The sequence below is a fragment of the Pseudomonas cremoris genome (genome assembly GCF_014230465.1).
On sequence record NZ_JAAXCY010000003.1, the window covers coordinates 1 to 682,335 of the forward strand.

At 59.5% G+C, this 682,335-nt stretch carries 644 protein-coding genes, 2 tRNA genes, 4 pseudogenes and 1 riboswitch; of the genes and pseudogenes, 354 read left to right on the forward strand and 296 right to left on the reverse strand.

The annotated features are described in order from the left end of the window. The coding region (locus tag HF257_RS06675; RefSeq protein WP_269835760.1) for a contractile injection system protein, VgrG/Pvc8 family at positions 1–496 on the reverse strand (496 nt) is incomplete at its 3' end. A 251-nt stretch (positions 497–747) separates the two neighbouring features. On the opposite strand from HF257_RS06675, the gene HF257_RS06680 reads away from it, so the two are divergent. From HF257_RS06680 to moaE, 5 genes are all read left to right on the forward strand, one after another. Further along, positions 748–1,872 carry a polysaccharide deacetylase family protein gene (locus HF257_RS06680; RefSeq protein WP_185707833.1) on the forward strand — a complete coding sequence of 375 codons (1,125 nt, stop codon included), beginning with the start codon at positions 748–750 and terminating at the stop codon, positions 1,870–1,872. A 347-nt stretch (positions 1,873–2,219) separates the two neighbouring features. Then, positions 2,220–3,614 carry a PhoH family protein gene (locus tag HF257_RS06685; RefSeq protein WP_185707832.1) on the forward strand — a complete coding sequence of 465 codons (1,395 nt, stop codon included), beginning with the start codon at positions 2,220–2,222 and terminating at the stop codon, positions 3,612–3,614. A gap of 179 nt (positions 3,615–3,793) precedes the next feature. Continuing rightward, positions 3,794–4,267 (forward strand): cyclic pyranopterin monophosphate synthase MoaC, encoded by a 474-nt coding sequence (gene moaC / locus HF257_RS06690; RefSeq protein WP_185707831.1) that lies wholly within the window; start codon positions 3,794–3,796, stop codon positions 4,265–4,267. Beyond that, on the forward strand, positions 4,264–4,506 hold the full coding sequence (gene moaD, locus HF257_RS06695) for a molybdopterin converting factor subunit 1 (RefSeq protein WP_185707830.1): 243 nt from the start codon (positions 4,264–4,266) through the stop codon (positions 4,504–4,506). The genes moaC and moaD overlap by 4 nt, the downstream gene beginning before the upstream one ends. A 2-nt stretch (positions 4,507–4,508) precedes the next feature. Beyond that, positions 4,509–4,961, forward strand: coding sequence for a molybdopterin synthase catalytic subunit MoaE (gene moaE / locus HF257_RS06700; RefSeq protein ID WP_185707828.1), 453 nt, complete (start codon positions 4,509–4,511; stop codon positions 4,959–4,961). Positions 4,962–5,088: 127 nt separating this feature from the next. On the opposite strand, the gene rhlB is transcribed toward moaE, so the two are convergent. Together rhlB and HF257_RS06710 are read right to left on the reverse strand one after the other, a co-directional pair. Continuing rightward, on the reverse strand, positions 5,089–6,537 hold the full coding sequence (rhlB, locus tag HF257_RS06705; RefSeq protein ID WP_185707826.1) for an ATP-dependent RNA helicase RhlB: 1,449 nt from the start codon (positions 6,535–6,537) through the stop codon (positions 5,089–5,091). A 102-nt stretch (positions 6,538–6,639) separates the two neighbouring features. Beyond that, the gene (locus HF257_RS06710; RefSeq protein WP_185707824.1) at positions 6,640–7,296 is read right to left on the reverse strand and encodes an alpha/beta hydrolase; all 657 of its coding nucleotides are present in this window, start codon (positions 7,294–7,296) and stop codon (positions 6,640–6,642) included. A 347-nt stretch (positions 7,297–7,643) separates the two neighbouring features. Here HF257_RS06710 and HF257_RS06715 point away from each other — a divergent pair, with 347 nt between their 5' ends. The 4 genes from HF257_RS06715 to HF257_RS06730 all read left to right on the forward strand — a co-directional run bounded on the left by HF257_RS06715 (position 7,644) and on the right by HF257_RS06730 (position 11,813). Next, positions 7,644–8,675 (forward strand): amino acid ABC transporter substrate-binding protein, encoded by a 1,032-nt coding sequence (locus HF257_RS06715; protein ID WP_185707822.1) that lies wholly within the window; start codon positions 7,644–7,646, stop codon positions 8,673–8,675. Between the two features lie 72 nt (positions 8,676–8,747). Then, positions 8,748–9,929, forward strand: a complete 1,182-nt coding sequence (locus HF257_RS06720; RefSeq protein WP_185707820.1) for an amino acid ABC transporter permease — start codon at positions 8,748–8,750, stop codon at positions 9,927–9,929. Positions 9,930–9,939: 10 nt separating this feature from the next. Beyond that, positions 9,940–11,037 (forward strand): amino acid ABC transporter permease, encoded by a 1,098-nt coding sequence (locus HF257_RS06725; protein WP_185707818.1) that lies wholly within the window; start codon positions 9,940–9,942, stop codon positions 11,035–11,037. Positions 11,038–11,048: 11 nt separating this feature from the next. Further along, positions 11,049–11,813, forward strand: coding sequence for an amino acid ABC transporter ATP-binding protein (locus HF257_RS06730; protein ID WP_003171943.1), 765 nt, complete (start codon positions 11,049–11,051; stop codon positions 11,811–11,813). 61 nt (positions 11,814–11,874) lie between these two features. Here the strand turns inward: HF257_RS06730 and HF257_RS06735 are convergent, their stop codons facing one another. Both HF257_RS06735 and HF257_RS06740 read right to left on the reverse strand, forming a co-directional pair. Beyond that, on the reverse strand, positions 11,875–12,363 hold the full coding sequence (locus HF257_RS06735) for a type II toxin-antitoxin system MqsA family antitoxin (protein ID WP_185707816.1): 489 nt from the start codon (positions 12,361–12,363) through the stop codon (positions 11,875–11,877). Further along, positions 12,360–12,671 carry a type II toxin-antitoxin system MqsR family toxin gene (locus HF257_RS06740; RefSeq protein ID WP_185707814.1) on the reverse strand — a complete coding sequence of 104 codons (312 nt, stop codon included), beginning with the start codon at positions 12,669–12,671 and terminating at the stop codon, positions 12,360–12,362. The genes HF257_RS06735 and HF257_RS06740 overlap by 4 nt, the downstream gene beginning before the upstream one ends. Positions 12,672–12,847: 176 nt before the next feature. Between HF257_RS06740 and HF257_RS06745 the strand changes: the two genes are divergently transcribed. Further along, positions 12,848–14,101: a CynX/NimT family MFS transporter gene (locus tag HF257_RS06745; RefSeq protein WP_185707812.1), complete on the forward strand. Its 1,254-nt coding sequence runs from the start codon at positions 12,848–12,850 to the stop codon at positions 14,099–14,101. Positions 14,102–14,104: 3 nt separating this feature from the next. On the opposite strand, the gene HF257_RS06750 is transcribed toward HF257_RS06745, so the two are convergent. The 10 genes from HF257_RS06750 to HF257_RS06795 all read right to left on the reverse strand — a co-directional run bounded on the left by HF257_RS06750 (position 14,105) and on the right by HF257_RS06795 (position 23,244). Then, the gene (locus HF257_RS06750) at positions 14,105–14,737 is read right to left on the reverse strand and encodes a DUF1120 domain-containing protein (RefSeq protein ID WP_185707810.1); all 633 of its coding nucleotides are present in this window, start codon (positions 14,735–14,737) and stop codon (positions 14,105–14,107) included. 79 nt (positions 14,738–14,816) lie between these two features. Next, positions 14,817–15,437, reverse strand: coding sequence for a DUF1120 domain-containing protein (locus HF257_RS06755; protein ID WP_185707808.1), 621 nt, complete (start codon positions 15,435–15,437; stop codon positions 14,817–14,819). Positions 15,438–15,482: 45 nt separating this feature from the next. Then, complete coding sequence (locus HF257_RS06760; protein WP_185707806.1) at positions 15,483–16,118, reverse strand: DUF1120 domain-containing protein; 636 nt, start codon at positions 16,116–16,118, stop codon at positions 15,483–15,485. A gap of 10 nt (positions 16,119–16,128) precedes the next feature. Continuing rightward, positions 16,129–17,256: a DUF1120 domain-containing protein gene (locus HF257_RS06765; protein WP_185707804.1), complete on the reverse strand. Its 1,128-nt coding sequence runs from the start codon at positions 17,254–17,256 to the stop codon at positions 16,129–16,131. Positions 17,257–17,267: 11 nt separating this feature from the next. Next, positions 17,268–19,703: a fimbria/pilus outer membrane usher protein gene (locus HF257_RS06770; protein ID WP_198913576.1), complete on the reverse strand. Its 2,436-nt coding sequence runs from the start codon at positions 19,701–19,703 to the stop codon at positions 17,268–17,270. A gap of 137 nt (positions 19,704–19,840) precedes the next feature. Next, entirely contained in the window at positions 19,841–20,551 is a 711-nt protein-coding gene (locus tag HF257_RS06775; protein ID WP_332872295.1) for a fimbria/pilus chaperone family protein, read from the reverse strand. A 38-nt stretch (positions 20,552–20,589) separates the two neighbouring features. Continuing rightward, the gene (locus HF257_RS06780; protein WP_185707798.1) at positions 20,590–21,216 is read right to left on the reverse strand and encodes a DUF1120 domain-containing protein; all 627 of its coding nucleotides are present in this window, start codon (positions 21,214–21,216) and stop codon (positions 20,590–20,592) included. An 81-nt stretch (positions 21,217–21,297) separates the two neighbouring features. Further along, the gene (locus HF257_RS06785; protein ID WP_185707796.1) at positions 21,298–21,918 is read right to left on the reverse strand and encodes a DUF1120 domain-containing protein; all 621 of its coding nucleotides are present in this window, start codon (positions 21,916–21,918) and stop codon (positions 21,298–21,300) included. Positions 21,919–21,959: 41 nt separating this feature from the next. Further along, positions 21,960–22,574, reverse strand: a complete 615-nt coding sequence (locus HF257_RS06790; RefSeq protein WP_185707794.1) for a DUF1120 domain-containing protein — start codon at positions 22,572–22,574, stop codon at positions 21,960–21,962. 40 nt (positions 22,575–22,614) lie between these two features. Beyond that, positions 22,615–23,244: a DUF1120 domain-containing protein gene (locus HF257_RS06795; protein ID WP_332872221.1), complete on the reverse strand. Its 630-nt coding sequence runs from the start codon at positions 23,242–23,244 to the stop codon at positions 22,615–22,617. 365 nt (positions 23,245–23,609) lie between these two features. On the opposite strand from HF257_RS06795, the gene HF257_RS06800 reads away from it, so the two are divergent. From HF257_RS06800 to dacB, 10 genes are all read left to right on the forward strand, one after another. Next, positions 23,610–24,422, forward strand: coding sequence for a response regulator (locus tag HF257_RS06800; protein ID WP_185707792.1), 813 nt, complete (start codon positions 23,610–23,612; stop codon positions 24,420–24,422). 181 nt (positions 24,423–24,603) lie between these two features. Continuing rightward, positions 24,604–25,239, forward strand: a complete 636-nt coding sequence (locus HF257_RS06805) for a response regulator transcription factor (protein WP_185707839.1) — start codon at positions 24,604–24,606, stop codon at positions 25,237–25,239. A gap of 192 nt (positions 25,240–25,431) precedes the next feature. Beyond that, positions 25,432–26,070 (forward strand): DUF1120 domain-containing protein, encoded by a 639-nt coding sequence (locus tag HF257_RS06810; protein WP_185707790.1) that lies wholly within the window; start codon positions 25,432–25,434, stop codon positions 26,068–26,070. Positions 26,071–26,128: 58 nt separating this feature from the next. Then, entirely contained in the window at positions 26,129–26,773 is a 645-nt protein-coding gene (locus HF257_RS06815; protein ID WP_185707788.1) for a DUF1120 domain-containing protein, read from the forward strand. A gap of 97 nt (positions 26,774–26,870) precedes the next feature. After that, the gene (locus HF257_RS06820) at positions 26,871–27,341 is read left to right on the forward strand and encodes a nuclear transport factor 2 family protein (protein ID WP_185707785.1); all 471 of its coding nucleotides are present in this window, start codon (positions 26,871–26,873) and stop codon (positions 27,339–27,341) included. Between the two features lie 37 nt (positions 27,342–27,378). Continuing rightward, positions 27,379–27,654, forward strand: coding sequence for a GIY-YIG nuclease family protein (locus tag HF257_RS06825; protein WP_016978233.1), 276 nt, complete (start codon positions 27,379–27,381; stop codon positions 27,652–27,654). A gap of 75 nt (positions 27,655–27,729) precedes the next feature. After that, the gene (locus tag HF257_RS06830; RefSeq protein WP_185707783.1) at positions 27,730–28,665 is read left to right on the forward strand and encodes a glutathione S-transferase family protein; all 936 of its coding nucleotides are present in this window, start codon (positions 27,730–27,732) and stop codon (positions 28,663–28,665) included. A 109-nt stretch (positions 28,666–28,774) separates the two neighbouring features. Continuing rightward, entirely contained in the window at positions 28,775–31,195 is a 2,421-nt protein-coding gene (locus HF257_RS06835; RefSeq protein ID WP_185707781.1) for a TonB-dependent siderophore receptor, read from the forward strand. Continuing rightward, entirely contained in the window at positions 31,195–32,226 is a 1,032-nt protein-coding gene (locus tag HF257_RS06840) for a YncE family protein (protein WP_185707779.1), read from the forward strand. Before HF257_RS06835 ends, HF257_RS06840 begins: the two co-directional genes overlap by 1 nt. Positions 32,227–32,280: 54 nt before the next feature. Continuing rightward, positions 32,281–33,732 (forward strand): D-alanyl-D-alanine carboxypeptidase/D-alanyl-D-alanine endopeptidase, encoded by a 1,452-nt coding sequence (gene dacB, locus HF257_RS06845; protein WP_185707777.1) that lies wholly within the window; start codon positions 32,281–32,283, stop codon positions 33,730–33,732. A gap of 1 nt (position 33,733) precedes the next feature. Here dacB and HF257_RS06850 read toward each other — a convergent pair whose 3' ends face one another. Further along, positions 33,734–34,513 carry an IclR family transcriptional regulator gene (locus tag HF257_RS06850; RefSeq protein ID WP_185707775.1) on the reverse strand — a complete coding sequence of 260 codons (780 nt, stop codon included), beginning with the start codon at positions 34,511–34,513 and terminating at the stop codon, positions 33,734–33,736. A 120-nt stretch (positions 34,514–34,633) separates the two neighbouring features. Between HF257_RS06850 and hmgA the strand changes: the two genes are divergently transcribed. The 4 genes from hmgA to HF257_RS06870 are packed head-to-tail and all read left to right on the forward strand — an operon-like array spanning position 34,634 to position 39,276. Then, positions 34,634–35,917 carry a homogentisate 1,2-dioxygenase gene (gene hmgA, locus HF257_RS06855; RefSeq protein ID WP_185707773.1) on the forward strand — a complete coding sequence of 428 codons (1,284 nt, stop codon included), beginning with the start codon at positions 34,634–34,636 and terminating at the stop codon, positions 35,915–35,917. A 3-nt stretch (positions 35,918–35,920) separates the two neighbouring features. Next, positions 35,921–37,207: a fumarylacetoacetase gene (fahA, locus tag HF257_RS06860; protein ID WP_185707771.1), complete on the forward strand. Its 1,287-nt coding sequence runs from the start codon at positions 35,921–35,923 to the stop codon at positions 37,205–37,207. Between the two features lie 15 nt (positions 37,208–37,222). Further along, positions 37,223–37,858 carry a maleylacetoacetate isomerase gene (gene maiA / locus HF257_RS06865; protein WP_185707769.1) on the forward strand — a complete coding sequence of 212 codons (636 nt, stop codon included), beginning with the start codon at positions 37,223–37,225 and terminating at the stop codon, positions 37,856–37,858. A gap of 56 nt (positions 37,859–37,914) precedes the next feature. Then, positions 37,915–39,276 carry an MFS transporter gene (locus HF257_RS06870; RefSeq protein WP_185707767.1) on the forward strand — a complete coding sequence of 454 codons (1,362 nt, stop codon included), beginning with the start codon at positions 37,915–37,917 and terminating at the stop codon, positions 39,274–39,276. A 144-nt stretch (positions 39,277–39,420) separates the two neighbouring features. On the opposite strand, the gene HF257_RS06875 is transcribed toward HF257_RS06870, so the two are convergent. Further along, complete coding sequence (locus tag HF257_RS06875) at positions 39,421–40,224, reverse strand: SirB1 family protein (RefSeq protein WP_185707765.1); 804 nt, start codon at positions 40,222–40,224, stop codon at positions 39,421–39,423. Positions 40,225–40,411: 187 nt separating this feature from the next. Here HF257_RS06875 and HF257_RS06880 point away from each other — a divergent pair, with 187 nt between their 5' ends. After that, complete coding sequence (locus HF257_RS06880; protein WP_185707763.1) at positions 40,412–41,431, forward strand: Glu/Leu/Phe/Val dehydrogenase family protein; 1,020 nt, start codon at positions 40,412–40,414, stop codon at positions 41,429–41,431. 55 nt (positions 41,432–41,486) lie between these two features. Here the strand turns inward: HF257_RS06880 and HF257_RS06885 are convergent, their stop codons facing one another. After that, a complete protein-coding gene (locus HF257_RS06885; protein ID WP_012722374.1) occupies positions 41,487–41,747 on the reverse strand; it encodes a YebG family protein in 261 nt (86 codons plus the stop codon). 248 nt (positions 41,748–41,995) lie between these two features. Between HF257_RS06885 and HF257_RS06890 the strand changes: the two genes are divergently transcribed. Beyond that, complete coding sequence (locus HF257_RS06890) at positions 41,996–42,484, forward strand: phosphate-starvation-inducible protein PsiE (RefSeq protein ID WP_176994956.1); 489 nt, start codon at positions 41,996–41,998, stop codon at positions 42,482–42,484. Here HF257_RS06890 and HF257_RS06895 read toward each other — a convergent pair. From HF257_RS06895 to HF257_RS06905, 3 genes are all read right to left on the reverse strand, one after another. Continuing rightward, complete coding sequence (locus tag HF257_RS06895; RefSeq protein WP_185707761.1) at positions 42,481–42,795, reverse strand: DUF3509 domain-containing protein; 315 nt, start codon at positions 42,793–42,795, stop codon at positions 42,481–42,483. The genes HF257_RS06890 and HF257_RS06895 overlap by 4 nt on opposite strands. 300 nt (positions 42,796–43,095) lie before the next feature. After that, the gene (locus tag HF257_RS06900) at positions 43,096–44,382 is read right to left on the reverse strand and encodes a serine/threonine transporter (RefSeq protein ID WP_185707759.1); all 1,287 of its coding nucleotides are present in this window, start codon (positions 44,380–44,382) and stop codon (positions 43,096–43,098) included. A gap of 60 nt (positions 44,383–44,442) precedes the next feature. Then, positions 44,443–45,819 carry an L-serine ammonia-lyase gene (locus HF257_RS06905; protein ID WP_185707757.1) on the reverse strand — a complete coding sequence of 459 codons (1,377 nt, stop codon included), beginning with the start codon at positions 45,817–45,819 and terminating at the stop codon, positions 44,443–44,445. 137 nt (positions 45,820–45,956) lie between these two features. Here HF257_RS06905 and HF257_RS06910 point away from each other — a divergent pair, with 137 nt between their 5' ends. Beyond that, on the forward strand, positions 45,957–46,904 hold the full coding sequence (locus HF257_RS06910; RefSeq protein ID WP_185707755.1) for a LysR substrate-binding domain-containing protein: 948 nt from the start codon (positions 45,957–45,959) through the stop codon (positions 46,902–46,904). 212 nt (positions 46,905–47,116) lie between these two features. Next, entirely contained in the window at positions 47,117–47,527 is a 411-nt protein-coding gene (locus tag HF257_RS06915) for an HPF/RaiA family ribosome-associated protein (RefSeq protein ID WP_185707753.1), read from the forward strand. Between the two features lie 54 nt (positions 47,528–47,581). On the opposite strand, the gene HF257_RS06920 is transcribed toward HF257_RS06915, so the two are convergent. Then, positions 47,582–49,096: an MFS transporter gene (locus HF257_RS06920; RefSeq protein ID WP_185707751.1), complete on the reverse strand. Its 1,515-nt coding sequence runs from the start codon at positions 49,094–49,096 to the stop codon at positions 47,582–47,584. Positions 49,097–49,201: 105 nt separating this feature from the next. On the opposite strand from HF257_RS06920, the gene HF257_RS06925 reads away from it, so the two are divergent. Continuing rightward, complete coding sequence (locus HF257_RS06925) at positions 49,202–50,074, forward strand: LysR family transcriptional regulator (RefSeq protein WP_185707749.1); 873 nt, start codon at positions 49,202–49,204, stop codon at positions 50,072–50,074. Here HF257_RS06925 and fecA read toward each other — a convergent pair. The 3 genes from fecA to HF257_RS06940 all read right to left on the reverse strand — a co-directional run bounded on the left by fecA (position 50,071) and on the right by HF257_RS06940 (position 53,925). Continuing rightward, entirely contained in the window at positions 50,071–52,407 is a 2,337-nt protein-coding gene (gene fecA / locus HF257_RS06930) for a TonB-dependent Fe(3+) dicitrate receptor FecA (RefSeq protein ID WP_185707747.1), read from the reverse strand. The genes HF257_RS06925 and fecA overlap by 4 nt on opposite strands. A 91-nt stretch (positions 52,408–52,498) precedes the next feature. Then, on the reverse strand, positions 52,499–53,440 hold the full coding sequence (locus tag HF257_RS06935; RefSeq protein WP_185707745.1) for a FecR domain-containing protein: 942 nt from the start codon (positions 53,438–53,440) through the stop codon (positions 52,499–52,501). Next, the gene (locus HF257_RS06940) at positions 53,437–53,925 is read right to left on the reverse strand and encodes a sigma-70 family RNA polymerase sigma factor (RefSeq protein WP_185712086.1); all 489 of its coding nucleotides are present in this window, start codon (positions 53,923–53,925) and stop codon (positions 53,437–53,439) included. Before HF257_RS06940 ends, HF257_RS06935 begins: the two co-directional genes overlap by 4 nt. Positions 53,926–54,108: 183 nt before the next feature. On the opposite strand from HF257_RS06940, the gene HF257_RS06945 reads away from it, so the two are divergent. From HF257_RS06945 to HF257_RS06965, 5 genes are read left to right on the forward strand one after another with little or no spacing between them, the layout of a single operon-like run. Next, positions 54,109–54,411: a DUF3649 domain-containing protein gene (locus HF257_RS06945; protein ID WP_122306279.1), complete on the forward strand. Its 303-nt coding sequence runs from the start codon at positions 54,109–54,111 to the stop codon at positions 54,409–54,411. Continuing rightward, positions 54,408–55,982: a PepSY-associated TM helix domain-containing protein gene (locus tag HF257_RS06950; RefSeq protein ID WP_185707739.1), complete on the forward strand. Its 1,575-nt coding sequence runs from the start codon at positions 54,408–54,410 to the stop codon at positions 55,980–55,982. The genes HF257_RS06945 and HF257_RS06950 overlap by 4 nt, the downstream gene beginning before the upstream one ends. After that, entirely contained in the window at positions 55,983–56,309 is a 327-nt protein-coding gene (locus HF257_RS06955) for a DUF3325 domain-containing protein (RefSeq protein ID WP_185707737.1), read from the forward strand. A gap of 9 nt (positions 56,310–56,318) precedes the next feature. After that, on the forward strand, positions 56,319–56,897 hold the full coding sequence (locus HF257_RS06960) for an RNA polymerase sigma factor (protein WP_185707735.1): 579 nt from the start codon (positions 56,319–56,321) through the stop codon (positions 56,895–56,897). Continuing rightward, positions 56,894–57,871 (forward strand): FecR family protein, encoded by a 978-nt coding sequence (locus HF257_RS06965; protein ID WP_185707733.1) that lies wholly within the window; start codon positions 56,894–56,896, stop codon positions 57,869–57,871. The genes HF257_RS06960 and HF257_RS06965 overlap by 4 nt, the downstream gene beginning before the upstream one ends. Here the strand turns inward: HF257_RS06965 and HF257_RS06970 are convergent, their stop codons facing one another. Both HF257_RS06970 and yejK read right to left on the reverse strand, forming a co-directional pair. Then, positions 57,872–58,222: a glutaredoxin family protein gene (locus HF257_RS06970; protein ID WP_185707731.1), complete on the reverse strand. Its 351-nt coding sequence runs from the start codon at positions 58,220–58,222 to the stop codon at positions 57,872–57,874. After that, positions 58,222–59,226, reverse strand: a complete 1,005-nt coding sequence (gene yejK, locus HF257_RS06975; RefSeq protein WP_003171997.1) for a nucleoid-associated protein YejK — start codon at positions 59,224–59,226, stop codon at positions 58,222–58,224. Before yejK ends, HF257_RS06970 begins: the two co-directional genes overlap by 1 nt. 396 nt (positions 59,227–59,622) lie before the next feature. On the opposite strand from yejK, the gene HF257_RS06980 reads away from it, so the two are divergent. Then, a complete protein-coding gene (locus HF257_RS06980; protein WP_003188840.1) occupies positions 59,623–59,904 on the forward strand; it encodes an HU family DNA-binding protein in 282 nt (93 codons plus the stop codon). Between the two features lie 80 nt (positions 59,905–59,984). Here HF257_RS06980 and rlmF read toward each other — a convergent pair whose 3' ends face one another. The 5 genes from rlmF to HF257_RS07005 form a co-directional block, all read right to left on the reverse strand. After that, entirely contained in the window at positions 59,985–61,004 is a 1,020-nt protein-coding gene (rlmF, locus tag HF257_RS06985) for a 23S rRNA (adenine(1618)-N(6))-methyltransferase RlmF (protein ID WP_185707729.1), read from the reverse strand. Positions 61,005–61,222: 218 nt separating this feature from the next. Next, a complete protein-coding gene (locus tag HF257_RS06990) occupies positions 61,223–64,069 on the reverse strand; it encodes a valine--tRNA ligase (protein ID WP_185707727.1) in 2,847 nt (948 codons plus the stop codon). Between the two features lie 214 nt (positions 64,070–64,283). After that, positions 64,284–64,664: a DNA polymerase III subunit chi gene (locus tag HF257_RS06995; protein WP_185707725.1), complete on the reverse strand. Its 381-nt coding sequence runs from the start codon at positions 64,662–64,664 to the stop codon at positions 64,284–64,286. Positions 64,665–64,671: 7 nt separating this feature from the next. Continuing rightward, entirely contained in the window at positions 64,672–65,100 is a 429-nt protein-coding gene (locus tag HF257_RS07000; protein WP_185707723.1) for a DNA polymerase III subunit chi, read from the reverse strand. Positions 65,101–65,151: 51 nt separating this feature from the next. After that, positions 65,152–66,642: a leucyl aminopeptidase gene (locus HF257_RS07005; RefSeq protein WP_185707721.1), complete on the reverse strand. Its 1,491-nt coding sequence runs from the start codon at positions 66,640–66,642 to the stop codon at positions 65,152–65,154. 284 nt (positions 66,643–66,926) lie between these two features. Here HF257_RS07005 and lptF point away from each other — a divergent pair, with 284 nt between their 5' ends. The 10 genes from lptF to tadA all read left to right on the forward strand — a co-directional run bounded on the left by lptF (position 66,927) and on the right by tadA (position 77,429). Then, positions 66,927–68,045 (forward strand): LPS export ABC transporter permease LptF, encoded by a 1,119-nt coding sequence (lptF, locus tag HF257_RS07010; RefSeq protein WP_185707719.1) that lies wholly within the window; start codon positions 66,927–66,929, stop codon positions 68,043–68,045. Further along, positions 68,038–69,117, forward strand: coding sequence for an LPS export ABC transporter permease LptG (gene lptG, locus HF257_RS07015; RefSeq protein WP_185707717.1), 1,080 nt, complete (start codon positions 68,038–68,040; stop codon positions 69,115–69,117). The genes lptF and lptG overlap by 8 nt, the downstream gene beginning before the upstream one ends. 151 nt (positions 69,118–69,268) lie before the next feature. After that, complete coding sequence (lepA, locus tag HF257_RS07020; RefSeq protein WP_003188853.1) at positions 69,269–71,068, forward strand: translation elongation factor 4; 1,800 nt, start codon at positions 69,269–69,271, stop codon at positions 71,066–71,068. 5 nt (positions 71,069–71,073) lie between these two features. Next, complete coding sequence (lepB, locus tag HF257_RS07025; protein WP_185707715.1) at positions 71,074–71,928, forward strand: signal peptidase I; 855 nt, start codon at positions 71,074–71,076, stop codon at positions 71,926–71,928. Positions 71,929–72,076: 148 nt separating this feature from the next. After that, complete coding sequence (gene rnc, locus HF257_RS07030) at positions 72,077–72,766, forward strand: ribonuclease III (protein WP_012722401.1); 690 nt, start codon at positions 72,077–72,079, stop codon at positions 72,764–72,766. Further along, positions 72,759–73,661, forward strand: coding sequence for a GTPase Era (gene era / locus HF257_RS07035; RefSeq protein ID WP_016978271.1), 903 nt, complete (start codon positions 72,759–72,761; stop codon positions 73,659–73,661). Before rnc ends, era begins: the two co-directional genes overlap by 8 nt. A 165-nt stretch (positions 73,662–73,826) precedes the next feature. Then, complete coding sequence (gene recO / locus HF257_RS07040) at positions 73,827–74,510, forward strand: DNA repair protein RecO (protein ID WP_185707713.1); 684 nt, start codon at positions 73,827–73,829, stop codon at positions 74,508–74,510. Positions 74,511–74,561: 51 nt separating this feature from the next. Continuing rightward, entirely contained in the window at positions 74,562–75,305 is a 744-nt protein-coding gene (pdxJ, locus tag HF257_RS07045; protein ID WP_185707711.1) for a pyridoxine 5'-phosphate synthase, read from the forward strand. Positions 75,306–75,555: 250 nt separating this feature from the next. After that, the gene (locus HF257_RS07050) at positions 75,556–76,932 is read left to right on the forward strand and encodes a multicopper oxidase family protein (RefSeq protein WP_185707709.1); all 1,377 of its coding nucleotides are present in this window, start codon (positions 75,556–75,558) and stop codon (positions 76,930–76,932) included. Next, complete coding sequence (tadA, locus tag HF257_RS07055) at positions 76,932–77,429, forward strand: tRNA adenosine(34) deaminase TadA (protein ID WP_185707707.1); 498 nt, start codon at positions 76,932–76,934, stop codon at positions 77,427–77,429. The genes HF257_RS07050 and tadA overlap by 1 nt, the downstream gene beginning before the upstream one ends. A gap of 141 nt (positions 77,430–77,570) precedes the next feature. Here the strand turns inward: tadA and cmoB are convergent, their stop codons facing one another. From cmoB to HF257_RS07085, 6 genes are all read right to left on the reverse strand, one after another. Beyond that, positions 77,571–78,527 (reverse strand): tRNA 5-methoxyuridine(34)/uridine 5-oxyacetic acid(34) synthase CmoB, encoded by a 957-nt coding sequence (gene cmoB / locus HF257_RS07060; protein ID WP_185707705.1) that lies wholly within the window; start codon positions 78,525–78,527, stop codon positions 77,571–77,573. Then, positions 78,524–79,267: a carboxy-S-adenosyl-L-methionine synthase CmoA gene (gene cmoA, locus HF257_RS07065; RefSeq protein ID WP_185707703.1), complete on the reverse strand. Its 744-nt coding sequence runs from the start codon at positions 79,265–79,267 to the stop codon at positions 78,524–78,526. The genes cmoB and cmoA overlap by 4 nt, the downstream gene beginning before the upstream one ends. Before the next feature lie 36 nt (positions 79,268–79,303). After that, the gene (locus tag HF257_RS07070) at positions 79,304–79,960 is read right to left on the reverse strand and encodes a lysoplasmalogenase (RefSeq protein ID WP_185707701.1); all 657 of its coding nucleotides are present in this window, start codon (positions 79,958–79,960) and stop codon (positions 79,304–79,306) included. Between the two features lies 1 nt (position 79,961). Next, the gene (locus tag HF257_RS07075) at positions 79,962–80,351 is read right to left on the reverse strand and encodes a protease inhibitor I42 family protein (protein WP_185707699.1); all 390 of its coding nucleotides are present in this window, start codon (positions 80,349–80,351) and stop codon (positions 79,962–79,964) included. Between the two features lie 202 nt (positions 80,352–80,553). Continuing rightward, the gene (gene lon / locus HF257_RS07080; protein WP_185707697.1) at positions 80,554–82,974 is read right to left on the reverse strand and encodes an endopeptidase La; all 2,421 of its coding nucleotides are present in this window, start codon (positions 82,972–82,974) and stop codon (positions 80,554–80,556) included. A 92-nt stretch (positions 82,975–83,066) separates the two neighbouring features. Further along, positions 83,067–84,056, reverse strand: a complete 990-nt coding sequence (locus HF257_RS07085; RefSeq protein ID WP_185707695.1) for a GntR family transcriptional regulator — start codon at positions 84,054–84,056, stop codon at positions 83,067–83,069. 337 nt (positions 84,057–84,393) lie between these two features. Between HF257_RS07085 and HF257_RS07090 the strand changes: the two genes are divergently transcribed. From HF257_RS07090 to HF257_RS07130, 9 genes are all read left to right on the forward strand, one after another. Next, positions 84,394–85,716 (forward strand): amidase, encoded by a 1,323-nt coding sequence (locus HF257_RS07090; RefSeq protein WP_185707693.1) that lies wholly within the window; start codon positions 84,394–84,396, stop codon positions 85,714–85,716. Positions 85,717–85,727: 11 nt separating this feature from the next. Then, complete coding sequence (locus HF257_RS07095; protein ID WP_065906905.1) at positions 85,728–86,606, forward strand: polysaccharide deacetylase family protein; 879 nt, start codon at positions 85,728–85,730, stop codon at positions 86,604–86,606. Positions 86,607–86,643: 37 nt separating this feature from the next. Next, on the forward strand, positions 86,644–87,984 hold the full coding sequence (locus tag HF257_RS07100) for an MFS transporter (RefSeq protein WP_185707691.1): 1,341 nt from the start codon (positions 86,644–86,646) through the stop codon (positions 87,982–87,984). A 10-nt stretch (positions 87,985–87,994) separates the two neighbouring features. Further along, positions 87,995–88,756 carry an SDR family NAD(P)-dependent oxidoreductase gene (locus HF257_RS07105; RefSeq protein ID WP_185707689.1) on the forward strand — a complete coding sequence of 254 codons (762 nt, stop codon included), beginning with the start codon at positions 87,995–87,997 and terminating at the stop codon, positions 88,754–88,756. A 139-nt stretch (positions 88,757–88,895) separates the two neighbouring features. Further along, on the forward strand, positions 88,896–89,645 hold the full coding sequence (locus tag HF257_RS07110; protein WP_185707687.1) for an SDR family NAD(P)-dependent oxidoreductase: 750 nt from the start codon (positions 88,896–88,898) through the stop codon (positions 89,643–89,645). Between the two features lie 13 nt (positions 89,646–89,658). Further along, positions 89,659–89,958 (forward strand): hypothetical protein, encoded by a 300-nt coding sequence (locus HF257_RS07115; RefSeq protein WP_185707685.1) that lies wholly within the window; start codon positions 89,659–89,661, stop codon positions 89,956–89,958. Next, positions 89,955–90,929: a CobW family GTP-binding protein gene (locus HF257_RS07120; protein ID WP_185712077.1), complete on the forward strand. Its 975-nt coding sequence runs from the start codon at positions 89,955–89,957 to the stop codon at positions 90,927–90,929. Before HF257_RS07115 ends, HF257_RS07120 begins: the two co-directional genes overlap by 4 nt. Beyond that, positions 90,926–92,098 carry an ABC transporter substrate-binding protein gene (locus HF257_RS07125; protein WP_185707681.1) on the forward strand — a complete coding sequence of 391 codons (1,173 nt, stop codon included), beginning with the start codon at positions 90,926–90,928 and terminating at the stop codon, positions 92,096–92,098. The genes HF257_RS07120 and HF257_RS07125 overlap by 4 nt, the downstream gene beginning before the upstream one ends. A gap of 197 nt (positions 92,099–92,295) precedes the next feature. Continuing rightward, complete coding sequence (locus HF257_RS07130; RefSeq protein ID WP_185707679.1) at positions 92,296–94,632, forward strand: putative bifunctional diguanylate cyclase/phosphodiesterase; 2,337 nt, start codon at positions 92,296–92,298, stop codon at positions 94,630–94,632. Between the two features lie 224 nt (positions 94,633–94,856). On the opposite strand, the gene HF257_RS07135 is transcribed toward HF257_RS07130, so the two are convergent. Both HF257_RS07135 and HF257_RS07140 read right to left on the reverse strand, forming a co-directional pair. After that, the gene (locus HF257_RS07135; RefSeq protein WP_185707676.1) at positions 94,857–97,274 is read right to left on the reverse strand and encodes a glucose/quinate/shikimate family membrane-bound PQQ-dependent dehydrogenase; all 2,418 of its coding nucleotides are present in this window, start codon (positions 97,272–97,274) and stop codon (positions 94,857–94,859) included. Positions 97,275–97,712: 438 nt separating this feature from the next. Beyond that, positions 97,713–99,731, reverse strand: a complete 2,019-nt coding sequence (locus HF257_RS07140) for a TonB-dependent receptor (protein ID WP_185707674.1) — start codon at positions 99,729–99,731, stop codon at positions 97,713–97,715. A 223-nt stretch (positions 99,732–99,954) separates the two neighbouring features. Between HF257_RS07140 and HF257_RS07145 the strand changes: the two genes are divergently transcribed. Beyond that, positions 99,955–100,188, forward strand: coding sequence for a VF530 family protein (locus tag HF257_RS07145; protein ID WP_017738479.1), 234 nt, complete (start codon positions 99,955–99,957; stop codon positions 100,186–100,188). Between the two features lie 4 nt (positions 100,189–100,192). After that, a complete protein-coding gene (locus HF257_RS07150) occupies positions 100,193–100,819 on the forward strand; it encodes a Pr6Pr family membrane protein (RefSeq protein ID WP_185707672.1) in 627 nt (208 codons plus the stop codon). Between the two features lie 124 nt (positions 100,820–100,943). Here HF257_RS07150 and HF257_RS07155 read toward each other — a convergent pair whose 3' ends face one another. The 5 genes from HF257_RS07155 to HF257_RS07175 form a co-directional block, all read right to left on the reverse strand. After that, the gene (locus tag HF257_RS07155; protein ID WP_185707670.1) at positions 100,944–101,711 is read right to left on the reverse strand and encodes a siderophore-interacting protein; all 768 of its coding nucleotides are present in this window, start codon (positions 101,709–101,711) and stop codon (positions 100,944–100,946) included. Continuing rightward, positions 101,708–102,229, reverse strand: coding sequence for a PadR family transcriptional regulator (locus HF257_RS07160; RefSeq protein WP_185707668.1), 522 nt, complete (start codon positions 102,227–102,229; stop codon positions 101,708–101,710). Before HF257_RS07160 ends, HF257_RS07155 begins: the two co-directional genes overlap by 4 nt. 108 nt (positions 102,230–102,337) lie before the next feature. After that, positions 102,338–107,188, reverse strand: coding sequence for an NEL-type E3 ubiquitin ligase domain-containing protein (locus tag HF257_RS07165; protein ID WP_185707666.1), 4,851 nt, complete (start codon positions 107,186–107,188; stop codon positions 102,338–102,340). A 63-nt stretch (positions 107,189–107,251) separates the two neighbouring features. Continuing rightward, the gene (locus tag HF257_RS07170) at positions 107,252–108,211 is read right to left on the reverse strand and encodes a tyrosinase family protein (RefSeq protein WP_185707664.1); all 960 of its coding nucleotides are present in this window, start codon (positions 108,209–108,211) and stop codon (positions 107,252–107,254) included. A gap of 83 nt (positions 108,212–108,294) precedes the next feature. After that, positions 108,295–111,402 carry a transglycosylase domain-containing protein gene (locus tag HF257_RS07175; protein ID WP_185707662.1) on the reverse strand — a complete coding sequence of 1,036 codons (3,108 nt, stop codon included), beginning with the start codon at positions 111,400–111,402 and terminating at the stop codon, positions 108,295–108,297. Between the two features lie 364 nt (positions 111,403–111,766). On the opposite strand from HF257_RS07175, the gene HF257_RS07180 reads away from it, so the two are divergent. Beyond that, a complete protein-coding gene (locus HF257_RS07180; protein ID WP_185707660.1) occupies positions 111,767–113,185 on the forward strand; it encodes an amino acid permease in 1,419 nt (472 codons plus the stop codon). 96 nt (positions 113,186–113,281) lie between these two features. On the opposite strand, the gene HF257_RS07185 is transcribed toward HF257_RS07180, so the two are convergent. From HF257_RS07185 to HF257_RS07200, 4 genes are all read right to left on the reverse strand, one after another. Continuing rightward, entirely contained in the window at positions 113,282–114,397 is a 1,116-nt protein-coding gene (locus HF257_RS07185) for an OpgC family protein (RefSeq protein ID WP_185707658.1), read from the reverse strand. Positions 114,398–114,529: 132 nt separating this feature from the next. Next, positions 114,530–114,826: a cupin domain-containing protein gene (locus tag HF257_RS07190; protein WP_185707656.1), complete on the reverse strand. Its 297-nt coding sequence runs from the start codon at positions 114,824–114,826 to the stop codon at positions 114,530–114,532. Positions 114,827–114,890: 64 nt separating this feature from the next. After that, a complete protein-coding gene (locus tag HF257_RS07195; protein ID WP_185707654.1) occupies positions 114,891–116,510 on the reverse strand; it encodes an FMN-binding glutamate synthase family protein in 1,620 nt (539 codons plus the stop codon). 29 nt (positions 116,511–116,539) lie between these two features. Next, positions 116,540–117,304, reverse strand: coding sequence for a helix-turn-helix transcriptional regulator (locus HF257_RS07200; RefSeq protein ID WP_185707652.1), 765 nt, complete (start codon positions 117,302–117,304; stop codon positions 116,540–116,542). Between the two features lie 92 nt (positions 117,305–117,396). Here HF257_RS07200 and HF257_RS07205 point away from each other — a divergent pair, with 92 nt between their 5' ends. The 5 genes from HF257_RS07205 (at position 117,397) to HF257_RS07225 (ending at position 122,139) form a co-directional block, all read left to right on the forward strand. Beyond that, positions 117,397–118,224: a carbon-nitrogen hydrolase family protein gene (locus HF257_RS07205; RefSeq protein ID WP_185707650.1), complete on the forward strand. Its 828-nt coding sequence runs from the start codon at positions 117,397–117,399 to the stop codon at positions 118,222–118,224. 228 nt (positions 118,225–118,452) lie between these two features. After that, positions 118,453–119,778 (forward strand): APC family permease, encoded by a 1,326-nt coding sequence (locus tag HF257_RS07210; RefSeq protein ID WP_185707648.1) that lies wholly within the window; start codon positions 118,453–118,455, stop codon positions 119,776–119,778. Positions 119,779–119,878: 100 nt separating this feature from the next. Then, complete coding sequence (locus HF257_RS07215) at positions 119,879–120,151, forward strand: type B 50S ribosomal protein L31 (protein ID WP_016970719.1); 273 nt, start codon at positions 119,879–119,881, stop codon at positions 120,149–120,151. 167 nt (positions 120,152–120,318) lie between these two features. Further along, a complete protein-coding gene (locus HF257_RS07220) occupies positions 120,319–121,659 on the forward strand; it encodes an HD domain-containing phosphohydrolase (protein WP_185707646.1) in 1,341 nt (446 codons plus the stop codon). Positions 121,660–121,731: 72 nt separating this feature from the next. After that, complete coding sequence (locus HF257_RS07225) at positions 121,732–122,139, forward strand: NUDIX hydrolase (protein WP_185707644.1); 408 nt, start codon at positions 121,732–121,734, stop codon at positions 122,137–122,139. Between the two features lie 137 nt (positions 122,140–122,276). Here HF257_RS07225 and metR read toward each other — a convergent pair whose 3' ends face one another. After that, positions 122,277–123,194, reverse strand: a complete 918-nt coding sequence (metR, locus tag HF257_RS07230; protein ID WP_185707642.1) for a transcriptional regulator MetR — start codon at positions 123,192–123,194, stop codon at positions 122,277–122,279. A 194-nt stretch (positions 123,195–123,388) separates the two neighbouring features. On the opposite strand from metR, the gene HF257_RS07235 reads away from it, so the two are divergent. From HF257_RS07235 to HF257_RS07255, 5 genes are all read left to right on the forward strand, one after another. After that, entirely contained in the window at positions 123,389–124,408 is a 1,020-nt protein-coding gene (locus HF257_RS07235; protein ID WP_185707640.1) for an alpha/beta fold hydrolase, read from the forward strand. Positions 124,409–124,463: 55 nt separating this feature from the next. Further along, positions 124,464–125,117, forward strand: a complete 654-nt coding sequence (locus HF257_RS07240) for a DsbA family oxidoreductase (protein WP_185707638.1) — start codon at positions 124,464–124,466, stop codon at positions 125,115–125,117. Positions 125,118–125,303: 186 nt separating this feature from the next. Next, on the forward strand, positions 125,304–126,224 hold the full coding sequence (locus HF257_RS07245) for an arginase family protein (protein ID WP_185707636.1): 921 nt from the start codon (positions 125,304–125,306) through the stop codon (positions 126,222–126,224). Further along, entirely contained in the window at positions 126,221–126,601 is a 381-nt protein-coding gene (locus HF257_RS07250) for a DMT family transporter (protein ID WP_185707634.1), read from the forward strand. Before HF257_RS07245 ends, HF257_RS07250 begins: the two co-directional genes overlap by 4 nt. Then, a complete protein-coding gene (locus tag HF257_RS07255) occupies positions 126,598–127,014 on the forward strand; it encodes a DMT family transporter (RefSeq protein ID WP_185707632.1) in 417 nt (138 codons plus the stop codon). Before HF257_RS07250 ends, HF257_RS07255 begins: the two co-directional genes overlap by 4 nt. A 95-nt stretch (positions 127,015–127,109) precedes the next feature. Here the strand turns inward: HF257_RS07255 and HF257_RS07260 are convergent, their stop codons facing one another. Then, positions 127,110–127,973: a fatty acid desaturase gene (locus HF257_RS07260; protein WP_185707630.1), complete on the reverse strand. Its 864-nt coding sequence runs from the start codon at positions 127,971–127,973 to the stop codon at positions 127,110–127,112. Between the two features lie 75 nt (positions 127,974–128,048). Continuing rightward, complete coding sequence (locus HF257_RS07265; protein ID WP_185707628.1) at positions 128,049–128,819, reverse strand: MipA/OmpV family protein; 771 nt, start codon at positions 128,817–128,819, stop codon at positions 128,049–128,051. A gap of 230 nt (positions 128,820–129,049) precedes the next feature. Here HF257_RS07265 and HF257_RS07270 point away from each other — a divergent pair, with 230 nt between their 5' ends. Genes HF257_RS07270 through HF257_RS07295 form a run of 6 tightly spaced genes read left to right on the forward strand, consistent with a single transcriptional unit; the run spans position 129,050 to position 136,307 of the window. Further along, complete coding sequence (locus tag HF257_RS07270; protein WP_185707625.1) at positions 129,050–129,751, forward strand: MtnX-like HAD-IB family phosphatase; 702 nt, start codon at positions 129,050–129,052, stop codon at positions 129,749–129,751. Continuing rightward, entirely contained in the window at positions 129,744–131,138 is a 1,395-nt protein-coding gene (locus tag HF257_RS07275) for an aspartate aminotransferase family protein (protein ID WP_185707623.1), read from the forward strand. Before HF257_RS07270 ends, HF257_RS07275 begins: the two co-directional genes overlap by 8 nt. Then, positions 131,135–132,001 (forward strand): alpha/beta hydrolase, encoded by an 867-nt coding sequence (locus tag HF257_RS07280; protein WP_185707621.1) that lies wholly within the window; start codon positions 131,135–131,137, stop codon positions 131,999–132,001. The genes HF257_RS07275 and HF257_RS07280 overlap by 4 nt, the downstream gene beginning before the upstream one ends. 16 nt (positions 132,002–132,017) lie before the next feature. Beyond that, the gene (locus HF257_RS07285; RefSeq protein WP_185707619.1) at positions 132,018–133,142 is read left to right on the forward strand and encodes a GNAT family N-acetyltransferase; all 1,125 of its coding nucleotides are present in this window, start codon (positions 132,018–132,020) and stop codon (positions 133,140–133,142) included. Beyond that, on the forward strand, positions 133,142–134,920 hold the full coding sequence (locus HF257_RS07290) for a sensor histidine kinase (RefSeq protein ID WP_185707617.1): 1,779 nt from the start codon (positions 133,142–133,144) through the stop codon (positions 134,918–134,920). Before HF257_RS07285 ends, HF257_RS07290 begins: the two co-directional genes overlap by 1 nt. Further along, positions 134,910–136,307: a sigma-54-dependent transcriptional regulator gene (locus HF257_RS07295; RefSeq protein ID WP_185707615.1), complete on the forward strand. Its 1,398-nt coding sequence runs from the start codon at positions 134,910–134,912 to the stop codon at positions 136,305–136,307. The genes HF257_RS07290 and HF257_RS07295 overlap by 11 nt, the downstream gene beginning before the upstream one ends. A gap of 122 nt (positions 136,308–136,429) precedes the next feature. Here the strand turns inward: HF257_RS07295 and HF257_RS07300 are convergent, their stop codons facing one another. The 8 genes from HF257_RS07300 to HF257_RS07335 all read right to left on the reverse strand — a co-directional run bounded on the left by HF257_RS07300 (position 136,430) and on the right by HF257_RS07335 (position 146,122). Then, positions 136,430–136,768: a GlpM family protein gene (locus HF257_RS07300; protein ID WP_185707613.1), complete on the reverse strand. Its 339-nt coding sequence runs from the start codon at positions 136,766–136,768 to the stop codon at positions 136,430–136,432. Then, entirely contained in the window at positions 136,768–138,105 is a 1,338-nt protein-coding gene (gene aauR / locus HF257_RS07305) for a two-component response regulator AauR (protein WP_185707611.1), read from the reverse strand. Before aauR ends, HF257_RS07300 begins: the two co-directional genes overlap by 1 nt. Beyond that, positions 138,102–140,003: a two-component sensor histidine kinase AauS gene (aauS, locus tag HF257_RS07310; protein ID WP_185707609.1), complete on the reverse strand. Its 1,902-nt coding sequence runs from the start codon at positions 140,001–140,003 to the stop codon at positions 138,102–138,104. Before aauS ends, aauR begins: the two co-directional genes overlap by 4 nt. A 207-nt stretch (positions 140,004–140,210) precedes the next feature. After that, positions 140,211–140,945: an amino acid ABC transporter ATP-binding protein gene (locus tag HF257_RS07315; protein WP_017137029.1), complete on the reverse strand. Its 735-nt coding sequence runs from the start codon at positions 140,943–140,945 to the stop codon at positions 140,211–140,213. Then, the gene (locus HF257_RS07320; RefSeq protein WP_017137030.1) at positions 140,942–141,613 is read right to left on the reverse strand and encodes an amino acid ABC transporter permease; all 672 of its coding nucleotides are present in this window, start codon (positions 141,611–141,613) and stop codon (positions 140,942–140,944) included. Before HF257_RS07320 ends, HF257_RS07315 begins: the two co-directional genes overlap by 4 nt. Continuing rightward, positions 141,613–142,359: an amino acid ABC transporter permease gene (locus HF257_RS07325; protein ID WP_065906793.1), complete on the reverse strand. Its 747-nt coding sequence runs from the start codon at positions 142,357–142,359 to the stop codon at positions 141,613–141,615. The genes HF257_RS07320 and HF257_RS07325 overlap by 1 nt, the downstream gene beginning before the upstream one ends. Positions 142,360–142,553: 194 nt before the next feature. Next, the gene (locus HF257_RS07330; RefSeq protein WP_090366491.1) at positions 142,554–143,480 is read right to left on the reverse strand and encodes a glutamate/aspartate ABC transporter substrate-binding protein; all 927 of its coding nucleotides are present in this window, start codon (positions 143,478–143,480) and stop codon (positions 142,554–142,556) included. Positions 143,481–143,803: 323 nt separating this feature from the next. Continuing rightward, complete coding sequence (locus HF257_RS07335; protein ID WP_185707607.1) at positions 143,804–146,122, reverse strand: TonB-dependent receptor; 2,319 nt, start codon at positions 146,120–146,122, stop codon at positions 143,804–143,806. 126 nt (positions 146,123–146,248) lie between these two features. On the opposite strand from HF257_RS07335, the gene HF257_RS07340 reads away from it, so the two are divergent. After that, positions 146,249–146,959, forward strand: a complete 711-nt coding sequence (locus HF257_RS07340) for a tetratricopeptide repeat protein (protein ID WP_185707605.1) — start codon at positions 146,249–146,251, stop codon at positions 146,957–146,959. Between the two features lie 47 nt (positions 146,960–147,006). Here HF257_RS07340 and glpD read toward each other — a convergent pair whose 3' ends face one another. The 4 genes from glpD to HF257_RS07360 all read right to left on the reverse strand — a co-directional run bounded on the left by glpD (position 147,007) and on the right by HF257_RS07360 (position 152,005). Further along, positions 147,007–148,545 carry a glycerol-3-phosphate dehydrogenase gene (gene glpD / locus HF257_RS07345; protein ID WP_185707838.1) on the reverse strand — a complete coding sequence of 513 codons (1,539 nt, stop codon included), beginning with the start codon at positions 148,543–148,545 and terminating at the stop codon, positions 147,007–147,009. A 182-nt stretch (positions 148,546–148,727) separates the two neighbouring features. Then, positions 148,728–149,483, reverse strand: a complete 756-nt coding sequence (locus HF257_RS07350) for a DeoR/GlpR family transcriptional regulator (RefSeq protein WP_176994865.1) — start codon at positions 149,481–149,483, stop codon at positions 148,728–148,730. Positions 149,484–149,566: 83 nt separating this feature from the next. Then, positions 149,567–151,072, reverse strand: a complete 1,506-nt coding sequence (gene glpK, locus HF257_RS07355) for a glycerol kinase GlpK (protein WP_185707602.1) — start codon at positions 151,070–151,072, stop codon at positions 149,567–149,569. A 78-nt stretch (positions 151,073–151,150) separates the two neighbouring features. Further along, positions 151,151–152,005 (reverse strand): MIP/aquaporin family protein, encoded by an 855-nt coding sequence (locus tag HF257_RS07360; RefSeq protein ID WP_185707600.1) that lies wholly within the window; start codon positions 152,003–152,005, stop codon positions 151,151–151,153. Between the two features lie 326 nt (positions 152,006–152,331). On the opposite strand from HF257_RS07360, the gene ybaK reads away from it, so the two are divergent. Then, entirely contained in the window at positions 152,332–152,802 is a 471-nt protein-coding gene (gene ybaK, locus HF257_RS07365; RefSeq protein WP_185707598.1) for a Cys-tRNA(Pro) deacylase, read from the forward strand. Positions 152,803–152,937: 135 nt separating this feature from the next. Here the strand turns inward: ybaK and HF257_RS07370 are convergent, their stop codons facing one another. Together HF257_RS07370 and argF are read right to left on the reverse strand one after the other, a co-directional pair. Continuing rightward, positions 152,938–154,047: an ABC transporter ATP-binding protein gene (locus tag HF257_RS07370; protein WP_185707596.1), complete on the reverse strand. Its 1,110-nt coding sequence runs from the start codon at positions 154,045–154,047 to the stop codon at positions 152,938–152,940. Further along, the gene (gene argF / locus HF257_RS07375) at positions 154,044–154,964 is read right to left on the reverse strand and encodes an ornithine carbamoyltransferase (protein WP_185707594.1); all 921 of its coding nucleotides are present in this window, start codon (positions 154,962–154,964) and stop codon (positions 154,044–154,046) included. The genes HF257_RS07370 and argF overlap by 4 nt, the downstream gene beginning before the upstream one ends. Positions 154,965–155,399: 435 nt before the next feature. Between argF and HF257_RS07380 the strand changes: the two genes are divergently transcribed. Together HF257_RS07380 and grxD are read left to right on the forward strand one after the other, a co-directional pair. Next, positions 155,400–157,508 carry a molybdopterin oxidoreductase family protein gene (locus tag HF257_RS07380; RefSeq protein ID WP_185707592.1) on the forward strand — a complete coding sequence of 703 codons (2,109 nt, stop codon included), beginning with the start codon at positions 155,400–155,402 and terminating at the stop codon, positions 157,506–157,508. A gap of 77 nt (positions 157,509–157,585) precedes the next feature. Next, on the forward strand, positions 157,586–157,924 hold the full coding sequence (grxD, locus tag HF257_RS07385; RefSeq protein ID WP_016970749.1) for a Grx4 family monothiol glutaredoxin: 339 nt from the start codon (positions 157,586–157,588) through the stop codon (positions 157,922–157,924). Between the two features lie 69 nt (positions 157,925–157,993). Here grxD and bfr read toward each other — a convergent pair whose 3' ends face one another. Continuing rightward, entirely contained in the window at positions 157,994–158,464 is a 471-nt protein-coding gene (bfr, locus tag HF257_RS07390) for a bacterioferritin (RefSeq protein ID WP_185707590.1), read from the reverse strand. A 201-nt stretch (positions 158,465–158,665) separates the two neighbouring features. Continuing rightward, entirely contained in the window at positions 158,666–158,884 is a 219-nt protein-coding gene (locus tag HF257_RS07395) for a bacterioferritin-associated ferredoxin (protein ID WP_003208706.1), read from the reverse strand. Between the two features lie 244 nt (positions 158,885–159,128). On the opposite strand from HF257_RS07395, the gene HF257_RS07400 reads away from it, so the two are divergent. Next, positions 159,129–159,731 (forward strand): peroxiredoxin, encoded by a 603-nt coding sequence (locus tag HF257_RS07400; protein WP_185707588.1) that lies wholly within the window; start codon positions 159,129–159,131, stop codon positions 159,729–159,731. 65 nt (positions 159,732–159,796) lie between these two features. On the opposite strand, the gene rnt is transcribed toward HF257_RS07400, so the two are convergent. After that, positions 159,797–160,468 (reverse strand): ribonuclease T, encoded by a 672-nt coding sequence (gene rnt, locus HF257_RS07405; RefSeq protein WP_010212742.1) that lies wholly within the window; start codon positions 160,466–160,468, stop codon positions 159,797–159,799. After that, positions 160,465–161,511, reverse strand: a complete 1,047-nt coding sequence (gene pyrC, locus HF257_RS07410; protein WP_032891786.1) for a dihydroorotase — start codon at positions 161,509–161,511, stop codon at positions 160,465–160,467. Before pyrC ends, rnt begins: the two co-directional genes overlap by 4 nt. 156 nt (positions 161,512–161,667) lie before the next feature. Here pyrC and HF257_RS07415 point away from each other — a divergent pair, with 156 nt between their 5' ends. From HF257_RS07415 to HF257_RS07425, 3 genes are all read left to right on the forward strand, one after another. Further along, positions 161,668–162,576: a flagellar protein MotY gene (locus HF257_RS07415; protein WP_185707586.1), complete on the forward strand. Its 909-nt coding sequence runs from the start codon at positions 161,668–161,670 to the stop codon at positions 162,574–162,576. 129 nt (positions 162,577–162,705) lie between these two features. Beyond that, on the forward strand, positions 162,706–163,923 hold the full coding sequence (locus HF257_RS07420) for an argininosuccinate synthase (RefSeq protein WP_010212738.1): 1,218 nt from the start codon (positions 162,706–162,708) through the stop codon (positions 163,921–163,923). A gap of 613 nt (positions 163,924–164,536) precedes the next feature. Next, complete coding sequence (locus tag HF257_RS07425; protein ID WP_094064811.1) at positions 164,537–165,169, forward strand: response regulator transcription factor; 633 nt, start codon at positions 164,537–164,539, stop codon at positions 165,167–165,169. Between the two features lie 84 nt (positions 165,170–165,253). Here HF257_RS07425 and HF257_RS07430 read toward each other — a convergent pair whose 3' ends face one another. The 4 genes from HF257_RS07430 to metG all read right to left on the reverse strand — a co-directional run bounded on the left by HF257_RS07430 (position 165,254) and on the right by metG (position 169,618). Further along, positions 165,254–165,436, reverse strand: a complete 183-nt coding sequence (locus HF257_RS07430) for a PA3496 family putative envelope integrity protein (protein WP_185707584.1) — start codon at positions 165,434–165,436, stop codon at positions 165,254–165,256. 107 nt (positions 165,437–165,543) lie between these two features. Continuing rightward, a complete protein-coding gene (nth, locus tag HF257_RS07435; RefSeq protein ID WP_185707582.1) occupies positions 165,544–166,182 on the reverse strand; it encodes an endonuclease III in 639 nt (212 codons plus the stop codon). 107 nt (positions 166,183–166,289) lie between these two features. Next, positions 166,290–167,453: an electron transport complex subunit RsxB gene (gene rsxB, locus HF257_RS07440; protein WP_185707579.1), complete on the reverse strand. Its 1,164-nt coding sequence runs from the start codon at positions 167,451–167,453 to the stop codon at positions 166,290–166,292. A gap of 113 nt (positions 167,454–167,566) precedes the next feature. Next, a complete protein-coding gene (metG, locus tag HF257_RS07445; RefSeq protein WP_185707576.1) occupies positions 167,567–169,618 on the reverse strand; it encodes a methionine--tRNA ligase in 2,052 nt (683 codons plus the stop codon). 162 nt (positions 169,619–169,780) lie between these two features. Here metG and apbC point away from each other — a divergent pair, with 162 nt between their 5' ends. After that, entirely contained in the window at positions 169,781–170,875 is a 1,095-nt protein-coding gene (gene apbC / locus HF257_RS07450; protein ID WP_185707574.1) for an iron-sulfur cluster carrier protein ApbC, read from the forward strand. 442 nt (positions 170,876–171,317) lie between these two features. Here apbC and fdxA read toward each other — a convergent pair whose 3' ends face one another. The 3 genes from fdxA to HF257_RS07465 all read right to left on the reverse strand — a co-directional run bounded on the left by fdxA (position 171,318) and on the right by HF257_RS07465 (position 175,755). Then, positions 171,318–171,641: a ferredoxin FdxA gene (gene fdxA, locus HF257_RS07455; RefSeq protein ID WP_185707572.1), complete on the reverse strand. Its 324-nt coding sequence runs from the start codon at positions 171,639–171,641 to the stop codon at positions 171,318–171,320. A 142-nt stretch (positions 171,642–171,783) separates the two neighbouring features. Continuing rightward, the gene (gene mutS, locus HF257_RS07460; RefSeq protein ID WP_185707570.1) at positions 171,784–174,375 is read right to left on the reverse strand and encodes a DNA mismatch repair protein MutS; all 2,592 of its coding nucleotides are present in this window, start codon (positions 174,373–174,375) and stop codon (positions 171,784–171,786) included. 213 nt (positions 174,376–174,588) lie between these two features. Continuing rightward, positions 174,589–175,755 carry an MFS transporter gene (locus HF257_RS07465; RefSeq protein WP_185707568.1) on the reverse strand — a complete coding sequence of 389 codons (1,167 nt, stop codon included), beginning with the start codon at positions 175,753–175,755 and terminating at the stop codon, positions 174,589–174,591. Between the two features lie 94 nt (positions 175,756–175,849). Between HF257_RS07465 and HF257_RS07470 the strand changes: the two genes are divergently transcribed. The 22 genes and pseudogenes from HF257_RS07470 (at position 175,850) to recX (ending at position 191,772) form a co-directional block, all read left to right on the forward strand. Next, a complete protein-coding gene (locus HF257_RS07470) occupies positions 175,850–176,743 on the forward strand; it encodes a LysR substrate-binding domain-containing protein (protein WP_185707566.1) in 894 nt (297 codons plus the stop codon). A 145-nt stretch (positions 176,744–176,888) separates the two neighbouring features. After that, a complete protein-coding gene (locus HF257_RS07475; protein ID WP_185707564.1) occupies positions 176,889–177,623 on the forward strand; it encodes a LexA family transcriptional regulator in 735 nt (244 codons plus the stop codon). A 594-nt stretch (positions 177,624–178,217) separates the two neighbouring features. Further along, positions 178,218–178,547 (forward strand): phage holin family protein, encoded by a 330-nt coding sequence (locus tag HF257_RS07480; protein WP_135287710.1) that lies wholly within the window; start codon positions 178,218–178,220, stop codon positions 178,545–178,547. A gap of 21 nt (positions 178,548–178,568) precedes the next feature. Next, positions 178,569–179,084, forward strand: a complete 516-nt coding sequence (locus HF257_RS07485; RefSeq protein ID WP_185707562.1) for a hypothetical protein — start codon at positions 178,569–178,571, stop codon at positions 179,082–179,084. A 3-nt stretch (positions 179,085–179,087) separates the two neighbouring features. After that, positions 179,088–179,699, forward strand: coding sequence for a phage baseplate assembly protein V (locus tag HF257_RS07490; protein ID WP_185707560.1), 612 nt, complete (start codon positions 179,088–179,090; stop codon positions 179,697–179,699). Between the two features lie 9 nt (positions 179,700–179,708). Further along, entirely contained in the window at positions 179,709–180,041 is a 333-nt protein-coding gene (locus HF257_RS07495; RefSeq protein WP_185707558.1) for a phage baseplate protein, read from the forward strand. Beyond that, positions 180,038–181,033, forward strand: a complete 996-nt coding sequence (locus HF257_RS07500; RefSeq protein WP_185707556.1) for a baseplate J/gp47 family protein — start codon at positions 180,038–180,040, stop codon at positions 181,031–181,033. Before HF257_RS07495 ends, HF257_RS07500 begins: the two co-directional genes overlap by 4 nt. After that, positions 181,030–181,659, forward strand: a complete 630-nt coding sequence (locus HF257_RS07505) for a phage tail protein I (RefSeq protein ID WP_185707554.1) — start codon at positions 181,030–181,032, stop codon at positions 181,657–181,659. The genes HF257_RS07500 and HF257_RS07505 overlap by 4 nt, the downstream gene beginning before the upstream one ends. Then, positions 181,660–183,117: a phage tail-collar fiber domain-containing protein gene (locus tag HF257_RS07510; protein ID WP_185707552.1), complete on the forward strand. Its 1,458-nt coding sequence runs from the start codon at positions 181,660–181,662 to the stop codon at positions 183,115–183,117. A 2-nt stretch (positions 183,118–183,119) separates the two neighbouring features. Beyond that, positions 183,120–183,548 (forward strand): phage tail assembly chaperone, encoded by a 429-nt coding sequence (locus HF257_RS07515; RefSeq protein ID WP_185707550.1) that lies wholly within the window; start codon positions 183,120–183,122, stop codon positions 183,546–183,548. Positions 183,549–183,607: 59 nt separating this feature from the next. Then, positions 183,608–183,799 carry a hypothetical protein gene (locus HF257_RS07520; protein ID WP_185707548.1) on the forward strand — a complete coding sequence of 64 codons (192 nt, stop codon included), beginning with the start codon at positions 183,608–183,610 and terminating at the stop codon, positions 183,797–183,799. Positions 183,800–183,801: 2 nt separating this feature from the next. Further along, positions 183,802–184,968: a phage tail sheath protein gene (locus tag HF257_RS07525; RefSeq protein WP_185707546.1), complete on the forward strand. Its 1,167-nt coding sequence runs from the start codon at positions 183,802–183,804 to the stop codon at positions 184,966–184,968. Next, positions 184,968–185,474, forward strand: coding sequence for a phage major tail tube protein (locus HF257_RS07530; protein ID WP_185707544.1), 507 nt, complete (start codon positions 184,968–184,970; stop codon positions 185,472–185,474). The genes HF257_RS07525 and HF257_RS07530 overlap by 1 nt, the downstream gene beginning before the upstream one ends. A gap of 55 nt (positions 185,475–185,529) precedes the next feature. Then, positions 185,530–186,102: a phage tail assembly protein gene (locus tag HF257_RS07535; protein ID WP_185707542.1), complete on the forward strand. Its 573-nt coding sequence runs from the start codon at positions 185,530–185,532 to the stop codon at positions 186,100–186,102. A 128-nt stretch (positions 186,103–186,230) separates the two neighbouring features. Next, positions 186,231–187,376 carry a glycine zipper domain-containing protein gene (locus HF257_RS07540; protein ID WP_185707540.1) on the forward strand — a complete coding sequence of 382 codons (1,146 nt, stop codon included), beginning with the start codon at positions 186,231–186,233 and terminating at the stop codon, positions 187,374–187,376. Next, positions 187,376–187,759 (forward strand): phage tail protein, encoded by a 384-nt coding sequence (locus HF257_RS07545; protein WP_185707538.1) that lies wholly within the window; start codon positions 187,376–187,378, stop codon positions 187,757–187,759. Before HF257_RS07540 ends, HF257_RS07545 begins: the two co-directional genes overlap by 1 nt. Then, the gene (locus tag HF257_RS07550) at positions 187,752–187,964 is read left to right on the forward strand and encodes a tail protein X (protein ID WP_185707536.1); all 213 of its coding nucleotides are present in this window, start codon (positions 187,752–187,754) and stop codon (positions 187,962–187,964) included. The genes HF257_RS07545 and HF257_RS07550 overlap by 8 nt, the downstream gene beginning before the upstream one ends. Positions 187,965–187,973: 9 nt before the next feature. After that, positions 187,974–188,984: a contractile injection system protein, VgrG/Pvc8 family gene (locus tag HF257_RS07555; RefSeq protein ID WP_185707534.1), complete on the forward strand. Its 1,011-nt coding sequence runs from the start codon at positions 187,974–187,976 to the stop codon at positions 188,982–188,984. A 54-nt stretch (positions 188,985–189,038) separates the two neighbouring features. Next, positions 189,039–189,571, forward strand: a pseudogene (locus HF257_RS07560) (glycoside hydrolase family 19 protein). Positions 189,572–189,653: 82 nt separating this feature from the next. Beyond that, positions 189,654–190,154 carry a CinA family protein gene (locus HF257_RS07565; RefSeq protein ID WP_185707532.1) on the forward strand — a complete coding sequence of 167 codons (501 nt, stop codon included), beginning with the start codon at positions 189,654–189,656 and terminating at the stop codon, positions 190,152–190,154. Between the two features lie 83 nt (positions 190,155–190,237). Beyond that, on the forward strand, positions 190,238–191,296 hold the full coding sequence (gene recA / locus HF257_RS07570; RefSeq protein WP_003189042.1) for a recombinase RecA: 1,059 nt from the start codon (positions 190,238–190,240) through the stop codon (positions 191,294–191,296). 8 nt (positions 191,297–191,304) lie between these two features. Beyond that, complete coding sequence (recX, locus tag HF257_RS07575) at positions 191,305–191,772, forward strand: recombination regulator RecX (protein WP_185707530.1); 468 nt, start codon at positions 191,305–191,307, stop codon at positions 191,770–191,772. A gap of 210 nt (positions 191,773–191,982) precedes the next feature. On the opposite strand, the gene HF257_RS07580 is transcribed toward recX, so the two are convergent. Continuing rightward, positions 191,983–193,095: a TIGR00730 family Rossman fold protein gene (locus tag HF257_RS07580; protein ID WP_185707528.1), complete on the reverse strand. Its 1,113-nt coding sequence runs from the start codon at positions 193,093–193,095 to the stop codon at positions 191,983–191,985. Positions 193,096–193,384: 289 nt separating this feature from the next. Next, positions 193,385–193,825: a PA3611 family quorum-sensing-regulated virulence factor gene (locus HF257_RS07585; RefSeq protein ID WP_185707526.1), complete on the reverse strand. Its 441-nt coding sequence runs from the start codon at positions 193,823–193,825 to the stop codon at positions 193,385–193,387. Between the two features lie 178 nt (positions 193,826–194,003). Here HF257_RS07585 and HF257_RS07590 point away from each other — a divergent pair, with 178 nt between their 5' ends. The 3 genes from HF257_RS07590 (at position 194,004) to HF257_RS07600 (ending at position 196,064) form a co-directional block, all read left to right on the forward strand. After that, on the forward strand, positions 194,004–194,723 hold the full coding sequence (locus tag HF257_RS07590) for a tRNA-uridine aminocarboxypropyltransferase (RefSeq protein ID WP_185707524.1): 720 nt from the start codon (positions 194,004–194,006) through the stop codon (positions 194,721–194,723). Between the two features lie 252 nt (positions 194,724–194,975). Next, complete coding sequence (gene erdR, locus HF257_RS07595; RefSeq protein WP_003189050.1) at positions 194,976–195,626, forward strand: response regulator transcription factor ErdR; 651 nt, start codon at positions 194,976–194,978, stop codon at positions 195,624–195,626. A 75-nt stretch (positions 195,627–195,701) separates the two neighbouring features. Next, positions 195,702–196,064 carry a diacylglycerol kinase gene (locus tag HF257_RS07600; protein ID WP_110624367.1) on the forward strand — a complete coding sequence of 121 codons (363 nt, stop codon included), beginning with the start codon at positions 195,702–195,704 and terminating at the stop codon, positions 196,062–196,064. Between the two features lie 3 nt (positions 196,065–196,067). Here the strand turns inward: HF257_RS07600 and HF257_RS07605 are convergent, their stop codons facing one another. Further along, positions 196,068–196,994, reverse strand: a complete 927-nt coding sequence (locus tag HF257_RS07605) for a LysR family transcriptional regulator (protein ID WP_010212678.1) — start codon at positions 196,992–196,994, stop codon at positions 196,068–196,070. A 125-nt stretch (positions 196,995–197,119) separates the two neighbouring features. Between HF257_RS07605 and fpr the strand changes: the two genes are divergently transcribed. After that, the gene (fpr, locus tag HF257_RS07610) at positions 197,120–197,899 is read left to right on the forward strand and encodes a ferredoxin-NADP reductase (RefSeq protein WP_124526086.1); all 780 of its coding nucleotides are present in this window, start codon (positions 197,120–197,122) and stop codon (positions 197,897–197,899) included. Between the two features lie 181 nt (positions 197,900–198,080). Here the strand turns inward: fpr and tsaA are convergent, their stop codons facing one another. The 5 genes from tsaA to rimO all read right to left on the reverse strand — a co-directional run bounded on the left by tsaA (position 198,081) and on the right by rimO (position 201,994). Further along, positions 198,081–198,776, reverse strand: a complete 696-nt coding sequence (gene tsaA / locus HF257_RS07615) for a tRNA (N6-threonylcarbamoyladenosine(37)-N6)-methyltransferase TrmO (protein WP_185707522.1) — start codon at positions 198,774–198,776, stop codon at positions 198,081–198,083. Between the two features lie 3 nt (positions 198,777–198,779). After that, entirely contained in the window at positions 198,780–199,241 is a 462-nt protein-coding gene (locus tag HF257_RS07620) for a YehS family protein (RefSeq protein ID WP_185707520.1), read from the reverse strand. A gap of 68 nt (positions 199,242–199,309) precedes the next feature. Beyond that, positions 199,310–200,020 carry an rRNA pseudouridine synthase gene (locus tag HF257_RS07625; protein WP_185707518.1) on the reverse strand — a complete coding sequence of 237 codons (711 nt, stop codon included), beginning with the start codon at positions 200,018–200,020 and terminating at the stop codon, positions 199,310–199,312. 71 nt (positions 200,021–200,091) lie between these two features. Further along, positions 200,092–200,565 (reverse strand): GNAT family N-acetyltransferase, encoded by a 474-nt coding sequence (locus HF257_RS07630; RefSeq protein ID WP_185707516.1) that lies wholly within the window; start codon positions 200,563–200,565, stop codon positions 200,092–200,094. Positions 200,566–200,668: 103 nt separating this feature from the next. Next, positions 200,669–201,994: a 30S ribosomal protein S12 methylthiotransferase RimO gene (rimO, locus tag HF257_RS07635; RefSeq protein WP_038449095.1), complete on the reverse strand. Its 1,326-nt coding sequence runs from the start codon at positions 201,992–201,994 to the stop codon at positions 200,669–200,671. A 134-nt stretch (positions 201,995–202,128) separates the two neighbouring features. Here rimO and HF257_RS07640 point away from each other — a divergent pair, with 134 nt between their 5' ends. Next, positions 202,129–203,196, forward strand: a complete 1,068-nt coding sequence (locus HF257_RS07640) for a hypothetical protein (RefSeq protein WP_185707514.1) — start codon at positions 202,129–202,131, stop codon at positions 203,194–203,196. Between the two features lie 26 nt (positions 203,197–203,222). Then, positions 203,223–203,537 (forward strand): annotated as a pseudogene (locus tag HF257_RS07645) (recombinase family protein); the annotation flags it as partial. A gap of 86 nt (positions 203,538–203,623) precedes the next feature. Here the strand turns inward: HF257_RS07645 and HF257_RS07650 are convergent. The 4 genes from HF257_RS07650 to HF257_RS07665 all read right to left on the reverse strand — a co-directional run bounded on the left by HF257_RS07650 (position 203,624) and on the right by HF257_RS07665 (position 207,500). Then, the gene (locus tag HF257_RS07650) at positions 203,624–204,676 is read right to left on the reverse strand and encodes a hypothetical protein (protein ID WP_185707512.1); all 1,053 of its coding nucleotides are present in this window, start codon (positions 204,674–204,676) and stop codon (positions 203,624–203,626) included. Positions 204,677–204,782: 106 nt separating this feature from the next. Next, positions 204,783–205,220 carry a hypothetical protein gene (locus HF257_RS07655; RefSeq protein ID WP_185707510.1) on the reverse strand — a complete coding sequence of 146 codons (438 nt, stop codon included), beginning with the start codon at positions 205,218–205,220 and terminating at the stop codon, positions 204,783–204,785. Further along, positions 205,213–206,112, reverse strand: a complete 900-nt coding sequence (locus HF257_RS07660; RefSeq protein WP_185707508.1) for an endonuclease/exonuclease/phosphatase family protein — start codon at positions 206,110–206,112, stop codon at positions 205,213–205,215. The genes HF257_RS07655 and HF257_RS07660 overlap by 8 nt, the downstream gene beginning before the upstream one ends. A 596-nt stretch (positions 206,113–206,708) precedes the next feature. Continuing rightward, a complete protein-coding gene (locus tag HF257_RS07665; protein WP_185707506.1) occupies positions 206,709–207,500 on the reverse strand; it encodes a DUF3800 domain-containing protein in 792 nt (263 codons plus the stop codon). Between the two features lie 587 nt (positions 207,501–208,087). Between HF257_RS07665 and HF257_RS07670 the strand changes: the two genes are divergently transcribed. The 3 genes from HF257_RS07670 to HF257_RS07680 all read left to right on the forward strand — a co-directional run bounded on the left by HF257_RS07670 (position 208,088) and on the right by HF257_RS07680 (position 211,679). Next, positions 208,088–209,989, forward strand: a complete 1,902-nt coding sequence (locus HF257_RS07670; RefSeq protein WP_185707504.1) for a potassium transporter Kup — start codon at positions 208,088–208,090, stop codon at positions 209,987–209,989. 126 nt (positions 209,990–210,115) lie between these two features. Further along, positions 210,116–211,222 carry an NADH:flavin oxidoreductase/NADH oxidase gene (locus HF257_RS07675; RefSeq protein ID WP_185707502.1) on the forward strand — a complete coding sequence of 369 codons (1,107 nt, stop codon included), beginning with the start codon at positions 210,116–210,118 and terminating at the stop codon, positions 211,220–211,222. Between the two features lie 271 nt (positions 211,223–211,493). Beyond that, positions 211,494–211,679: a hypothetical protein gene (locus HF257_RS07680; protein WP_185707500.1), complete on the forward strand. Its 186-nt coding sequence runs from the start codon at positions 211,494–211,496 to the stop codon at positions 211,677–211,679. Between the two features lie 49 nt (positions 211,680–211,728). On the opposite strand, the gene HF257_RS07685 is transcribed toward HF257_RS07680, so the two are convergent. From HF257_RS07685 to HF257_RS07725, 9 genes are all read right to left on the reverse strand, one after another. Next, positions 211,729–213,354 carry a glucan biosynthesis protein D gene (locus tag HF257_RS07685; protein WP_185707498.1) on the reverse strand — a complete coding sequence of 542 codons (1,626 nt, stop codon included), beginning with the start codon at positions 213,352–213,354 and terminating at the stop codon, positions 211,729–211,731. Positions 213,355–213,691: 337 nt separating this feature from the next. Next, positions 213,692–215,554, reverse strand: a complete 1,863-nt coding sequence (locus HF257_RS07690; RefSeq protein ID WP_185707496.1) for an NAD(P)/FAD-dependent oxidoreductase — start codon at positions 215,552–215,554, stop codon at positions 213,692–213,694. Between the two features lie 75 nt (positions 215,555–215,629). After that, positions 215,630–217,054, reverse strand: a complete 1,425-nt coding sequence (locus HF257_RS07695) for a gamma-aminobutyraldehyde dehydrogenase (RefSeq protein ID WP_185707494.1) — start codon at positions 217,052–217,054, stop codon at positions 215,630–215,632. 82 nt (positions 217,055–217,136) lie between these two features. Further along, positions 217,137–217,946, reverse strand: coding sequence for an ABC transporter permease (locus HF257_RS07700; protein ID WP_185707492.1), 810 nt, complete (start codon positions 217,944–217,946; stop codon positions 217,137–217,139). Further along, the gene (locus HF257_RS07705) at positions 217,936–218,865 is read right to left on the reverse strand and encodes an ABC transporter permease (protein WP_185707490.1); all 930 of its coding nucleotides are present in this window, start codon (positions 218,863–218,865) and stop codon (positions 217,936–217,938) included. Before HF257_RS07705 ends, HF257_RS07700 begins: the two co-directional genes overlap by 11 nt. A gap of 1 nt (position 218,866) precedes the next feature. Next, entirely contained in the window at positions 218,867–219,901 is a 1,035-nt protein-coding gene (locus HF257_RS07710) for an ABC transporter ATP-binding protein (protein ID WP_185707488.1), read from the reverse strand. Positions 219,902–220,107: 206 nt separating this feature from the next. Then, on the reverse strand, positions 220,108–221,259 hold the full coding sequence (ydcS, locus tag HF257_RS07715; protein ID WP_185707486.1) for a putative ABC transporter substrate-binding protein YdcS: 1,152 nt from the start codon (positions 221,257–221,259) through the stop codon (positions 220,108–220,110). Positions 221,260–221,331: 72 nt separating this feature from the next. After that, entirely contained in the window at positions 221,332–222,789 is a 1,458-nt protein-coding gene (locus HF257_RS07720; protein WP_185707484.1) for a gamma-aminobutyraldehyde dehydrogenase, read from the reverse strand. Positions 222,790–222,921: 132 nt separating this feature from the next. Then, positions 222,922–223,833 carry a LysR family transcriptional regulator gene (locus HF257_RS07725; protein ID WP_003209548.1) on the reverse strand — a complete coding sequence of 304 codons (912 nt, stop codon included), beginning with the start codon at positions 223,831–223,833 and terminating at the stop codon, positions 222,922–222,924. Between the two features lie 168 nt (positions 223,834–224,001). Between HF257_RS07725 and HF257_RS07730 the strand changes: the two genes are divergently transcribed. The 16 genes from HF257_RS07730 (at position 224,002) to HF257_RS07805 (ending at position 241,110) form a co-directional block, all read left to right on the forward strand. Beyond that, positions 224,002–224,712, forward strand: a complete 711-nt coding sequence (locus HF257_RS07730) for a tellurite resistance TerB family protein (RefSeq protein ID WP_185707482.1) — start codon at positions 224,002–224,004, stop codon at positions 224,710–224,712. 335 nt (positions 224,713–225,047) lie between these two features. Further along, positions 225,048–226,670, forward strand: a complete 1,623-nt coding sequence (locus HF257_RS07735) for a methyl-accepting chemotaxis protein (RefSeq protein ID WP_185707480.1) — start codon at positions 225,048–225,050, stop codon at positions 226,668–226,670. Next, the gene (locus HF257_RS07740; protein ID WP_185707478.1) at positions 226,670–227,182 is read left to right on the forward strand and encodes a chemotaxis protein CheW; all 513 of its coding nucleotides are present in this window, start codon (positions 226,670–226,672) and stop codon (positions 227,180–227,182) included. Before HF257_RS07735 ends, HF257_RS07740 begins: the two co-directional genes overlap by 1 nt. After that, complete coding sequence (locus HF257_RS07745) at positions 227,179–228,438, forward strand: CheR family methyltransferase (protein ID WP_185707476.1); 1,260 nt, start codon at positions 227,179–227,181, stop codon at positions 228,436–228,438. The genes HF257_RS07740 and HF257_RS07745 overlap by 4 nt, the downstream gene beginning before the upstream one ends. Continuing rightward, positions 228,435–229,136 (forward strand): chemotaxis protein CheW, encoded by a 702-nt coding sequence (locus tag HF257_RS07750; protein WP_185707474.1) that lies wholly within the window; start codon positions 228,435–228,437, stop codon positions 229,134–229,136. Before HF257_RS07745 ends, HF257_RS07750 begins: the two co-directional genes overlap by 4 nt. Next, entirely contained in the window at positions 229,133–231,424 is a 2,292-nt protein-coding gene (locus HF257_RS07755; RefSeq protein WP_185707472.1) for a hybrid sensor histidine kinase/response regulator, read from the forward strand. The genes HF257_RS07750 and HF257_RS07755 overlap by 4 nt, the downstream gene beginning before the upstream one ends. Then, positions 231,421–232,431 carry a chemotaxis response regulator protein-glutamate methylesterase gene (cheB, locus tag HF257_RS07760; protein WP_185707470.1) on the forward strand — a complete coding sequence of 337 codons (1,011 nt, stop codon included), beginning with the start codon at positions 231,421–231,423 and terminating at the stop codon, positions 232,429–232,431. Before HF257_RS07755 ends, cheB begins: the two co-directional genes overlap by 4 nt. Before the next feature lie 51 nt (positions 232,432–232,482). Then, positions 232,483–233,484, forward strand: coding sequence for a response regulator (locus HF257_RS07765; RefSeq protein ID WP_185707468.1), 1,002 nt, complete (start codon positions 232,483–232,485; stop codon positions 233,482–233,484). A 235-nt stretch (positions 233,485–233,719) separates the two neighbouring features. Then, positions 233,720–234,815 (forward strand): peptide chain release factor 2 gene (gene prfB, locus HF257_RS07770; protein ID WP_095943132.1). Its coding sequence is split into 2 segments (ribosomal slippage): positions 233,720–233,791 and positions 233,793–234,815, totalling 1,095 coding nucleotides; the frame shifts between segments, so codons are not numbered across the junction. 70 nt (positions 234,816–234,885) lie between these two features. Next, positions 234,886–236,388: a lysine--tRNA ligase gene (lysS, locus tag HF257_RS07775; protein ID WP_124526062.1), complete on the forward strand. Its 1,503-nt coding sequence runs from the start codon at positions 234,886–234,888 to the stop codon at positions 236,386–236,388. Positions 236,389–236,494: 106 nt separating this feature from the next. Next, on the forward strand, positions 236,495–237,211 hold the full coding sequence (locus HF257_RS07780) for a TetR/AcrR family transcriptional regulator (protein WP_185707466.1): 717 nt from the start codon (positions 236,495–236,497) through the stop codon (positions 237,209–237,211). A gap of 147 nt (positions 237,212–237,358) precedes the next feature. Then, positions 237,359–237,907, forward strand: coding sequence for a hypothetical protein (locus HF257_RS07785; protein ID WP_185707464.1), 549 nt, complete (start codon positions 237,359–237,361; stop codon positions 237,905–237,907). Positions 237,908–237,928: 21 nt separating this feature from the next. Then, positions 237,929–239,206 (forward strand): flavohemoglobin expression-modulating QEGLA motif protein, encoded by a 1,278-nt coding sequence (locus HF257_RS07790; RefSeq protein ID WP_185707462.1) that lies wholly within the window; start codon positions 237,929–237,931, stop codon positions 239,204–239,206. A gap of 156 nt (positions 239,207–239,362) precedes the next feature. Further along, the gene (locus HF257_RS07795) at positions 239,363–240,268 is read left to right on the forward strand and encodes an alpha/beta hydrolase (protein ID WP_185707459.1); all 906 of its coding nucleotides are present in this window, start codon (positions 239,363–239,365) and stop codon (positions 240,266–240,268) included. Beyond that, positions 240,265–240,591, forward strand: coding sequence for a hypothetical protein (locus HF257_RS07800; RefSeq protein ID WP_048720026.1), 327 nt, complete (start codon positions 240,265–240,267; stop codon positions 240,589–240,591). Before HF257_RS07795 ends, HF257_RS07800 begins: the two co-directional genes overlap by 4 nt. A gap of 183 nt (positions 240,592–240,774) precedes the next feature. Continuing rightward, on the forward strand, positions 240,775–241,110 hold the full coding sequence (locus HF257_RS07805) for a FlxA-like family protein (protein ID WP_185707457.1): 336 nt from the start codon (positions 240,775–240,777) through the stop codon (positions 241,108–241,110). Positions 241,111–241,168: 58 nt separating this feature from the next. On the opposite strand, the gene HF257_RS07810 is transcribed toward HF257_RS07805, so the two are convergent. From HF257_RS07810 to HF257_RS07820, 3 genes are all read right to left on the reverse strand, one after another. Continuing rightward, on the reverse strand, positions 241,169–241,954 hold the full coding sequence (locus tag HF257_RS07810) for an OmpA family protein (protein ID WP_185707455.1): 786 nt from the start codon (positions 241,952–241,954) through the stop codon (positions 241,169–241,171). Positions 241,955–242,009: 55 nt separating this feature from the next. Continuing rightward, positions 242,010–242,420 (reverse strand): DUF4398 domain-containing protein, encoded by a 411-nt coding sequence (locus HF257_RS07815; protein ID WP_185707453.1) that lies wholly within the window; start codon positions 242,418–242,420, stop codon positions 242,010–242,012. Positions 242,421–242,709: 289 nt separating this feature from the next. Continuing rightward, positions 242,710–243,054, reverse strand: coding sequence for a pilin assembly protein (locus tag HF257_RS07820; protein ID WP_185707451.1), 345 nt, complete (start codon positions 243,052–243,054; stop codon positions 242,710–242,712). A gap of 184 nt (positions 243,055–243,238) precedes the next feature. Between HF257_RS07820 and ppc the strand changes: the two genes are divergently transcribed. The 6 genes from ppc (at position 243,239) to HF257_RS07850 (ending at position 249,753) form a co-directional block, all read left to right on the forward strand. Continuing rightward, the gene (gene ppc / locus HF257_RS07825) at positions 243,239–245,866 is read left to right on the forward strand and encodes a phosphoenolpyruvate carboxylase (RefSeq protein ID WP_185707449.1); all 2,628 of its coding nucleotides are present in this window, start codon (positions 243,239–243,241) and stop codon (positions 245,864–245,866) included. A 296-nt stretch (positions 245,867–246,162) separates the two neighbouring features. Then, on the forward strand, positions 246,163–246,810 hold the full coding sequence (adk, locus tag HF257_RS07830) for an adenylate kinase (RefSeq protein WP_185707447.1): 648 nt from the start codon (positions 246,163–246,165) through the stop codon (positions 246,808–246,810). Between the two features lie 90 nt (positions 246,811–246,900). Next, positions 246,901–247,587: a tRNA (adenosine(37)-N6)-threonylcarbamoyltransferase complex dimerization subunit type 1 TsaB gene (tsaB, locus tag HF257_RS07835; protein ID WP_185712078.1), complete on the forward strand. Its 687-nt coding sequence runs from the start codon at positions 246,901–246,903 to the stop codon at positions 247,585–247,587. Between the two features lie 160 nt (positions 247,588–247,747). Further along, complete coding sequence (locus tag HF257_RS07840) at positions 247,748–248,038, forward strand: hypothetical protein (RefSeq protein WP_185707443.1); 291 nt, start codon at positions 247,748–247,750, stop codon at positions 248,036–248,038. After that, complete coding sequence (locus tag HF257_RS07845) at positions 248,038–248,898, forward strand: DUF72 domain-containing protein (protein ID WP_185707441.1); 861 nt, start codon at positions 248,038–248,040, stop codon at positions 248,896–248,898. The genes HF257_RS07840 and HF257_RS07845 overlap by 1 nt, the downstream gene beginning before the upstream one ends. Before the next feature lie 27 nt (positions 248,899–248,925). Next, positions 248,926–249,753 (forward strand): isocitrate lyase/PEP mutase family protein, encoded by an 828-nt coding sequence (locus tag HF257_RS07850; RefSeq protein ID WP_185707439.1) that lies wholly within the window; start codon positions 248,926–248,928, stop codon positions 249,751–249,753. 1 nt (position 249,754) lies between these two features. Here HF257_RS07850 and HF257_RS07855 read toward each other — a convergent pair whose 3' ends face one another. After that, entirely contained in the window at positions 249,755–250,369 is a 615-nt protein-coding gene (locus tag HF257_RS07855; RefSeq protein WP_185707437.1) for an energy transducer TonB, read from the reverse strand. A gap of 96 nt (positions 250,370–250,465) precedes the next feature. On the opposite strand from HF257_RS07855, the gene HF257_RS07860 reads away from it, so the two are divergent. Continuing rightward, a complete protein-coding gene (locus HF257_RS07860; protein WP_185707435.1) occupies positions 250,466–251,248 on the forward strand; it encodes a class I SAM-dependent methyltransferase in 783 nt (260 codons plus the stop codon). Positions 251,249–251,361: 113 nt separating this feature from the next. Here the strand turns inward: HF257_RS07860 and HF257_RS07865 are convergent, their stop codons facing one another. Beyond that, positions 251,362–251,997 (reverse strand): TetR/AcrR family transcriptional regulator, encoded by a 636-nt coding sequence (locus HF257_RS07865; RefSeq protein ID WP_185707433.1) that lies wholly within the window; start codon positions 251,995–251,997, stop codon positions 251,362–251,364. A 92-nt stretch (positions 251,998–252,089) separates the two neighbouring features. Here HF257_RS07865 and HF257_RS07870 point away from each other — a divergent pair, with 92 nt between their 5' ends. Genes HF257_RS07870 through HF257_RS07880 form a run of 3 tightly spaced genes read left to right on the forward strand, consistent with a single transcriptional unit; the run spans position 252,090 to position 256,861 of the window. Further along, complete coding sequence (locus HF257_RS07870; RefSeq protein ID WP_185707431.1) at positions 252,090–253,193, forward strand: efflux RND transporter periplasmic adaptor subunit; 1,104 nt, start codon at positions 252,090–252,092, stop codon at positions 253,191–253,193. A gap of 6 nt (positions 253,194–253,199) precedes the next feature. Continuing rightward, a complete protein-coding gene (locus HF257_RS07875; RefSeq protein WP_185707429.1) occupies positions 253,200–256,265 on the forward strand; it encodes an efflux RND transporter permease subunit in 3,066 nt (1,021 codons plus the stop codon). Positions 256,266–256,267: 2 nt separating this feature from the next. Next, positions 256,268–256,861 carry a LysE family translocator gene (locus HF257_RS07880; protein ID WP_185707427.1) on the forward strand — a complete coding sequence of 198 codons (594 nt, stop codon included), beginning with the start codon at positions 256,268–256,270 and terminating at the stop codon, positions 256,859–256,861. A gap of 445 nt (positions 256,862–257,306) precedes the next feature. Here HF257_RS07880 and HF257_RS07885 read toward each other — a convergent pair whose 3' ends face one another. The 3 genes from HF257_RS07885 to plsB are packed head-to-tail and all read right to left on the reverse strand — an operon-like array spanning position 257,307 to position 260,982. Continuing rightward, complete coding sequence (locus HF257_RS07885; RefSeq protein ID WP_185707425.1) at positions 257,307–257,996, reverse strand: DUF4197 domain-containing protein; 690 nt, start codon at positions 257,994–257,996, stop codon at positions 257,307–257,309. A gap of 22 nt (positions 257,997–258,018) precedes the next feature. Further along, entirely contained in the window at positions 258,019–258,420 is a 402-nt protein-coding gene (locus HF257_RS07890) for a YbaY family lipoprotein (protein WP_185707423.1), read from the reverse strand. Positions 258,421–258,471: 51 nt separating this feature from the next. Then, complete coding sequence (gene plsB / locus HF257_RS07895) at positions 258,472–260,982, reverse strand: glycerol-3-phosphate 1-O-acyltransferase PlsB (protein WP_185707422.1); 2,511 nt, start codon at positions 260,980–260,982, stop codon at positions 258,472–258,474. A 180-nt stretch (positions 260,983–261,162) separates the two neighbouring features. Between plsB and HF257_RS07900 the strand changes: the two genes are divergently transcribed. Further along, the gene (locus HF257_RS07900) at positions 261,163–261,372 is read left to right on the forward strand and encodes a cold-shock protein (protein WP_003219353.1); all 210 of its coding nucleotides are present in this window, start codon (positions 261,163–261,165) and stop codon (positions 261,370–261,372) included. A gap of 133 nt (positions 261,373–261,505) precedes the next feature. On the opposite strand, the gene HF257_RS07905 is transcribed toward HF257_RS07900, so the two are convergent. The 4 genes from HF257_RS07905 to HF257_RS07920 all read right to left on the reverse strand — a co-directional run bounded on the left by HF257_RS07905 (position 261,506) and on the right by HF257_RS07920 (position 266,595). Next, entirely contained in the window at positions 261,506–261,883 is a 378-nt protein-coding gene (locus tag HF257_RS07905; RefSeq protein ID WP_185707420.1) for a hypothetical protein, read from the reverse strand. Positions 261,884–261,932: 49 nt separating this feature from the next. Beyond that, on the reverse strand, positions 261,933–262,742 hold the full coding sequence (locus tag HF257_RS07910) for a putative RNA methyltransferase (protein WP_185707419.1): 810 nt from the start codon (positions 262,740–262,742) through the stop codon (positions 261,933–261,935). Then, a complete protein-coding gene (gene dapE / locus HF257_RS07915) occupies positions 262,742–263,893 on the reverse strand; it encodes a succinyl-diaminopimelate desuccinylase (RefSeq protein ID WP_185707418.1) in 1,152 nt (383 codons plus the stop codon). The genes HF257_RS07910 and dapE overlap by 1 nt, the downstream gene beginning before the upstream one ends. A gap of 110 nt (positions 263,894–264,003) precedes the next feature. Beyond that, positions 264,004–266,595, reverse strand: a complete 2,592-nt coding sequence (locus HF257_RS07920; protein ID WP_185707416.1) for a glycosyltransferase — start codon at positions 266,593–266,595, stop codon at positions 264,004–264,006. Positions 266,596–266,812: 217 nt separating this feature from the next. On the opposite strand from HF257_RS07920, the gene tcdA reads away from it, so the two are divergent. After that, positions 266,813–267,622: a tRNA cyclic N6-threonylcarbamoyladenosine(37) synthase TcdA gene (gene tcdA, locus HF257_RS07925; protein ID WP_065877359.1), complete on the forward strand. Its 810-nt coding sequence runs from the start codon at positions 266,813–266,815 to the stop codon at positions 267,620–267,622. Positions 267,623–267,738: 116 nt separating this feature from the next. Here the strand turns inward: tcdA and HF257_RS07930 are convergent, their stop codons facing one another. The 4 genes from HF257_RS07930 to HF257_RS07945 all read right to left on the reverse strand — a co-directional run bounded on the left by HF257_RS07930 (position 267,739) and on the right by HF257_RS07945 (position 270,794). After that, a complete protein-coding gene (locus HF257_RS07930) occupies positions 267,739–268,152 on the reverse strand; it encodes a SufE family protein (RefSeq protein WP_185707414.1) in 414 nt (137 codons plus the stop codon). Further along, positions 268,149–269,354: an aminotransferase class V-fold PLP-dependent enzyme gene (locus tag HF257_RS07935; RefSeq protein ID WP_185707412.1), complete on the reverse strand. Its 1,206-nt coding sequence runs from the start codon at positions 269,352–269,354 to the stop codon at positions 268,149–268,151. Before HF257_RS07935 ends, HF257_RS07930 begins: the two co-directional genes overlap by 4 nt. Positions 269,355–269,417: 63 nt before the next feature. Then, positions 269,418–270,452 carry a 2,3,4,5-tetrahydropyridine-2,6-dicarboxylate N-succinyltransferase gene (gene dapD / locus HF257_RS07940; RefSeq protein ID WP_185707410.1) on the reverse strand — a complete coding sequence of 345 codons (1,035 nt, stop codon included), beginning with the start codon at positions 270,450–270,452 and terminating at the stop codon, positions 269,418–269,420. 33 nt (positions 270,453–270,485) lie between these two features. Continuing rightward, positions 270,486–270,794 carry an arsenate reductase gene (locus HF257_RS07945; RefSeq protein WP_233081382.1) on the reverse strand — a complete coding sequence of 103 codons (309 nt, stop codon included), beginning with the start codon at positions 270,792–270,794 and terminating at the stop codon, positions 270,486–270,488. Between the two features lie 268 nt (positions 270,795–271,062). Between HF257_RS07945 and HF257_RS07950 the strand changes: the two genes are divergently transcribed. After that, the gene (locus tag HF257_RS07950) at positions 271,063–272,706 is read left to right on the forward strand and encodes a Na+/H+ antiporter (RefSeq protein WP_185707406.1); all 1,644 of its coding nucleotides are present in this window, start codon (positions 271,063–271,065) and stop codon (positions 272,704–272,706) included. 12 nt (positions 272,707–272,718) lie between these two features. Here HF257_RS07950 and dapC read toward each other — a convergent pair whose 3' ends face one another. The 3 genes from dapC to map all read right to left on the reverse strand — a co-directional run bounded on the left by dapC (position 272,719) and on the right by map (position 277,661). Next, positions 272,719–273,918, reverse strand: coding sequence for a succinyldiaminopimelate transaminase (gene dapC / locus HF257_RS07955; protein ID WP_185707404.1), 1,200 nt, complete (start codon positions 273,916–273,918; stop codon positions 272,719–272,721). Between the two features lie 177 nt (positions 273,919–274,095). Then, a complete protein-coding gene (locus tag HF257_RS07960) occupies positions 274,096–276,798 on the reverse strand; it encodes a [protein-PII] uridylyltransferase (RefSeq protein WP_185707402.1) in 2,703 nt (900 codons plus the stop codon). 74 nt (positions 276,799–276,872) lie between these two features. Then, positions 276,873–277,661: a type I methionyl aminopeptidase gene (gene map / locus HF257_RS07965; protein WP_185707400.1), complete on the reverse strand. Its 789-nt coding sequence runs from the start codon at positions 277,659–277,661 to the stop codon at positions 276,873–276,875. 387 nt (positions 277,662–278,048) lie between these two features. On the opposite strand from map, the gene rpsB reads away from it, so the two are divergent. The 23 genes from rpsB to ispD all read left to right on the forward strand — a co-directional run bounded on the left by rpsB (position 278,049) and on the right by ispD (position 304,242). Further along, positions 278,049–278,786, forward strand: coding sequence for a 30S ribosomal protein S2 (rpsB, locus tag HF257_RS07970; RefSeq protein WP_003189158.1), 738 nt, complete (start codon positions 278,049–278,051; stop codon positions 278,784–278,786). Positions 278,787–278,990: 204 nt separating this feature from the next. Next, positions 278,991–279,854: a translation elongation factor Ts gene (gene tsf, locus HF257_RS07975; protein WP_099583358.1), complete on the forward strand. Its 864-nt coding sequence runs from the start codon at positions 278,991–278,993 to the stop codon at positions 279,852–279,854. A gap of 211 nt (positions 279,855–280,065) precedes the next feature. Continuing rightward, positions 280,066–280,809, forward strand: coding sequence for a UMP kinase (gene pyrH / locus HF257_RS07980; protein WP_003172271.1), 744 nt, complete (start codon positions 280,066–280,068; stop codon positions 280,807–280,809). Continuing rightward, entirely contained in the window at positions 280,806–281,363 is a 558-nt protein-coding gene (gene frr / locus HF257_RS07985) for a ribosome recycling factor (RefSeq protein ID WP_012722596.1), read from the forward strand. Before pyrH ends, frr begins: the two co-directional genes overlap by 4 nt. 17 nt (positions 281,364–281,380) lie before the next feature. Further along, a complete protein-coding gene (uppS, locus tag HF257_RS07990) occupies positions 281,381–282,136 on the forward strand; it encodes a polyprenyl diphosphate synthase (RefSeq protein WP_185707398.1) in 756 nt (251 codons plus the stop codon). Beyond that, positions 282,137–282,946 (forward strand): phosphatidate cytidylyltransferase, encoded by an 810-nt coding sequence (locus HF257_RS07995; protein WP_185707396.1) that lies wholly within the window; start codon positions 282,137–282,139, stop codon positions 282,944–282,946. Continuing rightward, positions 282,943–284,133 carry a 1-deoxy-D-xylulose-5-phosphate reductoisomerase gene (ispC, locus tag HF257_RS08000; RefSeq protein ID WP_185707394.1) on the forward strand — a complete coding sequence of 397 codons (1,191 nt, stop codon included), beginning with the start codon at positions 282,943–282,945 and terminating at the stop codon, positions 284,131–284,133. Before HF257_RS07995 ends, ispC begins: the two co-directional genes overlap by 4 nt. 54 nt (positions 284,134–284,187) lie before the next feature. Next, positions 284,188–285,540, forward strand: a complete 1,353-nt coding sequence (gene rseP / locus HF257_RS08005; RefSeq protein ID WP_185707392.1) for a sigma E protease regulator RseP — start codon at positions 284,188–284,190, stop codon at positions 285,538–285,540. A gap of 74 nt (positions 285,541–285,614) precedes the next feature. Further along, positions 285,615–288,002 (forward strand): outer membrane protein assembly factor BamA, encoded by a 2,388-nt coding sequence (bamA, locus tag HF257_RS08010; protein WP_185707390.1) that lies wholly within the window; start codon positions 285,615–285,617, stop codon positions 288,000–288,002. A gap of 45 nt (positions 288,003–288,047) precedes the next feature. Next, complete coding sequence (locus HF257_RS08015) at positions 288,048–288,551, forward strand: OmpH family outer membrane protein (RefSeq protein WP_105696264.1); 504 nt, start codon at positions 288,048–288,050, stop codon at positions 288,549–288,551. A gap of 3 nt (positions 288,552–288,554) precedes the next feature. Beyond that, on the forward strand, positions 288,555–289,610 hold the full coding sequence (gene lpxD / locus HF257_RS08020) for a UDP-3-O-(3-hydroxymyristoyl)glucosamine N-acyltransferase (RefSeq protein ID WP_185707388.1): 1,056 nt from the start codon (positions 288,555–288,557) through the stop codon (positions 289,608–289,610). Positions 289,611–289,721: 111 nt separating this feature from the next. Beyond that, positions 289,722–290,162, forward strand: a complete 441-nt coding sequence (gene fabZ / locus HF257_RS08025) for a 3-hydroxyacyl-ACP dehydratase FabZ (protein ID WP_003172281.1) — start codon at positions 289,722–289,724, stop codon at positions 290,160–290,162. Then, entirely contained in the window at positions 290,159–290,935 is a 777-nt protein-coding gene (gene lpxA, locus HF257_RS08030) for an acyl-ACP--UDP-N-acetylglucosamine O-acyltransferase (RefSeq protein ID WP_185707386.1), read from the forward strand. Before fabZ ends, lpxA begins: the two co-directional genes overlap by 4 nt. 2 nt (positions 290,936–290,937) lie before the next feature. After that, entirely contained in the window at positions 290,938–292,077 is a 1,140-nt protein-coding gene (gene lpxB, locus HF257_RS08035; protein WP_185707384.1) for a lipid-A-disaccharide synthase, read from the forward strand. Then, positions 292,074–292,706, forward strand: coding sequence for a ribonuclease HII (gene rnhB, locus HF257_RS08040; RefSeq protein ID WP_185707382.1), 633 nt, complete (start codon positions 292,074–292,076; stop codon positions 292,704–292,706). The genes lpxB and rnhB overlap by 4 nt, the downstream gene beginning before the upstream one ends. A 73-nt stretch (positions 292,707–292,779) precedes the next feature. Continuing rightward, positions 292,780–296,301 (forward strand): DNA polymerase III subunit alpha, encoded by a 3,522-nt coding sequence (gene dnaE / locus HF257_RS08045; protein ID WP_185707380.1) that lies wholly within the window; start codon positions 292,780–292,782, stop codon positions 296,299–296,301. Positions 296,302–296,451: 150 nt separating this feature from the next. Further along, positions 296,452–297,399 (forward strand): acetyl-CoA carboxylase carboxyltransferase subunit alpha, encoded by a 948-nt coding sequence (locus tag HF257_RS08050; protein ID WP_003172288.1) that lies wholly within the window; start codon positions 296,452–296,454, stop codon positions 297,397–297,399. A 175-nt stretch (positions 297,400–297,574) separates the two neighbouring features. Beyond that, entirely contained in the window at positions 297,575–298,885 is a 1,311-nt protein-coding gene (gene tilS, locus HF257_RS08055; protein ID WP_185707378.1) for a tRNA lysidine(34) synthetase TilS, read from the forward strand. Positions 298,886–299,158: 273 nt separating this feature from the next. Then, on the forward strand, positions 299,159–300,790 hold the full coding sequence (locus tag HF257_RS08060; RefSeq protein WP_185707376.1) for a CTP synthase: 1,632 nt from the start codon (positions 299,159–299,161) through the stop codon (positions 300,788–300,790). Between the two features lie 5 nt (positions 300,791–300,795). Beyond that, complete coding sequence (gene kdsA, locus HF257_RS08065; RefSeq protein ID WP_010212442.1) at positions 300,796–301,641, forward strand: 3-deoxy-8-phosphooctulonate synthase; 846 nt, start codon at positions 300,796–300,798, stop codon at positions 301,639–301,641. A 157-nt stretch (positions 301,642–301,798) separates the two neighbouring features. Beyond that, positions 301,799–303,088 (forward strand): phosphopyruvate hydratase, encoded by a 1,290-nt coding sequence (gene eno, locus HF257_RS08070; protein WP_105696254.1) that lies wholly within the window; start codon positions 301,799–301,801, stop codon positions 303,086–303,088. 171 nt (positions 303,089–303,259) lie between these two features. Continuing rightward, positions 303,260–303,538, forward strand: a complete 279-nt coding sequence (gene ftsB / locus HF257_RS08075; protein WP_049709653.1) for a cell division protein FtsB — start codon at positions 303,260–303,262, stop codon at positions 303,536–303,538. After that, the gene (gene ispD / locus HF257_RS08080) at positions 303,535–304,242 is read left to right on the forward strand and encodes a 2-C-methyl-D-erythritol 4-phosphate cytidylyltransferase (protein ID WP_185707374.1); all 708 of its coding nucleotides are present in this window, start codon (positions 303,535–303,537) and stop codon (positions 304,240–304,242) included. Before ftsB ends, ispD begins: the two co-directional genes overlap by 4 nt. A gap of 129 nt (positions 304,243–304,371) precedes the next feature. Here the strand turns inward: ispD and HF257_RS08085 are convergent, their stop codons facing one another. Next, entirely contained in the window at positions 304,372–305,268 is an 897-nt protein-coding gene (locus HF257_RS08085; RefSeq protein WP_185707372.1) for a LysR substrate-binding domain-containing protein, read from the reverse strand. 109 nt (positions 305,269–305,377) lie between these two features. Between HF257_RS08085 and HF257_RS08090 the strand changes: the two genes are divergently transcribed. The 8 genes from HF257_RS08090 to rpoS all read left to right on the forward strand — a co-directional run bounded on the left by HF257_RS08090 (position 305,378) and on the right by rpoS (position 312,497). Further along, positions 305,378–306,490 (forward strand): S-(hydroxymethyl)glutathione dehydrogenase/class III alcohol dehydrogenase, encoded by a 1,113-nt coding sequence (locus tag HF257_RS08090; protein ID WP_110623477.1) that lies wholly within the window; start codon positions 305,378–305,380, stop codon positions 306,488–306,490. An 8-nt stretch (positions 306,491–306,498) separates the two neighbouring features. Then, positions 306,499–307,344 carry an S-formylglutathione hydrolase gene (gene fghA, locus HF257_RS08095; protein WP_185707370.1) on the forward strand — a complete coding sequence of 282 codons (846 nt, stop codon included), beginning with the start codon at positions 306,499–306,501 and terminating at the stop codon, positions 307,342–307,344. Between the two features lie 54 nt (positions 307,345–307,398). Beyond that, positions 307,399–307,872 carry a 2-C-methyl-D-erythritol 2,4-cyclodiphosphate synthase gene (gene ispF / locus HF257_RS08100; RefSeq protein ID WP_025855145.1) on the forward strand — a complete coding sequence of 158 codons (474 nt, stop codon included), beginning with the start codon at positions 307,399–307,401 and terminating at the stop codon, positions 307,870–307,872. Beyond that, a complete protein-coding gene (gene truD / locus HF257_RS08105) occupies positions 307,869–308,927 on the forward strand; it encodes a tRNA pseudouridine(13) synthase TruD (protein WP_185707368.1) in 1,059 nt (352 codons plus the stop codon). Before ispF ends, truD begins: the two co-directional genes overlap by 4 nt. Next, complete coding sequence (surE, locus tag HF257_RS08110) at positions 308,915–309,664, forward strand: 5'/3'-nucleotidase SurE (protein ID WP_185707366.1); 750 nt, start codon at positions 308,915–308,917, stop codon at positions 309,662–309,664. The genes truD and surE overlap by 13 nt, the downstream gene beginning before the upstream one ends. A 41-nt stretch (positions 309,665–309,705) precedes the next feature. Beyond that, complete coding sequence (locus HF257_RS08115) at positions 309,706–310,341, forward strand: protein-L-isoaspartate(D-aspartate) O-methyltransferase (protein WP_177325361.1); 636 nt, start codon at positions 309,706–309,708, stop codon at positions 310,339–310,341. 209 nt (positions 310,342–310,550) lie between these two features. Then, on the forward strand, positions 310,551–311,387 hold the full coding sequence (locus HF257_RS08120) for a peptidoglycan DD-metalloendopeptidase family protein (protein ID WP_185707364.1): 837 nt from the start codon (positions 310,551–310,553) through the stop codon (positions 311,385–311,387). A 105-nt stretch (positions 311,388–311,492) separates the two neighbouring features. After that, a complete protein-coding gene (gene rpoS / locus HF257_RS08125) occupies positions 311,493–312,497 on the forward strand; it encodes an RNA polymerase sigma factor RpoS (RefSeq protein ID WP_025855149.1) in 1,005 nt (334 codons plus the stop codon). A gap of 218 nt (positions 312,498–312,715) precedes the next feature. On the opposite strand, the gene HF257_RS08130 is transcribed toward rpoS, so the two are convergent. Further along, positions 312,716–312,925, reverse strand: coding sequence for a cold-shock protein (locus tag HF257_RS08130; protein WP_002554837.1), 210 nt, complete (start codon positions 312,923–312,925; stop codon positions 312,716–312,718). Between the two features lie 399 nt (positions 312,926–313,324). On the opposite strand from HF257_RS08130, the gene dcd reads away from it, so the two are divergent. After that, a complete protein-coding gene (dcd, locus tag HF257_RS08135; protein ID WP_010212421.1) occupies positions 313,325–313,891 on the forward strand; it encodes a dCTP deaminase in 567 nt (188 codons plus the stop codon). Between the two features lie 107 nt (positions 313,892–313,998). Next, entirely contained in the window at positions 313,999–314,196 is a 198-nt protein-coding gene (locus HF257_RS08140; protein WP_065886112.1) for a hypothetical protein, read from the forward strand. A gap of 3 nt (positions 314,197–314,199) precedes the next feature. Here the strand turns inward: HF257_RS08140 and pdeM are convergent, their stop codons facing one another. The 5 genes from pdeM to HF257_RS08165 all read right to left on the reverse strand — a co-directional run bounded on the left by pdeM (position 314,200) and on the right by HF257_RS08165 (position 320,101). Beyond that, on the reverse strand, positions 314,200–314,850 hold the full coding sequence (gene pdeM, locus HF257_RS08145) for a ligase-associated DNA damage response endonuclease PdeM (protein ID WP_185707362.1): 651 nt from the start codon (positions 314,848–314,850) through the stop codon (positions 314,200–314,202). Continuing rightward, entirely contained in the window at positions 314,850–317,330 is a 2,481-nt protein-coding gene (locus HF257_RS08150) for a ligase-associated DNA damage response DEXH box helicase (protein WP_185707360.1), read from the reverse strand. The genes pdeM and HF257_RS08150 overlap by 1 nt, the downstream gene beginning before the upstream one ends. A gap of 61 nt (positions 317,331–317,391) precedes the next feature. Continuing rightward, positions 317,392–318,687 carry an ArnT family glycosyltransferase gene (locus HF257_RS08155; RefSeq protein WP_233100286.1) on the reverse strand — a complete coding sequence of 432 codons (1,296 nt, stop codon included), beginning with the start codon at positions 318,685–318,687 and terminating at the stop codon, positions 317,392–317,394. A gap of 120 nt (positions 318,688–318,807) precedes the next feature. Continuing rightward, positions 318,808–319,743, reverse strand: coding sequence for a glycosyltransferase family 2 protein (locus tag HF257_RS08160; RefSeq protein WP_185707356.1), 936 nt, complete (start codon positions 319,741–319,743; stop codon positions 318,808–318,810). Then, positions 319,715–320,101 carry a GtrA family protein gene (locus HF257_RS08165; protein WP_185707354.1) on the reverse strand — a complete coding sequence of 129 codons (387 nt, stop codon included), beginning with the start codon at positions 320,099–320,101 and terminating at the stop codon, positions 319,715–319,717. Before HF257_RS08165 ends, HF257_RS08160 begins: the two co-directional genes overlap by 29 nt. Before the next feature lie 132 nt (positions 320,102–320,233). Here HF257_RS08165 and HF257_RS08170 point away from each other — a divergent pair, with 132 nt between their 5' ends. Continuing rightward, positions 320,234–320,911, forward strand: a complete 678-nt coding sequence (locus HF257_RS08170) for a response regulator transcription factor (RefSeq protein ID WP_185707352.1) — start codon at positions 320,234–320,236, stop codon at positions 320,909–320,911. Next, a complete protein-coding gene (locus HF257_RS08175; RefSeq protein WP_185707350.1) occupies positions 320,895–322,100 on the forward strand; it encodes a sensor histidine kinase in 1,206 nt (401 codons plus the stop codon). The genes HF257_RS08170 and HF257_RS08175 overlap by 17 nt, the downstream gene beginning before the upstream one ends. Here the strand turns inward: HF257_RS08175 and HF257_RS08180 are convergent. The 13 genes from HF257_RS08180 to HF257_RS08240 form a co-directional block, all read right to left on the reverse strand. Continuing rightward, positions 322,093–322,857 carry an ABC transporter ATP-binding protein gene (locus HF257_RS08180; protein WP_016976886.1) on the reverse strand — a complete coding sequence of 255 codons (765 nt, stop codon included), beginning with the start codon at positions 322,855–322,857 and terminating at the stop codon, positions 322,093–322,095. The two genes, HF257_RS08175 and HF257_RS08180, sit on opposite strands and share 8 nt — an antisense overlap. A 13-nt stretch (positions 322,858–322,870) precedes the next feature. Then, positions 322,871–323,989: a succinylglutamate desuccinylase/aspartoacylase family protein gene (locus HF257_RS08185; RefSeq protein WP_185707348.1), complete on the reverse strand. Its 1,119-nt coding sequence runs from the start codon at positions 323,987–323,989 to the stop codon at positions 322,871–322,873. 9 nt (positions 323,990–323,998) lie between these two features. Next, positions 323,999–324,709 carry an ABC transporter permease gene (locus tag HF257_RS08190; RefSeq protein ID WP_185707345.1) on the reverse strand — a complete coding sequence of 237 codons (711 nt, stop codon included), beginning with the start codon at positions 324,707–324,709 and terminating at the stop codon, positions 323,999–324,001. Further along, entirely contained in the window at positions 324,706–325,434 is a 729-nt protein-coding gene (locus tag HF257_RS08195) for an ABC transporter permease (RefSeq protein WP_185707343.1), read from the reverse strand. The genes HF257_RS08190 and HF257_RS08195 overlap by 4 nt, the downstream gene beginning before the upstream one ends. Positions 325,435–325,495: 61 nt before the next feature. Continuing rightward, positions 325,496–326,275: a transporter substrate-binding domain-containing protein gene (locus HF257_RS08200; protein ID WP_065903021.1), complete on the reverse strand. Its 780-nt coding sequence runs from the start codon at positions 326,273–326,275 to the stop codon at positions 325,496–325,498. A 310-nt stretch (positions 326,276–326,585) separates the two neighbouring features. Beyond that, a complete protein-coding gene (locus HF257_RS08205; protein ID WP_185707341.1) occupies positions 326,586–328,220 on the reverse strand; it encodes an ATP-dependent DNA ligase in 1,635 nt (544 codons plus the stop codon). Continuing rightward, positions 328,217–329,221, reverse strand: coding sequence for a ligase-associated DNA damage response exonuclease (locus HF257_RS08210; RefSeq protein ID WP_185707339.1), 1,005 nt, complete (start codon positions 329,219–329,221; stop codon positions 328,217–328,219). The genes HF257_RS08205 and HF257_RS08210 overlap by 4 nt, the downstream gene beginning before the upstream one ends. A 203-nt stretch (positions 329,222–329,424) precedes the next feature. Beyond that, positions 329,425–331,866 carry a penicillin acylase family protein gene (locus HF257_RS08215; protein ID WP_185707337.1) on the reverse strand — a complete coding sequence of 814 codons (2,442 nt, stop codon included), beginning with the start codon at positions 331,864–331,866 and terminating at the stop codon, positions 329,425–329,427. A 230-nt stretch (positions 331,867–332,096) separates the two neighbouring features. After that, positions 332,097–332,741, reverse strand: coding sequence for a glutathione S-transferase N-terminal domain-containing protein (locus HF257_RS08220; RefSeq protein WP_185707335.1), 645 nt, complete (start codon positions 332,739–332,741; stop codon positions 332,097–332,099). A 93-nt stretch (positions 332,742–332,834) separates the two neighbouring features. After that, positions 332,835–333,620 carry an ABC transporter ATP-binding protein gene (locus tag HF257_RS08225; RefSeq protein ID WP_185707333.1) on the reverse strand — a complete coding sequence of 262 codons (786 nt, stop codon included), beginning with the start codon at positions 333,618–333,620 and terminating at the stop codon, positions 332,835–332,837. Then, the gene (locus HF257_RS08230; protein ID WP_185707331.1) at positions 333,617–334,675 is read right to left on the reverse strand and encodes a FecCD family ABC transporter permease; all 1,059 of its coding nucleotides are present in this window, start codon (positions 334,673–334,675) and stop codon (positions 333,617–333,619) included. Before HF257_RS08230 ends, HF257_RS08225 begins: the two co-directional genes overlap by 4 nt. Positions 334,676–334,845: 170 nt before the next feature. Continuing rightward, on the reverse strand, positions 334,846–335,961 hold the full coding sequence (locus HF257_RS08235) for an ABC transporter substrate-binding protein (protein ID WP_185707329.1): 1,116 nt from the start codon (positions 335,959–335,961) through the stop codon (positions 334,846–334,848). A gap of 25 nt (positions 335,962–335,986) precedes the next feature. Further along, positions 335,987–338,368, reverse strand: a complete 2,382-nt coding sequence (locus tag HF257_RS08240) for a TonB-dependent receptor (protein WP_185707837.1) — start codon at positions 338,366–338,368, stop codon at positions 335,987–335,989. Positions 338,369–338,578: 210 nt separating this feature from the next. Between HF257_RS08240 and HF257_RS08245 the strand changes: the two genes are divergently transcribed. Both HF257_RS08245 and HF257_RS08250 read left to right on the forward strand, forming a co-directional pair. Next, the gene (locus HF257_RS08245) at positions 338,579–339,289 is read left to right on the forward strand and encodes a response regulator (protein WP_185707327.1); all 711 of its coding nucleotides are present in this window, start codon (positions 338,579–338,581) and stop codon (positions 339,287–339,289) included. Further along, entirely contained in the window at positions 339,286–340,671 is a 1,386-nt protein-coding gene (locus HF257_RS08250) for an ATP-binding protein (RefSeq protein WP_185707325.1), read from the forward strand. Before HF257_RS08245 ends, HF257_RS08250 begins: the two co-directional genes overlap by 4 nt. Before the next feature lie 77 nt (positions 340,672–340,748). On the opposite strand, the gene HF257_RS08255 is transcribed toward HF257_RS08250, so the two are convergent. From HF257_RS08255 to HF257_RS08270, 4 genes are read right to left on the reverse strand one after another with little or no spacing between them, the layout of a single operon-like run. Next, positions 340,749–340,949, reverse strand: a complete 201-nt coding sequence (locus tag HF257_RS08255; RefSeq protein ID WP_003189235.1) for an SEC-C metal-binding domain-containing protein — start codon at positions 340,947–340,949, stop codon at positions 340,749–340,751. Further along, positions 340,946–341,428 (reverse strand): LEA type 2 family protein, encoded by a 483-nt coding sequence (locus HF257_RS08260; protein ID WP_185707323.1) that lies wholly within the window; start codon positions 341,426–341,428, stop codon positions 340,946–340,948. Before HF257_RS08260 ends, HF257_RS08255 begins: the two co-directional genes overlap by 4 nt. A gap of 20 nt (positions 341,429–341,448) precedes the next feature. Then, positions 341,449–341,919 carry a YchJ family protein gene (locus HF257_RS08265; RefSeq protein WP_185707321.1) on the reverse strand — a complete coding sequence of 157 codons (471 nt, stop codon included), beginning with the start codon at positions 341,917–341,919 and terminating at the stop codon, positions 341,449–341,451. 5 nt (positions 341,920–341,924) lie between these two features. Then, a complete protein-coding gene (locus HF257_RS08270; RefSeq protein WP_185707319.1) occupies positions 341,925–342,422 on the reverse strand; it encodes a DUF6231 family protein in 498 nt (165 codons plus the stop codon). A gap of 190 nt (positions 342,423–342,612) precedes the next feature. Between HF257_RS08270 and HF257_RS08275 the strand changes: the two genes are divergently transcribed. Both HF257_RS08275 and HF257_RS08280 read left to right on the forward strand, forming a co-directional pair. Further along, a complete protein-coding gene (locus HF257_RS08275; RefSeq protein ID WP_185707317.1) occupies positions 342,613–343,308 on the forward strand; it encodes an OmpA family protein in 696 nt (231 codons plus the stop codon). A 182-nt stretch (positions 343,309–343,490) separates the two neighbouring features. Continuing rightward, positions 343,491–344,249, forward strand: a complete 759-nt coding sequence (locus HF257_RS08280; protein WP_185707315.1) for a collagen-like protein — start codon at positions 343,491–343,493, stop codon at positions 344,247–344,249. 119 nt (positions 344,250–344,368) lie between these two features. Here the strand turns inward: HF257_RS08280 and HF257_RS08285 are convergent, their stop codons facing one another. Then, positions 344,369–344,833 (reverse strand): CopD family protein, encoded by a 465-nt coding sequence (locus HF257_RS08285; protein WP_185707313.1) that lies wholly within the window; start codon positions 344,831–344,833, stop codon positions 344,369–344,371. 99 nt (positions 344,834–344,932) lie between these two features. Here HF257_RS08285 and dinG point away from each other — a divergent pair, with 99 nt between their 5' ends. The 6 genes from dinG (at position 344,933) to HF257_RS08315 (ending at position 353,389) form a co-directional block, all read left to right on the forward strand. Further along, on the forward strand, positions 344,933–347,077 hold the full coding sequence (gene dinG, locus HF257_RS08290) for an ATP-dependent DNA helicase DinG (protein WP_185707312.1): 2,145 nt from the start codon (positions 344,933–344,935) through the stop codon (positions 347,075–347,077). A gap of 98 nt (positions 347,078–347,175) precedes the next feature. Then, positions 347,176–349,473 (forward strand): beta-galactosidase, encoded by a 2,298-nt coding sequence (locus HF257_RS08295; RefSeq protein WP_185707310.1) that lies wholly within the window; start codon positions 347,176–347,178, stop codon positions 349,471–349,473. 82 nt (positions 349,474–349,555) lie between these two features. Continuing rightward, on the forward strand, positions 349,556–350,701 hold the full coding sequence (locus HF257_RS08300) for a serine hydrolase domain-containing protein (protein ID WP_185707308.1): 1,146 nt from the start codon (positions 349,556–349,558) through the stop codon (positions 350,699–350,701). A 142-nt stretch (positions 350,702–350,843) separates the two neighbouring features. Then, entirely contained in the window at positions 350,844–351,986 is a 1,143-nt protein-coding gene (locus HF257_RS08305) for an OmpA family protein (protein WP_185707306.1), read from the forward strand. Positions 351,987–352,013: 27 nt separating this feature from the next. Continuing rightward, positions 352,014–352,661 carry a pyridoxamine 5'-phosphate oxidase gene (gene pdxH / locus HF257_RS08310; RefSeq protein ID WP_185707304.1) on the forward strand — a complete coding sequence of 216 codons (648 nt, stop codon included), beginning with the start codon at positions 352,014–352,016 and terminating at the stop codon, positions 352,659–352,661. 263 nt (positions 352,662–352,924) lie between these two features. Next, positions 352,925–353,389 (forward strand): outer membrane lipoprotein, encoded by a 465-nt coding sequence (locus tag HF257_RS08315; protein ID WP_003189251.1) that lies wholly within the window; start codon positions 352,925–352,927, stop codon positions 353,387–353,389. A gap of 74 nt (positions 353,390–353,463) precedes the next feature. Here the strand turns inward: HF257_RS08315 and nhaA are convergent, their stop codons facing one another. Then, positions 353,464–354,639 carry a Na+/H+ antiporter NhaA gene (gene nhaA / locus HF257_RS08320; protein ID WP_185712079.1) on the reverse strand — a complete coding sequence of 392 codons (1,176 nt, stop codon included), beginning with the start codon at positions 354,637–354,639 and terminating at the stop codon, positions 353,464–353,466. A gap of 213 nt (positions 354,640–354,852) precedes the next feature. Between nhaA and HF257_RS08325 the strand changes: the two genes are divergently transcribed. After that, a complete protein-coding gene (locus HF257_RS08325; RefSeq protein ID WP_185707836.1) occupies positions 354,853–355,950 on the forward strand; it encodes a PLP-dependent cysteine synthase family protein in 1,098 nt (365 codons plus the stop codon). Between the two features lie 134 nt (positions 355,951–356,084). Here HF257_RS08325 and HF257_RS08330 read toward each other — a convergent pair whose 3' ends face one another. Both HF257_RS08330 and HF257_RS08335 read right to left on the reverse strand, forming a co-directional pair. Next, entirely contained in the window at positions 356,085–357,698 is a 1,614-nt protein-coding gene (locus HF257_RS08330; RefSeq protein WP_185707300.1) for an NAD(P)/FAD-dependent oxidoreductase, read from the reverse strand. Positions 357,699–357,804: 106 nt separating this feature from the next. Continuing rightward, on the reverse strand, positions 357,805–358,476 hold the full coding sequence (locus HF257_RS08335) for a COG3650 family protein (protein WP_185707298.1): 672 nt from the start codon (positions 358,474–358,476) through the stop codon (positions 357,805–357,807). Positions 358,477–358,657: 181 nt separating this feature from the next. Here HF257_RS08335 and HF257_RS08340 point away from each other — a divergent pair, with 181 nt between their 5' ends. Beyond that, positions 358,658–359,038, forward strand: coding sequence for a hypothetical protein (locus HF257_RS08340; RefSeq protein ID WP_185707296.1), 381 nt, complete (start codon positions 358,658–358,660; stop codon positions 359,036–359,038). Here the strand turns inward: HF257_RS08340 and HF257_RS08345 are convergent. Further along, positions 359,023–359,622: a short chain dehydrogenase gene (locus HF257_RS08345; RefSeq protein ID WP_185707294.1), complete on the reverse strand. Its 600-nt coding sequence runs from the start codon at positions 359,620–359,622 to the stop codon at positions 359,023–359,025. The genes HF257_RS08340 and HF257_RS08345 overlap by 16 nt on opposite strands. Positions 359,623–359,726: 104 nt before the next feature. Here HF257_RS08345 and HF257_RS08350 point away from each other — a divergent pair, with 104 nt between their 5' ends. After that, positions 359,727–360,635: a LysR family transcriptional regulator gene (locus HF257_RS08350; RefSeq protein WP_017735940.1), complete on the forward strand. Its 909-nt coding sequence runs from the start codon at positions 359,727–359,729 to the stop codon at positions 360,633–360,635. On the opposite strand, the gene HF257_RS08355 is transcribed toward HF257_RS08350, so the two are convergent. The 9 genes from HF257_RS08355 to HF257_RS08395 form a co-directional block, all read right to left on the reverse strand. Then, positions 360,632–361,117, reverse strand: a complete 486-nt coding sequence (locus HF257_RS08355; RefSeq protein WP_185707292.1) for a DoxX family protein — start codon at positions 361,115–361,117, stop codon at positions 360,632–360,634. The genes HF257_RS08350 and HF257_RS08355 overlap by 4 nt on opposite strands. After that, the gene (locus HF257_RS08360; RefSeq protein WP_185707290.1) at positions 361,114–361,890 is read right to left on the reverse strand and encodes an HvfC/BufC family peptide modification chaperone; all 777 of its coding nucleotides are present in this window, start codon (positions 361,888–361,890) and stop codon (positions 361,114–361,116) included. Before HF257_RS08360 ends, HF257_RS08355 begins: the two co-directional genes overlap by 4 nt. Then, positions 361,887–362,765 carry an MNIO family bufferin maturase gene (gene bufB / locus HF257_RS08365; protein ID WP_185707288.1) on the reverse strand — a complete coding sequence of 293 codons (879 nt, stop codon included), beginning with the start codon at positions 362,763–362,765 and terminating at the stop codon, positions 361,887–361,889. Before bufB ends, HF257_RS08360 begins: the two co-directional genes overlap by 4 nt. A gap of 23 nt (positions 362,766–362,788) precedes the next feature. Then, positions 362,789–363,085 (reverse strand): BufA1 family periplasmic bufferin-type metallophore, encoded by a 297-nt coding sequence (locus HF257_RS08370; RefSeq protein ID WP_185707286.1) that lies wholly within the window; start codon positions 363,083–363,085, stop codon positions 362,789–362,791. 260 nt (positions 363,086–363,345) lie between these two features. After that, positions 363,346–364,047 (reverse strand): ABC transporter ATP-binding protein, encoded by a 702-nt coding sequence (locus HF257_RS08375; protein WP_017844798.1) that lies wholly within the window; start codon positions 364,045–364,047, stop codon positions 363,346–363,348. A 1-nt stretch (position 364,048) separates the two neighbouring features. After that, positions 364,049–364,816, reverse strand: a complete 768-nt coding sequence (gene livG, locus HF257_RS08380; RefSeq protein WP_185707283.1) for a high-affinity branched-chain amino acid ABC transporter ATP-binding protein LivG — start codon at positions 364,814–364,816, stop codon at positions 364,049–364,051. Beyond that, on the reverse strand, positions 364,813–366,066 hold the full coding sequence (locus HF257_RS08385) for a high-affinity branched-chain amino acid ABC transporter permease LivM (RefSeq protein ID WP_185707281.1): 1,254 nt from the start codon (positions 366,064–366,066) through the stop codon (positions 364,813–364,815). Before HF257_RS08385 ends, livG begins: the two co-directional genes overlap by 4 nt. Beyond that, complete coding sequence (gene livH / locus HF257_RS08390; RefSeq protein WP_025855194.1) at positions 366,063–366,986, reverse strand: high-affinity branched-chain amino acid ABC transporter permease LivH; 924 nt, start codon at positions 366,984–366,986, stop codon at positions 366,063–366,065. The genes HF257_RS08385 and livH overlap by 4 nt, the downstream gene beginning before the upstream one ends. A gap of 229 nt (positions 366,987–367,215) precedes the next feature. After that, positions 367,216–368,343 carry a branched-chain amino acid ABC transporter substrate-binding protein gene (locus HF257_RS08395; protein ID WP_185707279.1) on the reverse strand — a complete coding sequence of 376 codons (1,128 nt, stop codon included), beginning with the start codon at positions 368,341–368,343 and terminating at the stop codon, positions 367,216–367,218. A 340-nt stretch (positions 368,344–368,683) separates the two neighbouring features. Here HF257_RS08395 and HF257_RS08400 point away from each other — a divergent pair, with 340 nt between their 5' ends. Next, on the forward strand, positions 368,684–368,992 hold the full coding sequence (locus HF257_RS08400) for a DUF2288 domain-containing protein (protein WP_185707277.1): 309 nt from the start codon (positions 368,684–368,686) through the stop codon (positions 368,990–368,992). A gap of 264 nt (positions 368,993–369,256) precedes the next feature. Continuing rightward, a complete protein-coding gene (locus tag HF257_RS08405; protein ID WP_185707275.1) occupies positions 369,257–370,348 on the forward strand; it encodes a hypothetical protein in 1,092 nt (363 codons plus the stop codon). 35 nt (positions 370,349–370,383) lie between these two features. Here HF257_RS08405 and HF257_RS08410 read toward each other — a convergent pair whose 3' ends face one another. The 3 genes from HF257_RS08410 to HF257_RS08420 form a co-directional block, all read right to left on the reverse strand. Next, positions 370,384–372,561 (reverse strand): hypothetical protein, encoded by a 2,178-nt coding sequence (locus HF257_RS08410; protein WP_185707273.1) that lies wholly within the window; start codon positions 372,559–372,561, stop codon positions 370,384–370,386. Positions 372,562–372,766: 205 nt separating this feature from the next. Then, the gene (locus HF257_RS08415; protein WP_185707271.1) at positions 372,767–375,031 is read right to left on the reverse strand and encodes a putative bifunctional diguanylate cyclase/phosphodiesterase; all 2,265 of its coding nucleotides are present in this window, start codon (positions 375,029–375,031) and stop codon (positions 372,767–372,769) included. Between the two features lie 141 nt (positions 375,032–375,172). Next, positions 375,173–375,538 (reverse strand): YkgJ family cysteine cluster protein, encoded by a 366-nt coding sequence (locus HF257_RS08420; RefSeq protein WP_185707268.1) that lies wholly within the window; start codon positions 375,536–375,538, stop codon positions 375,173–375,175. 252 nt (positions 375,539–375,790) lie between these two features. Here HF257_RS08420 and HF257_RS08425 point away from each other — a divergent pair, with 252 nt between their 5' ends. Beyond that, the gene (locus tag HF257_RS08425) at positions 375,791–377,137 is read left to right on the forward strand and encodes a spinster family MFS transporter (RefSeq protein WP_185707266.1); all 1,347 of its coding nucleotides are present in this window, start codon (positions 375,791–375,793) and stop codon (positions 377,135–377,137) included. A gap of 148 nt (positions 377,138–377,285) precedes the next feature. On the opposite strand, the gene rapA is transcribed toward HF257_RS08425, so the two are convergent. Beyond that, complete coding sequence (gene rapA, locus HF257_RS08430; protein ID WP_185707264.1) at positions 377,286–380,132, reverse strand: RNA polymerase-associated protein RapA; 2,847 nt, start codon at positions 380,130–380,132, stop codon at positions 377,286–377,288. A gap of 219 nt (positions 380,133–380,351) precedes the next feature. Between rapA and HF257_RS08435 the strand changes: the two genes are divergently transcribed. Beyond that, the gene (locus tag HF257_RS08435; protein ID WP_025855310.1) at positions 380,352–380,693 is read left to right on the forward strand and encodes a hypothetical protein; all 342 of its coding nucleotides are present in this window, start codon (positions 380,352–380,354) and stop codon (positions 380,691–380,693) included. On the opposite strand, the gene HF257_RS08440 is transcribed toward HF257_RS08435, so the two are convergent. The 3 genes from HF257_RS08440 to HF257_RS08450 form a co-directional block, all read right to left on the reverse strand. Then, the gene (locus HF257_RS08440; RefSeq protein ID WP_185707262.1) at positions 380,690–381,871 is read right to left on the reverse strand and encodes an aminotransferase class V-fold PLP-dependent enzyme; all 1,182 of its coding nucleotides are present in this window, start codon (positions 381,869–381,871) and stop codon (positions 380,690–380,692) included. The two genes, HF257_RS08435 and HF257_RS08440, sit on opposite strands and share 4 nt — an antisense overlap. Beyond that, positions 381,868–382,338 carry a RidA family protein gene (locus HF257_RS08445; protein WP_185707260.1) on the reverse strand — a complete coding sequence of 157 codons (471 nt, stop codon included), beginning with the start codon at positions 382,336–382,338 and terminating at the stop codon, positions 381,868–381,870. Before HF257_RS08445 ends, HF257_RS08440 begins: the two co-directional genes overlap by 4 nt. A gap of 89 nt (positions 382,339–382,427) precedes the next feature. Further along, positions 382,428–383,294, reverse strand: coding sequence for a LysR substrate-binding domain-containing protein (locus tag HF257_RS08450; protein ID WP_185707258.1), 867 nt, complete (start codon positions 383,292–383,294; stop codon positions 382,428–382,430). A gap of 131 nt (positions 383,295–383,425) precedes the next feature. On the opposite strand from HF257_RS08450, the gene HF257_RS08455 reads away from it, so the two are divergent. Together HF257_RS08455 and ccoM are read left to right on the forward strand one after the other, a co-directional pair. After that, positions 383,426–383,587 (forward strand): hypothetical protein, encoded by a 162-nt coding sequence (locus tag HF257_RS08455; protein ID WP_017844811.1) that lies wholly within the window; start codon positions 383,426–383,428, stop codon positions 383,585–383,587. Positions 383,588–383,730: 143 nt separating this feature from the next. After that, positions 383,731–383,847 (forward strand): cytochrome c oxidase subunit CcoM, encoded by a 117-nt coding sequence (gene ccoM, locus HF257_RS33465; protein ID WP_003172387.1) that lies wholly within the window; start codon positions 383,731–383,733, stop codon positions 383,845–383,847. Positions 383,848–383,998: 151 nt separating this feature from the next. Here the strand turns inward: ccoM and HF257_RS08460 are convergent, their stop codons facing one another. Then, positions 383,999–385,474: an inorganic phosphate transporter gene (locus HF257_RS08460; protein ID WP_185707256.1), complete on the reverse strand. Its 1,476-nt coding sequence runs from the start codon at positions 385,472–385,474 to the stop codon at positions 383,999–384,001. Positions 385,475–385,787: 313 nt separating this feature from the next. Continuing rightward, positions 385,788–385,988, reverse strand: a complete 201-nt coding sequence (locus HF257_RS08465) for a hypothetical protein (RefSeq protein ID WP_058425216.1) — start codon at positions 385,986–385,988, stop codon at positions 385,788–385,790. Positions 385,989–386,542: 554 nt separating this feature from the next. On the opposite strand from HF257_RS08465, the gene pcaR reads away from it, so the two are divergent. The 11 genes from pcaR to pcaC all read left to right on the forward strand — a co-directional run bounded on the left by pcaR (position 386,543) and on the right by pcaC (position 397,229). Continuing rightward, the gene (pcaR, locus tag HF257_RS08470) at positions 386,543–387,385 is read left to right on the forward strand and encodes a pca regulon transcriptional regulator PcaR (RefSeq protein WP_028619267.1); all 843 of its coding nucleotides are present in this window, start codon (positions 386,543–386,545) and stop codon (positions 387,383–387,385) included. Between the two features lie 145 nt (positions 387,386–387,530). Next, entirely contained in the window at positions 387,531–388,871 is a 1,341-nt protein-coding gene (locus HF257_RS08475) for an MFS transporter (protein ID WP_185707254.1), read from the forward strand. 149 nt (positions 388,872–389,020) lie between these two features. Further along, positions 389,021–389,878, forward strand: a complete 858-nt coding sequence (locus tag HF257_RS08480) for a CoA transferase subunit A (RefSeq protein ID WP_185707252.1) — start codon at positions 389,021–389,023, stop codon at positions 389,876–389,878. Then, the gene (locus HF257_RS08485; protein WP_185707835.1) at positions 389,875–390,657 is read left to right on the forward strand and encodes a CoA-transferase subunit beta; all 783 of its coding nucleotides are present in this window, start codon (positions 389,875–389,877) and stop codon (positions 390,655–390,657) included. The genes HF257_RS08480 and HF257_RS08485 overlap by 4 nt, the downstream gene beginning before the upstream one ends. After that, positions 390,654–391,859, forward strand: a complete 1,206-nt coding sequence (gene pcaF / locus HF257_RS08490; RefSeq protein ID WP_185707834.1) for a 3-oxoadipyl-CoA thiolase — start codon at positions 390,654–390,656, stop codon at positions 391,857–391,859. The genes HF257_RS08485 and pcaF overlap by 4 nt, the downstream gene beginning before the upstream one ends. Positions 391,860–391,876: 17 nt before the next feature. Beyond that, the gene (pcaH, locus tag HF257_RS08495; protein ID WP_185707250.1) at positions 391,877–392,581 is read left to right on the forward strand and encodes a protocatechuate 3,4-dioxygenase subunit beta; all 705 of its coding nucleotides are present in this window, start codon (positions 391,877–391,879) and stop codon (positions 392,579–392,581) included. 1 nt (position 392,582) lies between these two features. Continuing rightward, positions 392,583–393,149, forward strand: a complete 567-nt coding sequence (gene pcaG, locus HF257_RS08500) for a protocatechuate 3,4-dioxygenase subunit alpha (protein ID WP_185707247.1) — start codon at positions 392,583–392,585, stop codon at positions 393,147–393,149. A 207-nt stretch (positions 393,150–393,356) separates the two neighbouring features. Then, positions 393,357–394,652: an MFS family transporter gene (locus tag HF257_RS08505; RefSeq protein WP_012722673.1), complete on the forward strand. Its 1,296-nt coding sequence runs from the start codon at positions 393,357–393,359 to the stop codon at positions 394,650–394,652. Positions 394,653–394,662: 10 nt separating this feature from the next. Beyond that, positions 394,663–396,018, forward strand: coding sequence for a 3-carboxy-cis,cis-muconate cycloisomerase (locus tag HF257_RS08510; protein ID WP_185707245.1), 1,356 nt, complete (start codon positions 394,663–394,665; stop codon positions 396,016–396,018). Positions 396,019–396,028: 10 nt separating this feature from the next. Further along, positions 396,029–396,820, forward strand: coding sequence for a 3-oxoadipate enol-lactonase (pcaD, locus tag HF257_RS08515; protein WP_185707243.1), 792 nt, complete (start codon positions 396,029–396,031; stop codon positions 396,818–396,820). A 10-nt stretch (positions 396,821–396,830) separates the two neighbouring features. Beyond that, complete coding sequence (gene pcaC, locus HF257_RS08520; protein WP_185707241.1) at positions 396,831–397,229, forward strand: 4-carboxymuconolactone decarboxylase; 399 nt, start codon at positions 396,831–396,833, stop codon at positions 397,227–397,229. A 123-nt stretch (positions 397,230–397,352) separates the two neighbouring features. Here pcaC and HF257_RS08525 read toward each other — a convergent pair whose 3' ends face one another. Next, positions 397,353–398,252, reverse strand: a complete 900-nt coding sequence (locus tag HF257_RS08525; protein ID WP_185707239.1) for a polysaccharide deacetylase family protein — start codon at positions 398,250–398,252, stop codon at positions 397,353–397,355. Positions 398,253–398,337: 85 nt separating this feature from the next. Beyond that, the gene (locus tag HF257_RS08530) at positions 398,338–399,588 is read right to left on the reverse strand and encodes an OprD family porin (protein ID WP_185707237.1); all 1,251 of its coding nucleotides are present in this window, start codon (positions 399,586–399,588) and stop codon (positions 398,338–398,340) included. A 254-nt stretch (positions 399,589–399,842) separates the two neighbouring features. Here HF257_RS08530 and HF257_RS08535 point away from each other — a divergent pair, with 254 nt between their 5' ends. Beyond that, positions 399,843–400,340, forward strand: coding sequence for a hypothetical protein (locus HF257_RS08535; RefSeq protein WP_185707235.1), 498 nt, complete (start codon positions 399,843–399,845; stop codon positions 400,338–400,340). Between the two features lie 78 nt (positions 400,341–400,418). Here HF257_RS08535 and HF257_RS08540 read toward each other — a convergent pair whose 3' ends face one another. The 5 genes from HF257_RS08540 to HF257_RS08560 all read right to left on the reverse strand — a co-directional run bounded on the left by HF257_RS08540 (position 400,419) and on the right by HF257_RS08560 (position 409,794). Then, positions 400,419–402,038 carry a J domain-containing protein gene (locus HF257_RS08540; protein ID WP_185707233.1) on the reverse strand — a complete coding sequence of 540 codons (1,620 nt, stop codon included), beginning with the start codon at positions 402,036–402,038 and terminating at the stop codon, positions 400,419–400,421. An 11-nt stretch (positions 402,039–402,049) separates the two neighbouring features. Beyond that, entirely contained in the window at positions 402,050–403,747 is a 1,698-nt protein-coding gene (locus HF257_RS08545; RefSeq protein ID WP_185707231.1) for a molecular chaperone HscC, read from the reverse strand. 279 nt (positions 403,748–404,026) lie between these two features. Beyond that, the gene (gene adeC, locus HF257_RS08550) at positions 404,027–405,484 is read right to left on the reverse strand and encodes an AdeC/AdeK/OprM family multidrug efflux complex outer membrane factor (protein WP_185707229.1); all 1,458 of its coding nucleotides are present in this window, start codon (positions 405,482–405,484) and stop codon (positions 404,027–404,029) included. Continuing rightward, the gene (locus tag HF257_RS08555; protein ID WP_185707227.1) at positions 405,481–408,642 is read right to left on the reverse strand and encodes an efflux RND transporter permease subunit; all 3,162 of its coding nucleotides are present in this window, start codon (positions 408,640–408,642) and stop codon (positions 405,481–405,483) included. Before HF257_RS08555 ends, adeC begins: the two co-directional genes overlap by 4 nt. 3 nt (positions 408,643–408,645) lie before the next feature. Further along, positions 408,646–409,794, reverse strand: coding sequence for an efflux RND transporter periplasmic adaptor subunit (locus HF257_RS08560; RefSeq protein WP_185707225.1), 1,149 nt, complete (start codon positions 409,792–409,794; stop codon positions 408,646–408,648). Between the two features lie 286 nt (positions 409,795–410,080). Here HF257_RS08560 and HF257_RS08565 point away from each other — a divergent pair, with 286 nt between their 5' ends. Continuing rightward, a complete protein-coding gene (locus HF257_RS08565) occupies positions 410,081–410,713 on the forward strand; it encodes a TetR family transcriptional regulator (RefSeq protein WP_185707223.1) in 633 nt (210 codons plus the stop codon). Positions 410,714–410,947: 234 nt separating this feature from the next. On the opposite strand, the gene HF257_RS08570 is transcribed toward HF257_RS08565, so the two are convergent. The 3 genes from HF257_RS08570 to HF257_RS08580 are packed head-to-tail and all read right to left on the reverse strand — an operon-like array spanning position 410,948 to position 413,538. Beyond that, complete coding sequence (locus HF257_RS08570) at positions 410,948–412,003, reverse strand: alkene reductase (protein WP_185707221.1); 1,056 nt, start codon at positions 412,001–412,003, stop codon at positions 410,948–410,950. Positions 412,004–412,031: 28 nt separating this feature from the next. Beyond that, positions 412,032–413,198, reverse strand: coding sequence for an MFS transporter (locus HF257_RS08575; protein ID WP_185707218.1), 1,167 nt, complete (start codon positions 413,196–413,198; stop codon positions 412,032–412,034). 13 nt (positions 413,199–413,211) lie between these two features. After that, complete coding sequence (locus tag HF257_RS08580; protein ID WP_185707215.1) at positions 413,212–413,538, reverse strand: ArsR/SmtB family transcription factor; 327 nt, start codon at positions 413,536–413,538, stop codon at positions 413,212–413,214. Between the two features lie 154 nt (positions 413,539–413,692). On the opposite strand from HF257_RS08580, the gene HF257_RS08585 reads away from it, so the two are divergent. Further along, entirely contained in the window at positions 413,693–414,277 is a 585-nt protein-coding gene (locus tag HF257_RS08585; protein WP_185707213.1) for an acyl carrier protein phosphodiesterase, read from the forward strand. Between the two features lie 108 nt (positions 414,278–414,385). On the opposite strand, the gene HF257_RS08590 is transcribed toward HF257_RS08585, so the two are convergent. Together HF257_RS08590 and olsB are read right to left on the reverse strand one after the other, a co-directional pair. Further along, positions 414,386–415,177 carry a lysophospholipid acyltransferase family protein gene (locus tag HF257_RS08590; RefSeq protein ID WP_185707211.1) on the reverse strand — a complete coding sequence of 264 codons (792 nt, stop codon included), beginning with the start codon at positions 415,175–415,177 and terminating at the stop codon, positions 414,386–414,388. Continuing rightward, positions 415,177–415,932 carry an L-ornithine N(alpha)-acyltransferase gene (olsB, locus tag HF257_RS08595; RefSeq protein WP_017736899.1) on the reverse strand — a complete coding sequence of 252 codons (756 nt, stop codon included), beginning with the start codon at positions 415,930–415,932 and terminating at the stop codon, positions 415,177–415,179. Before olsB ends, HF257_RS08590 begins: the two co-directional genes overlap by 1 nt. 185 nt (positions 415,933–416,117) lie before the next feature. Between olsB and HF257_RS08600 the strand changes: the two genes are divergently transcribed. Both HF257_RS08600 and HF257_RS08605 read left to right on the forward strand, forming a co-directional pair. Continuing rightward, positions 416,118–417,191, forward strand: a complete 1,074-nt coding sequence (locus HF257_RS08600) for a serine hydrolase domain-containing protein (protein WP_185707209.1) — start codon at positions 416,118–416,120, stop codon at positions 417,189–417,191. Beyond that, entirely contained in the window at positions 417,188–417,502 is a 315-nt protein-coding gene (locus HF257_RS08605) for an amidase (RefSeq protein WP_185707208.1), read from the forward strand. Before HF257_RS08600 ends, HF257_RS08605 begins: the two co-directional genes overlap by 4 nt. A 98-nt stretch (positions 417,503–417,600) precedes the next feature. Here HF257_RS08605 and HF257_RS08610 read toward each other — a convergent pair whose 3' ends face one another. The 11 genes from HF257_RS08610 to HF257_RS08650 form a co-directional block, all read right to left on the reverse strand. After that, positions 417,601–417,990, reverse strand: a complete 390-nt coding sequence (locus tag HF257_RS08610; RefSeq protein WP_185707206.1) for a hypothetical protein — start codon at positions 417,988–417,990, stop codon at positions 417,601–417,603. A 215-nt stretch (positions 417,991–418,205) separates the two neighbouring features. Next, positions 418,206–418,595: a hypothetical protein gene (locus HF257_RS08615; RefSeq protein WP_185707204.1), complete on the reverse strand. Its 390-nt coding sequence runs from the start codon at positions 418,593–418,595 to the stop codon at positions 418,206–418,208. After that, positions 418,592–419,254, reverse strand: a complete 663-nt coding sequence (locus tag HF257_RS08620) for a hypothetical protein (RefSeq protein WP_408635662.1) — start codon at positions 419,252–419,254, stop codon at positions 418,592–418,594. The genes HF257_RS08615 and HF257_RS08620 overlap by 4 nt, the downstream gene beginning before the upstream one ends. Before the next feature lie 11 nt (positions 419,255–419,265). Then, positions 419,266–419,499, reverse strand: a complete 234-nt coding sequence (locus tag HF257_RS33555; protein WP_332872252.1) for a PAAR domain-containing protein — start codon at positions 419,497–419,499, stop codon at positions 419,266–419,268. Between the two features lie 138 nt (positions 419,500–419,637). Continuing rightward, positions 419,638–420,027, reverse strand: a complete 390-nt coding sequence (locus tag HF257_RS08625) for a hypothetical protein (RefSeq protein ID WP_185712080.1) — start codon at positions 420,025–420,027, stop codon at positions 419,638–419,640. Beyond that, complete coding sequence (locus HF257_RS08630) at positions 420,024–420,506, reverse strand: hypothetical protein (RefSeq protein ID WP_233081707.1); 483 nt, start codon at positions 420,504–420,506, stop codon at positions 420,024–420,026. Before HF257_RS08630 ends, HF257_RS08625 begins: the two co-directional genes overlap by 4 nt. 1 nt (position 420,507) lies before the next feature. Then, positions 420,508–420,897, reverse strand: a complete 390-nt coding sequence (locus tag HF257_RS08635) for a hypothetical protein (protein WP_185711017.1) — start codon at positions 420,895–420,897, stop codon at positions 420,508–420,510. Beyond that, a complete protein-coding gene (locus tag HF257_RS08640; protein ID WP_408635664.1) occupies positions 420,894–421,553 on the reverse strand; it encodes a hypothetical protein in 660 nt (219 codons plus the stop codon). The genes HF257_RS08635 and HF257_RS08640 overlap by 4 nt, the downstream gene beginning before the upstream one ends. A gap of 11 nt (positions 421,554–421,564) precedes the next feature. After that, on the reverse strand, positions 421,565–421,798 hold the full coding sequence (locus tag HF257_RS33560) for a PAAR domain-containing protein (RefSeq protein WP_332872252.1): 234 nt from the start codon (positions 421,796–421,798) through the stop codon (positions 421,565–421,567). 138 nt (positions 421,799–421,936) lie between these two features. Continuing rightward, a complete protein-coding gene (locus HF257_RS08645; protein ID WP_185712081.1) occupies positions 421,937–422,329 on the reverse strand; it encodes a hypothetical protein in 393 nt (130 codons plus the stop codon). Then, complete coding sequence (locus tag HF257_RS08650; RefSeq protein ID WP_233081534.1) at positions 422,326–423,861, reverse strand: PAAR domain-containing protein; 1,536 nt, start codon at positions 423,859–423,861, stop codon at positions 422,326–422,328. Before HF257_RS08650 ends, HF257_RS08645 begins: the two co-directional genes overlap by 4 nt. Before the next feature lie 191 nt (positions 423,862–424,052). Between HF257_RS08650 and HF257_RS08655 the strand changes: the two genes are divergently transcribed. The 6 genes and pseudogenes from HF257_RS08655 (at position 424,053) to HF257_RS08680 (ending at position 430,684) form a co-directional block, all read left to right on the forward strand. Further along, positions 424,053–425,228 (forward strand): M20 aminoacylase family protein, encoded by a 1,176-nt coding sequence (locus HF257_RS08655; protein ID WP_185709503.1) that lies wholly within the window; start codon positions 424,053–424,055, stop codon positions 425,226–425,228. 59 nt (positions 425,229–425,287) lie between these two features. Next, positions 425,288–426,599 (forward strand): annotated as a pseudogene (locus HF257_RS08660) (citrate-proton symporter). Continuing rightward, the gene (locus HF257_RS08665) at positions 426,596–428,038 is read left to right on the forward strand and encodes an amidase (protein WP_185709502.1); all 1,443 of its coding nucleotides are present in this window, start codon (positions 426,596–426,598) and stop codon (positions 428,036–428,038) included. Before HF257_RS08660 ends, HF257_RS08665 begins: the two are co-directional and overlap by 4 nt. A 64-nt stretch (positions 428,039–428,102) precedes the next feature. Continuing rightward, complete coding sequence (locus HF257_RS08670; RefSeq protein WP_185709501.1) at positions 428,103–428,864, forward strand: helix-turn-helix domain-containing protein; 762 nt, start codon at positions 428,103–428,105, stop codon at positions 428,862–428,864. Between the two features lie 81 nt (positions 428,865–428,945). After that, entirely contained in the window at positions 428,946–429,524 is a 579-nt protein-coding gene (locus tag HF257_RS08675) for a YceI family protein (RefSeq protein ID WP_185709500.1), read from the forward strand. 2 nt (positions 429,525–429,526) lie between these two features. Beyond that, positions 429,527–430,684 (forward strand): phospholipase D-like domain-containing protein, encoded by a 1,158-nt coding sequence (locus HF257_RS08680; RefSeq protein ID WP_185709499.1) that lies wholly within the window; start codon positions 429,527–429,529, stop codon positions 430,682–430,684. 130 nt (positions 430,685–430,814) lie between these two features. On the opposite strand, the gene bglX is transcribed toward HF257_RS08680, so the two are convergent. Beyond that, positions 430,815–433,106, reverse strand: a complete 2,292-nt coding sequence (gene bglX, locus HF257_RS08685) for a beta-glucosidase BglX (protein WP_185709498.1) — start codon at positions 433,104–433,106, stop codon at positions 430,815–430,817. Between the two features lie 225 nt (positions 433,107–433,331). Here bglX and HF257_RS08690 point away from each other — a divergent pair, with 225 nt between their 5' ends. The 4 genes from HF257_RS08690 to HF257_RS08705 all read left to right on the forward strand — a co-directional run bounded on the left by HF257_RS08690 (position 433,332) and on the right by HF257_RS08705 (position 436,743). After that, complete coding sequence (locus tag HF257_RS08690; protein ID WP_185709497.1) at positions 433,332–433,943, forward strand: LemA family protein; 612 nt, start codon at positions 433,332–433,334, stop codon at positions 433,941–433,943. Positions 433,944–433,961: 18 nt separating this feature from the next. Beyond that, a complete protein-coding gene (locus HF257_RS08695) occupies positions 433,962–434,687 on the forward strand; it encodes a TPM domain-containing protein (protein ID WP_185709496.1) in 726 nt (241 codons plus the stop codon). Between the two features lie 28 nt (positions 434,688–434,715). After that, the gene (locus HF257_RS08700) at positions 434,716–435,333 is read left to right on the forward strand and encodes a TPM domain-containing protein (protein ID WP_185709495.1); all 618 of its coding nucleotides are present in this window, start codon (positions 434,716–434,718) and stop codon (positions 435,331–435,333) included. 201 nt (positions 435,334–435,534) lie between these two features. Further along, positions 435,535–436,743, forward strand: coding sequence for a class I SAM-dependent methyltransferase (locus HF257_RS08705; RefSeq protein WP_185709494.1), 1,209 nt, complete (start codon positions 435,535–435,537; stop codon positions 436,741–436,743). Positions 436,744–436,846: 103 nt separating this feature from the next. Here the strand turns inward: HF257_RS08705 and HF257_RS08710 are convergent, their stop codons facing one another. The 3 genes from HF257_RS08710 to HF257_RS08720 all read right to left on the reverse strand — a co-directional run bounded on the left by HF257_RS08710 (position 436,847) and on the right by HF257_RS08720 (position 439,572). Continuing rightward, positions 436,847–437,746: a DMT family transporter gene (locus HF257_RS08710; protein WP_185709493.1), complete on the reverse strand. Its 900-nt coding sequence runs from the start codon at positions 437,744–437,746 to the stop codon at positions 436,847–436,849. Positions 437,747–437,889: 143 nt separating this feature from the next. Continuing rightward, positions 437,890–438,762 carry a dihydrodipicolinate synthase family protein gene (locus HF257_RS08715; RefSeq protein WP_185709492.1) on the reverse strand — a complete coding sequence of 291 codons (873 nt, stop codon included), beginning with the start codon at positions 438,760–438,762 and terminating at the stop codon, positions 437,890–437,892. Between the two features lie 27 nt (positions 438,763–438,789). Next, a complete protein-coding gene (locus tag HF257_RS08720) occupies positions 438,790–439,572 on the reverse strand; it encodes an aldolase (protein WP_135288111.1) in 783 nt (260 codons plus the stop codon). Positions 439,573–439,677: 105 nt separating this feature from the next. Between HF257_RS08720 and HF257_RS08725 the strand changes: the two genes are divergently transcribed. Next, positions 439,678–440,205 carry a helix-turn-helix domain-containing protein gene (locus tag HF257_RS08725; RefSeq protein WP_185709491.1) on the forward strand — a complete coding sequence of 176 codons (528 nt, stop codon included), beginning with the start codon at positions 439,678–439,680 and terminating at the stop codon, positions 440,203–440,205. 124 nt (positions 440,206–440,329) lie between these two features. Here HF257_RS08725 and HF257_RS08730 read toward each other — a convergent pair whose 3' ends face one another. Beyond that, complete coding sequence (locus HF257_RS08730) at positions 440,330–441,346, reverse strand: DUF4917 family protein (protein WP_185709490.1); 1,017 nt, start codon at positions 441,344–441,346, stop codon at positions 440,330–440,332. 125 nt (positions 441,347–441,471) lie between these two features. Here HF257_RS08730 and yiaY point away from each other — a divergent pair, with 125 nt between their 5' ends. Further along, positions 441,472–442,620 carry an L-threonine dehydrogenase gene (yiaY, locus tag HF257_RS08735; RefSeq protein WP_185709489.1) on the forward strand — a complete coding sequence of 383 codons (1,149 nt, stop codon included), beginning with the start codon at positions 441,472–441,474 and terminating at the stop codon, positions 442,618–442,620. Here yiaY and HF257_RS08740 read toward each other — a convergent pair. After that, positions 442,587–443,774, reverse strand: a complete 1,188-nt coding sequence (locus tag HF257_RS08740; RefSeq protein ID WP_185709488.1) for an MFS transporter — start codon at positions 443,772–443,774, stop codon at positions 442,587–442,589. The genes yiaY and HF257_RS08740 overlap by 34 nt on opposite strands. 104 nt (positions 443,775–443,878) lie before the next feature. Further along, positions 443,879–445,105, reverse strand: coding sequence for an aminotransferase class I/II-fold pyridoxal phosphate-dependent enzyme (locus tag HF257_RS08745; protein WP_185709487.1), 1,227 nt, complete (start codon positions 445,103–445,105; stop codon positions 443,879–443,881). A gap of 337 nt (positions 445,106–445,442) precedes the next feature. Here HF257_RS08745 and HF257_RS08750 point away from each other — a divergent pair, with 337 nt between their 5' ends. From HF257_RS08750 to HF257_RS08760, 3 genes and pseudogenes are all read left to right on the forward strand, one after another. Beyond that, positions 445,443–446,117, forward strand: a complete 675-nt coding sequence (locus tag HF257_RS08750) for an NAD(P)H-binding protein (protein ID WP_185709486.1) — start codon at positions 445,443–445,445, stop codon at positions 446,115–446,117. Continuing rightward, positions 446,117–446,233, forward strand: a pseudogene (locus HF257_RS08755) (LysR family transcriptional regulator); the annotation flags it as partial. The gene HF257_RS08750 and the pseudogene HF257_RS08755, both read left to right, overlap by 1 nt. A 35-nt stretch (positions 446,234–446,268) precedes the next feature. Further along, complete coding sequence (locus HF257_RS08760; RefSeq protein ID WP_185709485.1) at positions 446,269–447,210, forward strand: hydroxymethylglutaryl-CoA lyase; 942 nt, start codon at positions 446,269–446,271, stop codon at positions 447,208–447,210. 116 nt (positions 447,211–447,326) lie between these two features. Here the strand turns inward: HF257_RS08760 and HF257_RS08765 are convergent, their stop codons facing one another. Further along, positions 447,327–447,815, reverse strand: coding sequence for a DMT family transporter (locus HF257_RS08765; RefSeq protein WP_185709484.1), 489 nt, complete (start codon positions 447,813–447,815; stop codon positions 447,327–447,329). A 77-nt stretch (positions 447,816–447,892) separates the two neighbouring features. On the opposite strand from HF257_RS08765, the gene HF257_RS08770 reads away from it, so the two are divergent. Continuing rightward, entirely contained in the window at positions 447,893–448,798 is a 906-nt protein-coding gene (locus HF257_RS08770; protein WP_408635668.1) for a LysR family transcriptional regulator, read from the forward strand. A 139-nt stretch (positions 448,799–448,937) separates the two neighbouring features. Beyond that, positions 448,938–449,465, forward strand: coding sequence for a DUF4142 domain-containing protein (locus HF257_RS08775; RefSeq protein WP_185709482.1), 528 nt, complete (start codon positions 448,938–448,940; stop codon positions 449,463–449,465). 52 nt (positions 449,466–449,517) lie between these two features. Here the strand turns inward: HF257_RS08775 and HF257_RS08780 are convergent, their stop codons facing one another. From HF257_RS08780 to HF257_RS08800, 5 genes are all read right to left on the reverse strand, one after another. Beyond that, positions 449,518–449,943 carry a low affinity iron permease family protein gene (locus HF257_RS08780; protein WP_185709481.1) on the reverse strand — a complete coding sequence of 142 codons (426 nt, stop codon included), beginning with the start codon at positions 449,941–449,943 and terminating at the stop codon, positions 449,518–449,520. A 104-nt stretch (positions 449,944–450,047) separates the two neighbouring features. Next, complete coding sequence (locus HF257_RS08785) at positions 450,048–450,548, reverse strand: methylated-DNA--[protein]-cysteine S-methyltransferase (RefSeq protein WP_185709480.1); 501 nt, start codon at positions 450,546–450,548, stop codon at positions 450,048–450,050. 99 nt (positions 450,549–450,647) lie between these two features. Beyond that, entirely contained in the window at positions 450,648–451,058 is a 411-nt protein-coding gene (locus HF257_RS08790) for a type II toxin-antitoxin system HicB family antitoxin (protein WP_185709479.1), read from the reverse strand. Positions 451,059–451,080: 22 nt separating this feature from the next. Beyond that, positions 451,081–451,263 (reverse strand): type II toxin-antitoxin system HicA family toxin, encoded by a 183-nt coding sequence (locus HF257_RS08795; protein ID WP_003189411.1) that lies wholly within the window; start codon positions 451,261–451,263, stop codon positions 451,081–451,083. 168 nt (positions 451,264–451,431) lie between these two features. Continuing rightward, positions 451,432–452,325, reverse strand: a complete 894-nt coding sequence (locus tag HF257_RS08800) for a LysR family transcriptional regulator (RefSeq protein ID WP_185709478.1) — start codon at positions 452,323–452,325, stop codon at positions 451,432–451,434. Between the two features lie 95 nt (positions 452,326–452,420). On the opposite strand from HF257_RS08800, the gene HF257_RS08805 reads away from it, so the two are divergent. The 4 genes from HF257_RS08805 (at position 452,421) to HF257_RS08820 (ending at position 455,570) form a co-directional block, all read left to right on the forward strand. Beyond that, positions 452,421–453,584: an MFS transporter gene (locus tag HF257_RS08805; protein ID WP_185709477.1), complete on the forward strand. Its 1,164-nt coding sequence runs from the start codon at positions 452,421–452,423 to the stop codon at positions 453,582–453,584. After that, a complete protein-coding gene (locus tag HF257_RS08810) occupies positions 453,581–454,759 on the forward strand; it encodes an MFS transporter (protein WP_185709476.1) in 1,179 nt (392 codons plus the stop codon). The genes HF257_RS08805 and HF257_RS08810 overlap by 4 nt, the downstream gene beginning before the upstream one ends. A gap of 203 nt (positions 454,760–454,962) precedes the next feature. Further along, positions 454,963–455,277: a hypothetical protein gene (locus tag HF257_RS08815; RefSeq protein WP_185709475.1), complete on the forward strand. Its 315-nt coding sequence runs from the start codon at positions 454,963–454,965 to the stop codon at positions 455,275–455,277. Further along, complete coding sequence (locus HF257_RS08820; RefSeq protein WP_185709474.1) at positions 455,277–455,570, forward strand: helix-turn-helix domain-containing protein; 294 nt, start codon at positions 455,277–455,279, stop codon at positions 455,568–455,570. Before HF257_RS08815 ends, HF257_RS08820 begins: the two co-directional genes overlap by 1 nt. A gap of 385 nt (positions 455,571–455,955) precedes the next feature. On the opposite strand, the gene HF257_RS08825 is transcribed toward HF257_RS08820, so the two are convergent. The 12 genes from HF257_RS08825 to HF257_RS08880 form a co-directional block, all read right to left on the reverse strand. Next, positions 455,956–456,029 (reverse strand) — tRNA-Gly (locus HF257_RS08825). 192 nt (positions 456,030–456,221) lie between these two features. Then, a complete protein-coding gene (locus HF257_RS08830; protein ID WP_185709473.1) occupies positions 456,222–457,106 on the reverse strand; it encodes an alpha/beta fold hydrolase in 885 nt (294 codons plus the stop codon). Between the two features lie 306 nt (positions 457,107–457,412). Continuing rightward, positions 457,413–458,105, reverse strand: a complete 693-nt coding sequence (locus HF257_RS08835) for a pseudouridine synthase (RefSeq protein ID WP_185709472.1) — start codon at positions 458,103–458,105, stop codon at positions 457,413–457,415. After that, positions 458,095–458,307: a cysteine-rich CWC family protein gene (locus tag HF257_RS08840; RefSeq protein WP_185709471.1), complete on the reverse strand. Its 213-nt coding sequence runs from the start codon at positions 458,305–458,307 to the stop codon at positions 458,095–458,097. The genes HF257_RS08835 and HF257_RS08840 overlap by 11 nt, the downstream gene beginning before the upstream one ends. A gap of 63 nt (positions 458,308–458,370) precedes the next feature. After that, positions 458,371–460,143 (reverse strand): allophanate hydrolase, encoded by a 1,773-nt coding sequence (atzF, locus tag HF257_RS08845; protein ID WP_185709470.1) that lies wholly within the window; start codon positions 460,141–460,143, stop codon positions 458,371–458,373. A 28-nt stretch (positions 460,144–460,171) separates the two neighbouring features. Then, positions 460,172–463,732 carry an urea carboxylase gene (uca, locus tag HF257_RS08850; RefSeq protein WP_185709469.1) on the reverse strand — a complete coding sequence of 1,187 codons (3,561 nt, stop codon included), beginning with the start codon at positions 463,730–463,732 and terminating at the stop codon, positions 460,172–460,174. 260 nt (positions 463,733–463,992) lie between these two features. After that, positions 463,993–464,622, reverse strand: coding sequence for an urea amidolyase associated protein UAAP2 (locus HF257_RS08855; RefSeq protein WP_185709468.1), 630 nt, complete (start codon positions 464,620–464,622; stop codon positions 463,993–463,995). A 9-nt stretch (positions 464,623–464,631) separates the two neighbouring features. Further along, complete coding sequence (locus HF257_RS08860; RefSeq protein ID WP_185709467.1) at positions 464,632–465,357, reverse strand: urea amidolyase associated protein UAAP1; 726 nt, start codon at positions 465,355–465,357, stop codon at positions 464,632–464,634. Next, a complete protein-coding gene (locus HF257_RS08865; protein WP_185712082.1) occupies positions 465,354–466,118 on the reverse strand; it encodes an ABC transporter ATP-binding protein in 765 nt (254 codons plus the stop codon). The genes HF257_RS08860 and HF257_RS08865 overlap by 4 nt, the downstream gene beginning before the upstream one ends. Then, positions 466,115–466,930, reverse strand: coding sequence for an ABC transporter permease (locus HF257_RS08870; RefSeq protein ID WP_185709465.1), 816 nt, complete (start codon positions 466,928–466,930; stop codon positions 466,115–466,117). The genes HF257_RS08865 and HF257_RS08870 overlap by 4 nt, the downstream gene beginning before the upstream one ends. Before the next feature lie 12 nt (positions 466,931–466,942). Continuing rightward, positions 466,943–468,010: a putative urea ABC transporter substrate-binding protein gene (locus HF257_RS08875; protein ID WP_185709464.1), complete on the reverse strand. Its 1,068-nt coding sequence runs from the start codon at positions 468,008–468,010 to the stop codon at positions 466,943–466,945. 60 nt (positions 468,011–468,070) lie between these two features. Further along, positions 468,071–468,172, reverse strand: a riboswitch (guanidine-I (ykkC/yxkD leader). A gap of 168 nt (positions 468,173–468,340) precedes the next feature. Continuing rightward, on the reverse strand, positions 468,341–469,963 hold the full coding sequence (locus HF257_RS08880) for a methyl-accepting chemotaxis protein (protein ID WP_185709463.1): 1,623 nt from the start codon (positions 469,961–469,963) through the stop codon (positions 468,341–468,343). 314 nt (positions 469,964–470,277) lie between these two features. Here HF257_RS08880 and HF257_RS08885 point away from each other — a divergent pair, with 314 nt between their 5' ends. Continuing rightward, positions 470,278–470,616, forward strand: a complete 339-nt coding sequence (locus HF257_RS08885; RefSeq protein ID WP_185709462.1) for a hypothetical protein — start codon at positions 470,278–470,280, stop codon at positions 470,614–470,616. On the opposite strand, the gene HF257_RS08890 is transcribed toward HF257_RS08885, so the two are convergent. Then, the gene (locus HF257_RS08890) at positions 470,613–471,725 is read right to left on the reverse strand and encodes an enoyl-CoA hydratase/isomerase family protein (protein WP_185709461.1); all 1,113 of its coding nucleotides are present in this window, start codon (positions 471,723–471,725) and stop codon (positions 470,613–470,615) included. The two genes, HF257_RS08885 and HF257_RS08890, sit on opposite strands and share 4 nt — an antisense overlap. Positions 471,726–471,861: 136 nt before the next feature. Between HF257_RS08890 and ung the strand changes: the two genes are divergently transcribed. Continuing rightward, complete coding sequence (ung, locus tag HF257_RS08895; protein ID WP_185709460.1) at positions 471,862–472,554, forward strand: uracil-DNA glycosylase; 693 nt, start codon at positions 471,862–471,864, stop codon at positions 472,552–472,554. 126 nt (positions 472,555–472,680) lie between these two features. On the opposite strand, the gene HF257_RS08900 is transcribed toward ung, so the two are convergent. Genes HF257_RS08900 through HF257_RS08920 form a run of 5 tightly spaced genes read right to left on the reverse strand, consistent with a single transcriptional unit; the run spans position 472,681 to position 478,056 of the window. Beyond that, positions 472,681–473,718 carry an AbrB family transcriptional regulator gene (locus HF257_RS08900; RefSeq protein ID WP_185709459.1) on the reverse strand — a complete coding sequence of 346 codons (1,038 nt, stop codon included), beginning with the start codon at positions 473,716–473,718 and terminating at the stop codon, positions 472,681–472,683. Beyond that, positions 473,711–475,225, reverse strand: coding sequence for a tripartite tricarboxylate transporter permease (locus tag HF257_RS08905; RefSeq protein WP_135288140.1), 1,515 nt, complete (start codon positions 475,223–475,225; stop codon positions 473,711–473,713). The genes HF257_RS08900 and HF257_RS08905 overlap by 8 nt, the downstream gene beginning before the upstream one ends. A 1-nt stretch (position 475,226) precedes the next feature. Next, complete coding sequence (locus tag HF257_RS08910; RefSeq protein ID WP_185709458.1) at positions 475,227–475,685, reverse strand: tripartite tricarboxylate transporter TctB family protein; 459 nt, start codon at positions 475,683–475,685, stop codon at positions 475,227–475,229. A gap of 60 nt (positions 475,686–475,745) precedes the next feature. Further along, a complete protein-coding gene (locus HF257_RS08915) occupies positions 475,746–476,729 on the reverse strand; it encodes a Bug family tripartite tricarboxylate transporter substrate binding protein (RefSeq protein ID WP_185709457.1) in 984 nt (327 codons plus the stop codon). Between the two features lie 34 nt (positions 476,730–476,763). Continuing rightward, the gene (locus HF257_RS08920; RefSeq protein WP_185709456.1) at positions 476,764–478,056 is read right to left on the reverse strand and encodes an OprD family porin; all 1,293 of its coding nucleotides are present in this window, start codon (positions 478,054–478,056) and stop codon (positions 476,764–476,766) included. A 235-nt stretch (positions 478,057–478,291) separates the two neighbouring features. Here HF257_RS08920 and HF257_RS08925 point away from each other — a divergent pair, with 235 nt between their 5' ends. Together HF257_RS08925 and HF257_RS08930 are read left to right on the forward strand one after the other, a co-directional pair. Further along, entirely contained in the window at positions 478,292–478,963 is a 672-nt protein-coding gene (locus HF257_RS08925; protein WP_010212220.1) for a response regulator, read from the forward strand. After that, the gene (locus HF257_RS08930; protein WP_185709455.1) at positions 478,956–480,341 is read left to right on the forward strand and encodes a sensor histidine kinase; all 1,386 of its coding nucleotides are present in this window, start codon (positions 478,956–478,958) and stop codon (positions 480,339–480,341) included. Before HF257_RS08925 ends, HF257_RS08930 begins: the two co-directional genes overlap by 8 nt. Here the strand turns inward: HF257_RS08930 and HF257_RS08935 are convergent, their stop codons facing one another. Further along, complete coding sequence (locus HF257_RS08935; protein WP_185709454.1) at positions 480,342–481,163, reverse strand: HDOD domain-containing protein; 822 nt, start codon at positions 481,161–481,163, stop codon at positions 480,342–480,344. Positions 481,164–481,199: 36 nt separating this feature from the next. Continuing rightward, positions 481,200–482,141 carry a CAF17-like 4Fe-4S cluster assembly/insertion protein YgfZ gene (gene ygfZ, locus HF257_RS08940; RefSeq protein WP_185709453.1) on the reverse strand — a complete coding sequence of 314 codons (942 nt, stop codon included), beginning with the start codon at positions 482,139–482,141 and terminating at the stop codon, positions 481,200–481,202. 140 nt (positions 482,142–482,281) lie between these two features. On the opposite strand from ygfZ, the gene HF257_RS08945 reads away from it, so the two are divergent. Beyond that, complete coding sequence (locus tag HF257_RS08945; RefSeq protein WP_014717362.1) at positions 482,282–482,536, forward strand: FAD assembly factor SdhE; 255 nt, start codon at positions 482,282–482,284, stop codon at positions 482,534–482,536. After that, positions 482,520–482,966 (forward strand): protein YgfX, encoded by a 447-nt coding sequence (locus tag HF257_RS08950; RefSeq protein WP_185709452.1) that lies wholly within the window; start codon positions 482,520–482,522, stop codon positions 482,964–482,966. The genes HF257_RS08945 and HF257_RS08950 overlap by 17 nt, the downstream gene beginning before the upstream one ends. Here the strand turns inward: HF257_RS08950 and nadB are convergent. After that, positions 482,935–484,551, reverse strand: coding sequence for an L-aspartate oxidase (nadB, locus tag HF257_RS08955; RefSeq protein ID WP_185709451.1), 1,617 nt, complete (start codon positions 484,549–484,551; stop codon positions 482,935–482,937). The two genes, HF257_RS08950 and nadB, sit on opposite strands and share 32 nt — an antisense overlap. Positions 484,552–485,014: 463 nt before the next feature. Here nadB and rpoE point away from each other — a divergent pair, with 463 nt between their 5' ends. From rpoE to HF257_RS08975, 4 genes are all read left to right on the forward strand, one after another. After that, positions 485,015–485,596, forward strand: coding sequence for an RNA polymerase sigma factor RpoE (gene rpoE, locus HF257_RS08960; protein ID WP_003172477.1), 582 nt, complete (start codon positions 485,015–485,017; stop codon positions 485,594–485,596). Positions 485,597–485,628: 32 nt separating this feature from the next. Continuing rightward, entirely contained in the window at positions 485,629–486,216 is a 588-nt protein-coding gene (locus tag HF257_RS08965; RefSeq protein WP_065882095.1) for a sigma-E factor negative regulatory protein, read from the forward strand. Positions 486,217–486,231: 15 nt separating this feature from the next. After that, positions 486,232–487,194 carry a MucB/RseB C-terminal domain-containing protein gene (locus tag HF257_RS08970; protein WP_185709450.1) on the forward strand — a complete coding sequence of 321 codons (963 nt, stop codon included), beginning with the start codon at positions 486,232–486,234 and terminating at the stop codon, positions 487,192–487,194. 234 nt (positions 487,195–487,428) lie between these two features. Then, complete coding sequence (locus HF257_RS08975) at positions 487,429–488,865, forward strand: DegQ family serine endoprotease (RefSeq protein WP_185709449.1); 1,437 nt, start codon at positions 487,429–487,431, stop codon at positions 488,863–488,865. A 69-nt stretch (positions 488,866–488,934) separates the two neighbouring features. On the opposite strand, the gene HF257_RS08980 is transcribed toward HF257_RS08975, so the two are convergent. Beyond that, positions 488,935–490,368, reverse strand: coding sequence for a M48 family metalloprotease (locus tag HF257_RS08980; protein WP_185709448.1), 1,434 nt, complete (start codon positions 490,366–490,368; stop codon positions 488,935–488,937). Positions 490,369–490,463: 95 nt separating this feature from the next. On the opposite strand from HF257_RS08980, the gene HF257_RS08985 reads away from it, so the two are divergent. Beyond that, positions 490,464–490,703, forward strand: coding sequence for a sulfurtransferase TusA family protein (locus HF257_RS08985; RefSeq protein ID WP_010212198.1), 240 nt, complete (start codon positions 490,464–490,466; stop codon positions 490,701–490,703). Positions 490,704–490,734: 31 nt separating this feature from the next. Then, positions 490,735–491,805, forward strand: coding sequence for an AI-2E family transporter (locus HF257_RS08990; protein ID WP_185709447.1), 1,071 nt, complete (start codon positions 490,735–490,737; stop codon positions 491,803–491,805). Positions 491,806–491,841: 36 nt separating this feature from the next. Here HF257_RS08990 and HF257_RS08995 read toward each other — a convergent pair whose 3' ends face one another. Both HF257_RS08995 and HF257_RS09000 read right to left on the reverse strand, forming a co-directional pair. Beyond that, a complete protein-coding gene (locus HF257_RS08995) occupies positions 491,842–492,315 on the reverse strand; it encodes a peroxiredoxin (protein WP_185709446.1) in 474 nt (157 codons plus the stop codon). A 10-nt stretch (positions 492,316–492,325) separates the two neighbouring features. Then, a complete protein-coding gene (locus HF257_RS09000; protein WP_003172487.1) occupies positions 492,326–492,886 on the reverse strand; it encodes a glycine cleavage system protein R in 561 nt (186 codons plus the stop codon). Between the two features lie 272 nt (positions 492,887–493,158). Here HF257_RS09000 and dapA point away from each other — a divergent pair, with 272 nt between their 5' ends. From dapA to HF257_RS09025, 5 genes are all read left to right on the forward strand, one after another. Further along, a complete protein-coding gene (gene dapA, locus HF257_RS09005; protein WP_185709445.1) occupies positions 493,159–494,037 on the forward strand; it encodes a 4-hydroxy-tetrahydrodipicolinate synthase in 879 nt (292 codons plus the stop codon). Between the two features lie 17 nt (positions 494,038–494,054). Beyond that, positions 494,055–495,170: an outer membrane protein assembly factor BamC gene (gene bamC, locus HF257_RS09010; protein WP_185709444.1), complete on the forward strand. Its 1,116-nt coding sequence runs from the start codon at positions 494,055–494,057 to the stop codon at positions 495,168–495,170. A 4-nt stretch (positions 495,171–495,174) separates the two neighbouring features. Then, complete coding sequence (locus tag HF257_RS09015) at positions 495,175–495,933, forward strand: MBL fold metallo-hydrolase (RefSeq protein ID WP_185709443.1); 759 nt, start codon at positions 495,175–495,177, stop codon at positions 495,931–495,933. Between the two features lie 27 nt (positions 495,934–495,960). Then, complete coding sequence (gene purC / locus HF257_RS09020; protein WP_003172493.1) at positions 495,961–496,674, forward strand: phosphoribosylaminoimidazolesuccinocarboxamide synthase; 714 nt, start codon at positions 495,961–495,963, stop codon at positions 496,672–496,674. 84 nt (positions 496,675–496,758) lie between these two features. After that, positions 496,759–496,848: transfer RNA gene (locus tag HF257_RS09025), tRNA-Ser, on the forward strand. A gap of 67 nt (positions 496,849–496,915) precedes the next feature. Here the strand turns inward: HF257_RS09025 and HF257_RS09030 are convergent. The 6 genes from HF257_RS09030 to HF257_RS09055 form a co-directional block, all read right to left on the reverse strand. Next, positions 496,916–497,203 (reverse strand): type II toxin-antitoxin system RelE family toxin, encoded by a 288-nt coding sequence (locus HF257_RS09030; RefSeq protein WP_185709442.1) that lies wholly within the window; start codon positions 497,201–497,203, stop codon positions 496,916–496,918. Next, positions 497,193–497,432 (reverse strand): type II toxin-antitoxin system RelB/DinJ family antitoxin, encoded by a 240-nt coding sequence (locus HF257_RS09035; protein ID WP_185709441.1) that lies wholly within the window; start codon positions 497,430–497,432, stop codon positions 497,193–497,195. The genes HF257_RS09030 and HF257_RS09035 overlap by 11 nt, the downstream gene beginning before the upstream one ends. 418 nt (positions 497,433–497,850) lie before the next feature. Further along, complete coding sequence (locus HF257_RS09040; protein WP_185709440.1) at positions 497,851–499,077, reverse strand: MFS transporter; 1,227 nt, start codon at positions 499,075–499,077, stop codon at positions 497,851–497,853. Between the two features lie 208 nt (positions 499,078–499,285). Further along, the gene (locus tag HF257_RS09045; protein WP_185709439.1) at positions 499,286–500,311 is read right to left on the reverse strand and encodes an AraC family transcriptional regulator; all 1,026 of its coding nucleotides are present in this window, start codon (positions 500,309–500,311) and stop codon (positions 499,286–499,288) included. Positions 500,312–500,339: 28 nt separating this feature from the next. After that, entirely contained in the window at positions 500,340–501,161 is an 822-nt protein-coding gene (locus HF257_RS09050; RefSeq protein WP_185709438.1) for an SDR family NAD(P)-dependent oxidoreductase, read from the reverse strand. Positions 501,162–501,465: 304 nt separating this feature from the next. Further along, positions 501,466–502,404 carry a LysR family transcriptional regulator gene (locus tag HF257_RS09055; RefSeq protein ID WP_185709437.1) on the reverse strand — a complete coding sequence of 313 codons (939 nt, stop codon included), beginning with the start codon at positions 502,402–502,404 and terminating at the stop codon, positions 501,466–501,468. A gap of 158 nt (positions 502,405–502,562) precedes the next feature. Between HF257_RS09055 and HF257_RS09060 the strand changes: the two genes are divergently transcribed. From HF257_RS09060 to HF257_RS09070, 3 genes are read left to right on the forward strand one after another with little or no spacing between them, the layout of a single operon-like run. After that, a complete protein-coding gene (locus tag HF257_RS09060; protein WP_185709436.1) occupies positions 502,563–503,882 on the forward strand; it encodes an MFS transporter in 1,320 nt (439 codons plus the stop codon). A 13-nt stretch (positions 503,883–503,895) separates the two neighbouring features. Continuing rightward, entirely contained in the window at positions 503,896–505,125 is a 1,230-nt protein-coding gene (locus HF257_RS09065; RefSeq protein ID WP_185709435.1) for a Zn-dependent hydrolase, read from the forward strand. Positions 505,126–505,135: 10 nt separating this feature from the next. Then, positions 505,136–506,161, forward strand: coding sequence for a histone deacetylase family protein (locus tag HF257_RS09070; RefSeq protein ID WP_185709434.1), 1,026 nt, complete (start codon positions 505,136–505,138; stop codon positions 506,159–506,161). Positions 506,162–506,482: 321 nt separating this feature from the next. On the opposite strand, the gene HF257_RS09075 is transcribed toward HF257_RS09070, so the two are convergent. From HF257_RS09075 to HF257_RS09085, 3 genes are all read right to left on the reverse strand, one after another. Continuing rightward, positions 506,483–506,854, reverse strand: a complete 372-nt coding sequence (locus HF257_RS09075) for a helix-turn-helix domain-containing protein (protein WP_185709433.1) — start codon at positions 506,852–506,854, stop codon at positions 506,483–506,485. Between the two features lie 2 nt (positions 506,855–506,856). Further along, a complete protein-coding gene (locus HF257_RS09080; protein ID WP_185709432.1) occupies positions 506,857–507,159 on the reverse strand; it encodes a type II toxin-antitoxin system HigB family toxin in 303 nt (100 codons plus the stop codon). 345 nt (positions 507,160–507,504) lie between these two features. Then, entirely contained in the window at positions 507,505–508,344 is an 840-nt protein-coding gene (locus tag HF257_RS09085) for a hypothetical protein (protein WP_185709508.1), read from the reverse strand. 159 nt (positions 508,345–508,503) lie between these two features. On the opposite strand from HF257_RS09085, the gene HF257_RS09090 reads away from it, so the two are divergent. Further along, complete coding sequence (locus HF257_RS09090) at positions 508,504–509,406, forward strand: LysR family transcriptional regulator (RefSeq protein WP_185709431.1); 903 nt, start codon at positions 508,504–508,506, stop codon at positions 509,404–509,406. On the opposite strand, the gene HF257_RS09095 is transcribed toward HF257_RS09090, so the two are convergent. The 5 genes from HF257_RS09095 to HF257_RS09115 all read right to left on the reverse strand — a co-directional run bounded on the left by HF257_RS09095 (position 509,398) and on the right by HF257_RS09115 (position 513,104). Then, positions 509,398–510,156 carry a substrate-binding domain-containing protein gene (locus HF257_RS09095; protein WP_185709430.1) on the reverse strand — a complete coding sequence of 253 codons (759 nt, stop codon included), beginning with the start codon at positions 510,154–510,156 and terminating at the stop codon, positions 509,398–509,400. The genes HF257_RS09090 and HF257_RS09095 overlap by 9 nt on opposite strands. Next, positions 510,156–511,460, reverse strand: coding sequence for an MFS transporter (gene tcuC / locus HF257_RS09100; protein ID WP_185709429.1), 1,305 nt, complete (start codon positions 511,458–511,460; stop codon positions 510,156–510,158). The genes HF257_RS09095 and tcuC (HF257_RS09100) overlap by 1 nt, the downstream gene beginning before the upstream one ends. 481 nt (positions 511,461–511,941) lie before the next feature. Next, complete coding sequence (locus tag HF257_RS09105; RefSeq protein ID WP_185709428.1) at positions 511,942–512,334, reverse strand: VOC family protein; 393 nt, start codon at positions 512,332–512,334, stop codon at positions 511,942–511,944. Next, on the reverse strand, positions 512,331–512,891 hold the full coding sequence (locus HF257_RS09110; RefSeq protein WP_185709427.1) for a hypothetical protein: 561 nt from the start codon (positions 512,889–512,891) through the stop codon (positions 512,331–512,333). The genes HF257_RS09105 and HF257_RS09110 overlap by 4 nt, the downstream gene beginning before the upstream one ends. Before the next feature lie 36 nt (positions 512,892–512,927). Continuing rightward, positions 512,928–513,104, reverse strand: a complete 177-nt coding sequence (locus HF257_RS09115) for a hypothetical protein (protein ID WP_185709426.1) — start codon at positions 513,102–513,104, stop codon at positions 512,928–512,930. Between the two features lie 128 nt (positions 513,105–513,232). Between HF257_RS09115 and HF257_RS09120 the strand changes: the two genes are divergently transcribed. Next, positions 513,233–514,156 carry a LysR family transcriptional regulator gene (locus HF257_RS09120; protein WP_185709425.1) on the forward strand — a complete coding sequence of 308 codons (924 nt, stop codon included), beginning with the start codon at positions 513,233–513,235 and terminating at the stop codon, positions 514,154–514,156. Positions 514,157–514,235: 79 nt separating this feature from the next. Further along, positions 514,236–514,598 carry a 5-carboxymethyl-2-hydroxymuconate Delta-isomerase gene (locus tag HF257_RS09125; RefSeq protein WP_185709424.1) on the forward strand — a complete coding sequence of 121 codons (363 nt, stop codon included), beginning with the start codon at positions 514,236–514,238 and terminating at the stop codon, positions 514,596–514,598. 168 nt (positions 514,599–514,766) lie between these two features. On the opposite strand, the gene HF257_RS09130 is transcribed toward HF257_RS09125, so the two are convergent. From HF257_RS09130 to HF257_RS09145, 4 genes are all read right to left on the reverse strand, one after another. Then, on the reverse strand, positions 514,767–515,702 hold the full coding sequence (locus tag HF257_RS09130) for a LysR family transcriptional regulator (RefSeq protein WP_185709423.1): 936 nt from the start codon (positions 515,700–515,702) through the stop codon (positions 514,767–514,769). A gap of 137 nt (positions 515,703–515,839) precedes the next feature. Further along, a complete protein-coding gene (locus HF257_RS09135; RefSeq protein WP_185709422.1) occupies positions 515,840–517,027 on the reverse strand; it encodes a cyanate transporter in 1,188 nt (395 codons plus the stop codon). 152 nt (positions 517,028–517,179) lie between these two features. Further along, positions 517,180–518,622, reverse strand: a complete 1,443-nt coding sequence (locus HF257_RS09140; RefSeq protein WP_185709421.1) for an aldehyde dehydrogenase family protein — start codon at positions 518,620–518,622, stop codon at positions 517,180–517,182. Then, positions 518,619–520,244, reverse strand: a complete 1,626-nt coding sequence (locus HF257_RS09145; protein ID WP_185709420.1) for a 5-guanidino-2-oxopentanoate decarboxylase — start codon at positions 520,242–520,244, stop codon at positions 518,619–518,621. Before HF257_RS09145 ends, HF257_RS09140 begins: the two co-directional genes overlap by 4 nt. Positions 520,245–520,354: 110 nt before the next feature. Between HF257_RS09145 and HF257_RS09150 the strand changes: the two genes are divergently transcribed. Beyond that, the gene (locus HF257_RS09150) at positions 520,355–521,227 is read left to right on the forward strand and encodes a LysR substrate-binding domain-containing protein (RefSeq protein WP_185709419.1); all 873 of its coding nucleotides are present in this window, start codon (positions 520,355–520,357) and stop codon (positions 521,225–521,227) included. 121 nt (positions 521,228–521,348) lie between these two features. Here the strand turns inward: HF257_RS09150 and HF257_RS09155 are convergent, their stop codons facing one another. Then, complete coding sequence (locus HF257_RS09155) at positions 521,349–521,963, reverse strand: NAD(P)-dependent oxidoreductase (protein ID WP_185709418.1); 615 nt, start codon at positions 521,961–521,963, stop codon at positions 521,349–521,351. A gap of 33 nt (positions 521,964–521,996) precedes the next feature. Next, complete coding sequence (locus HF257_RS09160) at positions 521,997–522,863, reverse strand: MBL fold metallo-hydrolase (protein ID WP_185709417.1); 867 nt, start codon at positions 522,861–522,863, stop codon at positions 521,997–521,999. 105 nt (positions 522,864–522,968) lie between these two features. Here HF257_RS09160 and HF257_RS09165 point away from each other — a divergent pair, with 105 nt between their 5' ends. Further along, complete coding sequence (locus tag HF257_RS09165; RefSeq protein WP_185709416.1) at positions 522,969–523,874, forward strand: LysR family transcriptional regulator; 906 nt, start codon at positions 522,969–522,971, stop codon at positions 523,872–523,874. 100 nt (positions 523,875–523,974) lie between these two features. Further along, entirely contained in the window at positions 523,975–524,154 is a 180-nt protein-coding gene (locus HF257_RS09170) for a hypothetical protein (protein ID WP_185709415.1), read from the forward strand. On the opposite strand, the gene HF257_RS09175 is transcribed toward HF257_RS09170, so the two are convergent. Continuing rightward, positions 524,147–525,025, reverse strand: a complete 879-nt coding sequence (locus tag HF257_RS09175; RefSeq protein ID WP_185709414.1) for a helix-turn-helix domain-containing protein — start codon at positions 525,023–525,025, stop codon at positions 524,147–524,149. The genes HF257_RS09170 and HF257_RS09175 overlap by 8 nt on opposite strands. A gap of 188 nt (positions 525,026–525,213) precedes the next feature. On the opposite strand from HF257_RS09175, the gene pobA reads away from it, so the two are divergent. After that, the gene (gene pobA / locus HF257_RS09180) at positions 525,214–526,398 is read left to right on the forward strand and encodes a 4-hydroxybenzoate 3-monooxygenase (protein WP_185709507.1); all 1,185 of its coding nucleotides are present in this window, start codon (positions 525,214–525,216) and stop codon (positions 526,396–526,398) included. A 144-nt stretch (positions 526,399–526,542) separates the two neighbouring features. Continuing rightward, complete coding sequence (locus HF257_RS09185) at positions 526,543–527,997, forward strand: MDR family MFS transporter (protein WP_233081541.1); 1,455 nt, start codon at positions 526,543–526,545, stop codon at positions 527,995–527,997. A gap of 133 nt (positions 527,998–528,130) precedes the next feature. Here the strand turns inward: HF257_RS09185 and HF257_RS09190 are convergent, their stop codons facing one another. Further along, positions 528,131–528,970, reverse strand: a complete 840-nt coding sequence (locus HF257_RS09190) for a cache domain-containing protein (RefSeq protein WP_185709413.1) — start codon at positions 528,968–528,970, stop codon at positions 528,131–528,133. A gap of 50 nt (positions 528,971–529,020) precedes the next feature. Beyond that, a complete protein-coding gene (locus HF257_RS09195; protein ID WP_185709412.1) occupies positions 529,021–529,794 on the reverse strand; it encodes a transporter substrate-binding domain-containing protein in 774 nt (257 codons plus the stop codon). 346 nt (positions 529,795–530,140) lie between these two features. Here HF257_RS09195 and HF257_RS09200 point away from each other — a divergent pair, with 346 nt between their 5' ends. From HF257_RS09200 to HF257_RS09220, 5 genes are all read left to right on the forward strand, one after another. Next, a complete protein-coding gene (locus HF257_RS09200; RefSeq protein ID WP_185709411.1) occupies positions 530,141–531,511 on the forward strand; it encodes a glutamine synthetase family protein in 1,371 nt (456 codons plus the stop codon). Between the two features lie 102 nt (positions 531,512–531,613). Then, positions 531,614–532,213 carry a class I SAM-dependent methyltransferase gene (locus tag HF257_RS09205; RefSeq protein ID WP_185709410.1) on the forward strand — a complete coding sequence of 200 codons (600 nt, stop codon included), beginning with the start codon at positions 531,614–531,616 and terminating at the stop codon, positions 532,211–532,213. 122 nt (positions 532,214–532,335) lie between these two features. Continuing rightward, positions 532,336–533,469 carry a ribonuclease D gene (rnd, locus tag HF257_RS09210; RefSeq protein ID WP_185709409.1) on the forward strand — a complete coding sequence of 378 codons (1,134 nt, stop codon included), beginning with the start codon at positions 532,336–532,338 and terminating at the stop codon, positions 533,467–533,469. Next, a complete protein-coding gene (locus HF257_RS09215; protein ID WP_185709408.1) occupies positions 533,466–533,759 on the forward strand; it encodes a YcgL domain-containing protein in 294 nt (97 codons plus the stop codon). Before rnd ends, HF257_RS09215 begins: the two co-directional genes overlap by 4 nt. 107 nt (positions 533,760–533,866) lie before the next feature. Next, positions 533,867–534,799: a D-2-hydroxyacid dehydrogenase gene (locus HF257_RS09220; protein ID WP_185709407.1), complete on the forward strand. Its 933-nt coding sequence runs from the start codon at positions 533,867–533,869 to the stop codon at positions 534,797–534,799. A gap of 124 nt (positions 534,800–534,923) precedes the next feature. Here the strand turns inward: HF257_RS09220 and HF257_RS09225 are convergent, their stop codons facing one another. After that, the gene (locus HF257_RS09225) at positions 534,924–535,517 is read right to left on the reverse strand and encodes a nitroreductase family protein (protein WP_185709406.1); all 594 of its coding nucleotides are present in this window, start codon (positions 535,515–535,517) and stop codon (positions 534,924–534,926) included. 287 nt (positions 535,518–535,804) lie between these two features. Between HF257_RS09225 and HF257_RS09230 the strand changes: the two genes are divergently transcribed. Both HF257_RS09230 and HF257_RS09235 read left to right on the forward strand, forming a co-directional pair. Beyond that, entirely contained in the window at positions 535,805–536,254 is a 450-nt protein-coding gene (locus HF257_RS09230) for a YcgN family cysteine cluster protein (RefSeq protein WP_003172524.1), read from the forward strand. A 12-nt stretch (positions 536,255–536,266) separates the two neighbouring features. Further along, entirely contained in the window at positions 536,267–537,487 is a 1,221-nt protein-coding gene (locus HF257_RS09235; RefSeq protein WP_185709405.1) for a hypothetical protein, read from the forward strand. 143 nt (positions 537,488–537,630) lie between these two features. Here the strand turns inward: HF257_RS09235 and HF257_RS09240 are convergent, their stop codons facing one another. The 4 genes from HF257_RS09240 to HF257_RS09255 all read right to left on the reverse strand — a co-directional run bounded on the left by HF257_RS09240 (position 537,631) and on the right by HF257_RS09255 (position 539,810). Next, positions 537,631–537,972 (reverse strand): YgaP family membrane protein, encoded by a 342-nt coding sequence (locus HF257_RS09240; RefSeq protein ID WP_185709404.1) that lies wholly within the window; start codon positions 537,970–537,972, stop codon positions 537,631–537,633. A gap of 68 nt (positions 537,973–538,040) precedes the next feature. Then, positions 538,041–538,508 carry an RNA methyltransferase gene (locus HF257_RS09245; protein ID WP_003189607.1) on the reverse strand — a complete coding sequence of 156 codons (468 nt, stop codon included), beginning with the start codon at positions 538,506–538,508 and terminating at the stop codon, positions 538,041–538,043. Between the two features lie 179 nt (positions 538,509–538,687). Further along, positions 538,688–539,062: a YajD family HNH nuclease gene (locus tag HF257_RS09250; protein ID WP_017736286.1), complete on the reverse strand. Its 375-nt coding sequence runs from the start codon at positions 539,060–539,062 to the stop codon at positions 538,688–538,690. Positions 539,063–539,123: 61 nt separating this feature from the next. Beyond that, on the reverse strand, positions 539,124–539,810 hold the full coding sequence (locus HF257_RS09255) for a spermidine synthase (protein ID WP_177114262.1): 687 nt from the start codon (positions 539,808–539,810) through the stop codon (positions 539,124–539,126). 78 nt (positions 539,811–539,888) lie between these two features. On the opposite strand from HF257_RS09255, the gene HF257_RS09260 reads away from it, so the two are divergent. Then, positions 539,889–540,167: a hypothetical protein gene (locus HF257_RS09260; protein WP_185709403.1), complete on the forward strand. Its 279-nt coding sequence runs from the start codon at positions 539,889–539,891 to the stop codon at positions 540,165–540,167. On the opposite strand, the gene HF257_RS09265 is transcribed toward HF257_RS09260, so the two are convergent. Continuing rightward, positions 540,164–540,637, reverse strand: coding sequence for a cyclic nucleotide-binding domain-containing protein (locus tag HF257_RS09265; RefSeq protein WP_185709402.1), 474 nt, complete (start codon positions 540,635–540,637; stop codon positions 540,164–540,166). The two genes, HF257_RS09260 and HF257_RS09265, sit on opposite strands and share 4 nt — an antisense overlap. Positions 540,638–540,703: 66 nt before the next feature. Further along, positions 540,704–542,746 carry a S9 family peptidase gene (locus HF257_RS09270; protein WP_185709401.1) on the reverse strand — a complete coding sequence of 681 codons (2,043 nt, stop codon included), beginning with the start codon at positions 542,744–542,746 and terminating at the stop codon, positions 540,704–540,706. A 24-nt stretch (positions 542,747–542,770) separates the two neighbouring features. Between HF257_RS09270 and HF257_RS09275 the strand changes: the two genes are divergently transcribed. Genes HF257_RS09275 through HF257_RS09285 form a run of 3 tightly spaced genes read left to right on the forward strand, consistent with a single transcriptional unit; the run spans position 542,771 to position 544,653 of the window. After that, the gene (locus HF257_RS09275; protein ID WP_185709400.1) at positions 542,771–543,301 is read left to right on the forward strand and encodes an MFS transporter; all 531 of its coding nucleotides are present in this window, start codon (positions 542,771–542,773) and stop codon (positions 543,299–543,301) included. 21 nt (positions 543,302–543,322) lie between these two features. Next, positions 543,323–544,099 (forward strand): class II glutamine amidotransferase, encoded by a 777-nt coding sequence (locus tag HF257_RS09280; protein ID WP_185709399.1) that lies wholly within the window; start codon positions 543,323–543,325, stop codon positions 544,097–544,099. An 11-nt stretch (positions 544,100–544,110) separates the two neighbouring features. Continuing rightward, positions 544,111–544,653 (forward strand): DUF2937 family protein, encoded by a 543-nt coding sequence (locus tag HF257_RS09285; RefSeq protein WP_185709398.1) that lies wholly within the window; start codon positions 544,111–544,113, stop codon positions 544,651–544,653. 110 nt (positions 544,654–544,763) lie between these two features. Here the strand turns inward: HF257_RS09285 and HF257_RS09290 are convergent, their stop codons facing one another. Beyond that, on the reverse strand, positions 544,764–545,702 hold the full coding sequence (locus HF257_RS09290; RefSeq protein ID WP_185709397.1) for a LysR family transcriptional regulator: 939 nt from the start codon (positions 545,700–545,702) through the stop codon (positions 544,764–544,766). A 176-nt stretch (positions 545,703–545,878) separates the two neighbouring features. Between HF257_RS09290 and HF257_RS09295 the strand changes: the two genes are divergently transcribed. The 3 genes from HF257_RS09295 to HF257_RS09305 are packed head-to-tail and all read left to right on the forward strand — an operon-like array spanning position 545,879 to position 548,225. Further along, complete coding sequence (locus HF257_RS09295) at positions 545,879–546,619, forward strand: 5-oxoprolinase subunit PxpA (RefSeq protein WP_185709396.1); 741 nt, start codon at positions 545,879–545,881, stop codon at positions 546,617–546,619. Further along, entirely contained in the window at positions 546,616–547,320 is a 705-nt protein-coding gene (gene pxpB / locus HF257_RS09300) for a 5-oxoprolinase subunit PxpB (protein WP_185709395.1), read from the forward strand. Before HF257_RS09295 ends, pxpB begins: the two co-directional genes overlap by 4 nt. Then, positions 547,317–548,225, forward strand: a complete 909-nt coding sequence (locus HF257_RS09305; RefSeq protein ID WP_185709394.1) for a 5-oxoprolinase subunit C family protein — start codon at positions 547,317–547,319, stop codon at positions 548,223–548,225. Before pxpB ends, HF257_RS09305 begins: the two co-directional genes overlap by 4 nt. A gap of 115 nt (positions 548,226–548,340) precedes the next feature. Here HF257_RS09305 and HF257_RS09310 read toward each other — a convergent pair whose 3' ends face one another. From HF257_RS09310 to HF257_RS09320, 3 genes are all read right to left on the reverse strand, one after another. Then, a complete protein-coding gene (locus HF257_RS09310) occupies positions 548,341–549,519 on the reverse strand; it encodes a vWA domain-containing protein (protein WP_185709393.1) in 1,179 nt (392 codons plus the stop codon). Continuing rightward, positions 549,519–550,364: an AAA family ATPase gene (locus tag HF257_RS09315; protein ID WP_034112447.1), complete on the reverse strand. Its 846-nt coding sequence runs from the start codon at positions 550,362–550,364 to the stop codon at positions 549,519–549,521. The genes HF257_RS09310 and HF257_RS09315 overlap by 1 nt, the downstream gene beginning before the upstream one ends. A 217-nt stretch (positions 550,365–550,581) precedes the next feature. Beyond that, positions 550,582–551,658, reverse strand: a complete 1,077-nt coding sequence (locus tag HF257_RS09320; protein ID WP_185709392.1) for a DUF748 domain-containing protein — start codon at positions 551,656–551,658, stop codon at positions 550,582–550,584. A 126-nt stretch (positions 551,659–551,784) separates the two neighbouring features. Here HF257_RS09320 and cysK point away from each other — a divergent pair, with 126 nt between their 5' ends. Both cysK and HF257_RS09330 read left to right on the forward strand, forming a co-directional pair. Next, positions 551,785–552,759, forward strand: coding sequence for a cysteine synthase A (gene cysK / locus HF257_RS09325; protein WP_185709391.1), 975 nt, complete (start codon positions 551,785–551,787; stop codon positions 552,757–552,759). 109 nt (positions 552,760–552,868) lie between these two features. Further along, positions 552,869–553,807, forward strand: a complete 939-nt coding sequence (locus tag HF257_RS09330; protein ID WP_185709390.1) for an aspartyl/asparaginyl beta-hydroxylase domain-containing protein — start codon at positions 552,869–552,871, stop codon at positions 553,805–553,807. A gap of 128 nt (positions 553,808–553,935) precedes the next feature. Here the strand turns inward: HF257_RS09330 and acnA are convergent, their stop codons facing one another. Beyond that, the gene (gene acnA / locus HF257_RS09335) at positions 553,936–556,677 is read right to left on the reverse strand and encodes an aconitate hydratase AcnA (RefSeq protein ID WP_185709389.1); all 2,742 of its coding nucleotides are present in this window, start codon (positions 556,675–556,677) and stop codon (positions 553,936–553,938) included. 196 nt (positions 556,678–556,873) lie between these two features. On the opposite strand from acnA, the gene rlmM reads away from it, so the two are divergent. Together rlmM and tusA are read left to right on the forward strand one after the other, a co-directional pair. Next, positions 556,874–557,950, forward strand: a complete 1,077-nt coding sequence (rlmM, locus tag HF257_RS09340) for a 23S rRNA (cytidine(2498)-2'-O)-methyltransferase RlmM (RefSeq protein ID WP_185709388.1) — start codon at positions 556,874–556,876, stop codon at positions 557,948–557,950. 161 nt (positions 557,951–558,111) lie between these two features. Next, positions 558,112–558,363 (forward strand): sulfurtransferase TusA, encoded by a 252-nt coding sequence (gene tusA, locus HF257_RS09345; protein ID WP_185709387.1) that lies wholly within the window; start codon positions 558,112–558,114, stop codon positions 558,361–558,363. Here the strand turns inward: tusA and HF257_RS09350 are convergent. Then, complete coding sequence (locus HF257_RS09350; RefSeq protein ID WP_185709386.1) at positions 558,360–559,754, reverse strand: MATE family efflux transporter; 1,395 nt, start codon at positions 559,752–559,754, stop codon at positions 558,360–558,362. The genes tusA and HF257_RS09350 overlap by 4 nt on opposite strands. Before the next feature lie 133 nt (positions 559,755–559,887). Here HF257_RS09350 and pdxB point away from each other — a divergent pair, with 133 nt between their 5' ends. Further along, the gene (pdxB, locus tag HF257_RS09355) at positions 559,888–561,030 is read left to right on the forward strand and encodes a 4-phosphoerythronate dehydrogenase PdxB (protein WP_185709385.1); all 1,143 of its coding nucleotides are present in this window, start codon (positions 559,888–559,890) and stop codon (positions 561,028–561,030) included. Between the two features lie 53 nt (positions 561,031–561,083). Here the strand turns inward: pdxB and HF257_RS09360 are convergent, their stop codons facing one another. Further along, positions 561,084–561,263 (reverse strand): PA1571 family protein, encoded by a 180-nt coding sequence (locus tag HF257_RS09360; protein WP_185709384.1) that lies wholly within the window; start codon positions 561,261–561,263, stop codon positions 561,084–561,086. Between the two features lie 251 nt (positions 561,264–561,514). On the opposite strand from HF257_RS09360, the gene HF257_RS09365 reads away from it, so the two are divergent. Next, positions 561,515–563,299: an ABC transporter transmembrane domain-containing protein gene (locus tag HF257_RS09365; RefSeq protein ID WP_185709383.1), complete on the forward strand. Its 1,785-nt coding sequence runs from the start codon at positions 561,515–561,517 to the stop codon at positions 563,297–563,299. A gap of 63 nt (positions 563,300–563,362) precedes the next feature. Here the strand turns inward: HF257_RS09365 and HF257_RS09370 are convergent, their stop codons facing one another. Beyond that, positions 563,363–565,291: a transglycosylase SLT domain-containing protein gene (locus tag HF257_RS09370; RefSeq protein WP_185709382.1), complete on the reverse strand. Its 1,929-nt coding sequence runs from the start codon at positions 565,289–565,291 to the stop codon at positions 563,363–563,365. A gap of 213 nt (positions 565,292–565,504) precedes the next feature. Between HF257_RS09370 and HF257_RS09375 the strand changes: the two genes are divergently transcribed. Continuing rightward, positions 565,505–567,427, forward strand: coding sequence for an ATP-binding cassette domain-containing protein (locus HF257_RS09375; protein WP_185709381.1), 1,923 nt, complete (start codon positions 565,505–565,507; stop codon positions 567,425–567,427). A gap of 182 nt (positions 567,428–567,609) precedes the next feature. On the opposite strand, the gene HF257_RS09380 is transcribed toward HF257_RS09375, so the two are convergent. Beyond that, a complete protein-coding gene (locus HF257_RS09380; RefSeq protein ID WP_124528029.1) occupies positions 567,610–568,050 on the reverse strand; it encodes a universal stress protein in 441 nt (146 codons plus the stop codon). A 105-nt stretch (positions 568,051–568,155) separates the two neighbouring features. Here HF257_RS09380 and HF257_RS09385 point away from each other — a divergent pair, with 105 nt between their 5' ends. From HF257_RS09385 to HF257_RS09415, 7 genes are all read left to right on the forward strand, one after another. Continuing rightward, positions 568,156–568,593: a hypothetical protein gene (locus HF257_RS09385; RefSeq protein WP_185709380.1), complete on the forward strand. Its 438-nt coding sequence runs from the start codon at positions 568,156–568,158 to the stop codon at positions 568,591–568,593. Positions 568,594–569,091: 498 nt separating this feature from the next. Then, positions 569,092–571,239, forward strand: coding sequence for a fatty acid oxidation complex subunit alpha FadB (gene fadB, locus HF257_RS09390; RefSeq protein ID WP_185709379.1), 2,148 nt, complete (start codon positions 569,092–569,094; stop codon positions 571,237–571,239). Positions 571,240–571,268: 29 nt separating this feature from the next. Further along, complete coding sequence (gene fadA, locus HF257_RS09395; protein WP_185709378.1) at positions 571,269–572,444, forward strand: acetyl-CoA C-acyltransferase FadA; 1,176 nt, start codon at positions 571,269–571,271, stop codon at positions 572,442–572,444. A gap of 97 nt (positions 572,445–572,541) precedes the next feature. Next, positions 572,542–572,778, forward strand: coding sequence for a DUF1653 domain-containing protein (locus tag HF257_RS09400; RefSeq protein ID WP_027604241.1), 237 nt, complete (start codon positions 572,542–572,544; stop codon positions 572,776–572,778). A gap of 114 nt (positions 572,779–572,892) precedes the next feature. Further along, positions 572,893–575,514, forward strand: coding sequence for a type I DNA topoisomerase (gene topA, locus HF257_RS09405; RefSeq protein ID WP_185709377.1), 2,622 nt, complete (start codon positions 572,893–572,895; stop codon positions 575,512–575,514). 126 nt (positions 575,515–575,640) lie between these two features. Beyond that, positions 575,641–576,162 carry a DUF6586 family protein gene (locus tag HF257_RS09410; RefSeq protein ID WP_185709376.1) on the forward strand — a complete coding sequence of 174 codons (522 nt, stop codon included), beginning with the start codon at positions 575,641–575,643 and terminating at the stop codon, positions 576,160–576,162. A 131-nt stretch (positions 576,163–576,293) separates the two neighbouring features. Next, positions 576,294–576,527, forward strand: coding sequence for a hypothetical protein (locus HF257_RS09415; RefSeq protein ID WP_017254451.1), 234 nt, complete (start codon positions 576,294–576,296; stop codon positions 576,525–576,527). 161 nt (positions 576,528–576,688) lie between these two features. Here the strand turns inward: HF257_RS09415 and sulA are convergent, their stop codons facing one another. Together sulA and lexA are read right to left on the reverse strand one after the other, a co-directional pair. Next, positions 576,689–577,162: an SOS-induced cell division inhibitor SulA gene (sulA, locus tag HF257_RS09420; RefSeq protein WP_185709375.1), complete on the reverse strand. Its 474-nt coding sequence runs from the start codon at positions 577,160–577,162 to the stop codon at positions 576,689–576,691. Between the two features lie 10 nt (positions 577,163–577,172). Further along, on the reverse strand, positions 577,173–577,781 hold the full coding sequence (gene lexA, locus HF257_RS09425; RefSeq protein ID WP_003172575.1) for a transcriptional repressor LexA: 609 nt from the start codon (positions 577,779–577,781) through the stop codon (positions 577,173–577,175). A gap of 263 nt (positions 577,782–578,044) precedes the next feature. Between lexA and HF257_RS09430 the strand changes: the two genes are divergently transcribed. Both HF257_RS09430 and nagZ read left to right on the forward strand, forming a co-directional pair. After that, a complete protein-coding gene (locus HF257_RS09430) occupies positions 578,045–578,752 on the forward strand; it encodes a TetR/AcrR family transcriptional regulator (RefSeq protein WP_159959411.1) in 708 nt (235 codons plus the stop codon). A gap of 145 nt (positions 578,753–578,897) precedes the next feature. Then, a complete protein-coding gene (gene nagZ / locus HF257_RS09435; RefSeq protein WP_185709374.1) occupies positions 578,898–579,908 on the forward strand; it encodes a beta-N-acetylhexosaminidase in 1,011 nt (336 codons plus the stop codon). Between the two features lie 113 nt (positions 579,909–580,021). Here the strand turns inward: nagZ and HF257_RS09440 are convergent, their stop codons facing one another. The 3 genes from HF257_RS09440 to mfd are packed head-to-tail and all read right to left on the reverse strand — an operon-like array spanning position 580,022 to position 586,752. After that, on the reverse strand, positions 580,022–582,712 hold the full coding sequence (locus tag HF257_RS09440) for a DEAD/DEAH box helicase (protein WP_185709373.1): 2,691 nt from the start codon (positions 582,710–582,712) through the stop codon (positions 580,022–580,024). Between the two features lie 9 nt (positions 582,713–582,721). Next, entirely contained in the window at positions 582,722–583,291 is a 570-nt protein-coding gene (locus tag HF257_RS09445; protein WP_185709372.1) for a CsiV family protein, read from the reverse strand. A gap of 11 nt (positions 583,292–583,302) precedes the next feature. After that, the gene (mfd, locus tag HF257_RS09450; protein WP_185709371.1) at positions 583,303–586,752 is read right to left on the reverse strand and encodes a transcription-repair coupling factor; all 3,450 of its coding nucleotides are present in this window, start codon (positions 586,750–586,752) and stop codon (positions 583,303–583,305) included. A gap of 340 nt (positions 586,753–587,092) precedes the next feature. On the opposite strand from mfd, the gene HF257_RS09455 reads away from it, so the two are divergent. Beyond that, positions 587,093–588,556: a glyceraldehyde-3-phosphate dehydrogenase gene (locus HF257_RS09455; protein WP_185709370.1), complete on the forward strand. Its 1,464-nt coding sequence runs from the start codon at positions 587,093–587,095 to the stop codon at positions 588,554–588,556. 97 nt (positions 588,557–588,653) lie between these two features. On the opposite strand, the gene tcuC (HF257_RS09460) is transcribed toward HF257_RS09455, so the two are convergent. Further along, entirely contained in the window at positions 588,654–589,955 is a 1,302-nt protein-coding gene (gene tcuC, locus HF257_RS09460) for an MFS transporter (protein WP_185709369.1), read from the reverse strand. Positions 589,956–590,212: 257 nt separating this feature from the next. Next, the gene (locus tag HF257_RS09465; RefSeq protein WP_185709368.1) at positions 590,213–590,755 is read right to left on the reverse strand and encodes a chalcone isomerase family protein; all 543 of its coding nucleotides are present in this window, start codon (positions 590,753–590,755) and stop codon (positions 590,213–590,215) included. A 234-nt stretch (positions 590,756–590,989) separates the two neighbouring features. Here HF257_RS09465 and sthA point away from each other — a divergent pair, with 234 nt between their 5' ends. Then, positions 590,990–592,384: a Si-specific NAD(P)(+) transhydrogenase gene (gene sthA / locus HF257_RS09470; RefSeq protein WP_017526644.1), complete on the forward strand. Its 1,395-nt coding sequence runs from the start codon at positions 590,990–590,992 to the stop codon at positions 592,382–592,384. Between the two features lie 42 nt (positions 592,385–592,426). On the opposite strand, the gene HF257_RS09475 is transcribed toward sthA, so the two are convergent. Then, positions 592,427–593,149 carry a glycerophosphodiester phosphodiesterase gene (locus HF257_RS09475; RefSeq protein WP_017737347.1) on the reverse strand — a complete coding sequence of 241 codons (723 nt, stop codon included), beginning with the start codon at positions 593,147–593,149 and terminating at the stop codon, positions 592,427–592,429. A 44-nt stretch (positions 593,150–593,193) separates the two neighbouring features. Next, positions 593,194–593,778, reverse strand: coding sequence for a PilZ domain-containing protein (locus HF257_RS09480; protein WP_185709367.1), 585 nt, complete (start codon positions 593,776–593,778; stop codon positions 593,194–593,196). 94 nt (positions 593,779–593,872) lie between these two features. Between HF257_RS09480 and HF257_RS09485 the strand changes: the two genes are divergently transcribed. The 3 genes from HF257_RS09485 to HF257_RS09495 are packed head-to-tail and all read left to right on the forward strand — an operon-like array spanning position 593,873 to position 597,117. Then, positions 593,873–595,123, forward strand: a complete 1,251-nt coding sequence (locus tag HF257_RS09485) for a lipoprotein-releasing ABC transporter permease subunit (protein WP_185709366.1) — start codon at positions 593,873–593,875, stop codon at positions 595,121–595,123. A gap of 7 nt (positions 595,124–595,130) precedes the next feature. Beyond that, a complete protein-coding gene (lolD, locus tag HF257_RS09490) occupies positions 595,131–595,814 on the forward strand; it encodes a lipoprotein-releasing ABC transporter ATP-binding protein LolD (protein ID WP_185709365.1) in 684 nt (227 codons plus the stop codon). Positions 595,815–595,872: 58 nt separating this feature from the next. Then, positions 595,873–597,117: a lipoprotein-releasing ABC transporter permease subunit gene (locus HF257_RS09495; RefSeq protein ID WP_185709364.1), complete on the forward strand. Its 1,245-nt coding sequence runs from the start codon at positions 595,873–595,875 to the stop codon at positions 597,115–597,117. A gap of 116 nt (positions 597,118–597,233) precedes the next feature. Here the strand turns inward: HF257_RS09495 and HF257_RS09500 are convergent, their stop codons facing one another. After that, positions 597,234–598,580 carry a heavy metal sensor histidine kinase gene (locus HF257_RS09500; RefSeq protein ID WP_185709363.1) on the reverse strand — a complete coding sequence of 449 codons (1,347 nt, stop codon included), beginning with the start codon at positions 598,578–598,580 and terminating at the stop codon, positions 597,234–597,236. Further along, positions 598,577–599,257: a heavy metal response regulator transcription factor gene (locus HF257_RS09505; RefSeq protein ID WP_185709362.1), complete on the reverse strand. Its 681-nt coding sequence runs from the start codon at positions 599,255–599,257 to the stop codon at positions 598,577–598,579. Before HF257_RS09505 ends, HF257_RS09500 begins: the two co-directional genes overlap by 4 nt. A gap of 157 nt (positions 599,258–599,414) precedes the next feature. Between HF257_RS09505 and copI the strand changes: the two genes are divergently transcribed. Further along, complete coding sequence (copI, locus tag HF257_RS09510; RefSeq protein WP_185709361.1) at positions 599,415–599,927, forward strand: copper-resistant cuproprotein CopI; 513 nt, start codon at positions 599,415–599,417, stop codon at positions 599,925–599,927. Between the two features lie 69 nt (positions 599,928–599,996). Beyond that, positions 599,997–600,827 carry an NADPH-dependent 7-cyano-7-deazaguanine reductase QueF gene (gene queF / locus HF257_RS09515; RefSeq protein WP_185709360.1) on the forward strand — a complete coding sequence of 277 codons (831 nt, stop codon included), beginning with the start codon at positions 599,997–599,999 and terminating at the stop codon, positions 600,825–600,827. Between the two features lie 36 nt (positions 600,828–600,863). Here queF and HF257_RS09520 read toward each other — a convergent pair whose 3' ends face one another. Together HF257_RS09520 and HF257_RS09525 are read right to left on the reverse strand one after the other, a co-directional pair. Beyond that, positions 600,864–601,130 (reverse strand): DUF4404 family protein, encoded by a 267-nt coding sequence (locus tag HF257_RS09520; protein WP_185709359.1) that lies wholly within the window; start codon positions 601,128–601,130, stop codon positions 600,864–600,866. Positions 601,131–601,240: 110 nt separating this feature from the next. Then, positions 601,241–601,849 carry an HAD family phosphatase gene (locus HF257_RS09525; RefSeq protein WP_185709358.1) on the reverse strand — a complete coding sequence of 203 codons (609 nt, stop codon included), beginning with the start codon at positions 601,847–601,849 and terminating at the stop codon, positions 601,241–601,243. A gap of 195 nt (positions 601,850–602,044) precedes the next feature. On the opposite strand from HF257_RS09525, the gene HF257_RS09530 reads away from it, so the two are divergent. Further along, positions 602,045–602,734, forward strand: a complete 690-nt coding sequence (locus HF257_RS09530) for an MlaA family lipoprotein (protein WP_185709357.1) — start codon at positions 602,045–602,047, stop codon at positions 602,732–602,734. A gap of 60 nt (positions 602,735–602,794) precedes the next feature. Here HF257_RS09530 and HF257_RS09535 read toward each other — a convergent pair whose 3' ends face one another. After that, positions 602,795–603,091 carry a PilZ domain-containing protein gene (locus HF257_RS09535; protein ID WP_185709356.1) on the reverse strand — a complete coding sequence of 99 codons (297 nt, stop codon included), beginning with the start codon at positions 603,089–603,091 and terminating at the stop codon, positions 602,795–602,797. 276 nt (positions 603,092–603,367) lie between these two features. Here HF257_RS09535 and rssB point away from each other — a divergent pair, with 276 nt between their 5' ends. Together rssB and rssC are read left to right on the forward strand one after the other, a co-directional pair. Further along, a complete protein-coding gene (gene rssB / locus HF257_RS09540; RefSeq protein WP_017737359.1) occupies positions 603,368–604,549 on the forward strand; it encodes a two-component system response regulator RssB in 1,182 nt (393 codons plus the stop codon). Beyond that, positions 604,549–605,031, forward strand: coding sequence for an anti-sigma factor antagonist RssC (gene rssC, locus HF257_RS09545; protein ID WP_010566476.1), 483 nt, complete (start codon positions 604,549–604,551; stop codon positions 605,029–605,031). The genes rssB and rssC overlap by 1 nt, the downstream gene beginning before the upstream one ends. A gap of 133 nt (positions 605,032–605,164) precedes the next feature. Here rssC and tal read toward each other — a convergent pair whose 3' ends face one another. The 4 genes from tal to HF257_RS09565 form a co-directional block, all read right to left on the reverse strand. Next, entirely contained in the window at positions 605,165–606,091 is a 927-nt protein-coding gene (gene tal / locus HF257_RS09550; RefSeq protein ID WP_185709355.1) for a transaldolase, read from the reverse strand. Between the two features lie 210 nt (positions 606,092–606,301). Beyond that, positions 606,302–607,297, reverse strand: a complete 996-nt coding sequence (dusA, locus tag HF257_RS09555) for a tRNA dihydrouridine(20/20a) synthase DusA (RefSeq protein WP_185712083.1) — start codon at positions 607,295–607,297, stop codon at positions 606,302–606,304. Positions 607,298–607,399: 102 nt separating this feature from the next. Continuing rightward, positions 607,400–608,239, reverse strand: coding sequence for a lipopolysaccharide kinase InaA family protein (locus HF257_RS09560; protein ID WP_185708692.1), 840 nt, complete (start codon positions 608,237–608,239; stop codon positions 607,400–607,402). Between the two features lie 414 nt (positions 608,240–608,653). Then, positions 608,654–609,313 carry a Wzz/FepE/Etk N-terminal domain-containing protein gene (locus tag HF257_RS09565; protein WP_185712084.1) on the reverse strand — a complete coding sequence of 220 codons (660 nt, stop codon included), beginning with the start codon at positions 609,311–609,313 and terminating at the stop codon, positions 608,654–608,656. Positions 609,314–609,559: 246 nt separating this feature from the next. Here HF257_RS09565 and HF257_RS33290 point away from each other — a divergent pair, with 246 nt between their 5' ends. Next, a complete protein-coding gene (locus tag HF257_RS33290; RefSeq protein WP_233081476.1) occupies positions 609,560–609,769 on the forward strand; it encodes a hypothetical protein in 210 nt (69 codons plus the stop codon). A gap of 48 nt (positions 609,770–609,817) precedes the next feature. On the opposite strand, the gene HF257_RS09570 is transcribed toward HF257_RS33290, so the two are convergent. Beyond that, positions 609,818–611,005, reverse strand: coding sequence for an MFS transporter (locus HF257_RS09570; protein WP_185708693.1), 1,188 nt, complete (start codon positions 611,003–611,005; stop codon positions 609,818–609,820). Between the two features lie 482 nt (positions 611,006–611,487). On the opposite strand from HF257_RS09570, the gene mqo reads away from it, so the two are divergent. From mqo to HF257_RS09585, 3 genes are all read left to right on the forward strand, one after another. Beyond that, positions 611,488–613,134: a malate dehydrogenase (quinone) gene (gene mqo / locus HF257_RS09575; protein WP_185708694.1), complete on the forward strand. Its 1,647-nt coding sequence runs from the start codon at positions 611,488–611,490 to the stop codon at positions 613,132–613,134. A gap of 264 nt (positions 613,135–613,398) precedes the next feature. After that, positions 613,399–613,728: a YXWGXW repeat-containing protein gene (locus HF257_RS09580; protein WP_185708695.1), complete on the forward strand. Its 330-nt coding sequence runs from the start codon at positions 613,399–613,401 to the stop codon at positions 613,726–613,728. A gap of 116 nt (positions 613,729–613,844) precedes the next feature. Then, a complete protein-coding gene (locus tag HF257_RS09585) occupies positions 613,845–614,237 on the forward strand; it encodes a RidA family protein (RefSeq protein WP_185708696.1) in 393 nt (130 codons plus the stop codon). 1 nt (position 614,238) lies between these two features. Here the strand turns inward: HF257_RS09585 and ppnN are convergent, their stop codons facing one another. Both ppnN and HF257_RS09595 read right to left on the reverse strand, forming a co-directional pair. Further along, on the reverse strand, positions 614,239–615,612 hold the full coding sequence (gene ppnN, locus HF257_RS09590; protein WP_185708697.1) for a nucleotide 5'-monophosphate nucleosidase PpnN: 1,374 nt from the start codon (positions 615,610–615,612) through the stop codon (positions 614,239–614,241). A 151-nt stretch (positions 615,613–615,763) separates the two neighbouring features. Beyond that, a complete protein-coding gene (locus HF257_RS09595; protein WP_185708698.1) occupies positions 615,764–616,588 on the reverse strand; it encodes an aspartyl/asparaginyl beta-hydroxylase domain-containing protein in 825 nt (274 codons plus the stop codon). Positions 616,589–616,897: 309 nt separating this feature from the next. Between HF257_RS09595 and fabV the strand changes: the two genes are divergently transcribed. Both fabV and HF257_RS09605 read left to right on the forward strand, forming a co-directional pair. Further along, positions 616,898–618,091 carry an enoyl-ACP reductase FabV gene (gene fabV / locus HF257_RS09600; RefSeq protein ID WP_185708699.1) on the forward strand — a complete coding sequence of 398 codons (1,194 nt, stop codon included), beginning with the start codon at positions 616,898–616,900 and terminating at the stop codon, positions 618,089–618,091. A gap of 209 nt (positions 618,092–618,300) precedes the next feature. Beyond that, positions 618,301–618,924: an HAD family hydrolase gene (locus HF257_RS09605; protein ID WP_185708700.1), complete on the forward strand. Its 624-nt coding sequence runs from the start codon at positions 618,301–618,303 to the stop codon at positions 618,922–618,924. On the opposite strand, the gene HF257_RS09610 is transcribed toward HF257_RS09605, so the two are convergent. Further along, positions 618,921–619,826 carry a LysR family transcriptional regulator gene (locus HF257_RS09610; protein WP_185708701.1) on the reverse strand — a complete coding sequence of 302 codons (906 nt, stop codon included), beginning with the start codon at positions 619,824–619,826 and terminating at the stop codon, positions 618,921–618,923. The two genes, HF257_RS09605 and HF257_RS09610, sit on opposite strands and share 4 nt — an antisense overlap. Before the next feature lie 102 nt (positions 619,827–619,928). Here HF257_RS09610 and HF257_RS09615 point away from each other — a divergent pair, with 102 nt between their 5' ends. Further along, positions 619,929–621,098 (forward strand): aspartate aminotransferase family protein, encoded by a 1,170-nt coding sequence (locus HF257_RS09615; RefSeq protein ID WP_185708702.1) that lies wholly within the window; start codon positions 619,929–619,931, stop codon positions 621,096–621,098. A gap of 120 nt (positions 621,099–621,218) precedes the next feature. Here the strand turns inward: HF257_RS09615 and punR are convergent, their stop codons facing one another. Then, a complete protein-coding gene (gene punR, locus HF257_RS09620) occupies positions 621,219–622,133 on the reverse strand; it encodes a DNA-binding transcriptional activator PunR (RefSeq protein ID WP_185712085.1) in 915 nt (304 codons plus the stop codon). 122 nt (positions 622,134–622,255) lie between these two features. On the opposite strand from punR, the gene punC reads away from it, so the two are divergent. Further along, on the forward strand, positions 622,256–623,440 hold the full coding sequence (gene punC / locus HF257_RS09625; RefSeq protein WP_185708704.1) for a purine nucleoside transporter PunC: 1,185 nt from the start codon (positions 622,256–622,258) through the stop codon (positions 623,438–623,440). A 144-nt stretch (positions 623,441–623,584) separates the two neighbouring features. Here punC and HF257_RS09630 read toward each other — a convergent pair whose 3' ends face one another. Both HF257_RS09630 and HF257_RS09635 read right to left on the reverse strand, forming a co-directional pair. Continuing rightward, on the reverse strand, positions 623,585–624,418 hold the full coding sequence (locus tag HF257_RS09630; protein ID WP_185708705.1) for a nucleoside-binding protein: 834 nt from the start codon (positions 624,416–624,418) through the stop codon (positions 623,585–623,587). 143 nt (positions 624,419–624,561) lie between these two features. After that, entirely contained in the window at positions 624,562–625,509 is a 948-nt protein-coding gene (locus HF257_RS09635; RefSeq protein ID WP_185708706.1) for a LysR family transcriptional regulator, read from the reverse strand. A gap of 173 nt (positions 625,510–625,682) precedes the next feature. Between HF257_RS09635 and HF257_RS09640 the strand changes: the two genes are divergently transcribed. Then, positions 625,683–627,185, forward strand: coding sequence for a nucleobase:cation symporter-2 family protein (locus HF257_RS09640; RefSeq protein ID WP_185708707.1), 1,503 nt, complete (start codon positions 625,683–625,685; stop codon positions 627,183–627,185). 91 nt (positions 627,186–627,276) lie between these two features. On the opposite strand, the gene HF257_RS09645 is transcribed toward HF257_RS09640, so the two are convergent. Next, positions 627,277–628,209: a proline iminopeptidase-family hydrolase gene (locus HF257_RS09645; protein ID WP_185708708.1), complete on the reverse strand. Its 933-nt coding sequence runs from the start codon at positions 628,207–628,209 to the stop codon at positions 627,277–627,279. A 93-nt stretch (positions 628,210–628,302) separates the two neighbouring features. Next, positions 628,303–629,067 (reverse strand): LuxR family transcriptional regulator, encoded by a 765-nt coding sequence (locus HF257_RS09650; protein ID WP_185708709.1) that lies wholly within the window; start codon positions 629,065–629,067, stop codon positions 628,303–628,305. 182 nt (positions 629,068–629,249) lie between these two features. Between HF257_RS09650 and HF257_RS09655 the strand changes: the two genes are divergently transcribed. Genes HF257_RS09655 through HF257_RS09680 form a run of 6 tightly spaced genes read left to right on the forward strand, consistent with a single transcriptional unit; the run spans position 629,250 to position 635,407 of the window. Beyond that, positions 629,250–630,137: a proline iminopeptidase-family hydrolase gene (locus HF257_RS09655; protein ID WP_185708710.1), complete on the forward strand. Its 888-nt coding sequence runs from the start codon at positions 629,250–629,252 to the stop codon at positions 630,135–630,137. Between the two features lie 3 nt (positions 630,138–630,140). Next, a complete protein-coding gene (locus tag HF257_RS09660) occupies positions 630,141–631,088 on the forward strand; it encodes an ABC transporter permease (RefSeq protein ID WP_185708711.1) in 948 nt (315 codons plus the stop codon). Continuing rightward, a complete protein-coding gene (locus HF257_RS09665; protein WP_185708712.1) occupies positions 631,085–631,942 on the forward strand; it encodes an ABC transporter permease in 858 nt (285 codons plus the stop codon). The genes HF257_RS09660 and HF257_RS09665 overlap by 4 nt, the downstream gene beginning before the upstream one ends. Then, on the forward strand, positions 631,939–632,895 hold the full coding sequence (locus HF257_RS09670; RefSeq protein WP_185708713.1) for an ABC transporter ATP-binding protein: 957 nt from the start codon (positions 631,939–631,941) through the stop codon (positions 632,893–632,895). The genes HF257_RS09665 and HF257_RS09670 overlap by 4 nt, the downstream gene beginning before the upstream one ends. Then, positions 632,892–633,911: an ABC transporter ATP-binding protein gene (locus HF257_RS09675; protein ID WP_185708714.1), complete on the forward strand. Its 1,020-nt coding sequence runs from the start codon at positions 632,892–632,894 to the stop codon at positions 633,909–633,911. The genes HF257_RS09670 and HF257_RS09675 overlap by 4 nt, the downstream gene beginning before the upstream one ends. Continuing rightward, positions 633,893–635,407 carry an ABC transporter substrate-binding protein gene (locus HF257_RS09680; RefSeq protein WP_185708715.1) on the forward strand — a complete coding sequence of 505 codons (1,515 nt, stop codon included), beginning with the start codon at positions 633,893–633,895 and terminating at the stop codon, positions 635,405–635,407. Before HF257_RS09675 ends, HF257_RS09680 begins: the two co-directional genes overlap by 19 nt. 136 nt (positions 635,408–635,543) lie before the next feature. Here HF257_RS09680 and HF257_RS09685 read toward each other — a convergent pair whose 3' ends face one another. The 4 genes from HF257_RS09685 to HF257_RS09700 form a co-directional block, all read right to left on the reverse strand. Beyond that, positions 635,544–636,284 carry a YciK family oxidoreductase gene (locus HF257_RS09685; RefSeq protein WP_110623284.1) on the reverse strand — a complete coding sequence of 247 codons (741 nt, stop codon included), beginning with the start codon at positions 636,282–636,284 and terminating at the stop codon, positions 635,544–635,546. A gap of 172 nt (positions 636,285–636,456) precedes the next feature. Beyond that, complete coding sequence (mupP, locus tag HF257_RS09690; protein ID WP_185708716.1) at positions 636,457–637,128, reverse strand: N-acetylmuramic acid 6-phosphate phosphatase MupP; 672 nt, start codon at positions 637,126–637,128, stop codon at positions 636,457–636,459. Positions 637,129–637,132: 4 nt separating this feature from the next. After that, positions 637,133–637,831 carry a bifunctional 2-polyprenyl-6-hydroxyphenol methylase/3-demethylubiquinol 3-O-methyltransferase UbiG gene (ubiG, locus tag HF257_RS09695; protein ID WP_003189760.1) on the reverse strand — a complete coding sequence of 233 codons (699 nt, stop codon included), beginning with the start codon at positions 637,829–637,831 and terminating at the stop codon, positions 637,133–637,135. A 64-nt stretch (positions 637,832–637,895) separates the two neighbouring features. Next, positions 637,896–639,227 carry a TRZ/ATZ family hydrolase gene (locus HF257_RS09700; RefSeq protein ID WP_185708717.1) on the reverse strand — a complete coding sequence of 444 codons (1,332 nt, stop codon included), beginning with the start codon at positions 639,225–639,227 and terminating at the stop codon, positions 637,896–637,898. 108 nt (positions 639,228–639,335) lie between these two features. Here HF257_RS09700 and mtnA point away from each other — a divergent pair, with 108 nt between their 5' ends. From mtnA to HF257_RS09880, 36 genes are all read left to right on the forward strand, one after another. Next, entirely contained in the window at positions 639,336–640,406 is a 1,071-nt protein-coding gene (gene mtnA / locus HF257_RS09705; protein ID WP_185708718.1) for an S-methyl-5-thioribose-1-phosphate isomerase, read from the forward strand. Between the two features lie 424 nt (positions 640,407–640,830). Further along, positions 640,831–643,485, forward strand: a complete 2,655-nt coding sequence (gene gyrA, locus HF257_RS09710) for a DNA gyrase subunit A (RefSeq protein WP_185708719.1) — start codon at positions 640,831–640,833, stop codon at positions 643,483–643,485. Between the two features lie 112 nt (positions 643,486–643,597). Then, positions 643,598–644,683 carry a 3-phosphoserine/phosphohydroxythreonine transaminase gene (gene serC, locus HF257_RS09715; protein ID WP_185708720.1) on the forward strand — a complete coding sequence of 362 codons (1,086 nt, stop codon included), beginning with the start codon at positions 643,598–643,600 and terminating at the stop codon, positions 644,681–644,683. After that, the gene (gene pheA / locus HF257_RS09720; protein ID WP_034096534.1) at positions 644,683–645,777 is read left to right on the forward strand and encodes a prephenate dehydratase; all 1,095 of its coding nucleotides are present in this window, start codon (positions 644,683–644,685) and stop codon (positions 645,775–645,777) included. The genes serC and pheA overlap by 1 nt, the downstream gene beginning before the upstream one ends. A gap of 9 nt (positions 645,778–645,786) precedes the next feature. Further along, complete coding sequence (gene hisC / locus HF257_RS09725) at positions 645,787–646,899, forward strand: histidinol-phosphate transaminase (protein WP_185708721.1); 1,113 nt, start codon at positions 645,787–645,789, stop codon at positions 646,897–646,899. A gap of 28 nt (positions 646,900–646,927) precedes the next feature. Further along, a complete protein-coding gene (locus HF257_RS09730) occupies positions 646,928–649,138 on the forward strand; it encodes a bifunctional prephenate dehydrogenase/3-phosphoshikimate 1-carboxyvinyltransferase (protein WP_233081487.1) in 2,211 nt (736 codons plus the stop codon). Then, entirely contained in the window at positions 649,135–649,824 is a 690-nt protein-coding gene (gene cmk / locus HF257_RS09735) for a (d)CMP kinase (RefSeq protein WP_003172653.1), read from the forward strand. Before HF257_RS09730 ends, cmk begins: the two co-directional genes overlap by 4 nt. A 120-nt stretch (positions 649,825–649,944) precedes the next feature. Then, positions 649,945–651,639, forward strand: coding sequence for a 30S ribosomal protein S1 (gene rpsA / locus HF257_RS09740; protein ID WP_071483562.1), 1,695 nt, complete (start codon positions 649,945–649,947; stop codon positions 651,637–651,639). 161 nt (positions 651,640–651,800) lie between these two features. Further along, entirely contained in the window at positions 651,801–652,085 is a 285-nt protein-coding gene (locus HF257_RS09745) for a hypothetical protein (protein WP_185708723.1), read from the forward strand. 132 nt (positions 652,086–652,217) lie between these two features. Continuing rightward, a complete protein-coding gene (ihfB, locus tag HF257_RS09750) occupies positions 652,218–652,514 on the forward strand; it encodes an integration host factor subunit beta (protein WP_003218804.1) in 297 nt (98 codons plus the stop codon). A gap of 24 nt (positions 652,515–652,538) precedes the next feature. After that, positions 652,539–652,772, forward strand: coding sequence for a lipopolysaccharide assembly protein LapA domain-containing protein (locus tag HF257_RS09755; protein WP_185708724.1), 234 nt, complete (start codon positions 652,539–652,541; stop codon positions 652,770–652,772). 1,387 nt (positions 652,773–654,159) lie between these two features. After that, positions 654,160–655,473 carry a UDP-N-acetyl-D-glucosamine 6-dehydrogenase gene (gene wbpA, locus HF257_RS09760; protein WP_185708725.1) on the forward strand — a complete coding sequence of 438 codons (1,314 nt, stop codon included), beginning with the start codon at positions 654,160–654,162 and terminating at the stop codon, positions 655,471–655,473. 77 nt (positions 655,474–655,550) lie between these two features. Then, positions 655,551–656,501: a UDP-N-acetyl-2-amino-2-deoxy-D-glucuronate oxidase gene (gene wbpB, locus HF257_RS09765; RefSeq protein WP_185708726.1), complete on the forward strand. Its 951-nt coding sequence runs from the start codon at positions 655,551–655,553 to the stop codon at positions 656,499–656,501. A gap of 464 nt (positions 656,502–656,965) precedes the next feature. After that, on the forward strand, positions 656,966–657,556 hold the full coding sequence (gene wbpD / locus HF257_RS09770; RefSeq protein WP_185708727.1) for a UDP-2-acetamido-3-amino-2,3-dideoxy-D-glucuronate N-acetyltransferase: 591 nt from the start codon (positions 656,966–656,968) through the stop codon (positions 657,554–657,556). Continuing rightward, the gene (locus HF257_RS09775) at positions 657,549–658,640 is read left to right on the forward strand and encodes a DegT/DnrJ/EryC1/StrS family aminotransferase (protein WP_185708728.1); all 1,092 of its coding nucleotides are present in this window, start codon (positions 657,549–657,551) and stop codon (positions 658,638–658,640) included. The genes wbpD and HF257_RS09775 overlap by 8 nt, the downstream gene beginning before the upstream one ends. Then, positions 658,631–659,902, forward strand: coding sequence for an oligosaccharide flippase family protein (locus HF257_RS09780; protein ID WP_185708729.1), 1,272 nt, complete (start codon positions 658,631–658,633; stop codon positions 659,900–659,902). Before HF257_RS09775 ends, HF257_RS09780 begins: the two co-directional genes overlap by 10 nt. 13 nt (positions 659,903–659,915) lie before the next feature. After that, positions 659,916–660,479 (forward strand): GNAT family N-acetyltransferase, encoded by a 564-nt coding sequence (locus HF257_RS09785; protein ID WP_185708730.1) that lies wholly within the window; start codon positions 659,916–659,918, stop codon positions 660,477–660,479. Then, on the forward strand, positions 660,476–661,438 hold the full coding sequence (locus HF257_RS09790) for a GNAT family N-acetyltransferase (RefSeq protein WP_185708731.1): 963 nt from the start codon (positions 660,476–660,478) through the stop codon (positions 661,436–661,438). Before HF257_RS09785 ends, HF257_RS09790 begins: the two co-directional genes overlap by 4 nt. Further along, on the forward strand, positions 661,438–662,802 hold the full coding sequence (locus HF257_RS09795; RefSeq protein WP_185708732.1) for a polysaccharide deacetylase family protein: 1,365 nt from the start codon (positions 661,438–661,440) through the stop codon (positions 662,800–662,802). Before HF257_RS09790 ends, HF257_RS09795 begins: the two co-directional genes overlap by 1 nt. After that, complete coding sequence (locus HF257_RS09800) at positions 662,796–663,998, forward strand: O-antigen ligase family protein (RefSeq protein ID WP_185708733.1); 1,203 nt, start codon at positions 662,796–662,798, stop codon at positions 663,996–663,998. The genes HF257_RS09795 and HF257_RS09800 overlap by 7 nt, the downstream gene beginning before the upstream one ends. Then, the gene (locus tag HF257_RS09805; protein WP_185708734.1) at positions 663,995–664,606 is read left to right on the forward strand and encodes a CatB-related O-acetyltransferase; all 612 of its coding nucleotides are present in this window, start codon (positions 663,995–663,997) and stop codon (positions 664,604–664,606) included. Before HF257_RS09800 ends, HF257_RS09805 begins: the two co-directional genes overlap by 4 nt. Continuing rightward, positions 664,603–665,745 (forward strand): glycosyltransferase family 4 protein, encoded by a 1,143-nt coding sequence (locus tag HF257_RS09810; protein ID WP_185708735.1) that lies wholly within the window; start codon positions 664,603–664,605, stop codon positions 665,743–665,745. The genes HF257_RS09805 and HF257_RS09810 overlap by 4 nt, the downstream gene beginning before the upstream one ends. A 12-nt stretch (positions 665,746–665,757) precedes the next feature. Then, the gene (locus HF257_RS09815; RefSeq protein WP_185708736.1) at positions 665,758–666,894 is read left to right on the forward strand and encodes an N-acetyl sugar amidotransferase; all 1,137 of its coding nucleotides are present in this window, start codon (positions 665,758–665,760) and stop codon (positions 666,892–666,894) included. Next, positions 666,891–667,505 (forward strand): imidazole glycerol phosphate synthase subunit HisH, encoded by a 615-nt coding sequence (gene hisH, locus HF257_RS09820; protein ID WP_185708737.1) that lies wholly within the window; start codon positions 666,891–666,893, stop codon positions 667,503–667,505. Before HF257_RS09815 ends, hisH begins: the two co-directional genes overlap by 4 nt. Position 667,506: 1 nt before the next feature. Continuing rightward, positions 667,507–668,289, forward strand: a complete 783-nt coding sequence (locus HF257_RS09825; RefSeq protein ID WP_185708738.1) for an AglZ/HisF2 family acetamidino modification protein — start codon at positions 667,507–667,509, stop codon at positions 668,287–668,289. Positions 668,290–668,319: 30 nt separating this feature from the next. After that, positions 668,320–669,354, forward strand: coding sequence for a polysaccharide biosynthesis protein (locus HF257_RS09830; RefSeq protein WP_185708739.1), 1,035 nt, complete (start codon positions 668,320–668,322; stop codon positions 669,352–669,354). 2 nt (positions 669,355–669,356) lie between these two features. Next, positions 669,357–670,475 carry a UDP-2-acetamido-2,6-beta-L-arabino-hexul-4-ose reductase gene (wbjC, locus tag HF257_RS09835; RefSeq protein WP_185708740.1) on the forward strand — a complete coding sequence of 373 codons (1,119 nt, stop codon included), beginning with the start codon at positions 669,357–669,359 and terminating at the stop codon, positions 670,473–670,475. Positions 670,476–670,495: 20 nt separating this feature from the next. Continuing rightward, positions 670,496–671,626, forward strand: a complete 1,131-nt coding sequence (gene wecB / locus HF257_RS09840) for a non-hydrolyzing UDP-N-acetylglucosamine 2-epimerase (protein WP_185708741.1) — start codon at positions 670,496–670,498, stop codon at positions 671,624–671,626. 5 nt (positions 671,627–671,631) lie between these two features. Then, on the forward strand, positions 671,632–672,864 hold the full coding sequence (locus HF257_RS09845) for a glycosyltransferase family 4 protein (RefSeq protein WP_185708742.1): 1,233 nt from the start codon (positions 671,632–671,634) through the stop codon (positions 672,862–672,864). Between the two features lie 42 nt (positions 672,865–672,906). After that, complete coding sequence (locus tag HF257_RS09850; RefSeq protein ID WP_185708743.1) at positions 672,907–673,500, forward strand: sugar transferase; 594 nt, start codon at positions 672,907–672,909, stop codon at positions 673,498–673,500. Between the two features lie 72 nt (positions 673,501–673,572). After that, positions 673,573–674,217 (forward strand): acetyltransferase, encoded by a 645-nt coding sequence (locus tag HF257_RS09855; protein ID WP_185708744.1) that lies wholly within the window; start codon positions 673,573–673,575, stop codon positions 674,215–674,217. A 14-nt stretch (positions 674,218–674,231) separates the two neighbouring features. After that, positions 674,232–675,098 carry a 3-hydroxyacyl-CoA dehydrogenase family protein gene (locus tag HF257_RS09860; RefSeq protein ID WP_185708745.1) on the forward strand — a complete coding sequence of 289 codons (867 nt, stop codon included), beginning with the start codon at positions 674,232–674,234 and terminating at the stop codon, positions 675,096–675,098. A 19-nt stretch (positions 675,099–675,117) separates the two neighbouring features. Beyond that, on the forward strand, positions 675,118–676,296 hold the full coding sequence (locus HF257_RS09865; RefSeq protein ID WP_185708746.1) for a DegT/DnrJ/EryC1/StrS family aminotransferase: 1,179 nt from the start codon (positions 675,118–675,120) through the stop codon (positions 676,294–676,296). 113 nt (positions 676,297–676,409) lie between these two features. Beyond that, positions 676,410–677,081, forward strand: a complete 672-nt coding sequence (locus HF257_RS09870; RefSeq protein ID WP_185708747.1) for an aspartyl/asparaginyl beta-hydroxylase domain-containing protein — start codon at positions 676,410–676,412, stop codon at positions 677,079–677,081. Positions 677,082–677,283: 202 nt separating this feature from the next. After that, complete coding sequence (locus tag HF257_RS09875) at positions 677,284–679,278, forward strand: polysaccharide biosynthesis protein (protein WP_185708748.1); 1,995 nt, start codon at positions 677,284–677,286, stop codon at positions 679,276–679,278. Positions 679,279–679,388: 110 nt separating this feature from the next. Further along, the gene (locus tag HF257_RS09880) at positions 679,389–679,721 is read left to right on the forward strand and encodes a ComEA family DNA-binding protein (RefSeq protein ID WP_185708749.1); all 333 of its coding nucleotides are present in this window, start codon (positions 679,389–679,391) and stop codon (positions 679,719–679,721) included. A gap of 19 nt (positions 679,722–679,740) precedes the next feature. Here HF257_RS09880 and HF257_RS09885 read toward each other — a convergent pair whose 3' ends face one another. After that, complete coding sequence (locus tag HF257_RS09885; protein ID WP_185708750.1) at positions 679,741–680,325, reverse strand: TetR/AcrR family transcriptional regulator; 585 nt, start codon at positions 680,323–680,325, stop codon at positions 679,741–679,743. A 133-nt stretch (positions 680,326–680,458) separates the two neighbouring features. Here HF257_RS09885 and HF257_RS09890 point away from each other — a divergent pair, with 133 nt between their 5' ends. Both HF257_RS09890 and HF257_RS09895 read left to right on the forward strand, forming a co-directional pair. Further along, the gene (locus HF257_RS09890) at positions 680,459–681,103 is read left to right on the forward strand and encodes a GntR family transcriptional regulator (RefSeq protein WP_185708751.1); all 645 of its coding nucleotides are present in this window, start codon (positions 680,459–680,461) and stop codon (positions 681,101–681,103) included. Between the two features lie 15 nt (positions 681,104–681,118). Beyond that, on the forward strand, positions 681,119–681,967 hold the full coding sequence (locus tag HF257_RS09895; RefSeq protein WP_185708752.1) for an urea carboxylase-associated family protein: 849 nt from the start codon (positions 681,119–681,121) through the stop codon (positions 681,965–681,967). Positions 681,968–681,975: 8 nt separating this feature from the next. On the opposite strand, the gene HF257_RS09900 is transcribed toward HF257_RS09895, so the two are convergent. Next, positions 681,976–682,143, reverse strand: a complete 168-nt coding sequence (locus HF257_RS09900) for a DUF2897 family protein (protein ID WP_185708753.1) — start codon at positions 682,141–682,143, stop codon at positions 681,976–681,978. Positions 682,144–682,335 lie beyond the last annotated feature (192 nt).

The window sequence follows — 682,335 nt, forward strand, 5'->3', positions numbered from 1 at the left end:
GCAGGCCTTCTTCGGCGGCGAGGCGGGCGATGAAGTCGAGGTCGGTTTCGCCGGCCTGTACGCAGTATTCGCGGGGTTGGTGCTCGAAGCAGATCTCGCTGCGGATGTCGGTCAGCTTTTGCTCGGCGAGCATGCTGGTGATGATGTCGGGCACGGTTTGGCCCTGGAAGATGCGCCAGTTGGAGCGCAGGTCGAAACGTTTCAGGGTCGGTTCAACTATGGCGGTGTAGCGGGTGCGGCGAAAGCCGGTGTCACCTTGCTGGAACAGGCTGACCAGACCGTGGACGTAGCGTACCGGGGTGTCATCGCGCCAGATGGTGAACACTGCCGCCAGGTCGAGCATGCGGTAGAAGTCGATCGCCGGGTGATGGCTGACCAGTTCCAGTTCAAGTTTGAATGGCTGGGATAGGCCCTCTTCCAGGGTGAACGAAACCACTTCGAAGGGATCGCCCCGTAGCGGTTTGAAGGTGTAACGCAGGTCGCTTTGACGGGGCATGGGGCTTCCTCTTCTCTCGACGCGGCTAGCGCGGTCCATCCATGTGGGGGACGCGATCTTAGGAAGCGCTAAGCAAGCCCTTCAATAGCTTGGAGGGAATCCAGAGGTCTCTTACCCGTGTGGGTGCATTGGATGTCGGACGTTTCTGTGTTTTTCCAGAAGAAGGGCGCTCAAGTCGGACCTAGCCTATTTCCATGCTGGCCAATGTGATCGGCTATAGTGGCCGACGACTCTGGAGAGGAAGACCTTGCGTGCGAATAGCGCTTTTATTGTCGGCATTCCTGCTATGCCTGAATGCCCAGGCTGCGCCGGCGGATGTGGCCAGCCTGGACCGCGGTACATGGCCTGAAAAGCTCAGCAGCCCGGCGCTGTTCGATGTGGCCTCGCGTGCGGAGATCCTGATGTTTGCCCACAGCCTGTTGGCCAGCGAATCTCAGGATGAAACGGCGCTCAAGCAGCGCCTGGGCTTGAAGATCATCAACCAGGCGTCCATCGACGACCTGCGTCGCCAACTCTGGCAGCGCCTGTTGGAGAACTACACCTTCGCCCAGCAGAGCTGCGAGGAAGACGCGTCGTTCTGCTACCTGGTGGAAAACATGGACGACCTGCGCGAGCAAGCCGGCAAGTTTGAGGTCAGTGAAAACTCCTTCTATATAGGCTGGGCCGGCCCCAGTCACGCCTTCCACGAGCGCTATCTGGACGAACTGCTGCGCAAAGCCGCGCTGTTTCCGCAGATCAGCAGCGAAATTGCGCGTTTTGGCGACCATGAGCGCAATGGCGATGAATTCAACGACCGAATGTTCCTGCTGACCTTTGATGGCGGCCCGGCACCCGTCAGCGGCAATACCGACTGGCTTGCCGACTACCTGCGCAAGCAGAAGATGAACGCCACGTTCTTCATCCTCGGCAGCAGCCTGCAAAACCGAATTGAGCGCAGCTCAGCCAGCGATGTGCAGGCGCTGTACCAAGGCCAGTGCGTCGGCACTCAGGGCTGGCAATACCGTTCCCATAGCCATTGGGTGGAGTGGCAAAGCTCTATCACCCGTACGGCTTCGTTGGCGCAGAACCTGATGCCGGAAAACTACGTACCGCTATTCCGTCCGCCTTACGGGCAGCGTCGTGCAGACAGCCAAGGGTTTTTCCAGGGCCAAGGCCTGCAGGTGGCGTTGTGGGACATCGACTCGCAGGATGATCCGGGCAAACTCAAGGCTGATGAGTCGGCGCAGCGGGTACTGACGCTGATGATGCTGTGGCGCAAAGGGGTGATTGTGTTTCACGACACCCAGGACAAGGCGCGGGTTGCTTTGCCCATGTTGTTGCAGTCAACGGCGCAAAGTGGGTTGGGTTGGCAGGACTGCCGGGAAGCCTTTCGTTAAAAAGACGAAGTGCCCGGCCCTGTTGGGGCTGAGGACTTTTTTGGGGGGGGTTATGCGACAAATCGATGCAGGCGGACTTCCGACTTTAACGGGGTGGCTGGCACTCGGCTAGTGCTATTCGTCATCCTGAAAAATAAACTTCAAAAAAGCGTCAAAGTGCTTTTTCCTGTCACATGTTTTGCGGTATTACGAAGTCAGATCGCCGAAACCTGCAACACAGGTGGCGTCTTCCAAGACTCCTCATGTGGGCATGCACTTGACGTCCCTCAGGTGCATTCGGTGGTCGAATCGAGGCGCAGCACTGTCGTGGTATTGCGTCGACTGGCTCCCACAAAAGGTGACCGAGTATGGATGATCATGGACGCACCCCTTCTTCCGACCAGCCAATCCTTTATGTGCTTGATACCAACGTACTGATTCACGATCCAAACGCTCTGCTCAACTTCGAAGAACACCACGTCGCCATCCCGATGATCGTGCTGGAGGAGCTCGATAAGCTTAAAAGCGGGCACCACAGCGTTGCCGCCGAATGTCGCCAGGCCATCCGCCTGATCGACAAGACGCTGGGCGAAGCGTCGCCGGAAGATGTCGAACTCGGCGTGCCGATCCAGCGTGGTAAAAGCGGGCCCAAGGGCTTGCTGTCGATCCTGATGAGCAAACGCAGCGAGCCCAACAGCCTGCTGCCGGAAAACCTCAACGACAACAAAATCATCAACCAATTGATCGACCTGCACGCGCGCGACAAGGACCTGCGCCTGGTGCTGGTGACCAAAGACATCAACATGCGCCTCAAGGCCCGTGCGTGTGGGATCGCGGCCGAGGACTACAGCACCGACCAACTGGTCGACGACGTGTCGATGCTGTCCCGTGGTTATCACATGATTACCGGCTCGTTCTGGGACCGCGTCAGCAAGGTCGAAACCCGTCAGGACCATGGCCGTACCTGGCACCAGGTGCAGCTGATCGAAAACCTGCCGGCCGTGCATATCAATGAGTTTATCGTCGACGAACAGGGCTTCGTGGGCTGGATCAAAGAGATCCAGGTCGACAAGCTGCTGATTCTCGACCTGCATCAGGAACCCCTGTTGCACCAGGAAGCCTGGGGCCTGAAACCGCGTGACATCTACCAGAGCCTGGCGCTGTATGCGCTGCTTGATCCGGACATTCACTTGGTCAACCTGACGGGCGCAGCCGGTTCCGGTAAAACCATTCTCGCCCTGGCCGCCGCCATCGAGCAGACCATGGTGACCAAGCGCTATCGCCGCATCATCGCCACCCGCAGCGTGCAGGGCCTGGACCAGGAAATCGGTTTCCTGCCCGGCACCGAGGCGGAAAAAATGGAGCCGTGGCTGGGGGCGATCACCGACAACCTCGAAGCCTTGCACATGGATGACGAAAACACCCATGGCAGCGTCGACTACATCCTCAGCAAAGTGCCGTTGCAGTTCAAATCCCTCAACTACATCCGGGGTCGCAGCTTCCAGCAGAGCCTGATTTTGATCGATGAATGCCAGAACCTCACGCCGCACCAGATGAAAACCATCATCACCCGTGCCGGCGCCGGTTCCAAAGTGGTGTGCCTGGGCAACCTGGCACAGATCGACACCCCTTACCTATCCGCGACCAGCTCCGGGCTCACCTACCTGACGGAACGCTTCAAAGACTTCCCGAACGGCGTGCACATTGCGCTGCAAGGGGTTCCACGTTCGATTCTGGCTGAATACGCCGAATCCCATCTGTAAACGCGGTCGGTAGGGAGCTGGCTTTTTGTGGGAGCTGGCTTGCCTGCGATAGCATCACCGCGGTGTAGCTGATACACCGCGGTGCCTGCATCGCAGGCAAGCCAGCTCCCACACGAGCCAGCTCCCACATTTATTGTGTGTTGGGTTTACAATCGGTGCTCCTGATCAGGAGTAACCCCGTGCTGACTCATCTCGATTCCCAAGGTCGCGCCCACATGGTCGACGTCACCGACAAAGCCGTGACGTTCCGTGAAGCCGTGGCCGAAGCGCGCGTGCGCATGCTGCCCGAGACCCTGCAAATGATTGTCGACGGCGCCCATCCCAAGGGCGACGTATTTGCCGTGGCCCGCATTGCCGGGATCCAGGCTGCCAAGAAAACCAGTGACCTTATTCCCCTGTGCCACCCGCTGATGCTCACTGGCGTCAAGGTCGAGCTCAGCGCAGACGGTGTGGACGCCGTGCACATCCTGGCGCGCTGCAAGCTCTCCGGGCAGACCGGCGTGGAGATGGAAGCCCTCACCGCCGCCAGCGTCGCGGCCCTGACGATCTACGACATGTGCAAGGCGGTGGATCGCGGCATGACCATTGAAAGTATTCGCCTGCTGGAAAAGCTTGGCGGTAAAAGCGGGCATTTCAAGGCGGAGCAGGCATGAGCATCAACGTATTGTTTTTTGCGCGTTACAGCGAGGCGGTGGGCTGGGACTCTCTGGAGGTCGAAGGCGACTTCGCCACGGTTGACGACCTGCGCAAGACCTTGGCAGCCGACCCGGGGTTTGAAGTGCTCAACGAAACCAGTCTGATGTGCGCGCGCAACCAGGAGCTGTGCAACCTCGATGAACCGTTGCAAGCCGGTGATGAAGTCGCGTTCTTCCCACCCGTGACCGGGGGCTGAACATGGCCATTCGGGTGCAGGCCCAGGCGTTTGATCCGGGTGCCGAGGTCAACGCGATGCACGCGGCCAACGTAGGCGTGGGGGCGGTGGTCAGTTTTGTTGGCTACGTGCGCGACTTCAACGACGGCCTGGATGTGGCGGGGATGTTCCTGGAGCATTACCCCGGCATGACCGAAAAGGCCCTGGCTAAGATTGTCGTCGAAGCTGAACAACGCTGGCCGCTGCTTAAGCTGGAAGTGCTACATCGTATCGGTGCGCTGGAGCCGGGAGAGCCGATTGTGTTTGTCGGGGCCGCCAGTGCTCATCGCCAGGCCGCATTTGATGCCTGTGCGTTTGTGATGGATTACCTGAAGACGCGCGCGCCGTTCTGGAAGAAAGAGAACACCAGTGAGGGGCCGCGTTGGGTGGAAGGGCGTAGCAGCGACCACGCCGCCGCGGATCGCTGGAAGTCTTAGGCCAAGCACAAAACCAAATGTGGGAGCGGGCTTGCTCGCGAATGCGGTGTATCAGTGATGAATGTATCAACTGACACTCCGCATTCGCGAGCAAGCCCGCTCCCACAGTTTTAATCGCATTTCAGTTTTACGGGCGTTTGCGCTCTACAGGGCGCAACAGGTGCGTCGGTGGCGTTTCGCAGCTGATCTTGCGACCCAGCAGCGCCTCGATCGACGGTAACTGATACGAATCATCTTCCCCGGCAAAGCTGATCGACACACCCGCAGCCCCGGCACGCCCTGTACGACCAATGCGGTGTACATAGTCGTCCGGCACTTCCGGCAGGGTGAAGTTGATCACATGGCTGATGCCGTCAATGTGAATGCCACGGCCCGCAACGTCAGTGGCCACCAACACGCGAATCTTGCCTTCGCGGAAGCCTTCCAGCGTCTTGATGCGCTTGTGTTGCGGCACATCACCGGACAGTTGCGCAGCGTTCACGCCATCGCGCACTAGGCGCTCTTCGATGCGGCGCACTTCGTCCTTGCGGTTGGCGAACACCATCACGCGCTCCCAACCGTTGTCGTTGACCAGGTTGTAGAGCAGCTTGTACTTGTCGGCACCAGCCACGGCGTATATGTGCTGCTCGACGTTTTCGCTGGCGACGTTTTCCGCTTCGATCTCAACGATGGACGGGTCGGTGGTCCACTGCTTGGCGAGGTTCATCACGTCTTCAGTGAAGGTGGCGGAGAACAGCAGGGTCTGGCGTTCGGATTTCGGTGGGGTCTGGCGAATGATCTGGCGCACTTGCGGGATAAAGCCCATGTCGAGCATGCGGTCGGCTTCGTCCAGCACCATCACTTCGACCATGTCCAGGTGCACGTCGCCGCGCTGGTTGAAGTCCAGCAGGCGACCTGGTGTGGCCACCAGGATGTCGCAGTGACGGGCTTCGAGGTGCTTGAGTTGCTTGTCGAAATCCATGCCACCGACAAACGTCATGACGTTGAGGCCGGTGTACTTGGTCAGGTCGGCGGCGTCCTTGGCGATCTGCACCACCAGCTCACGGGTCGGGGCGATGATCAGCGCGCGCGGCTCGCCCATGTAGCGTTCTTTAGGCGGCGGCGTCTGCAGCAACTGGGTGATGATCGAGATCAGGAACGCAGCGGTCTTGCCAGTACCGGTCTGGGCGCGACCGATGGCGTCTTTGCCCGCCAGGGTGAAGCCCAGCACCTGCGCCTGGATCGGCGTGCAGTACGGGAAGCCCAGGTCCTGGATGGCGTGCATCAGTTCCGGAGCCAGTTTGAAGTCGTGGAAGCGGGTCTTGCCTTCCTGGGGCTCGACGACGAAGTCTTCGAGTTTCCATGGGATCACGGGCGGCTTTGGCGCGCGCTCACGGCGAGGCTTGGGAGCCGGTGCGGCGTCTTTTACCGGTTCAGGCGGTGTCACCGTAGGCGTTTTGGGCTGGGCGACAGGCGCAGTCCGGTCGGGCTGTTTACCGTCATTGCGGCTGCCGGCAGTCGGGGCAGGAGCAGCGGGAACAGGCGCGAGCGGCTCGGCCTCGCTTTTGCCGAACATCTTCTTGAGTGCTTCGAGCACGGTGATCTCATTAATTGGTTAAGGAATGTACGCCGGCCAGTGTAATGCAAGAATCGGGCGCGGCGTAGTGTGTCTGTCATACGGCTACATTAATGCAGGGTCTCAGCCCAGGCGTGCGGTCAACCAAGTGCCGATATCGCGGATCTCCTCGGGTAACACTTCGTGGCCCATTGGGTATTCCTGCCATGTCACGGTGACACCACGGGTCTTCAAGTGCTCGTAGGCGCTGCGGCCCATGGCGTTCTGCACCACATCGTCGTACTGGCCGTGCAGGCATAGGGCCGGAATGCGTTGCTGGCTGGCGGACAATTCCAGCTCGTCACCAAAGGTGGGCGCATACGTGGAGAGGGCGATCACGCCACCCAACGGACCTTCCCAATTCAGATACGCGGTGTGGAAAACCACGGCTCCACCTTGGGAGAAACCTGCGAGGAAAATTCGCGAAGCGTCTATTCCGGTTCTCTTCTGCGCTTCGATCAAATCCGTGACCATCTTCGCCGAAACTTCCAGCTCCTCCAGGCTGATCGAACGGGCCGGACTCATGGCCTTGATGTCGTACCAACTGGGCATCTCGTAGCCGCCGTTAATGGTCACCGGACGAGTCGGCGCCTGGGGCAAAACAAAGCGGGTGGTCAGCAAGCTTTCTTGCAGGGCTTCGGCCACCGGCAGGAAGTCGTAGCGATCGGCACCCAGGCCATGCAACCAGATTACGCAGGCGTCTGCGGGCTTGGCGGGCTGAAGAATCAAGGGGTCGGTCATGTCTGCTCCATAAATGTGCGGGCGCTCCGATTCAGTGCGACGGAACGGTGCGCGACGGGTTGATCTGTTAAGAGAATGTCGCAAGGTTGAATCTTTTCCTATTGACCATGGGCTGAAACGACTCAGCCATCACTCTGGTACGGGCCTTGCTATGTGTTGAACGATGTCAGAACTATCGCTTGGGACGGTAACACTATCAGTGACTGCCGCTTATGGGATAGCAGCTGGAATTACTGCGAAAGCCTCATGCTGCTTGACCCTAAAAAAAGCCAACACGGGTCGATATCGCCTCATAAGGGTGCGCTGAGGTTCGAGCTCCGACACAACAAGAGCAACTGGAGGTTTGAATGAAGGTATTGAAATCCACCCTGGCCATCGTGACTGCGGCGGCTGTACTGGGTGTCAGCGGTTTCGCCCAAGCCGGCGCCACCCTGGATGCCGTGCAGAAGAAAGGCTTTGTGCAATGTGGCGTGAGTGACGGCCTGCCGGGTTTCTCGGTACCGGATGCCAGCGGCAAGATCCTGGGGATCGACGCTGACGTGTGCCGCGCTGTAGCTGCTGCCGTTTTCGGCGACGCAACCAAGGTCAAATTCAGCCAGTTGAACGCCAAGGAGCGTTTCACCGCGCTTCAATCGGGCGAAGTCGACATCCTGTCCCGTAACACCACCATGACCAGCTCCCGCGACGCCGGCATGGGCCTGAAATTCCCAGGCTTCATTACCTACTATGACGGTATTGGCTTCCTGGTAAACAACAAGCTGGGCGTGAAAAGTGCCAAGGAACTGGACGGTGCAACCATCTGCATCCAGGCTGGTACCACTACCGAGCTGAACGTTTCCGACTACTTCCGCGCCAACAACCTCAAGTACACCCCGATCACCTTCGACACCTCCGACGAAAGCGCCAAGTCGCTGGAGTCCGGTCGTTGCGACGTGCTGACCTCCGACAAGTCCCAACTGTTCGCCCAGCGCAGCAAGCTGGCCTCGCCGAAGGACTACGTGGTTCTGCCGGAAACCATTTCCAAGGAGCCCCTGGGCCCGGTCGTGCGTAACGGCGACGACGAGTGGCTGGCCATCGTGCGCTGGGTGGGCTACGCCATGCTCAACGCTGAAGAAGCCGGTATCACGTCGAAGAACGTAGAAGCTGAAGCCAAGTCCACCAAGAACCCGGACGTCGCCCGTCTGCTGGGTGCTGATGGCGAATACGGCAAAGACCTGAAAGTGAAGAAAGACTGGGTCGTACAGATCGTCAAGCAAGTCGGTAACTACGGTGAAATGTTCGAGCGCAACCTGGGCAAGAGCACCCCGCTGGAAATCGACCGTGGCCTGAACGCGCTGTGGAACAACGGCGGCATTCAATACGCACCACCTGTGCGCTGATCGCTGATGGTTCTGTCACCCGGTGGGCCAACCGCCGGGTGATGTTCTGTTCCATTCTTTCCGGGGCACTTCATGCAAAATCAAATCGGCGCACCAAAGCAGAAGCTCAGCTTCAGCGATCCCAAAGTGCGTGCGTGGCTCTTCCAGATCATCACGATTGTGGCGGTGGTCTCGCTGGGCTGGTACCTCTTCGACAATACCCAGACCAACCTTCAACACCGGGGCATTACCTCGGGTTTCGACTTTCTTGAACGCAGTGCCGGCTTCGGCATCGCGCAGCATTTGATCGATTACACCGAGTCGGACAGCTATGCCCGCGTCTTTGTGATCGGCCTGCTCAACACCTTGCTGGTCACCGTGATTGGCGTGATCCTGGCGACCCTGCTGGGTTTCATCATCGGCGTGGCCCGTTTGTCGCCTAACTGGATGATCAACAAGCTGGCGACCGTGTACGTGGAAGTGTTCCGCAACATTCCGCCGCTGCTGCAAATCCTGTTCTGGTATTTCGCGGTGTTCCTGACCATGCCGGGGCCGCGCAACAGCCATAACTTCGGCGATACCTTCTTTGTCAGCAGCCGTGGCCTGAACATGCCGGCAGCGATTGCCGCTGATGGGTTCTGGCCGTTTGTGGTCAGCATTGTGGTGGCCATCGTGGCAATCGTGCTGATGGCGCGTTGGGCCAACAAACGCTTCGAAGCAACCGGTGTCCCGTTCCATAAATTCTGGACCGGCCTTGCGCTGTTCATTGTGATCCCGGCGTTGTGCGCCTTGATCTTCGGTGCACCGCTGCACTGGGAAATGCCGAAGCTGCAAGGCTTCAACTTTGTCGGCGGCTGGGTATTGATCCCTGAGCTGCTGGCGCTGACCCTGGCGCTTACCGTCTACACGGCAGCGTTTATTGCCGAGATCGTGCGTTCGGGCATCAAGTCCGTCAGTCACGGCCAGACCGAAGCCGCACGCTCCCTGGGCCTGCGCCCTGGGCCGACGCTGCGCAAGGTCATCATCCCGCAAGCCCTGCGGGTGATCATTCCGCCGCTGACCAGCCAATACCTGAACCTGGCGAAAAACTCGTCGCTGGCCGCTGGTATCGGTTACCCGGAAATGGTTTCGCTGTTTGCCGGCACGGTGCTTAACCAGACCGGCCAGGCCATCGAGGTTATTGCCATCACCATGAGCGTGTACCTGGCGATCAGCATCAGCATTTCCCTGCTGATGAACTGGTACAACAAGCGCATTGCGCTGATCGAGCGGTGAGGAAACACGCATGAGTACGCATACTTTCAAACCTGATATGCCGCCGCCGAGCAAAGTCTTCGGCCCGGTGGCATGGATGCGCGCCAACCTGTTTTCCAGTTGGCTCAACACCCTGCTGACGTTGTTCGCGTTTTACCTGGTGTACCTGGTGGTGCCGCCGATCCTGCATTGGGCGATCCTGGACGCCAACTGGGTTGGCACCACGCGCGCCGATTGCACCAAGGAAGGCGCCTGCTGGGTGTTTATCCAGCAGCGTTTCGGGCAGTTCATGTACGGCTACTACCCCGGCGACCTGCGCTGGCGCGTGGACCTGACCGTGTGGCTGGCCATTGTGGGCGTGGCGCCGTTGTTCATCTCGCGCTTCCAGCGCAAGGCGGTCTACGGCCTGGGCTTTCTGGTGCTGTACCCGATCATTGCCTACTTCTTGCTGCACGGAGGGATCTTCGGCCTGACCAACGTGGCAACCAGCCAATGGGGCGGCTTGATGCTGACCCTGGTGATCGCCACCGTCGGTATCGCCGGCGCCTTGCCGTTGGGCATTGTGTTGGCACTGGGGCGGCGCTCGAACATGCCGGCGATTCGGGTCATTTGCGTGACCTTCATCGAGTTCTGGCGTGGCGTGCCGTTGATCACCGTGCTGTTCATGTCCTCGGTGATGTTGCCGTTGTTCCTGCCCGAAGGCATGGGCATCGACAAATTGCTGCGCGCCTTGATCGGCGTGATCCTGTTCCAGTCGGCCTATGTGGCTGAGGTGGTGCGTGGTGGCTTACAGGCGATTCCCAAGGGCCAGTACGAAGCGGCTGCCGCGATGGGTTTGGGTTACTGGCGTAGCATGGGCCTGGTGATTCTGCCGCAAGCCTTGAAGCTGGTGATCCCCGGTATCGTCAACACGTTTATCGCGCTGTTCAAGGACACCAGCCTGGTGATCATCATCGGCCTGTTCGACCTGCTCAACAGCGTCAAGCAAGCCGCCGCCGACCCTAAATGGTTGGGCATGGCCACCGAAGGCTACGTGTTCGCGGCCCTGGTGTTCTGGATTTTCTGTTTTGGTATGTCGCGCTATTCCATTCATTTGGAACACAAGCTCGACACAGGCCACAAGCGTTAGGAGTTGATGTTATGAGCGAAGCGATCAAACAGCCTGTGAGCCCTGAAGGCATTATCCAGATGCAGGGCGTCAACAAGTGGTACGGCCAGTTCCACGTGTTGAAAGACATCAACCTCAACGTCAAGCAGGGCGAGCGTATCGTGCTGTGCGGCCCGTCGGGTTCAGGCAAGTCCACCACCATCCGTTGCCTCAACCGCCTGGAAGAACACCAGCAAGGCCGCATCGTGGTGGATGGCGTGGAACTGACCAACGACCTCAAGCAGATCGAAGCGATCCGCCGTGAAGTCGGCATGGTGTTCCAGCACTTCAACCTGTTCCCGCACCTGACCATCCTGCAGAACTGCACGCTGGCGCCGATGTGGGTACGCAAGATGCCTAAGCGCAAGGCCGAAGAAATCGCCATGCATTACCTGGAACGCGTGCGCATTCCGGAGCAGGCCCACAAGTTTCCGGGGCAGCTGTCTGGCGGCCAGCAGCAGCGTGTGGCGATTGCCCGTGCGTTGTGCATGAAGCCGAAAATCATGCTGTTCGACGAGCCGACCTCGGCACTCGACCCGGAAATGGTGAAAGAGGTGCTCGACACCATGATCGGCCTGGCCGAAGACGGCATGACCATGCTGTGCGTAACCCACGAAATGGGCTTTGCGCGCACCGTGGCCAACCGCGTGATCTTCATGGACAAGGGCGAGATCGTCGAACAGGCGGCGCCGAACGACTTCTTCGACAACCCGCAGAATGACCGGACCAAGTTGTTCTTGAGCCAGATTTTGCATTGATCGATGGGTAAATAAATGAACCCGGCCTGGTGCCGGGTTTATTTTTGCCCGCTGGTTTTTGTCAGGAGGCTTGTGCTGCTGGCGATAGCGCATCTTTCGCGATGAGCAGTCGGTTCAGGTCTTCCCCGACATTGAGGGCCTCTATCTCCGCCAGCAGGTGAGGGTGCTTATCGAGCAGGCGCATCAATGTGAGCAACGGCTCCGGCGGAAAGATTTCAGCCCGTTCGTAGCGAGAAAATGCGTTGTGCCCGCGGACGGTCAAAAGCCTCACCGCGTCTTTCTGTGTCAGGTGCAGCTTGCGGCGGATGCGCTTCATTTCAGCGGCGATGATTTTTCGCGCGTCGATCAACAGCAGATCGGAAGCCTTGCAATAGCGTTCTGCACTGTCGTCGTCGTGATCAAACTCAACTTCATGACAGACCTCGCATTCCCAACCTGCAATGTCCGGAATATCCCGGATCATTCCCCGCGTGTTGATCCTGAAGGTGCGACCTTCAAAATGTTGCATTGCGTCATGGGTTCCGCAGCTCATGCATTGCTGGGTTCTCATAGGGTTTTCTCCTTGAAGGAGATTACGGGAGGGCCACCGCCCGGGCGGTAAGTGACCTTGATGTAAATCTCCGTGCCGTAGATCTTGATCAGGTAGACGTCCTGCCATACCCAGTGGTCTGTGTAGGTCGTCATTGATTTGTACAACATCCGATGCTCAAGCGCGCAGACCACGTGTTGCATCTGGTCAGGGCTCAGCTCCATTGCTCGGGCATCTTGCCGTGCGGTGGCAGTGAATGCCCGGTAACCCAAGCGGACGACCTCTTTTTTTACCAAGGCCAAATCGTAATGAGGTGTGTACTTTTCCATAAGACACCTGAGTTCAATAATTACCCTCTAAGGGTGATTTTACCAATCGAAAATACAGCTCCTTTTTCTGCCTAAAAAACCTAGTGCGTTGCTCTTGTAGGCATGTCCGAATAGGCTGTGGGACTTTTCAACCAGTGATCAGGGCAAACGCCCATCCCTCTGCCGGCAGTTGATCAATGACCTCTGAAACCAAACTTGAAGAACTGCTGATCGACGCAGAAGCCGATGACGAGGTGGTGCAACACCGCCCGCCGCGGGTCAGCCGCCCGTGGTTGTTGATCATGGGACTGGTCCTGGTGGCGATGAACCTGCGTCCGGCGCTGTCGAGCCTGTCGCCGTTGCTCAACGAGGTGTCGGCCACTTTGGGACTGTCGGCGGCCAAGGCCGGTTTGCTGACCACCTTGCCGGTGTTGTGCCTGGGCCTGTTCGCGCCGTTGGCGCCGATCCTGGCGCGGCGCTTTGGCGCTGAGCGGGTGGTGCTGGGAATTTTGTTGACGCTGGCCGCGGGTATCATCCTGCGCAGCTCATTCGGTGAAGTCGGGTTGTTCGTCGGCAGCCTGATCGCGGGCGCGAGCATCGGCATCATCGGTGTGTTGCTGCCCGGCATCGTCAAGCGTGATTTCGCCAGGCAGGCCGGGACGATGACCGGCGTGTACACCATGGCGCTGTGCCTGGGCGCAGCGCTGGCGGCGGGCGCGACGGTGCCGCTGAGTCACTATTTCGGTGGCAGCTGGAACCTGGGCCTGGGCTTCTGGATTCTGCCCGCGCTGGTCGCTGCGTTGTTCTGGCTGCCCCAGGTCGGACAGAAACACGGCGCCCATCAGGTCGCCTATCGGGTCAAGGGCTTGCTGCGCGATCCGTTGGCCTGGCAAGTCACCCTGTACATGGGCCTGCAATCGTCCCTGGCCTACATCGTGTTCGGCTGGGTACCGTCGATCCTGATCAGCCGTGGGCTGAGTGCGACCGAAGCCGGTTTGCTGCTGTCCGGTTCGATCATCGTGCAATTGCTCAGCGCACTGACCGCGCCATGGCTGGCCACGCGCGGCAAGGACCAACGCCTGGCCATCGTAGTGGTGATGTTGCTCACCCTTGGCGGGCTCTTCGGCTGCCTGTTCGCGCCGCTTGAAGGCTTGTGGGGCTGGGCGATCCTGCTGGGATTGGGCCAGGGCGGTACGTTCAGCCTGGCGCTGACCCTGATCGTGCTGCGCTCGCGCGACTCCCACGTGGCCGCCAACCTGTCGGGCATGGCCCAGGGCATCGGTTACACGCTGGCCTCCATGGGCCCGTTGGCCGTAGGAGTGTTGCACGACTGGACCGGTGGCTGGGGTGCCACCGGCTGGGTGTTCGGCGTGATCGGCCTGGGCGCGATAGTCGCCGGCTGGGGGGCCGGGCGGGCCGCTTATGTTGCAGTCGTCAGCGAAAAGGTGTGAGGCCTAGAGGTAAAACACTTCTGCCGTCATCGCGCCGTCGATGGGCTGCTCTTCGGTCAGCGTCAAGGTCACAGCGGCGCCGATGTAGCCGCGGACCAACAGGTCACTGCTCAGTGTCTGGATAGGGACCGGCGCCACCGCACCACTGGCGTTGTTGCCGAACGCTGCCAGGTCAGAGGCGAACCACCACAGGTTGCCGTCCGTGGGGGCTTGCCAAGTGGCGCCGCCATCGCTGGACCCGATCGGCGTCAACGCCCGGCCGTCGGCGCTGGCGTTGTTCAAGATCGTGTAGTAACCACCGACCTTCTCCGTGCCGTTGATAATGCCCAGGCCGAAACTGCGTGCTTCGTAGGTGGTGCCTGGGCGATTGTCGATCCCTTTGAGCGCAAACAGGGTGGCGGCCTCGCAATTGACAGCCAGTTGCAGTTTCACGTAAGGCAGGGGAGTGATGGTGTTGAGGTTCAGGTCCCGTGCGGCGACTTTGCCATAGTCGACTTCGCCGCCATGACTCAGGGTCGGTGTGCATGCGCTGGGGACGATCAGGCCGTTGACGGCCAGGTTGACCGTCGATGCTGCCTCGGCGCCTGTGGCGCTTGCCAGCAATGCGCTGATCAAAAGGTTACGCGGGGTGCTCAAGGTATTGCTCCTGCTCGCAGTGATGATTCCCGTGAACGCAAGGCAGGCCACGAATGGACTGCCCTGCACTCAGCTTTCGTTACAGGTACCTGACGGTCAGTGTGACCGATCCGTCGATAGGGGCTTCGTTGGTCAAGGTCAGGTTTTTTGCGGGCGCGATGACTGGACTGATCTTCAGGGCAGCGGTGAGTCTTTGCAGCGGTAGCGGGGCCAATGTGGTCGCATCCGCGACTGAAAGCAGGCCGTCGTCCATAAACGAACTCTCCCGGCCCCAGGTTGCGCCATTGTCTTGTGAGCCGATCGCTCTGACATTCACGCCGTCGGCGATGGGGCCCGACATGTACAGCATGGCGTATCCCAGTTTTTCACTGCCATTGATCAGGCCCAGACCGAAATTGTAGTAATCGAGGCTGGACTCCGTGCCTTCACGGTTGTCCTGGGCGGCGATGGCAAGCAGCGTTGCCGCTTCGCAAGTCACGCTCATCTCCAGGGACATCCCAGTCAGATAGGTGGGCAGGTCTGGCCGCAGGTCCTTGGCGGCAATCTTGCCAAAATCCGCCACGCCACCATTGGACAGGGCCGGCGTGCAGGCACTGGGGGTAATCGACCCTCTGATACTCACGTCGACACTCGACGCGGCGACAGCATGGCCGGCGCTTGCCAGCAATGCGGTGAGCAGAAGGTTACGGGTGATGCTCATGGTGTTGCTCCTACTAGGGGTTACGGGGACTAGGGAAAACAAGGGTTACAGGTACACAACTTCCAACGTGGCCGACCCATCCATTGGTGTTTCCACACTGAGGTCCAGGTTCTGCCGGGCGTTGATCGTGGCTTCCAGCTTCAGGGTGCTGGTAAGCGTCTGGATGGCCGACGGGCCGGCGGTGCTGCCGACCACATCGGTAAAGCCGAGCAGGCTGCGCGAGCCCACATCGATAGGGTTGAGGTTCGCCATGCGCCACGCCAGGCCGCCGGTGGTGGATTCGGTGCCGTACACCACGGCCAGGTCGTCGACCACGGTTTGCCTGGGGTCGAAGCTCACCGAGTACACGCCGATCTTGTTGCCGCTGGTGTCCAGGCCCAGGCCGTAGAAAATCTCGCTGTTGACGTGGGCCGTGCCGTCACGGTTGTCGCGCATGCGCAGGGCGAAGCGGCCGGGGGCGTTGCAGGTGACGGTCAGCGTCAGGTACTTGTGCGGCAGGCGCGTGCCATTGGTGAGGTTGAGGTCGTTGCGCGAAATCTTGCCGAAGTCCACCAGCCCGCCGCTGGAGAGCAGCGGCGTGCAGGCCATGGGCGTGATCAGGCCAGTCACGGCCAGATCGACGGTGGACGCGGCGTGCGCGGTGCCCCACAGCAACGCCAAGACAAGCAGGATGGGTTTCATAAAAAAGCTCCTAGAGGTAGTTGAGTTCGAGGGTGGCGGCGCCGTCGAGGCGCACTTCGCTGCCCAGGTCCAGCGTGCCCAACGGGGCGATCACTGCTTCCAGGCTCGCCGTGGCGCTCAGTTGTTGAATCGCCTCGGGGCCGCTGGTGCTGCCGGCACTGGCGCTGAAACCGAGGAAGCGGCTGGCGCCAATCGCCAGTGGGTTGGCACTGGCGCTGCTCCACGGCAGGGCGCCGGTGGGGGAGTCGGTGCGATACAGGTGGGGGAAGCTGTCGGCGGTAGTGCGCTGCGGATCGAAGATCAGCCGATAACGCCCGATTTTTTGCTGTTGAGCGTCAAGGCCCAAGCCGTAGGTGGTTTCGTCAGCCGCACCGCTGGCAGATCCCTGGCGGTTGTCTTGCAGGCGTAGGGCGAATGCCGTGGGCGCGTCGCACGCCACGCTGACCACCAAGGGGCGAGCGGGCAGGGCGGTTTCCTTGTCGAGGCTCAGGTCCATCACCGACAACTTGCCGAACGCCACCGTGCCGCCGTTGGACAGGCTCGGCGTACAGGCCGCTGGGGCGAAGCGGGCTTGCAGGGCCAACTCCCGTGACCGGCCGGTGTGGATGGCGTCGAATTCGCCGCTGGTGTCCCAGGTGACCGCATCGCTGACCCGCAAGGCATCGTCCCGGGCCCAGGCGCTGACGTCCAGTTGCAGCGACAGACTGCGCCCGCTGACCGGCACGCCGGCGCGCATCGGCACAATGCCGTGCTCGGGGCGCCAGCCCAGCGTAGCGCCGGTGCTGACAGGCGGTTGGCCGCTGCCGGGCAACAGTCCCAACTCCACGGCCTGCCCATCAAGCAAGGCATCGCCGGCCTGCAGGCTGTAGCTGCCGCGTTGAGTGAACTGGAAGCGCTCGCCGCTCCCGGCCAAGCCGCGATAGAACAGGCTCAGGTCGGCCGGGTTGGGACAGTTCAGGCTCAGGCTCAAGCGTCGGTCGCCCAGCCGGTGTTCTGCTGCTGATCCTTGCGCGACGGCCCGGTTTATCAAGCCGAAATCCACGCGGGTTTCGCTCAGGTTCAACTGGCATTCATCCATGCCCCAGGCGTTCGCGCCCAGCAACAGGCTCACGGATAACAAGGCTGGTTTCAGGCCCATGCTGAGGTTCCTCATGGTTGGCACCGCGCCGGTGCGGTTTCGAAATACACCTCGGGATCGCCGCGTTCGGGCAACTGGTAATTCAGGCGGCAACGGGGTTGGCCGGGGACGCTGACCCACAGTTCGCGGCGCTCGAGCACGTCGGGCAAAAACACTTGGCTGCCTTCCTGCACCAGGGTCACGAACTCGCCGTCGGCGGTGCTGACCGCCGCGCCACGCGGCAACGGCTGGCCGTCTGCGGTGGTGACGTTGAGCAGCGCACGGCGGGTGAGGGCCACGCCAAACTCGACTTTGTCCACCGCGCCACGCCCGGCCGACAGCACCGCCAAACCGTTGCTGATGTCGGCATTGCGCGGCAGCGAGCGGGTTTGTACCTCCACCGGGCTGCGCCCGTAGGGGCTCAGTTGCGGCACCACGGCCTGGCCTTGCCAGTCGGTCCACACCGGGCCGCTGGGGGTGTTGACCTTGATGCCGGCCATGTCGCCCACCGACATCACGGCGAAGGTCTCGCGTACCTGATAGGGCGAGAACGTCAGGCCATCGCCGTGCAGCACCACGCCACCGCGCGCGCCGCCCTGGTAGCTGGAGCGCTCCTGATTGTTGCGGGTGTAGTTGAAGTCCAATTGGCTGTAGTACGGCAGCGCCGAGACGCCGACGGACGACTCCACCTCACGGTCGCGGCTGTCGCGTTCCACGCCGACCTGGTAGCTCAACTGGTCATTGAGTTGCTCGCTGACCCCGGCGCCGATGCGGTGATCGCCACCGGCATTGCGCGCCCAGGCACGGCCGCGACGGTTCTCGCCCAGGGGCACGCTGATGTTCAGGTACACACTGTCATCGCTTTGCTGGCGCCCGCCGACTTGCCATTCGGCACTCGCCGACACCGACACGCGCCCAAAGCTGGTGCCCCATGACGCCAAGGCGCGGCTGCTGCTGTCACCGGTAAACGAGGACGAGCGTGAGATCCCGGCACTGAACGCGCCGAGCATCGGGTGCGACCAGGACGCGGTGGCGCTTTGCTGGTCGCGATAACGGGCGCGGCGCTGCTCGCGGGTATCGGTGGTGTAGGTGGAGTCGTCCAAGTCGCGATAGCCCAGCGTGCGCCAGGAACCTGCGGTGGTGATCGCCCAGCGTTCACTCAGGCGTTGCGACCACGACAGGTCGGTTTGCACCCCGCGTTCGTTGCCAGTGCGCGTGGCCTGGGCGACTTGGCTGGAGACCTGGAACTGGCTGTCTTGCCACGGCAACCAGCCAACATTCGCGCCCACCGCGCGGTAATCTTCGGCCACCAGTGCGCCGCCGCCGACGCTGACCTGCGGGTGCAGCGCGCCACTCCAGCCACCGCTGACTACCCACGGCTCGGCGCCTTCACCGGCGCCGATCTTGCGCACCCGACCGGCTGCCACCGAGTAGCCCGGCGCCGGTAAACCCAGGCCGAGCATGGCCGCCGGCACAGTGAAGCGGCGCTCTTCGCCGCTGCTTTCCTTGACCGTGACTTCCACATCGGAGCGGCTGTTCAAGCGCCGCACATCGGTGAGGGAAAACGGCCCGGCGGGCACTACCGTGGAATGGATCAACGTGCCGTTCTGGCGGATCTCCACCTGCGCCGGGCTATTGGCGATGCCGGTGATGGTCGCGCCCTGGTTCTGGTCTTGCAGAGCGGTTTCGGTGAGCACCTGGGCGCCGGTGATCTGCGTACCGGCCAGCACGGGGTTGTACAGGTTGATCTGCCCAGCCTGGAACACCGCTTGTTGCTCGGCAAAGGTGCGCTGGGCGTAGGCGTCCAGGTGCGTGGTGCGTGCCACCTTGTCTTGCCAGGTGCGTACCTGGCGGCTGCGCACGATCCAGTCACCGGCGTTGAAGCCCACCTCGGTATTGGCCGAGCCGAAACGGCTGGTGTCGTCGCCGTACTCGTTGTACAGGCCGCTCAGGTCATAGTTGAGCAAGCCGGCAAAACCGCCGGTCTGGTAGCCGGACACGTCGCGCACGGCGGGGCGCAGCGCCTCGGTGGGCACTACAAGCGACAGGCTGAGGGTGGCCGGGTCTTGCTCGATCACGGTCTGCGGGTAGGCGTCGAGGAAGGCGTGGCACTCGTCCTCATCGGCCGGGGTGCGCAGGTCGCCCGCGTCCAGCAGCGGCTGGTTGAAACACAGCGCGCCTTGCCCGTCGAACACCACATCCACCCGGCCACGCCGTTGGCCGTTCACGTTGAGATTGAGGGCGTGGCGCCCGGCCGCGAAGCGTGGCGCTTCCAGCAGCAGGTTGGCCAGTTGCGGGTCGATGCCGCGCTGGGACAAGGTTTGCGGGTCGAATGAACCGGCCAGTTCGTCGGCCAGGGGGTCACTCGCTGGCAGCGCCGTGCTCACGGCCAGCGCCAGGCCCGCCAGCAGCCTGCGCGAGCAGGGCGATGAAAACCCAGGCACGGCATTGCCGTCGCGATCAGTCATAACTGTGCTCACAAGGGGTACTCGAATAAGTGGAGGCAGACCCGCGCCGATCCTTTGGCGAGGCAAGCTCCCGGTGGCCTTCAATGGGAGGCCACTTCGTTATCAGGGCGCCGGCATTGCTCCCGCCGACGCTGCGATCAAAGGGTGATCGGTGCTTCGTACGGGGCTACCGCGAACCCGTAGACCGTGGCCGGCTGCATCTGCACGGTGCTGGCCTGGGCCTGGCTGGCGGCGACGGTCAGCGTCTCGCCCGGCAGCACGTAAGTGCGCGGCAGTAACGCCGAGCCCTTGCCTGGCAGGAGCGTCAGCTCCTGGGCCAGTCGCACCACGTAAGGGGTTGGGTTGTTCACGCTCAGTTGCTGGTTCTTCAGGTTCCAGACCAAGCCAGTCCACGGCGTGCGATTCGGTGCCAGGCCTTTTGGATGCAGGATCACCGGCAGGTTCTGGCGCACCGTCACCCCCACCCGCGCATGCCCGGCCTGGCCAGCGGCGCGGCCTTGGGGCATGCCCTCGAAAATCACGCGCTTGAGGCGCTGGGTGGTCAGGGGCGTGGGCGATTGCAGGATGAAGCGGATCAGTTGGCTCTTGCCCGGCTCGACCCGCGTCAGCGGCGGCGTGACAAATAGCAACGACGCCGGGTCTTCGGGAATGTCTTCGAGGGTGACGTGCAGCAGGGCGAGCTTGGTATCGGTGTTGGTCACCGACACGGCGGCTTCGCCATCGGCTTCATGGACGATCACCACCGAGGTGTCCGGCACCATGCCGTCGGCGAGCACCAGGGTTGGCCCCCACAGTGTCAGGGCCAGTGCGGCGAGGTAAAGACTGGTGTAGCGAACCAGGTTGAACACCCGTGTTATCAAGGCAGCGCAAGGGAAGGGGAACATGACTACAGATACCTCAGGTCTAGCACGATGGAGCCGTCCAGCGGCACCTCTTGGTCGAGGGTCAGGTAGGCGGCGGCGTTGATCGACGTTTTGATTTCCAGCTTGGCGGTGAGCACGTTGTGGGGGTCCGGCACCAGGGTGCCGGGGTGCGCAAAGCCCATGTAGTTATTCGGGTAGGCGTTGGTTTCGGGAAACCAGGTCAGGCCCTTGTTGCTGGAGGCCAGCACGATGGCGCGCTGGCCGTCGCCCATTGCTTCGCGAATGGCCAGGGCCACCGAGCCCAGGCGCTCCGCCGGGGCGTGGATGTTGTTGCCCAGGCCGTAGTAGAAACCCGGCCCCACGGAGGAGTCGGCACGGTTATCCACACCCACCAGCACGAACAGCACCGGTTGGTTGCAGGTCACGTTCATGTCCAGCGTCCGGGCGGGCAGTTCGGTGAACTCGTATTGATTGAGTGAGCGGGCCGGGACCCGCCCGTGATCGACCGTGCCACTGGGGGACAGGGTTGGCGTGCAGGCGCTGGGCGTGATGCTGCCGGTCAACGTTACTTCGACCGAGGAGGCGCCCAGGGCGTTGGTAGCGGTCAGGCACAGACAGAGCGTTATCAAGCGGCGTGAGAACGTGTTCATGGGCTGGTGTTGGAACCGTGTTGTGGGGACATCCGTGAGAACAACGGTGGGCGCAGGGCAGGGCGCTGCGCCCGTTTTGCATTACAGGTATTTGACGGTCAGGGTGACGGAGCCATCGATGGGCACTTCCTCCGTCAGCGTCAGGCTGCTGGCCGGGGCGATGGTGGCCGTGAGGTTCAGGTCGGCGTTGAACACCTGCACGGGAATCGGCGCCAGGGTGGTGTTGTCTGCCACTGAAAGAAGGGTGCCGGTGGAGAAGTTGCTATTGCGTTCCCAAGTGTTGCCACCGTCCGACGATCTGATGACACGGCTCTCGACGCTGTCGGCCAGAGGCGCGGACAGCCAGGCTTCGAGGAAGCCGAGTTTTTCAGTGCCATTGATCAGGCCCAGGCCGAAGCGCACAGGGATGTCGTCGGCGCTCGAACCTGCACGGTTGTCCTGGGGCTCGATCGCCATCAAGGTCGCGGCGTCACAGGTGACGGTCAGGGTGACCTTGTGTTCCCCAAGGTTGGTGAAGTCGTCGGCCTTGAGATCCTTGGCGGAAATCTTGCCGATATCGACATTGCCACCACTGGGCAGGCTTGGCTCACAGGCACTCGGGGTGATCAGCCCACGCACGGTCAGGTCCACGCTGGAGGCGGCGAAAGCACTGCTGGCGCCGGTGAACAGCAGGGTGGCGAACAGGGCGTTGAGGGTCTTCATGGTGTTGCTCCTAACTAGGGGGGAATGGAATAAACAGCGACTTACCAGTACTTGAGTTGCAGCGTGGCCTGGCCATCAATGGGCACCTCATCGAGCAGCGTCAGGTCGGTGGCGGGCACGATGATGGCGAAGGTGCGCAAGCGGGCGTTCAGGGTTTTCAGGGCGATGGGCGTGTTGGGGCCGTCGAGGGCGGCGAACGACGTCAGCGCTTCATGCCCCAGGTAGATCGACTCGGACCAGTTGGCTCCGCCATTGCTCGACGTGATGACTTTGACGGGATTGTCATCGGCCACCGGGTCGAACAGCGAGAAGGCCACGCTGCCCAGTTTTTCTTTTTCCGGGGTCAGGCCCAGGCCGTGGTGTCTCGGGTTGATAGCGGAGGTGCCCGCGCGGTTGTCCACGGTGGTCAACGTAAAAAAGGTCTCACCCTCGCACAGCACTTCAAGGCGAATCTCTGCTGGAGCGAGCCGTGTGGGGGCTGCTGGTTGCAGATCCTTGGAGGTCATTTTGCCGTGGTCGATCACGCCGCCATCCGATAGCACGGGCGCGCAGGCGCTGGGGGTGATCGTGCCGAAAACATTCAGGTCGGCGCTGCTGGCGGCAAAGGCTGCGGGCGCAAAAGCCGCCAGCAGCAGGGCGAGGGTTGGTTTGTCCATGGGCACAGGTCCTTGTGGCGTCAGTGAGGGGTGGAGGGCATTACAGGTAGATCAGGTCCAGCGTGGCTGAGCCGTCCAGTGGAACTTCCTCTGTCAGGGTCAGGTTTGCGACGGGCGCGATTTCAGTGGAGATGCGCAGGTCGACGTTCACGCTGCGCAGCGCTTTGGGCGTGGGGGAGTCGCCAAAGGCGTTCCAAAAGGGATGACCCATGTAGCTGCCGGAAGAATTCACCAGCCAGGTCGTGCCGTTATCGAAGGAAAACAGAGGCTGCACTGGTTCGTCCGCTACCGGGTTGAACACGCCGATGCCATAGCCACCCAACTTCTCGTTACCGTTCACCAGGCCAAGGCCATATATGTGGGACAGGGCGGAAAAGTAGGAAGACCCCAGGCGGTTGTCCCGACCGTTGAGCGCAAACAACGTATCGGCTTCGCACTCGACCTTCAGTTTGAGGGTGACCGGTGCCAGTAGGGTCGTACCGGTGGCGGACAGGTCCTTGGCCGCGATCTTGCCGTAGTCCACCTGCCCGCCGTCACTCAGGCTGGGGGCGCAGGCGCTTGGCGTGATAATGCCCTTTACCGACAGATCCACGGAACTTGCTGCCAGTGCCATCGCGCCGTGGGCGATCAGCAGCGCGCCAGTAAAGGCGGCGAGAGAGTCTTTCAACACAGCGGGTATTCCTATGCAAAGTCTTGGGGACAGATTGGCGCGGGGAAGTTGCCCATGTTCTTTTGGTTAATGGAGGGCACGCGCCGCTTCAGGGAAAGCGGGGGGGAATTTATCGCCGGGAGGGGAGGACGGAAATGCAACTATTACGAATGACAGGGTGGCAATGACAAAAGGGGGTTGTTTAGTCAGAAAACAGCGTTTTTTAAAACCAGAGGTAGCGTTGTCGTAGTTGTTGTATCGCGACCGATCACGCGTTCGGATATTTTTCCCGCTCTTTACGGCCTAAATGCAATTCATTTGGATTCGGGCGGTTGTCTTAATGATGAAAAGTTCGGGTGAGCGGATCGCTCTCTATTGAGGGCACTATGCCTGGCTACTTTCCCCCCAAAGGTCCGCCCGCAGCATTGCCTGAGGCCGCCTGGTCACAGCTTCGGGTGCTTGTGGTGGACGACCATTACACCTATCGATTACTGCTCGGTTCACTCCTGGAAAAACTCGGCGTGGCCCACCGGTGTTGCCGTGATGGGCAGCAAGCGTTGCAGGCACTGGCTGCCGAGCGTTTCGACCTGGTCATCAGTGATTGCCGCATGCCGGTCATGGATGGCTACACCATGACCCGCGAACTGCGCCGTCGGGAGCGGGCTGAAAAGCGTACGCCGATCATCGTGCTTGGACTCACCGGCAGCCTTGGGCGCGAGGAGATTCGGCAATGCCTGGCGTGCGGGATGGACGGCTGGCTGGTCAAGCCGATCGGGTATGCGCAATTGCGCGAGGTGTTGCGTTGCTGGCTGTCTCAGCCGGAATCTGCGACCAATACCGACGAGGAACCCCGTTCAATTTCGGCGAGCCGCACTGTTTTCCCCAGCCGTGCCAGCCTGATCGAGGCCTTTGGTTCGTGGGACGTGGTCGAGCCTATGGTGTTCAGTCTGATCCAGGAGGCCTATGCCGACTTGGCCGTGCTGACCCATGCGCAGGCGGTGCGGGATGCCCGGATGGCCACCCAGTGTCTGCATCGATTGGTGGGGAGCGTGGCGTTCCTGGGGGAAACTGGGCTGGAGGCCGGGGCATTGCAATTGATCAGGCAGGTTCAATCAACCGGAGTAGCGATGAACCGTTCGGCGTTGGACGAGTTCCGTGGGGGGGTTGAGCGTTATCTGAATTATCTGGCACATCTCTGAAGGAATTTATCCATTAGTTATGTAGTACTTTTCTGTATGTAATTTCTCTTAATTATGTAGGAAGTGGTGTGTGGCTCTTTAAATGTGGGGTGTGCCGCAAAGTCGGTGAGTTATTTCCTGTTGTTGCAAGGGCATGATCGCGGTATTTTTGCGCTCTCAAATTGCCATCATGGAAAGACCGATGATTCGCATCATTATTGCTGACGATCACCCTATTGTTCGCGTGGGACAGAGAGTGGTGATTGAAGCCAGTGGAAAGTGCAAAGTAGTGGGTGAGGCTGATGGTCCGGATCAACTGCTTGAGTTAGTCCGGCAACTGCCCTGCGATGTGATCGTGACCGACTTCGCTATGCCCGGAAATCATCAAGCTGACGGGTATGGGTTATTGGGTTTGTTGAACCGCCAGTACCCTGATGTTCCCGTGATCCTGGTGACCATGTTTGCCAATATCGCGACCCTGCGCACAGCCTTCTCCCACGGCGCCAGGGGCGTTATCGCCAAGAGCGCTTCGGCCCGCGAGCTGCCCCTGGCGCTGAAGGCCGTGGTGCAGGGGCGTCAATTTGTCAGTGAGTGCCTGCGTGTGCAATTGGACCAGGTGTGTGGCTCGCAGCCGACCCAGCCCCCCACGTTGTCCGGCAAGGAACAGGAGGTGGTGCGCATGCTGGCAAGTGGCATGACCGTCAGCCAGATCGCGGCGCGGGTCAATCGCAGTATTTCAACTATCAGTAAACAAAAGAGCACGGCGATGAATCGGCTGTGTATTTCTACCGATGTGGACTTATTTGCCTATGCGCGAGATATCGGGATGGTGCCTTAGTTGGGGGTATTCGTAATATTTGCATTGGGCGATTGATGGCGGCTCTATAAAGTAAGTGCTTGCTCTGGCTTGGTGGAATGCTGGAGCGTTAATCCCTAGTCTAAAGATAGAGTCGTATTTATTGTGAAGGTCAGGTGCAGTGATGTACCGGGTGTTTAACAATAACAGCGCACTCCTGCGAGCACTTACATAATGAAGAAGTTATTGGCTTTGATGGCGGCTATTACAGCTGCCAGTGCAGGGCATGCCTTGGCTGCGTCCAGCGTGGAACTTCGCGCCAAGGGCAGCATTACACCGTCGGCGTGTATGCCGTTGTTGGCTAACGGAGGGACGGTGGATTACGGGAAAATCTCGGCCAGTGATCTGAAACCTTCAAGCAACACCCTGTTGCCTGTGGCCAGGCTGCAACTGTCGGTCAGTTGTGAGGCGCCGACATTGGTAGCCGTCAAGAGCCAGGACAACCGCGCAGGCACCTCGGCGGAGTACGACGCAGCCTTGCCCAATTTTGGCCTGGGCCTGGCGCCGGGCAATGTGAAAATTGGCTGGTACACCCTCAAGATGACCCATGCCACCGCTGACGAATTGCCCGCTTTGTTGATTGAGTCCATGGACGGCCAGACCTGGCTCGATGCGCCGGAAAATACCATCTGGCAGCCCAACTGGATGCGTACGGTCAATGGTGCAAGCGCCGTAGCCCCCGCGCCGCGGCCACTGATGAGCATGAAGATGGACGTTGTTGTTGCCTCGACGATCACTCACCGCAAGCTCTTGCCGGTCGGCGTGGAAATCCCCATCGACGGCAGCGCAACGCTGGATGTCATCTACCTCTAACGATGAAGGGCCGGACGCCGTGGGCGCCTGGCCATGATCTCTCCACGAGTATCCGTACATGAAGCAATTTCTGATGGTCAGCGCCCTGGCGCTTGCCGCTATGGGCCCCGCCATGGCCGCCTCCAGCGTGGATGTAAACGTCAAGGGTCGCATCACTCCCGCTGCGTGTACGCCCGCATTGTCCAATGCCGGCGTGGTAGACCACGGCAAGATATCGCGCAAAGACCTGGACCCCCACAACAAGCCGACGGCGCTGCCGGTTGCGACCCTGCAGCTGCGTGTCGATTGCAGCGCGCCGACCTTGATTGCCATCAAGAGCCACGACAATCGGGCGGGCAGTTCCGGCGAGGAGTCGATCGGCCAGCCCAACTTCGGCCTGGGGCTGGTCAATGGTGATACCAAGGTGGGCTGGTACTTGCTGAAAACGGCCAACGCGCTGGCTGACGGAGTGGGCCGGCCGATGATTGAGTCCAACGATGGTGCCGCCTGGTCGGATGCCACCCATCCGGGGCTGGTTTGGCAAGTCAACGGCATGCGCGCGCTGGGATCGATCGCGGGGGGTAACGTTGCGCCCCTGCCGTTGCAAGTCATGATCCTGGATATCCTGGTCGAGACCATGATCGTCAGGATGCAGTACCTGCCGCCTGTGGGCCAGGAGTTTGCGTTGGACGGTAGCGCCAGCCTGGACGTGGTCTACCTCTGATCACAGCTGACTCATTGATGCTGTAAATGGGCATGGCTTTGCGCCCATGGGCAGACTATCGTGCAAACCGGATAACAATAGCGCCCGGAGCCTGCCCATGAGTGATGCCCACACCGCCCTGATCAACCATTTCTACCAGGCCTTCCAGCGCCTGGACGCCGAGGCCATGGCCGCCTGCTACACCGATGACGTGGTGTTCAGCGACCCGGCCTTTGGTGAACTGCGCGGGCGCGATGCCGGCGATATGTGGCGCATGCTCACCACCCGCGCCAAGGACTTCTCCCTGACCTTCGACAACGTGCGCAGTGATGAGCGCAGCGGCGGCGCGCATTGGGTTGCCACCTACTTGTTCAGCGCTACTGGCAACACGGTGGTCAACGATATCCAGGCGCGCTTCGTGTTTCGCGACGGCAAGATCTGCGAGCACCACGACAGCTTCGACCTGTGGCGCTGGTCGCGTCAGGCCCTGGGCACCAAAGGCCTGTTGCTGGGCTGGACGCCGATCGTCAAAAACGCCGTGCGCGCCCAGGCACTGCGTGGTTTGAAGGCATTTCAGGCCAGTCGTTGATAAGCTTGGCGCTCCTGTGTTTTAGCCGAATCGACCCGTGACTGATCCTTCTGAACCCAAACCCTGGTTCGTCTACCTGGTACGCGCCGCCAACGGCTCGCTGTACTGCGGCATCAGCAATGACCCGGTGCGCCGCTTTGCCTCTCACCAGAGCGGCAAGGGCGCGCGGTTTTTCCTGTCCAGTCCGGCCGTGGCGCTGGTGTACACCGAGCAATGCGCGAGCAAGGGCGAGGCGCTGCGCCAGGAACGGCTGATCAAGAAATTGAAGAAAAGCGCCAAGGAATGCCTGGCGGCGAGTGGCTCATTGATTTGACTGATGGGTTCCCATCGCCCCCAAACGGGAGGTTGCAGGCTAAGCTAGCGGTTCACTTCTAGAGCGGAGTCCGGCATGTCTGAGTTGATCCTTCACCACTACCCGCAATCCCCTTTCGCGGAAAAGGCCCGCCTGTTACTGGGCTTCAAGGGTGTGTCCTGGCACTCGGTGCTGATCCCGCCGGTCATGCCCAAGCCGGATTTCACCCCGCTCACCGGCGGCTATCGCAAGACTCCGGTGCTGCAAGTGGGCGCGGATATCTACTGCGACACCGCCTTGATCGCCCGCCGCCTGGAGCAGGAAAAAGCCGCCCCGGCGTTGTTTCCCCAAGGCCTGGAGCTGGTCACCCAAGGCTTCGCCGCCTGGGCCGACTCGGTGGTGTTTTCCCATGCCGTGGCGCTGGTGTTCCAGCCCGAATCCCTGGCGGTGAAATTCGCCAAAGTGCCACCGGAGATGATCCAGGTGCTGGTGGCCGACCGCGGCAAACTGTTCAGCGGCGGCACGGCGACGCGTGTGCAATTGGACCAGGCCCTGCACCAATGGCCCGCGATTGTCAGCCGCATCGATCAGCAATTGAAGCACCAAGCCGGGGACTTCCTGTTCGGCGAGCCTTCGATTGCCGACTTCTCCCTGGCTCACCCGTTGTGGTTCCTCAAAGGCTCATCTGTGACCGCGCCGTTGGTGGACGCTTACCCGACTGTTGCCGCCTGGCTGGACCGCGTGCTGGGCTTCGGCCATGGCACCTCCACCCAGATGAGCGCCGAGCAGGCCCTGGAAACCTCGCGCAACGCCACGCCGGCCAATCTGCCGGATGAAGTGTTCGAGGACTTGAATGGCTTCACCCCAGGCCAGCAAGTGACCATCAGCGCCACCGACTACGGCACCGACCCGGTCGCCGGTGAACTGCTGTTTGCCGGGCGTGAAGAACTGATCCTGCGCCGTATCGACGACCGCGCCGGCACCGTGCACGTGCACTTCCCACGCATGGGGTTCCGTATCCAGGCGCAATAAACAAAATATTTTGCAAATTAAGGTGAGGTAAACCTGCGGCCCATCCGTGTAGTGCTTGAAACTGCGATCTATTCGCATTAACAGCGTTTTCTACACGGGTTCTCACAGCATGAAGTCGACGGCGGGCGGTTTGGTTAAACAGTGGCTGGGAGCCTCGGTATTGGCGGTGTCGGGGTTGGCATTGCTGCCCTTGAGCGTGGCTCAGGCACAGGAGCAGCAAAGCGCCCAGTTCAACTTTGCCCTGGCAGCCAAACCGCTGCCCCAGGCGTTGAGCGATTTCAGCCGCGTCACCGGGATCAGCGTGATCTACACCGATGAAGCGCCCTACGGCCTCAGTGCCCCGGCGGTCAGCGGCCAGATGAGCGCGACCCAGGCCTTGCAACGCCTGCTCGGCAACTCCGGCTTCACCTTCCGTCAGATCGATGCCCGCACCCTGGCGCTGGAACCGGTGCCCACCGAAGGCGCCGTCAACCTTGGCGCCACCACCATCAGCGGCGTTGGCCAGCAGGCCCAGGACAGCACCAGCTACCAGCCGCCACCCACCAGTTCGGTGATGCGCTCCAAGGCGCTGCTGCTGGAAACCCCGCAAACCGTCAACGTCGTCCCGGCCCAAGTGCTGCGAGACCAGACCCCGCGCAACCTGGATGACGCCCTCGGTAATATCAGCGGCATCACCCAGGCCAACACGTTGGCCAGCACCCAGGACGCGGTGATGCTGCGCGGCTTTGGCGACAACCGTAACGGTTCGATCATGCGTGACGGCATGCCCGTGGTGCAGGGCCGGGCGCTGAACGCCACCGCCGAGCGCGTCGAAGTGCTCAAGGGCCCGTCGTCGTTGCTGTACGGCATCCAGGACCCGGGCGGTGTGGTCAATATCGTCAGCAAAAAGCCCGAGCTGGTGCAGTCCACCGCCCTGACCGTGCGCGGCTCCACCTTTGGCGACGGCAAGAACGGCAGCGGCGGCAGCCTCGACACCACCGGCCCGATTGGCGACAGCGGCTTGGCTTACCGGCTGATCGTCGACCATGAAGATGAAGACTACTGGCGCAACTTTGGCACCCACCGCGAAACGCTGGTGGCGCCGTCACTGGCCTGGTACGGCGACAGCACCAAGTTGCTGTTCGCCTACGAGCATCGCGAGTTTCTCTCGCCGTTCGACCGTGGCACCGCCATCGACAAGTCCAACCACCCGCTGGACATTCCGTCCACTCGGCGCCTGGATGAGCCCTTCAACAATATGGAAGGCCGCTCCGACCTGTACCGCTTCGAAGCCGACCACGACCTGAACGACGACTGGAAAGCCCACTTCGGCTACAGCTGGAACCGCGAGACCTACGACGCCAGCCAAGTGCGCGTGAGCGCGGTGAATACCAACGGCACCCTGACCCGCAGGATGGACGGCACCAAAGGCGCGATCACCACCGACCGCTTCACCACGGCCAGTCTGGAAGGCAAGGTCAACGTGTTCGGCTTACAGAACGACCTGGTGTTCGGCGTGGATGACGAATACCGCAAGATCTACCGCGCCGAACTTATCCGCCAGAATTCGCGCAGCACGTTCAACTACAACAACCCGGTCTACGGCAACGAAGTCGCGGGTACCACCGTCAGCGCCGCCGACAGCGCTCAGACTGACCTGCTGCGCAGCGACTCGCTGTTCTTCCAGGATGCGATTCACCTCACCGACCAGTGGATTTTCGTCGCTGGTGCGCGCTACCAAATGTATGACCAGTACGCTGGCAAGGGCGTGCCATTCAAAGCCAACACCAACGGTAACGGCCAAGCCTGGGTGCCGCGTGCGGGCTTGGTGTATCGCTACACCGATGAATTGTCGTTCTACGGCAGCTACACGGAGTCATTCAAACCCAACTCCACCATTGCTGCACTGGCGGATGGCAGCACCTTGACCGGCGACCTGACGCCCGAGAAATCCAAATCCTGGGAACTGGGGGCCAAGCTCGACATTCCTGGGCGTATCACCGCCAGTGCTGCGTTGTTCAACATCGACAAGCGCAACGTGTTGGTGTCGTCGGAAGTGGCTGGCAGCACCATCTACAGCCTGGCTGGCCAGGTGCGTTCCCGCGGCCTGGAACTGGACGCCACTGGCCAGTTGACCGACCAGTGGAGCGTGATTGGCAGCTACGCCTACACCGATGCCCTGGACACCAAGGACAAGGACCCGACGCTTGAAGGCAACCGCCTGCAAAACGTCGCCAAGCACACCGGCTCGTTGTCGGTGGCCTACGACTTCGGCAGCATTTTCGGCGGCGACCAACTACGTGTGGGCACGGGTGCCCGCTACGTCGGTGAGCGCGCAGGCGATGCCGCCAACGATTTCAACTTGCCTGGCTACACCGTGGCCGATGCATTTGCCACCTATGACACCAAGATCGACGGGCAGAAGGTCAAGTTCCAGCTCAACGTGAAGAACATGTTCGACCGCACTTACTACACCTCGGCGGCCAGCCGCCTGTTTGTGTCGATTGGTGATGCTCGGCAATTCTCGGTATCCAGCACCTTGGAGTTCTGATGAAAAAGCTCGGTGCATTATTGGCCCTGTTGATCAGCGCTTCGGCACTGGCCGATGGGGCGTCGTACCACCGCGAACATCGGATGACGCTGCCCGGCTCCGGTCACAGTTGGGGCTTTGTCGGCCTCGACCCGACTCGGCCCTACCTGTTCGTGGCCCGTCGCGAAAACGGCCTGACAGTGTTTGATGTGCAGCACCAGCGAGCGGTCAAGACCGTGGCCCAGTCCGAGGGCGCCAACGGCGTGGTGTTTGTGCCCGGATTGGACCGGGTGTTCGTGCTCAATACCGACGGCAGCCTGGGCGTGGTGCAGTTATCCACACTCAAGCCGCTCAAACGTATTGCGGTGGCGCAAAGCAACCTCAACAGCGCTGTGTACGAGCCGTCCACCGGTAAGGTCATTATTGTCAGCGGGCGGCGGGCGGATCGTTCGACGTTGTTTGAGTTCGATCCCCAGCAGGAGCGCATCACCGGTGCCCATGAGTTGGCGGTGAAGAAAATCGACCCGTTGTTGCTCAAGGGCGATGGCAGTTTCTTCCTGCCGATGCGCGATGAAGGCAAGGTGGCGCGCTATGCCGCCAGCACCTTTGGCGTGCTTGATACCTGGCAATTCGCCGACTGCCCCAAGCCCAGCGCGCTGGCCCAGGATGTCGAGCGCCAGCGCTTGTTTGTCGCGTGCCGGGGCGACGATCCGGTGTTGATCGTGGCGGATCGCGAGACGGGTGAAGTGAAGGCCAAGTTGCCGATTGGGCGTGACGTCAACGCCGTGGCCTACGACGCGCAGCATCGTCGCTTGCTGATCCCCAGCGGCGTGGATGCCAACCTGATGGTGATCGACCAGCAGGATGCCGATCACTACGCCTTGGCCGCCACCGTCAGTACCTTGCCGATGGCCTACAACATGGCGTTCGACGCCCAGCGCCAACGGGTTTACCTTCCGGCGATGGACTATGTGTTGCCCGCCGCCGAGCCTAAGGCCGATCCACAATTTCAGGCCGATACGTTCTCCATCACCACCCTGGCACTTGATTGAGCGCAGTGAATTAACCAAGCTGCGCACTCTTTCAGATTCAGGAATGCCAGGGTTATGCGGTTGGGACGATGGATACACGCCGGTGCGATGGCGCTGGGTTTTGGGCTGTTGCTCAGTGGTTGCGCCTCACCGTCGAAGACGGCCACCGGGCAAAGCCTCGACCAGTTGCTGGCCGACCCGGCACTGCATGGCGCCACGGTTTCGCTGATGGTGCGTGATGCTCGCAGTGGCAACACGTTGTATCAGCACAACCCGCGCACGCGGTTGGTTCCCGCCTCCAATCTAAAACTGCTGACCACGGCAGCGGCGATGGATGTGCTGGGGCCGCACTACCAGTTTGCGACGCAACTGCTAACCAACGGCACGCAGCAAGGCGAGCGCCTGGTGGGCAACCTGTACCTGCGCGGCCTGGGCGACCCGACGCTGCAATTCGCCGATTACCAGGCCTTGGCCGCACAACTGGCCAGCAAAGGCGTTCGCCAAGTGCAGGGCGACCTGGTGTTCGACGACACGTGGTTCGACGCCGAGCGGTTGGGTGTCGACTGGTCCCACGATGATGAAAGCACCTACTACGGCGCGCAAATTTCAGCGCTGACCGTGTCACCCAATGCGGATTTTGATGCGGGCACTGTGCTGGTCACTGCCAAGGCGCCAGTGCGAGTCGGTCAGCCGGTCGGCGTCGAGATCTTCCCGCCCACCGATTACCTGCAACTGAGCAATCGCGCGGTCAGTGGGCCGGGCAACACCTATGGGATCAACCGCCGCCACGGCACCAACCTGTTGCAGCTCAGCGGTGCGGTCGCGCCGGGCAAGCAGAGCAAGCAATTGGTCAGTGTGTGGGAGCCGACGCAATTGGTGGCGAACCTGTTTGAGCAAGCGCTGGCGCAGCAGGGCATCACGGTGTTGGGGCGTCGGGTGATCGGTGGTGCAAGCCCGGCGGCAGCGAATGTGTTGGCTGAACACCGGTCGGCACCGTTGCAGGAGTTGATCACGCCGCTGCTCAAGCTGTCGAACAACAACATGTCCGAAGCTCTGTTGAAGGCCATGGGCCGCCAGAGTACCAACAGCGGCACGGCGGCGGCAGGCGTGGTGGCGGTGGCCGGGTTTCTCAAGCGTCAGGGCTTGGATACGGCAGCGCTGAACCAGGTCGATGGGTCCGGCTTGTCGCGGCTTAACCTGGTGTCGTCGCAAACCCTGACCGACCTGCTGTTGGCGGCCAACAAACAGCCGTGGTTCAACGCCTGGTACAACGCGTTGCCGATTGCGGGTAACAGCGACCGCATGACCGGTGGCAGTTTGCGCTACCGCTTGCGCGGCACCCCAGCGCAAAACAACCTGCACGCCAAGACCGGCTCTATGGGCGGCGTGTCATCGTTGAGCGGCTACGTCACCGACGCCCATGGGCAGCGGTTGGTGTTTGCAATGATCACCAACAATTACGTGGTCAGCGGCGCCCAGGTGAAGGCGCTGGAAAACCGCGTGGCAGTGGCTTTAGCCAACTGGTGATTCAGGGCTGATAGCCCATGCGCCAACTCACGGCCCGGGTCGCTGCCAGCAAGTGCTGCGCCGCCGGGCCGTCTTCATCGGCGTGGAACAACGAGGTGGGGCCGACCACGGTCATCACCGCCGCCACTTGCCCGACGGCGTTGAATACCGGCGCCGACAACGCATCCACACCCGGCATCAGCAAGCCATGCACAAAGTGCAGGCCACGGCTGCGGATCTGTTCGCACGTGGTGGCGTAGGCCTGATCGTCTGCCAGGGCGTGGGCGATGCCGGCCTGGATCTCGCGCTCCCGCAAATCCACCGTCTCCCGCGACGGTAAATAGGCGCTGAACACCAGCCCGGTGGACGAACTGAGCAGCGGCAGCACTGAGCCCAGTTGTGTCACCACCGTCACCGCGCGCACGGCGGGTTCGATGTGCACCACGGTTGCGCCCTGGTTGCCCCATACCGCCAGAAAGCAGGTTTCATTCAATTCATCGCGCAGCTCCGCCAGGGGCAGGGCGCCGACCTTCAGCACGTCCATGCTGCCCAGTGCGGCCAGGCCCACGCGCAAGGCTTCACGGCCGAGGCCGTAATGGTTGGTGGCGGTGTTCTGTTCGGCAAAACCCGAGGCGATCAATGCCTGCAAATAGCGGTGCACCTTGCTCGCGGGCATTTGCACGTGCTCGGCCAGGCGCGACAGCGAAGTGGCCGGCGACAGTTCGGCCAGGGCCTTGAGGATATCGGTGCCCACTTCGGCCGAGCGGACTTTCTGTTTACCGGTGTCGCGGGGCTTTTCCATGGAAGGGCGAGTATCCGAGAGATGAATGGGCGTCTTTATAGCTTGACGGTCGATAGTGATCAAATTACGTTATGCGTAACTGGATTACGATAAAAACAACTTCCGTACAGAGGACGATCCATGAACCTCGAATACCAATCGGGCTTCGGCAATGAATTCGCCAGCGAAGCTCTACCCGGCGCATTGCCGGTTGGCCAAAACTCCCCGCAAAAAGCGCCCTATGGGCTGTACACCGAACTGTTCTCCGGCACGGCCTTTACCATGGTGCGCAGCGAAGCCCGGCGTACCTGGCTGTACCGCATTCAGCCTTCGGCCAACCATCCGGCGTTCGTCAAGTTGGAACGGCAATTGGCCGGTGGGCCGCTGGGGGCGGTGACGCCAAATCGCTTGCGCTGGAACCCGTTGGATATTCCTGCTGAGCCGACGGACTTTATCGATGGCCTAGTGGGCATGGTTGCCAACTCCGGGTCGGAAAAACCCTCAGGCATCAGCATTTATAACTACCGTGCCAACCGCTCAATGGAGCGGGTGTTCTTCAACGCCGATGGCGAACTGTTGATCGTTCCCGAGCAAGGTCGCTTGCGCGTCGCCACCGAATTGGGCGTGCTGGACGTGGAGCCGCTGGAAATCGTCGTGCTGCCACGTGGCTTGAAATTTCGCATTGAACTGCTGGATGCCCAGGCCCGCGGCTATGTCGCAGAAAACCACGGCGCGCCGCTGCGCCTGCCAGACCTGGGGCCTATCGGCAGCAACGGCCTGGCCAACCCGCGGGATTTCCTCACGCCGGTGGCGCACTACGAAGACCTGAAACAGCCTACAACCCTGGTGCAGAAATTCCTCGGCGAACTCTGGGCCTGCGAGCTCGACCATTCGCCGCTCAACGTGGTCGCCTGGCACGGCAACAACGTGCCGTACAAATACGACCTGCGTCGTTTCAATACCATCGGCACGGTGAGTTTCGATCACCCAGACCCGTCGATCTTCACCGTTTTGACCTCGCCCACCAGCGTGCACGGCTTGGCCAACCTCGACTTCGTGATCTTCCCGCCGCGCTGGATGGTGGCCGAGAACACCTTCCGTCCGCCGTGGTTCCACCGCAACTTGATGAACGAATATATGGGCCTGATCCAGGGCGCCTACGACGCCAAGGCCGAAGGCTTCCTGCCCGGCGGCGCGTCGCTGCACAGCTGCATGAGCGCCCACGGCCCGGACGGCGAGACCTGCACCAAGGCGATCAACGTCGAGCTGGCGCCACACAAGATCGATAACACCATGGCCTTCATGTTCGAGACCAGCCAAGTGCTGCGCCCGACCCAGTTCGCTTTGGACTGCCCGCAACTGCAACTTTCTTACGACGCGTGCTGGGCCTCGCTGCCTGCCACCTTCAACCCGAACCGGAGATAACCCATGACTCAGCCAACCCACACCCGCAGCTGGGTGACCTCCGCCAACGGTCACACGGATTTCCCCCTGCAAAACCTGCCTTTGGGCGTGTTCAGCATCAACGGCTCGGCACCCCGCAGTGGCGTGGCGATCGGCGATTCAATCCTCGACCTGCATGCGGCAATCGACGCGTTCGAGGGGGAAGCCCGTCGTGCCGTGGAGGCCACTGCTGGCGGCCAACTGAACGCTTTTTTCGAGTTGGGCCGTGGCCCGCGCGTGGCCTTGCGTGAGCGCCTGCTGGAACTGTTGGTCGAGGGCAGCCCGCTGCAAACCCGTGAAGGTCAGGTGCTACATCGCGCCGCCGATTGCCAGATGCACGTCCCCGCGCGGATCAATGACTACACCGACTTCTACGTCGGCATCGAGCACGCGCAGAACGTTGGCAAGTTGTTCCGTCCGGACAACCCGCTGCTCCCCAACTACAAGTACGTGCCGATTGGTTATCACGGCCGTGCATCCACCATTCGCGCCTCTGGTGCCGATGTGCGTCGCCCTAAAGGCCAGACGCTGCCCGCTGGCCAGACCGAACCGACCTTCGGCCCCTGCGCCCGCCTGGACTACGAGCTGGAACTGGGCATCTGGATTGGCCAGGGCAATGCCATGGGCGACTCGATCGCGATTGGCGACGCCGCCGAACACATCGCCGGTTTCTGCCTGCTCAACGACTGGTCGGCGCGGGACATTCAGGCCTGGGAATACCAGCCGCTGGGGCCGTTCCTGTCGAAAAGCTTCATCACCACCATTTCGCCGTGGGTCGTCACCGCAGAAGCCCTGGAACCGTTCCGCAAGGCCCAACCGGCGCGTCCCGAAGGCGACCCACAACCGCTGCCGTATTTGCTGGATAAACGCGATCAGGCCGCTGGCGCCCTGGACATCGAACTGGAGGTGCTGCTGACCACCGCCGCCATGCGCGAGCAGAATGTGCCAGCCCATCGCCTGGCGCTGAGCAACAGCCTGCACATGTACTGGACCGTCGCACAGTTGGTGGCGCACCACAGCGTCAACGGTTGCCAGTTGCAGGCGGGCGACCTGTTTGGTTCGGGTACTTTGTCCGGGCCAGAAGTGGGGCAGTTTGGCAGCCTGTTGGAAATGACCGAAGGCGGCAAAAAGGTGATCGAGTTGCCGTCCGGCGAAGTGCGCAAGTTCCTCGAAGACGGTGACGAAATCATCCTGCGTGCTCGCTGCAACCGTGAAGGCTTTGCGTCCATCGGCTTCGGCGAATGCCGTGGCACCGTGGTTGCAGCGCGCTGAGAGAGGGCTTGGGTGATGGAACTCTATACCTACTACCGTTCCACTTCGTCATACCGGGTACGGATCGCCCTGGCGCTCAAGGGCCTGGATTTTACGGCGGTGCCGGTCAACCTGCTGGTGCCACCGGGCGGAGCCAATCGCCAACCCGACTACCTGGCGATCAACCCGCAAGGCCGTGTGCCGGCCTTGCGTACCGATGACGGTGAACTGTTGATCCAGTCACCGGCGATCATCGAGTACCTGGACGAACGTTATCCACAGGCACCGCTGCTGTCCAAAGACCTGGCCACCCGCGCGCATGAGCGTGCGGTGGCGTCGATCATCGGTTGTGACATTCACCCGCTGCACAACTCCAGCACCCAGAACCTGCTGCGCCAGTGGGGGCATGACGAGGCGCAGTTGCTGGAATGGATTGGGCATTGGATCAGCCAGGGGCTTGGGGCGGTGGAGCAGTTGATTGGTGATGCAGGCTTCTGCTTTGGCGAGCAGCCGGGCATGGCGGATGCGTTCCTGATTCCGCAGTTGTATGCGGCGGAGCGCTTCAAAGTCCCGTTGGCGGCGTACCCGCGCATTGGTCGGGTGGCCGCATTGGCAGCTCAACATCCAGCGTTCATCCAGGCCCATCCCGCCAATCAACCTGACACCCCTTAGCGCCCACAATGGATGTGCATTACACCTCCCAATAAAAACAAGACAGGTACCTTGCGATGCACAATCAGATTGCCAGCTTTCGCGCGGCACTCGACGCCCGTCCGGTGTCGCGCTACCAATGGTTGATCCTCCTGTTGCTGGCGCTCCTGCTGGTAACCGATGGCTACGACGCTCAGGTACTGGGTTATGTAGTACCGGCGCTGGCCCAGGATTGGGGCCTGGAAAAGTCTGCATTCGGCCCGGTGTTTAGCGCCAACCTGCTGGGCCTGACGTTGGGCTCGCTGCTGGTGACACCGCTGGCTGACCGGTTTGGCGTGCGCCGTATCCTGCTGGGCTGCGTGCTGATCTATGCCAGCCTCACCGTGCTGATGGTGTTTGCCAACTCGCTGACCACGTTGATGGCGGCGCGGTTTATCTGCGGTATCGGCATGGGCGGCGCGATGCCCAGCGCCATGGCGTTGATGTCGGAGTACTCGCCGCCGCGTCTGCGCACCTTCATGGTGACCCTGGCAGCGTGCGGCTTCTCGTTTGGCGGGGCGGCAGGCGGGTTTGTGGCTGCAGGGTTTATCGAAGGCTACGGCTGGCAGGCGGTATTCCTGGCCGGTGGTGTAACGCCATTGCTGTTGTTCCCTTTCCTGGTGTGGCTGCTGCCGGAGTCCTTGCCGCGTCTGCTGCGCGATGCGCCGCCGTATGTGCGCTTGCACAAAGTCACGTCGCGCATGCTGCCTGACTGGCAGGCACCCCTGGCGACTGATGCAGAAAACCGCCAGGAACAGGGCAGCAAACTGACGGTGGTGGAGCTGTTTCGCAACGGCTATGCACGCCCGACGCTGCTGATATGGGCGACGTTTTTTGTCAGTTTGATCCTGCTGTATTTCATGATCAGCTGGTTGCCGTCGCTGCTGCTGGAAAGTGGCCTGGCGCTGAAGCAGGCCAACCTGGTGACCTCGATGTTCCTGTTTGCCGGCACCTTGGGCGCCATCGGCATGGCCTGGTTTGCCGACCGTTTGAAAAGCAAGGTGCGGCTGCTGTCCATCGTGCTGGCGGCCGCAGCCGTATGCACCATCCTGCTCGGCCTGAACCACGATAACCCGCGCTATCTGGTGGCCTGCGTATTTGCCGCCGGGTTCTGCATCATCGGTGGGCAACTGACGCTCAACGCCTTTGCCAGCAACTTCTACCCCGCGCACGTGCGCGCCACCGGTACCGGATGGGCACTGGGCGTGGGGCGGTTTGGTTCAATCCTGGGGCCGTTGTTTGGCAGCCTGCTGTTGGCGATGCAGATTCCGGTGCAGCAGATATTTTTCTTTTGCGCGATTCCGGCGGTGATAGCGGCGTTGTTGATTATTCAGGTGCGTGCGCCTGGCGTTGTGACGGCGCGTACCTCCCTGCCTGGCGATATTCTCAAAGCCCCCTAGTTCAACTTGTAGTGAGCGGGCTTGCCCCGCGCCGGGGGGCGAAGCCGCCCCAAACCCATGCACCTCGGTCTATCTGAAACACCGCAGCGGCCTTATTGGGGCGGCTTCGCCCCCCAGCGCGGGACAAGCCCGCTCACTACAGTCCTAGTGCACCACCGAGTTGGGTGGCAGGTGCCCGAGTCGCTCGGTGAGGCGCAGGCGCTGGATCGGGTCTTCGCTGAGCAGCAGCGCGTGCTCCAGGTCGAAGCGCTCGGCATTCGGGCAATCCAGGCGTTGATACAGGCTGGCCCGCGCCAGGTAATCGGCGGCGCTGGCATTGCCCAACTCCAGCACACGTTCGGCGTCCACCAGGGCGTCCAGCGGCGCGTCGTTGGAAAGGTGCAACTGGCGCAGGTTGCGCGACAGCCGTTGCAGGATCGAGCGCGGGTCGGCGGTGTGCAGGTGATCGGACTGCAACTTGAGGTTGGGCCCATATTGGCGATGCAGCAGCTCGCGGCAATCGTTGGGGTACAGGCGCCGGCCGCCACACGGGTCCAGCAGGTGGTCTGCGCCGGGCACCCGCAGCAGGAAGTGCCCCGGAAAATTCACACCGACCATCGGGATATGCAGACGACGCGCCAGCTCAAGGGCAATCAAGCCCATCGCCAGCGGCTGTCCGCGTTTGCGTTGCAACACCTTATCCAGCAAGGCAGCGGCGGGGCGTAGGGGGGTAAAGTCGTCCTGGGCGAACCCCAGGTCATTCAGGCGGCGCAGTAACGGTTGCCCGAGCTCGTCCGGCGGCAGCATGGGCATGCCTATACCGACCTGCTGTTGCAGTAACGCCAGCTCCTGCAGGATCACCAACGGTTGCACGGCCGCGTCATGCTCGGCTGCAATCCACAGCGCTGCTTCAAACAGCGCAGGGGGGGAACGTTCCAGGCAGGCGAAAAAGGCTTTGCGGGGATTCATTGCATTCTCCGGCGGATGCCCCCGTTTTAGCCTTGCTGGGAATTTTCGTCCAGTGGCTTGAGAAATATCCCGCGCGCTTATGTCTCAGGGCCTGCAAAACCGGTCGGCTTATTCCAGCGTGGTCCGGCAGTTTTCTACCGCAAGCCTATACTTGGGCCACTACCAGAAGTGATTCGGGAGCCTGACGATGTTTGCTCTCATGCACAGCACCCGCCTTGAATCGCTGCACCTGAGCGTCGACCCGGTCACCGGGCTTAAAGCGGTCATTGCCATCCATAACAGCCGCTTGGGCCCCGCCCTTGGCGGCTGTCGCTACCTCTCCTATCCCGACGACCAAAGCGCCGTGGCGGATGCCGCGCGCCTGGCCCAGGGCATGAGCTATAAAGCGGCCCTGGCCGGCCTGCCGGTGGGCGGCGGTACGGCAGTGATCATCCGTCCCGTGCATGTAGAAAGCCGTGCGGCGCTGTTTGAAGCCTTTGGTCGCTGCATCGAAAAACTCGATGGCCGTTTCATCATTGCCATCGACAGCGGCACTTCGGTCGCCGACATGGATTGCATTGCCCAACAGACACGCTTTGTCACCAGTACCACGGCAGCCGGCGACCCTTCGTCTCACACAGCCATGGGCGTGTTCGCGGGGATTCGCACCACGGCCATGGCGCGACTGGGCAGCGACAACCTCGAAGGCTTGCGCGTGGCGGTCCAGGGCTTGGGCAACGTGGGTTACGCCCTGGCCGAACAACTGCACGCCGCCGGTGCCGAGTTGTTGGTGAGTGACATCGACCACGGCAAGGTGCAATTGGCCATGGAGCAACTGGGCGCCCACCCCATCGCCAACGATGCCTTGCTCAGCACGCCTTGCGACATCCTCGCGCCGTGCGGCCTGGGTGCGGTGTTCAACCGCCAAAGTGTCGGCCAACTGCGCTGCGCCGCCGTGGCCGGTTCAGCCAGCGCGCAACTGACCAACCTGGACATTGCCGATCAGTTGGAAGGGCGCGGCATTCTCTATGCGCCCGACTATGTGATCAATTCCGGCGGCCTGATCTACGTCGCGCTGAAGCACAACGGCGCGCAATTGCCGGATATCACCGCGCACCTGGCGAATATCGGCACACGCCTCACGGAAATCTTCGCCCACGCTCAAGCTGAGAAGCGCTCCCCTGCACGGGTGGCGGACGAACTGGCCGAGCGCCTGCTGTACAAATGACCCACGCATTAAAAAGGCCCTGAATCAATGATTCAGGGCCTGTTCAATTCGGGCTTTATTCCGCCGGAGCGTTCAGCAATTCGGACAGCGCGTCCGGTTGGCTCTTGAACGCCTTGGCAAAGACATCACGGTTCTTCGCCATGTAGATCCCGGCTTCTTCGACCTGCTGCTCGCTCAGGGACGGCACGGCTTTTTGCAACACTTCTGCCAGCAACTCAGCGAGTTCAAGCATTTTGTCATGACGGTCAGCTTCGGCTTTATCCATGAACAAACGCTCCAGATCTCGGCTGCTGCGGTATACCACTTCGACGGCCATTCACCACCTCACATGCCTTCACGATAGTTATCTTTTGCGACTACTGTATTTATATACAGCTAAAAGGGTAAGCCAAACCGTGGGGTTTGGGTAGCAGTTTTTTAATGTAGCCCGTAAATACAGGTTTGCAGTGCCTCATGTCACCCCGCCATCATCTTATACCGGTCGCTGGCCTTTTTTCTGCATGCAGAACAACGGTCACGTCTAACCCGCATTATCCGGTCGAGCCGACCTAAGGAAGCATCATCGTGAAAATCAACTGGGCCGAAAAGCTGCGCCAGAACGTCCATGAACTGGCCGAGTCCCTGGGCAACCTGTTTGTCGAGTCGTTCCACTACCTGGCGCTGTTCGCCATTGGTGCGGTGACCGCATGGGCGGCGGTGATGGAATTTTTGGGGATGCTGGAGAACGGGCACATCAAGATCGATGACATCTTGCTGCTGTTCATCTACCTGGAATTGGGCGCGATGGTCGGGATTTATTTCAAGACCAACCACATGCCCGTGCGCTTCCTGATCTACGTGGCGATCACCGCGCTGACGCGCCTGCTGATCTCCAACGTGTCCCACCACAACCCGCCTGACATCGGCATCATCTACCTGTGCGGTGGGATTCTGCTGTTGGCGTTCTCGATCCTGGTGGTGCGCTACGCCTCGTCGGCGTTTCCGTCGGTGAAGGTCGAAGGCCCGCGCCGCAAAGGCGAGGCGAGCCTGGAAACCGAGAAGGGTGAGCTTTAAAGCCCGACGCTGAAGGGCAGGGAACTGGTGGGCGGTCGTTGCAACAGTTTGTGATCGCCATCGGTCATCACCGCCAGGATCTCCATGGCGCTGTGGCCCTGCTCGATGGCAATGCCGAATTGAATGCTTTGTACCAGGCGTTTAAGCCGTTGCGGGTCGTTGCGTTGCTCGGCGCTGATCATGCGCTTGGCCACCACACCCGACTCAGTGGAAAGAGTGAGCATGATGCTGCCATCCAGCCGTTGGATACTCAGGTTGACACGGTAGTTTGGCGTGAAAGTGTCGGTGATGATCTGAAAAGGATTGTCCATGGTGCGTTACCGCCTGATAAGAACATGCAGTCATTGACGACCGGCATCGGGAATAGTTCGCGTCTCCTGACCACCGGCCACTTCGTCGCTGAGGTTTTCGCAAGGTCCGTTTTCCTCAATAGCTGTACAGCAAAGGGCGTGCCGTGCGGCGCTCTTCCTGCTTATGGAGCCCCAATGTGAGAGCGGGCTTGCTCGCGAAAGCGGTACATCAGCCAAGCATTCATTGACTGATACACCGCCTTCGCGAGCAAGCCCGCTCCCACATTTACTCAGTGCTGTGCTTTAGGTTTTTGCTTTGTTTCAGGGCAGTACCGAAAAAACGATCGCAGACAGCGCAATCAGCCCGATCACCACCACAAACACATTCGACACCTGACCCGAGTACTGGCGCAGCGATGGCACGCGGCGGATCGCGTACATCGGCATCAAAAACAGCAGGCACGCGATGATCGGCCCGCCCATGGTTTCGATCATGCCCAAGATGCTTGGGTTAAACGTGGCGACAGCCCAGCAGGTGAGCACCATGAACAGCGCAGTGCTGCGTTCCAGCCATTTGGCCGACATCGAACGGTTACGGCCACGCAGGGATTTGACGATCAAGCCCTGGAAGCCTTCGCTGGCGCCGATGTAATGGCCGAGGAAGGATTTGGTAATGGCCACGAGTGCGATCAATGGCGCGGCGTAGGCGATCACCGGGGTCTGGAAGTGATTGGCCAGGTACGACAGGATCGAAATGTTCTGGGCCTTGGCCGCTGCCAGGTCTGCCGGCGACAGTGCCAGTACACAGCTGAAGCAGAAGAACATCACCGTCAACACCATCATGCTGTGGGCGGTGGCGAGAATGCCGCTGCTCTTACGCTCGGCCTGCGCGCCGTACACGCGTTTCTGGTCGACGGCAAACGCGGAGATGATCGGCGAGTGGTTGAAGGAAAACACCATCACCGGGATCGCCAGCCACAGGGTCTTGAAGAACAGTGGCAGGGGCATGCCATCGCTGGCTGAGGCGAAGAACGCGCCGTTCCAGTTAGGAATGAGGCTGAACGCCAGCAACAGCAGGGCGGCGACGAATGGGTACACCAGCACGCTCATGGCCTTGACGATCACGCCCTGGCCGCAACGCACAATGGCCATCAGGCCGAGGATCAGCACCAGCGACAGGATCGCCCGGGGCGGCGGCGCGATGTGCAGTTGGTGTTCCATAAAACTGCTGAGGGTGTTGGTCAGCGCCACGCTGTACACCAGCAGGATGGGGAAGATTGCAAAGAAGTACAGCAGGGTGATCAGCTTGCCCGCGCCGACGCCGAAGTGTTCTTCGACCACTTCGGTGATGTCGCCGGATTTGCCCGACAACACAAAGCGCGTCAGCCCACGGTGGGCGAAGAAGGTCATCGGAAAGGCCAGCAGTGCCAATACGATCAACGGCCAGAAGCCGCCGACCCCGGCATTGATCGGCAGAAACAGCGTGCCCGCGCCGATGGCGGTGCCATAGAGGCCGAGCATCCAGGTGGTGTCGTGTTGGGTCCAGCCAGTTGTAACGGTGCTCTCTACAGCAGGATTTTCGGCAGCAGGTGTACGTACATCGGTCATCGTTATTGCCTCGTTATTATTTTTGCGCGGGCTCACGTTGGGACGGTCAGGGAATGCTCCTCAGCATTCCACCCAGCTCACGGCCAGGCCGCCCCGTGAAGTTTCTTTGTATTTGTCATGCATGTCGGCGCCGGTATCACGCATGGTGCGGATCACCCGGTCGAGGGAAATGAAGTGTTTGCCATCACCGCGCAGGGCCATTTGCGTGGCGTTGATCGCTTTGACGGCGGCGATGGCGTTGCGCTCGATGCACGGTACTTGCACCAGGCCACCAACGGGGTCGCAGGTGAGGCCGAGGTTGTGTTCCAGGCCGATTTCGGCGGCGTTTTCCAGTTGCTCAGGAGTGGCACCGAGTATGTCGGCCAGCCCCGCGGCGGCCATGGCGCAGGCTGAACCGACTTCGCCCTGGCAGCCGACTTCGGCGCCGGAGATCGAGGCGTTTTTCTTACAGAGGATGCCGACGGCGGCAGCGGCCAGGAAGAAATTGACCACGTCATCATCAGACGCGTCAGCATTGAACTTCATGTAGTAATGCAGCACCGCCGGGATGATCCCCGCGGCGCCATTGGTCGGCGCGGTGACCATGCGCCCGCCGGCGGCGTTCTCTTCGTTGACGGCGAGGGCGAACAGGTTCACCCATTCCATGGCCGACAAGGTCGACGTGATTACGTTTGGTTTGCCGATTTCCAACAAGCTGCGGTGCAATTTCGCGGCGCGGCGTGGCACATCCAACCCGCCGGGCAAGATGCCTTCATCGCGCAGGCCTTGCTCCACGCACTCGCGCATCACCGACCAGATATGCAAAAGGCCGCTGCGGATGTCTTCGTCACTGCGCCAGGCGCGTTCGTTGGCCATCATCAGCTCGGAAACCCGCAAACCGTGCTTGTTGCACAAAGCCAGCAGTTCGACTGCGCTGGAGAAGTCGTAGGGCAATTCCACATCGCTGGTCGGCGCAATGCCCGATTCAGCCTCAGCCGCTTCGATAATGAAACCGCCGCCCACTGAGTAATAGGTTTGTTCGCTCAACAGGCCGCTGTCGCCATAGGCGTGCAGGGACATCGCGTTGGGGTGATAGGGCAGGCTTTCGTCCAGCAGCAGGAGGTCGGTGTGCCAGTTGAAGGCAATGTCTTCGACGCCGGCGAGCAACAGCCGGCCGGATTCGCGCAGGTGCTGGATGCGGGTGTTGATCGTGGTGGGATCGACCTTGTCCGGCCACTCGCCCATCAAGCCCATCACGCAGGCGCGGTCGGTGGCGTGGCCAACGCCGGTGGCCGACAGCGAGCCGTACAGGCGCACTTCAACGCGGCGGGTGGCGCGCAGCAAATGTTGATCGATCAGTGCCTGGGCAAAGGTCGCTGCCGCCCGCATGGGGCCGACGGTGTGGGAGCTGGATGGGCCGATGCCCACTTTGAATAGATCGAAAACACTGATAGCCATGCTAAAGCCTTACAAGCAATGGAGTAGGAATCGCTGCCATGTTTTGTAGGACGAGCGCAATTGGCGCGATACTGAGCGTCTGGATCGGCACTGACCAACGAATTATCCTAAGACACCCTTTAGCAGGACTAAACCCTATGACCCGCCCCCTTCATGGCCAGACTTACGTTTGGCTGCACGTTTTTTCCTGCGCCGCGCGGCACTTGTCGTTCACCCGCTGCGCCGAAGAGCTGCACATCACGCCGGGGGCGGTGAGCCAACAAATCCGCCAGTTGGAGGAGCGCCTGGGTTTTCGTCTGTTTCACCGGCGCGCACGCGGTGTAGAGCTCAGTGCCGAGGGGCAGCGTTTGGCGGCGACGGTGGGGGAGGCCTACGGCAGTATCGATGCTGAATTGCAGCGGTTGGATGCGGGGATGATCAGCGGCACCCTGCGGTTGCGCTCGATTCCGTCGTTTCTCGGCAAGTGGCTGACCCCGCGCCTGCCACGTTTGCAGCAGCGCTTCCCGGACATTCAACTGCGCCTGGTCGCCGAAGACAGCAGCATCGCCCTGCACGAAGGTGACTTCGACCTGGCCATTGACCTGAACGACGGCAGCTACCCGGGCTTGTTATCCACAGCCCTGTTGGATGAGCAAATCTTCCCGGTGTGCGCGCCGAGCTTGCTGCGCGGGCGCCCGCCGTTGCATGGCCCAGCCGACCTGGTGCACTTCCCCTTGCTGCACGACATTACTGCTTGGCGTGGGAGTTATGAGTACGCGGAGTGGGAGTTTTACCTGAATGCTATCGGCTATCACGAAGCCGACGTGCGCCGTGGTCATACCTTCAACCGCAACCACCTGACCATCGAAGCCGCCATTGCCGGCATGGGCGTGGCCATCGCACGGCGTACCTTGCTTAACGATGAGCTGGAGCGCGGCACCTTGATCGTGCCATTCGGCCTCGCTGTGCCTAATCACAAACGCTATGTGCTGCTGTATGCGCCGGGCGCGCTGAGCCATCCGGGCGTGCGGGCAGTGCATGATTGGCTGGTGGAGGAAGCAGAGATTTTTCGCGGTTTGCACCCGTTGGGAGAGGGGCAATTGTGAGGTTCGCTGGGCGTAAGAAGATGTAACTAACTCCCCACCCTAACAGCGTTTTTGCTTGTAGTCAGGGTTAATTTGTAATGTGGGATTTATCTTTGCAAAGGGGTTGAAATGTTTCGCTGACTGCTCAATTGTGTAATCAAGAGGTCATGGTTTCACCGCATCGGTGTTGCAGTTGTGACCTCTCGCGAGCTAGCTGAAATAAGGGAAGAACTATGCAAATCCAAGTCAATAGCGATAACCATATTGAAAGCAGCATCCGACTGGAGGAGTGGGTACGTACTACCATTGAGAGCACGCTCGAACGTTACGAAGAAGACCTGACCCGAGTGGAGGTCTACCTGCGGGATGAGAACGGCGACAAGCCCGGTCCCCACGATTTAAGTTGCCGTCTGGAAGCCCGGCCAAAAGGCCATCAACCGCTTTCGGTGCTGCACAAAGCCGATACCCTGGAGCAGGCGATCGACGGTGCGGCCACCAAGCTGGACCATGCGTTGGATCATCTGTTTGGCAAACTGCAAGGCAAGCCACGCGCTGCCGCGAAAAACTTGCCGGCCAACAAAGTGAATGACGACGCGCTTGAAGAGGAATTCCTGGAAAACGAAAACGCTGCACTGAATAGCTGACAGTTTTTTCAACTCCCACTAGAAACGGGCCTGCATCTGCAGGCCCGTTTGCGTTTACCGGTTGCGCCGGAAGAAATGCCCGCTCAGCAGCGCCAGCCCGCAAGCCCCTAGACCTGCAAACAGCATGGCCCATCCAGCGCCGTGACGCAGCGCGCCCTGGGCATCGGCGAACGTCAGCCCTATCGAAGACGACAATTTGCCCGCCGCTATGTTTTGGCTGATTGCTGGCCAATCCATTGCTGTGCTTGCGGGCAACACAGCGGCCAGTTGATGGCTGATGCCCAGCAGCAGCACCAACCCCATCAACGCGATGTTGAGCGCCAGGGTGATCAATCGCGCACTCAAGTCGATGCCCGAAGCCATGCCCGCACGATCCGCCGAGACGGAACCGGTGGTGGTATTGGTGGTGGGTGAGTTGGTCAGGGCCAGGCCGACGCCGGCAATTACGCAACTGATCAGCACCAGTACGATACTCGGCTGGGCGGCGCTGTTGACGGCTGCCATGCTCAAGAACCCCGCCCCCATCAAGCCCAGCCCCAGAGGAATGATGCGCTCGGCGCCATAGCGCAAGGCCAGGCGCTCGGCCAGCGGCGGTACCAGCAAGGTCGGCAGGGTATAGGCGAGCAGGGCGCCGCCGGTGGTCATCGTGTCGTAGCCCAACCCGGCCTGGAAATACAGCGGCAGGTAGATCATGAACGGCCAGAAGCTGAAGTTCATGCCGATGGAACCCATCAACGCGCCGTTGAAGCGTTGGATGCGAAACACCGAGAAGTCGAACATCGGATGGCCGCTGCGTCGTTCAATGAAGATGAATAGCAGCAAACCTGCCACTGACAAAACCGCCCAGCCGAGCATGGCCGGTGTGCCAAAGCCGTACTCGCTGCCTTGGGTGATGAAGTACACCAGGGCGAACACCGAAAGCGTCAAGGTGAGCATGCCGGCGATGTCGAGGCGATGGCCAGCCGGATCGCGGGATTCCTGCACGCTGATGTGCAGCAGGCCCAGGGTGAGCAAGGTCAGCGGTACGTGTACGAGAAATACCCAGCGCCAGTCCGCCACCGCCAGGATCAATGCCCCGACCATCGGGCCGAACCCCAGGCCTATACCCGCAATCACACCCCACACCGCAAACGCCCGTGCCCGCGCTGCCGGCTCGCGGAACTGATGCGACAGAATCGCAAACTGACAGATCATCATCGCGCCGGCGCCGATGCCTTGTACGAAACGTGCCACGATCAGCGTCGAAGCGTCATTGGCCAGCCCGCACGCGAGTGAAGCCAGGCCAAACAGCCACAGGCACAACACCAGCATGCGCCGACGGCCAAAACGATCCGCCAAGGTGCCCGCCGCCATCAATACACTGGTGCAGGCCAGCGTGTAGGCATTCATGATCCATTGGGCGTCCTGGAAACCGGTGCCCAATTGCTCTTCGAGGGTGGGCAGGATGACCGGCACACTGGAGATTTCCAGGCCGAACATCAGGGCCACCAGGCACACGGCGGTGAGGGCGAGGCCGTTCCTGGCGGTGCTTGGGGTAGTGCTGGCCGATAACGTGGTGGCGGGTGGCATGGGATGCTCCTGAAAAGATGACGTTGGGCTATTTTCAGGGGAATTCAGTGACTTATTCGTGATAAGTTTTCCGCTGATAAGGGAATGCGAGGCGACAATAAAATCATGGCCACCCCACGCTTTGATGGCGTTGAACTGTTCCTCCAAGTGGTGGAAAGCGGCAATCTGACAGAGGCCGCCGAACGGCTGAACCTCACGCGCTCCGCTGTCGGTAAGGGCTTGGCACGGTTGGAGGCGCGGCTGGGTACGCGCCTGTTGCAGCGCTCGACCCGCCGTCAACATCTGACAGAAGACGGGCAGGCGTACTACGAGCATTGCCTGCGGGCGTTGGCGGAACTTGAGGCCGCCGAATCGGTGCTGGAAAGCGGTCGGCAGCAACCCCGTGGACGCTTGAGGGCCAGCGTGCCGCTGGCTTTCGGGCATCACTATGCAGCGCCCGCACTGTGGGGGCTGATGGATCGTTATCCAGAGTTGGAGATCGAGGTCTGTTTCTCTGATCGCATGATCGACCTGGTGCAGGAAGGCTTCGATATTGCCGTGCGCATCGGTGAGTTGCCCGACACCGACCGCCTCAATGCACGTCGCCTGGGTGAACAGGCCATGGGCTTGGCGGCGTCCCCAACGTACTTGCAACGTGTAGGCCCGATCGAGTCTGTCGATGATCTGACAGGCCATCGAGGTATTGCCTACCGGACCAACCACCCCCATCGCTCACGGGTGATATCGCCGCTGGTGCTCGACGACCTCCAGGCCGTGGCCGATGCCGCTATCGCCGGCGTTGGCCTGGCCTGGTTGCCCAGCTGGTTGATCGCCCATTACGTGCTGCGCGGCCAACTCGAAGCCGTCCTGCCAGGCTACCGCGAACAACCTGCGCCGATCCATGTGGTCTGGCCGACCGCACCGCATATGCCGGCCAAGACCCGTTGCGCCATCGATGCGCTGGTCGCGGCGACGCCCAGTTGCCTGGCGGGCAGTTAGAACGCGATGGAGGTCTGCACGTACACAGTGCGCGGCTCGCCGACGTACTTGCCCTTGTTGTTGTCGTCGAACGAACGGGTGAAGTACTGGGTGTTGAAGATGTTTTTCACACCGACCGCCACGTTCAGGTCCGACAGCTGCGGGCCGAAGTCGTACGCCGCACGGCTGCTGAACAACATGTAGCCAGGGATACGTCCGGTGCTGCCGTCAGCACTTTCCTTCTGGGTGTTGGCGTTGTCGGCGAACTGGCTGCTCTGGAAGCTGCTGTCCACGTTCAGTTTCCAGCGGCCTTCGGTGTAGCCCACGCCCATGGTGCCTTTGTGCTTGGACGAGAAGGGCACGCGGTTGCCTTTGTTCGGGCCGTCTTCGCGGATGGTGGCGTCGACGTAGGCGTAGCTGGCGTACACATCGAAACCGGCCAGCACCGGGCTCAAGCCGTCGAGGGCGTAGTTGACGCTGGTTTCGATGCCTTGGTGACGGGTCTCACCGCGGGCGATCACCGAGTCGTTGGTCTGGTTGCTTTCATACTGGTTGTCGAAGTTGATCAGGAACGCGCCGATTTCTGCGCGCAAGGCGCCGTCGTCATAACGGGTACCCAGTTCCCAAGTGCGGGCCTTTTCCGGTTTGACGGCGCCGCTGGTCACACGGTTGGGCATCTGGCTGTACTGCACGCTGCCAAATGAACCTTCGGTGTTGGCGTAGAGGTTCCAGCTGTCGGTCAGGTGATAGAGCACGTTCAACGCCGGCAGTGCGGTGTTGTAGTCGCCCTTGTATTTGACGTTGGTCAGGTTGTTGGTTTGCTGGGACTCGATCATCTCGTAGCGGATGCCCGGCGTGATGGTCCATTTGCCGATATCAATCCGGTCATCGACGAAGAAGGCATTGGCTTCGGTACCGCCACGGGTGTCACGGTCGTTGCGGCTGTCGGTGGTGGGGATTTGTTGGTTAGTGGCAATGGGTGTGCGGTAACGCAGTTCGTGGCCGGCCTCATTGATATAGCGGTAGCCCACGCCCACTTCATGGCTGGTAGGGCCCAGGTCGAAGCCTTGGGCGAAGCGGGTTTCGATACCACGTACCCAATACTCGCGTGGCGATAGCGAGAGGAAGGTGCCCTGGTCGAGGTAACCGCTGCGCAGTGTCTTGGTGAAGAAGCTGTTGACGGTGAATTCGCGACGGTCTTGCTCGTAGCGGTAACCGACGTTGAACATCGTGCGACGACCCCAGAATTTGTCGTAGGGGCGGGTGGACTGATACGGATCAGCCTTGTAGTCCTTGACGTTCAAGCCCCCAGGCATATCGGCCTGGCCTTCGTAGTACTGCGCCATGGCATTGAAGCTGTTGGCTTCGTCCAGTTGGTATTTACCCTTGAGGATCAGGTCGTCAATGCGCGTGTTGCTGTTTTCACGCCAGTCGCCGCCACGGGTGCCGGAATACAAGATCGCGCCGCCCAGTCCGTTGTCGGCAGTGCCGCCGGCCAGCAGGTTGCCGGTGGTCTTGAAACCATCGTGGCTGGAAGACGGGCTGGTTTCAGTCTGGAATCCGCCTTTGACGGTGGGCGCATCCGGGATCGCGCGGGTCACGAAGTTGACCACACCGCCCACGTTCTGCGGGCCGTAACGCACGGCGCCGCCACCGCGTACCACGTCCACGGCGTCCATGTTACCCATGCTGATGGGCGCGAACGAAAGCTGCGGCTGGCCATAGGGTGCGAAGGGCACAGGGATACCGTCCATCAACACCGTGGAGCGCGACGCCAAGCGCGGGTTGAGGCCACGAATACCGAAGTTCAGCGCCATGTCGTGGCTGCCGGTGCCGTTGTTTTCCGGGGCGTTGACGCCGGGAATGCGGTTCAGCACATCGCGAGCCTGGGTGGCGCCCTGGCGTTCGAATTCTTCGCGACGGATCACGTCGCGGGCGCCGGGGTGTTCAAATACGTTGGTTTGCGCAGCGTCACCGAGCCAGTCGCCGACCACGCTGGACGTGCCCAGCTCAATAGTGGCAGGCGCATTGGCCGGTTGCAGGCTGTAGGCATTGTCGCCTTCGGCGCGGGCTTGCAGGCCGGTGCCTTCCAGCAGTTTCTGCAGACCGTCAGCCGCGCTGAAGTTGCCCGACAGGCCACGGCTCTGCATACCTGCTGTGACTTCGGAACCGAACGAAATCAACACGCCCGCTTCGCGACCAAATTGGTTCAGTGCGGTTTCCAGCGAGGTCGGTGCGATGTGGTAAGGCTTGGCCTCGGCGGCCATCACAGCGGGCAGCGCGGTAAGACTCAAGCTGGCGCCAAGTAGGAGTTGGCGCAGGGTGCGGGCAAGAAGCGTCGGTTGCTGGGGCATGAAGAGCGGTCCTGAGAAGGAAGGATCAAGGTGGCTTTCCTTCTCTGTCACGCGAGGTGTGGAAAACGGCTCACACTTTTTGTAAATACATTCAGGCGCGGGCCTGGACGGTCACCCAGTAACGGGTAAAGCGCCGCACCTTGACCGGCAGGCTGACTTCCAGCAGGTCGAGAATGCGTTCGCTGTCATCCAGCGGGTAGCTTCCGGAGATCAGCAGGTTGGCCACCTGCGGATCGCAATTGAGCTGGCCACGGCGATAACGGCCCAGCTCGCCGAGGAAGTCTTCCAGTCGCATGTGCGCGGCCATCAGCATGCCATCGGCCCAGGCGCCGCTGTTGGCGTCGGTAGGGCGCGGCGTGTCCCAGCCTTTGCGGGTGAAATTGACCTGGTGCTCGGCCTGGACTGTCAGCGGCAGGCCGCTGTAGGTGTTGGGCATGACCTCGACCTGGCCGTCGAGCACTGCCAGTTGGGTGTGGTCGTTGAACTGGCGCACGTTCAGGCGCGCCGCTTGGCTGGTGAGCAGGCCCTGGCCCGTCAGGATGTTGAGCGGCGCGCTGCCTTTAATGGCAGTCAGCAGGATCTCGCCTTCGAGCAGGCGGATCAGCCGCTGTTGACCGTCGAAATGCACATCCACGGCGCTGCCGGTATTGAGCTGCAATTGGCTGCCATCGGCGAGTTGCACCTTGCGGCGCTGGCCGACGGGGCTGCGGTAATCGGCGGTCAGTGGCGGCAGGATATGTTGCTGGCGCAAGCTCCAGGCCGCCGCAGAGCCAGCACCGAGGATCAACAACAGCTTGAGCGCCTGGCGACGGCTGCTGGACGTCGGCGCGTTTAATGCCGCGTGAGCCAGTGGCGAAGGCATGCCGCGCAGGCGCTGGTTGACGCGCTGCATATGGTCCCACGCACGCTGATGCTCGCTGTGGGCATTCAGCCATTGCTGCCAGGCCGCTTGCTGGCGCGGGTTGAGGGCGCCTTGCTGCATTTCCATCAGCCAGTGCACGGCTTGTTCGGCGACTTGGGTCGAGATATTCATAAGGCGAAGTAGCAGCGCATGGCGGCTTTGGTCAGGTGACGTTTGACGGTGGCGATGGAAATGCCCAGTTCCGCGCCGATTTGCGCGTAGGTCAGGCCATCGAGTTGGGCCAGCAGGAACGCACGCTTGACCTGGATTGGCAGGCCGTCGAGCAGTTGGTCCAGCTCGACCAGCGTTTGCAAGATGATCGCGCGTTCTTCCTCGGACGGTGCGACGTGTTCGGGCATTTGCGCCAGGGCGTCGAGGTAGGCGCGCTCCAGGTCCTGGCGGCGGTAGAAATTGAACAGCACGCGCTTGGCGATAGTGGTGAGGAACGCGCGAGGCTCAACCAGCGTGGGTGTTTCGCGTGCGGTGAGCACACGCATGAAGGTGTCTTGCGCCAGGTCGGCCGCACTTTCCGGGCAGCCGAGTTTGCGTCGCAACCAGCCGGTAAGCCAGTGGTGATGGTCGTTGTACAGAACTTCGACGATGGTGGACGGCTGCAACGGAGTCACCCTTCGCTACGAGCATGCGAGCATCGGCACGCTTTAGAGAACAAGAATTGTTCGCATTGTAGGCGGCCCGATACAGTTCGGCAATCCGCCAGCACGGGTGTTTCATCCGTTCTGTTTTGCTTATGAGAATATTTATCATTAATATTGCGGCCTGATGAAACTGGCGCCTCCCGCATGAAAAGCAAAACCTCACTTCCCGCGCTCTACCGTCTAGCCGTCACCTCACGTGTGCTGGCGGCCGTGGTAGGCGGCTACCTGATGGCTTCATTGGCCGCCATCTGCCTGGCGTTGTGGATGCCCACTTCCCGCGCCGATGCGGTGATCACCGGGATGATGAGTTCGTTTGTGTTCTACCTGCTGGCGGTGCTCTGGTGTTTCGCCTGTCGCACCGCGTGGCGCGCCTGGTTTGGTGTGATGTTGCCAAGCGCAGCCTTTGCCACCCTGGCGGGCGTTGGGCTGTGGATGGCGCGCACATGAAAGAGGGCTTCCGTCAGGCCATGGCCTGGTTGCACACCTGGGCAGGATTGATCTTTGGCTGGCTGCTGTTTGCAATTTTTCTGACGGGGACCTTGTCGTATTTCAAGGATGAAATCAGTCATTGGATGCAGCCCGAAGTACAGGCTCACCCGCTGGACGATGCGCGCAGCCTCGGTGTTGCCCAATCCTATCTGCAGCAGCAGGCGCCTAATGCCGCGCGCTGGTTCATCACCTTGCCAGACAGCCGCGACCCCGGCCTGTCGGTGATGTGGCAAGACAAGATCGACCCGGGCAAACGTGGCAACTTCATCCAGAAAACCCTCGATCCAGTCACCGGCCAGGCCGTAGAGGCCCGTGAAAGCATGGGCGGCGAATTCTTCTACCGCTTCCACTTCCAGTTGCAGATGCCTCACCCGTGGGGCCGCTGGTTGTCGACGATTGCGGCCATGGTGATGTTTGTCGCACTGATCACCGGCATCATTACCCACAAGAAAATCTTCAAGGACTTCTTCACCTTCCGCCCCCGCAAGGGCCAGCGCTCCTGGCTCGACGGGCATAACGCCGTGGGCGTGCTGGTATTGCCGTTTCACTTGATGATCACCTACAGCAGCCTGGTGATTTTCATGAGCATGGTGATGCCGGCACCGATCCTGGCCTCTTATGGCAATGACACCCGGGCGTTCTTCAATGAGGTGTTCCCGAACACCAACAATGCGCCCGCGCTCGGTCAACCGGGGAAACTGTTGCCATTGCTGCCGATGTACGAGAAAGCGCGTGAACAATGGGCGGGTGGCCATGTTGGACGAGTGGCGGTGAACAATCCGAGTGACGTGAACGCGTCCGTCAATGTATTCCGTGCCGGCGCCGACAGCGTGGTGCACGACTTTGGCAGCACTGTTTCCTTCAATGGCACTACCGGCGAACTGTTGCGGGTGAGCGGGGAACCGTCCCTTCCGGCGGTGATCGGCGGCAGTTTCTATGGCCTGCACATGGGCCATTTCGCCGGCCCGGTGCTGCGCTGGCTGTACTTTATCTGCGGCCTGGCAGGCACGGCGATGATCGGCACCGGGTTGGTGATCTGGCTCGGCAAACGTCAACTCAAACACGCTAAAACCGGGGTGATGCCGTTCGAGTTGCGGCTGGTGGAAGTGCTGAACATCGCCAGCATGTCCGGGCTGATGATTGCCATTGCGGCGTTCTTCTGGGCCAATCGCCTGCTACCGGTGAGTTTCGCCGAACGTTCTACCTGGGAAGTGCAAACCTTCTTCATCGCCTGGGGCTTGAGCCTGCTACACGCGCTCCTGCGCCGTGGCCGCCAGGGTTGGGTCGAGCAATTGAGCTTCGGCGCGTTGCTGTTTATCGCGATCCCACTGCTCAACGCGTTGACCACGCCTTACCACCTGGGCACTTCACTGGCCCGTGGCGACTGGGCCATGGCCGGCTTCGACCTGACTTGCCTGGCCAGCGGCGTGTTCCTCGGCTGGGCTGCGTGGAAAATGCAGCACCGTACCGCTGCGCAACCCAAGGTTGAACGTGCACGCTCGTTGACGCTCAAGCAGGAGGCGCACTGAATGCTGCTCTCGCTGCTGATGTGCTACGCCGGGTTTACCGCGCTGTGCCTGTCCACCGACCGTCACCACGGCGAGTTGCTGCACAGCAAACCTTCTGCGCGTCGACGCCTGGGTTTGCGCGCGACGGGATGGCTGCTACTGATCGTGTCGAGCTGGCCGGCTGTGAGTGTGGCGGGCTGGGGCCAGGGCCTGGTGGAGTGGTGCGCAGTGTTGATGCTCAGTGCGTTGCTGTTGGTGTTGCTGTTGCCGTACCGGCCAAGGCTGGCCTTGATCCTGGCGGGCGTCGGCCTACTGGCCAGCCCTGTTGCGGCCTTTGCCACTCTCTGAGCCCATTCGATGATGATCAGCACCCCGCCTGAATCCCAAGACAGCCAGCACGTTGATGCGGCGGGCGGACGTGCGCATTTCCTGCAGGTGTTCTTGTCCCAGCGTTCGCAGATGGAGGCGCTGGTCAGCCGACGTGTCGGCTGCCGCGCCACGGCGGCGGACCTGGTGCAGGATTTGTTCCTGCGTTTCTGGCGCCGGCCGCTGGTACAGGTCGAGGAACTCAGCACCTATCTGCTGCGCTGCGCCGGCAATATCGCCATCGACCATCTGCGCAGCGAAGGCGCCCGTGTGCGCAGCAGCGAAGGCTGGTTGCCAGAGCAACAGGATAACCAGGGTTCCGAACCCCAGGCCGCGCTGGAAGCGGGCAATGATTTGCGCCATGTCGAAGCCGCGTTGCGCAGCTTGCCGGAGCGCACTCGGCAGATATTTCTGCTCAATCGCATTCACGGCCGTAAGTACGCGGAAATTGCCAAGGCCATGGGGTTGTCCCAAAGTGCCGTGGAAAAACATATGATGCGTGCCCTCGAAGCTTGCAAGGCCAGCCTTCGTGAGCCATCGCCTCCACGCACGCCAGGGAAAGCCTCGTGAACCTCACCCCCACGCCCGACCAGGAACAAGCCGCGCTGGCCTGGCTGAGCCTGCTGCACGATCAACCCAGCAGCGGCGACCAGGCGACGTTCAGCCAATGGCTGCGGGCCGACCCTGCGCACGTCGAGGCCTATTCACAGGCCCAGGTGTTGTGGGAGTTGAGCGAAGTGCCAGCGCGCCAACTGGCGAACGAAGACGCCTTGGCCTTGCAGCGTTACCTCAGCGCGATGAATACCTCGAAACGCTCGCGGGTGGTACGTTGGTCCGGCGCATTGGCCATGGCGGCGTGCCTGCTGGTGATGGTGTCCATGGGCGTCGGTTGGCAGCCGTCGCGTTGGGTTGATGACTTCGGTGCCGACTATGTGAGCGCACCTGGAGAAGTGAAAACCGTCACCTTGGCCGACCAATCCCAAGTGACACTGGATGCCGACAGCGCGATTGCCGTGGATTTCAGCCATGGCGAGCGGCATATCCAATTGCGTCGCGGCGCGGGTTTTTTCAGCGTGACCCACACCGGCCAATCGTTTGTGGTAGAGGCGGGCAGCGGTGAAGCGCGGGTGCTCGGCACACAATTCGAAGTGCGCCTGCAACCGGCGGGTGCCCAGGTGACCGTGTTATCAGGAAAGGTGGGTGTGACGCCTTCCAAGCAAGGCCAGCAGCAAATTCTGACGGCCGGCCAGCAAGTGGCCTATGCCGAGGGTGTTGCCGATGCGATGCACCCTGTGGACAGCGAATCCCGCCTGGCGTGGCGCGACGGCTGGCTCAACTACTACAAGGCACCGCTGGCCGATGTGATCCAGGATCTGGGCCGTTACTACCCTGGCCGCATCCTGTTGCTCAACGAAGACATGGGCGCCAAACGCGTCAGCGGCAGCTTCCCGAGCAAAGACCCGCAAGCGGTGCTGAACGCTTTGCAGGCGGTACTCGGTTTTGAACAGCACAACGTGCTCGGGCGGATGATCGTGGTGCGCTGATTACTTCAGCGCGGCCATGATCTTTTCGGGGCTGTATTCGCGGATCAGCGTGCCGTTTACGTCCACGAATGGAATGCCGCCGCCGCCCAGCGCCTCATACGCCTTGCGCGCCTGGGCGTCCTTCTCGATATCGAAGGCCTGGTAGGGAACGCCCTTTTGGTCCAGGAAGCGACGGATCTGCTTGCAGTAGCCGCACCATTCGGTGGAATAGAGCACCACCCGCGCCGAAGCCCGGACTTGCTCTGGCGCCACCTGCGACGGGTTGAACACGCGCTCGATCTTGCCCCAGTTCTGGATTACCACCACCACCAGCAATACCAGCAGGACTTTCTTTAAGACCCCGCCAAGCATCAGTTACGGCGCTTGAGCTGGTCGGTCAGTTGGGTCGGCAGGCCCTTGATGATCAGCGTGCCGGCGGCTTCGTCGTACTCAATCTTGTCGCCCAGCAAGTGCGCTTCAAAACTGATCGACAGGCCTTCGGCACGCCCGGTGAACCGGCGGAACTGGTTGAGGGTGCGCTTATCTGCCGGAATTTCCGGTGACAGGCCGTAGTCCTTGTTGCGGATGTGGTCGTAGAACGCTTTAGGCCGATCTTCATCGATCAAGCCCGACAGTTCTTCCAGGCCCATGGGCTCGCCGAGCTTGGCCTGGCTGCTGGCGTAATCCACCAGGGTCTTGGTTTTTTCGCGGGCGGACTCGTCTGGCAGGTCTTCGCTTTCAACGAAGTCACTGAAGGCCTTGAGCAGGGTGCGGGTTTCGCCTGGGCCGTCAACGCCCTCCTGGCAGCCGATAAAGTCGCGGAAGTACTCCGAGACCTTCTTGCCGTTCTTGCCCTTGATAAACGAGATGTACTGCTTGGACTGCTTGTTGTTCTGCCACTCGGAGACGTTGATGCGCGCCGCCAGGTGCAGTTGGCCGAGGTCCAGGTGACGTGAAGGGGTCACGTCCAGTTCATCGGTCACCGCCACGCCTTCGCTGTGGTGCAGCAGGGCGATGGCCAGGTAGTCGGTCATGCCTTGTTGGTAGTGGGCAAACAGCACGTGGCCGCCGGTGGAGAGGTTGGACTCCTCCATCAGCTTCTGCAGGTGCTCGACCGCTGTACGGCTGAAGGTGGTGAAATCCTGGCCACCGTCGAAATATTCCTTCAACCAGCCGCTGAACGGGTGCGCGCCGGACTCGGCATGGAAGAAACCCCAGGCCTTGCCTTGTTTGGCGTTATAGCTCTCGTTGAGGTCGGCAAGCATGTTCTCGATAGCGGCGGATTCGGACAGCTCCGAATCGCGAGCGTGAAGAACCGCAGGTGTGCCGTCGGGTTTTTTGTCGATCAGGTGGACGATGCAATGACGGATCGGCATAGGCTTCTCGGCTGGTTGATAGGGGAGCGGTTGCCTCCCCGAAAAGTCGACCAGTGTACCGCACCCGTTGGCCAAGGCACCCGTCGAAGGGCGTTTTGGACACTCTCCGACGGGGCATATGCCTTTTTTTCACGGTTTAGAGCGATAAAGCTGACCAAATGGCTAGGTAGAAGCGGATATTTCCCCGTCTCTGTGCTAGTTTTGCCCCGTCTTACGCCAAGTCTCGGCGTTAAGCGTGCATTCAGCATCTGTCAGGTCGAACCAATCCCCGTTTCAAGCATCTATAACCCCGATCTCCGTGGTTATAGCCGGGGGTGCCAGGCCATGACGGTCGGGCTCGACGGCTGACACTGCACTCTGCAATCCATATGAATTTGATAGGGAAGGAACACCACAATGGCTATTACTAAAGACCAACTGATCGCTGACCTGGCTGAAGCAGTAGACGCACCGAAAACTACCGTGCGCGCCCTGCTGGACCAACTGAGCCAAGTTGTTGCCGATCAGCTGGAAAACGGCGGCGAAATCACTCTGCCAGGCGTTGGCAAACTGAAAGTGACCGAGCGTCCTGCCCGTACTGGCCGTAACCCTTCGACTGGCGCTGCCATCGAAATCGCTGCCAAGAAAGTTATCAAGCTGGTTGTGGCCAAAGGCCTGACCGACGCTGTTAACAAGTAAGACGCAGCAAAAAAAACCGTGCTCCGGAGCGATCCGGGCACGGTTTTTTGTTGCCTGCGATTTGTAGGCGCGGGCTGGGTTTAGTCGCGAACCCAGCGCTGGCGCCAGATCTGCTGCTCGTTCTTGGTCTGGAACGTCCAGGCCACGAAGCGGCTTTGTTTCTGCCCTTGGGACATTTCCACTACTTGGCTTTCCAACACCCCGGCCTTTTTCAGTGCCGTCTCGATCGCGGGCAAATTCGACGCTTTCGACACCAGCGTGCTGAACCACAACACCTTGTGGGCAAAGTGCGCGCTCTCGGCGATCAATTGCGTCACGAAACGCGCTTCACCGCCTTCACACCACAACTCGGCCGATTGGCCACCGAAGTTCAGCACCGGCAATTTGCGCTTGGGATCAGCCTTGCCCAAGGCGCGCCATTTGCGCTCGCTGCCTTTGGTGGCTTCGTCCATGGACGCATGGAACGGCGGGTTGCACATGGTCAGGTCAAAGCGTTCACCCGGCTCCAGCAAGCCCAGCAGGATCTGCTTGGGGTTGGTTTGCTGACGCAGTTGGATGACCTTGCTCAGGTCATTGGACTGCACGATGGCCTTGGCTGCGGCGACCGCGATAGGGTCGACTTCCGAACCCAGGAAGTTCCAGCGGTACTCCATATAGCCAATCAGCGGGTAGACGCAGTTGGCGCCCATACCGATGTCCAACACCTTGACAATGGAGCCACGCGGAACCTTGCCGTCGTTGTTGCTTGCCAGCAGGTCGGCGAGGAAATGCACGTAGTCCGCACGCCCTGGCACCGGCGGGCACAGGTAGTCGGCCGGGATGTCCCAGTGCTGGATGCCATAGAAGGATTTGAGCAGCGCCCGGTTGAACACCCGCACCGCATCCGGGCTGGCGAAGTCGATGCTCTCTTTGCCATACGGGTTGATGATCACGAACTTCGCCAATTCTGGCGTGGTCTTGATCAGCGCCGGGAAGTCGTAACGGCCCGTGTGGCGGTTGCGCGGGTGCAGGGTGGCCTCTTTGCGCGGCACTACCGGTTTGGCTGTGGCGGCGGTTTTAGGCTTCTTGCGTGGAGGCTTGGGCGTGCTGGGGGCGGTCATGTCAATTCTGGGTTTGGCTCAAAGAGGGCGCTATTGTCACACATTCCCAAGGTGATCTCGGTTAAATGTGGGAGCGGGCTTGCTCGCGAAGGGGGTGCAGCAGAGACAGATTCAGTGCCTGACACACTGCATTCGCGAGCAAGCCCGCTCCCACATTGATTGGGTTTTCAAGCCCAAAAAAAGAGGCCCGAAGGCCTCTTTCTTACACAGGTTCCACCTTACAGGCTGGAAATCCGCGCATGTTGCTCCGCCAGTTTGCCCAAGGCTTGTTCAGCCTCAGCCAGCTTGGCGCGTTCCTTGTCGATCACTTCGGCTGGCGCCTTGTCGACGAACGCCGCGTTGGACAGCTTGCCGCCCACTCGCTGCACTTCGCCTTGCAGGCGTGCAATTTCCTTGTCGAGTCGGGCCAGTTCGGCACCCTTGTCGATCAGGCCAGCCATTGGCACCAGCACTTCCATCTCGCCGACCAGAGCGGTAGCGGACAGTGGCGCTTCAGCATCAGCCGCTAATACGGTGATGGATTCCAGCTTCGCCAGCTTTTTGAGTAGCGCATCGTTCTCAGCGAGACGACGCTGGTCTTCGGCACTGGCGTTCTTTACAAACACCGCCAATGGCTTGCCCGGACCGATGTTCATCTCGGCGCGGATGTTGCGCGTGCCGAGCATCAGGGTCTTGAGCCATTCGATATCGCTTTCGGCGGCCTCATCAATGCGCGCTTCGTTGGCCACTGGCCAAGGTTGCAGCATGATGGTCTTGCCTTCGATACCGGCCAGCGGCGCCAGGCGCTGCCAGATTTCTTCGGTGATGAACGGCATGAACGGATGCGCCAGGCGCAGGGCCACTTCCAGCACGCGTACCAGGGTGCGACGGGTGCCGCGCTGGCGTTCGATCGGCGCGTTTTCATCCCACAGCACGGGCTTGGACAGTTCCAGGTACCAGTCGCAGTATTGGTTCCAGATGAACTCGTACAGGGCCTGTGCGGCCAGGTCGAAACGGAACTGGTCGAGCTGGCGGGTCACTTCGGCTTCGGTGCGCTGCAGCTGCGAGATGATCCAGCGATCGGCCAGGGACAGCTCGACCTCTTCGCCGTTCTGGCCGCAGTCTTCGCCTTTATCCAGCACGTAGCGTGCGGCGTTCCAGATCTTGTTGCAGAAGTTGCGATAGCCTTCGACGCGGCCCATGTCGAACTTGATGTCGCGACCGGTGGACGCCAGCGAGCAAAAGGTGAAGCGCAGGGCGTCGGTGCCGTAGCTGGCGATGCCGTCGGCGAACTCGTCGCGGGTCTGCTTCTCGATCTTCTTCGCCAGTTTTGGCTGCATCAGGCCCGAGGTGCGTTTCTGCACCAGGGTTTCCAGGTCGATGCCGTCGATGATGTCCAGCGGGTCCAGGACGTTGCCCTTGGACTTGGACATCTTCTGGCCCTGGCCGTCACGTACCAGGCCGTGCACGTACACGGTCTTGAACGGTACCTGCGGGGTGCCGTCCTCGTTCTTCACCAGGTGCATGGTCAGCATGATCATCCGGGCAACCCAGAAGAAAATGATGTCGAAACCGGTGACCAGCACGTCGGTAGAGTGGAATTTCTTGAGGAATTCGGTCTGCTGCGGCCAGCCCAGTGTGGAGAAGGTCCACAGGCCCGAGCTGAACCAGGTGTCCAGTACGTCGTTGTCCTGTTGCAGCGCAACGTCGTCACCGAGGTTGTGCTTGGCGCGCACTTCGGCTTCGTCGCGGCCTACATAGACCTTGCCCGACTCGTCATACCAGGCTGGAATACGGTGGCCCCACCACAGCTGACGGCTGATGCACCAATCCTGGATGTCACGCATCCACGAGAAGTACATGTTCTCGTACTGTTTTGGCACGAACTGGATGCGGCCATCTTCCACGGCAGCGATGGCAGGTTCTGCCAGCGGCTTGGTGGAGACATACCACTGGTCGGTCAGCCAAGGCTCGATGATGGTGCCAGAGCGGTCGCCCTTCGGCACTTTCAGGCCGTGGTCGTCAACGCTCACCAGCAAACCGGCGGCGTCGAAGGCGGCAACGATCTGCTTGCGCGCTTCGAAACGGTCGAGGCCGGCGTATTCGGCCGGGATCTTGCCGTCGATGCTTTCGTTCAGCGTGCCGTCCAGGTTGAACACCTGGCAGGCGGGCAGCACGGCGGCGTTCTTGTCGAAGATGTTCAGCAGCGGCAGGTTGTGACGCTTGCCGACTTCGTAGTCGTTGAAATCGTGGGCCGGGGTGATTTTCACGCAGCCGGTGCCGAATTCAGGGTCGCAGTAGTCGTCAGCGATGATCGGGATGCGACGGCCAACCAGTGGCAATTCGACGAATTTGCCGATCAGTGCCTGGTAGCGTTCATCGCTCGGGTTAACGGCAACGGCGGCGTCGCCGAGCATGGTTTCCGGACGCGTGGTGGCGACGATCAGGTAGTCGTTGCCCTCGGCAGTCTTGGCGCCGTCAGCCAGCGGATACTTGAGGTTCCATAGGAAACCTTTTTCGTCGTGGTTTTCCACTTCGAGGTCGGAAATCGCCGTGTGCAACTTGGTGTCCCAGTTGACCAGACGCTTGCCGCGGTAGATCAGGCCGTCTTCATGCAGGCGCACGAAGGCTTCTTTCACGGCTTCTGACAGGCCGTCGTCCATGGTGAAGCGCTCGCGGCTCCAGTCAACGGACGAGCCCAGGCGACGGATCTGACGGCTGATGTTGCCGCCGGACTGGTCTTTCCATTCCCAGATTTTTTCCAGGAATTTCTCACGGCCCAGGTCGTGACGGCTCTGGCCGGTGGCTTCAAGTTGGCGTTCCACCAGCATCTGGGTGGCGATACCGGCGTGGTCGGTGCCCGGTTGCCACAGGGTGTTGCGGCCCTGCATGCGGCGGAAACGGATCAACGCATCCATGATTGCATTGTTGAAGCCATGGCCCATGTGCAGGCTGCCAGTGACGTTCGGTGGCGGAATCATGATGGTGTAGGAATCGCCCGCGCCTTGCGGGGCGAAATAATTCTCGGATTCCCAGGTGTTGTACCAGGAAGTTTCGATGGCGTGCGGCTGGTAGGTCTTATCCATGCGCGGCGGGACCCTAGTTGGCATTTATTCAGGAAAGCCGGCAAGTATAACGGGGGATAGGGGAGAGGGCGAGGTGAAGACTGGCTGGAACTGTACATAGATCAAAATGTGGGAGCGGGCTTGCTCGCGAATGCGGTGGATCAGTCAATCCATTTGCTGACTGACATACCGCTTTCGCGAGCAAGCCCGCTCCCACAGGGGATCTGTGTTTAATTCAGGATTGGTACTGGCTCAGCAACCGCTCCATCCGCGCATCCAGCCGACGCTTGATCTCGGTTTCGATATGCGGGGCAAAGTCATCGATCACGTCTTGCATGATCAATTGCGCGGCGGCGCGCAGTTCGTTGTCCAGGTGCAGCAGCAGGGCGTCGGGCGCCTTTTCAGCAGGGGCGGGTTCGACAGCGGGTGGGGGGGCAACGGGCTCCGGCGCAGCGGGCTTGGCATTGACCATGTCGAACAGCAGCGGAATCTGTACCTCGCCATCGACCGATTCGGTCAGCAGCGGCGGTTGCAAGTCATCATCACCCAGCAACTGGCGGATCGACTCAAGGTCATCCAACAGGTGGTCGTCTTTTTTAAGGTTGGGAGTGTCCATCATTTACTCAAAGTCGTTGTAGCCGGTGATCCTGCAAAGGATAGCCCTGTTCGCGATAGAAACGGAAACTCTCCCGCGCCGCCTGACGAATAGCCGGGTCTTCCACCACCACCTCTGCCACGCGGGCAAACGCCTTGGCGAACGGCGGCACTTTCAGGTCCAGGTTCACCAGCAGGTCATGGTGATCGCCGCAACTGTCTCCCAGTCCGAGTACTACCAGGCTTTCGGGTTCTGATTCGGCAGGGCCATGGGGCACGAAGCTTTCGCCCTTGAAGCGCCACAGGCGGGCGTCGAGTTCGTCGCGTTGGGCGCCATCGCTGCAATGCAGGTAGATACGGTGGCCCATGCGCCAGGCTTTTTCGGTGAGTTTGCAGGCAAAGTCCAGGCGCGCGAGCGGGTCGGCGCTGGGCAATATATAGAAGTCGACTTGGGTCATTGCGGTTCCTGAGACCGGAGCGGCGTAATGGCCGCTCCGGAATCTTCAGTTTCAGGCCTTGGCGCGGTCCAGCAGGTACTGGGTCAACAGGGGAACCGGACGGCCAGTGGCGCCTTTGTCCTTGCCGCCGCTGGTCCAGGCAGTACCGGCGATGTCCAGGTGAGCCCAATTGAAGTTCTTGGCAAAGCGCGACAGGAAGCAGGCCGCCGTGATGGTGCCGGCTTTCGGGCCGCCGATGTTGGCGATGTCAGCGAATGGGCTGTCCAACTGTTCCTGGTACTCATCGAACAGCGGCAGTTGCCAGGCGCGGTCGTCGGCAGCCTTGCCGGCGCTGAGCAGTTGCTCGATCAACTCGTCGTTGTTGCCCAGCAGGCCCGAGGTATGGGAGCCCAGCGCAACGATGCAGGCACCGGTCAGGGTGGCGATGTCGATCACCGCTTGTGGCTTGAAGCGCTCGGCGTAGGTCAGTGCATCGCACAGCACCAGGCGGCCTTCGGCGTCGGTGTTGAGGATTTCGACGGTCTGGCCGCTCATTGTAGTAACGATGTCGCCCGGACGCGCCGCACCGCCACTTGGCATGTTCTCGGCGCAGGCCAGGATGCACACCAGGTTGATCGGCAGCTTGAGTTCCAGCACGGCGCGCAGGGTACCGAATACGCTGGCGGCGCCGCCCATGTCGTACTTCATCTCGTCCATGCCCAAGCCTGGCTTGAGGCTGATGCCGCCAGTGTCGAAGGTGATGCCTTTACCCACCAGGGCGTAGGGCTTCTCGGACTTCTTGCCGCCGTTGTATTGCATCACGATCAAGCGTGGCGGCTGGTCGCTGCCTTGGCCCACGGCGTAGAACGAGCCCATGCCCAGTTCCTTGATCTTCTTCTCGTCCAGGACTTCAACCTTGAGACCCTTGAACTCCTTGCCCAGCGCCTTGGCCTGTTCGCCCAGGAAAGTGGGGTGGCAGATGTTCGGCGGCAGGTTGCCCAGGTCGCGGGTGAACGACATGCCATTGGCGATGGCCGTCGCGTGGGTCACGGCGCGCTCGACTTCAGCCTGGGCGGCCTTGATGGTCAGCAGGGTGATTTTTTTCAGGGCGCGGGGTTCGGCCTTGGTGCTCTTGAACTGGTCGAAGAGATAGCCGCCGTCCACCAGGCTTTCTGCCAGCAGGCGGGTCTTGCCGTAGCTGTCGCGGCCTTTTACGACGACTTCATCCAGCGCCAGGGTCGCATCGCTGCCGCCCAGGCCCTTGAGGGTGTTGAGGATGCCACTGATGATCTTGCGGAACGGACGGTCGCCCAGTTCGGCGTCCTTGCCCACGCCGACCAGCAATACGCGGTCGGCCTTGAGGTTGGGCAGGCTTTGCAGCAGCAGGCTCTGGCCGACTTTGCCGGCCAGGTCGCCGCGCTTGAGGACTGCGCTGATCGCGCCGCCGCTCAGTTCATCGAGTTGCTTGGCGGCAACGCCGAGCTTGCGGCCTTCGCCAATGGCGACCACGAGGGTGGCGGTTTTCAACGTTTCGGGGCTAACGCTTTTTACAACCAATTCCATTTTCGGGTCCCTTATAAAGGTCGGAGAGCCTTGCGTCTGTACGCAGGCTTTAATGCTTGGCAACTGTGTAAGTCGCCAGCGACAAAGGCCGCAGTTTGAACCTCGCCGACGGAGCCTGACAACCCTTGCCGGCAGCTTTGTGCATGTGTGCAGAGCTTGCTCCGTGACAGGCGCAGCCAATCACAGGATAATGCGCCATCTTTTTAGCCGGCCCCTTCAAAAGGGCTGACTCGGTATGCTTGCTTGTTTGGCCGCCTTAGCCTGACAACCCTGGAGTGTCTGGTTTGATCGTCTTCCGTTATCTGTCCCGCGAAGTCCTGTTGACCCTGAGTGCCGTGAGTGCGGTGCTGCTGGTCATCATCATGAGTGGTCGTTTCGTCAAATACCTGGCCCAGGCTGCCTCTGGCGCCCTGGACCCAGGCTCGTTGTTCCTGATCATGGGCTTTCGACTGCCGGGCTTTTTGCAGCTGATCCTGCCATTGGGCCTGTTTCTCGGGATCCTGCTGGCATACGGACGCCTGTACCTCGAAAGCGAAATGACCGTGCTCTCGGCCACCGGCATGAGCCAGCAACGCCTGTTGGGCATGACCATGATCCCGGCCGCCGGCGTCGCGCTGATCGTGGCCTGGCTGAGCCTGAGTCTGGCCCCTCAGGGCGCCATGCAGTTCCAGCTGGTATTGAACAAGCAGGACGCGATGACCGAGTTCGACACCCTCGAACCCGGCCGTTTCCAGGCACTCAATGACGGCTCACGCGTGACCTACACCGAGACGCTGACCGAAGACCGCGCCAACCTCGGCGGTGTGTTCATCTCCGAGAAACGCCTGGGGCAAGACAAGAAAGACCGTGGCATCTCCGTGCTGGTGGCCGATTCGGGTCGCCAGGAAGTGCGCCCGGACGGCAGCCGCTACCTGATCCTGGAAAACGGCTACCGCTATGACGGCAGCCCCGGCCAGGCGGATTACCGCGCCATCAAGTACGACACCTATGGCGTAATGCTGGCGCGCCCGGACGTGAGCGACGAGGTGACTGACCGCGACGCCATCCCGACGTCCGACCTGTTCGGTAGCAACGAATTGCGCTCCATTGCCGAGTTGCAATGGCGTATCTCCCTGCCGCTGCTGGTCTTTATCGTCACGCTGATGGCGGTGCCGCTGTCCCGTGTGAATCCGCGTCAGGGCCGCTTCCTCAAGCTGCTGCCGGCGATTCTGTTGTACATGGCCTACCTCACCATCCTGATTTCCGCCCGCGGCTCCCTGGAGAAAGGCAAGCTCTCGCCGACCCTGGGCCTGTGGTGGGTACACGGGATCTTCCTGGTGATCGGCCTGGGGCTGCTCTATTGGGAACCTATCCGCTTGAAAATGTTGAGCCGTCGTGGCCAGAAGGAGTTGGCTCGTGGCTAAACTCGATCGCTACATTGGTAGCAGCGTACTGATCGCCATCCTGGCGGTATTGGGCATCATCCTGGGTTTGGCGTCGCTCTTCGCCTTCATCGATGAAGTGGGCAACGTCACCGACACCTATACCGTGTGGGACGTGCTCAGCTATGTAGCGCTGACCGCACCGCGTCGCCTGTACGACATGATGCCCATGGCAGCGCTGATCGGTTGCCTGATCGGCCTGGGCAGCCTGGCCAGCAACAGCGAACTGACCATCATGCGCGCTGCCGGTGTTTCCATCGGCCGGATCGTCTGGGCGGTGATGAAACCGATGTTGCTGCTGATGCTGTGCAGCGTGCTGATCGGCGAATACGTGGCGCCGCCGGCCGAAACCACAGCCCAGGCCAATCGCGCCCTGGCCCAGGGTTCGGGTGATGCGCAGAGCTCCAAGCACGGCCTGTGGCACCGTCAGGGTGACGAGTTTATCCACATCAACGCCGTGCAACCGGGTGGCCTGTTGATTGGTGTGACTCGCTATACCTTCGACAAAGAGCGGCACATGCTGTCGTCCAGTTTCGCCAAACGTGCGCAGTACGGCAGCGATAAGTGGCAACTGACCGACGTTACTACCACTTATTTCCGCAATATCGGCCAAGGCACCAAGGCCAGCACTGAAGTGATCAACGTGCCGACCGAGCAATGGGATATCGCGCTGAAGCCTGAGTTGCTCAATACGGTGGTGATGATTCCTGAAAGCCTGCCGATCTCCGGGTTGTGGGGCTACATCCACTACCTGAAGGACCAGGGCCTGAATAATGGCCGCTACTGGCTGGCGTTTTGGGTCAAGGTGTTGCAGCCGGTGGTGACCGCCGCGCTGGTGTTGATGGCGATCTCGTTCATCTTCGGTCCGTTGCGCTCCGTAACCCTTGGCCAGCGCGTGTTTACGGGTGTGTTGGTAGGTTTCACCTTCCGTATCGCCCAGGACTTGCTGGGCCCGTCGAGCCTGGTATTCGGGTTCTCGCCGCTGTTTGCGGTGCTGGTGCCGACGGCAATCTGCGCCCTGGCCGGGTTCTGGCTGTTGCGCCGAGCCGGCTGATACCTCGCTTATGCTCAAAAAATGCCCCGGTCGAGAGACCGGGGCATTTTTGTTCTGGTCAGCAAAGATGACGTCTGGCCTGAGCATCAGGTACAATTCCCGGCTATTTTTCAGCGGGCAATCTGCCTGCAGCCTTTTTGAGTGTTGATCCGTGAGTGATTTGAGTCATATCCGCAATTTCTCCATCATCGCCCACATTGACCATGGCAAGTCGACGCTGGCCGATCGATTTATCCAGATGTGCGGCGGCCTTGCCGAGCGTGAAATGGAAGCCCAGGTACTGGATTCCATGGACCTCGAACGCGAGCGCGGGATCACCATCAAGGCCCACAGCGTGACGCTGTACTACAAAGCCAAAGACGGCATTACCTACCAGCTGAACTTCATTGACACCCCGGGCCACGTCGACTTCACCTACGAAGTCAGCCGTTCCCTGGCGGCCTGTGAAGGTGCCTTGCTGGTGGTTGACGCAGGCCAGGGCGTTGAAGCGCAATCGGTTGCCAACTGCTACACCGCGATCGAGCAGGGCCTGGAAGTCATGCCCGTGCTGAACAAGATCGACCTGCCGCAGGCTGAGCCTGAACGCGTCAAGGAAGAGATCGAGAAGATCATCGGCATCGACGCCACCGACGCCGTCACCTGCAGCGCCAAGACCGGCCTGGGTGTCGACGAAGTGCTCGAACGCCTGGTACACACCATTCCAGCGCCAACCGGCAACTACGAAGATCCGCTGCAAGCGTTGATCATCGACTCCTGGTTCGACAACTACCTGGGCGTTGTTTCCCTGGTACGCGTGCGCCACGGTCGTGTGAAGAAGGGCGACAAGATCCTGGTCAAATCCACCGGCAAGATCCACTTGGTGGACAGCGTCGGTGTATTCAACCCCAAGCACACTGCGACCGTTGATCTGAAAGCCGGTGAAGTAGGCTTCATCATCGCCGGTATCAAGGACATTCACGGTGCACCGGTAGGTGACACCCTGACCCTGAGCTCCACGCCGGACGTCGACGTGCTGCCAGGCTTCAAGCGTATCCAGCCGCAGGTCTACGCCGGGCTGTTCCCGGTCAGCTCCGATGACTTCGAAGACTTCCGTGAAGCCCTGCAAAAGCTGACACTCAACGACTCGTCGTTGCAGTACACCCCGGAAAGCTCCGACGCCCTGGGCTTTGGCTTCCGTTGTGGCTTCCTGGGCATGCTGCACATGGAAATCATCCAGGAGCGCCTTGAGCGCGAATACGACCTGGACCTGATCACCACCGCGCCAACGGTTATTTTCGAACTGTTGCTGAAAACCGGTGAAACGATTTACGTCGACAACCCGTCCAAGCTTCCGGACCTGTCGGCCATCGAAGACATGCGCGAGCCTATCGTGCGGGCCAATATCCTGGTTCCGCAGGAACATCTGGGCAACGTCATTACCCTGTGTATCGAAAAACGTGGCGTACAGCGCGACATGCTGTTCCTCGGTACCCAGGTACAAGTGACCTACGACATGCCGATGAACGAAGTGGTCCTGGACTTCTTCGACCGCCTCAAATCCACCAGCCGTGGCTATGCTTCGCTGGATTACCATTTCGATCGTTACCAATCGGCTAATCTGGTGAAGCTGGATGTGTTGATCAACGGCGACAAGGTAGATGCCCTGGCACTGATCGTGCACAAGGACAACGCGCACTACAAAGGTCGCCAGTTGACCGAGAAGATGAAAGAACTGATTCCGCGCCAGATGTTCGACGTCGCGATCCAGGCCGCCATTGGCGGGCAGATCATTGCACGGACCTCCGTCAAGGCTCTCAGAAAGAACGTACTGGCCAAATGCTACGGCGGTGACGTAAGTCGTAAGCGCAAGCTGCTCGAGAAGCAAAAGGCCGGTAAAAAACGCATGAAGCAAGTAGGCAACGTGGAAGTTCCACAAGAAGCCTTCCTTGCGGTGCTCAGGTTGGATAGTTAGGTCCTATGTCGCTAAATTTCCCGCTGTTGCTGGTCATCGCCGTTGCCGTTTGCGGTCTCTTGGCGTTGCTCGATCTGGTGTTCTTCGCCCCGCGTCGTCGGGCGGCTATCGCGTCCTATCAGGGCAGCGTCAGCCAGCCCGATGCCGTGGTCGTCGAGAAGCTGAACAAAGAGCCTCTGCTGGTTGAATACGGCAAGTCGTTCTTCCCGGTGTTGTTCATCGTGCTGGTGCTGCGTTCGTTCCTGGTGGAGCCGTTTCAGATCCCTTCGGGGTCGATGAAGCCTACCCTGGACGTGGGTGACTTCATCCTGGTGAACAAGTTTTCCTACGGGATCCGCCTGCCGGTGATCGACAAGAAGATCATCCAAGTCGGTGACCCGCAGCGCGGCGATGTCATGGTGTTCCGCTACCCAAGCGACCCGAACGTCAACTACATCAAGCGCGTGATCGGCCTGCCGGGTGACGTGATTCGCTACACCGGCGACAAGCGCCTGTTCATCAATGGCGAGTCGGTGGCCGAGACCTTGATCGGCTCCGAGCCGAATTCATTGGGCAGCGCCGAGCTGTACCAGGAAAAACTCGGTGCGGTAGAGCATGAAATCCGCAAGGAAATGACGCGCTACCGGGCACAGCCTGATGGTGAATGGAAGGTGCCTGCCGGGCACTATTTCATGATGGGCGACAACCGTGACAACTCCAATGACAGCCGCTACTGGAATGACCCCACCATTCCCAAGGACCTGCTGGGCATGGTTCCCGACGAGAACATCGTCGGCAAGGCCTTCGCGGTCTGGATGAGTTGGCCAGAATCCAAACTCAGCCACCTGCCGAACTTCTCGCGGGTCGGGCTGATCAAGTAATACAGGCGGCGCTGTGAACACAGCGCCGAATGCTTTTCTGGGGCTTGGACATTTTTTCGGCCTCATGCGGTACCAACCAGGATTTGAATTTGAACACTGCGTCAATCGTCGATGGCCGCCGGTGCCACCAACTAGATATGGATAAACCGTGACCGTTTCTCTAGCACGTCTCGAGCGTCAGCTCGGCTACACCTTCAAGGACCAGGAACTGATGGTTCTTGCCCTCACACACCGCAGCTTTGCAGGGCGCAATAACGAGCGCCTGGAATTCCTCGGTGATGCCATCCTCAATTTTGTCGCCGGTGAAGCGCTGTTCGAGCGTTTCCCTCAAGCCCGTGAAGGCCAGCTGTCGCGTCTGCGTGCGCGCCTGGTAAAGGGCGAGACCCTGGCGGTGCTGGCCCGTGGTTTCGGCCTGGGTGAATACCTGCGCCTGGGGTCCGGCGAGTTGAAGAGCGGTGGTTTCCGCCGTGAGTCGATCCTGGCCGACGCCCTCGAAGCGCTGATCGGTGCGATCTACCTCGATGCCGGCATGGAAGCGGCCAAAGAGCGGGTCACCGCCTGGCTGACCTCCGAAATCGAAAGCCTCACACTGGTCGACACCAACAAAGATCCAAAAACCCGCCTGCAAGAGTTCCTGCAGTCCCGCGGTTGCGAACTGCCACGTTACGAAGTGGTGGATATCCAGGGTGAGCCCCATTGCCGAGTGTTCTTCGTGGAATGTGAAATCACCTTACTGAACGAAAAAAGCCGAGGTCAGGGTGTGAGCCGTCGTATTGCCGAACAGGTAGCGGCCGCTGCAGCACTGATTGCCCTGGGCGTGGAGAATGGCCATGACTGATTCAACCGCAACACGCTGTGGCTATGTTGCCATCGTTGGCCGCCCGAACGTGGGTAAGTCGACGCTGCTGAACCACATCCTCGGCCAGAAGCTCGCGATCACCTCGCGCAAGCCGCAGACTACCCGTCACAACATGCTGGGCATCAAGACCGAAGGCAACGTGCAAGCGGTCTACGTCGACACCCCCGGCATGCACAAAGGTGGCGAGAAAGCCCTCAACCGCTACATGAACAAGACCGCTTCGGCGGCGTTGAAAGACGTCGACGTGGTGATTTTCGTGGTTGACCGCACCAAGTGGACCGACGAAGACCAGATGGTCCTTGAGCGTGTGCAATATGTCACTGGCCCTTTGATCGTGGCGCTGAACAAGACCGACCGCATCGAAGACAAAGCCGAGCTGATGCCGCACCTGAGCTGGCTGCAGGAACAACTGCCGAACGCCCAGATTATCCCGATCTCGGCCCAGCACGGCCACAATCTCGATGCTCTGGAGCGCGTGATCGCTGAGCACCTGCCGGAGAACGAGCACTTCTTCCCGGAAGACCAGATCACCGACCGCAGCAGCCGTTTCCTGGCCGCCGAACTGGTGCGCGAGAAAATCATGCGCCAGATGGGTGCCGAGCTGCCGTACCAGATCACCGTTGAAATCGAAGAGTTCAAGCAGCAGGGCAAGACCTTGCATATCCACGCGCTGATCCTCGTCGAACGTGACGGCCAGAAGAAAATCATCATTGGCGACAAGGGCGAGCGCATCAAGCGCATCGGCACCGAAGCGCGCAAGGACATGGAGTTGCTGTTTGATTCCAAGATCATGCTTAACCTGTGGGTGAAGGTTAAGGGTGGTTGGTCCGATGATGAGCGTGCGCTGCGCTCCCTGGGCTACGGCGACCTGTAACTGATCCTCGGAACACCGCAGGACTAAAAATGTGGGAGCGGGCTTGCTCGCGAATGCGGTGGATCAGGCATGCATGTGCCAACTGATCCGCCGCATTCGCGAGCAAGCCCGCTCCCACATTAGGTTTGTGTAGTTTTCAACAATGCATTCCAACAGTGAGCCCCCATGTCCCAACCCCTCAGCCAACCCGCCTACGTCCTGCACAGCCGCGCCTACCGCGAGACCAGCGCCCTAGTGGACTTCCTCACGCCCCAAGGCCGCCTGCGCGCAGTTTTGCGCAGCGCTCGGGGCAAGGCAGGCACGCAGGCGCGGCCTTTCGTGGCGTTGGACGTGGAGTTCCGAGGCAAAGGCGAGCTGAAAAACGTCGGCCGCCTGGAAAGCGTCGGTGCCTCGGCCTGGCTCAATGGCGAAGCCCTGTTCAGCGGCCTCTACCTCAACGAACTGTTGATTCGCCTGTTGCCTGCCGAAGACCCGCACCCGGCGGTCTTCGATCACTACGCTGCGACCCTGCTCGCCTTGGCCGAAGGGCGACCGCTGGAACCCTTGTTACGCGCCTTCGAATGGCGCCTGCTCGACGACCTGGGCTACGGGTTTGAACTGGCCAACGACCTGCACGGCGACCCCATCGCAGCCGACGGCCTGTATCGCCTGCAAGTGGACGCCGGTCTTGAGCGTGTGTACCTGCTGCAACCTGGTCTGTTTCAAGGCACCGAGCTACTGGCTATGAGCGAAGCCGACTGGAGCGCCCCCGGCGCGTTGTCTGCCGCCAAGCGCCTGATGCGCCAGGCGCTTGCCGTGCACTTGGGCGGAAGGCCACTGGTCAGTCGCGAGTTGTTTCGAAAGCCCTGACAACCCCGTGTATGCTGTGCGGCGTTTCTTTCCCTTTTCAGGAGCGCTTCCGTGACCACCAGCAATCGCATTCTTCTTGGCGTCAACATCGACCACGTCGCTACCCTGCGCCAGGCTCGGGGCACCCGTTACCCTGACCCGGTCAAGGCCGCGCTGGACGCCGAAGAAGCGGGCGCCGACGGCATTACCGTGCACCTGCGCGAAGACCGCCGCCACATCCAGGAGCGCGACGTGCTGGTGCTCAAGGACGTGCTGCAAACCCGCATGAACTTCGAAATGGGCGTCACCGAAGAGATGATGGCGTTCGCCGAGCGCATCCGCCCGGCGCACATCTGCCTGGTGCCGGAAACTCGCCAGGAACTCACCACCGAAGGTGGCCTCGACGTCGCCGGCCAGGAAGCACGGATCAAGGCTGCGGTGGATCGCCTGTCGCAGATCGGCAGTGAAGTCTCACTGTTCATCGACGCCGACGAGCGCCAGATCGAAGCCTCCCGCCGCGTCGGCGCGCCGGCGATCGAACTGCACACCGGCCGTTATGCCGACGCCACCACCCCCACCGAAGTGGTGGATGAACTGCAACGCATCATCGACGGTGTCGCCGTCGGCTTGCGTGAAGGCTTGATCGTCAACGCCGGCCATGGCCTGCACTACCACAACGTCGAAGCTGTGGCTGCGATCAAGGGCATCAACGAACTGAACATCGGCCACGCGCTGGTGGCTCATGCGCTGTTCGTCGGTTTTAAAGGCGCTGTGGCCGAGATGAAAGCCCTGATCCTGGCGGCCGCCAAGGCCTGACCTAACACCGTCTAAAAGCCACTGAAGATCAAAAAATGTGGGAGCGGGCTTGCTCGCGAAAGCGGTCTGTCAGCTGATTAATCTTTGGCTGACCCACCGCATTCGCGAGCAAGCCCGCTCCCACATTTGATCTTTGGTGTACCCAGAGTTCGGGCATGCGGCAATGCGAAGCCTTACTGTTTAGGCCATGCAGGTGTATCGTATCTGCCCTTTGCAGGCCTTGTGCCTGCGGCAGATACGCGAGGTTGTTGTGTCCCGATCCTTTTCCCGTCGACAAATCCTGGGTGGCCTTGCAGGCCTGGCCGTCGTAGGCGTCGGTGCCGGTGGCGCCTACCGCTACTGGCTGGGGAAAGTCGCCGAGGCCGAGGCAGGGCACGATTACGAGTTGATCGCTGCGCCGTTGGACGTGGAACTGGTGCCGGGGCACAAGACCCAGGCCTGGGCGTTCGGCCCTTCGGCGCCGGGTACCGAGTTGCGCGTGCGCCAGGGCGAATGGCTGCGGGTGCGTTTTATCAACCACCTGCCGGTCGCTACCACCATCCACTGGCATGGCATCCGCCTGCCACTTGAAATGGACGGCGTGCCCTACGTCTCACAGTTGCCGGTACTGCCCGGCGAATACTTCGACTACAAATTCCGCGTGCCCGACGCCGGCAGCTACTGGTATCACCCCCACGTGAACAGCAGCGAAGAACTCGGCCGTGGCCTGGTCGGCCCGCTGATTATTGAAGAGCGCGAACCCACCGGCTTCAAGCACGAACGCACCTTGAGCCTGAAAAGCTGGCACGTGGACGAGGAGGGAGAGTTCGTTGCGTTCAGTGTGCCGCGTGAAGCGGCGCGTGGCGGTACGGCGGGGCGCTTGTCGACTATCAATGGCGTGTCCCAAGCGGTGGTCGATTTGCCGGCGGGGCAGATTACTCGCGTGCGCCTGCTCAACCTCGACAACACCTTGACCTATCGCCTCAACATTCCCGACGCTGAAGCACAGATCTATGCACTGGACGGTAACCCGGTCGAACCGCGCCCGTTGGGCAAGGAATACTGGCTGGGCCCGGGCATGCGCATCTGCCTGGCGATCAAGGCGCCGCCCGCGGGGGAAGAGCTGTCGATTCGAAATGGACCGGTGCGCTTGGGTACGTTCCGCTCCGTGGCCAACACCGACGCGCCTACCGAGTGGCCACCCGCATTGCCCGCCAACCCGATTGCCGAACCGGACCTGGCCAATGCCGAGAAACTCAACTTCAATTTCGAGTGGGTCGGCACGGTATCCGTGGATGACGGCAAGCCACCGAGCCTGTGGCAAATCAACGGCAAGGCCTGGGACATCACCGACAAGACCTGTGCCGACCGCCCGATTGCCAAGCTGGAAAAGGGCAAGAGCTACATTTTCGAATTAAAGAACATGACCCAGTACCAACACCCCATTCACCTGCACGGCATGAGCTTCAAGGTAATCGCCTCGAACCGCCACAAGGTGATTCCGTACTTCACCGACACCTACCTGTTGGGCAAGAACGAGCGCGCACGCGTGGCGTTGGTGGCGGATAACCCAGGGGTGTGGATGTTCCATTGCCACGTGATCGACCACATGGAAACCGGCCTGATGGCCGCCATCGAGGTGGCGTGATGCGCCAGTTTCGGCCCACCGCGATCATCGACCGCAGCCGCGACCAGGACTTCATGCGCGAAGCCCTGGCCCTTGCCGCCCAAGGTGCTGCATTGGGTGAAGTGCCTGTGGGGGCAGTGCTGGTGCAGGACGGTGAAATCATCGGCCGTGGCTTCAACTGCCCCATCAGCGGCAACGACCCCAGCGCCCATGCCGAGATGGTCGCCATTCGCGCCGCTGCACAGGCCATCAGCAACTATCGGCTGGTGGGCAGCACGCTGTATGTGACGCTGGAGCCGTGCAGCATGTGCGCGGGCTTGATTGTGCATTCGCGGGTTGCGCGAGTGGTGTATGGGGCGCTGGAGCCAAAGGCGGGGATTGTGCAGAGCCAGGGGCAGTTTTTTACCCAGGGCTTTCTGAATCACAAGGTGCTGTTTGAAGGCGGTGTGCTGGCAGAAGAGTGCGGCACGGTGCTGAGCGAATTCTTCAAGGCTCGCCGTGCCAAGCCCCCGCTCTAAAGAACACAGGGGAGCAAATGTGGGAGCGGGCTTGCTCGCGAATACGGTGTGTCAGCCAAGTATAGGGTGACTGATCCACCGCATTCGCGAGCAAGCCCGCTCCCACATTTTGATCTTTGTTTCTTCAGGGAGAGCTCAGCGTTACTTCTTGGCGATAATCACCGCCCGCATCGGCGCCGGTAGGCCTTCGATGGTTTTGCTGTGGTCCTCTGGATCGAGGAAATCACTGAGGGACTGATACTTCATCCACTCCGTACCCCGTTGTTCTTCCACAGTCGTGACGCTCACGTCCACACACCGCACATCACTGAACCCCGCGCGCCGCAGCCACAGCATCAACGCCGGCACCGAGGGCAGGAACCACACGTTGCGCATCTGTGCATAGCGGTCTTCCGGTACTAGCACTTGCTGTTGATCACCTTCGACCACCAGGGTTTCGAGTACCAGCTCTCCGCCCTTCACCAAGGTGTCCTTCAGCGCCAGCAAATGCTCGATGGGCGAGCGACGGTGGTAGAACACACCCATGGAAAACACGGTGTCGAAGCCTTCCAGATTCGCCGGCAAGTCTTCGAACGGGAATGGCAGATGCCAGGCTTTCGGTTCCGACAGGTAACGCTGCACGGCCTGGAACTGGCAGAAAAACAACCAGTTCGGGTCCACGCCAATCACGCTGTCGGCGCCGGCGCCGAGCATGCGCCACATGTAGTATCCGTTGCCGCAACCGACGTCGAGGATGCGCTTGCCCTTCAAGTTCAGGTGCGGTGCTACCCGTGACCACTTCCAATCCGAGCGCCATTCGGTATCGACGTGCACGCCGAAGAGATGGAACGGGCCTTTGCGCCATGGGCTCAGGCCCATCAACGCGGTGTGCATTTGTGTGCGGGTGCTGTCGTCGCAATCGGTGTCAAGTGTCAGGCCATTCAGCAGGTCGACTTCGCTGGGCTGGATCTTCGGCAGCGCATCCAACGCACTCTGCCAGCGCTCCAGGTCGCCATGGCCTTTTTCCATCTTGCTATCGAGTTGCGCTTGCAGGCCCTGGGCCCACACGGCCAAGGGAGTGCCGACCAAATGGCGGGCGAGGGGGGACAGATCAATCATGGCAAGGCAATCAACGAGGCAAAGTTAAGACATTGGAACCACGGCACGACTTTCGAAAAACCCGCCGCCAGCAGGCGTTCGCTGTGTTCTTCGAGGCTGTCGGGTTTCATCACGTTTTCGATGGCGCTACGTTTCTGGGCAATTTCCAGTTCGCTGTAGCCGTTGGCGCGTTTGAACGCGATATGTAAATCGGTGAGCAACGCGTGCTCTTCGGCATCGTTGAAGCGCAGCTTTTCCGAGAGGATCAACGCACCGCCCGGCAACAACGATTGGCGGATGCGTGCGAGCAACGCCAGGCGCTCATCGGGTGCGATGAATTGCAGCGTGAAGTTCAGCGCCACCACCGAGGCCGGTTGGAACTGCAGCGCGAGGATATCGCCCTCGATCACGTCGACCGGCAGCAGCTCCTGGAACATCGAGTCCTGGCCATTGAGGTACTCACGGCAGCGCTCGACCATCGCCGTCGAGTTATCCACCGCGATCACCCGGCAGCCGTCGGTGCGCACATGGCGGCGCAAGGCTTGGGTCACGGCGCCGAGGGATGAGCCGAGGTCGTAGAGCACACTGTTGGGTTGGGCAAACTGCGCCGCGAGTACGCCGAGGTTTTCGACAATCGTCGGGTAGCCCGGCACCGAGCGCTTGATCATGTCGGGGAACACCCGCACCACGTCCTCGTTAAAGGCGAAGTCCGGCACCTGGTTCAGGGGCTGGGCGAATAGGCGATCGGGTTCTTTGCTCACGGTTGTTCCGGCAGTGATGTGGGAAAGGCCGGCATTTTAGCCAAGTTGGTCCTCGTGTGCGCGGGTTGTCTGATAGAAAGCAGACGCCGTGATACCCCATTGGCCCAGCCAGTAGGTGACGATCAATAAATAGGGCGCCGCATCGAACGCCAGCACGAATCGGTTGATGCCGATCAGCGTGTCAGAAAACACAAACGAGGCTGCGCCCGCCGCCGCCAACAACGCGGAGCGCTTTGGCACTTGGCTGCCCAACCGTGCCAACGCACGCCAAAGCATGGTGCTGATCACTAGCGCATACACCACCACCGGAATCAGCAGGTCGCCTAGGCCGTGGGAGATCAGGATGCTCAACAGAATCGCGCCCACGCCCAGCGCCAGCAACAACGGCAGGAGCGCCAAGCGGCGACAGTCGCTGAGATAGGCCTTGAGGTAGGCCAGGTGCGCAAACAAGAAGGCGCCGAGCCCAAAGATGAACAGGTCGCCTGGCCAGGCAAGCAACACATCGCCGACCAATGAAAAAATCAGCCCCAGGCTGATCCAGCGTCGATAGTCGGTGGGCGGCGCATCATGCAGCCAGCCCAACAACGCCAGCACCGGCAACGGCTTGACCAGCAGGCACAGCAATGTGGCATGGGTGGTCAGGCCGTAGATAAACGTGCCGGCGCCCATCAACGCAAGAATCAGCCATGGCATATCAATTCACCGTAATGGCGCAGTCGAAGGTTTCGGCAGGCTCGGCTTCTGGCTCCCAAGGTTGCTGGGAGGTGACCCGAAGTCGACCATTGCCTGCCGCGAAGGCCTGGAAGCGCCAGGTGGACTGGCCGCCGCCACCGATCACGCCGGATTCCGAGCTGCTGTAGACCTCAGGGCTCAGCGCGCGCAGCACGCCGCCGGCAGAATCCTGGATGGCCCAACGGTAGCCGGTGGTGGGGTTGCTGGGCAGGGTAAGGATCAGGTTTTGCCCGGTTTTAAGCACAAGCGGGCAGGCGCTCTGGTTTTCCACGGTGACGTTTTGCTTCGGCGCACTGGCGCACGCAGCCAGCAGGGCAAGGCTCAAGGGGAGAAGCAGGCGGGCAGCGGTCATGGGGGCTCCGTTCATTCGCGACGAACGGCGAGCATAACCGAAGATGAGACAAGGTGTGACAGAGCTGGATTTTGTGTTGATTGGGCTGACCCCTTCGCGAGCAAGCCCGCTCCCACACTTGACCGCATTCCAAAGGCTGTACTCGGTCAAATGTGGGAGCCGGCTTGCTCGCGAAAGGGCCAGCCCAGCCACTGCATGGCTATCAGAACAGCACTTTGGCCACATCCGCGAACCGCTTGGCAAAGTGCACGGTCATGCCTTCCTTGAGGTACTCCGGCAATTCCTCAAAGCTGCCACGGTTTGGCTCCGGCAGGATCAGCTCATGAATCTTCTGACGCCGCGCCGCGATCACCTTTTCACGCACCCCACCAATCGGCAGCACATGACCGGTCAACGTCAGCTCGCCGGTCATGGCCACGCCCTTTTTCGGTGGCTGGTTACGCGCCAGCGACAACAGCGCACTGGCCATCGTCACACCTGCACTTGGGCCGTCTTTTGGCGTGGCCCCTTCCGGCACGTGCAAGTGTACGAAGGCTTCGTCGAAGAACTTCGGATCACCGCCGAACGACTTCAGGTTCGAGCTGATGTAGCTGTAGGCGATTTCGGCGGATTCCTTCATCACTTCACCCAGCTGCCCGGTGAGCTTGAAGCCGCGATTGAGCGTATGGATGCGCGTCGCCTCGATCGGCAACGTCGCGCCGCCCATGCTGGTCCAGGCCAGGCCGGTGATCACGCCGGTGCCGGACAGCACTTGTTCATTGCGGAACACCGGCATCCCCAAGGAGCTTTCCAGGTCTTTGTTGCCAATCTTGATCACCGAGTCCGGCTCATCCAGCAACTTGACCACGGCCTTGCGCACCAGTTTGCCCAGTTGTTTCTCCAGCTGGCGTACGCCGGCTTCGCGCGCATAACCGTCGATCAATGCACGCAACGCGCCGTCGCTGATGGTCAGGCTGGTTTTTGCCACACCGGCTTTTTCCAGCTGTTTTGGCCACAGGTGACGCTTGGCGATCGCGACTTTTTCTTCGGTGATATAGCCCGACAGGCGAATCACTTCCATACGGTCCAGCAACGGGCCGGGGATCGAATCCAGGGTGTTGGCGGTGCACACGAACAGGACTTTGGACAGGTCCATGCGCAGGTCCAGGTAGTGATCGAGGAATTCGACGTTCTGTTCCGGGTCCAGGGTTTCCAGCAAGGCCGACGCTGGGTCGCCCTGGAAGCTTTGGCCCATCTTGTCGATCTCGTCGAGCATGATCACCGGGTTCATCACCTCCACATCCTTGAGCGCCTGCACCAGCTTGCCGGGCAAGGCGCCGATGTAGGTGCGGCGGTGGCCCTTGATCTCGGCCTCGTCACGCATGCCGCCGACGCTGAACCGATAGAATGGCCGTCCTAGGGATTCGGCAATGGATTTACCTACGCTGGTCTTGCCCACGCCCGGCGGGCCCACCAGCAAGACGATGGAGCCGGCGACCTCGCCTTTATAGGCGCCCACCGCCAGGAATTCGAGGATGCGGCTCTTGATGTCGTCCAGGCCCGCGTGGTGTTTATCCAGCACCTTGCGTGCGTGTTTCAGGTCGAGTTTGTCTTCACCATACACGCCCCATGGCACCGAGGTGGCCCAGTCCAGGTAATTGCGCGTGACCGCGTATTCCGGCGAGCCGGTTTCCAGGATCGACAGTTTGTTCAGTTCTTCATCGATACGCTTTTGCGCCTGGGCCGGCAGCACTTTGCCTTGCAGGCGTTGTTCGAACTGCTCGACGTCGGCGCTGCGGTCGTCCTTGGTCAGCCCCAGTTCCTGCTGGATGACCTTGAGCTGTTCCTTGAGGAAAAACTCGCGCTGATGCTCACCGATCTTGCGGTTCACTTCGGCGGAGATTTCTTTTTGCAGGCGCGCGACTTCAACTTCCTTGCGCAGCATCGGCAGCACTTTTTCCATGCGCTTGAGCATGGGCACGCAGTCCAGCACTTCCTGCAACTCGTTGCCTGTCGCCGAAGTCAACGCGGCGGCGAAGTCGGTAAGTGGCGACGGGTCATTGGGGCTGAAGCGGTTGAGGTAGTTTTTCAACTCTTCGCTGTACAGCGGGTTGAGCGGCAGCAGTTCCTTGATCGCATTGATCAGCGCCATGCCGTAGGCCTTGACCTCGTCGGTCGGCTCGGAAGGCTGGTGCGGGTATTCGACCTCCACCAGGTACGGTGGGCGGTGGTGCTTGAGCCAGGTCTTGATGCGTACGCGGGTCAGGCCCTGGGCCACAAATTGCAGCTTGCCGTTCTCGCGGCTGGCGTGGTGCACCTTCACCAAGGTGCCGTACAGCGGCAGGGCGGAGGTGTCGAAGTGGCGCGGGTCTTCGGGCGGCGTCTCCATGAAAAACAGCGCCAGGGAGTGGTGGTCGGATTTGCTCACCAGCTCAAGCGTCTCGGCCCATGGCTCTTCATTGACGATCACCGGCAACACTTGCGCCGGGAAGAACGGCCGATTGTGGATTGGGATGATGTAGACCTTGTCCGGCAGGTTCTGCCCAGGTAACGCCAGGCCGGTATTTGATGAAGTGGATTCGGCGTTTTCGGGGTCGGCGTAGTCGTTCAGGTCGTAATCAGGGAAGGCTTGCTGGTCGCTCATGGGGCACCTGCATAAGGAAGTATGCAGGTTAGATGGGGCGGGGCAGTGGTGGTTTCAATGGTCTGGGGTTGTTAGTAACAAATTGCATGAATTCAGCTGATTTTATGCAGATAGCTGGGAAGGGGTTGTTCTGGAAGCACCGACAACACCTTCAAACGCTGCAACATGCGCTGCCGGGCCCGTTGCAAATGCTCGCGCAAATTCAACGCCGCCGCATCAAACGCGCCATGCAGCAACAGCTCCAGAATCAACCGATGTTCGGCCAACATCGCCGGATCAGCACCGATCCCCAACAAACGATAGAAAATCCGGCTGATGATCATCGGGCTCTGGCCTTGGCGGATCAACGCGGCGATCTTGCGGTTCTGCAGGCCGGCCAGGCAGCGTTGGTGCAAGTCCTCCTCGATCTGCTCGATAGCCTCCAGGCTGCAATGAGGGCTGTCCTGGGCGTCGAGCACCCGTTGCAACATGGCCTCGAGCAGTTCGCGGTCAAGGTTCGGTGCGCTCTGGCGCAGGGCTTCGGGTTCCAGGCAGGCGCGCAACTCGTAGTCTTCGGTCACTTCCCGCGCAGTCAAAGGCCCGGCCAGCCATTGGGAATAGGGCTCTTTTTCCACCAAGCCGCGATCACGCAAACGCATCAGCGCTTCACGCACCACAGCACGGCTGACGCCATAGTGGTCGGCGGCAGCTTGTTCATCCAGGCGGTAATGGCCGAAAGCAATGCACGTGGACAGCGCTGCGCCGATCTCCTCGACGATGCGTTCGCCCAGTGGTCGCGTGTCCACCAACTCATCTTCACCATTCAAGCCAAGGTGGGCGTGGCTCAAGGGCAGGCGCAACGGTTCCATCGCCAGGCCTTCAGGGTTGATCAGGTAACCCCGGCCGTTGAAGCGGCAGATCAAGCCTTCGGCATGCAGCAGGTCCAGCGCCTTGCGCACCGGCACGCGGCTGGTGCCGAACAATTCGGCCAGGGGTGCTTCCAGCAACACCAAGCCATGGCGGGCGGTGCCGTTGACGATCGCGTCACGCAACACTTGGTGAATCATCGCGTAACGGGAGGCCGAGGCGGACACTGCTTTCATCACTTTCTCAGGGGCTTGTAGGACGGTGACCGGGGATTCTCTCATAAGTTGCGCCTGTCACCCTGCGCCACATCGATGGCACTTTTTTGGGGCTCTGAATGTAGGAATGTTACTTTTCTGCACCAAAATGTACTTATTAATAAAAGATACATTATTTCATTGAAGGCCCTTGTCGGCTTCTGGGCAAGATATTTTTCCCACGATCAAAACCATCTATCCCGTAGCTCTGGGTTAAAAACCCGTTGCATGCAGAAACGCCGCTATTGAGACTGGCACGAAACCTGCCTTTGTAAAATGTACATTTTATTAATATGTACGTTTTGTGAGGGTCATCCCGATGTCAGACGCCACTTCCATGGCCGAGGATTTCGCCAGCGGTCGCAGCGACCCGGTGCAAGCCCTCGAACAGGCGCTCGTCCACGCGAGCATGGCCCCCAGCGTGTTTATCTCCCTGACCGCCGAGCGCGCTCGCCGTGAGGCCGAGGCCGCTGCCGCCCGCTGGCGCGCTGGTCAACCCTTGAGCGTGTTCGATGGAGTGCCGCTGGCCTGGAAGGACCTGTTCGATGTGGCCGGCAGCGTCACCACAGCTGGCGCCGCCTATCGCCGCAATGCGCCCGCCGCGTTGCTGGATGCGCCCAGCGTCGGCCTGTTATGCCGTGCCGGGATGGTAAGCGTTGGCAAGACCAACCTCAGCGAACTGGCCTATTCCGGCCTGGGCCTGAACCCGCATTTCGGCACCCCGTTCAACCCTAGCAGCAGTGATCAGGCGCGCATTCCCGGCGGGTCCTCATCGGGGTCGGCGGTTGCCGTGGCCGCTGGCATCGTACCGATTGCCATGGGCACCGACACCGCCGGTTCAATCCGCATCCCTGCGGCGCTCAATGGTGTGGTGGGCTATCGCAGCAGCAGTCGACGCTACAGCCGCGACGGCGTATTTCCTTTGGCTCACACGCTCGACAGCCTCGGCCCGCTGACCCGCAGTGTGCGCGACGCCCTGGCCATCGACGACTTGCTCAATGGTCGTCGCCAAACCCACAGCGCCCGCAGCCTCAAGGGCCAGCGCTTCGTGCTGGCGCAACAAGAGGTCGAACCTGCCGTGCGCAATAACCTGCTGCGCGCAGTGGAGCAGCTAAAGGCCCAAGGCGCGCTGATCGAAGAGCGCGAGTGCCCGACCTTCGAAGCCACCCTGGCATTGATCAAGGACCATGGCTGGCTCGGCTCTTTCGAAGCCTTTGCCCTGCACGAAGCGCTGCTCGACAGCCCCGACGCTGAGCAACTCGACCCGCGTGTACGGCGTCGTCTCGAAGCGGCGCGTGCGCTGCCAGCGAGCCAACTGCTGCACTTGGTCGATGCCCGCCGCCGCCTGCAACAGCAGCTGGTCGATGACCTCGACGGTGCAATCCTGATCACCCCGACCGTCGCCCACGTTGCGCCCGCCTTGGCGCCGCTGGAAGCCGACGACGACCTCTTCGTCAAAACCAACCTCGCCACCCTGCGCCTGACCATGCCCGGCAGTTTGCTCGACATGCCCGGCGTGACCCTGCCCAGCGGCCGCGATGCCCAGGGCCTGCCCACCGGGTTGCTGCTCAGCGCCCCGACGGGGGAAGACGCTCGCTTGCTGCGCGCGGCGTTGTCCGTCGAATCCGTACTTAACGTTTAAGGAGACACACCATGGCTAAAGACATCCTTTGTGCATTTGGCGTCGACGTTGACGCCGTCGCCGGCTGGCTCGGTTCCTACGGCGGCGAAGACTCGCCGGACGACATCTCCCGCGGCCTGTTCGCCGGTGAGGTCGGCGCGCCGCGCCTGCTCAAATTGTTCGAGCGCTACGGCCTGCGAACCACCTGGTTTATCCCCGGCCATTCGATGGAAACCTTCCCCGAACAAATGAAGGCCGTGGCCGACGCTGGCCATGAAATCGGCGTGCACGGTTACAGCCACGAAAACCCGATCGCGATGACCGCCGAGCAGGAAGAGATCGTCCTCGATAAATCCATCGAGCTGATCACCCAAGTCACCGGCAAGCGACCGACCGGCTACGTTGCACCGTGGTGGGAATTCAGCAAGGTCACCAACGAACTGCTGCTGAAAAAAGGCATCAAGTACGACCACAGCCTGATGCACAACGACTTCCACCCCTACTACGTACGCAAGGGCGACACCTGGACCAAGATCGACTACAGCCAGCACCCCGACACCTGGATGAAACCCCTGGTGCGCGGCGAAGAAACCGACCTGGTGGAGATCCCGGCCAACTGGTACCTGGACGACCTGCCGCCGATGATGTTCATCAAGAAAGCCCCCAACAGCCACGGTTTCGTCAACCCGCGTCACCTCGAAGAAATGTGGCGCGACCAGTTCGACTGGGTCTACCGCGAACACGAACACGCGGTGTTCACCATGACCATCCACCCCGATGTTTCCGGCCGCCCGCAAGTGCTGTTGATGCTTGAGCGGTTGATCGAACACATCCAGAGCCACGCTGGTGTGCGCTTCGTCACCTTTGACGAAATCGCCGATGACTTCATCCGCCGGCAACCGCGTACCTGACCCCTGAAAACAGCCCCCCATCCCTGAGGCGCGACCCATGTCCATCTACAACAAGCTTGACCTGACTGGCTGGAAACCCCGGCAACTGACGTCCCAGGAAGTGCGCTTCGCCACCTGGATCGCGTTTTTCGCCTGGGTGTTTGCGGTGTATGACTTCATCCTGTTCGGCACGTTGTTGCCGGAGATCGGCCGGCACTTTGGCTGGGGTGAAGTGGAGCAAGCCGAGATCGCGACCTGGGTGGCGGTGGGCACCGCCGTGGTTGCCTTCGCCATTGGCCCTGTGGTCGATAAATTGGGGCGACGCAAAGGCATCATCTTCACCGTGGCCGGTTCCGCGCTGTGTTCGGCGCTGACGGCGATTGGCGGGGCGTGGGGCAAGTCGCCGCTGATTCTGATCCGTTCGTTGGGCGGCCTGGGGTATGCCGAGGAAACCGTTAACGCCACGTATTTGAGTGAGCTGTACGGTGCTTCGCAAGACCCGCGCCTGACCAAACGCCGTGGTTTCATCTACAGCCTGGTGCAGGGCGGCTGGCCGGTTGGCGCGTTGATCGCTGCGGGTTTGACCGCACTGTTGTTGCCGATCATCGGTTGGCAGGGCTGCTTCATTTTCGCCGCCATCCCGGCGATTGTGATCGCGATCATGGCGCGCAAGCTCAAGGAGAGCCCGCAGTTCCAGATCCACCAGCGCATCAGCGAGCTGCGTAAAAGCGGCGCGGTGAAAGAAGCGCAAAACGTCGCCGTGACCTACGGCGTGGACTACGACGAACACAGCAAGGCTGGCCTCAAGGCTGCGTTCCGTGGCCCAGCCCGTCGCGCCACCTTGGTGATCGGCGCTGCGTTGCTGCTCAATTGGGCGGCGATCCAGGTGTTCAGCGTGTTGGGCACATCGGTGATCGTCAGCGTGCACCACATCTCGTTCGAAAACTCGCTGATCATCCTCGTGCTGTCGAACCTGGTGGGTTACTGCGGTTACCTCAGCCACGGTTGGATGGGCGACAAGATCGGCCGTCGCAACGTGATTGGCCTGGGGTGGATGCTCGGCGGGTTGTCGTTCGCCGGCATGCTGTTTGGCCCGAGCAATATGGCGATGGTGGTCGGGTTGTACAGCCTGGGGCTGTTCTTCCTGATCGGCCCGTACTCGGCGGCATTGTTCTTTATCAGTGAAAGTTTCCCCACCAGCATCCGCGCCACCGGCGGCGCAATCATCCACGCGATGGGCCCGATTGGCGCCGTGGTTGCAGGCTTCGGCGCGACCCAAGTGTTGTCGGCCGGCAGTGACTGGCAGACCGCCGCGCTGTGGTTCGGTGCGGTGCCGTGCTTCTTGTCCGGCATGTTGATGTTTGCCGCTCGCCATGTGCGTCCGGAAACCGTTCAGTAAGGAGTCTTTGATGAGCCGTAAAGTTGCCTTGATTACCGGTGCCGCCAGTGGCATCGGCCAAGCCCTCGCCGTGGCCTATGCCCGCAATGGGGTGGCGGTGGTCGGCGGGTATTACCCGGCCGATCCTCATGACCCGCACACCACCGTGGCCCTGGTGGAAGACGCCGGCGGCGAGTGCCTGATGTTGCCGCTGGACGTGGGCAATACTGCTTCGGTAGACGCATTGGCCGATCAAGCCGTGCAGCACTTCGGCCGCCTGGATTACGCCGTGGCCAACGCCGGTTTACTGCGCCGTGCGCCGCTGCTGGAAATGACCGATGCGCTGTGGGACGAGATGCTCAATGTCGACCTGACGGGGGTGATGCGCACCTTCCGCGCGGCCACCCGGCATATGAGTGAAGGCGGCGCGCTGGTGGCGATATCTTCGATTGCCGGCGGCGTGTATGGCTGGCAGGAGCACAGCCATTACGCGGCGGCCAAGGCCGGTGTGCCGGGGTTGTGCCGGTCGTTGGCGGTGGAATTGGCGCCGTTGGGCATTCGTTGCAATGCGGTGATCCCGGGGTTGATCGAGACGCCGCAGTCGCTGGATGCGAAGAACTCGTTGGGGCCGGAAGGCTTGGCCAAGGCCGCGCGGGCGATCCCGCTGGGGCGGGTAGGGCGGGCGGATGAAGTGGCGTCGTTGGTGCAGTTCTTGACCAGTGAGGCGTCGAGTTATTTGACCGGGCAAAGCATCGTCATCGATGGCGGCCTGACCGTGCGCTGGCCGGATTAACGGGTGTACCCAATCCAAATGTGGGAGCGGGCTTGCTCGCGAAAGCGGTGGGTCAGATAAGTTTATTGTGACTGAAACACCGCATTCGCGAGCAAGCCCGCTCCCACATTGGACTTGTGTTTGATCCAGGAGAATTTACATGCCTCAACTTTCTAACCGCCGCGCTGTGATCACCGGTGCCGGCAGCGGCATCGGTGCCGCCATCGCCCGCGCCTACGCCGCTGAGGGCGCACGCCTGGTGCTGGCCGACCGCAACGCCGCCAGCCTCGCCGAAACCGCGATCACCTGCCGCAACCTCGGCGCCGAAGTTCACGAGTGCCTGGGCGATGTGGGCACTGTCGAAGGCGCCCAGGCCAGTGTGGATAAATGCGTCGAACAGTTCGGCGGCATCGACATTCTGGTCAACAACGCCGGCATGCTCACCCAGGCGCGCTGCATCGATCTCACCCTCGAGATGTGGAACGACATGCTGCGCGTCGACCTCACCAGCGTGTTCATCGCCAGCCAGCGCGCCCTGCCGCACATGCTCGCGCAGCGCTGGGGGCGGATCATTAACGTGGCCTCGCAACTTGGTATCAAGGGCGGCGCCGAACTCACCCATTACGCCGCCGCCAAGGCCGGGGTGATCGGGTTTACCAAGTCCCTGGCCCTGGAAGTTGCCAAGGACAACGTACTGGTCAACGCCATCGCCCCTGGCCCGATTGAAACACCCTTGGTGGGCGGCATCAGCGACGACTGGAAACGCGCCAAAGCCAAGGAGTTGCCCCTATGCCGATTCGGCTTGGCCGATGAAGTGGCACCCACCGCCGTGCTGTTGGCAAGCGAGCCGGGTGGCAACCTGTTCGTTGGCCAGACCCTGGGCCCCAACTCGGGCGATGTCATGCCATGAGTGAGGTGTAGCCATGTGCGGACTCTGCGGGCTGCTCGGCGAAGACCTGCACTGGAGCGACCCCCTGGGTGATGAGTTGCCCCGGCGCCGCGAACGCTTGCGCCGGATCGCGGCGATCAACCAGGTGCTGGCGGTGTTCCGGCTCAAGGTCGAGGACTTCCAAGGCGCCTCTTACCTGCTATTGGGCGCCACCGGCAAACAGGCACTGGCCAGCGGCCTGGATCAACTCTGGCAGGCCGCCGAAACCATGCTCGGCCGCCCGTTGGACCCGCTCGATCCGCAGTTGCTGGATCACTTGGAGTCAACCCCATGAGCATCGCCCTCAACGTCATCACCGGCTTCCTCGGCAGTGGGAAGACCACCTTGCTCAAGCGCCTATTGCAAGGTGAAAGCCTGGGCGACACGGCGTTGCTGATCAATGAGTTCGGCGACGTCGGCATCGACCACCTGCTGGTGGAAGAAGTCGCGCCGGACACCGTGCTGCTGCCCAGCGGGTGCGTATGTTGCTCGATCCGTGGCGAGCTCAAAGACACGCTGCTCGGTCTGCTGCAACGCCGCGAACGCGGTGAGATTCCTGCGTTCAAGCGCGTGATCCTGGAGACCACCGGCCTGGCCGACCCGGCGCCGATCCTTGCGACCCTGAACAACGACGTGCAACTGCGCGGGCGTTTTCATATCGGCCTGGTGATCACCTTGGTGGACGCCAGCCACGCGGCGCTGCAAGAACGCCTGCACCCGGAATGGCTGGCGCAGGTCGCGGCAGCAGACCGCCTGCTGCTGAGCAAGACCGACCTGGCAGGTGACTGCGCGCCATTGCGCGCGCACTTGCAGGCTCTCAACGCCGGTACGCCGATCCTCGATACCCATGACATCCACAGCGGCGATCAACTGCTGCTCGGTGAAGGGTTGCGCAGTGCCGAGCCGGCGGTTGAAGTCAGCCGCTGGCAGCTGCATCAACCCACTGCGACCACCCATGGCGCCGCGCAAGTCTGCTGCCTGACCTTTGACCAACCGTTGGACTGGGTGGGTTTCGGGGTGTGGTTGTCGATGCTGTTAAGATGCCATGGCGAACGAATCCTTCGTGTCAAAGGACTGCTCAACGTGAACGCCAGTAACGCTCCCATCGTCATTCATGGCGTGCAGCACTGCCTGCATGCCCCGGTCCATCTGCCTGCGTGGCCGGGCAGTGACCGCCAATCGCGGCTGGTGTTTATCCTGCGCGGGCTCGACCCGGCGCAATTGCGCCGCTCGTTTGAAGTGTTCTCGCGGCGGTTCGCCGCATGATCACTTTGCGTGTCCTTGGCACTTCCGTGACCTTGCTGGAATGCTTGCGCGTGCGGGCCGAGCAAGAACTGGGCATTCGCCTGGTGTACCAGGTGCACGACGTCGAACAGGCCCAGCGCATCGCGGTGATGCAACCTGACAGTTATGACCTGTACGACCAGTGGTTCCACAACGTCGACTTTGTGTGGCCGGCGCGGGCGATCCAGCCTATCGACACCCGGCGCATCGCGCTGTGGCACGAGATCAATGACCTGCCCAAGCGCGGGCGCTTGTCACCCAACGACTGTCTCGGCAGCGGCAGCGTGCCCAGCGAACGCCTGTTCGTGCAGCACGATGGCAGCCTGGGCAGCACGGTTACCGACCGCATCAGCATGCTGCCGCTGACCCACAACGCCGACAGCTTCGCCTACCGTCCCGAGCGTTTGCCCGAAGGTTTTTGCCACGGCAATGAAAGCTGGGGCTGGTTGCTGGACCCGGCCTGGAGTGCCCGCACCGCGTTGCAGAGTGACGCCGCCATCGGCGCCCTGGACGCTGCACTGGCCTTGCAGGGTGCGGGGCTGGCGCAGTTCAACGACATCGGCAACATGAGCATCGAAGAGATCGATGTGCTTGCCGACATCCTGGTGCGCAAACAGAAGGAAGGGCACTTCGCGGCGTTCTGGTCGGATGACGAAGAGGCCGCGCAATTGATGCTCAGCCCCAGCGTCGATATCCAGAGCCTGTGGTCGCCGGCCCTGATGCGCCTGCACCGCGCCGGCGTGAAATACCGCCTGGCAGTACCACGTGAAGGTTATCGTGCCTGGTTTGGTGGTTTGTCGCTGTCGCGCCATGCAAAGGGCCCGGTGCTTGATGCGGCGTATGCCTACCTCAACTGGTGGCTGTCCGGCTGGCCCGGCGCGGTGATGGCGCGCCAGGGCTATTACATCGGCAACCCGGCGCGCAGCCGCGATCACCTCAGCAGCGCCGAATGGGATTATTGGTACGCGGGCAAACCTGCGCGGGAAGAACTGCTGGGCAGCGATGGTTTGCCACTGATCGATATTGGCGAAGTGCGCGACGGTGGCTCCTACGAGCAGCGCATGGGCCATATCGCCGTGTGGAACTCGGTCATGGATGAGCACAACTACCTGGTGCGGCGATGGGGGGACTTTATGCGCGCTCGCGGCTGATCCTTGTCGCCAATAAAGTGACAGTGAAATCCCTGGTTTTATTGGGTGAACTTCTGCTTTCTCCCAGCTAATCTGCTAAAACCAAATATTCCATAAAAATGGATATTTTTTTGACGCCAGGTCTGCAGTTGCCAGGGAAGCCAATGAAAAAGGAACGTAGTGGCAGGGAGAGGCGCACGCTGCCAGAGGGCACTGCAATGAGGTGGCGCCACACGTTCCAAACCCGTATTGCCGGGGTGCTGGCGCTGTTGTTGCTGGTGGTGGTGGCCGCCACTTACTTCGCGGTCAAGGCCGCTACCTCCCGCGCCGTGGAAAACCAGGCGCAAGTCCAATTGAAAACCGGTAGCCAGGTGTTCGAACGCCTGCTGGATTTACGTGGGCGGCGCCTGCAATACGGTCTCGACTGGCTGACCGTGGATATCCCTTTCAAACAAGCCGTGGCCGAAGGCAGCACGGTGCCGATCCTGGCGGCCTTGCGTCGTCACGGCACCGGCATTCGTTCCAGCGAGGTGTTCGTGCTGGGCATGGACGGCAAGGTCATGGTCAGCACCTTGCCGGTGTTTACCCGAGGCCAGTCGTTCCCTTATGACGACGCCTTGCGCCGTGCGCGACGCACGGGTTTGCAGATGCTGATCGTGGCCATGGACGGGCAACCGTACCTGCTGGTGCAGGATGAAGTGCTCGACCCGTTGCCCATCGCCCGCGTCGTCATGGGCTTCCCCATGGACACACTGTTCGCCAATGAGCTGCGCTCGATGAGCAACCTGGACGTGTCGTTCCTCAGCGTGCAGAACGGCAAGCCGGGGCCGTTGTTCAGCACACACCCCGATGCTTATCAGGCCGCCATCATCCACCAGATGCGCGGTGCACAAGTGAACCCCGAAGCGCAGATAGGTCTGTTTTACGGCGAGCGAGTGCTCAGCCAAGTGCTGCCGTTGGACAACACCGGCGACGGCGATGAAGTACGGGTGTTACTGCAGAGCCCGCTGGACCATGCGCTGGAGTCTTTTGCGCCGCTGGATCGGCAATTCCTTGGGATTGCCGTGGCGGTGCTGCTGGTGTCGTTGGCCGGTGCGTTGTTTTTGGCGCGGCGCGTGTCGCGTCCACTGACCGCGTTGGTGCAGGCGGCCGAGCGCATCGGTGCCGGTGACTACCGCACGCCGGTGCGAGTGCGCAGCCACGACGAGTTTGGCCTGCTGGCCCGGGCGTTCAATGCCATGCAAAGCGGCATCGCCGTGCGTGAGCGGCAGTTGGCGCACAACGCGTTGCATGACCCGCTGACCGGCCTGCCGAACCGTGCGCTGGCCATGGAGCGGCTGGGCAGTGCGATCAGTGCGCGAAGACCGGTGGTGTTGCTGTACCTGGGCATCGAGAACTACCGGGTGATCAATGAAGGTTTTGGTCCTGAAGGCGTCGAGGAAATGCTGCGCGAGGCCAGCCGCTGTTTGTCCATGAGCCTGCTGGCCAGCGACACGGCCGCACGGATCGCCGGCAGTGAGTTCCTGTTGTTGCTGGAAAACACCGAGATCGACCGCGCCGTGGCGCGTGCCGACCGCCTCTACGCGTTGCTCACCGAGCCGCAGCGCATCGGCAACGATGAACTGCGCCATGAAGTGAGCATTGGCATCGCGGCTTACCCCGATGATGGCCAGCAGGTTGAAGAACTGATCAGCCGCGCCGCCATCGCCCGCCACGACGCGGCGAGCCTGCCAGGGCATTTGCAGATTTATCAGCAGGACCGTGACCTGGCCCACCAGCGCCAGATCACCTTGATTCGTGACCTGCGTCGGGCCGCCGTCGAGGGGGAGTTGTTCCTGTGCTACCAGCCCAAGCTGGACCTCAAGCACGGCCACGTGCGCCAAGCCGAAGCCCTGCTGCGCTGGCAGCATCCGACATTGGGCCAAGTGTCGCCCGCAGAATTCATCCCTCTGGCCGAGCGTACCGGTAGCATGGGCAGCCTGACTTTGTGGGTGATTGAAGAGGCGATCCGCCAAATCGGCGAGTGGTCGCTGCGCGGGTTGTTTATCCAGTTGTCGGTGAATATCTCGGTGGCCGACCTGGCCGATGATGACCTGGCGATTCGGGTCACGGCCTTGCTGATGCAATACAAAGTGGATGCCCAGCAATTGATTTTCGAGATCACCGAAAGCGCGATCATGCACAACCCCCAGCAGGCGCTCAGTGTGTTGGAGCAATTGCGCGGCTGCGGCATCAGCCTGTCGGTGGATGACTTCGGCACCGGTTATTCGTCGCTGGCGCAATTGCAGCGCCTGCCGGTGCAGGAGTTGAAGATCGACCAGTCCTTTGTACGCAACCTCGACAGCACCAGCGGTGACGGGGTGATCGTGCGCTCCACCATCGAGATGAGCCACAACCTGGGGCTCAAAGTGGTCGCGGAAGGCGTGGAGTTTGCCCCCAGCCTGAAACTGCTCAAGCAATGGAACTGCGACACGGCCCAGGGTTACCTGATCAGCCGGCCCTTGAATGCCATGGCGTTCGAAATGTGGATGCGCCGCGAGCGCGTGCCGCTGTAACGCCATGCGCAATTCACTGTGGGAGGTCTGTCAGGCTGAGGGGGACACCGCCGATCCCCTGTGGGAGCGGGCTTGCTCGCGAATGCGGTGGTTCAGTCAATATTTGCAGTGACTGACACGCCGTCTTCGCGAGCAAGCCCGCTCCCACATTTTGATCTTCGTCACACATGAAAAAGGCGGCGACCCTCAACAGGTCGCCGCCTTTTTATTACTGCCAGTGACGCTTAATCCGGCAGTTTGAACGCCATCACATAGTCACCCTGCTTGGTGCCCAGGGAACCGTGACCGCCGGCCATGACCAGCACGTACTGCTTGCCGTCTTTACCGGTGTAGGTCATCGGGGTGGTTTGCGCGCCTGCTGGCAGGCGGCCTTCCCACAGTTGCTTGCCGTTTTTCACGTCATAGGCACGCAGGTACTGGTCGAGGGTACCGCTGAGGAACGACACGCCACCGGCGGTGGTGAACGTACCGCCCAGGCTAGGCACGCCCATGGTCAGTGGGATTGGAACCGGCGAGCTATCACGCACGGTGCCGTTCTTGTGCATCCAGATGGTTTTGTGGGTGGTCAGGTCGACCGCCGCTACATAACCCCAGGCCGGTGCCTGGCACGGCAGGCCCATTGGCGACAGCAGTGCTTCGAGGATCACGCCGTAGGGCGCGCCTTTGTTCGGCTGTACACCTTCGGTTTCGCTGACACGTGGACCTTGTTTGGCAATGTCGGCAGCCGGGATCAGCTTGGATTTGAACGCCATGTAGCTCGGGTTCACGAAGGCGATCTGGCGTACCGGGTCGACGGAAATGCCGCCCCAGTCGAACACGCCGAAGTTACCTGGGTAAACGATCGAACCTTGCAGCGATGGCGGGGTGAACGGACCGTCGTAGCGCATCGACTTGAAGTCGATCCGGCAGATCAGTTGGTCGAACGGCGTCACGCCCCACATGTCGCGCTCTTTGAGGGGCGGCGGCATGAAGTTCAGGTCGGACTTGGGCTGAGTCGGGGAGGTGTGATCGCCAGCCACCGCACCTTGCGGTACTGGAATTTCATTGATCGGCACCACTGGCTGGCCGTTGGTACGGTCGAGCACGTAGATGCTGCCTTGCTTGGTCGACGCCATCACCGCTTGCTTCACGCCGTCAGCGGTCTTGATGTCGATCAGGGTTGGCTGGCCGCCTACGTCCATGTCCCACAGGTCGTGGTGAGTGAACTGGAAGGTCCATTTCACGTGGCCGCTGTCGATGTCCAGGGCAGTGAGGCCGGCGCTGTACTTCTCGGAGTCCGGGGTACGGTCGCCGCCGTACTGGTCGGGCATCTGGTTGCCCATTGGCAGGTACAGGGTGCCGAGTTTTTCATCCACGGCGAACATCGACCACATGTTTGGCGAGTTGCGAGTGTAGGTCTTGCCCTCGGCCAACGGGGTAGTGTCGTCCGGGTTGCCGCTGTCCCAGTTCCACACCAGTTTGCCGGTGTGCACGTCGAACGCACGGATCACGCCGCTAGGCTCATCGGTGGAGACGTTGTCGGTCACGTGGCCGCCGATCACGACCAGGTTCTTGGTCACGGCCGGTGGCGAAGTGGAGTAGTAACCGCCTGGGGCAAAGCTGCCGATGTTGGCACGCAGATCGACCTGGCCTTTGTCACCGAAGTCTTCGCACATCTTGCCGGTGTCGGCGTTGAGGGCGATCAGACGGGTATCGGCAGTCGGCACGAAGATGCGTTTCGGGCACACGGCACTGACGGGGGCCGCGCTTGCGGAACCGGTCGGGCTCTGCTCGGAGGCGTACACCGCATCATCGTGATACGACACGCCACGGCAGGTCATGTGCGCCCAACCCTTGAAGTTCGCGGCGCCTTGGCTGCTGATCTTCGGATCGAAACGCCAGATTTCCTTGCCGGTGTCCGGGTCCAAGGCAATCACTTGGCTGTGCGGGGTGCACACGTAAAGCATGCCGTTGACTTTCAGCGGGGTGTTTTCCGCGGTGGTCTCACCCGGATCGTTCGGGCCAGGGATGTCACCCGTGCGGTAGGTCCATGCTGGCACCAGTTTGTGCGCGTTTTCCGGGGTGATCTGCGCCAGCGGCGAGTAGCGATCACCGAAGGCCGAACGGCCATAGGAGTTCCAGTCGCCATCGGCCTGGGACGGCGCAGCACTGGCCATGCCCGGTACGGCGTCGCGGTCCAGTTGGCCGGTCTTGACCATTTCACCTGGGTTGGTGAATTGGCTGGCCAGCGCGGTAGCACCCGCCAATACCACGGCGATGCTCAGCGCGCCGGTGCCCAATGGCGCAGGTTGAGTGCGCAGCAACGGACGACGGAACCACGGCAGCAGCATGACGATGCCCAAGGCGAACAGCAGCGCCAGGCGCGGCACCAACTGCCACCAGTCCAGGCCGACTTCCCACAGTGCCCACACGGTGCTGGCGAACAACACCAGTGCGTACAGGCCCAGCGCGGCGCGATGGGTAGCCAACAGCAGCAGGCCGGTCAGGGCGATGCCAATACCGGCCAGCAGGTAGTACAACGACCCGCCGAGCATGCTCAGCTTGACGCCGCCGGCCAGTAAGGCCAGGCCCATGATCAGCAGCAAGACGCCTAGCAGCCTGGGCAGCAGGCGACTTGGGCTTGAGGCACCATCAGTGCTCATAGTGTGTTTCTCCGTTACGTTGGAATTATGTAACCCCATGCTTCACTGTAGATGACGATTCGGCACGGGCTTGGTTCAGCGTTATTTGGTTTTTCTGGGGATAAGTGTGGTTATCCACAGGCGGGCGATTTATTCCCAGGCGCAGGTCGGGGTGAGACAGCGCTGTCTTTGCAGGCAGGGAAATTCGGCAAGATGGGGTCGACCGGGGACGTGAAACGTTTCAGGTTGTTGCTGGGAAGGATAAAGGGAGTGGGCGCGCAGAGAAAGGGTAAATCGCAAGATGCATCATTTCAGATTTGGTAACAGTGACGAATCGTCGCTGCGAAACCAATGTGGGAGCGGGCTTGCTCGCGAATGCGGTGGATCAGCCACATCATCAGTGACTGGCACGACGCATTCGCGAGCAAGCCCGCTCCCACAGGGGACCTGCAGTGAGGTTTAGAAGGTGGTGCGCACACCAAACTGCACACTGCGCCCCGGTGCCGGCGCAATGTCGCGCAGGATCGAGCTGGCATAGCGCACGGTCTGGTTGGTCAGGTTTTCACCGTTCACAAACGCCAGCCATTGGCTGCCGCCGACGTTGAAGTGATAACCCGCGCTGGCACCCAGGGTGGTGTAGCCGTCGGTGCCGCTTTCGTTATCCGGCACGCGGCCTTGCCCGGCGGCATGCTCAACATCGATCCGCGCCTGCCAGCGGTCCAGTTCCCACAGCAAGCCACTGTTCACACGCAGCGGTGCGATGCGTGGCAAGGCTTCGCCCGTGTCGAGGTTGGTGGCGCGGGTGTAGTCACCCGACAGTTCAAGGGCGAACTTGCCGTAGGCGCTTTCGCCGAGCTTCCAGTGATCCTGGGCTTCGAAGCCGGCGAACCTTGCACGCACACCGGAATATTTGTACTCAGGGATGCCGCCGGCGTCTTCTTCACCCTCGTCGTTCAGCGTGCGACCGCTGCCCAGCAGGCCGATGTAGTTGGAGAAGTGGCTGTAGAACACGCCGAAGCTGCCCTTGTGAGTGCCGTTGTCAAAGCGCAGGGCCAGGTCGCTGGACACGGCTTTTTCTTTCTTCAGGTTGGCGTCGCCCAACTCGTAGGTGCCGGTGGCGACGTGGGCGCCGTTGGCGTACAGCTCGTAGAAGGTCGGCGCGCGCTCGGTGTAGCCCAGGGTGGCGGCCAGGGACCAGATGGGCGTGAGGGTGTACACGGCGCCGGACGAGAGGCTACCGGCAGTGAAATCATTGCTCTTGTCGGCACCGGCAAAACGCTCGTTGCCCTTGGCGTCGGGGTCGACGCTGGTGTGTTCCAGGCGCCCGCCGAGGCTGAGTTTCAGGCGTTCGGTGGCCTGCATTTCTTCGAGGATAAATAGCGCGCCAGCGTTGGTGTCGGTCTGCGGTACGAAAGCTTCTTCGCCGAGGGCGGAGAATTCGTTGCGGGTAACTTGCGCGCCGACCACGCCATTGAACGGCCCTATAGGCTGGTGACGGGCTTCTACGCGCGCTTCATAGCCTTTGTTCTTGAAGATCGTGCCAGTCTCGCCGCCTTCGATTTCGCGGTGTTCGTAGTCGGTGTAGCCCGCATCGACTTTTACCGAGGTGAACGGGCCCTGCAGGTTGCGCACTTCGGAGGCGAAGGCGTAGTGGTCCTGCTTCATGCGGATGCGCACGTCTTGCTCGGCGGGCGAGCCGTAGTTGGCGTCGTAGTTGCTGTAGGACAGGCCGGCATAACCGTCGTCCCAGGTGTAGGAACCGCCCACCGCGCCGCCGTCCTGGCGCCCGTCGCTGTTGCCCAGGCGACCATTCTTACCGGGCGCGTCGTCGCTCTCCGGCGCGTGGCGGCTGCGGGCCTGGCCTGGGATTTTCAGGTCGTTGAATTCCCGCGCATTGGCGTCCAGGTGCAAGGCAAACGTGCCGTTGCCGGCTTCCAGCTTGCCCGCGCTGCTGCGGGTGGTGTCGGCGCCGCCGTAGCGCAATTCACCGGCTCCGTGGATGCCTTCGATGGCCTCGGTGGGGATGCGGTTGTCGAAGGTATTGACCACGCCACCAATGGCACTGCCGCCGTACAGCAGTGCGGCCGGGCCGCGCACGATTTCAATGCGGTCGACGTTGACCGGGTCCAGCGGCACGGCGTGGTCGTAGGACAGCGACGAGGCATCCAGCGCGCCGACGCCATTGCGCAACAGGCGAATACGGTCGCCGTCCTGGCCACGGATAATCGGCCGGCTGGCGCCTGGGCCGAAGTACGAGGAGGACACGCCTGGCTGCTTGTTGAGGGTTTCACCCAGGCTGCCTTTTTGTTGCAGGGTCAACTCGTCGCCTTCCAGCACCGTGGTGGGCGAGGCGAGTTGTTCGCTGCCCAGCGGGTTGCCAGTGATGACTTGAGGTTGCAGTTCCAGGGCGTGGGCTTCGGAGCAGATCAGCAGGGCGGCGGCAAGCGGGGTCAAGCGCCACAGAGAAGAAAGGGACATCGGACATTCCTTGGCAAAACGGCAAAAAAGAGCAGGCTTAAGACGGTATCGAGCACGTTACTTTTCATAACAATCTGATAAGTATCGTTACAATATAACATCTCTTTTTTCGCTGAAAAGGGGAACTTTTCCCGAGGGTCTATATTCAATGCGGTGCTTCCACCTGTACGCCCCGTCGGCTAAGGTGCGCGGCTGTGTTTCCTCTTTTTGCAAAAGGCCTGGCATGACCGCGACAAGCAACGACCCACTTCACGGCGTGACCCTGCAACACGTCCTTACCACACTAGTGGAGCATTACGAATGGGACGGCCTGGCCGAGCGCATTGATATCCGCTGCTTCAAGAGCGACCCGAGCATCAAGTCGAGCCTCACGTTCCTGCGCAAAACTCCCTGGGCGCGGGAAAAAGTCGAAGGGTTGTACGTCAAGCTGATGCGCACCAAACGCCCGCTGGATTGAGTCTGTGAAGCGCTTTGTCGCGATGGCGGCGCTGGCCGGTTGGGTGGGGCTGGCGATTCAGCAATACCTGATTTTCTATTCGCGCTGGTCCACCGGCGCCAGCCTGCTGGGCGGCTTGATCAACTTCTTCAGCTTCTTCACCGTGCTGACCAACACTCTGGTCGTCGTGGTGTTGAGTTATGCCCTGGTCCAGCGTGATTCGGCCGCGAAGCGGTTTTTTCTAGCACCCGGAATCAGCAGCGGTATCGCCGTCAGCATCGTGGTGGTGAGCCTGGCTTACAACCTGCTGCTGCGGCATTTGTGGCAGCCCGAAGGCTTCCAATTTGTCGCCGACGAACTGCTGCACGACGTGATGCCGGCGCTGTTTTTTATCTTCTGGTGGCGGTGTGTGCCCAAGGGCAGCCTGCGGTTCAAACACATCGGCGCCTGGGTGATCTACCCGTTGGTGTACTTCGCCTATGTGCTGCTGCGGGGGCATTTGCTCGGGCAGTATCAGTACCCGTTCATTGATGTGGATGCGCTCGGTTATCCACAGGTGTTTGTGAATGCCGGGGGGATATTGGCGGGGTTCATCGTGATTGCATTGACGGTGCTGGGGCTGGATAACGTCCTGAAAACACGTCGAATCTGAGTGGACACAGGTCCAAATGTGGGAGCGGGCTTGCTCGCGAATACGGTGTATCAGTCACACGTGTACCGACTGACCCAACGCATTCGCGAGCAAGCCCGCTCCCACAGTGTGGACCGCGCTAGGCTTACTCTTCTTCGCTGCCTTCGGCACGCCAGTAACCCACGGCCTTGAGGAACTCCTCATTGACCTTGTGCGTATCCAGCAGTACCCGCCGAACCTGGCGTGACAGCTTGGTCTCAGTGGCAACAAAGCTGTACAGCGAGCCACTTGGCAGCGTCAGTTTCTGCACGGTCTCCAGCAGGTCGTCCTGGCCACGAATCACCCAGATCACTTCGACGTTCGCGGCACTGTTCAACGCCTGCTTTTCTGCCGCGTTGGCGATTTCAATCACGGCCAGTACGGTGCGCCCGGCCGGCAACTCTTCCAGGCGCCGTGCGATGGCGGGCAGGGCGGTTTCATCGCCGATCAGCAGGTAGCTGTCGAAGATGTCCGGCACGATCATCGAGCCGCGTGGCCCGCCGATATACAGGTGCTGGCCGACCTGCACCTGATCGGCCCAGGTGGACGCAGGGCCATCGCCATGCAGGACAAAATCGATGTCCAACTCGCCGATGCTCAGGTCGAAACGGCGTGGCGTGTAGTCGCGCATCGCCGGTTGCGGGCCGTCACCCTTGATGTTGAACGTCGGGCTTTCCAGCGCGGCCTGTTCGGCGGCGTTCTGCGGGAACAGCAGCTTGATGTGGTCGTCACTGCCCAGGCTGACAAACCCCGCCAGCTCAGGTCCACCCAAGGTGATGCGGCGCATGCGCGGGGTGATATCGACCACTCGCAGTACTTCAAGACGGCGGCGTTTGATTTCGTGGCTTACGCGGTGGATCACTTGGCTATTCATTGGTCTTTCCCGTCGGCAATGGCTTGAGCGGTGCGATTGAGCAGCGCCGCGACACGAACGATTTCTTCCGGGCTCCAGCGCCCGTGGTGCGAGTGCAAGGCGTGACGCAGGTTATGCACCGCCTCGTGGATTTCGGGCGGGCGGTCATGGCCGCGCAATGAGCGTTTGCTCACATCGATGCGCATGCGCACGCCGTCCAACGCCACCTGCTGCTCGCTTAAGAAGAGACGACCGGCGTCGGTAATTGTGTAGCGTTTTTTTCCGCCATCGGCGTCGCCCTGGATCAAATCGCTTTCTTCCAGAAAGGTCAGGGTGGGGTAGATCACGCCGGGGCTTGGGGTGTAGGCGCCGTCGAACAGGCTTTCGATCTGGCGGATCAGGTCGTAGCCGTGGCAGGGCTGCTCGGCGATCAGCGCCGGCAGCAGCAATTTCAAGTCGCCGGGTGCAAACACCCGGGGGCCGCGACCGCGGCCTGCGCGCGGGTCAAAGCCGTCGCGCTGATGAGGATGGTCTCGCATAGGTGGGAGCCTCTGTGTGTGTCTAGATATAACGTAAGATATATCTTATATGGTGCGCAACGCGCTCCGACAAACGGTCAGCTCCCACAACTAATTTGGATCCCCCCTTTAGAGAGTGCCGGCCTCATGCGCATCCAGCCGCTGCAGCGCTTTACGGGTCAGGTCTCGAGCCAGGTTCGATTCGCTGGGGATGTCCTCGCTGAAACCGCTGGCAAGAATGCGTTCGTAGGCCTGCGTCGTCATCGGCTGGCCACTGAGCACTTCGGCGTGAGGCACGCCCAGGGCATCGGCCAGGGCCAGCAGGTCGGATCGTAGGGTGATGCGTTCCGCAGCCGTCGCACCGGCCCATTGGTTTTGGGCAAACAGCAGGTCATCGAGTGGATCGCTCAGTGCATGGGCGCGGTCGAGGCTGGCCTGGAAACGCTGCGCATGGGTTTCGCGCAGGTACTGCTCCCAAAACGGTTGTTCCAACAGGGCTGTTACCAGCCCGTCGCCGACTTCCTGCCCCAACACATGATCGAACGCATTTTCCAGCTGTGTCAGGCCGACATCGGCCGTGGTCCGATAGCGCATGTGCGGCGACACCCAAGGCAGTTTCAGGCGGCCTTGCAAGGCGCTGTGATAGGCCATGTAAACCTCTACTTCATCCACCGTGCCAGGTACGCCGTCAACCAACTGCGTGCTGAAACGCAGGCCTTGTCCGCCGTCCGAGACCGGTGCGATGCGTTGGCGGATATCGGCCTGGGCGAACCGGTTGAGCCGGTCCAGGCGTGACTTGCCCCGGGCCAGCCCGACCAGTTCGCGCTCGCGCAGGAGGGCGGATGGTTCCCGGCTGATCTCTGCTAAACGCACCTCGACCCCCATCGCATTAAAGATGTGTGCTCCGGCATCGGCGCAGGTGACCGGGTTGCCAGCCATCAAAAACAGGCGCGAACGCAGTGCGTGGTCGCCGTGCATGGCCCGCAGCATGCGCCAGACTTTGTCGGTCAGTTGCGCGCGGCCGTCTTCGTAACGTGCTTCGTCGCGCGCGTCTTCAAACACGTCCGAATGCTCCAGGCTTTTCAGAACCTCGAAGAAACCTTGGGCGCCGTGCTCCTGTTCAAGGTCCAGCCACTGTTGTTTCAATTTTTCTTGACGCGCCAATGGTTGGTTGGCCAGCCAGAATTGGCTGTCGCCTTTGGGCGGATACGTACGGTAAGGGTCCAAACCGGCTGCCAGTCGGTAACTGATCAACCGCTGTTCGGCGCTCGCGCTCAAACGGTTGCGGTCAAGGCGGGCCCAGGCCACCACTTCGGCTTCGGGCGTCCAGGGCAAAAATTGCGGCACGCTGTTGATGGCGGTGTTTTGTACGTCCAGGTAAAAGCCCCAAGGCCTGGACTGTTCGAACAAACCGTCAGGCCATTCGCTGATGTTGGTGTTGTTCAACGACAAGGCTTCCAACTGCACCAGGCCACTCAGGTCTGGCGCGCGGGTCAAACCACGGTTATGGCTCAGGTTCAGTTGCCGCAGTTGGGACATTTCGGCGAGTTGACTCAAGCCGGCGGCGTCCCATGTGATGGGGTTGTTCTCCAGGCTCAAGCGCATCAGTGACGTCATGCCCCTCAGGGAAGGTGGCAATCGGGTCAGTTTGTTATTGCGCAGGCTGAGGCTGATCAGCCGCGGGAAGTTCGTGAGAAATGACGTATCGGTATCCAATAGTTGGGCGTCGATCAAATCCAGGTGCAGCACATGATCGAAGTTGGCGCTCAGCCGCAGGTTTTCCAGCAATCCGGGCAGCCATACGCTACGTATGCTCAGGCGAATGCCGGTTTCGTCTGCGTCGATGTTTTCTTCCCAGGCCCGCAGCAACGATTTGGCCAGGTACAGGCGCTGTTCGCCGATGTCTGTCGGTTCATCGTCCGGCGCGCGGGCGATCCATTGCGTGAGGTCGCGGTGTAACTCATCCTTCTCAAGCTCTCGGGCCTCGAAGCGCTGGCGTTGCAGCGGGTCGGCGAGGGTCTGCAGGTAGGTGTCGATCACGGTTTGCTCGGCATACGGGTAAAGCGTCTTGACCCTTTGTTCCAATGGGCTGGGAAACAAGTCACACAGCCAGGCCGCCGCGCGATGCATGGGTTTTTGCAGAAGTACCAGGGTGTCAGTGGGCGGCGCTTCCCCGACCGGCGAATCCGTCCACAGCGCGCGACGCTGTTGCGGCGTGCGCAATGTGTCGATTACCCAGCCTTTGAATGCTGCACCCTCACCCGGTGCGTAACCCAGGGTCTTGGTTTTGTGCGGGGGCAGTGCGTCAAGCACGGCGTCGAACAAATCGCTGACCTGCTTCCCCCGGGGCTGACCATTGTCGTAAACCTCATAGTGTCGGTCTTTTTTCAGAAGCAGCCGTTGGGCGCGAGCGTTTTGCGGCCCAGCACTGGCACGCACGTTGGCGATGGGCGAGTGCTGGCGGATTTCGATGCGGCAATCTTCTAGGCTGTCGCTGTACACGCGCAGAGTATCGAGGACCATCTGCTCGGTGCTTGGGCCGAGCAACTGAGGGTCATAAAAACCCTGAAGCGCCTCGGCAACCTGGGCTTGCCCGTGCAGTTCCCGGGCGAGGTTTTTCAGGCGCAGGGGCAGGTGCTGTTCGGTGTCGAGGGTGGTCAGCTCATCTGGCCACGCGTGGCTGAGTACGTTGTTCACTAGCGTTTTCGGCAGTCCGGGGCAGGCTTCACGCACCCGCAGGCCGCGCTCGGTGGTGAGGTCTTCACTGCTGCGGTACAGGTAAGCAAACAATGAACCCCTGCGTTGAGCAAACTGGTCGGCCAGGCGATTGCGCAGTGCACCGATTTGCGCCGTGCGGTCTTCTGGCAGCTCGCCCAACAGGCTTGTGAGCTGTGTGCTGTCCAGGGCGTCTACCAGGCGTTCGGGTAATTTGCCTAGGTTCAAATCGTCACGGCTGATGGCCACCGTGTGCGGCGCATCGATTTCGCCAAAGCGCAGGTGGTCGCCGCTGAGATCAGCGTTTTCATACACCAGGATCGCCCGCTCCTGTGGCCAGCCCGGCAGTTCGCGGGCGATGTAGGGGCTCCAATAGGTGTCCTGATCAACCGGTTCGCCGGCGCGCAGCCGTTCGGGCAGTTGCGCGGCCTGCTGATTCAGCCGCATGCGCTTGAGCGTTTCATCCAGTAGCGGCGCGGCTACCTGGTCGGCCTGTACAGCGCGCAGCACGTCATGATCAAGGCCACTGGTGGCAATGATCTGTTGCTGCTGGTCGTCGTTGAACGGCCCCAATTCGAGAAGGCTCCGTCGGTCACTCCAGGCTTGCGGGCTGGTGTTGCGGCGGATCGTGGGCGTGTAGGCGTCGGCGCGGGTGGCGTGCAGGATGCGATGCTGATCGCCGGCAGGTTCGAGCTTCAGGGCATACTGTGCGCCGTCAAGCGGCAAGATTTTTTGCCCTGCGTGCGTGTGTACGCCCAACTCGTCCGGCAGGGAGTCAGCCGGTAATTGCACGGCCTGCTGATACGGCGTCGGATCAGGGTTCCACAGTCGCGTCTTGCCGTTGACCTCGATCGCCTTGAGTTGGTTGACGAATGCCGACTGGGCCAGTTTGCCGCCAACACCGAACGTCGCCAATTGCACCACGTCACTCACTACGCCCACTAAATGCCCTGCAGCTTCCAGCGCTTGGCCCTCGGCCAGGTCAACTGCGCCTTCCACCACTTCATCCAGCAGTTGGTAGGCGGTGTAGGCCAGCATCATCTCCCCCAACAACGGCACGAACGGCGTGATGACCATCAGCGCCACGTTGAGTGCACCCTCAAGGGTATGACTGAACGAGTCCCACCAGGCCCAGCGCGCTTGGCTATCGGCATCTGCCGTAGACACTGCCAGTTCACGGCCGTCGTTGAGCATTTTATTCAGCGCTGCCTGGTACATCTGCGGCCACAACTCGCCGTCGATGCGGCTTGCGCTGTAGGGCGCGCGTTGTTGCAGGCCCTCGATGAAGACTCCCCGTTGTTGCTGGTCCACAAACCGACTGAAGAACTGCCGATAGGTAGGGTCCTGCAGCTTCTTTGCCAGTGCATCACGAAACGCCAGCGTGCTGGGGTAAGCCTGGATCGCACCGTGGGGATCATGGGGGATATACACCACCACCGGCATGATGTCCTTCGCCAGGTCAAGATCAGCGGCGATCAACAGGATGCCGGTCAACAGCGTGTCCATGATGCGCAATCGATAAAAATGCATCACACCGCGCTCACCCTTCACGCAACGTTGCAGCAGGTGGAAAACCTGCGGCTCGATGTCGCCGCGCAATTGGGCCAGGTGCGTAGCGCTGTTCAGTGCCGCCTGCTGGCTGGCGATGACCTCGGCTTGCAGGCTTTGCCGGTCGGCTTCCAGTGGTGGCAACAGGTATTGTTGCAGGTGACGTGCGTATTGAGCACCGAGGTCCAGTTCGCGGCATAGGGCGATGAATTGCTCGATGCTCATCCGGCTAAGGTGCGCCTCGATCTCAAAGTGCCCAAGGGCGTCCGGTTGACTGATGTAGCGAGAGCTGTCGCTGAAATGTTCATCGCTGGAGAAATTTCGCAGGGCAGCATTAAGCAACGACACGGTGCGGCTGGTACTGCCCTGGAGAAATGAACCCTTGGCACTGACCAGAAACAGATGGGTGGCGCGTACATCCAGCGTCAACGCGTAGCGCTGCTGCAGGGCGGCGGTCAGCAAGGGTTCGGCAAATGCGTACACGTCTTGCAGCGCCTTCAAGCGTTGATCGACCGTGTTTTGGGCGGCCCAGGCCCCGGCGTTGGCGACTTTGAGCGGGGCATGTAGCGCGGCGGGCGCGCGCGAAAGTTCGGGCAGTAGCCCCAATGGGGCTTGGCCCAGCGCCTGTGCCCGTGACCAGGCGGCGGTGTGCAGCCAGTCGGGCAGGTTGTTTTGGATCAATGAGTAATGCGGACCTTTATCCGGTGTGGCAGGCATGGCGGATGACCTTGAGTCGTGGACAAGGCCATCAGCCTAGGGAGGCAGGGCGGGCCCCAGGGGTTAGATAGTTACTTCGTCAGCGATAAGGTCTACGACAGGGCCAGGTGTGGGCTGGCAGACCGGTGGTTGAGGCAGGCAGGTCGGTGGCGGGCTGGTGAACACCCCATAGGTGTAATCCAGGGCTTCGGTGGTTATCACCTCGTTCACGGTCCAGGTCTTCTCCCAGGGTGCCGTGCTGCCGGTGGCGTGAAACACCAGTGTTGCCTCCTGATCCATGCCGGGGACGCCGTTTTGCGGCAAGTAAGGGGCACTGGTTGGGTGCTGGCGCTTCCAGCGTTCCCACAACAGGTCGAGGTAGCAGTGATGAAGGAAGAACACTGGGTCATTCGGTGAGGTGGGAAACGACATATTGCCTCCCACCCATCGATGCACAGGGTCATGCAGCATGCCTTCGCAAAAATTCACCCAACTGTCTGGGCCGCCGGCGTAGGGCGTTTTCGACAAGGCGGCGCTCACCTGGTCGTTATCTGGCAGATGGGCACCGGCTTCATTGCCAAATTCACGTCGCAGGCCGGGGTCACCGATGTCCAGGTCCCAGATATTTACGTCGAAGCGCCCGGCTTGTTGGGCGAACGGGCCGGTGACTACGCGATCATCTTGGGCGCGGTCGCCATTGCCGCCGAGAAAGCTCGAGGTGAAGGGATCGTTGGGGCCGTTCAGGGTCCAGTCCCAGAACGGCAAGGTGATGCTGGTGTCATTCGCGGTGATTTGCAGGGCGCGTTCGAACTGGCGCAGGAACACCCGATGCCAAGGGAAAAACAGTGGGCTGCGGTGCGGCATGGGCGCGAACTGGCCGGGGCCGCCCATGGCGTTTTTATGCACCTGCACAAAATCGTCATAGCGGTTTTGATGGCCGGGGCGCAGCACGCTGGGCGTGTCGTTTTTCAAGCGCAGCATGGCTTCGACCAAGGTGTTTTTCTGTTCGCGGGTCATGTTGCGGTGGTTGATTCGGATATCCATAACGGGTCTCTGATGCGGTTTGCGGAGAGACCAATTTAGAAGCCCGGGCAAGCCACCACTATCATCCAAGGCGGCGCTTATTGTCAGAGCGTCGCAGCACCGTCAGTAAGCGGTCCTGGCAGGCATTGAGTGCGGTCACCCGGTTGCAAGTAGGGCATCAGGATCGGCGCCATGCCCTTGAGCACCTGCACGGGCAACGCCGAGGTAAAGGTGAAGTGTTCGGCGGATTGACCGGGGACAAACGCGGTCAGCGTGCCGAAGTGATGCTCGCCCAGGTAGAACACGAAGGTCGCCGTACGGTTGATGGATTTTGAGCTGAGAATCCGGCCCCCTGCGCCAATCGCTTCGATACGGTTATCCCCGGTGCCGGTCTTGCCGCCCATGGCCAGCGGGGTGCCGTCGGCCAGTTTGAAACTGCCAGCCACGCGTTTGGCGGTGCCGGCATCCACTACCTGGGACAGCGCGCCGCGCAAGGCCTGGGCAACCTCGATCGGCATCACTCGCTTGCCCGGTGCAGGGTCGTTGACCACACGGGTTTCGTAAGGCGTGTCGGCGGCAAAATGCAGGGTGTCGATGCGCAACACGCGGGGCCGTACGCCGTCATTGAGGATGATGCCCATCAGTTCTGCCAGGGCCGCAGGGCGGTCACCGGAGCTGCCGATAGCGGTTGCCAGGGACGGCACCAGATGGTCGAACGGATACCCCACGGCCTGCCAGCGTTGATGAATATCGAGGAACGCCTCGATCTCCAGCATGGTGCGGATGCGGCTGTCGCGTGCGCTTTGATGGCGGCTCTTGAACAGCCAGCTGTAGACCTCCTGGCGTTCGAACTGGCTGGCCTTGACCACTTCAGTGAAGGTCGCCTCGGGATGGTTGAGCAAGTAGCCCAACAGCCACAAGTCCAGCGGGTGCACCTTGGCGATATAGCCTTGGTCAGGTAGGTCGTAGGTGCCGGGGCCGTAGTCTTTGTAGAGTTTTTGCAGGCGTTCGTCGGTGAGTTTTTCTGTGGTTTTGACACCGTTCAGGTGTGAACGCACAAACAAGTTGAAGCTCTCCTGACTGGCATTGGGCAGCAGATAGCGGTGCACCGCGGCCAGGCGAATCGGCGTGGGGCGCAGGCTGTCGAGGAAGGTTTCGAGGCGCGCCTGGGTGTCTTTCTTCTGGTACTTCTTCCAGAACTTGCGCAGGAAGGTCGTGCCTTCGCGGTCGGCGAAACCAGCGAGGTATTCCTGGCGGCGCGGGTCGTTGTCGTCCTTGAGCAACTCGGCGCTATTGTTCTCGCCTGAGTAGGTGACGTAGCGCACTACGTCGCGCATCAGGCGAATGAACGGCAGGTTGATCGACTCACGCAACGCATCGCGCAAGCTGGGACTGCGGCCGTTGTCCTGGCTACGGAAGTTATGGAAACGGTGCAGGCCGCCGCCGGTGAAAAAACTCTCGGCGGGGCTGGCCGAATATGTGCGGTCGAGGGCGGCGTCGAGCATTTTGGCTAGAGACTTGTCCGGTGCCTGGATCAGGTAGTCGAGGGCCCAGCGGCTCAAGCGGTCCTGGTCATCCACCGCGATTTTTTTCAGCGCAGCCGGAGCTTGCGCGGCGTATTTGTCGTGCAGCTCGGTGATGATTTGCAGGTAGGTGGTGAGCACCCGCAGCTTGGCGGTGGAGCCCAGTTCCAGCTTGCTGCCTTCGTTGATGTCGAAGGGCTGGTCGGTGTTGTCGGTTTGCACGCGCACCCGTGAACCGTCTGGCGTCAGCTCAAACAAGGTGAAGCTGTAGCGCACTTGCGCAGTGCTGGCCGGCGTGAGCAGGCGCTCACCGAGCAGGCCAAGTTGGCGGGCGTAGTCGGGGTCTGCCAAATGCTTGAGGTAGTCGCTGACCTGACCCTGCAGTTGCGCTTGCAGGGTAGTCGTCGCAGAGAGATCGAGGCGGTCGAGGTCGTACAGTGGTCGGTCGAGCAGGGCGGCCAGGCGGCTGCGTGCAACGCTGATGCCCTTGTTGGTCTCGATCGGCTGCACCGTGGGTTGTTGCACCCAGTCGCGGTAAGTGACCTTGCTTGCCAGTGCCACCTTCAACAGCGCAGGTGTGATCACCCTGTTCTGAGCCAGCAGGCGCAGGTGGGCGTCGGTGAGTTGCGCCAGCTCATCACGCCCTTTGGCCAGGTAATGCGACGGTCGGCGCTGGGCGATGATCAGCGACAGCACTTCCCTCAGGGCCAGGCCTTGCTCCGCGTTTACCGGGCCGCGCAACGCCTGGTTGACCGTGTTGAAATCGGCGCCGTACCACACCCGCAACCCCTCGGCCATGCCATGCACTTCGCCATGCCCCGGGACTGCCGACAGGGGCACGCTGTTGAGGTAATCGCGCAGGATATTTTTACGTGCAGGCAAAGTGTCGGGGCCATCGTGATAGGCGCGCACGGCAGCAGAAAACATCTGCCGCAGTTTTTCCCCGCCCGATACGGTCAGGCCATCCGGCGAGTGCCGATATTTTTCCAGTTGAGTGGCCAGGGTACTGCCGCCGGCGCTTTGGCCGGGCAAGTGCAGCAATTTGGCGACTTGCGACCACGCGGCCTTGGCAAAACGCGGCCAGTCTACGGCCGGGTTGGCTTGCGGTTGGGCGGGGTCAAGCAGGTCGCGGTTTTCGATAAACAGCAGGCTGTTGATCACCAGCGGCGGGATCGACGCGAAGCTGTCGTAGAGCTGTTGCGGGTAGTTGTATTGGTACAGCGGGACGGCGCGGCAATCGGTAATGGACAGCCCGGCCTGGATCTTTTCCGCGTAGGGTACAAACAGGCCTTTGGCGCTGTAGTCCATCAGTTGCGGTGAAAAGCGCGACTGATCCTGGATCACATAACCGCGCTTGAGCAGGCGCGGTAGGAACGTGCCGAGGTCGCTGTAGCCCAGGCGTCGGTCGAAGGGGCCGGCACCGGGATAGACCATGGCATCACTGGCACCGGGTTTTACCTGGTAGGTAAGGTCGCGGGCCAGGCGGCTGAGTTCCTGGGCCTGCAGGCGTGAGGTGCGCATCTCTTTGCTGGCGGCAAAACCCAGGGCAATCAATGCGATCAGTACGATCAGCCAGAACAACCGGAGCCAGTAGCGGGGCCGGGGTTTATTTTTGGGTAAAGGCGCTGGGTCCGAACTGCCTTGTACTTTCGCAGCCTTGCTCGATTCGGTTTGCCACAGTGCGCCCATAGTCGATTGATCCCTTCACGCAGATTGATCGGACTTGCTGGAAGCTTAGTCGTTGAGGGCTGCTTGTGAGGGAAATGTGTTTTGTTTGTCGGATGTTTCTTGGAATGTACTGCGACGTTTTGACGCTCGGTGTAGGTTATATGCTCCTGTAAAGTTGGATTATTGCGGGTTGTTTCACTAAATTGATCTGCTTTTATAGTGAAAGGCCCTGAGCCGGGCTTTTTATACTGCACGCCCCGTTGATCTTGCCTGGCAAGAAGGGCCCGTCCATGAGGCGGCCCCGGTTTCGGCAAGGGCGCAGGCTTACCCGCCTGCCCCTGGAGACTCTGCGGATAATCCAATAACAAAATGAGGTTGTACCCCTATGCCAGTCGGCAACCCACTGCCCCATGGCGAGACCGCTCAAGGCGGCCCGCTCAAACGCGAACTCGGTGAACGGCACATTCGCCTGATGGCCCTCGGCGCCTGTATCGGTGTCGGCCTGTTCCTCGGCTCGGCCAAGGCCATCGAAATGGCCGGCCCGGCGATCATGCTGTCGTACATCATCGGCGGCCTGGCAATCCTGGTGATCATGCGCGCCCTCGGCGAGATGGCGGTGCACAACCCCGTCGCCGGCTCGTTCAGCCGTTACGCCCAAGACTATCTCGGCCCGTTGGCGGGCTTCCTGACTGGCTGGAACTACTGGTTCCTGTGGCTGGTGACCTGCGTTGCGGAGATCACCGCCGTGGCGGTGTACATGGGCGTGTGGTTCCCCGACACGCCGCGCTGGATCTGGGCCCTGGCGGCGCTGATCAGCATGGGTACGATCAACCTGATCGCGGTAAAAGCCTTTGGTGAATTCGAATTCTGGTTCGCGCTGATCAAGATCGTCACGATCATTGCGATGGTCATCGGAGGTGTCGGCATCATTGCCTTCGGCTTTGGCAACGACGGCGTGGCGCTGGGTATTTCCAACCTGTGGACTCACGGCGGCTTCATGCCCAATGGCGTGCAAGGCGTGCTGATGTCCCTGCAAATGGTGATGTTCGCCTACCTGGGCGTCGAGATGATCGGCCTCACCGCCGGTGAAGCACGCAACCCGCAGAAGACCATCCCCAGTGCGATCGGCTCGGTGTTCTGGCGCATCCTGCTGTTTTACGTCGGCGCGTTGTTCGTGATTTTGTCGATCTACCCGTGGAATGAAATCGGCACCCAGGGCAGCCCGTTCGTGATGACCTTCGAGCGCTTGGGCATCAAGACCGCCGCAGGCATCATCAACTTCGTGGTGATCACCGCTGCGCTGTCGTCGTGCAACGGTGGCATCTTCAGCACCGGGCGCATGCTCTACAGCCTGGCGCAGAACGGCCAGGCACCGGCCACCTTCGGCACCACTTCAAGCAATGGTGTACCCCGCAAGGCGCTGTTGTTGTCGATCTTTGCCTTGCTGTTGGGCGTGCTGCTCAACTACCTGGTACCGGATCAGGTGTTCGTGTGGGTGACGTCCATCGCCACCTTCGGCGCGATCTGGACTTGGCTGATGATCCTGCTGGCCCAGCTCAAGTTCCGCAAAGGCTTGAGCCCAGCCGAGCAGGCGGCGCTCAAGTACCGCATGTGGCTGTACCCGGTCAGTTCCTACTTGGCGTTGGCGTTCCTGGTGCTGGTCGTAGGCTTGATGGCGTACTTCCCGGATACCCGTGTGGCGCTTTACGTAGGGCCTGCGTTCCTGGTGCTGCTGACGGTGCTGTTCTACGTCTTCAAGCTGCAACCGACCAACGCCGGGCATGTTGCCTCGCCATCGGCGTGATCCTTGGTTGGCCCGTTGCGCCAAGCTTTGAGGCGCGCGGGTCAACAAATTGAACGCACGAATACGCACGCCCGCGCGATGCGGGCGTTACCTAAGTCAATTCGCGCGGCGCTGGCTCAGCCGCTTGTTCAACTCCAGCCAGGCGCCCAGTGCGGCCATCAGCACCACGCCCACCCACGCGGTCAGCAGTTGCATTGCCAGTGCATCGCCGGCCATGGCATTGAGCATGTCGGCCAAGGGGGCGAGCAACACGCCCAAGCAGAAAACTTCCAGAGAAAACCGGCCCATTCGGCACACCTGTGCGGCGAGCGGATTTTGCGTCCAGCCTGCGCCCGGCAGCAGCTTGGCGGTGACGTAGGCCAGGGCCAGGAAGTGCAGCAGGCGCACGGGTGAAAGGTCTGTTTTGCTGATCGGGTAGATCAGCTCGCTGATCACGGCTGGCATGACGGCGTCGTGGAGCTCAGGCCAACGCCACGACAGGGTCAGAATGCCGGTGATCAGCACATATACCGCTGCCGCGATAAACATCGGCTGACGTGACAAGGGACGAGGCTCGACGGGCTTTTTGCGCTGACTATGAATCGCCGCAGCCCCGCCCAGTACAAACAGCAACTGCCAGGTAATCGGGTTGAAATACCACACGCCGTCCTCGATGGCCCGCAGGTTCCAACCCATCCAGGGCGCCAGCAAGTAAACGGTCAGCGACACAGCCACGACCACAAGGGGGCTGCGCATCATCAGCGGTAGTACCAGTGCCAGGCTGGCCAGCAACACGATGTACAGCGGCAAGGGGTCCATCAGGTTGGGTTTGAAGCGCAACAGCAACTCATCCAGCAACGCCTGTTGCGGGTGAGTGATGAAGTGGGTCATGCCCATTTCTTGCACCAGGTCACGCGTCTCGACGTGGCTGTTGGCGAAGAACACGATGCCCATCAGCATCGCCAGCAAAAAGATGTGGACCACGTACAGCACCCAGGTGCGTCGCAGGATTTTCAGGCAGGCCATCCAGTAGCCTTCGCGTTGCAGGACTTTGCCGTAGGCCATCACCGAGGCGAAGCCGGCGAGGAACACAAAGACTTCCGCAGCGTCACTGAAACCGATGTTACGCAGGGTGATCTGGCCGAGGGGATTGTGGGGGACGTGATCCCAGAAAATGAAGATCAACGCCAGGCCCCGAAAAAAATCGATGCGCGGGTCGCGTCCGTTCAGCATGGCAGCAGGCTCTTGTACGGATTGTTTATTAAAGACACGCGGGCGTGGGCAATGACGCACGCCACGCGTCGGGGGCGCGAAGGTTGGCGGTATTTGTAAGCAATTGCAAAGGTTGGGTATTACTGGATGTCTCTAGACATCAATGATTACCAAAGTTCCATGGCTGCCCGCGAGCACGCTATGGGCCGTACCGGCTTGCACGAGGTACATCTGGCCGGCATTCACTCGGATTTCCTGGTTGTCGATGCTCAGTTGCAAATGACCGCTGACCACAAACAGCCCTTCGTTGTAGTCATGGGTCTCTTCCTCATACGCCTGCTCATCCATGCGCAACACCTTGATCCGCGCCGGGCCGACCTGGCCCAAGCGTGTTGATTTCCAGCTGTCGGGCAATTGTTTGGCGATAGCAGCAAAGTCCAGCAACGGCATGTGAATCTCCTTGTTTCAACGATGCCGTCGGTGGTCCGGTTCAGCGGTCAGTGATGATTGACGATTATGCAGCCACGACGTCATTGGGCTCGAAGCTATCGGCCCGCGCCATCTGCCACATGCGCGAATAGAACTCGCCATTTACCTCACCGGTTAGCAATTCACCCGGCTTGAGGAACACATGAAGCTGTGAAAACAGTTTGATCTCGGTCGCCGACATTCGCCGCACCAAGTGCTTGGCAGACAGTTGCGAAGGGTGATCGAGGCCAGCAGCGGCGAGCATTTCTGCCAGCGCCTTGAGCGTGCTGCGATGAAAGTTGAACACACGCTGGGCCTTGTCCGGCACTACCAGCGCGCGTTGGCGCAGCGGGTCTTGAGTCGCAACGCCAGTCGGACATTTGTTGGTGTGACACGATTGGGACTGAATGCAGCCGATGGCAAACATGAAGCCCCGCGCCGAGTTGGCCCAGTCGGCACCGATGGCCAAGACGCTGGCGATATCGAACGCGCTGACGATCTTGCCGCTGGCGCCGAGCTTGATTTTGTCGCGCAGGTTCAGGCCCACCAGGGTGTTGTGCACGAACAACAGGCCTTCACGCAACGGCACACCGATGTGGTCGGTGAACTCCACGGGCGCCGCACCGGTGCCGCCTTCCTTGCCATCCACCACGATAAAATCCGGGAGGATGCCGGTTTCCAGCATGGCCTTGGCAATGCCCATGAACTCCCACGGATGGCCCAGGCAAAACTTGAAGCCTACCGGTTTGCCGCCGGACAGCTCGCGCAGTTGTTGGATGAACTGCATCATTTCGATAGGCGTGGAAAACGCGCTGTGGCGCGACGGCGAGATGCAGTCTTCGCCCATCATGATGCCGCGTGTCTCGGCGATTTCCTGGGTGACCTTGTGCTTGGGCAAGATCCCGCCATGGCCGGGCTTGGCGCCCTGGCTCATCTTGATTTCGATCATGCGCACTTGCGGGTCCTGGGCCTGCACGGCGAAGCGTTCCGGGTCGAAACGGCCGTCGCTGGTGCGGCAACCGAAGTAGCCGCTGCCCAGTTCCCAGGTCAGGTCGCCGCCGTTTTCTCGGTGATAGGGGCTGATGCTGCCTTCGCCGGTGTCATGGGCAAAGTTGCCGAGCTTGGCGCCTTGATTGAGCGCGCGGATTGCGTTGGCGCTCAGCGAGCCAAAACTCATTGCCGAGATATTGAACACCGATGCCGAATACGGTTGCTTGCACTGCGGCCCGCCGACCATCACGCGAAACCCGCTCGGGTCGCTCAAGGGGGCTGGGCGCATGGAGTGGCCGATAAATTCGAAGCCCGACTGGTACACATCGATCAGGGTGCCGAAGGGTTTGTCCGCGCTTTCATTCTTGGCGCGCGAATACACCAGCGAGCGCTGGGCCCGGGAAAAGGGCAGGGCGTCGCTGTCGGATTCGAGCAGGTACTGGCGGATTTCCGGGCGGATGGCTTCCACCAGGTAACGGATATTGCCCAGGATCGGGTAGTTGCGACGCACGGCGTGGGGGCTTTGCAGCAGGTCGAAAATGCCGATCAGGCTGAGGATGCCGGTGACCACGGTGATGGGCCACAGCCATTCATGTTCGATAAACGGGAGGCTGGCGAGGGTAAAAATGACGCACACGGCAAAGAAGGCGTAACGGCTTAATAACGACAGGCTCATACGGTTTTCCTTGGGTTCGGACTCATCGGCTAGGCGGTTTGCGCCTGAAGAAAGATCGAGAACAGCTCCGACTGGGATTTGATCCCTAGCTTGCTGTACATGTGTTTCTTATGGACTTTCACGGTTTCAACAGAGATTTCCAGCTTACGAGCGATTTCCTTGCTGGAGCAACCGCTGAGCATCAAACGGCCGACATCCAGTTCGCGGGCGGTAAGCTGCGCGCCCCATTCATCATTCTGGATAGGAGGTTGCGGCGCGCTGACCTGATTGAGTTCGTAGGGCAGGCGCTGGCGCAACAGGCTCAGCACCCACGGCTGGATCAACGACAGCAGGGCAATCTGGCTTTGGTCAAAGCGCTGTTTCGATCCCAGGGACAGGCACAGCGTGCGGCCATCTGGCAGGTGGCAATTGAACTGGATTTCATCGGCCACCACGTTCAAGCGGAAGTACCGTTGGTAATACTCGGTGAGTTCAAAGTGCTCCGGCGCGACGTCGGCCAGGCGGAACAAGCCGGTACGCGAATGCTCGCGGCTGGCGATGTAGAAGGGGTCGAGCAGGTACAGGCCGTTGAGGTAGTCCTGGAACAGATGGTCCGGCGTGCCGTCGGCGCCGGGGCATTCGGCGAACACCAGAGGCCGGTGCTCGCTGCTGAACAACAGCGCCACCCAACTGTCGGACGGCACGTATTGGTCCAGCAATCGCACCAGCTGGGTCCAGAAGTTGGCCTGGTCCAGGGCGTCTATCATTTGCCCCACCGAACGGTGCCAGGCGATGTCTTGCAGCGACATGGTCATTATCTACCCCTATCGGGTTACCCCCGCCGCGTAATTCCCTGGCCTGGTGTGGCTGCGCATACTGCGGCACAGATTGAGAACAAGGAATACCCATGAAGGTCGAATTTGCCCAGTTGGCGGGCCGTGATAACGGTACAGCTTACAACCTTGAGCGCGCTTTGGCGGCGATTGCTGCCTGTGCCGGCGATACGCAACTGATCGTCTTCCCGGAAACCCACCTGATGGGCTTCCCGTCGGCCGAGACCGTCGCCGACATCGCCGAACCGCTGGACGGCCCGACCGTGCAGGCCGTTATCCAGGCCGCCCGCGAGCGCAACATCGCCGTGGTGATCGGCATGGCCGAGAACGATAACGGCCAGTTCTACAACACTACCTTGCTGATTACCCCCGAGGGCATCGCCCTGCGTTATCGCAAGACCCACCTCTGGGCCTCTGATCGCGGTGTGTTTACCCCGGGTGACCGCTACGCCACCTGTGTGTGGAACGGCGTACGCATCGGCCTGTTGATCTGCTACGACATCGAGTTTCCGGAAACCGCCCGCGCCAATGCGCAATTGGGCGCCGAACTGTTGATCGTCACCAACGGCAACATGGACCCGTACGGTCCCACCCACCGCACCGCAATCATGGCCCGCGCCCAGGAAAATCAGGCGTTTGCGCTGATGGTCAACCGGGTAGGCGAGGGCGATGGCGGCCTGTTATTCGCCGGCGGCAGCGCGTTGGTGGACCCGATAGGCACCTTGCTGTTCGAGGCCGGGCGCGAGGAAGGGCAATTCACGGTCGAGCTGGACCTTGACCAACTGGCAGCGGCGCGCAAGGACTACCGCTACCTGGATGACCAGCGCTTGAAATTGCCGGGTGAGGTGATCGAGCGCGCAGACGGCACACGGGAGCTTCTGATCCCCAATTTCCCCGGCTGACGGGAACCCTGTAGTGAGCGAGCTTGCCTCGCGCTGGGGGGCGAAGCCGCCCCAACCAGGCCGCCGCAGTGTTTCAGTAAGACCGAGGTGCCTGGGTTTGGGGCGGCTTCGCCACCCAGCGCGAGGCAAGCTCGCTCACTACAACCCGTGCCGTACATAAGAAAAAAGACACCTGCAACACCCATTTCAGTTCTGCCATAAATCTAATAAATCAGCGGAGAATCGCTCATGGCTCGTTTGCAACGCACCCTGTCGTTAGGGTCGGTGGTGCTGTTTGGCATCGCCTATATGACGCCGATCATTGTGCTCGGCACCTTTGGCATCCTGGCGCAATCCACTGCGGGCATGGTCCCCGCCGCGTATCTGGCGGCGCTGGTAGCGATGTTCTTTACCGCCATGAGCTACGGGCGCATGGCCTCGGCTTTTCCGGTCGCCGGTTCCGCCTACAGCTATGTGCGCAAGGCAATCAGCCCGAAACTGGGGTTTATCGCGGGTTGGGCGGTGTTGCTCGACTACCTGTTCTTGCCCATGGCCATTTGGCTGATCGGTGCGGCGTACCTCAATTCGGCGTTCCCGGCAGTGCCGCAATGGATCTGGGTGCTGGCGTTTATCGGCATCACCAGCGCCATCAACATCGTCGGCCTCAAGTTGGCCAACGGCATCAATGCGTTGCTGATGCTGGTGCAGTTCCTGGTGCTGATCGCGTTCGTGGCGCTGTGCATCCATTACATCGGCGGCGACGCCAGCAAGCCGCTGTGGACCATCACCCCGTTCTTCAACGGCCAGATGCAGATGCCGTTGATCATGAGTGGGGCGGCCATTGCCTGCTATTCGTTCCTGGGCTTTGACGCGGTCAGCACCCTGACCGAAGAAACCCGCGACCCACGTCGCACCATTCCACGGGCCATCATGTTGATCACTTTGATCGGCGGCCTGATTTTTGTGGCGGTGTCCTACTTTGTGCAGATCGCTCATCCGTCGTTCGAATTCGCCAACGTCGATTCGGCGGCGTACGAAATTGCGCGCAATATCGGCGGCGACCTGTTTGTGTCGATCTTCCTGATCGGCCTGATCGTCGGTCAATTCGCCTCGGGGTTATCGGCCCAGGCCAGTGGTTCGCGGTTGTTGTTTGCCATGGGCCGTGACGGTGTGTTGCCCAAGTCGTTCTTCGGCACCTTGCATGCGCGCTTCGGCACGCCGGTCAACAGCATCCTGTTGTGTGCAGTGGTGGCGCTGCTGGCGTTGAAGCTGGACGTGACCACCTCCACCTCGTTCATCAACTTCGGTGCGTTCCTGGCGTTCAGCCTGGTGAACCTGTCGGTGATCTTCCACTACTGGATCGGCGCCAAACAGCGCGGCGTGCGTGAGTTGATCCTGTTTCTGGTGTTCCCGACCATCGGCCTGGTCGCGGATTTATGGCTGATGGTCAGCCTCGACCACTTGGCGATTTACCTGGGCCTGGTGTGGTTGGCGATTGGTTTGGTGTACCTGGGCGTACTGACCCGTGGCTTCTCGCAACAGCCACCGGAGATGGATTTCCAGGAAGCTGCATAGACTCTCTCGGTCTATTCTTATTGCAATCGGTTCTCGTTTGGGTGCATGATTTGTGTTATTGTATAACACTTGTTTTGCACCCACACGCCCCGGAGGCCTCATGAAAGCTGGAATCCATCCCGACTACCGCACCGTGCTGTTCCACGACACTGCCGCCGACGTGTTCTTCCTGATCGGCTCCACCGCCGACAGCGATCGCACCCACAAACACAGCGACGGCAACACCTACCCGTACATCCCATTGGACGTGTCCAGCGCCTCGCACCCGATCTACACCGGCCAACAACGCAAGACCCAGGCCGAAGGCCGGATTGCCGGGTTCAACAAGCGTTTTGCGTCGTTCGGCTCAAGCCCGAAAAAAGCCGACGCGTGAGGCGTACCGGTTTCACCTCGAAGGCCGCTCCTGTTTCTGGAGCGGCTTTTTTTTGCATTGATATCGGAAGGCCATCATTTTGCCAGAAACCGACTAAACTACTCAGTAATCGCCAAGGAGGCAGGCCCAGACTGTAAGGAGCGCATACCGACGATCCGAGGTGTCCCATGGGAGAGTCAGTTACTTTCACCGATACCGACCGCGCCGTGGTGCTGTTGATCGATGCCCACCCGGACGTACTCCGCAGCCTCACCCACCTGCTGCGGCTGGAGCCCTTCGACCTGTACAGCGCCACCTGCGCTGCCGAGGCCCTGGCGATCCTCGCCAGCCAACCCGTCGACCTGGTGATGAGCGCCGCACGCCTGCCAGGCATGGACGGTGCTTCGCTGTTGGCGCATGTCCACCAACACTATCCCCACACCGTGCGCATCCTGCTCACAGGTGAGACCGACCTGACGCTGATCATCAAGGCCATCAACGAAGGCGAGATCTACCGCTACCTCAGCAAACCCTGGAACGATGAAGAACTGCTGTCGGCGCTGCGCCAATCCCTGGCTCATCAGCATTCCGAGCGTGAGCGACTGCGCCTGGAACAGCTGATCTTGCAGCAGAACGAAGTACTCAAGCAGCTCAACGCCACGCTGGAAAAACGCGTGGCCGCGCGCACCAGCGAACTGCAGCAAACCGCCGACATGCTCGACCTGGCCTACGAAGAACTCAAACACAGCTACGCCACCGGCGCCGAAGTGTTCTCGCTGCTGGCCAACCTGCGCCTGCCGCGTGCCAAGCAGACCAACCGGCAGATCATCGAACTGGTGCGCACCTGGTGCATCGCCCATGGCGTGGACTCTGCCAGCAACCGCGACCTGACCATGGCCGCAGCGCTCTACAACATCGGCAAGTTGAGTTGGAGCGACAGCATGATGGCCTCGCCCTCGGACTTGCTGCACAGCAGCGACCGCGAACGCTATCGCGCCTACGCCACCCAAAGCGAGTCGCTGTTGATGGCCCTGGAACCGATGAAAGACGCCGCACGGCTGATCCGTCATCACCAGGAACGCTGGGATGGCAGCGGTTTCCCCGACCACCTCAAGGGCGAGGCGATTCCCGCAGGTTCACGCCTGCTCAAACTGGCGGTGGATTTCATCGAGCTGCAAAAAGGCCTGATCCTGGAGCGGCAGATGAACAGTGACGAAGCGCTGCTGTACATCCGTAAATACGCAGGGCGGCTGTATGACCCGAACATGGTCGAGGACTTTGTGCAGGTGTGCGCCACCTACCTCAATGACGTGACCCTGGGCGACCCCAACGTCAAGGTGCTCGGTACTCGGGAACTGGAGGAGGGCATGGTGCTGGCGCGCAGCCTGAACGCCGATAACGGCATGTTGCTGCTCAATGCCGGCAAGGTGTTGAACTTGCCGTTGGTGGATAAGTTGATTGCCTTCGAGACCATGGAAGGCGCGCGATACAGCGTGTTTATCAAAGATCACAGTGTGATCCCTGGCTAAGCCCACATTGGATTGCGGCGCAGCTACAGGTCATGTGATCCTTGCGCCCTTTGCCGCCAAGGAAGACCACTCATGCCCTCCACCATCCGTATCGCCGCCGCCCTCCTGATCGGCACTGACGGCCAGACCTTGCTGGTGCGCAAGCGCGGCACCCAGGCGTTCATGCAGCCTGGCGGCAAGATCGACGCCGGCGAGCAACCCGCCGAAGCACTGGCCCGTGAGCTGCACGAAGAACTCAACCTGCGCATCGACCCAAGCGCCGCCGTTTACCTGGGCAAGTTCTCTGCTCCGGCCGTCAATGAGCCGGGTTTCACCGTGGAAGCCGAGTTGTTCCAGGTGAACATCGACGTAAATGTCACCCCGGCGGCCGAGATTGAAGAGGTGCGTTGGATCGACCCGGCTGGCGACGGTGGCCTGCAGTTGGCGCCGTTGACGCGTGACTTGATCCTGCCGTTCTACCGCGAATCGCTCACGGCGTAATTCTCTGGTGAAAACCCTATCGAATGTGGGAGCGGGCTTGCTCGCGAATGCGGTGGGTCAGTCAATATCTCTGTGACTGATCCACTACATTCGCGAGCAAGCCCGCTCCCACATTTTGATCTTGATTGTTCCCAACTTCAGCGCACCGCGCTGACGCCATCCAGTGTGGAAAAGGATGTGTCCTTCGCCGTCAGCAGGAAGTCGCGCATGTACGGCGCATCCAGCATGTCCGCACGGATCCCCGCATACAGCGTCGCGAACAAACCTTTTTCACCCAGGCGCTTGCCCTTCACATACCCGCGCGAGCTGTATTCATGCAGCGCCCAGTGCGGCATGCCGCACACACCACGGCCGCTGGCCACCAGTTGCATCATCATCACCGTCAGTTCAGAGGTACGCACCTGGGCCGGCTCGATGTCGGCGGGTTCCAGGAAGCGCGTGAAGATGTCCAGGCGGTCGCGTTCCACGGGGTAGGTGATCAGGGTTTCGGTCAGCAGGTCTTCCGGCACGACGTACGCCTTATTTGCCAGCGCATGCTGGTTAGCCACGGCCAACATGGCCTCATAGGTAAACAGCGGCACATAGGTGATGCCCGGCAGTTCCAGCGGATCGGAGGTCACCACCAGGTCCAGGTCACCACGGGCCAGGGCCGGCAGCGGGGCGAAGGCGAAGCCCGAGGCCAGGTCCAGCTCGACTTCCGGCCAGGCATCACGGAACTGGTCGATGGTCGGCATCAACCACTGAAAGCAACTGTGGCATTCGATGGCCATGTGCAAACGCCCGGCGGTGCCACCGGCCAACCGTGCGATATCACGCTCGGCTCCGCGCAGCAAGGGCAGGGTGGCGTCAGCCAATTGCAGCAGGCGCAGGCCGGCGCTGGTGAAGCGCAGCGGTTTAGTCTTGCGCACGAACAGCGGCATGCCCAGACGCTCTTCCAGCTCTTTGAACTGGTGGGACAGTGCCGATTGCGTCAGGTGCAGGCGCTCGGCAGCTTCCACCAGGCTGTCGGCTTCGCGCAGGGCGTGCAGGGTCTTGAGGTGACGGATCTCGAGCACGGGCTCTCCATGAATATAATTTGTGATGAGTTGGAATGGCGTGAGTTTGTCTCATGTTGCCGGGTCTGTCGATACGCAGGTTGAGCATGACCGCCCGGCACTCTTCATCAAACTGTCACGCAACTGTGGCAGCGCGCTTGAACAAACTTCATCAGACTCGCGCTCTACTGGGGTTCTGCGTTTCGGTGTTTTTCATGCGCGTGTTTTTTCTATTGGCCGCTCTCTTGTTCGGCCTGCCGTCTTTTGCGGCTTCTCGATGTGATGTCAATGTCCCGACCCAAACGGTCGACTTGGAAAAGGTCAGCATCGCCTACCAGAGTATCGGCCGTGCGTCCGACCCGGCTTTGCTGCTGGTGATGGGCTTGGGCGGGCAGTTGATTCACTGGCCCGACGAGGTTGTCGTCGCGCTGTGCCAACAAGGTTTTCGGGTCATCCGCTATGACAACCGCGATGTTGGCCTGTCGACCTGGCGCCAGGCGCCCGCGAGCGCCAACCTGACCTTTGAAGTGCTGCGCTACAAGCTCGGCCTGCCCGTGGCAGCGCCGTATACCTTGAGCGATATGGCCGACGACGCGTTGGGTTTGATGGATGCCTTGCAGATCCAGCAATTCCACGTATTGGGCGCGAGCATGGGCGGCATGATCGCCCAGCACTTGGCCGCGATGGCGCCGCAGCGGGTGGAAAGCCTCACCTTGATCATGACCAGCTCCGGCGCCGAAGGCTTGCCTGCGCCGAGTGCGGCGTTGGTGCAACTGCTGTCGCGACGCAGCGCGCCTAATCGCGAAGTGGCCCTGGAGCAGCAGGCCGATTTGCTGGCCGCGCTGGGCAGCCCGAATGTGAAGGATGACCGCCAGGCGCTTCTGCATCAGGCTGCGTTGTCCTACGACCGGGCGTTCAACCCGGACGGCGTGAAGCGTCAGATCATGGCGATCCTCGCCGAGCCGAGCCGCGTGCCGTTGCTCAACCAGCTGCGCGTGCCGACGCTGGTGGTGCACGGCACCGCCGACCCGCTGTTGCCGGTGATGCACGGCGTGCACCTGGCGGCGCATATCCAGGGCAGCCAGTTGAAGCTGATTCCCGGCATGGCCCATCGTTTCCAGGAAGCGTTCAAGGCGCCGCTGCTGACGGCTGTGTTGCCCTACCTGCAAGCTCATCGCGAAGACGCAGCGCACTGGGCGCAGATTGACCTGGGTGAGCCTTCGAAGGTGCTGTGACATTGGTGTATCGTGAGCCTTTTACGGCATGTTTCTGCCTGCGAGGTTGCCCACCATGAGTACTCCCCTGAAAATCGATTTCGTCAGCGACGTGTCCTGCCCCTGGTGCATCATCGGCCTGCGCGGCCTGACCGAAGCCTTGGACCAGCTTGGTGCCGAGGTGCAGGCCGAGATCCATTTCCAGCCGTTTGAACTGAACCCGAACATGCCCGCCGAAGGGCAAAATATCGTCGAGCACATCACCGAAAAATACGGCTCCACCGCCGAGCAATCCCAGGCCAACCGCGAGCGTATCCGCGACATGGGCGCCGCACTGGGCTTTGCCTTTCGTACTGATGGCCAGAGCCGCATCTACAACACCTTTGATGCGCACCGTCTGTTGCATTGGGCTGGGCTGGAAGGCTTGCAGTACAACCTCAAGGAAGCGCTGTTCAAGGCGTATTTCACCGATGGTCAGGACCCGTCCGACCACGCCACCCTGGCGATCATCGCCGAGAGCGTCGGGCTGGACTTGAAACGCGCCGCCGAGATTCTTGCCAGCGACGAATACGCCGCCCAAGTGCGTGAGCAGGAGCAACTGTGGGTCTCCCGTGGTGTGAGCTCGGTGCCGACCATCGTGTTCAACGACCAGTACGCGGTGAGCGGTGGCCAGCCGGCCGAGGCGTTTGTGGGCGCGATTCGGCAGATCATCAACGAGTCCAAATCCTAAGGTTGGTCACAGTTCAAATGTGGGAGCGGGCTTGCTCGCGAAGGCGGTGTGTCAGTTGATGCATGTGTTGGCTGACACTGCGCCTTCGCGAGCAAGCCCGCTCCCACATTGGTTATTCGCTGTACTTAAGATAAACGCTGGCCCGGCCCTTGCATTGCCCCCTTAAAGCCTAAGGGGAACACTGCCTTGAATATTCTTGACCTCGACCACAGCCTAACAAGCCAGGCTCCGATTGCCCGGCGGTTGGCCAGCGGTCAGGCCACGCGCCTCGACCTGCTGGACCTGGGCCCGAAGCTGCGCCTGTGGTCCACCGAAAAAACCTGGAAGGCCTTCGCCGAGCGCCTGGCCAAGCGGCCCCGGCCCGTGGATGCGCGACCGGAAATCCTGTTTGTCGGCTCTGGTGACTACCACCACCTCACCCCGGCTTTTCTGGCCGACCTTAAAGAACCCATCAGCTTGATCCACTTCGACAATCACCCCGACTGGGTGCGCTTTGCGCCCAAGCGCCACTGCGGCTCGTGGGTCAACCGCGCGTTGAAGATGCCGGCGATCAAACGCATCGTCACGCTGGGCCCGTGCAGCGACGACCTGCATAACCCGCAACTGCGCGGCGGCAACCTGGGCGCCCTCAAGCGCGGGCACTTGCAGCTGTTTCCCTGGCAGCATCCGCCGTCGAAAGTCTGGGGCCGGGTGGGCGATGGCGCCGGTCACCAGCAGCAGGAAAACCACCTGCACTGGCGCAACCTCGCGGAGTTGGATTGGGCGCAGTTTCTGGAGCAGATGATCACCAGCCTGCCCACTGAGGCCATCTGGATCACCATCGACAAAGACGTATTGGCCAGCGAAGACGCCGCCACCAACTGGGACCAGGGCGGCATGCGCCTGACCCACTTGTTGCAAGCGCTGCGGGCGTTGGCTGCGCGTAAACGCATCATTGGCATCGACGTGTGCGGCGAATTCGCCACGCCTGCGTTCAGCAACGCGTTCAAGCGCTGGGAGGCCAAGTCTGACCAGCCGCCACCCGAGCGTTGGAGCGCTGAAGATATACAGCGCAATGCCGCCACCAATGAAGCCCTGATCGACCTGTTTGAGGAGTTGTTCCCGTGACCCTGACTGTGGTGTTGCTGGTGGCCTTTTCCATCGTGCTCGATGTGATCGGCCAGTTGTGTTTCAAGATCGGCCTGGACCGCCTGCCCGAGCTGGAAGGTGGTTTTCGCCTGAATGCGTTCTGGGGCCAGGTGTTCAATGCGCCGTTGCTGTGGGCCGGGATCGGCGCCTATGCCATCGAATTTTTCGTGTGGCTTGAAGCGTTGTCCCGTGCGCCGCTGAGCCTGCTGTTCCCGGCGGCCGCGCTGGCCTATTGCGGCGTGGTGCTGGCGGGCAAGGTGGTGCTCAAGGAAACCGTGAGCCGCCGCCGCTGGGCGGGCACATTGGTGATTACCGTGGGTGTGATGTTGGTGGCAATTGCCGGGAGTCAGGCATGAATTCGCAGGAAATGGTGGTGGAACGTCCAAGCGGATGGCTGCACGGTCGCCTTGGCACCGTGGTGCTGTGGGCGTTGCTGATCGGCTTTGAAAGCGCCGGCCAGTTGTTTACCAAGGTGGCCGGTGACCAACTGGGGCAGATGGATCTCACTTGGCAGTGGTTGGCCGATGTGGCACGCAACCCAGGCATCCTGGCGGCGATCGGCAGCTACATTGGCGCCTTCTTCGTGTGGATGCTGATTTTGCGACGCAGCAGCCTGTCCCTGGCGTTCCCGCTGAGTTCACTGGTGTTTGTGGTGGTGTTGCTGGGCTCGTGGCTGGGGCTGGGGGAACATATCAGCGTGCTGCACTGGGTGGGCGTGGCGGTGATTATCGGCGGCATTGCGCTGTTGGCCGAAGGCGAAGAAAACTGAGGCCACCGCTGTTTGTAGTGAGCGGGCTTGCCCCGCGCCGCGGTGTACCAGGCACATCACGCTTACCTGGCCCACCGCCGCGCGTACTATCAGGGTTATTTGCGGTGTGCGACCAAGAAGCCCAAGCCGTGCGACACCGGCAGCGTCTTGACCCCGGCTTCACGCTGTTGCTCGGCGATCTCGCGGTGAAACGCCTTCACTTTGGTCCAGTGCATCTTTGGCCGGTAGTGATGCTCGGCGTGATAGCCGTTGTTCATCCAGATCAGGTTGTACAGCACGCTGTAGGAACTCACGCCCCAGGCAATAGGCAGGTCCGGGTTGCCGCCGAAGTGTTCATAGTAACCATTGAGTGATGACAGGCACTGGCCCAGGTACCAGAACGGCAGCAGCCACAGCACTGCCTGCCAGTTGTAGAACGCCAGGGAGATATAGAACGCCACCGTCACCACGATCTCGACCTTGACCCAACGTGCATCCGCCGGGCGTTTTCGCTTCATTTCGTCGTAGAACGGCTTGGGATCGTCACGGAAAAAGCTCAGGAACGTGTAGGACCACGGGTTTTCCGGCTGGCCATTTTTGCCGCGCTGGTAGATCGACAGCGGGTCGATGGTTTGCCCATCCGGCCCCGGCAGGTCGGCGTTGCCACGGTGATGGCGGTTGTGGATGTCGCGGTACAGCGTCTGGGAAAAACCGATGGTTACCGACAGCAGCAGGTCGAAGGCACGGTTCACTGCGCGATGGGTGAAGTAGGCATTGTGGATCTGGTTGTGGGAGATGCTGTTGATGCTCCACGACAGGCTCACCGCGTACACCAACGCCAGCGGCGCCAGGGCCCACCAGCTCAGGCTATGGAAGGCGGTGACCAACCAGATGACAAAGGCGAAATGCGCCAGGCCCATGGCAATGGGGATCAGGTCCCACAGCGAGTGATGGAGCAGGCGGTAAGCGGGGCGAGCCATGAAGAACGTCCTGGAAAAATGGATTCAGGGGCGTTATTGCAAGGCTCAGACCAGTTTGTAAAAAAGTGTGTGGTTTTAGTCGAACTTGTAGCTGATCGCCGTCTGCACCTGGCCTTGGTTAACGTCGCCGGTCTCCTTGACGATGGTGCTGTTGGCCGCCGAGCCCACCAGGTGGACCCAACTGGCGCTGGTCAGCAGGGACCAATTGGAGGCCAGCGGGAATTCAAAGCTCTGGGTCAGCGTGAGGTTCTGGAAGCCCGCGCTGGCGTTGTAGGGGCGAATGCCAGAGGCCGCGGATTCGTCGGCATCGACGCCGAAATAGGTCTGGGTTTGGCGGGCGTCGGCGAAGTGCGCCATCAGGCCGCTGCTGCCGATAATCCCGCCACCCAGCGGGTAGCCCAGCTCGCCGCCGAGTTTGCCGACCACGCCACTTTGGTCGCGCCCGCCGCCGACGGTTTGGCCCATTTGGGCGTACACCCGCCAGAACTCGGCCGGTGCGTACTGCACAAAACCACCGACTTCGGCCATGTCCGAGACGTTGCGCAGGCCCTGCAGCGAGCCATTTGACGTACGCCCTTGCAGGTAGTTGACGTAGGGGCCAGCCGTGAAACCGTTGGTGTTCAGCGCGCTCCAGGTCAGGCCGTCATCGGTGCTCAGGCTGACGTTGCCCCAGTCCAGGTCCAGGTAGGGCACGGGACGTGTTTCGTAGCGGCTGCCGGTAGGGTCGTGGGGTTGATAGCTGAGGCCCGCGCCCACTTCACCGGTGATCGGATCGGCCAGGGCCGTGCTGGAAAAGCCCCACAGCCCCAGCAAACCGATGAATACAGCAGAACTGACCTTGAGCATGAAACGGTTTCCTTGTGTGGACATGCGCGCATGAACGCGCGAAGGGCCCCCCTCGCGCAAGCACTCATCTTGTTTGTAGCAAGCTACAAAAATTGTAGCTGGCGCGACACATATCATCATCGATATCTGCCAAACCCCCAGCCCCGCTGGGCGATAGCCAGTTGGCACACTCCCTGCTGTACACCCTTTGCAAGCGCACAGAGCGCGCTCCTCTTCCAAGGTAATCGCAGATGATCCACTGGCATATCGTGTGTGACTTCGACGGGACCATTACCCCCACCGATGTCATCGACAACGTCCTCCAACGCTTCGCCGGCCCCGAGTGGGAAACCATCGAACAGGAATGGCTGGATGGGCATATCGGTTCACGCGAATGCCTGAGCCGCCAATTGGCGCTGATCAAAGCCACCCCAACCGAACTGCTGACGTATTTCGACAGCGTCGAAATCGACCCGGACTTCCCGGACTTCGTCGACCACGTCATGGGCTTGGGCGCGACCATCGAAGTGGTCAGCGACGGCATCGAGCAAGGCATCGCGCGGATCCTGTCGCGCAACTACGTGACCTTGCTGCCGATCCTCGCCAACCGCCTGCGCCAAGTCGACCAGAACAGCTGGCGCATCGACTTCCCGTACTCCAGCGATGCCTGCCGTGCCGCCTCCGGCAACTGCAAGTGCAAATCCACGCCGCGCAACAAGCGCGTGCTGGTGATCGGCGACGGCAAGTCCGACATGTGCGTGGCCTCGACCGCCGACTTCGTCTTCGCCAAAGGCAGTCTCGCCGACTACTGCGTGACCCACAACATTCCCCATGCACGCTTCGACACGTTCGCCGAAGTGCCTGCATTGCTGGCCCAACTGCCTCAAGGCATTGCTGCCAACGCCACCACCTTTACTGCTGCTGACAATCAGGAACTCTTCCACCATGTCTGATATCCGTATCGCTACCGCCGAAGACCAGATTCTTCTGGATAAAGAAGCCAAGTATTGCTCCTACGGCGACACCGTTCACTACATCGAGCCACCGCGTATTTTCAGCCGTTGCGAAGGCTCCTACGTGTGGGACACCGAAGACCAGGCCTACCTCGACCTGCAAATGTGGTACTCGGCGGTCAACTTCGGTTACGCCAACCCGCGCCTGAACAATGCACTGAAACAACAGATCGACACCCTGCCGCAAATTGCCAGCCAGTACCTGCACAAAGGCAAGATCGAGCTGTCGGAAATGATCGCAGTCGACGCCAAGAAAAAGTTCGGCCTCGACGGTCGCGTGCACTTCAACGTCGGCGGTTCGCAGTCCATCGAAGACTCCCTGAAAGTCGTGCGTAACGCCACCAACGGCAAGAGCCTGATGTTCGCCTTCGAAGGCGGCTACCACGGCCGTACCCTCGGCGCATCGTCGATCACCTCCAGCTACCGCTACCGTCGTCGCTACGGCCACTTCGGCGAGCGCGCGCAGTTCATCCCGTTCCCGTACCACTTCCGCGGCCCTAAAGGCATGACCAAGGAAGAGTACGGCAGCCACTGCGTGCAGCAATTCGCGCGTCTGTTCGAGACCGAATACAACGGTGTGTGGGATCCGAAAGTCGGTTCCAGCGAATACGCCGCGTTTTACGTCGAGCCGATCCAGGGCACTGGCGGCTACGTGATCCCGCCGATGAACTTCTACCGCGAATTGAAGCAAGTGCTGGATCAACACGGCATCCTGATGGTGTCCGACGAAATCCAGATGGGCTTCTACCGTACCGGCAAACTGTGGTCGATCGAGCACTTCGACGTGCAACCGGACGTGATCGTCTTCGGCAAGGCGCTGACCAACGGCCTCAACCCACTGGGCGGCATCTGGGCCCGTGAAGAGTTGATCAACCCGAAGATCTTCCCACCAGGTTCGACCCACTCCACCTTCGCCTCCAACCCACTGGGGACGGCGGTAGGCCTGGAAATGTTCAAGATGACCAGCGAAGTCGACTACGGCGCGATGGTCATGGCCAAGGGCAAATACTTCCTGGAAGGCCTGCAAGACCTGCAAAAACGCTTCCCGATCATCGGCGACGTCGACGGCCTGGGCCTGGCCCTGCGCTGCGAAATCTGCGGCCCGGACGGCTTCACCCCAGACAAGGCGACCCTGGACTACATGGTCGAAGAAGGCATGAAAGGCGACATGATCGTGGATGGCCAGAAACTGGGCTTGATCCTCGACGTGGGCGGCTACTACAAAAACGTGATCACCCTGGCACCGTCCCTGGAAATCAGCTACCCGGAAATCGACCTGGGCTTGAAGCTGCTTGAGCAACTGCTGGTGCGGGCGACCAAACGGTGAACACAACTGAGATCGACCTCGGTGAAGGTGATGCCGGCTTCGTTCTCGGTGAAGGTCCGGTCGGGATCCTGCTGATCCACGGCCTGACCGGCACCCCGACGGAATTGCGCCAGGTCGCCAAAGGCCTGGCCAAGGCGGGCAACTGCACGGTGTACGTGCCGACCCTGGCCGGGCATTGCGGTGGCAACAGCGACCTGCAGGCTACCGGCTGGCTGGACTGGTACGAAGGGGTGCGCAAGACCTTCGTCCAGGTCAAGCAGCGGCATGAGCAGGTGTTTGTCGGTGGCTTGTCCATGGGCGCGGTGATGTCGATGTACGTGGCGTCCGAGCATCCTGGCCAAGTGGCCGGGTTGCTGATGTATTCCACCACTTTGAAGTACGACGGCTGGAGCATTCACAAGCTGGCGTTCCTGACGCCGTTGCTGATGAAGATTCCGTTCGGCGTGCATATCTGTCGCTTCGAAGAGAAGCCGCCGTATGGCATCAAGAACGAGCGCCTGCGGGCGATCGTCGAACGGCAGATGAAGGAAGGGCACAGCAGCGAGGCGGGCTTGCTGACGATGGAGGGCATCACGGTGCGCGAGTTGCACCGGATGAACGCAGTAGTCAAGAAGCGCATGCCCCAGGTCAAGGTGCCAGCGTTGGTGCTGCATTCCATCGAGGATGACATTACCAGCCGTTGGAACGCCGATTATGTGGAGCGCCACCTCGGTGGTCCGGTGACCAAGATCCTGTTGGACAACTGCTATCACATGATCACCGTCGACCTGCAATACCGCCGCGTGATCGAGTTGAGTGCCGAGTTCATCGAACAACATGCCCACGCCATCGAGGCACCCGAAGACTATCGACAGCGGGCGTAAGCCTTAAGGACCTGACGTGATAACCGCCCAAGCCTTCTCGACTATCCGGGCCATCCAGCGCAGTGCCTGGAACGACTGTTTCCCCGGTGCCCTGGAGGACTGGGACTATTACGTTGCCGTGGAAAACGCCGCTATCGATGACTTCCGGTGGCGTTACCTGGCTGTTTACGAAGATGGAACGCTGGTGGCGGTGGCTGCCGCGTTCATCACGCATTATCGCCTCGACACCACGGTGTCGGGCGCGGGCAAGCGTTTGACCGAACGCCTGGAGCGACTGTGGCCGGGTGTTTTGCAGTTGGGCCTGTATGCCATCGGCTCGCCGGTGGCCGAGCGCTGCGACGCAGGTTTTGCCAGCAGCGTGCCCGAGGCGCATCGCCCGCTGCTGCTCAAGCATGTGCTCGCGGCTGCACGCCAGGATGCCGACGAGTTCGGTATCGGCCTGGTGGCGGTCAAGGACGCGCCGACCAACGACCCGCACTGGGCAGAAAGCTGCCGTGCCGCGGGTTTCCAAAGCATGCCAAGCCTGCCTACTGGGCTGTTGCCGCTGCCTTATGGCTCGGTGGACGCCTACCTCGGTTCGTTGGGTAAATCCACCCGCAAAGACCTGCGCCGCAAACTGCGAGCGCCGGGGCCGCGGGTAGAGTGGCGGCGCAACATCGACGATGTGTTGCCCGAGATCATGCGCCTGTACGAAGCCACGCTGACCCGTGCCGACCTGCAATTCGAACGCCTGCCTGCCGGTTACTTCACCGGGGTGCTTGAACGCCTTGAAGAACGTGCGGTGTGTGTTCTTTACTGGGTCGACGAGCATCTGGTGGCGTTCAACCTGATCCTGGTGGACGAGCACCGGCTGGTGGACAAGTTTTTCGGGCATGACGTCGAGTTCACCCGTGAATACAACCTGTACTTCCGCAGTTGGCTGACCAATGTCGACTACTGTATTCAACACAATATTGCGTTGTACGAGTGCGGGCAGGCCGGGTATGCCAGTAAGCTGCGCCTGGGCTGCGAGTTCCAGGGCAACAGCCTGTTTTTCCGGCACCGTAACCGGCTGGTGAACGGCCTGCTCAAAGTAGTGAAAATGTTTATTCGACCGGACCGTTCCGACCCTGCCATGGCTGCTGCGATAAGCGAAACCTGATGATCACCAAGACCCGCCAGAAAGCCCGCCCCTTTGCCATTTCGCGCTGGAGCGTCCAGCGTAAGCTGGTGCTGGCGTTCTGGTTGGTCAGCGTAATTCCCACGATGATTGCGGCGGAGTTGGCGGCGACCACGCTGTCGCAGATTTTCGACAGCAACGTGCGCATCTGGCTGCAGGAGTCGACCAAGATCGTCAAGGACGAGATTGGCGACATCCTTCACGACAACGCGCGCATGGCCAAATTGTTCCTGCGCTACACCAGCCCGCCATCGTCCAGGCAGGCCGCCAAGCATGATCGACTGACCGCCGACATTGCCGACGCCACGGACATCGACGTGGTGGCGCTGATTCGCGTCAGCGACCACAAGGTGGTGTTCAGCACGGCTGCCGATGACATCGTCAAGCAGATCAACCTGACCAGCAACGCCGTGTTGCAGACCGTACAAGTAGCGGGCGTGAGCACGGGGCTGGTGGTCTCGACCTTCGAGACCAACCGTGACGGCGAGGACTACCTGTTGCTGGTGGCGACCTACCTGGACAGCAGCTTCCTCACCAGCGTGGCCGATGTGCACTCCCTCGACCTGCGCCTGTACCTGGCCAACCCTGATGGGTTCTCGGAGATTTTTTCGACCCAGCGCTTCGTCGACCACCCCTCGCGCATCCCCAAAAGTGTTGAAGCCGCGATGCGCAGCACCAAGCAACCGAGCGAGCAGTTCACCAGCAAGTACAGTGGCCTGTACTGGCCGATTTTCAATGATGCCGGCGAGCTGCAAGGCGTGATTTTCAGCGGGCTGCTGCGCCATACCAGCCTGGTGGGGCTGGTGAACCAGAGCAATCTGTTCGTGTTGATTTTCTTGCTCAGCTCAGCGCTGTCGCTGGCAGCCGGGGTGTTGGTATCGCGGCGGCTGACCAAGCCGCTGCGGGACTTGTCACAAGGCGTGGACGCGGTGATTTCCGGCAATTATGAGCACCGTGTGCTGGTCAGCGGCGGTGACGAGCTGGCGCAATTGAGCAGCACCTTCAACCACATGACCGAACGCCTGGGCGAACTGCATCACCTTGAAGCCCAGTTGCGCCGGCGTGACCGCTTGCATGCCCTGGGTGAAGTCGCCATGGGCCTGGCCCACGAGATCCGCAACCCGCTGGGCATCATCAAGACCGCCACGCAGCTGCTGCATCGGCGTGCCGACCTGGCGGAAACCGACAAGCGCCATCTGGAGTACGTGATCAGCGAGGTCAGCCGAATCAACGACCTGATTACCGAATTCCTCGACTTCGCCAAGCCCAACCCGCCCATCCGGGTGTTGCAAGCGGCGCGTCCGCTGGTGGATGAAATCCTTGGCTTCTGTGCGCCGGAACTCGCCAGCCACAACATTGATGCACAAGTCGATGACCAGGCGCCGGATGCGAAGATCTACGCGGACGCCAAGCAACTCAAGCAGGCCTGTCTCAACCTGATTCTCAACGCCATCGACGCAATGCCCGAAGGCGGGCGATTGACCCTGGGCATTCGCAGCGTGGGCGACAACACCTTGATCAGCATCGCCGACACCGGCCAGGGCATCCCGGCGGATATGATCGAGCGCATCTTCACGCCATTCGTCACCACCAAGGCGTCCGGCACCGGTTTGGGCCTGGCCAAAGTCTATTCGATCATGGAAAGTCACGACGGCAGCATTGAATGCGCCAGTGAGAAAGATGCCGGCGCCACCTTCAGCCTGTACATTCCGGCTCAGGGTGACGAAGACGGAGACGACGAGGAAGGTCATGACGCATAACGTATTGGTAGTCGATGACGAGCCCAAACTCTGTGACTTGCTGTCGTCAGCCCTGAGCCAGAGCGGTATCCAGGTGTTCACCGCCGGCAACGGCCTGCATGCGCTCAAGGTACTGGAACAGGAAGACATCGACTTGGTCATCAGTGACTGGCGCATGCCGGGCATGGACGGGCCGGCGTTGTTGGCCGAGATCAAGGTGCGCTACCCGCACTTGCCAGTGATCGTGATGACGGCGTACAGCACGGTGAAAAATGCGGTGCAGTCGATGCGCAACGGCGCTTACGACTACATCGCCAAACCGTTCGATATCGACGAGTTGGACATCACCGTGGCCAAGGCCCTGCAGTTTCGCGACATCATGCGCGACAACGCCCGCCTGCGCGCCGAACTGGACGAACATGCGCAATTCGACAGCCTGGTGGGTGACAGCCCGGCGTTTCGCAAAGTGCTGCAAGCAGTGGATTCGGTGCGCGACAGCAGCGCCACCATCCTGCTCACCGGCGAAAGCGGCACCGGCAAGGAAATGGTCGCGCGGGCTATCCACAAGCACGGCAGCCGTGCCGACAAGCCCTTTGTGGCGGTCAACTGCGCGGCCATCCCCGAAGGCTTGCTGGAAAGCGAAATGTTCGGCCATCGCAAAGGCGCGTTTACCGGAGCTGTGTCGGACCGGGTAGGGCGCTTCCAGCAGGCTGACAAGGGCACGCTGTTTCTCGATGAAGTGGGCGATATGCCGCTGGCGTTGCAGGCCAAGATCTTGCGCGCCTTGCAGGAACGGGTGATCGAGCCGGTGGGCGATCCGCGTGAGCGCAAGGTGGATGTGCGAGTGATCGCCGCCACCAACAAGAACCTGCTGGATGCGGTGGCCAACAAGGAGTTTCGCGAAGACCTGTATTACCGCCTCAACGTGTTCCCAATCCCGCTGCCGGCTTTGCGTGAGCGTGTGGAAGACATCGCGCCGTTGGCCCGGCACTTTGCCCAGACCTTGAGCGCTACCGCTGGCAAACGCATCACCGGCTTCAGCCCCGAAGCGTTGCAGGCCATGGCGGCGTATCACTGGCCGGGCAACATTCGTGAACTGCAAAACTGCGTGGAGCGGGCGACGATCGTCGCGGCCACGCCGGTGATCGAGGACATCGACCTGCCGGGGTATCTGTTTGCCTCCAAACCGAGCGAAGGTGGTGTGACAGCGATCCTCAGCGACGGCCCCGGCATTCCCCAGGATCTGGATGCGGCGTTGGCGGAGGTTGAGAAGGCTTATATCCTGGCCGCCTTGCAGGAGAGCAACGGCGTGCAGGCTGCGGCGGCGCAGAAGATCGGGATATCAGAAAGAAGCTTTTGGTATCGCCTGAAAAAGCTGGGCATCCAAGTCGACAAGATTGTCCGCTGACACCCAGGGGTTCAAATGTGGGAGCGGGCTTGCTCGCGAAAGCGGTGTGTCAGTCAAAGATGTTCCAACTGAACCACCGCTTTCGCGAGCAAGCCCGCTCCCACAATTTTGATAGCGTTGGGTCAGTAATGTACGCGAACCCACACGTTGACCAATATCGTCGCCGCGATCAACCACGCCACCGCCGCAACGGCCAGCGACGCCTCCAACCGCATCCGGTCCACCATCACGTACAGCGTCGCCAGGTACACAAAGTACGGAATGATCGACCACATCCCGAACAGGATAGTGGTCTTTAAATCCTCCACCGAGCGGCCCTTGCCGACGATGTAATGGGCGATCAGCGCAAAAGTCGGAAACAGCGGCACCAGACCTGCGATGTAATAGTTCTTGGTCTTGGCCAGCGCCGCTAGAACCAGCACCATTGCTGCGCCAAGGGCGGCCTTTAATAGCAGATCCATCAGTGGCTCAACCCGTATTTCTTGACCTTGTCGAACAGCGTGGTCTTGGCCAGCCCCAGTTCCTGGCTCGCCTGGGTCAAGTTGCCGCCGCTGCGTTGCAAGGCATCGCTGAGCAGGTTACGTTCGAAGGCTTCCACCGCTTCGGTAAAGGCCAAGCCACCGCTGCCGCTGCCGGCGCCGCTTTTCTTGAAGGCGGGCAGGCCGAGGGCAAAACGTTCGGCGACGTTGCGCAGTTCGCGTACGTTGCCCGGCCAGTCGTGGCTCATCAGGGTCGACAGGGTCTGGTTGTCCAGCTCCGGCACACTGCGGTCAAAACGTAGCGACGACTGCTGCAGGAAGTGTTCGAACAATTGCAGGATGTCTTCACGGCGCTCGCGCAGCGGAGGCAGTTCCAGGGTGACCACGTTGAGGCGGTAATACAGGTCGCTGCGAAATTGGCTGGCGCGGCTCAGTTCGTCGAGGTCGGACTTGGTGGCCGCGATCACCCGGCAATCCACCGCTACGCTCTGGTTGGAACCCAGACGTTCCAGGGTGCGTTCCTGCAACACGCGCAGCAGTTTTATCTGCAGGTTGATCGGCATGCTTTCCACTTCATCGAGGAACAGCGTGCCTTCGTGAGCGTGCTCGATCTTGCCGATGCGGCGTTTGCCGGCGCCGGTGAAGGCGTTGGCTTCGTGGCCGAATATCTCGCTTTCGAACAGGTTCTCCGGCAGGCCGCCGCAGTTCAGGGCAACGAACTGGTGATCGTGGCGGCGGCTGAAATCATGCAGGCAACGGGCGACCAGTTCCTTGCCGGTGCCGGTCTCGCCTTCGATCAAGACGTTGGCCGAGGTGTCGGCGACGTTGGCGATCAATTCGCGCAGGTTCTGCATGGCCGGCGAGCGGCCGATGATGCGGCCTTCCAGGGAGTCGCGCTCGGCCAACTGGCGACGCAGCGACCAGACTTCTCGTGCCAGCCCGCGTTGTTCCAGGGCGCGGCGAGCCACGTCCACCAGGCGTTCGGGGGAGAAGGGTTTCTCCATGAAATCGTAGGCGCCGTTGCGCATCGCGCCGACCGCCATGGAAATATCACCATGGCCGGTGATCAACACCACCGGCAGGCTTTTATCCAGGGCCTTGAGGCGGGTGAGCAACTCCAGGCCGTCGATGCCCGGCAGGCGGATATCGCTGATCACAATGCCCGCGAAGTTCTCGCCGATACGTTTCAGCGCCTCTTCGGCACTGCCCACGCCGACGCTGGGAATGTCCTCCAGGGTCAGGGCCTGCTGGCAGCCGAGCAGCACATGGGGATCGTCTTCGACAATCAGGACGGTGAGGTCTTTAGGGTCAGTATTCATGTGGACTCAGCTTTTTGAGTACCCACCAACGGCAGGCACAAGACAAAGGCAGTACCACCACCGGCCGGGTGCTCCACGGCGAGGTTGCCGCCGGTGGCCGCCGCGAGGCTGGCGGACAGGGTCAGGCCCAGGCCCAGGCCTTGCTCGCCGGGTTTGGTGGTAAAGAACGGTTCGAACAAATGCTTGCGCGCCTCGGGGTCGATGCCGTGGCCGTTGTCGCGCACCAGCAGGCGGTATTTACCTTCGCTGGTGCCGCCTTCCAGCCACAGTTGCGGGGCCGGCTGGGCTTGCATGGCGTCGAGGGCATTGCCGATCAGGTTGACAAGAATCTGTTCCAGGCGCGTCTGGTCGATCTGCAATTGCGCGGGGGAAAAGTCGCTGTGCAGGGTTAGCGGCAGGCTGTCCAGGCGTGCGCCGAGCACCTGGAACGCGGCATCCACCGCTTTTGTCAGGCTGGCCTCGCCTTGATCGTCACCGCGCCGGGCAAAGGAACGCAGGCTGGCGGTGATGCGGCCCATGCGGTCGATCAGTTCGTTGATGGTCTTGAGGTTGGCGCTGGCGGTGTCCAAGGCGCCGCGTTCGAGGAAACGCACGGTGTTGCCGGACAAGGTGCGCAGCGCGGCCAAGGGCTGGTTGAGTTCATGGGCGATGCTGGTGGACATCTGGCCGATGGCCGCCAGTTTGCCGGCCTGCACCAGTTCGTCCTGGGCGCGGCGCAGGGTTTCTTCGGCCTGGCGTCGTTCGCGGATCTGGCCCTTGAGCCGTTCGTTGCTGGCGCGCAAGTCGGCGGTGCGTTCGGCAATCCGACGCTCCAGCTGGCTGTTGGCTTCCTGCAAGGCTTCTCGCGCGGCGAGGCGGGTGGCGATGACCTTGCGCCGCTCGTTCCAGGCGATCAACAAGAACGCCACCAAACCAAAGGCGACGGCCACCAGGATGCCTTGGTTGATCGCGGCGCGGCGCAGGTCATTCAGGGGCGTGAGCAGGGTGAAGTTCCACGGCGTGTCGTTGAGCGGACGCGTCTGCGCCAGGTAGCTGACTTCGTGCTCGTCGTTGACCACTTCGCTGTTGGCCGGGAAGGTGAGTTTTTCGGTGCCTTCGTTGAGGCGTTCGCGGGCCAGGGGTTCCAGTTCGTTGAGCGTGGCCCAGTAATATTGCAGGCTGTGGGCCAGGCGCTCTTTAGTGTCATCGCTCAGCGGCCGCACGGCCTTGAGGCGGCGGGCCGGATCGCTGGACAGGATGATGATGCCGTTCTCGTCGCTCACAAAGGCTTCAAGGCGAGCGCGCTGCCAGCGTTCTTCCAGCGCTTCGAGGCGCACCTTGACCACGGCCACGCCGATGATTTTGCCGTGTTCTTCCAGGCCATGGGCCAGGTAATAACCGGGTTCACCGTTGGTGCTGCCGATACCGTAGAAGCGCCCGGGTTGGCCACGTACAGCATTCTGGAAATAGGCACGGAAGGACAGGTCTTCACCCTGGTAACTGTCGGCATCGCGCCAGTTACTGGTGGCCAGCACACGGCCGGTGGTGTCCATCACGTAGATGGCGCGGCTGCGACTGCGTCGGTTCAGGCCTTCGAGGTAATCGTTGACGGTCTTGCGGGTTTCCTGGCTCGGGTCGGCCAGCAGCTTGGAAACGCTGGACTCCAGCTCGAGAAGGCTGGGCAGGTAGGTGTATTTGCTCAGTTCGCTCTCGACGGTGCGGGCGTGCAGCTCCAACTGGCGTTCGCCGGTGTCGCTGAGGGTGCGGATGCCATAGTACTCACTGACCCAGAAGCCGATAAAACCCAAGCCGATCATCAGGGCGACGATCAACGGCGGCAGGAACAGCTGGCGAATCAGACGAGGCTTCACGGCAAGTGATGGCGGCGCGGCGCGATATTGATTGGGGTCGCATTTCATCACAGATGCCTTGGGTCAACCAGCAGTGCGAGCAGGCTTGTGTAGTGAGCGGGCTTGCCCCGCGCTGGGGGGCGAAGCCGCCCCAAAACCAGGCACCCTAGTTCTGTCTGGAGAAATACGGTGACTGGGTTAGGGCGGCTTTGCCACCCAGCGCGGGGCAAGCCCGCTCACTACACAAGCCCGCCCCACAGGATGGGTGGTGTTGCTTTAGTGCTGCAGGATTTTCTCAAGGAAGTGCTGCGCGCGTTCGGAGCGGGCGCTGATGTCGCCGAAGAACTCTTCTTTAGGGCAGTCTTCGATGATCTTGCCGGCGTCCATGAAGATTACGCGGTCGGCCACTTTGCGGGCAAAGCCCATTTCGTGGGTCACGCACATCATGGTCATGCCTTCGTGAGCCAGTTGCACCATCACGTCCAGCACTTCGTTGACCATTTCCGGGTCGAGGGCGGAGGTCGGTTCGTCGAACAGCATGACGATTGGGTCCATGGCCAGCGCGCGGGCGATAGCCACACGTTGTTGCTGGCCGCCAGACAACTGGCCCGGATGCTTGTGGGCATGCGCCGACAGGCCAACGCGGTCGAGCAGTTGCAGGCCTTTCTTGGTGGCCTCTTCCTTGCTGCGGCCGAGTACCTTGATCTGCGCGATGGTCAGGTTTTCGGTGATGGTCAGGTGTGGGAACAGTTCAAAGTGCTGGAACACCATGCCCACGCGCGAGCGCAGTTTCGGCAGGTTGGTCTTTGGGTCGGCGATGGAGGTGCCGTCGACCACGATGTCGCCCTTCTGGAACGGTTCCAGCGCGTTGACGCACTTGATCAGGGTGGATTTGCCCGAGCCCGAGGGCCCGCACACCACGATCACTTCGCCTTTTTTGACATCAGTGCTGCAATCGGTCAGCACCTGGAAGTCGCCATACCACTTGTTGATGTTCTTGATAGAGATCATACGGCAAACCTTTTTTGCAGACGCTTGACCAGCAGCGAGGCGGAAAAGCTGATGATGAAGTAGACGACACCGGCAAAGATCAGGAACTCATTGGAGCGGCCGATGATGTCGCCGTTGGAGCGGGCGGAGTTGAGGAAGTCCACCAGGCCCACGGTGTAGACCAGCGAGGTGTCCTGGAACAGGATGATCGACTGTTGCAGCAGCAACGGGGTCATCTTGCGGAACGCCTGGGGCAGGATGATCAGGCGCATGGTCTGGCCATAGGTCATGCCCATCGCTTGCGCTGCGCCCATCTGGCCCTTGGGGATCGACTGCACGCCGGCCCGCACGATTTCACAGAAGTACGCGGCTTCGAACATCATGAAGGCCACGACGCAGGAGGTGAACGCACCGATCGGGGTGTCTTCGCCAGTGATCCAGCGCAGCACGAATGGCACCGCCAGGTAGAACCAGGTGATCACCAGCAGCAGCGGGATCGAGCGGAAGTAGTTCACGTAGGCGCCGGCCAGGCGTGACAGCAGTTTGCTGGACGACAGGCGCATCAGCGCAAGCACGGTGCCCAGTGCGATGCCGCCGACCACGCCCATGACCATCAACTGCAAGGTCATGACCATGCCGTTCCACAGGCCTGGGATTGCGGGGATGATGCCGCTGAAATCGAAGTCCATTATTTACCCCCCACGGAGATCAGGCCGGGCACCGCGACTTTCTTCTCGACCAGGCGCATGAGCAGCATCAGGCTCATGTTCAGGGTGAAGTAGATCAGCGTGGCCAGGGTGAAGGCTTCAAACAGGTTGGCCGAGAACTCGGCGGTCTGCTTGGTTTGCGCCAGCAACTCCATCAGGCCGATCAAGGACGCCACGGAGGAGTTCTTGAAGACGTTGAGGAATTCCGAGGTAAGCGGCGGAATGATGATCCGGTAGGCCTGGGGCAGCAGCACGTTCCAGTAGATCTGCGGCAGCTTGAAGCCCATGGCGCGCGCGGCAGATTCCTGACCGCGTGGCAGCGCCTGGATACCCGTACGCACTTGCTCACACACACGAGCGGCGGTGAACAGGCCGAGGCACACCACGACGCTCAGGTAGGCCGACGTGGTCGGGTTGAGGTCTTGCTTGTACCAGTCCTGCAGGTTTTGCGGCAGCAGGTCGGGTATCAGGAAGTACCAGATGAACAGCTGCACCAGCAGCGGCACGTTACGAAACAGTTCCACGTAGCAGGTCGCGATGCCCGATACGATGCGGTTTGGCACGGTGCGCATGACCCCCAGAATGGAGCCCAGCAGCAAGGCGATAATCCATGCCACAACAGCGATGGCGATGGTCCAGCCCAAGCCAGCGATGTACCAGTCGAGATAAGTCTCGCTGCCAACGCCGGTGGACTTGAAGAACACGCCCCAGTCCCAGTTGTAATTCATTAGGGTCTCCCCTCGAGATCGATCAATGTACAAGCACCCGCTTGGGGAAAGTCCATTCCCGCCCGGCGGCGAACGCCAGGCACACAAGATCGGCTCGAAAACCGCCAGGTCGAGTGTTCCAAAATAAAACCAGCAGGTAGTAACAGACGCCTGAGGGAGGGTTGGCTCCCTCAGGAGATAAGCTTAGTCAGGTATCAGATTTTTACGTCAGGCGCTGGCTTGTCGCTTGGGTTGGCGATCAGCTCCTTCACCTTCTCGCTCATCGGGAAGTTCAGGTTCAGGCCTTTTGGTGGAATCGGGCTCTCAAACCACTTGCTGTAGATCTTGTTGATCTCGCCGGATTTGTACAGGCCAACGATGGCGTCATCGACAGCTTTCTTGAACGCAGGGTCGTCTTTACGAACCATGCATGCGTAGGCTTCGAAGGACTGCGGAGTACCGGTGATAACCCAGTCATCGGGCTTCTTGGCCTTGGCTTCTTCACCGGCCAGCAGGGCGTCGTCCATCATGAAGGCAACGGCACGGCCGCTTTCCAGCATCTGGAAGGATTCGCCGTGGTCTTTGGCGGAGATGACGTTCATGCCCATTTGCTTGTCGGCGTTCATCGCTTTGATGATGCGCTCGGACGTGGTGCCAGCGGTGGTCACGACGTTCTTGCCTTTGAGGTCGGCAAAGTCAGCGTAGGACGGCTTGCCATCCTTGTCTTTCTTGACCAGCAGACGGGTGCCGATCTCGAAGATGTTGACGGTGAAGTCGACTTGCTGGGCGCGCTCGGCGTTGTTGGTGGTGGAGCCGCACTCGAGGTCCGCGGTGCCGTTCTGGATCAACGGGATACGGGTTTGCGAGGTAACGAGGTTGTACTTGACCTTGAGATCGGGTTTGTTCAGGTCTTTTTTCAGGGCTTCAACAACAGCCAGCTGAACGTCGTGGGAGTAGCCCACAGGTTTGCCCGAACCATCCGCGATGTAGGAAAACGGAATGGAGCTGTCGCGGTGCGCGAGGGTGATGGTGCCGGAGTCGTTGATTTTCTTCAGTGTGCCGGTGAGTTCGGCGGCGAAAACTGGAGTGCTGATCAGAGCAGCAGCGATAGCTGCGCCCAGGATATGGGGAACGATGCGCATCAATACTTCCTCGACATTTGTTTTTTTTATGAAGCCGGCTAAACGGCTCTCTTGTACAGCGAATGCCCGTGACGGCTCCTGAGGCGTCTCAGGCAATCGTCAGGGAGTGTAGAGCATGAGTCGTGCCAGACCAGGAATAAAAGATTAACTACTTGATTTATATCGAGATTAACTTTGTGTGACGAGGAATTTGTAACCGAGGAGTACGGCAAACCGAATAGGGTGGGGGATAGTGTTCGGAAAACCGAATGGCCGTCGGCGCGATCATGGAACGTGAAAAAGCCCCGCGAGGGTTAGCTGCGGGGCTTTTTCCAACGAAGTGATCAGAACGTATAGTCGGCCGACACCACCGCCGCACGACCATCACCCGGAACGGCCCAACCGTTGTTGCGGATGCGCGTCAGGTATTCCTTGTCGAACAGGTTGTTGACGTTCAACTGCAGGTTCAACTGTTTGTTCACCTTGTAACCCAGCATCGCGCGCTGCACCGCGTAGCCGGGCGCAGTCGGTGCTCCGGCGGCGCTGACCAGATACTGCTTGGACTGCGCGGTGATGCCGTAGCCCACCTGGAAGTCGTATGGCAGGTCGTACACCGTCCAGAGGCTGGCCGCGTGTTTTGGCGTGAACGGCAGCGGTTCACCTTTCTGCGTATCGATACCGGTCGTCGCCAGGGTGTAGTCGCTGGCACTGCGCAGTACGCGGGTGTCGAGGTAGGTGTAGTTGGCGAAGACCTTCCAGCGATCGGTCAATGCACCGCTCAGGCCCAATGCCACGCCATCGGCCCGCGCTTTACCGTCCAGGGTTTGCGTGCCGCTCAGGTTGGTTGGGTCGTTATCGGCAACCTTGTAGTTGGTGCGGTCATTGCGGAAGATCGCGCCGGTGACTGACAGGGCGTTGTCGAGGAAGTCCCACTTGGTGCCGATTTCATAGCTGACGGCGGTTTCCGGAGCGACGTTGCAGTTGTTGGTGGCCACACTGGAGGTTTTGGCCGGGGTGTAGCAACCGCCGTTGACGCTCGCTTGGGACGGGGTCTTGCTGTTGCCGTAGGCGACATAGAAGCTGCCGTTCTCCGCAGGTTTGTAAACCAGTGCCAGGCGATAGGACGTCAGGTCATCCGCTTGGCCATAGCGGGTACCCGGTGTTTCCACGCCGGTGGCGGAGTAGGCATTGCTGACTGAGCTGCCCGCGTTGTGCTCGTAGCGCAAGCCACCGTTGATTTCCCATTGCGGGTTCAGCTTGAGCGTGTCGAAGGCGTAGGCGGCCCGGTTGTTCAACGCACCATCGACGTGGGCTGCACGGGTGAAGTTGACGGGGCCTGACCAATAGGAATTTGGGTCACTGAAACTGACCGGCGGCGGCACTATCGTGCTGCCATTGCTGTTGGTCAGCCATTTTCCGGTATCCGCTTCGTATTCCTCGCGGCTGATGGCGATGCCGGTCACCAGCGTATGGTCGATAAAGCCCGTGCTGAAGTGGCTGGTCACGTCCGTCTGGTTGGTGAACATCTTGTTCTGGGTGTTGCGCTCGTTGCCCAGCGAGCCGCCGCTCGGCTGGAAGAAGCCTGGCTTCAGGCCTGCGGCGCAAGGCGCACCGGTGATCTGGGTGCCGCTGGCCAGGCAGCCGGCTTGCGCGCCTTCGGGGCCGGAGGCGCGCAAGTCTTGGCGCACGCGTTCAACGCGGGTGAAGTTGCGCACGGACACGGCGTCGTTGAAGTCGTGCTCAAGCTTCAGGCTGAACGCGTCCGAGGTGATTTGCTGGTCATTGATGTTGTGGTAGCCGTAGTAGTCGCTCCAACCCACACCCGGCATGGGTTTGCCGTTGTAGATCGGGATGCCGTACTGCGGTGTGTTGTCATCTTTCTGATGTTCATAACTGACGGTGACCCGTGTCGGCGTGCCCAGGCCAAACGCGATGGAGGGTGCAATGCCCCAGCGCGAGTAATCTTCATAATCGCGCCCCGGCACATCATTACCATGGGCCATGAGGTTCAGGCGGAACGCCGTGGTGTCGTTGAGTTGCTGGTTGGAGTCCAGGGTGATGCGCTTGTAGCTGTCGGTACCGATACCGGCGCTGAGTGTGGTTTTGTCACGCAGTTCGGGGGTTTTGCTCACCAGGTTGATGGTGCCGCCGACTGCGCCCGAACCTGAATACACGGAGCTTGCTCCGCTGACGACCTCGACCTGCTCCAGGTTGAACGGGTCGGTGCGGCTGTATTGCGCGCTGTCGCGAACGCCGTCGACGTAGATGTCGCCGCTGGCGGAAAACCCGCGCAGGTTGATGCTGTCACCGTAGCCACTGCCGCCCTCGCCGGCACCGAAGGTGATGCCCGGCACGGTGCTGAGCACATCGCGCAGGGTCAGCAGGTTTTGATCATGAATGACTTCCTTGGGCACCACCGTGATCGTCTGCGGCGTGTCGCGCAGGGCTTCGGTGTACTTGGGGGAAGAAGGAGCCACAGGGTTGTAGGTGCTTTGGGCCTGACCTTCGATGCTGGTCGCGCCTAGCTGGATTACCCCTGTGCCGTCATCTGCCGCAGTCTCCGCTGCATAACTGAATCCTCCTTGCGCAGCCACTGCCAAACCCACCGCCGATGCGAGCAAATGCCGCGTTGAGAGGGGGGCAGAACTGATCCCGGTAGCCATTGAGTGATCTCTTGTTAATAGAATTGATATACGGTCGTAATTGATAACCGATCTCAAATGTAATAGTTTGTAATCAAATGTTTCATGAAACTTTCGTCAGGTTTGGTCATCGAGGCACACACGAAAATGCACAGTGAACCGTCGGACATCGGCGAGAACCCGCGTGCCTATACGCGGTGGGTGATGCACGCCGCGCAATTGGGCGACGTGGACGCCCAAGCGACCCTCGGGCAGTTGTTGCTGGACGGGCATGGCATCCAGAAAGACCAGGCGTTGGCGTTGAGCTGGTTCCGCATCGCTGCACAGCATCGCCATCCGATGGCGATCAACATGATCGGCCGTTGCCTGGAAAATGGCTGGGGCAGTGACATCGACTTGCCTCAAGCGGCCCTGCATTATCGGCAGGCGGCCGGGCTGGGCCTGGATTGGGGTTTGTATAACTACGGTCAATTGCTGACCCGTGGTCGTGGTGTCGAGAAAAACCTCTCAGCCGCCTTCACGCTGTTCGGTCAGGCCGCAGCCAAGGGCCACGCCAAGTCGATGAACCTGCTCGGGCGTTTTCATCACGAGGGCGTGGTGGTGCCCAAGGACGTGTCGCTGGCTCGACAGTGGTATCAGCGCGCGGCTGAGGCTGGGGATTTTCGTGGGCAATACAACCACGCTGCGGAGCTGGCACAACAGGGCGATGAAGCCCAGGCGTGCCTGTGGCTGGAGCGGGCACTGCTGACGGCGACACCGGGCTTTCTGCAGGCGGCTTATCCGGTGTTGCTGGGGTCGGCCTTCACGGGCATTCGAGACATGGGTTTGCGCTATCAGCAGCAGGCGCTCAACCCATGAAAAAGCCCCTGGACCTTTCGGTGCAGGGGCTTTGATGGGGCGTTGTATCAGGCGGCTTCGATCTTGCCGCGGTTGTGCTCGACCTTGGCCAGGTAGCGCTGCACGTTGTCCTGTTCTTCCGGGGTGGTGAACAGGCCCAACTTGGTACGACGCCACAGCACATCTTGGGGCTGGGTTGCCCATTCTTCAGTGCACAGATAATCGACCTCACGGGTGTACAACCCGCCACCCAAGTGGTCGCCGAGGTCGGTCAACGACTGCACGCCTTCCAGCAAGCGCCAGGTGCGGCTGCCGTAGGTGGTAGACCAACGGCGCGCGATTTCACTCGGCACCCAGTCAAATTTGTTGCGAATGGCGTCGGCCAGGGCTTCTGGCGTGGTCATGTTTTCGCCGCCAGGCAGGCTGGCCGTGGCGGTCCAGCTTGGGCGCATCTGAGTGAAGTACGGGGCCAATTGCGCCATCGCCGACTCGGCGAGCTTGCGATAGGTGGTCAGCTTGCCGCCGAACACCGACAGGATCGGCGCTTCGCCCGTGCCGCCGGACAGTGCCAGGGTGTAGTCGCGGGTGATGGCCGACGGGTTGTCCGACTCGTCGTTGCAGAGCGGGCGCACGCCGGAATAGGTGTGCACGATGTCGTCGCGGCTCAGCTGTTTCTTGAAGTGTGCGTTGACCACCTTGAGCATGTAGTCGGTCTCACCTTCGGTGATCGCAACTGCAGCCGGGTCGCCGGTGTATTCGCGGTCGGTGGTGCCGATGATGGTCAGGTGGTTCAGGTACGGAATGGTGAAGACGATGCGCTGATCTTCGTTCTGCAGGATGTGCGCGTGGGCGCCTTCGTACAGTTTTGGCACGATCAGGTGGCTGCCCTGGATCAGACGGATGCCGTAGGGCGAATCGAGCTTGAGGTCGTCCTTGATGAACTTGGCGACCCACGGGCCGGCGGCGTTCACCAGTGCGCGGGCACGGATCGAGAACAGGCTGCCGTCGGCACGTTCCATGTTCATTTCCCACAGGCCCTTGCTGCGATGGGCGCTGATGCAGCGAGTCTGGGTGTGGATGTGTGCGCCTTTTTCGCGGGCGGCCATGGCGTTCAGCACCACGAGGCGGGCGTCATCGACCCAGCAATCGGAGTATTCGAAGCCTTTGGTGATTTCGCTTTTCAGCGGGCTGTCGGCGCCGAACTTGAGGCTTTTCGAACCGGCGAGCTTTTCGCGCTTGCCCAGGTGGTCGTACAAGAACAAGCCTGCGCGAATCATCCAGGCCGGACGCAGGTGTGGGCGGTGCGGGAGTACGAAGCGCATCTGCTTGACGATGTGCGGCGCCTTGGCCAGCAACACCTCACGTTCGGCCAGGGCTTCGCGCACCAGGCGAAATTCGTAATGTTCGAGATAGCGCAGGCCGCCGTGGATCAGCTTGCTGCTGGCAGATGAGGTGTGGCTGGCCAGGTCGTCCTTTTCGCAAAGGAATACCGACAAACCGCGCCCGGCTGCGTCTGCTGCAATGCCGACGCCATTGATCCCGCCGCCGATTACGGCTACGTCATAGACTTCGGCAAGCGGTGGGGCAGGCAAGGTGGAAGGGTTCATCGGCTGGCCTCGCGACTGTTTTTCGTCTTGGAATTCGAACATTAATGTTCATTTGCGAAAATGGTAGCTGATAAATGCGGGCACAGCTACCCGACTTCGATTGAAAAAACTCATCGAAGGGCGGGGAAAGGAAAATTTGTGAACAATTTGATAGTTCCCACGCGGAGCGTGGGAACGAGCGTTCAAACGACTTCCAGTCGGACCTTGTGCTGATTCAAAAGCTGCACCAGCGCCGGCACCGGCTGCTGATCCGTTACCAGGCAATCCACCAGGCTGATTGGCCCCAGGCGAATCATGGCGTTGCGTCCGAATTTGCTGGAGTCCGCCGCCAGGATGACCTGGCGCGCATTGGCAATGATCGCCTGGGAGACGCGTACTTCCTGGTAATCAAAGTCCAAGAGGCTGCCATCTTCATCAATCCCGCTGATGCCCACCAAGGCAAAGTCCACTTTGAACTGGTTGATGAAGTCGACACTCGCCTGGCCCACGACACCGCCGTCACGCCGCACGTTACCGCCGGTCAACAGCACGTCGAAGTCGTCCTTGGCGCTGAGCATGGTGGCGACGTTGAGGTTGTTGGTGATGATTTTCAGGTGGCTATGGTTGAGCAGCGCACGGGCGATGGACTCGGTGGTGGTACCGATATTGATGAACAGCGAGGCATGGTCGGGGATTTGCGCGGCAATGGCTTCTCCGATGCGCTGTTTCTCGTCACGCATCTGGTCGGCACGCATGGCGTACGCGGTGTTTTCGACACTGGAGTCATAGGCCGCGCCGCCGTGGTAGCGGCGCAGCAGGTTGGCGTCCGCCAGCTGGTTGATATCGCGGCGGATGGTTTGCGGGGTGACGACGAAGAGCTGCGCCATTTCCTCGATACTGACGTAGCCGCGTTCGCGAACCAGTTCGAGGATTTGTTGTTGGCGGGGAGGCAGATTCATGAGGCGTCCTTTGGGCTGCCATACAAAAGTGGCCCATGATGACGCAGGAATCTGCTCCCTACCAGTTACAACCCGAGGTTGGCTTATTCAGCGCCTTCGTGCGGCTCCCAGTCTCGGGTGCGGCTGACCGCTTTTTGCCAGCCGGCGTAGAGCTTCTCTTTTTCGCTCTCTTCGAGTTGCGGTTCGAATTCGCGCTCGATCACGGCCTTGCCACGCAACTCGTCCAGGCTGCCCCAGAAGCCGCACGCCAGGCCCGCCAAGTAGGCGGCGCCCAATGCGGTGGTCTCGCGCATTTGCGGGCGCTCGACCTGGGTGCCGAGGATGTCGGCCTGGAATTGCATCAAGAAGTTGTTGGCCACCGCGCCGCCGTCCACGCGCAGGGCTTTGAGGCGTTCGCCGGAGTCCTGCTGCATGGCGTCGAGTACGTCACGGGTCTGGTAGGCAATCGACTCCAGGGCTGCGCGAATAATGTGATCCACGCGTACGCCACGGGTCAGGCCGAACAGTGCGCCACGGGCGTACGGGTCCCAGTACGGAGCGCCCAGGCCGGTAAACGCGGGTACCAGGTACACGCCGTTGCTGTCTTTGACTTTGCCAGCGAAGTATTCGGTGTCATGGGCATCGTTGATGATTTTCAGCTCATCACGCAGCCACTGCACGGTGGAGCCACCGTTGAACACGGCACCTTCCAGGGCGTAGGCCACTTCGCCACGCGGGCCGCAAGCGATGGTGGTGAGCATGCCGTGCTTGGATTTCACCGCTTTGTCACCGGTGTTCATCAGCAGGAAGCAGCCAGTGCCGTAGGTATTCTTGGCTTGGCCGGCTTCGACGCACATCTGGCCGAACAGTGCGGCCTGCTGGTCACCGGCGATACCACCGATGGCGATGCCGCTTTTGGTGCGGCCGTAGATTTCCGACGACGACTTAACTTCCGGCAACATCTCACGCGGGATGTCGAGAGTCTCCAGCATCTTCGCATCCCACTCCAGGGTGTGGATGTTGAAGAGCATGGTGCGCGAGGCATTGGTGTAGTCGGTGACGTGGGTCTTGCCGCCGGTAAATTTCCAGATCAGCCAGCTGTCGACGGTGCCGAACAGCAGTTCGCCATTGCGCGCACGTTCGCGGCTGCCTTCGACGTTGTCGAGGATCCATTTGAGCTTGGTGCCGGAGAAGTACGGGTCGGTGACCAGGCCCGTGGTGTCGCTGATGTATTGCTCGTGGCCGTCGCGCTTGAGTTGCTGGCAGATCTCAGTGCTGCGGCGGCATTGCCAGACGATAGCGTTGTAGATCGGGCGGCCGGTGACCTTGTCCCACACCACGGTAGTTTCACGTTGGTTGGTGATGCCAATGGCAGCAACCTGGTCATGGTGCAGGCCGGCCTGTGCCAGGGCTTCAACCATCACCGCACTTTGGGTGGCGAAGATTTCCATTGGGTCATGTTCTACCCAACCGGCTTGCGGGTAATGCTGGGCGAATTCACGCTGGGCGGTGCAGACCACGTTGGCGTCACGATCAAAGATGATCGCCCGGGAACTGGTGGTGCCTTGGTCGAGGGCGATGATGTAGTTCTTATTCTGAATATCGGTCATGTCGAATGCCTTGGAAAATAAGAAAATCGGTAATCAGCCTGGGCCGCGAAGAGGGCAGGTGCGTCCAGGCTGGCGCTATCAGGAAATACGGGTCTTGCCGTTGACAGCCGTGTCAGTTGTTTCAGCTATAGCAGGTGCGGCGCTCGGCAAGTGACGGGCAATCAGCCCGCGATAGGCCGCAGCACCGAGGCATGCACCGACAATCGGCGCGAAAATCGGTACAAGGAAGTAGGGAATATCGCGGCCGCCAGTGAAAGCCATTTCACCCCAGCCAGCGAAAAACGTCATCAGCTTGGGGCCGAAATCCCGCGCCGGGTTCATCGCAAAACCGGTCAATGGGCCCATGGCGCTGCCGATTACCGCGATCAGCAAGCCGATCAGCAGGGGCGCCAGCGGGCCACGTGGCAGGCCGTTGTTGTCATCGGTGAGGGCCATGATCACGCCCATCAGGATCGCGGTGATGACCACTTCTACCAGGAACGCCTGGGCGGTGCTCAGCAGCGCATGGGGGTAGGTGGAGAACACCGACGCCAATTCCAGGCTGGCTTGGGAGCCGCGAACCATATGGTGGGTTTGTTCGTAATCGAAAAACAGGTTGCTGTAGAGGGTGTACACCAGCGCTGCCGAGCAGAAGGCGCCGGCAACTTGGGCAAGGATATAGAAGGGCAGTTTGCGTTTTTCGAAGTCGGCGAAAATACACAGGGCGATACTCACCGCTGGGTTGAGGTGAGCTCCGGAAATGCCGGCACTCAGGTAGATCGCCATGCTGACGCCAACCCCCCAGATAATGCTGATTTCCCATAAACCAAAGCTGGCACCCGCCACCTTGAGCGCAGCGACACATCCGGTGCCGAAGAAGATCAGAAGCGCAGTCCCCAGGAATTCGGCCATGCATTGACTCGAAAGCGAGGGCTGTTGAAGAGCAGTAGTCATGGAAAACCTCAGTTGTTGTTCTTGTCTGGCGCACGCCCTCAACGGAGCGTTGCGCGATTTTCACCGTGGCAAGGATCCCCATCCCGGCCGCGGCTTCCTGCTCGATTGCTGTAGGTGCATTCCTACAGTATTCGGAAACGAAAAAATATAGACAAGAATGACGGCTGTCAAAGGTCGAAAGTGAACCATCGGTCACTTTCAAACTATTGATTGGGTGAATGACCGCGCTTGTAACATTGTGTGTGTGCGTCAAGGTGCGCGCGGTAGAGCGTTTTATGCGGGGTTGGCCTAGAATTGGCCATCTGTTTGCCACGCCTGGAGCCAGCATGACCCCTGCATTGGACCTGTTGAAAAAAGTTCGCGCCGAACATCGCATCCACAGTTATGAACATGATCCCAAGGCCGCATCCTATGGCCTGGAGGCCGCGGAGAAGTTGGCGCTGGACCCGGCGCAGGTGTTCAAGACCTTGCTGGCAAGCAGTGAAAAAGGTGAGCTGCTGGTGGCGGTGGTGCCGGTCGTCGGAAGTCTGGACCTCAAGGCCCTGGCGCACGCCGCAGGAGTGAAAAAAGTCGAAATGGCTGACCCGGCGGCGGCGCAACGCTCCACTGGCTATTTGCTAGGGGGCATCAGCCCGTTGGGGCAGAAAAAGCGTTTGCGTACATTTATCGACGAGACGGCGCAGCCGTTCGCGACGATTTTTGTGAGCGCGGGGAGACGGGGATTGGAAGTGGAGCTGCCGGCAGCGGTGCTGGCGGAATATACCCAAGCCAAATTTGCACCGATTGGCCGGGCCTGAATCTATTTTGATGTGTATGGAAATCTAAGTGTGGGAGCGGGCTTGCTCGCGAACACGGTGTGTCAGTCACAGATTTACTGGCTGATCCACTGCATTCGCGGGCAAGCCCGCTCCCACATTTTTGATCCGGTTTTTTCAGTGGGCTGGACTGTAGCGCCGCACGCCCGAATCGGACTGCGGAATCTGCGCTGCCACACTGCCCGAGGCCTGGAACAACACCAGATGCTCAGCTGCCACCCGAATCCCCACGTCTGCACCGACCTGATGGTCTGCATGGCTTGGGAAAATCGATTCCAGCTGCGCGCCCGTCGGCAATTGCAGGCGGTATAACGTCGACGCACCCAGGAACGTCTTGCCGACGATCCGCGCCTTCAGTGCGCTATCGGGCGCATAGACGATGTCATCCGGACGCAGCAGCACATCTACGGCTCCACCGGTCGGCCAGGTGTAGGCGCGATTGCCGCGCAGGTCACCCAATTCGGTACTGACGGACTCAGGCGAACTCAACTGACCTCGGATGAAATAACCCTGGCCGATAAAGCTCGCGACGTAAGGCGTTTGCGGTTCGTGGTACAGGTTGTAGGGCGTGTCCCATTGCTCCAGGCGGCCTTCCTTGAACACGCCGACCTGATCACTCACCGCGAACGCTTCTTCCTGGTCGTGGGTAACCAGGATTGCACTGGTACCGCGCGCCTTGAGAATGTCGCGCACCTCGTGGCTGAGCTTGCGCCGCAGTTCGCCATCAAGGTTGGAGAAGGGTTCGTCCAGCAACAGCAGTTGCGGCTCAGGCGCCAGTGCACGGGCGAGGGCGACGCGTTGTTGCTGGCCGCCGGAAAGCTCGTGCGGGAAGCGTTTGCCCAGGTTCTTCAGGTTGACCAGCTCCAGCAACTCGGCCACCACGCGGTCTTTTTGCGGGTGCTTGCGAATGCCGAAGGCGATGTTGTCGGCCACGCTCAGGTGGGGAAACAGCGCGTAGTCCTGGAACACCATGCCGATACGACGTTTCTCCGGCGCGAGGGTGAAACCGGCACTTGAGATCACTTCGCCTGCCAGGCTGATTTCGCCTTCGTGTACCGGCTCAAAACCGGCAATCGCGCGCAGGGTGGTGGTCTTGCCGCACCCAGAGGAGCCCAACAGGCACCCGATGTCGCCAGCGTTGAGGTGCAGATTGAGGTTCTGCACCACCCGTTGATCTTGATAGCCGCATGCCAGATTGCGCAGGTTCAGCAGTAATGGCTGGCTCATGCGTGGTGATACGACGGTGCAACGAGGAATTCGAGCAGCGCCTTTTGCGCGTGCAGGCGGTTCTCGGCCTGGTCCCAGGCGACCGAGCGCGGGTCGTCTAGCAGGTCGAGGCTGATTTCTTCGCCACGGTGCGCCGGCAGGCAGTGCATGAACAGCACGTCCGGTGCGGCCAGGTCGAGCAGGGCGCGGTTCACCTGATACGGGGCGAACAGGGCCAGGCGTTTGGCGGTTTCGTCTTCCTGGCCCATGGAGGTCCAGACGTCGGTGCTCACCAGGTGTGCACCCGTCACCGCGTCACGCGGGTCACGCACCAGGGTCACGCGGTCACCGGCTTGCTCGAGGAAGCGCGCATCCGGCTCGTAGCCTTCCGGGCAGGCAACGCGCAATTTGAAGTCGAACTGGATCGCCGCTTCTATATAGCTGTTGCACATGTTGTTGCCATCGCCGATCCAGGCCACGGTCTTGCCCTGGATCGAGCCACGGTGCTCAAGGAAGGTTTGCATGTCGGCCAGCAACTGGCACGGGTGCAGGTCATCGGACAGGCCGTTAATCACCGGCACACGGGAGTTGGCGGAAAATTCGGTCACGGTGCTGTGGGCAAACGTGCGGATCATCACCGCATCGAGCATGCTCGACATGACGATGGCGCTGTCGGCAATCGTCTCGCCACGGCCCAGTTGGGTGTCGCGCGACGACAGGAAGATGGCTTGGCCACCCAGTTGGATCATGCCGGCTTCGAACGACACACGGGTACGGGTCGACGACTTCTCGAAAATCATCCCGAGTACACGGTTTTTCAAAGGCTCGAACAATACGCCGCGGTTACGCAGGTCTTTAAGCTCAATGCCTCGACGGATCACGCTGACCAGCTCTTCGGGCGTGCAATCCATCAGGGAGAGAAAGTGCCTTGCGCTCATCATTAACTACCTTTTTGCAACAGACCGCAGATACTCAAAGCCTTGTTTATTGTGACAACGGGCGAGACCTGCGGCGAAAGCCGCACGGGGCGACGAAATAGGGGAAGGCGCGATCTTATAATTAAATGTCGCGTCTTACCAATAGGGCTACGGTTTTTAAGGGTGTTCAAGAAGGGCGCGAGAGCGCTTTTGAAGACGATTTCCAGACAGCAGCGGGCCATTTGTACACTGGCGTCACGACCTTTTGCAATCCGCTGAGGCGGGCCTGAGCCAGGTTGTGTCGGTTTCAACGACAGTGTGGGAGGTTTCTGAAACATTTGCTCATGCTTAGCCATGGTCCGGCCTGATGCCCTGCGATTCACGGGGCGAACGTTAGTGGTGCCTGCCCAGGTCGAGGCCCATAGTGAGCTCAAAGCCCTGATAAAGAGACTGGCCATGACCAAGACTCTCCACCACCGTGCCTGCCATCTGTGTGAAGCCATCTGCGGCCTGACCCTGGAAACCACACAAGCCGACGACGGCAGTTTGGCGATCACGTCAATCAAGGGGGATGCGTTAGATACCTTCAGCCGTGGGCATATCTGCCCCAAGGCTGTGGCGCTGCAGGATATCCAGAACGACCCGGACCGCCTGCACCAACCCATGTTGCGGGTGGGCAGCGAATGGCAGCCGATCCCGTGGGAAGACGCTTTCGCGTTAGTAGCCGAACGGCTGGCGGGCATTCAGACCCGTCATGGGCAGAACGCGGTGGCGGTGTATCAGGGCAACCCCAGCGTGCACAATTATGGGCTGATGACCCACAGCAACTACTTCCTGGGCCAACTCAAGACGCGCAATCGCTTCTCCGCTACCTCGGTGGACCAGTTGCCCCATCACCTCACCAGCCACTTGATGTACGGCCATGGCTTGCTGTTGCCAATTCCGGACATCGACCACACCGACTTCATGCTGATCCTGGGTGGCAATCCACTGGCGTCCAACGGCAGCATCATGACCGTGCCCGATGTGGAGAAGCGCCTAAAAGCTATCCAGGCGCGGGGCGGAAAAGTGGTGGTGGTCGACCCCCGGCGCAGCGAGACCGCGGCGATGGCTGACCAGCACCTGTTCGTGCGTCCCGGTGGTGATGCGGCGCTGCTGTTCGGGGTGCTCAATACGTTGTTTACCGAGCAGCTGACTCGCGACAGTCACCTGCCGGTTGAAGGCCTGGAGGACGTTCGGCGAGCCATTGCCGGGTTTACCGCCGACGCGATGAGCGCGCAGTGTGCCGTGCCCGCCGAGCAGATCCGCCAGTTGGCGCGGGACTTTGCGGCAGCCGACAAGGCCGTGTGTTACGGGCGCATGGGGGTGTCGACCCAGGCGTTTGGCACGTTGTGCCATTGGCTTGTGCAACTGATCAACCTGGTTACCGGCAACCTGGACCGTGTTGGCGGGGCACTGTGCACTACGCCGGCAGTCGACCTGGTTGCGTCCACTGGCGGCGGGCATTTCAATCGCTGGCAGAGTCGGGTTTCCGGGCGTCCGGAATACGGTGGCGAGCTGCCCGTGTCGGCGTTGGCGGAGGAAATGCTGACTGAGGGCGAAGGACAAATCCGCGCGTTGGTGACGGTGGCGGGCAATCCGGTGTTATCGACGCCTAACGGCCGGCAGTTGGAGCAGGCGCTGGATGGCTTGGAGTTCATGGTCAGCGTCGACCTGTATATCAACGAGACCACGCGGTATGCCGACCTGATCCTGCCGTCCACGTCTGCATTGGAGAACGACCACTACGACACCACCTTCAATATGTTCGCGGTGCGTAATGTCACGCGCTTCAATCGCGCGATCCTGCCCAAACCGGAAGGCGCGCTGCATGACTGGGAGATATTCGTCGGCCTGGCCCAGGCGTTTGCTGCGCAGACCGGCGCGGTGCTCAAACCGACCATGGCACCCGCGCAGATGATCGACTTTGGGTTGCGCGCCGGGTTTTACGGCGACGCGTCCGAGCATAAGCTGTCGGTAGCGATGTTGGCGGATCATCCCCATGGCGTGGACTTGGGGCCGCTCAAGGCCAACCTCGCCGGGCGCCTGAAAACCGCTGATGGCAAGGTGCAGGCTGCGCCTGCAGTGATCCTCGCCGACCTGGCGCGGTTTGCCGCACAACCGGTGCCTGCGGCTGACGAGCTGCTGCTGATAGGGCGTCGGCATGTGCGCAGCAATAATTCCTGGATGCATAACTATCATCGGCTGGTGAAGGGCAAGCCACGGCACCAATTGCTGATGCATCCCAATGACCTGGCGAGCCGGCAGTTGAGTGACGGCCAGCGTGTGCGGGTGAGTTCGCGCATCGGCATGATCGAGGTGGAAGTGGTGGCCAGCCTGGACATGATGCCCGGAGTGGTCAGCCTGCCCCATGGTTGGGGGCATGGGCGCCCAGGTGTACAGATGACGATTGCCAGCGGCCAGCCCGGGGCGAGCGCCAATGACTTGACCGACGAACGGCAGTTGGACGAGTTATCGGGCAACGCTGCGCTGAATGGCGTTCCCGTTCAGGTAGCAGCGGCCTGAGCACCACGCTGGAATTTTGCGTTACAATGCGCCACCGTGCCGACCTGTGAGTCGCAAAGTTCCAGCCGAGGTGTTCCATGGATATCATCGAAACGATCAAAGAGCAGATTGCCAACAACACCATTCTGCTTTACATGAAGGGCGCACCTAACGCTCCTCAGTGCGGTTTCTCCGCGAAGGCTTCCCAGGCCATCATGGCGTGCGGCGAGAAATTCGCTTACGTGGATATCCTGCAAAACCCTGAAATCCGCGCCAACCTGCCGAAGTACGCCAACTGGCCAACCTTCCCACAACTGTGGGTGGCCGGTGAACTGGTCGGCGGTAGCGACATCATCGTTGAGATGGCGGCTGATGGCTCGCTGCAAACGCTGATCAAAGAAGCAGCGGCAAACGCGGCAGCCAAGACTGACGCTTGATCCGTTTGCAATAAAAAGCCCCGCTTCTCGAAAGAGAGCGGGGGTTTTTTATGCCTGCGTGCGGGGGCGTTATTCGCCCATCTGCGATTGCAGGTAGTTTTCCAGGCTGACTTTGTCGATCAGACCCAATTGGGTTTCCAGCCAGTCGATGTGTTCCTCCTGGTCTTCCAGAATGTCTTCCAGCAGTTCACGGCTGCCGAAGTCACCCTTGGTCTCGGCGTGAGCAATGGCGGCCTTGAGGTCGCTGTGGCTTTTCTGCTCGAACTTCAGGTCGCTGCTGATCATTTCCTGGGTGTGCTCGCCGATGTTCAGCTTGCCCAGGTCCTGTACGTTTGGCAGGCCTTCCAGGAACAGGATGCGCTTGATCAGCGCGTCGGCGTCCTTCATGGCCTTGATGGATTCTTTGTATTCACGCTTGCCCAGCTTTTCCAGGCCCCAATCGTCGTACATGCGCGCATGCAGAAAGTACTGATTGATCGCGACCAGTTCATTGGCAAGGATTTTGTTGAGTTGCTGGATGACTGAGATGTCGCCTTTCATGACTGGGGTCCTGCCCTGTAATAGCTGTGTATAGGGCGGAGTTTGAGCGGCGAAAACCTTAGTGTCAAACCTAAGTTATTGAATAATAAATGAAAATTAATCGGAATAAGAATGTTTGTGTTCCGCGTCTTGACGCTAACTAATTGAATTGTGGGCATAAAAAAACCGGACACTAAGTCCGGTTCTTTAAAACACGCCACATTAAGCGTGTGTAAATTCTGCTGAATAGGGGATCGCGGCCTGGGCTGTTTGCAGCTGCGTCAGAGTTTCCCGTACCACTTGCTTGGCGAGGCAAGCACATTTACCGCACTGGCTGGCAACGCCGGTGGTTTCACGCACTTCCTTGTAGCTGCAGCAACCTTCATAGATTGCTTCGCGGATTTGTCCGTCGGTGACGCCAGTACAGAGGCACACATACATAAGGGAGAACCATCGCGGGTTTAAGGCTTAAGTGCGATGGATCTTAATGTTAACGAGAATGATTGTCAAAGTAGAATCGCAGGGTATTTGCTGGCACCGCGCCCTCACTGACGAACGGTTTTTTCAGTGTATGATGGTCGGTCTTCACGAAGCGTGACCGCGTCACAGGGCTGTCGCTTATACACGGCAGACTTGGAAGCGGTCCTTTTACTTCAATCGTCACCCCTACATCAGGAGATACCCAATGAGCGTACTCGTCGGCAAACAAGCCCCGGATTTCGACGTACCTGCCGTCCTCGGCAATGGCGAAATCGTAGACAGTTTCAAACTGTCTGAAGCCATCAAAGGCAAATACGGCCTGGTGTTCTTCTACCCGCTGGACTTCACCTTCGTCTGCCCTTCGGAGCTGATCGCCCTGGACCACCGCATGGACGATTTCAAGGCGCGTAACGTTGAAGTGGTTGCCGTTTCCATCGACTCCCATTTCACCCACAACGCCTGGCGCAACACTGCCATCAATGATGGCGGCATCGGCAAAGTCAAATACACCATGGCTGCCGACCTGAAACACGACATCGCCAAGGCCTACGACGTTGAGTCCGAAGGCGGCGTGGCGTTCCGTGGCGCATTCCTGATCGACGACAAAGGCGTTGTTCGCTCCCAGATCGTTAACGACCTGCCACTGGGCCGTAACATGGAAGAGCTGATCCGCCTGGTCGACGCCCTGCAATTCCACGAAGAGCACGGCGAAGTTTGCCCGGCCAACTGGAAAAAAGGCGACAAAGGCATGAACGCTTCGCCAGAAGGCGTTGCGGCTTACCTGACCGAGAACGCTGGCAAGCTGTAAGCCAGAATCGCGGTACAAAAAAACCGGCCTGAGAAGGCCGGTTTTTTTATGTGCGGGAAACGATCTCAGTCGTTGAAGTCTTCCCAGCCGCCCATGTCTTTCCAGCGGTTGACGATGCCGCAGAACAACTCGGCCGTCTTTTCGGTGTCGTAGCGAGCCGAGTGGGCCTCACGGCCATCAAAGTCTATCCCCGCCGCTTGGCAGGCCTTGGCCAGTACCGTCTGGCCATACGCCAGGCCTGCGAGGGTGGCGGTGTCGAAGCTGGAGAACGGGTGAAACGGGTTGCGTTTCATGTCCAGGCGCGCCACGGCGGCATTCAGGAAGCCCAGGTCGAAGCTGCTGTTGTGGCCCACCAGGATCGCGCGTTTGCAGCCATTGGCCTTCAACGCCTTGCGTACGCCACGGAAGATATCCGTCAGTGCCGCTTCTTCACTCACCGCCATACGCAATGGGTGATCAAGCTTGATCCCGGTGAACTCCAGCGCTGCCGCTTCGATGTTGGCACCTTCAAACGGTTCAACACGGAAGAAGTGGGTGTGCTCCGGGAACACAAAACCCTGTTCATCCATGCCGATGGTGGTTGCGGCGATTTCCAGCAGTGCGTCGGTGGCGCAATTAAAACCACCGGTTTCTACGTCGATGACAACCGGCAGATAGCCGCGAAACCGCTCGGCCATCGGATGGCGGGAACCGCCACCACTGTGCTCGTGTTCGTCGTCGTAATGGTCTTCACTCACTTGCTTTCCTCCAGCAGGCGCCAGCGCAGTGTTTCACCGGCGCGCAGCGGGATGACAGTCAGCTCGCCGAACGGCAGGCTGGCAGGGGCGGTCCAGTCTTCACGAACCAGGGTGATGCGGTCGGTATTCGCCGGCAGGCCGTAGAAACGCGGGCCGTTGAGGCTGGCGAAACCTTCGAGCTTGTCCAGGGCGTTACGTTGTTCGAACGCTTCGGCGTACAGCTCGATCGCCGCGTAGGCGGTGTAGCAACCGGCACAACCGCATGCCGCTTCCTTGGCATGCTGGGCGTGCGGCGCCGAGTCGGTACCGAGGAAGAACTTCGGATTGCCGCTGGTGGCAGCATCCAGCAGAGCCACCTGGTGGGTGTTGCGCTTGAGGATCGGCAGGCAATAGAAGTGCGGCCGAATCCCGCCCACCAGCATGTGGTTGCGGTTGTACAGCAGGTGATGAGCGGTGATGGTCGCACCGACATTGGCCGAAGCCTCGGTGACGAACTGCACGGCGTCGGCCGTGGTGATGTGTTCGAACACCACCTTGAGAGTCGGGAACAGCTCGACTACACGACGCATATGCTCGTCGATGAAGATCTTCTCGCGGTCGAACACGTCCACGTCGCCACGGGTGACTTCACCGTGGATCAGCAGTGGCATGCCGACTTCGGCCATGGCTTCAATGGCCGGCAGTATCTTGTCGATACTGGTCACGCCGGAATCGGAGTTGGTGGTCGCGCCTGCCGGGTACAGCTTGGCGGCGTGCACGTAACCGCTGGCCTTGGCTTCACGAATTTCTTCGGGCTGGGTGCGGTCGGTGAGGTAGAGCACCATCAACGGTTCGAAGCGGCTGCCGGCCGGCCGCGCAGCGAGGATACGCTGGCGATAGGCGTCGGCTTCAGCGGCGTTACGCACCGGTGGTACCAGGTTAGGCATGATGATGGCGCGGCCAAACGTGCGCGCAACATCGGCCACGGTTTGGGGCAACGCAGCACCATCGCGAAGATGAATATGCCAGTCGTCGGGACGCAGCAGGGTCAGGCGGTCGGACATTGGGGATTCCAGGCGGGTCAATCTGGTGGGAATGCTACCGGAAAAGACTCTTGCAGGCACTCGCTATCAAGTTTTGCAGGATGCATCCGATAGCCTTTTGTATGCCTTATCGATGTATGACGCTTTGAAGTGTTGTAGAAACCAGTGGAGCCTCCCGTGCGCCAGCAATATCTAGCCCTGCTCAGTGTGTTCGCCAGCCTGCCTGCGATGGCCCTCACGTTCCAGACGCGCCTGGAGAATATTGAGTGGAAGGTAGAAGGTGACCAGTTCGAGTGCCGCCTGACCCAGCCGATTACCGATTTCGGCTCGGGTGAGTTCGTGCGCAGGGCCGGCGAGCAGGCAACATTTCGTCTGAAAGCCTATAACGGCTCTCTGGGCGCCGGTTCCGCAACGCTGTTGGCTGCCGCTGCACCTTGGCAGCCAGGGCGAGGCGATATCAATCTCGGCGCCGTACGTGCTGGCAGTGGCGATGTGTTGTTCAACAGTTCCCAGGTGCAGGCTGGTCGCCTGTTCAATGGCCTGTTGGAAGGACGCAGCCCTACTGTGCGGCATTACGGACGAGAAGGCGGCTACTCGGAAATCCGCCTGTTGCCGGTCAAGTTCAACAAGGCCTACAACGACTATCAGCTGTGTACTACTAAGCTGCTGCCGATGAATTACGATCAGGTCAAACAGACCGAGGTCGGGTTTCCTGGTGGTGGCATCGAGCTGGATGCCGCGGCCAAGAAGAAGCTGTCGGTGATTCTGGCCTATATGAAAGCCGATCCCACGGTTAACCATATCGAGCTCAATGGCCACTCGGACAACAGTGGTAACCGCCTGACCAACCGCGACGTGTCACGTCGCCGCGCGCTCGCGGTGATGGATTACTTCAAGGGCAACGGCATTCAGGAATCGCAGATCACCCTGCGTTTCCACGGTGAAAGCTATCCACTGGCGCCTAACACCAATGCGGCCAATCGTGCGCGCAACCGGCGGGTCAATATTCAGCTGGAACGGGTGGCAACCCCTGAGAAACCGGCGCCCCAGGCCGCCGCATCGAACAACCCGGCCGCCACCTCGTAAGGTGCGACCATCGGTCGCCCGCTCGACATAATCTGTCGCTTTATCTTCATTTGCTGTCGCGCCCCTGTAATTTCACGGTTTTGGTCGGTAGAATCGACGGCTTTCCGTACAACCCCGTGGAGTGATGGCATGGCCGACGTAAACAAGGTCGTTCTCGCGTATTCCGGCGGCCTGGACACTTCGGTGATCCTCAAGTGGCTGCAGGATACTTATAACTGTGAAGTGGTGACCTTCACCGCTGACCTGGGTCAGGGCGAAGAGGTCGAACCTGCACGTGCCAAGGCGCAAGCCATGGGCGTGAAAGAGATCTACATTGACGACCTGCGCGAAGAGTTCGTCCGCGATTTCGTTTTCCCGATGTTTCGCGCCAACACTGTCTACGAAGGCGAGTACCTGCTGGGTACCTCCATCGCACGCCCGCTGATCGCCAAACGCCTGATTGAAATCGCCAACGAAACCGGCGCTGACGCCATTTCCCATGGCGCCACCGGCAAAGGCAACGACCAGGTGCGTTTCGAACTGGGCGCCTACGCCCTCAAGCCAGGTGTGAAAGTGATTGCCCCTTGGCGTGAATGGGACCTGCTGTCCCGTGAAAAGCTGATGGATTACGCTGAAAAGCACGCAATCCCGATCGAGCGTCACGGCAAGAAGAAGTCCCCTTACTCGATGGACGCCAACCTGCTGCATATCTCCTATGAAGGCGGCGTGCTGGAAGACACCTGGACCGAGCACGAAGAAGACATGTGGAAATGGACCGTCTCCCCGGAGAACGCTCCTGACAAGCCGCAGTACCTGGAACTGACCTACCGCAACGGCGACATCGTCGCGCTGGACGGTGTCGAGATGACCCCAGCCACTGTACTGGCGACCCTGAACCGTATCGGTGGCGAACACGGCATCGGCCGCCTCGACATCGTCGAAAACCGTTACGTGGGCATGAAGTCCCGTGGCTGCTACGAAACCCCAGGCGGCACCATCATGCTGCGCGCTCACCGCGCGATCGAATCGATCACCCTGGACCGCGAAGTGGCTCACCTCAAAGACGAGTTGATGCCCAAGTACGCCAGCCTGATCTACACCGGCTACTGGTGGAGCCCTGAGCGTCTGATGCTGCAACAGATGATCGACGCCTCCCAGGTCCACGTGAACGGCGTCGTGCGCCTGAAACTGTACAAGGGCAACGTGATCGTGACCGGTCGTAAATCCGACGAGTCACTGTTCGACGCCAATATCGCCACCTTCGAAGAAGATGGCGGCGCCTACAACCAGGCGGACGCGGCAGGCTTTATCAAGTTGAACGCATTGCGCATGCGCATTGCTGCAAACAAAGGTCGCTCGTTGTTCTGAGTGTTTTGCCTGTTGTGGAAAATGGCCCCTGTTAAGGGGCCATTTTTTTTGCCTGTGGATTTTAAGAGATACTCATGTTTATGTTTTTAAACGTACGTACAGATGTAGTTTGATTGTTTTAAACGTGCGGAATTATCGGTGGGGGTGTTTTGAGGCTGTGAATGAAAGTTTTACATCTGATTGGGAACTAGTCTTACAGAAATTTCACTCATTAAAGTGCGGCGACTCTGTAAGTTGCCGAAAATTCTGTAGGAAATAAGGGTGTAAGAAAATATGTTTAATGGAACCGAAACAGCAGAATTTTTTCGGCTTGCTTCCTTGCCCTTAATAGCTAGGCAAGGGGCATTTCCTGAAAGTCGTGTGCGGCACGTTTACCGCTGCCCCCAGATCTCTTGGAAATTTGGCTCTAAATATGTATGGCCCGGGAAAGGTCTGAAAGGCTCCATAAAACTGGATACATCTAAGTTTGCGTTTTTTTGTAGGGCATTTCCTTTATCGTTGTGGGTTGGGTCTCTGCCTGCTGTTGCTCAGGGTGTAATGCTATGCCAACTAGGAAACGACTAGGCTATTGTGCTTGCTCTAAATAATTCGAACAGCGAAATTGGACTTTCTCATGAATAAAGTGCTGATCGTGGATGATCATCCCGTCATTCGTCTTGCTGTGCGTATGCTAATGGAACGCCATGGTTATGAGGTCGTTGCCGAGACTGATAACGGTGTCGATGCCTTGCAACTTGCGCGGGAGCATATGCCGGACATTGTCATTCTGGATATTGGAATTCCTAAACTCGATGGCCTGGAAGTTATTTGCCGGCTGTCTTCCACCAAACAGCCGACGCCTTTCAAGGTGCTGGTGCTGACATCTCAGGCTCCTGGCCATTTTTCCATGCGCTGCATGCAGGCGGGGGCAGCGGGCTACGTGTGCAAGCAGCAGGACTTGACGGAGTTGTTGAGCGCCATCAAGGCGGTTCTGTCGGGCTACAGCTATTTCCCGAACCAGGCGCTCAATTCGGTGCGTTCCACAATGGGTAATGCCAGCGAGGCCGATATGGTCGAGCGTCTGTCGGGCCGGGAGATGATGGTGTTGCAGCAACTGGCCCGGGGCAAGACCAACAAGGAAATCGCAGATGGCATGTTTCTCAGCAACAAGACAGTCAGCACCTATAAAACGCGCCTGCTGCTCAAGCTCAACGCTCGCTCACTGGTGGACCTGATCGAGCTGGCTCAGCGTAACGGCCTGGTATAGCTGGGGAGTTGCAACGCGTTTTAGCCTGGGCCACCGGCGAAAAAAAGCCTCCGTCAGGGAGGCTTCCGGTCGTCGACTGCTCGCTCAGAGGTCGAAGTCGTAATCGGCCAGTTGTTTTTGCAAGCGTCGCTCTTCCAGAAGATTATCGATAGTGCGGCGTTTGCTCAGATTGGTCTTGGCCACCTCTGCCACAGGTGCTTCTGCTCCATCGTCATCCGACTCAACGAGCTCGTCTTCCACTTCCAGTTGTTCTTTGCCAGTGCTCATAAGGTTCACTCCGGGCTAAGACTGCCGTTGGCGCTCCTTATAACGATAATCCATGAAAGGGTAAAAAAGATTTTTTCAATCGGCTGATCGAGAAAACCAATGATCCTTCAATCGTCGGAAGTCTTTTCCTTGAATTCGCACAGGTCTTCGATGCGACAGCTCCCGCAACGCGGCTTGCGTGCCTGGCAAACGTAGCGTCCGTGAAGGATCAGCCAGTGATGGGAGTCGAGCAGATACGGCTTGGGTACAAATTTCATCAGCTGCTTTTCCACTTCCACCACGTTCTTCCCGCGGGCAATGCCGGTGCGATTGCTAACCCGAAAGATATGAGTGTCCACGGCCATCGTCAGTTGGCGGAACGCAGTATTGAGAACCACGTTGGCAGTCTTGCGTCCCACACCCGGCAGGGCCTCCAGTGCTTCGCGGGTTTGCGGTACTTCACTTCCATGCAGTTCCACCAGCAGGCGGCAGGTCTCGATAACGTTCTTGGCCTTGCTGTTATACAAACCGATGGTCTTGATGTATTCGGACAAGCCTTCCACGCCGAGGGCATAGATGGCTTCAGGTGTATTGGCTACCGGATACAGTTTGGCCGTGGCCTTGTTCACACCAACGTCCGTGGACTGGGCCGACAGAATCACCGCAATCAGCAACTCGAACGGCGAGGAGTAGGCCAGTTCAGTCTTGGGTTCGGGATTGTCTTCGTGAAGCCTGCGGAAAATTTCCAGGCGTTTTGCGGCGTTCATGGGGCTGATGATTCCTTGCAGGCGGTCAGCGGAAGGTCAGAGCGGGAGCAGGATAAACCCGGACGCTATCAATATGGTGTCGTCAGTGGCACGTTACAAGCTACTGGTTACCCACCACCATGGGCATCTACTTGGCGCTGTGCTTCTTCAAGCTTGTGTTGAGCTGCGTTAAGTTCATCCATGCTGGCTTCTGGCTGGCGTTGTAGCTTGCTGAGATCGGCACGGGCGTAGGCCAGGGCTGTTTTTAGTTGGCGCAGTTGGCTGTCGATGGGCCGCTTTTGTAGGCGCTGTAAATCCGGCAGAGGTTGTTCGGAGATCGCTTCGGCGGTGTGCAGGGCCTGATCAGCAGCGGCCAGCGCAGCGCTCAACGTTGCCAGTTGCTGTGGGTCCGCATTCTGCTCCTGGGCCTTTTTCAGTTCGGCGCGGCGCAAGGCCAGTTGGATTTTTGCGCGCTTGAGCTCAGGGTCTTTGGCTGGCGGTGCGGGTGGTGGGCTACTTGCTTGCAGTGCCGCGAGCGCTTGCTCTGCGACTTCGAATTGGTGTTGCAGGACGATCAGCTGCGATTGCTGTTCAAAGGTCGGCGGATGACCGAATGCCTTCAAGGACTTGAGCAACTGCGCACGGCTCATTGCAACGCCGATCTTGGCTTTCTTGATCGCCGCATCATTATCCGCTTGATGGGTATTTTCCGCAGGCGCGTCGACGGGCGCTGAGCGCTTGGCGCGGGCCAGGCGCTCAGCGAGCTTGAGTTCCTCTTCGCGGTGCAGGCGTGCGTTGCGTTGTTCAAATCGACGCCGAGCGCGATCACGCTTGAGGCCACGCTCATGACGCTCGTGATCAGTGCTGGCCAGGCCGCCCACGATGGGCAGCACGGTTGCCAGCGGGCGCATCTCGATGCAATCGACGGGGCAGGGCGCCACACACAGGTCACAGCCGGTGCATTCATCAATGATCACGGTATGCATCAGTTTGGCGGCACCGACAATCGCATCCACCGGGCACGCCTGGATACATTTGGTGCAGCCGATGCACTCAGCCTCACGGATATAGGCAATTTGCGCAGGGGCCTCGCCACGCGTGGTGTCCAGTTCCACCACGGGAACGCTTAGTAACTGCGCGAGCCCGGCAATGGTTTCCTGCCCACCGGGCGGGCACTTATTGATTGCCTCGCCTTGAGCAATGCCCTCGGCGTAAGGCTTGCAGCCCGGGTGCCCGCACTTGCCGCATTGGGTCTGCGGCAACAGTGCGTCGATACGTTGAATGAGGTTCATGCAGTGATCATTGGCATGCCGGTTAAACAAACAGAGCCTGATTATCCGACAAGCGAGAAGGGGGGACTAGCTGAAAAGCCCTGTCGCCGAAACGACAGGGCTGTTTTGCGGGCTTACTTGATGCGTTGACCCGGCTTCGCGCCGCTGTCAGGGCTCAACAGGTAGATCTCTTCGCCGCCAGGGCCGGCTGCCATCACCATGCCTTCGGAGATTCCGAACTTCATTTTCCGTGGCTTGAGGTTGGCGATCATCATGGTCAGGCGGCCATCGAGCTTGGACGGGTCCGGGTAGGCGCTCTTGATGCCCGAGAACACGTTGCGTTGCTCGTCACCGATGTCCAGTGTCAGGCGCAGCAGCTTGTCGGCACCTTCTACGGCTTCGGCCTTGATAATCAGCGCCACACGCAGGTCCACCGCAGCGAACGCGTCGAACTCGATTTCCGGCGACAGCGGGTCCTTGGCCAACTCACCGTTACCGGCAGGTGCCGATTCGCCCGTGTCGGTCTGGCTGGCGACCAGGTCTTCTTTCGAAGCATCGGTCATGGCCTGGACTTTCACCGGGTCAATACGGGTCATCAGCGGCTTGAACTCGTTCAGCTGATGGTTGCTGAGCAGGGTGGCGTGGTCATTCCAGGTCAGCGGCGCGACGTTAAGGAACGCTTCCGCGTCGGTGGCCAACAACGGCAGCACTGGCTTGAGGAAGATCACCAACTGACGGAACAGGTTGACGCCCGTGGCGCAGATCGCCTGGACTTGCGCCTGCTTGCCTTCCTGCTTGTTCAGCGACCACGGTGCCTTGTCGGCGATCCAGGCGTTGGCGCGGTCTGCCAGGCCCATGATTTCACGCATGGCGCGTGCAAAGTCGCGCGCCTCGTAGGCATCGGCGATGCTTGGCGCAGCGGCCAGGAACGCGTCGGTCAGTTCCGGCGCGGCATTTTCGGCCACCAGCAGGCCGGCGTTACCCTTGTGGATAAACCCGGCGCAACGGCTGGCGATGTTAACGACTTTACCCACCAGGTCCGAGTTGACCTTCTGTACGAAGTCTTCCAGGTTCAGGTCCAGGTCATCGACGCCACGGCCCAGCTTGGAGGCGTAGTAGTAGCGCAGGTATTCCGGCGACAGGTGGTCCAGGTAGGTGCGCGCCTTGATAAAGGTGCCACGGGACTTGGACATTTTCTGGCCGTTGACGGTCAAGTAGCCGTGCACTGCGATGCCGGTCGGCTTGCGGTAGCCCGAGCCTTCGAGCATCGCCGGCCAGAACAGGGCGTGGAAGTTGACGATGTCCTTGCCGATGAAGTGGTACAGCTCGGCGGTGGAATCCTTGTTCCAGAACGCATCGAAGTCCAGCTCCGGCGTGCGATCGCACAGGTTCTTGAAGCTGGCCATGTAGCCGATTGGCGCATCCAACCACACATAGAAATATTTGCCAGGTTCGCCCGGAATCTCGAAGCCGAAGTACGGCGCATCGCGGGAGATGTCCCACTGTTGCAGGCCGCTGTCGAGCCATTCGGCGAGCTTGTTGGCCACGGCGTCCTGCAGGGTGCCGCTGCGGGTCCAGGCTTGCAGCATCTGCTGGAAGTCCGGCAGCTTGAAGAAGAAGTGCTGGGAGTCCTTGAGCACCGGGGTAGCGCCGGAGATCGCCGACTTCGGATTCTTCAACTCAGTCGGCGCGTAGGTCGCACCGCATTTTTCGCAGTTGTCGCCGTACTGGTCTTCGGTGCCGCATTTCGGGCAGGTGCCCTTGATGAAGCGGTCGGCCAGGAACATTTTCTTTTCCGGGTCGAAATACTGGGTCACCGAACGCTGGTCGATGTGCCCAGCTTCCTTTAGACGCAGGTAGATCTGGCTCGACAACTCGCGGTTTTCCTCGGAGTGGGTCGAGTGGAAATTGTCGAAATCCACCAGGAACTCGGCAAAGTCGGCGCTGTGTTCAGCCTGCACGTTGGCGATCAGTTGTTCCGGGGTGATGCCTTCCTTTTCGGCGCGCAACATGATGGCCGAACCGTGGGCGTCGTCCGCGCAGACATAGATGCATTGATTGCCGCGATGCTTCTGGAAGCGCACCCACATATCGGTCTGGATGTACTCAAGCATATGGCCAAGATGGATGGAACCATTGGCATAGGGCAGGGCGCTGGTGACGAGGATCTTGCGTGGCTCGGACATGGGGCTCGGCTACTTGATGAAACGGAGGTCGGCCACTATAAAGCGCCGGGAAATATATTTCACCCCGTCGCGATGTTTCCGCTTCTTCAAAGCATGCCGCTGGGCGGCCGGAACGGTTAGGATAGCCGCCTGTTTCAGTCAGTCTTTTTTCGGGAGTAGCCCATGAGCGCCGTCAATCGCGCAGCGGTGGAAGCCGTTCTTCGCCAGTACACCGACCCCTATTTGAACCAGGACCCGGTCAGTGCCGGCTGTGTACGTACCATCGAGGTTCAGGGCGACCAGGTTTTGGTCCAGCTGGAGCTGGGCTATGCCGCTGGCCTGTTCAAGAGCGGTTGGGCGCAAATGCTGCAAATGGCCATTGAAGGTCTGGACGGCGTGCGCTCAGCCAAGGTCGACATTCAATGCGTGATTGCCCCGCACAAGGCCCAGGCGCAGATCCCTGGCCTGGCCAACGTCAAGAACGTGGTCGCCGTGGCGTCCGGCAAAGGCGGCGTGGGTAAATCCACCACTGCGGCCAACCTGGCCTTGGCGTTGGCGCGTGAAGGCGCGCGCGTCGGTATTCTCGACGCCGATATCTACGGCCCGAGCCAGGGCGTGATGTTCGGTATCGCCGAAGGCACCCGACCGAAGGTCAAGGACCAGAAATGGTTTGTGCCGATCGAGTCCCTGGGCGTGGAAGTCATGTCCATGGCTTTCCTGACCGACGACAACACACCGATGGTCTGGCGCGGGCCGATGGTCTCCGGTGCCTTGTTGCAACTGGTCACTCAGACGGCCTGGGGCGACCTGGACTACCTGGTGATCGACATGCCACCCGGCACCGGCGATATCCAATTGACCTTGGCGCAGAAAGTCCCGGTGGCCGGTTCGGTGATCGTCACAACGCCCCAGGACCTGGCGCTGCTCGACGCCAAGAAAGGCGTCGAGATGTTCCGCAAGGTCAATATTCCGGTACTGGGCGTCGTGGAAAACATGGCGGTGCACATCTGCTCCAACTGCGGCCACGCCGAGCATCTGTTCGGAGAAGGCGGCGGTGAGAAGCTCGCGACCCAATACGGTGTTGAACTGCTGGCCTCGCTGCCGCTGTCGATGCTGATCCGCGAGCAGGCTGACGGCGGCAAACCTACCGTGGTCGCCGAGCCGGACAGCCAGATCGCTATGATCTACCAGGAACTGGCCCGTCATGTGGGGGCGCGTATTGTCCTGCAGGAAGCCTCGGCGCCAGCCATGCCGACGATTACTGTCAGCGACGACTGAGTGAGAAAAGGTGCTTGTTACGCTTTTACGCAATTGCTGGTGTAAGCATTCGCTTACTTTTTCGTAAGTGAATGGTTTTTTCGGCTTACAAGAGCGGCTTGAAAGAATGAGAGTGTTTTCTATCTACTTGAAACATAACAAATATTTATCGTTGGTCTGATCCCTTAGGGTGTCAGTCCTAAAGTTGCATCCCGTTGAACTTCTTTTGGAACTCTCTAAGATCAGCCCTGTGTCCACGGATTGACACAGCCATCAAGGAACGATGGTTTGAAGGAACGTCGCAGGATGCGATTCATCAGGATGATGAAAAGGAATACAGGGACTAGGGAAAAAATGTGGGCGGGTCAAACCGCCCCTTTTTTTGCCCGCAGGAAAGTGAATACGCGTTCCCTGAACGTAAAAAAGGCCCCGAAGGGCCTTCTTTTGTTTGGCGGCGGCGCTGTTAGCGCTCCAGGTCTTTGATCTTGCCATTGACGCCATCCCACTCTGCTGCATCCGGCAGAGAGTCTTTCTTCTCAGTGATGTTCGGCCAGATTTCCGCCAGCTCGACGTTCAACTGAATAAATTCCTGCATCTCTGCCGGGACTTCGTCCTCGGAGAAAATGGCGACGGCCGGGCATTCTGGCTCACACAGGGCGCAGTCGATGCACTCATCCGGGTGGATTACCAAGAAGTTCGGGCCTTCGTAGAAGCAGTCCACCGGACATACTTCCACGCAGTCGGTGTACTTGCACTTGATGCAGTTGTCGGTGACGACGAAGGTCATTTCTAATTTTCTCCTCAGGCGGCGGCAGCGAAACCCTTTGTGGCAGGGCTCGCGAGGTTCAGGAGCGATAGTCTGCAGGCCAGGCTAAGAGCCTGCAGCATCCCAAACCGCGCGAGAGTCTACCAGCTTGCAAGCGTCAGCGTTATATCCGAACCTTCAGTGCATATAACATTTCTAGCGCTTTGCGCGGCGTCAAGTCGTCCAAGTCAAGCTTAGCCAACTCTTCCAGCACCGGATGGGGCAGGCTGGCAAACATATCGCTCTGGTGCGGTGCGGCGGGTTTGCTTGAGGCTTTGGCGGGACTTGCGACCACGGTTTCATGCGGCAATGCCGTGGTTTCCAGGCGGCTGAGGTGTTCGCGGGCGCGGGTAATCACCTCGCTCGGCACGCCCGCCAATTGCGCCACAGCCAAGCCGTAGCTCTGGCTGGCGGGGCCTGGCAACACGTGGTGCAGGAATACGATGCGCTCGTTGTGCTCTGTGGCATTCAGATGCACGTTGGCCACGAGTGGCTCGCTTTCCGGCAGTACGGTCAGTTCGAAGTAGTGAGTGGCGAACAGCGTGTAGGCACGCAAGTGCGCCAAACGCTCGGCCGCCGCCCATGCCAGGGACAGGCCGTCGAAGGTGCTGGTGCCGCGACCCACTTCGTCCATCAGGACAAGGCTGCGTTCGGTGGCGTTGTGCAGGATGTTGGCGGTTTCGCTCATTTCCACCATAAAGGTCGAACGGCCACCGGCGAGGTCATCGCTGGAACCGATCCGGGTGAAAATACGGTCCACCAGGGACAACTCGCAACTGGCCGCTGGCACAAAGCTGCCGATATGCGCCAGCAACACAATCAAGGCGGTCTGACGCATATAGGTGGATTTACCACCCATGTTCGGGCCAGTGATGACCAACATGCGTGTATCGTCATCCAGCGACAGGTCATTGGCGACGAACGGTGTGGTCAATACCTGCTCCACCACCGGGTGGCGCCCTTGCACGATGCGCATGCACGGCTCGCTCACAAAACGCGGGCAGTTCAGGTCCAGGTTCAGCGCTCGCTCGGCGAGGTTGCTCAGAACATCCAGCTCGGCCAAGGCGGCGGCAGTGTCCTGCAGCGGCGCCAGTTGGCTGATCAGGTCCTCAAGCAAGGCCTCGTAGAGCATCTTTTCCCGAGCTAGCGCGCGGCTTTTGGCCGACAATGCTTTGTCTTCGAACGCTTTGAGCTCCGGCGTGATAAAGCGCTCGGCACCCTTGAGGGTCTGGCGACGTTGATAGTCGATAGGGGCGGACTCGGCCTGCTTGCTTGGCAACTCGATAAAGTAGCCGTGCACGCGGTTGTAGCCGACTTTCAGGTTGGCCAGGCCCGTGCGGGCTTTTTCGCGAGCTTCCAGGTCGATCAGGAACTGGCCGGCGTTTTCGCTCAGGGCTTGCAGTTCGTCCAGTTCGCTGTCGTAACCGGTCTTCAACACGCCGCCGTCACGGATGATCGCCGGCGGGTTGTCGATGATGGCTTTTTCCAGCAGCGCTGCCAGTTCCGGGTAGGTGCTGGCGATCACGGCGAGTTGTTGCAGGTGCGGTGTATCCAACTCGGTCATCGCGGCTTGCAACTGCGGCAGCGCGCCGAGGGCATCGCGCAGGCGCGCCAGGTCACGAGGCCGCGCATTGCGCAGGCCGATCCGCGCCAAGATGCGTTCGATATCGCCGATTTCCTTCAACTGCGGCTGCAGTTTCTCGAAGCGATAACCGTCCAACAGGCAGGTAATAGAGGTCTGACGCGCTTGCAACACGCTCAAATCCCGCAGTGGACGGTTCAACCAGCGAGTCAGCAAGCGGCTGCCCATGGCGGTTTGGCAACGGTCGACCACCGATTGCAGGGTGTTGTCGCGCCCGCCGGCCAGGTTGGTGTCCAGTTCCAGGTTGCGACGGCTGGCACCGTCGAGCACCACGGTGTCGTCCAGGCGTTCATGACGCAGGCTGCGCAAGTGCGGCAGGGCGGTGCGCTGGGTTTCCTTGGCGTAGCTGAGCAGGCAACCGGCGGCGCCGATGGCCAGGGTCAGGGTTTCACAACCGAAGCCTTTAAGGTCCTGCACAGAGAATTGCTGGCACAGGCTTTTCAGCGCCGAATCTCTCTCAAAATCCCACGGCGCACGACGCTTGGTCCCACGGCGTTTTTCCGCCGGTAGATCCTTGGGCCAGTCATCTGGGATCAACAACTCCACCGGATTGATGCGCTCAAGCTCCGCCAGCAGGTTCTCCCAGCCCTTGATCTCCAACACACTGAAATTGCCGCTGGTGATATCCAGCACCGACAGCCCAAACAGGCGTTCATCCCCCAGCACCGCCGCGATCAGGTTGTCGCGACGCTCATCCAGCAGCGCCTCATCACTCACCGTCCCCGGCGTAATAATGCGCACCACCTGACGTTCCACCGGCCCCTTGCTGGTGGCCGGGTCGCCGATCTGCTCACAGATCACCACCGACTCGCCCAGCTTCACCAGCTTGACCAGGTAACCTTCCAGCGAGTGGTAAGGAATGCCACACATCGGAATCGACTGCCCCGCCGACTGCCCGCGCGCGGTCAGGGTGATGTCCAGCAACTTGGCGGCTTTCTTCGCATCTTCGTAGAAGATCTCGTAGAAGTCGCCCATGCGATAGAACATCAACTGATCAGGGTGCTGGTTTTTCAGGCGCCAGTACTGCTGCATCATCGGGGTGTGGGAGGACAGATCGGAAGTGTTTTTACTCATCAGATAGTTAGCAAATTTGTTGGAAGGAGTGGGGCAAAGGTGGGGCATTCGGCCCTGCGATTTTGCGATGGCGGCAAGGTTAACACGCGAAGTCGGCCCTTCGCAGGTCGCAAACGGGTAGGTAAAACGCAAAAGCGTTCGTGCCCCTTATCCCCATCACTCAAGCAAGAGCAACTGCCATCAAGTGGACTGGCAGCCCTGCTCCTATCGTGGTCACACCACCGCAGCTACAACAGTCTTGGAACGCCACACGAAAGCCAGCACCATCAACAGTCCCAGACCCGCCATTGCCGCTCCGGCCAAGGAAATCGCCGGATAACCCAGCCCGGCATTGATCACCGCGCCGCCCAGCGCTGCACCGATCGCGTTGCCGAAGTTGAACGCGCCGATGTTCATCGCCGAAGCCAAATTAGGTGCGTCCTTGGCGGCTTCCATGACGCGCATTTGCAGCGGTGGCACCAAGGCGAAACTGGCGATACCCCAAATCAGGATGGCGACGGCGGCCGGCAGCGGCCAACGCATCAGTACGGTAAACGCCAGCAAGACGAGAATCAGCACGCTCAGCGAAACGATCAGGGTGCGATCTATCGAGCGGTCGGCGGCCTTGCCACCCCACATGTTGCCCAGCGTCAGTCCCACACCAAACAGCACCAACATGGCAGTGATGTAGGCGGTGGACGCGTGGGTCTCGCTGCTGAGGATGGGCGCGATGTAGGTGAAGACGGTAAACATTGCACCCGAGCCGACTACAGTGAGGGCCAGCGCGCCCAGCACCGGGCCACGGCCGAGTACTCGGATTTCGGCCATTATTCCAGCGCTCGGCGGCGCTTTCAGGTCTGGCAGGGCGAACCACAATGCGGTCATGGCCACCACGCCGAGGCCGGTAATTCCCCAGAATGCGGTGCGCCAACCGAACATTTCGCCAAACCAGGCGGCCAACGGCACACCGCCGATGGTTGCCAAGGTCAACCCCATGAACATTGCGGCAACCGCCCCGGCACGTTTATCAGGGGCGACCACGCTGGCGGCGACGATGGAGCCAACGCCAAAGAATGCACCGTGGTTGAGTGAGGTCACCACCCTGGCGATCATGAGGCTGTAGTAATCGGTAGCCAGGGCTGACATCAAGTTACCGAGGGTGAAAATCGCCATGAGTCCGACCAGCAGATACCGCCGGGGTATCTTGCCGGTGGTCAGGCTCATCAGCGGCGCACCTAGCAGTACGCCCATGGCGTAAGCACTGACCAATAGGCCAGCAGCAGGAATGGAAACGCCGAGGTCCGCAGCGATGCCGGGCAACATGCCCATGGGGGCGAACTCGGTAACACCGATGCCAAAGGCACCCATGGCGAGTGCGATAAGTGGTGGGTTGATACGCATGAAAGGCTCCTTATCTATGCCGCTAATGCTACGATCCAGCGTTTTAACGCGGTAGATAGCATTTTTGGCAATCACCTATGCGTAAGAGGCACAAATGGACTTCAACGGCCGATCCGGTGACATGCTTGTTTTCGTCACTGTGGCGCAGGAAGGCAGCCTGTCAGCTGCGGCGCGAGCATTGGGACTCACGCCTTCGGCGGTCAGTCGGATCATCGCGCGAACCGAACAACGTCTTGGCACCCGGCTGCTGCTGCGCACCACCCGAACGATCAGCTTCACTGCCGAAGGCGAGGCTTTTCTGCGTGGCGCACGGCGTATCCTGGCCGACATGGCCGAGGTCGAAGACGCCATCGCCGACCAAGGCGTACCAAGGGGTCGATTGCGCGTCAGCGCCGCCCTTGGCCATGGGCGGCTGGCCATTGTTCCCCTAGTGGCTGCGTTTAGTGCCCGCTACCCCAACATCGTCGTTGACCTCACCCTTGGCGATGAAGTGGTCGACATTCTCGGTGGCCAAGCCGACGTGGCGATACGTTTTGGCCATCTGCCCGACAGCCCGTTGACCGCGCGCAGGATCGGCGCCACCGGCCAGGTCGTGGTGGCATCTCCCGAATACCTCAAGCGCCACGGCAGTCTCCAGGAACCTGAAGACCTCTTGCGGCACAACTGCCTACGCTTCAACTTCCGGCGTGCCGAGCCCAATTGGCCGTTCATCCGCGAGGGACGGGAATTTTCCCTCAAGGTCAGCGGCAACATCGAATGCAGCAGCGGTGAAGCGCTGGCGCAGCTCGCGCGAGTCGGCGCCGGCATTGCGCGTATCGGCAGGTTCAGCGTGAACGAGGACCTGCAGCGAGGGGACCTCATCCCGCTGCTGGAAGCTTGGAACCCGGGCGATGAGGAACCGATACACGCGCTGTTTGTAGGTGGCTCGACAATGCCGGCGCGGGTGCGGTTATTCGTGGACTTTTTGTTGGAGCATCACCGGATGTAGAAAGCCGCAAAATCGGCCGAAAGCTTCCGTCGCAGAGTTAATTGCATCCCGCTCTGCAGTTTGGCCGGCTAAACCTTTCCGATATTGCATAAAATATGCAAATTAGCATTTGCCAACCCTCAAAACCCCCGTCACTATCCGCGTTATGCAAAAACGCAACGTTTCTATCGTCTTAAGAGAGCTGCTGGACCGCGACCGGATCTCCCCCACGGAGCTTCACCGGCGTACCGGCGTGCCTCAATCCACACTGTCCAGGATTCTCAGCGGCAAGATCGTTGACCCGTCGGACAAGCATATTTCGCGCATCGCCGAATACTTTCGCGTCAGCACCGACCAACTGCGCGGGCGCGTGGCACTGAGTGTTTCGCGAGAGGATGCTCGCGACCCGATGCATTCGGAACTCAAGGACATAAGCCTGTGGGATGACGACACCCCCGTGAATGACGACGAGGTGTCGATCCCCTTTCTGCGCGAGGTTGAATTGGCTGCTGGATCAGGAAGATTCGTCATCGAGGAAAGCGAGAAGGCCAGCCTGCGATTCGGCAAGCGCAGCCTGCGGCATAACGGTGTGCAGTTTGACCAAGCCAAGTGTGTGACCGTACGTGGCAATAGTATGTTGCCGGTACTGCGTGATGGCGCGACGGTTGGGGTGAATGCCGGCAAGAGCGGCATTGGCGATATCGTCGATGGCGACTTGTACGCAATCAATCACAACGGCCAGTTGCGGGTGAAACAGCTCTATCGCTTGCCTTCCGGGATTCGCCTGCGCAGTTTCAATCGCGACGAGCACCCGGACGAAGACTACAGCTTCCAGGAAATCCAGGATGAGCAGATCAGCATCCTCGGCCATGTATTCTGGTGGGGCATGTACGCCCGTTAACCTCATGACGTAAGACAAAGCCCGCCGATGTGCGGGCTTTTTTTCGCCTGTCAAAAACCGCCAATCCCCCTGCCAGCAAGGCTGTGAATGCATCAGTGCATTTACTGGCTGAAAATAAATGCATTTGTGCATTGACTGTATATGCATACATGCATATTCTTCATCTCAAGCCAGCCAACAAGGCCTGGTGGAGGCGGCAAGGATGCTGCCAAGGAAGACAAGGACGGCACGTAACACCGGCAAGGACGCCATCAGAGCGATGGCAAGGACGCCAGGCAACACCGGCAAGGATGCCAACGCTCTTTAGTTTCACAGCAGTGCAAAACAGGCAGCGATGAACCGGCCTCAACGGTTCAGAGGGTTGGCAACTGACCCGGGTGTGCAGCGTAAAACACCAGAAGCAGTTATCCGGCAGACAGGGATCGTGGTCGGAAAAACATCGAGGAAAGGTCCGTACCGCGCCAGTAGCGCCGAAAGATCGAGGAAATCATTACTGAAAAGCCCGGACAACCGGGCTTTTTGGAATGCCTACCCACACACGGAAGTACCCAAGCCCCGGCACCTTGCCGGTATTGCTCAGCCAGGAGGCGTGACATGACAAACGAGCAGCAAGCGTTAGCGGAAATGCCTATCTGGCTGGTGATCGTACTGGCCTTGATCGGCGGGGTCAGTGGCGAAATGTGGCGCGCCGACAAGGAGGGCGCCCGCGGCTGGTCGCTGATACGGCGACTGGCCTTGCGGTCCGGGGCGTGCATGGTCTGCGGGGTCTCGGCATTGATGCTGTGCTACGCCGCGGGCATGTCGATCTGGACCGCAGGCGCCATTGGTTGCCTTACGGCCATGGCCGGCGCGGACGTCGCCATCGGCCTTTATGAACGTTGGGCGGCAAAGCGCATCGGCGTCAACCGCCCGGATCAGCAGTAACCGCTGCAAGGACGCAACAACATGACACCTATCGAAAAACCCTCCCAATTGCCCGTGGCGATTGGGGAGGCGCTGAAGAGCGCTTTCCCACAATTGCGTGTAGGCAATCATCAGGACTTCAACGGCGCCGACGATAAAGCCGGCGTACTGATCAGCGTGGAGCGCAACGGCCCCGGCGTGCGCTCCCTTGAAGGGCGCAAGGCGCATGCTTTGTCGGTTTCACTCAAGGCCACGGTCGCCGGCGGGTCGGCCGCGTTTGACGCCTGCGACCTGGCCAGCCAACTGATGGACCTGGCCCTGGACAACCGCTGGGGCCTGCCGCCGGATCAATGCGACCTGCCTACCAGCATTGTCGCTGCGCCATCCGCGCTGACCAGTGCAGAAACGGACTACGACACCTGGACCGTTTCCTTCATCCAAAACCTCTACCTCGGCCCGTCGCTACTCGAAGATCCCACAGGCAAACCGCTGTTTGCCCGCACCTGGGAAGTCGCCGACATCAACGATCCCGACCAATATCGCCCTCTGCAGGAGTAGTCCATGTTCGATGCATTGCTACGCATGCAATTGGGGCCGATTGTCGAACGCCTGGCCGAAATGGAGGCCCAGCTTGAAGACCTGTATCGGCGCGCAGAAAATTTCTGCCGGATTGGCGTGTGCCAGGAGGTCGACCCTGCCAGCAATACCTGCAAGGTCAGTCATGGCGATTTACTCAGCCCGGCCATTCGGTTTTTTAATCCCAGCGCCGGTACGCAAAGTGAAACCCGCATTCCGTCCGTCGGCGAACAATGCCTGCTGCTCAACTACGGCGGCGGGGAAGGGGGCGCCCAGTCTGTGGCCTTGTTCGGGCTCAACAGTAGCCTGTTTCCACCAGTCTCCAGCGAGCCTTCGTTGACCCGACGCCGATACAAGGACGGCACTCAGAGCGACTATGACGACGCCAGTCACCTGTTCAATTGGAGCAATGGGCCTACCAGCGTCACCGCTTCTCGTGAACAGATCAACGCCAGCGTCGGTGCTGCGACGTTGGTAATGACCCAGGACAGCATCACCCTGCAACTCGGCGCAACAGGTTTGCTATTGGATACCGCCGGCGTGCATTTGAGCGGCCCGTTGGTGGATCACCAAGGCCGCGTGATCAGCAGCGCATAAGGATTTGCCATGATCGGAATCGATAGGAACACCGGGGCAGCGGTCGATGACTGGCTGCAATTCGTACAGCGTGCCACCCGAGCGCTGACCACCCCCGTGGGGACTCGTCAAAAACGCCCGTTGTACGGCTCGCTGGTCCCGCAACTGCTCGGCCAGAACCTGGGCGACGACGTGTTGATCCTCGCCCAAAGCCACGCCGCCCAAGCGTTTTACAACACGCAAAACGGCATCACCGACTTCCAACCCCAAGTCATCGTCGCCACCCGTCAGGGTGCAGGCGTGTTGCTGCGTTTTGCCGGCACCTGGAAAAACCGCCAACAATCGTTCGAGGTCGTCACATGAGCATGCTGATCCCTGGCCAGAACCAACTGGCGGAACCGGCGATTATCGCGGTCGAGGAGTTCGAGCCGTTGCTGGCAGAGTTCAAGTCGTTTGTCGTGGATTACGTCGCCACGCGAGCACCGCAAAGCGCGGCAAAACTCAAGGTGAGTCTCGACAATGAAAGCGAGCTGCTGACCCTGGCCCTTGAGGCGTTTTGCGTACGCCTGCAAACCCACGAACGCAAGTACAACGCCCGCATCAAGCAGATGCTGGCGTGGTGGGCGAGCGGCAGCAACCTGGATGCGCGCCTGGCGGATATGGGCCTGGAGCGGCAGGTGCTCGACCCCGGCGATCCCGCTGCATTCCCACCTGTGCCGCCGGTTCTGGAAAGCGACGACGACGCTCGCCTACGTTATTACCTGGCACCCCACGCCCCGGCGGCGGGGTCGCGAATGCAGTATCGCCGCGAAGTGTTCACCCTGGGCGAGCGCCCGTCGGTCAAGGTGCAAAGCGCTACGCCGGGCGTAGTCACCGTCAGCTACACCTTTGATCCGGACGGCTACGCGGCCCAGGTCAAGGACGGTAATGGTCGACGCACTGCCCCCGGCGAGGTGATGGTTACCGTGCTTTCCAGGGACGGCGATGGCAGCGCCTCCGCCGATTTGCTTGACGGTGTGCGCCGACATTTCGCACGGCCCGATGTGCGACCGGAGACTGACCTAGTCACTGTCCAGGGCGCACAGATCCAGCGCTATAAAATCCGCGTGGTGGCCAAGATCAACGCCGGCCCGGATTCCGGCCTGACCCAAGTGGCGGCGCAGCAACTTTTGCAAACCTACGCAGACTCCTGCCATCGCCTGGAAGGGCGGGTCGACCCCAGCTGGATCGACTACGCCATCCACAGCGCCGGCGCCGCGCAACTGCAAATCCTTGAACCACTGGAACCGATCATCAGCTCGGCGTTCCAGGCGCCGTACTGCACGGGCGTCGAGGTGGAGGTGCGCACGCTATGAGTGAACCCAAGACGAGTCTGTTGCCCACCAACAGCTCACCGCTGGAGAAGGCCCTGGACTTGGGCTTCGGCCATTTACTGGAACGGGTCATGCCGCCGTTTCCCGAATTGATGGACCCGGACCGCACACCGGCGGCGTTCTTGCCCTACCTGGCGGCAGATCGCGCCGTCAGCGAATGGAGCACCACCGCCCCTGAGTCCGAGAAACGCCTGACCGTCAAACTTGCCTGGCCCACCGCCCGCCAGGCCGGCACCCGCCAAGCCCTGGAAAACGCCGCCAAGGGTTTGCAACTGAGCCCCGAAGTGCGCGCCTGGTACGAGCAAAAGCCACCCGGTGCGCCCTACAGCTTTGCTGTACGGGCCTGGACCGAATTGCCCTACAGCGAAACCATCGATGCCCGACTCGACCGCCGCCTGGCCGACGCCAAAAGCGAGCGCGACATCCTGTCGATCTCCGTAGGCCTGAGCGCCTCCGGCCGCCACAGCATCGGCGCCGCCACGCTATGCGGCGAACTCACCACGATCTACCCCAACGTGCTGGCCGGCGTCGAAGCCACGGGCGGCGCCTTTCTGGCGGCCGGGCTCTACAGCGTCGAAACCACCACCCTTTATCCACAGGAGCACTAAATGGCTGACTATTACACCCTGCTCACCAACGCGGGGATCGCCTACGAAACCGCCTGCAAGGCCGCCGGCGTACCGATCAAACTGGCGCAAATCTCCGTCGGTGACGGCAACGGCGCTGTGTACAACCCAGATGCCAACGCCAAGGCGCTCAAACGCGAAGTGTGGCGCGGACCGCTGAATGCGCTTTTTCAAGATGAAAAGAACGCCAATTGGCTGATGGCCGAAGTCACCATTCCATCGGATGTTGGTGGGTGGTATGTGCGAGAGGCCGGGCTGTGGACGGATACCGGGATCTTGTATGCCGTTGTGAAGTATCCGGAGTCGTATAAACCGGTATTGGCGACGTCGGGGTCGGGGAAAGAGTTTTATATCCGCTCGATTTTCGAGACGAGTAACGCGTCGATTGTCACGTTGTTGATTGATGACACGGTGGTGAAAGCGACCCGGGCTTGGGTGATGGATTATCTGAAGCAGGGGACGTATTCGAAGGCGGAGGTTGAGGCGATGATTGCCAAGGCTTCGGCGTTGCCGGTGGGTTCTATCACAGCCTTTCCCGTAAACAAGATACCACCTGGATTTTTGGAGATTGATGGCAGCGTTAAAAGCGCTACAGCTTATCCAGATTTAGCTACGTTTCTTGGTGGGGTTTTTAACAAGGGCGATGAAGGGGCTGGGAACTTTCGACTACCCGAGACTCGTGGCGAGTTTTTGCGTGGATGGGATCATGGACGAGGGGTGGATGTTGGCCGTGGCATCGGTGGTTACCAACTCGACCAGATGCAGGGGCATTTTCACGCTCCGCCAAAAGGTGCTACGGCTTACTCTGCTTTCGGTCCAGGAGGATCAGCTCTAGCGACAGGCAGCGGAATCATAAATCCCGGTACTACTGGTTCTCCAACCACTGACGGTTTAAATGGTGAACCCCGAATTGGTGCAGAAACACGCCCGCGCAATCTCGCGGTGATGTGGTGCATCAAAGCCTGGAATGCTCCAGTCAACCAGGGGAACATTGACATTGCTGCTCTGGGGCTGCTTGCGGTGCAGGCAAGCGAAGCGTCTCGGGGCACCGCAAAAGTCGCAACACAAGTTCAGGTAGATTCGGGGCTTGACGATGCAACGATTGTAACTCCCCTAAAAATGCGCTTCGGCTTCGCATTGAACTTCACCGCAGCCAGTGGCTACGTTCTGTTTCCTACCTGGCTTGGAGGTCTACTTTTTCAATACGGCCGCGCTTCCCTAGCGGCAGACCAGTTCACCACACTGACTTGGCCACTTGCCTGGCCTGATGCGTGCTATGCCATCTCAGGCGCGGTGCACTCGTCATATGCCCGTGTTGACGACGGTATCTCCGCCCAATATCGAAGCCTCACCAAAACCACGGTTATCTTGGATCGGCAAGACATCGGCGCGGTAGTCGCCAATAACCGGGATATGTTTGTCATTGGAATCGGAAAATAACCATGAGCATTTTTTATTGCGCGGAAACGGGTGGTTTTTATCTGCCCGGTATGCAGCCATCTGCTATGGCATGCCAGGAAATTACCAAAGCGCGTCATGCTGAACTTCGGGCCGAAAACGCTGCCGGGAAGATCCTCGCGGCGGATGAGCAAGGCTTTCCAGTTGCTATAGATCAACCTGGACTGAGTCGTGAGCAAATAGCGGCTAAGGAGCGTACATGGCGGGACCGGCAACTGCTGACCGCGAGTGGAGTCCGAGATAGGCATCGCGATCAACTGGAACTGGGCATTCCGAGCACGTTGGTCTCATCGCAATTCGCTGCGTTGTTGACCTATATACAGATACTGCGCGATTGGCCGCAGTCCACAGATTTTCCCTCTCAGGAAATGCGCCCGGAGCCGCCTGACTGGCTTTCAGAGCAAGCCGAATAAATTTCAACCGATCACCCAAACCGCTCCCCGCGGTTTTTTTTCGCCTGGAGATTTCCCCCATGCCCCACCGCCAAACCTACACCGTCCTAACCCCATTCCCGACTGGCAAAGGCCACTGGTCCGTCGTCGGTCAGGAACTGGAGTTGCTGGACGTCGAAGCATCCGCGCTGCGCACCGCCGGACGCCTGGAACTGTCCAGCGTCCTTAACACCGCCCCGGCCAAAAAGGCCGCTACTAAGAAGGCTGACTAACCATGGCTGAGGTTTTGAACTTCGAGCATAACGGCATCACCGTCTATGCGACTGAATCCCCCGAGGCCATGGGTGGCCTGGGCGATAACGTGATCGGGCTGGTCGGCACTGCACCGAATGCCCATGCGTCGATCCCTAAAAACGCGCCGTTTCGTATTAACAGCTTCACCACCCAGGCGCTGCTGGACCCTACCGGCGCTGAAACCGGGACGCTCTTCCACGCCGTCTACCAGATCCTCAAAGTGGTGAAGGTGCCGGTCTATGTGGTGATCGTGGACGAAGGCGCCACCCCGGCGGATACGCTCAACAACGTGATCGGTGGCGACGAGCCGATCACCGGTCGCAAACTCGGCCTGGCAGCACTGGCCAGCGTGCCGGAAGACCTGACCATCATCGGTGCCCCTGGCTTTACCGGCACCAAAGCTGTCGCCGGCGAGTTCGCCGCGTTCGGCAAGCGCATCAAGGCCCGTGTGGTGTTGGACGGTAAAGACGCCAGCGTCGCCGACCAAGTGACTTACAGCGGTGAACTGGGCGGTGCCGACCTGGGTTTCGACCGCTGCCTGCTGGTGCACAACATGCCGTCTGTGTATTCCAAGGCAGCCAAGAAGAACGTGTTCCTGTCGCCGTCGTCCCTGGCCATCGCCGCGCTGGCCAAGGTCAAGCAGTGGGAAAGCCCAGGTAACCAGGTGACGTTCGCCGAGGACGTTTCCCGCGTGGTCGAGTACAACATCCTCGATACGTCCACCGAAGGCGACCTGCTCAACCGCTTCGGCGTGAGCTACTACGCGCGCACCATCCTCGGCGGTTTCTCGTTGCTGGGTAACCGTTCCATCACCGGCAAGTTCATCAGCTACGTCGGCCTGGAAGATGCCATCAGCCGCAAGCTGGTCAAGGCTGGCCAGAAAGCCATGGCCAAAAACCTCACCAAGTCCTTCATGGACCAGGAGGTCAAGCGCATCAACGACTGGCTGCAAACCCTGGTGGCCGACGAAACCATTCCCGGCGGCAGCGTGTACCTGCACCCGGAGTTGAACAGTGTCGAGAAGTACAAAAACGGCACCTGGTACATCGTCATCGACTACGGCCGCTACGCGCCGAACGAACACATGATTTATCAACTCAATGCCCGCGATGAAATCATCGAGCAGTTCCTGGAGGACGTTCTCTAATGTTTACCAACCGAGTCAGACAGGCCATTGCGGCCACCCTGCAAGGCCTGCCGTTGTCCGCGACGGTGGAGGAGTTCACCCCGCCGAAGATCGAGTTCGAGATGGAAGCCATGTCCGGCGGGCGGTTCATTGCCGAGGAAATGGCCAAGAGTGGCAAGGTGCTGGGCGCCAAGCTGATCCTGCAAGGTGCCGGACCGCAGATCATGCTGGCCCTGGGGGTACGCCTGGGCGATGACATCCTGCTGAACGTGCGCGAGGCGGGCCAGGACCAGGACGGCAAGACCTACTTCACGTACCACACCGTCGGCGGCAAGCTCAAAATCCTGGAGGAAGCCAAGCTGAAAATGGGTGAGAAGGCCACCACTACGTTGGAGCTCGCTTGCCGGACTTACAGCCGTCTGGAAAACGGCGTCACGGTGATCGACATCGACGTGCGCACCCAGAAGTTTGTGCTCAATGGCGTCGACATCCTTGGCGATGCGCGTCGCGCTGTGCTGATGCCTTGACCACCCGGGGGCGGGCTTGCTCGCTCCCTCCCTTACTTGCAAAAGGAATTGCCCCATGGCCTGGATGCCACCGCTGCACCGCCTGCTCTCGCCGATCACCGCCGACACTGGCGCGACGATCGATCAGGTTCAACTCAAACCGCTGTACTACGCCGCGCAAAAAGCTGCGCTGGCCCGGGCCGGTGAAGACGAGGACGACCAGTTCTTCGAACTGGCGAAACTCGCCACCGGCCTGTCGGAAAAAGAACTCGACCAACTTATGCGCCCGGACTACGTCACCATCGCCCAGTACGTGCATGAAATGTCGACTCGTCCCACCTCGTTCTTCCTCAGCGAACAAGAAGAATCGACCCACGAGCAGCCCGTCCAATTGTTGCTGCCATTCGACGCCGCCGGCCGTACCCACACCGCTCTCCCTCTGGAAATGCCTGCCTTGCGCGCCACCAAGGTGATGAAAAAACTCGCCACCGCCAAAGAGCGCGCCGAATTCATCACTGCGCATTGCGCCGGCCTGATGATCCCGGACCTTGCCGGCCTGACTGTGCCCGACTGGACCGAGCTACAGGAGCGCATCGACGATTTTTTAAATCAACCGGCGGCCTTCTTTCGCAACGCGACATCGACGTAATCCTTGATGTGGTGCCGCTGGTTTACTCGGTAACGGAAGCGGAGATCCTGGAGTGGGACGCCGCAAAAGCATTGCGCCGCTACGACATCGCGATCACTCGCCTTGGCGTCAAACAGGAGTAGAGCGGGATGCAGGACAATCAATTTTCACTCAAGCTGACGGATGAGGATAAGCGTTGGCTGACTTATCCTGGCTTGGGCAACGGTGCAGGTGCGGATTTGGAGAGCACGCTTTCACCGTTAGTGCCGTCATCATTTCTGGATGCGATGCCAGAGCCTCCCTCGGAGCTAACCCTGGCGCTGGCGAACGCAAGCCTTGAAATTAGCAGTTTGACCCTTGAGCAGATGCGTTTGCGTGAAAGCGTGGAGACGCTGACAAGTACATTGTTCATCAACGGAAATTCCCTGGCGCCCAACGAGGTTGATATCGCCCCGAGCGCCTTGAAAAGTGAGCAAAAGGAAGAGAAGCAACCCACTGGTTTTTGGGCGGGTGTTGGTGATTCGGTCAAGGACAAGGTCGTGGATAAGCTGCTTGATCTTGCGGTCGATGCGGCCGGCAAGCAGATCAAAAAAGGAAGCAAAAAGATTGGAGGAGGGGGTGCATCTCTCGGCAGCTTCGTCGAAAGAATCATCAAGGCTTTGGGTGACTCACAAAGGGGCTTTCATTCGGGAGCACCCTCCCAGGGCTTTCAATCGTTTGCCAGTGTGAGCAACCCAGTATCGGCACATATTTTTCCAGGTGCCCCTAGCAGCGTCCCTAGCGGGGTGTTCGCTAAATTCGAATCCGCCACCGTTCGGCGGCTTGCGCCAATCAGAACCGCCGAAGCTGCCCTGGACGTCATCCAAGGCGTACGCAACGGCGACGCCAATGCCATCGGCGCCGGCCTCAGCACCAGCGGCGGTGCCTGGGCCGGCGCCTCCGCCGGTGCGGCCATTGGCACAATGATTTTGCCGGGCGTCGGCACCGCTGTCGGTGGTGTCATCGGCGGTTTGCTGGGCAGCGAGGTCGGTACCTGGCTCGGTGACAAATTCTTCGCTCCAAGTGATCGCCTGTCGTCGCCCGACGCGATGAGCAAGGAGCTCAACAGTGCTCGTACAGACAACGTGCAAGTGTCGATTGCCCCAAGCATCCAGATCACCGGCGTAAACCCTGCCGACGCACAACAGGTGGTCAACCAGGTGATCCAGGCCCTGCAATTTCAATGCATGCCGATGGTCACCGATTCCCTGGGTATCCGGCGTAACGCGGCACTGGCCGATCCAGGAGGTGATTGATGCGACAACAGATGGTGCTGGGTGATTTTATTTTTGGCCTGTCTCGGGGTTTTGCTTATTCCTCGTTGGCCCGTAACAGCGACGGCGGCTGGTTGGACCTGGCGATTATTGCCAGTAAGCCCCAATCGCGGCAGAACGGGCAGAAGCTGGAAAAACTGACCTTCGGCGGCACCGCCATGTACGCCGTGGGCATGCAGCGGCTCGATGAACTGCGTGCCCTGCAGAACCAGCGAGTGCCGTTGCCACTGGTCGATGGCATTGGCCGCAATTGGGGCCTGTGGCGGATCAATTCGGTGGCGGAAAAACAGAGCGGCGTCATCGATGACGGCACCGCCATGGTCATCGGCTGGACCCTGGAACTGGAGGAATTCACCAATGCGTAAAGTGCGAAGTATTGCCGGTGATTCGGTCAACCTGCTGCTCTACCGCGAGTTGGGCCGTTGCGATGATGCGGCGGAAGAAACCCTCTGGCGCTTGAACCCCGGGCTTGCCGAGTTTGGCCCGGTGCTGCCGGCTGGTGTGTGGGTGATCGTGCCGGAACTGGACGCGCGACCGAGTGCCGCGCTCCCCGTTTTGGCTTGGGATTAAGGAGGCTGTATGGCACAGGGATTTACGCCAATCGTGGAGTTTTACGGTGCCAACGCGGCACTGCTCAATCAACGCATCATGCATTGGAAACACACCGACGCCGCCGGCATCGAGTCGGACCGGTTGGAGCTGACGCTCAACATCGAGGGGCTAGAAGGCCTGCCGAGCATGAGCGGCAAGATCGGCTTGCGCGTTGGTTATAAAGAGTCGGGGCTGGTGGAGAAGGGGCAGTTCGTCATTACGCAGCGAACCCCCGTGCTGTTCCCCATGCGCTTGATGATCGTTGCCACGGCGGCGCCTTTCAGCATGGAGGACCCGAGTGGCTACCGCCAGCGCCGTTCTGCCAGTTATGGGCCGACGACCCTGGGTGCGCTGTTTCGGCAACTGGTCGGACGGCATGGTTTTTCACCGCGTGTGGCGGCGTCCCTGGAAGGCATTGCAATTGCTCATGTCGACCAGTCCAACGAAAGCGACATGGCCTTCATCACCCGTCTTGCCAAGCGCTATTGCGCGGTGACCAAGCCGTTTAACGAGTTGTATGTGTTGGCGGAAGCCGGGCAGGTCAAGTCGATTTCCCTTCAACAATTGCCGGAGGTGAAGTTGTCCGTGACCCAGGATAACCGTCCCGGCGACCAGGCCTTCATCACAGCGGTACTCAATGAGAAAACCCGCTCGAACTACCAAGGCAGTCGCGTCACCTGGTGGGACAGCGCCGCAGGCAAACAGCGCGTGGTTCAGGTCGGAATTGCACCGTTCAAGACCTTGCGCCAACGCTGCCAGAACGAAGACGAGGCACGTGCCGTGGCCGAAGGTGAGTTGCGCCGGGTCGGACGTGAGGGTCTGGAACTGGTGATCGATTGCCCCGGCAACCCGTTGCTGGCCGCCGAAGGATTATTGCGGCTGGATGAAACCTGGCCTTCTTATATGCAGGGACGGTGGTCAATCACCAAGGTGGTCAATGAGGGCGACCCGGAGAAAGGCTATCGCAGTGCAATCACGGCAGGTGGATTGTCGATATAGCGCGTTTTCAGGAGGGAGTTCAGGGTGGTAACACTGCCGCAATTGATTCAAATCATGCCTGGAGCCCGCTTGAGAGCGGGCATTTTTTGCCCGCGCTCAATGCGGCGTTTGCGCGATACGGGCTCAACAGCGCCCAGCGCATTGCAGCTTTTCTCGCACAAATCGCCCATGAGTCCGGTGAGTTGCGTTACGTGCGTGAACTGGGCAGTGATCAGTATCTGAATCGGTATGACACCGGTGCTTTGGCCGCACGCTTGGGCAATACCCCCGAGGCGGATGGAGATGGCCAGAAGTATCGGGGGAGGGGACTGATCCAGGTGACGGGGCGACGCAATTACCTGGCGTGCAGCCGGGCGTTGTTTGGCGATGAGCGGCTGCTGCAGCGACCAGAATTATTGGAGGTGCCGCAATGGGCGTGCGAGTCCGCCGCCTGGTTCTGGCAGAGCAACGGCCTCAACGAACTGGCCGACAAGGATCAGTTCACCACCATTACCCGGCGTATCAATGGCGGGCTCAATGGCTTGGAGGACCGTTTGCGGCTGTGGGCACGGGCGCGAGCGGTGTTATGCGTTCCACCTGCGCATTAGTCTCCTGATGCAATCTGTAACTTGCATGGTCGATGGGCTGCTGTAGGGTAGGCAAATTCCCCGCCTACTTCTGGAGACGACCGTGAAGGAAATCACTCAACTGGCTGCCGAACTGGGGCGCCGCCTGCAGGTGCTCAACGCCCACGTCACCACGGCCGAGTCATGCACCGGCGGCGGCATCGCGGAAGCTATCACGCGGATTCCGGGGAGTTCGGCCTGGTTTGAAGCGGGCTATGTCACCTATTCCAATCGACAGAAGACCCGGCAATTGAATGTGCCGGAAACCTTGTTTCCAAAAGTCGGCGCCGTCAGCCAGGAAGTGGTGGAGGCGATGGTCCGTGGCGCCCAGGAGAAAAGCCTGGCGCGGTTTGCCGTCGCGGTCAGCGGTGTGGCGGGCCCGGACGGCGGCTCGCCGGACAAACCGGTGGGCACCGTTTGGCTGGCCTTTGGTGTGGGCGAGGAGGTGACAGCCGAGCTGCAGCACTTCACGGGTAACCGCGATGAGGTCCGCCGACAAACGGTAAAGGCCGCGCTAGAGGGCTTGTTACGACGAGCTGCAGCAGAAATAGAAAATCAGGGGTAGGCGATTTCTGATCTTTGTGGAACAATACTGTCTACTTATACAGGTGTTGGCCGTCAGGCCTTATTGATTACGTGAGGACTTTAATGGACGACAACAAGAAGAAAGCCTTGGCTGCGGCCCTGGGTCAGATCGAACGTCAATTCGGCAAGGGTGCCGTAATGCGTATGGGCGATCACGACCGTCAGGCGATCCCGGCTATTTCCACTGGCTCTCTGGGTCTGGACATCGCGCTCGGCATTGGCGGCCTGCCAAAAGGCCGTATCGTTGAAATCTACGGTCCTGAATCTTCCGGTAAAACCACCCTGACCCTGTCGGTGATTGCCCAGGCGCAAAAAATGGGCGCCACCTGCGCGTTCGTCGACGCCGAGCACGCCCTGGACCCAGAATACGCCGGCAAGCTGGGCGTCAACGTTGACGACCTGCTCGTGTCCCAACCGGACACCGGCGAGCAAGCCCTGGAAATCACCGACATGCTGGTGCGCTCCAACGCCATCGACGTGATCGTGGTCGACTCCGTGGCAGCCCTGGTACCGAAGGCTGAAATCGAAGGCGAAATGGGCGACATGCACGTGGGCCTGCAGGCCCGTCTGATGTCCCAGGCGCTGCGTAAAATTACCGGTAACATCAAGAACGCCAACTGCCTTGTTATCTTCATCAACCAGATCCGTATGAAGATCGGCGTGATGTTCGGTAGCCCGGAAACCACCACCGGTGGTAACGCGCTGAAGTTCTACGCTTCGGTCCGTCTGGATATCCGTCGTACTGGCGCGGTGAAGGAAGGTGACGAGGTTGTCGGTAGCGAAACCCGCGTTAAAGTCGTGAAGAACAAAGTAGCCCCGCCTTTCCGTCAGGCCGAATTCCAGATTCTCTACGGCAAGGGTATCTACCTGAACGGCGAGATGATCGACTTGGGTGTACTGCACGGTTTCGTCGAAAAATCCGGTGCTTGGTACGCCTACAACGGCAGCAAGATCGGCCAGGGCAAGGCCAACTCGGCCAAGTTCCTTGCGGACAACCCGGATATCGCCGCAACGCTTGAGAAGCAAATTCGCGACAAGCTGCTGACCGCAGCACCAGACGTGAAAGCTGCTGCCAACCGTGAGCCGGTTGAAGAAGTCGAAGAAGCTGACACCGACATCTGATCTCAACGATGACAGTTGTACTGGATACACTCGTCGCCGTCCGGCGCACTGCAATGGACCTGCTCGCTCGCCGCGAGCATGGTCGAGTCGAGCTGACACGCAAACTGCGTCAGCGCGGCGCAGAACCCGAAATGATCGAAACTGCCCTCGACCGGTTGACGGAAGAAGGGCTGCTGTCGGAATCCCGTTACCTCGAAAGCTTTGTCTCCTACCGGGCACGTTCCGGCTACGGCCCCGCGCGGATTCGCGAAGAACTGAGCCAACGCGGCCTGCAACGCGCTGATATCGACCTCGCCCTGCGTGAGTGCGGGATCAGTTGGCAGTCGCAGTTGGAAGACACTTGGCGTCGCAAGTTCTCTGGCCATCTGCCTATCGATGCCAAAGAGCGTGCGAAACAGGGACGCTTCCTGAGTTATCGCGGATTCTCGATGGAGATGATCAGCCGCCTATTGAGCGGTCGCGACATGGACGACTGAATACCAGCCGCTGGGGGTTGTAGTGAGCGGGCTTGTCCCGCGCTGGGTGGCGAAGCCGCCCAAATTGGGCCGCTGCGGAGTAACAAGTATAACGCGGAGGCTGGTTTTGGGGCGGCACCGCTACCCAGCGCGGGACAAGCCCGCTCACTACAAAAAAGCCCCGCCTGCATCTCTGCAGGCGGGGCTTTTTTATTCGCAAAACTCAAAAAATCACGCCGTCTCCGGCGCCACCCGCTGCTGCGCCTTCCCCTGAGCCTGCGCCCAGTTCTCCGGCAAGTTGATGTAATCCACCAACTCCCGCAACCGGCCTTGATCTCGCCCGTTGAAGTTGAACACCAACCGCGTCAAATGGCTGAACTTCGGCTCATCATGCTCCTCACCGGTATAGGCCAATTGCTGGAACTCCCCGCTCAATCGCAGGCTGGCGAACTCGCTTTGCAGATGGGCCAACGCCCGATCGCTAAGCGCATGATGCATACGCACTACAAACTCACGTTTCAACCAGCGCGTGGAATGGAAGTTGGCATAGAACCGGTTGATCTCTTCCACTGCCTCTTCTGCGCTGTACACCAGCCTTACCAGCTTAAGGTCGGTGGGCAGGATGTAGCGGTTGGCTTCCAGTTGGCTGCGGATAAAGTCCAGGGCGCCTTGCCAAAATCCGCCGCCGGGTGCATCCAGCAACACCACGGGCACCAGAGGACTCTTGCCGGTCTGGATCAGGGTCAGCACTTCCAGCGCCTCATCCAGTGTGCCGAAGCCGCCTGGGCACAACACCAATGCATCGGCCTCTTTGACGAAGAACAGCTTGCGGGTGAAGAAGAAGTGGAACGACAGCAGGTTCTCGGTGCCATCGATGGTCGGGTTGGCATGTTGCTCGAACGGCAGGGTGATATTGAACCCCAGGCTATGCTCCAGGCCCGCGCCTTCGTGGGCGGCCGCCATGATCCCGCCGCCGCCGCCGGTGATCACCATCAGGTCGGATTGCGCAAGCAACGCGCCAACTTCTCGGGCCAAGGCATACAGCGGGCTTTCGACGGGTGTGCGCGCCGAGCCAAACACCGTGACTTTACGGCGTCCTTTGAATTGCTCCAGTACGCGGAAGGCGTTATCCAGTTCTCGGACAGCCTGCAACGTGATTTTGGCGTTCCAGCGGCTGCGGTCATCCTTGGCCATGCGCAGCACGGTGAGGATCATGTCGCGATACAGGGGGATATTCGGGCTGTTGGGAGCGATCAGCTGGAGTTGCGTTTCGACCTGCTGCGTGAGGTCGGCCCCGTATTCTTCAAAAAGCTGGAGCAGGCGGTCATTCGGTTCGTAAGGCATTCAACGTCTCCTTCTTACAGGGCCCGGGTGGCCGACGAGCCATTCGCCGGAGCTACAACACTGCATGTGTCGCTGCTTGCCGCAGGGGGGCAACCTTCTTTTGCCCTGAAATTGTTACAGAACAGCATGAAAAGCGCTGTGAATGAATGGTTGGGATGACTTGATCATGGGCCGGAAAACCCTTGGCTGGCAACCGCTTATTGGTCGCCTGATACGCAGTCTAGCCTGCTGGGAGGAGTTGATGCGGGGCGTGCGCGCCACCGGACGGTAGCGCGCGAAGGTTCAGTCTTTACTTTTTCTTTTTGGCTGCAGCCGGGGCGGGGCAATCAGCTTCAACAAACTTGACCGACGCTACGGGGCGGTTGGTCTTGTTCTCGGTGATTTCATAGCGCATCACTGCGCCCTTGGCCATTAATTCGCGGTAGCCCTTGTTCAAGCACACGCTTTGGCCCAGTTGGAAATACACCGCCTTGGGATTGGCGCGCATCTGCTCGGCGCGATCTGGCTGCACACTGAGGTGGTCGATCAGTTGCATGCCTTCGACGGTGTAGGCGACTTCCAGGGTTTTTTCGTCAATTTCCCGTGGCAGGTCCTTGTTGCTTTCAGCCGCGACGCTTTGCAGCTTGCGGTTCATTTGGGCCTCCAGCAGCGAGGCCGCCTGGGCGCCCACGGGCAATACCAGCGCAAGGGCGATGGATGGGGCGGCAAGACGCAGCATGGAACGCAGCATGAAACTCTCCTGATTCGGTTACTGGTGCATAGACCAGCCACTGCGCTGTGCGTTCAGTGGCGCGCAATTATAGGTGACCCCTTGCCACTACAGCCAGGCGTATCGCTGGTAAACTGCGGCCCTTAAACCCTCCACGAGTTTTCACCGTGTCGATTTACCCTTCCCAGCGGCGCACCCGATGAGCCACGCTGTCTCCCGCCTGCGCACCCAACGCCTGGCCCGTGCCGTCAGGCCGTTCCTTAACCGTGGTTCGCGTGCCGAACGTTGCCCCGGTTGCCGAGTGATCCCCGAGTATTGCCTGTGTGCCTGGCGACCCAAGGTCGAGGCCAAGTCCGCCATGTGCCTGTTGATGCACGATGTCGAGCCGATGAAACCGAGCAATACCGGCTGGCTGATCGCTGACGTGGTCGACGACACCACCGCATTCGCTTGGTCCCGCACCGAGGTTGACCCCGATTTGCTGACCTTGCTGGCCGACCCGCAATGGCAGCCCTATATCGTATTTCCCGGTGAGTTCGTCGCCCCCGAACGTGTGGTCAGCGAAGTGCAGGTGGTGGAGGGCAAGCGCCCGTTGTTTATCCTGCTTGATGGCACTTGGAGCGAAGCGCGCAAGATGTTCCGCAAAAGCCCGTATCTGGAACACTTGCCGGTACTGAGCCTGGCCCCGGAGCAACTGTCGCGCTACAAATTACGGCGCTCCAAGCGCGATGACCATTTCTGTACCGCCGAAGTCGCCGCCCTGTGCCTGGAACTGGCCGCCGACGAGACAGCCAGCGAAGTCCTGGATGCCTACCTCGACGTCTTCAGCACCCATTACCTGGCGGCCAAGTTCCAGTTGCCGCTGGACGTGGAGGACGTTGTGCATCGGCGTCTTGCGCCCTATATACCGGCGCTATAACCAGACGACGTTTGCATGATGGCACCGCATGCCCGTAACCCGCTAAAATGCCCACGGGCGTAGTGCTTGACCCTCCAGGCTACGCTGGGCATGCTGGGCGCCGATTGGGGCGTAACCGTAAATTTTCGACGTCGTTTCAACTGCTTTTGACGTCGGACTTGCCCTGTGGCAATGGCTGCCTGGCCATCGCCTTGTGTACTGGTGAACGCTGAACCCATCAGCGTTCCCATAAAAAACAGGATCATTTAATCAATGGCCACATACGAAATCCTGATAGCCGATGACCACCCGCTGTTTCGCAGCGCTCTGCATCAAGCAGTGACCCTGGGCCTCGGCCCGGACGTGCGCCTGGTCGAAGTCGCCAGCATTGCCGAGCTGGAAGCCCGCCTTACCGAAAAATCCGATTGGGACCTGGTGCTGCTCGACCTGAACATGCCCGGTGCCTATGGTTTCTCCGGGCTGGTCTTGTTGCGCGGGCAATACCCGCAAATTCCCGTCGTGATGGTCTCGGCTCAGGAAGAAGCTGACGTGGTGGTGCGTTCCAAAGAGTTTGGCGCCAGTGGGTTCATTCCCAAGTCCAGCGCCATGGAAGATATCCAGAAAGCCGTGCGTACCGTGCTCGACGGTGATGTCTCCTGGCCACCTCAGGCGTTTGAAGAAATCAACGTCTCCGACGAAGCCAAGGCCGCCCGTGATGGCCTGGCGAGCCTGACGCCCCAGCAGTTCCGCGTGCTGACCATGGTCTGCGAAGGGTTGCTGAATAAGCAGATTGCCTACGAGTTGAGCGTGTCGGAAGCGACCATCAAGGCTCATGTCACGGCGATTTTTCGCAAGCTGGGCGTCCGTACCCGCACTCAGGCTGCGCTGCTCTTGCAACAACTTGAGTCAATTTCGCAGCATTAAGATGTAACCGATTCACGCTTTTTTGACTTTGCGTGATCTAGCTTCCCCACTCCTTTAGTTCAGTTGCCTACGTCTATGTCGCCTTTCAAGGGTCAAACCGGTATCAAACGTATCTTCAATGCAGGGGGCTACTCCCTGGATGGCCTGCGTGCAGCTTTTACCGGCGAGGCGGCATTCCGTCAGTTGGTGTTGCTCAACGTCATCCTGATCCCGGTGAGCTTTTTCCTGCACGTCAGCCGGGTCGAGCGTGCGTTGCTGATCGCGGTCTGCCTGTTGGCCCTGATCGTCGAGTTGCTTAATTCGGCGGTGGAAGCGGCGATTGACCGGATTTCCCTGGACCGTCACCCGCTGTCCAAAAACGCCAAGGACATGGGCAGCGCCGCACAGTTCGTGGCATTGACCATGATTACCCTGGTGTGGGCCGTGATCCTGATCTAGCCCTCAGGCAATGCTCGGCAGCACGATCTCGTCGCTGCGCTGAACCCCGGCGGTGAAAGCGCGGCACAGTTCCAGGAACTCGCGCATTGCCGAGGTCTGGTACTTCTGTTTATGCCAGATGAAGTAGAACTGCCGGGCCAGGTCCAGGTCCGGGGTTTCCACTGGCACCAGGCTGCCACGGCGGAATGCATCGCGCAGTGCCAGCCGTGAAATGCAGCCAATCCCCAACCCTGACTCCACTGCCCGCTTAATCGCCTCGGTATGCTCCAGCTCCAGCCGGATATTCAGCGCGCTACGGTGATGGCGCATGGCTTGGTCGAATGTCAGGCGTGTGCCAGAGCCCTGTTCCCGCAGGATCCACGCCTCATGGGTCAACTCGTCCATGCTCGCCACACCACGCTTGGCCAGGTGATGTTGCGGGGCGCAAAACACCACCAGCTCATCTTCCACCCAGGTTTGCACCTCGATATCGGGGTGGCTGCAGTCGCCTTCGATTAGACCCAGGTCAATTTCGTAGTGCGCAACCTGGTGCACGATATGAGCAGTGTTCTGCACATGCAGCTTCACCTGGCTCTCGGGGTGCTGCTGCATAAAGCTGCCGATCAGCAGGGTGGCCAGGTAGTTGCCGATGGTCAGGGTGGCGCCGACCGCCAGGGAACCAAAGCCGGACTTGCCGTTGAGCAGGTCCTCGATCTCCTTGGCCTGGTCCAGCAGCGCCACCGCTTGAGGCAATAGCTGATGACCGAGGGCGTTGAGGCTTAGACGCTTGCCTGCGCGGTCGAATAATTGGCAGCTGGATTGACGCTCCAGCTCGGTGATCGAGGTGCTGGCGGCGGATTGAGATAGGGCCAGAAGGCCAGCAGCGCGCGAGACGCTTTCCTGCTGGGCGACGGCGACGAAGACTTGCAGTTGACGGAGAGTAAATCGCATATCGATATAACCGATAACCCTTATCTTAATAATCCAGTTAACAGATATTGTCGCCGCCATTAGAATGCTGTGCAATTGCGCATCTATCTTTGTGGCGCAGACCCATTTCCAGGAGTCCCCCGTACATGAGCAACATGAACCACGAGCGTGTCCTCAGTGTTCATCACTGGAACGACACTCTGTTCAGCTTCAAGTGCACCCGCGATCCGGGCCTGCGCTTCGAGAACGGTCAGTTCGTGATGATCGGCCTGCAACAGCCCAACGGCCGCCCGCTCATGCGCGCTTACTCCATTGCCAGCCCGAACTGGGAAGAGCATTTGGAGTTCTTCAGCATCAAGGTTCCAGATGGCCCGCTGACTTCCCAATTGCAGCACTTGAAGGAAGGCGACGAGATCATCATCAGCAAAAAACCGACAGGCACCCTGGTGCTTGACGATTTGAAGCCGGGCAAACACCTGTACCTGCTCAGCACCGGTACTGGCCTCGCACCCTTCATGAGTGTGATCCAGGACCCGGAAACCTACGAGCGCTTTGAAAAAGTGATCCTGTGCCACGGCGTGCGTTACGTCAACGAAGTCGCCTACCGCGAATTCATCACCGAGCACCTGCCGCAGAACGAGTTCTTCGGTGAAGCCCTGCGTGAAAAGTTGATCTACTACCCGACCGTGACCCGCGAGCCGTTCGAAAACGAAGGCCGCCTGACCGATCTGATGCGCAGCGGCAAGCTGTTCACCGACATCGGCCTGCCACCGATCAACCCAGAGGACGACCGCGCCATGCTGTGCGGCAGCCCAAGCATGTTGGATGAAACCAGCGAAGTGCTGAACAGCTTCGGCCTGAAGGTTTCGCCACGCATGCGTGAGCCGGGTGACTATTTGATCGAGCGTGCGTTCGTCGAGAAGTGACTTCTGGTCACTTGTAGGAGCGAGCTTGCTCGCGAAGGTCGTCAACGATAACGCTGGCGTCCTGGATTAACGCGGCGAGTTTGCGTTTTTCGCGAGCAAGCTCGCTCCTACAGAGAACGCGTTCGCAAAAAAAAGCCCGCGCTGCCTTCACAGGCAGCGCGGGCTTTTTCGTTTGTGCGAGTTACTGGGCTGGAAGCACTTCCAGCACACAAATCAGCCCCGCCTCGGGATAGTGCCACCGCACATCCACATCCCAAAACTGCGCGCCATACTCACGCTCAGGCCCAGGCGCTTGATACGCCGGCCGCGGGTCTTGCGCCAAGCACTGCTCAATCAACGCCACCAACGGCTCATCCAGCCGCTGGGCATGGCTTTGTGCCTGATGCAGCGCGGTCTTCAGCCACTGCACAGGAATCAACGTAGGGGCGCCACTGGCCATGTCATTGGTCGCGGTGTCGATGATGTCTGCGTACGGCACATATGGCTTGATATCCAGCACCGGCGTGCCATCGAGCAAATCGATCCCGGAAATCCACAGCTTGCCGGGCTCCATCTTGTCGAGCTTCACCACCGACTGGCCGATGCCGTTGGGCCGGTGGGTCGCACGGGTGGCAAACACGCCCATGGACGTGTTGCCGCCCAGGCGCGGCGGGCGCACCTTCAGGCGTGGCTTGTCTTCCAGGGCTTGGTGGAACAGAAACAGCAGCCACACATGGCTGACTTGCTCCAAGCCCTGCACTGCCTCGCCGCCGTCAAACGGCGCCACCAACTCCAGCACGCCACGGGCGGCGGGCGCCAATTGCGGCTGACGCGGGATGGCGAACTTCTCCTTGAAACAGGAACGTACGAAACCGACGGGCGAGACGTTGTAATGCATGGCTTAGGTGCGAACCCGCAAGGTCAGGCCCTTGAGGAAATTACGCAGCAACTGATCGCCACACGTGCGGTAGTTGGTGTGGCCGAACTTGCGGAACAGCGCGCTCAGCTCTGGCTTGGACACCGGGAACTCGGCGGCCTTGAGGATGGCATGCATGTCGTCTTCTTTCAGTTCGAAGGCTACGCGCAGCTTCTTGAGGATGATGTTGTTGGTCACTGGGGTTTCGATCGGCTGTGGCGGACGGCTTTCGTCCTTGCCGCGCTTGAAGATCACCAGGCCGTCGAGGAAGTGCGCCATGACGTCATCCGGGCAGAACACAAAGCCTTCTTCCTCATCTTTCTTGAGGTAGGTGAGCAGGTCTTCCTTGGTTACGTCCATGCCGCCGAGCTTGATGATCTCGACCATCTTGTTGTCGCTGATGTCGAGCATGTAGCGCACGCTGCGCAGTACGTCGTTGTGAATCATGGTGGGCAATCCTGGTATTCAACTGGGGACACCGCCGAATCAGGCGGTGTCGAAAAAAGGGGAGCGGCTTAGAACTTCTCTTTGCCGGACAGGTAACGCCATTGGCCGACCGGCACTTTGCCGATGGACACGCCGCCGATGCGGATGCGGCGAATGGCGATGACCTTGAGGCCAACCGCTTCGCAGAACAGTGCGATGACGCCCGGCTGCGGGTTTTTCAGCGCAAAACGCAGGCGGTTTTCGTTCTGCCAGCTGGCTTTGACCGCCGGCAGTTCCTTGCCTTTGTACGTCAGGCCGTGGTTGAGGCGGTTGAGGCCGTGGGCAACCATGTCGCCTTCGACTTCCACCACGTATTCCTGCTCGATCTTGGCGGCATCGGCGGTTAACTTGCGCAGGATCTTCCAGTCCTGGGTAAATACCAACAGGCCGCTGGCCTTGGCTTGCAGGTCGGCGCTGGCGGTCAGGCGCAGGAAGTGGCCCTTGAGCGGGCGCTTGCCGAAGCGGTGTTCTTCGGACAAGGTCTCGGCGCTGATGGTGGCCAGCGCGGTCTCGGCATCCACGCCGGCAGGGGCGTGCAGCAGGATGGTCACTGGCTCTGGCGCGGTGGCCTTGGCTTCTGGGTCGAGTTCGACCTTCTGGGTGGTGACCTTGAACTGCGGCTCGTCGATCACTTCACCGTCCACCGAGACCCAGCCGCCTTCGATAAACAGCTCAGCCTCCCGACGGGAGCAACCGACCAGTTCGATAAGGCGTTTGGAGAGGCGTATGGGGTCAGTCATGACAAGGGCCGTAACAAAAGGGGGCAGCTATTGTACCTGTGTGGGGCCGGTTAATCCCGGCTCCATTTCAATTAGCCCTGGCGAGCTTGTTGCTGCACTTGGCGCAAACGCATATGCAGCAACGGATACGGCTGCCCCAGGCCGTCATGCTCCGTACGTCCGACCACCTCGAACCCTTGCTTGAAGTAAAAGCCCAGCGCCTGGGGGTTCTGCTCGTTGACGTCCAGTTCATCGGCATTCATGTGCTCAATCGCGTATCGCAGCAATTGCCGGCCCAAGCCTTCGCCCCTGTGCTGTGGGTCGATAAACAGCATCTCCACCTTACCCGCCGCCACCCCGGCAAAACCGGTGATGCGCTGGCGCAGGTCCTTGGTGCAGATCAACATCACCGAATCCAGATAGCGTGTCAGCACCAGGTTCTTCAGCAACACGATGTAGCTGTCTGGCAGGAAGTCATGGGTCGCCCGTACCGAGTCTTCCCAGATTCGCGCCAAGTGCGTGTAGTCGCTGGTTTTAGGTGTGTGGATAACCGAATGCTGACGCATGCCCGCTGCCCCTTGCCTTGATGTGCGCTGATGGGCAAAACGATAGACCTAAAAAAGCCCCGCATCTTGTCCAGAGGCGGGGCTTTTTTAAATCTTTACAGATTTAGTCGCGCTTTTCGGCCCACAAGTCGTACTCGTCGGCATCCGTCACGGTGCACCAAACTTTGTCGCCCGGCTTCAAACCGCTGGCATCGTCGATAAACACGTTACCGTCGATCTCCGGCGCATCGAAGAAGCAACGGCCCACTGCGCCTTGCTCGTCGACTTCGTCGATCAGCACTTCGATTTCCTTGCCGATGCGCAGTTGCAAACGTGCCGAGCTGATCGCCTGTTGATGCGCCATGAAGCGCTCCCAACGGTCTTGCTTGACGTCGTCTGGCACTACGGCCAGGTCCAGCAGGTTGGCTGGTGCGCCTTCAACCGGCGAATACTGGAAGCAACCGACGCGATCCAACTGTGCTTCAGTCAACCAATCCAGCAGGTACTGGAAGTCTTCTTCGGTTTCGCCGGGGAAGCCGACGATGAAGGTGGAGCGGATGATCAGCTCTGGGCAGATCTCGCGCCAGTTCTTGATACGCGCCAGGGTCTTGTCTTCAAAGGCCGGGCGTTTCATCGCCTTGAGCACTTTGGGGCTGGCGTGCTGGAACGGGATGTCCAGGTACGGCAGGATCTTGCCGGCAGCCATCAACGGGATCAGTTCGTCCACGTGCGGGTACGGGTAAACGTAGTGCAGGCGCACCCACACACCCAGGCTGCTCAAGGCTTCGCAGAGTTCGGTCATGCGGGTTTTCACCGGCGCGCCGTTCCAGAAACCCGTGCGGTATTTCACGTCGACGCCGTAGGCGCTGGTGTCCTGAGAGATCACCAGCAGCTCTTTCACGCCGGATTTGACCAGGCGCTGCGCCTCGTCCAGTACATCACCGACCGGGCGGCTGACCAGCTTGCCGCGCATCGACGGGATGATGCAGAAGCTGCAGCTGTGGTTGCAGCCTTCGGAAATCTTCAGGTACGCGTAGTGACGCGGGGTCAGCTTGATGCCCTGTGGCGGCACCAGGTCGATCAGCGGGTTGTGGTCCTGACGCGGCGGCACCACTTCGTGCACGGCGTTGACTACCTGCTCGTACTGCTGTGGACCGGTCACGGCCAGCACGCTCGGGTGTACGTTGCGGATATTGCCTTCTTCCACACCCATGCAGCCGGTCACGATGACCTTGCCGTTTTCCTTGATGGCTTCGCCGATCACTTCCAGGGACTCCGCCTTGGCCGAGTCGATGAAGCCGCAGGTGTTGACCACCACCACGTCGGCGTCCTGGTAGGTGGACACAACGTCATAGCCTTCCATACGCAGCTGCGTGAGGATGCGCTCGGAGTCGACCAGAGCCTTCGGGCACCCTAGCGATATAAACCCTACACGTGGATTATTGCTCATATACTTCCAGCCTGCAGGGCACGCCCTGTTGAAATTTAAGGCGCGCGATTCTAGTCGGTGTTCAAAAAATGCGCAAAAGGAATAGTTGCATATAATAATCATTCGTATTATTGCGAATTAGGAGTATTTATCAAATGAGTAAAGTTGCTAGTAATGGAGGGGGGCAAAGTTCTGGAGGTAATGCTGACGGTGCTTCAGCATTTGATAGTCTACTTTTGAGTGAAACTGAGGAGCTTTCTAATAAGGCGGTCCCCGATTCACGTAATAGCAGAGCAGACTTTGTTCGCAAATCCCAACTTATAATTGCGTCTGCCGTAGCGGCTTGCTTGACTCTGTTTTTACTGCTCTTTCCCAGCGATATTGAGTCGGATGTTTTGAGGCGGCTGTTGTCGGGAATTGATTTTAAAGCGATTGTGGTTATATCAATTCTTGCTGTTGGCTTTGTTTTGTTTGTTGTTTCGCAGTTTCAAGAGTATCTGTTTAAATCGGAGGTAACCTCCACTTTCGTAGATATCGACGAAAGAGCGAGTTTAAGTAAGGTGGAGGCACAAATTTCAGAGCTGAGGTTTGAAATTTTGCAAGTTAAAGCTGGTCAGGATAGCGGAGCTGAGAATCAACGCGAAGATGCAGATAGTAAGGTGGAGCTGCATGAGTTTAGCGCTATTGAGTACTATATTCATCGGTCGATAAAATCCCTTGATAAGCATATTGAAACTTCGGAGAAGAAGGCCTCAAAATTGTTGGATACAGGGACAATGTACCTGCGTCGTGGTATATATTTTTACGTCTCATCAATTTTGGTATGGCAAGTGGTAGCTCATGTTTGGGGGGTTGATAAGCCTCTGATCTATGGCGTAGTTTCCTGCTCCTTAACTTTCCTTGTGGTTGAATTTTTGGCTGCATGGTTTCTGAAGCAGTATAGAAGTTTTATTGATTCGTCTATTCAGTTTATGAGAGTTAGATCCGTCTTCGATCGTTATCTTCTATCGTATTATGCTGTAAAAGAGTTTTCTGTTGGAGGGGTGGAAGGAAATGTTGAATCGAAAGCTCAAGTGCTAAAGGTTTTGGCGGAAGAAATTAAGTGGCCGGAAGCTATTAATTCTAAAGCGGGAGATGTGAATCACATGGTTCAAATGTTTGAATCGTTAGCTGGAATATTGGAAAAAGTGAAGAAAGCGCCCACAAAAAATGAACAGGCCTGATCCTAATGGATGCATCTAGGCAACGAATGATGGCAAAGGTATATAGCTACCTACGTTTCTCTGATCCTAGGCAGGCGATTGGCAGCAGCGCGGACCGTCAGCTTCAGTATGCTCAGCGTTGGGCAAGCGAGAAAGGACTGGTTTTGGATGAGTCATTGTCTTTAAGAGATGAGGGGTTATCCGCTTATCACCAACATCACGTCAAGCAAGGGGCGCTGGGTGTATTTCTTCAAGCAGTAGAAGATGGAAGGATAGCTGATGGTTCTGTTTTAGTCGTCGAGGGACTTGATCGACTAAGTCGGGCTGAACCGATTCAAGCGCAGGCACAATTGGCTCAGATCTGGTCCAATGTCCTCTCCGGCAAACGCTGCTTCATTCACCAGTAATGCCGCTCAAGCTCTCGCTTCAAGTAAAATACTTAAAGGTATTACCGGTTAGCGGAGTTTTGTTTTTCCATTAGTCTGGAAAAGTTGTAATTATCTATGTTTTTCCTTATGTCCTCAGCATGCAATCTTTCAATTACTGGAGGGATCGTTATATTGTGAAAGGCTCCCCCTTCAAATATGTATCTATAGGCTGGATCCTTTCGTGAGTCAAGTGGGGTGATGCCCGCGAAATCACATAGGTTGTGGAAAAAGCTATATATGTAGCGGAATGCTGCAATTAGCTCTGTTGTGGTAGTACCTACCGTGCGCAACATTTTTGGTTCTTCGTCAATGATCGCAGGAACTAATGTGCTTTTTTCCGCTAGGACTATATATATTTCTGTGAGTCCTAGTGTAAGTGCGAGTCGATAGATTTCGCTGCATAAGTTTGCAACATACAAACTGTAGGTCATCTCCGGATTGAAATCTGTAAGCACACCGTGAATTTTCCAGAGTGCATTTTCAATGTCGGATTCGACTGTCTTAAATTCCGCCTCGTTCGCCATTGGTGTGCCATCGGCAAGTTTGCCGGTGAAGAATCTCTTGTGTATCCGAGGGTGTAATTTGAATTTTGCAATAATGCAATCCAAAAACACCACTTCGCCGATTTGCGCGAAATAGCTAAACAATTCTTTTCGGTGTGAATAAAAAGAGTCAATGTTGTTTTTGTGTCTGGTGAGTGTTATTTGGTTTGCTGTTTGGGAGGTGGCATGTAAGCGAGATACTAAAATTGTTAACGGTAGTGATAGTGAAAATAAAGCAAGCGGGATTGCGCTTATTTTAACGAAGGTTTCGAGACCTTCTTGTGTGAGCGATATTTGGTAGTCTGCCCATATAATAATGCCCGCCCCCAGACCATAAAATAGAGGTACTAAAATACTTAGCCATAAGAGCCCTTGCCTCACTAGCCCTTGGTCAGGGTGCATTGTAAATGCAGATATCCATCTGGCCATTGTCCACCAGCGCCCTTTTCCGCGGGTAGCCGCTGTAACAATGCCGGCTAGTAATAAAGGCAGAAGAAGTAATGCAATATTTGAAGCATGGTGCATAGTCAATTGTAATGCTCATTCTGTAGCGCAAAGTGATTTTATTGCCTACCTAATAATCTCACCCATTAGCAGAGTGAGGCCCTATTTTTCGCTAATTGATTAAATTCAATCACTAAGCATCTGACTCAGTAGGCTTTTGCTCCATTACAGATTTCATTTTTTTTCCTGCTTCTGGTGTCGCAATCATCTTGGCAAGCGCGTTTTCCAGAGCTGTTTTATCTTCACAATATATTTCTGCGTCTGTGAGTATGATTTTGCACGGATAACCGTTTTCACTAAATGTCCATTGTGCCAATTCTTTAGGTTGAAAAGAGCTAAGCGGGTTGGAGGCGGCGATAGCCCAGTATGTTTTCCTATTCATAATGTCTGCAATAGCAAGTCCGGAAAGAGGTATCTGTTTTTGAATGATACTTATCTTAAGCCTGCCATTGGTTGCTTGCTGCAATTGCTCGCTCAGCTGTTCGATAACCGAATCTATCTCGTCTTTATTTGCAATGGCTCTTTCCGCCGCCGAAATTCCCTTGTTAAAAGAATCAATAAAGTTAACCATGGTTTATTACCTTTTCTATTTTTCCATATACGGGTAAATGATCAAATACAGATTCGGGGTTTTTGACCATATCTATGAGTTCAGGCATTTCATGCACTAAGTTATATCCGTGATCATACGTCCATTCACGTGAGGTTAGAAATGCCTGAGAATAAATTAGCTGATCGAATGTGTGCCATTTCGTGATTCTACCACCTTTGTAATAATAACTTCCCGCTCCTTGGTGGGTTTCTGACTGCTTGCACAGATGTCTCCAAAAAGGATTGTAAAGTAAGTGTTTCGTACGGCGAACCATGTCAATGTCGCGACTGGCCATGACTTGCTCGCTGAGAGACTGATCAAACGGATCATCATTATAGTCGCCGAGCATTATCACGAAAGGGTACTTATCAGACTCTTGTACAAGGTTGTCAAAAGAGTCTCGCAAACGCATGCCGAAAGTGTGCCTATCAGCATGATTCTGCTCGCACCAGAGACGACTGGGCCAGTGTGATATAAATAAGTGGAAAGCCGTGCCGTCTAGGAGAGACATTAAGTCGACGCGTTTAGCGATCTTTAGTGTTGAGTCACCTTTCTTTGAGATTATATCTTTAAAATTGGTTATTGAGAGTTTTAGGTCGTTGCATGCGTAACAAATATCGAATTTCGATCTGCCGGCTTTAGTGATTCCCGAATGAACGCTATATCCATATTGTTTGCAAATTTTAGAAATGTCGATGAGGTCTAGATCTGACATTTCTCCTAGAGCAATGAAGTCAGCACCAATTTCTGTAATTAAACTGACAATGACCTGAGATGCCATAAACCTTTCATCTACGGTCGACCTGCTGTTGCCTGAAGGGGCAAGGCTCGTATTCCACCACGCAAATACCAGATTTTTTTCCGAAAACACCAGCCGACGCTCCCGATTAGCTTGTGTAATATCTATGTGTGTAACTTAATCTATTGAACATTTAATTTAAAGATCTGAGCTTTTCTTAACCCGAATACGCAGGCATCAAGCGTGTTGAGACTGACACAGTGTGCCTAACTGGCGAATCAATTTCGATACCTGGTGGAAAATGCTTGAGTGAAAAAAAATGGACAAGAAAAGCACTTATCCCCCTCCCGCCGACGGGCTTCTCGTCGCAAAAAAGTGCAAAGGTGGAATGTAGTGCAATGGGGGGCTCAGCCCAGGCCAGCTGTGGGCTTTAGCGGGAGAATGGTCATTGCACTGACTGCAAAGTCTGGAAGAGGAATGCAATGCCTTTACATCTCGTGGCAGCACAGCAGGGCAGGGGGAAAGCTCTGCAGACCCCCTGCCCGCTTGGGTGAGCGGTTGGAAAACTTCCGAAGCGAGCGATTTTCAAAACCTGCAGCGCTCCTCGTAATGCTCACTAGGTCGCGATGGGTAGTTTCGATTCGAATGCTGGACGCCAAGTGGCGGCGCGTTTTGCGAGTCTTCCAGCGCTCGTTTAACTTTGCACATTCTTACCCTACCGTGCGGGGTCAACCGTTGTTGATTGCTATCTCTTCGACCGCCAGCACTGCCTCGGGTGTCACGATCGTCGTGGTCGCGATCTGTACCGCGACACCTACATTTTGGGACGCTCTACGGACATGAAGGCCATGTATGGTGCCGCCCACGCTGTCGAAGCTATTTTTGATGATGTCGAAGTATTGCGAATCGTCAGCTTGATAGTGTCGAAAAATCGCAAATGCAACCAGGTCGACCAACTGGATCATCCTTGACGCTTTGGAGTCCAGAAACAGTGGTACCTCAGCAAAGTTTCTGAGCTTACCGAATGAGTGCCCATCGTACTTGAATGTTCTCGCAAGGTTCTGGATGCTTTTTTCTGTGTGGGAGGTGTCAAAAATTGCGATCCCTCTCTCAGGTTTGCCCTGCGTATTGAATCGTTGGAGGTATTTGTCAAACCTCGATGCTACCTGTTCAAAACAAGATTTGATCGGATCGTCTGCCCCATGCGCTCCACGTTCTACTACCGAAGCGAACAGGCGATATTTGCCTTTAGAGTTGGCGATGATGCTGAGGCAGTCTTTGATAGCTTGAATCCGGTCGGCCATCGGAAAAGGCCGCCATTCGCTCTTGCCAGATCTCATCGGCGAACCGTGGAGCTCAATCGCGTAGGGGTCTTCAGGGAAGAACCTTGCGGCGATCTCGTTCATCTGGGTTTCAACCCAGTGTGTTTGACGTTCAAAGATGGACACGCCCGCGAGAATGAAAAAGCTCTGGCTCGGGTCGCTTGGCGTGCCTGATTCGTCAACATATAGAAGGTGCATCCAGTCATCCTCATCCAAAAAGAGCCAAAAAAAAAGTCGAGCATCTGCTCGACTTTTGTCTGATGACCTATGCATGTAGGCATAGGTTTTACGAATTAGGTAAGCCAGCGAAGGAGCTCCTTCACGCACCGCTAAGGCAGGGCTGCCGACTTGGGAGAAAAATAGTCATATTCTCGCCCTATGTCAACCAAAACGTTCCCTTTAACGGAACAACAATTTGTATATTTTGGCTAGCGTGCGGGCAACCCAGGGAAACAAAGCCAACCTTGGGGTTGGCTTTTGCGATGGTGGTGGACATGTCTAACCTCGGTATTGAATGACGCCGCCAGTCGGGCACGACAAGGCGGTAGACGGGCACTTGGTGTGCCTCTGATCAAAAAGTGCGCAATTCTAGCGACGGGCAACGCACTTGACCAGCTTTATGCAGGGAAATGCGACGAGTGCTGCGCTATGCTTCGCGCCGTTGCGCACGGGGAAATCCCCGGGGTCAATAAAACGTCTGTTACGAGAAGTAAAACAGCGCATGCTAGTGTCAGCTTAGACGCGCTGTTTATAAAAGACCTCAGGTCAAAGGGCAGGAGTGGTTGATGGGTCAGGCAAGTAGTCCGGCGGCAGGTGCCGAGCATTCCACCGCAAAGCCGATTGGCATGTTGGTGGCAGCGGTCGGGGTGGTTTACGGCGATATCGGGACCAGCCCGCTCTACACCCTTAAAGAGGTGTTCAACGGCGGTTATGGAGTGCAAGTCAACCATGACGGCGTCTTGGGGATTTTGGCGCTGATCTTCTGGTCGCTGATCTGGGTGGTCTCGATCAAGTACATGCTGTTTGTACTGCGCGCCGACAACCAAGGCGAAGGCGGCATCATGGCCCTTACTGCACTGGCGCGACGAGCGGCGGGGGAGCGCAAGAAGCTGCGTAGCTTCCTCGTGGTGTGTGGCCTATGCGGGGCGGCGCTGTTCTACGGTGACAGCATGATCACCCCGGCGATTTCCGTATTGTCCGCCGTTGAGGGGCTGGAGTTGGCCTTCGACGGACTGGAAAAGTGGGTCGTGCCTATCGCCCTGGTGGTGCTGGTGGCGTTGTTCCTGATCCAGAAGCACGGTACCGACCACATCGGCAAGCTATTCGGGCCGGTCATGGTGACGTGGTTCCTGGTGCTGGGTGGCCTCGGCGTGTATGGCATCACACTGCATCCTGAAGTGCTCAGCGCCATCAATCCGATGTGGGCCGTGCGTTTCTTCGAGGCTCATCCGGGCATTGGCGTGGCCATCCTCGGCGCGGTCGTACTGGCTCTGACTGGCGCCGAAGCGTTGTACGCCGACATGGGGCACTTCGGTCGCAAACCCATCGCACGCGCCTGGTTCATGCTGGTGCTCCCCGCGCTGGTGCTTAACTATTTTGGCCAGGGCGCGATGCTGCTCGGCGACCCGGAAGCCGCACGTAACCCCTTCTACCTGCTGGCGCCGAGCTGGGCGCTGATTCCGCTGGTGGTGTTGTCCACCCTGGCAACGGTTATCGCCTCCCAGGCAGTCATCTCCGGTGCGTTTTCCCTGACCCGTCAGGCGATCCAGTTGGGTTACATCCCGCGCATGCATATCCAGCACACCTCCAGCGCCGAGCAGGGCCAGATCTATATCGGCGCGGTGAACTGGTCGCTGATGGTCGGGGTAATTTTGCTGGTGCTGGGCTTCGAGTCCTCCAACGCGTTGGCGTCGGCCTACGGTGTGGCGGTGACCGGTACCATGTTGATGACGACTATCCTGGTGTCGGCGGTCATGCTGCTGCTGTGGAAATGGCCGCCGATACTGGCGGTGCCGGTCCTGGTCTGCTGCCTGTTGGTGGATGGCCTGTACTTTGCCGCCAACGTGCCGAAGATCATCCAGGGCGGTGCCTTCCCGGTACTGGCGGGGATTGTGCTGTTTGTGCTGATGACCACCTGGAAACGCGGCAAGCAATTGCTGGTGGACCGCCTCGACGAAGGCGGCCTGCCACTGCCGATCTTTATCAGCAGTATCCGCGTGCAACCGCCCCATCGCGTGCAGGGTACGGCGGTGTTTCTCACGGCGCGCCCGGACGCGGTGCCCCACGCGCTGTTGCACAACCTGCTGCATAACCAGGTGCTGCATGAGCAAGTGGTGTTGCTGACGGTGGTCTACGAGGATATTCCGCGTGTACCTGCCGCACGGCGTTTCGAGGTGGATTCCTACGGTGAAGGCTTCTTCCGTGTGATCCTGCACTTCGGTTTCACCGACGAGCCGGACGTGCCCGAAGCGCTGAAACTGTGTCACCTCGATGACCTGGATTTCAGCCCGATGCGCACCACCTACTTCCTCAGTCGCGAGACGGTGATTGCGTCGCGCATCAAGGGCATGGCGCGTTGGCGCGAAGGTTTGTTCGCGTTCATGTTGAAGAACGCAAACGGTAACCTGCGTTTCTTCAAACTCCCGGTAAACCGGGTGATCGAGCTGGGCACCCAGGTCGAAATGTAAGCGGTTGCTGCACGGGAGCCGGCAATCGGCTCCCGCTTTCTGATCTGAACCCTGTGCAATCCACCGTTGTCGACTAGGCTCTAAGCACTGTTGAACAGTGCCCACAGAACCCAGAAGAGGTGCGCCATGAGTCAGCTGCTCGAACCCTATACCCTGCGCCAATTGACCCTGCTCAATCGCATAGCGGTGTCGCCGATGTGCCAATACTCCGCTGAAGAAGGCCTGGCCAATGACTGGCACCTGGTGCACCTTGGCAGCCGTGCCGTGGGCGGTGCCGGGCTGATTTTTACCGAAGCCACCGCGGTGACCGCCGATGGCCGCATCACTGCCCAGGACCTGGGACTGTGGAACGACGCCCAGATCGAGCCGCTGCAACGCATCACTCGGTTTATCGCGGCCCAAGGTGCAGTGGCTGGGATTCAACTGGCCCACGCCGGGCGCAAGGCCAGCACTCATCGACCTTGGATCGGCAAGCACGGCAGCGTCAAGCCGGGCGATGGCGGTTGGGTGCCGGTGGGACCTTCGACGATTGCCTTCGACCCCAACCACACGCAGCCCAAGCAATTGGATGAAGGGCAGATCCAGCAAGTGATCGCCGACTTTGTCGCGGCTGCCAAGCGCGCATTGACCGCCGGTTTCGAGGTGGTCGAAATCCACGCCGCCCATGGGTACCTGCTGCATCAGTTCCTCTCGCCCATCAGCAACCAGCGTCAGGATCAGTACGGTGGTTCGTTTGAAAACCGCATCCGTCTGGTGCTGCAAGTGACCCAGGCCGTGCGTGCGGCCTGGCCGCAGGAGCTGCCGTTGTTTGTGCGGGTGTCGGCGACCGACTGGGTGGAAGATGGCTGGAACCCTGATGAAACTGTGGAGTTGGCGCGCCGCCTGAAGGAACTTGGCGTGGACTTGATCGACGTGTCCTCGGGTGGCACCGCCGCCAATGCCGAGATCCCCACCGGCCCTGGCTACCAGACCCGCTTCGCCGAACGTGTGCGTAAAGAGTCGGGCATTGCCACGGGCACCGTTGGCATGATCACCGAGCCGGCCCAGGCCGAGCACATCTTGCGTACCTGCCAGGCCGATATCATCTTCCTGGCCCGGGAACTGTTGCGTGATCCGTACTGGCCATTGCATGCCGATGATGACCTGGGCGGACGCAAGGCAATCTGGCCGGCGCAGTATCAGCGGGCGACTCATCGCGACCAGCCGATTCACGAGTCTGACCTGAGGGATTGAGCCTACAGAAGCTGCACCAGAACCCACCCTGATCCGGTGGGTTTTTTCTGGCCAGCGCAGTGAGATTACGCTGTAGGTATTTATAACCGATGAAATTATTTAAGTGATTACTCTAAAAAAAACGCACGCTTGGCGAGATCGTTTCTACGCTTAGGGTAAGTCTGATTTCTGGCCCAGGGAGTCAGTCTGTTTGTTCACGGAGGCATTGCGCTTCACGGGATGCAGGTGGTGGGCACCAGGAGTGTTTGATTGATATCAGGAGTAGCAGTCCATGGCCAAGTCCTTTGGTGTGGCGGGTGCAGTGGCGTCATTTATTACCCGCAGGTTGTCCTTGCGTGGCCGCAGGTTGAGTCTGGAAGAAGCTGAGTTGGTGGAGCAGTACCGTGCGCTGACCGAGAGTGACCAGGTGGCGATGCGGTATCTGATTGGGGCGATGAAGAGTGTGTCGCGGTTCTGAGCCACCCTTAAAAATGTGGGAGCAGATCTGCTCCCACATTTATTTGGCATCAGGTGTACTTGCGCTGCTCCGGTGCCGGCGGGAAGTACTGGTACAACCAGGTCTCACTCAGGGTGCGATCCTGGGTGCGGATAAACAGGCGCAGTTCTACTGGCTCCACGCTGTCGCTGGTCGGGTACCAGTCAAACAGGATGCGGTAACCCTTGATGTTGTCGAGCACCAGCACGCTGAAATCCTTCACCTGGCCGTGGGAGCAGGTCACCACCGGCTCGATCCCGGTGCCAGTCGGCAGGCGGTCCAGGCCACCGCCCTTGAAGTCCACGGCAAAACGACGGGCCCAAACTTCGGGGTAATGTTCGCCCGGTGCCCAGCCTTCGGTGAAGCCGCCCATGCCGGAACGGGTCGCATCGACCTGTGCCAACGGTGTGCTCACCGGCGGCAGGGCGCTCCAGTACAGCTTGTAGCCATAGTTGAGCGAGTCGCCGGCGGCCACAGGCGTCTTCGGGGTCCAGAAGGCCACGATGTTGTCCAGGGTTTCGCCGGTGGTAGGAATTTCCAGCAGGTCGATGGAGCCTTCGCCCCAGGCAGTGGTCGGTTCGACCCACAGGCTTGGGCGCTTGCTGTACCAGTCCACGGTGTCCTGGTAGCTGGCGAACTCATGGTCGGTCTGCACCAGGCCAAAACCTTTCGGGTCTTTGTCGGCAAACGCGTTGAACTGCAGCTTGGCCGGGTTGTTCAGCGGACGGCAGATCCACTCGCCGTTGCCGCGCCACATCGCCAGACGGTCCGAGTCGTGGATTTGCGGGTGGATGGTGTCGCACATGCGGCGTTCGTGGGTGCCGCAGCTGAACATGCTGGTCATTGGTGCGATGCCCAGTTGTTCGATGGCGGTACGCGCATTGATATGGGCGTCGATGGCCATCACCACCTGGTTGGCCTGGCAGTCGATATCGAAGCGATAGGCACCTGTGGCGCTCGGCGAGTCGAGCAAGGCGTACACCACGAACCGGGTGGCGTCCTTGTCCGGGGTTTCGAACCAGAACTGCGTGAAGTCGGGGAATTCCTCGCGTTTTTTCGCGTAGGTATCGATGGCCAGGCCACGGGCCGACAGGCCGTACTGGCCCGTGGAGTCCACCGCTCGGAAATAACTGGCGCCCAGAAACGACAGCACGTCATGGCGATCCAGTTCCGGCGCCTTGAACAGCTTGAAGCCGGAGAAACCCAGGTCACCGGTCAGCTGTTTGGTGTCTACCGTGGTTTTTTCATAGTTGAACAGCGAAGGGCGGAAATGCACCTCGCGCGCTTCACGGGTCTTGGGGTCGACACTGTGCATGCGCACGGGCGTCTTGAAACCCATGCCGACGTGGAAGAACTGCACGTCCAGTTGACCGTTCAGTTCTTTCCACAACGAATGGTTGCCGTCATAGCCGATAGCGTTGAAATTCTGTGGCGTCATGGTCGCCAGGGTCGGCGGCAGCACCTGTTTGGTGTCTTTATACGCGGTCCCGGCGAGTCTCTTGGCCTGGGTCTTCAACGTTTCAAAATCGAACGACACGGCCTTGCCATCGGCGGCGCGGTTGCCTGCCCAAGCCTGCGCAGCGAGCAGGCCGCTGGCCGATAAACCGGTGTAAGCCGCAATGGCCATGGACGCTTTGAGCAAATTCCTGCGGTGCATAGAGACAACCTGTCGTGAGCAAATCCTGCGCCGTTCCTGGCACGTACTGGATCAGAAATTACGGTTCGGACATGCCTTCGACCAAACGCTACGGACAATAAACAGACGCCGGATAGCTTAAGCGGTTCGATGACGTAGGAAAAATGATTGATAGCGGGGTGATGGCTTTGCATGTGAAACAAGGTGTTTCCGGCTATGCGTCTGGGCACGGCACTCAAACACCATGAGGATCTAATGTGGGAGCGGGCTTGCTCGCGAAAGCAATGCATCAAACACAGATGTGTCGACTGACACACCGTATTCGCGAGCAAGCCCGCTCCCACATTTAAACTGTATTTCAGGCAACTTCCCCCACGGCCCTGAACGCCTCATCAATCGCCGCGTGCGCATAGGCGCTCCACGCCGCATCCGAGTTGGCAATGCTCACATGCCCCAGTGGTTTTTTCGCCAGGGTCATCCACGCTTCGCTTTCATCGGCGTCATCGAACAGGCTGTTGGAGAAGCTCGCATAACCATGTGACCAGCGGTTGACAGTGATCGCCAGAATGTCGCGTTCATGATTGAACCCACCCGGGCCCAGCATGCGTTGCAACTGGTCACGCAATTGCGCTTCAAGCTGCTCAAAGGTCTGCCCGTACAGCTTGCCCCGTCCGGCGCGTGCCTGGTCGCGTGCGTTCATGCCACTGTTGGGGCTGGTGGGCACGTAGACCATGTGCAGGCCAATCGGCTGCGTCGGGTCGCGTGGGTGGTCGTAGCCGCCCATGCTGACCGGGTAATCCAGTTTGATCCGGCTGTACGGTTGGGTCGCCGCGTAAATCTCGTGTACCCCAAGTTTCTGGAACGACTGCCAATTACGAATGACCACCTTGGTGTACACCAACGGGTATTTCACGTTTTGGCTCAAGGCGTGGGCCTGTGGCGCGGGCAGGTCTTTGAGCAGGTAAGGAATCATCATGTTGTAGCAGGCCAGGATGCAGCGCTTGCCGCGCACCTGGGCGAGTTGTCCGCCACGGCTGTAGCCGACATGCACGCTATCGCCGACGTTACGCACACTCACCGCCGTACTGTTCAGTCTCACTCGCACCGATGCTTTGGGTTGATCGAGCTTGGCGTAATCAAAGGGCGCCAGCACGATATCGTCCATCGTATGCCCCGGCGCAACCCCAGGGATCAGGCTGCGCACCAGCAGGCGTGCCACCGACGCGTTGCCATCCGGGAAGTGGTAGATGTAGGGCTCTTCCATTTCCGCCGCGGCTTCTTCGCTGATCGGTGCCAGGTTCATCCCGGCAAAGCCTGGGAAACCCACGCTGTAGGCATCGGACGATGCAACGGCATCGATGCTCAACGCCATGAAATCATTGGTGCGACTCTGGAAGTACTTCACTGCACCTTCCGACAAGCCTACGTTCTTGAGCAGGAAATCGCGGTAACTGGTGACTGCCAGGTAGTCAGCCTTTTCTTCGGCTGATTTGCCCGGCAGGTAGTCCTTGGGCGCCGTGTGCAGTTCGATCAGTGCCTGGCGGTCTGCGGCCGGCAAGGGAAAATCATTGATGAAGTCTTGCAGGGAGCGCGCATTCAACTGGTCCGGCGCAATGTCATCGGCCACCATGGGGGTTGGATCGCCGGTTACCAGTTTGTCCTCGCCGAAGTTTTCCTTGTCGAAAAACACCCCGCGCGACAGCCCCAGGCCCGGGTAGAACTGGCGATCGAAGGCGGTTTCGAAGCGCTTGATATTGACCCCCAGTTTCTTCAGCAGCCCGTTCACTTCCTTGCTGTAGAGGTGGTTGGGCGACTGGAACGCTTCGCTGCCGCCGTAGCCGATGATCATGCGGCCACCGGCCTGGAATTCATTGCGCTTGGCGTGGCCACCGAAGTCGTCGTGGTTTTCCAGGATCAGGATCTTCGCCTTCGGGTGCTTCTCGCGGTAGAACCACGCCGCCGACAAACCGCTTAACCCGCCGCCAACCACCACCAGGTCATAGTCCTCGGTGATCGGCAGTTTCTCGGTGTCGAACACCTTCTTTTCCCAGCCCATCTGGTGCGCCACTTCAAACGAACCCACATGGCTGCCGCGCAGGCCGGTGAGGGCAGGAGGGTAGTAGCGGCCATCGGGAGCGGCTTGCAGGAGTTGCAGCGGCGTCATGCCGGCGGCAATGGTAATGGCGACGCCGTTGAGGAAGTCGCGGCGGGTGATGTCCATGGATACCTACGAAATTTTATTGTTATAAGGAGATCCCTTGTGGGAGCGGGCTTGCTCCCACAGGAGGAGTCAGCGTCAGTGCTTGAACATCACATGCCGAACAGTGGTGTAGTCCTCAAGCCCGTACATGGACATGTCCTTGCCATACCCCGACAGTTTCTGACCGCCGTGAGGCATTTCGCTGACCAACATGAAGTGGGTATTCACCCACGTGCAGCCGTACTGCAAGCGCGCAGCCAAACGATGGGCGCGGCCCACATCGGCCGTCCACACGGACGACGCCAGCCCGTAGTCCGAATCGTTGGCCCAACCCAGCACCTGCGCTTCATCGTTGAACTTGGTCACGGAAACCACCGGCCCGAACACTTCACGACGCACGATTTCATCGTCCTGCTGCGCGTCGGCCAACACCGTCGGCTCAAAGAAGAAGCCATTGCCTTCCACCGCCTTGCCGCCGGTTACCAGGCGAATATGCGGCTGCGCCACTGCACGCTCGACAAACCCGGCCACGCGGTCGCGATGTTGCGCCGTGATCAACGGGCCCAGCTCGGTGGCAGGGTCATCTTGCAAACCGTATTTGATGCTGGCGACGGCGGCGCCGAGTTTCTCGACGAATGCATCGTAGATATCGGCTTGGGCATAAATGCGGCAGGCGGCCGTGCAATCCTGCCCGGCGTTGTAGAAGCCAAAGGTGCGAATGCCTTCCACGGCAGCATCGATGTCCGCGTCATTGAAAATGATCACCGGCGCCTTGCCGCCCAGTTCCATGTGCATGCGTTTAACACTGTCGGCGGTGCTGGAGATGATATTCGCGCCGGTCGCGATGGAGCCGGTCAGCGACACCATGCGCACTTTCGGGTGGTTCACCAGCGGGCTGCCTACCGTAGGCCCACGACCAAACACCAGGTTGAGTACACCCGCCGGGAAAATCTCGGCGGCCAGTTCAACCATGCGCAACGCGGTCAGTGGGGTTTGTTCCGACGGCTTGAGCACCACGGTATTACCTGCGGCCAGCGCCGGGGCGATTTTCCAGGCGACCATCATCAGTGGGTAGTTCCACGGTGCGATAGAGGCAATCACGCCCACTGGGTCGCGGCGGATCATCGACGTATGGCCCGGCAGGTACTCGCCGCCAGCCGAGCCGCTCATGCAGCGACTGGCGCCGGCAAAGAAGCGGAACACGTCGGCAATCGCCGGGATCTCATCGTTCAGCGCGGCGCTGTAGGGTTTGCCGCAGTTGTCCGACTCCAGCTTGGCCAGTTCTTCGCCATGGGCCTCGATCACGTCCGCCAGTTTCAGCAGCAACAGGGAGCGATCCTTCGGTGCGGTTTGCGACCAGCTTTCAAAGGCCGCATCGGCGGCACGCACGGCGGCGTCGACCTGGGCTTCGCTGGCTTCGTTGATTTCCACCAGCACGCGGCCGAGGGCCGGGTTGAACACCGCTTGGGCCGGGCCTTCGCCTTCGACCAGTTGGCCGTTGATCAGTAATTTGGTTTGCATGGTTCAACTCTCCTCAAACAATTGTTAGTCCTCTGAAGGAACCGGATCCAAATGTGGGAACGGCGTTCCTCCAGTCGCAACGTTATTTACCGCCACTCCCCGCCACGCTTTCACCGCCACGCGTGAGGTAATAGGCACCCAGAATCGGGAACATCGTCACCAGCATCACCAGCATCGCCACCACGTTGGTCACCGGCACATCGCGCGGGCGGCTCAACTGGTTGAGCAGCCACAGCGGCAAGGTGCGCTCGTGGCCGGCGGTGAAGGTAGTGACGATGATTTCGTCGAACGACAGCGCAAAGGCGAGCATGCCGCCGGCCAGCAGCGCCGAGCCCAGGTTGGGCATGATGATGTAGCGGAAGGTCTGCCAGCCGTCGGCGCCCAGGTCCATTGAGGCTTCGATCAGGCTGTGGGAGGTACGGCGCAAGCGCGCGATCACGTTGTTGTAAACGATCACCACGCAGAAGGTCGCGTGGCCGACGATGATGGTGAACATCCCGGGCTCGATGCCCAGCGTCTTGAACGTTGCCAGCAACGCGATACCGGTGATGATCCCCGGCAGTGCAATCGGCAGGATCAGCATCAGCGACACGCCTTGCTTGCCGAAGAACTCACGGCGATACAGCGCGGCCGAGGCCAATGTGCCGAGCACAATGGCGATCAACGTGGCAATGGCCGCGATCTGCAGCGACAGCTTGATGGCTTCCAGCACATCCGGCCGGGCGAATGCCACGCTGAACCACTTCAAGGTGAACCCTTGGGGTGGAAAGCTGAACGCAGCTTCTTCGGTATTGAAGGCGTACAGGAAGATGATCAGGATCGGGAAGTGCAAGAACACCAACCCGCCCCAGGCTGCGATCTTCAGGCCCAACGAGGATTTTTCAGAGTGCATCGAAGGCCCCCAGGCGTTTGACGATGGACAGGTAAACCGCGATCAGCACGATCGGCACCAGGGTGAACGCCGCGGCCATGGGCATGTTGCCGATGGCGCCTTGCTGCGCGTAGACCATGCCGCCAACGAAGTAACCCGGCGGCCCGACAAGCTGCGGCACGATGAAATCGCCCAGGGTCAGTGAGAACGTGAAGATCGAACCGGCAGCAATCCCCGGCACCGACAGCGGCAGGATCACCTGCATGAACGTCTGGCGCGGCTTGGCTCCAAGGTCGGCCGAGGCTTGCAGCAACGACGGCGGCAGACGTTCCAGCGAGGCCTGGATCGGCAGGATCATGAACGGTAGCCAGATATAGACGAACACCATGAACCGCCCCAGGTGCGAAGTGCTCAAGGTGCTACCGCCCACGCCGGGAATGCCCAGCACGAACTGCAGCAACGGCTCCAGCCCCAGGTGCTGCACAAACCACTGCGCCACGCCGCCCTTGGCCAGCAGCAAGGTCCAGGCATAGGCCTTGACGATGTAGCTGGCCCACATCGGCATCATCACCGCGATGTAGAAAAACGCCTTGGTCTTGCCCGTGGTGTAGCGCGCCATGTAATAGGCGATGGGGAAGGCCACGATGGCGCTGGCGATGGACACCACGATCGCCATGCTCAAGGTGCGCACGATGATGTCGAAGTTCGACGGCTGGAACAGCGCCGCAAAGTTGGCCAGGGTCAGGTCCGGCGTGACCGCCATGGTGAAGTCGTCGAAGGTGTAGAAACCTTGCCAGAGCAGGGTCAGCAACGACCCCAGGTAGATCGCGCCGAACCAGATCAGTGGCGGTATCAACAACATCGCCAGGTACAGGTTGGGCTTGCGGTACAGCAGGTTGGAAAACCTGCGCATCGGCGGTTGGGAAAGGGCCAGGCTCATGTCACACCTCGCCTGCGGTTTCGGTCAGCGGTGTCATGGCTTCCCGCGCCCAACGGGCGGTTATCGACTGACCGACCTGATGACCGCTGCTGATATCCAGCCATTGGTTGTTGGCCTGGCTGATATTCAGCGCCTGGCCGTTTTCCAGTTTCAGCTCATAGCGGGTGGCGCTGCCCTGGTACTGGATGTCGTGCAGCAGGCCGCTGACTTCCACTTCACCGGCGCCCAATGGGCCTTCGGCAAAACGTACGTGTTCCGGACGGATCGAGAACGGCTGGGCACTGCCGCTGAGGCGTTGGGCCAACTCGCCGCGAATCACGTTGGAGGTACCGACGAACTCGGCCACGAAGGCGGTGGCCGGTTTCATATACAGGTTGCGTGGGGTGTCGACTTGCTCGATGCGGCCCTTGTTGAACACCGCCACACGGTCCGACATCGACAGCGCTTCAGTCTGGTCGTGGGTCACGAAAATAAAGGTGATGCCCAGTTGGCGTTGCAGCTTTTTCAGCTCGCTTTGCATCTGCTCGCGCAGCTTGAGGTCGAGGGCGCCCAGCGGTTCATCCAGCAGCAACACGCGCGGGCGGTTGACCAGCGCACGGGCCAGGGCTACCCGTTGGCGTTGGCCACCGGAGAGCTGCACTGGCTTGCGGTCGCCGTAGCCGCCGAGGGCGACCATACCCAAGGCTTCCTCTGCACGGTTCAGGCGCTCGGTCTTGGCGACGCCTTTGACCTTGAGGCCGTACGCCACGTTGTCGCGCACATTCATATGGGGGAACAGCGCGTAATCCTGGAACACGGTGTTCACATCGCGCTGGTACGGCGGCAAGCCTGCGGCTTCCTCGCCATGAATACGGATCGAGCCTGCGCTCGGCTGCTCGAACCCGGCGATCAGGCGCAGGCACGTGGTCTTGCCGGAGCCGGAGGGGCCGAGCATGGAAAAGAACTCGCCGTCCTGGATATCGATGGAAACCCGGTCAACGGCTTTCACTTCGCCGAACTGACGGGAAACGTGGGTGAATTGGACTGCAAGCGTCATGGTGCGGTGCTCCGAAAAGGCGCGGGTCGTCGCAGCGGCCCGGCCTGGACTTCTGAAAAATAAACGCGGTACTGAATCTGACTCGGTCCAACTGTGGGAGCGGGCTTGCTCGCGAATGCGGTGGATCAGTTACAGATGTGTTGACTGACACACCGCATTCGCGAGCAAGCCCGCTCCCACATTTTGTCCTGCGTTGTCAGGAAGGTTTAGCGCCCGCCCATGATCGCGATGTAATCCTGGGTCCAGCGGCTATACGGCACGAACTTGCCGCCCTCAGCCTGCGGGGTTTTCCAGAAGGCGATCTTGTCGAACTGGTCGAACCCATTGGTTTTGCAGCCTTCGGCGCCCAGCAGTTCGCTCTCTTTACAGGCGGCAGGCACTGCCGGCAGCGAGCCGAACCAGGCGGCAACATCGCCCTGGACTTTGGGTTGCAGCGACCAGTCCATCCACTTGTATGCGCAGTTGGGGTGCTTGGCTTCGCTGTGCAACATGGTGGTGTCGGCCCAGCCGGTGGCGCCTTCCTTTGGAATGGTCGAGGCAATTGGCTGCTTCTCGTTGACCAGTCCGTTGACCTGATACGGCCAGGCGCTGGAGGCCACCACGCCTTCGTTTTTGAAGTCGCTCATCTGTACCGTGGTGTCGTGCCAGTAGCGGTGGATCAGCGGTTGCTGGGCGCGCAACAACTCAAGCACGGCCTTGTACTGGGTTTCGGTCAGCTCATACGGGTTCTGGATGCCCAGTTCCGGCTTGGTCGACTTGAGGTACAGCGCCGCATCGGCGATGTAGATCGGGCCGTCATACGCTTGCACGCGACCTTTGTTCGGCTTGCCGTCCGGCAGGTTTTGCGCGTCAAACACCACGTTCCAGCTGGTGGGCGCAGTCTTGAATACGTTGGTGTTGTACATCAACACGTTCGGGCCCCATTGGTACGGGGTGCCGTAGGTTTGCTGGCCGACCACATACCACGGCGCGTCTTTGAGGCGCGGGTCGATGTTCTTCCAGTTCGGGATCAATGCCGTGTTGATCGGCTGCACACGCTTGCCGCCGATCAGGCGCAACGAGGCATCACCCGATGCGGTCACCAGGTCATAACCACCCTTGGCCATCAGGCTGACCATTTCGTCAGACGTGGCGGCGGTTTTCACATTGACCTTGCAGCCGGTTTCCTTCTCGAAACCGGTGACCCAGTCGTAGGCCTTGTCGCTTTCGCCACGTTCGATGTAGCCGGGCCAGGCGACGATATCCAACTGGCCTTCACCGGCACCGACCGCCTTGAGCGGTTCGGCGGCCTGGATGCTGGCGCTGGCCAGCAGCGCGGTGGTCAGGGCACTGAGCAGTGCGGTCTTGTGCGCGGACATAGGGGTTCCCTCTTCTTTAATTATGGTCGGGGCAGTGTGTGAAGCCGGTACCGCAAGAGCTTAGTTGTTGTTTTAGAGATGCTGGCCGTGGCGCGCCATGATGTGTCTCACCACGCTGTAGTCCTGTAGCGAATCGCTGGACAGATCTTTCCCGTACCCCGAGCGCTTCAAGCCGCCGTGGGGCATTTCACTCACGAGCATGAAATGGCTGTTGATCCAGGTGCAGCCGTATTGCAGGCGCGCGGCCACTTGCATGGCCTTGTCCAGGTTCTGGGTCCAGACCGATGAGGCCAGGCCATATTCCGAGTCGTTGGCCCAGTCCACCGCCTGCTCCAGTTCGTCGAAGCGGGTCACGGTGACCACCGGGCCGAACACTTCGCGCTGCACGATTTCATCGCTTTGCTTGCAGCCGGCGAGCAGCGTGGGTTGGTAATAGAAGCCTGCACCGGAATGCACGGCGGCGCCGGTGATGCGTTCGATATGCGGCTGGCCGAGGGCGCGTTCGACGAAACTGGCAACACGGTCGCGCTGGCGCGTACTGATCAGCGGGCCGAGTTCGTTGTCGGCATCGCGTTTTCCGGCAAAGCGCAAGCTGCTGACCGCCGCGCCCAACTCGGCGACCAATTTGTCGTGAATCCCTGCCTGGGCGTAGATACGGCACGCGGCGGTACAGTCTTGGCCGGCATTGTAGTAACCATAGGCACGCACGCCTTCGACCACGGCTTGCAGGTCGGCGTCGTTGCACACGATCACCGGGGCTTTGCCGCCCAGCTCCAGGTGCGTGCGTTTAAGTGTTTTGGATGCGGCTTGCAGAATTTTTTGCCCGGTGACGATATCGCCGGTCAGCGAAACCATGCGCACTTTTGCGTGGCTGACCAAATGGCTGCCGACGCCTTCGCCGCCGCCACACAGAATGTTGATCACTCCACGCGGCAGCAATTGGCTGAGGGCAGGAGCGAGGGCCAGGATCGACAGGGGCGTATGTTCCGAGGGTTTGAACACCAGGGTATTGCCGGCGGCGAGGGCCGGGGCGATTTTCCACGCGGCCATCATCAGAGGGTAGTTCCATGGCGCAATCGACGCCACGACACCGATAGGGTCACGGCGCACCATGCTGGTGTAGCCCGGCAGGTACTCACCGCTCAGTTGCCCGGTCTGGCAACGCACAGCACCGGCGAAGAATCGGAACACATCCACCGTGGCGCTCAAATCGTCCTGGCGCGCCAAGTGCAATGGCTTGCCGCAGTTCAGCGATTCCAGGCGAGCGAGGTAGTCGGCTTGTGTTTCGATGGCATCGGCGATGCCCAGCAGGATGTTCGAGCGTTGTTGCGGCGTGGTGCGCGACCACGTGGCAAAGGCACGATGGGCGGCGAGGATCGCGGTTTCGACCTGCTCGGTACTGGCCTCGGCGATTTGAGTCAGCACTTCACCCGTGGCAGGGTTGAGGATCGGCTCGACAAAACCCTGGCCCTGGACCAGTTCGCCGTCGATCAGCAACGCGGTGAGCAGCGGGGTGGGTGCGCCGGACATTTTTCGCGATCTCTTTTGTTGTATGGCCATGGGCGTTCTCTTACAGGGCGCCTGACCTTCTCTTATGGATGAAGTGAGAGTAGAGGTCGGGCGCGAGGTCAACAAATACTAAATACTGAATGCAGCATTCGATTAAATAGATGGCTTGCGCGGGTGGGGCTGTTCGCGAGCGACCGTCAGGAACGGGTCCACCAACGCCGGCCGCGCCGTGCCACGACGCCAGGCCAGGCCCACGTCGAGGGTTTGGCTGAGGTCGGCGATAGGGCGTGCCTCGATAATGTCGCCCTCAAGCGACCAGGGGCGGTAGGTCATGTCGGGCTGGATCGACACGCCAAGGCCCGCCGCCACCAGGCTTCGCACCGCCTCGGTGGAGGCAGTGCGCAAGGTCACCCGTGGTTGCAGGCCCGCGCCGGTCCACATGCGCTGGGCGTTGTGGCCCATTTCATCGACGTTCAGCTGGATCAGCGGCTCACGCGCCACGTCGGCAAGGTTGATGCTGTCGTGCTCCAGCAGCGGGTGTTGTGCCGGCAGCCACAGGCGGTGAGGGGAGTGGGTGAGCACTTCGGTCTGCAGGGCGTGCCGGTCTTCAAGGTTAGAGAGGATCAGCACGCCTACATCGATTTCACCGCTGACAAGCAAATGCTCGATGTATGGGCGCTCATCCTCCATCACGCGGATTTCCACGTTGGGGTAGGCGCGCTGGAAACGGGTGAGCAGGTCGGCGAGGTAGTAGCCGGCCACCAGGCTGGTCACGCCGATGATCAACTGTCCGGCCACTTGGTCGGTGCTCTGTTGCAGGCTTCGCTTGGCGTTATCGACGGTGGCGAGGATCAAGTGCGCCTGGCGCAGGAACTGGTGGCCCTGGTGAGTCAGGGTCATGCCCTTGGCGTGGCGATTGAACAGGTTTACGCCGATTTCCTGTTCCAGTTGCTGGATCGCCAGGGTCAGGGTGGACTGGGAAATAAACGCAGTCTGTGCGGCGGCGGAGATCGAGCCGGTCTCGGCCACGGCGATGAAATGCCGGATTTGACGCAGGGTCATCATGCTGGAATTACCAGTGGGGTGTTTTTATAGATTTGTTCGAGTGTATATCGGTTTTAACGAAGGGCGGCGGCGTTACATCTGGAAGCACTCTAGATCGGGGCTTTTTGGCACTTAGTTTTACGCTGGGGGCCTATTGGTCCTATGAACCCTAGTGTCTGGAGGCTACGAATGAATACCCGTGGATTGCTCGATCAATTGCTCAAGTCTGGCCAGGACATGCTGCAGAACAAGAGTGGCGGCCAACGTAAACAGGAGGACAAAGGCGCCCTGGGCGGATTGCTCGGCGGTAGCGGACTGGGCAGCCTGCTGGGCGGCGCGGGCGGCGGCGCCTTGGCAGCGGGTGCGATGGGCTTGCTGCTCGGTAACAAGAAAGCCCGAAAATTCGGCGGCAAGGCCCTGACCTACGGCGGTTTGGCAGCGTTGGGCGTCATTGCCTACAAGGCCTACGGCAATTGGCAGGCACAACAGGCGAATGCGCCAAAAGGTGAGCCGCAAACCATCGACCGTCTGCCGGCGGCACAGGTTGAGCAACACAGCCAAGCCATCCTCAAGGCGCTGGTCGCCGCCGCCAAGGCTGATGGCCACGTAGACGAGCGCGAGCGCACGCTGATCGAAGGCGAATTCACCAAGCTGGACAACGATCGTGAGCTGCAAAGCTGGCTGCACGCGGAACTGAACAAGCCCCTGGACCCGGCCGACGTGGCGCGGGCGGCGAGCACTCCGGAAATGGCGGCCGAAATGTACATCGCCAGTGTGATGCTGGTGGATGAGGAGAACTTCATGGAGAAAGCCTACCTCGACGAACTGGCGCGCCAGCTCAAGCTTGAACCTGGTTTAAAGGTCGAGTTGGAAAAACAGGTGCGCCTGAATACCCACTAAATGCATGCGCAATCTTGTAGTGAGTGGGCTTGCCCGCGCTGGGGGGCAAAGCCGCCCCAAAACCAGGCACCTCGGTTTTCCTGAAACACTGCAGCGTTTCGTCTAGGGCGGCTTCGCCCCCCAGCGCGGGACAAGCCCGCTCACTACAATTGAGCTGTGATCATGTCTCAATCGCGGTGTTTCAGCCCTTTTACAGGTGGCCGAATCACCGCCATCTGCCGCAACCCCCTTCCTACATTTGCATTCTGTGATCCCTACATCAAAACCCATTGATTAATGAGGGCTTCTGCTCAGCTATACTCCCCGGCATTTGATCGGCCCTTCGAGGAATTACTGTGAAGAACTGGACCTTGCGCCAACGGATCTTGGCAAGCTTTGCGGTCATTATCGCCATCATGCTGTTAATGGTTGTGGTCTCCTATTCACGGTTGCTGAAGATCGAAAACAGCGAGGAAGCCGTCCGCGACGATGCCGTGCCAGGTGTTTACCTCAGTTCGATGATCCGCAGCGCGTGGGTCGACAGCTACCTGCAAACCCTCGAAATGCTTGGCCTGCGCGACGACAAGGGCTTGAGCGATACCGACAAGGCCGACTTCAAATCCTATGAAGCGCGGATCCAGACGCAGATGGCCAGCTATCAGAAAACCATCAACGGTCGGGAAGATCAGGCCGAGTTCGATAAATTCGAAACCCTGCACCAGGCCTACAACAAGAGCCTGGCCGTTGTGCTTGATAGCCTGCAGCGCAATGACTTGGACGCCGCCCGCAAAGAGTTCAATACCAACCTGACGCCCGCCTGGACGGCTGGGCGCATGAAGCTCAATGACATCATCACCGAAAACAAGAGCGTTGCCGACCAAGCGACCAATGCCATTGATAACGCGGTGTCTGCCGCGAAAGTCAGCATGTTCGTGTCGTTAGTACTGGCCATTCTGGCCGCCGGCCTGTGCGGTTTGCTGTTGATGCGCGCGATCATGGCGCCGATGCAACGCATCGTCGACATCCTTGAAACCATGCGCGACGGCGACTTGAGCAAGCGCCTGAACCTGGAGCGCAAGGACGAATTCAACGCGGTGGAAACCGGCTTCAACGACATGATGACCGAGCTCACGGCCCTGGTGTCCCAGGCCCAGCGTTCGTCGGTGCAGGTCACCACCTCGGTCACCGAGATCGCCGCCACCTCCAAGCAACAACAGGCCACCGCCACCGAAACGGCGGCGACGACCACCGAAATCGGTGCCACTTCCCGCGAGATCGCCGCCACGTCCAAGGACCTGGTCCGCACCATGACCGAAGTGTCGACTGCTGCCGACCAGGCATCGGTGGCCGCCGGTTCCGGACAGCAAGGCCTGGCGCGCATGGAAGAAACCATGCACTCGGTCATGGGTGCCGCCGACCTGGTGAACGCCAAGCTGGCGATCCTCAATGAGAAAGCCGGCAACATCAACCAGGTGGTGGTGACCATCGTCAAGGTCGCCGACCAGACCAACCTGCTGTCGCTCAACGCGGCCATCGAGGCCGAGAAAGCCGGCGAATACGGGCGCGGTTTTGCTGTGGTCGCCACCGAAGTGCGCCGCTTGGCTGACCAGACTGCCGTGGCCACCTATGACATCGAGCAGATGGTGCGCGAGATTCAGTCGGCGGTGTCCGCTGGCGTGATGGGCATGGACAAGTTCTCCGAGGAAGTGCGCCGGGGCATGTCCGAAGTGCAGCAAGTGGGCGAGCAGCTGTCGCAGATCATCCACCAGGTACAGGCCCTGGCACCGCGCGTGTTGATGGTCAACGAAGGCATGCAGGCCCAGGCCACCGGTGCCGAGCAGATCAACCATGCACTGGTGCAACTGGGCGACGCCAGCAGCCAGACCGTCGAGTCACTGCGCCAGGCCAGCTTTGCCATTGATGAGCTGAGCCAGGTTGCGGTCGGTCTGCGCAGCGGCGTGTCGCGTTTCAAAGTCTGATGAGCGACCTCGCGGCTAAACGCGGCGCCGTCCCGGCAGCGAAAAAGGCGTTGTTCCTGGTGTTTTGCATCGGCAGCGAACGCTATGCCCTCAAGGCCACCGAAGTGGCTGAGGTGCTACCGCGCCTGCCGCTCAAGCCGATCGCCCATGCGCCGTTGTGGGTGGCCGGTATCTTTGCCCATCGCGGGGCGCTGGTGCCGGTCATCGACCTGAGCGCCCTGACCTTCGGTGTGCCGGCCCAGGCCCGTACCAGTACGCGGCTGGTGCTGGTCAATTACCAACCAGAGCCGTGGCACGAAGCACGTTGGCTGGGACTGATCCTTGAACAAGCCACCGATACCCTGCGTTGCGACCCGGCCGAGTTTCAGCCCTACGGCCTGGACAACCGCCAGGCGCCGTACCTGGGGCCGGTGCGTGAGGATGCCCAAGGCCTGATGCAATGGATCGGCGTGAACGACCTGCTGACCGATGACGTGCGTGCCGTGTTGTTTTCAGCCGAGTTGAGCGTATGAGCAACGATCCTCGTTTCTTCGCCTTCTTGAAGGAGCGCATCGGCCTGGACGTGGCCTCGGTGGGCGAGGCGATCATCGAACGCGCGGTGCGCCAACGCACCCAGGCGACGCACGCGCAGACAGCGGGCGAATACTGGCAGCACCTGCAAAGCTCCCAGGATGAGCAGCAAGCGCTGATCGAAGCGGTGATCGTCCCCGAGACCTGGTTTTTTCGATACCCCGAATCCTTTGCAACGCTGGCGCGCCTGGCCAAGGCACGCCTGGCCGAGATCAAGCAGATGCGTGCGCTGCGCATCCTCAGCCTGCCGTGTTCCACCGGCGAAGAACCCTATTCGATAGCGATGGCCTTGCTGGATGCTGGCCTGGCGCCGCATCAATTCAAGGTGTTGGGCCTGGATGTCAGCCCGCTGTCGGTGGAGCGCGCGCGGCGCGGGGTGTACGGCAAGAACTCGTTCCGGGGTGGCGATATCGGCTTTCGGGACCGGCACTTCACCGAATACGGCGACGGTTACCACATCGCTGACCGCGTGCGCGAGCAGGTGCGGCTGCAAGTCGGCAACCTGCTTGATCCGACGCTGCTGGCCAATGAGCCGAGCTACGACTTTGTGTTTTGCCGCAACCTGCTGATCTACTTCGACCAGCCGACCCAGAAGCAAGTGTTCGATGTGCTCAAGGGCCTGACCCACGTCGACGGCGTGCTGTTTATCGGCCCGGCCGAAGGCAGCCTGTTGGGGCGTCATGGCATGCGCTCGATTGGCGTACCGCAGTCCTTTGCGTTCAGCCGGCATGCCGAGCCGGTCAAGCCCGAGCCGGTGTTCGCGCCGATTCCCGCGCCCCCGCCACCTCGCACTGCGGCGACGCTGCCCGTGCGGCCGCGACCGTTCAGTACGGCTAACACTCAGGTGGTACCGATCAAGACGCCGCCATCCGATGCGAATACCTTGCTCAGCCGCATCGCCACACTCGCCAATGAGGGCAAAAGCGCTGAAGCGCGTGCTGCCTGTGAACAATATTTGAATAACCACCCGCCAGCCGCGCAGGTCTTCTACTGGCTGGGGCTGCTCAGCGATGTGTCCGGCAGCGCCCTGGAGGCCCAGGGTTTCTACCGCAAAGCCCTGTATCTGGAACCGCAGCACCCGCAGGCCTTGATGCACCTGGCCGCGTTGCTCGAATCCCAAGGTGACACGGCGGGGGCGCGCCGTTTGCAGGCCCGTGCCGCACGTAGCGAGCGAGCTGACAGTGAGTCCAAACGATGAGTAGCCCACACGTGCTCGACACCGCAGGCCTGGACCTGACCCTGGCCGACACCCAAGCCATCGACGACTGCTGGAACCGGATCGGTATCCACGGCGACAAATCCTGCCCGCTGTTGGCAGACCATATCCACTGCCGCAACTGCTCGGTGTATTCCGCCGCCGCCACGCGCCTGCTGGACCGCTATGCCTTGCAGCAGGACGACCACCGTCCGCAGGCCACCGTTGAAGTCGGTGAAGACGTGGTCACCCGTTCGTTGCTGATGTTCCGCCTCGGCGAAGAATGGCTGGGCATTGCCACCCGTTGCCTGGTGGAAGTGGCGCCGCTGCAACCGATCCACTCCCTGCCGCACCAACGTTCTCGCGCCTTGCTTGGCGTGGCCAATGTGCGCGGCGCGCTGGTGGCGTGCCTGTCGCTGGTGGAGCTGCTGGGCCTGGACGCTACCAACAATGGCGCCACGGGCGGGCGCATCATGCCGCGCATGCTGATCATTGCCGCCCAGGATGGCCCGGTGGTGGTGCCGGTGGATGAAGTCGACGGGATCCACGCCATCGATGAGCGTACCTTGAAGGCCGCATCGGCCTCCGGCACCCAGGCCAGCGCGCGCTACACCCAGGGTGTATTGCAGTGGAAAGGCCGCAGCCTGCGTTGGTTGGACGAGGCGCAATTGTTGTCCGCCGTGACCCGGAGCCTCACATGACCCCCGACCAGATGCGCGATGCCTCGCTGCTGGAACTGTTCAGCCTGGAAGCCGATGCGCAAACCCAGGTACTGAGCGCAGGCTTGCTGGCGCTGGAGCGCAACCCGACCCAAGCCGATCAGCTTGAAGCCTGCATGCGCGCCGCGCATTCCTTGAAGGGCGCGGCACGTATCGTAGGGGTGGACGCTGGGGTCAGCGTGTCCCATGTGATGGAAGATTGCCTGGTCAGCGCCCAGGAAAGCCGGCTGTACCTGCAACCTGAACATATTGATGCACTGCTGCAAGGCACCGACCTGCTGATGCGCATTGCCACCCCCGGCAATGACGTGGGGCCGGCAGATATCGAAGCCTATGTGGCGTTGATGGAACGCTTGCTCGATCCGTCTCAGGCACCGGTCGTTAACATGACACCGCCGCCTCCAGTGCCTGAGCCGGCACCTGCACCTGCACTCATCGTTGAAGAACTGCCGCCTGAGCCCGAGCCCGCGCCGCCCGTTGCCGCCGAGCCAGTGCGCCAAAACAAGCGCATGACCGAAGGTGGTGAGCGCGTGCTGCGGGTTACCGCCGAGCGCTTGAACAGCCTGTTGGACCTGTCCAGTAAATCCCTGGTGGAAACCCAGCGGCTCAAGCCCTACCTGGCCAGCCTGCAGCGCTTGAAACGCATGCAAAGCCAGAGCGTGCGTGCCCTGGACGCCCTGGACGGTCAGCTCAAGACCCTGGACTTGAACCTCGAAGCCCAGGAAGCCCTGGCCGATACCCGTCGCCTGCTCAGTGAAGCACAGGCTCTGTTGGCGGAAAAAACCGCCGAGCTGGACGAATTCGGCTGGCAAGCCGGGCAGCGCGCCCAAGTGCTCTACGACACGGCGCTAGCCTGCCGCATGCGCCCGTTTGCCGATGTGTTGGCCGGGCAGGTGCGCATGGTGCGTGACTTGGGTCGTAGCCTGGGTAAACAAGTGCGCCTGGAGATCGAGGGCGAAAAGACCCAGGTTGACCGCGACGTGCTGGAGAAGCTCGAAGCGCCGCTCACCCACTTACTGCGCAACGCCGTCGACCACGGCATTGAAATGCCCGAGCAACGCGTATTGGCGGGCAAGCCTGCCGAGGGCTTGATCCGCCTGCGCGCCTCCCATCAAGCCGGTTTGCTGGTGCTGGAGCTGAGTGACGATGGTAACGGCGTCGACCTCGAGCGCCTGCGCGGCACCATTGTCGATCGACACCTGTCGCCGCTGGAAACCGCGCTGCGGTTGAGTGAAGAAGAACTGCTGACGTTCTTGTTTTTGCCGGGTTTCAGCCTGCGGGACAAGGTCACCGAAGTGTCCGGGCGCGGCGTCGGCCTGGATGCAGTGCAACATATGGTGCGCCAACTGCGCGGTGCGGTGGTGCTGGAGCAAACGGCGGGGCAGGGCAGTCGCTTCCACTTGGAAGTGCCATTGACCCTGTCGGTAGTACGCAGCCTGGTGGTGGAGGTCGGCGAAGAGGCCTATGCGTTCCCACTGGCCCACATCGAACGCATGTGCGATTTGGCGCCGGACGATATCGTGCAACTGGAAGGCCGTCAGCATTTCTGGCACGAGGGCCGGCATGTCGGCCTGGTCGCCGCCAGCCAATTGTTGCAGCGCCCGCCGGGGCAGAGTAATGAAGAGACCTTGAAGGTCGTGGTGATCCGCGAGCGCGATGCGGTGTATGGGATTGCCGTGGAGCGCTTTATCGGCGAACGCACCCTGGTCGTCTTGCCGCTGGATGATCGGCTGGGCAAGGTCCAGGACATATCCGCCGGTGCCTTGCTCGATGATGGCTCGGTAGTATTGATCGTTGATGTGGAAGACATGCTGCGTTCGGTGGACAAGCTGCTCAACACCGGCCGCCTGGAACGCATCGCCCGGCGTAGCCAGCAGGCCACCGAAGCACCGCGTAAACGGGTGCTGGTGGTGGATGACTCGCTCACCGTGCGTGAGCTGCAACGCAAATTGTTACTTAATCGTGGTTATGAAGTGGCGGTCGCGGTCGATGGCATGGACGGCTGGAACGCATTGCGTTCCGAGGACTTCGACCTGTTGATCACAGACATTGATATGCCCCGCATGGACGGTATTGAATTGGTCACACTTTTGCGTCGAGACAGTCGCCTGCAATCGCTGCCGGTGATGGTGGTGTCCTACAAGGATCGTGAAGAGGACCGACGCCGTGGACTGGACGCCGGCGCCGACTATTATTTAGCCAAAGCCAGTTTCCACGACGATGCCCTGCTGGACGCCGTGGTGGAGCTGATTGGAGGCGCGCGGGCATGAGGATTGCGATCGTCAATGATATGCCTTTGGCGGTAGAGGCCTTGCGCCGCGCCTTGAGTTTCGAGCCTGCGCATCAAGTGGTCTGGGTGGCCAGCAATGGTCTGGAAGCGGTGCAGCGGTGTGCTGAACTGACCCCGGACCTGATCCTGATGGACTTGATCATGCCGGTGATGGATGGGGTGGAGGCCACTCGCCAGATCATGGCCGAGACGCCGTGTGCCATCGTCATTGTGACCGTCGATCGCCAGGCCAACGTCAGCCGTGTGTTCGAAGCCATGGGCCATGGTGCCCTGGATGTGGTCGACACCCCGCCCCTGGGCGTGGGCAACCCCAAGGACGCGGCGGCGCCGTTGTTGCGCAAGATCCTCAATATTGGCTGGCTGATCGGCCAGCGTGGCAGCCGCGTACGCGCCGAAACCGCGCTTCCGCGCATCACCGGCAAGCGCGAGAGCCTGGTGGCCATTGGCTCTTCGGCGGGTGGTCCGGCCGCGCTGGAAATCCTGCTCAAGGGCTTGCCCCGAGACTTTCCCGCCGCCATTGTGCTGGTGCAGCATGTGGACCAGGTGTTCGCCGCTGGCATGGCCGAGTGGCTGAGCAGCGCCTCGGGCCTGCCGGTGCGCCTGGCCCGCGAAGGCGAACCGCCGCGAAGTGGCGTGGTGCTATTGGCCGGCACCAATCACCACATTCGGTTATTGAAAAATGGCACGCTCGCCTATACCGCAGAGCCAGTGAACGAGATTTACCGGCCCTCGATCGATGTGTTTTTTGAAAGCGTGGCCAGCCACTGGAATGGCGACGCCGTTGGCGTACTGCTGACCGGCATGGGCCGCGACGGGGCCCAGGGCCTTAAATTGCTACGTGAACAAGGTTATTTGACCATCGCCCAGGATCAGCAGAGCTCGGCGGTATATGGCATGCCCAAAGCGGCGGCGGCGATTGACGCTGCTGTTGAAATTCGCCCACTGGATAGAATTGCGCCCCGATTGCTGGAGGTCTTTGCAAAATGATGTTTACCCTCCGCGGTGCTGGCTTGCAGGTAGTAATTCAGGTGACTGCACATGAATGATTTACAGATCGACGACATCAAGACCGACGAAAACGCCGCCATGGTGTTGCTGGTCGACGACCAGGCCATGATTGGCGAAGCCGTGCGACGCGGCCTGGCCCATGAAGAAAATATCGACTTCCATTTTTGCGCCGACCCGCACCAGGCGATCGCCCAGGCCATCCGCATCAAGCCCACGGTGATCCTGCAGGACTTGGTAATGCCCGGCCTTGACGGCCTGACCCTGGTGCGCGAATACCGCAACCACCCGGCCACGCAGAACATCCCGATCATCGTGCTTTCCACCAAGGAAGACCCGCTGATCAAGAGCGCGGCGTTCTCGGCCGGGGCCAACGACTACCTGGTCAAGTTGCCGGACAACATCGAGTTGGTGGCGCGTATCCGCTACCACTCGCGCTCCTACATGACCCTGTTGCAGCGCGATGCCGCCTACCGTGCGCTGCGTGTGAGCCAGCAACAGCTGCTGGACACCAACCTGGTGCTGCAACGGCTGATGAACTCCGATGGCCTTACTGGGCTGTCCAATCGCCGCCACTTCGACGAATACCTGGAACTGGAATGGCGCCGCGCCATGCGTGACCAAACCCAGCTGTCGTTGCTGATGATCGACGTGGACTTCTTCAAGACCTACAACGACAGCTTCGGCCACGTCGAGGGCGACGAAGCCCTGCGCAAAGTCGCCGCCAGCATTCGCGAAGCCAGCAGCCGCCCTTCGGACCTGCCGGCGCGCTACGGCGGTGAAGAGTTTGCGTTGGTGCTGCCCAATACGTCGCCAGGGGGGGCACGCCTGGTGGCCGAGAAGCTGCGCATGGCCGTCGCGGGCCTTAAAATCCCGCACATCGCCCCGGCCGAAGGCGCCAGCCTGACCATCAGCATCGGGTTGTCGACCATGACGCCGCAGCAGGGTACGGATTGTCGGCAACTGATATTGGCGGCGGATAAGGGGTTGTATACGGCCAAGCATAATGGGCGCAATCAGGTGGGTATCGAGTAACCACACGTTAACGCAGAGCAAAATGTGGGAGCGGGCTTGCTCGCGAAGGCGATGTGTCAGATACATATGAATTGACTGACTCACCGCTTTCGCGAGCAAGCCCGCTCCCACATTGTTCTTTACTGATCATTCGATAGTGTACAAACCCGCCTTTTCGCCAAGCGGGCTGCCGTTCCCCCCCGTTTGCCGTTATACTCGCCGGCTTTCAAAAGTTCGCCAACGAGTGCTGCCCGCCATGGAAATCAACCCGATCCTTAACACCATCAAGGACCTGTCCGAGCGCTCCGAAACTATTCGGGGGTATCTTTGACTACGATCAAAAGCATGAGCGTCTGACCGAAGTCAATCGCGAGCTTGAAGATCCTGCGGTCTGGAACAAACCTGAATACGCCCAGGAACTGGGCCGCGAGCGCGCTGCGCTGGCGCAGATCGTCGATACCCTCGACGAACTGAACACCGGTCTGGCCGATTGCCGCGACCTGCTGGACATGGCCGTCGAAGAGAACGACGAAGGCGCAGTGGGCGATGTCGTCGCCGAGCTGGCCCGTCTCGAGGAAAACCTCGCCAAACTCGAATTCCGTCGCATGTTCAGCCACGAGATGGACCCGAACAACGCCTACCTGGACATCCAGGCTGGTTCCGGCGGCACCGAAGCCCAGGACTGGGCCAACATTCTGCTGCGCATGTACCTGCGCTGGGCGGATAAACGCGGTTTCGACGCGACCATCATGGAGCTGTCGGCCGGTGAAGTCGCTGGTATCAAGGGTGCAACCGTGCACATCAAGGGTGAATACGCGTTTGGTTGGCTGCGTACCGAGATCGGTGTGCACCGTCTGGTGCGTAAAAGCCCGTTCGACTCCGGCAACCGTCGCCACACCTCGTTTTCTGCTGTGTTCGTCTCGCCCGAGATCGACGACAAGGTGGAAATCGAGATCAACCCGGCCGACCTGCGTATCGACACCTACCGCTCCTCCGGTGCCGGTGGTCAGCACGTAAACACCACCGACTCGGCCGTACGTATCACCCACGTACCAACCAACACCGTGGTCAGCTGCCAGAACGAACGTTCCCAGCACGCCAACAAAGACACCGCCATGAAAATGCTGCGGGCCAAGTTGTACGAGCAGGAAATGCAGAAGCGCAACGCCGCTTCCCAGGCGCTGGAAGACACCAAGTCGGATATCGGCTGGGGTCACCAGATCCGTTCTTATGTGCTGGATGCGTCGCGGATCAAGGATCTGCGCACTAACATCGAACGCAGCGACTGCGACAAGGTGCTCGACGGCGATATCGACGAATACCTGGAAGCCAGCCTGAAATCGGGCCTGTAAACCGCCTGCCCGACCCCAAGTCCCCCGCCAATGGCGGGGGCAACAGACCTGTGATGGAAGATTTAAAGACATGAGCGACCAACAACTCGACCCGCAAGCCCTGCAACAGGAAGAAAACTCCCTGATCGCCCTGCGCAAGGAAAAGCTTGCTGCCGAGCGCGCCAAGGGCAATGCCTTCCCCAACGACTTCCGTCGCGAAAACTACTGCGATGCCTTGCAGAAGCAATACGCGGACAAGACCAAGGAAGAACTGGCAGAGGCTGCGATCCCGGTCAAGGTGGCAGGTCGCATCATGCTCAACCGTGGCTCGTTCATGGTGATCCAGGACATGACTGGTCGCATCCAGGTCTACGTCAACCGCAAGACCTTGTCGGAAGAAACCCTGGCCGCGGTAAAAACCTGGGACATGGGCGACATCATTGCCGCCGAAGGTACGCTGGCCCGTTCCGGCAAGGGCGACCTGTACGTTGAAATGACCAACGTACGCCTGCTGACCAAATCCCTGCGCCCGCTGCCGGATAAGCACCACGGCCTGACCGACACCGAGCAGCGCTACCGCCAGCGCTACGTTGACCTGATCGTCAACGAAGACGTGCGCCACACCTTCCGTGTGCGCTCGCAAGTCATCGCCCACATCCGTAGCTTCCTGATGCAGCGTGACTTCCTCGAAGTCGAAACCCCAATGTTGCAGACCATCCCGGGTGGTGCTGCAGCCAAGCCGTTCGAAACCCACCACAACGCGCTGGACATGGAAATGTTCCTGCGTATCGCGCCGGAGTTGTACCTCAAGCGCCTGGTAGTGGGTGGTTTCGAAAAAGTGTTCGAGATCAACCGCAACTTCCGTAACGAAGGCGTTTCGACGCGTCACAACCCAGAATTCACCATGTTGGAGTTCTACCAGGCCTACGCCGACTATGAAGACAACATGGACCTGACCGAAGAACTGTTCCGCGAGCTGGCGCAGCTGGTCCTGGGCAGCACTGACGTGCCGTACGGCGACAAAGTGTTCCACTTCGGCGAGCCGTTCGTGCGTCTGTCGGTGTTCGATTCGATCCTCAAGTACAACCCTGAGTTGACTGCGGACGACCTGACCGACATCGACAAGGCCCGCGCCATCGCCAAGAAAGCCGGCGCCAAGGTGCTGGGCTTCGAAGGCCTGGGCAAATTGCAGGTGATGATTTTCGAAGAGCTGGTGGAGCACAAGCTGGAACAGCCGCACTTCATTACCCAGTACCCGTTCGAAGTGTCTCCGCTGGCCCGTCGCAACGATGACAACCCGAACGTCACCGACCGTTTCGAGCTGTTCATCGGCGGCCGCGAAATCGCCAACGCCTACTCCGAGTTGAACGATGCGGAAGACCAGGCCGAGCGCTTCATGGCCCAGGTGGCCGACAAGGATGCGGGCGACGACGAAGCCATGCACTACGACGCCGACTTCGTCCGTGCCCTGGAATACGGCATGCCGCCAACCGCCGGTGAAGGTATTGGTATCGACCGTCTGGTGATGCTGCTGACCAACTCACCGTCGATTCGCGACGTGATCTTGTTCCCGCACATGCGGCCACAAGCGTAAATCCAGCGAAATCCGAAGCCGCCTTTTATAAGGCGGCTTTTTTATGCGGCGTCTTTAAGCGTCAAGCAAACAGCGCCAGGTTTTGATCTATTCAAGGATGTATGTCGTGAACCGCGTAATCGCTCAGGAAGGCGCCGCCGGCATTGCCGCTGCCGTGGCTGAAAGCGTCCAGTACCAGGGCCGTAAGGCCAGTCGTCGGGGCAGCGAGCAGCGCAGGCAAGACATTCTCGATGCGGCCATGCGCATCGTGGTACGCGAAGGGGTTCGCGCCGTGCGCCACCGGGCGGTGGCCGCCGAAGCCGGGGTGCCGTTGTCGGCCACCACCTACTACTTCAAGGACATCGATGACCTGCTGACCGATACCTTCGCCCAGTACGTCGAACGCAGCGCTGCGTTCATGGGCAAGTTGTGGGTGCGCAACGAAGGCCTGCTGCGCGAGATGGTTGCCTATGGGGATGGCAGCCCGCAGTCACGTTCCCAACTGGCCGATGACATTGCCCGGCTGACCGCCGATTACGTCTTGCGCCAACTGACCAACCGCCGCGAACACCTGATGGCTGAACAGGCCTTCCGCCAGGAAGCCCTGTTGAACCCGCGCCTGGCAGCGCTGGTGCGCTCGCACCAACAGATCCTGTTGCAGGGCACCGGGCAGTTTTTCCAGGTATTGGGCTCTCGCGAGCCGCAACAGGATGCCAAAGTGTTGACGGCGATAATCGGTCGGATGGAATATCAGGGCCTGCTGGGCGGCGCAGAGCCTCTGACCGGTGAAGAGATGCTTGAGATTCTCAAGCGTTACATGCATTTGGTGTTGGCCTCGGTGTAGACGAAGACGGGATTTGCTTTGTGTGGGAGCGGGCTTGCTCGCGAATGTGCAGTGTCAGTCGACACATGTTTGGCTGAACCGCCGCTTTCGCGAGCAAGCCCGCTCCCACATAAAGCGGCTCACCCTATACCATTTGTGGAGTACTTGATGAAAACCTGGCGTGTTCTGGCAATCGTCTTGTCGTTCCTGCTACTGAGCGGTTGCCTGGTAACCTTCAAGGACCCGCTGCCCGCTCATGACGCCGCGCCGCAGGCTTTGCTGGGCCAGTGGTCGAGTAAAAACGCTTGGGGCGAGCCGCTCAACCTGCACATCAGCGCCGCGGGTAATCACCGCTACAAAGCCGTGAGCTACCCTACAGCCAAGCCCGGTCAGCGTGATGAGTACCTGTTTAGCGTGTCGCGCCATGGCAGTCGTTGGTACCTGTCGGCGCCACTGCCGGCCAAACTGGGCGGGCATTACATCCTGGCGGGCTTCGAATTCGACGAAAAACATGAATTGGTGGTCTACACCCTGGACCTGGATCAGATTCACCAGGCCATCGGCCAAAAGGTGTTGAGCGGCAGCAACGTGGAGACCGTCGAAGGCGCGGGTGTGGTGGTCGACAGCCCCATGGACCAGGTATTGGCCTACCTGGATGACCCGGCCAATGCCGATGTGTTCGTTGAAGCCGTGCGCTACCAGCGCACGGGCAAATAACGTTTAAAGAGGAAGCTCCAGGTGGACGATTACCAGCAGACGATACGCACCTTGTCTGATCGCATTGTGCTGGCGCAAACACCGATTCGCGTCCTCGACGCCGTGAAGTGGGATGAGAACATTCGCCAGGGATTCCTCAAGGCCAAGGGCAAGGCAATGCCCGCCGTGAGCCGCGACTATTACCTCAGCCGGCCACTGTCGTTCGACTCCAGCGCAGTGAAGCTGGAGTTCCAGAACATTGAGCGCGACATCACCCGTCGTCTTGGCCAGTTCAGCCCGGTGGGGCAGATCATGCGCCGCATGTGCCGGGAATACCGCATGGTGGTGCGCATGCTCGAAGCACGCGGCACCGAGGACTTCGGCCTGATTTCCCAAGAGCTGTACGGCGCCGCCTCGGACGCGTTCCACGCGGGCGACCCGACCCTGGCTGACCTGGGCCTGATGCTTTCCGACTACCTGAATAACATCGACGGCCGTGGCGACTTGAAAGACGAGGCCAAGACCCTCACTGCCAAGGACGCCGTCGCCCTGCTGCAAACCCGCTTGAACAAGGTGTTTGGCGAAGCCGAAGAAACCATCCGCGTGTTCGAGTCCGACGGTATCGTCGCCGACGCGGCGGCGGGGGCCGACTACATCAAGATCCGCGCCGACGCGATGTTCAACGACCGCGATGTACGTGCCCTGGAAGTGCATGAAGGCCTGGTGCACGTCGGCACCACGCTCAACGGCCAGAACCAGCCGATCTGCACCTTCCTCTCCAAGGGCCCGCCGTCGTCCACCGTGACCCAGGAAGGTTTGGCGATCCTGATGGAGATCATCACGTTCGCCTCCTACCCGAGTCGCCTGCGTAAATTGACCAACCGCACCCGCGCCATCCACATGGTGGAAGAGGGCGCGGACTTCCTGCAGGTGTTCGAGTTCTTCCGCGAGCAAGGTTTTGAAATGGCCGAAAGCTACGGCAACGCCAGCCGCGTATTCCGTGGCTCGGTGCCGACTGGCCTGCCGTTTACCAAGGACCTGTCCTACCTCAAGGGCTTTATCATGGTCTACAACTACATCCAGCTGGCCGTGCGCAAAGGCAAGCTGGAACAAGTGCCGCTGCTGTTCTGCGGCAAGACCACCCTGGAGGACATGCGCACCCTGCGCCAACTGGTGGACGAGGGCCTGGTGGTGCCGCCCAAGTACCTGCCGGAGCAGTTTCGCGACATGAACGCGCTGGCGGCGTGGATGTGTTTCTCCAACTTCCTCAACCACTTGAGCCTGGATCGGATCGAGGCGGATTACTCGAATATCCTCTGACGAAACCGGATCAAAATGTGGGAGCGGGCTTGCTCGCGAATGGTGCCTTTCAGTTAATGCATCAGGTGAATGACACCACGCATTCGCGAGCAAGCCCGCTCCCACATTTGAATCTCTGTGAGTCTAAAAACTCGAACAATAGCGAGGCTTCAACGGATGAGAATCCTCGGCATTCTGTGCCTGCTACTCACTTTGAACGGTTGCAGCTCCCTGCTGTTTTACCCAGAACCTGGCCTGCCGTTCACGCCGCAAAAGGCCCACCTGGCCTACCGTGACGTCACCCTCACTACCGCCGATGGCGTGAAGCTTCACGCCTGGTGGCTGCCGGCCAAGCCCGGCGTGCCGCTCAAAGGCACCGTGCTGCACCTGCATGGCAATGGCGGCAACCTGGCCTGGCACTTGGGCGGCAGTTGGTGGTTGCCGGAGCAAGGCTATCAAGTGCTGCTGCTGGACTATCGCGGTTATGGCCTGTCCGAAGGCAAGCCGTCTTTGCCGGCGGTGTATCAGGATATCGATGCGGCGTTCAACTGGATCGACAAGGCCCCCGAAACCCAGCACCAACCCTTGATCGTCCTTGGCCAAAGCCTCGGCGGCGCACTGGCAGTGCATTACCTGGCGGCGCACCCGGAGCGCCAAGCCCAGCTCAAGGCCTTGGTGCTGGACGGCGTGCCCGCCAGTTATCGTGACGTAGGACAATTCGCCCTGAGCACCTCTTGGTTAACATGGCCGCTCCAGGTGCCCCTGTCGTGGCTGGTGCCGGACGCCGACAGTGCGATCCACGCCATGCCTCAATTAACTGGCGTACCGAAACTGCTGTTCCACAGCCTGGATGACCCGATTGTGCCTGTGGCCAACGCCATCCGCCTGTACCAGGCCGCACCGCCGCCGCGCGTTTTGCAGTTGACCCGTGGTGGGCATGTACAGACGTTTGCCGATAAAACCTGGCAAACCGTGATGCTGCGCTACCTGGACGACCCGCAGCACTTCAATGGCCTGCGCCGCCTGGGCGAAATTCCGAACTACCCCCTTCCTAAAGTTGATTCATCAGAGAGCCCGCAATGAGCGAAGAACGCAACATGATCCCGCTGATCCTCACCGGCATCGGCACCATCATCGGCACCGTCGGCTGCCTGTGGTTCTACGGCTACCTTCACTTTGCCAAGCCTGAAGATGCGTTGCTGCTCAGTGACTTCACCATGCTCAAGACGGTGCCAGGGGAGGATTACAAGATCTCCCTGACCCCGGCCGCGCAAGTGGCGCAGTGTGTCGACGGTGTGTTGGTCATGTTCGATACCGAGCAGAAAGGCCTCAGTGGTGTATTGGTCAACAACAAGAAACAGGCAGTGCGGTGCATGGGGCAGGAAACACCGCAGCTTGAGCAGTAGCGATTTGGCGTACGAAAACATGCTTTGTCCTTGCCGTAATGCGCTGATCCTTTGTCGAATTCTGGTTCAAGTCATGTCAGGGGAGCGTCGCACCGGAACCATCTCGGGTTGAACGCCACAGATTTTGGACTGATCAGCAGCGCTGATCGGACCACGGTGTTTTCCAATTTGGAGTCAACAAGCATGAATATGAGCATTAACCCCCAATTTTCCCAGGGAAGTATCGGCGGCGCCGGTGAGTCTGGTGGCAACCAGAAAGAGATTGAGGCCCTTAAGAAGCAGATCAAAGGCCTGGAAGACCAGATCGCCGCCAAAGGGCAACAAGCTTCGGGCGGCGCTCAAGGTGGCGGTGGCGAAGAAGATCCATTGCAACAACTGCTGAAGATGCTGCAAGAGCAATTGCAGAAGTTAATGGGTGGCCAGGGGGCCGGCGGTGGAGGTGACTCCGCCGGTGGGCAGGGCGGTGGCGGCCAGGTCCAGGCGATCGTGGAGCAATCCAAGATGTCTGTCGGTTTCTGATAAGCGCCGCATAAAAAACCCCGCCATATGGCGGGGTTTCTTTTAGAACAACAGTTGATCAGTTAGCCACGGAAGAGCGTGGTTTGACCGGCTGATTATCGTTGGAAATGGTCACTTCAACACGACGGTTCATGGCACGGCCCGATACGCTGCCATTGTCCGCAACCGGGTATTCCTTGCCGTAACCCTGGGTCACGATGCGCGAAATATCCACACCCTGTTGAGCCAACGCGCGCTGCACGGATGCCGCACGGCGCTCGGACAGGCTCTGGTTGTACGCGTCGGAACCGGTGCTGTCGGTGTAGCCTTCGACGATCACTTTACGATCTGGGTTGTCGCGCAGGAACTGCGCCAGCTTGGTGATGTTCACCAGGCCGCTGGATTTCAGGTCGGACTTGTTGGTGGCAAACAGCACGTCACCAAAGGTCACCAGCGTACCGCGATCAGTCTGCTTGGCATTCAGGCTGTCTTGCAGTTGTTTGATTTGCGCATCGCGTGCTTCGAGCAGAGCGCGGGCGCGTTCGTCACCAGCGTTTTTCAGCTTGGCTTCGGATTCGCGCAGCACGATGGTGTCTTTGGCCACTTCAACGCGCTGGTTGGTCAGGTAGGCCAGTTGGTCGACCTTCTTCTGGTCTTCACGGTCACGGTAGGCCTTGTCTGCCTTGTCCAGCCACTCGCTGGCGTCTTTGGTTTCCAGGGCTGCAACCTTGGTGGCTTGCGGGTTGGCTTGCAGGGCCGAGTAGTTGGTCCGTGCGTTTTCCAGGTTCGCGTTTGGCGGGGTGGAGCAGGCCGCCAGGGCAACGCTCATCGCCAGCAGGGCAGGGATCATCAATTGTTTACGCATAGTCGTGTCGTCCTTTCAATTCGATATCGGGTGCAATGCAATCAGTGGCGGCGGTTTACGGCTGTTTGATAACAGCGGGGCGCATGCCTTCCTGACGCAGCTCCTGAACAGCTTTCTGGGAGTCCTTCACAGCCTGTTCAGCCTTGGCTGCCTGGGATTTGCGCTCTGCAACGCGAGCGTCCCATTCAGCTTGTTCGGCCAGGCGACGGGCCTCGTCGTAGTTCTTGTCGTGCATGGCGATTTCGGCTTGTTTGAGCTTGTCCTGGGCCGACTTCATTTCCACGGCTGCGTACTCGGTACCGCCGGCGCTGACAGCGCTGTTCACCGCAGATTGGGTGACCGCGTACTGCTCGGTCGGAGGGTTGCCGGCGCAACCGGCCAGAACGAAGCTGGTACCGATTGCCAGCGCGGCCAATTTGAGCCCGCGCAGGTGGTTAAACGAGGATTTGGCAGTGCTGGTCTTCATCGTCTTCAACTCCATTGGATAACTCCTGAAATACTTCAAAATCCACCTCAGGATGGCAGCGGCGGCGGGCCTGGCGTTTAAGCGCATGGCACCTATTCAAACGGCTGTTCCACGTGATGGCTTACTCGGTGTGACCGGAGGCTTTTTTGAATAGTTCAGAGAAGATGGCGATTTGCCTAAAAAAATATCTGACTGATTGGTCAGCGTAAAAAAGTTGGAACTTCTGCGTTGCACAGAGGTACGCCGGGCCTTTGGAAGGCCCGGAATACAAGGGGGTAACGGGGAGGTGTCAGTGTTTTTGATCGTCGGCACTCGCCGACAAATCATGCAGATAACGACGCGACAAGGTCAGGAAACGAGGGGTGGGGCCGACGTCTTCATACAGCGGGTCACCTTCCTCATCGGTGGCAACGACGTGCTGGCCCCTGATATAGGGGAAGCTGGTTTCCAGCTCTTCCAAGGCGGCGCCGATCAGTTCGCCGAGCAGCTCTTCGGTGTTGCGTTTGGGGTACATCTCGGCGATGGCGGCCAGCCTTGCGGCGGACTCGACGTCCAGATGGATGGCGTACTCGGTCTTGGTCAAGCGACCCTTGGCGTTCTCTTCCCAATGCTGGGCCAATTCTCGAATTTTCATGGCAACCTCAATAAAGCCCGCGATAGCAGGCGGTGATGAGTGACCCGCCGTCCGCGTGGATAAACGCGGCGACTTACCTTTGAGACTAGCTGCAAGCCACAAGGTTTAAAGTCTTGTCAGAAACGAGCACTGGCGGCACTCTGGAACACCTGCGCGTCCCGGATTTCTGGCTGGAGATTGGCTGATGAGTGATATCGATGCACGCTTGCGTGAGGATGTTCACCTGCTGGGTGAACTGTTGGGCAATACCATTCGAGAGCAGTACGGCGATGATTTTCTCGACAAGATCGAGCAGATCCGCAAAGGCGCCAAGGCCGACCGCCATGGCGCTGGCGATGAACTGAGCACCCGTCTCAACCAGTTGCAGGAAAATGAACTGCTGCCTGTGGCTCGTGCCTTCAACCAGTTCCTCAACCTGGCCAACATTGCCGAGCAGTACCAACTGATTCATCGGCGTGATGAGTCGCAACCGGCACCGTTCGAGTCCCGTGTGTTGCCCGAGTTGCTCGCCCGCTTGCAAAGCGAAGGTCACAGCAATGAGTCCCTGGCACGCCAGTTGGGGCGCTTGGAGATCGAGCTGGTCCTTACCGCTCACCCCACCGAAGTGGCGCGCCGTACCCTGATCCAGAAATACGATGCCATCGCCGCCCAATTGGCGCTGCAGGACCACCGCGACCTCACGACCGCCGAGCGCGATCAAATCCGTGAGCGCTTGCAACGCTTGATCGCCGAAGCCTGGCACACTGAAGAAATCCGCCGTGTCCGGCCCACTCCGGTGGACGAAGCCAAATGGGGCTTCGCGGTGATCGAACATTCGCTGTGGCACGCCATTCCCAATTACCTTCGCAAGGCCGACCGGGCCTTGCATGCCGCCACCGGCCTGCGTCTGCCCTTGGAGGCAGCACCGATTCGCTTCGCCTCGTGGATGGGCGGCGACCGTGACGGCAACCCGAATGTCACCGCGCCGGTCACTCGCGAAGTGCTGTTGCTGGCACGCTGGATGGCGGCTGATCTGTACTTGCGCGACATCGACCACTTGGCCTCCGAGCTGTCGATGCAACAGGCCAGCCCGGCATTGCAGGCGAAGGTCGGCGACAGCGTCGAACCCTACCGCGCCTTGCTCAAGCAACTGCGCGAACGCCTGCGCGCCACACGCCAATGGGCGCACACCGCGTTGAGCAGCAGCACCCCGGCGCCTGCCGAAGTGCTGCAGAACAACCGCGACCTGCTGGACCCGCTGGAGCTGTGTTATCAGTCGTTGCATGAGTGCGGCATGGGCGTGATCGCTGATGGCCCGTTGCTCGACTGCCTGCGCCGTGCCGTGACCTTTGGCCTGTTCCTTGTGCGCCTGGATGTGCGCCAGGACTCCAGCCGGCATTCGGCGGCGATGACGGAAATCACCGACTACCTTGGCCTCGGTCGTTATGAGGACTGGGACGAAGACGCGCGCATCAGTTTTCTGACCAAAGAGCTGGCGAATCGTCGGCCATTGCTGCCGGGGTATTTCAAACCCTCGGCGGACACGGCCGAGGTGTTGAACACCTGCAAGGAAATCGCTGCTGCGCCGGCGGCTTCACTGGGCTCGTATGTCATCTCCATGGCGGGCGCGGCCTCCGACGTGCTGGCGGTGCAATTACTGCTGAAAGAGTCGGGCGTGCAACGGCCGATGCGCGTGGTGCCGTTGTTTGAAACCCTGGCCGACCTGGACAACGCCGGACCGGTGATGGAGCGCCTGCTGCAACTGCCGGGCTATCGCGCGCGCTTACAGGGCCCGCAGGAAGTGATGATCGGCTATTCGGACTCCGCCAAGGACGCCGGCACGACTGCCGCCGCCTGGGCGCAATATCGGGCGCAGGAGCGCTTGGTGGATATCTGCCGCGAGCAGCAGGTGGAACTGCTGTTGTTCCATGGTCGCGGCGGCACCGTGGGCCGTGGCGGCGGCCCGGCCCACGCGGCGATTCTGTCGCAGCCGCCGGGCTCGGTGGCGGGGCGTTTCCGCACTACCGAACAGGGCGAAATGATCCGCTTCAAGTTCGGCTTGCCGGATATTGCCGAGCAGAACCTCAACCTCTACCTGGCTGCAGTGCTGGAAGCCACCTTGCTGCCACCGCCACCACCGGAGCCGGCCTGGCGTCATTTGATGGATGAATTGGCCGCAGATGGTGTCAGTGCCTACCGCGCAGTGGTGCGGGAAAATCCGCAGTTCGTCGAATACTTCCGTCAATCCACCCCAGAACAGGAGTTGGGCCGGTTGCCCTTGGGCAGTCGCCCAGCCAAGCGCCGTGCGGGTGGGATCGAAAGCCTGCGCGCCATCCCGTGGATTTTCGGCTGGACCCAGACCCGCCTGATGCTACCGGCCTGGCTGGGTTGGGAAGCGGCGCTGAGCAAGGCGCTGGAGCGCGGCGAAGGTGAGTTGCTGGGGCAGATGCGCGAGCAGTGGCCGTTCTTCCGCACGCGTATCGACATGTTGGAAATGGTGCTGGCCAAGGCCGATGCTGATATCGCCCGCCTGTATGACGAGCGCCTGGTGCAACCGGACCTGTTGCCATTGGGTGTGCATTTGCGCGACCTATTGTCGCAGGCCTGCAGTGTGGTGCTTGGCCTGACCGGCCAGTCCCAGCTGCTAGCCCATAGCCCGGACACCCTGGAGTTTATCCGCCTGCGCAACACCTACCTCGACCCGCTGCACTTGTTGCAGGCTGAGTTGCTGGCACGTTCGCGCCAGCAGGAGGCCGCGCAAGACAGCCCTCTGGAACAGGCGCTGCTGGTGTCCGTGGCCGGTATTGCGGCGGGTTTGCGCAATACGGGTTGAGGTTTTTTCGCGTGTTCTCAAAGGCTTGCAGATAAACCACGACGGCCGCCCCGAATAGGGCGGTCGGCGTACACACGGGCGGGTTGCACTCGGGCATACCCTACCTATGAAGCATATACAGCGCGGTTCCTGCGACTTTTGGCGGCTTGTATGGATAGGGCCTGCTGTGTATCTTGATCAGCCTTTGGCCGTTTGGGCGGCCTGGACCCAGAATTTTACAAGCCATATTTCTACGAGATTTGCCCCCTCGCGGCGGATCCGAGCGTCATCTCTATAAAAAATTGAGGAGCACATCAATGCGCGTCATTCTGCTGGGAGCTCCCGGGGCCGGTAAAGGTACTCAGGCAAAGTTCATCACTGAAAAATTCGGCATTCCACAAATCTCCACCGGCGACATGCTGCGTGCAGCGGTCAAGGCCGGCACCGAGCTGGGCCTGATCGCCAAAAGCGTGATGGACAGCGGTGGCCTGGTTTCCGATGACCTGATCATCAACCTGGTCAAAGAACGCATCAGCCAGGAAGACTGCAAGAACGGTTTCCTGTTCGACGGCTTCCCACGCACCATTCCCCAGGCTGAAGCCCTGGTGAAGGCCGGCGTCGAGCTGGACGCAGTGGTTGAAATCGCGGTTGAAGATGAAGAGATCGTGCAGCGTATTGCCGGTCGTCGCGTTCACGAAGCCTCGGGCCGCGTGTACCACACCATCTACAACCCGCCAAAAGTCGAAGGCAAGGACGATGTTACCGGCGAAGACCTGGTACAGCGTAAAGACGACACCGAAGAAACCGTGCGTCACCGCCTGTCGGTCTACCATTCGCAGACCAAGCCTTTGGTGGATTTCTACCAGAAGCTGTCCGCTGCCGAAGGCAAGCCCAAGTACAGCCACATTCCGGGCGTTGGCTCGGTAGAAGCGATCACTGCCAAGGTGCTGCAAGCACTGAGCTGATCCTTCGACTGGCTACACGTATAACGGCCCGCTTGCGGGCCGTTGTTGTTTATACTGGCGCACTTTTTTTCGACTTGGACACCCACACCGATGAGCACCCTGCTGGCCCTGGACACCGCGACTGAAGCTTGCTCCGTTGCCCTGCTGCACGATGGCAAGGTTACGAGCCACTACGAGGTGATCCCGCGCCTGCATGCGCAGAAGCTGTTGCCGATGATCAAGCAACTACTCGAAGACGCCGGCACCACCCTGGCGGCGGTGGACGCCATCGCCTTCGGTCGTGGGCCGGGTGCCTTTACCGGTGTGCGCATCGCCATCGGCGTGGTGCAAGGCCTGGCGTTTGCGTTGGAGCGTCCGGTATTGCCGGTGTCCAATCTGGCGGTGCTGGCCCAGCGCGCCTTGCGTGAGCACGGTGCTCATCAGGTTGCAGCGGCCATCGATGCACGCATGGATGAAGTCTATTGGGGCTGCTACCGCGAAACCGATGGCGAAATGCGTTTGGTGGGTGTGGAAGCGGTACAGCCTCCGGAGTCTTCTGTGCTGCCCGATGACGCCAGCGGTGACTGGTTCGGTGCTGGCACCGGCTGGGGTTATGGCGAGCGAATCAATGTGCAACTGGTTGGCCAGGACGCCGCAATGCTGCCCCATGCCGAAGACTTGCTAAACCTGGCACGCTTCGCGTTTGCGCGTGGCGAGGCGATCCCGGCTGACCAGGCCGCCCCTGTTTACTTGCGCGATAAAGTCGCCCAGACAAAGGCGGAACGCGGGATTATTTGACGCCAAAAATGCGGGCAAATTGAGGCGAAATTCACCAATCGTCAGAATTTGCCCGCGCTTTTAAACCTTTTTCAAATTATGTGTTCTAGTTATCACCAGAGCATTTGCGCACCATGGATGATGCTGCCAAAATGCCATTACTGATAGCGAGTTCGCGCCCATGCGTATTGATGGCTTTTCCTCACAGTCGTACCCGATCAAGCGTAAGCCGCGTAAGGCAAACGCCACGGTGGACGAGTCTGTCGAGGATTCGCCAGACTTCATCGAAGTCCAGTCCGATGCGCAGGCCAATGCTCAAGCACGCATCAGCGGTCTTCCCGCCCGTCAGCAAGACATGGTCTTCCCGCGCTCCATGAGCAAAAGCGTCGCCACCGCCTTGGCCAGCTACCTGACCACTGCCGGCTTTGTCGAATGGGATATGGAAGTGCTGGGCCTCGACATCCACATCTGATGCGCCTGCCTTACTTCATCGGTTGCCCGTCCTGGAGTGAAAACGCCTGGCGCGATTACCTGTATCCCGCCGACGCGCGTTCCAGCGACTACCTCGCCCTCTATTCCCAGGTTTTCAACGCCGTTGAAGGCAACACCACGTTCTACGCCCGACCCTCGGCCGCCACGGTGCAGCGCTGGGCCGAGATCATGCCCGACGATTTTCGTTTCACCGCCAAGTTTCCCGGCGACATCAGCCATGGTGGCGACCTGCGCGACCAGCTGCCGGCGGCAGAGAGTTTTGTTGGCCTGATGAGCCCGTTGGCTGAGCGTGTTTCGCCGTTGTGGCTGCAACTGTCGGCGAGTTTTTCGCCGCAGCGTCTGAGCGAACTGGCGGGTTTTATCGATGGCCTGGAGCGCCCGATGGCAGTGGAAGTGCGTCATCCGGAGTTCTTCGCCAAGGGCGACGCCGAGCGCACACTCAACCGTTTGCTGCGTGACCGGGGTGTTGAGCGGATCTGCCTGGATTCGCGTCCGCTGTTCAGTTGCACCTCTACCACGGCGGCGGTGTTGCATGCTCAATCGAAGAAACCCAAGGTGCCCCCACGTCCAGCGGCGCTGACGCTGTTTCCCCAAGTGCGCTTTATTGGTCACCCGGAACTGGAACCCAACGACCCCTTCCTGATCCCGTGGGTGGAAAAAGTCGCCGGCTGGATCGAAGAAGGTCGTACGCCCTATGTCTTCCTGCACACCTCGGATAATCGCCTGGCCGCTCAATTGGCCCTGCGTTTTCACGACAAGTTGATGGCGCGCCTGCCGGGCCTTGCGCCGCTACCGACCCTGAATCGGCAACCCGCAGCGGAGCAACTGGGGTTACTCTAAGGCTCCTCTTTTTGCCAGGAGCCCGCCATGGATGCCCAAACCCTTCGCGCCGAAACCTTCAAGGCCCTGCATGAGCGCAATCGCGCATTCGTGATGCCCAACCCGTGGGATGCAGGTTCTGCCATCATGCTGGCCAGCCTCGGTTTTGAAGCATTGGCCACCACCAGCGCGGGTTATGCGTTCAGTCTCGGACGGCCTGATGCGGAAGGGGCGCTGTCCCTGGAAGACACGCTGGCCAATGCCGGTGCCATCGCTCGGGCGACCTCGTTGCCGGTGGCGGCGGACCTGGAAAATTGTTTCAGCGACACCCCCCAAGGTTGTGCCCAGACCATCCTGCGCGCCGCGGCTACGGGCATCGTCGGCGGCTCCATCGAAGATGCCACGGGCATCGCTGCCGACCCTATCTACCCTTTTGATTTGTCCGTTGAGCGCGTGGAAGCGGCGGTTGCTGCCGCGCGCAGCCTGCCTTTTCCCTTCACCCTGACAGCCCGCGCGGAAAATCTCCTGCACGGTTGCCTGGATTTGCCCGACACCATCCGCCGCCTGCAAGCCTACGCCGAGGCCGGTGCCGACGTGCTGTATGCGCCGGCCTTGCGCAGTGCCGAGGAAGTGCTGGCGGTGGTCAAGGCGGTCGCGCCTAAACCGGTGAATGTGTTGATGTCCGGCGGCTTGAACCTCAGCGTGGCGCAACTGAGCGAGATGGGCGTGCGGCGTATCAGCGTCGGCTCGGCCATGGCATTGGCGGCGTATGGCGAGTTCTATCGGGCGGCGCAAGAGGTGTACGAGTTGGGCACCTTTACCTTCACCGAGCGCAAGATGCCGTTCAGCCAGGCGAACGCGTTCTTCAAGGATTGAATCAGGCGGCCAGGCGTAGGTTCTGGGTGACCAGCGGGCGCACCCAGTAGTAGTCGAAGTCCAGGGCCTTTTGTTGCGCCACCAGTTCCTCGGTAGGGTACGGCGTGGCGGGCGGTGGTAGCAGGTCCAGTTCGAACTCGGCGATCGGCAAGTGCAAGGGGCGAGGCTGCGGCGCAGGGCCTGGCTCTGGCAGTGGCTCGCCGGCGGTCAGCACGATGGGACGGACCCAGCCGCTTTCGAAATTCTGCTGGCGCTGTTGGGCGATGATTTCTTCGTCCGGGAACGGCGTGGCAGCCGGTGGCAGCAATTCGGTTTCGAGCTCGGCAATCGGCAGGAACAGCGGCTCTGGCGGGGCGATTTCGGTGTCTTTCACGTCGCACTCACGCTGGGTGAGAATCTGCGACAGTAAATCCGCACCGGCACTCGGTTCTATCGCAGGGTCCGCTGGTGCTGGCGCGCTGAGCGCTTGCGGTGTATCGCCGAGCTGTTCGGCCAACGCTCGGGCGAAGAAGTCCTGCCACACATGACTCACCCCGGCCAGCGCTTGAGTATTGCGCAGGCCGTAGTGGTTGTGGGTCGGCAGTACACCGATGGTTAGGGGAAGAATGTCTGACATTTTTCTCGGTCGACGCTCAGCTCTGGCAAAATACCTGACTGTTGTTTTTATCGGCCGATGTTTGCCGATCCTTAATATTTTTGAGCGTAGCGATTGATGAGCGAACAACCAGCGGCCAGCCGCATCCAGGTCGAGGCCTTGGCCGAAGGTTTTCAGGCCCTTGCCGAGCAATGGGCGTCGCGGCTTGGCTTACCGTTAACGCTGGCCGATGCGGACTTTTCCCTGCAAGTCGGTGAGCAGGGCCTACAGCTGCAACAACTCGGGCCTGATGCACCGGGGCCGGTGCGGGTGGACTTTGTCGAGGGTGGCGCGGCGCATCGGCGTTTGTATGGCGGTGGCAGCGGACAGATGATCGCCAAGGCCGTCGGCATCGCCCAAGGCGTACGCCCACGGGTGCTGGACGCTACGGCAGGCTTGGGCAAGGACGCCTTCGTGCTGGCCAGCCTGGGGTGCGAGATGAGCCTGATCGAACGCCAGCCGCTGATCGGCGCCTTGCTCGAAGACGGCCTGGCGCGTGGCGCGGATGACTTTGACGTGGCGCCGATTGTGGCGCGCATGAAGTTGCTCAAGGGCAACTCCATTGACGTGATGCGCAACTGGGAAGGCGAGCCGCCCCAAGTGATCTACCTCGACCCGATGTTCCCGCACCGCGAGAAAACCGCCCTGGTGAAGAAGGAAATGCGCCTGTTCAGGCCACTGGTGGGGGATGATCCGGACGCGCCGGCGCTGCTGGCGGCGGCATTGGCCCTGGCCAGTCATCGGGTGGTGGTGAAGCGGCCGCGCAAGGCGCCGTGTATTGAAGGGCCCAAGCCGAGCCATGCGTTGGATGGCAAATCCAGTCGGTATGACATCTATCCCAAGAAGGCGCTCAAGCCTTAAATCTTCGTTGGCCTTGCGGGCCTCTTTGCGGGCAAGCCCGCTCCCACATTTGGAACGCATTCCAAGGTGGGAGCGGGCTTGCTCGCGAAAGCGTCCGCTCAGGCACCACAGCCTCAGGCCCGATAAGCCCGCATAAACAACCCCACCACATCCTGCACATGCGCCTCGGCAGCTTCCTCGCTCAACTGCCCGCCACACCCATATAACAAGCAGAAATTCGCCGTGCCCTTGAGCAGGCAAAAGAAGTGCTCGGCGGCGGTAAAGGGTTTGTCGATGCTCAACGCACCGCTTTGGTCGATCTTGCTGAGCAAGCGCTCCATGCCTTGCAGCATGCGCATCGGGCCGGCTTCGAAGAAGATTTGTGAGAGTTTCACGTCCTGATTGCCGGTGGTCATCATCAGGCGATGCAGGTTCACCGACTCCTCGCTGTTGATCAGCCGATGGAACCCCCGGGCAATGTTCAGCAGTACCGTCTCCACGGGCATGCCGGCCGGCAGCTCGAAATACATCACCGGCAATTGTTCCTCGCACGTCGCCACCACGGCAGCCGTGAACAAGGTCTCTTTGTCGGTGAAGTGGCTGTAGACGGTCAGTTTCGACACGCCAGCTTCCAGTGCCACCGCGTCCATGCTGGTGCTGGCGTAGCCATTACTCAAAAACAGGATTTTCGCTGCTTCGAGGATTGCCTGGCGTTTTGCCATGTCCTTGGGACGCCCAGGGCTATTGGTGTTTACAGGATTGTCGGACATTTTCACTTTAATACTGGACTGGTGAGTTTGGTATTAATAACATACTGGCCAGTATAATTATTCCTAGCTCCATTTGCGAAAGGTCCTTCAGCATGCGCAGCACTTTCCTGCCCTTTGCGTTGCCTGTCAGCCTGTTGTTCCTCCTGGCCGCCTGTGGCCATGAAGAAGCAGCCCAGACCACCGTCCGCCCGGCCATGGTGGTACAGCCGCAACCTTCGGCACAATCGAGCGACAGTTATCCCGGCGAAGTTCGCGCCCGTTATGAGCCGGACCTGGCCTTTCGCATTGGCGGCAAAGTCAGCAAGCGTCTGGTAGAGGAGGGGGAGCGGGTCAAGGCCAACCAGCCACTCGCTGAACTCGACCCCCAGGATGTGCGCCTGCAATTGGAGGCCACCCGTGCCCAAGTGGCTGCCGCCGAGGCCAACCTGAGCCTGGTGCGCGCTGAGCGCGACCGCTACAAAACCCTGCTGGACCGGCAGATGGTCAGCCGCTCCCAGTACGATAATTCCGAAAATCTCTACCGATCCGGTGAAGCACGCCTTAAGCAAATCAAGGCTGAATTCGACGTGGCCAGCAACCAGGCTGGCTATGCAGTGCTACGTGCGCCCCAGGACGGCGTAGTGGCCAAGCGTGCGGTGGAAGTCGGCCAAGTGGTGTCCGCCGGCCAAACCGTATTCACGTTGGCCACCGATGGCGAGCGCGAAGTGCTGATCAGCTTGCCGGAACAAGGTTTTGGCCGTTTCAAGATCGGCCAGCCGGTGACGGTGGAGCTGTGGAGCCAGCCGGACCAGCGCTTTACCGGGCGTATTCGTGAGCTGTCTCCGGCGGCTGATCCGAAGTCGCGCACCTTTGCTGCCCGTGTCGCGTTCACGGGCGGCAAAGTCCCCGCCGAGCTGGGCCAGAGCGCCCGGGTTTTCATACAAGCAGACGGCGTAATTGCGCTGTCGGTGCCGCTGTCTGCCCTCAGTGCGGAGAACGGTGTGTCCTACGTCTGGTTGGTACAGCCGGACGACACGCTCAAGCGCACGCCGGTGCGCATCGGCGCCTTCGGTGAAAAAACCGTCCCGGTGCTGGAAGGTCTTAGTCCCACTGACTGGGTCATTGCCGCAGGCGTGCATGTACTCCATGAGGGCCAGCAAGTGCGTCCGGTGGACCGCTCCAACCGAGTTGTGAATCTGGCGGCCAACAAGGAGTAGTCCCCGATGGGTTTCAATCTTTCCGAATGGGCGTTGCGCAATCGCCAGATCGTACTGTTCCTGATGATCCTGCTGGCCGTGGTCGGCACCTTGTCCTACACCAAATTGGGACAGAGCGAAGACCCTCCATTCACCTTCAAAGCCATGGTGATCAAAACCAATTGGCCAGGCGCCACGGCCCAAGAAGTCTCGCGCCAGGTCACCGAGCGCATCGAGAAAAAACTCATGGAGACCGGCGAGTACGAGCGCATCGTTTCGTTCTCGCGCCCCGGCGAATCCCAAGTCACTTTCATGGCTCGCGACTCCATGCACTCGGCGCAGATTCCCGAGCTGTGGTACCAGGTGCGCAAGAAAATCAGCGACATCCGCCAGACCTTGCCACCGGATATCCAGGGGCCGTTTTTCAACGATGAATTCGGCACCACCTTCGGCAACATTTATGCCCTGACCGGCGACGGCTTCGACTACGCGGTGCTCAAGGACTACGCCGACCGCATCCAGATTCAACTGCAACGTGTCGCAGATGTGGGCAAGGTTGAGCTACTTGGCCTACAAGACGAGAAGATCTGGATCGAACTGTCCAACCTCAAGCTGGCGACCCTCGGCCTGCCGCTGGCCGCCGTGCAACAGGCGTTGCAGGAGCAGAACGCGGTGTCCACGGCGGGCTTCTTCGAAACCCCGACCGAGCGCGTGCAACTGCGGGTGTCGGGCAACTTCAAGACAGTGGAGGAGATCCGCAACTTCCCGATTCGCGTGGGTGATCGCACCTTCCGTATCGGCGACGTGGCCGAGATTCATCGTGGCTTCAACGACCCGCCCGCGCCACGCATGCGCTACATGGGCGCGGACGCCATCGGCCTGGCCGTCGCGATGCGTGACGGCGGTGACATTCTGGTACTGGGTAAAGCCTTGGAAGGCGAGTTCGCACGCTTGCAGAAGAATCTTCCGGCAGGCATGGAGCTGCGCAAGGTGTCGGACCAGCCAGCGGCGGTGAAAACCAGTGTCGGTGAGTTCGTCCAGGTATTGGCCGAGGCATTGGCCATCGTGTTGCTGGTGAGCTTTTTCTCCCTTGGTGTGCGCACCGGCATGGTGGTTGCCCTGGCGATTCCACTGGTGCTGGCGATGACGTTTGCCACCATGTATTACCTGGGCATCGGCCTGCACAAGATCTCCCTCGGGGCCTTGGTCCTGGCGCTTGGCCTACTGGTGGATGACGCGATCATTGCCGTGGAAATGATGGCGATCAAGATGGAGCAGGGCTACAACCGGCTCAAGGCCGCCAGCTTTGCCTGGACCAGTACCGCGTTCCCGATGCTCACCGGTACGCTGATCACCGCCGCCGGCTTCCTGCCGATTGCCACCGCGCAATCGAGTACCGGCGAATACACCCGTTCGATCTTCCAGGTGGTCACCATCGCGCTGTTGGCCTCGTGGGTCGCAGCGGTGGTGTTTGTGCCGTACCTGGGGGAAAAACTCCTGCCGGACCTGGCGAAAATTCACGCGGCCAAGCACGGCACCGACGGGCCAGATCCCTACGGTACGCCGTTCTACCAGCGTGTAAGACGTCTGGTGGAATGGTGCGTGAACCGCCGCAAAACCGTGATCGTGCTGACCCTGCTGCTGTTTATCGGTTCGGTCGCCTTGTTCCGCTTTGTGCCGCAGCAGTTCTTCCCGGCTTCGGGCCGCCTGGAGCTGATGGTCGACCTGAAACTCGCCGAAGGCGCCTCCCTGAGCAACACCGCCGACCAGGTCAAACGCCTGGAAGGCTTGCTCAAGGAACATGCCGGTATCGACAACTACGTCGCCTATGTGGGCACCGGCTCGCCGCGTTTCTACCTGCCATTGGACCAGCAATTGCCCGCCGCCAGCTTCGCCCAGTTTGTGGTGTTGGCCAAAACCATTGAAGAGCGCGAAAGCCTGCGCACCTGGTTGATCGAAACCCTCAACGAACAATTCCCGGACCTGCGCTCGCGGGTCACGCGCCTGGAAAACGGCCCGCCTGTGGGTTATCCGGTGCAGTTCCGGGTGACCGGCGAGCACATCGAAGAAGTCCGCGCCCTGGCGCGGAAAGTGGCAGCCAAGGTTCGCGAAAACACCCACGTGGTCAACGTGCACCTAGACTGGGAAGAACCGAGCAAGATCGTCTACCTCAACATCGACCAGGACCGCGCTCGCGCCCTCGGCGTGAGCACCGCCAACCTGTCGAAATTCCTGCAGAGTTCGTTGACCGGTTCCAGCGTCAGCCAATTCCGCGAGGACAACGAGTTGATCGAAATCCTGCTGCGCGGCACCGTGCATGAGCGCACCGAACTGTCGTTGTTGCCAAGCCTGGCGGTGCCGACCGATAACGGCAGAAGCGTTGCGCTGTCACAGATCGCCACCCTCGAATACGGTTTCGAAGAAGGCATCATTTGGCACCGCAACCGCCTGCCTACGGTCACCGTGCGTGCCGACATCTATGGCAAGGAGCAACCGGCAACCCTGGTCCAGCAAATCCTGCCGACCCTTGAAGGTGTACGTGCAGAATTGCCCGACGGTTATCTGCTGGAAGTCGGCGGTACGGTAGAAGACTCCGCCCGTGGCCAGAACTCGGTAAAAGCCGGCGTGCCGCTGTTTATTGTGGTGGTGCTGACGTTGCTGATGCTGCAACTGCGCAGCTTCTCACGCACTGCCATGGTGTTTCTGACGGCGCCGCTGGGGCTGATCGGTGTGACGTTGTTCCTGCTGGTGTTCCGCCAGCCGTTCGGCTTTGTGGCCATGCTCGGCACCATCGCCCTGTCGGGGATGATCATGCGTAACTCGGTGATCCTGGTGGACCAGATCGAGCAGGACATCAAGGCTGGCCTCGCGCCATGGCAAGCAATCATCGAAGCCACCGTCCGACGCTTCCGTCCGATTGTGCTGACCGCGCTGGCGGCCGTATTGGCGATGATCCCGCTGTCACGCAGCGTGTTCTTCGGGCCGATGGCCGTGGCGATCATGGGCGGGTTGATTGTGGCGACGGCGTTGACCCTATTGTTCCTGCCGGCCCTGTATGCTGCGTGGTTCCGAGTGAGGAAGGACGTCGCGTAATCATGTTGGCTACTGTTTCAGCCTTGATGTTGTTGTTGCTTGCCCCAGGCCCGACCAACACCCTGCTGTTTCGCGCGGGGCTGTTGTTTGGCTTTCGGGCCTCCTGGACGCTGGCGTTGACCGAGTGCCTGGCTTATCTACTGCAGGTCTCGCTATGGGGGGTGGCGTTGTTGTATCTGGCGGCGTATTCGCCGTGGGCGCTGAAGTCCGCGCAATTGGCGGCGGCCTGCTACCTGCTGTATGTCTCCTACAAGCTTTGGCAGCGTAAGAACAGCGTCATCAACCCCGGTTCCGACCGTTTCTCCGGGCTGTACTTCTTCTGGCTGACGGTGATGAATCCCAAGGGATTGCTGATCGTGTCGTTCATTGCACCGGTCGGCACCTTTGCCACGCTACCCGGCTATGCCGGGTTCATGGCCACGCTGGCGCTGGTAGTTATTCCAGTAGGGGCGGCGTGGATCGTGCTGGGCAGCCGCTTTGAAGGGATTCAAAAGGCCTGGCTCACGCCATTGAAGATCAACCGTGCGACCTCGATTGCGATTGGCTGCTTTGCCACGCTGATGGTAGGGCGGTTGGCGGAGTCGGTACTGCACTAGGATCGCTCCCTGTTGCACCGATTATTGAAATAGATGACGGGTTCCGGGAACGCTTTCGGGGCACCTTCCACTCAGGGACTACCTGTTTACAGGTATCAGTTTTCGCTGCCGATCATTGTTGGCATCGGTCATTGGACTCATCTTTTTTGATAGAAGGGTTTCCCTATGTGCCTTGTTTCCTTAATAAGCAAGATGGTCAATGTTGTGCCAAAACCACAAGAACCAGACTGTCCCCCTAGCTCAGAAAAACCGCCGAAGCCTACCTGCCCAGCGAAGCCCTGTTCAGAGGAATCGCGCCAACAAGCCAAGAGGATTGAGTTCAGTACGATCACGATACGCACTATCAGTCTGGACACTGCCCAAGGATAGGGGAGGGGGCGTTCGCTCTCGAGGGAGGGTACGGCATGAGATCGCTCCCCATTGCAGGGAGCGATCCGTCCAAGGCTTACAACGCCCCAAACACCTTCTTCGCCAAACTGGTGGCCGCAGCCGCCGGGTTCTTGCGAATGGTTTCTTCTTGCTGCGCGATCATCTTGAACAGGCCGTCCAGCGCTTGTTCGGTCACGTAGTTCTCGACGTTGGCGCTTTTGGCGTCCACCGCGCCAAAGGCCGCAGCCTTGCCGGCCAAGGCGTTGTATTGCTGGGCCACGCCGACTTTGTCGGTGGCGGCTTTGACGATAGGTAGGAACTTGGCGCGGATCTCTTCGCGGCTGCTTTTGTTCAAGTACTGGGTGGCTGAATCCTGGCCGCCAGTGAGGATGCCCTTGGCGTCGGTCACGCTCATGTTTTTCACGGCGTTCACCAGGATCGGTTGGGCCTGGGTCACGGCGGTTTCAGCGGCTTTGTTCATGCTGGTTTCCAGCTGCGTGACCTGGTCACCCATGCCGAACATTTTCAGCTTGTCGGCGACTTTGCCCAGCTTGCCGGGCAGGCCGATCTTAACTTCGGGGTTGTTGCTGAAACCGCCGGGTACGCCCAGTTGTTTCACGGCGATCTGAGCGCCTTGGGTCAGTGCGTCCTTGAGGCCGCCACTGGCGTCGCCCTGGGACAAGCTGCCGAGGTCCAGGGCCATGGCGTTGGCACCGAACAGCAGGCCGGCACACAGGGCGGTAAGGCGAAGGGAGTTACGGAGCATGGGCGCTTCCTTATGATCGAGTTCAGTGGGCCACAGCATCAACGCGCAGGCGCAGCGGCTGCGGGTCCTGGCCGTTGAGCTGCACAGAGTGCCGTTCGGTGGTGATAAACAGTAGCTTGCCATCCAGTTCGATGCGAGCGCTCACCGAGTAGCTGTGGCCAGGCTTGACCTGGGCCGGGTCGTAGCTCAAGTGGAAGGGCAGCGGCACTTGGCCTTTGACCGGGCCTTTCTGTTCAGCCAGGGTCACCGCCGGTGCGTCGGCCAAGGAGACATCTTGCAGGCTGACGCTCAAGGTGGCGGTCGGCGGCAAGGCGATGCGTTGCAGGTAAAACACTTCGCCGTCGAGGCTGGCCTTGGGTGCGGGCGTCATGGATTGGCAGGCTCCGAGCAGGGCGGTGAGGCCCAGGAGGATGATCTTTTTCATGGTCTAGCTCCTTGTAAACGGCGCCGGAAACCGCCCGGCGCCTTATTCAATCTAGCGGCTTTCTTCAGGTTTGACGGCTTCAGATTCGACCGGGGTGTCATCCACACGGTGCAGCGCCACCTGGCGGATCGACAAACGAATCTCCGCCGGCAACACGCGTTTGGCGGCGCCTTCGGCCAGCTCACCGAGCATGTCGTGGTAACTCAATTTGCCGGCTTCATCGCGGCGCAGCACATCTTGCTCCAGCAGGGTCTGGATGAAATGTCGGAAAAGACTCTTGTCGAAAAACTCCGGGGCATTGAGGCCATGCAGGATCGACAGGCGCTGGGCCATGATCGTGCACAGGTCCTCCAGTTCTTCGGCGCTGATGCTGTTCTGGCCGCTGTTGAGCAGCAGCGAGATCGCCATGTAGAAGCGTTGCAGGGTCTGGGCAATGCTCTTGGACAGCAGGGTCAGCAGCACAAAATGCCGTGAACTCGGCGCCGGGCGCAGGAACACGTCATTTTCAAAGCGCAGCAGGCCCTGTTCGACAAAGGCTTCGAGCCATTGGTCGACGACCGTGTCCAACTCCTCCAGTGACCAGCGAATAAAAAGTTCCGATTGCAGGTACGGATACAGGGCGTGGGTGTAGCGCAGGATCTGTTCGCGGCTCATCCGCGAGCTGCTCTGGAAGAAGCTCGCCAGCAACGCAGGCAACGCGAAGATGTGCAGTACGTTGTTGCGGTAGTAGGTCATCAGGACGGCGTTCTGCTCGTCCAGGTACAGAATTTTACCGAGGGCGTCGCTCTGTTCCGACAGCAGGTCCATATCTTTGACATGCTTGATCAGCGCCATGCCATCGCCTTCGGGCAAGGTGGTGTGGGGCGAGTAAGGCACGCGGCGTAGCAGCGCCAGGTACAGGTCCAACTGGCGTGCCATGGCCTGTTCATCCAGGGCCAGGCGCGTGGTGGACAGCAGTGCCAGGGCCACCAGGTTCACCGGGTTCACGGCAGCGGCTTCGTTCAAGTGGCGGGCTACCTGCTCGCCGAGACGGTTAGTGGTTTCGTTGAGCCACGCCGGTTTGTAGTTCGGGCCGAGTTCCTGGGCACGCCAGTCCGGTTGTTCGGCATCGAGGAACTCGGCCAGCTTGATCGGTTCGCCGAAGTTGACCGCCACCTGGCCAAAACGCTGCTTGAGCGCGCCGACCACTTTGAAAATATCGAAGATCGACTCTTTCTTCTTGCTCGCGCCACGCAACTCGCCGAGGTAGGTGCGGCCTTCGAGCACACGTTCATAGCCGATGTACACCGGCACAAACACGATGGGCATGCGCGATGAGCGCAAAAAGCTGCGCAGGGTGATCGCCAGCATCCCGGTCTTGGGTTGCAGCATGCGCCCGGTGCGCGAGCGCCCGCCCTCGACGAAGTACTCCACCGGGAAACCCTTGGTGAACAGGGTGTGCAGGTATTCGTTGAACACCGAGGTGTACAGCGGGTTGCCCTTGAAGGTACGGCGCATGAAAAACGCACCGCCACGGCGCAACAGGCTGCCGATCACCGGCATGTTCAGGTTGATGCCGGCGGCGATGTGAGGCGGGGTCAGACCGTTCTTGAACAGCAGATAGGACAACAACAGGTAGTCGATGTGGCTGCGGTGGCAGGGGACGTAGATCACCTCGTAGCCCTGGGCAACCTTCTGCACGCCTTCGATGTTATTGACCTTGATGCCGTCGTAGATCTTGTTCCAGAACCAGCTCAATACCACTTCGAGGAAGCGGATCGCGGTGTAGGTGTAGTCCGAGGCGATCTCGTTGCCATAGCGCAGGGCCTGGGCCTTGGCCTTTTCCGGGCTGATTTTTCCCCGTTCGGCTTCATCGGCGATGGCCTGGCGCACCAGCGGCATGTTGACCAGGCCCTTCACCAGGTTGCGGCGGTGAGACAGGTCGGGGCCGATCACGGCGGTTTTCAGGTTACGGAAATGCACCCGCAGGATGCGTTGAGCCATACGCACCGTGCGTTCGTGACCTTTATTGTGCTCGATCAATTCACGCAGGTTGATGGGCGCAGAGAATTGCACACGGGTCTTGCGACCGAGGATCAGGATACTCAGCAGTCGGCGCAGACGGCCGGTAACGGCCCAGCTGTCGGCAAACAGCAGCTTCCACGGGCTGGACTCGCTCTCGGGCGATTGCCCCCAGAACACGCTGACCGGAATGATTTGTGCATTCTCTTCGGCGTGTTCGGTCAGGGTGTTGACCAGACGCGTCAAGGTGGGCGGCGCGCCGCGCTTGTCCTGACGGCCAAGCCAGTCCGGCTCCGGCGTGAGGTAGAAGAACGCCGCCGGTTCCATCAGCGGGCCCACCGATACCGGTAGCACCGGGCGTGGCAGGCCCGCCTTGGTGCACTCGGCATCGACCACGGCCAATTCGGTAAGGGAGGGTGATTGCAGGACGTAGAACACCGGCCGGCTGCGGTCCAGGTTAAGAGTAAGGGACGACTGGTTGATCGTCTCCGAGCGAACCCAGAGGTACAACAGTCGGCGCAAGGTGCCAAACACCAGACGGCGGAACGGGGAGCGGGTCATAGGCGTGCTGCTTCAAGTGGTTAAAACCGAGCAGGTGCTCGGGTCGGTAGTGTGCCGTATTCGCCGAAAATCGGCAAAAAAGCAGCGATGTAAACTTGAGTTGATCGTTTTTGAGCCTGTCTTATACTCGGCAGTTCAATGCGGCACTCAACAATAAAAATGCAAGTGGGAGTGAGACAAATGGCAACGCGCGAAACAGGCAATGTGAAGTGGTTCAACGATGCAAAGGGTTATGGGTTCATTCAGCGCGAAGACGGCAAGGATGTGTTTGTGCACTACCGCGCCATTCGTGGTGAAGGCCACCGCTCGCTGGCCGAGGGCCAGCAGGTGGAATACGCCGTGGTGACCGGCGAGAAGGGGTTGCAGGCGGAGGATGTGGTGGGGCTGTAAGTCCAGCGCAAAAACCAATGTGGGAGCGGGCTTGCTCGCGGAGGCGGTGCTTCAGTCAACATCTTCAGTGACTGATACACCGCCTTCGCGAGCAAGCCCGCTCCCACATTTGATTGGGTTCACAATTCAGGTTTTATGCAGTTTTCCAGGTGATTTCTTCTTCACCATCCGCGCTGATGCGCATCCAGCGATCCGCGCTCTCTTCACCTTCCTCTTCCACCCACGTGCCCGGCGCGCAACGCACTTCAACGTTCAGCGCGGCAAACGCAGCGCGGGCGCAGGCGATGTCGTCGTCCCACGGGGTCTGGTCGCTTTCCAGGTACAGGCTGTTCCATTTGCCTACGGCTTTCGGCAGCCAGGTCACGGGCACGTTGCCGGCCTTGCACTTGTAGGTCTGGCCCTTCTGGACCCAGTCGGTGCACGGGCCCAGGGCAGCGCCCAGCCAGGCGGCGATGGCTCGGTGGTCGACGTCGGCGTCCTTCAGGTAAATCTCGATATCGGGTTGGCGCATGGATGTTCCTCGTTGCGGGATTTTAAAAATCCATTCGCGGAAAAGTCGGTTATTGAAGCACGAAATAGTCGTAGCGCATCGACACAGTGACCAGCAGCGGCTCGGCCGCCTCGATCACTTGGGTGCGACGCTCGGCGCTGGCACGCCAGCCGTGGGGCGTCATGGCCAGCAGGTTGGCGCGGTCCTGGGGCTCGGCCAGGCTCAGCGTGAACTCCAGGGTTTCGCTGTGCGCAAGGCTCATGCCTTCTGGCACCAGGGCCAGGTGCTTGTCGTCAGTGTACTCACGCACTTCGTCGTAGAGGCGTTCGCGCAATTCCATCAGGTGGCCGCTGGTGGGGCCGACCTTCATCAAACCGCCGCCAGGGCTGAGCAGGCGTTTGGCCTCTTCCCAGTCCAAAGGGCTGAAGACACTGGCCAGGAATTGGCAACTGGCGTCGGCCAACGGCACGCGGGCCATACTGGCGATCAACCAGGTCAGGTTAGGGTTGCGCTTGCACGCGCGCTTGACCGCTTCCTTGGATATATCCAGTGCGTAGCCGTCTGCGTGGGGCAGGGCATCGGCGATTTGCGCGGTGTAGTAGCCCTCGCCACAACCGATGTCCACCCAGCGCTGTGGAGCGCGTTCAGCGGCCAATTCGGCCAGGCGCTTGGCCACCGGCGCGTAATGCCCGGCGTTGAGGAAGTCGCGGCGTGCCTCGACCATGGCGAGGTTGTCGCCCGGGTCGCGGCTGTTCTTGTGCTGCACCGGCAACAGGTTCAGGTAACCCTGGCGCGCGCGGTCGAAACGGTGCCCGGCCGGGCACGCCACGCCATTGTCCACCGCGTTGAGCGGGGCGCTGCAAATGGGGCAAGCGAGCATCAGGCGAGCAACTTGATCAGGGTTTGGTAGTAGATTTCGGTCAGCACATCGAGGTCGCTGGCCAGGATGCGCTCATTCACTTGGTGAATCGTCGCGTTGACCGGGCCCAATTCGACCACCTGGGTACCGAGGGTGGCGATGAAACGCCCATCCGACGTACCGCCGCTGGTGGACGCCTTGGTTTCACGCCCCGTGATTGCCTTGATGCTCGCGGATACCGCATCCAGCAGCGCGCCCGGCTCGGTGAGGAACGGCAGGCCCGACAGCGCCCACTCCACGTGCCAGTCCAGGCCGTGCTTGTCGAGGATTGCCGCTACACGTTGCTGCAGGCCTTCGACAGTGGACTCGGTGGAGAAGCGGAAGTTGAACACCGCCGTCAGGTCACCGGGAATCACGTTGGTGGCGCCGGTGCCGGAGTTCAGGTTGGAGATCTGGAAGCTCGTTGGCGGGAAGAAGGCGTTGCCATCATCCCAATGCTCGGCAGCCAGTTCCGCCAGGGCCGGTGCGGCCAGGTGGATCGGGTTCTTCGCCAAGTGCGGGTAGGCAACGTGGCCCTGCACACCGCGTACGGTCAAGGTGGCGCCGAGGGAGCCACGACGACCATTCTTGACCACATCGCCTACCAATGTCGTGCTCGACGGTTCGCCGACGATGCACCAGTCCAGGCGCTCCTTGCGGGCGGCCAGGCGTTCGATCACAGCTTTGGTGCCGTGGTGCGCCGGGCCTTCTTCATCGCTGGTGATCAGGAAGGCCACCGAGCCCTTGTGGTCCGGGTAGTCGGCGACGAAACGCTCCGACGCCACCAGCATCGCGGCCAGGCTGCCTTTCATGTCGGCCGCGCCACGCCCACAGAGCATGCCGTTTTCGTCGATCAGCGCGTCGAACGGGTCGTTCTGCCAGGCCTGCACCGGGCCGGTCGGTACCACATCGGTGTGGCCGGCAAAACACAATACCGGGCCGTCGTGCTTGCCGTGGGTGGCCCAGAAGTTATCCACGTCCTCGATGCGCATCGGCTCAAGTGCAAAACCGGCGTCGCCCAGGCGCTGCATCATCAGCTTCTGGCAATCGGCGTCGATCGGCGTCACGGAGGGGCGACGGATCAGGTCGATGGCAAGTTGAAGGGTCGGCGAAAGGTCGGCATGGGCCGTCATGGGGGAAACTCCACAGCTTTATAAGATGAGCAGGCAAGGCGCACAAAACGGCCGTTATCTTATAGCAAAACGGCGGCCAGAGGCCGCCGTTTAGTGCATTGCGCAAGTTTTTACGCCGCGGGTGCGGGCTCAGGCTCAGCCGCAGGTTTAGGCAGCGACGACAGGAACGCCATGATCAATGCCGCCACATACGGCAGCGACTGCACCAGCAGCATCACCACCCAGAAGCGGATGTCATTGCTCGGCAGGCCCTGCACCAGGTAGATCCCCAGCGCAGCGCCCCACAACAGCAGCATGATGAACATTTCTTCGCGGGCTTCGGAGATGGCTACCCAGAAGCCGTGGTTATCCGCGTTTTTCGGTGTACGAAAGAACGGAATACTGGTGGTGAAGAAGCCATACAGCACTGCTTTGGCGATGGTGTGGGACAACGCCAAACCGGCCAAGGCCGCGCAGAACGCATCCTTGAGGTTCACGCCAACCGCGCGGCGGTACAGGAAGATGATCTTGCCCACCTTGAACACGAACAACGCCAACGGCGGGATCGCGAAAATCAGCAGCGGCGGGTCGACCCGCGTTGGCACGATGATCATCGCCGCCGACCACAACAGGGCGCCCACGGTGAAGAAGATGTTCATGCCGTCCGCCACCCACGGCAACCAGCCCGCGAGGAAGTGGTAGCGCTGGCCACGGGTCAGCTCGGTGTCCTTGCCGCGCAGCAAGCTGGCGGTGTGACGCTTGATGATCTGGATCGCGCCGTACGCCCAGCGGAAACGCTGTTTCTTGAAGTCGATAAAGGTATCCGGCATCAAGCCCTTGCCGTAACTGTCGTGGTAATACGCCGCTGACAGACCTTTCTCAAATACGCGTAGGCCCAGCTCGGCGTCTTCACAGATACACCAATCGGCCCAGCCCAGCTCTTCGAGCACCGAGCGACGGGTCATGGTCATGGTGCCGTGCTGGATGATCGCGTCACGGTCGTTGCGGGTGACCATGCCGATATGGAAGAAACCCTTGTATTCCGCGTAGCAGAGCTTCTTGAAGGTACTTTCGTTCTGGTCGCGGTAGTCCTGCGGCGACTGCACCACGGCGATTTTCGGGTCGGCGAAGTGCGGCACCATGTGCTTGAGCCAGTTCGGCGACACGCAGTAATCCGAGTCGATTACCGCGATCACTTCGGCGTCCTTGGCGGTGTGCGGGATCAGGTAGTTCAGGGCACCGCCCTTGAAACCGGCCAGGGGCGCGACGTGGAAGAACTTGAAGCGCGGGCCCAGGGTCTCGCAGTAGTCACGCACCGGTTCCCATACAGCAGGGTCCTTGGTGTTGTTGTCGATGATCAGGACTTCGTAGTCCGGATAATCCAGCGCGGCCAGGGCGTCGAGGGTCTGTTTGACCATCTCCGGCGGCTCGTTGTAGCACGGCACGTGGATCGACACTTTCGGGCGGTAGTCCGAATCACCTTCGACCGGCAGGAATTCACGCCGACGCTTGTGGGTCCATACCGCTTCTGCCAGTTCATGGGCTTCGGTCAGCAGCACGATAAACACGCCGAGTGCGCCGAGGGCCAGAAGAATGCCCACGGTGACACTGAACCAGGTGCTGTATTGCTGGCTGTAGTCGTAGCCAATCCACACCAGCACCGACCCGCACAGGAACGCGATAAACGTCAGGAACGTGCGGCCACGCTGGCGCAGGGCCGAGCCGTCGATCATCAGCAGGGTCAGGGACAGCAGCGCAAGCACCACCGAGCCGATAGCCAGCACGCGCCATTGCGGGATCGCGACCACTGGGCCTTCAAAGTTGAATTTCTGCTGGCGCGCCGCGTTGTACACGCCCCAGTAAGCGCCGGCGGAGCCTTCGTCGCTGACTTTCCACGGCTGATCGAAGGCCTCGATCACGAAATAGTTGTAGCCCTGGCGGTTCAGCTTGTTCACCAGCGTGCGTAGGTAAATCGCTTGGTCGGCCGGGGATGTTTCATTACCACCGCGCATGCGGCCGTTGCTCGGCCAGCCAACTTCCGACAGCAACAGTGGCTTTTTCGGGAACAGTTTCTTCAGGTCTTTCGCGCGGTCGAGTACGTACTGGCCGGCCTTGTCCATCGGAATGTATTCCCAGAACGGCAGGATGTGCGCGGCGATCAGGTCGACGTGCTTGGCCAGTTGCGGGTTCTTTTCCCAGATGTGCCATTGCTCGGACGTTGTCACCGGCACTTTCACGGCGGCGCGTACGCGGTCCAGCAGCACGATCAGTGCTTCTGGGGTGATTTCCTCACGGAACAAGGCTTCGTTGCCGACCACTACCCGTACTACGCTGCGCGAGCTGTTGGCGATCTCGATGGCGCGCTGGATTTCACGCTCGTTGCGTTCCAGGTCAGGGCTGATCCAGATACCCAGGGTTACCCGCAGGCCGAACTCTTCCGCCAGCTTGGGGATGTCTCCCAGTGTGCCGTCGACCGAGTAGGTACGGATGTTGTCCGTCAGCTTGCTCATGATCTCAAGATCACGGCGCATCTGATCGTCGGTGGGGTATTGGTCTTTCTGTGGGAACTGGCCTTGTTGGAACGGCGAGTAGGAAAAACCGGAGATCTGCTCAGGCCAGTTGGGAGCAGTGACGGGGCGGTTGATCAGCGCCCAGAAGCCGGTAAACAGTGCGGCGATTGCCAACACGATCACCAGGTTGAGTCCAAATTTACGCGATGCCATGGTTATTTCGGGTTCCAAAGGGTGTGGAACGAAAAGAGGTGTCGGCCAGCGCCGAACGGCGCGCATCCTACACCGACGCTTCCCTGAGCGTATAGCAGACAGAGAAAAGCCGGACGTTAGTCAGCGAAAGGCCATCTAAGTTCTTTACTTGTAGCTTGTCGCTTCGAACTTGTCGCTCTGTAGTCCATAATGCGCGCCGGTTTTTGGGGTAATGGTCATGAGTACAGAAGATCCGCGGTTTGCAGGCGTCGCCCGCTTGTATGGCATTGAAGGCCTGGAACGCTTGAAAGCGGCCCATGTGGCGATCGTCGGCGTCGGCGGCGTGGGCTCCTGGGCGGCAGAAGCCATGGCCCGGTGCGGTGTGGGCGAGATTTCGCTGTTTGACCTGGACGACGTCTGTGTGAGCAACAGCAACCGCCAGTTGCATGCGCTGGACAGCACCGTTGGCAAGCCCAAGGTCGAGGTGATGGCCGAACGCCTGCGTGGTATTAACCCGGATTGCACTGTGCATGCGGTTGCGGATTTCGTGACCCGTGACACCATGGCCGAATACATCACCCCCAACATTGATTGCGTGATCGACTGCATCGACGCCGTCAACGCCAAGGCTGCGCTGATCGCCTGGTGCAAGCGCCGCAAGATCCAGATCATCACCACCGGCGGTGCGGGCGGGCAGATCGACCCGACGCTGATCCAGGTGTGCGACCTGAACCGCACCTTCAATGACCCGTTGGCGTCGAAAGTGCGCTCCACGCTGCGCCGCGATTACGGCTTCTCGCGCACCGTTACACGTCATTACAGCGTGCCGTGTGTGTTTTCCACCGAGCAACTGCGCTATCCCAAGCCGGACGGCAGCATTTGCTTGCAGAAGAGTTTCGTGGGTGACGGGGTGAAGCTGGACTGCGCCGGAGGGTTTGGCGCGGTGATGATGGTCACGGCCACGTTCGGCATGGTCGCGGCGACGAAAGCGGTGGACAAGATTGTGGCCGGGGTGCGCAGGCCTTCGGAGCGGGTCAAACCTGCTTAGATTGCAGCTCCATACACTATTTAAAATGTGGGAGCGGGCTTGCTCGCGAATGCGGTGGTTCAGGCAGTGATGTACCGACTGACACTCTGCTTTCGCGAGCAAGCCCGCTCCCACATTTAGTTTTGTGTAAGGCTCAACGCCCGCATGCGCTGCAACACTGCATTCAAGCCATTGCTGCGGGATGGTGACAGTTGGCGGGAAAGGCCCAATTGATTGAACCAGTCGGGCAAGTCCACCGCCTGCAACTCGACGGCAGAAAGCCCATTCACTCGCGCCAGCAGCAACGCCACCAGCCCGCGAATCAACCGCGCATCGCTGCTCGCAGCAAACTGCCAATGCCCATCCTGTAAACGCCCCACCAACCACACCAGGCTTTCGCAACCCTGCACCAGGTTGGCGTCGACTTTGTCTTCAGCGGCCAGGGCCGGCATGCGTTCGCCCCATTGCATCAGCATGCGGGCGCGCTGTTCCCAGCTACGGACGGCTTGGAACGCTTCAAGCGCGTTCGTCGCATCAACGGGCAAGCTCATCGCAACATATCCAGCGCTTGGTCCAGCGCTTCAAAGAAGCGCTCCAGGTCATCGGAGTCGTTGTACAGCGCAAGCGACACACGGATCGCCCCCGACAAGTGCATCGCCTTGAGCAGCGGCATCGCACAATGATGGCCAGCGCGCACGGCAATGCCTTGTTCGGTCAGCAGGTGGGCAAGGTCGGCGTTGTGTACGCCTTCGACCACGAAGCTGACCAGTGCCACCTGGGGTGATCCCAGTACCTGCACGCCATTGCGTGCTTTGAGCCCGCGCAACAGGTAGTCATGCAAGGCTGCTTCATGAGCGATGACGGCTGGCTGGTCCAGCGAACTCAGGTAGTCCAGGCTGGCGCCCAGGCCGATCACGCTGGCAATCGGCGGTGTACCGGCTTCGAAACCCAGCGGCGCCGGGCGGAAAGTGGCGCTGTGGTAATCGGCCTGCTGCACCATCTCACCGCCAAACTGCCAGTGACGCAGGTGATGCAGGGCTTCATTGCGGCCAAACAGCACGCCAACGCCATCCGGGCCGTAGAGCTTGTGGCTGGAGAATACGTAGAAGTCGCAACCCAGTGCCTGCACGTCATGACGACCATGGACGATACCTTGGGCGCCGTCGACCACGGTCAAAGCGCCATAGGGGCGGGCCAGTGCAAGCAAGGCTTCCAGCGGTTGCCAGGCGCCCAACACGTTAGATAACTGGCTCACGGCCAGCAGGCGTGTGCGTGGGCCGATCAGCTCAGCGGCAGCGGTGAGGTCAATCACGCCATCATCACCCAGGGGTAGCACCACCAGTTCCAAGGCGCGACGCTTAGCCAATTGCTGCCACGGCAGCAGGTTGGCGTGGTGTTCCAGGGCGCTGATAACAATCTCATCGCCCGCATTGAATAGATGCTCCAGGCCATAGGCCAAGAGGTTCAGCGCAGAGGTTGCGCCGTGGGTAAACACGATTTGCCCGCTGTCACCTGCGTTCAACCACTGCGCGACCTTGCTGCGGCTGTCTTCGAAAGCCTGGGTCGCATGGGCGCCTGGCAAATGCTGGGCACGGTGCACATTGGCTGCGCCATTGGCGTAGTAATGGCTGATGGCATCCAACAGGGCCTGGGGTTTTTGTGTGGTAGCGGCATTGTCCAGATAGGTCTGGTCTTGCCGTTGCAGGGTGGCGATGGCCGGGAAATCGGCGCGCCAGAGGGAGGGCACAAGCATGGTGTTCAAACTCGTATAAACGAGCCCCAGGATCGGGGCCCGCTAGTGGCATCGAGTGGCTGCTTAGTTGTGAGCGTGCAGCGCTTCGTTCAGTTCGATGGCCGATTTGTGGGTTTTGCACTCCACGGCACCGGTCTCGGAGTTGCGGCGGAACAGCAGGTCCGGCTGGCCGGCCAGTTCACGCGCCTTGACCACTTTTACCAGTTGGTTCTGCTCGTCCAGCAGCGCAACCTTGGTGCCGGCGGTAACGTACAGGCCCGACTCCACGGTGTTGCGATCGCCCAACGGGATACCGATACCGGCGTTGGCGCCGATCAGGCAGCCTTCGCCAACCTTGATCACGATGTTGCCGCCGCCCGACAGGGTGCCCATGGTGGAGCAACCGCCGCCCAGGTCCGAGCCCTTGCCGACGAACACGCCCGCCGATACACGGCCTTCGATCATGCCCGGGCCTTCGGTGCCGGCGTTGAAGTTGACGAAACCTTCGTGCATCACGGTGGTGCCTTCGCCCACGTACGCGCCCAGGCGGATACGTGCGGCGTCAGCGATACGCACGCCAGCCGGCACCACGTAGTCGGTCATTTTCGGGAACTTGTCCACCGAGAACACTTCCAGCAACTCGCCACGCAGGCGCGCTTCCAGCTGACGTTCGGCCAGTTCGTTGATGTCGATTGCGCCCTGGCTGGTCCAGGCTACGTTCGGCAGTTGCGGGAACACACCGGCCAGGCTCAGGCCGTGTGGCTTGACCAGACGATGGGACAGCAGGTGCAGCTTGAGGTAGGCCTCAGGCGTGGAGGTCAGTGCTGCGTCTTCGGCCAGCAGGGTGGCGACCAGCGGGGTATGGCTTTCAGCCAGGCGATTGAGCAGCGCCGCTTGGGTCGCGTCGACGTTCTTGAGGGCATCAGCCAGTTGCAGCGCTTGGCTGATGGTGAAGGAGATCGCCTGGTTGCCTTCGGTGTAACCCAGGATCGGGGCGATAGCGGCGACGATTTCAGCCGATGGGTTGAGCAGCGGTTGTGCGTAAAACACTTCCAGCCAAGCACCTTGGCGGTTCTGAGTGCCGACGCCGAAGCCCAGGCTGAACAGGGAATTGGACATGCTGTTACCTCTACAAAAATGGAAAGGGCTGGCCTACTTGAGGGCCGCCGAATAACTATCTGGCTTGAAGCCAATCAGGGTTCTGTCACCGAGATCAAGCACCGGGCGCTTGATCATCGAGGGTTGTGCGAGCATCAATTCAATGGCTTTCGACTGATCGAGATCGGCTTTGCGTTCGTCTTCGAGTTTGCGAAAGGTGGTGCCCGCACGGTTCAAAACCACCTGCCAACCGTGCTCGTTGCACCATTGGGTCAAGTGTTCGCGGTCGATACCGGCCGTTTTGTAGTCGTGGAACTCATAGCTCAGCCCGTGCTCATCGAGCCAGGTGCGCGCCTTTTTCATGGTGTCGCAGGCTTTGATGCCGAAAAGGTGCAAGGTTTTGCTTGAAACGGTCAAGGAATTGCCCCCCTTTGGACCAATGGAAACGAAAGGTCACGGATTATGCCACGACCGGCGGCCTGTGGTGCCGGTCGTCATGCCGGCGTGCGACTTATGTGCAAATGCCAGGCGCCAGCCAGGCCAGTAATATAGCCGGGGAATATGGCACTTCAACGGCCAGTCGTTGCCTCAAGTGTGTCTTCGCAAGTCGATTGTCCGGGAACCCCGCGTTATGCAAACCGCCTACACCGTTCTTATCCTGCTGATGCTGGTCAGCGTTTCGCGTCTGGTCGGGCGTATCATTCCTTTGCCGTTGCCCTTGGTGCAGATTGCTGCGGGCGCGTTGCTGGCATGGCCCACGCTGGGGCTGCATGTGGCGCTGGACCCGGAGTTGTTCCTGTTTCTGTTCCTGCCGCCGCTATTGTTTTCGGACGGTTGGCGCATGCCCAAGCGTGAGTTTTGGCGGCTGCGCGGGCCGATCCTGACGCTGGCGGTGGGGCTCGTGCTGTTTACCGTAGTCGGTGCCGGCTACTTCATACATTGGATTTTGCCTACGATCCCGCTGCCAGTGGCTTTCGCCCTGGCAGCAGTTTTATCGCCGACGGACGCCGTGGCGGTGTCGGCCATTTCTCAGAACCGCCTGCCTACGCCGTTGATGCACATGCTGCAGGGCGAGGCCTTGATGAATGATGCGTCGGGCCTGGTGACCTTCAAGTTCGCCCTGGCGGCGGCGTTGACCGGGGTGTTCTCCCTGGCGGATGCCAGTCTGACGTTTGTGCTAGTGGCGGTGGGTGGCTTGGCCGTTGGCGTGGCGCTGAGCTGGCTGGTCGGCCGCCTGCGCGCATGGATGATCGCTCGTGGTTGGGATGATCCGGCGACTCACGTGGTGTTTATGTTGTTGCTGCCGTTTGCCGCATATGTGCTGGCTGAGCGCCTGGGTGCATCGGGCATCTTGTCGGCAGTCGCGGCGGGCATGATGCAAAGCTGGCTCGACCTGTTGCCACGCCAGACCAGTACACGGTTGCTCAACCGCAGTGTGTGGTCGTTGCTGGAGTTTGCCTTCAACGGCCTGATCTTCTTGCTGTTGGGCCTGCAACTGCCGGACATCATCAAAGCTGTGGTCAGCCATGAGCCCACGTTATGGCCAGCGTTGTTCTATCGCTGCCTCGACGTGATCGGGATTTTCCTGGTGCTGGTAGTACTGCGGTTTGTCTGGGTTCAGAGCATCTGGCGGCTGTCGGGGTTGTTGCGCAGGGTGCGTGGGAAAAGCGAACTGACGCTGGTGCCCACCGCCCGGTCTTGCTGGCTGCTGACTGTCGGTGGCGTGCGCGGTGCGGTGACCCTCGCCGGTGTGATGTCGGTGCCGTTGCTGCTGGCGCCGGGCCAGGACTTTCCTGAGCGCGATTTGCTGATCTTCATTGCGGCCGGGGTGATCCTGCTGTCACTGATTGCGGCGTGTATTGCGTTGCCACTGCTATTGCGCGGTATCGAGAAGAGTCCGGATGAAAAGCGCCATAACGAGGTACGCGAGGCTTGGAAGAAGACCGCCGTTGCCGCGATCCACGCCCTGGAAGCCGAAGAGCCCGCTGACTCCGAAACTCAGGACGCTGCCCAGGCGGCGCTCGCGACTGAGCTCAAGGCTCGCCTGATGTCTGAATACCGCCACCAGTTGGAAGTGTTCAACGACTCGGCCGAAGCCCAGGCGCTGGCGCAGCAGATGGACCTGCTTGAGCGCAAGTTAAGGCTCAAGGCCCTGCGGGCACAGCGTTTGGAATTGTATAGCTTGAGCCGTCATCACCAGATCGGTGATGACGTTTTGAGGGAGGTGTTGGCTGATTTGGATATGAGTGAGGCGAATCTGGGGCCGGTGAAATGACCCAGGTAACACTTAGCGGTGACGCTGGATAAAATCCCGGATCCGCTCCGCCGCTTCGACACACTCCGCCAACGGCGCAACCAGGGCCATGCGCACACGCCCGGCGCCGGGGTTAAAGCCATCTACTTCCCGCGACAGGTAAGAGCCCGGCACCACGGTCACGTGTTCCTCCACAAACAAGTCCCGGCAGAACGCCGCATCATCGCCATTCACATTCGGCCACAGGTAAAACCCACCGTCAGGGCTTTGCACATCCAGCACCGGCTTGAGGATGGTCAGCACGGCGTCGAATTTTTCCCGGTACAGGTCACGGTTGGCCTGTACGTGGGCTTCGTCCTGCCAGGCCGCGATGCTGGCCAGCTGGGTTTGTACCGGCATGGCGCAGCCGTGATAGGTACGGTACAGCAGGAAGGCCTTGAGAATATCCGCATCGCCCGCGACGAAACCGGAACGCAGGCCCGGCAGGTTGGAGCGCTTGGACAGGCTATGGAACACCACGCAACGCTTGAAGTCCTGGCGCCCCAGTTCGACGCAGGCGCTCAGCAGGCCAGGTGGCGGGGTTTGTTCGTCGAAGTACAGCTCGCTGTAGCACTCGTCGGCGGCGATCACGAAGTCGTATTCGTGGGCCAGGGCGATGAGCTTTTTCAGGGTGTCGACCGGGATCAACGCGCCGGTCGGGTTACCCGGGGAGCACAGGAACAGGATCTGGCAGCGTTTCCAGATATCCGGCGTCACGGCATCGAAGTCCGGGTTGAAGCCGTTGCTGTCCAGGCACGGCAGGTAATGCGGCTTGGCCCCGGCCAGGAACGCGGCGCCTTCGTAGATCTGGTAGAACGGGTTCGGGCTCACCACCAGCGCATCGTCACCGCGATTGACGACGGTTTGGGTGAAGGCGAACAGCGCTTCACGGGTGCCGTTGACCGGCAGGATATTGCGCGCCGGGTCGAGCCAGCCCGTGGGCACGTTGAAGCGACGTTCGCACCAGGCGCCGATGGCCTCGCGCAGGGCCGGGATGCCCAGGGTGGTCGGGTAAACCGCCATCTGGTCGAGGTTGTCGGCCAGGGCCTTGGCGACGAACTCCGGGGATTTGTGCTTCGGTTCGCCGATGGACAGCGCGATCGGGCGCTTGTCCGGGTTTGGCGTAACGCTGCCCAGCAGGGCGCGCAGTTTCTCGAACGGGTAGGGCTGGAGCTGGTTCAGGGCGTTGTTCATGTAAGCCTCGTTCAAAATCAGTTGAAAGCATGCGGTCTGCTGGGTAAAGAAAGTCCAGTGTGGGAGCGGGCTTGCTCGCGAAAGCGGTGGATCAGTCAGCTCATGTGTAGCCGACAGACTGCATTCGCGAGCAAGCCCGCTCCCACACAAGCCTGCTCCCACAGTGAAATTGGGTGTTCAAATGGTCAGCCGGGTGAGCTCGACCCCAGGCTCTTGAGTCACGCTCAACTGCTGCACGATGGCTTCCTGCAAGCGCCGGCACAGCTCGGGGTCGGACAGCGGCTGGTTGTCGGCGTCGGTGATGAAGAACACGTCTTCCACACGCTCGCCGAGGGTCGCAATCTTGGCGTTCTGCAACGACAGGTCGAATTCCAGGAAGATCCCGCCGATACGCGCCAGTAGGCCAGGGCGATCCGGCGCGCTGAGTTCCAGCACCGTCACCGGGCGCTGGGCGTCATTGGAGATGGTCACCTGTGGCGCAAATGCAAAGTGCTTGAGCTGGCGCGGTACCCGGCGCTGGATGATGGTCGGATAGTCGTCAGGGTTGCGCAGGGCCTCGGTAAGGCCTTCGCGAATCTTTTTCACACGTGCGGGGTTATCGCCAATCGACTCGCCTTCGGTGTCGAGCACGATATAGGTGTCGAGGGTGAACTGGCTGCTGGAGGTGATCACGCGTGCGTCATGAATGTTCAGGTTGAGTTGGTCCATGGCCGCCACGGTCACAGCGAAGAAGTCGTGCTGGTCCGGCGCATAGATGAAGATCTGCGTGCCGCCTTCGAATTCGCGCTGGGTGGTTTCCTTGATCAACACCAGCGGGCCGCCATCGGCCGGTTGCTGCAGGATCGCGTCGCTGTGCCAGGCGACATCGCCAGCCGTGTGGCGCAGGAAGTAATCGTCACCCAGTTGCGACCACAACTGCTCGACGTCGTCCGGGTCGTTGCCGCCGCGTACCAGAATGTCCAGGGCCGCGCTTTGGGTGCGGCGGATCTGTTCTTCGCGGTCTACCGGGTTTTCCAGGCCACGGCGCAGGGCGCGCTTGGTCTCGGTGTACAGCTGGCGCAGCAGGCTGGCGCGCCACGAGTTCCACAGCGTCGGGTTGGTGGCGTTGATATCGGAAACGGTGAGCACGTACAGGTAGTCGAGGCGGGTCTCGTCGCCGACGATCCCGGCGAAGTCGTGGATTACCTGCGGGTCGGACAAGTCTTTGCGCTGGGCGGTGGTCGACATCACCAGGTGGTTCTGCACCAGCCAGACGATCAGGCGGCTGTCCCACACGGGCAACTGATGGCGCTGGCAGAACGCTTCGGCGTCAACGGCACCGACTTCCGAGTGATCGCCATGCCGGCCCTTGCCGATGTCGTGGTACAGCCCGGCCAGGTAGATCAGTTCGGGCTTGGGCAGCTTGGCCATGAGTTTGCTGGCCAGTGGGAATTTCTCTGACACCTGGGTGTACTGCAACTTACGCAGGTGCTTGATCAGGTTCAGGGTGTGGGCGTCCACGGTATAGATGTGGAACAGGTCGTGCTGCATCTGCCCGACGATAAAGCCGAACTCTGGCAGGTAGCGCCCAAGGATGCCGTAACGGTTCATGCGCCGCAGGTTGCGATGGATGCCGATCTTGCATTTGAACAGCTCGATGAACAGGCTGGTGTTGCGGATATCGTTGCGGAAGTCGTCGTCGATCAGGTGACGGTTTTCGCGTAGCAGGCGGATGGTGTCGGCACGCACGCCTTTGATTTCCGGCTGCTGGGCCATCAGCACGAAGATCTCCAGCATCGCGAACGGCGTTCGGCGGAACACGTTGTCGTTGCGCGCCTCGATATAACCGTCGTGCAACTGGAAGCGCGCATTGATCGGCTGCGGTGGCGCTTCGTCTTCGGGGGCCAGGATCACCTCTTCGAAGTGCTGGATGATCAGGTCGCTGAGCTGGGCAATGCTCATGACGACCCGGTAATACTGCTGCATGAAACTTTCGATGCTGGTCTTCGCGTCTTCACCCTCAAACCCAAGCAGGGTGGCGATGGAGCGCTGGTGGTCGAACAGCAGGCGGTCCTCGGAGCGGCCGGCCAGCATGTGCAGGGCGTAGCGGACCTTCCACAAGAATTCCTGGGACGAGGCGAGCAGGGCGTTTTCGCTCTCAACCAGGAACCCCTCGCCCGCCAGGGCGCGCAGGTTCAGAGTGCCGTACTGGCGGCGGGCTACCCACAGGATCGTCTGGATATCCCGCAACCCGCCAGGCGAGCCTTTGACGTTGGGTTCCAGGTTGTATTCGGTGTCGTTGTATTTGTGGTGCCGGGCTTTCTGCTCGGCACGCTTGGCCAGGAAGAAATCCTTGCTCGGCCACATGTGCGCGGTGCTGGTGACTTCGAGCATGCGCTGGCGCAAACGCTCGGGGCCGGCGATGGTGCGGCTTTCCATCAAGTTGGTGATGACGGTGAGGTCGGCGCGGGCTTCTTCGGCGCATTCGTCCACTGAGCGAACGCTCTGGCCGACTTCCAGGCCGATGTCCCACAGCAACGTGAGAAAACGCTCGATGGAATCGCGAAAGATCTCGTGATCGGCGCTGTCCAGCAGGATCAGCAGGTCGATGTCGGAGTAGGGGTGCAACTCACCACGACCGTAGCCGCCAACCGCCACCAGGGCGATATCGGCGTCTTCGCTCCAGCTGAACTGCTCCCAGGCCTTTTGCAGGATGTTATCGACGAACCAGGCGCGGTCCTCGATCAGCCGGCGGATGTCGCGGCCACTGCGAAAGCGCTCGTCGAGTACCTCGCGGGCCTGGCGGATCGCCTTCTTGAAAGCGGCGATAGGGCTCGCCTTCAGGGCCAGCTCGGCCTGGAACTGGCCACGGTCGAAGAGTTCGGGATCCACCTGGGGCATCGATCGGCTTTCCTTTCTATCTATTCAGTCAGTCACTACACAATGTGGGAAAACCTGAAGCAACCTGCTTACACCTAAACGGCACCCGAAACGCGTGGGATCGTGTCGTCGGCGCGCAGGGTAAAGATCTCGTAGCCGGTCTCGGTCACCAGCAGGGTGTGTTCCCACTGGGCGGAGAGCTTGCGGTCCTTGGTGATGGCGGTCCAACCGTCGCCCAGCACTTTGGTGTCGGCCTTGCCCTGGTTGATCATCGGCTCGATGGTGAAGGTCATGCCGGCTTTCAGTTCCATGCCGGTGCCGGCACGGCCGTAGTGCAGGATTTGTGGTTCCTCGTGGAACACGGTGCCGATGCCATGGCCGCAGAATTCGCGCACGACCGAGAAGCCGTTCTTTTCGGCGTGCTTCTGGATAACTTCACCGATGTCGCCCAGGCGGCAGCCAGGTTTTACGATCTCGATGGCCTTGTACATGCATTCCTGGGTCACCTGGGACAGGCGCTCTGCCCAGACCGGCACGGTGCCGACGTGGAACATGCGGCTGGTATCGCCGAAATAACGGTCCTTGATCACGGTGACGTCGATGTTCAGAGTGTCGCCGTCCTTCAACGGTTTGTCGCCCGGAATACCGTGGCAAACCACGTGGTTGACCGAGGTGCAGATCGACTTGGGGAAACCCTTGTAGTTCAGTGGCGCAGGGATGGCACCTTGCACGTTGACTATATAGTCGTGGCAGATCTGGTTCAGGGTCTCGGTGGTGACGCCGGGCTTGACGTGTTCGGCAATCATTTCCAGCACGTCGGCAGCCAGTTTGCCGGCGATGCGCATGCCAGCAATGTCTTCGGCGGTTTTCAAACTAACGGTCATACAGGCTCTCTCTAGCGCGACGCGCTGAAATCAATACGGTTTACGGGCGCGCGACAAAAGGTTACAGAATTCGCACAAGCCACAGAAAACGCGATTCTAACAGACGATGGCGTCAAATCATGAGCCTCTGATGATCGCTTCTCTCTATAAGGTAGGGGGTTGTTGGCTCTATTCAAGGGCTTGCGTGAAAGCGGTCGACGGCAAATGTGATTGCGGGTTTCGTTTTTGTCGATGCTGTGGTATAAAATGCGCCGCTTTCCGGGGATACCCCGCAGAGCTTAAATCCACACACGTGTCGACACGATGACCTGGGTGCCGGAGGCCTTGATGCCGCTGGTTGGTCATTGGGATACGTGGAGGCCAAACCCGACTTATTAAGGAACTATCATGTCCCAAGTCAACATGCGCGATATGCTGAAGGCCGGTGTGCACTTCGGTCACCAGACCCGTTACTGGAACCCGAAAATGGGTAAATACATTTTCGGCGCGCGTAACAAGATTCACATTATCAACCTTGAAAAAACCCTGCCAATGTTCAACGAAGCTCTGACTTTCGTAGAGCGTCTGGCCCAGGGCAAAAACAAGATCCTGTTCGTCGGCACCAAGCGTTCCGCTGGCAAGATCGTTGCTGAAGAAGCAGCACGTTGCGGCTCGCCGTACGTCGATCACCGCTGGTTGGGCGGCATGCTGACCAACTTCAAAACCATCCGTGCTTCCATCAAGCGTCTGCGTGACCTTGAAGTGCAAGCCGAAGACGGTACTTTCGCCAAGCTGACCAAGAAAGAAGCGCTGATGCGCTCCCGTGACCTGGAAAAGCTCGATCGTTCCCTGGGTGGTATCAAGGACATGGGCGGTCTGCCTGACGCACTGTTCGTTATCGACGTTGATCACGAGCGCATCGCGATCACCGAAGCCAACAAGCTGGGCATCCCTGTTATCGGCGTAGTCGATACCAACAGCAGCCCGGAAGGCGTTGACTACATCATCCCAGGCAACGATGACGCAATCCGCGCTATCCAGCTGTACATGGGTTCGATGGCTGACGCTGTAATCCGTGGTCGCAACCACGTTGCTGGTGGTACCGAGCAGTTCGTTGAAGAAGCTCCGGTAGCTGCCGCTGAGTAATTGACGCCCTGGCGTTGACTCAGTAAGCAAAAAGGGGGCTTGGCCCCCTTTTTGCCACCTCGAAAACCATTTGTCGGCGCCCACTTGTGGCAGCGCAACCTAGCGACTGTAACGTGCAGCAGCCTACAAGGGTGATTCGGGAAGAATTGATCCCCCGTTCGATCGGGTGGAATGGTTGAAAACCTATCCAAGAGGAATTTGAAAATGGCAGCAATTACTGCAGCGTTGGTTAAAGAACTGCGTGAGCGTACCGGCGAAGGCATGATGGATTGCAAGAAAGCCCTGGAAAAGGCTGACGGCGACATCGAAAAAGCCATTGATGACATGCGTGCTTCCGGCGCCATCAAGGCTGCCAAGAAAGCAGGCAACGTAGCTGCTGAAGGCGCGATCGCTCTGAAAGAAGACGGCAAATCTGCTGTTCTGCTGGAAGTGAACTCGCAGACCGACTTCCTGGCCCTGCAAGACGACTTCAAGGCTTTCGTTGCTGCCAGCGTTGAAAAAGCGTTCGCCGACAAGCTGACTGACGTCGCTCCGCTGATCGAAGCTCAAGAAGCTGCTCGCCTGGTACTGGTCGGCAAGGTTGGCGAAAACGTCAACATCCGTCGCCTGGTTCGTGTTGAAGGTGATGTTGTTGGTGGCTACCTGCACGGCAACAAGATCGGTGTTGCAGTTGTCCTGAAAGGCGGTAACGTCGAGCTGGCCAAAGACATCGCCATGCACGTAGCGGCAAGCAACCCTGAGTTCCTGCTGCCTTCGGAAGTTTCTGCCGAAGCGATCGAGCGTGAAAAAGCTGTGTTCCTGCAGCTGAACGAAGAGAAAATCAAAGGCAAGCCAGAAAACATTGTTGAGAACATGGTCAAAGGCCGTATCAGCAAGTTCCTGGCCGAAGCAAGCCTGGTTGAGCAGGCGTTCGTCAAGAACCCTGAAATCAAGGTTGGCGAACTGGCTAAGAAAGCCGGTGCTGAAATCGTTTCCTTCACTTACTTCAAAGTAGGCGAAGGCATCGAGAAGCCGGTCGACAACTTCGCTGAAGAAGTTGCTGCCCAGCTGGCTGCCGCCAAGCAATAAGACAGTTTTCAACTGTCGCCCGAAAGAGGCTGCCCGCTCACGCGCGCAGCCTCTTTTCAAATGGGCAGGCCGATTTTATTTGGCTTACCCTCGGAACTGGCTTACAAAGCCGTGTTCCGATGGCGCTGTGATAGCGTCCAGCTAGAGTGAACGCAAGCCGTAAACGGCTCGCCAAGAATTTTTAAAAAATACGCCGCAGGAGAGATTCGCAATGGCTCAGCAGGGCAGTGGTTATCAGGCTCGCTATAAACGCATTCTACTCAAGCTCAGCGGCGAGGCCCTGATGGGCTCGGAAGAGTTCGGGATCGATCCCAAGGTGCTCGACCGTATGGCGCTGGAAGTCGGCCAGCTGGTTGGTATCGGCGTACAGGTCGGCCTGGTGATTGGCGGCGGCAACCTGTTCCGTGGTGCAGCGCTGAGTGCTGCCGGCATGGATCGGGTTACCGGCGACCACATGGGCATGCTGGCCACTGTGATGAATGCCTTGGCCATGCGCGACGCCCTGGAGCGTGCCAATATCTCGGCTATCGTGATGTCGGCTATTTCCATGGTTGGCGTGACCGATCACTATGATCGCCGCAAAGCCATGCGCCACCTGAACGCCAAAGAGGTGGTGATCTTCGCTGCTGGTACCGGCAACCCGTTCTTCACTACCGATTCGGCTGCGTGCCTGCGCGCTATCGAGATCGATGCTGACGTCGTGTTGAAGGCCACCAAGGTCGACGGCGTGTACACCGCAGACCCATTCAAAGACCCGCATGCCGAGAAGTTCGATCATCTGACCTACGATGAAGTACTGGATCGCAAGCTGGGCGTGATGGACCTGACGGCTATTTGCCTGTGCCGCGACCACAAGATGCCGCTGCGCGTATTTAACATGAACAAGCCCGGCGCCCTGCTGAATATCGTACACGGCGGCGCGGAAGGGACTCTGATCGAGGAAGGCCAACAATGATCAACGAAATCAAGAAAGACGCCCAAGCGCGTATGCAGAAATCCCTGGAGTCTCTGAGCCACGCATTCGGCCAGATTCGTACCGGCAAGGCGCACCCGAGCATCCTGGGCAGCGTGATGGTGCCTTACTACGGCTCCGATACGCCGATCAGCAGCGTCGCCAACATTACCGTTAAAGACTCGCGCACCCTGCAAGTCGTAGCGTTTGAGCGCAACATGCTCGGTGCTGTCGACAAGGCAATCCAGAGCGCCGGCCTGAACCTCAACCCGACCAACCTGGGTGAGTTGCTGCTGATCTCCATGCCTGCGCTGACTGAAGAAACCCGTAAGGGCTTCACCAAGCAAGCGCGTAGCGCAGCCGAAGACGCCCGTGTTGCCGTGCGCAACATTCGTCGCGATGCCTTGGGTGACCTGAAAAAACTGGTCAAGGACAAGGAAATCAGCGAAGACGAAGAGCGTCGTGCCACCGCCGATATCGACAAGCTGACCAAAGATGCCGAGGCCCAGATCACCAAGGCCACGGAAGAAAAAGAAAAGGACCTGATGGCCGTATAAGGGGTCAGGACGCCTTCATGGAAAAGACCAAGCAGACTGTACCCTCCGTGGTGCCGCGCCATGTCGCGATCATCATGGATGGGAATAATCGCTGGGCGAAGAAACGCTTTATGCCGGGTGTTGCCGGGCATAAAGCGGGTGTCGATGCGGTGCGGGCGGTGATTGAGGTGTGCGCCGAGGCCAAGGTTGAAGTGTTGACCTTGTTCGCCTTCTCCAGTGAGAACTGGCAGCGGCCTGCCGAAGAAGTCAGTGCCTTGATGGACCTGTTCTTCAAGGCGCTGCGCCGTGAGGCCAAGCGCCTTAATGAGAACAACATCAGCCTGCGTATCATCGGTGATCGCTCGCGCTTCCATCCGGAATTGCAGGCGGCCATGCGCGAGGCTGAGGCCATTACCGCGGGGACCAATCGCTTTGTGCTGCAGATCGCAGCCAATTACGGCGGCCAGTGGGATATCGCCCAGGCTGCGCAGCGGCTGGCTCGCGAGGTGCAGGCCGGTCATCTGCGTCCGGACGACATCACCCCCGAACTGTTGCAGACGTGCCTGGTGACCGGCGACCTGCCGTTGCCGGACCTGTGCATCCGTACCGGTGGCGAGCACCGTATCAGCAACTTCCTCCTGTGGCAGCTTGCCTACACCGAGCTGTACTTCTCCGACCTGTTCTGGCCGGACTTCAAACACGATGCCATGCGCAATGCGCTGGCCGATTTCGCTTCCCGTCAGCGTCGCTTCGGTAAAACGAGCGAGCAGATCGAAGCTGGAGCCCGGGTTTAAATGCTTAAACAACGAATCATCACTGCACTGATCCTGTTGCCAATCGCCCTGTGTGGGTTTTTCCTGCTCGATGGTTCCGGCTTTGCGCTGTTTATTGGCCTGGTCGTTACGTTGGGGGCTTGGGAGTGGGCGCGTCTGGCGGGCTTTAACGAGCAATTGCCGCGTGTAGCGTATGCCGCAGTGGTCGCCCTGTTGCTGTTTCTGATGCATACCCTGTCGAGCATTGTCGTGCCGTGGGTGTTGGGCGCGGCGGTGTTGTGGTGGGCGTTGGCGACCTTCCTGGTGCTGACCTTTCCGCGCACCAGCGGCCACTGGTCCAGCGTTGCCAGCAAGTTGGTGATTGGCTTGTTGATCCTGCTGCCTGCCTGGCAAGGGCTGGTGGAGATCAAGAATTCGCCGATGGGCAACTGGCTGATCATGGCGGTGATGGTGTTGGTGTGGGGTGCTGATATCGGTGCCTACTTCTCTGGCCGGGCTTTCGGCAAGCGCAAGCTGGCACCGGCGGTCAGCCCGGGCAAGAGTTGGGAGGGCGTCTACGGCGGCCTGGCATTGACGCTGCTGATCACGTTGGTGGTCGGTGTCGTGCGCGATTGGTCGGTGAAGGAAATCTTCCTGGCCTTGCTGGGTACTGCCATCGTTGTATTTATCTCGGTGGTCGGTGATCTTACCGAAAGCATGTTCAAGCGCCAGGCCGGGATCAAGGACAGTAGCAACCTGCTGCCGGGGCACGGTGGGGTGCTTGACCGTATCGACAGCCTGACGGCTGCCATCCCGGTCTTCGCCGTGCTGTTGTGGATGACTGCTTCGTGAGCCGCTTGCAACAGGTAACCGTGCTGGGTGCAACCGGTTCGGTAGGGTTGAGCACCCTGGATGTGATCGCTCGCCACCCGGATCGCTACCAGGTTTTTGCCTTGACCGGGTTCACCCGCCTGAGCGAGCTGCTGGCGCTGTGTGTGCGCTACGCGCCGCGTTTTGCCGTAGTGCCTGAAGTGACCGCGGCGCGTGGCTTGCAGGATGACTTGCGGGCTGCCGGGCTCTCGACTCAGGTGCTGGTGGGGGAGGAGGGCTTGTGCCAGGTCTCGGCTGATGCGGAAGTGGACACCGTGGTCGCCGCGATTGTTGGCGCTGCGGGGCTGCGCCCGACGCTGGCAGCCGTAGATGCTGGCAAGAAGATCCTGCTGGCCAATAAAGAAGCCCTGGTCATGTCCGGTGCGCTGTTCATGCAGGCTGTGCGCAAGAGCGGTGCTGTGCTGCTGCCCCTCGACAGTGAGCACAACGCAATCTTCCAATGCATGCCCGGCGACTACTCGCGTGGCCTGAGCCAGGTGGGTGTGCGCCGCATCCTGCTGACGGCCTCCGGTGGTCCGTTCCGGCAAACGCCGCTGGCTGAGCTGGAGCACGTCTCGCCCGACCAGGCATGCGCGCACCCGAATTGGTCCATGGGGCGAAAGATCTCCGTAGACTCGGCGAGCATGATGAACAAAGGCCTGGAGTTGATTGAGGCCTGCTGGCTTTTCGATGCGCGGCCCGATCAGGTCGAGGTGGTGATCCACCCACAAAGTGTGATTCATTCCCTGGTCGACTATGTAGATGGTTCGGTGTTGGCGCAGTTGGGCAATCCTGATATGCGCACGCCCATCGCCAACGCCCTGGCTTGGCCTGAGCGCATCGATTCCGGTGTGGCGCCATTGGACTTGTTCGCTATTGCCCGCCTGGACTTCGAAGCGCCGGATGAGCAGCGCTTTCCTTGCCTGCGCCTGGCGCGACAAGTGGCGCAAGCGGGTAACAGCGCGCCTGCGGTGCTCAATGCGGCCAATGAAGTGGCTGTGGCGGCGTTTCTCGACGGACGCATCCGCTTTCCGCAGATCGCGAGTATCATCGAGGACGTTCTACAGCTTGAACCCGTTGTGGCGGTGGATGATCTTGCGGCGGTGTTCGAGGCCGACAGCAAGGCTCGGGTCCTGGCCGAACAGTGGTTGAACCGCAACGCGCGTTAAACTGTTGGCGCGTTTGAGCCTGGCAGGCACTGGATTGGAATGCGGAGAAATTAGATGAGTGCGCTTTACATGATTGTCGGCACCCTGGTTGCTCTGGGTGTGCTGGTTACCTTCCACGAATTCGGTCACTTTTGGGTGGCGCGTCGTTGCGGCGTCAAGGTATTGCGCTTTTCAGTCGGTTTCGGCATGCCGTTGTTGCGCTGGCACGACCGCCGTGGCACTGAATTCGTGATCGCGGCCATCCCGCTGGGCGGCTACGTCAAGATGCTCGATGAGCGCGAAGGCGAAGTGCCGGCTGACCAGTTGGACCAATCCTTTAATCGCAAGACCGTTCGTCAGCGTATCGCTATCGTTGCTGCCGGCCCAATCGCCAACTTTTTGTTGGCGATTGTGTTTTTCTGGGTCCTTGCGATGCTGGGGAGCCAGCAGGTGCGTCCGGTCATCGGCGCGGTCGAGGCTGACAGCATGGCGGCCAAGGCCGGCCTGGTTGCGGGGCAGGAGATTGTTTCCATTGATGGCGAGCCTACCACCGGATGGGGCGCGGTCAATTTGCAGTTGGTTCGTCGTTTGGGCGAGAGCGGTACCGTCAATGTAGTGGTGCGTGAACAGGATTCCAGTGCCGAGCTCTCGCGTGAGCTGGCGTTGGACCACTGGCTCAAAGGTGCTGATGAGCCCGATCCGATCAAGTCCCTGGGGATCCGTCCGTGGCGTCCTGCGCTGCCGCCGGTGCTCGCCGAGCTGGATCCGAAAGGACCGGCCCAGGCCGCGGGTCTGAAAACCGGCGACCGTTTGCTCGCATTGGATGGTCAGCCGCTGGGCGACTGGCAGCAAGTGGTCGACTTGGTGCGTGTACGTCCTGATACCAAGATTGTGCTGAAAATTGAGCGCGAGGGTGCTCAAATCGACGTCCCTGTGACCCTGGCGGTACGTGGAGAGGCCAAGGCAGCCGGGGGTTACCTGGGTGCGGGGGTCAAAGGTGTCGATTGGCCGCCGTCGATGGTTCGCGAGGTGAGTTACGGGCCGTTGGCAGCGATTGGCGAGGGTGCAAAACGTACCTGGACCATGAGTGTACTGACCCTCGAATCCCTCAAGAAAATGTTGTTCGGTGAGCTCTCGGTAAAAAACTTGAGTGGACCGATAACCATTGCTAAAGTGGCGGGCGCTTCTGCCCAGTCGGGTGTCGCGGATTTCCTGAATTTCCTGGCTTATCTGAGTATTAGCCTGGGCGTTCTGAATTTGCTGCCCATTCCTGTATTGGATGGGGGGCATCTGTTGTTTTATCTGGTCGAGTGGGCGCGTGGTCGTCCCTTGTCGGATCGGGTGCAGGGTTGGGGGATACAGATCGGTATCAGTTTGGTGGTCGGGGTGATGTTGTTAGCCTTGGTCAACGATCTGGGAAGACTGTAACGCTTCGCTGAATTGCGAATCTGCCGCATTTTGCGGCAGTTTGTTTATTGCCAGTTGGAATAAGAAAGGACTTCATGAAACGTCTGCTGCTAACTGCGGTTCTCACCGTATTGATGATCGCCGAAGTTCACGCCGAGTCCTTCACCATCTCCGATATTCGCGTCAACGGCCTCCAGCGGGTTTCCGCGGGTAGCGTCTTTGGTGCATTACCGTTGAACGTCGGTGAACAGGCTGATGACCGTCGCCTGGTGGAATCCACTCGTGCGCTGTTCAAAACCGGTTTCTTTCAAGACATCCAACTGGGTCGCGAAGGTAACGTCCTGGTCATCACCGTCGTCGAGCGACCTTCCGTCGCGAGTATCGAGATCGAAGGCAACAAGGCGATCTCTACTGAAGACTTGATGAAAGGTCTGAAGCAATCCGGCCTGGCCGAGGGCGAGATCTTCCAGCGCGCCACCCTTGAGGGTGTGCGTAACGAGCTGCAACGCCAGTACGTCGCCCAAGGTCGCTATTCCGCGACCGTGGAAACGGAAGTGGTTCCGCAACCTCGTAACCGTGTTGGCCTGAAGGTCAACATCAACGAAGGCACCGTGGCGGCGATCCAGCACATCAACGTGGTGGGTAACACCAAGTTCGCTGATGACGACCTGATCGACCTGTTCGAACTCAAGACCACCAACTGGTTGTCGTTCTTCAAGAACGATGACAAGTACGCCCGCGAAAAACTGTCCGGTGACCTGGAGCGTCTGCGTTCCTACTACCTGGACCGTGGCTATATCAACATGGATATCGCTTCGACCCAGGTGTCCATCACCCCGGACAAGAAGCACGTCTACATCACCGTCAACGTCAACGAAGGCGAGAAGTACAAGGTTCGTGACGTCAAGCTGAGCGGCGACCTGAAAGTACCTGAAGACCAGGTCAAGGCCCTGCTGCTGGTGCAGAAAGACCAGGTGTTCTCGCGCAAGCTGATGACCACCACCTCCGAACTGATCACCCGTCGCCTGGGTAACGAAGGCTATACCTTCGCCAACGTCAACGGTGTACCGACCCCGCATGATGATGACCACACTGTGGACATCACCTTCGTCGTCGATCCAGGCAAGCGTGCCTACGTGAACCGTATCAATTTCCGTGGCAACACCAAGTCTGCGGACGAAGTGCTGCGTCGTGAAATGCGTCAGATGGAAGGTGGCTGGGCGTCGACTTACCTGATCGACCAGTCCAAGACCCGTCTTGAGCGCCTGGGCTTCTTCAAGGAAGTCAACGTCGAAACACCAGCCGTACCCGGTGTGGATGACCAGGTTGACGTGAACTACGCCGTGGAAGAGCAAGCGTCGGGTTCCATCACCGCCAGCGTCGGCTTCGCACAGAGTGCCGGTCTGATCCTCGGTGGTTCGATTACCCAGAACAACTTCCTGGGTACCGGTAACAAGGTGTCCATCGGCCTGACCCGAAGCGAATACCAGAGCCGCTATAACTTCGGTTATGTCGACCCCTACTGGACTGCTGACGGTGTGAGCCTGGGCTACAACGCCTTCTACCGCACCACCGACTACAAAGACCTCGACGTTGACGTTGCAAGCTATGCGATCGACAGCCTGGGTGCTGGCGTGAACATCGGCTACCCGATCAGTGAGACCTCGCGTCTGACCTTCGGCCTGACCGCGCAACAGGATGAGATCAAGACCGGTGTGTACACCGTGGACGAAATCTTCAACTTCGTGCGTACTGAAGGCGACAAGTTCCTGAACTTCAAGGCGTCGGCCGGCTGGTCCGAGTCGACCCTGAACAAAGGTGTACTGGCAACCCGTGGTCACTCCCAGAGCTTGACCCTTGAAGCCACCACGCCGGGCAGCGACCTGTCGTTCTTCAAGCTTGACTACCGCGGCCAGCTGTTCCAGCCGTTGAGCGACAACTACACCATGCGCCTGCACACTGAGCTGGGCTATGGCGATGGTTATGGTTCCACCAATGGTCTACCGTTCTACGAGAACTACTATGCGGGTGGCTTCAACTCCGTACGTGGTTTCAAAGACAGCACCTTGGGCCCGCGTGGTACTCCAAGCCGTGGTGTTGGTGTAACCGGTAACCAGGGCACCGTGGCTGACTCGGACAATGACCCGCTGCCGTTCGGTGGCAACGTACTGATCCAGGGTGGTGCGGAGATTCTGTTCCCGCTGCCATTCGTCAAGGACCAGCGCTCGCTGCGTACGTCGGTATTCTGGGACGTGGGTAACGTGTTCGACTCCAAGTGCGAGCAGATCAGAAACCCGAGTGGCGTGAAGTCTGAAACCCAGTGCAACGACGTGAGCCTGAGCAACCTGGCAAGCTCCGTGGGCGTGGGTGTGACATGGGTGACTGCGCTTGGCCCATTGAGCTTTGCTCTGGCCATGCCGATCAAGAAGCCTGATAACGCTGAAACCCAGATTTTCCAATTCTCCCTCGGCCAGACGTTCTAAGCGTCTGACCCAAGATAACGACAACGGATTCTGTAGGAGTGCATCGTGCGTAAGTTGACTCAATTGGTACTGCTGGCCACCGTGTTGGTAGCAAGCCCGGCCTTCGCCGAAATGAAAATCGCCGTCCTGAACTATCAGATGGCTCTGTTGGAATCCGATGCGGCCAAGAAGTACGCCGTGGATGCCGAGAAAAAATTCGGTCCTCAACTGACCAAGCTGAAAACTCTGGAAAGCAGCGCCAAGGGGATCCAGGATCGCCTGGTTGCCGGCGGTGACAAGATGCAGCAAGGCGAGCGCGAGCGCCTGGAGCTTGAATTCAAGCAAAAGGCCCGTGACTACCAGTTCCAGTCCAAGGAGCTGAACGAAGCCAAGGCTGTTGCTGACCGCGAAATGCTGAAACAGCTGAAGCCAAAACTCGACAGCGCTGTGGAAGAAGTCATCAAGAAAGGTGCCTTTGACCTGGTGTTCGAGCGTGGCGCTGTGATCGACGTCAAGCCTCAATACGACATCACCCGCCAGGTGATCGAGCGCATGAACCAGCTGAAGTAAGCCATGACCGCGACTATCAAACTCGGCGAGTTGGCCGAGTTCCTGGGAGCCACTTTGCGTGGCTCCCCGGAGAAAGAAATCACTGGGCTAGCCACTTTGCAGGAGGCTGGCCCAGCTCAGTTGAGCTTCCTCGCAAACCCCCAATACCGTAAATACCTCGTCGACAGTCAAGCCGCCGCCGTGTTGCTGAAAGCTGCTGATGCCGAAGGGTTTACCGGGGATGCGCTGGTGGTGGCCGATCCGTACCTGGCGTATGCGCAGGTGTCGCACCTGTTCGATCCAAAACCCAAGGCAGCCGTCGGTATTCATCCGTCGGCGGTGATCGCCGATGATGCCCAGGTCGACCCTGCGGCTAGCATTGGCGCCTTTGCGGTGATCGAAAGTGGCGCGCGTGTCGCGGCTGGCGTGACGGTTGGCGCCCATTGTTTTATCGGCGCGCGCTGCGAAATCGGCGCTGGCGGCTGGTTGGCACCCCGCGTGACCCTGTACCACGACGTGCGTATTGGTGAGCGTGTAGTGATTCAATCCGGCGCGGTCATCGGCGGTGAAGGTTTTGGCTTTGCCAATTCCAAGGGTATCTGGAACAAGATTGCCCAGGTCGGCGGCGTATTGATCGGCGACGACGTGGAAATTGGCGTGAACACCGCGGTCGATCGTGGGGCCCTGGCCGATACCGTGATCGGTAATGGCGTGAAGCTCGACAACCAGATCCAGATTGCCCACAACGTGCAGATTGGCGATCACACCGCCATGGCCGCCTGTGTGGGCATCTCCGGCAGCACCAAGATCGGCAAGCATTGCATGCTCGCCGGTGGCGTTGGGCTGGTGGGGCATATCGACATTTGCGACAACGTCTTCATCACCGGCATGACCATGGTGACCCACTCGATTACCGAGCCAGGGGCCTATTCGTCCGGTACCGCCATGCAGCCTGCGGCTGAGTGGCGCAAGAGTGCAGCACGTTTGAGGCAGCTCGACGACATGGCTCGACGTCTCAAACAGCTGGAAAAGCGTGTTGGGGACGTGACCCCTGGCGGTAATGCTTCATCAGAAGGCTGATACCATTTCCATATCAAGTGTGCACAGCCGCTAGACTGCCTCCTTGATTTGCTAGCGGGGCGTGCGTTTAGTTCGCCCGCCCCCAATCTTTATTACAGGCTTCCCCCCGAAATGATGGACATCAACGAGATTCGCGAATACCTGCCTCACCGTTACCCGTTCCTGCTGGTGGACCGTGTAGTGGACCTCAATGTTGAGGAAAAGCGCATTCGTGCCTACAAGAATGTCAGCATCAACGAACCGTTCTTCAACGGTCACTTTCCCGCGCATCCAATCATGCCGGGCGTGTTGATCATCGAAGCGATGGCCCAGGCTGCCGGTATCCTTGGTTTCAAAATGCTCGACCTCAAGCCTGCCGACGGCACGCTTTACTATTTCGTGGGCTCCGACAAGTTGCGTTTCCGCAACCCGGTCACCCCGGGTGACCAGCTGATCCTGGAAGCCAAGTTCATCAGCTGCAAACGCCAGATCTGGAAGTTTGAGTGCCAGGCTTCGGTTGACGGCAAGCCGGTGTGCTCTGCCGAGATCATCTGTGCGGAACGCAAACTATGAGTTTGATTGACCCTCGCGCAATCATCGATCCGTCGGCCGTTCTGGCCGCCGACGTTGAGGTCGGCCCTTGGTCGATCATCGGCGCAGGTGTTGAAATCGGCGAGGGGACTGTCATCGGGCCGCATGTGATCCTCAAAGGTCCGACCCGCATTGGCAAACATAATCGTATCTACCAGTTTTCCTCGGTAGGCGAAGACACCCCGGACATGAAGTACAAGGGTGAAGAAACACGCCTGGTAATCGGTGATCACAATATCATTCGAGAAGGCGTGACCATTCACCGTGGGACTGTGCAAGACCGTGCAGAAACCACCCTGGGTGACCACAACCTGGTGATGGCCTATGCCCACATCGGCCATGACAGCGTAATTGGCAACCACTGCATCCTGGTCAACAACACTGCGCTGGCTGGCCATGTGCACGTTGATGACTGGGCGATCCTGTCCGGTTTCACCCTGGTGCATCAGTATTGCCATATCGGCGCCCACAGCTTTTCCGGCATGGGTACCGCCATCGGCAAGGATGTTCCCGCGTATGTCACCGTGTTCGGCAACCCGGCCGAAGCCCGCAGCATGAACTTCGAGGGCATGCGCCGTCGTGGTTTCAGCGAAGAGGCGATCCATGCCCTGCGTCGTGCCTACAAGGTGGTTTACCGCCAGGGGCTGACGGTAGAGCAGGCGTTGACCCAACTGGCCGAGCCGGCAGCGTTGTTCCCGGAAGTCGCGGTGTTCCGTGACTCTATCCAGGCGTCGACTCGCGGCATCACCCGCTAATCATGGCCAATCTGCGTATCGCGCTGGTGGCCGGAGAAGCTTCCGGCGATATTCTGGGCGCAGGTCTCATGCGGGCCCTCAAGGCCCAGCATCCGGCGGTGGAGTTCATTGGCGTCGGTGGTCCGTTGATGCAGGCCGAAGGGCTCACGTCCTACTTCCCCATGGAGCGCTTGTCGGTCATGGGGTTGGTGGAAGTGCTGGGTCGCCTTCGTGAACTGCTGGCTCGCCGCAAGCTGCTGATCCAGACCCTGATCGAAGAAAAGCCTGACGTCTTCATCGGAATCGACGCGCCGGACTTCACCCTCAATATCGAACTCAAATTGCGTCAGGCCGGTATCAAGACCGTGCACTACGTCAGCCCGTCCGTATGGGCGTGGCGGCAGAAGCGCGTGTTGAAAATTCGCGAAGGCTGCGATTTGATGCTGACCTTGTTGCCGTTTGAGGCGAAGTTCTACGAAGAGAAGGGCGTGCCGGTGCGGTTTGTCGGGCATACCTTGGCCGATACGATCCCCCTGCAGGCTGAACGAGCAGCTGCCCGTGCCGAATTGGGCTTGGCTGAGGGGCCGCTGGTTGCGCTGATGCCAGGCAGCCGGGGCGGCGAAGTCGGTCGTCTGGGCGCGTTGTTTTTTGATGCAGCTGAACGCCTGATGGCCTTGAAGCCCGGCGTGCGCTTCGTACTGCCGTGTGCCAGCCCGCAACGTCGCGCGCAGATCGAAACGTTGCTGGAAGGCCGCAGCCTGCCGTTGACCCTGTTGGATGGCCAATCGCACCTGGCCCTGGCCGCCTGTGATGCGGTGCTGATTGCCTCGGGCACCGCGACCCTGGAGGCCTTGTTGTACAAGCGCCCGATGGTCGTGGCCTACCGCTTGGCACCGCTGACCTTCTGGATTCTCAAGCGCATGGTCAAGAGCCCCTACATCTCCTTGCCCAACCTGCTGGCCCAGCGACTGTTGGTGCCGGAATTATTGCAGGACGATGCAACGCCTGAAGCCCTGGCGCAAACCGTACTCCCCCTGATCGATGGTGGCGAAGAGCAGACCCGTGGTTTTGACGCTATCCATCGCATTTTGCGTCGGGATGCGTCCAACCAGGCGGCGGATGCCGTGTTGACCTTGATCGGCCAAAAGCAGGATTCCCTATGACGACGCAAATGGGCCTGGATTTCAGCCTGGTCGCACAAGCCCACGAACTGGTGGCCGGTGTTGATGAGGTAGGGCGCGGTCCGCTGTGCGGCGCTGTTGTCACAGCGGCGGTGATTCTCGACCCGAACCGCCCGATACTCGGCCTCAACGACTCGAAAAAACTCACCGAAGCTCGCCGCGAAAAGCTCTTCGACGAGATCTGCGAAAAAGCGCTGAGCTGGCACATCGCTCGTGCCGAAGTCGAGGAAATCGACGAGCTGAACATTCTTCACGCCACCATGCTCGCGATGCAGCGCGCGGTGGAGGGGCTGCACGTCACGCCAAAACTGGCGATGATCGACGGCAACCGTTGCCCGAAACTGACGATGCCGTCTGAAGCCGTGGTCAAGGGCGATAGCAAGGTGCCCGCCATCGCCGCCGCCTCGATCCTGGCCAAAGTCAGCCGTGATCGTGAAATGGCTGCGTTCGAATTGATCTACCCCGGCTACGGTATTGGTGGCCACAAGGGCTATCCGACGCCCGTTCATCTGGAAGCCTTGGCTCGCTTGGGTCCGACACCCATCCACCGCCGCTCGTTCGCCCCGGTTCGTCAGGCTTACGAAGCTCGGGAGAGCCTCAGCGAGGTATAGTCGCGAGGCTGATGTTTTACTCAAGGCCCGGTACAATCCGGGCCTTGTTGTTTTCCACGTATAAGAGATCACTATGCCGGCTTCATTCGTTCATCTACGCCTGCACACTGAATACTCCCTGGTCGACGGCCTGGTACGGATCAAACCGCTGGTCAAAACCCTGGTGGGCATGAACATGCCTGCGGTAGCGGTGACCGATCAGAACAACATGTGTTCCTTGGTCAAGTTCTACAAGAACGCCATGGGGGCCGGCATCAAGCCGATCTGTGGCGCCGACTTGTGGCTGTCCAACAAAGACCCCGACAGCCCCCTGAGCCGCATCAGCCTGTTGGCGATGAACGGCGTCGGCTATCGCAACCTGACCGAACTGATTTCCCGCGGCTTTATCGACGGCCAACGCAATGGCTCGATCATCATCGAGCGCGAATGGGTTGCCGAGGCGAGCGAAGGCCTGATCATGCTGTCGGCCGCCAAAGAAGGCGAGATCGGCATTGCGCTGCTGGGCGGTAACCCCCAGGAAGCGGAGGTGCTCGCCAGCGAGTGGATGCAGGTCTTCCCCGACCGTTTCTATCTGGAAGTCCAGCGCACCAATCGCCCCAATGATGAAGAGCACCTGCACGCCGCCGTCGCCCTGGCCGACAAGCTGGGCGCGCCGTTGGTGGCGACCAACGATGTGCGCTTCATCAAGAAAGAAGATTTCGAGGCGCACGAGACCCGCGTGTGCATCGGCGAAGGCCGGGCCCTGGATGATCCGCGTCGTTCGAAGAACTACAGCGAAGAGCAATACCTCAAAAGCGCCGATGAAATGGCCGAGTTGTTCAGCGACCTGCCCGAAGCCCTGGAAAACTCCGTCGAAATCGCCAAGCGCTGCAATATCGAAGTGAAGCTGGGCAAGCACTTCCTGCCCAACTTCCCGATTCCCGATGGCATGACCATCGACGAGTATTTCCGCAAGGTGTCGTTCGACGGCCTGGAAGAGCGCCTCACCGTTCTGCTGCCCAAGGACACCACTGAAGACTACGATGCCAAGCGCCAGGTGTACGTCGATCGGCTGAATTTCGAGCTGGATATCATCATCCAGATGGGGTTCCCCGGTTACTTCCTGATCGTAATGGACTTTATCCAGTGGGCCAAAAGCAACGGTGTGCCGGTGGGTCCTGGCCGGGGGTCGGGTGCAGGCTCACTCGTGGCTTACGTACAGAAGATTACCGACCTCGATCCGCTGGAATATGACCTGCTGTTCGAACGGTTCCTGAACCCGGAACGGGTTTCCATGCCCGACTTCGACGTCGACTTCTGCATGGATGGCCGCGACCGCGTGATCGAATACGTGGCCGAAAAATACGGCCGCAACGCGGTAAGCCAGATCATCACCTTCGGTTCCATGGCCGCGAAGGCGGTAATCCGCGACGTTGCCCGAGTGCAGGGCAAGTCCTACGGCCTGGCGGATCGCCTGTCGAAGATGATTCCGTTCGAAGTCGGCATGACCCTGGAAAAGGCCTACGAGCAGGAAGAAATCCTGCGCGACTTCATCAAGATCGATGAAGAAGCCGCCGAAATCTGGGACATGGCCCGCAAGCTTGAAGGTGTGGTGCGTAACGTCGGTAAACACGCCGGTGGTGTGGTTATCGCACCGACCAAGCTCACCGACTTCTCGCCAATCTATTGCGACGAAGCAGGCGATGGCCTGGTAACCCAGTTCGACAAGGACGACGTGGAGGCCGCCGGTCTGGTGAAGTTCGACTTCCTCGGCCTGCGGACCCTGACGATCATCGACTGGGCACTCAAGACCATCAACCGTGAACGTGCCAAGGTCGACGAAGAGCCGCTGGATATCGCGTTTATCCCGCTGGATGACAAGCCGACTTACCAGTTGCTGCAAAAAGCCGAAACCACGGCGGTGTTCCAGCTTGAGTCGCGCGGCATGAAGGAGCTGATCAAAAAGCTCAAGCCCGACTGCCTGGAAGACTTGATCGCACTGGTGGCCCTGTTTCGCCCGGGCCCGCTGCAATCGGGCATGGTGGATGACTTCATCAACCGTAAGCACGGCCGCGCCGAGTTGGCGTATCCGCACTCCGATTATCAATACGACGGCCTCAAGCCGGTGTTGGCGCCCACCTACGGCATCATCCTGTATCAAGAACAGGTGATGCAGATCGCCCAGGTGATGGCCGGTTACACCCTCGGCGGTGCGGACATGCTGCGTCGAGCCATGGGTAAGAAAAAACCCGAGGAGATGGCCAAGCAGCGGGGCGGTTTCATCGAAGGTTGCGCCACCAACAACATCGACGCGGACCTTGCCGGTAACATCTTCGACCTGGTGGAGAAATTCGCCGGTTATGGCTTCAACAAATCCCACTCCGCCGCCTACGGCCTGGTGTCGTACCAGACCGCCTGGCTGAAAGCCCACTACCCGGCGCCGTTCATGGCCGCGGTACTCTCGGCGGATATGCACAACACCGACAAGGTCGTGACCTTGATCGAGGAAGTGCGCACCATGAAGCTGCGCCTCGACGCGCCGGATGTGAACGCCTCGGAGTTCAAGTTCACGGTGAACGACGAAGGCCGCATCATCTATGGTCTGGGCGCGATCAAGGGGGTCGGCGAAAGCCCCGTGGAGGCTATTGTCGAAGCGCGTCAGGACGGGCCGTTCAAGGACCTGTTTGACTTCTGCGCGCGGGTTGACCTTAAGCGCATCAACAAGCGGACCCTCGATGGCCTGATTCGCAGCGGCGCACTCGACCGTCTCGGCCCGTATTTCCACGATGAGCCGAAAGCCTATCAGGCCAATATCGACCGTAACCGCGCGGTGTTGCTCACTGCCATGGAAGAAGCGATCAAGGCTGCCGAGCAGACCGCTCGCACCCACGACAGTGGCCACGCCGACTTGTTTGGCGGGTTATTCGTCGAAGAAGACTCGGACGTGTACGGCAACCATCGCAAGGCCAAGGAGCTCACGCTCAAGGAACGTCTCAAGGGTGAAAAAGACACCTTGGGGCTGTACCTCACCGGCCACCCGATCGACGAATATGAAGGCGAAATCCGCCGGTTTGCCCGTCAGCGCATCATTGACCTGAAACCGGCTCGCGACACCCAGACCGTGGCGGGCATGATCATCGCCCTGCGGGTGATGAAAAATAAGAAGGGTGACAAGATGGGCTTTGTCACGCTCGACGACCGTTCGGGGCGCATTGAAGCATCGTTGTTTGCCGACGCATTCCACTCGGCGCAGTCGTTGTTGCAGACCGACGCCATGGTGGTGGTGGAAGGGGAGGTCAGCAACGATGATTTCTCCGGCGGCCTGCGCTTGCGGATCAAGCGGGTGATGAGCATGGAAGATGCGCGCACCAACCTGGCGGAAAGCCTGCGCTTGAAGGTGAAAACCGAAGCGCTCAAGGGCGATCAGCTACGCTGGTTGGGCGACTTGCTCAAGCGCCACCGAGGCGCGTGCCCGGTGACCATGGAGTACACCGGCAGTGACGCCAAGGCCATGCTGCAGTTTGGTGAGACCTGGCGAATTGATCCCGCCGATGGCTTGATTCAAGCTTTGCGTGACCAGTTCGGGCGAGACAACGTCTTCCTCCAATACCGTTGATGCACTTGTAAAAAGCCGGGTGACAGCAAATCGCCTGATATCGACAAAACATTTAATCTCGACCTAAACGCGCCTCTCCCTTAAGGTAGGGCGCGAATAGACAACCGGCTGGCCAGGCACTCCTTGGCCGTCGACCCAAGACGGACGCTTATGAACCCGAATTTTCTTGATTTCGAACAGCCGATCGCTGACCTGCAAGCCAAGATTGAAGAACTGCGCCTGGTCGGCAATGACAATTCGCTGAATATCGGCGATGAGATCGCTCGCCTGCAGGACAAGAGCAGCACCCTGACCGAAGACATCTTCGGCAAGCTGACCAGCTGGCAGATCGCGCGCCTGGCCCGCCACCCGCGCCGCCCGTACACCTTGGACTACATCCAGCACATTTTCACCGAGTTCGACGAGTTGCATGGCGACCGCCACTTCTCCGACGACGCGGCTATCGTGGGCGGTATCGCTCGCCTGGACGACCAACCAGTGATGGTGATCGGTCACCAGAAAGGCCGTGAAGTACGCGAGAAAGTCCGTCGCAACTTCGGCATGCCGCGCCCGGAAGGCTACCGCAAGGCGTGCCGCCTGATGGAAATGGCCGAACGCTTCAAGATGCCGATACTGACCTTCATCGACACCCCGGGTGCCTACCCAGGTATCGACGCTGAAGAACGCAACCAGAGCGAAGCGATTGCCTGGAACCTTCGCGTCATGTCTCGCCTGAAAACCCCGATCATCGCCACCGTAATCGGTGAAGGTGGTTCCGGCGGCGCACTGGCCATTGGCGTCTGCGACCAACTGAACATGCTGCAATACTCGACCTACGCGGTGATTTCGCCGGAAGGTTGCGCCTCGATCCTGTGGAAAACCGCCGAAAAGGCACCGGACGCTGCCGAAGCCATGGGCATCACTGCCGATCGCCTCAAAGGCCTGGGTATCGTGGACAAAGTGATCGCCGAGCCACTGGGCGGCGCCCACCGTGACCCGGCTGCTGCTGCCGCGACCATTCGCGCTGAGCTGGGCTCGCAACTGGCGATGCTCAAGAAGCTGGATAACGAAGCGCTGTTGGCGCGCCGTTATGAGCGTCTGATGAGCTACGGTCTCTGATCAGGCACTGATCTGGCAGACAATGCAGTACTCGTGTGGGAGCGGGCTTGCTCGCGAAAGCGGTGTTCCAGTCAACTTATTCAGTGACTGACACGCTTTCGCGAGCAAGCCCGCTCCCACATTTGCTTTGTGTATGCTGGGCCGACGTATTCCAGATTTGCAGCGGTAACCTGTGATGAAGCCAACTCTGCCCGCTAAACTCCTGCAAGCCTTGTCTCCTTGGCGCAACGCCCCGGCTTGGCATATCGCATTCTCCGGCGGGCTTGATTCAACTGTCCTGCTGCACCTCCTGGCCAACGCCAAAGACCTTCCGCCTCTCGGCGCCATTCATATTCACCATGGCTTGCAAGCTGCAGCAGACGCATGGCCGGCGCATTGCCAGTCGGTGTGTGATGCCCTGGGCGTACCCCTGCGCATCATGCGCGTCCACGTCCAGCCAGGCGCCAGCCTTGAACGTGCCGCCCGTGATGCGCGTTACCAGGCGTTTGCTGAGGTGACCGGGGCAGGGGAGGTCTTGCTGACCGGCCAGCACCGTGACGACCAAGCGGAGACCCTGCTGTTTCGCTTGCTTCGCGGGGCCGGGGTGCGCGGGCTGGCGGCAATGCCGGCGTATCGCCCATTGGCGGCGGGTCATCTGGTGCGGCCGTTGCTGGATGTCTCGAGGGTTGAGTTGGAAGCCTACGCTCACGAGCATCGGCTCCAGTGGATCGAAGATCCCTCCAACGCCGACTCGCGTTTCTCCCGTAACTATCTGCGCCATCGTGTACTCCCCACGCTCACCGAGCGCTGGCCCCAAGCCGTATCAAGCCTGGCGCGCACCGCCGAGCACCTGAGTGAAGCCCAGGCATTGCTCGATGAGCTGGCAGGGATGGATCTGCAAGGTGCCGATCAACTTTCGCGGTTTCCCTGGCTACCGTTGCCGTCCTTGGTGCTTGCACCACTGCGTGAGCTTTCCGACGCCCGCCAGCGTAATGCCCTGCGTCACTGGCTGACGCCGCTCACTCGACTGCCCGACAGCGACCACTGGGCCAGTTGGTATTCCTTGCGGGATGCCAAGGGCGACGCACAACCGTTATGGCGCCTGGCCGACGGGGAGTTGCATCGTTGCGCCGAGCGCATCTGGTGGGTGCCCGCTGCTTGGTCGGAATTTTCTGACGCAACGGTGAGCTGGCCCACTCTGCAAAACCCACTAGAGTTACCCGGCAATGGACGGCTCGAATTCGTAGGGGAGGTCCCCAAAGGGTCTTTCGAGGTTCGCTATCGTCAGGGCGGTGAAATCATCGAAGTGCCCGGTCGAGGGCGGCGGGACTTAAAGCGTCTGCTTAATGAATGCGGGGTGCCAGGGTTCGTACGTGGCAGATTGCCGCTGCTGTATCGGGACGAGCAGTTGCTGGCTGTCCCAACCCTTGCAGGGCTATGGCCCAACGCGACAGGTGATTGGCAATTACATTGGATGCCACAGACCTGCGATCAAGGTTTGAGCTGATAGAGCCTTTCCGGTAGACTACGCTCCCTTCTTGATACAACTTCTGTGGATTCTCCTGAATCGCAGCAGTTGCCGATTACCAAGCAGTCTTTGCTGGGCGATTCCAAAAAATGTGTAGCGATCAACGTACCGGTGTTTCATTGCTGGTCTGTCACCACGCGGCGGTTTTTTTGAAAGGTGCACTGTGATTAATGCAGGTGATCGGGGGCTTCGGCCTTCCTTCGCTTTCCCCGGCGGCTCGGACCGCTTTAACGCAGACTTCTAGGGTTTTTCATGACGCGCTACATATTCGTCACGGGCGGTGTTGTTTCTTCATTGGGGAAAGGCATCGCATCGGCTTCATTGGCGGCCATCCTGGAGGCGCGGGGACTTAAGGTCACCATGCTCAAGCTGGACCCGTACATCAACGTTGACCCGGGCACCATGAGCCCGTTCCAGCACGGTGAAGTGTTCGTCACCCACGACGGCGCCGAAACCGACCTGGACCTGGGCCACTACGAGCGGTTCATCCGCACGACCATGACCCAGAACAACAACTTCACCACCGGCCGTGTCTACGAGCACGTGCTGCGCAAGGAGCGTCGTGGTGACTACCTGGGTGCAACCATCCAGGTGATCCCGCACATCACCGACGAAATCAAGCGCCGCATCATCAAGGGTGCAGGCGATGCCGACGTGGCAATGGTCGAGATCGGTGGCACCGTGGGTGACATCGAGTCCCAACCGTTCCTCGAAGCCATCCGCCAGCTGCGCTTCGAAGTCGGCGCCAAGCGCGCGATGCTGATGCACCTGACCTTGGTGCCGTACATCGCGACCGCCGGCGAAACCAAAACCAAGCCAACCCAGCACTCGGTCAAGGAACTGCGTTCCATCGGCCTGCAGCCGGACGTGCTGGTGTGCCGCTCCGATCACCCGATCGACATTTCCTCGCGTCGCAAGATCGCGCAATTCACCAACGTTGAAGAGCGTGCGGTGATCGCGCTGGAAGACGCCGACACCATCTACAAGATCCCGGGCATCCTGCATTCGCAAGGCCTGGACGATTTTGTGGTTGAGCGTTTCGGCCTGCAATGCGGTGGTGCGGACCTGTCCGAGTGGGACGCGGTAGTTGACGCCAAGCTCAACCCTGAGCATGAAGTCACCATCGCCATGGTCGGCAAGTACATGGAATTGCTGGACGCGTACAAGTCGCTGATCGAAGCGATGAGCCACGCCGGTATCAGCAACCGTACCAAGGTCAACCTGCGCTACATCGACTCTGAAGACATCGAGAACCAAGGCACTGCCTTGCTCGAAGGTGTGGACGCAATCCTCGTGCCTGGCGGATTCGGCCTGCGTGGCGTGGAAGGCAAGATCACTGCCGTGCAGTACGCTCGTGAGAACAAGGTGCCTTACCTGGGTATCTGCCTGGGCATGCAAGTGGCCGTTATCGAGTTCGCCCGTAACGTGTTGGGTTGGAAAGACGCCAACTCCACCGAGTTCGACAGCAAGAGCGGCCATCCGGTCGTGGGCCTGATCACCGAGTGGGAAGATGCCACCGGCGCCGTCGAGACCCGTACCGAAGCTTCCGACCTGGGCGGCACCATGCGCCTTGGCGCGCAAGACTGCCTGCTGGAGCCGGGCTCGCTGGTTCACGACTGCTACGGCAAGGACGTGATCGTCGAGCGTCACCGTCACCGCTACGAAGTGAACAACAACCTGCTGCCGCAAATCAAAGAGGCTGGCCTGAAAATCTCCGGTCGCTCCGGTGATGGCGCGCTGGTTGAAGTGGTCGAAGCTCCGGATCATCCATGGTTCGTCGCTTGCCAGTTCCACCCGGAGTTCACCTCGACGCCGCGCGACGGTCACCCGTTGTTCAGCGGTTTCGTCAAGGCAGCACTGACGCAACACCAGAAGAAGGCGTAACCCTGATGGCCCAGAAGATCATTCGCGTCGGCGACATCGAGATTGCCAACGACAAGCCCATGGTGCTGTTCGGCGGCATGAACGTGCTGGAAAGCCGCGACATGGCGATGCAGGTCTGTGAAGAATACGTAAAGGTCACCGAGAAACTCGGTATCCCCTACGTGTTCAAGGCCAGCTTCGACAAGGCCAACCGTTCGTCCGTGACCTCCTATCGCGGCCCGGGCCTTGAAGAAGGCATGCGGATCTTCCAGGACATCAAGCAAGCCTTCGGCGTGCCGATCATCACCGACGTCCACGAGCCTGAGCAGGCTGCCGTGGTCGCCGAGGTGTGCGACATCATCCAGTTGCCGGCCTTCCTGTCGCGCCAGACCGACCTGGTCGTCGCGATGGCCAAGACCGGCGCGGTGATCAATATCAAGAAAGCCCAGTTCCTCGCGCCCCAGGAGATGAAACACATCCTGAACAAGTGCGTGGAAGCGGGTAACGACCAGTTGATCCTCTGCGAGCGTGGTTCGAGCTTCGGCTACAACAACCTCGTGGTGGACATGCTCGGTTTCGGCATCATGAAGCAGTTCGAATACCCGGTGTTCTTCGACGTGACCCACGCGCTGCAAATGCCCGGTGGTCGCGCCGATTCCGCTGGCGGGCGTCGTGCCCAGGTACTGGACCTGGCCAAGGCGGGCATCAGCCAGTCCCTGGCGGGCCTGTTCCTGGAAGCCCACCCGGACCCGGACAACGCCAAATGCGACGGCCCATGCGCCCTGCGCCTGGACAAGCTGGAGCCGTTCCTGGCCCAGCTCAAGCAATTGGACGAACTGGTCAAGAGTTTTCCGACGGTAGAGACCGCGTAAGCAACGTTTCTCCGGTAAAGTATCCCACGCTAAATGCTCAGGCCCCCGGGCCTGAGCCTTGTCGCCTGCAAGCCTGCCCCGTTGTTCCACCCTTGCGGTCGGTCAAAAGTTTTCCTTCAGCTGCGTCGTTTTCGTCAACTTTGGAGTGTTTACAACAATGGCAAAAATCGTCGACATCAAAGGTCGTGAAGTTCTCGACTCCCGTGGCAACCCCACCGTCGAAGCCGACGTGCTTCTCGATAACGGCATCATCGGCAGCGCCTGCGCGCCGTCCGGTGCGTCTACCGGTTCGCGCGAAGCGCTGGAACTGCGTGATGGCGACAAGAGCCGTTACCTGGGCAAAGGCGTGCTCAAGGCTGTAGCCAACATCAACGGCCCGATCCGCGACCTGCTGCTGGGCAAAGACCCTGTTGACCAGAAAGCCCTCGACCTGGCGATGATCAAGCTCGACGGCACCGAAAACAAAGGCAGCCTGGGCGCCAACGCCATCCTCGCCGTATCCCTGGCCGCTGCCAAGGCTGCTGCACAGGACCAGGACTTGCCGCTGTACGCCCACATCGCCAACCTGAACGGTACACCGGGTGTTTACTCGATGCCGGTTCCGATGATGAACATCATCAACGGTGGCGAGCACGCCGATAACAACGTTGATATCCAGGAATTCATGGTTCAGCCGGTTGGCGCCAAGTCCTTCTCCGAAGGCCTGCGCATGGGCACCGAGATTTTCCATCACCTGAAAGCTGTGCTGAAGGCCCGTGGCCTGAGCACTGCTGTCGGTGACGAAGGTGGTTTCGCACCGAACCTGGCGTCCAACGAAGATGCACTGAAAGTGATCTCCGAAGCTGTGGCCAACGCTGGCTACAAGCTGGGCACCGACGTGACCCTGGCCCTGGACTGCGCGGCCAGCGAGTTCTACGAGGACGGTAAATACAACCTGTCCGGCGAAGGCCAGGTGTTCAACTCCGAAGGTTTCGCGGAATACCTGAAAGGTTTGACCCAGCGCTACCCGATCATCTCGATCGAAGACGGCCTGGACGAATCCGATTGGGACGGCTGGAAAATCCTCACCGACAAAATCGGCGAGAAGATCCAACTGGTGGGCGACGACCTGTTCGTGACCAACACCAAGATCCTGAAAGAAGGCATCGACAAGTCGATCGCCAACTCGATCCTGATCAAGTTCAACCAGATCGGCACCCTGACCGAAACCCTGGAAGCTATCCAGATGGCCAAGGCTGCGGGCTACACCGCCGTGATCTCCCACCGCTCCGGCGAAACCGAAGATTCGACCATTGCCGACCTGGCTGTGGGCACGTCGGCGGGCCAGATCAAGACCGGTTCCCTGTGCCGTTCCGACCGCGTTTCCAAGTACAACCAATTGCTGCGTATCGAAGAGCAACTGGCGGGCAAGGCCAAGTACAACGGTCGTGGTGAGTTTCGCGGCTGATCGGCAAATGGTAAAAAGTCGGCGGATTGCGTCGGAAAACTCACGACAGAGTCAATTTCGACGCTAATCTGATGGCTAACAAGCACAAGCCTGGTTTTTCCAGGCTTCGTGCTATCAGTTGCTTCAAAAGTTTTGCATGGCTGTCTTTTTTCACTGGATACCTGATATTCGATGCGCAGTCCCAATTGGTTGTTCCTCGTCTTGCTCTTGTTGCTGGCTGGCCTGCAGTACCGCCTATGGGTGGGGAATGGCAGCTTTGCGCAGGTAAAAGACCTGACCGAGCAAATTGCTGCACAGCACGCCGAAAATGAAGTTCTGCTGGAGCGCAACCGCGTCCTCGATGCCGAGGTGCTTGAGCTGAAAAAAGGCACGGAGACCGTCGAAGAGCGGGCTCGCCATGAGTTGGGCATGGTCAAGGAGGGCGAAACCCTCTACCAGTTGGCCCAATGAGTCACGATTTGCCGGCCTTCTGGGCCGTGATTCCTGCCGCGGGCGTCGGTGCCCGTATGGCTGCGGACCGCCCCAAGCAGTACCTGCAACTGGGCGGGCGCACAATTCTGGAACACAGCCTCGGCTGTTTTCTCGACCATCCTTCCCTTAAGGGCTTGGTGGTCAGTCTTGCTTCTGATGATCCTTACTGGCCCGCTCTGGCCTGCGCTGCCGACCCACGTATTCAGCGTGCGGACGGTGGCTCGGAGCGTTCGGGCTCGGTGCTCAATGCGCTGCTGCAACTCAATGCTCTGGGCGCCAGTGATGATGACTGGGTATTGGTGCACGATGCGGCGCGGCCGAACTTGAGCCGTGACGATCTCGACAAATTGTTGATGGAGCTGGCGGACGATCCGGTGGGTGGCTTGCTTGCCGTGCCGGCTCGCGACACCCTCAAGCGCGTCGATAAGCGCGGGCGGGTGGTGGAAACCGTTGATCGCAGTTTGATCTGGCAAGCTTATACGCCGCAGATGTTCCGTCTGGGCGCGTTGCACCGCGCGTTGGCCGATAGCCTGGTGGCAGATGCGGTGATTACCGATGAGGCCTCGGCTATGGAGTGGTCTGGCCAGGCGCCGCGCTTGATCGAAGGGCGTTCGGACAATATCAAGGTGACCCGGCCGGAGGATTTGGAGTGGTTGCGGTTGCGGTGGGCTAACCGTAGGTAGTCAGCTAGAACGCGGCGACGCCTTCGCGAGCAAGCCCGCTCCCACATTTTGACCGCGTTTCTTCAGGATGCACGCGGTCAAATGTGGGAGCGGGCTTGCTCGCGAAGAGGCCAGTACAAGCCCCCATAATCATCCGCGGTACTCCGGCCTCCCAGCCAACCCTTCCTTCAAGAAATCCACCAACTTCCTCACCTTCGGCGACAAATGCCGCTGCTGCGGATACAGCGCCCACACCGCCGTATTCGGCGGCTGATGCGCCTCCAGCAACGACACCAGCGCGCCACTGTGCAGATGCTCCAGCACGTAATAGTCCGGCAACTGGCACAAGCCCACCCCCTGCAACGCTGCATCCAGCACTGCCTGCCCACTGTTGCAGCGCCAGTTTCCCTGTACCCGCTGGGAAAATTCGCGCCCTTCCTGGGCCAATTGCCAAATGTCAGAGCCCCCGATCAGACAGTTATGCCGGCTCAATTCCGACAGGCTATGGGGCCGGCCATATCGCGCCAGGTATGACGGCGAGGCGCACAGGTACATGCGCCGGGGCGCCAGGCGGCTGGCGACCATGCGCGAATCCTGTAGGCGTCCAAGGCGAATCGCCAGGTCGAGACCTTCGTGTACCAGGTCCAGTTGCCGGTTGCTCAGTTCGATATCCACCCGCAGCTGCGGGTACAACCCCATGAAGCGTGTCACCAAGGGCACGATAAACCGCTCGCCGTAGGCCACGGCGCAGGTCATGCGCAACATGCCCTTGGGCTCGCTGGTGAGATCACCGACGGCGCGCAAGGCTTCTTCTCGACCGTCCTGCAAACGCTGGCAGTGTTGCAAAAAGGTTTGCCCGGCCTCGGTCAGCGTGACTTTGCGCGTGCTGCGGTACAGCAACCGCGTCTGCAGGCGCTCTTCCAGGCGTGCTACTTGCCGGCTGATATGGGATGACGACCCCCCCAGGCGCTCCGCCGCCGCCGTGAATTGGCTGCATTCTGCCACCGCGACGAACTCATCGATGCCTTCCCAGCGGTTTTCCAGCATGGTAATTATCCCTGTACAGCAATAAAGTTTTGCTTTTGTCTGGATTATTAATCAATGGGCCGTGATTTACACTCACCTCCTCAGTTTTTAACCCCTTGGAGAAACCCGGATGATCAAGTCCCGCGCCGCCGTAGCCTTCGAAGCCAAAAAGCCCCTCGAAATCGTTGAAGTGGATGTCGCTATGCCGAAGGCTGGCGAAGTGCTGTTGCGCGTGGTCGCATCCGGCGTGTGCCATACCGACGCCTACACGCTGTCGGGCGCCGATCCGGAAGGTATCTTCCCGTCGATCCTTGGCCATGAAGGCGGTGCGGTGGTTGAAGCCATCGGCGAGGGCGTGACATCGGTGGCTGTTGGCGACCACGTGATCCCGCTGTACACCCCGGAATGTGGCAAGTGCAAATTCTGCCTGTCGGGCAAGACCAATCTGTGCCAGGCCATTCGCTCCACCCAGGGCAAAGGCCTGATGCCGGACGGCACCACGCGTTTTTCCTACAAAGGCCAGCCGATTTTCCACTACATGGGCACCTCGACTTTCTCCGAGTACACCGTGCTGCCGGAAATTTCCGTGGCCAAGATTCCCAAAGAAGCGCCGCTGGAAAAGGTCTGCCTGTTGGGCTGTGGCGTCACCACCGGTATCGGTGCGGTAATCAACACCGCCAAGGTCAAGCCAGGTGACACCGTGGCCATCTTCGGCCTGGGCGGTATCGGCCTGTCGGCGGTGATTGGCGCGGTAAAGGCCAAGGCGGGTCGCATCATCGCCATCGACATCAACCCGGCCAAGTTCGAAATCGCCAAGCAACTGGGCGCGACCGACTGCATCAACCCGAAAGACTACGACCGCCCAATTCAAGATGTGATTGTCGATTTGACTGACGGTGGCGTGGACTTTTCCTTCGAATGTATCGGCAACGTACAACTGATGCGTGCTGCCCTTGAGTGCTGCCACAAAGGTTGGGGTGAGTCGGTAATCATCGGCGTGGCTGGCGCTGGCCAGGAAATTTCCACACGCCCCTTCCAGTTGGTGACCGGTCGCGTCTGGCGCGGTTCGGCCTTCGGTGGCGTGCGCGGTCGCAGCGAATTGCCAAGCTACGTGGAAATGGCCCAGACCGGCGAAATCCCGCTGGACACCTTCATCACCCATACCATGGGCCTGGAAGACATCAACAAAGCATTTGACCTGATGCATGAAGGCAAGAGCATTCGTACCGTCATCCACTTCTGAGGTCGGCCATGAGTCTGGAAAACCTGTCGTGCCAGAAGAGCTTCGGCGGCTGGCATAAACGCTACAAGCATCATTCCGATGTGCTCGGTTGCGACATGACCTTCGCCGTCTACCTGCCGCCGCAAGCGGAGCAGGGCGGCAAGTTGCCGGTGTTGTACTGGCTGTCCGGACTGACCTGCACCGACGAAAACTTCATGCAAAAGGCCGGTGCCCAGCGCATGGCCGCCGAACTGGGGCTGATTATCGTCGCGCCGGACACCAGTCCACGCGGTCCCGGCGTGCCGGGCGACCCGGACAACGCTTGGGATTTTGGCCTGGGCGCGGGCTTCTATCTCAATGCCACCCAGGAGCCCTGGGCCAAGCATTATCGGATGCATGACTACGTGGTGCAGGAATTGCCGGCGTTGGTTGAAGCGCATTTCCCGGCTTCGGACAAGCGCGGCATCAGTGGCCATTCCATGGGCGGCCATGGCGCATTGGTGTGTGCCTTGCGCAACCCTGGGCGCTACCTGTCGGTGTCGGCGTTTTCGCCGATCAACAACCCAATGGATTGCCCTTGGGGCCAGAAAGCCTTCTCCCGTTACCTGGGGGAAGAGCGCTCCAGATGGCGCGAATGGGACGCCTGCGTGCTGATCAGCGAGGCCTCGGAAAAGCTGCCATTGCTGGTAGACCAGGGCGATCGCGATGATTTCCTTGCCGTGCAACTCAAGCCTGAGGCCTTGCAACAAGCTGCGAAGGCGGCCGGCCATCCATTGGAACTGCGCCTGCAACCCGGTTATGACCACAGCTACTTCTTCATCGCCAGCTTCATCGAAGACCATTTGCGTCATCACGGGCGTGCTTTGCTCGGTTAATGTGAGGCAAAAGTAGGTAGAATCACGCCCTGAATTAAATCGGGGCGTTTTTTTATGCGTATTGGCCATGGCTACGATGTGCACCGTTTCGCTGAAGGCGATTTCATCACCTTGGGCGGCGTGCGCATTGCGCACCACCATGGGTTGCTGGCTCATTCCGACGGCGACGTAGTGTTGCATGCCTTGAGCGATGCCTTGCTCGGCGCGGCGGCGTTGGGTGATATCGGCAAGCACTTTCCAGACACCGATCCGACCTTCAAGGGGGCGGACAGCCGTGTACTGCTGCGCCATGTGGTCGGCTTGATCCATGCCAAGGGCTGGAAGGTCGGCAATGTTGATAACACCATCGTGGCCCAGGCGCCGAAAATGGCGCCCCACATCGAATCGATGCGCGCGTTGATTGCTGCGGATCTGCACATTGAGTTGGATCAAGTGAACGTGAAAGCCACTACCACTGAAAAGCTTGGGTTTACCGGCCGTGAAGAGGGCATCGCGGTGCACTCCGTTGCCTTGTTGCTGCGCGCATGAATGACTTGCAATTGCTAGGCCCTCGGGCCTACGGCGAAGCCTTGGGCAGCGCGGTACTGAAAGCCACGGCTGAAGATTTCCAGGTCGATGAAGTGCTCGATATCCCGCTGACCGGCGAGGGTGAGCACCTGTGGTTGTGGGTGGAAAAGCGTGGCCTGAACACCGAGGAAGCCGCACGGCGTATCGCCAAGGCCGCTGGTGTGCCGTTGCGTACCGTCAGCTATGCCGGGCTGAAGGATCGCCAGGCGTTGACCCGCCAGTGGTTCAGCGTGCAACTGCCGGGCAAGGCCGACCCAGACATGAGTGCGGCGGAAAACGACACCCTCAAGATCCTCAAGACTGCCCGTCACAAGCGCAAGCTGCAACGCGGTGCGCATTCGGCCAACGGTTTCACCTTGCGCCTGACTCAGTTCACCGGTGATACCGCCGCCATCGACGCGCGGTTGCAACTGATTGCACAACACGGCATTCCCAATTACTTCGGTGCCCAGCGGTTTGGCCACAATGGTGGCAATGTCGTTGATGCCCGTGAGTGGGCTGCGCGCAAGGCCTTGCCGGAGCAGCGCAATGTGCGTTCGCGGCTGTTGTCCACCGCGCGTAGCTTCCTGTTTAACAAGGTGCTGGCGGCGCGTGTTGCCGATGGTTCCTGGCAGCGCGCCCAGGTCGGCGACCTGCTGGCGTTTACCGACAGTCGCAGTTTTTTTCCGGCGGGGGAGGCTGAATGCAGCGACCCGCGGCTGGCGATCCTGGACCTGCATCCGACCGGGCCACAGTGGGGCGAGGGTGACTCGCCGGCCACAGGTGCAACCCATGAGTTGGAACAAGCGGTTGCTGCCGGTGAAGCCGACCTGCGCGATTGGCTGGTGAATGCCGGCATGAGCCAGGAACGTCGCATTCTGCGACTGCCCATTGGCGGGTTGACGTGGCATTATCCCGGTCCTGACATTCTGCAATTGGAATTCGTCCTGCCGGCCGGATGCTTCGCCACTGTCTTGGTGCGCGAGCTTGTTGATCTGGTGCCGGTGGGGCAGACGGACAGCCCATGCGTATTCTGATATCAAACGATGACGGTGCCACCGCACCCGGTCTTGCCGCGCTCTATGCCGCGCTGCAGAATTACGCCGAGTGCGTGGTGGTTGCCCCCGACCAGGACAAGAGCGGCGCCAGCAGTTCGCTGACGCTCGACCGTCCCCTGCACCCGCAGGTTCTGGCCAATGGCTTTATCAGCGTGAACGGTACCCCCACCGACTGCGTGCACCTGGCAATCAACAGTTTGTTGGATCAGGAGCCGGACTTGGTAGTCTCGGGCATCAACCTGGGTGCAAACCTTGGGGATGATGTGCTGTATTCCGGCACCGTCGCGGCGGCTCTCGAAGGGCGCTTCCTCGGGCGTACTTCGTTCGCCTTTTCATTGGCTTCGCGCCAATTGGACAACCTGCCCACTGCCGCCTACTTCGCGCGCAAGCTGGTGGAGGCCCATGGCTCCCTGGACCTGCCGCCGCGCACGGTACTCAACGTCAATATTCCCAACCTGCCTCTCGACCATATTCGCGGTATCCAACTGACCCGCCTGGGCCATCGTGCTCGTGCTGCGGCTCCGTTGAAGGTGGTCGACCCGCGTGGCAAGGAAGGCTATTGGATCGCCGCAGCGGGCGATGCCGAAGACGGCGGCCCAGGCACGGACTTTCATGCGGTGATGCAAGGTTATGTTTCGATTACCCCGCTGCAACTTGATCGCACCTTCAGTGATGCCTTCAGTAGTCTCGATGGCTGGCTGGAGGCTTTGAACTGATGGCTCGCGAACAAGACGACCTGCTGCGCCGGGGTATCGGGATGACCTCCCAGCGCACCCGCGAGCGTCTGATCCAGCGCTTGTACGAAGAGGGGCTGTCCAACGCCCAGGTGCTGGAAGTGATCCGACGCACGCCTCGGCACCTGTTTGTCGATGAAGCCTTGGCCCACCGTGCGTATGAAGATACGGCGCTGCCCATTGGCCACAACCAGACTATTTCCCAGCCTTACATGGTGGCGCGCATGAGCGAGCTGCTGTTGGCGGCGGGCCCGTTGGACAAGGTGCTGGAGATCGGCACGGGCTCTGGCTACCAGACAGCGGTGTTGTCGCAACTGGTGGAGCGGGTGTTTTCGGTGGAGCGCATCAAGGTCCTGCAGGACCGAGCCAAGGAGCGCCTGGCGGAGTTGAACCTGCGCAATGTGGTGTTCCGTTGGGGCGATGGCTGGGAGGGTTGGCCAGCGCTGGCACCTTATAACGGCATCATCGTTACCGCAGTGGCCACCGATGTACCGCAAGCGTTGCTCGATCAACTGGCGCCTGGCGGGCGGTTGGTCATCCCGGTGGGCTCCGGCGAAGTGCAACAATTGATGCTCATTATTCGTGAGGACGAAGGTTTTTCACGGCATGTACTTGGCGCCGTGCGCTTCGTACCGTTGCTCAATGGCCCGCTGGCCTGATCATTTGTTCGTCTGCAGTGAATTCTGTTGGCGGGGATGTGTCTTACAGCGGGGTTTATAGAGTCAACATGATGAGTGCGCTGGTTTAATCACGATGAATTTTTCGTTTCAGTCGTGTGCCGGTAAAACTCCAATGCCCAGTTATACTTGCGTCATATTTCAAGCCTGATACAGGCATTCATGTTCAGCCACCACAAAGGGAGCGGCGGGTGAGTCTCACAGGTCTTGCGCAGCGTATGAGTAAAACAAGCTTTCAGCGACTGGTGCTTGGCCTTGTCTTGAGTTCCCTGTTGGCCGCGTGCTCGAGCACGTCAAACAACGGTGCGCGGGTGGTTGATCGCAATAATGCCGTGCCGCAAAAGCCGACAGTGACCACCGGACAATATGTGGTACGCAAGGGCGATACGATGTTCTCGATCGCCTTCCGTTATGGTTGGGATTACAAGGCGCTTGCAGCTCGTAACAATATTCCTGTGCCATACACGATACATCCGGGTCAGACGATTCGCTTTGACGGCCGCACCGGTTCAACGCCTACCACGGTGGTGACAAACACCGCTTCTTCACCGTCGTCTTCGAGCAAAACCACCATCATCACAAGGCCAGCAGGCACTGCCTCGCCAACGATTGCGAGCAAGCCCGCGCCGGCGCCTTTGCCCCCTGCAGGGCCTGCTCCGACGGGCTGGGGATGGCCTTCGAACGGTGTACTGATTGGAAAATTCTCTTCAAACGGTAGTTTGAATAAAGGCATTGATATCGCCGGAGATTTGGGACAGCCTGTTTTAGCTGCGTCTGATGGGACAGTGGTGTACGCCGGGAGTGGTTTACGGGGCTACGGCGAGCTGGTCATCATCAAACACAGCGATACCTACGTCAGTGCTTACGGCCACAACCGTAGGCTGTTGGTTCGGGAGGGGCAGCAGGTCAAAGTCGGACAGACAATTGCCGAAATGGGGTCAACTGGTACAGACCGGGTGAAACTGCACTTTGAGATTCGCCGTCAAGGGAAGCCTGTAGATCCGCTGCAATTCCTACCCCGTCGTTGATATGTTGCCAGCCTGTTCCCTCACGTAGAAGGAACAGGCTCAAGCGTTGCCAAGGATAAAGGCGTCGCTAGAGCTTGAGGTCGAACTCACCAAAGGACTATAACAATGGCTCTCAGTAAAGAAGCGCCGGAGTTTGACATCGACGATGAGGTTCTCCTTATGGAGACCGGCATTGCTACGGAATCGATGTCGAATGAGGGACCTGCTGTACCTTCAGTTCGCACCAAGTCCAAGAACTCCACCGCGTTAAAGCAACACAAGTACATTGACTACACACGGGCGCTCGACGCGACCCAGCTGTACCTCAATGAAATCGGCTTTTCCCCTCTGCTTACTCCCGAAGAAGAAGTCCATTTTGCGCGTTTGTCGCAGAAGGGCGATCCGGCTGGGCGTAAGCGCATGATTGAAAGCAACCTGCGCCTGGTGGTGAAAATCGCCCGACGCTACGTCAATCGTGGGCTGTCGCTGCTCGACCTGATCGAGGAGGGCAACCTGGGCTTGATCCGGGCGGTGGAGAAGTTCGACCCTGAGCGGGGCTTCCGCTTTTCAACCTATGCCACCTGGTGGATTCGCCAGACCATCGAACGGGCGATCATGAATCAGACCCGTACGATTCGTTTGCCGATCCATGTGGTCAAGGAGCTCAACGTCTACCTGCGGGCGGCGCGTGAGCTTACTCAAAAACTCGATCATGAACCTTCGCCCGAAGAAATCGCCAACCTGCTGGAAAAACCGGTAGGGGAGGTCAAGCGCATGCTTGGCCTGAACGAGCGGGTGTCTTCGGTCGACGTCTCGCTGGGTCCGGATTCGGATAAAACCCTGCTGGACACCCTGACGGATGATCGCCCTACAGATCCCTGTGAGCTGCTGCAGGACGATGATCTTTCCCAAAGCATTGACCAGTGGCTGTCTGAGCTCACGGACAAGCAGCGCGAGGTGGTGATTCGCCGCTTCGGTCTGCGTGGTCATGAGAGCAGTACCCTGGAGGACGTAGGTCTGGAGATCGGCCTGACCCGTGAGCGGGTGCGGCAGATCCAGGTAGAAGGGCTCAAGCGCTTGCGTGAGATCCTGGAGAAGAATGGCTTGTCGAGTGAGTCGTTGTTTCAATAACGATTGATTCGATCGCTATGACAAAACGCCCGGTGCATGGGAATGCACCGGGCGTTTTGCTGTGCGCTGATCGTTCCTACGCTTTGCGTGGGAATGCAGCCTCGGACGCTCTGCGTCCCAAGGCATGACGCAAAGCGTCACAAGAGGCATTCCCGAACGATAGGCATAAAAAAACCCCGCTTTTAAGGGCGGGGTCTTTTCGACTAAGTCAGTACAAGTTAGATAACTTGAACTTCTTCAGCTTGCATGCCTTTCTGACCGCGGGTAGCGATGAAAGAAACCTGTTGGCCTTCTTTCAGGCTTTTGAAGCCGTCGGATTGGATAGCTTTGAAGTGAACGAACAGGTCGTCACCGGATTGTGGAGTGATGAAGCCGAAGCCTTTTTCATCGTTGAACCACTTAACGGTACCAGTTTGGCGATTAGACATGGTGTATCTCCTTGGACAAAGTTAACTGCGACTCAGGAAAAGCCCTGGCCGAGACTGAGTGCAAAGAGCAGGAAAAATTCTTGGAGATGGTTGGATCGAAATTCAACATATCGTGTAGAGATTCTCAGTGACACAAGCAGCACAGTGGCGCCACCTTAACCCTTTTTCCGGGACGTGCCAATGGTATTTCCGAAGGTTTCTCCATTTTCGTGACTGGCGGTGGTATTTACAGTCTCTAGGTGTGGCAATGCGGACGCCGGCCCCGCTGGCTGCGGCTTTAGCACTAGCACCTCCTTCAGGACATTCATCAACAAAAGTCCCGTGGCCTTTGAACCCCAACGCCGGCCCCGGTAAGATGCCCCACAGAATTTTTCCACCTCGCTATTCAGGACACCCGCCATGAGCATCAAATCGGACAAGTGGATTCGCCGCATGGCGCAAGAGCACGGCATGATCGAACCGTTCGTCGAGCGGCAGATCCGTGGCCAGGGCGATGCCCCGGTGATTTCTTATGGTGTTTCAAGCTACGGTTACGACGTACGCTGCGCCGATGAATTCAAGGTGTTCACCAACATCAACTCGGCGATCGTCGACCCTAAGAACTTCGACGAAAAGAGCTTTGTCGACGTCAAGAGCGACGTCTGCATCATTCCTCCCAACTCGTTCGCCCTGGCACGCACCGTGGAGTTCTTTCGTATTCCCCGTGATGTGCTGACCATCTGCCTGGGTAAAAGCACCTACGCGCGCTGCGGCATCATCGTCAACGTGACGCCGCTGGAACCGGAGTGGGAAGGCCACGTGACCCTGGAATTCTCCAACACCACCACCTTGCCGGCGAAGATCTACGCCAACGAAGGCGTGGCGCAGATGCTGTTCCTGCAGTCCGACGAAGCCTGCGAAGTGTCGTACAAAGACCGTGCAGGCAAGTATCAGGGCCAGCGCGGCGTCACTCTCCCACGCGCTTGATCGAAAGCTCTTACACGTAAAGGGAATTTGTCTGCGGGAAGTGACTCTATTGGGTGTACTGCCTCGGCGCGTGCAAAACGCGCCGAGCCACGCTTGAGGAGTACTTCATGAAGATCAACCCGCGAATCAGCGCCGAACTTGCCCGGCTTGAACCCAACCAGATTGGCGTTCTGGCCTGGTCCCTGATGGCCGACCCCGCCTACGCGGGCGGCATTCCCGGCCAACCTGAGCCGGATTACCCCCAGCCTACCGAACCCGGTGAGCCGACGTTGCCGGACGAGCCACCTCCTGCACCTGTCGCCTGATCCCTAGCCCACTGGCCAGACTTCATGATCGCCAATCACAAAGATTCGGCGGTCATTGTCCTGTTCCACCGCATACCCACCCGTAAACGCGCCAAATGCAGGCAGCAGGCTGAGTCGCGTGCCGATCTGGAAACACGGCAGGCGCAAGCTCTGCCGGCCCTTGCCGCGCAAGCGATACACCGGATGCACATGCCCCGCTAGTACGTGGTGGCTGGTATGAGCGTCTGGTTCGTGCTGCAAGGCAAAGGGGCCCATCAACAGTGGCTCTGCAACCACCTCAATGTTCAGGTCCCGCGGTGGGTCCCCCGCGCGTTTATCGTGATTGCCGCGAATCAGGGTCATGCGTAGCCCCGCACGACGCTCGCGCCAGGCCCGCAACGCGCTTAAGGTGCCGCTGGCGTGAGAGCCGGGGCCGTGCAGGAAGTCCCCGAGAAATATCACGTGCTCGCATGCATGCGCCGACAACAGCCGGTCCAGTCGCTCCAGGTTGGCAGTGGTGGTCCCCTGCGGCACCGGTTGCCCCAGGCTGCGATAAGCCGAAGCCTTGCCGAAATGCACGTCGGCAATCAACAGGCAGCGGCGCGCGGGCCAGTACACCGCCCTATCCGCCAGCAACCACAGTTCTTCACCCTCAAGCAGCAGTGAGCAATGCATCAGCGCTTCCCGTTATCTGCGACTTTTTCCAAGTCCTTGACCATCCGCGCAATGCGCTCCGAGAGTTTTTCCGAACTCATGCTTTCGCGCATCCGCTCCACCAGCAGTGGGAAGGCCAGGGGGGTAGGCCGTTCGATCAGGTGCAGGTCCAGTTTCAGTGCCGACAGATGGTGCAATGTCTCTTCCAAGCGACGAATATCCAACTCGTCTCGCAGGACTTCTTCCCCTGCCTGGGTGAGCAAGAGGTTCTGCGGGTCATATTGTTTGAACACCTCGAAGAACAAGCCGCTGGATGCCTGCACCTGTCGAGTGCTCTTTGGCGCCCCCGGGTAGCCGGCAAACACCAGCCCGGCAATGCGTGCGATCTCGCGAAAACGACGCAGGGCCAATTCCCCTGCATTCAGGCTGGCCGCGACGTCATGCAGTAAATGCTCAGGGCTCAGCAGCGCATCGTCCAGCAACGCAGGCCAATCCAACTCGGTGGCGCTCAACAACTCCAGCCCGTAATCGTTGACCGCAATCGAAAAGGTCACGGCGTGCTGCTGACTGACCCGCCATGCCAGCAGGCTCGCCAGCCCCAGGTGCACCTGGCGCCCGGCGAAAGGGTAGAGGAACAGGTGCCAGCCCTCTCGGGACTTCAACGCTTCTGCCAGCAAGTGCGACCTTGTCGGCAAGCCGGACCAGCGCAACTGAGTCTGCAATAGCGGTTGCACTGCCCGCATCTCCGGGCCGTCAAAGTGCCCGTGTGCCGCCGCATCAAAACGCTCGACGACCGCCTGCGCCAATTCATTGGAAAGTGGCATGCGCCCGCCATTCCAGCGCGGCACGGCGGCTTTTTTAGCGGTGCTGCGGCGTACGTAGGCGGTCATGTTTTCCACGCGCACCAACTCCAGCAAGCGTCCGGCAAACAAGAAGCCATCACCCGGCTTGAGTCGCGCGATAAACCCTTCCTCGACACTGCCCAGGTTCTTGCCGCCGCCGCCCTTGCTCCAGAATTTCAGTTGGATACTCGCATCACTGACGATGGTGCCCACGCTCATCCGATGGCGACGCGCCAACCGTGCATCGGGCACACGCCAGATGCCGTGTTCGTCTGGCTCTACGCGCCGGTAATCGGGATAAGCGGTCAGGGACAAACCGCCATGGCGCACAAAACCCAAGGCCCATGCCCACTCTTCATCTGTCAGGTCGCGGTACGCCCAGGCCTCGCGTACTTCCGCCAACAGCGCGTCCGGTGTAAACCCGCCGCCCAGCGCCATGCTCACCAGATGCTGTACGAGAACGTCCAGCGGATTGTGGGGCGATTCCCGCGCTTCGATGCGCCGCTCGGCGATCGCATCCTGCGCTGCCGCAGCTTCCACCAGCTCCAGGCTATGGGTCGGCACCAGCGTCACCCGCGATGGTCGCCCAGGCGCATGCCCCGAGCGCCCGGCACGTTGCATCAGGCGCGCCACGCCTTTGGCCGAACCGATCTGCAATACGCGCTCTACCGGTAGGAAATCCACCCCCAGGTCCAGGCTCGAGGTGCACACCACGGCCTTGAGTTGGCCGTCTTTGAGAGCTCGCTCCACCCAGTCGCGGGTTTCCCGTGACAGCGAACCATGGTGCAGGGCAATCACCCCGGCCCAATCGGGACGCGCGTCGAGCAACGCCTGATACCAGATTTCCGACTGTGCCCGCGTATTGGTGAACACCAGGCAACTGCTGCTGGCGTCCACCTCGGCAACCACTTGCGGCAGCATCTTCAAGCCGATATGCCCGGCCCAGGGAAAACGCTCGGCAACCGGTGGCAGCAGGGTGTCGACCTGCAGTTCCTTGGCGGTTTGCCCCTGCACATTGATCCCTCCACCTTGTGGGACCAGGACTTCCAGCGCGTGGGATTGATTGCCCAGTGTCGCCGAAATACCCCACACCATCAGATCCGGGTGCCAGCGCCGCAGCCGTGCCAATGCCAGTTGCAACTGCACGCCACGTTTGTTGCCGATCAGCTCGTGCCATTCATCCACCACCACCATGCGCAGGTGCGCCAGGCTCGCTTCGCTGTCGGCGCGGGCGAGCATCAGCGTCAGGCTTTCCGGGGTGGTCACCAGTGCCGTGGGCTGGCGGCGGGTCTGGCGCGCACGCTCGCTGCTGCTGGTATCGCCGGTGCGCAGGCCGATGCTCCAGGGAATCTGCAAGGCCGCAAGCGGCGCTTCCAGGGCGCGTGCGGTGTCGGCGGCGAGGGCGCGCATGGGCGTAACCCACAGCACGGTCAGCGGTTCGGCAGGCGGTTTGCGTTTCCCGGGCGTGGGCGCGCGGCTGATGGCGAAACGATTGAGGGCGGCAAACCACAGGGCGTAGGTCTTTCCTGCGCCGGTGCTGGCGTGCAGCAAGCCCGAACAGCCTTCCCTGACCGCCCGCCATACGTCTTTCTGGAACGCGAACGGCTTCCAGCCTTGAGCTGCAAACCATTGCCTGGCGTAGTCGTTGTGAAGAGGCATGCGGCAGTTAACGCTCTGGGGGGCTTATTCCACAGACCCTCCCGTTGCACCAAAGGTTTAACTAAAGCTGGCCATCGCGACAGTATTGCAGTTGCGAGCCGTTGGCCTGGCCCACGGTATGACAGGTAAACGGCAGCGGTTGCAGCTTGTCCATGCGTTGCACCAGGTAGAAGGGCTCTGCCAGATGAAACTGTTGTGGGGTTTTGTAGTTGCGTGCCCACCCGGCGCTGTAAAACTCGGCGGCATAGGAGCGCGCACCCAGATAGATCAGATCGCCGGGGGCCGAAGCCTGTTGCGCTTTCCAGAGTCCCACGATGTTTTTCTGGTTCTGGGGGCGGTCGGACGCCTTGCCGCTGATGATCAAGCCGCAGCCCACCACCGGCAACACCAGTGCGATGGCGGCGATTACTGTCCCACGGATGTTTCGACAGATCACATCGGCCAGCAATAATGCCCAGGCGGGCAGCGCTGGCAGCACATAGGTCCAAAGAATGTTGGTGGACATGGTAAAGAACAATGGCGCGGAAACAGCCCATCCCAGCACAAAGATGAAGTATTCGGGCTGATCCTCAAGGTGCCCGCGTAGCTTTATCAGCAGCGGTAAAAAAAGCGCCCAAGGCAGTAGCCCGCCCAGCAAGTGCAGCCAGATCATCCCCAACGGCTGCGCATGCGCGCTGCCGTAAAGGTCTCCTTGCCATTGGCTGATGGCATAGCGACTTAAATGTTCCCCGACGATGAAGTATTCCAGGAACCCAGGTGTTTTCTGCTCCGCAAGCCAATACCAGGGCAATGCCACGCCGAGGGTCAGCGCACTGCCCGATAACCAGGGTAGCTCCAACAAGCGGCGCCAATGGGCGGTGACTGCCAGCCATATGGCTGCAGGCATTGCAATCAGTACCAAGGCCAGAGGGCCTTTCGCGAGCAGGCCCAGGCCCAGCCCGAGAAAGCCAGCCAAGGCCCACCCGCGATCGCCGTGCATCAGCCCGCGCCACAGGCCAAAATGCGCGAGCAGCAGGGCGAATACCAGGGCTCCGTCGGTCAGCACGGCACCGCTTGAAAGAAACCCGAGCGTGCACGTCGAATAGATGATTGCGGCGGTCAATCCGACCTGTAGGCTTCGCTCTTGGCTGGCAAAGCGTACGATCAACAGACAGCTCGCGGCGTGCAGCAGCCAGCTCGAAAAGCGGCTGGAAAATTCGTGAATGCCGAACACTTTCATACTCAGGGCCTGGGCCCAAAACGACAGCGGCGGCTTGCCCCAGAATGGAACGTAGTGATCGAACATCGGTGTGATCCAGTCATTGGATGCGAGCATCTTGCGGGCAATTTCCGCATAGCGCGCTTCTGATGTATCCATGAGCGGATACAGCCCAAGTGTCCCCAGGCGCACGAGCAGCACACAAAGCAAGGTTCCCCAGAGCAAGCGAATGGAAACGGAAGGGTTCATGCCGGTAGCCTTATAAATGCGTGGATGAATTCAAGGTTGTTCTCGTTTGCACAGGGAGTTGGGTCTGGGACTGATGATGGCCAGCACCCTGGCGACGTACTCGCCGACCACCGCGGTACCCAGGCACAGCAGCAAGATCGCCTGCATCAGCAAGTGCTGGTAGGTGGGTTCGCCAAATGTTGCGACCCCGGCTATCCACAGAGAACCGAGTAAAAAACTGATCCCGCTCACGTAGCTATAAAGCCGCAAGGGGCGCGTGGAGAAGGCAAGGATCGAGTCGGCCCCGAGGTTTAGCAGCGACAACGTCGACCATTTCGTTTGGCCCGCCTGGCGGGGCTTGCGGTCGTAATTGACTTCGGTGGTGGGGTAGCCGAGCCAACTGACCAGTATTTTCAGGACGCCAGCGTTGTCGTCCATGGCGCGAATGGCGGCCAGCGCATTGGGCCCGATCAGCCGGAAATCACTGACCTCCCGGGGCACATCGAAGCCGTCGATCAACTGGTCCATTGCGGCGTAATAGCACCTGGCAGTCACGCGCTTGTGCCAGGAGTCGCCATGCCGTGAACGGCGCTGCATGTTTACGATTTCAAAACCCTTGCGCCACTCCTGCACCATCAGTGGGACCAGTTCGGGTGGGTCCTGCAGGTCACAATCCAAGATGATCACCGCACGGCCCTGTGCTTCATTAATACCGGCACGCATGGCTGCCTCTTTGCCGAAGTTACGGTTCAGGTGCAGGCTTCTGATTCTCGGGTCCAGGGAGAACTGATCGATTATTGCGGCGGTGTCGTCTTGGCTTCCGTCATTTATATAAAGCACTTCAAACGTGATATTTAATTGTTCAACTGCGTTCAGGAGACGCGCATGAAACTGTGCTAAAACACACTGCTCGTTAAAGCAGGGGATCAATAGCGTAAGTTCTGTAGAGGGCCCAGAGTCAGCGGCGAGGTGTGCGTTTGATGTCATGGTTGAATACCCAGTAATGATTGATCATAAATCCCTGGACGGTAACAATCGCCATTGCCGTTATTTGGGCGAGATACGCATGCATCCCCCAATGGGCCAGTAACCCGACGATAAGCGTGCTGGTTGCAACCTGGGTTGTGGCGCAGACGGCGAACCGAAATCCAATACAGCGGCGTTCGACGAATACCCAAGCCCTGTTGAGGCAGTAGGCGATACCGGCCCCGGTGGCCCCGGCGCAGAATGTTGAAAACGTCGGGCCCCGCCAAGGTAACAAACAGGCAAATATCACCAGGTGAGTTAACGTGGCGATGAAACCGGCCCCCAAGTAACGAATAAATAATCCACGTGTTTTTGGCATGGCTGGAATGTATAAGACTGAATGTGAATCAAATGTCACTTGGCGGTAGGTGTGGTTATGCCTGTTGTTGGGATTTAGTTGGAAGTTGAGGGATTAATCCTACAATCGTGTATGAAGTTGGAGTTTGCTCTGATGGAAATATTACTGGTGGAGAATGATCACGCATTAGCCGGGTCGCTGGGGGACTATTTAGCCGAGTTTGGTTACGACCTGGATTTTGCGCGCGATGGACTGAGTTGCCTGGAGCGTGTTCGGCAACATGAGTACGACCTGATTGTGATGGACGTGGCAATGCCCCGCATGAGCGGTTTTGACACTTGCCGCCAACTGCGTAGCCGGCAGTACCAGACGCCGGTTTTTTTTTTGACCGCACGTGACACTCTTTCGGACAAGGAGGAGGGCTATGCCGCCGGCGGCGATGACTACCTGGTCAAACCATTTGAGCCCCAGGAGTTGCTGTGGCGCATTCGCGCGTTGATGCGCCGCAGGGCTGCGCGCCCGTCGCACAGTCCCAGGCAATTGGGCGACCTTTTCCTTGATCCGGCCCTTCAGTCCTTCAGTTACAACGGTGTCGTCGCGGTGCTGCCAGCGCTCCAGTTCCGCCTGTTGAGCCTGCTCGCAGAGGAGGCACCGCATCCCGTCAGCCGTCGCAACCTGGAGGCGGCGCTGTGGCCAGCAGGCGACTCGCCCGACAGTGACGCACTGCGCACTTACATCTACCGACTCAGGCAGGCCTTGGGTAAACCCCACGGTAACGACTTGATCCGCACCGTCCACGGAAAAGGGTATCGCCTTGCTATTACCGATTGACTCGTTTTTCGCGCGTATGCTTTATGCGCTGCTGCCGTTCACGGTGCTGATCACCCTGTTCTATAGCTTGCTGATCTGGGCCGCAGTGATCCTCACCGAGGATTACATCGTCACCAGCTATCTGAGCCTGGAGTCACAGGCATTCCAGGAAAAATACGCCCAGTCGGGCCGCGCTGCTGTGATGCCCAACGCGATCTACCTGAAAGGCTACTGGTCGACGGATGCCAACCTGCCCGTCGCCGTCCGGCACTTGCCCATCGGCCACCATGAAATCGAGAAAGACGACATCCATGTGCTGGTGAGTGCGGTGGCCGGCGAAGCGGCGTTGCTGGTTCTGGTCATGGATGAATCCAGCCTCAGTCAAACCGAAGGCTATCGGGCTCAGGTCTTCGGGCTACTGTGTGCGGTGGCCGGGTTGATCCTGATACTGGGAGCGATTCTCGCCATCGCGATTGCTCGGACAATCGCCCGGCCGCTCAGTCAGTTGGCCGCCGAGGTGGCTCGATCACCCCTCGGGCAGCCCTGTTTCAGCGGGGTTGAACGTCGGGATGAAATCGGTGCGTTGAGCCGCACGCTGTCGTTACTGGTGGCCCAGCAAAACGCTGCGCTGCTGCGCGAGCAGGCCTTCACCCGACACGTCAGCCATGAGCTGCGCACCCCGTTGAGTATCCTGAACAACAGCTTGGCGATCCTTCGACTGCCAGGCTGCGGGGCGGACAAAGCGGCACGCAGCCTGCTGCGCATGGAGGGTGCACTGGCAGCCATGAAAATGACGATTGAGCTGTTTTTATCCCTGGCTCGTGAGTCGAGCCCGCCGCGCCAAGAGTCGACTGACCTGGCTGCTGTCATCGTTGAGCAGATCGAAAAATCTGAGCTGCTTTACCCGCTCATTGCGAGCGCCTCGGTGTTTATCGGTACAGAGCCACTTACCCTGCCAACAAGCGAGGCGATAGCGCGCAGCGTGGTGCAGAACCTGCTGGGCAACGCTGCCCAGCACGGTGCCGGCAAGGTCCGTGTCATCCTCACCAGGCAGCATTTGGTGATCATCAATAATCGTGTTGAGCAAGCCTCGTCGCAGGGTTATGGGTTCGGCCTGGAGATTGTTTCTCGTGCCTGCGCCATTACCGGCTGGCAACTCGATATACGTCGCACGCGCCACACCTTCAGGGTGTGCATTACGTTCATTTGAGATTGCCACTCAGAAACTGCTGCAAGCGCTCGCTCTTGGGGTTGCCCAGCACATCTTCCGGCGCACCTTGCTCTTCCACCAGGCCCTGGTGCAGGAACAACACCTGGCTCGACACTTTGCGAGCAAAGCTCATCTCGTGAGTCACCATGATCATGGTGCGGCCTTCCTCGGCCAGGCCCTGGATCACCTTGAGTACTTCGCCCACCAGTTCTGGGTCGAGGGCCGAGGTGGGTTCGTCGAACAGCATCACCTCCGGCTCCATCGCCAACGCGCGGGCGATGGCCACCCGTTGCTGCTGCCCGCCGGAGAGAAACGCCGGGTATTGGTCGGCCACGCGCGCAGGTAGACCCACTTTGTCCAGGTAGCGACGGGCACGGTCTTCGGCGTCTTTCTTGCTGCAGCCCAGCACCCGGCGCGGCGCCATGGTGATGTTCTCCAGCACACTCATGTGGCTCCACAGGTTGAAGTGCTGGAACACCATCGCCAGCCGCGTGCGCAGGCGTTGCAGCTCGGCATCATCGGCCACGCGCATGCCGTGGCGGTCGCTGACCATGCGGATCGGCTGGCCATCGAGCGTCATGGCGCCGTCGTTGGGGGTTTCCAGGAAGTTGATGCAACGCAAAAACGTGCTTTTGCCCGAGCCGCTGGCGCCGATCAGGCTGATCACATCACCGGTCTTGGCCTTGAGCGAGACGCCTTTGAGCACCTCATTGTCGCCATAGCTTTTATGCAGGCCTTCAACGGTCAATTTGTACATGGGGCGTGCATCCTCAAGGCGAAAGTAAATAGCCGCTGCGGTAGGCCTCGGTGCCTGCGACATGGGCGATGACCATCCCGGCAGTGGCCATGCGGCGTAGCGAGCGGGCGTAAAGCAGGCCGGCCTTCTGGCAGTGCACAGGCGTTACGCGGTCGGAAATGGGGTCGATGATTTCGGCGATCAATTGCCCGGCTTCCAGGTATTCCCCGGGCAGGGCGCTGAACACCAGCAGGCCGCCCACCGGTGTGGCAACCGGTTCAACCCCAGCCAACGGCGTGGCCGGGTAGGGCAGGTCGGGCAGTGGTGCTGCGTCGCCAGCAATTGCACCGAAATGGATCAGGTAGTCGATGATCGCCTGGCAATCGAGGGCGGCCAGGCCGTGGTTGACGTCGCCTTGGCCGCGCAACTCGACGGTCACCGAAAAACTGCCCATGGGAATCGGGAAGCGCTCGCCGAAGCGTTGCTGCAATTGCCACCACACCAAGGTGAAACATTCATCGAAGGATTGCCCGCCGGAATCGGTCGCGAGCAAGTTCGCCTCCGAGCCGATATAGCGCGCCAGCGGTTCTACCTGTGGCCAGGCCTCGGGCGTGGTGTACAGGTGTGCCACGGCTTCGAAGTCGCAATGCAGGTCCAGCACCATATCCGCATCGCAAGCCAGGCGTTGCAGCAACAGGCGTTGGGATTGCAATTGGGTGCTGGAGGTTTGTTCGGCCAGGGCGGCGGAGAGTGCGTCGCGGATCAGATCGACGTTATGCAGGGGATCGTCGCCAAGCAAGCTTTCGACCTGATCCCCCACCGCTTCACTGAGGTCGACAAACAGGCGATTGAAGTTCTGCCCGCTTTCCAACTCATAGCGGCCCAGCGGGATGTCCATCAACACCTGCTCCAGGCCCACCGGATTGGCGATGGGCACCAGTACGATCTCACTGCGCAGGCGTCCGGCCGCGGCCAGCTCCGCCAGACGCACCTTCAAGTGCCACGCCACCAACATGCCCGGCAGCTCATCGGCATGCAGCGACGACTGGATGTAGATCTTGCCTGCGGCCCGCTCCGGGCCGAAGTGGAAACTGTGGATCTTCCGCGCGGTTCCTGGCACCGGCGCGATCAGTTCATGCACCTGATGACGCATACACGCTCCTTAGTGGCTCGGCCCGAGAAAGGCCAGCCAGCGGCGCTCTGCCAGGCGAAACAGGCCGACTAACGCAAAGGTCACGGTCAGATAGATCAGCGCAGCGATGCCGAATGATTGGAAGGTCATATAAGTGGCCGAGTTGGCATCCCGCGCCACTTTGAGAATGTCGGGCACCGTCGCGGTAAAGGCCACGGTGGTCGAGTGCAGCATCAGGATCACTTCGTTGCTGTAGTACGGCAGCGAGCGTCGAAGGGCCGACGGCATGATCACGTAGGCATACAGCTTCCAGCCGCTGAGGCCGTAGGCTTTCGCGGCTTCGACTTCGCCATGGGCCATGCTGCGGATCGCCCCGGCGAAAATCTCCGTGGTGTAGGCGCACGTGTTCAGGGCGAAGGCCAGGATTGTGCAGTTCATCGCATCGCGAAAGAACGCGTCCAGCATCGGCTGCTCGCGCACCGCCGCGATGCTGTAGATCCCGGTGTAGCAGATCAGCAGCTGGATATAGAGCGGCGTCCCCCGAAACAGGTAGGTGTAGAACTGCACCGGCCAGCGCACCGCGCGGTTGCGCGACACGCGCGCGATGGACAACGGGATCGATACCAGGAACCCGATGACCAACGAGGCACTGAGCAGCCACATCGTCATGGCCAGCCCGGTGATGTGCTGGCCATCGCTATAAAGGAAGGGGCGCCAGTATTGCTGAAGAAGTTCGATCATCGTACGGCCTCCCGGCACCCGGCGGAGTAGCGACGTTCAAGCCTGCGCAGGACGAAGTTGGAGGCACTGGTGATCAACAGGTAGATAAACGCAGCCACCACCAGGAAATAGAACAGCTGATACGTGCTCTTGCCCGCATCCTGGGCGGCCTTGACCAAGTCTGCCAGACCGATGATCGACACCAGCGCCGTAGCCTTGAGCATGACCATCCAGTTATTGCCGATACCCGGCAGGGCAAAGCGCATCATCTGTGGGAACGTCACGTAGCGAAACCGCTGGCCGCGCTTGAGCCCGTAGGCGGTTGCAGCTTCCAGCTGGCCACGGGGCACGGCGAGTATGGCGCCGCGAAACGTCTCGGTGAAATAGGCACCGTAGATAAAGCCCAGGGTGATCACCCCGGCGCTGAATGGGTCGATCTCGATGTAGTCCCATTCCATGAAGTCGGTTAAACCGGTCAGCCAGATTTGCAGGCTGTAGAAAATCAGCAGCATCAACACGAGGTCGGGCACGCCCCGAATCAAAGTGGTGTAGAGCTGGGCGGGGATGCGCAACACGCGCACGCTGGACAATTTGGCGCTGGCACCGAGCAGGCCCAGCAGCACGCTGACGGCCAAGGAAGCGACCGACAACTTGACGGTCATCCACGTACCTTGCAGCAACAGTGGACCGAACCCCTTCAAGCTGAAGGCACCCAGCCCCAGGGTTTGCAAAAGATCTTCAAACATGAATTCAGGACCTGATGGCAATAAAAAAGCGCCCACTGCAAAACAAGTGGGCGCCAGGGTGTTATTTACCGCTGTACAGGTTCAGGTCGCCGAAGTGTTTCTTCTGGATGGTGGCGTAGGTGCCATCATCGTGTAACGCTTTGATACCTTTATCGAGCAAGGCCTTGAGGTCTTTGTTACCTTTTTTGATACCGACCGCCGTTTTCGAAGGCAGCAACGGGTCGTCGATGGCCTTGCTGACTTCGTAGTCAGCGCCGGCTGGCGACTTCAAGAACCCCAGTTCGGCTTGCAGCATGTCTTGCACCGAAGCGTCCAGACGGCCCGAAGTCAGGTCAGCGTAAACCTGGTCCTGGTTGGCGTAAGCCTTGGTGGTCACACCGGCCTTGTCCAGCACAGCCTTGGCGTAGGCTTCCTGGATGGTGCCTTGTTCATAGCCCACGGACTTGCCCTTGAGGGATTCAGGCGTGGAATAGTTCGCGCCTTTTTTGAACACCAGGGACGTCGGGCCGGAGAACAGCTCGCTCGAGAAGTCGATGGCCTTTTCACGGGCTTCGGTCACGGTCATCGAGGAAATCACACCGTCGAACTTGTTGGCGTTGAGCCCAGGAATCATGCCGTCGAAGTCGCTTTCGACCCACTTGCACTTGACCTTCAACTCGGCACAGATCGCATTGCCCAGGTCGATATCGAAGCCCACCAGGCTGCCATCGGCGGCTTTGGATTCAAACGGTGCGTAGGACGGATCGACACCAAAACGCAGTTCCTTGTATTCCTTGGCCAATGCGGTACCGGCGGCCATGCACAGAGCCAGTGCAGAAAGGGTCAGCAATGCTTTTTTCATTATGTAATCCCTGGAAACCAAGATAAGCGCTTGTGGCGCGTTTAGGACTGTTACTGAACGGTGTCAGACGCAACACAAGTAGCAATTTCTGCACCATAGTTCCGAATGATCGTTTTAAAAGGTGGGAATAGGGAGATCTGAGTGTAGGAGATGCCCGAAAGTGGGCACTAAAAATTCAGTGCACTATTTTGGGTCTGGCGAGGATCAAAATGTGGGAGCGGGCTTGCTCGCGAATGCGGTGTACCAGTCACAGATCAGTCAACTGACACGCCGCATTCGCGAGCAAGTCCGCTCCCCCAGGGGATATGTGTCAGGTCAGGAGGTCCTGCAGTGTGGCGAGACTGTCCGCTTCCTCCACCGCCTTATCCTGCCGCCACCGCAACATCCGTGGAAACCGCACCGCAATCCCACTCTTATGCCGCTTCGACAGGGCAATCCCCTCGAATCCCAGCTCAAACACCATGCTGGGCGTCACGCTGCTGACCGGGCCGAATTTTTCCACCGTGGTCTTGCGCACAATCGCGTCGACCTTGCGCATTTCTTCGTCGGTGAGCCCGGAGTACGCCTTGGCAAACGGCACCAACGTTCGCTCGCTGCCGGGCGGCCCGTCCCATACGGCGAAGGTGTAGTCGCTGTAGAGGCTGGCGCGCCGGCCATGCCCGCGTTGGGCGTAGATCAAGACGGCGTCGACGCTGAACGGGTCGACCTTCCACTTCCACCACAGGCCCATGTCCTTGGTCCGGCCCACGCCATATAGGCCTTGGCGATTCTTGAGCATCATGCCTTCCACGCCGAGGCTGCGGGATGCCTCACGCTGTTCGGCCAGGTCTTGCCAGGTGGCGCCCGTCAACAGCGGTGAGGCGCGCAGCACAGGCTGATTGCATTGAGTTATTACCTGCTCAAGTTGGGCGCGGCGTTCGGCCTGGGTGTGGTTGCGCCAATCATCGCCCTGATGTTCCAGCAGGTCGTAGGCCAGGACCGCTACAGGTGCATCCTCTAGGACTTTTTTACTCAACGTCTTGCGCCCGATGCGCTGTTGCAGCAAGGCGAAGGGTTGCACCGCGTCTTTCCACACCACGATTTCACCGTCGATCACCGTGCCATCCGGCAGGCCGCTCACCAGGCTGTGGAGTTCGGGGAATCGCTCGGTGACCAGTTCTTCGCCGCGTGACCACACCCACAGACGACCCTCGCGCTTGACCAGTTGCGCACGGATGCCGTCCCACTTCCACTCCACTTGCCAGTCGGCAGGGGAACCGAGCAGGGTGTCGAACTGCTCCAGTGGTTGTGCCAGTCCGTGGGCAAGAAAAAACGGATAAGGCTGTCCGCCGCGTTGTGCGTGTTCGTCGGACGATTCGGCAGCGATCAGCTTGAGGTACCCCTCAGCCGTAGGGCGATTGGACAAATCGGTGTAGCCCACCAGCCGTTGCGCCACGCGTTTGCTGTCCAGGTCGGCGAGGGCGGCGAGGGCGCGGGTGACCAGCAATTTGGACACGCCAACGCGAAAGCTACCGGTGATCAACTTGATGCACACCATCAAGCTTGGTTGGTCCAATTGCGCCCACAACGCGGGCAGGCGTTCAGCCAACTCCAGGGGCGGCAGGCCACGCAGCGGCAGCAGTTTTTCTTCCAGCCACACCGCGAGGCCATCCTGGGAGGTGTAGGGATAGTCCGGTAGCAGCAGCGAAATGGTCTCGGCCAGGTCGCCCACGGATTGATAGCTTTCTTCAAACAACCACGGCTCGATTGCGGCCGCTTCAGTGGCCATATCCCGCAGCAGTCGGCTCGGCACCAGTTGCCGAGGCCGACCACCGGAGAGAAAGTACACCGCCCACGCGGCGTCTTCCGGCGGGGCTTGGCGAAAGTAGGCCTGCAAGGCGGCGAGCTTGGCGTTGCTTGAGGTGGTGGCGTCGAGGTTGGCGTAGAGCTCGGCGAACGCTTTCATACGCTTGCCTCTTCTTCGTCATCGCCGTATTCGGTAGAAAAGCCCTGGGCATCCAGGCCTTTTTCCCGCAGGTGGCGCACCAGTACGCCGACAGAACCGTGGGTGACCATCACCCGTTCGGCACCGGTTTGTTCGATGGCCCACAACAGCCCGGGCCAGTCGGCGTGGTCTGACAGTACAAAGCCCCGGTCAACGCCGCGCCGCCGGCGCGTGCCACGCAGGCGCATCCAACCGCTGGCAAAGGCATCACTGTAGTCACCGAAGCGCTTGATCCAACTGCTGCCGCCGGCGGAGGGCGGGGCGATGATCAGGGCTTGGCGCAGTAGCGGGTCGGTCTTTTGGAAGTCCCCGGCGTAGAGGGTTTCCGGGATGTAGATACCGGCTTCGCGGTAGACGCGGTTCAACGGCTCTACCGCGCCGTGGCTGAGGATCGGGCCGATGCTGGCGTCGATGCCATGCAGGATCCGTTGAGCCTTACCAAAGGAATAACAGAACAACACGCTGGCCTTGCCGGCGGCGATATTGGCCTGCCACCAATCGTTGATTCCGGCAAAGACCTGCGCCTGGGGCTGCCAACGGTAGATCGGCAGGCCGAACGTCGACTCGGTGATAAAGGTATGGCAACGCACCGGCTCAAAGGGTGCGCAGGTGCCATCGGGCTCCACCTTGTAGTCACCGGATGCAACCCAGACTTCGCCCTGATATTCCAGGCGCACCTGGGCCGAACCGAGTACATGCCCGGCGGGATGGAAACTCAGGGTGACGCCGTGATGGTCCAGTCGTTCGCCGTAGGCCAGGGTTTGCAGATTGATGTCCTGGCCCAGGCGTGAGCGCAAGATGCCTTCGCCGGGAGCGGCGGCCAGGTAGTGCTGGTTGCCGGTGCGGGCGTGGTCGCCGTGGGCATGGGTGATGACTGCTCGCTCCACTGGACGCCAGGGGTCGATATAGAAGTCGCCGGCGGCGCAGTAGAGGCCTTCGGGGCGGGCGATGACAAGGTCCATGGGCGGTGCCGGGGGCGATGGGCTTATCAGTTAGGAGGGAAGTAAGACTTGAGAAGTTCTATCTGAATGCATGCAGAGCAAATGTGGGAGCGGGCTTGCTCGCGAATGCGGCGGTTCAGTCACATCTGCATTGACTGACACACCGCATTCGCGAGCAAGCCCGCTCCCACATGTTGATCCGGTTTCCTCAGGGAGAAATCGGGTTATTTACCGGGAGTCAGGGTAAGCCTGGTCTTCCCGTACACCTTCTCAAAGTTCTGCGGCTGCATCGGGAAGCTCAGGTATTGCGCCTTGAGCGACGGGTCGATGCCATTGGCATAGTTCGGGCTGGCCGGGTTGCCGGACTGGCCGATACCGCCTTGGCCCATCATCGGTTCCAACTGGCCGAAATCGACAATCATGCGCAACGCCGGTACTTGGCTCGTGTTGAAATCCTGGCCCCAGCTATACGGCGCCGGGTTCAAGGTGTTGTGGTCGCCACCACTGGCCAACGGGCCGCGAATCACTTGGCCGTTGATGTTTTTCCAGGTGGTGCTGTGCAACTTGCCCCACTGCCAGGCCTTGCGATCGGCGCCCAGTTGGCTGTCGCCAGCGGTAATCGCTGCCGCCAGGGTGCGGGCGAGGATCGCCGGTTTGTCTTCTTTCTGCGGGGTGCGTGTGTCGTCCCAGAACGGGCTGTCTTCGCGGCCCAGCAGGTGGTCGGCGGTGGCCGAGTAGGACAGGCTGGCAGTGCTGACAAACGCCTTCCAGCTGGCGCTGTTTTCCGGACCGAGCTTGTCGAGGAAGATCTGCTTGGCGCTTTCCTGCAGGAACAGTTCGTAGAGCGCGGCGTCGGCAGACGTCGACACCAGGCGACCGTCGAAGGCCATCAGGCGGCTCAGTGCCTCGCGTGCCTTCGTCTGCTCGGCGGCCGGCAGTGCATCGATCGCCTGTTTCAATGGCTGGGCCATGCCCGGCGCCTGGAACATGGTCTTGAGCTTGGCAGCGAAGGTGGTGGTCTGGTCGTACTGCATGGCGATCATGCTGCGGCTGTCATGCTTGCCGGCATTGGCCAGTTGCGCCAGGCGCTCGCTGCGCTCCGGTGCATCCCACGAATTGGACAACTGCATGCCATAACCGCGCGGAGCGGTGCGCTGGTTGGCTGTGCCGATCCAGCCTTGTGGCGGGTCCTGGTCATACGGGTGCAGCATCGCGTCGGCGTAGCCGTCCCAGTCAAAGCGCGCATCCCAGCCCGGCGAGGGCAGCAGGCCTTCGCCTTCGCGGCGGTTGGGGAAGCGGCCGGTGACTTGCCAGCCAATGTTGCTGGCGTCGGCGAAGATCATGTTCAGGGCGATGGCGCGGATCTCGCGGGTGGCGTCCGAGGCCTTGCCGGCGTTTTGCGCGCGGGACAGGTCGAAGAACGCGTCCAGGCTCTTGTCGTCCTTGAAGTCGGCGGTTTGCAGGGCCAGACCGAAGCCGCTGGTCAGCGCCTGGCTGCTGTTGAGCAGGGCGCCGTGACGGGTTTCGTACACCACTTCGCGGATCGAGCGCTGGCCTTTGATGAAGAAGGTTTCGTTACGCACGCCAGCGGGTAGCCATTTGCCGTTGTTCTCGTAGTACAGCGCGCTGCCTTGGCGTTTGACCTTTTCCAGGAACAGGTCCTGGGTGTCGCCCTTGACGGTGCTCATGCTCCACGCGACTTTGCCGTTAAAGCCGGACAACAGGGTCGGCAAGCCGGCAATCGAGGCACCAACGGCCTGGTATTTCGGCGCTCGGATCTGCACGTAGCTCCACGGCGACGGTGCTTGCGGTTGGGCCGACAGGTCACTGGCCAGCAGGCTTTTGCCGCTGCGGCTGCGTTGCGGGCCAATCGCCCAGTTGCTCGACGTGGTCACGGCCAACGCGTTGAGGCTGCTCAGTTGCTGGCTGACCGTGTCCAACCCGGCGAGGCCGGTGATCTGGCTCAGGTTCACGCCTTTGAGTTTCTCGGCCTCGGCCAGTGGGATGGCTTCATCCGGCGCGCTCGGTGTGAGCCAGGCGAGTTTGTCGACGCCGACCTTTTGCGCCAGCACCAGCGAGGAAATTTCTTCCTGCAGGTTGGCCGACTCGCTGAAATTCAGCAGGCAGAACAGCAGCGCCGAGTCTTCCGGCTTCCAGTATTCCGGCTTGTAGCCGGTCTGGGCCAGGTCCGGCGGCAGCTTGTCGCGGTAGCGGAACAGGTAGGCGTTGACGCCACGCGCGTAGACTTCGAAGAAGCGCTTGAGGCGCGGCGACGAGGCGTTATACAACTCGCCAGCGCTTTTTTTCAGGTTGACCGCACGCATGAAACGGTCGACATCCAGCACCTCGGGCCCGGACATTTCCGCCAGGCGGCCTTGGGCCAGCAGGCGCAGGGTGACCATCTGGGTGATGCGATCACTGGCGTGCACATAACCGAGGCTAAACAGCGCGTCGTGGAAGGTATTACTTTCGATCAGCGGCATGCCCTGGGCATTGCGGCGCACCGACACGTTTTGTGCCAAGCCTTTGATCGGCTGCACGCCGGCAACCGGCGGCAGGGTGTCCTGGGTGCTCTGGAGCTGGCAACCGGCCAGGCTTAACGCACTGGCCACTGCCGCGGCAACGCCGAACCGGGGAAGAAAATGTGAGAGGGCTGGCGAGGCCATGGCAAAGCTCCTGCGGGGGGTAGCGTCAGTAAAGGCGCTACGTTAGTGAGCGCGGCGAAACGACGCAAGCAGGAGTTTTGGCAATTGGGTGAGAACGTGAGACGGGTGGAGATTTAAGTGTGGGAGCGGGCTTGCTCGCGAATGCGGTGTGTCAGTCATATCTGCATTGACTGACACACTGCATTCGCGAGCAAGCCCGCTCCCACAGTTTGACCGCGTGAGACGTTAGATCAGGATTTGGGCGGGTTGACCTTTTGCACCAGTTCATAGGCCCTGATAGTCGCCGGCCGCTCCTTGATGCTGTTGAACCAGCGATGCAGATGGGGGAAATCTTCCAGCCGCTGGCTCTGCCACTTGTGGGAAACAATCCATGGGTAGATCGCCATATCGGCAATGCTGTAGGCCTCGCCCGCCACGAACGCACGGTCCGCCAGGCGCCGATCAAGTACGCCATACAGGCGCGCGGTTTCATCTACATAGCGCTTGATCGCGTAGGGGATTTTTTCCGGTGCGAACTGGCTGAAATGGTGGTTCTGCCCCGCCATTGGCCCCAAGCCGCCCATTTGCCAGAACAGCCATTGCAGGGTTTCCTGACGACCGCGTAGGTCTTGTGGGATGAACTGGCCAGTTTTTTCCGCGAGATAAAGCAGGATTGCGCCGGATTCAAACAGCGAAATCGGCGCCCCACCGTCGGTCGGATGGTGATCGACGATGGCCGGAATGCGGTTGTTGGGAGCGATCTTCAGGAAGTCTGGCTTGAACTGGTCGCCCTGGCCGATATTGATCGGGTGCACCTCGTAGGGCAGTCCGGCTTCTTCCAGGAACAATGACACTTTGTGACCGTTGGGGGTTGTCCAGTAATACAGGTCGATCATGAAGCTCTCCAATTGAGCGAATGCCTGTAGGTATAGGTGATGTTGGGTGTACGAAAATTCAATGAAACATTTGCGCATACCCTTAGAAGCAAATCACACGGCCCCGTCCACCAGCACCTGCAACGACTGCTGCGAACAGCGCTCAATACGCACCTGCACGCGGTAGACCTCGGCAAACAGCAGTGGGTCGAGCACGTCATCCGCTTTGCCGCTGGCGTACAAGCGGCCCTGGCGCAACACGGCGATTCGATCGGCGAAGCGCGCGGCCAGGTTGATGTCGTGCAGCACCACCACGGCAATCAGGTTGTGTTCGCGCACCAGGCTGCGCACACATTCCATGACTTTCAATTGGTAGTTGAGGTCGAGGGCACTGGTGGGTTCGTCCAGCAGCATCACTTGGGGGCGACGGGCGATGAGCTGGGCGAGGCTGACCAGTTGGCGCTGGCCGCCGGACAACGTGCTCAGCAGTTGATCTGCCAGATGGGCGATGCCAATGCGCTGCAACGCCTCGAAGGCTTCACGCAGGCAAGCGTCGCCGGACAACGGAATGCCGTCCACATTGGCCACGCGCAAGGCGGCGATCACACTTTCCATCACACTGAGGCTCAACCCCGGCGGCAGGTTTTGCGGCATGTACGTCACACGTCGTGCACGTTCAGCCACCGACATGGCCGACAAGTCCAGGTCACCCAGTCGCACAACACCTTGCATCTTTTCCAGCCCGGCCACGGCACGCAGCAAGGTCGACTTGCCGGCGCCATTGGGGCCGATCAGTGCGGTCAAGCTGCCTGGCGGCAGGGGCGGCAGGCTCAGGTCATGCACGATCTGCCGACGACCATAACTGACATTGGCGTTGTGGATGCTCAACCCCTTGCTCATAACTGCCTCCCACGCTTGAACACCAGCACCACAAAAATCGGCACGCCCACCAAGGCCGTGACGATGCCCACCGGCACGATCACGCCGGGCATGATCAGCTTGCTGGCAATCGACGACAGCGATAGCAGCAACGCACCGGTCAAGGCGCTGGCCGGCAGCAGGAAGCGCTGGTCTTCGCCCACCAGAATCCGTGCGATATGCGGACCCACCAGGCCGATAAATCCGATAGTGCCTACAAACGCCACGGCGGTAGCCGACAACAGGCTGATGCGCAGCAACGAGAAAAACCGCAGCCGCTTCACGTCCACGCCAAAGCTTTGTGCACGGTCTTCGCCCATGCGCAGCAAGGTCAGGCGTGGCGCGGCGGTGAAGGAAAACGGCAACACCACCGCGACCACCAGCGCCAGGATGCCGAGTTTGTCCCAGTTGGCGCGGGTGACGCTGCCCAGGGTCCAGAACACCAGTTGTTGCAGCACATCTTCAGTGGCCACCAGTTGCAGCAAGGCCACCACCGCGTTGCAACTGAACACCAAGGCGATGCCGAACAGCACCAGGCTTTCTACCCCGGCGCCGCGCAGGCGTGACATGGCTTGCAGCAAAAACACGGAAGCCGCTGCGAAGATGAATGCCGAGAGGGAGATCGCGGTGTTGGCCGACACCCACAGCGTGGTCACCGGAAAGACGATCACCAAGGACGCACCCAATGCCGCCGCCGACGAAACGCCCAGGGTAAACGGGCTGGCTAGCGGGTTATTCAAGATCGCCTGCATCTCGGCCCCGGCCAGCGACAGCGCGCACCCCACCAGCACGGCCATCAGCGCATAGGGCAGGCGCACGTTCCAGATGATCACCTGGTCGGTGGCGCTCAAATGGGAGGGGTGCACAATCCCGTCGAGCAAGGCCAAGAGGCCCATGCCCGACGGGCCGCTGGCCAGGTCTACCAGGATGGCGCAGGACAGCGCTGTGCCGAGCAGGGCCAGCAACCACGCACGCCGTGCGAGCAGGCGACGGTAGCCGTGGGTGGCACTGGCGAGGTCGAGGGTTTGAGAGGTCATGTGGCTCACACAATCTGGAAAAAATGAGGATCCAAATGTGGGAGCTGGCTTGTGTGGGAGCGGGCTTGCTCGCGAATGGGGTCTATCAGTCAACATCTCTGGTGACTGACACTGCGCCTTCGCGAGCAAGCCCGCTCCCACACAAGCCCGCTCCCACAACTATCGGTGTGTTATTTGGATTGGGTGTCGATCCAGTAGGCACCCTGCAACGGCATCCCCAGGAACTGCCCGTTGATCTGTTCCATGGTCGCCTGCGGGTCCAGCTTGGCGAACAACGCCGGGTGCACCCACTTGGCCAGCGCTTCAATGGCCAGAAGGTTGTACGGCGAGTTGTAGAAGTCGTGCCACAAACCGTGGGAATTGCCCTCGCGAATTGCACGAAGGTTGGAGAATTCCGGACGCGCCAGCACCCGGTCAAAGGCCTCGCGGGCTTCGTCGGTGCTCACGCCAGCGCCCAGGATCAGCCCCGGTTTGTGGTTGCCAGTGGCGACATACACATCCGGATCAGCCTTCAGCGCGTACTCCACGCTGATATCTCCCAGCGCTCCGGGCACCACGTCGGCGGCGATATTGCGCCCACCCACCAACTTGATCACTTCCCCCATGCCGCTCTTGCCGGTGGTGTGGCCCGGTGCTTGCCAGGCGCCGGCGAGCAGTTCAAGGAACACGCTTGGGCGTGGGCCCGCAGGCAGGGTGGCCACGGCGTCGGTGATGACCTTGATGTGTGCGTCATAGAAGTCCAGGAATGCCTTGGCCTGGGCTTCGCGACCCAATGCCTGGCCCAGCGCGTTCATGCTGGCGTGGGTGCCTTGTACCGGGTTGATGCGAAAGTCGACGAACAGCACAGGAATGCCGGCCTTGGCCAGCACATCAGCGACTGGGCTGTGTTCGGTAGGGCCGTGGCCAGAGATGCTGAACACCGCCAGATCCGGTTTAAGCGACAGGATTTCCTCGGCACTGACGCTTTGTTCCGACGCCTGGCCGATCAGTGGAATGTCCTTCACCGTCGGAAATTTCGCCACGTAGGCGTTGTAGGTGTGCTGGTCCAGCAGCTTCAAATCGTTCTGCCAGCCGACGATGCGCTGGAACGGTGCGTCCTTGTCCAACAGGGCGAATGCCGAAATCAACCGGCCTTCGCCGAGCACCACACGTTTGACGTGATCGGTGACTTCGACCTTGCGGCCCAGCACATCGGTGACTTCCTGAGCGGCGGCGGACTCGACGTGGCCGATGACCAGCGCGGCGAACAGCATGCCGAGCTTGAGCAGGTGACGGGGTTTGGACATGGCAAGGGCTCCTGATAGAGGGAATTTAGAACTCATAATCGACACTGGCGGTGAGGGTGCGTCCGGCCCCGGGAATGCCGTAGAGCTGGAAGCCGTCGAGGGAGGCGCCCACCTGGCTGTAATAGAATTTGTTGAACACGTTATTGAGGTTGAGGTTGACCGTGGTGTCCTTGTTCACCTTGTATTGCGCCGCCACGTTGCTCAGCCAGTAGCCGGGGGCTTTCTCGTTGTCGCGCACGTAGATGGCGTTCACCCCGGACGGGCCGTTGGCGTAGCTGCTGTTGTTGTTCAAACCGCCGACGTACTTGTTGTCGCTGTAGCGGCGTCGGCCCACGTACTGCTCGCCGTAGCTCAGGCTTAGGGCATCGGTGACGGCGTAGGTGGTCCACAGGTTGGCGGTCAGGTCAGGCACGTTCTTGGCTTCTGCGCCTTTGTTGATGCCTTTGGTCTGTACGCTCTTGAGTGCCGAGAACCCGCTGTAGGCGGTCCAGCGCGGGGTGATATTGCCTTGCAGGCCCAGCTCGATGCCGTCTACCCGTTTAGCGGGCAGGGCGCGTACCGGGGCCGATTCGCCGTCCTGGTACTCCCAGGAGTTCTCCAGCTCTGTACGAAAGATCGCTGCGGTGACGTTGAGCATGTCGTGGGCGATGTCCCACTTGGTGCCCAATTCATAGGTCTTGGATTTGGCCGGGCTGTAGTTGCTGGTGCTCGCCGCGCCGTAGATCTGGTTGTTGGTGGATGCGCCGAGTGCCGAAGGCTGCGCCGCTTCGCTGTAGGACACATAGATGCTGCCGTTGGGCAACGGTTTGAACACCGCGCCAACACGGCCACTGACCGCTCCGTCGCCGCTGCTGGTGGTGGCTTGGCCGCGCTGGCGGGTTTCAGCGTCCCATTTGTCGTAACGCAGTGAGCCCAGCACTTGCCATTGTTCATTGAGGGTGACAGTGTCGCCCAAGTAGATGCCGGCGTTGTCGATCACCGAGCGCGGCTCGCCGACGCCCTTGGTCACGTAGGTGCTGGCGAAGCTATGGCTGGGGTCGGCCATGTCGAACAGCATGTTGCCGGCCGGCACTTCGGCGTTGCGTTTCAAGCCGCCGTAGGTCTCGTGATAGAGCTCCAGGCCCGAGACCACCGCGTGTTGCAGGCTGCCGGTGTTGAACGTAAAGCTGAAGTCGGTCTGGTTATCCAGGATGGTGTAGCGCTTGGACAAACCAAAGTCGCTGCCGCGCAGGATGCCGTAGGCCGTGTTGCTGTTGTTTACGTAGTCGGTGTAGGCATTCACCGTACTGCCCGGCACTTGGCTGATCGGGCCTACACCGGTATAGCCCAACGTCGCACAGCGGGCGCCGGTACAGGTTTTCTGGCCGTTGGCATCGGCGGCGAAAAAGCGCGCTGGAGAGAGCACCGCGAAGTTGTCGCTGCGCTCCCAGCGGGTCTGGTTGCGCAGGTGGGCGTCATTCCAATCGAAGTCATGTTCGAAGCGCGCAGTCAGCGACGTGGTTTTGTTTTCCTGGGTATAGAGGCTGGAGTCACCGTACCAGTTGGAGCGTTTCACGCCGGGCATGCGGTCGCCGTGAGTGCCGCGCTGGATCGGCACGCCGCCGTCCGGGGTGTTGGTGTCTTTCTGGTAGAAGGTGTCGATAAAGAAGCGCGTGTCGGTGCCCAGGCCGAACCCGAACGAGGTCGCAATGCCCCAGCGGTCGTAGTCCACGTCGTCACGCTCGGACACCTGGTTGTAGTGCTTCATCAGGTTGATGCGTACGGCGGTGGTGTCGTTCAGCTGTTTATTGAGGTCGGCGGTGAGGCGGCGATAGGCATCGGTGCCGATACCGGCAGACACGCGATTGGCGTCGCCCAGGTGCGCTTCTTTGCTCACCAGGTTGACGCTGCCGCCGACGGCAGAAACGCCGGACTCAATGGACCCGGTGCCCTTGAACACTTCGGCCTGCTGCAGGTTGAAGGTGTCGGTGCGCGTGGACATGCCGGCATCGCGCACGCCATCGACAGTCAGGCTTTGCTCGGATGAGAAGCCGCGAATCGAAAACAGGTCGCCCCAGCCCAGGTTGCCTTCGCCGGACATGAAGGTGATGCCCGGCACGTTGCGCAGCACTTCTTGCAAGGTTTGCGCGTTTTGCTCCTTGAGCACCTGCTGCGGCACGATGGTCACGCTTTGCGGTGCATCCAGCAGCGGCTGGCTGATTTTTGCCGAGGTCACCCGGTCCACCTTGAAAGTGGAGGTGGCTTCACCGTCGACCGTGATTTCCGGCAGGCTCAGCACAGAATCGTTGGTGGTGGCGGTTGAGGCGTCGGCCCAGGCAACTGGGGTCACGCTGCCGGCGGCAAGCAAGCCGAACATCGGGGCCAGGGTATTTTGCAGCGCGTGGCTGCGGGGTGTAGGCAATGTAATGGGCTGTGGCATAGGATGCATCCGAGTCTAAATTACAATTACTCTCATTTAGGTTCGGTAGTCTAAAGAGCGATTTCCCCTGCCATGCCCTGGCTTTGTATCGCTGATGCGTGATTATCGTTTCCCACAACATTCCATTACATTTGCGTACACAGCTGGCTGAACTTTCGGCTATTTGCTGCGTTTTATAGTTTTTCGGATCAATTGCCCATGGCCAAGCAAGACCATCTCCTGATCGTTGATGACGACCCGCAGATCCGCCAGTTGCTGTGCGACTACTTGAGCGACGCCGGTTTCCAGGTATCCACCGCCGCCGATGGCAAGGAGATGCGCCGGCGCCTGGAACTGAACGTCATCGACCTGATCGTCCTCGACCTGATGCTGCCCGGCGAAGACGGCCTGAGCCTGTGCCGCGAATTAAGGGTGAACTCCAACACCCCGGTGGTGATGCTCACCGCCAAAGGCTCGCTGATCGACCGCATTGTCGGCCTGGAAATCGGCGCCGATGACTACCTGCCCAAGCCATTTGACCCGCGTGAATTGCTGGTGCGGATCAAGGTGGTGCTGCGTCGGGTACAGAGTTTCCCCGACCGCGCACGGTTGGACGAAGCACCGAGCATTGGCTTCGCCGGCTGGCAACTGGACACACGGGCGCGGCAACTGCTGTCGCCGGAAGGGGTGGTGGTCAGCTTGGGCAATTCGGATTACCGCGTGTTGCGCCTGTTGTTGCAGCACCCCAACCGGCCGTTGAGCCGCGACTTTCTGCTCAACCATGTGTTCGACAAGGACAGTACGCCGTTCGACCGTTCCATCGACGTATGCGTCAGCCGCCTGCGCTCGCAATTGCCGGTGGGGCTGATCAAGACCGTGCGCAACGAGGGCTACATGCTCACCGCTGATGATGTGGTGCTGGGCTCGTGAGACTGCTGCCGCGTTCGCTGTTTGGGCGGCTGGTGCTGATCCTGGTCAGCGGCATGCTCGCGGCACAGGCCCTGACCAGCAGCATCTGGTACGACCGTCGCCATGGCCAGGTGCTGGAGATTCCTGCGCGGCTGATCGCCACGCGCCTGGCGGATGTGGTGCGGCTGGTGCACAGCGATCCGCAGCAGGCGGACCAACTGATCAAGTTGCTGGATGCACCGCATTTTCGCCTGACCTTGAGTGATCAAGCGAGCAATACGCCCAGCAGCCTCACCGACAGCGACCGGCCCACCGAGCGGCTGATCAAGAAGGTGCTCTCGGAGAAGACCGGCTACGCCCAGACCCTGATCCTGCTGCGCTTGTCGCTGGTGGATGGCGAAGGGCAAACCGCAGGGCTGTCGACCTTGCTCGGTTCCAAACCGGTGGTGGGGCAATTCCTCATCGACCTGCGCCTGCCCGATGGCCGCTGGCTGCAGGTGGACGCCCGTGAAGAGCAGGGCTGGACCAGTACCTCGCCACTGGACCTGCTATTTGATTACGTGATGCGCATTTACCTGCTGCGGGTCTTGGTGTTGGTGGTGATCGCCCTGGTAGCGGTGCGCTTGGCCATCCGTCCGCTCAACGCCTTAGCCAAGGCCGCCGAGGCCTTGGGGCGGGATATTCAGCGCCCGCCGCTATCGTTGGATGGGCCCACCGAGGTGCGCCGCGCCGCCCAGGCCTTCAACGCGATGCAGCAACGGTTGATCGCCAACATTGCCGAACGCACGCGCTTTCTTGCGGCGATTTCTCACGACCTGCGTTCACCCATCACACGCCTGCGCTTGCGTACGGAGATGCTTGAGGACACCCGTACCCGTGAGCGTTTTCGCAGCGACCTGGAGGAAATGGAGCACATGGTCTCCAGCACCCTGGATTTCGTCAGCAGCGGTGAAATCAACGAGGCGCGGCAGAACATCGACATCAATGCCTTGCTGCAAAGTTTGCAGGCGGACCTGGAGGACGTCGGCGAAAGCGTGCGCATCGAAGGCCGTGCGAAACAACCGTTACCGGGCTACGCCCGCAGCCTCAAACGGTGCGTACAGAATTTGCTGGAAAACGCGGTGCGTTATGGCAGTGACGTGGTGGTGCGGGTCGAGGACCAGTCCGACAGCTTGAAGATTGTTATCAGCGACCGTGGCCCGGGGATTCCCCAGGAACAGCTGGAGCAAGTGATGGAACCGTTTTACCGGGTGGAAGGTTCACGCAATGCCGAGACCGGCGGATACGGGTTGGGGTTGAGCATTGCTCACACCATCGCCAGGGCGCATGAGGGGCGGTTGAGTTTGAGGAATCGGGAAGGTGGGGGCTTGGAAGTGGCGTTGCAGTTCCAGCGCAAACTCTGACCTGAAATGCGATCCAATGTGGGAGCGAGCAAGCCCGCTCCCACACAAGCCTGCCCACATCTGGTTTTTAGCGTGGCTTACGCCCCGTGGCACTTCTTGAATTTCTTCTCACTGCCGCACGGGCAAGGATCGTTGCGACCAACGTCCTTCAATGCATTGCGCACCGGCTCTTGGTGAGCGTGGCCGCAGTTCGGGCCGTGGACATGGCCGTGGTCGTGATCATGATGATCGTGATCGTGGTTGCAGTCAGGACCATGGACATGGGGTTGTTGAGTCATCGATGTCGCTCCGGAATAAAATCGCCGGGGATTATCTCGCCATTGTGGGCCACCTGCACGTCATAACCGATGAATAATCCGGTTTTGAGCTCGCCTTCCAAACGATAGGGCACGGGCTGGTCGGGATTTTTCAGCATCTGCACCACGTCGCGGATCTGCGGCCAGAGGTTGGTGCGTACCGACACCTTGAAAAAAGCATGGCTGCGCGGCGGCACGGTCAGCCACTCATTGGACTCGCCTTCGGTCAGCACGAAGTCGCCCAGGCTGACCTTGTAGATGAGGCCACGCACGGTCAGGTCGGCGTCGTCGCGGTTGTCCACGCGAAAGTACAGCTTGAACTTTTGTTCCAGTAATTTGGCCCGCACCACCTCGACTTTCACCAAGGACACGTGGGGCGGCGGGGCGTCGTTTTCGAACCACGAGGCACAGCCGGTGAGACCCAGGGTTAACGCCAGCATCAAGCTGTAGATCCGAAGCATGGCGTCAGTCCTGTGAGGGATTAGAGATAGCTGGAACAACACTTCTTGAATTTCTGCCCACTGCCGCACAAACACGCATCGTTGCGTCCGGCCTTCACCTCCACCGTTGGGTCGATGAAGTACCAGCGCCCGTCATTCTGTACGAAAGAAGACTGCTCGCGGTGGCTGTGTTCGCCGGTGCTGTCATGCCAGCGTGCGGTAAATGTCACGAACGCGTGTTCTGGCTGGCCGCCGAACACTTCGGAGCTTTCCACTTCCAGGCCCAACCAGGTGCTCTGGGCGCTCCAGGCACCGATGGCCTCGCGGTCCAGGCCGGTCTGTTGTGCGGGCAACGTGGTCGCAACCAGGTAGTCCACCAGGCCCAGCACGTAGGCGCTGTAGCGCGAACGCATCAGCGCGCTGGCACAGGGCGCCGGGTGGCCGGCGTGATAGTGGCCGCAGCAGGCATCCAGCAGGTTGCCACTGCCGCACGGGCAAATGGATGTACTCATCGGGGTTACCACCAATACTTTCCGAAATTTTCCGGGTTGGCCCAGAAGCGGGCGTTGAGCCAGTCCGGCACCTGTTTATAGTCAAGCAGATCGTAGGTAAACAGCGTCAGAACCTGCTCATCGCGCTGGAAACGCTCGCCGGCCTGCAGGGCCAGGGAGAAGAAGTCAGTGTCTTTCCAGTCGCAGGCGCCCAGGTCCACCAGCACGGCGATCTTGCTGGCATTGAGGTTGCGAATACCGCCAAGCAAGGTCAGGCCCTGGGGTTTTGACAGGTGCTCCAGGCAATCGACCACCAACGCCAAGTCAAAACGCTGCGCAGCAAGCTCCGGTGGCAGTGGCCCAGGCGGGGCGACGGACACCTGAGTCTCAGGGTGCGCCGCTTGAAATGCCTCCAGCGCGGGAAACTGGCTGGCGCCCAGCAGCAACAGGCGTTTGGGTTGGTGCAGGTCGAGCAAGGCGGCCAAGGCCTGCTGCGGGGTACGGGCAGAAATACCAGCGGTCATCAGAGATCCTCACATCAGGGCCATAGAGACTAACGCGGCTGAGCGTACGGGCCTAGAGCGGGCGATCGCGAAAAGCCAGCTGTGCACGAGCATCCCCAATGAATACAGGGGCGCGGCGTAGTGGCGCAGATGAAAGGAGCCGTCTTTACTCCACTCGTCGGCCCCCGCCGATCCCCTCAGGAGAAATCAGATGAGCATCATGCGGACAGCTCTACCCTTGGTTCTGCTAACCGGAGTATTGACAGGTTGTGCCGGCTTGCAAAAAACCGATTGGCCCACCTGCGCCGCCGTTGGCGGTGTGACCGGCGCCGCGATCGGTGCAACTCAAAGTTCAGCCTACGCGGGCTATGGCGCCTTGTTGGTCGGCGGTATGGCCGGCGCCTACTGCTGGGTACATGGCGATGGCGACGAGGACGGCGATGGCGTACCGGACAGCCGTGACAAGTGCCCAGGCACGCCAAAAGGTGTGCAGGTCGATGCCAATGGGTGCCCGCCCGTGCCGGTAGCCGCGGTGGTGGAAGAGGTGGTTGTGGTCAAGGAAGAAACCATCGTGATTCGCGATGTGCACTTCCAGTTCGACTCGGCCAAGTTGACCGCAGCGGATAAAACCAAGCTCGACACCATCGCCACTCGCCTGAAAAAAGAAGCGCCAAGTGCCCAGCTGCGAGTCAGTGGCCACACCGACAGCGTCGGCAAAGACGCCTACAACCAGAAGCTCTCGGAAAAACGCGCCCACTCGGTGACCGATTACCTGATCGGCTCCGGCGTGCCACGCAGCAATTTTGTTTCCGTGACCGGGGCCGGCGAAAGTCATCCGGTGGCCGACAACAAAACCGCTGAAGGCCGCGCCTTGAACCGCCGCGTGGAAATCCAGATCAACCGCTGACAACCCTTGCCCCTGTGGGATCCACAGGGGCATTGCTGGCGACCCTCGTTAACCCCCCGTTTATTAACTTTTTTGATCCTTCACTGGCAAAGCGCCTGTGGAAGTCGTTACTGTGCGCCCAAAGAAAAAACTAGAAATGTCTTTTGAAGACACATTTTTTAAGCGCTTAGGGGAGCACCACGATGCGTAAGGTTTTACTGCTGGCCCTGTTGGTCAGCCCCGTAGCTCTGGCCCAGAGCGTCAGCGTTGAAACCAATTCATTGATGCGCCTGCCTAGCAGCACTAGCGTGTTGCAACTGGAGCGCCTGGACGTGGCCGACTACGGCACGCTGCTGATCCCGGCCACTATCAGCCAGGTCACGGTGGATGAACTGCACCTGGGGCGCGAAGCCCGTATCGCCATTGCCCCCGGCAACACCGGGCTGCAACTGCAAGTGCGCAGTGCGCAACTGGACCACGGCAGCCAGATCACTTCACGCGGGGCACCCGGTACCCATGAAAAACCTGCCAAGGCCGGGCGCGACCTGACCTTGCGCATCAATGCCCTGACGGCTGATGAGTTGTCGATTGATGCGCGCGGCGGCGCTGGCGCCCAAGGTTATGCCGGGCTGGATGGCGCCAACGGCGTGGACCCAGGTTGCACCTGGGGTTCGGCAGGCCGCGGCGCCAATGGCGATAACGGCGGCGATGGCTTGCCAGGCGGGGCGGGTGCGTTGGTGCGGGTTGAACTGCCGCAGAACTTCCCGGCCGAGCAGATCAAGGTCTGGGTTGACGGCGGCGCTGGCGGTTTGGCCGGCACAGCGGGCAAACCTGGGCGTGGTGGGCAGTCCAAGGGCTGTCTGGTGTACCAGGCCGATGGTGGTGAAAAAGGCCGTGCGGGGTTGGAAGGGCAGCCGGGGCCAGCGGGGCCTGCGGGTTCTGTCACCATCCAACGGTTGTAACTTAACCGGTCTGACGCCTTCGCGAGCAAGCCCGCTCCCACCTTCGACCGCGTGCATTCCTTGGAATGCAGTCAAATGTGGGAGCGGGCTTGCTCGCGAAGAGGCCCTAACGAACACCTCTAGAACATCGGCCGGGCCGAAGCTATTGCCACCACCACCAACCCCACAATCAAATTGATCCCCACCAACCGGCGAATCTGCCCCAATACCGCAGCCCCTGCCGGCCAGTCCTCAGCCGCCACCGCCGCGCGTAATTCCGGGAATTTCAGCGCCTGGATACGGATAAACAGCGCCGTCATCACCAGATATAACCCCATCATCACCTGCACATAACGCGGCGCGGTCTCAAACCCGCTGAAGCGCAGTTGCAGCAGGCCGACACCGCTGATCGGCAAAATCGCCACCGCGACCCACACCCATACAAAAAAACGTTGAAACACATTTGCCCACAGCTTGAGTCGGGCAGGGCCCTCAAGTGCCGCCACGGCGGCGGGGCGCAGGATCATCCAGGCGAAAAACATGCCCCCAACCCAGATCAGGGCGGCTAATACATGCAGGGTGTAAGCGAGGCTAAACGCGGTCATTGAAGTACTCCGTTCTGCGCGGGATTAATTAGCGGGGTATGATAGCGGCCGATCCGAACCACTGAAAATTTATCCAGCGTTTTTTGCGCCCGACTATCCATGATCAGCACTGAACTCAAAACCACGATCCAGGGCGCCTATTCGCGTTTTCTCGAAGCCAAGAGCTTGAAACCGCGCTACGGCCAACGCCTGATGATCGCCGAAGTGGCCAAGGTCCTCGGGGATATCGACACCGACGACGAAGGTCGCCGCGAAGGTGAGCCCGCGGTCGTGGCCGTCGAGGCCGGCACCGGTACCGGCAAGACCGTGGCCTATAGCCTGGCCGCGATCCCCACGGCCAAAGCCGCCGGCAAACGCCTGGTGATCGCCACCGCCACCGTGGCCCTGCAAGAGCAGATCGTCTACAAAGACCTGCCCGACCTGATGCGCAACAGCGGCTTGAACTTCACGTTCGCCCTGGCCAAAGGGCGTGGCCGCTACATGTGCCTGTCCAAGCTCGACGTTTTGCTGCAAGAAGGCCACGCGCAAACCGCCACGGCCTCGCTGTTCGAAGAAGAAGGCTTCAAGATCGAGGTCGATGAAGTCAGCCAGAAGCTGTTCACCAGCATGATCGAGAAACTGGCCGGCAACAAATGGGACGGTGACCGCGACAGTTGGCCCACCGCCCTGGAAGACGCCGACTGGGCACGCTTGACCACCGACCACAGCCAGTGCACCAACCGCCACTGCCCCAACTTCGGCCAGTGCGCCTTCTATAAGGCCCGCGAAGGCATGGGCAAGGTCGACGTGATCGTCACCAACCACGACATGGTGCTGGCAGACCTGGCCTTGGGCGGCGGCGCTGTGCTGCCAGACCCGCGCGACACCCTCTACGTGTTCGACGAAGGCCATCACCTGCCGGACAAGGCCATCGGCCACTTCGCTCACTACACCCGCCTGCGCTCCACGGCTGATTGGCTGGAGTCCACCGCCAAGAACCTCACCAAGTTGCTGGCCCAGCACCCGCTGCCCGGCGACCTGGGCAAACTGATCGAACAGGTGCCGGAGCTGGCGCGGGAGATCAAGACCCAGCAGCAGTTCATGTTCAGCGCTTGCGAGCAGGTCGCCGACTTCAAGCCCGGTGAAGATGTGGAAGGCCGCGAACGGCCCCGTCACCGCTTTGTCGGCGGCTTGATCCCCGAGCACATGCGCGAGATGGGCATCGAGTTGAAGAAGGGCTTTTCGCGCCTGACCGACCTGTTTACCCGCCTCACCGACTTGCTCAAAGAGGGCATGGACGGCGAGGTCAACATCGGCATCGCCAGCAACCAGGCCGAGGAGTGGTACCCGCTGTTCGGCAGCCTGCTTTCCCGTGCCCAGGGCAACTGGGAGCTGTGGACCGCATTCACGGTCGAAGACCCGGAAGACAACCCGCCCATGGCCCGTTGGCTGACCCTGTCGGAAAGCGGTGCGCTGTTTGATATCGAGGTCAACGCCAGCCCCATCCTTGCTGCGGAAATGCTGCGGCGTAACCTGTGGAACGTGGCCTATGGCTGCCTGGTGACCTCCGCCACGTTGACCGCCCTGGGCACCTTCGACCGTTTCCGCATGCGCGCCGGCCTGCCGAAAAAGGCCGTCACCGCCGTGGTGCCGAGCCCGTTCCATCACGCCGACGCTGGCGTGTTGCGGGTGCCGGACCTCAAGGCTGACCCGCGGGATGCCGCCGCCCACACCGCCGCGATCATTCGTGACCTGCCGGAGTTGGTGGAAGGTTCGCGTGGCACTCTGGTGCTGTTCTCGTCGCGCAAACAGATGCAGGACGTGTTCGACGGCCTCGATCGCGACTGGCGCAAGCAAGTGTTTATCCAAGGCAACCTGTCCAAGCAGGAAACCCTCAACAAGCACAAGGCGCGAGTCGACGGCGGGGATTCCAGCGTGCTGTTCGGCCTGGCCAGTTTCGCCGAAGGCGTGGACTTGCCCGGTGCCTACTGCGAGCACGTGGTCATTGCCAAGATCCCGTTCTCGGTGCCGGATGATCCGGTCGAGGCCGCGCTGGCCGAGTGGATCGAAGCACGCGGCGGCAACCCGTTCATGGAAATCTCGGTGCCGGATGCCTCCTTGAAGCTGGTCCAGGCCTGCGGTCGCTTGCTGCGCACCGAGGAGGACCGGGGCACCATCACCTTGCTCGACCGCCGTTTGGTCACCCAGCGTTATGGCAAGGCTATCCTGAATGCCTTGCCGCCGTTCAGGCGCGAAATTTCTTAAGCCACCGTGGGCGGATTCGCCCACTTCGTGGTCTATCTCACTGCTATGGATTTATGTCATCAGGCCATTCACCGGCCGTTTGGGAGAACCTTGTTCGTATGATTCGCACGCTGCCTGCTCTATTTGCCCTGTTGTTCGCTGCGCCTTTGATGGCCGCGCCTGCCGGGCAACAGACACTGTTCAACTTCGTCCGGCCTGCCGATGTGGTCAAGGTGGCGACCCAGGACGCCAGCCTGCCGCAATACAACGCAGAGCAAACCGCGGAAGGCGAAGTGTTGCGCCGTATCACCTTCAACCCGGCGGCCGAACCGAGCCTGGTGCTCAGCCCGCAAACCGGTACCTGGGACTGGTCCCAATCCAGTGCCATGAGCCTGCGCATTCAGAGCACCATGAACTGGGCATTGACCCTCTACATCAAGGTGCAGAGCGCTGACGGCAAAACCCTGCTCAGCCGCATCGACCTCCCTGCCGGCCCGGCCCAGACGCTGCTGATCCCGCTGCAAGCCAACTCGCCGCTCAGCCAAGGCATGAAAGCCGGCCCGCCGATGCCGATTACCGTTGAGGGGCAACGCGTATTGCTGGGCAGCAGCACCGGGGAAATTGACCGCAGCCAGGTGGTTTCGGTGACCCTGTCGATGATCAAGCCCAACGCCGCCCAAAGCATCTTGCTGGAGCGCTTTGGCGTGCAGGACAGCGAGCCGGTGCTCAAGGCCGCCTACAGCGAACTGGTGGACGCCTATGGCCAGTCCACCCGTGCGCGCTGGCCGGAAAAAGTCAGCAGCGACGAACAACTCAAGGCCGCCGCCGTCAAAGAGCAGCAACAGCTCCAGGGCTGGCTGGCCACGCGGGACAAGTCCGCCCTGGACCAATATGGCGGTTGGAACAAAGGCCCGGCGTTCGACGCCAGCGGGTTTTTCCGCACCGAGAAGCGCGACGGTCGTTGGTACCTGGTGACGCCGGAAGGCCATCCGTTCTACTCGCTGGGCGTGAACACCGTGGCGCCGGACAACAGCCAGACCTACGTGGCCGGTCGTGAATGGATGTTCGCCGCACTGCCCAAGGCAGGCGAGCCCTTCGACAAGTACTACGGCAGCAGCGACAACCGTACTGGCAACGGCGCGGGCGAGGGTCGCAGCTTTGGTGCGGGGCGTTGGTATGACTTCTACGGTGCCAACCTGCAGCGCACGTATGGCGGTGACGGTTTCGACCAGAAACGTTGGGTCACCCATACCCTGGACCGTCTGCAAGCCTGGGGTTTCAACACCGTGGGCAACTGGAGCGATCCCGACCTGACCACTGCAGGCCGCGTGCCGTACACCTTGCCGCTGTCGATTGTGGGTGACTACGCCAGCATCAGCACCGGTACCGACTGGTGGGGCGGTATGCCTGACCCGTTCGACCCGCGCTTCGCCATGGCCACTGAGCGCGCTGTGGCCATTGCCGCTCGTGATCATCGGGACGATCCTTGGTTAATCGGCTTCTTTGCCGATAACGAACTGGCCTGGGCCGGTCCTGGCGATGACCCAAAGTCTCGCTACGCCCTGGCTTATGGCACCTTGCGCATGACCACTGACGTACCGGCCAAGCGCGCGTTCCTCAAGCAACTGCGTGACAAGTACCGCAACGAAGAAGGCCTGTCGAAAGCCTGGGGTATCCACCTGGCAGGCTGGGAGCTGATGGAAGATCCGGGCTTTGAGCCGCCGATGCCCAGCGCCGAGCATCCGGAGATCGAAGCGGACTTCAAATACTTCCAGAAGACCTTTGCCGACGCCTACTTCAAGACCATTTCCGACTCGCTCAAATGGCACGCGCCCAACCAACTGCTGTTGGGTGGCCGCTATGCCGTGAGCACGCCGGAAGCCGTGGCGTCCTGCGCCCAGTATTGCGACGTACTGAGCTTCAATATGTACACCCTCAAGCCCCAGGATGGTTACGACTTCGCCGCCTTGCGACAGTTGGACAAACCGGTGTTGATCACCGAATTCAACTTCGGGTCCACCGATCGCGGCCCGTTCTGGGGCGGTGTGACGCAGTTGGCCAGGGAGGAAGACCGGGGCGTGGCCTATGGCAACTTCCTCAAGCAGGCCATGGCCGAGCCGTCGATTGTTGGCGTGCATTGGTTCCAGTACCTCGATCAGCCAGTGACTGGCCGCTTGCTGGACGGTGAAAACGGCCACTTCGGTCTGGTGGGTATCACCGATGTGCCTTACCAGGGCTTTGTCGACAGCGTGCGTAAAAGCAATCTGGCGGCGGTCGACCAACTGGGTAAGGAAGCTGAAAAAGCCAAGGCCGCCAGCGTTGTGCGCGAGCGTGAAAACGGCAACGGCGGGCATGAAGGCAAAGGCGCGGGGCAGGGCGGTGGACACGCTGGCGGGCACGGCGGCAATGGCCATTGATTGAGGGCTGACGGGTTCACAAAACCTACAATGACTGGAACAATGTCGTCCTCTTTTTAGCGTGTTTTCCGAGGACGTCCAGGTGCAGGTTCAGGGTCATTACGAACTCCAGTTCGAAGCGGTACGCGAAGCCTTTGCCGCGTTGTTCGATGACCCGCAAGAGCGTGGCGCCGCACTCTGCATCCAGATCGGCGGCGAATCCGTCGTCGATCTGTGGGCCGGTACCGCCGACAAGGACGGTGCCGAGGCCTGGCACAGCGACACCATCGTCAACCTGTTCTCCTGCACCAAGACCTTCACTGCCGTCACCGCGCTGCAATTGGTGGCCGAAGGCAAGCTGCAACTGGATGCACCTGTGGCCAAGTACTGGCCGGAATTCGCTGCTGCGGGAAAAGAAGCCATCACCCTGCGCCAGTTGCTCTGCCACCAGGCCGGGTTGCCGGCGATCCGTGAAATGCTGCCCACCGAAGCCCTGTACGACTGGCAACTGATGGTCGACACCCTGGCCGCTGAGGCGCCTTGGTGGACACCGGGCCAGGGCCATGGCTACGAGGCGATCACCTACGGCTGGCTTGTCGGGGAGTTGCTGCGCCGCGCTGACGGGCGTGGGCCGGGTGAATCGATTGTGGCGCGGGTGGCGCGGCCATTGGGGCTGGACTTCCACGTGGGCCTGGCGGATGAAGAGTTTTATCGTGTTGCACATATTGCGCGCAGCAAAGGCAATATGGGCGATGAAGCCGCGCAACGGTTACTGCAAGTAATGATGCGTGAACCGAATGCGATGACTACACGGGCATTTGCCAATCCACCGTCTATTCTGACCAGCACTAATAAACCTGAATGGCGGCGCATGCAGCAGCCAGCGGCAAATGGCCACGGTCATGCACGCAGCCTGGCGGGTTTTTATAGCGGTTTGTTGGACGGAAGTTTGCTGGAAGCCGACATGCTCGAACAACTGACCCGCGAACACAGTATCGGGCCGGATAAAACATTATTGACACAAACCCGCTTCGGCCTGGGTTGCATGTTGGATCAGCCGCAGCTACCCAACGCCACGTTCGGCCTTGGCCCACGTGCATTTGGTCATCCTGGCGCCGGTGGTTCGGTGGGCTTTGCCGACCCTGAACATGATGTAGCGTTCGGTTTCGTGACTAATACATTGGGGCCTTATGTACTAATGGACCCGCGAGCACAGAAGTTGGTCGGAATATTGGCCGGTTGTCTGTAAACCCCTTGCCGTTTCACATTTTTTTGTTACAAAGGCAACTATAAGAAGACGCTGAGCGAAAAGTTGTAACTTTATTCTTCTCTAAGCGTCTGTTTAACGGGTCATCCAGACCCCTGGTTTTTTCTCATTTTGTGGATATCTCATGTTATCGAACAAGTCCTTGGCACTGGCGCTTTGCCTCACTATTACTGGCTGCGCACAAACACCACAAAATGATGCCGATGGCGGACATTGGTGGTCATTTGGATCTGATAAGGCTACTACCAAGGACGCAGTGACCCAAACCGACGCCAAGCCGGCCGCTGGCGCCAAGCCTGCCGCACCGGTAGCCGCCGCTGCCGCGCCTGCCCCGGCTCCAGTAGCGAAGGCTGACACCGGCTCCAGCTGGTGGCCGTTCTCCTCCAAGAGCGCCGATGATAAGGCCGCCGATGCCAAGGCCGACCTGAAAGCCGACCTCAAGGCTGCCACCCCGGCACCTGCCGCCGCTCCAGCTCCAGCCGTAGCCAAAACCGACAGCGAGACCCACTGGTGGTGGCCATTCGAAAGCAAGCCAAAACCATTGGCCAAGGTTGACGTGACCAACGTGCCGATGCCTGATCCGAAAATCACCCAGGCCTGGCTGGACGACTACGAGCCGCGCCTGCGTGTCGCGATCAAGGACAGCAACCTGCAACTTGAGCGCCGCGACAACGTACTGGTGGTCATTGCTCCGGTAGATGGTTCGTACAATCCAAAACGCCCAGGCATGCTGCTGCCGGTCACCCTGGGTCCGTTTACCCGTGTTGCCAAGGCCGTTGAAGGCGACCCGAAAACCGCCGTGCTGGTACTCGGCCACGTCGACACCACGGGTGCCGAGGCGCAAAGCCAGGCCCTGACCAAAGAGCGTGCGCAATCGATCGCTTCGATCTTCAGCCTCAGCGGCTTGAAGCAGGATCGCCTGATGCTGCGTGGCATGGGCGACTTGATGCCGCGTGCTGCCAACGACAGCAACCAGGGCCGTGCGCTGAACCGTCGCATGGAAATTATGTTCACACAGCGTACAACTATGTTGGCGCTGCTGAGCAAGTACAACTCGGCCAACCCACCGAAGGCGGAAATGGTTGCTGTGCAGGACGTGCCTGCACCTGCACCTGCCGCTAAAGCCCCGGCGAAAAAGGCCCCGGTCAAAAAGGCAGCTGCCAAGCCTGCCGCCAAAAAGGCCCCGGCCAAGCCAGCTGCCAAGAAGCCCGCTCCGGCCAAGGCCAAGGCTGCTACCCCGGCTGCAAACGACCAGGCGAAAAACTGATCCGCTGAACCACAAGGATAAAGCTGCATGACCCAGGCACTGGCCGATATGCGCCGTGACTACACACGGGATGGTTTGAGCGAGGCCCAGGCCCCGAGCGAGCCGTTTGCCTTGTTCCACCAGTGGTTCGGCGACGCGGTGAAAACCGAGCAGCCACCGGTGGAGGCCAATGCCATGACCCTGGCTACGGTCGACCAGGACGGTCGCCCGCACTGTCGCATCCTGTTGCTCAAGGGCCTGGATGCGCAGGGCTTTACCTTCTTCACCAATTATCAGAGTGCCAAGGGCGAACAGCTTGCGGCGCGGCCGTTTGCGGCCATGACGTTCTTCTGGCCGACCCTGGAGCGCCAGGTGCGCATCGAAGGACGGGTGGTCAAGGTCACACCTGAAGAGTCGGACGCTTATTACCAGGTACGCCCTCTGGGCAGTCGCCTGGGGGCGTGGGCATCGCCGCAGAGCAAGGTCATTCGTGACCGTGAGGAACTGCAGGAACTGCTCAAGGCCACCGAGCAGCGTTTCAGCGATACCCAGCCCGACTGCCCCGAGCATTGGGGCGGCTATCGATTGCTGCCTGAGCGTATCGAGTTCTGGCAAGGCCGCGCCAGCCGCTTGCATGATCGTCTGAACTACCGCCTGCAAGGGACCGAATGGTCCCGTGAGCGCCTGGCGCCCTGAGCTGCACCTTTCGTCGTACCACCTGAATGTTGCCCATCGCGCCGACGTCTCTATCAAGAGGCTTCGGCCGCGAGCGGCTGCGCAGCTACAATAAGCAAACCTTCATGACACGCCTTGGCACAAAAGCTGAGATACCGTTGGTCGAGTTTTCTGGTACTGGCAGTCTGTACTAAGGCTGAATGAAAGCAGTTTTCTGCCGTGCTTGCCGTGACAGGCGCCAAGCTGCAGCGTTTAATGAACCCCTGTCCTTTGGAGTTGATGCTATGCGTAAGTCCGTTTTACTGGTTGCCTGCTTTACCACCCTGTCGTTGCTGCTGGGTGGCTGCGCCTCGAGTCTGACCGGCGACTCGTATTCCCGTGATGAAGCGCGTCGTGTCCAGACCGTACGCATGGGTACCATTGAATCCCTGCGTCCGGTGAAAATCGAAGGCACCAAGACCCCAATCGGCGGGGCTGCGGGTGCAGTCATCGGCGGCGTTGGCGGCAGCGCCATCGGCGGCGGTCGTGGCAGTATCGTGACCGCAGTGATCGGTGCCGTTGCCGGCGGCTTGCTGGGTTCGGCTACCGAAGAAGGCCTGACCCGTACCCAGGGTGTGGAAATCACCGTGCGTGAAGATGACGGCAGCATGCGTGCCTACGTACAAGCCGTGCAGGAGAATGAAATCTTCCGCATCGGCGACCGTGTCCGCATCATGACCGTTGACGGTACCAGCCGCGTTACTCGCTAAGCGCAGGTTGTAGAAACACAAAACCCCAACCGGGTGACCGGTTGGGGTTTTTTATGGGCGGTCTATCAGGTGGATCAGGCTTTCTTGCGACTCGCCATTGCCGTCACGCCATAGCCGATGACTGCGGCCAGAATCGACCCTGTCAGAATCCCCATGCGGTCTTCACCCGCAAACTCACTGGCGCCAGGCACGAATGCCAGGGAGCCGACAAACAGGCTCATGGTGAAGCCGATACCGCACAGGATCGCCACGCCAAATACCTGGCCCCAGTTGGCGCCTGTGGGCAGCGCCGCCAGGCCAGTCTTGATGGCCAGCCAGGTGAAGCCGAACACGCCGACGGTTTTACCGATCAACAGGCCGGCGGCAATACCCATTGGCACGTGATGGGTGAAGCTCTCCAGGCTCACGCCGGCCAGGGAGACACCCGCATTGGCGAACGCAAACAGCGGCAGGATGCCGTAGGCCACCCACGGATGCAGGGCGTGTTCCAGGGTCATCAGTGGCGAAGGTTCGGCATTCTTGGTCCGCAATGGGATGCAGAACGCCAGGGTCACACCGGCCAGGGTGGCGTGCACGCCGCTCTTGAGAACGCACACCCACAGGATCAAGCCGACGATCATGTAGGGTCCGAGCTTGATCACTCCCAATCGATTCATCGCGATCAACGCGATCAGGCAGGCCCCAGCACCGGCCAACGAAGCGCCTGACAGGTCACTGGAATAGAACACGGCAATCACGATGATCGCGCCCAAGTCGTCAATGATCGCCAAGGTCATCAGGAACAGCTTCAGCGATACCGGTACGCGCTTGCCCAGCAGGGCCAATACACCGAGGGCGAAGGCGATGTCGGTGGCCATGGGGATCGCCCAGCCGGACAGCGCGGCAGGGTAGTCCTTGTTGATTGCCCAGTAGATCAGTGCCGGCACCACCATGCCGCCGATGGCCGCTGCACCCGGCAGCACCACCTGCGAGGGCTTGGACAGCTGTCCGTCGAGCAGCTCGCGCTTGACCTCCAGGCCAATCAGCAGGAAGAACAGGGCCATCAGGCCATCGTTGATCCACAGCAACGCCGGCTTGGCGATTTTCAGTGCGCCAATCTGTGCAACGACCGGCACATCGAGAAAGGCGGTGTACAGATGAGATAACGGTGAGTTGTTGATGATCAGCGCCAGGGCGGCAGCAGCGATCAACAACAGACCGCTGGCGGCTTCCAGCTGGAAGAAACGGGTGAAAGTGCTACGCAGAGGCAAGGGGTGCTCTCCAATCAAAGTTCAATAGGTGGGTACCCTAACCCGTACCGTTAGTTGTTAAAACAAAAATTATATTCTTATTTGTTATAAGGGCAGGGTCCGCCGACGTGGTTTTCACGGCGCGTAATTGTGTGTCCAATTGAGTCATGACTGTATCTGTGTGGAGTGTAGGAAACATCCTAAGATTGGCGATGAAAACTCTTAGAGATCCTCATCATGAGCGACCATCGTTCCTGGGCCCGTGAGGCCATTCGCATCATTGAAGCGGACTTCCAGCGTAGCGCTGACACGCACCTGATCCCTTTGCCATTGCCGGGTTTGCCGGGAATCGAGTTGTACTTCAAGGACGAATCCAGCCATCCCACCGGCAGCCTCAAACATCGACTGGCCCGCTCATTGTTCCTGTATGCGCTGTGCAATGGCTGGCTCAAACCGGGTGCACCGGTGATCGAAGCCTCCAGCGGCTCTACGGCCATTTCCGAGGCGTACTTTGCGCGATTGCTCGGCCTGCCGTTTATTGCGGTGATGCCGGCGACCACCTCCCAGGAAAAGATTGCGCAGATCGCCTTTTACGGAGGCAAGAGCCACCTGGTACAGGATCCGACGCAGATCTATGCCGAATCCGAACGCCTGGCGCAGGAAAGTGGTGGTCACTTCATGGACCAATTCACCTACGCCGAACGCGCGACCGACTGGCGGGCGAACAACAACATTGCCGAATCGATCTTCCAACAGATGCGCTTCGAGCAGCATCCAGAGCCCAGTTGGTTGATCTCCAGCCCTGGCACAGGCGGGACCACGGCGACGCTGGGGCGTTATGTGCGTTACCGCCAGCATCGCACGCGCGTGTTGTGCGCCGATGCCGAACGTTCGGTGTTTTTCGACTTCTACCAGAGTGGCGACGTCAGCCTGCGTCTGGATTGTGGTTCGCGTATCGAAGGTATTGGGCGTCCACGGGTCGAGGCATCGTTTCTGCCAGCGGTGATCGATGCGATGGTCAAGGTGCCGGATGCGCTGTCGCTGGCGGCCATGCATTACCTGGCCGAGCGGTTGGGGCGCCGGGTGGGTGGTTCGAGCGGGACAAACCTGGTGGGCGCGCTGATGGCGGCGCAGCAGATGAAGGCGGCGGGGGAGTCGGGGTCGATCGTAGCGATCTTGTGTGATGGGGGAGAGCGGTATGCCACGACCTATTACGATCGGGCTTGGTTGACGGCGCAGGGGTATGAACTGGACGGTTTGATCGCAGCGGTTGCTGCGAGTGTAGAGCGCGGCGAGCCGCTGCCGGAGAGCATCTTGCGCGCCAATATCTGACCCAACACAAAACCAATATGGGAGCGGGCTTGCTCGCGAATGCGGTGGTTCAGTCAAAACATCTTTAACTGACACGACGCCTTCGCGAGCAAGCCCGCTCCCACATTTGGACTGCAGTGTTTGCAGTATTTATGTCAGGCCTCGATACCCAACATATCCCGCACTACCGCCTCGGCAATCCGGATCCCATCCACACCTGCCGACAGAATCCCGCCCGCGTAACCCGCGCCTTCACCGGCCGGGAACAGGCCTTTCACGTTCAAACTCTGCATCGACTCGTTACGGGTGATCCGCAGCGGCGACGAGGTACGTGTCTCGATACCGGTCAACACCGCATCGTGCAGCGAGTAGCCCTTGATCTGCTTCTCGAATGCCGGCAGCGCTTCACGGATCGCTTCGATGGCAAAGTCGGGTAGCGCCAGGGCCAGGTCACCCAATGACACGCCAGGCTTGTAGGACGGCTCCACACTGCCGATGGCGGTGGATGGCTTGCCGGCGATGAAATCCCCCACCAGTTGCGCCGGGGCTTCGTAGTTGCTGCCACCGAGAATGTAGGCGTGGGACTCCAGGCGTTCCTGCAACTCGATACCGGCCAGCGGGCCACCCGGGTAATCCACTTCAGGGGTGATGCCGACCACGATGCCGGAGTTGGCATTGCGCTCGTTACGCGAGTATTGGCTCATGCCGTTGGTGACCACGCGGTTCGGCTCGGACGTCGCTGCCACCACGGTGCCACCTGGGCACATGCAGAAGCTGTAGACCGAACGGCCGTTCTTGGCGTGGTGCACCAGTTTGTAGTCGGCGGCACCGAGTTTCGGGTGGCCGGCGTATTTGCCCAGGCGCGCCGCGTCGATCAGCGATTGCGGGTGTTCGATACGGAAGCCCACCGAGAATGGCTTGGCCTCCATGTACACGCCACGACCGTGGAGCATGCGGAAGGTATCACGGGCGCTGTGGCCCAAGGCCAGGATCACGTGCTTGGAGAGGATCTGCTCGCCGCCATCGACCACCACGCCGTTCAACTGGCCATCTTCGATCAGCACGTCGGTGACGCGTTGTTCGAAGCGCACTTCACCGCCCAGGGCGATGATTTGCTCGCGCATGTTTTCCACTACGCCGGTCAAGCGGAAGGTACCGATATGCGGTTTGCTGACGTAGAGAATTTCTTCCGGCGCGCCCGCTTTCACAAACTCATGCAGGACTTTGCGGCCGTGGAATTTCGGGTCCTTGATCTGGCTGTACAGCTTGCCGTCGGAAAAGGTCCCGGCGCCGCCTTCACCGAACTGCACGTTGGACTCTGGGTTGAGCACGCTTTTGCGCCACAGGCCCCACGTGTCCTTGGTGCGCTGGCGTACTTCCTTGCCGCGTTCCAGGATGATCGGCTTGAAGCCCATCTGCGCCAGCAACAGGCCGGCGAAGATGCCGCAGGGACCGAAACCCACCACGATGGGGCGCTCTGTCAGGCCTTGTGGCGCGTGGCCGACTACTTTGTAGCTGACGTCCGGTGCCGGGTTGACGTTGCGGTCATCGGCAAACTTGAGCAGCAAGGCGGCTTCGCCCTTCACGTTCAAGTCGATGGTGTAGATGAAGCACAGTTCCGACGACTTCTTGCGCGCATCGTAGCTGCGTTTGAACAGGGTGAAATCGAGCAGGTCATCACTGGCGATGCCCAGGCGCTGCACGATGGCAGGCCGCAGGTCTTCTTCGGGATGGTCGATGGGCAGCTTGAGTTCGGTGATTCGTAACATGACGGGATCCGGTAGGCGGCGGACAAAGAGGCCGGCTGTTTTGCAAACCGGCGATTATAAGCCCCAATGGCGGTTTCCCGTAATGTTAAAACAGCGCAGGGCGTAATCAGTCGTCGCGGGAGCCGCCGAACGACGCGCAGCCACGCTGCACCTGGCCGTTGACCCGCAATTCGGCGGTCATGTGTTGCAGGCTGCCGCTGACGCTGTCCACGCACCGTTGCGGGGCCACCCACAGTTCGACGTGCTGGTTGTTGGCTTCGGTCATCAGGTTGAAGCGGCCGTCGCCGATCTGCTCTTCTACATACGGTACAGCCAATGGCGGCTGGCCTTCACGTTCCAGCACCATGCCCTTGGCGGTGACATTCATTGCCCAGGCCGGCTTATGGCCGTTGGCCCGCAGGATCATGCGTTTGAAGTCCGGGTCGTTGCAGGCCGAGGTCGAACGTTCGACGCGATAGAGTTGCTGCAGGTCCACAGAGCCCTGGGTACCGGCGGCGACGCCGGAGAACTTGCCGCGCAGGTCGGCAAACAGCGCACCTTGCTGGCCGGCCAGGGAGGCCGCCTCCTGGAGGATATTGGTACCACCGGTATCGTTGACCACGTAGTTACGTTTGTCGTCGCACGGCTGGAACAACAGCTTGCCACCGACCGCCGTGAGCTCACCTTGCATACGGGTCAACCCGACAAGCGACGGCTTTGCCGGCTCGCTTTCGAACAGCTGGCAGGCGGCGAACAGGGGAATCAAGGCAAACAGAGCGAAGGTACGGGCGGCGCGCATGGGGGGTCTCCAGACAAGTGTCGCCACGTTACGCAGGCTCGCGATGCATCACAACCCCGGGTCACCATTTGAACGGGTTGCCTCACAATGTAGGGAAACGGAGTATTGCTGATTGCGACGTTTCCTACACTTAAGTTTGGAGACTCGTGAGAGGGTCTACCTCTTTTGACTGGAGTCAGCCATGAATACCAAATGGAGCATCTGCGTTCTTTTGCTTTGGGCAAATGTTGCCCTATCAGACGAGCCCGCCCGTCTCTCCTACTCGTCGGCTACTGACTTTACGGATATTTCGGTGACGCTCAAACGGTCTGGGGACCATGATCTGGCTTCTGTTGAGGTGAATGTCTCGCTGAGCCCAGAGGCGAAGGCAAGGACACAATCCATTTCGCTGCTGGCCTACCAAAAGTACGTAACGCTTTACGTAGACGGTTATCAGTTAAGTACGTCCAAGGTTCAAAGCCAGTTGGGCGGGGCGTTCAGATTCTCAGCCCCGCGTGCGCTGGTGGTTGACTGGATGTCTCAGTTCTCACGTGAGGCAATTGTCGCTCAACCAACGATGTAAGTCTGACCGGTCTGCAAGCCCTCGACACTTTTTGCGTAGGCCAGCGCTACATCGGCACCTGGCGCCGGTTTGAAGCCGCGAAAGTACGGCGCGTAGCTCCCCATGGCCTCCAGCAAGACAGTCGGACTCACCGAGTTGACGCGCAGGCCGCGTGGTAATTCGATCGCTGCGGCTTTTACAAAGGCGTCGAGCGCGCCATTGACCAGGGCTGCCGAGGCGCCGGTACGAATTGGGTCACGGTTGAGAATGCCACTGGTGAAGGTGAAGGAGGCGCCGTCATTGGCGTACTCACGGCCAATCAACAGCAGGTTGACCTGGCCCATCAACTTGTCGCGCAGGCCCAATTCAAAGTCGGCTTCGCTCATGTCGCCCAGTGCCACGAAGTTCACGCTGCCCGCCGCACAGACCAGGGCGTCGAACTTGCCGGTCTGCTCGAACAGTTTGCGGATCGAGGCGCTGTCGCTGATATCCACCTGGAAATCGCCGCTGTTGCGGCCGATGCTGATCACGTCGTGACGCTGAGCCAGTTCTGCCTTGACTGCTGAGCCGACAGTGCCGCTGGCGCCAATCAATAGGATTTTCATAGTGCTGTTCCTCCAGGGGATAAGTGAAGGTTCAGTCTAGTGTGGCTTTTTGAACGGATAAACGTGCTAATAGGCAACCTTTGGTTTTCAAATGGAAACAATCCATGAGCGAGATGGATGACCTTGCAGCCTTCGCGGTGCTGATCGAAGCCGGCAGTTTTACCGTAGCGGCTGAACAGCTGGGCTGCAGCAAAGGCCAGTTGTCCAAGCGCATCAGCCAACTGGAAGCGCAGTTTTCCGTGGTGTTGCTGCACCGCACAACCCGCAAGCTCAGCCTCACCGCCGCCGGTGCGGCGTTGCTGCCCCAGGCCCAGGCGTTAGTGGTGCAAGTGGATCGCGCCCGTCAGGCATTGGCGCGGCTCAAGGACGATCTGGCCGGCCCCGTGCGTATGACGGTTCCGGTGTCGTTGGGCGAAACGTTCTTCGATGGCTTGCTGCTGGAGTTTTCCAAGCAGTACCCGCAGGTGCAGATCGAATTGGAGCTGAACAACAGCTACCGGGACCTGGCGCGAGATGGGTTTGATCTAGGGGTGCGTTCAGGCGCGATTGAAAACGAACGCCTGGTGGCCAAGCCTTTGCTGGCTTGGCATGAGATGACCTGTGCCAGTCCGGCTTACCTTGAACAACACGGCGAACCACAGACCCCTGCGGACCTGGCGGCTCACACGTGCCTGCTCAACAGCCACTACAGCGGCCGCGAAGAGTGGCTGTACCACCAGCAGCATGAACTGTTGCGGGTGCGGGTCAGCGGCACCTTTGCGTCCAACCACTACAACCTGTTGAAAAAGGCCGCGCTGGTGGGCGCTGGTATTGCCCGCTTGCCGTCCTACGTACTGCCTGCGGAATTGGCTGATGGTCGCTTGCGCTGGCTCCTGCGCGATTATCAGACGCGGAGCATGCCGATGTACCTGGTTCATCCCTACCAGGGCGGCCTGCCGCGTCGAACCCAAGTGTTGGCCGATTACTTGGTGGATTGGTTCAAGCGCAGCGGCGAAGCCCTCGACCGGCTTTAGCGGTAGCGGCGGGCGATCAGATGATCGATGGACAGGCACCCAGGCCCCTTGGCTACCAACAGCAGCAACAACGCAATCCAGGTGCCGTGGGTAGGGTAGGCGTCGGGGTAGACAAATAGTTGAATCACCAGCGTCATGCCAACCAGCGCCAGGGCCGAGAAGCGTGTCGCGAACCCCACCAGGATCAGCACTGGGAAGAAATGCTCGGCAAACGCCGCCATATGCGCTGCCACCTCCGGCGACAGCAGCGGTACATGGTATTCGCTGCGAAACAGCGGCAGGGTCGAGGCGGCGAGTCGCGGTTCGCCCAACTTGAACGTGCCGCCGATCAGGTCAATGGCAAAGCCTTCGACTTTGGTTTGCCCGGATTTCCAGAACACGGCGGCGATGGAGAAGCGCGCGACAAAGGCGATGAGGCTGTAGGGAATTTGTTCGAAAAGCTGGATGACCCGTTTCACCAGGCACGGTGCGGAAGTCTTCATGGCGATACCTTTTGTTCTAAGTGCAAATGGGTAATGGCATTGCGGCTGATCAACAGCGTGAGGCATTGGTGCAGATCGAATTCGGGGGAAGCACCCAGGGCTTGTTCAATGGCTTTCTCCAATGGTGTGCCGTGGGCCAGGCTGTTGATAAACACTACCGAGCCCCGGTCGATGGCGAACACCTTGACCTCAAGGCCTGCGCGCAACACCAACGCACCCTGGGCATGCCAAGGGTTAAGGGTGGCAACGCCGGCTTCGGTCTGATGCGCCGCCCACACGGCGACGACGGCGTACGCCGAATCGAGGGTGGACAGCGAAGGGTGCAATTGCAGGCGTAACCCGCCCACGTCGTCCTGGCCCTGCAGGGCCTGGAGCACAGCCTGCTGGTCCAGCGGCGTGCAGTCGGCCGCGTGATAGGCGCAGACCCGCAAGCGTTCCAGCCGCGCGATGTCCGCCAGGTAAGGCACGCTGGCCGCGGGCTCGAAACCCTGGATGAACTGGGCAAACGTGCTGCCGTACTGACTGATCAGCGGGCTGGTGGGCGGGTGCGCCTGAACGAAAATGCTGGCCATGGCGCGGAAAAACTCATCGCCCACCAGCTGCAAGGTCACGGGGTACGCAGTCGCCAATGCATTGATCAATGAGCTATGCACGTTGTTGCGATACACCGCAAAGCGGCTTTGCGGGTCGGCACCATTGCTACTGAACAGTCCCTCGGGGCAGGGCAGTTCGGGGTCCAACAGGGCCTTGGCAAAGGCGCCGTGCAAGCTCATGGGCTCACCTGCGAAAGATGCCATTCGGCGTGTTGGGCTTCGGCCAACAGCACATTGAATGCAGGCACTTGGTTGTCGCGTTCGATCAATGTCGCCATCGGGCCGACACGCTCCAGTACCCTTTCGTACAACTGCCACACGGCGTCATCGATAGGCGCGCCGTGGTCATCGATCAACAGGCGGTCACCGAGGCTGTCAGTGTCTTCGGCAAAACCTGCCAGATGAATCTCACCCACTGCGTGCAACGGCAGGGCATCGACGTAGGACTGCGGGTCGCGCTGGTGGTTGATGCACGACACATAGACGTTGTTCACATCCAGCAGCAAGCCACAGCCTGTGCGACGGATGATCTCGCTGATGAAGTCGGTCTCGTCCAGGGTAGAGCGCTGGAATTGCAGGTAGGTCGATGGGTTCTCCAGCAGCATCGGCCGCTTGAGGGTGCTCTGCACTTGGTCAACGTGTTCGCACACCCGTTGCAAGGTGGTGCTGTCGTAGGCCAGGGGCAGCAGGTCATTAAGGAACACCGGGCCGTGGCTCGACCAGGCCAGGTGTTCGGAAAAAGAGTGGGGTTGATAGCGTTCGATCAGCGTTGCCAGGCGTGCAAGGTGCGCACGACTCAACGGGCCTTCGCCACCAATGGACAGGCCCACGCCGTGCAACGACAGGGGGTACTGTTCGCGGATCAACCCCAGGTAGTGATGAAACGGGCCGCCGGCAACCATGTAGTTTTCGGCGTGCACTTCAAAAAAACCGATGTCGGGTGAAGTGTCGAGCACTTCGAGGAAGTGCTCGGGCTTGAGCCCCAGTCCGGCCCGACGCGGTAGGGCGGGCGCCTGAGCCTGGGAGACAGCGTGCAGGGATGAAAGGGTCATCATCAGTACTCAGGCGTGGCGGGCAATCAGGACTTGGCAGTGAAGGCCGCTTCCTGGCCGAAACCGGTCGGCGAGGTGGAGCTTGGGGTTTTGGCGCAGGTGCCGGCCGGAACCAGTTTCCAGGCGTTGGCCTGGTCTTTGACTTTCGAGGTGCCAGCGCAGGAAGTACCGGCGCCCGCAGCGCAATCGTTCTTGCCGGCTTCAGCGACGCCGAAGCACTTTTGCATGTCGTCGGCAGCGTGAGCGGTGGTGGCCAGGGTGGACAGGCTCAGGGCAGAACCCAGGGCCAGGATGAGGGAGGCGGCGGACAGTTTGGTAGTCATGGTGTATCTCCAGCAGTGGGTTGAGTTGGCGGGCTTGAGTGCCTGCTTGTACCACTAGAGACGACGGGAAGGAATCTGTTACAAGCCTGTCGAAAATAATTTCACGCGTGGCAAAATCCAAGGATCACACAAAGCAAATGTGGGAGCGGGCTTGCTCGCGAATGCGGTGGATCAGTCAACATATTCAGTGACTGACACTCCGTATTCGCGAGCAAGCCCGCTCCCACATTCTTACATCCGGTTTCTGCGGTGACCGTCTCTTAGCCCCCGAGGTAAGCCTCACGCACCTTCGGATCGGTCAGCAACTGCTCACCCGTGCCCTGCATCACCACCCGGCCGTTTTCCAACACATAGGCGCGGTCGGCGATTTTCAGTGCCTGGTTGGCGTTCTGTTCCACCAGGAACACCGTTACACCGTCCTTGCGCAGCTGTTCGATGATGTCGAAGATCTGCTGGATGATGATCGGGGCCAGGCCAAGAGACGGTTCGTCGAGCAGCAACAACTTGGGCTTGCTCATCAGCGCCCGGCCAATGGCGAGCATTTGCTGCTCGCCACCGGACATGGTGCCGCCACGCTGGCTGAAGCGTTCCTTGAGCCGAGGGAACAGGTGCAGCACCTTGTCCATCTGCTCCTGGTAATCGCCTTTGTCGGTGAAGAACCCGCCCATCGCCAGGTTCTCTTCCACGGTCAGGCGCGAGAACACGCGACGGCCTTCGGGCACCACGGCAATGCTCTTGCGCATGATGTGCGACGACTGTTGCCCCACCAGCTCTTCACCCATGTAGCGGATGCTGCCGCTGTGAGCCTGCGGCGAACCGCAGAGGGTCATCAGCAAGGTCGACTTACCTGCACCGTTGGCGCCGATCAGCGTGACGATCTCACCCTGGCGCACTTCCACGTTGACGCTGTGCAGGGCCTGGATCTTGCCGTAGAAAGTGGAAACGTTTTCGAATTGCAGCATTTTACGCTTCCCCCAAATAGGCTTTGATCACTTCAGGATTGTCGCGGATCTGCTCCGGCGTTCCGTTGGCCAGCGGCGTGCCCTGGTTGATCACCACGATGTGGTCGGAAATGCTCATGACCAGTTTCATGTCGTGCTCGATCAACAGCACCGTGGCGTTGTTTTCCTCACGCAGCACGCTGATCAGTGCCTTGAGGTCTTCGGTTTCCTTGGGGTTCAGGCCGGCAGCCGGTTCGTCGAGCATCAGGATCCGCGGGCGGGTCATCATGCAGCGGGCGATTTCCAGGCGACGTTGCTGACCGTAGGCCAGGGTGCCAGCAGGGCGGTTGGCGAACTCGGTCAGGTTGACCTTGTCCAGCCAGTACGCCGCGTACTCCATGGCCTCGCGTTCGCTTTTGCGGAACGACGGCGTCTTGAACAGGCCTGCAAAGAAGTTGGTGTTCAGGTGACGGTGCTGGGCGATCAGCAGGTTCTCGACCGCCGTCATGTCCTTGAACAACCGCACGTTCTGGAAGGTTCGCACAACGCCCTTGCGGGCGATCTCGTGGCCGGCCAGGCCCTGGATCGGTTGGCCGTCCAGCAGGATGCTGCCGCCGCTAGGCTTGTAGAAACCGGTGAGGCAGTTGAACACCGTGGTCTTGCCGGCGCCGTTGGGGCCGATCAATGCAACTACTTGTTTCTCTTTCACGGTCAGGGCCACGCCATTGACCGCGAGCAAACCGCCGAAGCGCATGCTCAAGTTTTCGACTTTCAGGATCTCGCGGCTCATTTGCGCAGCTCCATGTGTGGACGTTGCATGGGCAGCAGGCCTTGAGGGCGCCAGATCATCATCAGCACCATCATGGCGCCGAACATCAACATGCGGTATTCGCTGAACTCACGCATCATTTCCGGCAGCAGGATCATCACGATCGCCGCCAGGATCACGCCCAACTGCGAGCCCATGCCACCCAGTACCACGATGGCGAGGATGATCGCCGACTCGATAAAGGTGAACGACTCCGGGGTGACCAAGCCTTGGCGAGCGGCGAAGAAGCTGCCGGCGAAACCGGCGAACGCAGCACCCAGGGTGAACGCGGAGAGCTTGATGATGGTCGGGTTCAGGCCCAGGGCCCGGCACGCGATCTCGTCTTCGCGCAGCGCTTCCCACGCGCGGCCAATCGGCATGCGCAACAGGCGGTTGATCACGAACAAGGCGGCCAATGCCAGCAACAGCGCCACCAGGTACAGGAACACCACTTTACTGACCGGGTTGTAGTCGATCCCGAAGTATTCGTGGAAGGTTTGCATGCCTTCTGCGGCGGTGCGGTCGAACGACAGCCCGAAGAAGGTCGGCTTGGGAATGCTGCTGATGCCGTTGGGGCCACCGGTGATATCGGTCAGGTTACGCAGGAACAGACGGATGATTTCACCGAAGCCCAGAGTCACGATGGCCAGGTAGTCACCGCGCAAACGCAACACAGGGAAACCCAGCAGGAAGCCGAACGTAGCGGCTGCCATGCCCGCCAACGGCAAGCAGATCCAGAAGCTCCAGCCCAAGTAGTGCGACAGCAATGCGTAGGTGTACGCGCCCACGGCGTAGAAGCCCACATAACCCAAGTCGAGCAGACCGGCCAGGCCCACCACGATGTTCAGGCCCAGGCCCAGCAACACGTAGATCAGGATCAGGGTGGCGATGTCGACGGCGCCGCGCGAACCAAAGAATGGCCAGACCAACGCGGCTACGATCAAGCCGATGATGATGTAGCGCTGGGTGCGCGGCAGGGTCAGGAATTGGCTGACCTTGGGCGATACCAACGGGCCACGGTTGCTCTTGAGCAAGGCACTGAACTGATCGCTGAACAACACGCGCAGGAACATCAGCACCGAACACAGGGCGATGACGGTCAGGGTCACGGGACCCGTGCCGTGCACTTCCAGGTTGATGCCGACAATGCTCAGCTTGAGGCCGAGTACCGGAAAGGCCACGGCCCATACCAGCAAGGCGCTGAAAAACGCCGATTTAAGATATCTGCTCATACTTTCTCAACCTCCGGACGGCCCAGGATGCCGGTCGGACGGAACAACAGCACCAGAACCAAGAGACCGAACGCTACGACGTCCTTGTATTGGTCGCCGAAGATATCGGCGCCGAACGCTTCGGCCACACCCAGCACCAGGCCACCGAGCATCGCGCCCGGAATACTGCCGATGCCGCCCAGGACCGCCGCGGTAAAGGCCTTGAGCCCTACCAGGAAACCGGCGTTGGGGTTGATCACGCCGTACTGCATGCTCAGCAGCACCGCCGCGACGGCAGCCAGTGCGGCACCGATCACGAAGGTCAGGGCGATGATGTTGTTGGTGTTGATGCCCAGCAGGTTGGCCATCTTGATGTCTTCGGCGCAAGCCCGGCAGGCACGCCCCAGACGGGAGCGGGAGATGAACAGGGTCAGGCCCAGCATGGCCACCAGGGTGACGACGAAGACCAGGACCTGCATGTACGAAATCAGCACTTCTTGTGCGCCACCTGGGCCGAAGGAGAAGCTCCCCGGAATCAGGTTGGGAATGGACTTGTCCTTGGAGTCCTGGGACAGCAATACGGTGTTTTGCAGGAAAATCGACATGCCGATGGCGGAAATCAGCGGGATCAAACGGTTGCTGCCACGCAAGGGACGGTAGGCAACGCGCTCGATACTGTAGCCATAGGCACTGGTCACGATGATCGACGCAAGGAACGCAGCGGTCATCAACAGCGGCAGGGAGTGGATCCCCATCATGGCCAGCCCGGCAAGGGCGATGAAGGCCACGTAGGAACCAATCATGTACACCTCGCCATGGGCGAAGTTGATCATTCCAATGATGCCGTAAACCATTGTGTAGCCAATGGCTATCAAGGCATAGGTGCTGCCAACGGTCATGCCGTTAACCAGCGTTTGGAAAAAATGATAGATCTCAGGCATTACAGCGCTCCTAAAAACCCGATACGCATTTCACTGGTGGAGTCATGTTCCGGCCCTGTGCTGTGTTCTGTGAGCACATTTGCACAAAGCGTTTGCCAGCGAACCGCTGGTGACGGTTTTAAGATTTTCAGGTGAGCCAGCGCCCGGATCGCGGGTGTCAGGCCCATAAACCTCGTAAAACAAAGCCCACTGCTCTCACAGTGGGCTTGTTGGACCAGTAACGCCTGGCTTACTGAGGGGAAACTTCGGTTTTAGGTTTGCCGAAGTGCCATTCGTAGACCACGAACTTGAAGTCCTTCAGGTCGCCCTTGGCATCGAAGCTCAGGTCGCCAGTAGGGGTCTTGAAAGTGCCTGCGTGGATGGCTGCAGCCACTTTGGCGGTGTCTTCGCTCTTCGCGGCAGCGATACCGCCGGCGATGACTTCAACTGCCGAGTAGGCTGGGAACACGAATGGGCCGCTTGGGTCTTTTTTGTCAGCGACGAGCGCGTCGACGATGGCTTTGTTCGCTGGATCGGCGTCGAAGGATTTCGGCAGGGTGACCAGCAGGCCTTCGGAAGCGCCCTGGGCGATTTGCGAGATGGAGTCGTTGCCGACACCTTCTGGGCCCATGAACTTGGCGTTCACGCCTTTTTCCTTGGCTTGGCGCAGGATCAGGCCCAGCTCAGGGTGGTAGCCGCCGTAGTAGACGAAGTCGACGTTGGCTTGCTTGAGCTTCTGAATCAGCGAACCGAAGTCTTTGTCGCCAGCGTTGATGCCTTCGAAGAGGGCAACTTTCACGCCTTTTTTCTCGAGGGTCTGTTTAACGGCGGTGGCGATACCTTCACCGTACTGCTGCTTGTCGTGAATAACGGCAACGACTTTTGGCTTCACGTGGTCGGCGATGTAGTTGCCCGCTGCAGGGCCTTGGGCGCTGTCCAGGCCGATGGTGCGGAACACCAGTTTGTAGCCACGGGAAGTGATTTCCGGGCTGGTGGCAGCCGGGGTAATCATGATGACGCCTTCGTCTTCATAAATGTCGGACGCTGGCTGAGTGGAGCTGGAGCAAAGGTGACCGACCACGAACTTGACGCCGTCGTTGACCACTTTGTTGGCTACGGCAACGGCTTGTTTAGGATCGCAAGCGTCGTCGTATTCCTTGGCTTCGAGCAGTTTGCCGTCGACGCCGCCTTTGGCGTTGATGTCGGCAATGGCTTGCTTGGCACCCATGAATTGCATGTCACCGTATTGCGTCACCGGACCGGTTTTAGGACCAGCAATACCGATCTTGATGGTGTCGGCTGCGAACGAATGGCCGGCAACCCCAGCCAGGACCATAGCGGCAAACAGTTTGGAAATCTGCTTAGTAGCCTTATTCATAATGCTCCACTCTTACTGTTGTATTTTTTATAGTTCTAGCGGCCTTGTGAGCTGCAGAACCGGATCGGATATCTCGGATATCCCCCCGGCAGTGCCCTGGCAACTGTACCGGTACAGTGTAGAGCGCCGGTTGATCGCTTGAAAAGCTGGCTGCTGGGGGCAAAACCCGGGTGTGTCGCTTAAATGAAAGAAAAAGACAGAATTGCGGCGGGTTGATGCCAGAGTCTCAGGCAATCCTTGGCTTTTCTGACACTTTCTATCGGTGCTTCATTTGCAACTGGGTTTTTCTGCACGAGTGACGACGTTATGATTGCGCCGTTTTTTACTCAGGTGAATTCCCATGACGCAAGAACCTAGCACCCTCTATGCCAAGCTGCTCGGTGAAACCGCCGAAATATCCTGGAAGGAGCTTGAGCCGTTCTTTGCCAAGGGTGCCCTATTGTGGGTCGACGCCGGGCTGGATTTGATCGAAGCCGCCGAGGGAATGGCCGAAGATAACCGCGATAAAGTCGCTGCCTGGCTGGCCGCGGGCAGCCTTGGCGAAGTGTCTGCGACGCGGGCATTGGACCTGGTGGAGCGTGATCCCAGCCTGTGGGCGGTGGTGGTTTCGCCGTGGATTCTGATCCAGGAAAGGGCATCGCAAGAATAGTTGGCACTAAAAAGGTGCGCGTTTTTCGCGGCAACAAGTGTGTAGCGGAGTAACCGCTGGAGCCGTGATGGCATCTTGCCGTAGAGAAAGGTCACAGCCGAGGGTGACGTGCGCGTAATGGGAACAGTTCTCTCGCCGCCAAAAGGCCAGGGGAATTGTTTCTCGGTGTGAATAAAGGCGGTTGGCCATCAGAAATATCTGACGGAAGCGGTGAATTATCGGTGGATTCCGGTAAAGTTCGTGGCTTGTTCCATGGAGCTAGTCATGCCGTCAGCGCTGCCCCCCTTAGAGAAAACGTCGCACCAGTTGCTCTACCTTATTTACGGTAACCAGGATGTTTACCGGCGCGAGGCCAAATTCAGCATTCTTACCGCCTTGTCACAGCTCAAGCCAGGCGAGTCGTTGTGTATCCGGGTCATGACCGACCGAGCGCAGGATTACATCGGCTGGCCAGTTGAAACCATCGAGCTGGATGAGCAAACCCTGGCCCTGTGGCAGGGCGAGAATGGCTATACCCACCGCCGCAAGGCCTGCGCAATCGCCCATGGCCTGACGCTCGCGGACAAGACCCTGTTCGTCGATACCGACACGCTGTTCCTCAAGTCTCCCCACCGTGTGTTCGAACTGATCGAGCCCGGCAAGTATGTGATGGACGAGTTCGAGTACGACTGGAGCTATGTCTGCAAACGCCCGGACTACCTCAAGTTGGGCCGCCACCTGCATCAACATGGAATCTCTGCCAGTAATAGCTTCAAGCTCTATAACAGTGGCCTGTGCGGCGTGCGCGCCAGTGATTCGCCATTGCTTGACGCGTCGATCCAGTTGATTGATGAGTGGACGCAGGATTCGTTCGATATCCACACCATCGAGCAAGTCGCGATTTCCTTTGCGATGCGTGGCAAAACGGTGCGTGAGGCCAGGAAGTTCGTTCACCATTACTACTCCGACAAGCGCTTTTTCCACGCCATGCAAGCGCATTTCTTCGATTTGCACGGTGAGACGTTCGATCCGACGCTGGTCGCGCGATGCCTGGACGTACCGCGCGTCAAGCCGGTGCCGTCCCCTTGGCAGCGGCTGCGTATCAAATGGAAACTGCGCAATCAGCGCAAGCACATGAAAAGGGTGGGTCGCGACCTGCTGTACGGCAGTTCGGCGCCAGAGCATCCTTACTACGACGTATGCCGGCATGGCTGGTGGGAGTCGGCGTCGCGCGAAATTCGTGGGTGGGATGAAGCTGAACAAAAGAAATTCTTCGGCCCGAATGACACCCACTGGCCGAAGCAGTTGCCCCGGCCTTCAACGTCCGCAGACGAGCAAAAGATCCTGGCTTTCCTGCGCCAGCAGCGGGCTCGCTGATAGGCGACGGCGCCGAGCGGCGCCGTCGCAGGTTCTCAGGCGGTCTTGCCGGTGTGGTTATTCAATGAAATGACCTTGGTCTTGCCGATCCGGTGACGGTAGATCTCACGCAGGTACTTGATCGCCTTCTTCACGCAATCCCGTGACAGGCGAATGTCATTGATCGACACGAACTTCTCTTTGTCGTTGATCAACTCGCGGTACTTCTTCTCGTACATCGGCTTGATCGCGTACCAGTTGGTGTCGAGGATCTTCGCCGGGTTCTCAAATTCGTTGAGCAGCTCATCGATACGGTCTTCGTCGAAGTCCTCATGGATGATGAAGTCCAGGATCGAGTTGTCCAGTGTGTCGTCGAAACGGTACGGGTTGCGGGCAAAGCAGCGCTTGATAAACGCCACGATCAGCGTGAGGAAGTCGTCCGACAGGCACGGGCTTTTGGCGATCAGGGTGGTCAGCGACAGGTTGGCCGACGCGCCGATGACCAGGGCGTAACGTTTGAGCGTGGTGTTGGGGAACAGGCTGTTGAGGTGGGTCTTGAGTCGATTCAAGTCCATGTAGGACAGCTTGTAGTCTTTGGGCAGCGAGACAATCGACACCACCGACGAGCAGTTCTTGAAGAAGTGCAGGTCATGCAGCGCCGCCGCGTCATAACCAGAGTTCTTGTATTGCTCCAGCGACGCCTTGTAGCGCTTGGACTCAATCGGCAACAGGCTGATGCCCTCGATGGCCTGGGTGACTTTGTTGAAGTGCGGCAAGTCGATGGAGCGGAAGAACAGGTCATCAATGTTCAAGCGCTGCGGTTCTTTTTCGAACACCTTGAACTTGTCGCCCGTCGGCACCGGGGTTTCCGGGACGACAGACTCGGCATAGGCAATCGCCACCGGGCCGGCCAGGCTCATGAACAAGTCGTTGGCATCCAGGCGAATGGTTTCGCCGATGTCGATGCCCGCGCGACGGAAGTAGTTCTGGTCGTAGTCGGTGGTCACCGCCTGGGCGGTGAGGATGTTGAAGATCTGCTGGGAGATGTACTGGTTGGCGTGTTTCTCCATGGCATTGACATCAATGTTCTGGATGTTGCCATCGTCGCTTTCTTCGGCGTAACGCATGATGTCGTTGGAGATCAGCATCATCGCGTTCCACGGCCGGATACGGCCTTTTACGCTAGCTTCGCTGCTGTCTTCATTGGCGAAGTTGTACGAGAAATCCCATTCTTCCGACAGATACTTGCACAGCAGTCGACCGGCGTTGATGTGCAGTGCCTCTGACATTTCGCTGCGGTGATCGGAAATGTTCGGCAGCACGCAGATACCGCTGGTGAAGATCGGCTCGAACACAAAGGCGTGGCCGCTCTTGCTGTCATGCTCGTCGGCAGGCTTGGTGTCGAACGTCTTGTTCATGTACGAGTGTTGCTGGGCCAGGCCGAACTCCGAGGCCATGCCCGAACCGGTGCCGCCGCCGGCACTGAAGATCGAAAAGTACAGGCGCGACTGGTTAGCCTTGATGCCGCATGAGTCGATCAGGTACGAGTGGATCATCTTCCAGTCGGGGCTGGAAAAACGCTGGGTGTCTTTGTTGAGGATGATCTTGGCCAGGTACTGGCCGAGGATCGGCGCGTTACCGGCACCACCGGCATGGACTTCCGACAGGTCCATGATTTTCATCTTGCTGTAATCACGCAAGAACCCGCTTTTTTCGCCCTTGCGCGAAAAGCGGATACGCCCGGCGATGTCTTTGTCCAGGTCGCCGAGCATTACCAACGGTTCTACCAGGAACACCGGCTTGCTGGCTTTGCCGCTGCCCAGGCGCAGGTTGTTGCGGATCCACTGGGCGGGGCTGTAGCCCTTATCCAACGACTTGTCTTCAGTGCTGAATTCGTTGAGGTAGAACTTGCGCGCGTTGTACACCAGTTCGGCGACGTCCAGCGCAATGTTCGAACCACAGCGGCCCAGGCCGATCAGGCACACCGACGGAAATTCCTGGTCGTTGCGCGGCTCGCCCTCGGCTTCCATGTAGGGCGGGCGCGGGAACACCATGTCGCGCAGGCCGTCGAGGTTGTCGAGGATGCGGTCGGTATTGGTTTCGGTGAAGTACAGGTATTGCTGCGTGGCCAGCGGGCGCGTGTTGCTCAATGACTTTGAACCTGAGGGTTTTTCCGCAGGAGCTGGGAGCAACACGTCGGATACCACGGTGGCAGAGTTATTTTTAGAAGTCATTGTGCGCCATGTGCCTGGGCGGATGGCTGAAAGTAATCAAAGGGCCATCACGGAATGGGAGTTCGCGACTTTTACAGTGCGTCCTTGTCCGGATCGATTGGGTTTGACCCTGGTGATTCCCAGGAAAACGTGGCCGGACTCTGATGAATCGGCCGTTCGTCGGCGTTCTTTAGGCAAATGATGGCGAAATGCCAAAGATTCGGCGTCAGCGAATTGGCCTGACGATAGAGGTGGACCCTGGGCGGTTGGGGGAGGGCTCTTTCGGAGGGGAGCTGTCCTTGCTGCCCACCGTACTGAACGGGTAGAGCGGGTTGCGCATGTCGATGCCCTGGATCACGCCGATGATGTCACTCGCCGGTACGGCCGGGCTCAACAGGTAGCCCTGGACGAAGTCGCAGCCGTGTTTGAGCAGCAGTTCGAATTGGGCCTGGGTTTCCACGCCTTCGGTCACCACCTGCAAGTGCAGGGTGTGGGCCATGCCGATGATCGCCTGGACGATCTCGATATCGGCGGTGGACTTGGGGATGTCCTGGATAAACGAGCGGTCGATCTTCAAGGTGTTGAGGGGCAGGCGCTTGAGGTAGGCGAGGGACGAGTAGCCGGTACCGAAGTCGTCGATGGCCAGGGATACACCCAGCGCCCGAATCTGCCGCAGCAACGCCAGCGTACTGCTGATGTTGCCCATCAGCGCATTTTCGGTGACTTCCAGTTCCAGGCGGTTGGCGCCGATTGCGCTGAACCTCAGTGCGTCTTCGATTTCATCCGCCAGTTCGTCACGGGCCAGGTTCAGCGCCGAGCAGTTCACGGCCATGGTCAGTTCGGTGTAGCCCCGGTCCGACAGCAAACTCAAGTCATGACAGGCCTGGCGCAATACCCAATGGTCCAGTTCGGCGATCAGCCCGTTGTTCTCGGCGATGCTGATAAACCGATCCGGGGCCAGCAGCCCGTGCTGCGGGTGTTGCCAGCGCACTAACGCTTCCAGGCGGGTGACCTTGCCCAGTTTCATGTCGAAGATCGGTTGGTAGAACAGCACCAATTGGTGACGCGTGCGCAGGGCTGCGCGCAGTTCTTCTTCGAGTTGTAGTTCAAGAAACGCGCGGGTTTTCAGGTTGGAACTGAAGAACGTCAGGCTGTTACGCCCGGTGTCCTTGGATTGGTACAGCGCCAAGTCGGCGGTTTTCAGCAGCTCTTCGCAGGTCAGGCCATCGTCGGGAAACAGGCTGATACCGATACTGGTGGTCATCACCATGCGCCGGCCAGCCAGCTCGATGGGTTCTTTCATCTTTTGCATGATGCGCTGGGCCAGGTGCCGCGCTTCGTCACGGTGATGGACGCTGATGAGGATACAGAACTCATCGCCGCCAAACCGCGCGACCACGTCTTCGTGGCTGCGCACCGAGCCTTTGATATGCCCGGCCAGCACGGTGAGTAACTGGTCGCCGGCATCGTGTCCGAGGCTGTCATTGATGCGTTTGAAGTGATCGATGTCGAGAAATATCACCGCCATCATGCCGTGTGATGTGGTTTTTTCGGCGACTTTCTCCGCAAAGATCTGGTTGAAACCCCGGCGGTTGAGCAGGCTGGTCAGTGCGTCGTAATGGGCCACTTGTTGCAGGGAGGCGCGGGCCTGGTCCAATTCGCTGAGCAGGGCGTTGACCCGGCGCAGGTCGCGTTCCTTGTGTTGCAATTTTTTGTCGGCCAGCGCGGCGCTGATGCTGCTGCCGATCACCAGCAACGTGATGACCGCCACGGACAAGCCCAGTTGGATCGGATTGTTGTCCAGCGGCAACGACAAGTCGGCTTCATTGGGCACCATCAGGCGCATCGCCGCCATGCCGGTGAAATGCATGCTCAGGATGCCAGCGCCCAACACCAGGCTGGCAGCGTATTTGAGTAATTGATGGAACACGCCGGCGCCATTGCGCAAGTAGCTCGACAGCAGCAACGCCGCCAGGCTGGCACCAATGGCGATGCCGATGGAGGCCAGGAACAGCTCCGACTCAAAATACACTTGGGCCTGGGAGCGCATGGCCGACATGCCAACGTAGTGCATCAGGGCGATGCCGATGCCCATCCACACCGAAGCCAGCAAATACTGATGAAAGCGCAGGTGCGTATGACTGAGGGTTTGCATGGCAAACAACGACGCCACCAGCGCAATCAACAGCGAAGCGAACGTCATGAGCAATTCGTAGTGAATGGCAATTGGCGCCTGGAAGGCCAGCATGCTGATGAAATGAGTGGACCAGATACCGCCAGCAAGGCAGCCGGCACCCAGCCAACGCCAGTGGCGTCTTGCGGTGGGGTCCTCGACATGGCCGACTCGTTCGGCCATGTCCAGCGTGCCGAAACCTGCCGCGCAAGCGACCAGATAGGCCAGCAGCACCAGAAAGGGGTTATGACTGCAATTGAGTAATAAGTGCCCGCTTTCTGGAAGGTCAGTGAAAAAATGCAGACCCAGCCATTCCATAGCATGCCCCGTCATAGAGTCATTACGTCACTGCCTACGGCGATGACCTATGGAGTCGAGTATAGAAGTCTGGTGGGATTCGCCACGGGTAATGGCACTTTGCTCTCAACGATTTTGGCATGCCATCCATAGCGTTTGATGCTAAGCGCTGATGGGCAACTCCAGTTCAAACGGCGCTTCCAGGGGCGGCAGGCCGAAAGCGGCGCGGGCGGCATCGCAGTCGACGTTCTGTACGCCTTCGTGCCAGGACGCTTCAAACTCTCGGCAGGGGCTGGACCGTTGTTCATAAATCGAGCAACTCGTGGCCTTGCCCACTTCACCCTCAAGGCTGCAGCAGCGTGCGGGTTTCTGGTCGGTGCCAATCATCGCTACGCGCGTCGGATTGATCTGTACGACCAGGTCATCGGGCACCGTTCCGCCGGATGAGGCGCACTCTCCCCAGAAGAAAGACACGCGAAAGTATGAACAGCAGGCACCGCAACTCAGACACGGACTGGCTTCGGACATGGGCGTCATCGATAAGAAAAGTAAGAAGGGGGGACTACGGGAAGGCTCGCCATTCTATCCGTGCCATGGCCATTGGGAAGGGGGTGGCACACATATATTTTTGTAGGGAAAGTCCCGTAATGCCGGGTGAAATCATGCCCTATCAGCTTTACGAATCATTACAGACAACCGTCGCCCGCCTGACTATGTTGCAGGTACCGGGCAGGATGCATCGGGCATCGCAGCTCTCATAACAATAAAAGAGACGGACCCATGCAGAACTCGACCCAAGCGGCGAATGCCTGGCGCATTCTGTTCCTGCTGTTCCTCGCCAACCTGTTCAACTTTTTCGACCGCACCATTCCCGCGATCATCATCGAGCCGATCCGCATGGAATGGCACTTGAGCGACTTCCAGCTCGGCATCATCGGTACCGCCTTCACCATCGTCTATGCCATTGCCGGCCTGCCGCTCGGGCGCATGGCCGACACCGGCTCGCGCAGCAAACTGATGGGCTGGGGCTTGTTCGCCTGGAGCGGGCTGACGGCGGTCAACGGCATGGTCGGTAGTTTCTGGACCTTTTTGTTGGTGCGCATGGGCATCGGCATTGGCGAAGCCAGCTATGCGCCAGCGGCCAATTCGCTGATCGGCGACCTGTTCCCGGCACACCGTCGTGCACGGGCTATGGGCATTTTCATGCTGGGCCTGCCGCTGGGGCTGTTGCTGGCGTTCTTCACTATCGGTGCGATGGTCAAGGCGTTCGACAGCTGGCGCGCACCGTTCTTCATCGCCGCTGTGCCGGGGCTGATCCTTGCGGTGTTCATGTTCTACATCAAGGAACCCAAGCGCGGCGCGGCGGAAGCCGTGCAAGTCTCCCAGGAACGCGTCGACCGCCCGATCCGCCGCGTCCTGGCGGTGCCGACGTTCCTTTGGTTGGTGCTGGCCGGCCTGTGTTTCAACTTCGCCACCTATGCCTGCAACTCATTTTTAGTGCCGATGTTGCAGCGTTACTTCCTGATGCCGCTGCAGGATGCAGCAGTCGCCACTGGCGTGATTGTCGGCCTGACCGGCTTGGTGGGCCTGACGTTGGGCGGCTGGATCGCCGACAAGATTCATCAACGGGTGCCCAATGGACGCCTGTTGTTTGCTGCGTTCAGCCTGATTATTTCCACCGTCACCACCGCCTGGGCGCTGCACGCCGGGCGCATCGAGATCGGGGTGTTCGTGGCACTGTTCAGTGTGGGCTGGCTGTTTGCCTATAACTTCTACACCTGCGTGTACACGGCGATTCAGGATGTGGTTGAACCGCGCCTGCGCGCGACGGCGATGGCGTTGTTCTTTGCTGGGTTGTACTTGCTGGGCGGTGGTATGGGGCCGGTGGTGGTGGGGGGCTTGTCCGATCACTTTGCCCATTCGGCAATGTATGCGGCGGGGGCGGAGCAGATGACCGAGGCGTATAAAGCGGTGGGTTTGCATGACGCCATGTACCTGATTCCGGTAGCGCTGTTTCTGACCATGCTGTTTCTGTTTCAGGCCTCGCGGTGCTTTGTGCGCGATGCCAAGAAGATGAAAGAGGGGTTGGGGGCGGTGGAGGTGCCGGCTGCTGCGGTTACCGCTTGAGGCCGAGGTGACCCCTTCGCGAGCGAGCCCGCTCCCACATTTGACTGAGTTTCTCCAGTTGAAATGCAATCAAATGTGGGAGCGGGCTTGCTCGCGAAGAGTCCCGAAAGGCATATACAAAAGGCCCGCATTGCGCGGGCCTTCTTTTTTAGCCTGCGACCAGGACTCGGATCGCTTCCAAGCGCAACGCTGCCTTGTCCAACATGGCCAAACCTTGCTCACGCTGGTTACGCAACGCTACCAACTCACTGTCACGCACCGTCGGGTTAACCGCTTGCAGCGCGGTCAAGCGTGCCAGTTCTTCGTCGGTGTCCGCCGCCAGGCGACGCTTGGCCTCGGCCACACGCTCGGCATGCTGCGGGGTGATCTTGTCTTCACCGGCGTTGATCCGTGGCGTCAGCTGATCACGCTGGGCCTGGATGAACTTGTTGGCGCTGGCACGTGGCACGCTTTCCAACTGGTCGTTGAGGGTTACGAACGACACGCGGCTCGACAGGTCGTTGCCATTGGCGTCCAGCAGGCAGCGCAGGGCGGCCGGCGGCAGGTAGCGGCCCAGTTGCAGCGAGCGCGGGGCGACCACTTCGCTGACGTAGAGCAGCTCCAGCAACACGGTGCCCGGCTTGAGCGCCTTGTTCTTGATCAGCGCCACCGCGGTGTTGCCCATGGAGCCGGACAGCACCAAGTCCATGCCGCCCTGCACCATCGGGTGTTCCCAGGTGATGAACTGCATGTCTTCACGCGACAGCGCCTGGTTGCGGTCGTAGGTGATGGTCACGCCTTCGTCGTCGCCCAGGGGGAAGCTGGCGTCGAGCATTTTTTCGCTCGGCTTGAGGATCAGGGCGTTTTCCGAATGGTCTTCGCTGTCGATGCCGAACGCATCGAACAGGGTTTCCATGTAGATCGGCAGGGCGAACTGGTCGTCTTGCTCGAGGATGTCTTCTACCAGTGCATCGCCTTCGCCCGCACCACCGGAGTTGAGCTCCAGCAGGCGGTCACGGCCGGTGTGCAGCTCTTCTTCAAGACGCTCGCGCTCGGCACGGGCTTCGTCGATCAGGGCTTGCCACTCGCCATCGTCGGCGTTTTCCAGCAGCGGCAGCAGGCGCGGGCCGAACTGATGCTGCAAGGCGTTGCCGGTAGGGCAGGTGTTGAGGAAGGCGTTAAGCGCTTCGTGGTACCACTGGAACAGGCGCTCTTGCGGGCTGGTTTCCAGGTACGGCACGTGCAGTTCGATCACATGCTTTTGGCCGATACGGTCCAGACGGCCGATCCGCTGTTCCAGCAGGTCAGGGTGGGACGGCAGGTCGAACAACACCAGGTGGTGAGAGAACTGGAAGTTGCGGCCTTCACTACCGATCTCGGAGCAGATCAGCACCTGGGCGCCGAATTCTTCATCGGCGAAGTAGGCGGCGGCGCGGTCACGCTCCAGGATGTTCATGCCCTCGTGGAATACCGTGGCCGGAATGCCGGAGCGCACGCGCAGGGCGTCTTCCAGGTCCATGGCGGTTTCGGCGTGGGCGCAGATCACCAGGACTTTGGTGCGCTTGAGCATTTTGAGTTGGTCGATCAGCCACTCGACACGCGGGTCGAAGCGCCACCAACGGTTCTCTTCCTCGACGTCCGGCTGGGACTGGAAGCTGACTTCCGGGTACAGCTCAGCGTGTTCGCCCAGCGGCAATTCGAGGTATTCGTCCGGGTTTGGCAGCGGGTAGGCGTGCAGCTTGCGCTCCGGGAAACCCTGCACCGCAGCGCGGGTGTTACGGAACAGCACGCGGCCGGTGCCGTGGCGGTCGAGCAGCTCACGCACCAGGCGGGCGCTGGCTTCGGTGTCGCCATCGTTGACGGCGGTGAGCAGGGCTTCACCTTCATCACCCAGGAAACCCTGGATGGTTTTATGCGCTTTAGGCGACAGGCGGCCCTTGTCCATCAACTCCTGCACGGCTTCGGCCACCGGGCGATAGTTTTCGCTCTCGGCGCGGAAGGCTTGCAGGTCGTGGAAACGGTTCGGGTCAAGCAGGCGCAGACGCGCAAAGTGACTGTCCTGGCCCAGCTGTTCCGGGGTGGCGGTCAGCAGCAGGACGCCAGGGATGACTTCGGCGAGTTGCTCGACCAGCGCGTATTCCGGGCTGACCTTGTCTTCATGCCAGACCAGGTGGTGGGCTTCGTCGACTACCAGCAAGTCCCAACCGGCGGCGAACAGCGCGTCCTGGGCTTTCTCGTCGTCCACCAGCCATTCCAGGGCCACCAGCGCGAGCTGAGTGTCTTCGAACGGGTTGGTGGCATCACTTTCGATAAAGCGTTCTTCGTCGAACAGTGCAACCTGCAGGTTGAAGCGGCGGCGCATTTCCACCAGCCACTGGTGCTGCAGGTTTTCCGGCACCAGGATCAGCACGCGGTTGGCGCGGCCCGACAACAACTGGCGATGGATTACCAGGCCGGCTTCGATGGTCTTGCCCAGGCCCACTTCGTCGGCCAGCAATACCCGTGGCGCAATACGGTCAGCGACTTCGCGGGCAATGTGCAGTTGGTGAGCAATCGGTTGCGCGCGCACGCCACCCAGGCCCCACAGGGAGGATTGCAACTGGCGGCTGGTATGTTCCAGGGTGTGGTAACGCAGCGAGAACCAGGCGAGCGGGTCGATCTGCCCGGCGAACAGACGGTCGCTGGCCAGGCGGAACTGGATAAAGTTGGAGAGTTGGGTTTCCGGCAGGGTGACCTGCTCGTTCTGCCCATTGAGGCCGTGGTAGACCAGCAGGCCGTCGACGTCGTCGACTTCTTGCACGGTCATTTTCCAGCCTTCGAAATGGGTGATGCTGTCACCCGGCGAAAACCTCACGCGAGTGAGGGGCGCATTCCGTAGCGCATACTGGCGAGTGTCGCCAGTGGCCGGATAGAGCACGGTCAACAAGCGGCCGTCCTGTGCCAGAACGGTGCCTAACCCCAGCTCTGCTTCGCTGTCACTAATCCAGCGTTGCCCCGGTTGATACTGCTGCGCCATGCTGCCTGACTCCCGCCGTGAAAAAGCCGACTATCTTAACGGAACAAGGCCCCCCGCCCAAGGACTCTGACAAAAACTACTCCGTTTGCGCGTGGCTTCGGAAGCTGAATCGACGGGTGGCGGGCACTTGGGAGTGTCGACTGGGTCACAGGTTGGCGAGTGTGTGCTCAAGTCGCCCTGCAACCCGCCGACAGCCTGTTGACCAGGAGAATAAAATTTATGCTGCCACCCATGCTGCCCGTCAGCGTTGTGCCGGTTACGTCACAACTCGATCCGGTGCGTCAGAAGCCGGACATCCCGCCCGTGGTGCCAGTCCAAGCGGGCTCCAATGAAAGCACTATCGATCTGAAAAAGGGCGATGCCGAGCAGTCGACGTTTCTGCTGCGTGAAGAGCAGCGTCGCCAGCAAGAGCAGCAGAAACGTCGGCGTGAAGCCGATGAGGACCCGGAACAGCACCTGGCAATTCCGGGGGACCTGCTCAATGCCGACAACACCGTGCCGGTGGTGCCGTTGATTGAAGACGCACCGCGCCAGGGCTTGTGGGTGGACGTCGAGGTTTAATCGCGCAGTTCCCAGAGGGCTGCCAGCAGCCGTTCGATATCGTGCTCGTCGTTGAGCGGGCTGACGGAGATCCGCGCCACACTGGCAAGGCCTCGTGCCTGCATATCCAGTGGCGTGTAGGCCACACCGTTGGCGCCGATATTGATGCGCTTCAAGCCCAATCGGCGCTTGAGTTCGAAGGCGTCCCAGCCCTCGAGGTTGAAGGCGATCAGTCCTGATTGAGCCGTGCCCAGGTCATGCAGGGAAATGCCCGGGATCTGACGCAAGCCTTCGCGGATTCGCGCGCTGGTCTGTGAGACTTGGCTCCAAATCTGCTCAACCCCTAGCCGGTTCGTCTCCTGCAATGCATTGCCCAACCCCGCCAACAACGCGAAAGAGGCCTCGCTGGTTTCAAATCGGCGGGCGTCGTTGCGCAAGTCGAAACCTTCGGCGGTCCAGGGCGCGGAAAACACATCACGCTGGGCGGGGTTCAAGTGTTGCAGAAAGCCCGGCCTTACGTAGAGCAGCGCCGTGCCTCGTGGCCCGCGCAGGTGTTTGCGCCCGGCCGACTTGAGCACGTCGCAGTGCAACGCTTGCACATCCACCGGCAGTTGGCCGACGGCTTGGCCGGCGTCGATGAAGTAGGGGATGGTGTGGCGCCTGGCCACTTCACCGATGGCCTGGGCAGGGTTGATCAGGCCGCCATTCGCTGGCAGCCAGGTGAGGTCGATCAGCTTCACGCGGGCATCGATCATCGACTCCAGCGCCGCCGGGCAAACCGCGCCGCTGTCATCGCAGGCAATGACCTCCACGCGGGCACCCGCCTGTACGGCCACTTGCATGCTCGCCAGGTTGCCGCCCCATTCGTGGCGGCCCACCAGAATTCGGTCGCCCGGCTGCCACGGGCCCAATGCCTGGAACGCCATGCTCCAGGCGGTCGAGCCGCTGCTGGCAAATGCAATGGAGTGGGCGGGTGCATTGAGCAATTGCCCGGCGGCGCGGCGGGCTTTTTCCACCAGCACGGCGCCGTGGTCGCCAGCCTCCATCGGGCCTTCGCGGGCTTCACGTTGCAGTTGCTCGACGATCGCGTCGAGCGTTGCCTTGCTGGGCAGGGAAGCGCCGGCGTGGTTGAAGTGCACGATGCCGGACTGGCAGCCGGGGGTGTCATCGCGCAGGTTTTGCACCTCCAGCGGGCTCACGGCCGCAGCTCGAAAATGGCATCAACCTCCACCGCCACGCCAGCGGGCAGGCTGGAAACACCCACGGCCGTGCGTACATGTCGGCCTTTGTCGCCGAGGGCGTTGACTACCAAGTTGGAGGCACCGTTGGCGACCAGGCTTTGTTGCTTGAAGTCGGCGCTGCTGGCGATAAATACCCCCAGACGCAGAATGCGCACCAGGCGCGACAGGTCATCGCCCAGCGCATCGCCCAGTTGCCCCAACAAGCCGAGTGCTGCGAGTTCTGCGGCCTGGGCGCCTTCTTCATTGCTGAGGGATTCACCCAGGCGGCCCACATAGGCAGGTTTGCCATCCACCAACGGAATTTGCCCGGAGACAAAGAGCTGGTTCTGGCTGATGACGTAGTTGATGTAGTTGGCAGCCGGCTGGCCGGGCGTGGGCAGGGTCAGGCCAAGGGCTTGGACGCGTTGGCGCAGGGAGTCGCTCATGATCAATCCTCTGGGTTAAGAGGTGTCAGCATGTTGGCTGTCTCGAGGGGCGACAAACGGATAGATCTCACACGACGAATCGAAAAAACTCACGTGTCGCTGCAGGCTTCCTTCAACCACTGGCTGAAGCATTCAGCCGCGTCGCTGCCGGGCCCCTGCGGGGCGATCAGCCAGTAGCCGATTTCGCTGTGGTAGGGCGGCCAGTCAAAGGCTTCCACCAGGCTGCCATCCTGGAGCTTGCGCTCGATCAGGCGATGACGGCCCATGGCAATGCCCTGGCCGGCTACGGCGGCTTCGACCACGATGTTGTAGTCGTGCAGCATCACGCGAGGATGGTCAGCGAGGTCGACTTGGTAGTGCTCGGACCAATCGGTCCATTCAAACGGCCGGTGCGAAGTGGCCATCAGCAACGGGCTGTCGTGACGTGCCTTGAACGCTGGGCTGCATACCGGGGAGATCACTTCCGGCATCAGCCGTGTGGCCTGCACGTCGGGCCAGTCGCCCTTGCCATAGCGGATGGCCAGGTCGACTTCGGCGGCGGCAACGTTGGCCAGTTGAATCGCCGGCAGCAACTCCACCTGGATATGCGGGTAGCGGTTCAGAAACCCTGCCAGGCGCGGCGCCAGCCACAGTGTGGCAAAGGACGCCAGCAAGCCGATGCGCAATACCGTGATGCTCGGCTTGACGCGTTGGCTACGTGTGGCGGCGGCGATGGCGTCCAGAGCGGGGCGGATTTCGTCGTAGTAACGCTGGCCGTCAGCGGTCAGATCAATCGCACGGGTGCGTCGGATAAACAGTGGCTTGCCCAAGTGCTGTTCAAGCTTTTGTACTTGGTGGCTCAAGGCGCTTTGGGTGACTGACAGCTCGTTCGCGGCCTTGATAAAACTCAAATGGCGCGCCACGGCTTCGAAGGCGCGCAGGGCCAGCAATGGCGGAAGGTCCTTGTGCAATGCCACCTGAGCGCGTCTCCAGAGCCTGGGAAAGTGCCGATTTTGGGCGATGACCTGCATTTTGTCGCCCGCTGATTTGCGATGGAGCGGGGGAGGCCGCATTATTGAGCCATTCCCGCCACGACGTAAGCCAAGCCATGAGTGATGACGACAAGCTGATCGACCTGAATGCCGAACGGGCCAAACGTGTCCATGACCTGAACGACAAGCGCCTGAATGAAGTGCGCCAGGCATTTGAACAAGCAATGCCGCTCGGCAAAGTTAAGAAAAAACCAAAGAACAAACCAAAAAAACGTTGAAACAACCTGCATCTGTTGATGCAGGTCAGTTATTGCCCTTCTTTACGCCCCGTTGCGGGCGACATTGATCCCCGTCAATTTTCCATTCTGCCTTCTCCATTAACTTAGCCCTATCGCAACAGGGCAAGTGCAGGAGGCCGGTCATGTTTATCGATAATGTGGTATTTGCCGGAGTGCTGACTGTCAGCCTCATGGTGCTGTTTTTTGTAGGGTTTGGAATTTTTATCTGGAAAGACGCGAATAAGCGTAAAAAACCCTAGGTCTTTCCGGGTTACATGAGCACGCAAGGCATTTTGGGCGACTTCGGTCGCCCTTTTTTTGCCTGGGATTTGATCGGGTTGATTAAATCTGTTCCATAAAAAAAGGTGCGGTTCTCAATAGAGGCCGCACCTTTTTTTTAATCGTGGGTTATCAGCTACCCAGCGCCTTCGAGGCCAACCAGAACAACCCGGCCGACAGGCCTACGGTTGCTGGCAGTGTCAGCACCCAGGCCATCAGGATGGTCTTGACGGTACCGCCTTGCAGGCCGCTCTTGTTGGCGACCATGGTACCGGCTACACCCGACGACAGCACGTGCGTGGTCGACACTGGCAGGCTGAAGATGTTAGCCAGGCCAATCATGCTCGCGGTGGTGATCTGCGCCGACATGCCTTGGGCATAGGTCATGCCTTGCTTGCCGATTTTTTCACCGATGGTCAGCACCACGCGTTTCCAGCCAACCATGGTGCCCAGGCCCAGGGCCAGCGCGACGGCGAGGATCACCCAGAACGGGGCGTACTCGGTGGTGGCTGTCAGGTCTTTGCGCAGCTTGTCGAGGTCGGACTTCTCACGTGCATCCAGGCCCGGCAGCTTGCCGACTTTCTTCGCGGTGTCATCCAGGCAGAGCAGGTAGCGACGCACTTCAATGCGGTGCTCGGCGGTCAACGAGTGGTAGTCGGAAACACCTTTGAGCGTCTCCATCAGCGCGCTGATGGTCGGCTCAGTCTGCTGCGGGTTGCACTGGAATTTGCCTGGGAGGTCGTTCTTCACGCTTTTGCCCAGTGCCAGGAACTCGCCAAGGGTGGCGTTGTTACGCTGGTAGAACTGGCTCAGGTGCACAGTGGCGTCGCGGGTGCGTTCGATCTGGTAAGTGGTGCTGCCCAGGTCGAGTACGAACTGCGCCGGTACGATACCGATCAGCACCAGCATGATCAGGCCGATGCCTTTTTGACCGTCGTTGGAGCCGTGCACGAAACTCACGGCCATGGCGGAAATCACCAGGACCAGGCGGTTCCAGAACGGCGGGTGCTTCTTGTCGTCAAGCTTGCGGCGCTGGTCCGGGGTCTTGTGCATCTTCGACAATGGACGCCACCATTTAAGGGCAATCAGCACCAGCGCCGCGACCAGGAAACCGGCCATCGGCGAGAACACGAGGGAGGCACCGATATCAATCGCCTTCTGCCAGTTCACACCGTCAGCCAAGGGGATATCGTTGATCAGCGCGTTGGCCAGGCCGACACCGAGGATCGAACCGATCAAGGTGTGGGAGCTGGAAGCCGGGATGCCGAAGTACCAGGTGCCCAGGTTCCAGGTGATGGCCGCTGCCAATAGCGAGAAGACCATGGCCAGGCCGTGGCCGGTGTTCACATTGATCAGCAACTCCACCGGCAGCAAATGCACGATGGCGTAGGCGACACCCACACCGCCGAGCAACACGCCGAGGAAGTTGAACACCCCGGAGAAGAACACGGCCAGGTGCGGCGGCATGGCTTTGGTATAGATGACTGTGGCCACCGCGTTAGCGGTGTCATGAAAGCCATTGATGAACTCGAAGGCGAGGACAAAGGCCAGGGCGAGCAACAGGCTCACTAGAACCCAAGCATCCAGTCCGCTGAATAAATCGATCATGAAGGTTTTCTGACCCGGTCGTAAGGGGGCGCGATTATGCCAGAAAACCTCGGTAATCGATGCACTAGCTGCTCATCGGTAACAATCTTCACTGAAAAACCAGGCGGGAGAGGCGTGCATCCCACGGTTTTCGGGGCTTTGGCAAGTCTTTGATTTATAACGCGGAGGGGGGATTCGACAGGCAATTGTCACGAAAACGTCATGCCTGAAACATTTGTATGAAATTTCGCTGGTGGCAGTCGGATGAGAGGTAGCCGGTTGCTAGCAATACGCCAGCAACCGAGGCGATACCTTCAGGCTGAAACCGAGTTGCTTATGACTCCTCGGTTTTGAGTTCCTGTTCTATCTTTTGGATTTCCTGGGCAAATGCCTGGTCGAGCAGGCTGGCTCGCTTGCGCCATGGTTTGCGTTCAGGTTCAGGCTGGGCGGCGTAGGTGGTGACTTCCCCGCCGTAAACGTCCTTGTAACGTTGCTCCTGGCGCTCAAGTTCCGCGCGCAGTTCATCTTTCGTCACAGTATTACCTAATTGAGTTGAGTGTAATTACGCTGCAGCTTTTTGCCTGAATGACACCCTCGGTGTTGTTCCAAGTTGAACGCGTGAGACGTTCAAGTTTGAACTAGGTACGAAGGCCATTTGTTAGTGCAGTCATTCGAGGCAGGTTGTTGCGACCGACCATGCACAGCCTGTGCATGACCTGGCGAGCTCTGATCCCGATAGTGAAACCGGGCCGACCTCCGCATAGGGTGCATTATAGCGACGCATTTGAATAACACTATCGGCATAAAGTTAAAAAGCGTCAACTTTGTGTGAGCGTTTTGTTACACGCGAGCGTCAGCCATGTGCGCCTATTCTGGCGCCATAAACGCTTCAATCGATTAAGACTTTATAACGCGGCGCTAAAGTGTTCCGTGACTGCCCTGGCCCTCACGACACGAAATTGCGATTATCGAATGATCGTCCGATAATCGCACAATGTTGCAGGCGCTGCCTTGTGCATCACGGTGTGCGCGGCTTGTAATAGCCAACCAACCTCCCTCGCGGATGACAATAAGAGAAAGGACCCCGACATGAACGATCAATTGCGCAACTCTTTCGCGTCAGTCGCGCCGCCGATCGTTGCTTCACCGGCCAAGCGTATCCAGGCGTTTACCGGTGACCCCGACTTCATGACCTCCTTGGCCCGTGGTTTGGCCGTGGTGCAGGCGTTTCAAGAACGCAAGCGCCACCTCACCATCGCCCAGATCAGCCACCGCACCGAAATACCCCGCGCTGCCGTGCGCCGTTGCCTGCACACCTTGATCAAGTTGGGCTACGCCACCACTGATGGGCGCACGTACTCGCTATTGCCCAAAGTGCTCACCCTGGGCCATGCCTATTTATCCTCGACACCGTTGGCCGTGTCGGCCCAACCCTATCTGGACCGCATGAGTGAGCAGTTACACGAGGCGTGCAACATGGCCACCCTCGAAGGCGACGACATTCTCTATATCGCTCGCTCTGCCACCACTCAGCGCCTGATTTCCGTGGACCTCTCGGTGGGTGGGCGCTTGCCTGCCTATTGCACGTCCATGGGCCGTATCCTGCTCGCGGCACTGGATGACGCCTCGCTGCAGGACTACCTCGACCACGCCGACCTGCAAACCAAGACCAGCCGCACCCTGACCACACCTGCCGCGTTGTTTGAATGCCTGCAGCAAGTGCGTCAGCAAGGCTGGTGCATCGTCGACCAGGAATTGGAACAAGGCCTGCGCTCTATCGCGGTGCCGGTGTACGACGCCTCCGGCCAGGTATTGGCCGCGCTCAACGTCAGCACCCACGCCGGGCGGGTCAGCCGCAGCGAGCTGGAACAGCGGTTTCTGCCGAGCATGCTCAGTGCCAGTCGCGAGTTGAGTGCGCAGTTGTTTGCCTAAGTGTTCGGTGACCGCACAGATCCCGGTTTGATCAATTGACGGTGTTTCCCCTGGCTTATTAATGTGCGGCAGCGCTATCAGCGCCGCGCAAATAATAATGACGACCTCAGGTCGTTGGCCCGCCATCGGTGTGGAAATAACAATAATGAATCAGCCTTCTGTCAGCACCACCCTGGACGTACAGTCCTTTATCAACGCCCAGCCACTGTCGCGTTATCAGTGGCGTGTGGTGATCCTGTGTTTCCTGATCGTCTTCCTCGATGGCCTCGACACCGCCGCCATGGGCTTTATCGCGCCTGCATTGTCCCAGGACTGGGGCATCGACCGCGCCAGCCTCGGCCCGGTGATGAGTGCCGCGTTGATCGGCATGGTGTTCGGTGCATTGGGCTCTGGCCCGTTGGCCGACCGTTTTGGGCGCAAAGTCGTCTTGGTGGGCGCCGTGTTGCTGTTCGGCGCGTTCAGCCTGGCTTCGGCCTACAGCACCAACGTCGATCAACTGTTGGTGCTGCGCTTCCTCACCGGGCTGGGCCTGGGCGCGGGAATGCCGAATGCCACCACCTTGCTGTCCGAATACACCCCTGAACGCCATAAGTCGCTGCTGGTCACCAGCATGTTTTGCGGCTTTAACCTGGGCATGGCCGGCGGCGGGTTTATCTCGGCCAAGCTGATCCCGGCCTTTGGTTGGCACGCCCTGTTGATGATCGGCGGCATTCTGCCGTTGATCCTGGTGGTGGTATTGGTGCTGTGGCTACCGGAGTCGGCGCGTTATTTGGTGGTGCGCAATCGCGGCACCGACAAAGTGCGCAAAACCCTCTCACCCATTGAGCCGAGCATCGTCGCCCAGGCCACTGCGTTCAGCGTGCCCGAGCAAAAGACCGTAAAAGCGCGCAACGTGTTTGCGGTGATCTTCTCCGGGACTTACAGCGCCGGCACCTTATTGCTGTGGCTCACCTACTTTATGGGCCTGGTGATTGTTTATCTGCTGACCAGTTGGCTGCCAACCCTGATGCGCGACAGCGGTGCCAGCATGGAGCAAGCCGCGTTTATCGGCGCGTTGTTCCAGTTTGGCGGTGTGTTGAGCGCCGTAGGCGTAGGTTGGGCGATGGACCGGTTCAATCCGCACAAAGTCATCGGCACGTTCTACCTGCTGGCCGGGGTGTTTGCCTACGCGGTAGGGCAGAGCCTGGGCAACATCACGCTGTTGGCGACGTTGGTGTTGGTCGCCGGCATGTGCGTCAACGGTGCGCAATCGGCAATGCCATCCCTGGCAGCGCGCTTCTATCCGACCCAGGGTCGTGCCACGGGTGTGTCCTGGATGCTCGGCATTGGCCGCTTCGGCGCGATCCTTGGCGCGTGGATGGGCGCCACGTTGCTGGGCCTGGGCTGGAACTTCGAACAGGTACTCACCGCCCTGGTGATACCGGCTGCATTGGCCACCGCTGCGGTAGTGATCAAAGGCATGGTCAGCCATGCGGATGCCACCTGAGGCTAATCGATAGCCTGCCAACAATCCGTTCGATAATCGAACACTCAGTCGATTATCGGATTGTTTGGCCCATTTCCCCCGCTTAATCTTCAAGGCACTGCGGCGCCACCTCAGCGCCTTTTTCGATCCACACCGGGAGCCCACACCCCATGGCTGAAATACTCGCGCTGCGTGACGCGGTGAAGCAATTCGTGAACGACGGCGACACCGTCGCACTGGAAGGCTTCACCCATCTGATCCCTACGGCAGCGGGTCATGAAATCATTCGTCAGGGCAAGAAAGACCTGACGCTGGTGCGCATGACGCCTGACCTGGTCTACGACCAGTTGATCGGTGCCGGTTGCGCCCGCAAGCTGATTTTCTCCTGGGGCGGCAACCCGGGTGTGGGTTCCCTGCATCGCCTGCGTGACGCAGTCGAGAAGCAGTGGCCGCAACCGCTGGAGATCGAAGAACACAGCCACGCCGACTTGGCCAATGCCTACGTCGCTGGAGCCTCCGGCCTGCCGTTTGCGGTGCTGCGTGCCTACGCCGGATCCGACCTGCCCAAGGTCAACCCGCTGATCAAGACGGTCACCTGCCCGTTCACCGGCGAAGTGCTGGCGGCGGTGCCCTCGGTACGGCCGGACGTCACCGTGATCCACGCACAAAAGGCCGACCGCAAGGGCAATGTGTTGCTCTGGGGCATCCTCGGTGTGCAGAAGGAAGCGGCCCTGGCGGCCAAGCGTTGCATCGTCACCGTGGAAGAAATTGTCGACGATCTGAACGCACCGATGAACAGCTGCGTGTTGCCGACCTGGGCTCTGACTGCAGTGTGCCATGTTCCCGGAGGCGCGCACCCGTCCTACGCCCACGGTTACAACGAGCGTGATAACCGCTTCTACCAGGCGTGGGACCCGATCGCTCGCGACCGTGGGACCTTTACCACCTGGATTGACGAATACATCCACGGCACTGCCGATTTCAGTGAATTCCAGGCCAAGCTGGCCACCGCGCAGGAGGCCAAATAATGGCTTACTCCACCAACGAAATGATGACCGTCGCCGCCGCGCGTCGCCTCAAGAATGGCGCCGTCTGCTTTGTCGGCATCGGCCTGCCGTCCAAGGCCGCCAACCTGGCCCGCCTGACTTCATCGCCGGATGTGGTGTTGATCTACGAGTCCGGCCCGATTGGTGCCAAGCCCTCGGTGCTGCCGCTGTCCATCGGTGATGGCGAGCTGGCCGAGACCGCCGACACCGTGGTGCCGACCGGTGAGATTTTTCGCTACTGGCTGCAGGGCGGGCGCATCGACGTCGGCTTTCTCGGCGCAGCCCAGGTCGACCGTTTCGGCAATATCAATACCACCGTGGTCGGTGACTATCACCAGCCCAAAGTGCGCCTGCCAGGTGCCGGTGGCGCGCCGGAAATTGCCGGCTCCGCCAAGAGCGTGCTGATCATCCTCAAGCAATCGTCCCGTTCGTTTGTCGACAAACTGGACTTCATCACCTCCGTCGGCCATGGCGAAGGCGGCGATTCGCGCAAGCGCCTCGGCCTGCCGGGCGCTGGTCCCGTAGGGATTATTACCGACCTGTGCATCATGGAGCCGGAAGCCGGCACCCATGAATTCGTGGTCACCGCGCTGCACCCTGGCGTGACCCGTGAACACGTGGTCGCGGCCACCGGTTGGGCGATTCGTTTTGCCGAACAGGTCAGCACCACCGCCGAGCCTACTGAGGCAGAACTGACCGCCCTGCGTGACCTTGAAGCACGCACGGCCGCCGCCCACGGCCAAGCGCCGGGAGAAGCCTGATGCGCGATGTATTTATCTGTGACGCCATTCGTACCCCCATCGGCCGTTTCGGCGGTGGTTTGTCTACCGTACGCGCCGATGACTTGGCGGCACTGCCGATCAAGGCCTTGATCGAACGTAACCCCTCGGTGGACTGGAGCGCAGTGGATGAAGTGTTCCTGGGCTGCGCCAACCAGGCCGGCGAAGACAACCGCAACGTCGCCCGTATGGCGCTGTTGCTCGCGGGCTTGCCGGAGAGTATTCCCGGCGTGACCCTCAACCGTTTGTGCGCTTCAGGCATGGACGCGATTGGCACCGCTTTCCGCGCCATTGCCAGCGGCGAAATGGAGCTGGCGATTGCCGGTGGCGTCGAGTCGATGTCGCGCGCACCGTTTGTGATGGGCAAGGCCGATGCAGCGTTTTCGCGCAACATGAAGCTGGAAGACACCACCATCGGCTGGCGGTTTATCAACCCGTTGATGAAAGCCCAGTACGGCGTGGATGCGATGCCTCAGACCGCCGATAACGTTGCCGACGACTACCAGGTGTCCCGCGCCGATCAGGACGCCTTTGCCCTGCGCAGCCAGCAACGTACCGCTGCCGCGCAAGCCGCAGGTTTCTTCGCCGAGGAAATCGTACCGGTGCGTGTCGCGCATAAAAAAGGCGAGACCGTGGTGGAGCACGATGAGCACCCACGGGCTGATACCACCCTGGAAGCGCTGACCAAACTCAAGCCGGTCAACGGCCCTGACAAAACCGTCACCGCCGGCAATGCCTCGGGTGTAAATGACGGTGCGGCGGCGTTGATCCTGGCCTCCGCCGAGGCTGTCAAGAAACACGGTCTCACGGCCCGCGCCCGCGTATTGGGCATGGCCAGCGCCGGTGTTGCACCCCGTGTGATGGGCATCGGCCCGGTACCGGCGGTGCGCAAATTGGTAGAGCGCCTGGGCCTGGCGGTGAGCGATTTCGACGTGATCGAACTCAACGAAGCGTTCGCCAGCCAAGGCTTGGCAGTGCTGCGTGAACTGGGCATCGCTGACGACGCGCCGCAGGTCAACCCGAACGGCGGCGCCATCGCCCTCGGCCACCCGCTGGGCATGAGCGGCGCGCGGCTGGTACTGACGGCCCTGCATCAACTTGAAAAAACCGGCGGCAGCAAAGGCCTGGCAACCATGTGTGTGGGTGTCGGGCAAGGCTTGGCACTGGCGATTGAACGCATCTAATAAGAGAGGACTGCACCATGAGTGACAAGCCTGGATACCGGCGCCCGCAAGCGGGCACTCAACCTGATTACCTGCACCCGGCCTATCAGTCGACGAACCTGCGTTCGCCGTCCCAGCCGTTGGTGTTTCTGCCCCATTCCTTGTCGGAAATCACCGGCCCGACCATCGGCGCCGAGCGGGTCAACCCGAAGGACAACGACCTCACTGCCCAGCATGACGGCGAGCCCCAAGGCGAACGCATCATCGTGCATGGCCGTGTACTTGACGAAAACGGCCTGCCGGTGCCGGGCATTCTGGTGGAGATCTGGCAGGCCAACGCCGCCGGTCGCTACAACCACAAGCGTGACCTGCACGACGCACCGCTGGACCCGAATTTCACCGGCACTGGCCGCACTGTCACCGACGCCGATGGCTGGTATCAGTTCCAGACCATCAAGCCCGGTGCCTACCCGTGGGGCAACCACCACAACGCGTGGCGCCCGGCGCACATCCACTTTTCGCTGTTCGGCCCGAGCGTGCTGACGCGCCTGGTCACGCAGATGTACTTCCCCGGCGACCCGTTGCTGGAATACGACCCGATCTACAACTGCGTGCCGGACACCTCGGCCAAGCAGCGCCTGATCGCCCGCTTCGACCTGGAAAAAACCATTCCTTCCTATGCCCTCGGCTACCGCTGGGACATCGTCCTGCGCGGCCGCGACGCCACGCCGATGGAGAAATGAGATGACACTCAACGCAACCACGTCCCACACCGTCGGGCCGTATTACCACATCGGCCTGACCTGGCTGAACCGCGAAGACCTGACCGTCGCCGCTACCCTCGGCGAGCGCGTGGCGATCAGCGGGCAAGTGGTGGATGGCAACGGTGATGTCGTCAACGACGCCATGCTGGAAGTCTGGCAGGCCAATGCCGCCGGCAAATACGACCACCCGGAAGACGAGCAGGACAAGGCTGTCGACCCGAACTTCGAAGGCTTTGGCCGGGTGCCGGTGGATGGGGAAGGGCGTTTTCGCTTTACCACCATCAAGCCGGGTGCCGTTCCGGGCCTGAAGGGCACGACCCAGGCCCCGCACCTGGTGGTGCTGGTGTTTGCCCGTGGGTTGGTGAAGCACCTGCTGACGCGGATTTACTTTGAGGGCGAGCCGATGAATGGGGATGACCCGTTGTTGGCGTGTGTGCCCGCTGAGCGACGCGGTACCTTGATTGCCAAGCCGGATGAGGCGGGTGTGCATCAGTGGAATGTGATTTTGCAGGGGACCGATAAGGAAACGGTGTTCTTCGATTATTGAATTGGCCTTGAGGGCCTCATCGCAGGCAAGCCAGCTCCCACCTTCGAATGTGTTCACGAATCAAAACGTGTAAACACAGTAAATGTGGGAGCGGGCTTGCCCGCGAAGAGGCCCTCGCAGGCACCACATACCCAAAAGTCTTGTTGCGGAACATGGTTGTTGCAAAGTATGTCTAGGCTATAACCGTTCCCACTGAGTGAAAAAACCATGACAACAACAACGAGTCACTACACCGGAGAAGAACGCAGCAAAAGGATTTTTGCGATTGTCGGTGCCTCCTCCGGCAACCTCGTCGAATGGTTCGACTTCTACGTCTATGCCTTCTGCGCCATTTACTTTGCCCCGGCGTTTTTTCCGTCGGACGACCCTACGGTCCAACTGCTCAACACCGCCGGTGTGTTCGCCGCCGGGTTCCTGATGCGACCTATCGGCGGCTGGCTGTTTGGCCGAGTGGCCGACAAACACGGTCGTAAAAACTCAATGATGATCTCGGTGCTGATGATGTGCGCCGGTTCGCTGGTCATCGCCTTTTTGCCGACTTACAAAGACATCGGGGCCTGGGCGCCGGCGTTGCTGTTGGTGGCGCGCCTGTTCCAGGGCTTGTCGGTGGGTGGCGAATACGGCACCACCGCGACCTACATGAGTGAGGTCGCGCTCAAGGGCCAGCGCGGGTTCTTTGCCTCGTTCCAGTACGTGACACTGATCGGCGGGCAACTGCTGGCCGTGCTGGTGGTGGTGATCCTGCAACAGATCCTCACCGAAGAAGAATTGCGCGCCTGGGGCTGGCGGATTCCGTTCGTGATCGGCGCCATCGCGGCGGTGATCTCGCTGTTGCTTCGTCGTACCCTCAAGGAGACGACCAGCAAGGAAATGCGCCAGGACAAGGACGCCGGCAGCATCGCCGCGTTGTTCCGCAATCACAAAGCAGCGTTTATCACCGTGCTCGGCTACACCGCCGGTGGCTCGCTGATTTTCTACACGTTCACCACTTACATGCAGAAGTACCTGGTGAACACCGCCGGGATGCACGCGAAGACCGCCAGCTACATCATGACCGGCGCACTGTTCGTGTACATGTGCATGCAGCCACTGTTCGGCATGCTTTCGGACAAGATCGGCCGTCGTAACTCGATGCTGTGGTTCGGTGCCCTCGGCACCCTGTGCACGGTGCCGATCCTGCTCACGTTGAAAACCGTCACCAGCCCTTTCCTGGCCTTCGTGCTGATCTCGCTGGCTCTGGCCATCGTGAGCTTCTACACCTCGATCAGCGGCCTGGTGAAAGCGGAAATGTTCCCACCGCATGTGCGTGCCCTCGGTGTGGGCCTGGCCTATGCGGTGGCCAACGCGATCTTTGGTGGCTCTGCGGAGTACGTGGCCTTGGGGCTCAAATCCATGGGCATGGAAAATACCTTTTACTGGTACGTCACCGGCATGATGGCGGTGGCCTTCCTGTTCAGCTTGCGCTTGCCGAAACAGGCCGAGTACTTGCACCACGATTTGTAAGGGACGCGTTATGACACTGCGCACGAGCAACCAATTGTTCGACGCTTACTTCACGGCAGACAGCATGGCTGAGGTGTTCTGCGACACCGGACGCTTGCAGGGCATGCTGGATTTCGAGGCAGCGCTGGCGCGGGCCGAGGCCCGGGTCGGTTTGATCCCGCACGCCGCCGTCGCTCCGATTGCCCAGGCGTGCCTGGCGTCGCTGTATGACGTGGATGCCCTCGGCGTGGCAATTGCCACGGCGGGGAATTCGGCCATTCCGCTGGTGAAGGCCTTGGGCAAGTTGATTGCCAGTGAGGATGCTGGCGCCGAGCGTTATGTGCACCTGGGCGCCACCAGCCAGGATGTGATGGACACCGGCCTGGTGCTGCAACTGCGCCAAGCGGTGTTGTTGATCGAAACGGACCTGGCACGACTGGGTGACATCCTGGCCGCCCAGGCCCAGCGTTATGCCGCTGTGCCCTTGGCTGGGCGCACCTGGTTGCAGCATGCGACGCCAGTCACCCTGGGGATGAAAATCGCCGGGTGGCTGGGCGCGGTCACCCGCAGTCGCCAACGCCTGCGCGAACTCAAGCCGCGCTTGATGGTGCTGCAATTCGGTGGTGCGTCCGGCACGTTGGCGGCGCTGGGTGAGCAGGCGATGCCGGTGGCCGAAGCCCTGGCGGCGGAGTTGCAACTGGCCTTGCCTGAGCAGCCTTGGCACACCCAACGTGATCGCCTGGTGGAGTTCGCCAGCGTGCTTGGTCTGATCGCCGGCAGCCTCGGTAAATTGGGCCGCGACGTCAGCCTGTTGATGCAGACCGAAGCGGCTGAAGTGTTCGAACCCTCGGCGCCGGGCAAGGGCGGTTCGTCGACCATGCCGCACAAACGCAACCCCGTGGGCGCTGCCGTGCTGATCAGCGCGGCGACCCGTGTGCCTGGCTTGGTGGCGACGATGTTCAGCGCGATGCCCCAGGAACACGAGCGCAGCCTCGGCCTGTGGCATGCCGAATGGGAAACCCTGCCGGACATTTGCCGCTTGGTTTCCGGGGCGCTGCAACAGGCACTGCTGGTGAGCGAAGGGCTGGAAGTCGACGCCGAACGCATGGGCAAAAACCTCGACCTGACCCAAGGCCTGGTGCTGGCCGAAGCCGTAAGTATCGTGCTTGCCCAACGCCTGGGTCGTGAGACCGCGCACCATCTGCTGGAGCAATGCTGCAAACGTGCGGTCGCCGAGCAGCGGCATCTGCGTGCAGTACTGGCAGATGAACCACAGATCACGGCCGAACTGCCAGCCGCCGAACTCGATCGCCTGCTCGACCCTGCCCATTACCTGGGCCAGGCGCAAACCTGGGTCAGCCGCGCCGTAACCGAACACTTCTCTTGAGGAGACCGCTGTGGCATTTGTACAACTCGCCGAGGGCGAACTGCATTACCAATTGGACGGACCTGTGGATGCGCCAGTACTGGTGTTGTCCAACTCGTTGGGCACCGACCTGCACATGTGGGACCTCCAGATCCCGGCCTTCACCCAGCACTTTCGCGTGCTGCGCTTCGACACTCGCGGCCATGGCAAATCCCTGGTTACCGAAGGCCCCTACAGCATCGAGCAACTGGGTCGCGACGTGATCGCGCTGCTGGATGCGCTGGATATTCCGCGCGCGCACTTCTGTGGTTTGTCCATGGGCGGCTTGATCGGCCAATGGCTGGGCATCAACGCGGGTTCGCGCTTGCACCGTCTGGTGGTGTGCAACACCGCCGCCAAGATCGGCACGCCTGAGGTGTGGAACCCACGCATCGAGATGGTGTTGCGTGACGGCGCGGCGGCGATGACCGCCCTGCGCGATGCATCGATTGCACGCTGGTTTACTGCGGACTTCGCCGAAGCGCATCCGCATCAAGCCAAGCTGATCACCGACATGCTGGCGGCTACATCACCCGAAGGCTACGCAGCCAACTGCGGCGCCGTGCGCGATGCGGATTTCCGTGAACAGTTATCGTCAATCAAGGTGCCGACGTTGGTGGTTGCTGGCACTGAAGACGCGGTCACACCGCCTGCCGGCAGCCACTATATCCAGACCCATGTGCAAGGTGCCGAATACGCCGAGTTCTACGCGGCGCACCTGTCCAATGTCCAAGCGGGTGCTGCGTTCAGCGACCGTGTTGTCGAATTTTTGCTGGCCCCCTGAGGATTTTTTTGTGGACGAGAAACAACGTTACGCCGAGGGCCTGCAAGTACGCCGCGAAGTGCTGGGCGATGCCCACGTCGACCGCAGCCTCAATGCCCTGACCGAGTTCAATAGCGAGTTTCAGGAAATGATCACCCGCCACGCCTGGGGTGATATCTGGACCCGCCCGGGCCTGCCTCGGCACACCCGTAGCCTGATCACCATCGCCATGTTGATTGGCATGAACCGCAGTGAGGAGTTGAAGCTGCACCTGCGTGCCGCTGCCAGCAACGGGGTGACTCGCGCAGAGATAAAAGAGGTGCTGATGCAGAGCGCGATCTACTGCGGGATTCCGGCGGCGAATGCGACGTTTCATTTGGCGGAGTCGGTGTGGGATGAGCTGGGTGTCGAGTCTCGCCAGACTGACTGAGTTGAAATGCGATCAAAAATGTGGGAGCGGGCTTGCTCGCGAATGCGGTGGTTCAGTTTATACATGTGGTGACCGACACGGCGCTTTCGCGAGCAAGCCCGCTCCCACATTGATTTCAGGGTGTCAGTGGGAATCTGCGTCCCATACCCAGTTCCACACGCCAGGCAAATGCACTGGCTCGCTCACCTCTTTAACCGACCTGGCCAACGCCGCCCGCTCCAGCGCGTCATGGTCGGTATAGAACGGCTCCGCCGCCGTCCTCACCCCGGTGACCCGCGCGCTATCGAGCAATATCTGCAAGTACTCCTGCATATGCCGCGCCGTATAGCGGTTGATGTCATGGAACGTCACCACCACTGGTATCACGCCATCCACTGTCGGCAATTCCCCCAGGGCAATGTGCTCGCGTACCACTGAGAGCTGGTGATACAGGTTGGCGCGGCGCCGTGGGCTGCCATTGAAACCCCATATCTTGCCGTCATTGGCGCTCAAGTCAGTGAGCAATACGTGCATGCCGTGGCGCTGGTAGGCGGCGAAGGTGCGCCGGTCGTAGTTCCAGAATGGCGGGCGCACCAGTTGCGGCGGCGCGCCTGTGATCGCCGCAATGTCGGCAGCGCCCTGAGTGAGGGTGCTTTCCAGCTCGGCGTCATTGAGCCAGCGATGGTTGGTATGAAAGGCCGTTGCGGTGTGGAAGGCGAGGATATGGCCTGCAGCGAACTCACGCTCCATGGTCTTGCGGCCCCGTGAACTGCCGCCGGAACGCGACGCTTCGGTCTGCAGGAAAAACACCGCCTTGATGCCCGGCAGTATCGGGTTATGCGCCAAGTCGGCAACCACCGAGCGGCTCGGGTTGTTGTAACCCGAAGCGCTTGGGCCATCATCGAAGGTCAGCAGGAAACGGATCGGCGCCTGGGTTTGCAGGCGTTGTTCGGTCTGCGGCGTCAGGGCGATGGGCGCGCCGATGCAGCCACTGAGGCTCAAGGCCAGGGCAAGCAGGGCGCACGCTAAAGCGAAGGATTTCATGGTGTGCACGGGCTCGAATAAAAAGCCGCTGCTGATTTAGCTCAGCAGCGGCAGGCGCGCACCATACAGCAAGGTCGATGACGGTTTACAGCAGACTGATCGGGTAACTGACGATCAACCGGTTTTCATCGAACTCGTTGTTGCTGTAGTCCCGGCGCATGCTGGAATTGCGCCAGCGCACAGTGAGGTCCTTCAGCGCGCCGCTTTGCACGGTATAGCCCAGTTCACTCTCGCGGCCCCATTCCTTGCCGTCGGTAATGGTGCCGGTGTGCACGTTGCTGCCGCTGATATAGCGGTTCATCAGCGTCAGGCCCGGCACGCCGAGGGCGGCGAAGTTGTAGTCGTGGCGCACTTGCCAGGATTTTTCCTGGGCGTTGTCGTAGCTGGAGTTGTAGCTGTCGTTGGCCAGGGTGCCGCCGCTGGTGCCGTTGACGCGCATCCAGGCATTGTTGCCGGTGAGTTTTTGCAGGCCGACGTAGAAGGTGTTGCCGCCGTACTTGGCCGAGAACAGGCCGGACCAGGTCTTGTTGTCCAGCTCGCCTGCGCGGGCGCTGCCATCGTCCTTGCCGTAGAAGAACCCGAGGTTGGCGCCCAGGGTCCAGTCGCCCAGCGGTTGGCTGTGGATCAGGTTGACGTACTGCTGGCGGTAGATGTCCTTGAGCTGGGCGTTCCACAGGCCGATCTGGGTGCGCTTGTCGTTGAACGCGTACTCGCCGCCCTGGAAGTTGAAACGGTCGGAGGTGAACGCGGTTTTACCGGTCATGGACATGTCGGTCATGCTGCTGTCGTCCCGCGGGCTGTTGGCGCGGAACTGACCGCCGTACAGCGTGAGGCCGGCGATTTCTTTGGAGGTGATCTGCCCACCGCGCAGGGTTTGCGGTAGGGAGCGACCATCGTCGGCGCGCAGGATTGGCAGCACCGGCATCCATTCGCCAACCTTTACTTCGGTCTTCGAGATCTTTGCCTTGAAGGCTACGCCAAGTCGTCCGAAGTTATCGGCCGGGCGACCGTCGTGGTCCAGCGGCAGCAACTGGGTGCCGCCAGTACCGCGTCCGCCATCGAGCTTCAACGAGTACAAGCCCAACACATCCACGCCGAAACCCACCGTGCCTTGGGTAAACCCGGATTTGGCATCGAGGATGAAACTCTGCGTCCACTCCTGCGCGCCGCCCTGGGCCTTGGTGGGGTTGGTGAAGTTGCGGTTGATGAAGAAGTTGCGCAGGTTGAGGTTGGCGCTGGCGTCTTCGAGGAAGCCGTGTTCTTCGGCGACGGCGGGCAGGGCAAGGGTGGCGACAGCGGTTGCCAGCAACAGCTGGCGCGGGTGCAAAGTGCTCATGGCGTTAGGACCTGTTGTTATTGGGGTTATGCAGGTGCGGGCCATGGTGAGAGGGCGATGGGGAAGATTCAATTGGGGGGAATATGGGTTTGGGCGGTGATCGAACGTTATTCGATGTAAGCCTGGTTAATCGTGGAGTTCTGCTATCGACCTGTCAGAGTTGACAGTTGTTCAGGTGTGCCATCGAAGACTAATGTGGCCAGGCGACACGGTATTGGGGGTATGTTCCAATTGAGTTAGTTGAGGTATTCACCATGATCCATTTACACAAACCCAAGACAGTGACCCTGCCTGACGGCTTAACCACTAGCCCCGTTGAAGGTCACATTCTTGGCGAGTTGAGGCTGCAGTTTTATTCGTTTTTTCCATTCGCCTGTATTGACCTGGTTTACGTTGGCGACACAACGTCTGCTTATTTCTTTCTGAAAGGCGTTAGTACAGATTTGAAATACGAGATTATTTTGTCCGGTCCCCACACGCTGGAAGAAGGGAAGACTTACAGGATCGGTGAAGAGACTGGCGATGTGCAGGCCCAGTTTTACATCTATGACGATGACTACGAGGCCTACTCGCCAGCCAGCGGTAGCTTGACGGTGACTACCGTGGAGCAGGTCGACGAATACCAGGTTATTACAGCGAACACGGAGTTCGATTTTGTTGTATTTGATAAGGAGGATGTCGCTCAAAAGGCGAAGGTCATTGCCCATGAGATTCGCGTCAATACTCGCCCTCTCAAAAAAAAAGCACCATGAACATGGCCTGTTTCAAGTGCCCCTAGGCCGCATTGTTTCTGGCAATAGGGGCGCTTGCTAGTGTGCGTGAAGGCGCCCTTATAGTTTGGGTGACACCAGGCGCGTCCACGGAACCTGCGGCAAGTAATGCTGCGCCGCAACGATCACCCCCACCATCACCACCAGGAACGCCGCTTGCAATGGGCTCCAAAATGCCCAGTGCAAGCCGTTCAGCCACGGGTAGCCGTGGCTGAATTTATGGCTGATGTGGCCGATGCGTTTGGTGTGCAGCAGGTTGATTGCCAGCGCGCCGGCATAGGTGACCATGCCCAGTACGCCGAGCATCAGCCCGCAGGCGGCCAGCATGAGCGCTTGGGGCACGCCGTGGCGGATCACCAGCCAATACTTGTTGGGGTTAATGCGCTTGGGGATCAGGTACTGGCTTAGCCACAGGTCGGGTACCCGGTAGGTCGAGCTCATGCTGGCCCAGAACTGGGTGATGCGAAACGCGATCCCGGCCGGAATGAACGCCGCCACCATAAAGATAAACGTCGAATGCAAATCCAGCCTGCCGGGTGGCGTGTGGATCATGCTCAGGCCGATCCCCAAGGCCAAGACAGCCCATACGCGAATAAACACCTGGGTATAAATCGGCCGCGGCACAAATTTGCGCCAGAAGAACGCGTCGGGTTGCGGCAACCGTTCCAGCAGCTGCGGGTAGCGCCAGGTCAGGAGTTCGCCCAGGTGCTGGCAGGCGTTCCATTCGTTCTCGCCAAAGCCGTCGATGATGCGTTTTTGTTGGCTTGCCGACATCGGCGTGAGCAACAGGCGCGCGGCCAGGGCATCGGCCGAGGTGCGGCGAAGGTCCTGGGCTTTTTCCAGCAGGTTGGCGTAAAAGCTTTCCTGCTCGCAGCGCGAGACCAGTTCGCGCCACATCCAGGTGGGTTCCGGGCATACGCCTTTCTGGTCGTCCCAGCCGAAAACCTGGCACACCCGCTCGAACAGCGGCACGCTCCAGGTGGTGTCGTGGAGCAACTGCAGGATGATGCGTTGCCACTGCTGTTGCAGGTCGAACACCCGCAGCCAGGGTTGGTTGTTGTACTGCGTGAGCTGGATGATGAACTCGCGTTCGGCCTTCTGCTCCAGCAGTTCTTGCAAGGTGCGGCGGTATTCCTGCAAGAGTTCGCCGGAGAGCGTTTCGTGTTGCCACGGCGTCATGGCGACCTGTTGCCAGGGTGTCAGCCATTCCAAATGGTTTGCCGCCCAACTGGCTATCGCAACGCGCTCGCCTGGGTGATCGAAGCAATGACGCAACAGGCCCGCCTGGAAGGCGTCGGTGCAATCCTGTTGAATGGCGAGGGTCCAGCGCTCTATGAAGTTGCTGACGTTGAGGCCACTGAGCAGTGCCTGTGCCGGGTCGGCCTTGGGCGCTTCGAATGGGGCCGGGTGCAGGGCACTGACGTCCATCAGTTCGGCGAGGTCGTTGAGGTTGCCGTAGGTTTGTTCGGCCACGGGCGCTGCAGTGGTGGTGGTTTCCTCGTCCTCCCACTCGGCCCGCCAGCGTGCGTAGGCCAATGCTTCTTCATAGGCTTCGCGCAGGCGCTGGAAGCCTTCGGCGTCGTCGTCCGGGCGGCAGCTTTTCAGCAGCCGCGCATAGGTACGCTTGATGGTGCGTTCGTCGGCTTCTTCCGGCAGTTGCAGCACGGTCCAGCAATTCATGGGGTGTTCCCTCAGCGCCAGAACCCGTTGTCGAGCTGTTCAAGTTGACGGGTCAGTTCACTGCGGGCGTCGCGGATCCGGCGTTCGTCCTGGGTGTCGAGCACCTGCTGGAACTGGCCGGCCCAGTGCCCGAGTTGCTCGCGCAGTTCGCCGAGGCTTTCCTGATAGAGCCGTTCGAGGCGCGCGGTGAGTACGGTGTTGACCTGTTGGTCGCGCGGGTGAACCTTCAACTGCGCCAGGGCTTGCAGGCGTTGCTGGATTTCTTCCGGGTTCAGCACGCCGGGGTTGTTCTCGATCACCAGGGAGTGTTGCTCGCCGGTCAGCGGGATACTTACCTGGGCTTCCAACAGGCCGTTGTTGTCGTAGGTGAAGCGCACGTCCAGCGAGACTTCACCCGCCTTGCGCTTGGGCACGGCGATGTCCAGTTGGCCCAGCTCGATGTTGTCTTTGACCAGGCGGCTTTCGCCCTGGTAGATCTTGAGCAGCACCTGGCTCTGGTTGTCATGCAGGGTGACCACGGTCTTGACCCGGCTGACCGGCACGCTGCTGTTGCGCTCGATCAGCGGCAGGTAGTGGCCGCTTTCGATATGGCTGCCGTACTGGTTCGAGGTTTCGATGCCCAGGGTGTAGGGGCATACGTCGGTCAGCACCACTTCTTCCAGCGCCGCCGAACGGGCCTTGAGCGCGGCCTGGATCGCGGCGCCATGGGCGACCACCTGGTCTGGGTCGAGGCTGATGGACGGGAAGCGTCCGAACAAACCGGCGGCAAGTTTGCGCACCAGCGGCATGCGCGTGGTACCGCCAACCAGCAGGATTTCATCGAGGTCGCCGACCCGAATCCGCGCATCGCGCAGGGCGCGTTCGATGGGCGCACGCAGGCGCTCCAGTAGCGGGGTGTACAGCTTGGCGAGTTCTTGCTGGGTGATGGTTTTCACCCATTGCTGGCCGTCCACGCGCAGGGCGAAGTCAGCGCTGTCGTCTTGGCCGAGGGCTTTGCGCACACGCTCGGCTTCACGGCGCAGGGCTTGCAGCACGCTGCTGGTGGGCGGGAAACCCTGGGCATTGCGCTGGCTGTCGACGAAGTGTTCCAGCAGCAGGGTGTCGAAGTCTTCGCCGCCGAGGAAGTTGTCGCCAGCACTGGCGCGCACTTCCATCACACCGTCGAACAGCTCGATGATCGACACGTCAAAGGTACCGCCGCCAAGGTCGAACACCAGGAACGAAGTTTCTTTGTCACGCTGGTGCAGGCCGTAGGCGAGGGCTGCGGCGGTGGGTTCGTTGATCAGCTTGTCGACGTTGAGCCCGGCCAGTTCACCGGCAATGCGCGTGGCTTTGCGTTGGCCGTCGCTGAAATAGGCGGGCACGCTGATCACGGCTTCGGTGACGGTATGGCCGTAGGTGCGTTCGATATCTTCCTTGAGGCTTTTGAGTACCAGCGCGGAGAGCTCTTCCGGGCGGAACGATTTGTCGCCCAGGCGCACTTCGGTGGCACTGCCCATGAAGCGTTTGAACAATGAAGTGGTGAGGTGCGGGTGGGTGTGCAGGCGCTCTTTGGCGGCCTGGCCTACCAGGATGCGGCCTTGGTCATCCAGGCCGACCACGCTTGGGGTCAGCAACTGGCCAAGGGCATTGGGGACTAGTTCGGCGGCATCACCGCGCCATACCGCTGCAAGACTGTTGGTGGTCCCCAGGTCGATTCCTACGATCATTACGACAAGCTCCCTCTGTGGTCTGTAAGAATCTGTGACCAATTTTATCCTGAAAGGTTGAGCGAAAAGCAAGGAGGGCAGCCTGTAGTGAGCGGGCTTGCCCCGCGCTGGGGGGCGGAGCCGCCCTAAACCCAGGCGCCTCGGTGTATCAGTAAGACCGAAGCAGCCGGATTTGGGGCGGCTTCGCCCCCCAGCGCGGGCAAGCCCGCTCACTACAGACGGGCATAAAAAAACCGCTTCCGGTGAGGGAAGCGGTTTTGTTTATCTACAGCAGCGCTATCAGAACAACTTCAGCGCCGGTGCTTCTTCTTTCAACGGCTCGTTCTTCGCAGTCTGCTCGCTCCAGCCACCGCCGAGGGCCTTGTACAGGTTGACCTCGCTGGTGAGCTGCGCCAGGCGGTCGGTGATCAGCGATTGCTGGGCACTGAACAGTTGGCGCTGGGCGTCGAGGAACGTCAGGTTGCTGTCGACACCAATGCGATAGCGACGCTCGGCCAGGCGGTAGTAGTCCTGGTTGGCGGCGACGAAACCACGTTGCGCTTCCAGTTGCTGCTTGTAGGTTTCACGTGAGGCGAGGCCGTCCGAGACTTCCTGGAAGCCGGTCTGGATCGCTTTCTCGTAGTTCGCCACGTTGATCTCTTTCTGGATCTTCGAGTAGTCCAGGCTGGCGCGCAGGCTGCCGGCGTTGAAGATCGGGATGTTGATCTGCGGGGCGAACGACCAGGTGCCCGAGCCGCCTTTGAACAGGCCGCCCAAGGTTGGGCTTGCGGTGCCGGCACTGGCCGTCAGGCTGATGCTCGGGAAGAACGCAGCACGCGCCGCGCCGATATTGGCGTTGGCGGCTTTGAGGTTGTACTCGGCCTGAATGATGTCGGGACGACGTTGCAGCAGGTCCGATGGCAACCCGGCCGGCACTTCGCTGAGCAGGTTATCCGACAGCGGCTGGCTGGCGATATTCGCCGGCAAGCCAGTGCCCAGCAGCAGGGTCAGGCTGTTCTCGTCCTGCGCGACCTGGCGGGTGTAGCGCGCCAGGGCAACCCGGGCGTTTTCCACCGAGGTACGCGCCTGGCTGAGGTCGAGGGCCGAGGCCACGCCGACTTCGTTGCTGCGCGAGGTCAGCTTGTAGCTCTGCTCGTACGCGCCCAGGGTGTCCTGGGTGAGCTTGAGCAGCTCTTTGTCGGCCTGCCAGGTCAGGTAGGCGTTGGCCACGCTGGCCACCAGGCTGATCTGGGTACTGCGGCGCGCTTCTTCAGTGGCGAAGTACTTTTGCAGGGCTTCCTCACTCAAGCTGCGTACGCGACCGAACAGGTCCAGCTCATACGAGCTGATACCAAGGCCTGCCGAATATTGGCTGCTGATGGTCGATTCGCCGGTCTGTGACAGCTTGGCCGGAGTACGCGAACGGCTACCGCTGCCCGTGGCCGATACGGCCGGGAACAGGTCGGCACGCTGGATCTGGTACTGCGCCGCGTAGGCGTCGATGTTCAGGGCCGCGACACGCAGGTCACGGTTGTTCACCAGCGCCGTCTGGATCAGCTGTTGCAGGGCAGGGTCGTGGAAAAACTGCTTCCAGCCTTGCTCGACAGCGGCCTGGCTCGGCGCCTGGGCCGACGAATACGCCGGCCCCTGCGGGAACTGGGCGGCCACCGGCGCCTCAGGGCGCTGATAGTCAGGTATCAGCGAGCAGCCACTGAGCACGAATGCCGTGACGGCTAAGGAAAGGAGCGACTTGCTCATTGGCCAGCCTCTTTAGGAGTTTCAGTAGTTTCAGTCTTTTTGCGCTCGCCAGCGGAGGACACGGTCGCGTAGAACAGCGGCACCCAGAAGATCGCCAAGACAGTGGCCGTGATCATACCGCCAATTACGCCGGTACCGATGGCGTGCTGGCTGCCCGAACCGGCACCGCTGGAAATTGCCAGCGGCAGTACGCCAAGCATAAACGCCATGGACGTCATGATGATCGGACGCAGACGCATGCGGGACGCCTCGATGGCTGCCTCGACGATGCCCTTGCCTTGTTCGTGGAGTTCTTTGGCGAACTCCACGATCAAGATGGCGTTCTTCGCTGCCAGGCCCACCGTTACCAGCAAGCCCACCTGGAAGAACACGTCGTTGGACAGCCCGCGCAGGCTGGTGGCGATCAATGCACCGATCACACCCAGTGGGACCACCAGGATTACCGCGATCGGGATCGACCAGCTTTCGTACAGTGCCGCGAGGCACAGGAACACTACCAGCAGCGACAGGGCGTACAGCGCAGGTGCCTGTGAGCCGGACAGACGTTCTTCGTACGACAGACCGGTCCACGCATAACCAACGCCGGCCGGCAGGTCCTTGGCAATCCGCTCGACTTCCGCCATCGCGTCACCGGTACTGTAGCCAGGTGCCGGGGTACCGAGGATTTCCATCGCCGCTACACCGTTGTAACGCGAGAGCTTGGGCGAACCGTAGATCCACTTGCCCGACGAGATGGCCGACAGCGGCACCATCTTCCCGGAGGTGCTGCGCACGTACCATTTGTCGAGGTCTTCCGGCGACATCCGGCTGGCGGCATCACCCTGTACATACACCTTCTTCACACGACCACGGTCGATGAAGTCGTTGACGTAACTGCCACCCAAGGCAATCGCCAGGGTGCTCTGGATGTCCGACAGGCTGATGCCCTGGGCGCTGGCCTTCTCGTCGTCAACGGTCAGCTCGTACTGCGGCTCATCGTTCACGCCGTTGGGGCGCACACCCGCCAGGATCTTGCTTTGTGCGGCGGCACCGAGGAACTGGTTGCGTGCAGCCATCAGCTTCTCGTGGCCGACGCCACCCTGGTCTTGCAGGAACACGTCGAAACCCGTGGCGTTACCCAGTTCCAGAACCGAAGGCGGCACGATGGCAAATACCATGGCGTCCTTGAAGGCCCCGAAGAAGTAACCCTGGGCACGCTTGGCCACTTCGAATACCGACATGGACGAATCACGTTCATCCCATGGCTTGAGCATCACGAACGCCAGGCCCGAACTCTGGCCACGACCCGCGAAGTTAAAGCCGTTCACGGTAAATACCGACTTCACGGCCTTGCCTTCGCCCGGCTCACCTTCCTTGTCGTTCAACAAGAAGGCGCGCATATCATCGATGACTTTCTGCGTACGTTCAGCCGAAGAACCCACCGGTGTCTGAACCTGGGCAAAGATCACACCCTGGTCTTCCTCAGGCAGGAACGCGCTTGGAATACGGGTGAACATCCAGATCATGCCAGCCAGGATCAGCGTGTAGACCAGGAATGCCGGGATCTTGTGCTTGATCATGTTGCCCACGCCACGCTCGTAGCTCAGTACGCCACGGTCGAAGGTGCGGTTGAACCAGCCGAAGAAACCACGCTTGGGTTGGCCGTGCTTTTCAGGGTCGATTGGCTTGAGCATGGTGGCGCACAAGGCCGGGGTGAAGATCAGGGCAACCAGTACCGACAACGCCATCGCCGAAACAATGGTGATCGAGAACTGACGGTAGATCACACCCGTGGAGCCGCCGAAGAACGCCATCGGCAGCAGTACCGCCGACAGTACCAGCGCGATACCCACGAGGGCGCCCTGGATCTGGCCCATGGACTTGACCGTCGCCTCCTTGGGCGACAAGTGTTCCTCGGCCATTACCCGCTCGACGTTTTCCACCACAACGATGGCGTCGTCCACCAGCAAGCCGATGGCCAGGATCATGCCGAACATGGTCAGGGTGTTGATGGTAAAACCGAACGCCGCCAGGATCCCGAAGGTACCCAGCAATACCACCGGAACCGTCATGGTGGTGATGATGGTGGCACGGAAGTTCTGCAGGAACAGGAACATCACCAGGAACACCAGCACGATCGCTTCGACCAGGGTGTGTACTACACCGGAGATCGATTCGGTGACCACAGGCGTGGTGTCATATGGCACCACCGCCTTCATGCCAGGCGGGAAGAACGGTTCCAGCGAGGCCACGGTTTCACGGATGGCCTTGGCGGTGTCGAGGGCGTTGGCACCCGCTGCCAGCTTGATTGCCATACCGGATGCCGGCTTGCCGTTGAACTGCGCACTGATGCTGTAGTTCTGGCCGCCGAGTTCGATACGGGAAACGTCACGCAGGCGGACCTGCGAGCCATCGGTGTTGACCTTTAGCAGGATCTTGCCGAACTCTTCGGCGCTTTGCAGACGGGTCTTGCCGATGATGGTGGCGTTGAGCTGAGTGCCGGGCAGGGCAGGCAGGCCACCCAGTTGACCGGTGGCCACCTGGACGTTCTGTGCCGCGATGGCGCTGCTGACGTCTACCGGGGTCAACTGGTAGTTGTTCAGCTTGGTGGGGTCGAGCCAGATACGCATGGCGTACTGCGAACCGAACACCTGGAAGTCACCTACACCCGCTGTACGGGAAATCGGGTCCTGGATGTTCGACACGATGTAGTTGGACAGGTCGTCCTTGGTCATGCTGCCGTCTTCCGACACCAGACCAATCACCATCAGGAAGTTCTTCACCGACTTGGTCACGCGGATACCCTGCTGCTGCACTTCTTGCGGCAGCAGTGGGGTCGCCAGGTTCAGCTTGTTCTGCACCTGAACCTGGGCGATGTCCGGGTTGGTACCCTGGTTGAACGTCGCGGTGATGGTCATGCTGCCGTCGGAGTTACTGTCCGAGGCGACATAACGCAGGTTGTCGATACCGTTGAGCTGTTGCTCGATGACCTGTACCACGGTGTCCTGCACGGTTTGTGCAGACGCGCCTGGGTAGGTCACCTGGATATCAATGGCGGTTGGCGCAATGGCCGGGTATTGGTTGATGGGCAACTTCAGGATCGACAGTGCCCCGACCAGCATGATCACCAGGGCAATTACCCAGGCGAAAATGGGACGGTCGATAAAAAATTTCGACATGGGTTACTCCCCCTGGCCAGCAGCGGCGGCAGGAGCAGGAGCAGAACCGGCAGGCTTGGCGTTATCCGCGTCCTTGACCTTGACTTCGATGCCCGGCTTGATGAATTGCAGGCCTTCGGTGATCACGCGGTCACCGGCGTCCAGGCCTTTTTCCACCAGCCAGTAGGCGCCGGAAGTACGGTTGGCAACCAGTTGGCGCTGCTCGACCTTGTTGTCCTTGTTCACCACCAGTGCGGTTGGAATGCCCTTGATGTCGCGGGTCACGCCTTGCTGCGGTGCCAGGATGGCCTTGCTGTTCACACCGGCTTGCAACTGGGCGTGTACGAACATGCCCGGCAGCAGGGTGTGGTCAGGGTTGGGGAACACGGCGCGCAGGGTCACGGAGCCGGTGGTCTGGTCAACCGAGACTTCGGAGAACTCCAGCTTGCCGTCCAGCTTGTAGGCACTGCCGTCTTCCAGGGTCAGCTTGACCTTGGCGGCATTGTCGCCGGCTTTTTCCAGTTGGCCGCTTTCCAGGTCACGGCGCAGCTTCAGCATTTCGGCCGAGGACTGCGTGACGTCGACGTAGATCGGGTCCAGTTGCTGGATCACGGCCATGGCATCGGTCTGGCCGTTGCTGACCAGTGCGCCTTCGGTCACCGAAGAGCGGCCGATACGCCCGGAGATCGGCGCGAACACTTTGGTGTAGCGCACGTTGATCTGGGCGGACTGCAGGTTGGCTTCGGCGGTCATGCGGTTGGCGACCGCGGTGTCGTATTCCTGGCGGCTGACGGCTTGTTCATCGACCAACTGCTTGTAGCGGTCGGTGATGGACTTGGTCTGGGTCAGGCTGGCTTGTGCGCTTTTGAGGGTGGCGTCATACACCGACGGGTCGATCTGGTAGAGCTGTTGCCCTTCCTTCACGTCGCCGCCTTCCTTGAACAGGCGCTTGAGAATGATGCCGTTGACCTGAGGACGAACTTCCGCGATGCGGTAGGCCGTGGTGCGACCTGGCAGCTCGGACGTCAGGGTAAAGGCTTGCGGTTGAATGGTGACCACGCCGACCTGAGGTGTTTGAGCGGGCGGAGCCGCTTCTTCCTTTTTACATCCGCTGAGCAGCGATGCCAGGGCGACGGCAGTGACCAGAGCGGTAACAGCTGGCTTAAGTTGCATGAAGATCCTCGGGTCAGGCGCGCAGAGTGCGCACAAGAAGTGTGGAAGGGTAAAAAACAAGCTGTGAGTGGATAAGTAGCTTGCTACGCAATATACTTACGTTCATGGTTGTTTGTAAACTCTTGACAGGCTTCGCGGAATGTTGACAAAGCAACGCCCAAAGCCTCGATTCCATTACGTTCGGTACCCATGACGGTGCCGTCCCACAAATATTCGGATGATCGTTAGCCGCTATTAATTCTGCGTTAACAATAGTCCCAAGTGTCCTGATTGAGGTTTTACTGCCATGGTTCGTCGCACCAAAGAGGAAGCTCAGGAAACGCGAAGCCAAATTCTCGAAGCCGCCGAACAGGCCTTTTACGAGCGCGGTGTTGCGCGGACCACGCTGGCGGAAATCGCTGCGTTGGCGGGCGTAACGCGTGGGGCTATCTATTGGCATTTCAGCAACAAGTCCGATTTGCTCCAGGCGTTGCTCGACACGCTGCATGAACCCCTGGATGAATTGGCCCGGGCGAGTGAGAGCGAGGATGAAGTCGACCCGCTGGGCTGTATGCGCAAGCTGTTGATTCATTTGTTCCATCAAGTGGCCCTGGACCCGAAAACCCGGCGCATCAACGAGATCTTGTTTCATAAGTGCGAATTCACCGATGAAATGTGCGACATGCGCCGCCAGCGCCAGACCCACAGCCAGGAATGCAACCTGCGCATCGGCCTGACATTGCGTAACGCGGTCCATCGCGGGCAACTCCCGGAAAATCTCGACACCACCCGTGGTGCGGTGTGTATTCATGCCTACATCAACGGGCTGATTGGCCAGTGGCTGCTGGTGCCTGACAGCTTCAAGCTGCACCAGGAGGCGGAACGCTGGGTTGATGCCGGGTTGGACATGCTGCGCCTGAGCCCTAGCCTGCGCAATTAAGACAAAATGCGTAATTGCATCATGTTGTGTCAACAGTAAAGACCAGAGACAGTCAATCGTCCCTATGCCTGATTGGTGGGGTGACTTTATATACGGGCTGGCGGGCGGTTGATAGGTAGCCGCCTAAGTATTTTGTAGCGATATTGTTGCAAGGCTGTGAAGGAGTGTTTCCCGTAGCCCAAGAAAAAGCCCCGGTCATTGTGAGCCGGGGCTTTTTCGTTTCAGCGGGTTACGTCAGATCGCCAATGTCGGGTAGTCGATATAACCGACCGGGCCTTTGCCGTAGAAGGTTTCCGGGTGGGCTTCGTTCAGCGGCGCATCGGCTTTCAGGCGAGCCGGCAGGTCCGGGTTGGCAATGAACGGCACGCCAAATGCCACCGCATCTGCCTTGCCCGCCGCCAGCCAGGCGTTGGCAGTGTCTTTGGTGAAGCGTTCGTTAGCGATGTACGGGCCGCCGAAAGCCTTCTTCAATTGCGGGCCGAGGCTGTCAGCGCCTTCCTTCTCACGGGAGCAGATGAACGCGATGCCACGCTTGCCCAACTCACTGGCAACGTAGGTGAAGGTTTCCGCCAGGTTGTCGTCACCCATGTCATGGGCGTCGGCACGGGGTGCCAAATGCACGCCTACACGACCGGCACCCCAGACTTCGATGGCCGCATCGGTCACCTCCAGCAGCAGGCGTGCACGGTTTTCCAGCGAGCCGCCGTAGTTGTCGGTGCGGTGGTTAGTGCTGCTTTGCAGGAACTGGTCGAGCAGGTAGCCGTTGGCACCGTGGATTTCCACGCCATCGAAGCCGGCAGCTTTGGCGTTCTCGGCACCGGTGCGATAGGCGTCGATGATGTCGGCGATTTCAGCGGTTTCGAGGGCGCGCGGGGTCGGGTAGTCGGCCAGCGGGCGAACCAGGCTAACGTGGCCTTTGGCTTGGATCGCGCTCGGGGCTACCGGGGCTTCGCCGTTCAGGTAGGACTCATGGGAGATCCGGCCAACGTGCCACAGTTGCAGGAAGATCTTGCCGCCTGCGCCGTGAATTGCTTTGGTCACGTTGGCCCAGCCGCGTACCTGGTCGTTGGACCAGATGCCCGGGGTGTCCGGGTAGCCCACGCCCAGCGGCGTCACGGAGGTGGCTTCGCTGAGGATCAGCCCGGCGGAAGCACGTTGCACGTAGTACTCGGCCATCAGCGCGTTGGGCACGCGGCCGGCATCAGCGCGGCAGCGGGTCAGCGGCGCCATGATGATGCGGTTCGACAGTTCCAGGTCGCCCAGTTTGATCGGATCGAAAATAGTCGTCATGGGAAAACACCTTTGTCTTTGAAGTGGATCAGTTGGTCGCAGGGGCCAGGTCGGCATCGCCGCCCTGACGGAAAGTAATCAGGGTCACCAGCAGCGCAAGAATCGCCAGGGCGCCAGCGGCCAATGGCACGCTGGTCAGGCCGAAACCGTGGGCAATCACCGTGCCGCCCACCCAGGCGCCGAGGGCATTGCCGATGTTGAAAGCGCCGATATTCAGGGTCGACACCAGGTTCGGCGCGGCCTTGCCGAAGGTCACCACGTTGATCTGCAGCGCAGGCACGGCGGCAAACGCGGCGGTGGCCCACAGGAACAGGGTGATTTCGGTCGGGATCAGCGCAACGCTGGTCCAGGTCAGGGCCGTGGAAACCACCGCCATGCTGATGAACACGCCGATCAAGGTGGCTGCCAGGCGCTTGTCCGCCAGCTTGCCGCCGATGATGTTGCCCAGGGTCAGGCCCAGGCCGATCAACAGCAGGGTCCAGGTCACGCCGTTTGGCGATACGCCGGTGACATCGCCGAGCAGCGGGGCGACATAGGTGAAAAGGGTGAACATCGACGCGGAGAACAACGCGGTCATGGTCAGCGATAACCAGATTCCGGCCCCTTTGAGCGCGGCCAGTTCGGCGCGCATGTCGAGTTTTTCTTCATCACGCTTGGCCGGCAGGAAGCGGATCAGGCCGATCAGGGCTACCACCCCAATCACCGTGACGGCCCAGAAGGTCGAGCGCCAGCCAGCCGCCTGCCCCAGTGCGGTACCCAGCGGCACGCCCAGCACGTTGGCCAGGGTCAAGCCGGTGAACATCAAGGCCACGGCCGAGGCGCGCTTGTTGGCCGGCACCAGGTTGGCAGCGACGACAGAACCAATCCCAAAGAACGCACCGTGGCACAGCGCGGTGACCACACGGGCAAACATCAGCACGTTGTAGTCGCTGGCCAGGGCGCAGAGCAGGTTGCCAATAATGAAGATGCCCATCAACGCTACCAGCGCAGCCTTGCGTGGCAGCTTGGCGGTGGCCAGTGCCATGAACGGTGCGCCGATGGCCACGCCCAAGGCATAGCCGGTGACCAGCCAACCCGCGCCGGGAATCGACACGCCCAAGTCCGCCGCCACATCGGGCAACAAGCCCATGATGACGAACTCGGTGGTGCCGATGGCGAAGGCGCTCAGGGCCAGTATGAGTAGCGAGAGGGGCATTATCGTTTCCTTGTTACAGCGGTTCGCTGATTTCAGAGCTGAGCTCTGTGATGAGCGCATCGAGGAACGCTTGGATGGTGTCCTCGTTGCGTTTGAAAAAGTGCCACTGCCCGGCCTTCTGGCTGCTGATCAAGCCTGCCCGTTGCAGGGTGGCCAGGTGGGCCGACACGGTCGACTGGGACAAGCCGCAGCGCTGGTCGATCTGCCCGGCGCAGATGCCGTATTCGTGGTTGTGCAATTGCTCGGGGAATTGCACTTTCGGGTCTTTCAGCCAGTTGAGGATGTCTCGCCGTACTGGGTGCGCCAGGGCTTTTATTATTTCGTCGAGGTCGATGGACATGGCAGATGCTCGGTGTCTTGAAGCGTTATATCGCGATGAGGCGAACCTTAAATCGTTATATCCCGATATACCAATATGAATTTGGTCTTAATCCAGATTAAATCGGTATATCGGGTTATAACGATACGTAGACGGCAGTGCTAAACTGCGCGCCATGAATTATCTCGCACATCTGCACCTGGGCGGCCAACTTCCTGCGCAATTGCTGGGCAGCCTGTATGGCGACTTCGTCAAAGGCCGCCTGCAGGGCCAGTTCAACCCGCAAATCGAGGCGGCGATCCAGTTGCATCGCTCCATCGACCGCTTTACCGACAGCCACCCGTTGGTGGGGGAGGCGTTGTCGCGCTTCAGCCTGACCCGCAGGCGTTATGCCGGAATCGTCCTCGACGTGTTTTTCGACCATTGCCTGGCGCGGGATTGGGCGTTGTATGCCGACCAGCCGCTGGAGCGCTTCACCTCGCAGGTGTATCGCGTGCTGGCCGCTGAACCGCAGTTGCCGGGGCGGTTGGCACAGATTGCGCCGTGGATGGCGGCGGATGATTGGTTGGGGTCTTACCGCGAGTTTGCGGTGATGGAGCAGGTACTGCGGGGGATTTCGCGGCGGTTGACGCAGCCGCAGGAGTTGGGGTTTGCGATGCAGGAATTGCGGGAGTTGTATGAGCCATTGAGTGAAGACTTCCGGATTTTCTATCCCGAACTTCAGATGTTCGCCCAAGCTCAACTGATTAGTGAGATCTAAATGTGGGAGCGGGCTTGCTCGCGAAAGCGGCGTATCAGTCAGCCTATTTTTAACTGACAGACCGCATTCGCGAGCAAGCCCGCTCCCACAGTTTAAACCGTGCCCGCTTCAGGCCGCGAAGGCTGGTCGCACCGGTATTTGCTCTGCCTCCGGCACCGGCCCAAACAACGCCTTCTGCACAGCCTGTTGCGCCTGATACGCCAGCGCAGCACGCTCCTGCCCGGCACAGGCAATCGGCTTGAGCACATGAATCTCCACATCGCCCTGGTCATTGGCAAACAAACGCATCAGGTGCGAGAGCAAATCATCATCGCCAATAAACGGTGCAAGTGGATCGACCTGGCCATCGCGCAGGTAACGGATCGCCACCGGTTGCAGCGCCACCTCCGCATCAATCGCACTGGCCAACAAACGCCCATGGAACGTGCGCAGGCTGCGCCCATCGGTGGTGGTGCCTTCGGGGAACATCAGCAGCGGGTGCTGTTGTTCCAGGTGACGGGTCATCTGCTTGCGGATCAACTGGCTATCGCCTGAACCACGGCGGATAAACAAACTGCCAGCCTTGGCCGCCAGCCAACCGGCCACCGGCCAGGTGCGCACTTCGGCCTTGGACAAAAACGACATCGGCGCCACGGCGCCCAGCAATGGAATATCGGTCCATGACACGTGATTGCTCACCCACAGCATCGGCTGCGTTGGCAACTCACCGTGTACCGTCACGCGAAAGGGCAGGGCATTGGTCAGGCGCGCCATGAAAAACCGCGACCAGCGCTGGCGCCGTACCATCGAGTTGGCGATGCCCAGGCGCTCAAACACACCAAACACGCTGGCCATGCTCAAGCCCAGCGCGACCACCAACAGCACGCGGGCAATGCGCCCGTACACCCGCAGGCGGCTCATCACATTGCAGCCTTGAAGTGGCGTGCATAACGCGGGCACAACTCGTCGCGCTTGAGCAGGATGAACACGTCGGCCACTTGGAAATCTTCATCCCAGCACGGCTCGCCGCAGATCTTCGCACCCAGGCGCATGTAGGCCTTGAGCAGTGGCGGCATTTCTGCGATCACGTTGGACGGCAGGTCCAGCGCCGGCAATGGCTTTTTCGGTTCGGCGCGCAGGTGTTCGTTGCACAGGTAGCGTTCGCGCAGGCGCTGCATGATCGCGTGGGCCTGGATGCCGCCGTCGTGCATCGGGATGCTCGCGCAGCCCATCAAGTAGCTGTAGCCGCCTTGGTTCAGCACTTCGGCCAATTCGCCCCACAACACGGCGATGGTGCCGCCGTTGCGGTAGGCCGGGTCGACGCAGGTGCGGCCGATTTCCAGGATCGGGCCTTGCAGGTGGAGCAAGCCATGCAAGCTGAATTCTTCTTCGCTGTAGAACCGGCCCAAGGTGCTGGCGGCCGCGTGGTCGAGCAATCGGGTGGTGGCCACCAAGCGACCGCTGTTCAAGTCCCGCACGCCGATGTGGCTGCAGTGAACATCATAGTCATCCATGTCCAGACCCAGTTCCGCGCCTTTCAGTTTGGCGTTGAATTCGCCGCTGAACACGTTGAACCGCAGGGCCTGGGCTTCCTGCAACGCCTGTGCGCCAACCAGGCGTTCGGCTTGCAGACGGCGTTCATTGCCGGTGTCGCTGATGCGGGCGATCTGAGTCATGGCGAGTCTCCGAGTGCCGGCCACGATTTCGGCCGGTCGACTTTGTTGTCCAAAGTCAGGCTATGGAGGCCCGGTGTCATCTCCATGAAGTTATGGTGACGCTTGGATGACAGCCCTCTTGTCGCAAATCTGTCATCACCCTCGGCTAGGCTCGCGGGCTTGAATGCCCCCTTGAGTCTGCGTCCATGGTCAGAGGCCTGTTGTGTGTTGCCCTGCTGTTCGTCACCGTTAGTGCCCACGCCGAAACCTGGCCTGACAAAGATTGGGCCAAAGGCACCGCACTCTCTGGCCCTGCCGTTGATGCCCTGAATGCCTACGCTTTCCCGCCGCGTGATAACGCTACCCGCCAAGGCGTCCGCACCGATGCGTTGCTGGTGATCCGTGACGGCGAAATCATTTACGAACGCTACGCGTCACCGACCACCGCCAGCACGCCGCACCTGACCTGGTCCGTCAGCAAAAGCCTGATGGCCACCGTGTTGGGTGTGGCTTACGGTGAAAACCGTTTCAAGCTGACCGACCCCGCTGCACGCTTTTACCCGCCAATGAAGCAACACCCGAAGGTCACCATGGGCGATTTGCTGCACTGGGCCTCGGGCCTCGACTGGCAGGAAGACTATGAGTTCGCACCGCTGAAATCCTCGGTGGTGGCGATGCTCTACACCCGTGGCCGCAACGACATGGCCGAGTTCGCAGCAGACACCGAGGCCGCCAGCGCACCGGGCCAGACCTTCCGATACTCCAGCGGTGACAGCAATATCCTGTCCGCCACCCTTAAAGGCATGCTGGGTCACAAGGCTTACATGAGCTACCCCTGGGATGCGCTGTTCAAGCCGCTGGGCATACGCAGCGCTACGTGGGAAACCGACGCCGATGAAACGTTTGTTGCCTCCTCCTACGCCTACCTCACTGCCCGCGACTTGGCCCGGGTGGGCCTATTGATGGCGCGCGACGGCCGTTGGGGCGAGCAGCAGTTGTTGCCTAAAGAATGGGTCGCCTTCAATCGCGAACCTTTCGCCAACTACAGAGCTGGTCAGGATGAAGCCGTGCCGGGCGGTCAGTGGTGGCTCAATAAAGGCGCCCCGAGACCCTGGCCCGACGCCCCCGGCGACACCCTCGCCGCGCTCGGACACTGGGGCCAGGCATTGTTCGTGATGCCCGCCGAACACCTGGTCATCGTTCGCTACGGCGACGACCGCGACGGCAGCTACCGCCACAACGACCTGCTCAAACGCGTGCTCGCGGCGGTGCAACCATGATCCGTCGCCGACCGTTTACCAGTGTGTTTCTACTATTGCTCATTGCCCTGCTGGGTTGGACATGGCACGAGCGCGTCAATCTGCAAGCCTTCCCCGACATCATTGCGGCGTACACGGCCAAAGAGTATTGCTCGTGTCGCTATGTCGAGAACAATCCCGCTGAGTATTGCCGGGGGTACGTGAAGCAATACGTGCCCACCAGTGCGTTCAGCGATAACCCGGAGCGCAGTGAAGTGACGGCGAGCGGGTTGGGGCGTACGCATAGGGCGAGGTGGATGGGGGATCGGCATGGGTGTCGGTTGTTGCCGTAATTTTTTCTGTTCTCATGCGCAAATCAAGTGCGGTGTGGTCGGCGGAGTGCTTCATTTGGGGCTTCTCGATAGCGGGCCTTGGGTAAGGCCCGCTTGAGTTATCTGAACTCCAATAAAATTGCTATGCCTATCATCCAAGTGAGGCCGATTGTCATCACTGTTAAGTTGATGATCAAACGACGTTTCAGGTTGCGTGGAAAGTTCTTGAGATCAAGTGGGTCCAGTTCTCCTGTTTTGATCGAAGCCTTTGGCCATGCCACCATTCCGGTAATCTTTGATATTTCTAAAATCGACCAAATCAAACCTCGTTTTCCAAGGCTTGGCCCCCATATATAAATATAGCGGCTGTTTTTCAAAGCTTCCTTTAAAGCGTTTAAGTGACGGTGGCTGAGGTGGAGGCTGTATCCAAGAGTTACAATCGCAAGCAAAAAAGGGAATCCTATAAAAATGATTGCCATCCAAGGGTTCCAATTGTCGATACTGGTCATGGTTGAGTAACCTCATAAAGTTTCTCACCGATAGCTTCACCCGCCTTTCCTCCGACAGTCGTTCCCACCCATGCGCCAGTTCCCACTATGGCCGCGACGCAGACAACACCTCCCAGACCTGCTGTAAATGCACCAATCCCCGCACAGATTGGGACACTGGCAAAACTGGCTATCTTGATCCTAATAAATGGGTCTCTGATGAGGCCCGTTCCGGACTATCTGAGCTTTATCAGTACGGCCGCAACGATCGCCCAAGTTAACGCAATGAACGCTATCGCGATATTACAGAGCAGGCGACGTTTTAGGTGAAGTGGGAAACGCTCAAAATCCACAGGGTTTAAATCTCCAATCTGGATGTGCGCTTTCGGCCAGGTCACCATCCCAGCGATTTTTGCGATCTCCAATAAGGACCAAATCAAGCCTCGTTTACCCAGACTCGGCCCCCAGAGATAGATATAACGGCTGTTCTTTAGCGCCTCCTTTATTTCCTCCAAGTGGCGGCGGCTCAAGTACAGGCTGTACGCAAGGCCAACAGCTGATAGTAGGCCTGGGGCCCCCGTAACAATGATCGCAATCCAAATTGGCCAGCTATCGATGCTGGTCATGGTTGTTTAGCCTCATATATTTTCTCGCCGATGTATTCGCCTCCCATACCACCTAGTGTGGTACCTACCCAGGCGCCCGTGCCCACTACGGCTGCGACACAGATGACTCCTCCGATACCTGCTGTGGCTGCTCCGATTCCTAAACATATCGGGCCACTGGCAGCAAAGGCAGCCGATCCGCTGAAACCGCCAACAAGAGTAGACATTCCGAACTTCCCCCCTTCCGTAAACTTAATCTTCTCGCAAGCCGCCTCAGAATCACCACTACACACCTGCTGAATAGCCAGCACCGAAGAAACACCGCCAAGACCAATCCCAATGTAACCCCCCACTTTCATATATTTAGTCGCCCGACTCACCGCCTCCACATGCGCCGAATACCCCGGAATCTGCCCCGGCCCACCCGCCTTGTCCCAGTGATGCACCAAGCTGCGGCTGGAAATACTCAGCGCTGTTTTCAACTTAGGATGATCACCCAAAGTCGTCTGGCCACGTAGGCGGGTGGAGTTCAGCAGGTGCGCGTCCAACTGAGCGAGTAGGCGCTTGCGGTCGGCGAAGAACTGCGGTGATTTGAGGTGGCCGTGCTGGCGATACTGTTCCTGATGCATCCGTTCAATGGCTTGGAGTGTGTCGCGCAGGTTGCCCAGGTGTTTTTCCATCACCACCGCACTCACACCCAGCCAGGTCGAGGTGTGGCCAGCGTCCCCGCCATGAGCCTGCCATGACTGTGCATATGCGAGACGCCACCCACGATTCGATAGATTTTCCCATCCTTTCCGCAGGTCACTCGGTCGCCTTCAAAGGCATGAAAAAGGGCATGGGGTTTGATTCCGTTATCACCATCCAGAACTTCCCCTCCGCAGGTGGTTTTGTCACCCAGGCCTATGTAATAGCCTTCAGTCATTATTCACTCCTCGATATGCCTCGAACGAGTTGGGCATGTTTAAAACCATCACTGAACCTACGCTCAAACGCATTCAACGCAGGTTTAATTGTGGTTAGAAAGTTATCTGTAAGCGGTCTTAAATTAGTTCCCCTTGATTTATTTTAACTTCACTAGAATGACTGCAGCTCCCATCCAAATTACGGAGGTAAAGATCATCGTCGTAACGATTGTGAGAAGACGTTTCAGATGAGGCGGGAAGTTTTCAAAGTCTACGGGGTCCAAGTCGCCTAAGCGGATGTGTGACTTTGGCATCATGATCATCCCGGCGATTTTTGACATTTCCAACAGAGACCAAATTAAACCCCGTTTCCCGAGGCTATCTCCCCAAAGGTAAATATAACGGCTGTTTTTCAAGGCTTCCTTTATGGCGTCCAAGTGACGGTGGGTGAGGTACTGACTGAATGCCAGGCCCATAACTCCAAGTAGAATTGGGCCGCTAACAAACCAAAATGCTAGCCAGGACTTCCAGAAATCTTCCGCGGTCATGGCAAAGTTTTCTCATACAAAATATCACCACTCATTTCACCGCCCATGCCACCGACAGTCGTACCCACCCACGCGCCGGTCCCCACTATGGCCGCGACGCATACAACACCACCGATTCCCGTGGTGACGCCAAGCGCCGCGCAAATTGAACCACCGGCTACGCTACTGGCCCAGCCACTGGTAGCGCCAAAAAAGGTTGAGCCTATGAATTTCCCACCCTCAGTAAACTTGACCTTCTCACAGGCCGCTCCCGAATCCTCATTGCACACCTGCTGAATAGCCAGCAACGATGAAACACCGCCAAGACCAATCCCAATGTAACCCCCCAGTTTCATATGTTTAGTCGCCCGACTCACCGCCTCCACATGCGCCGAATACCCCAGAATCTGCCCCGGCCCACCCGCCTTGTCCCAGTGATGCACCATGCTTTTACTGGAAATGCCGAGGGCCGTTGTCAACCTTGGGTGATCCTTCATCAAGCTACTTAATCTTCAGCAGCACGACGACGACCGTTAACCAAACGCCGGTAGCAATTACCATCGCGAAGTCGAGTCTCAGTAGGTGTTGGAGGTAAGGAGGGAAGTTTTTGTGATCGACAGTATCGAGATCGCCGATGCGGATATGTGTCTGCGGCATCATTATCATCCCTGTGATTTTTGCTATCTCCAGCAGTGACCAAATCAAACCCCGTTTCCCCAGACTCGTCCCCCAAATATAAATATAACGGCTGTTCTTTAACGCCTCTTTCAAGGCCTCCAGGTGACAGCGACTCAAGTACAAGCTGTATGCAATATTCACAAGCGCGAGCAGGCTCCAGCCACCAATAACAAAGATCGCAACCCAGGGGGACCAAGTGTCGATACTGGTCATGGGTGAGTAACTTCGTACAATTTTTCTCCGATCGCTTCGCCTGCTATTCCTCCGCCCGTCGTGCCCACCCACGCGCCGGTGCCTACAACTGCTGCGACGCAGATTACGCCTCCTATTCCTGTTGTGACGCCAAGAGCCAAGCAGGTCGGACCACTGGCAAGCAGCCCTGCTCTTCCACCCCAAACACCACCAGCAGTGGATAAGCCGAATTTCCCCCCTTCAGTAAACTTGACCTTCTCACAGGCCGCTCCCGAATCCTCATTGCACACCTGCTGAATAGCCAGCAACGATGAAACACCGCCAAGACCAATCCCAATGTAACCCCCCACTTTCATATATTTAGTCGCCCGACTCACCGCCTCAACATGCGCCGAATACCCCGGAATCTGCCCAAACCCACCCGCTTTGTCCCAGTGATGCACCAAGCTGCGGCTGGAAATACCCAGCGCTGTTTTCAACTTAGGATGATCACCCAAAGTCGTCTGGCCACGTAGGCGAGTGGAGTTCAGCAGGTGAGCGTCCAGCTGAGCGAGCAGGCGCTTGCGTTCGGCGAAGAACTGCGGTGATTTGAGGTGGCCGTGCTGGCGATACTGTTCCTGATGCATACGTTCAATGGCTTGGAGTGTGTCGCGCAGGTTGCCCAGGTGTTTTTCCATCACCACCGCACTCACACCCAGCCAGGTCGAGGTGTGGCCAGCGTCCCCGCCATGAGCCTGCCATGACTGTGCATATGCGAGACGCCACCCACGATTCGATAGATTTTCCCATCCTTTCCGCAGGTCACTCGGTCGCCTTCAAAGGCATGAAAAAGGGCATGGGGTTTGATTCCGTTATCACCATCCAGAACTTCCCCTCCGCAGGTGGTTTTGTCACCCAGGCCTATGTAATAGCCTTCAGTCATTATTCACTCCTCGATATGCCTCGAACGAGTTGGGCATGTTTAAAACCATCACTGAACCTACGCTCAAACGCATTCAACGCAGGTTTAATTGTGGTTAGAAAGTTATCTGTAAGCGGTCTTAAATTAGTTCCCCTTGATTTATTTTAACTTCACTAGAATGACTGCAGCTCCCATCCAAATTACGGAGGTAAAGATCATCGTCGTAACGATTGTGAGAAGACGTTTCAGATGAGGCGGGAAGTTTTCAAAGTCTACGGGGTCCAAGTCGCCTAAGCGGATGTGTGACTTTGGCATCATGATCATCCCGGCGATTTTTGACATTTCCAACAGAGACCAAATTAAACCCCGTTTCCCGAGGCTATCTCCCCAAAGGTAAATATAACGGCTGTTTTTCAAGGCTTCCTTTATGGCGTCCAGATGACGGTGGGTGAGGTACAGGCTGAATGCGAGGCCAGCAAATCCAAGCAGGAGCGGGCCGCCAGCAACAATCCAGAAAGCCAGCCAGGATTTCCAAAACTCTTCCGTCGTCATGGCAAACTTTTCTCATACAAAATCTCTCCGCCCATTTCGCCACCCATACCACCGATAGTCGTACCCGCCCATGCGCCTGTCCCAACTAAAGCTGCCACACAGACAACGCCTCCTATACCAGTCGTAACGCCCAGTCCCAGGCAGATCGCACTACCGGCAATGCCGCCTGCCCATCCGCCAACTGCACCGCCGCCAACGGAGACTGCGAACTTCCCAGCCTCAGTAAACTTGACCTTCTCACAGGCCGCTCCCGAATCCTCATTGCACACCTGCTGAATAGCCAGCAACGATGAAACACCACCAATACCGATGGCAAGATAACCCCCCGCCTTCATATATTTAGTCGCCTTACTCACCGCCTCAACATGCGCCGAATACCCCGGAATCTGCCCCGGCCCACCCGCCTTGTCCCAGTGATGCACCAAGCTGCGGCTGGAAATACCCAGCGCTGTTTTCAACTTAGGATGATCACCCAAAGTCGTCTGGCCACGTAGGCGAGTGGAGTTCAGCAGGTGAGCGTCCAACTGAGCGAGCAGGCGCTTGCGTTCGGCGAAGAACTGCGGTGATTTGAGGTGGCCGTGCTGGCGATACTGTTCCTGATGCATCCGTTCAATGGCTTGGAGTGTGTCGCGCAGGTTGCCCAGGTGTTTTTCCATCACCACCGCACTCACACCCAGCCAGGTCGAGGTGTGGCCGATGAAGCTGGCTATTTCTGCGCTGTGACGATGCAGGAAGTCAGCCTCATCCGGCGTGAGTGAATCCAGTGAGGCGTAGACCTGTTGGGCGGCCTGCATCAGTTGTGATTCTTGATAGGTGCAGGCCGTGTTGTTCGGATCACTGAGCACAATCAGTGAACCGGCTTTAACGTTCACCGTGCGAGGATTGAGCGCTTGGAATTTGCGCATCACCGCCGGATCAGGTGCAGGAAACAGCGTTCTCTCCAACGCTTCGCGGCTCATGCTTTTTGGGACGATATAAAAACCGGGCTCCTGACCCTTCTCGCCATTGAATTCCGTCGATACTGCGGCGCCAGAAGGTTTAAAGCCAGATTGACGCGGCGCTTCAGGGCCGCCATTTACAGTTGATGGGTTTGGTTGAGCAGCCCGCTGACTCACTGGCGGTGTCGCGCTCTGCTGTTGATAGGTAGCTGTTAACACCGAGGGAATCAGCCGAGCACCACAAGGGCAACTGCTGACGCTGTCCAGCGTACCAGCAACACGCTTTCCATTACGTTTCATATTGGGAACGCCGCCGAGAATCCGGAACATTCCTTGATGATTTCCGCAAGTAACTAGAGCACCTTCCAGCGCGCGCAAAAGGCCATGCAACTTGAATGTTGGATCACCTTCGAGAATTCTTCCGCCGCAGGTTGTTTGGTCCCCTAGAACAACAAAGTGCCCTTTGCTCATTGTTTTGCCCATTATCACTATGATTTTTTTGGCCGGACGGTCCGGTCCTGCTCGTTTCGATAAGAAAACTGACGCGTGATGCATATCAATCGAGGCAAACGAGTAAGAGGAGGCCAGCGTCAAGCCAAACTTTGGAGAGGCATCTGCTCGAGGTAAAGTCAGACACTTCCGAGAGTTGCGTCGTAAAAGTCAGATGCCGCTCCTGAGGTTCCACCCAGTGGAACCACCTTTGATTGTCCTCTCGCTCACATCGCGGTTAGCTGGCGGTGTGCAGCAAACAAGAACGGGAACACCCGCCTGTGAGGAGAATCACCATGCGCCCACACCAGCACATCCTGGATTGGCTCAGCGACGTGGCCGGCGACTTACACGCCGTGCGTCACGACATTCACGCCCATCCCGAACTCGGTTTTGAAGAAAACCGCACCAGCGCCTTGGTTGCGAAATCCCTGAGGGAATGGGGCTACGAGGTTCACACCGGCATCGGCAAGACCGGCGTGGTCGGTGTGCTGCGCAACGGCAGTAGCCCGCGAACCCTGGGCATTCGCGCCGATATGGACGCCTTGCCCATCATCGAAAACACCGGCGCGGCCTACACCAGCCAGCATGCGGGTTGCATGCACGCCTGTGGGCATGACGGTCACACCACCATGCTGCTCGGCGCCGCGCGCTACCTGGCGGCGACGCGGCAATTTGACGGCACCCTGAACCTCATCTTCCAACCCGCCGAAGAAGGCCAGGGCGGCGCCGAAGCCATGCTCGCCGACGGTTTGCTGGAGCGCTTCCCCTGCGATGGACTGTTCGGCATGCACAACATGCCGGGCTTGCCTGCTGGGCATCTGGGCTTGCGCGTTGGGCCGATGATGGCGTCCCAAGACTTACTCACCGTCACCCTTGAAGGCGTCGGCGGCCACGGCTCCATGCCGCACCTGACGGTAGACCCGCTGGTGGCGGCGGCGAGCATGGTGATGGCGTTGCAGACGGTGGTGGCGCGCAACATCGACACCCAGGAAGCTGCCGTGGTCACGGTCGGCGCGCTGCAAGCAGGACAGGCCGCCAACGTGATTCCTCAAGAAGCGCTGTTGCGTTTGAGCCTGCGCGCACTCAATCCACAAGTGCGCGAGCAGATGCTGGAGCGCGTATTCGCCATCATCCAGACCCAGGCCGCGAGTTTCGGCTGCACGGTGCAGATCGAACATCGCCCGGCCTACCCGGTGCTGGTCAACCATCCCGAAGAAACCGAGTTCGCCCGTCAGGTCGGCGTGGCCTTGCTCGGTGCGGACGCCGTGGACGGCAACACCCGCACGCTGATGGGCAGCGAAGACTTCGCCTGGATGCTGCAACGCTGCCCCGGCAGCTACTTGTTCATCGGCAATGGCGTGTCACGGCCGATGGTGCATAACCCCGCCTATGACTTCAACGACGACATCCTGCTGACCGGCGCCGCCTATTGGGGCGCGCTGGCCGAGAGCTGGCTCAAGCCTGCCTGACGACCGCCTTTTTCTGCCGCTGGACCCTTTCCCACGATCGGTTGAATGGAGTGTTCCTCATGCAGACTTCACACACAGGCGTATCCCGCACCCGCCAAGTGGTGGCGGCCGTGATCGGCAATGCGCTGGAATGGTATGACTTCATCGTTTACGGCTTTCTGGCCAGCATCATTGCCCGGCAGTTTTTTCCGTCAGAGGATGAGTACGCATCGCTGCTGATGGCCCTGGCCACCTTTGGCGTGGGCTTTTTCATGCGCCCGGTGGGCGGGATTTTGCTGGGCATGTATTCCGACCGCAAAGGCCGCAAGGCTGCGATGCAACTGATTATCCGGCTGATGACCGTGTCCATCGCGCTGATTGCCTTCGCACCGAACTACGCCGCCATCGGCATGGGCGCGCCGATGCTGATCGTGGTGGCGCGCATGCTCCAGGGCTTCGCCACCGGTGGTGAGTACGCCAGCGCCACGGCGTTCCTGGTGGAAAGTGCGCCGGCTCATCGCAAGGGGCTTTACGGTTCCTGGCAGTTGGTAGGGCAGTGCCTGGCGGTGTTTGGCGGGGCCGCGATGGTGGCCATGGTCACGCACTTCTTTTCGCCGCAAACCCTCGACCTGTGGGGGCTGGCGCTTGCCGTTTGTGTTTGGCTTGCTGATCGGCCCGGTGGGGCTGTGGATTCGCCGGCACATGGAAGACCCGGAAGAATTCATCGAGGCACGCAAGCAAGCCACCGGCCCGGCGCCGAGCCTGATGCAGGTGGTGCGCGAGCATCGGCGCAGCATCCTGGTATCCATGGGCCTGGCCTGTGGCGCGACGGTGTCGTTCTACGTGGTGTTGGTGAACATGCCGACCTTCGCGCACAAGAGCCTCGGCCTGCCGCTGGACCAGGTATTGATGGTGCAGATGTTGGCGGTGGCACTGATGACCGTGGTGATTCCGCTGTCGGGCCTGTTGTCGGATCGCCTCGGTCGGCGCCCGGTATTGATGGCGTTCACCCTGGCATTTTTTGTGATGGTCTACCCGCTGTACGTGTGGGTAGCCGCCGCACCTTCCATCGAGCGTTTGCTGGTGATGCAGGTGATGCTGTGCACGGCCATCGGCGGGTTCTTCGGCCCGGCACCCACCGCGTTGGCCGAGCAGTTTCCCATCGAAGTGCGCTCGACCGGCGTGTCGGTCGCCTATAACGTAGCGGTCATGGTGTTTGGTGGTTTTGCGCCGTTGATCGTCACCTGGCTGACCAAAGTACTGGGCACGCCGGTGGCGCCATCCTTCTACGTGCTGTTTGCTTGCGTGCTCACGCTATTGGGCACCTACTGCATGCAGGAGGCTCCGCGAGCCAGGAAGCCGCAGCCGTTTTCAAGTGAGGTGAAGCCTTGAGTATTGTTGATTGGGATGCCAGCGAGCTGTCGCGGGCGATTCATGCGCGGCAAGTCTCGTGCGAAGACGTGATGCGGGCGTACCTGGCGCAGATCCAACGTTTCAACCCAGGAGTGAGTGCGCTGGTGTCGCTGCGCGATGCCGACGAGGTGCTGGCCGAGGCGCGGGCCTGTGATCGTGAGTTGGATCAAGGCCAGTCACGCGGCTGGATGCATGGCATGCCCCAGGCGATCAAGGACCTGGCGGCGACCAAGGGCTTGCGTACCACATTGGGTTCGCCGTTGTTCGCCGAACATGTGCCCACCGAAGATGCCATCAGCGTGGCGCGGGTACGGGCCAGCGGCGCGATCATCATCGGCAAGACCAACGTGCCGGAGTTCGGCCTGGGTTCGCAAACCTACAACAGCCTGTTCGGCACTACCGGCAACGCCTACGACCCGCGTCTCGTCGCGGGCGGCAGCAGCGGCGGGGCGGCGGTGGCCTTGGCGCTGCGCATGCTGCCGGTGGCCGATGGCAGCGACATGATGGGTTCTTTGCGCAACCCGGCAGCGTTCAACAACGTGTTTGGCCTGCGCCCGTCCCAAGGCCGTGTGCCGTATGGGCCGACGCCGGAACTGTTTGTGCAGCAACTGGGCACCGAAGGCCCGATGGGGCGCAGCGTGACGGATGTGGCGCGGCTGCTGAGCATCCAGGCGGGATATGACCCACGCGTTCCATTGTCATCCAAGGACGATCCGGCACTGCTGGGCCAACCCCTGCAGCGTGACTTCAAGGGCACACGCCTGGGCTGGCTGGGGGACTACAACGGCTACCTGCCGATGGACGACGGCGTGTTGAGCCTGTGCGAATCGGCCCTCGGCGATTTCGTCACGTTGGGCTGCGAGGTAGAAAGCTGCCAGCCCGAGTTTTCCATGGCGCGCCTGTGGCGCAGTTGGTTGGTGCATCGCCATTGGCTGGTGCACGGCAACCTCGGCGCCGCGTATGCGAACCCGCAAAAGCGCGCGCTGCTCAAGCCCGAGGCGCAATGGGAAGTGGAGGGTGGCCTGGGCTTGAGTGCCCAGCAGGTGTACCAGGCGTCGGTGGACCGCAGCGAGTGGTATCGCGCGTTGGCCAAACTGTTCGAACGTTACGATTTCCTGCTGCTGCCTACCGCCCAAGTGTTCCCTTTCGATGCACAACACGCCTGGCCGCGCCTCGTCGGTGGGCGCGAAATGGACACCTACCACCGCTGGATGGAAGTGGTGATTGGTCCGACCCTGGCCGGTTTGCCGAGCATGAGTATCCCGGTGGGCTTCAACCCCCAAGGCCTGCCCATGGGCGTGCAGGTCATCGGTCCGGCCCAGGCGGACCGTGCGGTGCTGCAATTGGCCTACGCCCACGAACAGCTGACGCAATGGGTGCAGCGTCGACCACCGGCCTGCCTTGAATCGACAGGTTGATGCACGACCGGGCCTGTATCTTGCTGTGAAAAATGATCATCCACCGGCATCAGGGAGATCGAACATGGCCGACACAGGCACCGTACGCTCGGTTGAGCGCGCACTGGCAATTGTCGAGTTGCTGGGCGAGCACCAGGCCTTGGGGCTGGAGGAACTGCATTACCTCACGCATTTACCCAAGGCCACCGTGTCGCGCATGTTGCTCACGTTGCAGGATCAAGGCTGGGTCTACCGTGGCCTGAGCGACCGGCGTTACCGTCTGCGTGCCCGGCGCTTGTTTGGCGACACGCAGCAACGCTTCAAGCGCCAGATGGTGGAAAGCGCCGCGCCCTGGCTATTGGAACTCAGTGAGCGCACCGGGCTGGTGGTGGATTTGTCCTGCTTTGACGGCGAGCGCCTGGAAGTCATGGAAAGCGCGATCCCCGGCGTGCTGCGCAAGCTCTATCCCAACAACTGCCAGATCGTCGGCCAGCACGCCAGCCTGTTTCATTCGGCGATGGGCAAGGCGTGCCTCACGCAATTGCCGGCAGAAGAAGTGCAGCGTCTGGCGGGCCGGGAGCACGTGGCGGCGGATGAGCAATACCGAGCTTGCGAGCAAAGCCAGCACCAAGGGTTTGGCCAGCGGACAGAGGGGTATTGGGAGTATCCGGTGCGGTTGCCGTTCCTGATACGCGCCGTGGCGTTGCCGGTACGGGCCAATGGGCGATTGGTGGGGAGCATGGCGCTGCATTGGCCAATGCACCAGGCGCCGGTGGAGCGGGTGTTGAATTTGCATATGGCCAGTTTGGAGCAGGCCGTGGGGGAGGTGCAGCGCGCATTGGCCTAGACCGCCGCTCCCACATTGGATTTGCGTCGTTTGTGACATTGCGCTTAAGGTTCGTGCAGGTTTTTCGCCCCACGAGTCTTTATGTCAATCAAACCCCTGGCCTTCGCCCTGCTCGCCGCCGCTGCCGTGCCAGCCCATGCCGACTGGTACCTGGATAACGAATCTTCACGCCTGTCGTTCGTCACCACCAAGAACACCGAGATCGCCGAAGTGCAGCGCTTTTTGGTGTTGCACGGCAAGGTCGACAGCAAAGGCGCAGCGCAGTTGGAAGTGGAGCTGGAGTCGGTCAACAGTGGCGTCCCGTTGCGTGACGAGCGCATGCGCAATGAGTTGTTCGAGATCAAGACCTTCCCCGATGCGCTGATCAACGCGCAAATCAATCTGCAACCCATCAATGACCTGGCCCCCGGCGCGCAATTGGAATTGCGTTTGCCATTGAGCGTCACCCTGCACGGCAAGACTCAAACCTACAGCGCCGAGCTGCTGGCCACGCGCCTGGATGACCGGCGTTTCCAGGTCGTGACTCTGGAGCCGCTAGTGCTGCATGCCGAGGATTTTGACCTGGTGCCAGGCGTGGCAACGTTGCGCAAGGCCGCCGGTTTGGAATCCATCAGTCTGTCGGTGCCGGTGGGTGCGGTGCTGATCTTCACGGCGCGCTGACCATGGCCGGCGCGGTGTTCCCGTGGCGCAGCGCCAACCGTTTCGAGTTGTTGATCGACGGGCCGAGATTTTTCCCGCAGATGCTGGTGGACATTGCCCGCGCCGAGCGACAAGTCGAGTTGGAGTTGTACCTGGTGGAAGCGGGTGCCTGTGCCGAGGCCCTGGTGCAGGCACTGATACTTGCCGCCGAGCGTGGTGTGCAGGTGCGTTGCCTGTTCGATGACTATGGCAGCCTGGCGTTTAGCCTTGGGCTGCGCAAGCGCCTGACTGACGCTGGCGTGGAGCTGCGTTTCTACAATCGCCTGAGGTTGCGCCGCTGGATGCGCAACCTGTATCGCGACCACCGCAAGCTGTTGCTGGTCGATCAGCACGTCGCCTTTGTGGGCGGCACCGGCGTCACCGACGAGTTCTGGACGCCGGGCCAGGACACCGCCGACTGGCATGAAGTGATGGTGCAAATCAGCGGCCCGTTAGTGTTGGACTGGCAGGCGCTGTTCGACCGCCAGTGGCATGCCAACGCCGCCCGCCGGGAGTGGAAACCCGCCACCCGTTTCGGCCTGTCGCGCTTGCCCAAGATGCCCGCCACCGGACCGGGACTTGGGCGTGTCGCCTATGCTGACGCCCGCCAGCACCGCGACATCCTGAAATCGCTGATCCGCGCATTAAACAGTGGCCACCAACGTATCTGGCTGGCGACTCCGTACTTCCTGCCAACCTGGGGCGTTCGTCGTGCGTTGCGGCGAGCCGCGGGGCGCGGTGTGGATGTGCGGCTGTTGCTCACTGGCCCGCGCACCGATCATCCGTCTGTGCGTTATGCCGGGCACCGTTACTACCCGCGTCTGCTGCGCTCGGGGGTGCAGATTTTTGAATACCAGCCGTGCTTTCTGCATCTGAAAATGGTGCTGGTGGACGATTGGGTCAGCGTGGGGTCATGCAATTTCGATCATTGGAATTTGCGTTTCAACCTGGACGCCAACCTGGAGGCGTTGGACCCGCCATTGACGCAGGCGGTGGCGGGCAGTTTCGAGCGTGATTTTGCCCAGAGCCTGGCAGTGAGCCTGGAGGCATGGCAGGCGCGGCCATTGTGGCGGCGGGTGAAGCAGCGGGTGTGGGGGTGGATTGATCGGTTGGTGGTTAACCTGTTGGACAGACGCGGCTAATCAGGTCAACTCGATCTAAATGTGGGAGCGGGCTTGCTCGCGAATGCAGCGTGTCAGTCACTGAAGATGTCGACTGATCCACCGCATTCGCGAGCAAGCCCGCTCCCACATTTTTTGACCGCGTCAGGCGTTAGAGCAATTCGAACGTCTGCTGCTGCACATCCTGGGAGTCCAACCCAATCTGCACATTGAACTCACCCGGCTCCGCCGCGTACTTGAGCTGGGTGTTGTAGAACTTCAAGTCTTCCTCGGTGATGGTGAAGTGCAACGTGCGCTCTTCGCCAGCCTTGAGCATGACCTTCTGGAAGTTCTTCAGCTCCTTGATCGGGCGGATCATCGAGCCGGCCACGTCCTGGATATACAGCTGCACCACGGTTTCGCCATCGACCTTGCCGGTGTTGGCCACGGTCACGCTGGCGTCGAGCTTGCCGGTCTTGTTCAGGGTGGTGGACGACAGCGCCATGTCCGACAGGGTGAACGTGGTGTAGCTCAGGCCGTAACCAAACGGGAACAGCGGCCCGGTGACGTCATCGAAGTACTGCGAGGTGTAGTTGCCCGGCTTGCCTGGGGTGAATGGGCGGCCGATGGTCAGGTGGTTGTAGTAGGTCGGAATCTGCCCCACCGAACGTGGGAAGGTGATCGGCAGCTTGCCCGATGGGTTGTAGTCACCAAACAGCACGTCCGCGATGGCGTTGCCGCCTTCGGTGCCGGCGAACCAGGTTTCCAGGATCGCGTCGGCCTGTTGGTTCTCCTCCAGAATCGACAGCGGACGGCCGTTCATCAGCACCAGCACCAGCGGCTTGCCGGTGGCCTTGAGGGCCTTGATCAGGTCGCGCTGGCTTTGCGGGATGTTCAGGTCGGTACGGCTGGACGACTCGTGGGACATGCCACGGGACTCGCCCACGGCGGCCACGATCACGTCGGCATCCTTGGCGGCTTTTACCGCTTCATCAATCAGCACTTGCGGCGCACGGGTGTCATCCACCACTTCCGGCGCATCGAAATTGAGGAAGTTGAGGTAATCGACCACGGCCTTGTCGTTGGTGATGTTGGCACCACGGGCGTAGATCACTTTGCCCTTTTCACCGATCACCGCGTTCAAGCCGTCCAGCAGGGTCACAGACTGCGCAGGCTTACCGGCGGCCGCCCAACTGCCCATCATGTCGATGGGGGCCTTGGCCAGCGGGCCGACCAGGGCGATGGTCGCGGTTTTTTTCAACGGCAGGGTGTTGTTCTGGTTTTTCAGCAGCACCAGGCTGCGGCGTGCGATATCGCGAGCGTCGGCACGGTGCAGGCGGCTGTCGGCGTAGGTGTCGACCGGGTCATCTTCAGCCTTGCCGATGCGCAGGTACGGGTCCTTGAACAGGCCCATGTCGTACTTGGCACCGAGCACTTCACGCACGGCATTGTCGATGTCGCTCTGCTCGATCTCGCCGGACTTGAGCAGCCCCGGCAATTCCTTGCCGTACAGTGAATCGTTCATGCTCATGTCGATGCCGGCCTTGATCGCGAGCTTGGCGGCTTCACGCCCGTCCTTGGCCACGCCGTGCTTGATCAACTCGAAGATAGCGCCATGGTCGCTCACAGCCAGGCCCTTGAAGCCCCAGTCCTTGCGCAGCAGGTCGTTCATCAGCCAGGTGTTGGCGGTGGCGGGCACGCCGTTGATCGAGTTCAACGCCACCATCACACCGCCGGAGCCGGCCTTGATCGCCGCGTGGTACGGCGGCAGGTAGTCCTGGTACATCTTGACCGGGCTCATGTCGACCACGTTGTAGTCGCGACCGCCTTCCACCGCGCCATACAGGGCGAAGTGCTTGACGCTGGCCATGATGCTGTCGGCATTGGCCGGGCTTGCGCCCTGGAACGCCTTGACCATGACTTCGGCGATACGCGAGACGAGGTAGGTGTCTTCACCGAAGCCTTCGGAGGTGCGGCCCCAGCGCGGGTCGCGGGAGATGTCGACCATCGGCGCGAAGGTGATGTCGAGGCTGTCGGCGGCGGCTTCCTGGGCGGCGATGCGCCCGGAGCGGCCGATGGCGTCCATGTCCCAGCTGGAAGCCAGTGCCAGGCTGATTGGGAAAATGGTGCGGTGGCCGTGGATCACGTCGTAGGCGAAGAACATCGGGATCTTCAAGCGGCTGCGCATGGCCGCGTCCTGCATTGGACGGTTTTCGGGGCGGGTGATGGAGTTGAACGTGCCGCCGATGCGACCGGCGGCGATTTCCTTGCGGATCAGCTCGCGGGGCATTTCGGGGCCGATGCTGATCAGGCGCAATTGGCCGATCTTTTCATCGAGGGTCATTTGCTTGAGCAGGTCGCTGACAAAGGCGTCCTTGTCTTTAAGCGCAGCAGGCTTTGTTTCTGCCCATACGGGGTGACTGGCCAGAGTGGCAACAAGGCCGAGCAAACACAGCTTTTTCATGACTATCCTTTTTCGGCTCACTGCACAGCGAAAATGCGCTGCTCTGCCAAAATGTGGGGAACATATGTTGTTGTTCGAGTGTTATTGCAGAAAATGCACCACACTTCTGAACTCTTATTTGTGCTGGGCATCTTTTTAGCTGATTGATCTGATGCAATCCAGTCGCGGCAGCGGATTATGCCTTACCGTTGCCAAATTCCATCAAGGTTCGCCAGGAGAAACACCATGCAAGCAGCACAAGGTTACCGTTGGGGCGTGAAAGCCGCGGTTTTGTTACTGATTAGTACCGTACTCAGCGGTTGCGGCATCAATAACATCCCCACCCTGGACGAACAGGCCAAGGCGGCCTGGGGCCAGGTACAGAACCAATACCAACGCCGTGCGGACCTGATCCCCAACCTGGTGGAAGTGGTCAAGGGCTATGCCACCCATGAGCAGGACACCCTCACCGCCGTGATCGAAGCGCGGGCCAAGGCCACCTCGATCCAGGTGGATGCCAGCACCCTCGACAATCCGGAAAAACTCAAGCAGTTCCAGCAAGCCCAGGATGGCCTGAGCGGTGCACTCAGCCGCCTGATGGTGGTGTCCGAGCGCTACCCGGACCTCAAGGCCAACCAGAACTTCCTGGCCCTGCAATCCCAGCTTGAAGGCACCGAAAACCGCATCGCCGTGGCCCGCCGCGACTTTATCCAGGCGGTGCAGGCCTACAACACCGAGATTCGCACGTTCCCCGGCCGCCTGTGGCACAGCGTGATGTACAGCGACTTGCCGATCCGTGCCACGTTTGAAGCCACCAGCGCCGATGCCGATAAAGCACCGCAAGTGAAGTTCAAATAACGCTGCATTGAGGTGTCGATGCGTTTATTAAGGATAGGCCTGGCGCTGTGGCTGTTGGCCTGCGTGGGCGTGGCCCAGGCGGCGCTGACGTTCCCGGCGCTGACGGGGCGGGTGGTAGACACCGCGCAGATGATCGACCCGGCTACGCGCGCGCAACTGACCCAGCAATTGCAGGCGCTGGAACAGACCTCGGGCGACCAGATCGTGGTGGTCACCGTGCCCGACCTGCAAGGCGTGCCCATTGAGGACTTTGGTTATCAATTGGGCCGCCACTGGGGCATCGGCCAAAAGGGCAAGGACAACGGCGCGCTGTTGATCGTCGCCCGCGATGAGCGCAAATTGCGCATCGAAGTCGGCTATGGCCTGGAAGGTGTGCTCACTGATGCGCAGTCGTGGGTGATCATCAACCAGGTGATCGCGCCGGCCTTCAAGGCCGGCAACTACAGCAAGGGCATCAGCGACGGCGTAGCGGCGATGTTGCAAGTGGTGGGCGGCGAACCACTGGCGGTGCCGGCCCATGTGGCGGATGCCAACTTTGCCAAGGATAATCCCGGGTTTTCCATCGGGCTGTTTATCCTGCTGATCGGTGTGTTGTGGCTGTGTAATCGCCTGGGGTTGCCAGTGGGCGCGATCTTGCTGGCGATTCTCAGTAGTAGCGGACGCGGCGGCGGTGGAGGCGGCGGTGGTGGTTTCCGGGGCGGCGGTGGCGGCTTCGGCGGCGGCGGGGCTTCGGGTGGCTGGTGATGATAATAATGAGAGAGCAACGACAACCATGGCATTACTGACTGAACACGAGCAGCGCCAAGTCGCCGAAGCGATTGCCCGCGTCGAGAAAACCACCGACGCAGAACTGGTGACCGTACTGGCCGCCCGCGCCGACGACTACGCCTACATTCCGCTGCTGTGGGCCAGCTTGATCGCCTTGGTGGTGCCGGGTGTGGTGCATTACCTGTCGGGCTACCTGACCATGTACACCTTGCTGCTGGCGCAATGGGCGACGTTCATTGTGCTGTGCCTGGTGTTTCGCCTGCCCAAGGTCACCACACGTTTGATTCCGCGCTCGGTACGCCACTGGCGTGCATCCAACCTGGCCCGGCGCCAGTTCCTGGAGCAGAACCTGCACCACACGGTGGGCAGCACCGGCGTGCTGATTTTTGTCAGCGAGGCCGAGCGTTATGTGGAAATCCTGGTGGATGACGGGATTTCCAAGCGTTTGGACGACGGTAGTTGGGATGTGATCGTCAAGGCGTTTACGCAGCAGGTGAAGCAGGGGCAGACGTTGGCGGGGTTTATCAGCTGTATTGAAGCCTGTGGCGAGCTGTTGAAGGTGCATGTGCCGGTCACACAAACCCGTAACGAGCTGCCCAATCGCCTGGTTGTACTCGAATAAAAATGTGGGAGCGGGCTTGCTCGCGAATGCAGTGGATCAGCCAATGAATCTGTTGACTGACCCACCGCATTCGCGAGCAAGCCCGCTCCCACATTTGGTTTGCGGTGGGCCTCATAGATACCGTTGATCAAATAACCCCGTGCCCTAAACCCCCATCCCCCCTAAAATGCCGGGCATTCCCAGCCCGAGGCGTTTTTGTTCATGTCCGTCACCGCTCAACCTGTCAGCGACTACCACGCCCAGTTCATCGAACTGCTGAGCGCAAGCCTCGCGCAGAACGCGTTTATCAAGCTGGTGCTGGCCAAGTACGTCGGCGAGGAAGCCGAGTTGCAGCGGCTGATCATCAAGCCGGTAACCGTCAAGGAGCAGCCATGCCTGTCCTTCGTTTATCGCTACAAGACCCGCGATATCACCAAGAACTTCGCCTTGGCCGACGGTGTGGCGGCGATTGCCGAGCTGCTACCCGCGCAGTTCAAGAACGCCCACTTGCTGTCGCTGACCGACGAAGCCCAGTTGGAATACAGCAAAAAGAACAAAAGCTCGCTGTTCAAAAGCAAGCCGCAGCAACTGCGCGAAGCGCCCTCGGCCGAGCATAACCGCGAGAAGCATCGCTTCCTCGACCTCAGCCGTCCGTTCCTTTCTGACCTGGGTGTGACCGATGCCAAACAGGCGTTGATCCCGTCGATGTCGCGCAAATGGAAACAGATTAACAAGTTCATCGAAGTGTTCAGCCATGCGTTGACGTCATCGCCGCTCAAGCTGGACCAACCGGTGCGCGTCGCCGATTTCGGTTCGGGCAAGGGCTACCTGACGTTCGCCATCCACGACTACCTGCGCAACACCCTCAAGGCCGAGGGCGAAGTGACCGGTGTGGAGTTGCGCGAAGACATGGTCACCCTGTGCAACACCGCCGCCGCCCGCCTGGAGCATCCGGGGCTGGTGTTCAAGTGCGGTGACGTGCGCAGCGTGGCACCGAGCGAACTGGACGTGATGATCGCCCTGCATGCCTGCGACATCGCCACCGATTACGCGATTCACACCGGCATTCGCTCTGGCGCGTCGATCATCATGTGCTCGCCGTGCTGCCACAAGCAGATACGCCTGCAGATCCAGAGCCCGGCGCTGTTGAAACCGATGCTGCAATACGGTTTGCACCTGGGGCAGCAAGCGGAGATGGTCACCGACAGTCTGCGGGCGCTGTTTTTGGAGGCTTGTGGCTATGAGACCAAGGTGTTCGAGTTCATCTCGTTGGACCACACCAACAAGAACAAGATGATCCTGGCGGTGAAGCGCGCCGAGCCGTTGGATAACGCCCAACTACTGGAGAAGATCCAGGAATTGAAGGCGTTCTACCACATCACCGAACACTGCCTGGAAACCCTGTTGCGGGCGGATGGTTTCTTAAGCTGAACGCAGAACCCCCTGTGGGAGCGGGCTTGCTCGCGAATGCGGTGTGTCAGCAAGTACATCTACAACTGACCCACCGCATTCGCGAGCAAGCCCGCTCCCACATTTAGACTGTGCCAGCCTTTACTACTGGCGCAGGCTGCACCGCCGTCTTGCGCCCCAACATCACCGTCACAATCACCCCACACGCAAACACCCACGTAATCGGCTCGATATGTTCCCCAAAGAACAACGCCGAAAACGCGATGGTGAAGAAGATCTGCAACAGCTGGATCTGGCTGACCCGCGCAATCCCGCCCATGGCCAACCCGGCGTACCAGGCAAAGAACCCCAGGAACTGCGAGAACAGCGACACATACCCAAACGCCCACCACGTGCGCATGGAAATCGCCCCTTGATGTTGCGCCGCCAGGTACCACACCGGGCCGATCAACACCGGCGTCGAGAGCACCAGCGCCCAGCAGATCACCTGCCAGCCGCCCATCTCCTTGGCCAATCGGCCGCCTTCGGCATAACCCAGGCCACCCACGGCAATCGCGCCGAGCATCAGCAAATCACCGGCCTGGATACTGCCGGCACCGGTGATCAGCGCGTAACTCAATACCAGACCACTGCCCAATGCTGCGCAGGCCCAGAAGGCTTTGGACGGTCGTTCATGGGACAGCCACGCCGCATACAACGCCACGCACAGGGGTTGCAGGCCGTTGACCAGTGCGCCATGGGACGCCGGCAAGGTTTGCATGGCCCATGCCGACAACACTGGAAAACCAAGGATCACCCCGGCAATCACCAGGCACAGACCGCGTACTTGGCGCCAGGTGGGCCATTGCTCACGGCGCCACAGCAACAGGCCCGCCGCCGGAACCGCCGCGAACAACGCACGGCCCAGGCCGTTGAGCAGCGGGTGAATTTCCTGCACCACGATCCGGGTGAAGGGCAGTGTCAGGCTGAAGATGATGACGCCCAGCAGGCCGAGGGCCATGCCGGTGTTTTCGCGCGAGCTCATGGGTGAGATCCGAAATAGAGAGGAGCCGAAATCCAGAGGGCTTCCTGGGAAGCCCATCTAGCCACAACCCCCGTCGATTGCGGGCCTACAGCTGGGTGCGGATTTATCCGTACAGTTGGGTACTGCGGGAGGGAGTTGTGGGCTTAGCGCAATAATGCTTTGAGCTGTTCTATCCCGGCTTCTGCCAGTGGGAACACCGGCAACCGCGGATCGCCCACGTCCAGCCCGGTCAAACGCAACCCGGCTTTGATCGTCGCCGGCAATCCACCCTTGAGGATGAACTCCAGCAACGGCAATTGTTGGTAGAACAACGCGCGTGCCTTTGTAAGATCATTGGCCAACACCGCGTCATACAAATCCAGGTTCAACTGCGGGATCAGGTTCGGCGCCGCCGTACACCAGCCTTTGGCACCCGCCGCGAACGCTTCCAGTGCCAAGGGGTTACAACCGTTGTAGAACGGCACGTCGGTCTGGCGATGCAACTGGTGCATGCGCTGAACATCACCTGTGCTCTCCTTGACCATCGTCACATTGGCCACCTGCTTGATGATGCGCAGGATCAAGTCCACCGACATGTCCGTGCCGCTGGTAGCCGGGTTGTTGTACAGCATGATCGGCACGCCGATGCTGTCGCCAATCGCGGCGTAGTGCGCAAGGATTTCCGCTTCGCTGAGTTTCCAGTAAGACGCCGGCAGCACCATCACCACATCGGCGCCATTGGCTTCGGCGTAGCGAGCGCGGCGCACGGCCTTGGCGGTGGTGAGGTCGGATACGCTGACGACGGTGGGAACGCGTCGGGCGATTTTGGCCAGGCTGTAGGCGCTGACTTCATCCCACTCGGCATCGCTCAAATAGGCACCTTCGCCCGTGCTGCCCAAGGGCGCGATGGCGTGGACGCCGCTGGCGATCAAGCGGTCGATGGAGCGGCCCAGGGCATCGAGGTCAACGCGTTGGCCATCGCTGCTGAACGGGGTGATGGTGTAGCCGATGATGCCGTGAATGTTGGGGCTGGACATAGGAAGTCTCCGGTCGAAAAAGGGTAGTCAGTTCAGGCAATCGGCGTGTTTGCGCAGGTTCTGCCGGGCGTAGTAATTGAACGCGGCGCCATGACGCTTGGGCCGGGAGATCCAGTCATGGGCCTCGCGCCCCAGTTCCGGCAGGATCGGCTTGATGGTGCCAGCGGCCATTGCCAGCAACTGCAACTTGGCTGCGCGTTCGATCAATTGCGCAATCACGCAGGCTTCCTCGATGCTCGCCCCGGTGCTCAACTGGCCATGGTGCGAGAGCAGGATCGCGCGCTTGTCGCCCAAAGCCTCGGTGATGATCTCGCCTTCTTCGTTACCCACCGGCACCCCTGGCCAGGCTTCCAGGAATGCACAGTCTTCGTACAGCGGGCACAGGTCCATGTGGGACACCTGCAGTGGCACTTCCAGCATCGACAGCGCGGCAATATGGGTTGGATGCGTGTGGATGATGCAGTTCACATCCGGGCGCCCACGGTACACCCAGCTGTGAAAGCGGTTGGCCGGGTTGGGAATGCCATGGCCTTCCAGCACTTCAAGGTCTTCGTTCACCAGCAACAGGTTACTGGCGGTGATTTCGTCAAAACCCAGGCCCAATTGCTGGGTGTAGTAAGTGCCCTGTTCAGGGCCGCGCGCGGTGATCTGCCCGGCCAGGCCGGAGTCGTGGCCGTTCTCGAACAGGATGCGGCACGTGAGCGCCAGCTTTTGCCGGTCGGTCCACGTATTATCCGCCAGGGTGTTTTGCATCTGGATCAGTGCTTGCTTGACCAGTTGGTCTTTGGGAAGTGCTAATGTCTTGGCCATATCGGGTGCCCTCGGTGGCTACAAATGACACTTAAGATGCTATATGACACTTTGTGTCATTGGCAAGCACAGCGTATCGCTTACTGCATGGATTAATCGCAGCGCATGTCTATCCGTTTGAAATTATTGAGAAAAAAACTTGGCGTGACACTTGAGGCCCTGGCTGAAAAATCCGGGATGACCAAGAGTTACCTGTCCAAGGTCGAACGCGGGCTCAACACACCGTCGATCGCCGCCGCGCTGAAACTGGCCAAGGCGCTGAACGTAAAGGTCGAAGAGCTGTTCAGCGAAGACAACGTCAGCCTCGACAGCTACAGCCTGGTGCGCAGCCACGAGCGACCGGACACTTCACCGGGCTACGCGGTGCTGGCCCATCAAGTCAGTGAGCGCAGCCTGTTGCCGTTCATCATCTATCCGCCGCAGGAATTCACCGACAAGAGCTTCAAGGAACACGTGGGAGAGGAGTTTTTGTTCGTGCACGAAGGCCAGGTGGAAGTGGACTTCATGAACGAGCGAGTGATTCTGGAGCGGGGCGATGCACTGCATTTCAATGCACAAAAGCCGCATCGGCTGAGATCGGTAGGGCCGGTGCAGGCGCAGTTATTGGTGGTGGTGCACAGCGCCGAAGAGTGACTGCGACGGTGACTTGAAATGCAATCCAATGTGGGAGCGGGCTTGCTCGCGAAAGCGGAGTGTCATTCAACACATCATTGACTGAACCACCGCATTCGCGAGCAAGCCCGCTCCCACATTTTGATTAGCGTTCGACAGGGACGGACAGTGCGGGATTACCGAGCGCATGGGTCCGCGCCGCGAAGAACCGCAATTCAACCCCTGTCCCGTCAAACAACTCCGAATACCGCCGCTTCTGCTGTCGAATAAACCCATCACTGCGCCCCGATACCGAGATCGCCAGGGTGGTCAATTTGGCCTGGCGAATGGCATCCACCAAGTGCTTGTCCTGCGGCCCCAACTCATGGCCAAAGACGCATAACGCACCTTCATGATTGAGCAACTGCTCATAACAGAACGACAGATAATCCGAACTGCGGATGGTCTTGAGCTTCTCCTCAACCTTGCCTTCGCTGACAAACAGCGGCACATCGTCGAGGGTCTTGATCGTGTTGTTGATGGCAAAACTGCTGAGCAAGGTGCTGTCGGTAGACGGCAATTTGCGCGCGGTGCCATCGAGGTTACGCACCAGGTGCAAACCACCGTGCAGGTACAGGATGCGCGTGGCGTTTGTACGGGTGTCGCGCAGGTCGAAGCTGGCGTCCGCGCTACGGAAAAGGTCGTCAATGCCCGGCGTATGCAGGATCGCCCAGTAGTTGAGCAAGTCGTAGTTGCTGGTGAATACCGTGGCGTAGTTCGCCAGTTCAGCGTTGATCGTCGCCAGCGTCGAGGGCTGCACCAGACGCCACGGGATATGCACGCCGTGGATGGTATTGATCAGCGCTTCCTTGATCGCGTAGTAGCGATTGCGCGGCGCCGCCGAGCTGACCGCCAGCGCCTTGTTAACCCGGCTGGTGGTTTTGAGTGCGCCCAGGGCCTGCTCGAAACTGCGGGTTTGCAGGGCGTCGAACACACTGAGTTCAGATTGGCTCAGGGGTTTTTCTTCCACCGTGCGCGCGTTTTCGAACAGCGAGTCGTAGGCAAAGTCTTCCCAAATCGTACGGCTGGCGCCGTTGCCGATCAGAATCCCGCTGAAGTCGAGGCCAGCGCGCAGTGCGCTCCAGTCTTCAAGATGGGCGTCAATATCCTGGAAATCCTTCATTGCGGCGGGTCTACTCGAAATCGGCTGGACGGTGACTTTATCACGAGCGAGCGTTGATCCTGATCAAGATGCCGTAGGCAGGTGAGGTCGATGCTGTAGGCATAAACGTCATCCGAGGATTCGCCATGAGCAGCACCTTCTTCATTCCCGCCGTCAACATCATGGGCACCGACTGCCTCGACGAAGCCATGACCGCCATCCGTAACTACGGTTTTCGCAAGGCGCTGATCGTCACCGACGCCGGTTTGGCCAAGGCCGGCGTGGCCAGCATGATCGCCGAGAAACTGGCGATGCAAGACATCGACTCGGTGATCTACGACGGCGCCAAGCCCAACCCCAACGTGGACAACGTCGAGAAAGGCCTGGCACTGCTGCAGGAAAGTGCCTGTGATTTCGTGGTGTCCCTGGGTGGCGGTTCGCCCCATGACTGCGCCAAGGGCATCGCCCTGTGTGCCACCAACGGCGGGCATATCGGCGACTACGAAGGTGTCGATCAATCGAGCAAGCCGCAACTGCCGCTGGTCGCTATCAACACCACCGCCGGTACCGCCAGTGAAATGACCCGCTTCTGCATCATCACCGACGAAAGCCGCCACGTGAAAATGGCCATCGTCGACCGCAATGTCACGCCGCTGCTGTCGGTCAACGACCCGGCGTTGATGGTCGGCATGCCCAAGGGGCTCACCGCCGCCACTGGCATGGATGCCCTGACCCACGCCATCGAAGCCTACGTGTCCACCGCGGCTACGCCGATCACTGACGCCTGTGCCATCAAGGCCATCGAACTGATCAGCGCCAACCTGCGCCTGGCGGTACGCGATGGTAGCGACAAGGTTGCGCGAGAAAACATGGCCTACGCCCAGTTCCTTGCCGGCATGGCCTTCAACAACGCTTCCCTGGGTTTCGTGCACGCCATGGCCCACCAACTGGGTGGTTTCTACGACCTGCCCCATGGCGTGTGCAACGCAGTGCTGCTGCCCCATGTACAAAGCTTCAACGCCAGCGTCAGCGCCAAACGCCTGAGCGATGTGGGCCGCGCACTGGGCGCCGACGTCAAGGGCGTCACCGACGAAGAGGGCGCCCAAGCCGCCATCGCCGCCATTCGCAGCCTGGCACTCGACGTTGAAATTCCCGCCGGCTTGCGCGAGCTGGGCGCCAAGTTGCAAGACATTCCATTGCTCGCCACCAATGCGTTGAAGGACGCGTGTGGGCTGACGAATCCGCGTCGGGCGGACCAACGTCAGATTGAGGAGATTTTTCGCAGCGCGTTTTGATGTGCCCGGCAGCGGGCGACGCATACGCAAGCGCCGCCCGCCAACGTTAGGGACAACACCCCTAACGGCCATGCCTGCTGACTCACTAGCAGGCTTGCCACACCACCGATCAACGCAGCCATCAACTGATGAATGAAACCGCTCAACGCCATGGCGTAAGATCCGTTCACTGGCGACTCATCGTTTGCCAGTGACAAACTGATCGGGTAACTCATCGACTGCCCAATTACTGCCAGGCAATAAGGCAGCCAAAGTAGGACGGCAAGCCCGGTGGCAAACACGCTGCCCAGCAACATCATTGACGTTCCCACCAGGATCAGCGTGACGCCCCAACTCAACATCGCCAACCGCCCTGTACGAGTAACGAAGCGATTGACTATCAACGCTCCCGCCAGGTAAGCCGCACTGATTGGCCAGCCAATCCAGCCATATTGTGTCGCACTCCACTTGAAATGCCCCTGCAAGATCAACGGTGCACAGGTGTTGAACGCAATAATTACTCCGTAGCCCAAACCGCCGGCCAATGCTGCGTGCAGAAAGGGAGTGTGACGAAAGATTTTAGTGTAGGTGCGCCAGGCGCAAACCGATGAATCGGCTGTTAATTGCAGCGGGAAATCTACCCGTTTCAACACCACCATCAATAGGATGGCTCCCATTGCCAATCCGTAAAAAATTGCCTCCCAACCAAACGCTGCTTGTAGCAACGACCCCATGAATTGTCCGATACCCAGCGCGATCACGAAGGTCATGCCCAACCACGACAGCCCCTTGGCCAGCAGCGCACCGCTGAAGCTATCGCGCACCAACACTCGCGCCATCACTGAAATACCACCCGCACCAAGGCCTTGGATCAGTCGCAGCGACAAAAACGATCCGGCATCGATCGCTGATGGGACCGCCGCGCTGGCCAGCGCATACAGTGCAAGTGCCGCAAGCAATACCGGCTTTCGACCAAAATGCTCGCTCAGGCTGCCCCAAAGCAACATGGGTAATGCCATTCCAGCCAGGTAGATTGCCAGGGCAAGTGCTACGTGGTCTTCGGCGGCTGGCAAGTCACGGGCAATCGCCGGTACGGCGGGCAAGTAGCTGCTGATACCGATTTGGGCGAGGAAGGCGGTGCTGCAGGCTAGGGTGAGGGTCGTGGTTTTTTTCAACGAAAATCTTCCATCACTGCACATGTTGAGGAGAAGAACTCAATCTGAGGTTTTCGCATAATTCGTGAAGCGCTTTGTTGAAATGAGTGCCTGTGCGCCTCAGGCTAGCCTGTGATTTTGTTTTCTTCTATTAAGGCTAAGAGGGCTGAACAAAACGAATATATAGTTTCGCGTGTCATGTCGGCACGGAGCGTTATTCGGATGGCTGCCTTTCCTCTCGGAACCACCGGAAAAAATACGGCTGAAGTGAAAAAGCCATTGTCTGCAAGTTTTATCGAAAGTGCATTGGCTGTTTCAGCGGAGCCGCAGTTTACTAAGCGAATTGCCGTGTGAGTGTTGTGTTGTTGGGTATGGATAAGGCTGTCAAATAGCTGGAGGTTACTGAGGAGTTTTTTTTGCAGTGCGGGCAACTCTGCGGAGCGGTGGATTTCTATTGAAGCCAAGCCCGCACCGATAGCTGCTGAGTTTAGGCTCTGGGACCAATTGCTGGGGCCGCCATACCTATACATCAAGCTTTTCTGTTTTTCATTTCCGAACATTATCAAGCCACCGCTCGCACCAAACGATTTTCCAAGGGAGGCTACGATTATCGTCCGATCATCCAGTGCCTGCAGCCGAGGGCGAATAAATCCATTTCCCTGTTCTCCGAATGCGGAAAGCGCGTGGGAGTCGTCCAGATAAAGAAATAGGCCATAACTAGACTTGAGATGGAGAAGGCCATCGATATCCGCCTCTCCGCCCATGCTGTAGGTGCCGTCTGCGATGTAGGCGACATTGCTGTGCTTTTTACAGATATCTTCGATGAAGGAAATATCGTTGTGAGGTGCAGTGATGACCTCCGCTTCATCTGCGCAGGAGGCTTTAAGATGGTTCATCGAATAGTGAGCGTTTTTGTCGAATACCATGGTGGGTGGGCAGTGGCGGGTGAGCGCTCCACTCGCTAGCAAAGGCAATATTCCCGAACTGGCAGCGCTGCAAGACAAAGTGCTAAGGCAGGTCGAGTTGAAAAGACTGGACAGTTCTTTTTCATAGCGCTCGAGTATTTCAAGCTTGCATCGGTTTTTTGAGTTGGCAATTCGAAGTGTTTTTGCTGCTGTTAGGCCCTCTATGGCGCCTTTTAATATGTCAGGGTGGTAATCAAGGCCAAGATAGGAAGTTGTGCAAAAATGATGGAGTTCGCGTCCGAATTGATCGGTAAGGTAGTTGCGGTTTTTGACAGTGACATTGAGTTCACAAATTCGGCCTGTTTTAGCCAATTGCCAATCATTGTCGGAAATGCTGATTGTCTTTTTATAGTTTGAGAATTTATTTTTTTGCTGTGCGTTTTCCATTTTTACTCGTCCTTGGAGATGGATGAAAAATGGTAGAGGGAAAAAATTCAAATGTTAAGTCGGACGCTTCCCATGCCGGCTGCTCTCGATGACGGTTATGGTGTGAGCAGTGTCCTACATAGTTGGTGGCTAATCAGCACTACTTTGTTGACTGTTTTTACATAGGGGTACATTGAAGTGCGATGTTGTGGGTTGATGACAGGGCACACGATGTTATTTGTTTAGGTCCAAGCGCACCCTATTGAGTAAGGTGTCAACGCAGTGGTCAAATGTGACGATGGCGTTCAAAGATCTGTATCTCGGGTAGTCAAAACTGGCTGGATGAAGGAAGCACTTGATGAGAGTTCTACTATTCGGCGCCACCGGCATGGTCGGCCAAGGCGTGCTGCGCGAGTGCCTGCTGGCCGCTGACGTGCAGGAAGTGGTCGCCGTTGGCCGCACGCCCCTGACCCAGGAACACGGCAAGCTGCATCAGGTATTGCACAGCGACATGCTGGATTTCCAACCCCTGGAGAATCTGCTGCAAGGCTTCGATGCCTGCTTCTTCTGCCTCGGCGTTTCGTCGGCGGGGATGAATGAAACCAAGTACACCCACCTCACCTACGATCTCACTCTGGTCGCTGCCAGCACCCTGGCACGGCTCAATCCGCAGATGACGTTTATCTACGTGTCCGGCGCCGGTACCGACAGCTCCGAGGCCGGTAAGTCGATGTGGGCGCGGGTCAAGGGAAAGACCGAGAACGCTTTGCTGCGCCTGCCGTTCAAGGCGGTGTATCTGTTTCGGCCGGGGGTGATCCAGCCGTTGCATGGCGTGCGTTCGAAGACGCCGTTGTATCAATCGTTCTATACCGTGCTCGGGCCGTTGCTCTCGTTCTTTCGCCGGGTAAAACCAGGTTGGGTGGTGAGTACCGAGACCGTCGGCCGGGCGATGTTGCAGGCCGCGAGTGTTGGTGCGCCGCAGCCGGTGGTAGAGCAAGCCGAGATCAACCGCTTGGCCAACGAGCGTCACTGATGTTGCACAAGAGCCTGGTGCGTCGACTGGATCTGATCACCCTGATGGAGCTGGAGCAAGTGCTCGGCGTGAGCCTGTTTGTGCGGCGCGCCAAAGGTATGGACCTTACCGCCGCCGATATCCAACGCCTGAAAACCTCGGGAGTGGTGCAATGATTTCTGATTATTCCGACGCGCTGATCGTGCAGGAAGTGTCGCCGCGCGATGGCCTACAGATCGAACCGACCTGGGTCGAGACGGCTGACAAGATCGCCTTGATCGATCAGCTTTCCCTCGCGGGTTTTTCGCGGATCGAAGCCGGTTCGTTTGTCTCGCCCAAAGCCATTCCTGCGTTGCGCGATGGCGAGCAAGTGTTCCAGGGCATCGCGCGTAAGTCTGGTGTGATCTACGTAGCGCTGATCCCCAACCTCAAGGGCGCCCAGCGCGCCATCGAGTCCCGCGCCGATGAGTTGAACCTGGTGATGTCCGCCAGCCAGACCCACAACCTGGCCAATATGCGCATGCGCTGCGAGGCTTCATTGGCGGCGTTTGGTGATATCACTCGCTTTGCTGCCGAGCATCCGGTTCGGCTCAACGGCAGCATCGCCACCACCTTCGGCTGCCCGTTCGAAGGCAAGATCGATGAAGACCGCGTGCTGCAGATTGTCGACGCTTATCAGGCGTTGGGCATCCAAGGTATCAGCCTCGCCGACACCACCGGCATGGCCAGTCCACGTCAGGTGGAACGCCTGGTCAAACGCGTGTTGGCGCGTGTGTCCGCCAGCGATCTGACCCTGCATTTTCATAACACTCGCGGCTTGGGTTTGTGCAATGTGCTGGCCGCGTATGAGGCCGGCGCACGGCGCTTTGATGCCGCGCTTGGCGGCTTGGGCGGTTGCCCATTTGCGCCCGGTGCGTCGGGCAATATCTGCACCGAAGACCTGGTGAACCTCTGTGAAGCAGTCGGTATTCCCACCGGCATCGACCTGCCGCACTTGTTGCAAATGTCTCGCCGCCTGCCGGCTTTGCTGGGCCATGACCTGCCTGGCCAGGTAGCCAAGGCCGGGCGCAATTGCGACTTGCATCCACCGCCGGCTTACATCGCCACGCTGTAACGCCGCACCCGACAACAAAAACAATCGGGCGCCTGTGAGCAGCCCGCTAGAGCGACACCACTTACAGCCTTGGCGCGGGCCTGCCGCAGAAATTGCGCACCCTCGACAAGGGCTGATCAGCCCGCCGTTGCCAAGGAGCGGGCAGGGCTGGCGCTGAACTGGATCAACGCCACGCCGCCGATCAACAACAACGCCCCCAACACGCGGGGCGTCGTCAGTTGGCGCTCCACCAAGCCGAACAGGCCGAAGTGATCGAGTGCCAGCGACGCCAGAATCTGCCCGGCCATGGCCAGTGCAATAAACCCCGACGCACCGAGTTTGGGCAACAGCATCAGCGCCAGGGAAATAAAGCACACGCCAAACGCACCACCGGCCCACATCCACAGCGGGGCCTTGCTGATAAACGTCAGGCTCGGCAACGGTAAACGCAGTGCCAGAATCACCGGCAGCAACACAATGATGCTGATCAGCAACGACGCCAATGTGGCCCACAGCGGGTGCCCGAGCCCTCGTCCCAGGTTGGCGTTGATCGCACTTTGAAACGGCACCACCGCCCCGGCGATCACCGCCAGCGTCAATAAGCCTACCCAATGCAGCGTGGTCATTTGATGTCTCCCAGAGGTTTTTCTGGACTCTAGGCTATTCGTGCCGCAAATTTAAATTCCAAGTTCTTATGCAGGGCATGCAGCTAATGAATGATCTGCGTCGTATCGACCTTAACCTGCTGGTGATTCTTGACGCCTTGCTCAGCGAGCACCACGTCACCCGAGCAGCCGAGCGTTTACACCTGAGCCAACCCGCGGTCAGCCACGCGTTGGCGCGCCTGAGGGATTTGTTGGGTGACCCGTTGCTGGTCCGTCAGGGTGGTAGCTTGGTGCCGACTGCGCGGGCGTTGGAGCTGGCCACACCATTGGCCGAAGCCCTGGCCCACGTGCAAGCGCTGCTGGCGCCGAACCGGTTTGATCCTGCATCGGCCAAACGCCGGTTTCGCGTGGCAATGTCGGACTATAGCGCGGCGATTTTCCTACCCGGGTTGGTGCGTACCTTGCGTCGCGAGGCTCCGGGTATCGACCTGCAAATCATCCAGGCGAGCCGTGAAGGTATGGTTGATGGCGTGCTCAATGGCGATCTTGACCTGGCCGCCGGCGTGTTCCCTGACATGCCCGCCGAACTGCGCACCACGCCCCTGTTCGATGAGCATTACACCTGCCTGGTGGATCGCGACAGCCTGCCGGATGACGGCTCGCTGGACCTGGCTACGTACCTGTCGCGCCCCCATGTGCTGCTGGAAATGCGCGGCAGCGGCACACCGGAAATCGAGCGGGCGTTGACCGCGATTCGTGAGCGCCGGCATGTGGCAATCAGCCTGCCGCATTGGGGCGTGGCGCCTCAGTTGATCAAGGGCACAGACCTGATTTTGACGGTGTCTTCCCGGGGCTTGCTGAACATCGACCGCGGGCATCTGGTGGCTGTGCCGCCGCCGTTTCATATTCCGTCGTTTGCGGTGGAGTTGGCGTGGCATGCGCGGCGGGGCGGGGATTCTGGATTGCAGTGGTTGACGGGGCGGGTGCAGGATGTATTGGCATGAAACTGCTTCAAATAGGGGGGGAGACGTGACGACCGTTCGTCGCACTGACGAGTTTTTTCTAAACCTTTGCCGTCCTGAAAATTCGAATTCAGGGCGGGGTGTTTTCCCCGCACTTATTTTTGCCCTGGAGGAACCCATCATGAGCCGCATGGCTATCCGGTTACGCACCGCCAGTTTCGCGATGCTGCTGGGCCTCGGCGCCAGCAATGCTTTCGCCCAGTCGCCTGCTGAATTCATCGAGCAGGCTTCGGCCAAAGGTATGGCCGATATCGAAACCAGCCGCATGGCCCACGCCAAAACCTCGTCCCAGGAAATCAAGGACTACACCATCGAGGTGATCAACGAGCGCACCCTGGCCAACCAGCACCTGGCGGCCATCGCCAAGAAGCTCGACCTGCCGGTGGCGCCGCGCGAGAAGATCATCGACAAAGCCGAAACCCTGATGCCTGAACTCAAGGACGGCGACTCGTTCGACGCCGCCTACACCGCGCAGCAGGTCAAGGAAAACGAAGACGCCATCGCCCTGTTCAAGCAGGAAGGCGCTGCGTCCGATGTGCCGGAAATAAAGGCTTTGGTGGATGAGACGCTGCCCAAGTTGGAGGAGCGTCTGCAAAAAGCCCGTGCCCTGGCGTCGACCTACGGCAAAGGCCATCAAGGCGACGGTTGATAGCGTCACTTGATGTGAAAACGGCGGTTGGATGCTCTCCAACCGCCGTTTTTTATGCCTGATTCAGGTCAGTCTTGTCATGCGCTGCGTCGTCTGCAACATCGCCGCAACCACTGTTCAGGCTCACCGTGCCGGTACTGCCAATGCTGCGGTATTGCTGGCGCAGTTTTTCCAGCTCTTTGCGGTCCAGGCCATCCAGGCTGAGCACGGCATTTTGTGCGTCCTTGGAGACGCGCAACAGTTCGTCGATCTTGATGTGCAGGATGTCGTTGTCACGGTTTTGCGTGTTCTGGATCAGGAACACCATCAGGAACGTGATGATGGTGGTCGAGGTGTTGATGATCAGTTGCCAGGTGTCGTTGTAGTGGAAGTACGGCCCGCTCAGGCTCCACACCAGAATCAACGCCACTGCCGCATAGAACGTGCGCGGGCTGCCTGCCCAGCGGGACAGGGATTGCGAGACTGCGGAGAATTTCATGACCGTTTTCCTTCAACAGGGTGGGTGATGAAAGTATGGACCGCAGGGAATCCTTGAAATTTCTTTTTACAAATTGCCATAGCAACAACGTTCTACGGTTTTACTCAGAACGCCAGCTCCGCTTGGCCTGAGCCTTCCAGCGCAAGCAGATATTGCTTGGCTTCCAGGCCACCGGCGAACCCGGTCAGGCCACCAGAAGCACCAATTACCCGATGGCACGGTGCGATGATCGAAATGGGATTACGCCCATTGGCGGCACCCACTGCACGCACGGCTTTGGGGTTGCCGATTTGCTGGGCGATCTGGCTGTAGCTACGGGTTTCGCCAAACGGAATGGTCAGCAGCGCTTGCCAGACTTGTTTCTGGAAGTCGGTGCCGTCGAAATCCAGTTCCAGTTCGAATCGGTTTCGCGTGCCGGCGAAGTATTCCTGCAACTGACGCTCGGTTTCCAATAGCACCGGGCTGTCATTGGCCTCGTGCAACTCACCCAGGCGAACCCGGTTGGCGCGTTCGACTTCCCACAGAATGGCGCTGAGTTTGCCGTTGCGCGCCACCAACGTGAGCTGGCCGACGGGGGAGGGCATGAGCTTGTATTCATAGGGCATGGGCCGGGCTCCTGAGTGTGTTATTGAAGTCTAAAGCGATACGCCTGGAGGGGAACTACGTTTCTTGCGGTCGAATTCCGCCTCGCCAGGACAGCACCATTATCCTTCTTGCTGCAAAACCTTCAGGGCTGCCGAGGCCAAAAAACCCGAGCGGCTTTTTTCTTCCGGGTGATGCAACACGTATTCATCGATGCGGTTCAGCAGATAACCGGGCAGCGTAATGTTGAGCTTTTGCGCCTTGCCCAGATACTTGGTGACATCAATGTCCACCACTGCCCAGGTGCAGCCCGCGTACTGCGGGTTGGCGGCATGCAGGGTGACTTTCTGCGCGTTGGGGATCGGTGCACCGTCTTCGGCGAGGATCTCAAAGTGCCCTTCAATGGCTTCACGAGCCATGGCCATGGCGTCGTCCAGATCGTCGCCGGCGGAGTAGCAGCCAGGGATATCCGGTACTTCCACGCCCCAGGCGTGGTCTTCGTCGCCGGTTGAAATTGCAATGGGGTAAAGCATGTCTGTTGTCCTCCAGGGACGGTTAACTCAACAAAGCCTGTTTCAAAATGCTTTTGGCGGTCTTGTCCAACAGGTCCTTCTTTGGATGAGGAATCGTTACCAGTCCCGGTTTTGTGGGGTGCTTGAAGTGGTGATGGCTGCCCCTGATGCGTACCAAGTACCAACCATCCGCAACGATATGGCCTATCAAATAACGGCTATCCACAACACCTCCTTATGGTGTGTGTTGGTGGTGACTATAACCACTCGAGTTAAATTATCAACACTCTACCTACCGGCGTTAGACGACCGGTATTAGGGTAAGCGACAGATGGAGTGTAAGAGCGCGCAGCAATAGCGCTGGGGGGAGGTATTGCGAGGTTTTACGATCGGGTTACCGGGTGTGTAGAGCAACCGCAATCACGCTGAGAAATGCCTCAACCAGCGTGCTTTTGGTTTGCGTCGGCGTCAGCACCAACAATTTCGCACACGCGTCCACCTCCACCAACGGCCTGTATGTCACGCCTTTATTCATCAAACTCTGCGTGCATTCCGGCACCAGCGCCACGCCTTGCCCGGCGGCTACCAGCGCAATGATCGAGGTGATTTGTCGCCCGGTCGGCCCAGCTCGCAAGGGTTGCCCGTGGTGCCGGTACAGCTGTTCGATGGACTGGTTCAACCCCGAGCCGTAATCCGCCGGAAACAGAATCAACGGGTAAGCGCTGAGTTGCGCCAGGCTGACCTGCGCCTGGCTTGCCAACGGGCAATCAGTGGAGACCGCAGCCACCAGCCGTTCTTCGCCGAGTGACAGCGCTTGCACCTCATCCCCCTGAGGCAACAAGCGGCTCAGGCCGATATCCAACCGCCCATCCGCCACCTGCGCACCCAGGCTGCCGGAGGCGCATTCCACCAGGGTCAGTTGCACATCGGGAAAGCGTTGGGCGAACGCCTGGATCGCCTGGCTGAACAGGTCTGACAAGGCGATAGAGCTGACGTAGCCCAACGCCAGTTGCCCCGCCGTGCCTGCTGCCAGTTTGCCGGCGATCACTTGCGCCAGATCCACTTGCTCCAGCACTCCGCGCGCATAGGGCAGGAACGACCGGCCTTGGGCCGTGAGCGTGACCGAACGGCTGGTGCGATCGAACAGTTTGAAGCCCAATTCTGTTTCCAATGCCGAAATCTGCCGGGTCAGCGGCGGCTGGGCCAGGTGCAGGCGAATGGCTGCCCGGCCGAAATGCAGTTCTTCAGCGACCGTCAGAAAGTACCGTAGCTTGCGTAGGTCGAGCATCCTGGCTCCAGGGTATTGATCGGTTCGAAATCGGTATTGGTTCAAGAGCTGCCGGCCATTCTATAAAGACCTCACAAAATAAAACGAGAGGTTTCATGAAGCCGCGACTGCATTGTGCCCGTCTTGCCCTGTTTCTGTGTGGCTGCGCGGCGTTCCTTAACCTCTATGCTACCCAGAGCATTCTCCAGACGTTCGCCGCGCAGTTTCAGGTCAGCGCCAAAGCGGCGGGGTGGAGTATCACGGTGACAACGTTGGCAGTGGCGATCACCGCGCCCTTTGTCAGCCGGCTGACCGGTCGTTTCGAACAGCGCACGGTGATCAGCGTGGCCGCGCTGCTGTTGGCGGTGCCGGCGCTGATGACCGCCTATGCCAACAGCTTTGTCGAAGTGTTGGTGTGGCGGTTTGTCGAAGGCATGTTGATCCCGGTGGTGTTCGCCACCAGCGTGGCCTACATCGGTGACCGCTGGAGCGGCGCCACGGTGACTGAAGTCACCAGCCTGTATGTAGCGGGCACGGTGTTGGGCGGGTTTGCCGGGCGATTTGTCACCGGCGTGATGACCGACTATGTGGGCTGGCGCGAGGCCTTTGAATTGCTCGCGGTGTTGAGCCTGATGGTGGGTGGGTTTATCCAGTTCCTGTTGCCGGTCAGCCGTGCGCGTACGCAGCGTGTCAGAACCTCTAGCTCGAGTGTTTTTCGCAAACCCTTGCTGGCTGCATACGCCGTGGGCTTTTGCGTGCTGTTTTCCCAGGTTGCAGCGTTTACCTACGCGGGTTTGTACCTTGGCCTACCGCCTTTCAATCTCGGGCCTGCGGCGTTGGGTACGCTTTACGCGGTGTTCCTGCTGGCGCTGATCGTGATCCCCATCGCGGGTCGCCTCAGCAAGGCCCGGCCTCACGCCCAGTTGTTGAGCGTCGCGGCGTTGCTGGGCGTTGTGGGTTCAGTCCTGACTTTGTTGCCGTTCCTGTGGAGCATTGTGCTGGGGCTGGCCCTCAGTTCCACCGGCGTATTCCTCGCCCAAGCGGCCGCGAATGCCTTCACCACTGCCAGTGCTGGCGACAACAAAGCCGGTGCCGTGGGCGTCTACCTCACGTGCTATTACCTTGGCGGTAGCTGCGGTGCAATCGTCCCGGGGCTGCTCTGGGAGCGCTGGGGTTGGGTAGGCTGTGTGGTGCTGATTATCACCTTCCAGTTGCTGACCCTGCTGATCGCGCAGACCGGTTGGAAGCCTCTTAAACCTGAACTGATTCCTACACCATGACCGATGTCGTCGCCGTGCCCGCTGCCGAAAAATCCACCCGTCGTCGCTCGCTGATCGCCGGTTGCAGCGCCCATGCCGTGCATGATGGTCTCACTGATGTCATTTACGTGTTGCTGCCGATCTGGCAGGCGCAGTTTGCACTGTCCTACGCGCAGATCGGACTTTTACGCGGCGCCTATTCCGGGATGATGGCGGTGTTCCAATTGTTGGCCAGCCGTGCCGCCAAACGCTGGGGCCGCGTGCCGATGCTAGTGGGTGGCACTGCGCTTGCGGGTGTCGCTTACTTGCTGGTCGGGCAAGCGACCGGGCTGGCCATGTTGCTACTGGCATTACTGTTGGGTGGCCTGGGCGCCAGTACGCAACATCCGCTGGCCTCGTCGATGATCACTGATGCTTACGAAGACGGTGGCGGCGTGAAGCAGGCACTGTCCCAGTACAACTTTTCCGGCGACATCGGCAAAACCCTGATTCCCGGATTGGTCGGCCTGCTACTCACCGTCATCAGTTGGCGTGCCAGCGTCACGCTCTTGGGTGTGCTCGGCTTGGCGGCGGCGGGGCTGTTGTGGTGGCTGATTCCCGGCCAGTCGCAAGCGCCTACAGCTCTGAAAAAAACAAAATCCCTCAGCGGTACTGGCTCTGTCAGCGGCCTGCGCGCGCTGATATTGACCGGCACCCTCGACAGTGCCGTGCGCATGGGGTTTCTCACCTTCCTGCCGTTCCTGCTGCAAGCCAAAGGCGCCGGCACCGCAGGCATAGGTCTGGCGCTGACCCTGCTGTTTATCGGCGGCGCGTTCGGTAAGTTGTTCTGCGGTTACCTCGGCGCGCGCATCGGCATGATGAAGACCGTGTGGCTGACGGAAACAGGTACGGCCTTGCTGATCGTTGCAGCGGTGTACCTGCCGCTGAATGGGTTGATGGCGATGCTGCCGCTGCTAGGCCTGGTGCTGAACGGAACATCCTCGGTGCTCTACGGGGCCGTGCCGGATTTGGCTAATGCCGGAAAACGCGAGCAGGCATTTGCGCTGTTCTACACCGGCACGATTGGCGGCGGGGCGCTGGCACCGGTGGTGTTTGGCGGGGTGGGGGATGTGCTGGGGGTGCCAGTGGCGGTGATGGTATTGGCGGGTTTATTGATGGTGACGTTGCCGCTGGCGTGGGTGGTGCAGAGGGGATAGGGAGGGAAGATTGATTGTCTTTTTTCGGATGGGAAACTCAGTTGCGTCCTACGTCAAATCACTGATCCTGTGGTTGTAGAGTTTGCGCTTCACACATTGTGGCGCATCTTTCGTTTACCTATCTGTGAGTGACGAGTGGGCGTTGCTAGATTGGAAGCGGCAAGACTAAGCTGTTTATGCGCCAATGACGTACAGGCGTGGGTATGATATTTATAGAGTCACCCGTATTTACAGAAGATTTAGCAACACTTCTGAGCGAGGAAAGTTACGGTGAATTCCAGGCGTTTCTGGCCGAGAACCCCACTGCCGGGGATGTCATTCAAGGGACCAATGGATTGAGAAAAATCCGTTGGGCTATGCCGGGCAGGGGGAAAAGCGGCGGCGTCAGGGTGATTTATTATCACCTCTGTAGGGCGTATCAAATTAGATTGATCCTGATATACAGAAAGGGCATCAAAGACGATCTTTCGCTGGCAGAAAAACGAGTTCTGAGCGAGATAAACAGAAGGTGGGAGTGATGGAGAAAAAACTGTTCAATCGCCTGGTCGAAAGCATGACCCAGATGGATGAAATCGCAAGGGGTGAGCGCCCTCCATCCCGTGAGTTTTTTGTTGATGCTTTGAAGGTAAAAGAGATTCGACATGCCACGGGGCTTTCTCAAGCGCGCTTTGCGAAGGCGATTGATGTGCCTGTAGGAACGCTTCAAAACTGGGAGCAAGGGCGGCGTGAGCCAGAAGGACCAGCAAGAGCATTGTTGCGTGCCCTATACAACGACCCCTGCCACGTACTGGCAGCGTTGGAACATAGATAATCTTGAGATCGCGGCGCTTTAGGTAAACTGCATCCGACTATGTGCCGGCTTTTCTGTTTCTGGTTTCTGGACAGAGGTCATTTATCTCGTACTTTTAGTCTTGCGACGTTGCCTACACAACCATCGGAACACTTCAGGTTGCGCACGTAGGGCGCGCTGCATATGGTTTGTCAGCCGCTGTCCGCGTCAGGCGGTGCTCAATGGCAGCTGTGCGCGGGACATCGAGTGCGTTGGTATCCCGAAAGCTACCCGGCCTACTCGCCCGCGCACGGTTGTCGCCTTTATCAACGCAACAAATTTCGCGCATAAAAAAACCGGTCACCAAGGACCGGTTTTTTTTGCCTCTCCCGTCAGGAACAAACCTGACGCAAGCGCAGAATCTGAGTGGAGCGGGTAGAGGGAATCGAACCCTCGTCGGAAGCTTGGGAAGCTACTGTTCTACCATTAAACTATACCCGCTCAGAGCGGCTGACTTTGTACCAGATGTTTGCCGGGATTTGAAGTTTTTCTTCAAAAATGTGTGGGTTACGTGCCATGCGCAAGCTTGTGTGGGAGCTGGCTTGCCTGCGATAGCTTCACCTGAGTGTGGCTGGCACACCGAGGCGTCCGTATCGCGGGCAAGACCGGCTCCCACCTAAGCGGGCCTTCATTTCAGATCGCAAAGGCATGCTGTGTCTGGCCCTGTTGATAGCGCAACCGGCTGACCTGCCGTTCTGGCTTCAGAAACCCGACCACCGCTTCCCGGGTGTCCCGGCACGCCGCCTTGTGTTCCATGTCCAGAAAGTGCCCCGTGGCCTGCACGGTGCTGAAACTGCTATGGGCCACGTGCTGGCCAAACAGCTTGGCATCCTGGGCACTGGTGTATTCGTCCCATTCACCGTTTACAAACAACACCGGAATATCGATCTGCTTGGCCGCCTTGAGGTAGCACAGCCGGTCGCTGTGGAGCACTTGGCTGATATGGAAGTGCATCTGCCCATATTCATGCTCGGCCAGGTTGCTCACGTGTTTGTAGTTGAAACGCTTGAACAGCGACGGCAGGTGCTTGCCGATGGTGCTGTTGACCAGGTGGCCGACGCGGTCGCGGTCGAGGTTGCCGAGGTAATCGACGCCGCGCTCAAGGTAGTCGCGCATCGGTGCGTTGATCACCGGTGAGAATGAGCTGATCACGGCCTTTTCTACGCGACGTGGCCGGTGGGCCAGGGCGACCAGGGTGGCGGTGCCGCCCCAAGAAAATGACAGCACGTGTTCGGCGGCGAAGTGGTCGATGAGTTCCAGGAGGATCTGGCCCTCGATTTCCTTCGTCAGCATTTGCTCATGGCGGTTATGGATTTTGGAGCGGCCAGCGTAGGGCTGGTCGTACAAAACCACATTGAACTGCGGGTGCAGGCTTTTCACGGTTTGAGCGAAGGATGCCGTGGTGGCCATGGAGCCATTGACCATGATGATGGTCTTTGCAGCAGCGTCCGCGCGATAGAACTCCGTGTAAACCCGATACTGACCCTGTATATCCAACACAGCGATTTCTGGCCTCATGTCGTAAGACTCCTGGCAAGCGGGTAGGGCGCGCAGATAACTCTGCACGAGCTTTGTGACAGGTAGGCATACGCCTGGAAATGGAGAGCCCATGTCGATCCGATGACGGCTGGCCGACGGGTGTTGTTATGGCGGGCAGTTTTGCCTGGAAGGCCCGTAGATCAAGCGCGGGCGGGGGCAAAGTGTTTCTTGGAGGTTATAGGCGACTCGCCAGTCATAATTTGGCTGGCGTTTTGATTCAAGCAGCAGAGGTGCTGCCTCGCAAGGCAACACCGTGGTTTTTTACCAGTACCGGCTGAACGGTCATCAGACCTGTCGGATTTCGTCGTCAGTCAGCGCCCGGTACTCGCCCGGCGCCAAGGCAGCATCGAGCACCAAGGGGCCCATCCGTTCGCGATGCAAGCCGATCACCTTGTTATTGAAATGCCCGAACATGCGTTTCACCTGGTGATAACGCCCCTCGACAATACCCAGTCGCGCCGTCGTCGGCCCCAACAGTTCCAGTTCGGCGGGTTGGGTGGTCAGGTCTTCAAACGCAAAATACAGGCCCGCCTTGAAGGTCACTGCGTATTCCGGACCAATTTCCTGCTCGGTCTCCACCAGATAGACCTTGGGCAGCTTGGTCTGCGGTTGCGTGAGGCGTCGTGACCACTGCCCGTCATTGGTGATGAGCATCAGACCGGTGGTGTTGAAGTCCAGACGACCGGCGATATGCAACTCGTGTGTATCCGGCTCATCCAGCAGGTCGAGGACTGTAGGGTGCTGCGGGTCCGACGTGGCACTGACGCAACCCTGAGGTTTGTGCAGCATGAAGTACCGTGCCGACTTGCCTGTTTGCAGCACCTCATCATCAACGCAAACGTGGCTGAATTCGCGCACCTCATGGTGAGGATCGATCACCGCCACACCATCCACCGTCACCCGCCGTTCTACCAGCAGCAGGCGTACTTGCTTGCGATTGAAACGAGGGAGGTTGCTGAGGAAGCGATCAACGCGCATTTTGACGTTTCAATTGCTTGTCCACCTGGGCGCAGCGCGGGCACAGGCAGGCGGTGTTGCGCAGTTCATCGGGCAAGGCTTCAAGCACCGCGGGGTCGATGCTGACGCTGTAGCACCAGCAGGCTTGATCGGCCGTGCGCGGGTCGGCGAGGGAGCAGTCGTTGGGCGCACCGCAGGCGGGGCAGAGGGTAGGGGTGGTCATCGGTCGATTCAGGCTGTATCGGGCAGGGCCCCGGAGTTCCCTGCACGATACAGTCCCGTCCGGCTATTGCAAGCTGCGCAGGTAGCTGCGCCAGCCGCCGAAATGGCTGATGTCCACCGCGCCCGCCAGCCCATAGGGCTCGCAGATAAAGCCGCTTTCCCACCGCCCATCCGCCAGTTGCACTTTGCCCAGGCCCAAGGGCGCCGGGATGCCGGTGAGGAAGGAGCCCAGTTCACGGCTCGGCAGTTCCCACACTTCCACTTCGATGGCCGCGCCGCCCTCGCTCACCCGCAGCATGCCGGGGCGATACGGCGGCCCACCCGCCAGGGCGAACAGTTGATAGTCGGCCGAGCTGCGGGTGCGCTCAATCAGGCGTGCCCCCCGGCGCAACAGCTGGCTGTTCAGTGCCAGCCCCTGCAGGTGCGCGCCGCACACCACCAACCGTGTGCAGTCATGGCTGGCGACAGTGGTGGGCACGCCCAGTGATGCATCGTGCTGACGCTGCAACGCATCTGCCACGCCCAACAGGTATTGGTCGGTAAACGCTCGGCCAAATACGGTCACGCCCCACGGCAGGCCGTTGTCCATCACGCCGCTGGGCACGGCGACGGCGGCGTAGTCCAGCAGGTTCATGAAGTTGGTGTAGTAGCCCAGTTCAGCATTGCGCAGCACCGGTTCGGCGTGCAGTTCTGCCAGCGTCACCGGGCGACCGATCGTGGGCGTCAGCACGCAGTCCAGCCCTTCCAGCGCGCGGTCGCACTGGGCTTTCAAGGTTTGCAGGCGGTAGTGCGCACGGAAGGTGTCGACGCCGGTGACCGCCGGTGCCTTGGCCAATACCGCACGAATCACCGGCAGCACCGCCTCGGGATCACGTTCCATCAGCTCACCGGCCACGCTGTAGCGTTCGGCCACCCACGGTCCTTCGTAGAGCAGGCGCGCCGCTTCAAGGAACGGTGACAAGTCCAGTGCCACCGGCTCACCGCCGAGGGCAATCATGCGGGCGATGGCTTGCTGGAACAGCCGCGGGCCTTGCGCGCAGCCAAAGAATTCCAGGTCCTCCGGGCGCGACACGCCAAAGCGAAAAGGCCTGGGCGCGCCAAAGGCCGACGCGTCATTCCACGCCGGGTTCTGGCGGCTGTAGGCGTCCAGCGGATCAAGCCTGGCAGTCAGCGCCAGCAACTGGCTGGCTTCCCGTGCGGTGCGGGTAAACGTGGTGACGCAATCCAATGTGCGGCATGCCGGCACCACCCCTGCGGTGGAGATCAACCCTTTGGTCGCCTTGAGCCCAACCAAATTGTTCAGCGCCGCCGGCACACGCCCGGAGCCAGCGGTGTCGGTACCCAAGGCAAAACTGGCGACACCCAGTGCGACCGCCAATGACGATCCCGCACTGGACCCGCCCGACGGATATTCCGTCAACACACTGTTGGGGCAGACGCCGTACGGCGAGCGGCTGCCATTGAGCCCGGTGGCGAACTGGTCGAGGTTGGTCTTGCCCAGCGGCACGGCGCCCAGGGCGATCAGCTGCTCGACAATCGTCGCGCTGTGCTGCGGCACGTACGCAAACGCCGGGCAGGCAGCGGTGGTGGGAATACCGGCCAGGTCAATGTTGTCCTTGATTGCAAAGGGCACGCCGTACAGCGGCAACTCTGCCGGGTCGCGACGCTCCAGAGCGGCCAGGTATGGCTCCATCTGCGCAACGCTGAGCAGGTGAATGAACAGGTGATAGTCGGGGTTCAATTGCGCGGCTTTTTCACGCAGATGCAACAGCACTGCCCGTGGGGTGGTGTCGCCACTGAGGTAGGCATTGCGCAGGTTGTCCAGTTGCAGGTTCATGGCTTGTCCGCCTGTCGAAATAGAAATGTCAGTCACGTTCCAGTACCACCACACGCTGCCCGGCACCAATGCCGCTGCCGGGTTGCACGGGGATCTCACGCACAGTGCCGGCGAACGGCGCCACCACAGGGATTTCCATTTTCATCGACTCCAGGATCACCAGCACATCGCCCGCGGCCACTCGCTCACCGGCGGTGACCTGGACCTGCCAGAGGTTGCCGGCGATATGGCTGTCGATGCTGTACTCATTGGTGTGCAGCGGCGTGTTCGCGCCCAGTGGCGCCGCCAGCTCCTCGCTGTCGAAATGCGCCTGGCCGCTGGCGATCCAGCGTTCGCGCTCGGCGTTGAAGGCGTGCTGCTGTTGCTCACGAAACGCGCTGATGCCCGTTGCTTCGCGCGCCAGGAAGGCCTGGTAATCGGCCAGGTTCAACTGGCTGTTCTCAATCCCCAGCTCAAATCTGCCCAAGGGGAAATCCCGACGAATCCGTAGCAACTCGTCAGCACTCACCGGATAGAACCGGATCTGGTCAAAGAACCGCAGCAACCACGGCTTGCCTTTAAACGCCGCGACTTCCCGGTAGCGATTCCACATCTGCAAGGTCCGCCCCACAAACTGGTAGCCGCCGGGGCCTTCCATGCCGTAGACGCACAGGTACGCACCGCCAATGCCCACCGAGTTCTCGGCGGTCCAGGTGCGCGCGGGGTTGTATTTCGTGGTCACCAGGCGATGGCGCGGGTCCAGCGGCGTGGCCACCGGGGCGCCGAGGTACACATCGCCCAGGCCCATCACCAGGTAACTCGCATCGAACACTGTGTGGCGCACTTCGTCGAGGTTGGCCAGGTCGTTGATGCGGCGGATGAACTCCAGGTTGCTCGGGCACCATGGCGCGTCCTTGCGCACGGTGGTCATGTATTTCTCGATCGCCAGCTGGCACGCCGGGTCGTCCCACGACAGCGGCAAATGCACGATGCGTGAGGGCACTTGCAGGTTCTGCGTGGCGCATACGGCGGTCCACTCGTTGGCGATCAACGCCAGCAAGCCGGCCAGGGGCAGTTGTTCGGGTTGGTAGTGGATCTGCAACGAGCGAATGCCCGGCGTCAGGTCGATCACACCCGGCAGGGCACGGGCCTCCAGCGCTTGCATCAGGGCGTGGGCGCGAAAGCGCAGCACCAGGTCCAGCTCCGGCGCACCGATTTCCAGCAGCAGGTGAGTGTCACCGGCAAGGCGAGCGACCAGTTGGGTGTCGGCGCTGCCGATGTCCAGTACCACCGGCGACTCGATCACTTGAGAAGACTGGCTTGGCTCAGGCACTTGATCCCATTTCAAAGCAAGCTCCCGGGCCGTTTTGAGGCCGACCGGTGCGAAGCAGATTTTGTCGCCGGCCTTGAGCTGGCCGAGTTGCCACAAGTCCGCCTCGATCACCGTTACCGGGCACACAAACCCGCCCAGGCTTGGCCCGTCCGGCCCGAGGATCACCGGCATGTCACCAGTGAAATCCACCGCGCCGATGGCATAGGGGTTGTCATGGATATTCGACGGGTGCAGCCCCGCCTCACCGCCATCCGTGCGTGCCCACAACGGCTTGGGCCCGATCAACCGTACGCCGGTGCGGCTGGAGTTGAAGTGCACTTCCCATTGAGTGGCAAAGAAGGTGTCGATGTACTCGGGCTTGAAGTATTCCGGCGCGCCGTGGGGGCCGTAGATCACCCGCAGCGTGCGCGTTTGCGGCAGCGGCTCGGCCTTCAATTGTTGCCCTGCACTCGCGTCCGTCAATGGCCGCAGATGCAACACATCGCCGGCCCGCAACGCGCGCCCGCCATGGCCGCCGAACTGGCCGAGGGTGAAGGTGCTTTTGCTGCCCAGATAGTCCGGCACCTGCAACCCGCCGCGCAGGCACAGGTAACTGCGTGCGCCGGCGCCGGCAAGGGTGCCCAGGCTCAATACCGAACCCGCCTCGATCAACAGCGCGGTATTCATCGGCACCGGTTGATCATCCAACAGCAGCGGAATGACTGCGCCGGTGACCGCCACGACCGCCGCGCAATTGAAGCGCAGCATCGGCCCACTCATGGTGATTTCCAGCGCGGCGGTACCGTCGCTGTTGCCCAGCAGGCGATTGCCCAGGCGCAGCGCACGGCTGTCCATCGGCCCTGACGGCGGCACGCCCACCGCCCAATAACCGAGGCGGCCTGGGTAGTCCTGCACGCTGGTTTGCGTGCCCGCACTCAGCACTTCGACGGTGTCGGCGACGTAGACCAGATCTTCCAGGCAACGGGTCCATGGGCGGCCACTGGCGAAGGGCGCGGCGAGCAGGATCTGGCGCAGGTAATCGCGGTTGGTTTCCACGCCGTAGAGTTGGCTGTCGCTCAGTGCCCGGTGTAAATCCAGGCGTGCCTGCTCCCGGGTAGGCGCCCACGTGATGAGCTTGGCGATCATCGGGTCGAAGTACGGTGGGATCTCACACCCGGCTTCTACCCAGGTATCGATGCGCAGGCCATCGGCAACCGGGAAGTCCACCTGGGTCAGCAAGCCCGGGCTGGGTTGGAAATCCCGGCCAGGGTCTTCTGCATACAAACGTGCCTGGATTGCATGGCCTTGAGGGCTTAAAACAAGCTCGCTCAACGGCGGCATTTCACCTGCCGCCAATTGCACCATCCAGCGCACCAGGTCCACGCCCCACACTTGTTCGGTGACGCCGTGTTCCACCTGCAACCGGGTGTTCACTTCCAGGAAATAGAAGCGCCCATCGGCGCTATCAAAGATAAATTCCACGGTACCGGCGCTGCGGTAGTTCACCGCTTTGGCCAGGGTGATGGCGGCCGCGCATAACGCCTCGGCCATGCCGTCGGGCAGGTTCGGCGCCGGGGTTTCCTCGAGGACTTTCTGGTTGCGCCGTTGCACCGAGCAGTCACGCACGCCGAGAGCGATCACCTCACCCGCGCCGTCGCCAAACACCTGCACTTCCAAGTGACGGGCGTGCTGGATGTACTTCTCGATAAACACGCCGGCATCGCTGAAATTGTTCTGGCCCAGGCGTTTGACCGCGTCGAAGGATTCGCTCAATTCGGTCGCATGGCGGCACACGCGCATGCCAATACCGCCACCGCCGGCGGTGCTTTTGAGCATCACCGGGTAGCCCACGCGGTCGGCGGCGAGCAGGGCGGCGTCGAGGCTGTCGAGCAGCTCGGTGCCCTCCAGCAACGGGATTTGGTGCTGCTTGGCCAAGGCGCGGGCCGTGTGCTTGAGACCGAACACGCGCAGTTGTTCGGGCGTTGGCCCGACGAAGGCGATGCCGGCGTTTTCACAGGCCTCGGCAAAGGCGGCGTTTTCCGAGAGAAAGCCATAACCCGGATGGATGGCCTTGGCACCACAGGCCTTGGCGGTGGCGAGGATTTTTTCCACCGCCAGGTAAGTGCCTGCCGCCGCGCCTTCACCGAGGCTGTAGGCTTCGTCGGCTTGCTGGATGTGCAGGCTGGCGGCATCGGCTTGCGCGTACACCGCAACGCCTTTTACGTGAAGCTTGCGCAAGGTGCGCAGGATGCGGCAGGCAATGGCGCCGCGGTTGGCGATCAAGAGTTTTTCGAACATGGCAAAACCCTGCGGGCCGTCCCGCAAAGTGAAGGTGACGCTACGGTCGTCCGCAGCGCAAATTCCGAAATCAGTGGAGATCCAAAAGGTGGGAGCGGGCTTGCTCGCGAAAGCGGAGTTTCAGTTACAGATGCACGTGCTGACACACCGTATTCGCGAACAAGCCCGCTCCCACAATTTTGAACCTCAGTGCTTGTTAAGGCACTGCCCGGCGCGGGATTGGCACAGGGTGAACAGCCATTGGCGCAACCGCTTCATTTTCAGTTCCATACCAGTAGCTCCGCAGGAGTGGGGTTGTAGGCATTGCACGGGTTGTTCAATTGCGGGCAGTTGGAAATCAGCACGATCACGTCCATCTCCGCACGCAAATCCACGTATTTGCCGGGGGCGGAAATACCGTCCTCAAACGTCAGCCCACCGTCGGCTGTCACTGGCACATTCATGAAGAAATTGATGTTCGGCCCGATGTCGCCTTTACCCAGGCGGCCATCGTGGGCGCAGGCCCGTAGGTAGTTGTCACGGCAGCTGTGCATGTAGCGTTTTTCCAGGGCGTAGCGAACGGTGTTGCTCTCCTGGGCGCAGGCGCCGCCGAGGGTGTCGTGGCGGCCACAGGTGTCGTCGACGATGGTCAGCATCGGCTGGCCGAGGTTGGAATACAGCACGCTGCCGGTGCCCAGGTACACGCTGTTTTGCCGCCGCAACGTGCGTTGCACGTCGTAGCGTTCCTTGGGGTTCTTGAGGCTGTAGAACAAGGTGTCGACAGCCTGGTTGCCCTCCAGGTCGAGGATGCGCAAGGTCTGCCCGGCCTTGACCTCCATCAGCCACGGTTCGCCAGCGGGAATGGTCGCGCGGTACACGGCCGCATCCGGTTGTTTCAGTGCGATAGACATGGCAGCTCCTCAGGCGAACAGACGGTCGGTGTTGATAAAGCCGCGCTCGTTTTCCGGGCGCGAGGTGCGGCAGTGTTCGGCGACGCTTTTGTCAGCGTTCATCCAGCTCAGTTTCAGCGGTTGCGGGGCGTAATCGGGGTTCGGGTCCATCGGGTGTTGCAGGGCGGTGAGCACCACCAGGGTGTCCATCGGTGCGTAGAGTTCGATGTAGTCACCCGCCTTGGAATTGCCCGGCACAAAGTGCAGGCCACCGTCGCCATCCACGCTGACGCGGCTGAACAGGTTGAGGGTCATCAGCAGGTCAGACAGCCCCAGGCCCCACTTGCCCAACTCCACCAGCAGGTTGTCGGTGCCGTTGCGGAAGAAGCCGTTGCGCAGTTCCTGGTAGCGCCCCTGGCCGTACTTTTCGGTGACTTCGCTGGCGCAGAGCACGCCGCCGATGCTGTCACTCCAGCCGCAGGTGTCGGCAGTGATGGCGGCCAGTACTCGGCCCATGTCGGAGTACAGGCAATGGCCGGTGGTGAGCTTGGCGGTGTGTTGGCATTTGAGGCTGTCGGGCAGGTTCAGGCGCTCGGTTTTTTCATTGGCATTGAGCAGCGTGAGGCTGACGTTGGCGCCGCCGCGCAGGTCGGTAAGGCGCAGCAGTTGCCCGCGCTTGAGCACAAACGAACGGTGGCCGCCGCCGGGCAGCATTTCTTCGGCAAACGGTGGGAACAGTTGGGTGGAATCGGTCATTGGGCAGTCGCTCCAAGTTCAGCGGCGAGCGCCTTGCGGCGTTCGCTGTTCAAAGGAATGTCGTAGGTGATGCGGGCGCCATAGGCACCGGGGGCGTGGGGGTCGACGCGCACCTTGTCGAACACCAGCAGGCGCGTGCCGAGGCTGAAGCCTTCGCTGAGGTCGTGGGTGACCATGAACACCGTCAGCCGGGTTTCGCGCCACAGCTCCAGCAGCAACTGGTGCATGTCTTTGCGAATGCCCGGGTCGAGGGCGCCGAAGGGTTCATCCAGCAGCAATACGCGGGGTTTCATGATCAAGGCCTGGGCGATGGCCAGGCGTTGCTGCATACCGCCAGAGAGCTGCGCCGGGTATTTGTCGAGGGCATGCCCGAGACCGACTTTATGCAGTAGCGCGGCAGCCTGTTCCCGGGCGTCTCGCTTGGCCTTGCCGAACAGCCGGCCCAGCAGGCGCGAGCGGGGCAATTCAAGGCCCAGCGCGACGTTGTCCAACACGCTCAAATGCGGGAACACCGAGTAACGCTGGAACACCACACCTCGGCTGGCATCCGGCTCGGCGGCAAGGGCCTGGCCATCCAACAGGATCTCACCCTTGCTCGCGGTTTCCTGGCCCAGCAGCAGGCGCAGAAAGGTGGATTTGCCGCAGCCAGAGGTGCCCACCAGCGTGCAGAACTCACCCTCGGCCACGTGCAGGTTGAGGCCTTCCAGCACCACTTGGTCGCCGTAGCGCTGCCACACATTGTTCACGCTGATAAAGCTCATGCCCGCGCTCCTTCGTACCAGGGGAACGCGCGCCGGGTCAGGGCCTTGAGGCCCCAGTCCATCAGCCAGGCGAGCAGGGTGATCCACACCACGTAGGGCAGGATCACGTCCATCGCCAGGTAGCGGCGTACCAGGAAGATCCGATAGCCCAAGCCATCAGTGGAGGCGATGGCCTCGGCGGCAATCAGGAACAACCACGCCGAACCCAGCATCAGGCGCAGTGAGATCAGCAGGCGTGGCAGCAATTGCGGCAACACCACGCGCAGCATCAAGGTCCAGGTGGACGCACCGAGGGTCTGGGCTTTTACCAGCAATTCGACGGGAATTTCCCGCGCGCGCTGTTCCAGGTCTCGCGCCAATGCCGGGGTGATGCCGATCACGATCAGCATCACCTTCGACAACTCGCCCAGGCCAAACACGATGAACAGGATCGGCAGGATCGCCAGCGGCGGCACCATCGACAGCACTGTCAGCAGTGGCGACAGCGGCGCGCCAAACAGCGGCAAGGTCCCGGCGGCAATACCCAGGCACAAGCCGGCGAGGGCACTGATGCCCAGGCCGATGGCCAGACGCTGCAGGCTTGACGCGGTGTCTTGCCACAGCACGTATTCACCGGTGCGGCTGTCGGCGCTGAACGCCAGGCGCTTTATGGCGTCGCCCATTTGCACGGCGCTGGGCAGCAGCTTGTCGTTGGGGTTGGCCGCCAGGCGCTCGGCCGAGCCTACGAAGTAGGCGAACAGCAGCAACGCGAAGGGCAGCAGCACCAACAGCAAGCGGCTGGAGCGTTCCGGGTGACGGTTGATCAGGCGCATGGCCGGGTCCTCTTACAGCTTGCCGTCGGCGGCCATCTGCACGTAGCTGGGGTCGAAATGCAGCTTGAGGTTGGCGGTGTCGCCGCTGGTCACGCCATTGGCAAAGCTCATGCCCACGGCGCTGGTGTCCTTGGCGCCTTCACCGAGCAAGCCGTGCTCAAACGAAAACTCGGCGACCTTGCGCATGGTGGTCGGCAGTTGTTTGCTGGTGGCAAACGCCAGGGCTTCCTGGGGCGTGGCGAACAGCTTGGTGGTGTCCAGTTGCGACTGGAAACCCTTGAGGTCGGTGCCGGAAGCCTTGGCCATGTGTTCCAGGGCTTCGGTGCTGGCGGCGCCTTTGGCGTTCATCAGCGCGACTGTCTCGAACCAGGCGCCGGTGAGGGCTTTGCCCAGGGCCGGGTTGTCCTTGAGGACCTGGGTGTTGACCACCATCATGTCCATGATTTCGCCAGGCACTTTGCTGGAGTCGAATACCTCGGTCACACCCGGCTTGGCCTTGATCTCGGAGAGCATCGGGTTCCAGGTGGTCACGGCCTGCACCTGGTCGGTGTTGAAAGCGGCGGCGATATCGGCGTCTGAGGTATTGACCACTTTCAGATCTTTTTCGGTGAGGTCGGCCGACTCCAGCGCGCGGGCCAGCAGGTAATGGGATACCGAGAGTTCCACCAGGTTGACGTTCATGCCCTTGAGGTCGGCCACGGTCTTGCCGGTGCCCTTGATGACCACGCCGTCGTTGCCGTTGGAGAAGTCACTGACCACCAGCGCAGTGCTGTCCACGCCGCCGGCGGCGGGGATGGTGAGGGCGTCCATGTTGGTCATGGTGCAGCCGTCGAACTGGCCGGCAGTGTATTGGTTAATGGACTCGACGTAGTCATTGAGCTGCACCATGTCGATCTTGATGCCGTACTTCTTCGCCCACTTGTCGAGGATGCCTTGGCTGCCGGCGTACTCCCACGGCATCCAGCCGGCGTAAATGGTCCAGCACACACTGAAGTGGTCTTTGGGGGCGGCTTGGGTCTGGACGCTCAGCACGGCAGCAAAGGCGGCGGCGAGCAAGGCGGGTAAACGGGGTGATGGCATGGGGCTTCTCCAGTTGATCAAGGGCGAGCAGGAGCAACGCGGCACCGTGAACGGTGGCTTGTCTCCCGGGCTTTTATCCCGCCGTGTAACCTCAACTGGAGGTCGCCAACTCTCGGACCAGCCACTCGCTTGAAGCGAGCCGGAACCCTAGTCGGCCATTGCAAATTGTGGTGCCGCGAACCTGTTATCAATCCTGCACGTGAGAGGCATAGCGAGAGTCGTGCCAAGTGGTGTCGACGCCCGGTTTTTCAGGCGGGCAGTGCAGGAGGGGAGGCTTGTGTGAGGGGCGAGTGCATCACGCGGGTGCGCGGATGCACTGCAATGAAGCGTTTACAGCTGGAACTTGCTGACCAAGGTGTTGAACGAGGTGGCCAGGCGCGACAGGTCTTGGCTGGATGCGTTGGTCTGGTGCGCACCGGCGGCGGTCTGGGTGGACAGATCCTGGATGTTCAGCAGATTGCGGTCTACCTCACGGGCGACCTGGGCTTGTTCTTCGGACGCGGAGGCGATCACCAGGTTGCGCTCGTTGATCTTCGCCACGCTGTCCGTGATCCGCTGCAGCGCTTCACCGGCGTTCTGCGCCAGGGCCTGGGTGTTAGTGGCCCAGGTCAGGCTCTTGTTCATGGCGGCCACGGCGTCATCGGCGCCGACCTGTACGGCGCCGATCATTTTTTCGATATCGACGGTGGACGTTTGCGTGCGATGCGCCAGCGCCCGCACTTCATCGGCGACCACGGCAAAACCGCGACCTTGCTCACCGGCACGGGCGGCTTCGATGGCGGCGTTGAGGGCCAGCAGGTTGGTCTGGTCGGCGATGCCACGGATCACGTCGATCACATTGCCGATTTCACGCACTTGGCCGGCGAGGTCGGCCACCGACTGCGTAGAGTCGTTGATCTCATCCACCATCGAGCGCATGCCGGACACGGCCTGTTCCACCTGCTGGCGGCCGTCTTCGGCTTCGGTGGTGGCCTGGCGCGAGGCTTCGGAGGTGGACACGGCGTTGCTCGCGACTTCGTCCACCGCTGCGGTCATCTGGTTTACCGCAGTGGCGGCTTGTTGGATTTCGTCGTTTTGGCGCGTCAGGCCACGGCTGCTTTCATCGGTGACTGCGCTGAGTTCTTCGGCGGCCGAGGCGAGTTGGTCGGACGCATTGGCGATTTCCACCAGGGTACTTTTGAGGCCGCCCTGCATATCTGACAGCGCCATCAGCAGTTGCCCGGCTTCGTCGGTGCGTTCGGTGATGATGGCTTGGGTCAGGTCGCCCTTGGCGATGCGCTGTGCGCTGTCTACCGCTTGGGCGATGGGGCGGGTGATCAGGCGGGTGATCAACACTCCAATGGCGATGGCGATGATGAAGGCCAGCACAATGCCGCTGATCATCCAGGTCAGCGCGCTGGCGCGCAGATCATCGGCGGCGACGGCGCCTTCTTGGATCTGGCGGTTGTTGGACTCGATCATCACGCGGATCAGTTCGCGCGCCTGGCGGAACAGCTCATTGTTGGTGGAGTTGAGTTGGCTGCGGGCCTGTTCGAACTGGCCGCCATCGAGCAACGCGATGACGCGGTCGGAGTTGCTGATGTACGTGGGCCAGAGCTGGTCGAGCTTGTCGCCTGCCGCCCGTTCGTCGTCTTCCAGCGGCGTGGCGCGGTAAGTGGCGTAGGCCGCCTGGCTGCGCTTGAGTTCGTTGGCGATGTCTTGGCGTACACGGTCGCGGTCTTGTGCGGCGACGTCACCTTTGCTGGCGTCCATCAGGCGGTACAGGCCGCGGTTGTGGGCGACCAGGCCATTGAGGGTGGCCGCCGTGTTACTGACCGAGACCAGGTTGTTGGAGAACGTCAGTTCCAGGGCTGTAGCAAGGCGTGCGACCCCCTGGATACCCAACAGGCCGACCCCGAGGGTGACCAGTGCACACATAAGAAATGAAAGCAGCAGCTTGGTAGCGATTTTCATGGCTCGAATCCGGCGATAGGGGCGAATGGCGCACGCTAGAGCCTCCCTGGCTTTGTGCGATGTCATAGTGATATCATCGCAATCCGCACAGTTTCGAGCCAGGTAAATTTACTGAAACGATAAATCTAATGGGTTGCTGACCCTTGGGTCGCGGCTTCGAAGGGGGTCATCAGTCAATCCGCGTAGATGTATCAATCTATTACCAGATCGCACCAGATTCGGTTTTTGATGTCAGATATTTCGTCATTCAGTGAAAGATGAATGCCGCCCTCCCGCGTCGCTGGAGGTGCTCTTCCGCGGTCCAGGAGGCCGCCATGTATCGACGATTGCTACTCAGCGCTTTACTCGGTCTGACCCTTTCTGCCTGTGTGCCTTACTACGACGGTGGTGCCACGTACTATCGTTCCGAGGTCTACACCGCGCCCGCGCCGGCCTACTACTACGGCGGTCCGACCTACCTGTATGGACGTAGCTACTACGCGCCGCCACCGCGCTACTATTCGGCGCCGCGCTATTACCAGCCAGCACCGCGCTATTACCCGAGGCCGGATTACCGACCCTATCCAAACCAGGGTTGGGGCAATCGCTGGGGTAACGGCGGTGGTCATAACCGGGGTGGCCATGACGGCGGAGGCCATGGCGGGCACCGTTAAATCTCGGAGAGGTCCGCCAACGGGTGCCTGCCTTCCCACGCCTTGTGAAAGTGTGCCTGCACCACTCCCTCGGGAACGCTATTGATATCGGGCCAGTGCCAGTGCGGCTTCTGGTCCTTATCGATCAATCGCGCCCGAACGCCTTCGGCGAATTCCGGGTGACGGCAGCAATTGAGGCTCAAGGTGTATTCCATCTGGAACACCTGGGCCAGGGACAGGTGGCGGGCACGTTGAATCTGTTCCCACACCAGATGCGCGGTCAGCGGGCAACCCTCGCTCAAGGTTTTACCTGCCCGGTTGAACAGCGGGTCGCTGTGCTCGCGCAATTGGCTTAATGCGCGCCAGGCGCAGCGCACATCGCCGACATCCAGCCACTCGTCGATCTGCGCGCGTCGCGGCAGCCATTGCGCTTCGGGTTGCTGGTCGACGGCTTCCTGGGCCAGTGCTTTGAGCAGGCTGTTGAGTTGCATCGCCGTTTGCTCCTGCCAGTTCAGTTGCAACAGGCCATCGAGCAGTTCGTCCTGTTGGTCGTCACGCAGGAAGCGGTCGGCCAGGTCCAGGTCCAGGGCGTCGCGCCCGTTGATATGGGCGCCGGTCAGACCAAGAAACAGACCCAACTTGCCCGGCAGGCGCGACAAGAACCTGCTGGCCCCTACATCGGGATACAAGCCGATGCTGATTTCGGGCATCGCCAACCGGCTGCTCGGGGTGACGATGCGCACCGCCGCGCTTTGCAGCAGGCCCATGCCGCCGCCCAGCACATAGCCATGGCCCCAGCAGATCAACGGTTTGGGGTAGGTGTGCAGGCGGTAGTCGAGACGATATTCCGCGGCAAAAAACTGTGCGGCCAGGTCAGGCACCACACCGGGTTGTTCAAGGCAGGCCAGGGCCAGGCTGCGCACTTCGCCGCCGGCACAAAACGCCTTGGGGCCGTTGCCGCGCAGTAGCACGCAAACGATGTTCGGGTCCTTGGCCCAGGCGTCCAGGCGTTCGCCCAGCGCCAGGATCATCGGCAGGGAGAGGGCGTTGAGGGACTTTTCCGCATCCAGGCTGGCGATGCCAATGCGGGCACCGTCGCTGCCGGTCAGCTCTTCGAAGTGCAGGTTCATCGTGACCTCATTCGGGGAAGTGAAGGATGAGTATGATCCCTTCGTGGGAAAAAACCGGTTGTGTGTCAGATCAATTGACAAGCGGGGTCAGCTTTCCTAGGGTTCGCCACATTCTTTTTTACAAGACCATTCAACCATGACCGAAGACGACCGTATCAAACTCGAACCCAGCTGGAAACACGCCCTGCGGGATGAGTTCGAGCAGCCGTATATGGCCCAGTTGCGCGAGTTCCTGCGCCAGGAACATGCCGCCGGCAAAGAGATCTACCCGCCCGGTCCGCTGATTTTCAATGCCCTCAATTCCACGCCGCTGGACAAGGTCAAGGTGGTGATCCTCGGCCAGGACCCTTACCACGGCCCCGGCCAGGCCCACGGTTTGTGCTTCTCGGTGCAACCGGGCGTGCCGACGCCACCGTCCTTGGTGAACATCTATAAAGAGCTCAAGCGCGACCTCAATATCGACATCCCCAACCACGGCTGCCTGCAAAGCTGGGCCGACCAGGGCGTGCTGATGCTCAACACCACCATGACCGTAGAGCGCGCCAATGCCAACGCCCATGCGGGCAAGGGCTGGCAGTTCTTTACCGATCGGATTATCGAAGTGGTCAGCCAGCATCAGCCGCACCTGGTGTTCCTGCTGTGGGGCGCCCATGCGCAGGGCAAGCAGAAGCTGGTGGATGCGACCAAGCACCTGGTGTTGACCTCGGTGCATCCGTCGCCGTTGTCGGCGTATCGCGGGTTCTTGGGCTGTGGGCATTTCAGCCGCACCAACAAATTTCTTGAGCAGAATGGCGAGACGCCGATTGAGTGGCGGTTGCCGCCGATCTAAAGTTTGTCCGCAGGCCAATGTGGGAGCGGGCTTGCTCGCGAATGCGGAGTGTCAGACAGAAAATTTTTCACTGACACACAGCATTCGCGAGCAAGCCCGCTCCCACATTTAGAACTGTGCCAAGCCTTAGGTTTGTTCTGGCTGACGGTTCCAATGCCTGAACAACGGCTCCGCCAAAAACAGCACAAACAACAACCGCATTACCTGCATCGCCGTCACCAATGGCACCGACAGTTGCAGGGTCTCCGCCGTCAAGCTCATCTCGGCAATCCCGCCGGGCATCATGCCCAACGTCAACGAGCGCAGGTCCAGATGGGTCAGCGCACTCAAGCCCACCGCCGCCAATGTCGCCAGCGCCATGGTCAAGGCCGTACCGATCAAGGTGCGTCCCATGAATGAGGGCGCGCGGCGAAAGAACTGACGGTTGAAGTGGCAACCCAAACCGCTGCCGATCAACCATTGGCCAATCTGGCTGCCACCGTCAGGCAGGCCGATGTGCAGGTCCCACACCACGCTAGCGGTAGCGCTCACCAACAATGGCCCGAATAGCCAAGGGTTTGGCTGACGCAAACGCTGCCATCCCCATGCCACCAACGCGCCAAGGGGAAAGAGCGTCAGCAACCACGGCCAGCTCACCGGTGCCGGGTGAAACTGCGGCGTGCCGCCTTCCAGCACATACTTGAAGATCGCTGGCACACACAACACCACCACCAGCACGCGCAAACTCTGCCCCGCTGCAACGCGGCTAAGCACCGCGCCATTGCGTGCGCCGAGGTTGACCATCTCACCGGAACCGCCGGGCATGCTGGAGAAGAACGCCGTAGCGCGGTCTTCACCACTGCGTCGCATCAACCACACGCCGACAATGCTCGACAGGCTGGTGACCAGCGCGCCGAAGAAGATCAGCCCGAAATGGCTCATCACCTGCTCGATCACCACCGGGGTGAAGTGCAGGCCGATGCCGATCCCGACCACCCATTGGCCGCATTTGCGCCCGCCGGGAATCTCCGCCAACTGCCACGGCGTGAGGCAACGCACCAGGATAATCGCCAGCAACGAGCCGACCATGTACGGCAAAGGCCAGCCGACCAGGCTGGCCAGGTAACCGCCGGCCAGGCCGACCAGCGGTGTTCCCCACCAATGTTTAAAGGTGACCTCAGACATCGGCCACGGCACGACGCTGCAGGGCACGTTTACGGTAGATGCGCACCAGCGGGAACATCAGCATCAACGCAGTCAGCACCCACACACCAAAGGTGATCGGGCTCGACCAGAGGATGTCCAGCGCACCGTTGGAGATCGACAGCGCACGGCGCAGGTTCTGCTCCATCAGGCCGCCGAGGATAAAGCCCAGCAGCACTGGCGACAGCGGGAAGTCGAGCTTGCGCAGGATGTAGCCGAAGATACCGATACCTACCATCAGGAACAGGTCGAAGGTGGTGGCGTGAACGGCGTACACACCGATCGCGGTGATGATGGCGATCACCGGCACCAGCGCCCAGTTCGGCACGGCCAGGATGCGGGTGAAGATGCGGATCATCGGGATGTTGAGGATCACCAGCATGATGTTGGCGATAAACAACGACGCGATCAGGCCCCAGACGATGTCCGGTTGCTGTTGGAACAGCAGCGGGCCCGGGGTGATGTTGTACAGCGACAAGGCGCCGATCATCACAGCGGTGGTGCCCGAACCGGGTACGCCGAGGGTCAGCATTGGTACCAGCGCGCCACAGGCGGAAGCGCCGATCGCGGTTTCCGGGGCCGCGAGACCGCGCATGTCACCCTGGCCGAATTTACCGCTGGCACCGGCCAGGCGTTTTTCGGTCATGTAGGCAACGGCCGACGCCAAGGTGGCGCCTGCACCGGGCAATACACCCATGATGAAGCCCAGCAGGCCGCAGCGGATGTTAACCACAAAGACAGCGGACGCTTCCTTCAGGTTGAACATCATCCGTCCGGTGGCTTTCACCGCTTCCTGGCCACGGTGGGTTTTTTCCAGCAGCAACAGGATCTCGCTGATGGAGAACAAGCCCAGCACCAACACCACGAACTGGATGCCGTCGGTGAGGTGGATGTTATCGCCCGTGAAACGGTACACGCCGCTGTTGGCGTCGATGCCGACCGCTGACAGGAACAGGCCGATCAGCGCCGCCACGAAGGTCTTCAGCGGCTTGTCACCGGCCATGCCGCCCAGGCAGACAATCGCGAACACCATCAGGACGAAATATTCCGCCGGTCCAAAGGCTATCGCCCACTTGGCCAGCAGCGGCGCAAACAACACCATGCCGCAGGTGGCGATGAACGCGCCGATAAACGAACTCCACGCCGACAACGACAGCGCTACACCGGCCAGGCCTTTACGGGCCATCGGGTAGCCGTCGAGGGTGGTCATCACGGTGGAGGCTTCACCCGGGATGTTGAGCAGGATCGAGCTGATACGGCCGCCGTACTCGCAGCCCAGATACACGGCTGCCAGCAGGATCAACGCCGACTCGGGCGGCAGGCCCAGGGCGAATGCGATGGGAATCAACAACGCCACGCCGTTGATCGGGCCCAGGCCCGGCAGCAGGCCGACGACAGTACCGATCAAGGTGCCGCACAGTGCGGTCACCAGGTTGTAAGGGGACAGTGCAACGCCGAAGCCCTGGCCCAAATAGCTGAACGTATCCATATCAGTTCTCCAGAACGTCGAGCAGACCGAGGGGCAGCGGCACATCCATGGCTTTATCGAACAGCAGATAAAGACCGATGGCCATCAGGCTGACGATCACCACACTTGGCAACCAGCGGCCGCCGTACAGGCGTGCCATGGGGATGCCGATCAACATGCTGCTGAGGATGAAACCGAGCGATTCAAAGGTGCCGGCGAACACGATCAGCAAGCCGACACAAATGCCGATCTTGACCAGGGTTTCGCGGTCCAGTGCCGGTTCTTCTTCGGTATGTTTGGTCGGCTGCGGGCGAAACAGCATGTAGATCAGGCCCAGGCTCATCAGCCCGAGCATGAGCAGCGGGTAGGCACGAGGCCCCACCGGCTCGTAGGAAAACGCCGCCTGATACGGCCAGGCCATCAGCGCGAGGCCGGCGCACACCAGCAACATCACAGAAGCGAAAATGCGTTGTAAAAGCATGTGAAACTCCTCGGCCACACCCGTTATGGCAACGGGCATGGCCTTGAGACAGAGGGGCGATTACTGGATCAGGCCAAACTCTTTGGCCAGCACTTTGTAGTCAGCCACTTGTTTCTTCACGTAGGTGTCCAGCTCCGGGCCGGTCATGGCGAACGGGAACAGCTCGCGCTGGTCACGCAGCTTGGCGAACTCTTCGGAAGCCAGCAGTTTGTCGAATGCGTCTTTCCACCAGGCGTAGTCGGCATCGCTGACTTTTGGCCCGAGGTAGAAGCCACGCACCACTGGCCAGACGATGTCGTAGCCTTGCTCTTTGGCGGTCGGAATATTCTTCATTTCCGGCTCGTCCAGGCGCTCGTCGGAGAACACCGCCAGCAGGCGCATGTCACCGCTCAAGATGTGCGGCATGGAGTCGGAGATGTCGGTACTGCCCACTTGGATGTGGCCGCCGAGCAGAGCCGTGGCGATTTCGCCGCCGCCTTCCAGCGCCACATAACGCAGTTCGCGCGGGTTGATCCCGGCAGCCTTGGCGATCAGGGCTGTTTGCATCCAGTCCTGGCTGCCGACGGTGCCGCCGGAACCGATTACCACGCTGCCTGGATCTTTCTTCAGGGCTTTGACGAGATCGTCGAGGGTCTTGTAGGGCGAATCCGCTTTCACGGCGATGGCACCGTAGCTGGTGCCGACCGCTGCCAACCAACGCACGGCGCTTTCATCGAAGCGGCCGAACTTGCCTTGGGCCAGGTTCAACAGCGAACCGCTGGACCAGGCCACCAAGGTGCCCGCATCCGCAGGGCGCTGGGCGACCACAGCGTTGTAGGCCACCGCGCCGACGCCGCCCGGCATGTAGGTCACGCGCATTGGCTTGCTCAGCAACTTCTCGTTGACCAGCGCGCTTTGCGCCAGTTTGCAGGTCAGGTCAAAACCGCCGCCGGGGGAGGCCGGGGCGATGCATTCCGGGCGCTTGGGTTCATCGGCGGCCAGCAGTTGGCCAGCGAACACCATGCAGCCGGCGGCGAGGGCCAATTTACGCAGTGAAAAGCTCATGTTTTATCTCCGTCTTTGTTGTTATGAGTAGCGACTACCACAGTGCGACGCTGTAACTGACCAGCACGCGCATTTCATCCGCATCACGGGCCGAGTAGTTGGAACGGTACGTGGCATTACGCAGGCGCACGGCCACATCCTTGAACGTGCCGCTTTGCACCACGTAGCGGATCTCGCTGTTGCGTTCCCATTCCTTGCCGGTGTCGCCGTTCTTGAGCTTGATGTTGTCACCCGACAGGTAACGGCTCATGAAGCTCAAGCCGGGAATGCCCAGCTTGGCGAAGTCGTAGTCGTAACGCGCCTGCCAGGAGCGTTCTTCGGCGCCGGCGAAGTCGTTGATCTGCACGAAGTTGACCAGGTACGGGTCGCTGCCATCCACATACGGGAACGCGCTGTCGCCGGACATGTGCTGGTAGCCGGCGCTGAGCTTATGGCCATTGAGGGCATAGCTGAACAGGCCATTGAGGGATTTGTTGTCGATTTTGCCGCCACGGGCGGCGCCTGCGTCATCACTGATAGCCAGGCGCAAGTCGGCGGCGAAGGTGCCGGGGCCCATTGGGCGCGCGGCTACCAGGCCGAGGAAGTGCTGGCGGTACACGTCGTCGAGCTGGGCGAAGTGGTAGCTGCCGGTGATCTTGTCGGCGAACTTGTAGTCTGCACCACCGAAGTTGAAGTGCTTGCCGGTGGCGCCACTGACGAAGCGGCTGTTCTTGTTGTTGAGCGCGATGTCTTCATAGTGGGTGACGTCGCGGTCCTTGGCTTTGTCCAGGCGGCCGCCGGTGAACACCAGGTTCTTGAATTCCTTGGAGGTGATCAGGCCGCCATTGAAGGTCTGCGGCAGGATGCGGCCGTCGTTGGGCTTGAGGATCGGCAGTTCGGGGATCAGCGCGCCGATCTTCAACTCGGTGGCCGAGATTTTCACTTTGCCGGTCAGGCCCAGCTTGGAGTATTCGTTGGCGGCGCGGCCATCGTCGTGGGTAGGCAACAGGCCGGTGCCGGTGCGGTCGGGGCTGGAGTCGAGCTTGACCCCAAGCATGCCCAGCGCATCCACGCCAAAGCCGACGGTACCGTCGGTGTAGCCCGATTGCAGGTTGAGCATGAAACCTTGGGCCCACTCGTCGCGCTTGGATTGCTGCGCGCTGGTGCCGTCGCGAAAGTCGCGGTTGAAGTACATGTTGCGGGTTTCCAGGGTCCCGCTGCTGTCTTCAAAGAAGGCGGCCTGGCCAAGCGGCGAAAATCCGGCAAGGGCTGCGGCACTGGCAAGGGCGGTCTGGGTAAGGCGAGAGGAACGCACAGGCGAGAAGGCCTGGGGCTGTGTCGACAGCATCGTTGTGTACTCCGTTATTGTTCTTATTTTGGCGAAAACGCTTCAAGGCGTTTTTCGGGCGCTACGGATCAGGTAGCTCGGCAGGCATGACCCACCGTAGCTGGATGCTAAAGGGCGAAGCTTTCACTAACCTTTCAGTTGCCTTTCAATGTTTTCGGGCTTCACAGGGCAGGCGGCGCCTGTAAACTGCCCGGCAAAGCGTGGCGTCTCCCATGCCCGAATGAGGTGAAAATCCATGCGTGTCCTTTTGGTTGAAGACCATTTGCAGCTCGCCGAAAGTGTCGCCCAGGCGCTCAAGAGCACGGGTTTGACCGTGGATGTGCTGCACGACGGCGTGGCCGCAGACTTGGCCTTGAGCAGTGAGGAATACGCGGCGGCAATCCTGGATGTGGGCCTGCCGCGCATGGACGGTTTCGAGGTGCTCGCCCGTTTACGCGCCCGTGGGAAAAACTTGCCAGTGCTGATGCTGACGGCGCGCAGTGATGTGAAGGACCGTGTGCATGGGCTCAATCTCGGTGCGGACGACTACCTGGCCAAACCCTTTGAACTGACCGAGCTGGAAGCACGGGTCAAGGCGCTGTTGCGCCGTAGCGTGTTGGGCGGAGAGCGCCAACAGGCCTGTGGCGTGCTGGTGTATGACCTCGACACACGCCGCTTCACGGTTGGCGGCGAACTGATGACCTTGACGTCCCGTGAGCAGGCGGTGCTTGAAGCGCTGATTGCGCGCCCGGGCCGTGTGATGAGCAAAGAACAACTCGCCTCGCAGGTGTTCGGGCTTGATGAAGAGGCCAGCCCCGATGCCATCGAAATCTATGTACACCGGCTGCGCAAGAAACTCGACGGCCAACCCATCGCCATCGTGACGTTCCGCGGCCTTGGCTACTTGCTGGAAGCTCGTGATGCATAAGCCCAGCAGCCTGCGCTGGCGGCTGCTGTGGAACCTGGCGCTGTTGTTGGTGCTGTTGATGCTGGCCAGCGGCATGAGTGCCTATTGGAATGGTCGCGAGGCCGCCGACACCGCCTACGACCGCACCTTGCTGGCCTCGGCACGGACCATCGCCGCTGGCTTGACCCAGGTCGACGGCACCCTCAGCGCCAATGTGCCGTATGTGGCCTTGGACACGTTTGCCTACGACAGCGCCGGACGCATTTATTACCAGGTCAACGATATTGATCAGAAGCTGATCTCTGGCTACGAACACCTCCCTGGTCCGCCGCCCGGCACGCCGCGAACCGACGATTATCCTGCGTTGGCGCGCTTTTACGATGCCGTGTACCAGGGGCAACCCGTGCGTGTGGTCAGCCTGCTCAAGGCGGTCTCCGAGCCGAACATGAACGGCATGGCGGAAATCCGCGTGGCCGAAACCGATGAAGCGCGGGTCGCCATGGCCCGCAGCTTGATGGCCGATACGTTGTTGCGCTTGGGCATGCTGGCGGTGGGCGCGTTGTTGCTGGTGTGGTTTGCGGTCAGCGCCGCGCTGCGCCCGCTGGAGCGTTTGCGTACGGCGGTAGAAGAGCGTCAGCCCGACGACCTGCGTCCGCTGCCGTTGGTGGAAGTGCAGCATGAGTTTGGCCCGCTGGTGCGCTCCCTCAATCACTTCACCGAACGCCTGCGTGGCCAGTTCGAGCGCCAGGCGCAGTTTATTGCCGACGCGGCCCATGAACTGCGCACGCCGCTCGCCGCACTCAAGGCGCGTCTGGAATTGGGCCTGCGCAGCGATGCGCCGGACACCTGGCGCAGCACCCTGGAAACCGCCGCCCAGGGCACCGACCGCTTGACCCACTTGGCCAACCAGTTGCTGTCGCTGGCACGCATCGAAAACGGCGCCCGGGCAATTGCCGAGGGCGGCGCGCAGTTGTTGGACCTCAGCCAATTGGCCCGTGAACTGGGCATGGCCATGGCACCGCTGGCGCACGCACGCGGCGTGGCGTTGGCGCTGGAAGCCGACGAGCCGGTATGGCTGCGGGGCGAGCCGACTTTGTTGAACGAGTTGCTGAGCAACCTGGTGGACAACGCCCTGGCGCACACGCCGCCGGGCGGCAACGTGATCCTGCGGGTGACCGCGCCGGCGGTGCTGGAAGTTGAAGATGACGGCCCTGGGATTCCGCAGGAGGAGCGTGACCGGGTGTTCGAACGTTTCTATCGCCGCAGCCAGCAGGGTATGGGGTCTGGCTTGGGTTTGGCGATTGTCGGCGAGATCTGCCGGGCGCATCTGGCGCAGATCAGCCTGCACGATGGCGAGCAGGCGGGGCTGAAGGTGCGGGTGAGTTTTATCGCCGGTTGATCAGTAGAACATCGAGCGGGCTTCATCCAGCTCGGCGCGCAGGGCGTCGCTGTAAGGGTCGACTCGCAGCTTCTTGATCGCCGGCAGGCTGGATACCGATACATGTGCCAGCGGGTGATCGGTGCCGCGATGGCAATACAGCACGGCAATCTGCACCAGGTCGATGTAGTCGAGGCTGGCTGATTCCCGTTCCAGGTTCAGGTATTGACCCGGCAGCTTGGCGAGCATTTCGGGGAAGTCCCAGCCATGCAGCAATTTATCCCCCAGTAACGGGTGGATACTGTCGATCACGTGGTTGAGGCTGACCGGGTCCGAGAGCAACTCGTAGTGATCTTCGGCATAGGTGAGGATCGGCAACACACCGATCTGGTGCACCAAGCCGCCCAGCGCCGCCTGGTCTGGCTTGAGCTGGCTGTGGCTACGGCACAAGGCGTAGCTCACGCCCGCTACTTCCAGGCTTCGACGCCACACTTCGCGCATTTTCAGTTCGACCGCTTCGGAGCGGGCGTGGAAGATTTGCTCCATCACCAGGCCGATGGCCAGGTTGCTGCTGTAGTTGGTGCCCAGCCGGGTGATGGCGGTGTGCAGGTCGGTGACTTCCTGGGTCGCGCGTAGCAAAGGGCTGTTGACCACTTTGATCAGGCGTGCCGACAGCGCGGTATCGCGACCGATCACCTTGCTCAAATGGCTGATGCTGATCTCCGGGTCTTCGGCGGCCTGACGAATTTTCAGGGCCACTTCCGGTAAAGTCGGCAGAACCAGGTCATCGTTGCCGATGGCCGTAACCAAAGCCTGTTGGACTTTTTCCGCCAGCTTGTTCATTCATGATCTCTAGGGTGTTGCAAAAAAGTACGGCGATTAACGCTGGATCTCTCGATCACGGTCGAGTGTGTAAGGCAGGTCAAGCAGGTGCAAGGCGGGGCCTTCCAGGGTGCCTAAGTGCACATCGCCACTGTCGGCTGCTTCGGCTTGCAACACCGCCAGAAGTTCAATGGACTGGTCGGCTTTTGCCGCTAGTACCACTTCACCGATCGAACTGTTGTGGCTGGGCGAAAACAGCGGGGTGCCTGGCTCGGGCGTTTCAGCCGCATCAAGGCTCAAGCGATAAAGGCGACGCTTGAGTTTGCCCAGGTACTGCATGCGCGCGACGATTTCCTGGCCGGTGTAGCAGCCTTTCTTGAAGCTCACGCCGCCAATGGCTTGCAGGTTGAGCATTTGCGGAATGAACAGTTCGCGGGTTTGCGGCATGACCTGGCCGATGCCGGCGCGGACCTGGCCGAGCAACCATTCATTCAGATCGGCTTCTTTCAATGCCGCCGTCAACTGACTGCGTACGGTTTGGGCGTGTTCTGCGGGCACCCAAAGTTCGGCGCGGCCAGGGGACACACGGATGGCAATCAATGTGTCGGTACGTACGACGCTGTCGGTTTCTGGCGGCAGCTCAAGGCCTAGGCTGGCCAGGGCCTGGTCTGCGTTCACCAGGCCAAAACGCGCCCAACCGGCGCTTTCGTCGGTGAGCTTGGATTTGGAGAACACCGCGTATTTTTTCAGGTCTGCCAACTGCGGTTCCAGCAGCTCGCTGGCCATGGCCAGCAACACGCCGTCACCTTGCAGCAAGATACGAAAGCTCGACTGCATGCGGCCTTTTTGCGTACAGCGCGCGCCGAGGCTGGCCTGCGTCTCGCTCAGGTAATTGAGGTTGCAGGTCAGTTGCCCTTGCAGGAACTTGGCAGCGTCGGCGCCGCGGACGGCGAGAACGCCTTCGTGGGACAGGGGGCAGAAGAAAGCAGAGTCAGCCATGGGTCATCGCAGGTCAAAAAGTCATGGGTGCATCATAGAGGGGCGCCCGGCAAATGGATAGTTTCCGTATGGGGCGACCAAAGCCGAGTGTTCGGGTGCCGTCGGGCCTGTATACTTGCCGCCTATTTGAGGAGCGCTCCATGGTCGAAGATGTAGAAATCAATCGTCTCTACTGGCACAGCCGTCGCGGCATGCTTGAGCTGGACGTGTTGCTGGTGCCTTTCACCAAAGAGGTGTACGCGACCCTCAACCAGGTAGATCGCGACCTCTACGTCAGGCTGCTGACTTGCGAAGACCAGGATATGTTCGGCTGGTTCATGGAGCGCGCCGAATCTGAAGACCCAGAACTGCAGCGCATGGTTCGGATGATCCTGGATCGTGTCCAGCCCAAGTAATTCGTTCGAATGCCGCTGGCAGGCCTCACGGTTGTTGCTGGCGGTGTATCTCCTTGCCCAGCTGTTTGCGCTGGGCGCGCTGTTGTCGCTCGACCTGCCTTATTCAAGCCTCGGAATGCTGGTGTGCATGGCGCACGCTGCCTGTGTCTTGCCGCGTCATCTGTTACTGACTCACCGTTCGTCGATTCGTGGCTTGCGTCGCGATGAAGATGGCTGGCAATTGTTCAGTGACGAGCGCGGCTGGCACGCCGTGCAGTTGCGTCCCGATAGCGTGGCATTGCCACTTATTGTGGTGTTGCGCTATCGGTTGCCGGGTGAATGGCGGGTGCGTTCGGTGTGTGTACCGAAGGACTCGCAGGTCGCCGATGTGCATCGACGCCTGCGGGTACGCTTGAAGTTCAGCCGCCGTAGGTGGTTGGCACCAGAATAGTGTCGCGGGCTTCCGGCAGCATCTCGGGGTAGTCGAGGGTGTAATGCAGGCCTCGGCTTTCCTTGCGCTCCATGGCAGAGCGGATCATCAGCTCGGCCACTTGGGCCAGGTTGCGCAACTCGATCAAGTCGCGGCTGACTTTATAGTTGCTGTAGAACTCATCGATCTCATCCAGCAGCATGCGCACACGGTGCTGAGCCCGTTGCAGGCGCTTGGTAGTACGCACGATCCCCACGTAGTCCCACATGAAGCGCCGCAGTTCGTCCCAGTTGTGGGCGATGATCACGTCTTCGTCCGAATCGGTCACCTGGCTGGCATCCCAGCGGGGCAGGGCGGCGGGTACTGGAATGTGCGGCAGTTGGCCGAGAATGTCCTCGGCCGCCGAGCGCGCATAAACGAAACATTCGAGCAGCGAGTTGCTGGCCATGCGGTTGGCGCCATGCAGGCCGGTGAAGCTGGTTTCGCCAATGGCGTACAGGCCGGGCACGTCTGTGCGGCCGTGCCGGTCGACCATCACGCCGCCACAGGTGTAGTGGGCGGCCGGTACCACAGGGATCGGGCCCTTGGTGATGTCGATGTTGAACGCGAGGCAGCGCTCGTAGACGGTCGGGAAGTGCGTCTTGATGAAGGCTTCGGGCTTGTGGCTGATGTCCAGGTAGACGCAGTCGATGCCCAGGCGCTTCATTTCATGGTCGATGGCGCGGGCGACGATGTCACGCGGGGCCAGTTCGGCGCGCGGGTCGAAGCGCTGCATGAAGCGTTCGCCGTTGGGCAGCTTCAGGTGTGCGCCTTCGCCGCGTAGCGCTTCGGTAATCAGGAAGCTCTTGGCCAGCGGGTGATACAGGCAGGTAGGGTGGAACTGGTTGAATTCCAGGTTGGCCACCCGGCAGCCCGAGCGCCAGGCCATAGCGATGCCGTCGCCGCAGGCTCCGTCGGGGTTGCTGGTATAAAGGTAGACCTTGGCCGCGCCGCCCGACGCCAGGATAGTGAAGCGTGCGCCGTAAGTGTCCACTTCGCCGCTCGCGCGGTTGAGCACGTAGGCGCCGAGGCAACGCTCGCCCTCAAGGCCCAGGCGTTTTTCGGTGATCAGGTCGACGGCAACGCGTTGCTCCAGCAATTCGATGTTGGGTCGTTGGCGGGCTTGGTCGAGCAGGGTCTTGAAGATTGCGGCGCCAGTGGCGTCGGCGGCGTGGATGATGCGGCGGTGGCTGTGGCCGCCTTCGCGGGTCAAATGGAATTCGAAGCCGCCGTCGTCGTTGCCCGCGTGTTCATCACGGGTGAAGGGGACGCCCTGGTCGATCAGCCATTGAATTGCCTCGCGACTGTGCTCGACGGTGAAGCGCACCGCGTCTTCGTTGCACAGGCCGCCGCCGGCATTGAGGGTGTCTTCGACGTGAGACTGCACCGTATCGGTGTCGTCCAGCACGGCAGCGACGCCGCCTTGGGCCCAGAATGTCGAGCCGTTGGCGAGGTCGCCTTTGCTCAGTACTGCAATCCGCAGATGGCTGGGGAGGGTCAGTGCAAGGCTCAAGCCCGCCGCGCCGCTACCAATCACCAAGACATCGTGTTGAAACTGTTGGCTCATTTGAGGGATTCCGCAAAAAGCGATCCGAAGAGGTGGCGCAAACAGGACGCCTGGATCGGCGAATCAAAGGGTCACACGGGCTACTAGTATATAGAGGGGGGGAGCGGCACAATAGCCGGGCATTCGTGGCAATGTGAGATTACGGTGCACGGCTTGGGTAAAATCGGTCGGTTATTGAAGCGGGAACTTTTTGCATAAGCCCCGACTCAATAGCAGGTTGCCCGAAAGCTGGGAAAACGTTGAGTTTATTGGCCCGTCGGGAGCATTGGACGCGTCAGAAAACCGGCGACAAGATTATTCGCGCAGCCGGCGTTGCCCGCGCTGCGTTTTTCGTGTGTGCCAAATCAGTGCGTGCCGGAAACTTGCTTGAAGGGGGAGAACTTTTGCGAAAAGACCGAGTCTATGTTTGCAAGCCTGATCGTTTAGTTATGCAAGCCTCCTTCAAGTACAACGAGGAGTGTTCATGCTAACCCAGGAAGAGGATCAGCAGCTGGTCGAGCGCGTTCAACGCGGCGACAAGCGAGCTTTTGATCTGCTAGTGCTGAAATACCAGCACAAAATTCTCGGGTTGATCGTGCGTTTTGTGCACGACACCCATGAAGCGCAGGACGTTGCACAGGAAGCCTTTATCAAGGCCTACCGTGCGCTAGGCAACTTTCGCGGTGATAGTGCGTTTTACACGTGGCTATACCGCATCGCCATTAACACGGCGAAGAACTATCTGGTGTCTCGCGGACGCCGCCCGCCAGATAGTGATGTAAGTTCAGAAGATGCAGAATTTTACGATGGTGATCACGGCCTCAAAGATCTCGAGTCGCCGGAGCGTGCATTGCTGCGCGACGAGATCGAAGGAACCGTTCATCGCACAATTCAGCAACTGCCAGAAGATTTACGTACGGCGTTAACTTTACGTGAATTCGATGGTCTGAGTTACGAAGACATTGCGAGCGTCATGCAGTGTCCGGTGGGGACTGTAAGGTCACGGATTTTCCGGGCCCGGGAAGCCATCGATAAAGCCTTGCAACCGTTGTTGCAGGAAAACTAAAGACAGCGGCGACAGCCAAGAGAGGAACCGCCATGAGTCGTGATGCCCTGCAGGAATCGCTGTCCGCAGTGATGGATAACGAAGCGGATGAACTGGAACTTCGTCGAGTGCTTAACGCATTTGATGATGCCGAAACCCGTGATACCTGGTCTCGTTACCAAGTCGCTCGGGCGGTGATGCACAAGGATCTTCTAATCCCTCGTCTGGATATTGCTGCGGCCGTTTCTGCTGCGCTGGCTGATGAAGCCGTTCCGGCAAAAGCTGCTCGTGGTCCATGGCGTAGCCTGGGTCGCTTGGCAGTTGCTGCCTCGGTGACTGTTGCCGTGTTGGCCGGTGTTCGCCTGTACAACCAGGATGAAATTGCTGGTGCCGAACTGGCCCAACAGACCCAACAGCCGGTGATGGCTGGACCTCAGGTCAAAGGCCCAGCGGTATTGGCCGGCTACAAGGAAAGTTCTGACAGCACCGGCCCGATGGCCAATGGTGTACTGCAAGGGCAATCCGGTTGGCAGGACCAGCGTCTTCCAGGCTACCTGCGCCAGCACGCACAGGAATCAGCTCTGAAAGGCACTGAAAGTGCTCTGCCTTATGCTCGTGCCGCAAGCCTGGAAAACCGCTGATACGTAAGGAGCTCTATGCGCGCCATACCGCTCCTTACGCTTTTGCTCAGTGGTTGGATTGCACTCCCCGCCCACGCCGATGAAGCCCAAGACTGGCTGACTCGACTTGGGCGTGCAGAGCAACAGCAAAGCTTTCAAGGCACGTTCGTCTACGAACGTAACGGCAGTTTTTCTACCCACGACATCTGGCATCGCGTCCAGGATGGCCAGGTTCGCGAGCGGCTTTTGCAGCTCGACGGTTCGGCCCAGGAAGTTGTGCGGGTAGATGGTCATACTCAATGCGTCAGCGGCACCCTCGTCGCCGGCCTTGGCAATTCCCGTGATGCACCGTCACGTGCGCTGGACCCGCAAAAACTCAATGAATTCTATGAACTGGCCGTCATCGGCAAATCCCGCGTGGCCGGTCGTAATGCGGTGATCGTGTCGATTACCCCGCGTGATCAATACCGCTATGGTTTTGAATTGCATCTGGATCGCGAAACTGCTTTGCCACTCAAGTCACTGTTGCTTAATGATCAAGGGCAACTGCTGGAGCGTTTTCAGTTCACGCGTTTGAATACTTCAGCCGCGCCGGATGACCGTGACTTGCAGCCCAGCAGCGAATGCACGCCTATTGCTGTCGTCAAGAGCAGCGCGCCGGAAGTGGCGTCTACCGAGACTTGGCACCTGGAGTGGCTGCCGCCCGGTTTTCAACTGACCAATACCAGCGCTCGTCAGGATACCCAGACGAAAGCCACGGTCGACAGCCTGATGTATGAAGACGGGCTGGCGCGTTTCTCGGTATTCCTTGAGCCGATCAGCGATGCGGGCGTGACGGAAACCCGTACCCAATTGGGGCCCACGGTTGCCGTGTCCCGCCGCTTGAATACGGTGGATGGCGAAATGATGGTCACGGTCGTCGGTGAAATCCCTATCGGTACCGCAGAGCGCATCGCGCTCTCGGTGCGCGGTGAAAAAAAGCCAGCCGCCAAACCTTGAGCCGTTAATCCTATGTTCATCCTGACCTTTCACTGTACGTTCACGCCAGGTTGGCTGCCGAGAGCATGAAATGTCCGGATCAGCATTTTCACTTGCAAAAATCCCCCATGTTTTTTATAGGTCAGGGCTTGTCGGCTCTGGCCTTGTTTTGTTCGCGGAACAAAGATGTCGGTCGCAGTTTTCGGCGTTTCTTGAACCCTGTCGCTCAACCCTGCTCGTCGTAACGGGAGCTGTATGTCGATACCACGTTTGAAGTCTTACCTATCCATAGTCGCCACGGTATTGGTGCTGGGCCAGTCCTTGTCTGCGCAAGCGGCCGAGCTGCCTGACTTTACCCAACTGGTCGAGCAGGCCTCGCCGGCCGTGGTGAACATCAGTACCACGCAGAAACTGCCGGACCGCAAAGTTTCAAACCAACAGATGCCCGACCTCGAAGGCCTGCCGCCGATGCTGCGCGAGTTCTTCGAGCGCGGCATGCCGCAGCAGCGCTCCCCGCGTGGCGGTGGTGGCCAGCGTGAGGCTCAGTCCTTGGGTTCGGGTTTCATCATCTCGCCGGATGGCTACATCCTCACCAACAACCATGTGATTGCCGATGCCGACGAGATCCTTGTACGCCTGGCTGATCGCAGTGAGCTGAAAGCCAAGCTGGTCGGCACTGATCCACGTTCCGACGTGGCGTTGCTGAAAATTGAAGGCAAAGACCTGCCAGTGCTGAAACTGGGCAAATCCCAGGACCTGAAAGCCGGTCAGTGGGTTGTCGCCATCGGTTCGCCGTTTGGCTTTGACCACACCGTCACCCAAGGTATCGTAAGCGCCATTGGCCGCAGTCTGCCGAACGAAAACTACGTGCCGTTCATTCAGACCGACGTACCGATCAACCCGGGCAACTCCGGTGGTCCGCTGTTCAACCTGGCGGGCGAAGTTGTGGGGATCAACTCGCAGATCTACACGCGCTCCGGTGGTTTCATGGGCGTGTCGTTCGCGATCCCGATCGACGTGGCCATGGACGTTTCCAACCAGCTGAAAAGTGGTGGAAAGGTTAGCCGCGGCTGGTTGGGTGTCGTTATTCAGGAAGTAAACAAAGACCTGGCTGAGTCCTTCGGTCTCGACAAGCCGGCCGGTGCCCTGGTCGCGCAAATCCAGGACGATGGCCCAGCAGCCAAAGGTGGCCTGCAAGTCGGCGACGTGATCCTGAGCATGAATGGCCAGCCAATCGTCATGTCGGCGGACCTGCCGCACCTGGTCGGCGCACTCAAGGCTGGCAGCAAGGCCAAGCTGGAAGTGATCCGTGAAGGCAAGCGTCAGACTGTTGAACTGACCGTTGGCGCGATCCCTGAAGAGGGCGCGACGCTGGACGCCTTGGGTAACGCCAAGCCAGGTGCCGAGCGCAGCAGCAACCGCCTGGGCATTGCCGTGGTTGAGCTGACCGATGAGCAGAAGAAGAGCTTCGACCTCAAGAGCGGCGTCGTGATCAAGGAAGTGCAGGACGGTCCTGCGGCGCTGATCGGCCTGCAGCCCGGCGACGTGATCACCCACCTGAACAACCAGGCGATCAACTCCACCAAGGAATTCACCGACATCGCCAAGGCGCTGCCGAAGAATCGCTCGGTGTCGATGCGTGTGTTGCGTCAAGGTCGCGCCAGCTTCATTACCTTTAAGCTGGCCGAGTAATCTGCTAGCCCAATAGAAAAAGCCCCGCCTTCGTTAACCGAAGGTGGGGCTTTTTTGTGGGTGATGGCTTTAGCTCATCATCCCTTTCACCAGGCGTTCCTGTTCGATCAGTTCACGCTGCCGAGCGTCAATGCGCGACGACAGTGGGAAGTTGCTGCCAGCTCGGCGCTTGGCAAAGTCCAGCTGTTGGATGGCCTGCTGGAAGTCGCCGACCAAGGCGAAATATTCGGCACGGGCTTGATGAAGGCCGATGATGTTGCCAGACAAGCCGCGCGTCTCAGCGACCTGGTACCACACGTCAGGATCATCCGGGCGAGACTTGAGCAGCGCGTCCAAAGCCTTTTCTGCATCGGCAGTGCGGTTCTGCTTGAGCAGCAGGTCTACACGTACTTGGTTCAGCGGATAGTTGCCGGGGTACTGGGTGAGCATCTTGTCGGTGCGTTGCTGGGCGTCGGGCAAGCGGTTGTTATCGATGTCCAGTTGGATCTGCGCGAGGTTATAGGTAATGTCCGTGGGCGCCTTGGCCAGCAGGGGCGCGAGGTTTTCACGTGCCTCCTTGAATTGGGAGCCTTTGATCTGGGCGATTGCCAGCCCATAGCGCGCCACGTCGTTTTTTGGGTTTTCGTCCAGTTGCGCCTGGAAGCGCTTGGCGGCGAGGCCAGGGGTGTCTTCGTATTGCAACTGCACCCGCGCGCGAATCAGTTGATAGCGCAAACTGTCTTCCTTGCCGCCTGGCTTGGCTTGTTCAGCGCGGTTACGGGTGTCGGCGATCCGTGATTCGGTGACCGGGTGCGTCAGCAGGAATTCCGGTGGCTTGGCGTCGAAGCGGTATTGACGCATCAAACGCTCGAACATGGTCGGCATTGAGCGCGGGTCGTAGCCGGCTTTTTCCAGATTAAGGATGCCGATACGGTCAGCTTCTTGTTCGTTCTGGCGAGAGAAACGGCGCTGTTCCTGGATCGCCGCCGCTTGAGTGCCGGCGATCGCGGCGATACCGGCATCACCTGCACCTGCCGCTGCAGCAATGATGCCGCCGAGTAGGGCGGCCATCATCGGGATCTGCATGCGCTGTTGCGCTTCCACACCACGGGCGAAGTGGCGTTGAGACAAGTGCGCCAACTCGTGGGCCAGTACCGAAGCGTACTCGCCTTCGGTCTGCGCGTTGAGGAACAGGCCGCCGTTGACCCCGACAATCCCGCCAGGCGCAGCAAAGGCGTTCAGTTGCGGGCTGTTGATCAGGATGAACTCCAGGCGCCGGTCATTGACCTGACTGGTCTCTACCAGCTTGTACACGCTGGTTTCAACGTAATCCTTGAGCTGCGGGTCATTGAGCTGCGAGACCTGGCCCCGCAGGTAGGCCAGCCATGCGCGGCCCAGTTGATATTCCTGTTGTGGCGAGACAATGGCAGAACTGGCGTCGCCAAGTGACGGCAGGTCGTCAGCGAAGCCTGGGGAGGCCAGCAGGCAAGCCAGCGTCAGCAGGGTAGGGCGCAAAAAAGTCATGCACAGAGCCTTTCGACAAAGAGCTTACTGTAGCCGGACACTGAGCTTCGGACCAGATATTCTAAGCAGCCCAAACGCTTGCCCGGAGTAAAACCATGACCGACGCTGTAGCCTTCGATGCCGAACTTGACGCCAGCGGCCTCAATTGCCCGTTGCCGTTGCTCAAGGCCAAGCTGGAGCTCAATCGTCTAGCCAGTGGCGCAGTGCTCAAGGTCATCGCCACGGATGCAGGTTCCCAGCGGGATTTCCGAACCTTTGCCAAGTTGGCCGGGCATACTCTGTTGCACGAAGAAGACGCCGCCGGAGTGTACCGTTACTGGTTGCGCAAGGCCTGAACCGTTTGCCCCCACCACCCGAGGTTGATTGATGTTCAAAGTGTTACGAGACTGGATCCAGCGCTACTTCTCCGACGAAGAAGCTGTGGTGCTGGCGGTCCTGCTGTTTCTGGCCTTCACGGCCGTACTTACCTTGGGTGGCATGCTGGCGCCGGTGCTGGCGGGGATGGTGCTGGCTTACCTGATGCAAGGGTTGGTCACGACTCTTGAGCGTTTGCGCTTGCCGGGTGGGGCGGCGGTGGGGTTGGTGTTCGCCTTGTTCATGGGGTTGCTGGTGCTGTTCATCGTGGTGGTGTTGCCGTTGTTGTGGCACCAACTGATCACGCTGTTCAACGAGTTGCCGGGCATGCTCGCCAAGTGGCAGTCGTTGTTGCTGTTGTTACCGGAGCGTTACCCGCACCTGGTGTCGGATGAGCAAGTGTTGCAAGCCATCGAAGTGGCGCGCGGTGAGATAGGAAAGTTCGGGCAATGGGCGCTGACCTTTTCCCTGTCCAGCCTTCCGCTGTTGGTCAACATCATGATCTACCTGGTGCTGGTACCGATCCTGGTGTTCTTCTTCCTCAAGGACCGCGCCATGATCGGCCGCTGGGTGCGTGGGTACCTTCCGCGTGAACGGGCGTTGATTACTCGGGTGGCTGAGGAGATGAACCGGCAGATCGCGAACTACATACGTGGCAAGGTCATCGAGATCATCATCTGCGGCGGCGTCACCTACATTGCCTTTGTTGCCCTGGACCTGAACTACGCGGCCCTGCTCGCCTTGTTGGTGGGCCTGTCGGTAGTGGTGCCGTACGTAGGTGCGGTGGTGGTGACGGTGCCGGTGATGTTGATCGCGCTGTTCCAATGGGGCTGGAGCGACCAGTTCATCTACCTGATGGCGGTGTACGGCATCATCCAGACCCTGGATGGCAACGTACTGGTACCGCTGTTGTTTTCGGAAGCAGTAAACCTGCACCCGGTGGCGATCATCTGTGCGGTGTTGTTGTTCGGCGGGCTATGGGGGTTCTGGGGAGTGTTCTTTGCAATCCCCTTGGCGACACTGTTCAAGGCGGTGCTGGATGCGTGGCCACGACAGGAACCGGTGGTCGCGCCATTGTTGTAGTGAGCGGGGCAGGCCCGCTCACTACATGCCCGCGTGTCAGGCGTTGTTCAATGCCTGCGCTGCCGCCAAAACGGCATCCACGTGGCCAGGCACTTTCACACCACGCCATTCCTGACGCAGTACGCCGTCCTTGTCGATCAGGAACGTGCTGCGATCCACGCCCAGGTATTCCTTGCCGTACAGCTTCTTCAGCTTGATCACGTCAAACAGCTGGCAGACTGCCTCGTCCTTGTCGCTGATCAGTTCGAAAGGGAATTCCTGCTTGCCCTTGAAGTTCTCATGAGACTTCACGCTGTCGCGCGATACGCCAAACACCTCGGTGTTGGCGGCCTTGAATGCTTCGTACTGATCACGAAAGCCCTGGCCTTCGGTGGTGCAGCCCGGCGTGCTGTCTTTCGGATAGAAGTAGATCACCACTTGCTTGCCCTTGAGGGCCGCGAGGCTGAAGGTCTGGCCGCTGGTGGCCTGGGCTTCGAAATCGGCTACAGGTTTGTCGATGACAACTGCCATGGGGTCTTCCTTACATCGGGTTCTGTGGGCGCCAAGGCTCGATCAGGGCGTCGAGGTTCAAGGCATCGGCAAAGTCCAGGAACTGGTCGCGCAGCCAACTGATCTGCACGCCGGCCGGCAAGGTCACGGTGAACGTGGCATTGAGCATGGTGCCGCCAGTTTGCGGGGCCTGGTAGGTGTCGCAGGTCAGGTTCTCCAGTTCGACGTTATGGTCGATGAAGAACTGGCACAGCTCGTTGACGATGTCCGAACGGTAAGCCGAGCTGACATAGGCGACATAGGGCAGTGCCTGCGGACGATTTTCCAAGGCGGCGCTGCGTACCACGTTGACGGTGAAGTCATGCTTCTTGGCCAGGCCCGGCAGGCCGGTTTCCAGGCGCGCCAAGGCGTCCCAGGTGCCGGAGATCTGAAGCACCAGCGCACTGCACTCGCCGTGGCGGGTCAGGCGGGAGGTCACGACGGCGCAGCGGTTTTCATGGCTGGCGCGGCACAGGACGTTGGTCAGCTCCATGGGGTTGGCGCCGAGGGCACTGATAACAAGGAATTGTTCGCGAACTGTGGGGGTGGACATGCAGCCTTCCTAAAGCGATGAGCGGTCGATACGTTGAGGCTGTATCGATCAAAGCATGAAGGGTAGCGAAAAGCGCCGCCAAGGGATAGGAGGTGGCGTTTTCATTGCGTGATCGGCTTGATTTGGCCGTGCTAAAACCCCGGCTTTGGCCCAATGATGGCATTGCCCGTCGTTTAGTTGCGCCAGAACGCGTCCTCACGCGGTACTTCGCTTGTGCAAGCATCTTGGCGCCAGTACCATTACGGCTCTCTTTTTCCGGCAGGAGCGGTTGCATGATTGCGGGCAGTATGGTGGCACTGGTCACACCCATGGATGCACAAGGTCATCTCGACTGGGACAGCCTGGGCAAACTGGTGGACTTCCACCTGCAAGAAGGCACCAACGCCATTGTGGCGGTCGGCACCACAGGTGAATCGGCCACCCTCGACGTGGAAGAACACATCCAGGTCATCGAATTCGTAGTCAAGCGTGTTGCGGGCCGTATCGCCGTGATCGCCGGTACGGGCGCCAACTCGACGCGTGAAGCGATCGAGCTGACCAAGAACGCCAAGAAGGCCGGCGCCGATGCCTGCCTGCTGGTGACCCCGTACTACAACAAGCCGACCCAGGAAGGTTTGTACCAGCACTTCCGCGCCATCGCCGAAGCCGTTGATATCCCGCAGATCCTCTACAACGTACCGGGCCGTACTGCTTGCGACATGCAGGCCGCGACCGTGATTCGCCTGTCCACCGTGCCGAACATCATCGGTATCAAGGAAGCCACCGGCGACCTGCAACGTGCCAAGGACATCCTGGCCGGTGTGAGCAGCGACTTCCTGGTGTACTCCGGTGACGACGCCACCGCTGTCGAGCTGATCCTGCTGGGCGGCAAAGGCAACATCTCCGTGACTGCCAACGTGGCTCCGCGTGCCATGAGCGAACTGTGCGCTGCCGCCATCGCCGGTGACGCCGTGACCGCCCGTGCGATCCACGAGAAGCTGATGCCGCTCAACAAGACACTGTTTATCGAATCCAACCCTATCCCCGTGAAGTGGGCGCTGTATGAGATGGGCCTGATGCCGGACGGTATCCGTCTGCCGCTCACCCGTCTCAGCGAAGCCTGTCACGAACCGCTGCGACAGGCCCTGCGCCAGTCCGGCGTCCTGGTTTAATTGAGGAAGCACTACGCATGAAGCGATTGGCCGGACTTTCCGCACTTGCCTTGATTATCTCCAGCACCAGTGGCTGCGGTTGGATCTGGGGCCCGGAAGGCTACTTCCGTGACCGCGGTAGCGATTACCTGGAAGCCCAAGCAACCAAACCGATGCAACTGCCGCCGGACGTCAATGTCGCCAAGCGCCTTGACCCGTTGCTGCCGATCCCGCGTAACGTTGCCGACGACACCGTCAAGGGTGAGTACGTAGTGCCGCGTCCACAGCCGATCTCGGCCGTGGCCGAAGCCAGCGACTACAGCCTGCAGAAGAGCGGTGACAACCGCTGGATCATGGCTCAGCGCCCACCTGCCGAAGTTTGGCCGGTGGCGGTGCAGTTCTTCCAGGACAACGGTTTCCGTATCGACCAGCAACGTCCGCAGACCGGCGAGTTCACCACGGCATGGCAACAAGGCAGCGAGCTGTCGGCCAGCATGGCCAAGCGCCTGCAAGCGAGCGGTGTAGCCGCTGACAGCGAGGCCCGTGTGCGTGTGCGCATCGAGCCAGGCGTGCAGCGCAACACCAGTGAAGTCTACGTGGTGAGCGCCGAGCGTCCTGCCGGCAGCACCGCCAATGTTGACTTTACCAACCGCTCGGTCAACACCGGTGTTGACTCCGCATTGGTCGACGAAATGCTCGCCAGCATGAGTCGTATCTCCGAGAAGGGCGGTTCCGTTTCCCTGCTCGCCGCACGTGATTACGACACCCCAAGCCGAGTCAGCCTCACCGAAGACGGCAGCGGCAACGTGGTGCTGAACCTGGGTGAAGACCTGGACCGTGCGTGGGCCAGCGTCGGTCGCGCGTTGGAGCAAGGCCCGTGGCGTGTTGAAGACATCAACCGCAGCCTGGGCCTGTACTACATCAACGTGGCTGAAAAGGCCGAGAAGAAAGACGACGAGCCAGGCTTCTTCGGCAAATTGTTCGGCAGCAAGCCGACCAAGGAAGAGATCGAGACCCGTGCCGAGCGTTACCAGGTTCGTTTGAGCAAAGTTGGCGAAAGCGTACAAGTCACCGTCGAGAAGAACATCAACACCGTTGCGCCAGCAGAAACAGCGCGCAAAGTGTTGGGCGTGATTCAGGACAACTTGGGCTGATCCGATGCGTTTTGCCGTTCTCGGCAGCGGTAGCCAAGGGAACGGCACGCTGGTCGCACATGACGACACGTATGTGCTGGTGGATTGTGGTTTCTCGTTAAAAGAAACCGAGCGGCGCCTGCTGCGCCTGGGGGTTCACCCCACGCAGCTGACCGCGATTCTGGTGACCCACGAACATGCCGACCACGTGCATGGCGTGGGTTTGCTGTCTCGGCGCTACAATCTTCCGGTGTACCTCAGTCGCGGCACCTTGCGCGGGATGCGCAAACCCATTGAACCCGCAGGTTTCCTGGCCGGTGGCGAGCAGTTGCAAATCGGCGCATTGAGCATCGATGTGATTGCCGTGGCGCACGACGCCCAGGAGCCGACGCAATATGTGTTCAGTGACGGCGAGCGGCGCTTTGGCGTGCTCACCGACCTGGGTTCCTACTGCTCCAAGGTGCTGGACGGCTACCGCGACCTCGATGCATTGATGATCGAGTCCAACCACTGCCGAGACCTGCTGGCTCGCGGTCATTACCCGTACTTTCTCAAGCAACGGGTGGGCGGCGAACTGGGACATTTGAACAACCACCAGGCGGCGTACCTGGTGTATGAGTTGGGCTGGCAAGACCTGCAACACCTGGTCCTGGCCCACTTGAGCAGCAAGAACAACCTGCCGACGCTTGCCCGGCAATGTTTTGTCGACACCCTAGGGTGCGACCCGGACTGGCTGCAACTGGCCGATCAAGATTCAGGGCTCGACTGGCGACATATCGCCTAGCCCACCTCACTCAAAGCGGAGCCCATCATGGAAAAACGTGAAGAACTCTACCGCGGCAAAGCCAAGTCGGTTTACAAGACCGACGACGCCAACCGCCTGATCCTGCTGTTTCGCAACGACACCTCGGCGTTCGACGGCAAGCGCATCGAACAGCTGGACCGCAAGGGCATGGTGAACAACAAGTTCAACGCCTTCATCATGCAGAAACTCGAAGAGGCCGGCATTCCGACCCAATTCGACAAACTGCTGGGCGACAACGAGTGCCTGGTCAAGAAGCTGGACATGATCCCGGTCGAGTGCGTCGTGCGTAACTACGCCGCCGGCAGCCTGGTCAAGCGTCTGGGCGTGGAGGAGGGCCTTAAGCTCAACCCTTACACGTTCGAACTGTTCCTGAAGGACGACGCCAAGGGCGACCCGTTCATCAACGAATCCCACGTCGTGGCATTCGGTTGGGGCACCGCTGAGCAACTGGCGCGCATGAAGGAGTTGTCCCTCAAGGTCAACGACGTGCTGAGCAAGCTGTTCGACGACGCCGGCCTGCTATTGGTGGACTTCAAGCTGGAATTCGGTGTGTTCCACGACGGCTCCATCGTCCTGGGCGACGAGTTCAGCCCGGACGGCTGCCGCCTGTGGGACAAGGACACCAAGAAGAAGATGGACAAAGACCGCTTCCGCCAGGGCCTCGGTGACGTTATCGAAGCCTACGAAGAAGTCGCCAACCGTCTTGGCGTACCGCTTTAATCGACGCAAGCATCTGATAGCACGGAAAAAAATCTCGTTTCGAGCTTTGCTTTCCTGAATCACGCTGTTATGATGCGCGCCGTTGGAGAGATGCCAGAGTGGCCGAATGGGACGGATTCGAAATCCGTTGTACCTTCACCGGTACCTAGGGTTCGAATCCCTATCTCTCCGCCATTACATAGAAAAAGCCCCGTAGCTGAACAAGCTACGGGGCTTTTTTGTTTTGTGTGTCTATCTAGCGCTAGCTCAATCGCTCAGCCGCCTTTCGATAAACCTGATCACGCTCTCGTTTATCAATGGCGACCACAACCACAGTGATTTCCTGATCTATCACCTGATAGACCAGCCTGTAACCGCTGCTACGTAGTTTGACTTTGTAGCAGTCAGGCAGGCCATGCAGGCGGTTAGCTTCAACGCGCGGATTGTTCAGGACTTCAACCAACTTCTTCTTAAGTTGCTGGCGGACGGTGTCGCCGAGTTTTTGCCATTCCTTCAATGCTCGCGCATCGAAATCAAGGCTATAGGTCATCAATAGAAACCTTTACGCGTTGGGGAGATGCCAAGCGTTCTCGAACAGTGGCCATCAAGGCTTCGTCATCTTCAGTCATCAGGACGGGCTTGAAAGGCAATTGGCCCCGTTCTGCCACGTATTGAAGGGCTTGGCGCATCAGTTCGGAGGGTGTGACGCCGAGTTTCTCAAGTTCACGATAGGCGCGAGCTTTTAAATCGTCGTCGATACGGACGTTGATGGATGCCATGGTATAACTCCACTGTAATGACGCATGTCATTACAGTGGATCAATGATGTCTTTTTGGCAAGGCCATCGGGACGTACGGTTTCACCTTCCCACATGAACCCTACTTTTTACCCTTCGGCTTCGACGGTGCCTTTTTATCGGTTTCCTTCACCGTTTCCCTCGGCCTTTTTTTCGCCTCACCCTCTGTCACGTATTCCCCTGTTACCGCATCACGATATCTGGTTGGCATAGAAGCTCCTTGGCTGCCCGTCGCCATGCCGGCGACTCTTTCGAGGCTAGTTCAGGGGCTTGAGTGCGCACGCGACATTGTGCGACTTCTCATTACGACGCTTGGCTACAACCGTGATAACTCATTTCTGGAAATGAAAAAGCCTGCTGAGCTCAACGCTCAGCAGGCTTTTTAGTCGGGGCAGTCTAACTAGGCAGTCTGAGCCACCAGGCTATTACTCACCTTGCGCCCCAACACCAGCACCGTAACAAAACCGGCACCCACCAACGCCGTGGCCAAGCTCAACAGCACTGCGCTGCCCATCTGGTCGACGATCCGCCCGCCGAAGAACGAGCCCAAGGCAATGATCACCTGGAACAAAGCAACGAACAGCGGCATGCCGCGTTCGACGTCCTTGGGGGCGACGACGAACATCCAGATACTGGCGCATGCCGGGAAGGCGCCGAAGGCGAAGCCCCAGAGTGCGATCAGCATCGCGGCGCCGGTCATGCCGGTGGCGAAATAGGGGAACAGGGCGGTGCTGGTGCCGATCATCAGCGCGACCAGCAGCAAGGTGTGGCGCACGCTGCGGTTGGCGGCGAAACCGGCAAACACATTACCCATCACCCCGGCCACGCCGTAAAGCAGCAACAGTGAGCCAATGGTTGGCCCATCGAAGCCCGAACTCTGTTTGAAGAACGGCGCCACATAGGTGTAAGCGGCAAAGTGCGCCAGGCCAATCAGCAAGACCGCGATCAACCCGACCCGAGCTTGTGGGTTGATAAACAGGGCGGGCAGGTCACTGATGAGAATGGCCTTTTCCGGGGTGAGTCGGGGCAGCAAAAATACCTGCGCCAGCAACACCGGCACACCGACCAGCGCAGTGACGAGGAAGGTCATGCGCCAGCCCATCAGGCCACTGAGCCATGTGCCTACGGGCACGCCCAGTACGGTGGCCAGGGTTACGCCCATCATGATGATCGAGGTGGCCTTCGCTACGCCCACGCCCTTGGGGGCCAGGCGGCCGCTGAGGGCGATGGCCGTGGCCCAGAATCCGCCAATACTGATGCCCAACAGCACGCGGCCAAACAGCAGCAGGCTGAAGTCGCTGGCAAACGCTACGACCGAGTTGGCGATGATCATGATCAGCGTCAGGCCGATCAGCAGGTAGCGGCGGTCCATGGCGCCGATACTCACCGACAGCAAGGGGGCGGCGAGGGCGGCCATGATGCCAGGCAGGGTGACCATCAGGCCGGCGTGACCGGCACTGATGCCCAGGTCGCTGGCGACGTCGTTGAGGACGCCCACCGGCAGGAACTCGCTGGTCACCAAGGCGAAGGCACCCACCGCGACCGAGAGAATCGCCAGCCACTGCTGTTTGACACTCTGTTGATTATGTTCGGGACGGCCGCTAGGGGCCTGTGTGGCACTTGGCATGGTGTTGGGTTCCAAGATGAATGTCGCCTGAAATCAGGCGGGGGGAGGGAGTCAGGGGGCGATTATATAAACCGGTCTTGAATATTGAGCAGGCGCTCGTTTCGATAGTAATCATCAGTGCTATCGATGCGATGGGCCGGGCTAGACACTTCGAGGCGCGTTTGGAGTTGGGAGTACAGCGCCAGCCTTTGCAAAACGATGGTTTAGCTCACTTGTACATATCGATCTGGGAGGCACGCCAGCGAGCGGGAGTCGTCCCTTCCCAGGCGCGAAAGGCCCGATAAAACGAGTTGGTGTCTTCATACCCGAGCAGGCATGCCACTTCCTCTATCTCGATCGACGGTTCGCTCAGCAAATGGCGTACTACTTCCTGGCGAGTCTCCAGCATGAGTTGGCGGAAGCTGGTGCCTTCCTCGGTAATGCGCCGTTGCAAGGTGCGCTCGCTCATGCCCATTTCCCGCGCCACCTCGGCCATCTCCGGTCGACCGCTGGCGAGGATGCGCTTGAGGGCGCTTTTCACCTGCAGGCTGATCGTGGACGGTGCCGATGCTTCGGCCAATGCGGCAGTCAGGGCAGGGTTCAACATCTCGAGCAGTTCTGGGTTATGGCTGGGAAAGGGTCGGCTCAGGTCGGCGGCGTCAAATACCAGTGCATTGCGCTCGGCGCCGAAACGTACGGCACAGCCAAAAAAATCGGCCAATCCATCATGACCGCTTTCCGGTCGCGCCAATTCGATGCTTAGCGGGAGAATGTGCACCCCGGAGCCACGTCTGCCCAGTTCAACAAACGTGGCAAATGCTGCATCGATCAAGAGCGTGGGAGGTGGCGCCTGGGTGCGCAACCAATCGACAGTGACTGTGCAGGTGTTGCCTGCTTCTGTTACCCCGACACGCTCCAGCGTGCACAGTTGTTTGAAGCGTGCGAGGCGATGCAAGCCATCCCGAAAATCGCGGGCAATAAATGCTACGAAGCTTGCGGGCGGCAATGTAGCGCTATCCAATTGGGTCACCATCTGGATAGCGGCGGCCGGGTCCGGATTGAGCGTGGCGATCGCCTCCCACAAGCGGAAAAACTCCTCGGTACTGACCTGGCGGCGGTCCCGGCGCTCATGCAGGTTAAGCGTGACGGGCAGCCGCGCCTGACGCAACACGGCTGCTGGCTCCAGACCGATGCTTCTCAGGGCTTGCCAAAAAACATCCGGAATATTGAAGCGTGATTGGCGTGCGTCAGACATGGGCTACCTTTTGTTTCAAGCAATCAAATCAGTCAGAGGCCGACACGCTAAGGTCATGCCATTTCTTGTCGGAGGCAGCCAGGTCTTCTGCGGCCTTGGCTGCGTATTGCACGGCATCGCTACCGATCAGCAGGCGCAGGGGCGCGTCTTTATTGAGCGCCAACTCCAGTACGATCTCGGCAACCCGAGCCGGGCCGGTCGGTAGAATGCCAGGGGAATTGAGCAGCTCAACCAGGGCACCAACGCTTTGCTGGTAGGGCTCGCTGATCGGCGGGATGGTCATGGAAGCCCCCGACCAATCAGTCCTCATGCCGCCCGGCTCCAACACCGTCACTTGAACCCCCAGCGGGTTTACTTCTTGCGCCAGCACTGTCGAAAAACCGCCGACGGCCCATTTGGCGCTCTGATAGGCGGCGAGGCCCGCCATGCCAATACGTCCGCCCAAGGACGATACCTGAAAGATGTGCCCGCTGCCCTGTGCGCGCAGCACCGGCAATACGGCCTTGCTCACGTGTACCACGCCATAAAAGTTGGTATCGATCTGGGCCTTGAAATCCTCCAGCGTCACGTCTTCTACCGACGCCAAGTCACCATAGCCCGCATTGTTGACCACCACATCCAGGCCGCCGAAGTGTGCCACCGCCGCTGTGACCGCATTCTCGACCTGTTGGTTATCGGTCACGTCCAACTGCACGGGGTAGACCGCAGCGCCATACTCGGCAACCAAATCATCCAATTGGCGCGGATTGCGAGCAGTGGCAACCACACGATCACCCGCGCGCAATACGGCCTCGGTGATGGCGCGGCCAAGGCCACGGGAACTGCCGGTGATAAACCAGATCTTGGACATGTGAACACCTCTTCGTGTGGGACGGCTGAATTAGCCAGTGCACGAAGGATGGTCTATGCAGGGTGTTCCTACACTAGCAGGAAGGCGCCAAGTGACTTGCAAAGTGCGCCAATTGTATTGCGTCAGGCCCGATTATGTAGTGAGCGGGCTTGTCCCGCGCTGGGTGGCGAAGCCGCCCCAACAAGACCGTCGCGGTGTATCAGGCTCGCTGTGGTAGTAGGTTTTAGGGCGGCTTCGCAACCCCGCGCGGGCGGCGCGACGATTCGACAAGCCCGCTCATTACAGGAGCATTTTGGTCGCCACGTCAGCTCCCCAGCCGTCCCGTCAGGCTTTCGATAAACACCGTCTCCGCCCGGCTCATCTTTTGCTCACGATTCCACAGCAGATGAATGTCCACGTCCGCGATTCCCTCATCCGGCGGTAGCCGCCAGAGGAGCCCGTTCTTCACATCCTCCGCGACCACATGGATCGGCAGGCAGCCCAGGCCGAACCCGGCGATCACCAAGCGTCGCACTTCTTCCAGGCTGGACGACGACGCCACAATACGCCCGCTAAACCCTTGTTGATCGCGAAAGATCGTCAACGGCGAGAGCATCCCGCCGATCTGGTCGCTGGTGAAACTCACGAAGTTTTCTGATTGCAAATCACCCTCTGCCAAACCGGTGCGGCCAAACAATGGATGGTGCCGGCCACAGAAAAACGCGTAGCGCTGGCGCAGGAACAGGTGCTGTTCCAGGCGCGGCTGTGGGCGCCGATTGAGGCTCAGACCCAGGGTCGCGGTTTTTTCCAGAAGGGCGGCGACGATGTCCGAGCTGCGCATGACTTCGACTTCCAGGTCGACCCGAGGATGTGCGCGGTGAAAACCCGTGAGGAAGTCATCGAAGGTGTCCGAATTGATCCGGCTGATCATCAGCAAGCGCACTTTGCCGATCACTTCATCGCCGGGTTTTTGCAAGGCGTTGCTCATCTGGGAGACCTGGCCATACATCTCGCCGGCGATGGCGAAGATTTGCTCGCCGGCCTCGGTCAGCACAAAGCGCGGGCCACGGCGGGCGATGAGCTGGCAGTCGAGTTGTTCTTCCAGGCGCTTGAGGGCCTGGCTGATAGCCGGTTGGGTCAAGTGCAGGCGGGCGGCGGCGCGGCTGATGCTCAGTTCCTGGCCGATCGCGCGGAAGGTGCGCAGCAGGTTCCAGTCCAGGCGATCGTTGAGCAGAGGGTGGATATCGCGGCGGGCTTCGGACATGGAGTGGCTCGATAATAAGCTGTCGTTATAATTCGAATAATAAATAGAAAATTGACTAATCATAGCCCCGCGACAAAAAATCACTCCCAACAAGCGCCAACAGAGCGCATGCGTTCGACTTTTCTCCTGCCAAAAAAATAACCAAAGGAGCCTGCCCCATGAAGCCTTCCGCTTCGCCGCAGCCACGCCGTGCCGCGGCCGCCGCTTTTATCGGCACCATGATCGAGTGGTACGACTTTTACATCTATGCCACCGCCGCTGCGCTGGTATTCGGCCAGCTGTTTTTCCCCTCCGAAGACAAACTGTTTAGCACCATGGCCGCGTTCGGCACATTTGCCGTGGGCTTCTTTGCGCGGCCGTTGGGCGGCATTGTGTTCGGGCATATTGGCGACCGCATCGGGCGCAAGAAATCCCTGGTCATCACGCTGGTGATGATGGGCGTGGTCACGGTGTGCATCGGCCTGCTGCCCACCTATGCGCAGATCGGTGTCGCGGCACCGGTGCTGTTGATCCTGCTGCGTGTGGTGCAAGGCATCGCGGTGGGTGGCGAGTGGGGCGGAGCCGTGTTGATGGCCGGCGAGCATGCGCCGAAAGGGCGCCGTAACTTCTTTGCCTCTTTTGCCCAACTGGGCAGCCCGGCGGGCTTGATCCTGTCGCTGCTGGCGTTCAGCGCGGTCACCCGTTTGCCGGAAGAAGACCTGCTGAGTTGGGGCTGGCGTGTTCCATTCCTGGCCAGTGCGTTGCTGTTGGTTGTCGGCCTGGCGATTCGCCTGGGCGTGAACGAGTCGCCTGAATTCCTAGAAGACAAAGCCCAGGCCGAAAAGGCGCGTGCGATCAAAAAAGACCAGGCACCAGTCATTGAGGTGCTGCGAACCGCATGGCGCCCACTGCTGTTGTGCATCGGCGCCAATACCCTGGGCATCGCCGGCGTGTATTTCACCAACACCTTCATGATTGCCTACAGCACTCAGCAACTGGGCCTACCGCGCTCGCTGATTTTGGAGTGCCTGTTCGTCGTCGCCATCATCCAATTCTGTGTCCAGCCGCTGGCCGCCTGGGTGGCCGAGAAGGTCGGCGCGACACGTTTCCTGTGCGCCATGACCGTGCTGGCCATGGCTTCGCCGTACCCAATGTTTGTATTGGTCAGCAGCGGCCAAGCGCCGTTGATCATCCTGGGGATCGCCCTGGCGGTGGTGTGCATGGCGTCGTTTTATGCGGTGATCGCAGGTTTTGTCAGCGGCTTGTTTGAAACCCGTGTGCGGTATACCGCGATCTCCCTGGCCTACCAGGTATGCGGCGCCTTGGCCGGTGGCCTCACGCCATTGATCGGCACGTGGCTAGCCCATGAATGCCAGGGCCAGTGGTGGCCGATGGCAGTGTTCTACAGCCTGATCGCGGCGGTCTCGCTGGTGTGTGTATTGGCGTTGTCGCGTCGTCACGCCACGGCTCATCGTCTTGAGATGGCACACAGTGTTTGAGGGAGATTGCACAATGTTGAAGATCAATGGAGAGCGTCTGTGGGCCAGCTTGATGGCCATGGCCGAGATCGGCGCGACCGCGCGCGGTGGCAGTTGCCGATTGGCCTTGAGCGCCGAAGACCAGGCCGGTCGTGAACTGTTCAGCCACTGGTGCACAGCTGCCGGGCTGACCCTGAGCGTGGATGCCGTCGGCAACCTGTTTGCCCGCCGCGCCGGTACCGAGAGCGACGCCGCTCCGGTGATGATGGGCAGCCATCTGGATACCCAACCCGAGGGCGGGCGTTTTGACGGTGTGTACGGCGTACTGGCTGGCCTGGAGGTGATTCGCAGCCTTGATGACCATGGCATCCAGACCCGCAAGCCGCTGGAAATTGCAGTGTGGACCAACGAGGAAGGCGCGCGCTTTACCCCGGCGATGCTCGGCTCGGCAGTGTTTACAGGCAGCCTGGCGCTGGACAAGGCCCTGGCCACGGCGGATAGCGATGGTATCAGCGTGGCCGAGGCGTTGCGTGCTACCGGCTATAACGGTTCGCGCCCGTTGGGTGGCGCGGTGTATGCGTATTTCGAAGCGCATATCGAGCAGGGCCCGATCCTGGAAGACAACGCCAAGAGCATCGGCGTGGTTACCGGCGGCCAAGCGATTCGTTGGTTGGACGTGCGCGTCGAAGGCATGGCCGCCCATGCGGGAACGACGCCAATGCCGCTGCGCAAGGATGCGCTGTATGGCGCTGCAACAATGATCCAGGCCCTGGAAAACCTCGCCGCGGATTTCGCTCCCGAAGGCCTCACCACCGTCGGTGAATTGAACATTGCCAAGTCGTCGCGCAATACCATTCCAGGGCTACTGAACTTCACTGTCGACTTGCGCCACCACCGCGATGCCGACATTGACGCCATGGAGCAGCAAGTACGGGCGCGTTTGCAGGCCATCGCCGAGAGACGTGGCCTGAGTGTCACCATTAGCCCCCATTGGATCAGCCCAGCCACGCCGTTTGATGCAGATTGTGTCGCCTGCGTGCAAGCCTCGGTGGACGCGCTTGGCTACAGCCAGCAATCCATTGTCAGCGGCGCCGGCCACGATGCCATCCACCTGGCGCGCTATTGCCCGACCGCAATGATCTTCATCCCTTGCGTCGGCGGCCTCAGCCACAACGAAGCTGAAGACGTGCTACCCGAGGACGTGCGCCAGGGCACCGATGTATTGCTCAACGCCGTGCTGCAGCGCGCCGGCCAGGTTCAGTAAGGAGAATTCCATGCGTACGTTTTTCCACCCCGAACAACTCTTGCATCACCCGCGCAGCTACTACTCACGCGGACAGATGCGCACCCCCCAGGAAGTCCCCGAGCGTGCCCGCAATCTGTTGCTGGCGGCGCAAAGCCTGGGCTTCGAGATCCAGCAACCTCAGGACCATGGCCTTGAACCGTTACTGGCCGTACACGGTGAGCCTTACCTAGCCTTCCTTGAAGAAGCGCATCAACGCTGGAAGGAAGTCCCCGAAGACTGGGGCGATGAAGTCATGTCCAACATCTTCGTGCGTGAGCCCAATGCCTTGCGCGGCATTCTTGCCCAGGCTGCGCGCTACCTGGCCGATGGCAGTTGCCCCATCGGCGAACTCACCTGGCGCTCGGCCTACTGGTCGGCCCAAAGCGCCGTCGCCGCTGCCAAGGACATCCTCGATGGCGCTCCCGCCGCCTATGCACTCTGTCGTCCTCCGGGCCACCACGCGCGCTTCGATTCGGCCGGTGGTTTCTGCTACATCAATAACGCTGCAGTAGCGGCACAGGTGCTGCGTGAAGGCCTCCAGCGCGTTGCCGTGCTCGACACCGACATGCACCACGGCCAGGGCATCCAGGAAATCTTCTACGACCGCGACGACGTGCTCTACGTCTCGATCCACGGCGACCCCACTAACTTTTACCCCGGTGTTGCCGGTTTTGCCGACGAGCGCGGAAACGCCGGCGGTGAAGGCTTCAACCTCAACCTGCCAATGCCCCACGGTGCCAGCGAGGCGTTGTTTTTCGAAAAACTTGAACAAGCCCTGGCGGCGGTCAAGGAATTTTCGGCGGATGTGCTGGTGCTGTCCCTGGGCTTCGACATCTACGAGCTGGACCCGCAAAGCAAAGTCGCGGTGACGCGTGAAGGGTTTGCGCGGCTGGGGGACTGCATTCGTGGCCTGGGACTGCCGTGTGTGATCGTGCAGGAAGGTGGTTACCACCTGGAAACGCTGGACAGTAATGCGCAGGCGTTTTTCGGTGGACCGCAGGCCTGGGTGAAGTAACAAGGCGATATGCGTTGTAAAAGGTGTGATATCTTTGTGCTATCATTCGTCGTGATGGTCACGGAGGGATATTATGCGAAAGCTGTCGTTGCTGGGCTTGCTGGTGGTGTTGGCTGTTAGCCCGATGCTTGCAATGGGATGTCCGAAAGGCACGCATCCAGTGGGCGGAACAGGGTCGCATCACAAGGGTGGGACTTGCCAGTAAGCGCTTTCTAGCCCAGTCAGATAACTGCTTAAGGATTCACGCGAAAAAAAGCCTGTCTAGCTCGATATTTGGCGGGCTTTTTTGTCGTGGTCTGCTTGATCAACCTGCAATTGCCTTCACGCATGTTTCACCGGCCTTATCAGGCTTTCGGCCGGAATTCCAAACATTTCATGCAACTTCCAGATCATTGGCAATGTCAGTGCGCGTTTCCCATTCAGCACTTCATAAACCCGATTTTGACGACCAATTGCGGGCACTAGATCGGCTGCCGATAGTCCCGATTGTTCCATCCTGAAACGAATGGCATCGATCGGAGTAGGAAGGTCAACGGGGAAGTGCTTCGCTTCATAGGCCTCGATCAAAGTGATCATCACATCAAAATAGTCACCTTCTGGTGTGCCGGGCTCGGGCTCATTGTCGAATAGCGGGGAAACAGACTTGAGTACGTCTTGGTAGTCCTGCTCAGTGTGGATAGGTCGGATCTTCATGGTTACTCCGTTTCAACGGTATCGGCGTCTATCGTGTCGTACTGCTTATGTGTGCCGACGAACTTAATATAGAGAGCGCCGTAACGGTAAGCCACTGCGACCACGAGCCGGTAGTCGTTGCCCTTGATGTTGAAGACAACCCTCCGGCTCTTGAGAATGCTGGCGCTGCGAAACTGCTCTTTGATATCTGTCGGGGTTGACCAGTCGGCGTTCCTTGCTTCATCTATCCAGGCGAGCAATGGTTGTTCGGAATCAGGGTATTTCTGCCAAAACGACTTGAGTTGGCTGATCGCGATAATTCTCATGAGGAAATCCTAGTCCCGTGTTGGGACTTACGCAAGCAGGAGGAATTGCAACCGGTTATGTTTTTCTATGCCTGTGGCTATCAAAGAAATCTTCCACAAAGGCATTTCCGTCATCGCTGCGCATAATTGGCCCTGGGAACATAAAAGGGTTGCATACGCAGGTGAGGTTTTGACCTTCCCAGTATTGTCGCTCGCCGGTGTTGTGCTCGTGAATGGCTCAAATAACTTATTGATATTTATGACATCTCGTTTCCCGGTTGCATCTCTTAACGTTCTTGCGCGTGCGGACGACGTGCTCTCGTAGGGTGTCGCCTACCAAACGAGAGAGCGCCCTAAGGCCTGAGGTTATTCCGGCGTCAGTTCCAGCACGCGACTTCTCCCACCCTCGGCCAGCAGATAAGTCCCATGTCCGGTTGGCACAATCGACTGGGGGGCTTTGAGGAAGGAGAGAACGGTCTTCTGGCGCCCCTGTTTATCAATCAGCAACAACCGCGCGCGGTGCGTGGCATCTTCATTGACCCACAGCCCGCGCTCGTCGCACATCAGAAAGGTCGGCTGGTTCAGATTGCTCAGCACCACCGGGTCGCTGCCGTCGGCGGACAGCTCACGCACCACACCTTTTTTCTTCTCGTTGTAGAGCAGGCGTCCGTCGGTGCAACGCACGATGGCTTCGCCTTCCTGCACCTGGTCGCGTAACACCGTCAGGGACTGATCGCTCCAGCGATAACGCAGCAAGCGCCCGGCCGGCTTGCGGTCTTCGATGGCGTAGAGATCGTCGCCCTCAACCCACAGGCCTTGCACGCTGTCACCCTTGAACAGTTCGGTGACCACGCCGTCCTTATAGAAGCTGACGGGCAAGCCATCGGACTCCTGGCTGAACACCCAGCCACCACGGGTTGGCACGATGCCGTCGGGTTTGGACAGGTCAGCCACCAGCACCTCACGCGAGCCGTCGGGGTGGATGCGCACGATGCTGCCCTTACCCTTGTCGAGCTCTTGGCTAACCACCAGCGACCCGTCCGACAACGGCATCAACGATGCCGCTTTCGCCACGTCGCGATGGACTACCTGGACACTCCAACCGGCCGCCGCACTCACGGGATAGAAACTTTGCCAGGCAAAGAAACCGAGGGCGGCGATGCAAGGAGCGCCCAGGAGGCAGGCCCCCAGTCGCCATAGGCGCATTGGTTTTTTGTTATTGGATGCGGTGGTCATTGATCGCTCAGTCGATTGGGTTTGGCATGCAGACTACGCAGGTGAGGGTGTTTTTTAAATGCACGTAGGACTGTTGCCGGCGCATTCGTACGATAATGCTCCCCAAATCGACCACCCTGGCCCATCCTCGTGATCATCAACTTCGACCTCAACGACCTCCAAGCCTTCCGCGCCGTGGTAGACAAGGGCAGTTTTCGCGGGGCTGCCGAGGCCATCCGTATTTCGCAGCCCGCCCTCAGCCGGCGTATCGAAAAGCTTGAGTCTGCCCTCGACGTCAAGCTGTTCGAACGCACTACGCGGCGGGTCAGCCTGACCATGGTTGGACGCGCGTTCCTGCCGCAAGTGGAGCGCATGCTCGACGACCTCGACGTGGCGCTGATGGGCATCAGCAACGTCGCCTCCACGCGCATGGGCAACGTCACCATCGCCTGTGTGCCGTCCACGGCGTACTACTTCATGCCCCACGTGATCTCCGAGTTCCACAAGCTGTACCCGAAAATTCGCCTGCGGGTGCTGGATGCCAGTGCCGGTGAGGTGTGCAACGCGGTGGAAAGCGGCGAGGCGGATTTTGGCGTGAGTTTCAGCGGCAGCCTGGCCGATGAAGTGGAGTTCGAACTGCTGCTGCAGGAGCGCTATGTGCTGGCCTGTCGTCGTGATCACCCGCTGGCCGGGCGCGAGAGCGTACCGTGGGCCGAAGCCTACGAGCACGACTACATCACCGTGGACAAGACCTCGGGCAACCGCTTCCTGTTGGACCAGGCCTTGCGCGGCGTGAGGGTGAAAAAACCGAGTATCTGCGAAACGCACCACGTGACCACGATGATCGGGCTGGTGGAGGCGGGCCTGGGTGTGGCGATGGTGCCCTCGATTGCGATGCCGGCCGGCACGCACCCGATCCTGGTGAGTGTGCCGCTGGTGGAGCCGCAGGTGATGCGCAATGTGGGCTTGATAAAACGCCGCGGGCGGACATTGCCGCCGGCGGCGTTGGAGTTGGAGCGACTGGTGCGAGAGATGCCGTTCCGATCAGCGTGACACCGAGTCCAGGCCGGTGGCTTGCACCACCGGTTGCGCCTCGGGCGAGGCCAGGTACTGCAACAGCGCCTTGGCCTGCTCAGGGTGTTCGGCGTTCACCGGAATGCCCGCCGCAAAGCGCGTCACTGATTGCACGTCTTCCGGGATCTTACCGACGTAGGTCACGCCCTTTACCGGCAGCAGTTCCGCCACCTGCTGCAAGCCCACTTCGTAGTCACCCTTGGCGACCTGCTCGGCCACCGGGATGCGTTCGATCATGGTGCCTTTGGCGGGCATGCCGAGTTTCTTGAACAACTCCTTCTCGACATACACGCCGCTGGCACTGTCCGAATACGCCACGGACTTGGCCTTGCTCAGCACGGCCTTGAGTTCTGCATCGGTACCGATGGCCGGTTTGGCTGCGCCTGCCTTCACCACCAGGCCGATGCGCGAGTCCGCCAATTCCACGCGGGACGCCTTGTCGACTTTGCCTTGTTTGATCAAGTCATCCAGGGCGTAGCCGACCATGATCACCACGTCGGCGTGTTCACCACGGGCCAGGCGGTTGGGAATCGCTTCCGGCGCCTTGCCCATCGATGGGCCGAGGATTGTGTCCAAGGTGTCGCCGCTGTGCTGGGCATACTGCGGGCCCAGCAATTTATAAGCGGCAGTAAAGCCACCGGAGGTCATCACCTTCAGCTCTTCGGCCTGGGCCGTCAGCGCCAGTGCGCCGAGGGCCAGGGCCGTCAGGGTCTTGAACAGAGGCATCATCACACCGCCTCCCGGATCACCTGCCCACGGGTACTGGCGCGGCGATACAGCGCCAAGGTCGAGCACAGGGCGCACGCTGCGGCAAACATCATCCAGTACGCCGGTGAGGCCTTGTCTTCGGTGATGTGAATAAACCAGGTGGAGATCGCCGGGGTGAAGCCACCGAAGATCGCGGTCGCCAAGCTGTAGGCCAGGGAGAAACCGGCCACGCGTACTTCTACCGGCATGATCTCGGTGAGGGCTGGGATCATCGCGCCGTTGTACATGCCATACAGGAAGGAGAACCACAGCAGGGTTTCCAGCATATGGGCGAAGCTTGGCGCGTTGACCACGAACGACAGCGCCGGGTAGGCGGTGATCACGGTCAGGGCGGTCATGGCGATCAGCACCGGCTTGCGGCCGAAGCGGTCACTGAGGGTGCCGCCGATCGGCAGCCAGACAAAGTTCGACACCGCTACCAGCAAAGTCACCAGCAGGGCATCGGAGGTGCTCAGCTGCAGCACGGTCTTGCCGAAGGTCGGGGCGTACACAGTGATCAGGTAGAACGCAGTGGTGGTCATGGCCACCATCAGCATGCCGCCGATCACCACGGTCCAGTTTTTCACCAGGGTAGCCAGCACTTCGCGCATGGTCGGGCGATGTTTGCGGTTGGCGAACTCTTCGGTTTCCTGCAGGTTACGACGCAGGATGAAGATGAACGGGATGATCACGCAGCCAATGGCGAACGGAATACGCCAGCCCCAATCGGCGACCACGGCGGGTTCCATCCACACGTTCAGGCCATAACCCAGAGCGGCGGCGACCACGATGGAGATCTGTTGGCTGCCCGATTGCCAGCTGGTGTAGAAACCCTTGCGGCCGGGGGTGGCCATTTCGGCGAGGTAGACCGAGACACCGCCCAGTTCCGCGCCGGCCGAGAAGCCTTGCAGCAAGCGGCCCAACAGCACCAGCGCCGGGGCCCACAGGCCAATGGTGTGATAACCGGGCACCAACACGATCAGCAGCGTGCCGCTGGCCATGATCGACAGTGTCACGATCAGGCCTTTGCGACGACCAACGTCATCGATATAGGCACCCAAAATGATCGCGCCCAACGGACGCATCAAGAAGCCCGCGCCGAACACGGCGAAGGTCATCATTAATGACGCAAACTCATTAGCGGCGGGGAAGAACGCGGCAGCAATATAGGTGGCGTAGAAACCGAACAGAAAGAAGTCGAACTGTTCGAGGAAGTTGCCCGAAGTAACGCGGAATACCGCACCAACTTTCGAGCGGGCAGAGTCGGGCCGGGTAGGGCTAGTCATGGTTTTGTGTCTCCAGCGTTCTTTTTAAAGTGCTTGTTTCGCTTAAGACCGCGGATAGTGGCTGACACATTTAGAAATGATAAGTGAGTTATTTGGATGTATTGATGCGCACAGGCTATCAATCATCGGTTCCGGTCAAACTATCGGCCCTGATCTATGCTTGAACTGTGACCAATTCTTACGGATGGGAGGTGGCAATGACTGACCAACAGAAGCGGCGGGATGAGACGAAGCCTGAGCAACCAAAGCGGCACGAGGAAGAGAAACCGCAAACTTGGAAGCATCCCGATGATGGGACCGAACTGTCTGAGCGGGACCAGGAGCGCCCGCTCAAACCCTGATTCATGAGGCTGCGAAGATCAAATGTGGGAGCGGGCTTGCTCGCGAATGCGGTGGGTCAGCCAATATATCTGTTGACTGGCACTCCGCTTTCGCGAGCAAGCCCGCTCCCACACAAGCCCGCTCCCACATTAGTTTTGTGTCAGCCTTGGATTGGCGTGCAAAGCTCCACCAGCGTCCCGTCCGGGCAACGCACATAAGACACCACTTGGCCCCACGGCTTGGCACTCGGTGCCGACAATTGCGTCGCGCCGTTTGCCAGTGCTTTTGCATGGGCGACCAGCACATCTTCAGTCACGAACCCCACTTCCATGCCTAGCGGCTGCCGGGAGGTGTGCGCTTCAACGTGGCCACCCTTGAAATTCATCTCGCCCAACTCATGGGCAGCAAACGACAGCGTGGTATCGCCGGTTTCCAATTCGCCATAGGTGCCGGACTCATGCAGGAAACGGCGACTGAAACCGAAGGCCTTTTCGAAAAACGCCAGGGAGGCGGCCACGTCGGGCACGTAGATGATGGTGTAGGCAAATTTCATGGTTGGCGATCCTTGTCAGAAGAGGGGAGATAGCAGCCTTTTTGGTCCATCAATTGCCTCCAGGAATAGGACTCCGTGGAAGCGGGCGGTACTTGGGTCGGTGTTTCGAATTGAGCGAGCGAAGCGCCCGTGTCGGCGTTGACCACTTCGATCCGGCAGAGCCCGCCATTTTCAAGCATCCCGCCTTTGAGCAGGTAACGCCCATTCGCGGCGAACTCAGTGATGAATTCAAGGGTACACACGCGGCCGGCGCTCGCTGAGCCTTGCAGCACCAGGTGCAGTGGGGTGTTGGCGGCAATCTCTTGAAAGCCCTGGGGGCGAGGCGTGGCGTTGTAAACGGAGAACAATTCGGTCTCCTTGCCCCGAGCCGCCTGCCGTCCCAGGCGGCAGTCGGTGTCGGTGGATACACCTACAGACAGCAAGTAGTTGTAGCTGTTTGGCGTGTACAGCTCGCTTTTGATTTGCGCACGCGGACCTTGGACAGGCGCCGCATAGTGTTGATACGGCGCACAGCTGGCGATCAGCACCAGCGAGGCCAGGCAGAGTTTTTTTATCACAGCGGGGCATCCATTCCAGAAGCAATCAAAGGGGGGTTACACCAGTAACGAAGTCGGAAAACCCGCGGCCAGCACCAGAAACGCGATCACCGCCGCCAGGCATAAACCGATAAACACGCGCAGCAGCGTCCTCACGGTGGGCGTGGCGATGAATTGGACAACCCAGAGACAGAACCCGGCCACGACAACGGCCAAGGCAATAATGACCAGCACAGTAGTGTTCCTGCGACCTTCAAGAGCTGATTTATAGTCCCAAAGCCACCGGATGAACAGTGTGCACATAGACGCAGCCCCGCGGGCTTTCTAAACTGCGGCTTGTCTTGGGGAAGGGGCAGGCGCCGATGAATCGCAATGAATTACGCAAGGCTGACATCAACCTGATGGTGGTGTTCGAAGCGCTGATGCTGGAGCGCAATGTGACACGGGTGGCCGAGAAGCTGTTTCTGGGGCAGCCGACCATCAGCTCGGCCCTCAACCGATTGCGCACCTTGTTTAATGATCCGCTGTTTATTCGCGTAGGCCACCGCATGGAGCCCACGGCGCGTGCCGAGGAAATCATCCAGCATCTGTCGCCCGCTCTGGATTCACTGTCGTCGGCCCTGAGCCTGACCCACGATTTCGACCCGTCCATCAGCACCATGACCTTCCGTATCGGATTGTCCGATGACGTTGAATTTGGCCTGCTGCCACCCCTGCTGCGCACCTTGCGCCGGGAAGCACCGTCGGTGGTGTTTGTGGTGCAGCATGTCGACTATTGGCGCATTCCCGATCTGCTCGCCTCCGGTGACATCACCGTGGGCATTACCCAGACCCGAGGCCTGCCGGCCAACGCCAAGCGCAAGCTGTTGCGCCATATCCACCCGCGCATCCTGCGGGCAGACCCTTCGGACACGCCGCTGACCCTCGACGAGTACTGCTCACGGCCCCACGTGCTGGTGTCCCACACCGCCAACGTGTCAGGGTTTGCCGATGAGTGGCTGGCGGAAATCGGCCGCAAGCGCCAGGTGGTGCTGTCGGTGCCGCAGTACAGCGCGCTGCCGGCGTTGCTGGCCGGGACGGACCTGATTGCCAGCTTGCCGGACTACACCGCCGAGGCCATGGCGGTGTCGGGCCAGTTGTTTTGCGAGCCGTTTCCGTTCGAAACGCCAACCTTGGATTTGTCCATGGTCTGGCTCAGTCACGTGGACACTGACCCCGCCGAGCGCTGGGTGCGTTCGCGGCTGGAAGCGTTCATGAGTGATCGAGGATTGGCGGCCAAACCCTGACTGACAGAGCTTTCACGCCTGAGGCGTGATGCCTCGTGATATACCTAAGAATCTTCCTACAAAAAACTTGGAGAAACCCATGCCGCACCTGCACTTGGAATACACCGCCAACCTGACGCAACTGGACACCGACAAGGCCCTGTTGCGCCTGAACCACGCACTGGTGGCTTCCGGTCAGTTCGGCGCCGAGTTTGATATCAAGAGCCGTGCGCTCAAGGTCGAGAGCTTCCGTGTCGGCACCGGCCTGAACGAGCGTGGGTTTGTTGCGGTGCGTCTGGCGTTGCTCAGTGGGCGTTCGTCACAGATCAAACAGCAGCTATCGGAAAGCCTGCTGGCCGTGGTGCAGGACCTTGGCCCATGGCCGGAAGGCGTGCAGGTGCAATTGAGTGTCGAGTTGCTGGACATTGATCGCGACTCCTACAGCAAAGTCGCCATCGGCTGACCTTTGCCGTCCCGGAGCATCATGTGGTGAACGGGCTGTTGTAGTGAGCGGGCTTGTCCCGCGCTGGGGGGCGAAGCCGCCCCAATAAAAACGCCGCATTCTGTCTGACAGAATGCGGCGTTTGGTTTTAGGGCGGCTTCGCCCCCCAGCGCGGGACAAGCCCGCTCACTACAATAACCCCTGATCCGCGCACACCTTGACCACCTGCTCACGAAACCAGGTATTGGCGCTGTCCTGTTCGCTGGTTTCATTCCACTGCATATCCAAGGTAAAGCCCGGCAGTCCGTTGGGCGCTTCGCAGTGGCCAAATGTCGACGCGGGCGCCAGCAGCTTTTGCACGCGGCGGGGCAGGGTGACGATGAAGTCGGTGGCGGTGATCATCTTCAACGCCGCGCCATAGCTGTTGGCGCGAGCGATGACCTGGCGCTTGTGACCCTGACGTGTGAGCCAGCCGTCGATCATGTTGGTGTCGGAGGTCCACGGCGTAGGGAACACGTGGCGCCGTTCGACGAAGGATTGCAGGCTGAATGCCGGTTCCCGAGGGGCTGAGCGTTTGTCGAACACACAGACTAAATCGTCCTCCAACAGCATCTGGGTCTTGAAGTCTTTGTGGGCGCGGTGGAAGTTCGGGCCGAAGCAGATCACCAGGTCGAGACGGCCCTCACGCAGGTCGTCGGCGGGGATATCGGTTTCCAGCTTTTGCACATTGACGATCACCGGTAAGTCGGCGCGGTCGAAGTTCTTCAGTAGGCGCGGCAGGATCAGTTGCTCGAAATATTCCGGGGCACACACATTGAAGGTCACGGCCTTTTGCGTCGGGTCGAATGCCTGGCCGCCGGCGTGGCACAGGTTGATGCTTTCGAGGATCTTCTGCACATGGCCATACATGGTGGTGGCCTTGTACGTCGGGCGCATGCCCGCCCGCGTGTTGATAAACAACTCGTCTTCGAAGCTGGTGCGCAGCTTCTTCAAGCTGTAGCTCACGGTGGACTGGCTGACGAACAACGTTTCGGACACTTCGGTAACGCTGCTCTGGTCGTAGACGGCGATAAATACCATCAAGTCCTGCATGTCGAGCTTTCTGAGCAAGTTACTGTTTAGCATCCATTCCATCCGGTAAGCCTTGGCACTGTGGCAGTGCGCGACAAGGGCAAAAGCTTAACGGAACGGTCGTACCATAAGAAGGCTCTGTAGGTCGTTTCTATGTTTGGAGTGAGACAAATACTGTTTGCAACACGACGTCAGCGGATATGCCGGGCGTAATGCGCAGGGTTGAAGCGCGTGACCATCAGCAGCATCACCACCACCACCGCCGCGAGTGACCACCAGGCCCATTCGAAGCTGCCCAACTGGTCGCGGATCATGCCGGCGATCAACGGCGACAAACCGGCGATCAAGTAACCGATGCCTTGCACAAACGCGGTGAGGCCTCCGGCGCGGCGCGGGTTGTCCAGGTGGTCGAGGGACAGGATCAGGCTCATCGGAAACAGGCCGCCGATGCCCAGGCCCAGCAGGCACGGCCACAGCAGGCTAAGGTATTGCGGGCTGAGGATCAGGCCACAGAACCCGAGGATGATCAGCACCAGCAGCACAGCAACCACCGCGCGTTTATCCTGGCGACGGTTGGCGATTGCTGGGGTGATCAGGCCGGAGATCACTTCCATGGCGGTCAGGAAGCCCAGCAGCAAACCCGCGTTCTGCTCGCTCCAGCCTTGTTCCACGTAGTACGGCGCCAGCCACGCGAGTACGCAGGTATAGGACGCCGTACCCAAGCCAAAGAAGATCGCCAGCAGCCACGCGCGCGCGTTGCCGAAAAATGACGCTTGTGGGCCGGAACCGGCGTGGGGCAGCGGCGGCAACACCGAGCGCTGCGCGTACCAGAACACCAAGGCCAACGCCGCGAGCGCCGCCCACACCGCCAGGCCGATGCGCCAACTGCCGGTCTGCACTTGCACGAACGGTGAGAACGACGCCGCCAACGCGGCGCCGCCCATGATCGCCGTGACATACAAGCCCATGAACAACGAGACGTTATCGCTGAACCGCGACTTGATCAGCGCCGGCATCACCGCCTGGATCATCGCGATGCCCACACCGGCGGCGATGGCGCTGACGATCAGCTCAAGCGCTGAATCGAGGAACAACCGCGACAGCGTGGCAACACCAATCACCAGCAACGACAGCACAATGCTGCGATGTTCACCGAAGCGCTTGGCCAGGCCCATGCCAAAAAACATCGCCAAGCCCATGGCCATCACCGGCAACATGGTCAGTAACGCCGCGCTGCTGAAGCTCAGCGGCACATCGCCGCGAATCGATGACAACAAAGGCCCCACGGCCGCCATCGACGGGCGCAGGTTAAGGGCGACCAATACGACACTGATCATCAGCCAAACGGCTGTGGTGGGTTTTGCGTGAACGTTTTCCATGGGCCAGCCTTGAGTGAACAGGCGCGAATCAGGCCACGGCCAGGGGTTGGGGGCAAATCAGAAAGTCGCAGGCCCTATCTAAAAATTGCGTGTTGAGTGGGCCTGTAGTGAGCGGGCTTGCCCCAGCGCGGGACAAGCCCGCTCACTACAGGTCAGTGGGCGCGGATCACGTGTTTGATCTCCTGGAACGCCGCTAACCCCCACGGCCCCAGTTCACGACCAATGCTGCTCTGCTTGTAACCACCCCAAGCCGTCTGCGGGAAGATCACTTGGGGTGCGTTGATCCACACCATCCCGGCCTGCAGCGCATTGGCCACACGCTCGGCGGTTTCGGTGTTGGCGCTGACCACGCTGGCCACCAGACCGAAATCACTGTCGTTGGCCAGGGCGATTGCCTCGTCCTCGGTGGCAAAACGTCTGACGCACAGCACCGGGCCGAAGATTTCTTCATTCCACAACGCGCTGTCCAGCGGCACGTCGGTAAACACCGTTGGCCGAATGAAAAAGCCGTTCGGCAGATCCGCCGGACGCTCACCGCCGCACAACAACCGTGCACCGTCATCGATGCCTCGCTGGATATGCCCCTGTACTCGTTGGTACTGCGCACGATTGATCAGCGCGCCCATCTCAACATCGTCGGAAAACGGATCGGCGACGCGAATACTTTCCGCCCGCGCTTGTAACCGTTGCAGGAATTCATCTGCCAGGCTGTCGGCCACCAGCACGCGACTGGTGGCAGAGCACATCTGCCCCGCGTTGAAAAAACCACCGCCGCAGGCCAGTTCCACTGCCAGATCAAGGTCGGCATCGGCCATGACCAACAACGAGGATTTACCGCCCAACTCCAGGCTCACACCCTTGATGGTTTCGGCGGCGCGTTGCATCACCTGCACACCGACGGCGTTACTGCCGGTGAAGGAAATCTTCGCCACGCGAGGGTCCGCCGCCAGCGGTGCACCCACGGCCAGGCCCGTGCCGCACACCAGGTTGAACACACCTGCAGGGAAACCCGCGTCGGCAATGATGCGCGCCAACTGCAGTTCGGCCAACGGCGTGACTTCGGAAGGTTTGAGCACCACGCAGCACCCGGCGGCGAGGGCCGGGGCGAGTTTCCAGGCGGTGGTGACCATCGGGAAATTCCACGGCACGATCAGCCCGACCACACCGCACGGCTCACGACGCAGGCGCGCGCTGAAGTCCGCGCTGGGCAGCGTCACTGGCTGGTCCTGGCCTGCGTCCATCGCTTCGGCGATGCCGGCGTAGTACTCGAAGGTGGCGATCACGTCGTCCACGTCAATGCCCGCTTCAAACAGCGGCTTGCCGTTGTTGCTCGACTGAACGTGCATCAGGTGTTCGCGTTGTTCACTGACGCCCTGGGCGACCCTGCGCAACAGCGCGCCGCGATCGCGTCCGGTGCTTTTTGACCAGTCGCCGAACGCGGCGCTGGCTGCATCCACGGCCTGCGTCACCGCCACGGCATCGCCCACGTTGACCTGGGCCAACGTCGCCTCGGTGGCCGGGTTGATCACGTCCAGTACAGCCTGGCCCGCACGCCACGCGCCATCGATATACACACCGTTCAATACTGTGCTCATGCTGCTACCTCCTGCATCCAACGTCCCTGGTCGATTTCAATCAGCGTCGGCCCCTGGCGATCAGCCGCAGCCCGCAATGCAGAGCGCAAATGCTCGATGCCCTGGATGCTTTCGGCGGCGCACCCGAGTGCCTTGGCGACCCCGATAAAGTCTGGGGTGTAGATGTCTACGCCGACCGGCTCGATGGCGCGGTTGACCATGTATTTCTTGATCTCTTCATAACCCTGGTTATTCCACAGCAGCACGATGACTGGCGTGCGGGCTTCGACGGCGCTGGCCAGTTCTGGCAGGGTGAATTGCAGCCCGCCGTCGCCGATCAGGCACACCACCGGTTGCCCGTCACCACGCCCCAACCAGGCGCCGATGGCGGCCGGCAGGGCGTAGCCCAAGGTGCCGTAGCCGGTGGACGAGTTGAACCAACGGCGCGGGTGGTCGGGGTTCAGCGTCAGGTTGCCGCTGTACACCGGCTGGGTGGAATCGCCCACCAGCACGGCCTCGGGCAGTTCTTGCAGGACGGTGTTGAGGAACAGGGTTTGCGCGCGGGTGGCGGCGTCCCAGGCAGGCGTCAATTCGGCCCACAAACGGGCGACGCGTTGAGGGCCCCAACTGGCATCGCGAGTCGGTAATGGCGTGTTGTTTAACTCGGCCAGGAGTGCGGCGGCGGCGATCTGCGCGTCGGCTACCAGGGCGACCTGCGGCGGGTAGTTGCGCACGGTCTGGTCGGGGTCGATATCGATGCGCAGCAACGCGCCGGGAATCTCGAAACCGCCGGCGAAGGTCACGTCGTAGTCGGTCTCCGCCAGTTCGGTGCCGATGGCCAACACCACGTCCGCTTCGGCCACCAGGGCGCGAGTGGCGACCAGGGTCTGGGTCGAACCGATCAGCAGCGGGTGAGCCCCGGGCAGCATGCCTTTGGCGTTGATTGTCAGCGCCACTGGCGCCCCCAGTGTTTCGGCAAGACGGGTCAACTCAGGCGCCGCATCAATGGCGCCGCCACCGGCCAGGATCAATGGCCGCTTGGCCGCCGCCAGCAATTGGCTCATCTGCTTCACCGCCGATGGCGCCGCGCCGGCACGGGCCACGCTGACGGGTTCACTGCCCAGCAACGCGTCGGCGTTTTCTACCAGCACATCCAGTGGAATCTCGATATGCACCGGGCGCGGCCGCCCGGCCTGGAACAACGCAAACGCCCGCGCCAATACGCCGGGCAATTCTGCCGCCGACATCAAGGTATGGGAGAACGCCGCGACACCCGCCATCATCGCGCCCTGGTTCGGCAGCTCATGCAGCTTGCCGCGTCCGCCGCCCAACTGGCTGCGCGACTGCACGCTGGAAATCACCAGCATCGGGATCGAGTCGGCGTAGGACTGGCCCATGGCCGTGGTGATATTGGTCATGCCGGGGCCGGTGATGATGAAGCACACGCCGGGCTTGCCGCTGGTGCGCGCATAGCCGTCGGCCATGAAGCCGGCGCCCTGTTCATGGCGCGGTGTGACGTGACGGATGCTGGAGCGGGCCAGGCCGCGATACAGCTCCACGGTGTGCACGCCGGGGATGCCAAACACCTGGTCCACGCCGTAGCCTTCCAGGAGGTTGACCAATACTTCGCCGCAGGTCGCCATAGATGTCGCTCTTGTTATTGATTCGAGGCGGTATTGGACCGGCTGGCCGGTAGCGGCAACAATCGATAAAAAGTCATACTAGCCATGTCCTCACGTCATGGCTGCGCCCTATGAAACGCCTTCCTCCATTGCCTGCGTTGCACACCTTCTGGGTCACTGCCCAGTGTTGCAACTTCACCCGCGCCGCCGAGCAATTACACATCACCCAAGGCGCGGTGAGCCGGCAGATTGCCGGGCTGGAAAGCCACCTGGGGTACGCGCTGTTCCAGCGTCAGGCACGGGGCTTGAGCCTGACCGAAGAAGGCCGCGAATGGTCGCTGCGCACGCAACAGGTATTCGGCCTGATCGGTGATGCGGTGGAACAGATCGGCAGTCGCCGCCAGACCCTGCAGCTCAAGGCGTCCACCTGTGTCATGCGCTGGCTGCTGCCACGCTTGATGCAATGGCAAAAGGAGCGCCCGGACGTGCCGGTGGAACTCACCACCACCGTGGCCTACACCGTGGATTTTCGTCGTGAGCAATTCGACGCGGCAGTCATCTATGCGCCCATCGCTGAACAATCGGCCGAAGCGCGGCATTTGTTTGATGAACAACTCACACCGGTTTGTGCTCCGGCGTTGCTCGATGGTTTAGCCAGCCCGGCGGACTTGCAGCAACAAGTGCTGCTGCACCCCACGCGGGATGAGCGGGACTGGGCGTTGTGGCTTGCGGCGGCGAATACGCGGCTGGGCAATTTGGCCCAGGGACATCATTTCGAAACGCTGGACTTGGCCATGACGGTGGCGTCCCAGGGTTCGGGCGTGGCGATTGGCGACAGCGCGTTGATTGGCGAGGATTTGAAAGCGGGGCGGCTGGTGATGCCGTTTGAACTGCGGGTGCCGACGGGAATGGGGTATTACCTGGTGTATCCGCCGGGGACAGCGCCGTCGGCAGAGCTTGAAGCCTTGATGGATTGGTTGGTCAGCCAAGCACAAACCTCCTGACCCCAAAGATCCAAATGTGGGAGCGGGCTTGCTCGCGAATGCGGTGGATCAGTCAGTAAATCTTTATCTGACACACCGCTTTCGCGAGCAAGCCCGCTCCCACAGTTTTTACCGAGTCGTGTCAGTAGCCCACGGTGAAGCGCTGGCGCGAGTGCTTTGGCGATTCGACTTCGTCGATCAGCGCAATGGCGTAATCGGCAAAACTGATCCAGCTGCGACCTTCACTGCTCACCAGCAAATCATCCTGGCCCACACGGAATTTACCGGTGCGCTCGGTCTCCACAAATTCCGCCGACGGCGACAGGAACGTCCAGTCCAGCTCCTTTTCCTGGCGCAGTGCGTCGAGAAACTCCGCACCCGCAGTGGCTTCAGCTTTGTATTCGGCAGGGAAGCCGGGGCTATCGATCACGCGACTGCCATCTGGCAGCAACAGCGAGCCGGCACCGCCCACCACCAGCAAGCGTTTCACACCGGCCTTTTTCACCGGGCCGATCACGGCGCTGGCGGGCAGGGTGGCGAAATGCGCGGCGCTGATCACCACATCGCTGCCGCTGACGGCGTGTTGCAGGGCCTCGGCATCCAGCGCGTCGGCTTGTTTGACCGTGACGCCAGGGCGTGCGGCGATCTTGTCGGTATTGCGTGCAATAGCCACCACGCTATGCCCACGACGCAGCGCTTCTTCCAGCAGTTGGCTACCGGCACGGCCGGTGGCACCAATGATTGCAATCTTGCTCATGACGTTCTCCAGTTAGTCAGGGTTTAAAACCATTCACCACTTCATTTCGCCCTTGGCGACTTTTGCGCTCAGTTCCAGCGAACTTTCGTCGGCGAGGGTGGGGTAACGCTTTTTCATGGCCGCGATCAGGGCGGCGGAGTCCTTGGCCTTGGCAGTCTCGATATCAAAGGCTTTGATGTAGTCGGCAGTGAACGCCACGGAGGCCAAGGTTGGCGTGCCCAGGTAATGACCTGGAACGACTGTGCGCGGTTTCAATTGCTGGATGCGCTGCAGTGTAGCCAGCCAATCCTTATGGGATTGGGCGCTTTGGGTGTCGGCCATCCACAGGTGGATGTTTTGCGAGACGACCACGCCACCGACCACGGCCTTGATCGACGGGATCCACACAAACGTGCGATCCGGCTGCGGGCCGTCCAGGCCGATCACGTCCAACTGCTGGCCTTCCAGAGTCAGGCTGTGACCTTCGAGCACGTCGGGCACGATGGTTTTGGCGGGCTTGTCGGCGCCCATTTTCGGGCCCCAGAACTCCAGTTTGCCGGCCACGGTTGCTTTGATGTGATCGACCACCGGTTGCGGTGCCAGCACCTTTGCATCGGGGAAGGCGGCGGTCAGGGTGTCGAGGCCGAAGTAGTAGTCCGGGTCGCCGTGGCTGATGTAGATGGTGGTGAGGTGCTTGCCGCTGGTGCGGATCTTCTGGACCAGTTGCTCGGCTTGACCCTTGCCGAATTGTGCATCCACCAGGATCGCGTCCTTGGCGCCGCTGACCAGCACCGAGCTGACCGGGAAAATCGCGGCATCGCCTGGGTTGTAGACGTCCAGTTTCAGGTCGGCCGCTGCCGCATGGGCGGCGAAGGCCAGGGCGGCGGTCGCCAGGGTCAAGCGCTTGAAAGTCGAAAACATGGGGCAGCTCCTGCCATCGCTAAGGGATGTACAGAGCTTAGTTGCACCAAACGCAACTAAAAATGCGATGCTGGGACATAGTTTGTTTCTAAAATCGGGCAAATCATGGACCGTCTTCAAGCAATGCGTGTGTTTGTTACCGTGGTAGACCTGGGCAGCCAGTCTGCCGCTGCCGACCATTTGGACCTGTCGCGCCCGGTGGTGTCGCGCTATCTGGCCGAGCTGGAAGACTGGGTCGGTGCACGTTTGCTGCACCGCACCACACGCAAGCTCAGCCTCACCGCCGCCGGTGGCGAAACCCTGCCGCGCTGCCGGCAGATGCTAGAGCTGTGCTGCGACATGCAGGCCGCCGTCAGCGAGCCGGATGACGCACCGCGTGGCCTGTTGCGCCTGAGTGTCAGCACCTCGTTCGGCCAGGCGCAATTGGCCGAGGCCATCGCCGAATACGTCAAGCGCTACCCGCTGGTGACGGTTGACCTGCAAATGCTCGATCGCACGGTGAACCTGGTGGATGAGCGCATCGACCTGGCCATCCGCACCAGCAGCGACCTGGACCCTAACCTTATTGCCCGGCGCCTGACCGTCTGTCGCTCCGTGGTGTGTGCTACCCCGGCCTACCTGCTGGAGCATGCGGCGCCCCAGACAGTCGACGACTTGGCTCGGCACAACTGCCTGACCCACTCCTACTTTGGCAAGAGCTTGTGGCATTTCGAAGAACACGGTGAACACGTGTCGGTGCCCGTGCACGGCAACATCACGGCCAACGAGGCCAGTACCTTATTGCGCGTGACCCTGGCCGGGGCGGGGGTGTCGATGCTGCCCAGCTACCAGGCCGGCGATTACATCCGCCGTGGCGAACTGGTGCGCCTGTTGCCTCACGCAGAGCCTCGGCAGATGAACATCTACGCGGTGTATGCCTCGCGCAAGCACATGCCGTCGGCACTGCGCAGCCTGCTGGATTTTTTGGTGCTGCGGTTTCCGGAGGAGCCTGTGTGGGACGTCGGTCTTTGAGCCGACATAAAGCGGTTGAATGTCGTCCGATAATGGCAACTCGCCGGGTCTGACCTATGCTTTAAACAGCACTGTTTAGATCCGTGCTGAGGTCTGTGCCATGACTCTAAAAATTAGAAAGTACCTGAAGATTTTCATCCTGAGCGCCTTGGCGACTGCGCTTTACGGCACTGCCGCCTACCGTGTCGAACAGACGCGTCTGCAGCCGACGGCGTTCGCGATCAGCTGCCATCAGGACCAATGCGTTCCCCGTACCGGCAGCTTCAGCGCACTCAGGTAGCCGACTGTTCGGCCTTGAGTTGCTCACGAAACGCCTTGGGCGAGAACCCGACCCGTCGACGAAACAGACGGGAGAAGTTGGTCGGGTCGGAAAAACCCAATACCTCTGACATCTCATTGATGGTCATGCCTGTGTAGGTCAGCAGGCGCTTGGCTTCCAGCAACTGGCGGTCATGCATGATCTGCAAGGCAGGCTGCCCGCCCAGTTCCCGACATGTCCCGTTCAGGTGTGAGACCGAGATACCCAGCTTATGGGCCAAATCCTCAATCTTCGGGTGTTCGCGGTAGTGCTGTTCCACAAGCTGGGTGAAACGTCGGAAATACTCGCGGCCTCGGGGGGCGCGTGGATGGCGACGCTGGATGGCCTGGCGGCTGATCCACACCAACAGCACGCTGACCAGCGCGTGCATCATCATGTCTCGTGCCGGTTGCTCATCGGCGTATTCGGCCTGCAAGCGGGCGAACTGGCTGTTGAGGTAGTCACTGTCTTTGCCCGCCGGGTAACTGCCGAGTGCCTGCAAGCCGTCCACGGTCGAACCCAGCTGCGCCTGCAAGTGGTTGACCAGCGGTGCCGACAAGGTCACCACATAACCCTCAACGTCTTCGGAAAACCGGAAACCATGCACGCATAGCGGCGGCAATACCTGCAGCGTCGCCTCGTGCAGTGTGGTGCGCTGACCTTCGATTTCCAACTGTGCCTGGCCTTTGTACACGAACAGCAACTGGCACAGATCCGCGTGCCGGTGGGGTTGGATTTCCCACTGGTATTCCCGACTCCGTCGGGAAATGGTTTCACAGTGCAACAAATCGGGGGTGGGCCATTGCTGGTTTTCCCCGTAAAGCTTGAAGACCGGAATCGCGGTTTTGGTCATGGTTTCAATCCGATACTCAGAGAGTGGTGCGGTAATCGCCCCAATTGGCAAAAAGCGCAGGCTTTGTCTCAGTTTTCACCTTCTTATGCCGGCCACTCAAGTGAAAAATGTCAGCAACAAGACCAATGACAACTCTTTCACCCTATCCGTTCGGGTGGAGCTTGCGGGCGATAAAAATAATGAAAACGCTGAAAACCCAAGTCGCCATTATCGGCGCCGGTCCATCGGGACTGCTGTTAGGCCAACTGCTGCACAACGCCGGGATCGAGACGTTGATCCTTGAGCGCCAGACCGCCAATTACGTGCAAGGCCGCATTCGCGCCGGGGTGTTGGAACAAGGCATGGTCAACCTGCTGCGCGAAGCGGGCGTCAGCCAGCGCATGGATGCTGAAGGCCTGGTGCATGACGGTTTCGAACTGGCCTTGAACGGTCGACTCACCCACATCGATCTCAAGGCGTTGACCGGCGGCCAATCGGTCATGATCTACGGTCAGACCGAAGTCACCCGCGACTTGATGGCGGCCCGTGCCGCCGCCGGCGCCACCACCCTGTACGAAGCGCGCAACGTGCAGCCGCATGATCTGAAAAGTGATCGACCCTGGCTCACTTTCGAGCATCAGGGCGAAGCCTTTCGCCTTGAGTGTGACTACATCGCCGGTTGCGATGGTTTCCACGGCGTAGCGCGCCAATCGATCCCTGCTGAATCCCTGGAAGTTTTCGAGCGGGTCTACCCCTTTGGCTGGCTGGGCATTCTCGCCGATACCCCGCCGGTTCACGCCGAGCTGGTGTATGCCAAACACTCGCGTGGCTTTGCGCTGTGCAGCATGCGCTCGCCGACCCGCAGCCGGTATTACCTGCAAGTGCCGGTGGAAGAACCCCTGGATGAATGGTCGGACGAGCGTTTCTGGGACGAGCTGAAAACCCGCCTGCCCAACGAACTGGCCGAGCAGTTGGTGACCGGCCCCTCGATCGAAAAAAGCATCGCGCCGCTGCGCAGTTTCGTGGTGGAACCGATGCAATACGGGCGCCTGTTCCTGCTCGGGGACGCAGCGCACATCGTGCCGCCTACGGGCGCCAAGGGCCTGAACCTGGCAGCCAGCGACGTGAGCACCTTGTATCGCATCCTGCTCAAGGTGTACCGCGAGGGGCGGGTGGAGTTGCTGGAGCGCTATTCGGCGATTTGCCTGCGCCGGGTGTGGAAGGCCGAGCGATTTTCCTGGTGGATGACCTCGATGTTGCACCCGTTTCCGGAGGCGGATGGTTTTAGCCAGCGCATTGCCGAGAGTGAACTCGATTACTTCATCCACTCCGAAGCAGGCCGTAGGACCATTGCCGAAAATTACGTAGGACTTCCTTACGAGGCTATTGAATAGCCTGCTATCGTATCGAGCATTCCCGCGGGCCATCTGTACCTGCGGGCCCCGCTCGAAGGTTTTATCGTGAATCAGCCCGAACATCATCTGCCCAAGTCTCCCGCTCCACCGGTCCCTGCTGTGCGCAGCATCCTCGCTGCGCTGATGCTGGCCATCTTCCTCGGCGCCCTGGACCAGACCATCGTCGCGGTGTCCATGCCGGCCATTTCCGCCCAGTTCCATGACGTCAACCTGCTGGCCTGGGTGATCTCTGGCTACATGGTGGCGATGACCGTGGCGGTGCCGATCTACGGCAAGCTCGGTGACCTGTACGGGCGTCGGCCCATGATGCTGATCGGCATGGGGCTGTTCACCGTGGCGTCGTTGTTCTGCGGTATGGCGCAAAGCATGGAGCAACTGGTGCTGGCGCGGGTGCTCCAGGGCGTTGGTGCGGGCGGGATGATCTCGGTCAGCCAGGCGATCATCGGCGACATCATCCCACCTCGTGAACGCGGGCGTTACCAGGGTTATTTCAGCGGCATGTACGCACTGGCCAGTGTGGCCGGGCCGGTGCTCGGCGGTTATATGACCGAGTACCTGTCGTGGCGCTGGGTGTTCCTGATCAACTTGCCCCTGGGCGCTGGCGCCTGGTACGTGGCCCACCGCACGCTGGTGGGGCTGCCGGTGCCGCAGCGCAAGCCGGTGATCGATTACCTCGGCACGGTGTTGATGATTATCGGCCTGACTGCCTTGCTGTTGGGCATCACTGAAATTGGCCAGGGGCATCATTGGCGTGATGATCAAGTGCTGGGCCTTCTGGCCTGTGGGCTGGTGGCATTGGCGCTGTTTGTCTGGCACGAACGCCGCGCACGTGAGCCTTTGTTGCCGATGCATCTGTTTGCCAACCGCAGTGCGGTGCTGTGCTGGTGCACGGTGTTTTTCACCAGTTTCCAGGCGATTTCCCTGACGGTACTGATGCCTCTGCGGTATCAGACAGTTACCGGCGGCGGTGCTGACAGTGCCGCCTTGCACCTGCTGCCCTTGGCCATTGGGTTGCCGATTGGGGCGTATTCGGCTGGGCGCATGACGTCGGTGACAGGACGCTATAAACCGATGATCCTCAGCGGTGCCCTGTTGAGCCCGCTGGCGATCCTGGGCATGGCGTTCAGTGCACCCCAGGCGGTGCTGCTGACCGGCGTGTTCATGCTGCTCTGCGGGATCGCCGCAGGTCTGCAATTTCCTACGTCACTGGTGGGCTCGCAAAACTCGGTGGAACAACGCGACATCGGCGTGGCCACCAGCACCACCAATCTGTTTCGCTCCCTCGGTGGGGCGGTGGGCGTCGCGTGCATGTCGGCGTTGCTGTTGGCGCTGTTGCAGGATTCGAGTTTCTCGCACCTGGCCAGCGGCGCACTGGTAGGCGAGGGCGGTTCCGGCAATGTGCTGCTCGATGGCCTCAACGCTGCGCCTGGCCCGGCGAAGGATGCGCTGCGGGGGGAGTTGGCGGTGACGTTCCGGCATTTGTTGATGGTGAGTGCGGCGGTGTCGCTGCTGGGGTTGGCGGCGGCCATTGCGATGCCGAACCGGGTGTTGCGTGGGCGCGAAGATAAGGCACGCTGACTGACACGCTAGAGATCCCAATGTGGGAGCGGGCTTGCTCGCGAAAGCGCTGTGTCAACCACTGATGATTTGACTGAATCACCGCATTCGCGAGCAAGCCCGCTCCCACATTTTTACCCGTATTCCTTCAGTTTCAGGGGCTGTAGTAACCGACCGCAACCATGAAGTGCCCGGCCTTGCGCACGTACGCATGCTTGTTCTCGACCTTGTCGGTCACCGGGTTCTTCCAGCGGTACTTGTACTCACCCTGGTCCTGCTCGGCCATCAGCTTGAGAATCGGCTCACCCACCGGCTTGCCATCCGGGTCCTTGATCTTGCTGAAGTCGGTGTTGATCAACCGCAGGTTGGTGCCATGGGCCACGTAGCGCTGGGTGTCGAGATCTACCACAAACACATACAGGTCATCCTGCAGGAAGCCCCCCTGCAATGAGTTGATCGCCTTGAGCGTGCCCGCCTCATCCTTGAGCAGCGCATCCGCCGCTTTATTGCGCAGCGCTCGCGCTTGTTCCGGGGTGGCCCGGGGCAGGTAGTAACCCACCGCGAGGATGCGTTCGCCGACGCGCTGATAAAACACGTGCTTGCGCTCGACCTTGCCGTCGTTCCAGTTTTGCCAGCGGTAGTCGGCTTGCTGGATGCCCTGGCCTTGCGGCACCTTGAGTGCGTCCTTGAACGACTGGCGCAGGTCCGGTCCCAGCACTTCGCTGACATCGCGACCGATCAACGCCGAGGAAGGCCCACCGCTGGCGAGCAGCACGCCCTGGGTATCGACCACGAACACGTAACGATCATGGTCGACAAACTCGCCTTGGCGGCTGAACGCGGCGAACGCCTTGTCGCCATTGCTCTGGTAGTAGGCCAAGGCTTTTTCCAGCAAAGCCTTGGCCGCCGTGGCGTCCTCTTCCTGCGTACTGGCTGCGTGCACCTGGCTGAAACACAACAGCAGCAGCCAGGTGATTCGGAGCATTCCCTTCATGGTCCGTCCCTCGTTCTTGTTGGTGTGCCAAGAGCGTAGACGGCTGTGGCTCAGGGCGCCGCCAACCATTGATTGACGATGCCGGTGTAAACACCGGTGGCCACGCTCAGGTGCAACCACTGGTCGACGTAGCTTTTCCACGCCACATCATCGCGAGGCAGCAGGAACGCTTTTTCGCTGTACTGCATCTGCTGCTCAGGGTTGACCGCGCACAGCCCAGGCTTGAGCTTCTGCTGGTAACGCGCTTCGCTGGCGTCGGTGATCATCACGTCGGCCTTGCCCGCCAGCAGTTCGTCAAAGATGGTCACGTTGTCATGCAGGCGGATTTGCGCCTGGCCCAAGTGGGCGCGGGCAAACACTTCGTTGGTACCGCCCGCCGGTTCGATCACGCGCACCTGGGGCTGGTTGATCTGCTCCACGGTCTGATAGCGCTTCACATCGGCGCAGCGCACCAGTGGGATCTTGCCGTCGACGCCGAGGGACTGGCTGAAAAAGGCTTTTTTTTGGCGTTCCAGCGACACCGAAATACCGCCCACGGCGATGTCGCAGCGTTGGGCCAGGAAGTCCGGCATCAGGGTTTTCCACGTGGTAGGCACCCATTGGATCTTCGCGTTGAGGCTTTTGGCCAAGGACTCGGCCATGGCGATGTCGATCCCCTCATAACTGCCATCGGCCTTTAAACCGGAGTAAGGCTTGTAGTCGCCGGTGGTGCAGACGGTGAGGGTGCCGCGCTGCAACACCTCGTCGAGGCGCGAAGGGGCGGCGTCGGCCAGGGCATTGGTGGCCAGGCTTGCCAGTACACAGAGGGCTAAAGGCGCTTTCATGCGGTCGGGTCCTTGGGGGCATGGTCGAGGGCGGTCATTATTTCCAGCTGCGCAAGCGAGTGGCAAGGTATGTCGAATGTTTAGCCGTATTGCAACCAAACTCCGTCAACCCTGAATTTACCCACCTATCCAGGCGTGTGACGCTGGCAGGCATCTACCTCAGTGTGATCCCCGTATGGACGGCTCCCCCGACACTCATCCCGCGACACTGCCGTCCGCACTTGCGTTCTGGGCCTTGTTCCACTGCCGACACGCCCGCCCACCAGATACCTCTCTCCTACGTTGATCCACCCCCTGGATGACGCGCATCTGCGCGCCTGCCCGACTCACACGTATGAGAATTCCCATGAGCGTTTTTGCTTGCCTGCACGAAGCCCAATCCTTTCTTGAGCAACACCCGGACATCGAGATGTTCGAGCTGTTTATCCTCGACAATAACGGCGTACCCCGTGGCAAGTTGCTGCACCGCGATGAACTGTTGGCGGTGTACGAAACTGGCCGGCCATTGCCCAGCACGATCCTGGGCCTGACCATCAATGGCGACGACGTCGAGAATTCCGGGCTGGTTTGGGACGTGGGCGATATCGACTGCCGCGCCTACCCGATCAGCGGGAGTTTGCAGCGCATGCCGTGGCGCTTGATTCCTACGGCGGCGGTGCAGGTGAGCATGCACCCGACAGAGGGGCAGCCGGCAACCATCGCCGACCCCCGGCATTTACTCGCCAAGGTTATCGACGAGCTCAAGGCCGACGGGTATTACCCGGTGATGGCGGCGGAACTGGAGTTTTATCTGCTCGACCAAAAGCCTGACAGTCATGGCCGCCCCCGCCCGGCGCGGGACATGGACGGCGGGCGCCCACGCTCCACCCAAGTCTATGGCCTGCGCGAACTGGAGCAGATCGAGCCGTTCCTGGCCGATCTCTATAGCGCGTGCAAACTGCAAGGCATCCCGGCACGTACGGCGATTTCCGAATACGCCCCCGGCCAGGTCGAAATCACCCTGGAGCACCGTGCCGACGCCCTGCAAGCCATGGACGAGGCGGTACGCTACAAGCGCCTGGTCAAGGGCGTGGCACATAAACACGGGATGACGGCCTGCTTCATGGCCAAGCCGTTCGACGATTTGGCCGGCACCGGCATGCACATGCACGTGAGCCTGGCGGATGCTGCAGGGAACAACCTGTTCGCCAGCGAAGCCGCCGACGGCACGCCTTTGTTGCGCCAGGCAGTGGGCGGCATGCTCAGCACCTTGCTCGATTCGCTGCTGATGTTCTGCCCCAACGCCAACTCCTATCGCCGCTTCCAGACCAACAGCTACGCGCCTTTAGCAGCCACCTGGGGGGTGGACAACCGCACCGTCAGCCTGCGCGTGCCGGGTGGGCCGGCCAACTCCCGGCATATCGAACACCGTATCTGCGGCGCCGATGCCAACCCTTACCTGGCCGCTGCGGCGATCCTGGCTGGCATCCACCGAGGCATCCGCGAGCAACGCGATCCTGGCGCGCCGGTAGAAGGTAACGGCTACGCCCAGGCCAAGGAATTACTGCCCACCGATTGGCTGACCACGCTGCGTGCGCTGGAAGGCTCAAGCTGGGCGCGGGATGCGTTCGGCAGCGAGTTCCTCGGCGTGTACCTGGCGGTGAAACGTGCGGAGTACCGCCAGTTCATGGGGGAGGTGGGCGAGCAGGATTGGCGGTGGTACCTGCATCAGGCATGAATGTGTTTCAAGGTGGCGGTGGTTTCGACCTTTTTTTCACGTAGCGCTGGTTAAGCTGCGGATCAAGGTCGTTCACTACCGTTCTACTCACATGAGTCCGTGATGTCGCCACAACCTCCATCCGCCATCGAGAATGAATTCGCCGAGCACTGTGACCGTGAGCACGCGCGGGTCTGCGGCGACACTCGCCCGCCTGGGTTGATGCAGCGCCTGGCCTCGTGGCGCGATGAGCGGCTGGTGCGCCATGCGCTGAAAGTGGCGGGCGAACCGGGGCTGATCCTTGACTTGGCGTGCGGCTCGGGGCGGTTTTGGCCGGTGTTGGCCGAGCACGTCAACCGGGTTATCCTGGCCTCGGACAACTCCCAGGACATGCTCGACCATGCCCGCACTCATCACCCGGCGGAATTGCTCAAGCGGGTCAAGACGTTCCAGGGCTCGGCATTTTCCATAGGCCTCTCGGCGAACGCGGTCGACTGTATTTTCTGTCTGGAATTGTTTCGTCATGTGCCCAGTAGCGAGGTGCGCCAAGCACTGTTGCGCGAGTTTCATCGGGTCAGCCGTGACACGGTGATCGTCTCCGTCAACTCTCGTACAGCCGTAGAGGACGAGTTCCGCCAGGCGGGCTTCAAGGTCCTGAATCATCAGGAGTTCATGCCGGGTTCGAAACTGTGGCGGGTCTACGTACTGCGTAAGACAGGATAACTTCCGTCTGTCGGACTATTCTTCATCTCCTGTCCGAGTTTTCATGGCTGCCTGTGCACTGCGGATGCTCGCAAGTCCCTTTCGCGATATATACTGCGCGCCATTCTTCAAGGGAGAGCCGTGTGGCCATCGATATTCACTGGATCTGCGACAACGATAGCCTCGGCCAGCATTGCGCCGAATGGCAGCAGTTGCCATTCGTCGCCCTCGACACCGAATTCATGCGGGTCGACACCTTTTATCCCATTGCCGGGCTGATCCAGATTGGTGATGGCGTACGCGCTTACCTGATCGATCCCCTGACCATCGACAATTGGCAACCCTTGGCCGCTTTGCTGGAGAACCCAGCGGTGATCAAGGTGGTGCACGCCTGCAGCGAAGACCTCGAAGTGTTGCTGCGCCTGACCGGCAGCCTGCCGGTGCCGTTGTTTGACACCCAATTGGCTGCGGCTTACCTGAACCTGGGTTTCTCCATGGGCTATTCGCGCCTGGTGCAAGCCGTGCTGGATATCGAACTGCCCAAAGGTGAAACCCGCTCGGACTGGCTGCAGCGGCCGTTGTCCGAGACGCAGATCAGCTACGCCGCCGAAGACGCGGTGCATTTGGCCGAGGTCTACACACGGTTGCGTCCGCAGCTTTCGGACGATAAATACGCCTGGGTACTGGAGGACGGTGCCGAACTGGTCGCCAACCTGCGCCGTGAAGTCGACCCGTACGAGGTGTACCGCGACGCCAAGCTCGCGTGGAAACTGTCCCGTGCCCAGCTCGCCGTCCTGCGTGAGCTGTGCGCCTGGCGCGAACAGCAGGCGCGCGCCCGTGACCTGCCACGTAACCGCATCATTCGCGAACATTCGCTATGGCCACTGGCCAAATCCCAGCCGGATAACCTCGCCGCCCTGGGCAAAATCGAAGACATGCACCCGCGCACCGTGCGTCAGGATGGCCAGTTCCTGCTGGACCTGATCAAACGTGCCGGCAGTGTGTCCATGGACCAATGGCCGCCTGCCGTTGCCGAACCGCTGCCGGTGGACGCCGCCACGCTGATCAAGCAACTGCGTGCACTGGGCCAGGCCGAAGCCGAACGCCTGGACATGGCGCCAGAACTGATGCTGCGCAAGAAAACCCTCGAAGCCCTGGTTAAAAGTGGCTACCCCGATGGGCCTTACCAATTGCCAGACTCGCTGCGTGGCTGGCGCCGCGAGTTGATGGGCCAGGCGCTGCTCGACAGCCTGGCCACTGCCGGAGAACAGCCTTGAAACGTATTTGTTCCATCTACCGCAGCCCTAAACGCGCCGGCATGTACCTCTACGTCCTGAAAAGCGATGTGCTGGAGCGAGTGCCCGAAGGTCTGCTGACCGTGTTCGGCAAGCCGGTGCACGCGTTCAACCTGGTGCTGACGCCTGAGCGCAAGCTGCAACAGGAAGACATCGCCCAAGTGCTGGAAAACCTCGACAAGCAGGGCTACCACCTGCAAATGCCGCCGCCTGAGGACGAGTACATCGAACACTTGCCCGAAGAGCTGCTGCGTCGCAACGACCCGATGTGATCGGTCAGTGCCCTGTTCGGGGCACATTCTTCAATGGAATCGTATTCGTGGGCGGTGGCCGTAAGGATGCGGGCGGCCGTCTGCAGTGTTTTTGAAAGGTTTTAAGCATGCGTGTTCTGATTGCTGAACAGGATCACCCGCTCTACGCCCAACTGCTCGGCGAGGCGGCACCGGACCTTGAAGTGCTGACCAGCGGCGACTCGGCAGAACTGTCGCGCCTGGCTGCTGACTGCCCAGTGTGGCTGGGCCAGCCGGACCTGCTCGCCACTCTGTTGCGCCAGGGCCATCAGCCGCAATGGCTGCAATCGACCTGGGCCGGCATCACCCCCCTGTTGGCCGAAGGCTTGCCCCGCGACTATCGCTTGACCCGTGCGGTCGGCATTTTTGGCCAGGTCATGGCTGAATTCGTCCTTACCTACATGCTCGGCCATGAGCGCGAAGTGCTCGCGCGCCTGGTGAGCCAGGTCGAGCGCAAGTGGGACAACCGCATGGGCCAGAGCCTGGCGGGACGCAAGGTGTTGATCGTCGGCACCGGCGATATCGGCCAGAGCGTTGCCGAGTTCCTGGTGCCGTTTGGCGTGAAGCTGTATGGCATCGCCAGCACCGCGCGTGAGCAGGCGCCGTTTATCGAAGTGGCCGGGCTTGATCAATTGAGCCGACTGGTGGGAGAGGTGGACTACGTGGTCAACCTGCTGCCCAACACGCCGAATACCCATGACTTATACGACGCGGCCTTGTTCAAGCAATTCAAGCCGACCGGCCTGTTTATCAACGTCGGGCGTGGCGTGGCCGTGGTAGATGCAGACCTGGTCGACGCCTTGAAGGAAGGGCACTTGGCGGGGGCTGTGATTGATGTGTGCCGCCAGGAACCGTTGCCGCAACGTCATCCGTTCTGGACCGCGTGGGGCTTGTTGCTGACAGGCCATAGCTCGGCGCCGACGTCGCCAGAATTGATGGTGGCGTTGTTTTTGCAGAATCTACGGGCGTATCAGGGGAAGGAAGCGCTGCGCGGGGAAGTGGATTTCGAGCGCGGTTACTGACAGTACTGGGAACACATTGTGGGAGCGGGCTTGCTCGCGAAGGCGGTGTATCAGTTGAAGTATTTTTGACTGATACACCGCATTCGCGAGCAAGCCCGCTCCCACAGGGGGTATTGCGTTAGCTTCAGAGGCTGAAATCACCTTCCGACACCAGCTCGCTCAACGGTCGACGCGGGCTCGGCGCTTCACGGCCCTGCAGGTACTCCGGCAAGGTCGACTTGTCACCCAGCTTGCCGATCGCCACGGCAGCATGCAGTGCATAACCTTCCGGGATTTTCAGCTCTTTGCGGGTCAGCTCCTGGTCGAAGCCGGCCATGCCGTGGGTGTGCCACCCGCTGAGGCTGGCTTGCAGCGCCAGGTGGCCCCAGGCCGAACCGGTGTCGAAGGTGTGCCACAGCGCCGGGGTTTCTTCCGTAGCGCCAGGGGCGGTGAAGTCGGTTTTCGAGGCGATGATCACCAGGGCCGACGCGTGCTGCGCCCAACCACGGTTGAATTCATTCAGCAAACCCAGGAAACGTTCCCAGTTTGGCGTGTCACGGCGCGCGTAGAGAAAACGCCACGGCTGCGAGTTATAGGCCGACGGCGCCCAGCGTGCGGCTTCGAAGAAGCTCAGCAGGGTTTCTTGCGGGATGCTCTCGCCGGTGAAGGCGCGGGGCGACCAGCGTTCGGTGAACTGAGTGTGGATCGGGTAATCGGCAACGCGTGGATTTGTGCTCATGAACAGTTCCTGATGACGACAATGGGCTAGGGTTGGAAACAGGCGCAGATTCAAAAAACGGGGCACCGATGCGCTCGGCGAGGGTTTTTTCAAGGCTCCATGGGGCGTCGTGGGCAATGCGGTACAGCATTTATGGCGCCCGACGCAGGGCCTTTGCGGCCCACAAAGCTACTGCGATGGATGGTCGCTGACAAGTCTGGTAACACCGCCAGTCGTAAGCACTTGGTTCCACGGGCCTTGGGCACTAGACTGGCGGCCTTTTCACCTACCGATACTGATGTAGAGCCATGGCCGCCAAAGTCGAACCTTTCTGGATACGTAAAACCCTTGAACACCTCGACCAGGAGGAGTGGGAATCGTTGTGCGACGGCTGTGGCCTGTGCTGCCTGCAAAAGCTTGAGGATGAAGACGACAACAGCGTCTATTACACGCGCATCGCCTGCAAACTGCTGGACCTGAAAACCTGCCAGTGCACCGACTACCCCAACCGTCGCGCCTCGGTGCCCGACTGCATCCAGCTCACCCCGGGCCAGGCCGACCAGTTCAAATGGCTGCCGCCGACCTGCGGTTACCGCTTGGTCAGTGAGCGCAAGGACCTGCCGTTGTGGCACCACCTGGTCTGTGGCGACCGCGACGCCGTGCACCACGAACGTATTTCCCAGTCCGGGCGCATGCTCAGCGAAGGCAGCGTGCCCGAAGACGACTGGGAGGATTACCTGATTTTCCGCGCAGGCTGACAAGGAGTGTGTATGAGGGGGGTAACAACGCTGCTGGCAAGCCTGGTGTTGCTGGCGCTGAGCACGCCCGCGTGGTGCGCGAAGAAAGTTGACCTGGATTACCACGTCAAGTTGCTGCCCCAGAGCGATCAGGCCGAAGTGCGGGTGAGCCTGTCCCAGGGCGCGGCGGTGCGCAGCCTGAACTTCGACCTGGGCCGCGACGGTGACTACAGCGACTTCAAGGCCGATGGCCAGTGGAAAGTCACCGGCAACCGCGGCCTGTGGCAGCCCAGCGCGAGCAAGTCCAGCCTGACCTACCGCGTGCGCCTCACTCATTCTCGCAAGGCGGGCATTTACGAGGCGCGCATGACGCCGAGCTGGGCGTTGTTTCGCGGCGAAGACCTGGTGCCGCCCGCGCACCTTGACCAACAGGACGGCATCGAACTGGTCTCGCGGCTGGTGTTCGAACTGCCCGCCGGCTGGAAAAGCATCGAGACCGCCTGGCCGCGCGTCGGCAAGAACAAATTCCGTATCGACAATGTTTCCCGGCTGTTCGACCGCCCCACCGGCTGGATGCTCGCCGGCACCGTGGGCAGCCGTCGGGTGCGCCTGGGCGAAACCGAAGTTACCGTCGCCTCGCCCAAGGGCCAGGGCATGCGCCGCATGGATGTGCTGACGCTGCTGACCTTCGTCTGGCCTCAGGTCGAGGCGGCGTTCCCACGCCACCCCGCCAAGTTGTTGGTGGTAGGTGCTGGCGATCCGATGCGCCGTGGCGCGTTCTCGGCCAGGGACTCTATCTACCTTAATAGCCGCACGCCGCTGATCAGCGAAAACGGCAGCAGCCCGTTGATCCGTGAAGTGGTGCAGGCGATTGGGCGCTTCAACGATCACGACACCAGCGACTGGATCAGCGAAGGCATGGCGGAGTACTACGCCATCGAACTGGTGCGCCGTGCAGGGGGAATCACCGATGAGCGGTATCAGGCGATCCAGGCCAGATTGGCGAAGGAAGGCAAGGACGTGACCAGCTTGCGCGGCGAGCATGTCAGCGGCGCAACGGTATCGCGGGCGGTGGTGGTGTTGCAGGAGTTGGATCGCGAGATTCGGGTGAAAACCCACAACAAACGGTCACTGGATGACCTGGCCCAGGCGGTGATGCGGGCCAATAGCATTACCACGGCGGAGTTTGTGCAGCTTGCCGAGAGCATCATCGGTGAGTCTTCGGTGGTGCTGGACAGCAAATTGCTGCACTGATCCCAAGCCTTGCACAAAACAAAATGTGGGAGCGGGCTTGCTCGCGAAGGCGGCGTGTCAGTTAACTCATCTTTAACTGATAGACCGCTTTCGCGAGCAAGCCCGCTCCCACATTTAGATCTCCGTTGTTTGGAAGATCTCTATTAACCAGTGGTTTTCTCAGCGGCCACTTCGGCTTTGGTTTTCAAGTTCTTCAACTCAGCCCCGGCTCGCTCGATCTTGGTACGCACGCTGTTCATCTCCTGACGACCCTGCTCCAGCTTGTCCTTGAGCGAACTGTGCCCGGTAAAACCACGGGCCAGCGCTACGCCGCCGATCGCCACCTGGATCAAGCCGAAAAGCCCGCCACGGCGCAGGCCTTTGCCCACCATCATCACGCCACCGGCCACCGAGCCGATGCGCTCCCAGCCGTGCACGTTTTGCGTGGGTTGGGTTTCAAACGGGGTGTGTTCGATGATAGGTCGCAAGGTTTTGCTGTCGCTCATGATCTGTCTCCAACAAGGGCAAGTGATAAGTAGCTGACTGCGCACAGGTGCCGGATGTTCCGAAAAAATCAGTACTTGGGGCCCGAACGGGTGTTGTTGCCCTTGGCCAGTCGGTCGTAGAGCACTACGTTGACGGTGGCGGCGAGGTTCATGCAACCGGTGGTCGGGATGTACACCACATCTTCACACCAGTCGCGGATTTCTTTGTCGAGGGAACCGTCTTCGGGGCCGAAGATGTACAACGCACGGTCGGGGTGGGTGTATTCGGGCAGCGGGCGGGCACCTTCCACCAGTTCCACGGCGACGGGGATGCAACCCAGCGGCAGGATTTTTTTCAGGTCATCAATGCCGATCAGCGGAATGTCGTGGTGGACCTTCTTGGTGTCGGTGATGAAATCTCGCGCGCGCTCGTAGCGTACGCCGGTGTAGAACACCGAGGCCACGCCGTAGCAGCCGGCGGCGCGCATCACGGAGCCGACGTTTTCGGGGGATTTGGGGTTGTACAGACCGATGCAGCTGTAGCGTTTATTGCCCACGGGGAAGGGTGCCTTGGAGGAAAACGGCGATTATACGGCCTTGGAGTGATGGGGTGTTTGTGGGATCGCCTTCGCGAGCAAGCCCGCTCCCACATTTGACCCAGTACATTCTTTGGAATGCGGTCGATTGTGGGAGCGGGCTTGCTCGCGAAGAGGCCGGAACAGGCAGCGACGAACTATCAGTCGTCCTTCTTCATCAACCCCGCCAACGCCGCAAACGGGTTATGCGTGGCCTTGGCAATCGTCGGGCTGCTGGTGGAGCCTTCGCTGAAGTACTGCTGGTCGGTGTAGCGCGAGTGTTCGTTGTCGTGGCAGTACAGGCACAGCAACTCCCAGTTGGAGCCATCCTGGGGGTTGTCATCATGGTTGTGGTTGCGGTGGTGCACGGTCAATTCGCTCAAGCGCTTGCCGGAAAACTCACGGGTGCAGCGGCCACACACGTGGGGGTACATCTTCAACGCTTTGTCGCGGTAGCCCATTTCGCGGTCGCGCTGGGCATCGGCAAGGATGCGATCCAGCTTGGCGGTGTGGGAGGGCGGGTTGGTCGAGCTCATCATGGCTCCTGTCTTTTGGGTGGGTCACGGATAGGGTTGATTCTAGCCGTTCACGGCGTAATTAGCCCTTGAGCTTTTCGGCAATCCAGATGGTATGCCGCGTGCCCTTGTTGCCATGGGCGAACACCTGCACTTCCTCGGCCTTGAACCCGGCCTTGCGCAGTTTGTCGCTGAACAGCTTGTCGGCACTGGCCGACCACACCGCCAGCACACCCTTGGGGCGCAGGGCCTTGGCACAGGCGGCGAGGCCACCGGCAGAGTACAGCCAGCTATTGGCTTTTTGCGTGAGGCCTTCAGGGCCGTTGTCGACGTCGAGCATGATTGCGTCAAACCCCTGGGGCTCGGCCTGCAGCACCTTGGCCACGTCTTCCAAGCGGATCACCGTGCGCGGGTCCAGCAGCGGGCGGCCGGATTTCTCTCCCAGCGGACCCCGGTTCCACTCCACGACACCGGGTACCAACTCTGCGACGACGACTTCGGCCGTCTTGCCCAGATGCTTGAGGGCCGAGGCCAGGGTGAAGCCCATGCCCAAACCGCCAATCAACACCCGCGAATCTGCACGGCCGGCGACCTTGCGGCAGGGAATTTCTGCCAACGCATCTTCTGAACCGTGCATGCGCGTGTTCATCAATTGGCCGCCGTCACCGCCCTGGATCTTGATGACAAAGTCTTCACCGTATTCGAACAGGCACAAGGCACCGCCGTTGTCGGGGATCGGGGTGGTGTCCAGCAGAACGAAACGTTTCATGGGAATCTCATTGGGAAGGGCATTCTTGCGCGGTTGGGAGTAGCCTTGTGACTTTCCGGTCAGGCCATGGAGCCATCGATGAAGTGCAGCATTCTAACGGTCATTGTGTTGAGCGCGCTCGCATTGGGTGCGGCGCAGGCTCAGGAGTTGCAAACCGTACCGGTCGCGCCAGCCCCTACACCGGGCGCGCCGGGCACCCCGACGCCGACGTTGTACCCGCAAGTCACCCCGCCAGCCGTGCCCAAGACGAACGGCTCGCCAGCCTTGGTGCCTATCGTGCTGCCGACGCCGCCGAAGGATCAGACGGTGCCCGGCCTGCTGCAAAACGACAGCAAGCCGAAAACGCCCGGCGGTTAAATCTGTTGGGAAAGCAGTTGCCCATCGACCATGCGCAAGCGCTTGGACAGGGCGATGGCAATGGCCCGGATGATCTTGGCGGCGACCCTGGGTGCTTCGTTGAGCATTTTTTCCAGGGAGTCCTTGCCCAGGTTCAGCAGCACGCAGTCACTGGCGGCCACGCAGCTGGCGGAACGGCGCTCGCCATCGAGCACCGCCATTTCGCCGAAAGCCCGGCCACTGCGCAGGGTGGCGATGGTCAGGCGTTGGCCATCGCTGTTGGTTTTTTGCACCGCCACCTGGCCGCTGTGGATGATGCACATGAAGGTGCCGGCATCGCCTTCGAGGAAGATCACCTCGTCGCGGGCAATACTGCTGATGTTGAAGTAGCCGGCGGCCACGTGGAAATCTTCCGGCAACAGCGGATCGAACAGGCCACAGTCCATCAGCATGTCGCGAATTTCGTTATTCAATAAGGTCGGTTGTGGCATGGCTGCAATCTGGGTCCATCAAACAAGGGCGGTCCTGTGTTCAGACAGGACCGCCGCGCTAAGTTCCTAAATCAACCCCAGCGCCTTGAACACAAATCCGTATTCGAGTGCTACGTCACGTAATCCCTGGTAACGCCCGCTCATCCCACCGTGGCCGGCGCCCAGTTCGGTCTTGAGCAGCAGCAGGTTGTCGTCGGTCTTGGTATCACGCAATTTGGCCACCCATTTGGCCGCTTCCCAATACTGCACACGGCTGTCGTTGTAGCCGGCGATCACCAGCAGGTGCGGATAGGCCTGGGCGCGGACGTTTTCGTACGGCGCATAGGCCTTTATCCGCTCATACACGTCAGGTTCTTCAGGGTTGCCCCACTCGTCATACTCGGTGATGGTCAGCGGCAGCTCCGGGTCGAGCATGGTGTTGAGTACGTCGACGAACGGCACTTCGGCAATCGCTGCCTGGAATAGCTCCGGACGCTGGTTAAGCACCGCACCGATCAGCAGGCCGCCCGCGCTGCCGCCGCTGATAGCCAGTTGATTGGCGGTGGTCAGACCGTTGGCGATCAAGTGTTCGGCGCAGGCGATAAAGTCGCTGAAGGTGTTTTGCTTGTGCTCCTGCTTGCCGTTGCGGTACCAGGCTTCGCCCAGCTCGCCACCGCCGCGCACGTGCGCAATGGCAAACGCCACGCCCCGGTCCAGCAAGCTCAGGCGTGCATGCGAGAACCACGGGTCGAGGCTCGAGCCGTATGCGCCGTAGCCGTATAGGTACAGCGGCGTAGGTTTGCCGAGTTGGTCGCGCTTGACCACCAGGCTGATGGGTACCTGGGTGCCATCGGCAGAAGTGGCCCACAGGCGTTGGCTCACGTAATCGTCGGCATTGAACACACCCAGCACCGGGGTTTCCTTGAGCACGTGCTGCGCGCCGCTGGCCAGTTCCAGCTGGCGCACCTGGGCCGGACGGTTCAGAGCCTCGTAGCGCAGGCGGATCTTGTCGCTGGCAAATTCCAGGCTGTTCTGTACGTAGAGGCTGTAGGCGGCGTCGGGCAATTCCACGCGGTAGGTCGGTAGACCCTCTGGGTGCACTTCAATCACCGGCAGGCCGCCGATGCGCAGGCTCAGGGTCATGGCGCCGGCGTTCAGGCTCACGCCGTCGAGCATCACGTCGTCGCTGTGGGGGATCAGGTTCTGCCACTCGGCCTCGGTCGGCACGTCGCCAATGTCGGTCGCCACGAACAACGCATAGTTGATGCCGTCGCGGTTGCTGCGGATAAACCAGGTCCATGCGCCATTCAGTTGGCCGTGGTCAACATCGTATTCATGGTCTTCGACCCGTGGTGCCAGGCAGGTGAAGTCCAGGTGTGGCTGCTCGGCGTCCAGCGCCCAGATCTCACTGGTGGTCTTGCTGCCCAGGGCCAGCAGCAGTTGGCGCTCGGAGCTGGAGCGGTAGCAGTGCAGGAAGAAACGCCCGTCCGGTTCATGGAACACTTCTTGCGCCGCCGTACCATCCAGACGGTAGCGATACAGCTTGTGCGGACGGTGGGTGTCGTCCAGCTCGCCAAAAAACAGGGTCAGGCTGTCATTGGCCCACGTCATGCTGCCGTCGCAGTCCTGGAATTCCAGTTCACTGACCTTGCCGTTGGCCAATTCCTTCACGTACAGGGTGTAGATCTCTTCGCCGCTGGTATCCAGGCTGTAGGCCAGGCGCTGGTGGTCGGGGCTGATGCTGAATGCGCCGAGCGAGAAGAAACCGCCGTTGGCCAGCACGTTCGGGTCCAACAGCAGTTCTTCGCTGCTGTCGTCCACCTGGTTGCTGTCATCGGCGGGGCGACGGCAGCGGTAGTGGCGGGCGTATTCGTCGCCGGCGGTGGTGCGCGTGTAATACAGGTACGGACCCCACGGGGAGGGCAGGGACAGGTCGGTTTCGAGGATGCGGCCCTTGATCTCTTCAAACAGGGTTTCGCGCAGGGCCTTCTGGTCGGCGAGTTGGGCTTCCTGCCAGGCGTTTTCGGCCTTGAGGTAATCGAGCACCTCAGCGCTGTCACGTTCCTGCAGCCAGGCGTAAGGGTCTGGGCCAGTGGCCTTGCGGGCAATCGGGGCGGTCGATATAGGCATGGAGCACTCTCTGTCTGGCGGACGGTGGCAGGCATTGCAGCCGCGACACGCAAAAGCCGTTATCATAGCCGCCTCTTTGCCAGCCTTGCCATGGACACCATGACCGAGAACGACTATCTGACCGCTTGGGGCCTTTACGCCTTCGCCGCTTTGGGCTGCCTGTTGGTGTGGTGGCGCATGACCCGCTGGATCTGGCGTTGGTTGCGCGAGCCGCTGCAATTGCTGATGGCGGTGTTGCTGTTCAGCCCGACCATCGTCGACCCGGTCAAGACCCAATTCGCGCCTGCCGTGGCCATTACCGCGCTGGACCTGGTGCTCAAGGTGGGTAACAACGCCTGGCGGGCCATTTCCGATTTGTTCATGTACACGATGATCGCGTTTGCCGTGTACATCGTGATCGTGTTGATCCGTTGGCCCATCGAGCGCGCCGCCAAGGCGCGTCGTGAGCGCAAGGCCGCCGCCGACGCCGCGTTGGCCGCCGAGCCTGACGACGATGACGAACCTTTCCGCCGTCCGGCGCCTGTGAGTGGCATGCGCGTCGAACCGCGCCTTTAACGTTGTAGCGAGAGCCCTGGCATGTGTGAATTATTGGGCATGAGTGCCAACGTCCCCACCGATATCGTGTTCAGCTTTACCGGGCTGATGCAGCGCGGTGGGCGCACCGGCCCCCACCGTGACGGTTGGGGCATCGCCTTCTACGAAGGCCGCGGCCTGCGCCTGTTCCAGGACCCGGCTGCCAGCAGCGAGTCGGAAGTCGCGCTGCTGGTGCAACGCTATCCCATCAAAAGCGAAGTGGTGATCGGCCATATCCGCCAAGCCAACGTGGGCAAGGTGTGCCTGTCCAACACCCACCCGTTCGTGCGCGAACTGTGGGGGCGCAACTGGTGTTTCGCGCACAACGGCCAGTTGGCGGACTTCAATCCCCGCGCCACCTTCTACCGCCCGGTGGGCGATACCGACAGCGAAGCGGCCTTTTGCGATTTGCTCAACCGTGTACGCGAAGCCTTCCCGGAACCGGTCGATATTGAAAACGTGCTGCCGGACCTGATCGCGGCCTGTTCCGAATACCGCAGCAAAGGCGTGTTCAACTGCCTGCTGAGCGATGGCGATTGGCTGTTTTGCTACTGCTCGACCAAATTGGCGCAGATTACCCGGCGTGCCCCATTTGGCCCGGCGCGCTTGAAAGATGTCGACGTAATCGTCGATTTTCAGGCCGAAACCACGCCAAATGATGTGGTGACGGTAATCGCCACCGAACCTTTGACCGACAACGAAAACTGGACCCGCTACGAACCGGGCCAATGGAGCCTGTGGCGGCGCGGTGAATGCGTCAGCCAGGGTATTACCGAGTAAGGATATCGACCATGTTGCTCAGCTATCTGCGGTTGGTGTTGTTTGCCATTGGTTTGTTGGTTGGCGTGCAAGTACCGGGGTTTATCAACGACTACGCCAAGCGTGTCGAAGCCCATCTGATCGAGGCTCAGACGGGCCTGCGCGGGTTTGAATCCACCGCCCAGCAGTTCTTCAACGGTGACTTGAAAGCACTAGTCGCGCATTACCGTGCCAGTGATGACCCGGTGTTCCAGAGCGACGCCAACAGCCTGGGCGCCATGCTTGACCGCCAAGTGGCGTTGGACAAGCAGTTCCAGGCGATGCAAGGCCCGTGGTACATCCGCGCGTTGCAAGTGGCGGTGGCGGCCGACCCGGACATTCGCTTGGAAACCTGGAATGGCTACAGCTACCAGATCCTGCTCACGCCGGAGGCCATGGGCTGGGGCTTGGGCGGGGCGATGCTGCTGTCGTTCGGCATCGAATGCCTGTTCCGGCTGATCGACTGGGTGGTGTTGGGCGGTAAGCGCTTGCGCCAGAGCCGGCCGATCGAAGAGCGGGACCTGAAGGGTTTGTAAGCCACACACAAATCCAAATGTGGGAGCGGGCTTGCTCGCGAAGACGGTGTATTAGTCAAAGCTGTATTCGCTGACCCACCGCATTCGCGAGCAAGCCCGCTCCCACATTTTTAATCCGGTTTCTTCAGTGAGGTGTGTGTGCTGAGGATCATCCGCTCTTCACCGACTTCTTCGGCATACCGCGCCACCACCTTCTGACACAACCCCACAATCTCCTCCACCAACTCCACCCCCACCCGCCACGACACCACCACCTGCAAATTCGGCAGCCGCTGCTCCATCGGCAACATCACCAAGTCCCCCCGCGCCAGTTCTTCCATGACCAGCACTGGCGGCAACGCGCCAATGCCGAAGCCATCGCGCAACAACCGGGTGATAGCCGACACCGAATTCACGCAGTTCATGCGCGGTGCCGCCACGCCGTTGGCTTGCATCAGGCTCAATACATCCTGGTGTGGATGGGAGTTTTTCGAGTAGGTGATGATGCGTTCCTGGGCCAGTTCGGCGAGGGACGCGTAATCGCGGTGGTAGATCGATTGGCTGGCGACGATCCACGCCATGGGGTGGCTGGCCAGCTCCAGGCTGCGTACGGTTTCGAGGCGCAGCAGGTCAGTTTGCAGGATCAGGTCGAGAAAGCCTTTTTGCAGCTGATCACTGAGGTTCAGTGCAGTATCGGCGACCAATTCAATTTCAACCAACGGGAAATGGTCCATCAATTCCGCCACCAATGGGCTCAGCCAGGTGTGAATCACCGTGTCCATCGCACCGATGCGGATGCGCCCGACCTTGCTGCTGGTGGTTTCCAGGGACTGCTTCAAACCCTGCATGGTCACCATCATCTGCTCGGCGTAATCGAGCACCTTCAAACCTTCCGGGGTGAGGCTCACGCCGCGTGAATCGCGTAGAAACAGCTTCACCCCCAGTTCGCTTTCCAGCACCGCAATGCGGCTGGAAATCGACGCTTGAGTGGTGAACAACTTCTCGGCGGTCAGGCGAAAGCTCTTGAGCTTGGCCACCCAGACGAAGGTTTCGAGGAACTTCAAATTCATGGGATCAACTTTTTCTTATGCATGGATCGGTTTTTATTAGTTGGACGCCGCAGGGTGTCGGCGCCAAAAATCGAGTTATTCCACGATAAGCGTCGTTGGGGGCTCAGGACAAGTTGCGAGTTCTGCGTAAAAAATCCCACACTACAAAAAAATAAAGCCTACAGGAGCACCCTACCGTGAGCCGCCTTCTACTGAACTGTGACATCGGCGAAAGCTTTGGCAACTGGACCATGGGCCTGGACGCCGAGGTCATGCCGTTCATTGATTGCGCCAACGTGGCCTGCGGCTTCCATGCCGGCGACCCGAGCATCATGCGCAAGACCGTCAGCCTGGCGCTCAAGCACGGCGTGCAAGTGGGCGCGCACCCGGCGTACCAGGACCTGCAAGGTTTCGGTCGCCGCTCCATGGCCTACACCTCCCAGGAAATCCAGGACCTGTTGCACTACCAGATCGGCGCCCTCGACGGTATTTGCCGCGCGCAAGGCGGCCGCGTCAGCTACGTCAAACCCCACGGCGCGATGTACAACGACATGATGGCCAACCCGGTGCAATTGCGTGCGGTGATCCAGGCCGTGGCGGCGTACGGCGACCTGCCGCTGATGCTGCTGGCCACCCGCGACAACAGCGCAGCCCAGGCGTTGGGGGATGAGTTCGGCGTGGTCCTGTGGTTCGAGGCCTTCGCTGACCGTGCCTACGACAACAAGGGCCACTTGGTCTCCCGGCAGTTGCCCGGCGCCGTGCACCATGATTCCGACACCATCGTGCAGCAAGCCCTGACCATTTCCCGTGGCGAACCGCTGATTGCCAGTGATGGCAGCCCGCTGGTCCTTCAAGCCAACACCTTATGCGTGCATGGCGACAACGCCAGTTCGGTCGCCGCCGTACAGCGTATTCGCGAGGCGTTGAAGCCCGCATGAAGCCACGGATTGAAGTCGTCGCCATCGACTGCCTGATGGTGCGTTTGTTTGATGTGATCGCCGAAGCCAATATGCCGTGGATGCTCGCTGCTACTCAGCGCTTGCGCGAAGGGTTTGGTGCTGCGCTGGTGGACCTGGTGCCGTCCTATACCACCTTGATGGTGCATTACGACCTCACTGTATTGAGCCCCGCCCAGGCGCGAGCATTGATCGAGCACGCCCTGACCGACCTGCAACCCCAGGCCCAGGGCAGTGGCCAGTGCCATGTGCTGCCGGTGTGGTACGACCTGAGCGTCGGGCCCGAACTGACCTTGCTCAGCCAGCGCAGTGGCCTGTCGGTGCACGACGTGATCCGCCATCACAGCGCCCACGAATACCAGGTATTCGCCCTCGGCTTCGCCCCCGGTTTTGCCTTTATGGGGCTGGTGGATGAAATCCTCGCCACGCCTCGCCTCAGCACACCGCGTAAACGTGTGGCAGCCGGTAGTGTTGGCATCGCCGAACGGCAGACTGCCGCTTACCCGGTGGTATCGCCGGGCGGCTGGAACCTGATCGGTCGTACCCCAGCCAAATTGTTCGACCGCAAACGCGACGGCTACAGCCTGATGCAGCCCGGCGATACGGTGCGCTTCAAGCCCGTCGATCACGCCGAATTCATCAACCTGGGTGGCGATGATACGCCGTTGGAGGCGCAGGCATGAGCCGCTTGTTGATCGAGGCCAGCACGCCGCTGTGCCTGTTGCAGGACGCCGGCCGCTTTGGCGTACGCCACCTGGGCGTGACCCAGGGCGGCGCGTTGGATTGGGTATCGATGTCGTGGGCCAACTGGCTGCTGGGCAATGCGCTCGATGCGCCAGTAGTGGAAATTACCTTGGGCGGTTTTACCGTGCAGGCCGAGGGCTATTGCCTGCTGGCCCTGGCCGGTGCGGACCTGGGCGCCTATATCGACGAGCGCGCCATCAGTCCCGGTCGCAGCTTCATTCTGCAAAAGGGCCAGCGCTTGCGTTTTACCCAGCCGTTCAACGGTGCGCGGGTTTACCTGGCTGCACCGGGCGGGTTTGATGCGCCGGATGTGCTGGGCAGTTGCGCCACCGTTGTGCGTGAGGAACTGGGCGGCGTGGATGGGTTTGGCAACGCGTTGGCCGAAGGCGAGCGCTTGGTCTATTCCGGTACGGGTGGGGCGATGAAGGTGTTGGTCGATCCAACGCTGCCGGCCAAGGCACCGTTGGATGTGATTGTCGGCGCCCAGATCGGCCAATTCAGCGGGCAGAGCCTGTTCGATGCGTTCAACACCGAATGGTCGTTGGACAGTCGCGCCGACCGCATGGGCATGCGCCTGTTGGGCACGCCGTTGCAGTACCAAGGGCCGTCGTTGATTTCCGAAGGCATCCCGCTGGGCGCGATCCAGGTACCGCCGGATGGGCAGCCGATTGTGTTGCTTAATGATCGGCAGACGATTGGCGGGTACCCGCGTTTGGGCGCGTTGACGCCGTTGTCGCTGGCGCGGCTGGCGCAGTGCTTGCCAGGGGAGAAAGTGAGGCTTGCACCGGTGGTGCAGGAGACGGCGCACCAGCAGCACCTTAACTTTTTGCAGCGCTTTAAATAACACTGCAATTCAAAAATGTGGGAGCGGGCTTGCTCGCGAATTCGGTTTGTCAGTCACGGTTGTGTTTACTGAACCACATTTGCGAGCAAGCCCGCTCCCACATTTGGATCTCCATTTATTTGGAAAGAAAGCGCATTCCTTCTTCCAGCCCGCGAAGCGTCAGCGGATACATCTGGTCTTCCACCAACTCCCGCACAATCCCCGTCGACGCCGTGTAGCCCCACGTGTCCTTCGGGTACGGGTTAATCCAGATCAGCTTCTTGTATTTGGCCATGAAGCGCTGCATCCACACGTACCCCGGCTCTTCGTTCCAGTGCTCGACACTGCCGCCGGCCTGGGTAATCTCATACGGCGCCATCGACGCATCGCCGATAAAGATCACTTTGTAATCCGCGCCGTACTTGTGCAGCAGGTCTTGAGTAGAGGTGCGTTCCGACGTGCGGCGCTGGTTGTTCTTCCACACCGATTCGTACACGAAGTTGTGGAAGTAGAAGTACTCCAGGTGCTTGAACTCGGTCTTGCAGGCCGAGAACAGTTCCTCGCAGATCTTCACGTGGGCATCCATCGACCCGCCGATATCGAACAACAGCAGCAGCTTGATGGTGTTACGTCGCTCCGGACGCATCTGGATATTCAGCAAGCCGGCGTCGCGGGCGGTGTGGTCGATGGTGCCATCAATGTCCAGCTCTTCCGCCGCCCCTTGGCGCGCAAACTTGCGCAGGCGGCGCAGGGCGACCTTGATGTTGCGCGTGCCCAGTTCCACTTGGTCGTCGAGGTTCTTGTACTCGCGCTGGTCCCAGACCTTAACCGCCTTGCCCTGCCGCTTGCCGGCGTCGCCGACGCGAATGCCTTCCGGGTTATAACCGCCGGAGCCGAACGGGCTGGTGCCGCCGGTACCGATCCATTTGTTGCCGCCGGCGTGGCGTTCCTTTTGTTCTTCCAGGCGCTTCTTGAATTCCTCGATCAGCTTGTCGAGGCCGCCGAGGGACTGGATCTGCGCACGTTCTTCATCGCTCAGCGAGCGCTCGAACTCCTTGCGCAGCCACTCTTCGGGGATCAACGCCTGCAGGTGATCGTCGAGCTTTTCCAGACCGTTGAAATACGCGCCGAAAGCCCGGTCGAATTTGTCGAAATGGCGCTCGTCCTTCACCAGGATCGCCCGGGCCAAGTAGTAGAACTCGTCCATGTCGGCGAAGGTCACGCGCATTTTCAACGCGTTGATCAGGTCCAGCAGCTCGCGCACCGACACCGGCACCTTGGCGGCGCGCATCTCATTGAACAGGTTGAGCAACATTAGCGGTTACCGCGACGGCTCATGAACGCCAGACGCTCCAGCAACTGCACGTCTTGCTCGTTCTTCACCAAGGCACCGGCCAACGGCGGGATCGCCTTGGTCGGGTCGCGTTCGCGCAGCACGGCTTCGCCGATGTTGTCGGCCATCAGCAGCTTGAGCCAGTCCACCAGTTCGGAGGTGGAGGGCTTTTTCTTCAGGCCCGGCACTTTGCGCACGTCGAAAAACACGTCCAGCGCTTCGCTGACCAGGTCTTTCTTAATGTCGGGGTAGTGCACATCCACGATCTTTTGCAGGGTGGTGCGGTCGGGGAAGGCGATGTAGTGGAAGAAGCAGCGGCGCAGGAACGCGTCTGGCAGCTCTTTTTCATTGTTGGAGGTAATGATGATGATCGGGCGTTTCTTGGCCTTGATGGTCTCGTCGATTTCGTAGACGTAGAACTCCATCTTGTCGAGTTCTTGCAGCAGGTCGTTGGGGAACTCGATGTCGGCCTTGTCGATTTCATCGATCAGCAGGATCACCCGCTCATCGGACTCGAAGGCCTCCCAGAGCTTGCCCTTTTTCAGGTAATTGCGCACGTCGTGCACCTTGTCCACACCCAACTGCGAGTCGCGTAGGCGGCTCACCGCGTCGTACTCGTACAAACCCTGATGGGCCTTGGTGGTGGACTTGATGTGCCAGGTGATCAGCTTGGCACCGAAGGATTCGGCCAATTGCTCGGCCAGCATGGTCTTGCCGGTGCCGGGCTCGCCCTTGACCAGCAGCGGCCGCTCCAGGGTGATGGCGGCGTTGACGGCCAGTTTCAGGTCATCGGTAGCCACATAGGCCTGGGTGCCTTCGAACTTCATCGGTGTTTCCTCGCATTCATCAATGCCCGGACTATACCGCGCAGCCCCGGCGACTGTGAACGCAGACGGGTTATTCAGTCTCTGAATGGGCGGTCACGGCACACCTTGAATGTGTACGCGGGCTTATGTGGGAGCGGGCTTGCTCGCGAATGCAGTGGTTCAGTCTACATTTGCGCTGACCGACACTCCGTCTTCGCGAGCAAGCCCGCTCCCACATTTAGTCGGTGCTCGGTTTGGGCTGTTCGTAGCGTGCGGTGAAGGCCTGGATGAAGCCGTTGCGCAAAATCGCCAAAAACGCGGAGAACGCGCTGGCATTTTGCTGATGCACGCTGCCGCTGAGCTCTACACGGGTGGCGAATTGGTTCTTTTGCTGATTTTTCAGCACGGTTTCACTGGCACCGACCACCGCCTCCCAAATCGAGCGGAAGATGTTCTTGTCTTTGTTTTCAACGTCCTGCTTCCAGTCGAACACTTCCACGTCCCGCAGCAGGGGCTTGATATAACCGGTGAGTTGGCCTTTTTCGGCTTGGGCTTCGATGACCACGTCGCCGGTGCCGGCCTTGAAGTCGAACTTGCCGTAGGCCGAGGCGAAGTCGTTCATGCGTTTGAGTTGCAGGTCCTTGGCGCGGAAGCGGAACTCGAAGTTCTCGAAATTGCTCAGCGGGTCAAAGGTGGCGGTGGCTTCCAATGGCGCCTGGCCTTGCAGCAGCGCCTTGCCTTCGAAGCGGGCGTCGCGCTTGCCTTTGACGTCGACCACGTTGGTCAGGTTGTAGAAGCTGGCATTGACCTGGGTGGCGTTGATGTTCACCGGTGGCTTGGAACTGAAGTTGCGAAAGGCGATCTTGCCGTCTTCGATGCGCACTTCATCGAGGGTGATCGGCAGCAGTTTGCCCAATTGGGCGCGCCAGTCGGTGCCTTTACCGGTCTGGGAGGCCTGCTTGTTGGCGCCGCCGTCGACGAAGTTCACCTCGGGGTTGATAAAACGCACCCTGGCCACCACCGCGTGGTCGTTGATCAGCGAGGGCCAACTCACCGCCAGGTCGATCAGCGGCGCCTTGACGAACGGTACCGGCACCTTGCCGTCGACCTTGGTGATCTCCAGGCCGTTGATCCTGTACGCGCCGCGCCACAGGGCCACGTCCACATCGGAGACCTGGCCGCGGTAGTCGCCCATGTCGGCAAGCTTGTCATTCAGGTAGTTACGCACCAGATAGGGCAGGGCGAGGTCCAGGACGACCAGCACCACCACCAGCCCGGCGACGATCCATAGCAGCCAGCTGTAGCGACGTTTCATTGGGTTGTTCTCCCGTGCATGTAGGAGATGGACTCTTGTGGGCGGCGCAACGTTCCTCTGACTGGACGCGTTGCAACACGAGGCATACCCTTGTGGCCTTCCTGAAATCGCCAAATAGGACCCGTCATGAGCCGTATCTTTGCAGACAACGCGCACTCCATCGGTAATACGCCCCTGGTTCAGATCAACCGTATCGCACCGCGTGGCGTGACCATCCTGGCCAAGATCGAAGGGCGTAACCCAGGCTACTCGGTGAAGTGCCGCATTGGCGCCAACATGATCTGGGACGCGGAAAGCACCGGCAAACTCAAGCCGGGCATGACCATTGTAGAACCGACGTCGGGTAACACCGGGATCGGCCTGGCGTTTGTTGCCGCTGCCCGTGGCTACAAGTTGCTGCTGACCATGCCGGCGTCCATGAGCATCGAGCGTCGTAAGGTTCTCAAGGCCTTGGGCGCGGAACTGGTACTGACCGAGCCAGCCAAGGGTATGAAGGGCGCCATCGAGAAGGCAGGTGAAATCGTTGCCAGCGACCCGGCCCAGTACTTTATGCCGGGCCAGTTCGAAAACCCGGCCAACCCGGCGATCCACGAAAAAACCACCGGCCCGGAAATCTGGAACGACACCGATGGCGCAATTGACGTGCTGGTGGCGGGCGTAGGCACCGGTGGCACCATTACCGGTGTATCGCGCTATATCAAGAACATTGCAGGCAAACCGATTCTGTCGGTGGCCGTCGAGCCGATTGTGTCGCCGGTGATTACCCAGGCGCTGGCCGGTGATGAGATCAAGCCCAGCCCCCACAAGATCCAAGGCATCGGCGCCGGTTTTGTGCCAAAGAACCTCGACCTGTCGATGGTTGACCGGGTGGAGCTGGCGAGCGATGAAGAGTCCAAGGCCATGGCCCTGCGCCTGATGCAGGAAGAGGGGATTCTGTGCGGTATCTCCTGCGGCGCGGCGATGGCCGTGGCGGTGCGTCTGGCCGAGAAACCGGAGATGCAGGGCAAGACCATCGTGGTGATCCTGCCGGACTCAGGTGAGCGTTACCTGTCGAGCATGCTGTTCAGCGATTTGTTTACCGAGCAAGAAAACCAGGCTTGATTTGAGTCAGCGCCGATAACCCGGGCCTTCTGCATACTGGCCCAACTGTTTATCATGGCCGGCTGCTATGTCTGCTGTTGGCTAGGCGCTTATTTTCAGGAGTTGCTGCATGACCTTTTCTTTGGCCGCCAAACTGTCGGTGCTGGCGTTATTTATAGGCAGCACGCTGTATGTGCACCTGCGCGGCAAGGCCCGTTTGCCGCTGTTGCGCCAGTTTGTCAACCATTCGGCGCTGTTCGCCCCGTATAACGCCTTGATGTACCTGTTTTCGGCGGTGCCGTCCAAGCCGTATCTGGATCGCAGCAAATTCCCGGAATTGGACGTGCTCAAGGACAACTGGGAAGTGATCCGCGAAGAGGCGATGCACCTGTTCGACGAGGGTTACATTCGCGCTGCCGAAAAGAACAACGACGCCGGCTTCGGTTCGTTCTTCAAGAAGGGCTGGAAGCGTTTCTACCTCAAGTGGTACGACAAACCGTTGCCATCGGCCGAGGCGCTGTGCCCGAAAACCGTGGCCCTGGTCAGCAGCATTCCCAACGTGAAAGGCGCGATGTTCGCGCTGTTGCCAGGTGGCAGCCACCTGAACCCGCACCGCGACCCTTTCGCCGGTTCCCTGCGTTATCACCTGGGGTTGTCCACGCCAAATTCCGACGACTGCCGCATCTTCGTTGACGGTCAGGTCTACGCCTGGCGCGACGGTGAAGACGTGATGTTCGACGAAACCTACGTGCATTGGGTGAAAAACGAGACCGAACAGACCCGCGTGATCCTGTTCTGCGACATCGAACGGCCGTTGAGCAATGGCCTGATGACCCGCGTCAACCGTTGGGTCAGCAAGCAGCTTGGTCGTGCGACTGCACCACAGAACCTGGATGACGAGCGTGTAGGCGGGATCAACCAGGCGTATGCCTGGAGCAAAACCTTCAGCGACAAGTTCAGTGGGGTGGTGAAGCAGTGGAAGCGTAAGCATCCCAAGGCTTACCGCATTGCGCGGCCAGTGTTGGCAGTGGTTGTGCTGGTGCTGCTGTGGAAGTGGTTGTTCGGCTAATTTGAAACACAATCAAAAAATGTGGGAGCGGGCTTGCTCGCGAAAGCGGAGTGTCAGTTGATACATACTTGACTGATCCACCGCATTCGCGAGCAAGCCCGCTCCCACATTTGGTTTTGCAGTGTTGCTTAGGAGGCGATCAACTGGCGCAGCACGTAGTGCAAGATACCGCCCGCCTTGAAGTACTCCACTTCATTCAGCGTATCGATCCGGCACAACACCTCGACCTTCTCCGTACTGCCATCCTCCCGCGTAATCACCAGTGTCAGGTTCATCCGAGGCACGATCTCGACGCCGGTCAGCCCCAGGATATCGATCTTCTCCTTGCCTGTGAGCTTGAGTGTCTTGCGGTTCTGGTCCAGCTTGAACTGCAACGGCAACACACCCATGCCCACCAGGTTGGAGCGGTGGATGCGTTCGAAACTCTCGGCGATCACCGCTTTCACTCCCAGCAAGTTGGTGCCTTTGGCCGCCCAGTCGCGGCTTGAACCCGTACCGTATTCCTGGCCCGCGATCACCACCAGCGGCGTGCCCGAGGCCTGGTATTTCATCGACGCATCGTAGATCGCCATTTTCTCGCCGGTTGGGATATACAGCGTGTTCCCGCCTTCCTCGCCGCCGAGCATTTCATTGCGGATACGGATATTGGCAAACGTGCCGCGCATCATCACTTCATGGTTACCCCGGCGTGAGCCGTAGGAGTTGAAGTCGCGTGGCTCCACGCCTTGTTCGCGCAGGTAACGTCCGGCGGGGCTGTCGGCCTTGATATTCCCGGCCGGGGAGATGTGGTCGGTGGTCACCGAATCGCCCAGCAGGGCCAGTACGTTGGCGCCCCGGACGTCTTTGATCACCGGCAAAGGCCCGGCGATATCGTCAAAGAACGGTGGGTGCTGGATGTAGGTGGAGTCCTTCTGCCACACGTAGGTCGCGGCTTGCGGCACTTCGATGGCCTGCCATTGCTCATCACCGGCAAACACCTCGGCGTATTCCTTGTGGAACATGCCGGTGCTGACCTGTGCCACGGCGTCGGCAATCTCCTGGCTGCTGGGCCAGATGTCCTTGAGGTACACCGGCTTGCCGTCCTGATCGCTACCCAGCGGCTCGCTGCTGATATCAATGCGCACGGTGCCGGCCAGCGCATAGGCCACCACCAGCGGCGGCGAGGCCAGCCAGTTGGTTTTTACCAGCGGGTGCACGCGACCTTCGAAGTTGCGGTTGCCGGACAGCACCGAAGCCACGGCGAGGTCGGCTTTCTGGATGGCCTTTTCAATCGGCTCGGGTAACGGACCGGAGTTGCCGATGCAGGTGGTGCAGCCATAACCCACCAGGTCGAAGCCGAGCTTGTCGAGGTACTGGGTGAGCCCCGCCGCCTTGTAGTAGTCGGTGACCACTTTGGAGCCAGGGGCCAGCGAGGTTTTTACCCAGGGTTTGCGCGTCAGGCCTTTTTCCACGGCTTTTTTCGCCACGAGACCGGCGGCCATCATCACGCTGGGGTTGGAAGTGTTGGTGCAGGAGGTGATCGCGGCGATCACCACGGCGCCGTTTTTCAGGCGATAGGTGTGGCCGTCGTATTCATAGTCGGTTTCGCCCACCAAATCAGCATTGCCCACAGCAACACCGCCACCGCCTTCGCTTTCCAGGCGGCCTTCTTCCTTGTTGGTGGGTTTGAACTGCAGGTCGAGGAAATCGCTGAACGCCTGGCCGACATTCGGCAATGCCACGCGGTCCTGCGGGCGCTTCGGCCCGGCGAGGCTGGCTTCGACGCTGCCCATGTCGAGTGCCAGGCTGTCGGTGAACACCGGTTCCTGGCCCGCGTTGCGCCACAAGCCCTGGGCTTTGGTGTAAGCCTCCACCAACTTCACGGTTTCTGCCGGACGACCGGACAGGCGCAGGTAGTCCAGCGTCACTTCATCCACCGGGAAAAAGCCGCAGGTGGCGCCATATTCCGGGGCCATGTTGGCGATGGTGGCGCGGTCCGCCAGGGGCAGGTCGGCCAAGCCGTCGCCGTAGAATTCGACGAACTTACCCACCACGCCTTTTTTGCGCAGCATCTGGGTCACGGTCAGCACCAGGTCGGTGGCGGTGATGCCTTCCTTCAATTTGCCGGTGAGCTTGAAGCCGATCACTTCCGGGATCAGCATCGACACTGGCTGGCCGAGCATCGCCGCTTCCGCTTCGATCCCGCCCACGCCCCAGCCGAGGACGCCGAGGCCGTTGATCATGGTGGTGTGGGAGTCGGTGCCCACCAAGGTGTCGGGGAACGCGTAGGTGCGACCGTCTTCGTCCTTGGTCCACACGGTGCGACCCAGGTATTCGAGGTTGACCTGGTGGCAGATGCCGGTGCCCGGTGGCACTACGCTAAAGTTGTCGAAGGCGCTTTGGCCCCAGCGCAGGAAGGCGTAGCGCTCGCCGTTGCGCTGCATTTCAATGTCGACGTTCTGCTCGAACGCGTCAGCGTTGCCGAACTTGTCGACCATCACTGAGTGGTCGATCACCAGGTCCACCGGCGACAGCGGGTTGATGCGCTGCGGGTCGCCACCGGCCTTGGCCACGGCGGCGCGCATGGCGGCCAGGTCGACCACGGCGGGCACGCCGGTAAAGTCCTGCATCAGCACGCGGGCGGGGCGGTATTGGATCTCGCGGTCGGACTGGCGCTCTTTGAGCCAGGCGGCAATGGCCTTGAGGTCGGCGCCGGTGACGGTCTTGTTGTCTTCCCAGCGCAGCAGGTTTTCCAGCAGCACCTTGAGGGACATTGGCAGCTTGTCCAGGTCGCCCAGGCTCTTGGCAGCTTCGGGCAGGCTGAAGTAGTGGTAGGTTTTACTGTCTATTTCAAGGGTCTTAAGGGTTCTCAGGCTATCAAGCGATGACATGACGCGACTCCTTATGGTCCGCACGGCTACGGACCTGACGGGACGAACAGAGCTATCACGTTAGCCCTGTTTTCATTAGCAGGCTAATAACTGGACTCTATGGTTAAGTCCAAGGTTCCGAACTCAGCTATCATGCGCGCGTTTTCATGACAGACATTGCGATAGCGCAACATCTGTCGAGTCACCAGGAGAGTTGATGAACACCCTTTTTATGCACTGCCGCCCGGGGTTTGAAGGCGAAGTCTGTTCCGAGATCGCGGAACACGCCGCGCGCCTGAACGTTTCTGGCTACGCCAAGGCCAAGACCGGCAGCGCCTGCGCCGAATTTGTCTGCACCGAAGAAGACGGCGCCCAGCGCCTGATGCACGGCCAGCGCTTTGCCGAGCTCATCTTCCCAAGGCAGTGGGCGCGCGGGGTTTTTATCGACCTGCCGGAAACCGACCGTATCAGCGTCATCCTTGCCCACCTGCAAGGCTTCCCGGTGTGCGGTAGCCTGTGGCTGGAGATGGTCGACACCAATGATGGCAAAGAGCTTTCAAACTTCTGCAAGAAATTCGAAGTGCACCTGCGCAAGGCGTTGTTGAACGCCGGCAAGCTGGTGGACGATCCGAGCAAGCCGCGCCTGCTGCTGACCTTCAAGAGTGGTCGCGAAGTGTTCATGGGCTTGGCCGAGTCGAACAACTCGGCGATGTGGCCGATGGGAATTCCGCGCTTGAAATTCCCGCGTGAGGCACCGAGCCGCTCGACCCTCAAGCTGGAAGAGGCCTGGCATCACTTCATCCCTCGCGACCAATGGGACGAACGCCTACATGGCGACATGACCGGCGTAGATCTCGGCGCAGCCCCCGGCGGCTGGACCTGGCAACTGGTCAACCGTGGCATGTTGGTGACCGCCATCGACAACGGACCCATGGCCGAAAGCTTGATGGACACCGGCCTGGTGCAACACTTGATGGCCGACGGTTTTACCTTCGTGCCCAAGCAGCCGGTGGACTGGATGGTGTGTGACATCGTCGAGAAACCTGCGCGCAATGCCGCACTACTGGAAACCTGGATCGGTGAAGGGCATTGCCGCGAGGCGGTGGTGAACTTGAAGTTGCCGATGAAACAGCGATATGCCGAGGTGAAGCGTTTGCTGGAGCGCATCGAGGAGGGCTTCAAGGCGCGGGGCATTCGGGTGGAAATTGGCTGCAAGCAGCTGTACCACGACCGTGAGGAAGTGACCTGCCATTTGCGACGGCTGGAAACGGCCAAGAAACCCAAGAACCGCTGAATAGTTAAAGTGACCACAAAACCCCCTGTGGGAGCGGGCTTGCTCGCGAAAGCGGCGGTTCAGTCAAGTCTCAGTGACTGGCACACCGCATTCGCGAGCAAGCCCGCTCCCACACAAGCCCGCTCCCACAGTTCGAGCGGTGCCCGTTTCAGGAGTGATGCATGAACCAGTCCCTCGATTTGCCTGTAGACGCTGTGCTCGACGCCACCGGCCTCAACTGCCCCGAGCCGGTGATGATGCTGCACCAGCACATTCGTGACCTGCCGCCAGGCGGCTTGCTCAAGGTGATCGCGACCGACCCGTCCACCCGTCGCGATATTCCCAAGTTTTGCGTCTTCCTGGACCACGAACTGGTGGATCAGCAGGAACAGGCCGGCACTTACCTGTACTGGATTCGCAAAAAGTCTGCCTAACCCAGCGCCTTGGCTGCACGGATGTAACGGCGTGCACTGCGCGCCAGGCGCACCAGCAGCATCCCCGCTGCGCAACTCAGGCCCACGATCAGCCCTTGCCACAAACCGCTTGGGCCGCTGGGTTCGCCGAACCAGTCGGTCAGCCCCAGCGCGTAACCTACCGGTAGCCCCACGCCCCAGTAGGCAAACAGCGTCAGCACCATGGTTACCCGAGTGTCCTGATAGCCCCGCAATGCACCGGCAGCCGTGACCTGGATCGAATCGGAAAACTGGAACAGCGCGGAAAACACGATCAACGTCGAGGCCAGGTGAATCACCACCGGGTCCGGGGTGTAGATCGCCGCAATCTGCTCGCGAAACACCAGCATCAGGCTGCACGACAGGCAGGCGTACGCCAACGCCGTGCCCATGCCGATCCCTGCCGCGAAGCGCGCTTCACGCGGCTCGCCACGGCCCAGGGCCTGGCCCACGCGTACAGTGACGGCCATGCTTAGGGAGTAGGGAATCATGAACACCAGGGAGCTGACGTTCAGGGCGATCTGATGCCCCGACACCACCGTGGCCCCCAGGCTGCCGATCAGCAGGGCGATCACCGCGAAGATGCTCGACTCGGCAAAGATCGCGATGCCAATGGGCAGGCCGATGCTCAACACGCGCTTGATCACCGCCCATTGCGGCCAGTCGAAACGCTTGAACAGTTCGCTGCTCTGGTAAGCCGGGCCAAAACGCGTCCAGCCGGCCAGGCCGAGCATCATCACCCACATCGCAATGGCCGTGGCCCAGCCACAGCCGACGCCGCCCATGGCCGGCACGCCCAGGTGGCCATAGATGAAGATGTAGTTCAGCGGAATATTCAGCGCCAGGCCACACAGGCCCATGACCATGCTCGGCCGGGTGCGGCCCAGGCCATCACTGAAGCAGCGCAACACGTAATAGAAGGCGATGGCCGGCATGCCGGCGGCGATCCCGTGCAGGTAGCCCATGGAGGGCTTGATCAAGTCGGCCTCAACCTTCATCGCGTGCAAAATAGGCTCGGCGCACAACAGCGACAAGGCGGCTGTGATCCCCACCACCAAGGCCAGCCACAGTGACTGACGCACCAACGGCCCGATCTCACTGAACTGGCCGGCGCCGAAACGCTGGGCGACTTTTGGCGTCGTTGCCAACAACGTGCCGGTCATCAGCAGATACACCGGAATCCAGATCGAATTGCCCAGGCCCACCGCCGCCAGATCCTGCGGGCTGACTCGCCCGGCCATCACCGCGTCGACAAAGCTCATGGCAGTGGTGGCCAGTTGGCCGATCATGATCGGCAGGGCGAGTGTCAGCAGGTCGCGCACTTCCCGGCTGATGCGGGCAGGGCGGGTGAGGAGGGCGGCGGCAGTGTTCACGTACGGGTGTCCAGGAATAAGGGGGAAGCGCAAGGACGGCGGATTCTACGCCTTGACACACTGGTCAGGAAAAAACCTGTGTTAGCGATTTGTAAGCGCCCTGTACACTGCGGGTCCGCCAAAGGAGCCTGCCATGCTGATTGTTGCCGACGAAAATATTCCGCTGCTCGACGCCTTCTTCGAAGGGTTTGGCGAGATTCGCCGCGTGCCCGGCCGTTCCATCGACCGTGCCACCGTCGAGCAGGCCGATGTCTTGCTGGTGCGCTCGGTGACCAACGTCAACCGTGCCTTGTTGGAGGGCACCCCGGTGCGTTTTGTCGGCACCTGCACCATTGGCACCGATCACCTGGACCTCGATTATTTCAAGCAGGCCGGTATCCAGTGGTCCAGCGCACCAGGCTGCAATGCCCGTGGCGTCGTGGACTACGTGTTGGGCAGCCTGCAGACCCTGGCCGAAATCGAAGGGGCCGACCTCAATCAACGTACCTACGGCGTAGTGGGTGCTGGTGAAGTGGGCGGGCGACTGGTCAAGGTACTCAAGGGCCTGGGCTGGAACGTGCTGGTCTGCGACCCGCCGCGGCAGATCGCCGAGGACGGTGATTACGTCAGCCTGGAACAGATCATCGAGCAGTGTGATGTGATCAGCCTGCACACGCCGCTGACCAAGTCCGGCAACGGCTCTACCTGGCACTTGTTCGACCGCCAGCGCCTCAACCAGCTCAAGCCTGGTACTTGGCTGATCAATGCCAGCCGTGGCGCGGTGGTGGATAACGCGGCCCTGCGCGAAGTGCTACTGGAGCGCGAGGACCTGCAAGCCGTGTTGGATGTCTGGGAAGGCGAGCCGCAAGTGGACGTCGATCTCGCCGACCTATGCGTGCTGGCCACGCCGCATATCGCCGGCTACAGCCTGGAAGGCCGCCAGCGCGGTACGGCGCAGATCTATCAGGCGTTCTGTGCGCACCTGGGCCAGGCGCCAAGTATTCAGTTGAGTGAGCTGCTGCCGCCGTCGTGGCTGGCCGAGGTGCACTTGAACGCTGAGACTGATCCGGCTTGGGCGTTGGCAACCCTGTGCCGCAGCGTGTACGACCCGCGTCGGGACGATGCGGATTTCCGTCGTAGCCTTGTAGGTACAGTGGAAGAGCAACGTAAAGCCTTTGACCTGCTGCGCAAGCATTACCCCGCGCGCCGCGAGATTGATGGCTTGAAGGTGCGCATCAACGGGGGATCAGCGGCGCTGTCGCAGATCGTCTCGGCGCTGGGTGCCAACGCCCTTTAAACGCCCATAAAAAACCCGGCCACCAGGGCCGGGTTTGAAAGAGCGTGGGCGCTTCAGCCTTGCTGTGCAGGCTTGACCAGTCGCTGTTCCAGCTCGCGGCACGCTTGCTGGATCATGTCCTCAGTGATAGGCACTTCACGGCCTTGAGCGTCGATAATCGAGCAACCCAGGTGTGCCTGACGTTCTTTGCGGACGACTTCTACTTTGTCAGTGCTGCTAGTGTGCAAGGTCATGGCCTGTCTCCTCATCAGGTTGTGTACCTACTCTAATACCCCCGCGTGACTGAGCTGTTACAACTCCATACACGATCAGCGGTTCGAATACTCAGTCCACCAGAAACCGATACAAATTTCCAGCCAGGCATTAGACCGATAGCCTCTAGGCATCAGCATCGGCGGGCATAATTAACCTGACTCATTGCCATTACGAAAGTTGTTATTTAGCGAAGTTCCCCCCATGTAGGTGTACAGGTTCCTCATCGGTGATGCCCTCCATGTTCTCAGTCCGTCAACGCCGTGCCATTCGCCTGGCCAGCCGTTTTATTGCGCCCTACCGCTGGCAGGCGCTCGGCGCCTTGTTGGCGCTTATCGTGACCGCAGGCATCACCTTGTCCATGGGGCAGGGTATTCGCTTGCTGGTGGACCAGGGCTTCATGACCCAGTCGCCGCACCTGCTCAACCAGTCCATCGGTTTGTTCATGTTGTTGGTGCTGGGCTTGGCCGTGGGCACGTTTGCGCGGTTCTACCTGGTGTCGTGGATCGGCGAGCGCGTCGTGGCCGATATCCGCCGACAAGTATTCAACCACCTGATCTACCTGCACCCTGGTTTCTACGAGAACAACCGCAGCTCGGAAATCCAGTCGCGGCTGACCACCGACACCACCTTGCTGCAATCGGTAATTGGCTCCTCGCTGTCATTGTTCCTGCGCAATGCCTTGATGGTGCTGGGCGGTATCGTGCTGCTATTTGTCACTAACCCCAAGCTCACCAGCATCGTGGTGGTGGCGCTGCCGTTGGTGCTGGCGCCGATCCTGATCTTCGGTCGGCGTGTACGCAGTTTGTCGCGCCAGAGCCAGGACCGGATTGCCGATGTGGGCAGCTACGTGTCCGAGACTCTCGGCCAGATCAAGACGGTGCAGGCCTACAACCATCAGGTGCAGGATGAGCAGCGCTTCGCCGTGACCGTGGAAGAGGCGTTCACCACTGCGCGTAAACGCATCGTCCAGCGTGCCTGGCTGATTACCCTGGTAATCATGCTGGTGCTGGGTGCCGTGGGCGTGATGTTGTGGGTCGGCGGCATGGACGTGATCGGCGGGCGCATTTCCGGCGGTGAGCTGGCGGCATTTGTGTTCTACAGCCTGATCGTCGGCAGCGCCGTCGGCACCTTGAGCGAAGTGCTGGGTGAGTTGCAGCGTGCCGCCGGCGCCGCCGAGCGCATCGGTGAATTGTTGCAGTCGAGCAACGAGATCAAGGCGCCCGCTGACGGCACCGTTCAATTGCCCGAGCGGGCCAGCGGTCGCATGGAACTGCAAGATGTGCGTTTTTCCTACCCGTCACGGCCCTACAGCTACGCCATCGATGGCTTGAACCTGACCATCAATCCCGGCGAAACCCTGGCGCTGGTCGGCCCTTCCGGTGCCGGCAAGTCGACGATCTTCGACCTGTTGCTACGTTTTTATGACCCACAACAAGGCCGCATCCTACTCGAAGGCCACCCGCTGACCGAGCTCGACCCCATGGACCTGCGGCGTCACTTTGCCCTGGTATCCCAGAGCCCCGCGCTCTTCTTCGGCAGCGTCGAAGAAAATATCCGCTACGGCAACCCGACAGCCACCACGGAGCAGGTCGAGGCCGCTGCACGCATCGCCCACGCCCACGACTTCATCCTGCAGATGCCCAACGGCTACCAGACCCACCTCGGCGACGGTGGCATGGGCCTTTCCGGCGGCCAGCGCCAACGCCTGGCTATCGCCCGCGCGTTGCTAGTGGATGCGCCGATATTGTTGCTGGACGAGGCCACCAGCGCCCTGGATGCCCAGAGCGAACACCTGATCCAGCAAGCGCTGCCGCAATTGATGCAGGGCCGCACCACGCTGGTGATCGCCCATCGTTTGGCGACGGTGAAGAATGCAGACCGCATTGCGGTGATGGACCAGGGCAAGCTGGTGGCGGTGGGCACGCATCAGCAACTGATTGCGAGCAATCCGTTGTATGCGCGGTTGGCGGCGTTGCAGTTCAATGATGGGGTGGAGGAACGCGTTTCGCACTGAGTCATCGTCCATAAAAAATGCCCGCATTTTTCAATGCGGGCATTTTCATTGCTGCGTCACGCCTTACTGATCATCAAAATAGCGCTCATGCCAATCCACCAGCGGCTGTGGCGAATTGAGCTTCTGCCCGTAGATCACCGAATAAGACAGCACGTTCTGCACGTACTGACGGGTTTCGTCGAATGGGATGCTTTCCACCCACACGTCGAAACTCAGGTGATCGGCACCGCGCAGCCATTGGCGCACGCGACCAGGGCCGGCGTTATAGGCGGCGGAGGCAAGCACGCGGTTACCGTTGAACTGGCTGTGTACCTGGCTCAGGTACGCGGCGCCGAGCTGGATGTTTTTGTCCGGGTCCAGCACCTGGGCCGGGGAGGCCAGGGGGATGCTGAACTTGCGCGCGGTTTCCTTGGCGGTGCCAGGCATCAACTGCATCAAGCCGCTGGCGCCGACGCCGGAGCGGGCGTCATCCATGAAGGCGCTTTCCTGGCGAGTAATGGCAAACACCCAGCTTGAGTGCAGGCCACGTACCTTGGCTTCACGCACCAGTGTGTCGCGGTGGGCCATTGGGAAGCGGATATCCAGGTCATCCCAATACTGCGCCTGGCTGATGGTGCGAATAGCCGGGAAGTACCACTTCATGTCATAGGCCAGCTTGGCCTGGGCAACCATTTCATCGCGGTTGAAATGACGGCTGACGTGGTACCACTCGCGGCGGCCATCGACGATCTGGCCACGGGCGTAGAACTCCAGGGCACGGCGCACGCCCGGCGTGTTGCGCACCTTGTTCATCAGTGCCTGGCTCATCACCAGCGGTCGGTTGGTCAGTTGGTACGGTGACTTGGAGCGATCAGCGGCGAGGAACCCGTAGAAGTCGCGTTCCTTGGCCACGTTTTTGTAAAGCACCAAGGCCTGTGGGTTTTTCGGTTCGGCCAGTTCCAGGCTGCGGGCCTGCCAGTAACGCCAGCGGTTGGTGGTCGCCAAGTCCTGTGGGAGCTTGCGGGTGAGCTGGTAGGCATCTTCCCAACGCGCCAGGCGCAAGAGCAAGCGCAGGCGCCATTCGGACACGGTGTTGTCACGCAGCTCCGGGTCGTACTTGGTCATCACGTCCAAGGCCCGCGGGTCATAGCGACGGGCCAGGGTCAGGCCGATTTCCCGGGCGATCGACACTTTTTCGTCACGGGAGAAGTGCATGCTGCTGGCGTAGCCGTCGAGCAGGGCCATGGCCTTGTCCGGGTCTTGGCGTGCCAGGCGGCGTAGGCCCAGGCCCACGGCGTCAGACATGGCTTCGTTGGCCGGCAAGAAGCGCGACGGGTCGCCGAGCATGTCGGGCTTTTGCGCCACGTCCACCATCAGGCGGCCTTGAGCGCCGAGGGTGGGCAGGGTTTTCACCAGGCTGTTGGCCAGCGCGTAGTTGCGCGCTTCGGCGGCGAGCTTGGCGCGGTCCCAGATCTTCTGTTCGGTGAGCTGGCCGTCGGCGGCCCACTGGCCAAAGGTGGCATCGCAGGCGGACGGCTGCGATTTACCGGTAAGCCACAGCTTCTCGGTGGTCTTGTAGCCTTCGGCTTTCAGATTATGGGTGAGCTGGTATTGGCCATGCAGGCAGTCCAGTTCTACGAAATTGAGCTTGGGGTCGTAGTACTTTTCAAAGGTCTGCCAATCGCCACGGTCGGCGAGCCAGCGCAACCAGCGCAATTTCATCCAGTTGGCTTGGGGCAGGTCACCGTTTTTGGCGAGGAATTGTTCGATCTCCTCGTTGCTCGCGGTTTTCAGGCGCGCGGTCAGCTCGTCGTAGGCCAGGTACGGCGTCAGCGGATAATCGGCCAGGGCCTGGCTGTATTGCATGTACGGTCCGCTATCGCCTTTGGCCAGGGCGCGTTTGGTTTCATCGTAATACTGGCGTTGGGTGGTGAGGTCCACGGCCTGGGCGGATTGAACGGCGGTGGCGGAAAGAAGCAGACAAGATAAAAAGTTGAAAAGGCGGCTGCGCATGAGACGTCCGTGCAGAGAAATCACGAATAGCGTCGGCACTGCCGACACTGATTGCTCCTAGCTTAGCCTTTTGCCCAACACCTACGAAAGCTTTGCCGGCCGGTTCGTTCAGGTTCGGCGCAAATGTCCTACAGAACGTGTCGGCAGCGAAAATGCCAGCCGCATCCCACCCTCAACTCAGGTAGAATGCGCGCCCAGTTTTTGGAGAAGCGTATGACCCTGCTCAAATTCAGCGATGTGTCCCTTGCTTTCGGCGCTATGCCGTTGTTGGACAAGGTGTCCTGGCAGATCGCCCGTGGTGAGCGGGTGTGCATCATCGGCCGCAACGGCACCGGCAAGTCCAGCATGATGAAGCTGGTTAAAGGCGACCAGAAGCCCGATGACGGCTCTGTTTGGCGCGCACCAGGCCTCAAGATTGGCGAATTGCCGCAAGAATTGCCGGTGGCCGACGGACGGACAGTATTCGACGTGGTTGCCGAAGGCCTTGATGGCGTGGGCGCCTTGCTCGCCGAGTACCATCACCTGGCGCAGAACTGCGTTACCGAGGAAGACCTGGACAAGCTGATGCACGTCCAGCAAGACCTCGAAGCCCGTGACGGCTGGCGCTTGCAGCAACTGGTCGACAGCACCCTGAGCCGCCTGCAACTGCCAGCCGACAAGACCCTCGCCGAGTTGTCCGGCGGCTGGCGTCGTCGTGTGCTGCTGGCCCAGGCGCTGGTATCCGAGCCGGACCTGCTGCTGCTCGACGAGCCTACCAACCACCTGGATATCGGCGCCATTGCCTGGCTTGAAGAAGCCCTCAAGGATTTCCAGGGCGCCGTGCTGTTCATCACGCACGACCGTTCTTTCCTGCAGAACCTGGCCACGCGCATCCTTGAACTGGACCGTGGCGGCCTGATCGACTGGAATGGCGACTACGCCAGCTTCCTGGTGCACAAGGAAGCCACGCTGGCAGCCGAAGAAACCGCCAACGCACTGTTCGACAAGAAGCTGGCCCAGGAAGAAGTCTGGATTCGCCAGGGCATCAAGGCACGGCGTACCCGTAACGAAGGCCGCGTGCGTGCCCTGAAGGCCCTGCGCGTTGAGCGCAGCGAGCGTCGTGAGCGCACCGGCAAGGCCAATATCCAGTTGGACACCGCCGACAAGTCGGGCAAGCAAGTGATGGTGCTGGAGAACGTCAGCTTCCATCACCCGGAAGGCCCGTTCCTGATCAAGGACTTCTCGATGGTCTTGCAGCGCGGCGACCGTATCGGCCTGCTCGGCGCCAACGGTACCGGAAAGACCACTTTGCTCAAGCTGATGCTCAACGGTTTGCAACCGACCAGCGGCACAGTGGAAGAGGGCACACGCATCGACGTGGCCTACTTCGACCAGTTGCGGCACCAGTTGGACCTGGAAAAAACCGTGATCGACAACGTCGCTGAAGGCCGCGACTTTATCGATATCGACGGCCAGAGCCGCCACGTGCTTAGCTACCTGGGCGACTTCCTGTTCAGCCCGCAACGTGCGCGTACCCCGGTGAAAGCCTTGTCCGGTGGCGAGCGGGCGCGCCTGCTGTTGGCCAAGTTGTTCAGTAAGCCAGCCAACTTGCTGGTGCTCGACGAGCCGACCAACGACCTGGACGTAGAAACCCTCGAGCTGCTGGAAGAGGTCCTGTTGACCTTCAATGGCACCGTATTGATGGTGAGCCACGACCGGGCATTCCTCGACAACGTAGTGACCAGCACCCTGGTCTTCGAGGGTGAAGGCAAGGTACGCGAGTACGTCGGTGGTTATCAGGACTGGCTGCGCCAGGGCGGCTCGCCGCGCTTGCTGGGCGTGACCGAGAGCAAGTCTGGCAAGGCCGACTTGAACTCGGCGGTGGTGGCACCGGTGGCCGTTGCTGCTGCGCCTGCCCCGGAAGCTGCACCTGCAGGCAAGAAAAAGCTCAGCTACAAGCTGCAGCGTGAGCTGGAAGCCTTGCCGGGTGACATCGACGCCAAGGAGCAACAGATTGCCGCAGTTGAAGCGGAAATGGCTGACGGCGGGTTTTACCTGCGGCCTGCGGCAGAAACCGCCAAGGTCATTGCTTCTCTGGAGACGTTGAATCAGGAATTGGAAGTGCTGGTGGAGCGTTGGGCTGAGCTGGATGCTTGATTGATCCATAGCTAATAAAAAGCCCGGCGTTCATCTGCATGAACGCCGGGCTTTTCGTATGCAATGCGATCCAAATGTGGGAGCGGGCTTGCTCGCGAATGCGGTTTGTCAGTTGATACATTTGGCGACTGACACACCGCATTCGCGAGCAAGCCCGCTCCCACATTCGATCTGCGTTGGTCTTAAGGTGCTTTGACCAGCTTAACCGCCAGCACATCACACGGCGCACCGTGCAGCACATCATTGGCGGTAGAGCCCAGCAACAATGCCAAACCGTGACGGCCATGGCTGCCGACCACGATCAGGTCGCAAGCCTTTTCCTTGGCCAGATGGTGGATTTCCTGGCGCGGTTGGCCGTAGGTCAGGTGGCAGTCTTCCTTTTTCAAATGCGGGTATTTGAGAATCAAACGATCAAGGCGCTCCTTGGCCTGGTCGAATTGTTGTTGCTGCAACTGGGAAAGGTCCATCGGCACGTCACCCCCAAAGGCCATGGCCATGGGCTCGACGATATGCACCAGCGATAATATGGCGCCATTGGCCAATGCAGATTCCTGCGCGCGCTTGATCACCGGATCGCACTCTTCGGTCAGATCGACGGCGACCAGAATATGTTGGTAGGGCATGAGGCGTTCCTCCAGGGGACTGCAATAAATTCAGTATGGCTGCTTTCAAGCGGATGGGGTTGCGTCAGATCAAATCCGCTCATCTAGAAATTCGGGAGTACACATATGACGGTCTGGATAGTGGTGTCAATCCTTGTGGTGGTGCTGAGCCCTCTGGCATGGCTGCGCCCGTCGCGTCATCAGAGCGGGCGCATGGCCCTGCGCATGGAGGCGCGCCGCATCGGCCTGGCCATGCAGTTGGCGCCTCAGGAGTGGCCGCACTGGCTTAAACAAGAGCCGCCAAGCCCGTGTGCGCAATACTGTCGACCACGGCGCGGCAGCGTGCCGGCTATCTGGAGTTACTGGCAGTTGGAGCGTGGGGTTTGGGTCAATCAGTGGCGTGAGGTGTGCGTTGATGAGAAGTTGTTGCCGCATTTTGCGACGCTGCCGGACAACGTCTACAAGGTCGAAGCTGACAAGCAGATGATTGCCCTCTATTGGGGCGAGAAGGGCGAAGCGAGTGATTTGCAAGTCATCGACAACTTGCTCAAGGCCTTGGCTTAAGCCCAACCTTGTAGAAACAGCAGGCAATAAAAAGCCCGACATCATCATCGGGCTGGAGTTGGCCAGGCAGGCCGGTAAATCTGTGTTTCCCGCGTCGGATGTTCATCCAGGCGCTTTGTGGTTGCGGCTAGCCTAGTCGGATATCACGCTCTGTACAGTCTTTTCCCACAAACTTTAGATTATTGATTTCGTGAATATTTGAATATTGATGAAGTGCGGGCTTAGGGTCGGGGTTCTGAAATGACTGGAAAGTCGCGTTTTTCCTAGTCTTTTTGAGCGATTGACAATTGCCCTGAATTGGATGAAGGTGGCATACCCAAATCAAACGGGCGTATGAATTGAGCGTTTGTCTGTCAGACCACTCATACATAATCCCGACTATCGCATTGGCGGGTGTGCCTGGCGGATGGGCGTGAACATTGACCAAATCATCAATGTCCAACCATAGGCCAGCGTCCAATGTGTACTGTTCAGCTTCCATATCGTGGAGATCAGTTGATGATTTACGAAGGTAAAGCCATCACGGTTAAGGCTCTTGAAAGTGGCATCGTCGAACTGAAATTCGACCTCAAGGGTGAGTCCGTCAACAAGTTCAACCGTCTAACCCTGAATGAATTGCGTCAGGCCGTAGACACCATCAAAGCAGATGCTTCGGTCAAGGGCGTGATCGTCTCCAGCGGCAAGGACGTGTTTATCGTCGGCGCTGACATCACCGAATTCGTCGACAACTTCAAGCTGCCCGATGCCGAGCTGGTGGCTGGCAACCTCGAAGCCAACAAAATTTTCAGCGATTTCGAAGACCTCAACGTTCCCACCGTTGCCGCAATCAACGGCATCGCGTTGGGCGGTGGCCTCGAAATGTGCTTGGCGGCAGACTTCCGTGTCATGTCCGCGACCGCAAAAATCGGCCTGCCTGAAGTCAAACTGGGCATCTACCCAGGTTTTGGCGGCACCGTACGCCTGCCGCGTCTGATCGGGGCCGACAACGCCATCGAGTGGATTGCCGCCGGTAAGGAAAACAAAGCTGAAGACGCACTGAAAGTCGGTGCCGTCGACGCTGTAGTTGCGCCGGACAAACTGGCCGAAGCGGCTCTGAGCCTGATCAAAGGCGCCATCAGCGGCGAATTTGACTACAAGGCCAAGCGTCAGCCAAAGCTGGAAAAACTCAAGCTCAACGCTATCGAACAAATGATGTCGTTCGAAACCGCAAAAGGTTTCGTGGCAGGCCAAGCCGGCCCGAACTACCCGGCACCGGTCGAAGCGATCAAGACCATCCAGAAGGCTGCGAACTTCGGTCGCGACAAAGCCCTGGAAGTGGAAGCGGCTGGTTTCGTCAAATTGGCGAAAACCTCCGCTGCCCAGAGCCTGATCGGCCTGTTCCTGAACGACCAGGAGCTGAAGAAAAAGGCCAAGGCCTACGACGAAATCGCCCGCGACGTGAAACAGGCTGCCGTCCTCGGCGCCGGAATCATGGGTGGCGGTATTGCCTATCAGTCGGCGTCCAAAGGCACGCCGATCCTGATGAAGGACATCAACGAGCACGGCATCGAGCAAGGCCTGGCGGAAGCCGCCAAGCTGCTGGTGGGTCGCGTGGATAAAGGTCGCATGACCGCCGCGAAGATGGCTGAAGTCCTCAACGGCATCCGCCCTACGCTGTCCTACGGCGATTTCGGCCACGTCGACCTGGTGGTCGAAGCGGTTGTCGAGAACCCGAAGGTCAAGCAAGCCGTATTGGCTGAAGTGGAAGCCCAGGTCAAAGACGACACCATCCTGGCGTCCAACACCTCGACTATTTCCATCTCACTGCTGGCCAAGGCCCTCAAGCGTCCGGAAAATTTCGTCGGCATGCACTTCTTCAACCCGGTGCACATGATGCCGCTGGTAGAAGTGATCCGTGGCGAGAAGTCCAGCGAGCAAGCGGTTGCGACCACCGTTGCCTACGCCAAGAAAATGGGCAAGAACCCTATCGTGGTCAATGACTGCCCGGGCTTCCTGGTCAACCGCGTGCTGTTCCCGTACTTCGGCGGTTTCGCCAAGCTGGTCAGCGCCGGTGTGGACTTCGTGCGCATCGACAAAATCATGGAAAAATTCGGCTGGCCAATGGGCCCGGCGTACCTGATGGACGTGGTCGGCATCGACACCGGCCACCACGGTCGCGACGTCATGGCCGAAGGTTTCCCGGACCGTATGAAAGACGACCGCCGCTCGGCGATCGACGCGCTTTACGAAGCCAAGCGCCTGGGCCAGAAGAACGGCAAGGGCTTCTACGCCTACGAGGCCGACAAGAAGGGCAAGCAGAAGAAAGTGGCCGATCCTTCGGTGCACGAAGTACTCGCGCCGGTCATCTACGAGCAGCGTGAGGTGTCAGACGAAGACATCATCAACTGGATGATGATCGCCCTGTGCCTGGAAACCGTGCGTTGCCTTGAAGACGGCATCGTTGAAACCGCCGCCGAAGCTGATATGGGCCTGGTGTACGGTATCGGTTTCCCTCCATTCCGTGGTGGTGCACTGCGTTACATCGATTCGATCGGTGTGGCCGAGTTCGTTGCCCTGGCTGATCAATACGCTGATTTGGGCCCGCTGTACCACCCGACCGCGAAGCTGCGTGAAATGGCCAAGAATGGCCAGAGCTTCTTCGGTTAAGTGCCCAGACGACTAGAGCGAGAATATTTATGAGCTTGAATCCAAGAGACGTCGTGATTGTCGACTTCGGTCGTACTCCGATGGGCCGCTCCAAGGGCGGCATGCACCGCAACACCCGTGCCGAAGATATGTCGGCGCACCTGATCAGCAAGCTGCTGGAGCGTAACGTCAAGGTCGATCCGAACGAAGTCGAAGACGTGATCTGGGGCTGCGTCAACCAGACCCTGGAACAGGGCTGGAACATCGCACGCATGGCTTCCTTGATGACCCAGATCCCGCACACCGCTGCCGGCCAGACCGTCAGCCGCCTGTGTGGTTCGTCGATGAGCGCGCTGCACACTGCCGCCCAGGCGATCATGACCGGCAACGGTGATGTGTTCGTGGTCGGTGGCGTGGAGCACATGGGCCACGTCAGCATGATGCACGGTGTCGACCCTAACCCGCACATGTCGCTGTACGCGGCGAAAGCCTCGGGCATGATGGGCCTGACTGCGGAAATGCTCGGCAAGATGCACGGTATCACTCGTGAAGCCCAGGACGCGTTCGGCCTGCGCTCCCACCAGCTCGCCCACAAGGCGACCCTGGAAGGCAAGTTCAAGGATGAGATCATCCCGATGAACGGCTACGACGAGAACGGTTTCCTGAAACTGTTCGACTACGACGAAACCATTCGTCCGGACACCACCCTGGAAAGCTTGGCGGCCTTGAAGCCGGCGTTCAATCCAAAGGGTGGCACCGTGACAGCGGGCACTTCGTCGCAAATCACCGACGGTGCCTCGTGCATGATCGTGATGTCGGCGCAGCGTGCCCAAGACCTGGGTATCCAGCCGCTGGCCGTGATCCGTTCGATGGCAGTGGCGGGTGTGGACCCGGCGATCATGGGCTATGGTCCAGTACCGGCCACACAAAAAGCCTTGAAGCGCGCAGGCCTGACCATCTCCGACATCGACTTCTTCGAGCTCAACGAAGCTTTCGCCGCACAGGCCCTGCCAGTGCTGAAAGATCTGAAAGTGCTCGACAAGATGAACGAGAAGGTTAACCTGCACGGCGGTGCGATTGCCCTGGGCCACCCATTTGGTTGCTCCGGTGCACGTATCTCCGGTACTTTGCTTAATGTGATGAAGCAAAATGGCGGCAACCTCGGGGTTGCAACCATGTGCATTGGCCTCGGCCAAGGCATTTCCACCGTCTTCGAACGCGTCTAAGCGTTCCGTTGACGGAAGCCGGGGCCCAGTGCCCCGGTTTTTGTTTTTTGGCAGTTTTGTATTTTTTTTTTAACAAATTTTGTAAGAGGGCCAGAGCATGAAAGTCGAACCAGGGCTCTACCAGCATTATAAAGGTCCGCAGTACCGTGTTTTCAGTGTGGCGCGACACTCCGAGACCGAAGAAGAAGTGGTGTTCTACCAAGCACTGTATGGCGATTACGGCTTTTGGGTACGCCCATTGAGCATGTTCCTGGAGACCGTCGAAGTTGACGGCGAGCAAGTCCCGCGCTTTGCTTTGGTCCAGGTCGAACCCAGTCTTTTTTCAGGGCAATAACGGCAGGTCGCGCAGAATGCTGCGCTTGACCTCACCTTGTTGCCACTATATATAGCGTTGCCGCGACAGGCGCCAACTGCCTTTCTCTTCTCGAATTCAGGAATTTTCCGATCCATGGGCAAATCGCTGGTCATTGTGGAATCCCCGGCTAAGGCCAAGACCATCAACAAGTACTTGGGCAACGAGTACGTGGTGAAGTCGAGTATCGGCCATATCCGAGACCTGCCCACCAGCGGTTCGGCTAGCGCCAGCAAGGAGCCTGCTGCCAAGCGCGGCAAGGCGGCTGCGAGCGAAGGTCCGGTGCTCAGCCCTAAAGAGAAAGCGCGCAAGCAGCTGGTCTCGCGCATGGGTGTGGACCCGGATCATGGCTGGAAGGCCAAGTACGAAATCCTTCCTGGCAAGGAAAAGGTCATCGAAGAGCTGCGCCGGCTCGCCAAGGATGCCGACACCATCTATCTCGCAACGGACTTGGACCGCGAAGGGGAAGCCATTGCCTGGCACCTGCGGGAAGCCATCGGCGGTGACGACAGCCGCTACAAGCGTGTGGTGTTCAACGAAATCACCAAAAAAGCCATCCAGGAAGCCTTCTCCAAGCCGGGCGAGCTGGACATCGATCGCGTTAACGCCCAACAGGCACGTCGCTTCCTCGACCGCGTGGTGGGCTACATGGTTTCGCCGCTGCTGTGGGCGAAGATCGCCCGTGGCCTGTCCGCTGGCCGTGTGCAGTCGGTTGCTGTGAAGCTGGTGGTGGAGCGTGAGCGTGAGATCCGCGCGTTCATCCCTGAAGAATATTGGGAAGTCCACGCTGACCTCGGCACTGCCAAGGGCGCCAACGTGCGCTTTGAAGTGGCCCGCGAGAAAGGCGAGGCCTTCAAGCCGCTGAACGAAGCCCAGGCCATGGCCGCGCTGGAGAAACTCAAGTCTTCCAGCTACAGCATCGTCAAGCGCGAAGACAAGCCTACCAGCAGCAAGCCATCGGCTCCGTTCATCACGTCCACCCTGCAACAGGCTGCGAGTAACCGTCTGGGCTTTGGCGTGAAGAAGACCATGATGATGGCGCAGCGTCTGTACGAAGCGGGCTACATCACCTATATGCGTACCGACTCCACCAACCTGTCGGTGGACGCGGTAGCGATGGCGCGTACTTATATTGAAGGCGAATTCGGCAAGAAGTACCTGCCGGAAAAACCGAACGTCTACAGCAGCAAGGAAGGCGCCCAGGAGGCTCACGAAGCGATTCGTCCTTCCGACGCCAACACCACGCCTGCCAAGCTGAGCGGCATGGAGCGCGACGCTGAGCGCCTCTACGAGCTGATCTGGCGCCAATTCCTGGCCTGCCAGATGCTGCCGGCGCAATACCTGTCCACCACGGTCACCGTGGCGGCGTCCGACTTCGAGTTGCGTGCCAAGGGCCGTATCCTCAAGTTCGACGGCTACACCCGCGTCATGCCGCAAATCGCCAAGCCTGGCGATGATGACGTGCTGCCGGATATGGCCCAGGGCGACACGCTGAAGCTGATCAAGCTCGACCCATCCCAACACTTCACCAAGCCGCCGGCGCGTTATTCGGAGGCCAGCTTGGTGAAAGAGATGGAAAAACGCGGTATCGGTCGTCCTTCGACCTATGCGGCGATCATCTCCACTATTCAGGACCGCGGTTACGTTGCGTTGCACAACCGTCGTTTCTACTCGGAAAAAATGGGCGACATCGTCACTGAGCGTCTGTCCGAGAGCTTCTCCAACCTGATGGACTACGGCTTCACTGCCGGCATGGAAGAGAACCTCGATGACGTGGCCCAGGGCGAGCGTGACTGGAAAAACGTGCTGGACGAGTTCTACGGCGACTTCAAGAAGAAGCTCGAAGTAGCGGAAAGCCCAGAGAACGGCATGCGCGCCAATCAGCCGGTGATGACCGACATTCCGTGCCAGACCTGTGGCCGGCCGATGCAGATCCGTACTGCATCCACCGGTGTGTTCCTCGGTTGCTCGGGCTACAGCCTGCCGCCGAAAGAGCGTTGCAAGGCGACCGTCAACCTGGTTCCGGGCGATGAAATCGCGGCCGATGACGAGGGTGAATCCGAGTCGCTGGTATTGCGTGGCAAGCATCGCTGCCCAATTTGCAGCACGGCGATGGATGCCTACCTGCTGGATGAGAAGCACAAGCTGCACATCTGCGGTAACAACCCGGATTGCAACGGTTACGAGATCGAAGAGGGCACCTACCGCATCAAGGGCTACGAAGGTCCGAGCCTGGAGTGCGACAAGTGCGGTAGCGAGATGCAGCTCAAGACTGGCCGTTTCGGCAAGTTCTTCGGTTGCACCAACCCAACCTGCAAGAACACCCGCAAGCTGCTCAAAAGCGGCGATGCGGCGCCGCCGAAGATGGACCCGGTGAAGATGCCGGAGCTCAAGTGCGAGAAGGTCAACGACACCTACATCCTGCGTGATGGCGCTTCGGGGCTGTTCCTGGCTGCCAGCCAGTTCCCGAAAAACCGCGAGACCCGCGCACCGCTGGTGTTGGAGATCGTGCCGCACAAGGATGAGATCGATCCGAAGTACCACTTCTTGTGTGAAGCGCCAAAGAAGGATCCGGATGGTCGCCCAGCCGTGATCCGCTACAGCCGCAAGACCAAGGAGCAGTACGTGCAGACCGAAGTGGACGGCAAGCCTACCGGCTGGAAAGCGTTCTACGACGGTGGCAAGTGGAAGGTCGAGGATAAGCGTCAGGGCGCTTGATCGACTGATCTGCCAAATACAAAGGCCGCCTGCACAGGCGGCCTTTTTTGCGCTTGCAGTGCGCTCGGCTGATCCGTGACACTGTTAAGCCAGCATCATGCTTCTTTCGTTGTGGAGACTGCCGTTATGGCCAACGAACTCTATACCCGTACCAATCAGAAAATTTACTTCGCGGGTTTGTCCCTGGAAGCCCTTGGCCGTGCCGAGGAAGGGAAGGAGATGAACGCTGTCGCGCTGGTCCAGGCGGGGCGTGAAGCGGCGTTGTTCCACCTGTACGGCGCTTTGTTGGGCCTGTGCCATGAAATCGCCGGGTTCTATCGCTTGCCCCAGGCGGGCTCACCCCGTGCAGAAATGATCATGAATCGGGAAGTGCTGGAGACCATGGCCATTCCTGAGCTGGCGGAGTTGGTAGAAATGGCCCAAAGCCCAGACAGTTGGGTTGCGCGTTTGCTCAAGGCTCATGCCGACATGTTCCAGCCGCCACGCGTGCCTCATGTGCCCAAGGGCGATGTGACCCAGCCATTGATCGTCGCGGTGGCGCTGGAAGAGGATGAGCCAAAGCCGTTGAGCCGTGAGGAACTCGAAGGCTGGCGCCAAGAGCTGAAAAAGATGGCGTTGCGCTTTCGCGAAGGGTTGAACGAGTGCTGATGAACCCCCATTGATAAGGGTACACAGCACAAAGCACCGTTCATCAAGCTGTCAAGAAACCTCTTCAGATCCTCAGCGATGCCGGGTGGATGACTGATATAATCCCGGCCTTTCGTGGAGAACAGATTGTTATGCCAACGTCCTTTCTGGAAATTGTTGAATTGCCTGACGGCCGAATCGAGCTGCGCCGGGCTGAGGACGAGGGTTCTCTGGTTATTCTGGATTTTTCCGAGGACGCCAAAGCGTTCCTGCAAGGTCAGCACGTGGAAGTGGCCAAGGCCATGTTGAGCGTGGGTGTGCAGATGGCAGGCCGGTTGGCGGAAGGCGAGCCGGAGAAGGAAGATGGGCCGCGGGTGCTTCACTGAGTAGCCGATTGAGTCCTGTAGTGAGCGGGCTTGCCCCGCGCTGGGCTGCGAAGCGGCCCCAGAACCAAACGCCGCGTAATAACTGATATACCGCAATAACTTATTTTAGGGCCGCTTCGCAGCCCAGCGCGGGGCAAGCCCGCTCACCACAACAAGCCTGCTCAGCCCAATCGAATATTCAAGCTCTGAGCATCGCCCGTACGCGCGGCGCTGATCAGTTGCTGTTTTGCGCTCGCATTCAACGGATTCAACCAGCTCACCACTGTATGACTACGCCCCAATCGCAAGGCTTCGCAGGTCAATTGCTGGGCACTTTGCGCGCCACGCGGTTGCAGCAACAGGATACGCTCGCGGTTCAGACCGGCGTCCCGCAGCCAGGCCTGGGTCAGGCTGGCGGGCGGGGCGATCAGTGTCAGCCAGCGAGCATCCTGCTCTTCGCTGAGTTCGCGAAGGATCGGCGCCAGCAGGCTCAGGCAGCTGCCAGCAGCACCGCGCAACGACAATTCACTGAACGCCTCAGGCTCGGCGCTCCAGGGCGCTTCGACCGTTTTCTTGAGGATGGGCGCGAGAGGTTGGGCCATAAAGGCCTCGAACAGCGACAGTTGTGTATGTTGTGGGGTGTGCACGAGCTGCATGATGCCTCCTTTAGCGGCGAATGACGCCGACGCTCAAGCCTTCGATCACCAGGTCCTGATCTTTCAGGTTCACTTCAATCGGGGCGAACTCAGGGTTCTCGGCCAGTAGCCAGACCTTGCTGCCTTCGCGCTTGAAGCGTTTGACGGTGACTTCATCACCGATACGGGCGACGACGATCTGGCCATTACGGGCTTCGCGGGTGGTGTGGACGGCCAGCAGGTCGCCATCGAAGATGCCCACGTCCTTCATGCTCATGCCGTGGACCCGCAACAGGTAATCGGCTCGAGGATGGAAGAAGGTCGGGTTGATGTTGCAGGACTCCTCGACGTGCTGCTGCGCCAGGATCGGCGCACCGGCGGCGACGCGACCGATGATGGGCAGTGTCGACTCGTCGGCCTTGGCTTCGAAGCCAGGGATGCGAATACCGCGTGAAGCACCCGGGGTCATCTCGATTGCGCCTTTGCGCGCGAGGGCCTTGAGGTGTTCTTCGGCGGCGTTGGGGGACTTGAACCCCAATTCCAGCGCAATTTCCGCTCGGGTCGGCGGGTAGCCGTTGTCATCGAGGCAGCGCTTGATAAAAGCCAGAATCTCAGCTTGGCGTGGCGTCAGTTTTAGCATGTTGATCGCTCTGTCTTTTTATACAGTGACTGGGATTATATACAGTGAACTGCGCTTGGCAATCATCCTTTTCCTTGCGGCCGCTGGACGGTCATTCGTCATCCTTCCTACAAGTGAGGGATAGCGCTGCCTACAGGCCTGGACGAATGTGATTAAATAGCGATGAAATACATGACTGCCCGGCCGGAATGCGAACCCGCAGGGTTGACAAGACACACCCTGAAACGTATGTTTCAAACAAGTGTTTGTCAGGCGGAGTAGCCATGGCCCAGTCGGAAACCGTTGAACGCATTCTCGATGCTGCCGAGCAATTGTTCGCGGAAAAAGGATTTGCTGAAACTTCATTGCGGCTGATTACCAGCAAGGCCGGGGTGAACCTGGCGGCAGTGAACTATCATTTCGGCTCGAAAAAGGCCCTGATCCAGGCGGTGTTCTCACGCTTCCTGGGGCCGTTCTGCGCCAGTCTCGACCGTGAACTGGAACGTCGCCAGGCCAAGGCCGACAGCAAGCCAACCCTGGAAGACCTGCTGGAAATGCTGGTGGAACAGGCGCTGGTGGTGCAGCCGCGCAGTGGCAACGACCTGTCGATCTTCATGCGCCTGCTGGGCCTGGCGTTCAGCCAGAGCCAGGGTCACCTGCGGCGCTACCTGGAAGACATGTATGGCAAGGTGTTCCGCCGCTACATGCTGCTGGTCAACGAAGCCGCTCCGCGTATTCCGCCTATCGAACTGTTCTGGCGCGTGCACTTCATGCTCGGCGCTGCGGCGTTCAGCATGTCCGGGATCAAGGCCTTGCGGGCCATCGCAGAAACCGATTTTGGCGTGAACACTTCTATCGAGCAGGTAATGCGCCTGATGGTGCCGTTTCTCGCCGCTGGCATGCGTGCCGAAACCGGCGTGACCGACCCTGCCATGGCCGCCGCCCAGCTGCGTCCCCGCAGCAAAACAGCTCCGGCTGTCGCCAAGGTCTGACCTTTGCGGGTGTGCGCGGCCGCTTGCATCCGCTAAGCTAGCCGCCCATGCCGATTTCAGTTATTTACTCGCAACCTGTTGTGCTCACTGCGCGAATCGCGCTGGTCGAGCGCAACGGGTTGTGTGCGTTATTTAAGGAAGGTTTATGAGTGCTGCCCTGCAAGGTTCATTGATGGTCGACGTTGCCGGTACTTGGCTGACGGCCGAGGATCGTCATCTGTTGCGCCAGCCTGAAGTCGGCGGCCTGATCATTTTTGCGCGCAATATCGAGCATCCCCGCCAGGTACGTGAATTGAGTGCGGCGATTCGTGCCGTGCGCCCGGATCTGCTGTTGGCCGTCGATCAGGAGGGCGGTCGCGTACAGCGTCTGCGCCAGGGCTTTGTGCGCCTGCCGGCCATGCGCGCGCTGGCCGACAATCCCAACGCCGACTATTTGGCGGAGCAGTGCGGCTGGATCATGGCCACTGAAGTGCTGGCGGTCGGCCTGGATTTGAGCTTCGCTCCGGTACTGGATCTGGACTACCAGCGCAGCGCCGTGGTCGGCACCCGTTCTTTCGAAGGTGACCCCGAGCGTGCCGCCTTGCTCGCAGGGGCTTTCATTCGCGGTATGAACAGCGCCGGTATGGCCGCCACCGGTAAACACTTCCCGGGTCATGGTTGGGCTGAGGCCGATTCCCACGTCGCCATTCCTAATGACGAACGTAGCCTGGAGCAGATTCGCACCCATGACCTGGTGCCTTTCGCGCGCCTGAGCAAGCAGTTGGCGGCAGTGATGCCGGCCCATGTGATCTACCCGCAGGTTGACGCTCAGCCCGCAGGTTTCTCGCGACGCTGGTTGCAGGACATCCTGCGCGGCGAGCTGCAGTTCGATGGGGTGATTTTCAGCGACGACTTGTCGATGGCAGGTGCCCATGTGGTCGGCGATGCGGCCAGCCGGATTGAAGCTGCACTGACGGCGGGTTGTGACATGGGGTTGGTGTGTAATGACCGCGCCGCCGCGGAGTTGGCACTGAGTGCTGCGCAGCGGATGAAGGTCACGCCGTCGGCGCGGATTGCGCGGATGCGGGGGCAGGCGATTGCTTCGACAGACTATAAGCAGGATCCGCGTTGGTTGGCGGCGCTGACGGCGTTGCGCGATGCTCAATTGATCGACTGAGAATCGTGTTGCGCCCTTCGCGAGCAAGCCCGCTCCCACCTTTGACCGCGTACTGTCTGAAGGACCTCGGTCAAGTGTGGGAGCGGGCTTGCTCGCGAAAACGGTCTAAACTGTCAGCGCTTTTCTTGCTTGTTAGGCAGCGGCGCAAACAACGCTTCGATATCCTCATTGCCCAACTGCCAATCCCCCGTTGTACGCCCATCCAGCACACCCGCCGCCAGGTCGGACTTTTCTTTCTGCAGGTGCTGAATTTTCTCTTCCACCGTGCCCCGCGCAATCATCTTGTAGACGAACACGGGCTTCTCCTGGCCGATGCGATACGCACGGTCAGTCGCCTGGTTCTCCGTAGCCGGGTTCCACCACGGGTCGTAATGGATCACCGTATCGGCTTCGGTCAGGTTCAGGCCTACGCCACCGGCCTTCAGGCTTATCAGAAAGATCTGCAGCTTGCCGCTCTGGAAGTCCTTCACTGGCGTGCGCCGGTCGCGGGTCTGGCCGGTCAATAGGGCGTAGGCAGTCCCACGTTTTTTCAGCTCGATTTCGATCAGGCTGAGCATCGAGGTGAACTGGGAAAACAGCAGGATGCGCCGCCCTTCGGCAAACAGCTCTTCAAGCATTTCCATCAAACTGTCGAGCTTGCCCGAGCTGCTGCCACGGGCGGGCAGGGTGGCGTCGTTGACCAGGCGCAAGTCGCAGCACACCTGGCGCAGCTTGAGCAGTGCTTCAAGAATGATGATCTGGCTGCGCGCCACGCCCTTGCGGGTGATTTCGTCGCGCACCTTCTTGTCCATGGCCAGGCGCATGGTTTCGTACACATCGCGCTGGGCTTCATTGAGGTCCACCCAGTGGACGATCTCGGTCTTGGGCGGCAACTCGGTGGCCACTTGTTCCTTGGTGCGGCGTAACAGGAAGGGTTTGATCCGACCGTTGAGGTGTTGCAATCGCACATCACTGGCGCGCTTTTCGATGGGCACGCGGTAATCGCGATTAAAACTCTTCACGTCACCCAGCCAACCCGGCAGCAAGAAGTGGAACAGCGACCACAACTCACCCAGGTGATTTTCCAGCGGTGTACCGCTCAGGCACAGGCGTTGTCGTGAATTCAGCTCGCGCGCAGCCTGGGCCGCCTTGCTGGAGGGATTCTTGATGTACTGGGCTTCATCGAGGATCAGCACATGCAAGGGCTGTGCGGCGAGCAGTTCGATGTCTTTGGGCAGCAGCGCGTAGGTGGTCAGCAGCAGGTCATAGTCCTGCAAGTGGGGGAAATGTTTCTTACGTCCCGCGCCATACAACGCCAGTACCTTGAGTTGCGGGGTGAAGTGCGCCGCTTCATCCAGCCAGTTCGGAATCAGGCTGGTGGGCATCACGACCATGCACGGTCGATCCAGGCGCCCGGCGATTTTCTCGGTAAGAATATGCGCCAGTGTTTGCAAGGTTTTGCCCAGGCCCATGTCATCCGCAAGTATCCCGCCAACATCGAGCTGGCGCAGCGACTGCATCCAGCTCAATCCTTCCAGCTGATAGGGACGCAAGGTCGCGTTGAGCCCTTCGGGCGCCGCGCACGTGAAGTCCCTGATGTCCCGCAGGCGTTGGGCGAAGTTGCGGATCTTTTCGCCACCCTCCCATTGCAGGGGCAGGTCCTCCAGAGGGTTCAGGCGGATCGCATCGGCCTTGGCCAGGCGCAGCGTGGTGGTGCCGGATTCCTGCAGGTAAAACTCGCCGAGGGTCGCGAGCACAGGTTTCAAGCGGCCGTAGGGCAGTGCGACCTGGATGGGGCCGTGACCATTGGGCAGGCCCGGGATATTCACCAGGATCAGCTCATCATCGCGGCGGCGGGCAAGTTTCTCCGGGTTGAGGATCTCGGTGTGGGAACGCATCAAGTTCAACAGGATCGGCAGCAAGCTCAGCCGTTCGCCGTTGACGATGATCCCCAGTTCCAGATCAAACCAGTCGCGCTCCGGCCCTTCATCGACCGTCGCGTACCAGTCATCGACGGCGCTCAGGTCAAAGCCGAAATCATCATCGATCAGCAACTCCCAGCCCTCGGCTCGCAAGGTCGGGGTGGCATTGAGGGTGAAGGTCAACCAGGCACTGTCATTGACCATCTCAAACAGCTCGCCGGCGCTTTCGGGCAAGGCCTTGCTTTGGCGTGTGGCGATCTTGAACCCGAGAAGACGCAGTTGTTCGCGGTACGGCTGCTCCAGCTCCGGATGCCGCTTGATCCGCAGGCTCTGAGTCTCCTGGCGCACCACGATATCGGCGTTCTTCTGCCCGCTGACGTAGTTGCCCAGGTAGTTGAATGACAGTGCCGCCCGGTGCTGGATATACCGCTGCATCTTGCCATTTCGCGGTTCAAACGCGCTGAACTCCACACTGGCCATCCACAGGCGCGGCACCGGTGGCACATCTTCCATCACCACTTGTGGCAGGGCCACGCGGTTATCCAGTACGGCCTGGAGTTTTTCCAGCAGTTCGGCATCCTGGGCCGCCGCCGGGTAGGCCAGGGTTTCCTGGACTTTGAGCAGCACCGCAGCGATGTGTTTGCAGTTGGTGTGTACCGGGCAGGTGCATCGGCTGTCCACCAGGATCAGCGTGCCCTTGGCCGACTCGCGCAGCGAGATCGTTTGCCGATACACGTTGCCGCCCGAGCCTTCGCAGCTGGCGACGATGGTGCTGTCGCCGGACTCGACAATGCGCACCCGGTTCTCCAGGGCATAGCGCCGGCCACGCTCAAGGCTTTGCTCTTTAAAGCGATTGGCCCACGAAGGGGCCAGGGGTTTGGTCAGCGACGACGGCAGGGACATAGTGCGGGATCAGTCCTGAATGTCAGGCGGTGGTGCGCTGGGCGGCTTGGCGGTCAGCGAGGTGATCTTGATCAGCAGCGCCAGATGGCCTCCGTCCAGGTAGTTGAGCTGGTTGTTCTTGGTGCGCACGTCTTTCTGGGCCAGATGCTCGCTGGCGATCACGCTGCCGTTGCTGTCGAACTGATTGATCCAGAAGTCCGCGTCAATATCGGTGAAGCGGCCCAGTTGCAGGCTCAAGACGCCCTCGATGGGGAACTGGCCGAACTGCTCCTGGCCGTCTGTAATCGCGATCTTCACCGGCTGCTCGCCGAGGTTCTGCTCCCACGCCTTGTGCGCCAACACCGTATAGCTGTTGTCGGCGTTGAGCTTGTCGACAATGTTGTTCAGGCGTGGCGGGCTCAGTTTATCGGTGCCCAGGTGCGCAGCGCCGGCATCCCAGTTTTCCGGGGCGGCGCGGCTGTTGATCACCGGCTCCGCATTCTGGCGCACCAGGATCATTTCCACCTGGTACGGGCTGTCGGCGAACGCCGAAGGTGCCACGACCACCAACAACAGGCTCAGGATGCGGAACAGGCGCATGACGGCGTCCTTCAAACAGATTTCGGGATGAGGCGCTCAAACAGCGCCTCCAGGGTATTAAAGCGTTCTTCGGCGCGTTCCATCGGCACCATGAACTTGAACAGCGTAGCCCCTTCGAACTTGTAGCGGTTGGGTTGGCCCTGGATCAGCTTGATCAGCACCAGCGGGTCCACCGGCGTCTGCGCTTCGAACTCGATGCGCCCACCTTGCGGCCCTGCATCGACCTTCTTGATCCCCAGTTGCTCGGCCTGCAATTTGAGCAAGGTCAAACGCACCAGGTTTTTGGTCGGTTCCGGCAACAAGCCGAAGCGGTCGATCATTTCCACCTGCAGGTCCTTGAGGCCTTCTTCGTCGGTGGCCGAGGCGATGCGCTTGTACAGGATCAGCCGCGCATGCACATCCGGCAGGTAGTCCTCGGGGATCAGCGCCGGCAAGCGCAGGTTGATCTCCGGGCCGCCGCCCAAGGGTTGATCGAGGTTCGGTTGCTCGCCCTTGCGGATGGCTTTCACCGCCCGTTCAAGCATCTCCATATACAAGGTGAAACCCACAGCCTGGATCTGCCCGCTCTGGCCATCGCCCAGCAGTTCGCCAGCACCACGGATTTCCAGGTCGTTGGTGGCCAGCACAAAACCGGCGCCCAGGTCCTGGGTGTTGGCGATAGCCTCCAGGCGCTTTTCCGCGTCGGAGGTGATCTGTTGGCGCGGCGGCGTCAGCAAATAGGCATAGGCCTGGTGGTGACTGCGGCCGACGCGGCCGCGCAACTGGTGCAACTGAGCCAGGCCGAATTTGTCGGCACGCTCGATGATGATGGTGTTGGCGCTCGGCACGTCGATGCCGGTCTCGATGATGGTCGAGGCGATCAGCACATTGAAGCGCTTGTGGTAGAAGTCGCTCATCACTTGTTCGAGTTCGCGCTCGCGCATCTGCCCGTGGCCGATGGCGATGCGGGCTTCGGGCACCAGTTCGGCGAGGTCGGCGGCGCATTTCTCGATGGTCTTCACATCGTTGTGCAGGTAGTACACCTGCCCGCCGCGCAGCAGTTCGCGCAACAGCGCTTCCTTGACCGTGCTTTTGTTTTGCTCCATCACGAAGGTGCGCACCGACAGGCGTCGTGCCGGCGGCGTGGCGATGATTGACAGGTCGCGCATGCCCGACACCGCCATGTTCAGCGTGCGCGGAATCGGTGTGGCGGTCAGGGTAAGAATGTCCACTTCGCTGCGCAGGGCCTTGAGCTGTTCCTTCTGGCGCACACCAAAACGGTGTTCTTCGTCGATGATTACCAGGCCCAGGTTTTTGATCTTCACGTCGTCCGACAGCAGCTTGTGGGTGCCGATGACGATGTCGATCTTGCCTTCGGCCAAATCGGCGACCGCCGCATTCACTTCCTTGGCGGACTTGAAGCGGCTCATCACTTCCACAGTCACAGGCCAGTCGGCAAAACGGTCGCGAAAGCTGTTGTAGTGCTGCTGGGCGAGCAGGGTGGTCGGTACCAGGATCGCCACTTGGCGACCGCCGTGTACCGCAATAAACGCGGCGCGCATGGCCACTTCGGTCTTGCCGAAGCCCACGTCGCCGCAGACCAGGCGGTCCATCGGCTTGGGCGCGAGCATGTCGGCGCGCACCGCTTCAATAGTGGTTTGCTGGTCTGGGGTTTCTTCGAAGGCGAAACCGGCGCTGAAGGTGGCGTAGTCGGCTTTAGGGTCGGCGAACGCATAACCTTCGCGGGCGGCGCGGCGCGCGTAGATGTCGAGCAGTTCGGCGGCCACGTCGCGCACTTGCTCGGCGGCCTTGCGCTTGGCTTTCTGCCAGGTCTCGGAGCCCAAACGGTGCAACGGCGCCAAGGCGTCGTCGCTGCCGGTGTAGCGCGCGATCAGGTGCAGGTTGGCGACCGGCACGTAGAGCTTGGCGCCCTCGGCGTATTCCATGGTGAGGAATTCGGCGGCCTGGTTGTCGATCTCCAGGGTCTGCAGGCCGAGGTAGCGGCCCACACCGTGGTCGATATGCACCACCGGCGCGCCTTCGCGCAGCTCGGTGAGGTTCTTGATCACGGCATCGTTGTTGGCGTCGGCACGTTTTTCGCGGCGACGGCGCTGCATCACGCGTTGGCCGAACAGCGGGCTTTCGGCGATCAGTGCCAGGGCCGGATCGTCCAGCAGCAAGCCTTCATCCAACGGTGCGATGGTGATTGCCAGGCGGTCTTTGCTTTTCACAAAGTCCGGCCAGCTGTCGACGGTTTTCGGTCGCAGCTTCAGGCGTTCCAGCAACTCCAGCAGTACTTCGCGGCGGCCGGCGGATTCGGCGGTAAACAGCACGCGGCCGGGGAAGTCACCGAGGAAGTTGGAGAGCGCTTCCAGTGGCTGGTTGGCCTTGGCTTCAATCGCCAAATTAGGCAGCGTTTGCGCGGGGAAGCGCTCACGGCCACTGCCGGCTTCCACGTCCTGCTGGCTGGCGACCACGCGCGGCCAGCTTTTCAGGCGGGCGAAGCAGTCTTCCACCGGCAGGAACAGCTCGGCGGGCGGCAATAGAGGACGGGAGGGGTCGACGCGGCGTTCTTCATAACGATTACGTACGTCGTTCCAGAAGTTTTCTGCCGCTTGTTCGATGCCGGGCAGCGAGAACACCTGGGTGTCCTGGGGCAGGTAGTCGAACAGGGTGGAGGTTTCGTCGAAGAACAGCGGCAGGTAGTACTCGATACCGGCCGGTGTAATCCCGCTGCTCAAGTCCTGGAAGATCGGGCAACGGCGGAAGTCGACGTCGAAGCGTTCACGAAAGCGTGCCTTGAAGCGCGTGACCGCATCCTTCTGCAGCGGGAACTCGCGCGCCGGCAGCAGTTTGATCGATTCCACCTTGTCGATGGAGCGCTGGTTCTCGGGGTCGAACGTGCGCAGGGTTTCGATTTCGTCATCGAACAGGTCGATGCGATAGGGCAGTTTGCTACCCATCGGGAACAAGTCGATCAATGCGCCGCGTACCGCGAATTCACCGTGCTCGTACACCGTGTCGACGCAGCGGTAGCCGCTGGCTTCCAGGCGCGTGCGCATCTGCTCCACGTCGAGCTTCTGGCCAACATCCAGCACCAGGCTGCTGCCCAGCAGGAACTTGGTCGGCGCCAGGCGATGCAGGGCCGTGGTGATCGGCACCACTAGCAAGCCGTGGGCCAGTTCCGGCAAGCGGTACAGGCTCGCGATGCGTTGGGAGATGATGTCCTGGTGCGGCGAGAACAGGTCGTAGGGCAGGGTTTCCCAGTCGGGAAAATGCAGCACCGGCAAATCGGGGGCGAAGAAGCTCAGCTCCTGCTCCAACCGTTCGGCGCTTTGGCTGTCGGCGGTCAGTAGCAGGGTAAAGCGTTTGGCTGCGCTGGCAGCCTCGGCAATGGCCAGGCTCAGGGCGGCACCGGGCAGATTGCCCCAGTGCTGTTTGCCTGCCGCAGCAGGGAGAAGCGGTAGACGCAGGACGGGCACGGAAGGTTGAGCTCCAAGCGTTGCGACAAAGTCGGTAATTGTAACGGTGCGAGGCGCCGTCTGTCAGTTGCTGACTGAGCCTATTACGGTTTGTAGGAAATGTAGTGGCTAAGACAAACAATGGTGCCTTTTGGCTCAATATGTAGTGTCAAAAAGCACGAGGTTTTCGGAGGGTTACGGATAAGTCGCCCTGCCTGACAAGAAGCTGGTCTTCTGGAACCCGCGTATTTACTGGGCTCCAGCGGGGTGTCAATTTTTGGCAAGCACTTTTTGTTGCCTGGGGCGCATTGCTCCGAGGCCAGTCGGGCGGCATAATGTAGCCCCTTTTTTCTGCCCCTACATGTGGAAGGTTCCCGTGACTCAGAAGCCCGACCAGTGTCTTGGTGAATGGATCGACCGTGAAGCACTCGCAGAAGCGATGATTCCGCTTATCGGCCAGCTGTACCGCAATAACAATGTGGTGAGCTCGATCTATGGCCGCAGCCTGATCAACCAGTCTGTCATCGCGATTCTCAAAGCTCACCGCTTTGCGCGCCATCGCTCCGCCGACGACAGCGAACTCTCCGTCCACGAAACATTCCCACTGCTTAAAGCCATGAGCGAGCTCAAGCTCGGCGCGGCTTCGGTAGACCTGGGCAAGTTGGCCTACAAATTCCGCAAAGAAGGCGCTGGCCGTACCGCCGAGCAGTTCGTGCGTGAAGAAATGGCTGACGTGGTAGGTCAACAGAACGCCGCTGCCCGTAAAGGCACCGACGTTGTGCTGTACGGCTTCGGTCGTATCGGCCGCCTGCTGGCGCGCATCCTGATCGAAAAAACCGGTGGTGGCGACGGCCTGCGCCTGCGTGCCATCGTTGTGCGCAAAGGCGCCGAGAACGACCTGACCAAGCGCGCCAGCCTGCTGCGTCGCGACTCGGTACACGGTCCGTTCAACGGCACCATCGTCATCGACGAAGAAAACAACACCATCACCGCCAACGGTAACCTGATCCAGGTGATCTACGCGAAGAACCCGACTGAGGTGGACTACACCCAGTACGGCATCAAGGACGCCCTGCTGGTGGACAACACCGGCGTATGGCGTGATGCCGACGGCCTGGGCCAGCACTTGGCGTGCCCGGGTATCGACCGCGTTGTCCTGACCGCACCGGGCAAGGGCAAGCTGAAGAACATCGTTCACGGTATCAACCACGGTGAAATCACCGCTGACGACAAGATCGTGTCCGCTGCTTCCTGCACCACCAACGCCATCGTGCCGGTGCTCAAGGCAGTGAATGACAAGTTCGGCATCGTTAACGGCCACGTTGAAACCGTTCACTCGTACACCAACGACCAGAACCTGATCGACAACTTCCACAAGGGCGATCGCCGTGGCCGTAGCGCCGCGCTGAACATGGTGATCACCGAGACCGGTGCTGCCACCGCTGCTGCCAAGGCCCTGCCTGAGCTGGCCGGCAAGCTGACCGGTAACGCGATCCGTGTTCCGACGCCAAACGTGTCGATGGCTATCCTCAACCTAAACCTTGAGAAAGCCGCCACCCGTGAAGAGATGAACGAGTACCTGCGCTACATGGCGCTGCACTCCGACCTGCATAAGCAGATCGACTTCGTTAATTCGCAGGAAGTGGTGTCCACCGACTTCGTGGGCTCGCGCCACGCCGGTGTGGTGGACGCTGAGGCGACCATTACCCAGGACAACCGCGTTGTGCTGTACGTGTGGTACGACAACGAGTTCGGCTACAGCTGCCAGGTGGTTCGCGTGATGGAAGACATGGCTGGGGTCAACCCGCCGGCGTTTCCGCGCTAAGCGTTCGCAGTAAATGAAAAAGCCCCGACTGGTTCGGGGCTTTTTTATGCCTGTGGGATTTGGGGTGAATGTGAGGGCCTCTTCGCGAGCAAGCGATCTATCGAGCGCCACCAATCACTGAGGCCTGCGCCGTCCTCAGCTCATGCCGATTGCCTTTAAACAGCACCAACGTCGCAATCAACCCCAGCACCGCCGCCCCACTCAACCAGATCCCCGGCGCCGCCTTGTTGTCCAGCACATGGATCAGGTACGTGCACGCCGCAGGGGTGAAGCCGCCAAACGTTGCGGTCGCCAGGCTATAGGCCAGGGAGAACCCGGTGGTGCGCACTTCCACCGGCATGATCTCGGTGAGCGCCACCACCATTGCACCGTTGTATGAGCCGTACAGGAACGACAGCCACAGCAGCACAATCAGCAGGTGGGTGAAACTTGGATTGACCACCAGCCATGACAGCGCCGGATACGCCGTGAGGATCGCCAGAATAGTTGCGCCGAGCAGCAGGGGTTTACGCCCGATCTTGTCGGACACCGCGCCCATCACCGGCAACCAGATGAAGTTCGAGATGCCCACGCAGACGGTCACCAGTAGGGCGTCGAAATCCGACAGGTGCAGTTCGGCCTTGCCGAAAGTGGGGGTGTAGGCGGTGATCAGGTAGAACGACACGGTGGTCATCACCACCAACGCCATGCCCGCAATGACGACGCCGAAGTTCTGACCAATCGAACGGACAATTTCCTGCAGGGTAGGGCGATGTTTCCGGGCCTGGAATTCAGGGGTTTCTTCTAGAGAGCGACGAATCACGAAGATCACCGGCACGATCATGCAGCCAATCAGGAACGGTACCCGCCAGCCCCAATCACCCATCTGCTCTGGGCTGAGCCAGTGGTTCAGGCCTACGCCGAGCAAGCCGGCGAACACCACGGCGGCCTGTTGGCTGGCGGATTGCCAACTGACGAAGAAACCCTTGCGCCCAGCGGTGGCGATTTCCGCCAGGTACACCGACACACCGCCCAGCTCTACACCAGCCGAGAAGCCTTGCAGCAAACGGCCAAACAACACCAGCAAGGGCGCGGCGACGCCGAGGGTGGCATAGCCTGGTACACAGGCAATCAGGATGGTGCCGGCAGCCATCAGGGCCAAAGTGATCACCAGGCCTTTCTTGCGGCCGTGACGGTCGATGTAGGCGCCGAGGAAGATTGCGCCGAGTGGACGCATGAGAAAACCGGCGCCGAAGGTCGCGAGGGACAGCATCAGGGAGGCAAAGGCGCTGTCGGTGGGAAAGAAGGTCTTGGCGATGGCCGTGGCGTAGAAGCCGTAGACCATGAAGTCGAACATTTCGAGGAAGTTACCGCTGACAACGCGAAAGATCGCCTTGCCTTTGCCCGTTGAAGTGGACATGTCATTCACTCGTTTTGGCTATCTTATTAGTGATTCCCTGGTCGCAGATCGTCCTTTCGGTGTTTTGTAACCATATGTGTATTAGTCGCTACCGGCAATAAATTTGATAGCACGCTGACTAAATGCCAAAGGATCTGTGGGCGATAAAAATCCAAATGTGGGAGCGGGCTTGCTCGCGAACGCGGTGTGTCAGGCACTTGATGAGCTATCTGGCACGCCGCGTTCGCGAGCAAGCCCGCTCCCACAGGGGATGTGCGTTAATTCAGGAGGGAGTTGCGCAGGCTGTCGGAGAGGCCTTTAGGTGCCAGCCAAATTCCCAGGTAAACCCTCGCCAGTTCGTCATCGCGACTGCTGAACACCACCTGATCATTGATCTCCAGGTTCAGGCCACGGCCGGGGTGAAAATCCAGGGCGTACCGGTCACCGCTGCGAATGTCGCGAAAACGGGCGTGCAGTTGATCCAGTTCAGGTTTCAAGCGGGTGAGGGTGGCGGCTGTTTGCTGGCGCTCCAAGGCCGTAGTGGCGGCTTTGATTACATCGTTGCGGTCGATGTTGCGAAAGTAATACAGCGCCAGGCGCAGGCTCTTCTGCTGGCTCCAGGCTTGTTTGGCAGGGGTGTCGTCCGGGGCATACAGCGCGGCGGCGTAGACATCCGCCCAGAGATAGATCAGCACCGCCTGGTTTTTCAGCACCAGGTCATGGGACTGCGCCGGGAAATCGGCTTGTCTGAGCCGGTCCGCCTCACTGGCCTGCACCGTGACCGATAACATCAGCAATAAACAGAAAACGACATGCCGCATAATGGCTCGTCCTGCGAAGGTGCGTGGTGGGAGTGTAATTGTAATTTCCTGGTGCTGTAGTAAAGGCAATACTGGCCTACGACGCGACCAAGGGTTAATGTGCGCGGCGTTGAGCCTTATATAGACTGTGCCCCGGTTCACACACTTGAGCCAAATTGTCCTTCATGACCGCTGGCCGCGGCATGATTTAGCCCGGCGTCCAACCGTACGCCTGGCCTGTTCTGAGGAGTACGCATGGCTGTCTACAACTACGACGTGGTGGTACTGGGTTCCGGCCCGGCTGGAGAAGGTGCGGCGATGAACGCCGCCAAAGCGGGGCGCAAGGTGGCGATGGTCGATAGCCGTCGCCAGGTCGGCGGCAACTGCACCCACCTGGGTACCATCCCGTCCAAGGCCTTGCGTCACTCGGTGCGCCAGATCATGCAGTTCAACACCAACCCGATGTTCCGGGCCATTGGTGAGCCGCGCTGGTTCTCGTTCCCGGACGTGTTGAAAAGCGCCGAGAAAGTCATCTCCAAGCAAGTGGCCTCGCGCACCGGTTACTACGCTCGTAACCGTGTCGACCTGTTCTTCGGCACCGGCAGCTTCGCCGACGAGCAAACCATCGAAGTGGTCTGTTCCAACGGCGTGGTCGAGAAGTTGGTGGCCAAGCACATCATCATCGCCACCGGTTCGCGCCCTTATCGCCCGGCCGATATCGATTTTCACCACCCGCGTATCTACGATAGCGACACTATCCTGAGCCTGGGCCATACCCCGCGCAAACTGATCATCTACGGCGCCGGCGTAATCGGCTGTGAATACGCCTCGATCTTCAGCGGCCTGGGTGTACTGGTAGAGTTGGTAGACAACCGCGACCAATTGCTGAGTTTCCTCGACTCGGAAATTTCCCAGGCGTTGAGCTACCACTTCAGCAACAACAACATCACCGTGCGCCATAACGAAGAGTATGAGCGGGTCGAAGGCCTGGACAACGGGGTGATCCTGCACCTCAAGTCCGGCAAGAAGATCAAGGCCGACGCCTTGCTGTGGTGCAATGGCCGTACCGGCAACACCGACAAGCTGGGCATGGAAAACATCGGGGTCAAGGTCAACAGCCGTGGCCAGATCGAGGTGGACGAGAACTACCGCACCTGCGTGCCGAACATCTACGGCGCCGGTGACGTGATCGGCTGGCCAAGCCTGGCCAGTGCCGCCCATGACCAGGGCCGTTCGGCCGCTGGCAGCATCGTCGACAATGGCAGCTGGCGTTATGTGAACGACGTGCCGACCGGGATCTACACGATTCCCGAGATCAGCTCGATCGGCAAGAACGAGCACGAACTGACCAAGGCCAAGGTGCCTTATGAAGTGGGCAAGGCGTTCTTCAAGAGCATGGCGCGTGCGCAGATCGCCGGTGAGCCGCAAGGCATGCTGAAGATCCTGTTCCACCGTGAAACCCTGGAAGTGCTCGGCGTGCATTGCTTCGGCTATCAGGCGTCGGAAATCGTGCACATCGGCCAGGCCATCATGAACCAGCCGGGTGAGCAAAATACCCTCAAGTATTTCGTCAACACCACGTTCAACTACCCGACCATGGCCGAAGCCTATCGGGTAGCGGCCTACGACGGCCTCAACCGGCTTTTTTGAGCGGCTCCGGCCGGTGGCCTGAGCCGGCCGGGGAGACCGATTTCAGTAATTCTCGAGAGTGGCAGTGGCCAAACCGGGAAAGTCTGTAATCAGGCTATCTACGCCGAAGTCGGCGAGCCTGCGCATCAGCGCAGGTTCGTTGACGGTCCACACGGACACGTGCAGGCCCTGGCGCTGGGCTTTTTCCAGACGCTCAGGGGTGCACAACGTCCAGTTCAACGCCAGAATCTCACAGCCATAGTTTTGCGCGACCTTCAGTGGGTCGAGCCAGGCGTATTCGGCCACCAGCCCGCGTGACAGGTCGGGAGTGAGTTCAACCGCCGCCTTCAGCACTTCCCGCGAACTCGACGTCACGGTGACCTTGTCCATCAGGCCGTGGCGTACGGCCATTTCTCGAATTGCGAGCACGGTGGTCGCAGCGCGGGTGCGCGAAGCGCTTTTGACTTCCAATTGCCAGTGATCGAAATCGCACTGTTCGAACAATTCTTCCAAGCGTGGGATCGGGCAGGGCTTGACCCAGCCCGGGCCGCCTTTGCGCGCGTCCATCTTCACCAAGTCTGCTGCCGAATACTCGACGACCTTGCCGCGTCGGTCGGTGGTGCGCTTGAGGGTTGGGTCGTGAATGACCATCAACTCACCGTCCATGGACAGGTGCAAATCCAGTTCGCAGCGGCGTACGCCGTGCTTGAGGCATTCCTGAAAGCTGGTGAGGGTGTTTTCCGGTGCTTCGCCTTTGGCACCGCGGTGGCCGTAGATCAGGGTCACAGTTGCTCCTATGCGCCAGCTTGTCTGGCGGGGTGAATACGTATTCAGGTGTCTTGGGCGTCGCTTTGTTCCCGCGCCAGGCGGCGTTCCTGGGCTTGTTTCTGCAGGATGTAGCGCGCGAGCAGTTGGCGCTGGGCGTCGGTCATGGATTCGAATTCCGTGCCCACGTCAAAACCACCGCCCTTGGGGTCGCAATGGGTGACCCGCGCGCGCAGCAACAGGCCGAGCGCCTGGGGCATCAGCACCAGCTTGATGGCCAGGTGCGCGCCGGGGGCGAGGGGCGTGGGGTGCTGGAAGTCGATGCCGCCTTCGGAAATGATCACCGGCTGCGGGGCGCCGACCTCATCGCGCAAGCTTTGCGCCATGACCTGGCTGAGCAGATCCAGGCGTTTGTTCTGGACTTTGAGGAAGGCGGCCAGGCTGCGATCTTTCTCGCTGATCTGGCGCAACAGGTGCTGGGCTTCGAATTCGCTCAGGTGCAATTCGCTGAGCAGATTGAACAGTGGAGAATCATCCAGCAACACTTCCTTGCTCGCCACTTCGGGGGCGGAGAGGCTTTTGATTTGAAGTGCGATCATGTCGTCGATACGGTAGTATTCGCGGCGTTCTTCTTCATCTAATGTCGACATGGCGAACCCCAGCTAGCGGTAATGGTCAGAGTGTAAAGCTGCTTACCAGACCCCGCCACCGGGACGTCTTCTTTTCCTCCGAACAAGCCCCGACATGTTCAGACCTCTCTTCGTATTTATCGGCACGCGTTATACCCGTGCAAAGCGTCGCAATCATTTTGTGTCGTTCATTTCCTTGACCTCGATGATCGGGCTCGCCTTGGGCGTAGTCGTGATGATCGTGGTGCTGTCGGTGATGAACGGCTTCGATCATGAGATGCGTACCCGCGTGCTGGGCATGGTGCCCCACGCGACCATTGAAGGCGATTCGCCGATTAGTGACTGGCAAAGCCTGGCCGACAAGGTCAAGCAGAACCCCAAGGTGGTGGCCGTTGCGCCGTTCACCCAGATGCAGGGGTTGCTGACCAATGACGGCAAGGTGCAGAAGATCCTGCTCAATGCCATCGACCCGGCCCAGGAGCGCAAAGTCTCGATCATCGACAAGTTCATGTTGTCGGGCAAACTCGATGACCTGGCGCCTGGCGAGTTCGGCATCGTGATCGGTGACAAGGCGGCGGCCAAGCTCGGTGTGGGCCTGGGCGACAAGCTGACCTTCGTCGCCCCGGAAGTCACCGTGACCCCGGCCGGCATGTTCCCGCGTATGAAGCGCTTCACCGTGGTCGGTACCTTCCACGTGGGCGCTGGCGAGATCGATGGCTACCTGGGCCTGACCAACCTCACCGACCTGGCGCGCCTGCATCGCTGGCAGCCAGACCAGGTGCAGGGCCTGCGCCTCAAGTTCAGCGATCTGTTCGACGCCCCGCGCACATCCTGGGAAATCGCCCAGCACCTGGGCGACAGCCAGTACTACGCCCGCGACTGGACCCGAACCCACGGCAACCTGTACCAGGCCATCCGCATGGAAAAAGCCATGATCGGCTTGCTGTTGCTGCTGATCGTTGCCGTGGCCGCCTTCAATATCATCTCCACGCTGGTGATGGTGGTGAACGACAAGAAGGGCGATATCGCGATTTTGCGCACCCTTGGCGCCACGCCGGGGCAGATCATGGCGATCTTCATGGTGCAGGGTACCGTGATCGGCGTGGTCGGTACCTTGATTGGCACCGCCGTGGGCATTCTGGCCGCGTTGAACGTCAGCGCCGCCATCGCCGGCCTCGAAACCCTGATCGGCCACAAGTTTCTCAACGCTGACGTCTACTTCATCGACTACTTGCCGTCCCAGGTGCAGGCCCAGGATGTGTTGATGGTGGGCGGTGCTGCGTTGGTCCTGAGTTTCCTTGCCACCCTGTATCCAGCCTGGCGCGCGGCACGTACCCAGCCAGCACAGGCCTTACGTTATGAGTGAATCGGGCATGAGTGAAAAAGCAATCTTGAGCTGCCGCGACCTGGGCAAATCCTACGAGGAAGGCCCGGAGTCGGTGGTGGTGCTGTCGAACCTGCAGTTGGAACTGCATCCTGGTGAGCGCGTGGCGATTGTCGGCAGCTCCGGTTCGGGCAAAAGTACCTTGCTGAACCTGTTGGGCGGGCTCGATACGCCGTCCAAGGGCAGCGTGTGGCTGGCGGGTGAAGAACTGTCGGCCCTCGGTGAAAAGGCCCGTGGCCAACTGCGCAACCGTTCACTCGGCTTTGTGTACCAGTTCCACCACTTGCTGCCGGAATTCACGGCCCTGGAAAACGTGTGCATGCCGCTGCTGATCGGCAAGACCGCCATCCCGGAAGCCCGCCAGCGTGCCAAGGCGCTGCTGGAGCGCGTCGGCCTGGGCCATCGTCTGGAGCACAAGCCGGCTGAATTGTCCGGCGGCGAGCGCCAGCGCGTGGCCATCGCCCGCGCCCTGGTCAACAACCCAGGCCTGGTGATGCTCGACGAGCCTACTGGCAACCTGGACTCCCACACCGCCCAGGGCATCAAGGACTTGATGCTGGAACTGAGCACCCAGATGCGCACCGCGTTCCTGGTGGTGACCCATGACATGAGCATGGCCCGCCAGATGGACCGCGTGTTGCACCTGCAGGAAGGTCATCTGGTCGCCATCTGACCTGTTTCAAGCCCGGTGTCTGACACCGGGTTTTCTATTTTTCCAACGGTGCCCGCGAATGTTCAGACCGTTATCGATTTTCATCGGCACGCGCTATACCCGCGCCAAGCGCCGCAACCGTTTTGTTTCGTTTATCTCGATGACCTCGATGATCGGCCTCGCCCTGGGCGTATTGGCGATGATCGTGGTGTTGTCGGTGATGAACGGCTTCCAGCGTGAAATGAGCTCGCGCATCCTCGGCATGGTGCCTCATGCCACCATCGTTGGCGTGAACCCGATTGATGATTGGCAGCCAGTGGCCGCCGCCGCGATGAAGAACCCGCAAGTGACCGCTGCGGTGCCGTTCACGCAGATGGACGGCATGTTCTCCTACAAGGGCGCGATGCAGCCTATCGAGATCAGCGGCGTCGACCCGGCCCAGGAAGGCAAGGTGTCCATCGTGGCCCAGCATATCGTGCAGGGTAAGCTCGAAGACCTGAAGCCCGGCGAGTTTGGCGTGGTAGTGGGTGAAATCACTGCGCGACGCTTTCGCCTGAATGTCGGCGACAAGCTGACCCTGATCGTGCCGGAAATCAGCAGCGCACCCGGCGGAATCACGCCGCGCATGCAGCGTTTGAATGTAGTCGGCATCTTCAAGGTCGGCGCCGAGCTGGATGGCTCCATGGCCCTGATCAACATGGCCGACGCCGCAGAGATCCAGCACTGGCAGCCAAACCAGGTGCAAAGCGTGCGCCTGGCGGTGAAAGACCTGTACGCGGCACCCAAGGTGTCGGCGGACATCGCCGCCAGCCTGGGTGCGGCCTACAAGGCGGACGACTGGACCCACACCCAAGGCAGCCTGTTCAGCGCGATGAAGATGGAAAAGACCATGATCGGCCTGCTGTTGCTGATGATTGTCGCCGTCGCCGCGTTCAACATCATTGCCACGCTGATCATGGTGGTGAACGACAAGGGCGCGGACATTGCGATCCTGCGCACCATCGGCGCCACGCCACGGCAGATCATGGCGATCTTCATGGTGCAGGGCACGGTGATCGGTATTGTCGGCACCTTGATCGGTGGCGTACTGGGCGTGATTGCGGCACTGAACGTGAGTGAACTGGTGGGCTGGATGGAGCGGGTGACCGGGCAGCACATATTCAGTTCGGATGTGTATTTCGTCAGCAACTTGCCTTCGGAGCTGCAGGGTGGGGATGTGGTGCTGATTTGCACGGCAGGGTTTGTGCTGAGCTTTTTGGCGACGCTGTATCCGGCGTATCGGGCGGCGAAGATTGAGCCGGCGCATGCGCTGAGGTATTCGTAGTATTCAAGACCGCTTTCGCGAGCAAGCCCGCTCCCACATTTTGACTGCATTCCAAAGGATGTACTCGGTCGAATGTGGGAGCGGGCTTGCTCGCGAAGAGGTCGGCACGGATTGCATTAATCTATCTTGGGCAACTCAATCACAAACCGTGTCCACCCAGCCCCGGACTCACAAAAAATCCGTCCCCCATGCGCCCGCACAATCGACTGGGTAATCGCCAGCCCCAATCCTGCATGCTCACTGCTACCCTCATGGCGCGCCGGGTCTGCGCGGTAGAACCGATCAAACAACCTCGGCAGCAACGCCGCTGGAATGCCTTCTCCGGTGTTCTCGACGCAAAGTCTCACCCCATCCTCGATGCGTACACGCACCTCGCCACCCTGAGGGGTAAACCGCAGCGCGTTATCCAGCAAGTTTGACAGGGCCCGGCGCAACATCCCGCGATCGCCCGTCGTACGGGCAGTGCCTTCGCGGATCAGATTGACGTGTGCGTCCTCCGCCAGCAGCGTGAAGAACTCCAGCAACGCGTCGACTTCATCCTCGAGCACCAACGTTTCGCGCTTGGGCACCAACAAGCCGTGGTCGGCCTTGGCCAAATACAACATGTCGTTGACCAATTGGGCCATCCATTGCAGCTCTTCCAGGTTGCTGTGCAACGCCTCGCGATAATCCTCCAGCGGTCGGGGCTGCGTGAGGATGACCTGGGTCTGGGTCAGCAGGTTCGATAACGGGGTGCGCAGTTCGTGGGCGATGTCGGCAGAGAACGCTGAGAGGCGCTGGAACGCATCGTCCAGGCGACCGAGCATGGCGTTGAAGGCTTGGGCCAGTTCCGCCAGTTCCACTGGCATGTGCTGCTGGGGCAGGCGTTGAGTCAGGGAGTGCGCCGACACGCCTGCGGCCACTTCACCCATGCGCCGCAATGGCCGCAGCCCACTGCGCGCTGCCCAGGCGCCGAGCAGCGCCGTGGCCAGGGCCGATAGGCCGACGGTGAGCCAGATGAGGTGCTGCATGCGTTGCAGGAAGTGTTGGTGGTGGGTGATGTCGAGCATCAGGCTCAGTTGCGGGGAGTTCGGCTGGCCCGGCATCAGCGGCACGTTGTAGATGCGGTAGTCGGTACCTGCCTTGTGCAGGCGATGCAGTCCGGGCGACGCGGGCAGCGTGACGCCCGGTGCGTCGTCAAACCAGAGCTGGTCGGCAGCGCTGATGCGCAGGGCGAGATCGGGTTGGCGGCTGAGTTCGGCGCGCAGCTGCGCTTCCTTCTGGCTGAATTGCTGCGGCGTGTCGACGCCCAGCAGTGTGCTGCGCAGGGCCACCAATTTGCTGTCGAGCAACTGCTGATCCAGTTCGATAAAGTGCGCTTCGCTGGCATGGTTGAACAACACGCCGGCCAGCAGCGACACCACGGCGGTACACGCCGCAAACAGCAGCGCCAGGCGGCTGGCCAGGGAGAGGCGCTTGATCAATTGAAGCGTTCCTCCAGCACGTAACCCATACCGCGCACGGTGTGGATCAGCTTGTTGGGGAAGTTGTCGTCGACTTTCAGTCGCAGCCGGCGAATCGCCACTTCGATGATGTTGGTGTCGCTGTCGAAATTCATGTCCCAGACCTGGGAGGCGATCAGCGACTTGGGCAGCACTTCACCTTGGCGACGCAGCAACAATTCCAGCAGGGAGAACTCCTTGGCGGTGAGGTCGATGCGTTGGCCGTCCCGTTCGACGCGGCGGCGAATCAGGTCCAGGCGCAGATCGGCCAGCTGCAGGGCGGTTTCCTGGGGCGTGCTGCCGCCTCGACGCAACAGGCTGCGTACACGGGCGAGCAGTTCGGAGAAAGCGAAGGGTTTGACCAAGTAGTCGTCGGCGCCTAGTTCCAGGCCGTGCACGCGGTCTTCTACTGCGTCACGGGCGGTGAGGAATAACACTGGGGTCTCTTGCCCGGCGCTGCGCACCGCCTGCAGGATTTGCCAGCCATCGCGGCCAGGTAGCATCACGTCGAGAATCAGCAGGTCGTAGTCGCCGGTCAAGGCGAGGTGCTGGCCGGTGGTGCCATCGGCTACCAGTTCGGTGGTAAAACCAGCCTCGGCCAAGCCTTGGCGCAGGTAGTGGCCGGTTTTTGGTTGGTCTTCGACGATCAGCAGTTTCATGGGCGGCTCTTGGTAACGGTGCGCGACGGGCTTTATACCGTGGGTTACAGGGTAAGGGCGCAACCTGACAAAGTTGTAATCTAGCAGTCAGCTGGCTGGCAGCGGCGCAATCTTAGAGTGCCTCTCAAGCGAGTCACACACTTTTGGAGAGATAGCGATGGCGTTGCGTACACCCCTGTTGTTGGCGGGTTGCCTGTTGGTGTTGAGTGTTGATGCAATGGCGGATGCGGCCCATACCTATGCGTTTGGCCATGCAGCAGCGGCGACGGAGGCGACGCGCACCGTGGAAGTGACACTGCAGGATATTTCCTTTTCGCCCAAGTCTCTGGATGTAAAAGCCGGTGAGACGGTGCGCTTCGTGCTCGTCAACAAGGGCCAGTTGCTCCACGAATTTAACCTGGGCGATGCGGCGATGCATGCCGAACACCAGAAGGAAATGTTGCAGATGCAAGCCAGCGGCATGCTCACTGCCACCGGAATGGGCAAGATGGACCACGCTGCAATGGGCCATGGCGCGATGAAGCATGATGATCCCAACAGCGTGTTGGTCGAGCCCGGTAAAACCGCCGAACTGACCTGGACCTTCACTAAGGCCACGGGCCTTGAATTTGCCTGCAACCTTCCAGGGCATTACCAGGCGGGCATGGTCGGCAAGCTCAACGTCGATTGATCCGGTGTTGCTTAGGCGCGGGCGCAAAGGCTGGTAGACTGGCGCGGTTTATTTAGCCAGGTTTCCGCCATGCATCCCGCAGCCGAACATTCGCCGCTGGGCAAGTCCAGTGAATACATCTCCACTTACACACCTTCGTTGCTGTTCCCGATTCCGCGTACCGCCAAGTGGGCCGAGCTGGGCCTGAGCGCCGAGACCTTGCCCTACAAAGGCGTGGATTTCTGGAACTGCTTCGAACTGTCCTGGCTGCTGCCCTCGGGCAAGCCGGTGGTGGCCATCGGTGAATTCAGCATCCCGGCGGACTCGCCGAACATCATCGAGTCCAAGTCCTTCAAGCTGTACCTCAATTCGCTGAACCAAACCGCGTTTGTCGATACGGCAAGCCTGGAAGCGACCCTGCGCACCGACCTGAGCGCCGCTGCCGGCAAGCCTGTGCTCGTGCGCATTCGCCAACTGGCCGAAATCGAGGCCGAAGGGGTGATGGCGTTGCCCGGCGTGTGCATCGATGACCTGGATATCAATGTCAGCAGCTATGAGCACCCGCGTCCGGAACTGCTGCGCTGCGATGATTCGCGCATTGTCGAGGAGAGCGTGCACAGCCATCTGCTCAAATCCAACTGCCCGGTCACCAGCCAGCCCGATTGGGGCAGTGTGGTGGTGGAGTACCGTGGATCAGCGCTGGATCACGCTAGCCTGTTGGAATATATCGTGAGCTTTCGCCAGCATTCGGACTTCCATGAGCAGTGTGTTGAGCGAATCTTTCTCGACCTGCAGCGCTTGCTCAAGCCTGAGAAATTGACGGTGTATGCGCGGTATGTGCGCCGTGGCGGGTTGGATATCAACCCGTACCGCAGCACCGAAGATGTGGCGTTCCAGAACGTGCGTCTGGCACGGCAGTAAAATTGAAAAGCCCCGCGATTGTGGGGCTTTTTGCTGTCAGATCCCAATATTGCCCAAGGTGATCATGATGTTGCGCAATGTCCCGGAAATCACCGGGTGCTCAGCGTCGAACTCTATGGCGGCTTGGTTCACATCGTCGGAAATACTGGGCGTCTGGGTGGCCGGTTCCAATTCAAGTTGCACTTCGAATTTGGCAATCAGCTCTTCGAGGGCTTCACGTTTTTCTTCCGACAGCGGGGGATCCTGTTCCAATTGCCCGCGCAGGATCTCGACCTGTTCTTCCAGTTTTTTGCGATCAGGCATGACGTGTTTCCTTTTATCGATAGTCACTGGCATAGACCGCGGCACGCCGTGAAAGGTCTACGGGCTGGCCTGTAGATTAATCCACCTGCGCCAACTGTGCATGATCTCGATCAGGGCTTCTCGCCTTTGAGCTGGCGCAGGCTGATATCCGCCAGGCAGGTGCCGAGCTCGCCAAGGTGGTCGATCACTGAGTGCACGCCCAGCCCATACAGCGCTACGGTGGCTTTGCCACGCTTGTACTCGCGCTCTTGCTCGCTCAATGCCTGCCATTGTTCGGGCGCCATGCCGCACAGCGAGCCGCAGGACGCCAGGCCAATGGTCCACAACCCGGCATTGAGCGCAGATTGCAGCAAGCGCGGCTCACCGCTGACCAAGACACAGCCTTCCAGGCGCTCGATGTTCAGCTCCATCAAGGCCTGCCAGCACGCGTGTGGTGCGGGCCAGCGAATCGAGGAGGGTGACGATGCCTTGAGCCAGTCGGGTAACTCAGCGGCGAGTGGGGTGGTGACCGAGGGGGGGAGCTCATCCAGCCAGGCGCAGGGAACCCCTTGCTCCTTGAGGCTGCGCAGGATTTTCAGGGCGCCGGGGGTTGCCAGGGAATTGGGGGAGGGTGAATCAGTGCGCGCCCGGGAACCAAAATCTACCAGGCAACCACTCAGGCCAAACAGAACAGCGGTCAGGGCAGGCGCGCTGGCGGTGGCAATCTCGGCGTGGGGCATATCGACATCCCTGAAATAGCTGTGACGCTATCGGGACAGGATGACAAGCCGATGACATCGGCGTTATTTGTAGGGAAATTGTGCATTTTCTGCATGACGTTTCCCGGTTGCTGCCTAAATCCATACTTCCGTCATATACTGACGGCCTTATTCAGGGCATAGCGCCCATGACAGATCAATCAAGGAGCAAAAGCTATGCGCTGGAGCCACTACTTCGCTCAGCTATCCGTGTGTGCCACTGTCCTGCTGGCCCCGTTCGCCGTCCAGGCTGCATCGGAAGATGATCCATGGGAAAGCGTCAACCGCCCGATCTTCACCTTCAACGACACCGTTGATACCTATGCGCTCAAGCCATTGGCCCAGGGTTATCAGTTTGTCACTCCACAATTCGTGCAAACGGGTATCCACAACTTCTTCCGCAACATCGGCGACGTCGGCAACTTTGCCAATGACGTGTTGCAACTCAAGCCTCACGCAGCCGGCGTTGACACCGCTCGCCTGCTGTTGAACACCACCTTTGGCGTGCTGGGCTTTATTGATGTCGGCACCAAAATGGGGCTGCATCGCAACGATGAAGACTTCGGCCAGACGCTTGGTTACTGGGGCGTCGGCAGCGGTCCTTACGTGATGCTGCCACTGCTGGGCCCAAGCACCTTGCGTGATGCGCCGTCCAAATACGTGGACAGCTACACCCAGCCGTACCGCTACATGAACGATATCGGGTGGCGCAACAGCACCTTCGGCCTGAACATCGTCGATACCCGTGCCAGCCTGCTCGACAGCGAGAAGCTGATCACCGGCGACAAGTACACCTTCATTCGTAACGCCTACCTGCAGAACCGTGAGTTCAAGGTCAAGGACGGCAAGGTTGTCGACGACTTCTAAGTTGTGATGTTTTGAAATGAAAAAAGGCGACCCAGGGGTCGCCTTTTTTGTGCGCGAATTTCAGTGCATTTTCAGGATCTTGAGGCCCAGGTGCTGGTCTTCTCCGGCGGTTTTTGTCCATACCACTTCGGTGTCGGCTTCCAGGCCTTTCAGGGCTGCGTGCTCTGAGTCGATGCGCACCTTCAGTCGGTCGCCGACCTTGAACTGGCGGGGTGCCTGCACTTGCATGCCGGAGCTGGAAAGGTCCACGCAAACGGCGGCAATCTCCTGCCCTGCGTGGATCAAAGATACATCGGCATCTACACGCATACGGATGAAATCGCGTTTTTCGGCGTAGTCGCGCGCGTGTTCGCTCATGGGCTCCATCCTTACTTTGTGTTGTGGTCGTGCGTGTTCTTATAACTCCCGGTGATTTGCGATGTAAAGACGCTCGGCGACCATCGGCATGAGCTTGAAACCCCTGACGGATGGGAGTACCGTCTGCGCCTTAGAAGGGCACCTCTGCTTTACAGTTGTGCGTGGGCCAAAAGCCCGTGCTTTGTAGGACAGAGAGGCTAGAAAGCGAATCCAGTACGTGAGCCCGGCCATTGTCGAGCCACCTACGCCAACCTAATTCTGGCGCCGTTTGCCCACATGCAAAAAACCAGTGCCACGCTGCTGATAATCGATGACGACGAAGTAGTGCGCGCGAGTCTCGCGGCCTATTTGGAAGACAGTGGCTTCAGCGTCCTGCAGGCCAGCAACGGCCAACAGGGTCTCCAGGTGTTCGAGCGCGACAAGCCCGACCTCGTGATCTGCGATCTGCGCATGCCCCAGATGGGCGGCCTGGAGCTGATTCGCCAGGTGACCGAGCTTGCTCCGCAGACGCCGGTGATTGTCGTGTCCGGTGCCGGGGTGATGAACGATGCCGTCGAGGCCCTGCGCCTGGGCGCTGCGGATTACCTGATCAAACCCCTGGAAGACCTGGCGGTACTGGAGCACTCGGTGCGCCGTGCCCTGGATCGTGCACGTCTGCTGCTGGAAAACCAGCGCTACCGCGAAAAGCTTGAAACCGCCAACCGTGAGCTTGAAGCCAGCCTGAATCTGCTCCAGGAAGACCAGAACGCCGGTCGCCAGGTGCAGATGAACATGCTGCCGGTCAGCCCATGGACCATCGACGAGTTCCAGTTTGCGCACCAGATCATCCCGTCACTGTATTTGTCGGGTGATTTTGTCGACTACTTCCGTGTCGATGAGCGGCGTGTTGCGTTTTACCTGGCCGATGTTTCCGGCCATGGCGCGTCTTCTGCTTTTGTTACGGTGTTGTTGAAGTTCATGACGACACGGCTGTTGTTCGAATCCAAGCGCAATGGCACCTTGCCGGAGTTCACCCCTTCCGAGGTGCTTGGCCACATCAACCGAGGCCTGATCAGCTGCAAGCTGGGCAAGCACGTGACGATGGTCGGCGGCGTTATTGATGAAGAAACCGGTCTTTTGACCTACAGCATCGGCGGTCACCTGCCGATGCCGGTTTTATACACTCCAGACAGTGTGCGTTACCTGGAAGGCCGTGGTCTGCCCGTAGGCTTGTTTAATGAAGCGACCTACGAGGACCACATCCTGGAACTGCCGCCGACATTTAGCCTTACGCTGATGTCTGATGGCATCCTGGACCTCCTTCCAGAGCCTACACTCAAGGAGAAAGAAGCCGCCTTGCCCCAAAAGGTCAAGTCGGCAGGCGGCAGCCTGGATGGCCTGCGGCAAGTGTTTGGATTGGCCACGCTGGGGGAGATGCCGGATGATATCGCCCTATTGGTGTTGAGCAGGAATCTTTGATGAGTACCGGAAGAATCCAATTCGCCGAGCAAGACGGGACCTTCGTCCTGAAGTTTGTCGGTGAAGTGCGCCTGACCTTGTGTTCGGCGCTGGATGCGACGATTGAGCGGATCTTCACTGCGTTGAATTTCTCGGCGATCGTGATTGATCTGACCGAAACCCGCAGCATCGATAGCACCACCCTTGGGCTGTTGGCCAAGCTGTCCATTCTGTCTCGGCAGAAGGTCGGCCTGTTGCCTACGGTCGTCACCACCCACGAAGACATCACCCGTCTGTTGCAGTCCATGGGTTTCGATCAGGTGTTCAACATCGTTGACCGCCCAATCCCTTGCCCGGAATGCCTGACCGACCTGCCGTCCCAGGACCAGTCCGAGGAAGTCGTGCGGATCAAGGTGCTGGAAGCGCACAAGATCCTGATGGGGTTGAACGAGTCCAATCGGGAAGCATTCCACGACCTCGTCAACGCCTTGGAGCGCCACTGATATCCAGCTGAAAATATGATCAAAATGTGGGAACGGGCTTGCTCGCGAATGCGCTCCCCCAACACCGCATTTCCAGCTGACATAAAAAAGGGCGGCACCCTCACAGGTGCCGCCCTTTTTGTCTTCGCCTGCCTTACAGCTTGGCAGTCAACAGCGCTTCCAGCTTCTCCTGGTCCCGAGCAAACTGGCGGATGCCTTCTGCCAGCTTCTCAGTCGCCATCGCATCCTCGTTGGACTCCCAACGGAACTGCGCTTCACTCAAATGTACCCGCGCTTCACCGGCATGACCCGGCGACAGCTTACGTTCCAGCTTACCGTTATCAGCGGCCAGTTTCTCTAGCAGGTCAGGGCTGATGGTCAGGCGATCGCAACCGGCCAGCTCTTCGATCTGGCTCAAGTTACGGAAGCTTGCGCCCATGACTACGGTCTTGTAGCCATTGGCCTTGTAGTAGTTGTAGATGCGTGTCACCGACTGCACGCCTGGATCATCAGCGCCGGTGTAGTCGTTGCCATTGGCTTTCTTGTACCAGTCGTAAATACGGCCCACAAACGGCGAAATCAGGAACACGCCCGCCTCTGCACAAGCTACGGCCTGGGCAAAGGAGAACAGCAGGGTCAGGTTGGTCTGGATGCCTTCTTTTTCCAGCTTCTCTGCAGCGCGGATGCCTTCCCAGGTGGACGCGATCTTGATCAGTACACGGTCACGACCAATACCGGCCTTTTCGTACAAGTCGATCAAGCGGTGCGCACGTTTGAGCACGGCATCAGTGTCGAACGACAGGCGGGCATCCACTTCGGTGGAAATGCGCCCCGGAACCACTTTCAGAATCTCTTGGCCCACCGCCACCGCGAAGCGGTCGCTGGCCAGGCCCACGTCACCGTTGCAGTCCTTCACGCACTCGTCCAGCAGCTTGGCATAAGCAGGGATCGAGGCGGCCTTGAGCAGGAGGGAAGGGTTGGTGGTGGCGTCTTGCGGTTTGACCCGGGCGATAGCTTCAAAATCGCCGGTATCGGCTACGACAGTGGTGATTTGCTTGAGTTGTTCCAGCTTGGAAGTCATGGGCGTGCTCTGTCCTATGGGTCTGTTGACATTACCCGAGCGCTGACAGGCGCTCAAGGCGCAAATGCGTTCGATCGTTTGCGAGGGCAACAACCTGAAAACGGCCGTTTGAAACATTGGCCTTGGTGCTAAATAGGAGGGCAAAACGGCCGGCAGGTTCAACCGAATCCCATAAGACCGGATTCAAACCCGCAGGCACCGCCCGTGTGCTCAACGTCCTTCCAGCAACGCCCCAGCCTGATCCAGCAACGCCAACGGATCACTCGCCTTGTGAATGTCCACCGACAACAACTGCCTGAACTTGCGCGCCCCCGGAAAGCCCGTCCCCAGCCCGAGAATATGCCGGGTGATATGGTGCATCGAGCCACCGGTCGCCAAATGCTCGGCAATGTAAGGCCGCAGCTGCGTCAACGCCTCCGCCCGACTGATCACCGGCGCGTCACTACCAAACAACCGCTGATCCACTTCCGCCAGCAAGTACGGATTGTGATAAGCCTCGCGACCCAGCATCACCCCATCAAACGTCTGCAAATGCTCTTGGCATGCTTCCAGCGTCTTGATCCCGCCGTTAAGCACAATCTCCAAATCAGGAAAGTCCCGCTTCAACTGAGCCGCCACGTCATACCGCAACGGCGGAATGTCGCGGTTTTCCTTGGGCGACAACCCTTCCAGAATGGCAATTCGCGCATGCACCGTAAAACTGGTGCACCCCGCCTCTTTTACTGTGCCGACGAAATCACACAACTCGGCATAACTGTCCCGCCCATTAATTCCGATGCGGTGCTTCACCGTCACGGGAGTCGACACCGCATCTCGCATTGCCTTCACGCAATCTGCTACCAGCGCAGGGTGCGCCATCAGAATCGCGCCGATCATATTGTTCTGCACCCGATCGCTGGGGCAGCCGACGTTCAGGTTCACTTCGTCGTAACCGGCAGCCTCGGCCATGCGGGCGCAGGCGGCCAAGTCGGCGGGGACACTGCCGCCCAACTGCAGCGCGAGAGGGTGCTCTGCTTCGTTGTGGCGCAGGAAGCGCTCGTGGTCGCCGTGCAGGATCGCACCGGTGGTGACCATCTCGGTGTAAAGCAGGGCGTGTTTGGAGAGTAGGCGTAGGAAGAACCGGCAGTGGCGGTCGGTCCAATCCATCATCGGCGCGACGGAAAAGCGGCGGGAAAGCGGTTGCGGTGGAACGGTCGTCAGGGGCATTGGGCAATCTGAGTGGGTAGGGCAGAGTGCGCGAGTTTATCAGGAATCCAGAGGCAGGATTCCGGGCCTACCTCTTCTCAGCGCTTGTGTGATTGCCTGGGCTCACCCTGTAACAACCGTCCCTTTATGAAAAATCTCGCGTCGTGCCCGGCGACTTATATTCTCATGTTTGCTTAGCGCGTAAATCTCATCAAAACGGCGGCGATCAATGCCGTCATATTTACCGAGCTCTTCAAAAACCAACCGATCGTAATCGTGCTCGATCACGAACCGGAAAATTTCCCGACGGTAATAAAAGCCGAATTGAAACGCTAGGACTTCAGTGAGGTGGTCCGTGGGGGTGAGGAAGCAGTTTTCCAGATCGATTGCCTTGGCTCGTGTGGGTTGCTGCGGATCGATCATTACGTTGTTGGCCCAGAAATCCATGTGGACGATGTCTTTGCTGTGTAAAGCATGCAGCAGATTAAAGGACACGTGAATTAGGTTCTGAATGTTGCGTTCGCGCTTGAGCCATGTGAGCCCATTAAGGTGGCCGTCGAGCATTTCGGTGAATATGAAGAATTCCTGGATCAGGCCGAGAGCTGATTTCCTGTAGCCGAAACCATACAGGCCGGCGACGGGGGCGCCGCGTTTTTGTGCGCCTAGAGTATTGATGACTTCTTCTACTGGCCAGTCGAACGCTCCGTCACGCTTTGCGCGCCCGAACGTCACTCTAAGCTTTGGTCTGAGGCTGTCAAGGGGCTGGGATTTGGCGAACAGGTCGTTCTCCATCCCTTTGAGGGGAGCACTGACGCGGTCTCGCAATTGAAGGCGGGCGTCGATCAAATCCTCAATTGCTTGCTGAGCGCTGGAGTCGGTGCGGTTAGCGGTGAAGATCGTCGCGTTGCGGTGGTTGAGGGTTGCAGGAAAGCTCTGGAGCACGGTGTTGTCAGGAAAGCTCAAAACACATCCTTGTTGTTCGTGAAATATGACAGATATGTTACAGGCTGCACCTATTGGATCCAACCTGAACATCACCTGTCTAAACATTAAATTTAAGTCATAAAGGTAGCTTTAAGGGTTTTCCATAATTGACTGTGCTTTGTTTTTGTGAGTTTTTTTACCGTGTGGTTGACGGTCAGCACTGAAATTCTGCTGAGTTTCATGGCGCAAGTGGGCGGGATTTTTGTTCTTCGGGAGGGAAAAATTGGCGTGAAAAAATAATTGCGTGGTGCAATAATGGCATTGCGCCATTATTTCAAACTTTAAGTGCTAACAATGAAAACAACACTTTATGCGAAATTTTTTATCGTTTTAGTTACGCTTTCGCTGGTCTACGCCATTTATAGGTTGACCAGCGAGTTGGTATGAATGGTCTTAAGCGGGATTTGAGCTTTTGTATTGGCGGAGCAGGACGCGGCCAACCACGAATATGCACCCAAGTACTAACCCTAAAAAGGCGCCAAGTGCGGCAGATTTTTTACTGTTTTTGCTGTTGCCGATTTTAACTTCGTCAAGCGTGTTGAAGGCTCTCAGGCTATTTTCAGGAGCTAAAGCTGGCAGGTTAAGCGCAATGGCTTCGTTATTCGCAGTGTCCATTGCTGTCTTGAGTTGAGACTTGGCTTGCTCTGCGGAGGGTGCGGTGGCTGACGCTACGTAGAGAACGGCCTCATTTCTACCTGTCTTAGGACCGCTTTCTTTTAATGAAATGGATTGCGATGCCATGACGCCCATGGAGGTGTAGAAAAGATCATTCTGTATTGAGCTATACAGCTGCAGTTCTACTTGCGGTGGTGAAGTTCCGGCTGCCAGCTCTTTTTTATTCACTTCGTTATATAAATTATAAAGTGATGATTTTGTGATGTAAGTGCTGGCCGTCCATTCCTCTGCCGACGTCATATAGAGGGACAGTGAAATGACAGCGCCTGCGACTGTTGTTGCCAGGATAATTATCTTATTGGTCCAGAGGGCTTGGATCAGCGGGACCAGATCTATCTCATCACTAGGACGGTTATTTGAATTCGTTGAAATGCTCACGAAAAATTCCTTTCTAAACGTGCCCGAATTGTAGAGAAAAAAACACATCGAGACACTTTTTATTCCCGTGTGGAATAGATGCGAATATTTCTTGTTTGAAGATGCGTCATTTAGTGCGATCACTACCCTCCGCACCCTGAACCGTAGCTGTCGCTCATTGAGGTTTCATGAATGCCAGCGTCTCACCGGCATACGATCACCCAAACGATATAAACGTTCACGCCTCAGCCTTCAGGGACTTGAAAAATGCGCTCGAACCTTATCAAAGCCATGATCATTGCCGGCGCAGCGTTGGTTATTAGCGCATGTTCAGGCATGAGCACCAGCACGTGCCTCTCCGAAGGTTGCCAATCCCTCGATGGCCACGGATCTGGCAACGCGACCAGAGTAAACTTCGGAGGAAGCGGGATTGGTAATAGTTTCAACCAGTACAGTTCCGACTTGCTGCACGATTGAGATCGAAGTGGGCAGATTTACCTGCCCACTTAGCTTTTATCTACCTAATCAATGCCCGCCCGGCATGCGCCGTGCTATCAGGTAAACGCCTAGTCCGACCAGTGCCGTGGCCGCTCCGATATAGCCGGTACTGGTCCATCCCAGTCCCGCGCTAATCGCCATCCCGCCAAACCACGGGCCCAGTGCGTTGGCGAGGTTGAACGCCGCATGATTGGACGCAGCTGCTAGGCTAGGCGCCTCGTGCGCGATGTCCATCAGGCGGATCTGCAGCGGTGCGGCCATTGACACCATGGTGCCCACCAGGCCGATTCCCAGAAGTACGCTCCACAACGACCCGGCGGCAAACGGGAAGAGCACCAGCACGGCCATCGACCACACCAGGATCAAGCCCACCGCACGGAACTGCATGCGATCAAACAGCTTGCCGCCGGCGATGTTGCCGATGATGCCACCCACGCCAAACGCCGCCAGCCCAAACGGAATCCACTGCGGCGACACTTTGGTCACTTCGAGCATGGTCGGGGCGAGGTAGCTGAACACGCAGAACATGCCGGCAAAGCCAATAGCACCGATAGAGAGTGCCATCCACACCTGGGGTTTGGTGAAGGCGCGCAGTTCCTTGCGCGGGTCGCTGCGTTGTTCGTCGTGGCGGTGGGGAACGAATTGCCAGACCAAGGCGATGGTGCACAGGGCGATCACGCTGACCAATGCGAACGCCGAGCGCCAGCCCAAGTGTTGGCCGAGGAAGGTGGCAATGGGGTTGCCGAGCAGCATGGCCAGGGTCAGGCCCATCATTACGCGTGCGACAGCGCCAGCACGTTTGTCAGTGGGCACCATGCTGGAAGCGACCACGGCAGCGATGCCGAAATAGGCACCGTGTGGCAGGCCGCTGATAAAGCGGAAGGCCACCAGCGAGCCGAAGGTCGGGGTAAACGCCGTGGCCAAGTTGCCCAAGGCGTACAGGCCCATCAGCAACAGCAGCATGTGTTTACGTAGTAATTTGGCGCCGAGAATCGCCAGCAGTGGGGCGCCGACCATGACGCCCAGCGCGTAGGCGCTGATGGCATGGCCGACTTGGGGTTCGCTTAAGCCCAAGTTCTGCGCGATGTCGGGCATCAAGCCCATGATGGAAAATTCGCCGGTACCGATCGCGAAGGCGCCCACGGCCATGGCAGCTTCCATTTTGGCGGCGCTGCGCGCGGGCAGTACGTGCCCGGGTGTTTGCTGGATAGTCATGGGTAACTCTGTGTGGATGGGGGGTACGAAGAAGAGCCGTCGATGCTACGCAAGCGGCGGCGAAGGTGTCTAGAACAGCCGTTGGCGTGAGAGTTCCAGGCCTGTGACCTCAGGTCGCGGCTGCCACGCTTGACACCGGCGCGTTAAAAGCTGCGATTTAGAGCTGTCAATTGGCCAAACGGCGCATAAACGCCGTTTGCCGTGATATTCTGCGCGCCGTCTTGGTCTAGTCTCTTTCTGGTGCGTACATCCGTATGCGTCCCAGCGATTGGCTGTCGCCCAGGTAGCTGAAGCCAATAATGATAAAAAGTCAGCGCAGAAGGGACATAAAAGTGAGGTCGATACATCGACCTTGTGTGCCCACCCTGCGGCCCTCAAGTGAATGTGCAAACCCCGCGGTGCGTTGCCTGGCGCAGCGTAATGGTGGCTTGCTCATGATCCGGGGTGGTAGGGCGGATGGCGTTTTATCATAGGTGCTACTGATGTTTAAAAAAGTAAACACTGCCTTGCTAGGGCTGGCTTTGTCGCTGGGGATCAGCTCCGTTCACGCGCAAGAGGCAAAGAAAGTCGATGTGCTGCTGATCGGCGGCGGCATCATGAGTGCAACCCTGGGTGTATGGCTCAATGAGCTGCAGCCGGACTGGTCGATGGAGATGGTCGAGCGCCTTGATGGCGTGGCCGAAGAAAGCTCCAACGGCTGGAACAACGCCGGTACCGGTCACTCGGCCCTGGCTGAGCTGAACTACACCCCGGAAGACAAGAACGGCAACGTTGAGATCCCGAAAGCGGTCGAGATCAACGAAGCGTTCCAGATCTCCCGTCAGTTCTGGTCCTGGCAGGTCCAGCAGGGCGTGCTGAAGAACCCGCGTTCGTTCATCAACTCCACGCCGCACATGAGCTTTGTGTGGGGCGATGACAACATCAAGTTCCTGAAGAAGCGCTACGAAGCCCTGCAAGCGAGCCCGCTGTTTGCTGGCATGCAGTACTCCGAAGACCCGGCGCAGATCGCCAAGTGGGTTCCGCTGATGATGGAAGGGCGTGACCCGAACCAGAAAATCGCGGCCACCTGGACCCCGATCGGCACCGACGTGAACTTCGGCGAGATCACCCGCCAGTTCGTTGCTCACCTGCAAACCACGCCGAAGTTTGACCTGAAACTGTCGAGCGAAGTGCAGGACATCACCCGCAACGCCGACGGTTCGTGGCGTGTGAGCTACAAAAACCTGAAAGACGGCACCAAGACTGAAACCGACGCCAAGTTCGTGTTCATCGGCGCCGGCGGCGGTGCACTGCACTTGCTGCAAAAGTCGGGTATTCCTGAAGCCAAGGACTACGCGGCCTTCCCGGTTGGTGGTTCGTTCCTGGTTACCGATAACCCAGCTATCGCCGAGCAGCACCTGGCCAAGGCCTACGGTAAGGCTTCGGTTGGCGCACCGCCGATGTCGGTTCCGCACCTGGACACCCGCGTACTGGATGGCAAGCGCGTAATTCTGTTTGGCCCATTCGCCACCTTCTCGACCAAGTTCCTGAAAGAAGGCTCGTACCTGGACCTGCTGACCAGTACTACCACCCACAACATCTGGCCGATGACCCGTGTTGGTGTGCGTGAGTACCCACTGGTCGAGTACCTTGCTGGCCAACTGATGCTGTCGGATGACGACCGCTACAACGCCCTGAAAGAGTACTTCCCGAACGCCAAGAAAGAAGACTGGCGCCTGTGGCAAGCCGGTCAGCGCGTGCAGATCATCAAGCGTGACCCAGAGTTGGGCGGCGTCCTGAAACTCGGTACCGAAGTGGTCAGCTCTGCCGACAACTCCATCGCAGGCCTGCTGGGTGCATCGCCAGGCGCGTCCACCGCGGCTCCGATCATGCTGACCGTGCTGCAGAAAGTGTTCAAGGACAAGGTTGCGACCCCTGAGTGGCAGGCCAAGCTGCACCAGATCGTACCGAGCTACGGCACCAAGCTGAACGACAGCCCGGAAGCGGTTGCCAAGGAGTGGGCCTACACCGCCGGCGTCCTGCAACTGACTCCACCGCCTGCAATTCCGCAACTGGCTGCTCCAAAAGCCACCGAGGCTGCCAAGCCTGCGGCTGAGCCGAGCAAGCCTGCGTCTGACCTGGCGCTGTAAGCCAAGTCGAGATGCAACAAAGCCCGCTGAACCGGTAACGGTCAGCGGGCTTTTTATTGGGCGTTGGTTGGCGATGGCGTGCCCTGGCTTATCGAGCAGCCGGATTACCTACGCCTTTGCTGCTGCGTTTCGGTCGCAACGGGTTCAGCAATCCGACAGACACGACCTGTTAAAAATATCCCAGAGCCAAGCAGGAGCGAGGCTGTAGCAAGGGGGCATTTTTTACCGGTGTATGTGTTGGGCGATCACGCCCGAGGAATGTGTATGTTGCTACGTTATGCGGCATTGGCGGCGGTCGTCGTCGCGGCGTCCGGGTGTGTGCAAGAGCGTGTTGTGCATGAGCGTGGGCCGGTGCAACGGGAGTATGTTGAAGTCGTTGCTCCGCAACCGCCACCGGTCCAAGTGATCGAAGTCGAGCCCGCACCCCGTTACGGTTATATCTGGTCGCGCGGCTACTGGCGTTGGGAAGGTGGGCGATACGTCGCGGTACACGGTCACTGGGAGCAGGTGCGCGAAGGTTATCGTTACGTGCATCCGCACTGGGTACAACGCAATGACGGCTACCACTGGCAGGTGGGGGGCTGGATACGTTGATCCCGGCTAGATCGAAGCGGCCACTGTGTGTGGCGTGGGTTAATCGGAACAGGTAAAAAGATTGCCCGACTTACCCCATCGACACGCCTGTAGACGACCGTAAAGAGAGACAGTCCATGACCGACCGCCACCTCATCATCCCTGCCGCCATGCACCCTATTGTCGAGCGCGCCGGTTACGTCCCGGCAGTAAAGGTCGGCAACACCCTTTACTGCGCCGGGCAGGTCGGTCGCACACCAGAACTGGCTGTGATCGACGACCCAGAGGCGCAATTCGTCGCCGCCTGGGAGAACCTGCGAGTGGTGTTGGAGGAGGGCGGATGCAGCTTCGACGATGTGGTGGACATGACCACTTACCACGTCAACATGAGCCAGCACATGGCGGTTTTTCGTGAAGTGAAAAACCGCCTGTTTCCACGCGGGCATTGCGCCTGGACGACGATTGGCGTGTCAGAACTGGCGCATCCCGGTTTGTTGGTGGAAATCAAATGTGTGGCCGTACAGCGCTGAGTTATTGAACCACGCGATAACACGGCACATACGCCGCGCCACCTGGCAATTTCATGCGGTGCTGCGCCACGAAGGCCTGCAGCAACTCGTCCAGCGGTTTCATGATGGCCGGGTCGCCGTGGATCTCGTAAGGGCCATTTTGCTCGATCAGACGGATACCCTTGTCCTTCACGTTGCCTGCCACAATGCCTGAGAACGCGCGGCGCAGGTTGGCGGCCAACTCATGCGGTGGCAGCGAGTGGCTCAGTTGCAGCGCGGCCATATTGGCGTGCGTTGGGTCGAACGGGCGCTGGAAACCCTCATCGATCTTCAGCAGCCAGTTGAAGTGGAAGGCGTCATTACGTTCGCGACGAAATTGCTTCACTGCCTTGAGCCCGGCGGTCATCTGGCGAGCCACTTCGGCCGGGTCGTCGATGATGATCTGGTAGTGCGCCTGTGCGGCCTCGCCCAGCGTTGCGCCGACAAACGCGTGCAATTGCTGCAGGTAGGGCGCTGCGTGTTTTGGCCCCGTGAGGATGACCGGGAACGGCAGGTCACGGTTGTCCGGGTGCATCAGGATACCCAGCAGGTACAGGAACTCTTCAGCCGTGCCGGCGCCGCCCGGGAAGATGATGATGCCGTGGCCGACACGCACGAACGCTTCCAGGCGTTTTTCGATGTCCGGCAGGATCACCAGTTCGTTGACGATCGGGTTCGGCGCCTCGGCTGCGATGATGCCCGGCTCGGTCAGGCCCAGGTAGCGCCCGCCGGTGATGCGTTGCTTGGCGTGGGAAATAGTCGCGCCTTTCATCGGGCCTTTCATTACACCAGGGCCGCAACCGGTGCACACATCGAGGCTGCGCAGGCCCAGTTCGTGGCCGACTTTCTTGGTGTATTTGTATTCTTCGGTATTGATCGAGTGCCCGCCCCAGCACACCACGATTTTCGGCTCGACACCGGGGCGCAGGGTGCGGGCGTTGCGCAGCAAGTGGAACACGTAGTCGGTGATGCCTTGGGAATTGCTCAGGTCGATGCGCTGACTGTCCAACTCGTTCTCGGTGTAGACGATATCGCGCAGGGCGCTGAACAGCATTTCACGGGTGCTGGCGATCATTTCGCCATCGACGAAAGCGTCGGCCGGAGCGTTCAACAGTTCGAGGCGTACGCCACGATCCTGCTGGTGGATACGCACCTCAAAGTCTTTATAGGCGTCGAGAATGGTCTTGGCGTTGTCGATATGCGCGCCGGTGTTGAGGATGGCCAGCGCGCACTGACGAAAGAGGGTGTAGATGCTGCCGGTACCGGCTTCGCTCAGTTGCTGGACTTCACGTTGGGACAGGGTTTCGAGGCTGCCCTTGGGGCTGACGGAGGCATTGATGACTTGACGTTGGGGCATTCTGATTCCTTGAAGGCGCAGCCACCGCGCCCTTGATGGCGCCGCGATGGCTTGAGAAGGGTGGGCGCCGAATTCGGTCGCACGGGACGGTTTTTTACCTCAGGCCCAAGGCCGAGTGCAAACCCCGTCCGGCACCATCATGCCGCAGAACTTACTGAATCAGCTTCCAGTTTTTGTAGAAAACCCGACGCAGGGTAAAGACCATCCCGGCAAAACCCGCAATCACGGCGTTGAGCACCGAAGGCAATGGGGTCGGCCGCACGATATCGATAAACAGGCAGTAACGCTTTGCGTCGTTTTTGTTGAAGGACGCATGCATCAGCGTGTCATCGAAGATAAACAGCGGGTCGTCGTGCCAGTAATGCTTGTGCTTGCCAACCTGGATGTACACGCCGTCGTGATGGGGCGCCGGCGCCATGTTGTAGAGCACGCGGAACATCATGCGCAGGGGGCCGAAGTGAAAGGAGGTCGAGCGGTTTTCGTTAAACACGGACACACCGATGGTTTTCACGAACGGCAGTTTTTCCCGGAGTTTCGGAATGTCGAGGGTGGTTTCGATGGGCCGTCCGTACCATTGGAAAAACAGCATGCCGCGCTTTTTTTCCGCCATGCGCTCGTCCAGGTAGCCGATGATTTCATCCTTGTGGGCCATGGCGTCGTCGATCACCTGTTGCAGGTCTTCACGCCACGCGGCGGGCAAGTCGTTCATCGTGTAAACGTGGCGGTTGCGCGAACTCAGCAGGTCGAACAGCGTGTTGAACGGCGCCAACAGCCAGGTGTTGCGACCACTGCCAATGAAGTATTTCTTGATGGTCGCGCGGTCGTATAGGCCGTTGCGCAAAAAATCGTAGACACCGCACACCAGCACCAGGGCCAGGAACACCAGGGTAGTAACCGGGAAGCAATAAATGATCAGCAACACGCCCAGCACCCAGGCGGCCGAAACCATTCTCTTGCGGATGACACTCGCACTCATGCAGCTCAGCTCCAGCGGGGAAGATGTATAGACTCCAGCCCCCGGCATCGCGATCCGCCAGGCTTTGAAATATATGGAAACAATCTCCTTATAATAGGGCTTTATCCCTCAGTCGGGCGTTTTAAATATTGCGAAATTGTGAAGGCTTTACACAGTTTTTAACCCGCTCAGCGTTTTGTTGATTGGATTTTGTAAACGCAAGATTTGCGACTATCGTGACGCTTCGGTTTTTCGGACGTCATAGACCGGTACGAATGAAGTTGAATGGCCACCACTGGCCGTCGACCCCTTGGAAGAGGCAGAAATTTTATGATCATCAAACCGCGGGTTCGTGGCTTTATCTGTGTGACCGCTCACCCTGTTGGCTGTGAAGCGAACGTCAAGGAACAGATCGACTACGTCACCCAGCACGGCGCCATCGAAGGCGGCCCCAAGAAGGTGCTGGTTCTCGGCGCTTCCACCGGCTACGGCCTGGCCGCGCGCATCAGTGCTGCGTTTGGCTGCGGCGCCGATACCCTGGGCGTGTTTTTTGAGAAAGAAGGCGAAGAAGGTAAGTTGAGCTCGGCCGGCTGGTACAACAGCGCCGCGTTCGAGAAGTTTGCTGTCGAAAAAGGCCTGTACGCCAAGAGCATCAACGGCGACGCGTTCTCCGACGAGATCAAGCGCCTGACCATCGAAACCATCAAGAAGGACCTGGGCAAGATCGACCTGGTGGTCTACAGCCTGGCTGCGCCACGCCGTACCGACCCGCAAGGCGTGGTGCACAACTCCACCCTCAAGCCGATCGGCAAGGCCGTGACCCTGCGCGGGATCAACACCGACAAGGGCGTTGTGGTTGACACCACGCTTGAGCCTGCGACCCAGGAAGAAATCGACGGCACCGTCAAAGTGATGGGTGGCGAAGACTGGCAGCTGTGGATCGACGCCCTGCGTGACGCCGACGTGTTGGCCGAAGGCGCCAAGACCACCGCGTTCACCTACCTCGGCGAGAAGCTGACCCAGGACATCTACTGGAACGGCTCCATCGGCGAAGCCAAGAAAGACCTCGACAAGAAAGTCCTGACCCTGCGCGACAACCTCGCGGCACTCAAGGGCGACGCCCGTGTGTCGGTGCTCAAGGCCGTGGTCACCCAGGCGAGCTCGGCGATCCCGATCATGCCGCTGTACCTGTCGCTGCTGTTCAAAGTGATGAAAGAGCAGGGCACCCACGAAGGCTGCATCGAGCAGGTCTACGGCCTGTTCAAGGACAGCCTGTACGGCAGCGAGCCGAAACTCGACGCCGACGGCCGCCTGCGTGCCGACCTGGCTGAGCTGGAGCCTAAAGTCCAGGACGCCGTGGCTGCACTGTGGAACCAGGTCACCGACGACAACGTCAATGAGATCAGTGATTTTGCCGGTTACAAGGCTGAATTCCTGCGCTTGTTCGGCTTTGAAATCGACGGCGTGGATTACGACGCTGATGTGAACCCTACCGTGAAGATCAATGGCCTGATCCAGGCTTAAACACGGTCGAAAAATGTGCGAGCGGGCTTGCTCGCGAATACGGAGTGTCAGTCACTGAATAGGGCGACTGATGCACCGCTTTCGCGAGCAAGCCCGCTCCCACATTCGATCTGTGTTTTCTCAGACCCGTCTTACGCTCCGCTGAGTGCACCCCTCCTGCAAGATCTGCCAGAATCCCTTCGCTATCACTCACGCTAACGGAGGATCTGATGACGATTCGTGCAGTAGTTTTTGATTTCGGCGGTGTCCTGTTCGACTGGAATCCGCAGCACCTCTACCGCAAGCTGATTGCCGACGACCACGAACGGCAATGGTTTCTCGAGAACATCTGCACCCAGGCCTGGAACACCGAGCAGGATGCCGGCCGCTCGCTGGCCGAGGGCACTCGCAGCCTGATCAAGCAATATCCCCAGCATCAAGCGTTGATCCAGTCCTATTACGACCGCTGGCATGAAATGCTGCGCGGCCCGTTGCCGGACGGTGTGGCGATCCTTGAAGCCTTGCATAGCGCCAACATGCCGTTGTTCGGGCTCACCAACTGGTCAGCCGAAACCTTCCCGTATGCCCGAGCCAACTATCCGTTCCTGCAGCATTTTCGCGACATCGTGGTGTCCGGCGAATTGAAGCTGATCAAGCCTGATCCGGCGATCTATCACGCAAGCCTTAGCCAGGTGCGTGTTCATCTGCCGGATATCCAAGCCAGTGAAGTGGTGTTTATCGACGATGTGGCGGGCAATATCGAGGCGGCCGTCGCGCTCGGTTGGCAGGGGATTCACCATGTGTCGGCCGAGCGCACAGCGGCGCGCTTGCGTGAGTTGGGCGTGGGCTTCTAGCGCGCCCACTTCTCCATCACGAAATCCACGAACGCGCGCAGTTTGGGCAAGCGGTAGCGGTCCTGGCGATACAGCAAGTGCATGGGGCGGCTGGGCAGTTGATAGGTGGTCAACAAGGCCACCAGCTTGCCGCTCTCCAGGTCCGGTTGGACCAGGGCATCGGCCAGCATGATGATGCCCATGCCGTTTACAGCCGCCTGGCGCAAGCCTTGCGAGCTGTTGATGGTCAATGTGCCGGCCACTGGAACCTCCACCTCGCCATCATCGCCCGTCATGCGCCAGAGCTTGTCGGTGTCACGCCAGTTGTCGTTCGCCGGGTAGGCGAACGCCAGGCAGTCGTGATGCTGCAGGTCGTTGGGCGTCTGTGGCGTGCCGCGTCGCGCTAGGTACTCAGGTGAAGCGCAGAGGGTGAGGGTGTAGGCCTGCATGGGTCTGGCGATCAGGCTGGAGGTTTCCAGCTCGCCGAGGCGGATCGCCACGTCGAAGCCGCTGTCGACCAAGTCCATCCGCTCGTTGCTCAGCACTACGTACAGGTTGATCAGCGGGTAGCGTTGGGAGAACTCGCTCAAGGCCGGCACGAGGCGTTCGGTGCCGAACACGGGGGGCGCGGTGATACGCAGGTTGCCTTTGGGGGTTTCGCTGTGGATCTGCTCAGCCAGCAGCTCGGAGTCGGCCACCAGTCCCAGGACTTCCAGGCAGCGTTGGTAATACTGCCCGCCAAACTCGGTGAGGCTCTGTTTGCGCGTGGTGCGCTTGAGCAAGCTGACCCCCAGCCGTTGTTCCAGCGCGCGCAGATGGTTGCTGACCATGGTGGTCGACATTCCGCACTCCTGCGCGGCGGCGGTCATGCTGCCGGTTTCCACCACCTTCACGTACACCGTCATTGCTTGGAACAGGTCCATTATCAAGCCCAGCTTTAAAGTAATTGCAGGTAAACCCAGTTTATCCAGCTCTGATGGCTAACGATACTGGGCACACCCACACAATGCTTGGAGCTCGACGCCATGACCGCCGCCTGCCTGATGACCACGTATCAACCTTCGCCCTTGAGCTTCACCCGTGGTCTGGGCACCCGTCTGTGGGATCAGCAGGGGCGTGAGTACCTGGATGCCGTGGCCGGTGTGGCAGTGACCAACGTCGGGCATTCCCACCCCAAACTGGTGGCCGCCATCAGTGAACAGGCAGGCTTGTTATTGCACACCTCCAACCTCTACAGCATCGATTGGCAACAACGGTTGGCCCAGCGCCTGACCGAGCTGTCGGGGCTGGACCAGGCGTTTTTCAACAACTCTGGCGCCGAAGCCAACGAGACGGCGCTGAAGCTGGCGCGTTTGCACGGTTGGAAAAAGGGCATCGAAGAGCCGTTGGTGGTGGTGATGGAGAACGCCTTTCACGGTCGCACCCTCGGCACCATGGCGGCCAGCGATGGGCCCTCGGTGCGCCTGGGCTTCCAACGGTTGCCGGGGGATTTCCTCAAGGTTGGCTTTGGTGATATCGCCGCCATCGAAGCACTCACCCAACAGTTTGGAGTGCGTATTGCCGCAGTCCTGCTGGAACCCATCCAGGGCGAAAGCGGTGTGTTGCCAGCCCCGCCGGGTTACCTGCGAGCCTTGCGCGAACATTGCACCCGTCACGGCTGGTTGCTGATGCTCGACGAAATCCAGACCGGCATCGGCCGTACCGGCACCTGGTTTGCCTTCCAGCACGAAGGCATCGTGCCTGACGTGATGACCCTGGCCAAAGGCCTTGGCAACGGCGTGCCCATCGGAACTTGCCTGGCCCGGTCCGGTGTGGCCCAGCTGTTCACGCCCGGCAGCCACGGCAGTACGTTCGGTGGTAACCCGTTGGCCTGTCGGGTGGGCTGCACGGTGCTGGATATCATTGAAGATCAGGGCTTGCTGCAGAATGCCGCGCAACAGGGTGAACGCCTGTTGGCGCGGTTACGTGTGGAGCTGGCGGATCACCCGCAGGTGGTGGCCATCCGTGGGCAAGGCTTGATGATCGGTATCGAACTGGCCAGCCCTTACCGTGACCTTGCCCTACGCGCCGCCCAGGAGCATGGCCTGTTGATCAACGTGACCCGGGGCAAGATCATCCGCCTGCTGCCGCCGCTGACGCTGGATGCCAAAGAAGTGGAGATGATTGTGCGAGCCGTCACCCGTTTGCTGGATTGAAATACGAGCAAAGTGTGGGAGCGGGCTTGCTCGCGAATGCGGTGTGTCAGTGACAAACCAGCTGACTGATCCACCGCTTTCGCGAGCAAGCCCGCTCCCACATGGGGATCTCCATGTCTTTCAGAGGGCATGCCCATTCAGCCATTCCTGGTTCATCGTCTCCTTGTCCCCTAAATAGTCCAACAGCCACGCCATCGCCGGGGACAGCTTGTTCTGTGCCCACGCCACGCACGACGGGCTGGCCGGAAACGGCCGGCTCAACTGCAACGCCACCAATTCGCCGCGTTCGATCCACGGCAATACCTGATGCGCCGGTGCCATGCCGACACACAGTCCGTCGCGCAGGCAATCGATGGCTGAGGACCAATTCGGTACCACCAGCCGCCGCTGGTTATCCAGGGTCCACGTGTCACGCTTGGGCAAGTTGCGCGAGGTGTCGGTCATGCACAGCGAGGCGAACGGACGCAGTTGATCATCACTGAGCAAACCCTGCACGGCCGCCAGCGGATGCTTCGCACTGACCACGCACAGCCAGTTGAGCAAACCCATGTCGCGGAAAGTGAAATGACTGGCTACCGGCACCGCGCTGGTCGCACCGATAACAATGTCGGTGCGCTCATCCGCAAGGGCATCCCACACACCGTTGTACACCTCGTATTCCAGCAGCAATTCCACCTCGGGAAACTGCCGATAGAAATCCAGCACCAATTGCCGACAGCGCTGAGGTTTGACAATGGAGTCCACCGCCACCTTCAACTGCCCACTCCAGCCATTGGCCACTTGCTGACACAGGCGCCGTGTGCCGAGCATTTTTTTCATCACGCCTCGAGCTTCATCTATAAACAGGCGACCGGCGGGCGTCAGTTCCACATCGCGATGTCGCCGCACGAACAACGGCACCGCCAGCCACTCTTCAATCTGACGCACCGTATAGCTGATGGCCGACGGCACTCGGTGCAATTCCTGCGCGGCGGCGCTGAAACTGCCATGGCGCGCCACCGCATCGACTACATCCAAGGAGTATTCGGACCACATGGCAGTTGCCTTCAAAATTATTGATAAGAGTGTTCAATTATTATCGCTTCACACAGAAACTGTCAGCTTCATAATGGGCGCCAGTCAACAAATAGTTTGATGGCAGGATCTACAAGGCTTCGATGAAAAATTCTTTTGGTTTTACCTGGTATCTGGCGGGGCTGAGCATGCTCGGTTACCTCGCCATGGACATGTACTTGCCGGCGTTCGGCGCCATGGGCGAGCAGTTGCAGATCGGCGCGGGCGCAGTAGGCGCCAGCTTGAGCATTTTCCTGGCCGGTTTTGCGCTGGGGCAATTGCTGTGGGGGCCACTGTCTGACCGCCTGGGGCGTAAACCCATCCTGCTCGCGGGCCTGAGCCTGTTTGTGCTGGGATGCGCCGGGATGTTCTGGGTCGAGACCGCGCCGCAGTTGCTGGCACTGCGTTTCATGCAGGCGATTGGTGTGTGTTCCGCCGCCGTAAGCTGGCAGGCGCTGGTGATTGATCGCTACCCGGCGGACAAGGCCCACCGCGTATTCGCCAGCATCATGCCATTGATGTCGCTGTCGCCCGCACTGGCACCGCTGTTAGGCGCGATGGTGCTGAACCACTTTGGCTGGCAGGCGATTTTCGGGGTCTTGCTGGGCGTTTCACTGCTGTTGCTGCTGCCGACATTATTCCTGCGCAGCGTGCCGAAACGTCATGTGGCTGAAGGCGAAACGACGCGCTTGGGCTATGGCCAGTTGCTTACCTCTCGTGTATTTACCGGCAATGTGATGATCTTCGCCGCGTGCTCGGCCAGTTTCTTTGCCTGGTTGACCGCTTCGCCGTTCATTCTTGGCGATATGGGCTACAGCCCGAATGACATCGGCTTGAGCTATGTGCTGCCGACGCTGGCGTTTCTGGTGGGCGGTTACAGTTGCCGCAGTGCCCTGCAACACTTTCAGGGCAAGACGCTGTTGCCGTGGTTGCTGCTGGCCTACTGCATCAGCATGGTGGCGTTGTACCTGGTCGCGACATTGACCGTACCGACCCTGACCACCCTGTTGATTCCGTTCTGTCTGATGGCACTGGTCAACGGTGCCAGTTACCCCATCGTCGTCGCGAATGCGCTGATGCCTTTTGCGGAAAACTCCGGCAAGGCGGCGGCACTGCAAAACACCCTGCAACTGGGTCTGTGCTTTCTCAGCAGCCTGTTGGTGTCGTCGATGATCGAGCAACCGCTGCTGATTACCGTGATCGTGATGTTGGCGACTGCGCCGTTGGCGGTGTTGGGTTACTGGTTGGCGCGGCCGAAGTCGGATAATTCCGAACTGGCGAGCGCTTGATTTGACAATACGATCCAAAAATGTGGGAGCGGGCTTGCTCGCGAATGCGGTGGACCCGTCAGTAAGTCTTTACCTGACACACCGCTTTCGAGAGCAAGCCCACACACATTTGATTCGGTTTCTTCAGTTGCAAAGCGCCATGGCTTAAAAGGTGATTTCCATATTCACCGTCGGCGTCGACGTGCGGCTACCGCGGCCGCCATCCACGCCGAACTTGTTATGCCAGTACTCGTAACCCACCCCGAGGTACAGGTTCGGCTTTACGCTTTTACCTGGTCGCACTGCCACCATCAGTGCCGTGCGCATCAGCGCTTCCGGCGCGGTGTCACGGCCATGGTAGTCCTCACCTTTTTCCCCGACGTAATTAATGAAGCCCTGGAATTTCGCCCCGTGGTTGGCGATCTCGAACGGGCGCATCCACGTCAGGTTGAGCATGTAGGTCGCGTCGAACGTGTGGTTCGACTCCTGCGCGCCAGGGATGCCGGTGTGGTTCTTTTCCTTGTAATACATCAGGCTCAGGTCCAGCACGCCGACGGTGTTGAACTTCAAGGTCGGGCCGATCACCAATGCGCGTTTTTTGGCTGAGGCAAAGTTATTGTTGCGGTTGGCATCGAAGCCCAGGGTCAGCGCGTAATCCTTGATTACGCCGGTACCCAGCGGCACATCGAACACGCGTGACGCGTACAACTGGTGCCGGTACACCGCATACACCTCGCTGCCACCATGGTCGGTGCCCTTGCGCGGGTCGCTGCTGTCGGAGAGGAAGACATCGAGGTTCAGGTAGTTGCTGCCGTACTGGTAGCCGCTGGCGTGGGTGAAGCTGTAGATGCGCTTGCTGAAATCATCGGGGTTATTCGGATTGGTGAAGTGTTGGCCGTAGCGAAATCCTACGCTGTTGTTCATCCATTCCACCGCGGCAGCCTCCCCGCCGCCGAGGAGTGTGAGTAATACGGTTGCGCCGTGCAGTGCCTTTTTCATTGTTTTAATTCCTTTGGCGTTTGGCTCATGGCGGCCTTGCAGGGGCCGCCGGGCGCAGTATCAGCACAAGGGTGGTGTGCGCCAAAGAACAGAATCTCGCCTGGGGCGATGCCGAAACGGCAGCAGCGTAACTGTCTTGTAAGTCAGGAAATACGGGGCGCCCAGGCAGTTTCTTCACGCTCGCGCAGGGCAATTTCCTCGCCCAGCAAGTGGGTCAAGGCTTGCACTGCCACCGGCAGGTCGCGGTCTTTGCGGGCATACACACCGAGGTCGCTGAAAATGCCGCCCTGGTCACTCAAGGGAATGTGCAACAGTTCGCCGCGCGCCAGGTCGGCTTCGATGCCGATACGGGTCTGAAAGGCGATGCCCAATTGCTGGCGTGCCAACTGCCGGGCCAACTCCATGGAATTACTCTGCAGCAAAGGTTTGTTTGCCGCCGCGCGCTTGTGCAAAGGCGCGATCAGGTGATGCACCGACAACTCGCTCTTTGCCTGAATCACCCCATGCTCGCAGCACTGCCCGTAGCTGACGCGGGTTTCAGCGGCCAACGGATGGGCCGGCGTCATCAGCGCGCCCAGGCGGAAATGCCCGACGCACAACTGGGTGATTTCGTTGTTGCGGGCGAGGGCAAACGCCAGCCCCAAATCTGCCTGGCCATTGATCACCGAACCGGGAATCGACTGCGAGCCTTGTACCGTCACGCCGATCGTCACCTTCGGGTAGCGCTCGCGCATGCGCCTGAGCGCGGCTGGGAGCAGCTCGACGGCAGCGCCTTCCACCGTAGCGATCTCCACATGGCCGGTCTGCACGCCATGCAATCCATCCAGCTCGCCGCGCACGCGCTCCACATCCTGCAACAGCAGCGTCACGTGGCGAGTGAGGATTTCACCGGCGGCAGTCACGCGCAGCCCGCCGGGTAGACGCTCGAACAAGGCTGCGCCCATCTCGTCTTCCAGCTTGAGGATCTGCCGGTTCACGGCGGATGACGCCACATTCAGGCGGCGTGCGGCCTCGCGGATCGAGTGACAGCGCCGCACCATGTCGAAGTAGTAGATCGCGGGGGCGTGAATACGCAGCTTGCGGTTGAGCATTTTTTTTCAGGTCCTTTTGCGCACGGCTTCAAGCCACAGGGCAGGGCGGCTGAATGGATTTTTGTAACGGTTGCAAATGGCTTATTGTGGAATTGATTGTATACAACTCTATGGACATCTCTCGTTTCCTTTGCATACAGTGAATGCACAACAAAAACAGAGATCCCCTCACCATGACTATCCCGAAGGCGTCACCGCAGCGGCCCGAAGATGAAAATCTGGGCGTCGCCGCCAACATGGCTTACGGCCTGCAGCATGTGCTCACCATGTACGGCGGCATCGTTGCCGTGCCCCTGATCATTGGCCAGGCCGCTGGCTTGTCACCGGCGGATATCGGCCTGTTGATCGCCGCGTCGTTGTTTGCCGGTGGCCTGGCCACGCTGTTGCAAACCCTTGGCTTGCCGTTCTTTGGTTGTCAGTTGCCGCTGGTGCAGGGTGTGTCGTTTGCCGGCGTGGCAACCATGGTGGCGATTGTCGGCGGCGACGGTGCCGGCGGAGTGCCGGTGATTCTCGGGGCGGTGATGGCCGCGTCGTTGATCGGACTGCTGATCACACCAGTGTTCTCGCGGATCACCAAGTTCTTCCCACCCTTGGTGACCGGAATCGTGATCACCACCATCGGCCTGACCCTGATGCCCGTTGCGGCGCGCTGGGCCATGGGCGGCAATAGCCGCGCGGCAGATTTCGGCAGCATGCCCAACATTGGCTTGGCAGCGCTGACCCTGGTGTTGGTGTTGCTGCTGAGCAAGATCGGCAGTGCGACCATCTCGCGCCTGTCGATCCTGCTGGCGATGGTAATCGGCACCGTGATTGCGGTGTTCCTGGGCATGGCTGACTTCTCCGGCGTGACCCAGGGGCCAATGTTCGGTTTCCCAGCGCCATTCCATTTCGGCATGCCAACCTTCCATGTGGCCGCGATCATTTCCATGTGCATCGTGGTGATGGTGACCTTGGTCGAGACCTCGGCAGACATCCTGGCGGTGGGCGAGATCATCGACACCAAGGTTGATTCCAAGCGCTTGGGCAACGGTCTGCGTGCCGACATGTTGTCGAGCATGTTCGCACCGATCTTCGGTTCGTTTACCCAGAGCGCCTTCGCCCAGAACGTCGGCCTGGTGGCGGTTACCGGGGTGAAGAGTCGTTTTGTGGTGGCAACCGGCGGGGTGTTCCTGGTGATCCTCGGACTGCTGCCATTCATGGGGCGGGTGATTGCGGCGGTCCCGACGTCGGTGCTCGGTGGGGCTGGGATTGTACTGTTCGGGACCGTGGCGGCGAGTGGTATCCGTACGCTGTCGAAGGTGGATTACCGCAACAACATGAACCTGATCATCGTCGCTACTTCCATCGGTTTTGGCATGATCCCGATTGCGGCGCCGAACTTCTACGATCATTTTCCAACGTGGTTCGCGACCATTTTCCACTCGGGCATCAGCTCATCGGCGATCATGGCGATCCTGCTGAACCTGGCCTTCAACCATTTCACCGCCGGCAACTCGGACCAGCAATCGGTGTTTGTGGCGGGGACAGAGCGCAGCTTGTGCTTCCGGGATGTGTCGGAACTGCGCGATGGGGATTACTTCAGCGGCGGTAAGTTGTTCGATGCCGAGGGTAAGGAGATTCCGTTGGTCGCGGATACTCCGAGGAAAGCCACTAAGCCTGAGACCACTGAGGTCTGAAGCGGTACCTGATGTGGGAGCTGGCTTGCCTGCGATAGCTGCGGTGAATTCACCCTTGTCATCGCAGGCAAGCCAGCTCCCACATTTGAATTCAGCCAGCCTTGAGTTCTTTGTACGGCACCGCACACACCTCATCCAAAAACTTCACCACGGTCCCCATGCACGCTTGGCGTTCTTCGACATGAGGCATGTGGCTGGAGTCTTCAAACAGCGCCCAGCGCACATCGGCAATCTCATCCAAAAACGGCTTGACCACCAGCGGCGTGGCCTCATCGTGCCGACCGGAAATCACCAGCGTCGGTACATTGATTGCCGACAGGCGACCGATGGATTTCCAGTCTTTCAAGCTACCGATTACATGGAATTCGGTGGGGCCGCTCATGGCGTGGTACACCGTCGGGTCGGAGTCGACTTGGGCAAAGGTACGCGCCACTGCGTCCGGCCATGGGTTGACCCGGCACACGTGATAGTCATAGAACACCCGTGATGCCGCGAGGTATTCCGGGTCTTGGTAGGTGCCGGTGGCTTCGTGTTTGAGCAGGGTTTCATGCACGCCTTCGGGCAACAATTTGCGCAGGCGGTTGGCTTCGCTGACCCACGTGCGCATGCACGTCGGCGAGTTGGCCGGGATAAACGCGCGCAGGCCCTTGGGCTGCAGGATCGCGTGTTCGCTGCCGAGCATGCCGCCCCAGGATTGGCCGAGAATCGCGTAGTTGTCGCTGATCTCCAGATGCTCCAGCAGGTTGTTCAGCTCTTCGAGAAACAGGCCGACGGTCCAGAAGGATGGGTCTTTGTCAGGGAGGTGGGTGGAGCGCCCGTTGCCCAGTTGGTCGTAGTGGATCACGGCGTGACCGCTGGCGGCGACATCCTTGAACGCGTCGACATAGTCGTGGGTGCAACCCGGGCCGCCGTGAATGATCACCAGCGGTGTACGGCCGCTGGACAGGTCACCGGTGACGCGGTACCAAGTCTGGTAGGTGCCAAACGCCGCATACCCTTCGTGGATTTTTTCGATGAATTCCATTTCGTGCCCTGCTCTCAAAAAAAGGATCAGGGACACAATAGTCGTCGCGGGAAATTTAGGTAACTAGCAAAACAGCTAGGTTTTGCGCGCGGGTCAATCTTCGAGCAGGCGGTAATGGGTGGCGCGCACCACCGCTTGTACGCGGTTCTTGGCCCCCAGTTTGTGCATCGCCGAGGCCAGGTGCAGGGTAACCACCGCCAGTGAACGGCTCAGCTGGCTGGCGATTTCAGCGGCCGTCAGGCCGTCGGCGGCCCATTTGAGGCACTCGCGCTCCCGTTTGGTCAGGTGGATATGCGGGTAGGTGCGCAGCTCCTTGCTGAACAGCGGGTAGGCCGCTTCCTGCAAGGCATGGGAAATAAGGCTGAAATCCGACAAGGTTTGCTGCGCATCCTGCAGTACGGTCTGGGCTCTGCCGGTACGCAGCCCGGTCAGCGACGCAAAACCGCCACGGGGCAGGTGGATTGGCACGCTCACGCCGCAGGTCAGTTGCTGGTCGTGCAGGTAGGACGAAACGGGCGCGTGGCAGGGATCGATGATCTTTTGTAGCGCGGTATCGGCCTTGGCTTCGTAGGACCACACGAACGGCGACACCGTACTCAGGGCCAAATGCTGCACCGGATCAATCTGGTAGAACCCTTTGCAGCACCACAAGCTGTGCCAGCCCGGCGGGGTATTGCGCAATGCCAGTACCGAAGGGGTGATGAGTGCACCATCCTGGTCAATCGGCACCGGGGTGTAGTCATACACCAGTGCATCGAAGCCCAACTGCTGGGCGAGGATAAACGTGTTGTCCATCTGCTCATCCAGGCTCCTGCCCGGCATCAAGCGGTGATTGAAGGCAGTTAGCTTGGCCAGCATCCGTTCTGCTCCCGAATTCATTTGAATCTCGACTTGCTGCAAGTAGAATGCCACGCCCCGGCGAAGGACAGCCAGGCCAAACCTATAAGAATTGCTAGGTTATGGACGCGCGGCATCCTCGGTAGTGTTGGCCGCTAAACGGCCGCTACCTGCCAGGCCGACACAACACAAGGAATGTATGCATGTGGCGTGAAATTGCCCCCGACCAGCAGTACAGCGTGCAAGTCGACGGCTATGACCTCGTGGTCTACAGCTTTGGCGAAGGCGATGAGGTGCTGTTGTGTCTCAACGGCGGGCCAGGCCTGCCGTGTGACTATTTGCGCGACGCCCATGGCTGGCTCAAAGACCATAACCTGCGAGTGGTTGCATTCGACCAGCTTGGCACGGGCGCATCAGCCAGACCGACCGATGTTTCCCTGTGGGAAATCCGCCGTTATGTCGAAGAAGTCGAAACCGTGCGCCAAGCCCTGGGCCTGGGCCGCGTGCATTTGCTTGGGCATTCCTGGGGCGGCTGGCTGGGTATCGAGTACGCCATCCATTACCCCAATGCCCTGAAAAGCCTGATTCTCGAAAACACCGTCGGCGACATCCCACACCTGTCCCAGGAACTGGAACGCCTGCGCGGCGCCCTCGGCAGCGAAACCGTGGCCATGATGCAGCGCCACGAAGCCATGGGCACCCTGGACCACCCGCAATACCAAGCCGCGATTACCTTGCTCAACTACCGCCACGTGTGCCGCCTCGACGAGTGGCCAGAGCCGGTCAAACGCTCGCTGGGTGACTGGAACATGGGCCCCTACGAAACCATGCAGGGGCCCAACGAATTCCTCTATATCGGCAATCTCAAGGACTGGAACCGTCTCTCTGAAATGGCCGAATTCAAGATGCCTATCCTGATCACCACCGGCCAGCACGACGAACTCACCCCGGCCTGTGCCATGCGCATGAAGATGGCCGCCAGGCACGCCGAATTGCATGTGTTCCCCAACAGCAGCCATATGCCGTTCTACGAAGAGCCCCAGGCGTATTTTCCGGTGCTGCTGGACTTCCTTGCGCGTCATCGAGGCTGACGGATGAACCTGGCGCGCTACCGCTTTGTACTCTCCCGGCCGCTGCAATTGCTGCCGGTGTTGTTTGGCATCAGCCTGATTACCTTTGTGCTGGTGCGTTCGATTCCGGGCGACCCGGCGCGGGCCCTGCTGGGCTCGCGCAGCACGCCAGACGCCTTGTTGAAAATCCGCGCCCAGTACGGCCTCGACCAGCCGTTATGGCTGCAATATTTCTACTTCCTGAAGAACCTGCTCAAGGGCGATCTCGGCCAATCGCTGCTGTACAAGGTCGATGCGCTGAAACTGATCGTCACCCGCATCGAGCCGACCCTGGTGCTGGTACTCGGCAGCGTGCTGCTGGCGCTGCTGATTGCGGTGCCGCTGGCAACCGTCGCCGCGCGCAACAAGGGCGGCTGGGCAGACAACCTGATCCGCGTATTTACCACGGTGGGCCTGGGCATGCCGGCGTTCTGGCTGGGCTTGATGCTGATCCTGTTGTTGAGCGTGCAGTGGGGCCTGTTTCCGGTGTCCGGTTACGGTCGCACCTGGGTGGACAAGGCCCACCATATGGTGCTGCCGTGCCTGACCATCGCCCTGGCGCTGTCGGCGGTATTGGTGCGCAACCTGCGGGCCAGCATGTTGATGGAGTTACAGGCCGACCACGTCACCGCCGCCCGTGCCCGCGGGCTGTCGGAAGCGGCGGTGTTTCGCCGCCACGTGTTGCCCAACTCCCTGGTGCCGGCGGTCAACCTGTTGGCGGTGAATATCGGCTGGCTGATCAGTGGCACGGTGGTGATCGAAAGCCTGTTCGCCATCCCCGGCATCGGCCAATTGTTGGTGCGCGGCATCTTCACCCGCGACTACATGGTGGTGCAGGGCGTGGCCATGGTGCTGGCCTGTGCCACGGTGGTGGTCAACTTTATCGCCGACGTGATCACGGTAGCCCTCGACCCACGGGTGAAGATGCAATGACCAGCCGCCCGTTGATTGCCCCGTGGCGCCTGCGCTTGCGTTTCGGTTTTCGCAACGGCCGTCTGACTGCCGCGTGGGGCTTGTTGATTCTGCTGGTGTGGTTTGCCCTGGCAGTGTTCGCGCCGTGGATCGCACCTTATGACCCGATTGCACAAAACACTGATATCAGTTTGCTCGGTCCCAGCCTGGCCCATCCATTTGGCACGGATAATTACGGGCGCGACATTCTTTCGCGGGTGATCTGGGGCGCGCGCATTGACCTGCAACTGGCGATCATCGGCGTGATCTTCCCGTTCATGATCGGCACCTTTATCGGCGCAGTCTCCGGCTACATCGGCGGGCGTTTCGACAGTTTCTGCATGCGCGTCATCGATGTGATCCTGGCGTTCCCGTTCCTGGTGTTGATGCTGGCGATCATGGCCATTCTCGGGCCGGGCCTGAAGAGTTTTTACATCGCCATGGCGCTGGTGGGTTGGGTGTCGTATGCGCGGCTGATCCGCTCGCAGATTCTGGTGCTGAAGGAAAGCGACTTTGCCTTGGCGGCCAAAAGTTTGGGCTTTGGTCATGGGCGCATTCTGTTCCGGCATTTGCTGCCGAATGCGATGTTCGGCTCGATCGTGTTTTCCATGTCCGACGCCGTGCTGGTACTGCTCAATGGCGCCGCCGTGAGTTACCTGGGCCTGGGCGTGCAGCCGCCCACCGCCGAGTGGGGCACCATGGTCGCCGAAGGTCAGGCCTTCATCACCACCGCCTGGTGGATCTGCACGTTTCCGGGGCTGGCCATTGTGACCCTGGCCATGGGCTTTAGCTTGCTGGCGGACGGCGTGGCGCAGGTATTGGGGGATCGCTCATGAGTCTGTTGCAGGTGCAGGACCTGAGCGTGATTGCCACTCACCCTGGGCGCGACGTCACCTTGGTGGACCGCGTGTCGTTTGACGTGGCCGAGGGCGAGATCCTCGGCCTGGTGGGCGAGAGTGGTTCGGGCAAGACCATGGCCTGTCGCGGCCTGATGCGCTTGCTGCCATCGCCCAGCCTGCGGGTGCAGGGTGGTGCAGTGCGCTTGGCCGGCCAGGATCTGTTGCAACTGGATGATACCGGGATGCGCGCTGTGCGGGGCGGGCAACTGGGCATGATCTTCCAGAATCCCAGCAGCCATCTGGACCCGTTGATGCGTATCGGCGAGCAGATCGCCGAGGGTATCCGCCTGCATCAAGGTGCCTCGAAAAAGGACGCGCGCCTGCAGGCCATCGACGTGTTGCGCCAAGTGGGCATTCCCGATCCCCAGGCACGTGTCGACAACTACCCCCACGAGTTTTCCGGCGGCATGCGCCAGCGCGCGATGATCGCCGTGGCCTTGGGCTGCAACCCCAAAGTATTGATTGCCGACGAGCCAACCACCGCCCTCGACGTCACCGTGCAGGCGCAAATCCTGCGCCTGCTGCTGGACCTGCGAGACACGCGCGGCTTGTCGATCATCATGATCACCCACGACCTTGGCGTGGTGGCGCAAACCTGTGATTCCATCGCGGTGATGTATGCCGGACGCCTGTGCGAACACGGCAGCAAGTACGACCTGCTGGCCCGTCCGCAACACCCCTACACCGCTGGCCTGATCGACTGCCAACCGGCGCAAAGCAGCGGTCACGCCTTGCTGCGCACCATCCCCGGCCAGCCGCCGTTGCTGGACTCATTGCCCGCCGGTTGTCGCTTTAATCCGCGTTGCCCGCAGGTTGGCGCCTTGTGCACCGAGCGCTTGCCGGAAGGGGCGCGGGTCGCCTGTCACTACCCCTTGGGAATGCACCCATGAGCCTATTGCAGATCAAGGACCTGGAGGTGAAGTTTGCCGCGTCCGGCACCGGGCTGTTCGGGTTGAACAAGCAGTGGGTGAGGGCGGTGAACGGTGTGTCGCTGAACCTGGCGGCGGGTGAAACCCTTGGATTGGTAGGCGAGTCCGGCAGCGGCAAGAGCACTTTGGGCCGGGCAATTTTGCACCTCAACCCGATCAGTAGCGGCCAGGTGTTGTTCGACGGCATCGATATGGCCCACGGCAGCGCCGTCGACATTGCGCGTTTGCGTCACGAAACCGCGATGATCTTCCAGGACCCTTACGCAGCCTTGAACCCGCGCCATACCATCGGCGAAACCATTGCCGAAGTGTTGCGGGTGCAGCGCAAGGTCCCAGCGGACCGAATTCCGGCTCGGGTCAATGAACTGCTCGACCTGGTCGGCCTGCGCCCCGAACTTGCCAGCCGCAAAGCCGGCTCCCTCAGCGGCGGCCAGTGCCAGCGCGTCGGCATCGCCCGTGCGCTGGCGGTGGAACCGCGCCTGATCATCGCCGACGAGTGCGTGGCGGCGCTGGATGTGTCGATTCAGGGCCAGATCATCAACCTGCTGTTGGAGCTGCAACAGCGCATGAACCTGGCGATCCTGTCTATCGCCCATGACCTGGCGATCGTGCGCCGCCTGTGCGACCGCGTGGCGGTGATGTACCTGGGTAAGATCGTCGAGGAAGGGCCGGTGGAAGCGGTGTTTACCGCACCGCGTCATCCCTATACGGCGGCGTTGATTGAGGCGATTCCGGAGATTGATCCCTATCGGCCATTGCCTACAGAGCCCTTGCCAGGTGAACCGCCAAGCCCACTGAACTTGCCTACAGGGTGTGCCTTTCACCCGCGCTGCCGGCACGCGCAAGCCATGTGTTCCGTGGTGTTGCCGCCTACTCATTTCCTGCACGAGCATCGGTACAGTTGCGTGCTTGAACAACCATTGACCCTTTCTGCCGTCCATAAACAAGGAGTTATGACATGCAATCGCGCCACTTGAAGCTGCTTGCAGCCGCCACGTTGACCGCTTGGTCCCTCACTGCCGGGTTGGCGCAAGCCGCCGGTGTATTGACCATCGGTTGCCGTGAAGACAGCACCACGTTCGACCCGATCAAAAGCGCGCAAAACCGCGACACCTGGGTATTCGCCAACGTCTACGACACCCTGGTCCGCGTGGATAACCTGGGCACCAAGATGGAGCCGGGGCTGGCAGAAAGCTGGGAGATTTCCAAGGATGGCCTGACCTACACCTTCAAGCTGCGTGACGCGAAATTCTCGGACGGTTCGGCGATCACCGCTGATGACGCGGCGTTTAGCCTGCTGCGTATCCGCGACAACAAGGCGTCGCTGTGGGCTGACCCCTTCAACCTGATCAACACGGCCAAGGCGGCTGATCCGAATACCCTGGTGGTCACGCTGAAGACTCCGGCTGTAGCTTTCCTTTCCCAACTGGCTTCGCCGACGGTGTCGATCCTGTCGGAAAAAGCCATGACCAAAATGGGTGAAGAGGCCTACTCGGAAAACCCGGTGACCTCCGGCGCGTTTACCGTGGACGAGTGGCGCAAGGGTGACCGGGTGATCCTGAAAAAGAACCCGAACTTCTGGCAAGCCAAGAACGTCAGCCTGGACGGCGTGGAGTGGGTCTCGGTGACCGACGACAACACCCGCATGCGCATGGTGCAGAACAACGAGCTGGACACGGCGATCTTCGTGCCGTTTTCACGGGTTGAAGAGCTGAAGAAAGACAAGAATGTGGTGGTGCATTCCGACCCGTCCACCCGTGAAGATCACCTGCTGATCAACCACGAGCACGGTTTGCTGGCCAAGCCGGAAGTGCGTCAGGCGCTGGACATGGCCATCGATAAACAATCGCTGGTGAAGACCGCCACGTTCGGTCAGGGCACTGTGGCCTATTCCTACATTCCAAAGGGCTCGCTGTATCACTACGCCAACAACCTGCAACGCCCGTACGACCCAGCCGAAGCCAAGAAACTGCTGGCCGCCGCCGGTGCCAAGGATTTGAAGCTTAACTACGTGGTCAACGCCGGTAACGAAGCCGACGAGCAGATCGCGGAGATCATCAAGGACCAGTTGGCCAAGGTCGGCGTGACCGCCAACCTGCAAAAGGTCGACCCCACCCAAAGCTGGCAGATGCTGGTGGACGGTGACTACGATATTTCGGTGATGTACTGGACCAACGACATCCTCGACCCGGACCAGAAGACCACTTTCGTGCTGGGCCACGACACCAACCAGAACTACATGACCCGCTACAAGAACGACAAGGTCAAGGAGTTGGTAGCACAAGCGCGGATCGAGGCCGACCCGGTCAAGCGTGAGCAGATGTATGTCGAGCTGCAGAAGCTGGCGAAGCAGGATGTGAACTGGATTGACCTGTACTACAGCCCGTACATCAATATTTCACGCAGTAACATCAGCAACTTCCTGCAAAACCCACTGGGCCGCTTCACACTCGAAGAAGTGGTGAAAAACTAAGATCCAGAGAACACCGCAATATAAATGTGGGAGCGGGCTTGCTCGCGAATGCAGAGTGTCAGTCAACAGAGATATCGACTGATCTACCGCATTCGCGAGCAAGCCCGCTCCCACATTTAGTTCTGCTGCGTTCCGACTACTGCGCGTCGAACGCCTGCCCGTTGATACCGGTACTGTCCGGCCCCATCAGGTACAGGTACACCGGCATGATCTCTTCCGGCGTCGGGTTATCCGTCGGGTTTTCCCCTGGATACGCCTGGGCCCGCATGCTGGTGCGCGTGGCGCCTGGGTTGATGCTGTTGGCGCGTACCGGTGCGACCGTGTCGAGCTCATCGGCCAGGGTTTGCATCAGGCCTTCAGTGGCGAATTTCGACACGCCGTAAGCGCCCCAATACGCCCGACCCTTGCGGCCCACGCTGCTGGAGGTGAATACCACCGACGCATCCTGGGACAACTTGAGCAGCGGCAGCAGCGTGCTGGTCAGCATGAACATCGCGTTGACGTTCACGTGCATCACCCGCATGAAGTTCTCACCGGACAACTGCTCGATCGGCGTGCGTGGGCCGATGATCGAGGCGTTGTGCAGCAGGCCGTCGAGGTGGCCGAACTCTTTTTCGATCATCGCTGCCAGCTCATCGTATTGATGGGGCAGGGCGGTCTCCAAGTTGAACGGGATTACTACCGGCTGTGGCTGGCCTGCGGCTTCGATCTCGTCATAGACCTGGGCCAGGTTGGCCTCGGTCTTGCCCAGCAGCAAGACGGTGGCACCATGGGCGGCATAGGTTTTCGCCGCTGCTGCGCCAATCCCGCGACCGGCGCCGGTCACCAGGATCACCCGGCCTTTGAGCAGTTCTGGACGTGCGGAGTAATCAAACATAAATAGCCTCGACAAAATTCACAGTGATACAGCTCTCAATGTGGAATCCAATTCCTGTGGGAGCTGGCTTGCCTGCGATGGCGGTCTCTAAGCTGGCACGTGTGCTGGCTGGCACTACGCTATCGCAGGCAAGCCACACATTGACCTCGGTGTTCGCAGGTTTGATGAGCAATCAGCAACTGCACAGCGCGTTATCCAGCACCTTGCGCAGCTCCAGCGGGTGGTCCACCACCACATCGGCGCCCCAATGACGCGGGTTGTCGTCCGGGTGGATATAGCCGTAGGTGACCGCAGCAGTGCGGGTCCCGGCGTCGCGGCCGGACTCGATGTCGCGCAGGTCATCGCCCACGAACAACACGCTGGCCGGGTCCAGGTCGAGCATCTTGCACGCCAGGATCATCGGCTCCGGGTCCGGCTTGCTGTTTTTCACATGGTCCGGGCAGATCAACAGCGCCGAGCGCTCGGCCAGGCCCAACTGCTGCATGATCGGCTCGGCAAAACGCAGCGGCTTGTTGGTGACCACGCCCCAGATCAGGTTGGCTTTTTCGATGTCTTCCAGCAGTTCGGCCATGCCATCGAAGAGTTTGCTGTGGATTGCACAGCCCTTGACGTAACGCTCCAAAAATTCCAGGCGCAATTCCTCAAAGCCTGGAGATTCCGGGTCCATCGAGAAGGTCACTGCGACCATCGCCCGGGCACCACCGGAGATCTCATCGCGGATGTGCTGGTCGTTGATCGGCTCCAGGCCACGGTCAGCGCGCATGGCCTGGCAGATGGCGATAAAGTCCGGCGCGGTGTCCAGCAGGGTACCGTCCATGTCGAAGAGAACCGCTCGCAACTTCACAGGCTCACTCCTCGCGCAGGGTCTGGATCATGTAGTTGACGTCAACGTCGTTGGCCAGCTTGTAGTGCTTGGTCAGCGGGTTGTACGTCAGGCCGATGATGTCCTTGACGGTCAGGCCGGCCTGGCGGCTCCACGCGCCCAATTCGGACGGACGGATGAATTTCTTGAAGTCGTGGGTGCCGCGCGGCAGCAGCTTCATGATGTATTCGGCGCCGATGATCGCGAACAGGTAGGCCTTGGGGTTGCGGTTGATGGTGGAGAAGAACACCTGGCCACCTGGCTTGACCATGCGGAAGCAGGCACGAATCACCGAGGACGGGTCCGGCACGTGTTCCAGCATCTCGAGGCAGGTCACCACGTCGAATTGCTCGGGCATTTCTTCGGCCAGGGCTTCGGCGGTGATCTGGCGGTATTCCACGCTCACACCGGACTCCAACTGATGCAGTTGGGCTACAGCCAGAGGCGCTTCGCCCATGTCGATACCCATCACGGTAGCGCCGCGCTGGGCCATTGCCTCACTGAGGATGCCGCCGCCACACCCCACGTCCAATACCTTCTTGCCGGCCAGGTTGACGCGCTCGTCAATCCAGTTGACCCGCAGCGGGTTGATGTCGTGCAGGGGCTTGAATTCGCTCTCGCGGTCCCACCAACGGTGAGCCAAAGCTTCGAATTTAGCGATTTCGGCGTGGTCGACGTTGCTCATGGTGAATCCTCTAAATCTGATAAATCGGGTTTTCGGTCCTGAATCCGTAGGTTCAAGACTGACGTTATTCGTGGTGCCCGCTGATGCGTTGGCCCCAGGCTATGGCCGTGGCGGTCAACTGTTGTTCATCCATGCGGGTCAGTTGCCGGTCGTCGAGCAATTGCTTGCCGGCGACCCAAAGGTGTTTCACGCAATCACGTCCGGTGGCATATATAAGCTGTGAGACCGGATCGTAGATCGGTTGTTGCGCCAGCCCCGACAAGTCGAAGGCGACGACGTCCGCGGCCTTGCCCACTTCCAGCGAACCGATCTCGCCTTCCAGGCCCATGGCCCGCGCACCATTGAGCGTAGCCATGCGCAGCGCGCGGTGGGCATCCAGGGCCGTGGCCGAACCGGCGACAGCCTTGGCCAGCATCGCCGCCGTGCGGGTTTCGCCCAGCAGGTCCAGGTCGTTGTTGCTGGCGGCACCATCGGTACCGATGGCCACATTGACGCCAGCCTGCCACAGACGCTCCACCGGGCAAAAGCCGCTGGCCAGTTTCAGGTTCGATTCCGGGCAATGGATGATGCTGGTGTTGCTTTCTACCAGCAAAGCCAGGTCATCCTCGCTGATTTGGGTCATATGAACGGCCTGGAACCGCGGGCCTAGCAGCCCGAGGCGACCCAGGCGGGCGAGTGGCCGTTCGCCGGTCTGCTCGACAGCTTGCTGCACTTCAAAGGCGGTTTCGTGAACGTGCATGTGGATTGCGGCGTCCAGTTCCTCGGCGATCACCCGGATTTTTTCCAGGTTGTCATCGCACACGGTGTACGGCGCATGAGGGCCGAAGGTGATCTTGATGCGCGGGTGGTGCTTGAGATCGCCAAACAGCTCGACACCCTGGCGGATCGCCTCATCGGCGGTGCTGGCGCCGGGGATCGGGAAGTCGAGGATGGGAATCGCGATCTGCGCGCGCATGCCACTGTTGTGCACGCAGTCGCTGGCGACCTTGGGGTAGAAGTACATGTCGGAAAAGCAAGTGATGCCGCCCTTGAGTTGCTCGGCGATGGCCAGGTTGGTGCCGTCGCGTACGAACGCCTCATCGACCCATTTGGCTTCGGCGGGCCAGATGTGCTTTTCCAGCCAGGTCATCAGTGGCAGGTCATCGGCCAGGCCGCGAAACAGGCTCATCGCCGCATGCCCGTGGGCGTTGATCAGGCCGGGGCTGAGTAGCATGCCCGGCAGCTCACGTGTTTCGGTGGCTGAAAGCTTCAGCGCTGCGGCCCGCGGGCCGATAAAGGCGATGCGCCCGTTGCGGATGCCCAGGCCATGCTCCTTGAGCACCACACCAGCAGGTTCGACGGGTACCAGCCAGGTCGGCAATAGCAACAGGTCGAGCGGGGCGGCAGTGGCGGTCATCGAAGGCTTCTTCCCAGGCAGCTATAAAAGAAGGGCGAAGTATACCCGAGCGTCCTGGCTGGCGGATCGCTATAATCGGCGGCTTTGTTTCTGAGTGCGGAGTAAGGAATGCGCGATCGACTGTTGGCTGCGGAGAAGGTGAAGGCCATCGATTGGCGCGATGGCGCGCTGCACTTGCTCGATCAACGTGCCTTACCGTCTCGGGAAAGCTGGATTGCCTGCTCTACGGTTGATGAGGTGGCTGCGGCTATCCGCTCGATGATAGTGCGCGGCGCGCCGGCTATCGGGATCAGCGCCGCCTATGGCCTGGTGCTCGCCGCTCGCCAGCGAATGGCCGAGGGGGGGGACTGGCAAGCGTCGTGGGAAGAAGACTACGCACTTCTGGCGGATACCCGTCCGACCGCAGCGAATCTGTTCTGGGCGCTCAAGCGCATGCGCGACCGTCTGGACCGCGTCAAGAAGCACGCCGATCCGCTGGCGATGCTGGAAGCCGAGGCGATTGCGATCCACGAAAGTGATCGCGAAGCCAATATCACCATGGCCCAGCTGGGCGTCGAGCTGATCCGCAAGCACCAGGGCAATGCCCAGGCGATCCTCACCCATGGCAATGCTGGCGCTTTGGCCACTGGCGGCGTCGGCACGGCCCTTGGGGTGATACGGGCTGCTTTCCTGGAGGGCATGGTCGAGCAGGTTTATGCCAATGAAACCCGGCCTTGGCTGCAAGGTTCACGGCTGACTGCCTGGGAGCTGGCGGGCGAGGGCATCCCGGTGAAGGTGAATGCTGACTCGGCCGGTGCGCATATCCTCAAGACCAAGGGCGTGACCTGGGTGATTGTCGGTGCCGACTGCATTACCGCCAATGGCGATGTGATCAGCAAGATTGGCACCTATCAACTGGCCGTGTGCGCCATGCACCACGGCGTGCGCTTCATGGTGGTGGCGCCGAGTTCGACCATCGACTTGATGATGGCGAGCGGCGATGACGTTGCACTGGAACAGCGCGATCCGGGTGAGCTGCTGGAGATCGTTGGGCAGCGCTTGGGGGTGGATGCGTTCAATCCGGTGTTCGACGTAACGCCTGCTGATTTGATCGATGTGATCGTGACGGAAAAGGGCATCGTTGAGCGGCCGGATACGGCCAAGATGGCCAAGTTGATGTGCCGTAAGCGTCTGCATTGAGGGCGTTGGTGTCTGTTGGATTGCCTTCGCGAGCAAGCCCGCTCCCACATTTTAAATGTGTTCACAAATCAAATGTGGGAGCGGGCTTGCTCGCGAAGAGGCCTTTAAGTCAATAAATTCTTCGGATCTACCCTCAAAAAACAAGCTGGATCCTTCTCTAAGCCCCTCTCGTCCCCCTCAAGCCTGTCACCCGTCAACTAACTATGCTCCATGCGCATCAGGGGGATAGGTGCGTGGCGGCGATTGTGATAACATCCGGCGGTTTCCAGGGCCGCCCCGAGGGGTTGCCTATAACGCGCAGATCCGTGTCATAACTCGTTGATTTGTCGTAAGTCGTTGTCAGGCACCGTGCCGGCAGCGGCGAGCTTCGTTCGTCCCATATGGATGTGACGAGGTTTCACCCGAAAAAGGAATCAGGCTTCTCATGGGCGAACTGGCCAAAGAAATCCTCCCGGTCAATATCGAAGACGAGCTGAAACAGTCCTACCTCGACTACGCGATGAGCGTAATTGTCGGTCGGGCACTGCCTGATGCGCGCGATGGCTTGAAGCCCGTGCACCGGCGTGTGCTGTTCGCGATGAGCGAGCTGGGTAACGACTGGAACAAGCCGTACAAGAAATCTGCCCGTGTTGTCGGTGACGTGATCGGTAAGTATCACCCTCACGGCGACACTGCGGTGTACGACACCATCGTTCGGATGGCCCAGCCGTTTTCCCTGCGCTACCTGCTGGTAGACGGCCAGGGCAACTTCGGTTCGGTCGACGGCGACAACGCCGCGGCCATGCGATACACCGAGGTGCGCATGACCAAGCTGGCGCACGAGCTGCTGGCCGACCTGCATAAAGAAACCGTGGACTGGGTGCCGAACTACGACGGCACCGAAATGATCCCGGCTGTCATGCCCACCAAGATTCCCAACCTGCTGGTCAACGGCTCCAGCGGTATCGCCGTGGGCATGGCCACCAACATCCCGCCGCACAACCTCGGTGAAGTCATCGACGGTTGCCTGGCCCTCATCGACAACCCTGAGCTGACCGTCGATGAGCTGATGCAATACATCCCCGGCCCGGACTTCCCGACCGCCGCAATCATCAACGGTCGCGCCGGTATCATCGAAGCCTACCGCACCGGTCGCGGCCGCATTTACATGCGCGCCCGCTCGATGATCGAAGACATCGACAAGGTCGGTGGTCGCCAGCAAATCGTTATCACCGAACTCCCGTACCAGCTGAACAAGGCGCGTTTGATCGAGAAGATCGCCGAGCTGGTTAAAGAGAAGAAGCTGGAAGGCATCACCGAACTGCGCGACGAGTCCGACAAAGACGGTATGCGCGTGGTGATCGAGCTGCGTCGTGGCGAAGTGCCTGAGGTGATCCTCAACAACCTCTATGCCCAGACCCAGCTGCAAAGCGTGTTTGGTATCAACGTGGTTGCACTGATCGACGGTCGTCCGCGCATCCTGAACCTCAAGGATCTGCTGGAAGCCTTCGTGCGTCACCGCCGCGAAGTAGTGACCCGTCGTACTGTGTTCGAGCTGCGCAAAGCTCGCGAGCGCGGCCACATCCTGGAAGGCCAGGCTGTTGCGCTGTCGAACATCGACCCGGTAATCGCTTTGATCAAGGCCTCGCCAACCCCGTCGGAAGCCAAGGAAGCGCTGATCAGCACGCCTTGGGAATCCAGCGCCGTGGTGGCCATGGTTGAACGTGCCGGTGCCGACTCGTGCCGTCCAGAGACCCTGGACCCGCAATACGGCCTGCGTGAAGGCAAGTACTTCCTGTCGCCGGAACAGGCCCAGGCCATCCTGGAACTGCGCTTGCACCGCCTGACCGGTCTGGAACACGAGAAGCTGCTGGCCGAGTACCAGGAAATCCTCAACCAGATCGGTGAGCTGATCCGTATCCTCAGCAGCGCTGTGCGCCTGATGGAAGTGATCCGCGAAGAACTGGAAGTGATCCGCGCCGAATACGGCGATGTGCGTCGCACCGAGATCCTTGATGCCCGTCTCGACCTGACGCTGGGTGACATGATCCCGGAAGAAGAGCGCGTCGTGACCATTTCCCACGGTGGCTACGCCAAGACCCAGCCGCTGGCTGCGTACCAGGCCCAGCGTCGTGGCGGTAAAGGTAAATCGGCTACCGGCGTGAAGGATGAGGACTACATCGCTCACCTGCTGGTCGCCAACAGCCATACCACGCTGCTGCTGTTCTCCAGCAAGGGCAAGGTGTACTGGCTCAAGACTTACGAAATCCCGGAAGCCTCCCGTGCTGCCCGTGGTCGTCCGCTGGTCAACCTGCTGCCGCTGGACAGTGATGAATACATCACCACAATGCTGCCGGTCGAGGAATACACCGAGGGTCACTTCATCTTCATGGCCACCGCCAAAGGCACCGTGAAGAAGACCCCGCTGGAATCCTTCAGCCGTCAGCGCAGCGTGGGCCTGATCGCCCTGGAACTGGACGAAGGCGACGTGCTGATTTCGGCCGCCATTACCGATGGCGAGCGTGAAGTCATGCTGTTCTCCGACGGCGGCAAGGTAACGCGCTTCAAGGAATCCGACGTTCGCGCCATGGGCCGTACCGCCCGCGGTGTGCGCGGCATGCGCCTGCCAGAAGGGCAGAAGCTGATTTCGATGCTGATCCCGGAAGAAGGCAGCCAGATCCTCACCGCTTCGGCGCGTGGTTACGGCAAGCGTACTGCTATCAGCGAGTTCCCGGAGTACAAGCGTGGCGGCCAAGGCGTTATTGCCATGGTCAGCAACGATCGCAATGGCCGTCTGGTCGGCGCGGTCCAGGTGCTCGATGGCGAGGAGATCATGCTGATTTCCGACCAGGGCACCCTGGTACGTACCCGTGTGGATGAAGTGTCGAGCCTGGGTCGTAACACCCAGGGCGTGACCTTGATCAAGCTGGCCAGTGACGAGACGTTGGTAGGCCTGGAGCGCGTCCAGGAACCATCGGAAGTCGAAGGCGAGGAGCTGGAAGGTGAAGCGTTTGAAGGCGAGGTGATCGCGGCAGGCGATGACAACGTCGACGAGCCAACCCTCGACGCTGCCGCAGACGAAGAAGAACCGCAGGAATAAGCGGACACACAGGGGGCGGATGAAGATTCGCCCCCTTGTTGTTTGTCCCTTCTGAAAACATTGAAATACCTGTTTATTGCACCACCCCACCAGATCTAGAGTGAGATTGGATGTGAGCAAGAGAGCCTATAACTTCTGTGCCGGTCCCGCGGCGCTTCCTGAAGCAGTCCTGCAGCGTGCGCAGGGTGAACTCCTCGACTGGCATGGAAAAGGCCTCTCCGTGATGGAAATGAGCCATCGCAGCGATGAGTTCGTGTCCATTGCCACCAAGGCCGAGCAGGATCTGCGTGACTTGCTGGACATCCCTTCCAACTACAAAGTGCTGTTCCTGCAAGGCGGCGCCAGCCAGCAGTTCGCCCAGATTCCGTTGAACCTGCTGCCGGAAGATGGCACTGCCGACTACATCGACACCGGTATCTGGGGTCAGAAGGCCATTGAAGAGGCCTCCCGTTACGGTAACGTCAATGTGGCAGGCACTGCCAAGCCTTACGACTACTTCGCCATTCCTGGTCAGAACGAGTGGAAACTCTCGAAGGACGCGGCCTACGTTCACTACGTGCAGAACGAGACCATCGGCGGCCTGGAGTTCGACTGGGTGCCAGAAGTGGGCGACGTTCCGCTGGTGTGCGACATGTCTTCGGACATCCTCTCGCGCCCAATCGATGTATCCAAGTACGGCATGATCTACGCCGGCGCCCAGAAGAACATCGGCCCGAGCGGCATCCTGGTCAACATCATCCGCGAAGACCTGCTGGGGCGCGCCCGTTCGCTGTGCCCGACCATGCTCAACTACAAGGTCGCGGCCGATAACGGCTCGATGTACAACACTCCGCCGGCCTTCGCCTGGTACCTGTCTGGCCTGGTGTTCGAGTGGCTGAAAGAGCAGGGCGGTGTCGCCGCCATGGGCAAGCTGAACGAAGAGAAGAAGCGCACCCTGTACGACTTCATCGACGCCAGCGGCCTGTACAGCAACCCGATCAACCTGACCGACCGCTCGTGGATGAACGTGCCATTCCGTCTGGCTGATGACCGCCTGGACAAGCCATTCCTGGCCGGTGCCGACGCGCGCGGCCTGCTGAACCTCAAGGGTCACCGTTCGGTCGGTGGCATGCGCGCCTCCATCTACAACGCCGTCGACATCCACGCCATCAACGCGCTGGTTGCCTACATGGCAGAGTTCGAAAAGGAACACGGCTAATGTCTGAGCAAGAACTCAAGGCCCTGCGGGTGCGCATTGACAGCCTGGACGAGAAAGTCCTGGAGCTGATCAGCGAGCGCGCACGCTGTGCCCAGGAAGTGGCGCGGGTGAAGATGGCGTCCTTGGCAGAAGGCGAAGTGCCGGTGTTCTACCGACCTGAGCGTGAGGCCCAGGTGCTCAAGCGCGTAATGGAGCGCAACAAGGGCCCGTTGGGCAACGAAGAGATGGCGCGGTTGTTCCGTGAAATCATGTCGTCGTGCCTGGCCCTGGAGCAGCCGCTGAAAGTGGCGTACCTCGGTCCGGAAGGCACCTTCACCCAAGCAGCCGCCATGAAGCACTTTGGTCACGCCGTGATCAGCAAGCCGATGGCGGCCATTGATGAGGTGTTCCGTGAAGTGGCTGCCGGTGCGGTGAACTTTGGCGTGGTCCCGGTGGAAAACTCCACCGAAGGTGCGGTCAACCACACCCTGGACAGCTTCCTCGAGCACGACATGGTGATCTGCGGCGAAGTCGAACTGCGTATTCACCACCACCTGCTGGTGGGCGAGAACACCAAGACCGACAGCATCAGCCGTATCTATTCCCACGCCCAGTCCCTGGCCCAGTGCCGCAAGTGGCTGGACGCCCATTACCCGAACGTCGAGCGTGTGGCGGTTTCCAGCAACGCCGAAGCGGCGAAGCGGGTCAAGGGTGAGTGGAACTCGGCGGCCATCGCCGGTGATATGGCAGCAGGCCTTTATGGCCTGACGCGCCTGGCCGAGAAAATCGAGGACCGCCCGGACAACTCCACGCGCTTCCTGATGATCGGTAACCAGGAAGTGCCGCCGACCGGCGACGACAAGACCTCGATCATCGTTTCCATGAGCAACAAGCCCGGTGCGCTGCATGAGCTGCTGGTGCCGTTCCACGATAACGGGATTGACCTGACGCGCATCGAGACTCGTCCTTCGCGCAGCGGTAAATGGACTTACGTGTTCTTTATCGACTTCGTCGGCCATCACCGCGACCCGCTGGTCAAGGGTGTGCTCGAGAAAATCAGTCAGGAAGCCGTGGCACTCAAGGTGCTGGGCTCTTACCCGAAAGCGGTTTTGTGAGGCTTTAACATGAGTGGCAACTTCCTCGCCCTGGCGCAGCCGGGCGTGCAACAACTGTCGCCTTACGTTCCGGGTAAGCCTGTGGACGAGTTGGCGCGTGAGTTGAATCTGGATCCGTCCAAGATCGTCAAATTGGCGAGCAACGAGAATCCGCTGGGCCCGAGCCCTAAAGTGCTGGCGGCGATTCGTGAAGAGTTGGCCGAGTTGACCCGATATCCTGATGGCAACGGCTTCGCCCTCAAGTCGCTGCTGGCGGAGAAATGCCGGGTCGAGCTGAACCAGGTCACCCTGGGTAACGGCTCCAACGACATTCTTGAATTGGTCGGTCGCGCTTACCTGGCGCCTGGCTTGAACGCCGTGTTCAGCGAGCACGCGTTCGCGGTGTATCCGATTGTCACTCAGGCTGTCGGTGCCGATGCGCGCGTCATTCCAGCCAAGGACTGGGGTCACGACCTGCCGGCCATGCTGGCTGCGATCGATGCCCAGACCCGCGTGGTGTTTATCGCCAACCCGAACAACCCAACCGGCACCTGGTTCGATGCGCAAGCATTGGACGACTTCCTGCAGGACGTGCCTGAGCACGTGCTGGTGGTGCTGGACGAGGCCTACATCGAGTACGCCGAAGGCAGCGACCTGCCAGATGGCCTGGACTTCCTGGCGGCCTATCCGAACCTGCTGGTATCGCGCACGTTCTCCAAGGCCTATGGCCTGGCTTCGCTGCGGGTGGGTTACGGCCTGTCCACAGCCGTCGTCGCCGATGTGCTGAACCGTGTACGCCAACCTTTCAACGTCAACAGCCTCGCCTTGGCGGCGGCCTGTGCAGCGGTGAAAGATGCTGAATACCTTGAAGAAGGTCGTCGTCTCAATGAAAGCGGCATGCTGCAACTGCAGGAAGGTTTCCGTGAGTTGGGCCTGGGCTGGATTCCGTCCAAGGGCAACTTCATCTGTGTCGACCTTGGCCAAGTGGCGGCGCCGGTGTTCCAGGGCCTGCTGCGCGAAGGTGTGATCGTGCGTCCGGTAGCCAACTACGGCATGCCGAACCACCTGCGTATCACCATCGGCTTGCCGGCCGAGAACGCGCGCTTCCTGGAGGCGCTGGCCAAGGTTCTGGCTCGTGGTTGATGTCACTGCATTGCAACCTGCTGTGCCTATGATCGGTCGCCTGGTAGTGGTCGGTCTGGGGTTGATCGGCGGCTCCTTCGCCAAAGGCCTGCGTGAAAGCGGGTTGTGTGGCGAGGTGGTCGGTGTGGACCTGGACCCGCAATCGCGCAAGTTGGCGGTTGAATTGGGGGTAGTGGATCGCTGCGAAGCAGACCTGGCGCTCGCGTGCCAGGGCGCTGATGTGATCCAGCTCGCGGTGCCGATTCTGGCGATGGAGAAATTGCTGGCGTTGTTGGCCCGTATGGATCTGGGGCAGGCGATCCTCACGGACGTCGGCAGTGCCAAGGGCAATGTGGTGCGCGCGGCGCAACTGGCTTTTGGCGGCATGCCTGCGCGTTTTGTGCCGGGTCATCCGATTGCCGGTTCCGAGCAGAGCGGGGTGGAAGCCTCCAACGCGCAACTGTTCCGTCGTCATAAAGTGATTCTCACGCCTTTGGAACAGACCGATCCGGCTGCGCTGGCGGTGGTGGATCGCCTTTGGCGCGCGTTGGGCGCGGATGTCGAGCATATGCAGGTTGAGCGCCACGATGAAGTGTTGGCGGCGACCAGCCATTTGCCACACCTGCTGGCATTTGGCCTGGTGGACTCCTTGGCCAAGCGCAACGAGAACCTCGAGATATTCCGTTACGCCGCCGGTGGGTTCCGCGATTTCACGCGGATTGCTGGCAGCGACCCGGTGATGTGGCACGACATCTTCCTCGCCAATCGTGAGGCAGTGTTGCGCACCTTGGACACCTTCCGCAGTGACCTTGACGCCTTGCGCGACGCGGTCGATGCCGGGGATGGTCACCAATTATTGGGCGTGTTTACCCGTGCGCGGGTCGCGCGTGAGCATTTCAGCAAGATCCTGGCGCGCCGGGCCTACATGGAAACAGCAGTGAACGCTGATGAGCTGACCTTCCTCGCCAACCCGGGTGGCCGCTTGAGCGGGCGTATCCGGGTGCCGGGTGATAAGTCGATCTCTCATCGCTCGATCATGCTGGGTTCATTGGCTGACGGCGTAACCGAGGTTGAAGGTTTCCTTGAGGGTGAGGATGCCCTGGCGACCTTGCAGGCATTTCGCGACATGGGTGTGGTGATCGAGGGGCCGCATCACGGCCGCGTGACCATCCATGGTGTGGGTTTGCATGGCTTGAAGGCGGCGCCGGGGCCGATTTACCTCGGTAACTCCGGTACATCCATGCGTTTGCTTTCCGGGCTGCTGGCGGCGCAGAGTTTTGACAGCGTGTTGACCGGCGATGCGTCGTTGTCCAAGCGCCCGATGAATCGCGTGGCCAAGCCGCTGCGGGAAATGGGCGCCGTGATCGAGACGGGGCCGGAAGGGCGTCCGCCGCTGACCATTCGTGGTGGCCAGGCGTTGAAGGGGTTGACCTACGCGTTGCCGATGGCCAGCGCCCAGGTCAAATCCGCCCTGTTGCTGGCCGGGTTATATGCCGAGGGCGAGACTGCGGTGACCGAGCCTGCACCGACCCGCGATCATACTGAGCGCATGCTGCATGGGTTTGGTTATCCGGTTGTGGTGGAGGGCGCTACGGCGTCGGTGGAATCTGGCCATGCGTTGACGGCGACCCATATTGAAGTGCCAGGGGATATTTCCTCCGCGGCGTTTTTCCTGGTGGCTGCCTCGATCGCCGAGGGTTCAGAGTTGCTGCTGGAGCATGTCGGTATCAACCCGACGCGCACCGGCGTGATCGATATCCTGCGGCTGATGGGCGCGGATATCACCTTGGGAAACCAGCGCGAAGTCGGCGGTGAGCCGGTGGCTGATCTGCGCGTGCGTGCGGCGGCACTGAAGGGAATCGAGATTCCTGAGGTTCTGGTCCCGTTGGCGATTGATGAGTTTCCTGTGCTGTTCGTCGCGGCGGCCTGTGCCGAAGGGCGAACCGTGTTGCGGGGTGCCGAAGAGCTGCGCGTGAAGGAATCCGATCGTATCCAGGTTATGGCCGATGGTCTGCTGGCGCTGGGAGTCAAGTGTGAAGCAACCGCCGATGGGCTTATCATTGATGGCGGCCTGATGGGTGGCGGTGAAGTCCATGCCCATGGCGATCATCGGATTGCCATGGCGTTCAGTGTGGCTTCCCTGCGGGCAGCGGCGCCGATTCGTATCCATGACTGCGCCAATGTTGCTACGTCTTTTCCGAATTTTCTTACACTGTGTGCCCAAGTCGGCATCCGTGTTGCCCAAGAGGCTCAATTGTGAATATCAAAGCACCGGTGATTACCATCGACGGGCCAAGCGGCTCGGGCAAAGGCACGATCGCCGGCATCCTGGCCAAGCGCCTGGGCTGGTGTCTGCTGGATTCCGGCGCGCTGTACCGCTTGCTGGCTTTTGCCGCACGCAATCATGGCGTTGACCTGACCAATGAAGAATCCTTGAAGCTGCTGGCGGCGCACCTTGATGTGCAGTTCGTCGGCGCGACGGAAGGTCATCCCCAGCGAATCATCCTTGAAGGGGACGATGTGACGGATGACCTGCGTAACGAACAAGTCGGTTCCTGGGCCTCTCAGGTAGCCGCGTTGCCGGCGGTACGTGACGCCTTGCTGCAGCGTCAGCGAGCGTTTCAAGAGCCGCCGGGCCTGGTGGCTGACGGTCGAGACATGGGCACCGTGGTGTTTCCCGAGGCGCCATTGAAGATTTTCCTGACTGCCAGCGCCGAGGAGCGTGCTCGCCGCCGCTACTTGCAGTTGAAGGGCAAAGTCGATGGTGTTAGTCTGTCGAGTCTGCTAGATGAGATCCGTGCACGTGATGAGCGTGATACCCAGCGTGCGGTAGCCCCGCTCAAGCCGGCGGCTGACGCCATACAGCTGGATTCCACGGAGTTGTCCATCGAGCAGGTGCTGGAACGCATCTTGAGTGAAATCGCCATTCGCGATATCGCCGGGTGATCAAGAAGGCCGCAGGGGACCAGTCATAGTCCTGCGGTGGCTTCTTTTAACTGAAACTGACCCACACCGTCTGGGGTGTGGAGATGGGCGTATTCTTCGCCCTTATCAACAGGAATTAAAATGAGCGAAAGCTTTGCGGAACTCTTTGAAGAAAGCCTAAAAACCCTGAACCTTCAGGCAGGCTCCATCATCACCGGTGTTATCGTTGATATCGATTACCAAGCTCGCTGGGTAACCGTTCACGCTGGTCTGAAGTCTGAAGCTCTGATCCCGCTGGAACAGTTCTACAACGATGCTGGTGACCTGACTATCAATGTCGGTGACGAAGTTCACGTTGCTCTGGACTCGGTTGAAGACGGTTTCGGTGAAACCAAGCTGTCCCGTGAAAAAGCCAAGCGCGCTGAATGCTGGATTGTTCTCGAAGCAGCCTTCGCAGCTGAAGAAGTGGTCAAGGGCGTTATCAACGGTAAGGTTAAAGGCGGCTTCACTGTCGACGTTAACGGCATCCGTGCGTTCCTGCCAGGTTCTTTGGTCGACGTTCGTCCAGTGCGCGACACCACGCACCTGGAAGGCAAAGAACTCGAATTCAAGGTCATCAAACTCGACCAGAAGCGCAACAACGTTGTCGTTTCCCGTCGCAGCGTCCTGGAAGCAGAGAACTCCGCCGAGCGTGAAGCTCTGCTGGAATCCCTGCAGGAAGGCCAGCAAGTCAAAGGTATCGTCAAAAACCTCACCGACTACGGCGCATTCGTCGACCTGGGTGGCGTGGATGGCCTGCTGCACATTACCGACATGGCTTGGAAGCGTATCAAGCATCCATCGGAAATCGTCAACGTTGGCGACGAGATCGATGTCAAGGTTCTGAAATACGATCGCGAACGCAACCGTGTTTCCCTGGGCCTGAAGCAACTGGGTGAAGATCCATGGGTTGCTATCAAAGCCCGTTACCCAGAAAGCACTCGCGTAACCGCGCGTGTTACCAACCTGACCGACTACGGCTGCTTCGCAGAGCTGGAAGAAGGCGTGGAAGGCCTGGTACACGTTTCCGAAATGGACTGGACCAACAAAAACATCCACCCTTCGAAAGTCGTACAAGTCGGCGACGAAGTGGAAGTTATGGTTCTGGACATCGACGAAGAGCGTCGTCGTATCTCCCTGGGCATCAAGCAGTGCAAATCTAACCCATGGGAAGATTTCTCTGGCCAGTTCAACAAGGGCGATAAAATCTCCGGCACCATCAAGTCGATCACCGATTTCGGTATCTTCATTGGTCTGGACGGCGGCATCGACGGCCTGGTTCACCTGTCCGACATCTCCTGGAACGAAGTTGGCGAAGAAGCTGTTCGTCGTTTCAAGAAGGGCGACGAGCTGGACACCGTTATCCTGTCGGTTGACCCAGAGCGCGAGCGCATCTCCCTGGGTATCAAGCAACTGGAAAGCGACCCGTTCTCTGAATACGTTCAGGACAACGACAAAGGCGCAATCGTTAAGGGCATCGTGAAAGAAGTTGACGCTAAAGGCGCCATCATCACTCTGGCCGACGATATCGAAGCGACTCTGAAAGCCTCTGAAATCAGCCGTGACCGCGTTGAAGACGCGCGCAACGTTCTGAAAGAAGGCCAGGAAGTAGAAGCCAAGATCATCAGCGTTGACCGCAAGAGCCGCGTAATCCAGCTCTCCATCAAGTCGAAAGATGATGCTGAAGAGAAAGAAGCAATCCAGAGCCTGCGCGACAAGCCAGCTACCTCTGAAATTGCTGCTGGTCCTACCACTCTGGGCGACCTGCTGCGTGCACAAATGGAAAAGCAGAACTAAGTTCTGTCAGACCATAGAAAAAGGGCGACTTCGGTCGCCCTTTTTTGTGCCCGAAATTCCTTGAATCAACAACCGAGAACCAAGGTGTGCAGCTCAGTGTCAGAACTGACTATAGTCTTCACAAAACAAGTGCTCGTGTTATAGCTTCAATAAGGATCTGAATGAACAGGCTTATCGTAGTAATCGCCGTGGTAATGCTTGCAGGCTGTGCCGCCACCAGCGCTAAGACCCACGCCAAGCGCGGCGTGAGCGGCATCGAGATCGACTGCTCGGGCTTGGGCAATAACTGGGACAAGTGCGAAAGCCGTGCCGCCCGTGAATGCAAGATGCAAGGCTACAAGGTGATCACCCGATCCAGCGACGCCAAGGACGAAGAGGGCGACTACCTCTTCGGCTGGAACCCTGCCGGCGCTGTAACCCGCACCATGCTTGTCATGTGTAATTGAGGGTTTGAGGCACGTGTCAGGCGTATGCATCTAACCAGTAGATAAGTTGCACCGTGGGCTGTTCAAATTCATCAAGTCATGCTAAAACCTTCGAAGCGCTTTTCCTAGCTGCTTGAAAAAGAAGGGAAAAATATGACGAAGTCGGAGTTGATCGAACGAATTGTCACCCATCAAGGGCTGCTCTCATCCAAGGATGTGGAGCTGGCTATCAAGACCATGCTTGAACAAATGTCCCAGTGCCTGGCGACTGGCGACCGGATTGAGATCCGTGGGTTTGGCAGTTTTTCGCTGCACTACCGTGCGCCTAGGGTTGGGCGAAATCCCAAGACTGGACAGTCGGTGAGTCTGGATGGGAAGTTTGTGCCTCATTTCAAGCCGGGGAAGGAGTTGCGGGATCGGGTGAATGAGGATGAGGAAGAGGGGGTTTGAGTGGCTTTGGGGTAGGAGAATGCTATGCGTGGTGTTAAGCGCGTTGTTGTAGTGATCGTGCTCTCTATTGTTGTCTTGGCGATCCTGGCTTTTGTTTTGGAAAATCAGCAAGGCGCAGTCCTTTCGTTTTTCGGATGGACCACTTTTAAGTTGCCGGTTTCTGTTCTGATGGTGTTGTCTCTAATTATTGGGCTTATTACGGGTCCTATTGTTCGCCTTCTGCTGTGGCGCGATAGCTGTTTTCGAAAATTTCATTAGGTGTGGCGGCCGAGGGTCATTAGTGGGTTATGTATACCGAGTTACGTTCATATGAAGAAAAAATAATAATGTGAAGGGGATGAGGCCCTTATTTTTTTGTTCTCAGTGATGGCGTTGTTTTTGATCCGCTTCCCCGCATAACCTATTCGATGAAGGCTGATTGTTTAGCCACTTAGAAGCTTGTCTGAGATGGTTTTTATGGTATCAATCAGAATTTTATCGTGGTCTAAATGGCATGACTAATAGAAGAGTTCGATAGGGTATGGTTTATACCCGATACAGAAATTATTCTCGCGTCTTACCTCTGCACTCGCTGGTTTTGTAGAGAAACTTTAGTGCGCGATGACGCTTTCCGTCCTGTTTTTGTACGCGTTTATCTGTGTCCATGCGTTTATTAATTTATTTTTGTTGTGTCGCTTGGAGCAGTACGTCGGAAGGGATAAGTTTCGCAGTTTTTTAATCAACGCGTATTTTTAATTTTGTGCTGTGTGTGGTTTATAAGTATTAAATGTACAGTGTGCCGCGGTTTACCGTAATCAGAACAATTAGAATGCAGAGTTTATTTCGAGTAACAAATTTCAAGTGGCGGGTGTGGTTACGCAAGGAGCACGCTTTGGAAAGTGTGAGGCGTTGAGTTGGCGCGGCTGCATGAAGTGAAAGCTATGATTGGACTGCCGCAAGGCGGGCTGGATCGATTGAGTATACAAATCGCGATGGGTGCGGAATTCGAGAATAGGAGCGCCTCATTGTCTTTACAGTATTAGATTGTTTCGAAACTTACAGGGGGGGAGGAAGCAAAAAACAGGATCGCGTGTCTCGTGGTCGAATCACCCAAATATCTAGGAATTAAGCAGTTTCAGAGCAATATGGAAGGTCGGTCTTTGCACGCTGAGCAGCTATGTCTAAATAATCTCAATCTCGATTTGAGTCGGTTGAGGCTGCTGAGGATCGACAAAGTATAGGGGCAGCAAATCAACCCGAAATCGTGCGTGGGCGCTGTGGATAGCCCTAGTGGCGATAACCCTCCGTATCATGAACGGTCATTCGTGGCCTTTTGACCGAATGTCCGTTAAGCGCCGAGGTCTCGTCGCCTTCAGTGACGCTTTTAGACGGTCACGGCGCGTAGTCGCCTTGGGATCGTGGCCGCTTATCACGAGCGGCCTAACATTTTTTATGTAGATTCATGGCAAAGCTATGATTTAATTCGTAAGGCTGCTTAGGCGCATGGGTGGTAGCCTGGCGTTCTTCATCTAGAGTTATTGCTCCAGAGCAGGCGGGAGCCGGATTCAAAAACCACCACGTGACGCGTTCGGGCAGGGCGTAGCCCTTGCTGAGCGAAGAGCTATGAGTACGTTGAAATTGTATTGTTTAATTTGGGGTATTAGAGATGCACCTGCAAAAACAGGCCAGTGTTGCCAAGTTCAAGAGTAAGGAAGCACTGATCGGGATTATTGGTCTTGGTTATGTGGGATTGCCTTTAATGCTTCGGTATAACTCGATTGGTTTTCGAGTGCTGGGTATAGATATAGATTCAACTAAGGTTGAAAAATTGAATGCAGGCGATAGTTATATTGAGCATATTTCATCTCTCAGGATTTCTGAGGCGCGAAAATCCGGGTTTGAGGCAACCGAAGACTTTCGTCGCGTTGCCGAATGTGACGCATTGATTCTGTGTGTGCCGACACCGCTGAACAAGTATCGCGAACCAGATATGAGCTTTGTGATTGATACGACTGATGCGATTAAACCCTACCTACGAGCGGGTCAGGTAATTTCGTTAGAGAGCACCACTTATCCGGGTACTACGGAAGAGGAGCTATTACCCCGAGTTCAAGAGGGTGGCTTGATAGTCGGTCAAGATATTTTCTTGGTCTATTCACCTGAGCGAGAAGATCCGGGTAACCAAAACTTTGAAACACGTACTATCCCTAAAATTATCGGGGGTGATACGCCAGCCTGCCTGGAGGTTGGAACGGCCCTATATGAGCAGGCAATTGATCAAGTGGTGCCGGTCAGTTCTACTAAAGCGGCTGAGATGACCAAGCTGCTGGAGAATATCCATCGCGCGGTGAATATCGGTTTGGTCAACGAGATGAAAATCGTTGCTGACCGCATGGGAATTGATATTTTTGAAGTTGTCGATGCAGCTGCCACCAAACCGTTTGGCTTCACTGCCTATTACCCTGGGCCCGGCCTAGGCGGCCATTGCATTCCGATCGATCCCTTCTATTTAACATGGAAGGCACGTGAGTATGGTTTGCATACTCGATTCATTGAGTTGTCCGGCGAAGTCAATCAAGCAATGCCCGAGTACGTGGTCAGCAAGCTGGTAGATGGCCTCAATGAGCATGGCAAGGCGCTGAAGGGGAGCAGGGTCTTGGTATTGGGTATCGCCTACAAAAAGAACGTAGACGATATGCGTGAGTCGCCCTCGGTCGAAATAATGGAGCTGTTAGAGGCTAAGGGGAGCTTGATCGCATATAGCGACCCCCATGTCCCAGTATTCCCAAAGATGCGAGAGCATCACTTCACACTTAGTAGCGAAGTTTTAACGAGCGAGAATCTCGCAAGTTTTGATGCTGTTGTACTTGCTACAGATCATGACAAATTTGACTACGAGTTAATCAAGTCTTCCGCTCGACTAATTGTTGACAGTCGAGGGAAATACCGTACGGCTGCGCCGCATATCATTAAGGCCTGATCTTTTGCTTGATGTGCATTTCCAGCCACTTAAGCGTTAGTGGCTGGAAACCTCTCATTTCATAAGGAATTGACCCAATGAAAAATTTTGCTCTAATTGGCGCTGCTGGCTATATAGCTCCGCGACACATGCGTGCCATTAAGGACACCGGTAACGTTCTTGCGTCTGCATTCGATATTAATGATTCAGTCGGTATCATCGATAGCTTGTCACCGGACAGTGAATTCTTCACCGAGTTTGAGCGTTTTCAAGAGCACGCGTTTCGTTTAAAACGCGATGCCGCAACGGCCCTTGATTATGTCTCGATCTGTTCGCCAAACTACCTACATCACGCCCACATAGCCGCTGCTTTGCGGATGGGGTGCGACGTCATTTGCGAAAAACCACTGGTGCCTACTAGTGAGATTCTAGATGAATTGCGCAAAGTAGAAGAGGAAACCGGTCGACGCGTCTACAATATTCTTCAGCTACGCCACCATCAGGCTATCTTGGATCTAAAGGAAAAAGTCGCTAAAGGTCCGTCAGACAAAAAATATGAAGTCGAGTTGACCTATATAACATCTCGTGGTCGGTGGTATATGGAAAGCTGGAAAGGTGATCCGCGGAAATCGTTTGGTGTGGCGACTAATATCGGCGTGCATTTTTACGATATGCTGCATTTTATTTTTGGAAATTTAGAGCGCAATGTAGTGCACTTTGCAGACGACCACAAAGCAGCGGGCTATCTTGAGTACGAGAAAGCGAAAGTGCGTTGGTTTTTGTCTATAGATGCTAACGATCTTCCTGCCTCGGTAAAAGGAAAAAAGCCTACCTATCGCTCCATTACTGTCAGCGGAGAGGAAATGGAGTTCTCAGAAGGTTTTACAGACCTGCATACCACAAGCTATCAGGAAATTTTGGCAGGGCGGGGTTATGGAATTGAAGATGCCCGGCATTGTGTGAAAACGGTCGAAGATATTCGTGCCGCAAAAGTGGTTCCTGCTTCACTTGGAGAGGGCCATTCGGCACTTGCAAGTTTAATTCGCTAACTGTGCATTCATTGGGCGGTCGTTGATGACCGCCATTTATAACTCTGTATTTTCAAAAACGCGTGAATGAATATCACGAGCACTTTCAACGATTCGATAGCTCGATAATTTGAGATATAGACTGCTCGTAATTAAGGATTTTGCCCTTCGTTATACAGAACTGTCTGATGTGGCCTTTGTTCATATTTTGATCTTCAATGCACTCGGCTATCCGGACAAATTCAGAAAAGGTCAGGAAAATTCGGTTGCAAAGGTGTTGGATCGCTGCCAGTACGTGCTAGGGCCATTGAATTCCAGCTTTGTCCCATACCTTTTTTTTGCGAAAACTCCTTTTTCGATGGTAAATTGCTCTGTTTAGTTAGCCGCTTTCTGAGTGAGGCTGGGTCCCTTGATTGCGCCCAGTTCGTAGCTCGATTAAAAAGAATTGCTCGTCTCCAATCGTAAATGACCATCAGGTGTTATCTATGCCGCACTATCAACACCCTTCCGCCATTATCGATCCTGGCGCCCAGATCGGTGACTCGTCAAGAATTTGGCATTTTGTCCATGTTTGCGCGGGTGCGCGCATTGGTGAAGGGGTGTCGTTAGGGCAGAACGTGTTTGTCGGAAACAAAGTTATAATCGGCAACCACTGCAAGATCCAAAATAATGTTTCTGTCTACGATAACGTTACGTTGGAGGAAGGCGTCTTTTGTGGACCGAGCATGGTGTTCACCAACGTTTATAATCCACGATCACTGGTTGAAAGAAAAAGTGAGTATCGAGACACTCTCGTAAAAAAGGGAGCGACGTTAGGCGCGAATTGCACGATCGTATGTGGTGTGACGATTGGTGCGTTTTCGTTTGTGGGGGCCGGAGCTGTTGTCAACAAAAATGTGCCCGACTACGCGTTGGTGGTTGGCGTTCCGGCTCGCCAGATTGGTTGGATGAGTGAGTTTGGCGAGCAGCTTGACCTTCCAGTCAATGGTACAGGTGAGGCGATTTGCATTCATACGAGGGCACGCTATGTGTTAGCGGGCGAGCGCGTTAACAAGGTGGAAGTGGGCCATGATTGAATTTATCGATCTGAAGAAGCAGCAGTCACGCATCAAAAGCAACATCGATCGAGCGATCGCAAAGGTACTGGACCACGGCCAGTATATTCTTGGGCCAGAGGTTTCGGAGTTGGAGACACAGCTCGCGAAGTTTGTAGGGGTGGAATATTGCATTACCTGCGCTAATGGTACTGACGCCCTTCAAATCGTTCAAATGGCTATGAATATTGGGCCTGGGGATGAAGTAATTACCCCTGGATTTACCTACATTGCTACCGCTGAAACTGTGGCTCTCTTGGGTGCCAAGCCAGTCTATGTAGACATAGATCCGCGTACTTATAACCTTGATCCTGGAAAGCTAGAAGCCGCCATTACACCCAAGACTAAGGCCATTATCCCAGTTTCACTTTACGGGCAGTGTGCCGACTTCGATGCGATTAACGAGATCGCCCAGCGTTATGGTATTCCGGTGATTGAGGATGCTGCGCAAAGCTTTGGTGCTACGTATAAGGGGCGTAGATCTTGTGGTTTATCCAACGTTGCCTGCACCAGCTTCTTTCCCAGCAAGCCGTTAGGGTGCTACGGGGATGGTGGCGCAATCTTTACCAATGACGGGGAACTGGCAAGCGTCATGAGGCAGATAGCGCGGCATGGACAAGATCGTCGCTACCATCACGTACGTGTAGGAGTAAATAGCCGGTTGGATACTATACAAGCCGCTATTCTTTTAGAGAAGCTCAGTATTTTTGAAGAAGAAATATCACTTCGTACTGCCGTTGCGGAAAACTATGAACGGTTGCTGAGGGCAGTGGGAGTCGAAGGCTTACCGTTCATTGCTGAAGGCAATACTAGTGTATATGCGCAGTACACTTTATGCGTTGAAAACCGAGACAACTTGCAGTTAAGTCTCAAAGAAAAGGGTATCCCAACGGTTGTTCATTATCCTATTCCTGTGAATCAACAGCCCGCGGTAGCGGATATATCCGTTGATTTGCCTGTAGGTGACAAAATTGCTAAGTGTGTAGTGAGCCTACCCATGCATCCCTACCTGACACACGAGCAACAACTGTCGGTTGTGTCTGCTTTGGCAGGCGAATGGCGTTGATCTCTAAATATCTACCGAAGGGGGCATTTGCACGTAATGTGCTGACCCTCATGACTGGCACAACGTTGGCCCAAGCAATCCCTATCGCTGTGAGCCCGATACTCACTCGGCTTTATAGTCCGAGTGAGTTTGGAGTTTTCGCTGTTTATCTGGCTATTGTTTCTGTACTGGCAATCTTGGCTACCGGCAGATATGAACTCGCCATCATGGTGCCCAAAAAAGACCGTGATGCTGCTGCGCTGGTAATTGTAGCCTTTTCTTTAAGTGTCTTAGTAAGTCTGGCTATATTGGTAGTCATACTTATTTTCAATGAGCAGATAGCCCGGATTTTGAAGATTGTTGAATACCGACGCTGGCTCTATTGGATCCCGTTGAGCGTTGTTTTGACTGCTGGCTACCAAAGCCTGAATTACTGGAGTAATCGTAGAGGCTATTACCGTAGGATGTCTTCTACTCGTATGGCGCAGAGCGCAGGGATGTCGGCAGTACATGTCGGTGCTGGGTATGCCGGAAGAGGTATGTTGGGTCTTATAGTAGGTGCTGTCGTAGGTCAATTGGTTGCTTTTTGCTTGCTGCTTTGGAGTGTGCGGGGAATAGATCAATCTAGCTTTAAAAAATTGAGCGGAGCAAAGTTATTATCGGTTTCCAGGCGCTATATTGATTTTCCAAAATTTTTGGTTATTGCTCATAGTTTAAATATTGCTTCGTTTCAATCGCCAGTCATGCTGTTGGGTTCGATTTTTGGAGCGGGCGCTGCCGGATATTTTATGTTGACTCAGCGTGTGATTGGGGCTCCTATGAGCATTGTAGCCGGCGCCATTGGTGATGTATTTCGACAGCAAGCAAGCGAAGCGTACAGTCGAACTGGTAGTTGTCGAGAGATATACAAGAAAACTTTTTTTCGTCTGTTGTCCGTGGCGGTTATACCCTTCTGCATGTTTTTTTTTGTGGCGCCAGGCTTCTTTGCCCTCGTGTTTGGGGAGGCATGGAGAGCGTCGGGGGAGTATGCCCAGATTCTTATTCCGATGTTCTTTGTACAATTTATTACTAGCCCTTTAAGCTCTATGTTTATGATAGCGCAAAGACAAAAAATTGATCTACTTTGGCAAATATCACTATTCGCGTCGGTGTTGATTGTTTTTGGGGTAGGGTATTTTTTTGATAGTTTGATTCTTGGGCTATACTTGTTTAGTGCGGCATATACTTGTATGTACGCCGTCAATGGATTCGTGTCGTTCAAACTGTCTGGGGGATCTAGGTGAGGGCCAAGATAGCATGACACTATCATCACTGTGCTCCCGAGTTGCCACCGTGCGAAGGGAGTTAAGCTTTTATCTTGAAGTGGGTAGCATTCCCGTTTCGCGATCTGCTGGCGTACTTTATCGTGGTGCGAAACGTTCTGAAATTTTTCGTTTCCGCGAGTTCTATCTGACTCATAATCCGGAAGGGACATTTGGTTGTTTTCGACTTCTATTATGCCTAATGACTTGCCCGAAATTAGTGGTTGTTGCATGTTCAGTAGAACAAAAAAAATTGATCGGTGTTGATTTTTTTTATTTTAACGAACGAGACCTTGAGGAGCTTACCGTTCACGAGGGTTTTATCGGTGTGGCAAGGTGTTTTGAGGGTAGAGGTATTGCCACCAGTATGCGTTTTTTAGCGAAGTTGCATTTTGCCAGTGCAGGTATTTCCGGAATCTCATCGCGGATATCAAAAGATAACTTTGCATCTATGGCCTCCGCGCGGAAGGCAGGGTTTAAACCAGTGTGCCTGGGGGCGGAAAATGAAAAAACCAATGATGAGTATTACCTTGTCTGTGACTTGGAATCGGTGAAATGAGTTTAGTGCGAGAACAATATCGTCAGCTTTGTGCCGTTGAAACGTCGATTCCTATATTCAGCCAAGCGTGGTGGCTTGATGCAGTGGCACATGAAAATTGGGACGTAGTAGTATGCGAAAAAGACGGCAAAATAATTGCCAGCATGCCCTTTATTATTAAAAGAAAACTTTTTGTTTCTATTGTAACTATGCCTGTTCTCACTCAGCACTTGGGGCCTTGGTTTAGAGCTACCGAAGACAAGGAATCCAAGCGCTTAGGAAGAGAAAAAGATTTAATGACTGAGTTGATCTCAAAACTGCCTCGCTATGATCATTTCTCTGCAAGCTGGAGTTATAAGGTTGCTAATTGGTTGCCGTTCTATTGGGCAGGTTTCCGGCAAACGACGCGTTATACTTACGTATTAGATGGGTTGGACAATTTTGATGCGTTATGGCATCAGTTTCAACAGAATATTCGCGGGGATATTCGGAAGGCACAAAGCCGTTTTTCGCTTAAAGTTAGAACTGACTTATCTGTAGAAGACTTTTTGGCTCTTAATGAGATGGTCTATCAGAGACAGGGATTGTCAGTGCCTTATTCCGATGATGTTGTCAAAAAAATTGATGATGCGTGTGCCAGTCGTTCGTCCAGGGCAATAGTGATCGCTGAGGATGACCAAGGGCGGCATCATGCTGGTGTTTATATTGTATGGGATCAACATAGTGCCTACTACATCATGGGTGGCGGCGACCCTGATCTAAGAAACAGCGGCGCTACAAGCTTATGCATGTGGGAGGCGATAAAGCTTTGCTCTGGCGTCACTGAAAGATTTGATTTCGAAGGTTCGATGATGGAACCTGTTGAGCGCTTCTTTCGGGCCTTCGGTGCCTCCCAGAGGCCATATTTTTCGATCAGCAGAACGCCTTCGAAGCTGCTTAGGCTTTATTTCTTCCTGCAAGATCTAAGAGGGAAAGCCTGATGAACCTATCCGGCTGGCCTGGTGTTGCCGCGCGGCGTTGGATTGAGCAAATTCTACTCGAACGAATGGGTTACCCGTTTGAATTGACATCGACAGACGGTGCTGAACTTAAGCTTAGTTTGCCTGGCTTTCAGGGATTTATCCAATTTGAGTGTGATCCTGGGACCTTCAATCGTAATGACTCTGCGCTACCTTGTGTGAGCTGGGGTGCTGTGAAAGAAGGCTGGATACCTCCAGGCGGTCAGAACCTTCCTGTGCCTGGCAAGCACACTCTTCGGGTGCCCTTGATTCAAAAAGAAAGCTTTGGTTTTGTGGTCCATTATGACTTGTTGGGGATGGTCTACTGGATTTTATCCCGCAGTGAGGAAGTAGGGCGTTCCGATTTAGACGAGCATGAACGGTTCTCTGCAAGGAACTCTCATGCAATGAAGTATGATTATCTAGAGCGTCCCATTGTTGATGAGTGGCTTTCGATCTTACGAGATATAATTTGTATTAATTGGCCTGAATTAAAGTTGTTGAAGCATAAGTTTTCAATGAGGGTTTCTCACGATGTGGATGAACCTAGCCGGTATGCGTTCCGTTCTTTATCCCGGTGGCTTCGGGCAATCGGTGGGGATATCATCAAGCGAAGAGATGTTGGCGGTGTTCTTAAAGCGCTCATTGTAAAGTTTACTAGTCGAAAAAGCCTCAGTTCTTTAGATCCTGCAAACACGTTTGATTGGATAATGGCCCAGTCCGAAAAAGAAGGGATCGCCAGTGCCTTCTATTTTATTTGCGGCAGAACTGACTTAACTCGAGATGCTGACTATGAGTTAGAGCATCCTGCTATTCGTGAATTGTTGCGCAGGATCAACAAGCGGGGGCATGAGATTGGGCTTCATCCTAGCTACAATTCCTATCTCTCAAATTCTGTAATACTCGGGGAGGTAGCACGACTACGAAGGGTTTGCTTGGAGGAAGGGATCGTACAAGCAGCCTGGGGTGGGCGTATGCATTTTTTGCGTTGGAGTCAGCCGGCGACGTTGAGAGCCTGGGATGAGGCTTCCATGTCCTACGATAGTACGCTGGGATATGCTGAGTTAGTTGGTTTTCGCTGTGGTACTTGTTTCGAGTATCCCGCCTTTGACCCCGTGTCACAAGAGATTTTGAACGTCAGGATTAGGCCGTTGATTGTGATGGACGTAACGCTTACGAGCACTAGCTATCTTGCGCTTGGATATGGGGATGCTGCATTTGAAAAAGTGAAAATGCTTAAAGACGCTTGTCGTACGGTGGATGGACAATTCACTTTGCTTTGGCATAATAATAATTTGGTGACTGAAGAGGAAAGGCGACTTTATTTATGGAGCCTTAAATGTTAAAGATTAAATTATCGAGTGGTCTCTATTGTGCTTTTTTGGTTGCGGTGGTCGTGGGCTATCCTGTCGTGGCTGCTGTTTCTGAATTGTTAGACATAAATAATCGACTTGCTTCGGTGCCCTACAGGGTGATAGTTCTTCTGCTTTCATTGGCAATACTTTGCACAATGGTGCATGTTCGTTTTCGATTAACGCTTTTCTGGGGCGCTTGGTGGTTGTTTTGGGGCATGTACTTGTTCCGAATTTTTCTAGACAGTGTTTTGGTACCGGATAGTTTTCCGGTTCCAGTTTATGAGTATTGGATGCAGTCAGTTTTTGTTTGCCTGATACCAGCAGTCGCCATGGCTGCAAAAGTAGATAATATATCGGAACGCGCTTTGTTATCCGGTATTGCTGCTGTTGGAGTATTAGGCCTTTTACTGACAGGCGTTGTACTCATTGCAAAAGAACAAGTATCGTTTGGCGAGCTTTTTTCCGGCCGGTTGGAAACACCCACGCTGAATCCTATTGCCTTGGGGCACGTCGCTGTGACTGTCATGCTCATAAGTCTATGTGGCTTTAGAATTGGCTCTCTGCCGTCTAAATTCACATATGGGATTTGTTTTCTGATCGGAGTCGCCGGGTTGATCGGCAGCGGTTCGCGCGGCCCTATATTGTCATTGATCGTAGTTGTGATTGCTTGGGCCATATCTAAGTCGAAGAATTTTTTGGTAATGATGGCCGCAGTTATATTTTCTGCTCCGTTATTTTTTTTGCTTATAGTTGATAGTAATAGTTATATCGTTCAGCGTGTAGTTAATGGATTTTTTGATGATTCAGGTCGTGCTGAAATATATAGGCAATCGCTCGACGTATTATTGTCTAATTTTTTTGATGGTGGTGGAGTTGGGCCTCTGGGAACTTACCCGCATAACCTTATCGTCGAGAGCTTTATGGCCTTGGGGGTAGTGGGGGGGGCGGCCTTCCTTGCTATGTTCGTTTCTGGCTGGTTTTCAGCTTTAAAAGTTATGGCGTCGGGGCGACACGTTTGGGTTGCTGTTCTTTATGTTCAATACGCCACGTTCGTGATGGTCAGTAGTTCGCTGTATATAGCAAACGTATTTTGGATGGCATTGGCGTGTGTCATCACAGTTTCCCATTCTTATAAAGCGGGGCTGGTTCGAATTAATGTTGCGCATAAGGATGAGGAATTGATATGACACTTGGTTATGTTTTTGCGAAGCTTTTAAAGAAGTTGCGTGGGAAAGCGATTCTAAATAGTTCGGTGGCGAATACCTCAAAAGTTGAATCCGGAAGTGCGTTAGTAAATAGCTCTATGGCTGGCCATTCCTTTTGTGGTTACGATTGCTTATTTATCAATGTTAGTATTGGGAGGTTTTGCTCAATAGCTGGGAGGGTGATTGTAGGAGGGGCCAGGCATCCAATGGAGTACGTATCCACAAGCCCTGTATTTTTATCGCATAAGGAGAGCATCAACCAGAAGTTCTCCCGCCATGAATACGGCTCGGAGGCCCATACGAATGTGGGCCACGATGTCTGGATCGGTGAGGGCGTGTTTGTGAAGGGAGGTGTTACAATCGGCACCGGTGCCGTTATCGGGATGGGAAGTGTAGTGACCAAGGATGTACCACCTTATGCAATTTTTGCAGGCAACCCTGCCCGTCTGATTCGGTACCGGTTTGCGGACGATGTCATTGAGGGGCTGCTGAAAAGCGAATGGTGGCTTTATTCAGACGAGAAGCTACGTGCCTCTGCGCCCCTGTTTAATGACCCGCGAGCGTTTCTGGCTAGTCTCGGTGCGTCATGAAGGTCCTTCATTTCTGTTTGTCGTGTTTTTACATCGATGACTATCGATATCAAGAGAATGAGCTCGTTCGCGAGCATGTCGCTGGAGGGCACGACGTTCTGGTTGTGGCGTCTACCGAAACTTATCTGAATAACATGTCGTTAGGCTACACGGACTGTGGTGACTATCTAGGCAGTGATGGCGCGCGGGTCATTCGTCTTCCGTATTCGAAAGTAGGACCTTTCTGGCTTCGAAAAAAGGTTCGGTCCCATCCTGGTGTCTATGAAATTCTCGAGAGTTTCAAGCCTGACGTCATTATGTTTCACGGGCTTTGCGGTTGGGAACTGCTTACAGCCGCTCGTTACAAGCGCCAACACCCGCAGGTCCGACTTTACGTCGACAGCCATGAGGATGCCAATAACAGTGCGGTTGGCGCATTGTCCTCCCTGCTGCATCGTTTTTTCTATCGCCCGATCATCCGGCGCGCGCTCCCTTGGATCGATAAAGTCTTATGCATATCTCTCGAGACTATGGATTTCGCAAAAGAAATGTACGGCTTGCCTGGTCACTCTCTTGAGTTTTTTCCACTGGGCGGTTTTGTTGCTGACGAAGAGGTTTATCTTTCGCATCGAAACAGTGCTCGAATGGAGTGGTGCTTAGACGCACGCCAGACCGTATTCCTTCAATCTGGTAAGTTTGATGAGAAAAAAAAGCTGGTAGAAAGTCTCCAAGCATTCTCTCAAATTAAAGATCAGAATTTTGTATTCCTTATTGTTGGTCGCGTGCATGAATCAATTGAGTCGGAAGTGAGGCAGTTGTCGGCTAAAGATGATCGCGTTCGATATTTAGGTTGGAAAACCGCCGATGAATTGTATCGGTTGCTATGTGGTGCGGATGTTTACATCCAGCCTGGAAGTCAGTCAGCAACTATGCAGATGAGCTTGTGCGCGCGGTGTCCGGTAGTCATTGCGGACGTGCCCAGTCATCGGCCATTTGTTGACGGTAACGGCTGGAAAGTTTCTACACTGGAGCAACAAATTTCGGTGTTTAAAGAAGTAGAAAATAACCCGGGTGCCTTGAGTAATATGTCAATTCGCTCATTTGAAATTGCATCAGAGCTTTTGGACTATCAGCGTATGGCCAAGCGTATCCTGATTTAATATGGAAGCTTTATGAAAAATTATCAGATATGCACCCAGTGCATTATGGATACTAGTGATCCAAAAATTTCTTTTGATGATCAAGGCGTTTGTGATTACTGCAATAATTTCAAGTCCGCCATTCAGCCAAATTGGCACACCGATGGGCGCGGTGAAAAGGAGCTGATGGCTCTTGCTGAAAAGATTAAGGCAAACGGTAAGGGAAAGGACTTCGATTGTATTATTGGTCTCAGCGGTGGACTTGATAGCTCTTATGCTGCTTATATAGCAAAAGAAAAAATGGGCCTCCGACCTTTATTGTTTCACGTTGATGCAGGCTGGAATACGGACCAAGCGGTAGGTAATATCGAGAAGTTGGTAGATGGTATGGGGCTTGATCTCTATACCGACGTCATCAACTGGGAGGAAATGAAAGATCTTCAAACTGCTTTCTTCCGGTCCCAAATTCCTGACCAAGATATGCCACAGGACGCTGCTTTTTTTTCAGGCCTGTACAAGTTTGCACGTCAGCACCGTATCAAGTACGTGTTGACCGGCGCCAACTATTCTACCGAGTGTTGTAGGGAGCCAGAGGAGTGGGGCGCCTATCCTGGTGTCGACAAGACGTTGTTTCGGGATATTCATCAGCGGTTTGGTTCGCGTAAACTCAAGTCGTTTCCATTGACGGATATTTTTGTTTACAAAATTCTTTACCAGCGTTTATTGGGAATGCAAGTAGTTAAGCCGTTAAACCTTGTTCCATATATAAAGCAGGATGCAGAGGCGACGCTGGAGCGATTGTATGGCTGGAAAAAATTTCAGCATAAGCACCACGAATCTCGGTTTACTCGTTTTTACGAAGACTATTGGATGCCACGCAAGTTCGGATATGAGAAGCGTCGCGCCCATTTTTCCAGCCTGATCATGACCGGTCAGATGACCAGAGACGAGGCAGTTCAGCGGATTGCCAAGCCTGAGCTGGAGGAGCAATTCCTTCAGAGCGAATTTGAGTATGTGGCCAATAAACTCGACCTAACAGTTGACCAACTCCAGGAAATTTTCGAAGGCGAGAACAAAACTTTCCACAGTTACCGAAATAAGCGCTTCCTCATCGGTATAGGTTCGCGTGTAATGAGCGCACTGGGTTTGGAGAGAAGGCTGTTCAGATGATCACTATCATCAATTATGGGCTAGGTAATATTCAGGCGTTTGTAAACGTCTATCGGCGGTTGCATATTCCCGTTTGTGTAGCAACGAACGCTGAAGAGCTGAAGGGTGCATCCCGCTTGATTCTTCCTGGTGTGGGTGCTTTTGATCACGCCATTGAAAAGCTTGATGCCTCTGGTATGCGGCCGGCGTTGGAACATATGGTGCGGGAACAACGCGTGCCTGTACTGGGGATCTGTGTTGGCATGCAGATTCTCGCCAGCGGCAGTGATGAAGGTAAGCTACCTGGCCTTGGTTGGGTCTCTGGACGAGTCAAGGGATTTGCTACGGTTCCCGATCTCCAAGGACTGCCTCTCCCTCATATGGGATGGAATGACGTGCAGCCGATAAACGGTTCGCCGCTATTTAGGGGGATTGAAGATGACGCTCGGTTCTATTTCCTTCACTCCTTCTATTTCGATTGTGAGGGTGGCTCTGCTGGCATAGCCTCAGCGTCCTACGGGCGAGATTTTGTCTGCGCCGTCGCCGAAAATAACGTTTTTGGCGTGCAGTTCCATCCAGAGAAGAGTCATCACTTTGGTACTACTCTTTTGAAAAACTTCGCGGAATTTTGAGATGCTCAGGCCCAGAATTATTCCATGTTTGTTGATCCAGGACGGCGGATTGGTTAAAACCGTTCGTTTTAAGGATCCAAAATATGTTGGGGATCCTATCAATGCCGTGAAGATCTTCAATGAAAAAGAAGCGGACGAACTGATAGTCCTTGATATAGACGCCACCACAAAAGGCAAAGAACCAAATTATAAGCGAATTGCCCATTTAGCAGCAGAGTGCCGGATGCCACTGTGCTACGGAGGTGGCATCCGTACCGCTGAGCAGGCCAAGGCAATCATTAGCCTTGGTGTAGAGAAGGTTGCGATCAGCGCCTCTGCAGTGGAGAACCCTCAGCTTGTTTCGCGTATTGCCGAAGAAATTGGCACGCAGAGCGTGGTGGTCGTTCTTGATTACAAGAAGCGCTTGCTTAGCAAACATCACGATGTTTGGACGCACAACGGAACTGTCAATACTAAGCGAAACGTACTGGATGTTGCTCTCGAGATGGAGCGCTTGGGCGCAGGCGAGATTGTTATCAACTCTATAGATCACGATGGGCGAATGGAGGGATATGACCTTAATTTGGCGACTCGGCTCAGGCAGGCTATCAACATTCCAATTACTGTTCTGGGTGGCGCTGGCGCGTTGGAGCATATGCGGGACGTTGTTGCCGCGTGTGGTGTCGTAGGTGTAGCCGCCGGCAGTTTCTTTGTGTTCAAAGGACCTTATAAAGCCGTCCTTATCAGCTACCCGAACGATCAACAGAAGAATGAGGTTGTCTATTCAGCCTTGCGAACTAACTAATAGACAACTACATCGGTTTCAGGACTTATTATGTTTAATGGAAAAAAGCTTCTAATCTCGGGTGGCACAGGTTCATTCGGCAATGCCGTGCTTAAACGCTTTCTCAATACGGATATTGCTGAAATTCGTATTTTCAGCCGTGATGAGAAAAAGCAAGATGATATGCGTAAACGTTATGCCAATAGTAAGCTGAAGTTTTACATTGGTGACGTGCGTGATTATCAAAGTGTCCTGAATGCTACTCGAGGTGTAGATTATATTTTCCATGCGGCGGCATTGAAGCAAGTACCGTCCTGTGAGTTTCACCCGATGGAGGCCGTAAAAACAAACGTTATCGGAACAGATAATGTGCTTGAAGCTGCAATCCAAAATGGCGTCAAGCGGGTGGTTTGCTTGAGTACGGACAAAGCGGTGTACCCCATTAATGCCATGGGTATTTCCAAAGCAATGATGGAAAAGGTGATGGTCGCCAAGTCGCGTAATGTGGACGAAAGCAAGACAGTTATCTGTGGGACGCGTTACGGCAATGTCATGGCTTCGCGCGGATCGGTTATTCCTCTGTTTATTGATCAAATCCGTGCCGGAATTCCGCTTTCAATAACCGACCCCAATATGACGCGTTTCATGATGACTTTGGCGGACGCGGTTGACCTGGTGCTGTATGCCTTTAAGCATGGCAACAATGGAGATATGTTTGTCCAAAAGGCGCCCGCCGCCACAGTGGAAACATTGGCCCGTGCACTGACTATCATGGTTAACAAACCTGAGCACCCGATACAAGTTATCGGGACTCGTCATGGCGAAAAGCTTTACGAGGCACTTTTGAGCCGTGAGGAGATGGCGTGTGCCGAGGACATGGGAGCTTATTTCCGAGTACCGCCTGATTTGCGCGATTTAAACTATAGTAAGTTTGTGGAGCAAGGCGAGGAAAAGATTTCGCACGCAGTGGACTATAACTCTCATAATACTGAGCGGCTGGATGTTGAAGGGATGCAACAATTGCTTCTCAAGCTTGATTTCATGCATGCCATTCAGCGTGGTGAGCATGCGACGCCCGAGGAGTGACCATGAAAGTACTTGTTACGGGAGTCAACGGATTTATCGGCATGAACTTGATCGCGCATTTGAACGAGCGCAAGGACGTCGATATTTTACGGTTTGCCCGCACAGACAGTCTTCATGAATTACGCGATCGGGTGGCTCAAGTGGACTTCATCTTCCATTTGGCCGGTGTGAACCGCCCGGAAAAGCAGGAGGAATTTCAAGTAGGCAATACTGATTTGACACGAGCGTTGTGTAATGCAGTTGTAGCCAGTGGGCGTAAAATCCCGCTGTTGTACACCTCGTCTACACAGGCAGAGCACAATAATGCTTATGGGTTGAGCAAGCTTGGTGCTGAGAGGGAACTTGCAGATCTAGCGTCCAAGCATGGGAGCAGGGTCCACCTTTTTCGGTTGCCGAATGTCTTTGGCAAGTGGGCGCGCCCAAACTATAACTCTGCCGTTGCGACATTTTGCCATAATATCGCTCGCCAACTACCCATACAGATTAACGATCCTGCCGCAGAAGTCACACTTGTTTATATTGACGATGTAATCAAGCAGTTCATTTCAGTTATGGATGGCGGGCTTGTTGACCCATCCTTCCCGGTAATCACGCCCCAGTATCGGGTAACGGTAGGCTGGATAGCGGAACAGTTGAGCGCGTTCCGTAAGAGCCGCGAAAATATGACCACTGAGGCGGTGGGGCTGGGGTTGGTCAGGGCGCTTTATTCAACCTATCTGAGCTACCTACCTCCTGAGGATTTCACTTATGAAGTCCCCAAGTATCAAGACAATCGTGGCACTTTTGTCGAAATGCTCAAGACCCGGGACTCAGGTCAATTTTCTTTTTTTACTGCACACCCGGGAATCACGCGTGGTGGGCATTACCACCACACCAAGACGGAAAAGTTCCTGGTCATTAGAGGCCATGCGCGTTTCTGTTTTCGCCATATCGTTACGGGCGAGTTTTATGAGCTTTTCACCACCGGTGACGAACCGCTAATTGTCGAGACGGTGCCGGGATGGACTCACGATATTACTAATATTGGAGGTGAAGAGATGATTGTTATGCTTTGGGCTAACGAGATTTTTGATAGAGAGAATCCGGATACCTATGCCCTCCCTGTTGGCACGAAAGTCTGAGTGAGTCAGTAGAGAATCTCATGAATAAGTTAAAAGTCGTTACTGTCGTAGGCACCCGTCCGGAGATTATTCGCCTCTCCAGAGTGATGGCAGCGCTCGATGATCACTGTGAGCACGTTTTGGTTCACACCGGCCAAAACTACGATTACGAACTCAATCAGATTTTTTTCGATGATTTGGGTATTCGTAAACCTGACTATTTCCTTAATGCCGCAGGCGCCAGTGGTGCTGAAACAATTGGCAATGTGATTATCGCAGTTGATCGTGTACTGGCGGAGGTAGTGCCCGAAGCGTTGTTGGTATTGGGAGACACAAACAGTTGTATGGCAGTCATTCCAGCGAAGCGGCGTAAGATACCCACGTTTCACATGGAGGCTGGAAACCGTTGTTTCGATATGCGAGTCCCCGAAGAAATTAATCGGCGCATTGTTGACCATACTGCTGATATCAATCTTACCTACAGCACCATTGCTCGAGATTACTTGTTGCGTGAAGGTCTATCTCCAGACATGGTCATTAAGACAGGGAGCCCGATGTTTGAGGTGCTTACCTATTATCGTGAGGGTATCGATAGTTCTGATGTGCTTGAGCGACTGGGCCTGGAATACGGAAAGTTTTTCATTGTTAGCGCCCATCGTGAAGAAAATATAGACTCAGACACAAATTTTCTTAAACTTGTCGGCGTACTGAATACTGTAGCAGAGCAATTTGGTTTTCCGGTTGTCGTGTCTACTCATCCCCGGACGCAGAAGAGAGTCGATGCGTTGGGTGTGACGTTTCATAAAAATGTTCGCTTGCTGAAACCGATGGGTTTTAAAGATTATAATAAATTGCAGGTTAGTTCTAAGGCCGCGCTTTCGGACAGTGGAACTATTAACGAAGAATCGTCAATTCTTAACTTTCCTGCCCTGAACCTACGGGAGGCTCATGAACGACCAGAAGGGATGGAAGAAGCTGCAGTAATGATGGTTGGACTTGAAAGTGGTCGCGTTCTGCAGGCGCTTCAGGTTTTGGAGGGACAGAAGCGCGGTTGCGATCGCAGTCTGCGCTTGGTCAGTGATTACAGTATGCCAAATGTGTCCGATAAAATTGTCAGGATTATTCATAGCTACCGTGACTATGTAATGCGCGTTGTCTGGAAAAGGTACTAAAAGGAATGGCTGTTCGCGTTTTGCTTTTAACCCAATGGTTTGATCCGGAGCCCACATTCAAGGGGATGATATTCGCCCGCGAGTTAGTTAAGCAGGGGCTTCAGGTCGAAGTGGTTACTGGTTTTCCAAATTATCCCGGTGGTAAAATTTACCCTGGATATAAAGTGCGGTTACTACAGCGGGAAGTTATTGATGGTGTGTTTGTTACGCGCCTGCCACTCTACCCGAGCCATGGTCAAAGCGGTTTGGGGCGTATTTTCAACTACGTAAGCTTCGCAGCCGCAAGCCTGTTTTACGGATTATTTTTAGCAAAGCGTGCGGATGTTATTTACGCCTATCACCCACCTCTAACGGTGGGCTTTGCCGCTTCAATCATTCGTTTTTTTCGAAGAATCCCGGTAGTGTATGACGTTCAGGATATGTGGCCTGATACGCTCCGTGCTACTGGGATGTTTTCCAATGAGCGCGCTTTGAAAATCGTGTCGAAGGGGTGTAAGTGGGTTTATAAAAGTGTCGATCATATCGCTGTGCTTTCGCCTGGATTTAAACGGCTATTGATAGAGCGTGACGTACCCCGCGAAAAGATTGAAGTTATCTATAATTGGTGTGCTGAAGATACAATTACTGATAGTGACGGTTCGTTGCCTACCGGTTTCCCCGACTCCAGTACGTTCCGTGTCTTATTTGCAGGTAATATGGGGAAAGCGCAGGCGCTGGATTCGGTTCTGGAAGCTGCCAGAATTCTACAGGCCAAAAACACCGCTGTGACGTTTGTGTTTTTAGGTGGGGGAGTTGAGGTCGCGAGCCTGAAAAAGAAAGCTGCAGATTACGAAATTCATAATGTTGTATTTTTGGCCGCGGTGCCTATGTCGCAGGTCGGTAACTATCTAAGTAGTGCTGACGCATTATTGGTACATTTGAAAAAAGACCCTTTATTTACAATAACTATTCCATCTAAAACTCAAGCTTATATGGCTGCTGGAAAACCATTATTGATGGCTGTCGATGGGGATGCTGCGGATTTGGTCTCCCAAGCCCAATGTGGCGTTACAGCGCAATCCGAAGATCCTGAATCAATGGTTATGGCTGTTGATTCGCTAATCGCGGCAGCACCTATTGACAGGAAAGTGATGGCGGAAAATGGAAGACGTTACTACCGCGAAAATTTATCGCTGGAGAAGGGGGTTCAAGCATTTGCTTCAATCTTCCATCAGTTAGCACTGCGTAAAAGGCGTTGATTTTGATAATGGTTTTTTATTGTTTTGCATACGAGGTAGAAAGTGCTGAAGCGGTCTATTGATATTGTCGCCTCATTTTTCGGTCTTTTATTTTTATCGCCGATCATAGCGTTTGTTGCATGGCAGATTAGTCGGAAGCTTGGCTCACCTGTGCTTTTTTGTCAGGTACGTCCGGGATTTCGGGGGAAGCCTTTCAAGATGATAAAGTTTCGCACCATGAAAGACGCTTTTGACTCTCAAGGCAATGCGTTGCCGGACAGTGAGAGAATGACTGCCTTCGGTAGCTTTTTGCGGTCGAGCAGCCTGGATGAACTACCTGAATTGTGGAACGTCTTGAAAGGTGATATGAGCTTGGTCGGACCTCGTCCTTTGCTCATGGAGTACCTGCCCCTATATAATGCTGAGCAGTTGCGCCGGCATGATGCGCTTCCAGGTGTAACCGGTTGGGCGCAGATAAATGGGCGCAATGCGCTTAGTTGGGATGATAAATTTAAGCTTGATGTTTGGTATGTAGACAATCAAACGATATGGCTGGATTTGAAAATCGTTTTCCTTACCGTCAAGAAGGTTTTGGTAAGGGAAGGAATCAGCGGAGACGGTGAAGTGACGATGTCTAAGTTCACTGGGAATGATTAATTTTGCCTGTACTGCAGTATTGTTTAAGTGTTCGATGTTTATAGTCGTAATGATTTGTGCGGTGGAGCCGATATGGACGTGTCCAAAAGACTGATTATTGTAGGATTTAGTGGTTTCGGTAAAGAGGTCTATTGGTTGGCGCGCCGATTGGGCATCACTGTAGTTGGCTTTCTCGATGACAATCCTGCCGTGCAGGGAGTGACATATCGCGACTCCCCAGTCTTGGGCACGGTTGACAGTTGGGTCAATTATCCAGACTGTTTGTATGTGATCGCGGTTGGTAGCCCACGAATACGGAAAAAAATATATGAGAATATTGCCGCATCAGGGATGCCTCAATTTGCGACCTTAATTGATCCTGCAGCAGTTGTTAACAGCGAGTTTGTATCGATCGGAGAGGGTAGCATTATCTGTGCTGGCACGATATTGACGGTTGATATAGTAGTCGGTGCTCATGTCATTATCAATTTGAACTGCACAATTGGTCATGACGCCGTAATTCGAGACTTTGTTACTGTGGCACCATTGGTTGCTGTGTCGGGTAATGTCAAGTTATCGGAGTGTTGTGAGGTTGGGACCGGTGCGTCTATTCGGCAGGGTGTAACGTTGGGGCAAGGTTCCATGTTAGGAATGGGAGGGGTGTTAACCAAAAACGTCGCTGAGAATACCGTCTTTTTTGGGAACCCCGCAAAAGCCTTTAAAACAATAGCTGGTTGATGAGGCGTGCTTTTATGTTTGATTTAGAGAGGCGCCTGCATGTTGGTATCGTTGGCACCGGTACAATGGGCAAGGGAATAGTTCAAATTCTTGTACAGTCGGATTGCGTTGACTCCGTTTCCTGGAAAGGACGATCGTCTGAGTCCGTAACCAATGCGTTGGCAGAAATTGAACTTCAGTTTGAACGGTTGGTTAATAAAAAACGCTTGGATGCTACGCAAGCACGGCACTTCATTAAAAAAATTAAAGTGGTTCGTGATTACTCCGACTTTGAGAATGTCGAGATTTTTATTGAGGCAGTCGCGGAGGATATTGACGTCAAGCGTTTGGTGTTCAGTGAGCTTTCAAAGGTGTCCAGCGAGAATACTCTGTTGGCATCGAACACATCATCTCTTTCAGTTACCCACCTGGCGAGCTTAACAACGCATCCAGAAAACGTTGTCGGTTTGCATTTTTTTAACCCCGCACCCGTTATGAAACTCGCCGAAGTCATTGCAGGGCTAACGACCTCCAAGGCTACGGTTGCTCGCGCCCTGGATTTTGCTCGTATGCTTGGTAAAGATCCGGTGCTCGTGAATGAGGCCCCGGGTTTCATCGTCAATCGTATGCTCATTCCGATGATTAACGAGGCTATTGGTATTCTCGCGGAGGATGTTGCTACGGCGGAGGAGATTGACAAGGCGATGCGCTTGGGCGCAAATCACCCTATCGGGCCATTAGCGCTGGCTGACCTTATTGGAAATGATGTCAATCTTTCCATCATGGAAACCCTTCATAACGAAACCGGCGATCCTAAATACCGTGCGCACCCGCTTCTACGGAAGATGGTTCGCGGCAACCTCCTGGGACGTAAAACAGGACGCGGTTTCTTTTCATACTAATTGGGAGCGGTAGCCAGAGATGCTCAATACGCCTTTTTCTGCTTGGCCTTTTTTCAGCGAAGAAGAGGCCAACGCGGTTCGCGACGTCATTTTGTCAAACAAGGTCAATTACTGGACCGGGCAAGAAACCCGAGAGTTTGAGAAGGAATTCGCAGCCTGGGCCGGCACGAGCTACGCGGTCGCGCTGGCTAACGGCACAGTTGCGCTGGACGTGGCTCTAAAGGCTTTAGGCATCCGTGAAGGCGATGAGGTCATTGTTACGCCACGTACTTTTTTGGCGTCTGTGTCTTCGATCGTTAATGCTGGTGCGGTCCCCGTCTTTGCTGAAGTCGACCCGGATTCGCAAAACATTACGGTTGATACTATCAGGGCAGTGTTTACGGAGCGGACCCGCGCGATTATCTGTGTTCACCTGGCCGGTTGGCCGTGCGACATGGACCCAATCATGGACTTTGCTGACAGCCATGCTTTGAAGGTCATAGAGGATTGTGCGCAGGCGCATGGCGCTCTTTATAAAGGCCGTCCTGTTGGGTCCATCGGGCATATCGGAGCTTGGTCTTTTTGTCAGGACAAAATCATGACAACCGGTGGTGAGGGAGGGATGGTCACCACCAACGATCGGTCTTTGTTCTTGGACATGTGGTCGTTCAAGGATCATGGAAAAAGTTGGCAGGCGGTCTATGAGCGCGAGCATCCCCCTGGATTTCGCTGGGTACATGATAGCTTTGGTACCAACTGGCGCATGCTGGAAGTACAAGGGGTCATAGGCCGGATTCAGTTGCGTCGAATGGCGTCTTGGCATCGTAGCCGTATCGCCAACGCCCAGCGTATTTGGTCCGTTGCTAAAGAGATCAAGGGGTTACGTGTTCCTGATATTCCTGCGCAAATCGTCCATGCGGCGTATAAATGCTACGTATTTGTGAAGCCCAATGAGCTTCGAGCCGATTGGAGCCGCGATCGAATCCTTGCGGAAATTTCTGCGCAAGGTGTGCCTTGCTATTCTGGTTCTTGCTCCGAAGTCTATTTAGAGAAAGCGTTCGATGGCACCGGGTGGCGTCCTACCACACGCTTTGAAGTTGCCAAGGAGTTGGGCGAAACGAGCCTTATGTTTTTAGTTCATCCTTCCCTCAGCGCGGACGAGATAGATAAAACCTGTGGTGTATTATCCGCAGTGATGCGATCAGCAACCCTAACGTGACTATATTGGATCTTGTCGCCTGTCACTTTTTGACAGGCGAAAGTGTTGTGGCTAGGCGGCTCACTTCACGGGCTAAGCTGTGAAGTGACCAATTTTCTGGCGAGGGAAGTGTTATGAATTCTGGAAGCTTTTTAATTCAGAAGAATTTTTTTGATCAGGACAAGTTGGTAGCTATTAGAGCGCTTGCTTTAGAGTTGGAAAATAAAAAAACAAGTGTTCACGAAGGTGGCAAGTACGGGGACATACAGTGGCATAAGATTGAGCTTGATCCAAATATCCATTCATTCATGAGTGAGATTTATAATTTTTTGGGTGCTGAGAAAGACGGCATATGCGTTTTTTACTATTTGTCGCCAGGCGCAGTCTTGCATCCGCATCGCGATCTGACCGGCGCCTCGAGTAATGCCAGAATTCGATTTCATGTTCCTGTTATCACGAATGATCGTGTCTTTTTCAATGTTTCAAAAGAGCGTGTGATTATGGCAGAGGGTGAACTCTGGGCATTGGACACATCTTATTTGCATGAGGTAAGAAATGAAAGTGATTGCACGCGGGTTCATATCGTCATCGAATGTCCGATTAATAAGAGCGTGAGTTCAAAGCTTCCGGCCAAAAATCTGTCTGGTCGAATTCATGATGTTTATTTCTTGGTTATTTTGTTATCTAGTTTTGTAAAATCTGTTTTGATTAACATTTGGAGAGACCCAAAATACTTTTTGGCTCAAATGCGGATGATTAAGAAGTTTGTTGCTTGGCGCGTATTTGGGAAAAAAGATGTAAAGTGAGGCGGGCAGCCTGCCCGCAAAGGTTATTTAGTGACAGCATTCATTTTGGCTTTGTTTTGCACGAGGTTAGGTTGTAGGGAACCCATTGAGTAATAGGCTTGCATCATCAAAAAATTGCTAAATTTCAAGCCAAAGGCTGCTCAGAAATATAAGATTGGAAATGTTAAGAAATATCAGGGATTTTCTGAATGGGTAAAGGGTTATGAGTAGATTGCGGACCGCGCTTCTGGGGCTGCCTCGGCGGAAGAAGCGAATGATCCAGGTCGCTACCGACATTTTGGTAGTTTGGGCGGCATTGTGGCTGGCTTTTGTCGTCAGGCTAGGATTGGACGAGATGGTGAATCCTCTGAAGCTTCATCTGTGGCTGTTCATCGCCGCCCCGATTGTCGCGATTCCGCTTTTTGTCCGTTTTGGTCTATATCGCGCAGTGATGCGATATTTTGGTAACGACGCACTGATTGCGATCATAAAGGCTGTCACCCTTTCATCGTTGATTCTGGGCATTGTCGTTTATTGGTACGGCAACCACGAAAATGTGGTGCCCCGCTCTATAATCTTTATCTACTGGTGGCTCAGCTTGATTGCTGTAGGCGGCCTGCGCCTCGCAATGCGCCAGTATTTTCTGGGCGATTGGTTCACCGCGGCTCAATACGTTCCTTTCACAAGCCGTGAGGACGGCTTGCCCCGTGTTGCGATTTATGGGGCGGGTGCTGCCGGGAACCAATTGGTGGCAGCGTTGCGCATGGGAAGAGTCATGCGACCGGTAGCATTTATTGATGATGACAACGGTATTTCTGACCGTGTCATTTCAGGGTTGCACGTATACAAACCCAAGCATATTCAGCAGATGATCGAAGCTACCGGCGCCCAGGAAATACTGCTGGCGATTCCTTCATCCAACCGCGGTCGTCGTCGCGAGATCCTCGGTTTTCTTGAGGGCTTTCCTCTGCACGTACGAAGCGTCCCGGGTTTCATGGATTTGGCCAGCGGGCGAGTGAAGGTTGATGATATTCAAGAGGTCGATATTGCGGATCTTCTCGGGCGTGATTCCGTTCCGGCGCAGGATGAGTTGCTTGAACACTGCATCAAGGGGCAAACCGTCCTGGTGACAGGTGCTGGTGGTTCAATCGGCTCTGAACTCTGTCGACAAATATTGGCTCTTCGCCCGAAAACCTTGCTGCTGTTCGAGCACAGTGAATTCAACCTGTACAGCATTCTCTCGGAACTCGAACAACGGGTGATCCGCGAAGCGTTGCCGGTAAGACTTCTACCTATATTGGGTTCAGTGCGAATCCCATCCAAGCTGTTGGACGTAATGAAGAGTTGGCGTGTTGACACGGTTTATCATGCAGCCGCCTACAAGCACGTACCGATGGTGGAGCATAATATCGCAGAAGGCTTATTGAATAACGTGATTGGAACGTTGAACACCGCTCAAGCAGCACTGCAGGCCGGGGTGGCCAACTTTGTGCTTATTTCGACGGATAAAGCTGTCAGGCCAACTAATGTGATGGGGAGTACTAAGCGCTTGGCGGAACTCACGTTGCAGGCACTCAGCAAGGAGCTGGCGCCCGTGATGTTTGGCGACAAATCTAATATATCCCGTGTCAACAAAACCCGTTTTACGATGGTGCGTTTTGGCAATGTATTAGGTTCTTCCGGTTCAGTAATTCCGTTATTTCATAAGCAAATCAAGTCGGGTGGACCATTAACTGTTACCCACCCCAAAATCACTCGTTACTTCATGACTATCCCCGAAGCCGCGCAATTGGTCATTCAGGCTGGCTCAATGGGGCAGGGGGGCGACGTGTTTGTACTCGACATGGGCGAGCCCGTAAAAATTGTCGAACTCGCCGAAAAGATGATCCACCTCTCCGGCTTGAGCGTGCGTTCCGACAAAAACCCCCACGGCGACATCGCCATTGAATTCACTGGGCTACGTCCCGGCGAAAAGCTTTACGAAGAGTTACTGATTGGCGATAACGTCGTCGCCACCCAGCACCCAATGATCATGAGTGCAAACGAAGACCATCTCTCTTGGGAAGTGCTTAAGGGCAAGCTGGTCGAGCTTCTGGCCGCAGTGGACCAAGACGACTACACCCGGGTCCGCCAACTCCTTCGCGACACCGTCAGTGGCTACTCCCCCGATGGGGAAATTGTCGATTGGATCTACCAACAGCGTCGACAGGAGCCCTGATTTAATACCCTGTTACTCAAGTACTTTTGACGAATCCCCAACATCGCCTAAGTTTGAAAAGCAGCTTCGGAAAAGCTGCTTTTTCACTTATCGATCCCAAGGAGCGTCAAATGCAAACCCCCTACCTAACCTCCCTTATCTTCGCCTTCCTCACTACTCTCACCCTCACCACCACCGCAGCCCCTTCCCTCAAGCCCGAAGCCCCGACCCCCATCACCGCCCAACTCTCCAAAACCGAGCAACCCGCCAAGGTCAACCTCAACGCCGCCGACGCCGAAACCTTACGCCGTGACCTCTTTGGCATCGGCGCGGCGAAAGCCAAGGCGATCATCGCCTACCGTGAAAGCAATGGCCCGTTCACGGCGGTGGATGAGTTGTTGGAGGTGAAGGGGATCGGCAAGGCGTTGCTGGAGAAGAATCGCGAGAGGCTGGAAATCAACTAATACATATCAGGAGGGCCGGTCATTGACCGGCCTTTTCATCCTCGGGCTCACATATCTGCGCTTTCAAGCTATCACGGACCACATCCATGATCCGCGCCGCCAGGGCCGGATTTTCGACACTTCTGGCCAGCACCAGCGCTCCAACCAGTGTCGACATCAACAGCAATCCCTGAGTATCGCCTCGTCCATCCGCCAGTGCTGCTTCTATTTGCTTGAGCCTTGCGCCAAGCACCGCATCGGTCGTTGCGCTTTGCTGGCCTCTTAGCCCTAGTTCAGATGACATGGTGGGCAGCGGGCAGCCTTCACCTGGGGACGTGTGGTGCCATTCCGACAGGTAGCTGTCGATAAACGCTTCCAGTGGCCTTTCTTGGCTGAAGAGCATCTCGCAATGGGCATCCAACTCGGCAGCAGCAACCTGCAGCGCCTTTTCCACCAATTCGTCCTTGGAGGCGAAATGCGCGTAAAACCCGCCGTGTGTAAGATTTAGTGCTTTCATCAATGGCTGTAGCCCCGTGGCACCAATACCATCGCGGCGGAAGCGAACGGAAGCTTCCTTGATGATGCGTTGGTGGGTCTGGGCTTTGTGGTCTTGTGAATAACGCATTGGGATGCCTCGGGGACGTAGCGGCATTCTAACGAAGGTGAACCTTTTTAAACATCACGACAAGACCGCGTTGCATTGGCATGAAAAGTGATGACGTTTGCTTTAGGTATTGTTCAACAATCGTGAGGCCGTGATGACGCTTAGCATGTCCTTAGCCGACCAGATCGCCCTGGAACTCCGTGCCGACATTATCGGTGGGCGGTTGCTGCCGGGGATGGCGTTGGTCGAAGTGGAATTGGTCAAAGCTTACAACGCGTCGCGTAATACGATTCGCGAGGCACTGCATCGTCTGGGGCAAGAGGGTCTGACCCGATATGTGCGCAACAAAGGCGTGATGGTCCGACGTCTTGAGCGCTCAGAAGTGCGTGATCTATTTGTAGTCCGTCGCACGTTAGAGCTGCAGGCCATCGCCCAGAGCAGCGCGCTCACTGACGATCAATCTGAACGCATGCAAAACGCCATCGACGCCACCACTCTGGCGCGGGAGCGCGAAGACTGGCGTGCTGTAGCTACTCACAGTTTGGTATTCCACCAACTGATTGTGGGCTTGATGCGTAGCCCACTGTTCGACGAGTTTTTTGCCCAGGTCATCGCCCAGCTGCGCCTGGTGTTTTGCGCTGCGCCTGATGAGCAGCGTTTCCAGTCGCCCTGGCTGGAGCGCGACCGTAAGATTTATCAACTATTGGTCCAGCAGGACAAACCGGCGGCAGGAGAGGCGATGAGCTTGTACCTGGATGATTCGGAACGCCTGTCGTTGGCCCTGTTTTCCACCCCCTGATGGAGGATGCGCATCATGTACAAAGACTATCCGGCCGCTTATCAGGTCAGTAAAGGTTCGGCGTTACAGGTAGATACGGCGTTTTATGAGCGTATTCGTGATCGAAAGGAGCAGCGCACGCTGATCGAGCAGTTCGAAGTGCCCATCCGTACGGGCAAGGCGTGGAAGGTGCCGGCGGGGCATGTGTTTCGTGTGACTACGCCAGTGGGCCCGCAGGTGGGCGACTTCAATGTGTGGAACGCCAACGATCCTCGCGAACGCCTTTGGGCGGCGCGTACCCGTCAGCTACAGGGCGCTCATGTCAGCACCCATGATCGGCTTTGGTCGAACCTGCCGTTCCTGCGGCCTTTGGTGACGATCACCGATGACAGCCTGGCGAGCTACGGTATCGATGAGCACGGTGGGCGGTTGCACGATTTGCTGGGTACGCGCTGCGATCCGTATGTGAATCGCATGCTCACGGGCGAGGACTTCCATCATCATTGCCATTCGAACCTGACCCGTGCGGTATTACCTCATGGGCTGACAGAATTTGACGTGCATGACGTGTTGAATATTTTCCAGTGCACGGGCCTCAATCATGACGACATGTACTTCATGAAGGCTTGTCCGGCGCAGAAGGGCGACTACCTGGAGTTTTTTGCCGAGATTGATTTGCTGTGTGCGTTGTCGACCTGCCCAGGTGGGGATTTGTCGTTACCGATGTGGGGGCCGGATGCACAGGACCCGCTGACGGTGTGTCGTCCGTTGGGGGTTGAGATTTATAGGTTGGAGGAGGCGCTACTGGGCGGCTGGAGTCAGCCGGAACGTGCTGCCTACAAGGGGCAGCACGGATTGCAAATTGCTAAGGCGGATTGGGAGTAACCGAGGATTCACCGATCCTGCGCATCTTTGGCATCCGCTTGAGCATTGCGCTCGGCCACACTTTTGCGTTGTTCATCGGTGAGTTGGACCTTGTTGGCGCTGTCGCGAAGCATCAACAAACCGCCGACGATTGAGCCGATCGCGACGACTAAAATTAACCAGGCATACCACGGCATAGGACGCTCCTTGAAGTGCTGACCGTAGGGTAGTTCCCTGCGGTGATGGTTGCTTTGAACGACAGACCCCTTTGGGGTTCATTTTAATCCTTGCAAGTCCGCGTAGCGAGACATCGCTGCAGGAGTTGTCGGGTATCGTCGTCAGCAAAATACTAGCGCCATGAGGCGCGATCAAATGGATCTGGTAAGCTT

Bases quoted from the DNA above. Each gene is read 5' to 3' on its own strand.
- HF257_RS08575 (WP_185707218.1), bottom strand. From the start codon at position 413,198: ATGCCCCTCTCGCTACTCATACTGGCCCTGAGCGCCTTCGCCATCGGC.
- HF257_RS08750 (WP_185709486.1), top strand. From the start codon at position 445,443: ATGAGAGTTCTACTATTCGGCGCCACCGGCATGGTCGGCCAAGGCGTG.
- fabV (WP_185708699.1), top strand. From the start codon at position 616,898: ATGATCATCAAACCGCGGGTTCGTGGCTTTATCTGTGTGACCGCTCAC.
- HF257_RS09430 (WP_159959411.1), top strand. From the start codon at position 578,045: ATGGCCCAGTCGGAAACCGTTGAACGCATTCTCGATGCTGCCGAGCAA.
- HF257_RS06895 (WP_185707761.1), bottom strand. From the start codon at position 42,795: ATGGACAATCCTTTTCAGATCATCACCGACACTTTCACGCCAAACTAC.
- HF257_RS07630 (WP_185707516.1), bottom strand. From the start codon at position 200,565: ATGCGTCAGCATTCGGTTATCCACACACCTAAAACCAGCGACTACACG.
- HF257_RS09605 (WP_185708700.1), top strand. From the start codon at position 618,301: ATGACGATTCGTGCAGTAGTTTTTGATTTCGGCGGTGTCCTGTTCGAC.
- HF257_RS08405 (WP_185707275.1), top strand. From the start codon at position 369,257: ATGCCGTCAGCGCTGCCCCCCTTAGAGAAAACGTCGCACCAGTTGCTC.
- HF257_RS09285 (WP_185709398.1), top strand. From the start codon at position 544,111: ATGTTGCTCAGCTATCTGCGGTTGGTGTTGTTTGCCATTGGTTTGTTG.
- nadB (WP_185709451.1), bottom strand. From the start codon at position 484,551: ATGAGCCAACAGTTTCAACACGATGTCTTGGTGATTGGTAGCGGCGCG.
- recX (WP_185707530.1), top strand. From the start codon at position 191,305: ATGACAGTTGTACTGGATACACTCGTCGCCGTCCGGCGCACTGCAATG.
- HF257_RS08925 (WP_010212220.1), top strand. From the start codon at position 478,292: ATGCGTGTCCTTTTGGTTGAAGACCATTTGCAGCTCGCCGAAAGTGTC.
- HF257_RS08620 (WP_408635662.1), bottom strand. From the start codon at position 419,254: ATGGAAAAACACCTGGGCAACCTGCGCGACACACTCCAAGCCATTGAA.
- tilS (WP_185707378.1), top strand. From the start codon at position 297,575: ATGAAGCCAACTCTGCCCGCTAAACTCCTGCAAGCCTTGTCTCCTTGG.
- HF257_RS09290 (WP_185709397.1), bottom strand. From the start codon at position 545,702: ATGAATTTGAAGTTCCTCGAAACCTTCGTCTGGGTGGCCAAGCTCAAG.
- HF257_RS07100 (WP_185707691.1), top strand. From the start codon at position 86,644: ATGTCCATCTACAACAAGCTTGACCTGACTGGCTGGAAACCCCGGCAA.
- HF257_RS08905 (WP_135288140.1), bottom strand. From the start codon at position 475,225: ATGGATACGTTCAGCTATTTGGGCCAGGGCTTCGGCGTTGCACTGTCC.
- tsf (WP_099583358.1), top strand. From the start codon at position 278,991: ATGGCAGCAATTACTGCAGCGTTGGTTAAAGAACTGCGTGAGCGTACC.
- HF257_RS09730 (WP_233081487.1), top strand. From the start codon at position 646,928: ATGATCGGTCGCCTGGTAGTGGTCGGTCTGGGGTTGATCGGCGGCTCC.
- HF257_RS08090 (WP_110623477.1), top strand. From the start codon at position 305,378: ATGATCAAGTCCCGCGCCGCCGTAGCCTTCGAAGCCAAAAAGCCCCTC.
- HF257_RS08655 (WP_185709503.1), top strand. From the start codon at position 424,053: ATGCGCCCACACCAGCACATCCTGGATTGGCTCAGCGACGTGGCCGGC.
- HF257_RS06900 (WP_185707759.1), bottom strand. From the start codon at position 44,382: ATGACCGATGTACGTACACCTGCTGCCGAAAATCCTGCTGTAGAGAGC.
- HF257_RS09900 (WP_185708753.1), bottom strand. From the start codon at position 682,143: ATGCCGTGGTATGCCTGGTTAATTTTAGTCGTCGCGATCGGCTCAATC.
- HF257_RS08780 (WP_185709481.1), bottom strand. From the start codon at position 449,943: ATGAAATTCTCCGCAGTCTCGCAATCCCTGTCCCGCTGGGCAGGCAGC.
- HF257_RS07620 (WP_185707520.1), bottom strand. From the start codon at position 199,241: ATGATTCACAACGACGTACTGCGCAGCGTGCGCTACATGCTCGACATC.
- HF257_RS06925 (WP_185707749.1), top strand. From the start codon at position 49,202: ATGGCCACCCCACGCTTTGATGGCGTTGAACTGTTCCTCCAAGTGGTG.
- HF257_RS07590 (WP_185707524.1), top strand. From the start codon at position 194,004: ATGAGCCACGCTGTCTCCCGCCTGCGCACCCAACGCCTGGCCCGTGCC.
- HF257_RS08675 (WP_185709500.1), top strand. From the start codon at position 428,946: ATGTCAATCAAACCCCTGGCCTTCGCCCTGCTCGCCGCCGCTGCCGTG.
- HF257_RS06990 (WP_185707727.1), bottom strand. From the start codon at position 64,069: ATGGATAAGACCTACCAGCCGCACGCCATCGAAACTTCCTGGTACAAC.
- maiA (WP_185707769.1), top strand. From the start codon at position 37,223: ATGGAACTCTATACCTACTACCGTTCCACTTCGTCATACCGGGTACGG.
- HF257_RS09065 (WP_185709435.1), top strand. From the start codon at position 503,896: ATGTTGAAGATCAATGGAGAGCGTCTGTGGGCCAGCTTGATGGCCATG.
- HF257_RS08425 (WP_185707266.1), top strand. From the start codon at position 375,791: ATGCAGAACTCGACCCAAGCGGCGAATGCCTGGCGCATTCTGTTCCTG.
- queF (WP_185709360.1), top strand. From the start codon at position 599,997: ATGCATCCCGCAGCCGAACATTCGCCGCTGGGCAAGTCCAGTGAATAC.
- HF257_RS09780 (WP_185708729.1), top strand. From the start codon at position 658,631: ATGGCGTTGATCTCTAAATATCTACCGAAGGGGGCATTTGCACGTAAT.
- HF257_RS09140 (WP_185709421.1), bottom strand. From the start codon at position 518,622: ATGAGCACAGTATTGAACGGTGTGTATATCGATGGCGCGTGGCGTGCG.
- HF257_RS09745 (WP_185708723.1), top strand. From the start codon at position 651,801: ATGAACAGGCTTATCGTAGTAATCGCCGTGGTAATGCTTGCAGGCTGT.
- HF257_RS09075 (WP_185709433.1), bottom strand. From the start codon at position 506,854: ATGAAGATCCGACCTATCCACACTGAGCAGGACTACCAAGACGTACTC.
- HF257_RS07380 (WP_185707592.1), top strand. From the start codon at position 155,400: ATGACCAAGACTCTCCACCACCGTGCCTGCCATCTGTGTGAAGCCATC.
- HF257_RS06870 (WP_185707767.1), top strand. From the start codon at position 37,915: ATGCACAATCAGATTGCCAGCTTTCGCGCGGCACTCGACGCCCGTCCG.
- tcdA (WP_065877359.1), top strand. From the start codon at position 266,813: ATGAGTACAGAAGATCCGCGGTTTGCAGGCGTCGCCCGCTTGTATGGC.
- HF257_RS07465 (WP_185707568.1), bottom strand. From the start codon at position 175,755: ATGCGTATCAACCCACCACTTATCGCACTCGCCATGGGTGCCTTTGGC.
- HF257_RS09400 (WP_027604241.1), top strand. From the start codon at position 572,542: ATGAAAGTCGAACCAGGGCTCTACCAGCATTATAAAGGTCCGCAGTAC.
- HF257_RS06880 (WP_185707763.1), top strand. From the start codon at position 40,412: ATGTTTGCTCTCATGCACAGCACCCGCCTTGAATCGCTGCACCTGAGC.
- lysS (WP_124526062.1), top strand. From the start codon at position 234,886: ATGAGCGACCAACAACTCGACCCGCAAGCCCTGCAACAGGAAGAAAAC.
- HF257_RS09360 (WP_185709384.1), bottom strand. From the start codon at position 561,263: ATGACCTTGCACACTAGCAGCACTGACAAAGTAGAAGTCGTCCGCAAA.
- HF257_RS08855 (WP_185709468.1), bottom strand. From the start codon at position 464,622: ATGTCTATCGCACTGAAACAACCGGATGCGGCCGTGTACCGCGCGACC.
- HF257_RS09410 (WP_185709376.1), top strand. From the start codon at position 575,641: ATGGCCAACGAACTCTATACCCGTACCAATCAGAAAATTTACTTCGCG.
- HF257_RS09585 (WP_185708696.1), top strand. From the start codon at position 613,845: ATGACCGACCGCCACCTCATCATCCCTGCCGCCATGCACCCTATTGTC.
- HF257_RS08535 (WP_185707235.1), top strand. From the start codon at position 399,843: ATGATCCATTTACACAAACCCAAGACAGTGACCCTGCCTGACGGCTTA.
- nagZ (WP_185709374.1), top strand. From the start codon at position 578,898: ATGAGTGCTGCCCTGCAAGGTTCATTGATGGTCGACGTTGCCGGTACT.
- HF257_RS07960 (WP_185707402.1), bottom strand. From the start codon at position 276,798: ATGCCCCAGGTGGATCCCGAACTCTTCGACCGTGGCCAGTTCCAGGCC.
- HF257_RS08335 (WP_185707298.1), bottom strand. From the start codon at position 358,476: ATGCGCGCCGCCCGTACCTTCGCTCTGTTTGCCTTGATTCCCCTGTTC.
- HF257_RS08280 (WP_185707315.1), top strand. From the start codon at position 343,491: ATGCGTAAGGTTTTACTGCTGGCCCTGTTGGTCAGCCCCGTAGCTCTG.
- HF257_RS09700 (WP_185708717.1), bottom strand. From the start codon at position 639,227: ATGACCGCCACTGCCGCCCCGCTCGACCTGTTGCTATTGCCGACCTGG.
- HF257_RS06885 (WP_012722374.1), bottom strand. From the start codon at position 41,747: ATGGCCGTCGAAGTGGTATACCGCAGCAGCCGAGATCTGGAGCGTTTG.
- pdeM (WP_185707362.1), bottom strand. From the start codon at position 314,850: ATGCATTGCTCACTGCTGCTTGAGGGTGAAGAACTGTGGTTGCTGGCG.
- lon (WP_185707697.1), bottom strand. From the start codon at position 82,974: ATGAGCGACCAGCAAGCCTTCCCTGATTACGACCTGAACGACTACGCC.
- HF257_RS07545 (WP_185707538.1), top strand. From the start codon at position 187,376: ATGCGACAACAGATGGTGCTGGGTGATTTTATTTTTGGCCTGTCTCGG.
- HF257_RS07335 (WP_185707607.1), bottom strand. From the start codon at position 146,122: ATGGCTACCGGGATCAGTTCTGCCCCCCTCTCAACGCGGCATTTGCTC.
- HF257_RS09085 (WP_185709508.1), bottom strand. From the start codon at position 508,344: ATGCGCCTATGGCGACTGGGGGCCTGCCTCCTGGGCGCTCCTTGCATC.
- recO (WP_185707713.1), top strand. From the start codon at position 73,827: ATGTCCCAACCCCTCAGCCAACCCGCCTACGTCCTGCACAGCCGCGCC.
- aauS (WP_185707609.1), bottom strand. From the start codon at position 140,003: ATGAAATGCGACCCCAATCAATATCGCGCCGCGCCGCCATCACTTGCC.
- HF257_RS08545 (WP_185707231.1), bottom strand. From the start codon at position 403,747: ATGATCGTAGGAATCGACCTGGGGACCACCAACAGTCTTGCAGCGGTA.
- HF257_RS07930 (WP_185707414.1), bottom strand. From the start codon at position 268,152: ATGAGCTTGCCCGTTGATGCGACGAACGCGCTTGAAGCGTTCCAAGCC.
- acnA (WP_185709389.1), bottom strand. From the start codon at position 556,677: ATGTCATCGCTTGATAGCCTGAGAACCCTTAAGACCCTTGAAATAGAC.
- HF257_RS06800 (WP_185707792.1), top strand. From the start codon at position 23,610: ATGCCTGGCTACTTTCCCCCCAAAGGTCCGCCCGCAGCATTGCCTGAG.
- HF257_RS07840 (WP_185707443.1), top strand. From the start codon at position 247,748: ATGCGTATTGATGGCTTTTCCTCACAGTCGTACCCGATCAAGCGTAAG.
- HF257_RS09615 (WP_185708702.1), top strand. From the start codon at position 619,929: ATGACCGCCGCCTGCCTGATGACCACGTATCAACCTTCGCCCTTGAGC.
- wbjC (WP_185708740.1), top strand. From the start codon at position 669,357: ATGAAAGTACTTGTTACGGGAGTCAACGGATTTATCGGCATGAACTTG.
- eno (WP_105696254.1), top strand. From the start codon at position 301,799: ATGGCAAAAATCGTCGACATCAAAGGTCGTGAAGTTCTCGACTCCCGT.
- HF257_RS06815 (WP_185707788.1), top strand. From the start codon at position 26,129: ATGAAGCAATTTCTGATGGTCAGCGCCCTGGCGCTTGCCGCTATGGGC.
- HF257_RS06830 (WP_185707783.1), top strand. From the start codon at position 27,730: ATGTCTGAGTTGATCCTTCACCACTACCCGCAATCCCCTTTCGCGGAA.
- HF257_RS08695 (WP_185709496.1), top strand. From the start codon at position 433,962: ATGCGTTTATTAAGGATAGGCCTGGCGCTGTGGCTGTTGGCCTGCGTG.
- bamA (WP_185707390.1), top strand. From the start codon at position 285,615: ATGAAACGTCTGCTGCTAACTGCGGTTCTCACCGTATTGATGATCGCC.
- HF257_RS09145 (WP_185709420.1), bottom strand. From the start codon at position 520,244: ATGGCGACCTGCGGCGAAGTATTGGTCAACCTCCTGGAAGGCTACGGC.
- HF257_RS06910 (WP_185707755.1), top strand. From the start codon at position 45,957: ATGACCCGCCCCCTTCATGGCCAGACTTACGTTTGGCTGCACGTTTTT.
- HF257_RS09650 (WP_185708709.1), bottom strand. From the start codon at position 629,067: ATGCTGGCCAAGCTAACTGCCTTCAATCACCGCTTGATGCCGGGCAGG.
- mutS (WP_185707570.1), bottom strand. From the start codon at position 174,375: ATGAGTAAAAACACTTCCGATCTGTCCTCCCACACCCCGATGATGCAG.
- HF257_RS09205 (WP_185709410.1), top strand. From the start codon at position 531,614: ATGTCGCCACAACCTCCATCCGCCATCGAGAATGAATTCGCCGAGCAC.
- HF257_RS08190 (WP_185707345.1), bottom strand. From the start codon at position 324,709: ATGATCGAACTTCTTCAGCAATACTGGCGCCCCTTCCTTTATAGCGAT.
- HF257_RS06995 (WP_185707725.1), bottom strand. From the start codon at position 64,664: ATGGACACTCCCAACCTTAAAAAAGACGACCACCTGTTGGATGACCTT.
- HF257_RS09225 (WP_185709406.1), bottom strand. From the start codon at position 535,517: ATGAGCACAAATCCACGCGTTGCCGATTACCCGATCCACACTCAGTTC.
- HF257_RS08980 (WP_185709448.1), bottom strand. From the start codon at position 490,368: ATGACTTTTTTGCGCCCTACCCTGCTGACGCTGGCTTGCCTGCTGGCC.
- HF257_RS07945 (WP_233081382.1), bottom strand. From the start codon at position 270,794: ATGAAAAAGGCGCGCACCTGGCTCGATGAGCACGGGCTGAGCTATGAG.
- HF257_RS09080 (WP_185709432.1), bottom strand. From the start codon at position 507,159: ATGAGAATTATCGCGATCAGCCAACTCAAGTCGTTTTGGCAGAAATAC.
- HF257_RS08890 (WP_185709461.1), bottom strand. From the start codon at position 471,725: ATGAACCTGCACTTCGAAGAGCTGACCGGCAGCGACGGTGCCCGCATT.
- rapA (WP_185707264.1), bottom strand. From the start codon at position 380,132: ATGGCGCAGCAGTATCAACCGGGGCAACGCTGGATTAGTGACAGCGAA.
- ispF (WP_025855145.1), top strand. From the start codon at position 307,399: ATGCGTATTGGCCATGGCTACGATGTGCACCGTTTCGCTGAAGGCGAT.
- HF257_RS09055 (WP_185709437.1), bottom strand. From the start codon at position 502,404: ATGTCCGAAGCCCGCCGCGATATCCACCCTCTGCTCAACGATCGCCTG.
- HF257_RS07510 (WP_185707552.1), top strand. From the start codon at position 181,660: ATGGCTGACTATTACACCCTGCTCACCAACGCGGGGATCGCCTACGAA.
- HF257_RS07265 (WP_185707628.1), bottom strand. From the start codon at position 128,819: ATGCTCAAGGTCAGTTCTGCTGTATTCATCGGTTTGCTGGGGCTGTGG.
- HF257_RS08815 (WP_185709475.1), top strand. From the start codon at position 454,963: ATGATATTTATAGAGTCACCCGTATTTACAGAAGATTTAGCAACACTT.
- HF257_RS06810 (WP_185707790.1), top strand. From the start codon at position 25,432: ATGAAGAAGTTATTGGCTTTGATGGCGGCTATTACAGCTGCCAGTGCA.
- HF257_RS07505 (WP_185707554.1), top strand. From the start codon at position 181,030: ATGAGTGAACCCAAGACGAGTCTGTTGCCCACCAACAGCTCACCGCTG.
- HF257_RS08565 (WP_185707223.1), top strand. From the start codon at position 410,081: ATGGTTCGTCGCACCAAAGAGGAAGCTCAGGAAACGCGAAGCCAAATT.
- rssC (WP_010566476.1), top strand. From the start codon at position 604,549: ATGAGTACCGGAAGAATCCAATTCGCCGAGCAAGACGGGACCTTCGTC.
- HF257_RS09315 (WP_034112447.1), bottom strand. From the start codon at position 550,364: ATGAAGTTCGAAGGCACCCAGGCCTATGTGGCTACCGATGACCTGAAA.
- copI (WP_185709361.1), top strand. From the start codon at position 599,415: ATGGCGTTGCGTACACCCCTGTTGTTGGCGGGTTGCCTGTTGGTGTTG.
- HF257_RS08410 (WP_185707273.1), bottom strand. From the start codon at position 372,561: ATGACTTCTAAAAATAACTCTGCCACCGTGGTATCCGACGTGTTGCTC.
- rpsB (WP_003189158.1), top strand. From the start codon at position 278,049: ATGTCCCAAGTCAACATGCGCGATATGCTGAAGGCCGGTGTGCACTTC.
- HF257_RS07430 (WP_185707584.1), bottom strand. From the start codon at position 165,436: ATGAGCACTGGCAAAGAACAACTGGAAGTGGAAGACGAGCTCGTTGAG.
- HF257_RS09375 (WP_185709381.1), top strand. From the start codon at position 565,505: ATGACCCTGCTCAAATTCAGCGATGTGTCCCTTGCTTTCGGCGCTATG.
- HF257_RS09830 (WP_185708739.1), top strand. From the start codon at position 668,320: ATGTTTAATGGAAAAAAGCTTCTAATCTCGGGTGGCACAGGTTCATTC.
- bglX (WP_185709498.1), bottom strand. From the start codon at position 433,106: ATGAAAAAGCTGTGTTTGCTCGGCCTTGTTGCCACTCTGGCCAGTCAC.
- HF257_RS07295 (WP_185707615.1), top strand. From the start codon at position 134,910: ATGACGCATAACGTATTGGTAGTCGATGACGAGCCCAAACTCTGTGAC.
- HF257_RS07685 (WP_185707498.1), bottom strand. From the start codon at position 213,354: ATGCACCGCAGGAATTTGCTCAAAGCGTCCATGGCCATTGCGGCTTAC.
- HF257_RS08985 (WP_010212198.1), top strand. From the start codon at position 490,464: ATGACCGACGCTGTAGCCTTCGATGCCGAACTTGACGCCAGCGGCCTC.
- HF257_RS08995 (WP_185709446.1), bottom strand. From the start codon at position 492,315: ATGGCAGTTGTCATCGACAAACCTGTAGCCGATTTCGAAGCCCAGGCC.
- HF257_RS07420 (WP_010212738.1), top strand. From the start codon at position 162,706: ATGGCCGACGTAAACAAGGTCGTTCTCGCGTATTCCGGCGGCCTGGAC.
- dapA (WP_185709445.1), top strand. From the start codon at position 493,159: ATGATTGCGGGCAGTATGGTGGCACTGGTCACACCCATGGATGCACAA.
- ydcS (WP_185707486.1), bottom strand. From the start codon at position 221,259: ATGTCCGCGCACAAGACCGCACTGCTCAGTGCCCTGACCACCGCGCTG.
- HF257_RS08210 (WP_185707339.1), bottom strand. From the start codon at position 329,221: ATGGACCTTGTCATCGCCCGCCCCGAAGGCCTCTACTGCGCCGCCGGC.
- HF257_RS07885 (WP_185707425.1), bottom strand. From the start codon at position 257,996: ATGCTCCGTAACTCCCTTCGCCTTACCGCCCTGTGTGCCGGCCTGCTG.
- rlmF (WP_185707729.1), bottom strand. From the start codon at position 61,004: ATGACCGCCCCCAGCACGCCCAAGCCTCCACGCAAGAAGCCTAAAACC.
- HF257_RS07530 (WP_185707544.1), top strand. From the start codon at position 184,968: ATGTTTACCAACCGAGTCAGACAGGCCATTGCGGCCACCCTGCAAGGC.
- HF257_RS09415 (WP_017254451.1), top strand. From the start codon at position 576,294: ATGCCAACGTCCTTTCTGGAAATTGTTGAATTGCCTGACGGCCGAATC.
- hisH (WP_185708737.1), top strand. From the start codon at position 666,891: ATGATCACTATCATCAATTATGGGCTAGGTAATATTCAGGCGTTTGTA.
- punR (WP_185712085.1), bottom strand. From the start codon at position 622,133: ATGTGGTCCGAATACTCCTTGGATGTAGTCGATGCGGTGGCGCGCCAT.
- HF257_RS09785 (WP_185708730.1), top strand. From the start codon at position 659,916: ATGACACTATCATCACTGTGCTCCCGAGTTGCCACCGTGCGAAGGGAG.
- HF257_RS09530 (WP_185709357.1), top strand. From the start codon at position 602,045: ATGCGCTGGAGCCACTACTTCGCTCAGCTATCCGTGTGTGCCACTGTC.
- tsaB (WP_185712078.1), top strand. From the start codon at position 246,901: ATGAGCACCCTGCTGGCCCTGGACACCGCGACTGAAGCTTGCTCCGTT.
- HF257_RS07795 (WP_185707459.1), top strand. From the start codon at position 239,363: ATGAGAATCCTCGGCATTCTGTGCCTGCTACTCACTTTGAACGGTTGC.
- HF257_RS07870 (WP_185707431.1), top strand. From the start codon at position 252,090: ATGCGCAGCACTTTCCTGCCCTTTGCGTTGCCTGTCAGCCTGTTGTTC.
- fecA (WP_185707747.1), bottom strand. From the start codon at position 52,407: ATGCCCCAGCAACCGACGCTTCTTGCCCGCACCCTGCGCCAACTCCTA.
- HF257_RS06905 (WP_185707757.1), bottom strand. From the start codon at position 45,819: ATGGCTATCAGTGTTTTCGATCTATTCAAAGTGGGCATCGGCCCATCC.
- HF257_RS07085 (WP_185707695.1), bottom strand. From the start codon at position 84,056: ATGAAAGCAGTGTCCGCCTCGGCCTCCCGTTACGCGATGATTCACCAA.
- HF257_RS09050 (WP_185709438.1), bottom strand. From the start codon at position 501,161: ATGTCCAAGATCTGGTTTATCACCGGCAGTTCCCGTGGCCTTGGCCGC.
- yiaY (WP_185709489.1), top strand. From the start codon at position 441,472: ATGAGCAGCACCTTCTTCATTCCCGCCGTCAACATCATGGGCACCGAC.
- HF257_RS06955 (WP_185707737.1), top strand. From the start codon at position 55,983: ATGCTGCTCTCGCTGCTGATGTGCTACGCCGGGTTTACCGCGCTGTGC.
- HF257_RS06835 (WP_185707781.1), top strand. From the start codon at position 28,775: ATGAAGTCGACGGCGGGCGGTTTGGTTAAACAGTGGCTGGGAGCCTCG.
- HF257_RS09520 (WP_185709359.1), bottom strand. From the start codon at position 601,130: ATGCCTGATCGCAAAAAACTGGAAGAACAGGTCGAGATCCTGCGCGGG.
- HF257_RS08885 (WP_185709462.1), top strand. From the start codon at position 470,278: ATGTATCGACGATTGCTACTCAGCGCTTTACTCGGTCTGACCCTTTCT.
- HF257_RS09155 (WP_185709418.1), bottom strand. From the start codon at position 521,963: ATGAGCAAGATTGCAATCATTGGTGCCACCGGCCGTGCCGGTAGCCAA.
- HF257_RS08580 (WP_185707215.1), bottom strand. From the start codon at position 413,538: ATGTCCATCGACCTCGACGAAATAATAAAAGCCCTGGCGCACCCAGTA.
- HF257_RS07625 (WP_185707518.1), bottom strand. From the start codon at position 200,020: ATGACTGACCCCATACGCCTCTCCAAACGCCTTATCGAACTGGTCGGT.
- HF257_RS07815 (WP_185707453.1), bottom strand. From the start codon at position 242,420: ATGAAGACCAGCACTGCCAAATCCTCGTTTAACCACCTGCGCGGGCTC.
- glpD (WP_185707838.1), bottom strand. From the start codon at position 148,545: ATGAACCCTTCCACCTTGCCTGCCCCACCGCTTGCCGAAGTCTATGAC.
- HF257_RS09610 (WP_185708701.1), bottom strand. From the start codon at position 619,826: ATGGACCTGTTCCAAGCAATGACGGTGTACGTGAAGGTGGTGGAAACC.
- HF257_RS07360 (WP_185707600.1), bottom strand. From the start codon at position 152,005: ATGACTACTGCTCTTCAACAGCCCTCGCTTTCGAGTCAATGCATGGCC.
- HF257_RS07370 (WP_185707596.1), bottom strand. From the start codon at position 154,047: ATGAGCCAGCCATTACTGCTGAACCTGCGCAATCTGGCATGCGGCTAT.
- pdxH (WP_185707304.1), top strand. From the start codon at position 352,014: ATGACCCAGGCACTGGCCGATATGCGCCGTGACTACACACGGGATGGT.
- HF257_RS08305 (WP_185707306.1), top strand. From the start codon at position 350,844: ATGTTATCGAACAAGTCCTTGGCACTGGCGCTTTGCCTCACTATTACT.
- HF257_RS08385 (WP_185707281.1), bottom strand. From the start codon at position 366,066: ATGAGCAGATATCTTAAATCGGCGTTTTTCAGCGCCTTGCTGGTATGG.
- HF257_RS09790 (WP_185708731.1), top strand. From the start codon at position 660,476: ATGAGTTTAGTGCGAGAACAATATCGTCAGCTTTGTGCCGTTGAAACG.
- ubiG (WP_003189760.1), bottom strand. From the start codon at position 637,831: ATGAGCAACGTCGACCACGCCGAAATCGCTAAATTCGAAGCTTTGGCT.
- HF257_RS06945 (WP_122306279.1), top strand. From the start codon at position 54,109: ATGAAAAGCAAAACCTCACTTCCCGCGCTCTACCGTCTAGCCGTCACC.
- HF257_RS08760 (WP_185709485.1), top strand. From the start codon at position 446,269: ATGATTTCTGATTATTCCGACGCGCTGATCGTGCAGGAAGTGTCGCCG.
- HF257_RS07240 (WP_185707638.1), top strand. From the start codon at position 124,464: ATGAGTACTCCCCTGAAAATCGATTTCGTCAGCGACGTGTCCTGCCCC.
- HF257_RS07605 (WP_010212678.1), bottom strand. From the start codon at position 196,994: ATGCGATTTACTCTCCGTCAACTGCAAGTCTTCGTCGCCGTCGCCCAG.
- HF257_RS09635 (WP_185708706.1), bottom strand. From the start codon at position 625,509: ATGCTCAACCGCAAGCTGCGTATTCACGCCCCCGCGATCTACTACTTC.
- rseP (WP_185707392.1), top strand. From the start codon at position 284,188: ATGAGTGCGCTTTACATGATTGTCGGCACCCTGGTTGCTCTGGGTGTG.
- tcuC (WP_185709369.1), bottom strand. From the start codon at position 589,955: ATGTCCACTTCAACGGGCAAAGGCAAGGCGATCTTTCGCGTTGTCAGC.
- HF257_RS07125 (WP_185707681.1), top strand. From the start codon at position 90,926: ATGATCACTTTGCGTGTCCTTGGCACTTCCGTGACCTTGCTGGAATGC.
- cmoB (WP_185707705.1), bottom strand. From the start codon at position 78,527: ATGATTGATCTGTCCCCCCTCGCCCGCCATTTGGTCGGCACTCCCTTG.
- HF257_RS06715 (WP_185707822.1), top strand. From the start codon at position 7,644: ATGAAGGTATTGAAATCCACCCTGGCCATCGTGACTGCGGCGGCTGTA.
- HF257_RS07860 (WP_185707435.1), top strand. From the start codon at position 250,466: ATGAGCGAACAACCAGCGGCCAGCCGCATCCAGGTCGAGGCCTTGGCC.
- HF257_RS07095 (WP_065906905.1), top strand. From the start codon at position 85,728: ATGGCTAAAGACATCCTTTGTGCATTTGGCGTCGACGTTGACGCCGTC.
- HF257_RS09660 (WP_185708711.1), top strand. From the start codon at position 630,141: ATGAACCTGGCGCGCTACCGCTTTGTACTCTCCCGGCCGCTGCAATTG.
- pheA (WP_034096534.1), top strand. From the start codon at position 644,683: ATGTCTGAGCAAGAACTCAAGGCCCTGCGGGTGCGCATTGACAGCCTG.
- lolD (WP_185709365.1), top strand. From the start codon at position 595,131: ATGAGTGAAAAAGCAATCTTGAGCTGCCGCGACCTGGGCAAATCCTAC.
- HF257_RS07320 (WP_017137030.1), bottom strand. From the start codon at position 141,613: ATGGACTTCGATTTCAGCGGCATCATCCCCGCAATCCCAGGCCTGTGG.
- HF257_RS08225 (WP_185707333.1), bottom strand. From the start codon at position 333,620: ATGAGCAAGGGGTTGAGCATCCACAACGCCAATGTCAGTTATGGTCGT.
- HF257_RS08680 (WP_185709499.1), top strand. From the start codon at position 429,527: ATGGCCGGCGCGGTGTTCCCGTGGCGCAGCGCCAACCGTTTCGAGTTG.
- HF257_RS08555 (WP_185707227.1), bottom strand. From the start codon at position 408,642: ATGTCGAAATTTTTTATCGACCGTCCCATTTTCGCCTGGGTAATTGCC.
- HF257_RS06770 (WP_198913576.1), bottom strand. From the start codon at position 19,703: ATGACTGATCGCGACGGCAATGCCGTGCCTGGGTTTTCATCGCCCTGC.
- HF257_RS08315 (WP_003189251.1), top strand. From the start codon at position 352,925: ATGCGTAAGTCCGTTTTACTGGTTGCCTGCTTTACCACCCTGTCGTTG.
- livH (WP_025855194.1), bottom strand. From the start codon at position 366,986: ATGCCTGAGATCTATCATTTTTTCCAAACGCTGGTTAACGGCATGACC.
- HF257_RS08700 (WP_185709495.1), top strand. From the start codon at position 434,716: ATGGCATTACTGACTGAACACGAGCAGCGCCAAGTCGCCGAAGCGATT.
- HF257_RS06780 (WP_185707798.1), bottom strand. From the start codon at position 21,216: ATGAACACGTTCTCACGCCGCTTGATAACGCTCTGTCTGTGCCTGACC.
- pdxB (WP_185709385.1), top strand. From the start codon at position 559,888: ATGCTGATTGTTGCCGACGAAAATATTCCGCTGCTCGACGCCTTCTTC.
- HF257_RS07655 (WP_185707510.1), bottom strand. From the start codon at position 205,220: ATGGTTAACTTTATTGATTCTTTTAACAAGGGAATTTCGGCGGCGGAA.
- fahA (WP_185707771.1), top strand. From the start codon at position 35,921: ATGACTCAGCCAACCCACACCCGCAGCTGGGTGACCTCCGCCAACGGT.
- HF257_RS08435 (WP_025855310.1), top strand. From the start codon at position 380,352: ATGCTGCCACCCATGCTGCCCGTCAGCGTTGTGCCGGTTACGTCACAA.
- HF257_RS07180 (WP_185707660.1), top strand. From the start codon at position 111,767: ATGCCAGTCGGCAACCCACTGCCCCATGGCGAGACCGCTCAAGGCGGC.
- HF257_RS07195 (WP_185707654.1), bottom strand. From the start codon at position 116,510: ATGAGCCTGTCGTTATTAAGCCGTTACGCCTTCTTTGCCGTGTGCGTC.
- HF257_RS08990 (WP_185709447.1), top strand. From the start codon at position 490,735: ATGTTCAAAGTGTTACGAGACTGGATCCAGCGCTACTTCTCCGACGAA.
- HF257_RS07070 (WP_185707701.1), bottom strand. From the start codon at position 79,960: ATGCCATGGCTGATTCTTGCGTTGATGGGCGCCGGCACGTTTATCTAC.
- wbpA (WP_185708725.1), top strand. From the start codon at position 654,160: ATGCACCTGCAAAAACAGGCCAGTGTTGCCAAGTTCAAGAGTAAGGAA.
- HF257_RS07580 (WP_185707528.1), bottom strand. From the start codon at position 193,095: ATGCCTTACGAACCGAATGACCGCCTGCTCCAGCTTTTTGAAGAATAC.
- pyrC (WP_032891786.1), bottom strand. From the start codon at position 161,511: ATGTCCGACCGCCTGACCCTGCTGCGTCCCGACGACTGGCATATTCAT.
- HF257_RS08180 (WP_016976886.1), bottom strand. From the start codon at position 322,857: ATGTACAAATTGACCGTTGAAGGCCTGCATAAAAGCTATGGCGACAAT.
- HF257_RS09655 (WP_185708710.1), top strand. From the start codon at position 629,250: ATGTGGCGTGAAATTGCCCCCGACCAGCAGTACAGCGTGCAAGTCGAC.
- HF257_RS07720 (WP_185707484.1), bottom strand. From the start codon at position 222,789: ATGTCCGGCGCACCCACCCCGCTGCTCACCGCGTTGCTGATCGACGGC.
- HF257_RS09235 (WP_185709405.1), top strand. From the start codon at position 536,267: ATGAGGGGGGTAACAACGCTGCTGGCAAGCCTGGTGTTGCTGGCGCTG.
- HF257_RS09525 (WP_185709358.1), bottom strand. From the start codon at position 601,849: ATGCCCCACGCCGAGATTGCCACCGCCAGCGCGCCTGCCCTGACCGCT.
- HF257_RS07680 (WP_185707500.1), top strand. From the start codon at position 211,494: ATGGCCAAGTCCTTTGGTGTGGCGGGTGCAGTGGCGTCATTTATTACC.
- HF257_RS09175 (WP_185709414.1), bottom strand. From the start codon at position 525,025: ATGACCAAAACCGCGATTCCGGTCTTCAAGCTTTACGGGGAAAACCAG.
- HF257_RS07740 (WP_185707478.1), top strand. From the start codon at position 226,670: ATGAGCGACCTCGCGGCTAAACGCGGCGCCGTCCCGGCAGCGAAAAAG.
- rimO (WP_038449095.1), bottom strand. From the start codon at position 201,994: ATGAGCAATAATCCACGTGTAGGGTTTATATCGCTAGGGTGCCCGAAG.
- HF257_RS33560 (WP_332872252.1), bottom strand. From the start codon at position 421,798: ATGACTGAAGGCTATTACATAGGCCTGGGTGACAAAACCACCTGCGGA.
- HF257_RS08540 (WP_185707233.1), bottom strand. From the start codon at position 402,038: ATGAATTGCTGGACCGTGCTGCAACTGCCGGAAGAAGCCGACGAACGC.
- HF257_RS07850 (WP_185707439.1), top strand. From the start codon at position 248,926: ATGGATGCCCAAACCCTTCGCGCCGAAACCTTCAAGGCCCTGCATGAG.
- tsaA (WP_185707522.1), bottom strand. From the start codon at position 198,776: ATGCATTACAACGTCTCGCCCGTCGGTTTCGTACGTTCCTGTTTCAAG.
- HF257_RS08820 (WP_185709474.1), top strand. From the start codon at position 455,277: ATGGAGAAAAAACTGTTCAATCGCCTGGTCGAAAGCATGACCCAGATG.
- HF257_RS09120 (WP_185709425.1), top strand. From the start codon at position 513,233: ATGAATCGCAATGAATTACGCAAGGCTGACATCAACCTGATGGTGGTG.
- HF257_RS06980 (WP_003188840.1), top strand. From the start codon at position 59,623: ATGGCTATTACTAAAGACCAACTGATCGCTGACCTGGCTGAAGCAGTA.
- HF257_RS09465 (WP_185709368.1), bottom strand. From the start codon at position 590,755: ATGCGGCATGTCGTTTTCTGTTTATTGCTGATGTTATCGGTCACGGTG.
- HF257_RS07710 (WP_185707488.1), bottom strand. From the start codon at position 219,901: ATGACGCTTGCAGTCCAATTCACCCACGTTTCCCGTCAGTTCGGCGAA.
- HF257_RS09070 (WP_185709434.1), top strand. From the start codon at position 505,136: ATGCGTACGTTTTTCCACCCCGAACAACTCTTGCATCACCCGCGCAGC.
- HF257_RS09260 (WP_185709403.1), top strand. From the start codon at position 539,889: ATGAAGTGCAGCATTCTAACGGTCATTGTGTTGAGCGCGCTCGCATTG.
- HF257_RS09135 (WP_185709422.1), bottom strand. From the start codon at position 517,027: ATGGAAAACGTTCACGCAAAACCCACCACAGCCGTTTGGCTGATGATC.
- HF257_RS09640 (WP_185708707.1), top strand. From the start codon at position 625,683: ATGACTATCCCGAAGGCGTCACCGCAGCGGCCCGAAGATGAAAATCTG.
- HF257_RS08215 (WP_185707337.1), bottom strand. From the start codon at position 331,866: ATGGCCTCGCCAGCCCTCTCACATTTTCTTCCCCGGTTCGGCGTTGCC.
- HF257_RS08615 (WP_185707204.1), bottom strand. From the start codon at position 418,595: ATGACCAGCATCGATAGCTGGCCAATTTGGATTGCGATCATTGTTACG.
- HF257_RS07235 (WP_185707640.1), top strand. From the start codon at position 123,389: ATGCGCGTGTTTTTTCTATTGGCCGCTCTCTTGTTCGGCCTGCCGTCT.
- HF257_RS09385 (WP_185709380.1), top strand. From the start codon at position 568,156: ATGACGGTCTGGATAGTGGTGTCAATCCTTGTGGTGGTGCTGAGCCCT.
- HF257_RS07140 (WP_185707674.1), bottom strand. From the start codon at position 99,731: ATGTCCCTTTCTTCTCTGTGGCGCTTGACCCCGCTTGCCGCCGCCCTG.
- HF257_RS06875 (WP_185707765.1), bottom strand. From the start codon at position 40,224: ATGAATCCCCGCAAAGCCTTTTTCGCCTGCCTGGAACGTTCCCCCCCT.
- HF257_RS07145 (WP_017738479.1), top strand. From the start codon at position 99,955: ATGACCGCGACAAGCAACGACCCACTTCACGGCGTGACCCTGCAACAC.
- HF257_RS07640 (WP_185707514.1), top strand. From the start codon at position 202,129: ATGAGTAAAGTTGCTAGTAATGGAGGGGGGCAAAGTTCTGGAGGTAAT.
- HF257_RS09485 (WP_185709366.1), top strand. From the start codon at position 593,873: ATGTTCAGACCTCTCTTCGTATTTATCGGCACGCGTTATACCCGTGCA.
- HF257_RS07160 (WP_185707668.1), bottom strand. From the start codon at position 102,229: ATGCGAGACCATCCTCATCAGCGCGACGGCTTTGACCCGCGCGCAGGC.
- HF257_RS09795 (WP_185708732.1), top strand. From the start codon at position 661,438: ATGAACCTATCCGGCTGGCCTGGTGTTGCCGCGCGGCGTTGGATTGAG.
- cysK (WP_185709391.1), top strand. From the start codon at position 551,785: ATGAGCCGTATCTTTGCAGACAACGCGCACTCCATCGGTAATACGCCC.
- wbpB (WP_185708726.1), top strand. From the start codon at position 655,551: ATGAAAAATTTTGCTCTAATTGGCGCTGCTGGCTATATAGCTCCGCGA.
- HF257_RS09495 (WP_185709364.1), top strand. From the start codon at position 595,873: ATGTTCAGACCGTTATCGATTTTCATCGGCACGCGCTATACCCGCGCC.
- HF257_RS07690 (WP_185707496.1), bottom strand. From the start codon at position 215,554: ATGGACATCACCCGCCGCGACTTCCTCAACGGCGTCGCCATTACCATT.
- HF257_RS08395 (WP_185707279.1), bottom strand. From the start codon at position 368,343: ATGAATAAGGCTACTAAGCAGATTTCCAAACTGTTTGCCGCTATGGTC.
- HF257_RS08710 (WP_185709493.1), bottom strand. From the start codon at position 437,746: ATGAGCTCGCGCGAAAACACCGGCATGGCCCTCGGCCTGCTGGGCGTC.
- HF257_RS09535 (WP_185709356.1), bottom strand. From the start codon at position 603,091: ATGAGCGAACACGCGCGCGACTACGCCGAAAAACGCGATTTCATCCGT.
- HF257_RS07705 (WP_185707490.1), bottom strand. From the start codon at position 218,865: ATGAGCCTGGCCCTTTCCCAACCGCCGATGCGCAGGTTTTCCAACCTG.
- grxD (WP_016970749.1), top strand. From the start codon at position 157,586: ATGGATATCATCGAAACGATCAAAGAGCAGATTGCCAACAACACCATT.
- HF257_RS09440 (WP_185709373.1), bottom strand. From the start codon at position 582,712: ATGTCCCTGCCGTCGTCGCTGACCAAACCCCTGGCCCCTTCGTGGGCC.
- HF257_RS08170 (WP_185707352.1), top strand. From the start codon at position 320,234: ATGGAAATATTACTGGTGGAGAATGATCACGCATTAGCCGGGTCGCTG.
- HF257_RS07700 (WP_185707492.1), bottom strand. From the start codon at position 217,946: ATGCACTCTGAAAAATCCTCGTTGGGCCTGAAGATCGCAGCCTGGGGC.
- fadB (WP_185709379.1), top strand. From the start codon at position 569,092: ATGATTTACGAAGGTAAAGCCATCACGGTTAAGGCTCTTGAAAGTGGC.
- HF257_RS09825 (WP_185708738.1), top strand. From the start codon at position 667,507: ATGCTCAGGCCCAGAATTATTCCATGTTTGTTGATCCAGGACGGCGGA.
- HF257_RS09815 (WP_185708736.1), top strand. From the start codon at position 665,758: ATGAAAAATTATCAGATATGCACCCAGTGCATTATGGATACTAGTGAT.
- HF257_RS09885 (WP_185708750.1), bottom strand. From the start codon at position 680,325: ATGCGTTATTCACAAGACCACAAAGCCCAGACCCACCAACGCATCATC.
- HF257_RS07350 (WP_176994865.1), bottom strand. From the start codon at position 149,483: ATGAATCTGCCTCCCCGCCAACAACAAATCCTCGAACTGGTTCGCGAA.
- HF257_RS09570 (WP_185708693.1), bottom strand. From the start codon at position 611,005: ATGACTATCCAGCAAACACCCGGGCACGTACTGCCCGCGCGCAGCGCC.
- HF257_RS07165 (WP_185707666.1), bottom strand. From the start codon at position 107,188: ATGCCTGCCACACCGGATAAAGGTCCGCATTACTCATTGATCCAAAAC.
- HF257_RS08230 (WP_185707331.1), bottom strand. From the start codon at position 334,675: ATGACCTCTCAAACCCTCGACCTCGCCAGTGCCACCCACGGCTACCGT.
- HF257_RS09680 (WP_185708715.1), top strand. From the start codon at position 633,893: ATGCAATCGCGCCACTTGAAGCTGCTTGCAGCCGCCACGTTGACCGCT.
- HF257_RS08460 (WP_185707256.1), bottom strand. From the start codon at position 385,474: ATGATCGATTTATTCAGCGGACTGGATGCTTGGGTTCTAGTGAGCCTG.
- mqo (WP_185708694.1), top strand. From the start codon at position 611,488: ATGTTTAAAAAAGTAAACACTGCCTTGCTAGGGCTGGCTTTGTCGCTG.
- HF257_RS07205 (WP_185707650.1), top strand. From the start codon at position 117,397: ATGAAGGTCGAATTTGCCCAGTTGGCGGGCCGTGATAACGGTACAGCT.
- HF257_RS07865 (WP_185707433.1), bottom strand. From the start codon at position 251,997: ATGTCCGACAATCCTGTAAACACCAATAGCCCTGGGCGTCCCAAGGAC.
- HF257_RS09045 (WP_185709439.1), bottom strand. From the start codon at position 500,311: ATGTCTGACGCACGCCAATCACGCTTCAATATTCCGGATGTTTTTTGG.
- HF257_RS09130 (WP_185709423.1), bottom strand. From the start codon at position 515,702: ATGCTAAACAGTAACTTGCTCAGAAAGCTCGACATGCAGGACTTGATG.
- HF257_RS09150 (WP_185709419.1), top strand. From the start codon at position 520,355: ATGAAACGCCTTCCTCCATTGCCTGCGTTGCACACCTTCTGGGTCACT.
- HF257_RS07495 (WP_185707558.1), top strand. From the start codon at position 179,709: ATGATCGGAATCGATAGGAACACCGGGGCAGCGGTCGATGACTGGCTG.
- HF257_RS09855 (WP_185708744.1), top strand. From the start codon at position 673,573: ATGGACGTGTCCAAAAGACTGATTATTGTAGGATTTAGTGGTTTCGGT.
- HF257_RS09480 (WP_185709367.1), bottom strand. From the start codon at position 593,778: ATGTCGACATTAGATGAAGAAGAACGCCGCGAATACTACCGTATCGAC.
- wecB (WP_185708741.1), top strand. From the start codon at position 670,496: ATGAATAAGTTAAAAGTCGTTACTGTCGTAGGCACCCGTCCGGAGATT.
- HF257_RS08975 (WP_185709449.1), top strand. From the start codon at position 487,429: ATGTCGATACCACGTTTGAAGTCTTACCTATCCATAGTCGCCACGGTA.
- HF257_RS06745 (WP_185707812.1), top strand. From the start codon at position 12,848: ATGACCTCTGAAACCAAACTTGAAGAACTGCTGATCGACGCAGAAGCC.
- HF257_RS06760 (WP_185707806.1), bottom strand. From the start codon at position 16,118: ATGAAACCCATCCTGCTTGTCTTGGCGTTGCTGTGGGGCACCGCGCAC.
- HF257_RS07290 (WP_185707617.1), top strand. From the start codon at position 133,142: ATGATCACCAAGACCCGCCAGAAAGCCCGCCCCTTTGCCATTTCGCGC.
- rlmM (WP_185709388.1), top strand. From the start codon at position 556,874: ATGAACACCCTTTTTATGCACTGCCGCCCGGGGTTTGAAGGCGAAGTC.
- lexA (WP_003172575.1), bottom strand. From the start codon at position 577,781: ATGCTAAAACTGACGCCACGCCAAGCTGAGATTCTGGCTTTTATCAAG.
- HF257_RS07090 (WP_185707693.1), top strand. From the start codon at position 84,394: ATGTCAGACGCCACTTCCATGGCCGAGGATTTCGCCAGCGGTCGCAGC.
- dnaE (WP_185707380.1), top strand. From the start codon at position 292,780: ATGCCGGCTTCATTCGTTCATCTACGCCTGCACACTGAATACTCCCTG.
- olsB (WP_017736899.1), bottom strand. From the start codon at position 415,932: ATGACTCAGATCGCCCGCATCAGCGACACCGGCAATGAACGCCGTCTG.
- HF257_RS08725 (WP_185709491.1), top strand. From the start codon at position 439,678: ATGTCTATCCGTTTGAAATTATTGAGAAAAAAACTTGGCGTGACACTT.
- HF257_RS08900 (WP_185709459.1), bottom strand. From the start codon at position 473,718: ATGTCTGAGGTCACCTTTAAACATTGGTGGGGAACACCGCTGGTCGGC.
- pcaH (WP_185707250.1), top strand. From the start codon at position 391,877: ATGAGTGACAAGCCTGGATACCGGCGCCCGCAAGCGGGCACTCAACCT.
- HF257_RS08285 (WP_185707313.1), bottom strand. From the start codon at position 344,833: ATGACCGCGTTTAGCCTCGCTTACACCCTGCATGTATTAGCCGCCCTG.
- HF257_RS08860 (WP_185709467.1), bottom strand. From the start codon at position 465,357: ATGACCGATTCCACCCAACTGTTCCCACCGTTTGCCGAAGAAATGCTG.
- HF257_RS07260 (WP_185707630.1), bottom strand. From the start codon at position 127,973: ATGGCTCGCCCCGCTTACCGCCTGCTCCATCACTCGCTGTGGGACCTG.
- HF257_RS07480 (WP_135287710.1), top strand. From the start codon at position 178,218: ATGACAAACGAGCAGCAAGCGTTAGCGGAAATGCCTATCTGGCTGGTG.
- HF257_RS07170 (WP_185707664.1), bottom strand. From the start codon at position 108,211: ATGGATATCCGAATCAACCACCGCAACATGACCCGCGAACAGAAAAAC.
- hmgA (WP_185707773.1), top strand. From the start codon at position 34,634: ATGAACCTCGAATACCAATCGGGCTTCGGCAATGAATTCGCCAGCGAA.
- hisC (WP_185708721.1), top strand. From the start codon at position 645,787: ATGAGTGGCAACTTCCTCGCCCTGGCGCAGCCGGGCGTGCAACAACTG.
- HF257_RS09455 (WP_185709370.1), top strand. From the start codon at position 587,093: ATGTGGAAGGTTCCCGTGACTCAGAAGCCCGACCAGTGTCTTGGTGAA.
- ccoM (WP_003172387.1), top strand. From the start codon at position 383,731: ATGTTTATCGATAATGTGGTATTTGCCGGAGTGCTGACTGTCAGCCTC.
- apbC (WP_185707574.1), top strand. From the start codon at position 169,781: ATGAGCGCCGTCAATCGCGCAGCGGTGGAAGCCGTTCTTCGCCAGTAC.
- HF257_RS09685 (WP_110623284.1), bottom strand. From the start codon at position 636,284: ATGTTTGATTACTCCGCACGTCCAGAACTGCTCAAAGGCCGGGTGATC.
- HF257_RS06720 (WP_185707820.1), top strand. From the start codon at position 8,748: ATGCAAAATCAAATCGGCGCACCAAAGCAGAAGCTCAGCTTCAGCGAT.
- HF257_RS09875 (WP_185708748.1), top strand. From the start codon at position 677,284: ATGAGTAGATTGCGGACCGCGCTTCTGGGGCTGCCTCGGCGGAAGAAG.
- HF257_RS09445 (WP_185709372.1), bottom strand. From the start codon at position 583,291: ATGCGCCTGTTCCGCATCCTGAGCCTGTTGTTGGTGGTCGTGGCACCT.
- HF257_RS07765 (WP_185707468.1), top strand. From the start codon at position 232,483: ATGAATGATTTACAGATCGACGACATCAAGACCGACGAAAACGCCGCC.
- HF257_RS07810 (WP_185707455.1), bottom strand. From the start codon at position 241,954: ATGCGTAAACAATTGATGATCCCTGCCCTGCTGGCGATGAGCGTTGCC.
- HF257_RS33555 (WP_332872252.1), bottom strand. From the start codon at position 419,499: ATGACTGAAGGCTATTACATAGGCCTGGGTGACAAAACCACCTGCGGA.
- HF257_RS08645 (WP_185712081.1), bottom strand. From the start codon at position 422,329: ATGACGACGGAAGAGTTTTGGAAATCCTGGCTGGCTTTCTGGATTGTT.
- HF257_RS08800 (WP_185709478.1), bottom strand. From the start codon at position 452,325: ATGCTCGACCTACGCAAGCTACGGTACTTTCTGACGGTCGCTGAAGAA.
- era (WP_016978271.1), top strand. From the start codon at position 72,759: ATGACTGATTCAACCGCAACACGCTGTGGCTATGTTGCCATCGTTGGC.
- HF257_RS07210 (WP_185707648.1), top strand. From the start codon at position 118,453: ATGGCTCGTTTGCAACGCACCCTGTCGTTAGGGTCGGTGGTGCTGTTT.
- HF257_RS08255 (WP_003189235.1), bottom strand. From the start codon at position 340,949: ATGACTCAACAACCCCATGTCCATGGTCCTGACTGCAACCACGATCAC.
- HF257_RS07745 (WP_185707476.1), top strand. From the start codon at position 227,179: ATGAGCAACGATCCTCGTTTCTTCGCCTTCTTGAAGGAGCGCATCGGC.
- HF257_RS09320 (WP_185709392.1), bottom strand. From the start codon at position 551,658: ATGAAACGTCGCTACAGCTGGCTGCTATGGATCGTCGCCGGGCTGGTG.
- HF257_RS06685 (WP_185707832.1), top strand. From the start codon at position 2,220: ATGGATGATCATGGACGCACCCCTTCTTCCGACCAGCCAATCCTTTAT.
- ppnN (WP_185708697.1), bottom strand. From the start codon at position 615,612: ATGCCCCAACGTCAAGTCATCAATGCCTCCGTCAGCCCCAAGGGCAGC.
- HF257_RS09195 (WP_185709412.1), bottom strand. From the start codon at position 529,794: ATGAAAGCGCCTTTAGCCCTCTGTGTACTGGCAAGCCTGGCCACCAAT.
- HF257_RS08935 (WP_185709454.1), bottom strand. From the start codon at position 481,163: ATGAACAAGCTGGCGGAAAAAGTCCAACAGGCTTTGGTTACGGCCATC.
- HF257_RS06915 (WP_185707753.1), top strand. From the start codon at position 47,117: ATGCAAATCCAAGTCAATAGCGATAACCATATTGAAAGCAGCATCCGA.
- HF257_RS07550 (WP_185707536.1), top strand. From the start codon at position 187,752: ATGCGTAAAGTGCGAAGTATTGCCGGTGATTCGGTCAACCTGCTGCTC.
- HF257_RS09800 (WP_185708733.1), top strand. From the start codon at position 662,796: ATGTTAAAGATTAAATTATCGAGTGGTCTCTATTGTGCTTTTTTGGTT.
- HF257_RS07130 (WP_185707679.1), top strand. From the start codon at position 92,296: ATGAGGTGGCGCCACACGTTCCAAACCCGTATTGCCGGGGTGCTGGCG.
- bamC (WP_185709444.1), top strand. From the start codon at position 494,055: ATGAAGCGATTGGCCGGACTTTCCGCACTTGCCTTGATTATCTCCAGC.
- HF257_RS07520 (WP_185707548.1), top strand. From the start codon at position 183,608: ATGCCCCACCGCCAAACCTACACCGTCCTAACCCCATTCCCGACTGGC.
- HF257_RS07540 (WP_185707540.1), top strand. From the start codon at position 186,231: ATGCAGGACAATCAATTTTCACTCAAGCTGACGGATGAGGATAAGCGT.
- HF257_RS09895 (WP_185708752.1), top strand. From the start codon at position 681,119: ATGTACAAAGACTATCCGGCCGCTTATCAGGTCAGTAAAGGTTCGGCG.
- HF257_RS07725 (WP_003209548.1), bottom strand. From the start codon at position 223,833: ATGATGACCCTGCGTCAAATCCGGCATTTCATCGCCGTGGCCGAGACC.
- HF257_RS07400 (WP_185707588.1), top strand. From the start codon at position 159,129: ATGAGCGTACTCGTCGGCAAACAAGCCCCGGATTTCGACGTACCTGCC.
- HF257_RS08765 (WP_185709484.1), bottom strand. From the start codon at position 447,815: ATGACCACGCTGCATTGGGTAGGCTTATTGACGCTGGCGGTGATCGCC.
- HF257_RS08920 (WP_185709456.1), bottom strand. From the start codon at position 478,056: ATGCTGTCGACACAGCCCCAGGCCTTCTCGCCTGTGCGTTCCTCTCGC.
- truD (WP_185707368.1), top strand. From the start codon at position 307,869: ATGAATGACTTGCAATTGCTAGGCCCTCGGGCCTACGGCGAAGCCTTG.
- HF257_RS08785 (WP_185709480.1), bottom strand. From the start codon at position 450,548: ATGCCCTATGAATACAAGCTCATGCCCTCCCCCGTCGGCCAGCTCACG.
- HF257_RS09190 (WP_185709413.1), bottom strand. From the start codon at position 528,970: ATGAAGGGAATGCTCCGAATCACCTGGCTGCTGCTGTTGTGTTTCAGC.
- HF257_RS06840 (WP_185707779.1), top strand. From the start codon at position 31,195: ATGAAAAAGCTCGGTGCATTATTGGCCCTGTTGATCAGCGCTTCGGCA.
- HF257_RS06790 (WP_185707794.1), bottom strand. From the start codon at position 22,574: ATGGACAAACCAACCCTCGCCCTGCTGCTGGCGGCTTTTGCGCCCGCA.
- HF257_RS07995 (WP_185707396.1), top strand. From the start codon at position 282,137: ATGCTTAAACAACGAATCATCACTGCACTGATCCTGTTGCCAATCGCC.
- rpsA (WP_071483562.1), top strand. From the start codon at position 649,945: ATGAGCGAAAGCTTTGCGGAACTCTTTGAAGAAAGCCTAAAAACCCTG.
- HF257_RS08345 (WP_185707294.1), bottom strand. From the start codon at position 359,622: ATGAAAATCCTATTGATTGGCGCCAGCGGCACTGTCGGCTCAGCAGTC.
- HF257_RS08970 (WP_185709450.1), top strand. From the start codon at position 486,232: ATGCGCGCCATACCGCTCCTTACGCTTTTGCTCAGTGGTTGGATTGCA.
- HF257_RS07675 (WP_185707502.1), top strand. From the start codon at position 210,116: ATGAGTCAGCTGCTCGAACCCTATACCCTGCGCCAATTGACCCTGCTC.
- bfr (WP_185707590.1), bottom strand. From the start codon at position 158,464: ATGAAAGGCGACATCTCAGTCATCCAGCAACTCAACAAAATCCTTGCC.
- HF257_RS09035 (WP_185709441.1), bottom strand. From the start codon at position 497,432: ATGGCATCCATCAACGTCCGTATCGACGACGATTTAAAAGCTCGCGCC.
- lepB (WP_185707715.1), top strand. From the start codon at position 71,074: ATGTCGCTAAATTTCCCGCTGTTGCTGGTCATCGCCGTTGCCGTTTGC.
- HF257_RS08770 (WP_408635668.1), top strand. From the start codon at position 447,893: ATGCAGCTAATGAATGATCTGCGTCGTATCGACCTTAACCTGCTGGTG.
- topA (WP_185709377.1), top strand. From the start codon at position 572,893: ATGGGCAAATCGCTGGTCATTGTGGAATCCCCGGCTAAGGCCAAGACC.
- HF257_RS09165 (WP_185709416.1), top strand. From the start codon at position 522,969: ATGGACCGTCTTCAAGCAATGCGTGTGTTTGTTACCGTGGTAGACCTG.
- HF257_RS06950 (WP_185707739.1), top strand. From the start codon at position 54,408: ATGAAAGAGGGCTTCCGTCAGGCCATGGCCTGGTTGCACACCTGGGCA.
- adk (WP_185707447.1), top strand. From the start codon at position 246,163: ATGCGCGTCATTCTGCTGGGAGCTCCCGGGGCCGGTAAAGGTACTCAG.
- HF257_RS08275 (WP_185707317.1), top strand. From the start codon at position 342,613: ATGAGCATCATGCGGACAGCTCTACCCTTGGTTCTGCTAACCGGAGTA.
- HF257_RS09240 (WP_185709404.1), bottom strand. From the start codon at position 537,972: ATGAGCGACAGCAAAACCTTGCGACCTATCATCGAACACACCCCGTTT.
- HF257_RS09580 (WP_185708695.1), top strand. From the start codon at position 613,399: ATGTTGCTACGTTATGCGGCATTGGCGGCGGTCGTCGTCGCGGCGTCC.
- atzF (WP_185709470.1), bottom strand. From the start codon at position 460,143: ATGAACCTGCAACTGGACAACCTGCGCAATGCCTACCTCAGTGGCGAC.
- HF257_RS07855 (WP_185707437.1), bottom strand. From the start codon at position 250,369: ATGTCAGACATTCTTCCCCTAACCATCGGTGTACTGCCGACCCACAAC.
- HF257_RS07190 (WP_185707656.1), bottom strand. From the start codon at position 114,826: ATGCCGTTGCTGGACTTTGCTGCTATCGCCAAACAATTGCCCGACAGC.
- HF257_RS08455 (WP_017844811.1), top strand. From the start codon at position 383,426: ATGAGTGATGACGACAAGCTGATCGACCTGAATGCCGAACGGGCCAAA.
- HF257_RS07805 (WP_185707457.1), top strand. From the start codon at position 240,775: ATGAATATGAGCATTAACCCCCAATTTTCCCAGGGAAGTATCGGCGGC.
- fadA (WP_185709378.1), top strand. From the start codon at position 571,269: ATGAGCTTGAATCCAAGAGACGTCGTGATTGTCGACTTCGGTCGTACT.
- HF257_RS07890 (WP_185707423.1), bottom strand. From the start codon at position 258,420: ATGAAAAAGATCATCCTCCTGGGCCTCACCGCCCTGCTCGGAGCCTGC.
- HF257_RS07215 (WP_016970719.1), top strand. From the start codon at position 119,879: ATGAAAGCTGGAATCCATCCCGACTACCGCACCGTGCTGTTCCACGAC.
- HF257_RS07105 (WP_185707689.1), top strand. From the start codon at position 87,995: ATGAGCCGTAAAGTTGCCTTGATTACCGGTGCCGCCAGTGGCATCGGC.
- HF257_RS07175 (WP_185707662.1), bottom strand. From the start codon at position 111,402: ATGGGCGCACTGTGGCAAACCGAATCGAGCAAGGCTGCGAAAGTACAA.
- HF257_RS09105 (WP_185709428.1), bottom strand. From the start codon at position 512,334: ATGAAATTTGCCTACACCATCATCTACGTGCCCGACGTGGCCGCCTCC.
- HF257_RS08930 (WP_185709455.1), top strand. From the start codon at position 478,956: ATGCATAAGCCCAGCAGCCTGCGCTGGCGGCTGCTGTGGAACCTGGCG.
- tal (WP_185709355.1), bottom strand. From the start codon at position 606,091: ATGACTTCCAAGCTGGAACAACTCAAGCAAATCACCACTGTCGTAGCC.
- HF257_RS09170 (WP_185709415.1), top strand. From the start codon at position 523,975: ATGACTCTAAAAATTAGAAAGTACCTGAAGATTTTCATCCTGAGCGCC.
- HF257_RS07935 (WP_185707412.1), bottom strand. From the start codon at position 269,354: ATGCTTGTGCCCTCCCTCTGGCGCGCCGATTTCCCGGCCATCGCCACC.
- HF257_RS08835 (WP_185709472.1), bottom strand. From the start codon at position 458,105: ATGCGCGTTGATCGCTTCCTCAGCAACCTCCCTCGTTTCAATCGCAAG.
- HF257_RS08200 (WP_065903021.1), bottom strand. From the start codon at position 326,275: ATGAAAAAAGCATTGCTGACCCTTTCTGCACTGGCTCTGTGCATGGCC.
- HF257_RS07515 (WP_185707550.1), top strand. From the start codon at position 183,120: ATGAGCATTTTTTATTGCGCGGAAACGGGTGGTTTTTATCTGCCCGGT.
- HF257_RS07115 (WP_185707685.1), top strand. From the start codon at position 89,659: ATGTGCGGACTCTGCGGGCTGCTCGGCGAAGACCTGCACTGGAGCGAC.
- rpoS (WP_025855149.1), top strand. From the start codon at position 311,493: ATGGCTCTCAGTAAAGAAGCGCCGGAGTTTGACATCGACGATGAGGTT.
- HF257_RS08355 (WP_185707292.1), bottom strand. From the start codon at position 361,117: ATGAAGACTTCCGCACCGTGCCTGGTGAAACGGGTCATCCAGCTTTTC.
- gyrA (WP_185708719.1), top strand. From the start codon at position 640,831: ATGGGCGAACTGGCCAAAGAAATCCTCCCGGTCAATATCGAAGACGAG.
- HF257_RS08590 (WP_185707211.1), bottom strand. From the start codon at position 415,177: ATGAGCCGCCTGCGGGTGTACGGGCGCATTGCCCGCGTGCTGTTGGTG.
- HF257_RS08155 (WP_233100286.1), bottom strand. From the start codon at position 318,687: ATGGATACATCAGAAGCGCGCTATGCGGAAATTGCCCGCAAGATGCTC.
- HF257_RS09645 (WP_185708708.1), bottom strand. From the start codon at position 628,209: ATGGAATTCATCGAAAAAATCCACGAAGGGTATGCGGCGTTTGGCACC.
- glpK (WP_185707602.1), bottom strand. From the start codon at position 151,072: ATGACCGATATTCAGAATAAGAACTACATCATCGCCCTCGACCAAGGC.
- HF257_RS09805 (WP_185708734.1), top strand. From the start codon at position 663,995: ATGACACTTGGTTATGTTTTTGCGAAGCTTTTAAAGAAGTTGCGTGGG.
- HF257_RS07525 (WP_185707546.1), top strand. From the start codon at position 183,802: ATGGCTGAGGTTTTGAACTTCGAGCATAACGGCATCACCGTCTATGCG.
- rssB (WP_017737359.1), top strand. From the start codon at position 603,368: ATGCAAAAAACCAGTGCCACGCTGCTGATAATCGATGACGACGAAGTA.
- HF257_RS08570 (WP_185707221.1), bottom strand. From the start codon at position 412,003: ATGACGACTATTTTCGATCCGATCAAACTGGGCGACCTGGAACTGTCG.
- HF257_RS07485 (WP_185707562.1), top strand. From the start codon at position 178,569: ATGACACCTATCGAAAAACCCTCCCAATTGCCCGTGGCGATTGGGGAG.
- HF257_RS06740 (WP_185707814.1), bottom strand. From the start codon at position 12,671: ATGGAAAAGTACACACCTCATTACGATTTGGCCTTGGTAAAAAAAGAG.
- HF257_RS06920 (WP_185707751.1), bottom strand. From the start codon at position 49,096: ATGCCACCCGCCACCACGTTATCGGCCAGCACTACCCCAAGCACCGCC.
- HF257_RS09870 (WP_185708747.1), top strand. From the start codon at position 676,410: ATGAATTCTGGAAGCTTTTTAATTCAGAAGAATTTTTTTGATCAGGAC.
- HF257_RS09775 (WP_185708728.1), top strand. From the start codon at position 657,549: ATGATTGAATTTATCGATCTGAAGAAGCAGCAGTCACGCATCAAAAGC.
- HF257_RS08195 (WP_185707343.1), bottom strand. From the start codon at position 325,434: ATGTTTGAAGATCTTTTGCAAACCCTGGGGCTGGGTGCCTTCAGCTTG.
- HF257_RS08830 (WP_185709473.1), bottom strand. From the start codon at position 457,106: ATGAGGCCAGAAATCGCTGTGTTGGATATACAGGGTCAGTATCGGGTT.
- HF257_RS08605 (WP_185707208.1), top strand. From the start codon at position 417,188: ATGATCCGTCGCCGACCGTTTACCAGTGTGTTTCTACTATTGCTCATT.
- HF257_RS07220 (WP_185707646.1), top strand. From the start codon at position 120,319: ATGGGAGAGTCAGTTACTTTCACCGATACCGACCGCGCCGTGGTGCTG.
- HF257_RS07750 (WP_185707474.1), top strand. From the start codon at position 228,435: ATGAGTAGCCCACACGTGCTCGACACCGCAGGCCTGGACCTGACCCTG.
- HF257_RS06725 (WP_185707818.1), top strand. From the start codon at position 9,940: ATGAGTACGCATACTTTCAAACCTGATATGCCGCCGCCGAGCAAAGTC.
- HF257_RS08840 (WP_185709471.1), bottom strand. From the start codon at position 458,307: ATGACCACCCCTACCCTCTGCCCCGCCTGCGGTGCGCCCAACGACTGC.
- dcd (WP_010212421.1), top strand. From the start codon at position 313,325: ATGAGCATCAAATCGGACAAGTGGATTCGCCGCATGGCGCAAGAGCAC.
- HF257_RS08720 (WP_135288111.1), bottom strand. From the start codon at position 439,572: ATGGCCAAGACATTAGCACTTCCCAAAGACCAACTGGTCAAGCAAGCA.
- pcaR (WP_028619267.1), top strand. From the start codon at position 386,543: ATGAACGATCAATTGCGCAACTCTTTCGCGTCAGTCGCGCCGCCGATC.
- punC (WP_185708704.1), top strand. From the start codon at position 622,256: ATGAAAAATTCTTTTGGTTTTACCTGGTATCTGGCGGGGCTGAGCATG.
- dusA (WP_185712083.1), bottom strand. From the start codon at position 607,297: ATGCCCCTGACGACCGTTCCACCGCAACCGCTTTCCCGCCGCTTTTCC.
- HF257_RS08340 (WP_185707296.1), top strand. From the start codon at position 358,658: ATGAATACCAAATGGAGCATCTGCGTTCTTTTGCTTTGGGCAAATGTT.
- HF257_RS07325 (WP_065906793.1), bottom strand. From the start codon at position 142,359: ATGAATTACAACTGGGACTGGGGCGTGTTCTTCAAGTCCACCGGCGTT.
- HF257_RS08165 (WP_185707354.1), bottom strand. From the start codon at position 320,101: ATGCCAAAAACACGTGGATTATTTATTCGTTACTTGGGGGCCGGTTTC.
- lpxA (WP_185707386.1), top strand. From the start codon at position 290,159: ATGAGTTTGATTGACCCTCGCGCAATCATCGATCCGTCGGCCGTTCTG.
- HF257_RS08140 (WP_065886112.1), top strand. From the start codon at position 313,999: ATGAAGATCAACCCGCGAATCAGCGCCGAACTTGCCCGGCTTGAACCC.
- HF257_RS07270 (WP_185707625.1), top strand. From the start codon at position 129,050: ATGATCCACTGGCATATCGTGTGTGACTTCGACGGGACCATTACCCCC.
- HF257_RS08475 (WP_185707254.1), top strand. From the start codon at position 387,531: ATGAATCAGCCTTCTGTCAGCACCACCCTGGACGTACAGTCCTTTATC.
- HF257_RS08600 (WP_185707209.1), top strand. From the start codon at position 416,118: ATGGTCAGAGGCCTGTTGTGTGTTGCCCTGCTGTTCGTCACCGTTAGT.
- HF257_RS07800 (WP_048720026.1), top strand. From the start codon at position 240,265: ATGAGCGAAGAACGCAACATGATCCCGCTGATCCTCACCGGCATCGGC.
- HF257_RS06765 (WP_185707804.1), bottom strand. From the start codon at position 17,256: ATGGGCCTGAAACCAGCCTTGTTATCCGTGAGCCTGTTGCTGGGCGCG.
- HF257_RS09380 (WP_124528029.1), bottom strand. From the start codon at position 568,050: ATGCCCTACCAACATATTCTGGTCGCCGTCGATCTGACCGAAGAGTGC.
- HF257_RS07905 (WP_185707420.1), bottom strand. From the start codon at position 261,883: ATGCGCCAACCCGATATCGAGATTTACCTGAAGGACGCCGACGTCGAC.
- HF257_RS07820 (WP_185707451.1), bottom strand. From the start codon at position 243,054: ATGAAAATTCGAGAATTGGCCCAGCATTGGGAAGAGAACGCCAAGGGT.
- tadA (WP_185707707.1), top strand. From the start codon at position 76,932: ATGCGCCAGTTTCGGCCCACCGCGATCATCGACCGCAGCCGCGACCAG.
- HF257_RS08625 (WP_185712080.1), bottom strand. From the start codon at position 420,027: ATGACCGCGGAAGATTTCTGGAAGTCCTGGCTAGCATTTTGGTTTGTT.
- HF257_RS08130 (WP_002554837.1), bottom strand. From the start codon at position 312,925: ATGTCTAATCGCCAAACTGGTACCGTTAAGTGGTTCAACGATGAAAAA.
- surE (WP_185707366.1), top strand. From the start codon at position 308,915: ATGCGTATTCTGATATCAAACGATGACGGTGCCACCGCACCCGGTCTT.
- HF257_RS09310 (WP_185709393.1), bottom strand. From the start codon at position 549,519: ATGTTGCTCAACCTGTTCAATGAGATGCGCGCCGCCAAGGTGCCGGTG.
- cheB (WP_185707470.1), top strand. From the start codon at position 231,421: ATGAGGATTGCGATCGTCAATGATATGCCTTTGGCGGTAGAGGCCTTG.
- uca (WP_185709469.1), bottom strand. From the start codon at position 463,732: ATGTTCGAAAAACTCTTGATCGCCAACCGCGGCGCCATTGCCTGCCGC.
- HF257_RS07670 (WP_185707504.1), top strand. From the start codon at position 208,088: ATGGGTCAGGCAAGTAGTCCGGCGGCAGGTGCCGAGCATTCCACCGCA.
- HF257_RS09755 (WP_185708724.1), top strand. From the start codon at position 652,539: ATGCGTGGTGTTAAGCGCGTTGTTGTAGTGATCGTGCTCTCTATTGTT.
- fabZ (WP_003172281.1), top strand. From the start codon at position 289,722: ATGATGGACATCAACGAGATTCGCGAATACCTGCCTCACCGTTACCCG.
- HF257_RS09890 (WP_185708751.1), top strand. From the start codon at position 680,459: ATGACGCTTAGCATGTCCTTAGCCGACCAGATCGCCCTGGAACTCCGT.
- dacB (WP_185707777.1), top strand. From the start codon at position 32,281: ATGCGGTTGGGACGATGGATACACGCCGGTGCGATGGCGCTGGGTTTT.
- HF257_RS09865 (WP_185708746.1), top strand. From the start codon at position 675,118: ATGCTCAATACGCCTTTTTCTGCTTGGCCTTTTTTCAGCGAAGAAGAG.
- HF257_RS09030 (WP_185709442.1), bottom strand. From the start codon at position 497,203: ATGACCTATAGCCTTGATTTCGATGCGCGAGCATTGAAGGAATGGCAA.
- HF257_RS08220 (WP_185707335.1), bottom strand. From the start codon at position 332,741: ATGATCGACCTGTATTACTGGACAACCCCCAACGGTCACAAAGTGTCA.
- HF257_RS08805 (WP_185709477.1), top strand. From the start codon at position 452,421: ATGAAGCCGCGACTGCATTGTGCCCGTCTTGCCCTGTTTCTGTGTGGC.
- HF257_RS08205 (WP_185707341.1), bottom strand. From the start codon at position 328,220: ATGAAAGCGTTCGCCGAGCTCTACGCCAACCTCGACGCCACCACCTCA.
- tcuC (WP_185709429.1), bottom strand. From the start codon at position 511,460: ATGACTAGCCCTACCCGGCCCGACTCTGCCCGCTCGAAAGTTGGTGCG.
- HF257_RS07110 (WP_185707687.1), top strand. From the start codon at position 88,896: ATGCCTCAACTTTCTAACCGCCGCGCTGTGATCACCGGTGCCGGCAGC.
- HF257_RS08560 (WP_185707225.1), bottom strand. From the start codon at position 409,794: ATGCAACTTAAGCCAGCTGTTACCGCTCTGGTCACTGCCGTCGCCCTG.
- HF257_RS08400 (WP_185707277.1), top strand. From the start codon at position 368,684: ATGACGCAAGAACCTAGCACCCTCTATGCCAAGCTGCTCGGTGAAACC.
- HF257_RS08775 (WP_185709482.1), top strand. From the start codon at position 448,938: ATGAGCCGCATGGCTATCCGGTTACGCACCGCCAGTTTCGCGATGCTG.
- HF257_RS08245 (WP_185707327.1), top strand. From the start codon at position 338,579: ATGGCCAAGCAAGACCATCTCCTGATCGTTGATGACGACCCGCAGATC.
- HF257_RS08525 (WP_185707239.1), bottom strand. From the start codon at position 398,252: ATGAAATCCTTCGCTTTAGCGTGCGCCCTGCTTGCCCTGGCCTTGAGC.
- ygfZ (WP_185709453.1), bottom strand. From the start codon at position 482,141: ATGGCTGACTCTGCTTTCTTCTGCCCCCTGTCCCACGAAGGCGTTCTC.
- HF257_RS08640 (WP_408635664.1), bottom strand. From the start codon at position 421,553: ATGGAAAAACACCTGGGCAACCTGCGCGACACACTCCAAGCCATTGAA.
- uppS (WP_185707398.1), top strand. From the start codon at position 281,381: ATGGAAAAGACCAAGCAGACTGTACCCTCCGTGGTGCCGCGCCATGTC.
- HF257_RS08945 (WP_014717362.1), top strand. From the start codon at position 482,282: ATGGTCGAAGATGTAGAAATCAATCGTCTCTACTGGCACAGCCGTCGC.
- HF257_RS07275 (WP_185707623.1), top strand. From the start codon at position 129,744: ATGTCTGATATCCGTATCGCTACCGCCGAAGACCAGATTCTTCTGGAT.
- rpoE (WP_003172477.1), top strand. From the start codon at position 485,015: ATGCTAACCCAGGAAGAGGATCAGCAGCTGGTCGAGCGCGTTCAACGC.
- HF257_RS08585 (WP_185707213.1), top strand. From the start codon at position 413,693: ATGAATTATCTCGCACATCTGCACCTGGGCGGCCAACTTCCTGCGCAA.
- mtnA (WP_185708718.1), top strand. From the start codon at position 639,336: ATGCGCGATCGACTGTTGGCTGCGGAGAAGGTGAAGGCCATCGATTGG.
- HF257_RS07255 (WP_185707632.1), top strand. From the start codon at position 126,598: ATGAATTCGCAGGAAATGGTGGTGGAACGTCCAAGCGGATGGCTGCAC.
- fpr (WP_124526086.1), top strand. From the start codon at position 197,120: ATGAGCAACATGAACCACGAGCGTGTCCTCAGTGTTCATCACTGGAAC.
- HF257_RS07200 (WP_185707652.1), bottom strand. From the start codon at position 117,304: ATGACCATGTCGCTGCAAGACATCGCCTGGCACCGTTCGGTGGGGCAA.
- HF257_RS08085 (WP_185707372.1), bottom strand. From the start codon at position 305,268: ATGCTGGAAAACCGCTGGGAAGGCATCGATGAGTTCGTCGCGGTGGCA.
- HF257_RS07950 (WP_185707406.1), top strand. From the start codon at position 271,063: ATGCAAACCGCCTACACCGTTCTTATCCTGCTGATGCTGGTCAGCGTT.
- HF257_RS09505 (WP_185709362.1), bottom strand. From the start codon at position 599,257: ATGAAACTGCTGATCGTCGAAGACCAACCAAAAACCGGCCACTACCTG.
- HF257_RS07005 (WP_185707721.1), bottom strand. From the start codon at position 66,642: ATGGAATTGGTTGTAAAAAGCGTTAGCCCCGAAACGTTGAAAACCGCC.
- HF257_RS08050 (WP_003172288.1), top strand. From the start codon at position 296,452: ATGAACCCGAATTTTCTTGATTTCGAACAGCCGATCGCTGACCTGCAA.
- HF257_RS09160 (WP_185709417.1), bottom strand. From the start codon at position 522,863: ATGTTTTCGACTTTCAAGCGCTTGACCCTGGCGACCGCCGCCCTGGCC.
- HF257_RS08530 (WP_185707237.1), bottom strand. From the start codon at position 399,588: ATGAGCACTTTGCACCCGCGCCAGCTGTTGCTGGCAACCGCTGTCGCC.
- dinG (WP_185707312.1), top strand. From the start codon at position 344,933: ATGATCAGCACTGAACTCAAAACCACGATCCAGGGCGCCTATTCGCGT.
- HF257_RS07135 (WP_185707676.1), bottom strand. From the start codon at position 97,274: ATGAGCACTGATGGTGCCTCAAGCCCAAGTCGCCTGCTGCCCAGGCTG.
- yejK (WP_003171997.1), bottom strand. From the start codon at position 59,226: ATGCCGATCCGTCATTGCATCGTCCACCTGATCGACAAAAAACCCGAC.
- moaE (WP_185707828.1), top strand. From the start codon at position 4,509: ATGGCCATTCGGGTGCAGGCCCAGGCGTTTGATCCGGGTGCCGAGGTC.
- fdxA (WP_185707572.1), bottom strand. From the start codon at position 171,641: ATGACCTTCGTCGTCACCGACAACTGCATCAAGTGCAAGTACACCGAC.
- HF257_RS08790 (WP_185709479.1), bottom strand. From the start codon at position 451,058: ATGCTTTACCCCATTGCAATTTCAACCGGCGACGAAGACCACGCCTGG.
- HF257_RS07075 (WP_185707699.1), bottom strand. From the start codon at position 80,351: ATGACCGCTGCCCGCCTGCTTCTCCCCTTGAGCCTTGCCCTGCTGGCT.
- HF257_RS07535 (WP_185707542.1), top strand. From the start codon at position 185,530: ATGGCCTGGATGCCACCGCTGCACCGCCTGCTCTCGCCGATCACCGCC.
- plsB (WP_185707422.1), bottom strand. From the start codon at position 260,982: ATGACCCGCTCCCCGTTCCGCCGTCTGGTGTTTGGCACCTTGCGCCGA.
- HF257_RS08150 (WP_185707360.1), bottom strand. From the start codon at position 317,330: ATGCCTCTTCACAACGACTACGCCAGGCAATGGTTTGCAGCTCAAGGC.
- bufB (WP_185707288.1), bottom strand. From the start codon at position 362,765: ATGATGACCCTTTCATCCCTGCACGCTGTCTCCCAGGCTCAGGCGCCC.
- HF257_RS07665 (WP_185707506.1), bottom strand. From the start codon at position 207,500: ATGCACCTTCTATATGTTGACGAATCAGGCACGCCAAGCGACCCGAGC.
- HF257_RS09370 (WP_185709382.1), bottom strand. From the start codon at position 565,291: ATGCGCAGCCGCCTTTTCAACTTTTTATCTTGTCTGCTTCTTTCCGCC.
- HF257_RS07600 (WP_110624367.1), top strand. From the start codon at position 195,702: ATGTCGCCTTTCAAGGGTCAAACCGGTATCAAACGTATCTTCAATGCA.
- HF257_RS09675 (WP_185708714.1), top strand. From the start codon at position 632,892: ATGAGCCTATTGCAGATCAAGGACCTGGAGGTGAAGTTTGCCGCGTCC.
- HF257_RS09095 (WP_185709430.1), bottom strand. From the start codon at position 510,156: ATGATGCCTCTGTTCAAGACCCTGACGGCCCTGGCCCTCGGCGCACTG.
- erdR (WP_003189050.1), top strand. From the start codon at position 194,976: ATGGCCACATACGAAATCCTGATAGCCGATGACCACCCGCTGTTTCGC.
- HF257_RS09330 (WP_185709390.1), top strand. From the start codon at position 552,869: ATGACCTTTTCTTTGGCCGCCAAACTGTCGGTGCTGGCGTTATTTATA.
- ppc (WP_185707449.1), top strand. From the start codon at position 243,239: ATGAGTGATATCGATGCACGCTTGCGTGAGGATGTTCACCTGCTGGGT.
- HF257_RS09185 (WP_233081541.1), top strand. From the start codon at position 526,543: ATGCTGGCCATCTTCCTCGGCGCCCTGGACCAGACCATCGTCGCGGTG.
- HF257_RS09670 (WP_185708713.1), top strand. From the start codon at position 631,939: ATGAGTCTGTTGCAGGTGCAGGACCTGAGCGTGATTGCCACTCACCCT.
- HF257_RS08505 (WP_012722673.1), top strand. From the start codon at position 393,357: ATGACAACAACAACGAGTCACTACACCGGAGAAGAACGCAGCAAAAGG.
- HF257_RS08670 (WP_185709501.1), top strand. From the start codon at position 428,103: ATGGCCGACACAGGCACCGTACGCTCGGTTGAGCGCGCACTGGCAATT.
- HF257_RS08915 (WP_185709457.1), bottom strand. From the start codon at position 476,729: ATGAGCTTTTCACTGCGTAAATTGGCCCTCGCCGCCGGCTGCATGGTG.
- HF257_RS09255 (WP_177114262.1), bottom strand. From the start codon at position 539,810: ATGAAACGTTTCGTTCTGCTGGACACCACCCCGATCCCCGACAACGGC.
- HF257_RS06755 (WP_185707808.1), bottom strand. From the start codon at position 15,437: ATGAGCATCACCCGTAACCTTCTGCTCACCGCATTGCTGGCAAGCGCC.
- HF257_RS07845 (WP_185707441.1), top strand. From the start codon at position 248,038: ATGCGCCTGCCTTACTTCATCGGTTGCCCGTCCTGGAGTGAAAACGCC.
- HF257_RS07755 (WP_185707472.1), top strand. From the start codon at position 229,133: ATGACCCCCGACCAGATGCGCGATGCCTCGCTGCTGGAACTGTTCAGC.
- HF257_RS08115 (WP_177325361.1), top strand. From the start codon at position 309,706: ATGACCTCCCAGCGCACCCGCGAGCGTCTGATCCAGCGCTTGTACGAA.
- HF257_RS08330 (WP_185707300.1), bottom strand. From the start codon at position 357,698: ATGTTACGAATCACCGAACTCAAGCTGCCCATCGACCATCCCGAAGAA.
- HF257_RS07490 (WP_185707560.1), top strand. From the start codon at position 179,088: ATGTTCGATGCATTGCTACGCATGCAATTGGGGCCGATTGTCGAACGC.
- tusA (WP_185709387.1), top strand. From the start codon at position 558,112: ATGAACCAGTCCCTCGATTTGCCTGTAGACGCTGTGCTCGACGCCACC.
- HF257_RS06735 (WP_185707816.1), bottom strand. From the start codon at position 12,363: ATGAGAACCCAGCAATGCATGAGCTGCGGAACCCATGACGCAATGCAA.
- livG (WP_185707283.1), bottom strand. From the start codon at position 364,816: ATGAGCCGCGAGATCCTGAAAGTCGAAAACTTGAGCATGCGCTTCGGC.
- HF257_RS07185 (WP_185707658.1), bottom strand. From the start codon at position 114,397: ATGCTGAACGGACGCGACCCGCGCATCGATTTTTTTCGGGGCCTGGCG.
- frr (WP_012722596.1), top strand. From the start codon at position 280,806: ATGATCAACGAAATCAAGAAAGACGCCCAAGCGCGTATGCAGAAATCC.
- HF257_RS08445 (WP_185707260.1), bottom strand. From the start codon at position 382,338: ATGAGCGACTCCCTGCGCCAACGCGTCCAAGCCCTTGGCCTGACCCTG.
- HF257_RS07300 (WP_185707613.1), bottom strand. From the start codon at position 136,768: ATGGATCTGCTATTAAAGGCCGCCCTTGGCGCAGCAATGGTGCTGGTT.
- fghA (WP_185707370.1), top strand. From the start codon at position 306,499: ATGAGTCTGGAAAACCTGTCGTGCCAGAAGAGCTTCGGCGGCTGGCAT.
- HF257_RS09845 (WP_185708742.1), top strand. From the start codon at position 671,632: ATGGCTGTTCGCGTTTTGCTTTTAACCCAATGGTTTGATCCGGAGCCC.
- metG (WP_185707576.1), bottom strand. From the start codon at position 169,618: ATGTCCGAGCCACGCAAGATCCTCGTCACCAGCGCCCTGCCCTATGCC.
- HF257_RS06730 (WP_003171943.1), top strand. From the start codon at position 11,049: ATGAGCGAAGCGATCAAACAGCCTGTGAGCCCTGAAGGCATTATCCAG.
- HF257_RS07555 (WP_185707534.1), top strand. From the start codon at position 187,974: ATGGCACAGGGATTTACGCCAATCGTGGAGTTTTACGGTGCCAACGCG.
- HF257_RS06820 (WP_185707785.1), top strand. From the start codon at position 26,871: ATGAGTGATGCCCACACCGCCCTGATCAACCATTTCTACCAGGCCTTC.
- HF257_RS07875 (WP_185707429.1), top strand. From the start codon at position 253,200: ATGGGTTTCAATCTTTCCGAATGGGCGTTGCGCAATCGCCAGATCGTA.
- HF257_RS09060 (WP_185709436.1), top strand. From the start codon at position 502,563: ATGAAGCCTTCCGCTTCGCCGCAGCCACGCCGTGCCGCGGCCGCCGCT.
- HF257_RS07475 (WP_185707564.1), top strand. From the start codon at position 176,889: ATGCAAAAACGCAACGTTTCTATCGTCTTAAGAGAGCTGCTGGACCGC.
- HF257_RS07000 (WP_185707723.1), bottom strand. From the start codon at position 65,100: ATGACCCAAGTCGACTTCTATATATTGCCCAGCGCCGACCCGCTCGCG.
- HF257_RS08370 (WP_185707286.1), bottom strand. From the start codon at position 363,085: ATGACTACCAAACTGTCCGCCGCCTCCCTCATCCTGGCCCTGGGTTCT.
- sulA (WP_185709375.1), bottom strand. From the start codon at position 577,162: ATGCAGCTCGTGCACACCCCACAACATACACAACTGTCGCTGTTCGAG.
- HF257_RS08875 (WP_185709464.1), bottom strand. From the start codon at position 468,010: ATGCCATCACCCCGTTTACCCGCCTTGCTCGCCGCCGCCTTTGCTGCC.
- HF257_RS09220 (WP_185709407.1), top strand. From the start codon at position 533,867: ATGCGTGTTCTGATTGCTGAACAGGATCACCCGCTCTACGCCCAACTG.
- HF257_RS08880 (WP_185709463.1), bottom strand. From the start codon at position 469,963: ATGAAAATCGCTACCAAGCTGCTGCTTTCATTTCTTATGTGTGCACTG.
- HF257_RS07395 (WP_003208706.1), bottom strand. From the start codon at position 158,884: ATGTATGTGTGCCTCTGTACTGGCGTCACCGACGGACAAATCCGCGAA.
- dapC (WP_185707404.1), bottom strand. From the start codon at position 273,918: ATGAACAACGCCCTGAACCAGCTCCAGCCCTACCCGTTCGAGAAACTG.
- ispD (WP_185707374.1), top strand. From the start codon at position 303,535: ATGAGTCACGATTTGCCGGCCTTCTGGGCCGTGATTCCTGCCGCGGGC.
- HF257_RS06850 (WP_185707775.1), bottom strand. From the start codon at position 34,513: ATGGAAAAGCCCCGCGACACCGGTAAACAGAAAGTCCGCTCGGCCGAA.
- nth (WP_185707582.1), bottom strand. From the start codon at position 166,182: ATGAACGCCGCAAAACGCCTGGAAATTTTCCGCAGGCTTCACGAAGAC.
- sthA (WP_017526644.1), top strand. From the start codon at position 590,990: ATGGCTGTCTACAACTACGACGTGGTGGTACTGGGTTCCGGCCCGGCT.
- HF257_RS09015 (WP_185709443.1), top strand. From the start codon at position 495,175: ATGCGTTTTGCCGTTCTCGGCAGCGGTAGCCAAGGGAACGGCACGCTG.
- adeC (WP_185707229.1), bottom strand. From the start codon at position 405,484: ATGAGCAAGTCGCTCCTTTCCTTAGCCGTCACGGCATTCGTGCTCAGT.
- HF257_RS08235 (WP_185707329.1), bottom strand. From the start codon at position 335,961: ATGTCCAAACCCCGTCACCTGCTCAAGCTCGGCATGCTGTTCGCCGCG.
- HF257_RS09040 (WP_185709440.1), bottom strand. From the start codon at position 499,077: ATGCCAAGTGCCACACAGGCCCCTAGCGGCCGTCCCGAACATAATCAA.
- HF257_RS07880 (WP_185707427.1), top strand. From the start codon at position 256,268: ATGTTGGCTACTGTTTCAGCCTTGATGTTGTTGTTGCTTGCCCCAGGC.
- HF257_RS07785 (WP_185707464.1), top strand. From the start codon at position 237,359: ATGAAAACCTGGCGTGTTCTGGCAATCGTCTTGTCGTTCCTGCTACTG.
- HF257_RS08270 (WP_185707319.1), bottom strand. From the start codon at position 342,422: ATGACCGCTGGTATTTCTGCCCGTACCCCGCAGCAGGCCTTGGCCGCC.
- HF257_RS07585 (WP_185707526.1), bottom strand. From the start codon at position 193,825: ATGCTGCGTTCCATGCTGCGTCTTGCCGCCCCATCCATCGCCCTTGCG.
- HF257_RS08870 (WP_185709465.1), bottom strand. From the start codon at position 466,930: ATGCGCCTGATCAACCGTCACCCGGAACGCTCCAGCCGCTTGCTGTTG.
- HF257_RS08060 (WP_185707376.1), top strand. From the start codon at position 299,159: ATGACGCGCTACATATTCGTCACGGGCGGTGTTGTTTCTTCATTGGGG.
- HF257_RS08420 (WP_185707268.1), bottom strand. From the start codon at position 375,538: ATGTCCGAAGCCAGTCCGTGTCTGAGTTGCGGTGCCTGCTGTTCATAC.
- HF257_RS07425 (WP_094064811.1), top strand. From the start codon at position 164,537: ATGAATAAAGTGCTGATCGTGGATGATCATCCCGTCATTCGTCTTGCT.
- HF257_RS08730 (WP_185709490.1), bottom strand. From the start codon at position 441,346: ATGAAGGATTTCCAGGATATTGACGCCCATCTTGAAGACTGGAGCGCA.
- HF257_RS09280 (WP_185709399.1), top strand. From the start codon at position 543,323: ATGTGTGAATTATTGGGCATGAGTGCCAACGTCCCCACCGATATCGTG.
- HF257_RS09595 (WP_185708698.1), bottom strand. From the start codon at position 616,588: ATGAGTGCGAGTGTCATCCGCAAGAGAATGGTTTCGGCCGCCTGGGTG.
- dapE (WP_185707418.1), bottom strand. From the start codon at position 263,893: ATGACGGCCCATGCCGACCTTTCGCCGACCCTTCAACTTGCCATCGAC.
- HF257_RS07315 (WP_017137029.1), bottom strand. From the start codon at position 140,945: ATGATCTCTATCAAGAACATCAACAAGTGGTATGGCGACTTCCAGGTG.
- HF257_RS09000 (WP_003172487.1), bottom strand. From the start codon at position 492,886: ATGTCCACCCCCACAGTTCGCGAACAATTCCTTGTTATCAGTGCCCTC.
- ihfB (WP_003218804.1), top strand. From the start codon at position 652,218: ATGACGAAGTCGGAGTTGATCGAACGAATTGTCACCCATCAAGGGCTG.
- HF257_RS08810 (WP_185709476.1), top strand. From the start codon at position 453,581: ATGACCGATGTCGTCGCCGTGCCCGCTGCCGAAAAATCCACCCGTCGT.
- HF257_RS08295 (WP_185707310.1), top strand. From the start codon at position 347,176: ATGATTCGCACGCTGCCTGCTCTATTTGCCCTGTTGTTCGCTGCGCCT.
- HF257_RS08635 (WP_185711017.1), bottom strand. From the start codon at position 420,897: ATGACCAGTATCGACACTTGGTCCCCCTGGGTTGCGATCTTTGTTATT.
- HF257_RS09125 (WP_185709424.1), top strand. From the start codon at position 514,236: ATGCCGCACCTGCACTTGGAATACACCGCCAACCTGACGCAACTGGAC.
- HF257_RS08350 (WP_017735940.1), top strand. From the start codon at position 359,727: ATGAGCGAGATGGATGACCTTGCAGCCTTCGCGGTGCTGATCGAAGCC.
- lpxB (WP_185707384.1), top strand. From the start codon at position 290,938: ATGGCCAATCTGCGTATCGCGCTGGTGGCCGGAGAAGCTTCCGGCGAT.
- dapD (WP_185707410.1), bottom strand. From the start codon at position 270,452: ATGTCCAATTCCCTGTTCAGCCTGGGCTTCGGCGTCGGCACTCAGAAC.
- HF257_RS08690 (WP_185709497.1), top strand. From the start codon at position 433,332: ATGCAAGCAGCACAAGGTTACCGTTGGGGCGTGAAAGCCGCGGTTTTG.
- HF257_RS08865 (WP_185712082.1), bottom strand. From the start codon at position 466,118: ATGAGCTTTATCAGCGTGAACAATGTGTGGCAGCGCTACGGCGACCAA.
- HF257_RS09200 (WP_185709411.1), top strand. From the start codon at position 530,141: ATGAGCGTTTTTGCTTGCCTGCACGAAGCCCAATCCTTTCTTGAGCAA.
- HF257_RS09230 (WP_003172524.1), top strand. From the start codon at position 535,805: ATGGCCGCCAAAGTCGAACCTTTCTGGATACGTAAAACCCTTGAACAC.
- pcaG (WP_185707247.1), top strand. From the start codon at position 392,583: ATGACACTCAACGCAACCACGTCCCACACCGTCGGGCCGTATTACCAC.
- HF257_RS08360 (WP_185707290.1), bottom strand. From the start codon at position 361,890: ATGAGCTTGCACGGCGCCTTTGCCAAGGCCCTGTTGGACCCCGAACTG.
- argF (WP_185707594.1), bottom strand. From the start codon at position 154,964: ATGAGCGCAAGGCACTTTCTCTCCCTGATGGATTGCACGCCCGAAGAG.
- ftsB (WP_049709653.1), top strand. From the start codon at position 303,260: ATGCGCAGTCCCAATTGGTTGTTCCTCGTCTTGCTCTTGTTGCTGGCT.
- HF257_RS07500 (WP_185707556.1), top strand. From the start codon at position 180,038: ATGAGCATGCTGATCCCTGGCCAGAACCAACTGGCGGAACCGGCGATT.
- HF257_RS08510 (WP_185707245.1), top strand. From the start codon at position 394,663: ATGACACTGCGCACGAGCAACCAATTGTTCGACGCTTACTTCACGGCA.
- HF257_RS08910 (WP_185709458.1), bottom strand. From the start codon at position 475,685: ATGCTTTTACAACGCATTTTCGCTTCTGTGATGTTGCTGGTGTGCGCC.
- HF257_RS08160 (WP_185707356.1), bottom strand. From the start codon at position 319,743: ATGACATCAAACGCACACCTCGCCGCTGACTCTGGGCCCTCTACAGAA.
- HF257_RS08265 (WP_185707321.1), bottom strand. From the start codon at position 341,919: ATGAGTACATCCATTTGCCCGTGCGGCAGTGGCAACCTGCTGGATGCC.
- HF257_RS07120 (WP_185712077.1), top strand. From the start codon at position 89,955: ATGAGCATCGCCCTCAACGTCATCACCGGCTTCCTCGGCAGTGGGAAG.
- HF257_RS09860 (WP_185708745.1), top strand. From the start codon at position 674,232: ATGTTTGATTTAGAGAGGCGCCTGCATGTTGGTATCGTTGGCACCGGT.
- HF257_RS08705 (WP_185709494.1), top strand. From the start codon at position 435,535: ATGTCCGTCACCGCTCAACCTGTCAGCGACTACCACGCCCAGTTCATC.
- aauR (WP_185707611.1), bottom strand. From the start codon at position 138,105: ATGAATACTGACCCTAAAGACCTCACCGTCCTGATTGTCGAAGACGAT.
- moaD (WP_185707830.1), top strand. From the start codon at position 4,264: ATGAGCATCAACGTATTGTTTTTTGCGCGTTACAGCGAGGCGGTGGGC.
- rsxB (WP_185707579.1), bottom strand. From the start codon at position 167,453: ATGAACCTCATTCAACGTATCGACGCACTGTTGCCGCAGACCCAATGC.
- HF257_RS09810 (WP_185708735.1), top strand. From the start codon at position 664,603: ATGAAGGTCCTTCATTTCTGTTTGTCGTGTTTTTACATCGATGACTAT.
- HF257_RS33290 (WP_233081476.1), top strand. From the start codon at position 609,560: ATGCGCTCGAACCTTATCAAAGCCATGATCATTGCCGGCGCAGCGTTG.
- rnhB (WP_185707382.1), top strand. From the start codon at position 292,074: ATGACGACGCAAATGGGCCTGGATTTCAGCCTGGTCGCACAAGCCCAC.
- HF257_RS07900 (WP_003219353.1), top strand. From the start codon at position 261,163: ATGGCAACGCGCGAAACAGGCAATGTGAAGTGGTTCAACGATGCAAAG.
- HF257_RS09250 (WP_017736286.1), bottom strand. From the start codon at position 539,062: ATGAGCTCGACCAACCCGCCCTCCCACACCGCCAAGCTGGATCGCATC.
- HF257_RS06805 (WP_185707839.1), top strand. From the start codon at position 24,604: ATGATTCGCATCATTATTGCTGACGATCACCCTATTGTTCGCGTGGGA.
- ybaK (WP_185707598.1), top strand. From the start codon at position 152,332: ATGACCCCTGCATTGGACCTGTTGAAAAAAGTTCGCGCCGAACATCGC.
- HF257_RS08260 (WP_185707323.1), bottom strand. From the start codon at position 341,428: ATGCTTCGGATCTACAGCTTGATGCTGGCGTTAACCCTGGGTCTCACC.
- HF257_RS08610 (WP_185707206.1), bottom strand. From the start codon at position 417,990: ATGACCAGTATCGACAATTGGAACCCTTGGATGGCAATCATTTTTATA.
- HF257_RS09270 (WP_185709401.1), bottom strand. From the start codon at position 542,746: ATGCCTATATCGACCGCCCCGATTGCCCGCAAGGCCACTGGCCCAGAC.
- kdsA (WP_010212442.1), top strand. From the start codon at position 300,796: ATGGCCCAGAAGATCATTCGCGTCGGCGACATCGAGATTGCCAACGAC.
- HF257_RS07155 (WP_185707670.1), bottom strand. From the start codon at position 101,711: ATGAATAGCCAAGTGATCCACCGCGTAAGCCACGAAATCAAACGCCGC.
- ung (WP_185709460.1), top strand. From the start codon at position 471,862: ATGACCGAAGACGACCGTATCAAACTCGAACCCAGCTGGAAACACGCC.
- HF257_RS08415 (WP_185707271.1), bottom strand. From the start codon at position 375,031: ATGGAATGGCTGGGTCTGCATTTTTTCACTGACCTTCCAGAAAGCGGG.
- recA (WP_003189042.1), top strand. From the start codon at position 190,238: ATGGACGACAACAAGAAGAAAGCCTTGGCTGCGGCCCTGGGTCAGATC.
- HF257_RS07330 (WP_090366491.1), bottom strand. From the start codon at position 143,480: ATGCGCATCGTTCCCCATATCCTGGGCGCAGCTATCGCTGCTGCTCTG.
- HF257_RS07920 (WP_185707416.1), bottom strand. From the start codon at position 266,595: ATGGCATCGCGTAAATTTGGACTCAACCTGGTGATCGTGTTGGCAATC.
- HF257_RS06710 (WP_185707824.1), bottom strand. From the start codon at position 7,296: ATGACCGACCCCTTGATTCTTCAGCCCGCCAAGCCCGCAGACGCCTGC.
- HF257_RS08480 (WP_185707252.1), top strand. From the start codon at position 389,021: ATGGCTGAAATACTCGCGCTGCGTGACGCGGTGAAGCAATTCGTGAAC.
- HF257_RS07730 (WP_185707482.1), top strand. From the start codon at position 224,002: ATGAATACCCGTGGATTGCTCGATCAATTGCTCAAGTCTGGCCAGGAC.
- map (WP_185707400.1), bottom strand. From the start codon at position 277,661: ATGACCGTTAGTTTGAAAACCGCCGAAGACATTGCTGGCATGCGCATC.
- HF257_RS06970 (WP_185707731.1), bottom strand. From the start codon at position 58,222: ATGCTTGGCGGGGTCTTAAAGAAAGTCCTGCTGGTATTGCTGGTGGTG.
- HF257_RS09365 (WP_185709383.1), top strand. From the start codon at position 561,515: ATGCCCTCCATGTTCTCAGTCCGTCAACGCCGTGCCATTCGCCTGGCC.
- HF257_RS08375 (WP_017844798.1), bottom strand. From the start codon at position 364,047: ATGCTGCAATTCGAAAACGTTTCCACTTTCTACGGCAAGATCCAGGCC.
- HF257_RS07470 (WP_185707566.1), top strand. From the start codon at position 175,850: ATGGACTTCAACGGCCGATCCGGTGACATGCTTGTTTTCGTCACTGTG.
- HF257_RS09665 (WP_185708712.1), top strand. From the start codon at position 631,085: ATGACCAGCCGCCCGTTGATTGCCCCGTGGCGCCTGCGCTTGCGTTTC.
- HF257_RS06935 (WP_185707745.1), bottom strand. From the start codon at position 53,440: ATGAATATCTCGACCCAAGTCGCCGAACAAGCCGTGCACTGGCTGATG.
- pxpB (WP_185709395.1), top strand. From the start codon at position 546,616: ATGAAGCCACGGATTGAAGTCGTCGCCATCGACTGCCTGATGGTGCGT.
- lpxD (WP_185707388.1), top strand. From the start codon at position 288,555: ATGACCGCGACTATCAAACTCGGCGAGTTGGCCGAGTTCCTGGGAGCC.
- HF257_RS08715 (WP_185709492.1), bottom strand. From the start codon at position 438,762: ATGTCCAGCCCCAACATTCACGGCATCATCGGCTACACCATCACCCCG.
- HF257_RS08965 (WP_065882095.1), top strand. From the start codon at position 485,629: ATGAGTCGTGATGCCCTGCAGGAATCGCTGTCCGCAGTGATGGATAAC.
- purC (WP_003172493.1), top strand. From the start codon at position 495,961: ATGGAAAAACGTGAAGAACTCTACCGCGGCAAAGCCAAGTCGGTTTAC.
- HF257_RS06960 (WP_185707735.1), top strand. From the start codon at position 56,319: ATGATGATCAGCACCCCGCCTGAATCCCAAGACAGCCAGCACGTTGAT.
- HF257_RS07225 (WP_185707644.1), top strand. From the start codon at position 121,732: ATGCCCTCCACCATCCGTATCGCCGCCGCCCTCCTGATCGGCACTGAC.
- HF257_RS07340 (WP_185707605.1), top strand. From the start codon at position 146,249: ATGCACAGTGAACCGTCGGACATCGGCGAGAACCCGCGTGCCTATACG.
- HF257_RS09880 (WP_185708749.1), top strand. From the start codon at position 679,389: ATGCAAACCCCCTACCTAACCTCCCTTATCTTCGCCTTCCTCACTACT.
- wbpD (WP_185708727.1), top strand. From the start codon at position 656,966: ATGCCGCACTATCAACACCCTTCCGCCATTATCGATCCTGGCGCCCAG.
- HF257_RS08185 (WP_185707348.1), bottom strand. From the start codon at position 323,989: ATGCGTCATCAGGTGCATGAACTGATCGCGCCGGTGCCAGGAACCGCG.
- HF257_RS07910 (WP_185707419.1), bottom strand. From the start codon at position 262,742: ATGCTCGCTTGCCCCATTTGCAGCGCCCCGCTCAACGCGGTGGACAAT.
- HF257_RS08745 (WP_185709487.1), bottom strand. From the start codon at position 445,105: ATGGAAAACGCACAGCAAAAAAATAAATTCTCAAACTATAAAAAGACA.
- pyrH (WP_003172271.1), top strand. From the start codon at position 280,066: ATGGCTCAGCAGGGCAGTGGTTATCAGGCTCGCTATAAACGCATTCTA.
- HF257_RS06785 (WP_185707796.1), bottom strand. From the start codon at position 21,918: ATGAAGACCCTCAACGCCCTGTTCGCCACCCTGCTGTTCACCGGCGCC.
- HF257_RS07695 (WP_185707494.1), bottom strand. From the start codon at position 217,054: ATGCAAACCAAATTACTGATCAACGGCCAACTGGTCGAAGGCGAAGGC.
- HF257_RS09305 (WP_185709394.1), top strand. From the start codon at position 547,317: ATGAGCCGCTTGTTGATCGAGGCCAGCACGCCGCTGTGCCTGTTGCAG.
- HF257_RS09265 (WP_185709402.1), bottom strand. From the start codon at position 540,637: ATGCCACAACCGACCTTATTGAATAACGAAATTCGCGACATGCTGATG.
- HF257_RS09630 (WP_185708705.1), bottom strand. From the start codon at position 624,418: ATGAAAAAGGCACTGCACGGCGCAACCGTATTACTCACACTCCTCGGC.